We start from the raw sequence: 922,746 nt of genomic DNA, 5'->3' as shown, positions 1-922,746 counted from the left end.
GTCCGTGGCCGTGCCCGTCGCCGTGGTCGTCCGCGTCCGGCCCGCTGATCCGCGTGCCCGCGTCGTCCGAGCATCCGCACGTGGCGCACATCGTCTACTCCACCTCCACCGATCTGATCCGCAGTTCGCGGCCGGCCAGCACCGCCACGTCGCCCCCACCGCAGCGGCAGAGCGCGATCGGGCCGGTCACGTCGAACTCGTTCCCGCAGTCGCGGCAGGCACCCCACCCGGCCGGTTCGGCGATCTCCAGCCTGGCGCCCTCCAGCGCGGTTCCCTCCGCCACCAGGTCGAAGCAGAACCGCACGGAGTCGGCGACCACTCCGGAGAGCCTGCCGATCTCCAGGTGCACGCAGGTGACCCTGGCGTCGGCGACGGCGTCGAGCACCGCCTCCGCGATGCCCTGGGTGATCCCCAGCTCGTGCACGTCGCCGCGCTCAGCAGATCCGGGGCAGCGGGTCGCCGACGAGCAGGTCGACGATCCTGGTGCCGCCGAACGCGGTGTTGAGCAGCACCAGCCCCGGCGGGTCGTCCCCGATCCGCCCGATCAGCGCCGCGCCGCCGCCCAGCGGGTGCGACCGCAGCGCCGCCAGCGCGGTCTCGGCCTGCGCCCCGTCGACGACCACCACGATCCGGCCCTCGCAGGCGACGTAGAGCGGGTCGATGCCCAGCAGCTCGCAGGCGCCGCGAACCTCGGTGCGCACCGGGACCTCGGCCTCGTCCACCACGACCGACACGTCCGATGCCCTGGCGATCTCGTTCAGCACGGTGGCCACGCCGCCGCGGGTCGCGTCGCGCATCGCCCGGACGCCGGGAACGGCCGCCAGCAGGCCGGCGACCATGCCGTTGACGGCGGCGGTGTCGGAGGTGATGTCGGCGTCGATGTCCAGCTCGCCGCGTTCGAGCATCACCGTCACGCCGTGGTCCCCGATCGGACCCGACACCAGCACCGCGTCGCCGGGCCGGGCGGTGTCGGCCCCCAGCCGGTGGCCGGTCTCGATGAGGCCGACGCCGGCGGTGTTGACGTAGCAGCCGTCCGCCTTGCCCTTCTGCACGACCTTGGTGTCCCCGGTGACGACCTGAACGCCCGCGCGCGCAGCCGCCGCCGACATCGACTCGACGATGCGGGTCAGCTCGGCGACCGGGAAGCCCTCCTCGATGATGAAGCCCGCCGACAGGTAGAGCGGGGTCGCTCCGGAGACCGCCAGGTCGTTCACCGTGCCGTTGACGGCGAGGTCGCCGATGTCGCCGCCGGGGAAGAACAGCGGGGAGACCACGAAGGAGTCGGTCGTGAACGCCAGCCGGGATCCGTTGACCGCGAGCTCGGCGCCGTCCTCCATCCGCTCCAGCAGCGGGTTGCGGAAGCTCTCCAGGAAGATCGCCTCGACCAGCGTCTGGGTCGCCTTGCCACCCGAACCGTGGGCCAGCGTGACGCGGTCCTCCTTGACCTTCGCCTTGCGCCGTCGCGCCCGGTCGATGCGTTCGAGGACCTGCTCCTCGCGCGTGGCGTGGCCGGAGCCCGGCTGCCCTTCCCGCTCGTGGTGGACCATCGCGTCGGCGACCCACCCCGGCGTGCGCCCCGGCTCCACGCCGGCGGTGGCGTCCTGATCGCTGCTCACGTCCTGCTCGCCTCCTTGACGCGTTCGCGGCTGAAGCGGCCGAAGTTGTAGTAGGCGGCGCAGGCGCCCTCCGGCGAGACCATGCACGTCCCGATCGGCGTCTCCGGCGTGCAGGCGGTGCCGAACACCTTGCACTCCCACGGTTTGAGCACGCCCTTGAGGACCTCGCCGCACTGGCACGCCTTCGGGTCGGCGACGCGGACCCCGGGCAGCTCGAACAGCTTCTCGGCGTCGAACCGCTCGTAGCGCTCGCGCAGGCGCAGCGCCGAGTGCGAGATGAAGCCCAGCCCGCGCCACTCGAAGTACGGGCGCAGCTCCATGGTCCGCGAGATGACCGCCAGCGCGGTGGTGTTGCCGTCCCACGGCACGACGCGGGTGTACTGGTTCTCGACCTCCGAACGGCCTTCGGCGAGCTGGAGCAGCAGCATGTAGACCGACTGCAGGATGTCCAGTGGCTCGAAGCCGGAGACCACCAGCGGCTTGCCGTAGTCGCGGGCGATGAACTCGTAGGGACGGCAGCCGATCACCGTCGAGACGTGGCCGGGACCGAGGAACCCGTCCAGCCGCAGGTCCGGTGAGTCCAGGATCGCCTTGATCGCCGGGATGATGGTCACGTGGTTGCAGAAGACCGAGAAGTTCTCCAGCCCCTCCTGCTCCGCGCGCAGCAGCGTCATCGCCGTGGACGGCGCGGTGGTCTCGAACCCGATGGCCATGAACACCACGTGCTGCTCGGGGTTCTGCCGCGCGAGCTTGATCGAGTCCAGCGGCGAGTAGACCATCCTGATGTTGGTGCCCTCGGCGTTGGAGTCGAAGAAGGTGCCGTTGCCGCCGGGCACCCGCATCATGTCGCCGAACGAGGTCATCAGCACGCCGGGGCGGCCTGCGATGTGGATCGCGTCGTCGACGCGGCCCATCGGGATCACGCACACCGGGCAGCCGGGACCGTGCACCAGCGTGATGTTCTCCGGGAGGTAGTCCTCCAGGCCGTGCTTGTAGATCGTGTGGGTGTGCCCGCCGCACACCTCCATGAACTTGTACTGGCGGCCCGGTTCGCACAGGTCCCTGATCTTGGCCGACAGCGCGCGGGCCTTGGCCGCGTCGCGGTACTCGTCGACGAAACGCATGGGGCGGCTCCTAGTCGATGCGCGAGTCGTGCAGGGCTTCGAGCTCGTCGGCGTAGGCCTGGCCGACGCTCTCCAGGAACTCCAGGACCGCCCGCGCCTCGGACTCGTCTATTTTGGACAGCGCGAAGCCGACGTGGATCAGCACCCACTCGCCCGGCTCCGGCGGCTCGTCGCCCAGCAGGCCGATGTTGATGTTGCGGCGGACGCCGCTGACGTCCACCTTGGCCAGTTCGGGCCGGTCGGCGAGGACTTCGAGCACCTCACCCGGAATCGCCAGGCACATCTGCTCTCCTCAGGTCGGTCGGTCAGTCGGCGGGACCCAGCGCCGTGGCGGTGAGCTCCCACAGCGCGTGGTAGAGCGTGGTCTGGGCCTCCTGGATGCGGTGCACCGAGGCCGAGGGCACCACGAACAGGTGGTGGATGCCGGCGGACTCGGCCATCTTGCCGCCCCGGTCGCCCGCGATGCCCACGGTGAGCATCCCGCGGCGGGCGGCCTCGTCGAAGGCGCGCAGGAGGTTGGCCGAGTTGCCGCTGGTGGACAGGCCGACGGCGATGTCCTGGGGACGCCCGAACGCGCCGATCTGGCGCGCGAAGACCACGTCGAAGCCGACGTCGTTGGACAGCGCCGTGACCACGGCGATGTCGCTGGTGAGACCGAACGCGGGCAGCGCGCGCCATCCCGGCCCCGGGTGCAGGAACAGGCTCGCCAGGTCCTGGGCGTCGGTGGAGCTTCCGCCGTTGCCGAAGGCGAACAACCGCGCCCCGGCGCGGAAGCGCTCGGCCATCGCCTCGGCGCACTCGACCAGCTTCCGGCCGTCGCGCAGCCGGACCTGCTCGCGCAGCGCCATGATCTCACGGACCTTGTCCTGAGTGGACCGCCTGACCTCGTTCAGCACGCCGCCGACGTCGGTGTGGGCGGGACTGAGGAACGGGTAGAGCGCCTCGGTCCCGGAAGCCTCGCCGCGAGTGGAGTCCACGTCGCTCACCCCTTCATGATCGCGATGGCTTCGCGGGCGTGGACCAGCACGGTGTCGCCGACGCGGGCCGGGACGAGGGCCACGCTCACTTCCTCCTCGCCCGCGTCGGTGGCCACCAGCGCCAGCCCGTCGTCGAGCAGCCGCAGGACCTCGACGGCGACCGCCTCGTCCGAGCACGTCACGCAGCGCTCACCGGTGCACGCCGGTGCCTGCTCCCGCGACGGCCCGGCGCTCATGCGCCCGCCTCCGCCTCGAGCGTGCCCGGGTGGTCGAAGAACACGTGCACCAGCTCCCACAGCACGTGGTACATCGTCACGTGCACCTCCTTGACGACGCGGGGATCGGTGGCCCGCGCGACGAGCACGTGGTCGAACCCGCCCGCCGCGATCGAACCGCCGTCGCCGCCGACCAGCCCGACGGTCAGCAGCCCCCGGGCGCGCGCCGCCTCCAGCCCGCGGCGGACGTTTGCGCAACGCCCGTCGGTGGAGATGCCCAGCGCGATGTCGTCGGGGTCGGCGAGGTGGTGCACCTGGTGGGCGAAGATCTCGTCGAGGCCGCTGCCGCTGGCGACGCCGGTCACGGTGGCCACGTCGGAGGTGAGCGAGACGGCGGGCAGCGCGCGCTTGCCCACGATCACGGGGTGCACGAACTCCACCGCCACGTGCTGGGCGTCGGTGCTGGGACCGCCGTTGCCGAAGACGACGAGCTTGCCGCCGGCGTGGAACCGGCGCGCCATCGCGTGGCAGGTCCGCGCGACCGCCTCGGCGTCGTCCAGCAGTTCGGCCACGGGATCGGCGCGGCGCGCGAAGATCACGTCCAGCGCGTCGCAGGCGCCGTTGTCGGACGACCGTTGCATGCGGTCACTTCTCCCATGGGTCCGTGTTCGCGGGCGGTCTCAAGCTAAGTCCGGTGCGGCGGGCCCACAAATCGATCAGACCCGCCCGTGCGTGACGACCGTCGATGTTGGACGGTCGTTCACATCCGCTCGGACTTGATGTAGCGCCGGATCTCCGGAAGCTGCTTCAGCACCGCGAACAGCGCGGTGGCGGCGAGGAGGGCCGCGGTGATGCGCAGCGCCCGCCGCGAGATGTGGATTTCGTCGCACATGGGGAACTCACCGTCCTGTCGGTGCCTGGCGGGCCGTCGTGATGTCCCCGACCAGGGTGTCGAGGACCCGGACCGCTTCGTCGAGGTGTTCGGCCGCGCCGCCGCGCGCCGGCTCACCGGCCAGCACGAGAACCCGGCCGCAGTGCCGCTGGAGCCGCCGCGTGAGGGCGAAGACGAACGCCGCGTCGTCGGACTCCGGAGTGGTCACCGCGGCGGCCTCCCACACCGACACGGCACCGGGCCGGCGGCCCTGCCGCAGCGCGCAGACCAGCAACACGGCGTGGAAGTCCTCGTCGGCCACCGCGCGCACGAGATCCGACGTCCGGATGCCGAAGTCGTTGAGGCGCACGTCGTGGCGGTGCTCCCGGGCCCGCAGCCGCTCGACCACGGAGGCGCCGAACCCGCCACCGGGGACGAACGCGTCACCGACCGCGGCCACCAGGACCGCGCTGCCGTCCTGCTCGCCGCCGATCGGTTCCAGCTCCTCGGGCGCGAAGAAGAAGCGGTGCCCGATCTGGCTCATCGCGCCGAGGTCGCAGGCGGGGTCGCCGTCGAGGGCGACCACGACGTGGATCCGGCCGTCCTCGTACTCCTCCACCCGGTCCACCCGCGCGGTCCGGCCCGACAGCGTCAGGTCGACGATGTCGGCGCGCTGCGCGGGCCGCAGCCGGACCCGGCTGCCCCTGCGGAACTCGACGCCCCGGCCCGCGGGCTCCACCGCGCTCATGGCTGTCGTCCCGGATCCGGCTCGACGTCGTCGAGCAGTGCGTTGACCACCTCGTCCCACCCGCCTGCCGCGGACCGGCTCCTGCGGGCGTAGAGCCGCTCGAAGGTGTCCCGGGATAGGCGCAGCCACGCGTTGCCGGGCGAAGAGGCGTCGACCACCTCGTGCCACAGCTCCGCGGGCAGCAAGAACGTCGTGTCGGTCGACCACGAGATCTGCGCGGTGCGCAGCCGCCCGTCCTCGCCTTCGAAGAAAACGGTGCCGTTGAACATGAAGTCCAGCGGGACACCGCCGTCGCGCACCGCCAGGAAGTACTTTGCCACGGCCAGCTCGACGTCCCACGTGCACGCCACGGGCACCTCGGTCGCGGTGCTGTCGGTGAACGGCGCGACCACCGTCGTCGACCGGGCCCACGGCAGCGGACGCATCGTGCGGGCCCACTGGTCGGGAGTGCCGAACAGCTCGGTGAGCAGCGCCTGCTCCTCCGGCCGGTAGCGCCGTCGGGGCGCCGCGATCCGGACGGTCGTGGTGAGCGTGATGGAGCGGACCGGGCCACCGCCGGTCCTGCTCACCCCGATCCGGAACGACAGCGTCGGCACCGCCGCGAAGCGCACCGGTGCCGCGCCGGTGACCTGGAAGGCCAGCTCCGGCGCCGCCTGCCGCCCGTCCGGCTCACCGGCACCGGCGCGGGCGCCGGCCGGGACCTCCTGCTCGCCGGTGGTCACGACGGCGACAGGTTCGGCATGCCCGGCAGGATCGGCCCCTTGCGCCTCGGCCGGATCCCGGTGGAGCGCGCGGCTGTCGAGGTGCCGTCGGGCAGGTGACCGCGCTGCCGCTCGTAGTTGCCCTCGGTGTTGCCCTCCGGCACACCCCGGGTGTGGGAGGGCCCGTCGACCTTTACGTCCGGTCTGCCCACTCTGATCCTACCCATGTCATTCCTCCCCACCTGAGGTTCCGGCCCGCCGGCCGGCATCCGGGGACAGCTCGGCGAAGAACCGCCGCACGTGCTCCCAGACCTCGTCGCCGCCGTTGAAGCCCTGCCACCGGGTGCGCAGCACCGCCACCAGCCGGTAGCACTCGTCGAGCGGCAGCAGCCAGTACTCGCGCGCACCGCCGACGCGGTTGGCCAGCAGCGCCTCCACGTCCGGTTCCAGCCCGCCCAGCACCGGGTTGTCCTCGACGAGCTGCTGCCAGGTGCCGAACTCCAGCTCGGAGCGCATCGTCCCCATCGGACTCGGGTAGTAGCCGGTGACGCGGTCGGACTCGCCGCCGCGCACGAAGAAGGCCAGGTCCACCGGAATTCCCAGGGCGGCCCAGCCGAGGTCGTCGAGCCGGAAGTCCTCCAGCGGGCGCGGTCGGGTGCGGATCAGCCGGTAGTGGCCGCCGCCGGCGGCGCGGTGGTCGAACAGGACACCGCAGGGCTGGCACGCGCAGGAGATCTCACCGGTTTCGAGGTCGACGAGGTGGCGGTGGCCTCCGGGCAGCGGCTCGGAGCACAGGTCGCATCGTTCCTCGGGGGCGGCCTCCCCCGCGGTCGGCTGCCCCCGCGCCATCCGGCGCAGCGGTGAACCGGCGAACGAACGCGTCATCGCTCACGCACCACCCGGAACGCTTCCACCGGCGAACAGCGCCTCCACCGGGATCACCGCCGCCGCCTTCGGCGCCGGCTCCTCCACCACCTCGACGCGGCCGACCTCCGGGGCGGCCTGGGACAGGGCGTCCTCCACGGCCGCCCGCAGGCGACCGGACGTCGAACCGCAGCCACCCGAGCCGATCCGCACGCGCACCGCCCCTTCGGTGAAGGACAGCAGCTCCACGCCGCCGCCCGCGAAGCGCGCCACCTCGGCCAGGACCCGCCGCACCCGGGTCTCGGTGTCCACCGGGTGCAGGTCGTGCACCAGCAGCAGGTGCGAGACCAGCTCGTCCTCGCCCAGCTCGGTGAGCAGTGCGCGGTCGCCGGAGCGCTCGACGCGCTCCAGCACCCGCGCGAGGCAGTCGCCGTAGAGGGCGACCAGCGCCCGCACCGCCTCCAGCGCCTGCGCGCCCGCGGCGTCCTGGCGCGACTCCAGCGCCGACAGCAGCGCCTCGACCCGGCCGACGTGCTCCCTGGCCTGCTCATCGTCCCAAGACATGGCGTCCCCGTCCCGTCACGCCGAGCCGCCGAACATCGGCGAATGCGACTTCTGCAGCACCCGGCCACCGCCGAGGTACATGTGGACCCCGCACGGCAGGCACGGGTCGAAGCTGCGCACGGTGCGCATGATGTCGATGCCCTTGAAGTCGTCGGGCCCGTTCTCCTCGAAGATCGGCTGGCCCTGCACCGCGTCCTCGTAGGGCCCCGGCGTGCCGTAGAAGTCGCGCGGGCTGGCGTTCCACGGCGTCGGCGGGTACGGGTGGTAGTTGGCGATCTTGCCGTCGCGGATGACCAGGTGGTGCGACAGCACACCGCGCACGGCCTCGTGGAACCCGACGCCGATGGCCTCGTCCGGGACGTTGAAGTCGGCGAACACCTTGGTGTTGCCCGAGCGCACCTCGGCCAGCGCGCGGTCCAGGAAGTACTGCGCCATCCCCGCGGCGTAGGCGACGAAGTACATCCGCGCGCGGTTGCGCTCGATCGTGTTGGGGAACGCCGGCGGCGTCCACTCCAGCTGCATGTCGGGCAACGACTGGCCGCGCGGCAGGTCGATCTCCACGCTTCGCCCGGTGGAACGCACGTAGGGCGTGTTGACCAGCCCGGCCAGCGCCGTGGACCACAGCCGCGCGATCGGTCCGCCGCCGGTGTCCAGCGCGAGGTGGTCGCCGGTGCGCTTGTCGAACCAGCGCGGGCTCATCACCCAGCTGTAGTTGCCGCCGTCGAGATCGCGCTTCTGCGGCGCGGGCAGCGTGGTCTGGTTCCACGGGTGGCGCTGGTCGACCGGGTTGCCCAGCGGGTCGCGGTCGACGAACGTGTGCTCGCTCGTCCAGTCCTCGTAGTAGGAGCTGCCGAGCAGGATGCGCATCCCGAGGTTGATGTCGACCAGGTTGGTGGTGACCAGCTCGTTGTCCACCACGATGCCGGGCGTGACGAACATCGACCGGCCCCACTCGGTCATGTTGCGGTAGTCGTAGTCGACGACCTCCGGGTCCTGAAAGCAGCCCCAGCAGCCCAGCAGCGTGCGCCGCCTGCCGACCTCCTCGTAGCCGGGCAGCGCCTCGTAGAAGAAGTCGAAGACGTCGTCGTTCATCGCCACGGCGCGCTTGATGAAGTCCAGCACCCGCACCAGCCGGACCTGGTAGTCGGTGAAGACCTGCGGCGTGGCCACCGTGCCCACCCCGCCCGGGTACAGCGTGGACGGGTGCACGTGCCTGCCCTCCATGAGGCAGCACATCTCCCGGGTCACCCGGCTCATCTCCAGCGCCGCCTTGTACATCTCGCCCTCGAAGGGGTTGAAGGAGCGCATGATGTCGGCGATGGTGCGGTAGCCGTGGATGTCGCCGCGCGGCGCGGCCTTCTGCTCGGCCTGCCGGACGACGCCGGGGTTGGTCTCCGAGACCATCTTCTCGCAGAAGTCGATGAAGACCATGTTGTCCTGGAAGATGGTGTGGTCGAACATGAACTCGGCCGCCTCGCCGAGGTTGATGATCCACTCGCCCAGCGGCGGGGTCTTGACCCCGTAGGCCATGTTCTGCGCGTAGATCGAGCAGACCGCGTGGTTGTCACCGCAGATGCCGCAGATCCGGCTGGTGATGAAGTGCGCGTCGCGCGGGTCCTTGCCCTTCATGAAGACGCTGTAGCCGCGGAAGATCGAGGAGGTGCTCTTGCACTCCACGACCTCGTTGTTGGCGAAGTCGACCTTGGTGTAGATCCCCAGGTTGCCGATGATCCGGGTGATCGGGTCGAACTCGACGTCGACGATGTTGCGCTGCTGCGCACCGGCTTTGGTCCGCTGAGTGGCCATGTGTGCGTTCTCCCTCGGGGACTATCGGTTCGGCCACCGCGGCTGGTAGCCGGTGGTGAGCTCGTGGCCGTTGTGGCGCCATTTCGGTTCCCGGTCGACGTTGCGATTGGTGAAACCGCGCATCATCCGGACGAACGGGCCGTAGGCCCGCAGCAGCCCGGCCGACAGGGTGCCGCCCGGCGGTTCGTCCATGAACGGCATGAACTTGTCCGGGAAGCCCGGCATGGTGCAGGCGATGCAGATGCCGCCGACGTTGGGGCAGCCGCCGATGCCGTCCATCCAGCCGCGCTTGGTGACGTTGCAGTTCACCACCGGCCCCCAGCACCCGACCTTCACCAGGCACTTCGGCGAGTTGTAGTCCTTGGCGAAGTCGGCCTGCTCGTAGTAGGCGGCGCGGTCGCAGCCCTCGTGCACCGTCTTGCCGAACAGCCACGTCGGCCGCAGCTGCTCGTCGAGCGGGATGGTCGGAGCCAGCCCCGCGGCCTGGTGCAGCACCCACAGCAGGGTCTCCATGAAGTTGTCCGGCTGCACCGGGCATCCCGGCACGTTGACGATCGGCAGCCCGCCCGCGGTGCGGAAGTCCGGGCCGAGGTAGTCGGCCAGCCCCATGCAGCCGGTCGGGTTTCCCGCCATCGCGTGGATGCCGCCGTAGGTGGCGCAGGTGCCCGCAGCCACGACTGCCCACGCCTTCGGCGCCAGGCGGTCGATCCACTGGTTGAGGGTGATCGGCTCGCCGGTGTCCGGGTCGTTGCCCATCGAGGTCCAGTAGCCCTCGGGATTGATGTTCTCGTTGGGGATGGAGCCCTCGACGACGAAGATGAACGGCTCCAGCTCGCCGCGGGCGGCCTGGTGGAAGGCCGCCATGAAGTCCGAGCCGGTCTCGTAGGCCAGCACCTTGTTGTGCAGGTGCACCTTCGGCAGCCCCGGCACCGTGCCGAGCACCACGTCCTCGATGCTGGGCAGCGTCGCGTTGGTCACCGACACCGTGTCGCCGTCACAGCTCATCCCCTCGGATGTCCACAGGATGTGGACCTCGTCGAAGGCCGTGGGCGTCGAGCTCATCGGCCACCTCCCCCTGGTCGCCTGGCCCCGCGTCCCGTTCGGTGCGGGGACCGCCGAGCTGCGGCGGGTCCGGATTCCCAAGGTAGAGCCGGTGGCCGTGTCGCGCAGCGGGATCTTCCGTCCGTTGTGGACGACGTGATCGTCCCCTTGCGACAGTCCCGGCGGCTCAGCGGCGCGGTTCGAAACCGGGTTCCGCCCGCGGCGCGGCGGTCAGTTCGCCGACCAGCTCGCGCACGAGGCCGGCAGCCCGGTCGACGGCTCCGGCGACCGGTTCGGACAGGCCCATCCGCTCCGAGCAGTCCAGGGGCCGGCAGCCCACCACCAGCGCTCTGCCGACGCTGCCGCCGAGAGCTCTGAACAGGCCGAACACCGCGTCGGGCGTCATGCCGTGGGCGTCCATCACCGGGGCGGCCGCGCCGGGGGCCGCCGGCTCGACGGCGTCCAGGTCGACCTCGACGACCTGGACGGTGCCCGGCTCCTCCGACAGGGGCACCGCGTCCACGAGCACCACGGCGTCGTACCCGTTCATCAGCTCGTAGGCGAGGTGGACGCCGCGGACGCCGAAGTCGGCGACCCGCACGCCTGCGGGGTGTTCCTCCTCCAGCAGGCGGCCCACGACCTCCACCCCGAAGCCGTCGTCGCCCAGGAACACGTTCCCGATGCCCGCGACGAGGACCTTGCCGCTCATCGTCCCTCCCGCTGCGGGAAGCGCACCGTGCCGTGCAGGCGTTCGAGGATCTCGGGCGGCAGACCCTCGGTGCGTTCGATCAGCTCGGCCGCACGCGGGTCGGTCTCCCTGACCTCCTGCTTCTCCGCATCGGTCAGGGTCATGGTGCGCAGCGTGAGGATCTCGTCGATCTCGGTGGCGTCGAACAGGTCCCCGGGGCTCTGCGCCGACACCGCCGGGTGGTCGTAGAGGATGATCGGCGCCGACAGCACGACGTCGTTCGAGCCCGGCTCGCCCACCAGCACCGGCCAGGTGTGCTCGTTGCGACAGGACTTCGCCGCCGCGCGGGCCCGTTGCGGCGGGTCGAGCAGCGAGAGGAATCCGCCGTCCTGGACGGCCAGCATGGTGTGGGCCGACACCATGGCGCGGCGAAGCATCTCGTCGCGGCCGTCGCCCGGACGCGGCGTCCACGGAGTCCGGTTCTCCACGGTGACCGCGACCTTGCGCAGTTCCGAGGCGTCCTCGACGCCGCGCACCTCGAGGCGGACCACTCCGTTGAGCCGACACGTGCGCTCGTCTCGCCCGGCTTCGCCGTCTTCGCCGATCTCCCAGGGGAACTCGTGGGTGCCCTCGTCGCGGATGCTGGCCGCCACGGGGATCTCGCGCACCACGCCCTCATCCCACGAAGGGGTGGTCGCGTGCCTGCGCAGGTGCAGGAAGCGCACCCGGATGTCGAACACCGGTTCCGCCCCGGGCTCGACCAGGCATTCGGTCCGCGCGTGGGAGGGCTCGCCCGCGCCACCGGAGTTCGGCGCGAGCACGCCGAACTGCCAGCGCATGCGGTTCTTCAACGCCGAGGCGCGGTACGGGTAGAGCAGGTATCCCTCGAACAGGACGGCATCGGCAACGGCACGAGCGTTGTCCAGACCCATGCGTCTCCCCCGGTCGTCGGCCGCAACGGCTTCCGCAGTGTCCGTCCCGCCCCGCGCACCCGCAACCAGGGCACCACGCTCGGACCGGACTCGCCGCCGGGGACACGGCGACGAGTCCGGCGCAGACCTACCCGTGAATCTTTCGGGTTGCCCTGGCGACCCGAAGGACTCACGAAGTGGACGCCGGCCTTTCGGCCCCGGACCGCATGGGCTGAGCCGGGGATGCGGCGAGGAGCTTGCGCAGGGCGCAGAGCACGGCGGTGCGGTCCGGGTGCGTGAGTACGGCCGCGACATGGGCATCCGGCCTGATCACCCACAGCTCGCCCGGCCCGGCCGACAGTGCCTCCCCGAGCGCGCCGGCGCGGTCGATCGCGGCTAGGTCGAGACAACGCACCGGGGCCGCGATCCCGGTGGCCGCGGCACGCACCTCGGTCTGGTCGACCCCACCGCAGGCCAGCAGCAGCACACCGTCCCGCGCCAGTTCCCGGAACCGGGTCGTGCCCCTGCCGGGAACCGACACCGGCGCGTCCGGCACCAGCACGCCGGGACCGGGTCGCGGTGTCCTCCCCCGTTCCGGGCGGCACGCGGGCGGACGGGCGGCGCTCGGGGTCGTAAGCGGCGAGCGGGCGTACCAGTACGGCTCGGACAGCCGTCCGGAGTCGACCTCGGCCCACGCCGTGCGGTCGTGCGCGGCACGCTCCAGGATCGCGGTGCGCCGCTGCCGCTCCTGCTCGTCACCGGGGACCAGGAAACGCATCGTCGTGCCGGTGACCTCCAGGTTCTCCACCGCGGCCGCGTGTCGTTCGTCGTGGTAGCTGTCGAGCAGCCGTTCGCCCGCCCAGCCGTGCACGACGAAGGCGATCTTCCACGCCGCGTTCTCGGCGTCCTGCACACCGGAGTTGAGGCCCCGCGCACCGAACGGGGACACCAGGTGGGCGCAGTCGCCCGCCAGCAGGACGCGGCCGGCCCGCATCCGGTCCACCAGCCGCGAGTGGAACCGGTACACCGACTTCCACACGATCTCGTACGGGCGCTCGCCGATGATCGCGCGGATCCGCTCGTCCAGCGCTCCGCACGCCTCCTCGGCGTCGAGGTCGTAGCCCGCCGGGACCTGCCAGTCGATGCGGAAGGTGGAGTCCGGGCACGGGTGGATGAGCACCTGTCTGCCGGGGTTCCACGCCGGGTCGAAGTAGAAGCGCCGCTCCTCCGCCCAGTCCGGCAGGTCGGTGCGGATGTCGCAGATCAGGAACCGGTCGTCGAACGACCGCCCGGCGAACTCCACGCCCAGCATCCGCCGCACCGCGTCACCGCGCGCCCCGGCGCAGGCCACCGCCCAGCAGCCCTCGACGGTGGCCGTCCCCTCCGGCGTGTCGCAGCGGAGCCGGACCCCGGCTCCGTCCTGCTCGATCCCGGTGACTCGGTGGTCCCACCGGACGTCGATGAGCGGTTCGGCCGCGATGCGCTCGTCCAGGATCTCCTCGGTGCGGGCCTGGGAGAGGTTGACGAACGGCGGGAAAGCCGGACTGCCCCGTTCCTGGAAGGAGTACCCGAACAGCTCGCGGTCGCGGTAGAAGGTGCGCGCGGTGGTCCAGGTGACTCCCTCGTCCGCGATCCGGCGCCCGGCTCCCACCGCGTTCCACACGTCGAGGACGTCGCGCTGCTGGCAGATCGCCTTCGAACCGACCGGGTCGCGCCGCGGACGCTGGTCGAGCAGCACCACCGGCACCGCCCACCGGGCCAGCAGGAGCGCGGTGGTCTGCCCGACGGGACCGCCGCCCAGCACCAGCACCGGCGGGGACTGACTCGCGTTCATCGGGCTCCAATCGGCGACGGCTCAGCCCTGCAACCGGTCCCAGACCTCGCGGTCGCGCTCGGCGGTCCAGATCACCGGACGCTCCACACCGGACAGTTCGTCCCACAGGCGTGCCACGTCGAAGGGCAGGCAGTGCTCGAAGATCGGCCAGCGCCCGTAGGTGCCGACCAGAGCGGCGTGGCAGGCGTCGAAGGCGCCCTTGAGCGTGCCGTCGCGCTCCTGCTCCGCGCGGACCTCTCGGATCATCACCTCCAGGAAATGCCTGGTCTGCTCGATCGCGGCGCGCACTCGGTCACGACCGCGGGCGACCGCGCCCCGTCCGCCGACCAGCGCCTCGGCGTCCAGAGCCGCCACGGAGTCCAATGTGGAGGTCGACCAGTCGAGGTGGAAGGCGTCGCCGGTGTAGAGCGCGGCCTGCGCCTCGACCAGGTCGCCTGCGAACAGGATGCGCTGCTGCGGCAGCCAGCCGACGATGTCGCCCTCGGTGTGCCCCCGGCCGCAGTGGCGCAACTCCAACTCGCCCCGGTCGCCGCCCAGCGGAATCGTCAGCCGGTCGCTGAACGTCACGCTCGGCCAGGTGAGACCCGGGATCGACTCCGGTTCCTTGAACAGCCTCGGCATCCGCCCGAACTCCGATTCCCAGTCCTGCTTGCCGCGTTCGGCGATCAACGCTCGGGTGTCGTCGTGGGCGATGACGACCTCGGCGTCGAACGCGCTCGCGCCCAGCACCCGCACCGCGTGGTAGTGCGACAGCACCAGGTACTTGACCGGCTTGTCGGTGTGCTCGCGCAGCCTGGCCAGCCACTCCCGGGCGGCGGTGGGCGTGGCCAGGGCCTCGAAACAGACCAGGAAGTCCTCGCCCTCGACGGCACCGACGTTCGGATCGCCCTCGGCGGTCAGCGCGTACACGCCGTCGGCCAGCACCTCCAGCGTCTGCTCCTTGTCGGCCAGGTCTCCCGACGACGCGAACGGCTTCGCACCCATGACTTCTCCACTTCGATCAAAGCTTTTACTAGTCAACTGTGGTGCCGCACACTAAGTCAAGCAACGCGACGACGGAAGGCTCCGGCGTGAGTTCGCCCGGACAGAGCCAGCGGTCCCCCATAGCGACCGACTGCCGCACGGCGATACCTGATCCCCCAGCCCGCCTCGGCTCGCAAAAGACCGGCACTTCTTCCAAAACAGCTCATCGAACTGGCTGCGAGCGCCCGTTCACCCGCCCCCCGAAGTCCGCGCCAGCCCGAGCCAGCGCCTTGACCGAGTAAGTGGGCAACCCTCCTTGTGAGCTGTGCGGTGCGTCACTACTCTCTCGCATCAATCCAATGTTTGACTATCTCGTCGCCGTTCAGGCCATCTCACCGACTGCGAGGGCTCATGGCTGCTCCATCGCCGGACCGTCCCACCGGAAGCGACGAGGACGCGGTGCTCGTCATGGCCAAGCGCCGCCGGTCGCTCGCCCTCGGCAGCGCGGGCGTGCTGCTCGCCGGATTCCTCGGCTACGTCGCGCTCACCACGTCCACGACGGTGCTCTCCGGCCGGATCGCCGGTCTCGGCACCGCCTACTGGGCCGGCTTCGCGATCTTCGGCGTCATCCTCGCGGTCGCGCACGGCTACGCGCGGTGGGCGCGGCGGATGGACGCGCTGGTGCGAGCCGGGAAGCAGCGGGGTGAGCGGGGGTGATCCTCAGCGTCTCGATCGTCGCCGGCATCCTCGCGCTCACCCTGGCCATCACCTGGGTCGCGGCCAGGCGCAACACCTCGGCCTCGTCGCACTACGTCGCCGAGGGACAGGTAGGGACCGTCGGCAACGGGCTGGCCATCGCAGGCGACTACGTCTCGGCGGCCTCGTTCCTCGGCATCAGCGGCGCCATCGCGCTGACCGGATTCAACGGCTTCTACCTGGCATCGGCCGTGCCGCTGGCCTATCTGCTGGTGCTGCTGGTCATCGCCGAGCCGTTGCGCAACCTCGGCCGCTTCACCCTCGCCGACGCCGTCGCGGCGCGCTTCCGCGGACGCGGCCTGCGCGGCTGGCTGGCGGTCACCACGATCGTCATCTCCGCGATGTACATGGTGATCCAGTTCGTCGGCGCGGGGCTGCTGGTGCAGGCGCTGCTGGGAGTGGAGTTCAGCGCGGCGGTGCTCGTCCTGGGCGTGCTCATGGTCGTCTACACCACGTTCGGCGGCATGCTGGCCACGACGTGGGTGCAGGTGCTCAAGACCGGGCTGCTGCTCGGCGGCACGGCGACGGTCCTGCTGCTGGTGCTGGCCGAGTACGGGCCGGACCCGCTCGGCGTCGTGCGCGGGCTGCCCGCGGCGGCCGTGGTCGCCGAGCCGCTCGGGATCACCGGCACCGCCGACACCATCTCCCAGCAGCTGGCCCTCGCCCTCGGCGTGATGGGCCTGCCGCACGTGATGGTCCGCTTCCTCACCGTCCGCGACGCCCCCGCCGCGCGCCGCTCCGGGCTGGTCGCGCTGTGGGTGTTCAGCGCGTTCTACCTCGTCCTGCCGTTCCTCGGCTACGGCGCGCTGCGCGCGGTCGGAGCACCCGGCATCGAGGCCGCGCACGAGAAGGGCAACCTCGCCGCCGTGCAGCTCGCCGAGGTGCTCGGCGGAGAGGCGCTGCGCGCGGCCGTCGTCGGCGTCGCGCTGGCCACCATCCTGGCGGTGCTCGCCGGTGTCGCCATCGCCACCTCCGGCGCGTTCGCCCACGACCTCTACACCCACGTCGTCAAGCGCGGCGCGGTGTCACCGCGCGGGCAGCTGCGGGCGGCACGGCTGTCGCTGGTCGGCATCGCGCTGGTGGCGATGCTGCTCGCGCTGGCGGCGAAGCACTTCAACCTGGCGTTCCTGGCCAACGTGGCCTTCGCGGTCGCGGCGAGCACGAACATGCCCGTGCTGGTGCTGTCGATCTACTGGCGCGGGTTCAACCGGACCGGGGCGAGCTGGGCGCTGGCAGGCGGCCTGTTGGTCAGCCTCGGCCTCGTCGCGGTGAGCCCGAACGTCCTCGGCCCGACCGGGCTGGTCACCGGCGTGGCACCGCTGTTCCCGCTGACCATCCCCGCGCTGGTGTCGGTGCCCGCGGCGTTCGTGCTCGCCGTCGCGGGTTCCTGGTGTGGGCGCGACCGCGGCGACGAGAACACCACCGCCTTCGACGAGATCGAACGTGCCGCTCTCGTCGGAACCGAGCGATGAATCCAGGAGCGAGGAGCGCGAGCTGTTACTGTCCTTCCGGAACAAGCCGGTGCTGTTCACCCCGGACGAGGTGCGCGCCCACCAGGAGTCCGTCCGCCACCTGCCCTAGACAGAGGCAGGCGTGCTCGCCGGGTGCGAGGCGTTCGGCGTCCCGCTGAAGTAGTGTGCTCCGCAACACAAGGCAGCTCGCCGGCGCCGGCAGGCTAGGGGCCGGTGTCGGCACTGCTGTGACCTGCGAGGACGCTCCATGACAACGCCGTCGGACCAGTCCCCACCGGACCTGGGCGTGTTGCTCGCGCGAGGTGTGCGGGCGCTGCGGGAAGCGACCGAGCTGCCGGTCGCCTTCGGCGGCGCGGTCTCGGCGGACCGGCGCCGCTTCGTCATCGACCAGCTGAGCGGCACCGCCACCCGGTCGCTGCTGAACCTCACCGTCAGCTCCGGCGCCGGGCTCGGCGGCAAGGTGCTCGCGCTGGCCCGCCCCTCCGCGGTCGCCGACTACCTCACCGCCGAGGAGATCACCCACCGCTACGACGCCGCCGTGGCACCCGAGGGTCTGCGCGCGATGCTCGCCCTGCCGATCCGGGTCGGCGACGGCACGCACGCCGTCCTCTATGCGGCCGGGCGGCAGCGCACGCACTTCGGCGACGACGTGCTGCGCGCGGCGGAACGGGTCGTGCGGCGGGTCGAGCGCGACATCGCGGTGGAGCAGGAAGTGCTGCGCCGCCTGGCCCGCATGACCGCCCCCGCGACCGAACCGCGCACCGCGCTCTCCCCCGGCGAGGCCGACGAGCTCTGCACCGAGCTCCTGGCCATCGCCGCGACCATCGAGGACGAGGGCACCCGCGGCCGGCTGCTCGAGGTGTGCCGCCGCGTGAAGGCGCACGACGGGAGGTACCGGCACGGCACCCGGCCCGCGCTGTCGCCGCGGGAGACCGAGGTGCTCGCGCTGGTGGCGACCGGCTGCACCAACGACGCGGTGGCGCGGCGCCTCGGCCTGCTGCCCAACACCGTGAAGTCCTATCTGAAGAGCGCCATGAAGAAGCTGGACGCGACCAACCGCGTCCAGGCCGTCAACCGGGCCCGCCAGGCCGGACTGATCGGCTGAGCCCGCCGCTCCCCCGCGGCGCTACCCCCTTTGTGGGGTAGCGGGGCAGGTGCCCCGGAGCCATGATCAGGCCTCCGGTGGCGGTACCCGACCGGGGCAGAAAGGGGCTGGACATGTTCTTCGACCTGACGATCCGCGACTTCCTCGACCGGGCCGAGCTGGTCTACCCCGACCGGGTGGCGGTGGTCGACGAGCCCGACCAGCCCGCCCCGTCGTGGGGGTCGCTCACCTACCGGGACATGGCCCGGCTGGCCCGCGCGCAGGCGGCCGGACTGGACGCGCTGGGCGTGCCGGTCGGCGGCCGGGTGGCGATCGTGTCCCACAACGCGGCCCGGCTGCTGGTGTCGTTCTTCGGCGTGTCCGGGTGGGGACGCATCCTGGTCCCGGTCAACTTCCGGCTGGCGCCTGCCGAGGTGCGCTACATCGTCGAGCACTCCGGCGCCGACGTGCTGCTCGTCGACCCCGACCTGCGGCACCTGCTCGACACCGCGACCGCCAAGCACACCTTCGTGCTCGGCGAGGACGACGACGCCGTCTTCGGCAGCACCGCCGAACCGGCCCGCTGGGACGGCGACGAGGCGGCCACCGCGACGCTCAACTACACCTCCGGCACCACCGCCCGCCCCAAGGGCGTGCAGCTGACGCACCGCAACCTGTGGATCAACGCGACGGTCTTCGGTCTGCACACCACGCTGAACGACGACGACGTCCTGCTGCACACGCTCCCGATGTTCCACTGCAACGGCTGGGGAATGCCCTACGCGCTCACCGGGCTCGGCGGCAGGCACGTCGTGCTGCGCAAGGTCGACGGTGCGGAGATCCTGCGCCGCATCCGCGACCACGGCGTGACGATCCTGTGCGCGGCCCCTGCCGTGGTCACCGCCGCGCTGGACGCCGCCAAGGACTGGGAGGGCGAGATCCCCGGCCGCGACCGGGTTCGCATCGTCGTGGCCGGGGCGCCACCGCCCACCAGGACCATCCAGCGCGTGCGCGAGGAGCTGGGGTGGGAGTTCATCCAGATCTACGGGCTCACCGAGACCGCGCCGCTGCTGACGGTCAACCGGATGCGCTCGGAGTGGGCGGAGCTCGACGGCACCGAGCAGGCTCGCCTGCTCGGCCGTGCCGGGGCCCCGGCGATCGGGGTCCGCATCGCCGTCGACGACGGCGGCGAGGTGCTCGCGCAGTCCAACCACAACCTCGACGGCTACTGGGAGAACCCGCAGGAGACCGCGCGCGTCCAGGAGGGCGGCTGGTTCCACACCGGGGACGGCGGGACGGTGCACGACGGCTACCTGACCATCGCCGACCGCAAGAAGGACGTCATCATCACCGGCGGCGAGAACGTGTCGTCCATCGAGGTCGAGGACGCGCTCACCTCCCACCCCGCCGTGCGGGAGGTCGCGGTGATCGGCATCCCCGACGAGAAGTGGGGCGAGCTCGTCACCGCGCTCGTCGTCACCGAAGACGACACCACCACCGCCGAGGACCTCATCGGCCACTGCCGCGAGCACCTCGCGGGGTACAAGTGCCCCAAGCGCGTCGACTTCATCGACGAGCTGCCCCGCACCGCGACCGGCAAGATCCAGAAGTTCAAGCTCCGCGAACCGTTCTGGCGGGGCCAGGAGCGCCAGATCCACTGACCCCGATCCTGACCCTCGTCGGCCGGGGCTCCGGCGCGAGCCGGGACAGGGCGGATTCGTTTACGCCCACTGTGAAAGCCCGTGTGCGGCAACCGGGAACCGCTCTACCGTGCGGTGGTGGACATCGTCGAAGTGGTTCCCGGGCTGCACCGCATCCGGTTGTCCGGCACGCCCGCCTACCTGCTCAACGCCTACCTCTGGCTGGACGAACGGGAGGTGACGCTGATCGACGCCGGCGACCTCGGGCACGGGCCGCAGATCCTGTCGGCGCTGGAGCGGGTCGGGCGGTCCCCGGAGGAGCTGCGCCGGATCGTGCTCACCCACTTCCACGTCGACCACACCGGTGCGGCGGCCGAGCTCGCCGAGGCGACCGGTGCGACCGTGGTGGCGGGTGCCGCCGACGCGCCCTTCGTCCGGGGTGAGCTGCCCGGCCCACCACCGGTGCTCACCGACGCCGAGCGACCGCTTTTCGAGCAGGCGACGCCGGAGGGCAAGTCGCCGCAGGGCCCGCCGTGCCGGGTCGATCGGGAGGTGTCCGAAGGCGACTCGCTGCCGTTCGCCGGTGGCTGCACGGTGCTGGAGATCCCCGGCCACACACCGGGCAGCATCGGACTGCACCTGCCGCGTCAACGGGTGCTGCTGACCGGGGACACCGTGGCCGGCTCTGCCGGAGGCCCGCCGATCCTCGGCGGCTTCGACGTCGACCGCGAGCGGGCGTGGCGTTCGCTGCGCCGCTTGGCGGAGCTGGACGTCGACGTCGCGTGCTTCGGCCACGGAGACCCGTTCCACGGCGATGTTCGGGCAGCGCTGCGCAACGCCGAGGACCCGCTGGGGTGAGCGCCACACCGCCAGGCCGGGCCGGACGTTCGGCAGGCGAGGCGGCGGGCATCGTCATCCGACTTCGAGAAGCGTGACCATCATGGACGGTGCGCAAGTAGTCCGTTGGGCTTGACTGCCGGACCGCGGTAACCGGTCAGGCGGCCGCGGCGCGCCCGGAGACCGGGCGACGCCGGGCTCGCAGGTGGTGCACCACGACGGACAGGGTGGCCGCGAGGAAGACGACCTGCATCGCGGTGCGCGGGAGCAGTTGGTCCTCCGCGCCGGGCAGGATTCCCGCGACAGCGGCGTGGACGTTGGCCGGGAACATCACGACGAGCAGGACGCTCAGCCCGGCCGCCGCCCACGGCGCGGTGCGGTGCCACAGCAACCCGGCGGCGCCCAGCAGTTCGAGGACCCCGGTGACGGTGACGAGCAGTCCCGGCGCGGGCAGGCCGGGCGGGACCATGCTGATCAGCTGCTCGCGCATGCCGATGAAGTGCGCGCCGCCGGTCAGCACGAACATCGCGGCGAGTCCGCCGCGCACCGCGACCGGCCAGCGCCTCAGCGGGCGCACGCCGGCGGCTCCCGCCGCCAGCAGCAACAACGTGACAAGGACCAGGGCGACCAGGGGAGCCATGGGATGACCTCTGTTCCGAAGAGGCGAACTTGACCCTGTCAAGATGCACCCGGGGCCACCAACTTGTCAATGACTAGTTCCGGGTCGGCGCGTAGCATGCCCGCAGGCGATCGCCTGGCGCGGTCACACGGCACGAAGGGGGCACCGGCCATGTTCGACGACCTCGACCTCGACTCCCTGCGCCGGCGATCGGGGGTCAAGTGGTCCGCGGCCGGTCCCGGCGTGCTGCCCGCCTGGATCGCGGACATGGACTTCCCCACCGCCGAGCCCGTGCGCGAGGTGCTGCGCCGCGAGCTGGACACCGAACTCGGCTACCCCTGGTGGGACGACCGGCCCGACCTGCACCCGCTCCGGGAGGCCTTCGCCGAGCGGATGCGGCGGCGCCACGACTTCGCGGTCGACCCGGCGGTGGTGCGGGTGTTCACCGAGCTGATCCAGTCGTTGCAGGTCGTGCTGCACCTCGGGACCGCCCGGGGCGACGCCGTGGCGATGCACACGCCGACGTACCCACCGTTCCTCCAGACACTCACCGACATGGGGCGCGAACTGGTGCCGATTCCCATGGTCGACGCCGACGGCGGCTGGGGCTTCGACGCCGACCGGCTGTCCCGGGACGTCGCCGCCCGCGGCTGCCGGGCGCTGGTGCTGGTCAACCCGCAGAACCCGACGGGCCGGGTGTTCACCCGCGCCGAGCTCACCTCGATCGCCGACATCGCGGTGCGCCACGACCTGCTCGTCATCTCCGACGAGATCCACTCCGACCTCGTGCACGAACCGCACCGGCACGTCCCGATCGCCTCGCTCGGACCGGAGATCGCGTCCCGGACGGTCACGCTCACCTCCGCGAGCAAGGGGTTCAACCTGGCGGGCCTGCGCTGCTCGGTCGCCCACATCGGAGACGCGCGCATCCGCCGCGCGCTGGCCGAGCAGCCGCCGATGCTGTTCGGCGAGGTGAGCTCGCTGAGCGTGCTGGCCACCCGGACCGCGTGGCTGGAGGGCGACCCGTGGCTGGCGCAGGTGCGCTCGACGCTCGACCGCAACCGGCGGATGGTCGCCGACGCGCTGCCCGGCGGCATCGGCCACCACAGCCCCGAGGCGGGCTACCTGGCGTGGCTCGACTGCCGCGAACTCGGGCTCGGCTCGGACCCGGCGGCGTTCTTCCTCACCCACGCCGAGGTCATGCTCAGCTCCGGCCCCTCGTTCGGCCCCGGCGGTGACGGGTTCGCCCGGCTCAACTTCGCGACCTCGGGACCGATCCTCGAGGAGATGCTGCGACGCCTGCGCACCGCCGTCGAACGCCGTGCGAGCGCCTGACCCGCTGGGCGCCCGCCGAGGTGCTAAACGCATTCTGTCCACACCGGACCGCGTTGCGCGCCGCACCTCGCGGACACATCAGGGCCATCAACCATCCACTTTGGACGTAGGACAAACCCCGCCCACCGGGCGGAGAGCGCGCGGCCGCGTCACAACCTCGCCGGTGCGTCGAACACCGAACGCAGTCCGGCCAGCAGGTAGTCGGCGTCGATCGGCGCCGCCGCGGCGCGCTCGCCCAGCAGGGCTCGCACGCTGGAACTGTCGAACCGGCGGTGATGGCGCATGTAGCGCTGCACCACCGGGTACGCCTGCAGAACCGCCTCCAGCGGCGAGGTGTCCGGTGGCGCGGCGGGCACGACCCGCAGGCGCACCGGAGCCATCCGCTCCAGCACCGCGAGCAGGTCCGGCACCAGCAGGTCGCGCTGGTGGACGACGTGGTGCACCTGCACGCCCGCCGACGGCGGGTGGTCGCCGAGCCGGGCCATCACCGCGGCCGCGTGCCGGGCCTGCACGAGGTTGACCGAAGCGGTGCTGTCGGCGGGCACCCGCACCACCGGCTGGAGCTGCTCGGGCACCTCGCCCGCGAGCCCGAGCTGGGTGAGGTGCCGGTGCAGCAGCCTGGCGATCGTGGTGAGCGGGTTCAGCGGCATCTCGGCGCGGTGTGGCCGGTCGGTGATCAGCACGCTCGGCCGGTGCACGACGACCGGGCGTCCCCGGTCGGCCGCCCAGCGCTGGACCAGCGCCTCCGCCTCGTACTTCGACCGCTCGTAGTTGCACTCGAAGCCGGCATCGTCGTCGAGCACCCGCGCCGGGATCAGCCCGTAGCGGCGCGAACCGGCGACCCCGATCGTGCTGGTGTGGTGCACCAGCGGGCGCCGCTCACCCGCGGCGGCCAGGTCCAGCACGTGGCGGGTGCCCGCGACGTTGACCTCGCGCAGCCGCGAGAGGTCGCCGTCGAGGGTGGTGTCGCCCGCGCAGTGCCATATCCGGTCGATCCGGTCGGCCAGCAGCTGGAACGTCGCCGGGATCAGCCCGAGCCGGGGGCGGGTCAGCTCGACGCGCACGACCTTCAGCCGCTCCGGCAGTTCCCGCAGCACGCGCTCGGGCACGCCGACCAGGCGCAACCGCCGCTCCATGGTGTCCAGCACGGACGCGCGGTCGCGGCGCGCCAGCACGATCAGTCTGCGGTGCCGGTCCATCAGCTCGGCCACCAGGTGGATGCCGAGGAAGCCGGTGGCACCGGTGATCGCCACACCTCGCTGGTCCACGCTCACCGCGCCGTTCCGCTGTCGTGCGCGAGCCCGGCCGGCGTCATCCCCGGCAGATCCGCTGTCGCGCCGAGGAGCCCGCAGGCCGCCCCGACGATCGCGCTCGCGTCCTCCGGGTGGCCGGTCTCGGTCATGGGTGTCCTCCAGCGCGGTTCGCGTTGCCGCATGGGATCGGTCGGGGGAGATGTCGACGTCCCGGGCACGCGACGCGACGAGGCCGGAATCATCCGCGAGGCTCCCGCGGTTCTTCCGACTGCGGGCGGATGATCACACAGCGGATGGGGGCGCACAAACAGGGCTGCACCCGATCAAGTGATCATCAACCGATCTTCACCCGGCCGAGGGTGGTCGCCGGGCGCCATGACCGACGTCGTCGCGACGGGACGTGTCCGTGACACGCTCCCGGCATCGCCGCATGGCGTGCGCAGCCCGGGTTTCCAACCCAGGTCGGACCATCGACTTATGTCTACTGTGGATGGTTTCGGCCAGGACTCAGGAAGTCGATCCGTACCGCACGGGCTCCTCGGCTTCGGCCAGTTCCTGCTCGGCGGTGGCCTGCACGAGCTCGAGCAGCGCCGGGTCGAGGCCCGGGGAGAACTCCTCGGGACGCGGATCGGCGATCTCGATCGGCACCCCCTCGGGGGCCTGCGCGGTGCTGAGCGTCTTGTCACCGTCGGACGGCGATGTCGCGCGGAACAGCTTCCCGGCTTCGGAGAGGTTGTCGAGGCTGAAGGTGTACTGCCTGTTCTCCAGGCCCTGTTCCAGCAGCGCCGCGACTTCCGGGTAGCGTTCGGCGCGGGTCTTGGGGATCGGCAGGGTGCGGCCCCAGTCGACGCCGAGGCTCTCCAGCGCCTTGGCGTAGGCGTTCTCGTGGGCCTGGTCGCGCACGATCAGATAGGACACGGTGGAACGCAGCGTGCGGTTCGAGCTCATCTCGTAGATCCGGCACTTCTGCAACCGCCCGGTCGACTCGAGCATGAGGTTGTACAGCAGGTCCAGGACCAGGTTGCCGCTGTTGTAGACGTAGGAGCCGGACCAGGGGTTGCCGACCGCGTCCACCGGCATCGCGCCCTGCGCGCCTACGAGGAAGTGGTGGATGTTGCCCTGCGACAGTGCGTTGGACAAGGGGGTCCCGCCTCCGGCGGCGGGTTCGTCGAGCTCGGTCGGATTGCCCTGGTAGCGCGGCGAACCGTCGAGCAGGCGCGCGATCGTGGTGGCGATCAGCTCGACGTGGCTGATCTCCTCGGTGCCGATGCCGTGCAGCAGGTCCCGGTACGGTTTGGCCTCAGCCCCGCGGAAGTTGAAGCTCTGGAACAGGTACTGCATCATCGTCCGCATCTCGCCGAACTGGCCGCCCAGTCCCTCCTGCAGCGCGTTGGCCGCTCCCGGGTCCGGTTCGTCCGGCACGATTTCGTTGATCATGCGTTGCACGTGGTAGAACATGGCCGTCTCCCTGTGCAGGCCCCCATCACAGCAGGCCCACGCCGTCGGTTGGCGCCTGACGCCTTCCAAGCCTGCGCTTCCCGTTCCGCACCCGCATGATCGATGCGTTCCTGCTCAACGATTCACCGGAAACCGCCGCAGGCCCACGACTTTTTTCGTGCAATGCGCCGCGAGAACCTGGGTAACCGGTGTCATGGGCAAGAAGGCGAGCGACTACCGCGCCGACTACACCGACCCGCAGCTGCGGGAGCGGCTGAAGGAGCGGATCAAGGCATCGGACAAGGGCGGTGCGCCGGGGCGGTGGTCGGCGCGCAAGAGCCAGCTGCTGGCACAGGAGTACGAACGGCAGGGCGGCGGCTACCGGCACCCGCAGCGCCGCAGCCGCAGCCAGCGGGATCTGCGGCGCTGGACCGAGCAGGACTGGCGGACCGCGTCGGGCGGCACTCGCGCTCGCGGCGAGCACGGCACCGACCGCTACCTGCCGCGTGAGGCGTGGGAGGAGCTGACTCCGCAGCAGCGGCGCGAAACCCGGCAGGCCAAGCGGCGCGACGATCGCCGGGGCCGCCAGCACTCGGCCAACCCGCCGGCCGCGCGGGCGGCCCGCAAGGCCGCCGAGCTGGACGGCCTGCCCGCGGCCGAGGCCGTCAAGCAGGCGCGCAAGCTCAGTCCGCAACAGGCTCGCCGCGCGCGCGAGCACGAGAGCAGCCACAAGGGGCGGAAGACCGTGCTGCGCCAGCTCGACAAGCAGATCGACCGCTAGCCGGCGCGCCCGAGGGGGAACGCATGAACGACGAGGAAAGGCGCAGGGCCAAGGACGACTTCGGCCAGGCGGTGAACATGACCGCGAAGGAGCTGGGGGACTGGCTGGAAACCGACGAGTCGAAGTCGGTCGGCGAGGGTGCGGGCGAGTCCAAGGGCCACCGGTCGGGCCGCTGGATCGTGGACATCCTGTGCACTCCCTCCGGTGACCTCGAGCAAGGCGACTACGAACACATGCGCGAGGTGACCGGTTACGTCCGGCGCCACCTGGCGCAGCAGCCGTCCGGAGACGTCAGCCGCACAAGGTGGCGCTACTCGCTGATGAACTGGGGCCACGATCCGCTCAAGCGCTGAGCCCGGTGCCTGCTGGTGCCCCGACGACCTCAGCCGGGGGCGGCACGACGTCGGCAGGACGGCGGCTCCGGCGTCCGGCGATCAGAACCGCCTGCTGCGACGATGCGGCGGGTGAGCGCGTACCAGTCCGAGGGATGGAGCGACTTCGGGGTCGCGACGGCCGGCGCCGGCGCCGCGCTGGCGGGGCTGTTGTTCGTGTCGCTGTCGATCAACCTCCAGCGCATCCTCGCCGGGAACCGGCTCACCGCGCGGGCGGCCCACACCCTGGTCCTGCTCGGCGTTCCCATGGTCACCGCGCTGCTCCTGCTGATCCCCGAGCAGCATCCGGCTGCCCTGGGAGCGGAGCTGGCGACCGGCGTCGTCACCGGCGGGTGGCTGTTCCGGCTCAACCGCCCGTGGCTGCGCGCTCCGGAACAGTCCCTCGTGGCCTGGTTCCTCGGTCAGGCGGCACCGTCAGCGCTGCTGTCGCTTTCGCTCGCGCTGTCCGGCTTCGGCGTGCTGACCGGCACGCTCGGCGGCCTCTACTGGCTGCCGGTCGGCCTCATCGCCGGACTCGTGGCCGCGATGCTCAACGCCTGGGTGCTGCTGGTGGAGATCCTGCGCTGAGCGCGGGACCGGTCATGAGGTCGGCAGGACGGCGACCGACCAGGCCAGCACCGGCGCCACCAGCACGACCAGCCCGCCGTAGGCCAGCATCCGCCGCTGGAACCGCTGCTTGTCGTCCACCCTCGCCTGCGCCAGGACGATGATGCCGTTGGTCGAGAACGGGCTGACGTCCACGACGGTCGAGCAGAAGCCGAGGGCGACGACGAACCCGGCGGCGCCGATGCCGCCGAGTTCGAGCAGCGGCAACGCCAGCGGCAGCGCGATGCCCAGCGTGCCGATGGACGAGCCGAACGCCGAGAGCACCGCCACCGCCAGGCACAGCAGCAGCGCGGCGAGCAGGGGCGAACCGAGCGCCGCCGCGCCCTCGCCGAGCAGCGCCAGCGTGCCGTTCTCCTTCAGCACCGCCATGTAGGTGAGCATCCCGCACACCAGCAGCACCGCCGACCAGGCGACGTCCTTCATCGAGTCCTGGTGCCGGTTCGGCGAGACCAGCAGCAGGGCGCTTCCCACCACGAACGCGGTGACCCCCACGTCGGCACCCAGCAACCCCGACACCAGCAGCGCCGCCATCCCGGTCAGCGTCAGCACCCGTCGCGGAGTCACCGGAACCGCGCGCAGCACGGCGGTACCGGCCACCGGAGGCGCGAGCGTGGCCGCCCCTCCCCCGCCCGCCGGCTCGGCTTCCTCGACCGGGCCGACGCGGTCGTCCTCCCGCTTCAGCAGGTCGCGCCCGAGCACGAGGAACAGCACCACCGCGAACGCGACGTTGAGCGCGAACGGCACGGCGAACAGCAGGAGCGGCGACACGTCGAGCCCCGCGCGGGCGACCATGCCCGTGGTGAACGCCCCGTACACGGTGATGGGCGAGAACGCGGCGGACAGCGCGCCGTGGCTGAGCATCATGCCCATCAGCAGCGGATTGATGCGGTAGCGCTCGGCGACGGGCATCGCGATCGGGGCGAGCATCCCGACCGCCAGCACCGAACCGAGCGACATCAGCACCGCCGCCAGCGCGAACATCAGCCACACCACCGCCCACCGGCGCCCCCGCACCAGGCGCAGCGAGGCCGACACCACCAGGTCGATCGTGCCGTTGACCCGGGCCACCCCGAACAGCAGCGTGATACCGACGACCAGCACGAAGACGTCTCCGGGGAAGAACCCCAGCACCGCCTCGATCCCGACCCCCGACAGGCCGCCGACCAGGAACGCCGCCAGGAAGGCGACTATCCCCATGTTCACCGGCGTCGTGGTGGCCACGACGAAGACGGCGGCGAGCACGAGCAACGACAACGCATGGACCATGGCCGACCTGTTCCGGTCACGCGAACCCGGGCCGGGCGCCGGGCGACGTCACCATTGACGTAGGAATTGTTCGCGGTGGGGTCGAAAGGAGTGGTTCGAAGGGCTTGTTCGAAGAATCGGTTCGCGGGACCGGTTCGCGCGGCTAGGAGGGCGTGGGGCAGCTTCGCCCGCGCGCCAGCGCCTCGCGCACGAGCGCGACCGCCTCGGCGAGCGCGTGCTCGTCGACACCGGTGGGGATACCGCGCGCGTGCAGGTGGGCGACCAGTTCTTCGGTGGCGATGTTGCCGTGCGCCCCGGGCGCGAACGGGCAGCCCCCGTAACCGCCTGCCGCGCTGTCGAAGCGCGCGACGCCCAGCGCCAGCGCCGCGTCCACTGTGTCCAGTGCCTGGCCGTGGGCGTTGTGCAGGTGCAGGGAGAGCTCGACCTCGGGAAGCGCTTCGCGGACGACGTCCAGCGAGCGCACCACCTGCCGCGGGCTCGCGGTGCCGAGGGTGTCGGCCAACCCGATCCGGGTGATGCCCGTGCCCGCGAACCGCTGCGCGACGGCGAGCAGCCGACGGGGGTCGATGTCGCCGTCGAAAGGGCACACGAACGCGGTGGCGATCCCCGCCGCGAATCGCGTCCGCGGGTGCGCGGCGACGACCTCCGCCGCTTCCTCCAGCGCCTGCTCGACGCCGCGACCCGCGTTCGCGCGGCTGTGCCCCTGCCCCGCCGACGCGACCAGGGTGACCTCCCCCGCTCCGGCGGCGACGGCCCTGCGGACCCCTCGCGCGTTGAGCGCGAGCGCGCTGTAGCGGACGGCGTCCCGGTGCGGCAGCGCGGCGAACACCTCCTCCGCGCCCGCCATCTGCGGCACCCGCGCGGGGTTGACGAACGAGCCCGCCTCGATCTCGCGCAGCCCGGCGGCCACCAGCGCCGCCGCGATCGCGACCCGGTCGCCGACCTCGACCACGACCGGCTCGTCCTGCAGCCCGTCGCGCATCACGACCTCGGTGATGGTGACCGCCACGTCACACCACCTCCCGCGCCCGGTAGTCGCCGAGCCGCTCGGCGTCGATGCCGAGCAGACCCCCCAGCACCTCGTCGTTGTGCTCGCCCAGCTCCGGCCCGACCCAGCGCACCCGGCCCGGCGCGCCGGGCAGCCGCGGCACCACGCCCGGGAACCTGACCTCCTGCGGCTCGTCCTCCACGACGACGGGCATCGGGCGCAGCATCCCGCGCGCCCGGTAGTGCTCGTCCTCGGCGATCGCGCGGGCATCGCAGACCGGCCCCGCCGGTACTCCGGCCTCGGCCAGCACCGACACCGCCTCCGCGGCGGTGCGCTCGCTCGTCCACTTGGTGATGGCGGCGTCGAGCTCCTGCTCGCGCGCGTAGCGGGCGTCGCCGTCGGCCAGGGACGCGTCGGCGGCGAGGTCCGCCCGGCCGACCGCGGTCATCAGCCGCGCGAAGGCGCCGCTGGAGTTGCCCGCGATCATGACGGACGCGCCGTCGGAGGTCGGGTAGACACCGCTGGGCACCACGCCGGGGAGGTTGCCCGCGGTGCGCTCGCGCACCATGCCGTAGGCGTCGTACTCGGGCACCAGCGACTCCACCGCCATGAACACCGACTCGTACAGGGCGACGTCGGCGACCCTCGGCCCCGGATGCGGACGGCCTTTCTCCTTGGCCAGCAACAACACCAGGGCACCGACCGCGCCGTGCAGCCCGGCCAGCACGTCGCCGACCGGAGCCGCGGGCCGCACCGGTGGCCGGTCGGCGTGGCCGGTGATCTGGCGCAGGCCGCCGAAAGCCTCGGCCACCCCGCCGAACCCGGCGCGCTCGCGGTACGGACCGGTTTGGCCGTAGCCGGAGATGCGGACCAGCACGACGTCGGGGTTCGCCGCGGTGAGCTCGTCGGGGCCCATGCCCCAGCGCTCCAGCGTCCCGGGGCGGAAGTTCTCCACGACGACGTCGCAGCGCCGCACCAGGTCGAGCGCGATGGCCCTGCCCTCCGGCGTGCGCAGGTCCAGGGTCACCGACTTCTTGTTGCGCGCCATGGTCCGGAACATCATCGAGGTGCTCCCGCGCGGGCGCCGCCAGCCGCGCAGCTCGTCGCCCGAGCCCGGTTTCTCGATCTTGACCACCTCCGCGCCGAAGTCGGCGAACAAACGGGTGGCGAACGGTGCCGCGATGAAGTTGCCCAGTTCCAGCACGCGGATGCCGGATAGCAGTCCCGGCTCGCCTGGGCCGGCTGCGGGCCCGGCGTCCATTCCGGCGCCCACCCCGGTTCCGCATTCGGCTTCGATGTCGACCACGAACAGCCCCTTCGCGTCGTTTATCAAATAACGAGAATGCTTGCTCGTTTTACGAGAAGGAAGGTACGGTGCGACGGCCCCGAGGGCAAGGGGCGGTTTCCGAGGCGGGCGCGGCTGGCGCGTGCGGACGGGCGGGCGCGGCACGGCGCGGACGCAAGGGGCGCCCCGCACGAGGCGGGGTTCGACCAGGGCGGCGGGCGCGAGGCGGTTCGCAGCCGGGTGCATCAGCGCCGGGACCCGCGACGCGGCGAGCGCAAGCCTTCCGGACGCCTGGACTCAGCGGCGGCCGGCCTCAGGACGGGCGCGATACCTTCGGCCACTCGGGCACTGCGCGACTCCGCCCACTCGTGGTCACCGGTGGGCGCGGAACCTCCGCGCAGTCGGACTCAACACCGTGCGCGCGAGGCCGGCCGCCCCGTCAGCGGCTGAGGAGTGCTTCCTCCAGCCGTTCGGCCGCCGCGACCACGAGCGCGCCCCATTGCGCGCCGGGACCTTCCGCGCGGACGCGGGAGACGGGCGCGGCGACGCACACGGCCGCGACGATCTCCGTCGCGTAGTGCACCGGCGCCGACACCGAGCAAAGCCCCGGCGTGCGCACGGAAACGCTCTCGAACCACCGCCGCGACGACTCGCCCGGCTCCTCGGTCAGCGCCTGCGCCGCGGACCCCTTGGCCGACAGCGGCAGCGCGGTGCCGACGGGCAGCGACGCCCGCAGCTCCGAGGTCGACTCGACGCAGGCCAGGCACACCCGCGAGTCACCGCGCGGCACCCACACCTGCGCGGTCTCGCCGGTCTCGCGCCGCAGCTCCTCCAGCACCGGCGACGCCGCGGCGGCCAGCGCGGTGGAGGCGAACCTGGAGCCGACGTGGTGGCGGCCCTCGGCGTCGCGGAACAGCAGGCCGTGGACGACCATCGCGGCGGCCAGCCGGTGCACGGTGGGCACCGCCAGCCCGAGGTGGCGGGCCAGTTCGCTGGCCCCCATCGGCCGCGCCTCGACCGCGTCGAGGATGGCGACCACGCGGTCGAGCACGCCGACCCCGGTCGCCCGGCGCACGATCCCGTCTCCACCGCCCGCGTCGCCCACAACGACACACTAACCACCCCGCCGCCGCGTGCCGCCGCGGATCACCGCCTCGCCCGTCCGCTCCTCCACCCGGCCGAAAGCGCGGCGCCGTCCGGCGGGCGTCAGAATCGGGCGGTGCGCCCCGAACCGGGCCCTGGTGGACAACATCTTTTAGAGTAGGCTTACCTAACACTTGGGCCTTGTGCACTGAGACCTCGGTGCCCCCGCCTGCGGGGCAGGCGATGAGCGGAGTCAGGAGGTGGTGGGGTGCGCACCGGGGTGCCATCCGGCCGCGAAGTGCTGAAGAAAGCCATGTCCGGGCAGACCCGGTTCCTCGTCGGGTCCTCGCTGCTGGCGAGCGGCCACCAGGCGGGTGAGGCCCTGGTGCCGGTGCTCATCGGCGTGGTGATCGACCAGGCCGTCGCCGGCGGCTCGGTCGGCGACCTCGCCCTGTGGCTCGGCGCGCTGGCCGCCACGTTCGCGGCCCTGTCGAGCTGCTACCGGTTCGCCGTCCGCGCGTCCGAGCGGGCCGCCGAGCAGTCCGCGCACGACCTCCGGACCGAGCTGAGCCGCCGGGTCCTCGACCCCCGCGGCGGCGCCGAGGAGGGCCACCTGCCCGGTGCGCTGGTGAACATCGCCACCGAGGACGCGCGCCGCGTCGGCGCGATCGCCTCGGCGGTGCCGTTCGGCGTCTCGGCGCTGGCGGGCGTGGCCGTGACGGCCGTGGTGCTGCTGCGGATGTCGGTCCCGCTCGGCCTGCTGATCCTGCTCGGCGCGCCGCCGCTGCTGTGGCTGATCCACCTGGTCGGCAAACCGCTGGAGCGCCGCAGCGGGCTGGAGCAGCAGCGGGCCGCCGACGCCTCCGGCATCGCCGCCGACCTGGTGGGCGGGCTGCGGATCCTCAAGGGCATCGGCGCGGAGTCCGCGGCGATCGCCCGCTACCACCGCACCAGCCGCGACTCGCTGGACGCCAGCGTGCGCTCGGCAGGTGCCCGCGCCTGGCACAACGGCGCGATCCTGGCCATGAACGGCGTGTTCATCGCCGTCGTCGCGCTGGTCGGCGGACGGCTGGCCGCCGGCGGCGCCCTCAGCGTCGGCGAGCTGGTCTCCGCGGTGGGACTAGCGCAGTTCCTGCTCGGCCCCCTGTCGATCTTCACCATGGTCAACGCCCGCCTGGCGCAGGGCCGCGCCTCGGCGGAGCGGGTCGCCGCGGTGCTCGCCGCCCCGCACGCCGTCGCGGCGGGTGCCGAGCGGCTGCCGGAGCCGGTCCGCGGCCGGGTCCGGTTCCGCGGCGTCAGCCACGCCGCCCTCGCCGGTGCCGACTTCGACATCGCCGCCGGCGAGCTGGTCGGGGTGGTCACCACGTCCCCGTCGACCGCGACCGCGCTGCTGGAATGCCTGGCCCGGGACGTGGACCCCGCCTCCGGTTCGGTCGAGCTCGACGGTGTCGCGCTGTCCTGCCTGGATCCCGCCGAGGCCCGCCGCGCGCTGCTCGTCGCCGCGCACGACGCCGACCTGTTCGAAGGCACCGTCCTGGACAACGTGCGCTGCGAGTCCGAACGGGACAGCGCACCTGCTATCCGCGCCGCCGGGGTCGACGAGGTGGCGCGGGCGCTGCCGGACGGCCTCGACACCGCGCTGACCGAGCGCGGCCACTCGCTGTCGGGCGGCCAGCGCCAGCGGGTCGCCCTCGCCCGGGCGCTGGCCGCCGATCCGCCCGTGCTGGTGGTGCACGACCCGACGACCGCGGTCGACGCGGTGACCGAGGCGCGCATCGCCGCCGGGATCCGCGAGATCCGCCGCTCCCGCACGACCGTCCTGGTCACCACCAGCCCGGCCCTGCTGGCCGTCACCGACCGCGTGCTCGTGCTCGACGGGACGTCGGTGCGCCACGGCCACCACAGCGAACTGGTCGACGACGAGAACTACCGCACGGCGGTACTGGCATGACGGAGGCACCTGTGCAGGGCGACCTGCTCCCCACCGCCACCCCGGCCCGCACCCGCGGCGTGGTCGGCTCCCTGCTCCGCGCGCACTGGCCGCTGGCAGGGGCCGCGTTCGCGGTCCTGCTCGCGGCCACCGCGATCAGCCTGCTGACCGCGCCGCTGCTCGGCCGCGTGGTCGACGTCATCGCCTCCGGGCAGCCCGCCGACGCGCTGACCTGGCCGGTGGCGCTGCTCGGGCTGGTCGCCGTCGCCCGCGGCGCGGCCACCGGCTGCGGGCTGTCGCTGATGGGCAGACTCGGCGAGACGCTGCTCGCGACGCTGCGCGAGGTCTTCGTGCAGCGGGTGCTGCACCTGCCGCTCGATCGCATCGAACGCGCCGGTTCCGGCGACCTCACCGCGCGGGTCACCAACGACGTGTCGATGATCGCCAAGTCGGTGCGGGAACCGCTGCCGGAGCTCGCCCAGGCGGTGCTGACCATCGCGCTCACGCTCGGCGGGCTCGCGCTGCTGGACTGGCGTTTCCTCCTCGCGGCGCTGCTGGCCGCGCCGATCCAGGTTTACACGCTGCGCTGGTACGGCCGCCGCGCGCCGCCGATCTACTCCGAGCAGCGCGTCACCGTCGGAGTCCAGCAGCAGCAGCTCCTCGACACCATCGGAGGCGCCCGCACGGTCCGCGCGTTCGGGCTCTCCGACGCGCACGTCGGGAAGGTGCGGCAGCGTTCGGGGGCGGCCGTGGCGCTGTCCCTGCGCGGGGTCCGGCTGCTGAGCAGGTTCTTCTCCCGGCTCAACCTCGCCGAGTTCGTCGGCCTGGCCGCCGTGCTGGTGACCGGGTTCCTGCTGGTCGGTGACGGGCAGGTCAGTATCGGCACCGCGACCGCCGCCGCGCTGTACTTCCACAGCCTGTTCACGCCGGTCAACATCGCGCTCGCGCTGGCCGACGACGCCCAGTCGGCGGGCGCCAGCCTCGCCCGCCTGGTGGGCGTGGCCGACCTGCCCGCCGCGGCCGAGCCGCAGTCGCCGCCCGCCCTGCTGGACACCTCGGTGAAGGCCAGCGGTGTCGCCCACTCATACGTGCCGGGCCACGAGATCCTCAGCGACCTGCACCTGCACATCGACGCCGGGGAGAAGGTCGCGCTGGTCGGTGCCAGTGGAGCGGGCAAGACCACGGTGGCCAAGCTGCTGGCCGGGGTGCACCGGCCCACGACCGGGTCGATCAGCCTCGGCGGCGTCCCGCTCGACGAGCTCGGCCCGACCGCGACCCGCGCGGCGGTGGCGCTGATCAGCCAGGAGGTGCACGTCTTCGCCGGCAGGCTGGCCGACGACCTGCGGCTGGCCCGTCCCGGCGCCACCGACGACGACCTGCGCGCGGCGCTGGAGCGCGTCCGCGCCCTGGAGTGGGCCGAGGCGCTGCCCGACGGCATCGAGACCGTGGTCGGCGACGGCGGCCACCGGCTCACCGCCACCCAGGCGCAGCAGCTCGCGCTGGCCAGGCTCGTGCTGGCCGACCCGCCGGTGGCGATCCTGGACGAAGCCACGGCCGAGGCGGGGAGCAGCGGCGCGCGGGAGCTGGAGACCGCCGCCGCGCGGGCCCTGGAGGGCCGCACCGCGCTGGTGGTGGCGCACCGCCTGACGCAGGCGGCTGCCGCGGACCGGATCGTCGTGCTCGACGCGGGGCAGGTCGTCGAGACCGGCACCCACGACGAGCTGGTGGCGGCGGGCGGCCGCTACGCGGCGCTGTGGAAGGCGTGGTCCGACACCCGCCAGCCGGTCTGAGCCCAGGCGGCCGGAGGCTCCGGCAACGCCGTCGGGTGTCCGAACCGGACCGACCAGCGGTCCGGTTCGGACACTGCTCCTTGGAGGGTCGAGTGGGAACCGTCGATCGGAAAGCGCCCGTCCGTTACCCACGAAACCCGGCCACGCGTTCGACATCGGCGAAGCCTTGCAGCGGCGGTCATCAACGGCGAAACCCACGCCGCAGCCGGCACAGGCGGACCCGCCGAGTAGCCGTCATCAGCCAGTGCGAGCACGTCGCGTCAGGACACCTCGCCCACTTCCCGCTGTGAACGCCCGCATCGGGCCGGCTGAGCGGTGCCCGGCCTGCCCCTGACGCTCGGCCTCGGCCCAGCACGAAGGCCCGGCCCGCGGTGGGGAGACCACCACCGGCAGGGGCTTCGTGCCGCGCTCGTCGGAGGCGTCAGGAGGCTTCGCGCAGGCTGCGCGGGCGCAGGTCGGTCCAGTTCTGCTCGACGTAGTCCACGCACGCCTCCCGGCCTTCCGGGCCGAACACCTGCGTCCAGCCCTGGGGCACCTCGACGAAGGCCGGCCACAGCGAGTGCTGGTCCTCGTCGTTGCGCAGCACCAGGTAGCGGCCCTCGGGGTCTTCGAACGGGTTGGTCACCAGGTCCTCCTAGGCGGATCGATCTCGGAAATCGTGCGGCCGGGGCCGCGCACGGCGGCCCGCACCGCGCCGAGCACGCCGTCGGCGAGCCACCGGGCGGTCTCGGCGTCGAACAGGTCGGCGTCGTAGCCGAGCACGCAGTGCACCGGCCCGCCGCCGCGCGGTTCGTAGAAGCTCAGCGCCAGCTCGGCGGGGGTGGTCCCCGTCGGCACCGCCGAGAGCCCGCCCTCGTCGAGGGCGGTCAGGTTCGCCTGCTCGTGGTGCACGAGCAGCACCTGCGGGGCGCGTGCGGAGGGTACCTCGCGCAGCACGTCGTCGAACGGCAGTTCCTGGCGGTCCAGCGCGCTCAGCGCGGTCTCCCGGACCCTGCCGAGGAGCTCGGCGAAGGTCGGGTCACCGGTGGTGTCGGTGCGCAGGACGACGGTGTTGAAGAAGCAGCCGACCAGGTCGGTCAGCGAGTCCTCGGACCGTCCCGCGGTGAACGTGCCGATCGGCAGGTCCTCGCCCGCTCCCAGCCGCGTCAGCAGCGCGGCCAGCGCGGCGTGCAGCACCATGAACATGCTGGCGCCGCTGCGCTGGGCGAGGCGGTCGATCTCCTCGTGCTCCTCGGCGTCGATGACGAACTCGACGAAGTCGCCGCGGCCGCCGCGTGATCCGGCCCGGGGCCGGTCCACCGGCAGCGGCAGCTCGGGCATCCCGGCCAGCGCCTCCCGCCAGTAGCGGAGCTGGCGGGCGTGCCTGCTACCCGGGTCGGCGGGGTCGCCGAGGACTTCCCACGCCCAGCGCGTGTAGTCCGCGTAGCTCACCGGCAGCGGGGCCCGGTCCGGGACCGCACCCTCCCGCCGGGCCGCATAGGCGGCGGCCAGGTCGCGGAACAGCGGAACGGTCGACCACTCGTCGATGCCGAGGTAGTGCATCGTCAGCAGCAACCGCTGGCCGCCGTCCGGCGCGACGAGCAGCCGGGCGCGCAACGGCGACTGCTCGCGCAGGTCCGGCGCCTCGCGCGCCAGTTCGGCGACCCGTTCGTCCAGGTCCCCGGTGACGTCGAGGACTTCCAGCTCCGGCCCGTCCACGAGTTGCTGGTACGCCTGCCCGTCGCGTTCCACCACGACCGTGCGCAGCGGTTCGTGCCGGGCGACCACGTCGCGCAGCGCCGACGCCAGCGCGTCGGCGTCCATCCCCGAGGTGCGCAGCACCAGGGCGTGGTCGTGGCCGGGGAAGTCCCCGTACCGCGACCAGCGGTGGCGCTGCGGCGGAGCGAGCGGCAGCTCGGCCGGGCGCTCCCCCGCCCGCAGCGGCGCGCGGCCCGCCTCGGCGGAGGCGATCTTGCCGGCCAGCGCCGCCACCGTGGGCGCGTCGAAGACGTCGCGCACCGTCAGCTCCGCGGCGAACACCGAGCGGATCGCGCCCAGCAGCCGCATCGCGGCCATGGAGTGCCCGCCGAGCGCGAAGAACCCGTCGTGCACGCCGACCTCGGGCAGTCCCAGCACCTCGGCGAACAGTTCGGCGAGCGCGCGCTGCTGCGCGGTGGCCGGCCGGTCGTCGCCGGTCATCGCCGACCAGTCGGGCGCGGGCAGCGCGCGCCGGTCCACCTTCCCGTTGGGGGACAACGGGATGCGGTCCAGCTCCACCACGGCGGCGGGCACCATGTGCTCGGGCAGCAGCCCGCTCACGTGCGTGCGCAGCTCGGCGGTGTCGACCTGTCCCTCCGGCACGACGTAGCCGATCAGCCGGGAGCCCTCGTCCGCGACGACCACGGCCTGCCGGACCGCCGGGTGCGCGACCAGCGCGGCCTCGACCTCGCCCGGCTCGACCCGGAAACCGCGGATCTTGATCTGCTCGTCCACCCGGCCGAGGAAGTCCAGCGTGCCGTCGCGGCGCCACCGGACCCGGTCGCCCGTGCGGTACATGCGGGTGCCGGGTTCCCCGAACGGGCAGGCCACGAACCGCTCCGCGGTGAGCCCGTGCCGTCCCAGGTAGCCGCGGGCCAGGCCGCGTCCGGCGATGTAGAGCTCGCCGGGCACGCCCAGCGGCACCGGACGCAGGTTCGCGTCCAGCACGTGCGCCTGGGTGTTGGGGTCCGGGCGTCCGATGGGGACGGTGCCGGTTCCCGGTTCGGCCGTCCACAGCGTGGAGTTCACCGTGGCCTCGGTCAGGCCGTAGGCGACGACCAGCCGCGCGTGCCCTGCCCACCGCTCGATCAGGTGCGGCGGCACCGCCTCGGTGCCCACCAGCACCGTGATCCCCTCGGGGAGCCGGCACGGGGCGGGCAGGGCCGCCAGCAGCGCCGGTGGCAGCGCCGCGTGCGTGATGCCCTGTTCGAGCAGCAGATCCGTCAGCGGCTCACCCGCGACGCGGGCCTGCTCCGGTACGAGCACCAGCCGGCCTCCGACGCAGAGCGCCATCGCCGTCTCGAACACCGCGACGTCGAACGCCGGCGACGCGAACTGCAGCACTCGGCTCTCGGCTGTGACGCCGACCCGGTCGACCGCGGTCGCCACCAGGCTCGCGATGCCGTCGTGCGGGACGACCACCGCCTTGGGCCTGCCGGTGGAGCCGGAGGTGTAGATGACGTAGGCGGCGTCGTCGAGCCCTGGCGGCGGTGGCAGCGCCACGCCGGGCTCGTCGGCGACCTCGTCCAGCACCAGCAGCTCGACGCCGTCGGCCGCGGGCACCCGGTCGGCCTCCGCGCGGGTGGTGACCACGACGCCGGCACCGGAGTCGGTGAGCACGTAGGACAACCGCTCCCGCGGGTACGACAGGTCCAGCGGCAGGTAGGCGGCGCCGAGCTTGAGCGCTGCCAGCATCGTCGCCACGTTCTCCACCGAGCGCGGGAGCGCGACACCGACGACGTCGCCCCGCCGCACGCCCGCGGCCAGCAGCACGCCCGCCACGCCGTCGGCGCGGCGGTCCAGCTCGGAGTAGGTGAGCCGCCGGTCGCCGTCGACCAGCGCGACCGCGTCCGGTGCCGCCAGCACCTGGCGCTGGAACAGCTCGGGGAACGACAGCTCGGGCACCGGCCGGTAGGTGGTGTTGAACTCCTCCAGCACGCGGTCGTCGTCGGTGTGCACGTCCAGTTCACCGACCGGCCGGGCGGGGTCGGCGACCACGGCGTCGACGAGCACGGCCAGCCTGCGGCCGAGCGCCTCGACGGTCTCGCGGTCGAACAGGTCGCCGGCGTACTCCAGGCAGCAGGTGATCCGGTCCGCGTGCTCGGTGAAGCTGAACACGAGGTCGAACTTGGCCGCCCGGGTCTGGAACGGCTCCGGCTCGACCTCCAGCCCCGCCAGCTCGAAACCGCCCGCGGTGCGGCTGTGGTAGCTCACCATCACCTGGAACAGCGGGTTGCGGCCCGGCGAACGGACCGGGTTGAGCCGTTCCACCACCGCCTCGAACGGCACGTCGGCGTGCGAGAACGCCGCCAGGTCCAGCTCGCGGACCCGTGCCAGCAGCTCCTCGAACCCGGGGTCGCCGGAGACGTCGGTGCGCAGCACCAGCGTGTTGACGAAGAAGCCGACCAGGTCGTCGAGCGCCTCGTCGGTGCGTCCGGCGATCGGCGCGCCGAGCGGGATGTCCTCCCCCACGCCCAACCGGTTCAGCAGTGCGCCGACCGCGGCGTGCAGCACCATGAAGGTGCTCGCGCCGGAGTCCTGGCTGAGCTGCCGGATGCCGTCGCAGTCCAGCTCGACCTCCACCGTGCCGCCCGCGGAGGTGGGGCGGGCCGGGCGCGGCCGGTCGGCGGGCAGCTCAACCTCCTCCGGTGCCCCGGCCAGCGTCCGATGCCAGTAGTCGAGCTGGGACGCGGCCAGACCGTCCTCATCGGACGGATCGCCGAGCGTGCGCTGCTGCCAGAGCGCGTAGTCGGCGTACTGCACGGCGAGCGGTTCCCAACCGGGCTCGCCGCCGTCACGCCGCGCCGCGTAGGCCTGCGAGAGGTCGCGCAGGAACGGCCGGTCCGACCACTCGTCGGTGGTGATGTGGTGCAGGAGCAGCACCACCACGTGCTCGTCCTCGCCGGCCTCGACGACGGTGACCCGCAACGGGATCTCCGATGCGAGGTCGAACGGCCGCTCGATCGCCTCCTGCACGACCCCCGGCCGGTCGGCGACCACCTCGAACACCGGCCGTGCCTCCTCCACGGGCACCACCCGCTGGAACGGAACACCGTCGCGCACACCGAACACCGTGCGCAGCGCCTCGTGCCGGGCGGCCACGTCGGCGACCGCGGCGCGCAGCGCGTCCAGGTCGAGCTCGCCCCGCAACCGCACCACGATGGGGAAGTTGTAGGCCGAGGAGTCCGGCTCCATCTGCTGGATGACCCACAGCCGCCGCTGGGCGAACGACAGCGGCACCTCCTCCGGCCGCTCCTGGGCGACCAGCGCGGGCCGCACCGCCTCCCGGTCCCCGGTGCGCCGGACCAGCTCGGCCACGGTCGGGGCGTCGAAGAGGTCGCGAATCTCCAGCTCGGCGGCCAGCGCCGTGCGGGCCCGGCTGATCAGCCGGGTGGCCAGCAGCGAGTGCCCGCCCAGGTCGAAGAAGTCGTCGTCGATGCCGACCTGGTCGGCGCCCAGCACGTCGGCGAACAGCTCGCACAGGACGCGTTCGGCCTCGGTCCGCGGCGGACGGCTGTCCTGCGCGGTGGCCGGCACCGGCTCGGGCAGCGCCTTGACGTCGAGCTTGCCGTTGACCGTCAGCGGCAGGCGCTCCACGGTCATCAGCGCGGCCGGGACCATGTAGTCGGGCAGGCGCTGCTTGAGGTGCTCGCGCAGCTCGCCGTCGGCCACCGGCCCGACCACGTAGCCGACCAGCCTCGGCACCGCGGTGGAGGTGTCGGCCACGACGGCGGCCTGGGAGACGCCGGGGTGGGAGTCCAGCGCGGACTCGATCTCGCCGAGCTCCACCCGGTAGCCGCGGATCTTGACCTGGTCGTCGGTGCGCCCGAGGAAGTCCAGGTTGCCGTCGTCGCGCCGCCGCACCAGGTCGCCGGTGCGGTACATCCGGTCGCCCGGATCGCCGAACGGGTCGGCGACGAACCGCTCCGCGGTCAGCCCGAACCTGCGGTGGTAGCCGCGCGCCAGGCCGACACCGGCGATGTAGAGCTCACCCGGCACGCCCGGCGGGACCGGGCGCAGGTACGGGTCGAGCACGTAGGCGCGGGTGTTCCAGATGGCGCGGCCCACCGTCGGGCTGTCGCTGTCGAACGTGGACGCACCCAGCGTGTTGATCGTGTACTCGGTCGGCCCGTACAGGTTGTAGCCGTAGGTGCCGTCGGTGTCGCGCAGGCTCGTCCACACCGCCTCGGAGACGGCCTCGCCGCCGAGCAGCACCAGCGCGGGCCGGTACCCCTCGAGCAGTCCTTCCTCGATGAGCAGCTGGGCGTAGGTCGGGGTCACGTTGACCACGTCGATGCCGTGCTCGTCGCAGTAGGACACCAGCGCCTCGGCGTCCCGGCGCAGCTCCTCGTCGCAGACGTGCACCTCGTGGCCCTCGACCAGCCAGAGCAGCTCCTCCCACGACATGTCGAAGGCGAACGACACGGTGTGGGCGATGCGCAGCCGCCGTCCACCGGCCGAGGCGATGGCCGGGCCGAAGACCGCTTCCTGGTGGTTGAGCTGCATGTTGGTCAGCCCCCGGTACGGGGTGACCACGCCCTTGGGCTTGCCGGTGGACCCGGAGGTGTAGATGACGTAGGCCGGGTGCTCCATGCGGTCCGGCGTGCCGGGCGCGAAGCCGGGGCGCTCGGCGTCGGCGAGACCGGCGCCGGAGAGCCCGGCCAGTTCCTCGGCCACCGCCGGGTCGTCGACCAGGACCCGGTGCTCGGCCGGGGCCCCGTGCAGCGACGGGGCGACCGAGGTCGTCGACACCAGGCACACCGGCTCGGTGTCCTCGATCATCATCCGCAGCCGGTCGGCCGGGTGGTCGAGGTCCAGCGGCAGGTACGCCGCGCCGGTGCGCAGCACCGCGAACAGCGCGACGACCATCTCCGTCGAACGCGGAAGTCCCAGCGCCACAACGCGTTCCGGGCCCGCGCCGCGCGCGAGCAGCAGCCGCGCGAGGCGGTTGATGCGCGCGTCCAGCTCGGCGTAGGTGAGCCGCTGCTCGCCGAAGACCAGCGCCACCTCGTCGGGTGTGCGGGCCGCCTGGGCCGCGAGCATGTCGGCGACGGTCTCCTCAGACATCGGGTTGCGGCCGGCGTCCCAGTCCCGCTCCAGCTCGCGCCGTTCCTCCGGCAGCAGCAGGTCCAGGGTGCCCACCTCGGCCGAGAGGTCCAGCCGCTCCAGCAGGGAGGTGAACCGCTCCAGCATGGCCTGGGCGTCGCCGTGCGCGATGACGTCGGGCCGGTAGGCCAGCATCACGCCCAGCCGCGCGGCCGGGGTCACCACCAGCGTCAGCGGGTAGTGGGTGGCGTCGACGCTGCCCACCGAGCTGATGCCGAACTTCTCCCGGAGCCGCTCGAAACCGCTCTCGTCGGCGAAGTTCTGCAGCACGTAGAGCGAGTCGAACAGCCGCGCGTGGCCGGTTTCCCGTTGCAGGACACCGAGTCCCACGTAGTCGTGCGGCATCAGCTCGGCGCGCTGCGACTGGATGCGGCGCAACAGCTCCAGCAGCGACTCCGTCGGGTCGAGGGTGACGCGCACCGGGACCGTGTTGAGGAACATCCCGATGATGTTCTCCACGTCCGGGATGTCGGCGGGCCTGCCCGACACGGTGCTGCCGAACACGACATCGTTGCGGCCGACGGCGCTGGAGAACACCAATCCCCACACCGCGTTGAGCACGGTGTTGAGCGTCAGCCCGTGCTCCCGCGCGGTGCGCCGCAGGCGCTCGCACAGCTCCTCCGGCAACTGGACCCGCAGTTGTTCGGGAATGGCGGGCTCGCTGCTCGACGGCCCCAGCAATGTGGGCTCGTCCAGTCCGGACAGCGCGTGCCGCCAGGCGCGGACCGCCAGGTCGTTGTCCTGCCGCCCGAGCCAGGCGAGGTAGTCGCGGTAGGAGCCGGGCGCCGGCAGCTCGGCGTCCGGCCGGTCGTAGAGGGTGAACAGCTCCCGCAGGAACAGCCCCTCCGACCAACCGTCCCACAGCACCAGGTGGTGGGTGATGACCAGTCGGTCCCGGTCCGGTCCCATCCGGATCAGCAGCAGCCTGCACAGCGGCGGGCGGGCGAGGTCGAACCTGCTCCTGCGGTCGGCCGACATCAGTTCGCCGACGCGTCGCGCCCGCTCGTCCTCGGGCAGGTCGCCGAGGTCGACCACCTCCAGCGGCATCGCCGGTTCGGTGCCGATGAACTGCACCGGGCGGCTCAGGCCGTCGCTGGTGAAGCCCGCGCGCAGGCTCGGGTTGCGGTGCAGCAGCCGCGCGCACGCCGCCCGCAGACGCTCCAGGTCGATGCGGTGGTCGAAGTCCAGCGCGTCCTGCGCGGTGTAGACGTCGAGGGCCGACTGGTCGTAGCTGGAGTGGAAGAAAAGCCCTTCCTGCAACGGGGAAAGCGGCCAGATGTCCTCCACCGGCACCGGGCTGACCCGCTCCACGCGGTCGATCTCGGCCTGCTCCAGCGACACCGTGGCCAGGTCCGAGGGCGTGAGCCCCGCCGGTCCGCCGCGCGCGAGTGCTCGCACCGCCTCGGCCCACCCCGCGGCGAGCTCGTCGACGTCCTCGGCCGACAGCGCGTTGTCCTGCCAGGTCCAGTGCAGGCTCAGCCGCGGGCCCTCCGGCGTGTCGTCGCAGACCGCGTCGACCTGCAGCGCGTAGGGCGTGCCCAGGTCGTCGTCGGGCTCGACGGTCAGCGCGCCGGTGGGCGTCCAGTCACCGCCGGAGGCGGGCAGGCGGCCCAGGTAGTTGAACAGCACCTGCGCCGAGGCGGCCCCGGCCAGGATCGGTGCCGTCTGCGGGTTCAGGCCGCGCAGCATGCCGTGGCCGATGCCGCGGTCGGGTGCCGACCGCACCCCGTCCTTGACCGACCTGAGGACCTCCAGCGGCTCCGCGGCGCCGGACAGGCGGACGGGCTGGATGCTGGTGAACCACCCGACCGTGCGGGACAGGTCGATCCCGTCGGTGATCTCCTCGCGGCCGTGCCGTTCGACGTCCACGAGCAGGTCGGCTCCGGCGTCGCGGCCGTGGCGCTCGTGCCAGCGCGAGACCGCGATCCGCAGCGCGGCGAGCAGGACCTCCGTGACGTCGGCCCGGACCGCGGCGGGCACGTCGGTCAGCAGCGGCTCGGTCTCGGCGACCGAAAGCCGGGTCGTCGTCCGGCGCGCGGATCCCGCGGTGCCGCCGGCGTTCGCCGACGGCAGCAGTTCCGCACCGGGGCGCAGGACCTCCGTCCAGTACTCGAGCTCACCCATGCGCCGCGGGGTCTGCGCCTGCTCGGTGAGGACGCGGGCGAAGTGGCGCAACGACGTGCCGACCGGGTCGAGCACGGGTTCGCGGCCGGCGACCGCGGCTTCCCACGCGGTGCGCAGGTCTTCGGACAGGATCCGCCAGGAGACGCCGTCGACGGCGAGGTGGTGCAGCGCGAGGAAAAGGTGCCCGGGCTGCTCACCCGCGTCGAACCACACCGCGCGCAGCACGGTTCCCGCTTCGGGCTCGAGGCGGTCCACTTCGGACTCCGCCTCGGCCTGGACCGGCTCCGCGGACTCGACGCGGCGCAGCACCTCCCGCGCGGACACCGCCCCGGCAGGCCGGGTCTCCAGCGACCACAGCACTCCGGCGACGCGCGTGAGGCGCAACCGCAACGCGTCGTGGTGATCCAGGACCGCTTGCAGCGCGGCGGTCAGGTCCTGCTCGCGGGCACCCGCCGGGGTCCGCAGCAGCATCGAGAGGTTGAACCGGTCGATGCTGCCTCCGCGTTCGCGCAGCCAGTGCACGACGGGCAGCAGCGCCACGTCCCCGACGCCGTCGGAGTCGGCCATCGCGGCCTCGGCGGGAGTCTCGCCGCCGAGCGCGGCCAGCGCCGCGGGTGTGCGGTGCTCGAAAACGTCGCGCGGGCTGAGGTCGAGCCCGGCCTTGCGGGCCCGGCTGGACACCGCGATCGACAGGATGCTGTCGCCGCCGAGGGCGAAGAAGTCGTCGTCGACCCCGACCTCCTGCTTGAGGACGTCGGCGAAGATCTCGCAGAGCCGCCGCCTGCGCTGGTCACCGGGGCCGCCCGCCGCGCTCCGCCGCGTCGACGGCGCGGGCAGCGCGTCCCGGTCGAGCTTGCCGCTCGGGGTCACCGGCAGCGCGTCGAGCTCCACGAACGCGGTCGGCACCATCGCCGCGGGCAGCTCGGCCGCCAGCGTCGCCTCCAGCTCCGCGGTGTCCACCGGCGCGGACGGCACGAAGTAGCCCACCAGGCGCACCGACGGGCCGTCCTCCCTGGCGACGACGGCGGCGTGGGCGACACCGGGAAGCCGCGACATCGCCGACTCGATCTCGCCCAGCTCGATCCGGTTGCCCCGGATCTTGACCTGCCGGTCCGCGCGGCCCAGGTACTCCACGGCACCGTCGGGGCGGCGGCGCACGAGGTCGCCGGTGCGGTACATCCGCTCGCCCGGCGCGCCGAACGGGTCGGCGACGAAGCGCTGCGCCGTCAGCTCCGCGCGCCGGTGGTATCCCCTGGCGAGCTGGACACCGGCCAGGTACAGCTCTCCCGGCACGCCGTCGGGCACCGGGCGCAGGCACGGGTCCAGCACGTGCAGCCGGGTGTTCCACACCGGCCACCCGATCGGCACGACCGCGTCGGGCGCACCGTCGAAGGGCCACCACGTGACGTCGACGGCGGCCTCGGTCGGCCCGTAGAGGTTGTGCAGCCGCACGCCGGTCAGCTCGGTCCACTGCGCGGCCAGGTCGCCGCCCAGCGCCTCACCGCTGCTGAACACCCGGCGCAGCGACGACGCCCAGCCCGGGTCGGCGGTGACCTCGTCGGTGCCGAGGAACGCCGCCAGCATCGACGGCACGAAGTGCATCGTGGTGATGCCCTGCGCACGCACGAGCCCGGCGAGGTAGGCGGGGTCGCGGTGGCCGTCCGGCCGGGCCAGCACCACCGCGGCTCCGACGCCCAGCGCCCAGAAGAACTCCCACACCGAGACGTCGAAGCTCGACGGCGTCTTCTGCAGGACCCGGTCGTCCGCGCCGAGCCGGTAGCGGTCCTGCATCCACTCCAGGCGGTTGACGATCGCCCGGTGGGTCACCACCACGCCCTTGGGCCTGCCGGTCGAACCCGAGGTGTAGATGAGGTACGCGGGGTTGTCCGGCACCGGACGCGGCCCGTCCTGGGGAGCGGAGCCGGAGACGTCGGAGTCGGAGTCCTCCACGAACAGGCGCTCGGCGCCTTCCGGCAGCCCGGCCGCGTCCCGGGTGGTCACCACCAGGCGCGCCCGGGAGTCCGAGAGCATGTAGGCGATGCGGTCCTCGGGGTAGTCCAGGTCGACGGGAAGGTACGCCGCACCCGACTTCAGCACGCCGAGCAGCGCCACCACCAGCTCCGCCGAGCGGGCAACGGCCACCGCCACGACCTGCTCCGGCCCCGCTCCCCTGGCTCGCAGCCGTGCCGCGAGCCGCTCGGCGGCGGCATCCAGGTCCACATAGGACATCTCGGTCGCACCGAAGACGACCGCCGTCGCGTCGGGGGTCTTCGCGACCTGCGCCTCGAAGGCGTCCACCAGGGTTCGCCCGGACACTTCGCGGGCCGTGGCGTTGAGCTCCCGGAGCCGGTCGTGCTCGCGCTCGGACAACAGCTCGATCCTGCCGGCCGGCCGCGCCGGGTCGGCGGCCACCGCTTCAAGCACGCGTGCCATCCGCTCGGCGATCGAGCGCGCCTCCGCGTCGGCGAGCCGGTGCTTGAACTGCAGCTCCAGCTTCTCGCCCGGCATCACGACCAGCGTGAGCGGGTAGTGGCCCGCGCCGAAGAACTCCGACCCCGCGACCTCGACCGTCCCGCTCGCGTCGGTCAGGCGTTCCTCGGACGGGTAGTTCTCGAAGACCAGCAACGTGTCGAACAGCTCGCCGGCGCCCGCCAGCCGCTGGATCTCGCCGAGGCCGAGGTGCTGGTGGTCGAGCAGGTCGGACTGCTCGGACTGCAACCTGGTCAGTTCGTCGGCGATCGACGCGCCCGGCTGCCAGCGCATCCGCACCGGCACCGTGTTGGCCAGCAGGCCGACCATCGACTCGACCCCGGCGACCTCGGCGGCGCGACCGGAGACCGTCGTGCCGAACACGACGTCGCAGCGCCCGGTGAGCCTTCCGAGCAGCAGGCCCCACGCTCCCTGCACGACGGTGCTCAGCGTGACGCCCAGCTCGCGGGCGCGTGCGGCGAGCCCGGCCGTCACCTGCTCCGGGATGTCCACAGTGCACTGGCGGAGCGGACCCCGGTCCCCGGTGGCCAGCAACGTCGGTTCGTCCAGTCCGCGCAGCGCGTCGCGCCACGCGCGCCGGGCGGCCTCGTCGTCCCGCTCGGCCAGCCAGCCGAGGTAGTCGCGGTAGGCGGTGACCGGGGGCAGTTCCTCGCCAGGGGTGTGCAGGGCGAGCAGTTCCCGCACCATCACCGGCGACGACCAGCCGTCGGCGACGATGTGGTGCAGCGTCAGCACGAGCCAGTGCCTGCCGTCGCCGCGCACGAGCGCGCAGCGCATCAGCGGGGCCTCGGACAGGTCGAAGCGCCGCGACCGCTCCTCGGCCGCGACCTGCTCGACGTCACCGGAGACCTCCCGCCACGGCACCTCGACCCGGCGGTCGACGAGCTGCACGACCCGGCCGTCGGCGCGCTGCCGGAAGCCGGCGCGCAGCGGGGCGTGCCGCTCGGCCAGCCCCCGCACCGCGCGGCGCATCGACTCGCCGTCGACCTGACCGCGCAGCTCGACCACCTGCTGCACGAGGTAGTCGTCGGCCTCGGACTCGTCGAAGGAGGCGTGGAAGAACAGCCCTTCCTGCAACGGGGTCACCGGCAGGACGTCCTCGACCTCGGCGGGCAGCTCGTCGGTCTCCTCCTGCGTGAGCCGCACCAGCGGGAAGTCCGACGGCGTGCGGCCACCGCGGGCGTGCCGCACGAGGGAATCCAGCGCCTCGACCCAGCCGCGGCCCAGCTCGGCCGCATCGGACTCGGCGAGCACGCCCTCCGGCCAGGTCAGGGTCGCGCTGAGGCGCGGACCGCCGTCGTCGTCGCGCACCACGGCGTTGATCTCCAGCTCGTGGTCCACCGGCATGCGGGGGTCGCGTCCGGCGCCCAGCGGGTCCGCCTCGGGCGCGGGAGCCCAGTCGCGCCCGCCGCGCACCGAGAACCGCCCCAGGTAGTTGAACAGCACCGGCGCGCCGCCGGCCAGACCCGGTTCGGCGGCCAGGTGGCGCAGCTGCCCGTAGCCGAGTCCGCCGTCGGGCACGCGCAGTTGTTCCTTGACCCGCTTGACGGCCTGGTCGACCGATCCGGCGGCGAACTCCGCGGGATCACCGGGGTTCAGCCGGACCGGGAACAGGCTGGTGAACCAGCCGACCGTGCGCGTCAGGTCCACGTCGCCGAAGACGTGCTCCTCGCGGCCGTGGCCCTCCAGGTCGACCAGCAGATCCCCGCCGCCGCGCCACCGCCCGACGGCCACCGCGAGCGCGGTGAGCAGCACGTCGTCGACGTTGCCGTGGAAAGCGGCGGGCACCGAGCTCAGCAGCGGTTCGGTCTGCTCCGCGGGCACCTGCACGGTGAGCGAACGCAGCGTCGCCGCGGTGTCTTGCTCGTCGAGCGGGCGGCTGCCCAGTCCGCGGTCGGCGGGATGGCGCCAGCGCGCCGACTCTCCGCGGCGATCGTCGGCGTGCTCGCGCAGGAGTCGCGACCACGTGCGCAGCGACGTGCCGACCGGCGGCAGCTCGACGCGCTCGCCCGCGCTGAGCTGCTGCCAGGCCAGTTCCAGGTCGGAGGCCAGGATCCGCCACGACACGCCGTCGATGACGAGGTGGTGCGCGACCATCAGCAGCCGCTGCGCGTCGGGGAACCACACGACCCGCAGCACCCGGCCTTCTCGGGGCGCCAGCCCGGAAACCGCCCACGAGCGGTGCTCGTCGGTCACCGGTCCGTCCGCCGTCTCGACGACGTCACCGGCCCGGACCGCCGGGGCTTCGGGCACCTCCAGAGTCCAGTCCGGCCGGAGCCGCGCCCGCAGCACGTCGTGCCGGTCCACGAGCGCCTGCACCATCTCGAGCAGGCGTTCGTGGTCGAGCTCGGCGGGCGTGGTCAGCAGCGTCCACTGGTGGAAGCGCTCGATCTCACCTCCGAGCTCGCGCAGCCAGTGCACGATCGGCGTCGGTTCCACCGTGCCCACACCGGAATCCGCGCGCTGCGCGGCGATCCCTCGCTCCTGCGCGACCGCGGCCAGTGCGGCGGCGGTGCGCTGCCGGAAGACCTGCCTCGGCGTGATCGCGTAGCCGGCCCGCCGCGCCCTGCTCACCAGCTCGATCGCGACGATGCTGTCGCCGCCCAGCTCGAAGAAGCTGTCGTGCACCCCCACCGAGGGGAGGTCGAGGACTTCGGCGAACAGCTCGGCGAAGTGGTGCTCGGCGGCCGTGGTCGGCCGGTCGGCGCCGGCCAGCGCGGCCCAGTCCGGCACGGGCAGCGCGGCGGTGTCGGTCTTGCCGTTGGGGGTCAGCGGCAGCGGCTCGGCCAGGACCACCACCGGGTTGGGCACCATGTAGTCCGGCAGCAGGGTCTCGGCGAAGGCGCGCACCGCGGCGCCGTCGGCCTCGCCGTGCACGTAGGCCACCAGCCGGGTCGCGCCCCGGTGGTCCTGCCTGGCCAGCACGGCGGCCTGCACGACGTCGGGATGGCCCATCAGCGCGCTCTCGACCTCGCCCGGCTCGATCCGGTGGCCCCGGATCTTGATCTGGTCGTCGGACCTGCCCAGGAACGACAGCGTGCCGTCGGGCCGCCACCGCGCCCGGTCGCCGGTGCGGTACATGCGCTCGCCCGGCTCGCCGAACGGGTCGGCGACGAAGCGCTCCGCGCTCAGCCCGCGACGCCCCAGGTAGCCGCGGGCCAGGCCGCGTCCGGCGACGTAGATCTCGCCGGTCACGCCCACGCCCACCGGCCGCAACGCCGAGTCCAGCACGTGGATCCGGGTGTTGGGGTCGGGACGCCCGATCGGCACCGAACCGCGCCGGCCCTGCTCGGCCATCCACAGCGTGGAGTTCACCGTGGCCTCGGTCAGCCCGTAGGCCACGACGACGCGCAGCCGCTTGGCCCAGCGCTCGATCAGCTCGGCGGGCACCACCTCGGTGCCGACCAGCAGGACCGCGTCCTCGGGCAGCTCGCAGTCGGCGGGCAGCGCCGACACCAGCGACGGCGGCAGCGCGAGGTGGGTGACGCCGTGCTCCACGGCGTAGTCGGTCAGATCGCGGCCGGCGACCCGCCGCTGCTCGGGGACGACCACCAGCCGCCCGCCGGTGCACAGCGCCATGGACAGCTCCCACACCGCTACGTCGAAGCCGACCGACGCGAACTGCAGCACCCGGCTGCCCGCGTCGACGCCGAGCCGGTCCACGGCGGTGGCGACCAGGCTGCCGATGCCGTCGTGGGTGACGACCACGCCCTTGGGCCGCCCGGTCGAACCGGAGGTGAAGATGACGTAGGCGGCCTGGTCCAGCCGCACCTCGACGCCGGGGTCCTGCGCCGGCCGACCGGCCGCGTCGCCGACGAGCACCTGCGGCGGTCCGGGCGGGAGCTCACCGGCCAGCTCGGGCACCGTCACGACACGACTGGCCTCGCGCAGCATGAAGGCGATCCGGTCGGGCGGGTGGTCCAGGTCCAGCGGCAGGTAGGCGGCGCCGGTCTTGAGCACCGCCAGCAGCGCCGCGACCATCTCGACCGAACGCGGCACCGCGACCGCGACGACCTGCTCCGCGCCGACGCCCTCGGCCAGCAACAGGTGCGCGAGCCGGTTGGCCTCGGCGTTGAGCTCGCCGTAGGTCCGCTGCTGGTCCTCGCACACCACGGCCACCGCGTCGGGCGTCTCGCGAACCTGCCGCTCGAACGCCGCCGGCCAGGACAGCTCGCGCACCGCGCGGTCGTCGCGCCCGAACCGGTCGAGGACCAGCCTGCGCTCCTCCGGCGGTACGGGGTCGATGGTGTGCAGCGGCCGGTCGTCGGTGATGGCCTCCAGCACCCGCAGGAAGCGGGCCGGGTGCTCGCCGAGCTCGGCCGCGTCGAAGTCGACCCGGACCCCGCGCGGACCGTCGTGCACGGCGACCGACAGGTCGTTCACCGGGCCGAGCGAGAGGTTGTGCGCGCGGACGTCCAGGCCCGGCAGCTCCAGACCGTCCTCGAAGGACATGGAGTTGACCGTCGGCCCGACGAGCTCGGCGATCCCGCCCGGCACGCCGAGCTCCCTGGCCAGCTCCTCGCCCCGGAAGCGCTCGTGCGCGCGCACCTCGCGCACCTCGCGGTCCACCGCTGCCACCAGCTCCGCGGTCGTCATGTCCGGACGCACCCGCAGCCGCAGCGGGAGCACGTTGGACACCATGCCGGGCACGTCCCGGTGCTCGGCGGTCCGGGCGGTCACCGGCAGGCCGAGCACGACGTCGGTCTCGCCGGTGAGGCGGTGGGTGTAGGCGGCGACCGCGGCGATCGCCAACCGGGAGAGCCGGTGCCCGCTGCCGCACAGGGCCGCGACGCGGTCCTCGGGCAACTCGACCGACGTGCGCGAGGGCGTGCCCGCGGCGGTCACCAGCCGAGCCGGGTCCGGCCGGTCGGCCATGCGGGCGAGCCAGTGCTCGCGGTCCGCCGCCCAGGAGTCCGATGCCCGGTACCGGGCGTCGGACTCGACGAGAGCGGCCACCGGCCACTCCCGCGCGGCGCCCTCACCCCGGTACAGCTCGCCCACCCGGCGCGAGAGCACCGAGAAGCCGTAGGCGTCCATGACGAGGTGGTGGTACCGCTGGTACCAGAGGAAGTGCCGGTCACCCACGCGCAGCAGCGCGTGGGTGAACAGCGGCCCGCCGCCGAGGTCGGCCGGACGGGACAGGTCCGCCCGCATCCACTCCTCGGCCGTACCCAGCGGATCGGCCTCGGCGCGCAGGTCGTGCACCGGCAGCCGCCAGCCGGACGCGGGGTGCGCGATCTGCTCCGGCCCGCCGCCCGCGTCGCGGAACCGGACGTGCAGGCATTCCGCCTCGCGCACGGCCCGCCCCACGGCCTCGGTCATCCGGTCGACCTCCAGCTCGCCCCGGATCTCGTGGTACCAGGCGATGTTGTACGCCGAGGTCTCCGGATCGATCTGCTGGGAAAGCCAGATGCCGTCTTGCGCTGCGGTGAGTGCCAGCCCGGGGCGGGCCATGTCTCTTCCTCCCACTGGGTGTTGCTTCTCTCGCTCTGGGCGGAGCCGGTGTCGCCGCTACCGGGCCGGTCGCGCGAGCTGCGGGACGACCTGGTCGATGGCGTACGGGATGCTCAGGACGGTGTTGAACGAGATCGCGGCACCGACCGGCGGGTTCTGGTAGCTCAGGAACAGGTCCCGCCCGTCCTTGACCACGTTCAGCGACCGGTAGATGCCGTTGTTCCGCACGGCGTTGGCGGCGACCTCGTCGGAGGTCATCCACACCAGGCGGTCGACGTCGAGCATGCCCATCTGCTCGAAGCCGAACTCGGCCACCGCCTTGTCCCCGACCGCGGCGCTCAGCTGCGGCGGCGACTTGAAACCGAGCTCCTGCATGAACAGCGACTTGGCGTCGGTGGGCGGGAACGCGCCGAAGGCGCCCTGCCGGTAGGTGTCGACCAGCGCGAGGGTCTGCCGCGCGAACTCCGGGTGCTGCTTGCGGACCTCGGCGAAACGGCCCTCGGTCCGGGCCACCAGTTCCTCGGCCTTGGCGGGCTGGTTGAGCGCCTGGCCGATCATCCTGGTCATCTCCTGCCAGGGGGCGCCGTACTCGGGGAAGCGGGGCGACTGCGCCACGGTCGGCGCGATCGCCGCCAGCTTGTCGTACTGGTCGCGGCGCATCCCGGAGTACTCGGCGATGATCAGGTCCGGTTTGAGCGCGGCGATCTTCTCCATGTTGTACTCGTCGCGCTGGCCGACGACGTCCGGCTGCCGGCCGCCCCAGAGCTGCTGGCTCCACGGCCAGTTGCCGAAGGGGCGCTCACCGAACCAGTCGACGACACCGACCGGCTTGATGCCGAAGGCCAGCACGGTCTCGTGGTCGGTCATCCCGAGGGTCACGACCCGCTTGGGCTGCGCGGGAACCTGGGTCGAGCCGTACCTGTGTTGCACCACGGGGCCGTTGCCCGCCTGGTTCTCGCCGGAGGACGCGCCGCCCCCGCAGGCGGCGGCCACCATGGCCACGATGAGCAGCAGGGCGCCGAGCGCCGCACTTCTTGTCCGCATCGGGTTTTCTCCTGGGGAAGGGGTGTTGTACGAATCCGGCCGACTGCACTGCCGGGCTGAGTTGCCGGATCGCCGCGTTGCCGGGTTCCGGGCTCCGGTTCCGGTTTTCGGGAGGCGGGTTCCGGATTCCGAGCTGCCGCCGGCCTACTGCGCCACGCGCAGCCGCGGCATTCCGGTGCCGCGGTCGTCGACGATCGAGCGCAGGATCTCGCCACCGCGCACCGCGGTGTTGGACAGCAGCGACGAGGTGATGCCGTGGGTGTGCTCCGTCCCGCCCTGCAGGTAGATCCCGCCGCGCACGGCGGATCCGGTCATCAGCCGGTAGTCCCGGGCGACGCGGTAGCGCCCCTGGTCGTCGCGTTCGCAGTGCTCGGCCAGCTCACCGAGAAGCGCGGTGGGGTCCGACGGCCGGTAGCCGGTGGCGTAGACGACCACATCGGACTCCAGCAGCGCCTTCTCCCCCGTGGTGAGCGACTCCACCGCGACCCGCACGCCGGTGTCGGTCTCGACGACCTCCAGCACCCGGGAGGTGTTGAGCACCCGCAGGCGTTCGCGGCCGAGCACCTTCTCCTGGTAGACCCGCCGGTAGAGGTCGTTGATGAGGTCGAGGTCGACCACCGAGTAGTTGGTGTTGGCGTGATATCCCAGCAGCTTCTGCTTGACCTGTTCCGGCGCGGTGTAGAAGTCGTCCACAGCGGACGGGTCGAAGATGCGGTTGGCGAACGGGCTGTCGTCGGAAGGGCTGTAGCCGTAACGTGAGAACACCGCGGAGACCTGCGCGTCCTGGAACCGGCCGTGCAGGTGGGCGACGACCTCGGCCGCGCTCTGCCCCGCTCCCACCACCACGAACCGCTCGTCGCCCCGCTGGGGCAGCGACTCGATGCGGTGCAGCAGCTCGGAGTTGTGCCAAACGCGGTCGCCGGAGGTGATCCCCTCCGGCAGGTTCGGTTCCAGCCCCGTCGCCAGGACCACGTTGCGCGCCGGGTAGGTCATCTCCTGGCCGGACGCGGTCCTGCCCACGACGTCGAAGTGCTCCACCACTCCGTCGCGCACCACCGGTTCGACGCCGACGACCTCGACGCCGTAGTCCACCGAGTCGTCCAGGTGGGAGGCCGCCCACTCGAAGTAGTCGTGGAACTCCACCCGCAGCGGGAACAGGCTCTTGTGGTTGATGAAGTCGACCAGCCTGCCCTTGCTGTGCAGGTACGACAGGAAGCTGAACTCGCTGGCCGGGTTGCGCTGGGTCACCAGGTCCTTGAGGAACGACACCTGCATCGTGGCGTCGTCGATGAGCATCCCCCGGTGCCAGCCGAAGGCGGGCTTGCTCTCCAGGAAGCGCGCGTCCACCTGGTCCCCGGCTCCGACCTGCGCGTTGTGCTCGCGCACGGCGATCGCGAGCGCGAGGTTCGACGGCCCGAAGCCGACGCCCACGAGATCACGAACCGGATTCGAGTCGTCATACCGCGTCATACCTGTCCCATCATGCGGCGGAGCTGCGATTTCAGGTTTGGTCGTCCACGCGCGGACTCCGCGGCGGCCGGCGGTGGCGAACCCCGCGCAGGGCGCGACGCGACCTCCGCCGGTCGGCGGTGAAGGTGAGCCTACCTTTATTTAGGCATGACTAACTTAGCCCGTTTGTGTGATCCATCCCTCGATCAGCCGACGCCCGCCCGTCTACACCCGACGTCGCAACACCGCAGCGCCGGACGCAGCAACCGCCTGGCCACGCCTGACCAGGCGATCAAGCGCCGAGCGATCCTCACGCGACGCAATGTCGCGACCCGGCAGGCTGATCCCACCGTTCGCCGTCCTAACAAGACGGTGGGCGCCCGCACGGCGGCAACCGAGGACAAAAAGAACAAATCGGACGCCCTGGTCCTATGCGACCGCTACCCGGCCAGCACCGCGTTCGGCCGCCGAGACCCGGAACCGGCGGCGAGTGAAATCCGCACGTGCTCGCGGAACGCTTCCGTCGCGGCGTGCGCGGCGACGCTCGGCCACGCCAGGTGGACGGTCACGGGCGCCGCGTCGGCGATCGGCAGGTAGCGGACGCCCGGGTACGGGTGGCTGTGCCCGGTGCCCTCGGTGGTCACGCCGACCGCGTCACCGGTGGCGATAGCGGTGAGCCACTCGTCCACGCCGCCGACCTCGAAGGTTCGCGGTCGCCGCTCCTCGGGCCACAGGGCCGCGCTGGTGGTGGCGGCCGTCGCGCAGAGCGCGACCGGCCGGTCGGCGAGGTCGGCGAGCCGCACGGCGCCCGCGGAGGCGAGCGGGTCGCCCTCGGCCACGGCGGCCAGCCGGCGCTCTTCATACAGCGGGAGGGTCCGCAACGCGCTCGCGGCCGGGGACACGGCGCGCAGGAACGCCACGTCGACCTCGCCGCGGCGGAGCGCGGCCTCGGGGTCGTCGTGGCGCCGCACCCGGACCGCGGTGCCGGGGTGCCGTTCGCGCCAGCCGCGCAGCAGCGGCACCGTGTGGTGGCCGAGCGTCGCCCACGCGAACCCGACCCGCAGCTCACGGGGTCCCGAAGTGGTCTCGGCGAGCGCGTCCGCGAGCTGGTTGAGCAACCGGTGGGAGTGCTCCCATAGCCGCTGACCGGCTTCGGTCAGCACCAGGTGCCGGGTGGTGCGCTCCACCAGCCGCGTCCCGAGCCTGCCTTCGAGCTGGTCGAGGGTGCGGGACAGCGCGGGCTGGCTGACGTGCAACGCCTGCGCCGCGCCGGTGATGGTCCCCTCGTCGCCGATCGCGGCGAGCGCGCGCAGATGCCGCAGCTCGACATTCATGACCGGCAAGCATAGGTGCCGCGCGGCGAGCGCCGCACGACCGCGAGCCCGCGTCCACTGCGTGGAAGGCCGCCGGTGCCGGGTGCTCGGGTCCGCCGGCCGGTGCGCGGTCAGGCGCGGCGGTCGAGCGAACCCCATTGGTCGTGCTGCTCGGTGACCAGCCGCCGCGCCTCCCTCAGCGCCTCCTCGGCGACGAAGGCGATCGCCCGCTCCTGGGTGACCAGGGGTTCGTTGTCCGGCCCGCGGGCGACCTCGCGCCCCGCCAGCAGCCAGGCGCGGACGCCCTGACCGGGCTGCCGCTCCCGCAGGTGCTTGTAGTCGTAGAGCCTGCGCGCCACCCACAGCCGCAGCGAGCGCTCGCCCCACCACGACTCGACTTGCAGCGGGTTGGCCGACAGGCCGGGCAGCGCGACGCCGGTGAGCGCGTCGCGGCTGGTGGTGTCGGCGTCGAAGGCCGGTCCCCGCGACCACCGCAGGTACAGTCCCCGGCCGGCGTCGTGGCCGCGCACGGCCTCGGCCAGGTGGTCGAGGCAGCCCAGCACGGGGAGGTCGTCGTGGTCGTCCGTCACGGCGCTCGGGTACCCGGTTCGGAGACCGGCAGACCCGCCCGGCCCGCACCTGCGCAGCGGAAGCCGACCTTGACCACCGTCGCGCCGGGCCAGTCCCGCGCGGTCGGAAGACCAGCCGGCCGGGCGCCCAGAACCGCAGCCACGGGTTCTCGTCCGGCTGCTCGCGCTCGGCGCGGCGCCGCGGCCCGTAGCCCTTGCGCTGGCGACCACGATGTAGTGCGAGTCGTCCGGCAGGCGGTAGCGCACCCACGAGGTGAACGGTCGCGGCCCGCCGGAACCCGACAGCTCCCAGTCCTCGGGCACCTGTGGACCCGGCGCGGCTACCGGGCCTCGGTGGCCCCCAGCGCGTCGATCCAGGCCCGCAGGTCGCGGGGGCGCCCGAACCGGTGAACCGCGGGCCCGGACGGGTCGGCGGCCCACTCCCGCATCCGCCTGCGTTTGCGGGCGAACGACCGGAAGTGCCAGAGGAGGATCGAATCGCGGGAGAGGACCGTGCGCAGCGTCTCCCGGTTGCCGTTGCACACCGTCCGCTTGTCGACCACCCGGCCCGCGGTGCGGCGGAGCAGCCGCGACAACGACAGCCACCGCGGGTAGTCCAGCGCGACGACCAGCTCGGCGCGGGCGAGCGGGATCTCCAGCCACTTGCCGTAGGCGGCGTCCAGGATCCACTCGTCCTGGGCGCAGATCCGCGCGATGCGCCTGCGCTGCTCCTCGGGCGGGACCTCGACCCAGCCCGGCTCCCAGGTGAGGTCGTCCACGGGATGCCACGGCACACCGGTCGCCCGGCTGATCCGCTGGGCCGCGGTCGACTTGCCCGATCCGGTGACGCCGTAGACCAGGATCCGACGCGCGATCCGATCGGCCACGGAAATGACCGTACCGAAGCTGCGAACCGGTCCGGCACCGCCGTTCCGGGCTCAGCCGCCGAAGGCGGCGGCGTTCTCCCGGACCCACCCGGCGAAGTCGCGCGCTGGCCGCCCGGTGACCTCCCGCACCGTGGGCAGCACCGTCCCGCCCATCCCGGCCGGGTCGGTCCGCATGGCGAGGAAGAAGTCGATGTCCTCGGCCGAGTAGCCCTCTGCCCGCCACTGCGCCAGGACTTCGTCGCGGCTGAGCTCGACGTAGCGCACCGCGCGTCCCAGGACCTCGCTGATCGTTCGCACCTTCTGCGGTGGCGTCAACGCCTCCGGGCCGGTCAGCCAGTACTCCTGCCCGGCGTGGCCGTGCTCGGTGAGGGCGGTCGCCGCGACCGCGGCGATGTCGGCCTCGTGGATCATCGCGCTCCTGGACTCCGCGAACGCCTCGCGGACGACGCCCTCCTCCCGCACCGGGCCGGCCCACTCCAGGGCGTTGCACATGAACTCCACCGGCGCCAGGTACGTCCAGTCGAGGCCGCCCGCCTCGACGGCCAGCTCCAGCGGGCTCTTGGACCCATCGCCCTTGAGGACGGTCACCTCGCGCACCCCGCTCGCCACCGCGAGCTCGACGATGTCCTCGCCGTTGGCCAGCGGCGAGAAGTCCGCGCCGTCGAAGGTGATCAGGTGGGCGGCGCGGACGCCGTCGAAGGCGGGCGCCAGGCTTGCGGTGTCGGTCAGGTCGCCGGCGAACACCTCCGCGCCCGCGGGCAGGTCCGCCCGGGCGGGGTCGCGGGTCAGGGCGCGCACCTGGTGTCCCTCGGCGAGCAATTGCCGGACGAGGTGGCGGCCGACGTTTCCGGTGGCTCCGGTGACGAGGATCGTCTTGGGGCTGTTCATGCCGCCGACGCTAGGAACATCGGCGGTCAGTTCCTGTCCTCGCAGAACTGTTTTTCCGGTCGAGTCGCCGATCCGCGGCGGGCGGCACGACCGAACGGAGCAACGCCGCCGGACGTCCGGCCGCTCCGGCGCGCCGGGGGCAACCGCGCCAGGCGCGCGGACGTCAGTCGTGCAGGGCATGTCCACCTGCGATGAAGACGGCTACGTGCCCCCACTCGCGCACTCCCACCGCGTTCCGGACGCCGCGGCGTGCTCGTCGCGGCCGGGGGTGCTGCTCGCCGCGTTCCCGGTGCCCCAGGGCACCGCCGGGGCCGGGGTCAGCGCTTCCGCCCCTGGCGGCACGCCCCTGCTCGGCAGCACGACCCGCCACACCGGCACCGGGGTCGAAGCCGACATCACGCTCTGGGACGGCGATCGGGTGAACACCATCGACATCCCCGGCTCCGGGACGGCGGCCGACATGAACGCGGCCGGCGTCGTCGTGGGCACCAAGGAGGACGCCGAGAACGACATCGTGTCGTGGGTGCTCGACAGCGCCGGCTTCCACCTCGTCCCCGGCAAGGGCCAGGCGAACGCCATCAACTCCGAGGGCCGGATCGTCGGCTACCCGGATGGCCCCACCGGCAGCGGGCCGCCGGTCCAGGTTCCGGTCACCTGGCCGTCGGCCTCGGCCGAGCCGGTCGACCTGCCCCGGCCCGGCGACAGGGTGGGCGAAGCTCGCGACATCGCCGACGACGGCACGATCGTCGGCGCCGTTGGCCCCGACGCTGTCCTCTGGCGGCCTGACGGCACCGCGCACGTGCTCCCCCGGCCCGCCGACGTCCCGCCGGAGGTCGAGCTGGAGGCGGTGCGCGTCAACGGCCCGTGGGTGGTCGGCGGCGGCTACGGGCGACCGCTGCTGTCGAACCTCGACACCGGAGCGGTCGGGCCCGTCCCGGGCCTGCACACCGCGACCGACGTCAACGCGGCCGGGTGGGTCGTTGACCAGCGGGGCGCACTGGTGGCGGGCGGCTCCGTGGTCGAGCTGCCGGGCTTCGGCGACGACCACGCGCGCTACCCCCGGACCGTCAGCGCCGACGGACGCACCATCGGCGGGATGGCCCAGTTCCGCGGCAACCCGAGCCCCGCGCCGAACGCGCCGTGCGATCGGTCTGCTCCTGAACACCGCGGGCTCATGCCCATGAACGCGGGGTGACCTGACCTCCGGAAGCGGTAGCGCGACACCGTGATGCCGCGCCGCCGCCGGACCGCTCCGTAAACCACGGGCGCCGTGCGCGACAGTGGACGATCCGCCGAAGTTGGTCGCCGCCGTTGTACAAATCGACACCTTGGCCGCCCGCCGTGACGGGTCTCACGATGTCCGGCAACCGCAGTCGGACCACCACGGAAGGGGCCGCAGTGTCAGGCACGGAGGAGTCCTCGCTCAGCAGCGGGCTGCGCCAGCGGCACTTGAGCATGATCGCGATCGCCGGAGTGATCGGCGCCGGGCTGTTCGTCGGCAGCGGCGCGGCGATCAGCGAGGCGGGACCCGCCGCGCTGGTCTCCTACGCGCTGGCCGGCGTGCTGGTCGTGCTGGTGATGCGGATGCTCGGCGAGATGTCGGCGGCCAGTCCCGCCACGGGGTCGTTCTCCGCCTACGCCGAACAGGCGCTCGGACGCTGGGCCGGACTGGCCATCGGCTGGCTGTACTGGTGGTTCTGGGTCGTCGTGCTGGGCATCGAGGCCACCGCGGGCGCCGAGATCGCCAACCGGTGGGTGCCCGGTGTCCCGCAGTGGGTGTGGGCGCTGCTCATCATGGTGGTGCTGACCGCGACGAACCTGTACTCGGTGCGCTCGTTCGGCGAGTTCGAGTTCTGGTTCGCCGCCATCAAGGTGACCGCCATCGTCGGGTTCATCGCCCTCGGCGCGGCGGCCGTGCTCGGGCTGCTACCGACGGTGCCGAGCCCCGGCGTCAGCAACCTGGTCGGCCACGGCGGTTTCATGCCCTTCGGCGTGAGCCCGGTGTTCGGCGGGCTGGTCGTGATCGTGTTCTCGTTCTTCGGCGCCGAGATCGCCACGATCGCCGCGGGCGAGTCCGACAACCCCGGGCGCGCGGTCCGCGCCGCGGTGCGGTCGGTGGTGTGGCGGATCCTGGTCTTCTACATCGGCTCGATCGCCGTCATCGTCACGCTTCTGCCCTACGACAGCGCCGAGGTCGCCGAGAGCCCGTACGTGGCCGTGCTCGACCGGATCGGGCTGCCCGCGGCGGCGACGGTGATGGACGTCGTGGTGTTCACCTCCGTGCTGTCCTGCCTGAACTCCGGGCTCTACACGGCCTCCCGGATGGCCTACTCGCTGTCCCGGCGCGGCCAGGGCCCGGCCGCGGTGGCCCGGGTCAGCAGGCGCGGAACGCCCGTGCTCGCGGTGCTCGGCTCGACGGTGGTCGGGTTCGTGGCCGTCGCGTTCAACTACCTCTCCCCCGACACGGTGTTCCTGTTCCTGGTGAACTCCTCCGGGGCGACGGCGTTGCTGGTCTGGCTGGTGATCGCCTTCTCCCAGCTGCGCCTGCGCCGCCACTACCAGCGCACCGACCCCGCCCGGCTGACGCTGCGGATGTGGGGTTACCCGTACCTGACCTGGATCACCATCGCCGGGATCGCCGCCGTCCTGGCGGGCATGGCCTTCGAGGGCGAGACCCGCGTGCAGCTGCTGCTGACGCTGCTGGTCGCGGCCGCGCTCGTGGTCGTCGGCGTCGTCCACCAGCGCAGGGCCGCCGTCGCGCGACCGGAGATCGCGCCGACCCGGGGCTGACCCCGGCCGACCGCACCGCACCGCGTCCGGCTTCGCGACCGTTCGCACGCCAACCCGCGTTCGGTCTCAGTCGCGGCACTTCCGGTGCGGTGCGGTCGAATTCCCTGCCGACGAATACGGTGATCATGATCAACCGGCCGAGTGACGTCGAGGTCTTCGCAGGCTGAACGCCCTCGGTGCTCCGGTAACGTCGGGACGCGGATCAGCGCAGCTTCGACACACGTGAGGCGGTTCCGCTCCCCTGCAACGGAATGCGCTGCTCCACGGCATCGTCCACCGTCGCAACGGCGCGCGGTCGGCACCTCCGGCGCATCCGGATCCGGGGCGCGCGGCAATGGGGAAGGCATGCGATTCCACGTACCGGGGCCCTTGGAAGTCGTCAGCGACGGGCGTCCGGTCCCACTCGGGGATCGCCGGCGGCGCGCGGTGCTCGGACACCTGCTGCTGCACGCCAACCAGGTCGTCCACACCGACCGGTTGGCCCAAGCCGTTCAAGGCGACGACCTCACCGGCGACGCGCAGAAGCGCGTGCACAACACCATCTCGCAGCTGCGCGAAGTGCTCGTCCCGCAATCGGGTGCGGCCCCGGGACCGGCGCTTCGCACCCACCTGGCGGGCTACCTGCTGCGCGTCGATCCGGACGCGGTGGACCTGCTCCGCTTCCGGGACCTGGCCGAGCGCGGCCGGGCCGAACTGGCCGCCGGCGCCTGGGAGGCACCGGCCGACCGGCTGCGCGAGGCCCGGGAACTGTGGCGCGGACCGGTTCTGGCGGACCTCGCGGACGAGTTCCCGTGGCCCGAGCTGACCGGGATCCGGCACGAGCGCCTGGACGCGCTGGAGGACCACTTCGAGGCCGAGCTCGCATGCGGCAGGCCCACCCCGCTGGTCCCGGAATTGCGCGAGCTGGTGCGGGCCGAGCCGGGGCGCGAACGTCTCCAACGCCGGCTCAAGCGCGCGCTTTCCGCCTCCGGCAACGAGAGCGGCGTCCCTGCGCGGCAGGTGGCCGCCGCGACGGGGTGCACCGGTGAACCGGAGAGCCACAAGCTGCCGGTGGCCGGCCGGACGCTCTCCAAGCCGGCCACATCCCCGCCGCGGTCCACCCCGGACACCGCGGACCGCACGCCTGTCGCGCTGGTCCCCCAGCAGCGCAGGTCGGCCGACGACCAGCCCGCGGTCCCCTCCGGAGCACCGTCCGGCGTGGCCGCGGAACTGCGCAGGCTGCGCATCGCCGCCGGGTTGACCGGCGAGCGGCTGTCGGCGCGGGCCCGGATGAGCCAGTCCAAAATCTCCAAGATCGAGAACGGCAGGCAGCCGGCGAGCCCCGGCGACGTCGAGCGGCTCCTGCTCGCGCTCGACGCCTCCCCCGCCACGGTCACCGAGCTGCTCGGCCTGTGCGGTCCGGCCACCGCCGAGCCGCGCGCGACGTGCCCGCGCCAGGGCGGGCACGAACCCAGCCGGCCATCCGAGCTCATCACGCGCTCCAAGCTGATCAGGCACGCGCTCACGTCGATGCTGCCGGGTTGCCTGCAGATCCCGGAGTACCGCCGCCGCAACGCCGAGAGCCCGCTCGCGCGCGCCGGCGGGCGGAGCCGGACCGAGCCGAGCAACCGCGAACTCGACGAGCAGCGCGCGCTGTTCCACTCCGACAAGCACTTCCACTTCCTGCTGACCGAGGCCGCCGTCCGCTGCCAGGTCACCTCGCCGAGGGCGATGGCGGTGCAGGTCGACCACCTGGTCTCGGTCGGCATGATGCCCAACGCCGACATCGCGGTGCTCCCGCAGGACGTCCCGCTCACCAACCCCCTTCTCAACGTCTTCGCGGTCTACGACGAGCGCCTGGTCGTGGTCCGGACGCACGCCCGCGAAACCGCCCACCGCGACCGGGCGAGCGTCGTGTTGCACCTGGAGCTGTTCGACCACCTGCGGCAGAGGGCGTTGCGCGGCGGGGACGCGCTCGACTTCCTCCGCCGGGTGGCGGCCGACTTCCGCGGGCGGTCGAGCTGATGGCCCCTCGTCAGGTTCCCTTTCCGCCACGGCGAATCCGGCCGCGGCCAAATCAACCCGATCGCCGAACTGCGCGCGATCCGGAACGACGGCACGAGGCCGCGGCGGCGATACCGACAATTCGGCAGATCCAGTTGGAACATTCCGAGAGAACCGCTCGGGTCAGCACTGGAGAAAAAGCCCCGACTGGCGAGTGCGCGCCGCCGCACAGCCCGAAAACCACGCCGCTGGCACCGAAAGCGCTGATCAGCAGGGCCGAGAGCCCGATACCGAGCGTCCACATCGGACCCGCAGATCCACTCCGCCGAACCTCCGGCTCCCCCGCGCGGCCAAATAGCAAAGCCGACATCAACACCGGGAATGCCGACCACTATAGTCCTTATGGCCTAATGTTCTGCGCTGTTCAGCCTAGTACGAGCGCACTTCGCAAGGGAGTGATGTCAATGGCTCAACCTCGGTATCCCCAAGTCCTCACCTCGGGACTGGACTCCTCCGCGCCCGCGGACTCCGACAGGGGTTCCTCGGCGTGGCGGACCGGCAAGCACTGGCTGACGCTGTCCAGCGCCGGCATGCTCGCCATGACCAGCTTCGGGCTGCTCACGGCCCCGCCCGCGCTGGCCGACCCGGCGGGCTGCACGCGGACCCCCAACGGGCTCGGCGGGCAGGACATCCAGTGCCCGCGAGGGGTGCAGGCGGGGCAGACGTTGCAGGGGACCTCCGGCAAGGACCGGATCACCATCGTCGGCAGCGTGGTCGGCAGCGTCGACGGCGGCGGCGGTGACGACACGATCACCGTCACCGGCTCCTCCGGTGGCAACGGCGGCAACGGCGGCAACGGCAAGATCGGCCCGAACGGCGGTGACGCCGGAACGTCGGCCAGCGGCCGGCAGGGCACGGGGCAGTCCGCCAACGGTGACGAGCCCCCGACCGAGAACGGCAAGGACGCCGGGCGCGGCGGCCACGGCGGCACCGGCGGCGACGCCGTGGCGCGGACCGGTCTCATCAACGGCGGTGCCGGCAACGACACGATCAACGTCACCGGTGGCACCGGCGGCAACGGCGGCGAGGGCGGCAACGGCGGCGGTGGCGCCGCGGAGCAGATGCTGGCCTACGGCGGCGGGAACGGCGGTGCCGGCGGCAACGGCGGCACCGGCGGTGCCGGCAACCTCGGCCGCATCACCGGCGGCGAGGGCACCAACACGGTCAACGTCACCGGCGGGACCAACGGCAACGGTGGGCACGGCGGTCGCGGTGGCGGCGGCGTGGGCACCGCGAGCGGCCACGGCGGTGCGGGCGGCAACGGCGGCGGCGGCCGGGCCGCGTCCAACGGTCCCGCCGGCGTCGGCAACGCCGGCACGATCGTCAACGAGGGCAGCGACCGGATCACCATCGAGGGCGGTGCGGGTGGCCGCGGCGGTGACGGCGGTATCGACGGCATCGGCGGTATCGACGGCAGCGGCGGCATCGGCGGACCCGGTGGCGCCGGCGGCCTCGCCGGTCAGAGCGGAGCCGGTGAGGTCGTCGACCGCAACGGCACCGCCTCGGTGCGGGCGCTGCCCGGACGTGACGGCGCCAACGGCAGCTACGGCTTCCCGTCCGGCGGGGTCGGCGACAACGGCAGCCACAACGGGGTCGCGCGCACCGCTGCCGACCACAGGGCGACCGGACGCGCGTTGGGGACCGGCGCCAACGCCACCGAAGAGGTGACCCAGCGGGTGTCCGGTGACATCCTGCCCAGCATCCCGCTCAGCGGCGTCGGCGAGGACGCCACGGTCAGCGGCGAGCCGGGCACCACGTCCGTGAACACCCCGGTCACCGACCAGCCCGCCAACGGTGGCACCGCCGCCGAGGCGAAGTCCGACAGCGTCGGCAGCACCCACGAGGCGGCTTGCGCACAGCGCCCGCTGCCTCTCGGTGCGGTCATCGCATGCAAGCTGGCGGGCTGAGGTCCGCTAGCGCAGGAATGGCCCGCCGGAACCTTTCCGGCGGGCCATTTCCGTTGCGGAGCAATCCCCTTGATTGGCAGGACTTCGTCACCGGAGTCTGCGGCGCCTGAACCGCCCTTAGGGGTCCTTTCAGATTGCGTGTGTGGGGAGCTTGGCGGCGAGGATCATGCAGTGGGTGAGTTGGAGGAAGCCGTCGTGGATGTCGTCGCGGGTTTCCCAGCGGATCCGTAGGCGGCGTGGTCCGTGCAGCCAGGCGATCGCGGCTTCGACCACCCACCGCAGCTTGCCGAGGCCGGAACCGTGGTCGTCACCTCGGCGAGCGATCCGGGGTGTGATGCCCCGGGCCCGCAGCTTGTCTCGGTAGACGTCGTGGTCGTAGGCCCGGTCTGCGTAGAGGCGGCGGGGTTTGCGGCGGGGCCGACCCGGCCGTCCGCGCACCGGTGGGATCGCCTCCACCAGCGGCACCAGCTGGGTCACATCGTTGCGGTTGCTGCCGGTCAGCACCACCCGCAACGGGGTTCCACAGGCATCGGTGATGACGTGGTGCTTCGAGCCCGGCCGACCACGGTCAACCGGACTCGGACCGACTTTTGGGCAACCACGTCCCCGTTTGGCCTGGATCTGGGAGGAATCCACGACCGCTCGGGAGAAGTCCAACTGATCGGCCGCTCGCAGGCGATCCAGCAGCACCCGCTGCAACTGCTCCCATACTCCGGCCTGCTGCCACTCGGCCAACCGCCGCCAGCACGTCGACCCCGAGCCGAATCCCAACTCCTGCGGCAGAAACTCCCACTGGATGCCGGTGTAGAGCACGAACAAGATGCCCTGCAGAGTCTTGCGATCGTCGATCCGACGCCGACCCGGATACCGAAACCGACGCTCGTGCCGGGGCAGCAACGGCTCGATCAACGCCCACAACTCGTCGCTGACCTCCCACGGCCTCGGGCGAGCCATCCCACGCTCCCAACGATCGAAACGTGATCAACTCCAGCCACCACCATGCCAGACCAAGATCATTATGCAAGGACCCCTTAGGGGGATCTCATTTGGAGTTGTTATGGGTGAGCAGATCCAGTTTGGCGGCGCGGCGGTAGCAGATCACCGCGCAGGCCAGGCTGGCGAATGCCGCGTAGTGGGCGGCCTTGCGCTCGTAGCGGCGAGCCAGCCGACGGAACCGGGAAACCCACTCCAGGGTGCGTTCGATGACGTAGCGGTGGCGTCCCAGCCGGGTGGTCGACTCGATACCCCGGCGAGCGATCCGGGCGATGATTCCTCTCCGACGCAACGCGTGTCGGCAGACCGGATAGTCGTAGCCCTTGTCGGCGTGCAGCTTGCGCGGCCGACGTCGAGGCCGTCCGGCAGACCCTCTGACCGGCGCAACCGCATCGATCACCGTCTGAAGTTCCCGGTGATCGTTGCGGTTGGCCGCGGAGATGACCACGGCCAGCGGGATGCCACTGCGGTCGCTCATCGCGTGGATCTTCGAGCCGGGCTTGCCTCGATCCACCGGGCTGGGGCCGGTCAGGTCCCCCTTTTGACCGCCCGGATGTGCATGCTGTCCACCGACGCCCGGGACCAGTCGATCGCTCCAGCGGTGCCGAGCAGGTCCAGCAGTTCCTGGTGCAGCCGGGTGAACACGTCGGCTTGGGACCACTCGGTGAACCGGCGGTGTGCGGTGGCGCAGCTGACTCCGAACGAGGTGGGCAGCGCTGACCAGGCGCACCCGGTTTGCAGCACGTACAGGATCGCGGCCAGCACCGCGCGGTCGTCCAGCCGACGCCGACCTCCGCCCTGGTGGCGTTGCGGCGCTTCGGGCAACAGCGAACGCGCCAGCAGCCACAACGGCTCCGGACACCACTTCTCCACATCGCTCACAGTTGATCAACGATATCCCACGCCCAAGGGCACACCCAAATGAGATGTGGTCTTTAGGGGGATCTTGGCCTGGCACGGTTAGGGGCGTGGACTGATCACGTTTGTGGTTGGGAGCGTGAATAACTCGCCGACGGCCATGGGAGGTCAGCGACGAGCTGTGGGCGTTGATCGAGCCGCTACTGCCGGAGCATCCGAGCCGGTTCCGGCATCCGGGTCGTCGTCGGATCGATGACCGCAAGACCCTGCAGGGCATCCTGTTCGTGCTCTACACCGGGGATCCAGTGGGAGTTCCTGCCCCCAGGAGTTGGGCTACGGCTCGGGCTCGACGTGCTGGCGGCGGTTGGCCGAGTGGCAGCAGGCCGGAGTATGGGACGAGTTGCAGCGGATGCTGCTGGCCCGCCTGAGGGCGGCCGATCAGTTGGACTTCTCCCGAGCGGTGGTGGATTCCTTCCAGATCAAGGCCAAGCGAGGACGTGGTTGCCCAAAAGTCGGTCCGAGTCCGGTTGACCGCGGGCGGCCGAGCTCCAAACACCACGTCCTCACCGACGCCGGCGGTACCCCGCTGCGGGTAGCGCTAACTCTACGCCGACCGGGCCTATGACCATGACGTTTATCGAGACCAGCTCCGGGTCCGGGGCATCACGCCCCGGTTCGCTCGTCGTGGTGAATGAAAGGACCCCTAAGCCTCCGCGGCGTCCCTGGACTGCCGGCGCCGTGCGATCAACCGGCGGATCCAAAGGACGAGGCTGCGGGTCAGTCCGTACAGGATGATGGACACGCCCACCCAGGGCAGCAGCAACAGCAGGATCTGGATGACGCCGGTGGTCATCGCGGCGATCTCGCCCGCCTGCGCCGCACCGGCCACACCGCTGCCCATCCGCGCCATCGAGTCCCAGAGCGTCGGCAGGACGTACGGGGCGAGGGCCAGGAAGACGATCAACCAGTACGCAAGGCACGGGATCACCAGCACGACCCAGATCGCGATGACGCGCCGCGCCCACGGCTTGAGCTCCCGGACCCTGGGGTCCATGGGCCGCCCCGGGATCAGGCTGCGCAGCGTCGGCATCATGCGGTCGAACAGGTCGGGCACACCGACGAGGTCGCTGAGGATGTAGTAGCCGTCGAGCCGGATGGACGGCAGGAACTGCCAGATCGTCGTGACCTGCCAGGTGAGGATGGCGACCAGCAGCCAGGGCGCGCCCGTCCACGCGTAGGCGGCGATCATGGCGGTCAGAGCCAGCCCGTTGAAGTACACGCCGCCGAGGTCGGTGCGCAGCCTGGCCCCGCGACCGAGGCGGTAGACGTCGGTGACCGTGCTGTACATCGCCGGCCACACGAGGTAGATGCCGACCCCCATGGCACCGGGCCGGGCGCCGCCGTAGCGGCACGCGGCGACGTGGCCGAACTCGTGGAAGACACCGGCCACGAAGAGCAGTCCCAGCACCAGCAACGTCTGGGTGGGCTCGTCGATCAGCGCGTTGACGCTGGAGACGGCGTGGCCGAGGCCGTGCGCCGCGAACAACCAGACCTCGGCGAAGGCCAGCGCGACGAGCGCGGTGACCACAACCGGCGGCCAGTAGAGGGGCTGGAACACCGCGGCGATGGCCGAGACGACGCGCTCGGGCACCAGCGCGACCCGCAACCGCAGCGCGAGGAGCCGGTCGGGATGCCTGCGGCTGCGCACCTCGGCCCGCTCGGCCTCGCTGGTGCTGGCGACCATCCCGGCGGGTCGAAGCCTGTTGTCGATGAGGAAGGCCACCTGGTCGGCGCTGACGCCGCGCCCGAACTCGCCGCTGACCTCCTCGGCGAGCTGCGCGTGGGTGCGTCGGGCGTCGAGCCGGGACGCGACGAGGTAGAGCAGGCGGGTGAGCTGCACGACCTGCCCGTCCGCACGGCGCGCGAGGTAGGGCGGCTCCTGGTAACCCGAGTCCTGGTACTCGCCGATCAGCTCGACGGTGGGGTCCAGGTCGGGCACCGGGAGCTCGGCCACGTCCCCGCGGTCGTGCTCCCCTGTCTCAGAACCGGCGACGATGGTGCATCCCTCCCGAGAAAACTCCCGAAGATCGAAACAGGCCGCGGGCGCAGAGGATGTGCTCGGGGTTCTGCTGCCCGCGGCCGGCTCCGCCGTACCTGACTTCAGCGTGGTGGGTCAGCGGCTGCGCCGCCGAGCCACCCGCTGTCACTTACTTTGCGACCGCGGTGCCGCCCTCGCCACCGAGGCCGTCGCCGCCGATGCCGTCGCCGCCGATGCCGTCGCCGCCGTCGCCGCCGTCGCCGCCGTCGCCGCCGGAACCGCCGTTGCCGCCGTTGCCGCCGTTGCCGCCGCCCTGGCCGCCACCGGTGCCGCCACCGGTGCCGCCCGACCCGCCGGAGGCGCTGTTGGTCTCGTCGGCCGGGGTGGTCTCCGCCCAGTCCCAGCCGCGCGGGCTGAGTCCGAGCGCGAGCGTCGTAAGGACGGTGCGCGCCGGGAGGAACTCGACCCGCTCGTTCTCCAGCTCGGCGATGCTCAATTCATGAGGCAACGTAACCTCCTGCACAGAAGTTGGTTGGCAGACCGGAACAATCCACGGGCGACTGCCCGTTTCCTGCCGGCCTTCTCCTTTTCCGAAGCTCCAGACTCGCTGGTGCCGCGCAGATGCTATGGGCAGGAACAGGCCGACACGAGTACGACATACTCACTCGTTCGGGTAACGCGAGTCCACTGAAGACTGATGTTGGTCCGCGCATACGCAAGCACGCGCCCGGCCGCTCGCAACGCACTTCGTACGCCAGTTTGACACCGTGATCCGATCTGGCGTTCGCACGCGGCGGCCGGTCCCGGCTGCTCGAACGCACCAGCCGCGCAGATTGGTCCACAGTGGCCCACGGCGCGCTGTCCAGCACTTCTCCAGCCGGAAGTCCGTGCAATGCAAGAACATTCCGCGGTGGCGCGATCACAATGCTCGAGTCAACAGAGGAACAAGGCTCGAACCGACGTGGTCAGCCATGATCGGAAATGCGGACGACACAGGGACCTGACAACGCCGGACCACAGGGCGACAACCGGGGCGAACATCGACGAGCGCCGCGACTCCCGGCCGCCGTGAGCAGCGTTGATCGCCCTGCGACCGCAAGCACCTGCCCTTAGCATTTCCACCGCAACAACAGAACTCAATAAAGACCGAAATGGACTCCGAGGGAAAAACGGGTTCGCTTGTTCCCTCCGGTTTCCGCGTTTTCCGCAAGAGGAGGAAAATAGTGTCTCACGAAATCAGCCTTTTCGAGCTGGAGGACCAGCGGGTGGAATTTCTTCCGGCGCGCACCGTCCTGACGATGTTCGCGTTTGGCGGTCCGCGAGCGGACTGGGGCGGTGAGACGAACAACGCTCATGCCGGCGACGGCGGCAACGGCGGCGGCCACGGCGGCGGCCACGGCGGCGGCGAAGGTGGCCGCGGCGGTATGGGTGGCCAGTTCGGCCATGGCGGCAACGGCGGCCACGGCGGCAACTTCGGCCACGGCGGCACCGGTTGGGGCGGCAACGGCATCGGTGGCCCCGGCGGTGACGCGTTCGCCGGCAGCAAGTGGTGACCGAGCCGGCGGGTCGGCCGGATCAAGGCTGACCCGTCCGCTTCACACCGCTGGATTCCCGCCGATGGCGCGTCGTGGGCGTGCCATCGGCGGGTTCCCGTCTAGCGCCCGAAGGTTCGGCGGGCGAACTCGGGCTCACTCCGCTCGGAGTTGGCCCTGCGCGCGATCTTGTGGTTCTTCCCGAGCAGCAGCCTGAGCTGGTTGGCGCTCTCCAGCCGGAACGCGCGCCACGAGGCCGCGTGCCACGCCTGGTGGAACAGCCGTTTGGTCGCCGCGACCGCGTCCGGGGAGCGCCCGGCGATCCGGTGCGCCAGTTCGGTCGCCGCCGCGGCCGGGTCGTCGCAGACCTCGGTGACCAGTCCCAGCTCGCGGGCCCGGTTTCCGTCGAAGGTCTCGCCCGTCATGGCCAGCCGCTTGGCCACGTCCACCGGCAGCAGCTCGCGCAGCGTGGCGGTGCCGCTCATGTCGGGCACCAGGCCCCACTTGGCCTCCATCACCGAGAACTGGCAGTCGGGGGTGGTGAAGCGGAAGTCGGCGCCGAGCGCGAGCTGCAGGCCGCCGCCGAAGCAGTGCCCCCGGATGACCGCGAGCACCGGCACCGGCAGTCTGCGCCACACCCAGCACATCTCCTGGTACAGGTTGGTGGAGCGCCACGGCGGCCGCAGGAAGTTGAGCATCATCCGCCGGGGCTGCCTGCCCACGGAGGCGAAGTCCAGCCCGGCGCAGAAGGACTTGCCCGCACCGCTGAGGACGACCGCGCGGACGTCCCGGTCGGCGCGCACCTGTCCGGCGGCCTCGACCAGCGCGCGCATCATGTCGAGGTCGAGGCCGTTGAGCCGGTCCGCCCGCGTCATGGTGACGTGGGCCAGCGGCCCGTCGATCTCGACCGAGACTCGTTCCGGCATCGGCGATCCTCTGCTTCCGGCGGTGGGACCACCCGATACTACTGGTCGGTAACATCGGGCACGAGCCCTACCCCCGGCAGCGTCCGCAGCACCCTCCCACGCTGCGCGCACCGCCACGAGCACCCGTGAGTCTTCGGGGTCGTTGGGGCGGCCCGAGGGACGCACGGGTCCCTAGCCGTAGCGGCGCAGCTCGTGGAAGAAGTCGTCGACCACCTGCAGCTCGCCCGCGGCGGCGACCTCGTCGTAGACGTACTTGCCCACGCCGAGGTCGAGCACCCCGAGCCCGAAGGGCGAGAACACCAGCGGGCGGTCGGTGGGCGGCGTGATCCGCTCGGACATCACGTCCTCCAGCGTGCCGTCGAGGAACTCCCGGTCGCCGGTGAGCTGCTCGGCCAGGTGCGGCGAGGTGTCGGCCTTCAGGCAGTGCTCGACGTCGTCGACGACGTTGGCCGAGGCGAGGATGATCTCCGGGGCCAGGTCGCGCAGCGACACGTGCAGCACCAGCGGGTTGTGCCGGAACCACGACGCGTCGTGCACGTGCGGAGTTCCCGCGACGGTCGCGAACACCACCAGGTCGCTGGACCGGATGAGCTGCTCGGCGTCGTCGTGCAGGGTGACCCGGCCGGTCCCGACGGTCTGCTCCAGGTAGCCCCGGAAACCGGCCGCGCTCTCGGCCGACAGGTCGTACACGCCGATGTCGTCGAACGACCAGCCGGTGCCGACCAGGAACCGGTGGATGTAGCGGGCGATCAGGCCCACCCCGAAGAACCCGACGCGCGCCGGACGCCCACGACCCCGGCTGAGCCGGTCGGCGGCCAGCGCCGCCGAGGCCGCGGTCCTGGTGGCGCTGATGATGGAGCTCTCCATGCAGGCGAACGGGTAGCCGGTGTCGTGGTCGTTGAGGATCAGCACGGCCGAGGCGCGCGGGATGCCCGCCGCCACGTTGTCCGGAAAGCTGGAGATCCACTTCATCCCGTCCACGCGGACCCGCCCGCCGATCGACGCGGGCAGCGCGATGATCCGGGAGTTGGGGCGATCCGGGAAGCGCAGGAAGTACGACGGCGGGTTCACCGAGTCTCCCGCGGCGTGCACGCGGTAGATCTCCTCGGTCAGCTCCACGATCTCGCTCTCGCGTCCCTCCAGCGTCCTCTGCACCTGCGCACCGGAGATCACCGCGAACGGTGGCACGGTGGCCTGCTGCGACTCGGCGGTCTTCTCCTGGCCGGTGTGGATGGTGGTCATGGGGCGGTCACCTCGATCGTCGGCGAGCAGGCGGCGAGGTGCGTGGCGTCGGCCATCGCGACGAGGACCTCGCGCGGTCCCTCGTACGCCTCCCGGCTGTGGGCGTTGCGGATGTTGTCGACCAGCATCAGGTCGCCGTCCTGCCAGGGCTCCCGGGCGGTGTTGGCCTCGTAGACCTCGTTGAGCAGCGCCACGACGTCCTCGCCCACCGGTTCCCCGTTGCCGAAGAGCGTGTTGAACGGCAGCCCCTCGGGGCCGTAGACCTCGACCAGGAACTCGCGCACCTCGGGTGCGATCGTCCACTCGTTGAGGAACGCGATCTGGTTGAACCAGCAGCGCCGCCCGGTGGCCGGGTGGCGCACGACGGCGCTGCGGCGCTGCCTGGTGCGCAGCCCTCCGTCGGGCTGCCACTCGAACTCGATGGCGTTGTTGCGGCAGTACCGCTCGACCTCGGCCCGGTCGTCGGTGCCGAACGCCTCGGCGAACGACGCGCCGATCTCGTCGTTGTAGTTGCGGACCAGCAGCCAGCCCTCGCGCTCGAACCGCGCGACGAGGTCGGCGGGCAGCGCGTCGAGCACGGTCGGCGTGTCGGCGACCGCGGTCGCTCCGCCGTGCTCGGGGGCGGTCAGGCAGGCGAACTGCATCATGCCCGGGAACTCCAGGGCGTAGCTCAGCTCGTTGTGCATGCACATCTGCTGGTTCGCCGGCCACTTCGACGAGGAGTACACCCCGTCGCCGTGGTCCTGGCGGGCGGCGAAGGCCTCCCGCTCGGTCATCAGGCCGGTGGACAGCCGGTGGAAGACGGCGGCGGCCTCGGCGATCTCGCGCACCCCGAGACCGCGGACCAACAGCGAGCCGTGCTCGGCCACCGCGGCGCGCAGCGCGTCCCGGTGTTCCGATGCCCATCTCGGCGCGTCGCCGGCCGCATCCGCTCGCAGCATCGCGGGCTTGCCGGGCCGCAGGTCGACGTCGAGCGCCGACGCTGGAGTTGAGGACGACATCTCGATTCCTTTCCGTTGCCGCTCAGGGGGATGCGAACAGTTCGGCGGCGCGCAGCACGATCCGCGCCGTCTCGGCCGGGCGGGTGCGCAGGAAGTGGTGCCCGCCGTCGGCGAGCTCCTGCAGCTCGACGTGCTCGGCCAGCGGCCGCCAGCCGTGGTGCCGGTCGGCGGAGCCGCCCGTGCTGGGGTCGTCGGCGGCCAGCACCGCGGTGACCGGTACGGACAGCATGACCTCCGGTGGGTGCTCCAGCGCGTCGGCGAAGTAGCCGTGCGCCGACACGCAGTCGTGGCGGTAGGCGGCACCGACGTGCGCGGCGCGCTCGGCGTCGAGCTCGCCGAGCTCGGTGTAACCGGTGTCCGCGCGCAGGTCGGCGGCGATCTCGGCGTCGCGGCGCGCGGTCAGCTCCGCCATGGCGGCCCTGCGGTCGGCGGCCCGGCCCGGCAGTTGCGCGGCGAGGAACACCCGCTGGACGTCGGTGCCGTGCTCCCGCAGCCTGCGGGCGGTCTCCAGGGCGAACGCCGTGCCCGAGGAGTGCCCCCAGAGCATGATCCTGGTCAGGCCGCGCCGGGTGATCTCGTCGGCCACCTGGTCGACGACCCGGTCCAATGACGCGAACGGTTCCGCTTCCGCGGCCAGGTCGTGGCCGGGCAGCTCGACCGCGTGGACCTCCAGGCCGCTGCCGCGCAGCGCCCTGGCCATCGGCTGGAAGTTCACCGCGTTGCCCCCGGCGTAGGGGAAGCACACGAGCGCGCCCGAGCGCCCGCCGTCCGGTTCGGACAGCCGGTGCAGCAGGCCGCCGCGCTGCCGCGCCCTGCCGTCGACCAGCGCGGCCAGGTCGGCCAGCACCGGGTTGGCGGTGATCTCCTTGAGCGAGACGGCCCGGTCCAGCGCGATGGCCAGCTTGACCGCCGACAGCGAGGTGCCGCCGCGGTCGAAGAAGTGGTCCTGCCTGCCGACCTGGTCCTCGGGGACGCCGAGCACCCCCGCCCAGGCCGCGGCCAGCCGCTGCTCGGTCGGCGTGCTCGGCGCGCGGTAGTCCTCCTCGACGACCTCCAGCTCCTCGGCCAGCGCCTTGAGCGCCTTCTTGTCGATCTTGCCGTTTGCGGTCAGCGGCAGCCTCTCCCGCCAGTGGAACACCGGCGGGACCATGTACTCGGGCAGGGACTCGGCGAGGGTGTCGCGCAGCATCCCGGCGTCGAGCTCGCCCGGCGCGGAGTAGAACGCCGCCAGGTGCTTGCTGAGATCGGCGCGTTCGGCGACGACCACGGCGCCGTCGCGCACGCCGGGTACCCGCAGCAGGGTGTTCTCGATCTCGCCGATCTCGATCCGGAACCCGCGGATCTTGACCTGGCTGTCCCGGCGGCCGAGGAACTCCAGCTTGCCCTCCGGCAGCCAGCGCCCGTGGTCGCCGCTGCGGTAGAGCCGCTGCCCCGGCCGGTGCGGGTCGGCCAGGAACGCCAGCCTGGTCCGGTCGGGGTCGTTGACGTAGCCGCGTCCGACGCAGACGCCGGAGAAGACGATCTCGCCGGGCGCTCCCAGCGGCACCGGGTCGAGGTTCTCGTCGACGACGTAGACGTGCACGTTGGGGATGGCGGGCCCCAGCGGCACCCGTTCGCCCTCCGGCACCCGGTCCATGACCTCGTGGTTGGTGTCGTCGGAGGTCTCGGTCAGCCCGTAGGCGTTGACCAGCCGAATCCCCGGCATGGTGGCGAACCAGCGTTCGGCGAGCTCCTTCTTCAAGGCTTCGCCGGTGACCGACACGCACTGCAGGTCCGGCAGCTCGCGCGGGTGGTTCTCCAGGTAGGACAGCACGACCTCCAGGTAGGACGGCACGACCTGGAGCACCGCGACCCGGCCCTCGGCGATGCGGTCCACGAACCGCTCCACGTCGAGGATCACGTCCTGCTCGACCAGCAGCGTCCGGCCGCCCACCACCAGCGCCGAGAGCAGCTGCCACAGCGAGATGTCGAAGCACTGCGGGGCGATCTGGGCGACGGCCCCGCCCTCGCCGATCCCCAGGTCGTCGACCTTGGCCAGCAGGTGGTTGAGCATGCCCTCGTGCTCGCACATAGCGCCCTTGGGCTCGCCTGTCGAGCCGGAGGTGAAGTAGATGTAGGCGAGCTGGTCGGCGGCGATCTCGGTGCCAAGGTCGCCCTCGGCGTGGTCCTCGGCGTAGGCGTCGTCGACCAGCAGCGCCCGGACCCCGGGCAGCGACTCCAGCGCGTGGTCCAGCGTTGTGGTGCTGCCGCGTTCGGTCAGCACGATGCGGCACTCGGCGCGGGAGAGGGTGGTCGCGATGCGGTCGGCCGGGAAGTGCGGCTCGATCGGCAGGTACGCGCCACCGGCCTTGAAGACCGCGAGCACGGAGGCCAGCCAGTCGAGGTCGCGCTCGGTGGCCACCGCGACGACGCCCTCGGGCTCCAGACCGCGCACCAGCAGGGCGCGCGCCAGCCGGTTGGCGCGCGCGTTGAGCTCCCGGTAGGTCCAGCTTCGGTCGCCGTGCACGGCCGCGACCGCGCCCGGGTGCAACTGGACGCGCTGCTCGAACAGCTCGTGCATCCGCTGGTCCGGCAGCGCCCGGTGCGGCCCGGCGAGCCCCTCGACCTGGTGGTGGAGCTCCTCGGCGGAGAGCAGGCTCCGCTTGCCGGGCTCGGCGTCCGGCTCCGCGGTGAGGTGCGTGAGGGCGGTGAGGTGGTAGCCGGCGATCCTGGCGGCGCAGTCGGCGTCGAGGACGTCGGTCCGGTACCGCAGGCGCAGCGCGAGCCGGTCGCCGTGCCGCTCGATCCCCACCCGCAGCACGGTTCCGCCGGTGAGTTCGCCGTCGGCGGCCGGGTCGAACGCGGTCTCGAACGGCGCCTCGCCCAGGCCGAGCTCGCGCCGGAGCTCATCGAGCGGGAAGTCCTTGTTGGACACGATGTCGGACTCCACCTGCCGGGTCGCCCGCACGAGGTCCCGCCAGGAGCCGCCGTCGACGATCAGCCGGCAGGGCAACGGGTCCCCTTTCTCCTCGGCGACGTAGCCGGTCGTGACCTCGCGCTCACCGGAGAGCGCTGCGAGGACCTCGGCGTGCGCGGCCAGCAGCACCGCGCTGAGCGGCACGCCGAGCTCTTCGGCCAGCCGCAGCGCCGAGGCCGCGAGGCCCTCGGGTACCGGCACCCCGTGCTCGGCGGTCCCGGTGGCGGGGTGGAGGGTCCACCGCGGGATGGTGGTGGCACCGCCCGCGGCGAGCACACCGCGCCAGAACTCGCGGCCGGCCTCGGTTAGCGTTCCCATCGCGTCTTCTTCCTTCCACGCACCGATATCTCGGTGCTCGGTGGTGCTGTCATTGCGTGTGTCCCGGTGAGTCCGGGCACCCCTGGCCCCGGCGCGGTGGCCAGGGGCCCGCCCGCGCGGAGGAGGCGGTCGTCAGGCGCCGCGTTGGACCGGAACAGGCTGGTCACTTCGAACCTCCGTGGCCGGGTTGCCCGCCCAGCGCTGGTGGTGCGGGACTTCCTCGCCCTTCATCAGGAAGGAGTCGGCACCGATCACCGAACCGTCGCCCATGGTCGCGCCGTAGTGCACGAGGGTGTTGACGCCGACGGTGCAGCCGGTCCCCAGCGCGATGCGGTCCATCTTGAACGTGCCGTCCTCCTGCGAGTGGCACTGGATCTTGCTGCCCGCGTTGAGCGCGCAGTCGTCGCCGATGCTCACCAGCGTGCGCTCGGCCAGGAAGCAGCCGTCGTCGAAGACCCGCTTGCCGATCCGCACGCCCATCAGCCGCCAGATCAGCACCTTGAACGGAGTGCCGTCGAAGAACGGCAGGTGGTTGGTCTCCGGGACCTTCCAGAAGCGTTCGTGCCGCCAGAACCTGCGGTCGTAGATGGAGCAGAACATCGGCCGCAGCGGCAGGCACGCGACCAGGACGCGTTCCACGACGACGTAGTAGGCGGTGCTGAACACCAGGATCAGCGTGGTGGCCAGCGCGAGCGCACCCGAGCCGAGCCAGTGGTAGAGCTCGGCCGCCGCCGAGGCGAACAGCACGACCAGGAAGAAGTTGAACCACCGCACCAGCAGCCGAAGCGCCATCGAGACGATGTTGTGCTTGTTCTTGGCCTTGAGGCGGCGGGCGAACTCCTCGCCGGCCTCCAGGTGCTGGAAGGTGTTGTCGCGCTGGACCGTGCGCGGGATCAGCATGCTGGGCGAGCCCAGCAGGCCGGTGCCCGTGCGCACCGGGCCGTCGACCGGTACCAGAACCTTGGTCGCCAGCAGGCAGTTGTCGCCGGTCCTGCCCTGCGGCGGGTAGACGATGTGGTTGCCGAGGAAGTTGTGCGGACCGATCCTCGTGCTTGACAGGCGGAACGACGTGCTGGAGTACTCGGTGTTGACGACCGAGAGGCCGTCGGCGACCATCGTGCCCTGGCCCACCGCGCTCAGGTACGGGTTGTCGTGCTTGATGGCCGAACCGAAGTTGGACCCGGTCTGCTCGACGTGCGAGAGGTCGTAGCCGAGGGCACGCAGGTAGTGCACGATGTAGGAGCTGTCGCCGAAGAGTTCGTTGAACGGCTTGACGTTGGTCATGCGGGTGACCACCCGCTGGGCCCAGTAGTGGAACCCGTAGAGCCGGTAGGTCCGGTCCGGTCGCAGGACCAGGTTGATCAGGCGCGGCACGGTGAAGACGAACAGCAGTCCGAAGACCAGCGCACCGAAGAAGAGGATGAACGACACCGCCAGCGCGTCGGCGTAGAACGTCCAGTTCGCGAAGGCCAGCGATCCGGGCTCCAGCAGCGTCCGCAGCTGTGGGACCTCCAGCAGAAGCATGACCACGCCGCCCACGAACAGCGGCAGGAACAGCGCCAGCAGGCTCACCAGCTGCGTGACTGAGTAGACGAACCGGCGCAGCGTGCCGCAGGCGACGGGTTCGACCTCGGGCGACACCACGTCTGTCGGCCGCGCCGGAGAACCGTGCCAGCGCTCGCCCGCCGGGACGTCCTGGCCCGGGTGCAGCGAGGAGGCGCGGTCGAGGTGGGCGTGGTCGCCCATCGAGGTGTCGATGTCGAGCACCGCCTCCTCACCGACGAAGACGTCATCGCCCAGCGCGACCGGGCCGGTCTGGATCAGCCCGCCGTGCGCCCGGTAGCCGAGCAAGTAGGCGTCCTTGCGCACGACCGTGCCCGCGCCGATGGTGAGCATGTCGGTGCACACCGGGACGTGCCGGGTCAGGATCGTGACGCCCTTGCCGATGCGGGCACCCAGCGCCCGCAGGTACAGCACGTACAGCGGTGAACCGGCGAACAGTGCGACGGGGTTCGCCTTGATGAGCGTCTTGGCGATCCAGAACCGCACGTAGGCCGGGCTCCAGATGCGGAACTGCTGCCGCTTCCAGCGGCCCACGAGCAGCCACTTGGCCAGGATCGGCAGGCAGCACATGCCGAGGAAGCCTGCGGTGCCGAACAGCAGCGAGCGCAGGTAGACCTCCAGCAGCGTGGTGCCCTCGGAGATCCACTCGTAGCCGTGGGCGATGACGAACGCGGCGAGGTAGGTGTAGGCCAGGAAGGTCAGCAGCTGCACGGCGCCGCAGAACAGGTACTGCACCGTGCCGACCGGCTCGGCCACCTCGACCGGCGCGGGCACCGCGGGCTCGATGGGCTCGGGTTCCTCGTCCACCAGCGCGGCGGTCAGGCTGGCGATCGTGGAATGCCCGTAGATGTCCTTCATCGACACCGACGGCAGGTCGTCGCGCTTGCGGACCCGGGCGCAGAAGCGGGCCATCACCATCGAGTCCGCGCCCAGGTCGTCGAAGAAGTGGCTGTCGGGTGAGACGTGCTCGACGCCCACCACCTCGGCCAGCACCTCTGCGAGCCGGCCCGCGGTGCCTGCCGGGCCATCCCGGGTGGTCGAGGGTTCGGTCGTCTCGGCTGTCCGGGCGGTCTGGCTCGCTGGGCTCATCAGGCAGGTCCTCGCTGTCGCGGTGCGGTGGGGATCGCCGGCTTCCGGCGCTGTTCGTCGGGCCGCCGACCCGGCGGTCTCACCAACGCCTAGAAGCGTGCGCTCCGGGCAGCACCGCGAACCATCGGGCAGCCCCCACAGTCAACGGGTGCGCGCCCCCGATTCGGAGTAGGGACAGCACCCTCGTCCGATAGGGCTACGCGCAAATGCTTCCGTCGCCCAACCGGGTGATGGTCCACTTCGGTCTCCGGCCACTGCCGACAGTGGACGGACGGCCGGACGACGCTCGGGACCGGAGAGCGCCGCCACCGCACGTGGAGCTCGCGCGAGACGCGGGCGCACGCGGGTAGGGCTGGCCCCCGCCGCGGGGTGGGTCAGTCCCACTCGGGATGCGGGGGCCGGCTCCGGGCGCGCGGGGGAACACACCATCGATCCGGCGTGCCCGGATGCGGACTCTTTTCGTATGACGCCGCACCGCCACCGACGGAGCGGCCGGGTGCGTAGCCGAAACTGAGGGAGTCACCATGCCAGTCATCTCCGGTCCCACGGACTTCAACCAGGAGCAGCTCTACGTCGACCTGCGGGCGACCTTCGGGCACAACATCTTCCTGAAGTGCGAGGGCTTCAACTTCGCCGGCTCGATCAAGCTGAAGGCCGCGACCGAGATGGTCGAGGCCGCCGAGCGCGACGGCACCCTGAAGCCGGGGTCGGTCCTGGTCGAGTCCTCGTCCGGGAACCTGGGCGTTGCGCTGAGCATGATCGCGGCGAGCAGGGGGTACCGGTTCGTGTGCGTGACCGACCCCCGCTGCAACCTGGCGACCCGCCGGATGATGGAGGCCCTGGGCAGCCGGGTCCACATCGTCTCCGAACCGGACGCGACCGGCGGCTACCTCGCGGCGCGCATCAACTACGTCCGCGCGCTGTGCGCCTCCGACGAGAAGTACGTGTGGCTCAACCAGTACAGCAACCCGGCCAACTGGCGGTCGCACTACCGCACGACCGCGCCGGCCATCGCCCGCGAGTTCCCGCACCTGGACGTCCTGTTCGTCGGGGCGGGCACGACCGGGACGCTGATGGGCTGCGCCCGCTACTTCCGCGAGTGGCACCCGTCGGTGCGGATCGTGGCGGTCGACGCCGTCGGCTCGGTGACCTTCGGCGGCCCTCCCGGCCGCCGGATGATCCCCGGTCTGGGCACCAACGTCCGCCCGCCGATGCTCGACGAGTCCTACGTCGACGACGTGGTGCGGGTCGAGGAGCCCGACACCGTCCGCGCCTGCCACCGGCTGGCCAGGAGCGGCTTCATGTTCGGCGGCTCCACCGGCACGGTCGTCAGCGGAGCGACGCGGTGGCTGGACGAGCACGACGGCCGCGACCTGACCACGGTGGCCATCGCCCCGGACCTGGGCGAGCGCTACCTGGACACGGTGTACCAGACCAACTGGCTGCAGGACCTCTACGGCGACGACATCCTCGACGAGGACGTGGTGAGCGTCGGTTCGCACGCGGCCTGACGCCGGGCAGCCGACAACAGCACAGCAGGTAACGCACCCAGGAGACGCCGCCCCGCCGGGGCGGCGTCTCCGCGTCGTGGGTCAGTTCGGTGTGGGCAGTTGCTCGGCTCCGCGTTCCTGGAGCAGTTGCGCCATGGTCGCGGTTTCCTCGCCCTGCTGCTGGATCATGTGCTGGGCGAGCTCGCGAACCTGCGGCGTGGTGGCCCGGTCCACCGCCTCCCGCAGCATCGGCAGGCCGCTCTGGTGGTGGCGGACCATGAGTTGCAGGAAGAACGTGTCGAACTCGGGGCCAGTGGCGGCGCGCAGCTTGTCCATGTCCTCGGCGGAGGCCATTCCGGGCATCAGCCCGGGCGCTCCCGGTGTCCCGCCGTGGTGCGACGACTCCGGAGCCTGGCCGTGAGCGGCGTGCCCGCCTCCCGGAGCCATCCACGCCATGTGCCCGCCGGGCGGGGTCTCCGGCTGGTTCCACAGCTGCAGCCAGCCCCGCATCCGTCCGGCCTGCACCAGTTCGGAGGTCTCGATCTCGACCGCCAGCGCCCGGACCGCCGGGTCCGCGCTCCGCTCGCGCGCCAGGCTCGCCAGTTCGGCGGCCTGCGCGTGGTGGGCGCTCATGTCCTGGGAGAAGCCGATGTCGACCGGGCCGGGTCGCGGAGACTCGGCGCGGTCCGGCGTGGCGAGCAGGATAACCCCGGCGGCGACGAGCAGTCCCGCCGCGACGCACAGGGCGAGCACGAGGACCGACCTCAGCGCGGGAACGCGCCCCGACATGACCACACCACTTCCCCGGGCTGTTGGCACCTGTGGTGGGAGCGGGTCCGCCCGCTCCGGGGCCCGCTGACCGTGGTACCACGCGGACCGCGGGGCCGCCACGCGCGTCGAGCCGGTCAGCGCGCGTCGCCGCGCTCCTCGCCGCCGCGCAGCAGGACGGTCGCCGAGACCGCGAGGAGCACGCCCGCCGCGCCCACCGCGAGCACGCCACCGGTGTGCTGGCTGGCCACGACCTCGGGCATCCACGGCAGTTCCAGGGCGCGGTAGAACCGCTCGCCGATCGGCGTCGCGGTCCGCGTCAGCGACACCCCGAAGGCGGCCAGACCGCCACCCGCCACGAAGACCGCCGCGACCCGCGTGCCGACCGCGGCTCCGGCCGGCACCGGGTCGACACCCAGCACGGACCAGTAGAACAGCCAACCCGCGCACAGGAACCCCAACCGCACGGCGGGCTGCAACCAGTACTCGTACAGACCGGCCTCCAAGACTCCGGAGAAGTACAGGCCGAAGAAGACCAGCACCAGCACCAGCGCGGCGACCAGGGGTTGGGTGAGCAACCGGACCGTGCGCGTGCGCCAGATCGCCCGCCCCCACTCCCGTGGCCCTGGCAGGGCTCCGCCCGGGATCGTCGTCCGCTCCAGCAGGCGCACGGGGCAGCCGAGCGCGAGCAACGCCGGTGCCACGACGGCGAGCAGCAGCAGACCTCCCGCCAGCGCACTCGGCACGGACGGCAGGTAGCGGGCGAACCCCGACGACGTCGTCAGCAGCAGAACACCGCACCCGCAGGCGAAGGCAGCGGTCCTGCCCTTCGGCCACCGCCCGCCGACGGCGCGCACGCGGCGCACGCCCAGCCAGTAGGCGGCGGCCATCGCCAGGGCGAGCACCGCGCAGACCAGGTCGACACGCCAGTCGACGGCGAACCGCACCGGGGTCGGCGGTCCGCCGACGACGAACCCGAGCAACAGCTCCTCCCTCGTGGTCCCGCCACCGAGTGCGGGCGCGGCCGTGCGGCCGAGCGACACCGCGATGCCGACCGTGCACAGCATCAGCAGCACCTCGACCGCCCCGAGCCGCAACAGCGCGCCGGAGCGGCCACCCGCCACCGCGGCCACCACACTCCTGCGCTGGAGATATCCGATGAGGCCGAGCACCAGCAGGGCGGCGGTCTTGGCCAGCACCAGCAGCCCGTAGGCGGTGCTCAGCAGCTCGGTCGCCGGCAGTCTGGTCAGCGCGTTGACCGCTCCGGTCACGGCGAGCGCGACCCAGCACACCAGTGCCAGGCCGGAGAACCGGCGCGTGGCCGCCGCGAGGTGCCCGCCGCGCCGGGCCGCGTGGGTCAGCAGCGCGACGAGCCCGCCCACCCACAGCGACGCCGCGAGCAGGTGCTGGAGGAGGCTCGCGGTGGCGATGTCATGCGCGCCGCTGCTCGCCGAATGGCCCGTCACCGCGATCGGCAGCAGCCCGCCCATCGCCAGGACGAGCAGCCATGCGGTGCGCCCCCACGAGCGGGCCGTCCAGCACCCCGCCGCGAGCACCAACGCGACCGCCGCCGTGGCGGCCCACGCGCGGGACTGCTCGATCCCGCCCACGAGACCGACGAGCGAACCCGTGCGAACCAGTTCGCCCGGCGGGCGCCCCACCACGTCGGCGGCGAGCAGGGGTGCCGTCGAGGCGGCAGCGGCGAACCACACCACCGCCGCCCAACCGGCGGCCCGCACCGCGGCGCGTCCGTCCGCGCCGAGCGCGCGGCCGTACCCCCACGCGGTGGCGAACCCGGCGAACCACAGGAATCCGATGCACAGCGCCGCGGCGACGTCGGCGACGACCTTCACCACCGGCAGGCCGTAGCGGGTCAGCGCGCCGGGCTCGGGCAGTCCCAGCCCGGCCTGCTGCCCGGAGGACACCGCGACCAACCCGGCGGCCAGCAGCGCGGCCAGACCCGCGCCGATCGCCACCAGCACGGTGAGGACTAGTGCGGGGGTCCCCGGACCGGCGGTGTCCGCGCGGCCGGGCGTGCGCGGCCCGGATGCCCCGCGGTCCTCGGGTGGCGGCTTCGAAGCCTTGTTCCCGCCTGGTGGCATTGCCCCACCGCCTCCGGCTCACCACGAGTCGAGGGATCGGATTCGCGTTGTCCTGACAGGAGAATGCCGCGACCGGGACGCGGACCTACTATGCACGCAGCGGGGCGACGGCGCCCACCGGGCGGTCCCGCGGACGGGAGCCGGTATGGGCCTGCGCACTCGCCGGGAACACGGCCGAAAGGGACTTTCGGCCCTGCCGCGCACTGCGCTGCTGTGCGTGCTTTCCGCACTGGGCCTGGTGGTCCTGCTCCCGCTGCCGGCCGCCGCGCACACCGCGCTCCTGGAAAGCTCGCCCGCCGACGGCGCCACGCTCCGGCAACCTCCCGCCGAGGCGTGGCTGCGGCTGAGCGACCCGATCGACCCGAACCTGGTCACGGTGACGCTGACCGGTGCCGACGGCCGGCAGCTCCCGCTGCCGGCGCCGACCGCGCGCGACACCACGCTGACGCAACCGCTTCCGCACCTGGACAACGACCGTTATGCGCTCGCCTACCGCATCGTGTCCGCCGACGGCCACCCGGTCACCGGCGCCATCTCGTTCACCGTCGACGCTCCCCTGCCGAGCACGACGCCGACGCCGGCTCCGGCTCCGGCCGGCACGCCGCAGCCCGCGGCCGACGACGGCAGCGCGGCGCTGTGGTGGGCCGGCGGCGCCGCGGTCGCCGTCGTCCTGGTGGCCGTCGCCGCCGCGGCCGTCCGGTACCTGGGGCGCCAGCGCTGACGGCTCAGCGGAAGACGATGATCGCAACGCCGGCCAAGGCCAGGGCGACGCCCGCCCAGGCGCAGTGCCGCATCGGCACCCCGAAGAAGCGGTGGTGGTCGTGATCGCGGTTGAGCGCCTTGCCCACGACCCGCACGATGGCGCCGCCGACCAGGAACCCGATCACCAGGCCGATGTCCTCGGCGAGCAGTGAGCCGCCGAACAGCCGGCCGAGCAGCGCGCCGACCCCGATGCCCAAGGCCATGAGCGGGACCACGAGGATGCCCCAGCCATACCAGATGATCGCGGATCCACCTCCGGGGACCGGTTACCGAGCCGTCGCGCGGCGATGCGCCCGAGCGGCGTCGGTGTCGACTTGCGAGGCGTCAGTATCGCGCCTCCCGATCACCCGGGTGAGCGCTTCGGCGGAACAGACCGGAACGCGGTGAACGAGGTCCGGCACCTGTTTCCCCGAGGGAGACGGTCAGGTGCCGGCCTCCAACCTCATCGACGTCATCACCGCCCACGACGACTGTCCAACTAGGACACGAAGTTGCCGGTCCGGCCCGTGGGCCGTGCACGGCGGGCCGACGCGTGCCACACTCTCCAGACGATGGACCGGGACCGAGTACGCGCGTGGGTCACCGCCTACGAGAGGGCGTGGCGGGCCCCGGGCACCGACGGCCTCTCCGAGCTGTTCACCCCCGACGCGAGCTACCGGCAGTCGCCGTACATGGAACCGGTGCGGGGCCTGCCCGCCATCTCGCGCATGTGGGAGGCCGAACGCGAGGGCCCCGGCGAGACCTTCCGCATGACGAGCGGGCTGGTCGCCGTCGACGGCGGCACCGCGGTCGTGCGGGTCGAAATCCAGTACGGAGAACCGGTCCGGCAGGAGTACCGCGACCTGTGGATCGTCGAGTTCGCCCCGGACGGCCGCTGCCGCGCCTTCGAGGAGTGGCCCTTCCTTCCGGGCCGGCCCTACAGCGCCAGCGGGTCCTGAGCCGGCCGGCACCCCGCCCCTGACGAGCAAGGAGCCAGCCGGATGACCAGCGCCGACCTCCTCACCGATGCGTTCGCCCGGATCCGCGAGTCCGTCCGGGGCACGGTCGAGGGCCTCACCCCCGACCAGCTCGCCTTCCGGATCCGGCGGCGAACTCCATCGCGTGGCTGGTGTGGCACCTGACCCGGGTCCAGGACGACCACGTCTCCGAGGTCGCCCACGCCGAGCAGATCTGGACCGAGCAGGACTGGGTGAGCCGGTTCGGGCTGCCGTTCGAGCCGTTCGACACCGGTTACGGCCACAGCACGCAGGACGTGGCGGCGACCGAGGTCTCCTCCGGCAAGCTGCTCACCGGCTACCTGGACGCGGTGCACAACCGCACGACCCGCTACGTCGGGGGCCTCACCGACGCCGATCTCGACCGCGTGGTGGACTCGGCGTGGGACCCGCCGGTCACGCTCGGCGTCCGGCTGGTGAGCGTGATCGCCGACGACCTGGAGCACGCCGGTCAGGCCGCCTACATCCGCGGCGTCCTCGAACGCCAGAGCTGACGCGCCGGGGCCGCGGGTCAGCGCGCGGAGGCGCGCCGCTCGGGCGCGTCCTCCAGGGCTTCCCGGTCCCAGCTCCCGCGTTCGGCGGCCGCCTCGTAGGTGAACTGCAGGAACTCCAGCAGCGTGCCGTCGGGGTCGGAAGCGGTCCGCACCGCCTTGTAGGGAAGCAGGAACTCGCCGAAGTCGGCGCTGTAGGAGGCGGCCTCCGGGCGCACCGGGCTCTCGGCGTAGCCGGGAGGTTCCGGGTAGGCGTAGGAGTAGAACATGCCCTCGGCGCCGCCGCCGGGCCAGAAGCCGGCGCTGCTGAGCTCGTGCGAGTAGCCCTCGACCATGACCCAGTCCGGGCAGTGGGGCGCACCACCCGGATGCCTCGGGGCCGGGCGCCCGGAGAACCGGGTGACCGCGAGGTCCATCGCGCCCCAGAAGAAGTGCACCGGGCTGACCTTGCCGATGAACCGGGAGCGGAACTCGCCGAACACCCGCTGCGCCGCCACGAGCTGGCCCCAGAAGCGCTGGGCGTGGTCGGGATCGTAGGACGCGTGCTTGGTGTCCTCCTCGAACGGGATCGCCTCCTCCACCTCGTTCGGCGTGGTCCGGATCGACACCCCCAGCCCGAGCTCGCGCAGCGCCGCCATCGTCTCGCGGTGGAACTCGGCAACCGGCTTCGGCTCCAGCGCCACGTGGCGTTGCTCGCCGCTGGTGGAGCGGATGTGCAGCCGGTGGTCGCAGAAGTCGAACTCGACGTCGAACAGGGCGGATCCGTGCGGGACGGCCGAGGTGGTGAGCCCGCGCGGACTCACGTACAGCGGAACCTGCCACCAGTGGTTGACCATCGGCGCGCACGCCAGCCGGATCTGGCCCACGACCTGCGTCCACATGTGCAGCGTGTCGCGGGTGTCCGTCCACTCCACGACCGGGAGCGCCGGCCAGTCGCCGGAAAGCCCGGTGCGGTGGTGAACTCCGGTCATGATCCGACCTCCGATTCGCCGCGGCCGACGAGCCGCCTGGTTGCCGGAGCGCCCAGGATAGCCGCGGTCAGCGGTCCGGGCCGCCCGCGGCGGGCGGCCCGGCGGTGCGCGGGAGCCGCTGGTCGAGCAGCTTCAGGGCGACGGCCGCCAGCGCGGCCAGGCCGAGGACGAGCGCCGTGTTGCCCACGGCGGCCGGATAGCCGACGCGCCGCGGGTCGAGGAACGGGTACGGGTACCACCCGCTCAACGCCCCGTGCAGGAAAGTGCCCCCCGATCCACAGCCCCGGCCACCCGAACGCGATCACCACGGTGGACCAGTCGATCCTCGGCCGCGGGCCGAACAGCAGCCATCCGGCCAGCGCCATCCACGGCGCGACGTAGCGGAACCCCACGGTCGCCCAGTAGGCCGGGCCGGTCAGGTGCAGCAGGCGCGCCAGCACGGTCGTGAACACGACGCCGGCGATGAGGATCCCGAGCAGCCCGTCCAGCCGGAGCACCCGCCACAGCGCGCCGTCGCGTTCGGGGTCCAGCGCCAGGCTCACCGAGGTGGCCAGGACCAGGATGTTGCTCTGGATGGTGAAGAAGCAGAACAGCCTGCCGAGACGGGCAGCCGGGCCCAGGCCGGGATCGACGCGGCCCGACGCGTCCGCACCGCTGGTCAGCACTACCACGACCTGCACGACGAGTGCGAGCGCCACGACCGCGGCGAGCAGCGCGTGCCAGCACCGCGAGGCGTGCCATCCCGTGACGGCGCCGGGGAATCCGGTACCGGCACCACCCGCGCCCATGTGCGCCATTGTTCCCAGCCGGATCGGCGTGCGCAGGGCGACGACACCGGCCGCGGGCGCGGCAAGCGCGTCTTGTTGCCGAACGGTCAGCGGGCGGGTTCCGCACTGACCTCCCGCACCAGCTCGATCGCGCGCCCGAGCGTCGCGAGCCGGGCGTCGAGGTCCTCGCCCGCCGGGTAGAGCCGGACCGTGTCCACCCCGGCGTCCCGCCACACCCGCAGCCGCGTGCGGACCCCGTCCTCGGTGCCGATCAGCGTGGTGGCGAGCACCATCTCGTCGGTGACGAGCTCCGCGGCGCCGTCCCGGTCCCCGGCCTGCCACCGCTCGCGCACCTCAGCCGCGACCTGCACCCACCCCTGGCGGCTGTAAGCGTTGTTGTAGAAGTTCGTCGTGGCCGAGCCCATCCCGCCCAGGCTGAAGGCCAGCTCCTTCTTGCGCCCGGCGACCATCTCGCGCAACTGGTCCTCGTCCGCGGCGAACGCGACCTCCGCGCCCTGGCAGACGTCGAGGTCGGCGCGCGACCGCCCGGCGTCGGCGAGTCCGGAGTCGAGGTGGGCGAAGTAGGCCTCGTCCGCCCCCTCCGGGACGAAGCTGGTGCCGAGCCAGCCGTCCGCGACGCGTCCGGTCAGGCGCAGCATCGCGGGCGACAGCGTGGCCAGGTAGACCGGGATGTCGTGTTCGGCTCGCATCGACAGCCGCATCGGCCTGGACTCGCCGGGCAGCGGGATCCGGAAATGGCGTCCGGAGTACGAGATCTTCTCCCCCGCGATCGCCTGCCGCACGATCTCCACGGTCTCGCGCATGCGCACCAGCGGCCGCGCGAACGGCACGCCGTGCAGGCCCTCGACCACCTGCGGCCCGGAGGGGCCGAGCCCCAGCAGGAAGCGTCCCCCGGACAGCTGCGACAAGGCGATCGCCGCCTGCGCGATCGCCACCGGGGTCCGGGTGCCGAGCTGCATGATTCCCGAACCGAGCAGCATCCGGTCCGTGCGGGCCGCCAGATACCCCAGCGCCGACGGGCCGTCGGAACCCCACGCCTCGGCGACCCAGCAGACGTCCAGCCCCAGCTTTTCGGCCTCGACGGCGAGCTCCATCGGCTCGGACCAGGTGCGCCCGCCCGAGGCCTCGATCGTCGTGGCGGTGCGCATCAGGCGTCACTCCCCTCGGCCAGCTCCTTGACGGCGGCCAGCGTCCTGGTCATGTTCGCCTCGAACTCCCTCATCCGGACGAAGACGATCTTCTGCTCCTTCTCCGGCATCCGCTCGATCGCAAGCGACAGACCCGACCTGCCCGGCCCCATCCGCACCTCCTGCCGCAGCGACGTGCCACCGCCGTCGGGTTCGACCGTGAACCGCCAGGTGGCGCTCGGATCGGCGTCGGGCCCCTCCACCTCCCACGCGAAGACCCTGGGCGGGTCGAACTCGACCACGCGCGAGCTCGTCGACCACTCCCCCAAGGACTCGTGCCTGCTGCTGCCGACGAACCGGGCACCCAGCGCCGGGCATGTCGACGGGGCCACCCAGCGCACCGACTGGAGCTCGTCGCTCAGGTCCGGCATCCGCTCGACGTCGGACACGAACTCCCACACCCGGCTCGGTGGCGCGGCGACCCAGGTCTGCACCCGCACGACCGGTCCGTCCGCGTACCGCGCGCCTGTCCACTCCATCGACCGCCGACCTCCCATGCTCGAAATCACGGCTTTGAACAGGAGAGTTGCTTAACTAGACTCACTTGTCAAGGTGATCGGCGGCAGCAGGCGGCGACGTTGGGGCACGCGGACCGACGTGGCGGCGTTCGGGGGTGATCCCGGCACACGCCAGCGGTTCGCGGGTCGACCGGGTGCACGCTGGCGGTGACGAGCCACCGGCGGCGAGGGTGGGTTGGCGGCCCATGGGCCTACGGCCACAACGCGAACGGAAGACAGGGGGACGCCTCAACGGGCCGAGACCGGCCCGCGAGTGGAACTCAGCGGGCGAAGCGCTTGCGCACGTCGGGGCGGTCCGCGAGACGGGGCGGGTAGCCCGGCCCCATCCGCTTGCTGGTCTCCTCCGCGCGCAGCGGTTCGCCGCAGACCGCGCACACCACCTCGGCGTGGCTGTCGTGTCCGCACCTGTCGTGGTGCAGGGTCACCGGCGGCCCCTCCTCGCCCACGAGCCACCGGTCACCCCACCGCGACATCGCCGCCAGCACGCCGAAGAAATCCCGCCCCTTCTCGGTCAACAGGTACTCGTAGCGCGCCGGGGCGGTGTCGTACTGCTGCTTCTCCAGCAGCCCCTCCTCGACGAGCCGGCGCAGCCGCTCCGAGAGGGTGTTGCGCGCGATCCCCAGCTCCTGCTGGAAGTCGTCGAAGCGCCGCACGCCGTAGAACGCCTCCCGCAGCACCAGCGGCGTCCACCAGTCGCCGAGCAGGTCCATCGTCCGCGCGATCGAGCACGGCCACCGGGCGAACGACGTGCGCTTCATACCGCGAGCATACAAGTCTCGCGACGAAACCCATCAGGTCAGCAGCCCGGAAACCGGGGCCTACGCGCCGCCGCGGAGGCCCCGGAGGTAGTCGTGGCCGACCCTGGCGGTGCCCAGCGGGTCCGGGGAGTCGTCGTGCTCCACGATGTGCTCCTCCACGGCGCGGGCGTGCCGGAAGATCGTCGGGAAGTCGATGGTGCCCGTCCCCGGGTCGCACATCTGCCCCTGCGCGGTGCGGTCCTTGACGTGGAGCTGGCGGATCCGCGGGCGCAGCGCGTCGACGAGAGCCACCGGGTCCTGTCCGGCGTGCACGGCCCAGAACAGGTCGAGTTCGAAGTGGACGGTCGAGGGATCGGTGTGGCGCACCAGGATGTCGTAGGGCCGGACGCCCTCGACGGGGGCGAACTCGTGGTCGTGGTTGTGGTAGCCGAAGGCGAGCCCGGCCCGTCGGGTCCTGCGCCCCGCTTCGTTGAGCCGATCGGCGAAGCTCCGCCATTCGGCAGCGGTGGCGAAGGAGGCGTAGGGCACGACCAGGCTGCGGTTGCCCAGCGTGCGGGCGTCGGCGATGAGCGCGTCCAGGTCGCCGTCGATGCCGACGTGGCTGGAGGTGGCGCGCAGCCCGTGCTTGTCGAGCAGGGCGCGGAACTGAGCCGCCGTCCGGCCGTGGGTGCCCGCCATCTCGACGTGGCGGTAGCCGATCTCCGACAGCGCCGCGAGCGTGCCGTCGGCATCGGCGTCGAGCTGGTTGCGCAGGGTGTAGAGCTGGATGCTGATGCGCGCGCGCCGGTGCCGGCCGGCGGCGTCCGGTCCCGCCGCGCCGGCCACTCCCGCCGTGCTCGCCAGTCCCGCGGCGGTCAACGCGGCGGTGGTGCGCAACAGGTTTCGCCGGGTGAGATGCATGTCGGCTCCTTCCAGAGCGGGTTTCTCGGTGCGGTCGCCCCGTGGGTCTTCGACTGCTATGGCGAGCCGAAAAAGCTCACGGGGCAGAGTCGGCGCAAGTCCTCTTAGGGGTCCTTTCAGATTGCGTGTGTGGGGAGCTTGGCGGCGAGGATCATGCAGTGGGTGAGTTGGAGGAAGCCGTCGTGGATGTCGTCGCGGGTTTCCCAGCGGATCCGTAGGCGGCGTGGTCCGTGCAGCCAGGCGATCGCGGCTTCGACCACCCACCGCAGCTTGCCGAGGCCGGAACCGTGGTCGTCACCTCGGCGAGCGATCCGGGGTGTGATGCCCCGGGCCCGCAGCTTGTCTCGGTAGACGTCGTGGTCGTAGGCCCGGTCTGCGTAGAGGCGGCGGGGTTTGCGGCGGGGCCGACCCGGCCGTCCGCGCACCGGTGGGATCGCCTCCACCAGCGGCACCAGCTGGGTCACATCGTTGCGGTTGCTGCCGGTCAGCACCACCCGCAACGGGGTTCCACAGGCATCGGTGATGACGTGGTGCTTCGAGCCCGGCCGACCACGGTCAACCGGACTCGGACCGACTTTTGGGCAACCACGTCCCCGTTTGGCCTGGATCTGGGAGGAATCCACGACCGCTCGGGAGAAGTCCAACTGATCGGCCGCTCGCAGGCGATCCAGCAGCACCCGCTGCAACTGCTCCCATACTCCGGCCTGCTGCCACTCGGCCAACCGCCGCCAGCACGTCGACCCCGAGCCGAATCCCAACTCCTGCGGCAGAAACTCCCACTGGATGCCGGTGTAGAGCACGAACAAGATGCCCTGCAGAGTCTTGCGATCGTCGATCCGACGCCGACCCGGATACCGAAACCGACGCTCGTGCCGGGGCAGCAACGGCTCGATCAACGCCCACAACTCGTCGCTGACCTCCCACGGCCTCGGGCGAGCCATCCCACGCTCCCAACGATCGAAACGTGATCAACTCCAGCCACCACCATGCCAGACCAAGATCATTATGCAAGGACCCCTTAGGACAAACCCTGCAGGGTCAGGACGAGGTCGTGGACGCCGGTCGCGGCGAGCCGTCCGGTGCGTTCCACCTCGGCGGGTGCCGCGGGGTCCGAGCAGATCAGCACCGGGCCTTCGGCCGGCCGGTCCGGCAGGCGGCCGTGCGAGCCGCGGACGAAACGGGCGTCGGTCGGCACGACGTTCATGGCGTAGCGCAGCCCGGCCTTCTTTTTCACCAGGTTCAGCGCCGCTTTGGCCTTGGCCCAGCGGTCGTCGGGGTCGAAGAACAGCTCGGCGGGGTCGTAGCCGGGTTTGCGGTGGATCTCCACGCCCCGCGCGAAGTCGGGGGTGCGGTCCTCCCGCAGCCAGTAGTAGTAGGTGAACCAGGAGTCGGGTTCGGCGACCGCCACCAGTTCGCCCGCGCGGGGGTGGTCCAGCCCGTACTTCGCCTGGGCCGCGCGGTCCAGCACCTCGTCGACGCCCGGCGTCGCGGCGAGCAGGTCCCGGACGCGGGGCAGGTCGGCGTCGTCGCGGAGGTAGACGTGGGCCACCTGGTGGTCGGCCACGGCGAAGGCGCGCGACGTCCACGGGTCCAGGTACTCCATCCCGGCCTGGGTGTGCACCTCCAGCAGGCCTTCGCGCCGGAGCTCGCGGTTGAGGTGCACCGGCCGTTCGACCGGGGTGATGCCGTACTCGCTGAGCGCGATCACCACGGCACCGGCGGCTCGCGCCTCGTCGAGCAGCGGCCGCAGCGCCGCGTCGACGTCCGCGGCGGCGACGCGGGCCTGCGCGCTGCCGGGCCCGTGGCGCTGGAGGTCGTAATCCAGGTGCGGGACGTAGCACAGCAGCAGGTCCGGGCGGTGCCTGCGCAGCACCCGGCACGCGGCGGAGACGATCCACCTGCTGGAGGTGAGGTCCGCGGTCGGGCCCCAGTAGTGGAACAGCGGGAACGGCCCGAACGCGCCGGTCAGCTCGTCGTGCAGTTCGGGGGGCCGGGTGTAGCAGTCCGGCGACTTGCGGCCGTCGGCGTGGTAGACCGGCCGCGGCGTCACCGTCCAGTCGGTGCCCGCGCCCATCGCGTACCACCAGCAGATGTTGGCGGCGCGGTAGCCCGGGCGGCCGCGGCGCGCCGCGTCCCACAGCTTCTCGCCCTGCACGAGGCGGTTGTGCTGGCGCCACAGGTGGACCTCGCCGAGATCCCGGAAGTACCAGCCGTTGCCGACCACCCCGTGCTCGGCGGGCATCCGCCCGGTGAGGAACGTCGACTGGGCGCTGCACGTCACCGCCGGCAGCACGGTGCCCAGTTCGGCCTGCCAGCCGCTCGCGGCGAGTGCGCGCAGGTTGGGCATGTGCTCCAGCAGCTCCGGTGTCATGCCGACGACGTCGAGCAGTACGACGGGTTTCACGCGCACCCCCGCTGGTCGATCAGGTCCTGGGTGAAGGCGAGCTCCGCGGCGATGCCCTCGGCGAGGTCGGCGGGCGGCCCGGGCAGCACGGTCCAGGTGTAGGTCTCGACCTCGACGTGCGGCAGCGGCCCCTCGACCTCCGCGAGCACGGTGCGCAGGACGTCCGTGGTCGGCCGGAGTGCGCCTCGGGCCTCCCAGTGGACCGGGACGTGGAAGTGCACGCGCCACGGGCCGTCGCCGGGCAGCTCCGCCAGCGCCTCCGGCAGGTCGTCGGCGGCGGTGAGCGCTCCGTCCGCGGCGCGCTCGCGGACCTGGTGCAGGTAGCGCGGTTCGGCGTAGCGCGCGAGTTCGGCGCGGACCTGCCGGTCGCCGGGATCGTCGACGTGCAGCGCGGCCGACGCCTGGATCTTGACGATGTCGACCGACGCCGCGCGGATGGCCCGCACCGTCTCGGCCGCGTCGGCGAAGGACACCGCGAGGTGGCAGGTGTCCAGGCACAGCCCGAGGTAGTCCGGGTCGGTGCCCTTGAGCCAGCCGAGCGCGTCGGCGACGGTGTCGAGCACGCAGCCGGGTTCTGGCTCGACGGCGACCCGCACCCGCCGGCCCGACCGCTGCTCCAGCCGCCGCAGACCGGTGGCGAGCCGGTCCAGGTGGTGCCGCGCGGCGGTGTCGTCGGTGTCGCTCCACGGCTCGCGCCACCCCAGCGGGAGCGTGGAGATGCTGCCGCCCGCGCCATCGGGCAGCAGTCCGGCCAGGACCTCGGCGCAGTCCAGGGTGTAGGCGAGGCGCCCGGCCTCGGTCCAGCGCGGCCGGTAGACGCGGTGCTTGACCACCGGGTCGTGGAACCCCCGGTACGGGAAAGCGTTGAGCGTGCGGACCGCCAGCCCCCGGTCGTCGAGCTCGGCGCGCAGCCGGGCCAGCTCGGCCTGGTCGCGCGCCAGGTGGGCGGCGACCTCGGCGGCCAGCCACAGGCCGACGCCGAGGGTGCCCGCGCCAAGCCGCCGCCGGACCGGCTCTGCGTAGCGGGCGAGCTGGGCGCGGATGCCGTCCAGGTCCTCGGCCGGGTGCACGTTGGTGCAGTAGGAGATCACCGCGCTCACTCCCCCGATCCGCCGCGCAGCACGGAGTTGCCCGCGAAGGTGGTCGCCTCGGCGGTGAACCCGGGCAGCTCGTCCAGGTTGAGCCGGCCGCTCTGGCCGTAGAAGGCGACCGGGTTGTGCCACAGCACCTTTTCGACGTCGGCTTCGGTGAACCCGGCGCGCAGCATCTCCTCGCCGGTCGCCCGCGTCTTGAGCGGGTCCGAGCGGCCCCAGTCGGCCGCCGAGTTCACCAGCATCCGGTCGGTGCCGTGGCGGCGCAGCACCTCCACCATCCGCCGCTCGTCCATCTTGGTGTCGGGGTAGATCGAGAACCCCATCCAGCAACCGGAGTCGGCCACGAGGTCGACGGTCACCTCGTTGAGGTGGTCGACGAGGACCCGCTCCGGGGCGAGCCCGGACTCGCGCACGACGTCCAGGCTGCGGCGGGTTCCGGACAGCTTGTCCCGGTGCGGGGTGTGCACGAGGGCGGGCAGGCCGGCGTCGGCGGCGAGTGCGAGCTGGTGGGCGAAGACGTCGTCCTCGTCGGCCGTCATCGAGTCGTAGCCGACCTCGCCGACGGCGACCACGCCGTCCTTGGCCAGGTAGCGCGGCAGGACGCCGAGCACCTCGCGGCACCGCGGGTCGTTGGCCTCCTTGGGGTTGAGCGCGATGGTGGCGTGGTGGCGGATGCCGAAGCGCGCCGCGCGGAACCGCTCCCAGCCGATCAGCGAGTCGAAGTAGTCGGTGAAGGAGGCGGTGCCGGTGCGCGGCTGGCCCAGCCAGAAGGCCGGTTCGGTGACCGCTCGGACGCCTGCGGCGTACATGGCCTCGTAGTCGTCGGTGGTGCGGGAGGTCATGTGGATGTGCGGGTCGAATATGCGCATCAGCTCTCCAGCAGTGCTCGTGCGTCCTCGGGTACCGGCCGTCCGGCGGCCCGTCGTTCGTCGGCGAAGGCACCGACCATCCGGCGCAGCTCGGCGTCGCGGCGCCGCCGCCAGCCGGCCACCGCCGCCAGCGGCACCTCGGTGAACAGGCACTTGAGCACGCCGTGGCGCCAGGTGTGCTCGTCGAGGTGGCGGGCGGCGAACGGGCCCAGCGCGGCCGCCACCAGCCGGACGTCGTTGGTGCGCAGGGCGTCGCCGACCAGCTCCAGCCCCGTTTCGACCAGGTCGCTCCCCCCCGGGCCCGAACCGTCCAGTTCGGACAGAGATCGCAGCACCGCGCGGCGTTCGGCGTCGTCGCCGTAGCGGTACAGCGCGGACACCTCCTCGGCCAGCGCGGCGGGTTTCACCGTCCGAGCGAGCACCGCGAGCATCCGCCCCCGCGCCCGGTCGTCGGCCGTCCCGTGCACCAGGCCCAGCGGGTCGTCCGCGCGCAGCGGACCGCGGCCGACGTGGCGCCCGGCGGCGGGGAACAACGCGGCGACGCGGGCGGGGTCCTCGGCGATGGCGGCGAGCGCGTCGGCCAGCCAGCCCGCCGCACCGATCGCCGTCCTCGCCCGGCGCGCGACCTCGGGCGCCGCGTGGCTGTGCCGGGGCAGTTCGACGGCGGCCTGCCCGGTGTAGCCGGCCTCGGACAGCGCGGCGAGGGTGCCGGGCAGGTCCAGCTCGCCCTGGCCGAACTCCAGGTGCTCGTGGACTCCGGGTCGCATGTCGTCGAGCTGGACGTGCACCAGCAGCTCACCGAGGCGGCGCGCGCAGTCGGCCGCCGACTCGGTTTCCACCGCGACGCAGTGGCCGACGTCGAGGGTGACGCCCAGGTTCCGCGGGTTCCCCAGCGCGGCACGCACCGCGAGCGCGTCGTCGACCCGTTCGACGAACATGCCCGGCTCCGGTTCCAGCCCCAGGAGCACGCCGCACCGGGCGGCCTCCTCCAGCACCCGCGCCAGGCCGTCGGTCATGCGCCGCCAGGCCAGCTCCGAGTCCACATCGGACGGACGGATGCCCGACCAGAAGGAGACCACCTCGGCTCCCAGTCCGGCGGCCACCCGCACGGCGCGCTCCAGGAAGTCCACCCGGCGCTCGACGTCGTCGCTGACCAGCGTGGGGTGGTGCTTGCGGCGGGGATCGAGCAGGTAGCGCGCCCCGGTCTCGACGGCCACCGACAGTCCGAGCCGCTCCAGCCGCCCGCGCACCTCGGCGACGCGGCGCGGCAGGTCGCCCGCGAAGGGATCGAGGTGGTGGTGGTCGAGGGTCAGCGCCACCCCGTCGTAGCCCAGCTCTGCGATCACCTCCAGGGCGTCCTCGAGCCGGTGGTTGGCGAATCCGTTGGTCCCGTAGGCGATGCGCACCTGGCGGCCCTCCCCTACCTGGCGTCGGCGGGCAGTTCCCGCACCCGGATGTTGCGGAACGCGATCACCGAGTCCGCGTCGTGGTTCTGCACCCCGACCCCGCCCTCGGAGTACTGGCGGCCGCTCGTTCCGGGATCGTCGGGCCGCCCCGGGAACGGGATGCCCGGCACGTTGTCGAACTCGTTGACCACCTCGCCGTTGCGCAGCACGGTGTAGTGCTGCCCGACCACGCGGATCTCCAGGTCGTTCCAGACCCCCTTGCCGGTCGGCCTGGCCGCCGCGAGGTCCAGGTCGGCGAAGCCGTAGACCGACCCGGTCTTGCGCGGGTCGTTGCCCGGCTCCTCCGGCGAGTCGTTGATCTGGATCTCGTGGCCGCAGTTCACCGCGACCCACGCCGGTTCGCTCGTGCGGCACTCCGGGAACGTCTCCGGATCGACGCCCGGGTACCGGACGAACACCCCGCTGTTGGAGCGGCCCTCGCCCGGCCGGTCGTCGCGGAACTGCAGGCGCAGCGAGAAGTCCGCGAAGCGGCCTTCCCGGAAGTGCAGCAGTCCCAGGCCGTCACCCGCGGGTTCCGCGGTGGTGACCATCGAGCCGTCTCCGGTGAGCGCGAAGCCCCGGCCGCCGACGTGCTCCCAGGCGGCGAAGGACTCCGGCGTGCCGTCGAAGATCACCTCGTAAGGGCCGGGCCCGCCCGGGCGGCCGATGCCCGACCGCGCCGCCGCGTCGACCAGCGCCGACCGCTCCCTGCCGTCGATCACGCCGGTCCGGCGCAACCCGTCGGCCACCTCCCGGACGTGGCGGACGAAGTGCCCTTGGTCGCTCCACCGCCGTTCGTCGTCGACGAGGTCGTTGATCGTGCACCCGCCCGCCGCGGCGCGGTTGGCCACCCCGCTGTCCAGATCGAGGAAGCGGACGGTCGCCCGCGAGTCGGGCGCAGGGCACTCGGCGCTCGCGGCGGGCGCCGGCGGCGCGGTCACCAGGCTCGCAGCCAGGACAGCGCACGCCAGCGGCAGGATTCTCTTCGTGGAACGGGGAATCACGTGGCCGACACCTTCCTGCCGAAGTGGTGCACCGCGGGTACGACCGCGGCCAGTGCGGCGGCGGAGGTCAGGCGGTGCCGGGCGACCAGCGCGACCTGCAACGGCACCATCCCGTGGATGCCGGCCCGGGTCGCGGCCCGCACGAGCGGGGCCGTGGGCGTGCGGGCCGCGCGCGCCTGCGCGCGACCCACCTGAGCGGCGTAGGCGGCGGACGCGGCGAGCGCCGCGGCGCGGTGGCCCGGCGACCGGCGCGGCCCCGCGGCCGACACCGCGGCGGCCAGCGCGGTGGTCGCCGCCGCGGCCCGCGCGGTGCTCCGGCGGGCGCCGTGGACCTCGCCGCGCGACAGCGCCGTCACGGCGGAGGTGTGGGCCGCCAGCACTGCCGCCGCGGGCCAGGCTCGGCGGCAGCCGCCGGCGCCGAGCAGCACGTCGAGTCCCCGGCACAGCGCCATCCCGGCCGGCCCGGCGGGTCCGGACTTGAGCACCACGTCGTAGGCGGTGATCGCGGCGGCGAGCCCGAGGGCGGTGCGCCGCGCTCCGCGCCCGGCGACCGCCGCGACGGCGACACCGCACGCGCCCAGCCCGGCGGCCACGCCCAACGCCGCACCGGGCGTGATCCGGCCGGACGAGATCGGCCGTTCCGGGCGTTCGACGGCGTCGAGCTCCCGGTCGGCCCAGTCGTTGAGGGCCATGCCCGCGCAGTACAACGCCGCCGACGACAGCGGCAGCAGCAGCCGGCGGCCCCGCAGCGGCCGCCCGGCGGCCGCCGCCCCGACGAGCGTGTCGCCGAGCACGGTCAGCGCCGCGGGCGCGCGGGTGAGCTCGACCAGCGTGCGCAGGCGGCTCACGACTCGCGGCCTTCCAGGTCGGCCGCGGTGTCCCGGACCCACTCGCGCAACCGCCGGACCTGGTGGTCGAAGCGGTGCCCGGAGTCGCCGAGCGGATCCTTGAAGAAGCAGCCCAGCGCACCGAGCGCTCCCCGCTGACCGGCGTGGTGGGCCATCGCCACCAGCCTGGTGAGGTCGAGCACCAGCGGGGCGGCAAGAGCGGAGTCGTAGCCGGTCCACGTCAGTTGCAGGGTCACCGGTGCGCCCAGGAAGCCCCGGGCGTGCACGTTGTCCCACGCGATCTTGGTCTGGCCGAGGTCGGCCACGTGGTCGATGTGCAGCGGCGCGGAGACACCGGGCCCGAGCAGTTCGGCCAGTCCACGGGACTTGGACTCCAGCTTGCCCGCGGCGGTGACCGGGTCCGCCAGCGTCGCCCCGTCGCCGCCACCGAGCAGGTTGGTGCCCGACCACGAGAGCACCGAGAGCCCGCGTTCGGCGAACATCGGCGCCAGCACGCTGCGCAGCAGCGTCTCGCCGGTCTTGCCGTCGCATCCGGCGAAGGGCAGGCCCAGGCGTTCGGCGAGCTGCCGCAGGGAGGCCCAGCCGATGCCCGGCGACGGGGTGAACTCGACGTAGGGGCATCCCGCGCTCAGCGCCGCGCAGGTGTTCACGACGCCGGCGGGCAGGCGGGGTCGCTCGTCGTCCAGCCGCTCTTCCAGTGCCGCGAGGTCGTGCTGTTCCGGCGAGTCCGGCGCGGGCGCCTCGGTCGAGGCCACGTTGATCGCGACGACCCTGCGCAACCGGTTGCGCCGCCGGAAGCTCACGATGTCGGACGAGAGCTGCCGCACAGCCGCCGCCTGGGATCCCCCGCAGCTCATCGGGTCATATCCGGTACGCAGCTCGGATTCCACATCGGACAGTTGCGGTGCGACCGCACCGAGAACTCTGGTGGGGAGCACTCCCGCCTCCGCGAGCTGCTCGGCGCTTTTGTGCAGGGGCGCGTCGCTGATGTCGTGGCCTCCGACGACGATGTCGCCCCACGCCGGCAGGGGCGCCTCGCGCAGCCCGGGCAGTTCGGTCACGCAGCCGGTCGCATCGGCAACACCCGCCCGAAGCGCGGCCAGGCCGGCGATCGCCGTGGTGGCCACCGAGCCGCGGGCCCCGAAGAGCCAGAGGCCGGTGCGGCCCGGCGACGGAACGTGTCGGTGGGATGTGTCGGTCACCGTGGTCACCTCCTGGTGGCCGCGGTGGTGGCCCGCGGTTTCCGGGCCACCACCGCGGTTGCTCAGCGCGGCAGGTCGCCCTGCGCCCGGGCTGCCGCGTCGTCGGGCGGAACCGGCTGCGAGACACCGGCACCGTGGAACTTCACCGCGTCGAGTTCGAACAGCCCCGTTCCGCCACCACGGAACACCAGGAACAGCGGTCCCGGCGTGCCCGGGGCGGTCACCGCGACCGGCTCGATGTCGACGTAGCGGTCCCCGCCGCCGGTGGTGGGCACCTGCGCGGTGTGCAGCAGCTCGCCGTCCGGTGCGCCGGCGCGGACCTCGATGGTGCCGCCCGGCCCGGCGGCCGAGACGCGGTAGCCGATGCCGTCGATACCGGTCAGGTTGACCGGGGAGAAGGAGATCCAGTCACTGTCGTCGACGGCGCCTACCTTGCTCCCGCCTTCCGCACCGGCTTCCTCGACGACCTCGACGCCCTGGGACTCGGTGAAGAACTCGGCCTGCTTGTGCTTCGGCTGCAGGGTGACCCGGCCGCTGCCCTCCACCGGCGGCAGTCCTTCGGCGCCGTTGTCGGTGTAGCTGGCGGTGATGACGCCGAAGACGTCGGCGTCCAGCCCGTGCCCCTCGTCGGCGGGCGTCTCGATCACGCCCTCACACCCGGACTCCTCGCTGAGCGGATGCGCGTGCGAGTCGTGGCCGAGCGCGTAGCTCAGCTCCATGCGCGAGCAGTCGATCTCGCCGTCCTCGGCGTCGGTGGCCCGCACCCGGAACGGCACCTGCTCGCCGAAGGCGAACACCCCGCCGTCCGGCGGCAGCTCGATCTCGACCTGCGGCGGCGTGTTGCCCACCACGATCTGCACGCTGGCGTAGCCGGTGCGGCCGTCGGGGTCGGTGACGGCGAGCTTGGCCGTGTGCGCGCCGCGCTGGTCGTAGGTGAAGCTCACCGGCCCGGCCTCGGTGGAGTCCACCGTGCCGTCGTTGTTGAAGTCCCACGCGTAGCTGAGCTGCCCGCCCTCGGGGTCCTCTGTCCCGGCGGGGTCGAAGTTCACCGTCAGCGGCGCCTGGCCCGAAGACACCTTGTCCGCGCTGACCTGGACCTTCGGCGTCTTGGAACCGGGGTTTTGGTCGATGCGGTACAGAGCGGAGTCGGGGGCGCCGCCGAAGTAGCTGGAGCCGTAGTCCAGGACGTAGAGGGCGCCGTCGGGACCGAACTCGATGTTCATCGGCCGGACCAGTTCCATCGACTCGAAGAACGGGCGGATGCCCTGCAGCTCGCCCTCGCGCCCGAGGGTGAACTCCTTGATCCAGCCGCGGTCCCACTCGTAGTTCAGCACCTTGCCGTCGAAGTACCTGGGGAACTTGACGGGCGACTTCAGGCTCGGGTCGAAGCGGTAGACCGGCCCGCCCATGGGCGACTCCGGACCCGAACCCAGCTCGGGCACCGAGTCGTCGTCGTAGGGCAGCCACGCGGGCTGCACCGGCGGGAGGTCGACCAGGCCGGTGTTGTGCGGGCTGAGGTTCTTCGGCGCCGCGCAGTCGAACGGCTGCCCGGACTGGCCGGTGGCGAAGTCGTAGTCCACGAAGGGCTGGTTGTCACCGATGCAGTACGGCCAGCCGTAGTTGCCCGGCCCCTTGATCACGTTGTACTCGACCAGGCCGCCGGGTCCGCGGGCCGGGTCGGCCGAGCCCGCGTCGGGGCCGTACTCGCCGAGGTGGATCCAGCCGGTCTCGCGGTCCACGGTGAACCGGAACGGGTTGCGGAAGCCCATCGCGTAGATCTCGGGCCGCGTCTTGTCCGTGCCGGCGGGGAACAGGTTGCCCTGGGGGATCCGGTAGGTACCGTCGTCCTGGACGTCGATGCGCAGGATCTTGCCGCGCAGGTCGTTGGTGTTGGCCGAGGACCGCTGCGCGTCGAAGGCGGGGTTGCGGTCGGGCCGCTCGTCGATCGGCGCGTAGCCGTCGGAGGAGAACGGGTTGGTGTCGTCCCCTGTGGACAGCAGCAGGTTTCCCCGTGCGTCGAAGTCGATTTCGCCGCCCGCGTGGCAGCACGTCCCGCGCTGCGTCGGCACCCGCAGGATGGCCTGCTCGCTGGCCATGTCGAGCGTGCCGGCGTCGGTGAGCTTGAACCGCGACAGCAGGTTGTGGCCTTCGAATGGGGCGAAGTCCTGCGGCGTTCCCTCTTCCGGCGCGTCGCCGGCGGGCGTGTCCAGCGGCGGGGCGTAGTAGACGTACACCCAGCGGTTGCGGACGAAGTCCGGGTCCACGGCGATGCCCTGCAACCCGTCCTCGTCGTGGTTGTAGACCGGGATCGTGCCCGCGCGGACCGTCGTGGCGTCGGGGGTGGTCAGGAACACCGCGCCGTCGCGGGAGCTGTGCAGCACGCGGCGGTCCGGCAGCACCGCCAGCGCCATCGGCTCACCGACCTTCGACTCACCCTTGGCCAGGGTGATCTGGTCGAACGCGGTGTCCGGCGGAGCCGGCGGGGGTGGAGCGGCGACCGCGGTCGCGGCGGTCATCGCGGTGGTGGCCAGCACGGCCGCGGCCACCGTGCGCAGGCGTAATCGTCTTGGGGTTCGCACCATTGCGCTCCTTGTCACTCGGAACCGGGCGCCGGATCAGCAGGCGGACTCGCCGATGGCGGTCCGGATGCCGCCCAGCAGGTGGCGGCGGAAGTCGGGATCGGCGAAGGACTGCGCGGTGTGCCCACCGCCGGTGTAGAAGGCCCGGCCGTCGCCGACGCGGTGGCACCAGGCGATCGGGTGGTCGCCCATCGCGCCGTCGCCGGGCTGGTAGCTCGACTCGTCCAGGGAGAGCAACACGTGCGAGCTCTCCCGGGGATTGGTCCGGAAGTTGTACCACTCGTCGGTGCGTTCCCAGCGCCGCGGCAGGTGCGCGGTGGAGTCGTGGCGGGCGCCCTCCACCCGCACGGTCGCGGGCTGGATCTCGGGGTGCGACGCGAAGTACGCACCGACCAGCCGCCCGTAGAACGGCCAGTCGTACTCGGTGTCGGCGGCGGCGTGCACCCCGAGGTAGCCGCCACCACCCCTGACGTAGCGCTCGAACGCGCGCTGTTGCGCGTCGTCGAGCACGTCGCCGGTGGTTGATAGCCACACCACCGCGTCGAACCGCGCCAGGTTGCCATCGTGGAACACTTTCGAGTCCTCAGTGGACTCCACTGCGAAGCCGTGCTCGGCGCCGAGCCGCCGGACGGCGTCGACGCCGTCCGGGATCGACTCGTGCCGGTATCCGGCGGTCTTGGAGAACACCAGCACGCGCGGCTCGTCGGGCTCGGCCGCGGCGGTTCCGGTGACCACCGCCGCGGCGGTCAGCAGGGCCAGGGTCAGGCAGATCGCACGCATGCAGACGCTCCTTCCTCGGCGCCAATGCCTGGTTCATGAGCGGCGTCGGCCGCTCGCGGCGCGGGCCCCGGCTCGCACCGCTGTGCACACCACTTCCGCAGGACTCCCTAGGAGGCGAAACCGACGTCGAGGTACTGGTCGACGTTGTCCCGGGTGACGACCGCGGAGTAGGTGGTGATGGAGCGCGGGATCTCGTGCTCGGCCAGGTCGGACATGCCCCGGGACTGGCCGAGCAGGCGGGCCAGCGAGATCGCCGACGAGCACATCGACGGGCTGTAGAGCACCGTCGCCTGCACGACGCTGCCGCCCGCCTTGATCCGCTCCATCATCGGCCTCGACCCGGCCCCGCCGACGAGGAAGAACTCGTTGCGCCCGGCGGACTCCACCGCCGCGAGCACACCGATTCCCTGGTCGTCGTCGTGGTTCCACACCGCGTCCAGCCGGGACGCGGCCTGCAGCAGGTTGGTCGCCTGGCGCTCGCCGGTCTCGACGGTGAACTCCGCCGCCACCCGCCTGCTCACGCTCAGGCCGTGCTTGGCCAGTCCGGCGCGGAACCCGGCGCTGCGCTCCTGGGTCAGCGGCAGGGAGTCGGTGCCGGCGATCTCGGCGATGACCGGGTTGGTGACGCCGCGCCTGCCCAGCTCGGCGGCGATGTGGTTCGCGGCGTTGACCCCCATCCCGTAGTTGTCCCCGCCGATCCACACCCGGTAGGCCTCCGGCGAGTCGAAGACGCGGTCGATGTTGACCACCGGGATTCCCGCGTCCATCGCCTTGCGCCCCACCGCGGTCAGCGCCTTGCCGTCGGCGGGCAGGATCACCAGGACGTCGACCTTCTCGTTGATCAGCGTCTCGACCTGGGCGATCTGCTGGTTGACGTCGGCGCTGCCCTCGGTGGGCCGGAAGGTCACGTCCGGCAGCAGCTCGGCCTGCGCGCGGGCGTTGGTGGTCATCGCCGCCATCCAGCCGTGGTCGGCGGCGGGCGCGGAGAACCCGATGGTCACCGGTGGTCCCGGGGCGACGTTGTCTCCCCCGGCCGCGACCGGCGCCGGGTTCGCCTGCGTCGGCGGGGTGTTGGAGACGCAGCCGGCGAGCAGGGCGGTGGCGCCGAGGGCTCCGGTGCCGAGCAGGAACCGGCGGCGGGCGTGGTCGGGTAACGCGGACATGGCAGTCTCCGAACGCGAGTGGTGGGCGGGAGCGGGATGCGGGAGGGCGGTTCACACCGCGCGGGCTCGGCGGCGGAACCTGGCCTGGACCAGGACGGCGAGCACGATGATCGCGCCCTTGGCGATGTTCTGGATGTCGGTCTCGAAGTTGTTGAGGGTGAAGACGTTGCTCAGCGTCGTGAAGATGAGCACGCCGAGCAGGGTGCCGGTCATGCTGCCGCGACCCCCGGAGAGCAGGGTGCCGCCGATGACCACCGCCGCGATCGCGTCGAGCTCGTAGAACAGGCCGTTGGTCGAGGCCCCCGAGGTCGTGCGGGCCACGACCATGATCGCCGCGATGGCGCAGCACAGCCCGGCCAGCGCGTAGACCAGCGCGGTGTGCCTGCGCACGTTGATCCCGGCCAGCCGCGCGGCCTCCGGGTTGCCCCCGACCGCCAGCGTCCGGCGCCCGAAGGTGGTGCGGTTGAGCAGGACCCAGCCCGCGGCGAAGACGACCGCGAAGATCCAGATCAGCACCGGGACGCCGAGCAGGTCGCCGCGGAACACCGCGCCGAAGGCGGGGTCGGTGACGACCTGGGTCTGCCTGCCGCTGATCCGCTCGGCCAGACCGCGGGCCGAGGCCATCATCGCCAGCGTCGCGATGAAGGGGACCACGCTGCCGTAGGCCACCAGCAACCCGTTCACCAGGCCGCAGCCGGCGCCGACCAGCAGCGCGCACAGCACCATCACGCCGACCCCGTAGGACTGGGTGGCCCACGTCGTCATCCACACGCTGGAGAGCGCCACGATGGAGCCGACCGACAGGTCGATGCCGCCCGCGGTGATGACGAAGGTCATCCCCACGCTGACCACGCCGATCGCCGCGGCCAGCCGCAGCACCGTGGAGATGTTGCCCTCGGTCAGGAACGCGTCCGGCCGGGTCAGGTGCCCGACCACGCACAGCGCCACGAGCACCAGCACCAGCGAGGTCAACCGCACGTCGGCCCGCGCCCACCAGCGGCCGAGCCGGGAGGGCACGGTGGGCACTGCTGCCGGGACTGTCTGCTCGCTCATCTCGCCGGAGCCTCCATCACCAGGTCGAGCACATCGGATTCGGTGAGCCGGCCCGCCTCGGCGGTGTGCACCACCGCACCGTCGCGCAGCACCAGCACGCGGTCGGCCACCGCCAGGACCTCGGGCACCTCGCTGGAGACCAGCACGATCGCCAGTCCCTCGGCGGCCAGCCTGCGCATCAGGCCGTAGAGCTCGGCGCGCGCGCCGACGTCGACGCCCCGGGTGGGTTCGTCGAGCAGCAGCACCCGGCAGCCGCGCAGCACCCAGCGGCCGACGACCGCCTTCTGCTGGTTGCCGCCGGAGAGCGTGCCGATCGGCCGCAGCGGGTCGGCGGGGCGCAGCTGGAGCTGTTCGGCGATCTCCCGCGCGTCGGAAACCTCCTTGCCGCGGCGGGTGAAGCCGAACCTGCTGTAGCGGCTCAGCGCGGAGAGCGTGATGTTGGCCGCCACCGGAAGCTGCGGGAGCAGCGCCTGGCTCTTGCGCTCCTCCGGCGTCAGGCCGATCCCGGCCGCGACGGCGGCGGCGACGCTGCCGGGGCGCACCGGCCTGCCCGCCACGCGGACCCGGCCGGAGGTCGGTGTGCGGGCGCCGAAGATGGTCTCCAGCAGTTCGCTGCGGCCGCAGCCGACCAGGCCGGCCAGACCCACGATCTCCCCCGCGGCCACGGTGAAGCTCACGGGCTCGAACTCGCCGCGCCGCGCCAGCCCGTCGACTTCCAGCACCACCTTCGAGGAGGTGCTCGCCGCCGGCCGCTCCGGGAAGTCCTGCCCGGCGCGTCCGGTCATCAGGGCCACCAGCTCGGCGGTGGAGGTGACCGCGACCGGCAGCCCGGACGCCGTGGTCCGGCCGTCCTTGAGCACCGTGACCCGGTCGGCGATGCGGCGGATCTCCTCCATCCGGTGGGAGATGTAGACCACGGCCACACCCTCGGCGGTGAGCTCGGCGATGATCCGGAAGAGGTTGTCGACCTCCTCGGCCGACAGCGCGGCGGTCGGCTCGTCCATCACGATCAGCTTCGCCCGGTGCGCCAGCGCGCGGGCCATCGACACCAGCTGCCGGGCGGCGGCCGGGAGCTCCCCCACCTCGGTTTCCGGGTCGATCTCGGGATGGCCGAGCCTGGCCAGCAACGCGCGTGCCTCGCGGTTGGCCCGGCCGCGCCGGGTGAACCCCGCGGCGGCCAGCTCGTGGCCGAGGAAGACGTTGTCCGCCACGCTCAGGCCCGGGACGAGGTCGAGCTCCTGGTACATGGTCGCGATGCCGAGTCGCAGCGCGGCGACCGGCGACGGCAGCCGGACCTCCTGCCCGCACCAGCGGATCCGGCCCGCGTCGGGCGCGTGCGCGCCCGAGAGCACCTTGATCAGGGTGGACTTGCCCGCGCCGTTCTGGCCGAGCAGGCAGTGCACCTCGCCCGCGCTGATCCGCAGGTCCACACCGCCGAGCGCGCGGACGCCGGGGAAGGTCTTGACGATTCCGGTCATGTCGAGCAGGTCGTTCACAGCGGCACCTCCCTCGGGTCCGGCGTGGCGGGCGGGTCAGCCGTCGCCGAACGCGGCGTCGAAAGCGGCGGCGGGCGGTTCGATGGCGACCAGTTCGCGGACCCGCGCCAGCGCGTCCGGCGCGCCCAGCAGCCGGTCCATCCCGGCGTCCTCCCACTCCACCGAGATCGGCCCGGTGTAGCCGATGGAGTTGAGCACCCGGACGCAGGACTCGAAGTCGATGTCGCCGTGGCCGACCGAGACGAAGTCCCAACCGCGGCGCGGATCCGCCCACGGCAGGTGGGACCCGAGCCGCCCGTTGCGGCCGTCGAGGCGCAGCTTGGCGTCCTTGAAGTCGACGTGGTAGATGCGGTCGGCGAAGTCGCGCACGAAGCCGACGGGATCGAGGTCCTGCCACACGAAGTGGCTCGGGTCGAAGTTGATCCCGAACGCGGGCCGGTCGTCCACCGCGGCCATCGCCCGCCGCGTCGTCCAGTAGTCGTAGGCGATCTCGCTCGGGTGCACCTCGAGGGCGAAGCGGACCCCGCACTCGTCGAAGACGTCGAGGATCGGGTTCCACCGCTCGGCGAACTCGGCGAAACCGCGTTCGACGGTCTCGGCGGGAACCGGCGGGAACATCGCCACCGCGTACCAGATCGGCGACCCGGTGAATCCGACCACTGTGGACACCCCGAGCTCGGCCGCGACGCGCGCGGTGTCCTTGAGCTCCTCGGCCGCGCGCTGCCGCACGCCCTCGGCCTCGCCGTCACCCCACACCCGGCCGGGCAGGATCGCGCGGTGGCGTTCGTCGATGGGGTGGTCGCAGACGGCCTGCCCGGTCAGGTGGTTGGAGATGGCGTGCAGCTGCAGACCGTGGTCGTCGAGCACCTTGCGTCGCTGCGCGAGGTAGTCGGAGTCCTCGCGCGCCCTGGCGATGTCCAGGTGCCGGGCCGCGCACGCGACCTCCAGGCCGTCGTAGCCCCAGTCCGCGGCCAGCCGGCACACCTCCTCGAACGGCAGGTCTGCCCACTGCCCGGTGAAAAGCGTGACCGGACGTGCCATCAGCTCTCTCCTCCCTCGACTGCGGTCCAGCGGCTCTCCCGCGCGGCGCTGCGCTGCACGGCGTCGAGCACCCGCTGCACGCGCAGCCCGTCGGAGAAGCCCGGCCGCGGCGGCGAACCGGACGCGACCGCGACCACGAAGTCCCTGATCTCGTGGGTGAAGGTGTGGTCGTAGCCGAGCACGTGACCCGGCGGGTACCACGCCTGCAGGTACGGGTGCCCCGGCTCGGTGGCCAGCACGCGGCGGAAACCGGAGCTTTCGGCGGTGTCGGTGCCGTCGTGGAACTGCAGCTCGTTCATCGACTCGAAGTCGAACGCGATGCTGCCCTCGCTCCCGTTGACCTCGATGCGCAGACCGTTCTTGCGTCCCGCGGCGTAGCGGGTCGCCTCGAACGTCGCGACCGCACCGCCTGCGAAGCGGGCGGTGAACAGCGTCGCGTCGTCGACCGTGACCGCGCCGGTGCTCCGCGGCTCGGACTCCAGCGGGCGTTGCGGGACGAAGGTCTCCAGCACCGCCGAGACACCGGTGATCTCGTCGTCGAGCAGGAATTGCGTCAGGTCGACCAGGTGCGCGCCCAGGTCGCCCAGCGCGCCCGAACCGGCGCGTTCGGCCTGCAGCCGCCAGGTCAGCGGCGCCTCCGGGTCCACCAGCCAGTCCTGCAGGTACGCCGCGCGCACGTGCCGGACGCGGCCCAGCCTGCCGCGCTCGATGAGCTCCCGCGCCAGCGCCAGGGCGGGCACCCTCCGGTAGTTGAACGCCACCATCGAGCCGATGCCCGCGGCCGCCGCGCGCTCGGCCTCGGCCGCCATCGCGGCCGCCTCGGCGACCGAGTTGGCCAGCGGCTTCTCGCACAGCACGTGCTTTCCCGCCTTCAGCGCGGCGATCGCGATCTCGGAGTGGCTGTCACCCGGTGTGCAGATGTCGACCACGTGCACGTCGTCGCGCCGCAGCACCGACTTCCAGTCCGCGCTCGACTCGCGCCAGCCCAGCCGCGCGGCGGCGGCTTCGGCGGCGTCCTCCCGGCGGCCGCAGAGCACCGCCATGTCCGGCGCCACCGGCAGGTCGAAGACGTGCCCCACCGTCCGCCAGGCGTGCGAGTGCACCGCACCCATGAACGCGTGGCCGACGAGGGCCACACCGAGCTTTTCCATGTCGGTCCTCTTGTTCCCCAGGTGTGGATGTCAGGTCTGGTCGACGCCGAGCGCGTGGTCGCCGGCCAGCGCCGCCGCGCCGACGACCCCGGCGTTCTCGCCGAGCTCGGAGAGCACGACCGGCAGGTTGCTGGTGGCCAGCGGCGTCGAGCGCCGGTAGAGCTCGCTGCGGACCTCGGCGAGCAGCGTGTGCCCCAGGCCGGTCGCCACCCCGCCGCCGACGACGATCATGGCGGGGTTGAAGAAGTTGACCAGTCCCGCCAGCACCCGTCCCAGCCGCCTGCCGCCGTCGCGGACCAGGCCGAGCGCGTGCGGATCGCCCTGCCGCATCGCGGTTCCCACGTCGGCGGCGGTCAGCGGACCGTCGGCGAGCATGGACTCCAGGACGCCCGACTCGCCGCCGCGGGCGAGCGCGTTGACGTCCCGGGAGAGCGCGGCACCGCTGAACCACGCCTCGAGGCAGCCGGTTCGCCCGCAGCTGCACACCGGTCCGCCGTCGTTGACGGCGATGTGGCCGATGTCGCCCGCGCTGCCGTTGCTGCCCCGCAGCACGCGGTGACCGGTGATGATCCCGCAGCCGATCCCGGTGCCGATCTTGACGAACAGGAAGTCGCCGACCGAGCGGGCCAGCCCGCAGTACATCTCGCCGACGGCCATCAGGTTGACGTCGTTGTCGACCAGCACCGGGCAGTCGAGCTGCTTCAGGAAGAACTCGCGGACCGGGTAGCGGTCCCATCCCGGCATGATCGGCGGTGAGACGGTGTAGCCGTCGCGGAAGCTCACCGGTCCCGGCACACCCACCCCGACGCCGTCGATGCGGGGCAGGTGGCCCTCGGCGCGGAGCTTGCCGATCAGCTCGACGGCCCGCCGCAGCACCACGTCCGGGCCGGACCGGATGTCGATGTCCTCCGCCACGTGCGCGACGAGGTCGAGCCGTCCGTTGGTGACCCCGACGTCCAGCGACGTCGCGCCGATGTCCACGCCGACGAACCGCAGGTCGCCGGAGAGCTGCACGAGCCCCGAGCGGCGCCCGCCCCGGGACTCGGCCTTGCCGGCCCGCTCGACGAATCCGAGGTCCTCGAGCCGCTGGAGCTCCTGCCCGATCTTCGACCGGGACAGGCCCACCTGCGCGGCCATCTCTGCGGCCGACTGCGGGCCGTGCAGGCGCAGGGACGCCAGGAGTTTTGCCTGATGCGGGTTCTCCGGTTGCAACGCGAACCTCACTTCTTGCACTCCGAGTAAGAAGTTGTTCACAAAGTAGAAGCAATCTTGTTTCCGGAGTCAATAAGGAGGCAGCCAATTCGCCCAGACGTCGGCAGGCGGCGAGTCGGCCCATGTGGTCTTGACCTTGGCGAGCATTGGTCCGTAGCTGGCCCCAAGGAGCTTCGAGCAACCCCGCGCCGCACCGACCAGTTCAGCCCCGCGTTCGGGCATCCCACGAAGTCACGCGGCGACGGAGTCGATCAGTCATGCCGAGGCGCCACAGGCCCACTTCCGCGCCCCGAGCCGGAGAAGCCGCCTCCCTCGTGCCGCGGCCGCCGCGGTCAGACGTGCGCCCTGCTCGCCCGCCGGCCGCGCGTGCGCAGGCGCCTGCGTCGCAAGGTCGACCCCACGACCCCGCTCGGATCGTCCCCGATGGGCGGCCTGGCGGATCGGCGACTGGTCTTCAGCAACGAGTTTGACGACACCACAGTGGACAGTTCGAAGTGGACCATTCGGAACCAGCGCCGCGGCACGCATTCCGGGATCGACTGGTGGTACAAGCCGCAGAACGTGCGCACCGACGGAAGAGGAGCACTGGCCATCGACCTCGGCAGGCTCGGCCCCGGCCAGTACAGCGGAGGGCGCGTCGACAGCCAGGGCAAGAGCGGCTACACCCGTGGCAGCATCGAGTTCCGCGTGCACGTGCCGCCCACCGAGGGCCACCTGGCGACGGTGACGTTGCATTACGACGGGTACGGCGAGCACCACCAGTCGTCCTCGGAAACCGTGCGGGCGCCGGGACCGCACGGCACGTGGTACCACACCTTCGGGCTGGAACGGAGCGAGTCGTCGCTGAGGTTCCGCTACGACGGTCAGGTGGTCGGCGAGGTGACGGACCCGAAGCTGATCAGCCGTGTCGCGGAGTCCCGGTCACTCGCACGAGTTCCTCGAGTTCGCCGACGGCGACTCACGAACGCGCCGCTGGACCACACCTCGACCATGTACGTCGACTACGTGCGGGTGTGGCAGGGGCTGACCGGACGGCCGAGGGCCCCACGTCCGGTGGGCGGATTCAAGGGGTCGTCGCAACACAGATGGTCAACTGGCTTCGGTCAGGAGCATAGCGAGGCGCTCGGCTGGGGAGTCCCAGCCGAGCGTTTTGCGTGGTCGCCCGTTGAGCTGTTGGGCGACGTGCTCGAGGTCCTCGGGTCCGTAAGTGCCGAGGTCGGTGCCCTTGGGGAAGTACTGGCGCAGCAGTCCGTTGGTGTTTTCGTTGCTGCCGCGCTGCCAGGGACTGGCCGGGTCGCAGAAGTAGACCGGCATGTCGGTGGCCATGGTGAACTGCTTGTGGCGGGCCATCTCGGCTCCCTGGTCCCAGGTCAGCGAGCCACGAAGGTGAGTCGGCAGCGTTGTGATAGTCGCTACGAGACCGTCCCGGACCGCTTCAGCGTCATGCCCGTTCGGCAGGTGGACCAGCATGGTGTACCGCGTGGTGCGTTCCACCAGAGTGCCGATCGCGGACTGGCTGCCAGCGCCAATGATCAAGTCTCCCTCCCAGTGGCCGGGCACGGCCCGGTCCTCGACCTCGGCAGGGCGGTCGCTGATCATCACCATCGGGTCGATGAACCGCGCGGTGCGCTGGTTCGGGTTGCGGCGTGGCTTGCGGCGGGTCCGGCCGGTGCGGATCGCGGCCTGTACTTCGCGTTTGAGACCACCGCGGGCCTGGAAGTACAGCGCCTGGTAGATCGTCTCCACGCTCACTCGCATCCTCTGGTCGCCGGGATGCTCCTTGCCTAGAGCGTGGCAGATCTGCTCCGGTGACCAGCGCTTGCGCAGCCCGTCAACCACGAACTGGCGCAACGGTCCCTGCGCGATCAGCTTGCGTTGCTTCGGGCGCGGTCGACGAGCGGCCGCCGCTCGGTGAGCCGCATACGGCCGGTAGGCGCCGTGGGCGGAGTTCGCGCGGATCTCCCGCAAGATCGTGCTGGCCGACCGCCCCAATGCCTTCCCGATCGCCCGCAGTGAGTGGCCCTCGGCCCGCAGGTCCCGGATCCGCTCCCGCTCCACCAAGGTCAGCAGCCGGGGATGCAACTGCTTGTCCAGTGCGGACAGCTTGGGCGCCACGGAGTTCACGTCGACGATCGTGCTGGTGCCCGCCGCGTAGTCGACACGAACCCCGTTCGGGTAGGTCCGGGCGTTCCGGCTCTTGCGGACCCCGTAGTCCCAGTCCTTCGCCGTGCGCTCGTTGATGCCCACCCGCTCGGCCGCCCGACGTCGGGCCACACCCTCGGAACGCAACCGCTCGTACTCCTCGCGCCGTGGGTGTCGACGCGACGCCCGAATCGACCGCCGCCCAGCCTGCCGGGCCCAACCAAAGGCCGTGTTCCGGTTCAGGCCCAGCTCACGGGCCGCCACAGTGACGCTCCCAACCGCATCAAGCCGGTCCAGGAAGCGTTGCTTCAGCTCGGCACTGTCACCCTCACATGCCACGGTCCTCGCAACTCCCACAGGTCGCAGGTGTTGCGAGGACCGCTAGAACCCCCGGTGCGGACGTGGGGCCCTCCTGACGGCCCGCTGGTTGCCGCCGGCACGCGGGTGGGCGCCGAACCCCGCGTCAGGAGTCCGCCGGCGGCCCGGCGGGCGGGGCTCGCCTCAGCGCCCCGGCGTCAGCGCGCGGCGGGTGCGGCGATCGAACAGCGGGCGCGCGGACCCGGACCACGACTGCCGGAAGCCGTACCTGCGGCTCCGGGAGAACCACGTGCGGTGGCCCCACTTCGTGCTCCAGGACAGGCCGCGGCGGGACAGGTGAACCCGCATCGGACCGACCCGGATGGTCTTGCGGAACTTGGAACCCATCGTTGCTCCCTGCCTTTCGGTCGCTCCTACTGGTGACGTACCCACCGCGCGCCGGGATTAATCATGGAGCTGACCGGTTTCGACCACGGGCCGGAGATCGGCCCGCGACCTGCGACGATCATGACTCCGACTGCGACTCCGCACCGCCGCCGAAGGCCTTGCGCGCCTCCTGCCACGCACCGTGCGCGCGGCGCTGCGCGTCGGCGACCGCGTCCGCCTGCACGTCAGGCTGGTCGGCCAGGACGTTGGCCACCCCGGTGAGCGCCTCGGCACCCCGGGTGCCCGCGTTGAAGAACGCGGTGACCAGCTCCGCGGGCATCCTCGTGGTCCCCGGGCCCTGGTCCTCGGCGGCCTGCTGCTGCACCTCGGCGGCGGTCTCCCAGGCCGAGCTCAGCTGCGCGAAGGCATCCAGCAGGTTGCGCCACACCGTGATCTGCTCGGTGTTCGGCTCGGGTGTCACATCGCTCATGGCGGTCCTTCCTCAGCGCAGCTGATCGGTTGGCTCTGTCAGAGCTAGCAGATACCCCGCCGCGCCCCGCCCCGAAACGCCGCGAGGCGGCCGACCGGATCCGGTGGCAGACGGCACGGACGCACCTCGCGAGTCGGCTACGTCCCGTACAGCGCCGGCTTGTCCGCCAGCTCCACCTCGACCGGCGTTCCGTCCTCCTGCGCGCGCAGGCACGCCTCGGCCACCGCGGTCGCGGCGTAGCCGTCCCAGGCGCTGGGCCCGCACGCCTCGCCGCGCGCCGCGGCGTCGACCCACGCCTGCAGTTGCAGGCGGTACGCCTCGGCGAACCGCGTCCGGAAGTCGGCGTGCACCGCGACGCCCTCGGCACCGCCCGCGCGCACCACGGTGGTCGAAGGCAGCGCCAGCGAGACCGTGCCCAGTTCCCCGACCAGCTCGCACCGCACGTCGTAGCCGTACTGGGCGTTGACGAAGACCTCGACGTCGACGGTCACCCCGGCGGCGGTCTCCAGCACCAGCAGCCGCGGGTCGGCCAACCGCGCCGCCGCACGGCTGGACGAGCGCGTGCGGTGCACGGTGACGCGCACGATCTCCGAGGACAGCAACCAGCGCACCACGTCGAACTCGTGCACGGCCGCACTGGTGAACGGCATCTCCGGGGTGAAGAAGTGCAGTGCCCGCGCGTTGCGGTGCACGCAGTGCACCAGCACCGGATCGCCGATGCTGCCGGCGTCCAAGGCCCGTTTCATGTCCACATAGGAGGGATCGAAGCGGCGCATGTACCCGGCCTGCACCAGCCGCCGCCCCTTGGCCACCTCGTGCGCGACGATGCGCAGGCAGTCCGCGGCCGTGGCCGCCAGCGGTTTCTCGCACAGCACCGGTTTCCCGGCCTCCACGCACGCCGTGGCCAGCGCCTCGTGGGTGTGATCCGGGGACGCGACGACAACCGCGTCCACACCCGCATCGCCGATCAGGTCCACGGGATCGGCGTGGAAGACCACCTCGTCGCCCGCCTCGGCGGCGACCGCGCGTCCCCGGCCCTGGTCGGCATCGGAAACCGCGACCACCCGCGCACCGGCGACGCCACCGGTCAGCGTCCGCACGTGGTCGGCACCCATCACGCCCGTCCCGACCACACCCACCCGCACAGTCATCGGCACACCAGCTCCCCTCGGAATCGATCTACCGACATACCAGCAGCACGGGCGCACCGGCGTCCAGAAATGCGGACGTTCGGGTGAACGGCGAGCGAGAGCGAGAACCCGTTGCCCGCCGCGCCGTTCCTGCCACGCTGCTCCTCCGGAGAGGGAGGCTGGGCGGGAAACAGCATCGAGAACCGGCTCAACCCCGACGGTGGAGGAGGCGGCGGACCGTCCGGCGGCATGCAGGTCGACACCGACGCCTTGCGGCGATGTGCGCAGGCCGCCGGAGACCTCAAGCGGCGGCCGGCGCGGGACGGTGCGACGGTCAACGGCCCCACCGACGACGCCGTGGCCCCCGCCTGTGACGTCTTCTCCGACGACTACTCCGCCCGCGTCCCCGACTGGCTGTACCAGGTCGTCGACGAGGCCGACCGGGCGTTCGTCGCCGCCACCCGCGGGTGACTCAGCCGCCGGCGACCGGTTGCCGGGTCGAGACGCGGAAGTCGGCGCGGCGCAGGAGTTCTTCGGCGTCGTCGGCCGGCGGGTGGATCCACACCTCGTTGACCGTCCGCTTGCGCTGCTTGGCGGCATGGTGCGCCGAGGTGACGGTGCGCCGCCACCCCGTGGTGAAGACCGCTCCCGCCGAGCCCAGGTCGAGGCAGGTGACGTAGGGATCGGGCGCGAACGGCTCCTGCGGCAGGCCGAGGAGGTCGGCGGCCACGTTGTGCCCGGCGAAGCGGCCGAGCGGACCGGCGTGCTGGCAGCTCTGCATCACCTGGTGGCCGTCTTCGGCCTGCGCGGCGGCGGTGTCGCCCGCCGCGTACACCTCGGGAACCCCGGCGACCCGGAGGTACGGGTCGACTTCCAGCCTGCCGAGCCCGTCGCGAGGCGCGGGGACGTCGGCGGTCAGCGGGCTGGCCCGCACCCCGGCCGTCCACACCACCGTGCGAGCATCGAGCACGCTGCCGTCCGACAGCCGTACCCGGTCGCGTTCCACGCCGCGGACCGTCGCGCCGAGCCGCTGCTCGACGCCGAGCGCGGACAGCGCGTCGAGCACCACCGGCCGCGGGCCCGGGCCGAGGTCGGGGCCGACCACGTCCGCGCGTTCTACCAGCACGACGCGGACCTCGCCGGCCGCGCCGTGCGGCTCGGCGACGGCGCGCAGCCGATCGACCAGCTCGGTGGCGATCTCCAGGCCGGTGAACCCGGCACCGACCACCACCGCCGTGAACCTGCCGGGACCGTCCGGAAGGTCCGGCAGCCGGTGCAGGTGCGCGTCGAGCGCCGCGGCAGCGGGCAGCGTGTCGACGTCGTGCAGGTGCTCGGCGCCTGGCAGGTCCGGGCGGACGAGATGGCTGCCGGTGGCGAGCACCAGCCGGTCGTAGGCCAGCTCGGTGGACCGCCCGTCGCGCCGGACGGCGGTGACGCGGCGACGGCCGGTGTCGATGCCGGTCGCGGTCGCGGCCACCCGGTCCACCCCGACCGGACCGAGCACCCGGTCCAGGGAGACGCGCATCCGCTCCGGTTCGGCCTGGTACAGCCTGGGCCGGATCACCAGGTCGTCCCCGGCGCTCACCAGCGTCACGGAGAGCTCGGACTCGCCCGCGCCCACGACGCGCCGGAGCCGGACCGCCGCCGCCGCGCTCCACACACCGGCGAAACCTCCACCAACAACCAGGATATTTGACATCCAGATTCTCCTCGGTCGTCACCCCGCGGCCGGTTCCACGGGGTGTCGGGTCAGTCGCGGCCGTGCCAGCGGCGCAGCCGCTCGGCCGCCGTCGGGGCGTGCTCCTCGGCGGCAGCCCGCACGTCGGCCAGGGTCTGGGCGGCCAGTTCGCGGCGCCACGCCAGCTCGGCGCGGCGCATGGCCGTCGCGATCGCGCACGGCGACTCGAACTCGCGCCGCGGCGCGTTGGCGCCCGCCCCACGGCGCCGGATCTCGGTGCACCGGAAGGCCTCCTCCGGCCCCTCGATCGCCGCGACGACGTCCATCAGCGTGATCTTCTCCGGTGGCCGGGCCAGGCTGAAGCCGCCCCTGGCCCCCGGTGTCGAGACGAGCAGCCCGGCCCTGACCAGCGCCTGGAGCTGCTTGTTCAGGTACGCGGGCGGCAGGTCGTTGCCCGCGGCGAGCCGCGAGGTCGGCACCGGCCGACCGTCGTCGAGCCAGGCCAGCGCGAGCAGGCTGTGCAGCGCCCACTCGACGCCCTCGCTCATCCGCATGAACCTGGACATTAGATAACCAGGTTCGCTCGCGCAAGCGCGCCGGGCGCTCGTCCAGGCGGTTCTCCGCAGCGTCCGCGCGCCCGGCGGACCTACTCGGCGACCAGACCGATGTCGAGGTTGGGCACCTGGTTGATCCGCCCGTCGGTCAACGCCACGACCGCCGTCGCGATGCCGGTCGACGGGTCGGCGTCGGAATCGGTGGCGGGAGCACCGGCGTTCTTCGGGGAGAACCGAATGCCCTCCGGCGCGACGAAGCGCAACGGGTAGGTCCCGGTGCCCTGGTTCGCCAGCGCGTAGTGGCCGGTGGCGTCGGTGCCGCCGCCCCAGCGCCCGATCCAGAACCGGATGTCGCCGAGCAGCGGCTCGTCGGCCTGGCGTTGGCCGTCGGCGTTGCGGTCGTGCCAGGTCACTCCGGTGATGTCGGCGCCGAGCTTGCCGAAGTCCGCGCGGCTGGTCGCGCCGGCGACAACGTCCACGACCACCTCGGACGCAGTGGTGAGCTGGTAGCCGACAGGGTTGATGCCGACCCGGTACCGTCCGGGCGCCACGTCCTCGATCAGGTACTCGCCGCCGGGTTCGGTGCCGACGGTGGCGACCCGACCGCCGTCCATCCGGTAGAGCCCGACCGCGCTGCCACCTCCGGGCTCCACCGGCTGCCACGCGCCGTCGGCGTTGCGGTCGAAGTAGTGCAAGCCCGCGACCGCCCCGGTTCCCGCCGACGAGGGCGCCTGCGCCGGGAACACCGCTACCGAACACGCCAGCACTCCCGCCAGGAGCAACACACCGTTCCTGCCCACCATCACACAGCCTCCTGCGGCGACGAAATCAGCTTTCCGGCATCAGAACGCGGTTGCGGAGACCGCGGTTGCCAAGCCCGGCTTCAGACCACTGTGGACAAGACCGCCAGAGCCGCGGCGAGCCGGTCACCGAACGTTGCCGCACCCGCTCACTCACCCGGCCGTTGACCTCGGCGTTGATCGTAATTACAGTCCCCGAATCACCCAGCGAGAACCGCCGTCCAGCGCCGCGCGGCGAGATCCGCCGACCCCCGCGGCGGGAGCCCGCCGGATGCGCCGCACCGGCCGCGACACCCGTCGCACCGCCGCCTTGCACAGGCCGCCCGCGGCACACCACTGACCGTTCACCCGAAACCGACCGCACCACGCCGGATCCGCCCCCACCACGCACCAGCGCCGACGCCGTCGCACCGCCGCTTGCGCCCGAGCCAGAGAGGGTCAGTCAATGACGACGCACGCCCCTTCGCCCCTGCCCGCAGAGTCCGGTGAACCGGCACTGGTCGGGCGGCGCCGTTTCCTCGGCTACGTGCTGGCGGCGCCCACCCTCGTGGCGGCGGCGGAGCTGGGCCCGGGCTCCGGCACGGCCGGCGCCGCTGTCCCGTCCGCACCGTCGCCCGCCGAGATCTACGACCTCAACGACATGCTCACCGAGGCGGCACTGCCCACCGCGAACCTCATCACCGTCGAGGTGCACGAGGACGGCACGGTCTCGTTCGCGCTGCCGCGCGCCGAGGTCGGGCAGGGCATCACGACCTCCACCGCGATGCTGATCGCCGAGGAACTGGACGTGCCGCTGGAGCGAGTGCGCGTCACCCTCGCCGACGCGCGGCCGGAGCTGCTGTTCAACCAGCTCACCGGCGGCTCGAACACCACCTTCGCCACCTACACCCCGATCCGCGTCGCCGCGGCGATCGCCAAGGGCAGGTTGCTGCGGGCCGCCGCCATCGAGCTGGACGCGGCGGTCACCAGCCTCACCACGCGCGCGGGGATGATCACCTCCGCCGCCGGGCTGAGCACCACCTACGGCGCGCTGGCGCGCAAGGCCGCGAGCCTGCGCACCGAGGAGGTCGCCGTCGAGCTCAAACCCCGCTCCGAGTTCACCGTCATCGGCACCCCGCGCAACCGGGTCGACGCGCTCGCGGCGGTGACCGGGCGCAAGAAGTTCACCATGGACCTCGACGTCCCGGACGCGCTGCCGACGATGGTGTGCCGCCCACCGACGATCAACGGCACCGTGGAGTCGGTGGTCAACGCCGCGGAAGTCCGCACCATGCCCGGCATCACCGACGTGGTGGCCGTGTCCACTGGAGTCGCGGTGCGCGGCAGGACCTTCGGCCAGTGCATCGACGCGGTCCGCGCCCTGCGCGTCAAATGGGGGCCGGGCAGCGCCGAGGGCAAGTCCGACGAGTCGGTGCTCGAAGAGCTGCGCGCGGCCGAACTCCCCATGGCCGTACCAAAAACCGGTCCGCTCACCAGGACGATCGAGGAAGAGTTCACCTTCCACTTCCGCGGGAACAGCGCCCTGGAGCCCAACTGCGCCATCGCCGACGTGCGCGCCGACCGCGCAGAGGTCTGGGCAGCGCTGAAATCTCCCGTCGTGGCGCAGGAAACCATCGCCGCCAGGCTCGGGCTGCCACCGGGGGCGGTGGCGGTGCACGTGGTCGAGGGCGGCGGTTCGTTCGGCCGCAAGCTGTTCGGCGACGCCGCACTGGAGGCCGCCGAGATCTCCCAGCGGATGGGCAAGCCGGTCAGGCTGATGTGGCACCGCGCCGACGACTGCCGGCAGGGCCGCACGCACCCGATGGCGACCTCGCGGGTCCGGGTCAGCCTCACGCCCGACGCCGTGCTCGGCTACGAGCAGCGGCACACCAGCGTGTTCACCGACTTCGGCCACGGCCTCGGCGAGGTCGTCACGGCCATGGCGGCGAAGCTGCCGGTGGCCGACCTCGGCTTCAGCGAGACCATCTTCGCGCTGTCGCAGACCATGCCCTACGAGTTCGGCACCACGACGCAGCTGCTGAACGAGACCGACAAGGGCTTCAACACCGGCAGCATGCGCAACATCTACTCCCCGGACGTCACCTGCGCCCGCGAGCTGATCGTCGACCGGCTCGCCGCCGAGATGGCCTCGGACCCGTACCGGTTCCGCCGCGACTTCCTGCAGGACGACCGCTCGCGGGCGGTGCTCGACGAGGTCGCGCGGGCCGGCGGCTGGGGCAGGCCGATGCCCGCGGGCACGGCGCAGGGCATCGCCTTCCACGCCGAGTACCACGGGGTGACCGCCGCGCTCGTCGAGATCGACTGCCGCCCGGAGACCGTGAACCGCCCGATCCGCGACGGCGTCACCGGTCCGCGGGTGACCAAGGCCGTCTTCGCCGTCGACGTCGGGCTCGCGGTCAACCCGCGCGGCCTGCAGGCTCAGATGATGGGCGGGATCTCCGACGGCATCGCCCAGGTGCTGACCTCCAGCCTCCACCTGCGCGACGGGCACTTCCTGGAGGCCAGCTGGGACAACTACTTCTACACCAGGCAGTGGAACACGCCGTTCGAGCTGGAGATCATCGTCATGCCGCCGACCACGGGCGAACCCGGCGGCGCGGGCGAACTCGGCGTGGCCGCGTCGATGGCGGCGGTCGCGTGCGCCTACGGCCGCGCGACGGGCACCACGCCGACCAGCTTCCCGGTCAACCACGGCACCCTCTCCTTCGAGCCGAAGCCGGCCGTCCCGCCGATCCCTCAGTCCCCTGTGGACGGTCTGCGCCACACCTACTAGCCCGCGGCGGACCGCCGCACCGCCCCGGGTCCGTTCCAGGACTTCCCGCGCTGAACCGAGGAGCTTTCCGTGCCCGAATACACCTTCATCCTCAACGGCAGGCAGGTCACCGCCGACGTGCCGGAGGACGTGCGGCTGCTGTGGGTGCTGCGCGACGTCCTCGGCGTCACCGGGCCGAAGTACGGCTGCGGCATCAACGTGTGCAAGGCGTGCACCAGCCACCACAACGGCAAGGCGTTCAACCCCTGCTCGGTGCCGGTCAAGGACATCGCCCCCACCGACGAGATCACCACCATCGAGGGCCTGCCCGCCACCGTCGGCGAGGACCTGCACCCGATGCAGGAGGCCTGGCTGGAGCACGACGTGGCCCAGTGCGGCTACTGCCAGCCGGGCCAGATCATGGCGGCGGTGGCCAAGGTCCGGCAGGCGCGGGCCGAAGGACGGGAGATCGGCGACGCCGACCTGGACGAGATCCGCAACATCTGCCGCTGCGGCACCTACTTCCGCATCCGCGAGGCGATCAGGGCAGGCGCGGAGAAGATGTGACGGCGCCCCGCGCGGGTGCCGGCGTGCGTCAGCGGGAGTTGTCCTCCGGCGCGGGCCTGGTCGGCGGAAGCCACGCGTCTCGGCGGCCTCCCGTCAGCGCGGCCTCTCGTAGGAGTGTCCTCCCGTCAGCGCGAACTCGCGTCAACACACCCTCGCCTCAGCGCGGGGTCGCGCCGTGCAGCAGCTCGTCGAGGATGCGCTCCAGCGCCTCGCCGGTGTCCAGCCCCGGCAGCATGCCGCTGGTCGCCAGACCGGCGAAGCCGTGCAGCGCGGCGAACACCGCGAGCCCGATCCCTTCGGCGTCGCCGCCGTGCACGTCGCCGCTGCGCTGTCCGTCCACGATCACCGCGAGCATCTGCTCGCCCAAGCGGCGCCCGGCGGCGACCAGCTCCTCCGAGGCGTCCGGGGCGTGCTTGCGCACGAACATCAGCTCCAGCAGCTCCGGGTCCCGCACCGCGAAGTCGACGTAGGCGCGGGCCATCACGGTCAGCCGGGCGCGGAACCGGCCGCCGGTGCCCGCCGCGGCGTCGAGCTCGGCGGAGAGGCGCTGGAAACCGCGCAGGGCCAGCGCGTTCAGCAGCGCCTGCCGGTCGCGGAAGTGCCGGCGCGGCGCGGCGTGGCTGACCCCGACGTCCCGCGCCAGCTCCCGCAGCGACAGGGCGTCGACCCCCCGCACGCGCAGCGCCGCGGACGCGGCGTCCAGCAACGCGGCGCGCAGGTCCCCGTGGTGATAACGCTCTCCGGCCATGACCGGGAGCTTACCGGGAATGTTGACACCGGAATCATTGTTGCCGTTGCCAACTTTGTTGTCGATGACTACATTGGGTCCATGACAACCACGCGCAAGCACCACCAGCTCCCCGACCTGCCCGATCTCACCGGCCGCACGGCGGTCGTCACCGGGGCGAACAGCGGACTCGGCGTCCACACCGCCCGCGCACTCGCCGGAGCGGGCGCGCACGTCGTGCTCGCCGTGCGCGACGTCGCCAAGGGTGAGGACGCCGCCGCCACGGTGCCCGGCAGCCGCGAAGTGCGCAGGCTCGACCTGGCCGACCTGGCGTCGGTTCGCGAGTTCGTCGAGGCCTGGCACGGCGATCTGGACCTGCTGGTCAACAACGCGGGCGTGATGATCCCGCCCGAGGGGCGCACCGAGGACGGCTTCGAGACGCAGTTCGGCACCAACCACCTGGGCCACTTCGCGCTCACGAACCTGCTGCTGCCGCACGTGACCGACCGCGTGGTGACCGTCGCCTCCGGCGCGCACCGCTTCGTGCGCGGGATCGACTTCGACAACCCCAACTCCACCGGCGACTACAACGCCCAGCGCGCCTACGGGCAGTCGAAGCTGGCGAACCTGCTGTTCACGCTGGAGCTCCAGCGGCGGCTCGGCGAGCTCGGGTCGCCGGTGCGGGCGCTGGCCGCGCACCCCGGCTGGTCCGCCACCGGCCTGCAGGGCCACACCCCGAGCCGTGTGCTGCGCGCCGTTCTCGCCGTCGGAAACCGGATCTTCGCCCAGGACGCCCAGGCCGGCGCGCTGCCCACCGTCTACGCCGCCACTCAGGATCTGCCCGGTGCCAGCTACGTCGGCCCGGATGGGATGTTCGAGTTGCGCGGCAGGCCGACGTTGGTCGGCCGGACGGCGGCCGCCAGCGACCCGGTTGCGGCGAAACGGCTCTGGAGCCTGTCCGAGGAGCTCACCGGTGTCTCCTTCCCGCTCGCCAGGACGTCGTGACGCCGACCCCGCTGCCGTGGGTGCGACCCCGTCGCGGGGTCGCCTTCACAGTCCGATGGCACCGTCGATGCGTTCGCGCAGGAGGTCGGCGTGGCCGTTGTGCCGCGCGTACTCCTCGACCATGTGGATCAGCACCCAGCGCAGCGACACCGAACCGCGCCACGGGTCCCGCCCGCGACGTCGAGATCCGGGGCCTCGGCGACGAAGCGCTCCGCGAACGACACCTCCGCGCGCCAGGCGGCCCACACCTCGGCGATGACGGCGGGATCGGCCGCCGCTCCGTCGAAGTCGCCGTCGGCGCGGGTGTCCGACGAGAAGCGCGGCGGTGCGTCCTGCCCGGCGAGCACCCGCCGGAACCACCGCCGCTCCACGTCGGCCAGGTGGCGTACCAGTCCGAGCAGTGACAACGTCGAGGGCTCCACCGCCCGGCGGGCCGGCTCCCCGTCCAGGCCCGCGCACTTCAGCTCCAGGGTCGCGCGCTGCGCCGCCAGGAATCCGACGAGCACGGGACGCTCGTCACCGGTCGCCGACCCTTGGAAGCGTTGCTCGCCGCCGCCGGCGAAGATCTCGGCTCTCCTGCGTGAAGTGGTCACACGAGCATGGTCCAAGGAAACACCGACATCCAGGCGGTCAACGGCGCGATACGGCAACGGTTTGCCCGGACATCGCCGGATTCCGCCCGAAGCGGCGGCGCGGCTCGTACTGTGCGACCGTGACCTCGCCACCGCAGCAACCAGATCCCCTGGCGGCTCCGCCCGTTCCGACCGGCGAATCCGAGGCGGCCCCACCGCGACCGGTCGTGCTGGCGTTCTGGATCGCGATGGTCCTGCCGCTGCTCGTCGGCGTGCTGGACACCGCGTTCGCCTACCTCACCAACGATGCGACGACGGCGAGCGTCAACGCCGTGCTGGAGCGCTACGGCGTGCCGCCGACACCGCCGAACCCGTCGGACTGGCTGCTCCCGGCGTTGGTGTCGGCGGTGCTGGTGGCGCTGTGGATCGCGTTCGCCTTCCCGCTGCGGGCCGGTCGGCAGTGGGCGCGCGTGACGCTCGCCGTGTTCGCCGCGCTGTGGCTGTGCTCGGAACTCATGGGCAACATCCTCGCGCCGATCGTCGTCGTGGTGCTCGGGGTCGAGTGGGACCTGGGCCTGTCCACCGGGATGCTCGTCGTCCTCGTGCTCGTGCGGCTGTTGGCCACCACGGGCAGCGTCGTGTTCCTCGCCCTGGTCTTCAGCCGTCGGTCCAACGAGTTCTTCCGGGCGCCGCGGGCGCCGCACCCGGGATGAGGCAACGCCACCGCGGTCACCAGTGGTCGCGGAGGCGTTCGATCGGTCCGGGGCGCCCCAGGTAGAAGCCCTGCGCCTGGTCGCAGCCGACCTCGCCCAGCAAGTCCAGCTGCCGCGCGGTCTCCACGCCCTCGGCCACGACGTCGAGCCCGACGGCGTGCGCCATCGCCACGATGCTGTTGATCATGACCCGGAGCTCCTCCGACGAGTCCAGGTCGGTGACGAACGACCGGTCGATCTTGAGGGTGTCCAGCGGCAGCCTGCGCAGCTGCGCCAGCGACGAGTAGCCGGTGCCGAAGTCGTCGATCGCCAGCCGCACGCCCAGCTCGCGCAGCGAGCTGAGCACCCGCGCCGACGCCGCCGGATCGTGCATGATCGCGTTCTCGGTGACCTCCAGGCACAGCGCGTGCGCGGGCAGCCCGGCGTCGGTGAGCGCCTGCTTCACCAGCACCTGCAGGTAGGGGTCGTCGAGCTGGCGCGGTGAGAGGTTGGCGTTGAGCCGCAGGCCCTCGCCGCCGCGCTCGCGCTCGGCCGCGACCTGGCGGGTCGCCATGCGCAGCATGTGGGCGCCGATGGAGTTGATCAGGTCGCTCTGCTCGGCCAGCGGGATGAACTCGCCCGGCGAGACCGTCCCGTGCACCGGGTGCGTCCACCTCAGCAGTCCCTCCACGCCCACCGTGCGCTCGTCGCGCAGGTCGACGACCCGCTGGTAGGCGACCCAGAGCTGGTCCTGCTGCACCGCGTGGCGCAGGTCCTGCTCCAGCACCATGCTGCGCTGCATGCTCTCGCGGAGCTCGACGTCGAAGAACTCGTAGCGCCCGCCGCCGCGGGTCTTGGCCTGGTACATGGCGACGTCGGCGTCGCGCAGCAGCTCCGGCCCGGCCCGGGTGTCGCCCGGCCGGGAGAGCACGATGCCGATGCTGCCGTTGACGTGCAGCTGCCTGCCCTGCACGTGGATCGGCTCGGTCAGGGCTGCCAGCAGCCCGGTCGCCAGCTCGCGCAGCACGTCGTCGTCGCTCTCGTCGTGGACCAGGACCACGAACTCGTCCCCGCCGAGCCTGCCGACCAGGTCCTCCTCCCGCGAGGTGCGGAACAGCCGCTCGCCCACGATCCGCAGCACGTCGTCGCCGACGCCGTGGCCCAGCGAGTCGTTGATCAGCTTGAAGTTGTCCAGGTCGATGAACAGCACCGCGATCGCGCGGGTGCGGTCACGCGAGACCGCCAGGTGCCGCAGCGCGAGCGTACGGTTGGCCAGCCCGGTCAGCGGGTCGTGGGTGGCCTCGTACTCCAGGCGCTCCCGGGCGGCCCGGCTGTCGGTGATGTCGGTGAACGAGGTGACGACCATGTGCGGCGGCCGGTCCTGCGGGGTCAGCGAGCGGGAGGTCAGCGACAGCCACACGCTGCGCCCGTCCGGCCGCACCAGGCGGACCACCCTGGAGTTCTCCGGTTCGCCGGTCCACTGGGCCAGGCTGGAGGGTTGCTCCTCCGGTCGCATGGCGGCGCCGCTCTCGTCGAACGTGGGCCACGACGTGGGCCGGGTGCCGATGATCTGCGATGCCGGGGCGCCCAGGATGCGTTGCGACGCCGGGTTCGCCGACTCGATGACACCGGACCGGCCCACCACGACCACGCCCTCGTCGAGGGCCGCGACGACGGTGGCGAAGTCCTGCTCGGCCCGCCGCCGCGCGGTCTCGTCGGCGCACACCAGCACGAAGCCGCTGTCCATCTCCGCCGCCGAGATCCGGATGACCAGCGCGGCGCCGTCGCTGCGCCGGTGCAGGGCCTCGGTGACCCCGCCGCTGGAGACCAGCTCCTCGGGTTGCAGCGGCGCCCCGACCAGGTCGGCGACGTGGCGCGCCAGCGCCTCCTCCTCGGCTATCCCGTAGACCGCCTCGGCGGCCGGGTTCCAGCTGGTGACGATGCCGCTGCGGTCGGTGGCGATGATCGCGTTGCTGACGTGCTGGACCAGGGCCGCCTGGAAGCGCAGCGTCTCCTCCGCCGTCTTCTGGGCGCTGACGTCGCGCCCGACGACCTGCACCGCCGAGCTGCCCTCCCAGGTGGTGTGCACCGCGACCAGCTCGACCGGCACCGTGGTGCCGTCGATGCGCCGCAGCTCGGCCTCGGCCCGCGGCGTCGTGGCGCCCGGGGCCTCCAGCGACCTGATCCGCTTGCGCATCTGCGGGATGGAGTCGGGGGCCACGAAGTCGGTGACCGGGCGGCCGAGCAGCTGCGCGGGCGACTGGGCGCCCAGGATGGTGCCCATCGCCGGGTTGACGTAGCGGATGATGTTGTCCTGGTGCACGCAGATCGCGTCCGGGCTGAGCTCGGCCAGCAGCCGGTACCGGTCGGCCAGGTCGCTCAGCGCCTGCCGGTCCCGGTGGGCGCCGGTCACGTTGCGCACGAGACCGATGAGTCCGCTGGTGCGCGTGCCCTCGCCGTGCGCGCGGGCGTGGAAGTGCAGCAGCCGCTGGCCGTCCTCGGCGGTGTCCACGGGCTGCTCGAGGTCGAAGTCCTCCCACAGCGGCGTCGTCCGCGCCGACACGACCAGGGGTTCGACGAGCCCGCGCAGCCGGCGGCTCAGCTCGGCGTGCCCGGCGCGCGGCACGCCGAGCAGGGAGTCCATCCCCTCGGCCCAGGTGACCTCATCGCTGGCGAAGTCGTAGGTCCACCGGACGGCGCCGTGCATGGACAACGCGAGGTCCAAGAACTCGCGTTCCAGACCGGAACCGCTCCGGATCTCGCCGCCTGGATCAACTTCCATGATCCGTCCAATGCAGATACCCGCACCCGATCGCCGAACGGGTGCGTCGATCGCAGCGCACCTCGCCGATTCGGGTTCCCGCACCTGACCTGCCACGGGTTCCCACCGGCAACGGTAGCCAACCGTTCGGGCCGCGGCCCCGAGCCCTGAGTCCCGCGCCTCCGTGCCCTTGCGCGCACGATCCAAAAGAAAAAACACTGAATGTAGTCGCGGCCAGGCGAATTTCAGAACTGAAATACACTCGTTCGTGTTATAAAGGGAGAGCGCATTCACAACGGGTAGCTAAAAGCCCGCGGCTGTCTTCACTCTGACGAGCAAGCAGGGCCCCGTCCGCGATACGCAGCGCAGGCCCGGCGACGCAGGTCAGCGAGGCCGCCACGGCCCTCGGCCCAGGCCCAGGCGCGCCGGGCGGGACGCGGCCTCCGCCAAGCTCCCCCGGAGGAAGACGATCGTGCAGCATTGCGGAATCGGTGGCATCGGCGCGGTGACCGGCTACGGCTGGGGCCGCGAGTCCTTCTGGAACGGCCTGGTCTCGGGTGAGGTCGCCGCCTCCCCGGTCGAGAGGCACGGCCCCGGCCGGGACCGGACGGCCTGGGTCGCCAAGGTCCCGGAGGGCGGCGAGGAGGCCGACGGGCCGAGCCGCTTCGCCAAAGCCATGCGGGCCGCCGCGCGGGAGGCGATAGTCGACGCCGAGGAGCGCGGGTGGCGGCCCGGGCGCCGGGTCGGACTGCTCCACGCGGCCGTGCTCGGCGACCTGCCCTCCTGGAACGACTTCTACGGCAGGCGGGGCGGGGACGTGCCGGTGCGCGACTACCTCGCGCTCATGCCCTCCACCCCGGTGTCGATGCTGATGCAGGAGTTCGGGTTCCACGGGCCTGCGATGAACGTCTCGGCGACGTGCGCGTCCGGCAACGCGGGCCTGCTCACCGCGAAGGCGTGGCTCGACGCCGGCGTGGTCGACGACGTGGTTTTCGTGGCCACCGACGTCTCCTCCACCCCCGAGACCGTGCTGCACTTCGAACGGCTCGGGGTCGCGGTCACCGACACCGAGCCGCGCCAGGCGTGCCGGCCCTTCCAGGAAGGCAGTCGCGGCTTCGTGATGGGCGAGGCGTCGGTGGGGATGGTGCTCTCCAGCGGCGGGACCGGCCACTACGCCCGCGTCCTCGGCGGTGCGATGTCGCACGACGCGCACCACGTCACCTCGGTCGACCCCGACGCGGCCGAGCTGCGCCGGTGCTTCACCGAGGCGCTGGCCGACGCGGGCGCGGACCCCTCGCGGGTGCGCTACCTCAACGCCCACGGGCCCGGCACCCGGCAGTGCGACCGCGCCGAGAGCGGTGTCTTCGACGAGCTGTTCCCGGCCGAGGCCCGGCTGTACTCGGTCAAGCCGCTGGTCGGCCACTGCATGGGCGCGGCGTCGGCGGTGGAGGTCGCCGCGGCCGCGCTCGGCTACGACCGCGGGATCATCCCTGCCCCGCAGCCGGTTGCGGAGGGGCACCCGCGGCTGCTCGACGGGCCGACCCCCCAGGCCGACGGGCTCACCCTGAAGTCGTCGCTCGGCCTGGGCGGGCACAACTCCGCGGTCGTGCTCGCACCCGCCGATCGCTGAGCGCCCGGGCGGACCCCGCGCGGCCGCTGTGCACCTCGGCCGCGAGCCAGCCGGGTCGATCCGCGACGTGCGTCCTGAAAAGATCCGCCGGCGGCGGGCAACCTTTCTGCCGGAAGCGGCGATCCCTTGGTGACGAACCGAAAGGGGTCGCAGTGAAAGTCAGGGAACTTCTGGGGTGCGTCGCCGCCACGGCGACGGTTGTCTGCTTGACCACGGCCGTTCCGGCCGCGGCCGGAATTGGGGCGACGGCCGCGACGCCGAGCGCCACCGAACCGGCCGCTCCAGCGGAGCAGCCGACCGGCTCCGCGCCGGACACGTCGGTACCGGAGTCACCGGATTCCACGACGTCACCGGATGCGCAGACCTCGTCCCCCGCCGAATCACCGGGTGATGCCGCGGTTGTTCCCGCCGATCCCGCGGGCGAGGTCGCCGACCCGGGCGACGGTGAGATCCAGAAGCGCTACGAGTCGATGTCCGAACAGCAACGGCAGGCTGTCGGAGAACCCGCCGGTGCCGAGGTCGTCGAGGACGAGGGCCTGCGCTGGCAGGACTTCACCCACGGCCGGTTCTACTGGACGCCGGAGACCGGCGTGAAGGTCGTGCACGGCTCGATCTACGGCCGCCTCCTGGAGCTGGGTGGTCACGCCGAGCTCGGGGTCCCGATCACCGACGAGATGACCAGCAGCGGCGGGGGCCGCTACAGCGACTTCCGCACCCGCGACGGCGTGATCCACTCGGCGATCTACTGGTCGACGCGCACCGGCGCGCACCTGGTGCAGGGCCGGATCCTGGAGCACTTCCGCGAGATCGGCGAGGACGCCGGGTTCGGCTACCCCTCCACCGACACCAGGACCACTCCGGACGGATTCGGCGCCTACAACCACTTCCTCACCCCGAGCGGGCAGCGCGAGGACGCGTCGATCTACTGGGCCCAGCCGACCGGGCCCAACGCGGTGATGGGCGCCATCCGGGACAAGTGGGCCGCCACCGGGTGGGAACGCGGACCGCTGAGCTACCCGACGACCGACGAACTGTCCACTTCGGATGGGGTGGGCCGCTACAACGAGTTCAACGGCGACGGGACGTTGCCCGCGGCGATCGTGTGGAGCCCGCAGACGGCGGCGCACTCGGTGCAGGGCGTGATCGCGCAGCGCTATGCCGAGCTCGGCGGGCCCGACGAGTTCCTCGGCTACCCGACGACCGACGAGCTGCCCACACCGGACGGGCGGGGCCGCTTCAACCACTTCACCGGCACCGGCGGCGCGTCGATCTACTGGACGCCCCAGACCGGTGCGCACGCGGTGTACGGCGGCATCCGCGCCCGGTGGTCGCAACTGGGGTGGGAGCGTTCCTACCTCGGCTATCCGGTGGGCGAGGAGCACGACATCCCGCAGGGCAGGGCCGCCGAGTTCGAGGGCGGCTTCATCGAGTGGCACTCCGACCTCGGCCAGGTGATCGACTACCCGAAGCGCCGCTGACGACGAGGCAGGTGCGCACGCCACGCGGTGGGGCGTACGCACCCGCTTCTCAGCTCCCGGCGGCCGCGGCGGCTCCGGCCGGCTCCTCGGTCAGGTCCCGCTTGTAGGTCTCCGACAGCAGGTAGATCGAGACGAACGAGATCAGGCACAGCACCACGACGTAGACCGCGATCGCCATCGAGGACCCGGTCGCTCCATACAGGACGGTGCAGATCATCGGCGCGATGCCACCACCGAGGATCGATGCCAGCTGGTAGCTCAGCGAGGCACCGCTGTAGCGCAGCCTCGTGCTGAACAGCTCCGAGAAGAACGCCGACTGCGGCCCGTACACCGCGGTCCGGCAGGCCTGCACCACCATGCCGCCCAGCAGGAACAGCACGATGGAGCCGCTGTCGACGAGCATGAAGTACGGCACCGCGAACAGCGCCAGCACCGCCATGCCGCCCAGCGACATCATCCGGCGTCCGATGCGGTCGGACAGCAGCCCGAAGGCGATCATCAGCGGGATGTCGACGAAGGCCAGGAACGAGTTGGCGTTGAGCACCCAGGTGCGTTCGTAGTCGAGGTGCTTCGTCGCGTAGGCCACGATCCACGTGCTGCCGACGTAGAAGGTCGCGTTGGTGGCCAGGAACGAACCGGCGGCCAGCAGGATCGTCCGCGGGTGCCTGCGCAGGACTTCGACCACAGGCATCCTCTCGGCCCGGGTCTCCTGCGCCCGTTGCGCGGCCTCCTGGAAGACCGGGCTCTCGGCGATCTTGAGCCGGATGAGGAACCCGACACCGATCAGCAACGCGCTGCACAGGAACGGGATCCGCCAGCCCCAGGCCATGAACTGCTCCTCGGAGACCGTCGAGGAGATCAGCGAGAAGGTCAGGTTGCCCAGCAGCAGACCGGCGGGCACACCGACCTGCGGCCAGCTGCCGTAGAAGCCGCGCCGGCCCTGCGGTGCGTGCTCGACCGCCATCAGCGCCGCACCGCCCCATTCGCCGCCGACTCCGAGGCCCTGCGCGAAGCGCAGCAGCGTGAGCAGCACCGGAGCCCAGACCCCGATGTGGGAGTAGGTCGGCAGCAGGCCCATGAGCAGGGTCGCGAAGCCCATGAGCATCAGCGAGGCGATCAGCATCGGCTTGCGGCCCAGCCGGTCGCCGAAGTGCGCGAACAGCACCCCGCCGATCGGCCGGGCCAGGAACCCGACGGCGAACGTCGCGAACGCGGCGACCGTGCCGACGATCGGGTCGAAGTCGGGGAAGAACAGCTGGTTGAAGACCAGTGCCGCGGCCGTGCCGTAGATGAAGAAGTCGTACCACTCGATGGTCGTGCCGATGAGGCTGGCGAACGCCACGCGGCGGGCGCTCGTGCCTGGAGAAGTCATCTGGGCGCACCTTTCGGCGAGGAGCAGATGCGGAACTTCGTGAATCGGAAACTAACGGCGTAAGGTTTCGAGCACAGTAGCCACCGCGAGGCCGCACGACAAGACCACTCGAACCGAAAAGTCGAAGGCACTACCCCGCGCCCGGCGCCTCGCGCCCGGAGTCTCGCGCCGCAGGCCCGGGCGACGGCGCGGGCGCGGGTGACGCGCGGACGCGGGTGCGTGCGGGCGCGAGGTCACGCGCTGGTGCGGGTGCGGGCGGCGCGCGGGCGGGTGCGGACGACGCGCGGGCGGGTGCGGGTGCGGGTGCGCTCGAGGTGACGCGCGCGGGCTACCGGGGCAACGCTGCGATCCGGCTCGCGACCTCGACGAGGTCGCGGCCGACGACGTCGGCCGGGGTGAACACCTCGGCGTAGTGCCCTTCCAGCCGGCCGGCCCACCCCGCGCCGAGTCCGGCGCGCTTGGCACCGTGGCAGTCGAAGGCGTGCACGGCGACCAGGAAGACCTCGCCGGCGGAGCACCCGGTCAGCTCCAGTGCGTACTCGTACACGCGGCGCGGCGGTTTCCAGCTCCGGACGTCGGCGACGCTGATGACCTGCTCGACGTGGCGGGAAAGACCGGTGCGATCGAGGAACCCGGTCGTCGTCTCGGCGGTGCCGTTGCTCAGGCACACCACGGCGATCCCGGCTTCGGAGAGCACCCGCATGGCGGGCTCGGCGTCAGGCTGGGCCGGCAGCGCGGCGAAGCCCCGCATGACGTGCGCGACGGCGTCCTCGTCGAGCGAGCCGCCGGCCAGCGTCCGCAACGCCGACGCACCCACCTCCGGGAACGCCGCGTAGTCGCCTGCCAGCGTCAGCGCCATGCCGTCGCGCAGCGTCCGGTCGAACCAGCGCGGCACCAGCTCCGGCGCGAGCCCCACCTCGGCGAACCGGCCGCGCAGCGGCTCCAGCGACATGAGCGTCTCGACCACGTCGAACGCGACCACACGGGGACGAGTGGGCATGTTCCCCTCCGAGCAGGCAATCACCGGCCCCCGCAGGCTACCCCCATGGGCCCCGCCGGCGCTTGCTCGGCGACGCGACTGTACTCAGTGGACGGTTAGGGTCTTCGACCCGCTCACGACCGTGAGAACGAGCGCATTCCGAGCACTGGCGCACAGCAGGCGATTCCGCGCAGTCCATTCGAGTCGACCATTCAATTCACCCCGATTTGACCGGTCAAATTGAGTATTGACCGGCAATTGCGGCGAAGCTATGTTCCTGCTCGTGGCAGTTCCCGCTTACCTGCGAATCCGCACCGAACTGGAACAGCAGATCCAGTCCGGTGCGCTTCCGCCGGGTGCGCGGCTGCCGACCGAGGCCGAGTTGCAGCGGCGCTACTCCGTCGGCCGGGCCACCGCGCAGCGGGTCCTGACGGAACTGGCCCAGGCCGGGCTGGTCGAGCGCCACCGCCGCCGCGGCACGTTCGTCGCCGAGGGCGCCCGGCAGGAGAACCTGCTGCGCCTGGTCAACCCGACGTTGCGGGGCCCGGAGATCCCGGGCAGGCACGCCGTGGAGTCCGCGACCGTGGTACCCGCCCAGGACGCCGGCGTCGACCTGCCCGGCGTCCCCGACGACACACCGGTGCACCAGCTGCGGCGTCTCAAGTTCGACAGCGACGACAACCCGATCGCCGTCGAGCTCGCCGCGATCCCGTTCTCGTTGGCACCACGGCTGTCCGATGAGGACCTGGCGCACCTGACGGTGCACGACTACTTCGCCCGCGAAGGGATTCCGGCGGCGAAGTCGCGCGTGTACGTCGACCCCGTCCTGCTCGACGACGCCACCGCCGCCCGGTTGCGCACCGAGCCGGGGCAGGCTGTGATCCGGTTGCGCAGGCTGACCTGGCTGACCGGCGGCGAGCTGGCCGAGGCGATGTGGCACGTCATCCGGCCCGACCTCGTCGAGTTCTTCATCGAGCAGTCCGTGCTGTCCAAACCGCACACCTGACCGAGAAGCACCACCCGCATCCGCTTTTCCGCTGACGGTTCACAATTGTCCCACCACGTCGGCGAATCTCTCGCGACCGCGCTACCGGGCCGTGCCGACGACGCAGCAATTCCTTTTCCGCATTCCCGCATCGGGCGTGATTCCCGACGTCTCCCTTCGGCAGAACAGGAGTGAGCATGACCCATCCGCGCGTCGCGGTGGTCGGCACCGGCGTCGTCGGCGCCATGACCGCCTGGCGGCTGGCTCGGCGCGGAGCCGAGGTGGTCGCCCTGGACACCTACTCACCCGGGCATGACCGCGGTGCCTCCGCGGGTGAGTCCCGCATCTTCCGCACCATCTACAAGGAAGGCCCCGACTACGTCCCGCTGCTGCGCCGGTCCGGTGAGCTGTGGCGGGAACTGGAAAGCACGACGGCGACCAGCCTGCTCACCATGTGCGGTGGTCTCACCATCGGTTCGCCGGACCATCCCGACGTCCGCGCCGTCCGGGCGTGCGCAGAGGAACACGGCCTCGACCACGAGGTCCTCGACACCGCAGAGGCGCGCAGCCGCTTCCCGCAGCACCGGGTCGACGACGACGAGGTCATCGTGCTGGATCCGGCGGCGGGAGTGCTGCGCCCCGAACCGGCGGTGCAGGCGGCCCTGCGAGCCGCGGAGGAAGCCGGCGCATCGGTTCTTCCCTACCACCCAGTGGACGGCGTCGCCGAAACCAGCAGCGGCTGGCGGATCACCAGCGGCGGCAAGCATTTCGACGTCGACCACGTCGTGTTCGCGCCCGGCCCGTGGGCCCTGCGGCTGGAGCCGTTGCGGACGCTGCCGGTCGAGATCCGGTTGATCACCGCGTGCTGGTTCGCCGTGCACGACCCCGCCGCGCACCGGCCTGACCGGCTGCCGATCGCCGTGCGCCGCCACCGCGAGGCGGGCTTCTCCTGCTTCCCGGTGCTGGACGGCGTCGCGATCAAGATCGTCCCGCACCACCTGGGCTGGCCGGTGCTCGACGACCCCGACGGGCTGCCGCGCAGCGCGGACCCGGAGTTCGCCCGGGCGGCCTCGGCCGCCGCGGCACGCCTGCTGCCCGGCACCACTCCGCACCCGGTCCGCATCGCCACGTTCGCCGAGGGTTTCACCCCGGACGAGCACGCGCTGCTCGGCCCGCTGCCAGGTCACCGCAACGCCACGGTCATGACCGGTTTCTCCGGCCACGGGTTCAAGCTCGCCCCGGTCTTCGGCGAGATCGGCGCCGACCTCGCCCTGCGTGGCTCGACCGGCCACGACATCACCCGCCTCGCCCCCGGCAGACGGCTGCCGTGATCCCGCCCGCACACCCCTGGAGGCAACCATGCCCACTGGTTCCACCGGTCAGATAGCCGGAATCATCATCGCCAGCCTGCTGGTGATCGGCTTCGGCGTGGCGATGTCGGTCTACTTCGGACGACGGGCGAAGAGCTCCGAGGACTGGCTGTCGGCAGGCGAGTCGCTGCCGCTGGTCGTCGTGGTCATCACGCAGTTCGCCACCGCCACCGGCGGCGGCGTGCTCATCGCCCACGTCGGCATCGGATACCGGTCGGGCTGGTCGGTGTTCATCTACGAGGGCTGCGTGCTGGTCGGCTTCCTGGTGCTGATGCTGATCGCGAAGTGGCTGCGCGAGCAGCGGTTCACCACCGTTCCCGACATCGTCACCCGGCTGTTCGGCGAGCACAAGCTCGTCACCGCGATCGCCGCGCTGGCCGCGCTGGTGGTGCCCTTCGGCTGGCTGGCGACGCAGTTCGTGGCGTTCGCGCAGCTCTTCGGCCAGCTGACCGGACTGCCGGCGACTGTGCTCATCGCCGTGATCATGGTCGCCTCGCTGCTGTTCGTGCTGCCGGGCGGTCTGACCTCTGTGGCCTGGACCGACTTCGTGTTCGGGGTCTTCATGATCGCCATGTCGCTGGGCGTGGCGACCTACGCGGTCAGCCTGGCGGGAGGCTGGGGCCACATCACCGCGACGGTGCCGCAGCGCCTGTGGGGCTGGGAGGGGCTGACCGCGGTGGGCTGGGACCAGATCTGGCTGTGGGTCGCCGCGATCCTGCCGGGCACGCTGACCAACCAGCTCTACTACCAGCGCGTCTTCGCCACCAAGAAGGTCTCCGACGCCCGGCGCGGGCTCGGCCTGTCCGGGCTGACCATGCTGATCGGCGGCGTCTACGCCGGGTGCATCGGCCTCGCGGTGCACTCGATGAACCCGGGCCTGGCCAACGAGGAGGACGCCGCGGGCTGGCTGCTCACGCGGCTTCCGAGCTGGCTGCTGGTGGTCTTCGGCGCCTTCCTGGTCTCCACGATCGTCTCCACCACCGGCGCCGCGCTGCAATCCGTGGTCGCCAACCTGACCCGCGACGTCTACCAGAACATCGCGGGCAGGGCGCAGGACGAGCGCCAGGCGGTGCGGCTGTCGCGGGCGATCACGGTGGCCGTGTCGATGCTGGCGGCCGTGCTGGCGATCCTGTTCCCGAAGGCGCTGACCTGGCTGGTGGCCACCTACGCCTACTCCGCCGCCGCGCTGGCCGCGCCGATCTTCCTCGGCTACCTGCTGCACCGGCGCCGCAGGCTCACCCCGGCGGCGGCGATCACGGGCATGCTCGCCGGCCTCACGGGCTGCGCGGTCGCGCAGGTGCTGGACACGACGGTTCCCTACGCGGTGTACGGGATCGCGGCCTCGGCCGTGGTCCTGCTGGCGGTCGCGTTCGCCACGCCGGGCGGACGCACCGAGAACGTCTACGGTGAAATGGTGAGGAAAGCATGAAGACCGCCGTGATCGGACTGGGCGTGCTCGGTGCGAGCGCCGCGCGCTCGCTGGCCCTCGCGGGTGCGGAGGTGACCGTCCTCGAACGCAGCGCCCCGCTCGCCGGGACCTCCGGCACCTCGTTCGCGTGGACCAACTCGCACAACAAGAACCCCCGCTCCTACCACGACCTCAACGTGGCTGGGATGGCCGAGCACGACGCGCTGGCCGCGGCCCCCGGACCGTGCAGGCCGTGGCTGGCACGCACCGGCAACCTCGAGTGGGCGGAGGAGGACGGCGCCGAGCGGCTCGCCGCCTCCGTCGCCGAGCTGACCGACCGCGGCTACCCCGTCGAATGGATCGGCTCCCGTCGCGCCCGGGATCTCGTCCCGGACCTGCGGGTGCCCGGCACCGAAATCGCCTTCTACCCGACCGAGGGCCACGTCGTGCCGGCGCTGCTGCTGGCCAGGCTGTGGGGCGAAGCGCGCGACCGCGGCGCGCGGCTGCGCTGCCCGGCGGAGGTGACAGGTCTGTCCGAAGTGGACGGCGGCGTTCGCGTCTCGCTGTCCGGGGACGACCCGGCCGTGTTCGACGCGGTGGTGATCGCGACCGGGCGCTGGACCGAGGCGGTGACCGCCGCGGCCGGACACCGGGTGGCGATGGCCTCACCCGACGTCGCGGGCTCGGCGACGGTGGGTCTCCTCGGCTACACCAACCCGCTGCCGGCGCGGTTGCACCGGGTGCTGACCACCCCGGCGCTCAACGTCCGCCCGGACGGCGGCGGCAGGCTCGTCGTCCAGGGGCTCGACCTCGACGCCGACGCCGACCCGGCGGCACCGCCACCGGTCGACGGCGAACACGCGCGGGAGCTGTGCGCCCGGCTGACCGGCCTGCTCGACGGCACGGCCGGCGCACGCCTGGAGTCCCTGCGCGTCGGGCAGCGGGCGATGCCCGCCGACGGCCTGACGGCGGCCGGATTCCTCGGCGGCAGCGACCGGATCTACGCCATGGCCACCCACAGCGGCATCACCCTCGGCCCGCTGCTGGGCAGGCTGGCAGCCCAGGAGCTGACGACTGGGCAGCCGGCGGAGGCCCTGGCCGACTTCCGCCCCGACCGCCTCCTGGGCCGCACCGACCTCCCGCCCCTGCGGCCCGCCCGCTTCGCGGGCCAGCAGTGACCGGCTCGAACTCACCGCTACGCCATCCGCACCGGGCTGATCGAGCCGTAGCCGGTCAGCCCGGCCCGGCCGCCGCCGGTTGCCCGCCGTCGCCGCGCCCTTCGGCTTCGGCGCGGGTGCGCGCCGTGGTGCGGTCCGGGTTGAGGCGGTCGAGCTCGGCGTTGAGCGCGGCGCCGATGAGGATGGCCAGCGCGGTGACGTACAGCCACAGCAGCACCGCGATCGGCGCCGACAGCGCGCCGTGGAACGGGCTGCTCTGGATCGTCACCGCCAGGTACGCGCGCAGCCCGGCGCTTCCAGCGATCCAGACGAGCAGGGCGGCCGCGGCGCCGGGCAGGTTCTCCCGCCAGGGCGTGTGGACCGGGACCGACATGTAGTACAGCGTGCTCAGGAACGCGGCCGAGAGCACCAGGACGGTGGGCCAGTACACGCCGTGGACCAGCGCGTCCATCCCGGGCAGCAGGTGCATCAGCACGTTCGGTCCCACGACCATCAGCGGCAGCAGCGCGATACCGACCAGCAGGCCGACGGTGTAGAGCAGGACCGACATCAGGCGCTGCCGGACGAGACCGCGATAGCCGGAGAGTCCGTAGAGGACGGAGATGGTGTCGATGTAGACGTCCAGCGCACGCGAACCCGACCACACCGCCACGGCGAACCCGACCACGCTGATACCCGCCTGACCGGTGGTGAGCACCTGGTCCAGGGTCGGTTCGACGATCTCGGCGACACCCTGCGGCGAGAGCACCGCCGCCGAGGCCACCAGGATCGCGCCGTGGACGCGGGCGACGGTGTCGCGGCCGATGACATCGCCGAGGTAGCCGATCGTGCCGACGAGGCCGAGCAGCAGCGGCGGAAGGGAGAGCACGGCGAAGAAGGCGGCCTCCCCCGCCAGGCCGGTGATCCGGTGCCGCGCGCTGGTGCGCACGACGCCGATCGCCAGCCTGGCGGGCCCGGTCCGCTCGACCCGGGCGCGCCACCGCTCCAGCCGCCACATCACGGCCCTCCGCAACTGCGCGTCCCGCACCCGCCGCTCCCTTCCCGCCCGCCCGAAAGCCGAGCGCACAACCGAACGTCCACCGCGCCGTCCCGGAATCTCAGGGAGGCCGGGCGAGCTGCCGGTGCTCGCGCCGACGCCGGCAGCTCGCGGGAGTGGGATGACCGGCCGAGCGCCGTGTTACGCCGAAGTGTCCTAGATCACCGACACGGCGCGTGGAAATCGTGGGTGCGGCGGGATTCCGGCACACGACCGCGAGGGCGCGTATCAGGGTGGCCGGCACATGCGCTCAGGACTGGCGGTACTGCCGCCACGCGGTGCGCTGTGCTTCTTCCGACCTGACCCGGAGTTCGTCGGCCGACATCGGGTGCGTCTGCTCCGCCCTGCCGGCCCGGTCCGCGAGCAGGCCGTGGAGGTACCCGCACGCCTCGTCCTCGGTGGCGAACGTGGCGCTCGGGCGGTCCCGGCCGCGCTCGTGGACCCCGACCTCCCACCCTCCGCCTCCGGGACGCAGGTAGTAGTACTCCTCGGGGGAGCCCGGAAGGTCGTGGTAACCGGGGACCACGTACTCGGCGCCGTCCAGGCCGAGCCGGCGCAGCCGCGCCACGAGCTCACTGCGGTTCACCGCCAGCACCTCCCGGGCTCCGCTCCGGTCACTTCGGTTGTACCTCCCGCACGAACCGGTTGGCCAGCAGGTAGTCGACGTTGTACGGCGCCAGGTCCTCGGTCGGCTTGTACTCCGGGTTCAGCCAGTACTGCAACCCGCCGCCGGGCTGGCCGAACCAGGCCGCCGCGGGCCCGGCGTCGACGTCGAAGGGCTGGAGCACCTCGTACACGTGGTAGTTGTGCTGCGGCCCGCCGCTCGGGGTGTTGAGGTTGGTCGGCGGCAGCGAGCGCTCCCGGTAGAGGGCGCCCGCCGGGGCGAGGAAGCCGCCGGTGGAGTTGCCGAAGCGGTCGAGCAGCATGCCGGGCTCGATCGCGATCCGCCTCGGCTCACCTTCGAAACCGTTGTTGTCCGGGTAGGTCCACCGCTTGCGGCCCTGCTCGTCGACGTAGCCCCAGGTCTCGAGGAACTCCCGGCAGGCGACCTCGTCCGTGGGCCGTTCGTAGCCGGTGAACAGCCGGTCGAACGGCGGCCTCGACGACAGCTCCACCGGGCCGAAGATGCTGTCGCCGCAGACGTGCTGCTGCGGGGCCCGCAGCTCGGCCACGGCCGGCGGCCGGCCGGACGTGCCCGGCGCGGCCTGGGCCGCGAGCGCTGGACCGCTGCCGGAAAGGACGAGCGCGGCCAGCAGCCACGCCGCGAAGAACCGAACCGGTCGCAATGGGAACTCCCTTCGGGAAGGTTGCTTGCGACCTCTTCTTCGACAGCGGCGCAGGGCCGGGTTGAGCAGCGCGGATCAAGACCACCTGGAAGGGACGCGCCGGTGCGCCCGCTCAGCGCAACGGGAATGTCCACTGTGGCCGGAGTGCGGTCGGGGCGTTCAGTCCAGACCGAGCACGTGGTCGTGGGTGCCGAGGAACAGCGCGTTGAGCTCGTCGCGGAGCTGCTCGCGGGTGTCGTAGCCCACCCGCGCGTAAGGGCGGCCGTCGACGAGGTAGGTCAACCGCCACCCCTGCTCGGTGCGCTCCACGGTGAAACCGAAGCCGCTGCGGCGGGAAGCCTGGTCCGCGGGCCACTGAGCAATGTTCTCCGCCATCGCCCGTCCCTTCGTCCCCCCAGAGGTGCTGTCCCGCACCGGTCGGCGCGACTTCCACGGTCGGCGACGGCGGGCGTGATCGCCAGGGCCTTTCGGCCCTGCGGCGTTCCGCTCAGCCGTGGCCGGCGGACGCCCCCGGCGCGCGGGCCGGGTCCCGCTGGAAAATCGCGTACAGGTAGAGCAGCGACGGCACGAGCAGCACCGAACCCACGGCCAGCACCCACAGCACCGGCACCAGGACGCTGGGTGCCGCCGCGGCGTCGGCGACGGTGACACCGGGCAGCATCACCGGGTACTGGGCGACACCCCACGCCCACAGCACGGCGGTGACCGCCACCGCGGCGGTGATCCGGACCAGCAGGTAGCGGCGGGCCAGCAGCAGCGCGAGCGACAGCAGGCCCGCCACCACGCTGGTGACGACCAGGGGCAGGGCCTTGCCGGTCAGCCCGGCGAACAGGTGCGGGGCGTCGACGCGCACGACCGGGAGCGCGGCCAGCGTGAGCATGCCGAGGACCACACCGCTGACCAGGGCGCGGAGCCGGAACGCCGACGCGAGTTCCGGTTCGCGTTCCCGCCGGGCGTCGGCGGTGAGGAAGACCGCGGCGAGGTAGGCGGTGGTGACCACGGCGAGCACCCCCGCGGTGACCGACGTCGGGTTCCACCAGCTCGTCAGGACATCACCCGAGGCGAGGTCCGGCGGGACCCGGCCGGAGGCGACCGCGCCGAGCAGCGTGCCGAGGAAGAACGGCGTGACCACCGACGAGAACGCGAACGCCGCACCGAACAGGCGCCGCTGCCGGAACTCGTCGCTGACCTTGCGGAAGGCGAACGCCGCGCCCCGCGCGATGATGCCGAGAGCGGCGAGGGTGAGCGGGATGTAGAGGGTGGCCGCGAACGGCGCGAACGCGGCGGGGAAGACCGTCCAGAACAGGGTGATCACGAAGATCAGCCACACGTGGTTGGCTTCCCAGACCGGGCCGATGGAGTGCTCGATCAGCTCGCGCTGCGGCCTGCCGCGTTCGGCGCCGCCCGCCAGCAGGTCCCACAACCCGCCGCCGAAGTCGGCACCCCCGAACAGCACGTAGAGCGTGAGCCCGATCCAGAGCACCGCGAGAACCGCGTCCGCGGCCGTCACGAGCCCGCACCGCCCGCGTCGGCCCCGCCGCCGGTGCGGGGCGGTCGCGGGGCGTGCTCCTGCGGGGCGAGCCCGCGGACCGGCACCGGACCCAGCCGGGCGAGCCTGCGCAGGACGTGGACGGTGGCGGCCGTCAGCACCGCGTAGACCACGAGCACCGTGAGCAGCCCGGCCCACAGCCCCGGCTGGGGGTTGACCGCGTCGCGGGTGAGCAGCACGTCGTAGACGATCCAGGGCTGCCGCCCGACCTCGGTGACCACCCAGCCGGCCTCCATAGCCACCACCGCCGCCGGTCCGGCCGCCGCCGACGCGAGCAGGAACCAGCGCGAGCGCGGCAGGTCCCGCCTGCGCCACCAGCTCACCCCGAGCCAGATGCCCAGCAGCACCAGGGCGAAGCCGATGCCCACCATCACCTGGAAGCTGAGGTGCACCACGTTGACCGGTGGCTGGAACCGCGGTGGCGCCTGGTCGAGACCGAGGACGATCGCGTCGGGATCCCAGTGCGCGAGCAGCGAGAGCGCGTTGGGGATCTCCAGGGCGTAGCGCAGCTCGCCGCCGGTGTAGATGCCGCCGAGCGAGAGCGGTGCGCCCGGTGCGGTCCGGGCGAGGCCTTCGATCGCGGCGAGCTTGAGCGGCTGGTACTGCCCCAGGAAGTGCGCGGCCCAGTCCCCCACCGCCACCTGCACGGGCGCGAGCACGGCGGCGAAGGTGAACGGCACCAGGAAGCCCAGCCGGTGGTGGCGGTCCCGCCTGCCGCGCGCGAGCGCGACGGCGTAGACCGAGGCCATGCCGAAACCGGCGACCATGAACGCCGCCACGATCATGTGCACGGTCTGCGGCGGGGTCGCCGGGTTGAACATCGCCTCCCACGGGCGCACGCCGACCACCTCGCCGTCGACGAGGTCGAACCCGCGCGGCTGGTTCATCCAGGCGTTGGCGGTGACCACGAAGAAGGCGGAGGCGACCCCGGCCAGCACCACCGGAACGCCGGTCAGCAGGTGCACGCGCGGCGGCAGCCGGTCCCACGCGTAGAGGTAGATGCCCAGGAAGATCGCCTCGATGAAGAAGGCGAACCCCTCCAGGGTGAACGGCAGCCCGATGACGTCGCCGAACTCGCCCATCAGGCCGGGCCACAGCAGGCCCATCTCGAAGCTCAGGATCGTGCCCGAGACCGCGCCGACCGCGAACAGCACGCCCATGGCACGGGCCCACGTGCGGGCCAGGGACTCGTACGCCGGGTCGCCGGTGCGCTGCCCGCGCCACTGCGCGAACAGCGTCAGACCGGGCATGCCCACGCCGAAGCAGGCGATGACGATGTGCCAGCCGAGTGAGAAACCCATCTGCGTCCGGGCCGCGACCAGGTCGCCCGGGGTCGCAGCCTCGGTCAACGCACAAGCCAGCAGGTCCCGCACGGTCGTCCCCCTCTGACCTGCCCGTTCGCGAAACCGTCCTCACCCACTACCCGGCGGGTGCGCCCCCGAAACCGCAGCCGGCGGGTCGGTGCCCCGTCGGACCCGCTCGGCAGCCGCCGGCCGCGATGGCAGGACACGGCCCGCTACCGGCCCGTCGGGAACCTGGCCTGGTGAGCGCGGGCGAGTCCCGGGCTCCGTCTCCTCGCGGATCGCCTCCTCGCGGATCGCCTCCTCGCGGGTCCGGACGACCTCGCGGTCGCGGATCTCGCCGCGCCACCCCCCGACCTGTCGGGCCGGAGGATCGTGCGGGTCATCATGTGCCGCTTGACGTGCCTGAAGTCCGAACGCACCCGTCTGCCCTGCGCACGCCAGAGGTTGGCGGTCCGCTCGAGGAACCCGCGCGGGCGGTAGGCCAGCACGAGCTGGACGCGGGTCATCCCCGGCGCCTGCTCCTGGAAGGTCACGGTGCCGTCGACGCGGGTTCCCGCCCGTGCGATCTTCCACGTGATGTGGTCGTCGGGAACCTGCTCGACGATGGTCGCCTCCCAGCTCCGGCGCGAGAGGAAGATCTTCGCGCTCCAGGCCACCGTGGTGTCGCTGAGCTGCCGCACACCGGTGACCTTCCTGGTGAAGCCCGGGAACTCCTCGAGCGGGTCCACTGGTCGTAGGCGGTCCGCACGGGCAGGCCGACGTCGAAGTGTTCGACGATGTTGACCACCCGTGCGCCGAACAGGCTCCGGAGCTTCGCCGCGAGCCAGGTGAACGCGGCGCTCAGCGCCGCGCGGAACGGCGAGGCGCCCTCGGCCAGCTTCCTGCCCCCGGTGATGGCGGCGAGCAGCCCGGCACCACCGTTCTCGGCGGACTCGGCCAGCCGGTCCGCCATGTCCTCCGCCTTGCCGACCAGGACCCGCTCGGCCAACGCGGAAGCAGATCGCGCAGGCCCGACTTCAGCCGGTCGAGTGGAAGCCGCCGCGCAACCCCGGCCGTGCCGTCGTCGCGGCCCCGGTGAGCCATCACCACCACCTCGTTCCGTCACGAGGTGGGATGCGGCGGGAGCACCCCGTGTGTCGCCGACCGCACACCTCCGTCGGACGCGAGACGGCTGCGCCGACGGGTCAGACCCGGACACGGCCGCCAAAGGTCATAGCGCGCAGTTCCAGCCGCAGCGCTCTCCACAGCGTCCGACCGACGCCGGGCCTGCCGCGCCTGGAGATCCGGACGCCGTGGGCGAGCGGTGGTGCGGTGCGCCGGATGCCGTTCACGCATGCCCCTTCAGCCGGGTGGGGCGGGTAGCCCCCCGACGGCCACCCGCTCCCGGTCTCCCGCGGGGCCAGTAAGGCCCACGAGACAGCGCCGCACTGACCATCCCCGTTTTCCCTGGTCAGAAGCGCGCCGCTGGATACCATCGGGGTTACCGGCGGGTTGCACAAGAGGTGGAACCGAAAAAATCGGACACCTGCTCCGGCGGTCCGCGGCCGAACCGGGCGAAGACGTGATCAGCTCCGGGCCGCCGGGCTGGGATCACCCGCCGCGGTGACCACCACCGTGCGATCATGGGATCCGTGCGCACGATCGGGATGCTGGGCGGGATGAGCTGGGAGTCCAGCGCGCACTACTACCGGCTGGCCAACGAGCTGGTGGCGGAACGCCTCGGCGGACTGCACTCGGTTCGCTGCCTGCTGCTCTCGGTCGACTTCGCCGAGATCGAGGCGCTGCAGGCCGGCGGCCGGTGGGACGAGGCGGGCGCGCTGCTGGTCCGCGCGGCCAAGCAGATCGAGACGGCCGGCGCGGACCTTCTGGTGTTGTGCACCAACACGATGCACAAGGTCGCCGACCAGATCGAGGCCGCGATCGAGATCCCCCTGCTGCACCTGGCCGACACCACCGCGACCGCCGTGACGGCAGCCGGGTTGCAAGTGGTCGGGTTGCTGGGCACGGCGTTCACCATGGAGCAGGACTTCTACCGCGACCGGCTTTCCGGCCACCGGCTCACCGTGCTGGTCCCCGAACGCGAGGATCGGGCCCTGGTGCATTCGGTGATCTATGACGAGCTGTGCCGGGGCATCGTCTCCGAGACCTCCCGCGCGGCCTACCGCCGGGTGATCGACCGTCTCGTCGCCGCGGGCGCGCAAGGCGTGGTGCTGGGCTGCACCGAGATCGAGCTGCTGATCAGCCAGGAGGACAGTCCCGTCCCCGTCTTCCCGACCACGCGGCTGCACGTCGAAGCCGCCGTCGACAAGGCGTTGGCCACGCCCTGACGGCGGGCGTACGACCACGCTCCGCGGTTCCGCGCCGTGAAGGAAGAACCGGCGCCGCCGCGCGAGGTGTGCAGTTTTCTCCCTCGCGCCGCTGGGTAGGCCAACGCGCGTCGAGGATTTGCCACCCGTACCGAGGAGGTGATGGTCGTGGCCGCGGATCTGAACGGCCGCAGGATCGCGGTGCTGGCCACGGACGGCGTCGAGCAGGTCGAGTACGAACAGCCCCGGCAGGCCGTCGAACAGGCCGGTGGCCAGGTGAGCCTGGTGTCGGTGCACGACGGCGAGATCCAGGCGATGAACGGCGACATCGACAAGGGCGACCGGTTCACCGTCGACGCGAAGGTGTCCGACGTCTCACCCGACGACTTCGACGGGTTGGTCCTGCCCGGCGGCACGATCAACCCCGACCGGCTGCGGATCGACGCGGACGCCGTGGGTTTCGTGCGCTCGTTCGTCCAGCAGGGCAAGCCGGTCGGCGCGATCTGCCACGGCCCCTGGACGCTGGTCGAGGCCGATGTGGTGCGGGGGCGCAGGGTCACGTCGTTCCCGAGCATCCGCACGGACCTGCGCAACGCCGGCGCCGAGGTCGTGGACGAGCAGGTCGTCACCGACCAGGGCCTTGTCACCAGCCGCAACCCCGATGACCTGCACGCGTTCTGCTCCAAGATCGTCGAGGAGTTCGCCGAAGGCCGGCACCGCGCCGCCGCGGGGGCCTGAGACCCCGAGGTCCCCACCGCACCCGGGCCAACAGGCCGACTGACAAGGGCTCCACCGGAGTGCTCCGGCTCGCCTCCGACCGTTTCGGCGGGCCGGAGCTTCCACGTGCCCTCGGTCACCTCACCCGGGGTGCTGGTGTGGCGCGCGTATACCAGTCGGGTCGCAGTGGCGCTCGGCCGTTCGCCGATGACGAACACGCCATAACCAGGGCCGCCGCTGGAATGTGCGGCCGCACCGACCTGTTGAGGGAAGGACTGACAGCAGCGACGAGCCGAAGTTGACCGCACGGCGGTCAAGGAGTGCGAATGTTTGAAAGGTTCACCGAGCGCGCGAGGCGGGTGGTCGTCCTGGCCCAGGAAGAGGCCCGGACGCTGAACCACAACTACATCGGCACCGAGCACATCCTCCTGGGCCTGGTCCACGAGGGTGAGGGTGTCGCCGCCAAGGCGCTGGAGTCGCTGGGCGTGTCGCCGGAAGGCGTCCGCAGGCAGGTCGAGGAGATCATCGGCCGCGGCGACCAGGATTCGCCCAGCGGGAACATCCCGTTCACCCCGCGGGGCAAGAAGGTGCTGGAGCTGTCGCTGCGCGAGGCGCTGCAGCTCGGGCACAACTACATCGGGACCGAGCACATCCTGCTCGGCCTGATCCGCGAGGCCGAGGGCGTGGCCGCGCAGGTGCTGGTCAAGCTCGACGCGGACCTCGACCGCGTGCGCCGGGAGGTCAACCGGCTGATCTCGGACTCGGGCGAGGGCCCGGAGCCCGCGGAGGCGGGCGCCCGCCCCCAGGCGGCGACCGCCACGACGCTGACCAGTTCGGGACCAACCTCACCCAGAGCGCCCGCGAGTCCAAGCTCGACCCGATGATCGGCCGTGAGAAGGAGATCGAGCGGATCATGCAGGTCCTCTCGCGGCGCACCAAGAACAACCCGGTGCTCATCGGCGAGGCGGGCGTCGGCAAGACCGCCGTGGTCGAGGGCCTGGCGCAGAAGGTCGTCAAGGGCGAGGTGCCCGAGACGCTGAAGGACAAGCAGCTCTACACCCTCGACCTGGGTTCGCTGGTCGCGGGTTCGCGCTACCGCGGTGACTTCGAGGAGCGCCTGAAGAAGGTGCTCAAGGAGATCAAGACCCGCGGCGACATCATCCTGTTCATCGACGAGATCCACACCCTGGTGGGTGCGGGTGCCGCCGAGGGCGCCATCGACGCGGCGAGCATCCTCAAGCCGATGCTGGCCCGCGGCGAGCTCCAGACGATCGGTGCGACCACGCTGGAGGAGTACCGCAAGTACGTCGAGAAGGACCCGGCGCTGGAGCGCCGCTTCCAGCCGATCCAGGTCGGCGAACCGTCCGCCGAGGACACCGTCGAGATCCTGAAGGGCCTGCGCGACCGCTACGAGGCGCACCACCGCGTGACCTTCACCGACCAGGCGCTGGTCTCGGCCGCGACGCTGGCCGACCGCTACATCAACGACCGCTTCCTGCCGGACAAGGCGATCGACCTGATCGACGAGGCCGGCGCCCGGATGCGCATCCACCGCGCCACGGCCGGCGAGGAGCTGGACGTGGTGTCCGAGGTGGATGACGAGCAGATCGCCGAGGTGCTGGCGAACTGGACGGGGATTCCGGTGTTCAAGCTCACCGAGGAGGAGACCACGCGTCTGCTCCGCATGGAGGACGAGCTGCACAAGCGGATCATCGGCCAGGACGACGCGGTCAAGGCGGTCTCGCAGGCGATCCGGCGTACCCGTGCGGGGTTGAAGGACCCCAAGCGCCCGTCGGGGTCGTTCATCTTCGCCGGCCCGTCCGGTGTCGGTAAGACCGAGCTGTCCAAGGCGCTGGCGGAGTTCCTGTTCGGCGACGACGACGCGCTGGTGCAGATCGACATGGGCGAGTTCCACGACCGCTACACCGCCTCGCGGCTGTTCGGTGCCCCGCCCGGCTACGTCGGCTACGAGGAGGGCGGCCAGCTCACCGAGAAGGTGCGTCGCAAGCCGTTCTCGGTGGTGCTGTTCGACGAGATCGAGAAGGCCCACCAGGAGATCTACAACACGCTGTTGCAGGTGTTGGAGGACGGGCGTCTGACCGATGGTCAGGGACGCACGGTGGACTTCAAGAACACGGTGCTGATCTTCACCTCGAACCTGGGTACCCAGGACATCTCCAAGGCCGTGGGGCTGGGCTTCTCGGCCGGGACCGACTCCGAGTCCAACTACGAGCGGATGAAGAGCAAGGTCAACGAGGAGATGAAGAAGCACTTCCGGCCGGAGTTCCTCAACCGCATCGACGACGTGATCGTGTTCCACCAGCTCACCGAGGCCGAGATCATCCAGATGGTCGACCTGCTCGGTGCGAGGGTCGAAAAGGCCCTCAAGGGCAAGGACATGTCGCTGGAGCTGACCACGCTGGCCAAGAAGCTGCTGGCCAAGCGCGGGTTCGACCCGGTGCTGGGGGCCCGGCCGCTGCGCCGGACCATCCAGCGCGAGATCGAGGACAGGCTCTCGGAGCAGATCCTGTTCGGCGAGATCGAGCCCGGCCAGATCGTCATCGTCGACGTCGAGGGCTGGGACGGCGAGGGCTCCGACGACAAGGCCCACTTCACCTTCCGCGGTGAGACCAAGCCGTCGCTGGTGCCCGACGCCCCACCGGTCGACCTCGCCGGCTCCGACAACTGAGGCGAGCGGCACCGCACCCGAGTCCGCCGCACCGGGACCTCCCCGGTGCGGCGGACTTGTGCTCGACGGCGTCCGCAGGGCGTCGAACTCGCCGCCCGCGGCGTAGCAATCCCGTCAACACGGCCTCTGCCGGCACGCGTGTTCCCGTGCTCGCCGGCCGGCTCCCCGCGCCCGGCGAGCGGCGACGCGACCGCACCTTCGCGGTCACGAACCCGCGAGCTTGACGACGGCCTCGACGATCTCCGGACCGTCCAGCAGTGCCAGGTCGTTGTGGTCCGCGCCGGGGATCGCCACCGCGGTCGCTCCGGGCACGGACTCCGCGACGGCTCTGCTCTGCGCGGCTGGCACGACCGAGTCCGCGGTCCCGTAGACGACGATGACCGGTCTGCGGACCTTCGCCAGGTGCGTGGTCAGCGGGTAGCGGTCCCGCAGGAGCATCCGCACCGGCAGGTACGGGTAGTGGTACCGGCCGACGGCGGCGAGGTCGGTGAACGGCGAGCGCAGCACCAGGCCGCGCGGCGGGCTGTGCGCGGCGAGCTCGGTGACGACCGCCGCCCCGAGGCTCTCGCCGTAGTAGACCAGCCGGTCCGGCCCGAAACCGGCCTCCTCGACGAGGTACCGGTGCGCGGCGCGGACGTCCAGCGCGAGCCCCTGCTCGCTCGGTGTGCCGGGGTTGCCGCCGTAGCCGCGGTAGTCGAAGAGCAGCACGGCCAGTCCGCGCCGGGCGAGTGCGTCCGCCAGTGGTGCCCGCAGGGACCGCTCCCCCGCGTTGCCGTTGGCGACCAGCACGGCCGTCTCGCCGGCGCCTCCCCTGCCCGGGACGTACCAGGCACCGAGCCGCAATCCGTCGCCGGTGCTCAGCACGACCTCCCGCGCGCCCTCGATCACCGAGGCCGCCGGCGGCGGGCGCCCGACGGGGAAGTAGATCAGGCGCCGCTGGTACGCCCAGGCCAGACCCAGGACCACGGCGACCACCAACCCCACGACCAGCAGAGCCCGCAACACGACTCCAGTGTGCGACCGGCTCCCGCACACCGGCACCGGCCGATCGGTCACCGGCCGGCGGTGAGTCAGTCGCCTGCCTTAAGCGGTTATCCTGCGTTGACGTCCGCGTCCGGCGGACGGGTCCCGGGCATCGCGGTGAACGCGGAGGTGGTGTGGCGATGAGCGGCAGGACGACGCGGGCAGAGCGGGTCGGCGCGACCCGAGAGCTGATCCTGACCACGGCGGAGCGGCTGTTCGCCGAACACGGCCTCTTCGCGGTGTCCAACCGCCAGGTCAGCGAGGCCGCCGGGCAGGGCAACAACGCCGCCGTGGGCTACCACTTCGGCACGAAGGCCGACCTGGTCCGCGCGATCGTGCGCAAGCACACCGTCGCCGTCGAGGACCTGCGGCTGCGGATGGTCGAGGCCACCGGCGACTCCACCGACGTGCGGGACTGGGTGGCCTGCCTGGTCCACCCGATCGCCGAGCACCTCGACGCGCTGGGCACCCCGACGTGGTTCGCCCGGTTCGGCGCCCAGGCCATGACCGATCCCGGGTTCCGGCCGATCATGGTCGAGGAGGCGCTCAGCGCCCCGTCGCTGCACCAGGTGCTGGCCGGGCTCAACGGATGCCTGCCCGAACTGCCCGCGGACGTCCGGGAGGAGCGCTACCACATGGCGCGCCAGCTGATGGTGCACATGTTCGCCGAACGCGAGCGCGCGCTCGACGAGGGCACCGCGACGCCCCGGGGCAGCTGGCGGGAAGCAGCGACCGGGCTCGTCGACGCGATCACGGGGATGTGGCTGGCACCGGTCACGCCTGCCGCCGCACAACGCTGACCCAACCCGGGGCGGTTCACGTCCGAACGCAAGCGCTGGGTCGCCGGCGCAACGGGACAGACCGGCCGGCGAGGCCGGTGATCTTTCAGACCTCGGCCGCGATCAGCGCTTCGAGCCGTTCGCCGACGTGGTCGAGCGCTCGCGTGCTGCGCTGCGCACGGCACATGACGACAGCGCCCTCGAACGCGGAGACGACGAGGGTCGCGAGCTGCGGGGCGCGCTCCGCGTCGCATCCGTGCTGCCGCAGCGAGTCGGCCAGCAACGACTCCCAGCCGCCGAAGACCTCGGCCGCCGCCGCGCGCACCTCCGCGCCCTCGTCGTCCTGCTCCTCGACCGACACCGCCAGCACCGGGCAGCCCGCCTGGAAATCGGTGCCGGTCAGGATCTCGCGCCAGAGGTCCAGCAACGCCCGCAGACCTTCGACCGGTCCGGCGTCGAGGTTCTTGCGCAGCAACTCCGAAACGGTCTCCCCCGCGAACCGGACCGCCTCGCCCGCCAGTTGCCGCTTCCCGCCGGGGAAGTAGTGGTAGGTCGATCCCAGCGGCGCCTGCGCGTGCTTGGCCACCTCGCGGATGCTGGTGGCGTTGAGCCCGCGCCTGCGGATCATGTCGGCGGCTCCGGCGACCAGTTGCAGGCGCGGCTGCTGACTCGACGCGGACATGTGGCGACCTCCTTGCCTATAACGATCGTCATAGACTACCGTGCCGCTTGCTATAACAGTCGTTATAGCCGCCCGACCGGACCCGGGAGTCCCGCCATGCCGATGATCGAGTTGACCGTTCCCTCCGGCGCCCTCACTCCCGCCGGACGCGAAAGCGTCCAGCGGGAGCTCGCGGCCGTGCTGCTGCACTGGGAGGGCGCGCCGGACACCGAGTTCTTCCGCGCCCAGGCGTGGAGCTACCTGCACGAGCTGCCCGCGGGAGCGCAGGTCACCGCCGCCGACGACGCGCCCCGGTTCCGCGTGGACGTCACCGTGCCGCAGGGAGCCCTGTCGGAGCGCCGGAAGGCCGGACTGGTCGGCGACGTGACCGCGGCAGCGCTGCGGGCAGCCGGACTCGGCCAGGACGCCGCACCGCGGGTGTGGGTGCTCGTCCACGAGCAGGCCGAGGGCACTTGGGGCGCGGGCGGGTCGGTCATCCGCTACGCCGACCTGGTCGCCCTGGCCGGGGAGGCGAAGTCCGGTGCGTGAGCTCACCTACGTCGCCAGGCACAGCGCGGAGTGGCGGGAGGTCGCCGACCCGGTGATCGAGTCCGGCGACGACGCGGTCGTGGCACCGGTCGCGGCCACGCCATGCGACGTCGACTCCGCGATCCTGGCAGGCCACGGCCCCATCGCCCCGCCGTTCGCCATCGGGCACGAGTGCGTCGCCCGCGTCGTGGAGGTGGGCGACTCCGTCCGCGGGGTCGCACCTGGCGACCTGGTCGTGGTGCCGTGGACCATCTGCTGCGGGCAGTGCGAGCCCTGCCGCGGCGGCCTCTCGGCACATTGCGCCTCGGTGCCGCACATGGCGATGTTCGGCGCGCCGATCGGCGGGAGCTGGGGCGGGCTGTTCTCCGACCTGGTGCGGGTGCCGTGGGCGGAGGCGATGCTGGTGCCGCTGCCCACCGGCCCCGACCCGGTCGCGATGGCCTCGGCCAGCGACAACTGGTCGCTGGCGTGGCGGCTGGTCGCCCCGCACCTGCGGGCGCGCCAAGGCGCGCGGGTGCTGGTCGTCGCCCGCGGCAGCATCGGCCTCTACGTCTGCGACATCGCGCGGGCGCTGGGCGCGGGCGACGTGCTCTACGTCGATCCGGACCCCGCTCACCGGGCTCTCGCCGAGCAGTACGGGGCGCGCACCGCCGAGGAGATCGAGCCGGTCCGCCACGGTTTCGACCTGGCGGTGGAGGCCACCGGCAGGGTGGACCAGCTCGCGCTCGCCCTGAGGTCGCTGTCGCCGGAGGGGTTCTGCGAGAGCGCGGGCAACCACTTCCGCCCCGGCGAACTGCCGCTGTTCGACATGTACCTCACCGGCGTCACGATGCGCATCGCCCGCGACAACGTCCGCGTCCACATCCCCGACGCCCTCGAGCTCGCCGCTTCCGGACGCGTCGACCCCGGCCGGGTCGTGTCCGACGTGCTGGACTGGGAGCGGCTGCCGGAGGCCTTGCCGCAACGCCACCTCAAGCCGGTCTTCGTCCGCGACCTGCCGCAGGCCGACGATGCCTGAGCGCGTCCGCGAGCTCCGCTTCGAGCGCGCCGGCAAGCTGAGCTGGCACGAACGCGCGGCCCCTGCGCTGCGGGACCCCGCGGACGCGCTGGTGCGGCCCTTCGTCGTGGGCCGCTGCGACGGCGACACCGTCCCGATCCACCGCCCGGTATCGCGGGCGATGCAGGCCGGGATGGCACTCGGCCTGATCGACCCGGTGGTGGGTGCCATCTGCGGCAGCGTCCCGTTCCGCGGTCCGTTCGCGATCGGCCACGAGTGCGTCGCGGAGATCACCGCGCTCGGCTCCGAGGTGGCGAACCTGCGTGTGGGCCAACGGGTCGTGGTGCCGTGGGCGGTGTCCTGCGGGTCCTGCCCGCGATGCCGTCGCGGCCTGACGTCGAAGTGCGCGGAGACCTCCGGCTCCGGTCCGCTGGCCGCCTACGGGTTCGGCCCGGCCAGCGGACCGTGGGCAGGCATGGCCGCCGACGAGTTCCGCGTCCCGAACGCCGAGCACATGCTCGTGCCGGTACCGGCCGGAGTCCCCGCGGCGCGGGTCGCCGCGGCGAGCGACAACCTCGCCGACGCCTGGCGCTGCGTCGTTCCCGCGCTCTCCGAGCGCGAAGGCGCATCGGTGCTCGTGCTCGGCGGCGGCGCCAAGAGCATCGGGCTCTACGCCGCGGGACTCGCGGTCGCCCACGGCGCCGGAGTCGTCGACTACCTCGACGACGACCCGGAACGCAGGTTGATCGCCGAGTCCTTCGGCGCCCGGGCCCGACCGCTGCGCACCGCGGCCGGAGGCTACGACGTCGTGGTCGAGGCGACCTCGCGCGCCGGCGGCGTGCGCAGGGCCGTGCGCGCCGTGGCACCCGGCGGTGTGTGCCACGCGGTCGGCTACTACCTGTCTACCGGTACCCGGGTGCCGTTGATGCGCATGTACGCCGACGACGTGACGCTGCACCTGGGGGTTTCGCACGCCCGCGCCGTGCTGCCCGACCTGCTGGACTTCCTGCGGCGCACCGGGTTCCCGGCCGAACGGGTCACCACGCTCACCGCCGACTGGGACGACGCCCCGACCGCCTACGCGGCCAGGACGACCAAGCTGGTGTTGAGCCGGGCGCCGCTGGATTCCCGTGCGCAGGAGCCGTGATCCCGGTTCCGCGCCGGAGTCGCTAAGCCGGGTACGGGTGTTCCTCGACGAGCGGTTCGGGGGCCGACAGGCGCCACGCCTCGTAGAGCAGTTCGGTGAGCTCGTCGGCGTCGATCTTCGCCAGGTACACCACGACCCAGCCGAATCCTCCCGCGGTGAACTGGACCTCGAAGACCTCCGGCCGCTCGGAGACCAGCGCGATCTGCTCGGCGAGCGTCTGCTTGAGCCCCACCGTGCTCGTCCGCGGCCAGTAGTAGCCGAACCGCTTGCCGTGCACGCTGAACGACGTGTAGTCGCGCGCCTGTGCGCGCTCGACGTCAGCGAGCCCGTCGACCATCCGCAGGAACCTGGCGTCCGGCACACCCATGCCGCTCATTCTGGCGGACGCGGCCGACACTCCCCTGCGCGGCGGTGCTGTTCGCCTCCTGTGCCGCGAGCTCGGCGGACCTACCGTGGAGCACGGGCGAACGCCGCATCGACCCGGGTATCGAGGTGAGTGCGCGTGGCCGAAGAGCACCTGACCCACGGATGGGAGCCCGACCTCGACGCGGGCGACTCGCTGCTGCGCCGGTACGTGCTGGCCAACGCCGACCGCAACGCCTTCCTCGCCACCGCCGCGGGCGGCAGGCACGAGCGCTGGCCCGACCTGGCGGTGGCGGACCCGTGCTCACCGGTGCTGTTCGACAACGCGGCCGTGCTGCTCCAGCCACCGCCCTACACCGACCTCCGCGACGCCGTGCGCAGGGTGCTCGGCTTCTACCCGCCGGAGCGCCACTTCGTGCTGCTGGCCGCCTGGCCCACGCCCGACCTGTCGGACGCCGGGCTGCACCTGATGGGCCATCCGCCGCTGATGCTGCGGCCGGCGGGCGGCACCGCGCCCCCGCCACCACCGGGACTGCGCATCAGCCCGGTCGGTGACCGCCGGATGCTCGCGGACTTCGTCCGAACCCTGGTCGAGGGCTACCCGATGCCCGGGGCCGCGGACACCGTCCTCGCCGACGAGGCCGTGCTGCGCGGGCCGGTCCGGCTGTTCGTCGGCTACGTCGACGGCGAGCCGGTCGCCACCTCCGGTGCCCGCCTCGGGCACGGGATCGTCGACGTCGAGTGGGTGAGCACGCTGCCCTCGCACCGCAGGCGGGGCATCGGCGCCGCGCTGACCTGGGCCGCGACTCTCGTGCACGGCACCGAACCGGCGATGCTCATCTCCAGCGACGACGGTCGTGCCGTCTACGAGTCCATGGGCTATCTGAGCCTGACCCGGCTCACCATGCGGCATCGCCCGCCGGTCGACGACGCGCAACGCCCGTGAACGCCGTCGCCCTCACTCCCGGCCGGGCGGAAGCAGTTCGGGGAGGGTGAGCGCGAGCCGGAGCTCCTCGCGCTGGCGCGGATCGCTCAGCGAACGGCGGGTGACGCGCTCCACGGTCCGCAGCCGGGTGCGCAGCGTGTTGCGGTGGATCCCGAGGGACGCGGCCGCCGCTTCCATACCCGCGTTGTGTTCGACGTAGGCGCGGGCGGAGCCGACCAGGTCGGTGCCGTTGCGCTCGTCGTGGGCGCGGAGGTCGCCGAGCACCGCGTCGGCGAAGCGGGCCAGGCCGGCCGGCTCGATCGCGTCGCGCAGCAGTGCGGTGGCGCTGACGTCCTCGGCGTGCACGTACTGCCGCTCGTCGCTGACCAGGCCGGCGGCCCACTCGACCGCCGAGGGCAACTGCCGCGTTCCGGCCGCCGTGCACGCGCCCGCCCGCAGTTCGCCGCCGAGCTGGCGCGCGGCGCGCTGGAGCAGCTCCGGCCCGAGCCTGGGCGTGGAGTCCGGCAGGACCACGACCGCGCCACCGGCGTGCGCGCAGACCAGTGCGGGCTCGTCCACCACGGCGTCGCGCAGCACCTCGACCGCGCCCGGGCGGACGACGAGGACTTCGTAGGGGCCGTCCGGCAGCCCGCACAGCTGCGCGAGCCGGGCATCGCCGCCGTCGAGGAAAGCGGCGAAGACGGCGGCCCGCTGCTCGTGCAGCTCGGAGCGCCCGGCGCGCATCCCCAGCATCTCGATGCTCAGCAGCACCGCGGCGTGGTTGGTCAGCAGCCGGTGCTGGTTGCGGTCCACCGCCGAGGCCGTCGCCAGCCAGCCGATCGGGGCGCCGGAGAGACCGAGGCTCTGCACCAGGACGGTACGGTCGCCGTCGTCCCAGGCCATGGAGCTCTGCGAGCGGCGACTCCGGCGCCGCACGGCGGCAGGCACGTCGGCCTGCCAGCCCCCCGGCGACCGCTCGTCCCCGGTGCCCCGCGAGTCGGTCCTCGTGCTCCGGGGCTCACCGACGACCCTGCCGTGCGGATCGGTCAGCAGCACCGAGCCGTCGATCCCGCGCGCCAGCTCGCGCAGGATGCCGTCCGGTCCCGACCGCAGCGCCGCGCGGGCCGCCCGTTCCTGGACGTCGATCACCCGGCGCACCACCCGCAGCCGCTCCTCGGCGTGCAGTTGCGCGACGGCCTCCACGACCGCGATGAACGGCGTCGCGCCCCGCACGGCCAGCAGCGGCAGATCGTGCTCGACGGCCGCGTCCAGGACCGGCCCGGGCAGCTCCCGGCGCTCCTCGGCGAAGCCGAGCCCCACGCACCCGCGCGCGGCCAGGCGGCGGACGTAGTCGCGCTGGCCCTCGGCATCGCCGGGCAGCTCCAGCCCGGTGGTCAGCACCAGCTCACCACCCCGCAGCCAGGGCGTCGGATCGCGCAGCTCGCTGACGTGCGCCCAGCGCAGGTGCCGGTCCAGATGTCCGCCACCGGCGAGGACTTCCAGCTCGAGGGAAGGCTGCGCGAGCAGGTCCGCGATCGTCGGGGCCACGGCGGCCTCCTGTTCGAAGTGCATTCGAATACCGGTTGCGATTGTGCGCTTCGCATCGTGGCCGGCCTGTGCGGCGTCTCTAGTGTCTGCCGCACACTTGCCGAGTCTGCGGAGGACGCCATGGCCGCCAACCCACACGTCACCAGCCCGCCCGCCGCGAGCCCTCGGAAGGCGGCGGCCGCGGCGTTCGTCGGGACCACCATCGAGTGGTACGACTTCTACGTCTACGCCACCGCGGCGAGCCTGGTCTTCGGCCGCCTGTTCTTCCCCGCCGGCACCACCCCGCTGGTCGGCGTGATGGCCTCGTTCGCCACCTACGCGGTCGGCTTCTTCGCCCGGCCGCTGGGCGGGCTGGTCTTCGGCCACTTCGGCGACCGGGTCGGCCGCAAGTCGGCCCTGGTGGTGACGCTGCTGATGATGGGCGTGGCGACCTTCGCCGTGGGGCTGCTGCCGACCTACGCGGCGGCCGGCGTGCTGGCCCCGGCGCTGCTGGTGCTGCTGCGGTTCGTGCAGGGGCTCGCCGTCGGCGGTGAGTGGGGCGGCGCGGTGCTGATGGCCGTCGAGCACGCCCCCGAGAGCAGGCGGACCTTCTACGGTTCCTTCGCCCAGCTCGGCAACCCCTCGGGCGCGCTGCTGGCGACCGGGTTCTTCAGCGTGATGAGCGGCTTCGGCGACGAGGCGCTGCTGTCCTGGGGCTGGCGGGTGCCGTTCCTGGCCTCGGCGGTGCTGGTGCTGGTCGGTCTGGTGATCCGGCTGAAGGTGGCCGAGTCGCCGGTGTTCACCGAGGTGAGCCGGTCCGCGCCCGCGGAGCTGCCGGTGCGCCAGGCGCTGCGCTCGTCGTGGCGGGGCCTGCTGCTGGGCATCGGCGCGCTACCGGTCGCGGTCGGCGGCTACTACGTGGTGACGACGTTCCTGCTGGCGTATGCGACCACCGAGCTGGCCGTCGAGGAGCAGTTGCTGCTCAACGCGCTGTCGGTCGCGGCGGCCGTCGAGCTGGTGTCCACGGTCTTGGTCTCGTGGTTCGGGGACCGGGTCGGCGCGCGCCGGGTCGTCATCGCCGGACTGGCCGGGGTGGCGCTGCTGGCCGCTCCGCAGTTCCTGGTCCTCGACGGCGGCGGCACCGCGATGATCTTCCTGGTGATCGCGGTGATGCGGCTGGTGATGGCCGCGACCTACGGCCCGATGTCGGCGATCCTGGCCGAGATGTTCCCGCCCGCGGCCCGCTACACCAGCATCTCGCTGGCCTACCAGGTCGCGGGCGCGATCTTCGGCGGGCTCTCGCCGCTGGCCTGCACCGCGCTGCTGGCGGCCACCGGCAGCGTCCTGCCCGTCGTGGCCCTGCTGATCGCCATGTGCGCCCTGAGCACCGCCTGCCTGCTCAAAGCCCCGCGCCACACCGACACCCCGTGAGTCGTCCGGGCCGCTGTGGCGACCCGACAGACTCACGGGTCCTGACCTGGGAGAGGAACCTCTGGTGAACGAAGTGCTGCTGCACCACGGCAAGGTCCTGACGATGGAGCCGGGCCAGCCGACCGCCGACGCCGTTCTGGTGCGCGACAACAGGATCGCGGCCGTCGGAGCCGACGCCCACGCGCAGGCGAGCCCGCAGGCCCGGAGGATCGACGCGGGCGGGCGGACCGTGCTGCCCGGTTTCATCGACCCGCACAACCACCTGCTGTCCACCGCGGAGTCGCTGGCCTCGGTCGACGCCCGCTATCCCGTGGTGCGCGACGCGGCCGACCTGGTCGCCGCCGTCGCCGCCCAGGCTGCCGGCACCCCGGAAGGGCAGTGGATCCGCGCGTTCGGCATGGACGACGCGAAGTACACCCGCCGCCCGACCCGGCACCTGCTCGACGAGGCCACCGACCGGCATCCGGTCATCGTCTACCACGTCTCGGGCCACCAGGCCGCGGTGAACTCCGCCGCCCTGACCTGGCGCGGCATCGGCGCCGACGTCGCCGACCCGCGCGGCGGCCGGTTCCTGCGCGACGAGGCGGGCAGGCTCACCGGCATGGTCACCGACTCGGCCATGGAGCTGCTGCTGCCGGTCGCGGTGGACATCGGCTGCCACGGCCCCAACTTCCACACCGACCTGCCCGCCGAGCACCTGCTGGGCTGGCTGTCCGATGCCGCGCCGCACTACCTGGCCGCCGGGCTGACCACCATCGCCGACCCGCAGGTCTCGGCCCGCGAGCTGCGGATCTACCGCGCCGCGCGGGCAGCGGGGACGCTGCCGGTGCGCACCGTCGCGATGCCGCTGTCGCACCAGCTCGACGCGCTGTCGTCCATCGGGCTGGCCGGACCGTTCGGCGACGACTGGCTCAACCTCGGTGCGATGAAGTTCTACGCCGACGGCACCCTGCTGGGCGGCACCGCGATGTTCAGCGAGCCCTACGGCGAGCACGGCCAGTTCACCGGCAGCCTGTACTGGCAGCCCGACGAGCTCCGCTCGCTGGTCGAGCGCGCGGGCCGGGCGGGCTGGCAGGTCGCCATCCACACCCAGGGCGACCGGGCGATGGGCTTCGCCGTCGACGCGGTCGCCGCGGCGGTCCGCGCCTTCGGCGACGACGCCAGGCCGCGCATCGAGCACTGCGGCCACCCCACCGCCGAACACGTCCGCCGCTTCGCCGACCTCGGCGTCATCCCGGTCAACCAGCCGAACTTCCTGCACGACAGCGGCGGCGACTTCCGCCGCAGGCTCGGCGACCGGGCGCACCGGCTGCAGCCGATGCGCGACGAGATCGACGCCGGGCTGCGCCCGGTGCTCTCCAGCGACTCGTTCGTCTCCAGCTTCCGGCCGATGCACACCGTGGCCAACGCGGTGCGCCGCCGGACGCGGGAGGGCCAGGACATCGGCGCCGACCAGGCGGTCACGCCGGCCGAGGCGCTGCGCGCCCACACGATCGACGCCGCGTTCGCGCTGCGCATGGAGGACCGAATCGGATCACTGCGGCCGGGCAAGCTCGCCGACGTCGTGGTGCTCGACCGCGACGTCGAGGCCGCCGACGTCGAGGACCTCTCCGAGGCCGGTGCCTGGCTCACCATGCTCGACGGTGGGATCGTGCACGACCCGGGCCCGCGAGACCGCTGAACATCGTCCACAGAGGACACCCGCTGGAAGCGCCCGGTCGCGCCCCGGCGAGCTCCTCGACTTCGGTGCGCTGCTCAGGCCTGCATGCGCGCCCGTACTTCCGGGAGGAAGTCGCCGTGCTCGCGGCGGACGGCGTCCAGATCGACGTCGTGCGGCAGCGACGTGACCGGCGACCTCTCCAGCAGGTACTTGATGGACTCCGCCACGAGCGCCTGCTCGTCGGGCGCGGGCACGTCCAGTTCGTCGACCAGCGCACGCGGCACCAGCACCCGGTGCTCGGTCGTCTGGTCGCCCTCGTGGACCTCGGCCGCGTACTCCCCGGTTCCCATCGGGAGCACCTTGACGCTCTCGCCCGTCATGTGTCCTCCTCGTCGTGGCAGTCGCGCCGGTCCCTCAGCCGCCCGAGCCGACCGAGCCGACCGCGTCGTCGACCTGGCGGGCCAGCGCCAGGTCCAGTTCCGTCACCGAGTCCACCGACCGCGTCCGCAGGGAGAAGACCAGCGATTCCGGGCGCTCCTCGACCGACGCGTGGTGGGAGAGCTCGGCTTGGGCGCGCTCGACCTGGTTCAGCAGTGGCCGCCACCGGTCGCGCGGCAGGAACACCTCGCGGCTGATCCGTTCGCGCGTTCCCGACCATCCGTCCAGCTCGGCCAGCGCCCGGCGCAGCTCGTCGTCGTCGAAGGGCCGCGGGTGCGTGGCCGCGGAGCTCCGGTCAGGCGGCGGCCCTCCGCCGGGCGCGGTGAACATCTCGGCGAACTCGTCCGGTAGCCGGTGCCGCAGGGTGTCGGCCACCGCCCGGTCCTCGGCGGAGATCTCGGAGAGCACGGCTTGGACCAGGTAACGCGCGTTCTCGGGCGCGACGTCGGCCGTGCGGGCGGTCTCCGCCACCAGATCAGCCTGCTGCCCCGTGCGCTGTTCCGGGACGTCCCAGTGCACCGACTCCCGAACCGCTGCCGGCAACGCCGTGGCCAGTTGCGCCCGGTCGACCCCGTCCAGGTGGCCCGCGACCGCCTCGATCACGGCGACCGCGGCGCGGCCCGCTTCCTCGGACTCGGCCAGACCGGCCCTGCGGCGGACTCCGTCGACGAAAGTCCGGTACTGCTCCACCATCACTGCTCCTCGTCACGTAGGGGGTGTTGCCGCCGGCGGCGGCAGCTAAACGGGGGCTCGGCCAGGCGTGGTGGCCGTTTAGCACTGGAGTGCACCGGCAATCCGGTCGGCTGTAACGAGTTGTCCGCCGACGGCTCGCACACGTGGTGCCGGAGTGCCGGATGCGAACGATGGGTGGCCGAGTCATGGGCGAGCAGGAACGCGACCGCCGCGACTACGAGCGCGGTCTGCCCGGGTACCACGACCCGATGCACCGGGTGATGGGCGCGCCCGCCGCGCTGAGCGCGCTGACGTTGCGGCTGTGGCTGGCCGGGTTCGGCGCGGTGTTCTGCACGGTGGCCGCCGTGCTGCTGTGGGTGTACCTGCCGCCGCTGGGCTGGATGGCGTGGGTTCTGCTCGTGCTGGCGGTGATCGCGGTGGTCGACTTCGCCTGGGTCGCGCACCGCAAGCGGCGCGGTGAACCCGGATGAGGCCGGTGCGAACGCGGGCGGCCAGGGCTGGAACCACCGGCTGGGAACGGGTGGAAGTCACCGCGGCTGCCGGTACCCGGGTGCACGCCGCCGTCCTCGGGCCCCGCGAGGCGCCGGAGGTGGTCTGCGTGCACGGGCTCGGCTGCTCGCACCGGTACTTCCTGCCGCTGGCCCGGTGCCTGGCACCCGGGCTGCGGGTGGTCGCACCGGACCTGCCCGGCTTCGGCAGCACCCCTGGTTCGCGGGAGTCGCCGGACGTGCGCGGGCTCTCCGAGGCGCTCGCGGCGTGGCTGCGCGCCACGGCGCGGCGGGGCGTGCCGCTCGTGGCGAACTCCGCCGGTTGCCAGGTGGTGGTGGACCTGGCCGTGCACTCCCCCGAACTGCTCGGGCCCGTGGTGCTCACCGGACCGACGGTCGACCGGCACGCCCGCTCCTGGCCGCGCCAGCTCGGCCGGCTGGTCCGCAACGGTGCGCGGGAGCGATCCGCACTGGCCTTCGTGCTCCTCCTCGACTACCTGGACTGCGGTCCGCGGCGGATCATCACCACGTTCAACCACCTGCTCGACGACCCGGTCGAGCACAAGCTCCACCACGTGCCCACGCCCGCGGTCGTCGTGCGCGGCAGCCGCGACCCGATCGCACCGCGCGCGTGGGCGCGGGAGGTCGCCGCGGCGCTGCCCCGCGGGCGCCTCGCGGAGGTGCCCGACACGGGCCACACGCTGAACTACTCGGCACCGGAGCGGCTCGCCGAGATCGTCACGGCGCTGCTGCGGGAATCCTGATCACCGAGCTACGCGGGCCGTCGCGGCCAGGACCTCGACGGCGCCGCGCAAGTCGGCCTGGCGCAACGGGTTGACGCTCACCCAGCCGTCGCCCGCGCGGTGACAGTGCGGTGAGCAGCGCGAGTTCCTGGTCACGCCCCCGCCAGCTCGCCGGTGTCCACCGGGAGCTCGTCGCGGACGACCCGGCGTGCTCCGGCGGCCCGCACGGGCGGTCGGCTCGGCGAGGTGGTGGCGAGAGCGGCGTCATCGCCGCGCAGCACGGCCTGGTGCACCGCGCGCGCTTCCTCCCCCGGCTCGACGCCGAGTTCCTCCACGAGGCACCGCCGCAACTCGGCGAACACCGACAGCGCGTCCGCCCGGCGTCCGCCGGCGTGGAGAGCGCGCATCAGCAACGCCGCGAACGTCTCGTTGTGCGGGTGCGCCGCGGTCAGCGCCGACAACTCGCCGATGGCGTCGGCGGGGCGGTTCAGCCGCAACAGCCATTCCGGTTTCCGCTGCGACAGCGCGACCCGGCGCTCCGCCAGGCGCCGCCGCTCCCCCGCCGCGAACGGCCCGGGCAGCCCGGCCAGCGGCTCGCCCTCGTACAGCGCGAGCGCGCGGTCGTAGCCGTCCACCGCCGCGACGAGGTCTCCGGACAGCGCGGTCGTGTCCGCTTCGACGACGATCCGCTCCAGCAGTGCCGCATCAACCGAGACGCCACCACTGCGGAAGCGGTCCCCACCCCGTTCGCCACCGATCACGGCTGAGTCCGGCCCATCGCCCCGCAGGCACTTGCGAAGCCGGTAGAGCGACGTAACCGGGCACGACCTTGATCCCCGTACCGGGCGGCTCGCCCCCCACACGCCGTCGAGCAGCTCCCGCCGGCTGACCGTCACGTCCGGGCGCAGGACCAGCGCGGCCAGGAACGCCTGCTGGCGGACCGTGCCGAGGTCCAGCAGCTCGTCACCGCGCCACGCCCGCAGCGGACCGAGGACGGCGACCCGGAGCCGCCGCTCGGCGTCAGATCCCATCGCGGTCCGCGCCGACGGGGCTTGCGGCCGTCGTCACCCGCGAACGGACCGCACACCGGGACCGGACCGGAGACATGATCGGAGCATACGCGGCGCGATCGCTCCGCATGGCCGTTTACGCGGCGCCGGACAACGGTCCCCCTGCTCCGGAATCGCCCACCGCACAACGGACATTCCGGTATATGTGGTTCATGGACGTGATCGTGCGAACCGGGTCCGGGCGCGTGCGTGGGTTCTCCGCCGGCGATGTGAGCGTGTTCAAGGGGATTCCCTACGCCGCCCCGTTGGATGGGCCTGCACGGTTCCAGGCGCCGCTGCCCGCGCCGTCGTGGGAGGGCGTGCGGGACTCGACCGCGTTCAGCGCGTCCGTGCCGCAGGAGGCAGCGCCGATGCCGGGGCAGGTGTCGCCCTGGAAACCCGGCGACAGCACCGAATGCCTCACGGTCAACGTCTGGAGCCCTGACGTGGGTGCGCGCGGGTTGCCGGTCCTGGTGTGGATCCACGGTGGCATGTTCATGCACGGCTCCTCCGCCAGTCCCGCCTACGACGGCGCCGCGCTGGCCCGAGAGGGCGTGGTCTTCGTGTCGCTGAACTACCGCGTGGGCTACGAGGGTTTCGGCTGGGTCGCCGACGCACCGGCCAACCGCGGCTTGCTGGACCAGATCGCCGCACTGCGCTGGGTGCGCGACAACATCGCCGGTTTCGGCGGCGACCCCGGCAACGTCACCGTCGCCGGGCAGTCCGCCGGTGGCAGCTCGGTCGTCGCGCTGGTCTCCAGCCCCGCCGCGCGCGGCTTGTTGCGCAGGGGGATCGCCCAGAGCGTCGGGGGGCTGTTCGTCCCGGAAGCCGAGGCGCGGGCTGTGGCCGAGATGGTCACCGACCAGCTCGGTGTCTCCCCCACCGCAGCCGAACTGGGCTCACTTCCCTCAGAGGCGATCCATGGCGCGCAGTCCGCGCCGTCGGCCGCGATGACCGCCGATCCGTCGGCGTGGACGAACTCGCACACGCCGTATGCGCCGATGTTCGGCGACGACGTGCTGGAGCGACGTCCGTGGGAGGCGCTGCGCGCCGGTGCCGGGCGCGAGATCGACCTGATCGCCGGGTTCACCCGCGACGAGTGCCGCGTGTTCGCCGCCGGCCTCGACCTCTCCGGCAGCGATCCGGTCGCCGTGGCGCGCGGCATGCGGCTGGCGCCGGAGGCGCTGCCGCGGTACCGGGCCGCGCATCCCGGCATCTCCGACGCCGGCCTGCACGAGCTGATGCTCACCGACTCGTTGTTCCGCATGCCGACGCTGTGGTGCGCCGAAGGGCACGCCGAGGCGGGCGGGAAGACCTACCTCTACGAGTTCGCCTGGCCCGCGCCCGTGCTCGACGGCGCGTACGGCGCCTGCCACTCCATCGACGTGCCGTTCCTGTTCGGCGTCCTGGACGACGAGATCGGCCGTCCCCTCCTGGGCGACCCCGCACCGGCCGGTTTCGAGGTGCTGTCGGCACAGCTGCGCCGGGCCTGGACGTCGTTCGCGGCGAGCGGCGACCCCGGGTGGCCGGAGTTCGGCACCGACTGGCGCCTGGCGCGCTCCTGGAACGTGCCGCTCGAGGTGGTCAGCGATCCCGCCGGGGAGTCGCGCCGGATCTGGCGCGAGCACGCCTGACCCGCGGCACGGAGGCGCGGCAGCGCACGCCCGACCCCGCGGCACCGAACCGCGGAAGTGCGCGTCAGTCCCGCAGCGGGTCGAAGTCGGGGCCGAAGTCGCCGTCGTCGTAGTCGTCGAACTGCGACCGCTTCTGCTGCTGCGGCGGTGTCCCCGGCTTCGGCGGGGTCGCCGACGGACCGGACGGGCCCGCAGGCGGGGCCGGTGGCGGCGGCTTCGGCGCGTCGTCCTCGGGAGCGTCCCACTTCGACGTCGTCTCCTGCTCGGGCTCCTCCGGCTGCTCCGGGAACCGCTCGCGCAGGTTGTCCAGCATCATCGACCGGGTCTGCATGTCCTCGTCACCGAGCTGCGCGGCCATCGTCTCGCCGACCCGGCTCGCGATGTCGGCCTGCGCCCGATGCATCGTGGCCAGGATCTGCGCGGCCAGCTCGGACGGTGCCATCGAGCGGACCTTGTCGGTGAACTCCAGGTCCGTCACGCTGCCGTCGGCGCGCACGGTCACCTTGATCCGGCCGTCCGGGCTCGCGGCGGTCAGCCGCAGCCGCTCGGTCTGCTCCTGCACCGCCTGGTAGCGCTCGGCCTTCTGGGCGAATCCCTGCGCCCACTCCTGGATGCGCCGCTGCGCCTCCTCGGGGTCCGCACCGATCGCGGCGAATCCCCCTCGGCTCTCGCCGGGCATTGCTCAACCTCCTCCTACCGCGGCCGAACCGCGCTCAGACCTGATCGTGGGCCTTGAGCAGCGGATCGAACGACACGGCGTTGCCGTCGTCGGTGTCCAGGTACTGCTTCGCCGTGCTGCGGATGTTGTCCGCCGTGGCGCTGACGCCCTCGCTGGCGGCCTTCAGCGCGTCCATGCCCTTCTGCTCCATCGGGTTGACGATCGGCGGCAGGAACGAGCACAGCAGCCCGTAGGCCTCGTCGGACATGCTCACCGTCTCGGCCGCCGAGATCGCGGTCTTCAGCCGGTCGGTCAACCCGTCCAGATGGCTGCCGTGAGCGGTGAGCTCCTCGGCGGTGACCTCGAAAGTCATGGTTGATCCCTCCTGCCTCAGGCGACCGCGGACAGCACGTCGGCGAGGCGGTGCTCGATGCGCCGGTTGTCGGCCGGGGTGATGCTCAGCCAGGAGCCCTCGCTGGTCATCAGGTACCGGCCCTGGTTGGTGTCGAACCAGTTGACCAATGTCGACGCCCGCATCGACCGGTGCGAGACCCCGAACTGGCCACCGGCGCAACGGCTGTTCACCAGCTCGGTGAACGTCGCGGCGTCGTGCGCCGGAAGACCCGCCCGGGTCAGCGCGACCTCCTCGTCGAGGTCACCGCCGAAGGGGTCCTCGTCGTCCTCGGCGAGCGCGCGGGTGAGCGTGTCGCGGGGCATCGAAACCCCGCGCAACTGGCCTGGTTCGCCGGGAGGCAGCACGCCCACGATCGACATCGCAAGCGCGGTGGGCCGGATCTCGGTCAGCGACACCTCGTCCGCCGCGACCTCTGCGAGCACGCCGGTGTTCCGGTCGGCGGCCGCCAGCGCCCGGACGGGCCGGTGCAGGTGGCCGACCGCGTCGACCGACGTGTCGTGCTCGGTCAGCAGCCGCAGCAGCTGCTCCAGCCCGGGGTCCAGCCGACGCCCGTCGGCCAGACCGCGCTCGGACAGCGCCCGGTACGCCTCGTCGGCGAGCTCGGCGCGCTCCTCCATCGTCGCGCCCCGGCTGGGCACCTCGAGCGGGAACGGAGGCCGCCCCAGGCCCAGCGCGTCGTGGACGAGGTCGAACTCGGCGGCCGACAGCGCGAAATCCGGCCTTGCGGACATGCTCACCCCTGGTCCTGCTTCTTCTTGCGCCTGCCCTCACCGATCACCGGCGGCGGCAGGTCGGCGCCGGGGACCTCCACGACCGGGCCGCCCTCGACGTACTTGCTGGAGCGCTGCTGGTCGTCGTCGCCCCGGCCGCGCTGGCCCATGGCTCCGGGCGCCATCCCGCCGGCACCCATCGCACCGGCACCGGCTCCTCCGGACTGGCCGGGCCCGCCGGGACCCCTGCCGCCGGGGACGCCCTCTCCGCGGCCGATTCCCGTCACGCCGCCCGTGCCGGAGGTCCCGCCGCGCATGCCCGGACCGCCCGCGGCACCGGAACCGGCACCGCCGGCCCCGCCTGCACCGCCGCCCGCACCACCGGAACCACCCAGCCCGGTGCCTCCGGGACCGCCGGTGCTCGGGATCGGCGGGATCTGGCCGCTCCAGCCGGCGCGCGGGCCACCCGGACCGCGCTGCTCACCGCCGGGACCGCGCTTCCCGCCGCCGGGGTTGAGGGGCTGACCGCCGACGGTGGGGCCGTCGGGGCCCTGGAACGTCCTCGGCTGGTGCGTGATGTCCTGGCCCTGGCCGGGATCCGCGGTCGACGGCTTGAACGTGGTGCCCTGCGAGGTCGTGCTGCCCGGTTCGAAATCCCCGAGCCGGGGCGCTCCGCCTCCGCCGCGGTACGGACCGGACGACGGGCCGCCGACCTCCTGAGCGGGCCCACCGCCGCCGTGCGGGGACGCCTGCAGCGACGGTCCACCGCCCTGCGGACCGCCACCGCCGTGGGCGTTCGGCTGGAACTCCGACAACGTCGGGACGTTCTGCTTGGGGCTCCCGGGAGGACCACCGGGGGTGATCTCGTCGCCCGGGAGCCGGCCGCCGTGGGGCTGACCACCGCCCGGGCCACCCAGGGGCTGACCGCCGGGCGCCTGACCGCCGGGCGACTGCGGGTTCAACGGTTGTCCGCCCGGCTGCTGCCCGTCCACCGGTGCGCCCGGCCCCGCGGGGCCTCCGGCACCGCCCTGCGGCTGCGCCCCACCAGGGCCGCCCGCGCCGCCGCCCTGGGCGACCGATCGCCCGAACATGTGCGGCTGTTCGTCCTCGAGCGGGTTCGGCGGCCTGGTGAAGCGCGGCGTGTCGGAGTCCACGACGCGGGACTCCTTCTCCATCCACGTCATGACCTCGACCGCCTGCTGGTGCGCGCTGCTGGACCGCTCGTGCAGGACGCGCGCGTCGGCGGAGGCCTTGTGGAAGGCTTCCATGTTGCCCGCGACGAAGGTCGCAGCGGCGAACTTCTCGAGGTTCTCCGCGCCCTCGACGGGTTCGGGCATCTGCGCCTTGGCGGTCTCCATGATCCGGCCCTGCGCCGAGATCCACTCGCCCAGCGCACCGGCGGTCTCGCCGGCGGTCACGTTCCAGTCCGCCAGCTTCTGGATCGCCGACCGCGCGGCGGTGGCGGCTTCGCCCTGCCAGCCGGATTCGGTGGCGCGCAGCCGTTCCGCCATCTGCTGGGCGGCCTCGGCCATCTCGCTGCTCAGCCTGCTCCACTGCTGGGCGAGCTCGCCGACGCGACCGGGATCGTTGGCGACGTGCACGGCCTCGTAGAGCTCGCGGTGGCTGCGCGCGGCCCAGTTCTGCGTCTCCCGCAACGCGTTGTCCGCGGCGGGCCCAGTCGGTGCTTGCGCTTCCGAGGGCATTTTCGGTCTCTTTCCTCAACTGCGGTGGCCGCCGGTGCGAGACGGCGGAGTCCGGATCGACCGCGCGGGCCCGGTGCCGTGCTCGCGAGCACGGCACCGGCCGCGGTCACTGGATGAGCTGCCGGAAGCTGTCGGCCGCGTGGGCGTCGACTTCGTGGTAGGTGCGCATGGCATCGCCCACCGCGTCCTGCGCCTCCTGCAGGACCTCGCGGTAGCGCCTGAGCACACCGGCGAAGGACGTCTCGTCACCGTCGGCCCGGCTCGCGAACTTCTCCGCCATGGCCGTGCCCACCGGGTTCTCGCCCAGGGGTGCGTGGCGGGCGAGGTCCCCCGTCTGCCGCAACCACGCGTCGACCTTGGCGATGTGCTCGTCGAGCATCGAGCGGATCTGCTCCCCCGCCGCCGGGTCGAGGCGCAGCTGCTGCGACTCCACCGCCCGTTTCAGGGTGCCGACCTCTACCGCGGAGCGGGCCACCATCCGCGACGCCTGCTCCGCCGGAACGGTGGGCTCGCTCTCGCTCATGAATCTCCCCAGGACATGCGCATAACGCAGGTGATCATGCCGGTGCGCGCCAACGCGCCGCCAACGCGGCACCAACTCCGAATCGCGGGCCGCCTGATCAACAGCGCCTTTATCAATTAACATGAGAAATCAACATGTTCTCTGGGGACGGGCCACTGATGCGGATTCGCTTGTTGGGCCCCGCGGAGCTGCTGCGGGCGGACGGGAGCACAGCCGGGCTCGGTGCCGCCAAACGGCGCAGCGTGCTGGCCGCGCTCGCCCTCGACCTGAACCGAGTCGTGTCCATGGACCGGCTGCTGGACGTGGTCTGGGAGGGCAGTCCGCCTCCCAGCGCGAAAGCCGCGCTGCAGGGCCACATCGCCCAGCTGCGCAAGGTCCTCGGCGACGGCGTGGAGCTGGTCACCCGCTCGCCCGGCTACCAGCTGGTCGCCGACCGCTCGCAGCTCGACGTGACCCGGTTCGAGGACCTGCTCGCCGAAGCCAGGACGGCGACCGACGCCGAAGCGGTGGAGCTGCTGCGCACCGCGCTGGCGTTGCGGCGCGGCCCGGTGCTCGCCGACGTCCCGGCCGAGCGGCTGCGCCGGGTGATCTCGGCGCGGATGGAGGAGTCGGTGGTCACCGCCATCCAGGAGCTGGGCAGGCGGCTGCACCGGCTCGGCCGCACCGCCGAGGGCATCGACCTGCTCCACGAGGCGGTCGCGCTGCGCCCGCTGCGCGAGCCGCTGGTCGAGCTGCTGGTGCTCAGCCTGCACCACGCCGGCAGGCAGGCCGAGGCGCTGAACGTCTACCACGACACGCGCACCCGCCTCGCCGACGAGCTGGGGGTCGACCCCGGAATCGGGCTGCGGCAGGCGTTCCACACCGTACTCACCGCCCACGACGCGCCCGAGCCGACCGCGCCGAAGTGCGTGCCGCTGCAACTTCCCAGGGAGAACAGGGGTTTCGCCGGTCGCGAGGCCGAACTGGCCAAGCTGGGGCCGAACGGGGGCGCCGACGGCGCGATCCGCATCCTGGTCGGGCCGGCCGGGGTGGGCAAGACCGCGCTCGCGCTGCGCTGGGCGCACCAGGTGGCCGCGCGGTTCCCGGACGGGCACCTGTTCGCCGATCTGCGGGGGTTCGACGAGACCGATCCGGTCGCCCCCGACCACGTGCTCACCGGTTTCCTGCGCGCGCTGGGGGTGCCCGACGCGCGCATCCCCGCCGACGCCGACGAACGCGCCGCGCTGTACCGCTCGGCGGTGGCCGGCCGCCGGATGCTTGTGGTGCTCGACAACGCGCGCTCGGCCGCGCAGGTGCGTCCGCTGCTCCCCGGCACTTCCAGCTGCGCGGTACTGGTGTCCAGCCGGAGCCGGCTGGACGACCTGGCGGCCACCGAGGGCGCGGTCCGGGTCACCGTGCCCGCGCTGAGCCGCGACGAGGCCGTCACCGTGCTCGGGCTGGTACTCGGCGCGGACCGGGTCGCCGCCGAGCCCGCGGCGGCGGCCGAGCTGGCCGAGCTGTGCGACCGGCTGCCGCTGGCCCTGCGCATCGCCGCCGCCCGCGGGAGCAGCCATCAGCACGGCACGCTCCGGGCGATGGTCGAGGCGTTCTCCGACGAGCGCCACCGGCTCCACCGGCTCTCGCTGCCGGATTCCGGCAGCACCGTGCGGACCGCGCTGGCGTGGAGCTACCGCAGGCTCGACGCCGCCTCCGCCCGGCTGTTCCGGCGGCTCGGCGAGCATCCGGGAACCGACGTCGACCGCGGCGCCGCGGCCGCGCTGGCCGGTACGACCGTCGCGGAGGTCCAGCCCCGGCTCGAAAGCCTCATCTCGGTGCACCTGCTGCACAAAAGCGGGCCAGAGCGCTACGCGAGGCACGATCTCGTGCGGCTCTACACCGCGGCGGTCGCCGAGGAGGAGCCCGCGGCCGACCGGCACGCCGCGACCGAACGGCTGCTGGACTACTACCTGCACACTGCCGACGCCGGCCGCCGGCTGGTCACCGATGAGGCGTGGCAGCCGGCGATGCGCGTCGCACGCCCGCCGGCGGAGTCCCCGGAACTGAGCACGGTGAAGGAGGCGCTCGACTGGTTCCGCGCCGAGGAGACCAACCTGCACCGGGCGCTCGCGCTGGCCGGCGCCCGCGGCGACCACGGCCGGGCGTGGCGGCTGGCGCTGTGCCTGGAGCGGTTCCAGCACCACCTCGGCGATCTCCCCGCGCAGGCCGAGGCCGCCCGGCTCGGCCTTGCGGCCGCTCGCGAGCTCGGCGACAACCAGGCGCAGGCGGTCTTCCACGTCCGCGTCGGGGAGAACCTGGTCCGGTCCGGCCGCGCGGGCGACGCCGTGGCGCACGGCGAGCAGGCCGTCCGGCTCGGCCGGGACGAACCGCAGGACGCGTGCAACGCGATGCTCGGCCTGGGCCGCTTCCTGCACGCGGCGGGCAGGCCCGCCGAGGCGCTGGCGCGGCTGACCGGGTCGATCGAGGTCGCCGGGGCGGTCGGCAACGTCGCGGTCGAGACGTACGCACTGCTCGGCAAGGCGTGGGTGCACCAGTCCGAGGGCGAGCGCACCGACGCGATGGACGCGCTGCGGCGGTCCGTGGAACTGGTCCGCGACAACGGGTCGCGGGTGCACGGCGCCGCGGTGCTGCTGATCGCGGGCGAGCTCGTCCGGGAGTTCGGCGAACACGACAAGGCGTTGCGCATGTTCTCCCGCGGGCTCTCGGCGGCCAGAGATGCCGAGGACCTCGTCTTCCAGGCCAGGCACCACCGCGCGATCGGCAACACGCTGGCGCACCTGGGAAGCAGGGCCGCCGCGGTGCCGCACTGGACGCGGGCGGAACGGCTCCGCGCCGCGCTCGGCCTCCCGGACGGTGGCGATGTCACCCTCAACGGGTCGCACGGGCACCGCGCGCCTCATCCGCACGGCTTCCCCGAACTGGCGTGCACCTGAGCCCCGCGGTGTGCCTCCCGTGGCTCCGACTGAACGGTTCGCGGCCTGATCCGGGCGTCGACCACGCACAATCCGGCCAGCCGCCCGGAAAGTCCGCGGTGGTCCGGCGTGCTGAGCACGCCCCATCCGTGGACAGCGGCCCAGATGAGGGTGAGCGGTAGCCACAGCGCCGCGAATCCGGCGGCGTGCAGCGCCCCCTGCGCCAGCCCCAGGCCGCCGACGTCCACCAGCCACCGGCAGGCCACGGCTGCGACGGGTAGCCGCACGCCGGCCGGACGTGCCGAGCGCAGGAGCACCGCGCGCTGTCCGAGGGTGCTGCCACCACCGGCCAGCGCGAGCAGGAGCAGCAACAGCGGGCCTGTCCAGAGCGCGGTCGGCTCCAGCCACGGCAGGTGCCCCAGCACGCCGTGGTCCTGGGCGAAGCCGACGACGTGGCGGGCGGCACCGCCGGTCCACCACAGCAGCAACAGGTCGCACGACATCCCGGTCAGCCGCCGGAACCGGCTCACCGGGCGCGGGAAGTCGCGCGGCACGCGGCCGACGCGGCCCGGGACCAGGAGCACGGCGGGTGCCGCGATCCGGCCGGCCAGCGCGCCCGCGGTGTTGGCGATCAGGTCGTCGACGTCGAACATCCGGTACGGGCACGGGTAAAGGCCCCACACGCCGGTGAGCTGGGTCAGCTCGATCGCCGGCGACACGGCGAAGCCGAGCACGCCGACGCGCAGCATTCCCAACCGGAACGAGCGGCGCAGCAGCACTCCCAGCGGTACGAACAGCACGACGTTGAGCGCGAACTGCTGGACCGAGCCGTTGGTGACCAGCAGATCGGCCGCCTCCTGCCAGCTCGCGGGCCAGCGCACCCCGTCGAAACCCGCCAGGGGCCGCCACTGCGGCCGGAGTCGGCCGAAGATCTCGCAGGAGCGCTCGATCAGCGGCGGGAACGGGCTCAGCACGTAGCACGCGAGCGCGAGCACGTACAGCAGTGCGGCGAACCTCAGGAACGCCGCACCCGCACCGAGTTCGCCGTGCCTGCGGTACTCGCGCACGACGAACGGGACGAAGAACGCCACGGCCAGCACCACGGCGAACGCCATGGCGAGGACCGCTGGGGCGACCCGGCTGCCCACCTCGACCTCCTGGTGACGCCGCCGCGGCGGTCACCGCATGTGCGGTGCGCCTTCCGGCGGCACAGGCGGGATTCCTCCACGAGGAGGGCCGGGTCTCCCGTCCTGGCTTCTGCGACTTTCCTCGACCGCCCGCGCTGCCGGGCTGCCCGGCGGCGCGCGTGCGGCCGGCTACTCCAGCGAAACGATCATCAGCGCCGCACCCCAGCCGACGCGCCTCGAACGAGCGTGCCCCGGCCTCCAGGGGCACGCCCCGGCCCGGGCTCGCCGCAACTGACAAAGCTGTACGAGCAGGAGCCGTTCCGCCTCGGCGCGCCCGCCTCGCACAACGGCGTTGACCTCCAACACGCTCGAACTCGGCTGGAGAAGTGGTGCGCTTCGATCCGGCTACGTGTCGGTGCCGACTACGCATCAGCGCGAGGCACCCTCGAGACGGGCCACGCTTCCGTCCACTAAGGACAAATGGTGGTCAACCAACGGTCACTGCTGGTAGTTCTCGACTTCCGCGACCGGTGCGGGCGACGCCGCGTCGGGATCGTCACCGATCTCGCGCCGTGCCCGGCGGCGCCGCAGCAGGTCCCAGCACTGGTCCAGGCGGGCCTCGATGTCGGCGAGCCGTCGCTGCTCCTCCTCGGAGGCGATCCGGCCCTGCTGCGCCTCCGTGCGCAGCCGGTGCTCCTCGTCGACCAGGGAGCTCACCGTGCCGATGATGTTCTGGTCGTCGCTCACTTCCCACGCACCTCCGTCACGCAAGCGGGTACCGCCGAGTGCTACCCGTCCGGCGGTGCCGGGAAAACGCGCACGGCGAACACCTCGCGGGCGCCCTGCGGCGAACACCTCGCGGGCGCGGTGCCGCGGTCAGCTCGACGCGCCGGTGGTCGCGAGACCACGCGGGCCGGAGACGACGAGCTCCCGCAGGTCCTCCAGCGCCTGCGCGCGGGCGCCCGCCAGCTCCGGCTCGGCGACCTGCGCCTGCGCGACCGGCACGGCGCGCGGCGACCCGGCGAACCGCTCACCCACGACCCGGGCCACCGCGGGCTCGCCGCCCCACGGCCCGCCCAGGACGACCAGTTGCGGGTCCACCAGCGCGACGGCGGCCGACAGGACTCCGCACACGGCACGCGCGAGCGCGTCGAGCAGGCGTTCCGCCTCCACTCCGCCGGCACCGACGGCCTTGCGCAGCGCTTCGACGTCGATGGCGGTGGACGCCTCGTGGCGCAGCCCGAGGGCCGCGAACACCTCCGTGAGCACCGCGGCCCTGCCGTCGGGGCCCTCGGTGTGGAGATGGGCTATCTCGCCTGCCAGACCGCGGTGCCCGCGGCGCACCTGACCGTCGGACACCACCGCGCATCCGAGACCTTCGCCGAGGTGGAGATAGACGAACTCGTCGACGCCCGCGGCGCAGCCGTCGCCGCGTTCGGCGCGGGCCGCCCAGTTGACGTCGTTGTCGACCCGCACCTCGCCGTCGACCAGCGGGGCCAGCACCGCGCCCGGGTCGAGCTCGCCGACCACGAACGGCACATCCGGCAGCTCCACGAGCCGGCCGCTGGCGCGGTCGACGGGATCCGCGGCGCTCACCACCGCGCAGCGCAGCCCACCGGGAACCTCCCGCCGCAGCTCGGCGGCGGCCTGGGCGAGCGCTTCGGCGGCCGGCACCGGCCCCGAGGACCTGCCGAGACGGGCCGAGGACCGGGCGACGACCTGACCGAAGGCGTCCACCGCTTCGGCGCTCACACCGTGCGGGGTGATGCTCGCGACCAGGGCCGTTCCGCAGCGCTGCGAGAGCGAGTAGTAGGAGCCCGCCCGTCCGCGGCCGGTCGTCCGCTCCCCCGTGTCGGCCAGCACGCCGGCCTCGCTCAGCCTCCGCACGCTTTCGGACACCGTCGGCTTGGAGATGCCCGTGAGCGCGGCGATCTCGGTGCGGGTCAGCCGCCCGTGGGCCATGACCGCGCGCAACACGTGCTCGTCGGTGAGCGTGCGCAGCAGTTCCAGCGACGGCTTGGCGGAGGACATGGCGCCCAGTTTAGTCAGGAGTCTTGCCCAAACGGCCGCGGAGCCACTACCGTCGTCCATTAGTTAGGAGTCCTAACCAAAGGAGGCCGGCGTGACCACCGCACCCGAGCGCACCCTGCCGGAGCTGCCCCACTGGGAAACCGAGCCCGCGGACCTGTCCGCGGCGATCCGGCGGATCAAGCCCGCCCTGCGGGCGCGCATCGCGTCGTCCGGCCGCACCGTCGAAGAGGTGTTCGTCGCCGTCGAGCACCGCATCGCCGCGCGGATCGCCGAGATCAGGGCGGACCAGGCGCGCGGCGAGGGCGTGTGGCCGGTCGTCGACTACGCCGACGTCGAACGCGGCACCGTGAGCGCCGAGCAGCGCGACAAGGTCCGGCGGCGGGGCTGCCTGGTCGTGCGCGGGCACTTCGACCGCGACCAGGCGCTGGCCTGGGACGCCGAGATCGTCGACTACGTCGAGCGGAACCGGTTCTTCGAGAACTACTCCGGCCCCGGCGACGACTTCTTCGGCAGCGTCGGCTCCAAGCCCGAGATCTACCCGATCTACTGGTCCAACGCGCAGATGCAGGCACGCCAGAGCGACCGGATGGCGCGCGTGCAGGCGTTCCTGAACTCGTTCTGGAAGCACGAGTCGCAGGGCGTGCGGTGGTTCGAGCCCGACCGCGACGCGTTGTACCCCGACCGCATCCGGCGCCGCCCACCGGGATCGGACTCCGGCGGCCTGGGCACCCACTGCGACCCGGGCACCCTCGACCTGTGGATGACCCGGTCCCACCAGCAGGCGTTCCGCCACCTCTTCGACGGCACGGTGGAGCAGTACGACCCGTGGGACGCCGCCCACCGCACCGCCGCGTCGCAGTACCCCGGTTCGACGATGTGCTCGGCGTTCCGGACTTTCCAGGGCTGGACGGCGCTGTCGGACATGGCCCACGACCAGGGCGTCCTGCACACCGTTCCGATCCCCGAGGCCATGGCGTACCTGATGCTGCGGCCACTGCTGCCGGACGTGCCGGATGACGACATGTGCGGCGTCACCACCAACCAGGTCTTCCCAGCGGACCGGAAGTGGCACCCGATGCTGGTGGAGGCCCTCACCGGCATCCCCGACATCTCGGCGGGCGACTCGGTGTGGTGGCACTGCGACATGATCCACAGCGTCGCGCCGGTAACCGACCAGAAGGGCTGGGGCAACGTCATGTACATCCCCGCCGCCCCCTGGTGCCCGCGCAACGAGGCGTACTCGGAGAGCGTGCGCGAGGCGTTCCGGACCGGCTCCAGCCCCGGCGACTTCCCCGAGGAGCACTACGAGCGGGAGTGGGAGGGGCGCTTCACCCCCGATCAGCTCAACGAGACGGGCAGGCGCGGGCTCGGCCTGAGCTGACCGGCGACCCACCCGCACTGCGCAACATGCCGATGGCGGGCCAAATCATCGAGGTGCGACGGTTCCGGGAAGCGCCGGCGATGCCGCGACTTCCCGGATACCGCTTCCCCAGACCGGAATCACGCGCCGCCGGTGCTCACCAGGTGACCAGCAGCTGTCCCTGGACCGCGGCGGCGACGCGGGTCGAGTCCTCGCGGACGGCCTCCACGAGGTCGAGCGTGGGAACCTTCCTGACCAGCGCAGTCAGCACGCTCTGCAACTGCACCCGGGCCAGCGACGCGCCGAGGCAGTAGTGCGGGCCGAAGCCGAAGGCGATGTGCTTGCCCGCGTCGCGGTCCAGGCGCATCTCCTCCGCCGCGTCGAACACCGCGGGATCGCGGTTGGCCGCGGGCAGGCAGGGCAGTACGGCTTCTCCCGCGCGCACCGTGCCGCCGGCGATCTCGACGTCCTCCGTCGCGACCCGCGAGTGGCCGGACTCGATGATGGTCGGCATCACCCGCAGCATCTCCTCGACCGCGTCGGGCACACCGCCGGGGTCGGCGACCAGGCCGTCCCACCGGTCGCGTTCGGTCAGCAGGGTGACGACCATGTCGGGAGTCACGCTCATGATCGACGCGTAGCCCGCCACGAGGATGTCCACCCAGAGCTCGATCAGCTCGTCCTCGGAGAGCCGGTCGCCGTCGGTGTCGCGCGCGCTGATGAGAGCGCCGAGCACGTCGTCCCCGGGGCCTTCCGGACGGGCGCGGCGTTCGGCGATCAGGACGGCCAGATAGTCCGCCAGGCTCTTGAACGTGGCCTCGCGTTCGTCGGCCGGGACGGTGTAGTCGGACAGGACGGCGCCGGAGTGGAAGACGTGGCGGTCCTCCCGCGGCACGCCCAGCAGCTCGCAGATCACGTTGACCGGCAACGGCATCGACACGGCCGCGACCAGGTCGGCGGGCTTGTCCCCGGCCAGCATCTCGTCTACGAGCTCGTCGACGACCCCGCGGATGCGCGGGCGCATGGACTCGGCCCGGCGGTGGGTGAACGCCCCCGCCACCAGGCGCCGGAGCCGCCCGTGCTCGGGCGGGTCGGTGGTGACCAGCGTTCCGGGCCGCTCGACCTGCTGGGGCGTCGGACGGGGAACGTCGCGCTTGAGCACCTCGGAACGGGAGAACCGCGGGTCGGCCAGCACCGTCCTGACGTCGTCGTAGCGCGTGACCAGCCAGCCCTGCTCGCCGTAGGGCATGCGGATGCGGGTCAGCGGCTCCTCGTCGCGCACCCGGGCGTAGTCGGGGTCCAAGTCCAGGGCTCCCGGGTCGCCGAAGGGGTATGCGCGGGCGTGCGGGCAGGCGGCTTCCTGGCTGTCGGCGTCTCGTTGGATGGACTCGGTCATGCGGCGTCCTCTCGACGGTGGCGAACCATGCGCCGTCGTTGACGGCGAATCACACGTATAACGGGTTGATCAATAAGCGCCAGAATATGCACAACGAGCCGATTCGTGCCATTGCTTCGCAATCGGAAGTGGACGGCCGGCAGGAGTTTCGCACCCAATACCGCTGAACACCCTTTCCCGCACCCGACCGGACGACATGCTCTGCTGACCGCGGAACCACCCCGGGATAGACCAAGCAGCCGCACCGCCGAAGCACGATCGCCATGCAACGCAATCCTGCTTCCGGCCGAGTGGCACCTGCACAATTCACCGGCCCCGAACCACCGAGACCTCTCACCGTCAGCGACACCTTTCGGCGAAAGGCGAGAACACTCGGGCTTTCCTGTTATTGCGACTGCTCCGGCGGGCGCCGAACCGCCCAGGCCGGAAGTCCGCCGTTTCCCGACGCCCATGCCCCGCGGCGAACCCGTCGGGATCCGGGGACGGCACACACCGGACACACCGGCATCGCAAGATCAGTTTAGCTTAGGTTAACCTAACCGCCCGTTGGTACCACTCCACCCCGGGAGCTTGTGTTGATGTTGCGACAGGGCCGCTTCGCCGCCGCGGTGCTCGGCCTGCTGATGATGGTCACCTCCTGCGCGAGCGGCGGCGGTGACGCGCCGGCGAGCACGCCCGGGCCCTCGGTGGACACCATGTTCGGCCAGGTCACCGTTCCGTCTCGACCGCAGCGCGTGGTCGCTCTCGGCTGGTCCGACGCCGAGACCGCGCTCGCGCTCGGCGTGCAGCCGGTGGGCGCGAGCGACTGGCAGGGCTTCGGCGGCAACGGCGTGGGCCCGTGGGCCGCCGGCCTCTACACCCAGCCCCCGGCCCAGTTGGGCACCACGCAGCCCGACTACGAGGCGATCGCGGCGCTGCGGCCCGACCTGATCCTCAACACGCGTTCCTCGGGAGACCCCGCGCAGAACGAGATCCTGTCCAAGATCGCCCCGACCGTGGGGCCGCCGCCCGGCACCGTCGCCTACGGGACCGGATGGCGGGAGCAGACGCGGCTGGTCTCCCAGGCGCTCGGCAAGCCCGAGCTCGGCGAGCAGCGCGTCGCCGAGCTCGACGGCCGGCTGCGCGACGCGGCCCGGACCCACCCCGAACTGGCCGGCAAGACGGTGGCCGTGGCCGCCTACTACGGCAACAAGTGGGGCGCGTACCTGCCCGGTGATCCCCGCGTCGAGTTCATGACCGACCTGGGCATGAAGAACAAGCCCGAGATCAACGCGCTCGCCAACGGCACCTTCTACACCGACATCGCCCACGAGCGGTTGAGCACGATCAGCGCCGACCTCACCGTCGTCTTCCCCATCGGCGCCGACGCCCGGCAGCTGCGCGACGACCCGGTGCTGAACCAGATCCCCTCCGCGCGGGCCGGACACCTGCTGGTCCTCGACGACCACGAGCTGACGATGGCCTTCTCGTCCGGCTCCACGCTGGGCATCGGCTACGCCGTCGAGCACGCCGCACCGCGGTTCGCCGCCGCGCTGCGCGGTTCCTGAGCACGGGCACCGACAGCCGGTGCGGACCCGCCCAACCGGTTGTCGGGTGCGCACCGGCGAACCGGTTTTCCGGTGCGCACCCGGCGAACCGAATGTTTCACCGCAACGATCGGCGGGGTACGACGTCGGGCGGCCCTCACCACGACCACCACGAGGAGGGACGCGACATGGAGCGGCAGGACCAGCCGCTGGACCTCGGCGAGACCGAACTGCCTGCCGGCGAGGAGCAGGAGGCGCGCCGTGAGCACGACGCCGACGCGCCGCGCACGTTCGACGAGCGCAACGACATACCCGAGCGCGCCGCGCACCGCGCGCGGTTGCTGCCGGAGGAGTCGGCGGCGGGCAGCGAGGATCCGCAGGCGCAGGCGCGGGAGGTGCTACGCGATTCGGATCTGCGCACCGAGCTCCCCGAATCCGCGCCGGACACTTTCATCGAACGCCGAAGCAGCGACGAAACGGCAACCTGACCGACACCACCAGTTCAGCCAAAGACACAATTCGTTCAGATCCCAACGATGGCGGCCCACTCCGACGTGGGCCGCCATCGTGCTGATGGACGCAGCGGATCACCGTTCCGCTGAATCCCCGCTGAGCCGGAAGACGCATTTCTCGCCGTCGTGAACCCCGCTAGGATCGCCATCGTCGTCGAAGTCGATCAAGGCGATCGTTGCGACTGGCCTAGTGGGGACAGCCATAATGCGAAAAACGCCGGCACGCGCCGGGTTCACCGGGAACCGACCGAACTCGTCGTTCTCCCGACGACGAATCCACTTCCGCCCATCCCTCCTCCCATTCCCGGATTTCCCGCGGATTCCCGGTGCGTCCGGAACCGGACGCGGAAGCGCCCGCCGGCCGGGGAAGCTGTGGTTCGGCACCCGCGCGGTCGTCGGGGCCGCGCTGCTGTTCGTCGGGCTGCCTCCCGCGAGCGCCCTGGCGGAACCGCCGACCGCGATTCCCTCCAGCGTCGCCGAGCCCGACGGCAAGTGGCAGCCGGCGTTCGACTACGACGGGGACGGCTGCTACCCCACTCCCGCCATCGGCGCCGACGGGACGGTCGCCGAGGGCCTGGAGCTCTCCGGCGCCGTCAACGGCAACTGCCACGACAAGTCCGATCTGGACAACACCAACTCCTACGCCCGCTCGAAGTGCGACGACCAGAGCGGCTGGTGCGCCTACATGTACGCGCTGTACTTCGAGAAGGACCAGGCCGTGGACGGCAGCGGGCTGGGCGGTCACCGGCACGACCTGGAGCACGTCGTCGTGTGGGTGAACCAGGGCGAGGCGAAGTACGTGTCGGCGTCCGCGCACGGCGACTACGCCACGCACCCGAGCTCCGAGGTCGCCTGGGAAGGCAGCCACCCGAAGATCGTCTACCACAAGGACGGCCCCGGCACGCACGCGTTCCGCCTCGCGGGCGAGGACGAGCAGCCGGAGAACGACTACGGGACGTGGCAGTACCCCGCGCTGGTCAGCTGGAACAACTTCCCCTCCGGCGTCCGGGACGAGCTGGTGGCCGCCGACTTCGGCAGTGCCACCCTCGCGCTCAAGGACGGCACCTTCGAGGCTGATCTGGAGAAGGCCAAGCCGGAGGGCGTGCCCTTCGATACCAACCGGTGACGCGTCGCGGCGGGTCGCTTCGGCGACCCGCCGGACGCCGTGCGGGGCCGTTTCGCCCGCGGTGGTGAGCCGCAGGACGGTTCCGCGATGTGGTCGTGAGCCGCGCCGGTGGCACGTCGCGCCGACCGGGGGCAGGATGTCGACCATGCCTCTTACTGGAGAGTACGTCCCGAGCGCTTCGGGCTGGGTGCGCGATCAGGTCGAGAAGATCGAGAGCTCCGGTGGCACCGAGGGCACCACCATCATGGGTCGCCCGGTCGTCGTCGTGACCTCGGTCGGCGCCAAGTCCGGCAAGCTGCGCAAGAACCCCGTCATCCGGGTCGAGCACGACGGCGCCTACGCACTGGTCGCCTCCAACGGCGGCGCCGACGATCACCCGGTCTGGTACCACAACCTGAAGGCCAACCCGCACGTCGAGCTGCAGGACGGCACCGAGAAGCAGGACATGGTCGTCCGCGAGGTCACCGGCGACGAGAAGGCGCAGTGGTGGTCGCGGGCGACCGAAGTCTGGCCCGACTACGACGACTACCAGAACAAGACGGACCGGGTCATCCCGCTGTTCGTCGCCGAACCGGCCTGACCGGGAAAGCCCACGGCACATCCGTGCCGTGCATGCGACGGGCCGGCGCGCCGGGAACCAGTGCAGCACTCGCGTTCCCGGCGCGCCCGTCATCCAAGAGCCGAGTGACCACCGGACGACGCAGCCGCGCGCCCGTCCGCTTCTGAACGCCAGCTCGACCGCCGCGCCGCCCAAGAGGCGGTCGCGGCAGCCCTGCGAGCCGACGAGGAAGCGATCCGCGAGGGACTGACCACCTGGACCGAGCGCGCCCAGCGGGGCGGGCAGATCCGCACCGACCTGCCGGCCCGGCAGGTCGCCGAATGGATCCCGCTGCTCCTCGACGGCTTCGCCAACCGCATCACCGCACACGGGGAGTTCGACGCCGACCGCGAGACCCCGCTGCCGCGGGAGCTGACCGAACTCCTGCTCGACGGCCGCGGACGCTGACGCGGCTCCAAGGACGCTCGAACGACAGTTCGAGACATCGCGGAGTCTGGGTGGCGAACACGCGGACCGCCACCCGGATTTCATAGTCATGCAGTCCATCGCATAGTATTGAGCCATGTCCAAGGTATTGACGAGTCTGCCGGTGGGCCAGCGGGTCGGAATCGCCTTCTCCGGGGGCCTCGACACCTCCGTCGCGGTGGCCTGGATGCGCGAGAACGGCGCGGTGCCGTGCACCTACACCGCCGACATCGGGCAGTACGACGAGAGCGACATCGCCTCCATCCCCGGCCGGGCCGAGGCCTACGGCGCCGAGATCTCGCGGCTGGTGGACTGCCGCGAGGCGCTGGTCGAGGAGGGCCTGGCGGCGCTGAGCTGCGGCGCGTTCCACATCCGCTCCGGCGGCCGGACCTACTTCAACACGACCCCGCTCGGCCGGGCCGTCACCGCCACCCTGCTGGTGCGGGCGATGCTCGCCGACGACGTGCTGATCTGGGGCGACGGTTCCACGTTCAAGGGCAACGACATCGAGCGCTTCTACCGCTACGGGCTGCTGGCCAACCCGCGGCTGCGCATCTACAAGCCGTGGCTGGACACCGCCTTCGTGGGCGAGCTGGGCGGCCGCAAGGAGATGTCGGAGTGGCTGCAGGAGCGCGACCTGCCCTACCGCGACAGCGCCGAGAAGGCCTACTCCACCGACGCCAACATCTGGGGCGCCACCCACGAGGCCAAGAAGCTCGAGCACCTCGACACCGGGATCGAGATCGTGGACCCGATCATGGGCGTGCCGTTCTGGGACGACTCGGTCGAGATCGCGACCGAGGACGTCACGCTGTCGTTCGTGCAGGGCCGTCCGGTCGCGATCAACGGCAAGGAGTTCGACTCCCCCGTCGACCTCGTGCACGAGGCCAACGCCGTCGGCGGCAGGCACGGCCTGGGCATGAGCGACCAGATCGAGAACCGGATCATCGAGGCCAAGAGCCGGGGCATCTACGAGGCGCCGGGCATGGCCCTGCTGTTCATCGCCTACGAGCGGCTGGTCAACGCCATCCACAACGAGGACACCATCGCCAGCTACCACAACGAGGGACGCAGGCTGGGCAGGCTGATGTACGAGGGCCGCTGGTTCGACCCGCAGTCGCTGATGCTGCGCGAGTCGCTGCAGCGGTGGGTCGGCTCGGCGGTCACCGGTGAGGTGACGCTGCGCCTGCGCCGCGGCGAGGACTACTCGATCCTGGACACCACCGGTCCGGCGTTCTCGTACCACCCGGACAAGCTGTCGATGGAGCGCACCGAGGACGCGGCCTTCGGCCCGGTCGACCGGATCGGCCAGCTCACCATGCGCAACCTGGACATCGCCGACTCCCGGGCCAAGCTGGAGAACTACGCCCAGCTCGGCCTGGTCGGGCAGGCCCAGGCCGAGCTGGTCGGGTCGCTGCAGTCCGGCGGCGCCGAGGCGATCGCGTCGGTGGGCACGCACGAGGAGTCCGACGCAGGGGCTCTCGACCGCGCCGCGATGGAGTCCGGCACGGACTGATCGAACACGGTCCGGTGCGGCCACCGCGGGCGAAGCGGTGGCCGCACCGCCGTGACCGGGCACGGGGCGGGCGCAGCGGCTCGACTACACCTCGTCTTCCAGCAACCGGCGCAGGCGGGCTCGCACCGTCGTGCGCCGCGGGCTGTCGCGCGGCAGCAGGTCGTGCAGCTTCTCCAGCATTTCCAGATCGTCGCGCCCGGTCTCGCTCTCGGCGAACCGCCAGAGGTGCTCGGGATCGCCCGCACCGAGCAGCGCCGTCCGCAACGCGGCAAGCAGTTCCTCGCGCTCGTCGCGGATAGCCGGCGACTCCGAACGCGGCAGCAGCGGTCCGGCGTGGCAGTCCAGTGCCGTGCGCACGTCCCCGCGCCGAAGTGCCCGCCGGGCGAGATCCACATCGGTGTCCAGCTCCGCGTCGATGCGGTAGGGCCGGGTCTTCACCACGTCGTGGCCCAGGATCGCGCGGATGCGGTGGATCTCGACCCGGACCGTCGTCGGGTTCCCCTGTTCGCCGTGCAGCAGGAGCGCGAGCCGTTCGGCGGTGAGCCCGCCGGGGCGCAGGGCGAGCAGGGCCAGGATCTCGGCGTGGCGCAGGCTCAGATCGTGCGCCGAACCGTCCACTGTGGCCGTTGGGGTCGCGTCGCCGAGCAGCGTCAGCGACAACCGCGGCCGGCGCGGAACCCGCGCCCCGCCCTGCCGCACGCGCAGCAGGTAACCCTCCGGCAGCGGCTCTACTTCGGCCGCCTCGCCACCGTCGAGCACGACGTCACCGCCTGCGGCGTCGATCGCGATGCGCCGGCCCGGCACGAGCGGCGAACCCGGTGCGGTCGCGACGATCCGCCCGCTGGGACCGAGCAGCGCTCCCGCACCGCGCAGCCGGGCGAGGTGGTGGGCGTTGCGCTCCAGGAAGACGTCGTCGCGGGCGTTCATCCGCGACCGCAGCTCGCTTTCCACCAGCCGGGCGCTGGTGACGACCAGGGCGAGCAACGCCGGATGCATGGTGTGCAGCGGTCCGCTCAGGTCGATGGACCCGAGCAGCCGGCCGGTCTCCGGGTCGCGCACCGGGCACGCCGCGCACGTCCACGAGTGGTACGTGCGCACGAGGTGCTCGGCGGAGTGGATCTGCACGGGCGCGCCGGTGGCCAGCGTCGTGCCCATGGCGTTGGTGCCGATCGCGCTCTCCGCCCAGCGCGTGCCCTCGGCCAGCCGCACGCGGTCGGCGTCGCGGCAGACCCGCGGATCTCCCTGCCGCCACAGGATGTTCCCGTCGGCGTCGGTGACGATCATGATGTGGGTCGAGCCGTCCGCCGCCTCCAGCAGCGTCCGGCGCAGCAGCGGTATCCACGCCGCCAGCGGATGTGCGTCGCGGACGTCGCCGAGCTGGTCGGAGTCGAACGACACCGGCGGCTCCCAGCCGTCGGGGTCGATCCGCGCCCGCAGCGATCGTCGCCACGACTCGACGACGACGGGACGCGGCTGGTGCGGTGCCCGGTCTCCGGCGAGCACCGCGGCGTGCACCCGCTCGAGCAGGTGGGCCCGCTCGACCGGGTCTGCCGGGGCGTCGTAGCTGTCGTTCATGGGCAGCGGCACAAGACCTGTTCCAGGTTGCATCCGAGGCGGCGACGGATCCGGCGCCGGTCGGGTCATCTTGGTGGGTGACGCGGGCAACGGGCAACCCGCACTGCTCCGAGCGTGTCAACCCTCCCGCGGGCCGCCTGCGCAACCTCCCGTGGCGCACCCGCGCAACGTCGATGCAACGTCGGGTCCCCTAGCTTCCGCCGTCACCGGACCAACGAGGGTCCGGGTCACCGCGGTTCGCACGGGAGGCGACGATGGCTCTGTACGAAGCTCCGGGTACGGCGGGTTCGGTCGTGGAGTACCGCTCGCGCTACGACCACTTCATCGGTGGCGAGTACGTGGCCCCGGCCGGGGGCGAGTACTTCGAGAACCCCACCCCGGTCACCGGCAAGACGTTCACCGAGATCGCCCGCGGCACCGCAGACGACGTCGAACGCGCGCTGGACGCCGCCGAGGGCGCCGCGCCGGCGTGGGGCCGCACCCCGGCGGCCGAGCGGGCAGGAGTCCTGCTGCGGATCGCCGACCGGATGGAGCACAACCTCGAAAAGCTCGCGGTCGCCGAGAGCTGGGAGAACGGCAAGCCGGTGCGCGAGACGCTGGCCGCCGACCTGCCGCTGGCCATCGACCACTTCCGCTACTTCGCCGGGGCGCTGCGCGCCCAGGAGGGCTCGATCTCCCAGATCGACGAGGACACCGTCGCCTACCACTTCCACGAGCCGCTGGGCGTGGTCGCCCAGATCATCCCGTGGAACTTCCCGCTGCTGATGGCCACCTGGAAGCTCGCGCCCGCGCTGGCCGCGGGCAACGCCGTGGTCCTCAAGCCCGCCGAGCAGACCCCGGCCTCGATCCACGTGCTACTCGACCTGATCGCCGACCTGCTGCCCGCCGGCGTGCTCAACGTGGTCAACGGCTTCGGCGTGGAGGCCGGCAAACCGCTGGCCTCCAGCCCGCGGGTGCGCAAGGTCGCCTTCACCGGCGAGACCACCACCGGCAGGCTGATCCTGCAGTACGCCAGCCAGAACATCATCCCGGTCACCGTCGAGCTCGGCGGCAAGAGCCCGAACATCTTCTTCGACGACGTCGCCGCCCAGCAGGACGCCTTCTACGACAAGGCACTGGAAGGCTTCACCATGTTCGCCCTCAACCAGGGCGAGGTCTGCACCTGCCCGTCGCGGGCGCTGATCCAGTCCGGCATCTACGAGGGCTTCCTGTCCGACGCCGTCGCGCGCACCGAGCGGATCAAGCAGGGCAACCCGCTGGACACCGACACCCAGATCGGCGCCCAGGCCAGCAACGACCAGCTCGAGAAGATCCTGTCCTACATCGACATCGGCAGGCAGGAAGGCGCCGAAGTCCTCACCGGCGGCCACCGCGTCGAGCTGGAAGGCGACCTGGCGGGCGGCTACTACGTCGCGCCCACCATCTTCCAGGGCCACAACAAGCAGCGCATCTTCCAGGAAGAGATCTTCGGCCCCGTCGTCTCGGTCGCGAAGTTCGACGACTACGCCGACGCGATGAACACCGCCAACGACACCCTCTACGGTCTGGGCGCCGGCGTGTGGTCGCGCAACGCCGGCACCGCCTACCGGGCCGGACGCGACATCCAGGCGGGCCGGGTGTGGGTCAACAACTACCACGCCTACCCCGCCCACGCCGCCTTCGGCGGCTACAAGCAGTCCGGCATCGGCCGCGAGACCCACAAGATGATGCTCGACCACTACCAGCAGACCAAGAACATGCTGGTCAGCTACTCCGAGAACGCGATGGGGTTCTTCTGATGGACCTGCCCGGCAGGGTGTCGGTCACCGCGGAGGCGGCGGAGCAGATCCGCCGCCTGCGCGGCAGGCACGGCCCGGTGATGTTCCACCAGTCCGGCGGGTGCTGCGACGGCAGCGCACCCATGTGCTACCCGGCCGGGGAGTTCCTGACCGGGGACGCCGACGTCCACCTCGGCGACCTGGACGTGGACGGCGAATCGGTCCCGGTGTGGATGTCGCGGTCGCAGTTCGAGTACTGGAAGCACACCCACCTCACCATCGACCTCGTGGCGGGTCGGGGCAGCGGCTTCTCCCTCGAAGCCCCCGACGGCGTCCGCTTCCTCATCCGCTCCCGCCTGCTCACCGACGAGGAGTGCGAGGCGCTGGACCAGGCGACGACGAACCGCTGAGGAGCACGAGCCGGTCCGAGTGCCCGCGGGGCCGGCAGTTCCTCCAGCAGCACGTCACCGTCCGGGATGTCCGTCACCGGCCGAACGCGTTCGTGAAACCTCGGCACGACCCGAACGGATTACCGCCGCGCTGATCGGCGACGGACAGCGCGGAACGCCTCGCCTGGACGGGTTGTTCTCCGGCGCGGCGGGGCCGACGCCCGGCCCCGCCGCTGGTTGCGCGGAATACTCGCCGAGGTGACCCGAGGAAGTCCCGCGGCCGGTGGTGACGTCCCCGCACCGCACCAGCGCGTGATGCGGCGACGCCGTCCCGGCAGGTCGGCGCGTTCCACCCGGCCGGGTTCACGCGCCTCCACCGACGGCTCACCGCGTCGCCGCCGGTGGCGCGCACTGGCCCGGACGGCGACGGCGCTGGCCTCGGGCATCGTGCTCGTGCTCACCGGCTACGCGTGGGTGAGCCTCGACCGCCTGCAGGGCGGCCTGTCGACAAGCGACGTGACCGCGGCCGCCGAGGACGGGGCGCTGGACATCCTGCTGGTCGGGCTGGACGGCCGCACCGACGCCCGCGGCAATCCGCTGCCGGAGGAGCTGCTGCGCGAGCTGCGCACCGGCGAGACCGATTCCAGCCTCACCGACACGCTCGTCCTGCTGCACATCCCGGTCGACCGGTCGCGGACGGTGGCCTACTCGCTGCCGCGCGACTCCTACGTCTCGATTCCCGACGGCCACGGCAAGCACAAGATCAACTCCGCTTACGGCCGCGCCAAGGCGGCTGCGCACGCCCAGCTCCGCGCGCAGGGCGTCGCGGACCCGGCGGAGCTGGAACGCCGGTCGTCAGACGCCGGCCGCAAGTTGCTGGTGCGCACGGTGGAGAAGCTGACCGGGGTCGGCGTCGACCACTACGCCGAGGTGAACCTGCTCGGCTTCTACCAGCTCACCCGCGCGATCGGCGGCGTGGAGGTGTGCCTGAACGCGCCCGTGAACGACCCGTACTCCGGCGCGCGCTTCCCCGCCGGGCGCCAGCTCATCTCCGGCGGGGACGCGCTGGCCTTCGTCCGGCAGCGGCACGGCCTGCCCCGCGGCGACCTCGACCGCGTCCAGCGCCAGCAGGCGTTCATGGCCGGGCTGGCCCGCTCGGTGCTGTCGACCGGGACGCTGGCCAACCCCGCCAGGCTCAACGGCATGTTCGACGCCGTCGAGCAGTCCGTCGTGCTCGACCAGGGCTGGGACGTGCTCGCCTTCGCCGAGCAGATGCAGGGCCTGGCGGGCGGCGACATCACCTTCGACACCATCCCGGTCGAGGACCCCGACTACGACACGCCCGACGGCCAAGCCGTGCGGGTCGACCCGCGCCGGGTGAGCGCGGCCATCCGGCGCGCCGACGACGGGTTGCCCGCCGAACCGCCTCGCCCGCCTGAGCTGGAACGCAGCGCGGTGGAAGTCGTCAACACCACCCGCGTCAGCGGCCTGGCCTCACGCGTGCAGGAGGTGCTGGACGCCGCGGACATCCCGGTCCGCGACGTCGACGACACCGGGCGTGCGCGCACCTCGGTCGTGCTCCACGGAGCGGGCGGTGCCGATGTGGCCCGCTACGTCGCCGGACACCTGGGCGGCCTGCCCGTCCGGTCCGACTCCTCGTTGCGCGAACGGCGAATCCGCGTGCTGCTCGGCGACGACTACCGAGGACCCGGCGCCGACGGCCTCGCGCCCGCACCGCTGGTCCGCCTGGACGGCGAACGGCAACCGACCGCGACGGCGAGCGAGGAGCCGATCAACGCCGACGAGATCCCCTGCGTCAACTAGACCTGGGACAGCGGTGTCAGCCGCCTGACCTGGCCCTGAGCGGCCACGAGGACCGCTCCGCGGACCTGGGACACGCGCTGACGCAGAGGTTCCCCGGCTTTCAGTCGCGCCGGGCGCCGAAGAGCAGCCGGTAGCCGATGAGCAGGATCAGCGAGCCGAGGATCGCCAGACCCCAGGTGCGGGCGTCGAAGAACTTGCCGAGCTGGACGTGGAAGAGGGTCTTGCCGACCCAGCCGCCCACGAACGCGCCCGCGATGCCGAGCAGGATGGTGATGATGCAGCCGCCCGGGTCCTTGCCCGGCATGAGCAGCTTCGCGATGGCTCCCGCGATCAGTCCCAGCACGATCCAGCTGACGATTCCCATCGGTTCCTCCTCGTTTCGCTCGACCACGCGTCCGCGGGCCGACCGCGACCGGCCCCGGGCCCCCGGCCGGAGCATTCCAGACGGGTGAACGGCGGGTCGATCTCACCCTCGGCCGGGTGATGTCGGTCTCACGGCTCCCTCGCCGGGCCGCGCTCCGGACTCGCGCAGCGCGGCGACCTCCGCCCGCAGTTCGCGGATCTCGGCCAGCAGCGTCGCGTGCGCCGACCGGTCCTCGCCGTGGTGCTTGCGGTGCTCCTCGCCGACCTGCGCCTCCATCGCGGACACGGCCACGGCGATGAACAGGTTCAGCACGGTGAACGTCGTGACGGCGATGTAGCCGACGAAGAAGATCCACGCCAGCGGCTGCTCGGCCATCACCGCGCGGGCCACCTCCGACCACGCCTCGCCGGTCATGACCTGGAACAGGGTGAACAGCGAGCCGCCGAGGTCGCCGAAGTACTCGGGGGCGACGGCGCTGAACAGCTTGGTGGCGATCACCGCCGCGACGTAGAGGATCAGCGCGAGCAGGGCGGCGATGGAGGCCATCCCCGGCAGGGCCCTCAGCAGCGCGGAGACCACGCGCCGCATGCTCGGGATGGCCGAGATCAGCCGCAGGGCGCGCACGATCCGCAGCGCGCGCAGCACGCCGAACGCTCCGGTGGTCGGCAGCAGCGCGATGCCCACGATCGTGGCGTCGAAGCAGTTCCAGGGGTCGCGGAAGAACCGCGCGCCGCGCGCGTAGAGCCGGGCGGCCAGTTCGGCGACGAAGACGCCCAGAGCGGCGCGGTCCACGACGTGCAGCGCGTCCCCGTAGCGCTCGACCAGCGCCGGAGACGTCTCGGCCCCGAGCGCGACCGCGTTGACCAGGATGACCCCGATGACCACCTGCTGGAACGCGGACGCGTCGACGATCGTTCGCACACGCTCACGGCTGATCACTCGAAACTCCCACTGCACCGGTCCGGACTCGTAGCCGGTGATCAACTTATCGAGTGAGCGCCACCCGGTGGCTGGTGATCATGCGCACGCGGCGCCCCAGCCCGGCGCCCGTCCCATCGGCGAAACTCCAGTCGCGCGCGAGACGGGTACCGCCCGGCCAGGCCATACCTGCCGGGGAGCGCGATGGCCGCCCGCCGCCGCGGGCCGGGCGGCCGTCGCACCGGCCGCGCTACGACGACGCCGCGGCGAACAGCTTGCGCGTCTTGTCCGCCGTCCACCGGCCTGCCACGACGGCGTCCGGCCGCCCGCCGGTGGCCTCCTGCGGTGACAGCGGCTCCACCACGGCGTCGTGGTTGGGCTGGAAGAAGAAGGGGATCGAGAGGCGCGAGGAGGTGTCTCCGCATTCCCGGGTTGACCACCCGGTGCACGGTCGACACCCACCGCCCGCCGGTCCACAGGGCCGGCAAGTCGCCGATGTTCGGCGAACACCCCTTGCAGGGCCCGCGCCCCGAACAGCGCCGACTCGTGCGCCGCCGCGCCGCCGAGCGCCGACGCGGCGGCGAACCCGATCAGTCCGATCAGGAACGCGCGCCGATGACCGAGCGCGCCGCTGACCCTGCCGCCGATCAGCAGCAGCCCGCCGAATCCCAGTGCGTACGCGGTGATCGCCCATTGCCGGTGCCCGTCGGACATGCCCAGCGCCTGCTGCGCCGACGGCAGCGCGATGTTCACGATCGTCCCGTCGAGCACGACCAGGAGCTGTGCCGTGCTCACGACCGCCAGCGTCCACCAGCGCCGCCCGGAATTCCGGTCCTCCGACAGCGCAGCAGCCCGCGGCCGGTTCTCCCCAACATCCATGGATTCCAGTGTTTCGTTGAAATCGCCCCGGAAACTTCTCGCCGACACGGACCGCGGACCAGCACCGGGCGGCCCGTCACCCTCAACCCGCGCTTGAGGTGTCCTGGAAGGACACCGGGGCTTCACGGCTCGTCGCGCGGTCACGAGAGATCACCGTTCGGCGCGCGGAACCGGAAAACCGCACACCCCGCCGGCGCTCCGGCTCGTTTGGCTCGTGATGCGCGCGGGTATCCGTCGAGCACTCCCCGCGGAACCGCTGGGGGCTACGTCGATCGCGAGTCCCACGGGGAGCGCGCTGTGCTGGATCTGACCCTCGGCGTCGAGGAGGAGTTCCTGCTCCTCGATCCCGGCACGCTCGAGCCGGCGGCCGCCGCGGACAGGTTCCGGGCCGAAACCGACCGGGGCGAGGTGCACCGCGAGCTGGCACCCGCGCAGATCGAGTCCGCCACCGCGGTGTGCCGGACCCTGGAGGAACTGCACCACGACCTGAGCGGGCTGCGCCGGGCGCTGGCCGCGGACGCGGCCGAGCAGGGCTACCGGCTGGCCTCCGTCGGCGTCCCGCCGATCGGTTCGGCCGGGCCGCCGCCGGTGACCGACAGCCCCCGGTACCGGCGGATGTACGAGACCTACGGCTCGATCATCGAGGACCAGGGCGTGTGCGGCTGCCACGTGCACGTCGGCGCTCTCGACCTCGAGACCGCGCTGGTCGCCGGCAACCACCTGCGCCCGTGGCTGCCCGCGCTGCTGCTGCTCACCACGAACTCGCCGTTCTTCCGGGGCGGCGACACCGGTTACGCGAGCTGGCGGACGACGCTGTGGTCGCGGTGGCCGGCCGCGGGACCGCCGCCGGTGCTCACCTCCGCCCGGCACTACCACTACGTCGTGGACTGCCTGCTCGCGTCCGGCGCGGTGCTGGACTCGGGAATGCTCTACTGGTACGCGAGGCCCTCCCATCGCGTGCCGACGCTGGAAGTCCGGGTGGCCGACGCCGCGGCGACCGTGGACGAGGCGGTGCTGCTGGCGGGGCTCGTGCGCGGCCTGGTCGGCGTGGCTCTGTCGGACCGCCCGGGGCCCGTGCGACCGGTGGACGACGCCGTCCTGCGGGCTGCCTGCTGGTGCTCGGCGCACCACGGCCTGGAGGGCTTCTCGCTGGACGTCGGCACCGGCAGGCTCGTCCCGTCGTGGCACCTGGTCGACGACCTCGTCGAGCACGTGCGCCCGGTGCTGGAGCGGTACGGGGATCTCGACGCGGTGCGCGCGTTGCTGGCGAAGCTGCGCGAGAACGGCAGCGCGGCACGCCGCCAGCGCGAGGTGTTCCGGCGGCACCGCGACATCGGCGAAGTGGTGGAGCACGTGCTCGTGGAGACGGTCCCCGACGAGAACGCGGCATTGCCGGGACGTTCGATCAGCCCGTCCGCGTAGTGCACGACCCGCCCAGGACGTGTTTCAGATGTGGCTTGCGCAGTAGGTCGCCTGGCGGAACCTCAGCCGCCTTCTCTCTCCGGGATCTCCGACTGACGTATGTCCGCCCCCGCCACGGACGATCGTGGTCTCTGCAGCCTTCCCCGCCACGTTGACCTGCCCTTTTGGAGCCGTGGAGGCTGCGGCGGCGCTGCCGTCGCAGCTATGTCTTGACATACGGACCATAGCTGCCTAGTGTCTCCCATCACAGGTCACCGGAACGTTCCGGTAACTGATCGGAACGCACCGCCGCCCGCCGCTCATGCCACGAGCAGGCCCGGCGCGGGCGTCCGCACACTCCCCACAAGGTCTTCCCGGTGATCACGACGCGCCGGGCCACCGAGCAGAAGGACATCGCAGCAATGTCGAAGCAGCCACTGTCCGTCGCGGTCATCGGCGCGGGTATGGCCGGGCGCAGCCACGCGGCGGGCTACCGGCAGGTCAACACCGTCTTCGGTGCGGGACTGCCGCCGATCCGGCTGGCCGCGATCGCCGACGCCAACACCGAGCTGGCCGAGGACGCCGCGCGCCGCTACGGCTACGAGAAGGCGGTCTCCAGCTGGGAGGAGATCGCCGACGACCCGTCCATCGACGCGGTGAGCATCGTCGTCGGCAACGCGCTGCACCGGCCGATCGCCGAGGCGCTGATCCGCGCGGGCAAGCACGTGCTGTGCGAGAAGCCGCTGGCGGGCTCGACGGCCGACGCCGAGGCCATGGTGGCCGCCGAGCGGACGGCCGAGGTGGTGACCGCGGTCGGCTACACCTTCCGGCGGTCCCCGGCCATCGCCGCGATCCGCGACCACGTCCGCAACGGCGAGCTGGGCGACATGGCGCTGTTCAACGGTCGCTACTGGGCCGACTACGCCTGCGACCCGCAGGGCCCGCTGAGCTGGCGTTTCAAGGGCGGCCCCGGCAGCGGAGCCCTCGGGGACGTCGGCGCCCACATCATCGACGCGGGCGAGTACGTCTGCGGGCCGATCAGGTCGGTCGCGGGCGCGGCGCTGTCGACCCAGATCCCCAAGCGCCCGCTGCCGCTGGGCGCGGTCGTCGGACACGGCACCGCCCCGGTCAGCGACGAGGTGGGCGAGGTCGAGAACGAGGACACCGCCGTGTTCACCGCGCGGTTCGAGTCCGGGCTCACCGGCTCGTTCTCGGTGTCCCGCACGGCTTTCGGCATGCCCAACGGGCTGGCCTTCGACGCCTACGGGCTCTCCGGCCGCGCGTCCTTCGACTGGCACCGGCCCGCCGAGTACCTGTTCGACGACACCCAGCCCGAGGCCCGCACCCGCGGCGCCCGCCAGGTCATAGCCGGGCCACATCTGCCGTACTTCGCGGGCGGCTACCCGATGCAGGCGCCGGGCAACGGCGGCGGCAACGCCGAGATGTTCGTCTACCAGTGCCGCGCGTTCCTCGACCAGATCGCGGGCACCCCCGACCCGCAGCCGGAGTGCGCGTCCTTCGCCGACGCCCTGCACACCATGAACGTGATCCAGGCCGTCGTCGCCTCCGCCCAGGCGGGCGGCGCGTCCGTCGACGTGGCCTGAAGCCCCTTTTTCCCGCGACAGCAAAGGATTCCGCCGACGATGCCACTCAAGCTCGGCGCCTACACCGCCTGCCTGCACGACCGGCCGCTGGAGGACGCCCTCGACTTCCTCAAGGCAAACGGGCTGACCTCGGTCGAGGTCAACACCGGCGGGTTCATCCCCGCCCCGCACTGCCCGGTGGACCTCCTGCTCTCCTCGGAGCAGGCGCGGGCCGACTACCTGGAGACGTTCGCCTCGCGGGGCATGGAGCTCACCGGCCTGAACTGCAACGGCAACCCGCTCAACCCGCTGCCCGGCGTGGGCCCCAAGCACGCCTCCGACGTGCGCCGCACCATCGAGCTCGCCGGTCTGCTCGGGGTCCGCAACGTCGTGACCATGTCCGGCACTCCCGGCTCCGACCCCGACGCGAAGTACCCGTCCTGGGTCGTCAACCCGTGGGACGGCGTCTACATGGACGTCCTGGACTACCAGTGGGATGTCGCGGCGGAGTTCTGGACCGAGACCGACGCCCTGGCCCGCGCCAACGACGTGCGGGTCGCGATCGAGATGCATCCGCACAACCTCGTGTTCTCCCCCGTCACGCTGGAGAAGCTGGTGGAGCTGACCGGCGCGACCAACCTCGGCGCCGAGATGGACCCCTCGCACCTGATGTGGCAGGGCATGGACGTCGTCGCCTGCATCCGGCGCCTCGGACCGCTGGTGTTCCACGCCGCGGCCAAGGACGCGACCCTGTGCAAGGGCGTGGACGTCCGGGGCGTGCTCGACACCTCCTTCGAGCGGGTGCCCGCCGAGACGCCGGGCAAGACGCCCACCGGGATCGGCTTCTGGTGCAACTCCTGGCCCACCGACCCCGCCTGGAAGTTCGTCGCCGTCGGCATCGGGCACGACACCGCCTACTGGACCCAGTTCCTCGGCGCGCTCGCCGAGATCGACCCGGACATGGCGGTCAACATCGAGCACGAGGACGCCGCCTACTCCCAGACCGAAGGGCTGGCCCTGGCGGCCAAGAACCTGCGCGAGGCCGCCGCGGACCTCTGAGTCGCCTGCCGGCGCCAGCACACACCACTGTGGACGGTGCAACCGATGAACCTGCTGGAAATACACCACGTCTCGCTGACGGTGCGGGACCTCGACGACGCGCTCGAGTTCTACACCGGCGCGCTTCGCATGCGGCCGCGAACCGACCGGCCGGACTCCGGCGTGCGCGGGGCGTGGCTGGACCTCGGCGCACACCAAGTCCACCTGATCGAGGGCACGCCGCCACCGGCCGTCGGGCAGCACTTCGCGGTGCGGGTCGACGACCTCGACGCCGCGCGGCGGCGGCTGATCGACCGCGGGACCGACGTCAGCGAGGCGGTCGCGGTCGGGAGTGCGCGCCAGGCGTTCCTGCAGGACCCTTCGGGCAACCACATCGAGCTGCACGAGCCGGCGCCGGCACGCGGCCCCCAGCCGAACACCGCCTCCGGACAGGAGAAGATCCCGTGAAGATCGCGCTCGACCCGCACATGTTCCGGTTCACCCCGCTGCTCGAGCTGCCACGGCTGGTGGCCGAGCTCGGATTCGAGTGGATCGAGCTGTCCCCGCGCAACGACGTCCTGCCCTTCTTCAACCACCCCCGCATCGACGACGCCACCGTGCGCCGGTTCCGCGCGGAGCTCGACGCCGCAGGCGTGGGCATCGCCTCGGTGCTGCCGCTGTACCGCTGGTCCGGACCGGACGAGGACGACCGGCAGGCCGCGGTGCGCTACTGGAAGCGGGCCGTCCAGATCACCGCCGACCTCGGCGTCGACGTCATGGTCTCGGAGTTCAACGGCCGTCCGGAGGCGCCCGGGCGCAGCGAGGGCCAGTTCTGGAGGTCGATGGAGGAGCTGCTGCCGATCTTCGAGCGCGAGGGCATCACGCTCAAGCTCGAACCCCACCCGGACGACTTCATCGAGGACGGCCACGCCGCCGTCGACATGGTGCGCGGCATCAACTCCCCCAACGTGCAGTTCCTGTACTGCACACCGCACACCTTCCACATGGGCGACGACGCGCCGGGCATCATCCGGCACGCCGGCGACCTGCTCACCCACGTCCACCTGGCCGACACCTTCAACCACACCGCGTCCTCCGGGCTGCGCTACATCGTCAACCCGCCAGGCTCGCCCGCCCGCGTCCACCAGCACCTCGACATCGGGCAGGGGGAGGTCGACTGGGACGAGTTCTTCGTCAGCCTCAAGGACAACGGCTTCGACGGGATCCTCGTCTCCTGCGTCTTCGCCTGGGAGGACCGCGCCCGCGAGTCCACTGCGAACATGCGCGACAAGATCGACGAATACCTGCGGAAGTACTGGTGAGTCCACGGCGGGCGCCGCGGCGGCGCCCGCCACCGCCCTCGACGAACAACCCCACAACACCCCCAATGACGGAGGTTTGTGCTGATGAGCAGCAACCCGACCACACACCCGCACACACCGCTACCAGTCGACCACCCCGGTCCGCATTCCAGGCGCCTGGGCTTGGTTGCGTTCGTCGCCACGTTCGGCGGGTTGCTGTTCGGCTACGACACCGGCGTCATCAACGGCGCGGTGGACCCGATGAAGTCCGACCTGGGGCTCACGGCGGTCACCGAGGGCTTCGTGGTGAGCATCCTGATCTTCGGGGCCGCGCTGGGCGCCGCGGTCGGCGGGAAGCTCGCCGACCGCTACGGCCGCAAGCACAACATCCTCATGCTCGCCGTGATCTTCATCGTCGGGACGATCGGATGCGCGCTGGCGCCGGTCTGGCCCGTGCTGGCGCTGTTCCGGTTCGTCCTGGGGCTCGCCGTCGGCGGTGCGTCGGCCACCGTTCCGGTCTACCTCGCCGAAGTGGCACCGACCGAGAAGCGCGGCAGCCTGGTCACGCGCAACGAGGTCATGATCGTGACGGGGCAGTTCGCGGCCTTCGTCGTCAACGCGGTCATCATGAACGTGTGGGGCCAGCACGAGTCGGTGTGGCGCTACATGCTCGTGGTCGCGGTCCTGCCCGCGATCGCGCTGCTGATCGGGATGCTTCGAATGCCGGAGAGCCCGCGGTGGCTGTCCTCCCAGGACCGCGACGGCGAGGCGCTGGCGGTGCTCAAGCAGGTGCGTTCCCCCGAGCGCGCGGAGGCCGAGATGGCCGAGGTGCACGCGCTGGTGCGGGAGGAGCGGCAGGCGCAGACCGGCGGCTGGTCCGACCTGGCGGTGCCGTGGATCCGCAGGCTGGTCGTCATCGGCGCGGTGCTGGGCATCTTCCAGCAGCTGACCGGAATCAACTCGATCATGTACTACGGGACCCAGCTGCTGAAGGACTCCGGTTTCTCCAGCAACGGCGCGATCATCGCCAACACCGCCAACGGCCTGTTCAGCGTCCTGGGCGTCACCGTGGGCATCATGCTGATCAACAAGATCAACCGGCGCACCATGCTGATCGGCGGGTTCACGCTGATCTCCGTGTTCCACGTCCTGGTCGGGGCCTCGGCGATGTTCCTGCCCGACAGCATGCCGGCCAAGCCCTACATCATCCTGGTCTTCGTGGTGGCCTTCGTGTTCTCGATGCAGGGCACCCTCGGGCCGCTGGTGTGGCTGATGCTCTCCGAGATGTTCCCGCTCAAGATCCGCAGCTTCGCCATGGGACTGAGCGTGTTCGTGCTGTGGATGGCCAACGCGGGCGTCACCTTCGGCTTCCCGCCGGCCATGGCCGCCGTGGGCATCGCCCCGACGTTCTTCGTCTTCGCCGTCATCGGGGTGCTCGGCATCGTCTTCGTCGCCACCATGGTGCCGGAAACCCGCGGCAAGACCCTCGAGGAGTTCGAGGACGAGATCCGGCTCCAGCACTCCTGACCAACCCGCCCCACACGGAGGTCACAGATATGACGATCATGGTTGCGGTTCCCGACAGCGTGGAAGGCCGCGCGGCCCTCGACGCCGCGGTCGCCGAGGCACAACGCCTCGACACCGAACTGGTCGTGGTCAACCTCGCGCTGACCGACCTCGCGGCACCGGAGTTCCCGCCGGGTCTGAGCGTCACGGTCCTCGACCGCGAGGGGCTGCCCGACCGCGACCCGGCCGATGCGGTCCTCGACGAGATCCGGACCCGGTCCGTCGACCGGCTCGTCATCGGGATCCGACGCCGCTCACCGGTGGGCAAGGCACTGCTGGGAAGCATCAGCCAACGCCTGCTGCTCGACTCGCCGGTTCCGGTGCTCGCGATCAAGCCCTCCGAAGCCGAGTAGCCGACCGGTGGTGCCGAACCGCCCGGCGCTGCCCCCGACAGCGCCGGGCGGTTCGGCTGCCAGCGCCGTCAGGTGGTCAGGACACGACGGCGAGCACGGTGGCCAGGCAGCCGAGCGCGGCCGTCGACGTCACCGCGCGCACCACGTTCCAGCGCACCCACCGCCGCTCGAAGCGGCTGCGCACCGCCTCGGGGCGGCGCGCACAGACGGGTCACCGACGGCGTCGAGCTGGTTGTTCAGCGGCACGTTGACCACGAAGGTGATCGCCAGCATCGCGCCGTGCAGCAGCAGCGCGGCCAGGACGCTATCGGGCCTTCGCCGATGTGCAGCACCGCGGCCTGCGCGGTCAGCAGGAACGCACCGGCGAATGCGGCGGCGAACCACCCGTTGAGGATGGCCCTGTTGACGCGCTGCATGACGTCGATGAACGTCCGGGCGTCCGTGCCGCGCAGCGCGGGCATCACCGAACACGCGAATGCGTAGAACAACCCGGCGATGAGCCCGGTCGTGATCGTGGCGGCGATCAGCGCCACCGGCGCCAACCACTCCGACTCGGTGCCTCCATGACGTCGTCGCAGTGCGGCGGGGCGCTCCGCCCGCACGGCGGCGACCCGTGGTCCGCACCGCTCCTCGTGCCGGACCGCCGAGGCGCGTGCACCGGATTCCGGCCGCCGGCAGCGCGACCCGCGCGGGCGGCGCTGCCGAACCGGGCCGGGCTCAGCTCTTCTTCGGCGAGCCCACCTGGAACCGCGTGCCGAACGGGTCGGTGATGTCGACGAGCCGCCCGTAGATCATGTCCGTGGGCTCGCTCGCGCGCCCGCCTGCCTCGACGGCGAGCCGTGCGGCCGCGTCGGCGTCGTCGACCTGGAACAGGGTGTCCCAGCGGGAGGTCTCGGCGCCGGCATCACCGAGGACACCGCCGATCTCGTGACCGTCGGGCCGTTGCAGGAAAGTGAAGTCGAGGTCGGGCAGGTCGGGGTTGCGGACCACCGAGTAGCCGAACACCGTTGCGTAGAACTCGCGCGCGATGTCGGGCTCGGCGGTGACGAGGTCGTTGCGCAGCAGCGCGTTCGGCTCGTTGACGATCCGGCTGCCGATGTGCGTCCCCGCCTGCCACAGCCCGAACTGCGCACCGGACGGATCCTTGACGATCGCCATCCGCCCGTACTGCATCACGTCCATCGGGGAGGCCGGCAGCGAGCCGCCCGCGCTCTCGGCCCTGGCGGCGGTGGCGTCGCAGTCGTCGGTGGCGAAGTAGACGTTCCACCAGAAGTTTGTGGCGCCCGGGTCCGGGTTCGGCATCATCGCCGCCACCGGCAACCCTCGCAGCAGGCACATGGTGTAGCGACCCGTCTCCTCCGGCCCCACGTCGAACTCCCAGCCGAACAGCGCGCCGTAGAAGGTCATCGCGCGGTCGAGGTCCGGAATACCGAGGTCGATCCAGGTCGGTGTACCCGCGGGTTGGGCAGTGGTCAGCTCGGTCATCGCTCCCCCAGCTCTTGGTCGTCCAGGCGCGACGGTAACCGCGGGGTCCGACAGCGGCACGTCGATCGCCACCCGGCGGAGTAACGATCCGGGCCGCGAGCCGCGGCCGGACCAAACCGGTGTTCGACACCAGTCGGTCGCGGCGCCGAGGTCAACCCGTCCCCAGCGCTGCCGGGCCTTCTGCCGCGTCCTCTTGCACCAGACCCGCCAGGACCGCGCTGTCCAGGGCGAATCGGCCGGGTATGTCGAGTTTCTGGTACACGCGGCTGAGGTGGGTCTCCACCGTGCGCCGGGACACGTAGAGCTCCTCGGCGATCTGGCGGTTGCTCCGGCCTTCGGCCGCCATCACGGCCACGCGGATCTCCGCGGCGGTGAGCGCTTCGACGCCGATCTCGGTGACGCGGCGCAGCCGTGCGCCCGAGGTGACCAGCTCCCGCGTCGCCCGGCCGGCCAGCACCGCCGCGCCGCAGCGCTCCGCCAGCGCCAGCGCGGCGCGCAGCCGGGAGCGGGACTCCTTCCAGCGGCCCAGTTCCCGCAACACCACACCGAGGTCGCACAGCGCGTGGGCCCAGGCGACCCGGGCGCTCGACGCGGCGAGCACCTCCACCGCCTCGGCCAGCCTCGCCTCCCGCTCGGCCCCGGAGACCACCGCCGCCGAAGCCCGCAGCGCGCGGCCGATCTCCTCCGGCGCGCCCCACTTCCTCGCCTGCTCCAGCTCGGTTTCGGCCAGCTCCACGGCCTCGGCGTGCCCGCCGGCTCGGGCAACGGCCAGTGCGAGCTCCGACCGCCACCGCGCCGCCGTCGGGTTGTGCGGACCGGACCGCATGCGCCGGCCGCATTCCCGCAGGTCCGCCATTCCGGCCTCGCGGTCCCCGAGTTCGATGCGCAGCCTGCCGCGCTGGGCCAGCAGGCCGTGGAAGGCCATCCGATCGGGAATCCGGCCGTTCATGCCCGCGCGGTCCAGCCAGCGCTGGGCCTCGGCGCCTTCTCCGGCTTCCAGCAGCGCGCCCGTCAAGGCATCCAGCGCGACCCCGAGCTCGGGCGGGTGCCCCGCCGGGTGGCGGGCCAGCAGAGTGGTGAGCGCGGCTACGGCGTCTTGCCGGCATTCATCGAGTTCCCCGGCGCGGTAGGCGATCTCGGCGCGTACCGCCAGCGCCGACGCCTCCACGAGCACCGCGCCGCGCGCACGCGCCTCGTCCACCGTCCGCCGGCACGCCCGCAGCGCGGCGTCGTTCTCACCCGCGCGTGCCAGCAGCAACAACGGCACCGCGAGCGTCGCGACGTGGTCCTGCGGCCCGTGCTCGATCGCGCGCTCGGCGAGACGTGCCGACTCGCCGCGGTCGTGCCCGCGCCAGTACCGGTGCAGCGCCGCGTTCACCAGCGCGCCGCGCCCCGCCGACGAGCCACCCGGCCCCGGTTCACCTGCCACGGCGGAGTTGTCGCCCGATGCCGGCGCAACACTTTCAGCCCGCCCTGCGAGAGTCGTGAACAGCCGGAGTTCCTCGCGCAGCGCGGCAGCGCCGTGCACATCGGACGGTTCGGCCTCGGCGACTCCGTCCTGCAGCACGCGTGTGGCCGCGCCGACATCGCCGGACAGGTACAGCGAGTTGGCCAGCGCGCCGCGGATCTCGGCTCGCTCACGCGGTGACGCGCAGTGCCACAACGCCTCGGACAGGTATCCCGGCGCCGCGTCGGGTCGCGCACCGAGCGCCAGCTTCCCCAGCTCGCGCAGGATGTCGGCGCGGCACTGCCCGGTGCACTGCTCGAGGGCGTGCTGCAGGTACCGGTCGGCCTCCTCCCCGTCACCGCGCGCGATGGCGTTGACCGCGCACTCGCGCAGCACGCGGCACGCCCAGCAGGCCATCCCCCGCCGCTGGATCCTGAGCAGGTGGGCGGCGACGACCTCGGCGTCGGCACCTTGCGCGTACAGCAGCTCGGCTGCGCGCGTGTGGCCTTCGTCCCGCGCATCCGCGGACATCCGCGCCAGCACCGCCGCGCGCACGACCGGCGGGTCCAGTTCGTAGCCCGCGCCGCGGCGGGTCAGGAACCGCTGCCGCAGGAGCCGGTCGAGGGTGTCGGCGACCCACAGGTCGTCGAGCCGGACCAACTGGGCCACCAGGTCCACCGCGGCGTTCGGTTGCAGCAACGCCACGGCGTTGACCACGGCCACGGCCTCGGGTTCGAATCCCGGCCCGCGTACCGGAAGCACGTCAGCGATCGCAGGCACCGCCGCGCTCGTGAGGTCACCGACCGAGCCGTCCACCGGCGCGACACCGCGAATCCTCAGCTCCTCCAACAGCAATCGCAGGTACAGCGGGTTTCCTCCGGTGTGGCGCAGGCATTCCTCGGCGAAGCCGCGCCGGCACCGCTGCCCGAGCACGCGCGTGGCGGTCTCGGCCACCGCCGCCCGGGTCAGCGGGCGCAGCTCCGCACGACGCCGGAACCGCGCCACGGCATCGTTGAAAGCGCTGGGGTCGCGTCCGTAGTCGCCGTGCGCGGCGGTGGCCACGACCGCGACCGATCCGTGGTCGTGCCTGGTCAACAGGTGGCTCAGGCAGTGCAGGGCCGCGGTGTCCATGCGGTGCAGGTCGTCGGCCAGCACGACCAGCCGCCCGTCCCGCAGGGGCTTCCCGGCCGGAGGGTCGAACGCCTCGACATCCGTGCCGCGCCGCCCCCGGCGACCGGCGTCGCGCTCCTCGGTCGGCACCGGCAGCCGGACGACGTCGAGACCGAGCCCGCGCGCCCGCTCCGCGGCGGCCTCCAGCAGGGTGGTCTTGCCCGCTCCGCGCACGCCCTCCAGCAGCAGGCTCGCCCGGCCGCCCCGGCGGACCTCGTCGAGGACCGCGCTCACCGCCGCCGACGGCTCCGCACCTGGGAAGAACATCGCCATTCCCTCCTCCGACGGGGAAACGACCGTCCGCCCCGTCACACCGCCTCGGAGCGGCCCAGCCTGCCCGCCACCCGCACGAGCCTGCGCATGTGGTCGGCGGCCTCGGTGTGCGCGGCCGCCCAGCTCGCCGTGCTCGCTCCGCCTGCCAGGCTGGTGCCGTACGGGTTGCCCGCGCCGCCGAGCACCGGCTCGTCCGGCCGCCCGGAGGGCACGATGACCGCACCCGCGTGCATGAGCGAGGTGTAGAGCGCCAGGACGCCCGCCTCGGCACCGTCCTCCTCGGCCGTGGTCAGCACGAAGCCGGTCGCGGGCATCCCGGCGAGCGGGCCTTTCTTACCGCTGCCGCCCCACTCCTGCAGCATCGCGACCACCCGCACGTCGGGCAGCCCCACCCGCACCGTGGCGCCGACCGCGACGGCGTCGATGCCGGTGAGCCGGTCCGGGTCGCACGCGGCCTCGGTGCCGAGCCGGACCACCGACGCGCCGTCGGCGGCCACCGCCGCGGCCACCACGTCGGCGAGGCCGGCGAGGTCGGCGTCGACCGCGTCGGCGACCAGCGCGATCGTCGGACACCGCACCCGGCGGACGCCGTTGAGGTCGGCCGCCACCGAGATCACCGACTCCACGAACGCGTCTACGGCGCCGACCACGGCGGGCTCGGGAGCCGCTGCCTGCAGGCTCACCGAAACCCCGTACGGACTCAGCTCGTTGGACGGCGACCGGAAACCCGTGACGACCGTGGCGCCCCAGTGCAGCACGCTGCGCTGGATGGTCAGCACCGTGCTGTCCCGGCCGCCGCGCCTGCTGCGGGAGCTCGACATCGCGCCCACCACCAGCCGGCGCAGCTCGTTGTTGAGCCACAGCGGCGAGGTCGAGTCCAGGAACCGCTTGAAGGTCGCCGTCGGGCTGCCGAAGTGCGTGGGGCTGCCGAAGATCACCGCCTGCGCCCACCGCAGATCGTCGAGCTCGGCCACGGGGATGCCGGCGTCACCGACGGCATCCCCCGGCAGCGCGGGCACCTGGCGCACCCTGACCTCGGCGCCCCGCCGCTCGGCGCTGCGCGCCGCCCACTCCGCCAGCCGCCGGTGGGTGCCCGTGCGGCTGTGGTAGACGAGCAGCAGCCGGGTCATGCCGCCCCTTTCCGCTGCGGCCGCAGGACGCCCACGTAGTAGGCGAGCCCGTCGTCGCGGGGCACCTCGTGCACCGACTCCGCCACGAACCCGTGCGCCTGGCCCAGCTCGACCAGTTCGTCGCGGGTGAAGTCGCGGAACAGGCGGCGGGCCTCGTTGCGCATGAGCGCGCCGCGCTTGTCCTTCGCCGCGCCGAACACCGAGGTGACCAGGACGCCGTCGGCGTGCAGGACACCGCGCACCGCGTCGAAGAACAGCCCGACGCGGTCCGGGTGCTGGTGGTGCATGCAGCCGTTGTCGAGCACCGCGTCGAAGGTGCCCACCGCGAGCGCCCCGCGGTGGAACAGCTCCACCAGATCGCCCTGCACGAAACCGGCCGCCGGGTTCTCGGCGGTGATCCGATCCCATTCCGCCGACCGGACCAGGTCCAGCCCCGTGGGCCGCGCACCCATCTCGGCCATGCGCTCGACGTCGACTCCCACACCGCATCCGACGTCGAGCACCGTCCGGCCGGCGACCTCGCCGCCCAGGGCCTCGACGACGAACCGGAGGGTCTCGCGCATCGCCTGCTCACGACTCCAGCCGTCGGCTCCCCGGCGGTAGACGTCGGTGAAGTCGGCCAGCAGCGTCGAACCGTAGTCGTCGGCGGGCACCGGCGCCTCCGCGCCCAGGACCCGGACGTGCACGCCGGGCCCGACCGGTCTGCTCTCCGGTGGCTCCGCACCGGATGCGAGCTTCTCCCCTGTATCCACCGCTTCCTCCTCGTGTGTCGGACGTTCGCCTCCGCGGGACCCGGCTCAGCCGGCGACTTCCCGCCAGAACCCGCACTGGTGCTCCTGGTCGAGGTCGACGGTGCGGACCCCGCCGTCGCCGAACGCGAGCACGTCGGTGGCGGACCGGAACCTCGGCCACTCGGGGCCGTTGGCCGCGCGGGGAGTGCCCGTGCGCGCGAACGAGGTCCAGTACTCGATCATGAGGTCGCCGAGCGCGCGCTGGGTCGGGTCCAGCGGGGCCCCGGCTCCCGAATAGCCGAACAGGTACTGCAGTTCGGAAGCGTGCTGCGCGCCCGCGGGGAAACCGGGGATCACCTCGGGCGGCGGCGCGGTGCGGTCGGCGAACTCGAAGGCGTACACCGGGTTCTTCCCGCTCGCCTGCTGCTCGGTCCACAACGTGGGGCAGACCGAGTACGGCGGGAAGGTCGAGGTGTAGTCGGTCTGGACGGTGGCGAGCGCGATGCTGGGCGTCTCGAACCCGCTCAGCGGATAGCGTCGCAGGACGCGGTCGGCCACGGCGCCGTACTGCTCGCGCACGAGTCGCGGGTACTGCTCGGCGGTGACCGGCTCGCCCTTGCCGTCGTGGTTCATCCCGACCGCGAACCGCCCCTCGTCGAGGTTGCTGCCGACGAGCAGGTCGACCGGGGCGATGCCGCCTTCGGCGAAAACGTCCGCGGGCTGTCTGGGAACGACGCGGTCACCGACGGTGGGCGACCAGGTGAGACCCGTCTGTGCCCGGACGACGCGGTCGGCCGGGGCATTCCGCAGGCACGCCGCCGCGTCCGGGCCGTCGCAGCCGAGCGCCGCGCGCAGCGCCGCGCTCTCGGTGCCGGCCTGCTCCCGGGTGCGGAACGGGGCCGCGCAGGGACCGCTCTGGATGATCGCCCGGGAGAAGAGCTCCGGCGCCACGCCGTTGCTCAGGTGCGCGCAGATGCTCAGCCCGCCCGCCGAGCCGCCCATCGCGGTGACGTTGGAGGGGTCGCCGCCGAACGCGGCGGCGTTGCGCCGCACCCACTCCAGCGCCGCGATCTGGTCCTGGAGACCGAAGTTTGCCGTGGTGCCCAGGGCGTCGTCGGCGAGGAACCCGAGGGCGCCGAGCCGGTAGTTCACCGTGACGACCACGACATCGCCCGCGACCGCCATCCGCGCCGGGTCGTACTGGCCGCCCGCGCCGCGGAAGAACGCACCACCGTGGAACCACACCACCACCGGCAGCGCGGCCCGGCCTGCGGGCAGCGGCGTGGTGACGTTGAGTTTGAGGCAGTCCTCGTTCTGCGCGGGATCGTCCGGCTGCGGGCACGCGTCGGGAAGGGTCCGCGCGTCCAGCGGCTCGGTCCACGGTGCGGGCGGTTCCGGAGCATGCCAGCGCAGCTCGCCGACCGGCGGTGCGGCGTAGGGGATCCCCAGAAACGAACGGTGGTCCTCGGTGACGGCACCGACGATCTGTCCACTGTCGATGGTCACCGCGCTCGGGTCCGCGCCGGCGCGGGGCGACGCGGACCCGGTCACGGCCGAGGTCACCGCCACCACCGCGGCGGCCGCGGCGGCGACCGAAACCCGCCGCCACGAAACGTGCTCCAGCATCGAGGCCCCCGGCCTACTCGACTCGTTGATCGTGTTTCCCTTTCCTGATCAGCTCGATCCGCTCAGGCGGTCCGCCCCGGCGTAGATCGACTTGTACTCGAGGTAGCCGTCGACGGCTTCGGGCCCGAGCTCCCGCCCGACACCGCTCTGCTTCACACCGCCGAACGGTGCCCCGAAGTCGAGGCTGTAATAGTTGATGCCGATCGTGCCGGTGCGCACCCGCCGGCAGACGTCGAGACCGCGCTCGTCGTCGGAGGTCCACACCGACCCCGCGAGCCCGTACTCGCTGTCGTTGGCGATCTCTACGGCCTCGTCCTCGCCGTCGTAGGGGATCACCGCCAGCACGGGGCCGAAAACCTCTTCCCGCGCCAGCGGCGCGGAGTTGTCGACGTCGACGAACACCGTCGGCTCGACGAACCAGCCGCGGTCCAGGCCCGCCGGGCGACCGCCCCCGCACGCCAGGACGGCGCCGCTGTCGCGGGCAGCGCGCACGTACCCGAGCACCCGCTCCCGATGTTCCTCGGTGACCATCGGCCCGCAGGTGACCGACGGGTCGAGTGGGTTGCCCAGCACCAGGTCCTCGGCTACTCCCACGACGGCTTCGACGACCTCGTCGTAGCGCGAGCGAGGCGCGAGGACGCGGGTCTGCGCGCTGCAGGTCTGGCCGTTGTTGCGGAAGGAAGCCGTCTCCAGGCCCGCGCGCAGGACGTCGAGGTCGCAGTCGTCCAGCACGATCGCGGCGCTCTTGCCGCCCAGCTCCAGCATGAACCGCTTCACCTGGCGGCCGCATTCCGCGCCGACCGCGCGGCCGGCGGCGGTCGACCCGGTGAACGCGACCTTGTCCACGCCGGGGTGGGCCACGACGGCCGCGCCGGTCTCGCGTCCACCCGCGACGACGTTGAGCACCCCCGGCGGCAGCCCCGCCTCCTCGGCTGCGTCGGCCAGGACGTAGGCGTCGAGCGCGGTCTCCGGCGACGGCTTGAGCACGACAGTGCATCCGACCGCCAGCGCGGGGGCGATCTTGGCCATCGCCAGCGACTGCGGGTAGTTCCACGGCGTGATCGCCGCGACCACGCCGACCGGCTCGCGGCGCACGATCGTCGAGCCCAGCGGGCTCGGGCGCGGTCGCTCCAGCTCCATCCCGGCGACCAGGTCGGCGTAACGACGCAGCTGGGCCACGGGACCCGCGCCGTTGGCGACCCTGGACAGCCCGATGGGCATGCCGTTCTCCCTGCTCACCAGCGTGCTGGTCGCCTCCGCGCGCGCCGAGAGTGCGTCGGCGAACCGGTGCAGCAGCTTCGAGCGCTCCTCGGCCGAGGCGCTGCCCCACTCGCCGGCGTCGAACGCCCGGCGGGCCGCGCGCACCGCCGCGTCGACGTCCTCGGGCGTCGCCATGGCGGCCGTGCCCAGCGGCTCTCCGGTGGCGGCCTCCAGCAGCGAGTAGCGCTCGGTACCCGACGGCTGCCGCCACGCACCGTCCACGTAGAACCGGAGCCGGTCCGGACTGCTCGTCATCGCCGCACCTCCTGGCCGGATCCGCTCGCCCGCGGTTGTTTCCGGGCGCTCACGAGGACATTCGCGTAGTCCATGTCGAAAACCGCTCCGAGCCCGGCGAGAGCCTCGGCGAGCTCGGCGCCCAGCGCCGCCGCCCGCTGTCCGGGCAGGGCGCGGTGGTCGCTCCAGGTTCCGATGTGGTCGACCCACTCCCGCGGCGTGTAGCTGACCGAGGACGGGTAGGTGCTCACCGACACGTCGTGGAACTGCCCGGACTCCCGCAGTCTGCCCGCCGTCCGCGACACCCGGCCGTCGTCGTTGCCCAGCAGCAGCGTCCGCTCCGCCAGCTCCGGCGCGTGCCTGCGGTAGACCGGCGACGCCACCGCCAGGAACTGCTCGGACGGGCGCGCGAAGTTCCAGAACACCCCGAACCGGCCGCCCGCGACCAGCACCGAGGCGACCTTGCGGGTGCCTTCCTCCGGCTCCACCCAGTGCCATGCCTGGCCCGAGACCACCAGGTCGAACGTGCGGGAACCCGGTTGCCACGACTCGAAGGTCGCGTTCTCGACCCGCAGCCCGCGCCGGCGCGCCACCGCGCGCATCCGCTCGTCGGGCTCGATCCCGACCACCTCGGGCACGTGCGGCTGGAGCTGGCGCCCGACCACGCCCGTTCCGGTACCGATGTCCAGCGCGCGTTCCGGTTTGTCCGCGACCAGATCCAGGATCAGCTCGTCCGGATAGCGCGGGCGGGTGCGGTCGTACTCGTCGGAACCGTCCCCGAAGGACAGCGCCTGGGTGCGGGCGCTGTGCAGCGTCTCGGCACTTCCGTGCCCGGCGCCCCGCCTCACCGTCCGGCCTCCGCCCATTCCGACGGCGAGCCCGCGTCCGGGAAGACGGTGACCACCGTGGCGCCCTCGCCCAGTTCGGCCGCGACGTCCAGCGCGGTGCGCCAGTTCGCCGCCGCCGAACTGCCGAGCCGCATCCCGGTCTCGTCCAGGCATTGACGCATCAGGGAGATCGCCCGCGGCCGGGAGACCGTGCGGTAGCCGTCCATCCGGTCCACCGCGCCGAGCACGAACGGTTGCCGGATCCCGTTGCCGAGCCCACCCGAACCCGCGTACTTGGGACGGCCGTTGGGCGGTTCGTCCGAGCCGTAGGGCAGCTCGCTCGGCGTCACGACCACGCCGCGCACGCCGGGATGCCGCTCGCCCAGCGCGGACAGCACGCCGACCAGCGTGCCGCCGGTGCCCACCGACGCGACGAACCGGTCGGGTACCGCCTCGCCGAGCTGCTCGACGACCTCGGCGCCGGTGGAGATCCGGTGCATCCACAGGTTCGCCTGGCTGCGGTGCTGGTAGAGCAGGCGCCCGGTGCCGCTGAGCTCCCGCGCGCGTTCCATCACGCCCAGGAATCCCTCTTCCCGGTCGACGAGGTCGACGGCGGCGCCGCGCGAGCGCAGTTCGTCCACGTAGTCACCGGGGGTCGCCTCCGACAGCACCAGGGTCAGCCGCACGCCCAGCCGTCCGCACAGGACCGACAGCGGCGCGGCCAGGTTGCCACCGGAGTACTCGACCAGGTGCAGTCCGCGCGGGTCGTCGCAGTCGGCCAGGACCTCGCACAGCAGGGCGAACGCGGTTCTGTCCTTGATGGACCCGCAGGGGTTCTCCCATTCGGCCTTGGCCAGCACCCGGGCCGAACCCGCGGGCACGGGAACCTCCACGAGGCGGGTGCCTCCCAGCTTCCGGCGGAAATCGGCCATCGCGGGAAACCGGCCGGTCACCGCGTCGACGTCGAGCGAGTAATCGAGGTCTGGTTTCCAGGGTGCGTCCACGGCATCTGCGTTCATCACTTCTCCGGTGTCGCGGTTCGCGCCGAGCACGTTCGACCGGCGGCCGTTGAGAACCGTCGGCGAATACCATTTCGGCGCGCGCCATCGAATGAACGGATCACGAACAAAGGCGAACAGGAACTGCGCACGACAGCAGTCCGCGCAATTGGGAGGAAACTGCTGGAAAACCGCCGGCCAACAGGGCCGGCACCCGGCCGCAACCGACGCGCCACTCCGGCATCCGAACATCGATGCCGGTCACGACGTCGATGCCGTCACATCCGACGGGCATCGACCGATATCAGGCGCGCATTGCCACCCCAGTCATTCCGGACGCGGTCAAACCGCAGGAACCAAACTCATCAACCCCCGAATTGATTGCCTCGAACAGCGGAACTGCAACGGAGGCTACCCAGCGCCCGCACAGGCGTCAAGCAAGCAGAACGCGACAAGCGGAGAGTCCTCCGCAGCGCCGGAGATGTCGCGGAGGCAATTTCGTGCATTCGGCCGACCGACCCGGGTCCGTTCCTACCAAGAATTTATCCGGAATGCTTGCACCTTCCGGACGCAGCCCGCGCAACAGCAATTGGCAACAACCTGCCGAACGGTTCCAGACGATTCCCGCGACCCAATGCGAAAAAGGGCGCAAAAGCAGACAAAGGCCGACCCGCGGTGGCCGTTGGGCCGACCGCGGGCGGGCCTTTGCTCTTGTCGTACCGCCTGTTCTTACGCCACGGCGTTCGCCGACGCCGGTGCCGGCTCCTCCGATCCGGCGCGGAAACGCCCGGCGACGACCACGCTGCCCAGTGCGATCGCCACCGTCACCGCGAAGGTGATGAGCAGCGCCGTGGCCACCGTGCCGCCGCCCGCCGTGACGAGGCTGATCAACCCGCCGCCGAGACCGGCGATGAGCGCGGTCGCCAGCGTCTGGGCCAGTTGCAGGGACGACGAGGTCAGGCCGAGGCTCTCCGGCGGGGAAAGCCGCATCGTCTCCGAGGTGCTCGCGTTGACCGCGACACCCATCCCGAGTCCGCCGATGCCCCAGCCGACGACGGCGAAGACCGCGGGCACGGCGGGCACCAGGATCGCCACCGCGACGACGACGGCTCCGACGGCGAGGACCAGCGATCCCAGCGCGGTCGCGCGGGAGCGGTCGCGGGTCGTCCCACCGTCCACTTTGGCCTGCCAGAACGAGCCGCCGACCCAGGTGAGCGCACCGACCGCCAGCCCGATGCCGGACAGCGTCGTGCCCACGCCGCGCAGTTCGGACATGCCCAGCGGCAGGAACGCCTCGGTGCCGAAGTACGCGCCGCACAGGCCCGCGCGAACCACGATGCCGGCGGCGACCCCGCGCCGTGCGACCAACGTCCCAGGAGGGGTGACGTGGCGGAGTCCCACCCCGGCGATCAGCAGGCCGGCCACGACGCCGACGACCACCACGAGCGCCGACACCGCCTCCAGCGCCAGCAGCAGGACGGCGGTGCCCGCGGTGAGCAGCACGCTGTTGAGCACCACGTTGTTGCGCCAGCCGCGCGGAGCTTCGGAGGGCGCGCCGGACTCGACGAGCCGCCGCATCGCCGGGGTCGCCAGCAGCGCGGCGACGACCGCGATCGGCACGATGATGATGAAGACCCACGGCCAGCCGGCCGTCTCGGCCACGAGCCCGCCGATCGGCGGGCCGGCCAGCGCCGGGATGGACCACGCCGAGGACAGCAGCGCGTACATCCTCGGTTGCAGGTGGTCCGGGTAGGTGGCCCCGATGGACATGAACGCGATGGCCATGACGCCACCGACGCCGAAGCCCTGCACCGCGCGTCCGGCGAGGAACACCAGCCAGCTCGGGCTGGCCGCCGCGAGCAGGCAGCCCGCCACGAACACGGCGATCGAGGCGGCGAACGGCACCCACGGCCCGCCGCGGTCGGCGACGCGGCCGGCCACCACCGCACCGACGATGTTGGCCAGCATCAGCGCCGACAGGCCCCAGCCGAACGACCCGAGGCCGCCGAGCTCGCGAGCCACGACGGGGAGGACGGTGGCCACACCGAGCGATTCGAAGGCGACGACGCTGACCGTCGTGATCACGCCCACCGAGAGCGCGCGGTAGCGGCGGTCGAAGACGCTGCGCGTCGACTCGTCCGCGCCCGCGGACTCGCCCGGCGGGCTCGTCGCGGACGCCACATCTTCGGTACTCATCCAGTCCCCACTTTCATTCCGATCCTGAACGGAACGTTATCGCCGCGGTGCTAGGCTGTCAACGACACCCCGGCCGTGACCTGGAGATAGAGACCAACTTGGCAAGACCACGCGACGAGCGGATCGATCTCGCGACGCTGAAAGCGGTGCGCAGTCTCCTGCCGGAAGTCGGTTACCAGGGCCTCACCCTCGAAGCCGTCGCCGCGCACGCCGGGACGACCAAGCCCGCGATCCGGCGGCGCTGGCCCAGCCAGAAGCACCTGGTGGTCGACGCGATCACCGAGCACGTCGGCTCGACGCCGACGCCCGACACCGGCTGCACGCACTGCGACCTGGTCGCCGGCATCGACACCCTGCGGCGCACGATGACGGGGCCGCTGCTGACGCTCACGCTGCCGCCGCTGGTCGCCGACCTGCGCGACGACGACGTGCTGCGCAACCGGTTCTTCGACCGGTTCTTCAACCCGCGGCGCCAGACCACCGCGCGCGCGATCGAGCGCGGGATCGAGCGCGGTGACGTCCGCGAGGACGTCGACGTCGAGCTGCTGCTCGACATGCTGGCCGCGACGATGACCTACCGGTTGCTGTTCGGCCACCAGCCCATCGCGCCCGGCCTCAGCGAGGAGATCGTCGACGTCGTGATGCGCGGGGTCGCCACCCCGCAGTGGGCCAAGCAGCACTGAGCCCTACCCGGACGGGAAATGCGCGAAGCGGCGTGGCCATTCGGTCCCGAACCTGACGGATTCCGTTTTCCGGATATTCGACTTCTCCCGCGCCGCCGCCACCCGGATGGACTATTGTCCCGAATGGCGCTGCTGTTATTCTCGATCTTCGTGACAAGTCCACAACTCACCCGGACAACTGTGGAAATATCCCACGGCGCTGCACCCTGAACTGCTGGCTCCACCAGCGAGAACGGGGCTTCCCGGTGTTCGGCGGCGCACGCTGGACCAGCGATGTCGCGCTCCGCCGCGGCCCCGCGCGCGGGAAAACCGATAACCAGGCGACAAGGGCCGCGCGCAATTCGCGCGAATGCACAAAACAGCCGACTGCACCGTCATGTTGCCCCGAACACCGCCAATTCCTGATTCCCCCGGACCAGATGAACCCGGAGACCATTTTGAGCGGTCGGACGATTGCGCTTGCCGGAGTAGTGTCCTGCCTCGACCGGGTCGCCGCGGGCAGCCCGGCGGCCGTGGTGCTGGAGGGCGCCTTCGGCTCCGGCAAGACCAGGGCGCTCGATCTGGCGTCGGAGCACGCCCACCGCGCGGGCCTGACCGCGGTGCGGCTGCCCACCCCGTCGAGTTTCCGCGCCGGGGCCTGCTCGGCCGTGCGCGACCTGTGGGCGTTCGGCCCGTTCGCGGGCCGGGACGACGAGCCGTTCGCCCCGGAGGCGGTGGCGCGCGCGGTCCTCGCCGCGCGGCGCACCGTGCTCCTGGTCGACGACCTGCACCGGCTCGACGAGGAGTCGCTGCGATGGCTGGGATCGGTGCTCGACCGGCTGCCGGACAGCTCGCTCGGCGTCGTGGCGACCGCTCCGCGCGGCGAGGGCGAGCGCGCGGGCGGTCCGCCGGCCGAGGTGGTGGCCCGCTTCAGCGACCGGCGGGCGCTGTCCTACATGGACCTGGCCGAGGTCACCGAACTCGCCGAGGCCCAGCTGGGTGGCCCACCGCCCCGGGGTTTCGCCGAGGAGTGCCTGCACCAGACCGGCGGCAACCCGCTCCTGCTGAACTGGCTGTTCGGCGAGTTGCGGGCGCGGGCGGGCAACGCCTCCGGCGGACGCCTCGCCAGGATCGAGGAGATCGGGCTGCGCGAGCTCGCCGAGATTCTGGCCAACCGCTACGGCAGCCGGTGCTCGGTGGCCACCGAGGTGATCGAGGCGGTCGCCCTGCTGGCACCGGAGGCGAGCACCGAGCTCGTCGCGGGCTACTGCGGCCTCGCGCCGAGCACCCTCGCCGAGGTCACCGACCGGCTGGAGGCCACCGGGGTGCTCGAACGCTCCGGCGCGGGCCACGCGCCGGCCGCGCCGGTCATCCACCGCGCCGTGCTGGCCGGGATGTCGCCGGACCGGCTGGAAGCGGCGCACGTCCGCGCCGCCGCGCTGTTGCACGGCGAGGGCGCGCCGGCCGAGCTCGTCGCCTCGCACCTGTTGCAGGTCCGCCGCGCCGAGATGCCCGCGTGGTTCTGCGACGTCATGCACGAGCACGCCCGCGGGCTGGTCGCCCGCGGCGAGCCCGAGCAGGCGCGGCGCTACCTGCTGCGCGCCGTCGACCGCTGCACCGGGAGCCACCGGGCCGAGATCTTCCGGGAACTCGCCACGATCGCCCTGCGCAGCGATCCGCCGACGGCGCGCCGCTACCTGCACGAGGCGCTCCGCCTCCAGGCCGACCCCGGGATCCGCGTCCGGCTCCGCATCATGCTGGCCAACGCGATGGTCATGGCTGGTGAGTCCGAGTCGGCCGTCAGGACGCTGCGTGCGGGTCTGGACGAGATCGGCGGCACCGACCCGCGGGGCGCGTCCCGGCTCCGGCAGGAGCTGCGCCTGACCTGCCTGTGGGGCGACCTCGGCGAGGTGGCCGGGCCGGAGGCCAATCCGGGGCCGGAGGAGAGCGGCCACCGAAGCAAGCTCGTCGCCAACGCGTTGCGCTGCTACTGGGCCGGCGAGGACCGCGAACAGGCGGCCGCCGACGCCGAAGAGGCGCTGGAGACCGGGCCGGACGACGAGCACCCGGCCAGCCTCCTGCTGCCCGCGCTGGTGCTGGCCCGCAGCGGTGCCTTCGCCGCGGCCTCCACCCATGTGCACCGGATGCTGCTGGAGGCGACGGCGGTGGACGCCTCGGCGATCGTGGTGCACGCCGGCAGCGTGCTGGCCGAGATCCTGCTGCACGCCGGCGACCTCCCGGCGTGCGCGCAGATGGCGGACTCGGCGGTCGAGGCGACGTCGCGCCGGTCCGCGGGCGAGCACCCGATGTACCTGGGCACCGCCGTCGCCAGCGCCGTCGCCGTCGCGCTGGCCACCGGCGACCACTCCGGCGCCTGGCGCTGCCTGGACGGCACCGGCCTCTCGGCCGAGGTGCCCCGATGGAGCCCCTACAACTCCGTTCTGCTGCAGAGGGGACGGCTGCACGCGGCCCAGGGCGAGCTGGATGCGGCCCTGGCCGACCTGCGCGAGTGCGGCAGGCGGATGACGGCCGCGAACGTGCACAACCCGGCCGCCGGAGCGTGGCGCTCCGAGTCCGCGCTGGTCCACGCGCGCATGGGCCACCACGACCGCGCCATGTCGCTGGTGCGCGTCGAACTGGAACAGGCGCGCCGGTGGGGAGCTCCCGCGCCGATCGGCCAGGCGCTGCGGGTCATGGGCCTGGTCTCCCGTGACGAGGCCCGGCTGGCGCACCTGACCGAGGCCGTCGCGGTGCTCCGCGACTCCGGTGCGCGGTTGTCCTACGCGCAGGCACTGTTCGACCTGGGCGTCACCTACCGGAAGCTGCACCGGCCCAACGAGGCGCGGCCGCGGTTGCGCGCGGCGTTGGCGCACGCGAGGCACTGCGGAGCGCAGGTGCTGGTGCACCGGGCGTCCGAGCAGCTGGCCGCGTGCCGGGTGCGGCCGCAGCGCACGACCGCCCTCGGCGTCGAGGCGCTGACGCCGGCCGAGCGCCGGGTCGCCGTGCTGGCCGCCGAAGGGCGGACCAACCGCCAGATCGCCGCGGACCTCTACGTCACCCGGCGCACGGTCGAGCTGCACCTGAGCCGCGTGTACCAGAAGCTGCTGATCCCGGGGCGCCCCGCGCTGGGCAGGGCGATGTCGAGCTCCTGACGCCCGGTGCCGGTCAGCCGAGGGTGCCGGCGTCGGTGGCGGCGGCCGCGTGCCTGCCCACCACCGCCCCGCCGCGCACCCGTTCCTTGGCCGCGACGTCGCGCAGGACCAGGGCGTGCGCCCCGATGACCGCGCACTCGCCGACCTCGACCGGCCCCAGGACGCTGGCCTTGGCGCCGATGGTGACGCCGTCGCCGACCGTCGGGTGCCGCTGCTCCCCCGGCGCCCGCATCCGGTCGCGCCGCCAGCCGACCGCGCCGAGCGTGACCTGGTGGTAGAGCACCACGTCCGCGCCGATGGCGACGGTCTCGCCGATCACCACCCCTTCGCCGTGGTCGATGAACAGACGCGGTCCGATGCGTGCTCCGGGGTGGATGTCGATGCCGGTGGCGGAGCGGGCGAGCAGCGAGAGCAGGCGCGCCGGGCCGTACCAGGTGCGCCGGTAGAGGAGGTGGGCCGCGCGGTGCGCCCACAGCGCGAGCAGGTGCGGGTACATCAGGGCTTCCGCGCGGCTGGTGACCGCCGGGTCCTTGGCCAGCACGGTGTCGAGGTCCTCGCGCAGGGTCGCGCACGCGCGCCGCACGACGCGCGGCCACCGGTTCGCCTTCCTCGGTGTCATCGGTTCGTTCCCCCGCCCATGCGCTGGACTTCCTCCCGCACGACCCGCACGGCGTCGTCGACGTGGCCGGCGTGGGTGCGCACCGACAGCACGCACATCCGCAGCAGGTAGCGGCCGCCGACCGCGGTGCTGGAGAAGAACGCCTCGGCACGCGCGTTGATGCGCTCGCGCAGAACCTGGTTGCCGCGATTGCCCGCCGCCGGCACGCTGAAGACCACAGTGGACAACTCCGGGGGTGGCCCGCAGACCACGCCGGGGATCGCGCTCAGCTCGCGGTGGGCGTGCGCGGCCAGGTCCAGCTTCTCGTCGAGCGCCTCCCGGAAGGCCGAGACGCCGTGCAGCCGCAGCGGCAGCCACATGCGCAGCCCGCGGAACTCGCGGGTGCGCTCGATGCCCAGCTCGGCGTAGTCCGGCAGCTCGCCGGCCGCCAGGTCCTGGAGGTAGGGAACGTCGTCGTCGAACAAGGCGTGCGAACGGGCCAGGACGGCGGGATCGCGCACCAGCAGCATGCCGGTGCCGTAGGGCAGGAACATGCCCTTGTGCGGGTCGAGCACCAGCGAGTCGGCGCGCTCGACGCCCTCGAACCCCCGGCGTCCACGCTCGGTGAGCTGGAAGAAGCCGCCGTAGGCGGCGTCGACGTGCAGCCACAGGTCTTCCCGCGCCGCGAGGTCGGCGACCGCGGCGATCGGGTCGACGGCCCCGGTGCTCGTGGTGCCCGCCGTGGCGAGCACGCAGAAGGGGCGCAGGCCCGCCGCGCGGTCGGCGCGGATCATGCTCCGGGCCGCCTCGACGTCCATGCGCAGGTCCGGCGTCGAGGGCACGGTCCGGATCGCCGACGCGGGAAACCCCATGATGCGCATGGCTTTGGGCACGCAGTGGTTTGTCTGCGCGGTCAGGTAGACGGTGCCGCCGGCGAGGTCGTCGCCGAGGCGGTCGTGGCGGGCCGCGAGCAGTCCGGAGAGGTTGGCCATGGACCCGCCGGTGGTGATGTTGCCACCCGCCGAGGCGGGCAGCCCGAACTCGGCCGCCAGCCATTCGACGACCGAGTTCTCCACGGCCACCAGCCCCGGCGCCATCGCAGCCACGCTGGTGTAGCGGTTGAAGCCCCTGGCCAGGTACTCGGCGAGCGCGGAGGTGAACAACCCGCCGCCGGGGATGAAGCCGAAGTGCCGGGGACCGGCCGTCTCGGTCGCCCATGCCGCCGCGCGCCGGAACTCGCCGAGCACCTCGTCGAACGCCGCACCGGCGGGCTGCGGGCGCGTCACGCGCACCGCCGCGCCGTCCGGGGGGACCGTCGGGGCCTTGTCGAGCCCCGCCAGGAAGTCGGCGAGCAGCGCGGTCGCCGACTCGCCCATCTCGCGCATCGACCGGGAGTCCGGTTCCAGCGGAAAACCGACCATGTCACCACGCCCCCAACGGCGGGAACCGCCATCGACTCGTCAAAGCCTGTTCCTGATCTTTCGAAGCGGCGCAGCCGCTTGGCCCACCCCCGCGACGAGCACCGGAACCGCTACGCGGAATGAGTCCGAAGACAGGCATCCAGGTCGCGCGGCTCCGGCTGCATGACCACCCGCAGGTCCGGGCCCAGCTGCCGGACCTCCTCCACCCGCATCCGTGCCGCCTCGGCCATGCTCGCCACGCCGATGTCGGTGACCACGGGGAGTCCCGCACCGCCGAGGAACATCGGCGCCAGGTAGGCCACGACGCGGTCGACCAGGCCGCCTGCCAGGAATCCGGCTGCCAGCCGGGCGCCGCCTTCCAGCAGCACCGACCGCACTCCTCTGGCGAACAGCCGCTCCGACAGGGCCGCCAGATCAAGTCCGTCCTCAGTGGACGGAACGGCGAGAGTGCCTGCCGCGGCACCGAGCCCTCGCGGTTCCCCGGCCCGGTCCGAGACCACCACCAGCGTGGGCGCACTGCCGTCGAGCACGCGCGCGCCGGGCTTGATCCGGCCCGCGCTGTCGAGCACCACCCGCAACGGCGGTTCGCCGACGACCCCGTGCCGCAGGCCCAGGTGCGGATTGTCGGCGCGCAGCGTGCCGCCGCCGACCAGCACCGCGTCGTGAACCGCGCGCAGCGCGTGCGCGTCCCGGCGCGCCTGGGCGGCGGTGATCCACCGGGAGCTGCCGTCGGCCGCCGCCGAGCGGCCGTCGATCGTGCCGGCGAACTTCCACGTCACGAACGGTCTCTCGCGCCGGACCGAGGTGAGCCAGAACTCGTTGTGCCGCTCGGCTTCCTCCCGGTGCAGACCGCCGACGACCTCCACTCCGCCCGCGGCCAGCCGCTCGGCGCCTCCCGAGGCGTCCCGGGTCGGATCCTCGACCGCGAACACCACGCGGCTGACACCCGCGGCCGACAGCGCCTCGGTGCACGGCCCCGTCCGGCCGCGGTGCGCGCAGGGTTCCAGCGTCACCACGGCGGTACCGCCGGCGGCTCGCCCACCGGCCGCGGCCAGCGCCTCGACCTCGGCGTGCGGATGTCCCGCGCCGCGGTGGTGGCCCTCCCCCGCGAACCGGCCGTCGGCGTCGAGCACGACGCAGCCGACGTACGGGTTCGGGCTGGTACGCCTCGGCGGGTCCGCGGTGAGCCGGATCGCCCTGCGCATCGCCCAGCGTTCGGCCTCGGTCGCTTCCTCGGGCGGCCGGACTGCCCGCGCGCTCGGACTCACACCGACTCCCCCAGCCGGAACCCCATCGCGTAGATCTCCCGCGAGTACCAGCCGTGCCGGCGCCGGCACCTGGCCAGGTCACCGAAGCGGGTGAAGCTGCCGCCGCGGGCGACGCGGTAGCGGCCGCCGTCGGCCAGGTCGTCGAGCACGTGCTCGCCACCGGGGTAGGGCCGGTAGTCGTCGGCGACGAACTCCTCGACGTTGCCCGCCATGTCCAGCACCCCGAACGGGCTGGCACCCGCCGGGTAGATGCCGACCGGCGTGGTGCTCAGCGGCCCGTGCTCGACGGTGTTGGCGTGGTCGGCGCCGATCTCGTCGCCCCACGGGAAAGTCCGCCCGTCGCCGCCGCCGGCGGCGTACTCCCATTCGGCTTCGGTCAGCAGGCGGAACGGCCTGCCGGTGCGCTCGCCGAGCCAGCGCGCGTAGGCCTCGGCCTCCTCCGGCGAGACCGTCCACACCGGATGGTTGGACAGGTGGTGCGGGTACGCCCCGAACCGCCAGGCACGCGGGAGCACGGGATGCCCCGTCTCCACCAGGAAACGGCGGTACTCGTGGTTCGTCACCGGGTAGCGCATGACGCGGAAGCGCTCGATCCGCGCCTCGTGCACGGGGGTTTCCTTGGCGATCCAGGAGTGCAGGACGCCCACGTGCTCCCAGCGCCGCACCACCTCGCCGACGTCCTCGGGCGCCAGCCCGAGCCGCACGGTGGCCGCCGGGACCTCCACCATCGCGGGGTCGTCGAAGCGGATCCTCGGGTCGCCGCGCAGACCGAGCAGCGTGCCCGCCGCGTACCGGCGGTCGAAGGGCTGCCCGGCGTCCTCGGCGAGCACGGCCAGTTCGCCGGGCGCTCGGGCGAGCAGGTCGTCGTGACCGGCGAGCGGGAGCTCGGCGACCCGCTCCACCAGGTCGTCGGGCAGCCCCATCGCCTCCCGGTCGCTGAGGGTGTTGGGGTTGGCGCGCAGGACGGGTCTCGGGCTCATCGGCACCTCTCTGCGACGTGGGATGCGCACCGCCGGCGCCTCGCCCCCTGGCGCGCGGGGGCGAGGCGCGACGCGGTCGCTCAAGAGCCTGTCTTTCGAAGGCAGGCCCTCAGACCGTGATCCGGTGGACCTGGCCGTCGTAGGAGCTGGCCAGGAACAGCTTCTCGTCGGGGTGGTAGGCCAGCGAGGAGATCCCCGCCGTGGTCGGGCGCTGCACCGAGACCCACTCCGAGGCGAGCCGGTCGTAGATGGCGATCCGGCCGTTGTAGGCGCCGGTCGCCACCAGGTCGCCGTCGTCGGAGGCCGAGACGCACTTGACCGAGTGCGTGTGCGGCGTCTCGACGACCTGCGGCAGCCGCGAGGCGCTCCAGATCCGCAACCGCAGGTCGCGGCTGACGCTGGCGAACTCGCCGCCCGCCAGGCCGACGCAGCCGTTGGCGATGCGGTCGTGGGCCTGCTCGATCGTCTCGACCTTCTCCAGCGTCGAGATCCGGTACCAGGTGGCGCTGGTGTCCGCGCACACCGAGAACAGCAGGTCGCCGGAGACGGCCACGCCCTTGACGGCGTTGGCGTGCAACGGCAGCTCTCCGGCGAACTCGGCCTTGCCCGGTTCGGGGATCCGGAACAGCAGGCCCTCACCGGTGTAGGCGCCGACCACCACGTGTTGAACGCCGTCGCGGCGGAACGCGACCCCGCAGTTCAGCGGCGAGCGGTGCCGGTGGATCTCGGCGCCGGTCAGCGCGTCGAAGACGCGCCCGAGCTGGCCGCCGGAGAACACCAGGCCCTCCACCGGCGTCAGGAAGTTGCACAGGCTGCCGGTGCGGGCCTGCACGTCCTCGCCGCGCCAGACCACGCCCGCGTCGCCCACCGCGAGGGTGCTGTCCTCGTGCGGCACGACCGCGTTGATCCCGCCGGTTCCGGCGATCTCATCGGTCTCCCAGCGCTCGCGCTGGAAGTCGTAGCTGCGGTAGGTCGCGCCGAAGGTCGCGAATACGAGGCTGGAGTCGCCCGCGAACGCGCACGACCGCGGCCACACGTCGGAGGGCAGGTCGGCCCTGCCCCGCGGCCGCAGCCCGGACTCCACCGTCTCCCACAGTCGCATCGTGCGGTCGTAGCTGAGGCTGACCAGCAGACCGCGCGCGGCGTCGAGGACCAGCCGCTTGACGCCGGCGTCGTGGGCGGGCACCACGTCCCGGCCGTCGCCGTTGATGATGATCAGCTCGCCGTCGTCGTTGCCCGCGTAGATGGTGCCGCTGGTGGAGATCGCGATCGTGTCGGTCTCCACGCCGTCCATGTCCAGGTCGCCGACCAGGCCGCCGGTCTCCAGCGACCAGCGCTTGATCGTGCCGTCGTCGCTGGAGGAGATCAGCTCGTCGGTGCCCTTGGCCCACTCCACCGAGATGACGTCCTGGGTGTGCCCGGCGAAGGTGGCGACGAGGTTGCCGCGGAAGTCGTAGACGCGCACGTTGTGGTCGCGGGAGGCGGTGGCGACCAGCTCCTTCTCCGGGTGGAAAACCGACATCTCCACGTCGTCGGTCTGGGCGTTGAACACCGCCTCCAGCCGCAGCTCCGGCACGCTCCACAGCCGGGCGGTGTAGTCGCTGGACGAGGTGAGCACGTGCTTGCCGTCGGGGGAGAACACGGCCTGGTTGGCCAGGTGGTCGTGCCACGAGCGGGCCAGCGCCGTCTTCGTCCGGTAGTCCCACAAGATGACCTGGTTGTCGTAGCCCGCGGTCAGGACGTAGTCGTCCTTCCACGCGGCGATGCCGCTGATCGGGCCGCGGTGTTTGATCACAGAGCACCCTCCATGAGCTCCACCTGATGTCCGGCCGTCGTGACCTTGGCCATCAGGTACTTGCGGTTGGCGTCGTTGACGAACACGCCGGTCGGGACCGCCTCGGCGACATCGATGCCGCAGCCGGTGAGCTGCTCGACCTTGTCCGGGTTGTTGGACAGGATCCGGATCCGGTCGATGCCCAGGGCGCGCAGCATCGCCGCGGCGACCCGGTAGTCGCGCTCGTCGTCGGAGAAGTTGAGCCTGCGGTTGGCCTCGAAGGTGTCGACGCCGAGCTCGTCCTGGAGGAAGTAGGCGTCGAGCTTGTTGTAGAGCCCGATGCCGCGGCCTTCCTGGCGCAGGTACAGGATCACCCCACCCTGCCGGCTGACGGTCTCGATCGCCTCGTCGAGCTGCGGCCCGCAGTCGCAGCGGGCCGATCCGAACACGTCACCGGTCAGGCACTCCGAATGCACCCGGACCAGCGGGACCTCGGTGCCGCCGCCGAACACGAGCGCGATGTGCTCCTGCCCGTCGGAGGAGCCGGAGAAGGTCACGACCTCCGGGTTGAGCGTTGCGCCGCCGGCCTTGGACAGGAGTGGAATCGTGACCCGCCGTCGAACCACGACGGGGCTGTCCCCGCCGTCCTCGGCCGCAGCCGGTGGTCGTTGGTCGCCATCAAGAGGACTGGGCATGTGCTCCACCCCCGGTAGGAACCTCGTAGCGCTGTCATGCCGCTGCGTCCGAACAGCGACCCGTACATGACAGCCGAGGTCCGCCGGGGCGGGCATGACGGTACGTACCGATACGTTTGCCGACGGGACCGGCGAAGTGCCCGCGCCCGCGTTCCGCCTTCCGGAAACGCACTGCCCGGAACGATCAAGGCTCGCACGGTGCTCCGGGCTCCTCGCTGAGGCGGTCCGGCCGGCGTTCCCGCCGCGAGACGCGCGGAATTCCCCGCAGCCGCAGGACTTCCGGCCGACGCGGAAACGGAAAAAGCGCCTGGAAAAGCGAAAGCGGCCCGGCCGGACGCGGGTGCGCCGACCAGGGCCGCGGGAATGCGCTTGCGGCTACACGCGCCGCAGGATGGTGTCGGCCATCTCCAGGGTGTGGTCGATGCTCTTGGCCAGGAACATCAGGTCCACCAGCAGGTGCTCGACCCCGGCTTCTTCGACCGCGCGGCCGATCGCGGTGACGACCTGGTCGATGGTGGCGGTCTGGTCGGGGTAGACGCGCAGGATCAGGTCGATCGCGCCCGGGTCGCGCCCCTCCTCCTCGGCCAGCTGCCGGATCTGGCTCATCGGCGCGGTGATCGCCATCGCGGGGTCGACGTCCCCGGGAACCGGCAGGATCGGCAGCCAGCCGTCGCCGCGCTGGGCGACCCGGCGCATGGAGGCCGGGGCGAAGCCGCCGATGTAGATCGGCGGGTGCGGACGCTGGACGGGCTTGAGGTAGGCGTGGGTCGGCGGCACCTGCCAGTGCCGGCCGCCGTACTCGGCGACGTCGGCGGTCCACAGCTGCTTGAGCGCCTCCAGGCACTCGTCCATGCGGGCGCCGCGCTCCTTCATCGGGATGCCCGCGGCCTGGAACTCCTCCGGCGACCAGCCGACGCCGAACCCGGGCACCAGCCGGCCCCGGCTGACCACGTCGATGGTGGTGAGCGACCGGGCGAGCAGCGCCGGCGGGTACCACGGCGCGTTGAGGACGTTGCTGCCCAGCAGGACGTTCTCGGTCGCGGTGGCCGCGACGGTGAGCATCGCGAAGGGATCCAGGATCCGGTGGAACTCGTCCGGGATCGTGTCGGCCCCCGGCGGGTAGCCCACGGTCGGCTCGACCGGGGCGAGCAGCCGGTCACCGACCCAGAGGCTGCCCGCGCCCAGCGCCTCGGCCTCCCGCGCGAACGAGGCGATGTCGGCTGCCTGGTGCGCCAGCGTCCCCAGCTGCGGAAGGCTGAACCCGATGCGCATCTGTCCTCCTAGCTAATCGTTTATAGGAGTTGCTTCTAAAAAAGAAGTGAGCAGAGCGCAACGTAGCAGCAGGACGCGCCGGCAACAACTGCCAGGCGGGAATTCCCTGGTGTGACTCGAAAGTCGCGAGGCGGCAAGCCGGAACAGGCGACCCGAGGCGGCCAGCGGGAACGGCGGATGCATGGGGCAAGCAGGAAGCACTGGGCTCGACACGCCGAGCGGTTCGCGCCGGAACGGAGGCGACGAGCAGAACGCGCCGGACGCGAGACGGCACGCGGACGCTCCGAGCGAGACACCGCGCGAAGCGCAGGACGCGGAAGCGCGCCGATGACGGGCGTCAGGCGGGGAGGTTCTCCATCGCCCAGGTCGCGAGCTCGCGCAAGGCGGGTAGCAGCGCGAGACCCGCGGAGGTCAGCTCGTAGGTCACCGCGACCGGCGGTCCCTCGTCGACCCTGCGCTCGACGAGCCCCGCCCTGCGCAGTTCGCTCAGGCGCTCGGAGAGCATCGAGTCGCTGATCCCCGACAGCGCGCGCTTGAGCTCGGAGAAGCCCGCCGGACCCGTGAGCAGGGTGCCCAGCAGCACACCGCTCCAGCGCTTGCCGAGAAAGTCGAACGCACGGGCCAAAGCCGCGTCGCAGACGCGCTCGTCGCTTTCGGCCGCCTCCCTCATCATGTCCACACTCTACCCATCGGGTGACGCCGGAAGGCCCCGAACGAACCGGACGACCACGGGGACAACACCGCCATAACAATCGGAGAAGCCTCCACTAACCGATTGCATGCGGAGAGTTCTCCGATTAGGCTGTGCTGAGCTCCGCACGCGCGAAGCCACCCGAGCAAGCACCAGAACAGGAACGTAGCGCCATGTCCGTGAAAGTCGCCGTCATCTACTACTCCTCCACCGGCAACGTCCACGCCCTCGCCCAAGCCGTCCGCGAAGGCGCCGAGAAGGCCGACGCGGAGGTGCGCTTCCGCCGCGTCGACGAGCTCGCTCCCGACTCCGCCATCGACGCCAACCCCGCGTGGCGGGCGCACGCCGACGCCACCAAGGACGTCGAGCCGGCCACCCACGAGGACCTGAAGTGGGCCGACGCCTACGCCTTCGGCACCCCGGTCCGCTTCGGAGACGTCGCCTCCCAGCTCAAGCAGTTCATCGACTCCACCGGCGGGCTCTGGTACGCCGGTGAGCTCTCCGGCAAGCCGTTCACCGGCTTCACCAGCGCCATCAACATGCACGGCGGCAACGAGGCCACGCTGCTCTCGCTCTACCACGTCGCCTTCCACTGGGGTTCGGTCATCGTGCCGCCCGGCTACAACGACCCGGCCGTCCCGGCCGCCTACGGCAACCCCTACGGCGCCTCCTACCCGTCGGGCATGGACGGCGAGCCGCCGAACGAGCGGGTGCTGGCCGCCGCGCGCTTCCAGGGCTACAACCTGGCCACCGTCACCGCGCGGCTGCTGAACGGCGCGCGGGGCTGATCCGGACGCCGGCATGACCGCGACGACGGACCTGATCGGACACTGGCGACTGCACTCCTTCGTGGAGTTCGACGAAGAGGGCAACCCGAAGGAGAGCCCGCTCGGCGGTTCGCCGCGCGGATCGCTCTACTACGGAGCCGACGGCTACGTGTCGGTGCACATCATGCGCACCGACTCCGCGCCGCCGCCCGCCGCGAGCTACATCGGCTACACCGGCAGGTGGCGGCTGGCCGGTGACCAGGTCGTGCACGAGGTCCGGATCGCGACCGACCCGACCTGGCCCGGCTCGGAGCAGGTGCGGGACTTCTCGCTCGACGGCGACGAGCTCGTGCTCGGCCGCACCGACACGGTCGACGGCGAACCGCTGCGCGCCCGGCTGGTGTGGCACCGCGGCTGAGGCGCACGGAAAAACCGGAAGTGATCACTCGTGCAGCCATCCGGCCACGAGTGATCACTTCCGCGCGTCATACCATGACTTCCCCAGGTGGCTGCTGCTTCCGGAGGGATGCAGCAGCGACCGCCGTCCGAGGTCAAGTGAGGGGAGCACCGTGGCAGAGCGATCTCGCGGCGGCATGTTGCCGATCATCGGTCAGCGCCCGACCGAGCGGGCGGACGCGGCGCGCAACCGCCGCAAGATCCTGCTGGCCGCCTCGCGGCTCATCGCCGAGAACGGCGCCGAACACCTCTCGCTGGACGAGGTGGCCGACGCCGCCCAGGTCGGGGTGGGGACGGTGTACCGGCGCTTCCGCGACCGGGCGGGGCTCGTGCAGTCCCTGCTCGACGAGCGGGAACGCCAGTTCCAGGAGGCGTTCATGCAGGGACCGCCGCCCCTGGGTCCGGGGGCGCCGCCGCTGGAACGCGTCCGCGCCTTCCTGCACGCCCTGGTCGACCGGGTCGAGGAGCAGTCCGACCTGCTGCTCGTCGCCGAGGCCACCACGCCCGCGGTCCGCTACAACGACGGCCCCTACCCCGTGCGCCACCTGCACCTGGTGACACTGCTGGCCCAGATCAGGCCGGACGCCAACGCCCACTACCTCGCGCACGCGCTGCTCGCCCCGTTCTCGGCGAGCCTGATCATCCACCAGCGCACCAACGAGGGCCTCGGCGTCGAGCGGATCAAGTCCGGCATCGACGACCTGCTGGCCCTCGCCGGTGTGCGGGCGGAGCCGGACCCGGCTACTTGACCGCGGTGATGAGCTGGTCGGCACCGGACAGCGGCCGCACCCGGCACTGCCGGAACCCGGCGTCGGCCAGCCAGCCGAAGCACTCCGACGCGGTGTAGCTGACGCCCCCGCCCTGGTCGACCAGCATGTGCAGGCTGATCAGCAGCCCGGGAGCGCTCTCGCGCTGGTCCTGCTCCACGAGCATGTCGTAGATCAGGATCGTGCCGCCCTCGGCCAGCGCGTCGTACGCCTTGGCCAGCAGCATGCGCCGGGTCGCGAGGTCCCAGTCGATGAGCAGGTGCCCGAACACGACCGCGTCCGCGGCGGGGAACGACGCCGTGCGGAAGTCGCCCGGGGTGAAGCGCATCCGGTCGGCCAGCCCGTGCCGGGCGCTGGTCTTGTCGAAGCCCTGCTCGACCATCGGCAGGTCGAAGCCGAGGCCGGTCAGGTGCGGGTGGGCGAGCAGCAGACGGGAGAGCACCGAGCCGTCCGAGCACCCGATGTCGGCGACCGTGGCGACGTCCTGCCACGGGAAGCTCTCGGCGAGCGCGGTGCTTGCGGCGACGGACCCGCCCGACATCGCCCGCTGGAACTCCTCGGAGAGCCCCGGGTCGGAGTGGATCGCCTCGTAGGGCACCTGGCCCCCGTACGACTGGGAACGGCCCGTGCGCAGCGCGTCGCCGAGCCTGCCCCAGGACCAGTACCAGTGGCTTCCCATGTACTCCAGCATTCCGCCGACGTAGGTGGGCGCGTCGGGGTCACCGAGGTACCTCGAGGTGGCCGCCGTGTTGACGTAGCGCCCGTCGGCGTGTTCGAGCAGCCCCAGCGCCACGAGGCAGTTGAAGAAGTCCCTGGCACCGCGACCGTGCAGCCCGAGCTGATCACACAGCTCGTCGCTGGTCAGCGGGCCTTGCGCCAGCAACGGGAACACGCCGAGTTCGACCGCCGTGTGCACCGCCCGCGCGCTCATGAAACCCAGGGCGAGCTCCTGGATGTGGTTGAGTTCCGCGTTCGCCGTCATCGGCCGGCTCCTCCTGGGGATAGTTGCGTGCGAAGATCGTCGATGAGCGCGGCGGTCCCGTCGCTGTCGCGTGCCGCGCCGAAGAGGTAGAAGTCCGGGCGCACCAGCACCGCCACCGCGCCCAGCCCGGTCAGGTAGGGCACGTAGACCTCGCCGGTGTCCACCACCGTCCGCACCGCGCCGTCCTCCGCCGCGGGCGGGGCCGATCCGGCCGGCAGGACGTGGATGACGTTGGCGCGCAGGGACTTCAGGTAAGTCAACCGCGCATCGTCGACGAGCTCACCGGGCGGCACGAGCGCGATCAGCGCGAAGCCGCGCCCGACGACCTCGTCGAACAGCCCGAAAGCGTCGGCGACCGCGACGGTTCCCTGCGGGGTAAGCTCACCCGAGGGCGAGTCCTCCCCCGGACCGTGCAGCAGTCCGCTGCGCAGCGGCGTGATGTCGAGGACCAGCCCGTCGGATTCGCCCGCCTGCTCCCTGGCCGCCAGCATCTTCTCGTCCCGGGCGCGTGCGGCCTCGGGGTCCGGTTCGCAGATGACCCGGCCGAGCTCCACCGACTTGGTGATGGCGTACTGGACGTGCTCGCGGCGTTCGGCGGCGTAGGTGTCGACGATGCGCTCGCCGGCCGAGCCGGAGAGCACCAGGTCCAGCTTCCATGCGAGGTTCGCGGCGTCGCGGAACCCCGAGGACATGCCCTGCCCGGCGAACGGCGGCATCAGGTGCGCGGCGTCGCCGGCCAGCAGCATGCGGCCCGAGCGCCACCGCTCGGCGTGCCCGGCCTTGAAGGTGTAGACGGCGTGGCGGTCCAGCGTCGCGTTGTCGGGGGTGATCCCCTCGACGGCCAGCAGCTCCCACGCCTTGCGCGGGCTGTCGAGCTCCTCGAGGGTCTCGCCCGGCACCCGCATGAACTCCCACCTGCGGTGGCCGGGTCCGGCCGACACCGCCGTCCTGGGCCGCGCCGGGTCGCAGACCTGCAGGTTGTCCGGGCTGTACTCGCGCGCCGGCCGCAGCGTGACGTCGCAGATCAGCCAGTCGTGGCTGAACCCGAGCTCGGTGAACCCGGAGCCGATCCGGTCCCGGACGAAGCTGTTGGCGCCGTCGCAGCCCACGACCCAGTCCGCGACGACCTCCAGGGACTCACCGCCGCTCTCGGCGACCACCCGCACACACCGGTCCGCTTCCTCCACGCGCACCGCCTCGTAGCCCCGGAATACCTCGAGGCCCGCAAGCCGCTCGCCTCGTCCGATGAGGGCCGCTTCCAGCCCGGGCTGGTACATCGAGGTCGTGATGGGCCAGCCCTGCGGTCCGCGGTCGCCGATGCCGGTGAAGTGCAGCAGGTCCTGGCCTGCACCGTTGCGCCAGACGTAGTCGCCGGTGGGCTTGCCGAACTCGCCCAGCGACGGGTCGATCCCGGCGGAGGCCAGGATGCGCGCCGACTCGCCGTCGAAGACCACCGCGCGCGGCATGGTGTAGGGCCGCGGCCAGCGCTCCACGGCGACGACGTCCCAGCCGCGCTGGGCGAGCAGCGCCGCCATGAGCTGGCCGACCGGTCCGTAACCGATCACAGCCACGTTCGTCCGCCTGCCGCTCATCAGGCCGCTCCCCCCATGATCTCGCGCACGACCTCGTCGTGGTCGGCGCTCTTCACCAGCACCCTGATCCGCTCCTCACCGTTGTCCACTGTGGTCAGCCGCCTGCCGAGCAGAACCCACTGCCCGTTCTCCGTGGCGCGGGAGCGGATGACCACGCCGATGCCGAACTGCTCGGCGTCGTCGGCGTCGTCCCCGCCGGGGTTCCACTCGGCCAGCTCGCGCGGCCGCGGGTCGAACCGGTAGAGGCCGTGCCAGTCACCTCCGCGCGCCCTGCGCTCCAGCACCTGGTAGCCGCCCCGGGGCACGACGCGGTACTGGCAGCCGTACTGCTCCTGCACCTCCGGCGACACGCGCACCGGCTCCAGGAACCCAGGGCCGGCGAACCCGACGTCGGCCAGCCACAGCTCGCCGTCGAGCCGGACTCCGAGGAACACGTGCGCCAGGTCCGGGCCGAAGGTGCCGCCCGGGCCGCACAGACCGCCCATCAGGAACGAGACGTCGAAGCCCAGCTCGTCCAGCAGCCGGTGGAACAGCCCCGCGAGCTCTCCGCAGTGGCCTCCCCGGCGCGCCACGACGGCCTCGTCGAACGCGGCGTCGAGGTCGATGTTCCCGCCGTTCATCCCGTCGGCGACCTGCTCGGCGAGCCGGGAGTTGTCGTAGGGCAGCGACATCACGTGCTTCTTGTGCAGTTCTCGCAACGCATCCCGCCCGGGCGCCGCGGATCCGGAGCATCCGATGCCCGACAGGTAGGTTTCCACGCTGAACAATTCCGGTCATGCCTCCTGGTCCGCGGCCATCCGTTCGTGCAGGTGCTCGGCGAGCATCTGCGGGGTCGGGTACTCGAAGAGCAGCGTGGTCGGCAGCCGCAGGCCGGTGTGGCCGGACAGCCGGTTGCGCAGCTCGACGGCGTTGAGCGAGGTGAAACCGACCTCGAAGAACGCGTCGTCGGTGGCCAGGCCGCTCTCCAGGTTGCCCAGCGTCGTGGCGGCTTCTGCCCGGACCAGCTCCAGCAGCGCCGCGAAGCGCTCCGGTCCGGCCAGGGCGTGCCAGCGCTCGCGGAACGACGGTTCGTCGTCCTGCGCTCCTTCCACCACCGCGACAGCGGTCCGCTCGCGGACCTCGGGCTCACCGGTGCCGGACACCTCGGGCCAGTAGCGCCGGTGCTGGAACGCGTAGGTGGGCAGATCGACCCGGCGCGCGCCGGTTCCGGCGAAGACCTCCGGCCAGTCGACGCTCGCACCCCGCGCGTACATGGTGGACAGTGCCGTCAGCACGGTCGGCACCGCCGGGCGGTCCCGGCGCATGGTGGCCACGCACTCGGCGTCCTGGCCCAGCTCGGCCAGCGACTCGGCGGCCATCGGCGTCAGCGCGGCGTCCGGGCCCAGCTCGACGAACGTCCGCACGCCCTGGTTCCACAACGTGCGCACGGCGTCGTTGAACCGCACCGGCCTGCGCACGTGCTGCACCCAGTACTCCGGCGACGCCAGCTCCTCGGCGGACAGGACCTTGCCGCTGACGTTGGACAGCACCGCGATGCGCGGCCGGTGGTAGGTCAGGCTCGCCGCCACCGCGCCGAAATCGTCGAGCATCGCGTCCATCCGCGGGGAGTGGAAGGCGTGCGCCACGCGCAGCCGCCGGGTCTTCCACCCGCGGCTCGCGCACTCCTCGGCGACCGCCGCCACCGCGTCCTCGTCACCGGAGACGACGACCGAGGTGGGGCTGTTCACCGCGGCGACGTCCACCTGCCGCTCCCGGCCGGCCAGCAGTTCGGCGACGTCCTCCTCGCCGGCCTGGACCGCGGTCATCGCACCGCCCGCGGGCAGCGCCTGGATCAACCGGCCGCGGCCGGCGACCAGCCGGGCGGCGTCCTCCAGCGAGAGGACCCCGGACACGTGCGCCGCGACGATCTCCCCGAGCGAGTGTCCGGCGACGAAGTCCGGTCGCACGCCCCACGACTCCACGAGGCGGTACAGCGCGGTCTCGACCGCGAAGAGAGCCGGCTGGGTGTAGGCCGTCAGGTCGAGCAGGCCGGGATCCGGCTCTCCGGCGACGACCTCCCGCAACGGCCGCTCCAGGTGCGGGTCCAAGGCGGCGCAGATCTCGTCGAAAGCCTTCGCGTAGACCGGGAAGCGGGCGTGCAGCTCCTCGCCCATCCCGATCCGCTGACTTCCCTGGCCGGTGAACAGCAGCGCCAGACCGCCACCGCCGGCCACGCCCCGAACCAGGTCGCCGCCGGGCTCACCGTCGCGCAGCGCGGCCAGCCCCTCCAGCAGCTCACCGCGGTCGCTCGCCAGGACCACCGCGCGGCGTTCCAGCCCCGCCCTGGAGATCGCCTGCGAGAACGCCACGTCGGCGAGGTCCGCCTCGGGCACGTCGGCCATGTGCTGGGCGAGCTTCTCGGCCTGACCGCGCAGGCCGCCCGCCGACCTGGCCGACAAGGGCACCGGGACAGGCGTGCTCCCGTCGGTGCGCTCACCGCCTCGGACCCGCGCGTCGGCGGGAGCTTCCTCCAGGACGACGTGGGCGTTGGTGCCGCTGATGCCGAAGGAGGAGACCCCTGCGCGCCGCGGCCGGTCACCGGCCTCCCAGGGCCGGGGCTCGGTCAGCAGCGACATCGCGCCGGAGGACCAGTCGACGTGCTCTGACGGCTCGTCGACGTGCAGCGTCCTGGGCAGCAGGCCGTGGCGCATCGCCTGCACCACCTTGATCACGCCCGCCACGCCCGCTGCCGCCTGGGAGTGGCCGATGTTGGACTTGACCGATCCCAGCCACAGCGGCCGGTCGGCTTCCCGGTCCCGGCCGTAGGTGGCCAGCAGCGCGTCGGCCTCGATCGGATCGCCCAGCCGCGTACCGGTGCCGTGCGCCTCCACCACGTCGACGTCCGAAGTGGACAGACCGGCGTCGGCCAGCGCCTGCCGGATCACGTCCTGCTGCGCGGGCCCGTTGGGTGCGGTGAGACCGTTGGAGGCGCCGTCGTGGTTGACCGCCGAGCCGCGCAGCACCGCCAGCACCTCGTGGCCGTTGCGCCGCGCGTCCGACAGCCGCTCCAGCAGCAGCAGGCCCGCGCCCTCCGACCACGCCGTGCCGTCGGCGGCGGCGGCGAAGGCCTTGCACCTGCCGTCGGGCGCCAGGCCGCGGTGCCGGGAGAACTCGACGTAGTTGTCGAGGGTGGCCATCAGGGTCGCGCCGCCCGCGATCGCCAGCTCGCACTCCCCGCGCCGCAGCGAGTGCATCGCCAGGTGCAACGCCACCAGCGACGACGAGCACGCGGTGTCCACCGTGAGGGCGGGGCCACGCAGGCCGAGGGTGTAGGCGATCCTGCCGGAGGCGACGCTGCCCGCCGTGCCGGTCATGAGGTGTCCCTCGAGCTCGGCGGGCGGATGCACGAACAGCTTGGTGTAGTCGTGGTTGATCACCCCGGTGAACACCCCGACCCCGGCACCGCGCAGTGCGGTCGGGTCGATGCCCGCGCGCTCGACGGTCTCCCACGCGACCTCCAGCAGCAGCCGCTGCTGCGGGTCCATCGCCACCGCTTCCCTGGGCGAGATGCCGAAGAACTCGGCGTCGAACGCCGCGGCGTCCAGGAACGCGCCGCGCCGGGTGTAGAAGCTCCCCGGGGCGTCCGGGTCCGGGTCGAAGGCGTGGTGGTTCCACCCCCTGTCGTCCGGCAGGTCGGTCATGACGTCGACTTCGTCGCGCAGCACCCGCCAGAACTCCTCGGGCCCCTCGGCCGCGCCGGGGAACCGGCAGCCGATGGACACGATCGCGATCGGGTCCTCGGAGAGCCCGCCGCCGGTCGCCGCCGTGGCGACCGGTGCCTTCTCCGACTCGGCGTCCTCGCCGACGACCTGGACGCGGATGTGCTCGGCGAGCACCGCCGGGGTCGGGTAGTCGAAGACCACGGTGGTCGACAGGCGCAGCTTCGTGGCGTCGTTGAGCCGGTTGCGGACCTCGACCGCGGTGAGCGAGTCGAACCCGGCCTCCTTGAACGGGCGGTTCGGGTCGATCGCGTCGGAGGTGGCGTGCCCGAGCACCGCCGCGGCCTCCTTGCAGACCAGCTCCAGCAGCATCCTGGTCTGCTCGGCCGCGGGGGCGTTCGCCAGCCGCCCGGCCAGATCCGAAGCGGTCGCGGCGCGACTGGCCACGCGCCGCCCCGGGCGGACCAGGCCCCGCAGCAACGGCGGCACCGGTTCCGAAGACGCCCGAGCGCGCAGTGCCGGCAGGTCGAGGGAAACGGGCACGAGCGCGGCGTGCCCGGCGTCCAGCCCGGAGTCGAGCAGGTCCATCCCGGTCTCGGTGGGCATCGGCTGGAGCCCGTTGCGCCGGTGCCGCGCGGCGGCGGTGTCGTCGAGCGCCGCGGTCAGGGCGCTCGTCTGCGCCCACCACCCCCACGCCAGCGACACCGCGGGCAGCCCGGCCGCCCTGCGCCGCTGCGCGAGCCCGTCCATGAAGGCGTTGGCCGCGGCGTAGTTGCCCTGCCCCGGGTTGCCGAACACCCCGGACGCCGACGAGAACAGCACGAACCACGCCAGGTCCAGGTCCGCGGTGAGCTCGTGCAGATGCAGCGCGGCGTCGACCTTCGGCCGGAAGACCGTGGCGATCCGCCCCTCGTCGAGCGCGGAGATCACCCCGTCGTCGAGCGCGCCCGCCGTGTGGACCACACCGGTGAGCGGGTGCTCCGGCGGCACCGCCGCCAGCAGGCGGGCCAGCGACTCGCGGTCGGCGACGTCGCAGGACTCGATCGACACCCGCGCGCCGAGCCGGGTGAGCTCCTCGGCCAGTTCGGGGGCTCCCGGAGCGGCCATCCCCTGCCTGCCGCACAGGACGAGGTTCCGCACGCCGTGTTCGGCGACCAGGTGCCGCGCGGTTTCGGCACCCAGCGTGCCGGTGCCGCCGGTGATCAGGACGGTGCCGCCGGGCTCCGGTGCACGGGGAACGCTCAGCACGACCTTGCCGACGTGGCGGGCCTGGCTGATGTGGCGGAACGCCTCCGGGGCCCGCCGGACGTCCCAGACGCTCAGCGGCGACGGCGTGATCGCACCCGACTCGAACAGCTCCACGAGGTCGGCCAGCATCTGCCCCGTCCGCTCCGGCCCCGCCTCGTAGAGCGCGTAAGCCTGGTACCGGACGCCCGGGTGGGCTTCGGCGACCTGCCCGGCGTCGCGGGTCTCGGTCTTGCCGAGCTCCAGGAAGTGCCCGCCGCGGGGAAGCAGCGCCAGCGATGTCTCGGCGAGCTCACCGGTCAGCGAGTTCAGCACCACGTCCACCCCGCGCCCGCCGGTGCGCTCCCGGAACAGCTCGCCGAACTCCGCGGTGCGGGAGGAGGCGATGTGGTCGTCGGTCAGGCCGAGGGACCGCAGCGCGTCCCACTTGCCGGGGCCGGCGGTGCCGAACACCTCGGCACCCCAGTGGCGCGCGAGCTGGGTGGCGGCCATGCCCACGCCGCCGGCGGCCGCGTGCACCAGCACCGACTGCCCCGCGCTCAGCCCGGCGAGGTCGCGCAGGCCGTAGTAGGCGGTGAGGAACACGACGGGCACCGAAGCCGCCTGCTCGAACGACCAGCCCCGCGGGATGCGGGCCAGCAGGCGGCGGTCGGTCACCGCCTCCGTCGCGAAGGCGCCGTAGTCGCCGACCACACCCATGACCCGGTCGCCGGGCGCCAGGTCGGTCACGCCGTCGCCGACCTCCAGCACGACACCGGCGGCCTCACCGCCCAGGCCGTGGCGCACCCCGAGCATGTCCAGCGTGATCAGCACGTCCTTGAAGTTGACGCCGGCCGCGCGCACCGCGAGGCGGACCTCGCCGGGCGCCAGCGGCGCCGGGTCCTCAGGCAGTGCGACGAGCGCGAGGTCGGCCGGCGAGTCGCCGCCGTCGGTGACCTCCAGCCGCCAGGAGCGACCGGGCACCTCCAGTTCCCCGGAGTGGGTTGCCAGCCTCGGCGCGTGGAACGTCCCATCGCGCAACGCGAGCTGGGGTTCGTCTGCGGGCAACGGCGGCAGCCGGCCGTCGAGCCGGTCGGCGTCGACGATCGTGATGCGCCCGGGGTTTTCCGACTGAGCCGAGCGAACCAGGCCCCACACGGCAGCCGCGGCCAGGTCGCGGACCTCGTCGGCGTGGTGGACCGGTACCGCGCCGCGGGTCAGCACGACCAGGTGGCTGGGCTCCAGCACCGGTTCGGCGAGCCACCGCTGCACCCGCTCCAGCACCTCGGCCGCGACCGCGCGCACCCGTGCGGGATCGGTGTCGTCGGCTTCGGGCTCCACCCTGGCCAAAACCACCTCGGGGACCGGCAGCCCGGAGTCCAGGGCCCGGACGAGCGCGTCCACGCTCTCGTGCTCCGGCAGCTCCGCGGGCCCCCAACCCGTGCCCAGCACCGCCGAAGCGGTGGCCGCGTCCCCGTCGGCCTGCGGGACCGGCGTCCACGCCGTCCGGTACATCGGAGCGCGTTGCGCGCTCCTGCCGGTCGCGAGCTCGTCGTCCGGAGCCGGGCGCAGGACCAGCGACTCGATGGACGCCACCGGATGCCCCAGCGGATCGGCGAGGCCGACCGTGATCTCGTCCGGCCCCGAGGCCACCGCCCGCACCCGCAGCTGCGAGGCGCCCGAGGCGTGCAGCCGGACCCCGCGGAACGCGAACGGCAACCGCAGCTCGCCCTCCGCGTCGTGGCGCAGCTTGACCGAGTGCAGCGCGGCGTCCAGCAGTGCGGGGTGCAGACCGAACCGCTGCGCCTCGGCCACGTGGGCGTCCGCGAGCGACACTTCGGCGAAGAACTCCTCGTCCCGCGCCCACGCCGCGCGCACGCCCTGGAACGCCGGACCGTACCCGTAGCCCGCCGCCGCCTGGTTCTCGTAGAAGCCGGTCACGTCCACGGGATCGGCGTCCCGCGGCGGCCACTGCTCGGAGCTCTCCTGCGGCGCCTCGCCGGTGGCTGCGAGGAACCCGGTGGCGTGACGGCTCCACGCATCGGACGGGCCGTCGTCGGCGCGCGAGTGGATCGCCACCTGCCGGCGTCCCCCGTCATCGACCCCGGAAACGCTCACCTGCAACCGCACGCCGCCGGTGGCGGGCAGGAGCAGCGGCTGCTCGATGACCAGCTCCTCGACGACGCCGAAGCCGACCTGGTCGCCGGCGCGCACGGCCAGCTCCACCAGCGCGGCACCGGGCACGATCGGTGTGCCCGAGACCGCGTGGTCGGCCAGCCAGGGATGTGTGCGCATCGAAAGCCGTCCGGTGCACAGAACACCGCCGGACTCCGGCAGCGACACGACGGCACCGACGAGGGGGTGGTCGGCTTCCTCCAGACCCGCCGTGCTCACGTCACCGGTCCGCTCGGAGGCTTCCAGCCAGTACCGGCGGTGTTGGAAGGCCTGGGTCGGCAGCTCCACGCGACGGCCGCCAGTCCCCTCGAACACGGCGGACCAGTCGATCGGCACACCCGCCGCCCAGAGCCGGGTCAGCGAGGCCAGGAAGCGGTCGAGACCGCCGTCGTCGCGCCGCAGCGACCCGGTGACCACGGCGGTCACCGGCTGCTGCCGCTGGTCCAGGCCCTCCTGCACGCTGGTGGTCAGCACCGGGTGCGAGCTGGCCTCGACGAACGCCCGGTACCCCTGCTCGGCCAGGGTGTCGACCGCCGCCGCGAACCCCACCGTCCGACGCAGGTTGCGGTACCAGTACTCGCCGTCGAGCGCCGCGGTGTCGAGCCACCGCCCGTCGACGGTGGAGAAGAACGGCACGTCCGCGGTGCGCGGCCGCACGTCGGCCAGCACCTCCAGCAACTCCTCGCGGATGCGCTCCACGTGCGAGGTGTGGGAGGCGTAGTCGACCGGGACCCGCCTGGCGCGGACGTCCTCGGCCTCGCACTCGGCGAGCAGTTCCTCCAGCGCGCCGGGCTCGCCCGCCACCACGACCGACGTGGGCCCGTTGACCGCGGCCACCTCCAGCCCGGGACGCAGCCGGTCGGTGGCCCGGTCCAGCGGCAACGACACCGACATCATGCCGCCGCGGCCCGCGAGGCCGCGCCGGATCGCCTGGCTGCGCAGCGCGACGACCTTGGCCGCGTCCTCGATGGACAGTGCGCCGGCGACGCATGCCGCGGCGATCTCGCCCTGCGAGTGACCCACGACGGCATCCGGCGCGATCCCGTACGAGCGCCACAGCTCGGCGAGCGAGACCATCACGGCGAACGACACCGGCTGCACGACGTCCACCCGCTCCAGCGAGGGCGCCCCTTCCCGCTGCCGCAGCACGTCCCGCAGGGACCAGTCGACGTGGGGTTGCAGCGCCTGCTCGCACTCTGCGATCCGCGCCGCGAAAACCGGGGACGAGTCCAGCAGCGCGGCACCCATCCCCGCCCACTGCGCTCCCTGCCCCGGGAAGACCATGGCCAGCTTGCCCTCGACTCCCGCGGAGTCCGCCACGACCTCCTGCGGCCGCTCCCCGGCGGCGAACGCGTTCAACGCCGCGACCGCGTCGGCCGGGTCGGTGGCCACGACCGCCGCGCGGTGCTCCAGTGCCGCGCGCGTGGTGACCGAGGAGAACCCGACGTCCGCGGGCCGGTGGCCGGGACGATCCGCCAGGAACGAAGCCCACCTGCCGGCCTGCGCCCGCAGTCCCTCGGCGGTCCGCGCCGACAGCACCCACGGCACCGGGGCGGTGCTCCCGGCCTCCTCGGGGGCAGCGTCCGGCTCGTCCGCGTGCTCCAGGATCACGTGCGCGTTCGTCCCGCTCACGCCGAACGAGGACACCGCCGCACGGCGGGGGCGGTCCAGCTCCGGCCACGGCCGGGCCTCCCGCAGCAGTTCGACCGCCCCGGCCGACCAGTCGATCCGGGACGACGGCTCGTCCACGTGCAGGGTCCTGGGCAGCACACCGTGCCGCATCGCCTGCACCACCTTGATCACACCGGCGACGCCCGCGGCTGCCTGGGCGTGACCGATGTTGGACTTCAGGGAGCCCAGCCACAGCGGATGCCCGGCGGGACGGCCCTGGCCGTAGGTGGCCAGCAGCGCCTGCGCCTCGATCGGGTCGCCCAGCCTGGTGCCCGTTCCGTGCGCCTCCACCGCGTCGACCTCCGCGGCCGACAGCCCCGCGCTCGCCAGCGCGCGCCGGATCACCCGTTCCTGCGCGGGGCCGCTCGGCGCGGTCAGGCCGTTCGACGCGCCGTCCTGGTTGACCGCCGAGCCGCGCACCACCGCGAGCACCTGGTGGCCGTTGCGGCGGGCCTGCGACAGCCGCTCCAGCACCAGCACGCCCACGCCCTCGGCCCAGGCCGTGCCGTCGGCCGCCTCGGCGAAGGCCTTGCACCTGCCGTCCGGGGCCAGTGCGCGCTGCCGGGAGAACTCCACGAACGACGTGGGCTTCGCCATGACCGCGACGCCACCGGCCAGCGCCAGCTCGCACTCGCCGTCGCGCAGCGCCTGCGCGGCCACGTGCAGCGCCACCAGCGAGGACGAGCACGCGGTGTCCACCGTCACCGCGGGGCCTTGCAGGCCGAGCGTGTAGGAGACCCGGCCGGAGGCGACGCTGCCGGAGTTCCCGGTGCCCAGGTAGCCCTCCAGGCCCTCCGGCACCGGGCCGAGGTCGCTGGCGTAGTCGTGGTACATGACGCCGGAGAAGACCCCGACGTCGGCGCCCCGCAACGAGTCCGGGGCGATCGCGGCGCGTTCGAGGACCTCCCACGAGACCTCCAGCAGCAGCCGTTGCTGGGGGTCCATCGCCTCCGCCTCGCGGGGCGAGATGCCGAAGAACTCGGGGTCGAAGCCGGCCACGTCGTCGAGGAACCCGCCGTGGCGCACGTAGGACTTGCCCGCCCGGCCCGGATCGGGGTCGAACAGCTCCTCAAGGTTCCAGCCCCGGTCTCCGGGGAAGTCGCCGACCGCGTCGCCCTCCCCGGCCACGAGGTCCCAGAGCTCCTCGGGCGAGGACACCCCGCCCGGCAGGCGGCAGCCCATGGCGACGATGGCGATCGGTTCGCCGGAGTGCGAGACCACCCGCGCATCGGCGCCCGCCTTCGCGCGTTCCCCGCCGAACAGCAGCGAACGCAGGTGCCTGCCCACCCTGGCCGGCGTGGGGTGGTCGAACGCCAGCGTCAGCGGCAGGTCGAGGCCGGTGGTCGCGGTCAGCCGGTTGCGCAGCTGCACGGCGGTGGCCGAGTCGAGGCCGAGGTCGCGGAAGGCCCGGTCGGAGGGGACGGTGGCGCCGTCGGGCATGGCGTAGAGCCGGGCGACCTCGCCGCGCACGAGCTCCACCAGCGTCCGGTCCTGCTCGTCGCGCGACAACGGCGCCAGCCGCTCGCGCAGTTCGGACACCGTGCCGTCGTCGGGCGCGTCGGCCTGGACCGGCACGTCGATCAGGTCGCGCAACGCGGGCGGGAGGGACCCCGACCCGACCGCGGTCGAGTCCGGCCGCAGGGCTAGCACGGACGTGCGGTCGGCGAGGTGCGCGGCGTCGAACATCGCCGCGTGCTCCCGGCCGGTCAGCCTGCCCACGCCCGCCGGCACGGACCAGTCCTCGTGCTCGCCGGGTCCGAAGACCACCGAGAGCGCGGGCAGTCCACGTGCCGCGCGATGCCGCGCGACGGCGTCGAGGAAGACGCCTGCGGCCGCGTCGTCGGCGCTGCCGGCCCCGCCGAGCGTCCCGGCGGCCGAGGAGAGCAGCACGAACGCCTTGAGACCGGCGTCCAGGGTCAGCTCGTGGAGGTTGAGCGCACCGTCCATGGTGGACAGCGCTTCCCGTCCGGCACCCGCGGCGAACACCACCGCGGCCGGACGGTGCCCGGCCAGCAGTCCGGCCAGCGCGTCCCGGTCGGCCACGTCGCAGGCCACCAGTGCGACCGAGGCACCGGCGGCGGTCAGCTCCGCTCGCAGCTCCCGAGCCGCGAGGTCGGCGTCCCCGCCTCGGCTCACCAGGAGGAACCGGCGCACGTCGTGCACCGCGGCCAGGTGCCGCGCCACCGTCGCGGCCACCACGCCGTCGGCCCCGGCGACCAGCGCGGTGTCCCGCGAGGTGAGCTGGAACGGGCGCCGCGAACCCCCGGTCGCGGCCACCCGGTTCGCGCGGGGCCGCAGCGCCACACCGGACCGCAGCAGGAGCTCGGGTTCGGCCGAGGAGACGGCTTCGGCCAGTGCCGCCGCCGAGCCGCCGTCATCGAGGTCCACCAGGACGACCCGTCCCGGGTGGGCTGCCCTCAGGGCGCGCACCGCGCCCCACACCGGCGCCGCGACCAGGTCGGACACCTCGTCGTCCGGTCCGGCGGCCACCGCCGCCCTGGTCACCACGACAAGAGTGCCTTCTGCAAAGCGCTCGTCGCCGAGCCAGGACTCCGCCTGCTCGGTGACCACGCGCACGCGGTCGCGCGCTTCCTCCGCCGGCGACGCGGCCCCACCGGCGGTCGTGCCCGCCACCTGGAGCACGGTGACCTCCGGGGCAGCCTCCGCCGAATCTACCGACTCGACGAGCTCGTCGGCATCGGAGTACCGGTCGACCGATCTCCCCTGCGAGTCGAGCGAATCGGCCACCCCGAAGACGTCCGGGCCGACGACGGCCCAGTGCCGGGCCGCGGACCGAGACGCCGGGACGGTCGGCAGCGGGAGCCAGTCGAGCTGGAAGAGCAGTTCGTGCCGCGCGCCGCCGGCGGCCCTGAGCCGGGCGGGCCGGTCGAGCAGCACGTGGCGGGTGATCTTGCCCGAGGCCGTCCGCGGCACCCGGTCGATCTCGTAGAGCTCCTCGGGCACCTTGATGTAGGAGAGCTCCTGCCTGCACACCGCCAGCACGTGCTCGGGGTCCAGCCCCTCGGGTCCCGGGACCAGGAAGGCCACCGGGACCTCGCCCAGCACCTCGTGCGGCTTTCCGACCACGGCCGCGTCGGCAACGCCCGGTACCGACCGCAGCACGGCTTCGACGTCACCGGGGTGGATGTTCTCCCCACCGCGGATGATCAGCTCCTTGATCCGGCCGCTGATCGTGAAGTAGCCGCTCTCGTCGCGCCGCGCGAGGTCGCCGGTGCGGTACCAGCCGTCGTGGAAGACCGCGGCGGTGGCCTCGGGCTGGTCGTGGTAGCCGGCCATGACGCTCGGGCCCTGGACCCAGACCTCGCCTTCCTCGCCGGTGGCGACGTCGACCAGGGTCTCCGGATCCACCAGCCGGACACCCAGACCCGGCACCGGCAGTCCGCACGAGCCCTCGACCCGCGCTCCGGTCGGCCAGTTGATGGTGATCGACCCGCAGGTCTCGGTGCTGCCGTAGGCGTCCAGCAGCGGGGCGCCGAAGGCCTGCTCGAACGAGCGCCGCAGCGCCGCGGTGGTGATAGCGCCGCCCACCAGGCACATCCGCAGGTCCGGCAGCGAGAGCCGCTGCTCCCCCGCCGCGCGCACCAGGTGGTGGTACATCGTGGGCACCCCGGCCAGGAACGTGGTGGAGTCCTCGCGCAGCGCGTTGAGGACCTCGTCGGCCGAGAAGCCGTCGAGCACTCGCGCGGTCGCCCCCACCGCGGTCACGCCCAGCACGCACGCGATGTGGGAAAGGCTGTGGAACAGCGGCAGCGGCCACAGGACCCTGTCCTCTTCGGACAGTCCTGGGATCGGCACGTAGCAGGCCGCGACCGACCACAGGCAGTTGCGCTGCGAGGACAGCACGCCCTTGGGCCTGCCGGTGGTGCCCGACGTGTAGAGCATCCACGCCGGAGCGTCGAGGGGCAGGTCGTCCCGGGCGGGGGTGGCCGGGTCGGTGGCGGCCAGGTGGGCGTAGGACACCGTGCCGCTGGGCACGGGCCCGTCCCCGACGACCACGATCCGCCGCACCTCGCCGCCCGCGGCGCGGACCTGCTCGACGTGCGCCTCGTCGGTGATCACCACCCGCGCACCGCTGTCCTCCAGCAGGTAGGAGAGCTCTGTCTCGGTCACCCTCGGGTTGAGCGGCACCCCGATCGCGCCCGCCCGCAGGATCGCCAGGTAGCTCTCGACCACCTCCACCCGGTTCCCGAGCAGGATCGCCGCGCGGTCGCCGGGCTGCAGCCGCAGATCGGCCAGGTGTCCGGCGAGCCGCCGGGTGCGCAGCTCCAGGTCGGCGTAGCTCACGCTCAGCCGGGAGTCGCGGAAGGCGATCTTGTCCTCGAGGCGGGAGGCGTGCGACCGCAGAAGCTCGGGCAGCGGCCGAATGAGCTCCGTACGCAGCATGTGGGCACAATCCTTTGCAGCGGGGGCGGGAGATCTCGCCGGACAGTCTCGCCGAGGACGGCGCTCACCAGCCCCCAGACGACTCCCCTACACCCCCCTTGTTCCGCTGCGCGCCGGACTCCGGCGGGCCCCCGGACGCATACTCTCGGCGGCGTGCGCAACCTCGATGCCTGGCGCGGCCTTCCCGCCGCGCAGCAACCGGAATGGCACGACCCCGCCGAGCTCTCCTCGGTCCTCGACGAGCTCTCCCAGCTGCCCCCGCTGGTGTTCGCCGGCGAATGCGACCAGCTCAAGGACCGACTCGCCGCGGCCCAGCGCGGCGAGTCCTTCGTGCTGCAGGGCGGTGACTGCGCGGAGACCTTCGCCGGGGCGACCGCGTCCGCGGTGCAGAACAAGCTCAAGACGCTGCTGCAGATGGCGGTGGTGCTGACCTACGCCGCGCAGGTCCCGGTCGTCAAGATCGGCCGGATGGCCGGGCAGTTCGCCAAACCCCGCTCCAGCCCCGACGAGACCAGCGACGGGGTGACGCTGCCCGCCTACCGGGGCGACGCGGTCAACGGTTTCGAGTTCACCGCCGAGAGCCGCAGGCCCGACCCGCGACGGCTGATCCGCGCCTACCACTCCAGCGCGACCATCCTCAACCTGTGCCGGGCCTTCGCCAACGGCGGGTACGCCGACCTGCGGCAGGTCCACGCCTGGAACCAGGACTTCGTGGCCACCAGCCCGGCCGGCAAGGACTACGAGCACCTGGCCTCCGAGATCGACCGGGCGCTGGCGTTCATGCGCGCCTGCAAGGCCGAGCCCGCCGAGGTGCACACGGTCGAGTTCTGGTCCAGCCACGAGGCACTGCTGCTGGACTACGAGAGCGCGCTGACCAGGGTCGACCCGCGGACGTCGTGGCCCTACGCGGTGTCGGCGCACATGGTGTGGATCGGTGAACGCACCCGCCAGCTCGACCACGCCCACCTGGAGTGGGCGTCGCGGATCCGCAACCCCCTGGGCGTGAAGCTGGGGCCGTCGACCACGCCGGACGACGCGCTGGCCATCATCGAGCGCCTGAACCCGTCGGCCGAACCGGGCCGGCTCACCTTCGTCACCAGGATGGGCGCGGACCGCGTCCGCGACACCCTGCCGCTGCTCGTGGAGAAGGTCACCGCCAGCGGCGCACCGGTCACGTGGGTCTGCGATCCCATGCACGGCAACACGTTCCGGTCGCCGAGCGGGTACAAGACCCGTCGGGTGGACGACATCTTCGACGAGGTGACCGGGTTCTTCGAGGTGCACCGCGCGCTGCGGACCCACCCCGGCGGCATCCACATCGAGTTCACCGGCGACGAGGTGACCGAGTGCGTGGGCGGCGGCCACGGGCTGCTGGAAGCCGACCTGCACCACCGCTACGAGACCGTCTGCGACCCCAGGCTCAACCGCAGGCAGTCCCTGGACCTGGCCTTCAAGGTCGCCGAGCTCTACCGCCTCTCCACCTGAGCGCGGACGCGGGAACGCCGTGACCACGCTGTCGCGTGGTCACGGCGTTCCTGGCGCTTCTCAGAGACTGTCTTCGAGATCAGAGGCGGCTTCTCACGACTCCGACAGCCGCTCCCGGCCGTGCGGCTGCTCCCAGTCGGCGTGCACGGGCGCCACCTCGAGCCGGTCGATCCCGGCGTTGACGAACGCCGGCTTGCCGACGTCGAAGGTGTCGAAGTCGGTGCTGTCGCGGAAAGCGGGCCGCTGGTACAGGTCGCGGGCGTAGGCCCACAGGTTCGCGAAGTCCGGCAGGGACCGCTCGCTCATCCCGCTCATCGGGTTGTAGAGGCGGTCGAAGCGGGCCAGCGTCGGCCACAGCCGCACGTCGGCCTCGGTGACCGAGTCACCGACGAGGTGGCGTCGCCCGGCCAGCCGCTCGTCCAGCCGCCGCAGCGCGCCGGACATCCGCTCGCGCCACTGGTCGTACTCCTCCTGCGTCGTCGCGGCCGCGGCCTTGTACGGGGCGTTGTTGACGTTGTCGTAGACGTACTGGTTGATCTCGTCGATCTCCGCGCGGTGCTCCGGCGGGTAGAGCCGCACGCCGGGGTCTCCCCACTCGTCGAACTCGGTGCCGAGGTCGATCGTGATGTCGGGGAAGTTGTTGCTGACGATGCGGCCCGTGCGGCGGTCCCACAGCACCGGCACCGAGAGATGGCCGGGAAAACCCGGCTCGGTGGCGTCATATGCCTGTTGCAGCAACGTGAAACCGTTCACCGGGTCCGCGCCGCGCCGCTCGCGGAAAGCCCAGCCGCGTCCGTCGCGGTCGTCGTCGACGTAGGACAGCGAGACGACGTCCCGCAGTCCCTTGAGAGCACGCACGATCGCGGTGCGTTGCGCCCACGGGCACACCCACGCGACGTAGAGGTGGTAGCGGCCGGGCTCGGCCCGGTACCCGCTCGACCCGTCGGCGCTCACCCGGTCCTGGAAGGCGTACAGCGGACGTTGCCACCCGGAGGAGGTGTCCAGCCGTCCCGGCCCGTAATACCCGTAGGCCTCCAGGTCGACGGGGCTCGCGTAGGCGGGATCCGCCGTGGGTGAGGACATGCGCTCCTCCTGCGGTAGCCGGCGCGCCGGGGGCCGCGCCGATATTGTTCCTGTGCCGGGAAGTCTACTTTCGCGCGGGAAGCGGCGAGGTGCTTTCCACGTCGTGGTCACGTCTGGCGGGAGCGGGTCGTCGGCCGCGGCCACCGGTCGGGTGGCCGCGGCCGACGGCGGGGACCGCGCTACCTCGGGCCGCGCCCTTCGGTGCCGGAACCGCTGTGCTCCAGCACCGGCTCGGAGCTCCGCACCGGCGGGCACAGCGCGAGCAGCTCGTGCGGTGCCCGCAGCGCGACGTCCGGCTCGGCGGCCAGCAGCACCGCCTCGTCGATGTCGGCCCACAGCGCCGCCACCGCGGCGACGCCGGCCCCGCGAGCGCTCGCCAGGTCCGTGACCGCGTCACCGACCATCATCGCCCGCTCGGCCGGTTCGCCGAGCAGTTCCAGCGCGCGCAGCACGATGTCGGGGGCCGGCTTGGGCCTGGCCACCTCGTCAGACCCGATGACGTGGTCGAAGCGGCCGAGGATGCCCAGGCGGTCCAGCAGCGACCGCGCGCGGCTCCCGGCCTTGCCGGTGGCCACCGCCAGCCGGACCCCCCGCCGGTTCAGCTCCGCCAGCAGCTCCTCGACACCGTCGAACACGGTGACCTGGTCGGCCAGCCGGTAGCTCTCGCGGACGAAGGGCTCCTCCATCTCCAGCGGCAGCCCCATGATCCGCATGATGTCGGGGAAGTAGCGCCCGAGGTGGCGGGTGTACTCCTCGAACGGCGCGGGTTCGTCACCGACGACCTCGGCGTAGGCGATCCGGAACGCCTCGCGCATGACGCCGAAGCTGTCCACGACCACTCCGTCGAGGTCGAACACGACCGTGTCGAACTCGTCAGGCACCGCGGACCTCCAGAACACCGGCCGAGGGCCTGGCCTGCCGGGCCGAGGCGTAGATCCGCTCGATCACCTCGATCGTCGCGCGCGCCTGCGCGATCGCCGCGCCCCTGCTCGCCGGATCGGCCAGCAGAGCGGGCAGCTCGTCGAGCTGCCGGGTGTACTCGGCGCCGATCTGCTCGCCGGCGACCGGCACCGGCGCGGTGACGCCGTTGTGGGTGCGGGTCAGCACCGAGTCCGGCAACCGGTTGGTGCTGAACCCGAACGTGCAGCTCAGCGCCACGGATCCGGCGGCGCCCTCGACGGTGATCCGGGTGGTGTCGCGGGCCTCGTGCGACGCCCAGCTCGCCCGCAGCGACACCGATACACCGCTGCCGGTGACGACGAACGCCCTCACGGTGTCCTCGACGTCGCCTGCCGGCTGGTCGCCGCGCTCCTCCTCGCGCCAAGCCGCCCGCAGGGACGGGTTGTTGACGAAGTCCGCCGACACCGTGCCGGCGACCTGCTCGAAGACCGCGCGGCCCACCAGCGGCCCGGCGATGTCGAGCAGGTGCCATCCGAGGTCGACCAGCGCGCCGCCACCGGCCAGCTCGCGGTTGGTGAACCAGCCGCCCGCGCCGGGCACGCCGCGGGCGCGGACCCAGGACAGCTCCACGTGCCGGACGGGCCGCAGCTCGGCCGCGAGCTCGTGCAGCGCCCGCACGTCGGCCCGGTAGTTCGCGGCGCTGCCTGCCAGCAGCACCGCGCCGCCCTCCCGTTCGGCGATGGCCAACCGGTCGGCCTCGGCCACGTCCAGGCACACCGGCTTCTCCAGGAACACCGGGATGCCGCGCTCCAGCAGCCGGCACGCGACCGGGCTGTGCAGGTGGTTCGGCACGGTCACCACGGCGAGGTCCACATCGGACGGATCGAGGCGGTCGAGGTCGTCCAGGACGGCGAGGCCCTCGCGCTCGGCGGCCACCTCCCGCGACCGCGGGTCGGGGTCGACGACCGTGACGACCCGGTAGGAGGGGTGCGCGGTCAGCCGGGGCAGCCAGATCGACTGCCCCGCCCAGCCGAACCCGACCAGGGCGACGCGGACCGGCCTGCTCACTTCTCCCCCAGCGCGTCGGCGACGATCTCGGCGACCTCGTGCATCTGCTGCTCGGTGCCCAGCAGGGTGCGGTGGTGCAGCCAGATCCCCTCCGAGGCGATGGCCTCGGAGTTCGGGCAGCGCTCGGCGAGGGCCTCCACGCCCTCCTCCGGAGCACCGGTCTCCCAGAACCCGTCGGTCCGGTAGACCGCGCGGAAGACGACGAAGGCGGGCAGGCCCCTGGCCACCAGCTCGTCGACCAGCTCGTTGCGGCGCTGCTCACCGATGCCGGGCACGCGGAACATCGCCATGTAGTGCGGGACGCGGTCGGCGCGCTCGTCGCGTCCCTGCGGGACCACGCCGGGGATCTCGGCGAGCAGCCGCCGCAGCACCGGCGCCCGCTGCTCGCGGGTGTCGATCTGCTCGTCCAGACGGCTGAGCTGCCCGCGCAGGACGCTCGCGGAGAACTCGTTCATCCGGAAGTTCGAGCCCGAGGTCTGGTGGAAGTACTTGCGGTCGGTCGGCGGACGCCCGCAGCTGTGCCGCAGGAACGCCTCGTCGCGGGAGGCCTGGTCGGGGAAGAGCACCAGCCCGCCCTCGCCCGCGGTCATCAGCTTGCCGTTCTGGAAGCTGAAGGCGGAGATGGAGCCGGTCTCGCCCACCCTGCTGCCGCGCCACCGCGACCCGTGGGCGTGCGCGGCGTCCTGCAGCAGCGGGATCCCGCGGTCGGCGGAGAGCTTGCCGAGGGCGTCCATGTCGCTGAAGTGACCGGCCATGTGCACGGGCATGATGGCGCGGGTCCGCGGGGTGATCGCCGCTTCGGCGGCGGCGACGTCGATGCAGTAGGTCTCCAGGTCGACGTCGACCGGGACCGCCACCGCGCCGAGCCGCTGCGCGGCCTGCGACGAGGAGATGAAGGTGAACGCCGGCACGATCACCTCGTCACCCGGGCCGACGCCGAGCACCTGCAGACCGAGCTCCAGCGCGTGCGTGCCGTTGGTGACCGCGAGCGCGTGCTCGGCCCCGTGGTAGGCGGCGAACTCCCGCTCGAACGAGTCGACCTCGCTGCCGCCCATGCGCCACCACTGGCCCTGTTCCAGCGCGCGGATCAGACCGGCCCGTTCCTCGTCGCCGTACCGAGGCCATTCCGGGAATACCGGAGCAGTGCGTCGAGAAGCGTTCATATCCCGTTTCCTTTGCATGCCTGGATTGCGCGGGTCACAACGATTTCCGCGAAAGGATCGCGGGCCGAACCTAACCAGGGCGAGAATGCGGCACCACCCCCTAGCGACCCCCTACGGATCCCCTGATCCCGGTTGCTCTACCTGCGTCTTCCACGACGGGAACCGCGCTGCTACCGTCACGGTCGACAAGCGGCGGATCCACCCGGCAAGCAATTCCCGCGGACCGGAGGAGATATTCCGCCCGAATTCCCGGTGAACGGCCCGGGCGGGCCGCGCCGGCAACTCGTCTCCACCTAGGACACTGGAGTCGTCATCAACTACCTGGGAATCGACATCGGCGGCACCAAAGTGGCCTTGCGCGCCGAGGGCCGAGACCTCGCCCCGCACGAAACGTCCTTCCGCTGGCCCGTTCCGGCGCAGGTCTCCGCCGACCTCGCCGCGCTGGAGTCGAACGTCGCCGCGTTGCGCCACCGGTGGGCGGAACCGTTCGACGCCGTCGGCGTGGCGCTGCCCGCGACGCTGGACGCGGCGGGACGGGTGCTGACCTGGCCGGGACGGCCGGTGTGGCAAGGCGCGGAACTGGTTTCCCGGCTGCACGAGCTGTTCCCCGGTTCGGCCGTGCGGTGCGCCGACGACGGCGACCTCGCCGCACTGGCCGAGGCCGACCGGGCGGGCTGTCGCGACGTGGTCTACATCGGTGTCGGAACCGGCATCGGCGGCGGAATCGTGGTCGACGGCGAGTCGGTACCGGGTCCTGCCCGCGGTTCGTGCGAGATCGGCCACGTGGTCGTCGACCCCTCCGGGGACGAGTGCGACTGCGGGCGGCGCGGCTGCGTCCAGGCCGCGGCTTCCGGCCCGGCCGTCCTGCGCCGGGCGGGCGAGCTGAGGGGCTCCCCGGTCACCTTCGAGGAGTTGCGCGCGGCTTGGGCGGACGGGCAGCCGTGGGCCCGGACCGCGCTGGACGCCGGCGCCGCGGCGCTCGCCACGGCCGTGACCGGCCTGTGCGAGCTGGTCCACCCGGACCTGGTGCTCATCGGCGGCGGATTCGCCGCCGCCCTGCCGGACTTCGTGCCCGCCGTCGCCGAGCGCACGCGGCTGCTGGCGCGGCCGGGCTCGCCGGCGCCGCCCGTCGAAGCGGCCGCCCTCGGCGGGCTCTCTTCCCTGCACGGTGCCCTGTTGCTGGCCGGACGAGAGGAATCGATGTGACGACCGCGCAGTCCCGCAGGATCGACGTCGCGCTGGGCGAGCGCTCCTACCAGGTGCACGTCGGCGCGGGCGTCCGGCACGAGCTGCCCGAGGTCATCGCCGGGATCGGTGCGCGCAGGGTCGCCCTGGTCACCGCCCGGCCCCCGGAATGGACACCCGAGACCGGGGTGGAAACCCTGGTCGTCCAGGCCCGCGACGGTGAACGGGACAAGACGCTGTCCTGGGTCGAGGAGATGTGCCGCAGGTTCGCCGAGTTCGGGCTGACCCGCTCGGACGCGGTCGTCTCCTGCGGCGGTGGCACCACCACCGACGCCGTGGGACTGGCCGCGGCGCTCTACCACCGGGGCGTGCCCGTGGTGCACCTGCCCACCTCGCTGCTGGCCCAGGTCGACGCCAGCGTCGGCGGCAAGACCGCCGTGAACCTGCCGCAGGGCAAGAACCTCGTGGGCGCGTACTGGCAGCCCAGGGCCGTGCTCTGCGACGTCGAGCACCTCCAGACCCTGCCGCCGCGGGAATGGACCAACGGCTACGGCGAGATCGCCCGCTGCCACTTCATCGGCGCGGGCGATCTGCGCGGACTGCCGCTGGTCGAGCAGATCGCGTCGAGCATCGCGTTGAAGTCCTCGATCGTGGCCGCCGACGAACGCGACAGCGGCATGCGCCACGTGCTCAACTACGGCCACACCCTCGGCCACGCGCTCGAGCGGGCAACCGACTTCCACCTGCGGCACGGGGAAGGCGTGGCGATCGGCACGGTGTTCGCCGGGCGGCTGGCGGGCGCGCTGGGCAGGATCGGCGCGCATCGGGTCGACGAGCACCTGGAGGTGGTCGCCGGCTACGACCTGCCGACCCGGCTGCCGGAGCAGGTCCGCACCGGCGAGCTGATCGAGCTCATGCGGCTGGACAAGAAGCGCACCGACGGCAACGGGCTCACCTTCGTGCTTGACGGCCCGGACGGGGCCGAGCTGGTGGAGGACGTGCCGTTGCCGGTCGTCGCCGAAACCATCGACGCGATGCGGAGGATGCCCTGAGATGCCCGGCATCACCGGTACGACCCGGCTGTTCGCCGTTCTCGGCGACCCCGTGGACCAGGTGCGGGCACCCGAGCTGCTCAACCCGCTGTTCGACCGGCTGGGCCGGGACGCCGTGCTGTTCCCCGTGCACGCGACCCCGCAGCACCTGGCCGGGATCGTCCGCGGGCTGTGCCGCGTCGGCAACCTCGACGGCCTGCTCGTCACCGTGCCGCACAAGATCGAGATCTGCCGGTTCGCCGACGAGCTGAGCCACGCCGCCCGGATCTCCGGTTGCGCCAACGCACTCCGGCGCGAGCCGGGCGGCCGGTGGCTCGCCGACAACTTCGACGGCGCCGGGTTCGTCCGGGGCCTGCGCGGCAGGGGCCACGACGTGACCGGGAGGCGGGTCGCCCTGGTCGGCGCGGGCGGGGCGGGCGCGGCCATCGCGGCGGCACTGCTCGACGCCGGCGTCGGGCACCTCACGATCGGCGACCTGGACCGCGCACGGCTCGACCACGTCCACACCCGGTTGGACCGGCTCTGGCCCGGTAGGGTGACGTGCGAAACGGCGCCCCGTCTCGACGGCGTCCAGTTCGCGGTCAACGCCACCCCGCTCGGGCTGCGGCCCGAAGACCCGCTGCCCTTCGAACCGTCGGCGCTCGCACCGGACTGCGTCGTGGCCGACATCATCATGAAACCGCGCGAAACCCGGTTGTTGCGCACCGCCGCCGAGCTCGGACACCCCGTCCACCACGGGAACCACATGCTGGACGAGCAACTCGAGCTGTACCGCGGGTTCTTCCACCTCGACGACGCGCCCCTCACCCGGTAGCGGCCGCGCCGGCTGGGCGGGCGGGCTCACGCAGAGCGCGCGGTGGCCGACCAGAGCTCGACCGGCAGCTCGGCTCGGCGTTTCACCTGCAGCTTCCGGAAAACGCGGGTGAGGTGCTGTTCGACGGTGCTCGCCGTGACGTAGAGCTTCTCGGCGATCTCGCGGTTGGTGTAGCCCATGACGGCCAACGAAGCGACCCTGCGCTCCGAGTCGGTCAGCGACGAGATCCTGCCCTCGCCCGCGACCTGGTGTCCGCGCGTGGTGTCCCCGCTGACCGCCAGCAGCCGCTCCTGCAACGAAGCCGCGCCGCACAAGCCGGCCAGGTGCCACGCGCGGCGGAAGATCGGCCGGGCCCGCCGGTTGTCGTTGAGCTCGTGGTGGGCCTCGCTCAGGTCGGTCAGCACGCGCGCCTGCTCGTAGCGGTCACCGCACTTCTCCAGCAGCTCCAGCGCCTCGTTGAGCAGCTGCGGCCGCCGCCGCGGCGGGTTGGTCGCGGCCAGCAGGCGCAACGCGGCTCCCCGGCTGCGGGCCTGTTCCGGCCCCGGCTGGGCGAGCTCGTCGTAGGCCAGCCGCCGCGCCTCGTCGGTGTTGCCGAGCTGCAGCCACGCCTCGGCGGCGCCGGTGCGCCACGGCACCAGACCCGCCCGGGCCAGCCCCCAGTCGTTGGTCAGGTCGCGGCAGGCCGTGAAGTCGGCCAGCGCCGCGTACGGGTGCGCGGTGGCGAGGTGGTGGTGGCCGCGCGCGTACAGGTAGTGCAGGCCGTAGCGGCTGTGGAACATCGCGTCGTCGACCTGGTGGACCAGGTGGCGCGCCGCCTCGTCGTGCTCACCCAGCCGGGTGTGGGCCAGGACGAGCGTGCTCAACGGCAGCCCGACGGCCACGCCCCACGCCTGCGGCGTCAGGTGCCGCAGCGCCGCGCGCGCCTGCTCGACCGAAGCCTTGAACTCCCCGCCGCGCAGCAGGAGCTCGGAGCGGACCGAGGCGATGATCGCCTGCAAAGCCGGGGTCTGGTGGTCCGAGGTCGCCGCGGCCAGCTTCCGGCACCAGTCGCAGGCCAGCGAGACCCTGCCCGCGTGCACGAGCACCACCAGCGCGAGCATCGCGGCTTCCTCGCACCACATCGTGCCGCGGGTCCGGTGCACGTCGCGCAGCACCCGCTCGGCCTGCTCGACGGCCTTCGCGCTCTGGCCGCGCACCAGGACGTCGGCCAGGTTCGCGGTCGTGTGCAGCCACGGATCGCCCGACGACATCGCGAAGCCCACGGACCGCGACGAGCGGACGGGGCGCTGCGCCCCGGCGGCCAGCGGCGGATGCGCGTAGCCCAGCCAGAGTTCGATGTCGCGCGACTCGACGGCGAGGTCGTCGGGCTTCTGCCGCCGCGCCCGGCGCAGGTTGTCCAGCACCTGCCGCGCCTGGTCGACTCGTCCGTGCCAGAGCAGCCGCCGGACCAGCGCGGCCCGGTCCGAGCCGTCCAGCCTTCCCGCGTCGGCCGCCGCGGCCAGCGGGGTGAGGTGCGGCAGCACCGAGCCGGGACTCGTGCGCCACTCGGCCTCGGCCAGCCGCGCTCGGATCGCGGCCCGCTCGCTCTCCTGCCCGCACGATCCGTGCGCGAGTTCCAGGCACTGGATGGCGAAGCGCGGTTTCCCTTCCAGCAGCGCGACTTCCGCCGCTTCGCGCAGCACGTTGCGCGCCCAGCTCTCGGAGGCGTCCTCGGCCTGGACGAGGTGGCGGGCCACCGCGGACACCGGCGCTCCGCCCTCGTGCAGCAGCCGCGCGGCGCGGTGGTGCATCAGTGCCCGGTTCTCCGCGGTGGCCAGGACGGCCGCGACCGCCTGCGGGCTGCGGAACGCCCCGTCGTGCAGCACACCTCCCGCGGTCAGCGCCCGCAGCACGTGGCCGACTCGGTCCACATCGGACTCCGCCAGCGCGGCGACCGTCTCGGTCGTGGCGTCCGGGCCCAGCACCGCGACCGCGCGCGCGACGTCGGACATGAACGGCCCACCCCGTTGCAGGCAGCTCAGCAGCGCCAGGTCGTGGTGCTGCGCGGTCCGTCCCGCCAGGTGGTCGTCGATCATCGCGTGCAGCAGCAGCGGGTTTCCGCCGCTGGCCGCGGTGAAATCGGCGGTCAGCCGTTGCGCGGCGAGGTCGCCTGCCCGCTCGGCGACCACCTCGCCGACACCCGCCGCCGACAGCGGAGCGAGCTCGATCCGCCGGAAGTGCGGCTGCCGCAGCAGTTCGGAGTGCAGCGGCCAGGGCACGGCGGGCAGCCTGGTGTCGGCGGTGAGCACCACGAGCACCCTGGACGACTGCGAACGGCGCAGCAGTTGCAGCAACCAGGTCGCCGATCCCTGGTCCATGTGGTGGGCGTCGTCGACGGCCAGCAGCAACGGCGTCTCCCGCGCCCGGTCGAGCACTGCCGAGCACAGCTCGCGGAACACTCGCAGCAGCTCGGAGGCGATCTCGTCGTGTTCGACCAGCGCGATGGCCGAGTCGAGCAGACCGGCGTCCAGCAACCTGGTGTAGCGGTTGTCGATGCCGCGCACGAGCTGGCTGAGCACTCCACCGGGCAGCGTCCGCTCGGTCCGCGAGCAGTGCGCGGTCAGCGCGAGGAAGCCCGCGCGCTGCGCCCGTTCGACGACGTTGCGCAGGAACTCGCTCTTCCCGCACGCCATCGGCCCGTCCACGAGAGCAACCCGCCCCGCCGAGCCGGCGCATTCCCGTTCCAACGAGTCGAGCACACGATTCTGCTCCTCGCGCTCCGCAAGAATCACCCGTTCCCCCTGTACGAGCTCCGGTTTCTCCGGTAGCGGCCATGCCGGAGGAGATGCGCGCGATTTGCGCACGCGGCACCGCGCACGACTCATCCCCAGCACAAAACTGGACGCACCCGCTCGAGAGTTCACGCATCGCCGATTGCGCGTCAATGTGATCCTGGCAACTTTCGCCCGTTCGGCGGCACGCATTTGCACCCTTCCACCGTCACGAAAAGTTAACTACCTCGTCCGGCTCTGTTCTGCCACCTTTATCGCCTGCGGCCACAACTATTTGTCAGGTGTGCCGCCGCGGCACTCGCACAATGAATTGAGAAAAACTTCGGGTTCCGGGAAGAACAGGAGGTGCGGTATAACTGCGTCGATCCCGCCCGGAGCACACCCGGCAATCTCCATCGCACACCTGGGGGCGCACCATGCCTGAATTGCTCTTGCTCAACGGCCCGAACCTGGGGATTCTCGGACGCCGCGAGCCCGATGTCTACGGCACGCAGACGCTGGAGGAGATCGCCGGCGCGGTCGCCCGCGAAGTCGCCGAACACGGGTGGGAGGTCCGGTCGGTGCAGCGCGACTGCGAAGGCGAGCTGATCCGGGCGATCCAGGACTCATACGACACCGTGGGCGCGATCGTCAATCCGGGCGCGCTGATGATCGCAGGATGGTCTCTGCGCGACGCCCTGGCCAACTATCCGCGGCCGTGGATCGAAGTGCACCTGTCCAACGTGTGGGCACGCGAGAGCTTCCGGCACGAGTCGGTTATCGCACCACTGGCCAGCGGACTGATCGCGGGACTGGGCGGGTTCGGCTACCAACTCGCCGCGCGCGCACTGGCCGAAGTGGTGCACAACCGGAGTTGAGCGGCGCGCGCCAGCACTCCTCTCCCACCCGACCGGCCAGAACTCCCGGAGCCGAGATGACCGACACGACGAATTCCACGACCGCGCCCGCCACGGCTCCGCCGGGCAGGGCGAAGACACTCCTGGGAACCGGAGTGGGCAATGCCCTGGAGTGGTACGACTGGGGGATCTACGCGATCTTCGTCCCCTACATCGCCACCCGGTTCTTCGACAACTCCGACCAGCTCTCGGCACTGCTGTCCGCACTGGCCGTTTTCGCGGTCGGATTCCTGGCCAGGCCCTTCGGCGGCTGGCTGTTCGGCCTCATCTCCGACCGGTGGGGACGCCGCAACGCGATGACCCTGTCGGTCGCCGGCGCGGCGGGCGGCACCGTCCTGATCGGCCTCTCTCCCGCCTACGACGCGATCGGAGCGGGCGCGTCGGTGGTCCTGCTGCTCGCGCGCCTGGTGCAGGGCGTGGCACACGGCGGCGAGCTGCCGTCGGCCCAGACCTACATCTCCGAGGTCGCCCCGGACCGGCACCGCGGCCTGTGGTCCAGCCTCATCTACTTCTCCGGCACCATCGGCCTGATCACGGGCACCGCGCTCGGCGCCGTGCTGACCACCGCGCTCACCGACCAGCAGATGAGCGCCTGGGGCTGGCGGATCCCGTTCCTGCTCGGCGGCGTGGTCGGGCTCTACGCGCTGGTCATGCGGCGCCGGATGGAGGAGAGCGCGGCCTTCCGGCGGCTGACCGCGCAGACCTCCACCGCGGACCGCGAGCCGATGGGCCGCGCGATCCTGCGGTCCCGCAGGCAGGCGCTGCAGGTGATCGGCATGACCATCGGCCTCACCGTCGCCTTCTACGCCTGGGGGACCGCCGCGACGCAGTTCGCGATCAGCTCCCGCGGCGTCCCTCCCAGCGGCGCGTTGTGGGCCGGGGTGGCCGCACAGGTGGTGTTCATCGCCGCGCTACCGCTGTGGGGTGCGCTGTCGGACCGCATCGGGCGCAAGCCGGTGGCGCTGATCAGCATCGTCGGGCTGGCGGTCGCGGGCTTCCCGCTCAACGCCCTGCTCGACAACAGCCCGTGGCGGCTGTTCGTCGCGATGTCGCTGGCGATGGTGCTGATGGCGGCCAGCGCGTCCATCATGCCCGCGATGTTCGCCGAGCTCTTCCCCACCCGCATCCGCACCGTCGGCGTCGCCGTGCCCTACTCCTCGGCGGTGGCGCTGTTCGGCGGCACGGCCCCGTACCTGCAGGCGTGGCTGGAAACCTTCTCCGGGCCGTGGTTCACCGGCTACGTCTCCCTGCTGCTGGTCGTGTCGGCCGTGACCCTGGTGTCGATGCCCGAGACCAGGGGAACGCCGCTTCGCTGAGACGCCCTCCGCGCGGACGCGGATCGAGCACGGCCGGGACCAGGGGTCTCGGCCGTGCTTCTTTCCGGGCCGGACGCATCCAATCGGAGAACTCTCCACAAAGTCCTTGGAATCGGAGATACCTCCGCTTATAGTGGTGGCAGTTGCTCTTGACGCGCCTCCGACCGCGGAGCCGCGCGGATCCACCCGCATCCGGAAGGAGAGGTTCGACGATGGCCGATCTGCGTTTCGGCGTGGCGGTGGCACCGGTGGCCGCGGAACTGGACACCGTGGTCGGCCTCGCCAGATCGGCCGACGAGGCCGGGCTGGACCTGTTCGGGGTGCAGGACCACCCCTACGTCGCCGACTTCGTCGACACCATGAGCCTGATCGGCCACCTGCTGGCCGCCACCCGGCACCTGCGGGTCTTCCCGGACGTGGCGAACCTGCCGCTGCGGACCCCCGCGCTGCTGGCCAAGCAGGCCGCCTCGCTGGACCTGCTGAGCGACGGGCGCTTCGAGCTCGGACTCGGGGCGGGCGCCAGCCAGCCGGCCGTCGGCGCCATGGGCAGTCCGGTGCGCACGCCCGGTCAGGCGTTTCGCGCGCTGGAGGAGGGCATCGCCGTCATCCGCGCGATGTGGGACGCAGGCCACGCCGTCCGCGCCGACGGCGAGCACTACCGGCTCGCCGGCATCCAGGCCGGGCCGGCGCCGGCGCACCAGGTCGGCATCTGGCTCGGATCGGTCGGCCCCCGCATGCTCGAGCTGACCGGACGCCTCGCCGACGGGTGGGCCGCGCCCATCGCGCCGTACCTGCCCTACGAGCACTGGCCCGCCGCGATGGCGGCCATCGACGCCGGTGCCCGCGAAGCCGGTCGCGAGCCGTCCGAGGTCGTGCGCGTGGCCCACCTGGTCGGCACGGTCACCGAGGCGCCCACCGGCCAGGCCACCACGCACGCCGGGCTGCGCGGCTCCGCGCCGATCCAGGCCGGCGCCGGGCAGTGGGCTGACCTCATCCGCAGCCTCGCCGAGGACGTCGGCTTCGACACCTTCGTCTTCTGCCCCGCCGAAGCCACTCCCGGCCAGCTCGACCGGTGGGCGCGCGAGGTCGTGCCTGCGGTCCGCGGCAGCCGGAACTCGTGAGCAGGTAACGAAAACTCCACAGGAGGAATCCGAACCACCATGCCCGACAACGACAACTCGGAGTCCAACAGCGCCGCGCAGGCCCGGACCCGCAGGGACCCCTGGGGCGACGACCCGCTGCGGACCGCCGAGCGCCCCCACCTGCCCAAGCCGCAGGGATCCCCGCCCGCGCGCCAGATCGGCGGCAGCGGCAGCCGCCTGGTGCTCATCCACGACCACCTCCGCCAGGAGATGAGGCAGCTGCGCGAGGCGGTCGCCCGGGTCGCCGACGGCACCAGCGACGCGGCCACCGCGCGCTCGGCGATCAGCAACCTGACCATGCAGCGCAACTACCGGAACCTCGGAAGCTTCTGCGGCTCGTACTGCCGCATCCTCACGCTGCACCACACCATCGAGGACAGGGCGCTGTTCCCGGAGATCGCGATGGCCGACCAGTCCGTGGAGCCGGTCATCAAGCGGCTCGACTGGGAGCACGAGGTCATCGCCGAGGTCTGCACCGCGCTCGACACGACGCTGATGGCGCTGATCAACGGCGAAGGCTCCATCGCCGACGTGCAGGAGATCGTGGAGACGCTCGACCAGGTGCTGAGCTCGCACCTGGACTACGAGGAGGACGAGCTGGTGGGACCGATCAGCCGCCTCAACATCACGGTGTGAAGCCCCGGAGCCGCGCGACGGGGAGCCGGTCGCTCCCGCCGCGCGTCCCAGGTGCACAACGGGGAAAACCCTCCAGCCATCGAGGAAAGGAGCCGGGCGTGACCGGCGTGCGGGAGATGACCATCGGCGTGCTCGGTGGAACCGGGGCGCAGGGCAAGGGGCTGGCGATCCGATGGGCCAGGGCGGGCCTGAAGGTCGTGATCGGCTCGCGGAACTCCGAAAGGGCGCAGCAGGCGGCGGCCGAGATCGCGGAGACCGCGGGTGGTGACGTGACCGGTCAGGACAACGCCGGTGCGGCGGCGGTGTCCGACATCGTGCTGCTGGCGCTGCCCTGGGACGGCCATGCCGAGACGCTGACCGCGTTGCGCGGTGAGCTGGCGGGCAAGATCGTCGTCGACTGCGTGAACCCGCTCGGGTTCGACAAGCAGGGGCCCTACGCCCTGGAGGTGCCGGAGGGCAGCGCGGCGCAACAGGCCGAGCAGTTGCTGCCGGACTCGCGGGTCACCGCGGCGTTCCACCACGTCTCGGCGGTGACGCTGGCCGACCTCGATGTCACCGAGGTCGACCTGGACGTGCTGGTGCTCGGCGACGACCGGGAGGCCACCGACGTGGTCCGGGAGCTGGCGGGGCTGATTCCCGGAGTTCGCGGCGTCTACGGTGGACGGTTGCGCAACGCCCACCAGGTCGAGGCGTTGACGGCGAACCTGATCGCCGTCAACCGCCGCTACAAGGCCCACGCCGGTCTGCGCATCACCGACATCTGACCGCCGGCGGCGGCAGCCTCACGCGGCGAAGCGCAGCGGGCGGCGGGCCCGCGCGGTCACCGGACCGCCGGCACCCGCCGCCCGCTGCGCGTTCACGGCCTCTGCCCGATCTTCTTCGCCGTCTTGCAGTCGCCGCACGTCACGCCGCCGAAGATGAAGGGCTCCCTGAAGGTGCCCGGGCCGAACTTCTTGCCGCACAGCGAGGACGCCCGCCCGTCCCACAACGACACCCTGCCGCTGTGAATGGTCCCCTCGTGCACAAGCTCGGTGCGCATGGCTCCCCCTCGGTCGATGTCCCGTGGTCGAGGACAGACTGCCGCAGGGCACCGACAACCACCGGCATCCGCCCGCCGTTCACGGGCCGCTGTGGATCAGCGGCGCCCACAGGTCGGGCCGGTCGGGATGGGCCTCGCGGAGTCCGCGGGTGACGTGGTGCAGGGCGGTCGCGGCGTCGTCGGCGGTGCCACCGCCGGGCAGTCCGCGGTAGAGGTCGTGGGCCGCCACGGCGGCGACGCGGTCGTCGAGCGGCCACAGGCTGGCGATGACGTGGCGGAAACCGGCCAGCTGGAAGGCCGAGGCCAGGTGCAGCGACTCGTCGGCGTGCCGGGCGCCGTGGTGGGCGGTCGAACAGGCTGACAGGTAGGCGAGTTCGGCCTGCTCGAGCCGCAGCCTGCTGATCTCCGGCAGCGTCAGGGTGTCGTCGTGCAGCCGGAGCCCGCCCCGCGAGGGCTCGGCCAGGTCCGCGGTGGCGTGGCAGGCGAAATGCGCCCAGGTGGCCTCGCTCATGGCTGCCAGCACCCGGTCCTTGGTGGCGTGGTGGTCGGTCAGCGGGGCGATGCCGTCGTGCACGGCGTGCAGATGGGCCGCTTCGACGGCGGTTCCGGGCAGGTCGTGCAGGCCGGGGGTGTGCTCGAGCGCGACGGTGAGCTGGCGTCGCTTGGTCGTGGGCAGGCGGGCGCGGGTGCGCGCCAGCGTCCGCAGCGTCGGGGTGTAGCTGGAGACGACGGCGTCGAGCGCGCCCGGTCTGCCCGGATGCCCCGCGGCGTGCAACGGGAACAAACCGAGCAGGCCGGTGGGCATCCACCACACGCGCGGTCCGGAGTCCGCGGGCGGGAGCGCCGGAGGCAGGGCGTCCAGGGTCGCAGCGACGACGGTGTCCCACAGCCAGGCCAGGATCTCCGGGAGCACGCGCTTCTTCTTCAGGGGACCCGTCAGGCGGCCGGTGTCGTGCGTGGCCTCCAGGAGCGCGTCCGCCAAGGCATTGACGTCGGCGAAGGTCAGGTCGGGCAGGGGTACCAGCACCGGGTCGCCGGTGGCGGTGACGATGACGGCGTCCCCGCGCTGCCGACCCGCGTTGACCAGGAGCACCGCACCACCGGCCGTCGCCGGTCGCAGGTCCGACAGCCGGGGCGGGAGCAGGAACCGCCCGTGGCCGGGCGTGCTGCGGATGCGCGCCACCAGCGCGTCGTGCTGCTCCCACGACTTCCTGCGTTCCTCGATCCGGTCGGCGTCGTCGGCAGCGCCGTGGGGTGTGGTGAGCTGGTCGCGCAGTCGCCGGAATCGCGCTGCGAGCTCGGGATGCGACTGTTCGAGCTCGGTGAGATCGGTGCGGGCGTCCATCTGCGCCGCGAGCAGCACGCCTCTGCCCAGCTCGGCGATCCGCACCGCGCCGGTGGCATCGCCGAGAGCGCAGTGGGCGGCCACGGCCTGACCGACGAGCCCGGCGTACCGGCCGATCCGGTGTTCCTGGTCGGCCCAACCGGATTCCCGGGGCGGGACCGACGGCAGCAGGCGTACCGCCCCGTCCAGCAGGTCGACGGCGAGTTCGTGCTCGCCCATCCCGGTCGCCAGAGAACCCACCACGTAGCGGGCCTCGACCTGGTCGCTCGGTGATGCCGTGCCGGCGTTGACGGCGCGATCGGCGAGCGCATGCAACGCCTCGGGACCGATGGGCTCCCCGTCGAGGGTGAACCGGGAGCGGTAGGCACGGCCCAGGTTGGACACCCGCGCCGCCGCGCCGGGATCGTCGCCGGAGGTTGCCGCCAACGCACGCCCGCCGAGCTCGATCGCGCGCTCCAGGTCGTCCCGCGCGCCGGTCAGCCCGAACCGCAGTCCGTACCCGAGGCCGAGGTTGGCCAGGCACGTGGCCGAACCCGCGTGGTCCTCGGGGGTCAGTCGCACCGCTCTTTCACCGACCTCGATGGCGCGTTCGAGGTCGGCCGGTGATCCCGTTCGCCCGAACCGCAACTGGTAGGCGGGGCCGAGGTTGGCCAGCGGCACGGCGAGCCGCGGGTTGTCCTCGGGCATCGCCGCCGCCCGCTCACCGGTCTCGATCGCCCGCTCCAGGTCGGAAAGCTCTCCCCGGCGCTCGAACAGTTCGCGGTAGGCGACGCTGAGCTGGCCCAGCGTGATGAGCACCCCGATGTGGTCCTGCGGGGAGCCCGCGACCGCCCTCTCGCCGAGCTCGATCGCCCGCTCCAGATCGGCAAGCACCCCGGTGCGCTGGTACCGGGTTCGGTGGGCGACGGCGAGGTGCGACAGCGCCTCCACGCGCAGGGGGTGGCCCTCGGCCTTGGCCGCCGCCGCGCTCTCGGCCAGCTCGATCGCCCGGTCCAGGTCGGCCGGGTCCCCGAGCCGTCCGTGGCGCCGCTGGTAGGCGATGCTGAGGTTCCCCTGCCGACCTGCCTTCCGGGGGTCGCTGTCGGAGGTGATCCCCACCGCTCGCTCGCCGTAGGCGATGGCGTCGCTCAGATCGCCGAGCGCGCCGGTGCTCTCGAAACGCTTCCTGTAGGCCAGCCCCAGGTGGTCCAGGGCGATGGCGTGGTCGCGGTTGTCTTCGGGCGTCAGTCCCAGAGCCCGCTCGGCGTACTCGATCGACCGCTCCAGATCGGTGATCTCGCCGGTGTGCTCGAACCGCTCGCGGTGAGCGATGTCGAGCAGCGCCAGTGATCGGGCACGGGCGTGGTCGTCGGCCGGTTCGGCGCTCAGCGCTCGCTCACCCAGCTCGATGACGCGGTCGATGTCGGCCCGCGACCCGGTTCGTTCGAACCTGCGCAGGTAGGAGCCGCCGGTGTTGTACAACGAGGCGGCGAGCTCGTCGTGCGGGGTGAGCGCCAATGCCTCCTCGCCGAGCTCGATCGCCCGCTCGACGTCGGCGAGGGCCTCGGCGCTCTCGTAGCGGTCGCGGTAGGCGCCGCCGAGGTTGCGGAGGAAGGCGTAGCGGTCCGGGTCGTCGTCGGCGGTGAGCGCGAGGGACTGCTCGCCGAGCTCGATCGCCCGGTCCAGGTCCGCAGGCTCGTCGGTGCTGTCATGGCGGTCCCGGTAGGCGGTGCCGAGGTTGGACAGCTGCCGCGCCTTTTCCGGGTGGTCGTCGGCGGTGGCCGCCACCGCCTGCTCGCCGAACTCGATGGCCAGCGCCAGGTCCTCCGGGGCGCGGTCGCGCCGGTAGCGCTGGTGGCAGGCGAGCCCGAGGTGGTCCAGGCGCCGGTCCCCCTGGGGATGTCCCGGCGGGGTGGCCGTCACGGCCGCGGAGAGCAGCAGGATTGCGACGTCGAGCAGCGGCGGGTCGGTCGCGCTGCGCGCGGCGCGCAGCAGGTCGAGCGCGAGACCGGCCTGGGCGTCGGGATCCGCGGCCGGACCGAGGATCTTGTGCAGGGGCCGCGGAATCGGGGCCGGGGTGCCCGCGAGCCCGGCGAGGAAGTCCACGCAACGGGCGAGTTCGGAGATCCGCGCGCCGTCCGCCAGCGCCTCGAAGCGCGAGAAGCGCAGCCATCCCAAGACGTGGCAGGCCTGGGCGAGCCGCCCGAGCGCCTCGGGACTGAGCTGCCCGGTATCGGGCTGCCCGGTATCGGGGAGCTCGCCGGCGGGAAGCTCCGCGCCATCCGGCTGCGCGGCCTCCCACAGCTGGTCGGCCTCCCGCAACGCCCGCTCGTCGAGGACCGCCCTGCGGATCCGCCAGCGCTGGAACCTGGTCACCCGCGCGGAAACCCGGCGCACCAGGTCCTCGAACGCGTCTTCCGGAGCCGGCGTCGCCGGTCGCCGCCTGAAAACCCTGAACACGTTCGGCCACCCCCGGTGCGCGCCTGGGTTCGCTACGCTGCGGACGCAGCCGATCATTCCACGCGATGTCGCGCGGTGCGGCCGAAAACCGACCGAGGGGTGCGGAGAAGTGGATCCTGCCGAGCGCGACGCGCTGACGACCTTCTGCGACGAACTCCCCGGCCTGCGGGAGGAATGCGCGCACCACCCCGCCGACCGGCTCCGCCTGGTCGACAGGATCGCGGCCGAGGCCAGGGCGCGGCGCCCCATCCTCGGCCTGCTGGCGGAGCTGCTGGGCACCAGCCCGGCCGAGGCCGCCCGGGCGCTGGGCTCGGCCCTGCCGGGTACGGGTCCGGGGCAGGCCGACGAGGAACTGTTCGGCTGCCCCGACCGCGCCTGCGACCGCGTCCGCCAGACACCGCCGGCCGGGCCGATCCCCCGCTGCCCGGTCACCGGTCGGCCGATGAGCCGGCGCTGAGGCATGGGCAAGTTCTTCGAACAGCTCGCGACCAAGCTGGCCGACCGGTGGGCGACCCTGCTGCTGCTTCCCAGCGCGCTCCTGGCCGCCGCGACCGCGATCGGCGTGCAGCTCGGGCATCGGCAGGCGCTGGACCCGCAGGCATTGCGGCGAGCGGTCGCGACCATCTGGGGCGCGGTCGCAGTCCAGCCGCCGGCCACCCAGGCCGTGCTGGCCCTGGCGTTCCTGCTGGCCGCGGCCGGGGCTGGTCTCGCGGTGCAGGCGCTGGCCGGCGTGACCCGGCTGGTCTGGCTCGGCCGGTGGCCCGCACCGCTGCGGCCGGTCGCCCGCTGGCGCGCCGGCCGCCGGCGGGCTCGCTGGCACCGCCACGTGCGTCAGCGGCGGGAAATGGAACGCGCACATCCACGCGAGTACCGCACCGCCGACGAGCAGCTCTCGGTCGACCGGGCCGCCGACCGCGTCAACCGCCTCGCCCTGGCCGAGCCGGGCAGGCCGACGTGGATGGGCGACCGCATGCACGCGCTCGAGCGGGTCGCCCAGGACCGCTACGGGCTGGACCTGGCCTTCGCCTGGCCGCGGCTGTGGCTGGTGCTGCCCGACAACACCCGCGCCGAGATCGCCGCCGCGCACGCCGCGTTCGCGGCCGCGGTCGCGACCGGCACGTGGGCCTGGCCCTACCTGGTTCTCGGCGCGCTGTGGTGGCCGGCGCTGCTGCTCGCGGCGGGCATCGGCGTCACCGGGTGGGTGCAGGCGCGCAGCGCGACCACCGACCTCACCGCCCTTTCCGAGGCCGCGCTCGACCTGCACGGCCGGACCCTCGCGATCGAACTCGGCGCCGCGGGCCCGGACACCAGCGGACCGCTCACGGTCGACGAGGGCGCGCGGATCACCGCACTGGTCCGCAAAGGCCGGTGACCGCCACGAGCGCGCCGACAGCCATCCGACCGGCGGCAACTGTCCGCACCGGTCCGGTCACCACCCGTGTCCTACCGGAGTGCGGACCCCGCCGCGCGCGCAACCTACAGTCGGCTGCAGGCATGGGTCGCCGCCGCGCGGCCCGTGCCGAACGCACGGTAGCCCCTAGCCGGGAACGGGAATGACGGCGATGCGCAAGGTGAAGGACCTGACCGGGCCGGGCCGCACGGACCACTTCGGCATCGGCGGCACCGACCTCGGGGTCATGGCGGTCGCGCCGGACGGCAGGCTGGTGTCGGTGTTCGGCGACACCTTCGAGCGGGCCGGCGTGGGCGGGCGCGGCTGGCGGTCGCCGGTCGTGCTGTTCGGGGATCCGGCGACCGCCCGCACGGGTGTGGAGTGGACCGGTTCGACCGGCGCCGGTGCCTACGCCGCGCAGGCGCTGCCCTACCACCACGACTCGGTGATCAACGGCCTGCACGTCAGCACCGTGATCCCCACCGACCTCATCACGATCGGTGGCGCGATGTACCTGCACGTGATGGTGTGCCAGGGAATCGGCAACGTGCACTGGACCGAGGTGCACCGCTCGACCGACAACGGCGAGACCTGGCAGCACACCGGCGCGACGTGGCCCGGCGACCACCACGGCGGGCTGTTCCAGATGCTCACCTGGGCGCCGGGCGACGACGGCTACGTCTACGCCTTCTCCACCGGCTTCCAGCGCGACAAGGGTCTGATCCTGCAGCGGGTCCCGGCCGACCGGGTGGCCGATCCGGGCGCGTGGGAAGGCTGGGGCTTCCGTGACGGCGCGTGGGCGTGGGGCAACCCGCCCACGATCGCCCTCACCGGCGCGTACGGTGAGCTCTGCCTGCGCCCCGTCGGCGGCCGGTGGCTGCTGTCGTTCTTCGACGCGGGCAACTACCGCATCGACGTGATGAACATGGCACTGCCCACGTCGAACCTGTACGAAGCACCACGCACCACGGTGTTGCACGGCACGGCGTGGGGCCGCGAGGACCACGCGTGCGGGCACGTCGCCCAGCTCTACGGCGGCTACATCGTGCCCGGCTCCACCCTCGACGACCTGCACCTGGTGGTCAGCCAGTGGAACACCGAGCGGAACTGGCCGTACCGGGCGATGCAGTTCGCCGGGAGCGCCCCCGCCGCAGGCTGACCGCTCGGTCGGCGCCTACTGCCCGGATGCCTCCGGGTGCAGGGCGCGGCGCAGGATCGCGAGGGTTTCGGCCGCCTGGCGGCGCGACACCTGCGCACCCGCGATGATCGCGGACCGGTGGAACGTGCCGGGGAACAGGTGCAGCTCGACGGACACACCGGCTCGCAGCAGCGCGGACGCGTAGGCGATCCCCTCGTCGCGCAACGGATCGTTCTCGTACACCGACACGTAGGCCGGGGGCAGTCCGGAGAGGTCGTCGGCGCGCGCGGGCGCCGCGTACGCGGGTACCCGCCCGTCGCAGCCGCTGAGGTAGTGCCGCCAGCTCAGCTCCGCGTCGGCGCGGTTCCACAGCGGGGTGTCGTCGAACGTGCGTGCCGACGGCGTTTCCAGCCGGTCGTCGACTTCGGGGGCGTCGAGCAGCTGGAACCGGATCGGCGGACCGCCCCGGTCGCGCACCAGCAGGGTGAGCGCGGCGGCGAGCCCGCCGCCCGCGCTCATCCCGTACACGCCGATCCGCGCGGTGTCGACGCCTTCGGCGTCGGCGACCCAGCGCAGCGCCGCCTCGCTGTCGCGCAGCGCGGCCGGGTACGGGTGTTCGGGGGCCAGCCGGTAGCCGACCGCGACGACGAAAGCGGGCAGCCCGGTGCACAGCGCCACCGACTGCGGGGTGGTCGACTCCAGGCTCCCCATGACGAATCCGCCGCCGTGCAGCAGGAGCAGCGCGGGCAGCGGCCCGGCGACGTCGAGCGGCCGGCACACCCGGATCGGCACCAGGGTGCCGTCAGCGGCGCGGACCGACTTGTCGACGATGCCGAGCCCCTCGGTCGCGGGCACCTCCGCGCGGGCGGCGAGCTGCGCCATCCGCTCACGTGCCGCGGCGAGATCGTGGATGTGCAGATCCGGTAGCGCCGGCAGCGCCGCCGCCAGCTCGGGGTCGAGATGCATGCGTGGCCCCCCGTCCGCCGAATCCGGGCCCTGCTCCACCGACTCCGCGCCCGGTCCACCGACTTCGTGCCACCGTCCCACCGCGGGCCTCGGCACGCCACCGAGGACAGGCGCTCGGGCTCGCCCGGCTCCCTGGCGGGGAACGGATGTATGCCCCCTACTCCCCGGTGATGTTGTTCTCCGCGATGATCTTCGCCGAGGACACCCGGACCACCGCGCTGCCCTCGCCCGCGTTCAGCCTGCCGTACTCGTCGGCCTTCTCCGCACCGACGTACCTCGCGGCGTTGCGGGTCGAGCAGCGCAGCACCTCGTCCGGGTCCTCCGCCGTCGTGGCCCGCCGCTCGACCCACGAACGCGAACGGCGGCGCCTCGCTCGACCCCCTCGGCGCGTACAGCGGTGTGCCCGAACTGTCCGTCGGCGCCGTCACACCGGCAACACGAGACGGCGAGGAGCGCGGGCCGCCGGTTCGGCTGTGACCCGTGGCACGCCGGAAGGCGGTCGCGGCCTCCGCGAACAGGCGTGTGAGGTAGGTCAACGCCGCGCGAGGAACACCGCACCGAGGTCGGCTCGTTGTCCCCTCGAACGATTGAGCCCCCGGCGAAGCGCGACGCGCCGCCCGCGACCCCGGCTGGAGTTCCGGCCGCGGGCGGGCCGACCGGGAGCGGCACCACCCGCGGTGCCCAGCGCTCAGGTGAACGTGATCGGTACTGGACCCACGTCCGGCGTGTGTCCCGCGAGAGGAGGCGGCAAGAGGATGGAGCGCGACACGACGAACTGGCGGGACCAGGCCGCCTGCCTGGACGAGGACCCCGAGCTGTTCTTCCCGGTGTCCGAGGTGGGCCCCGGCGCCCGGCAGGCCGCGGCGGCCAAGGCCGTGTGCGCCCGCTGCCCGGTGCGGTCGGAGTGCCTGGACCACGCCCTGGAGAACGGCCTGGACCACGGCGTCTTCGGTGGGATGACCGACCGCGAGCGCCGCGCGCTGTCCCGCAGGTCCTCGAACCAGGCCGCCTGACGGGACTTCCCGCACCGAGCGGCCCCGGCGGCCGGCGACCGTCCACTGCGATCAGCCAACCGGCCAGACGACCGGTCGCCCACCACTCGCGATCAACCAACCGGCCAGACGACCGGACGTCCACCACTCGCGATCAACCAACCGGCCAGACGACCGGTCGCCCACCACTCGCGATCAGCGTCCGGTCCACTGTGGAGGACGCTTCTCGGCGAAGGCGCGCGGTCCCTCCCGGGCGTCCTCCGACGCGAGCATCGCGCGGTAGTTCGGGAGCCCGCCGCCGCGGAGCAGCCGGTACCCGGACTCGACGTCGAGCGCCGCGGTCTCGCGCAGGATCTCCTTGACCGCCGCGACGGCCAGCGGCGCACCGGCGCGGATGCGGTGCGCCAGCGCGGTGGCCTCGGCGGGCAGGTCCGAGGCGGGCACGACGCTGGTGACCAGACCCCACCGGTGCGCCTCCGCGGCGGTCATCCGCCTGCCGGTCAGCAGCATCTCGGCCGCCACCGCGCGCGGCAGGCGCTCGGGCAGCCGCAGCACGCCGCCCGAGTCGGCGACCATCCCGAGGGTGACCTCGGTGAGCGCGAACTCCGCGTGCTCGGCGGCGACCACCAGGTCGGCCGCCAGCGCGAGCTCGAACCCGCCGCCCAGCGCGAGCCCGTTGACGGCCGCGATCACCGGCTTGTCCAGGTCGAAGAACTCGGTCAGGCCGGCGAAGCCGCCCCGGCCGTGGTCGGCGTCGATCTCCTCCCCCGCCTTCAGGTCCCAGCCCGCCGAGAAGAAGCGCTCCCCCGCGCCGGTCACCACCGCCACGCGCAACGAGTCGTCGTCGCGCAACCGGACGAACGCCTCGTGCAGAGCGCGGCTGGTGGCCACGTCGATGGCGTTGGCCTTCGGGCGGTCCAGCGTCACCGTCAGCACGCCGCCGTCGGCATCGGTGCGCACCGCGTCGGTCATGGGTTGCCTCCTCGTCGCCGGATGAGCACGTCCACCGCCGCGGTGCCCTCCGGCAGGGCCAGCAGCGGGTTCACGTCGAGTTCGACCAGGTCGTCGGTGCCGTGCGCGTAGTCGGCGATCGCGCCGACCGCGTCGACCACCGCGTCCACATCGGCGCCCGGACCGCGAAAACCCGCCAGCAGCGGCCAGATCCGCAGGCCGCGCAGCGCGTCGCGGACGTCGGCCGGGGAGGCCGGCAGCAGCAGCGTGACCGCGTCGGCGACCAGCTCGACCAGAACTCCGCCTGCGCCGACGGTCAACGCCGTCCCGAAGAGCGGATCGCGCCGCACGCCGACGATCAGCTCCGCGACGGCACCGCCGACCATGCGCTCCACCAGGAAGCGCTCCGCGACCCCGGACATGCCGTCGACCGCCTCCCGCACCTGGCGCTCGTCGGTCAGCCCGACCCGGACACCACCGACGTCGCTCTTGTGCGCGACCCCCAACGCTTTGACCACCACTGGGAATCCCAGCCTGGCTGCGGCGTCCGCGGCATCGCGGGCACCGGTCACGACGCCCGCGGGCACCGGGAGCCCGTGCTCGGCCAGCGCCCTCTTGCCCGCCCACTCGTCGAGCAGGTGCACCACGCCGTCAGAGCCGGCCGGTTCCACCGTCCGCACCCGAAAAGCCGTCCGCACGGGAAGAATCCGATCCACCGCGTCCTGGGCCGCGCCGATCCGCGCCGCGGCGCCGATCGCGTCCAGGCAGTCGGCCACGCCCTGCATCGCAGCGATGCCCTCGCCGAGGAGCCGGTCCCCCACCGCCTCGGGCATCCCCTCGGGCAGCCAGCTCACGACGCAGGCGGACGCCCCGGTGCGGCGATGCGCCTCGACGTAGGCCTCCGCGGCGACCGACCACGACTCGCCCGAGCAGCGGTCCTCGCGCGGGAAGTCGAGCAGCAGCAGGTGGGTGTCGAAGCCCGCGCCGAGGAACGCCGTGAAGCACTCGGTCAGCTCGTCCCGCCGACCCCAGACGTAGGTGTGGTAGTCGAGCGGGTTGGCCACCGCGACCCGCTCGCCCAGGACCCGCCGCAGCCCCCGGCGTACAACCTCCGGGAACTCCGGCAGCGGCAGTCCGCGCTCGTCGGCCAGGTCGGCGACGAGCGCGGCCTCTCCCCCGGAGCAGCTCGCGGAGGCGAAGCGGGTTCCCGCCAGGGCACCGTGGACGTGGAGGAACTTCAGCGTCTCCACGAACGCGCCGATCTCGTGCACCCTGGCCATGCCGCAACGCCGGAACAGCGCGTCGCAGAGCACGTCCGGACCCGCGAGCGAGCTCGTGTGGCTGAGGTTGGCCCGCGCGCCCAGCTCGGAGCTGCCGGACTTGAGCACCACCACCGGAACCCGCCTGCGCAGCGCTTCCAGCGCCACGTCGGCCAGGCCCGCGGCGTCGTCGATGCCTTCCAGGTGCAGGCCGATCGCGGTGATCCGCGGGTCCTCCAGCATCGCCGCGACGAGGTCGGCCACCCCGGTCACGGCCGCGTTGCCGAGGGTGACCAGCTGGGCCAGCGGCAGCGAACGGCGCTGCATGGTGAGGTTCTGGCCGATGTTGCCGCTCTGGGTGATCACCGCGACGCCGCTGTCCACCCGGCGACCGCCGTGCTGATCCGGCCACATCGCAACGCCGTCGAGGTAGTTGAGCGTGCCGATGCAGTTGGGCCCGATCAGCGGCATCGTCCCCGCGGCCGCCACGAGCCACTGCTGCAACGCCACTCCGCCGTGCTCGGCGAACCCCGACGCGTGGCAGACCGCGCCACCGCAACCGAGGGCGGCCAGCTCGGCCACCACCTCGACCGTCGCTCGTCCGGGCACCGCGACGAACGCGGCGTCGGGCACGCCGGGCAGCGACGCGACGTCCGGGTGGCACTCGAGTCCCGCGACCTCGGTCCGCCGGGGGTTCACCGGCCAGATCTCGCCGCCGAACCCGATCCGGCGGCACTGCCGCACCGCCTCGGCCGCGGCATCGCCGCCGACGACGGCGATGCGCTCGGGTGCGAGCAGCCTGCGCAGGTCCCCATGCGTGGCCACGCTCAGGCTCCCAGCGGGCGCAGCATCGACCGGGAGATGATGTGGCGCTGGATCTCGCTGGTGCCGTCCCAGATCCGCTCGACCCGGGCGTCCCGCCAGAACCGCTCGACCGGCAGCTCGGCCATCAGGCCCATGCCGCCGAAGATCTGCACCGCGCGGTCGGTGATGCGCCCGAGCGCCTCGGAGGCGAACAGCTTGGCCATCGCGGCGTCCTGGTCGGTCATCGCGTCCTGGTCGAGCTTCCAGGCCGCGCGCAGGGTGAGCAGCTCCGCGGCGTCGAGCTCGGTGGCCATGTCGGCGAGCTGGAACCCGACTCCCTGGAAGCGGCCGATCGGCTGGCCGAACTGCTCGCGTTGCGCCGCCCACTCGGTCGCCAGCTCCAGGACCCGCCTGCCCCGGCCGACGCTGGTGGCCGCGACGCTCAGCCTGCTGGCGCCCAGCCACTGCCCCATCAGCTCGAACCCGCGCCCCTCTTCGCCCAGCCGCTGGCCCGCGGGGATCCGGCAGTCCTCGAAGGACAGCTCGCACTGGTGGTAGCCGCGGTGGGACACGCAGGACGAGCCGCGCCGGACGGTGAGCCCGGGGGTGTCCAGGTCGACCAGGAAAGCGGTGATCAGGTTCTTCTCGCCGCGCGGAGTCCGTTCGGTTCCGGTGGCGGCGAACAGGATGACGAAGTCCGCCGCGTCGGCGTGGCTGATGAAGTGCTTGGTGCCGTTGAGCACGTAGTCGTCACCGTCGCGGACCGCGCGCGTGGTCATGGAGCGCACGTCCGATCCCGCGCCGGGCTCGGTCATGGCGAGGCAGTCGTGGCGTTCACCCCGGATGGCGGGCAGCAGGTAGCGCTCGCGCTGCTCGCCCTCGCACGCCTGCAGGATGTTGCTCGGCCGGGCGACCAGCATCTGCAACGCATAACCGGCGCGACCCAGTTCTCGCTCCACCAACGCCATGCCGACGGCGTCGAGCCCGCCGCCTCCGAGCTCCTCCGGCATGTTCGCCGCGTACAGGCCGGCCGCCAGCGCACGGTCGCGGATCCGCTCGGCGAGCCCGGGCGGCACCTCGTCGAGTCGCTCCACCTCGTCTTCGTGCGGGTCGAGCTCGGTGGCCACGAACCTGCGGACGGTGTCGACGATCAGGCGGTGCTCGTCGGTGAGTTCGAAATCCACGATCACTCCTCTCGCTTGATCCCCATCGGGCGGCCCACGACGTCGGGCACGGGGAGAACGGCGTGCGCGCGGTGCACGGCGGCCAGACGTTCCCGCAGGTCCTCGGGCATCTCGCAGGCACGGCCCCGGTGCGTGTCGACGTGCACGAGCATCTGCTCGGCGGTCGCCAGCAGGACGCCGGTGCCCTCGTGGTGCATCTCGTGGAAGACGTGCACCCGCTTCGCGTCGTGGTCGAGCACCCGCAGGGTCAGCGCCAGCGGCTCGCCTTCGGTGACCTCGCGGCGGTTGTGCAGGTGGGTCTGCACCGTGTACAGCGACCGGCCCGCGGCCCGGTACCGCTCGTCGATCCCGACGTAGCGGAAGAACGCGTCGGCGTTGTCGCCGAAGACCAGCAGGTAGCAGGACTCGCTCAGGTGCCCGTTGTAGTCGACCCACCGCGGGCTCACCGGTGTGCGGTGCAGCCGCAGCGGCGCGGGGATCTCGGCGTCGGGGTTCCACGGGCGGTGCCCGCTGCCTTCGTACGGAGTGACCACTCGGTCCATACGTGTCTCACAATGTGCGTTGGTTGTTCGCATTGAGCGACGGTGACCGTAGGCTCGGCGCTCGCGTCGCGTCAAGGAGGCTCAGCCGAGCGGACTAGGCTGGCTCCCATGCGCACCAACGCGGCCGAAACCCGGAACGACCAGGACCCGTCCCGCTCGCCGACCGGCCGCGTGCAGTCGCTGGACCGGGCCGCGGCGCTGCTCAACGCCATCTCGGCGGGCGCGCCGGAGGGCCGCTCGGCGGCGGAGCTGGCGGTGGAGTGCGGGCTCAACCGGGCCACCGCGTGGCGGCTGCTGGCGACCCTCGAACACCACTCGATGGTCGAGCGCGACCCGGCGACCAACCGCTACTCGATCGGCTTCGCGATCGCCAGGATGGCCACCTCAGCGGGCGTCGAGGGCCTGGTGCGGCGCTCCCACGGCATCCTGGAGCGGTTGTGCGGGCAGACCGGCGAGACCGCGAACCTCGCGGTGCCGCAACGACTCGGACTGACCTATGTGGACGAGGTGATCCCGCCCGTCGTGCTCAGCGCCCGGTGGCTGGGCAGGCAGGTCCCGATCCACGCGACCTCGGCGGGCAAGGCCCTGCTGGCCTGGCTGCCGGAGGAGGAGGTCGAGGCGATGCTGGCCCAGCCGCTGCCGGAGTACACCGGGACCACCCGCACCGACCGGGCCGCGCTGCGGGCCGAGCTCGCCGAGGTCCGCGCGAACGGCTACGCCATCAGCGTCGGCGAGCTCGAACCGCACCTCTACGGCGTCGCCGCGCCGGTGCTCGACGACCACCGGCGCCCGTTCGCCATCGTCAGCATCTGGGGCCCGCAGGACCGCGTGCCGCGGCCCCGGTTCCCCGAGCTCGGCGAGCTCGCGCAGCGAGCGGCGTCCGAGATCGCCGCGGCCATGTCGACCGCCTGAGCCGAGTCCCGCCGTCCGCGCCGTTCACCCCGCGCCACGCACGGCGTAGCGCCGGAACCTCGATCGCATGCGCGGTCGAGCGGCACTGGAGGACCGGACAGCAGCCGCCTTCGCAGCCCAGCCCCTGGCGACCAAGCGGCGTCGTTGCCACACTCGCTGCTCTGCCGTTGAGCGCACGGCATCTGCCGGTTCGGACGGAGGTGGGCTCGTGGTGTTCGAAGGCATCGAGGAGTTCGACCTGCCCACCTCCTCGGGCGGGTCGGTGCACGGACGCCGTGGTGGCCGCGGCCCGCCGGTCCTGCTGCTGCACGGCATCCCCGAGACGCACCTGATGTGGCACCGGGTCGCCCCGGCACTCGCCGAGCGCTTCACCGTGGTGGCCACCGACCTTCGCGGGTACGGCGACAGCGGCACCCCCGCCGACGCCCCCGACCACGCCCCGCACAGCATGCGGGCCATCGCCGCCGAGCAGGCCGAGGTGATGGCCGCCCTCGGCCACGACGAGTTCGCCGTAGCCGGCCACGACCGCGGCGGACGGTGCGGCTACCGGATGGCCCTGGACTCCCCGGACGTGGTCACCGCCCTCGCGGTCCTGGACATCGTGCCCACCGGCGAGGCGTTCGACCGCGCCGGCATGGACTTCGCCCTCGGGTACTGGGTCTGGTCGTTCCTGGCCGCACCGGCTCCGGTCCCCGAGCGGCTGATCGCGGCCGACCCCGCGGTGCTGGTGGAGCACATGCTGGACTCGTGGTCCGACGTCGCCGGCGCGTTGCCGGCGGCGGTGCGCGCCGAGTACGTCGAGAAGTTCCGGGACCCGGCCACGGTGCACGCGGTGTGCGAGGAGTACCGCGCCGCCGCCTCCCTGGACCACCAGCACGACCTGGCCGATCGGGGACGCAAGCGCATCCGCTGCCCGGTCCTCGCGCTGTGGAGCGCGACCGGGGCCGTCGCCCGCTGGTACGAGCCGCTGCGGATCTGGCGGCAGTGGGCCGAGGAGGTCAGCGGGACGGCGGTGCGCGCCGGGCACTTCCTGCCCGAGGAGGCCCCGGAAGAAACCACGCGCCTCCTCCTGGACTTCCTCGCTCCCCCGCACCGCCGGCGATGACCCCCGGCGCCGAGTGCGCACCCGGTCCGCCGCCGCGTTCTGGCGGGACCTCCGGGCAGCTACTACTGTTACACAGTGTGATCAAACCGCGACCGAGGCTCGGCGGTTCGCGGTGGTCGTCTGGCACTGGAGCAGTGCGGTTCGACCACGAGGGGTAGTTATGACAGAGCGGGAGCACCGGGTTAGGCGTATCCGGCGGGCACTGCCCAGCAGCGACCACCCCGGCATGCTCAGCCACACCGGCATGCTCAGCCACGCCGACAAGCTGGCCTGGCTGGTCGAGGCCGAGCGCATGGCACGGATGGGCAGCTTCGCGTTCGACGTGGCCCGCGGCGTCGGATACGGCAGCCCGCTACTCATGGAGTGGTTCGCACAAGGGCAGGACGAGATCGTCGTCGACGACCTGCACCAGCTGCTCAACGCGCTGCACCCGGACGACCGGGCCGCCGCGGAGAAGTGCTACACCGAGGTCGTGGCCGACCCGGGCGGCCTGACGCGGAGCGTGCAGATCCGCGACCAGAGCGGCGAGCACATCTACCTCTGCAACGTGCGCGCCGAGCACGGCCCCGACGGCCGGCTCGCCCGCCTGCTGGGCACGGTCCAGGACGTCACCGAGCAGCGGACGCTGGAGTGGAAGCTGCGCGACGAGCAGCAGCGGGTGGTCGACGCCCAGCAGCTCGCCCGGCTGGGAACCTGGGAGTGGGACCCGGGCTCGGGGCGGACCAGGTTCTCGGACCTGCTCTACGAGCTCACCGGCAGGAACCGCGCGGAGACCACGACCTACCACGGGTACCTGGAACGGGTTCCGGCCGACGAACGGCGGCGGGTGCACCGGATCTGGCAGGGGCTGCGCAGGGACCGGCAGCCGGTCGAGTTCGAGCACCGCTACGTCCGCCTGGACGGGTCGGTCCGCGTGTGGCGGATGCACGGCGCCGAAAGGCACGACATCGCCGGCAGGCCGCGCCTGCTCGGGACCGTGCAGGACGTCACCGAGGAGCACGCCGCGCAGTCGCGGCTGCGGCGGTTCATCGACCTGTGCGAGCTCGCCCCGGTCGGCGTCGGCCTGTTCGACCAGGAGGAGCGGCTCGTGCACGCCAACCCCGCGCTGTGCCGGCTCCTCGGCCACTCCCCCGAGCAGCTGCGCGGCATGACCACCGAGGCCATCAGCGAGCCCGGCGAGCAGAACCGCTGGTCCCTCCCCGACGCCGCACGGGGGTCCGGCACCGCCCCGGCGCCGCGGCGGTGGCTGCGCCGCCGCGACGGCGACTCGGTGTACTGCGAACTGCACAGCACCGAGTCGGTGCAGGACGACGGGACCCGGTTCTGGCTGGTGGTCTTCCAGGACGTCACCGAGCCGTTCCGGACCGCGGAGATCCTGCGGCACCAGGCGACCCACGACGAGCTGACCGGCCTGCCCAACCACACCGCGGTGAAGGCCGCGCTGGGCGACCTGCTCGCCTCGGCCGGCGCGGACCGGGTGGCGGTGTTCCTCTGCGACATCGACAACTTCAAGCGGATCAACAACTCCCTGGGCCACGACGCCGGCGACGAGCTGCTGGTCGCGCTCGCGCGCAGGCTCGAGAGCCGGTTGCCGCGGGAGTGCACGCCCGCCCGCCTCTCCGGTGACGACTTCCTGGTCGTCTGCTCCGACATCGACGCCGCCGGCGGCGTGGAGAGCCTGGCCAGGACCATGTCCGGGCTGCTGAGCACCGCGGTTCCGGTGCACGGGCAGCTGATCAAGGTGTCGGTGTCGATCGGTGCCGCGATGCGCCACGACCCGCTCACCACCGGCGGCGACCTCCTGCGCTTCGCCGACGCCGCGCTGAGCGAGGCCAAGCGGCAGGGCTCCGGCAGGCTCTCGCTGGCCGGGCCCGCGCTGCGGGACGCCGCGAACCAGCAGGTGCACCTGGAAGGAGAGCTGCGCAAGGCCCTGCAGGACGGCGAGCTGGAGATGCACTACCAGCCCGTGGTCTCCGACGACGGCACGATCGTCACGGTCGAGTCGCTGCTGCGGTGGCCCCACCCCGAGCGCGGGATGCTCCGCCCCGGCGCGTTCATGCCGATCGCCGAGCAGGGCGGCATGCTGCGCGACCTCGACCTCTGGGTGCTGCGGACCTGCCTGCGCGAAGCCGCGGACTGGCCCCTCGCGCGCGGCGCCCCGGTGCGGATCGCGGTGAACCTCTCGGCGCTGGTTCCCGGCGACCCCGGCTTCGTCGACACCGTCCGGGAGGCGATCACCGACAGCGGCATCGCCCCGAGCCGGGTGATCCTCGAACTGGTCGAGACCGCGCTGGTGGACCTGCCGGATCGCTCCCGGCAGGCCATGGACGAGCTCACCCGCTACGGGGTCCGGTTCTCCGTGGACGACTTCGGCACCGGCTACTCGTCGCTGGCCCGCCTCAAGGACCTCCCGGCCCACACGATCAAGCTCGACCGCCGGTTCGTCTCCGGAGTCGTCACCGACCCGGCCGACCTGGCGGTCGCCAAGGCGGTAGCCGACATCGCCCACGCCATGCGCCGCCGGTGCGTCGCCGAAGGCGTGGAAACCGCGACCCAGTTCCACGTGCTGCGCGGCATCGGGGTGAACGGCTACCAGGGCTGGCTGTTCTCCTATCCCCTCCCGGCACGCGAACTGCTCCCGCTGCTGCGCAAAGGCCACCTGCCCGTGCCGACCGCGTGATCGGCCGCGCCCGCCGAGATCGGCGAAACCCGACCTGCGCAGGGCCGGGAGCTGGCAGACTGGAAGCCTTCTTTGGCTGATCAGCTTCGTCATCCGGAGGGGTTCGTGGTCGGTGGCGGCAAGGTGCGGCGGCGGTGGCCGTGGGCGGTGTTCGGCGCGGTGTGCGCACTGGCCGTCGCGTGCCTCGCGGTGTGGCTCGGCGGTGAGATCGTGGCCTATTCCCGCAGGCCGTTGTCCGATCAGGACAGTCTGGCCAGCGTGACCAGCATGTTCATCGGCGGGGCGGCGCTCGTGGTGTCGGTGGCCTCGCTGGTGGTGGCGGCGCTGCAACTGCGCCAGGGCGCCAGGCGGATCCGCTCGCGCGAGTCCGGCGAGCCGACGCCTGGGAGCACCGTGCAGATCGGCACGGCCTCCGACGGCGGCCGGCTGTTCCAGGTCGCCCACGGCGACGTCCACTTCCACGACGCGCCACCGGAATCCGGTCAGAGCGGGGAAAGCACCCGATGACCACCGCGGGCGACGGGCCCGGGGCCTCGCACGTGCACCAGGAAGTGCGCGTCGAGAGCGGCTTCGGCTACGGGGTGATCGGGGCCGACCTGCACGTGTTCGCCGACCGGGGCCCGGTCTACGTTCTGGAGGAGTACCGGCAGGCGCAGCCGCCCGACCCGGAGTGGCTGGCCGAGCTGCCGAGCCGGATGCTCAACGCCCGCTACGCCGTCGTCGACTTCACCGGCCGCCAGGACCAGCTCGCCCTCCTGCGCCAGTGGCGCGACACCGGTCCGAGGCTGGCCGCGCGCTGGCTGCACGCGCCCGGCGGACAGGGCAAGACCCGATTGGCCGCGCAGTTCGCCCAGGACTCGCTCGCCGCGGGCTGGAAGGTCGTCACCGCGACGCACGGACCGGGCAGCGTCCTGCCCCCGCCCGGCAGCCAGGACCTGCGCCTGACCGGCGAACGCGGTCTGCTGCTGATCATCGACTACGCCGACCGGTGGCCGCTGAGCCATCTGACCTGGCTGCTCAGCAACGCCATCCTGCACCAGAGCGCGGTCCCGGCGCGGGTGCTGATGCTCGCCCGCGGCGCCGACACCTGGCCCGCGGTGCGCGCGGCGCTGGCCAACCACCAGGCCGGCACCTCCTCCCAGCACCTGCCCTCTCTGCCCGACGACACCGGCCAGCGCACCGAGATGTTCAACGCGGCCCGCGACAGCTTCGCCACCCGCTACTCCCTCGGATCCGCCGCCGATGTCCAGCCGCCGGCCCGGCTCGACGACCCCGACTTCGGGCTGACCCTCGCGCTGCACATCGCCGCGCTGGTCGCCGTCGACGCCCACGCCACCGGACGCCGCCCACCCGGCGACATGGCGAACCTGACCATCTACCTGCTCGACCGCGAACACCTGCACTGGGCGCGCCTGCACACCAGCGGCGAGCACGACACCGGCGACACCTACGCGACTCCGCCGACGTTGATGAACCGGACCGTGTTCACCGCGGCGCTGACCGGTCCGCTGGCCCGTTCCCCCGCCACCGCGGTCCTCGGGGCACTGCGCTTACCGCTGGAACCCGAGCGGGTCCTCACCGACCACAGCCTGTGCTACCCGCCCGCGGATCCCGCCGGAACCTCGGTGCTGGAACCGCTCTACCCCGACCGGCTCGCCGAGGACTTCATCGCCCTGACCCTGCCAGGTCACACCTCCGACTACCCCGCCCAATCCTGGGCCGCACCAACGACTTCGACCCTGCTGGCCCCAGACGGCGGCGATGCCACCGGGAACGGCGAGCGGACGGCGCCTTCCTGGACGCCCCGCACCGTCACCTTCCTCGCCGCCGCCGCGGAACGCTGGCCCCACGTCGGCGCGGACCACCTCTACCCGCTGCTGCACGCCCGCCCCGAACTCGCCGTCGCCGCCGGCGGCGCCGCACTCACCTCCCTGGCCGGGCTCCAGGACATCGACCCAGAACTGCTGGAATCCATCGCGTCGCACTTCCCGGAAGACCGCCACGTCGACCTCGACGCCGGCATCGCCGCCGTCACCGTCCGCCTCGCACCGCATCGCCTGGTGCACAAGCCCGGCTGGTCAACGCAGGTGGCGATCCACCACGACGTCGGTCTCCGGCTGCACTACGCCGGCCGGGAGCCGCAGGCGCTCCAAGCAGCCGAGCAGGCCGTGGCGGCAGCGCGGCGGCTGGTGGAGGAAGCGGCCGACACCCGTGCGCGCACGATGGAACGTCTGAGGCGCGCCGCGAGCGATCCCGCCTTCGCCAGAGCGGCAGCGGCGTCCGGCCCGGCGGCCGAGGAGAAGCCGGCTCAGCTGGGGGCCGAGGAGAAGGCGGCCCAGTTGGGGGCCGCCGCGGAACGCATGCTCGCAGGGGCGTTGCGGAGTCTCGGGCGACGCCTGTCGGCGGTGGGCCGCAAGGACGAAGCGCTCGCGGCGAGCCAGGAAGCCGTCACCATCATGCGCCGTCTCGTCCAGGACTTCCCCACCGTCTACGACGACGAGTTCGGTGCCGCGCTGTACTCCCTGGGTGGTGACCTGGCGAGCATGGGTCGCCCCGGCGATGCCTCCGCGGCGGCGCAGGAGGCCATCCAGACGTACCGGCGGCTGGCCGCCGACGACCCGGCCACCTACGAACCCGACCTCGCGATCTTCCTGGTGGGCTGCGGAACCGGCCTGTTCGACCAGGGACGGCTGCCCGAGGCGCTGGCCATGACCGAGGAGGGCGTGGCCATCATGCGGCGGCACGCCCAGGCCGATCCCGCCACCCGCGAGCCCAGCTTCGCCGAGCTGCTGTCCACGCTCAGCCTCCGGCTGTCCAACTCCAACCGGCCCGCCGAGGCGACGGCCACCGCGCAGGAAGCGGTCGCGGTGTACCGGCGGCTGGCCGAGATCAACCCGGCCGCCCACGAGCCGGAGCTCGCCGAGGCGCTGCGATGCCTGGGGCTGTGCCTGCTGAAGGCGGGCCGGTCCGAGTCGCTGGACGCGTCCGGGGAAGCGGTCGGCATCCAGCGGCGGCTGGCCCGGGACATCCCCGCCGCATACGAGCCGCGCCTCGCCGAAGCGCTGCTCATCCACAGCTGGTGCCTTTACGCGACCGGGCGGCACGCCGAGGCCCTGGCAGCCACGCGCGAACAGGTCGAGGTGTACCGGCGCCTGAGCCGGGGCAACCCGGGCACCTACGAGCACCGCTTCGCGGTGGCCCAGCTGTCCTTCGCGGGACTGTGCGCCGGGACGAAGAGCGAGATGGACGACGGGCTGCGCGCGATCAACGAAGTGATCGCCACCTACCGCCGCGAAGGGCACGCGCTGGCCATGTTCGCGTTCGGTCTGCGGTCCGCCGGTGACGAGTTCGTCAAAGTGCTGGACGAACTCGGCCGCGAGCACGACGCGGCCGAACTCCGACAAGCGCTCAGCAGCGTCCCCGAAGTCACACCGCCGGCGACCTGACCCGGGGTCGGCATCCGGCCGTACAGGACGTGCGGAATATCCTTGGGGTCAACAAGATTCGCGCCTGGTGGCGTGACCGTCGAGACCCGCCACCGTACGTGCCCGGAATGGACGCCGCAGGCGTGGTCGACCAGCTCGGTCCCGAAGCCGACGGCCGGCTGAGCACCGGCGAGCGAGTCGTCGCACTGGTAGTGCCGACGGGGGCCAGGCGCCTACGCCGAGCACGTCGTGGTGCCCGCCGCGTCGGTCGTGCTCGCTCCGGCCGGGGCCGACTTCCAGCCGCGGCAACCTGGTTGATGAACGCCATGGTCGCTCGCCTCGCCCTCGACGCGCTCGCGCTGCGGTCCGGTGACACGGTGGCCGTGACGGGCGCGGCTGGTGCCTTCGGCGGATACGTCATCCAGTTCGCCAAGGCCGTCGGGCTGCGCGTGATCGCCGACGCCCAACCCGCCGATGCCGAGCTGGTGCGCGAGCTCGGCGCCGGCCACGTCGTCGAACGCGGTGACGAAGTGGCCGCGCGCATCCGCGAGCTGGCACCGGAGCGCGTGCCCGGCCTGGCCGACGGTGCGGTCCTGTGACGAGCGCGCCGTCCTCGCCATCGCCGACGGCGGCCGGCTCGCGACGGTCCGCGGCTGGCGGGGTCCCGCCGAACGCGGCATCCAGGTGCACCCGGTGATGGTGCGCAACGCCGCCACCGACACCGCGGGGCTCGACCGGCTCCGCGCGCCAGGCCGAGGACGGCGTGCTCAGCCTCCGGGTCGCGGGGGCATACCGGCTGACCAGGCGTCCGAAGCGCACCGGCTGCTAGAGGCCGGAAGGGTGCGGGGCCGACTGGTGCTCGACTTCAGCTGGAAAACGCCGTCGAGCGAGCCTGCCGCCGCCGCATGGTGACAGGGAACCGCGGCGCGCTACCAGGTGACCGGCAGTTCGTAGACGCCGTAGACGAACCCGTCGTGCTTGAACGGGATGTCCTCGATGCCGGCCGCCAGCGCGAGCCTTGGGGCCCTGCGGTAGAGGGTGCGGTAGACGATCTCCAGCTCCAGCCGCGCGAGGGGCTGTCCGAGGCACTGGTGCACGCCGAAGCCGAACGCGACGTGGTGGCGCGCCTCGCGGGTGATGTCGAGCCGGTCGGGGTCGGGGAAGGCGTCGGGGTCGCGGTTGGCGATCTCGTTGGGCAGCACCAGCCCCTCACCTGCGCGCACCCGCTGCCCGGCGACCTCGACGTCCTCCAGGGCGACGCGGCGGCGCCCGCCGTGGGTGATGTTGAGGTAGCGCAGCATCTCCTCGACGGCCCGGCGAGCCACATCCGGATCGTCGGACTCCCGCAGCAGGGCGAGCTGGTCGGGGTGGCGCAGCAGCAGGAGCGTGCTCAGCGCGATCATGTTGGCGGTGGTCTCGTGCCCGGCGATCAGCAGCAGCACCGCCATCTCGGTGGCCTGCCGCAGCGTCAGGTCACCCGCTTCGATCCTGCCGCAGAGCCGGGAGCGCAGGTCGTCGCCACGCGTGTCCATTTTGGACGACAAGAGGTCGCTCAGGTACTCGGCCAGCCGGCCGGAGGCCTGTGACCGCTGTTCCGGAGTGGAGTCGCGGTTGATCATGGTCTTGCTGTTGGACTGGAAGAAGGCGTGGTCGGCGTAGGGCACGTCGAGCAGCCCGCAGATCACCAGGGACGGCACCGGCAGCGCGAATTCCTCGACCAGGTCCGCGGGCCTGGGCCCCGCCAGCAGCTCGTCCACCGCCTCGTCGACGATCCGCTGCACCCAGGGCCGCATCCGCTCGACGTTCTTCACCGCGAAGGCGGAACCGACCATCCGCCGCAGCCGGGCGTGCTCGGGGTCGTCCATGCCGATGAAGCTCAGGGTGCCGCCGCCCGGCGCCTGGCGCGGGTATGTGGGGTGGTTCATGTCCGCGCTGACGTGGCTGTCCCGGAGTACGGCCCGCTGGTCGGCGTAGCGGGTGACCAGCCACGGCGTGCTGCCGTCCCACAACCGCACGCGCGCCATCGGCGTCTCCCGCTGGAGGTCGCGCAGCGCGGGCGGCGGGTCGAAGGGGCAACCCCGCGCCCGCGGCATCGGGTAGTCGGGCGTGCTCTCGTCCAACGTGCTCGTCATGGGTTTCCCTAAGACCACATCTCATTTGGGGTTGTTATGGATCAACAGGTCCAGCTTGACAGCTCGGCGGTAGCAGATCGCCGCGCACGCCAGTTGGACGAATGCCGCGTAGTGAGCTGCTTTGCGCTCGTAGCGGCGCGCCAGCCGACGGAATCGGGAAACCCACTCCAGGGTGCGTTCGATGACGTAGCGGTGGCGTCCCAGTCGCTTGGCCGACTCGATGCCCCGGCGGGCGATCCGGGCGATGATGCCCCGTCGACGCAACGCGTTCCGGCAAACCGGGAAGTCATAGCCCTTGTCGCCGTGCAGTTTGTGCGGCCGACGCCGGGGCCGCCCCGTAGGCACCTTGACCGGCGCGACGGAATCGACTACGGCCTCCAACTCCCGGTGGTCGTTGCGGTTGGCCGCCGAGACGACCACGGCCAGTGGAATGCCGCCGCGTTCGCTCATCGCGTGGATCTTGGAGCCAGGCTTGCCTCGATCTACCGGGCTGGGGCCGGTCAGGTCCCCCCTTTGACCGCGCGGACGTGCATGCTGTCGACCGACGCGCGCGACCAGTCGATCGCCCCGGCGGTGCCCAACAGGTCCAGCAGCGCCTGGTGCAGCTGGCTGAACACCTCCGCTTGGACCCATTCGGTGAACCGGCGGTGGGCGGTGGGAGCGCTGACCGCGAACGAGGTGGGCAGCGCCGACCAGGCACACCCGGTCTGCAGCACGTACAGGATCGCAGCCAGCACCGCGCGGTCGTCCAGCCGACGCCGACCCCCGCCTTGGTGGCGTTGCGGCGCATCAGGCAACAACGGACGCGCCAGCAGCCACAACGGCTCCGGGCACCACCTCTCCACATCACTCACAATTGATCAACATATCGCCTGCCTGGAAACACACCCAAATGAGATGCGGTCTAAGGTTGATGTCGTTCAGGGTTGGATGCCCTGGATGCCCAGGGCGATGGAGTGTGGCTGATGGTTTTTGCCGTGCGGTGGCTCGGAAGGAATGGCCGTCCTGTCGTTCTGGACGCCCTGGCCACTGATTCAGATCTGCATCAAGGCGGGCGGCCCCTCGCGGACGTTTTACGACAAAAAACGCGGCGAGCGGCTGATCCACACCCAGGCCCTGCTGGCCCTGGCCCGCCGCCTGGTCGACGTGCTCTGGGCACTGCTGCGAGACGGCCGAAGCTTCACACCGACCGCGCCACCACCGGCCACCCAAGCCGCTTGACACGATCATTCAGATTCCTTCCTGGGGCGGGGAATGCGGTTCAGGAGTCCACCGCCGCGGCGCGCGGTTCCACGAGGTGGCGCCGGCGGAGCAGGCGCGCCTGCTTGGGCATGTTCCAGCCGAGCACGCCCACGGCCCGGCCGTCCCGCTGGTAGACGGCGGCGAAGCGCCGCGAGGCGGTGTCGCCCTCCACCACGTCCACCTGCGCGTCGGCGGGGAGCAGGCCGTGGACCTGGATCCTGGCGGCGAACTGGTCGGTCCAGAAGTGGGGAACGGGCGCATAGGGGAGGTCGGCGCCGAGGATGTTGGCCGCGACGGCCGCGGCCTGTTCGCTGGCGTTGGTGCGGTTCTCCAGCCGGACCAGGCCGCCGAGGCCGTGGTGCTGCCAGCGCGCCACATCGCCGACCGCGTAGATCCCGTCGGCGGCGCTGCACCGGGAGTCGCACACCACGCCGTTTTCCAACACCAGCCCGCTGTCCTCCAGCCAACCGGTGTTGGACACGGCGCCGAGCGCGACGACGACCACGTCCGCATCCAGCACCTCACCGGTGGTCAGCCGCACACCGGTCACCCGGCTGTCGGCGGCGGCGAGGCCCTCCACCGCGACGCCCGGGCGCACGTCCACGCCGTGCTCCCGGTGCAGTTCGGCGAGCGCCCCGGACGCCAGCGGCCCGAGCTGGGCCTCCATAGGTGCGGACTGCGGCCCGGCCAGCACGACCTCCACGCCGAGACCGCGCGCGGTGGCGGCGACTTCCGCACCGAGCACGCCGTCGCCCGCCACCACCAGACGACGGGCGCCGAGCAGGCGGACCCGCAACGCCAGCGCGTCGTCCAACGAGCGCAGCACGTGCACCCCTCGCTGCCCGGCCTGGCCGGGCAGCACGCGCGGTCGCACACCGGTCGTCACGACGACGGCGTCGGCGGTCAGGTCGCGCCCGGAGGTGCTGCGCACGGTGCGCGCCGCCACGTCCAGCGACACGGCCGCGTCACCGAGCAGCAGGCGGGCGTCGAGCCGCTCCAGCGCATCGTCGGAACGCAGATGCGCGCGCTCGGGCTCCCACTTGCCCCGCCAGGATCTGCTTGGACAGCGGAGGACGGTCGTAGGGCACGTGCGGCTCGTCACCGAGCACGGTCAGCGATCCGCTGAATCCCTTGCGGCGCAACGCCTCCGCGGTGGCCAGACCCGCCGCGGAGGCACCGACGACGAGCACGCTCGCGGGTGTGCTCACGCCTGCTCGCTCAGCGCGATCGCCGCGGCCGGGCACACGTCGGCCGCCTCGCGGACCGCGGCGTGCAGGTTCTCGGCGGGCTCGGCGTCGAGCAGGACCACGACGCCGTCCTCGTCGCGCTGGTCGAAGACCTCGGGCGCGGCCAGGACGCAGGAGCCGGCGCCGCAGCACTTCTCTTCGTCGACGGTGATCTTCACGTTCAAGCACTCCTTTTCGCGTTGTTGCCGGACAGGCTCAGGCGGAGGAGAACGGCGCGATCGGGGCCGTCACCAACGCCCGGCCGACCAACTCCGGACACCTGAGTCAATCGACTGACTTAAATTGTAGCGAGCGTTCAGCGGCGGGTGACCGGCGCCGCCCACAGGCCGGTGATGGCGTCGACGAGCCCCGCCGCGGCCTCGTCCCAGGTGGCCCGCGGAGTGGCCGTCCCCTCGGCGAGCGCGCGTTCCCGCTCGGCGCACATGTGCACCAAAATCAGAATGGATCGGACATATCCGAAGCCAACCCACCGACGTCGAGGGCTAATCCGGCTCGCGCGGCCGACCGCGCATGCCGGTGCTTTCGGCGCTGGTGCCTGCCTTTACCATTCCGCGGGTGACCGCCTACGACGATCTTGACCCGTTCGAGCACCTGGACACCTCGATCCTGCCGCTCCGGCAGCAGCGGATCCTGGTCACGATCCGGGACTGGGTGACCAGATACGGGTACCCGCCGAGCACGCGGCAGATCGGCGACGCCGTCGGCCTGCGGTCGTCGTCCTCGGTCTCGAAGCACCTGCGAAGCCTCGAAGAGCAGGGGTTCCTCCGGCGCAGCGACACGATGTCCCGCCCGATCGACGTGCGTGCGTTCCTGCGGGACCCCTCGACTCGGGAGCCAGCCGAGGACTCGGTGCCCGTGCCCGTGGTCGGCGACATCGCCGCTGGTGTCCCCATCGCGGCCGAGGAGCACGTCGACGACGTCCTGAAGCTGCCCCGCGGGCTCACCGGCCGCGGCAACGTCTTCGGCCTGCGGGTGCGCGGCGACTCGATGATCGACGCCGCCATCTGCGACGGCGACATCGTCGTGGTGCGCCAGCAGCCCGAGGCGCACTCCGGGCAGATCGTGGCCGCGCTGATCGACGACGAGGCCACCGTCAAGGTCTACCGCCGCCGCAACGGCCACGTCTTCCTCGAGCCGCGCAACCCCGACTACGACGTCATCGACGGTGACGAGGCCGTGATCCTGGGAACCGTCGTTTCAGTGCTGCGCAGCGTCTGAACGGCGCCATCGCCCCGCCGGTGCCACCACCCGCCGCCCGCTTCCGGGAAAACGCTTGCCGCTTCGACACTTTCGGGTTGGGGGCGTTGTGTGCCGACCTGCGGATGTCGATGGACATCGAGGTGTTGCGGACAGTCTTGATGGACCCGGAGAGGCGGCGCGGTGGCAACGGGAGCTCAGCACAGGTCGTGGCATTCCCTTCCCGACGGCCGAGTGGTCTCCTGCACATCACCGTCGGAAGTGCCGGCCGCCTGGGAGGATCTGAACCAGGACGGCACGTACGCGGAGGCGGTCCGGGGACTCCGGCCCGGTTCCCACATCGCGGATGTCGGTTCGCACCACGGACTTTCCGCGATCTTCTTTGCCGATCACCTTCCGGACGCCAGAATCCTCGCCTTCGAACCGGTCCCTCCCGCGTTCGAATGCCTCCGGGAGAACCTGCTCCGCTACGTGCCGAACGGGCAGCCCTTCCACTGCGCGCTCGGGGAGGAGCCCGGGAACCGGGAACTGACGCACTCGGTGGCCGAGGCACCCGCCGCACACAGGGGCGGCAACGTCCGGCAGGCGCACGAACTCCGCAGGCGCGACGCGGTCGAAAGGACCTGCTCGGTCCGGGTGACCACGCTGACCAGGGTGGCCGAACGCCAGCAGGTCGAGTCCATCGACCTGCTCCGGATCGGTGCGCGGCACGCCGATCCGGAGGTGCTCCGCGGGGTCGATGACGACCTGTGGCCCCGGATCCGCCGAATCGTCGTGGAACCCCACGACGAAGACGGGCTTGCCAGAACAAAAATGCTTCTGCGCGCACGGGAGTACGAAGTCGCGCAGGGGTCCGGTCGCCGGATGCTGCTCGCGAGGCGCTGCGCGTGACGACTCGCCTAGCCGCCGACGGACGGCAGGTAGCGCGGCGGGCGCCACGCGCCGAGCTCGCGCTCGGCCGCCGCGGCCAGTGCCAGCAGAGCCTGATCCTGCCGGTCACCGGCCATCAGCAGGAGCCCGACCGGCAGCTCACCGACGAACCCGGCCGGCACCGACACCGACGGGTAGCCCGCCACCGCCGCCGGGGTCGACGACGGGATGACGTCGTTGTCCCCGCGCACACAGTCGGTGGTCCACGCGGGCGGGTTCGCCGGCGAGGCGATGGCGTCCAGCCGGTGCGCGGTCATCGTCTCGTCGATCGACCGCGCGGACAGCTCGTCCAGCTCGGCGCGCATGGCCAGGTAACCGGGATCGGTGGTCGCGGGTGCGACCAGGACCCGCTCGAACAGCTCCTGACCGGCGAAGCAGGTCTGCTCCTGGGGGTGCGTGCGGTTGAACTCGACCAGCTCGGCCAGGTCGCGCGGCCCGTCTCGGGTGGCCAGGTAGGCGTCGATGTCGCGGTGGAACTCGCTGAGCAGTGCCGGGAACTCCAGCTCCGCGAGCCGGTCCTGGTAGGGCAGCGCCACCTCCACCACCTCGGCTCCCGCCGCGCGGAACCGCTCGGCCGCGCGGGTCATCACTGCGTCGACGTCCGGCCCGAGCGACGGCAGCCGCCACAGCCCGATCCGCTTGCCGCGCAGGGGAACCGGACGCGGCGGGTCGCCCGCGCGGTCGCCCCGCAGCACCGACAGGGTCAGGGCGGCGTCGACCACGTTGCGCGCCATGGGACCGGCGGTGTCCTGTTCGGACGAGATCGGCACCACGCCGTCGCCGCTGACCAGGCCGAGGCTCGGCTTGTGACCGACCACCCCGTTCATCCCGGCCGGGCACACGATCGACCCGTCGGTCTCGGTGCCGATCGCCACCTGCGCGAGCGATGCCGCGACCGCTGCGGCCGAGCCGGAGGACGAACCGCAGGGATTGCGGTCCAGGACGTAGGGGTTGCGGGTCTGGCCTCCCACCGCCGACCACTCCGAGGTCGGCTTCTCGGCGCGGAAGTTGGCCCACTCCGAGAGGTTCGTCTTGCCCAGGACCACCGCGCCCGCTTCCCGCAGGCGGGTCACCAGGGCGGCGTCGTCGCGGGGCGGTCTGCCCGCGAGCGCGAGCGATCCGGCGGTGGTCGGCAGGTCGCGGGTGTCGACGTTGTCCTTGAGCAGCACCGGAATTCCGTCGAGCGGGCCGCGGACGGCTCCGGTGCGGTGGCGCAGGTCGCTGGCCGCCGCCTGGCGCAGCGCCGCCGGGTCGGTGCGCAGCACCGCACCGATCACGGGGTCCACGGCGCGGATGCGCCGCAGGTATGCCGCCGTCAGGGACACCGAGGTCAGCGACCCGCGCGCCATGCGCTCCTGGAGCTGCGGGATGGTCACCACGTCGAGATCGGCGTGGACGCCACCTGCGAGCCCGTCACCTGCGGGGCCGTCAGCAGAGACCCGGCGAGGACGGCTGCGGTCAGCGCGGCGGCGCCTCTGATGCGCATGGGATCATGCAAACACCGCCGACGAGGACCCCGCAAGATCCGCTCGGCGCAACCGGCGCCCCCGGGCCCGCCGCCACGCGCGGGGCGATAATGGTGCGGTGCTCCTGCTCATCGTCGAGGACGACGACCACGTGGCGTCCGCGCTGGCCGCGGTGCTCGGGCGGCACGGCTTCGACACCGAACGCGCCCGCACCGGAGCGCAGGCGCTGGAGGCGCTGTCCCACGACCCCGACCTCGTGCTGCTGGACCTGGGACTGCCCGACACCGACGGTTTCGACCTGTGCAGGCGGATGCGGCAGCGCTACGACCGCCCGATCCTGGTCGTCACGGCCCGCACCGACACGCGCGCCCGCATCCACGGCCTCAACCTCGGCGCCGACGACTACGTGGTCAAGCCCTACGACGTCGGCGAGCTCATCGCCCGCATCCACGCCGTCGCCCGGCGCAGCGCACCGCGCGGCGAGACGGCCACCCCGACCCGCCACGCCGGCCCGATCAGCGTCGACGTGGACAGCCGCGAAGCCACCGTCGACGGCAGGCCGGTGCAGCTCACCCGCAAGGAGTTCGACCTGCTGGCGATGCTGGCCCGCCAGCCCGGCGTGGTGTTCAGCCGCGGCCAGATCCTCAGCGAGGTGTGGAGCACGCACTGGCAGGGCAGTCAACGCACCCTGGAGGTGCACGTGGCATCGCTGCGCACCAAGCTCGGCCTCCCGGACGCGGTGCAGACCGTGCGCGGCGTCGGTTACCGGTTGAGGCCCTGACCGTGCGCGCCCGGATCACGGCGCTGCTGCTGACCCTGGTGGCGTGCCTGCTGCTCGCGCTGAGCGTGCCGCTCGCGCTTTCGACGGCGGCCCGCGAGACCGAGGGCGTCTTCCTCGACCGGCTCAACGACACCGAGCGGTTCGCCGGTCTGGCCGAGCAGGCCACGACCGACGTCGACCTGCCGTGGCTGGCCGGTGAGCTCGCCCGCTACCAGCAGGTGTACGGGATCACCGCGGCCGTGCTGGACCGCGACGGCGCGGTGCGCACCGGTTCCTCGCCGCCCGGCCCGTCGATCGCGGCCGACCCCGCGGTGCGCGCGGCGCTCGCGGGCAGGCGCAGCGAGGCGCCCCGGTGGGTAGCGCCGTGGCAGCCGGAACCGCTGGTGGTGGCGGTGCCGGTGCTGCGGGCCGGGGACGTCGTCGGGGCCGCCGTCACGATCTCGCCGACCACCGAGCTGCGGCAGCGGGTGGCGTGGTGGTGGGCGCTGGTGGCCGGCGGCGCGCTGGTCGCGGTGGTGGTGTGCACGCTGCTCACCAGCCGCTTGGCCCGGTGGGTGCTGAGGCCGGTGCACGACCTCGACGCCGTCGCGCACGACATCGCCCAGGGGCGGTTCGACGCCCGCGTCGGCGATGCCGGCGGACCGCCGGAGCTGCGGCGCCTCACCACGTCGTTCAACGACATGGCCGACGCCGTGCAGACGTCGTGGCAGCGCCAGCGGTCGTTCGTCTCCGACGCCTCCCACCAGCTGCGCAACCCGCTGAGCGCGCTCCTGCTGCGCCAGCAGGCCCTGGAGATGGATCTGCCCCCGGAGCTGCGGGAGGACTGGGCGAGCGCGCAGGAAGAGGGCCGCCGCCTCCACCGCGTGCTGGACGAGCTGCTGGCGCTGGCCACCGCGGAGCAGTCGGTCTCACCGCCCGCGGAGATCTCGCTGGGCGACCTGGTCGACGAGCGGATCGCGAGCTGGCAGCCGGCCGCCGGACAGCGCGGCATCGGCCTCGAACGCACCGGGGCCGACGACGTCCGCGGCTTCGCCGACCCCACCGCGCTCGGCAGCGCGCTGGACGCGGTCCTGGACAACGCGATCAAGTTCAGCCCGGAGGGCGGGCGGGTCGTCGTCGACGTCGGGACCAGCGATGAGGATGCCGTGATCACCGTCCTGGACGAGGGCCCCGGGCTGGCGGCCGACGAGCTCGACCGGATCGGCAACCGGTTCTGGCGCAGTCCGCGGCACCAGAACGTGGAGGGCTCCGGGCTCGGCGTCAGCATCGCCAAAGCCCTGCTGGCTTCCTTCGGCGGAGCTCTGGAGGCGCGCAACCGCGAACGCCGCGGCCTCGCCGTGGCGGTGCGCGTGCCCGTGCCGCCGGATCAGCGCTTGACCTCGCGGTAGTAGCGCAGCGCGCCCTCGTGCAGCGGCAGCGGGCTGGTGGCGATCGCGGCGCGCGGGTCGAGCTGGGCCGCGGTGGGGACCGCGCGCTCCAGCCGCTGCCGGTCGTCGAAGATCAGCTCCAGGACCTCGTGGACCAGGACCGGGTCGGTCGCCGCGCTGGTCACCAACAGGTCGGGCACGGCGATGGTGTCCACGAGCACCGCGTTGGAGTACACGCCGCGCGGGATGCTCGCGGCGCGGTAGTAGGGGCCGTAGCGCACGCGCATCGGACCCAGCAGCTCGCCGAGCGGCACCAGCCTCAGCGGGCGCCGCCCGGCCAGCCGCACGATGCTTCCGGTCGGCAGGCCGCCCTGCCAGAACAGGGCGTCCAGCCTCCCCTGGTCCAGCGCGGTGAGCGCCTCGCTGAACCCGAGCCGCTCCTCGGTGACGCGTCCGCGCAAGCCGCTCACCTCCAGCACCCGCCCGGCGACCAGGGCGCTGCCCGACCCGGCCGGTCCGACCGACACCCGACGGCCGGCCAGGTCGGCGATCCGGCGCACCGGCGACTCGCCGGTGACGACCAGGTGCACGTAGTCGTCGAACAGCCGCCCCACAGCCCGCGGTGGTTCGGGCAGCGCGAAGGGCTCCTGGCCGTGCTGGGCGGCGGCCGCCGCGTCGAGCGCGGCCAGGCCGAAGGTGCCCGGGGTGCCCGCCGCCCGGCGCAGGTTGTCGACGGTGCCGCTGGTCGTCACCGTCGACACCCGCGCCTCGGGCAGCCCGGCCGCCAGGACCGCCGCCAGCTCCCGGCCGTAGGCGAAGAAGAACCCCTGGGTCTCGCCGGTGGCCACGACCACGGGCGTGCCCGCGGCGGGCCGGGAGCCGTCCAGCAGCGAGCAGCCGGCTGTTGCCAGCACCAGCGACAACAGCCCGCGCCTGGTCAGCTCGCCGGGATGCACCGGACCATCATGCGCGTTCGGGCAGCCGCTCGTCCGACCGGCCCGCGGTCTCCGCGAAGCCGGCGCCTTCACCGTCCTCGCCCGCGCTCTCGCCGGAGCCGGCCGCGATCTCGTCGGAGCTACTGGTGCCCTTGTCGGACCCGCCCGCGCTCTTGTCGAGCACGGCGGCGGCCAGCGAGTTGCCGAACACGTTCACCGCCGTGCGGGCCATGTCGGCGAGGAAGTCCACGCCCATCAGCAGCGCGATGCCCTCGACCGGGAGACCGAGCGTCTTGCCCGCGGCCATCAGCACCACGATCGAGGCCGACGCGACACCGGCCATGCCCTTGGACAGCACGACGAGCACCAGGACCATGGTCAGCAGCGTGCCCGCGCTGAGGTCCATGCCGTAGGCGTTGGCCAGGAAGACCAGTGCGACGGCCTGGTACAGCGTGGAACCGTCGGTGTTGAACGAGTAGCCCAGCGGGACGACGAACGACGCCGTGCTGCGGCGGATGCCGTGCTTCTCCAGCCTGGCCAGCAGCGGCGCGAGCACCGCCTCCGAGGAGCGGGTGACGAAGGCGATCCCGGCGAGGCCGCCGACCGCCCGCAGCAGCGCGACGTAGCGGACCCGGAAGATCGCCGCGGTGATCGGGAAGACCACCAGCAGGATGACCGCGAGTCCGAAGTAGACGACGCCGACGAAGCTCACCAGGCCCTTGAGCCCGGACAGCCCGTAGTGCGCGACGTCGTAGGCCAGGAAGCCCAGGATGCCCAGCGGTGCCAGCCGGATCACGAAGCCGACGACCTTGAACATGACCTCGCTGACGGTGTCGAGCACCGACCGCACCGGTGCGGCCTTGTTCCCGACCGCGGCCAGGCCGACGCCGAAGAACACCGCGAACAACAGCACCGCGAGCAGGTTGCCCTCGGCGAAGGCCTTGAACACGTTGTCCGGCACCGCGTGCAGGAGCAGCTGCGCGAAGTCGACCTCGGCGGGCTTGCCGTCACCGGGGAGCTGCCCGACGTCGCCGCCGGAGGTCGGCATGCCGGTGCCGATGTCGAACGCCTTCGCCAGGCCGACCGCCACCAGCAGGATCACCGTCGTGATGACCTCGAAGTACAGGATGGTCCGCCAGGCCAGCCTGCCCAGGTTCTTCACCGACTCCATCTGCGTGATGCCCAGCACGATGAGCGGGAACACCAGCGGCAGCACGATCATCTCGACGAGCCGGATGAACAGGTCACCGAGGATCTTCATGTTCTCCCCGACATCCGGGGCGAAGACTCCGATCGCGGTGCCGACGACCATCGCCAGCAGGGCCTGCACACCCATCGGCAACCGCCACCAGCGACGCTTCCTCGGCTCTCCAGCAGGCCGGTCAGCCCCCTGCGGGGCGGTCTCTGGACTGGTCGTAGCGCTCACAGCACCTCCTCCGGATTTCCGCCGGGTTCACACGGCGGTCACGTTGGGGCGAGACCGTAAGCGCCGCCTGTGCGGCCGGTCACCGGAGTTGAGGAAAAGTTGAGCTTTCCGCGGGGTTGGGCAAGATTTGAGGTTTCCCCTCAGCGCGCCGCTGAACAGCGAAAACAGTGACGGCGCAGACCTCGGCTCCGAGACGGCCCCGTTGACCGGCCGATCGGAGCGGGGCAGCATCCCCGCACATCGCGGCAGCGGCTCGGCCGACGCGGTGGGTGTCCACCCCGGACGGACGCGCCGCCTGCACCTCCCACCCGCACCGAGCATCGGAGGCGTCATGACATCGCGCACGGAGCACGACCTGATCGGCGACCGCGAGGTCCCCGCCGACGCCTACTACGGCGTGCACACCGCGCGGGCCGTGGACAACTTCCGCATCACCGGCACGCCGATCGCCACCTACCCCGACCTGATCAACGCCCTGGCCTCGGTCAAGGAGGCCGCCGCCCGCGCCAACCACGACCTCGGACTGCTCGACCAGCGGCGGGCGGAGGCGATCACCGCGGCCTGCGCCGAGATCCGCGCCGGGAAGTTGCACGAGCAGTTCGTGGTCGACGTGATCCAGGGCGGCGCAGGCACCTCGACCAACATGAACGCCAACGAGGTCATCGCCAACCGCGCGCTGGAACACCTCGGCCACACCCGCGGCGACTACCACCACCTGCACCCGCTCGAACACGTCAACCTGGCCCAGAGCACCAACGACGTCTACCCCACCGCCATCAAACTCGCCCTCACCACCGGCCTGCACCGCCTCCACACGGCCATGGGCGCACTCGCCGAAGCCTTCCACGACAAGTCCGTGGAGTTCGCCGACGTCCTCAAGATGGGACGCACCCAGCTACAAGACGCCGTCCCCATGACCCTGGGCCAGGAACTCAAAACCTACGCCATCATGCTCGAGGAAGACCGCCAACGCCTCACCGAAGCCACCGACCTCCTGCTGGAGATCAACCTCGGCGGCACCGCCATCGGCACCGGCATCAACACCCACCCCGACTACGCCGCGAGCGCCTGCACCCACCTCGCCCGCATCACCGCCATCCCCGTCCGCACCGCCGACAACCTCGTCGAAGCCACCCAGGACGCCGGCGCCCTCGTGCAGCTGTCCGGCGTGCTCAAACGCGTCGCGGTCAAACTCTCCAAAACCTGCAACGACCTGCGCCTGACCTCCTCCGGCCCCCGCGCCGGACTCAACGAGATCAACCTGCCCGCCGTGCAGGCCGGATCCAGCATCATGCCCGGCAAGGTCAACCCCGTCATCCCCGAAGTCGTCAACCAAGTCGCCTTCGAAGTCATCGGCAACGACGTCACCGTCACCCTCGCCGCCGAAGCCGGCCAACTCCAGCTCAACGCCTTCGAACCCGTCATCGTCCACAGCGCGCTCAAATCGCTGACCCACCTCACCGCCGCCTGCGACACCCTCACCACCCGCTGCGTCACCGGCATCACCGCCAACCGCACGCAACTCGAGCACACCGTCCGCAACTCCATCGGACTGATCACCGCCCTGAGCCCCTACATCGGCTACACCAACGCCACCACCATCGCCCAGCAAGCCCTCACCACCGACCGCAGCATCACCGACCTCGTCCTCGACACCGGCCTCATCACCCCCGACCAACTCGCCACCCTCCTCCAACCCGAACAGCTCACCCAGCCGCGGCCCCTCGGGAACGCGCCCGCGAACTAGTGTCGTGAGTCGTTAATTCGTTGGCAGTAGGCTGCGAGGGTTTGGAAGATTTCGTCGGCGGTCTTGGTCCAGACGAAGGGTGTGGGGTCGGCGTTCCAGGATTCGATCCAGGCGCGGACGTCTGCTTCGAGTTCGGTGACGCTGCGGTGGGCGGATCGGCGGAGTTTGCGGTTGGTCAGCTCGGCGAACCACCGTTCGACGAGGTTGAGCCAGGAGGCGCTCGTGGGGGTGAAGTGCACGTGGAAGCGCGGGTGGCGCAACAACCATTTCTTGATCACGGGTGTCTTGTGCGTCGCGTAGTTATCACAGATCAGGTGCAAGTCCAGTTCGGCGGGAGTGTTCTTGTCGATGGTCTTCAGGAATTTCAGGAACTCCTGATGGCGGTGCCGCCGGTAGTGCTGGCTGATGATGGATCCGGTGGCCACGTCCAGGGCGGCGAACAGGCTGGTGGTGCCGTGCCGGACATAGTCGTGGGTCATGCGCGCCGGGGTGGTGGGCATGACCGGCAGGATCGGCGCGGTGCGATCCAGAGCCTGTATCTGGGATTTCTCATCGACGCAGAGGACCAGGGCGTTTTCCGGTGGGTCCAGGTAGAGGCCGACAGAGGCCGACGACGTCTCGGACCTTTTCCACGAACAGCGGATCGGTGCTGAGCTTCCAGGTCTGCACCAGGTGCGGCTTGAGCTCAAAAGCCCGCCAGATCCGGGAAATCGCCGTCTGCGACATCCCGACCGCGTTCGCCATCGAACGAGTCGACCAATGCGAGTCCTCGTTCGGCGGCGCCTCCTCCAGTGTCTTGGCGATCACGGTTTCGACCTGTTGGTCAGTGATCGTGCGCGGGGCACCCGGCCGGGGCTCGTCCGACAATCCCTCCAGGCGATCAGCGACAAAGCGGCGGCGCCACTTCGTCACCGTCGGAGGGGAAATCTGCAACTGCCGCGAGACGTCCATGTTGGACACTCCCTCGGCGCAGGCGAGCACGATCCGTGCCCGCAACGCCAACGCCTGCGCGGTTTTCGGGCGACGCGCCCACCTCTGAAGCGTCTCCCGTTCAGCGTCCGTCAACGCCAAATCGGGCAAACGCGGACCTCTACGACCCATCACCAAAACATACAACAAACTTTCAACTCAGGACACTAGGACCACGCGGTCACGGAGGCCACGCGCCGTCGCGGGGTCGCAGGTCTCCACCATCGCCCGCAGGGCCTCGATCGTGACCGGCGGTGCCTACGGCCCCCAGACGTCGGTGCCCGCCGTAGAACGTCGGAAGCCCGCACCACGGGGAACCGGCTACGGGCAGCACATCCGGGAGCTGCCCGTAGCCACCTACCCGGCGGTTCCCGCCTGCTCGGGCGCGACAGTCGACCTTCTGTCCGGCCTCGACCCCGTCACGGCCGTGCTCTGGACAGCACGTCGAGCAGACGGTCGTGCTTGCTGGGGAATTCGTAGAGCGCCGTCAGCAGCATGTTGGCCCATCCGTGCGCGATCCAGCCCTGGTGATCGGCGAGCTCCTCGACGACGGCGTCGAAGGTGAACGGGATGTCGCGGACCGCGTCCGTCTCCCAGTTGTCGATCGAACGTCCGGCCGCACGGGCCGCCTTGACGCGCGCGGCGTCCCACTTGGTGCCGGCCAGGTCGACGTGTCCGAGGAACGCCCACTGGTACCGGTTCGCGTCCAAAATCAGGGAATGGAACACCCCGGCCGCGGGTGGGATGTCGATGCCCAGTTCCTCCTCGATGCCTCGGCGCAGCGTGGCGTAGGGGTCGGGACGGCCGGCGGTCAGGTCGTCTGCTCGCATCCCCTCGTTGACGGAGATGTGGGTCAACGGGCGGTTGCTGGAGATCCTTGCGTTTCGCTTCGTCAGCAGCAGCCGCCCGTCCGCGGTGACCACCGTGGCGTTGATGCCGAAGGAGTGCGAAAGACCCGGCAGCACCTCGCGGAGCAAGCCGGCCGAGAGCGTCTCCACGTCGAGGTCGCGGACGTGCTGTGCCCAGGCGTTGGTCAGCACCGAGAAGGTCGCGTAATCGGTCTGGTGGAAGTGGATGCGCAACTGGGGCTCGTCGTAGCGCGGATCGCGGGAGACGCGGACCGCGGCGACCCCGAGCTTCTCCTCGTTCCACGCACTCGGATCGTCCTCGATCCGTCGGCGTTGTTGCTCGATCCGTTCGGGCAGTTCGGCAACGGCGACCGGACGCAACTCCTCCGGCAGTCGCTCGATCCGCTCACCGAGCGGCTCGGCGACCACCAGCTTGGTGTCGAGGTGGTCCCGGCCGAATCCGCGCGGGCTGAACTGGTGGACGAAGACCCGCTCGCGAGCATGGCCGAGGGTGAGGAACTCGCCGCTCACCGCCAGCTTCCGCATCGCCTTGCGCCCCTTGCGACGCGCTCGGAGCTTGCGCATGCGGGCCATCACATGGCGATCCCATGGGCGGCCCAGCACGCGTTCGGCGAAAGCGCCCATCCCGGCACCGACCACCAACAACACGACGTCCTTGAGCGAGAACGCGTCCACCGGGTCAAGATAGCCGCACTCCGCCCGAGGCCGGGCCGGTTTCACCGTGGCACACGCATGTGCTGCCGTATCCGTGCTGGTTGCCTACGGTTGGGACGTGACAGGCCAGTCGTCGTACACCGTCCCGGTCGAACCCGCGTTCCTGGACACCGAGTCGCAGCAAGCCGTGTGGTTCCTGGGCGCCCTCGTCCGCATCCGGGCCGGGGTGGAGCGCACCGCCGGGAACTTCGCCCTGCTGGAACACCAGGGGGCGCCGCGGGGCTACGGCAGCCCGCTGCACCGCCACCACGCCGAGGAGGAGACGTTCTTCGTCCTCGACGGCGAGCTGCGGGTCGTGGTCGACGGTGTCACTCGCGGCGCGGGCCCCGGCGCGGTGGCCCTGCTGCCGCGCGGGTTGCCCCACGCGTACGTGGTGACCAGCCCGCAGGCGCGTTTCCTGACCATGACGACCCCAGGTGGTTTCGACCGTTTCGTGCTGGAAGCGGGCACGCCTGCCACCAGCTTCGAGGCTCCCCCGGCCGACGACGTGCCACCGACCCTGGACGAACTGACCCGACTGGCCAACGCCTACAACATCGAAATACTCGGGCCGCCGCCCGCACCGTGACCTCCTCGCGGAAGAGGTCAGTGCAAGGCGTAACCGACCAGCATGGCCATCCCCAGGCCCAGGGAGAGGAACGACAGGACCGCGCCGACCACGGCCAGCAACTTGCCACGGCGGTGTCCGACGCAGCCGACGATCCCGAGGGCGAGTCCGGCCAGCGCGAACGGGAAGGCGAGGTAGTGCCGCACCCCTCAGGTCGATCGGGAGCAACGGCACCACGCACCCGAGAAGACCGAGGACCACCGCGGCCACCGCCGGCCCTAACCCCTTGGGAGGCTGCACCGGAGCTGGGCCGCCGTGCCACCCAGGGCCGTTCGGGTGGGCCCAGGGCTGCTGCTGACAGGGGTGCGGCGGCATCGGGCCCTGCGGCGGTGCCGGTGCGGAGTACGCGACGTTCGGCCCCTGGGCCGACGCATCGGGCTGCGGGGCCGGCGCGTTCGGCTCGGGCGGCGGGCCGTAGGTCATGGGGCGCTCCTCGAGGACAGAACCGCGTAGGACGCGGGGTACGTCGGCTGCTTGATGCCTACGCGAGGAGGACCCGAGCGGCAAGCCCCTTCTACGAACTCGTCCACCCGGTGCCGCCCACCGAGGCCGCCGGCGGCCTCGGTGCGCCTGGCGGCGCGCGGAAACGGCGGAATAGGCTCGGCTTCGACGTCCATGCCAGCGGTCGTTGCCGAGACCGGACGACGAGCGGACGGGAAGTGACAGTGCGGCAGCGAGGCCACCCCACCGGCCCCACCGGGCCCGTGACGACACGAGCCCTGACCTTGCTGGACTGCTTCGCGCCAACCAGACCGGCGCTGACGTTGAGCCAGCTCGCGCTGCGCGCCGGGATGCCGCTGTCGACCGCGCACCGGCTGGTCGGCGAGCTCGTCGGCTGGGGTGCCCTCGAGCGCGACGCCGACGGGGCCTACTGCATCGGGCTGCGGCTCTGGGAGCTCGGAGCGTTGGCTCCTCGCGGCGCGGGCCTGCGCGAACGGGCGCTGCCGTTCCTGGAGGACCTGTCCCAGATCACCCGCGAGAACGTGCAACTCGCCGTTCGCGAGGGCACCGAGGTCGTCTACGTCGAACGCATCGCCGGGTCGGGCGCGGTGCCGGTGCTCACCAGGGTCGGCGGCCGGTTCGCCCTCACCGCCACCGGCGTCGGGCTGGTGCTGCTCGCCCACGCCCCGGCCGAACTCCAGGACGAGGTCCTGGCCGCACACATCGACCGCTACACCGAACTGACCGTCACCGACCCCGCCCGGTTGCGGCGGTTGCTCGCCGACGTGCGGTCCAACGGCTTCTCCATCAGCGACCGGCAGGTCACGATGGACGCGATCTCGGTCGCCGCACCGATCATGGACACCCAGGGCCAGGCCGTCGCCGCGGTTTCCCTCGTCGTGCACCACGGCACCTCGCCCCACGCACTGGCTCCGCTGGTCCGCACCAGCGCCCGTGCGATCAGCCGCGCCTTGACCACGCCCTACTGACGACGCCCCGTCCTACTCACCACGCCACGCCCTGTTGACCAGTTCCGCCGACTCCTTCCATTTTCCGGAAGTGCTGTTCAGTCCGGGTTCGTGCACGCGCATGCTCTCCGCACCGCGCTGAGCCGAGCCGGCCGTCCCCCACCGGCCACCGGACGCGCGGTCACCGGAAGCAGTCGACAACGGAGTGCTGCTGTGCGTTTGCCGAACCGTCCGCGTCCCGAGGACCGGCTCCGATGAGCCCGCCGCTGAGGGATCTCATCGACGACCGGCCCATGTCCGGGTTCCAGTGGACCGTGGTCGCCGTGTGCGTGCTGCTGAACATGCTGGACGGCTTCGACGTGCTCGTCATGGCCTTCACCGGCAAGTCCGTCTCCGCCGACTGGGGACTCACCGGTGCCGAACTGGGCCTTCTGCTGTCCGCCGGCCTCGTCGGCATGGCCGCCGGGTCGATGTTCCTCGCCCCCTGGGCCGACCGCTTGGGCCGCCGCCCGGTCGTGCTCGGCTGCCTCGCCCTGGCGAGCGCGGCGATGCTGCTCTCGGCGGCCAGCCAGTCCGCCGCGCAGCTGGGCGTGCTGCGGGCCCTCACCGGCCTGGGCATCGGCGGCATCCTGGCCACGAGCAACGTCATCGCCGCCGAGTACGCGTCCCGGCGCTGGCGCGGCCTTGCCGTCAGCCTCAACTCCACCGGCTACGCCCTGGGCGCGACGATCGGCGGCCTGCTCGCCGCGCTGCTGATCGGCCAGTACGGCTGGCGGTCGGTTTTCCTTGCAGGCGGCCTGGCCACCGCGGCATCGATCCCGCTGGTGTGGTGGCGGCTGCCCGAGTCGCTGGACTTCCTGCTGGTCCGCCGACCACCGCGGGCCGTCGAACGGATCAACGCGGTGCTGGCCCGCATGGGCAAGCCCCGGCTGGGCGAACTCCCGGAGCCCGAACCTGCCCCGAAGGGCGTCGGATACCGCGAGCTGCTCACCCCGCGCCTGCGCCGGACCACGCTGGTGCTCTGGGCCGCGTTCTTCTGCGTCATGGCGGGGTTCTACTTCGTGACCAGTTGGACGCCCACGCTGCTGGTGGAGGCGGGACTCTCCCCCAGCGCGGGCATCACCGGAGGCACTCTGCTCAACGTCGGCGGCATCTTCGGCGCGGCGCTGCTCGGGCTCCTGGCCGTGCGGTTCGAGCTGCGGGCCGTGCTCGCCGCCTACCTCGTGGTGACCGGCGTCCTGCTCGCGGTGTTCATCGCCTCGACCACGTCGCCGGCCGTCGCGTTCGTCGTGGCCGCGCTGATCGGGGTGTTCGCCAACGGCTGCGTGGCCGGTCTCTACACGCTGACCCCGATCGTCTACGCCCCGGCGGTGCGCACCACGGGCGTCGGGACGGGACTCGCCATCGGCCGCGCCGGTGCGATCCTCGCGCCGGCGCTCGCCGGAGCGCTGCTCGACGGCGGCTGGACTCCGCAGCACCTGTACGTCCTGTTCTGCGCGGTCTTCGTCGTGACCGCCGCCCTCCTGGTCCTGCTCCGCGTTCGCACCCCCGCCGACACGGGCGCGACCACGACACAGCCGTCCACCCGAGTCGAGGGAGCCTCCTCATGAGCGCCATTCCCCGCAACCAGTGGTACGTCGCCGCCTACGGCACCGAGATCGGTCGCGACCTGTTCGCTCGCACCATCTGCGGTGAGCCGATCCTGTTCTGGCGCACCGAGTCCGGAACGGTGACCGCGAACTCCGACCGCTGCGTCCACCGCCGCTTCCCGCTGTCGCAGGCCCCCAGCCGGCTCGTCGGCGACCAGGTGGTCTGCGGCTACCACGGCTTCACCTACGGACCCGACGGCAAGTGCGTCGCCGTGCCGGGCCAGGCGCGCGTGCCGCGCACCGCGCGGCTCACCCCGTACCCGGTGGTCGAGCAGGACTCGTTCGTCTGGGTGTGGATCGGAGACCCGGCGCTGGCCGACCCGGCACGCATCCCCCGCGCGCCCTACCTGGACTCAGCCGACTACACGACGGTGTGCGGCCTGGAACCGCTGCGCGCACGGTTCTCGCTGCTCGTGGACAACCTGCTCGACCTGTCCCACGAGACCTACCTGCACGGCGGCTACATCGGCACCCCCGAGGTCGCCGACACCCCCATCAGCACCGAGGTCGACGACGACGCCGGCATCGTCTACGTGTCCAGGCACATGGACGACGCCGAATGCCCGCCCTTCTACGCCAAGTCCACCGGACTGGCGGGTCGGATCTCGCGCTGGCAGGACATCGAGTACACCCCGCCGTGCCTCTACAAGCTGCACAGCCGGATCGCGCCGGTCGGCTCGGTCCCGAACCCGGACGGCACCGACCCGGACGCCTTCCACGTCGAGGTCGTCTACGCGATCACCCCCGAGACCGAGCACTCCACGCACGACTTCTGGGCCGTGGCCCGCGACTTCGCCCTCGACGACCACGAGGTCTCGGAGTTCCTCGCCGAGAACAACCGCACCGTCGTGCTGCAGGACGTCGAGGCGCTCAACGTCCTCGAGCAGGTCGTCCAGACCGAGCCCCCGGGCTACCAGGAGCTGTCGATCAACATCGACACCGGCGGGCTCGCCGCCCGCCGGATGCTCGCCCGCATGGCCGGCCAGACCCCGCGCAACGCCCCCGCGGAGCGGACGCGATGACCGCGCGCAGCGACATCCCGGGCGCAGCGCCGGTCCTCGGCGGCGACCGCGTCTACCGCATCCACTGGGTGCTCGGCACCGACCGGCTCCGCGCGGTCTGCCACTGCGGTGCCGAGCGCATCTTCGAGGATCCGGTCGAACTGTGGGAATGGCTCCTCGCCCATCCCGACGGCCACCGGGCGGACGAAGACGCCCCGACCGGACCAGCCCAGGTCCCGCCACGCGAGCCGGCGCACGCGTCGGTCTGAGCCCAGGAGAGGAACGATGATGCCGAGCGAACCCGACCACCCGCTCGCTCTGGTCGTGGAGAAGAAGGAGTCGCTCGCCGACTGCGTCGTGCAGCTGACGCTGCGCGGCGCCGACGGCGCCGAGCTGCCCGACTGGACGCCCGGTGCCCACGTCGACCTCGTGCTCGGCGACGACCTCACCCGTCAGTACTCGTTGTGCGGCGACCCGGCCGAACGATCGGTGTGGCAGGTCGCCGTCCTGCGGGAAGAGGCAGGCCGCGGCGGATCCGCGCACGTGCACGACACCCTCACCGAGGGCGACACCGTGCACGCGCGGGGTCCCCGCAACAACTTCCAGCTCGTCGACGCGAGCCGGTACCTGTTCATCGCAGGCGGGATCGGCATCACCCCGATCGTGCCGATGATCGCCCGGGCCGACGCGGCCGGTGCGGACTGGCGACTGGTCTACGGCGGCCGCACCCGCCGTTCGATGGCGTTCCTGGACCGCCTCGAACAGCGGTACCGGGACCGGGTCGGCATCCGGCCGCAGGACGAAACCGGGCTGCTCGACCTGCCGACGCTGCTCGCCGAACCCGACGACGAGACCGCCGTCTACTGCTGCGGGCCGGAGCCGCTGCTCGACGCGGTGGCGGAGCAGTGCGCACGATGGCCGCAAGGCTGTCTGCACGTCGAGCGGTTCACGCCCAAGACCGGCGCCACAGAGGGCCCGCGGCAGTCGTTCGAGATCGAGCTCGCCCGGACCGGGACGACACTCACCGTGCCGGAAGACCGGTCCGTTCTGGAGGTCGTCGAGGAGTCCGGTGTCCCGGTGCTGTCGTCGTGCCAGGAAGGCACCTGCGGAACCTGCGAGACCACCGTGCTCGCGGGTGTGCCCGACCACCGCGACTCCGTGCTGACGGCCGAGGAACAGGCTGCCAACGACACGATGATGATCTGCGTGTCCCGGTCCTGTTCCGCCCGGCTGGTGCTCGACCTGTGACGGCGAGCAGCGCTCGCAGTGCTGCTCGCCGCACCAGTCGCACACCCGTGCTCCGGACCTGACCGATGAGCGACAATGCCGCCGTGGTTTCTGATGAACTGCTCGCCGCCGCCCATGCGCTGGAACGACTGGCCGCGGCCTCGACCGGCGGCGAGTGGCGGCTCACCGGGCTGCTGGCAACGCGCCCGGAGGTCATCGCCCACCACGACGACGGCACGACCGAACACATCGCCGAAGGCCGCACGCGCAGCGCCCGCTGGATCGCGGCGCTGTCGCCAGAGCTCGCGGCTCCGCTCGCCGAGTGGCTGCGCTCCGCGGCGCGGCAGGAGGAGGTCGACCCGGCCGCCGTCGAGGTCGCGCGAGTCCTGCGGCGGCGCATACCGAGCTGACCCGCCGGACGCCTGCCGTCACGGAGCGGCTCGACCCGCACGAAGATCGCATCGCTGAGCAGGACGAAGCGAGGGCCGCGATGCGATCACTGCGATGTTTAGACCAAAGGCAATCGGGCAATTCCGGAACCAGCAGTTCGCTTCACGAACTCGGGGGCATAAAGCACACGGGCCCGGCCGTGCCCCTCAGTCCGGACCGGCCCTCGGCCGACCGCAGCACCGACCCGGGAACGGACCCGATCGAACGCGTGCGCGACGGCCTGTCCGGACGCAGCCGCTGAAGAGGCCGGAGGTAGCAGATGAGCGAGTCGTCCCTGCGCGAGGCGACGCCGACGAACGTCGGAAAGCAGCGGATTCTTTTCCTGGGCAGCTCGAAGCGACTGCTTCACACGCGGGAGTGGGCTGCGGCGCAGGGATTCCAAGTGGTCGGCGAGCCCGTTGCCGGAGTGGACTGCGTGATCGCCGACGAGGACGTCTTGGACGGCATCTGCACGCCGGCGCAAAGCGTTCAGCTCGCCGAGGCGCGCAGCCGCGGCCTTGACTGCCTCTCGCCGGAGGAGGGACGACGACGGCTCGCGGAAACCGGGCACGAGGGGGAATACGTCGGCGACTTCCTACCGGCCCCTGGCGGTGGGCAGGCGCAAGCGTGGATCTTCTGATGTTTCGGGGCCACATACAGAAAACCGCTCGACCACAATTCGCTGCGGGCGATGATCCGCTACGGACCAAGCGCCTGCCCTCGGACACTATGCGTCCTTTGTGGATAGACGACTGGCGGAATCACCTCTCGTTGCGGGTTCCTCCGCTTCACGTCGGGTGAGCACCAAGGGGGCGTCCTCGGTGATGGCGACCGTGTGCTCGGCGTGGGCCGTGCGCGAGCCGTCGGCCGACCGGATGGTCCAGCCGTCGGCGTCGTAGACGATCTGGTCGGTCGTGCGGGCGAACCAGGGTTCGAGCGCGAGGGTCAGGCCGGGGCGGAGCTTCAGGCCTCGGCCCGACCGGCCCTTGTTGGGAACGTGGAGATCCTCGTGCATGGTGCGGCCGATGCCGTGACCACCGAACTCGGTGTTGACCGGATAGCCGCAGTCGCGGGCCACCGCCCAGATCGCCGCCGAGATGTCACCCAGGCGGTTGCCCGGACGTGCCACCTCGATCGCCGCCTCCAACGCTTCCTCGGTGGCGCGGATGATCCGCAGGTCCTCCTCGGCAGCGGCGCCGACAACGACCGTGCGCGCCGAGTCGGCCACCCAGCCGTCGATGCCGACTGCGATGTCCGCGCTGAGCACGTCCCCGTCGCGCAGCGTGTAGTCGCGGGGCAGGCCGTGCAGGACCGCGTCGTTGACCGACAGGCAGATGACGTTGCGGAACGGGCCCTTGCCGAACGACGGAGCGTAGTCCCAGTAGCACGACTCCGCCCCGCGCCGTTTGATCATGCCGCGCACGTGGTGCTCCAGGTCCAGGAGGTTGACCCCCACGTCAGCGAGCCGGCCGACCTCGGAGAGCACCTCGGCGACGAAACGCCCGGCCACGTGCATGCGCTCGATCTCCGCAGGCGTCTTCAGTTCGATCACGACTACCTCGCACCACCGGGTGTTGGTATTACTATACCGGCACTCTAACACCGACCGGTATAGTAATACCAGTCATGCCTGGGGGCACGGTCCGCCAACGCGACCTATCGACCCGCGGCCGGCGAGATCCCGCACGGGTGCGCGCGGCCCGCACCGAGGTCTTACCGGTCACCGCTTGCACCGGCAGGGAAAGACCCGCGGCGAAACGGCTGGTGCCGCGGTACACGCGTGGGACCAGACGAAACGCCACAACCCACGCACCACTTCTCTCCCCGGCGCCACCCGTCGCCACACGTGACCAAGCCGGCGACCTCGGGGAGGGAGAGCGTTCATGGCGTCCGAGGCGCCGTTACGCGGCCTGCGCATCTGGGCACTCCAGTACCACACGCCGACGCGGAGGTGAACCATGCCAGAGCCTGGCAGCCACAAGTACGACGTCAAGCGCACCAGGCGCCGCGGCGAATACGAAGACGCAGGCGTGCCCGACCAGCGAGCCGACGAAGCCGCCAGCGAAGACCTCCAACGCACGCACCCGCCCCAGCGCCCCGATGACGACCGCCCGGCAGGCCCGCTCGGGGAACGCCCGCGCGGCCCCGCCGGCGGGCAGGGACGCGAGCGCGACACCGAAGGCGGCGGCATCCGGCTGAGCAGCAGCGCCTTCAGCGACCACGCGATGCTTCCGCACCGGTGCAGCCGGGACGGCGGCAACATCGCTCCTGCCCTCGAGTGGTCCCAGGTCCCCGACGGCACCGCGGAGCTGGCCGTGCTCTGCGAGGACCCCGACGCACCGAACGGCACTTTCGTGCACTGGGTCGTCTCCAACATCCCGCCCACGGTGACCCGCATCGGTGGCGGCGACGTCCCGGACGAAGCGGTCGAATCCCGCAACGACTTCGGCGACCGTGGCTGGGGTGGGCCTCACCCGCCCGCCGGGGACGAAGCACACCGCTACTTCTTCCGGGTCTTCGCCTCCGAGCAGCCCCTCGGGCTTGGTGCCGATGCCACTGCTGACGACCTGCGCGACGCCCTCGCCGGCCACGAACTCGCACGCGGCAACATCGTCGGCCTGTTCCAGCGCTGACACTTCGTCGGCTGAAGGCGAGTCGGTACGACGGACGCCGACCGAGGGAGGGTGCCGCGGGCATGCGTGAACGTGCGGATGCCGAAGAACCGGTCACGATGGTCTCCAGCTGGCGGGCACGGCACGGCCGGGAAGAAGAGTTCGGCCACGTGGCGCAGGACGTGGCCGCAGCGGCCGCTCGGTTCCCCGGCAACCTCGGGGCGACCGTGATCCATCACGAGCAGAGCCGCGACTTCCACACGGTCGTGCAGTTCTCCGATCGCTCGCATCTGGAGCGATGGCTCGACTCCGGCGAACGAGCGCGCTGGCTGGCCGAGGTGGGACCGCTCGCCGAGGCCTGGACCTCCCAGCAGCAGAGGACGGGCCTGGAAACCTGGTTCCAGGTGCCGACGCGGGCGACGGCGACCATGAAACCGCCACCGCTGGAAGATGTGGCTCGTCTCGCTCGTCGCCGTGTACCCGCTGGTTCTGGTGTTCCAGGCTTTCGTCGTGCCGATGGTGTCGTCGTGGCCGCTCGCCGCCAAGGCCGCACTGTTCCCGCTGGTGCTGCTGACGTTGATGACGTACGTGATCATGCCCGTAGTCACCCGCGTGCTTCGCCGCTGGCTGTAGGCGTGCTTCGACGCTGTCCGCCCCGGCCTTCCCGACGAGTGACTGTGAGTGAGGACACCGTTGCGCTGGGTGGACGCTCGTGCACGCGCTGCGGTTATCGTGGGTCGTACCTGGTTGAGCGCACAGGCATTGCCCCCCCCCATGGGGCGAGTCCCCCGCGGTTGCTCCGGCTCCCGCGCCACCCGGTGGGGATTGCACTGGAACAAGAAGGGCCGGACCCCGCGTGGTCCGCCTTCGTTGAGCGACTCGAAACGAGTGATCCATGACGACTGTGCCTTCACGTGCCTCTGCGAACGAGAACCTGGTCGCGTCCCCGCGCTCTTCCGGCGAGCAGCAACCCGGGAGCAGTGCCGTACCGGCACCGCGACCGCCGCAGTCGGAACCGGGGCGGCCGGTTCGGCTGCGCTGCCGGCGGATTGCCGAGGGTGCGTTGGTGCTGTGCGCCGATGGAGCGCTCGACGGTGTCGGCGAGGCGGACTTCGCCGAGCTGATGCGCCAGCTCCTGCACGAATCCGAGCGGTTGGTGGTGCTGGACCTCTCGGCGGTGTCGTTCATGACCACCGCCGGTGCGGTGGCGCTGCTGGAAGCCGACTGCCGTGCCCGGATCCAGGGCGTGGCGCTGATGGTCGTCTCCAGTCCCGCGGTGGATCGCCTCCTCGGGCTGATCGACGTCGCCGACCGGTTCACCTACGCCCCGTCGGTGGCCACCTGCCTGGCGCGGCTGGGGACGGCTGGGGGCTTGGTGCCGCAACCCCGGACACATCCTGTTTCCGACGATCTCGAGGAGGGCTGAGCTGTGAATCGCTCCGTCCAGACCGCCGGCATGACATGCCACCTGCTGCGGGTGGCATGGGACCACGCCCGCACGGTTGCCCTGACTCGCGCCCGATTCCTGCCCGGCGGGCGCTGACCGCCCCGAAACTCAGGCGAACTCCGGATGCGTGACGGCGCATCGAGGATGCAGTGGCGCGCCTCGTCTCCTCGCGCGGCGTTGCTGGAATCGGTGAACTCTCCGCGACGATTCTCCCAACGCCGCTTCTCGTTTCCGCTACGTCGCGCCATCGCACAGCGAACCGACGCGGCGCCGTGTGGATGTCGTTCGCCTGACCACACGCGCTGACCTGGCCTTATGCAGCCGGATCAGCTGTGCGGACCGGTGCTTGCAGGGCCGCACTCCACGCCGGAAGCGCCTCGCGCACTGATTAGGATGCGAGTCGAGATCACGACGGCGCTCACGGCAGCGGACCGCCGTCGCCGCCGGCCTGAGTTTGGCGTGTTGCGTGAGTATCGACGAGAAAACCACGACCAGGGTCCCCGCGGTCGAGCGAGCCGGCGATGCGCTCACCCGGCTTCTGGACCGGCTCCCCCGCCCGCTTCGACGGCTTCTTCCCCGCGAACTCGTCGGCTTCGCGATCCTGGGGTGGTTCACCTTCCTCGTCGATCTCGCGATCCTGGCGTCGTTGCGGGCCTGGACCGCCCTGCCACTGCCCGTCGCGGTGACCATCGCCTACCTGCTCGCCTTCGGGCTGAACTTCATCCTCAACCGAACGCTCAACTTCCGGTCACACGCTCCGATCGCAGGCCAGGCCGTCCGCTGGGCGGTGGTGATCGTCGCCGACTACGGGCTCACCCTCGGCGTCACCACGGGACTCACGGCGCTGGGCGTGGACTTCCGCCTGGCCAGACTCCTCGCGGGGGCCTGCGTCGCGGTGTTCACCTACACCGCGTCCCGCTGGTGGGTCTTCCGCGAGAAGTCCCCCGCCCAGAGCTGACGCGCTGCCGGCTGGAGGCGCGGACCGGCCGAACGACTGGCGCGGTCTACACCGCTCCAGTGCGAAGACGACGTCCGGAGGTGATCGGACGCAGACCCAGGGCACCAAGGCGCAAGGACGCAAGCTGCTCGATGATCTCCCGGTCGTTGTCGCGCCAGGCCGCGGCGGGATCGGCGCTGACCTCCATCAGGCGGGAGGGCGGCAACTCGGTCAAGGCACGGAGCGCGAGCAGGTCCGGGGCGGCGGTACGCATGTTCACGGCCACGGTCGCCGCCCGCGCGTAACGCACTCGAGGCAGCAACCAGAACGGCAACGCGACGAGCAAGACCACCGCGACCACCCCTGCCGCCGCGGCGCCGGCGGCCCACGCCACCGCTTCGACCTGGTTGTGCCCGGCTTCCGCCACGACCTTGCCGGCGTCCGTGCCGAGGTCGAGCGCTCCAGCCAGCTCAGCACCGACGAAGGGCACCTGGTCGGCACTGGCCGATGCTCGCCCGAACGTGCGCTCCAGGTTCGCCCCGGCGTCGATCAGCTTCCGGCCCGGTGCGCCCAGCTCCAGAACCGAGTCGCGCAGGGCGAAAGCCCACCAGATGCCGCCCGCGATCCAAGCGATGGCGAGCAGGTCGAACACCACCTGGCGCGCCGCCTGCAGATGACGTTCCGCGTAGATCCGCACCGTGCATCCTCCCGGTCGAGCGTGTCCTCCCACAGCCAATCACCGAGTGCGCTCCGGACAACAGGGTCGACTACCCCGGCGGTGCCGCCCTGATGCGGGAAGCGGTGTCGGGCCGCGCGGCGGGCCACACCGCCGCGACCCAGACCGTGGCTCATCCCAGCTGGCGGACGTGCAGCAGAAGCGGTCGCCCCATGGCCGCGACTACGACGATGCTTGCAGTGGATTCACATGCTCATGGAGGACTCGCAGTGCTGTACGAAATCGCCCATCTCGCACTGAAGCTCTACACGGTGCCCAAAGCGCTTTCCGCCCTCGAGGACTACACCACGGGCGCGGCCGCCCGCGGCAGACTGCTCGGCTGCTGGGAAACGGAGCACGGCGTCATCGTCGGCCGGGTGCTCCTGCTCCGGGAGTTCGAGGACGCCGAAACGCTCGCGCAGGAACGGCAGCGGGTCCTCACCAGTTCCGATCCGTTCGGGGTCGGCGAGTACCTGGAGTCGTTCACCGTCGAGACCTACGCCCCGTTCCCCTTCGTCCCTCCCGTGCAGGTCGGACGCTACGGCGACGTCTACGAGTTCCGGACGTATGAGCTCAAAGTCGGCGGACTGCTACCCACCATGGCCGGATGGGAGGCCGCACTCCCCGAACGCACCGAGATGTTCCCGCTCACCACGGCGATGTACGGGCTGGACGGCGTCCCCCGCATCACGCACATCTGGCCGTTCCCCGGCCTCGACGAACGCCTGGCCATCCGCCGCGCGTCCTACGAACGCGGAATCTGGCCACCCGAGAACGGCCCGGAGAACATCGCGCACGCGACCTCCACCATCGCCATTCCCACCGCGTTCTCCCCGTTGCACTGAGCGGAGCCAGACGGGCGTCGGTGGCCTGCAAGTAAGTGACTTGAACAACCGCCCCGGCGGTTCTTCGTGCGATCGAACAACCGTGCCAAGCCGCGAGGACAGTAGCGTACGTCACAGCAGCCGACCCGGCGGCGATCCTGCCGGGTTCTGGCAGCGCCCAGAACCCAGGGCCTCGATGATGAGGGAGGAAGAGGACCATGTCGCTCGCCGGGACGTTGAACCGGTCCGCAGCGGAAGACCAGGAACCCACCGAAGACGCGCTCCTGCCGTCGGATGCGGCCAACGAGGACGAGCCCCATATCGTCCGGGGCTACAACTGAGGCCTGGATGCGCGCGGCCCTGGTGTTGGTTCACCACTCGGCGGTGACGCGGTCGAGCCACTCCAGCACCAGCGCCCCGAACAGTTCCGGCTGCTCGATCGGCAGGTTGTGCCCGGCCACGTCGAGTACCGCGAAACTCGCTCGCGGGTAGTGCGGCAACAGGGCGAACTGGTCCGAGTAGCCCGTGACGTCGTCCTGCCTACCGGTCGCGATCAGGGTCGTCGCCCGAACCGCGCACCGCGCTCGGGAGCCTCGGACAGCTGGTAGCGCTGCTGGATTCGCTCAACGCCACGGTGTCGGCGAGATCGAGTCCGACCATGATCTCGTCGCGGAACCGCCGCAGGTTTCCGGAGTCTGCACGACCGACATCGCCTCGAACTGCGCCGCGAGCCGCCCGTCCGAGTTCTGGGGCGGGACGCAGCACCTGACGCTCGGGAACGGTGCGCCCGGCGCTGAGCACCTCGGTGCCCACCGGGCAGATCAACGCCAGCCCGCGTCGGGGCGGGACCCGGCAACCGCGCGGGCCAGGTAACCACCACAGGAGTTGCCGACCAGCAGGAACGTGCGTCGCCGGTTGGAGCATCCCCACCGCGTGACCGGCGGTCGCCGCCTACCTGCGCCTCATTGAGCAGCCGCTGGCGAGTCCAGGTGCATTCGAGATGAGAGACACTTGATCATTTAGTTACACGTGTGCATGATTTCAGCGTGGACCTGGACGTGGCCGAACCGGTACGGGATCGCCGGGTGCGCCGCTCTCGCGCCGCGCTGATGCGGGCAGCGGTCGAGCTGGTCACCGAGCGCGGCACGGCCGCCGTCACGCTCTCCGACATCGCCGAGGCCGCGGACGTGAGCCGCAGGGTGGTGTACCAGCACTTCGGCGACCGCGACGCGCTCCTGCTGGAGGCAGGCCTCGATCTCGTCAGACGGGAGCTGCTGCCACGCCTCGCGGACGACCCGCCGGTCGTGGACGGACGTGAACAGGCGCTCGCGGTGGCCCGGCACTTCGCCGGCCACCGGGCGTTCTACCGCGCCCTGCTGACCGGATCCTGCGCGTTCCCACTGGACCGCGGGCTGATCAGTGTGCTCCTGCCGATCAACCGGCAGGCCATCCAGCGGCTGCACGGCGACCGGCTCACCCAAGAGGCGATCGACGATCTCGCCGCCTTCCTGACCGGCGGCGCCGGTTCCTTCGTCACGAGCTGGGTGGTCGACGGCGCCGACCCGCTTGATCCCGAGGCGTTCACCGACCGGCTGATGAACGTGATGTCCATCCTGACGACGAGCCAGTCGACCGGGGAGGAACCGCGGTGAACCTGATCAGCCGCCTCATCCAGAACCGCCTGAAGCTGTCCCCACCGCTGACGCGGGACGTGGTGGTCCAGCGGGATCTCCGCGTACCGATGCCCGACGGGGTCGAACTGCTGGCCGACCGGTGGGCACCACGAGCCGGCGGCGAGGGCCTGCCGACCGCACTGATCCGCACCCCCTACGGTCGGCGCGGCCCGTTCGGCACGGTCCTGGCCCGACCGCTGGCCGCGCGCGGCTACCAGGTGCTGATCCAGAGCGTGCGCGGCGGGTTCGGCTCCGGCGGCACCTTCGACCCGATGCGGCAGGAACGCGCGGACGGTCTGGCGACCCTCGACTGGCTGGTGGGACAACCCTGGTCCGGCGACGCGATCGTGCTCTACGGCATGAGCTACCTGGGACACGTGCAGTGGGCGGTCGCCGACCAGTTGCCACCCCAGGTCAAGGCGATCATCCCGGTGGTGACCGAGTCGGCGCTGACGCTGGAGTTCCTGCGCTCCGACGGCATGTCGCTGGAAACGCCGTTCGGATGGGGCGTGCTCGTCGGCACCCAGCAACGTCGCCTGGCGATGCTGCGCCAGCCGATCCAGGCGAAGAAGACGGCACGGGCGCTGTGGACGCTCCCGCTCAACCGGGCCGACATCGCCGCGTTCGGCCGGCGATCCGAGTACGTCCAGGACATCCTCGCCCACGACGCCGACGACCCGCGCTGGGCCGAGCTGGACCACACCGGCCGCGTGGCCGACGTGACCGTGCCGGTCAGTTCGATCGGCGGCTGGTACGACATCTTCCTGCCTGGGCAGCTCCGCGATTTCCGGATCCTGCAGGACGAAGGGCGCCCGGCGCGGCTGACCGTCGGCCCCTGGACCCACGCGGAGTTCACCAGCACACCGGTCGACGAGGCGCTGGAGTTCGGACTCGCGCACGCGCGCGGCGAGCAACCGCCGCGACGCGCGCCGGTCCGGCTCTACGTCATGGGCGAGGAAGCCTGGCGCGACTTCGAGTCCTGGCCGCCCGCCGGCCACCCGGCGCAGCGCTTCCACCTGCAGCCCGGCGGCGTCCTGGCGACAGAGCCGCCGGACGAGTCCGAACCGGACCAGTACCGCTACGACCCGGCCGACCCGACTCCCGCAGTCGGCGGCGTGCGTCTGGTCAAGGACAGCGGCCGCGTCGACAACACCGCGCTGCAGACCCGACCGGACGTGCTCACCTACACCACGCCGACCCTCGCGGAGGACGTCGAGGTCATCGGCGAGGTCAGCGCCGAGATCTGGTTCCGGTCCAGTCTGCCCCACGCCGACGTATTCGTCCGGCTCTGCGACGTCGACCCCGCCGGTCGCTCCTGGAACGTCTGCGACGGCCTCGTCAGCCTGACCGGCGCCGACGAACCACGGTGCGCCACCGTCCGGCTCTGGCCGACCGCGCACCGCTTCAAGCGCGGGCACCGCATCCTCGTCCAGGTCTCCAGCGGCGCCTTCCCCCGCTACGCGCGCAACCCCGGCACCGGAGAAGCACGCGCCACCGCCACCACCCTCCTCGCCGCCGACCAGACCGTGTACCACGACCCGGCACGCCCGTCCGCGATCATCCTCCCGGTCCGTCCCTGACGAGTGTCCACTGGAGAGCTGAGGCGCCGGAGCCTGCGGACCCCGGCGCCTCAGTCGTCGATACGAGAGATCAGGTGTCGGCGATCTTCCTGTCGGCGATACGGCGGCTGCGCACGATGCCGCGTTCGTTCATGATCCTCCCTCCGCAGGGTCGTCGACACCGCGACCGCGCCGCAGCAGAAGCAGTCCCGCAGAGGCACCGACCGCCGCCAGGACTCCTGCCGTCAGCAGCCCGCTGTCGACTCCGATGCCCGCAGTGCCACCGCCGCCGGTATCGACCCCGCCCGCGGGAACGACCGGCACCTGCACACCCCCGGACCCGGATCCATCGGGCCCACCAGAGCCGGGCTCGCCTGGATCATCGGTCGGCGGTGGTGGTTCGCACGTGCCATCGGGCTGCCGCACCTGACCATCCGGGCACAGCACCGTGCCTGTCGGCGGTGTCCAGCATTCGTCGCCCACCGGAATCTGTCCGTCCGGGCACCGCGGTGGCGGCGGTGTGAGCGGTGCGGAATCGTCGTCCTGGAGCTTCGGTGCGGGTGCCGAGCTACCTGGCTCCTGTTCGCCCTGACCTGGCGCGTCGTAGTCGGACTCGGCACGATGTACGGGCACAACGCCTGCATACGAGGTGAACGGTTTCTCGGCCAGGGCGGTGGCGGGCGCCAGCGAACAACAAGCCGCCCAGGCGAAAAGCAACGCCATAGTTCTCATAGCCGTCTTCATGGCTGACTCATTCACGAGTGCACTTTCGGCGGCTACCGGCGATAGCGGCCCCCGAAATCCCGGGAAGTGCTGTCGAGCCACCGCACCGCCGGATTTTCCCTGCTGATGGCCCAATGCGTTTTCCGCGAGTACCCGGAGTCATCGCGGTGGCCGCAAGGGGCCCCGCAGTGCCGGGCAATTCTCGCTCGGATGGAATCCGATCAGGTCAACGTTCTCTCTCCCCTCACCCGTGGCAACGCGCGACTCCTCCGTTGGTCCGAGGCGGTCGTGCTGCCGCGCTGCCGTCGCCACACTGTGCGACCGCCCCTGCCGGCGGGCCATGGGGACAGCCCCACAAAGTCCGAGGGCAGGCACCAGACTTCGCGGTGGTGCCTGCCCTCACCGCACGGTGGCTACGCCATCCGGGTCGTTGCGGTGTAGGCCGAACAGTTCCGGCAGACGGGCAAGTCCGGACCGCGCTTGAACAAGCGCGCACGGCCGGCGACTCCCGTCTGCTTCGCGACGCAAGTTAGACCGTTGGGGCGCTGGAAGTCCCGGTTCGAATGGTCAGACTGAACCGTCGAGCAATCGCACGGATCAAGGAGGACGGAATGAAGAGCTACCTCCGGCACATCACCGCCCGGCTGGTCGGCAAGACCCGGATGGGCGGCTTCTACACCTACTGGATCAGCACGAACTGAGGCGGTCGCGGGGGCGGTGGTCGTCCGACCGCCGCCCGCGCGCGGAGGGCAGGGCATGCTCGGCACACGCACGGTGCGGCCACCCGGGCCGAAAGGCCGCTGGCTGGTCGGCAACACGCTGGACTACGACCGCGACCGAATGGCGTTCCTGGTCCGCTGCCGGCAGGAGTACGGCGACGTCTTCTCCTTCGACGAGCGCACGATCGTGGTGCTCGACCCCGGCCTGGTGCACGACCTGCTCACCCGCACCAACGACGACTTCCACAGCGAGAGCGTCCCGCTGGCGACCCGCATCGACCCCGAGCGCGCCGCGGCGGACGCCCAGGCGTGGATGACGGCCCGGCGCAAGGGCTGGCACGGGCTCAACCGGGCTGTCGCCCAGGCCCACGCGGGCCGTCTGCGGCTGCTGTTCGAGCAGACCCTCGCCGAAACACGCGGGGAAACGGTGGATGTCCTGCCCGTCATGGAGCGGTTCGCGGGCCTCGCGACCGCCGACTTCTGCCTCGGCGCCGACGCCGACGGCATGGCCGAGATCCTCACCGAGAACGTGCGGGCGATCGAGCCGCTGGGCGGCAGCTCCCAGCTGTTCCCGGCCTGGTGGCCGTCCCGCCACATCCGCCGCTTCCTGCGGGCGCGCGAGGGCACGCTAAACGCGGTGACGGAACGGATCCACCGGCGCCGCGACAAGCCGCCCGCCGACCACCCGCAGGACCTGCTGGACGTGCTGCTCGCGGCGGGCGAGCCGGAGCTGACCGAACAGCAGGTGCAGCTCCTGCTCCGCGGCATCATGCTGGCCGCGTTCGGAGTGCCGGCCACCGCGCTGACCTGGCTGGTGTGGACGCTGGCGTCCCGGCCCGACCTGCACCGCCGCGTCGCCGAGGAAGCGGCGGCCTGGCCAGGCGAGGAAGCACCGCCGCTGTCGGCGCTGCCGCAGACCGAGGCGGTGGTCAAGGAAGTCCTGCGCCTGTGGCCGCCGACCTGGCTGATCGGCCGCACGGCCCGCCGCGGGACCACCCTCGGCGAGTGGCAGCTGCGCCCGGACGACCACGTGATGTTCAGCCCCTACCTGATGCACCGCGACCCCCGCTGGTGGACCGACCCGGACGAGCTGACCCCGGACCGCTGGCTGGACCCGGCGAGAACCCCGAAGCGCCACACCTACATCCCGTTCGGGGCGGGCCCCCGCGTCTGCGTTGGCACCCAACTGGGCATGATCCAGCTGTGCCTGGCCGCCCACTGGCTCACCCGGAACCACGAAATCCGCCCCACGACGGAAACCTGCGCACCGAAGTTCCACGACCTCCTGCTCCCGCAAGGGTTCCGCGCCCGCTTCACGCCCCGGACCCCCTGACCTCCTGGGCATGGCGGACACCCCGGCAGTGCGGGAACGCCACGCTGTGCCTCCGCGGTTGACGCGGCGGACTTGTCTCGGTTCTTCCTCCCCGAGCGGACGACCACAGCCATATGTGGTCCGCGTCACGACGGGCTTGAGTGTGCCGCTGCGGCACGGCTTTTCCTCGTCTCACGCCCGCACACCATTTGGAAGGACGGCACGACCATGACGGAGCAGAGCCGGGTCGACCTGGACGACGAGACCCCGACCGCGACCCTCCCGACCACCGACCCCCCAGCCGCCGAGAAGACGCCCACCCTGCTGGACCAGATGGGCGGCCCGATGGGGTTCGTCCACTCGACGGTCCCGGTCGTCGTCTTCGTGGTGGCCAACGCGTTCTTTCCGCTGCCCATGACGATAGGCGTCTCCATCTGCGTCGGGCTGGCGCTGACCGGGTTCCGGCTGCTGCACGGGGAACGCTTCAGCTCGGCGATCGGGGGCATGCTCGGTCTCGCGGTCGCTGTGGGCATCGTCGCCTGGACCGGGTCGGCGAAGGACTTCTTCGTGATCGGGATCTGGGCCTCCCTGGTGGGTTTCGCCTTCGCGCTCGGCTCCGTGCTGGTCCGTCGCCCGCTGACCGGCGTCGTGTGGAACCTGATGCACGGCGGCAGGCACGACTGGCGCTCCGACCGCGTCGCGCTGGCCGCACACGACGTCGCGACGCTGTTCGCGGCGGCCGTCTTCGGCGCCCGGTTCGTGGTCAAGCAGTGGCTCTACCTCGCCGACTCCACCACCTGGCTGGCCGTCGCCAAGGTCGCGATGGGCACCCCGCTGACCGTGCTGGCCGCGCTGGTCGTGGTCTGGGCGTTCCGCCGGACCACCAAGCGGCTCGTCCCCCACCGGACGTAGCCGCAGCCCCAGCGGACGAGACCGCAGCAGACGAGCTCACTGTGCTGTTACGCCGTTTGCGCCGACTTCCTGAGCACTTCGGTCAGGGCCGCGATGCTGTGGTCGCCGTGGCCCGCCGCAGCCGCCCGCTCCAGCAGGTCGTGCAGCGGGGCCAGCCAGGCCGTGTCGACGTTCGTCTCCTCGGTCAGGTCCCTGTCGTGGGCCGCGCCCGCGAGGAACAGGTTCACCGAGGAGGCGGCATCGGTGTAGTCACCGCCGTCGATTTCCTCGGCGTAGACGGGCAGCAGGGACTTGATCATGTCGAGCCACTTTCCCGCGAACCGCACCATGCTGCTCACGTCCAGCCCGCGCGCCTGCACGGCCACGGCATCCTGGAAGAAGCCGACCAGCGCGGGCAGCAGCATGGCGCCCACCGCCATCTCGTACAGGGCGGCGAGGTCGGACTGGTCCCCGAGGTGGACGGTATCGCCGCCCAGCACCTTCAGCGTCGTCTCGTACTCGTCGAAGACCGTCTTGTCACCGCTGTAGTACAGCAGCGTGTCCGGCGCTCCCACGGCCGCCGGCACGTTCTTGACCGCTCCGGCCAGGAATCGCGCGCCGCAGCCGGTCGCCCAGACGGCCATGGCACGGGCATCGGCGGGCGAGCCGCTGTTCAACGTCACGAGCGCACGCCCGGACAGTGCGGACGCGGCCGGCTCCAGGGTGGTGCGGGTGTCCTCGAAGGTGGTCAGACATGTGATGACGAGCGGACTCGCCTCGACCGCGGCCGCCACCTCCCCGGCCTGAACGGCCCCTTCGGCCACCAGAGTCGCGGCCTTGGACGGCGTGCGGTTCCACACCGTCGTCGGGTGCCCGGGCCAGCGCCCGGCCCATCGAACCCAGGCCGATGACGGTCACAGGTGTGCGGTCGTCCCCGGTCATGCGTCACTCCAGTCAGCAGTCGGATCGTCGGGCAGCCACGGAAATCACGGACAGAATCTTCCGGCGCGGTGCCCTTTTTCATCCTGGAAGACCGCGCACATTCGATCAAGTACCTACAATTCTGTTCGGTTCCCACATTCTTGTCAGTAGGAGCGCGCTGATGTCCAAGCGGACCTATACGTGCGGACTCGACGCCGCCATCGCCGTCATGGGCGGCAAGTGGAAGGGCTTGGTCCTGTTCTCGCTCGGCGAAGGACCGCTGCGCTTCGGGGAGTTGAGGCGCGTGGTGCCCGGCATCAGCGAAAGGATGCTGATCCTGCAGCTCCGGGAGATGGAGGCCGGCGGCCTGGTGCACCGCGAGGTCCACCACCAGGTTCCGCCCAAGGTGGAGTACTCGCTGACCGAGTTCGGCCACTCCCTCAACACCGCGCTCGCGCCCCTCGGAGAATGGGGCGAGGAACACATGGAGCGAATCGAGGCACTTCCCTGACCTCGGCTGAACGGGACTCGGCATCAGCCCCCGACGAGGGTCGATGTCGGACATCCGACGTTCCGGTTACTGTGGTCGCACGGCATCGGATCTACGTCAAGGAGTGCGTGCATGGGACTTTTCGACGGAATGATGGGCAACGCCTCGCGCGTCGAACCCCAGGTGGCGGCGCAGGAGTTCGGGCGCCTGCTGGCGCCGAGGGAGGAGGTCCATGCCGCCTACCAGTTGATCCGGGACTCGTTCCTCTTCACCGACCGGCGCCTGATCCTCGTCGACAAGCAGGGCATGACCGGCCGCAAGGTCGAGTACCACTCGATCCCGTACCGCAGCATCACCCACTTCTCCGTCGAGACCGCCGGCACCTTCGACCTCGACGCCGAGCTGAAGATCTGGCTTTCCGGCACACCCGAACCGATCACGAAGCAGTTCGGCAAGGGAGTCGACGTCTACGAGGTCCAGGCCCTCATGAGCGCTTACGTAGCGCGCTGACCAAGGCGCAGAGCACGCCATCCGCCGATCTGCTCGCATCACCGTCGGCTACTCCAGTCGGATGGCTCTGCCCGCGAACTCAGCCGTTCGGCCACGACGGGACCGCAGTTGACCTGGCGTTGACCAGCTAGATCACTTCGGTGCCCGGGGAACTCGCGTGGTCTTCCGACGGCACTGGTGAGCGGCGGAGGCGGGAAGTGGCGGTTTCTGGTTCCGGGGCCGGGGTTCTGGACGCGGCAGTGCTGCGGGTGTTCGATCCGGCGGGCCGGGCCGCGGGGCTGGGTTTCCTGGTCGCCGAGCGGTATGCGCTGACCTGTGCGCATGTGGTGGCCGGTGATGGTCGTGCGGCTCCGCTCGGGACCACGGAAACCTGGTGACCTACTCGGGAACGCAAGTGCAGCAGTGGGATCCGCGCACCGGCAGTCAGCTCGCACGCTTCGACGCCGCCACCCTGCTGCCTCCCGCGAGCGATGGGACACCACCCGAGCAGCGAATGGGCATCCGCGTCTACCCGGCCGAGAACCAGCTCGCGGTGACCATCTTCGGCGACCCGACCATCCGCATCGTCGATCTGACCACCGGACGCGTCACCGGAACCGTGACCGCCGCCGATCACCTCGGCGTCCAGTTCGACCGCGATGGCCGCGCTTTCGCCCTGCTCCGCCAAGGGAGCGTCGTCGAACTGTGGCGACGCGACCCGCCCCGCAGGGACATCGGCCCGCTCTACAGCCTCACCGACATCGGCGGAACCCCGTGGTACGCGGGGTTCATGCCGGACGGCCGCTACCTGATCGCGGCCAACAACGCCGTGCGCATCTACGAGATCGGCACTCCGCCGCCCGTCGACTCCTACGAGTTCGGCCGCCCCGACGGCAGCAGGCAAACCACCCCGTACTCGTTCATCAGCGCCTCCAGGGACGGCAGCACCGTCCTCTACGCCGACGAGGACGGCGTCGGCGGGCCGCTGGCACTGGACCCCGCCGTGTGGCAGCGCGGCCTCTGCGAAGCCATCGGTCACCGCGGCTTCACCGACGCCGAACGCGCGCCCCTGCCCGTTCCCGCCCCGACCCGTCCGGTCTGCCCAGCGAGCTGACCTCCCTCAACAGCCACCGGGGTTCGGGGTCGGTCAGGTACCAGCGGATTCCGCTCGGTCCACCGCGCTCAGGGCGGTGTAGCCGAGTTGCAGGCTCTGGCGGAACAGCGGGTGCTGGACCGCGGGGACCGCACCCAGCATCTCGGCCTCGATCGCCTCGACCAGCGGATCGCACCGCCGCAGCAGCGACCGCCCGGACTCGGTGAGGGTGATCAGCAGGACGCGCCGGTTGTCCGGGTCGCGCCGGCGTTCGATGTGCCCGTGCTTCTCCAGCCAGCGCACCATCTCGTTCATCGTCTGGGGAGTCACGAACGAGCGCCGGGCGAGCTGGGCCGAGGAGAGCCCGTCCCGGCGGCGCAGCGCGGTGAGCGCGGTGAACTGCAGCGTCGTCAGGCCGTGCGGGCGCAACGCCTCGTCCATCCGCGCCCGGATCACCTGCTCCAGGCGCTTGACCAGGTAGAGGGTGAGCGGCTCCGTCAGGCCATCGCGCGACACCGCCCGATCATCCCGCACCGGCTCCGCCGCGAACCCGGGTGTCACGCCAACCTCTCGCGCACGGCCTGCTTGCGGATCTTCCCGGCCCCGGTGCGCGGCAGGTCGTCCCAGAAGTCGACCTGCTTGGGCACCTTGTAGGCGGCGAGGTGGCGGCGCAGGTGGTCGCGGAGCTCATCGGCCGTGGCGCCGGCCCCCGGGCGCAGGACCACCGCCGCGCGCGGGACCTCCCCCCATTTCGGGTCGGGTACTCCGACGACCGCGCACAGCTCCACGGCGGGGTGCTCGTACAGAGCGGACTCCACCTCGGCGGGGTAGACGTTCTCCCCACCCGAGATGATCAGGTCCTTGATCCGGTCGACGATGGTGATGTATCCGTCCTCGTCCACGGTGGCGACGTCCCCGGAGTGCATCCACCCGCCCGAGAGGGCCTCGTCGGTGGCGTCGGGCTGGTTCCAGTAGCCGAGCATGACGTTCGGTCCCCGCACCACGATCTCGCCGCGTTCCCCCGCGGCCACGGGGTTCCCGGACGGATCGACCACCGACACGTCGGTGAAGAAGGACGGGACACCCGCGGTACCCGCCTTCGTCCGGACCGCGTCCGGGTCGAGGATGAGCACCCCCGGCGATGTCTCGGTCATCCCGTACCCCTGGACGAACACCAGGCCGCGGTCCAGGTAGCGGCGGATCGTCGCGTCCGGGACCGGGGACCCGCCGCAGAGCAGCGTGCGCACGCTGGAGAGGTCCGCGCTCTCCCAGCTCGGCTGCGCGGCGATCGCGTCGTACATCGTCGGCACCCCGAACAGCAGGGTGACGCGATGCCGGGCGATCAGCTCGAGCGCCACGGCGGGCTCGAAGGATTCCATGAGCACGACGGTGCCGCCCTTGAGCAGCGTCGGCAGGCAGGTCATGCCGAGGGCGGCGGTGTGAAACAGCGGGGCCGCCACGAGTGCGACCTCGGAGCCGGAGAGGTCCGACTCCACCAGGACGTTGACGCAGTTCCACGTCAGGTTGCCGTGGCTGAGCACCGCGCCCTTCGGCCGCCCGGTGCTCCCCGAGGTGTACATGATCAGGCAGGGGTCGTCGAGGCCGACGGGCTCGGCGACCGGCTCGCCCGTCCCGCCCGCCACGTCCTCGTAGCTGTCCTCGTCGACCACGAGGCGCTCGCGGAGCACCGGCGACGCCGCGGCGTCGACCAGGTGCCCCGCCGCGGCGGTGTGGACGAGGACCGACACCCCCGCATCGGCCAGGACGTAGGCCAGCTCGGCCGCCGCCAGCCGGGTGTTGACCGGCACGAACACCGCCCCGAGCGAGGCCGAGGCGAACAGCGTCTCCAGGTAGGCAGGGTGGTTGGGGCCCAGGTAGCCGACCCGGTCGCCGCGCCGCACCCCGAGCCCGCGCAGCCCCCGCGCGAGCGCGGCGGTGCGGCGGGCCAGGTCGGCGTAGGTGTCCCGGCGTTCGCCCTGCACCAGCGCCACCCGGCCCGGGGTCATCCGCGCCCGCCGCGCCGGCCAGGAGCCCAGTCCCTCGTCACGCATCGTCGCGCCTCCCGCGCAGGTCAGTCGGTCGAGTAGGCCGAGAGCCCCGGCCGGTAGGACTTGTCGTCCAGGAACTGCGCCATGCCCTTCTCCCGGCCGCGCTCGGCGTCGAGGAACTGCGACTGCTCCAGCTTGGCGTAGAGGTAGTCCTCGGCCTGTTCCCAGGGCATCTCCCGGGCGATCTTGTAGCCGACCTTCGCCGCGCGGAGCACGACCGGGTTCGTCGAGGCGAGTTTGAGCGCGAGCTCGCGGGTGCGCTCGCGCAGCCGCTCGGCCGGCACCGCCTCGTTGACCAGCCGCATCCCCTCGGCCCGGCGCCCGTCGAAGGTCTCGCCGGTCATGATGAAGTACAGCGCGTCGCGCTGGCTGACAGCCGCGGCGAGCGCGCGGCTGACGACACCGCCCGGCGGGATGCCCCAGTTGATCTCGGACAGCCCGTAGCGCGCTTCCTCGTCGGAGATGGCCAGGTCGCAGGCCACGAGCGGGGTGAAGGCACCGCCGAAGCACCAGCCGTTGACCATCGCGATCGTGGGCTTGGACCAGTGGGCCAGCCGCTTCCACTGCCACTCCGCGCTGGCCCGGCGGACGCGGATCTGGACCGACGGGTCGGCGGTCTGGTCGACCTCGCGGAAGTACTCCTTGAGGTCCATGCCGGCGGAGAACGACTCGCCGGCGCCGGTCAGCACCATGACCCGGCAGCGGGGGTCGGCCTCGAGGGCGTCGAGGGTGCGCACCATCTCGTCGTTCATGGCCGGGTTCATGGCGTTGCGCTTCTCGGGCCGGTTCAGCGTGACCCAGGCGATGCCGTCGTCGAAGTCGACGAGCACCGTGTCGCCCCACGGGGTCGTGGTGGTCCCGGGGTCGGTGGTCGGTGTGGACATGCACGGTCCTTTCTCGTCCGGAAGTCGTGGCGACCGGACTCGGCACGCGGTGACAATCATCAGGAACCCTGATGAACTCGCCGCGAGCATGAAGGAGGAGCCCGCAGAGGATCAAGGAGAAGCAGCTCCTGTCACCCGAATAGCCTCAGGAAAGCTGATGACGATCCGCGTCGGGCACTATCGTCGCGAGCGTCGGAAACGGACAAAGCACCGGAGGTTGGGGGAGTCCGATGGCGTGGAGCACGCGTCAGCTGGCCGAACTCGCAGGCACAACGCTGAAAACCGTCCGCCACTACCACGAGATCGGACTGCTGGAAGAACCGCGAAGAGCGGCGAACGGGTACAAGCAGTACCGGATCAGGCATCTGATCCGGCTGCTGCGGATCCGCCGGCTCGTCGACCTGGGGGTGCCGCTGTCCGACATCGCCGCGATGGAGGAGTCGGACGAGAACGCCGAGCAGGTGCTCCGCACTCTCGATGCCGAACTGGCGGCGAGCATCGAACGTCAGCAGCGGATGCGCGAGGAACTGGCCCTGATCATCCGGTGCCGGGCCCTGGCCGAACTGCCGCCGGGTTTCGACTGGATCGATGCCGAGACACCCGATGCCGACCGGTCGCTCCTGCTGCTCTACTCCCGGGTCTTCGGGCCCTCGACGATGGCCGCTCTGCAGGAGCTGAACTCGGCGCCCCGCACACCGGTCGCAGCGGAGTTCGACGCCCTGCCCGCGGATGCGAGCGAGGCAGCCCGGCAACAGCTGGCCGAACGCTACATCCCCGAGATCCTCCAGCAGTATCGCGACCACCCGTCGCTGGAAGATCCGTCGGCAGGAGCACCGCAGGGACAGGCGCTCACCATGTCGGTCGTCGGCCAGGCACTCGCCGAGTTGTACAACCCCGCCCAGCTCGATGTCCTGCGGCGCGTCAACGCCCTGCTCGAGGAGAACCGCAGGGCGGCGCCGCGTGATCCGGCGTAGTCACGGATAGGTGGAGTCGCTCCGCGAGCCCATCGCATGATCCACGGACCAGTCATGCCCGTGGTTCCGTCCTCAATGCTGGATCAGGCCGCCGACCGGAACGGGAGCGACATGGCCGGTTGGCGGAACGGTCCGTGCCAGGGCGAGACCGACGTCGACCAGTGATGTCCGGCGAAGGTGCGCGACGTCGGGGATCGGCGTCCACACCGACTCGGCGGTCTCACCGTTCGGCTCGGGCCGTAGCTCGCCGCCGGTGATCCGGACCCGGTAGAAGACACCGACGTTCTGGTGCGGAAGCGGGCTGGGCACGCGGCGTTCGGCCACGGGGATCACCCTCGAATCCACGCCCAGCAGGCGCTCGACCACCGCTTCGCAGCCGGTCTCCTCGGCAACCTCCCGGATCACCGCGTCGAACGGATCCTCCCCGTGCTCGACCCCGCCGCCCGGAAGGGTCCAGTTGCTCTCGCCGGTCGGTGATGCGCAGTGGGCGACCAGGACCCGCCCGTCATCGATGCACACAGCGTATGCAGCCAACCGCAAACTCATTCCCGCACCGTATCCGGACATCCGTGATCCATAGTCGCGGCCGGCTCCGCAGCGACCCGACGAGACCCCTCGCCGGACCGCCGCACGCCGACCACTACGCCGGGGCCGCGGTGTCGCGGCGGCCGCCGAGATGCTCGGCGAGGTGCCGCTCGATCGCGCGGTGCAGCCGAACCTGGTTCTCGGGGTTCTCGAAACCGTGGCCTTCGTCGTCGGCGACGAGGTACTCGACGGGCACACCCCGTGCGCGCAGGGGTTCGACGATGTTGTCGGACTCCTCCTGGACCACGCGGACGTCGTTGGCGCCCTGGGCGACCAACAGCGGGGTGCGGATCCGGTCGACCATGGTGATGGGCGAGCGGGCCAGCATGTCGGCCTCCTGGGCGGGGTCCTCGGGGTCGCCGACGTAGCGGTACCAGCTGTTGGCCATGGACGGCCTGGTGAACGGCGGCAGGGTGCGCATGAAGTTCGCCAGGTCCGAGATGCCCACGTAGTCCACCGCGGCCGCGAAGCGGTCCGGGGTGACCGTCACGCCGACGAGCGCCGCGTAGCCGCCGTAGGAGCCGCCGGCGATGCCGATGCGGGCGGGGTCGGCGTAGCCCTGCGCCACCGCCCAGTCGGCGGCGTCGATGAGGTCGTCGTGCATCTTCCCGGCGAACTCGCCGATCGCACTCGTGATGTGCCGCTTCCCGTAGCCCGATGAGCCGCGGAAGTTCACCTGCAGCACCGCGTAGCCGCGGTTGGCAAGGAACTGCACCGTCGGGTTGTAGGTCCACGAGTCGTGCATCCACGGCCCGCCGTGCACCAGCAGCACCAATGGCAAGTTCTCCGGTTCGACTCCGACCGGCAGCGTCAGGAACGCGTGCAGCGGCAGCCCGTCGCGGGCGGGGAAGCGGACCGCCGTCATGGGGGCCAGGTCGGCCGGGTCCAGGTGCGGGTGCGGGCGCGACAGCAGCCGGCTCTCACCGGTGCCGTGGTCGTAGAACCAGGTCGTCTTCGGCTCGCGGTCGTGGATGAAGGACGCGACCCAGCGACGCTCCGACTCGTCGGAGGACACCGTGTGCAGCACACCGTCGGAAAGCTTCTCCAGTTCGGCGTGGACCTCGGCGAAGTGCGGGTCCAGCACCTCGATCCGGGGCCGGTCGCCGACGAAGCGGGCCGCGATGACCTCCCCGGTTCGCCGGCTGATGAACAGGGTGGGAGGAAGCCGTGGGTCCGCCAGGCCCATGGTGCACAGGCTGCTCCCCTCCACAGCCGCGACCACGGTCTCCTCGCCGGTCTCCCGGTCGATGCGGACGAGCCGCAGATCGTCGGAGTCCTGGTAGGCGCCGACCAGCAGGCCCTTCCCATCGGGCGTCACCATCTGCAGAGGCACCCCCAACGGGTACTCCGGGCCGCCCATCCGGTGCAGGAAGCGCTTCTCCCCCGTCCCCGGGTCGACCGCGTGGAACTCGTAGCCGCCGTCGTCGGCCGGCACCGAGTAGAACGCCGCCTCGCCGTCCCGGCCGACCAGCATGTTGTCGCCCGGCTCGGGCTGCTCCAGGTGCGGTGTCGTCTCGCCGGAGGCGACGTCGATCCGGAACAGGTCGATGAACATCGGCCTGCGGTTCATCCAGACCAACACGCTTGCGGGGACCGACTTCATCGGCTCGGCGGCGAACACGCGCGATCCCGCCGGCATCGGAGTCAGGTCGACGGCCGGCTCGTCGGGCGCGTCGAGGTCGACCCGGTGCAGGTGCCAGTCCTCGTTGCCGTCAGTGTCCTGCAGGTACAGCAGCCAGCGCGGGTCGTCGGTCCAGTAGTAGGTCCTGATGCCGCGCCGCGCGTCGTGCGTGACGCACACCGCGTTCTCGTGCTCCTCGTCGATCCCCCGGACCCACACGTTCGTGCGACCGCACTTCGGCGCCAGGTAGGCGATCCTCGTCCCGTCCGGCGAGATCGACGCACCGGAGAACACCGGGTCGGCGAAGAACTCCTCCACATCGACCGGCTTCGGAAGGGTTCCTCGGCTCGGTACCTCGGTCATCCAGTGCTCCGATCAGGGGTGGCAGTGTCGTGTGTGGACGGTGCGCTCAGCGTCGAGCACTTGGAAGGCTGCTCCGCCCTACAGACGGAGCAGCCGCGCGAATCCGCGTTCAGGGTGTGTGCTGTAGCCGGTCGAGGAGTTCGGCTCGCCGCTGCTGGTCATCGCGGTCGAGTGCCAGACCGGAGTTCGGCGAGGCCCCGCAGAAGGTGTCCCGATCCGGCAGCTCGCCGTCGACCAGGTAGTCCGTCGTGACGTTCAGCGCACAGGGATTGTCGCCGTAGACGTAGACGCCGTGACCGCTCCCGTCGACGCTCACCAACCGGGACCGCTGCCCGAACTTCTCCCGGAGCATCTCTCCGCCGCGGTGCGGCGTGACCGGATCGCGCAGGTTCTGCAGGATCAGGACGTTGCTCGGACCGTCGTCGCCGATCCGCACCGGCGGCTCGGCAGGCTCGTGCCGCCAGTAGGCGCAGGGCAGGATGTTGGCACTGGCCGCGCCGTACAGCGGGTACTTCCCCCGGTCTTCGGCGACGGCGCGCCGGTAGGTCTCGACATCTTCGGACCAGCCGACGTCGTTGCAGGTCACCGCGAGGAACACCGACCAAGCGTTGTCGGCCTCCGCCGGTTCCGCCGCCGGCGCCGGCGTGCCGGGGCCGGACCGCGCGCCGACAGGCCCGTTCTCGGCCAGTTGCCGCCGGACCGCCTCCTCGTCGGAGTCGCGCACCGACTGCCAGAGCTGCGCCAGCTGCGCGTAGCTCGCCTCGCGGTAGAGCCCCACGAACGTGGCCAACCGGAAGACGGGACCGTCGACTCCGGCCACCGGAGTCGCATCAAGTCGCTCGGCGAGCGCGAAGTAGGTGCTCCGCACCTCCTCCGGCGAGCGCCCCAAACCGTAGGCGTCGTGTCGCGCCGCGGCCCATTTCGCGAAGTCCGGGAACGTCTGCTCGGCCCCCGGACCGAACCTGCGCATTCCGTCGCGATCGAGGAAGGTGTCGCCGATGTTGCTGTCGAGCACGATCCGGTCGGAGCGCTCCGGGAACATCGAGGCGTACGCGGCGCCCAACGCCGTCCCGTAGGACAGCCCGAAGTAGTTGACCTTCTCCTCGCCGAGCGCGGCCCGGATCCGGTCCATGTCGCGAGCCATGTTCGCCGTCGACAGGTGGCGCATCCGCCCGTCGCGGTCATTTGCCGCGCACTGGTCGGCGACCGCCTTGGCCCTCCTGGCCTGCTCGGCGACCGCGGCGTCGTCAGCCGCGTACGGCGGGATGTTGCCGTAATAATCCTGGTCGGCGGTGAAGCCGCAGCTCACGGGCGACGAGTGCCCGATGCCGCGGGTGTCCGTGCCGATCAGGTCGTAGCTGTCCAGGACGCTGGCGGGCGCGCCCAGAGCAACCAGATCCGCCGGCTGCGACAACCCGGACCCGCCCGGACCACCCGGATTGAGCAGCAACACGCCGCGCCGCTTGCTCGGATTCTCGCTGGCCCGTCGCGACACCATGATCTCGATCTGAGTGCCTTCAGGTTTGCCGTAATCCAGGGGTACCGGCACGGTGGCGCACTGCAACTCGGGCGCGTCGGCCGCGACATCCGCGGGGCACGCGCCCCACTGCACTTGCACCGGTGGCTCGTTGCTCCGGTCTGCGGCCACGGCCGGCGCCCCCGCCAACGAACCGGCCAGGCCGATGACGACCAACAGGGCGGGACTTCGGCCCGCGCTACGACTTCGATCCACTTCCAGCCTCCCGGCTACTGGTCCCCCATCGCTCCTGCTGGCCACCACTCCACCCCGTGCCCTTGGGGCATGGTCAAGAGCGCGGCGCGGTCACCTGGTGAGGCGCGGTGGACGCGAGCCGGTGTGCAGGCGGCGCATCCCCCGTACAGCCGCGTTCGCACAGGTCGTCGAGAAACAGGCCGCCAGGCTTCTCCCCCGCCGGAGTGGTCGGCGAACAGGTAGTCGAGTACGCCGGCATCGGCTGGTATTCGCACTGGTAGCTGACACGGGAACGAAGCAGCGCGGTCAGCGATGGGAGGGCGTGCGCCGAGATCTTGATGAACGGACGTTAACTCGCCGACCGCGTTGGGTAACCGTGCGGAGACGACACGCCCGCGAGTCGTGTGGGGGGCAACGCCAGCGGGACCGAGGTGCGTGTACCGAACGACGCGCTCACCTCGGAGGTCACCGTGTCCATCACCGAACACCTGGTTCCCGCGCACCCGAAGCTGCTCAGCGTCGACGAGGCGGCCTCGCTCGGTCAGGACACGGTCGCCGAGATCTACCGGCAGCACATCAGCCCGGGCCAGTGGACGGCGTTCGCACTGCTGGGATTCGACCGGATCACCATCGACCACGCCGAGGACGTGTACTACGTGGACCGTTCCGGCCGTCGCATCCTCGACTTCTTCGGCGGGTTCGGCGCGATGGCACTCGGGCACAACCATCCGCGCGTGTTGGCGGTCCGCAGGCGCTTCCAGGAGCAGCAGCGCCACGAGCTCGCGCTGACCCTGCCGTCGCAGTACGTCGCCGCTCTGTCTCGGAACCTGGCCACGCTGGCGCCGGAGGGCCTGGACCGCGTGATGCTCTACTGCAGCGGTTCGGAGGCGGTGGAGGCCGCCCTCAAGCTCGCCGAACGCGCACAGGGCCCGCGCCGCGCCAAGGTCGCATACGCGCGCAACTCCTTCCACGGCAAGACGATCGGCGCGTTGTCGGTCACCGACTCGGAGTTCTACCGGGGACGTTTCGAAGTCCTGCCTCGCCGCCAGGCCGTGCCCTTCGGCGACGCCGCGGCGCTGGAGGAACTGCTGCGCCGCGAGCGCGGCATCGGCGTGCTGATCCTGGAAACCGTGCAGGGCGGTGCCGGAGTGGTGCTGCCGCCGCCTGGCTACCTGGAGCAGGTCCGGCGGTTGTGCGATCGCTACGGGGTGCTGTGGATCGCCGACGAAGTGCAGTGCGGTGTCGGCAGAACAGGCCGGTTCTTCGCCTTCGAGCACGCCGGGGTCACCCCCGACATCGTCACGCTGGCCAAGGCCCTCGGAGGCGGCAAGACGGCCATCTCGGCGGTGCTCGCAGGCCACGAGATCCACGACCGCGCGTACGGCGGTGCCCGCAACGCGCGGCCGAGCACACACCGCGATGACCGTGGCACCGCGGCGCTTCGCGAGCTGGACGGCGGCGAGTCCGACTCCGCCCGAGGCACCTGTGACGAGCACCCGCTCCGCCCCGACCCCGGCGCGGTGCAACATGTTCTCCGCAGTCGAGTAGGCGCACGGTACAGCCGCGAGCTCCTCGTCGCTCCAGTCACAACGAACGGCATGCGCCTCCTGCGAGGGCGCGACCGCGAACTGCGCGAACCCGCCGTCGCATTCGCTGCCGAAGGTCCAGCACTCGAACGGCCGGTAGCCGACCGGCGTGCGCAACATGTTCCGCACGAGGACGCGTTCGCCGACGCGATCGCGCGAGACCCCCTCGCCCACATCGACGATGCGACCGCAGACGTCGGCACCCTGGACGCGCGGGAACTCGAGAGCGGCACCCGACCAAGTGGCATCGACGTCGTCGACGGTGTCGAACCCGCCCGCGCCGCCTTGACCGGTCTCAGCGGTGACGGCCCTCGAATACCACCCGATCCGGGTGTTCACGTCGGTGTTGTTGATCCCGGCGGCGGCGACCTGGACCAGCACCTCCCCGCGCTTCGGGTGAGGAACCCGCACGTCGGTCCGGTACTCGAGTTTGTCCAGTCCGCCATGCCCGGTGAGCAGGACGGCGGCCATCGTCGTTGGCAACAAGAATTCGGCTCCCTCCGCCGTTTCAGCGCAGCCGTTGATCAGACGAGCGCACTCGCCGCGTGCTGCGAGGCATCGTCGGGCAGGCCGCGCAGCGCGGAGGCGGGATGGTCGGGCCGGGTCAGGTTCCGGCCCGCGCCGAACAGCTTCTCCCGCAGGGTGACGGCGCTGCGGTCGTAGTCCTCGTTGACGAGCTCCTGGCGGCGGAGCTCGGGCAGCGCGAGGTCGATGAACTCGACCCAGCTCGCCGGCTTGCTGGTGTAGCTGAGGTTGAAGCCGTCGATGTCGGCGACCTCCTGCCAGCGGCGCAGCTCGGCCGCCACGGTCTGCGGCGACCCGACGGCGACCGCACCGGTGCCGCCGATGCCCAGGAACTCGGCGATCTGGCGCGGAGTCCACGTCCGGCTCGGGTCGGCCTTGGAGAACATCTCGATGAGGGACCGCGAGGCGTCGGTCTCGACGTAGCGCAAGGGCATGTCCGGGTCGTAGCTGGAAAGATCGATGCCGGTCCATCCGGCGAACCGAGCCAGCGCTCCCTCGTAGCTGACCGACCGCAGGTAGGACTCGTACTTCTCCTGCGCCTGCGCATCGGTCGGGGCGACGACGACGGTGATCAACGCGGTGATCAGCACGCTGCGCGGGTCACGACCCGCGTCCGCGGCAGCCTTGCGGACCTTGTCCACGCTGCGCCGGGTCAGCTCGGGGGTCATGGTGTTGATGAACACCGCTTCGGCATGCGTTCCCGCGAAGGCCACCCCTCGCGACGACGCACCCGCCTGGAACAGCACCGGGGTGCGCTGCGGCGAGGGCTCGCACAGGTGGAAACCCGGGACCTGGAAGTACTCCCCCTCGTGGTTGATCGGGCGGATGCGACCGGGCTCGGCATAGGTCGCCGACTCGCGGTCGCGGACGACCGCGTCGTCCTGCCAGGAGTACTCCCACAGCCCGTAGCAGACCTGCATGTACTCCTCGGCCATGTCGTAGCGCCGGTCGTGGGGGATCTGCTTGCCCAGACCGAGGTTTCGCGCGGCCGACTCCGAGTAGGACGTCACGATGTTCCACCCGACCCGTCCACCGGTCAGGTGGTCGAGGGTGCTGAACTTCCGCGCCAGCGAGTACGGCTGCTCGTAGGTCAGCGAGCTGGTGACCCCGAAGCCCAGGTGCTCGGTGACCGCGGCCATCCCCGACACCAGCAGCGCCGGGTCGTTGATCGGGAACTGCGCGGCGTCGCGGATCGCGGCATCCGGCGAGCCCGCGTAGACGTCGTGGTAGCCGACGGTGTCGGCGAGGAAGATCCCGTCGAAGCACGCCTGCTCCAGCAGCTTCGCCGTATCGGTCCAGTAGCCCAGTTCCGCGTAGCGGTGCCCCTGGTCGTCCCCGTTGCGCCAGGAACCGGCGGTCAGGTGCGCCGGAGCCTGAACATCGAACGCGAACAGCTTGAACGGACGGTCGCTCATCGCGCCTCCCTGGTGAGGACCCGGCCTTCAGAACGGATCGAGGCCCAATGGTCTTAATGAACGTATTGTTCAATTAGTGAACACAGGCGATTGTGTCTCCGGCTACCCGGCACGTCAAGGGGGCGACCGCGGAGCCGCCTCAGCCGGACTATGCAGTCTCGCGCCTCCGGACCATGTCAGGACATTTCTCCGCACTCGGCATCGACCGAGGTGTTGACAGGCCGATACCCCAGTCGCAGTATTTCGGACTACATCTCCACTAAGTGAACGCAATCACAAGCGGCCCTGACGCCTCGTCCGCCCAGGAGCACGCGGACCGGCCCCGGTGCGGCCCGCCTTCCCGCCGACGACGGTCACGAGGCCGCGCCTCGAACCCGGCACGGTCGGCACGACCGCGCACACCGCGGATCCACCGCTGTCATCACGATCCATCAGCCATGAACGGCCGAGGTGGTGGCGAGCAACGACGACCGGAGAAGGAAGCGTGTCCGAGATACGCGTTGAGAATTTGCACAAGATCTTCGGGCCGAATCCCGAAGACGCCACCCGACGACTGCGAAATGGTTCCACCACGACCGAGGACCTGCGGTCGGAAGGCGTGACCGCCGCGGTGATCGATGCGAGCTTCCAGGTGCGGCAGGGCGAGACCTTCGTGGTCATGGGCCTGTCCGGCTCCGGCAAGTCCACATTGATCCGGATGCTCAACGGACTGCTCAGCCCGACCTCGGGTCACGTCCACGTGGACGGCCGTGACATCACCGCGATGTCCCGCAAGGAACTCCGGTTGGTCCCCGGCAGGCGCGGTTTCGCCAAGGACTTCCCCGACCTCACCGCCACGATCAAGAAGCTCAAGCTGAACGACGCCCAGATGTCCTCCCTGATGGACTCGGTCGCGCGGGCTCCCCACGGACAGGAGGACCAGGCCGCCCGCCAGTGGGCCGACCAGAACCCCCAGGCGGTCGCCGCCTTCACCACGCCCTAGCCGCTGCGGGACGCGAGGGGGCCAGGACGCCTGGCCCCCTCGCACCTTCGCGTGATCACGCTGCCGTCGCCTCGATCGCGGTGCTCGGCCCGCGGTCCCCGGGAAGGCGGGTCAGGCGAGCTGCTGGAGCAGATGTCCCATGCGATCGCGCTTTGCAGCCAGGTAGTGGGTGTTGTGCTCGTTCGGCTCGGCTTCCAGCGGGAGGCGCTCGCTGATGGTGATCCCGCACTCGGTGAGCGCTCGGCACTTGTCGGGATTGTTGGTCATCAGGCGCACCGAGGTGATGCCGAGCCCGGCGAGGATGCGGGCCGCGGGGATGTAGTCGCGGCTGTCGACCGGCAGCCCGAGAGCCCGGTTCGCCTCGATGGTGTCCATGCCCTGGTACTGCTGGAGCTGGTAGGCGCGGAGCTTGTGCCCGAGACCGATTCCCCGTCCTTCGTGGCCCCGCATGTACACGATGACTCCCCGGCCGACGGCGGCGATGGTTTCCATGGCCATGCGCAGCTGCGCACCGCAGTCGCAGCGCAGCGACCCGATGAGGTCGCCGGTTAGGCACTCGCTGTGCAGCCGGACGAGAACGTCGTCGGCGCCTTCGACCTCGCCCATCGCCAGCGCGAGGTGTTCGACGCCGTCGGGCTCGGACTGGTAGGTGATCGCCCGGAAGGCTCCGAGGTCGGTGGGGATCGTGGCCTGGCCGGTTCGCCGGACATCGCCGCCGTGGTCGCGCATCCACTCGACGAGCGCGGCGATCGAGATCATCGGGATGTCGTGCCGCGCGGCGAAGCCGTCCAGCTCGGGCCGGCGCATCATGTGCCGCCGGTCGGGGGTCACGATCTCGCACAGCAGTGCGGCACCGCTCAACCCGGCCATGCGGCACAGGTCCACGCCCGCCTCGGTGTGCCCGGTGCGACGCAGGACCCCGCCGGGCTTGGCGCGCAAGGGCATGACGTGGCCGGGCCGGGCCAGGTCGGCGGGCCTGAGCCGCGGGTCGGCGAGCGCGCGGATGGTCTTCGCGCGGTCCCCCGCGCTGATGCCCGTGGTCGTGCCGTGCCGGTAGTCGACGCTGACCAGGAAGGCGGTGCCCTGGCTCTCGGTGTTGGCCGCGACCATCAGGTCCAGTTCGAGGTCGTCGGCGCGGTCCTCGTCGATGGCCACGCACAGGAAGCCCGAGGTGTGTTCGAGGAAGAACGCGACGTCGCCGGTGGTCGCATGCTCGGCGGCCATGATCAGGTCGCCTTCGTTCTCCCGGTCCTCGTCGTCGACGACGAGGACCTTCCCGCCCGCCGAGAGCGCGGCGATGGCTTCAGCAATGCTCGACGAGGGCATCGGTCTTCTCCTGCACGGGTCTATCGCGCGCGGCTGAGCGCTCAGCACGTCGCTGCGCGAGACCGGCCCCTGCACTCGATGTCTCGACTCACGCGACGAACGCATCCAACCACGGCGTTCAGAATACGAACGTTACGTTCACCGAGGATGACATCCGGGCAGACCTCCGTCAAGAAGTGTCCGCAGCACTCGCAAAACTACGCCCGAGCCGGCGCTTGACGAGTACGGCGATCGGGGTCACAATACCGGCATCACGTTCGCATATTGAACGTCTCGTTCGAAAAGCTTACCCATATGCCGCTACCTGGCGACCGGGCCCGCGGTGAGCAACCGATCCGAACCGCGATACCCGCACGCGAAACCGCGATACCCGCACGCGAAGCCGACTACGAGGGGAGCACCGCACCGTGATCGAGGAAACCGACGTCGTCGTGGTCGGCGGCGGGATCGCCGGCCTGATCACGGCCCGCGAGCTCAGCCGGCACGACCTGCGCGTCACCGTGCTCGAGGCCAGGGACCGGCTCGGCGGCCGGGTGTGGACCGACCACCGGCTCGGCCGCGACCTGGAGATCGGCGGCACCTGGCTGCACTGGGTGCAGCCGCACGTCTGGGCGGAGCTCACCCGCTACGGCCTGGAGGTCACCCGCGGACCGCGCCCCGAGGAGGCCTACTGGCTGGCGGGCGACGAGGTCCGCAAGGGCACGCTCGACGGCTTCATGGAGCTGATCGACCCGGGCATGCGCCGGCTCCTGGACGAGACGATGCGCTGGATCCCCCGGCCCGACGCCCCCGCCTCCGGTCCTGGCCTCGCGTCCGTCGACGGCTTCAGCGTCCGCGACAAGCTCGACGAGCTGGACCTGCCGGTGGAGGAGTACCGCGCCAACGAGGCCGCCTGGGTGGGCCACTTCAACGCCCCGCTCGAGGACGGGGCGTTCGCGAGCGCACTGCGCTGGACCTCCGCCACCGCCGGTTCCTGGCACCTCATGCACGAGGCCTCGGCGGTGTTCCGCCTCGCCTCCGGCACCAGGTCGCTGGTCGAGGCGATCGTCGCCGACACCAGGGCCGACATCCGCACCTCCACCGAGGTGCGCCGGGTCGAGCACGATGCCGACGGGGCCGTGGTGACCACCGAGGCGGGCGACCGGATCAAGGCGCGCCGGGTCGTGCTGACCCTGCCGCAGAACATCATCGCCGAGCTGGACGTCTCCCCCTCGCTCTGCGAGGAGAAGCGCGCCGCGAGCAAGGAGAAGACGGCGTCGAAGGGCGTGAAGGTCTGGATCCGGGTCCGTGGCCCGATCAAGCCGTTCTTCGCCTACTCGTCGGCCGACCACCCGCTGTCGGTCGCGCGCACCGAGTTCGTCGGCGACGACGACGCCGTGCTGGTCTCCTTCGGAGCCGACTCCCGCCGGATCTCGCCGCACGACATCGACGCCGTCCGCGACGCGCTGCGGGTCTGGCGCGACGACCTCGAGGTCCTGGAGGTCACAGGGCACGACTGGATGACCGACCCGCACTCGCAGGAAACCTGGCTGATGCAACGGCCGAACCAGCTCACCCGGTACTTCGAAGCCCAGCAGCGGCCGGAAGGCGTCCTGCACTTCGCGGGCAGCGACTACGCCAACGTGTGGGCCGGCTTCATCGACGGGGCCGTCGAAAGCGGCCTGCGCGTCGCCCGCGAGATCAGCACCGGCATCGACCCCGCGCACTGACCCACCGACGACCGACCAGGAGGGAACCGACCATGACCATGTCGTCGCAAACGATCGAGCCGCGTCACTTCCGGGACGTGATGGGACACCTGCCGACCGGCGTCGTCGTGGTGGCCGGCCGCGAGGTGGGCACCGGCAAGCCGGCCGGACTCATCGTCGGGACGTTCCAGTCGCTGTCGCTGGACCCGGCGCTGGTCACCTTCAGCGTCGCGAGGACGTCGAGCAGCTGGCCGAAGATCCGACCGGCGGAGTACTTCAGCGCCAGCGTCCTCGCCGACGGGCAGAACGACGTCTGCCGTGCGCTGTCGAGCAAGACCGACGACAAGTTCGCCGCGGTGGACTGGCACGAGTCCGCCGACGGCACCCCCAAGATCTCCGGCGCGCACGCCTGGATCGACTGCAGGACCGTCCAGGAGCTGGAGGGCGGCGACCACGTCATCGTGATCGCCGAAGTCCTCCGCCTGGACTCCGGCGGAGGCCAGCCCCTGGTCTTCCACCGCGGCAAGCTCGGCGGGTACCGCACCCTCCAGCTGTGATCACCTCCACGCCCCGCAAGACGACGAAGTGAGAGCACACAGCCATGACCAACACGTTCGAGCAAGCTGAGCCCGAGGAGTCCCAGGACGAGGTCGAGCGGTGTCTGACAGCGGCGGCCACGGCGGCCGCGGTCTGGGGGCAGTGGTCCCCGCGCAGGCGGGCGGACGCGCTGTCCGCGGTGGCCGACTCGCTCGATGCCGAGGGTGCGTCCCTGATCGCCGAGGCCATGCGGGAGACCGGGCTCGCCGAAGGCAGGCTCACCGGTGAGCTCAAGCGCACGACGGTGCAGTTGCGCATGTTCGCCGATGTCCTGCGCGACGGCTCCTACCTGCGGGTCGTCCTCGACCGGCAGGACACCGACTTCGTCCTCGGTCCCCGGCCCGACCTCCGCCGCGGGCTGATGCCGATCGGCCCGGTGCTCGTGTACGCGGCGAGCAACTTCCCGTTCGCGTTCTCCGTCGCCGGCGGCGACACCGCCTCCGCACTCGCCGCGGGGTGCCCGGTGGTGCTCAAGGCACACCCCGGCCACCCGAACACCTCGCGGAAGACGGCCGACGTCGTGCGTTCGGCTCTGGCCGCCTCCGGCGCGCCGGAGGGGACCTTCGCGATGATCGCCGGCAGGCAGGCCGGCGTGCGGGCACTGCAGGACCCCCGGGTAGCGGCCGGGGCGTTCACCGGGTCGGTGTCCGGCGGGCGGGCGTTGTTCGACATCGCCGCGTCCCGGCCCGACCCGATCCCCTTCTACGGTGAGCTGGGCAGCATCAACCCCGCGGTCGTCACGGCCGGGGCCGAGCGCGAACGCGCCGACCAGGTCGCCGCGGGCTTCGTCGGATCCTTCACCCTCGGAGCCGGGCAGTTCTGCACCAAGCCGGGAATCCTCCTGCTACCGCGCGGAACGGGCCTGCCGCCGCAGATCGCGAAGCTGACCGGGGAGGTGCCGCCGGCCAGGCTGCTCACCTCCGGGATCGCCGAGCGCTACCGGGAGCGGACCGAGGAACTCGCGGCAGTGCCCGGAGTCGACGTCCTCGCGCGCGGAGCCGAGCACGAGGTCCCGTCCGGGGTCCCCGCGTTCACCCCGACCCTCCTCCACGCGGGATCGGTGGAGAACCTGCGCGAACACCCCGTTCTCCTGGAGGAGAACTTCGGTCCCTCCGCAGTGGTCGCCGAGTACGGCTCCGACGACGAACTGCACGCGGTGCTGGCCGCCGTGCAGGGCAGCCTGACGGTCACCATCCACACCGCCGGCGAACCCGACGACGCCGAGCGGCATCAGATCACCGGCCTGGTGGCGCTGGCGGCGCAGCGCTCCGGGCGGATCGTGTTCAACGACTGGCCGACCGGGGTGGCGGTGACCGCCGCCCAGCAGCACGGCGGCCCGTATCCGTCCACCACCGCGGTTGCGCACACCTCCGTGGGCACCGCGGCGATCGACCGCTTCCTGCGCCCGGTGGCCTACCAGAACGCACCGGACTTCGCCCTGCCCCCCGCGCTGCGCGAATCCAACCCGCTGGAGGTGCCCAGAACTGTGGGCGAAGCGGGCGACTCACGTCGCTGGCGCACACCTCAGGGGTGAGCACGTTCCAGCAGGAGGGTCGCCGATGGCACTGCACGCATCGGCGACCCTCCCCCACCAGCGCGCCCGGCGCGGAGCATCGAGCCCGCCGGTGACCGGGTGCGACACCCGGTGTCGACGAGCTGATCAGCCGGGTCGAGGAGACCGGCATCGACCACTGCCGATCTCATCGAACTCGTCGCTCCCGAGTCGCAGCGCCGTGAAGCGATGTGGAACCCACGCGGTCATCCTCGGAAGAACACCTCGGCGCGTCACCGAGCTGACATTGAGCGACACGCGCGGCACCCTCCACTTCAACGGCCGCCACCTGATGGACGGGAACACCAGGAACATGCTGGGCGATCCCGTTGGCCGCCACCGCGTGGCTGTGCAACCGGCTGGCCGCCGATGGAGTCGAGTTCGAGCCGGGGCAGCTCATCGTCGGGCACTTTCGCAGGCTGGGGGTCGGTGGAGTTCGAGGTCTCCGCTCACTGAGGACATGGGCGAGGGCGTCCACGGACCCGTCGGCGAACACGCCGACCAGGTCCGCACTACGCACCGGGTCACCGGCCTGGTGGCGCTGGCGGCAGCGCTCCGGGCGAATCGTGTTCAACGACTGTCCAACCGGGGTGGCGGTAACCGCCGCCCAGCAGCACGGCGGCATGTATCCGTCCGTCATGCGCGAGCTCGTCGACACCGCATCGCCCCGCTGCTCCGTCGCCGATCCGAGGGCGGGTGAGTCGCACCGCGGGAGGTCGGCTACAGCGTGCCGCCGCCAGGGCCTGCCTACCCGAGGAGGTCATCGCCGACCTGCTCGATCAGGTGCGCGAGGAAGGCCTTCACCGCCGCGGGCAACGCGCGCCGCGCCATGGACTGGATCTGCATGCTCCGGCGGCTCAGCTCCGGGTTGCTGATGGGCACGATCGCCAGGCGGTCGGCATCGAGCCGCCGCCGCACCGTCAGCGGGCCGACCAGGCTGACCCCGCCCCGCAGCTGCGCGAAGCTCTGCAGCGCACCCGAGTAGTTGCTCACGAGCGCGGGCTCGAAGCTCAGCCCTTCCAGCGCGACGCAGACGTCGAAGAGCTGCCGGATCGTGGTGCCCTCCTCCATCAGCGCGAGCGGGTACTCCAGCAGGTCCGCGAGCTCGACGTCCTCCCGGTGCGCCAGCGGATGATCGTCGGGCATCAGCGCGTAGACCGGCTGCTGCTGCGAATACTCGACCTTGATTCCTTCTTCCGGCCCGAGGCTGTAAGTGACGCTGAGGTCCGCCGTGCCGTCTTTCACCTGCTGCGTCGCCGCCGCCGGGCCGGTGACGTCCAGCCGGAACCGCACCCCCGGATGCTTTTCCCGGAAAGTGGTTATCGCGGCCGGCAGGAAATCGCGCGCGAAACCCTCGGAGCTCGCGAGCTTGACGGTACTGCGGTGCAGGGCCTCGACGCCGTGCACGTCGGCGAGCACCTGCTCGGCCTCCAGCGCGCTGCGCCGGGCGTAGGCGGCGAGGATCTCGCCCGCCTCCGACAGCACCATCCCTCGCGGCTGGCGCTCGAACAGCGGCGCCCCCACCTCCTGCTCCAGCTTCGTGATCTGCCTGCTGATCGCCGACGTGGCCACGTGCAGGCGCTCCGAGGCCTCGCTGATCGATCCGGTGCGCGCGACCTCGAGGAAGTAGCGCAGCGACGTGGGCACGAGGTGCATCCCGGGAATGTACTGCCGCGCGACGCCCGGACGCCGGGCGTGGTCGTGGGAAGCGGATGGCCGCGGTGGGAAGCGGGTGGCCGCGGTCGTTGCCGCCAGGGCAATACACCCTTCGAAAACGTGTAGTTGTGCCGTCCATCACCGCTCCATAAACTCGACGCACCGGTCGGCCGAATTGCAATTCGCACGTTCTCGACGTTAAGAGGAAAAATGACACGTGCTGCCGCGATCGAGCGTGCCGCCGAATACTTCGATTCCGGGCAATTCCGCACCGAACTCGGCCGCCGGGTCGCATTCGCGACCGAAAGCCAGGACCCGGCGAGGGCGCGGACGCTGCATTCCTACCTCACCGGGGAACTGGCCCCGGCGCTCACCGGCCGGCTGGACTGCGCGGCGCGCGTCGTCGACAACCCCGCCGGCGACTACCCGCTGCTCGTGGCGACCCGGCACGAGGCCGACGAGCTGCCCACGGTGCTGGTCTACGGCCACGGCGACGTCGTCCTCGGCGAGCCGGAGCGCTGGCGGCACGGCCTCGACCCGTGGCAGGTCGTGGTCGAGGGCGACCGCTGGTACGGCCGCGGCACCGCCGACAACAAGGGCCAGCACACGATCAACTTCGCGGCGCTCGAGCAGGTGCTCCGCGTGCGCGGCCGTCTCGGATTCAACCTCAAGGTGCTGGTCGAGACCGGGGAGGAGTCCGGCTCACCGGGCCTTCGCACGGTCTGCGCCCAGTTGCCCGACGAGCTCGCCGCCGACGTGCTGATCGCCTCCGACGGGCCGCGCGTGAACGCGCAGAGGCCGACGCTGTTCCTCGGTTCGCGCGGCTCCACCCCGTTCACGCTGCGGGTCGGCCTGCGCGAGGGCTCCCACCACTCCGGCAACTGGGGCGGTCTGCTGCGCAACCCGGCGACCGTGCTGGCCGGTGCGCTCGCCACCCTCGTCGACGCGCGGGGCCGGATACTCGTCCCCGGTCTGCGGCCGCAGGAGATCCCCGCCAACGTCCGGGACGCCCTGCGCGACATCGCGGTCGGCGGCGGACCGGACGATCCGCCCATCGACGACGACTGGGGCGAACCCGGCCTCACGCCGGCCGAGCGACTCGTCGGCTGGAACACCATCGAAGTGCTCTCGCTCGCCGCGGGCAACCCGGACAACCCGGTCAACGCCATTCCCGGCAGCGCACACGCGCACTGCCAACTCCGGTCCGTGGTCGGCACCGATTTGGACAAGCTCGCCGTCATCCTCCGCGAGCACCTGGACGAGCACGGATTTCCCATGGTCGAGGTCGAGGTCGGCCCGACCATGCCACCGACCCGGACGGACCCGGACGACCCCTGGGTGCGCTGGGCTCTCGGCTCGATCAGCCGCACCACCGGCGCGAACCCCGCGCTGCTGCCCAACCTCGGCGGCAGCATCCCCAACGACGCCTTCGCCGACGAGCTCGGGCTGTGCACGCTCTGGATCCCGCACTCCTACCCCGCCTGCGCCCAGCACGCCCCGGACGAGCACTTGCTGGCCCCCGTGGCGCGGGAGGGCCTGCGCATCATGGCCGGCCTGTTCTGGGACCTCGGTGAGGACGCTCCCGTGAGGAGACACCCATGACCGCGCGGACAGCCGCCCCCGAAGCACCGGTGAAGGTGCGCCGCGTCATCGTCGCGGCGTCGATCGGCAACGCACTGGAATGGTTCGACATCCTCGTCTACGGCTTCTTCGCCGCGACGATCTCGAAGCTGTTCTTCCCCTCCGACGACGAGACCGTGTCGCTGCTGCTGACGCTCGGCACGTTCGCGGTGTCCTATGTGGTCCGGCCGATCGGGGCGCTCGTGCTCGGCGCGTATGCCGACCGGGCCGGGCGCAAGCGCGCGCTGATGCTGTCGATCCGGCTCATGATGGCCGCGACCCTGCTCATCGCCATCATGCCGCCGTACGCGCAGATCGGGCTCCTCGCGCCGATCGCGATCCTGCTCGCCCGGCTCGTCCAGGGCTTCTCCGCGGGCGGGGAGTTCGGCAGCGCCACCGCGTTCCTCGTCGAGCACGCGCCCGAGAAGCGCGGCTTCATGGCCAGCTGGCAGTTCGCCAGCCAGGGACTCGCGACGCTGCTCGCCTCGGCGTTCGGCACGGTGCTGACCGCCACGCTGTCCGACGCGCAGCTGGAGTCGTGGGGTTGGCGCATCCCGTTCCTGTTCGGTCTGCTGATCGGCCCGGTCGGCTACTACATCCGGCGCTACGTCGACGAGGCCGGTGAGTTCGTCAAGACCGCTGACCTGGAGCGCGCGCCGGTGCAGGAGACGTTCCGCTCCCAGAAGGGCCGCATGTTCGTGGCGATGGGCGCGCTCGCCGTGTCCACCGCGATCAGCTACCTCATCACCTACATGCCCACTTTCGCGGTGAAGGAGCTGGGCCTGCCCGCGTCGACCGGATTCGCGTCCACTTTGGTCACCGGGATCGTGCTGACCGGCCTGACTCCCGTGGTGGGACATCTGTCGGACCGCTTCGGCCGCACCCGGATCATGCTGATCTTCGCGGCGCTGATCCTCGCGCTGGTGTACCCGAGCTTCGCGTTCCTGATCGCCGCTCCGGGCTTCACGGTGATCCTCGTCGTGATGTTCCTGGTCGGTGTGCTGAAGGCCGGCTACTTCGCTCCGCTGCCCGCGATGATGGCCGAGCTGTTCCCGGTCACGAGCCGCGCCACCGGGATGGCGGTGAGCTACAACATCGGCGTGATGACCTTCGGCGGGACGACGCCGCTGGTGATCGTCTGGCTCGTCGACGCGACGGGCAGCAAGCTCTCGCTGACCTTCTACCTGATGCTCCTGGCCGTGCTGAGCCTGGTCTGCGTCGTGTTCGCGCGCCGCAGGCTCGACATTCCCTGATCGGAGGATTTCCTTGTCACTCGACGACTTCGACCGCTATCCGCTGCTGTTCGGCCCGTCGCCGGTGCACCGGCTGGAACGGCTGACCGCTCACCTGGGCGGCGCCGAGATCTGGGCCAAGCGCGAGGACTGCAACTCCGGCATCGCCTACGGCGGCAACAAGACCCGCAAGCTCGAGTACCTCGTGGCCGATGCCCTGTCGCAGGGCTGCGACACGCTCGTGTCGATCGGCGGCGTGCAGTCCAACCACACGCGCCAGGTCGCGGCGGTCGCGGCCCGGGCGGGGCTCAAGTGCGTGCTGGTGCAGGAGAGCTGGGTCGACTGGCCGGACGCGGTTTACGACAAGGTCGGCAACATCCTGGTGTCCCGGCTCGCCGGAGCGGACGTTCGACTGGTGAAGGCCGGCTTCGGCATCGGCTTCAAGGAGAGCTGGGAACAGGCGATCGCGGAGATCGAGGCGGCGGGCGGCAAGCCCTACCCGATCCCCGCCGGCGCCTCGGACCACCGCCTCGGCGGGCTGGGCTTCGCGAACTGGGCGTTCGAGGTGGCCGAGCAGGAACGGCAGCTCGGGGTCTTCTTCGACACCGTCGTGGTGTGCTCGGTCACCGGCAGCACCCAGGCCGGCATGATCGCCGGGTTCGCCGCGCTGGGCGGACGGCCGCGGCGGATCCTCGGCATCGACGCCTCGGCCAGGCCCAAGGAGACCTGGAACCAGATCGCGCGGATCGCCCGCAACACCACATCGCTCCTCGAACTCGGCCGCGAGCCGGCCGACGACGAGATCCTGCTCGACGAGCGGTACCACGCGGGCACCTACGGCATCCCGGACGAGTCCACTCTGGACGCGATGCGGCTGGCCGCGCGAACCGAGGGCATGGTCACCGACCCGGTGTACGAGGGCAAGTCCATGGCGGGCCTCATCGACCTGGTCACCCGAGGCGAGATCGCCGAGGACACCACGGTGCTTTACGCCCACCTCGGCGGGCAGCCGGCGCTGAACGGCTACAGCGCCCTGTTCGCGTAGGCGCAAGGGGCCGGCGACGAGCTGGCACTGGCACTGCGCCCGCTGAACGGCACACGACGGCGCCCGACTCGCTGAGCGAGGTCGGGCGCCGTCGTGCGGACAACCGCTACCGCGTGCCCGCGGAGCTGATCTCGTTCAGGTTGCGGCCGACCGTTTCCGGGGCCAGGACCTGGGAGACCGCGCCTCCGACGACGCAGACTCCGGCGGCGATGAGCATCGTGGTCCCGGCGCCGAGCTCCTGCATGGACCAGGGGAACAGGAACGTTCCCAGGCCGGCGCCGACGCGGCTGACCGCCGTCGCGAACCCGGTTCCGATCCCCCGGACCTCGGTGGGCAGCACTTCACCGGGGTAGACGCCCGTGAGAGCCGTGCACATGGCGTTGGCGAAGGCGAAGATCAGGAAGCAGGCCAGGACCACCAGCGGCGGCGCCGACGCCCAGAGCCCGATGATCACCAGCACCACCGCGCAGACCCACTGCTGGGGAATGGTGAGCTTGCGGCGCCCGATGCGGTCGATGAGCAGGCACGAGACGACGACGCCGACGAGGGCGACCCCGTTGACCCCGATGGCACCGGCCAGACCGTCCTCCCCGAGCCCGTACTGCGACAGCACGCTGGCCGAGAACGTCGCGATGGCGAAGTAGGGCGTCACGGTGCAGAACCAGAACACCGAGATGAACGCGGTGGCACGCCAGTGCTGCGGCGAGAAGAGCATGCCGAACGTGCCCTGGCGCTCCTGCTCGCCGGTGATGTCGTCGCGATCCGCGACGTCTTCGATGTAGGTGTCGGCGATCTGCCGGGCCTCCTCGACGCGGCCCTTGTTCATCAGCCAGCGCGGTGACTCCGGCACGCCCAGCCGGCCGAGGAACAACAGCACGGCCGGCAGGGTGCTCGTCCCGAGGACGACCCGCCAGTCGGCATCGACCGCCATCAGCACGTAGCCGACGACGAACGCCGCCACGAACCCGATGTACCAGGCCACCTCGGCGAACGACATGCACCTGCCGCGCAGGCGTGCCGGCGCGAACTCCGCCATGAGTGGCCAGCCGATGGAGTACTCGGCGCCGATCGCGACCCCCATCAGCAGCCGCACGAGGAACAGCTGCCAGCTCGAGTCGACGAAGAACTGCATGACCGACCCGACCACGAATATGGCGAGGTCGGCCGTGAACATCGGTTTGCGGCCGAGTTTGTCCGCGAGCCAGCCGCCGAGCGGTCCACCCGCGAAGATGCCGATCAGCGCGGCGGCGCCGATCAGTCCCTCCCCGTACACGGACATGTTCAGGTCGGCGGTGATCGCGGCGATCACGGGACCGACGATGCCGAGGACGTAGCCGTCGATGAACATGCCGCCGGAGGCGACGATGGTCAGCCTGACCAGGAACCGCTTCCTGTCGACCGATCTGGGCGTGGTGTCCTCAACTGCGGTGTTGGTCACCAGCTTGTTCCCTCCCTGGCGAAGCGCCCGCGGTATGGGTGCGCACGCTGACGGCGCCCCATGCCCCGACCGCGGGCGACGTGTTTTGAGACGTGCTGCCAGACGGCGCCGATCGAGTTCGTACCGGGTACCCGAACTCGATCTATTCGTTCATCATGTGAACGCAATGACCACGTGTCAGAGGCCATGTGGACCCGTCAAGACTTCGCCCCAGACAACGGAGATTGACATCGAGGATTGCTCGCCTCACACTGGGACGACAGCGAACATATCGTTCAGTATGCAAACACCCTATGTCTCGCGTTCAGCCTCACCAGCACGAACGCCGACGGACATGCAGCCACATGGAGGGATCGCAAGTCCCCTGGCCAGACTCACCGCAGCCTCGGGGCGCCGGCGCCGATGGACGGGCCCACACCCCGATGAGGACAGCGCCTGGAAACCGCCAACTGGATACGGTCCGATCTGCCCACAACGCCCGCTGCGTCCACTAAGTGAACGCAGGCTGTTAGCCTGGACGCGGGGCGCCGGTCCAAGGTGCCCGGATGCGTTCCGAGGCGGCAGGAGGCAGAGAGGAATGGGCGACGAGGCCGAGCACGCTGCGATGGCCAACAAGTCGGTGTCGAAGGCCGTCCGCCTGCTCCGCGAGCTGGCCGCCCAGCCGCGCACCGGAGCCACCGTCACCACACTCGCGAAAGCAACCGGCCTGAGCAGGCCGACCGCCTTCCGGCTGCTCTACAGCCTCGAGCAGGCCGGACTCGTCGACCGCATCGACACCAACTACGTCCTCGGCTGGGAGCTCGCCCGGCTCGGCCGCCGCGCCGACCCGTACACGGGCCTCGTGGCCCACGCCCAGCCGGTGCTGCAGGAACTGGCCGACGAGTTCAACGAGTCGGTCACGCTGTCCGTCCCGAACTCCCACGACGGGCTCGACCTGGTCGCGGAGGCCGCGGGGTCGCACGTGGTCGGCATCGTGTCCAGGAACATGGTCGGCGAGCAGTACCCCATGCACGCCAGCTCCACGGGCAAGGTGCTGCTGGCCGAGCAGCCGCCCGACAAGCTGCGCGCGATGCTTCCCGAGAAGCTCGAGGCGTTCACCCCGTACACCATCACCGACCGCACGGCCCTCATCAAGGAGCTGGAGCAGGTCCGGGAGCAGGGCTTCGCCATCATCGACAACGAGCTCGAGAACGAGCTCCTCTCGCTGTCGCGCCCGATCCGCGACAGCGCGGGCACCCTCGTGGCCATCCTGACCCTCAACAGTCCGCGCAGCCGGTTCGGCCGGGCCCGCATCCCCGAGGCCCTCCAGCAGATGCAACGCACCGCCGACCGGCTGACCGCGTTGTTCTGGCGCGACGCGACCTCCGGCTGACCGCCACACCGGCACCAACGACATCACCGGTCACTCCCGCGGGACCGAACGGTGCCGCGTTCCCGCAACCGGCCCCCTCGGAGATCCTGCCTCAGACCGGCAAGTCGAAAAACCCGCAGCGTCACACCCGAGCCCGTGTTAGCCTCCCGGCATGCTCATCGAGGTGGACAGAGCCTAGCCGCAGACACTCATCCACCGAACGAACCTTCGCTCCCCTGGCCCAAACCTGTTGCAGGGACCAGCCGAAGGACGCGATGACTTCCTGGAGCATTCAGTGACAAGTCGGATGCCACGGCCACCGTTCGATCCCGAGCTCGCCGCTCTGCTACCGGCGCTCGACGGCCGGGTCCCGGTCCGCATGACGGCGGAACAGCTGGAGCAGTACCGTTCCATGCCGTTTCCCGGGATCGAGGAACAGATCGGTGACCGGCCCGTCGAGTGCGTCCACCACACCATCACCGGCTACGGCGGAGCGGAGATCGCGGTATCGGTCATCTCACGCGAGGGCCACCGAACCCGAGGCCCGGGGATCTACCACATCCATGGCGGTGGCATGGTCATGGGCGACCGGTTCTCCTCGGTGTATCCGCTGGTCGACTGGGCGATGAAGTACGACGCCGTCGCGGTCACGGTCGAGTTCCGGCTCGCGCCCGAGCACCCCCACCCCGTCCCCGTCGAGGACTGCTACGCGGGGCTGGAATGGATGGCCGCGCACGCCGACGACCTGCTGTTCGACCGCGACCGCCTGATCATCTTCGGCGGCAGCGGGGAGGCGGCCTCGCTGCCGGAACCACACTGCTGGCCCGCGACCGCAACGGGCCGAGGCTGCACGGCCAACTGCTCCAGTGCCCCATGATCGATGACCGCAACGAGACCGCGTCGTCGCATCAGTACGACGGAATCGGCGTCTGGGACCGGACGAGCAACCTCACCGCGTGGACGGCGGTCCTGGGCGACCGGAGGGGAACGGCCGACGTCTCCCCCTATGCCGCGGCGGCTCGGGCGACCGACCTCAGCGGGCTACCACCGACGTTCGTCGATGCCGGCGCAGCAGAGGTGTTCCGGGACGAGGCCGTGGCCTTCGCGAGCGCGATCTGGGCGGCCGGCGGCGATGCGGAGCTGCATGTCTGGGGCGGCGCGTTCCACGGATTCTACGACATCGCACCGGAATCCGCGGTTGCGCGGGCCTGCGTCGCCGCCCGCGAATCCTGGCTCGAGCGCTTGCTGAGCCGCTAGTCGTCGTGCCCATCTGGCTCATGCCGAACTCGCGTTCACGCAGGCACCGAAGCACCATGTGATCACAGCTGCACGTCGCTGGAGCGTTCCGAGGGCAAAAGGCCTGCGGCTTCGCCCCGAGCTGCCGTCCGCCCAGGCGCCGGCGGGAATGCAACACACCTGGGCACGATGGAGGCGATCCTCGGCGGAGCCGACTTCGATGCTGACGAGGCCGAACGGTACGGCTGGATCAACCGGACGCTGCCCGACGCCGAACTGGACGAGTTCGTGGCCCGACTCGCCCGACGCATCGCGTCGTTCCCCGCCGTCGACGCGGCCTACTGGTGGCACAACGTCCGGGACAGCGTGCGCTTCCGCGGCGCCGTGGACCGGCTCGTCGACGACGGCTACCGCGTGTTCGTCGAGATCGGCCCGCACCCGGTGCTTGCCCACTCGCTTCGCGAATGCCTGGAAAGCAGGGGGACTTGAGGGCCGTACCCTGCCGTCGATCCGCCGCCAGGAGGACGAACGCGAGCGCCTCACGACGTCTTTGGCCGCGCTGCACAACATGGGCTTGGACCTCAAGGGGGGCGGCGACGGGCCCCTCGCCCGTCGATCGGGCTCGACCCGGCACGAAACACCATGTGATCATCGATGCCGGCGGTGTGCCGTTGGCGGTGTCGGTCACCGGTGGCAACCGCCATGACAGCACCCGACTGATCCCGCTGGTCGAGGCTCTGCCCACGATCCGGGGCAAACGCGGCCGGCCGTGGCAGCGGCCGCGCTGGCTTTACGGCGATCGCGGCTACGATTACGACCATCACCGGAAAGCCCTGCGTGACCGGGGAATCGTTCCACGCATTGCCCGCGAGAACACCGTTGCGCACCGTGCGCGACACCGTCCTTGCCCGTCAGGTACAGCGGCACACGCGCCGGGTGCGTTTGAGATCCTCCAAGGAGGTCAGCAGTTCGTCCTTGATGGGGTCCATCCGGGCGCTGTGGTATGGAACAGCGACCGAGAGGAACTCGGCGAAGACCTGCTCCGCGTGCAATTCGTCGGCGAGACGGGCGAGCGCGTCCTCGTTTCCGGCGAGCGTGATCGCGGTCACGACGGAATCAGTCACGGCGTCCACCGGCTACCGGTCGACTGGGACGACCACCGCTGAGACCGCATCGGACGGAAAGCCGTGATGACGCCTCTGCCCGACGGGCCGGCCCTGGTCAGAGCCGGGTGTATTCCTCGATGTCCTGCTGGAACTCCTTGATGGCGTCGGCGGTGAGGGTCGGGCGGGCGTCGGCGACCGCCCGCAGGTAGTCCTGCGTCGTGGCCAGAGCGCTGTCGTCGTGCAGCACGTCGCGCTCGAAGGCGGTCTGGGCGCCCTGGCGCGCGGCGAACTCGATGTCGGCCGGCGTGAACAGGTCGGTGCGCTCCACCAGCAGATCCAGGTCCACGTTGTCCCGCGCCGGCCCCAGGTAGCGCGACCAGATCGCGCGGCGGGCGGGCGGATCCGGCGGCCCCACCGGGATGATGTAGTCGAAGCGACCGGGTCGCAGGAACGCCGAGTCCAGCGAGCTGACCGAGTTGGTGGCGCAGACCAGCAGCCGGTGGTCGTGCTCGCGGAAGCCCGGGATGAGCTTGAGCAGCTCGTTGGTGACCCCGTGCGCGGGGCCGGCCGCGGGCGTGGAGCGCATGCCCGCGATCTCCTCGACCTCGTCGATGAACAACACCAGGTCGTCGAGGTCCTCGAGCTCGGCGAACACCGCGCGCAACGAGGCCGCCAGCCCGTCCGGGGACGACCCGGCCAGCCGGGACGGGAACAGCTCGACGAACGGCCAGTTCAGCCGGGAGGCGATCGCCTTGGCGAAGCTGGTCTTGCCGGTTCCCGGCGGCCCGAACAGCACGATCGCCTTCGGCGGCAGCACGCCATGCCGCTCGGCCTGCTCGGCGTGGGAGATCGGCAGCACCACGCGGCGCTCGATGACATCCTTCTCCCGCGTCATCCCGGCCAGTGCATCCCACCGGCCGGGCGGCAGCAACTGCCCGCCGAGCTCCTCCAGCACGCCGAAGTCGGCGGGATCGAGGTCTTCGACCTTCTCGAAGTAGGTCAGGTCGGTGCGCGGCCGGTAGCCGGAGTTGACCATCGCCTTGAACCCGGCCGCGCCCTCGGGCACCAGGCTCGTGATGCGGTGCACGCCCTGGCCGCGCAACTTCTTCTCCAGCTCGCCCAGCAGCGCGCTGCCGATGCCGCGGTTGCGCCACCGCGCGTCGAGGGCGAACATCGCCAGCCAGGCGCGCTCGCCCTCCACCTTGGCGGCCGCCATGCCGACCACGTCCTGCTGCACGACCGCCACCATCGCCGGGTGGCCGGCCCGAGCGATCGAGATCACCTCGGCGGCCGAGAAGACCGGCTCTCCACCCTCCCGGCTCTGGTCCCAGATGTGGATCGCCTGGTCGAGGTCGTCATCGTGAAAATCGCGCACCCGCCACGACGGCATGGCCACCTCCCGCTAGTCCGCGCCCACACTGCGGACAACCGCCGTGAGCTGGGGCATTGCGCGGAAGCTATCCGCAGCGCTCAGGCCCGGCAATGAGCTGGCGCACACCCCTGCGCATGGATCGGTAACTGAATCGATACCTGCCCCGCCGACCTGGTTACCAGCGCGTTCACGCCAGCCGCACGTGGCGGCCGCGACCGGCCGCTGCCAGGCACGCCAAGCGAGCAGGCCGAACGCCAGCACCATCAGCAGGTCGGCGATGCAGGCGACCCAGTCGATCCGGAGAACCCGGGCCAGCGGAAACGCGATCGCGGCGAGACAGAGCAAAACCACGACCCACCGGCCATCGACAACGCGAGGAGCGTTCCGCTGGTGATCCCGTAATGGCCATCAACCCGGAACAACGGCGGCACCGCGAAGATCAGCGGCCCCAGCAGAAGCGCCACCACTGCTGGCAGGCGTCTGTTCCGCGACCGCGCAACAGGGTCCGCACCACCCTGCCGCCACGGCGCCGCCGGACTACGGACCGGCCGCGCATGCGGGCCCAGCGGAACGCGGCGGAGATCCGGCGCCGTGGGTTTCCGGGGCGCTCGACGAGCGTGCCCCGCCGCTCGGTCGGATGCGGCACGGTCATGCCGTCAAGTCCGGTCCTTCACGGCTGGCGAGCTTGGCGGCCACCTCGCGCAGTTTCATGTTGGCCGCCTGCGAGGCCGCGATGAGCCGGTCGAAGGCCTGCTCGGCGGTGATGCCGTAGCGCTCCATGAGGATGCCCTTGGCCTGGCCGATCACATCGCGCGTCAGCAGCGCCTGGCTGAGCTGGTCCTCGCGGCGCTTGCCGGAGACCACCACCGCGGCGTGTGCGGCGAACAGCTCACCGACGATCCGCGCGTTCTCACCGAACCGGCCGGGGCTGCACGAGTAGAGGTTGAGCGCCCCCAAGGTCTCCCGTGCCACGAACAGCCGGAACGAGAGCATGCTGCGCACCCCTCGCTCGACCGCATGCGCGGCGAACTCGGGCCACCGCTGATCAACGGTCAGGTCCTCGACGACCACCGTGTCCTGCGAGCGGATCGCCTGCAGGCACGGTCCCTCGCCGAGCTTGGTCTGCAACTGGTCGCAATAGGCCACCAGCTCATGCGTCGGGGCCTGCGCAGTCACCCGGCGGCGCTCCACCCAGCTGATCCCCGCGCAATCGGCCCCGGGCACCGTGGCCACCGCGGCCTGCGTGATCGCCCGGAGAGTGGCCTCCACGTCGGGCGTGCCGCCGAGCCGGCGCGCCGCCGAAGCCAAGTCGTAGTAGTCGGTCTTGTCTGCCATCCGCGTCTTCCGTGATCACCGCCGCAGCGTGACAACAGCGCCCGGGAACGGACACACTTCACCCTGCGACGGAGCGGCTTGGGCTCAACCGGCTACCAACGCGGAACGATAGCACCGCGCAGAAGCTCGCTCGCTGCCAGTCCCGCCAAGTTGATCAACGGACGCCCGACGAGCGGTGTCCACACAGGAACCCTTCGCAACCTGATCGACAGCGCGGCTGTTCACCGGCTGTTGCGCGGCTCGCCAGCTTTGTCGGCTGCCTCACACAACCAGGGAGGCGGAGAGGGCGTCAGCGCCGAAGCCCCCAGGTCCGCCAGAGATGGTGTAGGGCCGCGGGCCGCCGAACGGTGCTGGTCGGCGGATGGTCACCTGGAACCGCGGGCAGGGAATCGAGCGATGCGGCGGACGGCGGCCCGATCGACCCGCGTCCGGGCTCCGCGAGTGGTACGCGCCCAAGGCGGGCACTCGTGCGGGACGCACTCGCCCACTGGCCTCCGACCGAGGCCGACCTCCACGAGGTCCACGGCATCGAGGTCGAGCAGACCCGAGCCGAGTGGTAGCGGTTCCCGCGCCTCACGGCGCGGCAACCCTCTGGACCAGTCAGACGATCCGGCCGATGACCATCCCGTTGGCGAGAACGCAGACGTTGTCCACGAACGTATCCGGTGCGACTGTGCCGCCGAAATCCTTGCACGTCTGCTCATCGATCAACGCGGCTTGCGCCACCGCCGCAGAGCTGAGGGCAGCCGCAGCAGCCAACACCAGCACGGTCACCGCACGACGCATGGTCAACCTCCGTTCTTCGATCCCTGGAACAGGGCTCTTGCACACCCGACGTGATCAACACGATCACGTCGGCACCCACGTCGCACCGCGGCTCACCACACCGGTGGTCAGCCACCCACCCCGCATGGTTTGGGCGGCCGTTCGGATACCGCCGCATCGACCGACCGCTCGCGCCGCTCCCGCTCCCTGGCCGGCAGACCACCGATCCCGTCGGCTAGCCGCAGCAGCGAGTGGTTGTCCGGCAGAAGCAGGAAGCCGGGATCGACGCGTCGGCACGAGCGAGAGCGACATCCAGCTGCGGCTTGATCATTCGTGCCTCGGTCGTGCGCTGCAACCGCGTGTAGCACTCGTGCAGACCGACCAATGCCCACACGTTGTTCGGGTGCCGGTTCGCCCGGATGATCGTGTCGTCGAGTCCCAGGTCGGCTTCGTAGGCCGCGGCGGCCTCCTCGACCTGACCCTGCTCCAGCAGCAGCGCGCCCAGCGCGTGCCTGCTGGGCATCATCCAGCCCCACGGCTCGTCGTAGGGCAAGTTGTCCTCGTTCTCGACCGCCTTGCGCAGATGCGCGAAGGCGAGCGCGTGGTTCCCCTTGTGGTACTCGACCTCTCCGGTGAGCATCTCCCTGGCGACGCCGAGGATGTCGTGGCACTCGACGACGTGCAGGCGCCGGGTCTCCGGCACCTTCGCGGCCGCCTCCTCGAACCGGCGCTGCGCCATGGCCGCCTCGTCGTGCTGCTTGAGGTTGGCGTGCGCGACGGCCTTGCCGTAGTGGTTCATCGCCGTGGTCATGCTGTACAGCTCCGGCTCGTCCGGCAGCGGATCGGCGATGAGCTCCCGCCACCGGCCGAAGCGCACGAGCGCATGCGTCTTGACCGACATGTAGGCCTCGAGCCAGTCGGCCATCGGCGGGTTCTGCATCCGGACCAGCTCGTCCGGGATGGTCTCCAACATCGTGCGCGCGGCCTCCATCGCCGGCTCGAACCGGCCGAGCAGCATCGCCCCGTGCATCTTGAAGTGGTAGTTGTGCACCCGGTACAGCGAGTAGAAGTTCAGCGCTCCCGCGTACTCCCAGTACTTCATGTCCCTCTCGATGCCGATGTGGTTCCAGTCCACGACGTCCTGGTAGTTGCCGCACAGCACGTCGATGTGGGTCGGCATGTGCGCCAGGTGCCCGGAGTCCGGTACCAGCCGGCGCAGTTCGTCGGCGACGCGCAGCGCTGCCTCCGGAGTGCCCGACATCTCCATGAGGTGGATGTATAGGTGCCAGATCCCCGGATGCGGCCGGTCGCCACGACCGCGGACGACCGCGATGCCGTGTTCGAGGAGCGCCTTGCACTCCAGGGTGTCCGCGCCGGGCGTGGGGTCGCCGGAGCGCAGGTCCCACATGTTCCACGGCGTGCGGTTCAGCATCGCCTCGGCCGCGAGCATGACCACGTCGGGATCGTCGGGGAACCGCCGGACGACCTCCCGCATGGCATCGGTGTAGGCGTCGCTCCACACCGACAGATCCGGTGCGGGAGTATCGGCCTGATAGCGCGCGCCCAAGGCCGCGATCAGCGCCTGCTCGGCTTCGGAGGCACCGGCCATCGCGCTGCGCGCCTTCGCGACGGCTTCTCGCGACCGCCGCAGCGTCTCGGTGATCTCCCGCTCGTCGAACAGCTCCCACGGCTTGTTGTAGTTCGGACCGATGACGTAGGCGATGCCCCAATGCGCCATCGCGCAGTCCGGATCGTGTTCGAGCGCCTTGCGGAAACAGGCCTCGGCCTCTTCGTGGACGTAACCGAACGTCCAGTTCAGGCCCCGGTCGAACCACTTCTGCGCCGCCGGCGAAGAAGTCGTGACCGGGCGGCGGTACGAACCCATATCGAAAGCGTAGTCACCCATCGATTCTCCAGCTCCCCAGGCGAAATCCTGCCCCGAGGCTACGGAGACGCTGTGTCGGGAACAACGACGTTCCACCCATCGGCGTGCGTTCGGCGAAGGTCGAGCGGTCGACGCCCTTCGTGCTCGCGCACTCCGTCCGTTCCGGCACGATCCGGCCATCCGAGGCGCTAGCTTGAAGCGAGACGCACCGAGCTGCCCGCTTTGCTGGGGTGGCGGGCCGGCCGCTCGGGCGAGCGACCACGAGGGGACGATGACGCATGTACGCGGTGCTCGGAGCGACCGGACTCAACGGTGGGCAGGCAGCGGCGGCGCTGCGCCGACGACGGCTCGCGGTGCGCGCCGTGGTCCGCGACGAGAGCCGCGGCGGGGCGCTGCGTGAGATGGGCTGCGAGCTCGCCGTCGCCGACATCGCCGATCTCGACAGCCTCGCCGCCGCCTGCACCGGCGTGAACGGCGTGTTCGTCATGCTGCCGACGCACTACGACGCAACCGATGTCCTCGCGACCTACGACCGCCAGATCGAAAAGATCACCGCGGCCCTCGAGATCGCGAAACCGCCGCACGTGGTCGCGCTCTCGGCCGAAGGCTCCGAGATCCCGCAGGGCACCGGCCTGATCCTGACCACGCGAGCACTGGAGGCAGCACTTCGCGACACCGGACTGCCGACCACGGTCCTGCGCTGCCCGCAGTTCATGGAGAACTGGCGGTACGCCATCGAGCCGGCTCGCCGCGACGGCGTGTTCCCCAGCTTCCTGACCCCGCTGGAGCGGAAGATCCGCATGGTCTCCGCGATCGACGTCGGCGAAGCGATCGCGGACGCGCTCGAGGACCCCGCGGAATCGACGCGGATCCGGTTCATCACCGGCCCGCACGACTACTCACCCGCGGACACGGCGCACGTGCTGTCCGACCTCCTCGCCCGCGACGTGCACGCGGTCGAAGTGGCGCGCAGCGAGTGGATGGGACTGTTCACCGGCATCTCGGGATGCAGCCCGGACGCGGCACACCTGCTGACCGACATGTACGACGCGTTCAACGCGGGCAAGCTCGGCGTGGAACCCGGTGCCGGAAAGGAACTCACCGGATCCACCACGCTGGAACATGCGCTCGCCGAATGCCTCGCCACAACCACGGGTTGAGCGCCTACGCCGAGCGGGGCGGAGCCGGCTGCGGATCCATGCAGGCGAGCGCTCTCCCCTGCTGTCAGCCGCCGGCCATGTCGGCAACGGCAGACGGGTGCCGAGCGAGCAGTTCGTCGAGGCGTGAACCGACCTCCGCGCAGTTGCGGCGCACGACGGACAGGAACGCCGCCAGCACCGGCGACCGATCGGTCACGCGGAAGGACATGTGCAGATCCGGCAGCCGGAACCGGGGTTCGACGTCGCAGAACCGGATGTCGTCGCGGGCTATCAGCCGCATGCGGTGCGGGCCGAGCCCGACCCCGACGCAGCACGCGGCGAGCCCGGCGATCGTGTGGATGTCGCGCGCCATCGTGGCGCCGTCGAGGACGGCCGGGTCCGGCCCGAACACCGGTCTCAGGTAGGAGCTCGCCGCGTCCGGGCTGACCACGAGCGGCTCCCGGCCCAACTGCTCGACATCGATGGACGGGCGCCCGGCGAAGGGATGCGCCGCGGACACCACGGCCACCAGATGATCCGCGCCGATCGGCACGGTGACCAGGTCCTCCGCTCCGGTGCCGCGAGGGCTGCCCCGACCGACGGCAACGTCGAGCTCGCCGGCCAGAAGGGCCGCCGTCCCCGTGGGGGTGTCGAGCTCCTGGAGCGAGAGCCGGACCTGCGGGTGGGTGCGGCGGAACCGGCCGAGCACTCCCGGCAGCGGGTCGAGCAGCGCGGACCCGATGAACCCGATCCGCAGCCGCCCGGTCTCCCCGCGCGCCGCCCTCCCCGCGTCGACCTGCGCGAGTCTCATCTCGGCGAGTGCACTGCGCGCCCGGGTGAGGAAGGCTTCTCCGGCGGCGGTCGGCAGCACCCCGCGGGAGGTGCGGTCGAACAGCCGCTCGCCGACCTCTCGTTCCAAAGCGGCGATCTGCGTCGACAACGGAGGCTGGGCGATCCCCAGCGACGCCGCCGCGCGGCCGAAATGCTGGTGCTCGGCGAGCGCGAGCGCGTAGCGGAGGTGACGGGCTTCCACACCCCCACTATATGTCTGAGATATCGCAGAGGCGGTCGTGAGATATATCGATGGATAAGATGGCGACAAGGGTGTGATCTGGTGCGGTACGTGATCACCACTCCAGAAGGGCCCCGACGTGACCCGTCCGTCCTCGTCCGAGACCGTCTTCCTGTTCGTCCACGGTGCCTGGCATTCCTCGCTGCACTGGGCGGAAACGCTGCGCGCCCTGGCACTCCAGGACCTCGCAGGCATCGCGATCGACCTGCCCGGCAGCGGGCTCGGCGCGCCGGTCCCCACCGGCTACTTCCAGCCCGGGCAGCCGGGACTCGCCACTGAGAAGTCGGCGCTGGCCGAGGTCACGCCGGCTCAGATCACCGACGTCGTGCTGGACGCGCTGGCCGCGGTCCGCACCCGGTTCCGCAACGTGGTGCTGGTCGCCCACAGCGCGGGCGGCGCCCCGGCCTCCGCCGCTGCCGAGCGGGCCCCCGAACTCGTCGACCACCTCGTGTACCTGTCCTCGTTCGTTCCCGCGGGCCGCCCCCGGTTCTCCGACTACATCGAGGCGGAACAGAACGCGGGCGCGGTCCGGATCCCGCCGCTCGGAGACCCGGCCGAGCTGGGTGCCTTCCGGATCAACCCGCTGTCGCCCGACCCCGCCGACATCGACGTCATCCGCCGAGCCTTCCTGAACGATCTCCCCGCGACCGCTCCGGATACCTGGCGGCAGTTCCTGCACCCGGACCAGCCGTTCACGAGCGTCACCACACCGGTACCGGTCACGCCCGAACGCTGGGGACGGATCGCCCGCACGTTCATCCGGCTGACCGACGACCTGGCGCTGCCGCTCGTCACCCAGGACTTGATGATCGACGAGGCCAACCAGGTGGTGCCGGACCTGCCGCTGCAGGTGCGCACCCTTCCTGGCGGCCACTCACCGTTCGTGACCCGGCCCGCGGAGCTCGCGGCGGTGCTCGCGAGCGTCGCCTTGCAGAGGACCGCCCGGTGACGCTCCTGCGTGCACCGGCGCCGGCGCGACGACTCCTCCTACCGATCATCCTGTCCGGCACCTTCGTCCAGCTGTTCAGCGTCACGGTCATGCAGGTGGCCGTGGTCGACGTGCAGCGGGATCTCGGCGCCGGCGAAGGCGAGAGCCAGCTCGTTCTCACCGGCTACACGCTCACCTACGCCTGCTCGCTGATCATCTCGGCACGGCTGGGCGACCGGTACGGCTACCGGAGGATGTTCGTCGCCGGGATGGCGCTGTTCACCGTCGCCTCGGTCGGGTCGGCCGCGGCACCGGAAGCCTGGCTACTGGTTGCGGGCCGCCTCGCGCAGGGCGTCGGCAGCGGGCTCGTGGCACCCCAGATCCTGTCGATCATCCAGTCGGCGCTGCCCGCGAGCCGCCGGCCCGCCGCGCTGAGCGCCTACGGGGCGACCATGGCGGGGGCGTCGCTGGCGGGTCCGGTGCTCGGTGGTGTGCTGATCCAGCTCAACCCGCTGGGCTTGGGCTGGCGGGCCGCGATGCTGGTGGCAGTACCTGTCGGAGTCGCCGCCCTCCTGCTGTCACCGTCGCTGCCCTCCAGCCGGAAAGGGCATGGGGCGAAGCGCGTCGATCCGGTCGGCGCGGTCCTGAGCCTTCTGGGACTGGCCCTGCTGGTGCTGCCCCTGTCGGTAGGGCGCGACGCCGGGTGGCCGATGTGGACCTGGGTGAGTTTGGCGTCGGCATTGGTCTTGATGACCGGGTTCGCGTTGTCCCAGCGCAGGGTGGCGGACCCGCTCGTGCACCCCACCACGCTGGCCGAGCCCGCGACGAGATGGGGCTTGGGGATCGTCTTCGTCTTCAACGCGGGGGTGCCGTCCTTCACGCTGCTGCTGTCGATGCACCTGCAGGGAGCGCAGGGCTGGAGTGAACTCGGGACAGGGCTGACCATCACCCCGTACGCCGTCGGGGCTCTGGTCGGCAGCGGGTTCGCGAACAACCTGGGGAAGCGCTTCGGACCCGGGATCCTCGCCGCGTCCGCCGTCACGATGGCGTTGGTGTCCCTCGTCGTCGCGGCGATCACGGGTGAGGACAACCTGCTGTGGGTGCTCTGGCTCGCTCTGTTCCTGGGCGGAACCGGGTTCGGGGTGTTCACCGCCTCGGCGTTCACCCACGTCATCGCCAGAGTTCGCGCCGAGGCCGCCACATCCGTCTCGGGCCTGCTCCCGACCGCGCAGCAGCTCGGCGGGACGCTGGGCGTCACGCTCGCCGGTATCGCCTACTCGGTGCCCGCCGCCAGCACCGACGACGCGCTGTGGCACGCCATGACCTACGAGGCCGCGACGTTCGCCCTGGCCGCGGTCCTCACTGTCGGCCTGACCGGCGGGATGGCCGGTCGCGCAACTCGAGCGGCACCACCACGACCCTGCCCGAAGACCTGCTAGACGGGAAGGTGCAGTGCCGACAGATGGGTGCTGTCGCGGAGGACGGTGAGCGACGGCGGCCGGCCGTGCGGGATCTGGGCGCAGTGGTCGGCGTCGATACCTGCGATGGAGAGCCGGACCCTGCTGCCTGTTGCGAACCGCCAAGCGGTTGGCAGCAGGGGAATGCGGACATGCTCGGGTTCACCCGGGACGAGCGGTTCGGCGTCGTCGCGGCGGAAGGTGTGGTAGGGCCACGTCGTGCGGTAGTGGGCCGGGGCTGGGGGCTTTCGCGTCGGTGGAGGAGGCGGAGCAGTCCTTCGGTGACGTACCGGTGGGGGCCGTCGGCTTCGATTTCGGTCAGGTATACGAACAGCGCGGCGTCGGGTTCGGTCGCGCTGATCCAGAGATCGGCGATGGCGTGTCCGGCGAGCGCGACCGGTGTCGGCAGAGGTTCGGATGTGTAGCTGAGCATCTCGTCGGTCCGCCCCTGCCAGGTGGTGTAGTAGCTCCTGGCGTCGATGGCGGCGATGCGTTCGTAGCGGGTGTCGTTTCCCGTTCCGATGCTGAAATCGACCTGGTAGGTGTCTTCTGCGGACCCGCTCGGCCGCGGCTCGTCCTGGGAAAGGAGGTTTCCTCCGGCCAGGTGGAGCGTTGAAGACCGCACGAGCGGGACAAGTCGTTGCGTCGGTCCGCGCCCCAAACCGGCGTCCACTGCGGACTTCCGTCTGAGTTCGAGCAGGAGCCGGTCGGACTACAGGGCGATCCCAGCCCGCACACCATCGGAGATGGCGTTCCTGAGCAAGCGAGGCGCCTTGGCATCGCCGACCACGTGGACGGGCAGCTCAGGAGCCGTCGCGCTCAGGTGGCGGTGGAGCTCGCCGAGCGGACGCCGGTACCCGACGAACACCACGAGTTGGTATGCCTCGGGCTCGATCGGTTCCTCCGTCCAGGCATCACGCAGCAGCAGCCGGCCGTCGCCCGCCCCTGCGAGCTGCTGGTCAGGCAAGATTCGCACGGTCGAAGCACGCAGCAGTTGTTCCAGCTCGGGACGGTTGGGCGGTTCGAGGTGCGACAGCGGGGACTCGTGCGGCGTGGCGAGCGTGACGGTCAGTCCCCGGTCGGCGAGCAAAAGGGCCGCGTCGGCACCTCGTCGATGTCCTTCGGCGTCGTAGACCAGTGCACGCGCACCGGCCCGCAGCTCCGCGGTGCCGTCGAACAGCTCGAACTCGGTCACCGACGGACAGTCCAGGCCGGCGGCCTCCGGGGGCACGAACGCGGTCGAGCCGGTCGCGATGACCAGGGCTTCCGCGCCGTCGGCGACGAACCGGTCGACGTCGGCCGGGGACAGCTCGGACTCCAGGCGGGTCTCGACTCCGAGCCGGTTCATCTCGCCTTCCAGCCAGTCGACGTGGCGGGCCAGGTGCGGGCGGTTGCCGACCGTGGAGGCCAACCGCACCTGACCGCCAAGCCGACCGGTCCGCTCGTGGATGGTGACCGCGTGGCCTCGCGTGGCGGCGATCCGGGCGGCTTCCAAACCGGCAGGGCCCGCCCCCACCACGACGATCCGTCGAGGGGCGGTCGCGGCGGCGAAGGCGTCCAGGCCCTCCTCCCCCACGCTCGGGTTGACCGTGCACGCCAGCGCGTGACCGACCACAACACGGCGGCAGCCCTCGTTGATCGCGATGCAGGGCCGGACCCGGTCGGCGGCACCGGCGGCCAGCCGTGCAGGCAGGTCGGGGTCCGCGATGAGCGCGCGGGTCATCCCGACCAGATCCGCGTCACCGGAGGAAATGGTCCGCTCGCCGAGGTCGGCGTCGAGAACCCGCCCGGCGACCAGAACCGGCTGGCCGACCCGCTGTCGGAAAGCGCGGCCGAGGTGGTTGTAGCAGGCAGGGGACATGGCTTCGGTGGGCACGGTCGCGGCGTGGCCGCGGGCGGTCATGCCGCTGCCGCCCGAGACGCTGAACAGGTCGATCCGGGGATGGCCGCTCATCACCCCGGCGATGTCGAGCAGGTCCGCGGGACTGAGCCCGGTAGCCGTGGAAAGCGCGTCCCCGGACATCCGGAAGGAGACGACGAAGTCGTCGGGCACGGCGGAGGCCACCGCATCCAGCACCTCGCGGCCGAAGCGCAGCCGGTTGTCCGGCGATCCGCCGTAGCGGTCGGTGCGCCGGTTCAGCACCGGACTCCAGAACATCTCGATGAGGTGGCTTCCGAAGGCCGTGACCTCGATGCCGTCGAACCCGCAGCGGTGCAGCCGCCGCGCGGCCGCGGCGTAGGCCCGCAGGACGTCCTGGATCTGGAACTCCCCGAGTTCGTCCGGTGCGCCATACCCACCGCCGGCCGCACCATGCGACGGGGCCACCAGCCACGGGTCACGCCCCATCGGGCTTTCCCGGATCGAGCGGTGCGAAGCCTGGCAGAGCAGAACCGCGCCGTGGCCGGTGACCCGGTCGGCCAGATCCGCCAGCAGCGGCTCGTTCTCGGGGTTCCAGAGCGCGATCATGCCGGGGTTCGCGGCGTCCGGGTGCACCGACGCGGAGCCGCCTGCGACGATCAGGCCCGCACCGCCGGCAGCGCGCCGCTCGTAGTGACCGATGAGCCGCTCCGTGATCCGGCCGTCCCGCGCGAGCTTGTCGCCATGTGCGGTCAGCGCGATCCGGTTCTTGAGGGTGCGGCCCGCCAGCGTGAACGGACTCAGCAGTGATTCGTGCGAGGTGGACATCATCGCCCTCCCGTACGGCTACGGCCTCGGCAAGAAGAGGCGGTTGGTTGCCAGGAACGCTAGGGGCGAGCCACTATCGAAGTCACGTCGAAGTATTCGGCTTCAAACATCGAAAGCGTTCATGTGCTGGTTCCCGAGGAGATCGAGACGTTCCTCGCGATCGCCCGCTTCGGCAGCCTCGGCGCGGCCGCCGAAGCGCTGCACGCCTCCCAGTCGACGGTGAGCTACCGGCTGCAGGCGCTGGAGCGCCGCATGGGGCAGCGACTGGTCGAACGCGCCCGCGGCGACAAGCGCACGACCCTGTCCACTGCCGGGGCGAACTTCCTCGCCGTCGCCGAGCGCTGGGAGGACCTGGCCGAGGAGACGCGGCGGATCCGCAACCGGCACCACGTCCCGGTGCGCATCGGGGCGGCCGACGCGATCGCGATCCACGTGCTTCCACCGGTGCTGCGCGAGCTGACGGAGGACCCCACCGCTCCTCGGATCACCGTGGAGACCGCCACCGGGCCCGGCGTGTGCGACCGGGTCGCGCTGAGCCATCTCGACGTCGGTTTCGTCTTCTTCGAACGCGTGCACGCCGACCTGCGCGTGGAGCCGGTCGCGACCAGCGAGATGCGGCTGTTCCTCGCGCGGGGCTCCGAGGCCGGTGCCGTAGACGGCCACCCCGTCTCGTTGCGGGAACTGCGACTCGACCGGGAGGTGCGGCTGCCCTGGGGTCCTGACCTGCTGGCATGGCGGCAACGTTTCCCCTGGTCCGAGCCGCTGGCCGAGGTCGCCAAGGCGTTCGCGCTCTGGCCCTTCCTGCAGGCACCCGACGTGTGGGCGGTCGCTCCGGCCTTCATGGCCGCGGACTTGGTGCAACGCACCGGCTGCACGGTCCACCCGGTGGTCGAAGAGCCACCCGCTCGCACCATCTACCGGATCACCCACCGCAAGCCCAGAGCGACCATCGCGCACGCCGTCCGGACCGTGGAACGCACCTGGGCACGGGTCGCGTCGCAGGTCGGCAGGCCCGGAACCGGCCTGCACATGCTCGACAGCCCAGAAGCCTGAAAACTCTGCGACAACTGCGGTTCGCGCCGAGTCAACTCGCCCTGGTACCCGTGGGCACACACCGCAGGCTGCGTTCCGGCGACGAGCGAAGAGGGTTCCCATGGGTTCTGACCACAGCAGCGACTACATCATCGTCGGGGCGGGTTCGGCCGGCAGCGCGCTGGCACGCCGGCTCGTCGACGCGGGCCGCTCCGTACACGTTCTGGAAGCCGGTCCGGTCGACAGCGCGGAGGCGATCCACAGCCCGCAGGGCTGGCCCACCCTGCTGGCCGGACCCCAGGACTGGACGGTGATGACCGTCCCGCAGAAGTTCGCCGACGACCGCTCGTTGTTCTGGCCCCGTGGCAAGGTCCTCGGCGGCTGCAGTTCCCTCAACGGCATGATCTACATGCGCGGGCACAGCAGCGACTACGACGGTTGGGTCGCGCAAGGCTGCACCGGCTGGGGCTGGGACGACGTCCGGCCGCTGTTCCTGCGATCGGAGGACCACCTGGCCGGTGCCGACGCCCATCACGCGACCGGCGGGCCGCTGCCGGTCAGCCCGATCACCGACCCGCACCCCACCTCGCAGGCGTTCGTCGACGCCGCCCTCGCCGCGGGCCACAAGCGCAACGAGGACTTCAACGGCGAGGACATGCGCGGTGCCGGCTTCAACGAGATGACCGTCCGCGACGGCCGCCGGATGAGCGCCTGGCAGAGCTTCGCCGCACCGATCCTCGGCCACCCGGCGCTGACCGTCACCACCGACGCCCTGATCGACCGGGTCGTCGTCGAGAACGGCCGCGCGGTCGGCGTCGAGTACGTCCTGGGCGGCGAGCGGCACGTCGCGCGCGCCGGCGCGGAGGTCGTCCTGTCCGCGGGCACCATCGACTCGCCCGCGATCCTGCTCCGCAGCGGCATCGGCCCGGCGGCCCACTTGCGCGACCTCGGCATCGACGTCGTCGAGAACCTCGCCGGTGTCGGCGAGAACCTGCACGACCACCCGCTGATCAGTGTCGTCTACGAGTCCACCAAGCCGCTCCCGGACGGGCAGGCGAACCTGCTGGAGGCCCAGTTCTACGCCGACAGCACCGGCTGGACCGGGGCCGCGCCGGACCTGCAGCCGCTGTTCCTGCACCTGGTGTACCCGGCCGAAGGCTACGAGATGCCCGAGCACGGCTACACCATCGCCGCGGGGCTCGTCGCGCCCAAGTCCCGGGGGACGCTGCGCCTGGCCTCGGCCGATCCCGCCACGCCGGCGCTGGTCGACCCGCGGATCCTCGCCGACCCGTACGACCTCGAGGCGCTGTGCGACGCGATCGAGATGAGCCGCGAGGTCGGCGCGCAGCAGGCCTTCGACCAGTGGCGCAAGCGCGAGGTCGCCCCGGGGCCGGAGGCGACCACGCGGGACGACATCCGCGAGTTCGCCCGCCGCTCGGTCGGGACCTACCACCACCAGGCCGGTACCTGCCGGATGGGCGTGGACGAACTCGCCGTCGTCGACCCGGACCTGCGGGTCCGCGGGATCGAAGGGCTGCGGGTCGCGGACGCTTCGATCATGCCGGTCGTGCCGTCCTGCAACACCAACGCTCCATCGATCATGATCGGCGAGAAGGCCGCGGACCTGATCACCGCCTAGAACCCGCAGACGGCTCGTGGCGGAGGGAACCGAGCCCCGGCACGGCTCCCTCCGCCACGCACCGGGAAACCCTGCCAACCCCAGGCTCGCCGCGAAGCGATCATCCGGAGTACATCTCCCGCTCGTGGCCCATCACCGCGATGCGCCGGCCACGCATGTCCCCGACCTGGGCCACGGCCGCCGCCCACTCCGGACTGGCCAACGCCTTGCGCAGGTCGTCCTCGCTGTCGAAGCTGAGCACGGACACCCCGTCCCACCCCTGCGACCGCGATTCCAGCGCTGAGTCGATCTCGGTGTGCCGCCACGCCCGCAGGCCGGGCAGACGGCAGGTCAGCTCGGCGTGTTCACCTCGCCACCAGTCGATGAACTGCTCGTGCGTCCAGTCCGGCGGGCGTGAAGCGAGCAGGACGAGGTTGTACATGGCGTCTCCGTGTTCCGTCGATGAGCAAAGCAGTGCTCACTGGAGTTCGAGTAGGTCGGCGAGGCGGCCCAGGTGATCGTCGGCGGTGCCGAGCATGACCTCCGATGAACGCGCCCGCCTGAGGTACAGGTGCGCGGGGTGCTCCCATGTGAACCCGATCCCGCCGTGCAGCTGGACGTATTCGGCCGCGGCGCGCCGGAACGCCTGGGAGCACACCGCCTTGGCCGTGCTGGCCGCGACCGGCAGATCCGATGACGCGCTTGTGACGCACGCGGTGGCGTAGGCGGCGGCCGACCGGGCGGCCTCCACCTCGACCAGCAGATCGGCCAGCCGGTGCTTCACTGCCTGGAACGAACCGATCGCACGCCCGAACTGCTTGCGCTGCAGGGCGTACGACACGGTGGCGTCGAGCGCGTGCCCGCAGCCACCTTCCTGTTCGACCGCCAACGCCACTCGCCCGATGTCGAGCACCCTTCGCATGACGTCGAGCGCTCGATCACCCGCCTCCCCGACCGGCGTCGCCGCCGCCCCGGTGAACTCCAGCCGCGCTTGGCGACGAGTCGGGTCGAGCACCTGTCGTGGCGTCCGGGTGCACCCGCCCGTGCCGGCCTCCCACAGCAGCAGCCGGGGACCCTCCGGCGAGCGGGCGTGCACCAGGACCAGGTCCGCCCCGTGCCCGTCCAGCACGAAATCCGCGCCGCCGCGAAGTATCCAACCCGCCCGTGCCGGCTCCGCGACGACCTCGGTCTCGTCGCCGAAACCGGCCACCGTCGCGGTGGTCTCGCCCTCGGCGATCCCCGGCAGGTAGCGCGCACGGGCGTCGTCGTCGCCGCTCAACAGCAGCGCCTGCACGGCGAGCGCGAGCGTGGGCAGCAGAGGAGCGCAGCACAGGGCGCGCCCGGCTTCGCCCAGCACCACCGCGAGCTCGGTGAACGAGTACCCGGCACCGCCGTACTCCTCCGGGACCACCAGGCACTGCACGCCGATCTCGGCGGCCAGCCGCCGCCACTGCACCTCGTCGTGTCCCCGCGCGGACTCGACGTGCTTGCGGATGTCCTCGGGGGACGAGGTCTCGGCGAAGAAGTCCCGCAGCAGGTGCCGCAACTGCGACCGTTCGGGGGTCTCCAGAAGCAGAGCAGGGTCGATGTTCAGGTCCCGCATCGAACCTCCCGGCGGCGGGTCCGACACCCACCTCAAGTGAACTGAATTGACTTCAGGATAGGTCGCGTGGCACCGCTCGGCAAGGCCGCGCGCGCTGGTTGACGCATCCGCCGGAGACTCCTATCTTCCAACTGAAGTCGGTTCACCACTGCGGCGTGACCCTCCTACCGGAGCAGTTTCCCCCGGCGTCGGCGGCAAAGCGTCCGGCGTTGCTGCCGCGCACGCCCGCTCCGTCCCGCGCTTCGCCACCGAGGCTCCGGGCTTTCGACGCGCGCATCCGTCCGACGAGACGTCACGACCACCGAATGTGGGAGGAAGTAGCGATGGCCGACTCCGCGCAGGCGATCTCCGGGCGGAACCCAGCAGTAGGCGCGCCATTGGCTGCGGCGAGCCCGTTCGAGATCGCGAACCTGCGTCTCGCGAACCGGCTGGTCGCCGCAGCCCACGCCACCGCGGCGGTCGTCGACGGCGCCCCGACCACCGCGGACGCCGCGTACTGGCGACGCCTCGCACGTGGAGGCGTGAGCATGGTCATCACCGGCGGAACCGTCGTCGCACGCGAATCCACGATCCGCCAGCGGTACCTGACCGAAGCGTGGCGCCCGGAGATCCGCGATGCCCTTCGAAGACGCGCCCAAGCCATCACCTCGTCCGGCGCGGTCGCCATCGCACAACTGGTGCACCTGGGCCGGGAAACGCTCGGAGCGGCAAGCCACTACGCACCCGTGTCCGCCGGCGCGGTCCGCTCGCCACGTGAACCCACCGCCCCGTTCCCGATGACCACCGCCGAGATCCGGCGCGTGGTGGACCAGTTCCGCATGTCGGCGGCCAATGCGGTGAGCGCCGGATTCCACGGAGTGGAGCTCTCCGCCGGGCACGGCTACCTGTTGGCCCAGTTCCTGTCCCGGGCGACCAACACGCGCACCGACGAGTACGGCGGCAGCCCCGATCGGCGCATCGCCCTGCTGTCCCAGGTGATCGACGCGGTGCGAGCCGAGATCGGCGCGGCGCCGATCGGCGTCCGGGTCTCGGTCGAGGGTGGCGCGGAGTCCGGTCTGGACCTCGACGATCTGCTCGACCTGTTGCCGCGCCTGCACAACGCTTCCCGCTTCGACTACCTCAACGTCACCACCGGCGTCCGCAACAGCTACGTCCAAGGCATGGCCACCACCAGTCCCCCACTGCTGGCGAGCGTCGACCGGCTCCGGGCGGCGCTCGACGTGCCGCTGCTGGTCAGCCAGTCGTTCCGGACGACGGCCGACATCGAGGCCGCGTTGCGATCGGGTGCGGACCTGGTAGGCGTGGCGCGAGCGCTGATCGCCGACCCGGACTTCCCGAAGAAAGTACTGGCGGGAGCCGAGAGGTCCGTTCGTCCCTGCACGGCGTGCAACGAGGACTGCCGCACGTTCGAACCGACCGCTCTGTGCACTGTGAACCCCGAGTTGGCACCACCGGGCCTCACGGTCCGCCCCGCCAGTCCGCTCCTGCTCTCGCGGGCGCGGGTCTCCGGGGGTGCCGGTGTCGCCGTGGTGGGTGCCGGCCCGGCGGGGATGGAGTGCGCGCTGAACCTCGGCCGCAACGGCGTGCCGGTGACGGTCTTCGAGCACGCCGACGAGGTCGGCGGGCAGCTCCGGTCTGCGGGTTCGGCGCCCTGGAGATCCGAATGGCGGCGTTTCGTCGACTACCAGTGCGCGCAGGTCCACGACACCGGCGCTCGGCTCGTGCTCGGGCACGCCCCGGCCGGGAGCGACCTGGCCGAGCACAGCCATGTCGTGCTCGCCACCGGCGCCGAAGAGACCGGCGCGCGCATCGCCGGCGAGGTCGCCCCGATCCCCAGCACGGATTTCCTCGCCCGGGCAGGGAAACTCACCCGACGCGGAGGCACCGTCGCGGTGCTGGACGACGGTTTCGGTTGGTGGAGCGGGATCGGCGCCGTTGAGGCCGCGCTCGCAGCCGGCGCGCGTGAGGTCCTGATGATCACACCCGGTGCCGGGTTCGCATCCGGTCTGTCGCTGGAGAACCGGACGCAACTGCTGCAACGGCTCGCCGGAGCCGCGTTGCGAATCATCCCCCTGACCACGGTCACCGGGGGCACCGGACATCGACTCACCCTCACAAGTCTCCTGGACGGCCGCAAGTCGTACGTCGAGGCCGACGTACTGGTGGTAGTAGGTGAACGCCGACCGCGGAAGTACCACCACGCCGCCGCAGCACAGCAGACCGTGCGCGCCATCGGCGACTGCGTCGTCCCCCGCCGCCTCTCGCACGCTGTCGCGGAGGGCCGGGCAGCCGCCGAGGCGATCCTCGCCGAACTCGGCCTCACGGCGCCGGTGCCCAGCTGACCGCCTGTGCGCCCGCGCCCGCGATGGACAGCGCCACGCGAGCGGCGATCTCGGCTTTCCGCAGCACGAACGAACAACCAGGGAAGAGGCTGCCATGCAGGATCGACTGTCCCAGCGGGTCGCACTCGTGACCGGAGCGAGCGGAGGCATCGGTGCGGCCATCTCGCACCGGCTGGCCGCCGAGGGCGCGACCGTCGTGGTCACCGACGTGGACCAGGACGCATGCGACCGGCTCACCGCGGATCTGGCCGACGCCGGGGCACGGGCGGTGGGCATGCGGCTCGACGTCACCGACGAGTCCGCCTGGCAGCAGGTCGTCACCAGTGTGCTCGAGGATCTCGGCGCCCTGGCCGTGCTGGTCAACAACGCCGGCATCGGCGAGGCGACCACGGTCGAGAGCGAAACCGCGGAGACCTGGGACCAGGTGACCGCGGTGACGCAAAGGGGCGTGTGGCTCGGCATGAAGCACGCCGGCCCGGTGATCGAACGCTGCGGAGGAGGGTCGATCGTGAACATCGCGTCGATCTTCGGCACCGTCGGCGGGTTCGGGACGCACTTCTCCTACCACGCGGCCAAGGGAGCGGTCCGCCTGATGACCAAGAACGCCGCGCTGCACTGGGGATCCCGCGGCGTGCGGGTCAACTCGGTGCACCCGGGCTTCATCGAGACCGACCGGTCGCGCGGACTGTGGCACGGCACCCGGCGGCACACCGCCATGGTGGAGGGCACTCCGATGGGCCGCCTCGGGCAGACCCACGAGGTCGCTGCCGCGGTGGCGTTCCTGGCTTCCGACGACGCCGGCTTCGTCACCGGCTCCGAGCTCTACGTGGACGGCGGTTGGACAGCGCGTTGACGTCCTCCCCGGCCTGACGGGCGGGGATTCCTACTGCGCCTACGCGGCGCTTCGGTGGGTTCCTGCTTCCACGGCCACCGCCCCGGTGTGGGGTCTTACGTCGCCTCCACAGGCGTTTAGCCTCTCCGCCCGTCCGGCGGCGAGGATGTTTGCGTGCTGCGTTGCGGTCGCGGTCGTGGACCGCGCCGCACGGGCACTCCCAGGTGCGTACCGACAGCGGTTTAGACCACATCTCATTTGGGTGTGCCCTTGGGAGGGGGATATCGTTGATCAACTGTGAGCGATGTGGAGAAGTGGTGTCCGGAGCCGTTGTGGCTGCTGGCGCGTTCGCTGTTGCCCGAAGCGCCGCAACGCCACCAGGGCGGAGGTCGGCGTCGGCTGGACGACCGCGCGGTGCTGGCCGCGATCCTGTACGTGCTGCAAACCGGGTGCGCCTGGTCAGCGCTGCCCACCTCGTTCGGAGTCAGCTGCGCCACCGCACACCGCCGGTTCACCGAGTGGTCCCAAGCCGACGTGTTCACCCGGCTGCACCAGGAACTGCTGGACCTGCTCGGCACCGCTGGAGCGATCGACTGGTCCCGGGCGTCGGTGGACAGCATGCACATCCGGGCGGGCAAAAGGGGGACCTGACCGGCCCCAGCCCGGTGGATCGAGGCAAGCCCGGCTCGAAGATCCACGCGATGAGCGACCGCAGTGGCATCCCGCTGGCCGTGGTCATCTCCGCGGCCAACCGCAACGATCACCGGGAACTTCAGACGGTGATCGATGCGGTTGCGCCGGTCAGAGGGTCTGCCGGACGGCCTCGACGTCGGCCGCGCAAGCTGCACGCCGACAAGGGCTACGACTATCCGGTCTGCCGACACGCGTTGCGTCGGAGAGGAATCATCGCCCGGATCGCTCGCCGGGGTATCGAGTCGACCACCCGGCTGGGACGCCACCGCTACGTCATCGAACGCACCCTGGAGTGGGTTTCCCGGTTCCGTCGGCTGGCTCGCCGCTACGAGCGCAAGGCCGCCCACTACGCGGCATTCGCCAGCCTGGCCTGCGCGGTGATCTGCTACCGCCGCGCCGCCAAACTGGATCTGCTCACCCATAACAACCCCAAATGAGATCCCGTCTTAGAGCCTGTTCCTGAACTTGATCTTGGGTGGTGGGTGGGTGCGGGCATGAGAAGGGACTCCTGGTAGATCGGTTGATGCCTAGTCATCCGCTCTACCGAGGAGTCCCGAGGTGTCATCGTGCCCGAATACGTCGCTGGTTCACGCGCGGGGTGGGCAATGCTGCCTGCTGGCCACCTCGCATCGCCGGTCACACAGGTCACGTCGCTATCCGTCGGATATGAGCGAGGCGCAGTGGGCGATCATCGAACCGCTGCTACCGACGCCAGGGTGGCTGGCCGGTCGAGGCGGGCGTCGAACCAAACACTGCCGCCGCGAGATCGTTGACGCGATCCTGTACGTGGTCGACAACGGCATCAAGTGGCGGGCTCTACCAGCGGATTTCCCGCCGTGGTCCACTGTGTACAACCACTTCGCTGCGTGGGAGTCAGTCGGAGCCACTCAAGCGCTGCTCGACGCTCTGCGTGATCGTGCGCGACTGTCCCAGGGGCGTCGTGCTGGACCCAGCGCCGGCAGTATCGACTCCGCCTCGGTCAAAGCCGCCGAGACCGTTAGCGCAGAGAGTCGGGGCTTCGACGCGGGCAAGAAGATCAACGGCCGTAAACGCCACATCGCTGTGGATACGCTCGGTCTCCTGATCTGCGTGCTCGTGACCGGTGCCGAGGCCCAAGACCGCGTCGCCGCTCGCAACCTCCTGGCTCGCCTGCGCTATCTGTGCCCGAGTATCCGCTTGGTCTGGGCCGATTCCGGCTACACAGGCACGCTCATCGACTGGACCAAGTCGTTGTTCGGGATCAGCATCGAAATCGTCTCGAAACTCGCAGGTCAGGTGGGGTTCGTTGTCCTGCCACGTCGATGGGTCGTGGAACGCACTCTGGCCTGGATCAACCAGCATCGCCGCTGCGTGCGCGACTACGAACGCCGCCCCGAACATCACGAAGCCATGGTCCGCTGGGCCATGATCCACACCATCAGCAAACGCCTCACCTGAGTTCAGGAACAGGCTCTTAGGGCCGTCGATGCGTCCGCAGTCCGAGCACGTCTGGCTGGTCGGCAGCCACCGGTCGGTGATCAGCAGGTCGCGGCCGTACCGCGCGGACTTCTCTTCGAGCAACCTGCGAAACGCACCCCACGAGGCGTCGTGCACCGACTTCGCCAGGCGGGTGCGGGCCAGGCCGGACACGGCCAGGTCTTCCAGCACGATCGTTTGGTTCTCGCGAACGATGCTGGTCGTGGCCTTGTACAGCCAGTCCTGCCGGGTGTCGGTGACCTTGGCGTGCTGCCGCGCCAGGCGCCGCCTGGCCTTGGCGCGATTGTTGCTGCCCTTTAGCTTGCGGGACACCGCGCGCTGCAGCCGCTTCAAACGGCGTTCGGCGCGACGCAGGAAGCGCGGGTTGTCGATAATGCGCCCGTTCTGGTCGACGGCGAACGCCGACAGTCCGAGGTCGAGACCGATCTCGATGTCGGAACCGTCGGTGTCGACGGCGGGCGGGAGGGTTTCGTCGCCGACCTCGACGACGAACGACGCGAAGTACCGGTCGTCGGCGGTCTTGACGACGGTGACCGAGCTGGGCGCACTCGGCAGGTCCCGTGACCAGGCGACCTTCACGCACCCGATTTTGGCCAGCGCCAACCGGCCGTTGCCTCGCAGGGTGAACGCGCCTCGGGTGAACCGAATGGCTTGCCGGTCGTCCTTGCGGGACTTGAACCGAGGCGCACCGATCTTCCGGCCCGCACGCTTGCCCTTCAGCGAGTCAAAGAAGTTCTTGTACGCCGCATCGCAGTCGCGGATGGTCTGTTGAAGCATCTGCGCCGGAGCTTCAGCGAGCCACGCACGTTCGGCGGTCTTCTTGGCGTCGGTGATCAGCCGCTTCTGCAACACGGTGCCGGTCGGGTACTTCTCCCCCGCCTTGTGCGCGTCCTGACGGGCACGCACGGCGTCGTTGTAGACCACGCGAGCACATCCGAACGCCCGAGCGAGTGCCTGACGCTGCCCCGGCGTGGGGTACAGGCGGTAGCGGTACCTCAGTTGCATGGCTGATCACCTCCTTCCGTTTGATCACCATACACTTGGTTTAATGGAGATCGATACGAGCTTCGGCACTGGTCGACACGTTATCCACCTCATGCACACGCACTTGGTTTTCATCACGAAGTATCGAAATCCGGTCTTCACGAGAGACCACCTGGACCGCATGGAAGAGATCATGCGAGCGGTGTGCGAGGACTTCGAGTGCGAACTCGCCGAGTTCAACGGCGAAACCAACCACGCACACCTGCTGGTGAACTTCCCGCCAAAGGTTGCGGTGTCGAAGCTGGTGAACAGCCTCAAGGGCGTGTCGTCGCGGCTGTTGCGCAAGGAGTTCGAGGACCTGCGGTTCGCCTACTGGAAAGGCGTTCGGTTGTGGTCGGGCTCATACTTCGCCGGATCAGTCGGCGGCGCCCCGATCAGCGTGGTTCGGCAGTACATCGAACAGCAGGCACGTCCCAGCGTGTAAGAACCGGCCTGACGACCGGTGGCCAAGCTTCACCTCCGCGAAGGACGGAGCACTGCCCGTCCTTACCGGTAGAAGCGCACGCACCTCGTTCCGGGTGGAGCCGGAACGAGGTGCTGACCGAGCTGGTCGAGATGAGCGGCGATTCCGCTCCCGGACGCCTGCACGAACGTCATCCCGTGCGTGGCCGTGAGGCGGCCTCGCAGCGGTACGTCGGCGTGTACTGGTTCACCCCGCCCACGTCCTCGACGGCGAGCTGCCCGCGCTGGACCAGCACGTCGAGGTGGGCGGCGGTCTCGTTGACCGCGAGCATCTGGTCGAAGGTGCCGAGGTCGGCGAACGGCACTTGGCGCCTGGTCCACCGCAGCCCGCGCGCGACGCCGTACGCGTCGCGCGTGCTCCCGCCGAGCACCTCCGCGGTGCGGGCGAACCGCGTGTCGTGGTGCGCCAGCAGCTCGGCGACTCGGGCGTGCACGCTGCCGCCCGCAGGTCCGTGCGCGGGAAGCAGCTCGGCGTCGGCGAGCGTGGTGAGCAGGCGCAGCGAATCCAGGTAGTCCGCGAGCGGCGTACCGGGCTCGGCGAGTTCGAAGCCGATCGACGGGGTGATGTGCGGCAGCACGTGGTCGCCGGAGAACAGCAGACCCCGCTGCTGGTCGAGGTAGACGACATGGCCCTTGGTGTGGCCGGGCGTCGGGATCACGCGGAGAGCACGCCCCGCCGGCCGGATCGTGCCCGCCCCCAGCCACAGGTCCGGCGGCTCCCAGATGCTCGCGTCGAAGGGATCGAACTCCATGTCGCGCAACACGCGTTCGGCCAGATCCTCGGCTCCAGAACGCCGCAACGTGTCGAGGGAGCTGACCGGCACGTCCGTGCGCAACGCGTCGAGCATCTCCAGGCCGGGCCGCTCACCCGCGCCCAGGTACACCCTCGCCCCGACCGTCCTGCGCAGCTCGACGGCCTGGGTGTAGTGGTCGCGGTGGACGTGGGTGACCAGGACGTGGCCGATCTCGCCGAGGTCGCGCCCGAGCGCCGCCAGTCCGTCCTCGAGCACCCGCCGCGACTCCGGAAGCGCCCAGCCACCGTCGACCAGGACGAGGCCGTCCTCCTCTTCCAGCACGTAGACGTTGACCGCACGCAGGCCGTCGTTGGGCAGCGGCAGCGGAATCCGGTGCACCCCCGGCCGGAGCGTCTCGACGCCGCTGCGGGCCCACCACCCTCGGTCCAGTGTCGTCACGCTCGTCCCTCCGCCGGTGTCGCATCGTCCTTCGGTAGCCGGGAGTGCAGTTCGTGCGCGAGATCGCGTGCGCAGCGCCGGTCCAGCTTGCCCACGGTCGTCTGCGGCAGGCTGTCGACCGCGAACACGAACTCGGGCCACTTCGTCTTGGACAGGCCGAGCTCCTGCAGGTGGCGGGTCGCCTCCTCGAGCTCGAAGTGCCCGCCGTCGGTGGTGACGACCAGTGCGGCGACCCGCTCACCGAGGATCGCGTCGGGTACCGCGACGACGCAGACCGCGGCCACGCGAAGGTGGGTGGCCAGTGCCCGCTCGATCTCGGTGATGTCGATGTTGCGCCCACCGCGGATGATCACGTCCTTCTCCCGGCCCATCACGCTGATGGCGCCGTCGTCGTCGACCCGCACCAGGTCTCCGGTCGGGAAGAACCCGTCGGCGGTGAGAGCCGGCGGGTCGAGCTTTCCCCCGCGCGCATACCCGAGGAACAGCGAAGGCCCGCGAACCTGCGCCCGCCCGGCCACCCCGGGCGGAACCGGCTCGCCCGCTTCGTCCACGGCTCGCACCTCGGTGCCGGGGAAGGGGATGCCGTCCCTGCCCAGCCTGGTCCCCTCCGGGTCTTCCGGCCGCGGAGACGTGTGCCCGAGGCATTCGGACATGCCGAAGACCCGCAGGATGCGCGTGCCCAGCGACCGCTCCGCGCGAGCGAGCACCGCGGCCTCCATCGGACCTCCGCCCACCGTGATCGACCGCATCCCGGCCAGCGCGCGCGAGCCCGCGGCGGCGGCTCCGAGCTGCAGTGCCATGGTCGGCACGCACATGGTCCACCGCACGTGCGTCTCGGCCATGCGGGCCAGCACCGCGGCGGGCTCCCACTTCCCGCAGAGCACCAGCCGGCCTCCGAGCATCAGGCTGAGGTAGACGCCGAAGCAGTAGGCGGCGGCCGAGGACAGCGGCACGATCGCCCCCACCGCGTCACCTGGCCGCAGGCCGTTGATGTCGATGCTGTGGCCGCACGCGTACCGCAGCGCCTCCTCCGACTGCACCACGCCCTTGGCGCGCCCGGTCGAGCCCGAGGTCAGACCGATCAACGCGCCGCCGGACCACCGGGAGACGTCCGGAGTCGCGCCGGAGGTCCGGCACTCCCAGCCGTCCAGCACCGCGTGCGCCTCCCCCGCCGGGAAAGACGCGGGAACGTCCCACTCCCGCATCGCCGAGGGCTCGGCGACCACGGCATCGGGCTGGAGGTCCTCGACCACGGCGGCGAACTCGCCGCGCGTCGTGTGGCGGTTGACCACCGCGAGGACTCCCCCGCCCGTCCCCACGGCGAGCGTCGCGGCGACCGTGCGCCACGTGTTGTCCGCCTGGACGACGACGGTGCCGGCACCGCGCTCACCGCCCAGGCCGCCGGCGAGCTCGTCGGCCCGCGCGAGCAACTGCCGTGCGGTGTGCTCACCCGAGTCGTCGATCACGGCGACGAAGTCGGATTCCCCGGCCCGCTGCCGGAACTCGCGCACTACTGTCGCATGCCGCAACCCTCACGTCCTTCTGCGCACCACCGCGCAGCAACACGAGTTCCATGACGCCTCCTTGCGTCGGTCGTGCCTGTTGGAGCCGAGCCCATGCCCGGGCCGGCGGCAAGGCCGGGAACGCGGACCTAGTGTGCGCTCCGCGCCGCGTGCTGCCCCGTCCCGAACCGCACGCCTGGTGACCGGCCGACCAGGAAGCGCTCCAGGCGTCCGGAGGAGCCGACCCTGCCCGCGGCGACGAAGCTCGCCACCGGGACACCGCCGCGCCGGACCTCCCCGAGGAACAGTTCGTCGCTTCCCGTGGAACTGGCCGCCACCAGGTGGTGGGTGAGCACTCCCCGCTCCCGCTGCTCCAGGTAGTGCTCGAGAGCCGGGCGGCCTCCGGAGAAGTCCGTGGCTCCGTCGCCGCCGGTGGAGAACAGGATGGAGAACTCGAAGTCGTCGCTGATCAGGTCGAGGATCCTGGCGGGGTCGTCGCTGTCCATGATCTCGAACCAGGCGGTCAGGAACGGTGCTGGTGTCTCGGACATGCCGGCCTTCCTCTCATCGCTCGACGCTGCGGCTCCCGCAGCGGTCAGTCCGCGCCCGGGCGGTGGAAGCGGGGTGGGCGCTTGGTGAGGAACGCGTCGACTCCCTCGACGCCCTCCGGCGACACCGCCGCCGTGGACAGCGCCCGCGCCTCCCGGTCCATGTGGGCGCCGAGAGCGCTCGAGAGGCCCTGGACGACCAGCCGCTTCGTCACGCCGAACGCGTTCGTGGCGCCCTTGGCGAGCTGACCGGCGAGCTGCCGCGCCTCGCCGTCCAGCGTCGCACCGTCGACGACGCGGGTCACCAGTCCCATCGCCGCCGCCTCGCCGGCCGAGATCCGCGGGTTGGTCAGCAACAGCTCCATGGCCCGTTTCGGCCCGACCAGGCGCGGCAGCCACCAGGTCGCTCCCGCGTCCGGCGAGTAGCCGATGCCGGTGTAGGCGAGCAGGAACGTCGCGTCCTCGGCGGCGAGCGCGAGGTCCGCGGCGGCGGCCAGGCCCACTCCGGCACCGGCGACCGCGCCCTGCACCGCGGCGATGACGGGCGCGTCCATCGACCCGAACACCAGCAGTGCTTCGTGCAGGGTGTCGGTCACGGCCATCAGGTGGTCGTGGCGCTCCTGCCCAACCATCGCGGCGAACTCCCGCAGGTCACCACCGACGCAGAAGGACCGGCCCTCTCCCCGCAGCAGCACCGCGCGGACGTCTCGCTCGCAACAGGCCGTCGCCGCGCTCAGTAGAGCCCGTGCCATCGCGAGGTCGATCGCGTTGCCCGCCTCGCCACGGCACATCACCACGTGCGCGACGGAGTCGCGGACCTCGACCTGGACCCGGCTCATCGGGCCGTCCACCCGCCGTCGACGGCCAGCACCTGGCCGGTGCAGTACGAGGATGCCTCCGAGGCGAGGAACAGCAGCGCTCCGTCGAGCTCAGCACCGTCGCCGCCCCGGCCGAGCATGGTGTTGCGCGCGACCCACCGGTTCGAACGCTCGTCGGCGAACAGCGCCTCGGTCATCTCCGAGCGGAACCATCCCGGTGCCAGGGCGTTGACCCGCACCCCCGCACCGCCCCACTGGCCGGCGAGCTCCCGCGTCAGGCCGATCAGCCCGGCCTTGGACGCCGCGTAGCTCGCTCCGCCCAGCGGTGCCGTGGAGACGAGGCCGAGTACGGAGGAGACGTTCACGATGCTCTTCCCGCTCGCCGGTGACTCGGACTCGGCCATCAGACGCGCCAGGTGGAAGGGCGCGACGAGGTTGACCGCCAGCACGTCGGCGAAGTCCTGCGCGGACTCGTCGGCCGCTCGGGTGGAGCCAGACGTGCCCGCGTTGTTCACCAGCACGTCCAACCGGCCCGTCGCCTCCCGCACCTGCTCGACCAGGCGTGCCCGGTCGTCCTCGCGGCTCACGTCGCAGGCGACCGGCCGGATCCGGGCGTCCTCGGCGGCGAGCGCGCTCAGCCGGTCGACGCGCCGCGCGGCGGCGAACACGGTGGCGCCCGCGGCGGCGAGCACGGCGGCGAAGCGGGCGCCCAGTCCCGAGGACGCGCCGGTCACCACCGCCGTCCTGCCGTGCAGCGCGAACAGCTCGCCGCTGGGGCGGATCGGTGCCTGCCCGTCGCCCGTCATCCCTCGACCCCGATCGGCAGGGCCAGCGCGCCGCCGTCCAGGACCAGGGTCTGCCCGGTCATCCAGGAGGAGGCGTCGGAGGCCAGGAACAGCGCCGCGTTGGCCACGTCCTCGGGCGTTCCCAGCCGGCGCAGCGGCAGCTTCTCGGTGAGGATCGGCTCGCGCACCTCCCACACCGCACGGGCCAGCTCGGTCTTGACCAGGCCGGGGGCGATGGCGTTGACGCGGGCCGCTGGACCGAGCTCGTAGGCGAGCTGGCGGGTGAGGTGCAGCATCGCGGCCTTGGTGGCGTTGTAGTAGCCGATGTGCGGGTCGACGATCAGCCCGCCGACCGAGGCGATGTTGACGACGGCCCCGCCGTGCTCGGCCATCCACGCGTGCCACGCGCAGCGCGTCCAGGCGATCATCCCGTACTGGTTGACCCGGACGGTCTTCTCCGCCCGGGACGGGTCCAGACCGATCAGCTCGCCGTGGTAGGGGTTGGTGGCCGCGTTGTTGACCAGGACGTCGAGCCGGCCGAAACGCTCCATGGCCTCGTCGACGCACCGCTGCGCCTGCTCCGGCTCGCCCGCGTTGGCCACGACCGTGTGCACCTCACCAGCCGCCGCGACGCCCAGCAGCTCGCTGCGCGCTTCGGCAAGACCGTCGGCCTTGCGCGCCGCGAGCACCACGTGCGCACCAGCGGCCCGGTAGGCCTGCCCGATCGCCAGTCCGATGCCGCGCGAACCGCCGGTGATCACCGCGACCTGGCCGTCCAGAACACCTCGGGTCATGCCGCGTCCGCCTTCCGGTACTTGTCGAGCTCGTGCCTGGCCACCGTGCGCAGGTGCACCTCGTCGGGGCCGTCGGCGATGCGCAGCGCGCGGCTGATCGCGAACAGCCGGGCCAGCACGGTGTCGTCGCTGACCCCGGCCGCGCCGTGGGACTGCACCGCGCGGTCCACGACGTTGTGGGCGACCTCCAGCGCGGCGACCTTGATCGCGGCGACCTCCGTCCTGGCCGCCGCGTTGCCCGCGGTGTCCATCAGCCACGCCGACTTGAGCACCAGCAGCCGCAGCTGCTCGATCTCGATCCGGCTGCGCGCGATCCATTCGCGCACGACACCCTGGTCGGCGAGCGGTCTGCCGAACGCCACGCGGTCCAGCACGCGCCGGCACATCAGCTCCAGTGCCCGCTCGGCGAAACCGACCGCACGCATCGCGTAGTGCATCCGCCCGGGCCCGAGCCGCCCCTGCGCGAGCGCGAAGCCCTCCCCCTCCCCGCCGAGGATGTTCGTCACGGGCACGCGGACGTCCTCGAAGAGCACCTCGCCGTGTCCGAGCCGGTCCGTGTAGCCGAACATCGGGAGATCCCGCAGCACCGTGACCCCCGGCGTCTCCCGCGGGATGAGCAGCATGCTCTGCTGCCGGTAGGCCGGAGCCTCGGGGTCGGTCACGCCCATCAGGATGATCAGCTTGCAGTCCGGGTCGAGGATGCCCGAGGTGTACCACTTGCGGCCGTTGACGACGTAGTCGTCGCCGTCCCTGGTGATGCGGGTGCGGATGTTGCGCGCGTCCGAGCTCGCCACGTCCGGTTCGGTCATCGCGAAGCAGGAGCGGATCTCGGCATCCAGCAGCGGACGCAGCCAGCGGTCCTGCTGTTCGGGTGTGCCGTACAGCGACAGCAGCTCCATGTTGCCGGTGTCGGGCGCAGAGCAGTTGAACACCTCCGGCCCGATGATGGACCTGCCGGCGAGCTCGGCCAGCGGCGCGTAGTCCAGATTGGTGAGACCGGCTCCCCAGTCCCCGTGCGTGAGGAACAGGTTCCACAGCCCTTCCGCACGGGCCTTCTCCTTCAGCTCCCGCATCACCGGAGGAAGCGCGTGCGGATCGGCGCCTTCGGCGAGCTGGCTGTCGTGCACCGCCTCGCTGGGGTAGACGTGCTCCTGCATGAACGACCGCATGCGCTCGATCAGGTCCTGCGCACGCGGGGAGAACTCGAAGTCCACCGTCGCCTCGTTTCGGTCGGGCTTGCTTGGCTGGCTGGCTGCGCTGTCGCGGATCGGCTCACCCGAGGACGTCCCGGGCCGTGCGGATCAGCGCCGAGATGGTGGGCGGGAGGCGTTCCTGGTCCGGGTCGTGGCGCCTGCCTTCCCGGTGGCGACGCAGGTTGTGGCCCATGATCGCGGCCATCTTCATGCGGCACAGTGCCCGGAACCAGTCCATCGCCGGGAGCGCCGATGCTCCGTCGAGGTAGGCCGCGAGCAGCTCCGCCTCGGAGGGCAACCCTTCGGTTTCCCGCCCTACGGCGGGGAAATTGCGGTGATCGGCGAACAGCAGGAACCAGCCGAGGTCGGTGCGCGGATCGCCGAGGCTCCAGATCTCCCAGTCCAGCACGGCGACGGCTCGCTCACCGCGGCACAGGACGTTGCCGAGCCGGAAGTCGCCGTGCACCAGCACCGGCGGCAGGTCCTCCGGTACGTCATCCCCGAGACGCCGCAGGAGTTCTTCGGCCCCCGGCCGCAGCTCGGGCGGCACCGCGTGCATGGTGCGGCTCCACCGCTCCAGCTCACCGGCCGCGCTCAGCGGTTCCGGCACATCCGCGGCAAGGCTGCTCAGATCGACGCCGTGCAGCCTGCGCAGCACCCCCGCCACTTCGAACATGCGCGCACGCGCCACGTCCGCCGGCACGTCCTGGTCGTCGAGGACCGGTTCGATCGCCTCCCCCTCGACGAACTCCATGGCGAACCACGCCGGAGCCTCCTCGTCGACGGCCACGACCGCGGGTACGGGGACGGCGGAGCCGTCCAACGCACGCAACACGCGGGCCTGGCGGAGCATGTCGTTGCGGCCGACCGGCCGCTCGCGCGGCGGGACCGCCTTGACGACGTAGCGGTTGTCCCCGGCCGTGACCCGGTAGGTCAGCCCCGAGTGACCCCCGGGTAGCGGCTCAAGGTCCCCGACCGGCCGTCCGAAGACCTCCCGGACCCGGGAGATCAGTCCCTCTTCCTGGGTGCCGACCGTCATCGCGCCTCCTTGGGAAGTCCGAGCACGCGCTCGGCGAGGATGTTGCGCTGGATCTCGTCGGTACCGCCCGCGATGCTGTACCCGGGTGCACCGAGCAGGTGCTCGGTCCAGGCGTAGGTGCCCCACTCCCCCGTGTCGGCGGCCAGGCTCGGCCCGAGGAGTTGCTGCACGAGGTCGCTGGTCCGGCGCATCGTCTCGGTCGCGTAGAGCTTGCCCACCGACGCCTCCGCCCCCGGCTCGCGCCCGGCGACCAGGGCCGCGGTCACCCGCAACCCGATGATCCGCTGGACCATCGTCCGCACGAACAGATCGGCGGCCCGGTGCCGCTCGACTCCGGTGAGCGGACGCGGCAGGTGGCGTGCCAGCTCGATGGCGCGGTCGGCGTTGCCGAGACCGAGCGAGCCCGAGTCCAGCCGCTCGGCGGCCAGCACGGTCAGCGTGACCCGCCACCCCTGGCCCACTTCGCCGAGGCGGTCGGTGTCGGGCACCACCACGTCGTCGAGGTAGACCTCGTTGAAGCTGCTGCCGCCGGTCATCTGCCGGATCGGCCGCACCGTCACCCCGGGTGCGTCCATGCGCACCAGGAACACCGTGATCCCGGCGTGCTTGGACGCCTCGGGATCGGTGCGGCACACCGCGACCCCCCAGGTGGCGACGCCGGCGCCGGAGGTCCACACCTTGTGCCCGTTGAGCACCCACCGGTCGCCGTCGCGGACCGCGCGGGTGCGCACCGCGGCGAGGTCCGACCCCGCCTCGGTCTCGGAGAACAGCTGGCAGGCCAGCTCGTCGGTGCGCAGCATCGGGCGGACCCAGCGCCGCTGCTGCTCCGGCGTGCCCCAGATGCCGATGGCGGGTGCGACGAGCTGCCGGGTGACCGGGAAGATCTCGGTGCGGCGCGGCACCTCGAACCCGGACTCCTCGGCGAGGTAGAGCTGCTCGTAGGAACCCGGCAGGCCGCGCCCACCGAACTCCTCCGACCAGCTCAACGCTCCCCAACCGTCGTCGAACCTCGTCCGCTCCCAGGAACGGATGCGCTCGGTGTGCTCCCGCTCCTGCTCGGCGCTCCAGTTCTCGAACACCGCGACGGAATCGTCGCCGGTGCCCCACTCGCCCTCCGGCGGTCGCGGCCGGGCCACGCCGGCCAACCACTCGCGAACCTCGGCGCGGAACTCGTCCGGATCCGGGATGCCGCTCATGCCCTCCACACCCTCCATGTGCCGCTCCGTCACCGGGCCAGAACCGTGCAGGCGCTCACGCCAGGCGCCCCGTAGACGTGGGTGAACCCGACGCTCGGCCGCCCGGGCACCTGCCGGTCGCCGGCTCGTCCGCGCAGTTGCTGCACGACCTCGTGGACCTGGCGCAGACCGGAGGCGCCGATCGGCTCCCCGTTGGCGATGCACCCGCCGTCGGTGTTGACCGGCAGCGCACCACCGATCTCGGTGGCACCCGAACGGATCCACCGCTCCTGCTCGCCGTCCTCGCAGAACCCGCACTCGGCCATGTGCATCACCTCGGCCCCGCTCTCGGTGTCCTGCAACTGGCAGACGTCGACCTCGTCCGGACCGATCCCGGCCAGCTCGAACGCCGCGGTCGCCGCGTCCCGGCTGACGCTGGTGAGCGCACCGGCCGGGATCCACGGGCTGAACACCTCGAACGAGCCGAACCGCCTGGACCGCACCACCGCGGATCGCAGCGAGACCGGTTCGCCGCCGACGCTTCCGGCCAGCCGCGGCGAACACAGCACGAGCGCGGCAGCACCCTCGCCCGGCGAGCAGAACATGAAGCGGGTCAGCGGATCGTTGACCATCCCCGAGTCCAGGATCTCGTCCGCGCTGAGCTTCGCCCGCCGCCAGGCGTTGGGGTTGAGGCTGCCGTTGCGGTAGGCCTTCTCGGCCACCAGCGCCAGGGTTCTCGGCGTGATCCCGTGGTCGTGCATGTAGCGCTGGATCTTCATGCCGAAGAACTGGGTCGTGACCATCAGGCCGTCGCGACCGTAGGCCTCGTCGAGGCCCCAGTCCTGCGGCCTCGGATCGAAGGCTCCCCGCGGATGCTTGTCGAAGCCCACGACCACCGCCACGTCGGTCATCCCGGAGCGGATGGCGTTGACCGCCGACACCAGCGCGCTTCCCCCGGTGGCGCAGCCGTTCTTGACGTTGACGAACGGCACGCCGGTCAGCCCCAGCTCGGCCACCAGGGTGTCGGCCAGCCCGGCGGCGTCACTGCCACCGAACGCCGCGCCCACCCTCGACCAAGGGATGCCGGCGTCGCCCAGAGCGGTGCGCACCGCGTCCACGGCGTGCCGGCGGCCGGTGGCCTCCGACCGGCCGAACCGGGAGATGCCGGCGCCGACGATCAGCACCTCATCCATGATTCCTCCCACTCGCGGTGCCCGCGGGCTGGTCGTCCGCGCCGGCTCGCGGGACACCGCCGGCCACCCGCACCCGCACCGGCATCCCGATCCGGAGCGAGGCGGGATCCGGCACGTCGAGCACCGCCATGACCCGCACGCCCTCCGGCAGTTCCACGTAGCCGACGGCGAACGGCTCGAAACCGCCCTCAGGCGCGACGAACGGCGGCGACTTCGGGGCGAACCGCTGGACCGTCCAGGTCCACAACGTGCCCGAAGTGGACAGTGCGATCCCCGACATGGCCTCTCCGCAGCGCGGGCAGGCTTCGTCCGCCGGGTACACCGCTACCGAACACGCGGCGCAGGCGGCGCCGCGCAGCTCCTGGGATGGCCGCACCGACATCGGCTCAGCGACCCGTCCACTTGGGCTCGCGCTTCTCCAGGAACGCCGACACGCCCTCGGCGGCGTCCTGGGAGTTGAGCGTGACACCGACCGCGAGGTGCTCCATGACCATCAGCGAGTGGACGTCGGCGTCCAGGCTGCGGTCGATGGTCATCTTGGTGATCCGCATCTGGAAGGGGCTCTTGTCGGTGAGGTGGCCGATGAACTCCTCGACCGCGGCGTCCAGTTCCTCGGCGGGCGCCGAGGAGTTGATCAGCCCGAAGTCGGCGGCCTCGACCCCGGAGAGCAGCTTGCCGGTGAGCATCAGCTCCTTGGTCTTGCGGATGCCGATCATCCGGGGCACCCGGTAGATCGGACCGGCACCGCCGAACAGCGCCCGGCGGATGTGGAAGTCACCGATCTTGGCGTCCTCGGCCGCGATCGCGAAGTCGCAGGAGATCATCAGCTCGAAGCCGCCCGCGGTGACGTGGCCCTCCAGCACCGCCACCGACGGGGTGTTCATCGAGTACAGCCGGTCGCAGATCTTGGCGGAGATGACCGCGACCTCCATCGCCGTGCTGCTGCCGATGTAGTCCTCCTGCAGCGCGTCGAGGTCGAAGCCCGAGCAGAACGTGCCGCCGCGGCCGCGCAGCACCAGCACGCGCAGCTCGGGGTCGGCGTCGACCTCGGTGATGATCTCGTCGAGCCGTTCGAGGATCGGCACGGTGACGCAGTTCTTCTTCCACGGCCGGTTGAGCCAGACCCGGGCGACGTGGCCGTCGCGCTCGAACTGGATCTCCTCGTTGTCCGCCACGGTCTCCTCCAAGAGTTGAACTGAATTCAGTACGAGTTTGCGTGCCGCACCGGCCCCTGTCAAGGAGCCGGTGCGCCCGTCGCTAGCGGTGGTTCCGGATGCCGAGCAGGGTGGCGATCCCGATCACGCACACGGTCATCACGAAGAACGAGGGGGAAAGCACGTCGCCGGTCCGGTCGATGAGGTAGGCCGCGGCGTACGGCGCCGTGCCCCCGGCGACGATGTTGCCGAGGTTGTAGCCGACGGCCATGCCGGTGTAGCGAACCCGGCGCTCGAACAGGTGCGGGAACAGACTCCCCGCGGGCGCCTGGATCAACGCGCCCCACGCCATGTACAACAGGTACGCGGCCCCGGCGAGAGCAAGGCTGTCCTGCCCCATGAGCATCAGCGCGGGGTAGGTGGTCAGCAGCAGGCCCAGGAACCCGACGAGCAGCACGTTGCGGGAACCCAGGCGTCCGGCCAGCCAGCCGGCGGGCAGCATGAGCACCGCGCCGGTCAGCACCACCAGCGCCGAGAGCCAGTGCACCTGCGTCGCGTCGTAGCCGAGGTTCGCCGACAGGTAGATGTTCATGTAGGTCAGGCCGAAGAAGAGGCACCCGGTCTGCGCCACTGTCACGCCCAGGGTGCGCGCCATGGCCGCGCGGTGGGTGGCGAAGGCCTCTCTCATCGGCGCGGTGGGAAGATCCGCACGGCGGGAGGCGGCCGCGAACTCGGGGGTGTCCTCGATCCGCAGCCGGGCCCACAGGCTCAGGAAGGTGAGCGGGATGGCGAGCAGGAACGGCAGCCGCCATCCCCAGTCCGACATCTGCGACTCGGTGGTCAGCGCCGACACCGCGCCGGCCGCGACGGCGGCGACCGCGAACCCGAGGTTCGACCCGATGTAGTTGAAGGATCCCAGGAACGCGCGGCGCTTGGCCGGCACCGACTCGTAGACGTAGGTGATGGAACCGACGGCCTCACCTCCGGCCGAGAACCCCTGGGCCAGCCGGGCGAGGAAGAGCAGCACCGCGGCCGCGATCCCGATCTGGTCGTAGGTCGGCAGCAGCCCGGTCGCGCTGGCGGCGACTCCCATGCACACCACCGACGAGATGAGCGCCGTGCGCCTGCCCATGCGGTCGCCGAGCAGGCCGAAGAAGATCCCACCGACGGGCCGCGCCAGGAACGCGGTCGCGAACACCGCGAGCGCGGCGAGCAGCGATGTGGTCGAGTTGCCCGCCGGGAAGAACTGCGGTGCGATCACCACCGCGAGGTAGCCGTAGAGGCTGAAATCGTAGTACTCGATGAGGTTTCCGAGTGCGCCGGCCGTAGCCGCGCGGCGCACGGCCCGCGGCTTGAACACGACTGGATCCGCCTCGGAAGACCCGGATTGCTGAGCAGAGCGCATAGCCTGACTCCCTTGGCCGGCTTGGTCTGGCGTCCAGATGGGCGGCAAAGCTACAGAACTGAACTCAGTTGGTCAACGTGTACTCGAACTGAGTTCAGCTTGCTAGATTGACCGGGTGCCTCCACCCATGACAGCGGTGCGCCTGCCGGACTGGGGACGTTCGCCGGTCGTCACCGAGCTCGCGCGGCCGCTCCCCCGCGACGGCCAGGTCCTCGTGCGCGTCGAAGCCGTCGGCCTGTGCCGCTCGGACCTGCACGTCATCGACGCGGACCGCGGGACCATGCCGTTCCGCCCGCCGTTCACGCTCGGACACGAGGTCGCCGGGCGGATCACCGCGCACGGGCCCGCAGCGGCGGTGACCGTCGGCCGACGAGTCGTCATCCATGGCCCCTGGGGATGCGGGAGTTGCCTGCGGTGCACGCAAGGACGCGACAACTACTGCGACCGCAGAGCCGAGCTGTCCTGGGCCGGGATGGGACTGGGCCTTGATGGCGGGATGGCCGAGTACGTCCTCGTCCCGTCCGCCAGGCACCTGGTCCCGATCGGGGACCTGGACGCCGGCGAGGCCGCTCCGCTGACCGACGCGGGCCTGACCTCCTACCACGCGGTGGCGGGCATCCGCCCCCGGCTCGGTGCGGACTCGACCGTCGCGGTCATCGGGGTCGGCGGTCTCGGACACCTGGCGGTCCAGATGCTCCGCGCACTGACTCCCTGCCGGGTGATCGCCGTGGACGTGCGCGAGGAAGCCCTCGCCCTCGCCGAGCGCTCGGGAGCGCACCTCAGCACCAAGGCGACGACCGACACGAGCCGCGTCCTGCGGGCCACGACCAGCGGCACCGGCGTCGACGCCGTCCTCGACTTCGTCGGCAGCCGCTCGACGCTCGACCTGGGTACCCGCGGGCTGCGCGCAGACGGGGACCTGGTGCTGGTCGGCAGCGGCGGTGGAGAACTCACCGTGCGCAAGCCCGGTTCGCTGCCGCCGGGAAGCCGGATCTCGCTGCCGTTCTGGGGCAGCCGGGACGAACTCGCCGACGTCGTCGCCCTCAGCCGTTCTGGGGCGCTCAAGGTGGAAGCCGAGCGGTTCCCCCTCACGGCGGTCCATGAGGCGATGTCCGCGCTGCGCGACGGGAGACTCTCCGGGCGCGCTGTGCTCGTCCCCGGCTGAGCAGGTCGGTTCCGAGCCGCTACACCGCCTCGAAAAGCCGGAACTCCGGGTCGAAGTGCACGAGGTAGCGCTGCATGAGACCGGACTGGGAAAGCCTGGCCGAGGCCAGGAACGCACCGGTCTCCACTCCGTCGTCGGTGACCACCCCGTAGACGGCTTCGAAGTCGTCGTGCGAGCTCGCCTCGACGATGTGGTGCCGCCTGATGACGGCGGGACGACGGGACACATACCCCCACAGCTCGGCCTTGGACGTCCCGCGAACCGGGCCGGACGGCAACGCCAGCAGGAAGCTGACGTCGTCCTCGACGAGGTCCATGGCCGTGCGCGGGTCGTCGCCGTCGAGCCGAGCCATGTACTCGGGAATCAGCATGAGTGTGCTCCCTCCGACCGGGAAGTGCCGGCGTGCGGTGATTGTCGTTCAGCGGCGAAGGCGGGGCGCGGTCAAAGGCGCTCCACCAGCGTCGCGTTCGCCATGCCACCGCCTTCGCACATCGTCTGCAGGCCGTAGCGCCCGCCGGTGCGGCCCAGGTGGTGGAGCATCGTGGTCATGAGCCTGGCCCCGGTCGCGCCGAGCGGGTGCCCCAACGCGATGGCACCGCCGAGGACGTTCGTCTTCGGCCAAGGCGCCCCGGTTTCCTTCAGCCAGGCGAGCACGACGGAGGCGAACGCCTCGTTCACCTCGAACAGGTCGACGTCGTCGATCTCCACACCTGCCTTGGCCAGGACCGCTTCCGTCGCGGGGATCGGTCCCGTGAGCATGAACACCGGATCGGAACCGACCACCGCCATCGCCTGGATCCGTGCCAGCGGCGTCAGTCCATGCGTCCGGACCGCCTGCTCCGAGGCGAGCAGCAGCGCGCAAGCGCCGTCGGAGATCTGGCTCGACACGGCGGCCGTGATCCGGCCGCCCTCCCGGAGCGGCTTGAGACCGGCCATCTTCTCCAGGGAGCTGTCCGGCCGCGGCCCCTCGTCAGCCGCGAGCCCGTCCACAGGCACGATCTCAGCCGTGAACGCACCGTCGTCGATCGCCGCGAGGGCGCGCTGGTGGCTGTCCAGCGCCAGCTCCTCCATGTCCTCGCGCGAGACGCTCCACTTCTCGGCGATGAGCTCCGCACCGCGGAACTGGGAGATCTCCTGGTCGCCGTAGCGGTTGCGCCAGCCTTCGCCGTCGTACGGGAAACCCATGCCCTCCCGCTGCCCGACGACTGCGGGACTCGCGATCGGCACGCGGCTCATCACCTCGAGACCACCGGCGATGACGAGGTCCTGGGTGCCGGACAGCACCGCCTGCGCCGCGAAGTGGATCGCCTGCTGAGCGGAGCCGCACTGGCGGTCGACGGTGGTCGCCGGGACGGATTCGGGCAGCCCGGCGCTCAGCCAGGCGTTGCGGGCGACGTTGGCGCTCTGCGCACCCATCTGGCCGACGCAGCCGAAGATCACGTCGTCGACCGCGGCCGGGTCGATCCCGGTCCGCTCCACCAGCGCGGCCAGGATCCGGCCGCCGAGGTCGTTCGGGTGAAGGGCGCTGAGCCCACCACCGCGACGACCGACCGGTGAGCGAAGCGCCTCGACGATGTAGGCCTCAGGCATGGAAGTCTCCGAATCTCGCAAGGGGTGAACCTGGAACTGTGCTCGTGTCAGGCGGTGAACCGGCCGCCGTTGGCCAGCAGAACTCCACCGACGACGTTGACCGCTTCATCGCCGGCCAGGAAGAGCGCGAGCGCGGCCATCTCGTCCGCCGTGGCGTAGCGCGAGACCGACGACCCGGGCGCGGCCTGCTTGAGGATTTCCGGCGTGCGCCGGGCCATCGCCGTGTCCGTCGGCCCGGGGGCGAGCACGTTGACCCGCACATCGTGCGCGATGACCTCTTTGGCGACCGACTGCGCCAGGGCGTGCACGCCTGCTTTCGCAGCCGCGTAGTGCGGGTGGGATACCGGGGCGTCGAAAGACGACGAAGAACCGACGAGTACGACGCTGCCCGACTTCTGCGCGCACATGTGCCGTACGGCTGCGCGCAGCACGTGGAACGCGCCGGTGAGGTTGACCGCGATCATCCGCTGCCAGGTCTCGTCCGACAACCGGCCGATGAGCTCGAAGGTGTGGCCACCCTCGACGGCCTCGGCCAGCCGCTGCTTGGCGACGGGGTCGTCGATGCCGGCGGCGTGGACCACCACGTCGAGCCTGCCGCGCTCCGCGACGAGCGCGTTCACGGCGTCGTCGACGCGCGTGGAGTCGGCCACGTCGAGCCCGAGGCACCGCGCCTGCTCGACGCCCTCGGCGGCTGCGGCCGCGGCCTGGGCATCGACGTCGGCGAACACGACGTGGGCCGCCCCGCGCCGGGCGAGCTGCCGGGCCGCGGCGCGGCCGATCCCGCTCCCCGCACCGGTCACCAGAGCCACTTTTCCCGCGAATGCGTCGAGGTTGTCGTTCACGGTGCTCCTCCCATGGTGCAGGGGTGCCTTGGCACGAAAATCCCGGCTACGACGCGGCCGGATCCCGCTCGGCCGCAGCTCGCTCAGCCGCGGCCAGCCCCTGGACGATCGCGGGCGCGATCCCGCCCGCATAGGCCTGGTAGTAGAGGCCGCCCGCGTCGGCGCCCGCGGCGAACAGCCCTGCGATCGGCCGACCAGCGCTGTCCAGTACTCGTGAGTGCTCGTCGATCAGGACCCCGTAGAAGGGGAACGTGATCGCCGGACGGACCTCGACCACGTAGTACGGACCTTCGGTCAGCGGCGTGTTGTCGTACGCCCGTCCGGGCATGGGCTCCTCGCCGCGCGTCGCGGCGTCGTTGCAGGCCTGGATCTGCCGTGCGATCTCCGCTCCGTCGTAGCCCCATTCCGGCGGCAGGAGCGCGAGCTCGTCAACCGAGTCGGCCAGCCCGGCGCGGTCCGTCCGCTTCTGGGCGAGGGCGAACTTGTCCGTGCTCGGCGCGCCTTCCACGTACTGGGCGGTGATCCACTCCCGGTGGACCCGCGCATCCGCGACCAGCAGCCCGCGGGCCTCCGGCTGCCGCAGGAGCGCCATCGTCGTCAGGTGGTCGCCGAGCGTCTCGTCCGCGAAGCGCCGGCCTGCGAGGTTGAACAGGAGGGCGTGCTCGCTGTAGTAGAGCGACAGACTGACGAAGTCGGCAGGATCGGCGAGGCTGACCCCGGCCGGCACCAGGTGGCCGTAGAAGCCGGCGCCGTCGTGACCGGTGGCCGCTCCGGCCTGGCGCGCGAGCCGCAGACCGTCTCCGCGGCTGGTGGGATTGGATCGGAGCGCGACGGTGCTCGCAGCCGGGTGCACGTGCCGGTCGACGAGTTCGGTGTTCGCCTGGAAACCACCGGTGGCCAAGATCGTCGCGCCGGCTCGCACCGAGCGCCGCTGGCCGCCAGGTAGAGCGAGGTCCGCACCGGCCACACCTCCGTGCTCGTGGTGGAGCGAGGTGGTCGTGGTGCGGGTGAGCAGTTCTCCCTCGGCCCGGACGACGCGACGGCACTCGTCGATGTAGCGCGGCGGGTCGAACTGGTGACCGCGCCCGAAGCCGAGCACGGGAACCGCACCTCCGCACTCCACACCCAGCGACCGGATCCACTCCACGGCTCTGTCGAAGCCGTCGACGAGCGCGTTGCGCAGGGCCTCGTCACCGTGCGGGTTCACCCGGGCCATGGTCTGCCGGTCCGGAGCCGTCCACACGTAACCGGCGTAGCGCGCGGAGCCTCCGACGGACTCGGCCGCCTCGACCAGCAGCACCTTCGCCCCGCTCCGGATACCGCGGACCGCGGCGGTCAGGCCGGCCATGCCGCCACCGATCACCAGCACATCGACGTCGTCGGGATCGTCGGACACCGCCGCCTCCTGCCTTCGACACCCACCGCGGGCTCGAGAAAGCTAACAGAAGTGAATTCAGTTGTATAGCGTCGGGCGTCGCGCCTTGACAGCACCGAGGGCACCTGGTTCGCTCCGTCCGAACCGAACTCGGCTCAGCAGCTCGAGTGCCGAGGTGCCGACAGCTCGCGAACCCTCTGTCCGGACAAGGAAAGTCATGCCGGAGTCGATGACTGCCTACCGCGCTCTCGGACCGGGGCGCGCTCCCGAACTGGTGTCGATCCCCAGGCCCGCACCCGGCCCCGGGCAGGTGTTGCTGCGCGTCGGCGGTGCCGGCGTCTGCGGGACGGACCTGGAAGTCGTGCGCACGGGGGTGGGCGGCCTGCCCTTCACCAAGCCGTTCACCCTGGGCCACGAGAACGCGGGCTGGGTCGAAGACCTGGGCGCCGGCGTCGAGGACCTGCAACCCGGCCAGGCCGTCGTCGTGTCGGCCATCCAGTTCTGCGGCGCATGCGACCACTGCGCGGCCGGGCACGAGAACCACTGCCGGAGCCTCAGCTGCCGCGGCCTGGCCGAAGACGGCGGGTTCGCCCCGTACATGGTCGCCGACCGCCGTCAACTGGTGGAGCTCGCGACGTTGCAGCCCAAGCACGCCGCTCCCCTCGCGGACGCGGGACTCTCCGCGTACCACGCGGTGTCCAACGCCGTTGGCCACGCGGACCGCGCCGAGACCATCGCGTTGATCGGCGTCGGCGGACTCGGCGGCTTCGCCGTCCAGTACGCGAAGGCCCTGACGCAGGCCCAGGTGATCGCCGTGGACCGCAGCGAGCAGCGCCTGCGCATCGCGCGTGATCTCGGAGCCGACCACGCGCTCGATGCCGACGAGCACTGGGGGAAGCGGGTCACCGAGCTGACGCGTGGGCGTGGGGTCGATGCCGTCGTGGACTTCGTCGGGTCCGACGAGACGCTGCGCACCGCGGTCGGTAACACACGGGGGCGGGGCGCGGTCGTCGTGTGCGGCCGAGGCGGGGGCGTGCTGCCGTTCAGCCGTGCACTGGTCGAACCCGGGGTCGTGGTAATGAGTTCGCGCGGGGGCACCATGCGCGATCTGGAGCACGTCGTGCGGATGGCGGAATCAGGCGTGGCCCGCGTGGAGATCGAGGAGTTCGCGCTCAACGACATCCCGAAGGCGATCGGCCTCCTGCGGGAAGGCGGGCTCACCGGGCGCGCCGTGGTGACGTCCCCGGCCTAGCATCCGGTCCCGGCTCCTGGCGTGGATGCCGACGGGTCGCGCTCAGCTCTTCCTGGTGTTCCTGGGAGCCCGCACCCGGACCATGCGCAAGCAGGAGTCGGTGATCACCTCGGTGATCTCGTCCAGGCTCGTCGATCCGTCCGAGCGGTACCACCTCCACACGCTCACCACAAGACCGAGCACGAGCCGGGCGGTGACGACCGGGTCGCGGTCGAGGAAGACGCCCTTGTCGATCCCGCGCCGGATCAGCTCCGCCCATTCCGCCTCGATGTCGCGCACGAGCTCGCGGCAGGCCTGCCGCTCGGCCTCCTCTCGCTTGGACTGGCGCGGCGTGGACAGCAGGTCCATGTGGTTGTGCAGGATCCGCCGCTGCAACGCCTCGCGCTCGGTGGCCTCGTAGGCCGAGGCGATCGCGGCCTTCAGCGCCCGGGTGGGGTCCGCGACACCGGACGTGGCCTCGCGGAACCCCGCAAGGCTGCTGTCGAGCTGCATGCGCATGATGGTGAGCAGGCAGTGCGACTTCGACTCGAAGTAGTGGTACAGCGCGGTCTGCCCGATACCGACCTGGTCGGCGACCGTCGCCCACTTCGTGTGCTCGAAACCCACCGCACCGAAGTGGTCGATCGCCGCGTCGAGGATGACCTTGCGCTTGGACCGCGCACTCTCCCGGCTCGCCACTTCCCCTGCCTTCGTCGACATCCTGCGCCCTCACCCGTCCGAGCTCCGCCACGTCACGACCGCAGGGTCCAATGCTAGTCGACCTGACCTGAACTCGGCTCGGCCGGGATGGCCGGCGCCGCGTGCGCCCCCGAAGCGCCCGCGTCTCTCGCTTGGAACTCGTGTGCGAACCCGTGGGGTTCTCCGCCTGTCGTCGGTTGGGACTCCGACCCCTGACCACGCAGGCCACGACAGCGGACACTCGACACGCCTGTCCCGGTGGCTGGAGGGCCCGAAGCATCCGTTTGCCTCGGCCCGCGAGTGGAGCATCGGCTGATGCTTCCTACCGGGCAGGCCCAGCTTGGAGAATACGGCCTGCCGCGCGCGGTTGCGTGAGCACGTCCTGGCCGAACTCGGCCGGCCAGCACCAGAGTCGCCGTCTCCGTCACCTGGCACGCAGCTGTCTGTACGGCCCAGCATGACCACAGGCGTCGGAGCACCGAGACGAATCTCGACGCTCCGACGCCTGTCCGGGTCAGCTCGACTGCGCAGCCGTCCGCCGGCCACCGGACGAACCCGACCTGCCCTCGGCGGCGCTCTGCTGGGCCAACGCGGTGCCCACTCCGATCGCCGCCGCCACCGGCCACGCGAGCACGTCGAACGCCGCCAGCGCGCCCAGACCGCCGTAGAAGATCATCGACTTGCCGGACGGCAGATAGCTCCGCACGGTGTTCGCCGCACTGGCAAGATCTTCGCGCGTGGGGATGTAGTGGTCGGGCTGGTGGAGCTCGGCGGTCACGCCCGGCAGGTTCACCGTCGTCACCTCACGCCCTCCCGATCTCCGTTGCTTGGTAGCCATGACCCCTCCTCAGCGCACCGGTCAACACGCCAGCATCGAGATTGGGGTACCACCGAGCAGGCAACTCGAACCGTTCCACGGCGCGGGTCGCCGTAGTGACGCCGAACCGGCATCGATGTGCCAGTCGTCGGCTGTTGGGCATTGGTGTCACCAAAGCGATCTTGGGCGGTCTGATGGGCCGGGGAAGGTCGTGAAGCCGACCGGGACCGAGACCGCCGGAGGAGCCGGGCCTGCCGCATGGGCCGCGGCCTGGGCCCGTCCGAACTCCCAGTACCACCGGGCGGCCGAGGCGCCGGTGCCCGTCAGCCAGTACAGCGTGATGTTGTCGACGAGGTTGTCCCGGAGGAGGTTGCCCACCGGCCCCCCGTCGACGAACACGCGAGAGATCTTGTAGTAGCTGTCCGTGTCGTGATCGAGCAACCAGGACGCCAGCCCGACCGGTGAATCCAGCAGCGAGTAGCGATCGTCTTCGGCCGGGTGGACTGCTCCAGGACGTGTTGACCGCGTAGTGCGCCGCGCGTTCCGGCTCGGTCAGGGCCGGCAGTTGGTCCTCGAGACCGAGCGCCGCGGCGAGCAGGTTCAGGTGGACGCCGAGCAGTCCCTCGGGTGCTCGGCGGCCCATCGCGTGCACCCACGTCGCCCCTGGGCGACGTGGCGCGGGTAGTCGAGGCGGTCCGCCCACGCGCGTGCGATGCGACCGGACTCCCAGCCGAGCTCGGCCGGCTCGCCCGAGAAGCCGTAGCCGGGCAACGACGGCAGCACCAGGTGGAACGCGTCTCGGGGTGCCACCGCGCGAGGTCGGGTCGGTCAGGGGACCGACGGTGTCGAGGAGCTCGATGACCAAACCGGGCCAGCCGTGCGTCATGATCAGCGGCAACGCGGTCTCGTGCCGCGGCCTGACGTGGATGAATTGGACGTCCACCCCGTCGATCTCGGTGGTGAACTGCGGCAGCGCGTTGGGTTTCGCCTCGCACCGGCGCCAGTCGTACTCGGTGCCCCAGTAGCGGGCGAGTTCGCGCATCGTCGCCAACCACACGCCCTGCGACCGATCCTCCACCTGCTGGGCCAGCGAGGAGCGGCGATGCGGCGGCGCAGGCAGATCTTCCTCCGAGACCTTGACCTCGACGGGGCGGAACTCGGATCAGGTCGGGACGGATTCCGTGTTCGCAGTGCCAGACATGACAACGCCTCTCCTCGGGCTTTCGGCCGCCCTCGCTGTCCGAGTCCACTTAGGAAGGTTCGGCTAACCAGAACTCGCGAGCGGGATCTGAAGACTCATCGTGCCTTTCAGGTCCAGCCATGCCGTGTCCGGTCCCCGGACAACACGCATCACCACCGCGTCGCAGCCTGGACATCGGGCGACCAGGCCGGGTGCGTGCTGGTAGACGCGGAGCGCTGCGACCGGGCCGGCTCGCCCGCAGCCGATGCAACGCTCGACGGCGGCTGTGACATCGACCGCGAAGACCTCCGCCAGAGGGCCGGCCAAGGCGTTGCCGTCCACGTACTGCTCGGTGTTCAGCCGTGTCATGTCATCCTCCGCTCGGGCCGAACCTCTCGGTCTTGATCCGCTTCGGCGCGTGGCCCAGCGCCACCAGAATGTTGGCGGCCGTTTCGACGAAACCTGTGGGCCCGCAGACGAAACAGCTCGGTTCGAACTCCGGTGGCCAGCCACCACGGTTGATGTCCGCGATGCCGATCCTGCCGGGTTTCCCGGACCAGCCCTGCGGCGCCGAACGCGTGTACACGTAGGTCACGTCCAGGCCGTCGTCCCCACGCGTCGGCTGAGCCAGCTCCCGGGCGTAATACACATCCGCGGGCGAGCGGACCGAGTAGAGCAAGCGAAACGGTGTACGACTGCGGGCAGCGCGACGCGCCCGCACCATCGCCATCAACGGCACGATGCCCGATCCTCCCCCGATCAGCAGCACCGGCTCGGTCGCTGCCGGGCGCCACACGAACCAGCCACCGAGAGGGCCGCGCACCTCCACCGGGTCTCCTACCGAGTACACCTCGGTCAGGTACGGAGACACTTCGCCATCGGGGACCCGTTGCACCGTCAGCTCCAGCCGGTCACCGTCCGCGGGGGCGGCCAGCGAATAGCTGCGCTGCGTGCTGTAACCATCAGCGGCGGTCAGCCGGACGTCGACGTGCTGCCCGGCCGAATGTCCCGGCCAGCCCGCTACGTCCAGTACCAGGGTGCGTGCCGTGGGCGTCTCGTCGCGGTAGTCGACCAGACGCGCGACCCGCCAGCTCAGCCGGCCGGTCAGTCGCCCTGATACCGCTGCTCGCGCCACGGGTCACCGTAATCGTGGTAGCCGATCCTCTCCCAGAACCCGGGCTCGTCCTCCAGCAGCAACCGCATGCCATGCACCCACTTCGCCGACTTCCAGAAGTACAGATGCGGCACGAGCAACCTGGCCGGACCTCCATGCTCGGGTGCGAGATCGGCACCGTCGTACTCGTAAACGATCCACGCCTGGCCATCGAGCAGATCCTCCAGCGGCAGGTTCGTCGTGTACCCGCCGTAGGAGTCCACCAGCGCGAAATCCGCCGCCGTGTCCACCTCGGCCAGCAGCGTGTCCAGCGACACGCCGCTCCAGCTCGTGCCCAGCTTCGACCACTTGGTGACGCAGTGGATGTCCACTTCCGGCATCTCCACGGGCAGTTCCCGGAACTGCGGCCACGACCAGCGATGGACCTGCCCGGTCTCCGTCGTGATCACGAACTCCCACTCATCGAGCGGAACCCGCGGCGTCGGGCCCGCGGACAACACGGGGAAATCCTCGATTTGGTACTGGCCCGGCGGCAACTGCGGCCCGCTCGAACGCGGGCGTCCCTGAAAACCAGGCGACACGATACCCATCGCCGTCCCTCCCCGCTCAGCACGTCGAGCAGCCCTCACCAACGTGCTGGCCGGGGTCGAAGCACGTAAGAGCCGAAAGACCCGAACACCCAAGAGGGTCCGTCGTAAAAATTCTTCGATCTTGTTGCAACGGACGAGTTTGGGACACGTGCGAAATCCGCTCGCATCGCGCTACCGCTCGCCCGCAGAGCCCCTTCCGGTGTCGTCGCCGGCGCGGGTGGCCTCGCCCGTGCACCAGGTGGCGAAGCTGTACCGGGCCAGCTCGTCGAGGCCGCGGAGCCGGCCGCCGCGGAGCAGCCCGGCGAGCTCGTGGTTGTGCGGGCGAAACATCTTGGTGCGACCGCCGTGCGAGACGTCCGGGTAGCCGCCGCCGGAGAGCACGAGGACCGCCCCTGCGGGCGCATCTCCCACCACTCGGTAGAACCAGCCGGCGAATCCCGCGGTTTCGGCATCGGTGAAGTCGTCGCGGTAAGGCACGAACGCGATGGTCGCGGCGGGGCCGAACATCGGGCGCTGCGCAGTGGGGCTGACCAAGCTCAGCACGTGCGCGCGGGCTGGTGGGCACGTCCCATGGCATCCACGATGGCAGCGCAACCGAGTCCGGTGACCGTCGTTGCCAGTTCCGTGTTCTGTCCGGTCATCGTGGACTCTCCTTCGGACGTACCGCTAGCGGTAGTCCGGGTTGTCGAACCCGAAGTGACAGCCCGCAGCCCACTCGGAACGCTGGTTGCCGTAGGCGGGCACGCCTCCGGCCTGCCGGAGCAGGGCGGCGATGTGCATGAGGTTGTAGGTCATGAAGGTGGTGTTGCGGTTGGTGAAGTCGTTGTCCGGGCCACCAGAGCCTTCGTCGAGGTAGCTCGGTCCGGGACCGGCCTCGCCGATCCACCCCGCGTCGGCCTGGGGCGGAACCGTGTAGCCGAGGTGTTGCAGGCTGTAGAGCACGTTCATCGCACAGTGCTTGACGCCGTCCTCGTTGCCGGTGAACAGACATCCGGCTGTGCGCCCGTAGTAGGCGTACTGGCCGGCATCGTTGAGCAGGTGCGAGCAGCCGTAGAGCCGTTCGACAACGCGTTTGAGCACGGAGCTGTTGTCTCCCAACCAGATCGGCCCTGCCAGGATGAGGATGTCGGCGCCCAGGACGCGCGGGAACAGCTGTGGCCACTCGTCACTGGCCCAACCGTGTTCGGTCATGTCCGGCCGAACACCGGTGGCGATGTCGTGGTCGACCGCCCGGAACTGGTCCACCGCCACACCTCGCTCGCGCATGATCGCGGCACTGCGGTCGACCAGGCCCTGCGTGTGAGTGAGTTCCGGCGAGCGCTTCAGCGTGCAGTTGATGAACAGGGCACGCAGCCCGTCAAAGCGAGGTGGCACTTGGGTAGCGGTCATCACGGTCCACCTTCGGCCGATCGTCATGAGAAGCCCGGCGACTCACAACCAGTAGGCCGCCCACGCCGCTACGATAGGCAGCCTGGCCTACCCCCGCACTCCCGGCTCTCAGCTGGTACCGCAACGGCAGTTGCAGGGGTGCCCGCGTCGCCGCCGTCATCGCGACCAGCACCAGACATGTTCGTTTTGGCTTGCCGGAGGCGTTCCTCGACTCGCCGACGTGAGCGGCGGTCCAGGCCATGTCCAGCAGCCATCCTGCACCTACAGCATCCGCGAGATCGCCGGCCATCGCGGTGCCCTTTGCAGAGTCGGGGCGATCAGGCCTTCACCGTCGACATGGGCCGGCTACGTCTGTCGGCCTCGCGTTAAGGAAGCGCCTGTCCGGGTACTCGAACGACGTGGCGGGTGCGGTCCGGAACATCTTTGTGCTCGGTCTGGACGAGCGCAACTGTCGACTGCTGCACCACCTGCCCCACCAGAACGAGTACAGCTTCCACCCCTTGCTGAGCAAGTCGGAGCTCATGGAAGGCGAGGTGGGACTCTCCGACTACCTGGAAAGGGCTCAAAGGGAGCTCGACAAGTTCGACGGGTCGGTCGACGCGATCGTCGGCTACTGGGACTTCCCGGTCAGCTCGATGGTGCCCATCCTCGCCCAGCGCAACGGGCTGCACGGGCCCAGCCTGGAGTCGGTGGTCAAGTGCGAGCACAAGTACTGGAGCCGCCTGGAACAGCAGAAGGTCACCGACGCCCTTCCGGCGTTCGCGTTGGTCGATCTGAACGACGCCAAGATGCCCGGCCTGCGGCTCCCGTTCTGGCTCAAGCCTGTCAAGTCCTACTCCTCCGTGCTCGCATTCCGAGTCGGCAACCAGGAGGACTTCGATCACGCCGTGGCCGAGATCCGCGAGTGCATCGGCGCGGTGGGCACGGCCTTCGACTACGTGCTGTCGATGCTCGACCTCCCACCCGAGATCCACGAGGGCCACGGGCAGATGTGCCTCGCGGAGGAGGAGGTCGGCGGGCAGCAGATCACCGCCGAGGGCTACTGCTTCGGCGGGGAACCAACCGTCTACGGCGTGGTCGACTCCATGACCTACCCCGGTACCTCGAGCTTTCTCCGCTACCAGTACCCCTCCGGCCTGCCGCAGGAGGTGTGCGACCGCGTCGAGGAAATCTGCAAGCAGGTGGTGCGCCAAGTCGGCCTCGACCGCACCACCTTCAACATCGAGTTCTTCTGGGACAGCGACAAGGGCGACCTCAGCATCCTGGAGATGAACCCGCGCCTGTCCCAGTCCCACGCGCCCCTGTTCGAGTTCGTCGACGGCGTGGCCAACCTCCATGCGATGGTGCGACTGGCGCTGGGAAAAGACCCCGAAATGCCTTTCCGACGCGGCAGATACGAGGTCGCGGCGAAATGGTACATGCGTACTTTCAAACACGCGTTCGTCCGCAGCGGTCCCTCCAGGGACGACATCGAACAGGTGCGTCGGGCAGTGCCCGACATCATCGTCGACATCGTCGCCACCGAAGGCGCGAACTTGTCCGACGTACCGTTCCAGGACGCCTACAGCTACGAGCTCGCCGCGCTCTACATCGGCGCCCGCAACGAAACGGAACTGCTCGAGCGCTTCCACCGCAGCACCGAACTCCTGCACTTCGATCTCGACGAGATCGGACGACGGGCAGGCGGGGCGGCCAGCCTGGGCGCGTGACGGCTAGCCCACTCGAGCGTGCGCGGTAGCGGTCACCGGCAGTGCGCGCTGTGCAGTGGGCTTGCCGCAGCGCAGACACGGTCCGGTGTGGTCGGCGACGTGGGTGGTGACCAGGCGTGACCGGGCGACGGTGTCAATCATGAGCCGCGCCCTCCCGCTGGTTCAGGAGCGTCGGCCAGTGCCGTCTCCACATCGGGATGCCCGGCCAGATGGGCCAGCCCGGCCACCCGCAGGGCGCGCAGGACCTCGGGGTGGTCGGCGACCAGGTGCAGGCGCTGGCCGTGAACGGCGGCGTGCACGTGGGCCTGGCCGAGCACGTCCAGACCGGGGACCCCGAGGAAGGTGAGGTCCTGCAGATCCACCACGATCGCGCGTACGGGGGTCGACAGCCGGGACCGCAGGACCTCGGCGAAGCGCACGACGTTCGTGGCGTCGAGCTGGCCGCGGGCGGTGAGCACGACCGCGTGCGGTCTGTAGTAGTCCACGTGGATGCTCAAGGGAGTGGGCTGCGCGGCCGCACCCGGGAAACCGGTGTTTCCGGTTTGCTCGGACGAGGTGCTCATGATCTGGTCCTCCTCGCTCTCCTGGCCGAGGAGGAACAGCCGGAACTGCGAACTCGTCCGGAGGCGTGGTCACGCGCCGCCCGGGTGGGAGCAGAACTAGCCGCGCGGCACCACGATCGGCGTGATGATCCGGGGCTGCTTGCTCAACCACCCACCACTCTACCTCCGTGCTCAACAGCCCACCCTCGATGTCGCGCGCACATCCCGTTCCGGCCCGGCTCCGGGTCGACGTTGGAACGGTCGGCGATCAGACGGAGCACGTAATCGCGTGGAGTCTGCCGCCCGGCCAAGAACGACGTGACGGGCGGGCGCGGCAGGCGTTGACTAGGGGTGTGAACGATGGCGCTGAGCACGGTGGCCGCTCAGGGTTCGAAGCGCGGTTCGCAGCCGCGCAACGCGACCACGATGGTGCCGCAGACGCTCGAATGCCAGTTCGCGCACGACACGTGAGCACTGCCGCGGCGACTCTCCTCCAGCCGCGGACTCAACCCGCGGCCGGTGCTCAGCGCGTGCCGACTCTCAGCTCGCTGGTCGACGATTCGGCGCGGTTCTGGTCGGCCGGCTCCGAGGCAGGTGCGGCTCGGCAGGAAGACCCGCCAAAGCGGTTCGTGCGCTATCCGGACCGCGCCGACCCGAGCGGAGGAGCCCCCATGGCTCGCCGTAATGGAGCGGGCGCTTCCGACCCGGTGGAAGCGTTTCCCACCAAGCACATCCCGCCACCGCAGGTGCGGGACCTCCCCGAGCCGCCCGCCCGGCAGTGGCGCTACATCGGACCGGGCATCGTCGCCGCCGGGGTCGGCCTGGCCACCGGCGAGTTCATCCTGTTCCCCTAAATCACCTCCCAGGTCGGCCTGACCTTCGTGTGGGCGGCGCTGCTGGGCCTGGTGACGCAGTACTTCCTGAACATGGAGATCGAGCGCTACACCCTGGCCACCGGTGAAACCGCGATCACCGCTTCAGCCGCCTGTGGCGGCACTGGGGCCTGGTGTTCGCGATCATGGCCTATCTCGCCAACCTGTGGCCGGCATGGGCGACGAGCTCGGCAACGCTGCTGACCTACGCGACCGGCGGCAGCAAGGACGTCGTCGCCGTGGCCATCCTGATCGCGATCGCGCTCATCCTCACCCTGGCGCCCACGGTCTACACCGCGCTGGAGCGCGCCCAGATGCTCAAGGTGGCGGCGATCCTGCTGCTCATCGTGGTCGGCTCGCTGTTCGTCATCGGGGCCACGACCTGGAGGGACGTGCCCACGATCGTGACCCAGCCGCGCTTCCCGGCCGCCGAGCTCGGGTTCGCCGTGTTGCTCGGCGCGCTGGCGTTCGCCGGCGCCGGCGGCGGGCAGAACCTGGTGCAGAGCAACTGGATCCGGGACAAGGGCATGGGGCGGCACATGCCGAAGATCGTCTCGCCGCTGGTCTGGTCGATCCTGCTGTTCGGGGTTCTCTCGGTGCTGACCGTGCAAGAAGAGCTCGGCGAGCTGTTCGGCTGAGCAGGCGTGCGACGCCAAGCTCAGTCGTGCGGGATGGTCACGAACTCGACGGTGAAGTCGGCCGAACCGAAGGTGCAGACGAGGAAACCCGCATCCCTGCGACCGTCGTCTTCCTCCACCAGATCGCCTCCCATGACCAGCGACTTGAGCCCGGACAACGTCCAACCCGGAATGTCGTGCCTCCAGGAAGAGCGGCCCCAGAAGGCGTGCCATGTCTGGATGCGAGCGGAGGTCACCGGGGCACCGTGCCAGTCGGCGAGGCACTCGACAAGCTCCGCCCGGGACTGGAGAAGGCCGCAAGCCAACCCTGACCTGACAACGCAGGAAGCCTGCAAGAACGCATCGCCCTTGCAGGCTTCCTGACGTTGAACGGGCGACCAGCCGGACCCGGATGTCCCGCCGCTGCTCGTACAGCCACCGTGATCACGTCCCGTGGCTGCTGTTCAAGGCCAGGCCCGTTCCCCAGCAGTCCGGGCACATCCGGCGGACGCTGTCGAACTCCGGTGAGCCCGCCCCGTCCGGGTATCGGGCCTGGACCGCTTGAACCTCGCGCTGTCCGGCGCAGTGCTCGCACGTCGGGCGGGGCCACACCGCGCGCGGCAGGGCTTCGGCCCGGCGGATCACCTCCATCCGCAGCTCGTAGAACTTCTCCGAGTGCACGTCCGGTTCAGCGTGACGCCGGCCGCTGGGTGCGGTCTCGGCCAGGTAGGCCTCGAACGCCTCCAGCGCCTGCTCGAGTTCATCGCCGAACGAACCAGCTTGACGAACCTGCTCCACATCAGCCTCCGATGCCTTCGGCGGTGGTGATGACTTCCTGTGGCACGGGGGTGTCGGTGGCCAGTGCGCCGAACAGCTTCTCGGCGCCCTCGTCGTCCCATTCCACGACCGAGGCGCCGCCGTCGGTCTCACCGAAGCCGCCGAACGGCACGGTGGTCGTCACGCCCTGCCCGGAGGCGATGCCCTGCATCGCCAGGCCCAGCGAGCCCAGGTGCCAGACGTGGTCGCCGGAGTCGACCAGGAACGACTGGGAGGTGTCCAGGATCAGCGGGAACAGCCGGAACGGGTTGGCCAGCACCTCGGGGCCGGAGACCTTCTCGGTCAGCGCGGCCAAAAACTCCCGCTGCCGCTGGACCCGGTCCAGATCACCCCGCGCGGTCGCCCGGGTGCGCACGTAACCCAGCGCCTGCGGCCCCTGCAACGTCTGGCAGCCCGGCTGCAGATCCAGGTTGGCCTTCGGGTCCTGCATCGGTTCCTTGACGCACAGGTCCACCCCGCCGATCGCGTCGGTGATGTCGGCGAAGCCGCCCAGCCCGACCTCGGCGTAGTGGTCGATGCGCACCCCGGTGTTGTTCTCCACGGTGCGGGCCAGCAACTGCGAACCGCCGTAGGCGAACGCGGCGTTGAGCTTGTCCTTGCCCTGACCGGGGATCTTGACCAGCGAGTCCCGCGGCAGGCTCACCATCGTCGGAGTACCACCGCTTTCCGGGATGTGCACCAGCATCACCGTGTCGGTGCGCCGGCCCGCCGTGTCCCCGGTGCCCAGCTCGTCCTTGCGCTCCTGGTCCAGGTCCTCCCGGCTGTCCGAACCCACCAGCAGCCAGTTCGTCCCCGGCCCGTCCTGCGGCCGCTCACCATCGACCGGCAGCGCCTGCTCCCGCTTGAGCGAGTAGTCCACGTAGAGCACGAACCCGACCAGCGCCAGCACCAGCACCACCAGCACCGCGACGACCTTGCGCCCCCACCGCCTCCGCCGGACCCGAGGCTCCGGCGTCCGTCCGCGCGCCCGGTAGCCCGGTTGTGTGTAGGTCATATCGCCCGTTCCCTTTTCTCCCGGACGCGCTTGACGCGCCGTTGAATTCGGTTCGCCATGACCCCCGACCATGTGACGCGCAAGCATCGCAAAGACCAACGCGTCCCAATAGGAGCAAACGCACAGCGCGGGCAACGATCAGAAAACGCCCGTGTCACGCCGAAGCAACCTCTTCCGCGAGCACCCCTGTTAGTTGCAATTACCAACCCGGCATCAATGCAGACCACGAAGCTTTCCCGAAGCGAATTCACGTCCGATGTGTTTGTGCTCTCAAAACAGTCACCGCCACCGGCCTTGCGATGTGGATCTGCGGGTGTTCACAATCGCGGCCCATGAGTTACCACCCACCGCAAGGCCACAATCCCTACCCACCGCAGGGTCCTGGGCACTCTCCGGGACATGGCCCGCCGCAGGGTGATTACTACGAGCCGGCCAACCGGAGGCGGGACGAGACGGGCGACACGGTCGCGAACATCATTCGTATCGTGACCGGCGTTGTTGTCACCGTCTTCGTGCTGCACATCCTGTTCGTGGTCTTCGATGCCAACCAGGGCAACGAATTCGTCTCGTTCGTCTACGGCCTGGCCCAGGTCCTGGTCCTCGGCCTCGGCGACGTTTTCACCCCCGACGACGCACTCCTCGGCGTCATCCTCAACTACGGACTCGCCGCCCTCGTCTATCTCGTCATCGGCCGTTTGATCGTCAAGGCGATCCGGCGCTGACAACACCATTTCCGAGGCGCACGGAACTCGCCCTTGCAAGTTATGTGCAATAGCGGAAACGTGCGCAGAACATGCCAGCGCGACTGTTTGCGAACGCAGTGCGCGTCCGTACTGTTCGCTGCCGCTGGCGCCTGTCGCGCGGATGGTGGTCACCCCACCGCGCCGGCAGGCGCCAGTTCAGCCGACGACACGACTCCCCCGCTTCCGGGACCACCGCAACGTGCCCCTACGCCCCAGCGCGAGCTTGCCCCAAGAACTGGCAAGCCGGGTAGGGCTCGCAGCCTTCCCAGCGCCACACTTTGAAGCTGTCCGGAAAGCCCATGCCGGGTGCCGGCATCGCGACCGAACCCGCAGTCGTCTTTCCCTGGTGGCAACTCGTGACCCTGGTGCTCCTGCCCTGAACGAACCTGCGGACGGGACCAAGCGAGCCGTGCAGTCAGCAGGCGGCACCCTGCAGCCCGCCATCGAAGTCGAGAACGTCGAAACCGCCCTTGAAATCGCCGCGCTCGGCGTCGCCGACGCCATCACCGCCCGCAGCATCCTGCGGCGGCAGCAAGGCAAGCTGCCCGCACCCCTCTACAGCGCCCCTCTCGAACCCAGCCTCTACGACTCCTTCGCCATCGTGCATCGACGCAACGCGGTTCTCTCTCGCCCCGTACAGACCGTGATCGAATTCGCTGTCGCTCGAATGCAGGCACTGGCCGAGGAATGAGCCAGGCGCGAGGCGCCTGTGTCCGTAGCCGCCATCGGCCGCCGACCTGACCTCCAAGCACACGGACACCACAGCCGGGCCACCGGCCCCGGATGACCTCCTCGAACACGCCCTCACCGCTCCGAGCGGACGAAACGTCGGGCATCCGCGCCGCGGGTCTGCCGGTGCGATCAACGGAACGTGAGAGGTTCGCTACGCTCTAGCACCGGGGCAACGCAGGGAATTGATCGTGGTTCTGGGGTGGTGCTGGTTTGACGGGAAAGCGCCGGGCACTGCTCATCGCCACCGACAGCTATTCCGACGCCACCTTCCAACAGCTGCGGACGCCGCGCGCTGACGCCGATGCGCTGGCCGCGGTGCTCGCCGCCCCGCTCATCGGCGGATACCAGGTCGACGCGCTGCACAACCCGCCCGCGCACGAAGCGAACCTGGCGATCGAAGACCTCTTCGCGGCGGCGTGGCTGGACGACCTGGTCCTGCTCTACATCTCCGGGCACGGCATCAAGGACGACTACGGCCGGCTGCACCTGGCGATGACCAACTCCCGCCACGACCGGCTCAACGCGACCGCGGTCAGCGCCCAGTTCGTGCGCAACCAGATGGACAACACCAGGTCCCGCCGCGTGGTGGTCCTCCTGGACTGCTGCTTCGCCGGCGCGTTCCCGCCCGGATCCACCCACCGCACCGGGGAGAACGCCGGCGTCCTGTCGCAACTGGGCGGACGCGGCAGCGCGGTCATGACGTCCTCGTCAGCGCTGGAGTACTCCTTCGAAGCAGGCGAATCGGCCAGCTCGACGCTCGTCGGAGCAGCCAGCCCGTCGGTCTTCACCGGAGCTCTGGTCGAGGGCCTGCGCTCCGGTGGCGCCGACCGCAACGGCGACGGCCTGATCGACGTGGACGAGCTCTACGACTTCATCTACGAACAGGTCGAAGCCGCGGGCAAACCCCAGACGCCGGGCCTGGACAGCAGGTTCCAGGGCCGCCTGATCGTGGCCACCAGCCCGGCCGCCACCGACCTCCCGCCCGAGGTCGCCCAAGCCATGCGCAGTCCCCTTACGTCGGTGCGCCTGGCGATCGTCGGCGAGCTGTCCACGCTGCTGCACTCGGACAGTGCCAGCGCGGCACGAGCCGCCCGCACCGCACTGGCCAAGCTCACCGAGGACAACGCCAGCTCCGTCGTCGCCGCCGCGCAAGCAACTTTGGCACGAGCCGAGACCGCAGCGAGTCCGTCCCCGCCGGTGGACGCTCCCCAGTCACCCGACGGAGGAACACCGGACTCGGCGGTTGCCAGCCTGCCCGACCACGACCGCCGCGCGGGCGACGGCGACCAACAACAGGCGTGGTCGCCCAGGTTCCGGCGGACGGCCCTCATCAGCACAGCGATCGGCCTGGCCGCCGCGACGGTGGTCACGGCGGTGGCGCTGCTCCCCGGACCCGGAGGCTCCAACGGCGACGCCGCGCAGCAGCAGACGCAGATTCCCCCTGGCTTCGTGGCTCCGCCAACGCGGCCGACTCCGCTACCAGACCCGGTTACGTGCCAGTACCAGCCGGACGGAAAGCAACCGATCAGATCCGTGACGCCACCGGCCAGCGGCGAGGTTCCCGCGAAGGGCATAGTGCGGGCCGGTATCAACACCAACATCGGCACCATCCCGGCGATTCTGGACCGATCGCTGGCCCCGTGCACGGTCAACAGCTTCGTCCACCTGGCCGAACAGGGCTTCTACGACAACGCCCGCTGCGTCAGTGGCAACGTCCCCTTCCTCACGTGCGGCCCGCGGGGAGCCAGGGACGAAAGCCCTGGCTACACCTCGGCTGACGAGAGCCTTCCCGGGCTGCGGGCCCTCCGCGGATACCTGGTCATGCATTCCGCCTACTACCCGGACTTCTCCGTGCAATTCGAGGACAACGAGAACGATGACACGGTGTTCGGCACTATTTCCGACGAGGGCCTCAACGTCATCGACACCAAGCGCCGCCAGAGCGACGACCCCTACAACCGCCACCTGAGCGACATCATCGTCACCAGCGTCGACATCCAGCAATGACCGGCCGGAGTCCACCGGCGGCGACGTCGTGGCAGGAGCGCACCGGTTCCCTCGTCGCCTTCCCAGAACTCGAGGTGGAAGGCGATCATCCGGGCTTCGCGCATGGTGTCGGCACCAAACCGAAAACGCTGCCGTGCAACGGTGCCAGGCTCCGGGTGAGTCACCTGCTCAGCGCGGCCTGAAGGGTTCGACACCGACGACATGACGCACGCGCAGGGGCTCGATCACCACCGTCACCCGCCGCTCCCCCGGCAGCAACCACTCGAACGGCGTGCCCAGGTACTTCTGCGCGAGCCGGTCCATGTCACGCTCCGCCTCCGGCCCCTCGACGAAGCGCGCGACGCGGCCGTTGATCTGAACGCGATCGAACGGATCAGCGTGGTGCGAAAGGCAAACGCGCGGATCATGACGCAGGTTGCGCTCCTTGACCCTGCCAACGGAGGTGTTGAACCACGGGCTGTCGCCGTCCAGACCGACCCACATCGGACTCACATGCGGCGACCCGTCCGGGCACGTGGTCGCCACGAACCACACAGCTGCTGACGCCAGCCGCTCCCTGACGTCCTCGGTCAGCTCATGCATCCACAGCACCCCTCATCGCTCGGCAACGTGGCCATCACCGAAGGACCGACACGGGCGCGCGCCGCTGCGGTCGATCCGCCTCAGACGTCACCATCCCGGACAGGTCTCGACTATCTGGCAGCTCAGACCCTACCGATCTTGCTTGGCCCACAGCACCTTCACGCTCGGATCACCCAACGCACCACCGTCGCCGCACATGGCCACAGCGAAGGCGCCGATCTGCCCCTTCGCGCGCCGCCCCTGAAGGAAGAAGCCCAGGCCATGGACCTGGGCTGTGCGCATCTCGTCGCCTTGATCGACAGATGCACCGGGGCTCGAAAACGATCGTCGTTCCGAGCCCCGGGCCGTTTCCGAGCCTGGGCGTGCGCGCAAGAAGGATGGTCACGGCATCTGGGTGCGCGAAGAGGCGCATGGGGTTCATATGGAGAACCGCGCTTGCAGATATGACCCCGGTGGCCGGTCGGCACACCCCAGGCGGCCCGCTAGCTGCACACGAGGTTGCTGACGACCGCAATCCCCTCCTCGACCGGCGGGATGGCGGTCTCGCACACGATGTCCGGGACTTCTTGCGCGTGCGCGGCGCCCGCGCCGGCCACCAGCGCGGCGGCGGTCAGAACGGCGGCGATCAGGGCACGCAGCATGGAAAGCCTCCTGGGCTCGGGTGACGGGTGCCGCACAACATCATCACCGCCCCCGCCGCCAGGCGCCGCGCGTGCCACCCGGATGTGCAATCGTCAGTCAGGCAACCCCATCAGAGCACCAGCGCGAGGCCTGACGCAGGCATTGCCGACCTCGGCGGCGCGCTGGACGCACTCGATGCGGCCACGGCGCGCCTACTCGGGTTTCGCGCTCTTGGGTGGGACGTGGGACAGCGGCAGGGCCCGGGGCCGCTCGATCTTGGTCCTCGTGAGCCGGGACCGAAGGACTGCTGGTCGCCGATGCAGTCGGCGTTCTCCCAGCGGGTGACCCGAAAATCCTCCGAGAAGTTGTTCAGCTCCCGGTGGGGCTGACCTTGCCGTCGCCCTGTCCTGCGGCTGGCGGATGCTGAAGGTGCGGTGGTAGTTGACCGACAGGTCCACGCCCTCCGTAGATTCGGCATAGACCTCATCCAGGTCTGGCGCCATCCGGGAAAGGGTGCAGCTTCCGTCGAAGCTGTAGATCCGACCCGGCACGTAATCGTAGTAGTCGCCGGCTTTCACCTTCATTCGCTTCCCTTCAATCTCCAGGAATTCCTGCGCGAGTTCGTACGACCCGGCGTACTCCCACGTGAGCGTGATGACAGGGTCCGGCAGCGGAGCCTCGATGCCCGCTGGTTCTGTTCGCTTCTTCGAGACGGTCTTGCCGGACATGCAGATCCGCCTTGGGCGGAGCGAGAGCTGACGCAATAAACCGCAGCATGTAAACTGCGTCGCAATTCTCGCACAGTACCTGGTCTCAGAAACCACGTTCAATGACACGAATGGGTAATCGAATACAGCAAGACACGGAAGAACTCCACTTGAAGGTGTTGTTGCCACCTGGCGATCAGCGATACTCATGCGAAGCTCAGGCATGTTCGCGAAACGAAAGGAAGACAGCATGAGTGCATCCCGTCGCATCGTCGCCTGGGCGGGCGTGTCCCTCGACGGTCACACCAGCGGTCCAGGCGGCCCGGCGCACGACACCTGGCTGCACGAAGCCGCGACGCATCCGCAGACCTCCGAGTACTTCGAAGGGATATGGCGCGGCGCCGACACGATCGTGCTCGGACGCACCAGCTACGAGGGCTTCTACTCCGTGTGGCCTGGCATCACCCGCGACGAGAACACCGAGCCCCGGACCCGTGAGCTGGGCCGGTGGCTCGACGCCACCGAGAAGGTGGTGGTCTCGCGCAGCCTGACCGAGGCGCCGTGGGAGAACTCGCGCATCGCTCGCGACCTCGCCGCCGAGGTCGAAGCGCTGCGCAAGGGGCCGGGCCGTGACGTGTTGGTGGCCAACAGTGCCAGCGTCATCGGCGAGCTGCTGCGTCTGGACCTCCTCGATGACCTGCGCCTGTTCATGGTCCCGGTGCTGCTCGGTGGCGGGCTGCGCTTGTTCCCCGACGGTGTGGACGCCCGCTTCGCCACGGTTGGCGTCACCGCACTGGCGAACGGCGTCGTCGGCCTGCACCTCACCCGTCCCTGACCAACGACGGACCCACCCCAGCGGATCGCGATCGCCCGCGCTCTGGCCCCGTCGCCGCGGTTTCCGCTCTCCGGCGAGTCCGGCTGCTCCCCGAGGGGTTCACGGTCGGCGCACGCTCGCGGGCGTGACCTCCGGGTGGAGTTGCCGGAACGCGGGGTGGCGCAGTCGCCCGTCGTCGGTCCACTGCCGGTACTCGACCTCGGCGACGATCAGCGGCTCGACCCACTGGGCGTACCGAGCCAACTCCCGCGGCACCGGATCAGCGAACGGGCTGGTCGGTCGCGCCAGCTCGGCCAGGCCCTCGGCGAACACCGCCCGGTCCCGATCACTGAACCCCGTTCCCACATGCCCGGCGTAGTGCAGGCGACCATCGACGCCGTACACGCCGAGCAGCAGAGCGCCGAGGACGTGGCGGTGGGCGCCGGACCCGGTCACCCACCCGCCAACGACGGCGTTGGTCGTGTGCCGGATCGCCGTCTTGATCCACTCCCGCGACCGTTGACCAGGTCGATAGCGGGACTGCACGCGCTTGGCAACGATCCCTTCGAGGTCGTGCTCGCGGGCGACCGCGAGAAGCTGCTCGGCGGTGACATCGAGGTAGTGCTCGGGCATCCGCACCGTCCCGACGCCGCCGAGCCCCAACGCCGCCAGACGCTCCCGGCGCTCGACGTACGGAACAGTCAGCAACTCGACCTCGTCGACCATCAGCAAGTCGAACACCAGCAGCACCGCCGGCACCTGCCGCACCAACAGCGGGCTAGGCTGCGTGCGGCTTATCCGGGTCTGCAGCCGTCCGAAGTCCGGCCGGCCCCGGACGTCGCAGGCCACCACCTCACCGTCGAGGACCACCCGGCGCCCACCGACGGTCTCGGCCAGCACCCCCAACTCCGGAAACGCGCTCGTGGTGTCGTTGCCGGCCCGACTGATCACCCGCACGCCCTCGCCGCTCGCGAGTATGAATGCCCGCATGCCATCCCACTTGAACTCGAACGCCCACCCCTGCCCCTGGGGTGGCACGTCCGCGGTGGGAAGCATCGGCCCTCGCTCAAGCCAGGACGGGCCCGCCCACGTCAACGCCACACGAGAAGCGTGCGCCGACCGTCCCGCATTCGCAGGAAACAGCAGCCGCGCCGGGGCGACGTTCCGGGCCCGCACAGCCAGACCGCAGCGAAACCGGACAAGTGTGTGGGGCCGTGCATTTCGGGTAGCCAGTGGGTGGCAACGCACTCTGATTGCTGCTGGAGGTAGCCGTGACAACGCACACCAAGTCGGTCGACGTGGCCGTGCCAGTGCACACCGCCTACAACCAATGGACGCAATTCACCGAGTTCCCCGAGTTCATGGAAGGCGTCGAGCGCGTCGACCAAGTCGACGACACGCACACCCACTGGGTCACCTCGATCGGCGGCGTACGCCGTGAGTTCGACGCCGAGATCACCGAGCAGCACCCCGACGAGCGCGTCGCCTGGAAGGTGACGTCCGGGCCGAAGCAGGCCGGCGTCGTCACCGTGCACCGGATCGACGACACCAACACCCGGATTCACCTGCAGATGGACTTCGAGCCGGAGGGCATCGTGGAGAAAGCAGGCGAAGTCACGGGCGCGATCGACTCACGCATCCAGGCCGACCTCAACCGGTTCAAGAACTTCATCGAGCGCCGGGGCACCGCCACCGGTCAATGGCGCGGCGACATCTCGCCACCGCCGCAGAACGAACCAAATCCCGGCCAAGCAGGCCCTGGCCCCTCAACGGGGTGAGCGCCCAAAACGCGGTCGGCCCGAAGCATCCATCCGACCGATTCCGTAGACCCACGACGCCTCACCGCCGAGGGCCACCAGGTCGGCCGCCGCAACTCCCGCGTAGGCCGCCCGACAACTGCGGCGCCAGCGGCGACACGATTCCTGCGAGCCTGGCCATGCTGATCGTGCTGAACTGCGGCGATGGCACTCTGGGCGTGCGGCCCACCGTGGCTCGCATCGGCTCGACGAGGTCCACAACAATGGCTCAGCCCGCCCGTCGGCGAGTGCGAACCGGGGTCACCCGGGCGATCGTGGTGTGCACCGGCATCACTCGTCTCGCGAACCCGACCGCGCCGGTGCGGCCAAACGAAGCCCAGATGGCGGACCCGGGGCAACAGGAGTGTTCGCCGCAGATCACCGTACACGCCCGCACCGATGCTTCACCGGACCACATCGCCGCCGTCATCATCCGGCAGCTGCGGGTTCGGTCCGACTGTAAGCGCAAGCGGCGTGGGACTCTCGGATGTGTGCAAGCCGAGAGTCCCACATGGTCGGCACCTATCCTTCCAGCTCGTCGGAGCTGAAAGCCCATACGCCGCCTGACCTCACGATGAGATCATCATGTCCGGGCTGCCGTGTGTTGACCGCCTCGTCGATGTGGACGAGAAAGAGCTGGAGCGCACCCACTAGTGGCGCTTCTCCCGGAAACACGCGCTCACCATCATTGGCCATAGCACGCAGGTGTTCCCCCAAGGAGGCCTGAGTGACGTGGAGACGCACCAACGCCTCGGTTGACGCTCCATCGACGGTAGGGGAAAACTCGATCACCGGTTCCGACGACGTGTCCGCGGTGTGCGCTCCTCCCCCGAGTCGTCGTAGTAGTTCTACGTACAGTTCGTCATCGTGCATGCCTACTCCTTCGACGCGCCCTGAGCAGGGCACGGGGGGCGACGTCGAATCACACGCCGGTCCCGGACGACTTCGTCCACAGCCCGCTCGGCGGTGAACGCGAACCCGCCATCACCTACCGCGCTGCCTACATCCTCCACGGCCGCATCGCCGGGACGCGCGTAGGCGCCGACTGATCGGCCGAATTGCGTTGTCATCTCTGGACTTGCGCCAGATGTTCAGCAGGGCATGCCGATCGGATGAGGCCCGCTCTGCGATCCGCGGCTACCAAGGCAGCTGGGCGGATGGGCCCCGGTCCGCGCGCCGCCTGCCTGCTCAGGCAACGGTGGGCGAGCTGCGGAATCGATCGGTGGCCCGGACGATCTCTTCGCCCAACGCCCCGTTGGCGTGGTGCCCCGCTTCCACCAGCACCAGCTCGCTGCCCGGCCATGCTGCGGCAAGCTGCCACGGAGTGCCGATCAGATTGCCCAGGTCGAGGGTGCCCTGAGCGAGCAGCCCGGGAATTCCGGTCAACCGCCCGGCCTCCGCCAGCACCACTCCTTCCTCCAGCCAGGAGCCGTGCCGCCAGAAGTGCGTGACGGTCCGGGCGAAGCCGAGGGCGAAGGCCGGGTCCTGAAAGCGTGGGCTCGGGGGTGAGGTCGGCACGATGGCGTCCTCCCACGCGCACCAATCGCGAGCCGCCTTGGTATGTACGGCCGGATCTGGATCCATCAGCAGCCGGTGGTAGGCATCGGCCAAGTCCCCGTCCCGGTCGGCCTCGGGTACTCCGGCCCGGAACCGCGCCCATGCCTCCGGGAAGACCTCGCCCAGCCCACGGGTGAGCAGGTCGGTTTCCGCCCGCCGGCCGGTGGCCAGTCCGCACAGCACCATCTCCGTGACCCGGTGCGGATGCCGCTCGGCGTAGAGCAGGCTCAACACCGAGCCCCATGAGCCGCCGAACACCATCCAACGGTCGATGCACAGGTACTCGCGCAGCAACTCCATGTCGGCGAGCAGGTGCTCGGTGGTGTTGGCGGTGAAGTCGGCGCCGGGCTCACTCGCACGCGGCGTGCTGCGGCCGGACATGCGCTGGTCGAACAGCACGATTCGATAGGTCGACGGGTCGAAGAACCGGCGCGCACCGGCTGAGCAGCCCGAGCCCGGTCCACCGTGCACCACCACCGCCGGCTCGCCCCGCGGGTTGCCGCAGACCTCCCAGTACACCCGGTGCCCATCTCCCACGTCGAGCTTCCCGGAGTCGTACGGCTCGATTTCCGGATACACCTGCGACCCCCAACCGTCACTGCAAAAGCGCGATCACGACGTCGAGCGGGGCTTGGGCCTCGCCTTGAACTCAACGAACCTGCCGACCCCGGATCAGGTCGTCAGTCCAGGCAGAACTCGTTGCCCTCGATGTCCTGCATCACGATGCACGACTCGTTCTCGCCATCGGCGAGCAGTACTCGCACGCGTGCCGCGCCGAGCGCGACCAGTCGTGCGCACTCGGCCTCGAGGGTGGCGAGGCGCTCTTCACCCACGAGCCCGGTGCCGGCCCGCACGCAGAGGTGCATTCGATTCTTGACGACCTTGCCTTCGGGAACGCGCTGGAAGTACAGCCGCGGGCCCACACCTGTGGGATCAGAGCAGGCGAACGCGGAACCCCGATCCTCGGGCGGCCGCGAGCGGTCGAAGTCGTCCCACGTGGCAAACCCCTCCGGTGGCGCCGGCACGACGTACCCCAACACCTCGCACCAGAAACGAGCGACGCGCTCGGGTTCTGCGCAGTCGAAGGTGACCTGGAACTGCTTGACCGACGTCATCGGTCCACCATAGCGGCGCGTGCTGTTCACCGGCATTTGAATTGTCGTCAGGATCAAGCAGCGAGATCGCGCCGCGCGTAGCCGATGACACCGATGCTCGCCAGACCGCAGGCCGTGGCGGACAGCCCGGCCACACCCGCCCAGTTCGCCGAGGTGGCCGGGACCGACGCGATGTGCGCGAACGGCGAGAGCTGGCCGACCCATCGCGGCGCGCCGGTGCTCTGCGCGAGCACCTGCAGGAGGAAGCCACCGGCAGCGGGCAGCGATCCGATGGCGAGCACCGCCCGCGGGGTCCAGCCCAGCGCGAGGACCGCGGCTCCCAGGCACAGCAGCGCGATCGGCGCGATGTTCAGCACGCCGGTCAGCGAAGCCCCGAGTCCGAGTTCCGCGTCGACCGCGGTCGCGCCCGCCCAGGTCGCGACACCGGCCCCGGTCAGAAGCACGAACACGCCGCCGACGGCCGCCGCGATCTCCACGCCGACGAGGTGGCTGCGCGACACCGGCTGAGCCAGCAGGAGCACCGAATGCCGATCGACCTCGTCGGCGCGCACGGCGGCGATCCGCGCGGCCGCGTACACCCCGACCGGGATCGCGAGCAGGCCGTACATCGCCGCCGCGTAGCCGCTCGCCTTCCCGAGCCCGCCGAACCCGGCCGCGGCGGCCAACTCGGCGAAGCGCGGATTGTCGGTGACGAACTCCGTGAGCGAGTGCGTGAGCAACCCGATGAGCAAGTAGTACGAGGCGATCCCCAGCACCCAGCCGACGACCGGGCCGATGCTCCTGCGGATCGCGAACGCCCCGACCGAGCCGAGCAGCCGAGTCCGCGCCCGGCGAGTGGCGGCGACGGTCACCAGCCCGGCGCCCACGTCGCGCCGGATCGCCGCGACAACAGCACCGGCGAGCAGAACCGGTGGCACGACGGCGAGCACCAGCAACGGGACCGGCCGGTTCGCCGCGTAGGGCTGCACTTCGGCGACGAGACCGAACGGCGTGACCCAATGCAGCCACGCCAGGGCCTGCACGCCATCGGCGACCATCCTCATGAGCAGCATCGCGCCGAGGACCGCCACCGACAGCCCGGTCGCCGCCCCGCGCGTGGGCAGGACCTGCGCGGCCAGCGCTCCCAGCGCGGCGAATCCCAGCCCAACGGCGACGATGTCCGCGGCATGCAGAACAGCCCCGGTCGCCGACGTCCCGGCCGCGACGAGGGCCGCGGCCACCGCGATGCCGACCAGCACGACGCCGGCCGCGAGAACCAGAAGGGCCCTGCTCACCAAAGCCGTCTTGCGGATGGGCGCCGCGAGCAGCAGGTTCCAGTGGCCCGATTCCTCCTCACCTCGCGTCAGGCGCGTGGCGCTGAGCACCGCCCAGACCGCGACCAGGACGGCGACCGGGGTGCCCGTGCGCCAGACGGTGAATCCGCCCGGGTCGTCCAACGCGACCGGTGGTCCGAACAGGGTGCGGATCGCCGGGTTCGCGGCCAGCGCCTGCAGCGCCGGAGCGTTGAGCACACCGGCGAACGTGGTCTGGTACTGCCAGGCCACCAAGGCCGACATCCCCGCCGCGGCGGCGAGCACCACGCCGGTGCTGAGGCGGATCTGGCGGACGGCGAGACCGGTCAGCGCTCGGCCGGGCCTGCGCGGGGCCGAGCCGGGTTCACCGCGCAGCGTCTCAGCTCTCATCGGACCGCATCCCCGTAGTAGTCGAGGAAGATCTCCTCCAGGCTCGGCTCGCGCATCTGGAAGGCCGTCACGTCCGAGGCCGCCAACACGCGCAACGCCGGGCCGGGCGGTCCGGTGAGGGAGAACCGCATGCCCGTGCCGTCGAGGAGCTCGACGTCGTGGATTCCGGGCAGCCCGCTCACGTCCGGTGCGACCCCGTCGAAGGAGACCTCGACGTCGGTGCGGCGGAGCCGGCGCAGCTCCGGAATGCTCGCCACCTCGGCGAGGTGTCCGGCGCGCAGGATCGCGACCCGGTCGCACACCGCCTCGACCTCGGCCAGCTGGTGCGAGCTCAGGAAGACGGTCTGCCCCCGGTCCCTGGCCTCAGCGACGCAACGGCGGAACTCCCGCTCCATCAGCGGATCCAGCCCGCTGGTCGGCTCGTCGAGGACCAGCAGCGGTGCCCGGGTCGAGAAAGCTGCGACCAAGGCGACCTTCTGCCGGTTTCCGGTCGAGTACGCCTTGCCCCGCTTGCCGAGTTCGAGCTCGAACCTGTCGACGAGCTCGTCCCGGTAGGTGGTGTCGCTGCCGGGCCCGACCCTGGCCAGCAGCTCCAGGATCTCGGCGCCGGTCAGCGCCGGCCACAGCGCCACGTCCGCGGGGACGTAGGCCAGGTGGCGGTGCGCTCGCCGAACATCCCGCGCGTCGTCGGAGAACACCCGCGCGGTTCCCGAGGACGGCCGGATGAACCCCAGCAGCATGCGGATCTTCGTCGACTTGCCGGCGCCGTTGGGTCCGAGGAAGCCGAACACCTCGCCTGGGCGGACCTCGAGCGAGAGATCCTTCACAGCGGTGGTGCGGCCGAACCGCTTGGTCAGCCCACGGGTCTGGATCGCCGGTGCGTTCTCCGCTCGGGAACCTCGCGCAGTCGGGGTGGACACGGAACCTCACTCCGGGCAGGGGTCAGATACCGCCGACCAGACTTCCCGGCACACCTCGACGTCAAGCTACTCTTCGCTCGCCCTCGCCGAAACCCCCGGCGACACCGCCAACTATCCCGAAGCCCGTCACTTTCGCTCCGCGCCACGGATTCGGGTGGTCTCAGCGCTTCACCGCGAACACGGACCTCTCGACCTCCGAGGCGGCCAGCGCGCGGCCGGCGGGCGCGATGTAGCGGGCGGCGAACTCGGCCGGTCCCACCTGCTCGACCTGCTCCCAGCCGTACTCGTCGAGGAAGGCCGGGACCTCGTGCGGATGCATCCCGTAGGTCCACATCCCACGTCTGAGCACGTATTCCCGATATGCCGCTTCCGCGCCGTACATGGCGGTCCCGTCGAGGAAGTCCTTGCGGATGTAGGTGAACACGATCCGGCTGCCGGACGGAGCCGCACCCAAGAACCGGAACGTCGCGTCGACGGCGTCCTCGGTCAGGTACTGGGTGACCGCCTCGCAGACGAAGAAGGTCCGGTGCTGCCCGACTCCGTAGCCGTGTTCGGTCAGCACCTCGGGCAGGGCTTGGGTTTCGAAGTCGACCGGGACGAGCCTGACCGGCTCTGGCACCCGCCCGAACAGAGCGCGCAACCGCGCTCGCTTGCGCTCGACGTTCTCCGGCTGGTCGACTTCGAACACAGGGGTACCCGCGAGCGACGGCAGCCGGTATCCGCAGGTATCGAAGCCCGCCCCGAGGATCACGACGGCATCCAGACCCTCCTCAGCGGATTCGGTGAGCTTGTCCTCGACGTAGCGCTTCCGGCAGAGCATGCTCGCCCACAGGCCGGGCATGTGCTTGTCGGTGGCGGACATCATCCAGCGCCGGGCCGGTCTCCAGCGGGTCAGTGCCACGACCGGTCTCACGCCGGCGGGCAGCATCCGGCGGGCGAGCTCGTCGCGGACCAGCGGGTGCTGCTCGCTCTGGTCGATCGCCACGATCGTCATCGGTCCCACGGCGGTCTGCGCTGCGGCGCTGCTCATGATCGGTCTCCTCTCCCGCCGGGCGGTGTGCCGCGGTGCGCGGCAGCACCAGCACCGACGGGTGCTCGGGATCGCGAAGGCAGCCCGACTGCCACGCCGCACGGACACCAACGCCCACCCGTCACAGCTCCGCGAAGAACTCCAGTATCAACTCGTTGACCTGGGCGGGCCGTTCCAGGTAGCCGTAGTGCCCGCAGTCCTCCACCTCCACGTAGCGGGCGCTGCCGACCGCGTCGGCGACTTCGCGCGAGAGCCGGGGCGGGATCATCTGGTCGTCGGCGAAGCCGATCACCAACGTCGGCACGGTGATCGCCCGGTAGGCCTCCAGCCGGTCGGGAAACTCCGCGAGCGCCAGCTGCGCACGGGTCCCGGCGTCCGCACCGGCCCCCGAGAGCTCGAACACGTCGAGCCAGTCCTTGATCGCGTTCTCGTCCGCACGGGTACTGGGTGAGAGGTTGTGCAGCGCGGTCACCGCAGCGCGGTAGCGAGGCGGCAACGTGGTTCCGAGGTCGTGCAGGGCGCGTTCTCCGGCACTCAGCGCGCGCTGCACCGGGTCGAGGCGCGCGTGTGCGGCCATCAGCACGGCCTGGGAAACCAGATCCGGACGCGCCAGGAGCAGTTCCTGCACGACACGCGCGCCCAACGAGGTTCCGATGACGCTAGCCGGGCCGCCACCGAGGTGATCGATCAGTGCCACGGCATCCCCGACCAGGTGGTCGATCGTGAGCTCGCCGGACCCCAGCTCCGACCGGGCGATCCCGCGGTTGTCGATCGTGACGGCCCGGTAGCCCGCCTCGACCAGGCTCGGCACCTGGTGCAGGTTCCACACGCGACCCGGACTTCCGGTGCCCATCACCAGCAGCACGAGATCTCCATCACCGTGGAGGTCGTAGCCGATCCGGACACCGTTGAGCTCAGCGACCGGCACCCGCACCCTCCCCGGACATCGACGGTGCGGGGCCGCGCCCGGTGAGCGCGTCAAGCTTCGCGGTCGGCAACTTCGCTCCTCACTTGGAGTTCGACGGCTCGGACATGGCCACGGCGATCTTGCGCGGGCCGGTGAAGGGCTCGCGGCCGTGCGCCACGGCCATGTTGTCCACGATCAGCAGGTCGTCCCGCTCGTAGTCGAACCGCGTGGCCGCCTGCCGGTAGCACTGGCGCAGGTGGTCGACCACGTCGTCGGGGATCGGCGCACCGTCTCCGTAGTAGGTGTTGTTCGGCAACCCGTCCTGGCCGTAGATCTCCACCAGGCCCTCGCGGACCGCCGGATCGAGGCTGCTCTCGTGGAACAGCACGATGTGGTTGAACCACACCGGTTCACCGGTCACGGCGTGCGGGTGGACGACGTCCCGGACGGCACGGGTGCGCAGGCCGTTGTCCTCCATCCACTGCGGCTCGACACCGCCGTCGCGGCACAACCGCTCGACCTCGGAGCGGTCTTCGGTGTTGAACGCGGTCCACCAGCGGATGCCCACGTCCTCCCCGTAGTTGCGCACCACCATCCAACGCCGGCGCTCGAACTCCTCCCGCACCGCGGGATCGACGAGCTCGTAGACCTTCCTCGTCGACGACAACGGCGTCGCCCCCTGGGTGTGCGGCGGCTCGACGCAGTGGAAGAAGAGCACGAGCGGCCACACCGCCTGGTAGGACATCTCGTTGTGCAGCGGGATTTCGGCGTGCTGCGGGTACTCGGTCGAGGTGTAGACGTTGCCCTTGATCCTGCTGCGCGGCGTCGACTGTTCGGTGTAGGTCAACGGCTCCCCCGACAGCGCGCGGACGCAGCCCTCGAAGCCTTCGGCACCGCCGACGTCGAACCCGCGCATCAGCACCGCGCCGTGCGCGGTCAGCTGATCATGGATCGTCGCGCTGTCGCGTCCGATGTGCTCGGTGGCAGAGCCCTGTCCTTCGATGACGAAAGGCAGGGTCGACGGTGCCGACGTCGCGGAAGTGGTCATGTTTCGCTCCAATCCATGGCTAGTTAGGTGAGGCTATGCTATGTTGCCGCGCGGTTTCCGTCCACCCCGAACGGAGACCGAGTATCCACTGTGGATCGACACGGCCGAGGTGCCGCGGCCGTTCCACCATTTCCCCGGGAGGCGTTGTGACGAACGAAGCGGACAGGCTGGGACCGACATGGAGTCGCCGGCGGTTCCTCGGCCTGGGAGCCGCGGTCGCGGGCTCGGCCGCGGTGTTGTCGGCGTGCGGTGGGGGTGAGGCGGGCGCCCCGGCCCCACCTGGCTCCTCCCCCACCGCTCCCGCCGGCTCGTTCCCCGTGACCATCACCGACAAGTTCGGCCCGGTCACCATCAAGCAACCGCCGGTGAGGGTGGCCTCGGTCGGGCGGACCGACCACGACGTGCTGCTCGCGCTCGGGATCGTGCCGGCGTGCGTCTACCGGTTCGTGCCCGCCATGACCCGCGGTGTCGGGGTGTGGGCCGAGCCGAAGCTCGGAGCGGCCAACCCCGAGATCATCACCAACCCCATCAGCTTCGAGAAGGTCGCCGCACTGCGACCGGATCTCATCCTCGACGTGCAGGCCACCGGTGACGAAGCCGAGTACCGGACGCTGAGCAACCTCGCACCCACCATCGGTCTGCCTCCGAACACGTCGCCGAACTCGGTCGCGTGGCAGGACTCCACCCGGATCATCTCCACCGCCGTCGGGCGCAAGGCCGACGGGGAGAAGCTGGTCAGCGACACCGAGGCCGTGCTCGCCAAGATCAAGGCCGACAACCCGTCGTTCCACGGCAAGACCGTGTCCGTGCTGATCGGCAGCGGCCGCCAGCTCGGCGTGTACACCACCGCCGACACCCGGACGAAGTTGCTCACCTCCCTCGGGCTGGTGCCGTCCCCCTACGTCGCGGGGCTGGGCGAGTCGAAGTTCTTCGTCGAGCTGTCCCCCGAACTGATCAACGACGTCGACGCCGACATCGTGCTGGTCCTCACCCGCGAGGGCCTGTCCAAGGCCGACACGTTCGCCCAGTACCCGGCGCTGGCCGCGTCGAGGGCCGCCCAGCAGAACCGCGTCACGGTCGTGGAGGACTTCAACGTGTCCCTCGCGCTGGCCGCCGGTTCGGTGCTGAGCATTCCCTACGCGGTCAACGGACTCGTCCCGATGCTGAAGTCCAAGTTCGGCTGACGGAGCTTCGTCGCCGAAGGGCCCGGCCGCGTGACGCGCACGCCGCCGGGCCCTTCCGCGTTTCACCGCCCCCGCAGGTGTTCGGCCACGACGGGACCGATCTGCGCCAACGAGTTCGGCGCCATGAGGTCGTCGTGGTCGAAGTCCACCTCGTGCTCGTGCACCGTCCCCGTGAGGTAGGGGCGCCACTCGTCGATCGCCTTGCTGTCGCCTCCGCGCGCGGAGAAGAACAGCACCTCGCCGCCGAAGACACCGGGCTCGGCGCTCCGGTCGATGCGGGTGATCGCGAGCAGGCTGTTCACCAGCTCGTGGATGTCCTCCTCGTCGAGTCCGCCGAAGACGCCACCGAACTCGGCGGCGTAGCGCCGAACCGTGGCCGGGGTGACCTCGGTCGGCTCCAGCCCGCTGACGTCGTAGCCGGCGCGTTCGAGCCACCGGTGGTACAACGTCGAGCGGTCCGGCGGCGCGTCGTCGTCCGCCACCGCCCCGCCCACTTCCGCATGGGCGTCGAGCAGAACCAGCAGCGGGACCTCGTGGCCCCAGCTCTCCAGCACGCAACCGGCCAGCTGGGCGATTCGTCCGCCCAGCGACCAGCCGAGGAGGTAGTACGGGCCCTCGGGCTGCTGCTCGACGATCCGCTCGGCGTAGGTGTGCGCCAGGTAGGTGATGTCCGGTGCTTGCCGGTGGTCCGGGTCGATGCCGGTGGCCTGCAACCCGTAGACGGGCCGCTCCCTGCCGAGGTGGGGCAGCAGGCCCGAGTACATCCAGGCCAACCCGAGCTTGGGGTGCACGCAGAACAGCCCCGGGTTCCTGCCCGTTCTGCGCAGCGGCAGCAGCGGGGCGAACGCGCCGCCCGACCGCGACCCCGCGGGCAGGGCGGCCACGTCACCGACGTCGATGATGCGGGCCAGGTCGGCCACGGTGGGCGCGTCGAAAACCGTCCGCAGCGCGACCTCCACCCCCAGCTCGGCCTGCACCCGCGCAACCAGCCGGGTGGCCAGCAGCGAGTACCCGCCGAGCTCGAAGAACGAGTCGTCGGCTCCGACGCGGTCGACACCGAGGATCTCCCCGAACAGGGCGGAAAGCGCCTTTTCCGTCGGCGTCGCCGGGTCCCGGTAGGCCACCGCGGAGCCCAGCTCGGGCATCGGCAGCGAGCGGCGGTCCACCTTCCCCGACGGCATCAGCGGGAACCGGGGCAGGCACACGACCGCGGCGGGAACCATGTGCTCGGGCAGACGTCCCCGGAGCCAGCCCCGAAGTCCGTCACCGGTGACGGACTCGTCGGTGGTGGTGCAGTAGGCGACGAGCAGCCCGACGTCGCTGCGCGAGCGAGCCGTCACCACCACGGCCTGCCGGACCGCCGGGTGCTCGGAGAGCACCGACTCGACCTCCTGCAGTTCGACCCGCATCCCGCGGATCTTCACCTGGTGGTCGGCACGTCCGCGGAACTCAAGCGTTCCTCCGGCCGTCCAGCAGGCGAGGTCGCCGGTGCGGTACATGCGTTCGCCGGCCGGACCGAACGGATCGGCGACGAACCGGGACGCCGTCAGCGCCGGCGCGTTGACGTATCCGCGGCCGAGTTGGAGTCCCGCGACGTACAGCTCGCCCTGCACACCCACCGGTACGGGCTGCAGGTGCTCGTCGAGCACGTACATCCGCGTGTTGGGGTTCGGTCGTCCGATGCTCACCGACGCGCGCTCGGTGCCGGGCCGGTAGAACTCGTGGCTGACGCCGATCGTCGCCTCGGCCGGGCCGTAGCCGTGGTACATGACCGAGTCCGCGAGCTGCCGTCGGAACCTGGCGAACAGTTCCGGCGTGAGCGCTTCACCTCCGCACCACACGTGCTTCAGCGATCCCGCGACGTCCTCGATGCCGGGAAGACCCAGCATCACGTCGAGCACCGACGAGACGAGGTAGGCGAAGGTGACCCGGTGCTCGCGGATGATCTCGAGCAGTTGCTCGGCGTCGCGTTCGACCCCGGGTTCGGCGATCACGACCCGCGCCCCGGTGACCAGCGGCAGGAAGATCTCGTTGACCGAGATGTCGAAGCCCAGGGGCGCCTTGAACAGCGCGGCGTCGCCGGGGCCGAACCCGAGCAGCCGGGCCTGCCACAGCAGCCGGAAGCAGATCGGACGGTGCCTGATCATCGCCCCCTTCTGCCTACCGGTGGTTCCCGAGGTGTAGATGACGTAGGCCAGGTTGTCCCCGGTCAACGGCGGCCGGACCTCGTGCTCTGCCGGTGGTTCGGCCGCTGCCTCGTCCCCGTCGACGGCGAGCACGTCGACCCCGTCCAGCTCGGGCAGGTCGGCACGTCCGGCCTGCGTCGTCAGCACGAGCCGAGTGCCCGAGGTCCGGCACAGCTCGGCGACCCGCGCGGCCGGCAGGGACGGCTCCACCGGCGCGAACGCCGCCCCGCAGCGCAGGACCGCCAGCAGCGCGACGACGAGTTCGGGCGAGCGGTCCAGGTGCAGGCCCACGATCTGCTCCGGCCCCATGCCGCGCGCGGCCAACCGCGCGGCCAAGGCTGCCGCACGGGTGTCCAGCTCGGCGTAGGTCAGCCGGGTTCCGGCGCCGACCACGGCGACCTCGTCGGGCGTGCGGCGAACCTGCTCGGCGAACAGCTCCGGCAGCGTGGTCTCCGGAACAGGCGCATCGGTGTCGTTGAACTCCTGGAGCAGCTGGTGGCGCTCGGCGCCGCTCAACACGTCCACGGCTCCGATGCGCGTATCGGGAGCTGTGGCCATGACCTCGAGCACCCGCCGCAGCCGGGTCAGCATCGACTCGACCGTGTCCTCGTCGAACAGGTCGGTGCTGTAGGCGATCTCGACGTCCAGGCCGGAGCGGTCGGGTGCGGCGCGGAACCGGAACGACAGGTCGAACTTGGCGATCCCCAGGTCCGGTACGAGCAGACGCGCGTCGAGCTCGTCCAGGGCTCCCCGCTCCGGAGCGGTCTCGTGGACCACCATCACCTGGAACAACGGGTGCCGCGAAGGGGTGCGTTCGGGGTTCAGCACCTCCACCAGCCGCTCGAACGGCACGTCCTGGTGTTCGAGCCCGGCGAGCACGACGTCCCTGGTTCGACCGGCGACCTCGCGCAGCGTCGGATTGCCCGACACGTCGTTGCGCACCACGAGGGTGTTGACGAAGAAGCCGACGAGGCCGGACAACGACTCGTCGGTGCGCCCGGCGATCGGCGCCCCGAGCGGGACGTCGCTTCCGGCGCCGAGCTTGGCCAGGGTCACCGCGACCGCGGCCTGGGCGACCATGAACTCGCTCGCGCCGAGCTCCGCGCTCAGCGCACGCAGTCCGGCGGCCGTCGTCGCGTCGAGCGAACCGCGCACGAGGTCACCGCGATACGACGGCTGCCGTGGGCGCGGGCGGTCCGCGGGCAGGGCGAGTTCTTCGCCGAGCCCTTCGAGCGCCTCCTGCCAGTACCGGATCTGGGTGGCGCCCAGGCTGTCCGGATCGTCATCGGAACCGAGGAGGTCGCGCTGCCAGAGCGCGTAGTCGGCGTACTGCACCGACAGCGGGGACCATTCCGGTTCGCGGTTCGTCCGGCGTGCGCGGTAGGCGACCGACAGGTCGTCGAGCAGGACGTCGGTCGACCAGCCGTCACCCGCGATGTGGTGCAGGACGACGGTGAGGACGTGCTGGTCGTCGGCCAGCCGCCACAGCCGGCACCGGATCGGCAGGTCGCGGTCGAGCTCGAACGGGTACCGGGCCTCCTCGGCCAGCACGGCGGTGAGCTGCTCCTCGGAACCCACTTCGCCCATTGGAACTTCCGGTCGGCACTCGGCCGGGTCCAGGATGCACTGGTACGGGCCCTCGTCGTCGGACGCGATGACGGTGCGCAGGCTCTCGTGCCGTTCGACCACGTCGCCGAGTGCCTTGCGCAGCGCGGGCACGTCCAGCTCACCTGAGATCCGCAGTGCGAACGGAATGTTGTAGTTGGGCGTCGGGCCGTCGAAGCAGTACAGGAACCACAGCCGCTGCTGGGCGAACGACAGCGGCAGCCGGGTGGGCCGCCGGTCCGCGGACTGCGGCGACGGGCGGAGATCGGTGTCGGTCCCCTCCACAACGCGGGCGAGCCCCGCGACGGTCGGATGGTCGAAAACCGCGCGGACACCGATCTCCTGGCCGAGGCGCGAGCGGATCCGCGACACCAGCCTCGTGGCGAGCAGGGAGTGGCCGCCGAGCGAGAAGAACGACTCGTCGACGCCGACCGGCGTCCCCTCGTCCCGTCCGAGCACGTCGGCGAAGAGTTCGGCGAGGACGCGCTCGGTGTCGGTGGCCGGTTCCCGGGACGGCGCGGTGCTGCCGAACTCGGGTGCGGGCAGCGCACGCCGGTCCAGCTTCCCGTTTCCCGTCAGCGGAAGCGACTCCAGCTCCACGAACGCCGCGGGCACCATGTGCTCGGGCAACCGCGCCGCCAGGTAGCCGCGCAGGGCCGCCGGGTCCACCGACTCGCCGACGACGTAGACGACCAGGTACGCCCCGCCCTGCGCACCGTGGCGCGCGACGACGGCGCAGCGGCTCACGTCCGGATGCGTGGCCAGGACGGAGGAGATCTCCGCGGGCTCGATGCGGAATCCCCGGATCTTCACCTGGTCGTCGGCCCTGCCGACGTACTCCAGCCGCCCGTCCCCGGCCCGGCGGGCGAGGTCGCCGGTCCGGTAGAGCCGCTCCCCCGGCGCACCGAACGGATCGGCCACGAAACGGGTGGCGGTCAGCCCAGGCCTGCCCAGGTAGCCGCGGGCGAGTTGGGCACCGCCGACGTAGAGCTCGCCCACGACACCGTCGGGCACCGGGCGAAGCGCCTCGTCGAGCAGGTACGTGCTGAGGCCGGGCAGTCCACGACCGATGGCGCTGGCCGGCGAGGTCGCATGCGAGCCGTCCAGCGCGAGGTAGCTGACGTGCACCGTCGTCTCGGTGATCCCGTACATGTTGACCAGCAGCGGCGTGCTGTCGCCGTGCCGCTCGTACCAGCTCGCCAGGCGCGTCGGTTCCAGTGCCTCGCCGCCGAAGACCACCACGCGCAGTGCGAGCGCGGTGCCGGGAGCATCGGCATCTGCGCGCGAGAGCTCCTCGAACGCCGACGGCGTCTGGTTCAGCACGGTCACCCGGTGCTCTGCGAGCAGACGCAGGAAGTCCGCGGGTGAGCGCGTGACCTCGCGCGGTACGACGACGAGTCGCCCACCGTGCAGCAACGGCCCCCACAGCTCCCAGACCGAGAAGTCGAACGCGTAGGAGTGGAAGAGGGTCCACACGTCCTCAGGACCGAACTGGAACAGGGACTCCGTGGCCGCGAACAGTCCGACGACGTTGCGGTGCGACACCACGACGCCCTTGGGCGTTCCGGTGGAGCCGGAGGTGTAGATGACGTAGGCGGGCTGATCCACGTCCGGCGGTGCGACCTGCGGTGCGCCGGCCGGTGAGTCGTCCGCCGACGATGGCGCCGTCACGTGGAACAGCGGCACCCGCACGTCCGGCAGCTCGGCGAGGTCGCCGCCGGCGACCAGCGCGGCCGGAGCGGCGTCGCCGAGGACGAACCGGATCCGGTCCGCCGGGTGGTCGGGGTCGATCGGAACGTAGGCTGCGCCGCTCTTGAGCACGCCCAGCACCGCCACGACGAGGTCCGCCGACCGCGGCACCAACAGCGCCACCCGGTCTTCGGGGCCGATCCCCGCACGGGTCAGGCGCTGCGCGAGCGAGTTCGCCCGGGCGTCCAGCTCCGCGTAGGTGAGCTCGTCCTGCCCGGACACCACGGCCACCGCATCCGGCGTGCGCCGCACCTGGTCGGCGAAGAGCTCGGGCAGCGTGCGCGCCGGAACGTCGACCGGTTCCGCACGTCCGGCGCTCAGCAACTCGGCTCGCCTGTCACCGGCGAGCACATCGACCGCGCCCGCGGGTGCGTCCGGATCCGCGGCGATCCCCTCGAGCACCACGACGAGTCGGTCGAGCAGGGTCCGCGCCTCGCCGGCGTCGTAGGCGTCGGGCCGGTACTTGAGCGTCAGCTCCAGGCTGTCGCCCGTCGGCATCGCCATCAGCGTCAACGGGTAGTGCGTCGCGATCGGCCGCTCGACGGAGGTGCAACGCAACCCGGCGGCCCGCTGCGCCTCGTTGATCGACTCCGTGCCGAACGGGAACGACTCGAACACCACGAGCGAGTCGAACAACTCCCCACGTCCGGCACCGAGCGCGCTCTGGATGGCCGCGAGGCCCACGTGGTGGTGGTCCATCAGGGAGACCTGCTCGGCCTGCACCCGGGACAGCAGTCCGCTCACCGGTTCACCGGGCCTCACCCGGACCCGGACCGGCACGGTGTTGATGAACAGGCCGACCATCGACTCGACGCCCGGCAGGTCCGGCGGCCGTCCCGACACGGTGGTGCCGAACACGACGTCGCCGCCGCCGGTGAGCTGCCCCACCAGCAGCCCCCACCCGACCTGCAGAACGGTGTTGAGCGTGACGCCCAGGCGCTGGGCGAGCCCGCGGAGCTCCGAGACGAGGCCGTCGGGCAGTGCTTCGACGACCTCTTCCGGAAGCGCGGGCGAACCCCCGTGCGCCGACGGCGCCAGCAGCGTCGGCTCCTCGACACCTTCCAGCGCCGAGGTCCACGCCCGCAGGGAGGCCGTGTCGTCCTGCTGCTGCAGCCACGCGAGGTAGTCCCGGTACGGGCGGCTCGCCGGCAGTTCGGGTGCTGTCGACCGGCCACCGGCCGCGTAGAGGGCGAACAGGTCGCGCATCAACAGCGGAGTGGACCAGCCGTCGCTGATGATGTGGTGGTTGGTGAGCACCAGGCGGTGATGTTCAGGCCCCAGCGCGATCGCGGTGAACCGGATCAGCGGGGCCGTGTCCAAGGTGAACCGGTCAAGCCGGTCCCGCTGGACCAGCCGGTCCGCCTCCGCCCGCGCGTCGGCCCGCCCGGACAGGTCGACGCTCGTCCAGGGCACCTCCACCTCGCGCAGCACCACCTGCACGGGATCACCGAAGTCGCGGACGATCGCGGTCCGCAGCACGGGGTGTCGCGCGGTGAGCTCGGTGACCGCGGCCCTCATCCGGTCCAGGTCGAGCGGGCCCTCCACGTCGAGGACCAGCTGCGCGACGTAGACGTCCACGGCGTCCGGGTCGTGTTCGTCGAAGGTGGCGTGGAACAGCAGCCCCTGCTGCAGCGGGGACAGCGGTAGTACGTCCTCGATCGCCGACCGCGTTGTGCTCATGGCTTCTTCCACTTCGCTTCGAGGGCGTCGAGCTGGGCCTGGTCCAGCGACACCAGGGACAGGTCCGAAGGTGTGCGCCCGCCGGCGCCGGGGCCGGCCGCGTGCCGGACCAGCGCGTCGAGCGCTTCGGACCAGCGGCGCGCGAGATCGCGGACCTCGGCGTCGGCGAGCAGGTTCCCGGCGTACATCCAGTGCGCGGTGAGCCGCGGGCCACCGGGGCCGACCTCGGTGACCGCGTTGACCACCAGCGGCACCGCCACGGGCATGTCCGGGTCGTACGCGGCGCTCACCCCGCCCGGGGCGATCGACCAGTCACCGGAGCCGGTGTCCATCCGGCCCAGGTAGTTGAACCCGAACTCCGGCTCCGGCATCGCGGCCAGCTCGCCGGAGGAAGCCGGGTCGAGGTAGCGCAGCATCCCGTAGCCGATCCCGTGGTCGGGCACCGACCGCAGGGTCTCCTTGACCCGCTTGACCGCCGTGCCCGCGGCGGGTCCCCCGGCCAACGCCTCGTCCGGGTCGATGTCGGCGAGGCCGAGCCGCACCGGGTACTGGCTGGTGAACCAGCCGACCGTCCGGGAGAGGTCGGCACCGGGTACCGCGCTCTCCTCGCGGCCGTGGCCCTCCACCAGGACCAGCGGCGACCGGGCGTCCTCGCCGCGGTCGCGACGCCATGCCGCCACGGCGAGCCCGAACCCGGCGAGCAGCACGTCGTCGACAGCGCCGAAGAACGCCTGCGGCACGGTCGTCAACACCGCATCGGTCGTGGCGTCGTCCAGCTCGACGGTCACCGTCCGCACGGTCGCCCACGTGTCGCGTGCGGGATCGACACCCCGCTCACCGGGTGCGGAATCCTCGGCGAGCACGCTTCGCCAGTGGGAGAGCTCGTGCGCTCGCGCCGGAGCCTGCCGGACCAGCCCGCGGGACCAGCTGCGCAGCGAAGTGCCCACCGCGGGCAGCGCGGGGTCGGTGCCCGCGTCGACCGCACGCCACGCGGTGGCCAGGTCTTCGGTCAGGATCCGCAGCGACACCCCGTCGACGACCGAGTGGTGCACGACGAGCAGCAACCGGCCTGGACGCTGCTCTCCCGCGTCGAACCACACGACCTGCACCATCACACCGGACCGGGGGTCCAGTCGGGCGGCGGCGGACTCGATCTCGTGCTCGACCTCCTCCGGCGTGGCTCCCCGCGGCGCCGCGACGACGCGCACGACCGAGTCCGCCTGGACCGCTCCGCGAGGGCGGACCTCCAGGCCGGGGGTGCCGGCCGACGAACGTGCCCGAAGTGCGTCGTGCGTGTCGAGAACCGCCTGCACCGCGCGGACGAGCGACCCGCGTTCCAGGGCCGGGACGTCCAGCAGCACCGACATCCGGTGGCGGTCTCCGAGCGGCCCCCGCTCGGCGAACGACCGCACGATCGGCGTCGGCTCCACCGGTCCGACCGGGTCGTCGTCCGGAGCGGCCTCGGTCTGCGCGGCGTCCGCCTCGGGCAGTGCCGCGGCCAGCGCCTCGGCGGTCCGGTGTTCGAACACGTCGCGCGGCCTGATCCGCAGCCCGGCCTTCCGGGCCCGGGCGACGAGCTGGATCGTGACGATGCTGTCCCCGCCGAGCGCGTGGAACGAGTCCGTGACGCCGACGTCGTCGCGGTGCAGCACCTCGGAGAACAGCCGCACCAGGGTTCGTTCGACCTCGTTGGAAGGTTCCCGGGAGGTCGGTGCGTCGGGGGTGAACTCCGGCGCGGGCAGCGCGCGCCGATCGGCCTTGCCCGACGGCGAGAGCGGCAGTTCGCCGAGCACGACCACGACCCCGGGCACCATGTGCTCGGGCAGCTGCGCCGCGACCTGCTCGCGCAGCGCCGCACCGTCCACAACGGACTGGCCGGAGTCGTTCAGAACGACGTAGGCCGCCAGGTACGTACCGCTCGGCCCGTCCGACCGGCCCACGACAACGGCCTGCGCGACCGCCGGGTGCCGAAGCAGCACCGCTTCGACCTCACCGGGTTCCACGCGATGCCCCCGGATCTTCACCTGCTCGTCGACCCGGCCGACGAACTCCAGCGCGCCGTCGGCACGCCTGCGCACCCGGTCACCGGTGCGGTAGAGCCGTTCTCCCGTTCCCGCGAAGGGATCGGCGACGAACCGCGAGGCCGTCAGGCCCGGACGCCCGAGGTACCCGCGTGCGAGCTGGCTCCCCCCGATGTAGAGCTCGCCGGGAACACCCGCGGGAACGGGTCGCAACGCCTGGTCGAGGACGTGGCAACGCGTGTTCGCGACCGGCCGCCCGATCGGCACGGGACCGGCTGGAGCACCGTCCGCGAAGGGGATGTCGTGGAGCGTGCAGCCCACCGTGGTTTCCGTCGGCCCGTACTCGTTGATCACGTCGAGGCCCTCGCCCTCCGGCGGTTGACGGTCCACGAGGGACTCGCCGTGCAGGGACTCGCCTGCGATCACCAGCGTCCGGGGCCCCTCGGCTGCGAACCGCACCGAGGGGAGCAGCGGGAGGTGGCTCGGGGTGATCTTGAGGAAGGTGGCCGGTCCGGTGGCGTTGGCGATCGCGTCCGGGCTGTCCTCGCAGAGCTCCAGGACCCCACCGCACAACAGCGGCCCGTACATCGGCGTCACCGAGAAGTCGAACGACATCGACGAGTGCAGCAGCGTGCGCCCACCCAGCCCGGCGAACCGGCGGACCGCCCAGTCCAGGTGGTTGCTCAGCGCTCGGTGCGCGACGACGACACCCTTGGGCGTGCCCGTCGACCCCGAGGTGTAGATGACGTAGGCGGGGTGGCCAGGCAGCAACGGCGCGTTGCGGTCGCTGTCGGCGAGGTCGGTGCCGGGCAGCGCGGCCACCTGCTCCGCGACCTCGGGATCGTCGAGCAGCAGTCGCCGCACTCCCCCGTCAGGCAGCTCCGCGGCCACCGTGCACGTCGCGAGCAGCAGCGCCGGGCTGGAGTCGGCCAGCATCAGCCGGACCCGCTCAGCCGGATAGGAGGGGTCGACGGGCACGTACGCCGCCCCGGCCTTGAGGACCGCCAGGGCGGCCACCATCATCGCCGGCGACCGAGGGACCGCCAGCGCGACCACGTGCTCCGGTCCGATGCCCCGGCCGACCAGTTCCCGGGCGAGCCGGTTCGCCCGCGCGTTCAGCTCGGCGTAGGTCAGCTCGGTGCCGGCCTCCTCGCCGGGTGCGGTCACCGCGAGGGCGTCCGGGGTGAGCGCCACCTGGGCCTTGAACCGCTCCGGCAGCAACCGCTCGTCGGTTCGCGTCGCGGTGTCGTTGCACTCGTGGAGCAGCCGTTCCCGTTCCCCGGGCGCAAGCAGCTCCAGCTCGCCGACCGGCGTGGCCGGGTCGGCCAGAGCCGCGTCGAGAAGCCGGTCCAGGTGCTCCAGCAACCCGCGGACCTGGTCGTCGGCGTCGTGACGGGCCGGGTAGTTGGCCTCGACCGCCAGCTCGTCCCCGTCGGTCTCGACGGCCAGCGTCAGGTCGAACCGCGCGTCGGTGCCCGGCACGTGCCGGCGACCGACCTGCAACCCGGCGGCGCGGAAGGGCTCCAGCACCGGCGAGCGCAGCGACAACACCACGTTGAACAGCCCCGCGTCGCCCCGGAACCGCTGCGCGTCGGCGGCCTTCGCGATGTCGTCGAGCTCGACGTGCTGGTGGGCGTAGGCGTCCACGCAGGTGGCGCGGGACCGCGCGAGCAGGGTGCGGAAGTCGTCGGACGGGTCGACCTCGGCCCGCAGGGGGATGGTGTTGCCCAGGTAGCCCACGACGTCCTCCGCGCCGGGGAAGTCGCGGTTGACCACCGGTGCGCCCACCAGGAACTCCCGGGCACCCGTGTACCGGTGCAGCAGCGCCGACACCGCGGCGAACAGCACCATGAACGTCGAAGCGCCCTCACGCCGGGCGATCTCGCGGACACGCCGCCCGGTACCTTCCCGCATCGGGTGCGACCGCTCCTGGCCCGCGCCGCCGGCACCGCCCGAGATCCCGGGCAGGTCCAGCAGCTCGGGAAGCGGCGTCAGCTCGTCGCGCCAGTGGGCCAGCGCCGAGTCGTCGACGCCGGCGGCGCCGTGCGAGCCGAGCGCGACGTCGGCGTACTGGCGGGGCGACCGCCGCGCCACCACGCGCTCACCGCTCAACAGGCGCCGGTAGTCGTCCATCAGCTGGCCGAAGAACACCGCGGAGGTGCCGTCGTCCCACACGATGTGGTGTGCGACGACGACCAGCGTGCTGCTGGCCTCACCGGTGCGGATGAGGCGGACGCGCAGCGGCGGGTCCGTCGCGAGGTCGAACGGCTGCCCAGCGACGGCGCGGGCCAGTTCGCCGACCCGCGCCGCGCGGGCTGCCTCGTCGAGATCACGCACGTCGCAGACGTCGTAGGGGGCCGTGAACTGGTCCTGGACGACCTGCACCACACGGCTCTGGCCGTCACCGGTGCCGTCATCGGTCAACCGGTAGACGGTGCGCAGGATGTCGTGCCGTGCCACCACGAGCTCCAGCGCCTGTCCGAGGAGGTCCGCGTCGAGCTCTCCGGACACGTCGAGGGCGATGGTGACGTTGTAGCCGACCGTGAGCGGATCGAGCTGCTGGATCGACCACATCCGCTGCTGGCCCGGCGACAGCGGCCGCTCCCCTGCCGGCGCGGCGGTTTCCGGTTCGGGGTCGGAGGTGTGGAGCAGGTTCTCGTCCGCCATGCGGCGGCGCAGGAGCTCGCGGCGCCGAGCGGTGAGGTCCCGGGTTCCGTCGGTGCTCATGAGACATCGCCTTCCTTCTCCTGGGAACCTGCGGTCAGGCCGGCGACCAGCTCCCGCTTGTTGATCTTGCCGACGCCGGTCAGGGGCAGCGCGTCGCGCACGACGAGCCGGTCCGGGTACATGAACCGGGCGAGCCCGCGGTCGATGAGGAACGCCCGCAGCTCCTTGAGCTTCGGGGCGCGCCCGGCGTCGGGTGCGAGGACGACCACCGCGCACACGCGCTCCCCGACCGAGTCGTCGGGAAGGCCCAGAACGGCCACCTGAGCGATCGCCGGATGCGCGAGCAGGTGCTCTTCGAGGGTGGCGGCGGACACGTTCTCACCACCGCGGTTGATGACGTCCTTGCGCCGCCCCTCGACGACCAGATGTCCGCTCGGCAGCTGACGCACGAGATCGCCGCTCCGGTAGAAGCCGTCGGGGGTGAACGACGTCGCGTTGTACTCCGGCACGCGGTAGTAGCCGCGCAGCGTGTACGGGCCGCGCGTCCACAGCTCCCCCACCTCACCGGGAGCGACCGGATCACCGTTCTCGTCGACCACGCGCACCTCGTCGTCGGGTGACAGCGGTCTGCCCTGGGTACCGAAGACGAGCTCGTCCGGATCATCGAGGCGGGTGTAGTTGAGCAGTCCCTCAGCCATCCCGAAGACCTGTTGCAACCGGCAGCCCAGAGCGGGCGTGACCTGCCGCGCCAACCCGTCGTCGAGCTTGGCCCCGCCCACCTGGAGCAGCCGCAGGCTCGACCGGTCGTGGGTGTCCCACGCCGCCACGTCCACCCACATCCGGACCATGGGCGGCACCAGCGCGGTGACGGTCACCCGATGCCTTTCCACGAGCCGCAACCCGACGTCGGGACTCGGCGAGGGGGACAGCACAACGGTCCCGCCTGCACCCAGCACCCCGAGGAGCCCAGGGCACGCGAGGGGGAAGTTGTGCGCGACGGGCAGGCTCGCGAGGTAGACGTCGTCGGAGGTCAGCGCGCACACCTCGGCGCTGGCTCGCGCGTTGTAGGCGTAGTCCCGGTGAGTGCGCGGGATGAGCTTGGGCTTTCCCGTCGTCCCGCCCGAAATGAGCAGAACGGCGACGTCACCCGGATCGGCTTCGGGAAGCGGTTCGGCCGAGCCTGCCGGCAGCGCGTCGAGCGCGGTGAAGGGGCCGGGATCGCCGGAGACCAACACGTGCCGCAGCGAGGGCGCCTTGGCGGCCACGTCAGCGGCCAGTCCGCGGAAGTCGAACCCTTCGTGCTCGTCGGGAACCACGTAGGCCACGGCCTCGCTGAGGGTGACGAAGTGTTCGATCTCGGACTGCCGGTGCGCGGGCAGCGCCAGCACCGGCACGGCGCCGCACCGCAGCAGAGCGAAGAACACGACGACGAAGTCGAGCGTGTTCGGCAGGTGGACCACGACTCGGTCGCGAGCGGCGATGCCCAGCGCACGCAGCCCCGCGGCGGTCGCATCCACCCGGCCATCGAGTTCGGCGTAGGAAAGTCGTCGTGCCGAGCCGACGTTCTCGGCCACGACGGCCGGCGCGTCACCCGAGCGCGCCGCCCAGGTCCGGAGCAGGCCGCCCAGCGTCTCGTCGCGCCAGTGACCCGCGTTCCGGTAGTGGTCGGCGAGCTCACCGGGCCAGGGTGTGAACCCGTCGAGTGCGGGCATCGCGTTCATGACTTTCCCTCCTCGGTGCCGAGCTGGGCGACGACCTCTTCTTCGGAGAGCGCGGCGATCTCGCAGAAGAGAGCAGCGGCGCGTTCGAGCCGCTCCGGGACCTGCTCCGCTGCGCCCATGCGATCCGCCAGACCGGCGATCGTGGGCTGGGAAAGCAGCATCCGCACCGACACCGCCGCGGTGTCGAGAGCGTCGCGGACCCCCGTGACGAGCTTGGTGGCCAGCAGCGAATCGCCGCCCGCGGCGAAGAAGTCGTCATCGACGCTCACGGACTCGAGGTCGTCGATTCCGAGGACCTCGGCCCACACGATCGCCAGAGCGCGTTCCAGGTCGGTCCGCGGTGCGATGCGGTCGGTCGCGTTTCGGACGGACCGCTCGACCGTGCTCCGGACGGCCCGCCGGTCGACCTTGCCGTTGCCCGTCAACGGGATCTGCTCAACAGCGACGAGCCGATCGGGAACCATGTGCGGGGGCAGCAGGTCGCGCACGCGCTCGCGGACGGAGTCCACGTCCGTTCCGTCGGTCACCACCGCTGCCCCCAGTACCGGGGAGGACTCGCCGTGCGCCACGGCCACAGCGGCTCGGACCCGGGAGTCGTCGAGGAGGGCGGCCTCGACCTCGCCGAGCTCGACCCGGAACCCGCGGATCTTCACCTGGTCGTCGTGGCGACCGAGGAACTCGACGATCCCGCCGGGCCGGTAACGGGCCAGGTCTCCGGTGCGGTACCAGCGGCGCCCACCCGACTCCACGAACCGGTCCGCGGTGCGATCCGGATCCGCGCGGTAGCCCCGCGCCACGCCGTCGCCACCGATCCACAGCTCCCCCGCGACCCAGTCCGGGCAGTCCCGGCCCAGCGCGTCGACGACTCGCAATGCGACGTTGCGCAGCGGCGTGCCGTACGGCACCGACTGGCAGTCGGCGGGCAGCGACCCGCCTGCCGGGACCTCGTGGATGGTCGAGTGGATCGCGGTCTCGGTGGTCCCGCCGAGGGCGATGAACCGGCAGCCGGGCGCGGCGGCGGACAACCTGCCGGGAAGATCCACGCCGACCCGGTCGCCACCGAGCAGGACCACCCGCAGCGAGGCGAGGTCCTGGCTCTCCCCGACAGCGCGCAGCAGCACGTCCAGCAGCGGGGGGACGCAGTTGAGAACGCTGACCTGGTGCCCGCGGACGAGCTCCGCCCAGCGGTGGGCATCGCGGCGCTCCTCCTCGGCGACCACGACCACCGCGCCACCGGCGGACAGCGGAGCGAACACGTCGAACACCGAGAGGTCGAAGTCCAGCGCCGACACCGCGAGCGTCCGGTCCCCAGGTCCGAGTCCGAAGCGCCGGCGCAGGTCCTCGATCGTGTTCATGGCGGCGCGGTGCGGTACTTCCACGCCCTTGGGCTCACCCGTCGAGCCCGAGGTGAACAGCACGTAGGCGAGTTGCTCTTCATCCTGAGTGACGGGAGCGGCCAGCGGGGGATGCGCGAACGCGTCCTCCAACGCCAGGGCACCGTCGGCATCCCGGTCCGCGGTGATCTGCACCTGGAACCCGGCCACCTGGGCGATCCGCGCTGCCCGCGTCGCTGGTTGGTCGATCCCGACCGGGACGTACACCCCGCCCGCGGCGAGGACCCCCAGCACGGCGACCACCTGGTCGGCCCCCTTGGGCAGCGAGACCCCGACCGGGTCGCCCGGCGCGACTCCCCGGTCGAGCAGAGCGGCGCCCACGCGCAGCGCCTGGTCGGCGAGCTCGCCGTAGGACAGGCCGCGGTCCTCTCCCCAGAGCACCGCCGGCGCTTCCGGCTCGGCGGCGGCATGGGCGAAGAAGTCCTCGTGCAGCAGCCGCCCCGACCGGGGACCCGCGGTCTCGTTGACACGGTCGCGGACGGCGGCCTGCGCGGACGGGATCATCCCGTCGACCTGCGTGCGCCACGCGTCGGGCTCTCCGGCGAGCCGTTCGACCAACGAGGAGAAGGCCGCGAACATCGCCGGCACCACGCCTTCGGCGAACTCCCGCTCCCGCACGTCCCAGTTCACCAGCAGCCCGTCGGCGACCTCGGTGATCTGCGCGTCGAGCAGCACCTGCGGCCCCTGCGAGACGATCCACACCGCCTCGCCGAACAGCTCCCGCACGCCACCGGGGAAGAGCTCGCCGAGGTTCAGGGCGCTGGTGAAGACCACCGGCGCCAGCACCTGGCGTCCGGCGCTGCGCGTCAGGTCCCGCAACACCTCCACTCCGGAGTGCTCGGCGTGCGCGGCGTCGGCGTGCAGGCGCTCCTGGGTGGCGCGGACGCGGTCGGCGAAGGCGAGCGGCTCGGTGAGGTCGACGGCCAGCAGCACCGAGCTCGTGAAGTCGCCGACCAGGAGGTCGACGTCGGAGTGCACCGGAGACCGGTCGAACATCGGCACGTTGACCAGGAAACGCGGCTCGGAGCTCCAGGCACCGAGAACTTCGGCGAAGGCCGTGGCGACCGCGGCGGCCAGGGTCACGCCGTGCCGGCGAGCCGCGCGTTCCAGCAGGTCGCGCTCCTCGGGCGGCAGGAACACGTGCTCCCGGACGACCCGGGGCCTGCCCGGTGCCGGGAACTGAGGGGCCATCGGCAGCTCCGGTGCGCCCGGAAGGCCGGGAAGCCTCGCCGCCCAGTGCTCCGCCGCACGCGTCGCCGCGTCATCGCGGCTTTCCGAACGCGCGGCCAGGTATTCGCGGTAGCTGTACCGGATCGGCGGGAGGGCCGCATCCGGCTCGGCGTACAGGCGCGCCAGGTCCGCCAGGAGGATCCGGTAGCTGACCGCGTCGGCGGCGACCATGTCGACGTCCAGGTGGAACCGCGTCCGCCCGCCGGGGAGCAGGCTCAGGACGGTCGACAGCACCTCACCGGCCTCGATGTCGAGCACCTGGTGGGACATCGCGTCGCGGGTGCGCTCCAGGCTCTGCTCGACCTCCGCGTCAGGTGCGTCGCGGAGGTCCCGCACCACCAGACCACGCCAGCCCGGCTCCGCGCAGACCCGCTGGCGCCCGTCGTCACCGACGCGGACCCGCAGCATGTCGTGCCGCTGCACCAGATGCGACAGCGCGGAGCGCAGCCGGTCCGGGTCGACGCCGGTTCCGTCGAACTCGGTGTAGAGATGGGCGGCCACTCCGCCCAGCTGCTGGTCAGCGGTGCGTCCCACCCAGTAGGCGTGCTGCATCAACGCGAGGTCGAACTCCGCGTCGGATGCGCTGCCCGGGTCCTGCACCGCACCGTCGTGCTCGGGTTGAGCGGGCGTCTCGTGCCGGTCGGCCAGCAACCGCGCCCAGTCCCGCACGGTGGGCCGGTGCGCCAGCTCGGCGAAGTCGGCCTGGACACCGGCTTGCCGCCAGCGGCTCACCAGCTTCATGAGGTCGATCGAATCGAGGCCGAGCTCGAAGAGGTTCGCGCTGGCGCGGACGTCCTCCGGTTCCTCCTCGACGAGCTCGGCCAACACCGAGCACAGCCCGTCCTCGCTCAGGTCGGGCGTCTTCACTTCTTCCACAGCGTCACCTTCCAGGTGAATACCGGTGCGGACTCGGCAACATCGGGCCGGTGTCCTTGCATCCCGCCACCTTCGAACGAGCGGTAGGGCACGGTCACGCCAGAACCGCGGTCGGGGAACGGGAAAGCGGTCTGGCCGGACAGCGATCCGTCTACATCGGACGCTCGGTGCGCGTCGCTCACCACGCGTTCACGCATGGACGCGGTTCGCATCACCGTGCTCGGCACGGTCGACCAGACTCGCCGGCCTCATGTCGGTCCACGCGGACTCGATGTGGTCCAGGCAGGCCTGCCTACCGGCCGGTCCGTGAGCCACCGTCCAACCCTCGGGGACCGTGACGAACGCGGGCCACAGCGAGTACTGCCCTTCCGCGTTCACCAGGGCGTGGAACTCGCCGTTCTCGTCGTCGAACGGGTTGTTGGACATGGAAGTTCTCCTCACATGACAACAGGAGGACCGCTGACCGCAGCCCTCGATCGCTGGGCCGGCCCGCGGCGATGCGGCTCCGGCCGAAGCTTCTGCGCATCAGCCGATGCGGCCGCGCGGACCTCGGTCACCTCGGACGGGCGCCGATGCGGCGCCCTGAAGACAGACTCTTCCCCCACTGCGATGTGGGAACTCGGTAGACCGCGCGGCGCCGCAGGCGGCTCACGGGTGGCTGGAGAGGTAGCCGCCCATGCTGGTGAAGTAGTCCGCCGCGGCGAGCTCGGTGCCGTCGTCGGTGCGGACGCGCTCGATCACCAGGCCTCGGTTGCGGCCGCGTCGGGCATCAGCACCCGCGACGATCACCACGCCATCGCCTTCCGGGATGAAGATCCGCCCCGGCGTCCCCCCGTAGGTTTTCTCCGACACCGAGGCGGCCAGGACGCGGATGCGCTCGCCGCGGTGGAAGGTGAACGCGTTGGGATAGGGATCGGACTGCGCGCGAACGAGGTTGGCGACGTCCTGCGCGGGCCACGTCCAGTCGATCCGGCTGTCCTCGACGGACCGCTTGTGGAAGAAGCTGGCCTTCGACCTGTCCTGCTCGGTGAACTCGGCACTCCCCGACGCGATGAGGTCGAGCGATTCCAGAGCGATCGGACCGTACAACCCGATCGTCTTGTTGAACAGGTCGGTGGCGGTGTCGGTCGCCCCCACCGGCACGGCCCGCTGCAACACGATGTCGCCCGCGTCGATGCCCTCGTCCATGATGTGCGCGGTGACCCCGACCTGCTTCTCCCCGTTGATCAGCGCCCAGATCAGCGGAGCGAAACCCGCGTAGGCGGGCAGCAACGAGTCGTGCACGTTGAGGGTGCCGTTGCTCGGCAGGTTGAAGACCTCCGGCGGGAGCCAGGTCCGCCAGTTGGTCGCCACGATGATGTCCGGCTCGACTTCCTTGAGCTGCTTGGGCAACTCGTCATCCGGGCGGTTGCGGACCAGGACGGGCACACCGTTGTTCTCCGCCAGGTCGGCGACGGAGTCGTCCCAGATCTTCTCGTAGGCGTGGTCGCTCTTGGGGTGCGTCACCACCTGGACCACCTCGTGCTGCGAACCCAACAGGGCTTCCAGGGTTCGGTAGCCCGGGGTTTGGTAGCCGAACATCACGACCCGCATGGGGCGTCCTCCTCGCGCTGGCGATGACAGTCGGGGGCAGACAGTAAAGGCAGGCTTGCCTAACTTGCAAGATCTCGCCAGGGCCTATCGTGCGACTCCCGTTACACCGGATGGATCAACGCCGGGGCGGCAAGGCAGGCTAGGCCCCACAGGGCACGGTCGGTCACCGCAGGACTACAGCCGAATTCGAGGCGCCCGCGAATCCGGCTGTGACGCGCGAATCCGGCTGGCGAACGCACGATTCGTCACACCGTGCGAGCTGCGGCATCCCGACGTGGTCGGGTGGTTCAGTCCTGTCCAGCGGTCGCGCCTGCCTGTTCACCGTCGACGCTCGCCCGGACACCGATGTCCGCCTTGCGCAACCCCGGCATCCCCAACGCGATCGCCACAACGCCGACCACGCAGACCAGGCCGCCCACCAGGGGCGCTGCGGGCGCCGACACCAACCGCGCGAACAGACCCGTCGTCAGGTTCCCGACGCTGGGCGCCGTGGTGCCCTGCGCCAGCCAGAGACCGCTGACCCTCCCCTGCAGGTGATCCGGGGTGTAGTTGTGCAGCAGGGCCCTGCGCACGACCTCCGAGATCGTGTCGGCAAAGCCCGCCACAGCCAGAGCGGCGAGCGCGAGCCACAACGACGGGGCGAGGCCGACGCAGGCGATCGCCGCTCCCCACAGCACGACGGCGCCGATCAGCACCGCTCCGGCACGCGGGGTCCGACCCACCCATCCGCTGGACAGAGCACCGGCGAAGGCACCCACGGCGGGAGCGGTGTACAGCAACCCCACAGTGGACGGTCCGCCACCGAAGTGGGTGGCCCCCAGCTCGGGGAACAGGGCGTAGGGCATCGCGAAGACCATCGCCCAGGCGTCGACGAGCAGCAATCCCATAACGATCCGGTTGCTTCCCACGAACCGGACGCCCTCGGCGATCGAGCGCAGCGGGTGGCGGTCACCGGCCTCGCCGACCGGAGGAAGAGCAGGCAGGAAGCTCAGCAGCAGCACGCTGACCAGGAAACAGCCGGCGTCCACGGCGAAACACACCGCAAGACCCGGTCCCGCGGCGATCACGCCCGCCAACGCCGGTCCTGCCATCGCACCGAACTGCGTGGCCAGGGCGGTCAACGCTCCGGCGGCAGCAAGGTGCCGAGGCCCCACAAGCGCGGGAGCAACCGCCAGGAGCGCGGGACTGCCCAACCCGTTGATCGCCCCCGCGAACACCGCTGCCACGTAGACGAACCAGAGCTGGGGATGCGGAACGGCGGCGTTGACCGCGAGCCCCGCGAACACCACCACCACCGCGGCCCGGGTACCGAGGACGACCTTGCGGCGATCCACCCGGTCCGCGAGCACCCCGCCCGCGAGCAGCCCGGCCAGCAGCGACACCCCGAAGACGAAGCCGACCAGGCCGACCTGCAACGACGACCCGCTGAGCTGGTAGACCTGCAGGTTGACGGCGACCATCGTCAGGTGCGTACCCAGCATGGAAATCGCTTGCGCACCAACGACGAGCCGGAACCCACGACTGGCCCGCAACGGCGCGACGTCGATGACCACTTCTCCCAACCGCACGGTGCACTCCCTGGCAAGTGGCGGATCGACCGGTGTTCAGCGTCGGGTAGGCTAACCTAAGCATCGAGCGGCATCGACGCCCGCACGAGACGGCCTCGCGTCGGAACACAGGCCTGGGCTCGCGCGAACGACGCGAAGCCCCACCGACGTGGGCCGCGCCACCCACCGCAAGACGCCGGCCGCTTGACGACACGCGAAACGGTGACTTAGGTTAGCTTTACCAAAGTACGGGTGTTCGTCGCGTACGCACGCGACTCCAACCGATAGCCGTTGGTACACCTTGTTCTTTCGACCGAACCGGTCACGTTCTGGCCCTACGAAGCGAGGTCGTTCATGGGCGCACCGACGGTGTCCCGCCGAAACTACGACGAGACCACCCTCCCGCTGTCGACCGATCCACTGCTCGCCGCCGCCAGGCTGGCGGAGTCGGGTCTGTCGGACACGTTCGTGCTCTACGAACGAGAAGGCCAGTGGTGCCTGGGAATCGGCGTGCTCTGCGAGATCACTGTGGACACTTCCACTGTGGTGATGAACACGGCCGACGGCGAGCGGCGCTGCGAATCCTGGATCGGCAGCCCGCTCGACGTGGTCGGCGAACTCCTCCAGGACGTTCCCGCCGCGCAATGGCGCGCCTATGGGTGGGCCGGCTTCGAACTGGCCTACGCACACGCGGGGCTGCTCGAAGACGGCGAGGACCACACGCTGCTGCACCTCGTCGTCCCGCACACCGAGGTCGTCCTGGAAACAGGGCGGGCGACCGTCAGGAGCACCGAACAGGCCTTCCTGGACAAGGCCGTCGAGCTGCTCGGCTCCCCGCCCGAAGAACCCGGATACCAGCCCATGCCGATCGAGGTCGGCGACAGCGGCTTCGAGGAGTACGGCCAGGCGGTCGCCTCCGCCGTCGACGACATCCGCGACGGCCTGCTGCAGAAGGTGATCCTGTCCCGGGTGGTTCCGGTGGACCAGCCCGTCGACCTGGTGGGCACCTACGTGGTCGGCCGGCGCCGCAACACCCCCGCCCGTTCGTTCCTCCTCAACGCGGGTGGGCTCCGAGCAGCGGGGTTCAGCCCGGAGATCGTGATGACCCACGAGGCAGGCGGCCGGGTCACCACGCAGCCGCTCGCCGGGACACGCGCCCTGACCGGCAGGGCCGGAGAGGACGAGCGAGTGCGTGCCGACCTGCTGAACAACTCGAAGGAGATCTTCGAGCACGCCATCTCGGTCAAGGTCGCATACGACGAGCTCGTCGAGCTGTGCGACGAGGACAACGTCACGGTCGATTCGTTCATGACGGTGTCGGAACGCGGAAGCGTCCAGCACCTGGCGTCCTCCGTGTCGGGTCAGCTGCTCGAGCACCAGGGACCGTGGCAGGCACTCGCGGCCCTCTTCCCCGCCGTCACCGCGTCCGGCGTGCCGAAGAAGGCCGCGTACGAATGCATCCGCCGCTACGAGCCGGAGGAACGCGGCTTGTACAGCGGCGCTGTCCTCACCGTGGACCACGCCGGAACGATGGACGCCGCGCTCGTGCTCCGCACCGTCTTCCAGCAGGACGGGCGCACCTGGCTGCGCGCCGGAGCGGGAATCGTCGGGCAGTCCGAGCCGGAGCGGGAGTTCGAGGAAACCTGCGAGAAGCTGCGCAGCGTCGCCCTGCATCTCGTCCCTCCGCAAGGCTCCTCGTCTTAGCAGGACGCCGCCGCACGCGACGCCACCCCCGCGGCCCGCCGGCCCGGACGGTGGCGTCGCTCGTGCCGACGACCGTCGTTCAGCGGCGACCGACGTCCGTCCCGCACCGGCGGTCGATGTTCGTCGCGGAGGGGGCCCAACCTCGTCAACGGGCTTTCGTGCGGGGTCGCTGGAGCCGCTCGACTCCGACCGGCTCGCGTTGCTCGACGCCGATTACGATCATCCGCGTGCCTTCTCTCGCTGAAGATTTCATGTTGCTAGTGCTCGACGACGAGTCCGGACGTCCCGTCATCGACAGCGTGTCGCTGGACCACGCGCTGGCGGGCGCGGTTCTGCTGGAGCTCGTGAACAGCGGTCGGGTGTCTCCGGCCGGTGCTGACGACGAAGACGTCAAAGAAGGTCGGCTGCTCGTGCGGGACGACTCGGCCACCGGGGATGCCGTGCTGGACGACGGGCTCAGCCGCTTGGAGAAGAAGCCGGTCAGCGCGAAGCGGGCTGTCGAGCTGCTCGTCAAAGGAACGCGCGTCGCGGTGCTGGGGCAGCTTTCGACACGTGGACTGATCACCACCGAGAAGTCCAAAGTGCTCGGTGTGTTCCCGCGCAAGAGCTGGCCCGCGCTCGACACCGAGCACGAGGGCCGGATTCGCGAGCGGCTCAACGCAGTGCTGCTCCGCGGCGAGCAGGCGGACCCCCACATCTCGTCGCTGGTGGTGCTGCTCAGCGCCATTCGCGCCGTGCACAAGATCGTGGAGGGCGACAAATCGGCGCTGAAGGCTCGCGCGAAGGAGGTCGCGGAGGGCGACTTCGCCGGCCCGGCCGTGAAGAAGGCCATCGCGTCGGTGCACGCAGCCACCGCCAATGTCGTCGTCGTCAGCGGCGGCAGCTGATCTCCCCACAGCTCGGAACCGGCCGTGGCGGCGCTCTGCCCGCGCCGCCACGGCCGAGAGTGCGAAATCGAGATCAGCGCCCGGCGAAGACGGACTCTGCCACCCGTGCGGCCGCTCGTGCGCCACTGCGCAGCGCCCCTCCATCAGACCGGTGAACTCCGGCTCGCAGTACTCCCCCGCGAAGTGCACCGCACCGATCGGAGCTTCGAGCGCGTCGGCGTCGGCCTGGCTGAACGCCGGTGCGTGCGCTGAGTAGGCGCCGCGGGCGTAGGGATCGTCGGTCCACACCGTCGTCAGCGGTTCGCCGTCGGCGAAGTCGAGATCGGGGTGCACCTCCTGCGTTGCCCGAACCCATGCCGCGGGCGAGTCGCGCACACCGAGCCGGTCGATCGCCGGGAGCGATCCGATGAACCCGTTGAGCACCGGTGCCACCGACCCGCCGCTCCGCCGAGCGGTCCAGTTCCAGAACCGTCCCGGCACCGACAGGACCGCACTGGTCTCGCGCGCGGCGATGAGCGGGAGGTGGAGCTTTGCGGCATACCCGCTGACGACGTTGGTCAATGCGCGGCGCCGCGCATCCGTGGTGGGAAGCCTGATGTCCGCACTACGCGCGTCACGACGCCCAGCGGTAGCGCGACCACGACGGCGGTGAAGGTGGTCTCGGCGTCGTCGGTGCGGACCACCACACCACCAGGGGTGGGGTCGATCGCCCGTACGGTCTCGTTGAGCCGGACCCGGGAGCCGAGCCGCTCCGCGAGACCAGTGGCGACGCGCTGGTTGCCGCCGCCAACCTCCCCGCGCCGCGCGCCAAGCTCAATGGGCGCTGCAGGCGGCCCCGCCCACAGGTGGTGTGTCGGACTACAGCGTCAGCGCTCCCCTGTTCCTGCCACGCACACTCCTGGACGCCGAGTTCGCGTCGCGCAGCGTCCTGGGCCCGCTGATCGACCACGACCGCGACAACGGAACCGACCTGGTCGGCACGCTCGAGACCTTCCTGGACTGCGACCGGAGCTGGGCCGCCGCAGCGCAACGCCTGCATGTCCACAAACAGACCCTCGGCTACCGGCTGCGCCGCATCGAAAGCTTGACCGGACGGAGCCCGCAGCGTTCCGCTGACATCGCGATGTTCTGGATGGCCTTGCTCGCTCGCAGAATCTCGCAGGGCGACTGAGGCCGCGACCGTTGGCACCGATGTCCGGTGTCCGGTTCGGGCGATCGATCGCCTCGGCCTCGCGCAAGCGCGCCTGCGCCTCCTCGCAGCGACCAACAATCGCCGACCGCCTGGCGCCACGCACCCGCGGCCGGCCCATCAGTCCCCGCGGAGGCTGAGGGCGGGGCTGGGCACCACGACCTCGCCGGTCGCCCGCCCGTCCTCCCCCAGCAGCCACCCCATCCGCTTGCGGGTCCGCAGCATGATCATGCTCTCGGTCAGGGTGAGCCACGGCAGCTTGTCGGCCAGCAGCCGCTCCAGCCGCACCATGTCGGTTGTCGAGTGCGCCCAGACCACGAACATGAAGTTGGTGTCGCCTGCCAGGGACGCGCACAGGCGCAGCTCCGGCAGGGTGGTCAGCGACCGCACGGTCCGGTCGGCCTCCTGCGGCGGAACGCGGCCGAACCAGGCGCACGCCAGCGGCCAGCGGGACCGGACCTGGGCGATCTCGCAGCGGAACGACAGCAGGTCCGAGGCCAGCAGCCGGGCCACCTGACGCCGCACGGTGGCGGGCTTGCGGCCGGTGATCCGCGCCAGGACCGCCGCGCTGCGGCGGCCGTCGTAGGCCAGCGCTTCCGCCAGGGGCCAGTAGGCGGCCGGCAGCGGAGCCGCCGTGGCGCCGGCCCGCGGCGCGGGCAGTGCGGCCTGCTGCTCGCGGTCGATCGCGTCCAGCCGCCACCGGCTGGCCTCGAAGTGGATCCCGGTCGCCACGCGCATGCGCACCCGCTGGACGCCGGGCACCGCGGGCAGGTCGTCGAGCACGAACCTGGACAGCTCGTCGTGCCCGGCGACCATCGCGGTCACGGTCAGGTCCCGGCCGGAGGCGACCTCCTCGACGGTCACCGCGCGCGGGTCGCGCACCAGCCATCCGATCACGGCCTCCCGTTCGGCGGGCACCACGTCCACGTCGACGAAGGCTACGGTGACCGAGTGCAGCTGGCGGCCGGGGTGGGCGGTGACCCACGCCAGCCCGCCGGAGCGCAGCCGCTCCCAGCGGGTGGCCAGGGTGGTCGCGGTGGTGCCGAGCACGCGAGCGGCCTCCGCCCAGCTCGCCCGCGGTGCGATCTGCAGCGCGTGCAGCAGCGCCAGGTCCTGCTCGTCGATCCGAGAATTCACGAATCACCTCCTGCAGCGGGTCTGGATGCGCGAATCCTGCGATCTGCGCCGCGAATCCGCCCACGATCCCACACTCCCTGTCAATCAACGGCCGATGGCCCAGATCACACGGAGGTGTCGATGTCGGTGCACGAGGACGCGCGGGCGATGCAGGGCGACCTGGCCGCGCTGCGCCACGCCCTGCACGCGGAGCCCGAGGTCGGTCTGGAACTGCCCCGCACCCAGGAGCGGGTCCTGGCCGAGCTCGACGGGCTGCCGCTGGAGCTGACGACCGGCACGCGCACGACGTCGGTGACCGGTGTGCTGCGCGGCGGCGACGGTCCGACCGTCCTGCTGCGCGCCGACATGGACGCGCTGCCGGTGCGGGAGAAGACCGGACTGGACTACTCCTCGCGCGTGCCGGACACCATGCACGCCTGCGGGCACGACCTGCACACGACCATGCTCGTCGGCGCCGCGCGGCTGCTGTCCCAGCACCGGGAGCGGCTCGGCGGCGACGTGGTGTTCATGTTCCAGCCCGGCGAGGAGGGCTGCGACGGCGCCGGGGTGATGCTCGACGAGGGCGTCCTGCACGCCGCCGGGCGCAAGGTCGACGCCGCCTTCGGGATGCACGTCATGTCGGCGCAGATCCCGCACGGCCGGTTCATGACCCGGACCGGACCGATGCTCTCGGCGGCCGACGCGCTGGAGGTGACGGTGCGCGGCGCGGGCGGTCACGGTTCGGCGCCGCACAGCGCGTGCGACCCGGTGACCGCCGTCAGCGAGATGGTCACCTCGCTGCAGACGATGGTGACCCGCCAGTTCGACATCTTCGACCCGGTGGTGATCTCGGTCGGCTCGCTGCACGCCGGCACCGCCAACAACGTCATCCCCGACCTGGCCACGTTCGAGGCCACCGTGCGCACGTTCTCGCCGCTCGCGCGGGAACGGGTGATGGAGTCCGCGCCCCGGCTGCTGCGGGGAATCGCCGCCGCGCACCGGGTCGAAGTGGACGTCGACTACGTGCCGGGCTACCCGCCCACCGTCACCGACGCCGACGAGACCGCGTTCGCGGCGCGGACCGTCGAGGCGGTCTTCGGCCCGGAGCGGCACGCGACGCTGGCCGATCCGCTGACGGGTTCGGAGGACTTCTCGCGGGTGCTCGACGCGGTGCCCGGCAGCTTCGTCTGCCTCGGAGCGGTGCCCGCCGGGGTCGACCCGGCGCGGGCGGCGTTCAACCACTCGCCGCTCGTGCGCTACGACGACGCGGTGCTCGCCGACGGCGCCACCCTCTACGCCGAGCTCGCCCTCGCCCGGACAGGAGCGGCCCATGGCTGAGAGCACGCTCGCCGCCAAGCCGGCGAGCAGGTCCCGAACCCTGCTCGGCACCGGCGTCGGCAACGCCCTCGAGTGGTACGACTGGGGCATCTACGCGGTGTTCGCCCCGTTCTTCGCGCAGCAGTTCTTCAACGCCGCCGACCCGTTCTCGGCCATCCTGTCGACCCTGGCCGTGTTCGCGGTCGGGTTCCTGGCGCGGCCGATCGGCGCTTGGCTGTTCGGGTTGCTCGCCGACCGCCGGGGGCGGCGGATGGCGATGACGCTGTCGGTGGGCGGCGCCGCGGTGGGCAGCCTGGCGATCGGGCTGTCGCCCACCTACGCCGCCGTCGGCGCCGGGGCGTCGCTGATCCTGCTGACCGCACGCCTGGTGCAGGGCCTGGCCCACGGCGGCGAGATGCCGTCGGCGCAGACCTACATCTCGGAGATGGCCCCGGCTCGCCGCCGCGGCCTGTGGGCCAGCCTCATGTACTTCTCCGGAACGCTGGGAACCATCGCGGGCACCGGGGTCGGTGCGGTGCTCACGACGGTGCTGAGCGAGCCGCAGATGAACAGCTGGGGATGGCGGATCCCGTTCGTGCTCGGCGGGATCCTCGGTCTCTACGCGCTGGTGATGCGTCAGCGGATGAGCGAGACGGAGGCGTTCCGCACCGCGCGCACCGACCCGGAACCGATGTGGGCCGCGATCGTACGGCACCGCCGCCAGGCGCTGCAGGTGATCGGCATGACGGTCGGCCTGACGGTCAGCTACTACGCCTGGGCGGTCTCCGCTCCGCAGTACGCGATCAGCGCACGCGGCGTGGACCCGACCGGCGCGCTGTGGGCCGGGCTGCTGGCCAACGTGGTGTTCATCGCAGTCCTGCCGCTGTGGGGCGCGCTGGCCGACCGGATCGGTCGCAAACCGGTGATGCTCATCAGCGCCGGCGGGATGGCCTTGGCCATCTTCCCGCTCGACGGCATGATCGGCAGCAGCCCGGTGCGCCTGTTCGCGGCGATGTCGGTCGCGATGGTGCTGATCGCCGCGAGCGCGGCCATCGCCCCCGCGGTGTACTGCGAGATGTTCCCGACCCGCATCCGCACGGTCGGGGTCGGCATCCCCTACGCCGTGGCCGTCGCGACGTTCGGCGGCACGGCACCGTACCTGCAGACCTGGGTCGGGCAGTCGTTCGGAGCCGCGTGGTTCACCGGCTACATCGCGGCACTGCTGCTCGTCTCGGCCGTGATCGTGACGACGTTGCCCGAAACGCGCGGGCGCCGGCTCGACTGAACCGGGCCGGGCACCCTTCGGGCGACCGCGTTCTTCCTTGGTGTGCAAGCCGTTCCTCGCAGCGGCCTGGCTGCTGTCCGGGGCACGTGTGGCTGTCGTCGGCGTCGGGTCACACGGAAAGCTTCGAATCCGCCACGATGAGCGCGACCGACTCTCTGACGGCGTGCAGCGCCGTTGCCCTTTCCTGGTCGGTCATGCGAGCCGGCCCATAGGTGACCACGGGGTCCAGTACCTCGAAGCCGACGAACTCGAGCATGCCGCGGTGAATGTGAAACAGGAAGTCGCTCAGCGATCCGAAGGCGCCACCCGGCCGGAACGACTCACTGGACCCGCCGGTCGTGAACAGCAGCATTGCTCGCTTCCCGGCCCGCGGCCGCGACGACGGCGCCGAACAGCAACAGGTCCGACCAGTGCAGTCCGCTGAGCCCACCGCCCTGCAACGCGGCGAACGCGACGGCGGCGACCGCGCCCACGGCCGCCATGGCCCAGAACGACGTCGGGGGCCGTTCGTGCCCGCGGAGCACGGCCACAGCCGCGGTCGCGGCGGGCAGGAGGGCGATCACGACGGCGCTGTGACCGGCAGGTGCGGTGGTGAGCGCGAAGGACGTCAGCACGGGGAAGCCCACGACCACACCCCCGGCGACGATCGCCGCTCGTCCCCACTGGATGCCGCGGGACAGGCGCTGCTTCGTGATCGCCAGGGCCGCGGCAGCGAGCACCGCGGCGACGACCGCACGGGCGGAACCGATGAACAGCGGCGACATCCCACCGCTCGCGACGGCGACGCGGGTGAACGGGACGGTGAAGGAGAACGCCGCCACTCCGAGCAGCCCCCACCCGAGACCCGCACGGGAAGGGGATAGCACTGGGCTGACGGGGAGAGTAGCGCTACTGTTCTGCGTCATGTCAAACGATAGCAGCTCCAAGATCGTCGCCGGTCTTCGCGCGTGGCTCGCGGGGGCTCCGCCGGGTACGAAGCTGCCGTCGACGCGGGCACTGGTGGCGCAGTACGGGGCGAGCCCGGTCACGGTGCAGAAGGCGTTGCGGACGTTGACCTCCCAGGGCGTAGTGGAGAGCCGCCCCGGAGTGGGCACCTTCGTGCGCGCGGTGCGGGTCGCCCGCCCGAACGACTACGGATGGCAGACCGCCGCACTCGGGTCGCCGAAGAACCGCACCCCGCAACTGCCCACCGCGTTGCGCACCGCGCCCAACGACGTGATCGCGCTGCACTCGGGCTATCCGGAGCGGGAGCTGCTGCCCGAACGACTGGTGCGAGCCGCGTTCACACGCGCCGCCCGCAGCGGTGCAGCCATCAGCAGGCCCCCTGCTGCGGGGATTCCGGAGCTCCAGGCGTGGTTCACGACCGAACTGGGCACGGCCGTGCCGGCCGGGGTCGCGCCGCCGGCGCCGAGCGACGCGATCGTGCTGCCCGGCAGCCAGAGCGGGCTCAGCACGGCCTTCCGCGCACTGGTCGGCGCGGGCCGGCCGCTGCTGGTGGAGTCGCCGACCTACTGGGGCGCGATCCTCGCCGCCGCACAGGCGGGCGCGCAAGTCGTGCCCGTGCCCAGCGGCATCCGCGGACCGGACCCGGACGAGCTGGCCCGCGCGTTCGAGCGCACCGGGGCCCGCGCTCTCTACGCCCAACCGAACTTCGCCAACCCCACCGGCGCTCGGTGGACACCGGAGCTGGCCGACCAGGTGCTGGAAAACGTGCGCCGGCACAGGGCTTTCCTCATCGAGGACGACTGGGCGCACGACTTCGGGATCACAGCCGACCCCGCACCTCTCGCCGCCCGCGACGACGCCGGACACGTCGTGTACCTGCGCTCGCTGACCAAGAGCGTGTCCCCGGCCGTGCGCATCGCCGGAATCGTCGCCCGCGGTCCCGCGCGCGAACGCATCCTCGCCGATGCCCAGTCCGTGTCCATGTACGTCAGCGGCACGCTCCAGGCCGTCGCGCTCGACGTCGTCACCCAGCCCGCGTGGCGCACCCATCTGCGCAACCTCCGCCAGCAGCTGGCCGCACGTCGGGACCTGCTCGCCGAAGCCATCAGAGACCACATCCCCACCGCGCACCTGGAAGCGGTGCCCCAGGGCGGGCTGAACCTGTGGGTGCGACTGCCGGACACCACCGACGTGGCGAAGCTCGTCCAAAACTGCGAAGCCGACGGAGTCGTCATCGCCCCCGGCGACGAGTGGTTCCCCGCCGAGCCGACCGGACACTACCTCCGGCTCAACTACTCCGGCCCGAACCCCGGCGCCTTCCCCGACGGGGCCCGCACGATCGGCCGGGCACTCGCACGCAACAGCCGCTCGTGACACCGGCTGGACAACGCCGACGCTGCGCAACAAGAGACGACCGCCGTTGTCGTGTTCTGTCTACGTCAACAGGACACCGCGATGGCATCATCCCCGCCGCCTCCCAGCCGGGATGATGCCTTCCGAGGAGTGGTGCGGTGTGCCGCCACCCCGGCAGCGACCGGGGCGGCGGCAGACTTCGCAAGAAGAAAAGACCAAGCGCGGTGGCGGTGACACGGTCCCCTCGGCGTCGATCCGCATCCCCGCCCTCGGTGAGCTCAACGGCGAGGCAGCAGGAACAACGCGTCGCCGATGGCGCGCTCACCGGTGGCATCGGAGGGCGTGGTCACCACGCGGTCGTCGACGACCATCCCAGCCGAGCCTCCACCGTCAAGCGCCATCGCGTCGACAGCACCCAACGCGCGGACGAACTCCGCGGCCTCCGGCAAGCCCCACCCGTCGCTGAAGCCCGGCATCCGCCCCTCGGTGGTGGCCAGGATGACCCGGCCCTGCGCATCAACACCGATGACACTGCGCGGGTTGCGCTTGAGCCCCCAGGTGTAGGCGAACGACGGGGCGTCATGGATGATCCCGTCCTCCTGGAGGTTGATCCGGACCTGGCCGTCGCGAACGAGTTCCGGCCCGCCGTTGACGATGTCGTCGCTCGGCCCCAGCCGCAGCGGTGCCCCACTCTCCTCGCGGATCTGCTGGTCTACCCACAGCGGCTCACCGGCCCGCGCGTGGGCGACCAGCCATTCGGCCGCCTGGCCGAGTCCCTGCACGACAGTGCCGCCGGCGGGAACCGGACCGCCTGCCGGCCGCACCTCGAGCACCCGCCCGGTCCGGTCGCGAACCGCCTCCACCCCGTCGCCGGTCGGCGTGGGGGCGCCCAGCTCGTCGGTGAACAGCACGAGTTCGTCCGGATCCGTGCAGGTCACGTCGTGCTGCGGCCGTTCGGTCGGGGTGTCGCCGTCGACTCCGCCGCAGTTGCGGATCTTGCCGGGGACGCGGTTGACCCCGTCAACGAGCCGCTGCTGCCCGCGGGCGGAGGCGGTGATCTCGGTCGACAGCTTCGCCAGCTGAGGACGCATTCCGTCACCCCGGAGGACGAGCGCGATGCGGCCGTTGGTCGCCGCACTTTGCAGCTCACCGTCGTAGGCGGCGATACCCGCGGAAGCCCCGGGAATCCCGTCCTTGTCCTCCATCACGAAAAAGCCCGCGTTGACGCCGAAGAGGGCATCTCGCCGCGCGGACATCTCGGTGAGCTTCTCGCGCCCGGCGACCGCCGTTCCGTAGCCGGCGGCCAGCTCCCCTCTGAACGCATTCGGATCGAGGATCACGACACTGGTCCGGGCGATGCCCGTCCCCGGCGCGGCATCCGCGCCGGTCCACTCGACGAGGGCGTCGAAGCCGGCCTCATCCAGACTCCGCTCCAGAGCCGCCGCCTCGTCGCGACCACCGAACGAGCCTGTGCGGACCCGCCACCCGACCGCACCGGGGGCGGCATCGACGCCCGCCGGCCAGTCGACGCGCTCCACCCGCGGCTCGAACCCGCCGGCGCGCAGCTTGCCCGCCAGGGCCTGCGCATCGGCCTCGCCGGCCAGATGCTGCGGACCGTCCGCGGCGGCGAACCGAACGGTCGCGGTCCAGAAATCGGCGCCGGGCCGACCGCGCGTCTCGCCCTGGTACAGGGTCACCCCAGGTGCGACCTCGGTGCGTGGCCAGTCCCGGATCGGGTCCGGATCGGCCGCGCCGGCAGCACCGGCGCCGGGAAAGGTCCCGGCCAGGGCCACCGCGAGCAGCCCCGCCACTGCCGGTCGCCCAACAGGTCTGAACATCGAGTTCTCCCTTCGTCCTTCGCGAGCCAGCGCACCGGCCGAGGACGACTCACACGCGTCGCCGCGCTGGATCACGCCTGAACAAGCCGGGAACAACTACAGAAGTCGAGCGCCTGCCCGCGAAAGAGCGCGTCGGGATCGCGCAGGCAGCGCAGCTTTCCAGCTCAGCGCAGCAGCCCAGCTTCTCGGAGTCGGGCGGGCCGAGCTCGGCGCGCACTCGCACGTCCTGACGCTGGGCCGGCCGTCCACGAGAACCCGCGCCTTCTGGCGACCATCACTGCCATCCGGGCCGTGCTGAATACCGGGTGGTCCGAGCCTGCTGCATCACGAGCGCCCTCTCCGGGCACGGCTTGCCCGACGGGCGCGCAGGCGCGGCAGCGCCTGGCCGCGACAGTAGCGCTCACCATACGAGCGCAACAGGTGAAGCTGATCTCGTCAACCGCGTTGCGCAGCGACGTCACAGGCCGGGCCGGCCACGGCACGCTCCCGAGTGCTGTGGATTCGACTAGAGGTTGCCGACCAGCAGACGTTCGGCCATGTCCAGGTACGCCGCGCGTTCGGATTCGCTGCGGTCAGCGGGCAGGAGTTGGTGGAGGTCGCCGGTGCCCAGGTAGAGGGCGTAGGCCAGTCGCCCGCGCCGGACGGATTCGTGCTCGGACAGGCCGAGCTCGCGGTACAGGCGCGTCAGGAAGGTCAGCCGTTTGCCGGTGACGCGGTCCAGCACGGGCGCGACCCGCGGGTCGGTGGCGACGGCGAGCAGTTTCACGCCGGCGTCCTGACCGCTGGCCGAGGCGCCGGTGGCCGAGCGCAGGAGGGATGCCAGCCGTGCGCGCGGGTCTTCGATCTCCTCGATGCGGCTGATCAGGTCGTCGGTGTCGCGCTGCTCCCAGTGCTGCAGGGTGGCGCCGATCAGGTCGGAGCGGTCGCTGAAGTGCCAGTAGAAACTGCCCTTCGTCGTGCCCAGTCGCCGGGCCAGGGGCTCGACCGCGACGGCGGGAAGTCCTTGGGTCGCCAGTGCCTCCAGTGCCGCCTCGATCCAGTCCGCACGTGTCAGTCCCATTCCCGTACGGTAGCGTATGGCAGTCCATACGGCACCGTACGGAAAGCGAGATGTGCTGCATGCTCCGCTGGATCCCCCGTCTGCTCATCGGCATCGCGGTCGTGCACGTCGCCGTCGGCCTGCTCCTGCCCAACACCTGGGACGAGATCGCCCGCGAAGGGTTCGTCAACACCGTCCAGTTCGGCGACCACCAGCGGGGGCTGAACCTGTGGTTCATGATCACGGGGTTGAGCTGGCTCGGCTGGGGCCTGCTGGCGGCCTGGGTCGTCCGCGAGACCGGGCGGTTACCCGCATCGCTCGGCTGGTCGCTGATAGGCATCAGCGTGCCCATGTGCCTGATCGAGCCGATCACCGGCGGCTGGCTGGTCCTGGCGCTCGGTGCGGTCGCGTTGCGCGCATCGCGGCAGGTGACCTGTGGGGCCTGAGCTCGCTGGTGGGGTGACGGTCGCGCTGTCCGGGATCGCGGCGTTGCACGTGGTGTGAGGATGGGTCTACAGCTGGGGATTCGGGAATCCGTGAGCTGTCAGGCATCCTGCTCATCAGGGAGACCGTCGAGCGTCCCCGTTCCCGGCAGAGCGCCAACCTGACCCACGTTTGAGCCCGAGACGAACCACGCTGATGTCTGTGGGCTGCAGACCACCGTCAGCAGCAGCCCACAGACGCACGTACTTATCTACCGCCAGGGGTACCAACCTTCCCACTACCGGCGAAGAGACGGCGTCACAAGGGCACAGCCTCGACCAACGGCCGGTCGTTCCAGGGCTACGGTTGCTTCTGTGCCGGACACTGGAAATGAGATCACCGCAGATCTGATTGCAGAGTTGCTCCGCGAACAGCATCCCGACCTCGCCGACTTGCCGCTGACATTGGGGGCTCGTGGCTGGGACAACCAGTTGTGGCGGCTCGGCGACGACCTCGCGATCCGGCTGCCCTGGGCCACTCAGGACGCAGACGAGCTGCTCCTCAAAGAGCACGCCTTGCTGCCTGCCACAGCCCCGCGCCTCCCCTTGCCGATACCTGTTCCACAGCGTCTGGGCCGGCCTTGCGAGCGGTTCCCGCGCCCTTGGATCGTCACCACCTGGGTCGCCGGTGAACCTGCTGACCGCGCCCCTGCGACTCGCGGTGCCGAGGCAGCCGATAACTTGGCGGCTTTCCTGGCAGCGCTGCACCAGCCCGCGCCTCACGATGCGCCTGCCGGCCGGAACCGCCGAGGTGGTCCGCTGGCCGATGTCGACGAAGGCTTCGCACATCTGTTGAAGGAGACAACCGATCGTGGGTTGATCTCCGACCCGGACGCCGTGCGCGAAGTCTGGGGTGATGCGCTGGCCGCGCCGAAGTGGACAGGCCCGGCTCTGTGGCTGCACGGGGACTTGCACTCGGCGAATCTTCTGACACGAGACGGCGATTTCTGCGGCGTGGTCGACTTCGGCGACATGTGCGCCGGGGACCCGGCCTGCGACCTGGCCGCCTGCTGGATACTTCTGCCCGACGGGGTCATCGACCGTTTCCACCAGAGCTACTCGCCGGCTGCTGACGCGGCGACCCTGCGCCGCGCTCGCGGCTGGGCACTGACGAAGGCGCTCGCCTGCATGCTCATCGGCGATGCCGGCGTCCACGGCCGACCGGGAGGAAAAGCCACATGGGGACCGCCAGGAGTCGCAGCCCTGCAACGCCTCACCGCGACTCGATCCTAGTGCAGCAGCCCCGATCCACGGCTGTACCGGCGCCTGGGGTCAGCCGTCCGCAACGCCCTGACCATCGAACGAAAAGGACGCCCATGGCCGAGAAAGACGACTACCTGGCCGGAGCGCCGTGCTGGGTCGACACGCTGCAGCCCGATCCGCGCGCTGCGCTGCGGTTCTACGGCCAGTTGTTCGGCTGGAGCTTCGACGAGGCCACGCCCATGCCCACCGGGCTCGTCGAAGGCGAGTACTTCACCGCACGCCTGGGCGGGCACCGCGTGGCCGGGATCGGACAAGCACCTCCCGCGTCCCCGGCGATGTGGATGACCCACGTCCGTGTCGACGACCTCGAGCAGGCGGTCGTCCGAGCCGAAGCAGCCGGAGGCACGCACCTCCTCCGGCCGACGGACACCGGCTCCGACGGGCGCCTCGCGGTGCTCAAGGACTCCACCGGCGTCCCGTTCTGCCTGTGGCAAGCGGGCGCGCGCACCGGCGCAGAGCTGGTCGGTGAACCCGGCACCTGGGCGATGAGCTCGTTGCACAGCACCGACCCCGAGCAAGCGCAGAGCTTCTACGGCGCCGCGTTCGGCTGGGAGCTCGAGCCGGTGCCGGGCGCACCGTTTTCCAAGTGGCTGCTCGCCGGCCAAGTCGTCGCCCTCCTGACCGCGACCGACGGCCTCGCGGTTCCGCCGCACTGGAGCATCAACTTCGCCGTCCGCGACGCCGACGCGATCGCCGAGCATGCCACCTCGTTGGGCGGGAAGGTCCTGATGGCGCCGTTCGACACAACTGGCTTCCGCAATGCGGTCATCACCGACCCGCAGGGCGGGGTCATCGCCGTCAGCGCCCCCGCCTGAGCGGACCAGCCGGCGGCAGTGGGACGTCGGCCCGCTACCCCCGCGCCCGATCACGGGTGCGGTCGTCCTGATCCCGGCACCTCGTCTTCAACCGCGGCGGCGCTGTCGGGGTCGCGAGCTTGCAGGTATGCCTGGCGGGCTCGTTCGGCAGCCTCCCGCGCCTGGTCTTGCTGTCCTGTCTCGCTCAAGGCGAGGGCGAGGTTGTGCCACGTCCTGGCTTCGCCCTGTCGGTCGCCGAGTTCCTGGTAGGCCTCGAGTGCTTGCTTGCGAGCGATGATGGCCTCGGCCGACCGCCGCGTCCGACGCAAGGTGTTGCCGAGGTTTCCCCATGCCATGGCTTCGCCGCGGCGGTCGCCGAGCCCCTGGTAGATCTCGAGCGCTTGCTGGTGCACGGTGACGGCCTCGTCCCACCGTCCCAGTTTGCCCAGGGCGAGGCCGACGTTGTTCCACGTCCAGGCCTCGCCATGGCGGTCACCGAGCTCCTGGTAGCCCTCGAGCACCTGCCGGTGCGCGGCGATCGCCTCGTCCAACCTCCCCAGGTGACGCAAGGCGACGCCGAGATTGTTCCGCGCCCGGGCCTCACCATGGCGGTCGCCCACCTCCTGGTAGCCCTCGAGCGCCCGCTGGTGCGCGGCGATCGCCTCGTCCAACCTCCCCAGGTGGCGCAAGGCGATGCCGAGGTTGTTGCGCACCATGGCTTCGCGGTGACGATCGCCCGACTCCTGATACGCATTCAGGGCTTGCTGGTGCACGGTGACGGCCTCGTCGAACCTGCGCACATCGCCAAGGACAATCCCGAGGTTGGTCCGAGCAGCGGCGTCATCGTGACGATCGCCCAGCTCCTGGTAGCCCTCCAGTGCCCGCTGATGCGCGGCGATCGCCTCGTCCAACCTCCGCAGGTGACGCAAGGCGACGCCGAGGTTGCTCCACGCCCAGGCTTCGCCGCGGCGGTCGCCCAGCTCCTGGTAGCCCTCAAGCGACCGCTGATGCGCAGCGAGCGACTCGTCGAACCGCCGCAGGTGACGCAAGGCGACGCCGAGGTTGTTCCACGCCCGGGCTTCGCCGTGGCGATCGCCCTGCACGCGGTATGTGTCGAGAGCGTACTGCGTGGCGGTCAGCATGTCGGCGTGATAGCGCAGCAAATCCAGATATACGGCCAGACCTCCGGCCAGCCCGGTGGTGTGGCTGTGCCGACCGGTGGTGGCCGCGTGGGTGACGGCGGCGACGAGGGTGGCTTGTTCAGCCTCCAGCCAGGCCAACGCCTCCTCGCGGCCGCTGAACCGGCCTGAGGCCGGCTGACCGGGCAAGCCCCGCAGATACGTGTCGGCCTCGCCGATGGTGGACGTGTAGAAATCCAGCAGCCGGTCCACCGCCGCATCCGTGTCGACCCCGCCGATCTCACGTATGTGGTGGCGGACCAGGTCGTGCAGCGCCCACCGCATCCCGGGCCGCTGCTGGAGCAGATGGGCCTGGCGCAGCGTCCGCAGCCACGGCCGCACCCGCGCCGGGGCGACCTCGGCGAGTACGGCGGCGGCCTCGGTCGACAACGTCGGCCCCGGTGCCATGGCGATCAGACGCAACAGCCGGGCAGCGTCGGGACTGCTGTCGCCGAGCCGGTGCCAGGACAGCGACAGCACGGCCACGACCGAGGTGTCCCCGCGCGCCAGTGTCGGCAGCCGGGCCGCCTCGAGCTCCTCCACGAGCTCGCCCGCGGTCAAGTCCGGCTCGTCGGCCAGCACTGCGGCGGCAACGCCGACCGCCAGCGGCAGCCCGTCGCAGAGCTCCACGACCCGCTGCAACCCCGCCGGGTCACGTCCCACCCGGGGGTCGGAGGGGTCTTCGTGGCGCAGGGTTCGGGTGATCAGGTCAAGGGCGTGGCCGGTGGCCAGGACGTCGAGCTCCAGCCGCTGCATCGAGGGCAGGGTCAACGTGTCGCGGGTCGTGACCACCACCCGGTGCGGTCCCTGCCGGGGCAGCAGATCCCGGACCTGGTCGCTGGTGGAGGCATTGTCCAGCACCACCAGCACCCGCCGCTCCTTCTCCGCCCACTGGCCCAGCACGCGGTGATACACCGCAGCCTGTTCGCCTGGCGATGCCGGGACATCGCGCGCATCGAGACCCAGCGCCCGCAACAGCGGGCCGAACACCTGGCCGGGCTGGATCCGCTGCCCAGGGTCCGGGTCGTAGCCGTAGAGGTCGACCACGACCGCCCCGCCGGGAAACCAGCCCCGCTCGACCGCCTGGGCTCCCGCGCGGCGGACGAGGGTGGTCTTGCCGATCCCACCCATCCCGGACACCGCCGAGACCACCACCGGCCCCACCCCGACGTCCACGGTGTGCTCGGCAGGCGCCAGCGCGTCCAGCAGGCGCGCGAGTTCGTCGTCACGGCCGACGAACACCTCACCGGCCACCACCGACGCCGCAGGCAGTGGAGTCACCACCGCCGAGGCCGTCCTGCCGGGGCCGGTCGAGCCGAAGGTCACCGAGTCGATGCGGCCGGCCTGCACCATGTTCACGGTGCCGCTGGCGTGCACGTTCTCCGCCCGGTTCACCGCCCCAGCCTCAGCGTTGTCGCGCCCAGCCACCACGCCGGCCTGCCATCTGCAGTAGCCGGCGTGGCAGACCGGTCCTGTACCGCAACAATCGTCCCCTGCCCCGAGGCCGGACGCCGCTCGCGGCGTGGCATGCGCGGCTGGACGGCATCTTCCGGTCAGGGCAGGACCGGTCCCGCAGGCGCGGACCTAGCGTTCGCGGCTTGAACCCACTTCGACATCTTCGCCCGTGGGTGCGGCTCGCGCCGTCGTCGCGCTCGGCTTCGCGCTGTGGCTCCTGTTGGTCCCCCGAATCGCGCTCTACTAGCGACCTGTTCGGCGAGGAAGACCCGGCAGTCGGCAGCGGCGGCGTGCTCAGCGGTCGAGACGCCGCGACTGATCGGCGGCATCGCGCTCGGCATTCTCGGCATCGCCGGGCTCGTAGTCGCCGGTCGGCTACCGTCCCGGGATCTCAGAGAACCGGTCTAGTCGGCAGAGCTCTCCCGAGGTGTTCGCCGACCCGGCCACCTCGAACCGCGGGCACCAAGCCCGAAGCGGCGGCGCTTGTCCACGTCAGCTCCGGCACGCCGCGGCCCCACGACTCCTGGCATGAGGACGCCAGGATCGGACCCATCACCGCAGGGGCCAACGGGGTGACCCGCAGATCGTGCTGGTGTCGTTCATCTGCGGTCTCTGGTTGCTGCTGTTGATGACCGAACCTACGCAGCCCCACCTGAACCGGTTCGAAACGATCACCCACCACGAGCGAACTAGCTCAAACATCCAGAACTGACGGGACTATCCGCCTATCCGCGTCAGCCAGTGGCTTCGGAGCGTCAGTGCTCGTTCGAGGGCGGCAACGGTCACCGCGACGGGCAGAGCGACTTTTGCCCACTGGGGGAGGCCGTTGAATTCTGTCGCCAAGTAACTGCTACAGCAACTTGTTAGCATTTACGTCCGCATCGGCTGCGCTACTCGGAGGGTGGAACGTGTCGGACGAAGAGGCTCGGGGTCTCGCAGAGTATGTGGTCCGGCGGGCGCGGCCTGCCGATCTCGAGGGCGCTCGCGCGCTGATGCTCGACACGTTCTACCTGGTCATGGGGCACGGATATGTGCCCGAATGGCACGCCGACGTGATCAACATGACCGACACCTACTTCCGGACGCCGGGGCAGGCGCTGTTCGTGGCGGCGCTCGGAGACGAGGTCGTGGGAACGGCCGCGCTGCGGGCCGGTGGCCCGAAGAGCCCACCCAACCCGCAATGGCTCGCCGAACGCTACGACCGCCCGTCGACCGCGCAGCTGTGCCGCACCTACGTCCGCGCCGCCCACCGCCGCCGCGGCCTTGCCCGCGCCCTGGTCGACCTGGCCTGCGGGTTCGTCGCCGATTCCGGCACGTACGACACGCTCTACCTGCACACCGACCCCGCGATCGAAGGCGCCGAGCCCTTCTGGCGCAGCCTCGCCAAGGAGATCCACGACGAGCGCGGAACCGGCACCGACAACGCCATCATCCACTTCGAGATCCCTCTCCCGCCCCCGGGCGACCACGCCCGGAACTGAGGCCCCTTCCGCACGCACTCGTCTCGGCCCCGGACAACGCCGGAAGCGCGCATAACGGACGCAACGACCGATCAAAATGTGGAAATGATTATCATGTGAACATGGAGCGTGGACAGGCGTGCGTGGCGACCGGGGCGGAGCATGATCGTCCGGTGCTGGAGGTCGAGGGGTTGACCGTCGAGCTCGGTGGTCGCCGAGTCGTCGACGGAGTCGATTTCCGCCTGGGCCGCGGTGAACGACGAGGCGTGATCGGCGAGTCGGGGTCGGGAAAGTCGCTGACCGGGCTCGCGCTGCTTGGCCTGCTGCCGACCGGGGCCCGGGCCGGTGGCAGCGTCCGGTTCGACGGCGAGGAACTGCTCGGTCTGCCCGAGTCACGGCGCGCGCAGTTCCGGGGCGCCTCCATCGCGATGGTCTTCCAAGACGCGCTGTCCGCGCTGAACCCCCTGGTGCGGGTCGGGCGGCAGGTGGCAGAACCCCTGCGCCGGCACCGCGGCCTGGCGCGGTCCGAGGCGCATGCCGCCGCGATCGAGATGCTGGCGCGTGTCGGGTTCAGCGACCCGGAGCGGGCGGTGCGGTGCTGTCCGCCCCAGCTTTCCGGAGGCCAACGCCAGCGCGTGGCACTCGCGATGGCGCTGGCCTGCCGACCGGCGGTGCTGGTGGCCGACGAACCGACGACCGCGCTCGACGTCACGGTGCAGGCGGACATCCTGGCACTGCTCACCGACATCGCCGACGGCGACGATGCTCCGGCGTTGCTGTTCATCTCCCACGATCTGGCGGTGGTCGCCCAGCTCTGCTCGAGCGCGATGGTCATGCACAACGGCACGATCGTCGAGCACGCCCCCATGACCGACCTGATCCGCGCACCGCAACATCCGCAGACCGTCGAGCTCGTCGAAAGCGCGCTGTCGCTGGAGGCACCCCCACGACATCACGAGCGAAAGGCGGTGTCGTGAGGATGCTGCTTGCGAGGGGACTTCGTCGTAGCTATCGGACGTCGTCGTCGGGATGGCTCGGGTCCGCGCCCCGCGTGCACGCCCTCAACGGGGTGGACGTGGAACTCCACGCAGGCGAGCGGGTCGGCATCGTCGGGGAATCCGGGTGCGGCAAGTCGACGTTGTTGCGCATGCTGCTCGCGCTCGAAGCCCCGGACGAGGGCACCGTGTCCTACCGGGACCAACCCGTGCAGCCGGGTGGTGCGCGGTCGTTGCGGTGGTTTCGCTCCGAGGTGCAGTTCGTCCCGCAGGACCCGTGGTCGTCGCTGAATCCCCGGATGCGGATCGGTGACGCCATCGCAGAGCCCCTCCGGTACCTGCGCGTGCCAGTCGACCGGGAACAGAGGGTCGCCGACGTCCTGCGCCTGGTCGGGCTGGAGCCGGAGATGGCCGGCCGACGTCCCGCCGCGTTCTCGGGCGGACAACGGCAACGGATCGCGATCGCCCGCGCTTTGGCCCCGTCGCCGCGCTTCCTGCTCGCCGACGAGCCGGTCACCGCGCTGGACGCATCGGTTCGCTCGCGCGTGCTGGGCCGCTTGCGGGATCTCGTCGAACCCGAGGGCCTCGGCCTGCTCCTGGTCACCCACGACCTCGCCGTCGTGCGCCGGCTCTGCGATCGAGTCATGGTCATGCGCGCAGGCGAGATCGTCGAGCACGGCAGCACCGACGACGTCTTCGGCTCCCCCACACACGACTACACCCGGACACTGCTCGACTCCGTCCCGCGCCTGAGCTCCTGCCTCTCCGAAGGAGTTGTCGAGTGACCGCCGGAACCCGGCGGAATCCCGTCGTGCGCCGCTGGTCTCTGTTGGCTCAGTTCGCACAGTTGCCCGGCATCGCCCGACTGCTGCTGCTGACCCAGCTCGCCTTCAACGTGGGCTTCTACCTGGTGGTCCCGTTCCTGGCAGTGCACCTTTCCAAGGACCTCGCGATGGCGGGCTGGGCCATCGGCGTCGTGCTCGGGGTGCGCACGTTCAGCCAGCAAGGGCTGTTCGTGCTCGGTGGCGCCCTGACCGACCGCTTCGGGATCAGGCCGACCGTGCTGACGGGATGCGTCCTGCGCATCGTGGGGTTCGTGGTGCTGGCCGCGGCCGAGGATCTCGGCACCGTCCTGACCGGAACCGTTCTCATCGGATTCGCCGCAGCGCTGTTCTCCCCAGCGGTGGAATCCGCGCTGGCAGCGCAAGGCGCGGCGCTGGAGGACCGCGGGATCATCACCCGCACCGAGCTGTTCGGACTGTTCGCCGTGTGCGGTGAAATCGGCGCGGTGACCGGACCGCTGCTCGGCACCGCTCTCCTCGGCGTCGACTTCGGGCTGACCTGTTCGGCGGCCGCAGCGGTCTTCGCGCTCATCCTGGCCGCGCACGCACGATGGCTGCCCCGTGGCGCCCGGGACGAACGGCGCCCGTTGCAGGCGGGCTGGTCGGACATCGCGCGCAACCGCACGTTCCTGCTCTTCGCCGCCGCCTACAGCGCCTACCTGTTGAGCTACAACCAGCTCTACCTGGCACTTCCGGTCGAACTCGAACGCGTCGGGGCGGAATCCGCGCTGGGGTGGATGTTCGCGCTCGCCGCGGTCATGGTCGTGACCGGCCAGATCCCCCTCGCGCGATGGGCCCGCACGCGACTGGGAGCGACCCGGGCACTACCGCTGGGTTTCGGCCTGCTGAGCCTCGCCTTCGCCGTCGTCGCGGCGTGGGCACCGTGGACACCCCCGCCCGGGCCGTTCGGCCTCGCACCCGCCGTGGCGTTCGTGGTGCTGCTGACCCTCGGCCAGATGCTGGCCGTTCCGGTGGCCCAGGACCTCGTGCCGCGACTGGCGCGCGAAGACAACCTCGGCTCCTACTACGGCTTCCTGTCATCAGCCGGCGGACTCGCGGTCCTGGTCGGCAGCGGCGCCGCGGGCGGACTGCTCGACCTCGCCGCACAACCGGCGGCAGCGGCCGCGGTGCCGTGGCTGTTCCTGGCCGCCCTGCCCGCCGTGGGAGGTCTCACCCTCCTCGTGCTCGCCCGGCACTACCCGAATGAAAACCGTTCTCATTAGAGTCCTACGGAACATCCGTCCACGTCCAAGGAGATCCGCACCCATGCCCGTGCGCCCGAACAGAGCCGCCCTCGCCGCGAGCCTGCTGGCAGGCGCCCTCCTCCTCTCCGGCTGCTTCGCCGGCAGCCCCGGCACGGGCACGGCCGACCGGCTGAGCGTGGGGATGGCGTTCCAGCCCGCCGCCGAGATGTCCCCCTACAGCGATGACGCAGTGCTGCTCAGCAAGCTCGGCGTCACCGAAACCCTCACCGCCCTGGACCCCGACGGCACACCCCGCCCCGCGTTGGCGGAGAGCTGGGAGCAGATCGACCCCGACACCCTGCGGATGACGCTGCGCCCCGGGGTGGTCTTCCACGACGGCACACCGCTGACCGCCGAGCACGCCGGCGCCGCGCTCAACCACGCCGCCGCGGCAACCACCCCACCGCGCGCGCTCAAGGGCGTCGAACTGTCCGCCGCAGCAACCGGCGAGCGCACCCTGGACGTGTCCACCACCAAGCCCGACCCGATCCTCGCGCAACGGCTCACCGCACCAGGACTGGCCATCCTCGCACCGTCGGCCTACCGCGAAGATCCGACCGCACCGGCCCCCGTTCGCGCCGCCACCGGCCCGTACGTGCTCGACAGCGTCCAAGGGGCCACGAGCGCGACGCTGAGTGCGAACCGGGAGTACTGGGGCGGTGCGCCGAAGGCCTCCGGGGTCGACGCCCGCTTCATCGCCGACGGCGCGAGCCGGGCCAAGGCGCTGCGCGCAGGTGAGGTCGACATCATCGACACCGTGCCGGTCTCCCAACTGCCCACGATCACCGGCCACCAGGTGCTCGACTTCCCGCTGCCGCGGTTGGTCAGCGCCCACCTCAACACGAGGAAGGGGACGCTGGCCGATCCGGCGCTGCGGGCGGCGGCTCGAGACGCCGTTCACCCGGCCCAGATCACCGCGGGCGTCTACGCCGGCCAAGCCGATGCCGCCAAGGGCCTGTTCGGGCCCGCCAGCACGTGGGCGGCGGAACCTCCTGCTCAGCAGCACGGAACCGCTCCCGCAACACCGCAGGGGCAGCCGCTCCGGATCGCCACCTACGACGAACGACCGGAACTCCCCGAGATCGCCTCGGTAGTCGCCGAGAACCTGCGCTCCGCGGGATTCACGGTCGAGAACGTGGTCGTCCAGGAATACTCCACCCTGGAGTCCGAAATGCTTCGAGGTGACTACGACGTGGTCATCGGCACCCGCTCGTACGCGGTCGACACCGGCGACCCGGTCGGCTACCTCAGCACCGACTGGACCTGCGGGGGCAGCTACAACCTCTCGATGCTGTGCGATCCCGCCCTCGACGCCGCCGTCGCCGAAGCCGGCGCTGCCGATGCGGAGCAGCGCAAGCAGGCGGCGGTGCGGATCGCCTCACAGGTGCTCGCCCACGACGCGGTCATCCCCCTCGCCCACGAGCGCACTCGCATCGGAGTCGCACCCGGTGTTCAGGGCGTCGCCCAGGACAGCTTCGACCGTCGACTGATCACCGCGGAAACGGCTCCGGGCGCATGAGGCCGCTGACGACCTCACCGACGGCTGTGCCCGCACTCCGGGGCCTGCTCGTCGTCGTGGGCGCGTTCACCGGACTCGCGTTCGTCGTCGGCGCCCTGCCCTGGCTCGGCGGCGATGACCCGGCCCAAACCGTCCTGCGCGCCCGCTCCGCCGAACAGGAACTCGACCCGGCCGTGCTGGAGGCCATTCGACGGGACGTCGGCATGCCCGATGACCCGATCAGCGGCACGCTGAGCTGGCTGGCAGGTGCGGTGCGCGGTGACTTCGGTCAGTCCTGGGTCACCGGCGCGCCGGTGTCCACATCGATCGGGCAAGCACTGGGCATTTCGATCACCCTGGCACTGGCCGCCAGCGCGGTCTGCCTCGTGTGCGCGCTGCTCGTGCTCGCCCCGAGCCTGTGGCGGGCAACCCGGACAGCGCAGTCCGTCGGAAACGGCGCGATCGCGGTCGGCTCACTGCTGGCAGCACTGCCGGAGTTCCTGCTCGCCGCCGCCCTCCTCACGGTGTTGGCGGTTCACTTGGGACTCGCGCCGACGTCCGGGTGGGCAGGACCGCAAAACATGCCGCTTCCTGCCCTCGCTCTGGGAATTCCCGCCGCAGGAGTGCTCACCCGGATGCTGGCCACCGCGATCGACAACGTCCTGTCCGAGCCGTGGGTGCACACCTGGAGAGCGACCGGGTTCCGGCGAACCGCCGTGCTGACCGCCGTCGTGCACCGCGCCGTGGCCGTCGCGCTGCCGCAACTGGTGCTGCTGTTCGTCGGCCTGCTCGGATCCGGGATCGTGATCGAGACCGTCTTCGCGATCCCGGGACTGGGAGCCATCGCCCTGCACGCCGTGCTCGCCCAGGACCTGCCAGTGGTACAGGCGTGTGTGGCCGTCCTGGCACTGTTAGGCCTCGTGCTCGGTGCGATGGGAATCCTCGCGCACCGGTGGATGCTGGGCGCTGCCCTGCACAGCGCGGGCCTGGCACCGGCCGCACCGAGGTCGGCAGGAACCCCGCGGTGGGCGTTCGCCGTGGCCGCGGTACTGGGCACCGCCATCGTCGCCGGGATGCCGCGCGATCCGAACGCGATCACCCTCACCGAGCGCCTCCACGCTCCCACCGCCGCGCACCCCTTCGGCACCGACGCCCTCGGCCGAGACCTGCTGGCCCGGTTCGGGCACGGCGCGCTCCCGAGCATCGGAGCTTCGTTGACCGTCAGCGCAGCCGCACTCGTGATCGGCCTCGTCGCGGGCACTACGCGAACCCGCCCCCGCGCCGGGATCGCCGACGTGCTCAACGCGGTGCCCCCTGTGCTGGCCGGAGTCGTCGTGGCAGCGGTGGCCGGTCCCGGCATGCTCAGCGCCGCCGTCGCCGTGTGTGCGGTGGCCTGGATCCCGCTGGCGGTGCACAGCCGCACCCTCGCCACCGAGGTCCGCGCCTCCGGCTTCGTGCAAGCGGCAGTGACCAGTGGAGCCGGGCACGCGCAGATCCTGCTGCGACATGTGCTGCCATCGGTACTGCCCTCGGTCGCCCGGCACGCCCTCGTCCGACTCCCCCACAACGCGCTCGCGCTGGCCGGACTCGGCTTTCTCGGGCTGGCCGCCCCGCACGACTCCCCCGAGTGGGGAACGATGCTGTCCCAGTCCCTCGACTACGCCGAGACCGCACCGTGGACCGTCGCCGCCCCCGCGACCGGGCTCGCACTGCTCGGGCTGATCGCCGGCCTGTCCCGCACCGGACGCGACTGACGAACCCTCCTGTGCGCCGTCCCTGAACTGCGAAAAGCCCTAGCCGACCGACAAGAGGGAGTGGCGATAGTCTGCAGGCCCTCCGTTACACGCCCCCGGCATGCGGGTCTCGCAGTCCCAGTGTGGTGGCCAGCGTCCTCGCCGTGATCCCCCCGGCCTCGATGGCGACATCCAGCGCAGCCGGCACGTCGAGCTCGTGGGCGAGCAGGCGGTGGACCTCACCGACCGCCGCCTGCGATGCCGCCTCGTCACGCGCCGCCGCACGGCGGAGCGCTTCCACCCGGTCAGCCGCGGCGTCTGCCTGCTGCGGCAGGTAGTCCCAAGATGACTGCCACGGGCGGTCCAGGATCATCAGCCTGATCGTGTCCGACGAGTGCTCCGCGAGCAGATCACCGAGCAGCACGAGGTTGCCGGCCGACTTGGCCATCTTCTCGCCCGCGACAGCGACGGTGCCGACATGGAACCAGGACCGCGCGTACGGGGTGATGCCGGTGAAGGCCTCCGCCATCGCGGCGTGGTACGCATGGTGCGGAAAGCGAAGATCAGCGCCACCCGCGTGGATGTCGACACCCGCACCCAGCACCGACAGCGACATCGCCACGCATTCGGCATGCCATCCGGGTCGGCCCGGCCCCCACGGAGAGTCCCAGGAGGGGTGCCCCGGCTCGCTCGCCTGCCACACCGCCACGTCGAACTCGTCTTCCTTGGCGGGATCGTCGGGCCGCCCGCCGAACTGGCGTGCCAGCCGCAGTGCTTCCAGGCGTTCGACGCCGGCGCGGGCGGGGACGTCGTGCCCGCGGAAGTACACGCTGCCGCCGCTGCTGTAGGCAGCGCCTCGCCCCAGCAAACCGCACGCCAGCCGGATGACGGATTCAACGTAGCGATGCGCCCGGGGTTCGTGCTCCGGCGGACGGACGTTCAGCGCCGCCATGTCGTCGTCGAACTGGAACTGGTGGATGGCAGCGAACCGGTCGTAGTACGCGCCGGCACGCTCGGAGGCGGCGTCCAGGACGTCATCGACGTCGGTGACGTTGCGGCACACCTCCGGTTCCACGTCCAGCAACCGCAGCACCCTGGCGAGCACGTCGACCCACACGAACGTCGCCGCGTGCCCGAGGTGGGTCACGTCGTACGGCGTGACTCCGCACGCATACACGCGCGCACGGTCCAGCATCGCCACCCGCGAACCGCCGATCACGAAGTCTGAGTTCACGGTTGATGTTCCGATCATGCCTCCATTGTCGGGCAAACCGGGCGTTGTCAAGCCTCGTTCTCGGCACCAGTCGCGACTGCCGGCCGGAGCTGGTCGACGAACAGGGCGAGTCGACCGGACTCAGCTCTTCCGGCGCATCGACCTACCCGAGCAAGGCTGAGCCGGCACAGGCCCGCGACCTGCTCGCGGCGGTAGGCCCACCGCGGCGATCGCCGCAGCGAAAAACCGAAATTTTCTCACAGTAAGTCGATCTCCGTGCCGAGTTTCCCAAAGGGTTATCGGAACGAGCCCGTTCCTCTAACCGGCCTGCTCACAATGATCACGGTGATCGATGAGTTGCAGCGCGAGTACGCGGAAACGCGAGACCTTCTCGGCGCCCTCCAGCAGCGCGTGGGTTGCCTCGAGGTCGGTTCGGAGTGGAGCAGTTCGTTGCAGCGACTTGTCCGCGAACTGGCCGATCAACTCGAACACGCCGTGGACCAGGCGCAAGAGCCCCCGGCGGACCAGGCGGAACGGCACGACGAGGAACCGACGCGCTTCGGAGCAAGACCATCACGGCTTCGGTAGAGCGGCCCCCAGGTAGGTACGTTCGTCCCTGCCGCGGGGGTCAAGGTGAAGCGCCGGCACGAGGGGCGACGGAGACGTCGCCCACCACCAGCGCCGCACCGCTACCAGGCGTCCTGGAGCGTGTAAGGCCGGCTCCACAGCGCCACCTCCAGGGTGACTGCCTTGAACCACGCCTGGAACATGCGCTCGACATCGGCCGAGTCGTGCCCCTTCTGCGACAGGAAGGGGCGGATCGTGGCCGTGATCGGGTAGACGAAGGCGATGATGTGGCGCAACGGGACCTGGTCCACCGCGTTGACGTGGTCGGTCTGGTCCTTCTTCGACCGGGTGTGGCGAAGTGCGATCTCGTGCTGGTAGTCCAGCCACGCCTGGTCGTAGGGCCGCCGGCAGGTGTCGAGGATCCACTGCTCGAACCGCGGTCGGACCCGCTCCAGGTAGTTCGCGTCGGGTTCACCGTCCGGCGGGGAGAAGTAGGCGAGCAGGTGCGGATGCGCGGCGACGTACCCGTACCACGTGCCGACCACGTCACCGACCTGGTCGGCGAGAACGTCGCCGGCCATGCGCAGCGCCTGGTCGTCGTCGGCCGTCCACAGCAGGGTCTCCTTGAGCTGGTCCAGCTCGGCTCATGACCGGTGACCTCGGAACCTGCGTCTCGCCGTAGGTGTACCCGGGGATAGCGCCCGCTGTGCTCATGAGAACTCCCGTGGTCGACGTCGCCCGGTCACTTACGGGCATACCCCGCAGGTGCGGCGCTTCCACGTGAACGCACGTTCGGCGTCAGCCGCCCCCGAGGGTCCGCTGACCTCCGTCGCACACGAGCAGGCCGTCTTCGCGGATCCGGACGCACCGGATCGGCATGCCTGACCCTTCCGACGGCTCCACGCTGAACCACAGCTTCAGAAGACCGGTCGGCAACGTGTCCGGAGCAGTTGCAGTCCATGTGGGCCGCAGGACGCGGGCGAGCACACACCCCGATCGGCGTGGGCACCCCAAGGCCGGCGAGTCTACGGCGACGGGACCCACGCAGCTGCCGCGGACGCCAGTCCCAAAGGAGTCAGGTTGTCGCGACGTAGACGGTGTTGGCTGACACGCCGCCGCTGTAGGGATTCGGGAAGGTGACGACATGGGCCTGCGACGTGGTGAAGACTTCCGCGAGTGCGGAGTTGAACTCCTCGTCAGGAGGATCGTCGGACCACAGCGCGAACACCCCACCCGGGTGCAGGTGCGAGCCGAGCCGCCGCAGCCCCTCGGTCGTGTAGAAACCGGCGTGGCTCGGATCCAGCACGTGCCGCGGCGAGTGGTCGATGTCGACGAGGATCACGTGGAAGCGCCGACCGGGTTCCACCGGATCGAACCCCGCGGTCGACCCGGCCATGGCAAAGAAATCACCGTGCACGAATCGATTTCGTGCATCTCTCGCCAAGGAAGGGGACAGCGGCAACAGCTCGCGCTGGTGCCACTCGATCACCTCCCCCAGGCCTTCGACGATGATCAGTGAACGCACCCGCGAGTCCTCGAGAACGGATCGCGCGGAATGGCCGAGCCCGAGGCCACCGACCACGACGTCGAACCCGGTACCCGGCAGCTCCGCCAGCCCGAGACGAGCGAGTTCGACCTCGGCGACCGTGAACAGGCTCGACATCAGATACTCGTCGTCGAGCTTGACCTCGTAGACATCGACTTCGAGCAACGGATCACGACGCCGTCGCAGACTGATCACGCCGATCGGCGTCTCCCGCCAGTCGATTTCCTCAAACCGCACACCCAATTGGTCCCTCCCGTCCCACATCGTCCCAGACGCCGAACAACCTGGCGCGCTCGCTCTGCCCGGCGCGGGGGGACCAAGTGCCAGCAGGGCCGAAGCCGCGTTGATCATCACCAGGCGCTGGCAGCGACTGGGTTCGGCGAGGCGCTGTCCAACATGGACACCCCGCGGCGTTCGCGGAAGCGCTTGCCGAACTCTCGTCCCACCTACCTTGGCCTTTGCGCACGGGATGACCGCGACGGGCTCCGGGGCCAACCGCGGCGCGCTGGAAGTGGCCGCGTTCGGAGCGGAGGCCGAGCACGATGTCGAGACCGTCCTCGGTGCCGGCGCGACCGCGACCGACAACCTCGGCCGCGCCGCTCGCGTGGATCTTTCTCGATCCCGTGGCCGAGTGCGGGCCGCTGTTCGCGGAGCCGAGCGCTCCGAGTCCGCGCCACAGCGGCTTGCCGACCTGGTTGCACCCGCCCGCGAGCCGGGGCGTTCGCAAGTCTTCAACAGATCTTGCTGACAGCTCGCGATTTCCGCACACTGCTGTTTGAGGCACACTGAAGTTCAGGGCTGGACTCCGCTAGGCGAGGTGCCGGCATGCACGGAACCATCCCGCCGGGACGCATCGCGGGTGTCCGCGTCGGGCTGCATTGGAGTGTCGCGGGCATCGTCGTGGTGGTGGCCGCCGGTCTGGCCGCATACCAGCTTCCGGCCGTGTACCCAGGACATTCCCGGATCGCCTACGCAGTCGCCGGAGTTGCCGCCTCGGGGCTGCTCGTGTGCTCGCTGCTGGGCCACGAGCTCGCCCACGCCGTCGTGGCGCGCAGGAACGGGGTGGCGGTCGAAGGCATCACGCTGTGGCTGCTCGGCGGCGTCGCACGGCTGCGCGACGAAGCCAGAAGCCCCGGAGCCGACCTCCGCATCGCGACCGTCGGCCCGACCGCGAGCGCCGCCCTGGCGGTCGCGTTCGGTGCGTTGGCGTGGACCTCCAACCTCGCAGGTGCCGGAGAACTGGTCATAGCGGTCCTCGGCTACCTGGCACTGCTCAACGTGCTCCTGGCGCTGTTCAACCTGCTGCCCGCGGCGCCCCTGGACGGCGGTCGAGTGCTGCGGGCGGCGCTCTGGCGATGGCGCGGGGACCGGCACAGAGCCGCCCTGTGGTCGGCACGCGCCGGACTCGGTCTCAGCTACCTCCTGGTCATCGGCGGGATCGTGCAACTGGTCATCCAGTCGACCGGTGGACTGTGGTGGGTGCTGCTCGGCATGTTCATCGCCGCCGCGGCCATCGCAGAGGAACGACGGGCGCGAGCCAGCGCCGCACTCGCTGGCATCCGCGTGCGCGACGTGATGTCCCCCCACGTCGACGCGGTCGACGCAGACCTGACCGTCGAGCAGTTCCTGCGAGCGGACGCGACCCCGGGCGGCCATGCCGTCCGCCCGGTCCTCGGCCCCGCCGGACGGGTCGAAGGCGTGATCACCGTCCGGGATGTCAACGCGATTCCCGAGCAGGAACGGCCGACGAGCACGCTTAGCGACGTCGCGTGGCCACTGGAGCGCATCGCCACTGCCGCGCCCGAAGAGGCCTTGACCGCGCTATTGCCCCGGCTGGACGAGGCAGCCGAGGGGCACGTGCTGGTCTTCGCCGAACACGACCGCCTCGGGATCGTCTCGCCATCGGACATCAGCCGCACGGTCGCGGAACGAGGACTGCACGTCTCCGTGCCCGGAGCCTCCACCACCGGGGCCGAACGGACCCCGCCGCCATCGAACTGGTGGTACCCCGGCCAGCGCCGGCGTTGATCCTGTGCGGCTGGTTGCTGATGACCCCGGGCGAGTGTTCCGGCGAGCTTGATCGGGCATGCTGAGGAGGATGAGTTCGACGTCGATGCCCAATGCCCTGCACGAGGCCCTGCCGCTGCTCGCGGAGGTACCGGACTCGCCCGATTTCCGGAACGGCTACCTCGATCTGCTCGGGGAGAACGCAGGCAGTCCTGCGGAGACGAACGCGGCGCTGTGGTCCTCGCAGACCGTCTCCACGCTCTACGACTACGGCCAGTCACTCGCCCGCAAGATCATGACCACACTGCCTGCCTCGGCGACTCGGCTTCCCGACGGCGCGCGCGTCCTCGACGTCGGCTGCGGGCCCGGCAACATCACCGGCATGCTCGGCCGTGTTGTGGGGCCGGAGGGGCTCGTCCTCGGCTTGGACATCTCCGCTGTGATGCTGGAACGCGCCGTCCGCGCAGAAGGCGCGCCGCATGTTGGTTTCCTCCGTGCCGATGCCTGCCAACTTCCGTTCCAGGACAACAGCTTCGACGCGGTGGTCAGCATTGCCACCGTGCACAACACACCGGAACCGCTCACCGTGCTCGGCGAGCTTGCCCGCGTACTCGCACCGGGCGCACACCTGACCGTCCTCGTACTGGCCGCAGGCGGACTACTTGATCATGGACTGGGACTGGCCGGGGACCTCACCGGGCTTTTCAGCAAGCCCACCGCGTTGCACCCCGAGCAGATCGCCCAGGTGCTCCACGCATCGGGAGTGCCGACCGTGCACACGCACCGCACCGGCTCCCTGCTGTGGGTCAGTGCGATCAAGGAGCAGTAGGCGCGGGTACCCGGCGAGCTCGGTATCTACGGAGCCCTCCCCCTGCGGCGACACCGCTCAGCCGGATTTCCGCTTCCGGTAGGCCCTCTGCTGACAGGCCCGCGAGCAGTAGGCACGGGTGCGGCCCGAGGACTGCCGCTCCACCGGTTCACCGCATTCCTGGCACATTCCATCACGCATTTCATCACGCATTTCATCACGCTTCCCAACCAGGAGTTCGATGCCGTCGAGCACCCGAGCCAAGCCGAACTCGAAGGGATCCTCCGACTCGTCGAACCCGCCCGCTTCCCACAGCGCGGTCAGGGTCGGATAGCGGTCGAGCCACGCGTACAGCGAGCCGCGGGCAGCCCACCACTCGTCGTGGCCCACCCCGCTGCTGCGCTCCGCCCGCGCGGCCTCCACCAGGACCGCCGCCTCGGCGTCGACGAAGCGGCCGACCAGGTTGACCGCCGCGACCACCTCGGCCGGCGCGAGACCAGTCCCAGCGAGGATGCCCAGCACGTGCTCGTAGTGAGCCACCCCGTTGGGGCCCGGCAACTGACGGGTGCCGCGCACCTCCGCCAGCCAAGGGTGGCGTTTGCGCAGTTCCCAACCCTTGCGGGCCCACTCCTCCAGCCGGCTGCGCCAGCCGCCGCCCACCGGATCCTCCGGCGGGCCCCCCAGAACCGCGTCGCACATCAGCTCCACCAGCGCGTCTCGGCCCGGGACGTGCCGGTACAGCGACATGCCGGTGAAACCCAGCCGCTCGGCGACCTTGCGCATGGACAGCCCGGACAGGCCTTCCCCGTCGGCCACCTCGACGGCGGCCTGCACGATCCGCTCGAGACTCAGGACCCGCTTGGCGTCCCCATCCCGCCACAGCAGCTCGACGACAAGATCGGGATCCCTCGCACTGCCTTGCGCCATCAGCCACCTCCGCGCTTATAGTACAGTCGTTTATGCCATAAGCATGGAGGTGCTGTGATCGTGGCTGAGTTCTTCGTCTCCCCGACCGGGGACGACTCCGCTCCAGGCACTCTGGAGCGCCCGTTCGCCACGCTGGACCGCGCGCGGCACGCGGCACGCGCCGCGGCCGGCGCGGTCGTCGTACACCTCCGGGAGGGCACACACGTGCTCACCGAAACCTTCGCGCTCGACGAGGACGACTCGGGCCGCGACGATCACCGGATCGCCTACCAGGCGTTCGGGTACGGAACCGACCAGCAGGAGCAGGCCGTGGTCAGCGGCGGCCGCGAGATCACCGACTGGCGCGAGCGTCACGGGGTGTGGCTCGCCGAGGTCGGCGACCTCGACACCCGCCAACTGCACGTCGACGGTCGCCGGGCTGAGCGCGCCGCCCTCGACAGACTCCCAGGCGAGGCGAAAAGGACCCCGACGGGCTACATCACCGACTCCACGGCCCCGCTGTCCTGGCAGGCCCCGACCGGAGTCGAGTTCGTCTACCGCGGCGTCTACCCGTGGACGGAGGCGCGCTGCGGCGTCGCGTCCGTCGTCCGCGACGGCGACTCCACCGTGATCACCATGGCACAACCCGCCTTCTCCTGGGCCGATGACCTCTACAACTCCGCCTGGGACGGCGAGCTGATGTCAGGCCCAGGGTTACCGACGCGGGTGGAGAACGATCCGGCCTTCCTCACCGAGCCCGGCACGTTCGTCCTGGACCACTCCCGCCTCGGCAAGCACGTCCTGCACTACCGGCCCCGCCCCGGCGAGCATCCGCTGCGCACCCGGGTGGTGGCACCCGCGCTGGAGGTGCTGCTGAGCGCGACCGGCACGCGCGACGTCTCTTTCCGCGGCTTGGTCTTCGCCGACGCCACCTGGCTCAGGCCCAGCGGAGAACGCGGCTTCCTGCACTACCACGGCAACGGCTACTACGACGGGGCCGGCGTCGAGAAGGTGGTGGTGGTCGAGGGACAGGCGTGGGTGACCGTGCCGACCGAGGCGGAGACGATCCCGGCCTGCGTGCGGCTCGACGCCACGACCGGAGTGCGATTCGAACGGTGCCGCTTCACCCGAATCGGAGCAACCGGACTCAGCGCGATCGAGAGCGCCGGGACCACCGTGCACAGCTGCGACTTCGACACCCTCTCCGCCTCCGCCGTCTCGGTCTCCAGCAGCCACCACGTACTGATCGAGGACAACCTGGTCCAGCACGCCGGCCTGGACTACTCGGGCTCCCCCGGCATTGCGCTGCTGAACACCGAGAACTGCACCGTCTCGCACAACCGGATCTCCGACGTGCCCCACTGCGGCATCGTCGTAGGACCCGGAACGGGCGCCCGCATCCTGCGCAACCTCGTCACCGACAGCATGGGGACTCTGGCCGACGGCGGAGGCATCTACGTTTCCGGCCCACAAGGAGACTCCCCGGACAACGGCGCGGTCGTCGCAGGCAACGTCGTCAAGGACACCCGCACTCCCTACAACTTCGGCCTGTACACCGACTACGGGGCCGCTTGGGTCACTGTGGAGGACAACGTGGTCGCCCGAGCCGACAGCACGGCCGTTCTACAGGTCAGCCCGCCGCTGGAGAACGTGGTGTACCGCAACAACTTCTGGGACGCCGACCCGGTGGGCAGCGACGCCGTACCCGAGGGCGTCACCTACGAGGGCAACACGACAATCGCCGACGCGACCGAGCTGGAGGCGGCGACAGCGGCAACCCAAGCCCGTGCCGGGCTTCTGCGGGCACGAGAGACACCCGTCCTCCGATGAAGCACCGCTCGTCCCACCTTCAGACCCCAAGGCGATGAACACCGTGTGGCGCGCATCCCCGACCGGCCACCTGCCTCGTACAACACAGACGCACCCGCGGTTCGGTCAGAAGTCCTTACGGCTGACGGGCCCGCGCCTCCGGCGTGTTCGTTTCCGTGGATGTGGCCGGCCGGAGCAGGGGCATGAGGATGTCGTCGACGAGAAGCTGCCGTTGTCGTCGAACATCGACCAGGTCGGGGTGTCGATCGGGTCGTCCAGGCTGCTGCCGGGCACGTCGTGGGGGCCAAGGCCCGGAGACGTTGGACGAGCAAGCCGTCTTCGCGGACCCGGACGCCCCGGATCGGCCGGTGCGGTGATCACGGACAGTGTTCCGACCGCGTGTGAGGATTTCCTGTGCTCGCCGATGTAGACATGGCGCGAGGGCCGTGTTAGACTTTCTGCAAGCTGAGAGGCAGGCCACGAAGCGCCATCATCGATGAATCGGCGCCATGGGTGATGCACGAGGAAAGATTGATCCCGGGTGGGGGTCGAGAGGCCCCCACCCGGCTACGACAAGCAGGACGTGTGCTTTGCAGGCGAGCGGGAAGGGAGGCGTCGCATCGGAGTTGTGACGCCGCGTCATCCTCGTGTTCGCAGTGGATGCGCGGTCGCTGTAAGTGAGTAAGTACCCCTTTTGGCCCCCGGTGCACCGCTGGTGCACCGGGGGCTTTTCATGGGGCGAGGGAGCGGGATGAGCGAGGAAGGGCCGGAGGCCGAGGACAAGTTCGACGACGCCGATTACCCGGCCTACACGATGGGGCGGGCCGCGGAGATGGTCGGGGTGACCCAGCCGTTCCTGCGGTCGCTGGAAGACGCGGGGCTGATCGCCCCGCAGCGGTCGGCGGGTGGGCATCGCCGCTACTCGCGCAGGCAGTTGCGCCGGGCTGCTCGGGCCCGTGAGCTGGTGGATCAAGGAACCCCGGTGTCCGCCGCTTGCCGGATCATCACACTCGAAGATCAGCTCGCCGAGCTGTCCCCGCCTGATGAGGACACGCCCGGTTGAGCGTGGTCGACGGTGCACGGGTGGCGTGTGCCGCCAGCGGTGTGTAGTGTTCTTGTTGGTCGTTGTTTCTGGGTTCGTGTTTGCGCACGCTCGCAGGATGTTGATGCGGGCGAGCTGCTGTCTTTGGTGTAGCTGGAGTAGGCCGCCGTCTGAGATCCCCGGCCCGGGCTTGCGCATGGTGCGCGGCCTCGTGATACCTCCCAGCTCCCGAATGGAGACAGACATGACGCAGGGAACCGTGAAGTGGTTCAACTCGGAAAAGGGCTTCGGCTTCATCGCACCGGACGCCGGCGGACCTGACGTGTTCGTGCACTACTCGGCCATCGACAGCACCGGCTTCCGCAGCCTCGAGGAGAACCAGCAGGTGACCTACGACGTCACCCAGGGGCCCAAGGGCCCGCAGGCCGAAGTGGTCCGCGCGCTCTGATCCCACGCTCGACGCGGTGGCTCCCAGCCTCGATGCCGGGCGCTGAGGCCACCGCGTCGGCGGCTCCTCCTGCGTCCACTTCCACACTGGGGACCCGGACAGCAGCTGAGCCGCACCACGGGGCCGAGTACGAACTTGTTTTTGCTGCGGTCCGCCCTTGGCCGGTGAGCCGGGGCACACCACCTGCTTCGGTGGCCTGGCCTGCCACCACCTCGTTGCACCAACAGCAAGTCCCGGTCCGACGCCCATTCCGCCCGGTTGACTTGAGGTGGCGCTGTTCTCCACAGCCTGCGCCCCGCAGAGGCCTGGCTTCCAGCCCGTGAAGCCGCGGCCGGCGGCTGACGGCCCCGAGCACCGCGCTGTGGAACACCGCACGGTGTCCGGCCACTCCTCACTGAGCATCCGCGACCACGCGGGAACCGGCCTTCCCCTCACCGTGCAGCACTCATGTGCATTCCAGCGCGGACCCCAGGCTCGGCGTCGTCAACGCCACTCCCCGGCATCACACAAGCACCGCTCACCGGCATCGCAATGTCCACGACCGCGCGCCGTGGCCCCGATTCCGCGCCCCAGCACGGTGAAACGCTCCCGCCCTGCGGCAGTCGAGCGCCCGATGGGCCGGGCACGCGCGCCCAAAACTGAAGGAACGATGCAGCACATCCGACACATCTCCGCGACCCTCTCCGACGACGCGTGGCAGATCACCGACGCCAGGGGCCAACACACCGCCCGCGTCACCGGAACACAGCAGGACGCCGTCGCGCTGGCCCAGCACCAACTCGCCGCCTACGGCGGCGGCACCGTGCTCGTCACCCCCGACAGCTGAAGCGTCCCGCGCGACTTGCCCGCCGCCGGCTTCCTGCAACACAGCCCAGGGCCACCGGCACATTCCGGCGCACCTGTCGACCTCTCGCCCTGACCTGCCTTGCGCAGTCCCGTATCCAACCGTGGGACCCGACCGAGTAGGTCGAACCCGCAACACGAAAGGACTTCCTCATGAACGTCTCCACCCCAAGGCACCCCCGGACTTCCCAGCACCGCAGCGCATCGAGCACCCACGGGCCTGCTCGGCTGCTCGAGCACGGCACGCATCGTGCTCCCACTGCCCGACCCCGTCGCGACCCTGACGCCGTGAGCCCGGTCGAGTTCGTCGAACCCGACCACACCCGGCCCGCTCCCGAACACCACCCGCGCGCCGACCGCAGCGCTGACACCATGCGCCGCCTGCGCGCCCCGTTCACTCCGGGCGCCGCCGAAGCATCCGGCACACGGTGAGATGACCCGACCTGTCAGATCCTCCGGGGGAACTAACCGACACCTAGGGCGTGTCTCGAAGTGGTGAGTCGGGTGGAGTCAGTGTCGGCGTGTCGTTGATCAAATAGGTGAGGTCTCCGGTAGATCGATCATCGACCAAGAAGATCAAGACCACCGGAGACCTCGTGGCCAGCGTAGCGGTGACGGGGCGAGCGGACCTGACCGACGCGCAGTGGGGTGTGCTGGAACCCCTGCTGCCTGTCGGTACGAGGCCGGGGCGCCCGCCGACATGGACCAGACGGCAGCTCATCGACGGGATCCGTTGGCCGGTGCGGGCCGGGACACCGTGGCGTGATGTTCCCCCGGCCTATGGGTCGTGGCAGGCGGTCTACGGGCTGTTTCGTCGCTGGCAGCGCGCCGGGGTCTGGGCACAGATTGTGGCCGCGTTGCAGACCCGCGCTGACGCCGCGGGGTTGATCACCTGGGATGTCAGCGTGGACTCGACCATCGCCCGCGCGCACCAGCATGCTGCTGGCGCGCGGAAAAGGGGGCTGATCAGCGCGAGCCGCCCGGTGGGGCAGGGCCACCGGAGCCGGATGATCACGCGCTGGGGCGCTCACGGGGCGGGTGGACCACCAAGCTGCATCTGGCCGCCGAGCAGGGGCAGAAACCGTTGTCGCTGGTGATCACCGCCGGGCAGCGGGGTGATTCACCGCAGTTTCAGGTCGTGCTGGGCCGTATCCGAGTGGCCCGGCCGGGTCGCGGTCGGCCCCGGACCCGGCCGGATCGGGTGTTGGCCGACAAGGCCTACGGCTCACGCGAGAACCGTGCCTACCTGCGCAGACGCGGTGTCCGGTGCACGATTGAGGTTCCCCCGCTTTGCCGGAGGCTTGGTTATCTGGCTCCGGCTGGGGTCGGGCGGATGCTATCGACATGGTGTTGATCGTGTTGGGTGTGGTGGGCCTCCTCGTACTCATCGGGTGACAGTCCGCCAAGTCCGTGTTGGATGCGGCGTGGGTTGTACCAGCCGTCCACATATCGGAAGATCGCCGCGTCGGCCTCGGCGCGGGTGGCGAATGTGGTGCCCGGCCAATACAGCAGCTCGATCTTGATGGTGGACCACAGGTTCTCGGCCAGGGCGTTGTCGAAGCTGTCACCGACGCTGCCGGTTGACGGAGTGACGCCGGCGTCGGCGAGCCGTCGGGTGAACCGGAGCGCGGTGTATTGACAGCCTTTGTCGCTGTGATGGACAAGTTCGCCGCTGCGCACGTCGCGGGACCACAGCCCGTATTCCAGCGCGGTGAGCACCAGCTCGGTGTCGGCGCGGGCGGCGGTGGCCCAGCCGACGATGCGGTTGGAGAACGCATCACGCACCGAGGCCAGCCACAACACGCCCTCACCGGTGAGCAGCCGGGTTAGATCGGCTACCCACAGCCGGTTGGGCGCATCCGCGGTGAAGTCACGTTCCACCAGGTCCGGCGCCGACGAATGGCGGAGGTCCTGCCGGGTGGAGCGGGGCTTCCAGCCCCGGCGTAGGTGTGCGCCAGCGAGCCCGTTCTCCCGCATGATGCGCTCGATGCGCTTGCGGGAGCACCGCACCCCTTGGCGGCGCAGCTCCAGCCACACCCGCGGTGACCCGTAGGTGGCGGCGAATTCGTGCGAAGACCGGATCTTGGTGATCCGCTCCAGCAACTCGGCATCCTCACGGTGGCGCCGCGACGGCCAGGCCGCGCGGGCGCGCCAGTCGTAGTAGGTCGAGGCCGGGATGTCCAGGACCCGCAGTACGAGACCGACCGAGAAGTCATGGTCATCGATGAAGCTCATGACCGCCTCCGGGTCGGGTCGATCTCGCCCGCAAAATAAGCACTCGCCGCCCGCAACACATCGTTGACCCGCTTGAGCTCGGCGTTCTCCCGCTTGAGGCGGCGGTTCTCCTCGGCCATGTCTGTCGCCGGCCGGTCCTGCCGCTGGCCGCGGTCGGCCTCGTCCTGGCGGATCCAGTTCCGCAACGCCTCCGGGTGCACGTTCAGCTGCTCGGCCAACCGCCGGATCGCCGGTTTCGGATCCGACTCCCGATACAGCCGCACCGCGCGTTCCCGCAGCTCATCCGGGTACTTCTTCGGTGCTGCCACAACGACTTCCTTCCTCGGTCCGCACGAGCAGACCAGACTCGGAAGCCTCCGGACAAACGGGGGAAGCTCAGATCCCGCAGAAAGCTGACCAGGAGCGTCACCGCAAGGCCAAAGGACGTGCAGGTGGACGACCACCCGCCTTCGACGAACAGGTCTACCAGCAACGCCACGCCGTGGAATGCGCCATCAACCGGCTCAAACGCCACCGCGCGGTCGCCACCAGATACGACAAGCTCGCCGTCCGCTACGAAGCCACAGTCATGGTCGCAGCAATCAACGAATGGCTACGACTTTGAGACACGCCCTAGCCGCATCCACCGTTCATCAGACACACCCCCCGGGGGGGGTGTCCTCGCTCAACTTCTCGCGCCTTGAGGCGACTCGTTCACCGTTTCGGTCGTCCAGCTTCAGGCGTGTGTGGAGGCGTAGATCTCGTCCTCGCAGTCGAGGCCGCGAGCGAGCAGGTCGCGGTGGTGCGCGATCTTGTCCTGGATCACCTCCCGGGCGGTGTTGAGTTCTTCGATGCGGGTGCGGATTGCGGTCTCGTGGCGTTCGAGGATCGCCATGCGCGGTCGGTGTGCGTGGATGCCGACGTCCATCTGGACGAAGTCACGGACCTCGGCCACGCTCATGCCCGTTCGGCGCAGGGCGTGCACGAGGCGGATGAAACGCACCAACGACGGCGTGTACCGGCGGCGGCCATCGGAGGACCGGCCCGGTGCGGGGATGACGCCCTGCCGCTCGTACCAGCGCAGTGCGTCGACGCTCAGACCCGTCTGCTCTGACACGGCCCGGATACCGACCGACTCAACGTCTGCAACGCTCATGTACCAAGACTGGCACGCCGGTCGTGCTCATGGTCGTGCATGTCCAGCGCGAACCGGTAGCGAACGTCGTTGCGGCGCAGCCGGTCCAAAGCGTTGTTGACCTGATGCGCGGGCAGGACCTCGACGGTGGCGGTGATGCCGTGTTCGCCGCAGAAGTCCAGCATGTCCTGCGTTCCGGTCGTTCCGCCGCTACCCGCTGACGCGAGGCTCTTGCGACCGATGAGCAGGCTCAACGGATCGAATTCGAGCGAACCGGTCATGCCGAGGCAGCAGAGGGTGCCGTCCATGCGCACCGCGCGCAGGTACGGGCTGAGGTCGTGCGCGGCGGATGCGGTGTCCAGGATCAGGTCGAACCGGTTCGCCTGGGCGGCCATCCGGTCGGCGTCGCCGGAGACGATCACGTCGTCGGCGCCGAGCTCACGGGCATCGTCGGTCTTGGCAGCCGAGGTCGTGAACACCGCGACCTCGGCCCCGAGGGCATGTGCCAGCTTCACGGCGAGGTGCCCCAGGCCGCCCAGACCAACGACACCGACCGCGCTGCTGCTGTCGACCGACCACCGGCGCAGCGGCTCCCACACGGTGACGCCCGCACACATCAGCGGCGCCACACCGGCCAAGTCGAGCGAGCCGGGTACCCGGTAGGCGAACTTCTCCGCCACCACGTACTCGGCGCTGTAGCCGCCCTGGGTCTGCGTCCGGTCATGACGGTCGGCACCGCCGTAGGTGAGAGTGGGGAACCGCGCGCAGTAGTTCTCCTGTCCCGCCGAGCATGCCTCGCACACGCCGCAGGAGTCGACGATGTTGCCGACAGCCACCCTGTCACCGGCGGCGAACCGGGTGACCGCCGCCCCGGTCGCCACCACCTCGCCGACGAACTCGTGCCCCGGAACGAGAGGGAAGACCCGCCGGTCACCGTGGTCGATCGCGTCCAGGTCCGAGTGGCACACCCCGCAGTAGAGGATCCGGACGGCCACATCATCGTCGCGTAGGTCCCGGCGATGGAAGTTCCACCGGCGCAAGGGAGCTCCTGGGCTCCCCGCCGCATATCCAGTCGTCTCACGCATGGCGCGACGCTATGCGTTGGAGTCCACTCCAGCGCAAGTCGCCGAACCGCCCGGCCTGCCAGGAACGCCTTCCAGTAGCAGGTACGCAGAGAACCGCACGTCGCACTCATCGCATCGATATCACCGCTGCTCACCGGCGCGGCGGCGTGCTCGCTGCCACTCCCGGTGGGCGTGCTCCGGGCCCGGGTGGGCATAGCGCTGGAAGCGGCGAGGTCGTGGTGCCTAGATCCGGCCATGCCCAGCGGCATGCTCACGCCGTCCTCCAGGGCGTAGGTGATTCCGGAGTGCCGGAGGTCGGACAGCGTCGATCCGGTGGTCTGAGGGCCTGCTCGCCGCCTTGCCTTCGACCTCGAACTAGTTCGTCTGCGCGGGCATAGCCTCGTGAGTGGTCATGCCGGGCCGTAGCCGGCATGACCACTCACGAACCGGGCGGCTACGGAGTCTCCCCTTCGGCCTGGTCCTTGCGGGGGCGGCCCCGGCGAGGAGGCTTGCCCGCCCCGCTGGGCAGCCGACCCGCTTCGGCCAGCGCTTTGCGCAGCAGGAACTCGACCTGCGCGTTGGTGCTGCGCAGCTCGTCGTCGGCCCACCTGGTCAGGGCGTCGTGGATCGCCGGGTCCAGGCGGAGCAGGAAGCTTTTTCGCGACGCCATCGGAGTCAGTGGTACAGCGAACCCGCGTTGACCACCGGCTGGGTCGCCCGGTCACCGCAGAGCACCACCAGCAGATTGCTGATCATGGCCGCCTTGCGCTCCTCGTCCAGCTCGACCACACCCTGCTCGTCGAGCCGCTGCAGGGCCAAATCGACCATGCCGACCGCCCCTTCGACGATGCGCTGCCGAGCGGCCACCACCGCGTTGGCCTGCTGCCGCTGCAACATCGCCTGCGCGATCTCGGGCGCATAGGCCAGATGCGTCAGCCGGGACTCGACCACGGTGACCCCGGCCGCCTGCACGCGCGCTGCGATCTCGGCGGACAGCCTGCCCGTGATCTCGTCGGCGTTCTCCCGCAACGACAACCCCTCTTCCCCGTGGCTGTCGTACGGATAGCTGGTCGCGATGTGGCGCACCGCGGTCTCGGTCTGCGTCTCCACGAACGTGATGAAGCTGTCCACTTCGAAACACGCCTGCGCGGTGTCGGCGACCTGCCACACCACGACCGCGGCGATCTCGATCGGATTGCCGTCGGCGTCGTTGACCTTCATCACCGCGGTCTCGTGGTTGCGGATCCGGGTGGAGATCTTGCGCTTGGTCGCCAGCGGGTTCACCCAGTGCAGTCCGGCCGGCCGCAGCGTGCCGGTGTAGCGCCCCAGGAACTGCAGTACCCGGGCCTCCCCCGGTGACACCGCCACCAATCCGAAACCCAGCACGACACCGGCGACGACCGCCACGACACCGGCCAGCACCGAGACACCGGACTCGGCCGCCAAGCCCGCGAACACCGCCACCACGCCGACGATCACCAGGACCAGGCCCAGCGCGAGCATGAGCAGCCCCGGGCCCCTCGTCGCCGGGCGCTCGCGCACGCCCGGTTCAGGCATCGCGACCGGCACCTCCGCGGCGATCCGCTCCTGATCAGCATGCAACATCTCGGCCCCTCTCTCGCTGCTGCACTGACGCCGTGAACATAGCATAGTGATATCACTTTTTTCCCCAGACTTGAGCCGCACACCACCCACCTGGCCCCAGCCCCACCGCGATCACGACATCGATGACACTGGAGGCACGCCGGTGCTGTTCGGGGGCAGCGTGGGCACCGACGACTCGCCGGCTCCGCGGCACGCTTGCATGTGCGGGTCGACGGCGCCGGCACGGAGCTCCGACTTTGGTCGGGCGATTCGCGCCCGTCGGCTGATCCGGCCGACCGGGTGGCCCTCCTAGCTTCCGTTCCATGCCCGGATCAACTCGACAGACCGGTGTGACGGCCGAACCTCCACCGGACACCGCACCCACCCAGCCCCGCCCGATCCCCCGTCCGGGAACCAGGTCGGGACGAGCCGCGCGCCGATGCGCCCCGGCGCTCGCCGCCGCACTGGTTCTGACCGGATGCGCCGGCGAACCGACGGCGTCGCCAGGCCCCCCGCTCGCGAACGCCGCGCGGACCGCATCGGCGCCGACTCCCGTCCCGATCGCCTGGAGCGAGTGCGGACCCAACCTGGACTGCGCCACCGTCTGGGTGCCGCTGGAGTACACCGAGCCCGACGGCAAGCGGATCCCACTCGCGGTGAAACGCCACCGCGCCACCGATCCGGCACAGCGCATCGGCAGCCTGTTCATCAACCCGGGCGGGCCGGGGGTGCCGGCCACCGACACGATCGAATCCATCGACCCCAGCAGCGACGCCGGCCCGTACTCGCCCGCCCTGCTGGCCCGTTTCGACATCATCGGCATGGACCCGCGCGGCGTCGGTGACTCCGGCGCCGTCCGCTGCCTCACCGATGAGCAGCGCGCCGACGTCGCGGCCGCCGACCTCGACCCGACCGTCCCCGGTGGGAAGCCGCTACCGGCGCTGCTCGCCGACGCCACCACCTTCACCGGCGGCTGCCTGGCGCACCAGAGCCCGGAGTTCCTGGCGAGCCTGTCCACCGACAACGTCGCCCGCGACATGGACCAGCTCCGCGCCGCGCTCGGCGAGGAGCAGATCACCTACTACGGCGCCTCCTACGGCACGGTGGTCGGCCCCATGTACGCCACGCTGTTCCCGGACCGCGTCCGCCAGATGGTGATCGACGCCCCCGTCGACACCAACCTCTGGCAAACCGACCCGCTCAAGCTCCTCGACGACGTCTCCCGCTCCAACGAGCAGACGCTCGACGCTTGGTTCGAGACCTGCCGCACCGAAGGTCCGCAGGTGTGCCCGTTCGGCAACGGAGACCCAGAAGCCGCGTTCGACGCCCTGATCACCCAGTTGGAGGCACAGCCGCTGCAGGTCCCACCCGTCGAGGGCCTCACGCCGGGCGGCACGCTCGACGGTGCCGTGGCGCTCGAAGCCGTCCGCGCCGGCGCGGGCGTCCAGCAGCTCTGGCCCACGCTCACCGCGGGTCTGCTGGCCGCACAGCAGGGCGACGGCAGGCTCCTCCACTTCCTGGTATCGAACGTCACGGTCGCGCCCTTCGGCGGTCCCTACGCCATTCTTCAAGAGCCCCACACCGCAGTGCGCTGCGCCGACTGGCCGACGCCGACCGACATCGCCGCGCACACGGCCGCCGCTACCGAGATCGCCGAACGCGACAAGCGGTTGGCAAGCCGGGCCGGCTACAGCGCGCTCAACTGCGCCCTGTGGCCCGCGCCGAACGAGGACCGCTTCACCGGGCCGCTCACCGGCGCCGGCGCCCCGCCGATCCTGGTGGTCGGTGGTCGCGTGGACAACGTGTCCCCGTACCACTGGGCCGAGGCCATGGTCGAGACCATGGACAACGGCGTCCTGCTGACCCGAGAGGGCGTCGGCCACACCTCCTACCGGCGTAGCGGTCCGTGCATCGACGCCGCGGTGGACGCCACGCTGATCAACGGGGACCTACCCGCCGACGGCACCGTCTGCGACGTGTCCCCCGGCACCACCAAGCCTCCCGGGACGAACGGGAAATAGCTCACCGCGGCCGGTCTCGCCGACCACGCAGCCGCACGACCGCGGTGCCCCTGGAGTGATCCGGGGGCACCGTGCCGTGTCCGGCAGAAAGTGGCCCTCCGCTGATCGCTCGGCGACGCTGCCAGCCGTTATCCACAGCCCCGTCCGACGCCCGCTGCTGGCCTACAGCGGCCAACTACTCGCGGAGCTTGCGCGATGTGCGGAGCAAGGCCGTCCGGCCGGGGCCGTCAACCGCCTTCGGTGGAGCCGGGCGCGGTCAGGACCGGGATGTCCGGATGATCGCGCAGCGCCCCGACCACCGCGTCCACCGCCGCGCGCGGAGCCGTCCCCCTGCGCACCACGATCGTGACGTTGCGGTGCACAGGCGTGGTGAGCTCGCGCGTCACCAGTGCGCGGCTGGGTGCGACGGCCAGCGCGGGCAGCAACGCGACCGACCGCCTGGCCGCGACGTGGTCGAGCAGTAGCAGGTAGTTGCTGAACCGGCAGGCCACGCGGGGTTCGAAGCCGGACTCCCGGCACAGCCGCTGGGTCAGCTCGGCCATGTACGAGCCCGACCGGTCGCACGCCCAGGTCTCGTTCGCACACGCGGCGAGGTCCACGACCCGGTGCCGCGCGAGCGGATGGTCCGACGGGAGGACCAGCACCACCGGGTCGGTGCCCAGCGGGATGATCTCGAGGTCGCGGTCCCACGGGAACTTGACGTAGTCGGTGGTGGTGACGATGACGTCCAGCTCGCCGGTGCGCATCGCGGGGCTGCTCTCGTGCGGCTCGGACTCGACCAGCTCGACGTTCAGGTGCGGGTGCGACTCCGCCAGCCGGGTGGTGGCCGGGACCGCGAGAGTGTGGATCGCGCTCTGGAAGACCCCGAGCCGGACGGTGCCGATCGGCTCGTCGTTCATGGCGCGCAGCTCGGCTTCGGCCTCGGCCATGCGGTCCAGGATCTCGCGGCCCCGGCGGGCGAGCACGATTCCGGCCCGGGTCAGCCGCACCCGGCGCCCGGACCGTTCCAGCAGTCGGCTGCGGGTCTCCTTCTCGAGCACGGCGAGCTGCTGGGACACCGTCGACGGGCTCAGATGCAGCGTCTCGGCCACCGCTCGGACGGTGCCGAGGGTGTCGAGCAGGCCGAGCAGGCGCAGGCGCCACGGGTTGAGCATGGGCCCCATTGTGCGGTTCCGTCGAACAGGATCGTCGAAACCGTGTGATGGACGCACAGCGAGACCCGTTCGTAGCGTCGAAGCCATGCTGGACGACACCGCACGCACCGCCCACGAACGTCACCTGGTCCGCTACTCGGGCCGCGGAGCCTTCAGCCCCGAGATCATCGACCACGCCGCGGGCAGCTCGGTGGTCACCGAGGACGGTCGCGAACTGCTCGACTTCACCTCGGGCCAGATGAGCGCCATCCTCGGCCACGCGCACCCGGAGATCGTCGCGACCGTTCGCGAGCAGGTCGGCCGACTCGACCACCTCTACAGCGGAATGCTGAGCCGCCCGGTCCTCGATCTCGCCCAGCGGCTCGCGGGAACGCTGCCGGAGCCCCTGGACAAGGCCATGTTCCTGACCACGGGAGCGGAGGCGAACGAAGCCGCGTTGCGGATGGCCAAGATGGTCACCGGTGGGCACGAGGTCGTCTCCTTCGCCCGGTCCTGGCACGGCATGACCCAGGCCGCCGCGAACGCCACCTACAGCACCGGGCGGGCCGGGTACGGTCCCGCCGCCCCCGGCAACTTCGCGCTGCCGGTTCCCGACCGCTTCCGCCCCGACATCGTCGACGCCGACGGGAACCTCGACTGGCGCCGTCAGCTCGACCTCGGCTTCGACCTGATCGACGCCCAGTCGGTCGGCAGCCTCGCGGCCTGCCTCGTCGAGCCGATCCTGAGTTCCGGAGGCGTCGTCGACCTCCCGCCCGGTTACCTGGCCGCGCTGCGGGACAAGTGCCACGAGCGCGGCATGCTGCTGATCCTGGACGAGGCCCAGACCGGGCTGTGCCGCACCGGTGACTGGTACGCGTTCGAACGCGACGGCGTCGTCCCCGATATCCTCACCCTGTCCAAGACCCTCGGCGCCGGGCTGCCCCTCGCTGCCGTGCTGACCAGCGCCGAGATCGAGCAGCAGGCCCACGACCGCGGGTTCCTGTTCTTCACCACGCACGTCAACGACCCGCTGCCGGCCGCGGTCGGCAACACCGTCCTGGACGTGCTGATCCGCGACCGCCTCGACCTGCGCGCCCGCGAGCTCGGCGGCCGGCTGCGCGGCGGGCTCGACGAGCTCGCCGGGAAGCACCCGATGATCGGCGACGTCCGGGGGCGCGGCCTGCTGGTCGGACTGGAGCTGGTCAACGGGCCCAGCGGCGAGGACGCCGACAAACTCGGCGCCGCCGTCACCCACCGCTGCGCCGAGCTCGGGCTGCACATGAACATCGTGCAACTGCCCGGCATGGGCGGGACGTTCCGCATCGCCCCACCACTGACCACCACCGATGCCGAGATCGACCGCGGCTTGGCGATCCTCGACACCGCCCTGACCGACGTGACGGGCCTACACCGAAACACCCGCCGCGGGGCTGCGTAGAGCGTCTCTGCCGAATAGGTCGTGCGCGGTGCGGGACGCTTGACCGGTGCCCCGCACCGCTGACCGACACCCACCAGCGCAGCTGTGCTGCGAACGGGAAGCTCCGCCGGCGCCGTGGATGAGCACGTTCCGCCGATGTTCGCTCCCTGTCAGAGCATGCCGGGCAGGACGAGCAAGCCCCATGCCAGAAATGGTCCTGCGCCGACAATTCCGCCCGTGAAAACCAGGATCTGCTTGTAGAAGCGGTTCCGGTCGACGCCGCGGGCGTTGCTGAGCACCAGTGCACCGTTGGTCGAGAACGGCGAGGTGTCGACGATCGTGGTCGAGATCGCCAGCGCGGCCACCAGCCCGACAGCGCTGAGGTGGCTGCCCAGCAGCAGGGGTACCGCGATCGGGATGATCGCGGTCAGGATCGCGGTGGAAGAGGCGAACGCCGAGGTCACCGCGACGGCGAAGCACAGCAGCAGGGCGACGAGCAGCGGCGCGCCCATTCCCGCGGCGCCGTGCGAGATCTTGTCGATGGTGCCCGCCTTCTCCAGAATCCCGACGTAGGTCACCATGCCCGCGACGAGCAGGATGGTGGACCAGCTGATGCCCTCGGTCGCCTTGGCCTGGTTCTTCATGTCCAGCAAGGTCAGCACCGCACCAGCGGCAAGCGCGAGGAAACCGATCTCCAGGTGGAAGACGAGCGCCCCCACCACGAGGCCGACCAGGGCGACCAGCGTGAGCCCCTGCCGCCATGTGATCTTCGAACCCGCCGTGCCTGCCTCGTCGACATCCGCCGGCTCGGGCCGCGACGCGGGGTTCCTCCGGCGCAGCAGGAGGAAGGTCAGCACCGACAGCAGGAGGTTGAAGCCGAAGCTGGCCAGGAACAGCGCGTACGGCGCGACGTGCAGCGAGGTGTGGTCGAGCATGCCCAGCACCAGCGCGCCGGAGACCGCGATCGGTGAGAAAGCCCCGGCGTGCGCGCCGCTGATCACCATCATGCCGATCATGAGCTGGTTGATCCGGAACCGGTAGGCGAAGTTCATCCCGATCGGCGCCAGCAGCGCGACCGCGGCCGGAGTGAACGTCCCGAACGCGGTGAGGACCGCGGCGATGCCGAACAGCACCCACGGAATCAGCGCCACCCTGCCGCGCACGAGTTTGACGCCGCCCTGCACCAGCAGCTCGATCGTTCCGTTGCGGCGGGCTACCGAGAACAGGTAGGTGACGCCGACGATGGTCACGAACAGCTCGACGGGAAAACCTTCGAAGATTTCGTCTTCGCTGAGCCCGAGCGAGGCGGTCCCGACGATGAAGGAGGCGATGAAGGCCAGGATCCCGATGTTGATGGGCATCACGGTGGCCACGACGAACATGACGCCGAGCGCCACGATGGAGATCATTTCCGCAGACATCATTGTCCTTGCATGTGAAAGAGTAGGAGGAGGTTAGACCGCAACCGGCTCGGGAACCAAGATGTCGGCCCGGCAGAGGATGCGGGCCGCACGGCGGATGGTGATCCACCGCGGCCCGGCGGGGGCCGGTTCACCGCTGGTGACGGTGACGACACCGGCTGGAGTCCCGATTCGCAGCTCGGCCGCTCCGGGGGCGGCCGAGGCGCCGTGCACGACGGATCCAGCGAGCAGGTTCGCGACCGCGACACCGACCGCGGAGGTCAACCCGATGGCCGGGTGCGGTGAGTTCATGGACAGCATCCGCACCGCCACGTCGTAGTCCTCGGCATCGACCTCATCGCCCAGCCACGTCCGGTAGGACGCCGGGCTTCCCACGATGCCGACTTTCGGTACCGCGTCGTCCGGGGCATCGCCGCGTGCGGTCAGCCCCATGCAGTGGGCGGCTCGGTGCCGGAACGGGCGCAGCACGTCGACCAGGCCGCCGACCGCGTCGAGACCTTCGGTTCCTGTTCGGCCGAGGGACGCGGCGTCGAGCAGGACCATGGGTGCGCCGGCGTCGAGCATGCTGGCGCGGGCCGTGATTCCCGCGGCCTCCAGCTCCTCGACGACGTGGCCCGTGGGCGAAGTCGACCCGGTCACGCCTCCGCAGGGATCCAGGAACTTCAGCCCGACCGCCACTCCCCCGGCCCGGGTTCCGGGCACGGTCTGAGTGCCGAACTCGTGCACACGACCGCCGGTGGTGTCGACCTCGGCCTCCAGCACCGCACCCGTGTTGATGTTGCGCATGGCAACCCGCGTCAAATCCCCTGCAACAGCAACCAGGCCAGTCGACACCGACCACAACGCGATCGCAGTAGCACAATTGCCACAGTTGCTTCCCCACTCCACACGGCCGATCCCGATGCCGACCTGTCCGAAGAGGTAGTCGACATCCACGCCGGGCACGGCGGAAGGGCGGATGACGGCGGCTTTCGACGTCGTCGGCGTAGCGCCGCCCACGCCGTCGAGCTGCACCGGGTCGGCAGCTCCGTAGGCGTTGACCAGCAGCGCCTCCAGATCGTCCACAGTTCCGGGTAGATCGGATTCGGCGAACAACCAACACTTGCTGGTGCCGCCGCGGACCAACGTTGCGGGAATGTGCACGGAACCTTCTTCCATCTCCGAGCGAACCGATGGCGAGTACCTTGACAAGGCAGAGGGTTCAGTACAATGTTCCAATTCTTATAGTCGGTTTAGCGCTACTAACACCTCGGGGTGAGGCCGGATGCTCGACGTGCGCAGAGTGCTCCTTCTCGTGGAAGCATCCGACCGCGGATCACTCACCGCAGCGGCGGAGGCACTGGGGATCACACCCTCGGCCGCCTCGCAGCAGATGTCCCGGCTGGAGTCCGAAGTCGGTCAGCCGCTGCTGCACCGGCTACCGCGGGGCGTCCAACTCACCGACGCAGGCAGAGCACTCGCGGAACGTGGACACGCCATCCGGCGCGAGCTGCGCGGCGCGCAGGCAGACCTGGAGTCGTTGGCGCAGCTCGACAGGGGGACCCTCCGGCTGGGATCGTTCCCGACAGCCAGTGCCTCACTGCTTCCGCTCGCGCTGACGCGGTTCTCCCGCAAGCACCCGGCGATGCACACCACCGTGCGATCGGCGTTGCTCGCCGAACTGCTCGAACTGCTGCACACAGGCGAGATCGAACTGGCGTTGCTGTGGGACTACGAGTGGAACCGGGTCGACGACGACTCCATGGAGATCGAGCACCTGCTCGACGACCCGACGGTCCTGGTCGTCCCGGCGAACTCGGAGCTGGTGGACGAGCCGGAGATCAGCCTGGCCGACCTCGCAGGGCAGGAGTGGATCATCCGGGCCGACAACCACCCGGTCGCCGAGGTTCTGCGGCGCAGTTGCCGGCTCGCCGGGTTCGAGCCCGGTATCTCCTACGAATCGCACGACTACCAGGAGGCGCAGGCGATGGTGGCCGCCGGGCTGGGAATCGCGATCGCACCCCGGCTGGCACTGACCAACCGCCGCCACGACGTCCGGCTGGTGAACTTCGCCACCGACGTCCCAGCCCCGACCCGGCGAATCCTGTTGGCACGCATGGCAAACCGGACCCCGACACCGGCCGCGGCAACGATGGCCGAGATCGTCCAGGCAGCCGCGGCGAAATTCGCCGACTCCAACCTCCACCGCACGCAGCTGGGCACGGTCAGACGAACCTAGTCCTCCAATGGACTTCGGTTTGTCGTTCAACAGCAGCGGTCGCCCGGAATCACGCTGCCTGTCAGCTCCTCGGTGTGGTTTTTCTGGGACATCGCACCGGAGCTGTCGACCAGATCCTTCGGCGAGACACCCATGCGGGAGAGCAGCAGGCGCGCAGCCTCGATCTCGGCCTGCTCTGGTGGTCGGCCACTCACGGCTGATCAACCCGGGCCAGGGAGTGCGCGTGAGAGGCCGGCACCGCACCCAGCGCCCGCATCGGGTGGGCCACGACCACGTCCTGTGCGGGGTCGGCGGCCAGCAGAAGCCGGTCCCCCGCCACTCCCACCCGGGTGCGCACCGGGTCCGGGAACCGGAATTTACCAACAATTGTGGCCGCCGCGCACTTGTGCCGCACGACTCCGCGAAGCATCACCCAAATGCTTGTTTTCACGGCACTGCCGGGCCCACTCGTCTCTAGCAGTACTGGTCAGTCCCTCACGGCCGCCCTGTTCGGCCCCGTCGTGGCGCACCCGGTCACGGATCGTCTGCGCTGAGGGCTCGAACTCACGGGCCAGCATGTCCTGACGGCTGCTCAGTCGTCGACGAGCACCGGGCTGCCGGTGAGCTTCACGCCCGCCTTGCGCATGTCCTCCACGGCCGCGTCAGTGCTCTTCGCGGCGACGGCCGCGGTCAGGTCGAGCAGGACCTGCACCGCGAAGCCCTCGCGGACCGCGTCCAGGGCCGTGGCGCGCACGCAGTGGTCGGTGGCGATGCCGACGACGTCCACCTGGCCGACGTCGTGCTCGCAGCCAGTCGGCCAGTGAACGCCCGGCCTCGTTGACGCCGAGGAACCCGCTGTAGGCGGCTGCGTGGTGGCCCTTGTAGAAGACCTCGTCGACCGCGCCCGATGCGACGACCGGCTCGAAGTTCGGGTGGAACTCGCTGCCTTCGCTCCCCTGTACGCAGTGGGAAGGCCAGGAGTGCACGAAGTCCGGGCGCTCCGAGAAGTGACCGCCCGGGTCGATGTGGTGGTCGCGCGTGGCGACGACGAAGCTGTAGCCCGTCTGCCCGTTCACGAAGTCGGCGATGGCAGCAGCCACGTCCGCGCCGCCGGACACGGGAACGCTGCCGCCCTCGCAGAAGTCGATCTGCACGTCGATGACGATCAAAGCTCGGTTCAAGGGGTAACCGCCTTTTCGATTGAGGACTGGTCCGCACTGGGACGCGGGTGACGGGCCCGCCCACGATGCGAGGACGGGGCACACTCGAGCCACGGCGAACGAAGCCTACAACGACAACTACACAACGTACTGGGTCAGATGCACAAAGTAGTCACATCGGTACTTGTCGGTTTCGAGGTCGGTCAGCACCCGTCTCACCGTTGACCTCGATCTCCGCATCGGCGGCGATGCCCGCACGCCCAATGCGGCAGCGCCCAGCAGCGTGGTCGGCGGCACCGGCGTGACCCCGAGCTTCCCGGCCGCCCGAGCGACCCCTCCAGGAACAGGCAACTTGCCGGGGTCTGGTCGACCCCGGCGAATTTCCGCAGACCGACGCTCACCGGCAGGTTTCAACCGCGACCGGGTCGAGGCTGGCCTCGACGCCGGGCAGCTCGCATGGGATGCCGATGGGTCACGGCCGACGAAGGTGACTTCGCCGCTCAGGTCGAGCACCTCAACATCGGATCCGCCCTGGAAAAGATCTGACGCGTGCGGACTCCTGTTTCAGGCGGCTGGCGCCTGCGCGGGTACGGGGGCGGGCTCGGGCTCGGATGCTCCCCGCTGTCGGGCCAGAACCGCGCAGACGACGAGCTGGAGCAGGTGGTAGAGCATGACGGGGAGCACGACGAGGCCCACGGTCGCACCGGGGAAGAGCACGCTGGCGATGGGAAGGCCGCTGGCCAGGCTCTTGACCGATCCGCAGAAGACGATGGCGTTCTCGTCCCGGCGGGAGAAACCGAGGAGCCGGGACGCCGCGGTGATGACGGCCAGCGCGGTGGCCAGCAGGAGCGCGATCACGCCGAACAGCGTGCCCAGCTGCACGAGACCGACCTGGTTCCAGATCCCGGTGACCACGCTCGTGCTGAACGCGACGTAGACGACCAGCAGGATCGAGCCCCGGTCGAAGTAGCCGAGCACCCGGAGGTGCCGCTCGATCCAGTCGCCGATCCAGCGGCGGGCGAGGTGACCGACGACGAACGGGAGCAGCAGTTGCAGTACGAGGTTCAGGACGGACGAAGGCGCGATCCCGCCGCCGCTACCGCCCATCAGCCATGCCACCAACAGCGGCGTGAGGGCGATCCCGGCCATGTTGGACAGTGACGCCGAGCAGATGGCGGCGGCCACGTTGCCCCGCGCGGTCGCGGTGAACGCGATCGAGGACTGCACAGTGGACGGAAGTGTGGACAGGAACAGCACCCCCGCGTAGACCGGCGGTGCCAGCACCGCGGGAACGAGCACGCTCGCGCCCAAGCCCAGCAGCGGGAACAGGGCGAAGGTGCTCAGCGAGACGACCAGGTGCAGGCGCCAGTGCTTCAACCCGTCCACGACTGTCTTCGAGGAAAGCCTTGCACCGTAGAGGAAGAACAACGCCGCGATGGCGAGGTCGGTGACGGCGTTCGCGGCCCCTGCCGCCGCGCCGCGCACCGGGAGCAGCGCGGCGACGAGAACGGTGACCAGCAGGGCGACGACGTAAGGGTCGGGCCGGGGACGGCGGGGCAGCCTGATGCGGAACATTCGCGCTTCCTAGCTCGTGAGTACCTGCCCCGAGTCTCGACGCACCCGCTGTTGTTGTGAACCACGATTTCCGCACTGACGGCTATCACGGATTGCGATAACGTCTGGACCGTGTTCCCTCCTGCCCTGCTCAGGACGTTTCTCGCGGTCGCCCAGACCCGCAGCTTCACCCAGGCCTCGCAGCGGCTCGGTGTGCGCCAATCCACAGTGAGCCAGCACGTGCGCAAGCTCGAACAACTCACGTCGAGACCGCTTTTCACGCGCGACACCCATTCCGTGGCGCTCACACCCGACGGTGAGGCGATGGTGGGCTTCGCGCGCAGCATCCTGGAGGCGAACGAACGCGCCGCCAGCTACTTCGCCGGTTCCCAGCTGCGGGGTCGCTTGCGCAACCTGTCGGCGAGCAGGTGTGCGATGGGCCAGTCCCGTAGTCAGAGGTGCGGAATCCGTGAAGCAGACCCCTTTTCCCCATCCCCCTCTCGCGTGCGTTCCCGAAAATCCCCGCCGGATGCACACCAGCGCGTTGGCCTGGATCGACTCCAGTCTAGGCGGCACCGGCCACGCCCTCGACCCACCACAGCGGGATGGCCACCGGCCAGTGGCCACTGCTGCCCCGCCCGCCTGGTCCTCGGCGACCCCATCAGCAGATTGGGCCCGACACCGAGCCTGACCAGCGACGATCCCGCCGCATATGTGCGGTAGTCCGGTGTCCCGGAGCCGACCCGCACGCCCCCCCACGGCAGCATCGAGCCACTGACGCGGGCCGATTCGGCGCTCAGAGAGTTCGGTGGCCCAGGGCCGCGGAGATCCGCTGGGCGCTGCGGCTGACCACTTTGACCAGGCCGCGCATCCGGGCCGCGGGCATGTACGGACGGGTGGCCGAGACGCTGATCGCGCCCACCAGGGTTCCGGCGGCGTCGCGGATCGGGGCGGCCACGCAGCGGATGCCCGGCTCGTTGTCCTCGACGTCCATCGCCACCTGCGACTTCACGTACTCGCGCATCCGGGCGGTGAAAGCCTCGAGGTCGTCGTCGGGGGCGAGGTCGGGCTCCACCGCGGCCTCGGCCTGGTAGAGCTGCTCCCACTCCTGCGGCGAGTCCAGCAGCAGGGCCATGCCGACGCCGGTGCGGGTGAGGGGCATCCGGTGCCCGATCCGCGAGCGCATCTCCGCACCTCGGGAGCCGGGGAGCTTGTCGAGGTAGAGCACCGATGAGCCGTCGCGCACCGCGAGGTGGACGGTGTCCTGCAACTGCTCCGAGAGCTCCTCGAGGACGGGGCGGGCCACCACCGGCAGCGGATTGCCGTGCAACGCCTGGAAACCGAGTTCGATGAGCGTCGGGCCGAGCACGTAGCCGTCCCGCCCGGACCGCAGGTACCCCTCGCGCACCAGCAGCTGCACCAGCCGGTGCGCCGTGCTGCGGCCCAGGCCGGTCCGCTCGACGAGGGCGCGCAGATCGGCGGCGCCGTCGGCGACGGCGCGAACCACCGCGAGGCCTCTGGCCAGCGTCTGGGTACCCGGAGGAGCGGCGGAATCCTCGGTGACCATGCCGCGAATCCTACATATAGGGACCGTGTTCGCATTATCGGGAAGCATCTCGCACAGTTCCGCCCATGACCGACGCCCGCCGCACACCTAGCCTGATCGCGCTCGACTGGGGAACCTCCGCTCAGCGCGCGTGGCTGCTCGACCGCGCCGGCGGGATCATCGACGTCCGCCGTCCCGACCAGGGCCTGCTCGCCACCACGGCGGGCATCGACGTCCGCGACGGCCGCGCGCGCGAACTCGCCTACGAGGCGGCGTTCTGGTCGGCCTGCGGCGACTGGGTCACCGCGCACCCGCACCTGCCGGTGATCGCCTGCGGCATGGTCGGCAGCGCGCAGGGCTGGGCCGACGCCGGCTACCGCACCGTCCCCACCGACCTGCGTTTCGGCGCCGACGCGCTCGTTCGGGTGCGCCACCGCCGAGGCGTCGCCCACCTCGTGCCCGGCCTGCGGGTCCCGTCCGCCGACGGCGTGCCCGGCGACGTGATCCGCGGCGAGGAAACCCAGATCATCGGCGCGCTCGAAGCGCTGGGCGACCCCACCGGTGCGGTCACCCTGGTCCTGCCCGGCACGCACGGCAAGTGGGTGCGGGTCGACGACGGCAAGGCGGTCTCGTTCGCCACGGCGATGTCCGGCGAGCTGTTCGGCCTGCTGACCGGCGACGGAATCCTCGCCCGCACGACCGCCGAACCGCGCCGCGACGACGAGGCGTTCGCCCGCGGCCTGACCGCCGGGCGCTCGCGCGGCCTGGCGGCCGAGCTCTTCGGCGCCCGCCCGCTCGTGCTCGACGGCCTCCTCTCCCCGGCATCGGTGCCCGACTACGTCTCCGGCGTGCTCATCGCCGACGAGGTCGCCCACCTGCTGCCGACCACCGGCCGGGACCGGGTGCTGCTGTGCGGCACCGAGGACCTGTGCCGCCGCTACGAGCGGGCGCTGGCCGCGCACGGCGTCGTCCCGACCGTGCTGACCGAGGACGTCGCGGCACGCGGGCTCTGGCGGATCGCGCGCTCGACCGGACTCCACCACCCCGAAGCACAGGAGCGGCAATGGCAGTGAACGGCACCGGACTGGTCGCGATCCTGCGCGGCGTCACGCCGGACGAGGTGCTCGCCGTCGGCGAGGCGCTCGCCGAGGCCGGCGTCGACGCCATCGAGGTCCCGCTGAACTCACCGGACCCGTTCGCCTCGGTCGAGCGGCTGGCCGCGTCCCTGGGCGAGCGCTGCGCGGTGGGCGTCGGCACCGTGGTCGACGCCGCCGACGTGCCGCGCGCCCGCGACGCCGGCGCGCGGATCGTCGTCGCGCCCAACACCGATCCCGCGATCATCGCCGCGGCGGTGGAGGCCGGCATGCGGCCCTACCCCGGAGTGGCGACGCCGACCGAGGCGTTCGCCGCCGTCGCGGCCGGGGCGCGGCACCTGAAGTTGTTCCCCGCCGACGCGGTGGGGAACGCCGGGATGAAGTCCTGGCGGGCGGTCCTGCCGCCGGACGTCGAACTGCTGCCGGTCGGCGGGGTCGACGAGACCAACCTCGCCGCGTGGGCGGCGGCCGGGGCGGGCGGGGCCGGGCTCGGCTCCGCGCTCTACCGGCCCGGGGACACCCCCGAACAGGTCGGCGCCCGGGCCGTCGCGATGCGGCGCGCCTGGGCCGGTGCCACCGGCTGAGCCGGCACCGACAGCACCAGAAGAAGGAAACGCACCAATGAAGATCACGTCAATGACGACATATCAGGTGCCGCCGCGCTGGCTGTTCCTGAAGATCGAGACCGATGAAGGCGTCGTCGGGTGGGGTGAGCCCGTCCTGGAGGGGCGCGCCGACGCGGTGGCCGCCACCGTCGACGAGCTCTCCGACTACCTCGTCGGCCAGGACCCGTCCCGGATCGAGGACCTCTGGACGGTGCTCTACCGCGGCGGTTTCTACCGCGGCGGCGGCATCCACATGAGCGCGCTCGCCGGAATCGACCAGGCGCTGTGGGACATCCGGGGCAAGGCGCTCGGGGTGCCGGTGCACGACCTGCTCGGCGGCCGGGTGCGCGACCGGGTCAAGGTCTACTCCTGGATCGGCGGCGACCGCCCGGCCGAGACCGCGCGGGCCGCCCGCGCCGTGGTCGACCGCGGCTTCACCGCGGTCAAGATGAACGGCACCGAGGAGCTGCAGTACCTCGACACCTGGGCCAAGGTCGACCAGTGCGTGGCCAACGTCGCCGCGGTGCGCGAGGCCGTCGGGCCCGACATCGGCATCGGCGTGGACTTCCACGGCCGCGTGCACCGGCCGATGGCCAAGGTGCTGCTGCGCGAGCTGGAGCCCTACCGGCTGATGTTCGTCGAGGAGCCGGTGCTCTCCGAGCACCTGGACGGCTTCGCCGACGTGCTGCGGAGCTCGCCGATCCCGATCGCGCTGGGTGAGCGGCTGTACTCGCGGTGGGACTTCAAGTCGGTGCTGGCTTCGGGTGCGGTGGACATCGTCCAGCCCGACCCGTCGCACTGCGGCGGGATCACCGAGGCCCGCAAGATCGCGCACATGGCCGAGGCCTACGACGTGGCGCTGGCGCTGCACTGCCCGCTCGGGCCGATCGCGCTGGCCGCCTGCCTGCAGATCGACGCGGGCTGCCACAACGCCACGATCCAGGAGCAGAGCCTGGGCATCCACTACAACACCTCCAACGACCTGCTCGACTACCTCGTCGACCCGGCCGTGTTCACCTACGACGCCGGGCAGGTCGCGATCCCGACCGGGCCGGGCCTGGGCATCGAGATCAACGAGGAGTACGTCGCCGAGCGCGCTGCCGAAGGGCACCGCTGGCGCAACCCGGTCTGGCGGCACGCCGACGGTTCCGTGGCGGAGTGGTGAGCGCGATGGTCGACACCGCCACCACCGCGGCAGCGCGGGCCACCGCCTCCCGCGCCCGCGTGGTCATCGCGGTGCTGCTGTTCGGCACCGTCGTGATCAACTACCTCGACCGCTCGAACCTCTCGATCGCGCTTCCGGCCATCGCCGAGGAGCTGGAGCTGTCCAAGGCCCAGCAGGGATTGCTCCTCTCGGCGTTCGGCTGGACCTACGCGGCGATGCAGATCCCCGGCGGTTGGCTGGTGGACCGGATCCGGCCGCGCGTGCTCTACCCGCTGTGCCTGGTGCTGTGGTCCCTGGCGACGCTGTTCATGGGCATGGTCGGCGGGTTCGTCGCGCTGATCGTGCTGCGGCTGATGGTCGGCGCGTGCGAGGCGCCCGCGTACCCGATCAACAGCAGGGTCGCCACGGTGTGGTTCCCGGAGCGGGAACGCGCCACCGCCATCGGCTTCTACACCTCCGGGCAGTTCATCGGCCTGGCGCTGCTGACCCCGGTGCTGTCCTGGTTGCAGGCGGCGGTGTCGTGGCACTGGGTCTTCATCCTCACCGGCCTGGTCGGAATCGTCTGGGGCGTGGTCTGGTACCTCGGCTACCGAGAACCGCGCGAGTCGCGGGCCAACGCCGCCGAGGTCGAGCTGATCCGCTCCGGCGGCGGCCTGGTCGACCTGGTCGACGAGCAGCCGAAGCGGGCCCGGATCACCCGCGGCGACCTGGCCACCGTGCTCGGGCGGCGCAAGCTGTGGGGCATCTACCTCGGCCAGTTCTGCCTGACCTCGCCGGAACCGCGTCAGGAACCGACACCGTCGATCCAGCCGCGAATGTGCCACAGCGCCATCGCCGGCCGGGAGACCGGGCTGCGCCGCGCGCACCAGCACCTGCACACGCCCGATTCCACCGCTAGCGAGTCAACCGGAAGCCGCGGTACCCCTCTGCCGCGACCTCGTCGCAGACCTGCCGGTACGCACCGACACCACCGGCATACGGCAGGAAAGTCCGTGGCTTTCCGGGGATGTTCGCGCCCAGGTACAGCGAATCCGCCTGCAGGTAGAGCGTCTTTGCGGCAGTTTCGTGGACGTGCTCGCTCCACTCGTGCTCAGCGGAGACCTCGTGCCACCCCGCTCAAAGGCTTGGCCAACGAAGGACAGTCGCGACCATATCCCCTGTCCGGCACAGCCCCTGTCGGCGATAACCGACAGGGGCTGTGCCGGACGTGCGCGGCTTCGGATCACAGCGTTCGGTTCAGTGTTTCTGGAGGGCCTTGAATTCTTCGATCCAGGCGTAGTTCGGAACGGCCGCGCCATCGGGATTCTTCTTGATGGTGGCCGACGCGAACAGGCTGTTCAGCAGCCATGGCGTGCTGTCCGGGCCGAAATCCGACCCCGACATGGCGGCGTCCTGGCCCACACCGTAGGTGGCCACGGCGAGCTTTCCGGTATCGCGAAACTTCTTCATTTGCTCGCTCAGGTAGTTCTTGTTGTTCTCAAACCACGGGCTGGTGCGCAGGAAGTCGTACCACCGCTCCTTCGGGAACGGCTCATTCAGCGCGCTCTTGATGACCTGCCACACCCGGGTACCCTTCGGGACCTTGTACTTGTCGGCGTACTCGGCGGACACCTGGTCGGCGAGGTGGTCCTTCCATAGCTGGACCAGGGAGAACTCGGTGGCGAGGAACTTCTTGCTCCCCAGCTTGGGCAGGATGTAGTCGAGGTATGCCTGGGCGCCGTTCGGGTCCGCGACGTGCGGGTGGATGTCGGTACCCTCGATCTCCGCCTTGCCACGGACGTACTTCATCCAGTTGTCGGTACCTGTTCCGGTCCATTTTGGATCGTCGAGGTGGTTTAGCGAGCCCATGTAGAGCACTGTCTTGCACTGCGGGAAGCTCTCGGCGCGGTACTGGATGATGTAGTCGGCAACGGTCTCGTAGAAGTCGTTGATCGCCCCGTTGTTCCAGTCGGCTTCCGGGCATTCGATGAACGGCTCGTTGCCGATCACCAGGATGTCGACCCTGTCCATCACCAGCGGCAACACCTTGTCGAGCCGCGCGAGGTCGGCCTTCATCGCATCCGTGCCGGGCCGCGGGATCTGCTTGTGGGAACGCGGGAAGTACGGGAACTTCAGCGACAGCACAGTCCCGTACTTGCGACCAGCGGCCTCGAGCAAGGTCTTGACCGCCGGGTTGTCGGCCGCGTTCTGTTTGTCCAAATCGGGCATTTCGGCAAAACCGCGCACCCAGGTCGCTCCGGCTTGCTGAAGTCCGTCCCAGGTCATGATGCTCGGGTCACCGTTGAAGTTCGCACCGAGAATGCCGTTCGGCGGCGGCGCGTTCACCTGCGGAACGTTCTGAGCGGCTTCACCGTCCCCTGCGCCGGGCGGCATGGCGGCATTGCCATCCGGCCGCGTGCCGCAGGCGGCCGTGCCGAAAATGGTGAGACCGGCCGCCATGGACAGTTCGAGCAGGCGGCGCCGGGACAGATGGTTCATGTCCCCGTTGGCGTTGCCGGACGCCACATTGCTGTCCATCGACGATGACCAGTTGTGTAGCACGGAGTGTCCTCCCAGGTAAATGACATCGCGTAGCCACCGTACGTGAGATCGCCACAAGCGCCCCTCTCCCGGACCGCATCACCGGCTCGGCTATGCGCATGGGCCGGGTGTGCATGTGCGCGACTCCGGGTCGGACAGCAGGGTCCGCACTCCTGACCCCGCGGCCCACCGCGCACCGGTTGGCTCCCCTTTTTGGGGCTCTCCGCGGCGGCATCCACAACGGCCGGGGTTGCCGCCGCACGTGGCTACCAGGTGCGAGACATTCCTTTGGTGCGCATCAGGAAGTCGGCCAGGAACGAGTCGTGCGGCACCCCGGCACCGAACCAGTGCGTCGGACGGTCGCCGACGTAGACGTTGGCGATGGTGGGCTCGTCCACAAGGGACTCGATCAGGTCGTCGTCGCGGGTCAGCGCTGTCAGGACCAGTGTGTCCCGCAGCGGACCCACCCCGTCGTCGGGTGACCACGAAGCGACCCACACGCAAGGAAATGGAAGCTCGATCCCGATCTGCTCGAACGCGCCCCGACGCGGCTGCAGCACGGCCGGCCGCAACGCCGCACTGCCGTCGCCGAGGTCGTCGGCCACGCCCTCGGACCCCAGGAACGCCGTGGCGGACCCCGTCTTCGTCCTCAGGAACGAGCTGAGTTTTTCCGCCTGCGCCGACGGCATCGTCGGCAGGACGGCATCGGGGTGGTCGGCGGGCAGGCTCGGCAGGCGCTCCAGGCGGGAGGCTATCGCCGCCGCCAGCGGTGCCGGATCGCCCTCGACGAGCACCGCGGTCGCGTTCACGCACGCGGTTCCGGCTTCTGCCGCGATCGAATCGACGATGACGTCGAGATGTTCCTGCCAGTCGACGTCACGGGTGATCAGGATCTTGGACCGGCCCGGGCCCTGGGTAAGCACGCCGGGGTCGCCGGAGTGCTTTCGGGCCACCTCCTCCCCGCCGTAGACGATCGCCAGGTCGGCCGCGGCGGCCAGCGCGTCCGAGGTGCGGTGGTCGGTGGGCAGCAGGGCTACCTGGTCGTCGCCGAACCCCGCTTCGCGCAGCGCCAGGACCATGCGGTGCGGGGTGAACGGTTCGTGACGCGACGGTCGCACGGCCACGCGGTAGCCGAGCGCGAGCGCCTCCAGCCAGTGGGAGTGAACACCCGGGTGGTTGCCCGCCGCGAGCACGGCCAGGACCTCACCGCGCCGGCACCACGTCGCACAACCGGGCAGAGTCGCATCGTTCTGCCAGTGCTCGACCGCTCCGTTCGGCAGAGCGGCCCGCACGTTGCGGCGGACGTCCCCGGCGGCCTGGTGAAGCACTCGCATCGAGTTGGCCACCATGGTGATCGGCAGCCCTGAGACCCGGCTGACGACCTTGCAGTACTCGTCGGGAGGCAGACCGCCGAGCACCGCGTTTCTGAACAGCTCGCCGGCGCGGGCGATCGACGCGATCCGCTCGTCGGCCGGGGCCGGTTTCGCTGCACGCAGGGCGGCGACGGTTCGGTCGGTGAACAAAGACGGAACCAGGCTCAGCTCCGCGACCGGCTCCCCGGACACGTCCGGGATGACCTCGTGGTTGAGGGCGTGGTACGAGCCGTTCGCGCCCAACGCGTCCAGGGCGAGCAGTGACCGGGTGCTCGACGTCATCAGTAAACCCCCACGTTGACCTGCTCATCCTCGAAAGCGGTCAGCGGTTCGGGATGTGCCACCGAGTCCCCGACCTGCCCGGCTGGAGCCGGGACTCTGATCGCCGTGTCGCGCTCCATGTTGTTGGGCAGGAACAAGGACTTGCTCAGGTGGGTGGCGACGACACGGCCGCGCTCGCCGCAGGGCACCGGTTCACCTGTCTGGTCGTCGATGACGCGGAACGTCGTGTGCAGCGGGTGGCCGTCGAAGACGCACGGCTCGTCGGGCCCCAGGCCGATCCGCTCCTTGGCGATGCCGATGTACATCGTGTTGCCATAGCCACCGACCATGGTGATGCCGGGGAAGACCTCTGTGCGGTAGAGCCTGCGAGTGTCGGCGTCCATGTGCGTGCCGCCCCACAGGATCGCGGAGACCTTCTCGCGCACGGCTTCCACCAGCTTGCCCCGTCGGCACAGCCGCTCCAGCAATGGCGGCGTGATCAGTAGGATCCCGATGTCCTGGGTCAGCAACAAGTGCTCAGCCTGGTCCACAAGGTGCTCGGCGTAAGCGCTCATCTGGTCGTGCCGGCCTTCGGCCGCGAGCTTTTTCACCCACCGCGGGTCCATGTCGATGGAGAACTTCACGCCGCCCATGTTGACCGCTTCGTAGTCGGTGAACCCACCGATGTAGTGCGGCCGTCCGGGCATCATCGACAACCAGTTCAGCCCCTGGGGAAGCCCTCTGCTGGTCAGGTCGCGCTTCTCGAACTCCAGGGTCCGGTCCCTCCAGTCCCGCATGAACGGCACCCGCTTGGCCGCGCCGGTCGTGCCGCCGCTCTCGTAGACATCGAGCAGCCGACCGCTGCTGCCGTACCCCTTCGGAACCAGGTCCTCCAGCTTGACCGTGCGCAGCGCGCTGACGACGTTGGGGAAGAGCTTCAGGTCGTCGAAGGTCTTGATGTCGACCAGCGGGTCGAAGTCGAACGCCTTCGCCTGTTCCAGCCAGAACGCAGAACCCGTGTCTTCGCTGAAATGCCACCGCATCCCGGCCTTGACGAACTCGTCGGGTTCGGGCGGGTCCCCCCACGGAAAACTGAGGATGGCGTCTGTATCGGGCATCGCGTTTTCAGGCATGGACGCCGCTTTCTCGTGAGTGCGGATTGGTTATGGCTGCGCGGGCATGGGTTGCTGAGTTCGGCGTGCCGACAGCGCTGTCCGCAAGTCGGTAGTTGAAAAGGTAGGAGCTCGTCCGCATTGGGCGGAATGAATCAAGCGCGAAAGGGCAGCAAGTGCGGCATGAATGGGCAGGCCGCGTCCGCGGGGTTCCCCGCAGGGTCAAACGCGAGGTGTAATCAGCACTGTTCGTGGCCCCGAACAGGGCTGCGTGCCGTAGGCGTGGTGCCGAGGCCGTGGAGCATTCGGAAGCCGACTGGGCGTGTCCGGCGTCACGAGCGCTGGGCGGTTCGGTCCAGCCCTCATGACTGACCCACCCTCGTTCGCACGTTTTTTCTTCCGATCGAATTGAAGCTTCATCTCGTTGCTCTCCATGCCCAGCACTGTCCGGGACCGAGCCGGAAATCTGCTGAAGTGACCGATCACAAAGGGAAATGGCAATGGAACAGGCAAGTACCGGCCAGCTCGGTCCGCTCCCCGAGTTCCTGCGTCAAGCCACCGATGAGGTGGAACGGATTGTCGCACCCAGCGGTGACAAGGTACTTCTGGTTCGCGGTTACGCGCTGGGGCGGCAGGTACTGACGGACAAGAGGTTCAGCAGGGCTGCGGCCGTCCAGCCCGATGCTCCGCGCTTCAACGACGCCCAACCCGTACCGGACTCGATGATGAGCATGGACGGCGCGAAGCACGCCAGGTTGCGGCGCGTCGTCGCCGGCACGTTCACCACTGGCCGCGTTTCGGCGATGGCACCGGCGGTCGAGCGCCTGGTGGACGAGCACCTAAACCGGGTCGCCGACATCGGCCCCGGCGCGGATCTCGTCGAGGAGCTCGCCGCGCCGCTGTCGTTGTCCGTGCTGTGCTCCCTGCTGGGCATTCCGCTCGACGACAGCGCCAGGTTCCGCGAATGGGTCGAGGTGCTGTTCGACATCACCGCCAGCACCCCGCGGGAGAAGGCCCGGCACCGCCTCGAGCTCATCGGCTATATGACCGACACCATCGAGCAGAAGCTGCAGCGGCAGGACGACGATCTGCTCACCACCCTGATCCGGGCCCACACTCAGGGCAAGATGTCCAGGCCGGAGCTGCTCACCCTGGGGCTCACGCTCCTCATGGCCGGATACGAGACCACGGCCGGGCAAATCGGCCTTTCGGTCCTTTCTCTGCTGTCCGATCGGGAAACGCACGACGAGCTGCGGGCTCACCCCGAGTTGCTGCCGGACGCGGTCGAGGAGTTCCTGCGGCTGACCCCAGCGACGCCGCTGAGCTTCCCGCGCGTGGCGGTCGAGCCGGTGGAGCTCAACGGCGTCACGATCCAGGCCGGTGAGGCCGTCGTCGTCTCTTTGCTGCACGGCAACCGCGACACCGAGGTCTTCGCAGAGCCCGGACAGCTCATGTTGCGGAGCCGGGACGCCGTCCACCTGACGTTCGGCCACGGTGTGCACCGCTGTCTCGGCGCGCCGCTGGCGAAGCTGCAGGTGCAGCTCGTTCTCGGCCGGCTCCTCGAACGCTTTCCGGCGCTGCGGCTGACTCCGGGCCCTGACTCGGTGGTCTGGAAAGACGGCCTGGCGACCCGGGGGCTGTCCCGGCTGCGGGTCGAGTGGTAGCCGATCCCGCCCTCCTGCGCAGAACAACCTCACCAAAGATCAGGGAGTAGTTGAGTGTCCGTCGAGAGCACTTCGACCCAGGCAGCGCCGTCCGGGGAGCCCATCGCGGTCGTCGGGATCTCGTGCCGCTTCCCGCACGCCGCGGATCCGACGGCATACTGGGAACTGCTCGTGCGCGGGCACGACGCGGTGACCGGAGCATCGCCGGAGCGTGCCGCTCTGGTGGGGACCGCTTCCGACAGTGAGCGTGCTGCCCAAGGGGCCTTCCTGGAAGGGATCGACCAGTTCGACCCCGGCTTTTTCGGCATCGCGCCCCGCGAGGCCGCGATGATGGACCCGCAGCAGCGGTTGATGCTCGAACTGGGCTGGGAAGCTCTGGAAGAGGCGCGCATCGTCCCGGCCGAGCTCCGCGACGGGGATACCGGTGTCTTCGTCGCGACGATGTCAGGCGACTACGAGGACCTGGTGCACCGGGCCGGTGGTGCCGCGGGGGTTACCCACCACTCCTTCACCGGCCTCACCCGCAGCCTGATCGCCAATCGCCTCTCCTACGTGCTCGGTCTGCGCGGCCCGAGCCTCACCGTGGACGCGGGCCAGGCGTCGTCGCTGGTGGCAGTGCATCTGGCCGTGCAGAGCCTGCGCAACGGTGAATGCGCCGTCGCGCTCGCAGGTGGCGTCGAGCTGAACCTCAGCCCCGAGAGCGCGGCTGTGGCCGAACGGTTCGGCGGACTCTCGCCCGACGGCCGGTGCTTCACGTTCGACGCCCGCGCGAACGGATACGTGCGCGGTGAGGGCGGTGCCATCGTCGTCCTCAAGACGCTGTCGCGGGCGCTGGCCGACGGCGACCACGTGCACGCCGTGCTGCACGGCAGCGCGGTGAACAACGACGGTGGAGGCAAGGGCCTGACCGTTCCGAACGAGGCGGCGCAGCGCGAGGTGCTGTTGCGCGCCTACCGGGCGTCCGGAGTGAGGCCCGCCGACGTGCAGTACGTCGAAATGCACGGCACGGGTACTCCTGTCGGCGACCCGATCGAAGCCGCCGCGCTGGGAGCTGTGCTCGGTGCCGCCGTCCGGCCGCACCGACCGCTTCTTGTCGGATCGGCGAAGACCAACGTCGGCCACCTCGGTGCCGCCGCCGGAATGGCGGGACTGCTCAAGGTCGTCCTGTCTGTCGAACACGGCCGGCTCCCACCGAGCCTCAACTACGTCGAGGCCAACCCGCTCATCCCGCTGGCGGAGCTGAACCTCCGCGTGAACGACGAGCTCGGTCGCTGGCCGGAGCCCGAACGCCCGCTCGCGGGCGTCTCCGCCTTCAGCGTCGGCGGCACGAACTGCCACGTCGTTGTCGGGGGCGCACCCAAGCAACCGAGCCCCACGCGGAGTCCGGACGATCGCGCCGCGTTCCGCAGCCCGACGCTGCCCCTGCTGCTCTCGGGACATGATGCGCAGGCACTGCGCGCCCAGGCCGGTCGGCTGCGCGACCACCTCGACGCGGACGACCGGCCCGAGGCTACGCTCAGCGATCTGGGGCACTCCCTGGCCGTGTCGCGTACGGCGCTTCGCCACCGGTCGGTCATCCTGTCGGGCACTCGTGCCGAGTTCACCGCCGGGCTGGGCGCGCTCGCCGCAGGACGCCGCACGGCGGCCCAGACGACTTGTATCGCCCGGAGGCGGGACCGGATCGTGTTCGTCTTCCCCGGGCAGGGGTCGCAGTGGACAGGTATGGCGGCCGATCTACTCGATACCTCGGACGTGTTCTGTGCGACCATCCGGGGCTGCGCCGATGAACTCGCGCCGCACATCGACTGGTCGCTGGAGGAGGTACTGCGTGGCGCGCCTGGTGCGCCCTCGCTGGACCGCGTCGACGTCGTGCAGCCGGCGCTGTTCGCGGTCATGGTCGGCCTCGCCGATGTCTGGCGCTCCTTCGGCGTCCAGCCGAGTGCCGTGCTGGGCCACTCCCAGGGAGAGATCGCGGCGGCGTACGTGTCGGGGGCGCTTTCCCTCGCCGACGCCGCCCGAGCGGTCGCCCTGCGCAGCAGGGTCATCAGGTCTATCGCGGGCCAGGGCGGGATGGCCTCGGTCGAGCTTTCCGCACGGGAACTGACCGACCTGCTCGCCCACGACGACAGGCTGGGAATCGCGGCGGTCAACGGCGCGCGGTCCGCGGTCGTCTCCGGCGATGCCGACGCCGTGGACGCTCTACTCCGACGGTGCGAGGCCGACGGCGTCCGTGCACGACGGGTGCCCGTCGACTACGCCTCGCACTCCTCGCACGTCGCCGCGATCCGCGATGAGCTCCTCGCCGCCCTGGCTCCGATCCGCCCGCAGCCCTCCTCGGTCCCGTTCCACTCGACGGTTACCGGACTGGAGATGGACACCACTGAGCTGGACGCCGACTACTGGTACCGGAACCTCCGCGAGAGCGTCGAGTTCGACCGGACCGTCCGTTCGCTGGCCGACCACGACGGCTTCATCGAGATCAGCCCGCACCCGGTTTTGACCATGGGCCTCCAGCAGACGCTGGAGGAGATGGAGTCGAACGCGGTGGTGCTGGGATCGTTGCGCCGTAACGAGAGCGGGCCGAACCGAATCCTGACGTCGATGGCCGAGTTGCACACCAGCGGCGGGAGCATCGACTGGCGGCCGGTCTATCCGCCGGACGCCTCGGTGGTCGACCTGCCCACCTACGCGTTCCAGCGCCGGAGTTACTGGCTTACCCCGGCCGCCTCGCCGACGACGGCGGACGCCGGTGGCGACCCGGTGGCCGCGCAGGACGACGCGGGCGAGCAGACCCATCCGGACACCGCCGCGGTGAGCGGATACGACTTGATGGACCTGGTGCGTTCCGAAGCCGCCGTGGTCTTGGGGCACGGCTCGGCCGCCGAGATCGACCCCGCGACGTCCTTCAAGGGCCTGGGATTCGACTCCGTTCTCGCGGTCGAACTGCGCAACCGGCTGGTCGCCGCGACCGGTCTCCGGTTGCCGACGACGCTGCTCTACGATCGCCCCTCGCCGCGGCAACTGGTCTCCTTCCTCGAAGCGGAAATGTCGGGCGCCGGCTCGGCCCCGGCACGGGCGACAGGTGCTCAAGCCGGTGAACCCGTGGCGATCGTGTCGATGGCATGCCGCTTCCCGGGTGGGGTCACCACGCCGGAGGAGCTGTGGCAGCTCGTGCTGGCCGGCGACGATGCCCTGACCGGCTTCCCCGGAAACCGCGGTTGGCGTCTGGACACCGTCCTCGCCGACGAGCCCGGCAGCCCGAAGGGCACCTACTGCCACGAAGGCGGTTTCCTGCACGACGCCGACCAGTTCGACGCCGAGTTCTTCGGGATCAGTCCCCGCGAGGCCGCGAGCATGGACCCGCAGCAGCGAATGCTGCTCGAAACCACGTGGGAGGCCATCGAGCGGGCCGGCATCGACCTGGCCACCCTGCGGGGTTCCCGAACCGGGACCTACGTCGGCGCGATGGCGCAGGACTACGGTCCGCGCTTGTACGAAGGGGACGACAAGTCCGCCGGATACCTGCTCACCGGCAACTCCCCGAGCGTGATCTCCGGCCGGGTCGCCTACACCTTCGGCCTGGAAGGGCCCGCCGTCACGGTGGACACCGCGTGCTCGTCGTCGTTGGTGGCGTTGCACCTGGCCGTGGAGGCGCTTCGCCACGGCGAATGCGAGCTGGCGCTGGCCGGCGGCGTCACGGTGATGTCGAACCCGGGCATCTTCGTGGAGTTCGGCCGCCAGCGGGGCTTGTCGCCGGACGGCCGCTGCAAGGCGTTCGCCGACGGCGCGGACGGGACGGGCTGGGCCGAGGGCGCCGGTGTGCTGCTGCTGGAGCGGTTGTCCGACGCCCGGCGCAACGGGCACGAGGTGCTGGCCGTGGTACGGGGTTCGGCGGTGAACCAGGACGGTGCGAGCAACGGCCTGACCGCGCCGAACGGTCCCTCCCAGGAGCGGGTGATCCGGCAGGCGCTGGCTGTCTCCGAGATTTCGGCCGCCGATGTCGACGCCGTCGAGGCGCACGGCACCGGCACGAGGCTGGGCGACCCCATCGAGGCGCATGCCCTCCTGGCCACCTACGGCAAGGACCGAGACAGCGCGCACCCGCTCTACCTGGGTTCGCTGAAGTCGAACATCGGCCATGCGCAGGCGGCCGCCGGTGTCGGTGGCGTGATCAAGATGGTCCAGGCGATGCGGCACGGAGTGCTGCCGCGGACTCTGCACGTCGAGGAGCCCACCTCCCACGTGGACTGGAGCTCGGGCGCGGTGTCCCTGCTGACCGACACCGTGCCGTGGCCCGACCGTGGACGTCCACGGCGCGCGGGTGTCTCGTCGTTCGGGATCAGCGGGACCAACGCGCACGTCATCCTGGAACAGCACCCCGCTGAGCCGGAGGAGCGGACCTCCACCGCCGTCGACGTGCCGGAAGCGCCCTGGCTGCTTTCCGCTCGTACGGACATCGCGCTGGCAGAGCAGGCGCGGCGGCTGGGGGCCGCCCTGACCGAACACCCCGACCACCGCGCCGGCGACGTCGGGTTCACGCTGGCCAGCGCGCCCACGCGGTTCGCGAGAACCGCCGCGGTGGTGGCCCAAGGCAGGCAAGCGCGACTTCGGGCCCTGTCCGCCCTGGCCGCTGGAGAGCCTTCCGCCGACGTCGTCCACGGCCTGACCGACGGCGCCGCCGGGACCCGGACCGCGTTCCTCTTCACCGGCCAGGGCAGCCAACGCCTGGGCATGGGCCGTGAGCTGTACGAGACGTGCCGGCCGTTCGCCGAAGCCTTCGACGCCGTCCGCGCCCGCATCGACCCGCGGCTTCCGCATCCGCTCAAAGACGTGCTCTTCGGCGAGTCAGACCGCGCGGACCTGCTGGACCAGACCGTCTTCGCGCAGGCGGCGCTGTTCGCCGTCGAAACAGCCCTGTTCCGGCTGTTCGAGCACTGCGGGCTCACCCCCGACTACGTGATGGGGCACTCGGTCGGTGAACTCGCGGCGGCACACGCGGCAGGTGTGCTCACCCTCGATGACGCCTGCACCCTGGTCGCTGCCCGAGGCAGGCTCATGCAGGCCGCTCCCGGCGGAGGCGTCATGATCGCTTTCGAGGCGGGCGAGGCCGAGATGCGCGAGGCGGTCGCCGCGTACGAGGGCAGGCTTGACCTCGCCGCCGTCAACGGGCCCGCCTCCGTGGTCGTCTCCGGTGACCAGAGTTCTGCGCTCGAACTGGCCCGTTCGTGGCGGGAGATGGACCGCAAGGTCACGCAGCTCAAGGTCAGCCATGCGTTCCACTCCGCGCACATGGACGGTGTCCTCGAGGAGTTCGGCCAGGTGGCGGCGAGTTTGAGCTACGCAGCCCCGCGCATCCCGCTGATCTCCAACGTGACGGGCGAGGTCGTCTCCCGCGAGGAGCTGGCATCCCACGGCTACTGGACGCGTCAGCTCCGTGGCACCGTCAGGTTCGCCGACGGAGTCCGCACCCTCCAAGACGGGAACGTCACCACCTACCTGGAGTTGGGTCCGGGCCCGGTAGTGGCGGCCATGGCCCGCGCGTGCCTCGACGAGACCGACGCCGGCAGTGCGAAGGCCGTCGCCGTGCTCCGCAAGAACCATCCCGAAGCGCACGGGTTCGCAGCCGCGCTCGGTACCGCTGCCTCGCAGGGCGCGGTTTTGGACACCGAGCGCCTCTTCCCGGGTGCGCGACGGATTTCCCTGCCCACATACCCCTTCCAGCGCCGCCGCTACTGGCTCGGCACCCAGGTCGGGACCGCGGACGCGGCGGGGGTCGGACTCAAGGCCGTCGACCACCCGCTGCTCGGCGGCATGACGCAGCTCGCCGAAGGGGACGGCGTGCTGTTCACGGGCCGTCTCTCGCGCCATACCCACGCCTGGCTCGCCGACCACGTGGTCGGCGGCACTGCGCTGCTGCCCGGCACCGCCATCGTTGAGCTGGCGTTCGCGGTGGGTGACCGGCTCGGCTGCGACCGGTTGCGGGAAGTGGCGATCGAGCAGCCGCTGGTCATCCCCGTGGACGGGGCCGCTCGGCTGCAGGTGAAGGTCGGCCCCGCGAACTCGGCCGACGAGCGCGCGATCGCCGTGTACTCGCGTTCTGAGATCGGCGACGGAGAGCGGTCCCCGGACACCGAGGGGTGGATCAGGCACGCCACTGGCGTACTCACTGCCGACGACCGCCCCGACGCTACCGCTTCAGACGTCTGGCCTCCGCAAGGCGCTTGTCCCGTCGAAACCGACGGCCTTTACCAACGTCTGGAGGAGATCGGTTACGCGTACGGACCTGCCTTCCGGGGACTCGGCAGCGTCTGGCAGTCGGCCGGTGATCGGTTCGCCGAGGTGTCGTTGCCCGCTGAACACCACGCCGAAGCCGCCCGATGCGGCATCCATCCCGCGTTGTTCGACGCGGCGCTTCACGCGCTGCTGATCGACGACCAGCACGGGGAGACCACGGGTGTCCGGCTGCCGTTCTCCTTCGGCGGCGTGACCCTGCACGCTTCAGGTGCGACCACGCTGCGCGTCCACTGGACTTTGACCGGAACCGATCGCGCATCCCTGATCGCCACCGACGCCGCCGGTGCCCCGGTGCTGACCATCGAAGATGTGGTATTGCGGCCGCTTCCCGAGACCGCGGTCTCGGGACCGGACGCCACACGGCACGACGGCGTGTACACCGTCGGCTGGAGGCAGCTACCGAACGCCGGAGCCGATATCTCCCCGAAGACGGCCGGCCGGTGGGCGCTGATCGGTGCCGACCCGCTGGGCGTGCGGGAAACGCTGGCCGCGGCGGGTGCTGACGTCGACAGCCATCCGGACCTCGATGCGCTGGGGAGCGCCATCGGCGCGGGCGCGGAAGTCCCGGACCTCCTTATCACCGAGTGCGTGACCGCACCCGAGCACAGCGCCGACCCGGTGTCGGCGACGCACACCGCCGTCCCCGACCAGCTCGCGGTGGTGCAGCGCTGCCTGGCCGACGAGTGGCTCGCCGACACTCGTGTCCTGGTGCTCACCAGTGGCGCAGTGGCCGTCACCGGCGCCGAGGACGTCCGGGATCTCGCGGGTGCCGCAGTGCTGGGGATGCTTCGCACGGTCCAAAGCGAACATCCCGACCGCTTCGCACTCGTGGACGTCGACGGTGCCCGGCTCTCGCCCGAGGTCCTGGCCGCCGCGGTTACCGCCGACGAGCGACAGCTGGCCCTGCGCGACGGGCAGGTGTGTGCGATGCGCTTGCGGCGCCGGACGGATGCGCAGGTACGCACGCCCGGCGAGTTGGACCCGGACGGCACCGTTCTCATCACCGGCGGAACCGGTGGGCTCGGCGCACTGCTGGCCCACCACTTGGTCACCCGGTACGGCGTGCGGCACCTGCTGCTGACCAGCCGCCGTGGCGGCGCCGCCGAAGGCGCGTCGGAGCTGGCCGCCTCGCTGACCGAAGCCGGCGCGCGGGTTTCGATCGCCGCGTGCGATGTCGCGGACCGGTCCGCACTCGCCGAACTGCTGGCGGCCATCCCCGCCGAGCACCCGCTGACCGGTGTGATCCACACCGCGGGTGTCCTGGCGGATGCCACGGTGGAGAACCTCACCCCCGAAAGCGTGGCCGACGTGTTGCGTCCGAAGGTCGACGCGGCCTGGAACCTGCACGAACTCACTCTGGAGGCCCGGCTGTCGGCCTTCGTGCTGTTCTCCTCCGTCGCGGGTCTGCTGGGCAGTCCGGGGCAGGCCAACTACGCCGCGGCCAACTCCTTCCTGGACGCGTTGGCCGGGCACCGCCACGCCCGCGGGTTGTGCGCCACCTCCCTGGCCTGGGGGCTCTGGGCGTCCGAGGGGAGCATGGCCGGGGCGCTGGCAGAGGCCGACATCACCCGCTGGAGCCGCCGCGGTGTCACCGCGCTGTCCACCGACCGCGGCCTGGAGCTGTTCGACGCGGCTCTCGCCGGTGGCGAGGCCCTGCTTGTGCCGGTCCAACTGGATCTGGCCGAGCTGAACGCGCCGGACCGCCGCACCTCCGCACCGGCGCTCCTGCGCGATCTCGTCCACCCGGCGCGACGCCGTGCCGCGTCGGTTGACACCGGGCAGGCCACGTCCTGGCCGGCGCGCATGGCCGCGCTTCCAGCCGGCGAACGCCGGCGCGCGGTGGCGGAACTGGTCCGCGCGACGCTGGCCGACGTCCTAGGGCTGGACGGCGCCGCTCCCGTCGACCCCGGTACGCCGTTCAAGGATCTGGGCCTGGATTCGCTGGCGGGCCTGGAACTGCGGAGCCGGGTCGGGTCGGTGACCGGCACCCGGCTCACCGCCACCCTGATCTTCGACCACCCGACCCCGGCCGCCCTCGTCGACCACCTGCTGGCGGAGGTCGCCGGCACGGCGGGCGAGTCCGCGTCCGGCCAGGTCACCGCCTCGGGCACCGCGGTGCCCCTGCCGGCTGCCGCCAACGATGATCCGATCGTGATCGTCGGCATGGCGTGCCGCTACCCGGGAGGCGTCCGGTCGCCCGAGGACCTGTGGCGCTTGGTCGAAACCGGTACGGACGCCATCGGCCCCTTCCCCACGAACCGCGGCTGGGACGTCGAGAACCTCTACGACGAGGATCCCGATCGTCCGGGCAAAAGCTACACGCGCCACGGCGGCTTCCTTTACGACGCCGACCGGTTCGACGCCGAGTTCTTCGGGATCAGCGCTCGCGAGGCCATCGGCATGGATCCGCAGCAGCGACTGCTGCTGGAAACCGTGTGGGAAGCAGTGGAGAACGCGGGCATCGCCCCGACCGCTCTGCGCGGGACCCGTACCGGGGTCTTGACCGGCGTGATGTACAGCGACTACCTCTCGCGCCTGCGCACCACGCCGGAGAGCACCGAGGCGTACCGCTTCGTCGGGAACTCGCCGAGCGTGGTCTCGGGGCGGGTGTCCTATGCGCTGGGCTTCCAGGGCCCCGCGATCACTGTGGACACGGCGTGCTCGTCCTCCCTGGTGGCCCTGCACCTGGCCGCGCAGTCCCTGCAACGTGGCGAGTGCGGGCTCGCGCTGGCCGGCGGCGTCACCGTGATGTCCTCACCCAACACGTTCGCGGAGTTCAGCCGTCAGCGGGGCTTGTCACCGGACGGCCGCTGCAAGGCGTTCTCGGACGCCGCGGACGGCACCGCGTGGAGTGAAGGCGTGGGTGTGCTGCTGCTGGAGCGGTTGTCCGACGCCCGGCGCAACGGGCACGAGGTGCTGGCCGTGGTACGGGGTTCGGCGGTGAACCAGGACGGTGCGAGCAACGGCCTGACCGCGCCGAACGGTCCCTCCCAGGAGCGGGTGATCCGCGACGCGCTGGCCACGGCGCGACTGGCGCCCGCCGACGTGGACGCGGTGGAAGCTCACGGCACTGGTACCCGGCTGGGCGACCCGATCGAAGCGCAGGCGCTGCTTGCCACCTACGGCGTTGAGCGCGACAGCGCGGAGCCGCTGTACCTGGGCTCGCTGAAGTCGAACATCGGTCATTCGCAGGCGGCCGCGGGCGTTGGCGGCGTCATCAAGATGGTCATGGCGATGCGGCAGGGTGTGCTGCCGGGCACGCTGCACGCCGGCAAACCGACGTCCCATGTGGACTGGAGCGTCGGCGGCGTGTCGCTGCTCACCGAGGCGACGCCCTGGCCGCGGCGAGGCCGCCCCCGCCGGGCGGGTGTCTCGTCGTTCGGGATCAGCGGGACCAACGCGCACGTCATCGTGGAGCAGGCACCCGCCGGGCGCGCCGTCGAACGGCGGAATCCGCAGCCGGTCGGGCCGCTGCCCTTCGTGATCTCGGCACGGGGCACGGCGGCGCTGGAAGCACAGGCCGAACGCCTGCGGCCGGTCGCGGCCGCGGCCGGACCGGACTGGGGCACGGACCACTTCGACCTGGCCTACTCCCTGGCGATGACCCGAGCGGCGCTCGTGGACCGGGCCGTCGTGCTCGCGTCCGACCACGACGGCCTGCTGAGCGGGCTGGAGGCGCTGGCGCGCGGTGAACGGGTGCCTGACGTGGTGACCGGAAGCGCGGACGGGTCGTCCCCGGCCGCCTTCCTCTTCGCCGGCCAGGGCAGCCAGCGTCCCGGCATGGGCCGTGAGCTGTACGAGACGTACCCGGTGTTCGCCTCGGCGTTGGATGCCGTGTGCGAGCGGATGGACCAGCACCTCCAGGTGCCGCTCAAGGATCTGATGTTCGCCGGCGAGGGCACCGCCGAAGCCGCCCTGCTCGACGAGACCCGCTACACCCAGCCGGCCCTTTTCGCCTTGGAAGTCGCCATGTTCCGGCTCGTGGAGAGCTGCGGGGCCATCCCCGGCTACCTCCTGGGCCACTCCATCGGAGAGTTGGCCGCCGCCCACGTGGCGGGCGTGTTCACCCTCGACGACGCCTGTGCGCTCGTGGCGTCACGGGGCAGGCTCATGCAGTCCGCGCCGCCGGGCGGCGCGATGACCGCCATCGAGGCCAGTGCCGAGGAGGTCCTGCCCACCCTCGCCGGCCACGCGGGGAGCGCCGTGATCGCCGCGGTCAACGGTCCGCGCTCGGTCGTGGTCGCCGGCGACCGGCAAGCCGTGGCCGACGTTGAGCTGCGGTGGAAAGCCGAAGGGCGCAAGACCACCCGGCTGCGCGTCAGCCATGCGTTCCACTCGCCGCACATGGACGCGATCCTCGATGACTTCCGCGCCGTGGCCAGCGGCATGACCTTCGGCGAGCCCGCCATCCCGATCATCTCCAACATCACCGGGCAGCCCGCCACCGCCGCCGAACTCGCCGACCCGGAGTACTGGGTCCGGCAGTTGCGCGAATCGGTGCGCTTCCACGACGGCATCACCTTCCTGCGGCGCCACGGGGTCGGTGCGTTCATCGAGCTCGGTCCCGGTGGCACGCTCAGCGCGCTGGTGCGCATGTCGTCAGCCGACGAGGACCACGGGGCCGCGCCGGCCATCCCCTTGCTGCGTGGCGGTCACCCGGAGGCCGGGAGCTTCACCGCGGCGTTGGCCGGTGCCCACGTGAACGGAGTGCCCGTCGACTGGTCGGTTCTCCTGCCCGGCGGCCGTGCCGTACCGCTGCCGACCTACGCCTTCCAGCACGAGAGCTACTGGCTCCACGACGACCTGGCCCAGGCCCCGGCCGCGAGCGCATCGGGCGGGCATCCGCTGGTCCCGGGTTCGGTCGAGCTGGCCGGCGGCCAAGGCTGGCTGTTCACCGGGCGCCTCGGCCTCGACACCCACCCGTGGCTCGCGGAGCACAGCGTCCAGGGCGCAACTCTGCTACCCGGTGCGGCCATCGCGGAACTCGCCCTGTACGCCGCTGGACGGGCCGGCGACAACCAGGTGGCGGACCTGACGTTGGAAGCACCGCTGGCGCTCGACGACACCGTGGACGTTCAGCTCGTGGTGGGGCCGGTGACCGCGGGCGGTGTGCGGTCGCTGACGCTGCACTCCCGGCCCGCGAACTCGCCGGAAGGTGACTGGACCCGCCATGCCGTCGGCACGTCGGGTGGCGGGCAAGCCGCTCCGGCCGATGTCGCGGACCTGGCCGTATGGCCACCGCGCGAGGCGACCGCCGTTCCCATCGACGATCTCTACGCACGCCTCGCCAGACGGGGTTATGAGTACGGACCTGCCTTCCAAGGGCTGCGTGCGGTGTGGCGCGGGGAATCGGACGTGTACGCCGAAGTAGTTCTGCCGGAGTCGCTGAAGTCGCGCAACGACGGCTTCCTGCTGCATCCCGCCGCTCTTGACGCCGCACTCCACGCACTTCTCAGCGGTGCGCTCGGCGACGACGGACGCCTGCTCGTGCCATTCGACTGGAGTGGCCTTACAGTGCACGGCACCCGCGCTACCTCGCTGCGGATACGCCTGCGCCGGCTGGCGGCCGACTCCTTCTCCCTGCTGGTCCTCGACGAGTCCGGCGTTGCGGTGCTCAGCGTCGAGTCCCTCGCGCTGCGCGAGATTCCCCGGACCGCGGCGCACCGCGACTCGCTGTTCGCACTGACGTGGAAGCCGTGGCGGGCAACGGTTCCGTCCCCGAGGTCCGCCGGCTCCTGGGCGGTCGTGGGGACCGACCGCACCGGGGTGGCCGACGCGGCGCGTGCCGCGGGCAAGAGCGTGAGCAGCTATCCGGACATCGAAGGTCTGCGGAACTCGGTCGACCGGGGTGCGCCAGTACCCGAACTCGTTGTCGCGGTGGGCATCGGGGACGACACGACCGGCCAGGCCATGCCCGCCGCGGCGGGCCACGCGAGCCGCGCCGCACTGGAACTGGCGCAACGCTGGCTCGCCGTGGAGCGCTTCGCCGGCTCCCGGCTCGCGCTGCTGACCACCGGTGCCGTAGCGGTGGCCGAAGACGAGCGAGCGGATCTCGCGCGTACGCCGGTGTGGGGACTGATCCGATCCGCACAGGCCGAGCATCCCGGCCGGTTCGCGCTGATCGACACCGACGGCCTAGCCGGGTCGGGACCGGCTCTGGTCGAGGCACTGGCCTCCGGCGAACCACAGCTCGCGATCCGGGCGGGAACGGCGTTGGTGCCGGCACTGCACCGGTCGCCGGCCGTCCCCGGCGGTGCGTCGCCGTTCGACGAGAACAGCCACGTGCTGGTCACCGGCGGCCTGGGCACCCTGGGGCGGTTGATCGCCCGGCACCTGACCGGCGAGCACGGTGTTCGGCGCCTGCTGCTGACCGGACGCCGAGGCATGCGCACACCGGGTGCCGAAGAGTTCGCCGCCGAGCTGGCGGGCGAAGGCGTGCATGTGACCATCGCGGCGTGCGACACCGCCGACCGCGCGGCTCTGGCCGGCTTGCTGGCAGCCGTCCCGGAGGAGCACCCGCTGACCGGGGTCGTGCATTCGGCGGGGGTTCTGGACGACGCGGCGATCCACACGCTCACCCCGGACCGCCTGATGGGCGTACTGCGGCCCAAGGTCGATGCCGCGTTCCACCTCCACGAGCTCACCCGCGAGATGGAGCTGTCGGCGTTCGTGCTCTTCTCCTCGGCCGCGGGGCTGCTTGGCACAGCGGGACAGGCCAACTACGCCGCGGCCAACTCCTTCCTGGACGGCCTGGCTCAGGCGCGCCGCGCCGAGGGACTCCCCGCCGTGTCCATCGCGTGGGGACTGTGGGACGGCGAAGGCGCGATGACCTCCGGGCTGGGTGATGCCGAGCTTCGGCGCCTGGCGCGGTCCGGTGTACGCGCCCTGTCCGAGCGGGAAGGACTGTCCCTCTTCGACGCCGCGTGCGCCGCTGTCTCGCCTGTGCTGGCCGCCGCCCGCCTGGAGCTGGCGGAGCTCAAGGCCGATACCGCGCCCGTCGTCCTGCGGCCCTTGATCCCAAGGCCGCGTGACCGGGCCGCCGCACCCGCGCGGGAGAAGCAGTCCGAGGACCTGCGGGCGAAACTCGCCCGCGCGCCGGAACGAGACCACCGGTACCTGCTGGTCGAGTCCGTACGGACGCAGGTGGCGGCCGTGCTGGGCGTCGCTTCGAACAAGCTGACCGCCGACTCCCGGTTCCGGGACCTGGGCTTCGACTCGCTGATGTCGATCGAGCTGCGCCGCGCACTGACCGCCGCGACCGGCCTCGCTCTGCCCTCGACCCTCGTCTTCGACTACCCGACTCCGGGCGCGGTGGCGGATCTGCTGCGCACCGAGCTCGCCCCCGGCGGACGGACCGAGCAGGAAGACGAAGCCGCCGCGGCGGGCTCACCGGCGCAGGCCGACTCGGAGGAACCGGGTGGCACCAACCTGATCGACACGATGAGCAGCGACGACCTGGTGCGCATGGCACTGGGTGACAGCGACTCCTGATCCACCCCGAGCCGAAAGTTACGGAGCACAACGCGATGGGGACCAGTTCCGACGACCAGCTCGTCGATGCGTTGCGGGCAGCCCTGAAGGAGAACCAGCGGCTCAAATCCGCGAACACCCAGCTCGAGCAACGCGAGGGCGAGCCGATCGCGATCGTCGGCATGGCTTGCCGGTTCCCTGGTGGCGTGACCTCTGCTCCGGACCTGTGGCGGTTGGTCAGCGACGAGGTCGACGCGATCGGCCCGTTCCCGGAGGACCGCGGCTGGAACCTGGCGGAGCTCTACGACGCCGACCCCGACGCGCCGGGCACCTCGTATGTGAAGGAAGGCGGTTTCCTATACGACGCGGCCCGCTTCGACGCGGATTTCTTCGGCATCTCACCACGCGAGGCACGCGCGATCGACCCCCAGCAGCGACTGCTGCTGGAAATCGCCTGGGAGGCGTGCGAAAACGCCGGCATCGCGCCGGAATCGCTGCGCGGCAGCCGTACGGGCGTCTTCGTCGGCACCATGTACGACGACTACGCGACCCGGTTGTCACCCGCGCCCGCGGGCTACGAGGGCTACCTCAGCATCGGCAGCGCGGGCAGCGTGGCCTCGGGGCGGCTGGCTTACAACTTCGGCATCGAAGGGCCCGCCATCACTGTGGACACGGCTTGCTCGTCGTCCCTGGTGGCGTTGCACCTCGCCAGCACATCGCTGCGTCGCGGCGAGTGCTCGCTGGCCTTCGTGGGCGGCGCGACGGTGATGGCGACCCCGACGCCGTTCGTCGAGTTCAGCAGGCAGCGCGGTCTCGCCGCGGACGCCCGTTGCAAATCGTTCTCCGCGTCCGCCGATGGCACCGTGTGGTCCGAAGGCGCCGGGCTCCTGCTGCTGGAGCGCCTGTCCGACGCCCAGCGTCTCGGCCACGAGGTGCTGGCCGTCGTCCGCGGCTCCGCGGTCAACCAGGACGGTGCCAGCAATGGCTTGACCTCGCCCAACGGCCCTGCCCAGGAACGCCTGATCCGCGAAGCGCTGTCCGCGGCCGGTGTGCCGGCCGCCGAGGTCGACGTGGTCGAGGCGCACGGTACGGGCACAGCGCTGGGCGACCCGATCGAGGCTCGGGCCCTGCTCGCCACGTACGGACGGGCCCGCAGCGCCGACGACCCGATTTTCTTGGGCTCCCTGAAGTCCAACATCGGGCACGCGCAAGCCGCCGCAGGCGTCGGCGGCGTCATCAAGATGGTGATGGCGCTGAGGCACGGCGTGCTGCCCGGCACTCTGCACGCCGACGAGGCCACGCCGCACGTCGACTGGTCGCGCGGCACGATGAAGCTTTTGAACCAGGCGACGACCTGGCCGCGGCACGACCACCCGCGGCGAGCGGCGGTGTCCTCCTTCGGCATCAGTGGCACGAACGCCCATGTCGTCCTGGAAGCGGCCCCCGAGCCCGCGGTGCCACCCGCCGACAAGTCCGCGCCGCGGCTCCCGGCCGTCCCGTGCCTGCTGTCGGCGAGCAGCGAGCGGTCGTTGCGCGACCAGGCCGGTGCACTGCTCAGGCACCTGGATGCCGACTCCTCGGCGGAGCTCGTCGACCTCGGGTACGCCTTGGCCACCGCGCGCAGCCACCTCACGCACCGCGCGGCGCTCATCGCGCGCGACGAGGAGGATCTGCTCGCCGGTCTGCGGACGCTGGCCGGTGACGAAGAGGGCCCGGAGCCGATCCGGAGCACAGCCGTTGAGGGCCGGATCGCGTTCCTGTTCGCCGGGCAGGGATCGCAGCGCGCGGAGATGGGACGCGGTCTTTACGACACGTTCACCGCCTACGCAGCGGCCTTCGACTCGGTCAGCTCGGCGCTGGCCGCCCATATGGACCGTCCTCTGCACGAAGTCGTTTTCGCCGCTGAGGACTCGGCCGAGGCCGGTTTGCTCGGCCGGACCGAGTACGCGCAGCCGGCGTTGTTCGCCTTCGAGGTCGCCCTGTGCCGGCTGCTCGAGTCCTGGGGGATCAGTCCCGACGCCGTGCTCGGTCACTCCGTCGGCGCCCTGGCCGCCGCGCACGTCGCCGGCGTTCTGTCGCTCGACGACGCCGCCGCACTGGTGGCGGCAAGGGGCAGGCTTATGCAGCGACTGCCGCCGGGCGGGGCGATGGTCGCACTGCGCACGACTGAACGCGAGGCTGCCGCGCTGCTGGCCGGATACGAGGACCGGGCCTCGGTGGCCGCCGTCAACGGTCCCGAAGCCACCGTGCTCTCGGGTGACCGAGGCGCGCTTGAGAGCGTGGTCGAAGCGTTCGAGGCCACCGGCGGGAAGGCGACCTGGCTGCGCGTCAGCCACGCCTTCCACTCACCGCTCATCGAGCCCGCACTGGCTGAGTTACGCACCGTCGCGGAGCGCATCACCTACCATGAGCCCCGGATCACCGTGGTCTCGGACGTGACAGGTCTTCCTGTGGAGCCGGGCGAGCTGGCGAACCCCGAGCACTGGGTGCGCCACGCGCGCGAGGCAGTCCGCTTCCACGACGGCGTGCGAAGCCTTGCGGAGCTGGGTTGCGCCCGCTTCCTCGAAGTGGGACCGGCTGGCGACCTCACCGCGATGGCCGCCGAATGCCTTGCCGAAGGAGCTGACCAGCGGACCGGCCGTGCGGGGTACGAGACGGTACCCGCCCTGCGGAAGAAGCAGCCAGAGCCCATGGCGCTGCTGACCGCGGTTTCCCGGCTGCACGCCGACGGAGCCGACGTCGACTGGGCCGCGCTCTTCGCTGGCCAGGGGGCACGCCGGACGACCCTGCCGACGTATGCGTTCCGGCGGGAGCACTACTGGCTCGGCGCTTCCGCGCCTTCGGGCGCCGCACACCTGGCCGGAGCCACCCCGCTCGGCCATCCCGTGCTTACCGCGGCCGTTGACCTGCCGGAACCCGAGGGTCTGTTGCTGACCGGGCGGTTGTCCCTGGCCTCGCACCCGTGGCTGGCCGACCACCGGGTCGCAGGTCAGGTGCTGGTGCCGGGCACCGCACTGCTCGACCTCGCGGTCCGCGCCGTGGAGGAGACAGGGGGCGACCCCGTGGAGGAACTGGTCCTGGAGACCCCGCTCGCGGTGGCGGAGGACGCCGAGATCCAGTTGCGGGTTTTCGTCGCCGCGAGCGGCGACATCACCGTCCACTCCCGAGTCGAGGGCGGCACGGAACCGTGGAAGTGCCATGCCCGTGGTTCCGTCGCCCGCTCAGCTGCCATGCCGTCGGCGCCCGACCTCGGCACCTGGCCACCGCGCGACGCCGAGCCGGTTCCGATGCCTGCCGCCGATCTGTATGCCGGTCTGGCTCAGAGCGGGCTCGTGTACGGCCCGGTTTACCGCGGGGTCGAGGCGATGTGGCGACGTGGACAGGAGGTCTTCGCCGAGGTGGCGCTTCCCGGCGAACCGCGACCGGGTCCCGGCACCCATGCCGTGCATCCAGCGCTTCTCGACGCGGCCCTGCACCCGATCGCTCTCGGTGGCCTGATCGACGGCAGCGAGTCCGGGCTGGTGCCCTATGCCTGGTCGGGCGTTCGCGTGCACGCCGCCGCGGGTGGTCGTGTCCGCGTCCGGCTGGCACCGGCCGGCCCGCACGCGGTGGCCGTCGACGTGGCCGATCCGCAAGGTCGCCCGGTGGTTTCAATCGGTTCGGTGGTCCTGCGACCGATGCCCGCCGGTGCCAGCGGGGGTGACGACGCCGGTGACGGTCTGCTCGTGCCGGCCTGGGCGCAGCTCCCCGTGCTGGCCGAACCCGTGGACACCAGCCGTTGGGCTCTGCTCACCGCTTGCGAGGGCGGGCTGGACGACCTGCTCCTGGGCGAGTGCGGCACCTCGCGGACCTACCGCGATCGGACAGCTTTGGTCGAGGCGCTGTCCTCGGGCGAAACAGCACCCGAACTCCTCGTCCTACCCTGCGAGGGAGGTGACCGCGGCGCCCGGGCTTCTTCGGTGCGAGAAACCGTTGATGATGTCGTGCAGCTCGCCCAGTTGCTGACCTCGGACGAACGGCTGGCCGACACCAAGCTCGCGGTGCTCACCCGCGGTGCCGTGGTCGTGGGTGGTACGCAGACGATCGAGGAGCTCGGACATCGCGCTGTGTGGGGCTTGCTCCGCACCGTCCAAACCGAGCACCCGGACCGGTTCATGCTGGTGGACGAGGACGGAACGGACGAATCCCGCCGCACGCTCGCGGCCGTGCTGGCGGCCGGCGAGTCCCAGGCCGCCCTGCGCGGCGGCATCCCGTACCGGCCCACCCTGACAGCCGAGGGCCAGGGCACCACGCTCGCGCCGCCGGCCGACGCGGCCCAGTGGCGTCTGGACTACGTCGCCAAGGAGTCCTTCACGAACCTCTCGCTGGAGCCGTGGCCGCAAGCCGGTGCGCCGTTGGAGCACGGACAGGTCCGAGTGCGGATGCGGGCGGCCGGACTGAACTTCCGCGACGTCCTGCTTTCCCTGGGCATGGTCCACGCTTCCGTCGACGCGTCGGCGGAAGACCCAGGCCAGGGCGGTGAGGGCGCAGGTGTCGTCCTCGACGTCGGCCCGGGTGTCACCGACATCGTTCCCGGTGACCGCGTGATGGGCCTGTTCTCCGGTGTGGGGCCGGTCTCGGTGACCGACCGGAACCTGGTGTGCCGCATGCCCGATGGCTGGTCCTTCGCTCAGGCGGCGGCGGTCCCGGTGGCATATCTGACCGCCTACCACGGGCTCGTCGATCTCGCGGCGCTGCGCCCGGGCGAGTCGGTGCTGGTGCACGCCGGCACCGGTGGTGTCGGCACGGCCGCGCTCCAGCTCGCCCACCACCTGGGAGCTACGGCCTACGCCACGGCCAGCCCCGCCAAGTGGGCCGCGCTGAAGGCGCAGGGACTGCCGGAAGACCGCATCGCGTCATCCCGAACGCTCGACTTCGAGCAGGTCTTCCGGCACAACACCGAGGGTCGCGGAGTTGACGTGGTCCTCAACTCCCTCGCGGGGGAGTACGTCGACGCGTCCCTGCGGCTGTTGTCGGGCAGCGGCCGGTTCCTCGAGATCGGCAAAACCGACCGCCGCGATCCGGACGAGGTGGCGCGCGACCACCCGGGCACCGAGTACCAGTCCTACGACGTGCGCGACCCCGGCCCCGAGCACATCCAGCGGATGCTTGTCGCGCTGCTCGAACTCTTCGAGCAGGGCGCTCTCGCGCCGCCGCCGGTGTCGGTCTGGGATGTCCGCGAGGCGCCGGCCGCCTTCCGCTACCTCAGCGAGGCCCGGCACGTCGGCAAGATCGTTCTCGACCTGCCGGCCGACGAGACGCCTTGGGACACCACCAGGGCGGTACTGGTCACCGGTGGCTTCGGCTGGTTGGGCAGGTTGGTCGCAAAACATTTGGCCACCGAGAACGGCGTGCGGCAACTGGTGCTGATGGGCCGTCGCGTTCCCGGAGCTGACGAGCCCGCCGGTCACGCGGTAGCCGAACTGCGCGCGCTCGGGGCGGAGGTACACACCGTGGCGTGCGACGCCGCCGACCAGGAGGCCCTGGCTGCCGCGCTGGAAGGGCTGGCCAGCAGCGGTGTCCGGTTGGGCGGCGTGGTGCACGCGGCGGGCGTTCTCGACGACGGTGTGTTCAAAACCCTTACCCCGCAGCAGCTCGACCGTACGCTGCGGCCGAAGGTGGACGCGGCGCTCAACCTGCACGACCTCACCGAAGGTCTCGGTCTCGCGACGTTCGTCGTGTTCTCGTCGGTCGCGGGAACTTTCGGCTCCGCGGGCCAGTCCGGCTACGCGGCGGGCAACGCCTTCCTCGACGGTCTGGTGGAGTACCGCAGATCGATGGGGCAGCCGGGATTGTCGGTCGTCTGGGGCCCGTGGGAGGGCGGCGATGGCATGACGGCGAGCCTGACCAGTGCGGATACCGCCCGCATGACCCGAACGGGGATGGCCCCGCTGTCGGCGGAGCGGGGCCTGGAACTCCTCGATGCCGCCATCCGCCGCAACTCGCCGGTGGCGGTGGCCGCCCGCTGGGAGTTCGACGGGGTGACCGCGCCCGAAGCGATCTCGCCCGTCCTGCGGGACCTGCTGCCCACCACTCCCGGCAGTGGGGCGGAACCGGCCCCCGAAACCACGAGCGGGGAGTCCCTCCTGGACAAGGTGCTCCACGAGGTCGCCGTCGTGCTCGGGCACTCCTCGGCCGGCGCGGTCGATCCGCACGAAGCGTTCGACCAGATCGGCTTCGACTCGCTGACCGTGGTGGAGCTGCGCAACCGCCTCGCCAAGGAAATCGGCATAAAGCTGCCGGTGACCTTCATCTACGACTGGCCAACACCCACCGAGCTCGTCGCCCACCTGCGGGAGCAGATGGACGACAGGACCGCGGGTAGTGCGGCCGACGCGATGCCCGCCGAGCCGGCCGAGGATGCGTCTTGACCAGAACCCGGCGTTCAGCCCTACGCACCTTCCACGCCAAGGAAAGCCCCTTCGCACGCCTGGTCTGCTTCCCCCACGCGGGAGGCACCGCGAACAGCTTCAACCGGCTGTCCGCGGAACTTCCCGACGACATCGAGTTGCTGGCGTTCCAGTACCCCGGCAGGCAGGAACGCCGGATGGAACCGTGCGCCGAACAGATCGGGGAGCTCGCCGAGGAGGCCGCGGCTGAGCTCTCGGCTCACACCGACTGCCCCTTGTTCGTGCTCGGGCACAGCATGGGAACGCTTGTGGCGTTCGAGACGGCACGCCTCCTCGAACAGCGGGCAGGGGTGGCGAGGCTCTTCGCCTCGGCCGCCCGGCCGCCCGCACAGGACTGGGAGGAGCCGGACCTGGACCCCCTCGGTGACAACGACATCGTCGCCGAGCTGCGTCGCTTGGGCGGTATTCCCGAACCGCTCCTGAAGGACGAGGACATCGTTGGAGAGGCACTGCGCCTGCTGCGCGCCGACCACCGCGCGCTGCTGCGCTACGTCTGCACGCCCGAGACCGCCCTGTCGATTCCGATCACGGTCCTGCTGGCCGACGCGGACCCAAAGAACACCCTTGAACAGATGCGGGAATGGGCACAGCACACCACGGCCGAGCTGACCGTCGAAGTGCTGTCCGGCGGCCACTTCGCGCTGACCGCCCCCAACTCGGGCGTCGCGCCACGGCTCACCGGCCAGATCCGCGAAGACCTGGCACACGGGAGCACAGGATCCGGCTGCGGATCCTGTGCTCCCGAAGGTCCTGAACAGGAGACACGATGACACGCGCTCACGCCGACATGGTCCGGGACATCTACCTGGCCGGAACCGGTGGTCGCAAGCCGCGGATGCCCACCGGGTTGACGAGTATGGAAGAGCACGCTCGGGCCGTGCTCCCGGCGAACGCCTACGGATACGTGGCGGGCAACGCGGGCGTCGGCGCCACCGGCCGTGCCAACCGGCAGGCGTTCGACCAGTGGCGGCTGGTGCCCCGAATGCTGCGCGGCGCCACCCGGCGGGACCTGACGGTCTCCCTGTTCGGGCAGCGGCTTGCCGCACCCGTGCTCCTGGCGCCCATCGCCGCGCAAACAGTGGTGCACCCCGAAGGAGAACTGGCCGCTGTGCGGGGTGCGGCGGACGCGGGTGTGCCTTTCGTGCTTTCCACCGGCGCGTCCCACCCGCTCGAGGACGTGGCGGCGGCGGCCGGGGGCCAGCCGCGCTGGTTCCAGCTGTACTGGCCCGCGCATCGGGCGGTGTGCGAATCCCTGGTCAGACGCGCGGAGGCGAGCGGCTACTCGGCTCTGGTCCTCACTGTCGACTCGCCCAGCTTCGGCTACCGCCCGGCCGACCTCGACAACGGGTACCTGCCCTTCCTCAACGGCGCGGGAATCGCCAACTTCGTCAGCGACCCCGAGTTCCAGGGCGGTCTGCCGTCCGACGCCGGCGAGCGGGAGGTGGTCGAGCACTGGGCGCGTGTCTTCGCCAACCCGGGACTCACCTGGGACGACCTGCCGTGGCTTCGTTCGCTGACCGGCCTGCCCATCGTCATCAAGGGGGTCCTGCACGCCGACGACGCCCGACGAGCGGTGGAACTCGGCGCGGACGGACTCGTCGTCTCCAACCACGGTGGCCGCCAGTTGGACGGCTCGGTCGCTTCGTTGGACGCGTTGCCCGCCGTGCGGGCCGCCGTCGGCGACGGCGTGCCGGTGTTGCTGGACTCCGGGGTGCGCACCGGCAGCGACGTGGTCAAGGCGCTCGCACTGGGCGCTGACGCCGTCCTCTACGGCCGGCCCTACGTCTACGGGCTCGCCCTGGACGGGCAGGAGGGCGTCAGCCACGTCCTGCGGTGTCTGCTCGCCGAACTTGACCTTGCCCTGGCACTCACCGGCAGCGGCGCCGTCTCCGAGATCACCGCGGACCTGCTCGCGCCGCCCGGGCCGCTGGCCGGTCCGGGGAATGCGGAAGGAGGAGACTCATGCCGCTGAATCCGCACCCGGACGTACCGCGGATGCCCGGCACGATCTTCGGCGTCGCACTGAACTACGTCGACTCGATCGCGGAGATGGGGTTCGAGCGTCCGACAGTGCCGTTCCTGTTTCCCAAGCTGTCATCCAGCGTGATCGGCGACGGCGATCCGATCGTCGTCGACACGACCGTCACCCGGTTCGTGGACTGGGAGACCGAACTGGCGGTCGTGATCGGTACCGAGGCACGCAACGTGCCCGCCGCCGAGGCCCTCGAAGTCGTCTACGGCTACACCGTCGCCAACGACATTTCAGCGCGCGACCTGCTGACCGCGGACGGCCAGTGGCTGCGGGGCAAAGGGCTCGACACCTTCTGTCCGCTCGGGCACGTCGTCGTGCCGGCCGCCGAGATTCCGGACCCGCAGGCGCTGGCTGTACGCACCTGGCTGAACGGCGAAATCGTCCAGGACGGCACGACCGCCGACATGGTGTTCGGTGTCGGTGAGCTGATCTCCTACCTGAGCCGCTTCTTCACCCTGCGGCCCGGCGACGTGATCCTCACCGGCACACCGGCCGGGTGCGGCGCCTTCATGGACCCGCCGCGAGGACTGCGGCCAGGAGACGTCGTGGAGTCGGAGGTGGAGGGCATCGGCCGCCTGGTCAACCCGGTATGGGCGGCGGACGGCCAGTCGAAGGCGGAACTCACGGCCTGAGGCAACTCGTGATGGGGCGGTGGGGGCTGATCTCGACCAAGCCGGCCTCCACCGCGTCTACGGCAGCCATCGGGCAAGGACCGTTGTTCACGCGGATTCACGGTTGGTACTCGAGTGGAAACTTGACTCGGCTGCTCGACTCGGCAAAGCAGGGTGCTCAGATCGGCGGCTCAAAGGAATACGCACCCTGCATTCGCTGCCGGCCACCTTTTTCCATCCCCGCCGCACGCCCGGTCATCGCCGCCGTCGGGATGCGCCGGGGCAGACCGGCCGACGTGGCCGGCGCACCTCGTCCGTACCGGGGCAACCCACCGGGCGCAGGTGCCCCCCCTCTTCGACGCTACGCTGCACGTCTCGGACGAAGCGACGCCAGATCACGACCGGCACTTCAGCAGGCGTGCAGACTGAGAGAGAGCCTTACGATTCGTTGATCTGGTTCTGAATCCACTCGGCGACGACATCCACTCTGGACGTTGTCTCGGGCCGGGAGTGCGGGCATTCCGGCCCACCACTCTCAACCGCCACCAGCTCATCCCCATCGGGCCCGTTCTCGAAGTACGGCGCCCCGGAGTCGGTAGGACAGGCGCTGGTGTCCGCACTCGGCCAGCTACCGGTGACCGTCGTGATGTTCTCCTGCACGTCGTGTACCTGGACCTTGCCGACCTGCAGATGGGTGGCGGGCTCGGTCGCGTCGGCCGATTCCTGCCCCCAACCGGCCAGCACCAGAACCTCCCCCGGACGCGGCGCGGCCGAGCGCAAGGCCAGCGGCCGCACGTCGTCGACCGGCTCCGCCAGTTTGACGACTGCGATGTCGTTGACCGGAGACTGCCGGACCTCCACCACTTCCAGCTCGTGCCCCTCGCCCGTATCGGCGTCATCGGTTCGACCGACGATCGCCGTCGTGGCGTACGGCGTCGTGCCACTCACCGGCTTGCGGTTGACGTCGTGGAAGCAGTGACCGGCGGTGATCACCCACTGTGGGTCGATCAAGGCACCAGAGCAGGCGCTGTCGTAGGTGGTGCCGTCAGCTTTCGGGATGTCGGTCATCAGAAACTTGACCGCGAAAGGAAAAGCGCCGTCCTCGGCGTCCCGCGCGTTCGCCACCGCGCCGGCTGGAACGGAGACCGCCACGCCCACGCCGACCGCCGCGGCCGCGGCGACCACGCCGACGATCACCTTCGGATACAGACCTCGCAACACCTAAACCCTCCAAATCATCTTCCGCGGCCCGCAGCCAACACCATCCACACACGAACAACCAATCTCCACGCCCAGAACGTGCCCTTTTGGCCACGCCTCGAGCGCATTAAAGGTCTTTTCCCGCGTGAGGGTCGTCATTAACAACTCGTTTCAGAATAATGGGCGTGTCTGATAGCGATGGTTGATCGACTCGGTGCATGGTCATGGTGTGATCGAGGAGTTGGTGCCAGATCAGTTGTGGTCTCGGGTGCAGCCGTTGCTCCCGGCGCGTCCGCCTCGCCGGAGCCGGTACCCGGGCCGGTTGCCGGTCGACGATCGGGCCGCTCTGGCCGGGATCGTGTTCGTGCTCAAGACCGGGATCACCTGGCGGGAACTACCGCACGAGGTGGCGGGATGTTCCGGAGTGACGTGCTGGCGGCGGTTGCGGGACTGGAGCGAGGCCGGGGTGTTCAACGCGGTGCACGAGCTGCTGCTGGACCAGCTTCGGGCTTTGGATCGGCTCGACCTGAACACTGTGGTGGTCGACGGATCGCATGTGCGGGCGCTCAAAGGGGGGCGGCGACGGGCCCCTCGCCCGTCGATCGGGCTCGCACCGGCACCAAACACCATGTGATCACCGACGCCGGCGGTATCCCACTGGCAGTGACGGTCACCGGCGGCAACCGCCACGACAGCACCCAACTCATCCCGCTGGTCGAGGCTCTGCCCACGATCCGTGGTAAGCGCGGTCGGCCTTGGCAACGGCCTCGCTGGCTCTATGGCGACCGCGCCTACGACTACGAACATCACCGGAAAGCCCTGCGCGAACGAGGAATCATTCCGCGTATCGCACGCCGCAACACCGGACACGGCTCCGGTCTCGGTAAGGTCCGCTGGGTCGTGGAACGCACGTTTGCCTGGCTGCACCAGTACAAACGCCTCCGCACCCGCTACGAACGCCGCGCCGACATCCACCTCGGGCTCCTCCGGCTCGGATGCGTCCTGATCTGCTACCGCCAACTACCAACCTCATTCTGAAACGAGTTGTAAGCGCAGCCCCGCATGGTCGGCAAGTTGAAGCAACAGCTCCCCACATCGCGCGCACTGGCGTTGCCAAAACCAGGTCCATGGGGTTGATCAACTCGTCGAAGGTGCCGTTGAGGTCGGTGGTGGCCGGCATGACCCAGCCATAGGTGCCCTCGGCCATCACTCGACGATGGTCCCGATGCGATCGCAGAACGCGTGGTGCCAGGCACGGAACCACGCGTCGATCGAGGTGCGTTTCGACGCGGCCTGCCCCGTGCGGACGCAGTTGAACCGCACCCGTGGGCGCGCGGTGCCTCGGGTGCGGCTCTCCCGTGTCGTGCGCAGCTTCAGCGGTGGGCGCTGTTGTCGAGCCAGAGTTCCACAGGGCCGCGGAAGCAGGCGTTGACGTGGTACTGCACGTCCTGGTCCTCCACAAGGCGCAGGCCGGGCATCCGTGCCGTCAGCTCCTCCAGCATGATCTGCATTTCCAGTCGAGCCAGCGGCGCTCCGAAGCAGGAGTGAATGCCCCTGCCGAACGTCAGGTGAGCCTGCGCGCCGGAACGGTGGATGTTGAACGCCTCCGGGTCGGGGAACTTGGCCGGGTCGTGGTTTGCCGAGCCGACAAGGAGCAGGAGTTTGGCACCGGCCGGTACTTCCACTCCTCCGATGGAGACCGGTTTGGTGGTGATCCGCCGCCACGTGAACAGGCTCGGGTCGAAGCGCAGGCCCTCCTCGATCGCCTTCGGGATGAGGGCCGGGTCGGCGCAGAGCTCTTCCCACTGCTCTCGGTGGGTGAGCAGCCGCTGGATCATGCTCGATGACACGTTCGTCGTGGTCTCATGCCCGGCGAAGCTCAGGGCGTGGACGACGTTGGTGATCTCGTCGACGGACAGCTCGTCCGGGTCCGCGAGGTGGGTGCGGATCAGGTCGCTGGTGAAGTCGTCCTTCGGCTCCGCCAGGCGGCTGGCGACGAACTCCGTGCAGTACTGCCAGTAGTCCACCTGGTTCTTGGCGATCCGGACCTGCTCGGCTTCCGTCGACCGCCCCCACGTGAAGGCCATCCGGTTGATGGCCAGCCCCTTGAGCATCTCCATGTCCGACTCGGGGAAGCCGATCAGGTTGAACACGATGGTCGCGGGGAGCGGGAACGTCACCTCCTGCACGATGTCGAATCGATCCTGATGCAGGATGCGATCGATCATTTCCGTGACGTAGGCGCGAATGGTGGGTTCGAGCACGGCGATTCGCCGAGCGGAGAACGCCTTGACATTGTGCGCCCGGACCCGGGTGTGCTTGGGCGGGTCGCAGTTCGACACGGTCGGTGTGGTGTGGAAACCGGCCGCGAGGATATCCTTGGCCTCTTCGGCGAGCGGGTAGACCGGTGTCTGGGTGATGGCACCGGAGAAGGTTTCGTAATCGGTGAAGATCCGCTTGATGTCCTCATGCCGCGTTACTGGCCACATGTCCAGCTCCGAACTGTAGAACACCGGGGTTTCCTCGCGAATCGCGGCGAGGATCGGGAACGGATCGGCGAGGTAGTCGGTGGCCAGCGGATCGAACCGTTCGTGCATCGGGCAACCTGTCGTACTACTGGCCGTCATCTATCCTCCCGTGCGGGATTGAAACTCTTTGCGGGCTGCGAATGCACTGCCGCCAGGTGAATAGTCGAGTAACGTGATGTTGCGGGTCGGTCGCGGCGTTTATGCGGCGGTTCCCGGACATCACTCGACGTGGAGCGCATGCGCTACGGCGGGGAACCTACGCGACGGAACGGCCCGAGTCCACTGTTTCGAATCGGCGAATGCGCCGGCGAGCGACCAATGTCCGAAAGTGCACGCTTCCTTGTTCGAACGTGCATTGATCACTCGGGGTGGTTGTTTTCCGATAGTGCGCAACTCATCTGATGATGAGCGGTTCATTGACATCCATGCCGCCAATCGTGTGACTGCCGTGAGGTTCGAATAAATGGAGTCAGCGGGCTCTTGCACATCCACTTGACCTAGTCGTATGCTCTGCCTGCCGATGCGGCGACGAGGGCAGTTCGCGGAGCGGTATCGGCGAGTCGGAGCTTGATGCGTTTTCGCTGCACGGGTGAGCACGAACTGTTCACTGCAGGGATGTTCAACGTTCAGACTCAATTTTATTGAGCGGTGTGCTGATTGCCGGTGCACGGTCTTGTGCGCGCAGTGCCGCAAGTCGTCGATCAGTACCACTCACTTTTTGTCGTAGCGAACCTTTCCGAAGGTGTTTTCCGAGGGATAGCCCATGGCGCAGGAAGATTCGTGGACCACCGCGATGATCGAGAAGTGGCTGGTGTCGCGCCTGGCCGCCTTGACCGGCACCGAGCTCCGCTCGATCGACGTGGGTGAGCGCTTCAGCCGTTACGGGCTGGACTCACTGGGGGCGAACCGCCTTCTCGCCGAACTCGGTGCCGAGCTGGGCAGGCAGCTTCCGGCGACGTTGATCTGGGGAAGCCCCACGATCAGGTCCCTCGCCGAGGCGGTGAGCGTCGGGGCGCAGCCGGCGGCCAGGCAGGTGTCCTCGCCGGCTGCCGCATCCCGCACGGACGACCCGGTCGCCGTGGTCGGTATGTCCTGCCGCTTCCCCCAGGCCGATGGTCTCGATGCTTACTGGTCGTTGCTCTCCAACGGCGTGGACGCCGTCAGCGATGTCCCGAAGGGGCGGTGGGACACCGATGCGCTCTACGACCAGGATCCTTCGGCTCCGGGGAAGGTCAGCAGCCGCTGGGGTGGTTTCCTCGACCGCATCGATGGATTCGATCCGCAGTTCTTTGGCATCTCGCCGCGCGAGGCGGCCGAGATGGACCCGCAGCAGCGACTGTCCCTGGAACTCGCTTGGGAAGCACTTGATAACGCGGGCATCGCACCGCACAGCCTCAGGGACAGCCGGACGGGCGTGTTCTTCGGAGCTATGTGGCACGACTACGCGCAGTTCGCAGCCGGAGCCGTCGACCGCATCACCCAGCACACCGCGACCGGGCACGACCTGAGCATCATCCCGGCCAGGATCGCCTACTTCCTGGGCTTGCGCGGCCCGGTCATGACCCTGAACACCGCGTGCTCATCGGCTTTGGTGGCCATGCACCAGGCACGCCAAAGCATCCTGCTGGGCGAATCCTCGGTCGCCTTGGTCGGCGGGATCAGCTTGTTGGTCGCGCTGGACAGCATGGTCGCCATGTCGCGGTTCGGAGCGATGGCCCCGGACGGCCGGTGCAAGGCATTCGACTCTCGCGCGAACGGCTACGTGCGCGGCGAAGGCGGCGGTGTCGTGGTGCTCAAACCGCTGTCGCGCGCTCTGGCCGACGGCAACCCGGTCTACTGCGTCCTGCGCGGCAGCGCGGTCAACAACGACGGCTTCAGCAATGGCCTTACCGCGCCGAGCCCGGCGGCGCAGGAGCAGGTACTGCGCGACGCCTACGCCAACGCCGGGGTCGATCCGGCACAGGTCGACTACGTCGAGACGCACGGCACCGGCACCATGCTCGGCGACCCCATCGAGGCCGGCGCGCTCGGTGCCGTGCTGGGCGCAGGGCGCCCGGCTGACCGCAGTCTGATCCTGGGCTCGGTGAAGACCAACATCGGCCACCTGGAGGCGGCTGCCGGGATCGCCGGATTCATCAAGACGGCCCTGTCGTTGCGGCACCGGTCCATTCCGCCGAGCTTGCACTTCGAGGAACCGAACCCGCACATCGATTTCGAAGCCTCCCGGCTGCGCGTCGCATCCTCGCGAACGGCGTGGCCGGAGCGCGAGGGACCGGCGTTGGCGGGGGTGAGCGCGTTCGGTTTCGGCGGCACGAACTGCCATGTGGTCCTGGAGCGACCGGACACCGATGACCTGCGCTTGGTGCCGGTGGCAGCGTCGAGCCCGGCCGAGTTGCGCAGTGCGGTCGCCGAGCTGCGCGAGGCGTGCGACCGGCCTGAGGCTTCTCTTCCCGAGCTCTGCTCGGCGGCACAGGGTTCGGCCTTCGAAGGGCCGCACCGGATCGCCGTCACCGCGAGTGGGGTCGCCGAGCTAGTGCATCGGCTCGATGGTTACCTGGACGGCCGGGTCCTCGCCGGCACCGCCACCGGCGAGGTGAGCGAGGACCGCCCCAAGCCAGTGTTCCTGTTCGCGGGTCAGGGGTCCCAATGGCTCAACATGGGCAAGGACCTGCTGCCGGAGCCCGCCTTCCGCGCGTCCCTGCAGCGGACCGACCGAGCGATGCGGCCCTATCTCGACGCGTCCATCATGGACGTTCTGCTCGGCAACGACCCGGCATGGCTGGACGACGTCCCGCTGGTGCAGCCGGCGATCTTCGCGGTCCAGGTCGCACTCGCCGACCTCTGGCGTTCGTGGGGTGTGCAGCCGGGCGCGGTGGCCGGTCAGAGCATGGGTGAGGTGGCCGCGGCGCATGTCGCGCAGTGCCTGAGCCTGGCCGATGCGGTACGGATCATCTGCGTGCGAAGCAGGATCGTCCGCGACAGCGTGGCGGGCCGCGGTGGGATGGCCGTGGTCGAGTTGCCGGCCGAGGAGACGCGTCGCCTGATCGCACGGCGCTCCAGCGAGGTCTCGATCGCGGTCAGCAGCAGTCCGACGGCGACGGTGATCTCGGGTGCTGCCGACGCGGTTGAGGACGTGGCCTCCGAGCTGACGAAGTCCGGCATCACCGTCCGGCGGATCCAGGTGGACTACGCTTCGCATTCGCCGCAGATGGAACCCCTGCTGCCCGAGCTGCGCTCGGCGCTCAGCGGTCTGCGCCCGCACCTCGGCGCTGTGCCCTTCTACTCCACCGTCACGGGTGGGTTGCTGTCCGGCACCGAGCTGAACGCCGGCTACTGGTGTGACAACCTGCGCGAACCGGTCCTGTTCGCCGAAACGGTGCGGTTGCTCATCGACTCGGGGCACGACCGATTCATCGACGTCAACCCGCACCCGATCGTGATGCGCAACGTGGCGCAATGCCTTTCGGAGGCGGGTCGGCAAGGCCAAGTTCTGCCGACCATGCGGCGTGCCGAGCCCGGCCGGTCGGCGCTGCTCGACTCCCTCGGGTCGCTCTACTGCCAGGGGCAGGACGTGAACTGGCAGCGCGTCCATCCCTCGGCCGGAAAGCGGACCGGCTCGCCGGCGGCCGAAGAACGGGACACGGTGGTCCTGCCGTTGTCCGCGCACACCCCAGATGCGCTCGCACAGGGCGCCGACGAATTGGCGGGCACACTGCGCGGCGGGGGCGACCTCGCGATCACCGACGTCGCCTTTACCGCGACCCATCGTGCCCGCCACCCGTACAGGCTGGCTGTGGTAGGCGACTCGCGAGACGAGTTGGCCAATGCGTTGGAACGGGCCGCCAAGCGCGGCCCTGAGCTCGTGCGGGGCAAGCCGCCCGTCGTGTTCGTCTTCTCCGGGCACGGAGCGGCTTGGTCGGGAATGGGGCGGGAGCTGGTCGCCACCGAGCCAGTCTTCCGGCGCGCGCTCGGCGAGTGCGACGCCGCCATCCAGCAGTACGCCGAGTTCTCCGTCCTCGAGTTTCTCCAGCAGGAGCAGGCGGACTCGGAAATCGGACGGGTCGAGCATCTGCAGCCTGCGCTGTTCGCCATGGAGGTGGCGTTCGCCGCGCTATGGCGGTCATGGGGGATCGAGCCCGATGCTGTGGTGGGCCAGAGCATGGGCGAAGTGGCCGCCGCGCACGTCGCCGGTGCCTTGTCACTCCAGGACGCCGCACGGATCATCTGCCTGCGCAGCGCGCTTCTCGGTCGTATCCGCGGGCAGGGTGCGATGGCGCTGGTGGAGCTGAGTCTGCCGGACGCGCGTGATCTCGTCGACCGCTGGGGCGGCCAGATTGAGATCGCGGCGAGCAACAGCCCGACCGCCACGCTGCTGACCGGTGACCACGTGGCGATCGAGAAGGTGCTGGCCGACCTGGACCAGGAAGGGGTGTTCGGTCGGCAGATGGTCATCGATGTCGCCTCGCACAGCCGCCAGGTCAAACCGCTGCTGGCCGAGCTGCGCTCCGCTCTGCGGGATATCGAGCCGACCGCCGGCGCGGTGCCGTTCTGCTCCAGCGTTACCGGCGAGGTGTGCGACGGCGCGGATCTCGACGCCTCCTACTGGGTACGCAATCTGCGTGAGCCGGTGATGTTCGCTCCCGCGACCACATGGCTTTCCGAACAGGGCTACCAGGTGTTTCTGGAGGTCAGCCCGCACCCCATCCTCGCTCCCGCAATCGAGGAAACCCTGCACTCGGTCGGCGCGGCAGGGACGGCTATTGCCACGGCCCACAAGCGCCGCGGCGATCGGGCCGATCTGCTGGAGGCCGTCGCCGCGCTGTTCACAGCAGGTCGAGAGGTCGACTGGGATCGCGTCCAACCCGAGGGCGGGCGGACGGTGCCGCTGCCCTCCTACCCCTGGCAGCGTGAGCGGTACTGGCTGGACTGCGCACCCGCCTGGGAAAGGCGTACCCAGGCCGAGATGGTGGAAGGCGTCGAACAGCTCCCGGGCCCCAGAACGGCCCCCACCGACGAGGCCGTGCCGGTGGCGGACAGTCGCGAGGCCGTCGAGGACCACCTGACCGACCGCGTGGCGCAGGTGCTGCACCTCCCGCCGGACGAGGTTCCCCGCGACGTCCAGCTCAGTGCGCTGGGTATGAGTTCCCTTATGGCGATGGAACTGCGCAACCTGCTGTTACGCGATCTCGCCGTGACGGTTCCGGTTTCGCTGGTGCTCCGGGCAGCGGGCATCTCCGCGCTCGCGGCCGAGGCATTCGCACTGATGGGTTCTGAGCAGCCGGCGGTTGACGCCGGCGTGATCGTCGACTCGATGGATCGGATCGAGATATGAGCACGGTTGATCTGGTAATGCCGCTCCTGCGGAGAGGCGTGCAGTTCTCGTCCGAGGGAGGGGCGCTACGGCTCCGGGCGGCTCGTGGTGCGCTGAGCTCGGCCGAGCAGGATGCGCTGAAGCAGCACAAGTCCGAGATTCTGGACTTTCTCGATGGGCGTACGGCCTGCCCGTTGACGGGCGTGCAGGACCGCATCTGGTTCCTCAACAAGCTCGACCCCACGGGCGTGGCGTACACGTTCTCGGTCGCGTACCGGATCAAGGGCCCGGTGGACACGTCCGCGTTCGCCGATGCGCTTGATGCCGTTGTGCGCAGGCACCCTGCCCTACGGACCACGTTCCACGAGGTGAACGGGGCTCCGGTGCAGTTCGTCGAGCCCGGGCTGACTCCCGTACTCCGCAGCGTCGACATCATCGGCGCCTCGCATGATGAGGTCGACCAGCGGCTGAGGGCCGAGCTGATTGCTCCCTTCGACCTCGCGCAGGGTCCGCTGCTGCGCTCGGTGCTTCTGCGTTCCGGTGACCAGGAATACATCTGGGGCCTGAGCTTGCACCACCTGATCGCGGACGGGTGGACCACCGGGCTCATCGTGCGCGAGATGTCCGAGATCATGTCCGGGAACGAGACCACGGCGGAAGGAGCGCTGGACTACACCGACTACGTCGGATGGGAGCGGGAACGGGCAGCCGACCCCGGCGCCGCCTCGAACCTGGATTACTGGGTCAACAAGCTGAACGCGGTGACTCCGGTCGAACTGCCGCTGGACCGGCCGCGCCCGCCGCAACGCGGCTACGAAGGTGGGCGAGTGGACTTCGCCCTGCCGCCGGAGCTGGCCGCCGAGCTGGCCGAGTTCGGCAGGAGCGAAGCGGCCACCACGTTCGGTACGCTGCTCGCCGTCTACCTCGTGCTGGTGTTCCACTACACCGAGCAGGAAGATCTCGTGGTCGGCACACCGCATGCCAACCGGCTGGACCAGAAGTTCGAAGGCACGGCGGGCTGCTTCGTGAGCACTCTGGTGCTGCGCAGCGGAGTGTCCGCCGAGATGAGCTTCCGCGACGTACTGCGCCGGGTCGCGCAGGTGTGCGCCGAGGCGTGGGACCACCAGGACTACTCGTACGAGAAGCTGGTGGGCGAGCTGGTCGACACCCGAGACCTGAGCCGCAACGCGTTGTTCCAGGTGTTTTTCGCACTTCAGGACGCGTTCCAGCCGCTGCGAGTTCCCGGCACGACCGCCGAGCTGTACCCGTTCGACGACGGGACGGTGCAGTTCGACCTCGAGCTGCACTTCTTCCCGGGTGAGGACGAGGGGCTGCTGGGCAGCTTCCTCTACGACACCGCGCTGTTCGAGCGCTCGAGCATCGAGGCGATGGGGCGGCGATGGCTGGACCTCGCCAAGCTGCTGCTCGCCTCGCCCGATGCCGCGATCGGAGAGTTGTCGTTGCTCTCCGCGCAGGAGCACAGCGACCTCGAAGCCCGCAACTCCACCGAGGCTGACTACGACAAGAACGCCACGGTCGACCAACTTCTGGCTCGGCAGGCCGGAATCACCCCCGAGCGCACGGCTCTGGCCTGCCGCGGTTCGGAGCTAAGCTACGCCGAGCTCGACCACGCCGTCTCCGCACTGGCGGGACGAATCCGCGCGGTGCAGGACAAGGGAGAGCGAGTCGGCATCTTCCTGGACCGCAGTGCCGACATCGTGACCGCGGTGCTGGCCGCGGCCCGAGCGGGCGCGGTGTACGTTCCGCTGGCCACCGACCTCCCGCCCGAGCGGATGTCCTGGATCATCGAGGACACCGGCATGCGGCTGGTGATCACGCACTCGGACATCGCCACCCGGCTGCCGGACGAGATCCGGCCGCTGCTGGTCGATCGGGACTCGGAACCGCCGGTGGACGGACGGTCCGAACCGCCCGCCGCCGTTGATCCCGCCTACGTGCTGCACACCTCAGGGTCGACGGGCAAGCCCAAGGGCGTCGAGGTGCGGCACGACAACCTGCTGAACCTTCTGCATGCGATGGCCCGCAAGCCGGGAATCACATCGCAGGACGTGTTGCTGGCGGTCACCAGCCTGTCCTTCGACATCTCGATGCTGGAACTCCTGCTGCCGCTCATCACCGGTGCGAAGCTGGTCGTCGCGTCGGAAGAAGAGGCGGCCGACCCGGTCCGGCTGGCCGAGCTGATGACGACCAGCGGCGCGACCATCATGCAGGCCACGCCCTCCACCTGGAGGATGCTGTTCGACTCCGGTTGGCAAGGACGCGAGCAGCTCAAGGCGCTTTGCGGTGGCGAGGCGTTGAGTCGTGACCTCGCCGACCGGCTCGTGCAGGGCTGCGCGGAGGTGTGGAACGTCTACGGGCCCACGGAGACGACGATCTGGTCCGCGCGTTGGAAGGTCACCGCAGAAGGACCTGTCCGCATCGGGGAGCCGATCGAGAACACCCGTTTCTACGTCGTGAACCAACGCGGCCGGCTCGTGCCACCCGGCGTGCCGGGTGAGCTCTGCATCGCCGGTGACGGGGTCGCCAACGGCTACCTGAACCGGCCGGAGGAGACCGAGCGCCGCTTCGTGGACCTCGCCGCTGCGAAGGGATTCTCCGAGCGCGTTTACCGGACCGGGGACCTGGTCCGCCAGATCGCCGACGGCAGCCTGGTGTTCCTCGGAAGAACGGACCACCAGCTCAAGGTGCGGGGACATCGCGTCGAAGCCGCGGAAATCGAGCACGTGCTTCGCCGGCATCCGTCGATCAGCGAGGCGGTGGTCACGCTCGCAGCGAATGCGACGCTCGTCGCGCACGTTGAGGTGATCCCGGACGGGAGCGTTTCCTCCGAGGAGCTTCGCGACCTGCTCGCCCCGAGCCTGCCCGGATACATGGTGCCGCAGCGCTTCGTCGTGCACGAGGAGTTCCCATTGACCCCGAACGGAAAAGTCGACCGCAAGACTCTGTCGGCGATGCCGGTGGAGGTCGGCTCGGACGATGAGAAGCACGAGCCGCCCAACGGCGAGGTCGAGGCTTTCATCGCGCAGGTCTACAGCGACCTCCTCGATCGGAACGAGGTGGGCCGGTACGACGGGTTCTTCGACCTGGGCGGCCATTCGCTGCTGGCGACCAGGGCGCTGTACCAGATCAAGGAACGCTACGGCGTGCAGGTGCAACTGCAGGATCTGTTCGCCAATCCCACAGTGGAGGCATTGGCGGCGCAGATCGAGAGCGCGATGACGCGCAGCGAACAAGACGACCGTGAGATCGGCACGGTACTGGACCAGCTCGAGTCCATGTCGGACGAGGAAGTGGCTCGTCTGCTGGCCGGACTCGAGTAATTCGAGACCAACAGGATGAACCCGGGCTGACGAGCCCGGCTGAAAAATCGGGAGGCAAAAGTTGCAAACGACCGAGCGGCTTCAGCAGCTGTCGGACATGAAGCGGATTGCCCTGCGCAAGCTGCTGGAGAACAAGAACATCGGCAACGACCGGCTGCTGAACCTGGAAGGCTCCAACGTCAAGGTACTCCGCGAGGGCTCACCGATCCTGTTCATCTACCCGGCCACTGACGGCAGCGTCGGCTACATGAACAACTACCTGCCGCACATCCCCGAGTCCTGGGGCGTCTACGCGCTGCAGACCCCAGGCATGGACGGCGAGCAGGAGCCCTACAGGACGGTGCCCGAGATCGCCGCGCACGGCATTCGCGAGATGCGCCGCATCCAGCCGGAGGGGCCGTACTACGTCGCCGGGAACTGCATGGGCGGGCTGCCCGCGTACGAGACCGCGCGGCAGCTCCACGAACAGGGAGAGCGCGCCGGGCTGGTGCTGCACCTGATGCCGAACTTCAACCGGCCGTGGAAGGAGCTGCCGGTCGACGCGAATTCGCTGCAGAAGCGCGCGATCATCGACTACGTCTACATCATCGAGCGCCTGCTTGAAGTCGAGATCGACCTGCCGTGGGAGGAGCTGGACGGCCTTGACGAGAACGAGCAGGTCGACTTCGTCGTGCGGTACGTGTCGGAGCGGAACCTGCTGAACGGCATGGACCTCGACGTCTTCCGCAACCGAATGGGTATCTACAAGTCGAACCTCTCGGCGATGCTGACCTACGATCCGCCTGCCGGTTTCGACGGCTCGATCACGATTCTCGCCGTGGGAGAGGACGACCGCGGGGAAACGGCGATCAGCGCGCTGTCGCCGTACGCCGCGCCGCTTCGGTCGATCCACCGCGACCAGATCAACACCATCCACATCAACGCCGACGGCGGTGCGCTGTTCGACGGCTCCGAGCCGCACATGGGCAAGATCGGCGCCGAGCTGACCCGCATCATGAACGCCGCGGGCGCGCCGGCCTCCTGATGACAAGCCCGTCAGGCCGGACTCCGGACCGTTACCCGCACCTGTTCTCGCCGCTCACCGTGGGCACTCGGTGGTTGAAGAACCGCATCGTGTTCCCGGCGGTGATTCCCAACCTGGCGCGACAGGGGCGGGTAACGGACCGGACGGTCGCCTTCTACGCGGAGCGAGCCGCCGGCGGGGTGGCGTTGGTCGTCTCCGAAGGGCTGTTCGTGCACGGGAGTTCGGTGCCGCCACCGACCGGGCTCCCTGCCTTCGACCCGGCCAACTTCGACGGTTTCCAGCGAATCGCGGAGGCGGTCGAGTCGCAGGACTGCCGGATGGTCGGCCAGCTGTTCCACATGGGGCGCCAGCAGCTCTGGACGCCGGGGGCCGCCAGCCCGCTGGGCGTTTCGAGCCGGCCCGACCCCTTCCGCTGGACCGTTCCGCACGTCATGTCCATCTCCGAGATCGCCATGGTCGTCGAGGCGTTCGTCGCCTCGGCGGCCACGCTGCGGCGAGCCGGTTTCTCCGGGGTCGAGGTGCACGCCGCGCACGGACACCTGATCACCCAGTTCCTCTCGTCATGGTCGAACACCAGGGAAGACGAGTACGGCGGTGACCTGGACGGACGGACCAGGTTCCTCCGCGAGGTGCTAGCCGGCATCCGTACGGAGTGCGGTCCCGACTTCCTGCTGGGGCTGAAGATGCCGGGTGACGAGCTGGTGGACGGCGGGATCACCCCTTCGGAGTCGGCCCGCATCCTCCAGCGCGTCTCCAGCGAGACGCCAGTGGACTATGTCGGGTTCGGCCAGGGCAACTCCTCGCTCAGCTTCGGCGACCATCTACCGGACATGCATTACCCGACCGGTCCGTACCTGCGGACCCAGCGGGAGCTCCGGGCGGGAAGCGATGCGCCGGTGGTGGCCTTCGGGCGCATCACGTCGGCCGCCGAAGCCGAAGCCGTCGTGCGCGACGGCACCGGCGACTTGGTCGGACTGGGACGGCTGCTGCTGGCCGATCCCGGTTTCCCCGCGAAGGTCCAGTCCGGGCGTGAAGACGCGGTCCAGCCGTGCATCTACTGCAACGCTTGCTGGGCCGAGGTCACCCAGGGCCGGACGATCGCCTGCGTCACCAACCCTCGTCTCGGTACCACAGGTGAAGCGGCACCTCAGGTGAAACCGGCGTTGACGAAGCGACGGGTCACGGTGGTCGGTGCCGGCGTGGCCGGCCTGCGGACGGCAGCCGCGGCGGCCGGACGCGGACACGAGGTGACCCTGCTGGCAGGGCAACTCGGTGGTAAAGCGAGACTGGAATCGCAGTTGCCGGGTCGGCGGGACATCGCGAAAGCGCTCGACTACCAGCAGCGGCAGGCCGTGGAACACGGTGTCCGCATCGAGCTCGACGTGTTCGCGACCGAGGAGCGGGTCCTCGCGGAGCGGCCCGACACGGTGGTGCTGGCAACCGGGTCACGGATGGTGCGACCGCTTGGTCTTGATGCCGACAGCGAGCCAGGGACCAGCGTGCGCGATTACCTGGACGAAGTCGACTGCACTGGGGGTGACCTGGTGGATGGCACCGCCGTGCTCTACGACTTCGATCACACGGGCGGCACATATGCTGTCGCGGACCTCTTGGCGCAACGCTATCGTCACGTGACGATCCTGACTCCCAGGCCGCACCTCGGCGACGGTGTGCCGTACCTCAACCTCCTCGGTGTCTACCGGCGCCTGTACGAGGCGGGAGTGCGGATCGTGCCGTCGTCCGAACCGGTTCTGTGCAAGGACAACGTGGTGCGCTACGCCAACGTCTTCACCGGTGAGACGACCGAGGTCGAGGACGTCCGCCTGTTCACCTGGTCCACGCCCCGGGAGCCCAACGACGAACTGGCGGCCCCGCTAGCGGCGGGGGGCATGGAGGTTCACCTCGTCGGGGACGCGTACTCGCCGCGCAGCATGCTCGCGGCCATCCACGAAGCCCAGACACTGGCCGAGAGACTGTGAGCACTCGGTCCTGCGGCTGGTGTAGCTATTAGGGGTTCTTGCATAATGATCTTGGTCTGGCATGGTGGTGGCTGGAGTTGATCACGTTTCGATCGTTGGGAGCGTGGGATGGCTCGCCCGAGGCCGTGGGAGGTCAGCGACGAGTTGTGGGCGTTGATCGAGCCGTTGCTGCCCCGGCACGAGCGTCGGTTTCGGTATCCGGGTCGGCGTCGGATCGACGATCGCAAGACTCTGCAGGGCATCTTGTTCGTGCTCTACACCGGCATCCAGTGGGAGTTTCTGCCGCAGGAGTTGGGATTCGGCTCGGGGTCGACGTGCTGGCGGCGGTTGGCCGAGTGGCAGCAGGCCGGAGTATGGGAGCAGTTGCAGCGGGTGCTGCTGGATCGCCTGCGAGCGGCCGATCAGTTGGACTTCTCCCGAGCGGTCGTGGATTCCTCCCAGATCCAGGCCAAACGGGGACGTGGTTGCCCAAAAGTCGGTCCGAGTCCGGTTGACCGTGGTCGGCCGGGCTCGAAGCACCACGTCATCACCGATGCCTGTGGAACCCCGTTGCGGGTGGTGCTGACCGGCAGCAACCGCAACGATGTGACCCAGCTGGTGCCGCTGGTGGAGGCGATCCCACCGGTGCGCGGACGGCCGGGTCGGCCCCGCCGCAAACCCCGCCGCCTCTACGCAGACCGGGCCTACGACCACGACGTCTACCGAGACAAGCTGCGGGCCCGGGGCATCACACCCCGGATCGCTCGCCGAGGTGACGACCACGGTTCCGGCCTCGGCAAGCTGCGGTGGGTGGTCGAAGCCGCGATCGCCTGGCTGCACGGACCACGCCGCCTACGGATCCGCTGGGAAACCCGCGACGACATCCACGACGGCTTCCTCCAACTCACCCACTGCATGATCCTCGCCGCCAAGCTCCCCACACACGCAATCTGAAAGGCCCCCTAAGGCACGCGGCGGTTTTCGATCCGAGTACCGGTGTCCTCCCCAGGCCACCCGCCGCCGCTGGTAGCTCGCGGCGGAGGCGATGCTCGGTAGCTGGAAGCCACGACAGGAGGACGCCGGGCTTCGGCGCTGACCGGGTCCTCCCCGCCGGCTGACTTCTCCCCCTCCGTCCCCACCGCAGCGGATTCGCCGGTCATGGTGTGCTCCGCCTGGACAACGACCTCTGTCCCGCCGTGTGGCGATCCACGCAGGCGGAACCGCTGCTGGTCCTGTAGCAGTCGCCCGCATCGTGCCCGCGCATCCGGGGTCGTGGGCCGGTCGATCCGCCGACCGCGGCCACTGTTCGGGGCAGACCGTGGAGCATGTAACGATCCCTCCCAGGCGTGCCGGTCACGCTCCGCTCGTGTCGACGGTCCGGGTTACGTCACCAGCACGATCTGCGCACCAATACCCGCAACCACCCCCGGCATTCCTCTCTGTTCGTCTGTTAGAGCTCCTAACGGCGGCAGCGCGCGACTGCGGCGGTCAGGCTCGCCGCCGCCTGCACGATGTCGGCCTCCGTGGTGGAGCGACCGATGCTGAGGCGGATGCTGCTTTTGATCCGCTCGTCGGACAGGCCGATCGCACGCAGGACGTGGGAGGGCTCCTGCGAGCTGCTGTTGCAGGCCGAACCGGAGGAGACAGCCACGTCGGTCAGGTCCAGCAGGAGCTGCTGCGCGTCCACACCGGTGAACGACAGGTTCACCGCGTGCGGGAGAAAGCCGGCGTCGGTGCCGCTGTTGCACTCGAATCGGGCGCCGCCGCCCGCCAGTTCATTTAGCAGTCGTGCACGCAGGTTCGTCAGCTGACTCGCCGCGCGGTGGTCGAGTAGGCCGACCGCCGCACCGAGGCCGAGAATCGCCGGCGTGTTCAGGGTGCCGGCGCGCAGGCCCCGTTCCTGGGCACCTCCGTGCAGTAGCCGGCGCAGCGGCGACCGGTCGGTCAGGTCGTTGGCAGCGAACAACACGCCGACGCCCTTTGGGCCGTAGATCTTGTGACCGGAGAAGGTCAGCAGATCCACCCCGAGATCCGGCGCCCGCGTCGGCAGATATCCCATACCCTGCGTGGCATCGCAGTGCAGAGGCACGCTTGCTTCCCTGGTGATCTGCGCGATCTCGCGGATCGGCTGGATTGTGCCGATCTCGTTGTTCGCCAGCATGATCGACACCAGGATCGTGTCGGGCCGCAGATGTGCCGCGACGTCCTCCGGGCGAACCCTGCCCTGCTCGTCGACCGGCAGCACGGTGAGCGGATGACCTGCCTGCTCCAGCGACCTGCAGGTGTCCAGAACGGACTTGTGCTCGACGGCGCTGGTAAGCACGTGTCCACCAGGATGTTCCGCCGCTATCCCCTTGATGGCGAGGTTGTTGGCCTCGGTGGCGCCGGAGGTGAAGTAGATCTCGGTCTTGCGCACATCCAGGAAACGAGCGATCAGGTCGCGGACGCGCTCCACCTCGCTGAAGACGCGAAGTCCTGCGGCGTGCGGGCTTGCGGGGTTGGCGAAAAGCCGGGTGTTGGCTTCGTTCATCGCCGCCAGCACCGCTTCGTCTGGCGGGGTGGTGGCCTGGTGGTCGAGATAGATCAGCGACATGGTGGTCCGCTCAGAAGTCACGTGCCGTCCACGCGAACTCGACGAGTTCGGTGCAGCGGCTGTCGGTGAACACGTGGATGATCTGGTCGCCGGACGAGCGAGGGCCGCGCAGGTAGATCTCCGCGCCCTTGAACATCTTGTCCTTGTCGACGGCGGAGCCGATCTCGATGAGGTACCGGCGGCGGCAGTCCGGAAAAGCACGGCGCAGCCGGTCAAAGTGCCGCGAGTAGTACTCGTTCATGATCAACGGGCAGCGGGGAACCACGTAGAAATCCTTGACCACGCCGACGCGAACGCTGTCGTACTGGCGGGATCTATAGACGATTTCCTCCCCCTCCTGACGAAACAACGAATTGGTGCCGGTATCGCGCAACCACTTGTGCATCGCTCGCGCCGCACGATTGCGCAGCGTACGCTCACGGGTGATCGTGAACGTGATGCGCTCGGCGGCGGCGAGCTCTCGCAGCGAATGGACATCAACCGGGCCGTCCTGGCCGTTGTCGCCGATCGAGCAGGTATCCGTGCCGCATGCCTGCCCCAGGTCGTTGTGCATCACGTCGTAGGACGCTTTGTTGCCGCGATGCAGTTTCCGCACTTCTCTGCCAAGCCGGGCGGCCAGCGCCAAGGTATTGAGGGAGAAGTCGTCGACGCCTGGCGGAGACTGGAAGTACCCACCGGACAGCAGTACGGCAGACCGTTCGGTGTCATCTATATGCCGAAGGATCGGACTCATCAACCCGGGAGCGGAGGTAGCGACACTCATAATCGTCCTTTCTTGTGACAAGCCTTCCACAATGCTCGGTGCCATAAGAGCAGAACGGGAGCCGCCGCCGCGCTTCTAGTCCATAAGGGCACGACGTTTGCCCAGATTTACCTGAACCTGTCAGCGTGGCAGCCGCTCGCGTGGTAACGATAACGACGGCCGCCGCTCAGCCAAAATCCTGCCCTTCGTCACCCGGCGCCAGACGGCTGCGCTCTCAGTCCCAAAGGAGAGGTCGAAATGACCAAAGCCAACATCCAGCAGTGGCGCTTGGTAGGCGCGTGGTTCGACGTGTGCAATTGCTCGATCCCGTGTCCGTGCTCATTCGACCAACCAGCGACCCATGGATACTGCGACGGCGTCCTGCTCTGGCACATCGGCGAAGGGTATTACGGACAGACGCGACTCGACGGCTTCAACGTCGCGATGCTCGGCTCGTTCAGTGGCAGCTTCAACGGCGAGCACGAGGATTCCCGCGCCGCGGTGTTCTTCGACGAGCGAGCCGACGATGCGCAGCGCGGGGCGCTGCAGAAGATCTTCACCGGCCAAGCCGGCGGATGGCCCCAGCAGTACAAGGAAATCTTCGGGGCGCAGATCGTCGCTTCCGAGGTACTGCCGATCGATGCGTCCATCGCCGATGACCTCGCGACCTGGCACGTACGCGTCGGCGACCACGCCGAAGCCCGGGCCGAAGCGCTCACCGGGCCCACGATGGCAGAGGGCGAGCGGGTGCAGGTGCACAACATGCCCGCCTCCGAAGTCGGACCGGGCCAGCCGCCGGCCACCTTGGGACGGGCGACGATGGACCGGGCCGACGCCTTCGGGTTCGTGTGGGAACGCTCCGGCAACTCCAGCAAGGTCATCCCGTTCGACTGGACGGGGCCTGAGCCGGCATGAACCATCACCGACTGATCGCCCATGAGCGACCGGGTACCTTGCTCGACTTCGGCTATCCGGCACAGGACTATACGTGGAACACGGAGGCGGCATGACCAGCGATGCTCCCCCGCAGGACATTCCGGCGCCGCGCGCCTGGTCCCGGGCCGAGCTGGCGTTGGCCGGGACGCTGCTCCTCCTTGCCACGCTGTCATGGTGGGTTACATCGACGTTGGCGATGCCCGCGATGGGACTGCTCACGCCGATGCCGATGGAATCGATGCCTGCGGCGTTCTTCCTGATCACCTGGGTCGTGATGATGGCCGCGATGATGCTGCCCGCCATCACGCCGTTCACCGTCGGCGTGCGGCGGCTGGTGCGGGCGCGGCAGCCTCGGCGGGGCACGCTCGCCGCGCTGACGCTGGGCTACCTGCTGTTGTGGAGTGCCGCCGGAGTTCTCGCCTACGCGATCCTGCGGGTATTCGACACCATCATGATGTCCGGGGCCGAAGTGTCGGTCCGCGCGGGCGGCGTCGTCCTGCTTGGCGCCGGGCTGTACCAGTTCACGCCCCTGAAGCGCTGGTGCCTGACCCGCTGCCGCTCCCCGCTGTTCCTCGTGGTCCGGCACGGGGAAGCCCTGCTCCGCGGACGGGCCGGTGCGCTGGGGGTCGGCGTCTACCACGGCGCCTACTGCCTCGGCTGCTGCTGGGCGCTGATGCTCGTCCAATTGGCCCTCGGGGCGATGAGCCTCGTGTGGATGGCAGTCGTCGCGGCGGTCATGACGGTCGAGAAAGCTCTACCGCGGGGTGAGGTGACCAGCCACGCGCTGGGCGGGGTGCTCGTCGCCGCCGGAATGCTGCTGATGATCTGGCCCACCCTGGTGCTGTAAGCATCAATGCCCGGTCAGGTGCGCTCTACACAACACGCAGATTGCGCCTGGGCAGAGCCCATTCCGGCAACACCTTGACCAAGCCAGTAACCCCACCAGTTGTCCGGCCCAGCAGGCACAGGCCGCGATCCCACCGCACACGCTGGCACCTCCACCGACGATTGCTGGGAAACCGCACGCCACCACCCTCGAACAGCGTCCCCACTACCCAGACCCCTGGACGATGCCGGCACGTTCTCACCGGTGGGCCCCGCAGGCCCGGCAGAAGCAACCGGCTCGTCGGTACCGGTGTCCGCCGCCCGCGCACCGACCGCTGCCCCAACGTTTCCGCGGAATGCTCACGCTTCAACCCGGTCACCAGCGCACGCCCACCAGTTTGAGGATCCACAGCGGACGGCCATGCCCGACGCCTCCGATGCCGGCCGTCTGGCTACCCACTACCCGACGACCCGGAATTCCCTTCCTCCGAAGCAGCCCCCGCCTCACGCGGAAGATCAGTCTCCCCAAGCAGCAGCGCGCGCAGCCCGCACAACCGACCGCTCCGCGACCTCCGTCCCCTCCGCACGCGACGGCAAACCGCTGGCGGAAGGCTCGGAGTCTTGAGCGCCGCGGACGCCATCGGCGGCACCGGAGCCAGCAAACGCCGTAATCTACGGTTCGGCCTCCGCAGGGTGCGGGGGCCGCAGCCCCATAATGAGCAGACCGATCTCGTCGGTGTGCACGAAGACCTTGTCGCGGGCGTGCAGCGGCTCGTTCCAGCCGTCGGGTGCGTCACCCCGGTGGCTCGGCGTGATCGTCCAGTTCGCCATTGCGCTGACCAGGTAGGTCTCGCCACGGGACTTCTGCTCCGGCTTGGGGGCCTTGAACTTCACCTCCACGTCCGAGGTCTGCGCCCTGGAGTACTCCGGGCCGCCCATGGTGGCCTGCGGGGTCTGCCGGAAGGTCGCGCCGGTGGTGCGCGTGACGAGTCTGGGATCTTCCAGGTCGTCCACCGGCGTCCGGACGGCGGTCTTGAGTTCCAGGTCCTTCTCGTGCTTCTCCTTGATGCTCTTGGTCGTGGAGCCCTTGCTCGTCAGGCCCGCCGAGTCTCCGGTCGGCGTGACGTGTGCGTCTTCCAGATACACGTGGAAAACCAGCGACTTCAACGGATGCGATGTGTCGTCATCGGCGTGGCTGTCGTGGTCGAGCCCGCCGAGCAGGTAGCCGCTTTCGCCCATCGCCTTCGGCAGGTGCGCCGAAAGCGCGCTGGTGGTCGTTCCGATCACGATGGCGTGCCGAGTCCAGGTCGCCTTGAGCGGCACCGGCGGCGCGATGGCCGCGGTCCGCTCGACCGGGGGGAGGAGGAAACGCTTGAGGAGAGCCTTGTGCACCTCGTCGGAGTTCGCCGTCGCGTGACTCATGTCGGGCAGCGCGTCAATCCGCCCCGGCTGGTGCTCGGAGCGGCCGAGCTCCCCGATGGGCACGCGCCTGCGCACCGCACCGGGCAACGACATCTTGTGCGGTTCGGTCTGTGGGCTCATCGGGGCCGCCCGGTCGGCGAGGCCACCGGTCAGGGTCCGAGGTGCGCGGTTGGCGTGCGCGGTTTTGATCAGCGTCAGTTCGAGGTCCAGGTCGTGCACGAACGTCGCGAAGTCGCTCTTGAACGAGTAGGTCCGGGTGTTCTCCTCGCTGCTGGTCTCGACGACCTTCGTGGACAACTTCCGGGCATAGGAGTTCTGTTCGAGAAGCGTCCTTTGCGAGTCGTGGCCCGCCTCCTGCACACCGACCATCGGCCGGAACCTGCGCTGCTGCCCGCTCTTCGTGGTGACGGTGCGCGCGGAGGCCGTCTTGATCTCGTGCTTTTCGCTCCATCCTGCTTCGACTCCGTCGAACCGGCCGCGGCTTTCGCGGCCCTTCAGGTTCAGCGTGACGTCGATCGTGCCGAGCGGCCCGGAAATCGTGGTGGACCACTGCTTGCCCGGTCCGCGCAAGTCGCTCAGCAGCGCTTGCATGCCGCGCGGGGCGACATCGCGGACGCTCTGGCGGAACACGTCCCGGCTAGCGCGCTTTTCAGCCGGTCCGAGCGCGAGCTCGGTGAGCAAGTCGGCGAACTGCTGTGTGACGGTGCGCGGCACGTCCGTCTGCGGGACGTTGCTGAGCAGCTCCTTGATCGACTCGAGCAGATGCTCGGTGACTTCGGGCCGGACGGTGACCGAGGTGTGCCCGCTGTCGACAAGCGCCGTCGGCTCGTAGGTTGGGCCGTCGCCGGTGGCAGGGGCGGCCTCCGCGTCCGGTACCAGTGCACGCCGGATGGCCTCGGCGGCGGGCACCAACAGCAGTACCGAGTTCTTTTTGTGCGCTTCGAGGTGACGTGTCCCCCAGGACTTCCTGAACAGCGGGTTCGCGCCGTGTTCGGACTCGCTGCCGGTGAGCAGCGTGCTGCTGTCGTAGGCGACCAAGTACACGGGTCCCTTATAGGTGATGGTCGTGGTGTGCTCGAACTCCTGGCTGACCGACCTTCCTTCCGATGCCGACGGGGTGTTCGCGTGGCTGCCCATCGGCAGGACCCTGACGATGTCGAGGATGTCCTGTCCGCCCAGGCGGACGCGCTGGCTCCAGCCTCCGCCGCTGAAGTCGGAGGTGCCGTGTCCAGTGGCGCCGCTGACCTTGCTGATCTGGTTCAGCTCGACGTTCTGCAGTAGCCCGATCGCGCGGCCGTTGCTCAACACCGTGTGCTGCTTGATGTCGCCGAGCCTCTCCTCGAGGGGCATGACCCAGCCTTTGCCGAAGCGGTACACCACGCTCTCGTAGGTGCCGGTGGCAACGCTGTCGAAGTTGGCGGCGATCTCTTCAGGACTGGAGAAGCAATGCACTTGGTGCGCGGCGATGACGTTGTTGTTTCCGAAGTCGCCGAGCAGCCGGGTGGTGAGCTCGTGGCCGCGGACGACAGGCAGGTCCAGGCCGTACACCACGTAGCAGTCGGGCAACGCGGCGGGCGTCCAGCCTTCCGGCCGACGCGGTGTGTCGTGCTCGACTTCGCGGAAGGAGGCGGCCGCGGCGTCCGCGTCCGAATCGCGAGTTCCAATGCTGCTCCCGTCGGTAGTCCTCGAACCGGTGCTGGTCCGACCGGTGGCGTTCGGGCCGGCACCTCCCGCGCCCGCCGAGCGGTCTCCGATGGGAAGCGCACCACCGGCGAAAGTGGTCGCCGGACCGCCTTCGATGATCCGCTGGCCGAACACACCGTCGTTGTCGAACACGGTAATCAGATAGTCGACATGGGCGTGGTGCTCCCCGATATTCGAGGACTGCCACCCCTGGCCGCGCCCGACCCCTGAAGAGGTGTCCAGACTTGACTCGGCAGTGCCGTACTTGTCGGCGCGCTGGACGTTGAAGTCCGCCGCCCCCACGGGCCCCAGCGCATCGACCTTCCCACGAAAACCACCACCGCCACCGGCGGTCAGACCGGTCTTGATCGAGCTGCTGTGCTCGACTTTCCTGCTGGTGGTCAGCTCGCCCTTCAGCTCGGCGCCCGGTACGTTTCCACCGGCACCCCTGGCCTCCGCTGGGACCGAGTCGAAGGTGCCATAGCTTTCGCCCGGCTGGGTGCCGCGCGGAACGACCTGGACAACCGCGCCGACGAAGTCGTCCGGGCGAGAGGTATTGGCGTAGGTGGCGCGGGTGAAAACCATCGGCAGGCCCGGTCCGTTGAGGCTCGCGGGGTGGTTGCCGAACCCGCGGTCGGACACGAGGGTGTTGAGCTTCGTCTCGTTGTCGGCCATGTGCTCTTCGGCGGTCGTACCCTCGCGCTGCAGCACCCCTGTGGGCAGCATCTCGCGCAGTGCCTCCTTGACCCGGTCCACGTTGGGGAAGCGGGTTTCGGACGCGCCGAGGACCTTCTGCGGCGGGAACGGCTTCGCATCCAGCCGCGCTGCCTCGGCCGGAACGGAGTCCGTCGTGCCCGGGGCTCGCACACGCCACTTGGTGAGGCCAGCCGCGACCTCGAGCAAGGTTTTCCAAACCCTGCCATCGTCGAACTTGATCGTTAGGACGTAGACCAGGTCCGCGGCGGTGCCGTGCAGCTCGCCCTGGTGCTCCCACACGAGCTCGGTGTGCAGGTCCTCACCGAGTGTCTCCTCGTGCTCCTCCTTCGAGATCCGCTTGAACTGCCCAGCCAAACGCAAGTCGAGCAGGTTGGCGTCGTCGTCGTAAAGGTTCTTGGTGAACCGCAACCGGCCGCCGAAGCCCACCGGCTGTTTCTCGGTGGCCTTCAGCGAACGGCCGTCCTTGCGTCCGGACTTGGTGGTGAACTTCGCGTCACCGGACGGAGTTTCCGAGTCGGTGCGCAGGGCATACAGCTCGCCTTGGAGGACCGCGAGCTCCATGGTGGCAGTACGGGTCTTCCCGGCCGCGTCCTGGATCTTCAAATCGTTGGTGATTCTACCTCCGGCCAGCACCTCTGGGCCCCGCTTGCTGAGGTTGGCGCCGCTGACCACGGCCCGCAGGGTGTTGCGCAGCGGGGAACCGATCTCGTCGGCCTTCCCCGCCCAGTCCGGGTGCCGGTCGACGAGCTCCTTGGCCCCGTCGAACAACGCCCGGTCGCCGCGCAGGTAGGACGACTCGCCGGGGCTCGCGGAGGGTTCGTTGTTGAGCCAGTTCTCGAGCTCTTGCGCGGACGCGTCATCGAGCTCGGCGGTGTTCGTGCGCCGCAGGCCGTGCAGGGCGTTCGGGGTGCTCACGGTCGCCGCCCCGGCGCTCTGCCCGCTTACCTGCACGGGATCCTGGCCGGTTCGCAGCACGGTAGCGGTGTGCGTCAGGTCGTGCGAGCTGCTGGTGCGAGCACCAGGCGGCTCGACCGATGTGCCGTGTTGAAGTTCCGAGCTCTCGGTGACCTTCCAGGACGATTGCGGCGTGAGCCCCTTGATGTTGATCGCGGTCTGCACGTACGCACCGGACAGCAGCGGCACGGGGATACTGGCGCGGTGGCTCAACCCGTCGTCTCGACGGCCGGGGGACGACGCCTCGTGCTTGACCTTGCCGTAGCCGCCCTTAGCGTTCTCGATCTTGTTCTCTTTGGACTTCTTACCTTTTTTGCCCGGCTTCGGGGGCTTCTGGGCCACCGTCTCCGGGACGGTGCCGGAGATCGTGTCGTCGCCGATCCTGGCGTGCACGATGATCTCCACCGCCTCCGCGCCACGGCCGACGCTCACGGTCAGCCCCTCGCCGTTGAGCGCGGTGAAATTCTCCTGCTCCTTGAGCAAGGCGTCGGACAGCCCGTGCAGCACACGCTCGATGCTCTTCCCGGGCACCCCGGCCCGCTCCAGCGCCTTGCGCGCGTCCCGCCGGATCCCTTCGCCGTCGACGTTCTCCGCCCGGACGACGTTGTGCGGCAACAACACCCGGACCTGGCGCGTCCGCTCGGTGACTGGCCCGGTGTCCGGCGCACTCAGGTCGAGCGAGGCCTCTGCCGCGGCGGGCCGCTCGTCGGGCACCGGGTACAACGGGCCGTCGTCAGAAACGGAGTTTTCGGGAATATCGATCTCCGCGTCGCCCTGCCTGCTACTCGACTCCAGCAACTCGGCATTCTGAACGGACGGTCGCCCGCCTGGTGGAGTCTCCGTGCCCGTGTCGGGCCGTCCGTGTGCGGGCCGTCGCCCGCCGGCGTCCGCGGAATGCTCACTTTCCAGTTCGCCTCTGGGTGAGCGTCCGCCTTCCCGGGGATCCAGAGCGTCAGGCCATGCTCGACGAGGCTCCCGCCGGTTTTCCGACCCGCTGGTCAGTGGTGCCGAAGTGTGCTCGTCGGCGAGGGTGACACTCGCCCCGCTGGGCGGTGTCATCGGCGACGGAAGCCTACGGACGATTGGACCGTGCTCGTCCCAGGTCACTACCTCACCGTCGTTGGCCGGCCACACCGCCCCAGACCCACGCTCCACCGTGATCGCCCCGGACTCGAACACCACAAAGTGATCCCGCTCCGTACCCTCCACCGAACCCCGGAAACCACTTTCCCGCAACGCCATCCACACACCACGCAACCCCGCCTCCCCCGGAGCACACGCCACCACAGCCGCCCGGCCGAACCTCCCAACCTGGTGATCGAACATCACCCTCGCGACATCAGCCGCATCCAACATCCCACCCGGCCCCGCAAATCCCCCAGCCGAGCCATGCGCCACCAACACAAACGACCGCGGACCGAACACCCCCGCAGCACCTCTCCATACCGCATCCGCCACCACCTGTCCCTCACCCACACTCAACAGCGCCACACCCACAAACCCACCGCCACGCCGCGAATCCACCAACGGCACCACACCCACACCCGACACACCCCCGGCCGGACCCCACGCTGCGCTCCACAGCGCCCGCAACGACCGCAGCGCAAGACCCACATGACCACGCAACACTTCCAGCGCCACCGGCCCCAGCCACAAAGCAGACTCCACCGACGCCACCCACGCCTCGAAGCCCTCCCGCATCCCGGCAGCCACCACACCATCCGGAACAACCGCAAAAAGCCCACGCAACTGATCCACCAAAGCGGCCCACTCAGCCACCAACCGCGCCCACTCCACACCGCGAGCCCTGCTCCACTCGGACACCGCATCCCGACCACCATCACCCAGCCGCGCCCCCTCCTGAGCGGACACGAGATCCATCGCACCTGCAGCGTCGCCCCCGCGCAGGGCGTCCCCACCGCTGGAACTGGCGTCCTCGCTACCGTGGACACCACCCATCACCGTCCCGAGCGCACCGACTTCCCTGGCCTCGCGCCGACGCCGCAGCGGACTCACATGATCCGGCCCAACCGCATCGCGGAGAGCTTTGATGCTGTTCTTCTCCGCTTCCGGAACATTGTAATAATTCAGCAGCGCATCCAGCTGACTCCAACTTGGAACAATTCGATCATTTTCGATATCCCGCAGAGTCGAAATGAAAACACCGGTCGCTTTTTCTACGTCAATTTTCGCCGTCAAGCCCCGCAGCATCTTCAGCGTTGATCCCAGATCAGCACGCTTGAGAGCCTCCTCCATCCCGTCACGGCTCTCTAAGAGTTTCCTTCGATCCTCACGCTTTGCCCCGTAAGCATCAAGCAGCCTTTCGAGCTCCTCAGCGCTCGGGAATGCCCTACCAGTCTCGATGCCGGAAGCAAGATTCCTACTGACCCCCTGAACGGAACCTTGTTTCTTGTACTTGGCGAGTCGGAGACGTTTCAACGTCGCTCCGAGCACAACGCGTTGCTGCGCCAAGGTCTGTTCCCCGGTCGCAGTGTGGGATGTGTCGGTGTCGGCCCAGTGGGCCCAGTCGGTGTCGGCGCCGCTGTAGACCTCCGCGGCGTGGGTGTCACCGGTCGTCGACATACGGCCCACCGCGCCCGCGGTGATGGCGGTGGCCTCAGCGTTGGCGATGAGCTCGTCAAGCCGTGCCATGTCACCGGCATCGACCGCGGCGACCACCTCACCGAGACTCACCGGAACATAGGAACCCAGGTCATACGGTTCCGGCTTGCCGGGCACGAACAACACATAACCGCCGTTGGGCGGCAACACCGGACGCCCACTGCCATCCACCACCGGGGCACTGGCCATCCCCTCCGGATACCGGCCCCCACGCTTGGCCTGCCACACCCAACCCCGCACACCCAGCACCGGCAACCCACTCCTGACGGCCGCCCGCCCCGCATCCGATTCCCAGCCACCAACCGCCGAATCACACGCGACCAACCGCAACGGCCGCCGGTCCCCACCACCACGCCTCGCCGCCAGCGCGGCATCCAGCGCCTCCCCGGACAGCAGCCGCCCCTCGATCCACCTCCCCCGCGCCGAGCCCGCGGCGAACACCGTCAACGCCGACTCATCCTTCGGGAACCGGCCCTCATCAAGCGTCACCGAGCGCCCGTGCCCCCGGGCCGTGACCGGCTTCCTCGATGCACCGGCCCCCCGACGGTCCGCAGTGGACTCCCGGCCGGCCGGACGAGCGAGATCCCCGGGCGCGCCGACTGCCATCGTCGTGGGCGTGTGACCGGTCGAGCCGTCCGCGGTCGCCGTCACCGTCTCCGGGCCCGTCGGCGTAGGTGTGGGGGTCTTGGCTGTCTCCGGAGCGCGGGTCGAGGCGTGCGTCAGCGAGCCCAGATCCGTGCGTGTGGCGGTCGGTGAGGTGTCCGGCTTGGACGGGCGCACCGCCAAGCCGTCGGCCGCGGGCTTCGGACGCCCACCATTGGCCGAAAACCGCATCCAGCGAGGCCCTCGACGCCCCCGCCCCGGCGCCAGCACCACCACGTCGCTTTTCAGGTCCCGCGCCAGCGCCGTGGCCTGCTCCGGCGACATCACCACACCGCCACCAGAGGCCGCCTGCGACGCCACCACCACCGGCCCACCGGCCGAGGGCACGCCCGTGCCGAGCTGGGCCCGCACCTGCTCCGCCGACACACCCTCCGTGCCCGCACCGGTGGTGGGCTCCGGCACCCGCACGACCCGCGCCCCCTCGGCCACCCCCGACGGCAACCCCGCCAACGACGACGCCGCACCCGACCCCACCGCAGCCGCGCCACCAACGGGAACCGCACCCGGCACCGACGTTTGTGCCCCAGAGCCATCGCCGGCACCCACGGCCGAGTCCACACCAGACCCATCTTGTCCGCCGTGGACCGTTCCGGACTCGGTCTCGCTATAAGCGGGCGGCGGCACACTCACATCCGGGTCGGAAGAAGCCCCGGTGTCAAACTCGGTATAGGGCGGCGGCGGAGTCTGCGACCGCACCCCCTCCACATCCCCAGCCCACACCTCACCAGCATTGGTCGCGGGATCCACCACCCCACCGGTGCGCGAACCCGCAGAAGACACAACCGGGCCACCATCCACCGACGATGCCGGCACCGCCCCGGCACCAGTCGCCGAGCCGCCGCGGCCGTACTCCCCGCCAGCAGCACCGCCCGGCGCCGGGCCGGTGCCAGAAGACACCGAGCCCTGCGAAACCGAGCCCTGCGAAACCGGACCGGCACCCGTCACACCACCAACCGGCGCGACACCCGGACCACCGCTCGACTCGACCGGGCCCGTCCCGGGACCCGGCTGCGCGGCCGCGGACACTCCGCCGCCGACCACCGGGGCCGCACCCGCGACCGCACTCTCCGACCCAGCCCCTGACGTCTCCGACCCCCCAGCCAAGCCCCCAGCCAAGCCCCCAGCCACCGCGCCCGCGGTCGACGAGCCACCCGGACCGGAAACACCACCACCGGCCGAGACCGACTCCCCCACACCCGAGCCCGCACCCTCCGGCACCGACACACTGCCGCGATCGACCCCGACCGGCACACCCCCACCCACACCCGCAGCGGGGCCGGGGCCGGTCGACCAGCCCGCACCCCCGCCCAACGGACCCGACACCTCCACCCCCGAACCCGAACCAGAACCCCCATCCGCAAACACCGACTCCCCATCCGAATCACCGCCCGACTCATACCCCGAGTCATACCCGGAATCACCACCCGCCTCATCATCGAAATCGGACGGCTTTTCCACCAACGGCGCCGAATCCGAACCCGAATCCGAGCCAGAACCCGACTCCACATACGGACTCCCCCCACCCGGCACCAACAACCCCCGCCACCACAACCCCACAACCTCACCCACCCACGACCCCACACCCTCCGACAACCCCGCCGTCAACGAAAACGGATTAAACTCCCCATCCCCCGTCACCGCCCCATACGCCGCCTCCCCGAACATCTCCGTCAACCCCTCACCAATTGCCTCCCCCAACCCCGACCCCACCCGCGCAGCCCACATCCCCCCCAACGACATCCCCCCATAATCCCGCAAACTCTCCCCCACCGCGTCAGCAAAACGCGCCATCGCCGAAATCGGATACTTCTGGGCATGCTCGGCCACCGCGTGCCTCGCCGCCGCCGCCAACACCTCCCCATCCACCGCATCACCCAACCCCCGCACCAACACCCCCGACACCACATTCCCCACCACATTCCCCAACGCCGACATCGGCAACGCAAACAACCCACTCATCGCCCCCACACCCACCGCATCCACCGTCGCCTTCTCATCCCACTCCCCCGGCTTCCGCGTCCCCATCGCGATCTGCGTCCCCTGCACCGCCGGATCCAGCACCAACTGCACCCCAATACCCGCCACCTGCGCCATCGCCAACCGCACAAACAACTCACCCCACCACGACCGCAACAACAACCGCATCACCGCAAACCGCCCCGCCAACCACGCCATCGACCCACCCCCCGTCACCCCCGCCATCGCAAACGCCCACGCAATCTCCGCCAACAACAACACCAACCCATACACCGTCATCAACTTCAAATACTGCACCTGCAACGCCAACTCCCGAACCTTCACCGCCACCTCCGACAACGCCGCCCCACCCCGCTCCAACAACGGCACAAACCCCTCCAACCGCTCCGCAAACCGATCCGCCGCCTTCCCCGAAAACACCCGCCGCACCCGCCCCACCAACTCCCGCAACACCGGAGAAACCTCCGCCACCCCCACCGCACCCGCCTCCAACAACTCCGCCACCGCAAACAACACACCCTCATCCGCATCCGTCATATCCTCACCCGTCAACACCAAAAAAAGCCGCCTCACCTCCCCCGGCACCATAATCGAACCAACCACCACGTAACTCACCCATTCCACGAATCGAAACCAGAGACCGCCAACCGGTCCAGTCCGGACAACAAACGCCCCGCACACCACGCCACCCACCGCACGTGAATCAGCAGCATCCGGCCGGCCTCAACTACTGGGCACGTGACCCGCATACGAGCAATCCCCGTACAAAGAACCGTTGCTACCGAGGTGCGACCTCGAAAAGCAGGACACACGGCCCGAACCTCACCCGACGCGCAGAAGGGCCTCGCGGGGTCTCCCGGCAAGCCCCGATCGCACAGATCGCGGCCCTCGGCTCTGCCGAGAGCCGGAATGTCGCGGACGGGTGAATCCTGACCCGGTGTGGGCGGGCGAAATCGGACCCACTCCCTGACAAGTAGGGAGTGATCAGCGTGGAGGACTGGGCAGAGATCCGTCGGTTGCATCGGTGTGAGGGCATGCCGATTCGGGCGATCGTCCGGAAGCTGGGTGTCGGGCGGAACACGGTGCGGCGGGCGTTGGCTTCGGAGGGGCCGCCGCGGTATCAGCGGCCGTCGAAGGGCTCGGTCGTGGATGCGGTGGAGCCGCAGGTTCGGGCGTTGCTGGCGGAGTGGCCGACGATGCCGGTGCCGGTGATCGCCGAGAGGATCGGCTGGCAGCGGGGTCTGACGGTGCTCAAGGACCGGGTGCGGGAGTTGCGGCCGTTGTTCCTGCCGCCTGATCCGGTGTCGCGGACGGTGTATCAGCCCGGTGAGCTGGCTCAATGCGACTTGTGGTTCCCGCCGGTCGATATCCCGCTGGGGTTCGGGCAGGTGGGGCGTCCGCCGGTGCTGGTGATGGTGTCGGGGTATTCCCGGGTGATCGCCGCGAGGTTGATCCCGTCGCGGCAGGGCCCGGATCTGCTGGCTGGGCATTGGGCGTTGCTGTCGGGTTGGGGGCGGGTGCCCAAGACGCTGGTGTGGGACAACGAGTCCGCGGTCGGGTTCCGCAAGGCCGGGCGGCCGGTGCTGACCGAGGCGATGAACGCGTTTCGCGGGACTCTTGGGATCGCGGTGATCCAATGCCGACCGGCTGATCCCGAGGCCAAGGGGCTGGTGGAGCGGGTCAATGGTTATCTGGAGACCTCGTTTCTACCTGGCCGCAGCTTCACCGGACCGGCTGACTTCAACGCGCAGCTGGCCGGTTGGCTGAGGCGGGCCAACCAGCGTCACCATCGCGTCCTGGGATGCAAGCCGACCGACCGGTGGGAGCACGACCGGCAAGCCATGTTGACCTTGCCGCCAGTGGCCCCGGTGGTGGGTTGGCATGCCGGTATCCGGCTGCCGCGCGATCACTACATCCGGTTGGGCGCCAACGACTACTCGGTGCACCCGTCGGCGATCGGTCACCGCGTCGAGATCACCGGCGATCTCGACACGGTGACCGTGGCCTGTCAGGGCCGCTTGGTCGCCCGCCATGACCGGTGTTGGGCGGCGCACCAGAGCATCACCGACTCCGACCACGCCACCGCCGCGGCCAGGCTGCGTCAGCAAGTCCGCCGGGCCAGCCTGCGTCCGGTCGACACACCCGTCGAGCACCGCGAGCTGGCCGACTACGACCGCGCACTCGGCCTCGACACAGCCGCCACCGCCGAGGGCCAAGGGGTGGCGTGATGGCCGGCAAACCCACCACCAGCAGCAACAGTCGCAACGTGGCTTCCGAGATCGCCTACCTCGCCCGAGCATTGAAAGCACCATCGCTGGCCGCAGCAGTCGAACGGCTGGCCGAACGCGCACGGGCCGAGGACTGGTCCCACGAGGAGTTCCTGGCCGCCTGTCTGCAACGCGAGGTCGCCGCCCGCGAATCCCACGGCGGCGAGGGACGCATCCGCACCGCCCGATTCCCGAGCAGGAAGTCCCTCGAGGAGTTCGACTTCGACCACCAACGCTCCCTGAAACGCGACACGATTACGCATCTCGGAACACTGGACTTCATCGCGGGCAAGGACAACGTGGTCTTCCTCGGTCCTCCCGGCACCGGCAAGACCCACCTGTCCATCGGACTCGGGATCCGGGCCTGCCAGGCCGGACACCGCGTCTCGTTTGCCACCGCCGCCGAGTGGGTCGCCCGGCTGGCTGAGGCCAGCCACGCCGGACGGCTCCAGCAGGAGCTGGTCAAACTCGGCCGGATCCCCTTGCTGATCATCGACGAGGTCGGCTACATCCCCTTCGAAGCCGAAGCCGCGAACCTGTTCTTCCAACTGGTCTCCTCCCGCTACGAGAGAGCCAGCCTGATCGTCACCAGCAACAAACCCTTCGGCCGCTGGGGCGAGGTCTTCGGCGACGACGTCGTCGCCGCGGCCATGATCGACCGCCTCGTGCACCACGCCGAAGTCATCTCCCTGAAAGGAGACAGCTACCGCCTCAAAGACCGCCAAGACCTCGGTCGCGTCCCCGCGGCCACCAACACCAACGACTAAACATCAACAACCAGGGTGGGTCCATTCTCAGCCGCCGCAGCCGGGTCCACATTCGGCCGCCGTTGACACGGAACACATCCGGGCCGACGAACAGAGACCGAATCTGCGCGGCGTTCGAGCCGTCTGCCACTTTTACACCGTCTTCGGACGCAGAAGCACGCAGCAAACGCGGTAGTTCCACATCGCTCATCGCCTCGGCCGCTTCCCAGCCCGTTAACCTGGATTTCCTCCGACATGCTCCAGCGCCCTCACGGAGGAGGATCCGTGCGCTCGCCCGGCTGCAATGCCACGTACAACCTGCCCACCGGATCCAGCCAAGCCTGGCAGCGACCGTACAGCTCCACGGCAGGCCAACCTGCGAATCCAGGTCGAAGGATGACGATTTGCCCTATCACATCTGCCCGTCCGTGCACTGCCGTCGAGCATGTCGACGACGTCTGGGCTGACATGGAGCAAGCACTACCGCTACCCAGCCGATGATCAGTCGGCGAGCTTGAACGCCGGCTCCGGCTCCCGGCTTCTCGGCGGCCGGCCGGTAGCCTGCCCGCCGATCGCCGTTGGGCCAGGACCTCCCATGTGGAGTGTCCCCAACCGCCGTCGGCTCCCGCACCCAGTACCGCGCGAAGCCTGCCACGATCGAGAACTTCGTCAGCCCCGGCGTAGTCACGAAACCGCTCGGCTTCGCGGGCGCCTCCGGCAACGGACACACACCAGCAAACAGGCACCGGTCCGCCTCGGCCGGCCCTCGTCGACCTGGACGGCGTCGCGATAAACGTGACCACAGCGCAGCGCGGGCGCCCAGGCGTCCGCGAGACGCCTCACGCGGTTACGGATCCCCTTCACCGCCCCGGCCGACCAGTTGAGCGAGAGTATTCGCGGGTCGCCACCGCGCGGCGCGGCTACCCTCCGGCCGCCGATCCTGCCGCCGCCGTGCACGCGATCGTGCCTGAAGCCATTGCTTTCTCGATGTTGGCGGGCACCGGTTCGAGAGCGAGGACTCGGCAGGGTGATCTCCGGCATGGCAGCGCGTTGTGAGCGGCGCCAGGCAGCCGCCAGGACCGCTGGCCCGCCCTCCTCAGGATCACGGGATCACTGGAGACCGTAAAATCAGTCGACGCTGCCCGTGGGTGTGCCGTGTCGACTCGGCAGCGAGGGTGTGCGCGTCCGCAATCGCCTGGCTCGCGCCCTGCTCCAAGTACTGCAGCCGCTTCGAGTTCCTCCGGACCGCCCCATTCCGCTTCACCGCGCTCGAAACCCCGGACTCGGAACACCGCTGCCTGGTTGACCATCCGGCCCTGCCGCAGCGGGTACTGCCACCAGCACGTTCATGTCCACCGGCAGCGGTCTGACCTCATCAAGCCGGAAGCCCGCCTTCGTCAGCAGCGTCCCGTACTCGGACCTGGTTCGTTCCCTGCCGCCGGTGATGGCGAGCATCTGCATGTCCCAGGGCGCGGTGAGTGAGATGTCCGGCGCGCCGGTTTCGGCATCGGGCAGGAGACGTTCGAGCACCAGCAGTTCGGCGCCCGCCCCGCAGGCACGTCGGCAGGCCGCCAGGATGCGGACGCAGTCCTCGTCGTTCCAGTCGTGCAGTACTCGCGACAACAGGTAGATGTCTCCGCTGCCGGGCACCTCGGCGAAGAAGTCACCGGCCACCGAGCTGAAACGGCTGCGGTAGGACGCATCTTCGTGTTCGGCCACAGCGTTGCACGAGACGTGCTCACGGTCGAACAAGATCCCGGACACTTCCGGGTTCTCGCGCAGGATCGCGCGCAACAGCGTGCCGTTTCCCCCACCGATGTCGACCACCATCGCGCCTGCCGGGAACGGGAACGTCCGGGAGAGCTCGTCGGCAACCAGGTTCGTGACCGCCTGCATCGAGCGATCGAACGTGCGTGCCGTCGTGGGACGCTCTGCGAAGTAGTCGAAGTGCTCGACACCGTACTTGTGGCTGAACGCGGTATGCCCGGTGCGCACCGCGGAGGCGAACTCGCGCCAAGCGTCATAGAACTCGCCACCGTACATGCGGGTCAGGTCGCTGAACGGGCTGTCCGCTCTCAGCAGCGCGCCCAGCGGGGTGTTGGAGTACTTGTTCTCGCCAAGACGTCTGACCACACCCAGGTGCGTGAGGTAGCGGAGCAACCGGTCGACCGCGGCAGGGTCGCAGTCCGTCTGCTGCGCCACGTCCCCAGCCGTCAGCGGTCCTTGCCCCAGCACGTCGCAGAGTCCGATCTCCACGGCCACGTGAACCGCTCTGGCAGCCCAGTGGCCGGCCAGGATCGACAGCAGCTTGGTGGGTGCGCCTGGCGCCTCCGCACCGCTGCGGATGTGTGCGGCGAGCACGTCGGGGTAGTGTCCGGCGCAGGTCAGCTCGAAACGCGCGGGAAGCCCCTCCCGGACAGGCGCACGGAAGTAGAGCACCGACCGGCCGCCCGACTCGACGTCCTGGTGTGGGTTGTAGCCACCGCCGTCGGGAACCATCGCCATTTTTTCCGTGCATATTCTCCGCGCTCTTTCGGGATCCCCGGTAAGCACCCATGCCAGGTGCGATTCCCAGTCATGCGCGCGCTCGTCGGCGACCATGCCAGGCGCGGCACGCTCCGCGCACGAACGGGGAACGGCGAAAACCTCGACCCCCACCTGCGCGTCGGACCGGGACGACGCGAGGATGATGGAGACTTCCAGGGACTCCTCGGGCACGCCGTAGCGGCGAGCCAGGCGGTTGCGCACAACAGTGCTGGCGACCGTCGCACTGGTGTCGAAACCCGATTCGGCCAGGAAGCTCCGCACATCGTCGACGCTGTCCGGAAACACCAGTGTCGCGACGTGGTTGAAGGCCGCTTCCGATGCCAGTTCGTGAACGTCCTCCTCGTTGGCGAACTCGCCGGCCACGTGCACCAACGAGTCGCGGCCGACGAGTTGTTGCGCCTGCCCGATCGCGATCTTCAATCGCTGTTGGTCTTGGCTTTCCAGCAACGCTGACCCTCGATTCGAGTTGGTTCGGGCACGATGCGGCGTTGACCGCCGGTCCGCGGGCTTACGGGAAATCTTTCGATGACATCGCTTGGTGGTCACCGACCGCCGCCCCAGGCCCACCGCTCGTTGGCCACTCCGAAGTACCACCCGCACCAGGCGGCCGACCCTGCCGCGCGAGCAATCCCCGGGGGCCCGCGGAAAAGAGCCGGGCAGCGGAGGTGATCGCGCTGGTCAGATCTCACCCGAGACCATGAACCTCCCTCATGCGAAAGGACTCCTTACCGGTCAAGCGCTCGCCCTCCGGACGAGGCAGGGGCACGGGCGACCGATCGCGGATGACGGTCTTGCTGCGCATCAGGAACTCCGCCAGGTGACCGTCGTGCGGGAGTCCTGGGCCCATGAGGAACGTGGGGCGGTCGCCCACGTGCACGTTGCTGATCGACGGTTCCTCGACCAGCCGTGTCAGGAGATCTTCGTCGGGTGTGATCGCGGTCAGCGTCAAGGTGTTCCGCAGTGGAGCGACCCCGTCGGCGGGTGACCAGGGAGCGACCCACACGCACGGAAACGGCAGCTCGATGTTCACCTGCGGCGCGTCCGCCCGGTCCAGCAGCATGACCGCCGGCCGAAGGACTGCTCCCCCGCCGGGAAGTTCGGCGACGAGATCCGGGCCTGAGATCATTTCGGCGGTATCGAGCCTGCCGCGCAGGTAGTTCTGGAGCGCCTTCGCGCGTTCAACCCTGAACGCGGGAAGGACGGCGTCGTCGGATTCAGGCGGGCGGACCACGATCTCCGACAGCGAGCGGGCGACCTCGCGTGCCACGCCCGGGGCGTCACCATCGACGAACACCGCCGTGGCGTTGACGCAGGCCGTCGCGCCATGCCCGCCGACGGAGTCGACCACCGTGGCGATGTGCCGCTCGCTGTGGCCGTCGGCGAGAAGCACCTTGGAACGGCCAGGGCCCTGCACGAGGATATCCGCACGCGCCCCGTAAGTGGCCGCGACCTCGTCACCGCCGTAGACCATGGCAAGGTCGGCTGCCTGCACCAGCACGTCGGCCACGGTGTGGTCGGTGGGCAACAGGACGACCTGGTCGCTACCGAACCCGGCTTGCCGCAGCGCGCTGACCAGACGATGCGGGGTGAACGGCTCCCGCCTCGACGGCCGAATCGCCACGCGATAGCCCATGGCCAGGGCTTCGAGCCACGCGGCGTGCGTAGCCGGGTGGTTGCCGGGCGCGAGCACGGCGAAGACCTCGCCTTTGCGCGCCCACACCGCCCCGGCTTCGCCGCCGGCGCGCCAGTCGCTCACGGCTCCGACCGGCCGAGCCTGTTGCACCGACTCCTCTGCTGCGGCAGCGCTTCGGGCGATCGATCGGCTGGCATCGCGAACAACGGGCATGGCCACACCCGAAGCGCGGCATACCTCCGTTTCGTGTTCGCGCAAGGAAATGCCGTCCACCTCGTTCATGAACAGCTCGCCGACCGCCGCTAGTCGATCGGCGCGTTCTCCGGGCGGCATCGGCCGCGCTCGGCGGAGCGCGTCGAGGTTCCGCTTGACGTACAACCGGGGAACCAGGCTCAACTCCGCCATCAAAGCATCGTTCACACCGACCACCTCGGCGGTCCGCGATGTGCTGAACGGCCCGGAAACGCCGAGCGCGTCAAGCCGGCGCACAGTCGTCATCAGTACACCCCTTCGATGACCTCGGAGTCGTCGAACATCGCGACCGGGGACACGTCGGCGACCGACACACCCAGCGCCCCCGCCGGTGGGGCGACGCGGGTAGCCATGTCGCGTTCGAGGTTGTTCGGCAGCAGCAGGGACTTGCTGATGTGGTGCATCACGACCTGTCCGCGTTCGCCTTCGGCGACATCGACGCGCGAATCCGGGTCGACGACCGAGAACGTCGTGTACGGCGAGAACGAGTCGAACACGCAGGAGCGGGCGCCGGGATCACCGTCGGCGCGCTCCATGCTGCCGCCGAGAATCATGGTGCTGCCGTACTGGCCGACAAGCGCGACATCCGGAAACACCTCGCTTCGCAGGACGTGCCTGGTATCGGGATCCATGTGGGCACCACCCCACATGATCAGCTTGACCTTCTCGTTGATCAGCTTGAGCAGCCGGTCGCGGTCGGCCATGCGCTCCAGCAGCGGCGGTGTCGCCACGAGCACACCGATATCCTGCGATGCCAGAATCGTCTCGACCTGGTCGACAACGTGCTCGGCGTAGCGTTCGGCCTCCTGCGCGCGGTCTTCGCTCAGGCACTTGCGAACCCATCGGGGGTCCAGGTCGACCGTGAAACCTATGCCGCCGCGCATTCTGGGCAGTTCGGCCATCAGCCGGCCGAAGATGTGCGGACCGCTGGGCGCGACGGTCAACCAGTTGACTCCGGAGGGACACCCGAAGTCGTCCATGCGAGCCGACTTCCACACCAGGGAGCGCTCGAACCAGTCGGACACCAGGACAACGCGCTTCGGCGCACCCGTCGTTCCGCCGCTGTCGTACGCACCGATGACATCGGCCCGTCCGTACCCGCGCGGGATGAGGGCTTCCAGCGGTGCGTCCCGGAGTTCGTTGACAACGTTCGGGAACAATCTGAGATCGGCGTGCGTGCGTACGTCGCGGCGCGGGTCGAACCCCAGGGAGCCGGCCTTCCCCAACCAGAACGGCGAACCTGTCCGGGGATCGAAATGCCATTCCATCGCCGCGGAGATGAAGTCGGTCTCGGTCCAGTTCCGGTCGGCGTACAGATCAGGAGTCGCCACGCGGTCGGACATCGATGGTCCCCAAACTTTTGGTGGTGCTACTCGGAAGCACTGGTGATCGCCTCAGCGTGCTATTCATCGCTGTGATCGATGACATGTATGCTGCGGCGTCCCCGCAAGGGTTTCAAGTGGTCATGCCTGGTAGTGCTCGCCAAGTTGCACGAAGGTCCCCAGCGATCCACGGCTCCGCCGGACCCTTCGGCCGGTCGGGCGCGAAGGTGCGGCAGTGGTGCGACCAACGGGCGTTCGATCTTTCGGGATGCCGCGCGCCGGACGCTCGTAGTTTCCGCAACTAGGTCCCGCCGCACTCGCCGGGCTGCCTACCACCAGTTGACGCACTGATCACCGAAGACGCCCGGTTCCCCGACGACATCGGACAGGTGACCGGGTCGCTCATCCCACGGCTGGCCGAGGACTGCGCCGGCACATCGTTCGTTGACTGAAGGCGGCTGGCCTGGGCTGCTCCACCACGACTCGTCGGGGTCCACATCCACCTTGCGGTTCACCGCGGCGCGCCCCTGCCGGACCGAGCAGGGTCAGTGCCTCATCTCGCGGGTTGCGCGTGCCCACCGGTCCACCTCGCCAGGGTGTCGGTGCCGAAGTACGTGGCCGTGTTCCTGCCCAACCTCACCCTCGGAGACTTCCGACTACATGACCGGCCAGTCCGTGATGATCGACCGCGGCCTCCATCTTCTGAGCCGCCGGCAGTACAGGTGGAACGGATCGCGCGGTTCGGGCTCCCCGCATCCGCCAGATCGGCAACCTGAAGCGGCCCCGAGATCCTGGGCCGAACATTAACATTGTCACTGTTAGTTATCACGTGCACGTTGCCCGGGGCCTGCCGCCGCCCAAGCGGCGCTGTGACCCACCAGGCAAGCAGGCCCGATGGCACCAGCGCCAAAGAGGCAGGACAGCGACGACAACGGCGTCGACGACGGGCGCCAGCGAGGCGGGTTGCGCCATCCCGCACCGGCCGCGTCAGCGCCTTCGACCAGGCGCCGCGGACGGGACAGGTGGCGACCGGGTCGCCGAGGAGATGCGCGAGCGGGTAGACGTCGTACCGGCCTCGCTTCGTGGGCAGGCCGTGACGGCGCGATACCAGTCAGCGCGTGCAGCGCTCTCAGTGTCCCGAAAATTAACTACAGGTATGTTAACTTGAACGCGCCACATGATACTCTGCTTCGCGAAACAGTGTCGCAGATCACGTCGAGAGCCTGACGCCCGCCACGTCAGGAGACGTGTACGCCCGATCCCTGGAGATCGTGATGCCCCGTCAGTCCCCACCCTCCGACCCGCGCCGGATCGCCCAGGACGACGCCGAACCCGGCGACTTCGGCAACCCGGCAGGCGTGCTGGAGCGCATCGGTATCCCGCAGAGGCTGTTCTGGGGTTTCGTCGCCGTGCTGATCTTCATGGTCGGCGACGGCGTGGAGACCACCTACCTGTCCGACTACCTGCAGCAACCCGAGGGGGGCGGCCTGCCCGGAGCGACCGCCTCGTTCGCCACGGTCACGCTCTACGGCGTGGCGGCGATGATCGCCGCCTGGTTCTCCGGGACACTGTCGGCGATCTGGGGCCCGCGACGGGTCATGTGGCTCGGCGGTGCGTGGTGGATCGTCTTCGAGGCTCTCTTTCTGTTCGTGGCCATCCCCTCGCACAGCGCCACGCTTATCGTGGCCGCCTACGGCGTCCGCGGCTTCGCCTACCCGCTGTTCGCGTTCGCCTTCCTGGTGTGGGCGCAAGTCGCCAGCCCGGCCAGCATGCGCGGGTCGGTCGCTGGGTGGTTCTGGTTCGCCTTCACCGGCGGCCTGCCCACACTCGGTGCCGCGGTCGCCGCGCTTGCCATCGGCCCGTTGGGCATGAGTCTGTACGACACGCTCGTGCTGTCGATGGTCCTGGTGAGCGTCGGGGTGCTCCTCGGCTCGTTCGCGGTGCGCGAAAAGCACGGCCTCCAGCCGATCGCTGACAGCAGCGTCGACAACCCACGCAGCCTCAGGCGCCTGGGTGAGGGCGTGGGCATTCTCTGGCGCGACCGGCGCACCCTCGCCGGCGGGCTCGTCCGGATCGTCAACACCGCTCCGCAGTACGGCTTCTTCGCGATGTTCCCGTTCGTCTTCGGCCCCGCCGCCGCGGGCGGCGGGTTCCTCAGCGCCGCCCAGATCGCATCGCTGGCCTCCATCGCCTACGGCGCGAACATCGCCGCGAACCTGTTCTTCGGCGTCTTCGCCGACCGCTTCGGCTGGCGGCGCACCGTGACCTGGTTCGGCTGCGTGGGCTGCGCGATCGCCACGCCGGTATGGTACTTCGGCGCGGTGGCCGCCCAGAACTTCGCGGTGACCGCGACGTTCGGCGTCCTCTACGGCGTGCTGCTCGCCGGGTTCGTACCGCTGTCGGCGCTGATGCCCTCGATGGTCGCGCGCAAGGACAAAGGCGCGGCGCTGGCGGTGCTCAACCTCGGTGCCGGCGGCGCGGCGTTCGTCGGCCCCGTCGTTGTGACGGTCCTCTACCCGCTGGTGGGTGGCGGCGGCGTCGCGGTGACGTTCAGCCTCATGTACTTCGGCGTGGCATTGCTGACCCTGAAGATGAAGGACGAGAGCGACCCCGGAGAACGCAAGCCCGCACGCTCCGCCCTCCCGGTGACGACTGTCCAGACCATTCTCTAGCCCGGCGGCCGACCGGGTTTCCCGACAGCCGACTGCCGCGGCGCGCACCCCGGGCACAGCGGACGGGAATTCGTTTCGCCGGGCTTGCGCGACCGGCTCGACCGATCGTTCCTTCATTGAAACTCCGCCGCGCCCGAAAAGCACCGCGGCGCAGACGGTCAGGTGCTGCCTGCTGACCGAACTCCACACCACTGATACTACCGAAATGGGGGACCTCGCCATGCCGGAGACAACCACGGAGAAGATCCGCGTGGCCATACACATATCGGACTCCCTGACCCGCATAGGGCTGACCAGTTTCCTGGCCGGAGACGCACGTATCACCGAGGCCGGCAAGGACGACGCCAATGTGCTCGTGGTCGCGGTCAAGAACGTCGACTCATCCACGATGACCACCCTGCGGGATCTCCGCGCCAACACTACCGCCCTTTTCCTCCTGCTGGTGGAGCACCGCTGGAACGCCGATATCCCCACAGCGCTCGAACTGGGCGTGCGCGCCGTCCTGTGGCGCCGCGACTTCAACGCCAAGATGTTCCTCCAAGCCATCCGCACGCTCGGCGAAAGAGGGGGTTTCTTTCCCCACTCGCTGCAAGGCGCGCTCATCGATCAGGTGCAAAGGGTCTACCGCGAGGTGCTGGCGCCACAGGACCTGGCCATGTCCGGGATAACCAATCGCGAGATCGATGTGCTCCGCATGGTGTCCGAAGGGTTCGATCTCAAGCACATAGCGCAAGAACTGCACTTCTCCGAACGCACCGTCAAGAACGTGCTCTACAATTTCACGAACCGGTTCAACCTGCATAACCGCGCCCATGCGGTCTCCTACGCCATACGGTCCGGCCTCATCTAGATGGTTGGTTCCCGGGCTCTCAATGGTCGTAGGCGATGAGGGAACGTTTGACCGCCGGGGCCCGGTCCCCATGGCCCTCGAGCGAGAGCTGGGCCTTGGCGGTGTTGATGGTCGACTCGATGCGTTGCCGGATCAGCGCGAGGGTGCGTGACAGCGGTTCTCATCGCGGCGGTCAGGCCGGATGAAGGTGATGCCGGGTTCGGCCATGTCGCGCTGGAAGTCCCTGCCGGCCAGCCTTTGTCGCCGATTGCGAAACCCCGCTGGCCAGGGCCGCGAGGTCGTGGGCGTGGCCCAGCGGTTCGGCGGCGACCTCGCGTTCGCCGATTCCAGGGCGGCCAGGCACCACGCCAGCGCGATGCCGTCCAGGCTGGTGACCAAATACAGCTTCAGGCCCCAGCAGAAGCGCGAGTGCGAGGGACAGTAGCCCTAGCCTGCCCACCTGGCCAAGGCTGACGCGGGCTGTGCTGGTTCAGCCAGCCGGTGCCCATCTGGTGGACACCGGCCGACCAGGTCTCTCATCTTGCGGAGTCGCGCTGCCAATACCAGGTCAGCGAGCGCGCATGAACTCCCGGTTCTGAAGCGGTATAAAGACGAAATCACGCCGACGCAGCCTGCGGAGCCGCCAGCGGTACTCCAGCGTGGAGCCCGGCCACAGCACGGTGCCGGACGGCGAGCCGTTCTGATACCAGCTGCGGCAGCCACCCGCGAGCCAGACCGTGCGACCGGACCTACCGCGCAGCTCGTCCTGGAAGCGTCGCTCCGCCTCCGGCCGGACGGCGAGCGCCCGCGCACGAGCCGAGCGGGTCGCACGGATCGCGCGGACGACGTACCGCGCCTGCGCCTCGATGTTGACCACGACGGCGGTGTAGGGGACGACGCCGTTGGGACCGAGGAGCACGAACATGTTGGGGAAGCCGGGTACCGCGACACCGTTGTAGGACCGCGGGGCGCTGAGCCATTCGTCCTTGAGCACGCGCCCGTCGACGCCTTCGATGTGAATCCGATCGTACGAGCCGGTCACGTCGAACCCCGTGGCGTAGATGACCGCGTCGGTCTTGTGCTCGTTGCCGGCATCGTCGACGACGGCGTCCGACCGCAGGGCGACCGGTTGGCCCGCGACGACGTGAACGTGCGGTGCGTTGAGCGTCCGGTAGTACTCGTTGGAGAAGAGCACGCGTTTGCAACCCATGCGGTACTTCGGGGTCACCACATCACGCAGCGCGGCGTCGTCGATCTGGTCTTCGATCTGCCTGAGCACCACCTGTTCAGCCACCCGCATCGCATCCGGGCGGCTGTGGAACCCGATGCCCCTCTTCTCGCGGCGCAGGTAGATCCTGAGCCTGTGCAATGCCTGTGTCCAGGGCAGCCAGCGGAACAGGCGCTGACGCCAGGCGGGGACGGGAGTGTCGGCCTTCGGCAGCACCCATGCCGCGGTTCGCTGGAAGACCGTCAGTTCCGAGGCCCTTTCGGCCAGATGTGGAACGAGCTGGACGCCGGAGGCGCCCACGCCCACGAGCGCCACACGCTTGCCGGTCAGGTCGGCGTCGTGGTTCCAGCACGAAGAATGCCAGACATCTCCACTGAAGGAGTCCGCACCGGGTAGGTCGGGTACCTGTGGAGCGTGCAGGCCGCCGACCCCGAGGATGAGGAAGCGGCCGATGTAGGTAGTCCCGGACGCGGTGGAGACAATCCACTCACCGGTGCTGGATTCCCACCGCGCTTCGGTCACTTCAACACCGAAGCGGATCCGCGGCAGCAGACCACGGCGCCGGGCGACGGTTCGCAGGTACCCGAGAATTTCGGCTTGGCCGGCGAAGGCGGCGCTCCAGTCCGGTTTGCGTTCCCGAGAATAGGAGTACAGAACCGACTCGACGTCGCATGACGCGCCCGGGTAGGTGTTGTCGCGCCATGTTCCCCCAACATCATGCGCCTTCTCCAGGACGAGGAAGTCCACGCCGGACCTCGCCAGTTCGATGGCTTGACCGAGGCCGGACATACCAGCTCCGATGATCAGCACTTCCGTGCGCACCATGTCATCACTCATCGCGGGTCCTCGCTGAGGAAGCGAGCGATCTCGGGCCACAGGTGAACCCATGGCTCACCGGCGTGGTCGTTGTCGTGGCCCAGACCGGGTACGGTGACCAGCTGAGCGGGCAACCCGAGCTGCTGCGCCCGGTCCGCCAAGTGGTGGGCCTGAGCGACGGGCACGATCTCGTCGGAATCGCCGTGCACGAGGAGCAAGGGGGTTGTGACCGCCTCCAAGAGGCTCATCGGTTGTCGCTGCGGCGCGGCGAGGTAGGCATTGACCTCGGCCGACCCGGTCTCGGCTCGCTCCGGCAGCAGCGCCCCGGGACTGGACTGCTCGGCCGCCATCAGGACACCCGGGTCGTACAGACCCATGATGAGCACGGCACGGTGCCATACTGACGGCTCGCGGGCCAGCGCGAGCAAGGCCGAAGAGCCACCCCGGCTCGTACCGAGAACGCTCATCCGCGCCGCGTCGATCTCGGGCAGCTCCGCGATGTAGCGGGCCGCGGCGACGACGTCGTCGATGTCGAGGCCGCCCATCTCGGGGCGTGCGCGGTAATCCGCGCCGTGCCCGGGTGCTCCGCGCTGGTCGACGGTGAAGACCGCGAACCCGGCCGCGTGCAGCGGGGTGTGTTCGCTGATGTGGGCGTAGCGCCCCTCGTCGTCCAATGCCCCGCCCTCTCCCGAGGTGCACACCACCACTGCCGGGTGCGGTCCGGGACCCGCGGGCAGACTGAGGTGTCCGTAGATCGTCAGGCCGTCCGATGACACGAATTCATGCATGACGATGTCCTCGAGCGGGCGGAACGTGTCCACCGGCGCCCGCTCCAGCTCGTCGGCCAGCAGGCCGGCCAGGCTGGTAACCGTCAGGTCTCGCTGAAGTCTGACGGCCGGTACCGCGACACCGAGCGTGTTCTGGAGCAGGACCCTCAGTTCCACCGCGGCCAGGGAATCGATGTCGACCGCTTGCTGATCGTCGAGCTGCTGGTCCGAGAGTCCTGTAATCCGTTGCAGAAGAGGTGTGACGAGCTCTGGCAGCAGGGCGGCGCGTTCCTCTGAGGTGGCGTTCCGCAAGCGCTCCGGTACCGACGCCTGCCCTCCGGCATCCGGACCGGCGGCCGGGACGAGCGTGCGGTACCGGGGCAACGGGGCCAGTTGGGGATTGGCCTGCGCCCAGCGCTTCCAGTCGATGTCGGCCACCGACGCCTCCACCGGAGCGGTGCGCACCAGCGCCTCCAACTCGGCGACCAGCCGTGCGGGTGGCAAGCCGATGTGTCCGTTGCGGCGCAGCACGTTGCCCACGGTGCCGTTCCGGCTGACAGCCACGCCGACCTCGTCGATCATCCCCCAGCCCACGCTGGTGGCCGGCAGACCGCGAGCGCGCCGGTAGCGCGCCAGGGCGTTGAGGAACTCATTGGCCGTCGCGTAGGCGCCCGCCGCGGCGGCGCCGATCTGCGCCGCGACCGACGAGAACAGCACGAAGAAGTCGAGGTCGCAGGACTCGCTCAGCAGATGCAGGTTCCAGGCCCCGTCCGCTTTCGGCCTGGTGGCCGCCACCAGTCGCGCGGCGTCGGTGTCGGAGAGCACCACATCGTCGAAGTCGGCCGCGGCGTGGATGATGCCCCTGACAGGAGGCATCTGCGCGCGCACCCGCTCGAAGACCCCTTCCATCAGGTCGCGGTCGCCCACGTCAGCCTGCTCGACACGAACCTCGACTCCCCGGCCCGTCAGATCGGCCACCGCCCGCTCGGCCTCGGGAGTGGCGATGCCGCGCCGGCCCGTCAGCACCAGATGACGCGCGCCGCGGTCGGCCAACCACGCCGAGACCGCGAGTCCCAGCCCGCCCAGGCCTCCGGTGATCACGTAGGTGCCGTCGTGGCTGATCGGTGATTCGGTGATCGACGAGGCCGGCACCGCAACCGGTTCGCGTGCGACGCGGACGACGATCTTGCCGTTGTGCTCGCTGTGCGTCATCGCGCGGAACGCGGTAGCCACCTCCGCGGCCGGCACTTCGGTGACCGGCAGCGGAGCGACCGCTCCTTCGTCGTAGAGGTCCGCGACCTCGCGCATGCAGGTGCGGACGCGTTCGGGATCCAGGAGCATCATCTGGTCGTAGTCGAACGCGTGGAACGACAGGGCACGGTGGAAGGGAGCCAGGCGCAACGCGTGGTCCGCGGCGATGTCGGCCTTGCCCAGCTCGACGAAGCGGCCGAACGGCCGCAGCAGGCCGATGCTCTTGTGCAGTGCCTCGCCGGACAGCGAGTTGACGACGACGTCAACCCCCGCACCGTCGGTCCAGCGCAGGATGTCGTCGGCGAATGCCGTGGACCTGGAATCGGACACTCCGGCCACGCCCTCGCGGCGAAGGAGCTCCCTGCGCTGCTCGCTCCCCGCAGTCGCATACACCTCGGCGCCGAGCCACATCGCGATGCGCACCGCCGCCAGCCCGACCCCGCCGGCACCCGAGTGCACCAGAACCCGGTCGCCGCGCCGCACGCCGGCGAGCCTCACCAGCGACTGGTGTGCTGTGACCGCCGGCAACAGCGACGCGGCCTGGGCCAGCGACAGCGTCGTCGGCTTCTTGACGACACGGACCTCGTCGAGCGTCACGTGTGAGCCGAAGAGGTCGCGGCTGTGGGCGAAGACCTCGTCGCCGGGCCGGAGCCCCGAGACGACTTCGCCGACCCGGAGGACGGTGCCCGAGCACTCCAGCCCGAGCGTCTCCCGTGAAAGGCTGCCCTCCATTGCCTCCGGGTCCAGCAGCCCGGTCGCCTTGAGTACGTCCTTGAAGTTGAGCCCGGCGTAGGCGACCTCGATCTCGACTTCGTTCGGCCCCGGAGACCGTCGGCCCGTGGCCTCGAACCCGAGGCCGTCAAGCCCCGCGTGGCCGTTGCGAAGGCGGACCGGAGTGCTGTCGGTGCGGGTGCTCACGTGCCGCAGCGGGGACCGGTCCGCGGCGTGTTCGAGCCTGCGGACGTACCGGCTGCCACCGCGCAGCGCCACCTCGTCCAGGGCGTCATGGGTGAACTCGGCGAGCAGCGCCTCGACAACCCGATCGGCGGCGACGTGGACCTCGGCGTCGACGTCGATGAGCCTGCAGCGCAGCTCCGGGCGCTCGGCGTTGACCACCCGGCCGAACCCCCACACCGACGCCGCGGACGGGTCCGTCGTGGCATCGTCGGGGCTGACGCTCTGCGCACCCGAAGTGACCAGGAACAACGGCACATCGATACCGGACAGGGCCTGCACCAGTTGCAAGGGTGTCGTGACGGGCGCGCATGCCGGCGCGTCGCGCACGCCGGCGTCGCTGACGTGGATCACACCCCGGCACGTCGAGTCACCGCCGAGGGCGGCCACCACCTCCGCGGGCCACTCCTGCCCGCTCGGCGCGATGTGCAGCACCTTGCCGCCCCGTTCGGACAGTCCTTGGTCGAGAACCGCCGCGTTCGCCGGCGAGCTGACGACGATCCAGGTGCCCTCCGCGTCGCCGGTGCCCTCCAACTGCTCCGGATGCCAGGCGTGCTCGTAGTACAGCTCCTGCGATCCGCTCTGCTGCTCGGTGTCGTCCTCGGCCAGCCGCTGTGCTCGCAACCCGATGACTTCGGCGACGACCTCGCCGCCATCGGTGACCAGTGTCAGGTCGCACTCAAGGCGTCCGGGGACCGTGCTGCGCCGGTCGCTTCCGTGCAGCCAGAGCCGCTTGCCGGGTGAGCGGAAGAAGCGCAGTTCGCCGATGCTGGCCGGCACGTAGGTGGCACCCCGGGCGTCCTTGGAGAACCGCAGCGCACCGGCGATCACGGCCTGCAGGGCCGCGTCGAGTAGTGCCGGATGCAGGCGGTATCCCCGTGCGTCGACGGTGTCGAGGCTCAGCTCGGCGAAGACCTCCCCGGTCTCCTCCCGGTACCACAACTGGTCGACCGCGCGGAACGCCGGACCGTAGTTGAGGTTGCTGCCGTCCAGTTGTGCGTACACCTCGTCGTGGCCGACCGGCGTCAAGGCCCGCGTCAGCTCCGCCAGTGTCTCGGTGCGGGGTTGCGGCAGCCGCGGACGGGCAAGGTCAGGGCGACGCAGTTGCGCGTGCAGCGTCCAGACGGCTTCGTCGTCCTGCCCGCGACTGTGCAGCGTTACGAGACGATGGTCAGGGTCGTAGCCGATGCGCAGCGTGGTGATGGAGCGTGCTTGGAGCGCGAGCGGGCGCTGGAAGACGACGTCCTCGAGGACGCAGGGAACGTCGTCCGGGAACATGGCCAGCGCCGCTTCGAGGTATCCGGAGCCGGGGAAGACCACCGTCTGCCCGATTCGGTGATCAGCCAGGTACGGGAACTCGGCCGCCGAGAGTTCGACATCGCGGACCGGTGTGGCGGCTGCGACGGCGCGCCCGCCCAGCCGTGGGCCGTCAGCGCCCAGCCGCGCCTGCCGGGACGCCGCCGACTCAACCCAGTGGCGCTCTCGCTGCCAGGGATAGCGCGGCAGTTCGAGCCGCTCGCGCGGACCCGGATGAACGCGTTGCCAATCCAGCTCGACACCGCACGCGTACAGGCCACCGAGGGTTTCCAGTACCTGCTGGCGCTGCGGGCGGTCTCGGCGAAGCGAGGCGAGCCGCACGGCGTCGCTGCCGCGCTCGGCCAGGGCCTCGTCGATCGCCGTCGCCAGGACCGGGTGCGGTCCGACCTCCAGGACGGCATCGGGCGCGAACGCCAGCAGCTTGCGTATCGCCGCGGCGAACCGCACCGGTTGCCGGACGTTGCCCCACCAGTACCCGGCGTCCAGTTCCGTCCCCTTCACCCCATCGCCGGTCACGGTGGAGAACAGCGGAATCCTGGCCTCGCGCGGCCGGATTCCACGTAGCGCAGCCAGCAACGGCTCGTGGATCTCGTCCATCTGATGGCTGTGGTAGGCCACCTCGACCCGCAGCACCTTCACCGACGCACCGGAGTCGCGCAGGCGCTCCGTCACCACGTTCATGGCGTCGGGGTCGCCGGACAGCGTCGTCGAGGACCGACTGTTGACCGCGGCGATGTCCACTCCCTCGACGAGGTGCTGTCGCACAGCCTCCGCTGGTACGTCGACCGCCGCCATGCCGCCTCGGCCGGCGAGGCGTGCCTGGAGACTCGCACGGTGAAAGCTGACCGCCAGCGCGTCCTCCAGCGAGTACACACCCGCCGCGTACGCCGCGGCCACCTCACCGACGCTGTGTCCCACGATCAACGCGGGCTCGACGCCCCAGTCACGCCAGAGCGCGGTGAGCCCGGCCTGCACCACGAAGTTGGCGACCTGCGCGTACAGCGTCTCGGTCAACCTGGAACTTTCTTCCTCACGCAGCAGCTCGTCGGAGATCGACATGCCGAAGCGCTCCAGCACCTCGTCGCACGCGGCCACGACCTCGGCGAAACGGGGCTCCTCACGCAGCAGCTCGCGACCCATCCCCCACCACTGCGGCCCCATACCGGTGTAGACGAACGCCACCTCGCTGTGCGTCGCCCGGCGCGCGGAGACATCCATCTGCCGTAGTTGCTCCGCCGCCTGCGCCGGGTCACCGGCCACGACGAAAGTCCGCAGTGGATGGTGATCTCGCTGCCGGGAGGCCGCTCGGCACACCCGCTGCAGAGCCGGGCCCTCCGGCTGCTCCAGAAGCGTCGCGTACGCATCGGCCTGCGCACGCAATGCCTCCGGGCTGCGTGCCGACAGCACCAGCAGCTGGGGGCTGCCGTCGTCGTGCTCGTCGTTCGCCGCAGGACGAGCGCCCGGTGCCTGCTCGAGGACCGCGTGCGCGTTCGTCCCACCGAAACCGAAGGAGTTGACGCCGGCGCGTCTCGGCCCGGACTGTTGGGGGAACGGGACCATCTCCGTAGGAACCCGCAGCGGCAGGGTGTCGAACGGGATGTTGGGGTTGGGCCGCTCGAAATGCAGGTTCGGCGGGATGAGGCCACGCTCGAGGCACAAGCTCGCTTTGATCACCCCGGCGACTCCTGCAGCCGCCTCGGTGTGGCCGATGTTGGACTTCACCGAGCCGATGCAATGCGTCCGGATCGAGTCGCCGAGCACTTCACCGATCGCCGTAGCCTCGATGGGGTCACCCACCGCGGTTCCAGTGCCATGAGCCTCGAAGTAGCCGACCGAGTCAGGCGCCACACCGCCGATCCGGCACGCCTGCCGGATCACCGCACGCTGCGCTTCAGCACTCGGCACGGTGATTCCCGGGGTACGGCCGTCCTGGTTCACCGCGGTCCCCCGGACCACGGCGTAGACGTGGTCGCCGTCGCGCTCGGCGGCTGCCAGGGGCTTGAGCACGACGATGCCGGCGCCTTCACCCCGCACGTATCCGTTGGCGCGGTGGTCGAACGACCTGCAACGGGCGTCGGGCGAGAGGAACTGGCCCTTCGACATCAGGATCGTGGTGACGGGATTGACCATCACGTTCACGCCGCCGGCCACCGCGAGGTCGCACTCGCCTCGGGCCAGCGCGGCGCACGCCTGATGGACGGCCACCAGCGACGACGAGCAAGCGGTGTCCATGGTCAGGCACGGTCCGCGCCAGTCGAAGACGTACGAAAGCCGCGCGGAGAGTATGGTCATGCTCACGCCGGTCGAGGTGGCAGCGCTGACCAGGTGGCGGTTCGCCTCCGACAGCTGGTGGGTCGCCGCGTCGAAGGTGAACCCTCCGATGTAGGTACCCACATTCGCCGCGGCGGTCGAGCTCGGCGGGATCCCCGCGTCTTCGAACGCTTCCCAGGTCACTTCGAGCAGCAGTCTCTGCTGGGGATCCAGTGCCGCGGCTTCCCGAGGGGGCATGCCGAAGAATCCGGCGTCGAACCGGTCGACGGGCGCGCGCAAGAATCCACCCTCGCGAACGAGCATCCGGCTGGGCGTCGCGGGGTCCGCGTCGAAGAACGCGTCCGCGTCCCACCGGTCTTCCGGGGTCTCGACGATGGCGTCCGTACCGGAGGCGATCAGCTCCCAGAAGCTGCGCGGGTCTTCTATGCCGCCGGGGTAGCGACAACCTATGCCGACGATGGCGACCGGATCGTGCTCGAAAGTCTCACCGTCCCGCTCAGTGACCAAGTCAGGGCCGGCCTGTTCCGGACCCGTGTAGGCCACATGGGCCGCAGGTGAGACCATGACAAACTCCTCCGCGGGGACAGTTAGCAGCGATCGTCTTCGGTAAATGTAAGTCCCGGGCGACCATGAACGGACGTGGTTTTGCCCCGAAGGACATCACAGCCTGCATCTCTGTCCCCGGCGGAGATAACTTTTGAATGACCGGGCACGCTGGCCATCGGTTTCTCTCTTGCTCTCTCGAGCAACGAGTCCGATCGGCGCTTGCCTGCTTCCGGGAGAGTGGGATGCCGCGTCCACTGCCTGCCAGTTCCCAGTCCTTGGGTGGACCGCAACGCCGAGTCCAATGTCCAACCAGACACAAGTCGATTCGGCGCCTCGCCACTGTCTATCGAATTTCTGAGATCGAGTGGACCCGTCGGGCGTATGGCTGCGGCGCCTACTGGTCGGCTAGCCTTCCGGCCATGCTTCTGTTTGGGGCCGCCGGGGCCCTCTTCCTGCTGTTCATCGTCAGTTTTCTCTATGATCGCCGACTCGTACGCAACGGCGTTTACCTGTTCTTCGCCCTGGTTCCGTCGGTCTGCGGACTGCTCCTGGCGCTGAGCGCGGTCTCCAAGCCGACGGCTGCCATCGCGCTTGTGGTGCTGGTCTTCCTGGTTCCCCTGTCCACTGTGGTGCTGGCCGGGTTCTTGATCGCCAACGGGCTGACGATGCTGCGTCGCGAGGGCAGGCGCCTGGCGAACCTGCTCTCGTTGGCAGCGGGAGTCGGCATCATCGCCTTGATCGCGCTCAGGGCCCTGGCCAACAGCACCAGGTGGCGGCCGTTGCAGGTCGCGATGGACGCGGTGGGCAGCGTGCTCGCCTATGTCTCGCTGCTGTTCGTGTGCTTCCTTCTGTACGCGTTCGTCTACGGCATGCTCCGGCATCGGCGCGATGTCGACTTCGTCGTGGTGCTCGGTTCAGGGCTGATCGGCTCGCGGGTGCCGCCGCTGCTGGCCAGCCGGCTCGACCGGGGGCGGGAGGTGTTCGAGACAGCGCAGGCGAAGGGCCGTGACCCCATGCTCGTGGTCTCGGGCGGACAGGGGCCCGGTGAAGACGTGCCCGAGGCGCGCGCGATGGCCGACTACCTCGGCTCCCGCGGTGTGCCCGAAGACCGGATCCTGATCGAGGACCAGTCGCGCAGCACCGAGGAGAACCTGCGTTTCAGCAAGGCGATCATGCAGGAGCGCCGATCGGACTACCGCTGCCTGGTGGTCACCAACAACTTCCACGTTATGCGGGCGGCACGCACCGCCCGCAGCGAGAAGGTCAACGGCCAGGTGATCGGCTCGCGGACCGCGCGCTACTTCTGGCCCAGCGCCATCATCCGGGAGTTCATAGCGATCTTCCTGGCGCACCGGGTGCTGAACCTCGGCATGTGCGCACTGCTGATCAGCACCAGCGTCCTGTCCGCATTGTGATCAAACAATCTGCTCGGCGAGGGGAAACATGTTGTGAGTACGCGAATGGTGCCGGCGGTGCTGGCGATCGCGATCGGGCTGGCGCTTGCAGTGATGCTGTTCGTCCCATATGTCGCACAGCAATACCGGCGACGCGGAGAGTTCGGCATTGGCAATGCCGCGCTCGCCTTCACCGGTCTGTTGTACGGCCTGGGCCTGATCGCTTACGTCCTCATACCGTTGCCGGAGTTGACACCGGATTTCTGCGCCACCTCAGGAATGTGGCCGCCGCAGTGGGTGCCGTTCAACTTCCTGCACGACATGCAGAAGGAGGCCGTTGGCGTCGGGCTGGGAGCGACACTGCGCAATCCGGCATTGACGCAGGTGCTGCTGAACGTGTCGCTCTTCGTGCCGCTGGGCATGTTCGTCCGGCACATGTTCGGCCGCAGCGTGGCGGCCACCACGGTCATCGCTCTGGCCTGCTCGTTGCTGATCGAGGTCACGCAGGTGACCGGGATCTGGTTCCTGTACCCGTGTCCTTATCGGCTGTTCGATGTGGACGATCTGATGGCGAACAGTCTTGGCGGCTTGGCTGGTGCGCTGGCTGCGCCCGTTCTGCGCGCCGTGCCCGGGCAGCGGCTCACCGCCGAGCCGGGAGCCCCGCGTCCGGTCACCAGGTCCAGGCGGCTTCTGGCGTCCCTGTGCGACCTGCTGCTCTTCCAACTCTCAACCGTCCTGGTCAGCTCGATCTGCACCGTGCTGGGGATCTTCCCCACCCGCCAGGCGGACCAGCTCGCCGCTTCCTGGTTGCCGTGGTTCGTGCTCGTCATCGCACTTCCCCTGGCAGGCAGCGCGACCAGCATCGGCCAGCGCATCGTGCACCTGCGAGTGACCACCGCTGACGGGCACCCACCGGGCGTCGGACCGCGACTGGTGCGGAGCCTGGCAGGTACCGGCGGTTATCTGCTACTGGTACAGCTTGGCGAGCTCCCCGGCGGACCGTCCGGCCTGGCCGCCTTCTCTGTCCTGGCTGGCATCTTCCCGGTGGCCTCGCTCATCGGACTGTTCACCACATCCGGATACCGGGGCCTTTCCTGTGCTGCCGCACGGCTGCGGATGACCGACGCCCGCACACCGCTCCGGCAACCAGACGTCGTGAGCGCGTAACCGGGTCGGCACGCGACTTGGGCAAACCTATGATCGGCAGCCTCGCACGGTGACGTGGCGTCCACCTCGGACAGTTGGCCGGTGCCGATTCCGACACCGGCCAACCCCAGGATCTGTTTGACGAGCGGCGTCAGCCGCTTGGGGCGCGGGACTCCCGTCGCACCGCCACCGCACCGGCGATCGGGGAGTGATTCCGCGGACCGCACGCAAGAACACCGGACGCGGTTCCGGTCCCGGCAAGGTCCGCTGGGCGGCGACTACGACGGTTGGGTCGCGCAAGGCTGCACCCGCTGGGGCTGGGACGACGTCCGGCCGCTGTTCCTGCGATCGGAGGACCACCTGGCCGGTGCCGACGCCCATCACGCGACCGGCGGGCCGCTGCCGGTCAGCCCGATCACCGACCCGCACCCCACCTCGCAGGCGTTCGTCGACGCCGCCCTCGCCGCGGGCCACAAGCGCAACGAGGACTTCAACGGCGAGGACATGCGCGGTGCCGGCTTCAACGAGATGACCGTCCGCGACGGCCGCCGGATGAGCGCCTGGCAGAGCTTCGCCGCACCGATCCTCGGCCACCCGGCGCTGACCGTCACCACCGACGCCCTGATCGACCGGGTCGTCGTCGAGAACGGCCGCGCGGTCGGCGTCGAGTACGTCCTGGGCGGCGAGCGGCACGTCGCGCGCGCCGGCGCGGAGGTCGTCCTGTCCGCGGGCACCATCGACTCGCCCGCGATCCTGCTCCGCAGCGGCATCGGCCCGGCGGCCCACTTGCGCGACCTCGGCATCGACGTCGTCGAGAACCTCGCCGGTGTCGGCGAGAACCTGCACGACCACCCGCTGATCAGTGTCGTCTACGAGTCCACCAAGCCGCTCCCGGACGGGCAGGCGAACCTGCTGGAGGCCCAGTTCTACGCCGACAGCACCGGCTGGACCGGGGCCGCGCCGGACCTGCAGCCGCTGTTCCTGCACCTGGTGTACCCGGCCGAAGGCTACGAGATGCCCGAGCACGGCTACACCATCGCCGCGGGGCTCGTCGCGCCCAAGTCCCGGGGGACGCTGCGCCTGGCCTCGGCCGATCCCGCCACGCCGGCGCTGGTCGACCCGCGGATCCTCGCCGACCCGTACGACCTCGAGGCGCTGTGCGACGCGATCGAGATGAGCCGCGAGGTCGGCGCGCAGCAGGCCTTCGACCAGTGGCGCAAGCGCGAGGTCGCCCCGGGGCCGGAGGCGACCTCGCGGGACGACATCCGCGAGTTCGCCCGCCGCTCGGTCGGGACCTACCACCACCAGGCCGGTACCTGCCGGATGGGCGTGGACGAACTCGCCGTCGTCGACCCGGACCTGCGGGTCCGCGGGATCGAAGGGCTGCGGGTCGCGGACGCTTCGATCATGCCGGTCGTGCCGTCCTGCAACACCAACGCTCCATCGATCAGGATCGGCGAGAAGGCCGCGGACCTGATCACCGCCTAGAACCCGCAGACGGGTCTTGCGAACCTCACCGGCCGCGGACGGCCGGAGCCGCCCTGCATGAGCAGGCACTCGCGCTTGGCGTGCCCAGTGAGGTCATCGAATAGTGCCCACCACGCCCGCGAATCAGTTCGGAAGCACACGGCTTGTCGCGCAACGCTTGGTCTACCTAAACGATGTCTCGTAACCCGGTGATCTTGTGGGCGGGTGAACCTGGGATGTCGCGAAGCGGCTCCCGCGCCGATCAGATCGGTAGTGGCACGGTGACGATTCATGATCGATCGTCGTGCACGTTGTGGGAGGCGCCGACGTGGCGGGCAGGCCGCGCGCCCGGTCGGATTGAGAGTGCGTCGCCCGGCCGGCGTCGCCGCTCGGCGGAAAGTCCGCCCGGCTCCTTCCGGCCAGCGGCGGCGGCGCGTGGTCCTGACTCAGGTTCTAACGCTGGGCGCGGTACTGGCCACCTTGGTTTGGCCATCCCACAGGCCATCAGCGTGCAAGCCACGGCACCGGTCCGGACAGCCGGGACCGGTGGTACGGAGCGCACCGCTCCCGGCCGCCGAACCGCCCATATCGAACGATCCGCCTCGGGCGACCTGCCTGGGCGGCAGCCGGGTGGCCGATACCGGAGTGGCCTAAAGGATTATGGCTTCTGACCGGATGATTGATCCAGGATCGGGCCGTGCCAGCGGATGCTGGAGCCGTGACAACGATTGAGCACACGGAACGGATCTCCACCGAGTTACCCGCGAAGACAGCCCGGCTGGTCGGGCTCGACGTGGCGCGCGGACTTGCCGTGTTCGGCATGTTCGCCGCACACACCATCCCGGTCGGCTGGCTGCACGATCTGGTCAGCGGGCGCGCCGCCGCGTTGTTCGCGGTGCTGGCAGGTGTGTCGATCGCGCTGATGAGCGGCGGGGCGACGCCGTTCGCCGGCGCGCGGCGAGGCGGTTCCCGGATGCGGATCGCGATCCGTGCGGTGCTGCTGTTCCTGCTCGGCCTCGCGCTGAGCACTTTGCACGCGCCCGCGATGGTGATCCTCGCCTTCTACGGTGTGCTGTTCCTGCTGTCAGTCCCGCTGTTGCGGCTGCGCACGCAGGCGCTCGCGATGTTGGCCGCGGCGTTCGCGGTCGGCGGGCCGCTGCTGTCGTTCGTCCTGCGGCAGGGCATCGAGATGGACGAGATGGGCTACCACCCGACATTCGCGGAGTTCACCTCCGTCGCAGGGCTGTGGAAGCTCTGCCACGGTCTGCTGCTGACCGGCGCCTACCCGGTGCTGACCTGGCTGCCATTCCTGCTGGCCGGGATGGCGCTCGGGCGGCTGGAGCTGCGGGCCGTACGCGGCCGGCTGATCGCGATCGGCATCGGCCTGGGCGTGCTCGGGTATGGCGGGTCTTGGCTGGCGTTGAACGTGTTCGGCGGCCGCGAACACTTGCTCTCACTCATGCCGCCGGGAATGCCACCGCAGATGATCGACATGGTGCTGTCCTCCGCCTTGGGGACCGTGCCCACCCATGACCCGGTGTTCCTGCTGACCGCCAGCGCGCACAGCGGCACGCCGTTCGAGATCGTTGGGGCCTCCGGCGTCGCCATCGCGGTGATCGGCCTGTGCCTGTTCGGCGAGCGGCTGCGTGGCGTGCTGGTTCCGATCTCCTCGGTCGGGGCACTCGCGCTGACCGCCTACGTCGGGCACCTGCTGGCGCTGAAGGCGGTCGGCAGTGACCGGCTCGGCCAGGTGATCTCCGAACACCTGTACCTGCCGTGGCTGGTGCTGGTCGCCGCGGCCATGCTGATCACGACCACGTGGCGGCGGATTCTCGGGCGCGGGCCCCTGGAGTGGGCGCTGCACCGCGCTTCGGCCTGGCCGGCGCGGCTGGTCTCGCGCTGATCGAGATGAGCATGGGGGCCGGGCCAGTATTCCCGGCCCCCATGGTGTTCTCACAGCCGGGCTTCGTGCGACCAGGCGCGCATAACCGCGACGCGTGCGACGGCCAGCAGACCGACGCCGAGCGCGGTGCTGACCGTGGCGCCGGACACGCTGGCCGGCAGCCAGGTGGTGAGCGCAGCCAGCGCCTACACGGCGGCCAGCGTCGCTGGGTTGAGGCGGTCGAGTGCGCGTTGCAGCAGCGGCCGGTGTGTCGACCACGTTGACCGAACCGGTGCGCGGCCGTTTCTATGCGAAGGCCGCCGAGGCCGACGAGAACGCGTGCACGCGGTGGCGCGCGGGCGCAGCCGTAGGCCTACGGAGCGTTCGGGCTCTCGGGCCGAGCGATGGTCGGCGCACACCGCGTCGCCTACGTCCTCGCCTCCGGGGAGGACATCCCGCCTGGGATGATGCTCGATCAAACCTGCCGCGTGCGGCGGTGCGTCAGCCCCGACCACCTGCGCGTGACGCGTGGTGCTACCTACCGCGGCGCGGCATCCCGTCCTGCCCTACCAAAGCGGTGCGCGACCTGGCCCCGCCGCTCTTCCGACTCTGAGGACACGTCCTAGTGTCGTGAGTCGTTAATTCGTTGGCAGTAGGCTGCGAGGGTTTGGAAGATTTCGTCGGCGGTCTTGGTCCAGACGAAGGGTGTGGGGTCGGCGTTCCAGGATTCGATCCAGGCGCGGACGTCTGCTTCGAGTTCGGTGACGCTGCGGTGGGCGGATCGGCGGAGTTTGCGGTTGGTCAGCTCGGCGAACCACCGTTCGACGAGGTTGAGCCAGGAGGCGCTCGTGGGGGTGAAGTGCACGTGGAAGCGCGGGTGGCGCAACAACCATTTCTTGATCACGGGTGTCTTGTGCGTCGCGTAGTTATCACAGATCAGGTGCAAGTCCAGTTCGGCGGGAGTGTTCTTGTCGATGGTCTTCAGGAATTTCAGGAACTCCTGATGGCGGTGCCGCCGGTAGTGCTGGCTGATGATGGATCCGGTGGCCACGTCCAGGGCGGCGAACAGGCTGGTGGTGCCGTGCCGGACATAGTCGTGGGTCATGCGCGCCGGGGTGGTGGGCATGACCGGCAGGATCGGCGCGGTGCGATCCAGAGCCTGTATCTGGGATTTCTCATCGACGCAGAGGACCAGGGCGTTTTCCGGTGGGTCCAGGTAGAGGCCGACGACGTCTCGGACCTTTTCCACGAACAGCGGATCGGTGCTGAGCTTCCAGGTCTGCACCAGGTGCGGCTTGAGCTCAAAAGCCCGCCAGATCCGGGAAATCGCCGTCTGCGACATCCCGACCGCGTTCGCCATCGAACGAGTCGACCAATGCGAGTCCTCGTTCGGCGGCGCCTCCTCCAGTGTCTTGGCGATCACGGTTTCGACCTGTTGGTCAGTGATCGTGCGCGGGGCACCCGGCCGGGGCTCGTCCGACAATCCCTCCAGGCGATCAGCGACAAAGCGGCGGCGCCACTTCGTCACCGTCGGAGGGGAAATCTGCAACTGCCGCGAGACGTCCATGTTGGACACTCCCTCGGCGCAGGCGAGCACGATCCGTGCCCGCAACGCCAACGCCTGCGCGGTTTTCGGGCGACGCGCCCACCTCTGAAGCGTCTCCCGTTCAGCGTCCGTCAACGCCAAATCGGGCAAACGCGGACCTCTACGACCCATCACCAAAACATACAACAAACTTCCAACTCAGGACACTAGTAGGGCTTTGTTAGGTCGGTAATCGGTCGTGGTTGGGTTCCAGGGGCGGTGGCAGGTGTGGCAGGCGCCGGTCCAGACGGCCAGCAGGGTCTGGAGTTCGCGGACGACGGCATACAGGGTCAGGCCGGCGCAGGGGCTTTTGGGTCGTAGCGCAGCTGGGTGCAAATCGCCTGGGCAAGGCTGACCAGGGTGACGTGGCGGTACCAGCCAGCCAGGCTGCGGCCTTCGAAGTGATCGAGGCCGAGGCCGGTTTTGAGTTCGCGGTAATCGTGCTCGACGCGCCAGCGCTGTTTGGCGAGTTGCACCAGTTCGCGCCGGGGCGTGTCGGTGGGCAGGTTGGACAGCCAGTAGTCGGTGGGCTCGGGCTCGCGCGGGGGCCATTCGGCCAGCAGCCAGCACGCGGGCAGGCTGCCGTCGGTGGCCCGCGGGATCTGGCGGTTGGCCGGGCGCACCCGCAGCACCAGGAAGCGCGAGCGCATCGCACCGGTGCGGTTATGCGGGGTTTTCTTGCTGCCGTGACGCCAGGTCACCTGATGCAGGCTTCCTCGTCCGGCGGCCAAGGCGAGCTCGCGCAGGGTGGTCGGCTTGCTCGGATAGCCCGGCTGCGGCGGGCGGCCAGTGCCCGACCATGTCGGTGTCACCGGCACCACGTCGTGCGGCTGGGCACTGGTGCTGGCCTTGACCGCGACGACATAGTTCAGGCCCCGCTGGTCCAGCCCGAGGCGGAAGGCGGTGGCATCCCCGTAGCCACTATCGGCCACTACCGGCCGATCAGACAGGCCCGAGTCCGTCCTCGCCTCGTCGAGCATATCCAGCGCCAGGCGCCACTTCTCCCGGTGCCGGACTTCGTCGCCGATCTTGCATCGGGCGCGGCGACGGCGGATCGCCGCGGCGGTCTCGGCATCGTCGGTGGTCTGATCGTCCCAGCTGGCCGGCAGAAACAGGCGCCAGTTCACCGCCGCCGAGGCCCAATCCGTGGCCAGGTGCAGACTCACGCCGATCTGGCAGTTGCCGGTCTTGCCCAGCGTGCCCGAATACTGCCGGGCCACCCCCGGCGAGTCAGCGCCGTCCTTGACAAACCCCGTGTCATCCAGCACCCACGCCCGAGGCTCGATGAAGTCCTCAGCCCAGCCGGCCAACCGCCGTCGCACCGCGGCATCGTCCCAGGTCGACGAGGAAATGAACTGCTGCAAACCCTGATGATCCACCCCAAGCCGCTCGGCCATCGGCTGCATCGACTTGCGCTGACCATCCAGCAGCAACCCCCGCAGATACAACTCGCCCTTGGCCCGCTGATCCCGCCGCGGCACCCCCGCCAGCATCTCCGCCGCGAACGCCTCCACACGCGGCCGCACGACCTGCATCTCCTCCGGAGTCACAACAAAATCATCACACAGAAGATCAACAACCCAACAAAGCCCTACTAGGGATGGCCACCGACATCCGCGGCGCGCAGGATCGGACCATGGGCGGACTTCTCGGAGACGTGCCGGCCGATCTCGGCATCGACGACGACGGCGGGTGGCGCCTCGGTGGCCGCGTGCCTGCTGGCTGCGGCCGAGCCGGCGCTCGCCCGGTCCGGGCGGCGACCCGAGGTCGCGCTCGACTCCGACCATGTGGTGGCGGCCGTGCGCAGCGACGGCCTGCTGCGCGATCCCCGCGGCCAGGGGGTGAACGCATTCGCGCCAATTCCTGCAGTGTGGGGCCGAGAGTGACCGGTGAAGACAAGTGAGACTGCGGGCAGTCAGATCTGGTTGAGGCCGCCGTCGACGAAGAGTTCGGTACCGGTGACGAAACTGCTTTGGTCGCCGGCGAGGAAGAGAGCCGCGGCGGCTGCCTCATCCGGGCGGCCCATGCGCCCCAGGGGAACCTGGCTCGCGAAGAAGGCCCACAGCTTGGCTGCCTCATCCGGATTGGGGGCGAGGCCGGCGGTGCCGGGTGTTGCGATGGGCCCGGGGACGAGGGTGTTGACACGGATCTTGCGATGCTTGAGCTCATTGGCCCAGGTTCGGGAAAAAGAACGGACGGCTGCCTTGGACGCGGCATAGACGCCGAACGCCTCGCCACCGGAACCCGCCGCGGTGGAGCCGGTGAGGATCACCGAGGCTCCGTCATTCAGCAGGGGAAGCGCCTTTTGGACGGTGAAGAGCATGCCCCTCACGTTGGTGCCGAAGGTGATGTCGAAGTGCTCTTCGGTGACATGCTCCAGGGTGGAGAATTCGCCACCGCCGGCGTTGGCGAAGAGCACATCCACGCGCCGCCCCTGGTCGGCGACGGCAGCGTAAAGCCGGTCGATATCGCTGAGATCGGACACGTCGCCCCGGACGCCGGTGGCGTTCGAACCGATCTCGGAAAGTGCAGTGTCAAGTGCCTCCTGCCGTCGCCCGGTAATGAACACATGCGCACCCTCGGCGGCGAATCGCTTGGCGCTGGCCAATCCGATCCCACTGTTACCACCGGTTACGATGGCGGTCTTTCCGTCAAGTTGCCCCATGGCAGATCATGCTCCAGTTCGGTGGGATCAGAGCCGGCCAAGACATCCCTGAGCACATCGGCCAGCGTTATGCACTCCAACTCGGCGCGAACGGCTTGCTCGACGCGCGCGTACGCGAGACGCATCACGGGCCGGATACCGGAACCGATCGGACAGTCGAGATTGGGCTCGGAGCGGTGCACGGCGAACAGCGGCGCCGGCTCGATCGCCTCGTACACGTCCCGCAGGGTCATCTCTTCCAGCGGTCTGGCGAGTACCCATCCCGCCTCAGCGCCCCGTCGAGAGTGCACCAGCCCGGCATCGCGCATCCGGCCGAGCAGTCTCCGGATCACGACGGGGTTGGTGTTGACGCTGCCCGCGATCCTCTCGGATGTCGCGGTTCCACCCTCGCGTCGATGGTGCAGTTCGATCCACGTCAGAGCGTGCGCTGCCACGGTGAGCCGGCTGTTGCCCGCCACGAGATCACCTCCCTCAAAGTAACCATAATGGTTACATCGAATGCCGTCAAAGGGTCGCCGACAGAAGACGCGAGCGCGGACTTCGAGGGCCCGAGCAGCAAGGGCAACCGCCGTAACAGCAGGTCGCCTGCACGTTCATCCCGTGCCTCTTGTGTTTCCCGGAGCAATCGGCAGGAGTTCGACGGCCTCGGTGACATACCGGTAGGCGGTCGTGGTTGCGATGCCGAATCCGGCTGCGAGCTGGGCGTACGTGTACCCCACCCGCAGGTGGGCGAGTGCGAGCAGGGCCTGGCGGCCGGCGCTCAGGCGCCGCCAGCGGGAGCCGATCGCGCGACGGTGCCGCCGCAGGCGGGTGAACAGGAAGCGCAGGGCAGAACCGGAGACATCGACGCCCGACGGGTGGACAAGCACATGCGAAGCCTCTGGTGGAGACGGTTCTCTTCGTCGAAAACCCCTCCACCAAGGGCTTGTCACCACAACGTCGACGTCCTCAGCCCCGCCGACGTCGCCGAAACCGTCGCGTATTTCGCATCGGTGCCACGACACGCCAACCTCACCGAAAATCACCACCCTGCCCACGGCGCAAGCCGTCTGACCAGCAGCCGGCGGCACGAGTCCCACCGCTGGGCGCCAGCGACACCGCTGAGCTGAACCGGAGGAGGTGGATCTTCTTCAGCGGCGGCTGTCCGTCAGTCGAGGTAGATGCCGATGTGCTTGGTGATCTCGGTCTCGGCGCGTTGCGGGTCGCCGGAACCGAGGGCGTCGAGGAGTGCGCGATGCTGTTCGACCACGGCGTGCGGGCTGCCATGATGCGGGGCGTCGCGGAGGAAGTACGCCCGCACCCGGGGCTGGATCGTGCGCCAGATCTGCAGCGACTGCGTATGCTGCGCGGCCGCGATCACGGTCTCGTGGAACGTGACATCGAGGTCGGCGAGACGCCGCGCGTCGAGCGGCTGGGCCGCTGATTCCATTCGCCGCACGATCACCTCGAGTGCGGCGAGGAGTTCCTCGTTCCACGCCTTCGCCGCGTCGCGGAACGCGACCTTCTCGATGACGAGACGGATCGGCACGAGAATGTCGGAGATCTCCTGCTGGGTGATCTCCGCGACGACGGCACCGCGATAGGGGTGCGAGACGATGAGCCCCTCCCGTTCGAGCACCATGATCGCTTCGCGGACCGGTCCGCGGCTGATGCCGTAGTCCGCGGAGATGTCGCGCTCGACGAGCCTTTCACCGGCTGCGAGTTCACCTGAGGCGATGCGTTCGCGCAGGTTGCGCAGGATCCAGTCGCGTCGTGACTCGGGCGGCGAAGCTGGCAGGGCCGACATCGTGCAGGGCTCCTTCATCGGGTGCCCCCACCATAGCAAATGGCCGATGGTTGACCATCTGCCATTTGCGGCCTACTGTCAGCGTCCCATCAGGGAGCCCGTGGAGAGGCTGGACATGGAACGAGGGACACCAGCACGGCAAAGACGCACGGACACAGGGCGTCGAGTACCGGGCAAGGTCACGACCGCGGCGGTGCTGGGAACGGTGCTGGAGTGGTACGACTTCGCGATCTACGGGGCGATGGCCGGTGTCATCGGACGCCTGTTCTTCCCGTCGGACGATCCGACGGTCTCGCTGCTGGTGTCCCTCGCCTCGTATGCGGTGGGGTTCGTGTGCCGCCCCCTCGGCGCGATCTTGCTGGGTCGGCTCGGCGACCGTGCCGGCCGTCGGAGCATGCTCGCTCTGACGATGGTGATCGTCGGCGTCTCGAGTCTGCTCATCGGTCTGCTCCCCACGTACGCCTCGGTCGGTCTGCTCGCCCCGGCGCTGCTCGTGGCGTTGCGGATGCTCCAGGGTCTGGCGGTGGGCGCCGAGTGGACCGGCGGGGCGACGTATCTCATCGAGCACGCGCGCACCGGCAGGCGTGGCCTGTTCTCCGGCATCGTGCAGGCATCGACGGTTGCCGGGTTCCTGCTGGGGACGGGCATCGCCACCGTCATCGTCCGGGTCGTACCTGAGCAGACAGTCGATGCGTGGGGGTGGCGCGTCCCGTTTCTCGTCGGCGGCGTCGTCGCGGCGGTCGGGTTGTTCGTTCGCCTCAAGCTCGACGAGTCCCCGGCCTACCGAGCGCTTGGCGAAGAAGAGGTCCGCTCGCGTCAGATGAGCACGAACGATGTCCCCGCCACCGACAACGAGGGGCGCACAACGACTCGCCGCAACTGGCTGCTCGTACTCGGCATCGTCTTCGGCGTGACCCTCTACGGGTACACGGCGACCAGTTTTCCCACCTTCCTCACCGGCGTCGACGCCCTTCCTCTGGCGGATGCCCTGATGACCAACGTCGTAGCGCTGCTGATCGAAGTGCCCCTGATCATCGCCGCAGGTGTCCTGTCCGACCGTGTCGGACGCAAGAAGCTGATGACGGGCGCTATGGCGCTCTTCGCGCTCGGCACCTACCCGGTTTTCGCGCTCGTCGCCAGCGGCACCATCGCCGGTGCCCTCCTCGGCCAGGTCGTTTTCGTCGTCCTGTTCGCCACGGTCTCGGGCCCGATGGCCGCGATGTTCGTCGAGTTGTTCCCTACCCGGGTCCGTTCGGCCGCGTTCTCCAGCTCGTACAACATCGGCGTGGCGGTCTTCGGCGGCACCGCACCCTTCGTGAACACGTTCCTCGCGACATCGACCGGTGTCGACGTCGCCCCGGCGTTCTACCTGACTTTCGGGGCGCTGATCTCGCTCGTCTTCCTCAGCCGCGTGCGCGACGGTCACGACCAGGAGCTCCGCTGATGCCCGCGGCCACCGCCCCCGCCGTCGACTTCGTCCTGCTCGGCGGGAAGGTCGTCGACGGCTCGGGCACCCCCGCGCGGGTGGCCGACGTCGCTGTCAAAGACGGGCGGGTAGTCGCCGTCGAGAGTGGTCTGCGCGCCGAGGCGGGGCAACGCATCGATGTCACGGAGCTGACTGTTGTTCCCGGCTTCATCGACCCGCACAGCCACAGCGACTGGTCGGTCCTCGGCAATCGTGACGCCCAGAGCACCATCCGTCAGGGCGTGACGACCGAGGTCGTCGGCAACTGCGGCGTCACCTACGCACCCCTCTCCGCGGCCGGCGTCGATCCAGCCCGCAACGCGCTGAGTGCCTACGGGTACGACGGAAAGGTCACGTGGCGCGGCTTCGCAGAACTGCTCGACGTCGTGCATCGCCACGGCGGGGGAACGTCTCAGAACCTGGCGTGGTTCGTCGGGCACACGGCTCTGCGCGATGCAGCCGAGTTACGCGGTACCGGCGCCGACGCCGGCGGCATCAGGCGGATGGTCCGACACCTCGAAGAGGCGATGGACGCGGGGGCGCTCGGGATGTCGAGCGGCCTGGAGTACGGCTCCGGGCGTGATGCGACCACCGATGAGCTCACCGGCGTCGCCGCCGCGCTCGCCCGGTACGACGGCATCTACGCCAGCCACATCCGCAATCGCGACGCCCACCTTCTCGACGCCGTGGATGAGTTCCTCGCCATCGCGGGGCGCAACGGCCTTCGCGCGCAGCTATCGCACCTCAACGTCCGCCACGACACCGGCGCGCTGCCGGACGCCTGGCACGAAGCCGTCGGCCGGCTCGCCGCCGAGCGGGAGGCGGGGATGGACGTTCTCGCCGACATGACCCCCTATCCGCACGGCATCGGCCTCGCCACCGGCCTACTGCCGGGATGGCTCCTCGGCGACGGTCCTGCCCACGCCGCACGGCTACTGGACGACGCCGAAGTCCGGGCCCGGCTGCGCGGCGACTGCGACCGGTACTGGCGGTTCGTGCACAAGGGCCAGTGGGATCGCGTCGTGCTCGCGACCAGTCCGGCGACACCGGAACTGGAGGGCCTGTCCTTCCCACAGATCGCCGAGCGCCGAGGACAGGACTGCTGGGACGCCTTCTTCGACGTCCTCCAGGCCGCCGGGACGGACATGCAAGCCGTACAGCTGATGGGCCGGTTGTTCACCCCTGAACACGTTGCCGAGGCGATCGCCCACCCGCTGTTCTGCCTCGGCGTCGACGGGTTCACCAGCCGCACCGACGGGCCCCTCGCCGAACGCACACGCCACCCGCTCTTCTTCACCGGCCACACCCACTACATCGCCCACCACGTCCTACAGGCAGGCACCCTCACTCTCGAGGAGGCCGTGCGGAAGGGGACCTCGATGGTCGCCGACCGCTTCGCGCTGCACGGGCGAGGGCGCGTCCAGGTGGGAGCACACGCCGATCTCGCTGTGCTCGACCTCGCGGCCCTCGCAGCCCAGGACACGTTCGCGTTCACCGGGCGCTACGCGGCCGGGGTCCCCCACGTCATCGTCAACGGACGGCTCGTCGTCCACGACGGGCAGCATCTCGGCACCCGTGCGGGGCAGTACCTGCCCCGAAGCTGACCACGCATCAGGCACCACCACACCAACGAAACGGGAGACAGTGAAGATCATCGACATCAGGGCCACCGGACTGCGCGGCGCGACGCCCGAAGGAGGCTGGCAGGAGGAGCTGACGCAAGACGACGTCGTGCACACCCTCGTCACCGTCCACGCCGAGGACGGACTGGTCGGCATCGGCAGCGTCTTCACCAGCGAGAGCCTGGTGCGAGGCGCGCTCGAGGTGCTGCGTCCCGTGATCATCGGTGCCAACGCGCTGGAGCCCGAGCGCACCAGCGAGCGGCTGCACCGCACCACGTTCTGGATGGGACGTGGTGGATCGATCACACACGCCATCAGCGGCATCGACACCGCGCTGTGGGACATCCTCGGCAAGGCCACCGCCCAGCCGGTCGGTCGCCTCCTCGGCGGCCGCTACCGCGAGCGCGTCCGCCCGTACGCGTCCCTGCTCATGGAACAGCCCGAGCCGATGCGCGACCACCTGCTCCAGCTTCGCGATACCGGCTGGACGGCGTTCAAGATCGGCTGGGGACCGTTCGGCCGTATCGACCAGCGCCTCGACGAGCGCATCGTCGCGGCCGCACGCGAGGCAGTCGGACCCGACGCGATGCTCATGGTCGACGCCGGTGCCAGCGACAGCGCCTGGACCCAGGGCTACAAGTGGGCACTGCGCAGCGCACACATGCTTCGCGACTACGACGTCGCCTGGTTCGAGGAACCCCTGCCTCCGGACGCGATCGACGACTACACCCACCTGCGCCGCCTGGCCCCTGTCGCGATCTCCGGCGGAGAGGTGCTGACCCGCCGGCAGTCGTTCCACCCGTGGATCGAGGCCGGCGCACTCGACATCGTCCAGCCCGACGTCACCAAGGTCGGCGGCATCAGCGAGCTGCGGCGCATCGGCTGGGCGGCCCACGACCACGGCGTCAAGCTCATCCCCCACGGCTGGAACACCGCCGTCGGTCTCGCAACCGACCTCCAGCTCGCGTCCGCGCTGCCCGACACCGATCTCGTCGAGTACGTCACCGGATCGCCGTACATAGACGACATCACCGCCCGGCCCTGGCAACTCGACGACGACGGCATGCTCGCCATTCCTGACGAACCCGGCCTCGGCATCGACCTCGACCCCGGCAAGCTCGCCCAGTACACCGACGCAGTCCACCTGCTGGGCGCGGTATGACGTGCCCGGTTCGCCCATCGGACAGGAGGGCACGATGACCAGGTCCGCGCTTCTCATCACCGGGGCCGGTTCGGGAATTGGACGTGCCGTCGCCTGTGCCGCCGCCCGCGACGGCTGGTATGTCCACGCCACCGACATCGACCACGCGGCCGCGGCCGAAACACTCGACCGGGTACGGCAACGCGGCGGCCACGGCACCAGCCACGGCCTCGATGTCACGGATGCCGCCGCGGTCGCGCAGACCTTCTCCGCGCTCGACGCGGCATCAGTTCCTCTGCGCGGCCTCTTCACCGCGGCCGGAATCGACTCCGGCGGTGCCTCTCACGAGCTGGATCCAGCGGTGTGGCGGCGGGTTCTCGACGTCAACGCGACGGGCACCTTCCTCGTCGTACAGCAGGCGCTGGAGGCGATGATGCACGGCGGCGGCAGCATCGTGCTGTGCGGTTCCCCGGCCGCGCAGGTCGGGTTCGCCGCCGGAGGTGTCACCGCCTACGGCGCGTCCAAGGGCGCGATCAGCTCGATGACGCGCACGCTCGCCGTCGACTACGCGCGCTTCGGCATCCGCATCAACGCCATCGTTCCCGGTCCGACCGAGACACCTCTCATGTGGGCCAACGTGCCGTCAGCCGACGTCGAGCGCATGCGCGACCAGGTGGCACGTGAAGTCCCCCTCGGGCGGATGGCGCAACCCGAGGAGATCGCCGAATCGGTGCTCTGGTTGCTGTCAGACCGCGCCTCGTACACGACAGGATCCCTGATCGGTTGTGACGGCGGGGTCCTGGCGAAGTCCTCGATCAGTGTCTAGCGGAAGAAGCCGTGATGCATCAGCTCCAACACGAATCCAGGCTCGGGGCAACACGCTGGGCGATCGGCGACGGGTGGATCCCCCCGTACAGCACCGGTGACGACCCGGCGCTCCGCAGCCACGAAAGCGTGTGCATCTTGAACAGTGGACGCGAGGACGCCGACGTCGAAATCGTCCTGTACTTCGCCGACCGACCGCCCGTCGGCCCCTATCAGGTGACGATTCCCGCCGAACGAGTGCGGCACGTGACGCTCAACGACCTCGTCGAGCCCGAACCCGTACCTGTCGCCACCGACTTCTCCGCGGACGTGACCTCGTCCCACCCGATCGTCGTCCAGCACACCCGTCTGGACTCACGCCAGGCAGCCAACACCCTGTTCAGCACGATCGCGTTCTCCGCCGGAGCCTGAGGAAGCAGGATGACCATGCGAGTACTCGCCATCGGTGCTCACCCCGACGACGTGGAGCTGCTGTGTGGCGGCACGCTCGCGCTCTACGTCGACGCCGGCGCCCAGGTCACGATCGCGATTGCCACCAACGGGGAAGTGGGATCCAGCCACGGAACACGAGAGGAGATCGCCGAGCGACGACACGCGGAGGCACGGCTGCCGACCCGCTCGGCGCGCAGCTGATCTGGATGGGTTTTCCGGACGAGTTCCTGTTCAATGACGAAGGCACTCGTCGGCGGTTCATCGACGTGATCAGACAAGCCTCACCTGATGTCATGTTCGCGCACGCCACATCCGACTACCACCCTGATCACCGGGTTGCCGGCGAAATCGCGCTCGACGCGCGCATCCTGTGCTCGGTGCCGCTGATCGAAGGCGCGTTTGCACCGTGCTTCATACCCCATGTCTTCACGATGGACACATTGGACGGTTCGGACTTCGCGCCCGAACACGTCGTCGACATCACCGACGTCATCGAGCACAAGTCTGCCGTGCTCGGCGAGCATGCAAGCCAGCGGGAATGGCTGAACACCGCCTACGGAATGGACTACCAGGAATCCATGCGGGAGCACGGTCGGGCGCGCGGCGACCTGGTCGGAGTCCGCTACGGCGAGGCGTTCCGGAGCATCAACACCTTTCCCCAAGTCGGCGGTCCGGATCTGCTGCCGAACGTGCGAGCGGTCGCCTGACAGCCTTCACCGCACGATGAAACTGGAGTCGACATGGACAACGCCACCGCAACCGAGCGCAAGACCGATGTTTCAAGATCAAGATACACTTCGCCGTTCATCGCCTTCGTAGCCGCCCTCGGTGGCCTGCTCTTCGGCTACGACACCGGCGTCGTCTCAGGTGCACTGCTGTTCTTCAAGGACGAGTTCGCTTTGTCCTCGTTCGAGCAGGGGATCGTTGTCAGCGTGATGCAGCTCGGTGCCGTCATCGGCGCGCTCTGCTGCGGGCCTGTCTCTGACCGGTACGGCCGCCGCTGGGCGCTCGCCGGCTCAGCAGCAGCGTTCGCCTGCGGCGCGGTGCTCGCCGCGGTGGCACCAAGCTACTTCTGGCTCGTGATCGCTCGGATCGCACAGGGGCTCGGTGTTGGTTCGGCGGCGCTCACGGTTCCGGTCTACATCGCCGAGATCGCACCTCCACGTATCCGCGGCACACTCGTTTCGCTCAACCAGCTCCTGATCACGGTCGGCATTCTACTGTCCTATGTGGTCAACTACCTGCTGGCGCCCGCAGGTGCTTGGCGGTGGATGTTCGGCCTCGCCGCGGTCCCCTCGGTAATCTTGCTGCTCTCTCTTCGGTTCCTGCCGGAAAGCCCCCGATGGCTGGTCACCCGCGGCCGCATGACCGAGGCGCGTTCGACGCTCGCGGCGGTGAGCGAAAGCGATCTCGACATCGAGCGGGAAATCGCCGGTATCCGTGAGTCGGCGACCGGCGGGTCGGGCAGCTGGCGCTCGTTGTTCGGCCGCGTCGCACGGCCCGCGCTCGCGATCGGCCTGATTCTCGCCCTGTTCCAGACGATCACCGGGATCGACACGGTGATCTACTTCGCGCCGACGATCCTGCACAGTGCCGGGTTCGACGCGGTGAGCTCGGTCTTGAGCACGGTAGGGATCGGCGTGGTCAACGTCGGAATGACCGTCGTGTCGATCCTGCTGCTGGACCGGATCGGCCGCCGCGGACCGCTGCTCGCCGGTACCGCGGTGATGGCGACCGGACTGGTACTGCTCGGGTTCACCTTCAGCGGCCCGGCGGCTTCACCCAGCTGGCTCAGTGTGGTGACCTTGATGGTCTTCGTCGGCGCTTTCGCGATCGGGCTGGGGCCGGTCTTCTGGTTGATCAACGCTGAGATCTATCCCCTGCGGCTACGAGCCAAGGCGGCTGGCATGGCGACCATGACCATCTTCGGCTCGAACGCCGTGGTGTCGGCGACGTTCTTGCCGCTCGTCGATGTACTCGGGCAGGCGGGCGTGTTCTGGCTCTACGCGGCGATCACGGTGTTGGCGGTCGGCTTCATCCACTTCCGGGTCCCCGAGACGAAGGGCCGGACGCTGGAGGAGATCGAAGCGACATTGCGCTCGGGAGCTCTACGGCCGAAGTCGCGGTAGACGCGGGCTGCGCTTGCTGCTCCACATCCTCTTCGACGTCGAGCTGGGCGAACCTGTTCAGGACCGCATCGACCAGCGATAACGAAACGCGATGGTTTTGGTGCAGAGACATCTGCAGTGTCGATATCCCTCCACGTCACCCGGAACAGGACCCCACCACCAGGTAGACGACAGGGGCACGCCACACGCTGTCCACCGGCGACCACACCTCAATAGGCGACCGGCCAGCCGGTTGCGAAGCATCCCCGCGCTCGCGCGGGCCGACATCATCAACCTCGCCAGCCACATCGACCACAGTGGCGTCAGGCGTCGTGATGTAAATGTCCACCCGGTGGAGCCACGTGTGTCGCGGACGGGTGAATCCTGACCCGGTGTGGGCGGGCGAAATCGGACCCACTCCCTGACAAGTGGGGAGTGATCAGCGTGGAGGACTGGGCGGAGATCCGTCGGCTTCACCGGTGTGAGGGCATGCCGATTCGGGCGATTGCCCGCAGGTTGGGTGTCGGGCGGAACACGGTGCGGCGGGCGCTGTCGGCTGAGGGGCCGCCGCGGTATCGGCGGCCGGCGAAGGGCTCGATCGTGGATGCGGTCGAGCCGCAGGTTCGGGCGTTGTTGGCGGAGTGGCCGACGATGCCGGTGCCGGTGATCGCCGAACGGATCGGCTGGCAGCGGGGCATGACCGTGCTCAAGGACCGGGTGCGGGAGTTGCGCCCGTTGTTCCTGCCGCCGGACCCGGTGTCGCGGACGGTGTATCAGCCCGGCGAGCTGGCCCAATGCGATCTGTGGTTCCCGCCGGCCGACATCCCGCTGGGGTTCGGCCAGGTGGGGCGGCCGCCGGTGCTGGTCATGGTGTCGGGACCGCAGTGGCATCCCGCTGGCCGTGGTCATCTCCGCGGCCAACCGCAACGATCACCGGGAACTTCAGACGGTGATCGATGCGGTTGCGCCGGTCAGAGGGTCTGCCGGACGGCCTCGACGTCGGCCGCGCAAGCTGCACGCCGACAAGGGCTACGACTATCCGGTCTGCCGACACGCGTTGCGTCGGAGAGGAATCATCGCCCGGATCGCTCGCCGGGGTATCGAGTCGACCACCCGGCTGGGACGCCACCGCTACGTCATCGAACGCACCCTGGAGTGGGTTTCCCGGTTCCGTCGGCTGGCTCGCCGCTACGAGCGCAAGGCCGCCCACTACGCGGCATTCGCCAGCCTGGCCTGCGCGGTGATCTGCTACCGCCGCGCCGCCAAACTGGATCTGCTCACCCATAACAACCCCAAATGAGATCCCGTCTTACCACGGATCGTGGGCAGAGCCTCGACCAGCGGGATGAGTTGGGTGCTGTCGTGGCGGTTGCCGCCGGTGACCGTCACTGCCAGTGGGATACCGCCGGCGTCGGTGATCACATGGTGTTTGGTGCCGGTGCGAGCCCGATCGACGGGCGAGGGGCCCGTCGCCGCCCCCCTTTGAGCGCCCGCACATGCGATCCGTCGACCACCACAGTGTTCAGGTCGAGCCGATCCAAAGCCCGAAGCTGGTCCAGCAGCAGCTCGTGCACCGCGTTGAACACCCCGGCCTCGCTCCAGTCCCGCAACCGCCGCCAGCACGTCACTCCGGAACATCCCGCCACCTCGTGCGGTAGTTCCCGCCAGGTGATCCCGGTCTTGAGCACGAACACGATCCCGGCCAGAGCGGCCCGATCGTCGACCGGCAACCGGCCCGGGTACCGGCTCCGGCGAGGCGGACGCGCCGGGAGCAACGGCTGCACCCGAGACCACAACTGATCTGGCACCAACTCCTCGATCACACCATGACCATGCACCGAGTCGATCAACCATCGCTATCAGACACGCCCATTATTCTGAAACGAGTTGTTAATGAAGGGCCGTCCCGGCGGGGACGGCGAGACAGTAGCGAGTTGGCGATGTTTGCCTGGCCCGAGCCTCAATGAAGGGCCGTCCCGGCGGGGACGGCGAGCGGTGCAGCACAGCCCGTGTCGCGCGTACGGCGGCGTCGCCTCAATGAAGGGCCGTCCCGGTAGGGACGGCGAGCTGGGCGATCCGCTCCCCGTCACGCTCGACCAGGCGGCCTCAATGAAGGGCCGTTCCGGTAGGGACGGCGAGGTGTTCCACGTCGAGCTGTAAGGCTGCCCTTGAGGTTCCCCCGAGAACTCGGAGGGGTTGGTTACCTGGTTCCGGTTGGGGATGCTGGGATCGTATCCGGTAGGGGCTGGACTTCCTGGTTGGCGTGCCAGGCGCTCTCGTATTCGTCGGGTGAGAGCCAGCCCAGGTCCTTCTGGATGCGCTGGGTGTTGTACCAGCCGTCGATGTAGCCGAAGATCGCGTTTTCGGCCTCGTCCCGGGTTCGCCAGGAGTTCCGATACACGAGTTCGATCTCGCATGGGCATCGGCGACCGCGTCTGACCGGGAAACGGGCTAAAAGGAGGGGCGGCGCGGTGTGCTGAGCGCACCGCGCCGCCTGCTTGTCCCCGTATCGGTGTGGCAGGTGCGAAGAAACCTGCCCTCTCCCAACGAGCCGCCCGTCATGCCCGCGGCCGGAGGGGGCCGTGCTGGCCGGAAACGGCGAAGTCGAGACCAACCACGGACGCCTCACCGCCCCCTGCGTCCACAGTGGAGAGAATTCGGCCGGTGCCGCCGTGGGCAGTCATCGTCCTGCTCTCGTTGTCCCCGGAGCGCGTCATGTTCGCAAAGATCGGCATCGCCGTCGGTGTGTGCCTGTCGTTATTCGCCGTCGTGATCGCTGCTGCAGTCGGCGCCTATGTCTCGATGTTTGCCGGTGGAGCTGGCTCGGTGACGTGCATCCGGCTGACCCGTGTTACCAGTTCTCCGCCGTCCTGCGCAGCTCCTCGAAGATCGAGCGCAGGTGGTGTCGCAGCGTGCGCCCTCGGGGGTCGGCCAGCCAGTTGTCCGTGCCGAGTCGGTAGGCGGCCACGGCGGCGGCAGCGGTCAGGGCAGCCGAGGTGTTGGAGCTTCCCCGCGCCCGCAGGGCACCGGTGATCGCCGTGTCGAGTGCGGCCATCTTGGCCAGTTCGCGTTCTCGCAGTTCGGCACGGGTGTCGAGAATCCGCCTGCGGCGCTGCGCCGCATCCCGACGCCGGTCGAACCACTCGGTGTCAACTGTGAGGGCGGCGATGATCACGTCGAGCGGGGATCGGTCCGCGGGTGCGGCGCCCACCGCTTCGACGACATCGGCGATGAACCGGTCCTGGTCGGGGAAGAGCACCTCGCGCTTGTCGACGAAGTGGTTGTAGAAGGTGCGCTCGGTCAGCCCGGCGCTCTGCGTGATGTCGGCGACAGTGGTGCGCTCGTAGCCGCGTTCGGAGAACAACTCGATCGCGGCGCGCTGCAACCGTTCCTGCGCCCCGGCCGGCCATCGTCCCATTGCACCAGCCTAGGCGATTACAGGGGCTGTAATCAACGCGCGTAGACTGATTGCAGTCCCTGTAATCAGTTGAAGGAGCTGTGATGACTAGCGCGGGAATCCGGATCGGAGTGTTTCTGGGGGGAACGTTCGCGCAAGAGCCGGGTATCGGCAACATCGTGGACCGGGCTGTCGAGCTGGCTCACGAGGCGGCGGACGCGGGCGTGCACACGCTCTGGTTCGGGCAGGGAGTGGACTTCGATGCGATCCAGCTGGCGGCGCACGTGGGTCGGGCCGAGCCCAGGGTCCACGTCGGTACGTCGACGGTGCCGATGTACCCGCGTCATCCCCTGCTCGTCGCCGCGGCGGCGAAGACCGCGCAGGCCGCCACCGCCGGGCGGTTCCGGCTCGGCGTCGGGCTCGGCGCGCGGAACCTGCTCGAGCCGGAGTTCGGCTTGCCGTACCCGCCGCAGATCCGGCACCTGCGCGAGTACTTCGCCGCGCTACGCCCGCTGCTCGACGGGGACGACTCCGCATTCGAGGGCGAGACCCTCGTATCGCGCCCGGTCACGCCGACCGCGGTGGCCGGAGCCGCACCGGCGATCCCGATCCTGGCCGCCGCGATGGGACCACGGGCGCTCGCGGTTGCCGGTGAGCTCGCCGACGGCACGGCGACCTACCTCGCGGGACCGCGCACGCTCGCCGAACGGATCGTCCCGGGGATCACCGAAGCCGCTGCCGCGGTCGGGCGGCCGGCACCGCAGATCGTGGCCGGTGTGCCCGCGGTGGTCACCGACGACGTCGCCGCCGCCCGCGCCCACGCGGCGGACGTCCTCGGCTTCTACGACAACATCCCCTCCTACCAGAAGGTGGTCGCGACTGAGGGGCTGTCGAGCGCGGCCGACCTGCTGCTCGCCGGAGGCGAGGACACCGTCGCCGCCGGCCTGCGCCGCTACATCGACGCCGGGGCCACCGAGATCATGATCAGCCACGCCGAGCTCTTCGGAGAACAAGCACGCGCACGCACCTGGGCTCTCGCCCGGCGTCTGTGAAAGGAGGACGACCTCGGCCTATCCGTGTACGAAACCCATCGGCAACCGGACGCCGGTCGCGGACCACAGGGTGCTGGATGCTGGCACCCTCGGGAGATGCGAGCGCACTGTGGGTGCGTTCGATAATCCAAGGGAAACTTCCCCGCCGAGCCTGGTGACACCAAGCTGCTGGCTGCCACCGAGCTCGGTGAACCCGGTCGCGCACCATCTACCCGACGCGTCCCATACGACCGCGGTTCCGCCCGGGCTGGCGCGCGGCATCGCCGACCTCTGCTTGTCCCCGTATCGGTGTGGCAGGTGCGACGAGAACTCAACTGACGGTGGTGTTGTGCGCGTCGCGTTATCGGCGTCGTGCTTTCGCGGATCTTTCGGCGAGGTCGAGCATGTAGGCGGTGCGGGCGTGGTGGGCTCGCTGATGCCGTTCCTCGGCGGTGAGGCGCCCGTCGGGGTCGACTTGCCGTTCGAAGCGGGCCAGGAAAGCGAGGGTGGCGGGGCGGGTTCGTGCCGTGCGGTCGGTGGTGTTGGCCCAGGAGGCGTGGGCGGCGATGCGCGCCCGGCGGCTGCGCTGGGCCGGGGTAATGCCCTGGTGGTTAGACATCGTCGCCGATCCGGAGTCGGTCTTGGACTTGCTGGGCCGGGCGAGCTGGCTGGGTATCCGGCGCCGGTGATGTATGTGGCCACCGAGGATTCCTGGGAGTACACCCTGGCACCGCGGTTGGCCGCGGCCGGTGCCGATCTGGATCGGGTGCTGGCCGTGCACACCGAATCGCGGCTTGGTGACGAGGTGGCGGTGGGCACGGTGTCGTTGTCGGTGGACATGCCGGCCCTGAAGGCGGCGGTGCAGGCTACGGGGACGCGGGTGGTCGTGCTGGATGCGTTGCTGTCGGCGATGACCGGTGCTGATCTGGCCAAGCAGGGGGTGGTGCGTTCGCTGCTGGAACCGTTGTCCCAGCTGGTGCAGGAGTGCGGGCTCGCGATCGTCGGCATCGCGCACTTCCGCAAATCCGCCGGCACTGATCCCCTGTTGATGATCTCGGGTTCGGCGGAGTTCGGCCAGGTCGTGCGCTCCGCGCTCGGGTTCGCCCGCGACCCGGCGGCTGAGGACGGGTCGTGCGTGTTGTCGTTGATCAAGACGAACCTGGCCCCGATGGGGACCCGATCGCTGCGCTATTGCATCAAGCCGGCGAGCGCGGAAGCGGAGGATGGCCGGTCGGCGTCGGTGGGCAGGTTCGAGTTGGTTGGGGAGTCCGAGCAGACCGTCGCCGAGCTGCTGGTCGCGGTGCCGGTTTCCCGGGACGAGCAGGCCGAACGGGCGGAGGCTCAGGAATGGCTGCGCCGCTATCTCGTCGAGGCCGGTGGGCGGGCGGAGGCGGGCACGGTGATCCGCGCGGCGGAGGCGGCGGGGTTGTCCCGGGACCAGGTCAAGAAAGCCCGCCGCAAGATCGGCGCACGAACCACCAAGGCCGGTTTCGCCGGTAGCGGCTGGGAATGGGTCCTGTCCGATGGCGACGAAGGTGCCGAAGGTGCGCACGAGTAAAGCGGCACCTTCGGCACCTTCGGGCACTGTTGCTGCGAAGGTGCCGCGGCCACCGGGGTGGCTGAAGGCGCGCGCGGCCTGCGCGAACTGCTTGGCATCCGCAGCTTCCGCTACCTGCTGGCGCAGCGGCTGTTCTCGGGCCAGAACGTGATGATGAGCTTCGGGATCGTGTTCCTGGTCGAGGAACGCGGGTTCTCGACCTCGACGGCATCGCTGGCGGCGCTGCCGTTCTCACTGGGGTACGTCGTCGGCACCCTCCTCGGCGGGCGACTCCTGGACCGCCTCCACCTTGCCCTCCCCCGAAGCGGCCGCGTGATCAGGCTCCAGGCCAGCCAACTCGCCTTCGCCGCCGTCGCCTTCGTCGCGCTGCAGCTCGCGGCGGAGGGCATCGCGCCGTACGTGGTGCTGTTCGCGATGCTCGGGCTGCTCCAGGGGCAGGTCCCGGTGGTGAACCGCCCGCTGGTGATGGGGGTCGTCCCGCCGCACCTTCGTTCCCTGGCTTTCGCCGTGTCCGTCTACCTGGTCGAATCCGTCGCATACGGCGGCTACGCGCTGCTCGCGGGCTACCTCGGTGACCAGATCGGGCTACAACCCGCGCTGCTGCTCATCACGGTCGCGCTCACCGTGGCGAACGGCCTCGCCTCGGCCGCCCTGTACCGCCCTTACGCCCGCGACAGCACCGACATCTCCTGAGCCGATCCGCACCCTTTCCTGCCCGGTGCGGGCTCAGCGCCGCACTACTCGAACAGATCCTCACTCTCTACGCCACCGCCATCAACGAGCCCACCCTCGAAAACATTGTCAGATAACACGCGGGTGAGGTGTACCAAGGATCTTGGACAGGGCCTCTCGATTGAGAGGATGTACCTGTGCCGGAGAAGCGTCGGAAGTTCAGTCCGCAGTTCAAGGCTGAGGCGGTGCAGCTGGTCGTAGCCAGCGGCCGTCCGGTGGCCGAGGTGGCTCGGGAGCTGGAGAGCAACCCCGGGACCCTGGGCAACTGGGTGCACGCCTGGCGGCGGGACAACCCCGAACCCGACACCGAGATGAGTCCTGTGGAGCGTGCCCGGTTGAGCGAGCTGGAGGCCGAGGTCCGGCGGCTGCGGATGGAGAACGAGTTCCTGAAAAAAGCAGCCTTAGATTCAACCGGTCAAGGCAACAGCCTCTGCGGGGGTGCGGAAGCCGAGGCACTTGCGGGGTCTGGTGTTGAGCTTGGTGGCGATCGCGTCGAGCTCAGCCTGGGTGAACGTCGCGAGGTTGGTGCCCTTGGGCAGGTACTGGCGCACCAGCTTGTTGGTGTTCTCGTTCGTGCCGCGCTGCCAAGGGCTGCGTGGCGCGGCGAAAAACACATCTACCCCGGTGGCAGCGGTGAATCGCTTATGTTCGGCCAATTCCATACCCCGGTCCCACGTCAGCGTGTCGCGTAGCCGCGGGTCCAGGCCAGCGTAGGTCTTGATCAGCTCGGGAACGACGACGGTGCTGTGACGGCTGGGGAGTTTCACGATCACGAGATACCGCGTCTTGCGGTCGACCAGGGTGGCGACCTGGCTGTGGTTCGCCCCGATCACGAGGTCGCCTTCGAAGTGCCCGAGGGTGCTGCGGTCCTGGGCGGTATCGGGGCGTTGCTCGATCGGTCGGGCGTCTATGATCTGGGATCGCCATTGGCCCTTGACCGTGTTGCGCTTGTTCTTGCGGATCGGCCTACCGGTTCGCAGCCGCTTGCACAACTCTCGTGGAATCACCTTCCAGCGGGTGGTGTAGATCGATCGGTAGATCGTCTCGTGGCTGATTGTCCTCTCTGCGGCGTCGCCACCGTGCCGACGCAGGTGGCCCACGATCTGTTCAGGAGACCATTCTTCCCCCAGCAGAGCCACAATCTCGTCACGCAACGCAGGCTGGCGAGCAAGCAGGCATGGTTTCGGCCGGCGAGCCTGCTCACGCGCACGTTCCTGGGCTGCGGTAGCCCGGTAGGCGTGGCGACCGCCGTTCTTGGTGACTTCCCGGCTGATCGTCGACACCGCTCGCTGCAAGAACGCGGCGATCGCTTGAAACGAGTATCCCGCGCTCAATCCCCGGGAAATCTCTTCTCGCTCAGGCAGTGTCAGCGATCCAGCACGCTGTCTGCGGGACTGCGGAGCGATGCCGCCGTGGTGCTTGAGGACAGTGAACACCGAGCCCGGCGGCTTGCCGATCTCACGAGAGATGACGCTGATCGACTCCCCCGCCCTCCACCGCCGCCACAGGTCCTCCTTCATCTCATCCGACATCCCAGGCCGACCCAGCCTCGCCACGCGCGCTCCTCAACCAGCAGTGTTGCTCTGACCGGTTGAATCTAAGGCGGCCTTCTTCGCCCGGACGCAGGACTGAATCAGCGCTGCGCGCTGATCGAGGCGGAGAAGGCCCACTACAGCATCGCGTGGATGTGCCGCATGCTCGGTGTGTCCCGCTCGTCGTTCTATGCCTGGCGCCACCGCGCCGAAACCCCGACCCGGACCCGCCGGCGCGAGCTGGCCGAGCACGTACGGCGTGTTTTCGATGACTCCCGTCAGACCTACGGGTGCCGGCGGGTCTGCGCTCAGCTTGCCCGGGAGGGCATCGCGGCCAGCGTGGGCCTGGTCGCCGACCTCATGCGCGAACTGGGCCTGACCGCGGTGCAGCCCCGTGCCTACAAGACCACCACCGTGCCCGGTGAAGAGCCGATTATCAGCCCGGATCTGCTCGATCGGGACTTCACCGCCCAACAACCGGGAAACAGACTCGTCGGCGATATCACCTACCTGCGCACCGGCGAGGGCTGGCTCTACCTCGCTACGGTGATTGATCTGGCCACCCGCATGGTCATCGGCTGGGCCATGGCCGAGCACATGCGCACCAGCCTGGTCATCGACGCGTTGGCCATGGCCCGCACCCACGGGCATCTCCGCGACGGAGCGGTGTTTCATTCCGACCGCGGAGCCCAATACACCTCGAAGGAGTTTTCCCGCTACTGCTGGTGATCCCGGGCATCTGCCCGGTATCGATGAGATGCTGGCGGCGCCAGTTGTAGATCGTCTGATCGCTGATGCCGAGATCGTGCGCGACCTGCGCGACAGGCCGGCCAGACTCGACGAGATCAAGAACCTTGCGGCGGAATTCCGCGGGATACCGGCGGGGCAACGAACCTCCCAGAGGTCGAGTAGATCACTGAGTATCCAGTAACCCGACTCCACCGAACCGGGGGTAGATCAAAGCCTCCGGCAAAGCGGGGGAACCTCAACGGCGCGTGGAAACCGGGAGCCTGGACGAAGACCCGCTGTCGATCAGGGAGGAAAGTAGCGCGGAGGTGTGACATGGCGTCGATGCACCTGGTGCTGCCCGAGGAGCTGCGTCGGGCTCCGGTGCGGGCGCTCAGCGTCGTGGCTGTGTGCCGTGGAGCGTCAGGTCGAGTAGGGGCAGCCACACCGCGTCCACGATCTCGACGATCGTCTCGTCCGGCACCGCGCCCGTGCCCATCAGCAAGTCGTGGCGCAGCAGGTCGAAGGGCAGGTTCACCACGCGTTCGGGCCGCGGTACCTCGGCAAGCTCGCCGCGCTCGACTGCGCTGTCGACGAGCTGTGCGAAGGGGGGTTTCTCGTCCGCGAGGCGGAGGCGGCTGCGCAGGTCGCTGAAGTTGGTGCCGGTCTCGCGGAAGTAGTCCGCCAGCTGGATACGCATGAGCATCACCGTGCGGGCCCGCTCGGCGTTGACCGCGCGCAGCAGGGCGAGGGCGTCCTGGCGCAGGCTGCCGGTGTCCGGGATCTCGAGCGGATACCAGTGCCGGGTGAGTGTGGCGATCAGGAGGTCCGCGCGTTGCGGCCAGCGCCGGTAGAGCACCGGTTTGCTGGTCCCGGCGTGCGCTGCGACGGCCTCGAACGTGAAACCGTTGTAACCCCGCTCGACCAGCACCTCCCAGGCGGCATCAATGATCGCGTTCTCCAGAACGGCGCCCCTGCGCCGGGCGGGAGTGCTCTTCGTGCGCCCCTCACTCACCGCTACCCCCCGTACGTCGATTTCGAGGCTTTCCACCAGACAGTTAGACCCGCTTGCGTATCTTAACCCGCCGTCGTAGGCTCGGAGCATATAAGATACGGCTCCGTTTCTTACGGATGGCGGTGTCGTCCACCTCACGGAGTCACGCACCAGGCAAGGAAACGCACATGCCCTTGATCAACGCCGCGCTCGTGGAGTCCTTCGACGAGCCGCCACACTTCCGTTCCATCCCCGCTCCCGAGGCCGCCCCCGGCCAGGAGGTGGTGGACGTCCTCGCCGTCGGCGTGCACCCCGCCACCCGGGGCATCGCCGCGGGCAAGCACCACACGAGCCCCCAGTCGCTGCCCGCCCTGGCGGGTGCCGACGCGGTCGTCCGCCGGGCGGACGGCAGTCTCGCCTACGTCATGGTGATGGGCGCCGGCACCCTGGCCGAGCGCATCGTCATCGATCCCGCCACCGCCATCCCTGTCCCGGGCGGAGCGGATCCCGCACTTCTGGTCGCCACCATGAACCCCGCCCTGTCCTCGTGGTGCGCGCTACGCACCCGGGTGCCCTTCCAGGCCGGGCAGTCGGTCCTGGTGCACGGCGCGACCGGCAACGCCGGATCGATGGCCATCAAGGTCGCCAAGCACCTCGGCGCCGCGCGCGTGATCGCCGCGGGACGCAACCGCGCCCGCCTCGACGAACTCACAGGCCAGGGCGCGGACCACATCGTCCAGCTCACCCCCGACCAGGACGTCACCGCGGCCGCGCTCGCCGAGGCCGCCGCAGACGTCGACGTGGCCCTCGACTACGTGTGGGGACCGCCCACCGAGCTCGCGATGCGCGCAGTCCTCGGGGCCCGCACCCAGCACACCCGCCTGCTCGACTGGGTACAGATCGGCGGCATGGGCGGAGACGCGATCACCCTGTCCGGGCACGCCCTGCGCTCCAACGCGTTCCGCGTCCTGGGCAGCGGCTTCGGCTCGGTGGACATGCAGATCATGCAGCGGGAGTTCACCCAGCTCATCACCGTGATCGCCGCAGGCGCAATGGCCGTGCGCCCGCACCCGTTCCCGCTGGCCGAGGTCGAAGCGGCCTGGGCACACCACGACGCACCCGGCGAGCGCACCGTCATCATCCTGTGACACATGGCGCCCCCAGCGGCCAACGGTCAAGGACGTCCTGAGTCCGCACATCCGCGGACCTGGCCCGGCGCGCAGCTAGTCGTCGGGCCCGCGGCCTTCGCCCCGACGACGGACGCGACCGCTCAGGACGCGTTGGTGGCCAGCGCGGTCAGCAGCCGGGCGCCGAGGACGAGCGGGAAACTCGTACTGATTGCGACGATGCGTGTCCGATCGCGAATACCACCAACGCGAGGCCCGATGCCCGCTGGCACGCCAGCCTGAGGGTGAGGATCGCCATCGTCGGGGTGTCGACGATCATCCCGACCGCGAACATGATGATCACCCGAGCCACGTATGTGACCGAGATCCCGACGTCACCGACGATCTCGGGGAGGACGCCGGCAACGACGTACCCGGTCGTGCCCATCAGAAAGACACCAACGGCCAACACGCAGGTCACGAGAGGCAGATGGCCGGTGCTCGCCGCGGGCAGGGTTGCTGTGGGCATGATGTGCTCGAATCGCTTCCTGCGGGGAATGAGTGGCCCGATCAGGACGGCAGGTTCGCTCTCAGGCTAGAAGTCCCGGTTGCTTAGACGGGATTTCATTTGGGGTTGTTATGGGTGAGCAGATCCAGTTTGGCGGCGCGGCGGTAGCAGATCACCGCGCAGGCCAGGCTGGCGAATGCCGCGTAGTGGGCGGCCTTGCGCTCGTAGCGGCGAGCCAGCCGACGGAACCGGGAAACCCACTCCAGGGTGCGTTCGATGACGTAGCGGTGGCGTCCCAGCCGGGTGGTCGACTCGATACCCCGGCGAGCGATCCGGGCGATGATTCCTCTCCGACGCAACGCGTGTCGGCAGACCGGATAGTCGTAGCCCTTGTCGGCGTGCAGCTTGCGCGGCCGACGTCGAGGCCGTCCGGCAGACCCTCTGACCGGCGCAACCGCATCGATCACCGTCTGAAGTTCCCGGTGATCGTTGCGGTTGGCCGCGGAGATGACCACGGCCAGCGGGATGCCACTGCGGTCGCTCATCGCGTGGATCTTCGAGCCGGGCTTGCCTCGATCCACCGGGCTGGGGCCGGTCAGGTCCCCCTTTTGCCCGCCCGGATATGCATGCTGTCCACCGACGCCCGGGACCAGTCGATCGCTCCAGCGGTGCCGAGCAGGTCCAGCAGTTCCTGGTGCAGCCGGGTGAACACGTCGGCTTGGGACCACTCGGTGAACCGGCGGTGTGCGGTGGCGCAGCTGACTCCGAACGAGGTGGGCAGCGCTGACCAGGCGCACCCGGTTTGCAGCACGTACAGGATCGCGGCCAGCACCGCGCGGTCGTCCAGCCGACGCCGACCTCCGCCCTGGTGGCGTTGCGGCGCTTCGGGCAACAGCGAACGCGCCAGCAGCCACAACGGCTCCGGACACCACTTCTCCACATCGCTCACAGTTGATCAACGATATCCCCCGCCCAAGGGCACACCCAAATGAGATGTGGTCTAAGGGGTCTTTGCATAATGATCATGGTCTGGGCATGGTGGCTGGCGTAGTTGATCGTTTGTTGGGAGCGTGGGATGGCTCGCCCGAGGCCGTGGGAGGTCAGCGACGAGCTGTGGGCGTTGATCGAGCCGTTGCTGCCGAAGCATCCGCGCCGGTTTCGGCATCCGGGTCGGCGTGGGGAAGCAACCGCAACGGCGTCACCCAGCTGGTGCCGCTGATCGAGGCGACCCCACCGGTCTGAGGCAGACGGGGTCGGCCCCGCCGCAAGCCCCGTGAGCTCTATGCGGACCGGGCCTACGACCATGACATCTACCGGGACAAGCTGCGAGCCCGGAACATCACGCCTCGTATCGCTCGCCGCGGTGACGAACACGGCTCTGGGCTTGACCGGTTGCCGTGGGTGGCCGAAGCCGCATCGCCTGGCTTCACGGCCCGCGCCGCCTGCGGATTCGTTGGGAAGCCCGCGACGACATCCACGAGGGGTTCCTGCAACTCGCCCACTGCATGATCCTCACCGCCGAACTCCCCGCACACGCATTCTGAAACGACCCCTAAATCCGGCCAAGCCTACGACGCTTCGGGGGCGCCGACGCTCGACCCGACCGCGGCGCTCGAGGGGGCGTTCAGCGTGTGGGGTGGACACAAGGGCTCCGGGCTGGCCATGGTCGTGCGGTTGTCCGGCATGATGACCGGCGCAGCCGCCGCCCCGCCGGGCGTTTCGGACTGCGCTCTGTTCATCGCGCTCGTTGATCCGGGTGTGCTGACTGAACCCGCGGACTACCGCCGCCGCATAGCAACCTTCGCCGATTCGATCCGGGCGGCCCGTCCCGTCGAGGGCGGCAGCACGGTTCGTGTTTCCTTTGATCGCTCGGTCGCGTGCCGCGAGGAGACGCTGCGGCGCGGCACGATCGACGTGCCCGAGGCAGTCGTCACGGCCCTGTGCCGGGGGGCTGAGTTCCTCGCGAGCGCGCCCAGCAGCCGTCCCGCCCCGGACCCGATGCAGAAAGCTGAGGGTCACCTTATGAACGTGGTCGTCGGCGGTTCCGACAAGGACCTGCGCCGCGAAGCAACCAGGCCCGCTAGCGATGTCATCCATCGTTGCTAACGCCCACTATGCGGCATGACCGGATGTTCGACGCTCGCGAAGTGGGCCGGTTATCGGTCCGCTGCCCCGCACACGCTCGCCGGCTGTGGGTGCCGGGGAGGTCGTCGGCGACGTGGCGATGTGCGCGATCCGCAGCGTGGGACCAGCTGGCCGTGTCAGTGGGCAGGAGTGAGGCGGTTCGCTACGGTCTCGCAGGCAAGGCGCACCACGGCCCGCAGTTCGGCGTCGGATGCGCCGGCACGACTGAGCACCGCGAGGGATTGGTTGATCGCGACGATGTAGGTGGCGAGGTCGTCGAGCATCGCTGGATCGACATGCGGATCGTCGAGCGCGGCCCGGATCCGCGCGTGCTGGAGGTCGAGCAGGCCGCGGACGTGGGTGGCGCTGTTGGAAGTCAGCACGGCTGCCTGAGCCGCCGATTGGGCGATGAGGCATCCCTTCGGTACGGCAGGGTCGTCGATCCTGGCCAGGATGACTTCGAAGAACGCTTCGATGGCGCGGACCGGGTCGCCGGGGTGTGCGGTGAGCGCGTCCTCGTAGCGGGCGCCGTAGGTGGTCGAATAGTGGTCCAGCGCTCGGCGGAACAGCGCGTCCTTGCCGCCGAAGGCGCCGTAGAGGGATCCCCGGCCGAGGCCGGTGGCCGCGCCGAGCATGTCGAGCGAGGCGTCGGCGTATCCGTGCTGCCAGAACACCGCCATGGCCTTGTCCAGGGCTTTGTCGACGTCGAACTGCTTGCGGCCCGACATGTTCGCCTCCCGTCCTCACCGGCTCGGTGTGAGTCTACCTACTTCTTGGAACGAACAGTACAAGAATCATGGACTGATCGGTCCAAGATGACTTACGGTCGGGGCATGTCCGTTGTCGATGACGCACCAGCCGCCGCCTCCAGACGCGCGAAGCCGGGTTTCTGGCTTGTGGCCGCGGTGTACGTGCTCGCCATGCTCGGCGGCACGCTGCCGGTACCGCTGTACGTTTTCTGGGCTCCGCGCATGGGGTTCGGTCCGTTCACCACGACCTTGATCTTCGCGATCTACGCACTGGGTGTGGTGGCGTCGCTGCTGCTGTTCGCCTCGTTGTCGGATCGCTCGGGCCGGCGCCCGCTCCTGCTGGCGTCGCTGGTCGTGCTCGCGGCCAGCACCGTGTGCTTCCTGGTGGCCCGGGACGTCGGCCTGCTCCTGCTGGCTCGGTTCCTGTGCGGTCTCGCTACCGGGGTGACCACGGCGACGGCGACGGCGGCGCTCGAAGAGCTCGCCGGGCCGGGAGGTGGTCGGCGCGCGTCGATGACCGCCGCCGGGGCGAACCTGGGCGGACTGGGGCTCGGCACCGTCATCGCCGGCCTGTTCGCGCAGTTCTTGCCCAGTCCCACGCACTTGGTGTTCTGGTGCTACCTGGCCGCGCTGGTCCCGGCGGTTGTCGCGATCGTCGTGACTCCGGAGACCGTCCGGTCTCCCCGGCGTCCGGTGCTCGCGGTCCGCCGCCCCACGCTTCCGGTCGACCGTGCGGCGCGCGGCCAGTTCCTGTCCGCGGCAGTCGCGGTGTTCGCGGCGTTCGCGGTCAACGGCCTGTTCTCCTCGCTCGTGCCCGGATTTCTCCACGACGCGCTTCAGGTGCGCAGTGTCGCGGCCGTCGGAGCGGAGGTCGGCCTGCTGTTCGCAGTGGCCCTGGTCGCACAGCTGGCTGCACCCGGCCGGTGGCTGGATTCCCCGGTGATCGGGCCCGTGTTCCTCATCATCGGGGTCGCGGTGTTCGAGTCCGGACTCTGGACCCGGTCCCTGCCCGCTTTCGTGACCGGCACGGTGTTCGCGGGAATCGGCGCGGGGGTGACGTTCCGGCGTGGTGTCGCGGTCACCGCGCGCCTCGCCGCCCCGGATCGCCGCGCCGACCTGTTCGCGTCCTACTTCCTGGCCGCCTACGCGGGAACGATCGGCCCGACGCTCGCCCTCGGCCTCCTCGACCAAGTGATCAACCAGAACGTCGCGACGCTCCTGCTGGCCGTCGGCATCGGTGCGATCGCCCTGGCCACCACGCTCACTCGCTCCACGGCAGCCGACCGGACAGCTGTCGCCTGACCAACTCGACCACCAGCCACGATCAGGAGGACTTGCCATGACAATCCAAGGAAACACCCCGACCGAGCCCGCGGGCCGCGGCTCGGTGCGCGGCGCCCCCGGGTTGCCCGACGGCTTCACCGACACGTTCAGCAGCCGCTGGGTGCAAGTCGGTGACCTGCACCTGCACGCCGTGACCGGCGGCGACGGACCGCCGCTGTTGTTGCTGGCCGGTTGGCCGCAGACCTGGTACGCGTGGCGGGAGCTGATGCCCGCGCTGGCACGCGATTTCTCGATCGTCGCCCCTGACCCTCGGGGCGTGGGCCTGTCCGGAAAACCGGACGACGGCTACGACACCGGAACCCTCGCCGCCGACATGGTGGAGCTGATGAGCGCGCTGGGCCACGATCGTTTCGCGATGGTCGGGCACGACGTCGGCATGTGGACCGGGTACGCGCTGGCCGCGGACCACCCGGAGAGGCTGGAGCGCCTGGCGGTGGCCGAGGCCGTGATCCCCGGCCTGGCACCCTCCCCGCCGCTGTTCGCACCGCAGGAGTCCATCGACCGGCTGTGGCATTTCGGGTTCAACCGACTCGGATCACTGAACGAGAAACTCGTGGAAGGTCGGGAACGACTGTTCTTCGGGTACCAGTTCGCGACCAAAGCGGTTCGGCCGTTGCCGGAGCACGCGATCGACCTCTACATCGAGACTCTGGCTTGCGACCCCGACGCACTCCGCGCCAGTTTCGAGTTCTACCGTGCGCTCGACACGACCATCGAGCAGAACGAGCGGCGCAGGCAACGAAAGCTCACCATGCCCGTGTTGACAATCGCCGGCGCCCGTTCCGTGGGCGAACTGGTCGGCAAAACTCTGGCGCCGGTCGCCGAAGACGTCACCAACATCGTGCTACCCGACTGTGGACATTTCCCAGCAGAGGAAGCCCCACAGGACATGCTCGTCGTCCTGAACGACTTCCTGGCCTCATACCGCAAAGCAGGACTAAACAGCGACTGAGCTGAAAACCATCGACCGCGTTCCCGAGTCCATACGCGGGGACACTTCCTCTCCGTGGACAAGACACTCCGCACGGCCGTACTCGGGCATCTGCTGCTCGTGCCCTCAGGTGTGCGATCCGGAGCGGAATCTAAGGTGGACCGTCGTTCAGGTACCGGACTGTGGAGACCACCGAAGAGGAGGGTTCCGCACGGTACCGGGCGATGTCTCGGTGGGACGTTCGCTCGTCCCAGTACCGCCCCCCGGGCAGCAGACGAACCCAGTCAACGCCGCTGGGCAACGGCGAACATCCGCTCATCGGCAGGCCAGTGCGGTTCCGGCGACCGCCATCCTTGGTCCGCCGCTGACTCTGCGCGCTCGCGGTGAACACGAGCGAGACAAATAGCCATTCCGCAAGACCTGATATCCGGGGTTACCAGTACTCCGCACGAAAGTGTCTGGCCTGACGGCTTGCGGGTCGGCGTTCTCTCGGGCGATGTCTGACTCGACCATCTGATCTGCCGGTTTGCCTGATCGCTTCCATCGGCTACCTGTTTTCACGGCTGGGTGATGTTCACGATGTCAGTGGGTGTCTTGCCAGGGCAAGATCGGGTTCTCCCGGTGGAAGGTCCTGGTCATGCCGAAGATGCCCAAGGTCGGACCGAGGCCGTGATCGGCGACAAGGCCTACTCATCCCGAGCGATTCGAGCCAGACTGCGGGCTGCGGGGGCATCAAGACCGCGCCCCCGCAGCCCGCAGACCAGCTCGCTCACAAGCAGTGGTGCGGCATCGCCACTCGCTACGACAAACTCGCCGCCCTCTACCGAGGAGGCATCGTCCTACGCGCGATTACCCTATGGCTTCGGCAATAAGGAGACACGGCCTAGTGTCGTGAGTCGTTAATTCGTTGGCAGTATGCGGCGAGGGTTTCGAGGATCTCGTCGGCGGTCTTGGTCCATATGAAGGGTTTGGGGGCGTCGTTCCACGCGTTGATCCAGGCGTGGACGTCAGCTTCGAGGGAGGCGACGCTGCGGTGTACTGAGCGGCGAAGCTTGCGGTTGGTGAGCTCGGCGAACCATCGCTCGACGAGGTTGAGCCAGCTGGCCGAGGTCGGGGTGAAGTGCACGTGGAATCGCGGGTGGCGCAGCAGCCATGACCATGATCAATAACCCGACCAAGGTTCATAGACGAGCCACTAGATAAGGCCGGAACGGATAGCATAGGAGACCGCATGGGCCCGGTTGTGCAGGTTGAACCGACTCGTGAACTGGTAGAGGATGTTCTTGACGGTGCGCTCGGAGAAGTGCAGCTTCTGCGCTATGTCCTTGAGCTCGTTCCCTTCTGAGACCAGCCCGAGCACGTCGATTTCACGGTTCGTGACCCCGGAGAACGACAGGTCATGCGGTTCAAGCACCTCGCGACAGACCCTTTGCACCTGCTCGATCAGCTCGCCCTGTAGTGAGTTGGGAAAGAAGCCTCCTCCCCCGCTGACCGCGCGGATGGCCTGCAGGAGTATCTGGGCGTTGAGATCGCGGCGCCACAGGATGGCGCGGGCGCCCGATTCCAGCGCGGCGGAAACGTCGGCGTGCCCGCTCTCCTCCACTACGAGGATCAACCGTGCCGAAGTGTCGGCGCTGACATCCCGCAGGGTGGCCGTCGTCGATGAGTCGACACGTTTGACCGTCACCACCAGAACATGCGCGTTGTCGAGGTCGGTCTCGGTGACACGGCGGTCGCGGCCCAGGTAGCTGGTCAGTCCCAGACGAGTCAGGGCATCCGAGGCATGTATCGCCACGCGGATCGTCCCAGATGTCCTTTCGTGCATGGCAATGGCCCCATTTCGTAATACAGGTGATGCGTAAAAGGAGGCGCTCTGCCCGCAGGCAGCAAACGGCCGTTTGCACAGCAGTGCGCTTCGGGCGCGGCGGATCCCGAGGCAATACTGGCGAAAAGAGCCGAGTAGGGCCGACCGATCAATCGTCGCGCACGCGGACTTCGCGGTCGAGCATGGTCGTGCCAGAAGGAAGAGGTTCCAGTCCCGGCAAGTGTTGCGCGGCCGGTTTTTGCCGCTGCCGCAGCAGGCTGGTCAGGTCTGGATGCCCGCGTGGAGTCCGGGATGCATCACATCTCCTCGATTCTCACGGACCCACAGGATCGTTTCCCGACCGGCGGCTGGTGCACGGAACCAGCAGCAGGCTGGTTAACAACCCGAGAGACCTCAGTGAGATTTATCGATCGTGGTCATAGGATACCGGGCTGTTGCCACCCGAGTCCGAAACTCGGCTGTACCGCCCTCATGCAGGCGTCGGCCAGTGGTGCGAGCACCAGGCCGGTTTTCGACCGCATCGCGCCTCCTCTCGTTGAGCTGTGACTTTCACGCTGTCAGCACCCTGCGCGCTTCTCGAGATCATCATAGAAAGCCGCAGCGTCCAAGTCATCGTTCACGCCACCCAACATTCGCCCGCGGGGGACTGTGATCGGATCACAACGCCGATCGGGCGTCGCCGTAGAATGTGATCGCGATCAACAACTCCTGGAGGTCCGGGAGCCGTCGTAGGTCATAGCCCGTGCGGCGCTCCACGCGGGTCAGTCGGTGGTGGGCGGTGTTGATGTGCACACCGAGAGCCTGTGCGGCCGCCTTCACGTTGAGGTTCGCTCGCGCGTAGGACAGCACCGTCTCGGTCAGCACCCCGCCCGACCTGCTGTCCGAGACGACGAAGTCCCGCACGGCGGACGGGATCAGGCGCCGTGCGGTCTCATTGGCGCGCAGCGTCAGGTAATCGATCACTTTCATCTCGAAGAGCGCGGCCACGCCACCCTCGTCGGGAAGCACGTCAAGCGCGGTGAGGGCCTCGTGATAGGCGTCTGCGACCGTGGCCACCGTCTTGTGGCATGTGCTGATCCCCACAGCGAGCCGCGTTCCCTTGTCGGCGAGCGCTCGCCACTCCGACCTGACCCGCCGGGTGAACTGCTCACCGAGCTCTTCGCGCACAGATCGGACCACCACGATCTCGTCCTGCCGAACCACGGTCAACGAGCGTGCCGCGCCACCGACCGCGCCTCCCAGCGAGGCCGCAGCGGATCGCAGCCCGTAATCGTCACTGATCGGTTTGACCGGCACGGCGACCAGCACCACGCACGAAGCTTCCCGCGTCAGGCCGGCTTCCCTGGCCCGCATGAGCCGCGGTCCGGGTGCGGGATCCCGCCCGCCGAGCAAGTCCTCGAGCAGGTCACGACGCACGCGGTCGTCTTCGACCGCGAGCAACTGCTCGGCGTCGAGATAGGCATGCGCGGCGATGGTGCTGAACTGGTTGAAGAAGTCGATCAGCAGGCCAGAGGCGAGCAGCGCGACCTCTCTGCCGCCGGCTTGGTCGGCCGTCCACTCGAGAACCGCATTCCATGCTGTTCGGTGCCCGATACGGATCCCGTGCATGAAACTGGCCAGGGGCACGCGCCGCTGAACGCGCTTGGCCGCGTGACGCCGAACGAAGCCCATGTCGGGTTCGGCGTGCGGAGGCCCGCTGGCGAGGTAGGTTCCCAACGCGACGAACCCCTCTCGCGCGTTGTCCAGCACGTCGGCCAGAACCGCACTGTCCTCGATGGTCGCGTAGGCGGCGGCATCGGCACGCGTCTCCCGCACAGCGGCTTCGGCCAGTGGGTGTCGCCTCGCCACCAGCATCGCGCCCACGTCGCCAAGAGTCACGAGCTGTCCATGCTCCCGTGTCACCGCGCCAGCATACGTTCGGATTGTTACGCAATCACAACGAACACCGGTGTAACAGGTTCTTGCACAGGGGTTTGTAGTGCTTTGTCAGGTGGGTCTTCGTTGCTGGTCAGGAGGGTGCCTGCTGGCGGGGAGAGGTTGTCGGCAGGTGCGGCAGGCGCCGGCCCAGACGTACAGCAGGGTCTGGAGTTCGCGGAGGACGGCGTACAGGGTCAGGCCGGCGCAGAGGCTTTTGGGTCATGGCGCAGCTGAGCGCAGATGGCCTGGCCAAGGCTGACCAGGATGCCGTGGCGATACCAGCAGGCCAGGCTGCGGCGTTCGAAGTGGTCAAGGCCCAGGCCGTCTTTGAGTTCGCGGTAGTCGTGTTCGATTCGCCGGCGCATCTTGGCCAGCTGCACCAACTCACGCAGCGGTGTCGCGGCAGCCAGGTTGGACACCAGTAGTCGGTGCGTTCGGGCCATTCGGCAAGCATTCAGCACGCGGGCAGGCTCCCATCGGCCCGCGAGGGTTGTTTCGGTTTGCCGGGCGCACCCGCAGGGCCCGGGAATCGGCAATGCATCGCGGCGGTGCGGTTGCCGGACGTCTTCTTCGGATCGCTGGCGACCTTGTCCAACGTCCAGTCGTTCTTGTCCGCGACCGGCGCCCAGCACTCTAGCAAAACCCGATCACAGAGTGCGGCTGGAGTACTGGACACCGAGCTGTTGCCGGTAATCCTCGGTGCCGACACGCTGGCCTTCTCCTAGGTCTGTTCCCGCTCGATCTCGATCCGCACCCGGCGCCGAGCGCATTCGGTGACCAACAGATCCGACATCGCCGACATGAGAGCGGCGAACATCTGCGACGACGGCTTCGACGACCGGACGTAGCGGTCCATCGTGTGCGCGACGAATCGCGCGGTCTGCCAATCGCTCGGCTCGAAGTACCGGGCCTGTGCAGACTCGGTCAGCGCTCGATACCAGTCCGAGACGAGCGGGTGCGGGTCATCGAGACCGAGGTCCGGGGCGCAGACGGCGCCAAGTTCGGTTGCCGACTCGGTGGGCAGGTCAGTGCGGTTGCGGCGAATGCGCTGATCGTTTCGCTGTGCAACGCGGCCACGAGTACCCACGTCGTGACCTCCTTTCTTCGGGCCGGAGTAGAGGTGTACCAAGGATCTTGGACAGGGCCTCTCGTTTGAGAGGGTGTGTGCATGCCCGAGCAGCATCGGAGGTTCAGTGCTCAGTTCAAGGCTGAGGCTGTGCAGATGGTGATCGAGACCGTGAAGCCGGTCGCCGAGGTCGCCCGGGATCTAGAGATCAACGCGGGTACGCTGGCCAACTGGGTCAACGCGTGGCGGCGGGAGAACCCGGGTTCTGAGCAGCCGGTGAGCCCGTCCGAGCGTGCGCGTGTGTCTGAGATGGAAGGCGAGATCCGCCGACTGCGGATGGAAAACGAGTTCCTGAAAAAAGCCGCGGCCTGAGCCGCCATCACCTCCGGCAGCGCCGCCCGCCGCAGCCGGACTCCGGCCGCCTCGACTGACATGACCGCCGGACTCACGAGTCGCCGGACCTCCCTCCTGCCGTGGTCGAGGCGGATGGCCCGTTCGTTCTTGTCCGTCTCGTTTTCCCAGGTGCTCTGCTCGGAGACGTTCATGACGGCATCCCCTCTGCGGCGCCGTGGTCGTCCTGGTCGTACCGGTTCGCGACCTCGACCAGCGCGTCCTGCAAGAGCTGGATGCCTTCGGTGTTGTCGGCCAGTACGCGCAACGTAGTACTGGGCGTCACCATGTCCGCGACGAGGAGGATGCTGGACCAGCCTGGCCGCGGTGAGAGAGGGAGGTGGTGGGCCGATCGGCGTGTGAGGCGTTCACCGCGACATCGCGAGCAGCCGCTCGGTGTCGTCCTCGCGACCGACAAAGACGCCTTCGTCGGCGGAAGTGAAGGGGCGCAGTCCGGGGTACGGACACGGCGGGATCCCTGTCAGCACTTCCGGCCACGACCGATCAGCCGGTCGACCGGCACGCCGTATGCGTCCCGCCGGTCGTCACGAGTACTGGCCAGGAACAGTATGCCGATCACCGCGCGCCGTCAGGGCAGGAAAAGACCAGCGACGCGAGGCCCGGGTCCGGGCCGCTCATTGTCGCCGACGCTGCTGATGACGATGTCACTCAGCCGGAGGGCCCGTCGATCCGCGAGGGATGAGGGTCGGCGTCGTGGTGAGCGTCGTGGTGTGTCCTTTGTGCTCGGTGAGCAGGTGCAGCGCGTCGGTTGCGATCTGGCGGAACGGGACCCGGACGGTGGTGAGAGGGACGGGCAGGCGGCTGACAACGGGGATGTCGTTGTAGCCGACGATCGATACGTCCCGGGGCACCGACAGGCCGAGCCTGTGGGCGGCCGACAACACGCCGATGGCCGTGTTGTCGTTGACTGCGAAGACCGCGGTCGGGCGGTCGTCGCGGTCCAGCAGCTGCCGGCCGGCGACCTCGCCGGCTTCGATGGAAAAGGCGTTCCCCGTGATGAGCGCCGGGTCAACCGGAATCCCGGCATCGGTCAGCGCGTCCCGGTACCCATCGGCGCGCCCCTGCGCGCTGGAGGCGTAGCCAGGTCCACCGACGAGACCGATCCGGCGGTGCCCGAAGTCGATGAGGTGCCGGGTCGCGAGACGGGCACCGAGGCGGTCGTCGCCGATCGCCGCTGGACTGGTGCCGTCAGTGCGCAGCGCGAGCGCGCATGGGGTCTGCCCGGTGGTCACGGGGGTGCCCATCCGGGCGGTCGTGAGGATCAGCCCGTCCACGCGGCGCATCTGCAGCGACCGCACCGCGACCGCCTCGGTCTCCACGGAATCCTCGGTGGTGGCGACGACGGTGAACAGCTCACGGGCTGCGGCCACCGCGGTTATCTCCTCGTAGAGCATCGCCATCACGGTGTCGGTCAGCCGCGGGACGATCACCCCGATCGTGCTGGTGCCGGCACGTCGCAGGCCGGACGCGAGCGGGTCACGGACGTAGCCGAGCTCGGCGGCGGCCTTGCGCACCCGCTCCGCGGTCGCGCTCCGCGAGTGGGGCAGGCGCTCGTCGAGCACCCGGGACACGGTCGACTTGCTGACCCCGGCCGCCCGGGCCACGTCAAGGATGGTCACCACGCCTGGAACCATACCTTGCTGGGAACGTTCCCGGGATCGGTATTGACGTTCGGCTGGTGGATCGGCCATCGTTTGGGAACGTTCCCGCGAACGTTCCGAGAAGGCTCGGTCGGCAGCGAGGAGCCCCAGATGTAGCGCCACGCACTCAGCGACGAGAACGGAGCCCTGTCATGGCACTCGACCTCCGCGGTCTCAACCCCGCCCCCGTCACCCCTTTCACCCCGGACGGCGCCGTCGACCACGACGCCATGGCGAAGCTGGGCACCTGGCTGTCCGGGCACGAGGGCGTGAAGAGCCTGGTCGTTCTCGGCCACGCCGGTGAGGGCACCTTCCTCACCCAGCAGGAGCAGGTCGAGACGATCGAGAAGCTGGTCGAGGCGGTCGACGTCCCGATCATCGCCGGCATCACCGGCGAGGGCACGCACGTCGCCGTCGAAGAGGCCAAACGCGCCGTTGCCGCCGGGGCGCAGGCCGGCCTGATCTACCCCTCGCACGGATGGCTGCGCTTCGGCTTCCAGGCGGGTGCTCCGCAGGAGCGCTACCGCGCCATCCACGAGGAGGCAGGCCTGCCCTGCATCCTCTTCCAGTACCCGGACAACACCAAGGCGAACTACGACTTGGAAACCCAGCTCGAGATCGCCGCCCAGCCGGGCGTGTTCGCCACGAAGAACGGCGTGCGCAACATGCGACGGTGGGACACCGAGATCCCGGTGCTGCGCGCCGAGAACCCGAACCTGCAGATCCTCTCCTGCCACGACGAGTACCTGCTGCACACCATGTTCGACGTCGATGGCCTGCTGGTCGGCTACGGCAACATCGCACCGGAGCCGTTGCTCGAGCTGATCGCCGCCGGCAAGGCCGGTGACTATCGGGCCGCCCGCGCCGTGCACGATCGCCTGCTGCCGGTGACCAAGGCCGTCTACCACCGCGGCTCGCACATGGAGGGCACGGTGGCGTTGAAGATCGCCCTCAAGGCCCGGGGCGTTCTGGAGCACGCGACCGTCCGGTCCCCGCTGGTCGACCTCACCCCGGAGGCCGAGGAGGAGATCGTGCAGGCGATGAAGTCCGCCGCTCTCGTCTGAGCTCCGTCCGCCCGACGTGAACAGGTGCGTGGGTCGCCACACCGCGACCTGACGCCCGGGTCGGGCGCCGGCATCCCGTCGCCGCCCGGCCCCTCCCCGGCCAGGACCGTTTGCGTTCTGGTCGGCCCTCGGTGACAGTGCAGTCCCGACGAACCCCGTGACGACGCCGCGCGGGGGGCGAGGAACCACCATGTCCGACGTAACAGCGCCCCGGCCGAGCGCCGGGTCCGCGGACCGCCCCGACGCGGCGGCCGCCACCACTTCCTCTCCGTCCGGAGAAATGGCCGCTTCCGCAGGCCGCGGCCGCAGGGCGATGCGCCTGCTCGCCCTGATGGGCCCCGCGTTCATCGTCGGCGCCTGGCAGTTCGGCCCCGGCAATCTCACCTCGGCCGTGCAGGCCGGAAGCCGCTTCGGTTACTCCCTGATCTGGGTCATCGCCGTCTCGACCGTTCTGATGTTGGTCTATGCGGACATGAGCATCCGGATCGCCTTGGTCTCCAGGGGCTCCGTGGTCGAGACGATCAAGGAACAGCTCGGCCGGTGGTCCGGCAGGATCGCCGGGTTCGGTGTCTTCGCGATCACCCTGATGTTCTCGGTCGGCAACGCCGTCGGCTCCGGCCTTGGCCTGTCCCTGGTGTTCGGCGGCTCCCCGACGTGGTGGACGCCGACCTGTACCGCCGTCGTCGTCGCCATCCTGTTCGCTCGCAGGCTCTACACCGTGATCGAGAAGCTGGTCCTGGTCCTCGTCGCGATCATGGCCGTCTCGTTCGTGGCCACCGCGATCGTCACCCGCCCGGACTGGGGCGCCGCCGCGACCGGCTCGGTCGTCCCGGTCGTCCCGGCCGGGGTCGGCCTGCTCATCGTCGCCCTGGTCGGCACCAACTTCTCGATCAACGCCGCTTTCTACGCCGGCTACGCCTCCCGCGAACGCGGTCTTCGCCGCGAGCAATACCGGCAGACCACCTTGGTCGACACCATCCCCGGAATCGTCGCCCCCGGCATCATGACCGCCCTGGTCATCACCGCCGCGGCCGCAGTACTTCCCGGAGCAGGCGGCGAGGAGGGGGCGAGCCTGAAACAGTTCTCCGCGGTGCTCACCCCCATTGCCGGTGAGGCCGGTCAGACCGTGTTCTCACTCGGCTTCACCGGAGCGGCGATCTCCGCGATGATCGCCAACGCCACCGCCGGCGGTACCCTGCTGTCCGACGGTCTCGGCTACGGCAACCGGCTCTCGTCCTGGAAGGTTCGCGGCGGCATCCTGGGCGTGCTGGGCTTCGGGGCCCTGGTCACGGTCCTCGCGCACGGCGCCTCACCGATCCAGCTGATCATCGCGGCTCAGGCACTGACCGTCGTCGTCGTGCCGATCCTGGCCCTGCTCATGCTGATCCTCGCCAACCGGTCCGCGCTGATGGGCGACCTGCGCAACACCTGGTGGCAGAACGTCCTGTCCGCCATCGGGCTGATCGCCATCGCCGCGGTCTGCTACCAGCTCATCGTCACCGCGTTCTTCTAGACCCCAGGACATCCCCGCGCCGGCGCCCCTGCGAGGACGCGCCGGCGCGGCGGTCCACATGAGCGCCATCGGGTGGGGGGAACCGAGTTCGGGGCCAGTGCTGATTATCGCGACGGCCAGATCGCCGAGTCAGCCCCTTGCGCGTTCCTCAGGTTCCGAGCCTTGTCAACGCCTATCGCCTGGGAGAAGTCCGCACCGGCGATCGACTTCACTCCGGCGAAGTCCGCGTCGGTCAGGTCGGTGCCCGCGAACGTGGCATGGCTGAGATCAGCGCCCCGAAACGCCGTCGCTTCCTTGATCACCGCCCGATCGAGATCGGCGCCGGTCAGGTCAGCGTTGGTGAACAACGCGGCTTCGAGGTCCGACCCTTCGAACTGCACGTTGTTCAGCTTGGCGTCGGTGAACCGCGCCCATTTGAAATCGCACTCCCAGAAATCGCTTCCGCCGAGATCTGCCTTGTTCCACTCGGACATCCTGGCAGCACACATCTGACCTTGGGTGTCGCGCATCACCGCGCCGTGGAATCGCACCGCCTCGACGACCACGCCCGGGAGGTGGAACGCACGTTGCCCGGGCCCCGCTGGATCTTCCGCGAAGTTGCGGAACCGGATCACGTCCACCGCGGCCTGCGTGCCCACGTTCGCCACATACACCCTGCGCTCGGTGGTGGAGCCCTTGATCTCCTTGGCTGCGGGCCTGGCGTTGGTGAGGTAAGCCTCCGCGAGATCGACGACACGATCCCGGTCGGGGGGCGAAATTCTCGCGACACGCTCCAACGTCCGGAACCCCGCCGCCTGAGCATTGAAGTCATCGCTGCTGAGCAGCTCCGACGCGCTGGTCACCTGCTCGGTGATCGCCTTGTTCTGTTCCAGGTCGAGCTTGTCCTGTTCCAGGCTGAGGTTGTGATACTGGACCGACAGTCCGGCGAAGGCGGCCACCGTGATCGCGAGGTTCAGGCCTACCGTCAGGCTGATACCCAGCAGCCAGCGCCGCGCCGCCGGCTGTCCGGGCGCGGTGGCGTCATCATTGCCGTTCAGCGGCAGCAGATCAGGCGCATCGGTCATTTCCCGATCACTCCTCGTTGATCAGCGTCGCGCCGCCGCTTTCGGTGAATTGCACCGATCGGAGCAATCCACCTGTGACTCGCGCCCCACCGCGCAGCCCGTCTCCACAACTCGGCGTCGACGGGCGAACTTGCTTCACTCATGATGTTGCCTCCTTGACGTGTCCCCCATAGCGGTTGTCATCGGGCTCCGGTGTTCCAGAACCAGTGGCCGGCTCCTGGCGGATGGCCACGGGCAGCCCCCCGATGTGCTGCCCGTGGCCGTTCCCCCGGTGCGGGCTTCCGGCGGTCCCCATCCGTCGGTGCCCGTGGTGATCTGTCTAGCCCGGATGGGTTGTCCAGGGGCGTGGGCTGGACTCCGGACAACGATCTTCAGGACAATCCGGGTCTTGATCGAGATGGGGGTGTTCGGGGGTGCCTCGTCCGGAGCGTCCGCTGGACGCGGACAACGGGCCGGTGGCGGAGTTCGCGGCTGAGCTGCGGCTTCTGCGGGAGAAGGCGGGCAGTCCTCCGTATCGGGAGCTGGCGCGCCGCGCGCACTACTCGGTGACCACGCTGTCGGAGGCCGCAGGCGGCAAGAGGCTGCCGACGCTGGCGGTGACCCTGGCCTACGTGTCCGCCTGCGGCGGCAACCGGGACGACTGGGAGCAGCGCTGGCAGGAAGCGACCGCCCAGCTCGCCGCGCGGGAAGCCCCCACCGGATCCACCAACGGTGGCGAGTCCGACCTCGAGTGCCCGTATGTCGGGCTGGCCGCGTTCGGCCCCGAGGACGCAGACCGGTTCTTCGGCCGGGAAAGCCTGACCTACGATCTCGTCTCCCGCGTCAGTCGGCGCCGCTTCCTCGCCGTTTTCGGCGCCTCCGGAGCGGGTAAGTCCTCACTGCTGCGGGCCGGGCTGCTGCCTCGGATCCGGTCGCGCGGAGAGATGGCCGTGCTGTTCACGCCCGGCCCGCACCCGCTGGAGGAATGCGCGGCCCAACTCGCCGGCCTCACCGGGGGTTCCGCGCACCGGCTCCACCGCGAGATCCGCGACGACGCCCGCGGACTGCACCTGGCCGCGCTCCAGGCGGTGGCCGGGGCGCCGCCGGACGGCGACCTGGTCGTGGTCGTGGACCAGTTCGAGGAGATCTTCACCCTCTGCCAGGATCGTGAGGAACGCACGGCTTTCCTCACCGCGCTGCTGACCGCCGCACGGGCGGACAACAGCCGCACGCGGATCGTGCTCGGCGTCCGGGCCGACTTCTTCGCCCGCTGCGCGGAGCACCCGGAGCTGGTCGAGGCGCTGCGGGACGCCCAACTGCTGGTCGGGCCGATGAGCACCGAGGAACTGCGGCGCGCGATCACGCAGCCGGCCGCCCGCGTAGGCCATGCGGTCGAGGGCGCGCTGCTGGCCCAGATCACGGCGGAGGCCACCGGGCAGCCCGGAATCCTCCCGCTGGTCTCGCACACCATGCGGGAGACGTGGCGGCGCCGCCACGGCAACACGCTCACCCTCGTCGGCTACCAGGCGGCCGGCGGGATCCGCGACGCCCTGGCCCGCACCGCCGAAGAGCTCTACACCGGACTCACCGAGCAGCAGCAGGCCAGGGCCGCGCAGATCTTCGTCCGATTGGTCGCCCTCGGCGAGGGCACCGAGGACACCAAGCGGCGCATCGCCCGCCACGAACTCGACACCGACGACCCCGACACCGACGTCGTGCTCGACTCGCTCGCCCGGACCCGGCTGCTCACGCTCGACGACGGCACCGTCGAGATCACCCACGAAGCCCTGATCCGCTGCTGGCCGCGGCTGCGCCGCTGGCTGGACGAGGACCGCGCGGGCCTGCGCACTCATCGGGAGCTCACCGAGGCCACCGCGGCGTGGGAGGCGCTGAATCACGACCCGAGCGCGCTCTACCGCGGCACCCGGCTCGCCGTGGTCAGGGAGTGGGCCAACCGCGGCCGGACCGCGCTGACCCCGCGCGAGAGCGCCTTCCTGGCCGCGAGCGTCCGCGACGAGGAGCGCGCGCACCGCTCGGTCCGGCGCAGGAACCGGCAGCTGTACTGGCTCAGCGTCGGGTTGACCGTCCTGCTGCTGTTGGTGTCCGGGATCGCGACGGGCGGTGAGCTGCAGCGCCGCAACACAACCGCGCGCATGCTCGCCGCCGAAGCCGAAGCGGTGGCCGCCACCGACACCGGCACCGCGATCCGCCGCAGCCTCGAGGCGTATCACGCCTACGACACGCCCGAGACCCGCAGCACCGTGCTCAGCCTGGCCGGACATCCGAACAACCACGGCGAGCTGCGGCAGTCGGGCACCTCCGCGCTGGCGTTCAGCCCGGACGGTGCGGTGCTGGCGACCGGCGGGCAGGGCGAACTCGCGTTGTGGAGCCACCGCACCCGCATCGCCGAACTCGGCAGTCCACAGGAAACGGCCGCCTACTCGGCCCTGGGCTTCGCACCGGACGGCAAGCGTCTCGCCGCCGGCCGCGAGAACGGCCAGATCGAGGTCTGGGACACCACCGGCCGCGTGCGCATCGCCGCCACGTCCGGCACCGGAGCCCGCATCACCGATGTCGAGTTCACCGGACAGATCCTCGCCGTGGCACGGGGAACGACCGTGGAGCTGTGGGACACCGCTCTGCGGCAGCGGACCGGCGAACTCCCCGGCGGTTTCGGAACGGTGTGGGAACTCGCGCTGAGCCCCGACGGCCGCACGCTGGCCTTGGCCACCGACAACGGCATCGTCCTCTGGGACCTCGGCACGAACACGCGACTTCCCGAACTCCCGCAGCCCCGCGGCCCGGTCAACGAGGTGGCGTTCAGCCCGGACGGCAGCAGGATCGCCGCCGCCCGGCCGGATCTGTCGCTGTCGATGTGGGAGCTGACGGGATCGCGACGCACGACCGGCTTTCCCGGCGTGACCGTGCCCGTCAGCGGTCTCGCGTTCGCACCCGACGGGCGGACGCTGCTGTCCGCGAGCTTCGACAACACCGTCACGCTCTGGGACGGCGACCGGCCGGGGCAGCGGCGCACGCTCCTCGCCACCGAACCGGGTGGCCTGACCGACATCGCCGCGAGCCGGGACGGCTCGATCGCCGCGATGAGCCGCGACGCGATCCTGCGCTGGGAGATGGCGCGGCTACCGCTGGCCGCACCGGAGTCTTCGGCTCCGATCACCTACACCCCGGACGGCAGCGCACTCGTCGGTGCGGCCGACGGAACTCTGGTGGAATGGCGCGGGAACGGCGCCGCGGGCGGAGTTCCCCTCGGCCGCGCGGTCAACGCCGTCTTCAGCCGCGACCGGACGAAGCTCGCGCTGAACTCGGGAAACACCGTCTCGGTCTGGGACGTCGTCCGCCGGACGAAGGAAGCCGAGTGGGCCGTTCCCGAAGCGCACGCCATCGCGCTCTCGGCGGATGGGGCCCAACTGGCCGTCGCCGACACCGAGGGCACGCGCATCTGGAACGTCGCCCAACGGCGGCCTGTCACCAGCCTGAAGGGATATCCGGGTCGGCCGTCCGCCCTCGACCTCAGTCCGGACGGTCGACGCCTCGCCGCCGGAGGTGAGGGCGACGTTCTGATGGTGTGGGACGTCGCGAGCGGGCAACGGGTGGCGGAGGAAGCCGACACGTGGGGCCTCCCGACCTTCGCACCCGATGGAAAGCACCTCGCCGTCTTCGGCTACTCCGGCGCGACCCTGTGGGACCCGGAGAATTCCTCCCGAGGTATCAGCGGGTTCACGCGGTTGGGGAGAGGGATGCTGGCCGACTCCTCCCCCGCCACCACCGCGTTCAGCCCGGACGGGCGTTTCCTGGCCGCGGCGGGCGAGAACAACACCGTCGTGCTGTTCGACGTCGTCAACGGCGGGCCGTGGGCCACCCTGACCGGACACACCGGCCCGGTCCACAGCCTGGCGTGGAACCACGACGGAAGCAGGCTGGCAACGGCCGGCGGCGACGGCACGATCATCGAATGGAGTACCGCGCCCGACCAGGCCATCTCCCAACTCTGCCAGATGCTCGCCGAGGACTTCCCCAACCACGACCAACCACGCGTCACCACCTGCACGCGGTAGGAAAGGCGCCGGGCAGACCTCGGCCCCTCGATCGCCTGCACCGAAAAGCCACGCGCCACGCGATCCGCTTCCACCAGCTCCAGCGCGCCACCGGTGAGCGGGTGCGGCAGAGACCGGCCGCCACTGATCATTCGGCCGGACCGGCAAGCTCCCGGGCCTCCTCGTCGGACATGGCGGCGGGGTTGGACCCCGGCAGAGGTCGTGCGGCGGACTCCCTCAGGAAGTACACGGCCACCGCTCCGACGGTACCGGCGGCCATCAGGTAGAAGGCAGGCGTGATCAGGAGCCCCGTGGCGGCGATCAACCCTTCGACGATCAGCTCGCTGGTGCCGCCGAACACGGACACCGCGACGTTGAAGGTGATGGCGAACGTGCCGTAGCGGACCCCGGTCTGGAACAGCGAGGGCAGCGTCGAGGGCATGGTCGAGTTGAAGCACACCAGCATCAGGCCCATGAGGATCAGGCCACCGAGGATGCCGACCGAGCTCCCGGACTGCAGCAGCAGGAACGACGGCAGTGACAGGACCACAGCAGGACGCACCCGGTGAGGATGAGCGGGCGCCGGCCCACCCGGTCCGACAAGCGCCCGAGGAACGGCACCATCACCGCGAGCACGGCGAGCGTGATGATCTGCAGAACCTGCGACATCCGTCAGCAAGGTTCCGCTGTGAAAGCCGGGCCTTGGAACATCGACGACGTCCTTCCGGGCCCTGGCCGGGATCATCCGTGACTGGGCCCTCTCCCGTCGGCCTCTCCCGGCTCTTGATGTCGTCCGTCACCCTCGGGTGGGATCTGATGCCAAGCGGGCCGGGTGTTGCCTGGCTGTACGCCAGTCGCGCTGTCCCCGATGGGCAGGTGAGTGGCGGCGTCGCAGTCGTAGGAGCCGACCCGGACAATCACGAGAGATCGAAGGGGGCGGGGGAGTGGCCTTCCCAGATCTGGCGGGATGCCTGTTCGGGGTAGGGCCGAGTCTTCGACTCGGTGTCCAGGACGCGGGTGAGGTGCCCGCCGGGCCGGTGGGCGGACCAGCCCGCGTCGCCGGTGGTGACGAAGCGGACCCATGCCTCCTGGAGTTCGCGGGAGAGCGCGACGGCCTCGGGAGTGGGCTCCTCGCCGATGAGCTGGGTGCCGACGGGGCTGTCCAGCGTGCCGAACGCCAGGGGCACGTCGAGGCTGTGGCAGGCGCCCAGGATGCCGTCGAGGGCCGGGGCAACCCAGCACAGTTCGAACAGGTACGAGGTGCCGCCGGCTGCGGCGTTCGCCTCGGCCAGCTTCTGTGACGGCATGCGGAAGAGGGCGTCGGAGTACACCGTCTCCACCAGCTCCTCCGGGCCTGCCTGCGGGAACGCGGCACGGTAGGCCCGCGCGCCGTCCGGCTGCGGGGCGTGCAGTTCCAGGGCTGCGTGGGCGTCCTCCTCGGTGAAGGTGCCGTACCGTCCGCTCATGACGCTGAAGTACCGGAATTCGTCCCGGGCGTGGCCGACGAGCAGTTCGGTCCCGCTCGCGCGCGCGCCGGTCAGCGCGGGCCAGGGCGTTTCCGGGAGGACCTCGCCGTCGACGACCGGGCACAGCGCGGTACCGGTCTCCGTGAGGCGTCCCCAGCTCTCCCGGTGGGCGTGGAGGCCGGCGTTGAAGGAGGTGAGCTCGGCGGCCAGGTGCCATGGGTCGATGTCGCGCAGGGCCTCGGCGGTGGGGGCCGCCGCGCCGAGCCGGTCCGCGAACGCGGCGGTGACCTGCCGTGCCAGCGCGGGGGTGCTGTGCAGCCCCGGCACCGAGTGGGCGATGGTCCGCCGGAACAGTCCGCGCGCGGACTTCATCGTCAGGAGAGCGGCGACCGACCCCGCCCCGGCGGACACCCCGGCCACGGTGACCTGGCCGGGGTCGCCTCCGAAAGCGGCGATGTTGCGCTGCACCCACTCCAGCGCCGCGATCTGGTCGAGCAATCCGCGGTTGGGCGGCACGTCGTCGAGGAACGCGAATCCCTCCGCGCCCACGCGGCAGTTGATGGTCACCACGACGACTCCCGACTCGGCCAGCGCTGCCGGGTCGAACATCGGGTCGCTCGACGCCGCCGAGAGGTAGCCGCCCACGGGGATCCACACCAGCACCGGCAGTCCCGCCGCGCCGGGATCCGGAGTGCCGACGTTGAGCGTCAGCCAGTCGGTGCCCTGCGGGGGCACGTCGATCGGCAGGGACAGCGGCACCACGGGGCCGAACTCGACCGCCTGCCTGGTCCCCTCCCAGCGGTGCGGCGGCGCGGGCGCGGCGAAGCGGAGGGCTCCGACCGGGGGCTGGGCGTAGGGGATGCCGCGGAACACCGCGTGCCTCTGCCGCCGGCGCCCCTGCACCACGCCTTCCGTGGTCCGTACCTTTGGCTGTTCGGACATGACGATTCCTTCCCTCAGTGGACCCCAGGATTATGGGTCAGGTGTATTATGTCAACTGTATTGGAACAGTCCCGGGTACGAGGGAGGGGCCGGCGATGCCGAAACAGGTGGATCACCGCGGACGCCGCGAAGCGATCGCCCGCGCACTGTGGCGGGTGGTGGAGCAGCGCGGCGTCACACAGCTGACGATGCGCGTGGTGGCGCAGGAGGCGGGCATGTCACTCGGGCAGCTGCAGCACTACTTCGCCTCCCGGACCGCCATGCTCTCCTTCGCCATGGACTTCGCGTCCGAGCAGACCTCGGTGCGCATACACCAGGGGCTCGAAAAGCTCGGTGACCGTCCGCACCCCCGTGACGTGCTGCGACTGACGCTCGCGGAAATGCTCCCCCTGCATGCCGACGCCCGCGCGACCAGCCGGATGAGCGCCGCCTACGTCCTGGAGGCGCTGCACGACGAGGCCGTGCACGAGCAGGCGCGCCGCGGCCTCGTCCAAGGGCGGGCCCTCGTCGAGCGGCTGGTCCACCAGGCGATCGCCGACGGGCACATCGACCCCGGCCGCGACCCGGCGACCGAGACCAACCTGCTCCTCGCCCTCACCGGCTTCACCTCCCTGATCGAACTCGACGTGATCGAGCCCCAGGACGCGCTCGCCGCGATCGACGTGCATCTGGACCGGCTGTTCAGGAGTAGGTGACCTGCCCCGGACACGGGGGCAGGTGGGACAAGATCAGCTCTAGACCGGCCGCGCCCCGGCCTGGTGCCATCTGACCGGCCACCGCTACCTCGGCACCGCGCCTGGCAACGACCGTCCCATCTACGCCCTGGGCGTCCGCGCCGACGCCCGCCGTACCGAGCCCCATGCACCCGTGGCGGTCCACCACCGACTGACCCTCACCCAGCTCCATGTTCGCGCGGCCTCCTGATCAGTTCCCTGAACCGACGCTCAGCCCCTCTCGTGGGCGCCGTCGTGGAAGGGAATTCCCAGCCCCAGCCCGGGCCCTCCGGCAGCGGGCCGGGACAGGCCACAGCATCGGCTGAATCCACGGCGCCTCCGCCGCGGCCCTGGCTGCCGCGTCCAGCTGCAGGATGCCGTACTCCTTGATCGATAGCGTCAGCTCGTCGATGTCGTCGTAGGCGTCCCGCGGGTTGCGCGGGTTGTGCGCCAAGCTGGAGACCGGGATCGTCGCCGAGGCGCTGTCTGTGAGTCGCCGGCCCATCAGGCAGCCACCGCCCCGCCGTAGCCGAGCTCCAGCGCCAGCGACAGCGACAGCGACAGGAAGTCGTTGTGCGCCTCGGTCGCGGTACGGCCCTTCGGATACTGGGTGACGACCTTGCCCTCCCGCAAGGCGGTCCGGTGCATCTTGTAGCGGCGGATGATCGTGTTGGTGTACTTGAAGCCCTGCTCGTCCAGCCACTTGGTCAGCCACACGATGTCGGAGTCGCCATCGCGCGGGTCCCACAAGTGCGCACGATCCGGTGCGGCACCCCACGCGGCTCGATCAACTCCCGGATCGTGCGCTCGCTGGGATCCAGCGCCAGATCCTCGGCCACGATCACATCCCCGTGCTTCTGCGCGATCTCCAACGACCGCGCCAACGCCGCCGGCCGCGCCAGCGAACCCGGCGCGTCGATGAACACGTGCTCGTAGGGCAAGTCGACGATCCCAGGTCAGGCCGGTGAGTACATCACCGGGCAGGGCTGGCCGTGCGGGTCGCCCGGCAGCATGCCCCGAGTCCCGTCGGGACCATGACCTCTGCCTATGGTCGGCCAGCCATGGGGGTGCCAAGTATCGACCGAGCCCGCGCCGGGCGAAGCGGCGCGGGCGACTCCGCTACAGCCCGCAGGAACCGCGGTCGAGTTGGAAGAACCTGGCGTTGGCCCAGCGGCACAGCCACATGCCGACCATGACACCCGCGATCGTGACCAGGGCGGGCAAGTATCCGCTGGCGACCTGGATGATCGGGATCGCCGGACAGCCACCCGAGATCGCCCAGCCGGTGCCGAACATGATGCCGCCGGGGACCACGCCGCCGTGGATGCGCCCAGGCGTGCGGCGAACGCCCACCACGGCGAAGAGCACCACGATGATGCCAACCGCGCCCGCGAAGGCGAACAGCATGCGCGGGTCCTGGAACGTGAACATGCGGTTCAGCTCGGCGTAGTCGCCGAACCCGATGTTGGTGACGGTGAAGCCGAGGGCCAGACCGGTGATGACGTTGGCGACGAGCACAGCGCCTCGATTGCGCATCAGATCACCTTCCACAGCAGGAACGACACCAGCACGGCGGTGCCGAAGAAAACGGCGGTCGCGACGAGGCTCACCGGCTGCAAGCGGCCGCAGCCGCTGAGTCCGTGACCGGAGCTGCAGCCCCCGGCGAGGCGGGTGCCGAAGCCGACGAGCACACCCCCGACGAACAACACACCGATCATGATGGTCGGATCGGCGGTCACGAGTTGGCTGAACGCACCGCCCATGTCGAAGCGGAGCTCGAAGCGACCGGAGGTGACCGCCGCCACCCAGCCACCGACGGCGATCGACAACAGCAGCGCGGCCTGGGCGACCAGCGGTACCTGACGCGGGATCGTGGACGTTGAATCGCGGGACTCGCCCGCCCCGGATTCCTGCGGCTGCGCAGCGCCCTGCACCGCGTTCGGCAAGGTCGGTTCTCCACCGCGGGCCCCGAACTCCTCGGCGGTCGCCGCGGCCAGCGCGTCAGCGAGGTCTCGGTCGTCGGCGAACTGGGCTTCCTGCCGTTCGATCCGGCGTTCGGCGCGCCAGTGCAAGACGCGATCCCATGCCGCGGACACCCCGAACGACCGGTCGGTGATGAGGGTGTAGTTGATGGTGACGAGGGCGAGTCCGACAGCGCCCGCCCACCAGGGCCAGTAGTTGCTCATGCGGGACCTCTCATCCACTCGGCGAGCCGAGTCCACCAGCGGCGCTTCGAGGCGCCGCGTTCAGGGGATCGTTCCGGCGGGCTCACCGGAGGTTGCTGCGGGGCACGCGCGGGCGGCGAAGCCTCCCGCGGTCGGGCCGGTTTCCGTTCCGGGGTCGGCTCGAACCAAGCCACGGATTCCTGCGACGCGGAGATGAGCGGCGAGGGCGGCGTTGGATCCGCCGCTGCCGAACGCTCGGCGGCGCGTCGAATGTGTCCCACGTCAGCCCCGTTCGGGAGCAGTGAGATCGGCACGAGCTGGCCTCGGGAGGCCAAGCTGTACCTGGCGCATTCCCGCCAACGTTCCTCGCTGTCGCAGTAGGAGTCGCGCCAGCCGCGTAAGCTCGCTTTGAGCAGGGGGAAAAGTGGGCAGCTTTGGGCGTGGGAGCAGCCCATATCGCTCCGATCTGACCGGCACATGACACCCGTCGGGTAGGCGACATGGCGCGATCTTGTCGTTTACCAGTTGCAGGACCGACCGGCAATCGCAGAGCGTTGCCGAGAGCAACACACCGTGATGCGATCCCTTCTCCGGCTGTTAATCCCGCGAACCCTCCCACCCGTTACTCCGTTCGCGCGCTTCCACAAAAGATGAATACCAATCAGAAAAGCATGCTGACCAGCAGATTCCCTGACTGTTGACGATTACGTCACACGACATCGCCAGATATGGTTGCCGCAGCGCAATACGAGCGTGTCCGCATCGTTGGCGAATAATGTGGAACAGGTCATACCGAATATCGCGCGGCCATGTCACCCTCCGCCCTTCATGCCGGAAGGCGAACCTGGTGAAGCCATTACCGCGGCCTACTGGCTCGCACGCCACGCGCGCCTCTTCTTACTGGCCAAGTGGTGCACGGTGGGCGGAACTACGAGTTGTCGACCAGTTACTCAAAGGCATTGCGAAGAAATCTTGTTGGCGTTTTCGTAACCGGAATGTGGCGTTGCTTCGGCCGCATGGTCAGTTAGGGTCGCGGACGCCACGATCCCCCTCCGTGGCGCTTGGCACCGGCTTGGACCCCCAGCAAGCACGGTGCCGAACAGAAGGCCCCGTACACCGTCGCGGTGTACGGGGCCTTCCCTGTAGAGACGCCCGTCGCCTCCTGAAGCAGCGGTGCTGACACGCCTGGCGGTCACCAGCTCGACGGTGGCCGGGGGGGTGTCCCTATCTGGTTGTCAAGCGGCTTGGGACTCGGCGGGGTCACGTTGGGGAGGTGCCGGTGCTTGGTAGCAGGTCTTGTCGCGGAGCATGGCGAACAGGACGTCGCAGCGGCGGCGGGCCAGGCAGATCAGCGCGGCGTTGTGCTTCTTTCCCTCATCGCGTTTCCGCTGGTAATAGGCCCGGCTGACGGGGTCGGACAAGGCGGCGAAGGCCGCGAGGAAGAACGCGCGTTTGAGCTTGCGGTTGCCGGTGCGGGCGGGGTGTTCGCCCTTGATCGAGGAGCCGGAGGTGCGGGTGACGGGGGCGATGCCGGCGTAGGCGGCCAGGTGCGCGGAGCTGGCGAAGGCGGAGGCGTCGCCGATCTCCAGCAGAATGCGGGCGGCGGTCCTGACTCCGATGCCGGGCATCGACGTCAGGACCCCGGCAAGAGGGTGTGCATCGAGTATCCCCTCGACCTCGGCTGCGACCGTTTTGCGTTGCTGGAGCACGGTTTTCAGGTTCTCGGCCAGCCTCGGCAGCACGGTGTCAGCCGCTGCGGTGCCGGGAACCGTGACGGTCTGTTCGTCCAGTGCAGCGAGGATCGTGGTGACCAGTTTCTCGCCCATCCTGGGCGCGTGCGCGGTCACGATCGAGGCGAGTTCGCCTCGGCCGGCAGCGCGGATCCCCGCCGGGCCGCCGAAACGGCACAGGATCTCCAGCACCGCCAGGTGGGTGACCTTCGGGCCGAGGGCGCGTTCCAAGGCTGGGTGGATACCGGTGAGCAGGCCACGGATGCGGTTGCTGAGCCGGGTTGCTTCGCCGGCCAGGTCGTCATCGAACCCGACCAGGACGTCGAGTTCGGCCAGCGCGTCGTCACCGACGCCGACTTGACGCAGCGTGTGCGGCAGCGAACGGGCCGCGTCGGCGATGATGAATGCGTCCCGGGCGTCGGTCTTGGCTCGCCCGGGGTAGAGGTCGGCGATACGGCGCATGGCCAGGCCGGGCAGGTAGGCGACCTGATGGCCGCAGGCGCGGGCGACCGCAACCGGCAGGGCACCGATCGTGGCGGGTTGGTCGACCACGACCAGCAGCGGCCCGTGGGCGGCGAGCTTGTCGAACACCGCTCGCAGCTTCGGTTCGCTGTTGGGCAGCGGCCCGTTATGCAGTCGCTTGCCGGCAGGGTCCAGGCCCACGGCGTGGTGGTCGCCCTTGCCGACGTCCAACCCGAGAAAAACGCCATAACTGCTGGTCATGCATTGTCTTTCGTCCGTCGCGGGTGGTCGCCGGTCGAGCATCGATGGCCGGCACCCACGTTACGACGAGACCTACCAAGCGGTGGCCGTGTCCCTATCAGCGGTCCCTCGATGCCCCCAGGCCCGGTGACACCACCCCCCGGATCATGCGTGCGACTGGGGGACTCAGTCATGCCGGACCTGGCGACCACAGCTCCTTGATCAGGAACCACGAAAAAGGTAACGGGGGAGCGAGTGTTGCTTGCTGGCCGGAGTCCTCATCAAAACCCTGGCCTCGACGCTCGCAGCCTCGGACTTGCACGCCCTGGTGCACACCCAGCACGCCCGCATCCTCGACGACGACGGCACCACGCCCGTCGACAAGCCACCCACCGGGGTCATCGAGGTCCAGCACACCGGGCCACCGCCTACCTACTCGGAGCCCGACCGGCCGGACCAACCCCGCTACCAAACCCGTCACCGTCGAACGAATCGTCTCCAGCAGCGGCGGCATCATGATCGCCCCCCTACGCATCCGGATCGGCCGCAACCACGCCCGCAAGGTCGTCACCGCGCCCATCGACGAGCGAGCCATCCAGGTCCACGGCGGCCCGTATCTGCTGGTCACCGCCGCACGCACCACCACCGGACCAATCACCCACCGCAGAGCCCAGGACAACTGAGCTCGCTAGGTCCGTGCCAAGGATCAGGGTGAAACCAAGACGTCACCATCACGTGAAGCAGCTATCGGCTCTGCTGGCCCGAGTGGCCGGACTCGCTTCCCTGCTGGCCCGAGTGGCCGGACTCGCCGCCCTGCTGGCCCGAGTCACCCGACTCGCTTCCCTGCTGGCCCGAGTGGCCGGACTCGCCGCCCTGCTGGCCCGAGTCACCCGACTCGCCGCCCAGCTGGCCCGAGTCACCGGACTCGCCGCCCTGCTGGCCCGAGTCACCCGACTCGCCGCCCAGCTGGCCCGAGTCGTGCTGTCCAGACTTGTCACCCTGCACACTCGGCTGCTCCGGGTTCGCAGCGGGCGGAGGCGCTGGTGCCGGTACCGGTGCGGGAACGGGTGGGTCGTCTGCCGGACCGGCATCGCCGGGCGCACCGCCTTGGTTCCCAGGCTCGCCAGGGCTGGGGGCTGGAGGTGCTACGGCGGGCCCTTCGCCGGTGGGCTCACCGCCCGGTTGCCCGGCCTGACCATCGTTCGGCGCACCGGGTACTGCCGGGCCTTGAACACCGGTCCGGGCCTCCTGGGGCGGCGGTGTGCCCGACGAGTCGAATGCCTCGTTCACCACCCACCCGAGAACCGCTCCGGCCGCGAGGGAGGCCACGTTCGTGAAGGTGAATAGCCTGCCTACCGCGGTCAGCACGGTAACCCCGCCCCTGACGACTGCGCCCGTGACCCGCGCGACTCCGGATATTCCCCTGGACGCCTGATAGGTCAGCCAAGCCATCCATCCGACCCGCTGAGCATCCCGCCCGACCGTCCCGGCGACCTGCTGCCCCGCCCCCGCCACACTTTGCACCAAGCGAGGGTTGTGCCGCAAATATGATTCGGCGCTCTTGTAACTCGGGACTTCCTGGGACACGTAGTCGGCGAGAACCTTCCGAACTTCGGTTTGCGACCCAGCCGTCTGGGCCCGTTCCAGGAGTCGACCCAGCCTGCTCGCTTCCTGGCTCAAGTCGTCAGCTGCCCGCCCGTGCTGCTGAAGAAGAGTTCGCATTTCTTGCGGTGCACCAGTCCAAGCGGACTCGGCACCTGTGGCGACGTTCGTCTGAATCGGCCCCCACCTGTCCGGGTCCCGGACCAGGTTGGCCGCATCCTGCAAACGGTCCATCCGCAATCGTTGGAGGAACTCAATTCTCTCTTTCAGGTCGTTCACGAAGTTTTCCTGTGAGACCTGCACAGCAATCAGCCTTCTTCCAGATCCGGGCCGCAGAGCAACCGTCTGCCTCGGCAACCCGCACCGACGAACCTGCGTCAAGGCGGGTGCCCCGCCCATGCACCACGTCGGGCTCGCCCCGACCGAGAATTCCGCCATCCGGCACCAGGTGACGCGGAATGCGCTGCATTGTGTCGGCCACGATGACGGCTGCCCGTGTTCCGCCGCGTGCCATGCCCGTCGCCTCCCCTCGACTTTCCGGGAAGCTCACCCTCATCTGACACCGCCGCCAACGCACGAACAGGGGAAAAAGTCCCGACTGGAGCCGCTGATGTGCATCCCGCCCGGCGGCGCCACCACTGCTCGCCCAGCGTGCCGCTGGAGGCGACGACGGCACGGGTTAGAACGAGCCCGGCCAGCTCGTGGACGACGGACATCGGCGCGCCCGCATCCGCGAGATCCAGGAGTTGTTGCACGACGCGGTGGTCGGTGAAGCGCCACCGGACGACGGGGTCGCCGAACCCGGCATGGTCCTCACCGTCCGCTTCGACGACGGCGAGACCGAGACGTTCCTGCTCGGTGCACGTGTCGGGGCCGACCTCAATGGGCTCGCGGTCTACTCGCCCGAGTCGCCCCTGGGGGCCGCGCAGCCCGGGGCCAGGCAGGGCGAGCAACGGGCCTACAGCCTGCCCAAAAAAAACGGCGGGACTGTCCTGATCTTTGTGTGTGGGGCGGTGATCCGACAGGCTGAAGCGTCTGCTTCGGCCGGGAAGGATCAATCGTGACGGACAATGTCGAGGCGACCTCGGAGGCCGCTGAACAGGAAGCTGCTGGTGGTGACCTGGATGTGCAGCTGGCCCAGGACCTGATCGAACGGGCCCGCGAGCAGGGTGTGTCGCTGGTGGGCCCGGACGGGCTGCTGGCCGGGGTGACACGCACGGTGCTGCAGATGGCCCTGGACACGGAGATGACCGAGCACCTCGGATACGCCAAGGGCGATCCGACCGGCCGCGGTGGCGGCAACCATCGCAACGGGACGTCGCCGAAGACGGTGCAGACCGAAGTCGGACCGGTATCCATCGAGGTCCCACGTGACCGCACAGGCCGCTTCGAACCGCAGATCGTGCCCAAGCACTCCCGCCGCATCGCCGGCTTCGACGAGGCCATCATCTCGTAGTATGCCAAGGGACTCACCACCGGCGAGATTCAGACGCACCTGGCCGAGATCTACCAGACCGACGTGTCACGAGACTTGATCAGCCGAGTGACCGACAAGGTCGTCGACGAGCTCAAGGTGTGGCAGAACCGCCCGTTGGACCGCGTCTACCCGGTCGTGCTGATCGACGCTATCCACGTCAAGATCCGGGAAGGCCAGGTCACCAACCGGCCGATCTACGTGGTCGTCGGCATCGACTGCCAGGGCGAACGCGATGTACTCGGGCTGTGGGTCGGCACCGGCGGCGAGGGCGCCAAGCAGTGGATGAGCGTGCTCACCGAGCTGAAAAACCGCGGTGTCGCCGATGTGCTGATCGCCTGCTGCGATGGATTGAAAGGGCTCCCGGAGGCGATCACCGAGGTCTGGCCTCTGGCAACGGTGCAGGAGTGCGTGGTGCACCTGGTCCGGTCCAGCCTGCGCTACGCCTCGCGGGCTCACTGGAGTGCGATCACCAAGGCACTGCGGACGGTCTACACCGCCGCGACCGCCGAGGCGGCCGAGGCCCGGTTCGCCGAGTTCGAGCAGGACTGGGGCCGCAAGTACCCGGCGATCATCCGGCTGTGGCGCTCGTCCTGGGAGCAGTTCACCCCGTTCCTGGCCTTCCCGCCGGAAATCCGGAAGATCATCTACACCACGAACGCGGTCGAAAGCCTGAACGCCCGCTTCCGGCAAGCCACCCACCGGCGCGGGCACTTCCCCAACGAGCAGGCCGCGTTGAAGGTGCTCTACCTCGTCATTCGCACCCCACAGCGCAACCGGACCAACGTCACCGGACGCACCGGAGGTTGGAAGACCGCTCTGAACACGCTGGCCATGTTCTACGGTGACCGCATCACCCTCAACTAAGACCGCATCTCATTTGGGTGTGTTTCCAGGCAGGCGATATGTTGATCAATTGTGAGTGATGTGGAGAGGTGGTGCCCGGAGCCGTTGTGGCTGCTGGCGCGTCCGTTGTTGCCTGATGCGCCGCAACGCCACCAAGGCGGGGGTCGGCGTCGGCTGGACGACCGCGCGGTGCTGGCTGCGATCCTGTACGTGCTGCAGACCGGGTGTGCCTGGTCGGCGCTGCCCACCTCGTTCGCGGTCAGCGCTCCCACCGCCCACCGCCGGTTCACCGAATGGGTCCAAGCGGAGGTGTTCAGCCAGCTGCACCAGGCGCTGCTGGACCTGTTGGGCACCGCCGGGGCGATCGACTGGTCGCGCGCGTCGGTCGACAGCATGCACGTCCGCGCGGTCAAAGGGGGGACCCGACCGGCCCCAGCCCGGTAGATCGAGGCAAGCCTGGCTCCAAGATCCACGCGATGAGCGAACGCGGCGGCATTCCACTGGCCGTGGTCGTCTCGGCGGCCAACCGCAACGACCACCGGGAGTTGGAGGCCGTAGTCGATTCCGTCGCGCCGGTCAAGGTGCCTACGGGGCGGCCCCGGCGTCGGCCGCACAAACTGCACGGCGACAAGGGCTATGACTTCCCGGTTTGCCGGAACGCGTTGCGTCGACGGGGCATCATCGCCCGGATCGCCCGCCGGGGCATCGAGTCGGCCAAGCGACTGGGACGCCACCGCTACGTCATCGAACGCACCCTGGAGTGGGTTTCCCGATTCCGTCGGCTGGCGCGCCGCTACGAGCGCAAAGCAGCTCACTACGCGGCATTCGTCCAACTGGCGTGCGCGGCGATCTGCTACCGCCGAGCTGTCAAGCTGGACCTGTTGATCCATAACAACCCCAAATGAGATGTGGTCTTACTCGATGACCGTCTGCGCTTCCGCGCCGCCGGCGTCGCTCAAAAAGATCGCCTTGTACGTCTGGCCCTTCGTGATGTGCTTGCGTCCCGCGTCGTAGTAGTCGTAGTGCATGAAACTGACGCGGTACGTGCCCCCTGTGCACGCGACACCTTCCCGGAAACCGCCTACTGCTTCGCCATAAACGTGAATAGTGAATATCGTTCCGGCAGGACACTTGCCGCTCCAGTTGCTCACCGCGTCCTTCGGACTCGGCGTGCCGCTCAGACCGTCGAAGTGAAGCGTCCACTCCGCCGCGCCGTCCACGGGGCCCGCTGCCTGCGCCGCCGCCGGAACAGCCGCGAGCGCGGCGGCAGCAACCACACCGGCCAGGGCTCGTACCGTTCGCTTCATCAGAAAACTCTCTTCCCCGCCCCGGGCCATCCGAGGCATCCAGGCCAGAATGGCGCAAAATTGATCTCCAATAGTGCCCGAGCGCCAGTACTTCACCCAGGCGTATGGCGGTGACCTCCGACGTCATCGGGCACGAACCCCAGGCACGGCACGCACACAGCCGGACCGCCAGGCCCCTCCGGTTCCTTGTGCCACGAGCGGCGGTGCCCAGCCATTCAAGAATCGTCGGAGCCGAGCGTGAAGTAGCGGATCGCACAACTCCGCAGAGGGACCGCGTAGCGAAACACGACACGCGATAGCGCGACTTGCGTCTCCAAGGTTTCTTCACTTCATCGAGGGCGGCCCCGGCGGGGCCGCCTGCCTGTATACGTCCACGCAGCTCGTCGGGGTACTTTTTCGGCGCTGCCACAGATGCTCCCTTCAGGTTTATAGGCCCATGCTTGGAAGCCTCCGAGCTAACAGGGGAACCTCAGTGGCGTGCTGCCGAACGCTTCCAGGTTGCGGTGACCACCGCCCACCGGTAGGCCGACCGCTACCGCCACCACGGCGCGGCGGGCATGACCGACCGGTCCAGCCGCCCGCACCACAGCCCTGCGCGTCTGGCACTCGCGGAGCAGCTCCGCTGATTCCTGCCTCCGAACTCGATGGAGTGAAAGATCAGCAACGTCCTCGGCCTGCGGAGTTGGCTCCAATAATGTGCAAATGATCATCCGTTCCTACATCGTGCTCCAGCGAATGAAACCCCGATACGGATGTCGTCGGGGTCTCGTGTGCCGTGTGTGGGTGTGCTGCGAGTCAAGGAAGGTCGACATTGCATCTGACTCCCCATGAGCAGGAGCGCCTGCTCATCCATGTGGCGGCGGACGTGGCCCGACGGCGCCGGGAACGTGACATCAAGCTGAACTATCCGGAAGCGGTGGCGCTGCTGACGGTGCACGTCTTCGAAGAGGCCCGGGCCGGGAAGTCCGTCTCCGACATCATGACCTCTGGTCGCGAACTGCTACGTCCGGAGGACGTGATGGAGGGCGTCGCGGAGATGATCGAGAGCGTCCAGGTGGAGGCGACCTTCCCGGATGGCACGAAGCTGGTGACGATTCACAACCCCATTCAAGGGGTGAGGATTCAACCCATCGAGGAGACGGAGCGGCAGCCGCGGGTGCATCCGGGGAAGGTGGAGCATCCCGCCGACGCGAAGCCGATTTCCTTCAACGAGGGGTTGGAGGTGACGACGGTGAGTGTGTCCAACCCTCAGGATCGTCCGGTCCAGGTGGGGTCGCACTACCACTTCGCCGAGGCCAATCCCGGCCTGGAATTGTCCGAGGAGGACAGGGAAAAGGCCTACGGCAAGCGGCTGAACGTGGCGGCCGGGACCTCCAAGCGCTTCGAGCCCTGCAGCGGAACCGACGAGGTCGAACTGGTGCCCATCGCGGGGGAGCGTGTCGTGCTGGGCCTGCGCAAGGAAGTGGGGGGATCTCTCGATGACTGAGGCGCCGACCGGCCCCCGGTACAAGAATCCACTGAGCCGCTCCGAATACCTGGAGCTGTTCGGGCCGACGGTCGGTGACCGGATCCGGCTCGCCGACACCGCCTTGTCCATCCGGATCACCGAGGACTGGGCCGGCGGACCCGGACGCAGCGGCAACGAGGTCGTCTTCGGCGGCGGCAAGGTGATCCGCGAGTCGATGGGCCAGTCCGGCATCCCCCGCGACCCGGGCCCCCGGGATCAGCGCAGGCCTGCGGACACGGTCATCACCGGCGTGGTGGTGCTGGACCACTGGGGGATCGTCAAGGCGGACGTGGCCCTCCGCGACGGCAGGATCCAGGCGCTGGGCAAGGCGTACAACCCCGAAACGATGGACCCACTGCACGGGGAGAACGAAACACCCACCAACATCGTTATCGGCCCGGAGACCGAAATCATCTCAGGCAAGGGCCGCATCCTCACAGCCGGCGGCGTGGACACCCACGTGCACTTCATCTGTCCGGAACAGGTCCGAGAAGCCCTCGCGGCCGGGGTGACCACGCTGATCGGCGGCGGAACGGGTCCGGCCGAGGGGTCCACCGCCACCACCGTCACACCTGGGACGTGGCATCTGGCCCGGCTCTTCGAGGCGCTGGACGACTTCCCGGTCAACATCGGTCTGCTCGGAAAGGGCAGCACCATGTCCAAGGCCGCGCTGTACAACCAGGTGGACGCCGGCGTTCTCGGCTTCAAGATCCACGAAGACTGGGGAGCTACCCCCGCGGTGCTCGACACCTGTCTTCAGGTCTGCGACGACACAGGCGTGCAGCTGGCCCTGCATGCGGACTCGCTGAACGAGGCCGGCTTCGTCGACGACACGATCAAGGCCATCGACGGGCGTTGCCTGCACGTCTTCCACATCGAGGGCGCGGGCGGCGGCCACGCCCCTGACCTGATCAAGATGGTGGGTCTGGACAACGTCCTGCCCGCTTCGACGAACCCGACCCGTCCTTTGACGGTCAACACCGTCGCGGAACACCTCGACATGATGATGGTCTGCCACCACCTCAACCCGGAGATCGAGGCGGACCTGGCCTTCGCAGACTCACGAATCCGCCCTTCCACCATGGCGGCCGAGGATCTGCTGCACGATCTGGGCGCGATCTCCATGATGTCCTCCGACGCCCAGGCCATGGGCCGCATCGGTGAGATGATCACGCGTACCTGGCAGACCGCGCACGTGATGAAGAAGCGATACGGATTCCTGTCCGGAGACAACGGAGCGGACAACCTCCGCGCACGCCGCTACGTCGCCAAGTACACCATCAATCCCGCGATCGCCCAGGGCGTCGACCACGAGGTCGGCTCGATCGAGGTCGGCAAGCTCGCCGATCTGGTGCTGTGGGAGCCGAAGTTCTTCGGCGTGAAACCGCACATGGTCGTCAAGGGCGGCCAGATCGCCTACGCCCAGGTGGGAGACGCCAACGCGTCGATTCCCACGCCACAGCCGATCCTGCCCCGTGCGGTGTGGGGAGCGCAGGGCCGAGCTCCCGCGGCGAACTCGTTCAACTTCGTCTCGCAGCGCGCCCTGGACAAGGGTCTGGCCCAACGGCTGGGCGTCGGCAAGAGATTCAGCGCTATCACCGACACCCGGTGCCTGAGCAAGAGCGACATGCAGGAGAACAGCGCCACGCCCGACGTCGACGTCGACCCCAACACCTACACGGTGGAAATCGGCGGTGCCGAGACATCGGACACGAAAACCTTCGTCGAGCAGCAGGAGATTTCTCTGGAGCACGTCGTCGAGGAGCTGCCGATGGCCCAGCGGTACTTCCTGTTCTGACCGATGAGCCGCGCAACCCTGCTCATTCTGGCCGACGGCCGCTTCCCCGCCGGAGGACATGCGCACTCCGGCGGGGTGGAAGCCGCTGTCGCCCGCGAAGCAATCCGTGACGCGCACAGCCTGCAGACGTTCTGCCAGGGGCGCCTGCACACCGCAGGCGTGGTCGCCGCGGGTCTGGCCGCCGCGGCGGCTGCCGGAGCCGACCCGTTGGCGCTGGACGAGGCCGCCGACGCCCGGACCCCTGTCCCGGCGCTGCGCGACATCGCTCGGAAACTGGGACGGCAGATGATGCGCGCCGCGCGGGTCGTGTGGCCGGCACCGGAGCTCGACCAACTCGCCCGAGACCGCCCGCAAGGCGCGCACCAGCCTGTGGTGCTGGGGGTGGCCGCCCACGCGGCCGGCCTGGCGCCTCTGGACGCCGCGTACGCCGCCGCATACGAGAGCATCAGCTGCCCGGCCACCGCAGCTGTGCGGCTGCTGGGCCTCGATCCCTTCGACGCCACCGCCGTCCTCGCCCGGCTCGCCGACGACCTCGACCAGGTCGCCGACCGTGCCACCCGAGCGGCCGACCGCGTGGCAGCCGAAGGCACCACCGTGCTACCGGCCACCTCCGCGCCACTGATCGACATCACCGCCCAGCAACACGCCCAGTGGCCGGTACGCCTGTTCGCTTCCTGACCAACCCGCTAACGAACAACCTGTGGAGGCCTCCGTGCACATCGGCAACTCCGTCCCTCATGCGCACCTGCACAGCGCCGCTCCCGCCCGACCTGCCGACCCCGTCCGGCCCGATGGTTCCCGTCGCGCGCTGCGGATCGGTCTGGGCGGGCCTGTCGGCTCCGGCAAAACCGCCACTGTCGCGGCCCTCTGCCGGGCCCTGCGCGACCGGCTGTCGATCGCCGTGGTCACCAACGACATCTATACCCGCGAGGACGCCGACTTCCTGCTCCGCCACGCAATTCTGCCGGCCGAGCGCATCCTGGCCGTTGAGACAGGCGCCTGTCCGCACACCGCGATCCGCGATGACATCTCCGCCAACCTCGAAGCCGTCGAGCAGCTCGAGGCGACAGTCGGCCCTCTCGACCTCATCCTGGTCGAATCCGGCGGTGACAACCTGACGGCCACGTTCTCCAAGGGCCTCGTCGACGCCCAGATCTTCGTCATCGACGTGGCAGGCGGAGACGACATCCCCCGCAAAGGCGGCCCCGGAATCACCACCGCCGACCTGCTCGTGATCAACAAGACCGACCTGGCTCCCCACGTGGGCTCGGACCTTCAGGCGATGGCCGCCGACGCCAAGCGCCAGCGCGGTGAGCGGCCCGTCGCCTTCACCTCGCTCACCGCCGACAACGGAGTGGGGCCGGTAGCGGACTGGGTCGGCGCGCGCCTGACCGCCTGGACCGCGGCGTGACGACCACGTCGCCACGCACCCAGGCTCCACCGCAGGCCGGCAGAGGTGTGCACGCCACTGCCCGCATCCGGGCCACCAGTCACGACGGCGTGACCGTCCTGCCGCTCCTGCGCAGCGACGGTCCCTTCCATCTGCGGCAGCTCCGCAACCATGGCTCCCAGGCACGCGTCTGCGTTGTCAGCGCGATGAGCGCGCCGCTGGGAGGGGACAGACTGGCCATCGACGTCAGCGTCGAAGCGGGCGCGCAACTGGAGATCACCACCGCTGCGGCCACCCTCGCTCTGCGGGGCGCCACCACCGACCACGCCACCTACGACGTGACACTCACCGTGGGAGAACAGGCGACCCTGTATTGGCTGCCCCAGCCACTGATCAGCACCCGAGGCAGCAACCTGCGGCAGACCTACACCGTGGACCTCGCACCCACCGCACGGCTCATCCTCCGCGAAGAACTGATCCTCGGACGCGCCCATGAACCCCCCGGCGACCTGTCCAGCCACCTCACCGTGCATCGCGACGGCCGCCCACTGCTGGCCCAGCACACCACGTTCGGCTCTACGGCCCCCGGCTGGGACGGTCCCGCCGTCCTGGGCGAGCACCGCGCTACCGGCCAGATCCTGATCGTCGACCCGGCCTTCGCCAACGCCCCGCCCGCCACCCGTCTGCTCGGCGACGAGCCGGCCAATGGCGAGGGCATTGTCGCACCGCTGGCAGGCCCGGCTGTGCTGGCCACGGCCCTCGCCCCGACAGCGACACCCCTACGGCACCTGCTCGACGACGCCGTCCGCCCTCGCACACCGTGCAGCACGTAACCGACCACATCGCGGAGACCTGAAATCTGACAAAGATGCCCTGGGAGAACGCTGATCGCCTGCCCCCAAAGCACCCCAGGCTCAGCTGGCCCGCAGAACTTGGACGGAGTCTTCACTTACGACTCGTTTCAGAATAATGGGCGTGTCTGATAGCGATGGTTGATCGACTCGGTGCATGGTCATGGTGTGATCGAGGAGTTGGTGCCAGATCAGTTGTGGTCTCGGGTGCAGCCGTTGCTCCCGGCGCGTCCGCCTCGCCGGAGCCGGTACCCGGGCCGGTTGCCGGTCGACGACCGGGCCGCTCTGGCCGGGATCGTGTTCGTGCTCAAGACCGGGATCACCTGGCGGGAACTACCGCACGAGGTGGCGGGATGTTCCGGAGTGACGTGCTGGCGGCGGTTGCGGGACTGGAGCGAGGCCGGGGTGTTCAACGCGGTGCACGAGCTGCTGCTGGACCAGCTTCGGGCTTTGGATCGGCTCGACCTGAACACTGTGGTGGTCGACGGATCGCATGTGCGGGCGCTCAAAGGGGGGCGGCGACGGGCCCCTCGCCCGTCGATCGGGCTCGCACCGGCACCAAACACCATGTGATCACCGACGCCGGCGGTATCCCACTGGCAGTGACGGTCACCGGCGGCAACCGCCACGACAGCACCCAACTCATCCCGCTGGTCGAGGCTCTGCCCACGATCCGTGGTAAGCGCGGTCGGCCTTGGCAACGGCCTCGCTGGCTCTATGGCGACCGCGCCTACGACTACGAACATCACCGGAAAGCCCTGCGCGAACGAGGAATCATTCCGCGTATCGCACGCCGCAACACCGGACACGGCTCCGGTCTCGGTAAGGTCCGCTGGGTCGTGGAACGCACGTTTGCCTGGCTGCACCAGTACAAACGCCTCCGCACCCGCTACGAACGCCGCGCCGACATCCACCTCGGGCTCCTCCGGCTCGGATGCGTCCTGATCTGCTACCGCCAACTACCAACCTCATTCTGAAACGAGTTGTTACGACAGATTCCTCACCAACCGCCGCCACCATCACCGCCGCCTCCGCCACCGGAGTCCCCGCCGCCACCGCCGGAAAGCCGCCGTCCCAACCAGCGGAATAGTCGGCACCGCCGGCACTCGAATCGGACCCGGTATGCCGATGCCGAAGGTACTGGCGCCTACGGCGCTCGATCAGCTTGCGCTCCACCCAACCCCAGACCAGCACTCCCACGGTGAAGATCACCAAGAGCAGACCGAAGTACGCCATCACGTCCACCGCGCCCCCTCCCGCCGCAACAACGCCACCAGGAGCAAGAACGCCGGTGTCGGGCGGCTCGTTGCCACCCGACATCAAGAAGCACAGCGGCAAACGAGTGAATAGCCGCTGGTGCCATCCCACCCACCGCTCGGTCGGACTTGCGGTCGAACATCACCAAGTGATGTGGCACGGCCGCACCACGCGCCGGAGGCGAGACCAAGGCCGTCGACCTCCTCCAGGCGTTGCGGACCAGCGTCGAATACGCACGAGCCTGGCGCAGCCGAGGCCGCGATACCCGCTGACCGCTACCGCGGGCTGGCAAGCCCGTACGTCTCTCAACATGCCCAGCAGCGTTTGTCGATCTGGTCCGGCAGGCGGCACGCCAGAGGCCGGCGAGGTCACGGGCTTCGCGGGCATCTTCCGATCGGTTCCTTGGCGACCACCAACCGCGCAGGGATCACGACCTTCGTCATGCGCAACCGCCAGTACCTTGCGGCTCTCACAGCCGAGCAGGAGGTCCTGGCCGTTCACGTGTTGCACTGCCACCGAAACGACTGACCTCATACAGGTCTGCAAGCCAGCGTCGAGCGCGCCCGCACTGCCCGGAGCGAGCGACGACGCCCGCTGACACCGAGCAGGGGGTACTTTCGCCTCTGCCGTCCACCGGGCGCGGGCCGAAGGGTGGCGGTTGCCTGCCCGTGCGGACGGAGGAGCCGACCGGTGCCCCCAGTGGTCGGCCCGCCGGCGTGAGAGTAGACGAGGACCCGCCCGGCGGGCAGGCCCCGCCCGGTTATGCCCCGATCGAGTACAGGCCCTCCACGGCACGATGCCGACGTCGACGAGGTCAGAGGCCCTGGGACGTCGGTGCGGCAAGATCGGCTAGGTGGTGCAGCGAGTTGGTGAGATGCTCAGGGCCGAACGGCGGAAACCAAATGTATTCCCGGATGGACTGCGGCACCGCCGACCAGTCGTAGGTCAGCGTGACCTCAGTCTCTGACGGACCGAACGGCACAAGGTCGTAGCGCCAGAACCAACCGCCGAACTCCAGGTGACCGTCGCCCTTGGGGGCGTAACCCGTCAGCCAGCCAATGGCGCGCGGCGGGTCTAGTACGTGGACCTTGTTGGCCACCTGGTAGTCACCGTCTTGAGCGTCAGGGTGGTACATGTCCATCCGGAAGATCTGCCCCACCTCTGTCAGCGTCGCCCGATCGACAGGTTCCTGAACCCAGCCGGTGCCATCGATCGCAGGGTGCGTCGTCGGGTTCGCCAGCACCGCGAACACCCTCTCGGCGGGTACGACGACGGTCAGGGTGGCGCTCACGTTCTCCTGGTCCACGGTATGCACGCTCCTTACCATGTCATTTTCGGCCTCACGCAGGCACGAAAAGAGGGACGTTCCATCATGGAGACCACACGGCGAGGCGGAACTCATCGGGTCGTGTGGGCGGAACCCGCACCCGTGCCGCTGTTACCCCGACGAGATCCCGCTTCGACAAGATGGCGGCTCACTTTCGGCGCGGCCTGCCGCTGCCATCGCCAACGAGCAGGCCGATGAGTCCTGAGACCGCATCCGGGGGCGGCCGGACTCCAAGCGCCCAACGGCGATGAATCTCGCCGTGGTTCCCAGTCTGTCTCCCCCATACCCGACCAACCGCACCCGCCGAGGAGAGCATCATGACCGCTACCTACACCTTCGACGTCTTTTCCAGCCTCGACGGCTTCGGCGCCGCCGGCGGCGGCTGGACCGGGTACTGGGGCAAGCAAGGCCCCGAGCTCCTCGACCACCGCCTCGCCCTCTACGACGAGGAGCAGCAGATGGTCTTCGGGGCGAACACGTACCGGGCGTTCGCGCAGATGCTCGCCGCGAGTACCGAGGACTCCGATGTACGCGACCCGTGGGTCACGCGGATGAGGAGCCTGCCGGCAACGGTCGTGTCGACCACGTTGCAAGGCCCCCTCGACTGGCCCGACGGGAAGGTCGTGAGCGGCGATGCCGTCGACGTCGTCGCTCGGCTCAAGGAGGAGTCCGAGGTGCCGTTGCGCTCGCACGGCAGCCTTTCGATGAACCGGGCGCTGATGGCCGCGGGTCTGGTCGACCGCGTCCAGATGACGCTGTTCCCGGTGATCACCGGCCGAACCGGGCTGGACCCGATCTTCCGGGGCGCGGCCGACTTCGACCTCGAGCTGATCGAGCACCGGACGCTCGACGGCCACATCCAGGAGCTCATCTACCGGCCCACCCTGCATGTCTGAGTCCATCCATGCACCCACCTCGTGGACGTGTCCACGCCCGCCCTTGACCGTAGCGTTGACTGGAGCCCGCACCGACCGCTGACCGATCGTCAATCGGATACATCTCAGGTCGAACTTCCGTTCGATCAGAGCGCGAAAGTCGAGGGGATGGTGCGCTCGCTCGCGGCGTTGCAAGCCGGCGTCGAACACGCACGAGCCGGCCCTCGGCACAGAGCACGAGTTCCTCCAGCGCTACGCCGGACCAGGTACCGGGCGGGCTCGTTCGGAGAGGGCGGAGGGCACCGGTGTCGGGGCGGGATCGCTCACGCCTTCCACTATGCGTACGACAACCTGGCCGACACCCGGCTTCTGTGTCCTCTTCCCGGCCGAGCGTGTCCTCTGTGAGGACACATGAGGGAACACGACACGACGGGGCACTGCTTCCTCGATCGCGCCACCAAGGCGATCGCGATCGACAGCCGGACGCTGCGGTACGGGTCTGCGCCGTGAGCCGTCCAAGTTCCGCTGCTCCTCCCGGTGGGCGGTGCTCGAGCCCCTGTTTCCGAGGCGTAAGAAGTCCGGCCGACCGCCGATGTGGACCAAGAGGCAGCTGGTTGACGGCATACGCTTCCGGGTCCGTACCGGCATCCCTTGGCGGGACATGCCGCAGGAATACGGGCCCTGGGGCCGGGTGTATGACCTGTTCCGCCGATGGCAGCGCAACGGCACCTGGCAGCGGATCTTCACTGCCCTGCAGGCCCAGGCCGACGCCAAGGACCTGATCACCTGGGACATCAATGTTGACTCCACCATCGTCCGTGCCCACCAGCATGCCGCCGGGACACGAAAAAGGGGGAACGTGCAGAAGAGCCGCCCGGCGGCGTCGCCACCGAGCCGGCCGACCACGACCTTGGGCGCTCGCGCGGCGGCCTGACCACCAAGCTGCACCTGGCCGTCGAGCAGGGCCAGAAGCCCATGTCCATCGTGATCACCGCCGGGCAGCGCGGCGACTGCCCGCGGTTCGAGTTCGTCCTGGGTCGCATCAGGGTGCCCCGACTGGGGGCGGGCAGGCCACGCACCCGGCCCAGGCGGGTGCGTGCCGACAAGGCCTACGCCTCCCGTAAGAACCGCGCCTACCTGCGCAGTCGGGGCATCCGCTGCACCATCCCGGACAAGGCCGACCACGCCCGTAACCGCAAGAAACTCAGCTCACGCGGCGCCCGTCCGCCGAAGTTCGACCCGGAGGACCACAAGGCTCGGCACGGGGTTGAGTGCGGCATCAATCGTCTCAAACGGCACCGAGCTGTGGGCACAAGGTATGACAAGCTCGCGGTCCGCTACGAGGCGACCGTCCTCGTAGCGGCCATCAACGAGTGGCTGTGAACAGGGATAGAGGCATCCCCGGCTCAGGCCCGCGCCCCGCCGTCGACCCGCAGGACCGTGCCGGTCACGTAGGAGGAGCGGTCGCTGAGGAGCCAGGCGGCGGCCTGCGCGATCTCCTGCGGGTCGGCCGCACGGCGCAGCGGGGTGTGCGCCGTGAGTCGCTCTCGGAGACCGGGTGATCCCTGTTCCCAGGTGCGTATCATCTCGGTCCGCGTGTTGCCGGGGGCGATGGCGTTGACGCGGATGCCTTCCGGGCCGTAGGTGACGGCGGCCGACTCGGTGAGGCTGTTGACCGCCCGCTTCATCGCGCCGTAGGCGGGCAGCTCGGGGTTGCCCATCAGGCTGCCGACGGATGAGTTGTTGACGACAGCGCCCGTCCCGGCGGTGGTTCGGATGGCGGCGATCTCGGCGACCATGGCCAGCCAGACGCCCTTGAGGTTCACGTCGTAGATGTGGTCGAAGTCGGCCTCCGGCATCTGGTCCATCGGGCCGGGCTGCTGGATCGTCGCGCCGTTGTTGAAGGCGATGTCGAGCCGGCCGTACAGGTTCACGGCGCGGTCCACGGCGGCGCGCACGCTGGTCGCGTCGGCCAGGTCGCACACCACGTAATTCGCGGTGCCGCCCGCCGCCCGAATCTCCTCGGCCACCGTCTTCAGCTGGGCCTCCGTCCGGGCCGCGAGAAGCACTCGGGCACCCTCGCGGGCGAAGAGCCGAGCCGCGGCCGCTCCGATGCCGCGTCCGGCACCGGTGATGAAGGCGACCTTGCCGGCCAGCAGGCCCAGGGCGGCAGGGGCGGTGGATGTGCCGGTGATGGGTGTGTTGTCCATGGCAGCGAGCCTGCGCCCGTCCGCGAAGCCGAGCCAGGCACCGGCGGTACCTGGCTGTGCCGGCCGACGTCTGTACACACTGGGGAGGTGGATCGAAGGGAACTGGCGAACTTCCTGCGCAGCCGACGCGAGGGGATCAACCCTGCCGAGGTTGGGCTGCCCGCCGGCCCGCGCCGCCGCACCCCGGGATTGCGCCGCGACGAGGTGGCGCAGCTGGCGTTCATCTCGACCGAGTACTACACGCGGTTGGAGCAAGCCCGGGCGCCGCACCCGTCGCACGAGGTGCTGGCCGGACTGGCTCGGGCCCTGCGCCTGTCGGACGCCGAGCGTAACCATCTCCACCACCTCGCCGGTGCACCGCCGCTCCCGTCGGCCGGGCCCTCGCGCGAGGTACGGCAGAGCATCCTCGACCTGCTGCACCGACTGCCGCAGGCCGCGGCAACCGTAACGTCCGCGACCTTCGAGGTACTCGCGTGGAACCAACTGGCGGCAGCCCTGATGGAGGACTTCTCCGCCCTGCCGCGACGCGACCGCAATCTTGTGCGCCGTGTCTTTCTTGGCCCGCACACGCAGGGGCAGCGGCTGTACGGGGTCTCGGACGCGGACGCGTTCGCCCGCCACTCGACGCAGCGCCTGCGCGCCGCCGCCGCCCGCTACCCCAACGATCCAGAAGTGGCCGAGCTGGTAGCCGAACTCCTCGACGCAAGCGAAGAGTTCACTCGCCTGTGGGAGTCCCACGACGTGTCCGCCGAGCCCACCCTGTGCAAGACCTTCCAGCACCCGGTGGTCGGCCCGGTCACCGTCAACTGCGACGTCCTCGACATCATCGACCGCGACCAGCAGGTCGTGATCTACACCGCGGTCCCGGGCTCGCCCTCCGAAGAGGCGCTACGGCTGCTGTCGGTCATCGGCACACAGCGCATGGACGTCACCCATTGAGCCACACCGGCCGCACTTCAGCGTTTTCTGATGTGGACCGACGCCGGTCAGAATCGCCCGCGCGCTTCTGAGCCCTGCCCTGCACGGCACGGCCCCTGAGCAACCACTTTCGACCTAATCGGGGGCCCCAGAATACGGCGGAAAGGGCAATGAGCCCCACCGGCAGCACGTGCCGAGAGAGCAACGCTTAGCTCGGAAGCGCCGGTCGCTGGTCAGATTCGGGGTCGATCGTGCGGCTGGGGCTGAGTTCTGTGACGTACTTGTAGATCGTGGAGCGGCTGACGCTGAGCAGGGGCGCGATGGATGCCACGGTGTTGTCCGGCTCGGCGAGCAGCTCGCGGGCGGGGCGGACCTGCTCGGGGGTCATGGCCGGTGGCCGGCCGAGCCGGACGCCGGCCGCGGGCGGCAGCCAGGCCCTCGCGGGTGCCGTCGACCGCAGCGAGGGCTGCGAGGACGTGGAAGGCCAGGCGGCCGCCGGGTGTAGTGGTGTCGAGGTTCTCGTGTAGCGAGGTGAACCCGATGCCGCGCCTGCGTTGTCCGCTGACGATGGAGTGCGGGTCGGCGAGGCTGCGGCCGAGGCGGAAGAGCTCCAGGACGACGAGGGCGTCGCCTTCGCGGAGGTAGTCCAGGCAGGCCCATAGCTCAGGGCGTTCGGCGTTCTTGACCACCTGATCCGTGGACCGCGATCAACACTCGACATGCGGATCGAACCGTCGTTTTGCGTCAGGTGGGGGCGCCGTTGCCGACGCCCGCACCGACTCAGCTGGAGATGTCTTCCAGGACGGTTTGGCGGGTTTCGGGGAGGAACAGGATGGCCACGACCGATCCGGTCACGAAGAGCACGGCGCTGGCGGCGAACACAACGCTGGGGCCCTGGGCGGCGATGACCAGAGGCACGACGACGGGTCCGAAGATGGATCCGAGGCGCCCGGCGGCGGTGGAGCTGCCCATTCCGATGGCGCGGGCACGGGTGGGGAACAGCTCCGGGGTGTAGGCGAAGATCGAGGAGAACATCCCGAAGAAGATGAACTGCAGGACCGACCCGGAGATGATCAGCTCGGTGACGCCGGAGGCGTTGCCGTAGACGAACGCTGCTGCTGCCGAGGACAGGGAGAAGCCGACCAGGCAGAACTTGCGCCCGATCCGTTCGATGAGCCAGGCGGCGGCAAGGAACCCGGGGATGCCCCACAGGGCCATGAGGACGATGTAGCCGACGGACTCGACCATGTCGTAGCCGGCGTCGCTGAGGAGCTTGCCGATCCAGGTGGTGAGGCCGTAGTAGCCGCCGAGCAGGCAGAACCACATCGTCCAGCTGGCCAGGGTCCGCTTGCGGTAGCCGTCGGTGAACAGCGCCCGCAGCCCTGCCTGCTGCCCTGTCGTGTCGCGGTCGTCGATCGGTCCGGGGGCGAGCAGGGGACGACCGAAAGCGGCTTCGGTCTTGCGTTCGACGTGCTCGAGGGTGGCGATAGCGTCTGCGTGGCGGCCACGGGAGACCTGCCAGCGGGGAGATTCGGGCAGGTTGCGGCGCACGATGAGCGCGACGACGGCGAGCAGGGCCTGGGCGAGGAAGAAGCCGCGCCAACCCAGGGTCGTTGACAGCAGCACGAACGATCCGATGCCGGCGAGGATGAATCCGGTGGGCCAGGTGCCCTCCATCAGCGCGACGTAGCGGCCGCGCCTGGACGACGGCATGAACTCGGACAGCAGGGCGGCGGCGACGGGGAATTCCGCGCCCATGCCGATGCCCAGCAGCAGTCGGAACGAGGCGAGGCTGGCGAAGTCCCAGGACAGCGCGAGCAACACGCTGGCCGAGCCCCAGATGATGATGCTGTACTTGAATACCTTGAGTCGGCCGAACCGGTCGGCCAGGACGCCGGCGCCGACGGCGCCGATGAACATGCCGGCGAAGGTGGCGCTGCCCACGAGGCCGGCCTGCAGCTTGGTCAGCCCGAACTCGGCGCTGATCGGGGCGAGCAGGTGCGTCAGGGCGCCGAGGTCGATCGAGTCGAACAGCCACGCGGTGGCGATGATCAGGAACAGGCTGCGCTGGTAGCTGGTCCAGGGCAGTCGTTCGAGCCGGGCGGCGACTTCACCGGTGCTGATGCGGCCGCTGGGTGGGGTCTGCAGGGATGAGGAGTCCAAGGCGGGCTGCCCTTCGGATCGATGAACGTCACCAGTCTGAGCGGTGACGCACCGAATAGTCAGACCGAGACGCGTCACTTGTCAAGGCGGTGACGGTTTCAGCCGTGTAAGGACCCCGCCACGTGGACGACGTCAAGAGGGGCCGGCGTTGGTCGTGAGACGACTCAGGAGGCGGCCGCAGCGTCGGTGCGGCGCTTGCGCGCCCGGTAGGCGGCGGCCTTGACGCGGTTGCCGCACTCGTCCATGCCACACCAGGTACGGCGGGCTCCGCGGGAACGATCGAGATAGATGCGAGTGCAGGCGGGGCGGCCGCATTCCTTCAGGTGAGCCTCGCGGTCGGCGAGGACGGTGACGGCGTCGCGGGCCAGTTCGGCCAGGACGGCGTCGATGTTGCCGGTCCGACGGGTTCCGGTGTCGCTGAGCTGCACAGTCAGGCCCGCGTCTCGGGCGAGGCCGTTGACGAGGTCGAGAGCTCGGCGGTCGAACCCGCGCTCGGCGAGCCGGTCGGTGGCGAGCTGGTAGACCGCTTCGCGCAGGCCGATGGCCTGCCGGAACGCGTCCTGGGTGACGCTGACGTCGCCGGGCAGGTCGGTGGAGGCGTCGAGCCAGCGCTCCAGGTCGGCCGGCCCTGCCAGCAGCTCTTCCGGTTCGGTCCGACGCCACTTCAGCGTGCCCGCCAGATCCAGTGCCGCACTGCCGCTCACGAACGCGAATCTCACGTCACCATCTTGACCGGTAACACTGAGTCGTGCAAACTGCGTCACCGTCTGAACTGGTGACGATTGGAGTGGCATGCTCAGCCGCGAGGACTACCTGTACTTCACCGATCGCGCGCTCGACGGGATGGCCGCGATCGTGGTCGAGCTCGGCGACGAGCGGGCGAACCGGGCCGCCTACCCCGGCGCGAACTCGCCGTACGCGCTGCTGCACCACTGCCTGTGCGTGATCGAGACCTGGGTCGGCGGGTTCGTCCGCGGCCGTCCGATCGACCGCGACCGCGACGCCGAGTTCACCGCCACCGGCCCGGTCGAGCTGCTCGTCGAGCGTTGCGCGACCGTGCGCGCCCAGATGCACACCGACGTCGTCGACGCGCACCCCGAGCAGTTCCTGCTCCAAGAGCCCCCCGCGGACTTCCTCGGCCCGCCCACCCGCCTCACCCAGGGCGGCGCGCTGCAGCACGTGTTCGAAGAACTCGCCCAGCACCACGGGCAGATGGAGACCCTGCGCGACGTCCTCGCCGCCGCGCCCGTCCGACCGCTGGAGACCGCATGAGTGCCCTACCCCGTGCTGACCTCGACCCGACTCGGCTACGAGCCGGCCACGGAGCCAAGTGGACTGCCGTCGACGCCGACGTCCTACCTGCTTGGGTCGCCGACATGGACATCGGCATCCCCGAACCCGTCCGCGCCCGAATGCTCGAGACCATCGAACGTCAGGACCTCGGCTACCCCTACTGGCCCGACGGCGACCCCGTCGTCGACGCGTTCACCGACCGCATGCGGTCCCGCTACGGATGGCACCCCCGCGAGGGCCGCACCCGCGTGTTCAGCGACCTGATCCAGATCCTGCAGATCGTCATCGAACACACCACCGAGCCCGGCGACCCCGTCGCCCTGCACGTGCCGAACTACCCACCGTTCCTCGCCGCGATCCACCGCGCACGACGCCGGATCGTGCCGCTACCCCTCGACCGCACCCCCGGCGGCTGGGAACTCGACCTCGACCGACACCACGCCGTCTTCGCCACCGAACGGCCTCGGCTGTTCGTGCTGGTCAACCCGCACAACCCGACCGGGCACACGTTCAGCGCCTCCGAGCTGCGTGGGCTGGCAGACATCGCGACCGACCACCACATCCCCGTTCTGGCCGATGAGATCCACGCCGACCTCACCTACCTACCACACCGGCACATCCCCTTCGCCGGCCTCGACCCGGCCGTGGAGGACCTGACGATCACCGCGACGTCGGCGACGAAGGCGTTCAACCTCGCCGGCACCCGGTGCGCGGTCGCTCACCTCGGCTACGCACCCACCGCCGACGCTCTCGACCGCGCCCCGCTGGACTACTTCGGCACCCCCAGCGTGCTCAGTCGCATCGCCACCGTCGCCGCCTGGCGCGAATCCCACGACTGGCACCACGCCACCACCGACCTGCTCACCCGCAACCGTGACCGCGTCACCGCCTGGGCCCGCGCCCACCCTGAGCTCGGCTACCTCCCCCCGGAGGCGACCTACCTCGCCTGGATCGACTTCACCCGCGCAGGCCTCGGACCCGACCCCGCGGCCGCGCTGCTCCGGCGCGCACGCGTATACCTCAACCCCGGTGCCGAATTCACTCAACACACCGAACTGACCAGCTCGACCTACGCACGACTCAACTTCGCCACCGCTACCGCGAACCTCGAACAAATCCTGGACCGACTCGACAGCGCACTGTGAAAGAGTTGAAGCAACCGAAGGGTGACTGACATGGGCAAGTGGACGGATCGGCTGGCGGAGATCGGCGTCCGGCTCCCCCACGTGGTGCCGCCGGTCGCGGCGTACGTGCCTGCCGTGCGGAGCGGCTCGCACGTGTACGTCTCCGGGCAGGTGCCCGTCGTGGACGGCCAGCTTCCGGCAACCGGCAAGGTCGGCGCCGAGGTGAGCGCGGAGGATGCGAAGCAGTACGCGCGGACCTGCGTGCTCAATGCGTTGGCCGCCGTGGACGCGCTGGTGGGGCTGGACTCGGTGGTCCGCGTGGTCAAGGTCGTCGGCTTCGTGGCTTCCGCCGAGGGCTTCAACGGTCAGCCCCCGGTGATCAACGGAGCGTCCGAGCTGATCGGCGAGATCTTCGGTGAGGCCGGCCAGCACGCTCGCTCGGCGGTCGGCGTCGCGGAGCTTCCGATCGGCGCACCAGTGGAAGTGGAGATGATCGTCGAGGTCGCCTGATCTCTTGTGGCGGCGTTGCCCGGCCTCGGGTGACGCCGCCTTCTCGTTCCCGTGCGGCCGATGACCTGGCGATCTTCCCTGAGACATTGCCCCTTTCCGTCGTATTCCGGCGGCCCCCTAATCCGGTCGATCACACGACCAAGTAATCAAGTACAGCGGCCCAACCTGGACGATCGAGACCGCCACGCCGATGGAACCCGGCCATGGAACCCAGCTCTCGCTGACCTTCACAGAGCGAACGCGCGGAGCGCGCTCCGAAGCCCCGTGGGGTAATTGAGCGTCCGAGGACAGAGTCGACCCATACGCCTACCCCACCCAACACGGCACCATCGATCTGTGACCCCACGCTGAGCAGCAGCAACTTCGGGCATGAACCCCCGCGCGGGTTCGGCTGGCACATTCCGGACCTCAGCCCCGCCCGTTCGCACCGCGAAGGGACCTCATCGAGGCCGCCGACTGGTCGGCACTGGGCTACGCCGACCCTGTGGCGCTTCGTTCCTTCGCCGTCTGCGACTCTGCTCTACGTCCGGCTGCTGGGCCGCTCCGCTGCCCCGCCCGAACGGCTTCGGTGCTGAACGCATTCGCGGCAATATCGTGCCAAGGCGGCTGACCACCTGGCCCTGACCTGCTCGAACGGCATCGGCAGGTCAGGGCGAGGGCGTTCAGAGACGGTAGTCGCATCAGGCGTCGGCCTTCCTGCGGAACTCAGGGTCCTTGTCGCTGCGCAATGACAGGCCCATCGGGATCGAGGCGAGGTGGAGAGCCGTCAAGCTCCACACCACGCCCTTCGTGCCGAACCCGCTCTGGAATACCGCGACGAGTGCGGGCCCGACGAAGGTCGCGAGCCCCGCTGCCAGGCAGTAGATGGCGAACGCGCTGCCGCGTTCCTCTTCCTTGCCCATCGCCAGCAGCAGCGGTGGGAGCGGGGTGTAGCCGGCGAGCATGAAGCCCCACAGCATCGCGCAGGCGACCGCGACGGCGAAATCGTTCCCCACAGCCAGCGGCACGTAGTAGAGGATCAGTGTGGCCACCGCGCAGCCGAAGGTACCGAAGATCGTCACGATGCGGCGCCAGCCGATCCGGTCGCCGACGGCGCCGACGAACATGTTTTTCCGCCCTGTGACGACGCGGGGAGCATCACGTCACACTTCGGACTCACATCGCCCGCCGGGCGGATCAACAGGCTTTGTCGCGGCCTCGCATATGCGCCGTTCCCGTACGCGACGAAGTAGCACCAGTGGCGCGAAGTCCGGATGCGCGTCCTCAACCGTGGGTCACCGGCCGTCCTGGCCGTCACGCACTCTCGCCGGAGTGCCTCCGATCACGACCCCCGTGACAGGCCGACCCGCCGAACATACCGCCGCACCTTCGCTCTGAGGGCTTGCGGAATCGTTCGATCACCGTCATCGCAGGCTCAGTGGGGCCCGCGGACCCGCTTGTGGGCCGCGTTGCGCGCGCACAGCACCACCGACGCCAGGCAAGCCGCGAGGAAGGACGCTGCGAGAACGGCGAAGGTGACGTGCTCACCACGCTCGCTACCGGATCCGAAGGCCAGGTCGCCGACGAGCAGTGCGACGGTGAAACCGATGCCGGTCAACAGTGCCAGGCCGGCGACATCGAGCCACGAAAGATCCTCGTCGAGCGTTGCCCGGGTGAACTTGGCCATCGCGAACGTCGCCCCGAACACGCCGACCAGCTTGCCCAGCACCAGGCCCGCGACAACGCCGATCGCAACGGGATCCGCAAGGGCGGCTGCGACCGCTCCCCCACGCAGTGACACTCCCGCGACGAACAACGCGAACAACGGCACAGCCACGCCCGCCGAAACGGGCCGCCACACGTGCTCAAGCCGCTCCGCCAAGCCTGGGCGTCCACGACGTTGGAGTACCGGAACGGTGAAAGCGAGCAGCACTCCGGCGATCGTGGCGTGCACCCCCGAGGCATGGACCAATCCCCAAGTCGCCAGGGCCAGGGGCAGCAGGGCCCACCACCACGTCTTGCGGAGCTGCACCAACAACGCGAACGCGGCGATCGGCAGCAGTGCCGACAACAGAGCCACGACGTTCACGGACTCGGTGTAGAACACCGCTATCACCGCGATCGCCAGTAGATCGTCGACGACCGCGAGCGTGAGCAGAAACGCGCGTAGCGCACTCGGAAGGTGCGAACCGATCACCGCGAGAACGGCCAGCGCGAACGCGATGTCGGTGGCGACCGGTATCGCCCACCCCCGCAACGCGTCTGCACCTGCGTGGAGGTTGATGGCGGTGTAGACGACAGCCGGGACCGCCATCCCGCTGACCGCCGCCACGATCGGGACCGCGGCGCGTTGCGGATTGCGGAGATCGCCGGCTACGAACTCGCGCTTGAGCTCCAGCCCCACGACGAAGAAGAAAACCGCCAACAGCCCATCGGAGGCCCAGTGCCTGATGTTGAGATCCAGACCGACCGGTTCGCCACCTGGCCACGGGACGAAGCCGGTCACGGTTCCGTAGGACTGCGCCCAGGGCGAGTTGGCCCAGACCATGGCGAGCACAGCCGCAACGATCAGCACTGCGCCTCCGGCCGTCTCGGTGCGCAGGATCTCCGCGATCGTCCGGGTTTCCAGTTGCGACAGCCGGGGAAACAAGCGTCGCGCCGTCGATCGTTCGGCACCACGTGTTTCGTCGTCTGCCACGCCAGTCTCCTGGATCGTCACTGGACAACGTGAAGCGGGCCGCGGCAAGGGCGGGAACGGACGCAGTCGCCCGAGAGACCTCCTGTTCCGACCGTCGGGCCGTTGCTCCGGTGATGGTCTCGCAGCCGGGCGCCCGGCGGACAGAGCCGAAACGTGCACAAGCCACCGACACTTCGTTGCCGATGTTCTGCAATCACGACGCCCGCAGACCAGGACTGGGCGGCGGCCTGACGTCGAACGGTGCCCACCACGCTCCCGCCTGAGGCACACTGGACTCCAGGGCCGGGGCTCGCCGCAGGGTCGAGGTGCCGACATGAACGCAAACATCCCGTTGGGACGCATCGCGGGTATCCGCGTCGGGCTGCACTGGAGCGTCGCGGGCATCGTCGTGGTGATCGTGTTCGCTCTGGCCGGCTACCGGTTCCCGGCCGTGTACCCCGGGCATTCCCAGATCGCCTACACCGTCGCCGGAATAGCTGCCTCGGGACTGCTGGTGTGCTCGCTGCTGGGTCACGAGCTCGCCCACGCCGTCGTGGCGCGCAGGAACGGGGTGGCGGTCGAAGGCATCACGCTGTGGCTGCTCGGCGGCGTCGCACGGCTGCGCGACGAAGCCAGAAGCCCCGGAGCCGACCTCCGCATCGCGATCGTCGGCCCGACCGCGAGCGCCGCGCTGGCGGTCGCGTTCGGGGCGTTGGCGTGGTCCGCGTATGTGGTCGGGGCGCCGGAGCTGGTGATGGCGGTGCTCGGCTACATGACTTTGCTGAACCTGCTCCTGGCGCTGTTCAACCTCTTGCCCGCAGCACCGCTCGACGGTGGCCGTGTGTTGCGTGCGGTGCTCTGGCGGTGGCGCGGCGACCGGTACAGAGCCGCCCTGTGGTCGGCACGGGCCGGTCTCGGTCTCAGCTATCTACTGGTTCTCGGCGGAATCGTGCAGTTGATCATCGAGTCGACCGCCGGACTGTGGTGGGTGCTGCTCGGCATGTTCATCGCAGCCGCGGCCATGACCGAGGAACGGCAGGCGCGAGCCGGCGCGGCGCTCGCCGGCATCCGGGTGCGCGACGTGATGTCCCACCCCGTTGCCGCGGTCGACGGGAATCTGACCATCGAGCAGTTCCTCCGAACAGCCCCATCACGCAGCCGCACCATCTGTCCCGTCCTCGATCCCACCGGGCGCATCGGCGGGGTGATCGCCGGCCGCGACATCAGCGCGGTACCGCAGCCGGAATGGGGCACGACAGCACTGCACCGTGTCGCGCGGCCGACCGAATGCATCGCCACCGCCGCCCCCGAGGAGCCGTTGACAGCACTGCTGCCCAGGCTGAGCGAGGAAGCCGAGGGGCGCGTTCTCGTCCTCGCAGAGGACGAACTCGTCGGGATCGTCGCGCCGTCGGACATCAGCCGCGCCGCCGAGGAACGAGGACTGCACCTCCCGGTTCCCGGTGCCTCCACCGCGGAGTCTGGACGGCCCACTCCTCCACCCGGCTGGTGGTACCCGGGCCAGCCCCCTCGGTGATCGGGCTGCTACGGAGGCAAATCAAGGTCCGGCTTCCGCGCATGCTCGCCGACACTCGCGCACCGCCTCCTCCAGCCGGGTCTGGATCTGCTCGATCTCGTCGAGTACCTGCTGGAGGGCCCGCGGATCCAGATTGCCGATGGCCTCGGCCGCGCGGTGCATCCGAGGTATGAGCTCCCGACCCGCATCGGCAGCCGCCGAGCACGGCACGTCGGTGGGCGCGGGCGACGGGCTGACCACCGGCGGCGGCGTGCTGGCCGCCGGTGGGTGGGTTCGCGGCGGCACGCTGATGGCGTGGAGTGCGTAACCGCCGCTGAAGCCTGCGGTGAGAGCGAGGACCACCGAGGCCACGGTCCATCGACGACGCGCCATGCTGCGGCGGCCGGGCACTTCGGACTCCTGGTTACCAGCCATTTCGTGCGAGCCTGACAGGTCGCGGCCACGGCGGCGAGTTGGCATGGTGGGGCTTGTGTCGCGTGCCGTGGAACCGGCGTTGCTTCTCGACCACCGGGCGGTCCGGAGGTTCGACATCGCCGCTGCGTTGATCGCGGCGTTGTTCGTCGCGCTCGGAGTGCTCGTGGCAGTGCAGCTGTGGGCGCTGTCCCGGCTCAGTGCCAGCCTGTTCGACGCTTCCTCGGCGTTGGACCAGGCCGGGCGAGGGCTTTCGATGGTGCGCGTTCTCCCGTTGATCGGGGACGAGATCGCACGCCTGGCCGACAGCATCCAGGCGACCGCCACCAGTGTCCACGCGGAAGCGGTACGGGTGCGCTCGAACATCCGCGTTCTGGCGGTGGTCGTCGGCGTGGCCGTCGCGCTCGTCGGCCTCGTGCCGTTGGCCCTGATCTACCTGCCTTTCCGCATCCTGCGGATGCGGGCACTCGCGAAGCTCGCAGGCCGGCTGGACGGGCCTGCCGACCCGATGCTGGTGGAGCAGCTCGCATGGTGCGCGCTCGCCCGGCTGCCGTTCGAGGAGCTGCGGCAAATCACGCGCTCCCCCTGGCGGGACCTCGCCGAAGGCCGCCATCAGCAGCTCGCCGAGGCCGAGCTGCGCCGGCTCGGTATCCGGCCGCCCGAAAACTGGGCAGCCCCCGGCGCGGGGCCTTCGCAGCATCCCGGGAGCTGAGCCGCCGTGGCGGGCGGAAGGTCCTGGGCGAACCGCTACGCGGCCGTTGTGGTGCGGGGGCGCTGGCTCGTGCTCGCGGGCGTGGCCGGGCTCGTGTACGCCGTGATGAGCTTCCTGCCGCCGCTCGGGCACGGCTCCGGTGGCCTGGCGGGGGTGGTCGGTACGGAGTCGGAGGCGATCAGCGCGCAGATCGAGGCCGTGCAGCGGTTCCGGATGCCGCTGTTGACGCGCGTGGCAGTCGTGCAGCACGACCCGGACGGTCTGAACCCCTACGCCCAGGCCCGCGTGGTGCTGCGCGCGCTGGCCGTGAACAAGGAGTCGCTGCAGGGCACGACGACGTCCGGCGTTCGACTGGCGCTGCCGGTGATCAACCGGCCGGAGCTCGGAGCCGGTGGCGGTGCGGCGACCACCGCGGTGACTTACCTGTTCACCGACCCCGCCGCCGACTTCGGCAAGCAGACCGAGGCCGCGCACCAGTACGCGTCCGACATCGACCGCCCCGGAGACCACCTGGTGGGTGTGACCGGTACCGCGCCGTTGCAGGCCGAGCAGACCACGATCGTGCGCAACAACGTGCGGTGGGTCGAGATCGGTTCGGTCGCCGTGGTCGCCCTCATCGTCGGAGTGACCTTCAGGTCGGTGCTGGCACCCGCGGTCACCCTGCTCACCGCTGCGGTGACCTACCTGCTGACCGCACGGGTGGTGGGAGCAGGCGCCGAGCTGACCGGTTTCAGCGCACCCGCGCAACTGGAGCCCGTTCTGGTCGCGCTCTCGCTCGGCGTCGCCACCGACTACTCGATCTTCTTCCTCGCCGGGATGCAGCGCGGGCTCGCCCACGGGGACGACCGCCACACGGCCGCCCGCGCGACGACGGTGGAGTACCTGCCGATCGTGCTCGTCGCAGGTGCGACCGTGGCCGGCGGCGTTCTCGCCTTGGTCGCGGCGGAGACGACGATGTTCCGCGCTTTCGGCCCGGGCCTGGCCGTCACCGTGCTCATGGCGCTGCTGATCTCGGTCACGCTGGTGCCCGCGCTGCTCGCGGTTCTCGGCCGTGCGGTGTTCTGGCCCCTGCCTCCTCGACCGGGCGGCGACGGGCAGGACGACGACGCGGGGCGAATGGTCCGGTTGCTCACCCGCCGCTGGGTCGCCGCATTCGTCGCGGTGGCGATCACCGCTCTGCTGGTCCTGGCAGCCCTGCCGCTGCGAGACCTGCGCGAGTCGTTCTCCCCGATGACCTCCCTCCCCCGCGACAACCCGGTCCGGGTGGCGTGGCAGGCCGCCGCCGACGGCTTCGGACCAGGCGTGCTGTCACCGACGGAGATCATCCTGAACCGGCCGGGGATCGCCTCCGACGCCGGTCCGCTCAGCGCGCTGCAAAGCGAGATCGGCCGCCAACCCGGCGTGGCCAGAGTGCTCGGACCGCAGGACTTCACGCTCCCCCCGCAGCTCAGGCAGGAGGCCGGGCTCTTCCTGGCACCCGACGGTGGCGCCGCCCGATACCTGGCGGTCCTCGACGCCGACCCGCTGGGCGCCGAGGCGGTCGCGGACCTGCGCCGCCTCGAAGGCCGGATGCCGGAGTTGCTCGCCGCGTCCGACCTGGGCGGCGCGTCGGTCTCCTACGCCGGCGACACCGCGCTGGGGCTCTCGCTGGTCGAGAGCACGCGCCCCGACGTGGTCCGCGTGGCCGTGGTCATCGCACTGGTCGACCTGCTGCTCCTCGTGCTGTTCCTGCGGGCCGTGGTCGCCCCGCTCTACCTGCTCGCGGCCAGCTTCCTGTCGCTGGCCGCCGTCCTCGGCCTGACCACGCTGTTCTTCGAACACGCGACCGAGGAGCAGGGCATCGTCTTCTTCGTGCCGTTCGCCGCGGGCGCGCTGCTGATCTCCCTCGGCTCCGACTACAGCATCTTCAGCGTCGGCTACGTGCGGGCGGAGTCGCGCAACCGCCCGATGCGAGAAGCACTCGTCGTCGCGATCCCGCGGTCCAGGCGAGCGATCACCGCCGCGGGCTTGGCACTGGCGGCCAGCTTCGGACTCGTCGCGCTGGTGCCCCTGGCGCAGTTCCGCGAACTCGCCTTCGCCTTGGGCGTAGGCGTGGTCCTGGACGTCTTCGTCGTGCGGTCCTGGCTCGTTCCCGCACTGATGACGCTGGAGGCCGGGCGCAAGCTGGAGGAAAACGCGGAGAAAGACCATTAGCCGACGAGCGACATACCCGCGAGCACCCCCGGAACCGCTGCGGCGAAGCCGACGAACGCGTGCACGAGTGCGGCGACCACGGATGATCGATCACCTGCGCGTGCGAGGAGGTGCAAGGTGCTCGCGTTGAACACGCAGTAGGTGAACAGCGCACTGCTCGCCCCGATGCTCAACGCACTGCGCGCCTGGCCCGGATGCACCACGGTCAGCGCGAGCCCGGCCAGCACACCGAGCGCCAGCGCGCCGCCAGCAGTGATCGCGAACGCTCCCCAGCGAAACGGACTCGTACCGTTCTGCCACGAGCGTCGGATCATCATCCGCAGGAGCACCCCGAGCGCGCCCCCGAGGAGCATGGCGACCGTACTTGTCATCGCACCGTCCAGCGCTGATTCGGCGTCACTCACAGCCACGTCCGTGACCAGCACCGACTCAAGCACCCGACAAAGTCCCACGCCTGCTCGGCCACCGGGAACCAACTCATCGAGTGGCTACACCGAAACTCGTTCACGTTCCACGCGCGGAGCGCAGTCCGAAACCTTGCCGAACTGATGCAAGCACCCAGACCGAAGCCAGCCGAAAACCGCAATTGCAGAGCAGCGCACCGGGCTTGACCATTTCATTGCAAGGTTGCAAACAACTCTTTACCTAGGCAGGCACGGCACGTGGTTGACGTGCGGACCCGCACAGCCGGTCGAGACCCGTCGAAGTCCATCCAGGTCCAGCCGGCCGGTAACCGGAGGGGTTGCGTTGACTGTTGTTCCACACACTCGGATGACCAAGTGGCGGCGCTCGGGCGAACGGACGTCCTTCAAGGTCGTCTGCGACGGGTGCGGGCACTCGCTGCACAGTTCCAACGGTGTGCCAGACCGTTGGCCTCAGCTGTGGCGGGAGCTGCACCGCGAGGGCTGGCGGGGCTGGGCGTGGTCGTTCGGGCCGCACTTCTGCCCGTACTGCGTGGAAGCGCGCGTACATCTTCGGTTCCGCGCGCATGAGTTTTGCGAAAGCGGCGCTCCGGAAAGCACCACCACGCGTCACGACCGCGGTCCGTAATCGGGAGAAGCATTGCCCACGCAGCACTCGCTCGATGCAAATCCACGGCGATCGAGCAATCACGCGAATGCCTTGGTTCGCCACCCCTGCCTGCGCTGGCTTCCGCGACGGCCACTCGCGATGGCACTGCTGGCGGTTCTCACAGCAGCCGGGTGCGGAAACCCGCAAGAGGTGATCGACAGCAACACTGTCGGGAGCAACGCCCGGGTCGGCGACGTCTTGCTGCGCAACGTCCACCTCGCTGCGACCGAAGATCCTTACCAGCCCGGTGAAACCGCCACAGCGAAGTTGATGCTGTTCAACCAGGCTCAAGCGCCCGATGCGCTCGTCGAGGTGGAAAGCCCGCACGCCAAGCAGGTGCAGATGCTCTGGGACCGGGAGTGCGACGGAACCTACGAGCGAGTCGACCGGATCCCACTGCTACCCGAAGGATCGGTCCCGAACGCTCCGGGCCAGCGCACAGGCGGCGCCCCCTACCACCTGGAGATCAGCGACCTGTCGACGCTGGTCCGTCCGGGAACCACCTTCCCGCTGACGCTCACCTTCGAACGCGCCGGTCGAACGACGATAGACGCGAAGGTGCAGGCAACACGAGACGGCGACGCGCCACCTGCACCACCGTGCCGCACGGCACCGGCGCCCACGACACCCACGCCCGACCCGACGCAACCACCCACCGATCAGTGGAAGATCTCCGTCGTCGGGACGGTCGAACAGGGCGCCGAACCGGGCTGCCTGCTGCTCTCCGAACGCGGCCGCGCCTACATCCTCCTCGACGGCGACCCTGCCGTGGTGCATCCCGGTGCCCGCGTGGCGGTCCACGGCCAACTGGAGCCGGGAACCCCGGCAGGCTGCGGCCACGGCGACGTACTCAGGGTGCTCGATGCGATTCCGTTCACATAGGAAGGCGCTCATCGGTAGCTCTGCATTGCATGGGCATTGCCGGAACCGTGCAACGTAGCAAGCGCAAAACGGCCGAGAACTGTCCTTGCTCCCCTGGCTAGTCGGCGCACATCCTTTCCTTGCAGGGATGCAAGCAACTGCGGAAATCCTACGTTTTGCGCGACCGGGTGAAACGGGTTCGTGCAGGCGGGAGGTGAATGACATTGATCGCACCGATGCTACCGATCAGCGGATCGTCACCGAACGGATCGGAATGGGCTTACGAGTTCCGCTGGAGCGGGCTGCGATGCCTCGCTCGGGTGAGCGAGGGCGCGGTTCAACTCGTCGATGGTGCCCAGCAGCCCATCACGGCCCACTATCCCGAGCTCACCGTGCTGCGGGCGTTCAGCCGTGACCGGGAGATGGTCCTCGACGGGATGATCGTCGCAGTCACCCAGCAACCGCCCAGCACGTTCCCGCGCGCTGTGGGCGCTGACGTGGACCTGCCGTGGCACGTGCGCTCCGCCGGCAGATCTCTGGCCTATGTCGTGTTCGACCTGCTTTCCTTGAACGGCAACGACTTCCTCTCCCATACGTACCGGAAGCGCCGCTCCGTTCTGGCCGGACTCGGGCTGTACTGGCCACCGCGCGTGCTCGTGCCGCCGCACTTCCGCGACGGCGCGGCTGAGCAAGTGCAGGCCATGGCAAGGGACCACCGGTTCACGGGAGTCGTCGCCAAGCACCTGGATTCGCCGTACCGGCCAGGTCAGCGGTCCCCGGAGTGGGTCGAAACCGTCGACGGCCGGTCACCGACTGACGAGGATCGGCCCACGAGTGATCTCCGGCAGAACCGCACACCGCAAGCGGTGTGAAGCGAGGAATGGTTGCCATGAAGCGCGAAGAGCAGCCCGACCGCCAGAAAACCAGCGGGAACATGGGCGAACCCGGTCCTACCGTCGAGGGAGTGGGTCCCGACGCACCTGCTGGCACGCGCACCCGCGTTGGAGCCCTGTGGCTCGCGGTCGTCGTCGCCGCCGGCGTGCTGGGGCTCCTGCTCGTCTTCATCCTGCAAAATCCCGCGACCGTCACGGTCCGATTCCTGACCACGCAGGGCAGCATGGCGTTGGGTGTGGCGATGCTCTTCGCCGCGATCGCAGGAGCACTTCTGATCGCACTCGTGGCCACGGCGCGGATCCTGCAACTGCGCGGAGCAGTGCGCAGCAACCGCGGCCAGGGGACCTGAACCCGGCCGAAACGCACCATGGCGGGAGAACAGCCATGCTGAGCTGGTACGAGCGGCGCCGGCTGCGAGAGATCGAGTACTGGTTCGAAGCCAACGACCCCGGACTGGCCGCCTACGTCGGCACCGCTCCGGCGAGGTGGCCGCCGGACCGATGGCCCTTCCTGACCACAGCAGCCATCGTCACCGGTGTTGCGCTGTTCGTACTCGGCGTGGTGCTGAGTGCGCCGGTCCTGATCTTCACCGGCGTGACTCTGGGTATCGGTGGGCTGTCATGGCGCTACGGCTCGCGGGGAGACCAGGGCTCCCCGCACGAGCACCCTCAGATGTGGTAGCAGCCGGGGTCAACTCGAACGTGGTTTCGATCCCGTGTTGCCGTCAGCGACGACTACTCCGTCGACCGCGTCGTCGCACTGCCTCCACCTGCTCCACCATTCGGCATCGACGGGCTCGCGGGCCGCCTCCGCGAAGGCGTTGAGCGCCGCAGCCAACTCCTCCTCGTGCCCGGTGGCGGCCGAAGCCGCACTCGCCAGCTTGCTGATCTCCGCGCGCCGCAGCCGCATCGCCTCTCCCAACAACGCCTTACCCGCACTGGTGAGTGCCAACCAGGTCACCCGAAGATCGCCTTTGTGCCTGCTGCGGGTCACCAGGCCCTTCGAGACCAGCCTGTCGGCCAGCCGCGTCGCGGTGGAGATGGCGACACCCAATTCCTGAGCGAGGTCGCTCGTGCGCTGCGGACCAAGCGAGACCAGGGACACCAGCGCACGGTACTGCGGGAGGGTGACGTCGCTGTCCAAGCCGGCGAGGCTGCGCGTGGTGACAGCGATCATCGCTCGTCCGACGGCCTGGAACGCATTCGCGACCGGGTCTCCCGTCGCATCGGAAGCTGAAGGCAACTTGGGCACGATTACTCCGTCCGGCCACTTGCGCGCAGCCTGCGAATAGATGCTGGCACCACCCGCGCCGTGACACAATCGAGCCTGGACAGGCACCACTTCGTTGCGCATCGCCCGCAAGACCCGAAGGGGAGCGCTCATGAGCAGCGCAGTGCGCGGGCCGCACTCGCCGCGCCCCGGAGCCTCCGCAAGCGGGGCACGCAAGAACGCCCCCGATGATCCATTCCTCGCGGGCTACCCGAAGATGCTCAGCGGCGTGCTGTCCACCGGCCGGAAGCTGAGCGCCCACGAACTCGCAGCCTGCCGCGAAGCGGGGCGTCTAGCGGCCGAAGGCGGCGTCGCACTCCGCGCACTGCTCGAGCTGTACCTCTCCGCCACCCGCACCACGTGGCAGCGAGCCGGACCCGCGCCGGCGACCAAGCCCAAGCCGCCACGGGGCGTCGACGCCGGCCTTCGAGCGGTCAACGACGCCATCGTCGCGGTGACAGAGGGGTACGAAGACGCACACCACCTGGCGTTACGGCAGGAGGAGGCCGCCCGGCGCGAGTTCATCGACGACCTCTTCTACGGCCGCGGCGACCCCGGCAGTCTTGCCGAACGCGCCCAGCGGTTCGGGCTCCGTCTCGCCGAGGCGCACATCGTCTCGATCGTCAAAAGCGACGAACCGATCGACGAGACGACCCACGTCCTGCATGACGTGGAGACCGTCCTGCTCCAGCGATTCGGCACCGGGCAGCTGTTGTTCACGACCAAGGACGGCGTGTTCGTCTGCATCGCTCCCAGCACTCTGCCGCAGGCTGCCACCGAGCTCGCCCGCCAGGCCGCCAAGGCCCTACCGGCCGACCGTGAATGGCGCGTCGGCATCGGACGCGCCCACCCCGGCCCGGGAGGAGCGCTCCGCTCCTACGAGGAGGCCCGCGCCAGCGTCGACTTCGCCACCCGACTCGATTTCCGCGACCGCGTCGTCCGATCAACCGACTTCCTCGTCTTCCAGGTGCTGCTGCGGGACCGCGCCGCGATCGAGGACCTCATCGCGACGGTACTGGCGCCCTTGCAGAGCGCACGGGGTGGTGCCGCACCGCTGATCGAGACACTCGCGGCCTACTTCGACCGGGGCACGATCCAGGCTGCCGCCGATCAGCTGAACCTGAGCGTGCGAGCGGTGTCCTACCGCCTCGACCGGGTGCGGACCCTCAGCGGGTACTCGGCGACTGAACCCACCCAGCGGTTCACCCTGCAAGCCGCCGTCCTCGGGGCACGACTCCTCGACTGGGCCGGGTGAGCCACGCTTCGGCGCGGCGAGTGTCCCAGCCGTCACCCTGAGGTGGCCTCGGAATGACCAGGCGCTGACTCGCGTAGTCGCGGCGCGGCACCGGAGCCGCCACTCGCACGCTTCCTTGGTGGACCACCGATACGGCGTGCTCGCTGATTGCAGGTATCCGGAAACGAGGGCAGCGCTCAATTGGCCGAAAAGCACACTTGTTTACCGCAGCGGTGCAGCACATCCTCCTTGCAAGGTCTGCCTGGCAACCCGTCGGGGAGGAGGCTCGAACATGGACGCGTGGCTCGTCTGGCTGTTGCTCGCCGTCGCGCTCGGCGTCGCGGAGATCTTCACTCTGACCGCGGCGCTCGGACTGCTGGGCGGTGCCGCCCTGATCACAGCCGGGCTCGCGGCGCTCGGTGTGCCGCTGCCCGTGCAGCTCGTGGTCTTCGCCCTGGCCTCCGCGGCGAGCGTCCTGCTGGTGCGGCCCGTCGCGGCACGGCACATGGTCGGCCCCCAAACCCAGCGCTTCGGCGTCGACGCGCTCATCGGCAAGTCCGCCTACACCGTCCGAGAGGTGACCGCGTGGGACGGCCGGATCCGTCTCGACGGTGAGGAATGGACGGCCCACAGCTTCGACGAAACCGTGGTCATCCCTGAAGGCACGACCGTCGACGTCCTGCAGATCAGCGGATCCACCGCCATCGTCTACCCACGGGAGTGACCATGGAAATCTCGGCCGCGCTGATCGCAGGTGTGCTCATCGCATTGCTCGCCGTCTTCACCGTGATCCGAGCGGTGCGGATCGTTCCGCAGGCACGGGCTCGCAACGTGGAGCGGCTCGGCCGCTACCACCGCACGCTGCGCCCGGGCCTGAACTTCGTCATCCCCTACGTCGACCACGTCCACCCCAAGATCGATCTGCGTGAACAGGTCGTCTCGTTCCCGCCGCAGCCCGTCATCACCGAGGACAACCTCGTCGTCGAGATCGACACGGTGCTGTACTTCCAGGTGACCGATCCACGCGCCGCCGCCTACGAGATCGCCAGTTACCTGCAGGCCGTCGAGCAACTGACGGTGACCACGTTGCGCAATGTCGTCGGCTCGATGGACCTCGAACGCACGCTCACCTCCCGCGACACGATCAACAGCCAGCTCCGAGGCGTTCTCGACGACGCCACCGGCAAATGGGGACTGCGCGTCAACCGGGTGGAGATCAAGGCCATCGACCCGCCACACACCATCAAGGAAGCGATGGAAAAGCAGATGCGCGCCGAGCGCGACAAGCGCGCCGCGATCCTCGGGGCCGAAGGTCAACGCCAGTCCCAGATCCTCACCGCCGAAGGTGACAAGCAAGCCGCGGTCCTGCGGGCCGAGGGAGGCAGGTCCGCCGAGATCCTCAAAGCCGAAGGCCAGTCCCGAGCAATCGACCAGGTGTTCCAGGCGGTCCACCGCAACGACCCCGACCCCAAGCTCCTCGCTTATCAGTACCTCAGCGTGCTGCCGCAACTCGCTCAGGGGCCGGGAAGCACGTTCTGGGTCATTCCCAGCGAGGTCACATCGGCCCTGCACGGAGTATCCCGTGCGTTCACCGAGTCCCTGCCGAAGTCGGGGGCCATCCGCGAAACCTCGTCCGACGAACTGGGGACGCGCGCGGACGAGGACGCGGCTCACGCGGCTGAGGAAGCCGCGGAGGCGGTCGCCGATGCGGCCCAAGCCGACGCCACTCGACACATCACGACACCCGACTCCCAACCGGATATCACGCCTGCCCGACGTAACGCAGAACCCATGCTCCCGACGCAGCCCATGCCGCGCCGCGAAGGAAGCTGAGCAGCGGAGTCCGCCACATCCTCCACAGCGAGGTTCATCCACCCTCTCCTCGCCCGAATGCCGAGTTGACCCAGGCCTCGACACCGGTCGTACTTTGCCGTGAGGATGCAACGAGAAGCGTCCAACACAGCCGGTGGTGCTCGTTGCGATGCACTTCAGTCGGCGTCCATGCTTTCTTGCACAGCTACAAGCTATTGCCGGTACCCGCGAAGAGCCGCCACAGCACGACCGACGGCGACTGCCGGTCGGTGACGGTACAAGCAAAGAGTTCGGAGACCGACAGCACAAGAAGGAATGGTCGTCATGGAACGCAATGACCGTCTCAACGACATCCGCCAGCACAGGGTCGTGGGAGAATCCGGCCCCGCCACACCGGAGAACCCGAGCGTCCGCTCGCGACAGGTCGGACGCACACGTGTCAGTGGTCTGTGGGCCGCGGTCGTCGTCGCCGCGATCGTGCTGGCGTTCCTGCTCGTGTTCATCATGCAGAATCCCGCAGGCGTCACCGTCCACTTCCTCTGGATCCAAAGCACCCTGGCGCTGGGCATCGCGATGCTGTTCGCGGCGCTCGGTGGCGCGCTGCTGATCGCGCTCGTCGCGACCGCACGCATCCTGCAACTGCGAGGCGCCGCACGGACGCGGGGAACCGCACAGCACTGAGCCGGGAGTGCCAAGGCGCACCCGATCTGCATCATCAGCGTGCGAGGTCGTCATGCTGAAGCGGTACGAGCGGCGACGGCTGCGGGAAATCGAGCTCTGGTTCGAGGCCAACGACCCGGGACTCGCAGCCTTCGTTCGCGCGGCACCGGCCGTGCCCGCGAAGGACCGGGAAGCTCGCTCACTCACCTCCGCCGGCCTCGTCGGGGCGTTGTTCGTGATGATCGGGGGCGTCCTGGCGGTGCCGGTCCTGGTCTTCATCGGCTCCGCACTCGGGATCGGCGCGTTCTGCTGGCTCTACTGGCTGTTCGGCAAAACTCCCGGAAGCAGGTGAAGCTGGCTGCGCACGAGAACAACGGGCCTGCGAGTCGGTTTCACTCCCGGTCGAGCCCGGAGCACCTGCGGTGAACACAGGCGCGAACCCGTACGCCCGCGAGTCCGTGAATACGCGCCCCGGAAGGCGAATTCGTTCAGGACGCACTCGGCGAGGAGGGCGGCTGCCCACCGGCCGGATGCGGGCCCCGCGGCTGCCGAGCGCGGCGCTGCGCACTGCGACGCAGGTCTTCAAGCGGCTGTGGTGGCTGCGGAACGACAGACGTCAGCCGTTCGGTTCGCAAGCCGCGAACCAAGCCCAAGCACAGGAACATGAGAACGATGCAGAACGGCAACCCGGCAACGATCGATGCCGTTTGCAGCGCGCTCAGGGCGTCACTGCCGCGTGCGCCGCCGGCGAGCAGCAGCACCGCCGCGATCACACCTTCCAGCACTGCCCAGAACAGCCTCTGCTGCCACCTCGGGTGGGGGTCGCCGCCGTTGGTGAGGATGTCTACCACCAACGATCCCGAATCCGAGGAGGTCGCGAAGAACAACACCACTACGAGGATGGCCACGACCGACGCCGCGAGCGCGAGGACCTCGGCCACCGGTAGTTGCTTGAGAAGCACGAACAGCGCCGACTCCGAGCTCGCTTCCGCAAGCGGGTTGTTCGGGTCGGCCAGAAGCAGCTTCAAAGCGGAATTGCCGAAGACGGTGAGCCACACCATCGACGCACCGACCGGCGCGAGCAGAGTTCCGACGATGAAGGCGCGGATGGTGCGACCGTAGGAGATGCGGGCGATGAACATGCCGACGAACGGAGACCAGGAGATCCACCAGCCCCAGTAGAACAGGGTCCAGGACGCCTGCCACTCCTGCGCCGCGCTGTCGCCGGGGAACGTCTGCAGGCTCAGGCCTGCGAGGCCCTGCAGGTAGTGTCCGAGGTTGGCGGCCACGGTGTTGAGCAGGTCAAGGGACGGACCGGAGAAGAACACGAACAGCATCAACCCGAAGGCCAGCCACAGGTTGGCTAGCGAAAGCCGCCGGATGCCTCTGTCGATGCCCAGCATCACCGATACGACGGCGATCGTCGTGATGCCCAGCACGAGGATCACCTGCAGCGTGGTCGTGTTGGTGACACCGGTCAGCGCACTCACCCCGGCCCCCACCTGCTGACCGCCGATTCCCAGCGAGGTGGCCAGTCCGAACAGGGTGCCGAACACGGCGAGGATGTCGACCAGGTTCCCCATCCAGCCGTCGATCCGCTCCCCGAGCAACGGGTACAGGGCAGCCGCCGGGCGCAAGGGCAAACCGCGGCGGAACGCGAAATACCCGAGCGCCAGCCCCAGAACGATGTAGATCGCCCAGGGATGCAGCCCCCAGTGGAAGAACGTGTAGCTCATCGCGTTCTCGGCGGCGCCGGCGGTCCTGGACGGCCCTGTCGGCGGGGTCAGGAAGTGGGTGACGGGTTCGCTCACTGCGTAGAAGACGAGACCGATGCCCATCCCCGCGGTGAACAACATCGCGAACCACGCGAGATTGCTGTACTCCGGAGTCGAGTCCGGCGGCCCCAACTTGACCGCTCCGTACCGGCTGACCATCAAAACGACGACGAAGACCAGGAAGAACGTTCCGGCGATGATGTACAGCCACTCGAAGTACGTCGTGATGAAGCTGTTGGCAGCACCCGCCACCGCCGAGACATGGCCCGGCGCGAGCACACCCCACAACACGAATGCCACGGCGATCGCACCCGAAACCAGAAACACCGGAGGATTGGTGTGCGTCCGCACGTACTCGCGCATCATGTGAATCACCGTCCCGCACGGGATCCGAGCAGTTCGCGGGAGAGGACACTCTCCTGATACAGGTTACGCCCGCTCATGCCCGCCGAGCAGCGAATGCAAGCTCGCTGCTGGGGCGCAATCTGTGGAACCCGTCATTGCTCGCCAAGCCCGGGCAAACCAACGCCCGCCGCTGAGACGAGCGGGCCTCGGCGGTATCACGGCCTACGAACACGAGAGATAGCCGCTGCCCTGCCTCACCACCGGAGAGGTCCGCCCCGAGCGGGGGAACAACCGTGGCCCAGCCCGCACCACCACTTGTCGGATGCTCTTCTATCCGGGGTACATCGATACTCGACAGGCAGCCGTGGCCGAGTTGTTGGGTCAGTCGGACTGTTGGCCGATTGTGACGGTGAGCTGTTGCTCCTGGTTCTGGCGGATCACTGTCGTTCGCACGTTCTGGCCCGGTTCCGTGCCGCGCATGTGGCCCAGCAGGTCCTCGACCGTCCGCACCGGCTTGTCCGCGAACTGCACGATCACATCACCCGGCTGGATTCCGGCGGTAGCGGCTGGTCCGCCCGGATCCACTGCGAGGACGATCGCGCCGTGGTCGACGGGCAGTCCGAGTCGGGTGTCCAGTGCTGAAGTGACACGTCCGAGTGACGCACCGATGTAGGCATGGGTCGCTTTGCCGTGTTCCAGGAGCTGGTCTGCGACGTCCACTGCGGTGGAGGTGGGTATGGCGAAGCCGATGGAGACCGCTCCGGTGATCGGCTTCATGTAGGCATTGTTGATCCCGACTACTTCTCCACGGGTGTTGAGCAGTGCACCGCCGGAGTTCCCAGGTGAGATCGAGGCGTCGGTCTGGATGAGATCGACGAGGGCTTCGGTCTGCTTGGCAGATCCGGGGATTTCGCGGTGCAGTCCCGAGACGACGCCGGCTGTGACGGTGTTCTCGAATCCGAGCGGGCTTCCGATGGCGATGACGGTTTCACCCGGGCGAGGCAGTTCAGTGCGGTAGTGGATCTGCGGCAGACCGGTGCGTTCTGTGCGCACCACTGCGAGGTCCGTGACGGTGTCGGTGGCCAGAACCTGGCCTGGGGTGCGAGTGGCGTCGGCGAGGATGATCTCCACCTGAGCTTTGTCCCCCACCACGTGCGCGTTGGTCAGAACGATGTTGTCGCGGTACGCGACTCCACTCCCCATGCTCTGTCCGGCACTCACGGTGACCACGCTCGGCGCAGACCGCTCGACGACGGCGGGCAGGTCAGCACTCTGAAGCTCTTGTTGAGGGGCAGGTGGCGTGGTGTTGTGGGGCTCGGCAGTGCAGCCCGACGAGATCGCAAGAAGCCAGACAAGCAGTAGAGACGCTGACAAGTACCTGGTCACCCTTTCCTGGTACCCGCGAGCGGCACGTCCAAACCGGTCGACCCAGTGTGTCGTGGTTACCACGTCGGTGAAGTGAGATCACGATTCCGTCAGAGGGAACTGGTGCGGCTGTGGGGCTCGTGTTAAAACTCGGCTGGAAAGTGCCGACTGCACGCGCTTCGCGCTAGCGGAAAAGACCCGGATCCCGGCGCAGTAGGAGGCATTTCGTTGGGGCGCGGGACGGAGCGCACGGCCATGCCATCACTCCGAGGACAACAGAAACACGAACAACGCCGGCAACAAGTTGTTCACCTGGTGGGCGACTATGGATCCGAGCAGATTGCCGGTCAGCAGGCGAGCCAGCCCTACCGGAATCGAAACGACAGCGAGCAGCGGAGCACGCAGCGGCTCCAGGTGCGAGAGGGAGAAGATCACGGTCGTGACGGCCAGGATTCCCCACATGTTCCACCGCCAGTGCTCGAACGCACGCCACAGAACACCGCGGAAGAGCACTTCCTCGTAGATGGGCGCGAGCAGCCACACCACCAGGAAGCCGGCCACCGCCACGGGTATCCCGAACTGCCTGCCATGGAAAACCTCGCCGAGAGCGGATTCGGCCTGGGCCGGCCCCACCCATTGAGCCCACAGCACTGCGGCGGGCAGCGTCAGCACGAGTCCGGCCACTCCGATGAGCAGACCGTGACCGACAGCTCGCCAGCGCCAGCATACGGCGAGTTCACGCGTGATCCGGCCTGTACGCGGGCCTGCTCCGAACGCTGCGGTACCCGCAAGTGCCACCAGAGCGGCCAGCACGCCGGGAACCGAGAGTGCCACGAGCAACGGTGCGGCTGGCACGGCCCCGCCCGGCACCGCGTAGCCACTGAGTGCGGCAACAACCAGTGCCAGCACGGACATGGCGAGGAACGTGACCGCTGCGGCGGCGAACACGAGCAACATGAGCAGGCCGGCGCGTCCACCCTGGGGAGAACGTTCATCGGAGGCGCACATGAGTCCTCGATCCTGTGCTGTCGAGCAGCAGCAGAAACGCACCACCATCGGCAACCCCACTGCCGGCGGTGGTTCCGGAATACCCTGGCCACCCCGGGGTACACCATCGGCCCGTCCAAGGAGCCCCGGTGGCCCACTCTCACCTATGGAAGGCTCGTTGGATACCTCGACGTGGAGCGTTCGCCTTCTGAGCCCGGTCGTGCCATGAGGTTGAGCGCCGTGTTGATGAGGGCGATGTGCGACAGCGCCTGCGGGAAGTTGCCGAGGGACGAGCCGTCCTCGTAGGAGTACTGTTCGGCGAGCAATCCGAGGTCGTTGCGCAAAGCGAGCACCTTCTCGAACACGGCACGGCCGCGAGCGGTGTCGCCACGCTGGGCGTAGTTGTCGGCCAGCCAGAACGTACATGCGATGAAGGAGCCCTCGCCTGGCGGCAGACCGTCGATGCGGCGCGATTCGCGGCCCGTGGAGTAGCGCCGCACGAGGCCGTGCTCGCAAAGGTGGTTTCGCGTTCGACGGCGGCCACGGTGCCACGCATTCGATCGTCCTCTGCGGCCAGGAATCCGACGTCGGGAAGCGTGAGCACCGCCGCGTCGAGCGATCGGGAACCGAAGTACTGGGTGAACGTGCTGCGGGCGACGTCGTATCCCTTCTCGCACACCTCGTCGAAGATGTCGGCGCGCATCCGCTTCCACCGGTCGATCGGCCCGGGAAAGCGGAAGGTCAACGAGTCCTTGATCGCTCGGTCGATGGCTGCCCACGCCATCACCTTGGAGTGCGTGAAGTGCCGTCGTGGACCCCGCATCTCCCAGATCCCGTTGTCGGGTTCGGTCCAGTTCGACTCGAGGAAGTCCATCAGCGTGCGTTGCACCCGCCACGCGTCCGGATCGGGCGGGATCCCGTTCGTGCGGGATAGGTGCAACGCGTCCATGAGCTCGCCGAAAACGTCCAACTGGAACTGACTTGCCGCCTCGTTGCCCACCTGCACCGGACGAGACCCCGCGTACCCGGGCAACCAGCCCAGTTCGAATTCCGGCATCCTTCGCTCGCCATCCAGGCCGTACATGATCTGCAGTTGCCTCGGACTGCCGGCCACCGCACGCAACAGCCACTCGCGCCACTGCCGTGCTTCTTGGACATAGCCAGCGGAGAGCAGTGCCATGAGGGTGAACGTGGCATCGCGTATCCAGCAGAAGCGGTAGTCCCCGTTGCGCACTCCGCCGAGCTCCTCCGGCAGCGATGTGGTGGGCGCCGCGATGATGCCCCCGCTCGGTGCATACGTGAGCGCCTTGAGCGTGATGAGCGATCGCAAGACCGCCTCCCGGTACTCCCCTCGGTAACGGCACCGGGAGGCCCAGTCCTGCCACCAGCGCGTCGTTTCGTCGATCGCATCTCCGACGTCGATCCGCTCGGGAGGTTGTTGCGCCGAGGGGGTCCACGCCAGCCGCAGATCGACGCAACTGCCCTCGGCAACGCTGAACTCGCAAGAGACCGCGCTGTCATGCACCTCCAGTTCCAGGTCGGTATCCAGCGTGAGGTGGTCGGGTCCTGCGAGTGCGTGGAGCCGATGCCTCTCTACCCGGATCCACGGGATGACGCTGCCGTAATCGAAGCGCGGGTTGAAGACCATGCGCATCGGCACGCGCCCGCGCACCCCCTCCACGCGTCGTACCAAGTCGGCGTGGAAGTCGCGAATGTGCATGCAGTCCACGATGCGCATCTCGCCGGCGGCGCATGCCATGCGGGTTTCCAGTACGAGGCTGTCCTGTCTGTAAGCGCGCCCAACGGTGCTGGATGAGCCCCGCGGAGCCAATGCCCAACGGCCGTGGCGGGGCTCGCCCAGGAGGGCGGCGAAGCAGGCACCCGAGTCGAACCGCGGAAAGCACAGCCAATCGATCGTGCCGTCCGAAGCGACCAGGGCGGCCGTACGGGTGTTGCCGAGCAGGCCGTACTCCTGCAGCGGACGCACCGTGATCGTCTCCGATTCAGGGATGAATGTTTCGCAGGGTAGGGATAGCCGGAGTTCAAGGCACCGGATCCGAGTGTCTCGAGCGCGCCGGTCGGGGTGAGAATCTTCGCGTTGCTCCGAAGCACCGCGAGATCATCAAGGTGATCCGATCGCCCATGCTGACGGCTACTCCCAGAGCATCGACCACAAGTCGCACGACAGCGATGCCCCCACCAGTGTGCGTCGCGGGACCGATGCGAACAAGCCCGGCGGGCCCAGAGCCGTCTGCGAAGGCATACGTCCGTTCGGTCCACAGCAAGGGGATGCACTCGAGTACGACCCCGGTGTTTTCGAACTACCGCACCGGGGAGAGCAGGGCCGCAGGCGCGGCCGGACACGCAACGAGAACTACACGAAGGTCTGGTTGTTCGCGCTCAGCAACATCGACGGCTCTTTACCAGGAGGCTTCGGGTGGCTTCTGCGTTCGTCGCTGCTTAAGCTGTTCCGGCCGGGTCGTCGGTGTCGTTACCTCGATGCCTTCCACGAAAACCATGAGACCTACCTGCCGGCGCTGAGCGCGGCCCGGGCCGGGTCTGGTCGACCTGCCGGTCGATGACCGGGCTGACCACCGCGGCACACACCTCCCCCGCGCCGCGGCTCATGCCTGCGGCTTCCTGATCACGGTCCCTGCGGCACCGTCGATGGTGATCAGCTGGCCTGTTTCGATCTCCTTGACGGCGTTGCGGACGCAGATGACAGCCGGGATGCCGTACTCGCGGGCGACGGTCGGGCCGTGCGCCATCGGCGCGCCGGTCTCGGTGACCAGGCCCGCAGCCGTCATGAACAACGGGGTCCATCCGGGGTCAGTGGTCGGAGCCACCAGGATCTCGCCCGGTTCGATGTGTGCGCCGGCCGGATCCAGGATCACTCGCGCTCGACCGGTGACCTGCCCCGGCGCCGCCCCCAGCCCCGTCAGTGCACCGTCCTCAGCCGGCTCGGTCGCGGTCAGTGCTTCCGGTTCGGTCCCGTCGGAGAGCACGGCGACCGGAACCCTGGGCCGCCGCGACTCCCTTTCATGAACGGCTCTGCGGTGGGAGACGACCTCCCGCAAGTCATCGCCCTGCACCGCGGCACGGGCTTCGCGGATCTCGAGAAGCATGATGTCGTCGGGGTGGTCGAGCAGCCCGCGCGCGACGAGTTCCGCACCGATCAGCAGCAGTTGGCCGCGCATCGCATCGAGCGTGTACAACCAGGCGAACTTCCCCAGCTCCCTCAGGCCCGTGAGCTCGCGCGAGCGGCGGAGGAAGAAACCAACGAGCCGCCCACGAATCGGTCTGGTCCGGCGCGCCCGTCGCACCAGCTCGTCGATCTTGGCCTCTGCCCTGACCGCAGCTTGTTCGAACCGCCGGTCGGGGTACTGCTCGGGATCGGTGGTCCGCAGGTAGTTGGCGATCGTGGCGAAGACCGGTGCCGGGTCCTCGGACCAGCGCGGCACACCGATGTCGACTTCCGCCGCGGCGCGATGCCCGTAGCTGCCGAGGAACTCCGCCATCCCGACATCGGGCAGCGTGCCCTGGCGGTACAGGGCGGCCAGCTCGGTCGGCGGCGTGTTCAACAGCAGTTCGCGGTGCTCGGCGGGGACCGCTGTCGCGAGCCGCCACAGGGCCATGTCCATCTCGGTGGTGACGTTGTGCGGAAGGCCGCCGAGAACGGTGTCCAACTCGGCGTCGCCGGCGATGCCTCGGAGCAGGCCGGAGGGCACTGCGCTCACCAGCATGCCGGTCGCCAACGGCCACAGGATGCCCGCCACTTCCGGCCCCATGAACAGCCGCTGCACCTCTTCGACGAAACGGAGCCGCTCGGTCGCGGTGTTGAGCTCTGCCGGTGCAGCCGCCTGCCGCTTGATCTCCTCGACTTCGTCGAACGCACGGCGCCGGGCCGCGGCCGGGCTCACCAGTGACCGAGCGATCCCGGCCACCGCGGAAGGGGTGATCCGCAGCGCCGCCCTGAGCGCGGGCCCCACGCGGAACGGCGGACCGGGCTGCGGGCGGAAACGCGGATCCGCGAGCACGCGCTCGACCGCTGCCGACACCCGCGGCCCGTAGACCTGCATGGATCGCGGCAGGCGCTTGCGGGTCCATGTACTGCGCACCAGATCGGTCAGGTCACCGTAGAGGCGACCACCCACGTCGACGAACCCACCAGGACCGTCGATCGGGTCGACCTTGGCGCCGTAGGCGCGGAACCACATCGCCATCGCGAGCTTCATCGCAGACATCCCCATCGGCGTGAACGGCCGCAGCATGCCCTGCAGATGCCCGAATTCGACGTACACGCGCGGCAACGGCCGGCCCGTGTCAGGCGGCAGCGGGAACAGCGTGGTGATCGGCCGGGACTGCAGCAACCACAACGTGCCATCCGCGTCGATCGCCCATTCGATGTCCTGCGGCGACCCGAAACGTTCCTGGAGCCGCAGCCCTGCGGCTCGTAGCTCCTCCAGCTGGGTCTGGTCGAGGCATCCTCGCTGTGGTGCGGGGGCGCTGCCGGCCAGGACGTAGTGGTCGGCAGCCGCGGTCCCGTCAACCACCGCGGTACCCGGTCCGGCAGCGGCGTCGACGACCATCTCGGCGCGGCAGCCGGTCATCGGATTGGCGGTGAACAGCACCCCGGCCACCTGCGGATCGACCATCCGCTGCACGACGACGGCCATGTGCACCGAGTCGGGATCGACCCCGTTCGCCTCGCGGTAGGCGACCGCACGCTCGCCCCACAGCGAGTCCCAGCAGTGGCGCACAGCCTGGATCAGCTGGTCCGCGCCCTGCACGTCGAGAACGGTGTCCTGCTGGCCGGCGAAGCTGGCGAACGGCAGATCCTCGGCGGTGGCACTGGACCGGACGGCGACACGTCCGGCTCCCAAGCCGTTGTAGGCCTCGACGAGCTCGCCCTCCGGGATCAGCGCCGACCTGTGGGCCTCGGTGGTCAGGCAGAATCCCTCCGGTACCCGCTCGCCGGCCTTGATCAGCTCGCCGAGTCCGGCAGCCTTGCCGCCCACCAGGTCGATCATGTTCGCGTCGACCTCGGACAGAGCGATCACGTTCATCCGGGGCCCTCCTCCGTTGCCCTGCGGTCAGATCTTCTCGGCACAGGCCGAGCGTTCCACCTCGCTCGCGGTCAGCTCGCGACATGTCGGGTGCAGGTAGCGTTCGGCGAACTCGCGCGGGCCGGCGTCGTCGGTCAGCCGCCAGCCGTACTCGGACAGGAACTCGGCGACCTCGTCGGGATCCATCCCGAAGCCCCACAGCCTGCGCTTGACGACGTATTCCCGATACAGCGCCTCCCCACCATAAAGCTCCGTCCCGTCCAGGAAATCCCGGCGCACATAGGTGAAGACCAGTCGGCTGCCGCTCGCGGCCGCAGCGAGGGTGCCGAGAGTCCGGCGCACCGCAGTCTCGGTCAGGTACTGCGTGACGGCCTCCCACACGAATGCGGTCGTGTCCTCGTTCCGATGGCCGTGTTCGGTGAGCACCTGGTTCAGGTCACCGGTCTCGAAGTCGATCGGCACCAGCCTGACGTGATCCGGCACCTCGCCGTAGAGCCTTTGCAACACCGCCCGCTTGCGGCTGATGTTCTCCGGCAAGTCGACCTCGTAGACCACGATGTTCGACAGCCACGGCAAGCGGTAGGCGCAATCATCCAGCCCCGCCCCCAGGACCACCACCGCCTCGATCCCGGCACGGACCGCGCCGCGGATCTGGTCGTTGATGTAGCGCTTGCGGCACAGCATGCTCGCCCACAGGCCCGGAATCCGCTTCTCCGCGGCGTTGACCACCAACCGCCGCACCAGCGGAATGCTCGTGAGCGTGGCGATCATCCTCCCCGACGCCGGGAGCATCCAGTAGGCCACGTCGGACCGCACGAGCGGGATGTCCTCGTGCTGGTCGATCGCCACGATGGCCACCGGACCAACCGCGGTCTGCGCCACCGGGTCGTCCATGCTCGCACTTCCTTCCTATGTTCGTCCCATCAGGCATTCGAAGTCGCGTGAAAGGCCCGCTGAGGCTTCGGTTTCCACGTCAGCCAAGACGTGCGCTCGCGCGCCGAGCGGGTTGTTCCCCGATCACCAGATGTCCTGCCGAAGAAATGACCTGCGGCTCGATCCCGAGGGTGTCGCGAACCGCCGGCACGAGAGCGCGCACCGGGAGTGACACGTCGGGGTCCCCGACGAGGACGGACCGGTCCACGTCGCGAGCACCGATCCGAGCCTTGCCCGAGTCGGTGCTGGTGCGGACGTGCTTGGCCCCCGTACCACTGCAGTCGAGCACCCCGCGGAATCCGCTCTGCGCTGCTCAATCCCGGTTGACCGGGAAGGTCTGCGACGACGACCCGGGCACGCGCGCACAACGCGGTCGCCAGCGGGAGACACGTGGCGGCGCTGAAGTTCTTGCCCGGAAGGAACACGACCGTGCGACCGCTCTCTCCGGCCATGACCACGTGTGTGGCAACGCCCCGCACCGCGAGCATCCGGCGGGTGTGCGGAATGTGCCACTGGTCGAGCCGATCGCTGCACCAGCGAGCGATCTCCTGCTGTCCCGCCCGGGTCCGGTAGATCAGCTCCACCAGCCCTCCCCGGCATCGCGGTGCGCCTCGAAGTAGCGCGCCATGAGCTCCCAGTACACGAGCAACAGCAGCATCTGGGCAACGGTCGCCGCACCAGCGGGGACCGGACGGCGCCGCCTGGCAGCGACCAGCGCGACCAGTCCCGCACCGGTGGCCGCGGCGTTCACGGCCAACGCCGCGTCCTTGGGACGGGCGACGATCCACAGCTCCTCACCCAGCATGGCCCTCGTCGCCCACGCTCGCTGGTCAGCGGGCGCGGGGAAGACGACCGGGTTGAGCGCGAACCACACGCCGACGACCACGGCGTGCCGCCGGCTCCGCGTCCACACCGGAACCAGGACCACAGGCGCGGTCAACCAACGGGACCACGCGCTCCAGGGATTCGAATGCCGAGCGAACACCGCGCGGCGAAGGCGAGCGAACAGCCGTGCTGATCTCATCAGCGAATGCTCCATCCAGAAGACCGGTCAACAACACGCCGACCAGACTTCCCGGCACACCGCCGATCACCGTACGCCTCCAGGGCTGCCCCCACCAGTCCCCTGCCGCCTCCACGCCGTCCGACGAGTCCCGGCGACGCCAACCACTCCGAGGCCCGCGAGCCCGGAGCCGCATCTGGTTCATCTCTGACGGCGACGTCGTCGGCGCCATCGCGGCCGTCCGCCAGGACAGATCGTCCGGCCCCGCCGGCCGCCCCTGGTCGCCGATGAGCGGAAGACCCGTGCGATGTGGCATTGCAGACTTGTTCAGCGCGCGGTCTGCTCGATCCAGTCCCGATAGGCGGTGGCATCGGTGTAGATCGAGGGGCCGGCGCCGCAGACCGGGACGGCCGCGCCGAGCCGGCTGGTGACGCCTGTGAGCCGCCACGCGTCGGGTCCGCCTTCCATCTGCGGGCCGCCGGAGTCGCCGAAGCAGGCGTTGCCGGACAGCAGCTCCTTGCTGCCGGTGCAGATCTCGGTCGGGCCGTCGATTCCGCTCAACGAGCACGCTCCGTCGTCGACGACGCGGGTTGCGGTCTCCTGCAGCTCGGCGGGAGGTTCGCCGCAGCCGCGCAGCGGGCAGGTCAGGCCCCAGCCGATGATCCGCGACTCGGTACCAGCGGTCCCCGATGCCTTGGCGATCGGGATCGGTTCCTGCGGAACAGGTCTGTCCAGCTCGACCAAGGCGAGGTCGCCATTCGGCTGGCCGGCGGCGTAGGAGGGGTGCACGACGATCGTCGCCACGCCTGCGAGGGTGCCGCCGCTGGTGTGGTCGGCACTGCCGATGCGCAGCCCCAGATCGCGCGGTGCGGCGTCCTGGACGCAGTGCGCGGCGGTGAGCACCCACCGCTGGGCGATCAGCGAGCCGCCGCAGGTGTGCCTGCCCTCCCGCTGCAGGGAGGCCATCCACGGGTATTGCTCCGAACCACGGGCACCGCCGACGACGAGCGTGCCCGGATTCTCCGCGGCGCCGACCGGTGCGGGTGGTGCGCCCAGCGCGAGCACGAGCGAGGCCAGACCGCCGAACAGGGCGGAAGTCAGCTTCACGATCTCTCCTTCGTCTGGATTGCAAGCCCCGGGGTCCCGGGGACGGTGGGTACCGCGCCGTTGTGCGCGGTCAGTCGGCGACCGAGCGCGTCGCAACCTTGCCGGCGTGCCTGGCCGGCCGGGAGCGCAGGATCTCGCCGCATTGCGGCGGCCAGCGGCAGACGACCAGGTTGAGCGGGCTGCCGAACTGGCCCAGCAGAGCGTCGACGAATCGCTCGACCTGCATCGGTGTGAACTGCCCGACCCGCGCCAGGAAGAACACAACACCTCGGGTGGAGATCACCTGCAGCACGTGCACGTCGCCGAAGTAGTCGCGGAATCCCGTCATGAGGTTCCGCCGGGTGCTCTCCGGCCCCGGAGCGTGTGGCCGGGTCCAGGCCAGCCACAAGACGTCCGCGCCGGGAATCCACTCCTGGTCTTCGCCGAACAGGCGGGACCGCCGGGGTACGACCGCGGTCACCTGGGCCTGCTTCATCGTCTTCAGATACGCCTCGTCGACCAGCCCCCAGCGCGCCAGGTACTGCCCGGAGGTGCCCGGGGTGAGCAACACGCGGTGCTCGCGGTGCACGAGGTCGACCAGGGCCTGCCGGTTCCACAGCCGGTGGGCGAGGCCGTACTGGTCCGGTGCACCGGCGACGATCGCCTTGATCATCGCGGCCTGCTGGGCGGGGGTGAGGGCGAGTTGGTCGCCGGGTCGGCGGCCGCGCGGTCTGGGCCGCAGAGCACTCTCGCCGCCGCGCCGGTAGGCCCGCACCCACGCGCCGACCGTTTTCCGCGAGACGCCGAGCAGGTGGGCGACCTGAGCCTGCGAACTGCCCGATTCGACCGCGGCGACCGCACGTCTGCGCAACTCTTCGAGCGCTTCGGGCGAAAGCGCGCGTGCGTCGCGTTTGACCATCGTGATCGGTTCCTCGAGATCGGATGTGCGCCGTGCGATGAGCGAATCCCGGCGCGGGGGCGTGAGCGGGCGGTGGTCGGTCACCGCCCGGTAGGATCCGTGACCTTCCACGCAGCCTTTCCTCTGGTTTCCGCGCCGCACGTTCTCGTTTCGCTGGAACATCCGCGTTGTGCGTGGCGGAGTCGGTCTACGAGCGGCAGAACCGTACCTCGCACGACCTGATGACTTGGTTAATCACGGGTCACGGAAGGTGATTCCGGTGTAACCGTTCGCACTTCAGCTTTCCCGCTTTGGACGGATCCGGAACATTCCGGAAAGTTCTGCTCGGGCGCCGTGTGGAACTTGTTCGGACGCGGAACCGGCGTGGAGCTCGGGCGTGTTCCGGAGCAGTGCCGGTCCGGAACGGCGCGCCGCGAAGAGAGCGACGGGCCGCTGTGGCAGGCGGCGAGCGCTACAGATCCAGCACCAGCCGGCTCCCGCATGCCCGCGACACGCAGATCATCATCGTTTCGCCCGTCGCGCGGTCCGACGCGGTCAGCAGCGAGTCGCGGTGGTCCGGCGTGCCGTCGAGGACTCTGGTCTCGCAGGTTCCGCAGATGCCTTCGCGGCAGGATGACATCGCTGGTGCGCCCGCGTCCTCCACCGCGTCCAGGATCGAGCGGTTCTCAGGCACCCGGATGGTGATGCCCGAGCGGGCGAGCTCGACGTCGAACGCGGTGGCCGGGCCCGCGTCGGCCGGTGCGGCCGCGGCGAACCGCTCCACGTGCAGTGCGCTCCGCCAGCGGTGGCAGCGCTTCTCCGCCTCGGCAAGCAGGGATTCCGGGCCGCAGCAGTAGATCGCGGTTCCGCGCCCCGGCCGCTTGAGCAGTTTCCGCAGTTCGAGCGAGCTGCCGGAATCCGCCGGGCGCAGGCTGACCCGGTCGCCGAAGCGCGCGACGAGCTCGTCGGCGAACGGCATCGACGCCTGGGTACGACCGCCGTAGACCAGCCGCCAGTCCGCGCCGCGCTGCTCGGCGGCGGAGATCATCGGTAGCAAAGGGGTGATACCAATCCCCCCTGCGACGAACAGGTACCGCGGGGCCTCGACCAGTCGGAAGTTGTTCCGCGGCCCGCGCACGCGGACCAGATCGCCTGCGGCGAGTTCGTCGTGCACGTGCGCCGAACCGCCGCGCCCGGCCTGCTCGCGCCGCACGGCCACCTGGAAGACCGCGCGGTTCGCCGGGTCTCCGCACAACGAGTACTGGCGCACCAGGTTCTCGCGCAGCAACAGATCGATGTGCGCGCCGGGTGCCCATTCGGGCAGCGGTTCATCGCCGGGGTGGCGCAACGTCAGCAGCACCACCCCGTCGGCGATGACTTCCTTCTGCTCGAGAACCACCTCGAGCTCCACCTCTGTCGTGGACAGGACGGTCGCGGTCATCGTGGACCTCCTCAGCACGCGGGCGCGCAGGTCGCTCAGCGCAACCGGGTTCGCGTCGATTGATCGGATGGAACCGACATCGCCGGCTCGCACTTGGCGAATTTCTCGGTGAAAAGGCGGCATCGGCGTTGCCGGGCAGCATCGTGGCACAGCGGACGTGCCTCTGGCCAGCAGTGATCCGGTGCCGATGGGTACCTTCTGAACCTGGAATTCATGACTCTGCAACAATTACCGAAGAAGGCGTTGTGGCTGCTGGCGAGCGGTTTCGGGCGACGCTTTCGCAAGGTCCCCGGACGGCTGCTCCGACCGTGTCGTCGCGGAACTCGAACCAAATGGTTCACATGCCCCGCACTGTCTCATGCAGCCTTGAACTGGGCCTCACCGCCAGCCGGAGAACGCGACGACGGTCACCTGTTTCACCCAGGTATCCGCGGTCGGCGCCCACTCACGCGCCGACATCACTTCCGGGACCCGCCCCAGAAAGAGGAAGTTTTAATCCGTCGAGATACGGCGTTGACGTTGCAGAGACGGACGCGACACGAGCACTGACGCGGGATGCTGCCGGGTGAGTTCGACTTGGCCATGCAGGAACGCGGAAGGGCGAACAGCGGACCACGCTGGGTCGATGCGCCAGGTCATGATCGTGCCCGCGAGGAGTCTGTCCTGCTACGGGAAGGCCGTCGTCACCACGGCGCACGTCCGCGCGGGCGAAGGGCCGTCTCCAGATCACGCTCGGTCCCGCTGCCCGGAAACGAAGTGGAATCCACCGGATGCGTGAGCCTTGCAACACGCTCGGAATTCCAGTGCCGAGCGCGCTGCATGCCACCGGAGGGGAAGCATTTGCCCGAAGTACGCAGTGCGATTTCACCGCGAAGGCGAACCCGGCAGCGAGGGCGCCTTTACACGCGATTAACCGTTCTTTCCTTTCGCAGTGGATCAACCCGTGCTCTACTTTGCGTCGTTCGACTCGTTCGAACGGTGCCGCCGGAAAAACGGCGAGGCCGGAAATCCACGCGTTTGGTTTGGAGAGGTCCGCGGATCGAAGGTGCGCGGAGTTCTCCGGCGGCGCGCGGCTTTCACCGACGGCTCCAGGGTCGCACGGAACAGAGAGGAACCTCATGTCCGCAGAATCTCCACCGGGATCCCGGAAGGGGAGAAGGGCGCTCAAGGCGTCCTTGTCCCTGGCGGTCGCGGCGGCCAGCACGGCGACGGTCGCCGTGATACCTGCTCAGGCCCAGACACCGGTCGGTGTTGGCCCGCTGCCGATCACCTTCGACATCAAGGACGACAACGGCAAGTGGTTCGACTCCGGGCTCAACCTGTTCGGTAGCCAGTCGCTCGCGGTCGCCGAGCTGCCCCGCCTGGGGACACTGGCCGGCGGCGGTGGTGCCGTGGGCGGTGGTGCGCTGTCGTCGGCTCAGGCCGCGAGCCTGACCAACGCGGGTATCGCCGACTCGCTGACCGGGCTGGTGAAGGGAGCCACGCAGGCCGCGCCGAAGCTGGGCGAGACCGGGGTGAGCCTGCTCGACTCGCTCAACCTGGACAGCACCTTGGCGACGGTGCGGACGATCGGCGCGCAGAGGCCGGAGGCCAAGGCCAAGGCCGCCGAGGCCGAGAAGCTGATCGGCCGGTTCTCCCAACAGGTCGCTGCCATGCCGACCGATCAGCCGATCAACCTCGCCGAGCTGCCGGTCGGGCTCGATCTCCAGGGGCTGCTCACCGACCTGCAGCAATTCGCGGTCAAGGGCCCGCCGGTGACGGTGAACTTCCGGGTCGACCCGGCCAAGTCCGAGGGGCTGCGCGACCCGTTCGCACTCATCGCCCCCGAGGGTGCGAAGGGCTACCCCTTCGACGACAACAAGGGCGGGTTCTTCGGCGAGCAGTCCATCCAGCTCACCGAGCCCGGGCTGTACGCGTTCGCCGACCGGATCTCGCCGTACATGCTGGGCGCTGTCGTCGTCGACGACCCGCTCACCATCGGGCTGGACTTCGGCAAGAACCTCCAGGTCAACTCCCACGGGCTGACCGTTCCGTCCAATGCCGACATCGTGCAGCGGTTGGTGAACACCTTCTTCAACATCACCAACCCGAACAACTGGCAGCGGTTCAAGCCGGGCGAGGAGACCACCTGGAACCCGATCCAGCCTCCGGTACCGATCCTGCAGTACGACGCGGCGGGCAAGCCGGTGCTGATCCCGAACCTGGATGCCTACTTCGACAAGAAGTTCATGTACCCGAAGACGCTGAAGCCGGGCGACAAGGCACCGCCGAAGCCAGGCGTCGGCGAGGTCTGGATCGACACCGAGATGGAGGAGTGGGCCGGCAAGAACAAGGTCGGGTCCGCCACCAAGATCAACGCCGAGAACTGGTCGGTTGAGCGGAAGATCGGTGCTCCGGGCATCGACATGAACAACCCGCACAACATGTGGACGGACAAGAACTACAAGTACCTCTACCAGAGTGAGTGGTTCGACGACAAGGTGGACGTCTTCGACCGGGAAACCGGGCGGTTCATCCGGCAGACCCAGGTCGGGCACAACCCGGCGCACGTGATGACCAAGCCCGGCACCGACGAGCTCATCGTCGGGCTCAACGCCGGCAACGAGATCGTGGAGCTGGCCCCGGGTGGCACGCACGTCACCCGGAGGATCACGGTCAGCCCCTCGGGCGAGATCCGGCACCCGCACGCGCACTGGACCAGTGCCGACGGGAAGACGGTCATCACCCCGAACACGTTGACCAACAATGCCTCCGTGGTCGACATGGCCTCCGGGAACGTGCGCACCGAGCAGACCGGCCAGCTTCCGATCGCGACGAGCATGACCCCGGACAACGCCAAGGCGTACACGGCGGACTTCCTCGGTCAGAGCATCACCTGCATCTCGCTGAAGGACAACGCCTGCAACAAGGACGGCGAGAAGGTGCACAGCAAGCAGATCGACCTGTGGGAGAACTACAACCCGCTGACCGGTCCGAAGCAAGGCAAGCCGTTCGGTGGTCTGATGATCCAGCTGCCGGTGAGCCCGGACGGCAAGGCCCTGCTGGGAGCGAACGTGCTCTCCACGACGGTGTCGGTGGTCGATCCGAAGACCGACAGGGTCGTGAAGGATCTGCCGTGCACCGCCGGCTGCCACGGCATCAACTTCGGTGCCAAGCAGGGCGGTGGCTACTACGGCTACGTGTCCAACAAGTTCTCGAACGTCATCCAGATCATCGACGTCGATCCCAACGGGGACGGCAACATCGAGGATGCGGCGGTCGTCGGCCAGAAGACCATGGATGCGACCGCGGAGACGAAGATGGACGGCACCATCACCGGCCAGTCCGGTATGGGCGGCCAGGGCGTGCTGCCGGTTCCGCTGGTCTACAACGGCTGGGCGCAGCAGAACCAGGGCAAGTGGCGGGAGATGCTGACCTGCGAGCAGCTGAACCCGATCACTCCGGGCGCCTGCTGAGGTGAGCCGCGACCGGGGGCCGGGCCTTCCCGGTCCCCGGCCGCGGTCGCCCCGCCGAACTCCCCCGCAACTTCTCGCTGCACATCCGCGCATCACGTCCTCAGTGGACTCCCTGAGGTCTGGAGGTGACCATCCCCGTGACGATCGTCGACGAACGCCCGCAGCGGACCGACCGGCCAAGCCCGGCGCAGGGCCGCAAGGTCCTCGGCCTCCTGCTGGTGGTATTGGGCTGCTGGGCCACGCTGCTGATCTCCACCCCCGCGCAATCCGGTGACCCCGTGTTGCGCACCACCTCGCCGGGCAACTCCGAGACCGTCAAGTCACCGGACGATGTGGAGCTGACCTTCGACCGCCCGGTCCCCGCCGGCCTGGCCACCGTGCGGATCATCAACCCGCCCGGGGAGCAGGTCGTCTTCCGACGGCCGGTGAACCCACCGGACCGACCGGACACGATCTCCGTCCCAATGCCCAAGACCCGTTTCGGCGGCACCTACACCGTGGCGTGGACCCTGCCGTCACAACACCTGGAACCGCTCAGCGGGGCGTTCACCTTCGACGTGTTCCAGCCGACCTCCTCCGCCGGCGCTCCGGAGATCGAAACCCGCCGCGACCCGTTCATCGCCGCCTTCCACACCACCGCCCGCTTCGCGGCGGTCGCGGCGATGGCCGTGCTGATCGGCGCGGCGTTCTTCGTGGCCGCGCTCTGGCCCGCAGGCGCGGTGTTGCCGACCGTGCGACGCGTGGTCACCGGCGCGTGGATCGGGGTCGTGGTCTCGACACTGGCAGTGCTCGTCTCCTTCGGGCCCTACGCGGCGTGGGTGCCGCTGGGCGACGCGTTCGATCCGCAGCTGCTGTGGGGGACGCTGCGGTCCGACACCGGTGCGGGATTGCTGAGCAGGCTGCTGCTGCTCCTGCCGATCACGCTCGGCCTCGTCGAGCTCATGGCCGCACCGCCCGCCGAGCGGCAGCGCGAGCGGGCGCTGCGGGGCGGTGCGGTGCTCGGCTGCGGCGCGGCTCTCGCGGCGACCTGGAGTCTCGCGCGCCCGCATTCCGAGCTGACGCCGTTGTCCCTGGCCGTCGACGTCGTGTTGCTAATGTCGGCGGCGGTACCGGTGACCGGGCTGGGAATGCTCTGGTTGCTGCTAGGTGGCAAGGACCGCTCGGCACCCCACACCTACGTGCCGCGCTGGTCCCGCGCGACCGGAGCGTGCGCCGGTTCGCTCGCGCTCGTCGCGCTCTACCACCTCTGGCACAGCACCGACAGCACGGTACCCACTTCGCATACCTGGCTGCTGATCGGCCTGCTGGCATTGATCGGATTGCTCGCGGGCACGATCGCGGTGTTGCGCCTCCAGCTGCACCGACGCCCAGCCGAGCCACCCCAGTCCAAAGCGGACAGACGACGGAGCCCGGAGCTCACGCGCTACCGGAACCTGGCCGCCGGAGGCGCCGGTCTCGCCGCGCTCCTGCTGATCGCCACGGCACTGCTGGTCGTGACCCGGCCTCCGCACACCGCGCATGCCCAGCGCATCGAGCCAACGCCGTCCTCGCTGCGCCGTCAGCTGCCGCCGTTCCGGCTACCGTTCGACACCGGCAAGCCCGGTGGGAGCGGCGCGGTCGACCTCGTCCTGCTGCCCGGCGCGGACGGGCCGGACCGCGTGCACCTGGACACCCGCGTCTCGGTCCGCGGCGGTCCCGGCGATGTGGCCGTGACCGCGGAACTGCGCCGGCCCGGCCGCGCGCCGATCCCGGTACGGCTCACCGAAGCCGGGCCGGGCTACTCACGCGGCACGGCGACCGTGCCCGGGCACGGCGACTGGGAGCTCGCACTCACTCTGCGCGCCCCCGACGGGAGCCGGCAGACGGTGACCCAGCCCCTCGATGTCCGGTGAGCGGTCATCCGGCCGCCGTCCGAAGGAGTCCGCCTTGACCAGGACCACTACCGACCAGCAGACACGTCCACCGGCCCCGCCGCGCGACGCCGCGCTGAACACGCTGCGACTGCTGTCCCGGCGGGTGCACTTCCTGGCCGGGATCGTCGTCGCGCCGTTCCTGGTCGTCCTGGCACTGACCGGGCTGGTCTACGTGTTCAGCCCGCAGATCCACGAGAGCCTGTACCGCTCGCAGCTGTTCGTCGCCGAGGTCGACGGCATCCCGGCACCGGTGTCCGAGCAGGTGCGCGCGGCGCTGGACGCCCATCCGGAGGCCACGCTGCGCTCGGTGATCCCGCCGCCGGAACCGGACCGCACCACGCAGGTCCAGCTCGCGGTGCCAGGCCTGGACGCCGAGCAGAGCCGGACGGTGTTCGTCGACCCTTACACCAACTTCATCAACGGCGAGATGAACACCGACGGGCACCGCACTCCGGCCAACATGTGGCTGCGTGAACTGCACAGCAACCTGCACCTGGGCGAGCCGGGCCGGGTGTACGCGGAGCTCGCCGCGACCTGGCTGCCGCTGATCGTGCTGGGTGGGCTGGTGCTGTGGCTGGCGCAGCCGCGCGGGCGCCGCGGCCCCACCACACGGGACCTGCTGGTGCCGTGGTCGCGGTCGGCGAAGGGGTGGATGCGCCTGCGCTCGGTGCACGGAGCGCTCGGGCTGTGGCTGGGCGTCGGGCTGCTCGCACTGGGACTGTCCGGGCTGGGCATCTCACAATTCGCCGGGGGCAGGGCCGACCAGGCGGCCGATCCGGCGCACTTCCGGGACCACGCGCTGGTGTCGGACCCGGTGGAGCTGCCCGCCGACCCCACGCGGGATGCCGAGCCGCCGGGGATCGCACTGCCCGTGCCGCAAACTCCCGCACCGCGACCGGAACCGGCGCCGCGGATACCGGTCGCCGAAGAGCCGGCGGCCGAGGAACCGGCCGCGCCGTCACCGGAACCGCCGGATGAGCCCGAGCCCCCCGCGCCGACCCGAACGTCCACACCAGACGCTCCAGCACCGACACCCCCGCCCGCTCCACCGACGACCACCGAACAGCCCCCTCCCCCGGAAAGCCCTGCCCCACCTGCCGACGACGTCCCGCCACCGGTGACCACGCCGCCACCGGACAGCACCCCAGCACCGGTGCCGACCCTCCCGCTGCCGCTCATCCCCTCGCTGGGGGTGGAACTCGCGGCTCACACCACGGAATTCGAGCCGGCTCCGATGCGCCCGCAGTCCGCCGGAGACGAGCGGATCGGCATCGACCGGGCGCTGGCGGTCGCCCGCGCCGAAGGGCTGACCGGCGAGCTCGTCGTCACCCCGCCGCACGGGGCCGACGGCGTGTTCAGCGTGGCCGAGCGCTCCAACGGTGTCCCGGTCCAGCGCGACCGCGTCGCAGTCGACCCCTACAGCGGCAAGGTGGTGGAGCGGGTCGGCTGGGAGGACTTCTCGTTGGTGGCGAAGGCGACCACGCTGGCCGCCGAGTTCCACACGGGCACGCTGTTCGGCCTGGCGAACCAGATCCTGCTCGCGCTCCTCGCCGTCGGCCTGCTCGTGCTGATCGGCCTGGGCTACCGGATGTGGTGGGTGCACAACCCGTACCGCGGCCGGTGGGCCACCTTGCCGCCGCCGGTGTGGCGACAGCTACCGCGCCCCGTCCTGGCAGCCGCGCTGGTGTCCGTTGCGGCGCTCAGCTGGGCCATGCCGCTGTTCGGGCCGAGCCTGCTGCTGTTCGTGCTCGTCGATGCCGTGATCACCGCCGGGCTGCGGCGGCGGCGCGCGGGTGCGGCGGCGGCGCGCGGGTGACATCGCAACGTCGAGAGGAAGGGTTGATCGTGGACTGCCGGAAACCAGCCCGGCCACAGGGCCCGCGCGGCCGACTCCCCCGCGGGTTCCTCGCGGAGGGGACCAACCACCGCGAACGCCTCCGGAACCGATCGCTCGTGCTGGCCGGTGCGCTCGTCCTGGCGGTGTACGCGACGCCGGAGGACAGCTACGAACGCATGCGCTCGGAACGCGACTCCGCCTCCGGCCTGCCCGCATCGGTGACGACCGCCCCGTTCGACCTCGAACTCCCGCCGGACCTGCCGCCCGCGGTCCGCGCTCCAGAGCAGCCGAGCGGAAGCGGGTCGACGGAGTTCGGGATCCCGCGCACGGTGCTGCGTGCCTACCAGCGCGCCGAGTCGGAGCGAGCGCTCGGCGATCCGGACTGCCACCTGCGCTGGTCTCTGCTCGCCGGGATCGGCCGGGTCGAGTCCCACCACGCGCGAAGCGGCGACGTCACAGCCGACGGCGACATGCGCACCCCGATCTACGGCCCGGAACTGGACGGCACCGGCGGGACCATGGCCATCCGCGACGGAGCCCGCTGGGCACGAGCCGCCGGTCCCATGCAGTTCATCCCGTCGACATGGGCGAACTGGGGAGCCGACGGCTCCGGCGACGGCCGCGTGGACCCGCAGAACGTCTACGACGCCGCGGTGGCCGCAGGCCGGTACCTCTGCGCGGACGGATCCGATCTGTCCACCGAGCACGGGATGCGACGGGCGGTCCTGCGCTACAACCACTCCGACGAGTACGCCAGAACGGTCCTGGCCTGGGCCCGCGCTTACGAGCGGGGCGGGCGGCCGGAACCGGACCGGCCGGGAAGCACCGCCGCGGCCGAACTGATCGCCGTGACGAGCCCGGCACCCGTCACCGAACCCGCACACGCACCAATTCCCGAACAACCGGAACCCGCGCCGCCGCAGGACAACGGCGGGTCCACACCACCCCCACCACCACCGGGTACCGCCGCGCCCCCGGAGGACCCCGCCCTGATCCCGCTGGTGCGCCCGATCGTCGACGTCGTCAACGGCGCCGTCCCGGGGCTCACCGGCCCGCTCCGGGACCTCGCGCCAACGCCCGCCCCACGACCTGCGAAGACCGACCGAGCCCCCGCGCTTCTCGACGAAGAATGAGGTGACTCGATATGCGCAGTCCCGCCGAATACGCGGCCACGACACTGCTCTCCGCCGCCAAGGCCCAGGTGGTCACGCCCTCAGCCTCCGCGCGAGGAACCCCTTCCGGGCTCGGACCGGCCACGATCGGCGGACTGCCCGCCCACCCCCTGATCGTGCACGTCCCGGTGGTGCTCATCCCGCTGGCGTCGCTCGCGCTTGTGCTTTCCGCGATCTGGCCCGCGGCACGACGGAAGCTGAGCTGGTTCACCCCGGCGCTGGCGCTGGTAGCGCTGGCGACGGTTCCACTCTCCACCGAATCCGGGGAGTGGCTGTCCGGGCAAGTGCGGTTCACCCCGCTCATCGAAGAGCACGAGGAACTGGCCGAAGGACTGCTGATCTGGATCACCGGGCTGGCGGCGTGGGCGCTGCTGGTGTTTGGCCTGGACACATGGGAGCGGCGGAAGAGTCGGGAGCTTCGATCGATGCTGCGGCGCGGCGTCGCCGTAGTGGCGGTGGTCGGCGCGCTCGCGCTCAGCGCCGGATCGGTCACCCAGATCTACCTGGTCGGAGAGTCGGGAGCCAGTGCGGTGTGGACCGGCACCGCCGCCGGCCGGTAACGGACACGACAACGGAGGAGAAGACATGGAGAACGCGAAGAACGTCCTCGGGCGCCGCGATGTGATCGTGAGCGCGGCGGGCGGTGTCGGGGTTTTCGCGCTCGCGTCCTGCGGCTCGGCGGAGGACACGCCGCCGGCCTCGGGTCCGGAGGCTGCGGCTCTGACGAAGCTGTCCGGCATTCCCGTCGGCGGCGCGGTCTCGGTGACCGGCCCGGACAACGAGCAGATCATCGTCGCGCAGCCGCAGCCGGGCACGGTTCGCGCGTTCAAGGCCGCCTGCACGCACAAGGGCTGCCCGGTCTCGGTCGCGCAGGCCGAACTGCACTGCCCTTGCCACGGCGCGAAGTTCGACTCCGCGACCGGGGAGGTGCTCAACGGCCCCGCCGAGGAGCCGCTCGCTCCGGTGCAGGTGCACCTCGATCAGCAAGGAACGGTGCGCACCGGGTCGGCCTGACCCGCATGTCAACGGGTCCGCGCGATGCCGGGTGAGGCCATCCGGCGCCGCGCGGACCTCCCGCGCTCCATTCGGAGCTGGCGAACTGTGGTGAGTGATGTCGAAGAAGTACGCGAAGCGCGGAATCTCGATCAACGCCGTTCTCACGGCCGTGGTGGTGCTCGTCGCGGTGTGCGTGATCGGCGGGGTGCTGCTGTTGCACGGCGCCGGACCCGGCACCGCGTCGGGCGCGAGCCTGCGCAAGCCCGGGAGCAACACCCTCACCGAGGCACCGGGCGAGAAAGTCACCGTGGTCGAGTTCCTGGACTACCAGTGCCCGTCGTGCGCCTCCTACTACGACAACGTGATCAAGCAGCTGGAGCAGGACTACACCGGCAGGATCGACTTCGTCACGCGGGACTTCCCGCTGCCGGTGCACGCACTGGCGGTGCCGGCGGCCAAGGCCGCGGAAGCCGCGGCGATGCAGGGCAAGTACCGGGAGATGTACCACGCGCTCTACGACGGCTACGAGTCGTGGGCGGTGGCCGCAGACGGGAGCAGCATCAGTCAGGACGTCTCGGCGGCGCGGGCGCGGTTCGACGAGTTCGCGATGCGGATCGGCCTGGACCTGGAGCGGTTCCACCGCGACATGGCCTCCCCGCAGGTCATGTCCAAGATCGAGCAGGACCGGTCGGACGGGGCGAAGGCCGGAGTGAACGGGACCCCGACCTTCTTCATCAACGGCGAGCTGTTCGAGCCTTCGGGGCGGACCTACGACGAGGTCTCCAAGCAGTTCCGCACGGAGATCGACGGCATCCTGGCGAGGTGAGCCCGGCCCAGGGCGTCCGCAGGCCCGCCCGCGGTGCGGTTCGGAGGTCCGTTGTTCGACGACGAGCGGATACTGCTGCTGGCCGGGTTCACCCTCGGGTTTGTTGCGGAGTGGCTGAGCACCTGCCTCGTGCGGGACAGCGCACGGATGCTGTTCATTCAGGCTTCCAGGGGTGCTGCGGGCAGGCACCCGGCGCGGCTTCGGACTGCTCAGCCCCGTCGTGGGGCAGCTCCCGCCAGTGATCCTGGTCTTGAACACCGGCAAGCGGCCCGGCTACCGACGTCGACGAGCCGTACGCGCCGGAAGCAACGGCTGCACCCGGGACCACACCCCGCTGGCACCAACTCCTCGATCACCACGACCATGCACCAACCACCACTGTCATACACGCCGATCATTCTGAAACGAGCGGTGAAGCACACGAACCGAGAAGTGCTTGTCGAGGGCCCAAAGCTTCCGATGTGTGGACGCCGGCGCTCCCGATTCGGCCAGCCGCAGGCCCCCGCCCGGCATGACGTCGGTCCCTGGCCACTGGCGTGCGGCGCGGGCAGGATAGGAACACCACCTCAGCTCAGGGGACGTTGATGAGTCGATGCGCCCGCAGCTGCCACCATGTCCCGAACGCCGCTCTCCGTAGGTACCGGGCCGGCATCGCGCGCGACGAGGTGACCTGATGCCCACGTCCGCGTTCCCCTCGACGATCGCGCACCACGGCCTCGCGGGCCACGAGGTGGTGCTGCTGCTGGAAACCGACCAGCACCGGGGGCTCACGAGCGCGCAGGTCGCCGAGCGCCTGGCACGCTTCGGACCGAACGCCCTGCCCGCCTCTCCGGGCACCGGGCTGCTGACGCGTGTCCTGCGCCAGCTCCACCATCCGCTGATCTACGTACTGCTCGCTGCCGGCGTGATCACGGCCGTCCTCGGCGAGTACACGGATTCGGCGGTGATCTTCGGTGTCGTGCTCGTCAACGCGATCGTGGGCTTCATCCAGGAGTCCAAAGCCGAAGCCGCACTCGAAGGTCTGCGGTCAATGGTGCGTACGCAGGCCAGTGTGATCCGAGATGGTGAGGAGCGGACGGTACCGTCCGGCGATCTCGTCCCCGGTGATCTCATCCTGCTGGAAGCGGGCGACAAGGTGCCGGCCGATGTGCGGCTGATGCGGTTGACGGAGCTGCGGGTGGACGAGTCCGCGCTGACCGGCGAGTCCGCCCCCGTGGCCAAGGACGGGGACGTGCTACCCGCAACGGTTCCGGTGGCCGACCGGTGCAACATGGCTTACTCAGGCACCCTGGTCACCTCGGGCAACGGGGCCGGGGTCGTGGTCGCGACCGGCGCGGAGACCGAGCTGGGTGAGATCCACCGCCTCGTGGGAGCCGCGGAAACGCTCGCGACCCCTTTGACGCAGAAGCTAGCCAGGTTCAGCAAGATCCTGACGGTCGGCATCCTCGTCCTGGCCGCGCTGACCTTCGCCGTGGGGCTGCTGCGGGGACATGACGCCGTGGAGATGTTCACCGCGGCGATCGCTCTGGCGGTCGGCGCGATCCCGGAGGGCCTCCCGGCGGCGGTCACGATCACCCTGGCCATCGGCATGGCTCGGATGGCGCGACGGCGCGCGGTCATCCGCAGGCTGCCCGCGGTGGAGACGCTGGGCAGCACCACGGTCATCTGCTCGGACAAGACCGGCACGCTCACCGAGAACGAGATGACCGTACGGATTGTGTGGACCCCGGACGGCCGGTTCGGGGTCACCGGGTCCGGCTACACCCCGGACGGTGTCCTGCACGATGCCGACGGCGCCCCGGTGCCCGCGGACACCAGCCAGGCCCTGCGCTGGTCGTTGCTGGCGGGCGCCGCTTGCAACGATGCCGCGCTGAGCGACCACGACGGGCGCTGGGAGATCGTGGGCGACCCCACCGAGGGCGCGATGCTGGTGGTGGCCACCAAGGCGGGCCTCGGCCCGAGACGGGTCCACGCGCTGCTTTCCCGGCTGGCGACGATCCCGTTCAGCTCCGAACGCCAGTACATGGCCACCCTGCACCACGACCCCGCGGCAGCGCATCCGGCCGACCGCGTGGTGCTGGCCAAGGGCGCCGTCGAGCGGATACTCGACCTCTGCGGAGGGCAGATGGACTCCGACGGCACTGTCCGGCCGCTGGAGCGCACCGCGGTGCTGCGGGCGGCCGACGACCTGGCCGGCCAGGGGCTGCGGGTACTGGCCACCGCCATCCGGCCCGCGACCGCGGAGGACGAGTTCAGCGAGGTCGCGCTCCCAGGAAGCCTGGTGCTGACGGGGCTGCAGGCCATGCTGGACCCTCCCCGAGCCGCCGCGGCGGCTGCCGTGGCGGCCTGCCACACCGCGGGCATCTCCGTGCGGATGATCACCGGCGATCATGCCGCCACCGCGACGGCGATCGCCGGTCAAGTCGGGTTGCTCGGCCATCACGACCGGCACTGCGTGCTGACCGGCACCGACCTGGCCGCACTGCCTGCCGAGAAACTACCGGACGCGGTCGACCGCGCGGCCGTCTTCGCCCGCATGTCCGCGGAGCAGAAGCTGCGGCTGGTGGAGGCGTTGCAGTCCGCAGGACACGTGGTCGCGATGACCGGCGACGGCGTCAACGACGCTCCTGCGCTTCGCCAGGCGAGTATCGGCGTGGCCATGGGACACAGCGGCACGGAGGTGGCCAAGGACGCCGCCGACATGGTCCTCACCGACGACGACTTCGCCACGATCGAGGCCGCCGTCGAGGAAGGGCGCGGCGTCTTCGACAACCTCACCAAGTTCATCACCTGGACCCTGCCGACCAACATCGGTGAGGGACTGGTCATCCTGGCCGCGATCGTGTTCGGTGCCGCGCTGCCCATCCTGCCGACCCAGATCCTGTGGATCAACATGACCACGGCCGTCGCGCTGGGCCTGATGCTCACCTTCGAACCCAAGGAAGCCGGGATCATGGCGCGACCGCCCCGCGACCCGGACCAGCCGCTGCTCACCCGGGCGCTGATGGTGCGGATCCTGTTGGTCTCCACCCTGCTGGTCGTCGGCTCGTGGTGGCTGTTCGAGTGGGAGCTCGCAGATGGAGCGAGCCTGGCCGAAGCCCGGACCGCTGCGCTGAACCTCTTCGTCGTGGTGGAGGCGTTCTACCTGGTCAGTTGCCGGTCCCTGACGCGGCCAGCGTGGCGAATCGGGCTGTTCTCCAACGGATGGATCATCGTCGGTGTCACCGTGCAGGCGATCGGCCAGCTCGTCATCACCTACCTGCCCGTCATGAACACCGTGTTCGACACCGCACCGATCGATGGAGGCGTGTGGCTGCGCATCCTGGCCATCGCCGTGGCCGCCGGCTTCGTGGTCGCCGTGGACAAGCGGGTACGGCGGTGGAGTTGACCGGGCAGCCCGGGCGCAAGGGCCAAGCGGCCGTACCCGGCGCGCGCCCGCCCCAGTACTGATAGCGGCGCACACAGCGTTCCCATGGGGGTGGGTCGATGGGGGTCGAGGCGCGCCTGGTGGCGGGGATGGACGGATCGGCGGACTCCGCCGACGCCGCGGCGTGGGCCGCCGACGAGGCCGTGCTGCGCCGAGCGCAGAACCTGTGCCTCATCCGGGTCATCCGCGGTCCGGCCGAGGAAGCCGAAGCATCCGCGGCGCTCGCTGAGCTCGCGGGCCGGCTGAGGAGTCGCCACCCCGTACTGGACATCTCGGTGCGGATCCCGCACGGCAATCCGGCCGAGGAACTGGTCAGCGCGTCCGGCGACGCGCAGCTCACGGTGGTGGGACCGCGCAGGCGAAGCAGTCTGAGCGCGGTACTGCTCGGTTCGGTCAGCACCAAGGTCGCCACCCACGCGCACGGCCCGGTCGTCGTGGTGCGAGGGCGCCCGACCGCAGGTCCTGTGGTCGTCGGGCTCGACAACTCACCGCAGAGCCGTCTTGCCTTGGGGTTCGCCCTCGACGCCGCCCACCGCTACGGCACCGGGCTGGTCGCGGTGCGGGTGTGGCCGGACGTCGGATACGCCCCGAGCGTGCCCACGCTGAACTTCGAGGCGATCGCGCTGCGGGAAGAAGCCCAGCGCGAGCTCTCCGACGGACTGCACGGCCGGACCGAGCAGTACCCCGACGTCGCGGTCCGCAGGAGCACGCCGCGAGGACATCCGGTGGCCGAACTCGTCGACGTGGCTCGTGATGCGCGGCTGCTGGTCGTCGGCCACCGTGGGCGAGGAGGATTCGCCGGGCTGATGCTCGGCTCGGTCGCCGCAGGCGTCCTCCACCACGCATCGTGCCCGGTGGCCGTGCTCCGCGGCGGAGTAGCCGAGGAGGAGGAAGGATGACGGACCGACCAGTCATCGCCGGGGTCGACGGCTCCGACGACGCCCTCAAAGCCGTCCGGTGGGCCACTTCGGAGGCGGCGAGGCGACACGCCCGCCTGACCCTGTTGCTCGTCAACGACGATCCCGCCCGGGCGGAGTATGCCCAGCAGGCGGTGCAGAAGGCGGCTCGGGCCTGCACCGCGCAGGAACCCGGCATCGAGGTCGTGTCCGAGGTCGCCGAGGGCCATCCAGTCGAGGAACTGCTGCGCCGGAGCGAACACGCCCAGATGCTCGTCCTGGGCGCCCGAGGCCACGGCGGCTTCACCGACGCCCTGCTCGGTGGTGTGAGCACGGCGGTGGCCACTCACGCCGCTTGTCCAGTGGTCGTCGTACGCAGGAGTATCCCGACCTCCGTCGGCCCCGTCGTCGTCGGAGTCGACGGTTCAGCCTCCAGCACGCGAGCACTCGAGTTCGCCTTCGAATCCGCAGCCCGGACGAGCGCCGAGCTGGTAGTGCTGCAGGCATGGCACGAGGAGGGGCTGCTCACGGAACTGATCCCGGCTCCTGACCCGGAGCAGGTCCAGCGGGAGGTCGAACGCTCGGTGACCGAACAGACCGCACAGCTACGCGAGCAGCACCCGCAGGTCCGGACACGGGAAGTCGTCCTACACGAGCATCCGGTCGCGGCACTGACCAACGCCGCTCGTGACGCGCGGCTGCTCGTCGTGGGACACCGCGGTCGCGGGGGCTTCGAAACACTGTTCCTGGGCTCGGTGGCCTCCGGAGTGCTGCACCACGCGCCGTGCCCGGTGGCCGTCGTGCGCATGCCGTAGAGCCAGAGCCTCACTTCGGTGCGCGTAGCACCGCGACCGGGCACGGAGACCTGTTGACCACGGCGTGACTCACCGAACCGAGCAACGTGCGCCGGACGGGACCGCGGCCGTGGCTACCCACGACCAGCAGACCCGCCTGCCCGGCCTGCTCCAGCAGCGCGTCAGCAGGCTTGTCCGGCGTCAACACCCGACGCACCGAGACATCGGGATACCGCTCGGCCCACCCCGCGACCGACTCTGCGAGGAGTTCCTCGGCCTGGGTGCGTGCGTCTTCGCGGACGCGATCCCAGTCCGGCACCCGCACGAACGGATCCGGGAGCAGGTCGCTCCACCCGTGCACGGCCACCAGCTCGGCGCCATGGCGGGAGGCGAAGTCATATGCGAATCCGATCGCGAGCGCGCTGTTCGCCGATCCGTCGACACCGACCACGACAGGCGCCGACGAGGCCGGCTGTACCCGGCCTCCCCGGACCACCACAACCGGAACGCCCGAGCGGTGGGACAGCAGTTCGGCCGAGGTCGAACCCACGAAGCTCAGGTCGTCCTCGACACGCGGACCACCCAGCACGAGCAGTTCCGCATCGGACGCCAAGCGCCTGAGCACCTCGACCGGGTCCCCGAACGCGAGCTCGCCGCGCACCTCGAGCCCGGGATAGACCTCCTCGCACGCGGCGACCATCTGCTCCAGTTCGCGTTCCAGGATCTCGCGCAGCGGTTCCCGAACACGGTTGTCGGCAGCCACCCGGATGGGTGCCTGCGCCACGAACGGCCACCCGACCGCGTGAGTGAGCAGCAGCGGGAGTCGCCTGCTCGACGCCTCCCGCGCCGCCCAGGCGGCGGCCTCGCGTGACCGCGTGGAACGGTCGAATCCCACGACGACCGGCTTGCGTCCCGCCACGGCCCTCCGCCTCCATCCATCGCACGCGACGGGTCCATGGTGGAGCGCGCACGACCGTCGGGCACACCGAGTGCAGGGGACGTTTCCTGTTCGACCTGGCGAGAGGATCTCGGTCGTTTGCGTCCTCAATCCGCGCGAGGCCGGGGTGCCGGGGCTCGCGGCTGGAACAGCCGAACCGCTGGCACACCGTCGAGATCCGGCGTCGGTGGCGCGGTCTTCCCCGTTGCGCGCAGGTGATCGCCACCGCAATGCCTGTCTACGACCAACGCGAACCTTGTCGGCCCTGGTTTCTCGCTCGCCAGGCACACGTCGCCGTACCGCCGGAAACGGCCGGGTGCGGCTGTGGCGTGAAGCCGATGACTCGTACGACGAACGAGGCAGACCCGATGCTGTTGCTGTTGATGGCCAAATCCACGCGCGTGGCCCATGAGCACGTACTCCGCGGGGCCTCTACCCAGGTGTGCTGGACACGGCAGGAGCTTCCTGCATCGCGACGAACTGCCCGTGCCAGGTGTGATACCAGACTGCTGCCGTCTGCGTGTTCACCGACATCATTCCGACGACCTGATCACCGCGGAGGGTGTGCAGAGTGTAATAGCCGGGGAACGCAGTTGGGTCGGCGGCGTGCAGGCCGGGAAAGTTCTGGGCCAGCCATCGATCGGCGATCCGCAGCGCTTGGTCGGGGCTCACCGACGACAAGCTGGATTGCGGCGTAGTGGCCATCATCCCGTACGTGGTGTTCCACATCATTGCCGGGCCCATCTCCAGTCGGACGAAGCCGCTGGTGGGGTCGATGAGGATCTCGGTGGCGCCACGGCCGTGCGGGTCCAGGAGCTCGGCGTAGTAGCCGTCGCTGAACTGCATGATCTCCCCGGTGCTCAGTCCCCTTTGCTGTGCGAACCGGTCCGCGGCCCGGCGAGCGTCGTCGAAGGAGCGCACTGGTCCATCTCCTGGCGTGTTCGGCACAATCCCACCTGGGCCTGGTGTCATGGGCGTTCCGCTCCAGCAGGGCCCATCGAGCGACCCGCGCAGGCCTTCGCCGCCTGCCACCCAGACGATCGAGGCGATCAGAGCCGCAATGGCGAGGACCAGCACGGACGCTGGGAACCAACGGTCACCGGGTACGGTCATCACGAAGATCCCGGACGCCGCTCGGCCAATGATTCTCGCGCCTGCCGAAAGGCGTCCGCGTCGATCTCTCCAGCTGCGAACCGCCGTCGCAGAATGTCCTCGGGTGTGTCCGGGCGGTCTTGCCGGTCATGCCACCGGCCCCCGCCCCGGGTCAACACGACAACAGCCCACACGATCAAGCCAAGCAGCACGAGCCAGATCACCGGCACGAACATCATCCACGCCGAGCCGGGCCCACAACCCCACATCATCGCGACCAACCTTCGACGCCTGTGATGCAGAGACTCGAGTGCACCGCTCCTGAGCACCAGAGTCCTTGGTCCCCGCTTGGCTCGATGCTCCTCGACGTGAGGCACGGGGGTGAGAACGATGGAGGCGTTCCACACCGGCCCCGTGGCCGCCGGGTATGACGGTTCGAAGGCCTCGCAGTGCGAGCGCCCCGTGGTGACGAAGTGCCCTGTCCATGCCCGATCGCCGTCGCGACCATTCGGCCGTGGCCGATCCGCACTCGGGAGGGATCAATGCGCCAGGAGAAGCCCAAGCGCCACGGCCGTGAGGACGACGAGCCGCCCGAGCCGGCGCCGGCCGGCCGAGCGCGGGACACCACCGTCGGCGACGACACAGATGAGCTGCTGGACGAGATCGACGGGGTCCTGGAGGAGAACGCGGTCGAGTTCGTGCGCTCATACATCCAGAAGGGCGGCGAATGACAAGCGGCGAGGGCTGCCACGAGGCGGTGGTGTTCGATGACCGCACCGACGCCGGACAGCGATTGGGGCACCGGTTGGCCCGGGGCACCTGGACGGATCCGGTTGTGCTGGGCGTGCCACGAGGCGGCATCGGGGTCGCGTTCGAAGCGGCCCGGATGCTGCGGGCCCCGTTGGACGTGATCGTGGTGCGCAAGCTCCACGTCGCACACCACCCGGAGATCAACCTGGGTGCTGTGGGCGAGCAGGACGTCCGCCTCATCGACGACGAGGTGCTGTGGCGCACCGGCGTCGGCGCGGACGAACTGGCCGACGCGGTACGCGACGCCCGAAGCGAACTCGCCCGGCTCGCCGATCTTTACCGAGGAAATCGACCCCGGACCGACGTGCGGGGGCGAACGGCGATCGTCGTCGACGACGGAATCAGGACCGGCTCCACCGCGCACACCGCCTGCCGCGTCGCCCACGAACTCGGCGCCGCAGAGGTGGTGCTGGCCGTACCCGTGGCGCCACCGCAGGCGCTGGAGCGCCTGGAAGAGGTCACCGACGAGCAGGTGTGCCTGGCCACGGTGGGTCCGGCCGAGCCCATCAGCCGGTCGTACCGCTGCTTCCCCCCGGTCCGCGACGCCGAGGTGAGCCGGCTGCTCCGCCGCGCCGTTCAGTCGCCGGGCGCAGGCGGTGCTCCGCAATCCCGAGACCTGCGCTGAGACGAGTAGCGGCACACCGGGCCGTTGTCCCCTACTCGGCGGCGGCCGGCCGTGGCGAGGCTGACCTCAGCAGGCCGAAGGAGCAGATCATGCGAGCACAAGTGGGCGACTGGCTGATCGTCGAAGGCGTCCACCTCGACGACCACCGCCGCAAAGGCCAGATCACCGAAGTGCGCGGCCCGGACGGAGAACCCCCGTACATGGTCCACTGGCTGGACGACGGCCACGTCAGCCTGTTCTTCCCCGGCCCCGACACCCATGCCGAGAAATCCCTTCCCCACCACCTGAAGCTTCCTCCGCGCGCATCGCATGCCGACGCGACCGGACGGTGACCCCGGGGGGTGCCCTGACGCACCGGCACGTCAACGTGCCGCTCCAGCGTGCCGGGAAGAGACTCGTTATGGGCGCGAGGCGTCGACGAAGGAGCACGAACGACCATGTGCGCAGAAGTGAGCGAACGAGAGCCGGGGGTGGAGTGGATCCGGTGGCTGACCGAGATCGATATCAAAGCCGTACCCGTCGCCGGGGGCAAGGGGGCCAACCTCGGTGAGCTGACGGGCGCCGGCTTCCCGGTCCCACCCGGTTTCGTGGTCAGCGTCGAGGCCTTCCGCACCTCACTGCGGGAGGCGGACATCCAACGGGAGCTCGATCAGCAGCTCGCCGAGGCGGCCCGAGTCGTCAACGACCCGGACAGCCTGTCCGCGGTCAGCGACCGGCTGCGGGACCTGGTCCACCAGGCGGGGGTGTCCGCACAGGTGAGAACAGCCCTCGACAAGGCATACACCGAACTGGACCACCACGACCGGGTTGCGGTCCGTTCTTCCGCCACCGCCGAGGACGCCCCGCACCTGTCCTTCGCCGGGGTCAACGCCAGCTACACCAACGTCACCGGCCAGGAGGAGCTCGCCGAGCGGGTGGTCGACTGCTGGGCCTCGATGTTCAGCCCCCGAGCGCTCGCCTACCGGGCTGCCCAGGACGTCCGCGAGGCACCGGCGATGGCGGTGATCGTGCAGTCGATGGTCGACGCCGACACCTCCGGCGTGGCCTTCACCGCGAACCCGGCGACGGGCTCGCGCGAGGAGCTGCTGGTCGAGGCGAGCTTCGGGCTCGGCGAGTCGGTGGTGTCGGGCGCCGTCGAACCCGACACCTACACCATCCGCAAAGCCGACCTCCGCTTGCTGGACATGAACATCGGCCACAAAACGCACAAGATCGCACGTGACGAGAGCGGCCACCAGCGGAGGATCGAGATCACCGGCGAAGCCGAGCGGCGGACGCTCGGCGACGCCGACCTGCGCGATCTGGGACGCCTGCTGGTGCGAGTGGAAGAGCATTACGGTGCTCCGCAGGACGTCGAGTGGGCGATCTGCGACGGCAAGCTGTGGCTGCTGCAGTCGCGTCCGATCACCACGCTGGCCACCCACGAGCAGCACGGCGCCCAGGGCACCGCCCTGGCCTCCGGTCTTGGTGCTTCCTTCGGCACCGCGTCGGGGCCGGTGCGGGTCATCAGGACGCCGGCCGAGTCCGGTGACCTGCACGACGGCGATGTCCTGGTGGCTCCCATGACCGCGCCCGACTGGCTGCCCGCGATCCGCAAGGCCGCCGCGCTGGTCACCGACAGCGGTGGGATGACCTGCCACGCGGCGATCGTGGCGCGCGAGCTCGGCCTGCCGTGCGTGGTCGGCACCCGCAGCGCCACCAAGGACCTGCACGACGGCATGCGGGTGACCGTCGACGGCTCCAGCGGCACGGTCACCGAGGAAACCGCCACCGCGGTCACCACTTCGGGGCGAGAACGTCCCAGCGCCGCCACCGGCCCGGCACCGTCGTTGGCCACCCGCATCTACGTCAACCTGGCCATGGCCGAACGCGCTGGAGAAGTGGCCGCCATGGACGTCGACGGGGTCGGGCTGCTGCGCGCGGAGTTCCTGCTGACCGACGCGCTCGGCGGTGAACACCCCGGGCGGGTGCTCGCCCGCGACGGCCGCGAGGGGGCGATCACCGCTCTGGTGTCGGCCGTGAAGTCGATCACCGGGGCATTCATGCCCCGACCCGTCGTCTACCGGGCGGCGGACTTCCGCAGCAACGAGTTCCGCCACCTGACCGGTGGAGAGGAGCACGAGCCGACCGAGGACAACCCGATGATCGGCTACCGCGGCTGCTACCGCTACGTCCAGGACCCGTCGCTGTTCCGCATGGAACTGGAGGCGCTGGCGCGCGTGCGGGAAGCGACGCCCAACCTGCATCTGATGATCCCCTTCGTCCGCACCCGCTGGGAGCTCGAACAGTGCCTCGAGGAGGTGGACCGCAGCCGCCTGGGCCGGGATCGCGGACTGCGGCGCTGGGTCATGGCCGAGGTGCCGTCGGTGCAGTACTGGCTGCCGGTGTACGCCGGTCTCGGCATCGACGGCGTGTCCATAGGCAGCAACGACCTCACCCAGCTCGTCCTCGGCGTGGACCGGGACTCGGAGTTGTGCGCTCCCCTGTTCGACGAGAGCGACCCAGCGGTTCTGGACGCGATCGGGCGCATCGTGTCCGCTGCCCGCCGCGCGGGCATCACCTCGTCGCTGTGCGGTCAGGCACCGTCCCGCGATCCCGCGTTCGCCGAACACCTCGTGCGGCTGGGCATCACGTCGATCTCGGTCAACCCCGACGCGGTCGCCGCGGTGCGCCGCACCGTGGACAGCGCGGAACGGCGGGTGCTCCTGGAGGCAGCCCGGACGAGAACCTGAGCGCACCTCACCGATCCGCGAACAGGGGCTCGACCGACTCCGACAGCGGCCTGCGGTGCGTGTGCACGGCGGGGAACTCGCCCGTCACCGGCCATCCGACGCGGACCACCAACTGGGGCACACCGGCGCCCCCGAGCACCTGCCGACACACCTGATCACGCGCTTCGGCGACCTCGCTGACCTGGCTCAGCGGACAGGTCGCCAGTCCCTCGCGCGTCGCCGCGAGAAGCACAGCGCTCAACGCCTCGCCGGCCCCCAGCCAGTCGGACACGGTGTCTCCCCCGGTGGCCAGCACCGCCAGCACCGCACCGTCGTCGAGCACCGGTACCGGCAACTCCCCCTCAGCGACCTCACCGAAGTCGCGCTCGGCCATCCCCCTCGGATACGGACTCCGCTCCGGCAGGCTGCGCGCGGGAACTCCCTCCGCCAGCACGTGCGTGCCGCTCCACTCGGCCAGTTCCCGGCGGTACTCCGGTCGAGCGCGTTCGACCGAGCCCGCGTGCTGGATCGCGAGTTCGACCTCCCTGCGCGTGGACTCGTCTGACACCAACACCAGCCGCGCTCCTGCCGAGTGCGCGAACACGCGTAGTGACTCGAGCAGGTCCGGCGGAACCGGATCGGGCAGGAACGGCCTGCGATCCGTGTGGCGATCGACGGCGACCGCGGCGAGCCGCACCGCCTCGTCGTCCACCTCGGACAGCCTGCTGAACTCGATCGACGCCAGGTGGTCGGGCTGGGCGGGATTGGGCACGCGGTGCACGATCGGACGCCACCCCTCGGCCGCGAACGCCACCCTCGCGTGGTGCAGCCCGGCACCGCAGCTGATCACCATCTCGCGCCCGAGCGGATCGAGCACGGGCAGCAGCCGTGAACGGTCGGCGTAGAGCTGGACCGAGTGCTCGGCCAGCTTCCACCGCCACGGCTGGCTGTTGTGCACCGACGGTGCCCGGCACGCCAGTGCCAGCGCCGAACGCATCGTCTCCTGCGACGGTTCACTTCTCCCGGTCATCGAACACCCCTCACGGATGTGGTCGGCACCGACGCCAACGTGCCTGCGTCGGGGACTCGGTGCCAGGGAACAAAGCCATCGGCAGGGGCCGCGGCGCTTCTTTCTCACCCGGAACCGCCGCGGACGACGGCGACCGGGCACTCGGCGTGGTGCAGGACCCCGTCGGCGACCGAGCCCAGCAGCAGCCGCTCGAACCCACCGGCGCCGCGGTGGCCGACGACGAGCAACTGGGCGTGGGAGGCAGCAGACGTCAGCTCGTCCACCGGATGCCCGTAACGCACCTCGGAGTGCACCTCGACGCCGGGGAACGACGCACGCACCGCGTCCAGCTGACCGGCCAGGGAGCGCTGAGCGTCGTCCAGGTCGAACCAGATGGCCCCGGAGGGCGCGTCGACCCACGAGTACTCGGCGCGGACAGGTCGCCACACGTGCAACGCCACCAGGTTCGCCCGCCGTGCCGAGGCGGACTCGAAGGCGAACCGCAGCGCCTCCCGGCTCGGCGCGGACTCGTCCACGCCGACCACCACGGGGCCGACCGTGAAACTGCGGCGCCGGTCGCGGACGACGACCACCGGGCACCGGGCGTGCATCGCCACCGCCCTGCTGACCGACCCCAGCAGTGTCTCGGCCACCCGGCCGCGCCCGTGCGAGCCCACCACCAGCAGCCGTGCACCACTGGAACACCGGATCAGTTCCGAGGTCGCGGCCCCTTGGCGGATCTCCTCCACGACTTCCACGCGCGGTCGTTGTGCACGGCACCCATCAGCCGCCTGCGACAGCGCCTCCCACAGCTCCTCCTCGCGGTCCGGGTGGTCACCGACCGCCAGCAGCCGAAGCGGCGCACCGCGGAGATCGGCCTCCTCAGCCGCCCACTCCGCGGCCACCACGGCCTGCTCGGATCCGTCCACACCGGCCAGCACCGGCGAATCTCCCACCATGGACACCCCGCACTCGACAGCACCCCCGGCTGAGCCCGAACACCAGTGGAAACCGGGCACACCCTCACCGCAACCGGGTCACGGGCGGAACACCTGCGCCGCTCGCCGCCCGGATGCCTTTCGCACGGGTTATCCATGCCCGGGGTCCGGGGTATCGCTGTGCCGGCACAGCCAACGCGCGCCGGACTTGGCCGCGCACTGGATCGGGAGGCACGGACATGCTGGAGAAGCTGGCGAACATGCCCGAGGGGATCGATGGCGTCAAGGCCAGTGGAAAGGTCACGAAGGAGGAGTACGAGGCCGTCGTCGAACCGCTGATCGACGCGGCACGGCGGGAGAACCGCCGCATTCGCCTCCTCTACCAGGTCGCCCCGGACTTCCAGGGGCTCGCCCCGGCCGCGGTCTGGGAAGACACCAAGGTCGGTCTCTCGTCCTTGAAGCTGTTCGACGGCTGCGCCGTGGTGACCGACATCGGCTGGATCCGTGAACTGAGCCGGCTCGGCAGCTTCCTGGTGTCCTGCCCGACCCGGGTGTTCGGCAACGACGAGCTCGGCGAAGCGACCGACTGGCTGAGCTCGCTCCCGCAAGGCCCCGGTGTGTCCCACCACCTCGACTCCGAAACCGGCGTGGTCGTGGTCGAAGTGCAACAGCCGCTGAGGGTGCAGGACTTCGACGCACTCGCCGTGACTGTGGACACGTGGCTGGAGCGCCAGGGTGACCTGCACGGTCTGGTGGTCCACGCCCGCGAGTTCCCCGGGTGGCAGAACTTCCCGAGTCTCCTGCGGCACATGAAGTTCGTCCGCGACCACCACCGGCGCATCGGGCGCGTGGCCCTGGCCGCCGACAGCAAGCTCGCCGAGCTGGTACCGCACCTGGCCAAGCACTTCGTGCAGGCCGAGGTGAACCGCTTCGGATACGACGACCTCGACGAGGCCATCGCCTGGGCCGCCGGTACCCGCCAAGCATCGTCGTGACGGTGGTGTGCTCCGGCATCAGTCCTCGCTACCGCGCACCACCATCAGCGGGCACGGCGCGCAGTGCAGGAGCGCGCGGCTGGTGGAGCCGAGCATCATCCCCGTCATGCTCCCCCGGCCGCGGCTTCCCACGACGATCAGCTGGCCTTCCGCGCCGTGCTCGACCAGGTAGCGCACCGGCCGGTCCCGCGCGACGACCCGCCGCACCGGCACCTCGGGGTAGCGCTCCTGCCAACCCGCCAACCGTTCGGCGAGGACCCGTTCCTCGGCCTGGCTGATCGACTCCCAGTCCCTGGAGTCATCGGTGAACCACTCGTCGACGGCGACGTCGCTCCACACGTGCACGGCCACGAGCGGCACGCGGCGGTCCGAGGCTTCCGCGAAGGCCACCGCGACCGCCGGCTCCCCGACGCGGGACCCGTCCACCCCGACGATGACAGGCCGCTGCGCGGTCCCCTCGAGGTCCACCGCCTCCGGAACGACCACCACGGGGCACCGGGCCCGCATGGCGACCAGTTCGGCGGTCGACCCCAACGCCAGTTGCACGCCCGTGAACTCGCCCAACCCGCGGGTTCCGACGACGAGCCGCCGCGCGTGCTCGGACTCCTCCAGCAGCACCGCTCCGGGGTCGCCCTCGCGGACCTCCTGCTCGATGTCCAGGTCTGCGGCCGCGACCGCCGCCGTGCTCGCTGCTTTCGACAGCCAGCGCAACCGCTCGTCGGTGACCATCGAGGTGCCTTGGCGTGTGGCCTCCGGCCCGAGTTCGCCTGGTGTGCGCGGTGCCGCGCACACCAGCCGCAGCGTTGTCCGGTGCAGTGCGGCGTCGGCCGCCGCCCAGCGCACGGCGGCCAGTGCCACCTCGGAGCCGTCGACTCCCACCACCTCGCGCATCACGCCCCCCGGTGGCTTCGCCGCCATTGCCTCGCTGTCGACCGTACGGCCGCTCCGGGCCACCGCAACCCGCACCCACGGGCACGGCCATCGCGCGGCTCCCGGCACATCGCGAAGAAGCCGTCCGGGGTCGGCTGGCGGCGCGGCACCGCCGCGTGCACGGTGAACACGCCGGCACCGTCCCTGGCGAGAAGGCGGGACCTCGGTGGACACCACGACCGCGCTCATCCACTTCGCCACCGCCCTGGCCATCGGGTTGCTGCTGGGCCTGGAACGCGAGCACAGCACCTCCGGAGAGCGCTTCCGGCCGGCAGGTTCCCGGACGTTCTCCCTGCTGGCGGTGGCGGGCGCGGCATCGGCGGCATTGGGGATCCCGGTGCTGGTCACCGCCCTGGCAGCCGCGAGCGCACTGGTCATCGCCTGGTACGTGCTGGCGGTGCGGGCGTCGGCGGAGGAGGAAGCGGGCGCGACCACGGAAATCGCGGCGATCACGGCTGTGCTGCTGGGCGCGCTGTCCTGGACCCGGCCGACGTGGGCGGTCCCGATCGCCGTGGCGGTGGTGGCACTGCTGGCCGCCAAACGACCACTGCGGCGGTTCGCCACCCGCCTGGTCACCGACCAGGACGTCGCCGACGCCGTACGCCTGTTCGTCGTGGCGTTCGTGGTCTACCCGCTGCTGCCGGACCGTGCGATGGGGCCGTACGGGGTGCTCAACCCTTCCAGGATCTGGTTGCTGGTCGTGGCGATCACGGTCATCGGCTGGGCGGGCTACGTCGCCGCCCGCGCACTCGGTGAACGCCGGGGCCTGCTCGTCGTCGGCTTCCTCGGCGGGTTCGTCTCGGCATCGGCGACCACGGTCGTGCTGGCACGCCGCTCCGCGCGCGACGTGCCAGCGGCGGTGCTGCCCGCGGTGCTGGCCGCGAGCATCGCCACCCTGGTCCAGCTCATCGCGGTGACCGCGGTGGCCAACCCGGCGGTCGCCGTCCGGCTGCTGCCCGCCGCCGCGGCGGGGGTCGTGGTGCTACTTGCCGAAGCGGGGTGGATGCTCTGGCGATCCGGCGACGACCACCGGCAGGACGAGCCGCTCCCGGATCCCGGCTCGACTTCGGCCGGCTCCGGCCTGGATCGGCCGTTGTCGCTGCGGGCCGCGCTCTCGCTCGCCCTCCTGCTGGTCGTTCTCCTGCTCGCCACCAGGGCGGCGGCCGACCTGCTCGGCGACCGCGGAGTGCTCGCCGCCGCGTTCGCGGGCGGACTCGCCGATGCGCACGCGGCCTCGGTGGCCGCGGCGGCCCTCGCCGGAGCGGTCGTCCCCGTCGGCACCGCCGTGCTCGCTGTCGGCGCTGCCCTGCTCAGCAACACGCTGATCAAACTCGTGCTCGCCGCCGCAGCCGGTGGCCCGCGATTCGCGGTGCGCCTCGCGCTGCTGCTGATATCGCCCGCAGCAGCGGTGGCCGCCGGTATCGCTCTGGCCGCGCATTGACTCGCGCCACCTCTCCGGCTGCCTGGGGTCACAGCACCGCCGGTGGGGAGGTCGCGGCTTCGATGGCCGATCGCGCTTCCCGCGCCGACTCGTCCGGCGGCCGGGTGGTGTCGACGTCGGTGGCCTGCGGCCAGTCGTCGAAGTGCCGGCTCATCGCAACCGCGACATCGGCTGTGGCATCCGAGACATCGCCGTAGCGGCCCGCGATACGCGCTTCGGCGACCTCCCGCGGCGCGACGCATCGCAGCTCGGCCAACGCCGAGTGCGTGTCCTGCGCGATCGACCGCGCCGACTCGCGCTCCCCCGCACTGCTCCAGCTCGCGTCGAGCACAACGGTCTCGCCTCGCTCGAGCAGTGCACGGCAGCGGGTGAGCATCGCCTCGTAGGTGCCGTGGACCTGGCTGCCGTTGTAGAGCCCCTGGCCGTAGCCGGCGTGAGTGGCCAGGTCGTCGGCGCCGGGCATTTCCTTGCGGATGACGTCGGTGCGCAGCAGCACCGCACCGAGCTGGTCCGCCAAGCCACCGGCGAGGGTTGTCTTGCCGGTCCCGGGCAGGCCTCCGACGAGCAGCAGCCGGACCTGGCCGGCACGCAGGTGCCGTACCGCGATGCCGCTGAGCTGCTGAGCGGCATCGGCCGCTTCCGCCGCCCCCTGCGCCGCGCGCAGGCATGCGACCTTGGCTCGCACGAACGCCCGGTAGGCGGTGTAGTGGTGTGCGAGCGAGTCGGCCACCTGCGCACCGGAGAACTCCCGGTACCAGCGCAGGAACTGGTGTGCCAGCCGTGGTGCGCCGAGGCGTTCGAGGTCCATTGCCAGGAACGCCGCGTCGTCGAGCCCGTCCACGTAGCGCAGGCGGTCGTCGAACTCCAGGCAGTCCAGCACCCGGGGCCCGTCGGGCAGGCAGAAGATGTCCTCGGCCAGCAGGTCGCCGTGCCCGTCGACGACGTAGCCGCGGCCGATGCGCTCGTCGAGCAGCCGGCCCCGCCCATCGACGTAGGCCAGGGCGAGACCGACGATCTCGTCGAACTGCCCGCGGTCGAGCACCGTGCCGACGAACCGCTCCGCACCGGCGAAGTTGTCGACCCACCGGCGGCGCAAAGCGGATGCCCGTCCCTCGGCGGCGACGTCCGGCCCGCTGCGGGCGGTGCTGTGGAACGAGGCGAGCAGCCGGGCGAGCTTCTCCAGGTCGGGCCGCACGTCGGCACCGGTGCGCACCAGCTCCGACAGCCGACGTGACGGGGGCATGCGCCGCATGACGACGATCCAGTCGCAGGTGCCGCCTGTACCGTCCAGCACGCGGCACAGGTCCAGGTAGACGTCCGGGGCCAGTCTGCGGTTGAGCTCCAGCTCGCGTCGGCACGCCGTTTCCCGCGCCTGCACGGTGCTGAAGTCGAGGAATCCGAAATCGACGGGCTTTTTGACCTTGTAGGCGCGGTCGCCGATGAACGCCACCACGGCGCAGTGGCTTTCCGCGATGCCGGCGGCCCCCACGTCAGTCGAGGTCCGGGGCGAGGGGCGGATACCGGAGTCCTCTTCGGCGTGAACCATCCAGGTCACCTCCACCAGGGCGGACAGCCTTGCACGTGCATCCGAACCATCCCCCGCGCGAGTCTCACGGGGCAGGGACCAACGGCCACCTACCGCTGACCTGGTGAGCCGGCACTGACAGCGGTTTCGTCCGTACCGGCGGGGGTAAACCGGTGGGTTCCCGGCCGACTCGGCTTGAAGACCGAACGGGGGAGGCCCGATGAACGAACGTCCGGACGAGGGCACGTTGAGGGCTGCTGTGGGGTTGGCCGGCCTCGCTCCTTCCCTGTTCAACGTGCAGCCCTGGCGATTCGAGCTCGAAGCCGGCGCCCTGTTGCTGCACGTCGACCGTTCGCGGTCGCTGCCGGTGACCGACCCGCACGACCGGGAGCTGACGCTGAGCTGCGGCGCCGCCCTTCAGCACGCTGTTCTGGCCATGCACGTGCTGGGCTGGCGAGTCCGGGTGCGCCGGCTCCCCGGGGCCCACGTGCCCGATTTGCTGGCGACAGTCGAGGTTCTCGGCCCGCAGGAGGCGAGCGAGGCAGAGATCGCGCTCGCCCAAGCCGCTTGCTCCCGGCACACCGACCGAGCCCAGTACGCCCCGGAATCCGTGGCCGGCGCTCTGCTGGGCGAGCTCCTGCAAGCCGGTCGGCATGCGGGGGCCGAGGTGGCCGTGCTCGACGGCGACCGGCGGTACGCCTTGGCGCGGGCCTTCGCGAAAGCGGCCGCGGTGCACGGTGCGTCGCAGGCCTATCGCGACGAGCTCGCCGCCTGGACCGGCCGGGCCTCCGCGCACGGCGAGGGCATGCCCCAGGCGACGGCTCCGCAGCACGGGGTGCAATACGGTGATCTCGTCATCCGCGACTTCGGCAGGGTCAGCGCTGCGCACGAGGAGATCGGGACGGCGCGCACCGTGGGCAGCCTCCTGCTGATCAGCACCGCGACCGATGACCGCCTGGACCAGCTGCGTGCAGGCGAGGCGGCGGGAGCGCTGCTGTGCACCGCGGAGCGGGAGGGATTGGCCGCCAGCCCGCTCAGCGAGGCGTTCGAGGTCGAACGCACGCGCCGGGACGTCGCTCGCGAGGTGTTGGGCGATGCCGGATACCCGCAGCTCGCCGTGCGGGTGGGGTGGCCCGCCTCCGGACGCAGGCCGCCCGCCTCGCCGCGGCGATCCGTCGAGGACCTCCTGCGCGGGCTCGGCGACGACATCCGGCGATGAGGACCTAGGACCCAGCGCCCTCCCGTTCGGCGGGGCGGACCACGACCAACGGGCACGGGGCGTGGTGCACGCAGTGCTGGCTGACCGAGCCCAGCAGCGTCCCGACGAACCCACCATGCCCACGGCTGCCCACGACGAGCAGGTCCGCGCCCTCGGCCGCGCGCACCAACGCCCGCGCCGGGATGTCCTGGACGACGCGGCGTTCCACCGGAACATCGGTCCCCAGCGCTGCGGTGACCTCCTCGACGGACCGGCTGAGTCCCCGTTCGGTTTGGTCACCGAAGTCCTCGAGGGGAAGCGGCGTCATCACGTCGCCGTAGTAGATCGGTACGGTCCACGCGGCCACTGCCGTGATCCGGGCGCCGGTCTTGTCCGCGTACCGCAGAGCCCACTCCAGTGCCGCCTTGGAACCTGGCGAACCGTCCACTCCGACCACGACCCGCTCCGCACCCTCGCTCACCGCGGTCCTCCCCGTGGACTCGACGACGCCGCAGACATGGCGTCCACCCCCCCAGGGGCGACGGTCCCGAGTGTCCTCCACTGCCGCCGGGCTCGCCGGGCGGCCGCTCAGGTGACCAGCGCCGTGGCGACCACGAAGTAGATGAGCACCGACAGAAGGTCCTGCACCACGGTCGCCAGCGGACCGGAGCCGAACGCCGGGTCCTTGCCCAAGCGGTGGAAGGCCCACGGCAGTGCCATCGCGATGACCGTCGCGATGGAGGAGGCCAGCACCAGCGCGACCGCCACCGCGAACGCGACGTCGAGGTCGCGCCACAGCAGCGCCACCACCGGCAGCGCCAGCACGGCCAGCAACAGCCCCAACAAGACACCGGTGAGCACCTCGCGCATGGCGACCCGAGCGATGCCCACCCCCACCGACAACCCGCGGATCACCAGCGTCTCGGTCTGAGTTCCCACCGCGTCGGCGATGTAGACCACGCCCGGGACGAAGAACGCGATGAGGACCTGCTGCTGCAACTGGCTCTCGAACGAACCCACGATGACCGCCGCCACCAGGGCCCCCGCCAAGCCCACGAGCAGCCAGGGAAGCCTGTGCCACAGCCGCCGGAGCACACCCTCGACCGACGCGGTGCGTGCCGAGGCCGCCGAGGCGAGGAAGCCACCGAGCCGCGCCATGTCGCGGTCGTGCGCGTCGAGCAGCACCGCCAGCATGCGCTCCGGAGGGATCAGGCCGCGGAACCGGCCGTCATCGTCGACCACCGCCAGACCCGACTCCCGGTGGTGCACCGCCTCCCACGCGGCTCGCTCCTGGTCGGTGCCAGGCGCGACGACCGGTGGGTCGGTGTCCATCACCGTGACCACCGGGGTTCCGGGTGCGGCGGCCAGCGCGCGCTCGATCGTGATCAGGCCCGTCAGCCGTTCACCACGGCATACGACGAGGACCGAAGCGCTGTCGAACACCTTCCCGCGCAACCGGGCCAGTGCCTGGTCGACCGAGTCACCGGCGTCGGCGCGGGGAACGTTCGTCGAGGCGTGCTGGTACGCGGTGCCCAAGACGTCGCGACCACCCACGGCTCGGGCCGGCTCCCCCATCAGTTCTCCTCCGTGCTGAGCCGCTGTGGGCTACTCGGTGCGATCCGTCCGCCCTCAGTCTGGAGGGTCCTCCGGTTCTGCCGGGTGGCCGAACCGCATGATCACCATGGGTTCTCCGGACAGTTCCAGTTGCCGTCGCAGGGCGTGGGCGACCTCGGGCAGGTGCAGAGGTTGGGTCATCACCGAAGCCGCGAGGCCGGCAGACGTCGCGTCCAGCCAGGCCGTCTGCATCGCCTGCCCGGTGCGGACGGCAGCGCGGTGCCGGTCACCGGGTGCGCTGAGCACCAGGACGGACTCGGCCGCGATCCACGACGCCAACCGCGACTCGTCGGGCAGGTGCGTCGTCGAGGTCACCAGGCCGACCGCGGGCACGCCTCGCGCCCCCAATGCTTCGTGCCGCAGACCCAAGTCTCCGGTCATGCCCGGCGCGACCGTCCACATCGCCAGCTCGCGCTGGTACTCCCGGTCGTCGTGGTAGGCACGCGCGGCGAAGTGCAGCGAGCGGGCCAGCAGAAGCGCCTTCTGCTGCCCGTGCACCCATTGGGCGTGCACGGGCGGCACGCCGGCGGCATCGCGCAGGTGCGCGCGAACCTCCTCGGTCAGCGGTTGCGGTGCGAAGGGACGGCGATCGCTCGTTCGACGGGCGATCGCGGCGTAGCGGGCGCGTTCCAGGTCCGTGGGCTCCGCCCGGTCATCGCCCCGGATCACACCGATCACCTCGGGTGAGTCGCCGGGTTCCGCGGTGGCGGCCCAGCCGATTTCGCGCACGGCCAGCTCCAGGTTCGTCAGCGCGGCACCGCACGAGATGAGCTGGTCCCGTCCGGTGATGTCGTGGCGGTCGAGCTGCTGGTCCGTGCGGCGGCTCAGCACCGCTCGGTGGCCGTGGACCTCCAGCGACCACGGCCGCGTGTTGTGCACCGACGGCGCGCACCGCACCGCTCGCTGCAACTGCTCGACCTCTTCCGGCGACCAGTCGTCGGGTCCGGTACCGCCGCGGGGGCTCGGAATCGCTCTGTCGTTCATCGGCCGTCCTCGTCGTCGTCCTCGGCGATCCGGTGCTCGGCGACCGCGCGGACGATGTCGACCGCGGTCAGCACGCCCCGCACACCGTCGTCGGCGGTGACGAGCAGCGCGTCGCTGCCGGCCTCGATCATCCGGCGTGCCGCGACGGCGATGCCGTCGCCGGCTTCCACCGCGGGAGCGGGCCTGCGGCACAGGGCCTCGACGTGCACGGTGTCGCCGGGCAGCCGAGCCGCGACCCCGAACAGCAGGTCAACAGCGGTGACCAGACCGGTCGTGTCGTCGCCGAGCACCGCGAGATGGTGGACCCGGTGCCGGTACATCTCGCGCAGCGCGTCCATCGCGTCCAGACCACCCCGGACCGCCACGACCGGTGTGCTGGCCAGTTCCAGCGCGGTCGGTGGCCCGGAACCGGTACGTGTCGGATCATCGGCGGTCATACGGCCTCGATTCCCTTCCTCGTTCCCGCGGCGCGCACGAAGCGCGGGCTCGGGGTATACCCGCGACATCAGCATCCGATGCCGCGGCGATGTCCGTCAGAGCCCATAGGCCCGCAGGGAGCCGCCATGGCCGCCACCGTCCTCGACCCCGCGCGCCACCACGCCGTCCTGTTCGACATGGACGGGGTCATCACCGACACCGCATCGGTCCACGCGGCAGCGTGGGCCCGGCTGTTCGACGAGTACCTGGCGCACCTCCCTCCGCGCGCGGGCGAAGACCACCGTCCCTTCTCCCGTGAGGACTACACCCGCCACGTCGACGGGAAACCCCGGATGGCCGGGGTGGTCGACTTCCTCGCCTCCCGGGGCATCACGCTGCCGCTCGGACGTCCCGGCGACCAGCACGGCCAGGCGACCGCACACGGTCTGGCCGCGCTCAAGGACCACTACTTCGGCCAGGAGCTGGATTCGGCCGGAGTCCGGGTGTTCGACGATGCCGTGGCCTTGGTGAGGGCGCTGCGCCAGGCTCACGTGCCCACCGCGGTGGTTTCGGCCAGCCGCAACTGCGCACAGGTGCTGCGACGTGCCGGGATCGGTGATCTGTTCGACGCCCGGGTCGATGGCGTGCTCGCCGAGGCGCGCGGACTCGCCGGCAAACCCGACCCGGCCACGTTCCTGGAAGCCGCCCGCCTGCTCGATGTGGACCCGGCTTTCGCGGTCGTGGTCGAGGATTCCGAGGCCGGTGTCCGAGCGGCCAGGACCGGTGGTTTCGCGCTGGCCATCGGCGTCGACCGCACGGGCGAACCGCAACGGCTGCGCCAGGTGGGCGCCGACGTGGTCGTGGACACCCTGCGCGCCGTCTCGGCAGCGGAGCCCCGGGGCGGGCCGCGCCCGTTGTCGACCGTGCCCGGCGCCGGGGTGCATTGGGACGAGATCGCCCCTCGGTTGCTGCCGGGCCGGCCGGTGCTGGCCTTCGACTTCGACGGCACGCTCGCGCCCATCGCCGAGACCCCGGCGGAGGCCATCCTGCCCGCGTCGACGCGGGAGGTGCTCGCCGCGCTGAGCCGCCGCTGCCCGGTCGCGGTCCTCAGCGGACGCGACCTCGACGACGTTCGCCGCCATGTCGGTCTGGACCGGCTGTGGTATGCGGGCAGCCACGGCTTTGAGATCGCCGGCCCCGGTGGCGAGCATTTCGCACACGCGTCCGCCCGTACCGCGCTGCCTGCGCTCGACGAAGCCGAAGCTCGCCTCGCCTCCCGACTGTCCGATGTGGCGGGAGTGGTGTTGGAACGCAAGCGGTTCGCCCTCGCCGTGCACTACCGGCAGGTCCCAGATTTCGCGGTGGCCCACGTGCTCGACGAAGTCCGCGCCGTGACGCCGTCGTCGATCACGCTCACCCACGGGCGGCTCGTGGCCGAACTGCTGCCCGCCGTCGCATGGGACAAGGGCCGCGCCCTGCGCTGGCTGCTGGAACGGCTCGACCCCACGGGCATGGCCCGACCGGTCGTGCTCTACGCCGGCGACGACCTCACCGACGAGGACGCCCTGCGTGTCGTCGCCGCCACCGGCGTGGGCATCGTCGTGCGCAGCACCGAGCACGGCGACCGCGACACCTGGGCGCACTACGCCGTCGACGACCCCGGCTCGCTGGGCGTGCTGCTGACGCGCGTCGCATCCTTGATGCACACCACCGGAGGTGACCATGACCGAGGAACGCGTCTACACGATCGTGGTCGGCATTGACGGCTCACCAGCCTCCAAGGAAGCGCTGCGCTGGGCGCTGTGGCACGCCGGCCTCACCCGCGGCTCCGTCACCGCGCTGATGGCCTGGGACACGCCGCTGATCTACAACTGGGAAGTACCCGGCCTGGAGGACTTCGCCGCGACCACCGCCCGCTACCTCGACAAGGTGATCAACGAAGTGGGCGGGCAGACCTCGATTCCGATCAGCAAGGAGGTCGCCCAGGCCCACCCGGCCAGGGCCCTGCTCGACGCCGCCCGCGACAAGGAAGCCGACCTGCTCGTCGTGGGCAACCGCGGGCACGGCGGCCTGACCGAGGCGCTGCTGGGATCGGTCAGCCAGCACTGCGTCCACCACGCCCGCTGCCCGGTCGTCGTCGTCCGCGCCCCGCACTAGCAGTCGTGGCAGCGGTCGATCCATGGCGCCTGGCCTTCAGCGACTTCGACCCGGCCGACGAAAGCCGCCGGGAAGCGCTGTGCGCGCTGGGCAACGGCTACTTCGCAACCCGCGGAGCCGCGCCCGAGGCCGGCGCCGATGACGTGCACTACCCCGGCACCTACGTCGCGGGCTGCTACAACCGCTTGACCAGCACGCTCGCTGGTCGCGAGGTGGAGCACGAGTCGCTGGTCAACGCCCCGAACTGGCTCATGCTCACCTTCCGCGTCGACGACGGCCCGTGGCTGGACCTCGGACAGGTCGAACTGCTCGACCACGAACAGGAACTCGACCTCGAACGAGCGGTGTTGCTGCGGCGGGTGCGTTTCCGCGATGCCGCCGGGCGCACCACCAGGCTCGTGCAACGCCGATTCGTCCACCAGGGCTCGCCCCACCTCGCCGGGTTGCAGACCACGCTCGTCCCCGAGGACTACTCCGCGACGCTGGCCGTGCGCTGCGGCATCGACGGGCGGATGCGCAACAGCGGCGTCGCGCGCTACCGCGCGCTGAACGGACAGCACCTGACCGGCCACCGCACCCACGAGCACCCGGACGAAGTACTGCTGCTGCAGGCCCGCACGAACCAGTCCGGGATCCTGCTGGCCGAAGCCACCCGCTGCCGCCTCTGGCTCAACGACGCTGCCCTGCAACCCCCGCGCACGCTCCAGCAGCACGACGACTGGATCGCCCACGACCTCACATGCCCGCTACGCCAAGGCGATGAGCTGCGAACCGACAAGATCGCGGCGCTGTACACCTCCCGCGACTTCGCCATCTCCGAACCCTCCTCCGAGGCCGTGGACGCCGTGCGCTGCGCCGCGGACTTCGACGACCTCCTGCGCAGCCACACCCGGGCATGGTCCCGCCGGTCGGCGGCGTTCCACTGCGGCCTGTCCGCGAGCCGGCCGGCGCAGCAGGCGGTGCGGCTGCACGTGTTCCACGTGCTCCAGACCCTGTCACCCCACACCGCCGACCTCGACGCCGGAATACCGGCACGCGGACTGCACGGCGAGGCCTACCGCGGGCACGTCTTCTGGGACGAGCTGTTCGTCCTGCCCACGCTCACCCTGCGCGACCCGCACCTGGCGCGCTCACTGCTGCTCTACCGCTACCGCCGGCTGGGACACGCCCGCAGGGCAGCCGAGCAGGCAGGCTTCGCCGGCGCGATGTATCCGTGGCAAAGCGGCAGCAACGGCCGCGAGGAGACCCAGCGACTGCACCTCAATCCGCGCTCGGGGCACTGGCTGGCCGACAACACCCACCTGCAACGCCACATCGGCATCGCCATCGCCCACAACATCTGGTACTACCACCAGGCCAGCGGCGACCAGGACTTCCTGGCCGACTTCGGGGCCGAGATGATCCTGGAGATCACCCGTTTCTTCGCCTCGCTGGCCCGCTACGACCACAGCCGCGACCGCTACGTCATCCGCGGTGTCGTCGGCCCCGACGAGTACCACACCGCCTACCCGGGGCGGCAACGGCCGGGCGTGGACAACAACGCCTACACCAACATCATGACGGCCTGGCTGTGCCGCACCGCCCTGCGCGCCCTGGCTGCCCTTGCCGACGAACGCCGCCACGAGCTCACCGACGCCCTCCAGCTCGGCCACCGCGAGATCGACCGGTGGAAGCGCATCTCCCAACGGCTGTTCGTGCCCTTCCACGACGAAGGCATCCTCAGCCAGTTCGAAGGCTACGAGCACCTGGCCGAACTCGACTGGGACGACCACCGGCGCCGCTACGACGACATCCAGCGCCTGGACCGCATCCTCGAAGCCGAAGGCGACGACCCCAACCGCTACCAGGTCTCCAAGCAGGCCGACGTGCTCATGCTGTTCTACCTGCTGTCAGCCGAAGAACTCGAAGACCTCCTCGCCGGTCTCGGCTACCCCATGCCCGCCGACACCATCCCGCGCAACATCGAGTACTACCTGCGGCGCACCAGCCACGGCTCCACCCTCAGCGCCGTGGTCCACGCCTGGGTCCTCGCCCGTGCCCACCGCCCCCAGGCCCTCACGTTCTTCGACCACGCCCTGGCCGCCGACCTGCACGACACCCAGCGCGGCACCACCGCCGAAGGCATCCACCTCGCGGCCATGGCCGGCAGCATCGACCTGCTGCAACGCTGCTTCGCCGGCATCGAGGTGCGCGACGCGAAACTGCACCTCAACCCGTACTGGCCCGCCGAGCTCGGCACGCTGGAGCTACCGATCCGCTTCCACGGGCAGGTCGTCACCATCACCGTCACCGGCCGCACCGCCACCGTTGGCACCGCGCCCGGTCCGCACGCGCCACCGCTGCTGTGCGTGTGCGGGTCCCGCACTGCCCAACTCGGCCCCGGCCAGACCGCGACCTTCGCACTGGAGCACCAGACCGACGGCCCGTGACCATGCGAGGCGCCTGCTGCTGACCCATTCTGGGTGCGGCACCGCCCGGCCAGGCGGAGGGGGAAGCAGCCATGGCGATGCAGGCACCCGTGGTCGTGGGGGTGGACGGTTCCGAGCACTCGGTGGCCGCGGCGACGTGGGCGGCCGGCGAAGCCGCGTTGCGGCGCGCTCCGCTGCGGCTGGTGCTGGTCACCGACCTTCCCCCGTACGGCGGCGAACCCGAGAAGGTGCTGCATTCCGCCGTGCTGCGCAGCACCGGACACCACCCCGAGCTGGCTCCTGAGTCCGCGGTCCGGCGCGGCGACCCCGCCCGCGAGCTCATGGACGAGTCCGAAGGGGCACAGCTGGTCGTGGTCGGCTCCCGCGGGCGAAGCCCAGTGCGGGCGAGGCTGCTCGGATCGGTCAGCGCCAAGGTCGCCACCCACGCTCACTGCCCGACCGTCGTGGTGCCCCACCAGCAACTGCCGGACGGCGGGCCGGTGGTGGTAGGACTGGACAACTCCCCCTACAGCCGGGCGGCCCTGCGGTTCGCCTTCGACGAGGCGGCCGTACGCGGCAGCGAACTCGTGGCCGTGCAGGTCTGGGAAGAAAACGAGTACGCCCCCATCGTGCCGCTGCTGGACTTCGAGGTCGGCGAGCGAAACGACGAGACCCGGCGAGCTCTTGCCGAACAGCTGGCCGGGTGCTCGCAGGACTACCCCACCGTGGCAGTGCGCGAGGTCGCCCGGCGGGGCCACCCGGTGGTCGCATTGAGGACCCTGGGCGAGGACGCGCAACTGGTCGTCGTGGGCCACCGCGGGCGTGGCGGCTTCGCCGGAATGCTGCTGGGATCGGTCGCCGCGGGCGTACTCGACCACGCCCCCTGCCCCGTCGCCGTCGTGCGCGGCGAGAAGAAGTGAGGAGCGCGGGCATGGTCAGCACCGGAAACCCCGTCGTCGCGGCCGTCGACGGCTCCGAGCACGCCCTCAACGCAGCGGTCTGGGCCGCCGAGGAGGCCCAGCGCCGCGGGGCAGCCCTGGAAGTGGTGATCGCCAACGACGACCCGGCACGGGCCGACTACGTCGACAAGGCACTCCACCAGGCCGCCGACCGCTGCCGCGAGCACGCACCCGGCCTGCGGGTCACCGAGGAAACGCTCAGCGGCTACGCTGCCGACGAACTGATCAGACGCAGCGAATACGCCCAGGTGCTCGTCACCGGCTCCCGCGGCCAGGGCGGCTTCGCCGACGCCCTGCTCGGGTCGGTGAGCAAGGACGTGGCCACCCACGGCCACTGCCCGGTGATCGTCATCCGCTCCGACCGCGCGTCCACCACCGGTCCCGTCGTGGTCGGTGTGGACGACTCTTCCGGCAGCCGTGCGGCTCTGCGCTTCGCATTCGACGCCGCGTCCCAGCGCGGCTGCGAGCTGGTGGTGATGCAGATGTGGCGGGAGGAGGGGCTGCTCGCGGTGCCCCTGCCACCCGAGGACCGGCAGCTGGTCCAGGACGCGATCGAGCGGTCGCTGACCGAGCAAACCGCCGAGCTGCGCCGCAACTACCCCGACGTGCCCGTGGGCCACGTCGCCCGGCGGGCCCACCCCGTCGCCGCGCTGACCGACGCCTCCGCGGATGCCCGGCTCGTGGTCGTCGGCCACCGCGGACGCGGCGGCTTCCAGGAGCTGTTCCTCGGCTCGGTCGCCAGCGGCGTCCTGCACCACGCACGATGCCCCGTGGCCGTCGTCAGCGACCCGGAATCACGGTGAACCACGGCGGAAAGGTGTCGCACCATGGCAGCACCGAAGACGGTGGTCGCCGGATTCGACGGCTCTGCGCAGTCGCGCAGCGCGGTGTGGTGGGCGGCGTACGAAGCCAGCAGCCGCAACGCGCCGCTGCTGATCGTGCACGCCTTCCCCGTCCCGCTGGAAGAGCTGACCCGGTTGCGGCTGCCCAGCGAGGCCCTGGAAATCGGACCACTGCGCAGTGCCGCCGAACGACTCCTCGACGAGCTGGCCGGCGAATGCGGCAGCATGCTCCCCTCGCTCGAGGTGCACACCGAGGTGCGCATGGGCCATCCCGCCGCCATCCTGGGCGACGCCGCCGCGGAGTCGGGCCTGCTCGTGCTCGGCCCGCCCGGCCTGAGCCGCACCCGGCGGGTGCTACTGGGCTCGGCATCGGCGGAACTGGTCCGCACCGCTCCGGCACCGGTCGTCGTGGTGCGCGGCGAACGCGAACACCAAAGAGCGGCGCAGGATCCCGCGCACTTCGAACGCGTCGTCGTGGGCGTCGACGGCTCGGCCTGCAGCGTGCGCGCGATCGAGTTCGCCCACGAGTTCGCCTCCCGCCACCAGGCCGGACTGCTCGCCCTGCTCGCGTGGAACCAGCTGCCCACCGATGCCATTCCGGCTGCCAGCGGATGGGCCATGGACTGGGGCGACATCACCCGAGCCTGCCAGCGCGAACTGTCGGAATCCCTCGCCGGGTACCGCGAGCGGTACCCGGAGGTGTCGGTCCACCAAGAGGTCGCGACCTCCCAGCCTGCCGCTGAAGCACTGCTCACCGCCGCCGAGAACGCCGACCTGCTCATCGTGGGCACTCACGGGCGAGGCACGTTCCGCGCAACGCTACTGGGTTCCGTGAGCCACGCCGTGGTGCACTACGCACCTTGCCCGGTGGCCGTGGTGCGCTGACCACGCCCAGGAACCCGGTGATCACAAGCGCAGCCGGCGGATGAGCGGATCGTCGGGTTCCCTGCGCCGCACCCGGATCCGCGCGTCGGCGATGCAGGCACCCTCGCCGGTGACCACGACCGGGTTGAGGTCGACCTCGGTGACCTCGGGCAGCAACTCCGCCATCCGCGCGGTCCGCAGCGACACGTCCGTCAACGCCGCGGTGTCCAGCGCCGCCACCGACCGCTCGCCGAACAACGCGGCCGACGAGCGCAGCTCCCCCAGCATGGCCGCCGCGTCACGATCGGTCAGCGGCACCAGCCGGTGGCTGCGGTCGGCCACCACGTCGGTGTCCACCCCGCCCAGACCGAAGACGACAACCGGACCGAACACGGAGTCGCTGTGCACCCCGACCAGGAACTCCCGGCCCGGCTCGACCATCGGCTGCAGCAGCACGCCGTGCAACGCCTCACCGAAGCGCCCGTGCAGCCGCGACCACGCCGAGCGCACCTCGCCGACGGTGGTGACGTCCAGGACGACGCCGCCCGCCCGTTCCTTGTGCACGAGCCCCGGCACCCACGCCTTGACCACGACTCGACCGGTCATGCTCCGGAACGCCGCGAGCAGCTCCACCTCGTCGGCACACACCGTTGTCGGCACCGCGGGAAGACCGAACGCGGTCAGCACTCGCTGCACCTGGTCAGGGCCGAGCCACCCGTCGGTGTCCTCGGCGATCGCGGAGGCCACCACCTCCCGCGCCGCCGCCGCATCGACGCCCACCAGGTCGGGCACGACGCCCGGCGGGACAAGTCGCCACCGCGCGTAGTCGCTGACCCCGGCCAGCGCTCGAGCCGCCACCGCGGGGTCGGAGAAAACCGGGACCCGACAGGCTTGCGAAGTCACCGAGTCCACCGCCCGGGAATGTCCGGCACGGACCACCAGCACCGGCTTGCCGAACTCCTGCCCCCGCTGGGCTTCAGCCGCCGTGTCGGCCACCACGGGCAACGGGTCCGCGACCGCCGTCGCGGTCACGACCACGACCACCGAGTTGACCTCACCGGATCTCAGCAGCGCCCGCAGGCTCTGCGCGAAGCCCGCGCTGCCGCATTGCGCGGTGGTGTCGACCGGGTTGCGCGTGCTCGCCTGTCCGGGCAGCACCGAGGCCAGCTCGGCCCGGAGGGCGCTGGAAAGCTCCGGCAACCGCAGTCCGCGGTCGGCGCACGCCTCGGCCGCCAGCGCCGCCAGACCGCCGGCGTTGCCCAGCACCGCCACGCGACCGCCCTTCGGCAGCGGCTGCCAGCGCAGGAGGCACACCGTGGCGAACAGGTCGTGCAAACCCTGCACCCCGATAGCACCGGACTGCCGCAGCAGCGCGTCCCGCGTGGTCCCTGGTGTGGCCGACGCCGCCGTGTGCGAGGCCGCGGCCGCCTGCGCGACCGGGCTCGCACCACTCTTGAGGACGATGACCGGTTTGCCGCGGGCCATCCGGCGCGACAGCCACGAGAACTTGCGCGGGTTGCCGAACGACTCCAGATAGACGACCGCCAGCCGGGTGCGCTCGTCACGCTGCCACCACAGCAGCATGTCGTTGCCGCTGACGTCGTACTTGTCGCCGACCGAGACCACACTCGAGACCCCCAGTCCGCACGCCGCCAGCCCGTCGAGCAGCGCGATGCCCACGCCGCCGGACTGAGTGATCACGCCGACGTCGCCGGCAGGAGCGCACCCGGAAGTGAAGGTGGCGTCCAGCCGCACGTCCGGGTCGGTGTTGATCACACCGAGGCAGTTGGGGCCCACCAACCGCATCCCCCACCGGCGCACGGCATCCACCAGCCCGTGCGCGAGCACGGGATCGGAGGTCACGCCCGCCGATACGACGACCAACGCCCGCACACCCTTGCGACCGCAGCTCTCGGCCACCTGCGGCACGGCCTCGGCCGGCACGCACACCACGACCAGGTCCGGCACCTCGGGCAATTCCTCGACATCGGCGAACGCGGGGAGGCTCTCGACGGTCCGGGCGTGCCGATTCACCGGGTAGCAGTTGCCGCGGAACCCGGCGGCCAGCACCTTGCGGAACACGGCGTTGCCCACCGACGACCGGTCACGTCCGGCACCGACCACGGCCACGCACGAAGGGCGCAGCAGGAAGCGCAGGCTGGCCACGTCGGCCACCCGCTCCCGGTCGCTGACCCAGGTCTGGTACTGCTGGTCGGTGTCCAGCACCAGCTCGACGTGCACGGTGCTGCCGTCGCGACGGGTGTGGCAGCGCAGTCCGCTGTCGGTGAACACCCGGAGCATGGCGGCGTTCTCGACCAGCACCTCTGCTGCGAACCGGCGTACTCCTCGCCTGCGCGCAGCGCTGACCAGGTGCTCCAGCAACAGCGTGGCCACCCCGCGCGCGTGCAGGTCACTTGCGACGACGAAGGCCACCTCGGCTTCCTCGGGATGGGCGAGCACCACGAAGTGGCCCACGCCGACCAGCCGGTCTCCTACGAACACCCCGAGCATGAGGCCGTGGGCGTCACCGCCGTCGAGCAAGCGTTCCACGAACCGGCGCAGAGCCTCCGGAGAGAGCGCCCCGAAGAACCGGAAGTAGCGTTCCTGCTCCGACATCGACTCGTGCAACCGCCGCACCTGCTCGACGTCGTCCGGTCCCACGGGGCGCACCAGCGCGACCGTTCCATCGGCCAGGACGACCCGCGCCGCCGCACGCGTCATGCCCTCACCCGCGTCTGCCCCCGCCGAAAGCGTCATAGGCCCACCATCCAGGGCTCGTTCAGTCCGGGCTGTTCACCGGCGAACCGGCATCCATCACCAGTTCCCACGGCGCACGCCGCGGCGTGCGCGGCATCGGCGAGCCGTAGCCGACGCGCACCACCGCCTGCGGCCACAGGCCCTCGCCGAGCAGCCGCCGCAACTCCGCGTGAGCCTGCTCGACCTCCACCACCTGCGACAGCAACGACGCCGACAGACCCAGCGATGTCGCCGTCAACAGCATCCGCTGCAAAGCCTGCCCCGCCTCCAGATCCGCGATCCTGCCCGCGCGGTACGAACACAGCACCACCAGCAGCGGTTCGTCCTCGAAGTCCTTGCCCGCCACCCGCTGCCGCGCCTGTCCGCCCGAGAAGTCGCGCACCACCCACTGGTCCTGCGGCTCGGGCTCCGGCCCCGCGCTCGCCGCCGGGACGCCTTCAACCACCCCCTCCGGCGCACCGGTCCAACGGGCCAGCTCCTCCCGGAACCGCGGATCGTCCATCTGCTCCCGGTGCGCGCGGTGGACCAGCCGTTCCAACTGTCCTCGCTCATGCCGCTCGACCAGGTGCAACCGGCAGTGCTCCTCGTGCACCGCCTTGACCATCTCCTGGCGGTGCACGGGCGGGACCGGGGCGTCCAGGAACGGACGCCGATTGCTGCGCCGCGCCGGGATAGCCCGGTAGAGCGCCTCTTCGGCCGGTGCGGCGGGCCCGTGGTCCTGAACGCGAACCGCTGCCAGCGCCGACGGACCAGCCAGACGCGGCAGCAACGTCACCACCGGCCGCACACCGGCATGCGCGAGGGCCAGCCGCAGGTTCAACAGCGCCGCACCACAGGCCAGCCGCAGTTCCCGGTCGCTCGGATCGGCCGCCGGGAGTCGCCGGTCGGGGTCACCGTGCAGCTCGATCACGTGCGGCGAGAGCCGGAACCGCCACGGCTGGCTGTTGTGCAGCGACGGCGCGGCAGCCGCCGCACGGACCACGTCTTCGGTCTGCTGCGCCGACAACCCCAACGCCGACGGAAACGAACTCATCCTCCCCACCCCCTCGGGCGAGCTGCGAAGTCGACCCCAGCGTGCACCACCCGGGCTCAGGCAGCGACCCTGATGACCGCCGCGCCCTTCACCCGGTCGTGAGCGAGGTCGCGCAGCGCCCGGTCAGCCGCCGCGAACGGGTGGGAAGCAGTGGCGACCCGCACCCGGTGACGCGCGGCGAACCGCAGGCGAAAGAGCACGTGGATGAACTCGGCGAGGCCGGCGAAGACTGGGAAACGAGGCCGTCGCCGGGCGTGTTCGCGACGGGTTCTTGGTGCCGCCGCTGTGGTGAGGGCTCCCTCGCGGGTGGCGCTGTCGGCGAGGATGCTCTCCACGACGCCGGGGTGCAGCGCGGCACGTTGCCGGTCTGGTCCCACGCGACTGCGCCGATGCGGCCGAGTTCTTCCAGCACGGCCCCTCCTTCGACCAGCATCCGGGTGCTCGGTCCGGTCAGCCAATGCTGCGTCCGCCACGGCACCTGCCCCGTCGTCGTGGTCAGACGAAAGCGGCCGACGAGGTCCAGCCCTGGAGACCGGCTACCACCGGCGTTCACAACAACCCAGCGGCGTGATCCGGGACGTAGGTGTAGCGCGTGCGCGATGGCCGCTGGGTCGAGCCGGCAGGCGGCACGGCAGGCAGCTCGACCGACGGCCGCGACGGCTCGTAGTACGGCACGGTCGAGAGCAGGTGCGCGATCATGTTGATGCGCGCCCGCCGCTTGTCCTCGCTTTCCACCAGGTACCACGGGCATTCCGGAATATCTGTGGCCGAAAGCATCTCGTCCCGGGCAGCCGAGTACTCGTCCCACCGGACCATCGACTCCACGTCCATCGGCGACAGCTTCCACCGCCGCATCGGATCCTCGCTTCGCCGGCTCAGCCTCCGCAGCTGCTCGGCCCGGCTGACCGAGAACCAGTACTTGCGCAGCAGTAGGCCGTCCTCGACGAGCAGGCGCTCGAAGACCGGGCACTGCACCAGGAACCGCCGGTACTCCTGATCGCTGCAGAAGCCCATGACGTGCTCCACGCCCGCGCGGTTGTACCAACTGCGGTCGAACAACACGATCTCCCCCGCGGCGGGAAGCTGCGCGATGTAGCGCTGGAAGTACCACTGCGTGCGTTCCCGCTCGGTCGGCGCCGGCAGGGCTACGATCCGCGCCACGCGGGGATTGAGGTACTCCGCGACCCGCTTGATCGTGCTGCCCTTGCCCGCCGCGTCGCGTCCCTCGAACACCACGACGAGCCGCACTCCTTCGGCCCGGACCCATTCCTGCAGCTTCACCAGCTCCCCCTGCAAGCGGAACAGCTCCTTCTCGTAAACCGCGCGGGGCAAGCGATGGGGACCGACGTTCGCGTCCCCGTCCGACCGGGTGTTGCCGGCCATCGCGATGTCCTCCCACATCGACGTCATCCCGCCACGAGGGTCCTCCTCCGCTCCACCCGCCGCACCGCCGGCGCCACCGCGGGCGATTTCGGGTCTCTCGGCCCTGTCGGCCGCTCGGGCCGCGGACGGAGGCTCGGAGACGCCGAAGCCAACGACCAGGAGGGAACACCATGACCAGCTTGCTGCCTCGGCCGAGCATGGCTCTACCGGACCTGTTCCGCATGTTCGAGAGCGAGTGGCCATTCGGCGAACGGCACTCCATGAGGGTGGAAGCCTTCACCGACGAGGGCGATTTCGTGGTGCGCTGCGAGCTGCCCGGAATCGACCCGGAGAACATCCACATCAACGTCGAGGGCAACCAGCTCAAGATCGATGCCGTGCGCAAGCAGGAGCATCGCGCCGAGGCGCACAGCGAGTTCTACTACGGCTCCTACAGCCGCACGATGTTGCTCCCGTCCAGTTGCGACACCGACAACATCAACGCCGAGTACGAGAACGGCATCCTGACCATCCGCATTCCCCGGCGCGAGGCCGAGGCGAGCAAGGAGATCCCGGTCGCCCGCAAGGGGAAGTAGCGCGGGACGACGACGGGCGTGGCCGAATCCGGCCACGCCCGCTACGCGTCCTCACGCTGTCCGGGGAACCACCACCCCGGCGGCGGAGTTGGTTCTTCTTCGCTCCATCTCAGGTCTGCCCCACCCGGGGTCCCGACATGCAAACCGTGCCGGGCGACGGCGCGACTGATGTCCGAGGGCGACACGATGCCGACGAGTTCGTCGGCGCGAAGCACGACGATGCGCCCTCCGGTGTCGGCGGACAGGCGGGGCAGCACGGTCGCCAGCGGCTCATCGGGTTCGGCGGCCGGAACGCGTTCCGGGGGCACCGCGAGTGCCGCTACGCTCGTCGAACGCCGTTCCCGCGCGGGCACGCTCCGCAGCTGCCGCAACGTGACCAGGCCGTTGAACCTCCCGGAATCGTCGGTGAGGGGGAAGGTCGAATGCGGCCGGTCGAGCACGACCTTCTGGACGAACTCCTCGACCGACCGCCGACCGTCGGCGGTTTCGACCGGGCTCGACATAACGTCCCGCACCCGCACCCCGGCCAGCGCCATGCTCACCCGCGCCTGCTGTTCCTCCGCCGAGGCGACGCTGATGATGAACCAGCCCAGCAGCACCCACCAGATCCCCCCGACGCCACGGGCGAGCAGCTCCACGAACCCCAGAGCCACGAGCACGAAGCCCAGTCCCCGGCCGGCCCGTGCCGACCACACGGCGGCCTTGTACCGGTCGCCGCCGAGCCGCCACAGCACCGCGCGCAGGACCCGACCGCCGTCCAGCGGCGCTGCGGGAACCATGTTGAACACGGCGATGACCAGGTTGAGCAACGCCAGGTAGCCGAGCACGGCCGCAACCAGTTCGGCCGTCATGAGGTCGGCAACCCACCAGGCGACCCCGAACAGCACTGCCAGCACGAGGCTCGCGGCAGGCCCCACCACCGCGATCACCAGCTCGGCGCCGGGGCTGCCCGCCTCACCGCGCAGCCGAGCGACCCCTCCCAGCAACCACAGCGTGATGCCGTCCACGGCTACACCGTTGCGGCGGGCCACCACAGCGTGCGAGACCTCGTGGGCCAGCAGCGAGGCCACCAGCAGCACCGCCGCGGCGACCCCGCTGAGCACGTACCCGACCGCGCTGTGCCCCGGGTAGAGGAGCGGCAGGGTGTATCCGGCCAGCCCGACGACCACCAGCACGACGATGCCCACCACGCTCCAGTGCAGGCCCACCCGCAGGCCCGCGACCCTGCCCAGCGCGATCGTGTCGTTCACCGTGGTGCTCCGGGCCGCGTCACGCCATGGCCGGCAGCACGGCGACCGGGCAAGGTGCGTGATGCACCACTGCGTGGCTCACCGAACCGAGCACGAGCCGGCGGACACGGCCGCGACCATGGCTCCCGACGACGAGCAGACGTGCTCCCTTCGCTTCGTCGAACAGCGTCCGCGGTGGCTGCTCGGCAGCGACCACCCGCCGCACCGGCACGTCGGGATACTGCTCCGGCCATCCCGCCAGCGACTCCGAGAGCACTTCGAGCGCGTCGTCGCGCATCTCGCTCCACGGCAGTTCCCAGCGCTGCACACGCGCGTACGGGTCCAGAGGGAGATCGCTCAGGGAGTGCACGGCCACGAGCTCGCCACCGTGCCGCGAGGCGAAGTCGAAGGCGAAACCGATCGCGCGTTCGCTGACCTGCGACCCGTCCACGCCCACCACCACCGGTGCGGGCCCCTGGGCCGGTTCCTCGCCTCGGACGACCACCATCGGAGCACCCGAACGGCGCGCCGCCAGCTCGGCCGCGGTCGAGCCGAGCTCGCGCCAATGGGCACCCCCCGTCCCGACGGCACCCAGCACGAGCAGAGCGGCGTCCTCGGCCTTGGCGGCGAGCTCCTCGGCGGGATCACCGAACGGCATGTCGTCGCGCACGTCGACATCGGGCGCCAGCTCCCGGCAGCCCGCGACCAGGGTTTGCAGTTCGCGGCGGAGCGCGTCCTTGAGGGGCTCCATGATCTCCCGCTGGCCCGGCACGGTCACCTGGGTGAGCTCGGCGAAGGGCCAGACGAACACGTGCACCAGCAGCAGTGGCCGATGTCGGCTGGCCGCCTCCGCGGCCGCCCACCACACGGCTCGGCGCGAGGCATCCGACAGATCGAAACCCGCGACGACGCAATCGCGACCGGACTCCGGCATGAGAACCGACCTCCCCGTCCAACTGATCAACACCCGCGCCGTGCCGTCTCCACGTCAGGAGGAATCGCTCATCCCAGCACGGGATCGTTGATGATCTGCTCCTCGCCGCGCCCGACGTCATCGTCGTCGAGCTCCACACCGGCGGGCACGATCACCACCGGACAGCGCGCCTTGTGGGCGCACTTCAGCGCGGTGCTGCCCAACGCTCCGCCGAACCGCCCGTGCCCGCGGTCCCCCAACACCAGCATCGCCGCGTCGGCGGAGTTGTCCACCAGAACCTCCGCTGCGCTTCCTTCGACCAGTTCCGCCTGCACCTCGGGGTTCGCGGCGCCGGCCCTCGCTTCGCGGACCACTCGCGCAAGTTCCTCCCGGCGCCTGTTGTGGATCTCGTGCGGCGCCATTTCCGGGCGGAGCAGCATCGGTGCGGGGCCCGACATCACCGCGTGGGACTCCCATGCCATGATCGCCAGCACCGACGTCGACCTGCGCCGTGCCTCAGCAAGCGCCCACCGCAGGGCTCGTGAGCTGGCGTCGGAGCCGTCGACCCCGACCACCAGCAGTCCGTCTCCGCTCACCTTCGCCACCCCGAATTCCTGATCAACCCAGCCATTGGCTCCATCTCGGCCCCACGCGGTCCCATTCGCGTTCCCAGTCCCTGCGGGCGTGGGTGTACCCGGCTCGTCGGACGAGGACGATCAGCACCACGCAGAGGGTCTGCATCGCGGCGAACACACCGATGCCACCCACCACCGCCGAGGCGAGCACGTGGTCGGCATCCGGTGGGGCGACGGTGACCCGGTCGTCGGTGTCCACCCACAGGTGCATCCTGCTGCCCGGCGCGGAGCTCAGGTCCACGGCGACCACCTCGGTCCGCGGCAGTCCGTCGCGTCCGGTCCAGGAAACCGGCGCCCAGGCCCGAGTCGTCTGGGTGCCGTGCGGACCCGAGCCGACAGTGCGAAGCTCAGCTGGTCCGGTCACGGTGGCATCGACCTCGTGCCTGGTGGCCGCCGCACGTTGGGCGTCCACGAGCCCCTGCTCATAGCTCATGCTTGCCCAGGTGGCGGCCAGGGGCAGAGCGAGCAGGGCGGCGCCGACGATAGCAACGGTCACCAGAGCGACGACGCGGTCGACGCCGCGCCGCAACGGGTTCGGCTTCCAGCCCAACGCATGTGCGAACCAGCACGCGTCCGCCCACAACCACCCACGCCGCATCGCGCGCTCCTGTGAGGAACCAGCTTCCCGGATCCACCGTGCTTGACCGGTCATGTCCTCCACAGGGCATTTCGTCACGGCGTTCGAGGTCCGGACTGCCGAATCCGGACCCTCGGCCGACACTGACCTCAGGGGGCATGTGATGCGCGAAGCATTCGTGGAGTGGCAGGAGCGCTTCGGACACGAGGGGACCGGCGTTCTGGAGCGGTTGCGGGCCGTGGCCGAGGGTTCCGGGTCGATCACCGGTGCCGATGTGCGCCGCGTTGCCGACGAGTTGGGGTGGCCGGTGGCCGCCGTCGCCGGCGCGGCGTCGTTCTACGCCGACCTCACCGCCCCGCAGGGCCTGCGCCACGTGCGGGTGTGCCGGGGGACGTCCTGCTTCGTGTCCAGCTACGGACGCAATGTCGCTCAGGTCGAGGCCGCGCTGGGGCTGCGGTGCGGGATGCGCGACCCGGAGGGGATCGTGTCGCTCGATGGGGCCTACTGCCTCGGTCACTGCTATGCCTCGCCCGCGGCGCTCAACGGATCGACGCCGATGACCGGGCGCCGCCTCGGCGAACGGCTGCGCAGCGACACCGAGGCCGAGGTGTTGGCGCAGCCGATCCCGTTCCGCGCCGCGAGCCGACAACCGGTGACCCTGGCCGGGCTCAGCGGCGACGCCGGGGAATGGCAGGTTTGGCCGGAGACGGTCAGCTCCGGAGATCCGACGTCGGTTCTGGCCGAGGTCGCCGCTGCCGGGCTGCGCGGCCGCGGCGGGGCGGAGTACCCCGTGGCTGCCAAGTGGCGGGCGGTGGCCCGTGGCCCCGCACCCCGTTACGTCGTGGTCAACGGCGACGAGGGCGATCCGGGCTCCTACTGCGACCGGCTGCTGATGGAAGCCGATCCGCACCGCGTGCTGGAGGGCCTCGCCCTGGCCTGCTTCGCCGCGGGCGCGCACCGCGGTTTCGTGTTCGTGCGGTCGGAATACCCGATCGCGGTGGACCGGATGCGGGTCGCGGTCGCCGAGGCCCGTTCCGCGGGCCATTTCGGTCCGAACGTCCACGGCACCGGCTTCGATCTCGAAATCGATGTCGTGCAAGGCGCCGGTTCCTACGTCGCGGGCGAGGAAACCGCGCTCCTGCACGCACTGCAAGGGCTTCGCGGCGCGGTTCGTCCACGGCCCCCTTATCCGACCAGCTTGGGCTTCGAGGGCCACCCGACCGCGGTCAACAACGTCGAGACCATCGCCACCGTCCCCTGGGTGGTGCGCCATGGCGGTATCGAGTACGCACGGATGGGCACCCCGGAGGAAACCGGCACCAAGTTGGTCAGCCTCAGCGAACGGTTCGCCCGACCAGCGGTCTACGAGGTCGAGTTCGGCACACCGTTGCGTGACATCGTCGAGGTGCTCGGCGGAGGACTGCGGGACGACCGGGAGCTCCGGGCCGTGCAGGTCGGAGGACCGCTGGGCGGCTTCCTCGCACCCGACGAGCTCGACCTGCCACTGCTCGCAGACGCGTTGGCCGACGCCGGGGTGGCCCTCGGGCACGGATCGCTCGTGGCGATCGACCGGTCCGTGTCGGCCCCGGAACTGCTCCGGCACCTGTGGAGCTTCGCCGCCGCCGAGAGCTGCGGCGCGTGCACGCCGTGCAGGGTGGGAAGCCGCCGAGGTCTTGAACTGGCCTACCGCCTGGCCTACACCGACACGGCCGAAACCGAGCACCAGCACCTGCTGGAGGTGATGGGCACCGGCAGCCTCTGCGCGTTCGGTCGCGGCGTCGCCGGCTCGGTGCGCAGCCTCCTGCGCGTCTTCTCCCATGATTTCGGGTCAGGAGTTCTCTGATGCGGCTGACCATCGACGGCACCGCAGCCGACTACCGGGAGGGCGAAACCGTCCTCGACGTCATGCGCTCGATCGGGAGCTACGTGCCCACCCTCTGCCAGGACGACCGGATCTCACCACGGGGCTCGTGCCGGATCTGCCTGGTCGAGGTCGACGGCACCACCGCCGCGGCGTGCACGACCCCGGCCTCCGACGGCATGGTCGTGCGCCGGGACAACCCGCACGTCCGGCTGGCCGCCCGCGGCGCGCTGGAGCTCATCGTCTCCGAACTCCCGCCACGCGCCCTCGACGTCCCCGCCGACCGCAGCGAACTCGTCCGGGCGTGCGACCACTTCGGCATCACCACCACCAGCTTCACCGGCGAAGCCCACCGCAGGGGACTCGACCACTCCCACCCCTACGTCAAACTCGACCGCGACCTGTGCATCGCCTGCGGGCGGTGCGTGGCGATGTGCTCGGAAGTACAAGGCACCTTCGCCCTGGAACTCGTCGGCCGGGGCTTCGACACCGTCGTCTCCCCCGGCGCCGGCGAACCCTGGGTGGATTCACCCTGCGTCGGGTGCGGAGGCTGCGTCGACAGCTGCCCCACCGGGGCGCTGTCGGAGCCCGAACTGCTCGACCCCCGGCCGCTCACCGGAACCGTCACCACGACTTGCGGCTACTGCGGCGTCGGCTGCACGCTCGACGTCCACCTGCGCGGCGGGGAGGTCGCCGTCATCACCCCCACCCGCAGTGCTCCGGTCAACCGCGGGCACGCCTGCATCAAGGGCCGCTTCGCCCACACCTTCACCCGGGCCGACGACCGCCTCACCACACCGCTCATCCGCCGCGACGGACAACTGCAGGAGACCTCCTGGGACGACGCGCTCGGCTTCGTCGCCGACCAGCTCACCGCGATCCGCGCGCAGCACGGACCGGACGCCATCGGCATGATCTCCTCGGCGCGCGCCACCAACGAGGAGAACTACCTCGCGCAGAAGTTCGTCCGCACCGTCATCGGCACCAACACCATCGACAACTGCTCGCGCCTGTGCCACGCACCCTCCGCGGCCGGATTGACCGCGTCGTTCGGACTCGCGGGCGGCACCAACTGCCTCGACGACCTCGACCGCACCGACTGCGTCCTGCTCGCCGGCGCCAACCCCACCGAAGCCCACCCCGTCGTCGGCGCCCGCATCAAGCAGCTCGTGCTCGGCGGCGCCGGACTGATCGTCATCGACCCCCGCGAGACCGAACTCGCCGCACTGGCCGACGTCCACCTGCGACTGCGCCCCGGCACCAACGTCGCCGCCTTCAACGGCCTCGCCCGGCTCCTGCTCGACCACGGCCACATCGCAACCGACTTCCTCACCGAACGCGCCGCCGGGCTCGACGAGTTGACCGCCGTGCTGCACGACTACGCACCCGAACGCGTCAGCGAGATCACCGGCCTGACGACCGCAGACCTGACGCAGGCCGCCGAGCTGTACGGGCAGGCGACCAATCCCGCGATCGTCTACGGGCTCGGCGTCACCGAACACGCGCACGGCACCGACGGCGTCCGCACCCTGGCCAACCTCGCCATCCTCCGGGGCACCGTCGGCACTCCCGGATGCTGCGGCATCCTCCCGCTGCGCGGCCAGAACAACGTCCAGGGCGCCTCCGACATGGGTGCCCTGCCCGACCTCCTCCCCGGCTACCAGCCCATCACAGACCCCCGGGTCCGAGAACGCTTCGCCCGCGTGTGGGGCAGCCCCGTCCCGGAACGCCCGGGACTGCGCATCCCGCAGATGTTCGACGCCGCCGTCGCCGGCGAGCTGCGGGCGCTGTACGTCATCGGCGAGGACATCGCCCAGAGCGACCCCTGCACCAGCCACGTCGAGCACGCCCTGCGCTGCTGCGACCTCGTCGTCTGCCATGACCTGTTCCTGTCGCGCACCGCCGAACTCGCCGACGTCGTGCTTCCGGCCGCGAACTTCCTGGAGAAGGACGGCACCTTCGTCAACTTCGACCGCCGCGTCCAACGCGTGCGCCCCGCACTCGACCCACCCGGCGCGGCCAAGACCGACTTCGACATCCTCCGCCACCTCGCCCACGCCCTCGGCAACGACCTCGGCTGCGCCGGCCCGGCCACCGCCATGGACGAATGCGCCGCACTGACCCCCACCTTCGGCGGCATCTCCCATGCCCGGCTCGACCACGAAGGCCCGCTGCACTGGCCATGCCCCGACACCGACCGTCCCGGCCAACCCGTGCTGCACCTCGACGGTTTCGCCACCCCCGACGGACGCGCCCACCTCGCGGCATGCCCCTACCTGCCGCCCGGCGAACAGGCCGACGCCGAGTTCCCCTTCCTCCTGGTCACCGGACGCCGTCTCGTGCACTACAACACCGGGTCGATGACCCGCCGCACCCCCGACACCGAACTGCTGCCCGCCGAAACCCTCGACGTGCACCCGGCCGACGCCGCCCTGCTCGGCCTCACCGACACCGCACCGGTCGAGGTCACCAGCCGCTGGGGCTCGGTCACCATGCCCACCCGCACCACCCGCGAAGTCAGCCAGGGCCAGGTCTTCGCGGCCTTCCACTTCGCCACCACCCCGACCAACGCCCTGACCTCCCCCCACACCGACAGCGCCACCGGCTGTCCGGAGTACAAGGTCACCGCCGTGGCCTTGCGACCGGGGTGACGGCTCGCCAGGCGGGCTCCAGCAGAACTCATCCCAGCGCGGACGGGTTCACGTACGCCGCTACGGCGACGAACACCGCGACGGCGAGCACGACGTAGGCGAACCACCGGCGCACGGTCGCCGCGTCCAGCCTGGTGGACAACCGAGCAGCCACGATCGACACGACCAGCGCCGTACCCGCGAACAGCAACAGCAGGGAGTGGTCGATTCCTCCGGCCGCGCCGGCGTGTGCGGCGAGTCCTGCGGCGGAGTTGATGAGCACCACCACCAGCGAGGTGGCGACCGCCTCCTGCGCGCCCAGACCCAGCAACAGGCTCAAAGCGGGCACGATGACGAAACCCCCACCGACGCCGAACAGCCCGGTCAGCAAACCGACGACCGCGCCGGTGGCCACCGCCTTGGGCAGGCACGAGCGCCAGTCGACGCCGCCTTCCCGGGTGCGGCAGGCACCAGCCTGGTTCTGCCCGCCGCGCAGCATCCGCACCGCGACGACGATCATGAGTGCGGAGAAGGCCAACAGCAGCCAGCGCTGCGGGAGCAGCCGTCCCAGCGCCGCGCCGCCGAAGGCGGCCGGGGTGCCGGCCGCGCCGAACACCAGCGCGACCGGCCACCGCACGACCGTGCGGCGCTCGCGAGGAAGCAGACCGCCGAGGGAGGACAGCGCGACGACGGCCAGCGAAGTGGGAATCGCCATCTGCAAGGGTTGTCCGACGCCGTATACCAGGGCCGGCACGGCGAGAATCGAACCTCCCGCACCGAGCAGTCCCAACGCCAGGCCGATCACAGCACCGAACGCCACCGCCAAGAGCAAACCGAACACCACCTGTTCCGATGGCGGGGCAGGTCCGCCACCGCTGACGTCATCGCTTCGACTTGCGTCGCCCCGTCGACTAGCCCGCGGTTCGAGCGCCAGGAGCCTTCCCGCTGATCTCTTCGAGCGGGGAGGATGTGTCGGTGGTGGTGGTGCGGTTGTGCGGTAGCAGCCCGAGCAGCCTGGCCATGGCGCAGGTGTTGGTCACCGCGGCGAAGATCAGGCCCGCACCGACGAACCCCGCGATCCACTTCAGCGGTTCGTAGGCCGTGCTCGCCACGACTCCCGTGAGCACGAGCACGCCGGCGGTCAACCGGACCTGCCGCTCCATCGCCCACGTGCCTCGGCCTCGGCTGAGGTCTCCGCCGTCGCGTTCCCAGCCCGTGATGCCGCCGCGCAACACGCTGAGCCGCTCCAGTCCGGCTTCCTCCAGCAGGGCTCGAGCTCGCTCAGCGCGATTCCCCGAGGCGCATACCAACACCACGGGGTCACCGTGCCGCACCGCGCCGAGCTCGTGCCGGTTCTTCTGAATCAGGTCGAGTGGAACGTTGGAGGAGCCCGGGATGTGGGCTGAGGCGAACTCACCCGGTGTGCGCACGTCGATCAGCCGTACCTGGGGTTCTGTCTCGCGCAACTCCCGGACCTGCGCGGTGTCCATGGCTCGGGGCGGGGTTCGGGGCATCTTCGGCATCCTTCCTCGGTTGTTGCGGGTCGTGTCAGGAGGCGTCGGCCATTGGCACGCCTGCTTCGGCGGCGGCGTCGAACCTGTCATCGATGACCACGACCGTCCGACCGGCGGCCTCCAGCAGTGACGCCGCGGCGGTCGCCCGGTATCCGCTGCCGCAGTGCACCCACACCACCCCGTCGGGGACCTCGTCAATCCGGTCCTTGACCGCGTAGAGCGGGATGTGCACCGCGCCGGTGACGTGCGAGGCGGCGAACTCGTTGTTGGTGCGCACGTCCAGCACGACATCAGGCCGGGGCAAGCCCTCGGTGTCGCCGGCCGATGCGGCGGCCAGGTCCGCGAACGTGGCCGTCCGGGTGCTGCTCAGCTGGCTCGGGTCGGCCGCCAGCTCCTCCGGCCGGCCCACGGCCGCCGCGGCGAACTCGTCGATCCCGATCCGCGCCAGTTCGCGCTGCGCCTCGGCCACCTGTTCGCGGGACTCGCCCAGCAGCGTGATCGGCGCGCCCCAGTCGATCATCCACCCGAGCCAGGTCACCATCGGTCCGTCCAGCCCGAGGCTGACCGTGCCCGCCAGGTGCGAGACCACGTATGCCTTGCGGGAACGCAGGTCGACCACCCATTCGCCGTGCTCCAGACGGCGCTTCAGCTCTTCCGGCTGAGCCCGGACCGGAGCGCGGAGGTCCACCGGTGGCGGTCCCGCGGTGTTCTTCACACCCATGTGCGCGTAGTAGGCCGGGTAGGCGTCCAGCCCCGCAAGCGTCTGCTCGACGAAGTCGCGTTCGGCCAACGTCAACGCGGGGTTGATCCGCTTCTGCTCACCCAGCGTCGCCGAGTCGCCGGAGGCCTGAGTGGCCGAGCAGAAGCTACCGAAGCCGTGAGTAGGCCAGAGCTGCGCGCCCTCAGGCAGAATCTCGGCCAGCTTCCGCGCGGACGCGTACTGGTGACGCGCCAGTTCCTCGCTGTGCTGCTCACCCAGCAAATCGGTGCGCCCGGTCGTGCCGAACAACAGCGACCCGCCGGTGAACACGCCCACCGGGCCATCCTGGGATTCCACGACGTAGGACAGGTGGTGGAACGTATGCCCAGGGGTGGCCACCGCCCGCACCCGCATCCTCGACGACAGCTCCACCACTTCGCCGTCCCGCAGCCCCCGACGGTCGAACGGCACGTCGTCCGCGGCCGCGAACCCGTACTCGGCACCGGTCAACCGGGCCAGTTCGAGACCACCGGAGACGTAGTCGTTGTGCACATGCGTTTCGAGCACCAACGCGACGTGCACCCCCAGCCGCCCGGCGGTGGCGATGATCCGGTCCACGTCCCGCTGCGGGTCGACCACCACGGCCACCTCGCCGTCAGTGGCCAGGTAGCTGCGGTCCCCGAGCGAGGACGTCTCGATCACCTCGACCGCCAGTCCACCGGCGAGCCGGTCTTCTTGCTTGACCACGTTGGCCGCCGTCATCACGAAACACCCCTCTCGATCTCGTGCCCGGCGTCGATCCACGCCGGCCTCCCGGGACCGACGCCGTAGCACTTGCTCCAACATGAAACTCCGTAATACCCCAGGGGGTACCAACGCAACACATGGCTGCCCGACGGAGGGACTCAGAGCCGCGAGCCACCCTCAAGCGAGTGCCAGGAACAGCCGCTCCAGCTCCTGCTCGGTCATGGGCGGCTCCTCCCCATCGTCACGCGCCTTCTGGCAGTAACGCATCCCGCTGGCCACGATCTTGAAGCCGGCACGGTCCAGAGCACGGGAAACCGCGGCCAACTGCGTGAGCACCTCTGCGCAGTCACGCCCTTCCTCGATGGCTTCGATCACGCCACCCAACTGCCCGCGCGCTCGGCGCAGCCGCGCCAGCGCGTCACCTACCAACTCCGGCTTCATCTCCATGACGAGCACCTCCAACACCCAGCATAACAGGCATACCCCTGGAGGTATTCCGGGTCGAGAAGGTGGTCCGGATGGTGCGAAAGCTCGCAGCCACCGCTCCGGCACAGACCCGTTGACGTGCGAGTCCGGCCGGTACGAACAGGTCCCGGCACGCACCCGCTCACAACGACATCGCGAAACCGATTGGCTGCTGGAGCGCCACCGCTTGCCCGGAGCACAAGGTCACCGGGGGCCGCGTTGCGACCGCGGCGACGGTCACGGGTTCGCCGGCTCCGCCGAGCCGATCAGCATCTCGGCGGGATCGCGACGAGGAGTCGGCGGCGTCGGCGATCCGTAGCCCACCCGCACCACGGTCTGCGGTCGCAGGCCTCCACCGAGCAGCTCACGCAGTTCGTGCTGCGTCTCCTCGACCTCGACGACCTGCGACACCAGTGACGCGGCCAGGCCCAGCGACGTTGCCGACAGCAACATCCGCTGCAGTGCCTGGCCCGCCTGGAGGTCGGCCGCTCGGCTGTCCTCGTAGGAGCAGAGCACGACCATCAGCGGGTCGTGCTCGAACTCCTTGCCCGGCGTTCGCGGCTGCGCCTGTCCGCCGGAGAAGTCCCGCAGCACCCACTGGTCCTGCGGCTCCCGCTGCGGGCCCGCCGCGGAAGCGGGCACCCCCTCCTCGGCCCCCTCGCCACGGCCGGTCCACCGGGCCAGCTCACTGCGGAAACGCGGATCGGCCATCTGCGCCCGGTGCGCTCGATGCACCAGTCCTTCCAGGCGCCCCCGCTCAGACCGCTCCACCACGTGCAGCCACGCCTGCTCCTCGCGCACCGCCTGCACCAGGGCGCGGCGGTGCCCGGCCGGAACGGGAACGTCGCGGAACGGGCGCCGGTTGCTGCGCCGGGCCGGGATGGCCATGAACAACTCCATGTCGGCAGCCGCAGCAGTGCCACGACTCGGAGCGCGAACCTCGGCCAGCACCGAAGGTCCGGCGAGGCTGGGCAGCAGCGTGATCACGGGACGCAGTCCCGCGTGCTCCACCGCCAAGCGCAGGTTCAGCAACGCCGCTCCGCATCCCAGCCGGAGCTCCCGATCATCCGGATCGGCGACCGGCAGCCGGCGCTGCATGTCGCCATGCAGCTCGATCGCGTGGGGCAGCAGCCGGAACCTCCACGGCTGGCGGTTGTGCAGCGACGGAGCCGCACCCGCGCACCGCACCAGCTCCTCGGTCTGCTCCGGGGACAGTCCCAACGCCGACGGGAAGTCGCTCATCTCGGATCCCCTCCGCGTCTGCCTTCCCGCGCTAGCTGTGCAGGTGCGCCGGCCGTCCGGTGGCCTGCTCGACATCCTCGGTGGCCGCGCGCAGGAGGTGGTGGGCAAGTTCGAACAGGGCCCGGGCGGCTGCCAGCTCGGCTCCGATCTCCGGCACGTCGCGATCGTGCGGATTGCGCTTGGCCAGCCCCCTGCCCCTGAGATCGGTCGCGTCCCGGGTGTGCAGCCGGGCCTCGGCGTGGGTCCGTTCCTCGTCCTCGTCGAGATAGATGTCGACCGACCAGTGCTCAGTGGAAACCATCCCGGCTCCTTGCTTCTCGACTTCGGCGACGACCGCGACCATTCGCCCGTACCAGGGAACACCAGTGCGGTCGGCGACGCACGTACATACGTTGAAATGGTGCGAGGCACACGGTCGTCCGCATCGATAGCGTCATCAACCTCCGCCGGGCGCGGACAGGGGCGAACGGCCTTTCTCCTCCTCGTCGTGCCCGTGCTCGGTGCTCGATCAGCGTCACCGGTTACACCCGCGCCTCAGCGGGCGACGACGACCGGACATGGCGAGTGGTGCAACAGCTGCTGACTCGTGGAACCCAGCAGGAGGCCGGTGAACCCGCCACGCCCGCGGGCTCCCACGACGACGATCTGGGCGTGCTGCGCATGCTCGAGCAGTGCGCGTGCCGGCCGGTCATACGAGACGTACCGCCGGACCTCGACCTCGGGATACTTCGCACACCAGCCGGCGAGCTGCTCGGCGAGCCACCTCTCCTCATCGGTCTGCGCGGTTTCCCAGTCGCCCTCGGTCCACCACGCCTTGTCGCCGGAGACCGAGTGCCAGGTGTGCACCGCTCGGAGCACGACGCCTCTGCGCGACGCGCTCTCGAAGGCGGTGGTCAGCGCCTTCTCGCCGGCAGACGAACCGTCCACCCCGACGACCGCCGGCGCGTCGGGCAGTGCGGTTTCCGGACCGGGTATGACCGCCACCGGGCAGTGACCGTGCGCGCTGAGCGCCACCGCGACCGAACCCACGATCAAGCCGGTCAACGCTCCCAGTCCACGGCTGCCCACGACGACCAGCTGCGCCTCCAGCGACTGGCGGATCAGCACGGTCGCCGCCTGCCCGACGTGCACCTCGGTTCGCACCGCGAGTCCGTCCATCGCGGCCTCGGCGACGTCCTTCGCCTGCTCCAGCCACCGCTCGGCCTGCCGCCGCACCGCGGTCGTATAGGGCTCCGGCAGCGCGACGGCCGGCATGTCCGGGATGAACACCATCGAGAACACGTCGGCGAAGACCAGCCGCAGGTAGGTGTTCCTGCGCCGCGCCTCCGCCGCGGCCCACCGCACCGCGTGGATGGCCGACGACGAGCCGTCGACTCCGGCAACGACCGGTTTCGAACCTGGATTGCTCATCAATCCCCCCGGCATGCATGCCGTGCCCACTCGCGCGAACACCGCCGAACGGCTACCCGCTGCGCGTGTCCGGCAGTCATCACGGAGCCTGGAGTGTCGACCATGGGACGTGTCACTCGGCATCGGCGGCGCCTGGAACCACTCGTACTACGTTCGCGACTCGCGCCGGCGGACCGCCCATCGGTAGAACTCGTCCACCGCCCACACCAGAACCGGGAAGAACGCCATCACCGGGTACAACCAGGCCGGGGGCGGTGCGGTGCCGAAAACGTGCTGGAGCGGAGGCGCGTAGACGATGACCGCGGCGAACAGCAGCTCGAAAACACACCCGGCCAGCAACAGCCGGTTGGTGCCCAGCCCGATTTCGCGCAGCGACGCGTGGTCGGCGCGCGAGGCGAACGCGGTGCCGACCTGGCAGAACACGATGGCCAGGAACGTCGCGGTCGTCGCCTGCCGGTAGACCGGCTCCAGCGCCGGGTCGGTGGCGACGTCGGCACCCGGCCGCCACCCGCCGGCCAGCAGCACCGCGAAGAAGGCGGCAAGGGCGAGTATGCCCGACACGATGCCCATGATCCCCCAGGCGCGCAGCAGCATCCGGCCGGTGACGACGCCCTGCTTGCGCTCACGAGGTGGTTGCCGCATCACGCCGGGCTCCGGGCGTTCGCGGCCCAGCGCCAAGGCGGGCAGGGTCTCGGTACCGAGGTCGATGGCCAGGATCTGCAGCACGGTCAACGGAAGCGGAACCGCACCGCCGGAGAGGGCGAACAGCAGGAACGGAATGACCTCCGGTGGCATGTGCGCGAAGATGTAGAGGATGAACTTGCGCACGTTGGCGTAGACCCGGCGGCCTTCCTCGATCCCGTTGACGATCGTGGCGAAGTTGTCGTCGGTGAGCACGATCGTCGCGGCCTCCCGGGCGACGTCGGTGCCGCTGGCGCCCATGGCGACGCCGAGGTCCGCGCTCCGCAGCGCGGGGGCGTCGTTGACGCCGTCGCCGGTCATCGCGACCACGTGCCCGCAGTGGTGCAGGGCGTCGGCGATGCGCAGCTTGCTCTCCGGCGCCGCCCGGCAGAAAACGACCTCCTGACCGCTGGTGAGCAGCCGGTCCAGCTCGCTCTCGGCCATGGCTTCCAGCGCCACGCCGTCGACCACCTGCTCGGCGTCGATGCCGACCTGCCGGGCGATCGCCGAGGCGGTGCGCCCGTTGTCCCCGGTCACCACGTGGACCCGGATCCCCGCCGAGTGGCAGGCGGCGACCGCGGGAGCCACCTCAGGCCGAGGCGGGTCGATCAGCCCGACAAGCCCGAGCAGGCACAGACCCGACTCGGCGGTGGTGCGCTCGGCCGGCACGAAGGAGAACTCCCTCCGTGCGACCGCGAGCACGCGCAGCCCGCGATCGGCCATGTCGTCGACCGCGACGAGCAGGTCGGCCCGGACCGCACCGGTCATCGTCCGGGCACCACCGCACGCGGGCAGCGCGCTGGTGCACCGGTCGAGCACTTCCTCCGGTGCCCCCTTCACATGCGCGACGAACCCGCCGGCGGTGCGGTCGACGGTGGTCATGCGCTTGAGGTGCGGATCGAAGCGGAACACCCGTGCCCGTTGCCGATCCCTGGTTTCCTCGTCGATGCCCGCGCCGGCGGAACGCGCGAAGGCGAGCAGGGCCAGCTCCGTCGGGTCTCCGGCTCCGGTGCGTTCATCCGCCGTCGTGCAACGGACCAGTGCCGAGGTGAACTCCGTGTGCACGGATGCCGACGCCCCGACGCCGTCGCGCGCCTCCACCACCCGCATACGATTGCGGGTCAGCGTGCCCGTCTTGTCCGTGCAGATCACGGTCGTCGACCCGAGGGTCTCGACTGCCGACAGCCGCTTGACCAGAGCACCGCGCCGAGCCATCCCGCGCACCCCTGCCGCCAGAGCGAGGGTGATGGTCGGCAGCAGCCCTTCGGGCACGTTGGCCACGATCAGCCCGACGGCGAACAGGAATGCCTGCGCCCAGCTCAGCCCCGCCAGCACCCCCAAAGGCAGGAACAGCGCTCCCACGCCGACCGCCACAGCCGCGATCAGCCAGGCGATCCTGCGCACCTGCCTCTCCAGCGGACTCTCCGCGAGACGCACCCGGACCGACAGCGCGGCGATGCGCCCCAACTCGGTGTGCCGGCCGGTGGCGTGCACGACGGCCTCCGCCGAGCCGCTCGTGCACACGGTTCCGGAGAACACCAGCACCGGGGAATCGAGCCGTCGCGCCGCGGTGTCCAGCAGGTCCGCCGCGCGCTCCACCGGGCTGGACTCCCCGGTCAACGCCGAGGCGTCGATCTCCACCGCTCCGCTGACCAACCTCCCGTCGGCCGCCACCCGCTCCCCTTCACCGAGCAGCAGGACATCACCTGGGACCAACGCCGTAGCCGGCACCGACCGCACCTGGCCGTCCCGGCGCACCTCGCACTGCTGCGGCAGGTAGTCCCCCAGCGACCGGACCGCCTGCTCGGCCTGCTCCTCCTGCCAGAACGCCAGCAGCGCATTGAGCACGATGACCGCCACGATCGCCCACGCCAGCTCCACGGTTCCGGCCAGCCATGCCAGCACCGCGGCCACCCACAGCAACAGCGCCAGCGGGTGGGTGAACTGCCTCAGCAACGCCGCGGGCCACTGCCGCACGCGGTGCTGGGGCAACGTGTTGAGGCCATGCACCGCCTGCCGCCGCTGGGCCTCCCGCTCGGTCAGGCCTTCGAGTCGTGTCCGCAGATCGCGCAGGAGCCGTCCCACCGGCTCGCGCGGGTCGACCGGCATCGGCTCGCGGTGCTGCTCGGCTACCCGCGCCCGGTGCGGATGGGCCACGGCAAGCCTCCTTCCGGGGCCGGCGCACGCGTCAGTGTGCGACCACACCGCGGCCAACGCAGCCCACCTCGGCCGTCCACACCCGACACGAGGCCTCGCCGGATCACCAGTCGACAGGTACCGCGGGAGCGGTCCGCGTCAAGGTTGCTCCGCCGGTTCGGGGCCGTGCTTGACCGCCAGGGAACGCTGGAGGCCGTCGGTCAACCGCCTGAGCTCAGGCGTCCAAGCCACCTCGCCCGGCGAGGGGTCCACCAGCAGCCGTGCGCGTTCGGGAAGCCAGCCCAGGTCGTGTTCGCACCAGGCTCGCGCGGATGCAACCCCATCGCCGGCCACCCGCACCCCACCCGTCATCGCGGGCCGCAGCAGGGCCTCCCTCCCGTCCGGAGGCGGCTCCTCCCGGAGAGCGAGGAGGTCCGCCTCGCCCGTGCCGCCGCGGTAGACCTGCTTGGCGCCGGGCGCGGTCAGCTTCTCCGGCGACAGCTTCATCACCGGACGGCCCTCGTACTCGACGAGCTTGTAGGCGCTGTCGAGGGACGGCGCGTCAGCCGAGACACCCATGCGCGTGCCTATCCCGAACGCGTCGATCGGTGCGCCCGCGGCGGTGATCTCGGCCAGCCGGTGCTCGTCGAGGCCACCGCTGGCCATGATCCGGGCGCCGGTGAGTCCCGCCTCGTCCAGCAGCTCCCGCGTCTGCTTCGACAGCCCCGCGAGATCGCCGGAATCGAGCCGCACCCCGAGTGGGCCGCGCACTTCGGACGCGAGCTCGATCGCGGTGCGGACGCCGTGCAGCGTGTCGTAGGTGTCCACCAGGAGCACCGCGGCTTCCGGGAAGTCCCGCGCGAAAGCCAGGAACGCGTCCCGCTCGCAGGGAAACGCCTCGACGTAGGAGTGCGCCATCGTGCCCACCGGGCGCAGTCCGAACTCCCGCGCCGCGGCGACGTAGCTGGTGCCGGTGAACCCCGCGATCGCCGAGGCGCGGGCCACGGCCCTGGCGGCTTCCAGGCCGTGCGTGCGGCGGGCCGCGAAGTCGACCAGCTCCGCACCAGGTGCGGCGAGCCTGCACCGCGCGGCCTTGGTCGCCACCGAGGACTCGAACGTCACGAAGTTGAGCAACGCCGTCTCGGCCAGCTGCGCCTGCGCTATCGGGGCCGTCACCTCGATGAACGGCTCTCCCGCGAAAACCACCCGTCCCTCCGGTACCGCCAGCACCTCGCCTTCGAACCTCAGCTCCCCGAGCGCGGCCAGGTCGCCGTCAGGCAGCCCGACGACGTCACCGAGGTAGGCCAGCTCATCCGCGTCGAAGCGCAACCGCTCCAGGAAGCTCAGGCAGTCGGCCAGGCCGGCGGCGACGAGGAAACCCCTGGCACGCGGCAGCTTCCGCGCGAACAGGCTGAACGTGGCAGGGGCGTTCATACCCCGCCTCAGGTAGCTGGCCGCCATCCTGATCTCGTAGAGGTCGGCGCACAGGGCGGTCATCAGCGCCGTCCGTCACACCGCGGTCGCCCGTTCGGCGGCGGCGCGCAGGGTGGCGCGCATGATCGTCCGCACGAAGGGCGCAGCCGTCCGCCAGTAGACGCCGAAAACCCTTCGGGTCAGCGGGTCGGTGAGTGTCGTCCGCACGTCGTAGGTCATCAGGCTGCCGCCCCGGCCGTACGGCCGCACCGATACCGACATCACGATCTTGCCGCGGCGCGGACGACCGTACTCGGCGAACTCCTCCGCCGACACGGGTTCCGGGCGGACGATGGGTGTCCAGAACCGGCCGACCGCCCCGAAGACCGCCTCCCGCCCCGGCTGTTCGCCCAGCAGGGCCCAGTCGCCCCCGGCGACGAGGTCGTCGAAGGTGAGCCGCGTCCGCTGCCTCGGCAACCGGTGCCGCCTGAGCCTGGCGGGCATGCCGCGCAACCACATGGCCATGCCGGCAACCCGCGAACGGATAGTCAGCAGGTCCAGGTGGCGCAACGCCGGGTAGGCCGCCTCCGGCGGTGCGTCGACGAGCAGGTGCTCCACCGCCCGGAAGTCCGCGTGCGCGGCGAAGTCGTCAACGGTCACCGCCGCACTCGTCAACTCCCAGTCGGCTGGCCTGACATCGGGCTCCGATCGAGTCTTGCGCTCCTTCTTCCCCTCCACCGGCCTGCACCTCCTTCGAGCTGTGGGCGGTGCGCCGCCTCGCCGACCCCGCCGCGGACGTCGGTGGCACGCCCGCCAGAGCCCGCATCGAACCTCGCCGCCAGGCCCTTCCATGCAACGCCACAAACCCGTATCGACCATCGCATCTGCGCCGGCTTGTCCGGCAGAGGAGTTGGTCCCCGCCCGGGGGGACGCAACCCACGTGCTTGCGCCGCCCACGCTGTCCCCTGCTCAATCGGTGAAGTCGCGGTCGCGGGCCGCCAACCGGCCACGACGACCGTCGGAGCCGGGCCCACCGCACCCTCCGCTGGCAGGTCTGCGGGGCCGAGCCGATCCTTGAGGCACGTTGTGGAGGTCACCCATGAGCAACGAGCACACCTACATGATCGTGGTCGGCGTTGACGGTTCACCCGCCTCCAAGGCAGCGCTTCGGTGGGCGGTCTGGCACGCGGGTCTCGCGCACGGGGCCATCACCGCGTTGACGGCCTGGCATGCCCCGCACGTCTACGACTGGGACGTTCCGGGACTACAGGGCGTCGTCGACACCGCCGCGAAGAAACTCAGCGAAGTTGTCGAGGAAGTCGTGGGCGATACCGAGGTCGCAGTCCGCAAAGAAGTCGCACAGGGGCATCCGGCCAGAGCACTGCTGGACATCGCCGAACAAAGCAACGCAGATCTCCTCGTTCTCGGCAATCGCGGACACGGCGGCTTCACCGAAGCGCTCCTCGGGTCGGTCAGCCAGTACTGCGTCCACCACGCCCGCTGCCCCGTGGTGATCGTCCGCGGACACTCCGCCCAGTAGAACGCGGCTGGCCCCACCTCCGTTTCGGTCCTGTGGCCGTGAGCATGTAACCCCCATGCCCTCAACCGGCGCGGGGTGTACAACGCGCATCCGGAAGCAAGCGGTGCTTCAGCGCGGCACTGGCACGGCTGCTTCGACCATCGGCTGCCAGCGGTCTGCCAGGCGCTTCTCCAGAGTCGCCATGGTCGTGTACTCCAGGTCCTCCAGCGGAAGCCGGTGCGGCTCGAACGGCCCGTGTCGCCTCAGGTAGTCCATCACCTCGTTGCACTGCGCCCTGGCCCGGTCGAACGACGGATCGTCGAACAGATCACGCGGTCCGATGAGCTTGCTCTCGTGGACCTGGAAGCCCAGGGCGACCACACGCGGCGGCCCGTCGAACCTCGCCGGGTGCGCGTCGCCGGTGCTGACGGGCATCATCGGCGCGTGGTGCGAACCCCGCATGCACCCGCCTGCCGTGTAGGCGAAGGCGAACGGCTCCAGCACCTCACCCAGCGCAGGCAGACCGGACTGGCAACGCACGATCATCACCGGATCGTCCTTGCCGACGTACTTGCCCGCGATCAGCGACAACCGCTGCGTGGAGGTCGCCACCGCCTGCTCGTCCAGCGTCTTGGACTCCACCGAGTGGATCACGTACCGCGCCGGAGCGCCGATGAACATCAGCATCTCGTACAACTCGGACGGGCAGTCGAACCAGATCCGCTTCTCCTCGAACAGGTCGTAGACCTCGAACCTGAACCCGGCGTGCATCTTCGCGTCGATCACCAACCCGGCGGTGTTGAACGGATCGGCGAAAATCTTGTACAGCGGCAGGTTCCACGCGCCCGGCTCGGTCTTGTCGGCCAGGAAGCACACCACCGGTTCGCTCGGCCGCTCGGTGAACTCCAGCTCGGCATACCCCGGCCCCATGCCACGCAGGTTCCCGCTGAAGGCGTCCGACAGCAGATCCTGCCCGGCCCCGTACAGGCCGAGCCGCTTCGCGATCCCCGTGGTCCGGCCGAACACGTCCCACGCGAACGAGTGCACCTCCTCGGCGTCCGCACCGCGCTCGTGCGTCATGATCAACGAGAGGTCGTCTCCGCAACTGGCGACCTTCCCATCCAACAACAACCCGTCGCCGACCGCGGTGCTCACCGCGTCCCGGGCCTCGGTCACCATCTCCGGATGCACGGCCGAGTGACCCACGAATCCCCCGGTGTCGGCCTTGATGATGCTCAGCGTGACCATGCCACCCTCCAATAAGAGGCCATCGCTGCTACCATGCGCCCCACTCACGGCTCTGACCAGGGCCAACGGCCCCATCTGCCCCTACGTCGGGTCACCGTGCTCGGACTTCAGCACCGTGGCCAGGCACAGAAACACGACGGTACCGATGGGGATGAGCGGCGGTTCAAGAGCCGCCGGCGCCGCGAGACATCCCGCCAGCACGCAACACACGCCAAGTACTTGAACGCCATCGAAGTGGTCGGAAACCACCCTCCGACAGGACGGCAGCGACGGCCAGCACAGCGGTCTTCAGGTACGTGGTCAGGTAGACGCTGAACGCCACGAACCCGCCGAACGTCAGCGCGTAGAGCACGGCCAACTGCCACGTCACCGGCATCCGCAAGGCGCCGACCGTGCGCTGGATCATGGGCTCCGACGGCAACGCGCGCCCCGGGGGGACTTCGCAGCAACGGGTACAGCACCGCGACGCGACCAGTGCGACGGCTACGGTGTTGAACGGCGCCTCGGGACCGAAGCGCCGGCGAGCGGGATCGTGGTGAACGAGGCGATGGCCGTGCCCCCGGCGCCGATGCCGAAAGCGCCCAGCGCCGCACCTCGGCGAGAGCGCGGGACCCAGGCGTTGACCGCTGTCACCCCGATCGCGAAAGTCGTCCCGCCCGGCCCCAGCAAAGCGGCACCGGCAAACGACACCTCCACGATCCCGTCCCGGTGCACGGGGCCAGGGCAAGGCGGCCTTGGCCACCAAGCACCGTGCGGAGTACCCGTAGGTTGGGCTGCCCAGTTCTGGAACCAAAGCTCGGCGGGCACACCGAGCGGGTGGAGGTGACCTGAGGCCCTGGTCAACGACGCCCGTTCGGAGCTACACAGCCATCGTCACCGATGCGGCGGGCTGCAACCTCCGGGAGAAGCCATGCGTGTTGAACAGGTCTACCATCCGGGCGCATTGACCTGCGAGGCCACCGACACCCTCGACGTGGTCGCGAGGAAGATGACCGACGAGCACGTGGGAGCCTTCGCTGTGCTCGACGGGAACCGGATCCTGGGCATCATTTCCGAACGGGATCTCGTGCGAGCCGTCGCCGAGGGCGCGGATCCGGCTGTCACCAAGGCGGGGGTGCTCGCCTCACGTCAGGTCGAAACGGCACGACTCGACGAGGACATCGCCGATGTCGCACGCCGCATGCTCGACGCCGGAATCCGCCACCTACCGGTTCTGCGCGAGCGGCTGGTCGTGGGCGTGGTCTCCATGCGAGACCTGCTCGCCGTGGAGACGCGGCTGTAGGAGCGTCCCGACGCCGCGGACGTCCTTCGGTGCTGACGCCCGCACCGGCCGGCGTGGGCTGCAACATCCAAGCGTGGTGCGGTCGGAGGTGACAGCATGCACGGGCTGCACACCGATTACGTCATCGCCGGTTTCGACGGTTCGGCGGAGTCCCGCAGGGCAGCGTGGTGGGCTGCATCCGAGGCAGCGAGCCGCCACCAGCCCCTCGTGCTGGTGCATGCCTTCTCGATCGCGCTGGAAGAGCTGACCCGCATCCACCTGCCCAGCGAGGCCGTCGTCGACGAACCGTTGCACAGCGCCGCGCAACCCGTGCTGGAGGATCTCGCCGCGCAGATTCGGGAGGGCATGCCCGGGCTGCAGGTCCGGACCGGGGTGCGAATGGGGCATCCCGCGAGCGTGCTGGTCGATGCCGCCGTGGGGGCGAGTGTCCTGGTCCTGGGCCCGCCGCGTCTCAGCCGCACCCGGCGCGTGCTGCTGGGGTCCACCGCTGACGAACTCGTGCGCACCGCCCACGTACCCGTGGTGGTCGTGCGCGGAGAGCACGGAGCCGTTCTCGCGTCACCGACCCCACCGGAACTCTCGCACATCGTCGTGGGCGTGGACGGTTCGCCGTGCAGCACCAGAGCGATCGGTTTCGCGTTCGACTTCGCCGACCGGCACAACGCCGAGCTGGTGGGCCTGCTGGTCGGCCGGCGGGACCACCGCACCGGCTCCGACGACGCGCGCCGCGGCATCCTGTCGGACGCCATGAGCGTGTGGACCGAGCGCTACCCGGACGTAGTGGTGCGGGAGGAGGTCACCACCGCCGAGCACCCGGCCGACGCCCTGCTCACCGCCGCGGTCGACGCCGATCTGCTCGTCGTGGGTGTACGAGGTCACGGAGCCGTCCACACGACCTGCCTGGGTTCGGTGAGCCATGCCGTGGTGCACTACGCCCCCTGCCCGGTAGCAGTGGTGCGGTGACCTGCTTCCGATATGGCCCGCACGTGGTGACCATGCGGCCCGGCAGCAGTCCACGCATCCTGGGCGCGGCGAACGGGACGGCACCGAGGAGAGCGAGTCGCGATGGTCACGCAGGAGGAGCCCCTGGTCGTGGGCACCGACGGATCGGCCCAGTCGCGACTCGCCGTGTCCTGGGCCGCCGCCGAAGCCGCCCGACGCGCCACGGCGGTCCGCGTGGTGTCGGTCAACGACGACCCCCACCTCGACGAGAAGCTCTGGACGGACCTGGAGACCCTGGTCGAGGAAACTCGCCACGAGTACCCGGAGGTCGAGCTCTACCCGAAGATCGCCCGCGGTCACCCGGCTGCCGAGTTGGTCCGCAGATCCTGCGAAGCGCCCCTGGTCGTCGTGGGCTCGCGAGGGCGAAGTCCACTGCGGGCGACGCTGCTCGGGTCGGTGAGCACGAAGGTCGCCACGCACGCGCACTGCCCGGTCGTCGTCGTTCGAAACCAGGCGAACGGCGCCGGGGACGTTGTCGTCGGCTTGGACGACTCCGGCTACAGCCAGGCGGCCCTCCGGTTCGCCTTCGACGCCGCGGCGGCCCGCGGCACCGAACTGGTGGCCGTTCAGGTGTGGCAGCCCGTCGATCCCTCCGCAGTGCTGCCCATGCTCGACAGCGACATGCGCGACCTGGCCGAGTCGGCCGAACGCGGCCTCGCCGAGCAACTGGCGGGATGGTCCGAGCAGTACCCGACCGTGCCGGTACGGCGGATAGCACGGCAGGGCCATCCCGTGTTCGAGCTGACCTGCCTGGGACGCGACGCCCGGCTCGTGGTCGTCGGACACCGCGGACGGGGAGGGTTCACCGGCCTGCTGATGGGATCGGTGGCCACGGGTGTCCTGCAGCACGCGACCTGTCCAGTCGCGGTCGTGCGCCGCGCGCCCGGGCTGACAACATCCCCGGGGCGCTGATCGCTGCACAAGGACGTTTTCCTCTTCGGCCTCGCCACCCCATCTCGGACTCTTGACTGGGTCCCCGTTGCGGCGAACCGACACTTCGGCAGCAGGAGTTGAGGGCAATGGCACAGGCAGCGCACGGCGCCCGCGGAGCACGTCCTTCCCCCGCGCCCTGGACCGGCGGGATGGAGCTGTTCGCCGCCGTAATGATGATCCTCATCGGACTCTTCCACCTCGCCGTAGGACTCGCCGCGATCCTGCAGAGCTCGTTCCAGGTGGTCACCGACGACTACATCTACTCCTTCGACATCACCTCGTGGGGCTGGGTCCACCTCGTCCTCGGCGTCCTCATCGGTCTCGTCGGCATCGCGCTGATCATGGGCCAGACCTGGGCCCGCGTGGTCGGCATGATCCTCGCCGGGCTCAGCATCCTCGGCAACTTCCTGTTCATCCCCTACCAGCCGGTGTGGTCAGTGCTGGTCATCGCCATCGACGTCGCCGTGATCTGGGCACTGACCCTGCGACTGCGAGAACTTCCGGAGTCGCAGACCCGGTAGACGGGAACCGCCGTGGCCCATGTGCGCTCGTGGCACGAACCCGCGCTCCTGGTGATCACCGCGGGCGCGCTGGTCGCGGGCGGCGCCGCATGGCTGGCGGGCGCGAAGGCCGCGGCCGAGCTGATGTGGGTAGGGGGCACGGTCGTCGCGATCGTGCCCGCCGTGGTGTGGATGGCGCTCACCCTGTGGCACGGCCGGACAGGTGTCGACCTCATCGCCGTTCTGGCGCTCGGCGGCACCCTCGTCGTCCACGAGTACCTGGCCGGAGCGCTGATCGCGGTCATGCTGGCATCCGGGCGGACGCTGGACTCGATGGCGCAGCGCCGTGCCTCCCACGACCTGCGGGCTCTGCTGGAGCACGCGCCCCGGTTCGCCCACCGCCGGCTGGACGGCGGAATCGACACGGTCGCCGTGTCCGAGGTGGTGCCGGGCGACCTCCTGGTCGTCGGCGCGGGTGAGGTCGTTCCCGTCGACGGCCGGGTCGCCTGTGGTGCCGCCGTGCTCGACGAATCGGTCCTGACCGGCGAGTCGGCCCAGGTCGAGCGCAACACCGGCGAACCGGTGCGCAGCGGTGTCGTCAACGCCGGATCCGCCTTCGAACTCCGAGTCGACGCCCGGGCGGAGGACAGCACCTACGCCGGGATCGCTCGGCTGGCCGCGCAGGCCGGCGCCGAGCGCGCCCCCGTGGTCCGGCTGGCCGACCGCTACGCGACGTGGTTCCTGCCCCTGGCCCTGCTGCTGGCGGGCGCGGGCTGGTTCGTGACCGGGACCGCGGTCGGCGCGGTCGCAGTGCTCGTGGTCGCCACGCCCTGCCCGCTCCTGCTGGCCGTACCCATCGCCCTGGTCTCCGGCATGTCCCGCGCATCCCGGATCGGCGTGATCATCCGCGACGGAACCGCGCTGGAGAACCTCGGCCACGCCACCACCGCGGTCCTGGACAAGACGGGCACCCTCACCTCCGGCCGCCCCGGCGTCATCGAGGTCGTCGCGGCTCCGGGCATCCGCCCGGCGGAGGTGCTGCGGCTCGCTGCCGCAGTCGACCAGGCGTCCCCGCACGTCCTCGCCGAAGCCATCGTCACGCACGCCCGCGCCCGGAACCTCGCACTCCCTGCTCCCATTGGCGTCACCGAACAGCCCGGGCGGGGCACGAGCGGTGTGGTCGACGGCCATCGGGTCGAGGTCGGCAGGCTGACCCTGCCGGAGCACCGGCCCGCCTGGGTCGAAGCAGTGCTCAACCGGGCCATGCTCGACGCGGCCGCCATCGCATGGGTGAGCCGCGAAGGGCTGCTGCAGGGCGCGATTCTGCTGCGCGATCCGCTGCGCCCCGACGCACCCCGGACGATCCGGCGACTGCGCGGCGCCGGCCTCGTCCGCGTCGTCATGCTGACCGGGGACAGGGCCGAGCCCGCCCAGGAGGTGGCGACCGTGCTCGGCCTCGACGGTGTGCACGCCGAGCAGACGCCGACGAGCAAGGTCGAGTGCGTTCGCGCCGAGAGCACGGCCGCGACGACGGTCATGGTCGGTGACGGCGTCAACGACGCGCCCGCGTTGGCGGTGGCCACGGTCGGCGTCGCGATGGGGGCGCGCGGCTCGACGGCGTCCTCGGAAGCCGCCGACGTCGTCCTCACCGCGGACCGGCTCGACCGGCTCGCCGACGCCATGGACATCGCCCGTCGAGCACGGCGGATCGCGGTGCAGAGCGCCGCGGTCGGGGTGGCGTTGTCGGTCACCGCGATGGGCGTGGCCGTCTTCGGGTGGCTGCCTCCGGCCGCGGGAGCGCTGCTGCAGGAAGGTATCGACGTCGCGGTGATCCTCAACGCCCTGCGGGCCCTGCGCGGTGGGCGGCACGAGGGCGTCGCGGTCCCGCCGTCGACCGAGAGCCTGCTGCACCACTTCGCCACCGAGCAGGAAGGGCTGCGGCAGACCCTGCACCTGGTCCGCGACAGCGCCGTCCTCATCTCCGAAAGCCCGGGGAGCCAGGAGGCACTTGCGGCGCTGCGCCGCACCCAGGAGTTCCTCGACCGCGAGCTCGTACCCCACGAGCACGCCGAGGAGAAGCGGCTCTACCCGGCGCTGGCAGCGGCCCTCGGCGGCACCGAGGCGACCGCGACGATGAGCCGCATGCACGCCGAGATCGACCGGCTCAGCCGGCGCACGGCGACCCACCTGGCCCTGGCCAATACCCGAGAAGGCATCGGCGCGGACCAGAAGGACGACCTCCTGGCCACCCTCTACGGCCTGTACGCGGTGCTCCGGCTGCACTTCGCGCAGGAAGAGGAAAGCTACTTCACCCTCGCCGAGGCCGACCGCCACCCGGAAGCGACGCATGGCCCCCAGCCGTGAGTACCCGGCCGCTTTCCCCTGCACAACAGTCGCGCCCGGAACCCGCGAGCGGAAGCGGTGTCATCCGGTGACGGTGAACTGCCCGCGAATCCCGCCGCCCTGCATGCCCGGCTTGCATGCGGTTGTGTAGCCGCCCGCCCGCGGCACATCGACGACGAGTTCGCGCGTCAGTCCAGGCGCGATGTCCTCCACCTCGCCGAGCACCCGGTCCCCCTCGCCGTAAAGGTAGAACTCGGTGACCTGGCTACCGGTGTTGGTGATGTCGAAGCGGATCGTGCCCGCGGGAGCGGTCGTGGCCGACAACTCGCAGGATTGGTCACCCGCGCGGACGGTGATCCGGCCCGCCGTGTCCTCAGCCGGCTGCTCCCCGCACCCCGCCAGCAGCAGCACTGCGAGCAGGGAGGCGGTGCGGGCGCGGACGGTCATGCCGCCTCCGCCTTACGAACGCCAGCCGCCCGAGCCGCTCCGCGGTGGGGACGCAGGAACAACGGCAGGGTCACCGCGACGTATCCGGCCCACACGATCGCTTCCAGAACCGTGGTCCGCGGCGAGAAGTTGAAGAGCCCCTTCGCCAGTGCGCCGTACCAGGACGACGCCGGTACGTAGGCACTCACGTCGAACGCGAGGGTGTGCATGCCCGGAAGCAGCGCGGCTTCCTGGAGGTCGTGCACCCCGTACGCGAGGACGCCGGCGGCGACGATGATGAGCAGCACGCCCGTGATCGTGAAGAACCTCGACAGGTTCAGCCTGACCGCGCCGACGTAGATCAGGCAGCCGAGCAGCACCGCGATGGCGATGCCGACCACGAACCCGACCAGCGGCAGCACCGTTCCGCCACCGGCGGAGCGCACGCTGGAGAAGAAGAACACCGCGGTCTCCAACCCTTCCCGCGCCACCGCCAGGAACGCCACGACGGCGACGGCCACGGGGCCGACCCGCAGGGCTTGGTCGAGCCGGCCGCGCAGGTGAGCGGCCAGCGTCCGCCCTGCACGGCGCATCCAGAAGACCATGCCGGTGACGAAGACGACCGCGATGATCGAGGCGATGCCCCCGAACGCTTCCTGGGCTTCGAAGCTCAGGCTTGCCGCGGTGTAGGTGAGCACGGCGCCCACCGCGACCGACAACAGCACCGCGATGCCGACGCCCGTCCAGACCTGCGCCAAGGCCCGCCGGTTCCCGACCCGGACGAGGAAAGCGATCAGGATGCTGACCACGAGAACGGCCTCGAGCCCTTCTCGCAGTCCGATCAACGCATTGCTCAGCAGCATCCCGGCCCTCCCCGCTCGAACACCCGAGCCAAAATGCTAGGTAAGCCTCACCTTACTCTCGAGACTGGATGGGTGCAGCCCCGACCGGTGCTCTGTTCGTATCGGGTCAGGCCGCCGGCCAGCCGATCCGTCCAGCGGCGTGCCGGGCTCCCGGTTAGCGTGAAGAGGTTCTCCGCCGACGAATCTGACCGCAATGCCGATCATCCTGGGGGGGTCGCCATGCTGTGGTATTGCCGTTTCCACTGGCACCAGAACACCCGCGCGGACGACGTGCGGCGGCGCGTACTCGAACAGCACGAAGCAGGCACCAACAAGCCCGAGCGCATCCGCGGCTGGTACAACCTCGCCGGAGGCGGCTCGGGCTTCCTGCTCGTCGACACCGACGACCCGCACGAGCTCACCGAGCTCCTCCAGCCCTACATGGACCTGGTGAGCTGGGACGTGCACGCCATCTACGAGGTGCCCTACGCGGACATGATCGACCAGATCCGCCAGCGGCTCGAACCGACCGCCTGACGGTCGGCCCCGAGGCCGACGATCCCGCGGTCGCCAGCGGGCTGGGGCTTCCGACGGTCGCGGGACGCTCGCTGAGCGCCCGATCCGCCCTCGGTGCATCCTGGAAACGAGTTGCGTCGGGGAGGACGGCTGCCGAGTGGGCACCGGATTGCTGTGGGGACCGTGCCACCTGCCTCCCGGACCAGCGGTGACCGCGCGCGGGACGGGCCTTGGACCGACTCGTCCAGCACGCACTGACGCCCGCTGCCGGTGGTCCGGCGAGCCTCCCGCCGAAGGCACACCTCCCAGGACGCGCCAGATCGGAGGCGACACCGGTGGAGATCCGAGTCGACGGGTTGTACAAGGTGTTCGGACCGGATCCGGCGGAAGCGGTCCAGCGCCTCCGGCTCGGCGCCGTCACGGCCGAGGAGCTGCGCGAGGAGGGCAAGACGGCCGCGGTCGTGGACGCGAACTTCCACGTGCGTCCCGGCGAGACCTTCGTCGTCATGGGACTGTCGGGCTCGGGCAAGTCGACGCTGATCCGCATGGTCAACGGTCTGCTCGGGCCCACCGCGGGCCACGTCTACGTCGACGGCCAGGACATCAGCACCATGTCCGCCAAGAACGTGCGGCTGGTGCGCCAGAACTCCATGAGCATGGTCTTCCAGCACTTCGCCCTGCTACCGCACCGCACGGTTCTCGACAACGCCGCTTACGGGCTCCAGGTGCGCGACCGCCCCAAGGGGGAGCGCTTGAAGAAGGCGCGCGAGTCGCTGGCGCTGGTCGGGCTCGACGGCTGGGAGGACCAGTTCCCCCAGCAGCTCTCCGGAGGGATGCGGCAGCGCGTCGGACTGGCCCGCGCGCTGGCCACGGGCACCGACGTGATGCTCATGGACGAGGCGTTCAGCGCGCTCGACCCGCTGATCCGGCGGGAGATGCAGGACCAGTTGCTGCAGCTCCAAGCCAGTCTCTCCAAGACGATCCTGTTCATCACCCACGACCTCAACGAGGCGATGCGCATCGGCGACCGCATCGCGATGATGCGCGACGGGCGGATCGTGCAGATCGGCACGGCTGAGGACATCCTCAGCCGGCCGGCCACCGACTACGTCGCCCAGTTCATGCGGGATGTCGACCGCGTGCGGGTGCTCACGGCGTCACTGGTGGCCAACCGCGACGAACTGGTCCTCCACGCCGACTCCGACCCCGCGGCAGCCCTGCGGACCATGCGGGCGCACGGCCTCGCCGGGCTCGTCGTGCTCGACGCCCAACGCCGCGTGGCCGGGTTCGTCACCGAGGCCGACGCCGAACGCGCCCTGGCGGCCGGCCGCGCGCAGGTCGGTACGCCGTCGGCGGCGGTACTGCCCACCGCACGGCACGACACCCCGTTGGCCGAACTCTGCACGCCCCTGTCCCAGACGAACTGCGGACTCGCCGTGCTCGACCCCGACGAACGGCTCGTCGGAGTCGTGACCAGGGGCGCGCTGCTGAACGCCCTCGGGGAAACGTCCGCGGCAGGCTGATTTGGGAGCGACCTGATGAAGGCGGATGGACCGATCCTGGTGGGCGTGGACGGCTCCGAGCAGTCGCGGACCGCGGTGTCGTGGGCGGTCGCCGAGGCCGAACTGCGGGGTGCGGAAGTGCACCTCGTCGTCGTCGAAGACCGGCCGGCGCACGACGAAGATCGCTGGCACATGGTCCGCGAACTGGGCGATCACGTCAGGCTCGAGCACCCGTTGGTGGAGATCCACGAAAGGATCGTGCGAGGACACCCGGCACAACGCCTGGTGAGCCGTTCGGCCAAGGCGCGGATGGTCGTCGTGGGTGCGCGCGGCCGCGGGGCCATCACCGCGGCGCTGCTGGGATCCGTGAGCGTCCACCTGGCCATGCACGCCCAGTGCCCGGTGGTGGTCGTGCGCGACCTGCCGGACCCCAGCGGCCAGGTGGCGGCCGGGGTGGACGGTTCTCCGCAGAGCCGAGCCGCTCTCGGGTTCGCTTTCGAAGCCGCCGCCTTGCACCACACCGACCTCGTCGCGATACACGTACGGCAAGAGCGTTCGCCCGAACACGCGGCACCGCAGCCCCCGCCCGGTGCCGAGCAGGACCGGGCGGACGGCCTGGAGGTGGCGCTCGCCGAGTGGGACGAGCGCTATCCGAACGTGCCCGTGCACCGGGTGGTCCCCCACGGGCGTCCGGTCGCGGAGCTGGTCGCAGCCGCCCGCGGCGCCCGGCTCCTCGTCGTCGGCCACCGCGGACGCGGCGGATTCGCCGCTGTCCAACTGGGTTCGGTCGCTTCCGGAGTTCTCCAGCACGCACCGTGCCCGGTCGCGGTCGTCCGCGACGAGACCCAGTGACGCGCTGAGGCGGACTCCCGAGCGCAGTCTGCGCGCTCGTACCCGGGAGACCCCGAGGGACCTTGGCCCCTGCCGACCACAGCCGACGGTCTCCACGCTTGGCACCGTGGGAGGAAGGGAGTTGCGATGCGGTGGGAGCCCATCGTCAAGTCCGAGAACACGCGAAAGGCGTCGAACCTGGGGGACTACGAACGTGCTCGTCGTGAGTTCACCTGGGAGCAGGCGCGCTCCGCGCTTTCGGGCCTTCCCCGCACCCGGGGGTTGAACATCGCGTACGAGGCCGTCGACCGGCACGCCTTCGGAGAGTCCGCGCGTGCTTGCGCCCTGCGCTGGATCGACAAGCACGACGAGGTGACCCGCATCAGCTACGGGGAGCTCCGGGAACTGACCAACCGCTTCGCCAACGTACTGCACGACCTCGGCATCACCGGGGGCGAACGGGTCTACACGCTGCTCGGGAGAATCCCCGCCCTGTACGTGTCCGTCCTGGGAACGCTGAAAGCCGGCGGCGTCGTGGCCCCGCTCTTCTCTGCCTTCGGCCCCGAACCCGTCGCCGAACGGCTGCGGATCGGAGAAGGCGCCGTCCTGGTCACGACCCCGCGGTTGTACCGGAACAAGATCAGCCAGGTCCGCGCCGGACTGCCCCACCTGCGGCACGTGCTGCTGGTGGGCGAAGGCGAGGCGCAACCGGGCACCGTCCGGCTCGAAGACGCCCTCGCGCATGCGAGCCCTACGTACGAGATCGCGGCAACCGCCCCTGAGGATGCCGCGCTGCTGCACTTCACCAGCGGGACCACCGGCAGCCCGAAAGGAGCGGTGCACGTGCACGATGCCGTGGTCGCCCACCACGCGACCGCTTACTACGGGCTGGACCTGCGCCCCGACGACGTCTTCTGGTGCACTGCCGACCCGGGCTGGGTCACCGGCACCTCCTACGGGATCGTCGCACCGCTGACCCACGGAGCGACGCTGGTCAGCGACGAGGGCGAGTTCGATGCCCGGCGTTGGTACCGGGTGCTCTCCGAGCAGCGCGTCACGGTCTGGTACACCGCGCCCACAGCCCTGCGGATGCTGATGCGGCACGGCTCGGAGCCGGCGTCCCGCTACGACCTGTCCGCTCTGCGCTACGTGGCCAGCGTCGGCGAGCCGCTCAACCCGGAGGTCGTGGTGTGGGCGCAGGACGCACTGGGGATGCCCGTCCACGACAACTGGTGGCAGACCGAGACCGGCGCGATCATGATCAGCAACTTCCCCGGCGAAGAAGTCAGGCCGGGATCGATGGGCCGGCCCCTGCCCGGCATCGAGGCCGGACTGCTGGAGCGCGGCGACGACGGGCGAGCGCGAGTCGACCAGGGCAGGGTGCGGGAGATGCCGGGTGCCGATGCCGAAGGCGAGCTCGCGTTGCGCCCCGGCTGGCCGTCGATGTTCCGGGGGTACCTGCACGACGACGCCCGCTACGCGGCGTCTTTCGCCGACGGCTGGTACCTCACCGGCGACATCGCCGCACGGGACGCCGACGGCTACTACTGGTTCGTCGGCAGGGCCGACGACGTGATCAAGTCCGCGGGGCACCTCGTGGGGCCGTTCGAGGTGGAGAGCGCGCTGATGGAGCACCCCGCGGTCGCCGAGGTCGGAGTGATCGGCAAGCCGGACCCCGTCGCCGGCGAGCGGGTGAAAGCGTTCGTGTCACTGCGCTCCGGACACCAGCCCAGCGAGGAACTGCGCGGCGAACTCCTGGCGTTCAGCCGGCGCAGGCTCGGCGCGGTCGCCCCGAAGGAACTCGCCTTCGACGACGACCTCCCGCACACCCGCAGCGGGAAGGTCATGCGCCGGCTGCTCCGTTCCAGGGAACTGGGGCTTCCCGAAGGAGATCTGTCCACTTTGGAGAGAACGTGATGACTCGGCGAGGATCGCCGGAAACCAGCGCACGGGCGAAGAACCGCACAGCCATGCTGCACCAGATGGTGCGCATCCGGCGTTTCGAGGAGCGCTGCGTCGAGCTCTACAGCGCCGCGGAGATCCGCGGCTTCATGCACCTCTACATCGGAGAGGAGGCCGTGGCCGCTGGACTGATGCAATCCCTCGGTGACGAGGACGCGGTGGTGTCGACCTACCGCGAGCACGGCCACGCACTCGCGCGAGGCGTGCCGATGTCCTCGGTGATGGCCGAGATGTTCGGCCGTGCCACCGGGTGCAGCCGCGGCCGGGGCGGTTCGATGCACCTTTTCGACGTGGCTCGCCGCTTCTACGGCGGCAACGCGATCGTCGGCGGCGGACTGCCCATCGCGGTGGGCCTCGCCCTGGCCGACGCGATGCGCGGCCACCCGCGGGTGACCGCGTGCCTGTTCGGTGACGGCGCGGTCGCCGAAGGCGAGTTCCACGAGTGCCTGAACCTGGCAGCCCTGTGGCGGCTGCCGGTGCTGTTCTGCTGCGAGAACAACCTCTACGCCATGGGCACCGCCCTGGCGCGGGCCCAGGCCGAGGTCGACCTCGCGCTGCGGGCGAGCTCGTACGGGATGCCGTCGTGGGCCGTCGACGGGATGGAGGTCGAAACCGTGGCCGGTGCGAGCAATCGAGCGGTGGAAGCCATGCGTGCCGGCGGAGGCCCCTGCTTCTTGGAACTGCGCACCTACCGCTTCCGGGCGCACTCGATGTACGACGCCGAACGCTACCGCGACAAGGCCGAGGTCGAACGCTGGAAGCAGTTCGACCCCATCGACCAGCTCACCGCACGCATGCGTGAAGCCGGCGAGCTGACCGCCGACGGCCTGCAGGCCCTGGAATCCGAAGTGGCCGGTGAACTCGACCAGGCCGTGGCCGAAGCACAGGCGGGCCCGTTCGAGCCGATCGAGGACCTGACCCGGTTCGTCTACAGCGAACAGCCATGACCACCGTGCACACCACCTACCGCGAAGCCATCCGCGAAGCGCTCAGGGAAGCGCTGCGTGAAGACGAGCGCGTGTTCCTCATGGGTGAGGACGTCGGCCGCTACGGCGGCTGCTTCGCGGTGAGCCTCGGGCTGCTGGAGGAGTTCGGACCGGATCGGATCCGCGACACGCCCCTGTCCGAATCGGCGTTCGTCGGTGCGGGCATCGGTGCCGCACTGGCCGGGATGAGGCCCATCGTCGAGGTCATGACCGTCAACTTCAGCCTGCTGGCGCTGGACCAGATCCTCAACAACGCCGCCACCCTGCTGCACATGTCCGGCGGGCAGCTCAACGTTCCCCTGGTGATCCGCATGACCACCGGTGCGGGCCGGCAGCTGGCCGCCCAGCACTCGCACAGCCTGGAAGGCTGGTACGCCCACATCCCCGGTTTGCGCATCGTCACTCCCGCCACCCTGGAGGACGCGCGCGGGATGCTGCGTTCAGCGCTGGAGGACCCGGACCCGGTTCTGCTCTTCGAGCACGGCTCGCTATACAACACTGACGGAGAGATCGAAGAACCTGCCGAGTCGAAGGACATCGACAACGCAGCCGTGCGCCGACCCGGCACCGACGTCTCGCTGATCACCTACGGCGGCACCCTCCCCGTGACGCTCGAAGCCGCCGAACGGCTCACCGACCAGGACATCGACGCGGAGGTGGTCGACCTGCGCACGCTGCGCCCGCTGGACGAGTCGACGATCCTCGACTCCGTACGGCGCACACACCACGTCGTCGTCATCGACGAGGGATGGCGCAGTGGCAGCCTTTCGGCCGAGATCACCGCCCGGATCACCGAGCACGCCCTGTACGAGCTGGATGCCCCGGTGCAACGGGTGTGCACGGCCGAAGTGCCGATGCCCTACGCCAAGCACCTCGAAGAGGCCGCACTGCCGCGCACCGAAGACGTGGTCGCCGCGGCGCAACGGGCGGTGGGGTGACATGGCCGAGTTCCGGATGCCTTCCCTCGGCGCCGACATGGACCAGGGAACCCTGGTCGAATGGCTGGTACGCCCCGGGGACACCATCAACAAAGGCGACATCATCGCGGCGGTGGACACCAACAAGTCGACCATCGACGTGGAGTGCTTCGAAACGGGAGTCGTAGACCGCCTCCTGGTCGACCCCGGCAGCATCGTCCCGGTGGGCACTCCGCTCGCGGTCATCACCCCTCGAGCCCGAGGAGCTCCCGCCGCTCCCCCGCCTCCGCAACCCGCTCCCGTGGCCAAGGCTCATCGCGCGGTCCCGACCGTCTCGCCCCCCGTGCGCAAGCTGGCCGCGCGGACAGGTGTCGACCTCACGACGCTCCACGGCACCGGACGCGCGGGGGCGATCACCCGAGCCGACGTCGAGGCAGCCGCACGCACAGCCGCGCAGCCGGTGCCGAGCCCGTCCCCGGCACCGCCCACGCCATCGCGGCGACCGGTATCGCCCTACGCCCGGCGGCTGGCCACCGAACTCGGTGTCGAACCCGAGCGGCTGACGGGGTCCGGCCCGGACGGCGCGGTCCACGCGCGCGACGTCCACCGGGCAACGCAGCGCCCCGCCGAGGCCACCCCGGCGCCTGCCACGGCCGAAGGACGCCCGGAATCCATGCGGCGCGCCATCGCCGCCCTCATGGCCAAATCCAAGCGCGAAATCCCGCACTACTACCTGACCAGCACCATCGACGTCGGCAGAGCCGTCGAGTGGCTGCACGAGCACAACCGGCACGTCCCCGTCACCGAACGCCTCGTGCCGGCCGCCCTGCTGCTCAAGGCCGCTGCTCTGGCAGCCCGTGGCGTGCCCGAGCTCAACGGCCACTGGGTTGACGACCGCCTGGTTCCCAGCGACTCGGTGCACCTCGGCGTCGCGGTGTCCCTGCACGGTGGCGGACTGCTCACCCCCACCCTCGCCGACGCCGACCAGCTCCCGCTCAGCGAGCTGATGCACCGGCTCCGCGACGTGGTCGCCCGCGCCCGCGCCGCGCGGTTGCGGTCCTCGGACACCACGACGGCGACGATCACGGTGACGAACCTCGGCGAACTCGGCGTCGAGTCGGTGCAGGGGGTGATCTACCCGCCGCAGGTCGGACTTGTCGGCTTCGGCGCCGTCATGCGCAGGCCCTGGGCAGTCGGGGAGCTGATCGGGATCCGCCCCGTGGTCACGGCAACGCTGTCCGGCGACCACCGAGCATCCGACGGCGCCACGGGCGCTCGTTTCTTGAACACCGTCGACGCGGTCCTGCAACGACCGGAGGAGTTGTGATGCCCCGGCGAATCACCACCGGACACGCTCGGGAGCTCGTGCGCGACGCCTTGCTCAAAGCCATGCCCGGAGCCGACCTCGACTCCGTCGACGAGGGCGAGAACATCCGCGATGCCCTGGAACTGGACTCGCTGGACTTCCTCACCTTCGTCGAGCAGCTCGGCGACGCGGCGGGAGTGCGCATCGACGAAGACGACTACGACCAGCTGACCACGATCAAATCCTCGGTCGAATACCTCACCAGACTGCCCTGAGCTCCGGCCTGTGAACGGTGAACGCAGCCGTGGCCCGGCCGACGGTGCCGCCACCGCCCTTGCGGGACGGCGACTGCTGATGAATGAGGGGAACCGATGATCGAGGACAAACCGCGGGTCGTCGTCGGCGTGGACGGGTCGCCCGGCTCACGCGCCGCGCTGCGCTGGGCGCTGCGGTACGCCGAGCTGAGCGATGCACGCATCACAGCTGTGATCGCGTGCGGATGGCCGGCGCTCATCGACTTGACGCTGCCGATGCAGGAGGACGACATAGCCGCCAACGCGAAACGGGAACTGACGAAGACTGTCGATGAAACCCGTGCTCTGCTCGCCACGCGCGTCCCTGTGGAACGGAAGGTGGTGCGAGATCACGCGGCGCGCGCACTGCTCGACGAGGCGCAGGACGCGGACCTGCTGGTGGTGGGACACCGCGGGCACGGCGGGTTCGCCGAAGCACTGCTGGGGTCGGTGAGCCGGCACTGCGTCCACCACGCCCCGTGCCCGGTCGTCGTCGTTCACCAGACGCCCGGCGGCGACCGGGCACAGGACGGCCCTTCTCAACGCGGTGGCGTTGCACGCGAGTGACGGGCAACGACAATGGACCCCAGGCCTGCCTGCGGACCCAAGTGCCAGGCATGGAGACCGGAGGAACGATGCAAGCCGGAGACCTCATGTCACGGCCGGTCGTCACCGTCCGCGACTTCGACTCGATCAAGAAAGCCGCCGGGATACTGGCCGAACACGGCTTCACGTCGCTGCCCGTGGTCGACGCGGACAGCAGGCTGCTCGTCGGCATCGTCACCGAAGCCGACCTGATCCGGGACGCTATTCCCCCGGATCCTCGCAGCGACACCAGGCACGAGACCGGTCACCGCAGCCCCGTGCCCAGTGCACCACCGCCCACCCTCGTATCCCAGATCATGACCAGGTCCGTCCACACCGCGGGCCCCAGGACGGACTGCGCCGAGATCGCCGCCACCATGCTCGAGCACAACCTGCGCAGCGTCCCGGTCACCGAGGACCGAGTGGTCGTGGGCATCGTGACCCGGCGCGACCTCATGCGCGATCTCGCACGCGACGACGTGCTGATCCAGATCGACGTCCGCCGCAACCTCGATCGCTATGGAGGATTCGAGGACTGGCAGGTGTCGGTGTGCGATGGTCGCGTCGTGCTCACGGGTCCGGTCGGCGACCCGCCGGCCCGCGACGTCGCCCGCGCGCTGGCATTGGCCACTCCAGGCACGCGCCAGGTCGAAGTGGCCGCTCCCAGACCCTGCGCATAGCTACCAACCGTTGGAGGGAGGATGAACACCGTACCGGCTCGCCTTTCAGCCGTCGGCCCCCGACGACGACCTCGTGGCGAACGGTTGCATCGCGGTGGCCACGTCGGAAAGGAACTGCATAGCGAGCGCGGTTCGCGTGTTCTCGAGGTGTCCTGGCGCTTCAGCGGCATCCCACGCCGTACCCCCATAGGAGTCGTGGTGCACTTCGGACCGCACCCGGTCGCCAACGACGACGGTTCGCAAGCCACCAGCGCTGGGCAGCGCGAGCGGTGACCAGCCAGAAAGAGCGTCAGGCTCACTCTCCCGCCTCCTGCGCGGTGGCCGGAGGCGGACCCGGCGGCATGCTGCTCGCCTACCTCCTGGCCCGCTGCGGCGTCCCGGTCACGCTCTTCGAGGCACACCGCGATTTCGACCGCGACTTCCGGGGCGACTCGCTGCACCCCTACACCCTGGAACTGCTGGACGCTCTCGGGCTGGCCGACACACTGCTGGAGCTACCGCACTTCCCCGCGCGCTACTTCCGCTTCCACACCCCCACCACCACGATCACCACGACCGACTACGGGAAGCTGCGAACCCGGTTCAACTACGTCGCCCTGATGCCCCAAGCCCAATTCCTGGACTTCCTCGCCGAAGAGGCATCACTCCTACCGGCCTTCACACTGCGCTTGGGCGCCAAGGTCACCGGCCTGCTCCACGACGACAACGGCCGGATCGCCGGCGTGCGCTACCGCGACGAGCACGGCGAGCACGACCGCCCGGCGACCCTGGTCGTCGGCGCCGATGGACGGTTCTCGAAGGTACGCCGCCTGGCCGGTCTCTCCGCCCATTCCCTCGGCGCCTCGAGCGACCTGCTGTGGTTCCGCCTGCCCCGGCGCCCCGACGACCCGCCCGAAGCCGATGTCGACCTGTACTTCGGGCGCGAACACTACGTGGGCCTGCTCGGCGGTCCATCGGGCTGGCAGGTCGGCTACTCCCTGCCCAAGGGCGGCTACGCGGCCGCCAGGCAAGCCGGCGTCGACCCGATCCGCACCTTCGTCGCCCGCCACGTGCCCTGGCTGGCCGACCGCATCCACCTGCTGGAGAGCTTCTCGCAGATCACGCTGCTGCCGGTCGACATCGCCCGCGTCACGACGTGGCACCGACCGGGACTGCTGCTGCTCGGCGACGCCGCCCACGTCATCTCACCCGTGGGCGGCAACGGAATCCTCATGGCGATCCAGGACGCCGTAGCCGCCGCGAACCGGCTCGTTCCCCTCTTGCGCCGAGGAACCGTCACCGACACCGACCTGGCCAGCGTGCAGGCCGACCGCGAACCCGCGATCAAACAGGTTCAAGCCCAGCAGGTCGCCATCGAGCGACGCGCGGCCCGTGCCCTCCGCACCGGCCTACCCATGAGCCCACCCCCGCTGCTCAAGCTCCTCACGGCCCTGCCGGGCGTCCGCGCGCGCAACGCACGCGCCAACGCCTACGGCCCGCAGCCACCACAGCTCAACACCGCCCTGCTCGACGCCCCAGGCTCATGAGCCGACCCGGGTCACGCCTCAGTGCCGAGGGGATTCCCGCCCCTGCGGGTGCCGCGCTGAGCACAAGGCCAGCCGCTTCGTCCAACGAGTTCCGGCCGGGAATGTGCGCGGGCCGCGCGGATACTCGCCCATCCCAGCCCGCGCATCAGCGTTGGAAGCAGTGTTCAGCGAGCGCGTCCGAGCCGAAGGGCCTGGACCAGCACGCCACGGTCCAGGCCTACCCTTCGCACTGCGGTGACCGTAGCGGACGGCTCGCGCGGCCCCAGGAAACGTGACGGGCAGCTCCGCTCGGCCAGTGCGGCCTGCAACGCCTCCATCGGCAAGCTGTGCTGCTCCTCGGGAGCACAGCTCAGCAAGTCCCGAAGCCGTGCCCAGCAGGCGCCGTCATCCGAAGTTCGAGCGCGCCGATGCCGACGACGGCAAGATCCAGCCATCAGGCTCCGCGCCCGACCGCCATGAGGTGATCGGTGAACCAGGCTCGGGCCAGCTCCGCGACTTGGTCCAGAGCACCCTCCTCCTCGAACAGATGAGTCGCGCCCGGCACGACCGCCAGCCGGCTCTCGCACCGCAACCGGGCCTGGGCTTGCCGGTTCAGTCCGAGCACCGCGTCGTCCCGGCCGCCCACGATCAGCAGAGTCGGCGTTCGCACCTCGGCCAGCCGGTCAGCCGCGAGATCCGGCCTGCCACCGCGGGACACCACGGCCTTCACCAGATCCGGTGCCTCCGCGGCCGCCCACAGTGCCGCCGCGGCACCGGTGCTCGCGCCGAAGTAGCCGACACCGCGGTGCTGGGCCTCGGGCTGGGTGTGCAACCACCTTGTCACTTCCACCAGCCGCGAGGCCAGCAGTTCGATGTCGAAGACGTTCCTGCGGTCGAACTCCTCGGTACCGGCGAGCAAGTCGAACAGCAGCGTCCCCAACCCGGCCCGGTTGAGCTTGATGGCCACATAGCGGTTGCGGGGGCTGTGCCTGCTACTCCCACTGCCGTGTGCGAACACCACGATCCCCTCGGACCGCTCGGGAACGCTCAGATGACCAGCCAGGCGCACCACACCGGTCGCGAGCTCGACCTCCTCGTCCCGCAGCAAGACGTCGGGGTCGGTGGCACGCGTTGTGGGGGAGCGCGGGATGCGCCCGCGCGGCGCCCTGTCGAGCAAATCCACGACTTCCGCGTCCGAAGTCTGGGCGAAGTCCGCATACCACTCACCGATCGCCCAGAACACCTCGGGCGTTTCCAAGCACACCAGTTCGTCCACGGCGTTCCGCAGGCCCGCCAGAGCACTGGGCGGGGCCACCGGTACGGCCAGCACCACCCGCGTCGCGCCCTGCGCTCGGGCCACGCGGCAGGCCACCGCCGCGGTCGAGCCGGTCGCGATCCCGTCGTCGACGACGATCGCCGTCCGCCCCGGAAGCTCCTCCCGCAGCCGGCCTCTCCGGAACCGCTGTGCCCGCCGGTCCAATTCGATGCGCTCGCGTCGCTCGACCTCGGCCAGCTCGTCGGGCCGCACGCCGGTTCGCCGCACCACCTCGTCGTTGATGACCCGGACATCGCCCTCCCCGATCGCGCCCATCCCCAGCTCAGGGTGGAAGGGGACACCGAGCTTGCGAACCACGATCACGTCCAGCGGTGCGTCCAGCGCCCGGGCCACCTCGAAAGCGACCGGAACGCCACCACGCGGCAACCCGAGCACCACCACGTCCTCGTCCTGCAGATGACTCAATTGCCGGGCCAGCCGCCGCCCGGCATCTGTCCGATCTGCGAAAGGCATACTCCACCACTTCCTCCGATTCAGCCCGATGCTCACCCACAGGCGCCGCGCACGCACCGGTCCAACGTCACTTTCCTCATTCGCACCGCGTTACCGGCCGACCGCTGGGCCTGCGCACGGGGGCGTCCGCTGGCAACGTCGTACCCGGTCCGACGGGACATCGGCGCAACGGCTTTTCGCCCCGGCCAACACGACCACAACGCTTCGGACGGGAGCGAACGCTCCGCGCCATCAAGCGAACGAGGTGGAACATGGCAACATCTAGCAGGCCCGTGCTCGTCGGGTGGACGAATCACCGGCGTCTCTTGCCGCTGCGGAAGCCACACTGCGCCGCGCGCGCAACTCGTGGTGATAAACAACGACCCCGCTCAGGATGTCGGTCTCCAGCGCCGGCTGCACGACGTCGCCGCCCAGTGCCGTCGGCACCTCCACCATGGCCGTCCCGCTGACGAGCTCATCCGCCGCCCGGGTGAGGCACAGCTGCTCGTCACCGGTCCCCGCGGCCAGAATCGCCGGTGTCGACGACTCCCAGCACAGCGGTGCCGCCCTGCGGTTCGCACTCGACACCGCGACCCTGCACCACGCCGATGTGCTGGCAGTGCTCGTCCTGCGCGCATCCGTGCGGAATACCCCTGGACTGAAGAGTCCATCATCCACATCGGCTGGAAGCGCTGGCACGATGAAGCACTGCACAACCTCGGCGGGAAGCTCACCGAGTGGGCCGGGGAGTACCCGTGGATCAGGGTCCGCGCAGAAGTGCGGCGCGGCCATCCGGTCCGAGAGCTGGCCGAAGCCGGCAGTGCGGTGGCCTCCGGGGTCCGGCACCACGCTCCCTGCCCCGTCACCGTGGTCAACTGAGCCCGCAGGGCGGAGCACTGACTATGCCGAGATTCGCATACGCCGGCACCCGATTGCGACGCCGCACCTCGTACGCCCGATGCTTATACGCCCTGGTCGGCAGCCCACCACTTGTATCAGGAACACCACACGGGGATGCACCGGCGTGGTGCACCGGCAAACCCGGCGCAGCGGAAAGTTCCCCTTCCGGACCATACTCCCCGGCCAGGTCGACCCCGAGAACATCGAATGCACGTTCGGTGCGCGAGGCCGGGGAGTCCCAGCTCGGCAAAGATCGAGATCAAGTAGTAGACGCGGCGAGCACCCGACCTCGGAGCCAGGAGGCCCTCCGGCATGGCTTCGAGGTGCATCCAGCGACCACTTCAGCTTCGAGCGAGGAGGTCGTCCACACTCAGGTTCTGATGCAGTCGCCCGATGGCGTCGGCGAGCAGAGGCGCAATGGAATGCACCTCCAGCGGGAAAGCGGCAGACGCGCGCTGAGCCAGGCTGTCGGTGACGAACAGGCTGCGCAGCGGTAGTGCGGCAAGCCTGTCTGCGGCGGGATCGACCAGGAGGCCGTGCGCGGCGACCACGGTGATGCCGGACAGCGCACCGTGTTCCAGCAGCACGTGCGCCGCCGCCTCGATGGTGCCACCAGTGCTGATCATGTCGTCCACGATCAGCACCGGCTTCGACTCGACATCGCCCACCAGTTCCTCGGCACGGACGGTCGATCCGGTTTGCCGCGTTTTGCGGACCACGGCGACCGGCGCCCGCAATGGCGCGGCGCAATGCTCCGCCAACTTCACCGCACCGAGATCCGGTGCCACGACCACCACTTCGCCGAGCCCCCGCTTTCCCGCGGCCGCCAGTTCCGGCACTGCGGTAAGCACCTCAACCGGTATGGGGCACATGGCCTCGAGCGACTTCGTGTGCGGGTCCACGACGATCAGCCGATCCGCCCCCGCACCTGCTATCGCATCGGCGACCACCCGGGAACCCAGCGACTCGCCCGCCCGGTTGCGCCGATCCTGGCGTGCGTAACCGAAGTACGGCACCACCGCGGTGACCCGTGCTGCATCCGCACGTCGGCACGCGTCGAGGAGCAGCAGGAGTTCCACCAGGTGCTCGTTGACCGGGGGCCGGTGGGCTGAACCACGTAGACGTCCGCGCCGCGGCCGGTGTCCAGCACCGGCCGAAGCTCGCCGTCAGGAAATCGCTCGATCGAACTTCCGGCCATGTGGGCACCTGACGCATCCGCGATGGCTGCGGCGAGGGGACGGTTGGCCGTTCCCGCTACGAGTTGGAATTTCATCGCATCGCTGCTCCTGCGCACCCAACAAGCGTCGGTCGTGACCACAACCGCCGCCACGGGCCCAGTTGCGTGGGCGTGCGGAAAGGTCGTTGGACCAATGCTGAGCACTGTTCTGCCGTACCGCCATCACCTTTCGCCGTGCGCTGTCCGTATTCGCACGTTGCCGGCAGCGCGGCCTCGGCCCTCACCTCCGCGGGTGTCGTGAAATCCCCTTGTTACGCCGAAGGCGTGATCAGTCCGTAGTGCCCGTCGTAACGGCGGTAGAGCAGGGCCCCTCTGCCACGTTCGCCGTCCAGGTAGAAGAGAAACGGAAGGTCCATGGCTCCCATCCGCTCAACAGCTTCGGCTGTGCTGAGCACAGGCGCGCGCTGTTCGCTGACGGTAACCGGCAACGCGTGCTCGGCAAGGTGGCCGGGGTCCGGTTCGACTTGGGCGAGCCGAAAACCGCTCGGCGTGCGGTACAAGACGCTGTCCTGACCGGTGCCCACTTCGGTGAACAGGTGGAAGTCGTAGTCCATGACGTCCATGTCGAACTCGGCGTCGTCCACACCGCATCGCGCGAGGGCGAAGGTCTTGTGGCGGATCACCTGGCTCTCCTCGACCGGGCGCGGGAAGTACGGGGGGCGGCGCGCCGGCTGGTCACCGTGGCGCCATTCATGAGGTTGCCTCGACCCCATCCGGCCCCGCCGCGCTTCCCAATGCCGGGCGACCCGCTCCAGGACGTGCTGAAGGCGATCGTGCAGCCGGTCGATCGCTTCCTCCGAAGTGGCCGCGCGAACCTGTGCTCGCACCGGCCTTCCGTTGACGTCGAGGCTGGCTTGCGCCACCGCGCGCGGAGAGGCCGCGGGGTCCCGATGGCGCGACACGCGCACCCGCGCGTACAACACGGGCTCGTGGGCGAAACGAAAAACGGAACGGACTCGTTCCTCGGCATAGTCAGCGATACCTATGATCGGCTCATCGGTGACTTGCACGCTGACCGGAACATCCGAGGACGCTCGTGACCGAGCCACCATTGCGACCGCTCTCCAATCCAGCGAACCGACGGGCTAGGCCGCCGGGCTCAGCAGCGCGCGAATTTCCTCCGGAAGCCGATCGAGCACCTTGTCCACCTGTCCCGGCGATAGGTGCCGGAGGGCGACTGCCGTGACCGCGGGAGCGGCCCGGTGCACGTCCTGCACCGAGATGTTCGCCGACACCGCGAAACGGGAGACGTACTCCTGCGCGTCGTACTTCTCCGGGACCGCACTGGGGTTCCAGCCCTCGTAGTAAACGCCCCGCAGCAGCTCGGGCAGCTGTGCGGCGAAATGCGCGGCGGTCTCCACCGGCAGCCGGTCGCGCAACGTCTGCAACCACGTACGCAGGACCCGATAGGCGAAGTGGCGGTCGTCGGTGTCGAACTCGCGGCCGACGTCGTGCACCCACGCACTCGCCGTCTGCACCGCGTGCTCGAAGAGCGGAGCGTTCGCCGTCGGCACGGTCACCCCTCCTTCACGCCTTCGTTCCGTCTCCAGCCTCCGATTCAAGCCCGGACCGGTGCAGAGGCGGAAGTCCGGTACCGCTCGCCGTGCAGGCGCGCAGGACACCGCAGCCCCCGAACCCTGGGCGACATCGCACCCTGGGCCGCGGCCGCCGCACCGCGAGGGTCATCGAACCCGCGTTCGGCCACCTGTGGGACAGCAGTGGATGCACCGTCAGATCAGGTACCGGTGTGCCACCGGGGAGAGAAGTTTTCGCCGTGGAGAAAGCAGTCGCACCCTTTCAGCCGAGTACTCAACTCGACCCGCCAGTGCCTGGAGGTCGAACCGCTACCAGGCTGCGGAGGAGTTCCGCGCGGCCTCCGACGGGGAGCCCACGAAGTGGATGGAAGCCGGGCATTGCTTCCAGCACGACGCCGTGGGCGTGGATGTCGAGCGCGGCGTTGAGCAGGTGAGCGTCGTCCCAGTCGCGTTGCGATACCGGATCAGCACACCATTGGCAGTAGGCCTGCCTGGAGATGCCCAGCACCCCGCACGTCACCGCGGTCGGCACCCTAGTCTTCCCGCTCGTCCGTGAACTCGGTAAGGCTTGGGCACGGCGGCATCCTTCCAGGTGAGGCCAAAGCCTCACACGTCAGGTGTCAACCAAACCCTGGGCAGACCCCGAACGCAGCGGAGGGCGCGACTGACTCGGTACCGCAGGCGCACGGTCGCTCCCGGCCTTCGGGAAGCCGCGCTGGTTGCCGTTGTACAAACATCGCCAGCCGCTGGCGCACAACCTCCATGCAAACGGCGGTGCAGTTCGTCGCGGTCCTGTGGCAGCTTACAGCTGGTCCCCCGGGGCGTCATCACGAAGGAACGGTGTGGAGTTTCCTGAGAGCCGACTACGCAACAGCAGCGCGCCGGCTCGGCGCGGCCGTCCCGGTCTGCGGCGCGGCCGCGTCGATCTACACCGACGCCACCGCCTACGGGACTGGATCGACCGGACCGCGCGCTGAACCACTCAGGACACATCGCCCCTGGTCTCCCGCTCACCGGAGGCCAGGGCGGGCGAACAACGCGGAGCCGTCGTGCTTCAGGTACTCCATCATGCGGCCGACCGATGATCTCGACCCGCGTCCTCTGCGGTTTCGACGTCGAGTCGACCTCGGGGACGGTGGTAGTCGTAGTCGACCTGCCATTCTTCGAGCCGGGCATTTTTGCCCCTCCAGCGCGGTTACTGGTGCTTCAGGCCAACCCGCCAGCTGCAAATCGACCGGAACGACCGCGTGTGTGGTGGATGAGACCGGCAAGGTCGTGTTCGGTCAGAAGGTCATCAACAGTCAGGCCGCGATCGAGGCGTTGATCGCTCGCATCGGCAAGAAGGCCGACGGGGTGGTGTGGGCGGTGGACATGACCTCCGGCTCCGCAGGTCTGCTGATCACGCTGCTTTTGGCTACCGGGCGGCCGGTGGTGTATGCGCCCGGCAGGCTGGTCAACCGGATGGCCGGAGCGTTCGCCGGCGAGGGCAAGACCGACGCCAAGGACGCCCGCACCATCGCCGAAACCGCCCGGCTGCGCGGGGACCTGACTCCGGTGGCCAGCCCGAACGACATCGCACCCGACCTGCGGATTCTCACCGCTCGGCGTGAGGACCTCATGGCCGACTGGGGCCGGGGTGTCAACCGGATCCGCGAACTGCTCGCGAGCATTTTCCCCTCGCTGGAGCGGGCCTTCGACTTCTCCACCCGCTCGGCGCTGATCCTGCTGACGGGGTTTCAGACCCCCGACGGCGTCCGCGCCGCCGGTACGGACGGCCTGCGGGCCTACCTGACCGAGCACCAGGCCCACGCCCGCAGCATCCCGTCCATCGTGGACAAGAGCCTGTTCCTGAACTGGTCTTGGTCGTCGGGGCGTTGCGGAGATGGGAAGGGACTCCTGGTAGATCGGGTGGTGTCTAGTCAACCGTCCTACCGAGGAGTCCCGGGTGCCATCGTGCCCGAGTTCGTCGGCCCTGTTCGCGCGCGGTCGACAGTGCTGTCTGCTGGCCACCACGCACCGCCCTTCGCACAGGTCGCGGCGTTATCCGTCGGATACGACCGACGCTCAGTGGGCTGTGGTCGAACCTTTGCTGCCGACGCCGGGCTGCCTGGGAACACCACGGTGGGACCCAACACCTACTCGACCAGCGCTGAGGTCCAGGACCGCATCGCCGCCCGGAACCTCCTGGCCAGGCTGCGCTACCTCTGCCCGAGCGTGCGGCACCTCTGGGCTGCGATGCACCCCATGGCCGCGCAGCTTCTTCTCCAACTCGCCCAGCAACGCGCTGCCGATGCCGCGGTTGCGCCACCGCGCGTCGAGGGCGAACATCGCCAGCCAGGCGCGCTCACCCTCCACCTTGGCCGCCGCCATACCGACCACGTCCTGACCCACGACCGCCACCATCGCCGGGTGACCCGCCCGAGCGATCGAGATCACCTCGGCGGCCGAGAAGACCGGCTCTCCACCCTCCCTGCTCTGATCCCAGATGTGGATCGCCTGGTCGAGGTCGTCATCGTGAAAATCGCGCACCCGCCACGACGGCATGACACACTTCGCGTAGTCCACCGGTGATCTTGGGAACGAGCGCCGCCATTGTCCGGTGCTCGACCGAACCCCACCACACGCCGGCTCCGTAGGCGAGATCGTCGATCCGGCGCAGGACGACGAACGTGACGGGATCGAGCTCCGATGCCTTCTTCTTCCACTCCACCAATCCGTCTACAGTAGACATTCCAAGGAGCAGCCATCGCGCTCGGCGGCTTTTCATCACCAAGGCGAGCCCGATCGGCCAGTGGTGACGTACACCGGCCCGCAACAGCTGGAGCGCCGTGGAGTACAGGCCTGCCAGGGTTAGCAAGCCGGCTGCGCGAACCGGGGTGTCCGCGTCCGGCATCCGGCGTGCCAGGCGCGTTCCGGCGATGGCCGCCAGTCCGGTCGCCGAGGCTACAGCGGCGGGCTTGCCGGTCAGAGCCAGGCACACGGCGAGCAGTGACCACGCCGTCACATGCATCGGCGGCACCTGCCCGGGATGGCGGGCGGCCAGCGCCGCCGCACCCGAACCGTAGAAGGCGCGCCGCGCCGCCCAGGGAAGGAGTGCGGTGCGGTGGTCATGCGCCACCTGCGCGGTGGGCACGTACCGGAGGCGCCACCCCTTCTCGTGCAGGCGCATGCACAGGTCGACGTCCTCGGCCACCTGGAGCTGTTCGTCGAAGCCTTCCGGTGCGGCGGCACGTCGCAGCACGATCGCGGCGCTGGGCACGTAGGCCACTTTGGACATGGGGATGATCGGTGCTTCGTCCGGTCCCAGGTCCAGGGCGGAGCATGTCTGCTCGAACGAGCCGATTCGGGTCGGTCGCTGCTGGGGCAGCGCTACCACTCGCGGCGCTGCGAGTCCCACCCCGGGGTCATCGAACTGCGCCAGCAGAGGCGGGAGCCAGCCGTGCTCCGGCACGACATCGGAGTCGCAGAACGCGACGAATTCCTGGGTCGTCGCGTGAAAGCCGGCGTTGCGGGCGGACGCAGGCCCCTGGCTGCGGTCGTGGCGGATGACCTCGGCGCCATGCTCTGCGGCCACCGCACGGGTCGCACCGGCATCGCGGGACCCGTCGTCGACGACGACGATCGGCACCCCGGCGGTGCGGGGATCCGACCGGACAGCGTGCAGTAGCCGTGCCAGCATGTCCTGGCGGTCACGCACCGGAACCACGATGGCGACCGATCGCTCCTCGTCGGCCGCTGGCCGAGGATGGACGACGCCGACGTCGAGCAGCGCGCGGGCCAGCGCCGCCGACGCCGGATCCCGGACCGTGAACGAGCCGGCCTTGACCAGTTCGGCGGCTCGCGGGTGCAGCCGCAGCAGGCGGCCGGGGCTTCCCCCGAACACGAGCCTGCCATTGCGGGACAGGCGGGCCGACCTGTCCAGTTCGACGCCGAAACCTCTCGGCAGCGCGGCGTTCATCCGGTGAAGCCTCCATCCGCGTGCAGCACGGTCCCGTTGAACGCGCTCGCGTCCGGCGAACTCGCCCATGCCACCGCCGCTGCCACCTCCTCGGGTTCCAACAGCCTGTCGACCAGCTGGTGCGCGCCGAGCGACTGCACGTCGTCGAGTTGGTAGAGGGCAGCCGTCGCTCGAAGCATGTCGGTGCGAGTAGAGCCCGGGGACACTGCGACCGCGCTGACCCCGGACCCCTTCAGGTCGGCGGCCATACCGCGCACCAGACCGAGCACCGCGTGTTTGGCGGCGCAGTAGGCACCCAAGTGCCACAGCCCGTGATGCGCCGCGGCGGAAGCGAGCGCCACGAACCTGCCCTGCCGCGCGGGAAGCATGGCGGGCACCGCTGCCCGGGCCAGGTTCAGCAAGCCGCGCACGTCGATGTCGAACAGCGTGTCCCACTGCTCGTCGGTGGTCTCCCACAGTGGTCGGCCGCCCAGGATCACGGCTGCGGCACCGATGGCGGCGTCCAGCCTGCCGTGCTGATCGAGTGCCTGCTGGACGGCGGTGTCGAGGACCGCGCGCTCGCGGACATCGCCAGTCAGCACGGTGATTCCGTCGCCGTCCTCGGCCAGCGTCCGCAGTTCGTCGGCGGTACCCAGCGGGTATGGCACGGCCGGGTCGTCGTCGCAGAGGTCGACAGCGACGACGTTCCAACCATCGGCACGGAGCCGCCGAACGACCGCGGCGCCGATGCCGCGTGCCGCACCGGTGATCACGGCGGTCGGCTGTGCGGTCATGACCTCACCTCGGTTCTCGTTCGGAGCAGACGTCCTGCCCGGACGTTCCATGAATGGACGGCGGTGCACAGCTCAGCGGCCATCCTGTTGAGCAGCCGTTCCCCTGCGGCGGCCGACGCGCCGCCCGGATCTCCCAGCACTCCGTTGGGGCTGACCGCTCGGACGGAGTTCCGCTCCAGTTCGCCCATGAGCTTCCTGACCGGCTCGGTGCGTCCCGCTCTCGCGCGGTCCTCGCGCACGGACAGCGGTCTGAGCGCCATCATCATCGAGGTTTCCGTTCTCCCGGCATGGGCATCGCCACCCTGGACCGCACACGGCCACCACGCCACCTCGCGCCGCTCGTCGCGCAGTTGCGCGACGGCCTTCGCCAGCACCGCGTTGTTGCCGCCGTGGCCGTTGACGATCAGCACGCGCCCGCACCACCCCGACAGGGACCGGCCCAGTTCGACCACCAGCAGGTGCAGCGCGTCGCAGCCGATGGAGACCGTTCCGGGAAACCCCTCGTGCTCACCGCTGGCGGTGTAGTGCTGGGTCGGGGCGAGCAGCACATCGGTGCCGTCGGCCAGTTCTCGCACCCCCTTCCACGCGACCGCGGTCGCGATCGAGCTGTCGGTGTCGAGCGGAAGATGCGGTCCGTGCTGCTCGCAGGACCCGAACGGTACGATGACGAGCGGGCGGCGGCCCTCCAGGTCCGGCCAAGCCTGCTCGGCCAGCAGCAGGCTCATGGCCGACTCCCCTCTGGGTGGCATGCACGCTCCCGGAGGTAGCCGAGTTCGTCCACCGCCTCCGATGCCGGCATCCGCCCCACCACGCGAGCCGGGGCGCTGGTGGACGCGCCGGTCAGCTGCGCGAGGCGTTCCCGTGGTCTCGTGCCGGCGGGCGGCGCGAGCGCGTGCGTCCGCGGGCGGAGCGGGTCGCGGGAGAGCACCCTCGCCGGGGCCTCGTCCGCGGAAGGGGCGTCCACGACGGCGATCTCCCTGCGGCGAGCCGCCCTCACCTCCGGCAGCGCTGCCCGCCGCGGCCGGACGCCGGCCGCCTCGACTGACACGACCGCCGGGGTCGCGAGACGCAAGGCCTCCCTCCTGCCGTGGTCGAGTCGACGGTGCACGAGCAGCTCACCGCCGCCTTCCTGGCCCCGGACGACACCGAACGCCTGCACTGCCCCGAACTCGGCGGCCAGGAAAGCCGGTACCGTTCCCGGCCCCGGTCTCCGCACACGATCAGGGCAGGTGCACCGCACCTTTCCGAGGTTGGCCACCTCGTCGACGCAGACCGGGAACAAGGCATGCCACTCGTCATGGTCTTCTTCCCATAACATTTGCCCGCCGGCCATGACCGCCGCCGCGGCGACCGCCGCGTCCACCCCACCAAACCGGTATTCGGCAACCGCGACTGCGTCGGCGAGAGTGGTTCGGTCCTGCACATCGGCCACGACATCCGCGACGGCACCGGGAAACTCCTCGACGAGCGCGGCCAACTCCTCCCGGGTGGCCAGAGGGTATGAAACCCGATTGTCGTCGGCGCAACGGTCAACGGCCACCACACGCCACCCCGCCGACGACAGCCGCCGAACGGTGGCCGCGCCGATTCCGCTTGCGGCACCGGTGACAACAGCTACTCGTGGTTTCCCCCATGGCTCATCGCATCCCACGGGTGAAGCCGTCGGGGATGACGAGATCGGCGCGATCCACATCGTGCACCGAGGACTTGGCCAGCCCGAGCAGCGCGGAGTCGATCCCGCCGCGCAGGACCTCGATGACGTTGTGCACGCCCCGCTCGCCTCCCGCGGCCATTCCCCACAGGTAGGCGCGGCCGATCATCACGGCGCGGGCGCCCATCGCGAGAGCTTTGACGACGTCGCTGCCCCGCCGAACACCGCCGTCGAACAGCACCTCGATCTGGTCGCCGACGGCATCGACGACACTGGGCAGCACCCGGATGGTCGCCGGAGTGCTGTCGAGGTTGTTGCCGCCGTGGTTGGACACCGAGATCGCGCTGGCTCCGATGTCCACGGCACGCCGCGCATCATCGGGATGCGTGATCCCCTTGAGCAGGAACGGCCCGTCCCACTGCTCACGCAGCCACGCCAGATCCTCCCAACTCGGAGGCGTCGTCTGCATCCATTCCCCATAGGCACCGAAGAAGGTCGGGCCCGTCTCCCCCGGGTCAACCAGATTCGGCGTCGTCAGGTCGGGCAGGCTGGCACTGCGCAGGTACTGCATCAACCAGCCGGGCCGGGTCAGAACCTGGGGCGCGAACTTCAGCATCGTCTTGATGCCGACCCGCTCGGGCAACGGCGGGCTCCCCCAGTCCCGGGCGGTGGCGAACGTCCAATCCAACGTCACCATGAGGCCTTTCGCCCCCGCGCGCTTGGCGCGGTCCAGGCGGCGCTGGATCGACTCCCGGCTCCCGAGCCAATAGGCCTGGAAGAATGTCTTCGGGTTGGCCGCGACCACGTCCTCGATCGGCTTGCTGGCGAAGGACGACAGCCCCACGGCAGTGCCGGAAGCCGCAGCCGCCTTGGCGACGGCGATCTCACCCTCGGGGTGCACGGCCTGCACCCCGGTCGGCGACAAGATCACCGGCAACGACACGTCCTGTCCCAGCACCGTCGTGCCCTGGCTCCGCGTGGCAGGGAGGTCCGCGATCCGCGGGCGAAACCCGAGCTCGGCGAAAGCCTCGACATTGTCGTCGAGTGTGGTTCGACGTTCCGAGCCCGCCAAGAGAGCCAAATACACCGACTTCGGCAAGCGCTTGCGCGCCCGCTCCCTGGCTTCGGCAACGGTCTCGAACCACTTCCTAGTGGATGCCATCGACTGCTTCCTTCCTCGTGCTTCGCTCAGCTCACCAGGGGGCTGGAGTCGCAGGGTTTGGCAGGAACGGCGGGAATGCCCAACCCCACCTTGCGCCGAGAGGTGCGGGAGTGGTCCTGCGCGGCCTTCGGCAGCCCGGAACGGTCCACCACGGACAGGGCGGTCTGCCCGTACCCCTTGACGCACTCGGGGTCCGGGCCGTCGAGCGGCAGGCCGGTGAAGAACTTCGCCGCCATACACCCGCCCTGGCAAGCGTCGAACGCCGAGCACGACCGGCACGCTCCACCGGTCTGCGGCTGACGCAGCTCGGTGAACAACTCCGACTCCTGCCACACCCGTGCGAACCCGCCTGTCTCGCGCACGTTTCCCGCCTTGAACGCATCATGGATCGCGAACGGGCACGCGTACACATCTCCTACCGGGTCGATCAAGCACACCACCCGACCCGCACCGCACAGGTTCAGCCCAGGCAACGGGGTGGAACCCAATGCATTGAGGTGGAAGAACGAATCACCCGTGAGCACCTGATCGCCATGCGCCACCAGCCACGCATAGATCTCGCGCTGCTGTTCATCAGTGGGATGCAGCTCGTCCCAGACGTCCGCGCCTCGACCCGACGGCCGCAACCGCGTGATGCGCAGCTGCGCCCCGAACCGATCCGCGATCGCTCTGAAATCATCCAGCTGGGAGACGTTCTGCCGGGTCATCACCACCGATATCTTGAAATCGCGCATCCCCGCCGATGACAAGTTCTCCAACGCCCGCATTGCGGTGTCGTACGAACCCGGCCCGCGCACCGCGTCGTTGACCTCGGCTGTGGCGCCGTCCAACGAGATCTGCACGTCGACGTAGTCCGTTGCCGCCAGCTTCCGCGCGCGTTCGGGCGTGATCCGGTAGCCGTTGGTGGAGAACTTGATCCCGACGTGGTGGTCGACGGCGTAGTCGACCAGTTCCCAGAAGTCCGATCGCACGGTCGGCTCCCCGCCGCCGACGTTGACGTAGAAGACCTGCATCCGCTCGAGCTCGTCGATGACGCGCTTGATCTCGTCGGTTCCCAACTCGTCGGGGTCGCGGCGACCCGACGACGACAGGCAGTGCGCGCAGGACAGGTTGCAGGCGTAGGTCCACTCCCAGGTCAGGCAGATCGGCGAGTCGAGGCCGTGCTTGAACTGCTCGACCAGTGGTGGCACATCGGCGGTGGTCATGAGGGCTCCCGGGGTGTCAGTCGCGGACGATCATTTCCGCGCGGGCCAGCGATGCGAGCGCGTTGAGATACGCGCGCTGCTCGTGCTCGGTGACGCCGTGGGCAGACAGCGCGGCCTGCGCGGATCGGTGCTTGTGCAGGCCTTCGACCACGGTCACCAGCAACGGCGTTTTGAGGAATGACAGCCGGCGGTTGCCGAAGTGGTAGGCCAGCGCGCCGAAGGGCTCGGGGCGCAACGCCACGTTCGGGCTCAGCGCGTAATGGCCATCCGGTTCGAAGTCGGGGTGGCCCCGCGTCTCCGGGGGCGTCGGCGCGTCCCCGGAGACGCGGTGCTCAGTAGACACCGCACATCCCGTCGATCGACACCTCTTCGACGAGCAGTTCCTCAACCTGGTCCGGCTCCACTTCCTGGGCGGACAACTCGACGATCTCCTCGGACATGGCGACTTCCCTTCTGTGACGGCGGTCTCGCTGTGGTCGAACCGAAGCTAGCCCCCGGCAACTCGCCGTTTCGCCGTGCTGTCGGTTCTACCCGGCCTACCCGATCGGACAGGTCTCGCACCGCACGCCTGGACGTTGTCGCGGATCACGAGCAACAACAGACTCATCGCATCAACCTCAACGCGGAGGAGGACGCATGGAGCTCAACCGGATCTGGGATTTCCCGATCAAGGAATTCCACCCGTTCCCACGGGCGATGCTCGGGGTCGGCGCCCACGAGATGGTCGGGGTCGAAGCCAAGAAGCTCGGCTTCACCCGTGCTCTCCTGGTCACCACCGGGCTGCGCGGCTCGGGCATCGTCGAGGACCTCAAGGGCAAGCTGGAGTGGGCCGGCGTCGAAGTCGTGCTCTACGACAAGGTCGAGTCCAATCCCAAGGACTACAACGTCATGGAGGCCGCCGCGCTCTACCAGTCCGAGAAGTGCGACGGGGTCGTCTCGATCGGCGGCGGCTCCTCGCACGACGCGGCCAAGGGAGCGCGCGTGGTCGTGGCCCACGACGGCCGCAACATCAACGAGTTCGAAGGATTCGAGAAGTCCACGAACAAGCAGAACCCGCCGCACATCGCGATCTCGACCACCGCGGGAACCGGCTCGGAGACCTCCTGGGCCTACGTCATCACCGACACCTCCGACATGGACCAGCCGCACAAATGGGTCGGGTTCGACGAGAGCACCATCTGCTCACTGGCCATCGACGACCCGGTGCTGTACTACGACTGCCCGCAGCACTTCACCGCGTTCTGCGGCTTCGACGTGCTCGCCCACGGCAGCGAGCCCTACGTGGCGCGGCTGGACTTCCCGCCATCGCTGGGTAACGCGCTGTACTCGATCGAGCTCGTCGCCAAGCACCTGCGCGAGGCGGTGTTCGAGCCGCGCAACCTGGAAGCCCGCTCCGGGATGATGCACGCGCAGTACATCGCCGCCCAGGCGTTCAACTCCGGCGGGCTGGGGATCGTGCACTCGATCTCGCACGCCGTGAGCGCCTTCTTCGACAGCCACCACGGCCTCAACAACGCCATCGCGCTGCCCCGCGTGTGGGAGTACAACCTGCCGTCCCGTTACGAGCGCTACGCCCGCATCGCGACCGCGATGGGCGTGGACACCTCGGGTATGACCACCGTGCAGGCCGCCGACGCGGCCGTAGACGCCGCGATCCGGCTGAGCAAGGACGTCGGCATCCCCGACAACTTCGGCCAGGTCAACAAGGACAGCTACGACAAGAACCGGATGGACACCGGCAAATACAGCGGGCGCGGCCCCTCCATTCCGGGTGATGATGCCACCGTCCGCAAGATCTCCGAGCACATCCAGGGTGACTGGTGCACGCCGGGCAACCCGCGCGAGGTCACGGTCGAGTCGATGCTGCCCGTCGTTTCGCACGCCATCAACAAGTCGTACTGACACCGGTGTCCGGGTGGGCGGCGAGGCGCGCCGCCCACCCGGACCGAACCGCGGGAGGCGAAGTGGGCAACGGTTTCACGGATGCGGACGAGGTGGTCGAGGCGCTGCGCGAGCAGGACTACGTCCCCGACGCCGAGCTGGCGGTCGTCGTGCTGCTGGCCACCAGGCTCGGCAAGCCGCTGCTGCTGGAAGGTCCGGCGGGGGTGGGCAAGACCGAACTGGCCAAGGCGCTGGCGGCCGCGGGTGGCCGCCGGTTGGTCCGCCTGCAGTGCTACGAGGGGATCGACGAGGGCCGGGCCCTCTACGAGTGGGATTACGGCAAGCAGCTCATGCACGTGCAGATGCTGCGCGAACGCATCGGTGAAGCCCTCGCCGACGCGCCGGACCTCGCCGCGGCGGCCGAGATGCTGCAGCGCCAGGACACCGGCCTTTACACCGAGCACTTTCTCGCCACCCGTCCGCTGATGGAGGCGATCCTGTCCCCGGAGCCGGTGCTGTTGCTGGTCGACGAGGTCGACCGGGCTGACGAGGCGCTGGAGGCGCTGCTGCTGGAAGTGTTGGCCGAGCAGCAGGTCACCGTGCCCGAGATCGGCACCTTCACCGCCCGCAGCTCCCCGTGGGTGGTGCTGACCTCCAACGACACCCGCGAACTGACCCCCGCGCTCAAGCGCCGCTGCCTGCACTTCCCGATCGACTTCCCCACGGCGGAACGGGAAAGTGAGATCGTGCAGCGCCGTGTCCCGGGGATCAAGGACGAAGCGCTGGGCACGCTGGTCGAACTGGCCGGCCGCCTCCGCGAGCTGCCGCTGCGCAAGCCGCCGTCGATCTCGGAGGTGGTGGACGCCGCCCGGGCGGCCGAGATGCTGGGCGACACGTGGTTCGAGGACGAGGCGTGGCTGACCTCCCTGGTCAAGTACGTCGGCGACCGCGACGTGGCGCGCGGCGAACTCGCCGCCCGCGAGCCCGCCGCCGCCGAACCCGCCGGCACCACGGCCGGTCCTGCGGCGGCATTCCGCGGCCACGGCGGCCGGGACCACGACCGCGGCTCCCAGCACGGCCACCGGAGCCGTCGATGACCGCGCCCACCCTCGTCGCAGTCGCCTTCTCCCAGCTGCTCAGGCGCTGCGGAGTCGGGGTGTCGCCGGCCGAGACGATCGAGGCCCGCGAGGTGCTCGACCTGGTCGGTCCGCACAACCTGACCGCTCTGCGGGCCTCGCTGCGCGCGGTGACCACCAAGTACCGGCACGAGTCAGCGGCCTTCGACGCCGCGTTCGACCGCTTCTTCCTCGGAACCGGGTCCGCCGGGACCGAGGACGCCCGCCCGGATCCGAGTGGGCAGGCGGACCTGCCGGCCACCGAGCTGGATCTCGTCGACGACGAGCCGCTGGCCGGCTACACCGACCACAACCCCCGGGCCGAGGAGATCGGGGACCTGCTCGATGCCCCGCCCGACCCGGGCGACGGGTTCAACCCGCACAAGGACGACGACGACCTGAGCCTGTCCACGAGCGAGCGCGAGCTGTCGGTGCGTACGGGAGGCGACAACGGCCGCCGAGGGATCAGCTACACCGTCGAGGTGTCCCGGGCCGGTTCGGCGGTCGCCCGCGAACTCGCTTCCGGCCGGGCCGCACCTCCGTCGGCGCGCACCCTCGACTGGACCGACGCGCGCTCGCTGCTGGCCTGGCTTGACGCCCTCGATCCGCACGCGGTGTACCGGGACGGCCCGGAGGACCCCCGGCAGCCGACCGACGAGGAGCTGGCCCGGCTCGCCGAGGCGGTGGAGGCGTTCGTCGCCTCGCTCGCGGAGCAGGTGGTCGCACCGGCCGAGGAGACTCCGCAACAGGAGGCCGACGCGGTGCAGCACGCCGAACTGCAGCGGGCGTGCCACGAGTTCCTCCGGCGGGTGCGCGGCGCGGCGCGGCAACGCCCGCTGCGGCGCGGGCGGGGCAAGCTCGACATCCGCCGCACGGTGCGCCGCAGCATGCGCGCCGACGGCATCCCGTTCGAGCCGATCGTGCGCCGCCCGCTGCCGGATCGCGTGCGGCTGCTGGTCGTCGCCGACGTGTCGCTGTCGGTCCGCCCCGTCACAGCCTTCGCACTGCGGCTCGCCCAGACGATGCACGGCGCCGCCCACCGCTGCCGGGTCCTCTGTTTCGTGGACAAGCCGATCGAGGTCACCGACGAGCTCCGGCGCAGGGCCGGCGATGACGTGCTGTCCCGGATCCTCGCCGGTGGCCGCATCGACCTGGAGGCAGACAGCGACTACGGCGCCGTGCTGACCGGGATACTGGCCCGGCACAGCGACGCCTTCGACCGGAGAACGGTGGTGCTGTTCGTCGGCGACGGGCGTTGCAACGGCCGGGCGCCGGGGGTGGAGGAATTGGCGGAGCTGCGGCGCCGGGTGCACCGGATCGGCTGGATCACGCCGGAACCACGACGCTACTGGCGACAGGCGTCATGCGCGATGGAGGACTTCGCCGAACAGTGCGATGCGGTCGTCGTCGCCCGCGATCCAGCGGAGCTGGTGCGCGGGGTCGACGACCTCGTCGCGGGTCTGTCCTGACCGTGTCCACATCGGCGGTTCGCCACCCGTCGTCAACCGACGCCCGACCGTGGCGGCCCAGCGTCCCGCCAACCCGCGCCGTGACCACGTCACGAGCGGATACCAGTCGGAGAGGAGACGCCTCATGAACGCCGAGGAGCTGCTCGAGCCCTTCCTGTGCGAGCGGCAGCCGCTACGCGACCTGGCTGGTCTGGCGCACGCGTCGGATGCGCTGTCCGCAGAGTCGGTGGGCCTATGACCGACATCAGGCAGTTCTCCGGCAGCGCTGCGATCGATCCGCTGGCCAACAGCAGTCCCGGCTGCTACCGCGATGAGGCGGTGGTCGTGATGCACGAGGGGCGCGCCACGCCGCCGGAAGAGAAAGCGATCACCCGAACGTCGCACTTCAGCCTGCACCGCAACCGCGACCAGGTGCTCGTCAGTCACCGGATCGCGCCGCAGGAGCTCGACAACGACGTCGCGGGCAAGCTGGCCGATGAGCTGTTCGCGCCGGGGTGGCTTTCCGGCGCGGAGATCTTCGAACGGGTCTTCACCGGGGTCGTCAGGTCCACTGTGGATGACGCGATCAGCGCTTGGTCCACCTTCTACCGAAACACCCTCGGCCGCATCCGGAACTTTCACGACGTACCGGATTCGTCGATCTCGGCGATGGTGCCCGTCTATTCACGGGTTCTAACGCTGGTGCCGCCGGGCAGGGTCCTGGACGTGGGTTCCTGCTTCGGCTTCCTGGCTCTGCTGCTCGCCGAACGCCCCGGGACCCGCGTTGTCGCGTCCGACATCGCCAACGGCACCGTCACGTTGCTGCGCGCGATCGCCCCGGAGCTGGGCCTGCCTTTGGGGACGCTGATCTGCGATGGGGCACGGGTGCCGCTGCCGGACCAAGCTGTCGACACGGTCACGGTCATCCACCTGCTGGAGCACCTCGAACGCGATCACGGCGAAGCCGTTCTCGCCGAGGCGATCCGGTTGGCGCGACGACGGGTCGTGGTTGCGGTGCCGTTCGAGGAGGAACCAACGGCCGCCTACGGGCACGTGCGCACCTTCGACATGGCCGAACTGCACCGGCTGGGCTTCGGCACCGGCCAGCCGTACGAGGTCTGCGAGCATCACGGCGGCTGGCTCGTCGTCGACTGCTCGTAGTCAGATCAAGCCGCGCTTGCTGGCCTCGTAGACGGCTTCGGCGCGGGTTGATACGTCGAGCTTGCGCATGATGTTGCGCACGTGGAACTTCGCCGTCGTCTCCGAGATGTAGAGCTGACCGCCGATTTGCCGATTGCTCGAGCCGGCGGCCAGCAGCCGGAGCACGCCGAGTTCGCGCTCGGTCAGCTCCGGCTCGCTGGACCGGTTGTTCATGGAGTGCACCATCGCCGCGGCCGAGCGCGAGTCGAAAGCGCTCTCGCCGCGCGCCACCGCACGGATCGCCCTGACCAGCTCGGTGGTGTCGACGTCCTTGACCACGTAGCCGCGGGCACCGCGCCGCACGGCCTCGACGACCAGCTTGTCGTCGAGGAACGTCGTCAGCACCAGCACCCCCAGGCCGTCGTGCTCACCGGTGAGCCGCTCGCACAGCGTTAAGCCCTCGGAGTCCTCGCCGGACGACAGCTTGAGGTCCAGCAGCACGACCGACGGCGACGTCCGGGCGACCACGGCCACCGCCTCGGCGGCGGTCGCACCCTCTCCCACGACTTCCAGGTCTGGTTGCCGCTCCAGCAGCGACCTCAGCCCTTGCCGCACGATGGAGTGGTCGTCGACGATCACGATCCGCACCGGACCGGGCGGTGCGCTCACAGCTCCTCCAACCGGCCGTGCCGCTTCCTCACGCATCGCCGTCCCCTTCCGCAAGCGGCATCGGTACCTCCAACCGGATGAGCACTCCGCCCATCTTCGCCCTGCCGATGCTCAGTTCACCGCCGAGTTCTTCGGCTCGTGCGGCCATGTTCGCCAACCCCCGGTGATGTCCGTTGAGATCGCTGGTGCGTGCGATCCGCAGCGTCCGACGCAGCTGCGCGGGATCGCCTGTGCCGTCATCGGCGATGGACAGCACGATCCGGTCGATCTCGTATCGCAGGTGCACCGACGCGCGGCCGGCCCCCGAGTGGGTCGCCGTGTTGAACAGCGCCTCCCCGGTCAGCCGGAGCAGCGAGTGCTCGGCCTCGCCAGGTAGCGGCACCGGCTTGCCCTCGATCCGCACCGCGACGTCGACGTAGGCGGGCAGGTGCACATGGGACAACCGCTCCAGCAGGACCGGCAGCGACCCGGGGCCTTCTTCGGCACCTCGGTGCAGGGCGTAGATCGCCGAGCGTAGCTGCGCGACCGCTTGCTGGGTCAGCTCCTTGGCGGGCTGCAGTCGCTCCGCGACCTGCTCGGAGGCGCCACCCAGCGCCGCCAGCTCCGCCCGGCACACCTCCACGATCATGCCGGCGCTGAGCACGGCCTGGGTGACGCTGTCGTGCAGTTCCCGGGCGATGCGGTGCCGCTCCTCGTCGATGACCTGCCGCTGCATCGCGTCGGTGAGCCGTCGCTGGACCTCCTGGAGCTCGGCTTTGCGCTCGACGAGGTCCTTGGCCTGGCGTGAAGCCTCCGCGTCGAGCTGCTCGGCACGCCCCTTGAGCTGTGCTGCGGTGTGGAAGAGGTAGGAGTTGTACAGCGCGACCGCAGCCTGGTTGGCCAGCACACGCAGGACCGCGAGATCCGTATCGGTGACCTGCACGCCCGCACCGGGCCGGCCGACCACGCCGCCGACGGGTTCCTCGTCGAGCAGCATCGGCGCACGAACCCATCCCGGCCGGGCCTCCCCCGGCTCCAGCTCCCACGGCCGCTTGCGGATCACGTCCAACTGCTCGCGCGCCTCGGCGGGTAGCTCGTGCTCCTGGTCGACCAGCTCGCCGTCACGGGCGAACAGGAAGCCCGGACGTATTCCCCGCAGCGCTCCGTCGGCGACCGCGATGAGCACCCACTCGGCCTGCAGGTGCTCGACCGCTGCCAGGACGACCGCCTCCACCAGCGCCCTCGGGCCCTCGGCCGAACGCACGACGGCGCGGGAGATCTCGTCGAGCGCCTGGACCGCCACCGCCAGCCGCTCGTTCGATCGCCGGTACTCGGGGTAGAACGATCTCTTGCTCGACCGCACCCCGGTGAGTTCACCGAGGGTCGCCTCTCCCGCGCGGACGCGGTCACCACCGGACACTGCTGACCTCACATGGCGCTGCGGAACAGCGACTCGATCTCGGCCTGGGTGACCTGGCGGGGGTTGGTCGCCAGGCAGGCGTCCTTCATCGTGGTCCGCGCGAGGTCGGCCACGTTGTGCTCGCCGACCCCGAGGCACGACAACCCGCGCGGAACGCCCACCGAGTCGGCCAAATCCCGGACCCGGTCCGCCAGCACCTCGGCGACCTCGTCCGAGGGCAGGCGGTCGGTGTCGATACCCGCGGCGGAGGCCAGCGGTACGTACCGGGCCGGGTCCTGCTCGGCGTTGAACCGGATGACATGCGGCAGCAGAACACCGTTGATCACGCCGTGTGGCGCGTCGAGCAGGCCGCCGACCTGGTGGCTCATGGCGTGCGTGGCGCCGAGGATCGCGTTGGTGAACGCCATCCCGGCCGCCAGGGAACCTTGGGCCATCGCGGTGCGTGGTTCCTCGTCAGCCGGGTCCAGCAGGGTTCGCAGCAGGTTCTTGGTCACCAAGTGCACAGCGTGCAGGGAATGGTGGTCGGTGAGGACGTTGTGCGCGAGAGAGACGTAGGACTCCATGGCGTGAGTCAGCGCGTCCAGACCGGTCGCCGCGTTCAGCCAGTCCGGCATCGTCGTGAGCAGGCGCGGGTCGATGATCGAGATCTCGGGCACCAGAGTCCTGCTGATGATGGTCGCCTTCGTCGCGTTCGTGGTGTCGGTGACCACGCAGAACTGGGACACGTCAGCTCCGGTCCCCGAGGTGGACGGCACCATGACCAGCGGTGGGATCGGGTTGACCACGTGGTCGACGCCCTCGTAGTCGAGGATGTGCCCGCCGTTGGCGGACAGAATCGCCACGCCCTTGGCCGCGTCGATGCACGAGCCGCCGCCGACCGCGATGATCACGTCCGCGCCGGCCTCGGCGTAGGCGTGGTGGGCGGCCTGCACCTCGTGGTCCTTCGGATTCGGCGTCAGGTCGTGCCAGACGACCGGGGCAAGCCCCGCCTCCCGCAGGTGCGCCACGGACTCCCGCACCCACCCCGCTTCGACGATCCCCGGATCGGTCACCAGGAACGGGCGGCGGGCTCCGAGGCGGCGCGCCGAGTAGCCGAGCTCGGCCAGCGAGTCCGGGCCGAAGACGATTTCCGGGGCGTGGAACTTGGCCAGTGCCGGACGCTGCGCGCTCACCTGTTCGCAGCCGACTTGGCGCGGCACGTACGCGTGTTCGAAGGCGATGTTCAGCTCCGGCATTCGCGTGGTCCTCCCGACTCACCGTTGAGCCTCGCCCGCGACACGTGACGAGACCGGTTGCAAGCAGACCAGAAGCATTGCTGTGGCGTAAACCACACGTGAACCTACAAGAACGGACTGTACCTCGGAACCATCCGAACGAGCACCTCCCGCCTGTCCGATCGGGTAGGTGCGCTACGCCTCGTCTTCGAGTAGGAGGCGGAGCCTGGTTTCGAGCACGTCGCGGTGGGGAGCGTCCGGAGCCGACAGGTCACGAGCCCGCTCCAGCACCTCCGGATCGTCGCGCCCCGCCTCAGTGTTGGCGAAGCGCCACAGGAGGTCGGCGTTCTCGGTGCCCAGCACCCAGCCGCGCATCGACGCGAGCAGTTCGTCACGCTCGGCGCGGACGGCGGCGGACTCCGAATCCGGAAGCAGCAGTCCGGCTCGCTCGACAGCGGCTTCGACATCCCCCCGGCGCAGCGCTTCCCGAAGTACGAGCAGATCGGCGTCCACGTCGGCGGTGATGCGGTACGGCTTGGTTTCGACCACGTGGCGACCGAGCACGTTGCGGAGGCGGTGGATCTCCACCCGGACCGTGGTCGGATTGCCCTGCTCACCGTGCAGGAGCAGCGCGAGCCGTTCCGCCGTCAGCCCGCGGGGATGCATCACGAGCAACGCGAGCATCTCCGCATGCCGCAGGCTCAACTCGTGGCGCACACCATCGACCGTGGCTGCTGGTGTTCCGCTTCCGAGCAGTTCCAGCGACAAGCGGGGTTTGCGGCGGGATCGGCGCTGCCCGACGCGCAGCAGGTAGCCGCCGTCGAGCGGTTCGAGCCCGGCCTCGCCCAGGCAGGTCCCGCCGTCGTCGAGTCCGACTCGCTGCCCGGGCACGAGGCGCGCTGCGGGAGCGCTCGCGACGACCCGGCCGGTGTGGCTCAGCAGCGCTGCGCCCTGACCGGCCTCGGCGAGGTGGTGCTCATTGCGTTGCGTGAACAAGGCGTCGGAGGCGAGCAATCGCCAGCGGAGTTCGTTCTCGATGATCCGCGCCGCGGCCACCACGAGAGCCAGGAGTGCGGGATGCATGGTGTGCAAGGGGCCGCTGAGGTCGATGGCGCCGAGCAGTGCTCCCGTTTCGGGGTCCCGGATGGGACAGGCGGCGCAGGTCCAGGAGTGGTAGGTGCGCACGAGGTGCTCGGCGGAGTGGATCTGTACCGGTGCACCGGTGGCCAGGGTGGTGCCCATGGCGTTGGTGCCGATCGCGGTCTCGGCCCAGCGGGTGCCTTCGGCGAGGTGGACGCGGTCGGCGTCGCGGCGCACGGCGGGATGTCCCTCCCGCCACAGGATCGTCCCGTCGGCATCCGTGATGATCATGACCTGGCCGGCGCCCTCGGCCCCGTCCAGCAGCGTCTGGCGCAGCATCGGCACCCATCGCGCCAGCGGGTGCTCCTGCCGAACGTCGTCGAGTTCGCCGTGGTCGAACGACACCGGCGGTTCACCGAAGTCGGGCACGATCTGCGCCGCGAGCGAACGCCGCCAAGACTCGAACACGACCGGGCGCGGCTCATGCGGAGCCCGGTCTCCGGCCAGAACGGCAGCATGCACCCGCTCAAGCAGCCGGGCACGCTCAAGCGGGTCAACCGAAGAGTCGTAGCTGATGTCCATTCGCCTGCACAGATTCTCGAGACCGCGACAACACTCGGCCATTGGGTGTTTCATAGTGCGCGGCGACCAGCGTTGCAGGCAAGTGTCCTCTCAGGTCGGTTCGTCTCCGGTGCAACGCCGCTGCAACGTTGCGACTCCTAGCTTCCTCGCCACACCAGAAGCATGCGTGGCCCAGGTCACCGCGACTCGAGAAGGAGTCGCACAACATCGAGAGGCAAATGATGGTTCTGTATGCGGCGCCGGGTGCGGCGGGTTCGGTCGTGGAGTACCGCTCGCGCTACGACCACTTCATCGGTGGCGAGTACGTGGCCCCGGCCGGGGGCGAGTACTTCGAGAACCCCACCCCGGTCACCGGCAAGACGTTCACCGAGATCGCCCGCGGCACCGCAGACGACGTCGAACGCGCGCTGGACGCCGCCGAGGGCGCCGCGCCGGCGTGGGGCCGCACCCCGGCGGCCGAGCGGGCAGGCGTCCTGCTGCGGATCGCCGACCGGATGGAGCACAACCTCGAAAAGCTCGCGGTCGCCGAGAGCTGGGAGAACGGCAAGCCGGTGCGCGAGACGCTGGCCGCCGACCTGCCGCTGGCCATCGACCACTTCCGCTACTTCGCCGGGGCGCTGCGCGCCCAGGAGGGCTCGATCTCCCAGATCGACGAGGACACCGTCGCCTACCACTTCCACGAGCCGCTGGGCGTAGTCGCCCAGATCATCCCGTGGAACTTCCCACTGCTGATGGCCACCTGGAAGCTCGCGCCCGCGCTGGCCGCGGGCAACGCCGTGGTCCTCAAGCCCGCCGAGCAGACCCCGGCCTCGATCCACGTGCTGCTCGACCTGATCGCCGACCTGCTGCCCGCCGGCGTGCTCAACGTGGTCAACGGCTTCGGCGTGGAGGCCGGCAAACCGCTGGCCTCCAGCCCGCGGGTGCGCAAGGTCGCCTTCACCGGCGAGACCACCACCGGCAGGCTGATCCTGCAGTACGCCAGCCAGAACATCATCCCGGTCACCGTCGAGCTCGGCGGCAAGAGCCCGAACATCTTCTTCGACGACGTCGCCGCCCAGCAGGACGCCTTCTACGACAAGGCACTGGAAGGCTTCACCATGTTCGCCCTCAACCAGGGCGAGGTCTGCACCTGCCCGTCGCGGGCGCTGATCCAGTCCGGCATCTACGAGGGCTTCCTGTCCGACGCCGTCGCGCGCACCGAGCGGATCAAGCAGGGCAACCCGCTGGACACCGACACCCAGATCGGCGCCCAGGCCAGCAACGACCAGCTCGAGAAGATCCTGTCCTACATCGACATCGGCAGGCAGGAAGGCGCCGAAGTCCTCACCGGCGGCCACCGCGTCGAGCTGGAAGGCGACCTGGCGGGCGGCTACTACGTCGCGCCCACCATCTTCCAGGGCCACAACAATCAGCGCATCTTCCAGGAAGAGATCTTCGGCCCCGTCGTCTCGGTCGCGAAGTTCGACGACTACGCCGACGCGATGAACACCGCCAACGACACCCTCTACGGTCTGGGCGCCGGCGTGTGGTCGCGCAACGCCGGCACCGCCTACCGGGCCGGACGCGACATCCAGGCGGGCCGGGTGTGGGTCAACAACTACCACGCCTACCCCGCCCACGCCGCCTTCGGCGGCTACAAGCAGTCCGGCATCGGCCGCGAGACCCACAAGATGATGCTCGACCACTACCAGCAGACCAAGAACATGCTGGTCAGCTACTCCGACAACGCACTTGGCTTCTTCTGATGGCAAAAGCCGCACAGGGTCAGCCCACACGGGTCGTCCTGTTAGGACCGCCCGGTGCCGGAAAGGGGACGCAGGCCAACGCGATCGCGTCCAGGCTGGAGGTGCCGCACATATCCACCGGCGACATCTTCCGGCGCGCCATCGAGGAAGGCAGCGACCTGGGGCTTGTCGCGAGAGCCCACATGGTCAGCGGTGAGCTGGTGCCGGACGGCATCACCATGACGATGGTGAGCAGGAGGCTGGGAGAGGAGGACGCCTCCAAGGGGTTCCTCCTGGACGGGTTCCCGCGAAACGTGGACCAGGCCCGGTACCTGGACGAAACGCTGCGCCGGTCCGGCGACGTCGTGGAGCTCGTGCTGGAACTGCACGTTCCCGCTGAGGACATCGTGCGGCGCCTCAGCGGAAGGCGCATGTGCGGGCAGTGCGGCCGGAGCTGGCACGTGGAGTTCAATCCGACGAGGGTGGAAGGGATTTGTGACACGTGCGCCGGTTCCCTCCACCAGCGCGAAGACGATCACCAGGACTCGGTCCGACGCCGCCTGGAACTTCACGAACGGGAAACCGCTCCCCTGGCCGGGTACTACCAGGACAAGGGCGTGCTTTCGCGCGTCGATGCGGTCGGAACAGTCGAAGTCGTCAGCGAACGGGTCCTGGCCGTGCTCATCGCGCACAGCGCCGGGTCGAGAGCGGAAGCAACGCCGTCGCAACGGTGAAAACAATAGGCTGCTCGGACCGCCCGCCGGCGGGTGGTCCGAGCCGTGAACGGAAATAGCGATCATGTCGTCAAAACGCGTCGAGAGGTTGGAAGTGGGCAAGCACTCTCAGAACACTTTGGACAACCTCCTCCACGAAGAGCGGATCCACGCACCGTCCGGGGAGTTCGCCGCCCAAGCCAATGCGACGTCGGAGCTCTACGCCCAGGCCGACGCCGACCGTGAGGCGTTCTGGGCCGACCAGGCCCGCCACCTGCACTGGGACACCGAGTGGGAGCAGGTGCTGGACTGGTCCGGCGCCCCGTTCGCCAAGTGGTTCGTCGGCGGCAAACTCAACGTCGCCTACAACTGCGTGGACCGCCACGTCGAGGCCGGCAACGGCGACCGGGTGGCCATCCACTGGGAGGGCGAACCGGGCGATTCCCGCGCCATCACCTACGCCGAGCTGGCACGCGAGGTCTCCCGCACCGCCAACGCGCTGGCCTCGCTCGGGGTCGGCGCGGGCGACCGGGTCGCGATCTACCTGCCGATGCTGCCCGAGGCGGTCTACTCGATGCTGGCCTGCGCCCGGCTGGGCGCGCTGCACAGCGTGGTGTTCGGCGGGTTCTCCTCCGAAGCGCTGCGCACCCGCATCAACGACGCCCAGGCCAAGGTCGTCATCACCGCCGACGGCCAGTACCGCCGCGGCAAGGCCATGCCGCTCAAGACCAACGTCGACGAGGCCGTGGCCGCCACCCCCAGCGTCGAACACGTCCTGGTCGTCCAACGCACCAAGACCGACGTGGAATGGAACGACGGCCGCGACCAGTGGTGGCACGACGTCGTCGAGGGCCGGCCCGCATCCCACACCCCGGAGTTCTTCGACTCCGAGCACCCGCTGTTCATCCTCTACACCTCCGGCACCACCGGACGCCCCAAGGGCATCCTGCACACCTCCGGGGGCTATCTCACCCAGGCCGCCTACACCCACCGCACCGTGTTCGACCTCAAACCCGAAACCGACGTGTACTGGTGCACCGCCGACATCGGCTGGGTCACCGGCCACACCTACATCGTCTACGGGCCGCTGGCCAACGGCGCCACCCAGGTCATCTACGAAGGCACCCCCAACACCCCGCACGAAGGCCGCCACTGGGACATCGTCCAGAAATACGGCGTCACGCTCTACTACACCGCGCCGACCACCATCCGCACCTTCATGAAATGGGGCGCGGAGATCCCCGCCCGCTACGACCTGTCCACCCTGCGGGTGCTGGGCTCGGTCGGGGAACCGATCAACCCCGAGGCCTGGATGTGGTACCGCGAACACATCGGCGGCAACCGCGCCCCCATCGTCGACACCTGGTGGCAGACCGAAACCGGCGCGATCATGATCTCGCCGCTGCCCGGGGTCACCGCCACCAAACCCGGCTCCGCCCAGGTCCCGCTGCCCGGCATCGCCGCCAAGGTCGTCGACGAGTCCGGCGAACAGGTCGGCCACGGCGGCGGCGGACTGCTGGTGCTCGACCAGCCCTGGCCCGCGATGCTGCGCGGCATCTGGGGCGACGACGACCGCTACCGCGAAACCTACTGGTCGAAGTTCGCCGACAAGGGCTACTACTTCGCCGGCGACGGCGCCAAATACGACGACGACGGCGACATCTGGCTGCTCGGCCGGGTCGACGACGTCATGAACGTCTCCGGCCACCGCATCTCCACCACCGAGGTCGAATCCGCCCTGGTCTCCCACCCCACCGTGGCCGAGGCCGCCGTGGTCGGCGCCAGCGACCCCACCACCGGCCAGGGCATCGTCGCCTTCGTCATCCTGCGCGGCGGCGCCGACGACCAGGCCTCCGGCGAAGCCGCGATCAAGGCCCTACGCGACCACGTCGCCCACGAAATCGGCCCCATCGCCAAACCCCGCCAGATCATGGTCGTGCCCGAACTGCCCAAAACCCGCTCCGGCAAGATCATGCGACGGCTCCTGCGCGACGTCGCCGAAAACCGCGAAATCGGCGACGTCTCCACCCTCGCCGACTCCTCCGTGATGAACCTCATCTCCGCCGGGTTCGCCACCTCCAGCGACGACTGAAGACCACCAGGACCACCGCCCGGTAGGCCGATGCCCCGACTCTGTCCCCGGCCTACCGGGCGGTTTCCACGTGCCGTCGTTGTCCTTTTCCGACGCAAAGTTCTCCACCTGCCTCACAGACAACTCCAGCCACACCGAAGCCTGTCCATTCGGATAGCTCCCCTGTCAGCTTGCGGCAGCTACAAAGGAGTCCTGGTTCCGCGACACCGAAAACGGGTCGCCGCTACAACGAATCAACACCGGATTCCATCCGGCTACAGGAGTCACCATGAAAGCCGCCGTCGTCCACGACTTCGCCAAGGAACTGACACTGACCGAGGTCCCCAAGCCCGAGCCGGGTCCGGGCGAAGTCGTCGTGAAGATCGAAACATCCGGCCTGTGCCACACCGATATCCACGCGGCGCACGGTGATTGGCCGGTCAAGCCCAAACTCCCGCTCATCCCCGGCCACGAGGGCGTGGGCATCGTCGAGAGCGTCGGCGCGGAGGTGACCGAAGTAGCCGAAGGCGACCGGGTGGCCATCCCGTGGCTCGGCGTCGCTTGCGGCACCTGCGACTACTGCACCAGCGGTTGGGAAACGCTGTGCGAGAAGCAGCTCAACACCGGCTATCTCATCGACGGCGGCTACGCCGAGTACGCCAAGGCATCGGCGAAGTACGTCGCCAAGGTCCCGGACGGCGTGGACCCGCTGGACGCCGCACCGCTCACCTGCGCGGGCGTGACGACCTACAAGGCGGTGAAGCTTTCCGGCGCCCGCCCGGCCGCCACCGTCGCCGTGTTCGGCATCGGCGGACTCGGACATCTCGCCCTCCAGTACGCCAAGATCTTCGGCGCGAGGGTCATCGCGGTCGACGTGGTGGACGAAAAGCTCGAACTCGCCCGGGAACTCGGGGCTGACCACACCGTCAACGCCCTCACCGAGGACCCCGTGCAGGCGATCAAGGACCTCGGCGGCGCCGACGCCGCGATCTCGGTCGCGGTGGCGCCGAAGGCGTTCGAACAGGCCTACAGCTCGCTGCGCCGAGGCGGCAAACTCGTGTTCGTCGCGCTGCCCGCGGACAACCAGGTGCAACTGCCGATCTTCGAGACGGTTCTCAACGGCATCACCATCATCGGCTCCATCGTGGGCACGCGGGGCGACCTGGACGAGGTCTTCCGACTGCACCAGCAAGGTCGTACCAGGGTGATCCGGGAAAGTCGTCGCCTCGAAGAGGTCAACACCTGCTTCGAGGAAGTCGAGAAGGGACAGGTCAAAGCCCGGCTCGTGTTCGACCTGCGCTGACTCCGAAGCGGCTTGCCGCCACCGCTTCTGCCAGAACGGCGCCGGTCAACGCAGAACACGCGATGAGCAACACCGCACCGACAGCTGAACAACCTCTGTTGCAGTTCGTCACTGCGGCAAGCAGGCCGTGCGGTGCGCTCCGAGCACACCGCACCGCCTGCGTTTGTGTTACCAAGCTCGGGTCTGTCTCTCGCTCCTCTGTCAAGCTGGTGCGGGAGCGAGGGCCTGGGCATCGTTGATCATGGCGCGGTAGACGACGTCAGAAAGTCGTCGTTTGAGGATGCGGAGGGCCTCGAGCCCGCCGTCGCCGGCGGCTTTGCGCCGGGCGAGCATGGCGCGGGCCTTGGGATGCCAGTGGGCTTGCGTCAGCGCGATGCGGTGCAGCGCGGCGTTGAGCTGCCGATTGCCGGTGCGGGATAGCCGGTGCCGGGCTCGGTTGGACGACCAGACAGGAAGCGGTGCGGTTCCGGTGTGCCGAGCGTAGGCGTCCTTGGAATGGAATCGGTCGGCACCCGCGGTTTCGCCGAGGATCTTGGCCGCGGTCAGTGGCCCGCACCCGGAAATCGCTAGTAGCGACGGCGCTCGCTTTTCGACCAAGGACGTGATTTCGTCACGCAGGTGGTCGATGTCGGCGGTCAGCGCGCGGCAGTGTTGGACGAGGGTGCGGGCTAAGACCACATCTCATTTGGGTGTGCCCTTGGGAGGGGAATATCGTTGATCAACTGTGAGCGATGTGGAGAAGTGGTGTCCGGAGCCGTTGTGGCTGCTGGCGCGTTCGCTGTTGCCCGAAGCGCCGCAACGCCACCAGGGCGGAGGTCGGCGTCGGCTGGACGACCGCGCGGTGCTGGCCGCGATCCTGTACGTGCTGCAAACCGGGTGCGCCTGGTCAGCGCTGCCCACCTCGTTCGGAGTCAGCTGCGCCACAGCACACCGCCGGTTCACCGAGTGGTCCCAAGCCGACGTGTTCACCCGGCTGCACCAGGAACTGCTGGACCTGCTCGGCACCGCTGGAGCGATCGACTGGTCCCGGGCGTCGGTGGACAGCATGCATATCCGGGCGGGCAAAAGGGGGACCTGACCGGCCCCAGCCCGGTGGATCGAGGCAAGCCCGGCTCGAAGATCCACGCGATGAGCGACCGCAGTGGCATCCCGCTGGCCGTGGTCATCTCCGCGGCCAACCGCAACGATCACCGGGAACTTCAGACGGTGATCGATGCGGTTGCGCCGGTCAGAGGGTCTGCCGGACGGCCTCGACGTCGGCCGCGCAAGCTGCACGCCGACAAGGGCTACGACTATCCGGTCTGCCGACACGCGTTGCGTCGGAGAGGAATCATCGCCCGGATCGCTCGCCGGGGTATCGAGTCGACCACCCGGCTGGGACGCCACCGCTACGTCATCGAACGCACCCTGGAGTGGGTTTCCCGGTTCCGTCGGCTGGCTCGCCGCTACGAGCGCAAGGCCGCCCACTACGCGGCATTCGCCAGCCTGGCCTGCGCGGTGATCTGCTACCGCCGCGCCGCCAAACTGGATCTGCTCACCCATAACAACCCCAAATGAGATCCCGTCTAACCGGGCAACAGTGCCGTGCGCGTGTTGGAGGCGTCGTTCGATTTTGTCGTAGGCGCTGGCTCTCTCGATCTTGGTGGGTGGCTCCCAGCTGGGGTCGAGCTCGTGCAGGTGCCAACGGAGCCGACTGATGATGCGGGTCCGCTCGGCGACCAGGTCTTCACGGTGATCAACCAGCAGCCGAACCTCGCGGTCTGCGCCATCCAGACGTGCTGTTGGCAGATCAGGCTCGCGCTGTGCAGCGCGTGCGACAGCCAGTGCGTCGATGGGATCGGACTTGCCATAGGTGCGTGCCGAATCCCGTACGTGTGCCATGAGCTTCGGTGGCACACGCATGATCTTCTCCGGCGGCGAGCAGATCACGCTCCAAGCCTCGTGACAGATGACGGCAGTCTTCGATCGCCCACAGACGCTCTTCTCCTTGCTCGACAGCCCATCTGAGCAAAGCAAGGTGACTTTTAGTTGTTGTGCCAACGGTCTTCGCAGCCGGCTGACGACCTGCTGAATCAATGGCAACGACCGTATGGGTGCGTTTGTGTGCATCGACTCCGAGGATCACCATGTGTCCGTGTCTCCCTTGTCGCTAGGGGTGGCACAGGACCGGTCGGTGGGCATATCCCAGTCGGGGCGACGCCACGCTCCTCTCAAGCCACGCCGGCCGGTCCCTGGCGTCCGACGGGCCGCACAACAGACATCAGCCACGAAGGCAATCAACATGGTGGAGCGAGCCCGCCAGAATCGATCACCGTGACACTGGGCAACGGTGGACCTGGTCTTGGTCTGACACGCCGAGCAGCGTGCTTGGCGGGAAGGAACGATGATGGCCGAAACACTGGAGCCCGTGACCGATGCCGTCTGTGGGCTTGCAATACGGCGTGATCACCCCGGGGTTGCCCTGGTAGCCGCCATCGGCCATCACGTGGGCGCCCTTGCAGTGCTGGTCGACGCCGGAATCCCGGTAGGCGCGGCAGTCGTTGCGGTTGCCCGGCAAGGGTGTGCCGATCGCGACGGTCAGACGGGTGTTGGCGTCGATGACCACCTGCAGGTTGGTCGAGTACCGGTAGTTCTTCGATGACGCACTGATCGTGCGGTCGTGGGTGGGCACCAGGGTGCCGTCCACGATCAGCACCGTGTCCGGGCTGTGCTTGCGGGTGACCATCGACAGCGCGAGGTACGGGCCCAGGTGGTCCACGACCCGCCCGGCCGCGGATTTGGAGATGTCGAACAGCAGCGCGACCTGCCGCAGGGTGAGGTTGGTGCGGTAGTAGACCGCGACCAGCAGCACCCGGTCATCCAACGACAACCCCCACCGGCGGCCGGCGCCGGTCTGCTCGGCGCCGCGACGACGCACGATGCCCACCAGCTTGCCGAACTGCCGCACCGACAACCCGGTGAACGTCGGTATCCACCCCGGCTGGTCAACCCCGATCACCCGCACCGAGCCGTAATTACGGGACTGCGATGATCGGCTGTGCCGTCTCCGGATCGGGCCTGACTCTTTACGGGACCGGGCTGAACAACCGGACCCGACATCCACTGTGGCGTGGTGGCCAAGCCGCTCACAGGGTTGCCGCGTGTCCACTGTTCGCGCGTGAGTGTCCGGTTCCGTGCCACGCCATCGCCCGGCTTTCGTGAAGCACACCCGGGGGCTGGTTGCATCCTTCGACGACTGCGCCATACGGCTGAGGTCGCGCCTGGAAGGTCCGGCGGCTTCAGCGCGCGAGGAGCGCGGCCACTTCCTCCGTGCGCAGCCTCGCCGGGGTCGTCTCCCGCAGGAAGCCGCTGAGCACCGCGACGAAGCGGGCCGGGTCGGCGACGTGCGGGAAGTGCTGCGCGGACTCGAAGATCTCCACCCGGCTGCCCGGAATCGCCTCGGCGGCCCGGTGGCCGTGGCCGACCGGGATGAGCTGGTCGCGCTCGCCCCACACCACCAGCGTCGGCATCTTCTCGGCGAGGTAGAGCCGGTCCAGCGCGCTCGCGCGTTGCCCGCGCAGGTCGATCACGCCGCGCGCGGTGGCCAGGAACGCCTGGCGGCGCCCGCGATCTCCGAGCGAGGCGTAGTGGCGCAAGAGTTCCCGTGCCTCCCCGGAGGCCCGCACCCCCACCGCGGCGGCGAGCCGGCCGACACCCCGCAGTGCCGCCAGCACCGGCCTGCTCGCGGCCACCGCCAGCGTCGCACGCGCGCCGGGAAGTGCGGTCGCGCGCAGCGCGAGCGCCACCTCGCTTCCCAGGCCGCCGCTGTCGACCAGCACGAGCCTGCCGCACATCTCCGGGAACTGGTAGGCGAACTGCAGCGCGACACCCCCGCCGAGGGAGTGCCCGACCAGCGTGGCGTGCGAATGTCCTTCCAGGGCGAGGATGTCGCGGACGGTGGAGGCGAACGCGCCGAGCCCGTACTCGGCCCGCGGCGCTGCCGACTCGCCGTGCCCGGGCATGTCCGGGGCGAGGACGCGTCGCGGGAAGCCGGTTCGGGCGAGCTCCTCGAGCACCGGCTGCCAGGTGCGTCCGCTGCCCGCGATGCCGTGGATCAAGACCACGACGTCGGCGTCGTGCGCGCCACCCGGACGCTGGGCCGGAACGTACTCGCGCAGGCGGACGCGCTTTCCGTGCAGGTTCAGATCGCGGACGACGGAATCCATGTGGCGCATCCTCCATGAGCATTCCCGGAATATCCCCCGGCCATGCCGACAATAGCAGCGGAATCGCACCGGACACCAAAACAGTCACCCGCGAAAGAACGCTCCGAATGCATTTTCCGCAGCGCCGGGACAAAATTAGTTCCGGCACCCCGCTCACCCGTGCGTGCCAGCGGGGTTCATGAGCAGCACCACCACGCGCAGCGCCATTTCCAGCTCGAAGCGCGTTTCGGGGTCGGCCGCCTCCGCGCCGAACACCGGCCGCAGGCGATCGAGCTGCGCGTCCACCGTCGCGGCGGGCAGCCCGAGCGCGTCGCCGATCCGCACCGGGTCCCCGCCGGTGCGGATCGACCACAGCAGGGTCCGCGCCAGCACCAGCCAGTCCTGCGGCGCGGACTCGACCAGCGGCGCCAGCCGCCTCTTCGCCAGTTCGAGGGACAGCGCCTCGTCGCTGAGCAGCAGGACGCTGGACAGGTGCTCCTCGCAGCGGGTGACCGCGCGGTCGGGCAGGATCCGCTGGCGCACCAGCACCATCACCCGCCGCGCCCAGCGCAGCGCGTCGGCGGCGTCGTGCAGGGCGACCGGACCGCTCAGCACGAGCCTGCGGCCGGGGAACAGCCGCTCCCAGTCGGCCTCGGCGCGCTCGCCCGCGTCGGCGGGCAACACGAAGCAGGGCTCGCCGCTCTCCAGGTCCGCCAGCCCGTCGAGCAGGAGCGCTCGCGGTGTCCCGGTCTCGCCGACCGGACGGTCCAGCACCGCGACCACCACCCTGCGCGGCAGCGGCCACCGCGCCGCCGAGGCCGCCTCCTCCAGTTCCCGCTCCGCCACGAGCGGGTCGGAGACCAGCAGTTCGAGGACCCTGCGGCGGCGCCGGGCAAGCATCCGCGACGCGCCCTGCGCGGCCAGGTAGCCGTCGGCGGCCAGGTTCGCCAGCTCGTCGATGTGGGCGATGATCGCCTCGCCGAGGTCGACCAGCGTCCGGTACGGCATCCCGGCGCGGGAGCCGATGGTCATGAACCGCCGCCAGCTCAGCCGGGCGCCGATGCGGTAGGCGCGCTGCAGGTTGTCCAGGCCGCGGCCTTCCACCATCTCGTTGCGCCCGAGCGCGCGGTGGATGCGCTCGCAGCGGGTGCGCGGCGTGGCGGGGTCGGCGATCTGGTCGACGAACTGGTTGAGCGCCTCCTCGACACCGCGACTGATCGAGTGCATGTAGTTGCGGTTGCGGGGCCGGGCGTACTCCGGGATCCGGCGCTGGATCTCGTCGAGGACCATCGTGGTGAGGCCGCTGATCTCCGGCCGCAGCGCCGTGGCCAGCGCCGGCGGCAGGCCGTCCCAGAGCGGCCGGGAGGATGCGATCTCGGCGGACGTCGCGGTCATCGGGCGGCTCCCCTGGTCTGGCGGCCGAGGACCCGGCAGCGTTGTCGCTCGGCTCGGCTCGGCTCCCGCGGCGGACCCGCCTGTCTACTGGCGGGTAGGTCACAATACATTCGGGCTCGGGCCCGCCCCAATAATCCTTTCGAGCGAACACCGCCCGGCCCCCGCCTGCGGATCCGAACGTGCTCAGCCGACGACGGAATGCGGTGCCGCGGATTAGCAGCGGAATGACAACGCGGAATTGCCCGCCGATCCGCCGCGGCACCGCACTTGACCGGTGAACACCGGAGCCGATTCAGTGGGCGAAACCTCGTCCGGCGTTTTTCCGCGCCCGACCCGCCGAAAGGACGCGCTCGTGAACGGCATTTCCGACGTCGTGCGCAAATCGGCCCACACCGCCCACGGCCTGCGGGTGATGGCCCGCGCCGGGATGATCAGCGGACTGGCTGTGGGCCGCGCGCTGGCCGCGCTCAAGGAGGTGCGCCGCTGGGGACCGCTGGTGAGCGCGCTGCGGTACTCGGCGCGCAACCGCCCCGACGTCCCCGGCGTCGTCGACGAGGCGGGCCCGGTCACCTACCGCGAGCTCGACCTGCGCTCGACCGCGTTGGCGGCGGCACTGCACGCGCGGGGGCTGAAGGCCGGCGACACCGCGGCGGTGCTGTGCCGCGACCACCGCTGGCTGATTGAGTCGCTGCTGGCCTGCGGCAAGCTCGGCGCCGACGTCCTACTGCTCAACACCGGCTTCGCCGGCCCGCAGCTCGCCGACGTGCTCACTCGAGAGGGCGCCGAAATCCTCGTCCACGACGAGGAGTTCACCCCCGTCGTCGCCGATGCCCACGTTTCCCTGCCTCGCTACCTCGCCTGGAACGACGCCGGGCCCAGCCGGGCCCGGCCGGAAACCCTGGAGGAGCTCGTCTGCGAGCGCTCGGAACCCAAGCTGCCGGTACCGCCGCGTCCGGCGAACGTGGTGCTGCTGACCAGCGGTACGACCGGGCTGCCCAAAGGGGCCAAGCGCGAGATCCGCTCCGGGCTCACCGCGGCGGACTTCCTCGACCGGATTCCGCTGCGCGCCCGCGAGAGCACCTTCATCAGCGCCCCGTTGTTCCACGCCGTCGGTTTCTCCCAGCTCACGCTCGGTTTCGCGCTGGGCTCCACCCTGGTGTTCCACCGGCGCTTCAGCGTCGAGGGAGTCGTGCGCGCCGTCGAGGAGCAGCAGTGCACCGCGCTGGTGCTCGTGCCGACGATGCTGAACCGCATCCTCGACCACTACGGCGAGCGTCTGAGCGGTCCGCTGGCCTCGGTGCGGGTTGTCCTCGCCTCCGGCTCCGCGCTGCCGCCCACGCTGTGCGAGCAGACCCGGCGGGTGCTCGGAGAGGTGCTGTACAACCTCTACGGCTCGACCGAAGCCGCCGTGGTGTCGGTGGCGACGCCGGACGAGCTGCGCACCGCGCCGGGCACCGTCGGCCGCCCACCACACACCTGCGCGCTGCGGCTCGAGGACGAAAACGGCGCACGCATCACCCGGCCCGGGGTGTCCGGGCGGATCTTCGCCGGCGGCGCGCTGGCGTTCAGCGGGTACACCGACGGTGCCGGCGGGGACGTGCGCGGCGGACTCATCGGCACCGGCGACCTCGGGCACTTCGACGGCAACGGCCTGCTGTTCGTCGACGGGCGCGCCGACGACATGATCGTCTCCGGCGGCGAGAACGTGTTCCCCAGCGAGGTCGAGCACCTGATCGCCCGGCACTACCAGGTCAAGGACGTGGCTGTCGTCGGCGTGGACGACCCGGACTTCGGGCAGCGGCTGCGCGCGTTCGTCGTGCCCATCCCGGGTTCGGACCTGGAGCCCGACGAGGTCCGCGACTACGTGCGGGCCTCGCTCGCACGGCACAAGGTGCCGCGCGAGGTCGTCATGGTCGACCAGGTGCCGCGCAACGCCACCGGCAAGATCCTGCGGCGCGCGCTCACCGACGAGTAGCGCCCCGCGACCATCGCGGACCGCCAGGCGCCCCGGTGTCCTGGCGGTCCTCGCCGTTCGCGGAGAAATCCGCGCAGCTCGGGAGAATCCGGCGACCGCGAGCTCGTCACGTGCGGCGCGCGGGGGTGCGGTCGGCTGCTCGCCTTTCCTTCTCGATCTCGGTGATCAGCCACTCGACCGGGTAACCGCCGCCCGCACTGCCGTGCTGCGACCGGGAAACCCGCCGCCAGCGCTTGGTGAGCACTCCGCCCGCGGTCGCCCCCAGGGCGTTGAGCACGATGTCGTCAGTGGACACGACCCGCCCGCTGACCAGCAGGAGCTGCGTCAGCTCGATGCCGCAGGCGGTGACGAACGCCGCCGCGCAGAGCCGGCCGGCGGAGTCCAGGACCGGCAGCCGCATCGGCGCCAGCGCTCCCAGCGGGAACAGCAGGAGGAGGTTGCCGACCAGCTGCACCCACGGGGCGACGTCGCCGGGAGCGGCCCGCAACGCCGTCACCACGTCGGCGCCCGGGTACAGCCGGGTCTGCTCGGCGACCTCCGGCTGCGGTGAGAACACCAGCCCCGCGACAAGGACCCCGCAGTAGAGCAGCAGTCCGTCGACGAACGGGTCTCGCGACTGCGAGCCGGTGCCCAGGAAGCTGCGCAGCACCAGCGAGGCCGCCGTGGTCAGCATCGCCAGCGGGAACGGCAACGCCAGCACCGGGAGGAGATCGTCGACGGTCGGCCCGAACTGGTCCACGGCGAGGTCCCGGCGGTCAGTGGGGGCGCATCCCGGTGATGCGCCAGTTCCCCTCCTGCTCGTCGGCCGTCACGGAGAGCTGGGCCGCCCCGGCGCTCGTCCCGCCCGTGTCGCCGCGGGTGGCGGTCTGGTCGAGGAACACCAGCAGCAGCGCGTGCGGGCCCTCCAACGACCGCACTCCGGCGACCGAGACGGTCGTGCGGAGCACGACCTGCTGGGCGGCAGCCTGCTCCCTGACCGGCGCGAAGAGGCGTTCGTACTCCGCGGCCGCCGGGCCGGTGAACGCGTCGGCGGCGGCCTTTCCGATGGCTGACGGATCGTCGTGGCGGTAGGAGAACGCCGCTTCCAGAGCCGAAACCACCCGGTCGCGCACCGCGGCCGTGCGCTGCACGTCGACCAGCGCGGCATCGGCCCCGGCGGAGGCGCGCACCTGCTCCGCCCGCACCAGGAACCACGCGCTGAGCCCGCCGAGGACGACCGCGAGCATCACCAGCACCTGGGTCAGGCGCCACCGCAACGCCGTCGTACCGGCCACCGGTTTCCGTGGTCGCTGCTCGCTCGTGTTCACCTGGCGGTGTCCTCTCCCTCGGGGTGTGCCGCTACAGCACCGCGATCGGGACCTGGCCGATCCAGCTGACCTTCCAACCGGACTCGGTGCGCGTCAGGCCGGCCTGGATCCGGTCGTGCTTGGGTTCCGGTGGCGCACCGTCCCTGGTGACCACCACCTCGACCGAGGCGATCACCGTCGCGGTGCCCGCGCGCTCGTCCAGTTCGGTGACCGCCGCGTCCAGGACCCTGGCCTCGGTCACCGCCGCGGTGGCCACCAGTCGCTCCCGCCCGTCCCGCCGCTGCCGCGAGAGCTCCTCGTGCAGCGGACCGGTGGAAAGCGCGAGCCAGCGGTCGAATCCCTCGTCCACGCGCCGGTAGTCCAGCGTGTTGAACGCCGCCACCACCTGCTCCCCGGCCAGCAGGGCCTCCTGCCTCGCCGCACCTCGCAGCACCTCCTCGTCGTGCTCGGCCGACCACCACGACGCGGCGGTAGCTCCGGTGAGGCAGACAGCGAACACGAACAACGCGACCGCCGCGGTGAACGCGTTGACGCCGACGCCGAGCGACGCGCCGATCCGATGCCGTCTGCGCATGCCGGTCACCGCCCCGGCGTGGGCGCGTTCTGCGAACCGCGCACCCCGGTCGGGTCGCCGTACGGCAGCGTGCACGCCGCTTCGAGGTTCAGCGGTGGTCCCGGGGAGACGTCGAGCCCGTCTCGGTACTCGGTGCCGCCGTAGCCCTTCGTGCAGGGTGGCGGGGCGAAGAAGGTCAGCGACAGTCCGAAGTGGGCGCCGTCGGCGCGCACGACCGACGAACCGGCCGCGACCGCCTTCGGCCCCATCACGAGGAGCTGTTCGAGGCCGTCCTGGCGGACCTCGAGAACCTCGGAAGTGGTGAGCAGGTTCGCCATCAGCAGTCCCATCCCGGGTCCCGACTCCCGGATCAGCGCGCTGACCTCCCGCGCGGCGGGCGGGACCGCGCCAATGAGCGCGCGGATGTCGCCGTCGGAGCGCTTGAGCTGGTCGGCCAGCAGGGCGGCCTGCGATCCGAAGGTGCGGATGGCCTCGGAGTGCTCCAGCTGCGTCCGCAGCACCGTCTCTGTGTCGGTGACGAGCCTCGTGGTCTGCGGGACGTGCTCGGCCGCGGCGTGGATGAAGTCGATCCCGTTGTCCAGCAGGCCCTCCAGGTGCGGCCCGGCGCCCGAGGTCGCGTTGTGGAGCTCGTCGACCACCGTGCGCAGGTCCTCCTTCGGCACGGACTCGACAAGAGCGTCCAGATTGGACAGCACGCGGTCCACCGGCAGCGGGATCGCGGTGTCGGCCTGCTGGATGACCGAGCCGTCTCGCAGCACCGAACCGCCGGTGCGGCGCGGACGCAGGTCCACGTACTGTTCCCCGGCCGCCGACCGGTTTGCCACGACCGCCTCGGTGTCGGCGGGGATGCCGGCGCCGGCGGAGTCGATGAGCAGGTCGGCCTCCATTCCCGACGCGGTCAGGCGCAGCTCCCCCACCCGGCCCACCGGCACCCCGCGGTAGGTCACCTCGGCGTTGGTGAAGATGCCGCCCGCGCTGGCGAACCTGGCGCGGACCACGTACCCGTCGTCGTACAGCAGCTTGTCCAACCCGGCGTAGTTCGCGCCGACGTAGCTGACGCCGAGCAGCGCCAGCACCAGGAACAACAGCACCTGCCTGCGGATGCCCTTGGTCAGCATCAGGGCGCACCTCCCCGGCCGCCCACGGGCCCCACGGTGCGCGCGTCGAACGTCAGATAGGAGTTCAGGTAGTCGCCCCGCAGGGCGTTGAGCGCCTCGTCGGGGAACGGGAACGTCAGCAGCGTCTGCATGGCACGGGGCAGCCGGTCGCCGGACTCGGCGAGGCGGCGCAGCGTGGGCTCCAGCGCCCGCAGGTCGGCAACCAGGTCGTCCTTGCTGCGGTTGACCGTGTCCACCGAGACGTCGCTCAGCTCGCCCAGCGACTTCAGCATCGCCACCAGCGCCTCCCGCTGCTGGGAGAGCGCGTCGATACCCGGGGACAGGTCGGTGAGGGTGGTGTCGATCAGCGGCTTGTCCCGCTCCAGGGTGGCGGCCAGCCGGTTGACCCCGTCGAGCGCCCTGGTGATCTCGCCCCGGTGCTCGTCCAGTCCGCCGATGAAGGTGTCGAGGTTGCCCAGCAGCTGCCTGGCCGCGCTCTCGTTGCCGCCCAGCGCGTCGTTGAGCTCCTGGTTGATGTTCTGGATCTGGCCGATGCCGCCGCCGTTGAGCAGCAGGGACAGCGCGCCGAAGACCTCCTCGACCTCGGGGCTGCGGTCGTTGCGGGCGGCCGGGATCCGCGCCCCGTCGGCCAGCCTGCCCCGCGGCGACTCCACATCGGACGGAGCCAGCTCGACGAACTTCTCACCCAGCAGGCTGGACTGCCGCAGCCGTGCGACGGCGTTGGCGGGCAGGTCCACATCACCGTTGACCACGACGGTGACCTGCGCGGTGCGGCCGTCCGGCGCGAGCTCGACCGACTCGACCTTGCCGACCGCGATGTCGTCGACCTTGACCCCGGACTGCGGCACCAGGTCCAGGACGTCGGCGAAGCCGACCGTCAGGCGGTACGGACGCTCGCCGACGTCCGCGCCGCCCGGCAGCGGCAGTTCGTAGAGGCCGCCCTGCCCGCATCCCGCGGTCACCAGCAGGGCCAGCGCCGCGCTCGCCGCGGCGACCCGGCGCCGCCGCGCCGCGCCACCTGCGCCGGCCCGGGTCTCCGCGGCGAGCCGATCACGTCGGGGCATCAGCGCCCACCTCCCCGCATCGTGCCCGCGTCGGGCAACGGCAGCGCGGGACCCTGCTGGGCGGAGAACTCCAGGAGGTTGCCCCGCGCGTCGATCGTCCCCGTGGCCGGGTTGTAGGCCTCGACCACGTTGGTCAGCGCGTTCGGCGCGGTGTCCAGCGCCTCGGCCAGCGACGCCTTCTGCTCGGCGAGCAGACCGCTGACCACCGCGAGCTTGTCCACATTGGTCCGGACGCGGCCGCGGTTGTCGCGGATGAAGCCCTGCACCGCGGCCACCGCCTCGTTCAGCTCGGCCAGCGCGGCACCGAGGTCACCGCGGTCGGCGGCCAGCACCTCACTGATGGAAGCGAGCTGGTCCAGGGCGTGCCCCGCCTGCTCGTCGTTGGCGGCCAGCACCGCGGTGAAGGCGCTCAGCTTGTCGACGGTGGTGAACAGGTCGCCCTTGGAGTCGTCGATGGTCCGCGCCAGGTCCCCCAGCCGGCGGATCGACTCGCCCAGCGGTGCACCGTTGCCCGATAGCGTCCGCGCGCTCTGCCGCAGCAGTTCGTCCACGGCGCCGTCGGCGTTGGCACCGGTGGGTCCCAGCGCGACGGTCAGCTCGTTGAGGCTGCTGAACAGCTCGTCCAGCTCGACCGGTGTCGCGGTGCGGGCGACGGGGATCTCGGCACCGTCGGTCAGCCTCGGCCCGCCGGTGTAGGCGGGGGCCAGTTGCACGTACCGGTCGGCGACCACGCTCGGCGTGACGACCAGCGCCGTCGGCTCGGCCGGGAGGTCGACGCCGGCGTCGATGCTCATCTCGACCCGGACGCTGTCGCCCATGGGCTCCACCGACTCCACCGTGCCGACCGGCACGCCGAGCACCCGGACGTCGGACTCCGGGTAGATGCCGACCGCGGTGGTGAAGTGGGCGGTGACCCGCTTGCCGCCGTGGACGTCCAGCGCGAGCCAGCCCGCGCCTGCCATCAGCACCGGCACCAGCGCGACGACTCCCCAACGCAGGAAGCGACGTCCGCGGGCGGTGCGGCGGTGCTTGCGCTCGGGCATCAGCGACCTCCCGCTCTCGGTGGCTTGCAACTGCCGGACGGCTCGCCCGCGGGCACCAGTCCGCAGATGTAGGTGTCGATCCAGCGGCCGTTGCCCACCGCGTTGCCGATCACGCGGTAGAACGGCCCCGCTCGCCGCAGGCTCTCGGTGAGGTTGTGCTGGTTGCGCTCCAGCACGGCGGTGACCCGTTCGAGCTGGTCGAGCGCGGGCCCGAGGGTCTGCTGGTTGTCGGCGACCAAGCCCTTCAGCTCGACGGCGAGGCGGCGGGTGCCGGTGAACAGCTGCCCGATCGCCTCCCGGCGCTCGTTGAGCTCGGTGAGCAGCCGGTCGCCGTCCTTGATGAGCGACTCGAACTGCCCGCTGCGGTCACCGAGGGTGGTGCTGATGCGGGCGGTGCCCGCCAGCAACCTGGCCAGTTCCTCGTCCCGCGAGGCCAGCGTGCCGGACAGCGCGGAAAGACCGTCGAGGGCCGAGCGGACGTCCTGCGGCGCCGACGCGCCCAGCGTCGCCGACAGCGTGCGGAAGCTCTCGGCGAGCCGCGCGGTGTCGATCCGGCCCGTCGTCTCGGCCAGGTCGCCGAAGACGTCGCTGACGTCGTAGGGCGAGGTGGTCCGTTCCAGGGGGATCGTCACCGCGGGGTCGAGCTCTGCGCCCCCGACCGGGTCGAGCACCAGGTTCTTCTGCCCCAGCAACGTCTTGATGCGGATCGAGGCGCTGGTGCGGTCGCCGAGCCAGGCGTCGCGGACCCGGAAGGCCACCCGCACGCGGGCCCCGTCGAGCGCGACGTCGCGGACCTCGCCGACCTTGACGCCGGCGACCCGGACCTCGTCGCCCGGCTTGAGCCCGGCCGCCTCGCCGAACTCGGCGGTGTAGGTGGTGCCGCCGCCGATGGCCGGCAGCTCGTCGGAGAAGAACGTGCCCAGCCCGATCAGCGTCATCACCAGCGCCCCCACCACGCCGACGGTGACCGGGTTTCGTTGCCGGAACGGTTTCACCGCAGGCACCTCGCTTGCTCGACGGGGCGGCCGACCGGTGGTCCGCCGGGCGCGGGCTCGGCGTCGGAGGACACCGAGCACAGGTAGAAGTTCAGCCACGAGCCATAGGACGCGGTCCGTCCGATGCGGTCGTACTTGGTGGGCAGGTTGCCGAGGAACCGCTCGAAGATCGGCGTGTTGTCGGCGAGGTTCCTGGACAGCTCGCCGAGCGTGACGATGCCGTCCTTCAGCGGCTTCCTGCCCTCCTCCAGCAGGGCCGCGGTGCTGGAGGTCAGCTCGCCCATGCCGCCGACCGCGTCGCCGATCGGCTCGGCGTCGGCGGCCAGCCCCTGGACCAGCCGCTGGGTCGTGGTGACCAGCGTGGCGAGCTGGTCGCCCTTGGCGTTGATGGTGTCCAGGACCGCGTTCAGGTTCGCGATCACCTCGCCGATGACCCGGTCGCGCTCGGCCAGCGTGGACGTCAGCGACGCGGTGTGGCGCAGCAGGCTGTCGACGGTGCCGCCCTCGCCCTGCAGCACCTGCACGATCTCGAACGAGAGCTTGTTGACGTCCTCCGGCGACAGCGCCTGGAACAGCGGCTTGAACCCGTTGAACATCGCGGTCAGGTCCACCGCGGGACGGGTGCGCTCCAGCGGGATGTGCGCGCCGGGGGCGAGCACGCGGTCCATCGGCAGCGGACCCTGGTCGAGCGACAGGTACCGCTGGCCGACCATGTTGCGGTAGCGGATGGCCGCGGTGGCGTGCCGGGAGACCGCGCGGTGCGCGTCGACGGCGAAGGTGACCTCGGCGAAGCGCCGGTCGGCGACCTCAACGGCCTCGACCTCGCCGATGCGCACGCCCGCCATGCGGACGTCGTCGCCGGGGTTGAGCGAGGTCGCGTCGGTGAACCGGGCGGTGTAGGCGACCTTGTCGCCCATCCCGACGTTGGCGATGGTCACCCCCAGCGTCGCCGTAGCCACGAGGGTGACGAACAGGAAGATCGCGCCCTTGACCAGCGGAGCGGCCAGTCCTCTCATCGCAGCGTCACCTCCGCGCCCCGCAGCAGCGGTCCGACCAGCAGGCCGTTCCAGGCGGGGACCTCCCGCGGGTGCACGCCCATCCCCGGTGCCAGCAGCTCGGAGATCAGCCGCGTCTCGTACTCCGATCCCGCCACCGGTGCGGAGCTCGTCGCGACGCCGCCCGCGGGACCGGCGCCGGGCGGGTAGCAACGCGGGCCGCCGGTGGCGTCGTAGACGGGGTCGTCGGCGCCGGGCCGGTACTTGCCGCGCGGCGGCTGCACTGTCAGCTCGACGTGCAGGCCGGGTTCGTTCGTCCCCTTGCCGAGCGCCTCCACCATCAGCGGCGTGAACCGGTTCACCGCGTCGAACAGGCACGGGTACTCCGGCGAGTACCGCGCCAGCAGCTCCAGCGTGGGCCTGCTCGACTCGCTCACGCCGATGAAGTTCTCCCCGTTCTGCCGCAGGAACTCGGTCAGCCCCACCGACGTCGAGGTGACGTCGGAGTACAGCGCGTCCAGTTCGGATCGCTGCTCGGCGATGGTGCGGCCGGTGACCGAGAGATCGGCCAGCGCGCGCAGGACGTCCGGCGCCGCGCGTTGGTAGACGTCGGCGACGTCGGCCAGTCCGCTGATGTCGGCCCGCAGCCGGGGCATGAGCGGGTTGACCTGCGCGAGCAGGTCGTTGAGCTGCCGCACGCTCTCGCCCAGCGGCTCACCGCGCCCGTCCAGTGCCATCGAGATCGAGCCCAGCGACGCGGCGAGCTTCTCCGGCTGCACCGCGCGCAGCAGCGGCAGGACGTCGCCGAGCACCCGCTCCAGCTCGATCGCGTTCTCCGACCGGTCCTGGGTGATCGTGTCACCCGCGGCGAGCGCGCGCCGGTCCGGTTCCGCTGGCAGGACCAGGTCGACGTAGCGCTCGCCGAACAGCGTCTTGGGCACCAACCGGGCCGAGACGTTGCTCGGCAGCCGGCCGATTCTCGCCGTGTCCATCGCCAGCTCGATCTCGGCGCCGTCCCCGCTGGTGCGCACCGCGCGCACGGTGCCGAACGGCACTCCGCGCGCCTTGACTTCAGCGTTGAGCTCCATCTGGTTGCCGATGCGATCGGTGCGAAGCATCACCGTGCTCACCGGGGTGAAACGCTTCTCGTAGACCGCGACCGCGAACCAGAGCAGCAGCGCCAGGATCACCATGAAAACCAGACCGGCGAACTGCGTTGCGAGCCTGCTCATCCCGCCACCTTCACCGTCGTGTTGGCACCCCAGATCGCCAGGCTCAGGAACAGGTCGAGAACGCTGATGAGCACGATGGAGGTGCGCACCGCCCGGCCGACCGCGACACCGACCCCGGCGGGACCTCCCGCCGCGCGGTAGCCGTAGAAGCAGTGCGTCAGGATCACCGCCACGCTGAAGACCAGCACCTTGCCGAAGGACCACAGCACGTCGACCGGCGGCAGGAACAGCGAGAAGTAGTGGTCGTAGGTGCCGCCGGACTGGCCGAAGAACCACACCGTGACCTGTCGCGATGCCACGTACGAGGTCAGCAGGCCGATGACGTAGAGCGGGACGACCGCCACGAAGCCCGCGACGATCCGGGTGGTGACGAGGTAGGGCAGGCTGCGCACCGCCATCACCTCCAGCGCGTCGATCTCCTCGGAGATGCGCATCGCGCCGAGCTGGGCGGTGAACCCGGCACCCACCGTCGCCGACAGCGCCAGGCCGGCCACCAGCGGGGCGATCTCCCTGGTGTTGAAGTAGGCCGTCATGAACCCGGTGAGGGTGGAGATGCCGATCTGGTTCAGCGCGCTGAAGCCCTGCAAGCCCACCGTGACACCGGTGAACACGCACATACCCAGGATCACGCCGATGGTGCCGCCGATGACGGCGAGCGCGCCGCTGCCGAAGGTCACCTCGGCGAGCAGCCGGACAACCTCGCGCAGGTACCGGCGCACCGCCAGCGGTGCCGCGCCCAGCGCATACAGGTAGAACAGCAGCTGGTCGCCGAGGTTGTACAGGGTGTCGCCAGGACGCCGCAGCACGGTCCTGGCGCGCTGTCCGATGCCGATCACGCTCTCACGTCCCCTTCGCAGGCACCAGCTGCAGGTACAGCGCGGTGATCACGGTGTTGACGAAGAACAGCAGGAGGAAGGTGATGACCACCGACTGGTTCACCACGTCCCCGACCCCTTTGGAACCACCCCGGGGGTTGAGACCGCGGTAGGCGGCCACCACCCCGGCCAGGAAACCGAAGATGAGCGCCTTGAACGTGCTCACCCACAGGTCCGGGAGCTGGGCGAGCGCGTTGAAGCTGGCCAGGTAGGCGCCGGGGGTGCCGTCCTGCACGATGACGTTGAAGAAGTAGCCGCCCGCCACGCCCACGACGCTGACCAGCCCGTTGAGCAGCATCGCGGTCAGCACCGCCGCCAGCACCCGGGGCACGATCAGCCGCTGCACCGGGGACACGCCGAGCACCTCCATGGCGGCGATCTCCTCCCGGATGGTCCGCGACCCCAGGTCGGCGCAGATGGCCGAGCCGCCGGCGCCCGCGATCACCAGGGTGGTGACGATCGGGCTGGCCTGCTGCACGACCGCGAGCACGCTCGCGGCCCCGTTGAACGACTTCGCGCCGATCTGCGCGGTCAGCGTGCCCAGTTGCAGCGAGATGACCGCGCCGAACGGGATCGAGACCAGGATCGCCGGGGTGATCGACACGCTGGCGATGAACCAGAACTGCTGCACGAACTCCCGGAACTGGAACGGGCGCCGGAACATCAGCACCGCGACGTCGAGTCCCAGCGCGAACATCCGGCCGAACTCGCGCGCTGCGCCGGTCGCCCGGTTCCGCAGGGCCGCCACCGGGGCGCTCACGACCGCTGTCCTTCTCGGCCTGGCCCACGTCCGCTCATCTGCGATCATGCCTCCTCCGGTGGGCAGTTCTGGTTGTTGAAGCAGCGCAGGACGAGCTTTCCGCTCAACCCGTTGCCAGGACCGGAGATCAGCCCGGTCAGCAGCGGGTCCAGGTCCTCGGCGACCCCGCAGCCGGTGAACGGTGGGATCTCGTAGGCGGTGGTGAACGGGGTCGGCGGCACACCGTTGGGGTTGTTGCGGAAGACCAGCTTCCCCTGCACCCGGATCGCTGCCGGGGCGGCGGTCCGGCAGTCCGGGCCGACGTCCAGCGCGACGCCGTCGACACGCACGTCGTGGAGCCGGACGACGACCTGGATCGTGGTGTCCACCTCGCCGACGATGTCTCCGTTGACGAACGTGATCCCCTTGAGGTTCCCGACGGTTTCGCCGCCCTGCACCATCTCGACCGTGCTGGTGACCGGGGCGAAGCCGAACGTGACGAAGTAGCCCTGCGCGGACGGGAGCCGGACCTCGCCGGTGACCGGGTAGGGCTTCTGCAGTGACGTCCGCGCCTCGAACCTGCCGCGCCCGATGGACATCTCGGAGCCGAGCTTGGCGATCCTGGTGACCGAGTCCTCGATCCAGTACGACACCGGAAGACCGGCGGGAGCAGCCGGGACCGGCGGCGGGTCGGGGTCCGCGCCGGGTCCGGCCGCTCCCGCCACCCGGACCGCGGCCAGCACGGCCGGCTCGCCGGGCACCGGTGCGCACACGACGTCGGAGTCCTGCCCCTGCGGGTTCAGGACGGCGGTGACGCCGTGCAGCTCGAAAACGACCTCGCCGGGGCCGTCGACCGCCACCGCGGGGAACTCCGGCCGAACCGCGAGCCGCAGCTCGCCGGAGGCCGGCAGTGGCGTCGCGGCGACCGGCACGGGGACGGTGGAGACGTCCCGGCCGGCATCTCCGCGGCGCACCGCGATCCGGACACCGACGGTGCCGCCGACAGCGGTGACCCCGTGGGCGCGCAACCGTTCGACCCCGGACGCCGGTAGCACCAGCGAAACCGACAGGCCGTCCGGACGGATGGCCGTGCCCGCCGCGGCCGACTCCGGGAAGCCGGCCGAGACCTCGCCCGACACCGACTCGGTGCCGTGGGCGAACCCGCACGTCCCTGCCGTCGTGCGCGAGGCCGTGCCGGCCACGGCGGTGACACCGCTCAGCCCGGCCGCCGACACCCCGGCCGCCAGGCCCAGGGCGGCGGCGCGCACGGCCACCGATCGAAGAGTCCACATGAGACGTCTATTCCCATCGCTAGGGGAATTCGCGTATACCGCCCGTTTCCCGGGCAGACCGCCGAGCTGTGCGACGGCACGTTACTGACCGGCCGCACCGGCGACAAGGAGCAATTTCCCACGGTTTCCAGCGATACCGCGTTTTTGTCATTCCGGTTACGGTCCTGCCGCGAGCACCACGACCGCGACACACAACTCCGCGCACCACCCGCCCGAACGGGCGAGTCGGGTCGTTGCGGCCGATCCGCCGCGAATCCGTTTCGGCGCCGAACCAATTCCTCGCGGTGCGGAGCGACTGCGACCTCCCGCGACCGGCACAACTGCGAACGCCCATGCCAAAACCCGGCGCCCGAACTGCGACGCGCATGTCTAGAAACGCCGGTGCCGCATCGTGAACACTGCCGCCCCTGAGGAGTTTTCCCAGCGACCCGAGGAGTTGCCCATGCGGCGGGCTCTTGCACCCGCGGCGGCGCTGACCATCGCATTCGCCGCGATGTCACCAGCCGCCATGGCCGACGCAGCGGGGCGCGGCAACGCGCCCTGCTCGGCCACGGACGAACAGATATACACCCCACCGGTGCAGCCCGCGGGCGCACCGGGTGACGTACTTGCCTGCCTTCCGGCGGAATTCCCCAAGATCCCGGGGCAGATCCCGAAGCGCTCGTGGAAGTTGCAGTACCGCTCCACCGACATCAACGGCGCCCCGGTCGCGGTCTCCGGGATGCTGGCCGTCCCCGAAGCACCATGGCCCGGCCCCAACCCGCGCCCGGTCGTGGCCTTCAACCCCGGAACGCTCGGCCTGGGACCGCAGTGCGCGTACTCCAAGCAGATGTCCGGGGCCCACGAGGACGCCTACGAGATCGAGCAGCTCGCCGCCGCGCTCAAGGCCGGCTACGCCGTGGTGGCCACCGACGGGATGGGCTACCTCAACGGGCAGCGCCACCCCTACATGGTCGGGCAGAACGCCGGGCACGCGCTGCTCGACGCGGTGCGCGCCGCGTCGCGGCTGCCCGAGTCGGGGATCGACCCCGCCGCGCCCGCGGGCCTGTGGGGCTACTCCGAAGGCGGCCAGGCCGCGCTGTGGGCCACCCAGCTCGCCGCCTCCTACGCACCCGAGCTCAACATCGCCGGAACCGCCGCCGGAGGCGTCCCCGGCGACCTGCGCGTGGTCGGCAACGCGCTCAACGGCGGCCAGTACGCTGGTTTCGCGGCCGCCGCACTGGTCGGCTTCCACGTCGGATACCCGCGGATGCCGTTCGACGAGCTGCTCAACGACAACGGCAGGCAGGCCGTGGCGAAGCTGTCGGGAAGCTGCCTGATCGACACCATCTTCGGGTTCGCCAAGGAGCGCGTGGAGGACTACACCACCGAGGGTCTCACCGTCGATGAGATCTACGCGCTTCCCGGCCCGGACGGCACGACCTGGGGTCAGATCGCCGACCGCCACAAGCTCGGCGTCGGGATCGGCGCCCCCGGCTCCGGCGCGCAGTACGAGATCGAGTTCCCCGTCTTCCAGTACCGCGGAGCGAAGGAGCAGATCATCCCCGTCGAGACGGAGGAACGGACGCGGACGGCCTACTGCGAGGCGGGAATCCCGACCCGTTGGAAGCCCGACGTCGACGGGGACCACCTGATCGCGGCCAAGTCCGCGATCCCCGATGTGATGGCGTGGTTCGGCGACCGGTTCGCCGGCGCGCCCGCTCCCGACGACTGCGGCCGATGAGCCGGCCCGAAACGCACGCACACCGGGAGCGCCGGAACCCGCGCGGCGCTCCCCGGCGCACATCCGTCCCACCCGGGCGATCCCCGGCCGAACCGTTGTGGTGATCACGTGAGCGAACCCCCGAGGGCGGAGCTGTCCTGCTCCGTAGAAGCCGACTACGACTCCCTGACCGCGCCCTCCCGCGGCGGAGGTGACGACGAGGAACGCGGCAGCCGGGTGCGCCGGCTGTGGGAGCTGCTGCCCAGCGGGCTGGCGGGCGTGTTCCGGCCGAAGGTCGACGACGTCACCAGCGAGGTGATGCGGGAGATCCAGCGGGCGCTGCCCGCCTACGCGGGCCACCTGGAAGGCGAGTTCGGCAGCACCGCGGCCGCCGGCGTGCAGCAGGCCATCCACCACTTCCTGGACCGGCTGGGCAACCCGGCCGCGGGGTACGACGACCGCGGCCGGGTCTTCCACCGGCTGGGGCGCCACGAGATGCAGCAGGGCCGGAGCCTGGACATGCTGCAGACCGCCTACCGGGTCGGTGCGCGGGTCTCCTGGAGGCGGGCGTCAGAGGTCGGCACCCGCGCCGGGATCCCGGTCGCCACGCTGTGCCTGCTCGCCGAGGCGCTGTTCGCCTACATCGACGAGCTCTCCGCGCTGTCCATCGAGGGTTACGCCGCCGCGCAGACAGAGGCCACCGGGACCCTGGAACGCCGCCGGCGCAGGCTCATGGACCTGATCCTGGCCGATCCGCCGACCGCCCCCCAGAGCCTGGCCGACTTCGCCGCCACCGCGCACTGGGCGGTGCCCGAGCGCGTCATCGCGGTGGCGATGGAGCCGGCCGACGACGCGAGCGAACCGGCGCAACCCTCCTTCGGCGACGACGTCCTGGTGAACTTCGAGGACGGCGCGCCATGCCTGGTCCTGCCCGACCCAGGCCCCCACCGGCACCCCGCGCTGGTGGCGGGTCTGTCGCACTGGCAGTCGGCGATCGGTCCCGCCGTCGCGCTGCGCGATGCCCGGCACTCCCTGCGCTGCGCGCGCCAGGCCCTCGAACTCGTGCGGCGCGGCGTCCTGCCTGCCAAGCGGGTCACCCATTGCGACCGCCACCTGTTCGAGCTCTGCCTGTTCAGCGACGCACCGCTGACCGACGAGCTGGTCACCTCCGCGCTGGCCCCGCTGGACGAGCTCCCGCCCAGGCAGCACCGCAAGCTCGCCGGCACGCTGCTGGCGTGGCTGGAAACCCGTGGCAACGTGCGCGAGGTGTCCCGCAGGCTGCAGATGCACCCGCAGACGGTCCGGTCGCACATCCAGCAGCTCGAAGGGCTTTTCGGCAGCGGGCTGGACGACCCGGCCCACCGCTTCGACCTGGTGCTCGCGCTGCGCGCGGCGCGGTACGGGACCCGAGCGGGGTGAGAGCCTGTCTTTCGACCTTCGAAGCGGCGCAGCCGCTTGGCCCACCTCCGCGACCGGCACCGCCGCGGGTTTCTCAGGGATCTCTGGCGAGGACACCTTTTTCGCGGCGTATGCGCAATACGTGAGAAACGGGCCCGGAGCCGGAGACTCGACAACGGCTGCACATGGCGTGGGCTGTCCGTGGATTTTCCCCCGTTACCTTCTTCGTGGTCCCCAGCCGGGGATCTTCTGGTCGCCTGGCCTGGCATGACTGACTGCCCCTGTCGTTGATGATCCGGGGGGTGTTGTCACCAGGCCAGGGGCGCCAGCCGACCGCTGATAGGGACATGATCGCCTTCGGGCAGGTCTCGTCGTAGGCGTGGCTGCCGGCAGCTGACGCCGGATCGGCGACCAGGCTGCGACGAGTCGAAGGACACCACCTGTGACCAGTGGTTATGACGTGTTCTGCGGATTGGACGTCGGTAAAGGCGCGCACCACGCGACCGGCCTGGCGCCGGACGCCACCCGGCTGCACGACGCGGCACTGCCCAACACCGAAGCCGGATTGCGCAAGGTCTTCGACCGGCTCGCGCGGCACGGGCAGGTGCTGGTGGTGGTGGATCAGCCGGCCTCGATCGGTGCCCTGCCGGTGGCCGTGGCCCGAGCCTGCGGGCATGACGTGGCCTATCTGCCGGGCCTGGCCATGCGCCGGATCGCTGACCTGCACCCGGGCAACGCCAAGACCGACGCCCGCGACGCCTACGTCATCGCTGATGCCGCCCGCACCTTGCCGCACGCCCTGCGGCGGGTCGACACCGGCGAGGAAACCCTGGCCGAACTGGAGGTGCTCGTCGGGTTCGACGACGACCTCGCAGGCGAGGCCACCAGGATCGGCAACCGCATCCGGGGCCTGCTGACCCAGATCCATCCCGCCCTGGAGCGCGTCCTGGGACCCAAGATCCAGCACCCCGCGGTGCTGGAAATCCTCTCCCGGTGCGGCGGGCCTGACGGGATCCGCAAAGCCGGACAACGACAGCTGACCTCGATCGCGGCCACCCGCGCTCCCCGCATGGGCCAGGCCCTCGTCGAGGCGATCGTGTCCGCGCTCGACGAACAGACCGTGTCGGTGCCCGGCGCCAAGACCGCCGAGCTCGTACTCCCCCGCCTGGCCGATTCGCTGAAAACCGTGCTGCAGCAACGGAGAACAGTCGCCGACGAGGTCGAAGGGATACTCGATGCGCACCCTCTTGCCGGGGTCCTGACCTCCATGCCCGGCATCGGGGTCAGGACCGCAGCCCGCATCCTCCTCGAAGTCGGCGACGGCTCGGCGTTCAAAACCTCCGGACATCTGGCCGCCTACGCAGGCCTGGCCCCGGTCACCCGCCGCTCCGGCAGCTCCATCCGAGGAGAACACCCCAACCGAGGCGGCAACAAACATCTCAAACGGGCGTTCTTCCTCGCCGCCTTCGCCGCCCTGGCCGACCCCACCAGCAGGGCCTACTACCAGCGGAAACGAGACGAAGGCAAGAAACACAACGCCGCCCTCATCTGCCTGGCCCGACGCCGCTGCGACGTCCTGCACGCCATGCTCCGCACCAAAACGAAATACCAAGCACCAGCCCCTCAAGCCGCTTGACAACCGACATAGGGACACCCCCCGTTAGCTTTTTCGTGGCTCTGATCAAGGGCCCTGGTCGCTGGGCTCGGCATGACTTTGTCCCCCTGTCGAACGCATGATCCGGGGGGTGGTGTCACCGGGCCCGGTGGCATCGACGGACCGCTGATAGGGACACGGCCGCCTCCGGGCAGGTCTCTTTGTAACGTGGCTGCCGGCTGTCGATGCTGGACCGGCGACCAGCCCTGCGGCGCGAAGGACTGGCGCATGGACGCCCCTGACAGCGTGTTCCTCGGACTGGATGTCGGCAAAGGTGAGCACCACGCCGTCGCCGTGGACGCCGATGGGAAGCGGCCGCACGACGCGCCGCTGCCCAACAGCGAAGACACACTGCGGGAGCTCTTCGATCGGCCGGCCCGCCACCGTCGGCTGCTCGTGGTGGGCCGCCATCACCCTCATGACCCGCCAACTCACCCACCAACCAAGATCAAAAAAAGGCACTGAGTGCCTGTTTTTGATCCCCGGGGGTGGGGTGGAAGAGGGCCTTTGCTAGTGATCGTGACACCACATCAAGATCGACACAGCAAAGGCCCGATCCGTTTGTACACCACAACAGCCCAGGACAGCTCTACCGCCCGCCCACGCCGCTACCCGACCGACACCACCGACGCCGAGTGGGCGTTGATCGAACCGCTGCTGCCCACTCCGGCGTGTGAGACCTCCAGCGGCGGTCACCCGGAACAGCACCCGCGTCGCGACGTGGTCGATGCCATCCGCTACGTCATCGACAACGGCTGCAAATGGCGTGGGCTGCCCGCGGACTTCCCTCCGTGGCAGACCGTCTACGGCTTCTACAACCGCTGCAGCCGCGACAACGTCGTCCTCGCCCTGCGTGACAGCCCGCGCGAGCAGATCCGCACCCGCGCCGGACGCCACCACCAGCCCAGCGCGGGCGTCATCGACTCCCAATCCGTGCGCGCCGCCGAAACCGCGGGCCGCGACACCCGCGGCTACGACGCGGGCAAGAAAGTCAACGGACGCAAACGACACATCACCACCGACACACTGGGCCTGCTGCTGGGCGTGTGTGTCACCGGAGCCCACGTCACCGACCGACGCGGCGCCGAACTCCTCCTGCGCTACCTCCGTAAAACCCAGCAGCGGCTCAGCCTGCTGTGGGCCGACGCGGGCTACGCGGGCCGCCTGATCACCTGGGCGGACACCGCCCTGGGCATCACCCTGCACATCGTCCGCAAAATCACCGGACAGATCGGTTCCCAGGCACTACCCCGACGCTGGGTCGTCGAACGCACCCTGTCCTGGATCACCCAAGCCCGCCGCACCATCCGCGACTACGAACGCCTGCCCGCCCACTCCGAAACCGTCATCAACTGGGCCGCCATCACCCTCATGACCCGCCAACTCACCCACCAACCAAGATCAAAAACAGGCACTGAGGTTCCGCACCCGCACCGCTGTGCAAGATGAGCTCAAAGACAGCCTCTGAGGCCTACCCGGCGCCGGCTCCACGCGGGATGGCACGGCTCAGTTCCCGGCCACGAGCTTTTCGGCGCGCAGCGCGATCTCCAGATTCAGCCGCTCGTCGGCGTCGGTGAGCCGGTCGCCGAATAGGCCCTCCAGCTGGTGCATTCGGTACCGGACCGTCTGCGGGTGCACGCCCAGCCGTTCGGCCAGTTCCGGCGCGCTGCCCCGGGACTGCAACCACACCAGCAGCGTCTCGGTCAGCCTCGCCCGCTGCTTGACGGTCAGACCGTCCAGCGGGGCGAGGCTGCGCGCGCTCAGCTCCCGGATCAGGAACTCGTCGCTGAGCAGCCACAGCGTGGTCAAGTGATCAGTGCAGCGGGTCACCGGGGCGTCCGGGAGGACCCTGCGCTGGACCAGGGCGATCACCCGGCGCGCCCACCGCAGCGACAGCGCTGCCTCGCTGAGCCGCACCCGCGTCCCGATCGCGGCACGCCAGCCCCGCAGTCCGGCCCGAAGACCGGCAAGATCGGTGATCTGGCCTGCCACCAGCAGGCACGGTTCGGCGCCTTCCAGATCGACCAGCATGTCCGCTTCCAACGCGGGGGTGTGACGCTCACCCTGGTCGGCGACCGGTTCCAGCGCGACCGGGGTGACCCACTCCGGCAGCTTCCAGCGGGCGGCGGCGGCCTGGTCGGCCAGCACCTGCGGCGACGCCGGCGGATGGGCCAGCACGAGCTCGAGCAGCCGGCGCCTGCGCCGCGCGAGCGTGCCCGCCGCGCTCTCCTGTGCCTCGGTGTAGCCCTCGATGGACAGCGCCGAGAGCTCGTCGACGTAGGCGAAGATCGCCTCGGCGCACACGCACAGGACGTCGACCGGCACGCCCTGCTTCTGACCGAACTCGGCGATGTGGCGCCACGCGACGCGCCCGCCCACCCGGTAGGCGGTCTGCAGGCAGTCCAGGCTGCGACCCTCGGCGAACTCGCCCTTGCCCAGCGCGCGGAACACCCTGCCCCAGTCCTCGTGCGTTCTGCGGGCGTCGCGGATGTTGGACAACGGGTAGAGGATCGCCTGCTCGATCGCCTGGGAGAACAGGTCGCCGAACACCCCGTCGAGCGGCTGGGAATACTCCGGGACGACGTGCTGGATTTCGCGCACCATCGCCTTGGCCAACCCGCCGACGTAGGGACGGAAACCCTCGGCGTACTCCCTGGGCAGCACCGACCAGAGCATCTTGGCGCGGCCGAACCCGGTCTTCTCGGCGTCCATCGCCGCCCGCAGGCCGGAGATCCAGCGGCTGGACTCGGCGCCGGCGAGCGGGCGCGGACCGGTTCTTTCCCCGGCGCCCTTCCTGGCGTCGCTCACGTACCTGGAACCGACGTCGAACGTCATTGCTTCCCCTACGTCGCAACAAAAGCAGCGGTTTCAACGTTTCAAACGAGTTGACGCTTTGCAATCCCGGCAACATAATTTCACACCGGTCCGGTGTCAACATGCCGGAATCCATATTTGCCACAGCGCACGCCACTTTCGGCCGTTCGGGTGGACCTCCGCGAAAAAACGTGCCAACTTCCCACGGCAGAGTTGGCGCGTGCGTGACAAAACTTGTCACCCCACATCGCAGCGGCCGCTCCGGACCAGACGCGCGAGCCACGCGTGCCGGCCACCCGATCGAGAGCCCCGGGCGATCAATCCGAACATCGCTCACGTTTAATGGTCTACCAACTCGCCCGAAACACCGACCGGCTTCCCGCCCCGCACGTCCGGATCACGGTACGGCCGATGCGCTCCGGTCACCGGCAAACGAATCCCCAACCAGCTACGTCGTATCCCCATGACAATTTTCGGCGGCAATCGCCAACGCTCATCCCGACGCCCCGGGAAAGCCTTGCCAATGAACTTCACACCCCAGTAATCTACTCGGCAGTAGGGCGAGCGGGTAAAATGCGTGACCCCGTTTCCAGGCCGATTCCCGGCCCTCTTCCCACCCGCACCGAGCCCTCACCCGAAATCGGATCGCCGGCAAGGTCGCCAATCCCGGCGCCTGCTCTTGCCGGCCAATGATGAGGAGTGCCCATGCCAGTTCGTCCGAATTCCGCGCGGACCGGCCGCGCGGCCGCGGTGGTCGCCACCGCGGGGATCGTCTCGCTCACCGCGCTGGCCGCAGGCCCCGCCGCGGCAGACCCGGGCGCCACCACCGCGCCGCGGGGACCCGTGACCAAGGACGTGACCTTCACCTGCGAGTTCCCGATGGTCGGTGCGCGGCCGACGCAGGCCAAGGTCAACGCGACCTTCCCCGACTCGGCCAAAGTCGGCGAGTCCATCAACGTCACCGACTTCAAGGTCGACGTGACCATCGACGAGCAGACCGCCGACGCGCTGCGCCTCATCGGCGGCGCCTCGGTCGAGGGCACCGCCGCGACCGGCGTGGACCTCAACGTCAACGGCACCGACCTCGGCGTCACGCTCAACGGCCTGAGCATCCCGTCCACGCCGGTGCCCGAAAGCGGCCCGCTGCCCACCCAGATCACCGGCGCGGTGCCGGGCCTGACGGTGAAGCAGCCGGGTCAGGTCACCTTCGCCGTCGGCAGCAACTTCGTCGGCAAGATCACCCCGAAGAAGGCCGACGGCACCGAGACCGAGCTCGGCACCTTCGACCTGCCCTGCACGTTGGACCAGGGCCAGGACCCGTCGCTGGCCACCGTGCAGGTGCAGTGACCAGGTGCTGAGGGTCCCCAGTGGACCCGGCGGTGGCCGGTCGCCGGTGGCCGGCCACCCCACCTCCCATCCCCGGCGGTGCCGCGTTGTCGCGCCCCCGACGGATCCGGGCCATTGCGCTCGAGGATCCATTTCGGACGGTTCCGTTCCGTCCCACGCCGCTTCGAACTCTCGCGAGGGCGAGCAGAGGTCCTCCCGGGCTGCGCCCCGGACTTCGCTGCGCGAACGGTCCCCACGCGACTCACCAGTCGCCGACGGCTCACCGCGGCGGTGACCACCGCCGGATTTCCCAGCACTCCACGAGATCGGACAAACGATGCGAATTCAGAGTCGGTTGACGGGTGCCCGCAGGATCAGCGGCATCGCCGCCGTCGGCACCGCGGCCGCCCTGGTGGGCGGCCTGGTCAACCCCGGTACCGCCGAGGCCGCCATCGACCTGCACTACAAGGTCACCGGCACCGCCCACGTGGTGAAGATGAACGCCGACATCCCCATCGAGGGAGAGGTCGACGTCCAGCTCAACGGCGCCACCGGGGAGTTCACCAGCAAGTTCCGCCAGACCAGCGTGCCGCGGGTGAAGTTCAAGGCCTTCGGCATGTTCGACAGCGAGGTCGACGTCGAGTTCTTCGAGGCCGCGCCGTCGCACGGCAAGATCGCGGGCGGCAACGTCACCTTCGACCTGCCGTTGCAGATCAGGCTGCAGAACATCTCCGCCGTCGGCTTCCCGATCGGCGGCGGGCCGGACTGCGTGCAGCAGCAGCCCCCGACGCTGTCGCTGAAGTCGACCAGCCCGTTCGTGCCCGCCAAGGGCGGTGACCTGGCCGGCGCTCCCTACGCCCTGTCGGAGTGGTCGCAGGGCTGCGGCGGGTTCACCGGCCTGGTCAACATGAACTCGACCGGCCCCGACAACACCGCGCAGGTCAAGCTGACCCACGTCGGGTGAGCCCCGGCTCGCGGCAACCGTAACCCTCGTCCCGGCGAACCGGATCGCCGGGACGAGCCGCGTCGTGTTCACCTCACATCGACGGGTCGCGCGGAGGCGTCGTCATGACCTTGCGAATCAACGTGATCGGCCCGCTCGAGGTCGTGTGCCGGGACGAGGTGGTCACCCCTTCCCAGCCGAAGCTGCGCAGGCTGCTGGCCCTGCTGGCGATCGAGGCCGGATCGGTCGTTCGCACCGAGACCATCACCAGGGAGCTGTGGGGGTCGCAGCCCACCGGCAAGCTCGCCCGCACCGTGCAGACCTACGTCTCGCACCTGCGCAGGGTGCTCGCCCCCGCTGGGCCGGCCTGCTGCACCCTCACCCACGTCGCGCGGGTCGGCTACCGGCTGCGGATGGCCGAAGGCGCGCGGGTGGACCTGGACCGGCTGCTCACCCTGCGCGACAGCGCGGAGGCCGGCACCGGGGGCGATGCGCCGGACACGGACGCCGTCGACATCCTGCGCGACGCGGTGTCGTTGTGCCGCGGCGAGGTGCTGTCCGACGTGTCGCTCGGCCCGGTCCTGCAACAGCACCGCTCGCGCATCGAGTCGGTCCGCGTCGGCGTCCTCGACCGGTACCTGCGGGCCTGCCTGCGGCTGGAGCGCCCGCACGCGGTGCTGGAGCAGGCCGACCGGATCATGCGGGAGGACAGCGGGCAGGAGGAGCTCTACACGAGCCTGCTGCTGGCCTTCGCCGCCGCGGGCAGGCACTCCGAGGGTGCCGAGGTCTTCCAGCGCCTGCGCCGGGAGCACCTCGAGCGGACCGGCGCCGAGCCGGGCGCCGCCGTGCGGGACGCCTATCGCGAGCTCGTCGCCGGAACGCGGGAACCGAGCGTGCCGGAGCGCACCGCATCACTGGCCGCCCCGGCCCCGCCTCCGGCCGCAGTGGCCGTGCCGAGGCAGTTGCCGCTGGACGTGCCCGCTTTCACCGGTCTGGCCCGGCAGCTCCGCATCGCCGAGACGGCCCTGACGACGGGCGGCGCGCAGCCTCCCGCGACAGTGGCGGTCGTGGGCTCTCCCGGCTCCGGCAAGTCCGCCTTCTGCATCCGGCTGGCCAACCGCGTCGCGCACCTGTTCCCGGACGGCCAGTTGCATGCCGACCTGGCCGGAGTGACCCCGTCGCAGGCGCTCGCCGGTTTCCTACGCGCGCTGCGGACCGGAGCGCGGATCCCCGAGAACCCGCACGAACGGGCCCGGCTGTTCCGCGAATGCACGGCGGACTCGCGACTGCTCGTCGTGCTGGACAACGCGACCGGTCGCACGGACGTGTCCCTGCTGCGTCCGGGTTCGCCGCGCAGCGCCGTCCTGATCGCCTGCGCGTCGCGCCATCCGGCCGCGCTCGCCGGCACGACGGTGGAGCTGCCACGGATGGGCGTGCGCGAACTGCTGGAGGTGTTCGCCGACCGCGCGGGCCGGACGCGGGTCGAACGCGAGCCCGACGAGGCCCGCGCCCTGGTCGCGGAGTGCTCCGGCCTGCCGCTGGCGGTCACGTCGCTGGCCGCGCTGCTGCGACGCCGTCCGCACTGGTCGGTCGGCCGGTTGCTCGGACGCGTCCGCGAGGACCGGTTCGCTCTCGGCGACGACGACCTGCTCGCCAGCGTGCGGCGGGCGTTGGCCGCACTCGGCGACACCGACCGCGCCGGTTTGTCCGAGCTGGTGCGCAAGGCACCGGCGCAGGAGTCGCTGTCGGTGCGCTGGGCCGCCGGAGCGCTCGGCGTCCCGGTGCGCGACGCCGAGCGGGTACTCGAGCACCTCGTGGAGCACCGGCTCGCCGACCCCGTCGCCACCGATCCGGCCGCCGCCTCCAGCCGGTACCGCATCGACCCGCTGTATCGGCTGGTGGTCCGGGAGCTCGACGCCCGCGGGCCGGGTCCGCTGCGCTCGTCCGAGGCCACGGAGCAGCTGCGCACTATCCGTCGGCGGTGAGGGTTTCCAGGTGTCCCGCGGCGGCGGACGCGCCTCCGGCCCGTTCGAAGGACTCCTGGAGGCGCTGGGCCTGCCGCGCGTACTCGGGTTCGCCCAGCACGTGCAGCACCGCTTCACCGACGTCGGCGGCGCTCGCGCGGTCGAAGCGCAGCCTTCGGCCCACTCCTGCGTCGACGACCTGCTGGGCCAGCACCGGCTGGTCGTCGCGGATCGGCGCCACGACCAGCGGCACGCCGAAACCGAGGCTCTCGCACACCGTGTTGTGGCCGCCGTGGCACACCACCAGCGCCGCCCGCCGGATCAACGCGAGCTGCGGGATCCGGCGCGGCACCAGCACGTGCGGCGGCGCGCTGCCCGCCAGCATGCCCGCCGGGTCGGCAACCACGCCCTGCACCTGGTCGGCCAGGTCCCCGAGTGCGCGTGCGCACTCGCCCAGGAACCGGCCGGAGACGTCGGCGTTGGCCGTGCCCAGCGTCACGAGCACCAGCGGCTTGGCGGGGTCGAACCGCCCCCAGTCCACCCCTCGGTCCCAGATCATCCCGCGGAGGCCGGACACCGCGGCCGCGTCGCGCTCGCAGCGCCCTGCCAACGACGGTCCGACGTAGTGCAGTTCGCCCGCGACGGGCACCGCGGGCGGCCCGGCCAGCGCCTCGGTGCTGAACACGACCACCATCCGCGGCGAGAACCGCAGGTCCTGTCCCGTGCCGGGTTCCAGACCGTGGCGCAGCCGCAGCCCGTCCTGCAGGTCCTCGATCCACTCCGCGACCTTCGACAGCGAGCCGAGCGGGTCGGTGAGCTCCGAGGACGTGCTCGCCGAGGTCGCCCACGGCAGGCCGGTGCGGGCTGCCACCACCGCGCCCGCCAGCGCCTGCTGGTCGACCACCAGCGCGTCCGGGGAGAAGTCGCGCACGGCGGCCTCGACGCCCTCGACCATCGCGTCGGCCAGCGGGATGAGGTACGACTCCCAGAGGAAGCGCAGCGCGGCGAAACCCCGCAGCCCGCCAGGACGTTTGTCCACCGCGAACTGGTCGCCGTCACCCGCGGCGTAGACGTCGCGCTCGGTTTCGAGCTCTGCGACGACCGGGTGCGGTCCGGCCCAGGCGACGCGGTGACCGCGCGACCGCAGTTCGGCGGCGACCCCGAGCAGCGGGTTCACGTGGCCGGTCAGCGGTGGGACGACGAACAGGAACCGCGTCACGCCGCGTCCTCCGAGTGCCTGGCGATCCAGTCCAGCAGGATCGTGCGGACCTGCCGGTGCCGCTCGACCAGCACCGAGTGGCCCTCGTCGTCGAAGACGAACAGCTCCCCCCGGGGCAGGATCGAGGTCAGCGCGTCCAGGTCGTCGGACTGGTAGCCGTGGCGGCCCAGGATCGACAGCACCGGGCAGTCGATCGAGCGGACCTCCTCCAGGCTCAGCAGCGGCCCGAGCGGGACCTCCTCGGCCATCGTGGTGGAGGTGATGCGCTCGGCGGCCATCCTGGCCAGCCGCCGGTGGTGGGCGCTGTAGTTGGCCTCGATCCACTCGTAGCTGGACTCCGCGCTCAGGAACTCCACCGTGCCGGCCAGGGTGCGCCGCATCTTGTCCGCCCACGGCTCGGTCGGCGGCTCCGCCTCGATGCACACCAGACTGCGGACCTTGCGCGGGTGCGCCGCCGCGTAGCCGTAGGCGATGGTGCCGCCGAAGCTGTTGCCGACCAGGTGCACCGGCCGCCGCACGTCGAGCGCACCGAGCAGGTCGTCGAGGTCGGTGACGAAGTCGGCGATCGTGTAGCCGCTCGGCGGGCGGTCGGTCTTGCCGTGGCCGCGCAGGTCGTAGCTGATGACGTCGACGCCCGCGGCCGAGACCGGGGCGGCCAGCGTCAGGTGGAAGCTGGCCAGGCTGTCGGTGCCCATGCCGTGCACGAACACCACCGACTCGGTCGGGCTGCCCGCCCCGGCGAGCACCTGGCAGTTCGTCCGCAGGCCGTTGACCAGGAATTCGGGCATCCCCTCAGCTCCCAATGCGCTCGGCGACGTATTCGGCGATGTCGCCGACGGTCAGCGCGATGACCTCGTCGAGCTCCTTGTCCGCCAGGTGCTCGGCCAGGTTGACCCGGTCGCCGAAGTGCTCGGCGAGGATGCCCGCGAAGGTCACCAGGTCCACGCTCTCCATCCGCAGGTCCTCGTGGAAGGTGGTCTCCGGGGTGATCTCGGTGCCCAGGACCTCGGCGTCGCCGACCAGCGTGCTCAGCAGGTCGGCGACCACCGGAAAGGTGTCGGCGCTCGTGGTCGGGTTGGTGGTCATGGCAGCTTCTCCAAGGTGATCTCCCGTTGTTCCTCGACGGTCCAGGTGACGACGTAGTCGTTCGCGCTTCTGCCCGAAACCTGGACGTGCTCGACGACGAAGGCGCGTCCCCGCGGCTCGCCGCGGGTGCGCACCGAGACGCGCGCCCTGCTCCTGTCGGCGGCGACCACGACGAGGTCCTGCGGCGTGCCGGCCAGCCCGGTACCGAGGGCCTTGCCGACGGCTTCCTTGGCCGCCCAGAACCGCGTGAACCACAGCGCCTCGTCGCCGGTGCCCGCCAGCGAGGCCAGCAGCTCGTGCTCGGCTCCGGTGAGCGCGGTCCGCAGCGCGGGCGACATCGGCGTGACCTGCTGCGCGTCGATCCCGGTGGCGGGGCCGTGGGCGCCCGCCCGCACCAGCGCGACCGCGATGTCCCCGCTGTGGGCCAGGGAGACCGCGAACGCGGGCAGCTCCCGGTGCCTGCCGGTGACATACGGCCTGCCGCGCTCGTCGTTGCGCACGTGGATCTCGGCCGGGTAGACCGACCGTTCGCCGTGCTGCCACAGCCACGACCGCACGGCGTCCTTCACCGCGATGCGCCCGAGCAGCCAGTGCCGCTGCCGACCCGGCCGCAGCCCGTCGTAGACCTCGCGTTCCGGTGCGCTGAGGTGGATTCCCGCGTAGATGTCGCGCGACGCGGGGCCGGGCCAGCGGTCCTCCACCAGCGTCCAGCCACCGGGCCTGCGCTCAGAGAGCATGTTCCGCTGCGGGAACGCGTAGACGCGGTGCGCGCGGCGGTCACACTCGAGCCGGACGTCGCGCCACGCCGTGATCTCGACCCAGACCTGTCCCTTGTGGACCAGATGGGCGTCCATCTCCAGCGTGGAGGAGTCCGGCGTGCGGGCCCGCACGTGGCAGCTCAGGTGCGCGCCCGGCGGCGGCTGCGGGCCGAAGAAGGTGATCCGGCCCATCCCGGACGGGAACGCCAGCAGGCGGTCGGGCTCCCTGGCCATCAGCCAGCAGCCCAGCAGCTGGCCCGCGTTGTCCAGCAGTGCGCCCGGGGCCGCCGGAGCCGTGATCTCCCCGCTGATGTGCTCGGGCCCCATCGAGGTGATGTCGGTGAGCCCCTGGAACCCGGGGCCGTGGAACATCTCCCGCTGCCGGTACACCTCGCTCGCGGTCATCGGTGCCGGTGCGCCGGAGCCGGTCTCCTCGCACAGCGCGGTGCGCGGGTAGCTGCCTGCGATCTCCACCGCCATGGAGGCGAACTCCCCGACCGACACCGACACCATCGCGCCATCGCGCCGCATGCGCACCGGCACATCGCGGTCGGGCGCGGCGACCAGCCAGCGGTGGAACCTCGCATCGTGCACGGCGACGACCACCCCTCCGGGCCACGCACGCTCCACTTCGGACAACACGAGGTCGATCAGGGTGGTGGCGGGGACCACCGGCCTGCGGTCGGTTTCGTCGGGCCAGTCCGCGCGCTGGCGGAAGAAGCGGTGGTCGCGCAGGTAGGGCATCGTGCGCAGCGACACCGGCAGCACCGCAGTTCGTTCATCCGACTGCGGTGTCTGGGCGGTTTTCAGGGGTGCGGACCGATTGTCGCGACGAGCACGCTCAGCGGCCGCCTCCGCCACCACCACGGCGGCCTGCCTGGTCTGCTCGAGCAGGCCGTCGAACTCCGCCGCGACACCGCCGCCGAGCCGCCCGGGCCGCACGCCCGGCGCGCGGTCCAGCAGACCCCGCGTGTGCGGGGCGACCGACAGCAGACGCGTGCCAGTGCTGAGCCGCACGGTGCCGGACCCTCCGCCGGTGCGGCCGTCCAACGCGTCGAAGTCCGGTGCCGCCCCCTCGACCCACAGCGCCGTCAGCACCCGGCGCAACTGCGCCATACCGTCCCGCCGCGCGGATCCTGCGCTCACCGCCAGGTGCGGCCGGTCGCCGAGGGTGTCGGCGATGAACGACGCGAGCTGACCGGGCCCCATCTGCACGAACACCCGGAAGCCCGCCGCGTGCATCGCCTCGGTGAGATCGCGGAACCGCACTGCGCGCACCAGGTGCTCCAGGTAGCGCTCCCGGATCTCCCCGGGCTCGGCCGGATAGGGCGCGGCCGTCGTCGCCGACCAGACCGGCACCTCGGGCGCACGCAGCTCCAGCTCGGCGAGCAGGCGCGCGAACGGCGCGAGGTAGGGCTCGAACATCGGCGTGTGGAAGCCGGACCGGAACGGCAGCACCGTCGCGAAGACGCCGTCCGCCCGGCATCGCCCTGCAAGCCGCCGCACCGCCGGCGGGGATCCGCAGACGATGGACTGGCGCGGTGCGTTGTCGTGCGAGACGACCAGTTCGGGCAGGCCCCGGATCCGGCGCCCGGCCTCCTCCGCCGAGCAACCGAGGGCCACGAAGTCTACCTCGGGAACCTCGAACCCGCCGGGCCAGAACCGCTCCAGCGCGCCGCGCTGGCTGACCTCGGGCTGCATCCCGGCGACGACCATCGCGGTCCACTCCCCGATGCTGTGCCCGGCGAGCCCGTCCGGCCGCACTCCGAGGCGTCGCAGCGCGGTGGCCAGCAACCGGCCCACCCCGCTCACCGCCGCGGCACGAGCCGACAGGTCGTCGTCGGACACCTCCGGCACGTCGAGTCCGAAGTGGACGGCGACGTCCGCGCAGCGCGGGGCGAACTCGGCTTCCAGGCCCGGGAACACGAAAGCCGTCCTCGCGTCCGGGGCTTCAAGCAGCGGGGATGTGGTGAACCAGACGTCGTTGCGCCCGCGCCAGCCCTGTCCGCGGGCGACCACCTTCCGGGCCACCGAAAGGCGATGCGCGGTCGGGTCGGCGATTCCCATCCGGCAGGGGCCGGTCGGCACGGGTCCGCTCCCCAGTAGTTCGCGGTCCGGCCGATCGAGCAGGGTCCGCATCTCCTCCGGACCACTCGCGCACACCCGCAGGATCCGTTCCGGCTCCCGCACGGAGACCCGCCCCGCAACGCGGTTCTCCCATTCTTCGAGAACGACGTGGGCGTTGACGCCGCCGAAGCCGAACGCGTTCACCGCCGCCCGCCTCGGCCCGGTGTCCTCCCAGGGGCGGGCGGTGTCGATCACGCCGAACCGCGTGGTCTCCAGCAGCGGGTTGGGGTCGGCGCAGTGCAGGGTCGGCAGCAACGTCCGGTGGTGGACGGCCAGAGCCGCCTTGATGAGGCCCGCGATCCCCGCGGCGGGCAGCGCGTGGCCGATCATCGACTTCACCGAGCCGATCACCGCGGGTGGCCCGCCCGGCCCTCCGAAGACCTCGGCCAGCGTGCTGATCTCGGCCTCGTCCCCGGCCCTGGTCGCGGTGCCGTGGGCTTCGAGCAGCCCCACCGACCCGGGCTCGGCCGGGTCGAGCCCGGCCGCCTCCCAGGCGCGGCGCAGCGCCAGCAGCTGCCCGCCGGAGTCCGGGTGCAGCAGGCTCGAGCGGCGGCCGTCGCTGGAGCCGCCGACGCCGCGGATGACGGCGTAGACGCGGTCGCCGTCGCGCCTGGCGTCGGCGAGCCGCTTGAGCACGACCACGCCGGTGCCCTCCCCGATCAGCAGCCCGTCGGCCTCCCGCGACAGCGGCCGGATCCGCTGGCTCGGCGACAGCGCGCCGAGCTGGGTGAACATCGACCAGAGCGTGTCGTCGTGGCAGTGGTGCACGCCCCCGGCCAGCACCACGTCGCACCGGCCACCGGTCAGCTCGCGCACCGCGTGGTCCACCGCCACCAGTGAGGAGGCGCAGGCCGCGTCGACGGTGTAGGCGATGCCGCCGAAATCCAGGCGGTTGGCCACCCGGGAGGCGACCAGGTTGGGCACCAGGCCGATCGTGGACTCCGGCCGCACCGGCCCGAGCGGGTCGAGCAGCGCCTCGCGCACCTCGCGCAACCGGTCGGGCTCGATCGAGGGCATCAGCTCCGACAGCGTGCGCAGGACCTGCCGCACGGTGCGGACACGCTGGTCGTAGCGCAGCAGGCCGGGCGCGAGGTAGCCACCGCGGCCGAGGACGACGCCGACCCGGTCGCGGTCGCGGAGCCGAGCCCGTCCCCCGGCATCGGCCACGGCGTCGGCGGCGACCTTCAGCGCGATGAGCTGGTCGGGTTCCATGCCCTCCACCGAGTTCGGCATGATCCCGAACGCACCGGCGTCGACCGACACCGGTTCGGTGAGGAATCCGCCCCGGTGGCAATACGTGCGGTCCGGCGGCAGCGGTCCGCCGGCGCGGGCGTCGTGGAAGTCCGGGTCTCGGCGGTCGTGCGGCACGTCGGTGATGGCGTCGACGCCGGTGACCAGGTTGTGCCAGTACGCGTCGAGGTCGGGCGCGCCGGGGAACATCGCGGCCATCCCGACGATCGCGACCGGCTCCTGACGGCTCACCACGTCGACGCCGCGTAGACCACGGACTCCGCCGTGCCGTACGCGAGTTCGCGCAACAGGCACGCGGGCCCGTCGCCGGGGTCGATCAGCCGCACTCCGCGACGCTCGTACTCGCGGGCCAGTTCGGCCGACACCATCCCGCCGTGTTCCGCGCTGGGCGCCCACGGCCCCCAGTGCACGGTCAGCACGCGGTTGCCGGTGCGGGCGGACCAGGCCGCGCCGAGCGATTCGAGCGCGTCGTTGGCGGCGGCGTAGTCGGTCTGGCCCTGGTTGCCGAGCACCGCGGCGATGCTGCCGAAGAAGGTAACGAACCGGGGTCTCGCACCGAGTTGGGAGAGCGCGTCCAGCAGCACTTTGGCCGACTCGGCCTTGGTGGCGAAGACGTCGCGGAACGAGGCGTCGTCCTTCTCCGCCATGCGCCGATCGTCGATGACCCCGGCGGCGTGCACGACGCCGTCGATCCCGCCGTGCGCGGTGTGCAGGTCTTTCACCAGGTGGCCAAGCGCGGCGCCGTCGCGCACGTCGATGCTGTGGTACGTCACCGGGCTTCCGGTGGCGCGGATCTCCTCCAGCGTCCGCGCGACCTCGCGGCGCGCGAGGAGCGCGTGGACCTGCCGCTCGGCCTCGGCCAGCGAGGACGCGTCCGCGGCCAGCACCCGTCGCAACTCCTGCGGATCGGTGACCCCCGCGGTGGCCGTATCCTCCGGCGCGGCGGGGCACGGCGTGCGGCCGACCAGTTCGACGCGGCACCCGGTCGTGGCCGCCAGCTCGCGCGCGAAGCGGGCGGTGATTCCGCGGGCACCGCCGACCAGCAGCACCACCGAGTTCTCGTCGAGCCCGAGGTCGGCGGCCTCGGGCAGCGGGCGGCGGTCGAGGGGTTCGGGTTCGAGCCGGAAGCCCGTGCGCACGTCGGCGCGCCGCTGGACCACCGGGATGCGGTCGTCGGTGCGCAGCTCCCTCACCAGCTCGCGCGCGGTTGCGGCGGGCTCGCCCACCTCGAGCTCGACCAGCTTGCCCGCCAGGTCATCGCGCTCCCTGCACACCGCGCGCAGCAGTCCGCGCAATCCCGCCGCGTGGTCGTGCGGTGCCGCGTCGGCGGCGAGCGGGGCGGCGACCAGCAGCGCCGAGGCGCCGCGTGCCGCCGCGTCGCGCAGCAGGCCGAAGACCTGCGGGACGACGGGCTCGTCGCTCCCCGCCAGCGGGTTCAGGCACAGCAGCACGTCGAAACGGCCGGACGGCAGTTCGTCGTGCTGCGAGGTCAGCACCGTCGCTCCGTGGCGTTCGAGTTCGTCGCGCACGGCGTCGCGCAGGAGCGACTGCGACGGTTCGTGCACCACGGCCACGACCTTCTCGCCCACCTCGCAGGTCTCGTGGTTGGCGATCTCGGCCGCCGGTACGACGCGCATGACCAGGCGCTGCACCGCGCTGCCGCCTCCAGTGCGCTGCTCGATCCATCGCACGATCGAGTTCACCGTCCGCTGCCTGCTCAGTTCTTCCTGCTCGTCCGCGCTCACCCCGCCCTGGATCCCGAGCTCGGCGAGCAGGATGCCCGCGATCTCGGTGCGTTTGATCGAGTCGATGGACAGGTCGGTCTCCAGGTCGAGATCGCCGGTGACCAACTCGGCGGGATAGCCGGTGCGCTTTCCGATCACCTCGACGACGACCCGGTGCGCGTCGATCTCTTCGCCGGTCTCCGGCGCGGACGGCCGGGCAGTCGGCAGGTCCTCGACCCGCTCCACCTCGGCCCCGTGCCGGGTGGGCATGGCGGGTGCCGGCTGCTCCGGTGCGGGCGCGCGGGACGCGTCGAGGTAGCCGAGAAGCACGTCGCGCTGCGCCGCCACCATCTCCCTGCTGCCGCGCAGAAACTCGTTAACGATCCGTTCACGTTCATCCACTGTCGTCTCCGATGTCTCCGTCGCCGCGACCACCGCGATCGGCCGCCGCCGGGCGGGCAGGAGCCCGTTGGGCACCCGGCCGCCGTCCTTCCTGCGGACCCGGTGGCCGTCGACGACCCAGTCCGCGCCGACCGGCTCCCCGATCCCGGCGCGGCCGCGGAACAGCCACTCGGTCCGCACCTCCACACCGGCCACAGCCAGGCGCGCCGCCGCCGTCAGCAGTCCCCGCAGGCCGCCTCCGGTACCGGGGTCGCATGCGATAGCCGAGTAAGTCCGGTCGCCCAGGACCGACCGGACGAAACCGGTCAGCACCGAGCCCGGTCCCACCTCGACGAAAGTCCGCACCCCCGTGGCGTACATGTCCTCGATCTGTTCGGCGAACCGCACCGGTGCGCCGATCTGCGCGCAGAGCTCCGCGCGCACCTGCTCCGCGTCCACCGCGTCGTAAGGGCGGGCGGTGCGGTTCGACCAGACCGGTATGCGCGGCGGGTGGACGCGTTCGGCCGCAACCGCCGGGGCGAAGCCGTCCCGGGCCCCGGCGACCAACGGGCTGTGGAACGCGCACGCGACCGGGACCGGCTTCACGCCGAACGACTTCTCCCGCAGCAGCCGGACCGCCTCCTCGACCGCCCCGGTCGTCCCCGAGATGACGACCTGCTCCGGGGAGTTGTGGTTGGCAACGACCACGTCGAGCGCGCCCAGCGCCACTGCGACGTCCACTTCGGACCCTTGCACCGCGGCCATCGCTCCGGGGTCGTCACCGGTGGCCTCGAGGATGGACTCGGCCCTGCGGCGGCTCATCCGCAGCAGCGCAGGGTAGTCGTAGGACCCGGCGACCGAAAGCGCGACGAGCTCCCCGTAGCTGTGCCCGGCGAGCGCGTCCGGCCGCACCTCCAGGCGGGCGAGGAGTTCGCACAACGCGGTTTCAACGATTCCGAGCGCGGGTTGCGCGATCCTGGTGTCGCGCAGTGCCTCGAACTGCGCGGCTGCGACCGAGGGATCGAAGGCGTGTGGCGGGTAGACGACCGCCGAGACGGCCGGGTCGACGTCGAGCAGGTGGCGCAGCTCGGGAAGCGCGACGAACAGCCCGGCGAGCATCCCCGGCCGCTGGCTCCCCTGGCCGGGGAACAGCAGCGCCAGCCGCCCCGGATCGCGGTCTTCCTCCGCAGCGAAGAGCCCGGGTGCCTCTTCGCCGGCCAGGGCGGCCCGCAGCGACTCCGCGAGCTCGGCCGGGTCGGAGGCCACCACGGCGAACCGCACCGAGCCGGACTCCTGTTCCGCCCGTTCCGAAGCCGTGGCGGCCAGCGCGTGCAGCGGCAGCTCTGCCCGCTCCGCGAGAGCGAGGAGTTCTCCCATCGCGTCGCGGGCTCCCCTGCCGCGGAAGAGGAACAGCTCGCAGTCCCAGTCGCGCATCCCGTGCCGTTCGGCCGCACCGGCCGGGCCGGCGGTGAGCACCGCGTGGAAGTTCGTCCCGCCGAAGCCGAACGCGCTGACTCCGGCCGCCCGCTCGGAACGCGGCGCGGTCCACGGCCGGGCGGAGGTGGTGAACCGGAAGGGACTGGAGTCCGGATCCCACGCCGGGTTCGGCTGCCGCAGGTGCAGCGTCGGCGGGTGCACCCCGAAGGACAGCGACAGGGCCGTCTTGATCACACCGGCCAGCCCGGCGGCGCACTTGGTGTGCCCGATCTGGCTCTTGACCGAGCCGAGCGCGCAGCCTCCCGGCCGGGCCCCGGCCTCGGTGAAGAAGCGCGTGAGGGTTCTCAGCTCGGTACCGTCGCCGACCACCGTTCCGGTACCGTGCGCCTCGATCGCCCCGATGCCGGACGGCGCCACGCCCGCGGCCCGGTACGCGCGCTCCAGCGCGCGGTGCTGCCCCTCCGGGCGCGGGGCGGTGAGCCCGAGCGAGCGTCCGTCGCTGGCCGCGCCGATGCCCTTGACCACCGCGTACACCCGGTCGCCCGCCCGCTCCGCGTCGCCGAGCCGCTTGAGCACCAGGCAAGCGACCCCCTCGCCGAGAGCGATGCCGTCGGCCGCGCTGTCGAAGGGCCTGCACCTGCCGGTAGGCGACAACGCCCCGGCCGAGGCGAACATCAGGTAGTCGTTGATGCCGTTGTGCAGGTCGACTGCCCCGCACAGGACCATGTCGCTGCTGCCCTGGACCAGTTCCTTGCAGGCCAGGTCCATCGCGGCCAGCGACGACCCGCACGCCGCGTCGACGGTGTAGTTCGCCCCGCCGAGGTCGAGCCGGTTGGCGATGCGCCCGGCGATGACGTTGGCCAGCGTGCCCGGGAACGAGTCCTCGGTGAGCTTCGGCAGTTGCTCGTCGAGCTCCGGCGGCAGCACCTCGAGGTAGGCCGGGAGCAAGGCGCGCAGCACCCCGGCGTCGGCCAGGTCGCCGCCGGACTCGGCACCGAAGATCACGCTGGTGCGCACGCGGTCGAAAGCCCGCTCGCCGTATCCGGCGTCCTCCAGCGCACGGCGGGCGGTCTGGAGGCTGAGCAGCTGGGACGGGTCGATACTGCCCATCGAAGCGGGCGGGATGCCGAACGACAGCGGGTCGAAGGCCACCGGCGGGAGGAAACCGCCCCACTTCGACGGTGTCGTACCGGGCTCGGCCTCTTCCGGTGGCCGGTGGTAGACCTCGGTGTTCCATCGTTCCGGCGGCACCTCGGTCACCGAGTCCACTCCGCGCAGGACGTTGGACCAGAACGCCGGCAGGTCCGGCGCGCCGGGGAACACGCACGCCATGCCGACGATGGCCACGTCCAGGGGTTCACGACGCGGTTCCGCGACCGTCGCCCTGCTCTGCGCGGCGCGGTCGCGCAGCAGGGCGGCGGCCTCTTCGGTCACGGCGCGGTGCAGCGAGGCGATGTCGGTGGTCTCCTCGCGCAGGACCGCGACCTGGCCCGCCATGTACATGCCCTCGGCGAGTTGTTCCCGCTCGCCCACGGCGACCAGGTCGGCGCCTTCCCTGCGGATCCCCTTGCTGGCGACCCGCAACCGGCCGGTGTTGAGCTCCTCCAGCCGTCGCCACCGCTCCTGCGCCTGCACGCCGTCGGCGTGCAGCTCCCGCGAGGCGGTGCGGAACTCCTCGACGAACGGGCTGTGCAGGCAGCGGGTCAGGTGTCCGGGCGCGGTCTCCAGCGTCGCCGTCGAGCCGGCTTCGACCGCGCGGCGCTGGAAGAGCTCGGTGATCGCACCGTGCGCGACGGCTTCCTCGGTGAACAGGTAGGCGGTACCCAACAGGACCCCGACGCCCGCACCCCGCGCGGCGACCGGCGCCGCCATCGCCGCGACCATCGCGGCCGACCGCCCGTCGTGCACCCCACCGGCGAAGAACACCTCGACCCGGGCGTCCGGGTGCTCGTCGAGGAAACCGCCGAGCACGTCGAGCTGCGCCTCCCACAGGGAGAAGCTCGAATGCGGCCCGATGTGCCCGCCGCACTCCGAACCCTCGAACACGAAGCGCCGGGCACCCGCGTCGAGGTACTGGCGCAGCAGGATCGGCGACGGCACGTGCAGGTAGGTCGCCATCCCCTCGGCCTCGAGCCGCGCGGCCTGCCCCGGCTTGCCCCCGGCGATCAACACGCAGCGGGGCCGCACCCGGCGGATCGCCTCCAGTTGCTGCGCGCGCAGGTCGTCGGAGACGAAGCCGAGGATGCCCGCGCCCCAGGGCCGGTCACCGACGACGTCGGCAGTGCGGCGCAGGAGTTCGGTGGTGCGGGCACCGTCGGCCAGTGCGACGGCCACGAACGGCACACCGCCGCGCTCGGCCACGGACCCGGCGAACTCCGGTTGGTCGCTCACCCGCGTCATCGGGCCCTGGGCGACGGCGAGGTCGGCGCCGAGCGTTCGGCGCAGCGGTGCGCCCTGGGCCACCGGGTCGACGTCCTGCGCGGGCCGGGCGAGGATCGCCGCGATGTCGCGCACCGCTTGCTCGGCCGTACCGTAGCGGCGGGCGAACAGGGACGCGAGGTGCGCGTCCTGCCCGAACGGCACCGGTCGCGAGCCGGTCCCGGGTTCTTCCGGCGTCCCGGCGGCGAGCACCCGGTGACCGTCGACGACCACCGTCCCAGAACCGTCGGCGCGCGCCAGCTGTTCGCGCAACCGGCGTGGAGCGCTGCTCTCCGGGAACAGGCCGAGCTGGCTGTCGAGCACGACTCCGGCGGCACCGCCCGCGACGGCCCCGGCGGCGGTGTGCGGTCCGATCCCCCCGCACACCCACACGGGCAGGTCCACGCGGTAGTCGGCCAGCAGCCGCTGCAACAGGACGAAGGAGCTGAGCTCACCGACCCGGCCCGCGGCCTCGTTGCCGCGCGCGATGAGCCCGTCCGCGCCATCGGCGACCGCCCACAGCGCCTCGTCCAGGTCGGTGACCTCGACCAGGATGATCCGGCCCGCGGCCGGCGACTGGGCGGCCACCGAGCGGATGGTCCACGGCGAACCCGCTCCCAGCACCACCGCCCCGACACCCGGGCCGGCCAGCACCTCCCCCGGTCCCAGCTCGCAGCCGCCTGCGCTGCGCACGCCGAAGGGGGCCGCCGAGGTGTTCCGGACGCGCAGCAGCGCCTCGGCGGCCCGGGTCGGCATGCCGGCGAGGTCGAGCACCCCGAACCCTCCGCCGCGCGAGACCGCCGACACCAGGTGCGCGTCGGCGACGCCCGCCGGGCTCATCCCGAGCACCCGCGTCCGCGGCCACAGCGGGCCACCGGAACCGGCCACAGACATGGGAACCCCTCCTCCTGGCTGCACTGACGAGACGGCCGGCAGACGGAATCGGCCGCGCCAGAAAATGAATAGGAGCAACCCACTGCGAACCGCAACGGATCCGGAAGCGATGACCGTCCACAAAGCAGGAATTGAGCCCGGTTTGAGCCGCGCTTCAGCACTTTTCGAGCAAGATCGACGGTGCTAGTCTCGCCTCGCCGCGATTCGGCGGCAGTCCCCCGGAACTCACCCCGCGCGAGTTCCCGCTCACCGCGGAATTGTTGTGTGCCTGACAATTCCGAACCCGTGAACCCGCTCACTCGGAACCGAACTGGAGCATTCCTGTGGATCTGGCTGACCGCGTGGTCGTCATAACCGGAGCCGGAAACGGCATCGGCGCCGCGATGGCGCGCCGCTTCGCCCGCGGCGGAGCGCGCGCCGTGATCGTCTCCGACATCGACGGCGACGCATCAGACGCCGTGGCTGACTCGATCGTGGAGTCCGGCGGCACCGCCCTCTCCAGAGCAGCCGACGCCACCTCCCGCGAGGACCTGCGCGCCTTGGTCGCCATGACCCGCGCCGAATACGGCGCGCTGGACCTGTTCTGCTCGAACGCCGGAGTCGCCTTCGGCACCGGGGTGCAGGCGCCCGCCGCCCAGTGGGCCCGCTCCTGGGAGGTCAACGTCATGCAGCATGTCCACGCCGCGCAGGCCGCGCTGCCCGCGATGCTGCGCGGCGGGCAGGGCCACCTGCTCATCACCGCCTCCGGGGCCGGCCTGCTCAGCGCGCCCGGTGACGCGCCCTACACGGTGACCAAGCACGCCGCGATCGGCCTCGCCGAATGGCTCGCGATCACCTACCGCGAGCGCGGCATCCGGGTCAGCGCGCTGTGCCCGCTCGGGGTGCGCACCGACCTGCTGATGCCCGCGATCGAGGCGCGGCACCCGGCGGCGATGGCCATCGCGGCGGCGGCACCGCTGCGCACGCCGGAGGAGGTCGCCGAGTCCGTCGTCGAGGGACTCGCCGCGGAGCGGTTCCTGATCCTGCCGCACGCTTCGGCGGGCGCGGCCTACGCGCACAAGGCCCTGGCCCCGGACGCGTGGATCGAACGCACCGTCGAGGAAACCGCGGCCGCAACCGGGAAACGGAGCTGAGCGCGTGCGACACCGTCGGATCGGCCGCAGCGGGCTGCTCGTCAGCGAGATCTCCTACGGCAACCGATTCGCCCACCGGGAGTCGGCGAACTGCGCGCGTGCCGCGCTGGAGGCCGGGATCACCACCTTCCACACCGCCGCCGCGTGGGGTCACGGCGCGGCCGAGGAAGCCCTCGCCGAAGGTCTTCGGGAGGCGCGGCGCGACGACATCGTGCTCTGCACCGGCGTCTTCTGGCTCGAGCATCCCGGGGCAAGCCAGTTCGGGCTGGGGCGCAAGCACCTGATGTCCTCGCTGCACGGCTCGCTGCGCAGGCTGGGCACCGACCACGTCGACGTGTTCCAGCTGTGGCGCTTCGACCACCGGACACCGCTGGAGGAGACCTTCCTGGCGCTGTCGGACGTGGTGCGCGAGGGCAAGGTCCGCTACGTCGGCACCGCGGAGTGGACCGCCGAGCAACTCCTGCGCGCCGACGCGCTGGCCAACGAGCTGCGCGTACCGCTGCTTTGCAACCACGCGCACTACTCGATGCTGTGGCGGGCGCCCGAGTCCCAGGTCATGCCGGCCGCCGCGCGCGCCGGGATCGGCCACTTCGCGTCGATGCCGCTGGCCCAGGGCATCCTGACCGGCAAGTACCGGCAGCAGCGCATCCCGCCCGGGTCGCGAGCCGACAACGACGAACGCGGCAGGAGCGCCGTGCGGCCGTTCCTCGACGCATCCCTGCTGGAGCGCGTGGACCTGCTGCGCGGCATCGCTGAGGAAGCCGGACTCACCATGGCCCAGCTCGCGATCGCATGGGCGCTGCACCACGAAGGGGTCGCCTCGGCGGTCGTGGGCGCCTCGCGGCCGGCACAGGTGGCGGAGAACGCGCGGGCATCAGGCGTCGAGCTCGGCATCGACGTGCTCACCCAGATCGACCAGCTGCTCGGCGGATTCGTGCAGAGCGACCCGCGCCTGACGTTCACACCCACCCAGTACGACGATCTTTGAAGTCGCATGTTCTCGGGGGTGCGTCCCAGGCCGCCCCGCTGCGGCCCTTCCGGAACAGGTCCTACGGCGTGATGCCCATCCCCTGGCCAACGTCGGCCAGGAGGCGTGCAGCTCGCGCTCCCAGGCGTGGGTGCCGTTGCCGTAGTAGTTGGTCGTCACCGCGATCCCTTGCTGCCGCAACCGATCCGTGAAGCTGCGCGAGGACTCCAGCGACGACGCCTCGTGCGCCTCGTACTCCTGCCCCGGCGGGTCGAGCGGCCCCGGCTGTCCGTTGCCGCAGGAGACGTAGAGCTCGACGCCCCGCAGCGCCTCCACGTTGTCCGCCGGGTTGTGCGACATCCAACGGAACCGGTTGGCGTACTCGTTGCCCCACAGGTCGTAGGCGCCCAGTCCCTGGCTAACGAGGATGCTCTGGATGCCCATCGGTGTGCCGCCCTGCAACATGTCGATCGCGCCGCTGTAGGACGCGGCGGCACCGAAGACGCCCGGGTTGCGGAACGCGTATGCCATGGCGCCGTAGCCACCGATCGAGAGACCGGCGACCGCGCGTTCCTGCCCCGCGCGGTAGTCGCGCTCCAGGTCTCGCGGACCTCCTCGACGTGGAAGGTCTCCCAGTCCGGCAGCGGTGAGCGCCCCTGGTTCCACCACTGCGAGTACATCCCCGCGGGACCGTTCTGGGCATCACGACCAGGACGTCCTTGTCCGCGGTGAACTTCTCCACGTCGGTCCATTCCGTCCAGGACCGGTAGTCCACCGGCGTGCAGCAGGTAGAGCACCGGCCAGGTCCGGTCCGGTTCCAGCGCCCAGCGCGCGGGCAGCAGGATGCGCACGGGTGCAGTGGTGCCGAGCGCCGGTGAGTCGATCCACAGGTCCACCGTGCGTCCGTCGACCAACTGCCGGTCCACCACGCTCGCCTTCCCCGGCAGCGACCGCCGCGGCATCTCGGGTGCCTATGCCGTCGGAGGCACGCCCGTGACCGCGAGCAACACCGCCAGTGCCGTCGCCGCACCGCCCAGGCGCAGGAACCGGCCACGCGGGTGCGGGAATGCTGTGGGGGTCATGGTGGTCTCCTGAGCCGGCTCTGCGCCGATTGGTGCGGACCGGTTGGCGTCCGGTGAACGTAATGAGGCGTCGCAACGGCGTCAACAGTCCCGAATCCGGCTAGCGGCGACCGGTTTTCCTTTGTATCAACGCGGAACAGTCAAGGCTCGGCCGATTAGCACCCTGCTGACAACAAGAACGAGATGACCGACGTGTTGCGCTGTACCCGTGGACAGCATGCCACCGCCTCCGGAAAGGTCTGCACCCTGCGGAACTGGAGGTGCAGTCGTGGCGTACCCATGGGGTTCACCCCGTCGTCGGGGCGAGCGGTTCACAGCGGTCGTGACGGGGCTTCTGTTCGCATTCGGACCGTTGCTCGCGCTCCGCGGCGACGCCGTCGTGCAATCGGCCACCGACGACTCGGCCCTACCCGACGTCCTGGCGGCACGCGACCACTTCGGCGGCACCGGGCGGTTGCCCGCGGACCTGATCCCCGACTTCGCCTTATTCGAGGAACCAACGGGACGCGGTCTCAACTCCGAAGCCGCAGAGCCCGCCCCGGGACCGACCGGACGGCTGGGCATCCCCGGTGTCGTGCTGGACGCCTACCGGCAGGCCGAGCAGACTCTCACCCGCTCGAACCCGCGTTGCGGACTCCAGTGGCCCGTACTGGCCGGCATCGGGCGCATCGAGTCCGGCCACGCGCGATCCGGCCGGGTCGACGCGCGGGGCACCACCACCTCGCCTATCCTGGGCCCGCGGCTCGACGGCGCTCCCGGGGTCGCGGCGATCCCCGACACCGACGCCGGAGCGCTCGACTCGGACCCGGTGTGGGACCGGGCCGTGGGGCCGATGCAGTTCATCCCGTCGACCTGGCGCCGGCACGCCGCCGACGGCAACGCCGACGGGATCCGCAGTCCGCACAACGTCTTCGACGCCGCGCTCGCATCCGGTCGCTACCTGTGCGCGGGCGGTGGGGACCTGCGTGAACGCGATCAGCTCGCGGCGGCTGTCTTCCGCTACAACCACTCCGACGGCTACGTCCGTGCGGTGCTCGGCTTCGCCGACGCCTACGCCCGCGGCGTGGTGCCGACGCGCGTCGTCCTCGACGTCGTGCCGGCACCGCCGCCGCAGCTCCCACCGCCGCCCCCGGGAACGCCACCACCGCCGGTGCCGGTACCGCCACCGGGGACGGTGCCACCGCCGCCCCCGACGACGGAGCCACCGCCGACGACCCCGCCACCAACGACGGAGCCACCGCCACCGCCGACCACGTCGGGGCCACCACCGCCGAGCACGTCGACACCGCCGCCGACATCGTCGTCGAACCCGACGTCACCGTCACCCACACCGTCCATAACGGACACCAGCGCGCCGGCCACGCACTGACGACGAGTGCGGTGCCTCCGGCCCGCGGGTGAGGGCGAATCCTGCCCAGGCGGAAAACGCCTAAATCACCTCACTGCGCGAGTCCCTGCGCTCCCTTTTTGTTGAGCAATCGCAGATGTGGTTTGGGCACCGAGGCGTCGATCACCGCGACGATCGCCAACGGCGTGGTCTCGGTGGTGTCGGTGCTCATCGGCATCTACCTGCTCGACCGGGTCGGACGCCAACCCGTGATCATCACCGGCCAGGCGGGCATCACGATCTCGCTGGCGCTGCTCGGCGGCTGCTTCCTGCTGCCGGAATCCACCGTCCGCTCCTACGTCGTGCTGGGCTTCATGCTCGTGTTCCTGTTCTTCATGCAAAGCGTGATCAGCACCGTCTACTGGCTGGTGATGGCGGAGGTCTTCCCATCCGCCTGCGCGGTTTCGCGATGGGCGTGGCGATCTTCGCGCAGTGGCTCAGCAACGCCACCGTGGCGTTCACCTTCCCCATCCTCATCAAAGTCGAAGTCTTCCAGGGTGACAATCGCCCAGGGCTGCCCGTTCTTGTTGAGCCGCCGCTGAACCCCGGAAATCATCCCGGCGATCTTGGCCTCGTCCTTGCCGTTGCCGCCGGGCTCACGTTCTCCGCCGACGAGCTCGGCGATGCTGGTGTCCTGGTACGGCGCCAGCAGCCGCTCGGCCCCGTCCAAGGGGTGCGCCGAGACGTAGAGGCCGAGCATTTCCCGCTCGTAGGCGAGCAGCTGCTTACGCGGCCACTCCTCGTCAGTGAACTGCAGATGCGCCAGCGGCGAGGCGTCGTTGCTGGCGGCGGTGTCGTCGCCACCGCCGAACAGGTCGAACTGACCCATCGCTTCGTGCCGCTTGAGACCGATCACGGCATCCACGGCCGCCTCGTGGTGCTGGGTCAGCGCCATGCGGGTGTGCTCGAGCGAGTCGAACGCACCGGCCTTGATCAACGACTCGAGGACCCGCTTGTTGCAGGCGAGGATCTCGACCTTGTCGAGAAAGTCGGTGAACGAGGCGTAGCGGCCCTTGTCCTCGCGGGTCTTGACGATCGACTCGACCACGTTCGAACCGACGTTGCGGATCGCGCCCAGCCCGAAGCGGATGCGCCCCTCGACCGCAGTGTGCTGGGTCACGGATTCGTTGACGTCCGGCTGCAACACTCGGATGCGCATCCGGCGGCACTCGGACAGGTAGACGCCGGTCTTGTCCTTGTTGTGCGCGTTGGCGGTCAGCAACGCCGCCATGTACTCGGCCGGGTAGTGCGCCTTCAAATAGGCGGTCCAGTAGGTCACCAGGCCATAGGCCGCGGCGTGGGACTTGTTGAACGCATACCCGGCGAACGGCAGCACCGTCGCCCACAGCTGGTCGATGGCCTCTTTGCTGTAGCCGCGCTCGGCCATACCGGCCTCGAACCGGGCGAACTGCTCGTCCATCACCTCCTTCTTCTTCTTACCCATCGCCCGTCGCAGCAAGTCGGCTTGCCCAAGGGTGTAGCCGGCGACCTTCTGAGCGATGGCCATGATCTGCTCCTGGTAGACGATCAGGCCGTAGGTCTCGCCGAGGATGTCCTTGAGCGGTTCATCGAGTTCGGGGTGGATCGGCCCGACCGGCTTCTTGCCGTTCTTGCGGTCGGCGTAGTCCAGGTGCGCGTTGACGTCCATCGGGCCCGGCCGGTACAGGGCGACGCAGGCAACGATGTCGCCGAACCGGGTGGGTGCCATGCGCTTGAGCAGCGACTGCATGCCGCCACCTTCAAGCTGGAACACGCCCAAGCTCTCGCCACGGCCCAACATCTCGTAGGTCGCGGGGTCGTCGAGAGGGATGTCGAGCGGTTCGATCTCGTCGCCGTGGTTGGTCTTCACCATGCGCACGGTGTCGTCGATCGTGGTCATGTTGACCAGCCCAAGAATATCGATCTTGAGCAGGCCTACCGCCTCACACTGCGGCCCGTCCCACCCGGTGATGATCTCGCCGTCGTCACGCTTCCACAGCGGCAGCACATCGAGCAGCGGTTCACGAGAAATGATGTGCGCGCACGCGTGCACGCCCGCGTTTCGGATCAGTCCTTCGCGACCGCGAGCGGTGTCGAAGATCTTGCCGATCTGCGAATCATTTTCGATCAGCGAGCGAACCTCGGCGGCCTCCGAGTACCGCTCGTGGGCTGGGTCCACGATCCCGGACAGCGGGATGTCCTTGGCTGCGATCGGCGCCGGGAGCGCCTTGCTGAACTGGTCGGCGACTTGGAAGCCGGGCTGGCCGAGGTGCACTCGAGCAGCGTCCTTGAACGCCGCCTTGGTCTTAGGGGTCCTTGCATAATGATCTTGGTCTGGCATGGTGGTGGCTGGAGTTGATCACGTTTCGATCGTTGGGAGCGTGGGATGGCTCGCCCGAGGCCGTGGGAGGTCAGCGACGAGTTGTGGGCGTTGATCGAGCCGTTGCTGCCCCGGCACGAGCGTCGGTTTCGGTATCCGGGTCGGCGTCGGATCGACGATCGCAAGACTCTGCAGGGCATCTTGTTCGTGCTCTACACCGGCATCCAGTGGGAGTTTCTGCCGCAGGAGTTGGGATTCGGCTCGGGGTCGACGTGCTGGCGGCGGTTGGCCGAGTGGCAGCAGGCCGGAGTATGGGAGCAGTTGCAGCGGGTGCTGCTGGATCGCCTGCGAGCGGCCGATCAGTTGGACTTCTCCCGAGCGGTCGTGGATTCCTCCCAGATCCAGGCCAAACGGGGACGTGGTTGCCCAAAAGTCGGTCCGAGTCCGGTTGACCGTGGTCGGCCGGGCTCGAAGCACCACGTCATCACCGATGCCTGTGGAAGAGCCTGTCAAGTGGTTTGTGTATAGGACTTTGGGTGGGTCAGTTGAGGTAGGGGTCGAGTCGGTCGGGGAAGTGCAGTGCGAGGGCGCCGAGGGCTTGTTTCCAGCCGTGGACGGTGGCGCCTTCGACCAGACGTGCGGGGGCGCTGCGCTGGTGGGTGGGTAGTCCGCGTTGTTTGTCGCGTTGTCGGGCGCGTTTGTCTTCGATGTCGCGGATGGCCAGCCACAACAGCTTGATCACCGCGTCGTCGGAGGGGAAGTGCCCGCGGTTTTTGATGATCTTGCGGAGTTGGTAGTTCAGTGACTCGATCGAGTTCGTGGTGTAGATGATCTTGCGGACTTCGGGTGGGAACGACAGGAACGGGATGAACCGTTCCCACGCGTTTTCCCAGGTCCGCACGGCGGCCGGATACTTGCGGCCGAGGTCGGACTCGGCGAACTCCAGCAGGGCGGTCTCGGCGGCCTGGACGGTGGGCGCGGTATAGATCGGTTTCAACGCCGCAGCGACCTTCTTGCGGTCCTGATACGAGACGAACCGCATCGCCGCCCGGATCAGATGCACCGTGCAGGTCTGCACCGTCGAGGACGGCCAGGTCGCCTCGATCGCCTCCGGCAACCCGGGCAGGCCGTCGCAGCAGACGATCAGGACGTCTTTGACGCCGCGGTTGCGCAGCTCGGCACACACCCCGGCCCAGAACTTCGCCCCTTCGGAGGCCTGGATCCAGATCCCGAGGACGTGCTTGACACCGTCGAGATCCACACCGACGGCGATGTGGGCAGAGCGGTTGCGGACCTGGTGGCCGTCACGCACCTTCACCACCAGCGCATCCAGGTAGATGATCGGGTAGATCTCTTCCAGCGGCCTCGACTGCCAGGCCGTGACCTCCTCGAGCACCGCGTCGGTGATCTTGGAAATCGTCTCGTGGGAGAGCTCGGTGCCATAGGTGCGCTGCAGGTGGTGCTGGATGTCGCGGACGGTCATCCCGCCCGCGTACAGCGAGATGATGATCTCGTCCAGGCCGCCGGCCCGCCGCGACCCCTTGGGCACCAGCCGCGGCTCGAACGAGCCCGCCCGGTCGCGGGGCACCTCCAGATCGACATCGCCGACCTCGGTCGAGATCGTCTTACCGCTGGCACCGTTGCGCGAGTTCGGACTACCCCGCCCGGCCGGATCCCCCTTGTCATACCCGAGATGGTCCGACATTTCGGTTTGCAGCCCACGCTCGAGCACGGCTTTGACCAGCTCGGGCAAAAACCCGCCCTGCCCGGTCAACGCCAGCCCGCCCCGGTCGACGGTGTCCATCAGCCCATCGAGCAGGCCTGCCTCGATCATCTCATTGACCGCGTCCCGTGCTGACGAGGGCTGTGCGGCCGTCCCGAACGGATGTCCTTCCTGCTGCTGCGAATCACGCGTGCCCATCGGTGCGTACTCCATCAACTATCGGATCTTGTACACAACCCACCTGACACGCCCCGGCCCACGGGCCCCGCGTCTCCGACTGGGCCGCTGCCGACATCCGCCCCCTGCGGGATCCCGGCTGCGGGCATTTTGGTTGCTGGCCCGCCGCTCGATCACCGATCCGACCGAGATCGCCTACTACGTCTGTTACGGCCCCGCCGAGACACCGTTGACCGAGCTGGTGCGCGTGGCCGGAAGCCGGTGGGCGATCGAGGAATGCTTCCAGACCGCCAAGAACGAAACCGGACTCGATCACTACCAAGCACGCGGCTACACCGCCTGGTACCGCCACATCACCCTGTCCATGGCCGCCGCCACGTTCCTCGTCATCACCCGCCACACAGCGCAAAAGGGGGCTCACTCGACAGCCCCCGGAAACAGATCCCCTTGACTCTGGGCGCAATCCGCCGCCTGTTCAACCGCATCACCCGCCCCATCCGCCACAGCACCGACCACATCCTGCACTGGTCGGCATGGCGACGAACCAGCCAACACCGCGCCCGCGCCAGCCACTACCGACGACATCACAACCTGTCGTTGCAGTATTAGGTGTTGCGGGCAAAGAGGTTGTTGGCGGCGTGGCTGTAATCAAGGTGTTCCGAGCAGCGCCGCGACGGCTGCGTGCGCGTGACGGGCTGGGGCGGGGTCGCCACTGATGCCGGCCGCCACGATGGCTCCTTCAGCGAGCAGGAAAACCGGTTCAACCACTGCCAGCCCGGTGGCGTGGACCCACACCGCGATCTGGTCGTGGAAATGCCTGCTTGTGTGACCGGACTTCGGCTCGCACCGCCTCGGATGAAGGGCGGGTCGCGCGGAGCAGCAGCCGCACCTGCCGACCTGACTAGTGGCAGGCGTGGCAGAACTGGCACGACGCGGTTTGAGACCGTCGCACGTGCGATCAGCCGTTCTTGATCTTCACGTGGTGTGCGAAGCGTCCGAACCGTCACGGGTTTCCGCAACGTTTGGGGAGGCGATGCGCTGGGCGAGTTGACGTTGATCCTGGTCGCCGAGTTGGTCACGTGCGGGCCGCGCGGACTATGGCTTGGGCCCTGGCGATGACCGGCGGATCCACCATTTCGCCGTTGACCTGCGTGGCTCCGGCGTCGGTGCGGGTGTTGAGCACCTCAAGCGCCCAGCCGAGTTCCGCCTGGGTCGGGGCGAACGCTTCATGGGCGGCAGCTACTTGGTCCGGGTGGATGAGCAGCTTCGCGGTGAACCCGAGCCGGCGCTGACGCCGGGCGTCGGCGGTGACGGCGGCGTGGGACCGGGTGGACGTCGTGATTCCGGCGATGGGGCCGGGCAATCCTGTGGTGCGGGAGGCGATGACGAGTTGGGAGCAGGCGAACAGCAGCTCCGGCTCGTCCGGCTCGGTCGGGCTGATGCCGGTGTCGGTGGCGAAGTCCAGGTGACCGAACGCCAAGCGCGCCACTCCGGGTGCCGTCGCGATGTCGGTGAGGTGGGTGAGGCCGAGTGCGGATTCGACGAGGGGGATGAGGGCGGTGCCGGGCAGTGCGCTGCGCACCCGGTGGAGTTGGTCGGCGGAGTCGGCTTTGGGAATCATCACGCCGGCCAGGCCCGGACGGGTCGCTATCTCTGCGACGTCCTCGTCGAACCAAGGTGTGTTCGTGCCGTTGATCCGGACGATCGCCGGCGCACCCGCGAGCCATCTGGCTGCCTGCCGGCGTGCCCGGGGCTTGTCCTCCGGCGCGACGGCGTCTTCGAGGTCGATGATGACGGCGTCGCTTCCGGCCGCGGTCGCCTTGGCGAAGCGGTCGGGCCGCGATCCGGGGACGAACAGGAAGGTGGTGGCCCGTGCTGCCGCGATCACTGTTCGAGCGCCTTCTGTGAGAGCGCATCCCACTCGGGCTGGACAGCGGTGAAGTCCGGCCCGCATCCGGACTTGTAGACCAGCATTGTGCGTTCGAAGACGATGACGATCTCCGAGCGCTGGTTGAAGCCGATGGTGCGCACCTTCACGATGCCGACTTCGGGCCGGGAGCGGGATTCCCGGGTCGAGAGCACCTCGGATTCGGAGTAGAGGGTGTCGCCTTCGAAGACCGGGTGCGGTAGCCGGACCTTGTCCCAGCCCAGGTTGGCCAGCACGTGCTGCGAGAGGTCGACCACCGATTGGCCGGTGATCAGAGCCAGGGTGAACGTCGAGTCGACCAGCGGGCGCTCGAACTCGGTCTGCGCGGCGTAGTGGGCGTCGAAGTGGATGGGCGAGGAGTTCTGGGTCAGCAGGGTGGTCCAGATGTTGTCCGTTCGCGTGATGGTGCGCCCCAGGGGATGGCGGTAGACGTCGCCAACGGTGAAGTCCTCGAAATAGCGGCCGGTCCATCCGGGGACGTAGTTCTTGGAGGTGGTCATGGCGGTGAGTCTGCCGGTCCGGGGCGGCTTCTAACCACGTCGAGCCCATTGCTGTTCCACATAGAATCGATGCTTCCGGCGCATGGTCGGTCACCGGCGGATCACCGGGTGGCTGTGCACAAACTCGACGAAGCGGGCGACCGGTGGAGACACCTTGCGGGTGGCGAGCGTGGCGAACCCCGCTGTCCGGACGGCTCCGGCGTCCTTGATGCTCAACTGCTTCGTCCCCCTGGTGAGCGGGCCGCGCGTGGCCGCTGGTAGCACGGCCACGCCTGCCCCGGCGCCGACCAGTCCCCACAGCGTCGGGATTTCGGTGGCTTCCAGGGCGACCGCCGGTGTGAAGCCGGCCTTGTTGCACAGCACGTCCGTGATTTGGCGGAGCCCGAACTCCGGGCGCAGGGCCACGAACGTCTCGCCGGAGGCGTCCGCCAGTTCGATGCGCTTTGCCGTTGCCAGGGGATGATTTTCGTTGACGACCAGGCGCAGCGGTTCTTCGGCGATCGGGTGCCAGTGGATGTCCTCATCTCGCGGCTCCGGGCTGCAGAACGCGGCGTCCACCGACTCGTGCCGCAGCATGTCGAGCACCGCATCAGCCGGGCCACCCTCCAGCATGAACTGCGCCGAGGGGGCCTGTTGGCGGTATTCCTGCACGAGCTGCGGCACCAGCCATGCGCCGTAGGAGGTGACGAACCCCAGCGATACGACGCCCCGCTGCGGGTCGAGCATCGCTCCGACGCGCTGCTCGGCGGCGTCGATCTCGCCCAGCACCCGTGCGGCGTGCGCCCGGACCACCTCGCCGTACCGGTTGAGCCGCAGGCGCTTTCCCACGCGGTCGAACAAACGGGTGCCGAAGTGCTTCTCCAGCCGGTTGACCGCTCGCGACAGCGTGGGCTGGGTGACGTGTAGCCGCTCGGCGGTGCGCGTGACCTGTTCGGTCTCGGCCAACGCGACGAACCATTCCAATTCCCGAAGCTCCATGGCGGCATCATGCAGCTGGCGCATGAATTGGGCAAGGATCGGTCATTGGACTTCGCCGCGCCGGTCTCCACAGCATGTTCGGCATGCAGCAAAACCACTTTCCCGTGCAAGATCTCGGCGAGCACGCTGGCGTCCTGGCCGATGTCGTGGTCGTATCGCTGGAGCAGGCCGTTGCCGCCCCCTTCGCCACCCGGCAGCTCGCGGATCTCGGAGCGCGGGTCATCAAGGTCGAACGGCCCGGCGTGGGCGACCTGGCCCGCGCCTACGACACGACCGTCAAGGGGATGGCAAGTCACTTCGTGTGGCTGAACCGGGGCAAGGAGAGCATCGAACTCGACGTGAAATCCGCAGCCGGGCGCGAGACCCTGCACCGGCTCGTGGCGAGGGCTGATGTCCTGGTGCAGAACCTCGCGCCGGGCGCTGCACAACGCCTCGGGATCGGCGGCGAGGAACTGCGCAGCACGAGGCCGGACCTGATCATCTGCGACATCTCTGGGTACGGAATCGGCGGTCCTCACTCCGACCAGAAGGCCTACGACCTGCTCATCCAATGCGAAACCGGGCTGGTCTCCATCACCGGCACCGAAGAGGTGCCGTCCAAGGTCGGACTCTCGATCGCGGACATCGCGACCGGCATGTACGCCTACAGCGGCATCCTCACCGCTTTGCTCGAACGGCAGCGGACCGGTCGGGGCTCCAGGATCGAGGTGTCGATGTTGGAAGCGCTGGGCGAATGGATGGGCTACCCGCTGCTCTACACCTGCTACGGCGGTACCGCCCCTGCTCGCGCCGGCGCCAGCCACGCCACGATCGCACCCTACGGCCCGTTCACGGCCGGGGACGGCGTGACCATCAACCTCGGGCTGCAGAACGAGCGCGAATGGGCCCGCTTCTGCGAGCTGGTCCTGGAAATGCCGAGCATCACCGATGATCCGCAGTTCGCGGACAACAGCTCCCGCGTGGCGAACCGCATCGAACTGGACAGCACCATCGCGGGCGTCTTCGCCTCGCTCACTTCCGAGGAGGCGATGCGACGGCTGGACGCGGCCGCGATTGCCTACGCCCGGCAACGCACCGTAGCGGAATTCGCGGAACACCCGCAGCTGCGCGCCCGCGACCGCTGGCGCCCCGTGCCGACACCGGTCGGCGAGATCGAGGCGCTCGTGCCCCCGGTCACCGTGGCCGGCAACAAGCCCGTCATGCGCCCGGTACCCGCGCTCGGCGAGCACACCGAACCCGTTCTCGCCTGGCTCGACGAGCAGTAGCACCCATCAGATCGCGGGAGTCCGCACTCCGCGCAAGCAAGGAGGCTCAGCAATGGTGCTGACCACGGCGTTGGCCGGTTTGATCGTCATTTTCCTCCTGGGTTCGCTGCGACCGGTGAACATGGGCGCGATCGCGCTGGTGATGGCCTTCGCGCTCAGCGCGCTCAGCGATACCAGCACCGACGAACTCCGCTCCGGATTCCCGGTGTCCCTGCTGATCACATTGGTGGGCGTGACCTACCTGTTCGGCATCGCCAAGACCAACGGGACCGTCGACCGGCTGGTGCAACTCGCGGTCTCCGCCGTGCGCGGCCGGAAGGCGCTGATCCCCTGGATCGTATTCCTTGTGGCCACCGCACTGGCTTCGATCGGCGCCGCCTCCCCGGCCGCGGTGGCGATCGTCGCGCCAATCGGGATCGCCTTCGCGCTCCAGAACGGCACCAGTCCGCTGATGAACGGGCTGATGGCGGTCAACGGCGCCGCCGCCGGGAGCTTCTCACCGGTCGGCGTGCTCGGCGGCATCGTGCTCGGCGCGGCACGCCAGCACGGACTGGAGGTCGACCCGGTCATGCTCTTCGGCACCACCTTCGGTTTCAACGTGCTGGTGGCAGTCGGCACCGTTCTGATCTTCCGGCGACATGGGGTCAGCCCGCCGGCAGCAGAGCACTTCGAAGACACGTCCGCGAGCGGCTCCGCCGGACTGGCCGTGGCGACGCGGCCGCGTGCGGAGACCCGCAACCGCACCGAGCAGGCGATCACGCTCGCCGGGATCTCGGCCATGGTCGTCGCCGTGACCGGCTTCGGCGTGGACACCGGCCTGGCCGCGCTGAGCGCATCGGTCGTGCTGGCCCTGCTGTTCCCCAAGACGGCGCAAGCCTCGACCTCCAGCATCGCCTGGCCGGTCGTCCTGCTCGTGTGCGGGATCGTCACCTACATCTCCGTCCTGGAGCGGATCGGCGTGCTCGATTCCCTGGGACAGGGCGTCACCGCCGTGGGGGCGCCGTTGCTGGCCGCCTTGGTGCTGTGCTTCATCGGCGGCCTGGTGTCGGCGTTCGCCTCCACCACGGGAATCCTGGGCGCACTCGTCCCGATGAGCATCCCGTTCCTTCTCAGCGGACACATCGCACCGACCGCGCTGTTGGCAGCCCTGTGCGTGTCGTCCTCCGTAGTCGACGCGAGCCCGTTCTCCACCAACGGAGCCCTGATCGTGGCCAACGTCCCCGAGGAGCAGCGTGCTGCCACCTACAAGGCATTGCTGCTGTGGGGATTTGCCTTGATCATCATGGCTCCACTCACGAGCTGGGCATTCCTCGTCGTGCTGCTTTGAGCAGGTTCTCCAAGCTCGGCGGCTCCGCCTCCGCGGGCAGCGCCGCCAGGTGCAGGCGGCCGTGCTCGTCGAAGCGCACCGCGGTGTTGTCGCCGAGCCCGGCGGTGACCTCGCGGAAGGTGGCGTCCAGCAGCTCGGCGCGCTCGTCGAGGTGCTCGTCCGGGTCGGGTGGCAGGTTCAGGCTGGCCAGCACCACCGGCTTCGCCGTGATCCACGCACTGCCGGCCAGGAGCTTGGCGCGCGGGTCGCCCCACTTGCTGGAATTGACTGCGAAGATGTCCCGGCGCCGCAGGCACCGGTGGAACTGCTCCAGCACGCAGAAGGTGTAGGCCCGCCAGTCGATCGTGCCGGGCTCCAGATCGGGTGCGTGCAGCACCAGGCGCCGCCAGGAGCCGATCAGCAGCTGCTCGTCGATCTCCGAACGGTCGACCTTGTTGCGGCCGCCACCCCACAACCGCGGCAGATCCCGCAACGCCGCCAGCACCCGCTGCCCGTCCGGGTCCGCCCCAAAGCGGATCACCTCGCACAACAACGGCAGGAACGGCCGCACCGTGGCGAACCGCTTCACCAGCACCGCCCGCCACGCCTCATCCGAGTCCGAGTCCGGCGGCCCGGCCAGCTCCACCACCGCGACCAGCGCCTCGGTGAGCTCCGAGCGGGGCACCACGGCCTCGATCTCGGCCCACACCTGCGCCAGGCTCACCGGCTCCACCGTGGCGCTGTCATCGGCGGCCTGCTCCGCGAGGTCGTCGTGGGCGCCGGTGACTTCCAGCAGCACCCCGAGCGCGGCCGCGAGCTTCGCCGACGCCTTGCCCAGTTTGGGCAGGGTGCGCAGCTTCTCTTTCGCCGACTCCCTCTCCGCACGGGCCAGCAGCTTGGAAGAGATCAGCACGTCCGGCAGGTCCAGGGCGTCATCGACCGCCCTGGACTGCAAATAGGTCACCGTCGCCAGCAGCGTCGCCGCCCGGCGGGAATCGCCGTGGCGGCGCAGCAGGCTGGCCTTGCCCTGCACCCCATACCGCGACAACTCCGCCAGCCGTCGGGGCGGTACTACCTCGGTGTCAACCTCGGCGAACCCCAGCCCCAGGATCTCCGCAGCCCGCTGGAGCGCATCGACCATCGCTGGTCCCGACACCCGCAGGGGCGGCCGCCGCAGCTTGTCCAGCTGCGAATTCCTTTGCCCGTCCGGGACTTCCAGCAGTACATCCAGTGTGGAGCGCTGCTCGTCGTCGAGCAGCCGGTACAGCGTCTCCCATAACCGCTGATTCGCCGACTCGCGTCGGGACGCGACCAACCGCACCAGAGTCGTCACACCCGGCAGCAACACCCGCCGTTCCCGCAGCCATCCCACCGCGGCGTCGAACAGCGCTTTGGCCCATCGCCCGTAGTCCAGGCGCGGGCCTCGATCCACTCTCCGAGCTCGCCCTCGACCTCGGAAAACTCCCGCCACTTCTCAGCCCGACGGATCTCCCACTGGTGTTCCAGGCGCGTCATGGCCCGCTCGCCGTAGGACTTCACACACGACGCGTCGTCGATACCGAGTTGCTCGGCGAGGTAGTCGACCAGCTCGACCGGCACATCCAGCGGGTCGTCGAGGAAAGCGCCGGCGTTGCGCACGGTCACCAGCTGCAAACTGAAGCCGAGCTTGTTGTGGTCCCGGCGCTTGGTCTCCACCAGGCCCCGGTCGACGTCGTCGAGGAAGAAGAACCGCTCCAACTCGGCCCGGGACAAACGACTCCGATAACCGGCTATAGGCCGTGGCCTGCTCATCGGACAGGAACTCAACGGGGCAACGAAGTGCCTCCTGCTGCTCACCCGCCCACCGTGGCGGCACCGCGGCGTACCTCAGCAGCAGCCGACAACCAAGGTCAAATCGCAAACCGGCAGGTCACGACTTAGCGCTGTCCACCGTTCCGATGTTCCTCAACCCCCGCAACCTGCACACCGGCGAGTCCGGCCTCCGGGTCCAGCCCATGAGGGGCTGACCTCCCGCGCACGGCCCCGGGGCCGCTGGTGGTCAGGTCAGCCTGTCGTGATCGCCTGCGGCGTACTGGCTCCAGTTGACGCCGAGCTGCTGGGCTACCTGGGTGAGGTGGGTGTCGTCGAAGCCGAGCACTTTCGCGATCACCGGTGGCGGGGCGTCGAGCAGGAGCTGCTGGAGCGCGGCGGAACGGCCGCTGAGTGCGGGCAGGCCGGCGCGTCGCAGGTGCTTGCGGACGCCCGCGGCGGTCATGGGCTGGCCGGGGTTGATGCTGGGGAACAGCCAGTTCGCGCCAGCATTGCTGGTGGTGAGGTTGCGCCGGTGGTCGAGGTAGTCGGTCAGGATCGCGTCGAACGGCGCGGGCACCGGGGTGGGCGGGTCGCCGAGCCGGAGGAGGACTTCGGTGTCGGTGCGCACGATGTCGTCGACGGTCAGGCGCAGGACCCGCAGGAGGGGTTGGGCGTAGAGCACCATGAGCACGGCGGACACCCGGGCTGTCGGGTGGATGGTGTCGTCGTCGGCCAGACGGCGTAGCACGTCGAGCCGTTGCTGCTGGGTGAGCGGGCGCGGGTTCAGCTCGCGGCGATGCGGGATCGACGCCGGGCTGATCAGCTTGGCGCGCATCGCCCACTTCAGGAACGCGGTGGCGAGCCTGCGGGTGTAGAACGGGCCTTCGGCGAACCAGGCGTCGAGCTCGGGCTGGCCGACGTCGCCGAGCTCCTGGCCGCGTTCGTGCAGCCAGGCCAGGAAATCGATGGCGTGGGAGACCTGGTGCTGGGCGCCTTCCACCTGCTTCGGGGCGATCGGCCGTTGTTCGGCGAGTTCATGCAGCCGTCGCCGGACATGCCAGGCGGTGAACCGCTCGATGAGCCGTCGGTGCTCGACGTGCTCGATCACGGCGAGCTTGGCGCGCAGCCACCGATCGAAGGCCAGCAGATGACGATCGGCCTGAGGCAGACAACCGCGCCGCATCAGCAAGTCGCGCAGGAACGCCACGGACCGCCAGTGGCTGATCGCTTCCAGCTCGGTGACCGTCTCGTGGGTGATCGGCCCCGGATCCGTTGCCAGGGCTCCCAACATCCGCTGGACGTGCGGGCGGCCTATCCATTTCTCTCCGGTAGCGGGGTTCGGCATCGCGGTGAGCCCGTCGGCGAAGGCCCGCAGGTCCTCCCGGACCGCGCCGGTTCCGTCATCGAGCAGGGCGTGCAGCCGGACGGTGAAGCAGCAGCGCGCGCACAACCCGCTCCGGCGGCGGTAAATCTCCTGCTCGTTCTCGCACCGGGTACAGGACGACGGCATCGTGTTCAGGAGTCGGGGCGCAACCGCGCCCGGGTCGGCCGCTTGGCGTTGAGGTTGATCGCGCCGGTGTCGGTGCCGGTGCGGCGGACGGTCTTGTCCTCGGCCGAGGTGGTGATGAGATCGGCGGGTGTGCAGGCGAAGATGTCGCACACCGCCGCCAGCACCGGCAGCGACAACCGCTCCGGCTTGCCGGAGACCAACCGGTGCACCTGCGACACCGACAGGTTGATCCCGCGTTCGGCCAGCGGTGCCACCAGATCCGAGGTCTGGTACATGCCGTGGGCGGCCATGACCTCGCGCAGCCGCCACTCGTAGCCGACCTCCCGCTGCATCAGATGCTTCCCTTCACATTGAGGGCGGCGTTGACCGCCTGTCCCAAGGCGCGGCGCATGGTGCGCACGCGAAAGTCCGACGACACGCACGTGTAGAGCGAGGTCGTGCTGGCGTGCTCATGACCGAGCTGGAACTGCACGAACAGCGGATCGTAGCCGTCCTCGATCAGATACGTGGCGTAGCTGCGGCGCAGCGAGTGGAAATCCAGCCCCGGGTCCAGGCCGAGAGCGTCACGGTAGGTGGCGAACCGCCTGTCGATCCGGGCGAGACCGATCCGCGGTCCACGCTCCGAAGGCCACAACGCCGAGTTCCCCTCGACGGCCAACAGCGGCCGGACCGTCTCCACCCACTCCTGCACGACCAGCACAGACCAGGGGAACAACCGTCATGACGGTGCGCTGCTTGGGCGGCGATCCCTTCTTGGCCTTGCCGAACCGCACCCGCACCCGTCCGAACTCGCCGAACTTCGGCTCGTGCGGATTGCGACCGAAGTCCACGGTGTCGAGCATCCGAGCCTCGTTGCGCCGCAACCCGTAGGCGTAGGCGGACTTGAACAGCGTCGCATCGCGGAACGCGGGCAACCAGCCCTTGCGGCCGGCGCCGCGGGCCTTGAGCACCTGGTCGTCGGCGTAGTCGAAGAACGCCTGCAACTCCTCCACGGTGAACGCGCGCTTCGTCGGAGACGCCTCGATCTCCTGAACATGGACGGCGGCGTTGCCGTCGTGGATCACCGGGACCGGGAACGTCCCGAACCGACGCTCGCACTCGGCCGGCCACTCGTAGGCCGAGCTGGTCACGTAATCGCCGAACGACCGGAGTGCGTCCTGATAGGACCGAAGCGTCGACCTCGCGCAGTGGCGGATGGCTCGCAGGTCAGCGAACCACTCGTCAGCGAACTGCGGTGTCCAGTCCCAGGGGAAAGCGTTGGTGTAGTCGACGAACGCCCGCACCGTCCGCTCCCGCTGCTCGATCGTCGAGAACGCCAGGTTCCGCGCGAGCTGCTGGTTCCGCCAGCCATTCAGCATCGCCTGGAACACCTGCTCGTCCGGCCGCAACAGCGCCACACCGTCGACCAGATGCAGCCGCGCCGCCGCGCCGTCACCGACTTCTCGGCCCCGCATCCGCCCTCCCGTCCGTTCGCATCAGACGCGAAATCTTTGCATCCAATGCGAACGGTGTCCAAACCCCCTGCACACAGCCTCAGCGCAGCCCCCGAGCAAGGGGCGGAACCTCCCGGTTGTCCGAGCACCGGGAAACCGCAAACCCCGAGGACACGGTTTCAGCACCCGGAGTGCCCGCAACTCCGCAGCTCGTGGTGACGAATTCGCATCCGGTGCAATAGGAAACAAAAAGTGGAAACACGAAACCGCTGTTGAGGACTGCCGCCCGGCTGCGAATGTGGGGCTTGTGCAGTAAGTGCCTCGATGAACCGTCGCCGGGGTTACCCCGCGCCGAGGGAGCGCCGAAGAGTTCACAAAGAGCGCGACGGATCCAGCGCTCGTGCCCCTGCGGCGAGGTCTCGGCTGACTGATGCCTACGCGCGGAGGGCTCGAGCGGCAAGCCCCCGTGCGAACTCGTCCGCTCGTTCCTCGCTCCCGACTTCGCACTTTCCGGGCTGGCCGCTCGACCCCTCCCCGCGTCGAGACGGCATCAGCCGAGACCCCACCGCAGGGGCCGGCGAGTTGAAATCACGTTCCACCATGGAGGTTTTGATGTCCTGGTCTGCACTTGACCAGCAGATTCTGCCCGACGACACCCGCTGGGGGCAGGGCTTCGCGGGCCGCGCCTACACCGACAGCGAACTCGCCGAGTTCGCCCAGCACGTGGCCGAGACCCAGCAGCCCGGCTACGGACCTCGCCTGCACGCCTCGGCGGCCGGGTTCGAGCGCACCGAGCACGGCTACAGCCTGCCGCCCGGCTACGACGCGACCGGCTCGCCCCACCGTGCCGGCGTCAACCCCGCGCGGCTCGACCCCGATATTCCGACAGCCGCGGACGGCTGGCAGCTTCCCGCTGCTGTGCAGCAGCACTTCCGCGAGCGCGCGTTCGCCCTGGACCAGCACGGCAGGCCCGTCCACCCGCACGCCGACCAGCTGCTGGAGCGCATCGGCATGAACACCGGCATCGGGTGGGGATGGCGGCTCGGCGAAAACGTCGTCGTCGACGCCGTGGTCCTCATCGGTGACGGGGTCCTGCTGTGGCACACCGGCGATGCCGGCCGGTGGGCCGTGCCCGGCGGCTACACCATTCCCGCCGATCACGGTCTGACCAATGCCGACTGGAACGCCGGTCGGCGCCCGGTCTCCGTCGAGGGCATCCAGGCCACCGCGCGACGCAAGGTCGCCGCAGAGACCGGCATCGACCTGCCGCAGGACTGCCCTGGCGAGATCGTGCGCGGAATCCGCCCGATCAGCTCCCCGCACATTCTCCGGACTAACAACTCGTTTCAGAATAATGGGCGTGTCTGATAGCGATGGTTGATCGACTCGGTGCATGGTCATGGTGTGATCGAGGAGTTGGTGCCAGATCAGTTGTGGTCTCGGGTGCAGCCGTTGCTCCCGGCGCGTCCGCCTCGCCGGAGCCGGTACCCGGGCCGGTTGCCGGTCGACGACCGGGCCGCTCTGGCCGGGATCGTGTTCGTGCTCAAGACCGGGATCACCTGGCGGGAACTACCGCACGAGGTGGCGGGATGTTCCGGAGTGACGTGCTGGCGGCGGTTGCGGGACTGGAGCGAGGCCGGGGTGTTCAACGCGGTGCACGAGCTGCTGCTGGACCAGCTTCGGGCTTTGGATCGGCTCGACCTGAACACTGTGGTGGTCGACGGATCGCATGTGCGGGCGCTCAAAGGGGGGCGGCGACGGGCCCCTCGCCCGTCGATCGGGCTCGCACCGGCACCAAACACCATGTGATCACCGACGCCGGCGGTATCCCACTGGCAGTGACGGTCACCGGCGGCAACCGCCACGACAGCACCCAACTCATCCCGCTGGTCGAGGCTCTGCCCACGATCCGTGGTAAGCGCGGTCGGCCTTGGCAACGGCCTCGCTGGCTCTATGGCGACCGCGCCTACGACTACGAACATCACCGGAAAGCCCTGCGCGAACGAGGAATCATTCCGCGTATCGCACGCCGCAACACCGGACACGGCTCCGGTCTCGGTAAGGTCCGCCGGGTCGTGGAACGCACGTTTGCCTGGCTGCACCAGTACAAACGCCTCCGCACCCGCTACGAACGCCGCGCCGACATCCACCTCGGGCTCCTCCGGCTCGGATGCGTCCTGATCTGCTACCGCCAACTACCAACCTCATTCTGAAACGAGTTGTAAAGAGGCGTCCCGGTAGCTTTCGCGCAGCAGGCAACGTTTTAGCGTCTGAACTGCGATTACGTCGATCAGTCCGTGGCCATGCGGGCGGCGAGTTCCTCCGCGCTCGGCGTCCAGGTGCCGCGTTGAGCGTCGATCACTGCGCGGTGCTCTAGGGTCCGCGGCGTTCGGGCTGGGTATTCACCGTCGTGCCGCCGACGATGGCGCCGATGCCGGCGAAAGCAAGCATCAGCAGGATGTTCTCGTCTTTGTCCCGGTACGCGAACACGGCGGCGGTGAGCACGGTGAAGGCCGCAGTGGCGGAGCTGACCAGGACCAGGAGCGTGCTCAAGCCGGCGAAGTGCGCGTCCGTCGCCTTCCACCCCACCACGATCGTGGCACCTGCCAGGGCGGACAGGACAATGAATCCGAGGCCGAGCAGGGTCCCGGCCACTGGGAGGTCCGCGAACTCGTCGCGGATCGTGTAGGAGATCTTGCCTGAATTCGACCTTCGGCGTTCGTACACCCGGAGGAATCCGATGACCCACAGAGTGCCGGTGATCGCGGTTGCCAGGAGCAGCTTGGACACGGGGCCCAGCGCCGTGAGCGTGGAGGCGTCAGGGTTCGTTCTGCGGCCCTGGTGGACTTGGATGACAGCTGCAGTCGTCTGGACCAGGGTGGCGGCGATGACGATCCACTTGATGACATCGGAGTCGGGGGACATCTGCGGATGGTCTCGCGGTCGAGGCACACGGCGCCCGGGATTGCGGGATTCCGGACCGTGGGAGTCCGGCTACCGCCCGAACGGAGCAAGCGCGAGGAGGGGTGGTGTGATGTTCTGGTGACTGTCGGCCGCCGGTGTCGGCCGGGGATTCGGGGCTGACCACTACCTACTGGATCAGCCATCACGACTCAGTCAGGAAACCCTCTGACCAGCACTAATCCAACTAGGCGATGCTTTCTGACGCCTGCTACCGGAATGCCTAAGGGGTCCTTTCAGATTGCGTGTGTGGGGAGCTTGGCGGCGAGGATCATGCAGTGGGTGAGTTGGAGGAAGCCGTCGTGGATGTCGTCGCGGGTTTCCCAGCGGATCCGTAGGCGGCGTGGTCCGTGCAGCCAGGCGATCGCGGCTTCGACCACCCACCGCAGCTTGCCGAGGCCGGAACCGTGGTCGTCACCTCGGCGAGCGATCCGGGGTGTGATGCCCCGGGCCCGCAGCTTGTCTCGGTAGACGTCGTGGTCGTAGGCCCGGTCTGCGTAGAGGCGGCGGGGTTTGCGGCGGGGCCGACCCGGCCGTCCGCGCACCGGTGGGATCGCCTCCACCAGCGGCACCAGCTGGGTCACATCGTTGCGGTTGCTGCCGGTCAGCACCACCCGCAACGGGGTTCCACAGGCATCGGTGATGACGTGGTGCTTCGAGCCCGGCCGACCACGGTCAACCGGACTCGGACCGACTTTTGGGCAACCACGTCCCCGTTTGGCCTGGATCTGGGAGGAATCCACGACCGCTCGGGAGAAGTCCAACTGATCGGCCGCTCGCAGGCGATCCAGCAGCACCCGCTGCAACTGCTCCCATACTCCGGCCTGCTGCCACTCGGCCAACCGCCGCCAGCACGTCGACCCCGAGCCGAATCCCAACTCCTGCGGCAGAAACTCCCACTGGATGCCGGTGTAGAGCACGAACAAGATGCCCTGCAGAGTCTTGCGATCGTCGATCCGACGCCGACCCGGATACCGAAACCGACGCTCGTGCCGGGGCAGCAACGGCTCGATCAACGCCCACAACTCGTCGCTGACCTCCCACGGCCTCGGGCGAGCCATCCCACGCTCCCAACGATCGAAACGTGATCAACTCCAGCCACCACCATGCCAGACCAAGATCATTATGCAAGGACCCCTAAAGCCTGGTCGGGTGGCCGGGAGGGGTCTCACCTCCCGGCTCCCACAGATCCGGGCGTAACAGTCTCCCGTTACCCGGCTCTTGTCATCCTGTTCCCCAGACGTCGCGGGTCCAAGCCCAATGCGCGAACATGCGCGGGTGCTGGGTGGTGATCCTGGCCCAGCATGCCTTGGCTTTCTTGGACTGGCGCAGTCGTTTGTATTTCTTGCGGATCCAGCGCATCAGGTAGGCGTTGATGCGTTGCAGGAAAGGGTGCAGTGCGGAGCGGTAGAACGCGCCGTAGTACTGCATCCAGCCTCGCACGACGGGGTTGATTCGTCGGGCGAGGGCGGCGAAGGTGTGGCCGGTCCGCAGGTGCAGCCGCCAGGAGCGGACCTCCCTGCTGATCTTGTTGAGGGCGCCCTTGCTGATTGCGGGCAGAAAGCCGGTGAACTTGTTCCCGTGCTTGCTGCGCGCCACGCGCGGGCGGAACGTGAATCCCAGGAATGTGAACGCGGTGTTCTCGTAGCTGAGACGGCGCTTGCTGTCCTGGCAGTACACGATCTTGGTTTTGTCGGGATGCATTCGCAGCCCGACCTCGGCCATCCTGTCCGCGATCGCCGCCCGCATTCTGCGGGCTTGGTCTTCGCTGACGCAGTGGACAACCGCGTCATCCACGTAGCGCTCGAACGGAATGTTCGGGTGCTCCCGAGCCATCCAGGAATCGAACGCGTAGTGGAGGAACAGGTTTGCCAGCACGGGCGAAACCGCCGACCCTTGCGGGGTTCCTCGGTCCCGCTGCTGCAAGGTCCCGTCGGGAAGCTGCAGCGAGGCATGAAGCCACCGCTTGACATACAGCACTACCCAACGCTGGTCGGTGTGTGCCTCGACCGCCTTGACGACGAGATCCCAGGGAACGCTGTCGAAGAACTTCTGGATGTCCAGATCGATCACCCAGTCGTACTTCCAGCAGCGCCTGCGGCATGCCGCGACCGCGTCCAGGGCCGACCGGTTCGGTCGGTAGCCGTAGGAGTCCGGATGGAAGATCGGCTCGACCTTGGCCTCCAGTCTCGCGGCCACCACTGTTTGGGCGATCCTGTCCGCGACGGTGGGCACGCCGAGCACCCGGACCCCGCCGCCGTGCGGTTTAGACCGCATCTCATTTGGGTGTGCCCTTGGGAGGGGGATATCGTTGATCAACTGTGAGCGATGTGGAGAAGTGGTGTCCGGAGCCGTTGTGGCTGCTGGCGCGTTCGCTGTTGCCCGAAGCGCCGCAACGCCACCAGGGCGGAGGTCGGCGTCGGCTGGACGACCGCGCGGTGCTGGCCGCGATCCTGTACGTGCTGCAAACCGGGTGCGCCTGGTCAGCGCTGCCCACCTCGTTCGGAGTCAGCTGCGCCACCGCACACCGCCGGTTCACCGAGTGGTCCCAAGCCGACGTGTTCACCCGGCTGCACCAGGAACTGCTGGACCTGCTCGGCACCGCTGGAGCGATCGACTGGTCCCGGGCGTCGGTGGACAGCATGCATATCCGGGCGGGCAAAAGGGGGACCTGACCGGCCCCAGCCCGGTGGATCGAGGCAAGCCCGGCTCGAAGATCCACGCGATGAGCGACCGCAGTGGCATCCCGCTGGCCGTGGTCATCTCCGCGGCCAACCGCAACGATCACCGGGAACTTCAGACGGTGATCGATGCGGTTGCGCCGGTCAGAGGGTCTGCCGGACGGCCTCGACGTCGGCCGCGCAAGCTGCACGCCGACAAGGGCTACGACTATCCGGTCTGCCGACACGCGTTGCGTCGGAGAGGAATCATCGCCCGGATCGCTCGCCGGGGTATCGAGTCGACCACCCGGCTGGGACGCCACCGCTAAAGGTTGTCCCGTATTCACGGCTCGGGGCGGGTAGTGGATCATGTGCTGTTGCAGGTGATCGGGGTTGATCAGCCGGGGTGGATACCGACGTTCACCGGGTTGTCGGTGCGGCAGTTCGGCAAGCTGGTGGGCATCGTGCGCCGTCGCGGCGCCGAGCAGACCGGCGCCGGCCGCCGGTGGGGGTTGTCGTTGGATGACCGGGTGCTGCTGGTCGCGGTCTACTACCGCACCAACCTCACCCTGCGGCAGGTCGCGCTGCTGTTCGACATCTCCCCGCTGCGCCCTCGAGCGGTTCACCCGCGGCTTTGGGTCAGGACGGCTATTCGCGGATTTCCGCGCCCGAGTCCGTTTGACATTGAGCGGGAGCACGTACTGCCCGTGCGCGTCTGCTATCGACTTGGCAAATGGATCAGGTGGTTGCGACGGTGTCACGCGGCGCTTCAGTGCAGCGCCGCCGCCTCCCCCGCCACCTCGGGCGAGCAATCCGAACGTCTTATAGGCAATGACGCCACGCACGAGACTGGCGAGCATCGATGACCGACCGCCACCACGAATCGACCCCAAAATCCAGAAAGGAATCTTGATGAGCACGTAGCACAGCGCGAGCGCCACCAGAAAGGACACCATGACCGGCCCCTTTATTACTAGAAGAGAGTGATGCCCGCGCCGGGCGTGAAGAACAGCTTCAGCGCACCGACCAGCGCGAGCGACTGAGCCACCTGGATTGCCGACACACCGCCGAAGGCTTTCCACCACCAGAACGCGACCGCTTCGGTTTGCGGCAACGCGTGGCACATCAGCAAAAGAGGGGCGGCAGCGAGCAGAACAATGGCGAGCGTGACTCGCACGATGTAGGTCAACAGCACCACGATGAGCATCACCAGCAACGCCAGCGCCATGAACAGAAGAAAGAGCCCGCCGCCGTCGAGATCGTGCATCAACGTCTCCGCCATGACGCGCCCGGCTTGCTGCGGATCGAGCTGCTCACCGAGCACCGCACGCGACAGCGCGTTCGCCAAACCAATGGCGTGCCCGGACAACAGCAGCGACATGTTGGCCGCCAGAAAACCGATCGCGATGCGCGGCAGTATCTCCTTGATCGTGGTGCGCGTTTGCAGGCTTTGGTAGGCCATCACGATCAATCCCGCCAACATGATCAGCACCGCGTACACGGCGAGCACGATGTGCTGCGACCGCGTCCAGATCTCGCCCATCACCGGGATCTGATCCAGCTGCGGCGTGACCAATAACGAATCCGCCAGCATCCGCAGCACCTCATTGAGCCCCGGGGTGACCAGATCCCGGAAGAACGCCTCGATCGCATCCGACACACACGCCGGGACGTTGGTGAACCCGCACTCGGACTCCGACGTCCCCGGATTCGGCGCCTGGGACGGGACCGCGGCGCGCGGTGCCTCGACGGCAGGGGCCATGGTCACGCACCCACGATCTGCCTGAGGATGTCGACCAACACCGGAGCCAACGCGGTCAGCAGATAGCCGATGCCCGCGTTACGCAGAGCCTGCTTGGCCTTCTCCAGCTCCCCCGGCTCACCGTTGCTCGCCACGTACCTCAGCCCGCCCAGTGTCAGGAACACGGTCGCGACGAGCGCGAGCAGCCCATGATCCAGTTGCGGATGTTGGTGAGCACTTCGTCGAGCGTCCGGGCCAGAGCGACAACGTGGGTGGACTCAGCCCACCCGGCTCGTTGCCACACCATCCAGCAGCACACGGCGACCGCGGCGACAAGCACGAGGCCCGGTTGCATACCGCGGGCTGCGCACCGCGTAGACATCGGACGTTTCAGCGGGCCCCGGGCGTTGACGCGTCGGGAACGAGGACGGGTTCTGTTCAGCATGGCGGCATCTCCGAAGTCACAGCGGATGGGGCAGTCGGCGTACAACGGCCGCGTCTCTGAACTCCGGTTCCGCGGCCCTTCGGGGACATCAAGGGGCCGCATCGGGTCGTCGAATCTCCTGCTGCCTCCTCGCGCAGATAGGCTGCGAGGCGGTGCTCGACCCGTCGGCGACACTTCTTGAGCGCCTCGTAACCGATCCCGCGCTCCTGGGCGACATCGGCCAGCGGCTTGCGCTCGAGCCGGGTGGCAGCGATCAGCTCCGCTTCACCTGACGTGATCACGTCCTCGGCAACGGCGCGGGCAAGTACGAGATCCGGATGTCCCGCAGCTTCCGAAACCTGCCGAGAGCTCAGCGGAGCGGTGCCGTCGTCAAGCGCTGGAGACGGGGCGTCGAGGGCCTCGCGCAGCACGCGGTGGCCGCCGCGGTACGCCGCCCACCGCAGCCGGTTCATGATCAACGGCCTGATGAGATCGATTTCGGCGAGCTCCGCGAGGAACCCGGTCAGCACCCCGGAGTGGATGTCGGCGGGGTCGGCGGCGAACCGCGCCGACAAGCGGGCAGCGATCGAGGTGAGCGCGGGTAGCGCCAGCCCGGCGCAGGCGACGGACCATGCACCGCCTTCGGCGCGAGCACGTTCGACCACGTGGGCCCACACCGCGTCCCGAACCTGCTGCGGCACCGCCGATGCAGCAGCAGATCACGCAGCTCGTCCAGCGCCAGCCGGCGCGACGGCAGTCCGGGGAAGCGATCTCCGTCCAGGCTGATCGGATGCGGTCCGGTGACCAACAGGCGGAACGCGCGACGCGCGGCGTCGAGAGGACCTGGTTGACCATCGGTTTGCGAATTCGTGGAGTGTCGGTTCACCGCAGCTCCTTGCGACACGAATGGAACAAGACGTGCCACAAGAAGGCCACATGACGCCTTACCGGCCTCTTACCATCTGAATTCCGCGCAGTTTCAATCTGCGCACAGCCCGCTTACCAGGCACATACCTTGCGCCCCTACCCTCGGCATTGCCGATCTTGATGGATGCGACTCAGGCTGTCGCCACACCAGGGTGGTACTACGTCTGAGCCGCGACGTTACCCCATGTCATGGGCCTGGACACCAGCTCGAGCCGCGGCTTCACGCAGGCTCGACACCTCGCCCCGCGATGACATCCCGACCTTCACGAGTTTTCCGTCCACCACTTCGCGCAGCCGAAGAGGATCTCGAGAAAATCTGCCGACCTGTGTCCCGAATGGACTCGCATTCCGGAGTTCAGGAGTGTCAATCACCGCCGCCTTTTCGCGGCTTCCCCGGAGGACACTCATGGCCAGCCCGGACACTCCCAACACCGGACGCAATTCCAACCAACGGCGCGGCTCGTCCCGCCCAAGGCACCGAGGAGCGGATCCCCGGCCCTACCCCGGCGCCCCGACACGAACCCGACCGACCCAAGCACGGTCGACCTCCCGACGGCCGCGGGCCCAGAACGCTTCCCCCGCACCGACGCCCGCCACCGTCTGGACGCCCCGCACTCCGCTCACCTCCGCGAAGTGGCCCGCCCCGCTCGTTGCCCAGATCGTCCACGCCTTCACCTCGTCCGGCGACCGAGTAGGCCTACTGCCCTGGCCAGGTACCTCCGCATCCACATCTGCTCGTGACCGCTCGCCCGGATGCGAGCGCGAGCATGAAAAGGAACGCGACGACGCCCTCGCAACCGTGGTCGAGCTCGACCGGATCAGCTCGCTGGAACACCTCGCCGCGCCGGCGACGCCAGCCCTAGTTCGGACACCCGAGCAGGAGGCCGCCTCCGCGTCCGAATTGGACTTGCTCATCACGAGCCTGCACCCCCGCGACTGCGACGACGCCGGCTGCGACCGCGTCGCCACCCACGCCGCTCACCGGCTCCGCACCGGCGGCATCCTCGTCGTGCTCACCCACAGCCACCAGGAACACGGCGAACTCCTCGACCCCACCGGCACAGTCGTCACCGCCGCGCAGAACGCCGACCTGCTGTACCTGCAGCACATCGTCGCCCTCCACACACCCATCCGACACGGGCGACTCTTCACCGAGCCGACCACGCCGGACGCACCTCACCCGCCGACGGGCCTCCATCGACGCGTGCACTCAGACCTGCTCGTGTTCGCCCACCCGAGCACCAACGGCACCAGCTGAAACCTCGGACGTATCGACGCCAAAGTCCCCAAGCTCCCTCTGCCCCGAAGGACTTCCCTGTGGATCTCCAGACACCGCCCGCCGACCACGACAACTCCTCCGAACCCCTGTCGGTGTGGACCACGGCCCAGACCGCACCCGCGAGCCAGCGCAAGCATCGCTACACCCCCGACTCCACCGCCCACCCGGCCAAGATGCTCCCCGCCATCGCCCGCCACGCCATCACCCACTACACCCAGCCCGGCGACCTCGTCCTCGACCCCATGTGCGGCATCGGCACCACCCTCGTCGAAGCAATCCACACCGGACGCCACGCACTCGGCGTCGAATACGAACCCCACTGGGCCCACATCGCCCGCGACAACATCGCCCTCGCCCACGCCGCCGGCATCGACCACCGCGGCGAAGTCATCCAGGGCGACGCCCGCCAGCTCTCCTCGCTGCTCCCCAGCACCTACCTCGGTCAAGCCGCACTGGCGGTCACCTCACCCCCGTACGGGCCCTCCACCCACGGGCAAGTCGTCACCCAGCCCGACCGGATCGTGCACAAGTTCCACCATCGCTACGGGAACACCCTCGACCGCGGCAACCTCGCCAACATCGGCCACCAACGCCTACTGACCGGCTTCACGCGCATCCTCACCGGCCTCCGCCACTACCTGCGCCCCGGCGGACACCTCGCGATCACCATCCGCCCCTGGCGCGAACACTCCGAACTCATCGACCTGCCCGCCCAGATCCTCACCTGCGGCCGCCAAGCCGGACTCATCCCCACCGAACGCTGCGTCGCCCTCCTCGCCCGCGCCGCCGAACACCACCTCGTCGCCCGCGGCAGCTTCTTCCAACGCGACTTCATCCGCAAACAACGCGACGCCGGACTCCCCCTCCACCTCATCACCCACGAAGACGTCCTCATCTTCCGCACGCCAGAGACATCCATGGGTGCCGAGAACCTCGGGCAGCGCCAACCGCGACCACGCGTCTCGCCAGCATGCCTTTCAACCATCGGCTCGAAACCAGCCAACGCATAACGGCCGCGAAGTCTAATGGGCAAGAATCGGCTGGAGGCCGAGCATCAGAGTATCTCCGTGGAGCTACCCAGCTCCGCACCCGAATTTAGTGATCCTGCCGCAAAGATAATGCTTCGGCTTCTTCTTCACGTGTCATCGAGCGACAATGGGGACGCAAACAACACCCCCAACTCATCCAGCGAGAACACACTACCATGACACTACAGTTCGCCTTCTACGGCCGCGTTTCTACCGAAGACCAACAAGACCCGGAGACGTCACGGAACTGGCAACTAATCCGCGCCCGCGGACTGACAGACGCACACGGCCACATCGTGACAGAGTATTTCGACGTCGGCCACACACGCGCGTTGCCGTGGAAGCGACGTCCCGAAGCGTCTCGGCTTCTGGCTGCGCTCGCGGACCCAATGCGTGGATTCGACGCCGTTGTCATCGGCGAACCCCAACGCGCCTTCTACGACAACCAATACGGGCTCACATTCCCGGTCTTTAACCACTACGGAGTCGGACTCTGGGTTCCTGAAGTCGGTGGCCCGATCGACCCCACGAGTGAAGCCCACGACCTGATCATGGGTGTCTTCGGCGGGATGTCCAAGGGCGAGCGCAACCGCATCAAAATCCGCGTACGCACAGCGATGCAGTCACAAACCCAGATCGAAGGTCGTTACCTGGGCGGCCGCCCGCCCTACGGCTACCGCCTCGCCGACGCCGGCCCCCACCCCAACCCGGCGAAGGCTGCCGACGGAAAACGTCTCCACCGACTGGAACCCGACCCGGAAACCGCACCGGTCGTCCAGAGAATCTTCCGCGAGTACCTGTCGGGCGCCGGGCTTTACGCGATCGCTGAGGGACTCACCCGCGACAACATCGCCTGCCCCAGTGCTCATGACCGCAAACGCAACTCGCACCGAAGCGGCGTGGCCTGGTCCAAGGGCGCCATCCGAACCATCCTGACCAACCCCCGGTACACCGGCCGCCAGGTGTGGAACAAGCAACAAGCACGAAGGCCTCATCGACGTCGAAGACGTCGCGCTCGGCCACCAGACCAAGCTGCGATGGAACGATCCCTCCCAGTGGATCTGGTCCGACAGCACGGTCCACGAAGCCCTTGTCCCACCTGAGGACTTCGACCACGCCCAAACCAGAATGCACGCTCGCCGCGCCACCACCCACACCCAACGGGCCCCGCGACCATCGTCGAGGCGCTACCTGCTGCGGGGGCTGCTCTACTGCGGCCTGTGCGAACGCCGGATGCAGGGCAACTGGATCAGAGACCTGCCGCACTACCGCTGCCGCTACCCGCAGGAATACGCGCTGGCGAACAAGGTGCAGCACCCCAACAACGTCTACCTACGCGAGCACCTGCTCATCGATCCACTCGACGGCTGGATCCAGACCGCCTTCCGACCCGACCGAGTTGAAGCCACACTCACTGCCCTGACCGACGCGCAGACCACGAGCGTCGACCCCAGCATCATCAAAGCCGAGCAGACGCTCGCCGACTGCAACGCCAGACTCCAGCGCTACCGCGCAGCACTCGAAGCCGGAACAGACCCCGCCATCATCGCCACCTGGACAGCCGAGATCCACGCCACCAAGCAAAGCGCCGAACGGGTTCTCAACCAGGCCAAGCGCAACCACCGCTGGACCCGCGACGACATCCGAACCGTGATCGACAACATCGGCGGCATCCGTACCGCGCTGCGCAACGCCGACGGCAGCGACAAGACATGCCTCTACCAGGCCCTGGGCCTACACCTGACGTATCACCCTGACGAACAAAAAGTGGTGGTCCAGGCTAGGCCTGACCACCACATCGTAGGCATAAAGTCTGTGTCCGAGGCCGGAGTCGACCCATACGCCTACCCCACCCAACACGGCTACATTCACCTATGACACCACGCTGGCCTTAGCAACACCAACCGCAAACGCGACCGCACAAGGTACAAGGCTCATTTTTTGGCAGAGCGCCATAGAGTTATCCCGAACCCGCGGATCGTTTCCGCAGTCAGTAACTGCCGGCACATCGATTCTCGTAGCGAGGCTAACGACGATCACGTCCCTGCGGCCATGCTTCCCCTTACGTCTTGCTGGACACGGGCGGCGTCGGTCAAGGTCGGCATCCAGCGTTCGGTGTGGCGCAAGCCAACGATCTCCTCGGCGCGAGCAGTCGGAGGCTCATCGGCAGGTAGTCGATCTCGTCGGCCGTAACAACCTAGTCGGCGTCGCGGAAGATGACGGCGCGTCCCTCTCGGAGCCCAAATACCCTATCGACACCAAGGAAGGAAACCATGCAGGAAAGTACGGCGACGTTCTGGCTGGGTCAGAGCATCGAGGCTGACGCGCTGCCGCACGACGACGGAGGACCTCGCCCGTGAGCGGTCGCACTAGGCCCTTATCTCAGTGTTGTAGTGATGCGGTTAACCCACATCCGTACGGTCGTTCGGTCACGCTTCTTGAGCAGGCGCATGTGGGAGATTCTGTTGCGTATCGGCATAACCTCCTGTCTAAAGCGCCGCCATAGGACCCCGTCCCACGACAGGCCGTTGAACTTCGGAGACTCGACGACATCGAGCAGTTCGCCGAGAGACAGCCACTCGATAGGATCTCGGAGCTCGGAGATACTCGCCGCAGTCACGTTAACGTCGTTTCGCGCTCGTTCGAGCACGTGCTTGGCGATAGTCTCATTGAAGAGATTTTTGCGCCATTTTCCACCCGCCTCCCGAATGGCGGCTTCGCGCAGCAACTTCCGGATCGTGCGTTCAATTTGCCATAGTCCCTCAGAGACTGCGGGGAGATCGGCCTGAGGTCCGACGATCGTGGCGATGACATCCGCTATGGCATTCTCGAACTGCCAGAACGGCCCTGGCGAGTTAAACCGCAGGGCGTCGTCGATGATGTGGGCAAGGCCTGCGCCACGCAGCGCCTCCGCGACACCAGGCTCGACTTCGGTGATGAAGTTGGCGCCGTGCCTTGCTTCGAATACGGCAAAATCTAGGTCAGTGAGGACGTTGACGCCGAGTTCTTCCAGTGCCGTTCGCAGGAGAAGGTTTAAGTCGGCTTGATGACCAAGCCCGACCGACGGAAGCGATGACGCCGGAGTACGACGTAGCTCTTCGAGGCGTTCGTGCGGCTCTAGCAATGGAAGGCAATGCCAGGACGAATCGTCAAGCAGACTGCTACCCGCGACCGGAGCAAAAGAGATCTTCGGCGTGCGGGAAACCAGGCAGATATCCGCGTCGTTGTCTCGAAGCTTATTGACCTTCGCACGGAGCGCTCCGAGCGTGACACTGCCGACTTTGCCGTCACGCGCGAATGCCTCCATGCCGTCCAGGACAACTGGACCCGGGGGAAGGTCGACGGGACTCGAAGTTCCCGCGAAGTCCGCAGCGTCGAGCACAGTTCCGCCCAGGGCGTCGAGCAGAGGTTTTCGGAGAACGTCGAACGTGGCACCGCACTGGATGAAAACTAGCTTGTAGCGCTTCATCCGGGTGCGGATCTCCGCAGCCCGGTCCCGAGCGCTCGCGAGAATGATGTCCGTCATAGTAGTTGCAGTACCGGTGTGAGTTCGTAGGAGTTGTCGACCTCCTGAACGAGGCCGAGGCTGATCAGATGACCAAGCGCGAGGGGAACATCGTCGGCGACGACAGCGAAGGACTCAGGCTCTTCCATGAGGATTTGGAGGAGGTAGGACTCGTCGGGATAGTACCTTCTGACGTGATCGAGCATTTCGCGCATGTTTCCTGCAACCTGGCGGCGCCAGGTGTTGATAGTCCTCAGAACCAGCGGCTTTTTGATCTCACGATGGAACGTGTCGACAGGCAACTCGTTGACCACGGAGGAGGCCAGGTGCCGGTACAGAAAAGCATGCCCTCCCGTTGCGTCAAACAATGCCTCCAGGGCACCTTCTTGGATCGTGATGCCCATCTTCTGCCCCACGGACCGGGCAAGGTCATCGGCTTCGTGCCGTTCGAATGGAGCGAGGAAGTTCGCCTTTGCCCAGGAGAACAGCGGATTTGGCCGACCGTAGAGTCGACCGCTCTCGATGATCGCGCTGGTCAACCCTGACAGGAGGAAGGTGAAGTTATAATTCTCCTGCACGAGGCTGCGCAAGGTCCCGAGAAGCTGGGCGACCGAGGTCATGTCGCCCTCGCTGACGTCGATTCGGTCCGACGGCGTCAGATACTCGATCTCGTCAAGCATGAGCACGACCTTGATGTCACTGCGAGCCAGTTTGCGCAGGGTCGCCTGAAACGCGCGCTTAAAATCTGAGATGCCCGCGTGTCCCGCGAGCCTGCTCAAGTCCTGAGTGCTTAGCTCACGCTGCCGAAGCTCGCCGCGGAGATCGTCGATCAGGTCCTGCAGAAGAATGGGTACCGGATCGTCTGGAGGCGATGGAAGGCTTTCCAAGTCACGTAGGATAAAAATCGTTTCGGGGCCGGAGAGATTCTGCGCCAACTCCGAGAGCACGCTTGTCTTCCCCGCCTTTCTTAGCCCGAACAATCCGGCGACCCGCTGATTGCGGATGTCGTCACGGAGGCTCTGGAGAAGCTGGCGTCTGCCGAAGAACCTATCGCCTCGCACGGGCGTCGTTTCGTAGAACAAATCGCGCTTAAAGACATAGTCGCGTAGGAGCTTGATAAAGGCGATCGGATCGCCGTCATCGGATAGCTCGAGCGGAATGGCCAAGAAGTTGCCAGATGACCAGTCGTCCAGCTTCTCTCGAAGGCGCTTGTCGGGCGCCCAAAGGAACATCATATCGGGAGTCACTTCCCGCTGCAGTCCAATCAGGGCATTCTTCGCTGCACGGAATGTCCTAATCTGCAGGTCTTTGTGCGGACTGTAGAAAAAGAACACCTCTCTGGTGAGCCCGAATGCGTTCTCGATGGCCTGGCTGAACCGCACCAGGGCGAACCCGCAGTCATCAAACTTGGGCACCCGGCCCGTTACCGAGTAGAGGAATTGCGATCCGAAACGAGCGAGAATCACCTGATGATCCTCGACTACAGGAAACGCCTCTTTGAGCCGCTGGAGATTCCGCAAGGTGTCGGGGTGCGTTGATGGTTTAACCGCTCCGGCGTTCCAGGTCGACTGGCGCGGAGTGGTAGCACCGGCCTCGGTCGCGACGTCATACTGGCCGAATGACTCCTTGACGCGTGTCGCTGTCGCGCTATCGACAAGACTGGAGGGACTGCGGGCCGGAACGCCGAGCTCGCTCAAGCGCGCTAGGACGCGATGAGAGGACATGCTCAGAGATTTGGCCAACTCATGGACCCGAAGCCCCACGCGCGTCACCATCCCAACCGTGTCTCGTTTCACAACACAATAGTGGACGTTCTCAGAGCCCGAGGAGGGCCTTGACTACTCCAGAAGAACATCTTGCTTGTCGCCCGAATGGCCCTATTAAGCTCCCGCAAAAGTTGGGATAATGCCGCCCGTCGAGGTGGGCCGTGCTCCACGCGGGTGTCTCCCGAATGGGACCTGATCTCCGCCGCCGCCTCTCACGCCACTACCGAGTGGCTAAGGGGCCGTTTCAAAGTGCGTGTCCGGAAGTTTGGCGGCGAGGATCATGCAGGGGCGAATTGCAGGAAGCGGTCGTGTAGGTCGTCGCGAGCTTCCCAGCGGATCCGTGGCTGCGGGGTTCATGCATCCGGGCGACTGCGGCTTTGACCACCGACATCGTCGGTTTGACTATTCAACCAGCCAGGCTCACATTCTTTCGGGCACGTCAGCTTTGGTGAGCCCGAGTTCGGCGAGCGCGGCGTGCTGGTCGTAGAGGATCCAGGCGGGTAGGCGGACGGCGGGTGGTCCATCGTCGGGTGGGGTCAGCAGGTCGCGTCGGCGCAGCATCAAGCGGAGGTGGCGTGCAGGTGCCGAATCCTCGCCGTTGCTCCGGTCGAGCAGCACCGGTCGGGAGGTCCCGTCGCTGTACTTGAGCAGTGCGTCGAGGGGATATCCGTTGAGGCTGGCTCCCAGTTCGGCCTCAGTGTCTGGAGCTACCGAGGCGAGGTCGTAGAGCCGCTGCACGTGTGCGTCGGGTGCCTTGGTCGCACCGCGTTCGCTGGCCGCAGCCTCTTCTGCCGCGCGCACGAGTTCTCCACCGGTACCGCCGCGGTGACGCCAGAACTCCTTGTCCCCGACCACGATCAGGTGTGATCTGGCCCGGGTGATGGCGACGTTCCAGAGGTTGAGCTGGCGGTTCACCCAGCTGATCGCGCCCGGGGACATTGCTTCGCCGGCGACGAGCGAGAAGACCACGGCGTCGCGTTCGCCGCCTTGGAAGGTGTGCACGGTGCCGACACGGACCCTGTCGTCATTCCGCAACTGGCGGGAAAGCAGGGCCTGCTGGGACTTGAACGGTGTCACGACACCGATCGTCGCTTTCGCAGGTAAGTGCGTCAGGAGGAAGTCGACGCACTTCGCTACGGCGCGGACCTCCTCGTGGTTGATCCACGAGGTGCCCGACGGCGCGCGCTGAGGCCGTCCCGCGGCGTGGGACCAAGCCACGGCCGGCCTGTTCACCGCCGGGCGACCGCGGACATCAGTGAGCACGGTCAGCGCATCGCCGTAGAAAAGTTCGTTTGACACCGCGGCGATGTCGGGGTGGCACCGGTAGTGCTCGTCGAGCAGAAGGCTGCCGCCGCAAGAGTTCTCGGCGGCGTGGAACGCGGAGTGCCGGCGAAAGGACAGCTTGTGCTTTTCCAGGAATGTCGAGCTGACACCGGTGCGGCGTCGGATGAGCGCCTCGCGTTCCGCGGGGATCGTGGTGATGTGAGCGAGCTGCATGACGTCGCCGATGATCAGTGCACGTCGTGCTCGGAACAGCAGCGGCAGTACCTGAGGGATCGAACACTGGCTGGCCTCGTCGATGATCACGAGGTCGAACAGCCCCGGATGAGTCGGGAACCGCCGGGCAGACAGGCTCGTCGTCGCCCAACTACGCACGTGGGGCAGGACGGCGCGCAGGGCTGCCCAGTCAGATGAGTTGCCGGCGGTCGCCTGCACGAGGGCGCGGATAGCGGCCGTGCCCCCACCGACCCCGCTGGCATGGGCCGCCTGCCACACCGCGAGGGACGCTTCCTGGACGGCCGCGTCGACGGCGTTGAGGGAAGCAGCGAGATCGTCGTCGGCAAGCGTGGCACTCGCTTCGTCCCGAAGTCGACGCCACCGGGTCTCCGCCGCGGCGAATTCGGCCACGTGCTGGCACACCGTCCGGGTGTCCTGCGCGGAATCGATCCTGAGCTTGCGCAGCAGTCGCCCACGGCGCCACGCACCGAGGAACCATGCGTTGCTGAGTCGTCGGGCCCGGCCTTCCCACACCTCCGGCTGAAAACTGAGGCGATCCGCGAGCTCACCTGTGGTGTGGCCGAGGTGTCCTGCGTGCCGTTCCCTGTCGGTCGCGGCAACGAGCAGTTGCTTCTCCACCTCTGCCTTGCGGGCGAGGTCTTGATAGACGCGATCATGTTGCTTGTTGCTCGTCGCGTGTTTGGCGAGGGTTGTGGCGAGGTTGATGTGCGGCGGTTTCGTCCTCAGCAGGCGTTGGAGGGCGTCGGCTTCGTGCTGCCGGTAGTCCTCCTCGCCGGAGGACGAACCGGTGCGCACCACGCTGTCCCCGAGGAGCCGATCGCAGCGCCGCCAGACTTCGTCCACAGCTTGGTTGTTGGTGGAGGCGACGAGCACCGACTGCTGGTTGGCCACTGCTGTAGCGACGGCGTTGGCCACGAGCTGGCTCTTGCCCGTTCCGGGCGGTCCCGTGGCTACTGTCAGCCGCTGGGACATTGCTGTACGGAGCACGGCCAGTTGCGCTTCGTTCGCCGGCAGTGGGGTGATCGCGGTGCTGGGTTCGACTGCTCGTTCGTCGTTCGCGCTGGACAGCAGGCATCCCATCGCGGTGTCCGCGATCTTGTGATGGTTGTCGGCGATGTGTTGGAGGTCCTTGAGCAAGTTCGTGCTCGCGCCACCGGTGCGGGGAACGCGGATGAGGACTGCGGCGTTGCGGGCACCGTCGCCCGGTGAGTTCGTGTCGATGCGTTCGTCAAGGAAGTCCGGGCGGAGCTCCTGCACGCAGGGCAGCTCGAAATCGTGCCGGAGCAGGTTGCGCGAGTCGGTGGCCAGGAGGCTGTGCTGGCCTGCGTGCCACGTCGGCTGGTAGGTCTCGATGAGGTGGCTGGCCTGTTCCGAACCGAGATGGTCCTCGGCCAGTCCGGGATGTGGCACCACCGGCCCGTACGGGCGGAACCGGGGGGCCGCGCCCTCTTCATCTCCAGTGACTTCGACGCGGCGCATCAGTAGCGGTGCGAACCGAGGCGACGCCCAAGGTTTCCCGTTGCGCGGCCGGTTGAGCACGACGGCCGGATAGCCCGCCCAAAGCTCATCCTGCTCGTCGACGCTCTCGAGGAATTCGGCCGCTTCATCGGGAATCTCGGCGGTGCCGTGCTCATCGAGGTCGCCGGAGATGAGCTGCTCAGCGCCGGTGAGGCAGGCGTAGCTGCGGCCACGATCGGCCACAGGCAAGTACGGCATCTCCGAGGATTCATCGAGCACGCACGCGCGGTAGTACTCGATCAGTTCCTTCCACGTGGCCGAGCGCTTGGCAGCCCGGACGGCGCCGCCCTCAGCAGTCGGCCCGGTGGGGGGTTTCGACTGCGGCGCCTGTGCCGAAGGAGCGAGCACCGGTGCCTCACCGACCGGGCACGAAGCGATCACGATGCGGTCGTTGACCCCCAGCGACGACCTGGTGGGTATCTGCCCGCCCCGACCGCGCAACTGCCGGGTGACATGATCGACGAGGTCGTCCACGGATACGTTCCCGGAGCCGTCTTTGGCCGCCTTGCCGGTCCGCAGCGCCTCGACCACTGCTCCGGTGAACACCGATGGGGCTGGCCCCTCTGGTGTGTTCGCACCGGAGAACGACTCCTCCAGTGGCCCGGATGAGCTCAACACGTAGACACCGCGGCTGTTCAGGGGAGACGCCGTCGCGGACTTGGCGGTGCCCCGCGCGGTGGTCCGGAAGCCCAATGTGAAACCGCCGCTGAGGCAGCAGTCCAGCATCGCGACCTTCTGCGGAGCCCAGCATTCCTCGAGCCGCTCGTTGACGAACCCCGCGCTGACCCCGGTCTCGGCCAGCCGATCGTAGTCAGTGTCTGCAGCGACGAAGTAGAACTCGCCAGTCGTCTCGAGCGTCCGCGCACCGTGGCCGCTCAGGTAGAGGAGTGCCAGCTCGTCCTGCTCGCAGCTCTCGAGGAACTCCGAAACTTCGGCGTGCATGTCGTCCGCGGTGAGGTCGCCGACCACGCGGACGGCCTCGAAGGCTCCGATGTTGCGGTGCTCGAGGACCTGCCTGAGCTGCCAGGTGTCGGCTCGCGTCGACGGCAGCGCTGGGTAGCGGTCATCCTGGTAGGTCTCGGTGTGGATGAGCAGTGCGCGTCGTCGCAGCACGCGTCGGTTCACGCGTCGTCCTCGAACTTCTCCATGAACTCCCGCACGAGCTGCTGCTGGTCGGCGGTGGGGTTGCCGGTGATCTCCAACTCGGCGTCGCCCCGGGTGATGCGGACCTTGCGGTGCCGCTCCCTGCTGCACCATTCGTTAATGGCGGTGGTCAAGACACCGGCAAGGGGCTTCGAAGACGCCACAGCGGCCACAGCCAAAGCGAGATCGGCGAGCGCACCGCCCTTGCTCCCAGGTGCGCTGGGAGCGTCTCTGACGAAGTCGACCGCGATCCCGTCAACCTGCACGAGGTCGTCGCGCAACGACCGCGTCCACCGCTCCTCCCTCAACGGGTCACCACCGGCGAGAACCTCGAGCCGGTAGGTCCGCGCGCCTTCTGCCATGTCGTCCTCTCGATCGCTCCACCGTCCAAGATCGATCGAAAGGGTAGAACGATCGGACCTGCCCGCGGTCCAAGTTGATCACGCTGCCGCCCGTATGGAGTAGCCGCAGAACCGAGCGCACCACAAAAGGCGCATCCGAATCGAACTGGTGGATGAGTGTTCCTGCATTCATCGGGGCGGTACCTCGACTGAGCGAGGGCGGCGGCCATGTCCTGCCGTACACGCTGGTGTGGGCAGCCGATATCCTCAAAGCTCTTGGCCACCAGGCCGCGTAACCGGTACCTGAAGCTGGTTCGCTGAGTGATCAAGCGCGCACAACGCGAGTTCGGCAGGTGCTTGGGGCGCGACCGTCCGGTCGCGATGTGTCCAGGCGGCACTCGCGAGGTAGTTGCCAAACCAGCCGACGGGACCAGCGCCATTTGCGGCCGTGTCGCGGAGAACGTCCCGAACGACGAGGTGCTGCAGATCGAATCGTCCCGTCAGGGGAGCAGGCGCATGGCGAGCACGGTTCCATCCGGGTGCACCGACACCGGGCCGTCCCACAAGTCGTCCCAGGACTTGCTGGGCCAAGCGGAGCGGCGCTCGTAGATCTCGCGGCGGGACTGCTCCACTCGTCCTTCAGCCAAAAGGTGGAGCAGGTCCTTCGCTACGCCGGAGAAGGCCTCAACGCGGGTCCCGTTCAGCCGGAAGACGTGGTCGGTGCCGATGAAACGAATGCCGAGGAGAGTGTGGTCCGCATCCTGCACGCTACCGGTGGCCGCGTGCGCGAAGCCGGTGAAGTGCTTCCGCCCTTGGCGCTCGGTCAAATACTGGGCGGTGGCCTCGAGGCCGTTGCCGGCGAAGGCCGTCAGCCCAGCGGCGGCCGTGCGCGCGAGCACCTGCCCGAACCACTCGTACCGCTCCCGCGTGACGTGGAAACCGGGAACCGAAACAGGGGCCTCGTCACCGTTGGCGGGCAGCTGGATTTGGGGGAAGTGGTTCTCGTCCCTGAGCTTGACGTCCAGACCACCACCCTTGGCGTGGTCCCTGCCCAACCAGCCGCCACTTCCCCCGGCGCAGAGGGCGTGCACGGCGACATGGCCCTCCAGGGGCAGCTCGGTGCTGAAGACCAGCGCCGGGGTCTCGTTCCAGGGCCCGATGTGCACCGCCTCCACGTGAGCCGATGCGGAGGCGAGTTGGCCGTGGGAGTACGCGGCGTTGCTGTGGTTGCCCTTGCAGGCGATCGGGAGCACCAGCGAAGGCGCTCCCGGCCTCCACAACTCGGCAAAGAACTGCGGGCGGTACCGATAGTTCTGCCGTGGTCCCTTCTCTCTGCTGGTCAGAGCCCAGCCGGCGCGCAACGCCGTGTCCGCGGGCACGATCGAGACGACGCGGTCCGGATGGCGCTGCGCAAGAACCCGCCGCGCCAACGCCAGGGCGAAACCAACGCCTAGCTCGCTCGACTGGATGACCTTGTAGTAGTCCGCCGTCACCTTGCCCTCAGCGGACAGCTTCATGAAGGAACCGGTATCGCCGGTCAGCGCCTGGCTGTACTTCAGCGCGCCCCAGTGCTCAGCGAGTCCACGCGCGGCGCCTCGTCTCGACAGCGCAATGGCCCGGCCAAGCACATGCAGCACGTCCCACGACGTCAACTGAACGGACCCGTCTCCTCGCACGGGTATGGGCTGGAGTTCGGGCTTCCGCCGCAGGACGCCGTCCTCGTCCTTCGTGCCTTTCTCCTCAGCCTGCTTCTTCGCACGCTCCTCATCGTCCTCTGCTGCGGCGGTGGCCACGGCGCCAACCAGCCCGGAATCCGAGTGGAGGGAGACGTTCGAGCGTTGCGCGAGATCCCCCAGCACCTCTTCTGCCGACTTCAACACCATTCCCCCTATGGGCCCACTACGCGGACTGAACTCGGTACTCCGTGATCGACACCGACGTACAACGCTACGTTTTCGATCACACGCGCGCTTCCGCGCAACGAGTGACGCGGGGTTGACGATCTCGGTTGGCCCACGGTGATGTGGTGCGGCCCGGCTCGTGCGACAGAGCGTTGAGATTCAGGCGATCTTGGTGGATGGCTGCTACTGGCACTCGTGCCGGAACACGCCAACCTGCCGAGGAGCAACCGCGGGTGGTGGCGGCGCAAGTTGGAGGGCATCGTGCGGAAGGATCGGGACACCGATCGCTTGAGTTGCGACCACCTGAGGACTGAGGTATCAGCCAGACGCGGCGACATCATCACAGTGAGCACCGGCGGCGCGGCATGATCGGCCCTCAAGTCGATGTGCCGCTCTACGGCTGCCCGTCCCAGCTCACGCTGCGCCAGCCCGGCGACCAGTCGCCAGCACGGATATAGCTAGCGTCACAGGACACGGAAAGCGTGTCGGGCCCGGCAAAGGAGCGGAGATCGAGGAGTGACGTGTTCGCCGCGATGGGCCGGCCTACGGTGACCACATCACCCTTAACTCAGACCTCACATCAGACACCCCGACGTGCTCGCCCGTCGTTCATACGGCCATTCGGGTTGCGTCTAATTGGCGCGGCGTCATAGAGCCCGAGCGCCTGCGTTCCAATTCCGACAACGTCACGATCTCCGATGTGAGGTGCAGTGTGGCCGGGCTCGACGACCAAGACCTGATCAGACGTGCGGTCGCACGACGTCGTCGTAGACCACGACGGGGAGGGGCTGGATGCCAACCGCCGGGGTTGCGGTTCGCGTTCTACGGCCGGATGTCGACCACAGAGTTCCAAGACCGCGAGACCTCGTCGCGATGGCAGCGCGACGTCGCCACGGAGACGATCGAAGGGCGCGGTGTGATCGTGGCCGAGTACTTCGACCAGGGCTGCTCCCGCCGACTGCCCTGGCCCGAACGCCCTTCCGCCGCAGCCCTGCTGGAGGACGCCTCAAGTCCTGACCGCGGTTTCGATGCCGTGGTGATCGGCGAATACGAGCGTGCCTTCTACGGCACTCAGTTCCACACCGTGGTGACCGCTCTGCGGGAGCATGGGGTGCAGCTGTGGCTACCGGAAGCGGGTGGTCCCGTGGACCTGGACGATCCGGCGCATCAAGCGTTGATGCTGATGCTGGGAGCACAGTCGCAACGGGAAGTGATCCGGGCACGACACCGCGTCATATCGGCGATGCAGGCACAAACCCGCGGCCAGGGCCGGTTTCTGGGCGGGCGACCACCATACGGGTATCGGCTGCTCGATGCCGGCGTCCACCCCAACCCCGCGCATGCCCGGTGGGGCCGCCGGATGCACCGGCTGGAACCCGACCCCGCCACAGCACCCTGGGTACGGTGGATCTTCCAGCAGCGGGCCAGCAAACGCAGCGTGGCCAGCATCGCGCGAGAACTGAACGAACGTGGCGTGCCCTGCCCCGCAGGCGCCGACCGTGCACGGAACCCACACCGACCGGGGACGGCATGGATCGTGCGAACAGTGGTGGGCATCCTCGAAAACCCCCGCTACACCGGACGACAGGTATGGAACCGCCACAGCACCATCACCAACGCAGACCGCACCCACACGGCGGATGATCTCGGCGCCGTCCCGTGGACCGACGTTGACGGCTGGGCGGTATCGAAGCCCAACGCCCATCCCGCGCTCGTCGACGATACGACGTTCGTCGCGGTACAGGGCACACGAGCGGCTCGCAAGACTCACGACGGCAGCACCAGAACCTACCTGCTGGCCGGGCTGGTGATCTGCGGAGTATGTCAGCGACGAATGTACTCACACTGGGCCCACCACCGAGCCGGCTACCGCTGCCGCCACGGTCACACCAGCGCACGCACCCGCCCACCAGGAGCCCCGAAGAACGTCTACGTCCGAGAAGACCACCTACTCGAAGGTCTCCGAAACCGACTCGCGAACCCTGCCGCAGAGCCCACCACCCTGGCTGACCATCTTCGATCACACGACCAAGTGATCAAGTACAGCGGCCCGGTCTGGACCATCGATACCGCCACGCCAATGGAACCCGGCCATGGAACTCAGCTGTCGCTGACCTTCACAGAGCGAACGCGCGGGAGCGCGCTCCGAAGCCCCGTGGGGTAATTGAGTGTCCGAGGGGGGACTTGAACCCCCACGCCCATTAATAGGGCACTAGCACCTCAAGCTAGCGCGTCTGCCATTCCGCCACTCGGACGCCTCGGGCCCGCCCTTCACTTCCGGGCGGCCCCGCTGTGTTGTGTACATAAGATTAGCCGATCGCTCAGCGGCCTCCCAACCCACCCCCCTCTGCGCCACCCGGGTGGTAGAAAAGCCTGGTGAGTGAGCACATCGATCCCACTTCCGGCAGCGGCGACGACCCAGGGCTCAGGCAGGCCGAGGACGAGGTCGTCAGCCTCGCCAGCGATCTCATCCGCATCGACACGACCAACACCGGAGACCCCGCCACGCTGGTCGGTGAGCGCGCCGCCGCCGAGTACGTGGCGGCCAAGCTCAGCGAGGTCGGCTACGAGACGACCTACGTCGAGTCGGGCGACCACCCCGGCCGGGGCAACGTCATCGCCCGGCTCCCCGGCGCCGACAGCGGCCGCGGTGGGCTGCTCGTGCACGGCCACCTCGACGTCGTGCCCGCCGACCCCGCGGAGTGGTCGGTGCACCCGTTCTCGGGCGCGGTGCAGGACGGCTACGTGTGGGGCCGCGGCGCGGTCGACATGAAGGACATGCTCGCCATGAGCCTGGCGGTGGCCCGCAGGCTCAAACGGGACGGGATCACTCCGCCTCGCGACATCGTCTTCGCGTTCCTCGCCGACGAGGAGGCCGGCAGCTTCCACGGCGCGCAGTGGCTGGCCGACCACCGCCCGGAGCTGTTCGAGGGCTGCACCGAGGCGATCAGCGAGGTCGGCGGCTTCTCCGTCACGCTCAAGGACGGCGTGCGCACCTATCTGGTCCAGACCGCCGAGAAGGGCATCCGGTGGCTGAAGCTGCGGGTGCGCGCCCGCGCCGGCCACGGCTCGATGGTCCACGACGACAACGCGGTTACCAAGCTTTCCACCGCCGTCTCCAAGCTCGGCCAGCACCGGTTCCCGCTGGTGCTCACCGACTCGGTCCGCGAGTTCCTCGACGGCGTCACCGAGCTGACCGGCTGGGACTTCCCCGACGACGACATCGACGGTTCGGTCGCCAAGCTCGGCAACCTCTCCCGGATCGTGGGTGCCACGCTGCGCGACACCGCGAACCCGACGATGCTCACCGCGGGTTACAAGCACAACGTGATCCCCTCGGTGGCCGAGGCCGCCGTGGACTGCCGGATCCTGCCGGGCCGCGAGGAGGCCTTCGACCGCGAGCTCGCCGAACTGCTCGGTCCGGACGTGGAGCGCGAGTGGGTGGGGCTGCCGCCGGTCGAGACGAAGTTCGAAGGCCGCATCGTCAACAACATGACCGCCGCGCTGATCGCCGAGGACCCGGGCGCGCGGACGCTGCCGTACATGATGTCCGGTGGCACCGACGCCAAGTCGTTCAGCAGGCTCGGCATGAACTGCTTCGGCTTCGTCCCGCTGAAGCTGCCCGCCGACCTCGACTTCGCCGCGCTGTTCCACGGTGTGGACGAGCGCGTGCCGGTGGAGTCGCTGCGCTTCGGCACCCGTGTGCTGGACCGCTTCATCCGCAACTCCTGAGCGGCTCGCGGCTCGGCGCGCACGCCGGTCGCCCGTTCGATCTGTCGGGGCCGTCTGGTTCGATCGGCCCGCGGAGTTGATCAACGGGAGGTGCGGCTGTGCCACGGCAGGAAGACGCGTCGCTTGCGCACTGGATCGAGGTGTACCTGGAGCACCTGCAGGCCAGGAAGCTCGCCGCGAACTCCCTGCGTGCCTACCGCCTCGACCTGACGGCCGTGGCCGGTGAGCTGGCCGAGCTCACCGGCCGCGGCACCGCCGAGCTGCCGGTCGACGAGCTGACGACGTCGGTGCTGCGTTCGGCCTTCGCCCGGCACGCCGCGGCGCGCTCGGCGTCGTCGGTCACCCGCACGTGGTCGACGTGGAACGGCTTCTTCGGCTTCCTGGTCGTGGAGGGCGTCGTGGGCGGCAACCCGATGCAGGTGATCCCCAAGCCCCGTACCGCGCCGGCCACTCCGAAGCCGCTGCAAGGCGAAGACACGCCCGAACGCCTGCTGCGCACGGTGTCGGCGGGCGTGCGTCGCGCCCGCAACCCCTGGCCGGAACGCGATCTCGCGGTGCTCGCCACGCTGCTGTGCACGGGTGTGCGCTCAGCGGAACTGCTCGACCTGAAGGTGGGATCGCTGGCCGGTCGCGCGGGCGACCGCAGGCTCCACGTGCGCGGCAAGGGCGGCAAGAACCGCTCCATCCCGATCGAGGACGCCCTCGATTCCGTGATCCAGAACTACCTGGAGACGCGCCGGGCGCGTTTCGGTGAACGCCTGCCCGGATCGGACCCGCTGTTCGTCGACCATCGCGAGGAGCCGTTGCGGCGCGGTGGGCTGCAGTACCTGGTGCGCCAGTCTCTCCGCGCGGCTGGAATGTCCGACCGGGTCCAGCGTGGCGCGATGGTCCACGCGTTGCGGCACACCTTCGCCACCCGGCTGGCCGAGGACGGGGCCAGTGCCGCGGAGATCGCCAAGCTGCTCGGCCATGCCTCGATCAACTCCAGTCAGACCTACATCGACGTGACCGCGCGGGAGCAGCGGCTGTCGGTGCGCGCGAACCGCACTCACCGCGTGCTCGGCGAGCTCTCCTCCCCCGAGTGCTGACCGCCCCACCGCTCACCGGCGCCGGCCAGGGCGCTCACCACGCCCACCGGGTCGCGGAACACGACCGTGTCACCGAGCAGCGGGTGCCGCGCCCAGTCGACGACGGTGCCGCCGAGCTCGAGCACCCGGTTTCCCGCCACGTCGATGTCGTCGACCGCGAAGTAGCACAGCCAGCCCCACCGGCCGTCGACCTGGTGTCCGGTCCGTCCGGCGACCGCGCGGCCACCGACGGCGTAGACCGCGTCCGAGACCGTCCAGTTCAACGTTTCGGTCCAGAACCCGTCCGCGCGCTCGGCCTCGGCCGCGAACAGCTCGACCCAGCACGGCTCGCCCAGTCGCGGTCCGGGAGCCCAGGGGCCGTGCTGCGCACGGCCTCTGGTCATCCCCGCGCTCGCGTCGTCCGGGCCGGTCAGCGACCCGTCGTGACGGCCCCCGGCGAACACGACCCGGACCTCGGTCGCCTCCCCCGCCTTCCTGCCGCGCACCGACGCGCACCTGCGGTTGCCTATCCAGCAGTCGAACCCGGTCTCGGTCTGCATCGGCACCCAACCCAGCAGTGCCTCGTGGAACGTCATCGAGGCGAGCGGGTCGGCGGTGATCAGTTCGGCGCGGCGCAGTCCTCGGGCCGCAGGGTTCAGGCGCACGACATCGATTCCTCAGGCCGGTCGGGGACGGGCTCGGGCGTACATCCTTACCCCGGGACCGGGAGGTGACAATGCTCGGTTCGATCTCAAATCGACGACGTGACCACTCTCACCGGAGTCTTTCCAGCTCAACGGCCACGTCCACGACCTGCGCGGCCATCTTGCGCAGTTCCTCCGCCGAGGCTCCGTCCTCGGCCGCGGTCACGACGTCCTCGGCTGCGCACCGCAGCTGGAACAGGCGGTCCTGCAGGTTGGCCAGCTCCGCGGCCGACAGCACGACCGCGTCCTCCGGCAGGCCACCGCGCTGCACGGCGGTCCGGCGCTCGTAGGCGCGCTGCCTGCACGACTGGGCGCAGTACATCCTCGGACGGCCTTGCCTGCCCGCCTCCGGTATGCGCCGCCCGCACCAGGCGCAGTGTCGGATCGCGCGCGGACGTGCGGTCTCGTGCAGGGGCTCCACGGCCGCTAACGCTAACCGGCACCCCCGCGAGCGCGGTGCCGCCACGCCGATCCGGCACAGTGGGTGCCGTGACGCACCCTTTCCTTCAAGGACCATGGCCGCGGGCCTTCGCCCACCGCGGATGGCACGTCGGGGAACTGCACGACATGGAGAACTCGCTCAGCGCGTTCCAGCGTGCCGCCGAGGAGGGCTTCCACTACATCGAGACCGACGTGCACGCCACCGCCGACGGTGTGGTGGTCGTGCACCACGACGCCACGTTGGACCGCACCACCGACGGTCGCGGCGCGATCCGGCGCCTGCCGTGGTCGGCGGTCGGGTCAGCGCTGATCGGCGGACGTGAACCGGTGAGCAGGCTCGACGACGTGCTGGAGGAGCTGCCGCACACCTTCTTCAACATCGACGTCAAGGCCGACTCCGCGGTGCAGCCCGTCATCGACGCGATCCGCGCGCACGACGCGTGGGACCGGGTCTGCCTGGCCGCGTTCGACGACCGGCGGCTCGACGCCCTGCGTCGCGGCGCCGACGACCGGCTGCTGACCTCGATGGGCCAGCGCGCCGCGACTTTCCTCTGGGTCGCCTCCCGCTGGGGCGGCTGGCCGATGCGTCCGCGGATCAACGGCTGCGCGGCCCAGGTGCCGCCGCACCACGGCCGGGTGCACGTGGTGGACTCGCGTTTCGTCCGCGCCGCGCACAAGTGGGGCTTCGAGGTGCACACCTGGACCGTTGACGACGCGGCGACCATGGGAGCGCTGCTCGACATCGGCGTGGACGGCGTGGTCACCGACCGGCCGGACGTGCTGCGCGACGTGTTGCGGGTGCGGGGGCAGTTCCCGGCGGAGGTCGAGGACCGGCTCTCCGACTCCGGACCCGCTTGAGTGGAAATACGCAATGTCAGCGCGTGATCCTTCTCCGTTCTGAGTGAGCCAGTACAGTCCGGTTACCCCCCGAACAGGTGAGCACGGGCTGGAGGGACCGAACGGATGAGCGTGATGGGCAGCGAGCTCGCACCGGACGCCGCGCGACGGCGCCGGGAACAGCGCGGTTGGTGCTGGTACGACTGGGCCAACTCGGTGTTCCCGACCTCGGTGACGACGGTCTTCCTCTCGCTGTACCTGACTTCCGTGGCCACCGAGGCCGCCCGCGCCGACATCGCGCGCAACGGCGTCAACGCCTGCCCCGGTGACAACGCCCTGCAGCGGTGCGACATCTCGTTGCTGGGGCTGTCCTTCCCGGCGGGCTCGCTCTGGGGCTACCTCCTGTCGGTGGCGACGGTGGTGCAGGTGCTGGTCCTGCCCATAACCGGCGCGATCGCCGACCGGACCCAGAACAAGCGCGCGATGCTCGCGACGTTCGCCTTCGGCGGCGCCCTGGCCACCGCGCTGCTCTCGCTGGTCGCAGGAAGCAACTGGCAGTTCGGCGTTGCGATGTTCATCGCCGCCAACATCTGCTTCGGGGCGTCGGTCGTCGTCTACTACTCGTTCCTGCCCGAGATCGCCGACGCCGACGAGCGTGACCAGCTCTCCTCGCGCGGATGGGCGTTCGGCTACCTGGGTGGCGGTCTCGCGCTCGGACTGCACCTGATGCTCTACCTCGGCCACGACGCGATCGGGCTCAGCACCGAGACCGCGGTGCGCCTGGTGTTCGTCTCCTCCGGAGTCTGGTGGGCGGCGTTCACGCTGCTGCCGCTGGCGGCGCTGCGGCGGCACCGCCGGCCGGAGGGCGCCGAGCGTGGTGCTTCAGTGGTCACAGCCGGCTTCAAGCAGCTCGCCTCGACAGTGAAGGGGGCGCGGCACTTCCCGCTCACCCTCGGCTTCCTCGGCGCCTACATGATCTACACCGACGGCATCGCCACAGTGGCCAACGTCTCGGCGCAGTACGGGAGCCTGGAGCTGAAACTCCCGCAGGACTCGCTGATCACCACGCTGCTGATCGTGCAGTTCATCGCGTTCGTCGGCGGCGTGCTGCACGGCAGGGCGGCACGCCGGTTCGGGGCCAAGAAGACGATCATGGTGAGCCTGGTGTGCTGGGTCCTGGTGCTCGGCGCCGCGTACTTCGTGCAGGCCGGACAGGCGCTGCAGTTCTACGGCCTGGCGGTCGGGATCGGCCTGGTGCTCGGCGGCACCAACGCGTTGTCGCGTTCGCTGTTCAGCCAGATGGTCCCGGAGGGCAAGGAGGCCGAGTACTTCTCGCTCTACGAGGTCGGCGAGCGTTCGACCTCGTGGCTGGGCCCGCTGCTGTTCGCCGGCGTGGGGCAGGCGACCGGGTCGTTCCGGCTGGCGATCATCTCGCTCGTGGTGTTCTTCGCCATCGGCCTGGTCCTGATCGCACTGGTTCCGGTGCGGCGGGCGATCGAAGCGGTCGGCAACCGGCCGCCGGCCGTGCTGTGAGCACTTCGTTGTGTACTTACGGTAACCATTCGGTCGCACTATGGAATCGATAGTGCATTGCTCCAAGCCAGTGACGGCGTCAGTCGGGGTGGCCCCGGGAACGGAATATGCCGGTACACAGCGTCGTGACAGGCTGGAATCCAATGCGGCTACATTCCGTTATCAATTTGCGCGTCAAGGCCACAGGCGGGTGTCGTGATCTCCGTCCCACTCTCCCGCCCCGACCCCCACCTCGCGTGGCTTGAGTGACTCTTCATCTGGCACTATCACCCGTTCGAACGCACCTATAGATTGTCAGGGGGATAACGCGTCACGAACGCGGACCGACTGCATCTCTAGGGGTGCGGCCTTCGTTGACGGGTGAAGAACGTCACCGACGGCGACCAGAAGACCTACGCCGGGAACAGATGACGGGACCGCCGTCGTTGCACTCGGTGAGCACAACCGCCCGGGCTCCCTCCGGGCCGAAGTGAAAGGAACCGTCATGGCCGATCGCGTTCTGCGTGGCAGCCGGCTCGGAGCGGTCAGCTACGAGACCGACCGTAACCACGACCTCGCACCGCGCCGGACGGTGCGCTACGCCTGCACCAAGGACCACGAGTTCGAGGTGCCGTTCTCCGACGACGCCGAAATCCCGCCCACCTGGGAGTGCCGTCTGCACGGCACCGAGTCGAAGATCGTCGACGGCAGCGAGCCGGAGCAGAAGAAGGCCAAGCCGCCGCGCACCCACTGGGACATGCTGCTCGAGCGGCGCAGCATCCCCGAACTGGAGGAGCTGCTCAACGAGCGGCTCGAGATGCTGCGCGGCCGCCGCAGCCACTCCGCCTGAGCGAGAGCACCGCACTGTCGGCGCCTGGGCCCCGTCGGGGCGCCCAGGCGCTTTTCCGCGTTCAGCGCAGGGTCCGCCGCAGCAGGTCCAGAGCCTGACCGCCCCGTCGGCGAACTCCCCACTCGGTCACGCGCAGCAACGCCTCGCGCACGACCGAGCCGCTCATCTTCGACTCGCCGACCTCGCGCTCGATGAAGGTGATCGGGGCCTCCACCACCGTGCAGCCCGCCTTCACCGCGCGCCAGGTCAGGTCCACCTGGAAGCAATAGCCCGCCGACTCCACGCCGCGAAGGTCGAGCTTCTCCAGTACCTCGCGGCGGTACACGCGGTAGCCGGCGGTGATGTCGTTGATCGAGAGCCCCAGGGCGAGCTTGGAGTAGAGGTTCGCGCCCCGCGACAGCGCCTCGCGGTGCCAGGGCCAGTTGACCACGCGCCCACCCGGCACGTAGCGGGAACCGATCACCACGTCGGCGCCGGCGGCCAGCACCGCGAACAGCCGGGGCAGCTCCTCCGGGGAGTGCGAACCGTCGGCGTCCATCTCGATGACGGCCTCGTAGTCACGCTGCAGCGCCCACTCGAAACCTGCGACGTAGGCGGCGCCAAGACCCGCCTTCTGAGTCCGGTGCATCACGTGCACCCGTTCGTCGGCCGCGGCGAGCCGGTCGGCGACCTCGCCCGTCCCGTCCGGGCTGCCGTCGTCGACGACCAGCACGTGCACCTGCGGCAGCGCGGTCAGCAACCGGTCCACGATGGGGCCCAGGTTGTCCCGCTCGTTGTAGGTGGGGATCACCACCACCGCCGAGCCTGGACTCCCCGCCGGGCCGTCGAGGGGGTCTTGCCGCTTCGCCATCCATTCCTCCTTGCCGACGCCGGGTCACGTCGGCAGTACGTCGAATACCTTCTCGGGCGCTTCGATGGCCCTCACACGTCCCGGGAACGCCTCCGCAGGGTGAAGGCGAGCGCTCCCACCCCCAGGGCCACCAACACCCACAGCGGGGCGTTGCCGAGCCAGGTCGCCGGTGTGCCGCTCGAGCGCAGCGGCACCTCGCCCACGACGTTCTGCGCGACGAACTGCCCGGTCTGCTGCGCGACCGTGCCGTCGGGACGCACGATCGCGCTCACGCCGCTGGTCGCGGCCACCACGACCGCGCGACCGTGCTCGACCGCGCGCAACCGCGACATCGCCAGCTGCTGGTAGCTCATCTCCGAGTGGCCGTACCAGGCGTTGTTGGTCGGCACCGCCAGCAGCGTCGCGCCTTCCCGGGTGGCACCGGTGAACACGTCGTCGTAGGCGACGTCGTAGCACATTCCCAGCCCCACCCTGGCCGGTCCTGCGTCGAGCACGCCGGGTCGCCGGCCGGGCACCATGTCGCGCTCGAAGCGGTCGACGAACGGGCTCACCAGCCGGGCGACCGGACGCATCGGGATCGTCTCGGCGAAGGGCACCAGGTGCTGCTTGTGGTACTCGCCGCCCGGGCCGGTCACCGGGTCCCACTGCACGATCTTGTTGCGCAGCTGCCCGTCCTCGTCGACTCCCAGGCCGCCGACGAGCATCGGCACGCCGATTTCGGCGGCGATCCTGCTCAGCTCGGGGTCGTACTTCGCGGGCCCCCACGAACCGACCTGTTCGGGCAGCACGACGAGGTCCGGACGCGGTACCCGGCCGGCCCGGACGTCGTCGGCGAAGCGGTCCGCGGCACGCATGTGGTTGTCGTGCAGGACGTCGTCCTCGTAGAGCAGGTCGAGCCCGATGTCGGGCGCGTTGCCCTGGATGACGGCGACCCTCGCAGTCCCCGCATCGGGCTCCGTGCCGATCGTCGGCAGTGCCGCGAGCCCCGCGAGCACAGGAACGAGCGCCGTGGCCACCGGCGCCACCAGACCGCTGCGCTCGCGCAGCCTTGCGACGAACTGCGCGACCGCCGCACCTATAAGCGCGACCGCGAAGGTGACGAATACGGCGCCGCCCAGCGACGCCAGCGGGAGCAGGGCTCCGGTGGCCTGGGTGAATGCCAGACGCCCCCAGGGGAACCCGCCGAACGGCACGCTCGAGCGCAGCGACTCGGCGACCACGAACACCGCTGCCATCCACACCGGAGCGGCCGCGAGCCTGCTCACCCGGGCCATCCCGGCCCCGGCGAGACCGAAGAACAGTGCCTCGACTGCCGCCACGCCCAGCCACGGCCACGGTCCGAACTGGGCACTCAGGAAGTCCTGCAACCACCCCAGCAGCGGGAGCATGAACGCGAAGCCGAACAGCAGGCCGTAACCGAAGCCCGCCCGAGCCCGCCTGCCCAGCACGACCAGCGCGAAGCCCGCGAACGCGACCGGCGCCAGCCACCAGACGTCGTGCGGTGGGCTGACCGCGTACAGCGCGAACCCCGCCGCCACGGCCAGGAGCATCCGTCCCCACACAGCACGGCCCGGCAGCCGCCCACCCGGGCTGCCGCCTCCACGGCGCTCACGACGCTGCGGACTCAGCGTGGGGACTGCCACCTGATCAACCTTCTCGGCCATGGGCCCCGGTCGGCGACCAGGACGTGCGTACATCAGAAGCCAGGCGCGCCGCCGGCGCGCCCCAACAAATGTACGCCGAGCCGCTGACCGGGCCGGAGGATCGGTTGCTCAGCGGTCGCGACGGCTCAGCTTCAGCTTGGGGTGGCGCACGTCGTTTCCGCCCATGAACGAGTAGGTGCGGATGCGCACCAACGGGGCGTCGGGCAGCTCGGCGTCCTCGTCCACCTTGACCTTGTTGCCCCCGAGGAAGTCGGTCGCTTCGACGACGACGCGCACGCCGCGCGGCACGATGACGTCGCTGCCGCCCATGATGGAGACCAGGGTGATCTCGACCTCCCCGCCGGGCAGCACGGCCTCCCGCAGGTCGACCTTGGAGCCGCCCATCAGCGCGAAGACCCCGACCCGGCGCGGCACCCGCCAGCGGCCCTCGTAGTCCGAGCCGCCCATGATGGCGAGCTTCCACCGGCGCTTGTGCTCCGGCTCCCCGCCCTGGTCCTGGTCGCCCCGCTCGGCCGGGAGGTCTGCGGTCAGGGCTTCGAGCTCGGCGCGCGTCGCGGCCGCGTACGCCGCGTCAACCCGCTGGGTGAACTCGGCCAGCGCGAGCCGGCCCTCGCCCACCGCCTCGGTCAGCCGCTTCGCGACCTGGTCGCGTTCGGCGTCCGACGCCCGGATGGCGGGCGGCCGCTCCCCACCGCCCTCGGAGCTGCTCATGTGAACAGTTTACGACCAGAAGCGCGAAGTTGGTACCATTTCTCCAAACCTCGGCCTTCGCGCCGGCCACAGGAGTTCACTCCATCAAGCGACGGCGAACGCTCGTTCGAACGCGGATACTCGATCACATGAGCACCGGATCGAACCAGTTCCCCACGTCCCGTCCGCAATGGACACCCGACTCCCACCGTACCCGCGAAGCCCGAACAGGAATGGCACGCATGCGAGTTCGCGGTCGTCCACCGGACCGCGCCACCGTCCACGAGCGACAGCAACCGTCCACGAAGGACGGTTCAGTGGTCGTGGCTCTCGTCGTCATCGCTCTGGCGGACGTAGATCGTCTCGCCGCGGAGCACGGTGCGCAGGCAGCGCGGAAGCCTGGCGCCCGAGCTGAGGTCGGGCAGTCCCGGCACGCCCGCACGCGGATCCGTCGACCAGCGCTGCACACGCGAGTCCGGCGCCGCCACGACCAGTTCCCCGGCATCCCACACGGCGTAGGTGGCCGGGGCACCGGGCACGAGGGTCCCCGTCACACCATCGTCCACCCCGGCGGCCCGCCAGCCGCCCTTGGTGTGGGCGGTGAAGGCCGCTCGCGGCGAGATGCCGAAGCCCTCGGTGCGGTGGTTGACCGCGGCCTGGACGGAACGCCACGGGTCAACCGGTGTGACCGGGGCGTCGGAACCGAACGCGAGCAGCACGCCGCTGGCGGCCAGTTGCGAGAAGGGGTTCAGCCGCGTCCCGCGCGCGGTTCCGAGGCGCCGCGCGTACATGTCCTCAGTTCCGCCCCACGCGGCGTCGAACGCCGGCTGCACCGACGCCGCAACCCCGTAACGGCCCAGTTCCGCTGCCTGCTCGGCGTCGATCATCTCGAGGTGCTCCAGGCGGTGGCGCGCCCCGGCCAGCGCCGGGACGCCGACGGTCTCCGCGGCCCGGCGGAAGCCTTCCGCCACCTCGGCGACACCGGCGTCCCCTATGACGTGGAACCCGGCCTGCAGGCCGTTGCGGGTGCATTCGACGAGGTGCTCGGCGACGGCCTGCGCGTCGAGGTACAGCACACCCGACGTCGACGGGTCGTCGGTGTAGGGCTCGTGCAGCGCCGCGGTGCGGGAACCGATGGCGCCGTCGACGAACAGGTCACCGCCCAGACCGCGCACTCCGAGTTCCCGTGCGCGCTCGAGGGCACCGAGTTCTCCCCAGTAGCCCACGACCTCGGGCAGGCCGCCCTTGGCCGCGACGTCGAGCAGGTCCGCGAGGTCGTCGGCACCGGAGATGTCCGGCCCCGCGCATTCGTGCACGCACGCCACGCCTTTGGACGCCACGTCGCGCAGGAACTCCAGCTGCGCCTCGCGTCGCTGCGCCGAGCTCAGCGACTCGCGCGCCGCGCTCCTCGCGTGGTGGTGGGCGACGCGGGTGAGCGGCCCCTCCTGGCTCCAGCCCTCGGCACCGCGGGCCAGCGGCGCGCGTTCGACCAGAGCGCTGGAGACGAGCGCGGAGTGGACGTCGATGCGGGAGAGGTAGACGGCCGCGCCCGCGGCGGCGGAGTCGATCTCCGAGCGGGTCGGCGGGCGGCGTTCCGGCCACCACGTCTCGTCCCAGCCGTGCCCCCACACCAGCGAGCCGGGATGCTCCTCGACGTGGTCGCGCAGCGCGTGCAGGAACTCGGTCAGCGACGCGCAGCCGGTGAGGTCGAGCCCGTTGAGCAGCAGGCCGGTGGAGGTCGCGTGCACGTGCGCGTCGACGAAGGCGGGGGTGACGAACGCGCCTCCGAGGTCGACGACCTCGGCGTCGGGATGCAGGGCTCGGCCGACCTGGTCGCTGCCGACCCACGCGACGGTTCCGTCGATCACAGCCATCGCGGTGACGTCGGGGCCGGCGGGCGAATGGATCCGGCCGCCGAGCAGCAAGGTGGTGTCGGACATGTCCCTGTAGTTTCCGTGTCGCGGATGTTCAGCAGCGCGGTGCGCCGTGCGCCGTGGGTTCGGTCGCGTGCCGACCACGATCGTTCCGGCGAGCTTACCCGCAGTGGCCTGGCGGTCGGCGTCACGCCGACCGGCTCACCGACCGCTGCTGTCGTCCGGCGACGCTGCCTGCGAAGACGAGCCCGAAGGACCTGTCCCGCCGCGGGCACCGGGAATCTGCGACCGGGTCCCGTCGTCCCCGTGGGACGGGTCGTCGTCCTCGGTCACGGAGATCACCTCGCCGTCGATCACCCCGTCGTCGGCTCCGGAACGGCTGCCGAAGCCAGCCGCGGCACCGCCTCCGGCTGCGGTCTGCTCGCGGCGGATGCGTTGGGTGTGCAGCCACACCTGGTCCTGCATCTGCTGCGAGCGGCGCTCGGCAGCGCGCTGCATGCGGCGACGGGCCAGCGCACGGGTGGGCGGGAACAGGCAGAGCAGGCCCAGGACGTCGCTGACGAAACCGGGCAGGATGATCAGGATCCCGCCAACGGCGATGAGCGCCCCGTCGGCGAACTCGCGGGTCGGCGGCCGCTTCGCGCGGACGGCCTCGTTGATCTCGCGCAGGGTTCTGCGCCCCTCGCGGCGGACCAGCCACGAGCCCAGGACCGCGGCGACGACCAGCAGGCCCAGCGTGGGCCACACGCCGATCACCTGCCCGATGGCCACGAGCACGCTGATCTCGACGATGGCGGCGACGAGGAGCAAGACCAGTATCGGCACGACGTCGGCAACCTCCGGTTGATGGCTTTCACCTGTCCAACGTCCGAGAACGGCCAAATGCTCCCACAACCGCCGAAGAAGGCGGGACGTGCGTTGTTAGCAGCGCCACGATCAGCCCGCGACCTGATCGACTCCGCGCGCCATAGACTGCCCGGTGATGCGGGCGCACATTACGAAGCTGGTCACACTGCTGCTGGTCGTCGGCGTGCTGGTGCTCGCCGTCCTCGTCAGCGACCGGTACTTGCCGGACCTGCCGCAACAGCCGGAACGCCTGCCGGCGGCGGTGGTCACCATGGGCGACAGCACGCTCTCGGGCGAGGGCGGCGGCAACTACGAGGCCGGGACCAACGGCGAGAACGACAACTGGTGCCACCGCTCCCCCGCCGCTCCGGTGCACCAGCTGCGCCTCCCAGCGGACGTGACGCCCATCAACCTCGCCTGTTCGGGGGCCCGCACCGACGTCGTGGGGGCGAACCCGGAGTCGGGCCGCCTGGAAACCTCCCAGGCGCGCCAGCTGGCCGAGCTCGCGCACCGCTACCGCGTCACCGACGTCATCGTGCAGGTCGGAGCCAACGACGATCCTGGCTTCAGCGATGTCGTGAACCGCTGCGTCGAGGCGTGGGCGAGCCGTTCGGCCGTCGGGTGCGCCGAGCAGATGCGTGCGGAGTGGCCCAAGCGCGTGGAGCGCATGAAGCCCAAGGTGCACGCTGCCCTCGGCGACATCCGCGCCGCTATGGACAGCGCTGGCTACACCCCGGGCAGCTACTCGCTGGTGGTGCAGTCCTACGCCTCGCCGGTCGGCCCGGAGGTCGCGCCGGAACTGCAGAACCTCTCGGGCTGCCCGTTCCTGACGCCCGACCTCGCCTGGATCCGCGACACCGGGGTGCAGCAGCTGTCGGACGGCTTGCACGACGTCGCGCAGCAGGTCGGCGCGCGGTTCCTCGACCTCTCGCAGGCCGGGCGCGGCCACGAGGCGTGCACGGGTGGCAACAAGACGCCCGAGGAGGAGTGGTTCACCAGGCTGACCGTGGACTGGCCGTCGTTGAAGGACGAGCTGCGCGCACCGCACGCGATGCAGGAGTCTTTCCACGCCAACGCGACCGGTCACGCACAGTTCGCCCGGTGCCTTCGCGCGTTCCTGGCCACCGAAGACCCGACCGCGGTGTGCCTGCCGGACGAACGCGGGAACCTCCAGGCGGTCTCGCCGGAGGTCGCCGCCCAGCGGTCGAACCCCTGACCGAGTCCGGACCCGACCCGCGCGCCGCGGTGGTGCGGCCGTTTGTGGAGCGGCCTTTGGTGCGGTGAGCCAGGTTCGCCAGGACTGGTGAGTTTGCTGGGGCGTGAGGGGCGGGCTCGTCGCAGCCAACACGTACCGCAACCATGGTCGGCTGCCTTCGCGGTGGCCGGGTGCGGCGGTGCAGCCGCTCTCCGAGCGGCTACGGGCGGACGACTTCTTCGCTCGTGGTCAGGAGGTTCGCCTCATCGGATGATCGACAGGATCTGGCAGGCGGCTTCGGCGAGCTGCCGGTCGCCTTCGAGGCGGCTGCGCCCGATGGCCGCTTCCGGCTCGATGCCGCGCGTGCACAGCAGCCATGCCGTCTCGGCGTCGAGGTGGACGACCGCCGCGGGGTCGCCCGCCGGGTCGGGCGCCAGGGACCAGCCGAGGCGGGCGCAGGTCACGGCCCAGGTGCCGCCGGCTGGGCCGTCGACCACCACCTGGACCTGGGTCGCCGCTTGTGCGGGCGCGGCCCGCATGGTGTGCGGGAGGGCGCGCATGAACGTGTCCAGGACCGGTGCGAGCAATCGCGGGTCGTGGTCGGTGGGCCGGCCCACGGCGTGCCTGACCTGCTGGCGATGCGTCCAGTACTCGGTGAGGTCTCGTGCGCAGTCCAGCCACAGGGGCGCCGGGTCGGCGCCTGCCCAGGACACGCCGAGGCTGCGGCCCTCGGGGTCGCTGTGTTCCCACAGCGCGCTGATCGCGCTGCCGGTCATCTCGAGCGTCTCGATCAGTGCCGCCGGGCTGATGCGCGCGGCGGCGTCCACCCATTCCTGGTTGGTGCGGTGGATGAAGGCTTCGAGGGGTTCGCCGGGTGCGAGCGGTGGCCGTCCGCGTGGTGATCGCGGTCGCGGGAGATCCGGCCGTAGTCGTCACCGAGGACGTGTGCCGCCAGGTCGCGGATCGTCCAGCCCGGGACGCTCTCCTCGCGCCAGTCGGCGCGTTCCAGGGAGCGCAGGAGTTCCAGCAGCCGGGCGCGTTCCGGGGTGAACAACGGGCGGGCGTCGATCGGCGGCCCCAGCCAGGAGAAGTCGGGCATCTGGTCAAGCTAGTGGATCGGCCACCGCCTGATCGGACACGACCTGCCGGCTGAGGGGCTTGCGCAGCCGGATCGTCGGCGCCGTCGCGGCACTATCGTGCGGCCACGGCGCGGACCAGCAGGAACACCGGCTCGGAGCTGAGGGTCTTGTACGCCTTCGGGTTCGCGGCTTCGAGTGCGGGCAGTGGTCGCGGCTCTTCGAGTTGTTCGATGGTGAATCCGGCCTGCCGCAGAAGGCGGAAGATCTGCGACAAGGGTCGGCGGTAGAACGAGACCTCCACCGGTTGGTCGCCGAGGTGCCAGGTCTCGGTCACGAGCGTGGTGTCCAGGTAGACCGGTCGGCCCGCCCACTGCCAGTCCGCCGCCGGGTGGTGCACCGAGAGCACCAGCGCACCGCCGGGCACGAGGCATCGGTGCAGTTCCGCGAGCACGGGTGCCCAGTCCGCCAGATAGTGCAGGACGAGGGAGGCCACGACGAGGTCGATGCTGCCGGTCGGCACCGTGGTCAGCGGCTCGGCGAGGTCGGCGACCTCGAAGCGGGCGCGCTGTCCCAGCCTGAGCCGGGCGAGCCGGACCATCTCCGGTTCCCGGTCCAGGCCGAGCACGTGGGCGCCGCGGTAGACGAGCTGTTCGGTCAGCGCTCCGGCGGCGCTGCCGAGTTCGAGCACTCGCTTGCCCGCGACGTCCCCGGCGAGTTCGAGGACGGCCGACCGGTCGTAGTAGGCGTTGGCCGGACTGTCCTCGGAGTGTCTGGCATACGCCTCGGCGAACCGGCCGTACATGGGCCGCACCGTCAGATTTCCGGCGGGCGGTTCTCGAACGGGGTCGAGAGCACGACCGTGGTGCGGGTCGAGACCTTCGCGGCTTCCCTGATCTGGCGCAGCAGGTCCTCCAGGCCGAGCGGCGAGGCGACCCGGACCTGCAGGATGTAGGACTCGTCGCCGGCCACCGAGTAGCACGACTCGATCTGCGGCAGGTGCTCCAGCCGCTGCGGGTAGTCGTCGGGGGCCGCCGGGTCGATCGGTGTCAGCGAGATGAACGCCGTCAGCGGCAGACCGATCTGCTCGCCGTCGACCTTGGCCACGTAGCCCTGCAGGGCGCCCCGCTGCTCCAATCGGCGAACCCGCTGGTGCACCGCCGAGACGCTCAGCCCGACCCGCTCGGCGAGCTCGGTGAAGCTGCAACGTCCGTCGCGGGCGAGCTCCCGCAGGATCGCCCGGTCGGTCGCCTCCAAGTCGCCGGTTGGCGTCCCTCCCCTGTCGCTCACGCCGGAAGCACAATCAGCTCGTGGGGCTGGTTGTTGACGCTCTCCACACCGTCCTCGGTGACGATGACGATGTCCTCGATCCGCGCTCCCCAGCGGCCGGGCTGGTAGATGCCGGGCTCGACGCTGAACGCCATTCCAGGTTCCAGCACCGTCTTGTCGCCGTCGACGACGTAGGGGTCCTCGTGCACGTCCAAGCCGATGCCGTGACCGGTCCGGTGGACGAAGAAGTCGCCGAAGCCCGCGGCGGCGATCGGCTCGCGCGCCGCGGCGTCGATGGACTCGGCGGTCACGCCGGGTCGGACGGCCTCGACTGCGGCGCGCTGGGCGGCCTGGAGGACGGCGTAGGTGTCGCGGACGTCGTCCTGCGACGGCTCGCCGACTGCGTAGGTGCGGGTGCAGTCGGAGTTGTAGCCCTCGGCGATCGGGCCACCGATGTCGATGACCACGACATCGCCTTCCTGCACGACGCGGTCCGAGAGGGCGTGGTGCGGGCTGGCTCCGTTGGGGCCGGAGCCGACGATGACGAACGCGGCCTCGACGTGGCCTTCGGCGACGATCGCCTCGGTGATGTCGGCGCCCACCTCGGCTTCGGTGCGACCTGCCTTGAGGAATTCGGCCATCCGGGCGTGCACCCGGTCGATGGCGGCCCCGGCCTTGCGCAGCGCCTCTACCTCTGCGGCATCCTTGCGCATCCGCAGCTCGCGCAGGACCCCACCGGCGAGAACCTGCTCGGCGCCGGGCAGCGCGTCGCGCAGGGGGAAGGTGTGCAGCGCGGGCATTACGTCGGCGACCGCTACCCGTGCGGGGGCTGCGCCACCGCGGCGCAGCAGGTCGGTGACGATGGCGTACGGGTTCTCGCCGTCGACCCAGGTCACGACCTCGATGCCGAGCTCGCTCGCCGGGACGTCGGCGTAGCCGAGCTCCTCGAGCTTCGGCAGCACGAGGGCGGGCGGGGCGTCATGACCGGCGGCGGGCAGCACGAGGCAGCTCAGCCGTTCGAACGACCCGGCGCCCGCGCCGATGAGGTAGCGCAGGTCGGAGCCGGGTGAAATGAGCAGCGCGTCGAGGTCCGCGCCCGCTGCGGTCTCGGCGGCGCGCCCGAGGCGGGCCGCGAGCACGGAGGGATCCTGCTTCATCGAAACGGTGGCCATGGAGCTAACCCTAATCCTGCTCGGCACACCCGCCATGGCGGCGGTCGGTGGTGCCGCTGCCGCCGACCGGACTCCCGCCCCGGCCCGGCGAATCCCCTGGTCAGACACGCAGAGGCTGGCTGGAGCACGCGGTGGTGCGGTGCTCAGGGAGCGCGGCGGGAGGCAACCTCGATGCACACGTTCGGGCGAGGAAGCCCGGCGAGCACGACTTGATCTTGGGCTGACCCCGAACTGCCCTGGGGTATCTGTCACGCCGGCAGGTGGTCGGGATACCTGGCGGGCACGTACTGGCGGCCGATGGACTGCTTCCCGGCGGGTCGTGCTCGCGACGGGGCGGATTCCTGGAGGGGCGCATTGGCGCCGGGGCGGATTACTGGTGGGGCGTATCGACGCCGGGGCGGATTACTGGTGGGGCGTATCGACGCCGGGGCGGATTACTGGTGGGGCGTATCGACGCCGGGGCGGATTACTGGTGGGGCGTATCGACGCCGAGGCGGATTACTGGTGGGGCGTATCGACGCCGAGGCGGATTACTGGTGGGGCGTATCGACGCCGAGGCGGATTACTGGTGGGGCGTATCGACGCCAAGTGGACGTCTACACGAGCGGGTCGGGTTGGCGGCGGTTTTGTTGACCGGCTCCGCAGGGTCGCATGATCGCAAGGGCTTGAGCCTGATGAGCAGCGGGTGGGCGAGTCCGCGCAGGCTCTTGGCGTCCAGTACCCGCTCGTGCCGTTCGATCATCGCGCAACGGCGAAACCGCCAAGAATTCTCTGCACGGAATTCTTGGCGGTTTCGTTCGCGGGTGGAACGGGCGGCCGCTTCGATCACCTGGACGGACGGGCCCGCTCGGTCACCTGGACGGGCGGGCCGCTCGGTCACCTGGACGGAAGGCCGTCCGCTCCCCTGAGTGGGAGAGCACGGCTCGCCCCTGGGCGGGAGAGCACGGCCCCCGCCCTTGAGCGGGAGGGAATGGCTCGGCTCCTGGTCGGACGACGCCGCCGGGTCCCGGCGCGAGCCGCTCGGTCCTCGTCCCCGACAAACGCGGCAGCGCCCGAGGAGGAGCAGACCGAGCGGCAGCGCTCGAGGCAGACCGGGTCGAGCGGCAACTACCAAGGTCGACCAGACCGAGCGGCAGCTACCGAGTCGGCCAGGCTGATCAACAAGCGCTGAGGTCGAGCAGACCGAGCGGCAGCGTCAGACGGCAGCCGGGCCGGGCGGCAGCGTCCTCATCGCAGCGGGTACAGCTCCAGCGACTCCACCCTGACCTGCCCGCCCGTGGCGAAGGGGCGGACGCGGTCGCCCTCGCCTGGGAAGACGAGCTCGGTCAGCACGGTTTCGCCCCTCCCGCCGAAGACTTCCACGCAGGAGCGGTCGACGAGCACCCGCAGCCGCAGAACGTCGCCGTCCGGGTGGAGTTCGGCCGAGTGCGTCGCGGCGAAACCCGGGCTGATCGACGTGCCGGAGGCGGTGCGGTCGACGAACAGCCGCCGCGCCGCCACGTCGTAGCCGATGCGGGTCCGCTGCCCCTCTCCCACGAAGACGTCGACACCGAACGTCGTGGCCGTGTCGAGGCGGAACTCGGCGACGATGTCGAGCACCGCACCGGAGAACTCCGGGGCGGGCCCCTGCTCGGAGATCACGCCGCTCCAGTTCTGCGGCTTGCCGCGGCGGGATTCCAGTTCCGGCACCGGGTTCTGGGTGATCCGGACCCCGGATGCGGTTTCGGTCAGGCCGACGGTGCGCGGCACGGTCATCGCTCCGCGCCAAGGTTCGGTCGGCACCTGCTTCGCGTAGTCCCAGTTGCTCAGCCAGCCGAGCCAGATCCGCCGGTCCGGGACGTCGGACCAGGACTGCGGCGCGTAGAAGTCGGCGCCCTCCTCGACCCACCGCACCTCTTCCGGCGGCGCCTCGGAGGTGAACGTGGTGCCGTCGAAGTCGCCAAGGAAGTACTGCGTGGCCGATCCTCCGGCTGGTCCACCCGGGTTGATGCTGACGATGAGCACCCAACGGGTACGTCCGGTGTCGCCGTCGACCGGTAGCTCGAACAGGTCCGGGCACTCCCAGACGCCGCCGTGCGAGCCGTGGCCCACGCCGAACTCGCTGATCCGGTTCCAGTTCTTGAGGTCGGCCGAGTCGTAGAAGGCGATGCGGTCACCGGCGGCGAGCATGAGCACCCACTTGTCGCCGTAGCGGATGACCTTCGGGTCGCGGAAGTCGGCGACTCCCGGGTTGGGGATGACCGGGTTGCCCTCGTACTTGGTCCAGGTGTGGCCCCGGTCGGTGCTGTAGGCGAGGCTTTGCTGCTGCGTCTCGCCCGCGCTGGTGTAGAGCGCCACCAGACCGGGCTCGGTGTCGAAGAAACCGCTGGTGTTGTCGTGGTCGACCACCGCGCTGCCGGAGTAGATCTCACCCAGGTCGTCGGGTAAGAGGGCCACCGGCAGCTCCTCCCAGTGGGACAGGTCGGTGCTGACCGCGTGGCCCCAGCTGAGGTTGGCGTGGTCGCTGCTCTCAGGGTTGTGCTGGAAGAACAGGTGGTACTCGCCCTGGTGGTGGACGAGCCCGTTGGGGTCGTTCATCCAGTTGCGCCGCGGGGTGAAGTGCACCGCGGGCCGCCACTGGGCGGTACGTCCACGGGGGCGGGCGGAGGCCGGGGCCGCCGCGCCGGTCAGGCCGAGGCCGACCAGTGCGCCCGCGCCGGCGAGGAAGCCCCGCCGCGGAAGTTCGAACGCCGACTTTCCTTTGTGGTGCCGCATCCGTTCCTCCTGCCCTCAGGCGTTGACGGGTTCGTTGTCCAGGTCGCGGGAGAGCATGGAGACGAGTTCGTCGAGCACGGACTCGGCCGTGTCGCCCTGCGCGGAGAGCTCGACCTCGTCTCCGTGCTGGGCGTTCAGCGTCATCAGGCCGAGGACGCTGGCGGCGTCGACCGGCTCACCGGCCACGCCGTCGGTGACCTTGGCGATGCGGACGGCGACCGGCTGGGCGCCCGCTGCCTGGGACAGCAGCGAGGCGGGCCGGGCGTGCAGGCCGACCGCCGAAGCGATCGTGACGCGACGTTGCATCGTGATCTCCTTTCAGAAAGGGACATTGCGAGCGGGGACGACCCCGACGCGACTGGAGGGAGGAAGAGGGGTAGCGATAACGGACGACGGGTCGGGGCGGGTAACGGGGGCGGAACAACGGGAACGAGGCGGGACTGGGCTGGGCTGGGAGTGCGGTAGCGGGAACCGAGGCGACCGGCGGGTTGGGACGGGGGGTCAGCCCGCCGGTCGCGTTCGGCCTCCACAGCGGACTCGGGAAGCACTTCTGTTGTCAGGCGACGAGGGTTCCTGAGCCGCCGGTGTGGCATCGGGTTTCGGATGCGAGCGGGGAATCCGCCGACGTTCGTAGTGGACGAAGGTCCGCCCGCAAGCGGGAAAGATCAGGTTTGGCTTTCCAGAGGGGTGGAATTCGGCGACGTGCTGCGAGCGCGCTGGCAGGTGGGTTGCGGATCAGTCCACACAGGACCGCTACCCCCGGCGGCCGCGTCGGACCGCGGCCGCCGGGATCACCGGATCGCCCGGCGGCCACCACCGGAGTCGGCGGTGGCCGCCGCACCACGGGTCCGGATCACGCGGGTACGGCGCTGGCGTCCGCGGTGGTGTCGGCCGGTGCCTGTGCACGCCCGAGCTGCTTGGCGAAGATCACCGCCACCGCCGAGATGACGACGCCGGCGAGGATGGCGACCAGGTACAGCAACGGCTGGCCGACCAGGGGCAGCACGAACAGCCCGCCGTGGGGGGCACGCAGCGTGGCGCCGAAGATCATCGACAGGGCGCCCGTGGCGGTGGAGCCGACCACGATGGACGGGATGACGCGCAGCGGGTCCGATGCGGCGAAGGGGATGGCGCCCTCGGTGATGAACGAGGCGCCCAGCAGCCACGCCGGTCGTGCGCTCTCCCGCTCCGCGGGGGTGAACAGCTTGGCGCGCACGGTGGCGGCCAGCGCCAGCGCCAGCGGCGGGGTCATGCCCGCGGCCATCACCGCCGCCATGATCTCCAGGGACGTTTCGGTGCCCGTGGTCAGTCCGCCGACGGCGAAGGTGTAGGCGACCTTGTTGATCGGCCCACCCATGTCGAAGGCGATCATCGCGCCGAGCAGGGCGCCGAGCAGCGCCGCGTTCGCCCCGGTCAGGCCGTTGAGCCAGCCGGTGAGCGCGGCCATCGCCCCCGCGATCGGCCCGCCGATGACCACGAACATCAGCACGCCCACCACGAGCGAGCCGAGCAGCGGTAGCACCATCACCGGCATCACGCCCGCGACCGCCCTGGGCACCTTGATGCGCCGCAGAGCTCCCACGACCGCACCCGCGAGCAGACCGGCGACCAGACCGCCGAGGAAGCCCGCGCCGACGGTGACCGCGATCGCGCCGCCTACGAAGCCGGGTGCGATGGCGGGCCGGTCGGCCATCGCGAAGGCGATGAAGCCGGCCAGCACCGGCACCAGGAAGTCCATCGCCGCCGAGCCGATCTGGTTGGCCAGCGCCGCCCAGCTGGTCAGGCTGGCCGCGTCGAAGTGCTCGGTGACGCTGGGGGCGTCGGTGATCTGGTAGCCGCCGAGGGCGAAGCTCAGCGCGACGAGCAGGCCGCCCGCGGCCACGAACGGGATCACGTAGCTGACGCCGGTCATCAGCCACTGCCGCAGCTTGCTGCCGATCCCGGCGCCCGCCACGACCTTGGTCGCCAGCTCCGGCCCGGCCTGGGCCACGCCCGGCGCCGGTTCCGCTGTCGCGGGGGCCTCGGCGGAGGCGGCAGCGGCCCGCTCCAGCAGACCGGCGGCGTCGTTGATGGCCTGCTTGACCGTCGCCTCCACGGTGGGCTTGCCCGCGAAGCGGTCGCGGTCCTGGACCCCGACGTCGGCGGCGAACACCACCGCGTCGGCCTCGGCGACCTCGGCCGCCGACAGCGAGTTGGCCCCGGCCGAACCCTGGGTCTCCACCTTGATCTCGTGCCCGGCTGCCTTGGCCGCCTGTTCCAGGGCCTCGGCGGCCATGTAGGTGTGCGCGATGCCCGTGGGGCACGCGGTGACCGCGACGAACTTCATGGGGTGACCTCCTCGCGCACGTACTCGGCGACCTGCGCCGGGTCGGTGGCCTCCAGCAGCGTCTGCTTGAACTCCGCGCGCACGAGCCGGCGCGCGAGCGCGGCCAGCACGGTCATGTGGTCGGACCCGCCGCCTTCGGGGGCGGCGATGAGGAAGATCAGCTTGGCCGGGCCGTCCTCGGCGCCGAAGTCGATGCCCCCGGTGCTGCGGCCGAAGGCGAGCGTGGGGGTGGTGACCGCAGCCGACCGGCAGTGCGGGATGCCGATGCCGCCTTCCAGACCGGTGGGCATCTGCGACTCGCGCGCCTCGACGTCGGTCAGGAACCGGTCGAGGTCGGTGACGCGTCCGGCGGTGACCAGCCGCTCGGCCAGCGACCGCACCGCCGCGCGGCGGTCGTCGTCGGCCAGGTCCAGGTCGACGAGTTCGGTGGTGATCAGTTCAGTGCTCATGCCGCCGCTCCGGTGAGGCTCAGTGATTCGTCCACTTCGTGCACACGGACGGCCGCCGTGCGCAGGTCCGACGGGTGGGGCATCCGCGATCCGGCGAGTCCGACCGCGGCGGTGCCGTAGGCGACCGCGGTGCGCAGCGCACCCGGTCCGTCGCCACCCTCGTGCAGGAAACCCGCCAGTGTCGCGTCTCCCGCTCCCACGGTGCTGAGCACCGCGGTTGCCGTGCTGAGCGCGTGCCAGGCGCCGGTCCCGGTGACCAGCAGCGCTCCGTGTTCGCCGAGGCTGACCAGCACCGCCCCCACGCCGCCGGCGCGCACCTCGCGCGCGACCCGCAGCACGTCGCCGAGGGTGGGCAGGTGGCGGCCTGCGAGCTCGGCCAGCTCGGTCAGGTTGGGTTTGATCAGGTCCGGTCCGGCCTGGCAGGCCGCTGCCAGCGCCGGGCCGGAGGCGTCGACGGCGACCCGGGCACCTGCCCGGTGGCCGGCGCGCACCAGGCGGGCGTGCAGGTCGTCGGGGCAGCCGCGCGGGAGGCTGCCGCAGGTGACCAGCCAGTCGGCGCGGCCGGCGAGCTCGACGGCCCTGGTCTCCAGCGCCGCGACCTCCGAAGCGGTCAGCTCCGGGCCCGGCTCGTTGAACTTGCTCGTGGTGCCGTCGGCTTCGACGACCGCGACGTTGCTGCGGGTGGGCATGCTGATGGGGACCTCCACCACCGGCACAGCCTCCGGCGCCAGCAGCTCGGCCAGCCGGGCGCCTTCGGCGCCGCCCGAGGGCAGCAGGGCCAGGGTCGGGCGGTCGGCCGCGGCCAGCGCGCGGGCGACGTTGACGCCCTTGCCGCCGGGGTCCAGCCGCACCCGGCTCGCCCGGTGCACCGCACCGCGCTGCATGTGCCCGACCAGGATCGTGCGGTCCAGGCTCGGGTTCGGGGTCACCGTGACGATCACGCCGCCACCACCTCCGTCTGCGCGCTCAGCTCGGCGACGGCGGCCTCGTCGAGCCCGCTGTCGGTGATGAGCACGTCGATCTCGGACAGCTCGGCGAACCGGCTGAACTGGTCGTCGCCGTACTTGCTGTGGTCGGCCAGCAGCACCCGGCGCCTGCAGGCGCGCACCATCGCCGCCTTGACCGCCGACTCGGCGGTGTCGGGGGTGGTGCAGCCGCGGTCGACCGAGAAGCCGTTGGTGCCGAAGAAGCCGACGTCGACGGTGAGCCCGTCGAGCACGTCGAGCGCCCACGACTCCACCGAGGCCAGCGTGGTGCCGCGGATGCGGCCGCCGAGCATGTGCACGGTGCAGTGGTTGCGGCCGGCGAGCTGGCCGGCCACTGGAAGCGAGTTGGTCACGACGGTGAACTCCCGGTCCGCGGGCAGCATCCCGGCCAGCCGGCCGGTGGTGGTGCCCGCGTCGAGCAGCAGGGTGCCCCGGTTGGGCAGGAGGTCGAAGGCGGCTCTGGCGATGCGTTCCTTCTCCGCGGCGTTGGTCTGGTCCCGCTGGGATACCCCTGGTTCGAAGTCCAGTCGCTCCACCGGGATGGCGCCGCCGTAGACGCGCCGCACCAGCCCCTGGCGCTCCAGCGCGCCGAGGTCGCGGCGGATCGTCTCCGGTGCCACCGCGAGCTCCTCCGCAGCCGCCATCACGTCGATCCGGCCGTCACGGCGCGCACGCTGCGCCAGCAGTTGCTGCCGTTCCGCCCCATACATGCCCGTTTGCCTCCGGTATGTGTTTGGTGTTGCCTGATTCTGCCCTTTGTTGCCATATTGTCAAGGGACAGCAAACCGCTGGAAACCCGAGGAGCGGACATGACCACGACGACAGCGCACGGTGTGGGCGTCAGCCCCGGGCAGGTGTCCGGGCCCGTCGCACGCGTCGAGGAGCCGCTGCCGGAGCCGAAGGCGACACCCGCCCCCGCCGACCGCGACCAGGAGGCCGCGCGCATCGGCCCGGCGGCCGCCGCCGTGGCGCGGCGGCTGGCGGAGCGGGCGGAATCGGTCAAGGGAGAGGCGCGGGCGATCCTGGAGACCACCTCCGCGATGGCCGGCGACCCGACGCTGCTGGCCAACGCCGAGAAGCTGGTGCGGGAGCGCGGCCTGCCCGCGCCGCGCGCGGTGTTCGAGGCGGCCGAGGAGTTCGCCGCCCTGCTGGCCTCGGCGGGCGGGTACCTGGCCGAGCGGGTGCGCGACGTTCGCGACGTGGCCGACCGGCTGATCGCCGAGCTCACCGGCACCGCCCCGCCCGGTGTGCCGGAGCTGTCCGGCCCGGCCGTGCTCGTCGCCCGCGACCTCGCGCCCGCCGACACCGCCGACCTCGATCCCCGGCTGGTGCTCGCGCTGGTCACCGAGGAGGGCGGCCCTACAGGGCACACCGCGATCCTGGCTCGCTCGCTGGGCATCCCCGCGGTGGTGGCGGCACGCGGCGTGCTCGCCGCCGGCGCCGTGGGCGCCCGGGTCGACGGCGACACCGGCGAGGTCGAGCTGTCCGACGAGCCGGTGGCCGTGCAGGTGGCGCAGCGCCCCGCGCAGCGCCCGTGGGACGGCGTCGGCCGCACCGCCGACGGGCACCCGGTCAAGGTGCTGGCCAACATCGGCTCCGCCACCGACGCGGCCGCCGCTGCCGCCGCGGGCGCCGAGGGCGTGGGCCTGTTCCGCACCGAGTTCTGCTTCCTGGCCGCCACCAGCGAACCCGGCGTCGAAGCCCAGCGCGCCGCCTACGCCGAGGCGCTGGCGCCGTTCGCGGGCAAGCCCGTCGTCGTGCGGACCCTGGACGCCGGCGCCGACAAGCCGCTGCCGTTCCTGAGCGCGACCGACGAACCCAACCCCGCGCTCGGCGTGCGCGGCATCCGGGTCGCCTTCGACCGCCCCGAGATCGTGGACCGCCAGCTCGAAGCCATCGCCGGCGCGGCCGCCGACACCGGCGCCGAGGTCTCGGTGATGGCCCCGATGGTGGCCACCGCCGATGAGGCGGCGTGGTTCGCCCGGCGGGCGCGCGCGGCCGGCATCACCAGGGCGGGGGTCATGATCGAGGTGCCGGCCGCCGCGCTGAGCGCCGCCGAGGTCCTCGACGCGGTCGACTTCGTCAGCATCGGCACCAACGATCTCGCGCAGTACACCTTCGCCGCCGACCGCATGCTCGGCGCGCTGGCGCAGCTCAACGACCCGTGGCAGCCCGCGCTGCTGCGCCTGGTCGAGCTGGTCGCGCGGGCGGGGCGCGAGCGCGGCAAGCCGGTCGGGGTGTGCGGGGAGGCCGCCGCCGACGGGCTGCTGGCCGGTGTCCTGGCCGGGCTCGGCGTGACGAGCCTGTCGATGGTCACCGCCGCGCTCGGCGCGGTCGGCGCGTCGCTGGCCGAGCACTCGATGGCGACCTGCGAGCAGGCGGCGCGGACCGCGGTGGCCACCGCCGAACCGGCCCAGGCCAGGCAGGCCGCTCGCGACGTCCTGCACCGCTGAAAGCACCGACCCCTGCGGCGTGGCCGGACATGCCGTGACAGGCTGGTCAGCCGTGACAGGTCCTCTGATGCTGATCGACTCGGCGGGGCTGTGGTTCCGCTCGTACTTCGCGCTGCCCGACTCGCTGACCGCCCCCGACGGGACGCCGGTGAACTCGGTGCGCGGGTTCTGCGACATGCTCGCGAAGCTGGTCACCGAGCGGCGGCCGGCGCGGCTGGTCGCCTGCCTGGACAACGACTGGCGGCCGCAGTTCCGGGTGGACGCGCTGCCCTCCTACAAGGCCCATCGGGTCGCCGAGGAGGACCCGGACGCCGAGGAGGTGCCCGACACGCTCACCCCGCAGATCCCGGTCATCCTGGAGCTGCTGGACGCGCTGGGCATCGCCACCGCCGAGGCCGAGGGCTTCGAGGCCGACGACGTCATCGGCGCGCTGGCCCACCGCGAGACCCAGGACCGCGTCGAGGTCGTCACCGGCGACCGCGACCTGTTCCAGTTGGTGCGCACCGAGCCCACGCCGGTGCGGGTGATCTACGTCGGCGGCGGCCTGTCGAAGGCGCAGAACTACGGGCCCGAGGAACTCGCCGAGCGCTACGGCCTGTCTCCGGGCCGGGCCGGTGACGACTACGCCGACATGGCTGTGCTGCGCGGCGACCCGTCGGACGGGCTGCCCGGTGTGGCCGGGATCGGCGAGAAGACCGCGGCGAAGCTGATCACGCAGTTCGGCTCGCTCGACGCGCTGCTGGCCGCGGCGGTCGAGGGCACCGGCGTCACGCCCCGGGTGCGCGCCCTGCTGGCCGACGCCGCCGACTACCTGGCGGCGGCCCCGGCCGTGGTGCGGACCGTCAACACCGCGCCGGTCGTGGTCGACCGCGTCGACGACGCGCTGCCGTCGAAGGCGGTCGACCACGAGCGGGTCGTCGAGCTGCAGAAGCGCTGGGGCCTCGGCGCGAGCGTCGACCGGCTACTGGCCGCGGTGACGCTCTAGCTCGACGGGGTCGTGCGCGCGGTAGCGCTCCGGGTCGACGGGGTCGTGGCCGCGGTGACGCTCCAGCTCACCGGGATCGTGGGCGCGGTAGCGCTCCAGCTCCACCGGGTCGTGGGCGCAGAACACCTCGACCTCGTCCGGGTGGGCGATGGCCAGCTCGCGCAGCCGGGCCCGGTTGCGCACCCGCGCCGGCCCGTCCACCTGCATCTGCCGCTGGAAGTAGCGCAGGCCCGGCGTGCACCACGGCTGCTGCGCCATCTCGCCGTGGAAGAAGTACGCGTCGCCGGCGTGCACCAGCCACTTGTCCGCGGTACGCACCGCCACGGCGGTGTGCCCGCGGGTGTGGCCGGGCAGCGGCACGAGCAGGATCTCCGGCGGCAGGCCGGGGATGTCGCGCACGGCCTCGAAGCCGAACCAGCGTTCGCCGTCGTCGCCGCGATGCGGGTTCCAGCGCGGGCCGTGCTGCCACTGGTGGCCGAGATATCGGTCGCGCTCGGGGTTGTCGCGCATGGCCTGGTACTCGGCGTCGAGCACGTGGACCTGCGCGTGCGGGAAGTCCGGCAGCCCTCCGGCGTGGTCGCGGTCGAGGTGGGTCAGCACGATGTGGCGCACGTCCTCGAGCCGGTGTCCCAGCCGCACGACCTGAGCCGCGGCGGTCTCACCGGCGTCCAGCACCGGGCGGGCGAGCCACCGCCAGCTTCGTTCGAGCTTGTCCCTGTCGGTGGTGACGTCCCTGGTACCGAGCCCGGTGTCCACCAGCACCAGCCCCTGCTCGGTCTCCACCAGCAGGCAGTGGCAGACCATCCTCGCGGCGCCGAGCAGGCCGCCCGCCCGGTTGACCAGACCGCCTCCCCACGGCCGCATCGTCCCGCA

749 protein-coding genes, 1 tRNA gene and 48 pseudogenes (2 of these 798 running past the window's edge) are annotated in these 922,746 nt (G+C 70.3%); 353 read left to right on the top strand and 445 right to left on the bottom strand.

Features of this window, described 5'->3' with window-relative positions:
• The 20 genes from hypB to SACE_RS14830 form a co-directional block, all read right to left on the bottom strand.
• Positions 1 to 91, bottom strand: partial view of a hydrogenase nickel incorporation protein HypB gene (gene hypB / locus SACE_RS14920; RefSeq protein ID WP_011873927.1) — the 5' end (the start) only. The gene continues 806 nt to the left of window position 1, outside the view; the window shows 91 of its 897 coding nt (coding positions 1-91); it begins with the start codon at positions 89 to 91; the stop codon falls past the left edge of the window.
• Between the two features lie 3 nt (positions 92 to 94).
• Positions 95 to 424, bottom strand: a complete 330-nt coding sequence (locus SACE_RS14915; protein ID WP_009945354.1) for a hydrogenase maturation nickel metallochaperone HypA/HybF — start codon at positions 422 to 424, stop codon at positions 95 to 97.
• 10 nt (positions 425 to 434) lie between these two features.
• Positions 435 to 1,547 carry a hydrogenase expression/formation protein HypE gene (hypE, locus tag SACE_RS14910; protein WP_044547898.1) on the bottom strand — a complete coding sequence of 371 codons (1,113 nt, stop codon included), beginning with the start codon at positions 1,545 to 1,547 and terminating at the stop codon, positions 435 to 437.
• Between the two features lie 65 nt (positions 1,548 to 1,612).
• Positions 1,613 to 2,740, bottom strand: a complete 1,128-nt coding sequence (hypD, locus tag SACE_RS14905) for a hydrogenase formation protein HypD (RefSeq protein WP_009945356.1) — start codon at positions 2,738 to 2,740, stop codon at positions 1,613 to 1,615.
• A 10-nt stretch (positions 2,741 to 2,750) separates the two neighbouring features.
• Positions 2,751 to 3,023 (bottom strand): HypC/HybG/HupF family hydrogenase formation chaperone, encoded by a 273-nt coding sequence (locus tag SACE_RS14900; RefSeq protein WP_009945357.1) that lies wholly within the window; start codon positions 3,021 to 3,023, stop codon positions 2,751 to 2,753.
• Between the two features lie 22 nt (positions 3,024 to 3,045).
• Positions 3,046 to 3,726 carry a D-sedoheptulose-7-phosphate isomerase gene (locus tag SACE_RS14895; RefSeq protein ID WP_021341566.1) on the bottom strand — a complete coding sequence of 227 codons (681 nt, stop codon included), beginning with the start codon at positions 3,724 to 3,726 and terminating at the stop codon, positions 3,046 to 3,048.
• Complete coding sequence (locus tag SACE_RS14890; protein WP_009945359.1) at positions 3,723 to 3,953, bottom strand: HypC/HybG/HupF family hydrogenase formation chaperone; 231 nt, start codon at positions 3,951 to 3,953, stop codon at positions 3,723 to 3,725. The genes SACE_RS14895 and SACE_RS14890 overlap by 4 nt, the downstream gene beginning before the upstream one ends.
• Positions 3,950 to 4,573 carry a D-sedoheptulose-7-phosphate isomerase gene (locus SACE_RS14885; protein ID WP_009945360.1) on the bottom strand — a complete coding sequence of 208 codons (624 nt, stop codon included), beginning with the start codon at positions 4,571 to 4,573 and terminating at the stop codon, positions 3,950 to 3,952. The genes SACE_RS14890 and SACE_RS14885 overlap by 4 nt, the downstream gene beginning before the upstream one ends.
• Before the next feature lie 119 nt (positions 4,574 to 4,692).
• Complete coding sequence (locus SACE_RS39730; RefSeq protein WP_009945361.1) at positions 4,693 to 4,824, bottom strand: DUF6893 family small protein; 132 nt, start codon at positions 4,822 to 4,824, stop codon at positions 4,693 to 4,695.
• Positions 4,825 to 4,831: 7 nt separating this feature from the next.
• Positions 4,832 to 5,551 carry a hypothetical protein gene (locus tag SACE_RS14880; protein ID WP_009945362.1) on the bottom strand — a complete coding sequence of 240 codons (720 nt, stop codon included), beginning with the start codon at positions 5,549 to 5,551 and terminating at the stop codon, positions 4,832 to 4,834.
• Complete coding sequence (locus SACE_RS14875; RefSeq protein ID WP_009945363.1) at positions 5,548 to 6,273, bottom strand: DUF6084 family protein; 726 nt, start codon at positions 6,271 to 6,273, stop codon at positions 5,548 to 5,550. Before SACE_RS14875 ends, SACE_RS14880 begins: the two co-directional genes overlap by 4 nt.
• The gene (locus SACE_RS14870) at positions 6,270 to 6,479 is read right to left on the bottom strand and encodes a hypothetical protein (RefSeq protein WP_173401308.1); all 210 of its coding nucleotides are present in this window, start codon (positions 6,477 to 6,479) and stop codon (positions 6,270 to 6,272) included. Before SACE_RS14870 ends, SACE_RS14875 begins: the two co-directional genes overlap by 4 nt.
• Position 6,480: 1 nt before the next feature.
• Complete coding sequence (locus tag SACE_RS14865) at positions 6,481 to 7,137, bottom strand: DUF5947 family protein (RefSeq protein ID WP_009945365.1); 657 nt, start codon at positions 7,135 to 7,137, stop codon at positions 6,481 to 6,483.
• Between the two features lie 3 nt (positions 7,138 to 7,140).
• Positions 7,141 to 7,680, bottom strand: coding sequence for a NifU family protein (locus SACE_RS14860; protein WP_009945367.1), 540 nt, complete (start codon positions 7,678 to 7,680; stop codon positions 7,141 to 7,143).
• Positions 7,681 to 7,695: 15 nt separating this feature from the next.
• Positions 7,696 to 9,486 (bottom strand): nickel-dependent hydrogenase large subunit, encoded by a 1,791-nt coding sequence (locus tag SACE_RS14855; RefSeq protein ID WP_009945368.1) that lies wholly within the window; start codon positions 9,484 to 9,486, stop codon positions 7,696 to 7,698.
• A gap of 21 nt (positions 9,487 to 9,507) precedes the next feature.
• On the bottom strand, positions 9,508 to 10,548 hold the full coding sequence (locus SACE_RS14850) for an NADH-quinone oxidoreductase subunit B family protein (RefSeq protein WP_009945369.1): 1,041 nt from the start codon (positions 10,546 to 10,548) through the stop codon (positions 9,508 to 9,510).
• Positions 10,549 to 10,714: 166 nt separating this feature from the next.
• Entirely contained in the window at positions 10,715 to 11,236 is a 522-nt protein-coding gene (locus SACE_RS14845) for a hydrogenase maturation protease (RefSeq protein ID WP_009945371.1), read from the bottom strand.
• Positions 11,233 to 12,147: a hypothetical protein gene (locus SACE_RS14840; RefSeq protein WP_009945373.1), complete on the bottom strand. Its 915-nt coding sequence runs from the start codon at positions 12,145 to 12,147 to the stop codon at positions 11,233 to 11,235. Before SACE_RS14840 ends, SACE_RS14845 begins: the two co-directional genes overlap by 4 nt.
• Before the next feature lie 169 nt (positions 12,148 to 12,316).
• Positions 12,317 to 13,960, bottom strand: a complete 1,644-nt coding sequence (locus tag SACE_RS14835) for an FAD-dependent monooxygenase (RefSeq protein WP_011873923.1) — start codon at positions 13,958 to 13,960, stop codon at positions 12,317 to 12,319.
• Between the two features lie 21 nt (positions 13,961 to 13,981).
• Complete coding sequence (locus SACE_RS14830) at positions 13,982 to 14,944, bottom strand: MBL fold metallo-hydrolase (protein WP_011873922.1); 963 nt, start codon at positions 14,942 to 14,944, stop codon at positions 13,982 to 13,984.
• A 390-nt stretch (positions 14,945 to 15,334) separates the two neighbouring features.
• On the opposite strand from SACE_RS14830, the gene SACE_RS14825 reads away from it, so the two are divergent.
• From SACE_RS14825 to SACE_RS14805, 6 genes are all read left to right on the top strand, one after another.
• Positions 15,335 to 15,640, top strand: a complete 306-nt coding sequence (locus SACE_RS14825) for a DUF485 domain-containing protein (RefSeq protein ID WP_031334794.1) — start codon at positions 15,335 to 15,337, stop codon at positions 15,638 to 15,640.
• Positions 15,637 to 17,151: a solute symporter family protein gene (locus tag SACE_RS14820; protein ID WP_009950822.1), complete on the top strand. Its 1,515-nt coding sequence runs from the start codon at positions 15,637 to 15,639 to the stop codon at positions 17,149 to 17,151. Before SACE_RS14825 ends, SACE_RS14820 begins: the two co-directional genes overlap by 4 nt.
• Positions 17,123 to 17,260, top strand: coding sequence for a hypothetical protein (locus SACE_RS39225; RefSeq protein ID WP_009950823.1), 138 nt, complete (start codon positions 17,123 to 17,125; stop codon positions 17,258 to 17,260). The genes SACE_RS14820 and SACE_RS39225 overlap by 29 nt, the downstream gene beginning before the upstream one ends.
• A 138-nt stretch (positions 17,261 to 17,398) precedes the next feature.
• The gene (locus tag SACE_RS14815) at positions 17,399 to 18,256 is read left to right on the top strand and encodes a helix-turn-helix transcriptional regulator (protein ID WP_009950824.1); all 858 of its coding nucleotides are present in this window, start codon (positions 17,399 to 17,401) and stop codon (positions 18,254 to 18,256) included.
• Positions 18,257 to 18,369: 113 nt separating this feature from the next.
• Positions 18,370 to 19,896, top strand: coding sequence for an AMP-binding protein (locus SACE_RS14810; RefSeq protein ID WP_011873920.1), 1,527 nt, complete (start codon positions 18,370 to 18,372; stop codon positions 19,894 to 19,896).
• Between the two features lie 117 nt (positions 19,897 to 20,013).
• Positions 20,014 to 20,733 carry an MBL fold metallo-hydrolase gene (locus SACE_RS14805; RefSeq protein ID WP_308196708.1) on the top strand — a complete coding sequence of 240 codons (720 nt, stop codon included), beginning with the start codon at positions 20,014 to 20,016 and terminating at the stop codon, positions 20,731 to 20,733.
• A gap of 136 nt (positions 20,734 to 20,869) precedes the next feature.
• On the opposite strand, the gene SACE_RS14800 is transcribed toward SACE_RS14805, so the two are convergent.
• On the bottom strand, positions 20,870 to 21,352 hold the full coding sequence (locus SACE_RS14800; protein ID WP_009950827.1) for a DoxX family protein: 483 nt from the start codon (positions 21,350 to 21,352) through the stop codon (positions 20,870 to 20,872).
• A 150-nt stretch (positions 21,353 to 21,502) separates the two neighbouring features.
• Between SACE_RS14800 and SACE_RS14795 the strand changes: the two genes are divergently transcribed.
• Positions 21,503 to 22,666 (top strand): MalY/PatB family protein, encoded by a 1,164-nt coding sequence (locus tag SACE_RS14795; RefSeq protein ID WP_009950828.1) that lies wholly within the window; start codon positions 21,503 to 21,505, stop codon positions 22,664 to 22,666.
• Positions 22,667 to 22,815: 149 nt separating this feature from the next.
• Here the strand turns inward: SACE_RS14795 and SACE_RS14790 are convergent, their stop codons facing one another.
• From SACE_RS14790 to SACE_RS14785, 3 genes are all read right to left on the bottom strand, one after another.
• Positions 22,816 to 23,940, bottom strand: coding sequence for an SDR family oxidoreductase (locus SACE_RS14790; RefSeq protein WP_021342031.1), 1,125 nt, complete (start codon positions 23,938 to 23,940; stop codon positions 22,816 to 22,818).
• Positions 23,937 to 24,068 (bottom strand): hypothetical protein, encoded by a 132-nt coding sequence (locus SACE_RS39725; protein WP_009950832.1) that lies wholly within the window; start codon positions 24,066 to 24,068, stop codon positions 23,937 to 23,939. The genes SACE_RS14790 and SACE_RS39725 overlap by 4 nt, the downstream gene beginning before the upstream one ends.
• 358 nt (positions 24,069 to 24,426) lie before the next feature.
• On the bottom strand, positions 24,427 to 25,377 hold the full coding sequence (locus SACE_RS14785) for a manganese catalase family protein (protein ID WP_009950833.1): 951 nt from the start codon (positions 25,375 to 25,377) through the stop codon (positions 24,427 to 24,429).
• 193 nt (positions 25,378 to 25,570) lie between these two features.
• On the opposite strand from SACE_RS14785, the gene SACE_RS14780 reads away from it, so the two are divergent.
• The 3 genes from SACE_RS14780 to SACE_RS14770 all read left to right on the top strand — a co-directional run bounded on the left by SACE_RS14780 (position 25,571) and on the right by SACE_RS14770 (position 27,096).
• Positions 25,571 to 26,137, top strand: coding sequence for a hypothetical protein (locus SACE_RS14780; RefSeq protein WP_009950834.1), 567 nt, complete (start codon positions 25,571 to 25,573; stop codon positions 26,135 to 26,137).
• 23 nt (positions 26,138 to 26,160) lie between these two features.
• On the top strand, positions 26,161 to 26,490 hold the full coding sequence (locus SACE_RS14775; protein WP_009950835.1) for a DUF3140 domain-containing protein: 330 nt from the start codon (positions 26,161 to 26,163) through the stop codon (positions 26,488 to 26,490).
• A gap of 102 nt (positions 26,491 to 26,592) precedes the next feature.
• Complete coding sequence (locus SACE_RS14770; protein ID WP_011873918.1) at positions 26,593 to 27,096, top strand: hypothetical protein; 504 nt, start codon at positions 26,593 to 26,595, stop codon at positions 27,094 to 27,096.
• A gap of 12 nt (positions 27,097 to 27,108) precedes the next feature.
• Here SACE_RS14770 and SACE_RS14765 read toward each other — a convergent pair whose 3' ends face one another.
• The 4 genes from SACE_RS14765 to SACE_RS14750 form a co-directional block, all read right to left on the bottom strand.
• Entirely contained in the window at positions 27,109 to 28,401 is a 1,293-nt protein-coding gene (locus SACE_RS14765; RefSeq protein ID WP_009950837.1) for an SLC13 family permease, read from the bottom strand.
• A 142-nt stretch (positions 28,402 to 28,543) separates the two neighbouring features.
• Positions 28,544 to 29,410, bottom strand: coding sequence for a hydroxymethylglutaryl-CoA lyase (locus SACE_RS14760; protein WP_009950838.1), 867 nt, complete (start codon positions 29,408 to 29,410; stop codon positions 28,544 to 28,546).
• Between the two features lies 1 nt (position 29,411).
• The gene (locus SACE_RS14755) at positions 29,412 to 30,722 is read right to left on the bottom strand and encodes a CaiB/BaiF CoA transferase family protein (RefSeq protein WP_009950839.1); all 1,311 of its coding nucleotides are present in this window, start codon (positions 30,720 to 30,722) and stop codon (positions 29,412 to 29,414) included.
• Positions 30,723 to 31,113: 391 nt separating this feature from the next.
• Positions 31,114 to 31,779, bottom strand: a complete 666-nt coding sequence (locus tag SACE_RS14750; RefSeq protein ID WP_009950841.1) for an IclR family transcriptional regulator domain-containing protein — start codon at positions 31,777 to 31,779, stop codon at positions 31,114 to 31,116.
• Between the two features lie 291 nt (positions 31,780 to 32,070).
• Between SACE_RS14750 and SACE_RS14745 the strand changes: the two genes are divergently transcribed.
• Entirely contained in the window at positions 32,071 to 33,708 is a 1,638-nt protein-coding gene (locus SACE_RS14745; RefSeq protein ID WP_011873917.1) for an ABC transporter ATP-binding protein, read from the top strand.
• A gap of 11 nt (positions 33,709 to 33,719) precedes the next feature.
• On the top strand, positions 33,720 to 35,477 hold the full coding sequence (locus tag SACE_RS14740) for an ABC transporter ATP-binding protein (RefSeq protein ID WP_009949800.1): 1,758 nt from the start codon (positions 33,720 to 33,722) through the stop codon (positions 35,475 to 35,477).
• A gap of 421 nt (positions 35,478 to 35,898) precedes the next feature.
• Here the strand turns inward: SACE_RS14740 and SACE_RS14735 are convergent, their stop codons facing one another.
• The 8 genes from SACE_RS14735 to SACE_RS14700 form a co-directional block, all read right to left on the bottom strand.
• Positions 35,899 to 36,102, bottom strand: coding sequence for an MbtH family protein (locus tag SACE_RS14735; protein WP_009949801.1), 204 nt, complete (start codon positions 36,100 to 36,102; stop codon positions 35,899 to 35,901).
• Entirely contained in the window at positions 36,099 to 52,388 is a 16,290-nt protein-coding gene (locus tag SACE_RS14730) for a non-ribosomal peptide synthetase (protein WP_011873916.1), read from the bottom strand. The genes SACE_RS14735 and SACE_RS14730 overlap by 4 nt, the downstream gene beginning before the upstream one ends.
• A gap of 57 nt (positions 52,389 to 52,445) precedes the next feature.
• Positions 52,446 to 53,432 (bottom strand): iron-siderophore ABC transporter substrate-binding protein, encoded by a 987-nt coding sequence (locus tag SACE_RS14725; protein ID WP_009949803.1) that lies wholly within the window; start codon positions 53,430 to 53,432, stop codon positions 52,446 to 52,448.
• A gap of 144 nt (positions 53,433 to 53,576) precedes the next feature.
• Positions 53,577 to 54,902 (bottom strand): lysine N(6)-hydroxylase/L-ornithine N(5)-oxygenase family protein, encoded by a 1,326-nt coding sequence (locus SACE_RS14720; RefSeq protein WP_011873915.1) that lies wholly within the window; start codon positions 54,900 to 54,902, stop codon positions 53,577 to 53,579.
• 419 nt (positions 54,903 to 55,321) lie between these two features.
• Positions 55,322 to 56,215: a LysR family transcriptional regulator gene (locus tag SACE_RS14715; protein ID WP_009949805.1), complete on the bottom strand. Its 894-nt coding sequence runs from the start codon at positions 56,213 to 56,215 to the stop codon at positions 55,322 to 55,324.
• Positions 56,216 to 56,325: 110 nt separating this feature from the next.
• The gene (locus SACE_RS14710; RefSeq protein WP_009949806.1) at positions 56,326 to 56,784 is read right to left on the bottom strand and encodes a DUF6098 family protein; all 459 of its coding nucleotides are present in this window, start codon (positions 56,782 to 56,784) and stop codon (positions 56,326 to 56,328) included.
• A 320-nt stretch (positions 56,785 to 57,104) separates the two neighbouring features.
• Positions 57,105 to 57,650: a P-loop NTPase family protein gene (locus SACE_RS14705; protein WP_009949807.1), complete on the bottom strand. Its 546-nt coding sequence runs from the start codon at positions 57,648 to 57,650 to the stop codon at positions 57,105 to 57,107.
• 51 nt (positions 57,651 to 57,701) lie between these two features.
• Positions 57,702 to 58,538 (bottom strand): NmrA family NAD(P)-binding protein, encoded by an 837-nt coding sequence (locus SACE_RS14700; RefSeq protein ID WP_009949809.1) that lies wholly within the window; start codon positions 58,536 to 58,538, stop codon positions 57,702 to 57,704.
• Positions 58,539 to 58,716: 178 nt separating this feature from the next.
• Here SACE_RS14700 and SACE_RS14695 point away from each other — a divergent pair, with 178 nt between their 5' ends.
• From SACE_RS14695 to SACE_RS14680, 4 genes are all read left to right on the top strand, one after another.
• Positions 58,717 to 59,733, top strand: coding sequence for a hypothetical protein (locus SACE_RS14695; protein ID WP_231850010.1), 1,017 nt, complete (start codon positions 58,717 to 58,719; stop codon positions 59,731 to 59,733).
• Between the two features lie 203 nt (positions 59,734 to 59,936).
• Positions 59,937 to 61,328, top strand: coding sequence for an amino acid permease (locus SACE_RS14690; protein WP_009949812.1), 1,392 nt, complete (start codon positions 59,937 to 59,939; stop codon positions 61,326 to 61,328).
• A gap of 345 nt (positions 61,329 to 61,673) precedes the next feature.
• On the top strand, positions 61,674 to 63,332 hold the full coding sequence (locus SACE_RS14685; RefSeq protein ID WP_143538147.1) for a Scr1 family TA system antitoxin-like transcriptional regulator: 1,659 nt from the start codon (positions 61,674 to 61,676) through the stop codon (positions 63,330 to 63,332).
• A 443-nt stretch (positions 63,333 to 63,775) separates the two neighbouring features.
• Entirely contained in the window at positions 63,776 to 65,278 is a 1,503-nt protein-coding gene (locus tag SACE_RS14680) for a hypothetical protein (RefSeq protein WP_009949814.1), read from the top strand.
• Positions 65,279 to 65,407: 129 nt separating this feature from the next.
• Here the strand turns inward: SACE_RS14680 and SACE_RS14675 are convergent, their stop codons facing one another.
• The gene (locus SACE_RS14675) at positions 65,408 to 66,232 is read right to left on the bottom strand and encodes an IS5 family transposase (protein ID WP_011873634.1); all 825 of its coding nucleotides are present in this window, start codon (positions 66,230 to 66,232) and stop codon (positions 65,408 to 65,410) included.
• Positions 66,233 to 66,320: 88 nt separating this feature from the next.
• Positions 66,321 to 67,144 (bottom strand): IS5 family transposase gene (locus SACE_RS36470; RefSeq protein WP_085982280.1). Its coding sequence is split into 2 segments (ribosomal slippage): positions 66,321 to 66,802 and positions 66,802 to 67,144, totalling 825 coding nucleotides; the frame shifts between segments, so codons are not numbered across the junction.
• Positions 67,145 to 67,272: 128 nt separating this feature from the next.
• Between SACE_RS36470 and SACE_RS36465 the strand changes: the two are divergent.
• A pseudogene (locus SACE_RS36465) lies at positions 67,273 to 67,818 on the top strand (IS5 family transposase); the annotation flags it as partial.
• A gap of 14 nt (positions 67,819 to 67,832) precedes the next feature.
• Here the strand turns inward: SACE_RS36465 and SACE_RS14660 are convergent.
• Together SACE_RS14660 and SACE_RS14655 are read right to left on the bottom strand one after the other, a co-directional pair.
• A complete protein-coding gene (locus tag SACE_RS14660) occupies positions 67,833 to 69,143 on the bottom strand; it encodes a hypothetical protein (RefSeq protein WP_009950348.1) in 1,311 nt (436 codons plus the stop codon).
• Positions 69,144 to 69,336: 193 nt separating this feature from the next.
• Positions 69,337 to 69,675 carry a hypothetical protein gene (locus SACE_RS14655; RefSeq protein WP_231850009.1) on the bottom strand — a complete coding sequence of 113 codons (339 nt, stop codon included), beginning with the start codon at positions 69,673 to 69,675 and terminating at the stop codon, positions 69,337 to 69,339.
• A gap of 643 nt (positions 69,676 to 70,318) precedes the next feature.
• Here SACE_RS14655 and SACE_RS14650 point away from each other — a divergent pair.
• The gene (locus SACE_RS14650) at positions 70,319 to 70,720 is read left to right on the top strand and encodes a hypothetical protein (RefSeq protein ID WP_231850008.1); all 402 of its coding nucleotides are present in this window, start codon (positions 70,319 to 70,321) and stop codon (positions 70,718 to 70,720) included.
• Between the two features lie 101 nt (positions 70,721 to 70,821).
• On the opposite strand, the gene SACE_RS14645 is transcribed toward SACE_RS14650, so the two are convergent.
• The 5 genes from SACE_RS14645 to SACE_RS14625 all read right to left on the bottom strand — a co-directional run bounded on the left by SACE_RS14645 (position 70,822) and on the right by SACE_RS14625 (position 79,794).
• On the bottom strand, positions 70,822 to 71,625 hold the full coding sequence (locus SACE_RS14645) for a crotonase/enoyl-CoA hydratase family protein (protein ID WP_009950352.1): 804 nt from the start codon (positions 71,623 to 71,625) through the stop codon (positions 70,822 to 70,824).
• 171 nt (positions 71,626 to 71,796) lie between these two features.
• The gene (gene sbnB, locus SACE_RS14640) at positions 71,797 to 72,867 is read right to left on the bottom strand and encodes a 2,3-diaminopropionate biosynthesis protein SbnB (RefSeq protein WP_009950353.1); all 1,071 of its coding nucleotides are present in this window, start codon (positions 72,865 to 72,867) and stop codon (positions 71,797 to 71,799) included.
• Positions 72,864 to 73,868 (bottom strand): TauD/TfdA family dioxygenase, encoded by a 1,005-nt coding sequence (locus tag SACE_RS14635; protein WP_009950354.1) that lies wholly within the window; start codon positions 73,866 to 73,868, stop codon positions 72,864 to 72,866. The genes sbnB and SACE_RS14635 overlap by 4 nt, the downstream gene beginning before the upstream one ends.
• Before the next feature lie 22 nt (positions 73,869 to 73,890).
• On the bottom strand, positions 73,891 to 77,142 hold the full coding sequence (locus SACE_RS14630; RefSeq protein ID WP_009950355.1) for a non-ribosomal peptide synthetase: 3,252 nt from the start codon (positions 77,140 to 77,142) through the stop codon (positions 73,891 to 73,893).
• Between the two features lie 132 nt (positions 77,143 to 77,274).
• Positions 77,275 to 79,794, bottom strand: coding sequence for a Pls/PosA family non-ribosomal peptide synthetase (locus SACE_RS14625; RefSeq protein WP_009950356.1), 2,520 nt, complete (start codon positions 79,792 to 79,794; stop codon positions 77,275 to 77,277).
• 524 nt (positions 79,795 to 80,318) lie between these two features.
• On the opposite strand from SACE_RS14625, the gene sbnA reads away from it, so the two are divergent.
• Positions 80,319 to 81,305, top strand: a complete 987-nt coding sequence (sbnA, locus tag SACE_RS14620) for a 2,3-diaminopropionate biosynthesis protein SbnA (RefSeq protein ID WP_009950358.1) — start codon at positions 80,319 to 80,321, stop codon at positions 81,303 to 81,305.
• An 81-nt stretch (positions 81,306 to 81,386) separates the two neighbouring features.
• On the opposite strand, the gene SACE_RS14615 is transcribed toward sbnA, so the two are convergent.
• Positions 81,387 to 82,073, bottom strand: coding sequence for a DUF305 domain-containing protein (locus SACE_RS14615; protein ID WP_011873912.1), 687 nt, complete (start codon positions 82,071 to 82,073; stop codon positions 81,387 to 81,389).
• A gap of 116 nt (positions 82,074 to 82,189) precedes the next feature.
• On the bottom strand, positions 82,190 to 84,154 hold the full coding sequence (locus SACE_RS14610; RefSeq protein WP_231850007.1) for a bifunctional copper resistance protein CopD/cytochrome c oxidase assembly protein: 1,965 nt from the start codon (positions 84,152 to 84,154) through the stop codon (positions 82,190 to 82,192).
• Positions 84,155 to 84,299: 145 nt separating this feature from the next.
• Here SACE_RS14610 and SACE_RS14605 point away from each other — a divergent pair, with 145 nt between their 5' ends.
• Positions 84,300 to 84,875 carry a copper resistance CopC family protein gene (locus SACE_RS14605; protein WP_009950361.1) on the top strand — a complete coding sequence of 192 codons (576 nt, stop codon included), beginning with the start codon at positions 84,300 to 84,302 and terminating at the stop codon, positions 84,873 to 84,875.
• 4 nt (positions 84,876 to 84,879) lie between these two features.
• Here the strand turns inward: SACE_RS14605 and SACE_RS14600 are convergent, their stop codons facing one another.
• A complete protein-coding gene (locus SACE_RS14600; protein ID WP_009950362.1) occupies positions 84,880 to 85,119 on the bottom strand; it encodes a hypothetical protein in 240 nt (79 codons plus the stop codon).
• A 348-nt stretch (positions 85,120 to 85,467) separates the two neighbouring features.
• On the opposite strand from SACE_RS14600, the gene SACE_RS14595 reads away from it, so the two are divergent.
• Both SACE_RS14595 and SACE_RS14590 read left to right on the top strand, forming a co-directional pair.
• A complete protein-coding gene (locus tag SACE_RS14595; RefSeq protein WP_037304863.1) occupies positions 85,468 to 85,854 on the top strand; it encodes a YybH family protein in 387 nt (128 codons plus the stop codon).
• 42 nt (positions 85,855 to 85,896) lie between these two features.
• Positions 85,897 to 86,405, top strand: a pseudogene (locus tag SACE_RS14590) (mycothiol transferase).
• A 17-nt stretch (positions 86,406 to 86,422) separates the two neighbouring features.
• Here the strand turns inward: SACE_RS14590 and SACE_RS14585 are convergent.
• From SACE_RS14585 to SACE_RS14460, 26 genes are all read right to left on the bottom strand, one after another.
• A complete protein-coding gene (locus SACE_RS14585; protein WP_009950366.1) occupies positions 86,423 to 87,373 on the bottom strand; it encodes a DUF5996 family protein in 951 nt (316 codons plus the stop codon).
• A complete protein-coding gene (locus SACE_RS40345; protein ID WP_011873910.1) occupies positions 87,370 to 88,161 on the bottom strand; it encodes a Pr6Pr family membrane protein in 792 nt (263 codons plus the stop codon). Before SACE_RS40345 ends, SACE_RS14585 begins: the two co-directional genes overlap by 4 nt.
• A gap of 86 nt (positions 88,162 to 88,247) precedes the next feature.
• Positions 88,248 to 89,309 (bottom strand): LLM class flavin-dependent oxidoreductase, encoded by a 1,062-nt coding sequence (locus SACE_RS14575; protein WP_009950369.1) that lies wholly within the window; start codon positions 89,307 to 89,309, stop codon positions 88,248 to 88,250.
• Entirely contained in the window at positions 89,309 to 89,827 is a 519-nt protein-coding gene (locus tag SACE_RS14570; RefSeq protein ID WP_009950371.1) for an SRPBCC family protein, read from the bottom strand. Before SACE_RS14570 ends, SACE_RS14575 begins: the two co-directional genes overlap by 1 nt.
• A gap of 299 nt (positions 89,828 to 90,126) precedes the next feature.
• The gene (locus SACE_RS14565) at positions 90,127 to 90,624 is read right to left on the bottom strand and encodes a winged helix-turn-helix transcriptional regulator (protein ID WP_009950372.1); all 498 of its coding nucleotides are present in this window, start codon (positions 90,622 to 90,624) and stop codon (positions 90,127 to 90,129) included.
• Between the two features lie 60 nt (positions 90,625 to 90,684).
• Positions 90,685 to 91,524, bottom strand: a complete 840-nt coding sequence (locus tag SACE_RS14560; RefSeq protein ID WP_009950373.1) for a sugar phosphate isomerase/epimerase family protein — start codon at positions 91,522 to 91,524, stop codon at positions 90,685 to 90,687.
• Positions 91,525 to 91,640: 116 nt separating this feature from the next.
• A complete protein-coding gene (locus SACE_RS14555) occupies positions 91,641 to 92,465 on the bottom strand; it encodes an IS5 family transposase (protein WP_011873634.1) in 825 nt (274 codons plus the stop codon).
• Between the two features lie 77 nt (positions 92,466 to 92,542).
• Positions 92,543 to 93,928 (bottom strand): alkaline phosphatase family protein, encoded by a 1,386-nt coding sequence (locus SACE_RS14550; RefSeq protein WP_011873909.1) that lies wholly within the window; start codon positions 93,926 to 93,928, stop codon positions 92,543 to 92,545.
• Positions 93,925 to 95,019 carry a metabolite traffic protein EboE gene (gene eboE, locus SACE_RS14545; protein ID WP_011873908.1) on the bottom strand — a complete coding sequence of 365 codons (1,095 nt, stop codon included), beginning with the start codon at positions 95,017 to 95,019 and terminating at the stop codon, positions 93,925 to 93,927. Before eboE ends, SACE_RS14550 begins: the two co-directional genes overlap by 4 nt.
• A 5-nt stretch (positions 95,020 to 95,024) precedes the next feature.
• On the bottom strand, positions 95,025 to 95,891 hold the full coding sequence (locus tag SACE_RS14540) for a TatD family hydrolase (protein ID WP_009951552.1): 867 nt from the start codon (positions 95,889 to 95,891) through the stop codon (positions 95,025 to 95,027).
• Positions 95,891 to 97,297, bottom strand: a complete 1,407-nt coding sequence (locus SACE_RS14535; protein WP_011873906.1) for an EboA domain-containing protein — start codon at positions 97,295 to 97,297, stop codon at positions 95,891 to 95,893. The genes SACE_RS14540 and SACE_RS14535 overlap by 1 nt, the downstream gene beginning before the upstream one ends.
• A gap of 14 nt (positions 97,298 to 97,311) precedes the next feature.
• Complete coding sequence (locus SACE_RS14530; RefSeq protein WP_009951616.1) at positions 97,312 to 98,340, bottom strand: 3-keto-disaccharide hydrolase; 1,029 nt, start codon at positions 98,338 to 98,340, stop codon at positions 97,312 to 97,314.
• Positions 98,337 to 99,179, bottom strand: coding sequence for an SCO3242 family prenyltransferase (locus SACE_RS14525; RefSeq protein ID WP_044547893.1), 843 nt, complete (start codon positions 99,177 to 99,179; stop codon positions 98,337 to 98,339). The genes SACE_RS14530 and SACE_RS14525 overlap by 4 nt, the downstream gene beginning before the upstream one ends.
• Positions 99,180 to 99,184: 5 nt before the next feature.
• Positions 99,185 to 100,390 carry an inositol-3-phosphate synthase gene (locus tag SACE_RS14520; RefSeq protein WP_009951113.1) on the bottom strand — a complete coding sequence of 402 codons (1,206 nt, stop codon included), beginning with the start codon at positions 100,388 to 100,390 and terminating at the stop codon, positions 99,185 to 99,187.
• Positions 100,391 to 100,452: 62 nt separating this feature from the next.
• Entirely contained in the window at positions 100,453 to 102,972 is a 2,520-nt protein-coding gene (locus SACE_RS14515; RefSeq protein ID WP_308196707.1) for a PQQ-dependent sugar dehydrogenase, read from the bottom strand.
• Between the two features lie 33 nt (positions 102,973 to 103,005).
• Entirely contained in the window at positions 103,006 to 103,749 is a 744-nt protein-coding gene (locus SACE_RS14510) for a ThuA domain-containing protein (RefSeq protein WP_009951116.1), read from the bottom strand.
• A gap of 107 nt (positions 103,750 to 103,856) precedes the next feature.
• The gene (locus SACE_RS14505; RefSeq protein ID WP_009951117.1) at positions 103,857 to 104,912 is read right to left on the bottom strand and encodes a substrate-binding domain-containing protein; all 1,056 of its coding nucleotides are present in this window, start codon (positions 104,910 to 104,912) and stop codon (positions 103,857 to 103,859) included.
• Between the two features lie 51 nt (positions 104,913 to 104,963).
• Complete coding sequence (locus tag SACE_RS14500; protein WP_021341936.1) at positions 104,964 to 105,965, bottom strand: ABC transporter permease; 1,002 nt, start codon at positions 105,963 to 105,965, stop codon at positions 104,964 to 104,966.
• A complete protein-coding gene (locus SACE_RS14495) occupies positions 105,962 to 107,443 on the bottom strand; it encodes a sugar ABC transporter ATP-binding protein (RefSeq protein ID WP_037306448.1) in 1,482 nt (493 codons plus the stop codon). The genes SACE_RS14500 and SACE_RS14495 overlap by 4 nt, the downstream gene beginning before the upstream one ends.
• Before the next feature lie 54 nt (positions 107,444 to 107,497).
• A complete protein-coding gene (locus SACE_RS14490; RefSeq protein ID WP_009951120.1) occupies positions 107,498 to 108,502 on the bottom strand; it encodes a sugar phosphate isomerase/epimerase family protein in 1,005 nt (334 codons plus the stop codon).
• Positions 108,502 to 109,653: a Gfo/Idh/MocA family protein gene (locus SACE_RS14485; RefSeq protein ID WP_009951121.1), complete on the bottom strand. Its 1,152-nt coding sequence runs from the start codon at positions 109,651 to 109,653 to the stop codon at positions 108,502 to 108,504. The genes SACE_RS14490 and SACE_RS14485 overlap by 1 nt, the downstream gene beginning before the upstream one ends.
• A gap of 30 nt (positions 109,654 to 109,683) precedes the next feature.
• Positions 109,684 to 110,865, bottom strand: a complete 1,182-nt coding sequence (locus SACE_RS14480; RefSeq protein WP_009951122.1) for an ROK family transcriptional regulator — start codon at positions 110,863 to 110,865, stop codon at positions 109,684 to 109,686.
• A gap of 1,089 nt (positions 110,866 to 111,954) precedes the next feature.
• Entirely contained in the window at positions 111,955 to 113,139 is a 1,185-nt protein-coding gene (locus tag SACE_RS14475) for an IS30 family transposase (protein ID WP_143538283.1), read from the bottom strand.
• Between the two features lie 369 nt (positions 113,140 to 113,508).
• Positions 113,509 to 113,712, bottom strand: coding sequence for a hypothetical protein (locus SACE_RS14470; RefSeq protein ID WP_009949621.1), 204 nt, complete (start codon positions 113,710 to 113,712; stop codon positions 113,509 to 113,511).
• A 118-nt stretch (positions 113,713 to 113,830) separates the two neighbouring features.
• Positions 113,831 to 114,181, bottom strand: coding sequence for a hypothetical protein (locus SACE_RS14465; RefSeq protein WP_009949622.1), 351 nt, complete (start codon positions 114,179 to 114,181; stop codon positions 113,831 to 113,833).
• A 137-nt stretch (positions 114,182 to 114,318) separates the two neighbouring features.
• Positions 114,319 to 115,332, bottom strand: coding sequence for a Gfo/Idh/MocA family protein (locus SACE_RS14460; protein WP_029621968.1), 1,014 nt, complete (start codon positions 115,330 to 115,332; stop codon positions 114,319 to 114,321).
• 228 nt (positions 115,333 to 115,560) lie between these two features.
• Between SACE_RS14460 and SACE_RS14455 the strand changes: the two genes are divergently transcribed.
• The gene (locus SACE_RS14455; RefSeq protein WP_009949626.1) at positions 115,561 to 115,782 is read left to right on the top strand and encodes a hypothetical protein; all 222 of its coding nucleotides are present in this window, start codon (positions 115,561 to 115,563) and stop codon (positions 115,780 to 115,782) included.
• Position 115,783: 1 nt separating this feature from the next.
• Here SACE_RS14455 and SACE_RS14450 read toward each other — a convergent pair whose 3' ends face one another.
• The 3 genes from SACE_RS14450 to SACE_RS14440 all read right to left on the bottom strand — a co-directional run bounded on the left by SACE_RS14450 (position 115,784) and on the right by SACE_RS14440 (position 118,346).
• Positions 115,784 to 117,010, bottom strand: a complete 1,227-nt coding sequence (locus tag SACE_RS14450) for an NAD(P)/FAD-dependent oxidoreductase (RefSeq protein ID WP_081468381.1) — start codon at positions 117,008 to 117,010, stop codon at positions 115,784 to 115,786.
• 50 nt (positions 117,011 to 117,060) lie between these two features.
• Entirely contained in the window at positions 117,061 to 117,543 is a 483-nt protein-coding gene (locus SACE_RS14445; protein WP_009949628.1) for an RrF2 family transcriptional regulator, read from the bottom strand.
• A 92-nt stretch (positions 117,544 to 117,635) separates the two neighbouring features.
• Positions 117,636 to 118,346: an SdrD B-like domain-containing protein gene (locus tag SACE_RS14440; protein WP_009949629.1), complete on the bottom strand. Its 711-nt coding sequence runs from the start codon at positions 118,344 to 118,346 to the stop codon at positions 117,636 to 117,638.
• Positions 118,347 to 118,788: 442 nt separating this feature from the next.
• Between SACE_RS14440 and SACE_RS14435 the strand changes: the two genes are divergently transcribed.
• Together SACE_RS14435 and SACE_RS14430 are read left to right on the top strand one after the other, a co-directional pair.
• Positions 118,789 to 121,116 carry a molybdopterin cofactor-binding domain-containing protein gene (locus SACE_RS14435; RefSeq protein ID WP_009949630.1) on the top strand — a complete coding sequence of 776 codons (2,328 nt, stop codon included), beginning with the start codon at positions 118,789 to 118,791 and terminating at the stop codon, positions 121,114 to 121,116.
• A 69-nt stretch (positions 121,117 to 121,185) separates the two neighbouring features.
• The gene (locus SACE_RS14430) at positions 121,186 to 121,662 is read left to right on the top strand and encodes a (2Fe-2S)-binding protein (protein WP_009949632.1); all 477 of its coding nucleotides are present in this window, start codon (positions 121,186 to 121,188) and stop codon (positions 121,660 to 121,662) included.
• 157 nt (positions 121,663 to 121,819) lie between these two features.
• On the opposite strand, the gene SACE_RS14425 is transcribed toward SACE_RS14430, so the two are convergent.
• Positions 121,820 to 122,410 (bottom strand): TetR/AcrR family transcriptional regulator, encoded by a 591-nt coding sequence (locus SACE_RS14425; protein WP_009949633.1) that lies wholly within the window; start codon positions 122,408 to 122,410, stop codon positions 121,820 to 121,822.
• Between the two features lie 81 nt (positions 122,411 to 122,491).
• Here SACE_RS14425 and SACE_RS14420 point away from each other — a divergent pair, with 81 nt between their 5' ends.
• Entirely contained in the window at positions 122,492 to 123,394 is a 903-nt protein-coding gene (locus SACE_RS14420) for an oxidoreductase (RefSeq protein WP_009949635.1), read from the top strand.
• A 45-nt stretch (positions 123,395 to 123,439) separates the two neighbouring features.
• On the opposite strand, the pseudogene SACE_RS14415 reads toward SACE_RS14420, so the two are convergent.
• Positions 123,440 to 123,900, bottom strand: a pseudogene (locus tag SACE_RS14415) (DinB family protein).
• Between the two features lie 206 nt (positions 123,901 to 124,106).
• Here SACE_RS14415 and SACE_RS14410 point away from each other — a divergent pair.
• Positions 124,107 to 124,679, top strand: a complete 573-nt coding sequence (locus tag SACE_RS14410) for a hypothetical protein (RefSeq protein ID WP_231850006.1) — start codon at positions 124,107 to 124,109, stop codon at positions 124,677 to 124,679.
• Between the two features lie 16 nt (positions 124,680 to 124,695).
• Here the strand turns inward: SACE_RS14410 and SACE_RS14405 are convergent, their stop codons facing one another.
• Entirely contained in the window at positions 124,696 to 127,440 is a 2,745-nt protein-coding gene (locus tag SACE_RS14405; RefSeq protein WP_011873899.1) for a sensor domain-containing protein, read from the bottom strand.
• A gap of 451 nt (positions 127,441 to 127,891) precedes the next feature.
• Between SACE_RS14405 and SACE_RS14400 the strand changes: the two genes are divergently transcribed.
• Together SACE_RS14400 and SACE_RS14395 are read left to right on the top strand one after the other, a co-directional pair.
• Positions 127,892 to 129,049, top strand: a complete 1,158-nt coding sequence (locus SACE_RS14400; RefSeq protein ID WP_009949640.1) for a beta-ketoacyl synthase N-terminal-like domain-containing protein — start codon at positions 127,892 to 127,894, stop codon at positions 129,047 to 129,049.
• Positions 129,050 to 129,255: 206 nt separating this feature from the next.
• On the top strand, positions 129,256 to 130,527 hold the full coding sequence (locus tag SACE_RS14395) for a hypothetical protein (protein WP_009949641.1): 1,272 nt from the start codon (positions 129,256 to 129,258) through the stop codon (positions 130,525 to 130,527).
• Positions 130,528 to 130,576: 49 nt separating this feature from the next.
• On the opposite strand, the gene SACE_RS14390 is transcribed toward SACE_RS14395, so the two are convergent.
• Both SACE_RS14390 and SACE_RS14385 read right to left on the bottom strand, forming a co-directional pair.
• Positions 130,577 to 131,899: an MFS transporter gene (locus tag SACE_RS14390; RefSeq protein ID WP_011873898.1), complete on the bottom strand. Its 1,323-nt coding sequence runs from the start codon at positions 131,897 to 131,899 to the stop codon at positions 130,577 to 130,579.
• Positions 131,900 to 132,227: 328 nt separating this feature from the next.
• Entirely contained in the window at positions 132,228 to 132,899 is a 672-nt protein-coding gene (locus SACE_RS14385) for a haloacid dehalogenase type II (protein WP_029621971.1), read from the bottom strand.
• A 262-nt stretch (positions 132,900 to 133,161) separates the two neighbouring features.
• Between SACE_RS14385 and SACE_RS14380 the strand changes: the two genes are divergently transcribed.
• The 4 genes from SACE_RS14380 (at position 133,162) to SACE_RS14365 (ending at position 137,819) form a co-directional block, all read left to right on the top strand.
• Entirely contained in the window at positions 133,162 to 133,884 is a 723-nt protein-coding gene (locus SACE_RS14380) for a GntR family transcriptional regulator (protein WP_029621972.1), read from the top strand.
• Positions 133,885 to 134,060: 176 nt separating this feature from the next.
• Entirely contained in the window at positions 134,061 to 135,194 is a 1,134-nt protein-coding gene (gene solA, locus SACE_RS14375) for an N-methyl-L-tryptophan oxidase (RefSeq protein WP_011873897.1), read from the top strand.
• A gap of 28 nt (positions 135,195 to 135,222) precedes the next feature.
• Complete coding sequence (locus tag SACE_RS14370; protein ID WP_009949648.1) at positions 135,223 to 136,662, top strand: sodium:solute symporter family protein; 1,440 nt, start codon at positions 135,223 to 135,225, stop codon at positions 136,660 to 136,662.
• Positions 136,659 to 137,819: an NAD(P)/FAD-dependent oxidoreductase gene (locus tag SACE_RS14365; RefSeq protein ID WP_009949649.1), complete on the top strand. Its 1,161-nt coding sequence runs from the start codon at positions 136,659 to 136,661 to the stop codon at positions 137,817 to 137,819. Before SACE_RS14370 ends, SACE_RS14365 begins: the two co-directional genes overlap by 4 nt.
• Positions 137,820 to 137,874: 55 nt before the next feature.
• On the opposite strand, the gene SACE_RS14360 is transcribed toward SACE_RS14365, so the two are convergent.
• From SACE_RS14360 to SACE_RS39220, 7 genes are all read right to left on the bottom strand, one after another.
• Positions 137,875 to 138,846, bottom strand: a complete 972-nt coding sequence (locus tag SACE_RS14360; RefSeq protein ID WP_011873896.1) for a YihY/virulence factor BrkB family protein — start codon at positions 138,844 to 138,846, stop codon at positions 137,875 to 137,877.
• 259 nt (positions 138,847 to 139,105) lie between these two features.
• The gene (locus SACE_RS14355; protein WP_231850005.1) at positions 139,106 to 139,441 is read right to left on the bottom strand and encodes a hypothetical protein; all 336 of its coding nucleotides are present in this window, start codon (positions 139,439 to 139,441) and stop codon (positions 139,106 to 139,108) included.
• A 28-nt stretch (positions 139,442 to 139,469) separates the two neighbouring features.
• On the bottom strand, positions 139,470 to 140,141 hold the full coding sequence (locus tag SACE_RS14350) for a TNT domain-containing protein (RefSeq protein ID WP_009949652.1): 672 nt from the start codon (positions 140,139 to 140,141) through the stop codon (positions 139,470 to 139,472).
• A gap of 159 nt (positions 140,142 to 140,300) precedes the next feature.
• Positions 140,301 to 140,516, bottom strand: a complete 216-nt coding sequence (locus SACE_RS14345; RefSeq protein WP_009949653.1) for a hypothetical protein — start codon at positions 140,514 to 140,516, stop codon at positions 140,301 to 140,303.
• Between the two features lie 112 nt (positions 140,517 to 140,628).
• Positions 140,629 to 141,651, bottom strand: coding sequence for a cytochrome d ubiquinol oxidase subunit II (locus tag SACE_RS14340; RefSeq protein WP_009949655.1), 1,023 nt, complete (start codon positions 141,649 to 141,651; stop codon positions 140,629 to 140,631).
• Positions 141,648 to 143,039: a cytochrome ubiquinol oxidase subunit I gene (locus tag SACE_RS14335; protein WP_021341978.1), complete on the bottom strand. Its 1,392-nt coding sequence runs from the start codon at positions 143,037 to 143,039 to the stop codon at positions 141,648 to 141,650. The genes SACE_RS14340 and SACE_RS14335 overlap by 4 nt, the downstream gene beginning before the upstream one ends.
• 167 nt (positions 143,040 to 143,206) lie before the next feature.
• On the bottom strand, positions 143,207 to 143,722 hold the full coding sequence (locus SACE_RS39220) for an SRPBCC family protein (RefSeq protein ID WP_009949658.1): 516 nt from the start codon (positions 143,720 to 143,722) through the stop codon (positions 143,207 to 143,209).
• A gap of 903 nt (positions 143,723 to 144,625) precedes the next feature.
• On the opposite strand from SACE_RS39220, the gene SACE_RS14325 reads away from it, so the two are divergent.
• From SACE_RS14325 to SACE_RS14310, 3 genes and pseudogenes are all read left to right on the top strand, one after another.
• Positions 144,626 to 145,321: an aspartate/glutamate racemase family protein gene (locus SACE_RS14325; protein ID WP_009949659.1), complete on the top strand. Its 696-nt coding sequence runs from the start codon at positions 144,626 to 144,628 to the stop codon at positions 145,319 to 145,321.
• Positions 145,322 to 145,468: 147 nt separating this feature from the next.
• Positions 145,469 to 146,038 carry a type 1 glutamine amidotransferase domain-containing protein gene (locus SACE_RS14320; protein ID WP_011873893.1) on the top strand — a complete coding sequence of 190 codons (570 nt, stop codon included), beginning with the start codon at positions 145,469 to 145,471 and terminating at the stop codon, positions 146,036 to 146,038.
• A 305-nt stretch (positions 146,039 to 146,343) separates the two neighbouring features.
• Positions 146,344 to 148,706: pseudogene (locus SACE_RS14310) on the top strand (ATP-dependent Clp protease ATP-binding subunit).
• Between the two features lie 204 nt (positions 148,707 to 148,910).
• On the opposite strand, the gene SACE_RS14305 reads toward SACE_RS14310, so the two are convergent.
• Positions 148,911 to 149,711, bottom strand: a complete 801-nt coding sequence (locus tag SACE_RS14305) for an alpha/beta hydrolase (RefSeq protein WP_009949365.1) — start codon at positions 149,709 to 149,711, stop codon at positions 148,911 to 148,913.
• A gap of 158 nt (positions 149,712 to 149,869) precedes the next feature.
• Here SACE_RS14305 and SACE_RS14300 point away from each other — a divergent pair, with 158 nt between their 5' ends.
• Positions 149,870 to 150,529, top strand: a complete 660-nt coding sequence (locus SACE_RS14300; RefSeq protein WP_009949366.1) for a TetR/AcrR family transcriptional regulator — start codon at positions 149,870 to 149,872, stop codon at positions 150,527 to 150,529.
• Between the two features lie 85 nt (positions 150,530 to 150,614).
• Here the strand turns inward: SACE_RS14300 and SACE_RS14295 are convergent, their stop codons facing one another.
• A complete protein-coding gene (locus tag SACE_RS14295; RefSeq protein WP_009949367.1) occupies positions 150,615 to 151,190 on the bottom strand; it encodes a TetR/AcrR family transcriptional regulator in 576 nt (191 codons plus the stop codon).
• Between the two features lie 96 nt (positions 151,191 to 151,286).
• On the opposite strand from SACE_RS14295, the gene SACE_RS14290 reads away from it, so the two are divergent.
• The 3 genes from SACE_RS14290 to SACE_RS14280 are packed head-to-tail and all read left to right on the top strand — an operon-like array spanning position 151,287 to position 153,862.
• Positions 151,287 to 151,718 carry a tautomerase family protein gene (locus SACE_RS14290; RefSeq protein ID WP_009949368.1) on the top strand — a complete coding sequence of 144 codons (432 nt, stop codon included), beginning with the start codon at positions 151,287 to 151,289 and terminating at the stop codon, positions 151,716 to 151,718.
• Positions 151,711 to 152,736, top strand: coding sequence for a zinc-dependent alcohol dehydrogenase (locus tag SACE_RS14285; protein WP_009949370.1), 1,026 nt, complete (start codon positions 151,711 to 151,713; stop codon positions 152,734 to 152,736). Before SACE_RS14290 ends, SACE_RS14285 begins: the two co-directional genes overlap by 8 nt.
• The gene (locus tag SACE_RS14280; protein WP_009949371.1) at positions 152,729 to 153,862 is read left to right on the top strand and encodes a zinc-dependent alcohol dehydrogenase; all 1,134 of its coding nucleotides are present in this window, start codon (positions 152,729 to 152,731) and stop codon (positions 153,860 to 153,862) included. The genes SACE_RS14285 and SACE_RS14280 overlap by 8 nt, the downstream gene beginning before the upstream one ends.
• A gap of 22 nt (positions 153,863 to 153,884) precedes the next feature.
• Here the strand turns inward: SACE_RS14280 and SACE_RS14275 are convergent, their stop codons facing one another.
• Positions 153,885 to 154,229 (bottom strand): MmcQ/YjbR family DNA-binding protein, encoded by a 345-nt coding sequence (locus SACE_RS14275; RefSeq protein WP_009949372.1) that lies wholly within the window; start codon positions 154,227 to 154,229, stop codon positions 153,885 to 153,887.
• Positions 154,230 to 154,364: 135 nt separating this feature from the next.
• On the opposite strand from SACE_RS14275, the gene SACE_RS14270 reads away from it, so the two are divergent.
• Positions 154,365 to 155,171, top strand: a complete 807-nt coding sequence (locus tag SACE_RS14270; protein ID WP_009949373.1) for a GNAT family N-acetyltransferase — start codon at positions 154,365 to 154,367, stop codon at positions 155,169 to 155,171.
• Positions 155,172 to 155,183: 12 nt separating this feature from the next.
• Here the strand turns inward: SACE_RS14270 and SACE_RS14265 are convergent, their stop codons facing one another.
• Positions 155,184 to 156,698, bottom strand: a complete 1,515-nt coding sequence (locus tag SACE_RS14265) for a PucR family transcriptional regulator (RefSeq protein WP_162131618.1) — start codon at positions 156,696 to 156,698, stop codon at positions 155,184 to 155,186.
• A gap of 120 nt (positions 156,699 to 156,818) precedes the next feature.
• Here SACE_RS14265 and SACE_RS14260 point away from each other — a divergent pair, with 120 nt between their 5' ends.
• Together SACE_RS14260 and SACE_RS14255 are read left to right on the top strand one after the other, a co-directional pair.
• The gene (locus tag SACE_RS14260; protein WP_009949375.1) at positions 156,819 to 158,108 is read left to right on the top strand and encodes an MFS transporter; all 1,290 of its coding nucleotides are present in this window, start codon (positions 156,819 to 156,821) and stop codon (positions 158,106 to 158,108) included.
• Positions 158,109 to 158,172: 64 nt separating this feature from the next.
• Positions 158,173 to 159,789, top strand: a complete 1,617-nt coding sequence (locus SACE_RS14255) for an amidohydrolase (protein ID WP_009949378.1) — start codon at positions 158,173 to 158,175, stop codon at positions 159,787 to 159,789.
• Between the two features lie 74 nt (positions 159,790 to 159,863).
• On the opposite strand, the gene SACE_RS14250 is transcribed toward SACE_RS14255, so the two are convergent.
• Complete coding sequence (locus SACE_RS14250; RefSeq protein ID WP_009949380.1) at positions 159,864 to 160,148, bottom strand: hypothetical protein; 285 nt, start codon at positions 160,146 to 160,148, stop codon at positions 159,864 to 159,866.
• Between the two features lie 34 nt (positions 160,149 to 160,182).
• The gene (locus tag SACE_RS14245; RefSeq protein ID WP_009949382.1) at positions 160,183 to 160,899 is read right to left on the bottom strand and encodes a DUF2267 domain-containing protein; all 717 of its coding nucleotides are present in this window, start codon (positions 160,897 to 160,899) and stop codon (positions 160,183 to 160,185) included.
• A gap of 185 nt (positions 160,900 to 161,084) precedes the next feature.
• Between SACE_RS14245 and SACE_RS14240 the strand changes: the two genes are divergently transcribed.
• The gene (locus SACE_RS14240; protein WP_009949383.1) at positions 161,085 to 161,369 is read left to right on the top strand and encodes a hypothetical protein; all 285 of its coding nucleotides are present in this window, start codon (positions 161,085 to 161,087) and stop codon (positions 161,367 to 161,369) included.
• Positions 161,366 to 162,151, top strand: coding sequence for an alpha/beta fold hydrolase (locus SACE_RS14235; RefSeq protein ID WP_021341634.1), 786 nt, complete (start codon positions 161,366 to 161,368; stop codon positions 162,149 to 162,151). Before SACE_RS14240 ends, SACE_RS14235 begins: the two co-directional genes overlap by 4 nt.
• A gap of 131 nt (positions 162,152 to 162,282) precedes the next feature.
• On the opposite strand, the gene SACE_RS14230 is transcribed toward SACE_RS14235, so the two are convergent.
• Positions 162,283 to 163,161 carry an AfsR/SARP family transcriptional regulator gene (locus tag SACE_RS14230; RefSeq protein ID WP_009949386.1) on the bottom strand — a complete coding sequence of 293 codons (879 nt, stop codon included), beginning with the start codon at positions 163,159 to 163,161 and terminating at the stop codon, positions 162,283 to 162,285.
• Between the two features lie 182 nt (positions 163,162 to 163,343).
• Here SACE_RS14230 and SACE_RS14225 point away from each other — a divergent pair, with 182 nt between their 5' ends.
• Positions 163,344 to 164,813 (top strand): carboxylesterase/lipase family protein, encoded by a 1,470-nt coding sequence (locus tag SACE_RS14225; RefSeq protein WP_009949388.1) that lies wholly within the window; start codon positions 163,344 to 163,346, stop codon positions 164,811 to 164,813.
• A 64-nt stretch (positions 164,814 to 164,877) separates the two neighbouring features.
• On the opposite strand, the gene SACE_RS14220 is transcribed toward SACE_RS14225, so the two are convergent.
• From SACE_RS14220 to SACE_RS14200, 5 genes are all read right to left on the bottom strand, one after another.
• Positions 164,878 to 165,492 (bottom strand): YbaB/EbfC family nucleoid-associated protein, encoded by a 615-nt coding sequence (locus SACE_RS14220; protein ID WP_009949389.1) that lies wholly within the window; start codon positions 165,490 to 165,492, stop codon positions 164,878 to 164,880.
• A 34-nt stretch (positions 165,493 to 165,526) separates the two neighbouring features.
• Positions 165,527 to 165,844: a type VII secretion target gene (locus SACE_RS14215; RefSeq protein ID WP_009949390.1), complete on the bottom strand. Its 318-nt coding sequence runs from the start codon at positions 165,842 to 165,844 to the stop codon at positions 165,527 to 165,529.
• Between the two features lie 17 nt (positions 165,845 to 165,861).
• The gene (locus SACE_RS14210) at positions 165,862 to 166,617 is read right to left on the bottom strand and encodes an ESX secretion-associated protein EspG (protein ID WP_011873884.1); all 756 of its coding nucleotides are present in this window, start codon (positions 166,615 to 166,617) and stop codon (positions 165,862 to 165,864) included.
• A gap of 2 nt (positions 166,618 to 166,619) precedes the next feature.
• Positions 166,620 to 168,299: a PPE domain-containing protein gene (locus SACE_RS14205; RefSeq protein WP_009949393.1), complete on the bottom strand. Its 1,680-nt coding sequence runs from the start codon at positions 168,297 to 168,299 to the stop codon at positions 166,620 to 166,622.
• 106 nt (positions 168,300 to 168,405) lie between these two features.
• Positions 168,406 to 168,822 (bottom strand): hypothetical protein, encoded by a 417-nt coding sequence (locus SACE_RS14200; protein ID WP_009949394.1) that lies wholly within the window; start codon positions 168,820 to 168,822, stop codon positions 168,406 to 168,408.
• 158 nt (positions 168,823 to 168,980) lie between these two features.
• Between SACE_RS14200 and SACE_RS14195 the strand changes: the two genes are divergently transcribed.
• Entirely contained in the window at positions 168,981 to 171,752 is a 2,772-nt protein-coding gene (locus SACE_RS14195) for an AfsR/SARP family transcriptional regulator (RefSeq protein ID WP_231850004.1), read from the top strand.
• Here SACE_RS14195 and SACE_RS14190 read toward each other — a convergent pair.
• The 3 genes from SACE_RS14190 to SACE_RS14180 all read right to left on the bottom strand — a co-directional run bounded on the left by SACE_RS14190 (position 171,716) and on the right by SACE_RS14180 (position 174,889).
• Entirely contained in the window at positions 171,716 to 172,879 is a 1,164-nt protein-coding gene (locus SACE_RS14190) for a VanZ family protein (RefSeq protein WP_009949396.1), read from the bottom strand. The genes SACE_RS14195 and SACE_RS14190 overlap by 37 nt on opposite strands.
• Positions 172,880 to 173,356: 477 nt before the next feature.
• Positions 173,357 to 173,605: a DUF2630 family protein gene (locus SACE_RS14185; RefSeq protein ID WP_009949398.1), complete on the bottom strand. Its 249-nt coding sequence runs from the start codon at positions 173,603 to 173,605 to the stop codon at positions 173,357 to 173,359.
• 129 nt (positions 173,606 to 173,734) lie between these two features.
• A complete protein-coding gene (locus SACE_RS14180) occupies positions 173,735 to 174,889 on the bottom strand; it encodes an ROK family transcriptional regulator (protein WP_009949399.1) in 1,155 nt (384 codons plus the stop codon).
• A 91-nt stretch (positions 174,890 to 174,980) separates the two neighbouring features.
• On the opposite strand from SACE_RS14180, the gene SACE_RS14175 reads away from it, so the two are divergent.
• Positions 174,981 to 176,270 (top strand): DUF1479 domain-containing protein, encoded by a 1,290-nt coding sequence (locus tag SACE_RS14175; RefSeq protein WP_009949400.1) that lies wholly within the window; start codon positions 174,981 to 174,983, stop codon positions 176,268 to 176,270.
• A gap of 136 nt (positions 176,271 to 176,406) precedes the next feature.
• Here the strand turns inward: SACE_RS14175 and SACE_RS14170 are convergent, their stop codons facing one another.
• Positions 176,407 to 177,645, bottom strand: coding sequence for a cytochrome P450 (locus tag SACE_RS14170; RefSeq protein ID WP_009949401.1), 1,239 nt, complete (start codon positions 177,643 to 177,645; stop codon positions 176,407 to 176,409).
• A 578-nt stretch (positions 177,646 to 178,223) separates the two neighbouring features.
• Between SACE_RS14170 and SACE_RS14165 the strand changes: the two genes are divergently transcribed.
• From SACE_RS14165 to argG, 5 genes are all read left to right on the top strand, one after another.
• The gene (locus tag SACE_RS14165; protein WP_009949402.1) at positions 178,224 to 179,192 is read left to right on the top strand and encodes an iron-siderophore ABC transporter substrate-binding protein; all 969 of its coding nucleotides are present in this window, start codon (positions 178,224 to 178,226) and stop codon (positions 179,190 to 179,192) included.
• 167 nt (positions 179,193 to 179,359) lie between these two features.
• Positions 179,360 to 179,659: a hypothetical protein gene (locus SACE_RS14160; RefSeq protein WP_009949403.1), complete on the top strand. Its 300-nt coding sequence runs from the start codon at positions 179,360 to 179,362 to the stop codon at positions 179,657 to 179,659.
• Positions 179,660 to 179,888: 229 nt separating this feature from the next.
• Positions 179,889 to 180,809 (top strand): NPP1 family protein, encoded by a 921-nt coding sequence (locus SACE_RS14155; RefSeq protein WP_009949404.1) that lies wholly within the window; start codon positions 179,889 to 179,891, stop codon positions 180,807 to 180,809.
• Positions 180,810 to 180,954: 145 nt separating this feature from the next.
• Entirely contained in the window at positions 180,955 to 181,389 is a 435-nt protein-coding gene (locus tag SACE_RS14150) for a nitroreductase family deazaflavin-dependent oxidoreductase (RefSeq protein WP_011873879.1), read from the top strand.
• A 541-nt stretch (positions 181,390 to 181,930) separates the two neighbouring features.
• On the top strand, positions 181,931 to 183,349 hold the full coding sequence (gene argG / locus SACE_RS14145) for an argininosuccinate synthase (RefSeq protein WP_009949409.1): 1,419 nt from the start codon (positions 181,931 to 181,933) through the stop codon (positions 183,347 to 183,349).
• A gap of 84 nt (positions 183,350 to 183,433) precedes the next feature.
• On the opposite strand, the gene SACE_RS14140 is transcribed toward argG, so the two are convergent.
• A complete protein-coding gene (locus SACE_RS14140; RefSeq protein WP_011873878.1) occupies positions 183,434 to 184,924 on the bottom strand; it encodes a GAF domain-containing protein in 1,491 nt (496 codons plus the stop codon).
• A 254-nt stretch (positions 184,925 to 185,178) separates the two neighbouring features.
• Between SACE_RS14140 and exaC (SACE_RS14135) the strand changes: the two genes are divergently transcribed.
• The 3 genes from exaC (SACE_RS14135) to SACE_RS14125 all read left to right on the top strand — a co-directional run bounded on the left by exaC (SACE_RS14135) (position 185,179) and on the right by SACE_RS14125 (position 188,894).
• Entirely contained in the window at positions 185,179 to 186,702 is a 1,524-nt protein-coding gene (exaC, locus tag SACE_RS14135) for an acetaldehyde dehydrogenase ExaC (RefSeq protein WP_011873877.1), read from the top strand.
• Positions 186,702 to 187,091, top strand: coding sequence for a DUF779 domain-containing protein (locus SACE_RS14130; RefSeq protein WP_009946325.1), 390 nt, complete (start codon positions 186,702 to 186,704; stop codon positions 187,089 to 187,091). The genes exaC (SACE_RS14135) and SACE_RS14130 overlap by 1 nt, the downstream gene beginning before the upstream one ends.
• 294 nt (positions 187,092 to 187,385) lie before the next feature.
• A complete protein-coding gene (locus SACE_RS14125; protein WP_037304523.1) occupies positions 187,386 to 188,894 on the top strand; it encodes an LCP family protein in 1,509 nt (502 codons plus the stop codon).
• 100 nt (positions 188,895 to 188,994) lie between these two features.
• Here SACE_RS14125 and SACE_RS14120 read toward each other — a convergent pair whose 3' ends face one another.
• The 3 genes and pseudogenes from SACE_RS14120 to SACE_RS39215 form a co-directional block, all read right to left on the bottom strand.
• Positions 188,995 to 189,258 carry a GlsB/YeaQ/YmgE family stress response membrane protein gene (locus SACE_RS14120; protein ID WP_009946327.1) on the bottom strand — a complete coding sequence of 88 codons (264 nt, stop codon included), beginning with the start codon at positions 189,256 to 189,258 and terminating at the stop codon, positions 188,995 to 188,997.
• A 102-nt stretch (positions 189,259 to 189,360) separates the two neighbouring features.
• On the bottom strand, positions 189,361 to 190,197 hold the full coding sequence (locus SACE_RS14115) for an ion transporter (protein WP_044547892.1): 837 nt from the start codon (positions 190,195 to 190,197) through the stop codon (positions 189,361 to 189,363).
• Positions 190,198 to 190,689: 492 nt separating this feature from the next.
• Positions 190,690 to 191,055: pseudogene (locus tag SACE_RS39215) on the bottom strand (MFS transporter); the annotation flags it as partial.
• A gap of 297 nt (positions 191,056 to 191,352) precedes the next feature.
• Here SACE_RS39215 and SACE_RS14110 point away from each other — a divergent pair.
• From SACE_RS14110 to SACE_RS14080, 7 genes are all read left to right on the top strand, one after another.
• Positions 191,353 to 192,477, top strand: a complete 1,125-nt coding sequence (locus tag SACE_RS14110; RefSeq protein ID WP_009946332.1) for a carboxylate-amine ligase — start codon at positions 191,353 to 191,355, stop codon at positions 192,475 to 192,477.
• A gap of 356 nt (positions 192,478 to 192,833) precedes the next feature.
• Positions 192,834 to 194,060, top strand: a complete 1,227-nt coding sequence (locus SACE_RS14105) for a Gfo/Idh/MocA family protein (protein WP_009946333.1) — start codon at positions 192,834 to 192,836, stop codon at positions 194,058 to 194,060.
• Positions 194,061 to 194,099: 39 nt separating this feature from the next.
• Entirely contained in the window at positions 194,100 to 195,098 is a 999-nt protein-coding gene (locus tag SACE_RS14100; protein WP_009946334.1) for a sugar phosphate isomerase/epimerase family protein, read from the top strand.
• A 45-nt stretch (positions 195,099 to 195,143) separates the two neighbouring features.
• The gene (locus tag SACE_RS14095; protein ID WP_009946335.1) at positions 195,144 to 195,545 is read left to right on the top strand and encodes a VOC family protein; all 402 of its coding nucleotides are present in this window, start codon (positions 195,144 to 195,146) and stop codon (positions 195,543 to 195,545) included.
• Entirely contained in the window at positions 195,542 to 196,399 is an 858-nt protein-coding gene (locus tag SACE_RS14090; protein ID WP_009946336.1) for a sugar phosphate isomerase/epimerase family protein, read from the top strand. The genes SACE_RS14095 and SACE_RS14090 overlap by 4 nt, the downstream gene beginning before the upstream one ends.
• A gap of 84 nt (positions 196,400 to 196,483) precedes the next feature.
• Positions 196,484 to 197,905, top strand: a complete 1,422-nt coding sequence (locus SACE_RS14085; RefSeq protein ID WP_009946337.1) for a sugar porter family MFS transporter — start codon at positions 196,484 to 196,486, stop codon at positions 197,903 to 197,905.
• Positions 197,906 to 197,934: 29 nt separating this feature from the next.
• A complete protein-coding gene (locus SACE_RS14080; RefSeq protein WP_009946339.1) occupies positions 197,935 to 198,297 on the top strand; it encodes a universal stress protein in 363 nt (120 codons plus the stop codon).
• Positions 198,298 to 198,533: 236 nt separating this feature from the next.
• Here the strand turns inward: SACE_RS14080 and SACE_RS38690 are convergent, their stop codons facing one another.
• From SACE_RS38690 to SACE_RS14030, 10 genes are all read right to left on the bottom strand, one after another.
• Positions 198,534 to 198,899, bottom strand: coding sequence for an anthrone oxygenase family protein (locus SACE_RS38690; protein WP_231850003.1), 366 nt, complete (start codon positions 198,897 to 198,899; stop codon positions 198,534 to 198,536).
• Between the two features lie 115 nt (positions 198,900 to 199,014).
• Positions 199,015 to 199,782, bottom strand: coding sequence for a VOC family protein (locus SACE_RS14070; RefSeq protein ID WP_009946342.1), 768 nt, complete (start codon positions 199,780 to 199,782; stop codon positions 199,015 to 199,017).
• 151 nt (positions 199,783 to 199,933) lie between these two features.
• Complete coding sequence (locus SACE_RS14065) at positions 199,934 to 202,666, bottom strand: ATP-binding protein (RefSeq protein WP_011873871.1); 2,733 nt, start codon at positions 202,664 to 202,666, stop codon at positions 199,934 to 199,936.
• Positions 202,667 to 202,707: 41 nt separating this feature from the next.
• Entirely contained in the window at positions 202,708 to 203,802 is a 1,095-nt protein-coding gene (locus SACE_RS14060; protein ID WP_009946344.1) for a flavodoxin family protein, read from the bottom strand.
• Complete coding sequence (locus SACE_RS14055; protein WP_011873870.1) at positions 203,799 to 204,554, bottom strand: class I SAM-dependent methyltransferase; 756 nt, start codon at positions 204,552 to 204,554, stop codon at positions 203,799 to 203,801. The genes SACE_RS14060 and SACE_RS14055 overlap by 4 nt, the downstream gene beginning before the upstream one ends.
• Before the next feature lie 45 nt (positions 204,555 to 204,599).
• Complete coding sequence (locus SACE_RS14050; protein ID WP_009946348.1) at positions 204,600 to 206,159, bottom strand: carboxylesterase/lipase family protein; 1,560 nt, start codon at positions 206,157 to 206,159, stop codon at positions 204,600 to 204,602.
• Between the two features lie 48 nt (positions 206,160 to 206,207).
• The gene (locus SACE_RS14045; RefSeq protein ID WP_009946349.1) at positions 206,208 to 207,674 is read right to left on the bottom strand and encodes an aldehyde dehydrogenase; all 1,467 of its coding nucleotides are present in this window, start codon (positions 207,672 to 207,674) and stop codon (positions 206,208 to 206,210) included.
• Complete coding sequence (locus tag SACE_RS14040) at positions 207,671 to 208,501, bottom strand: class I SAM-dependent methyltransferase (RefSeq protein ID WP_011873869.1); 831 nt, start codon at positions 208,499 to 208,501, stop codon at positions 207,671 to 207,673. The genes SACE_RS14045 and SACE_RS14040 overlap by 4 nt, the downstream gene beginning before the upstream one ends.
• Positions 208,498 to 209,499: a pyridoxal-phosphate dependent enzyme gene (locus tag SACE_RS14035; protein ID WP_157355934.1), complete on the bottom strand. Its 1,002-nt coding sequence runs from the start codon at positions 209,497 to 209,499 to the stop codon at positions 208,498 to 208,500. The genes SACE_RS14040 and SACE_RS14035 overlap by 4 nt, the downstream gene beginning before the upstream one ends.
• Positions 209,500 to 210,207: 708 nt before the next feature.
• Entirely contained in the window at positions 210,208 to 211,674 is a 1,467-nt protein-coding gene (locus SACE_RS14030; RefSeq protein WP_011873867.1) for an MFS transporter, read from the bottom strand.
• A gap of 146 nt (positions 211,675 to 211,820) precedes the next feature.
• Between SACE_RS14030 and SACE_RS14025 the strand changes: the two genes are divergently transcribed.
• A complete protein-coding gene (locus tag SACE_RS14025; protein WP_009946353.1) occupies positions 211,821 to 212,357 on the top strand; it encodes a TetR/AcrR family transcriptional regulator in 537 nt (178 codons plus the stop codon).
• A 470-nt stretch (positions 212,358 to 212,827) separates the two neighbouring features.
• A complete protein-coding gene (locus tag SACE_RS14020) occupies positions 212,828 to 215,488 on the top strand; it encodes a LuxR family transcriptional regulator (RefSeq protein WP_009946355.1) in 2,661 nt (886 codons plus the stop codon).
• Positions 215,489 to 215,501: 13 nt separating this feature from the next.
• On the opposite strand, the gene epsC is transcribed toward SACE_RS14020, so the two are convergent.
• The 8 genes from epsC to SACE_RS13980 form a co-directional block, all read right to left on the bottom strand.
• Positions 215,502 to 216,107 (bottom strand): serine O-acetyltransferase EpsC, encoded by a 606-nt coding sequence (epsC, locus tag SACE_RS14015; RefSeq protein ID WP_009946356.1) that lies wholly within the window; start codon positions 216,105 to 216,107, stop codon positions 215,502 to 215,504.
• The gene (locus tag SACE_RS14010) at positions 216,104 to 217,507 is read right to left on the bottom strand and encodes a pyridoxal phosphate-dependent decarboxylase family protein (protein ID WP_044547379.1); all 1,404 of its coding nucleotides are present in this window, start codon (positions 217,505 to 217,507) and stop codon (positions 216,104 to 216,106) included. The genes epsC and SACE_RS14010 overlap by 4 nt, the downstream gene beginning before the upstream one ends.
• 110 nt (positions 217,508 to 217,617) lie before the next feature.
• Entirely contained in the window at positions 217,618 to 218,775 is a 1,158-nt protein-coding gene (gene ribD / locus SACE_RS14005) for a bifunctional diaminohydroxyphosphoribosylaminopyrimidine deaminase/5-amino-6-(5-phosphoribosylamino)uracil reductase RibD (RefSeq protein WP_009946358.1), read from the bottom strand.
• Positions 218,772 to 219,755, bottom strand: a complete 984-nt coding sequence (locus SACE_RS14000) for a formylglycine-generating enzyme family protein (RefSeq protein ID WP_009946359.1) — start codon at positions 219,753 to 219,755, stop codon at positions 218,772 to 218,774. The genes ribD and SACE_RS14000 overlap by 4 nt, the downstream gene beginning before the upstream one ends.
• A gap of 109 nt (positions 219,756 to 219,864) precedes the next feature.
• The gene (locus SACE_RS13995; RefSeq protein ID WP_009946360.1) at positions 219,865 to 221,550 is read right to left on the bottom strand and encodes a WD40 repeat domain-containing protein; all 1,686 of its coding nucleotides are present in this window, start codon (positions 221,548 to 221,550) and stop codon (positions 219,865 to 219,867) included.
• Positions 221,547 to 222,155 (bottom strand): GTP cyclohydrolase II, encoded by a 609-nt coding sequence (locus SACE_RS13990; protein ID WP_009946362.1) that lies wholly within the window; start codon positions 222,153 to 222,155, stop codon positions 221,547 to 221,549. The genes SACE_RS13995 and SACE_RS13990 overlap by 4 nt, the downstream gene beginning before the upstream one ends.
• A gap of 444 nt (positions 222,156 to 222,599) precedes the next feature.
• Positions 222,600 to 223,496 carry a TIGR03619 family F420-dependent LLM class oxidoreductase gene (locus SACE_RS13985; protein WP_009946364.1) on the bottom strand — a complete coding sequence of 299 codons (897 nt, stop codon included), beginning with the start codon at positions 223,494 to 223,496 and terminating at the stop codon, positions 222,600 to 222,602.
• Between the two features lie 337 nt (positions 223,497 to 223,833).
• Positions 223,834 to 224,169 (bottom strand): winged helix-turn-helix transcriptional regulator, encoded by a 336-nt coding sequence (locus SACE_RS13980; RefSeq protein WP_011873862.1) that lies wholly within the window; start codon positions 224,167 to 224,169, stop codon positions 223,834 to 223,836.
• A gap of 191 nt (positions 224,170 to 224,360) precedes the next feature.
• Here SACE_RS13980 and wrbA point away from each other — a divergent pair, with 191 nt between their 5' ends.
• The 3 genes from wrbA to SACE_RS13965 all read left to right on the top strand — a co-directional run bounded on the left by wrbA (position 224,361) and on the right by SACE_RS13965 (position 226,159).
• The gene (gene wrbA, locus SACE_RS13975) at positions 224,361 to 224,975 is read left to right on the top strand and encodes an NAD(P)H:quinone oxidoreductase (RefSeq protein WP_009946366.1); all 615 of its coding nucleotides are present in this window, start codon (positions 224,361 to 224,363) and stop codon (positions 224,973 to 224,975) included.
• Positions 224,976 to 224,988: 13 nt separating this feature from the next.
• On the top strand, positions 224,989 to 225,372 hold the full coding sequence (locus tag SACE_RS13970; RefSeq protein ID WP_009946367.1) for a lipocalin-like domain-containing protein: 384 nt from the start codon (positions 224,989 to 224,991) through the stop codon (positions 225,370 to 225,372).
• A 175-nt stretch (positions 225,373 to 225,547) separates the two neighbouring features.
• Entirely contained in the window at positions 225,548 to 226,159 is a 612-nt protein-coding gene (locus tag SACE_RS13965; RefSeq protein ID WP_009946368.1) for a TetR/AcrR family transcriptional regulator, read from the top strand.
• On the opposite strand, the gene SACE_RS13960 is transcribed toward SACE_RS13965, so the two are convergent.
• The 4 genes from SACE_RS13960 to SACE_RS13945 are packed head-to-tail and all read right to left on the bottom strand — an operon-like array spanning position 226,152 to position 241,923.
• Positions 226,152 to 227,159 carry a methyltransferase gene (locus tag SACE_RS13960; protein WP_009946369.1) on the bottom strand — a complete coding sequence of 336 codons (1,008 nt, stop codon included), beginning with the start codon at positions 227,157 to 227,159 and terminating at the stop codon, positions 226,152 to 226,154. The two genes, SACE_RS13965 and SACE_RS13960, sit on opposite strands and share 8 nt — an antisense overlap.
• Complete coding sequence (gene mhpA / locus SACE_RS13955; RefSeq protein ID WP_009946371.1) at positions 227,156 to 228,751, bottom strand: bifunctional 3-(3-hydroxy-phenyl)propionate/3-hydroxycinnamic acid hydroxylase MhpA; 1,596 nt, start codon at positions 228,749 to 228,751, stop codon at positions 227,156 to 227,158. Before mhpA ends, SACE_RS13960 begins: the two co-directional genes overlap by 4 nt.
• On the bottom strand, positions 228,751 to 229,509 hold the full coding sequence (locus SACE_RS13950; RefSeq protein ID WP_011873860.1) for an arylamine N-acetyltransferase family protein: 759 nt from the start codon (positions 229,507 to 229,509) through the stop codon (positions 228,751 to 228,753). The genes mhpA and SACE_RS13950 overlap by 1 nt, the downstream gene beginning before the upstream one ends.
• Before the next feature lie 15 nt (positions 229,510 to 229,524).
• Positions 229,525 to 241,923, bottom strand: coding sequence for a type I polyketide synthase (locus SACE_RS13945; protein WP_009946373.1), 12,399 nt, complete (start codon positions 241,921 to 241,923; stop codon positions 229,525 to 229,527).
• A gap of 153 nt (positions 241,924 to 242,076) precedes the next feature.
• Here SACE_RS13945 and SACE_RS13940 point away from each other — a divergent pair, with 153 nt between their 5' ends.
• A complete protein-coding gene (locus SACE_RS13940; RefSeq protein ID WP_009946375.1) occupies positions 242,077 to 243,408 on the top strand; it encodes a class II 3-deoxy-7-phosphoheptulonate synthase in 1,332 nt (443 codons plus the stop codon).
• Positions 243,409 to 243,501: 93 nt separating this feature from the next.
• On the opposite strand, the gene SACE_RS13935 is transcribed toward SACE_RS13940, so the two are convergent.
• The 4 genes from SACE_RS13935 to SACE_RS13920 all read right to left on the bottom strand — a co-directional run bounded on the left by SACE_RS13935 (position 243,502) and on the right by SACE_RS13920 (position 247,622).
• The gene (locus SACE_RS13935; RefSeq protein ID WP_009946376.1) at positions 243,502 to 244,491 is read right to left on the bottom strand and encodes a glutathione S-transferase C-terminal domain-containing protein; all 990 of its coding nucleotides are present in this window, start codon (positions 244,489 to 244,491) and stop codon (positions 243,502 to 243,504) included.
• Positions 244,492 to 244,670: 179 nt separating this feature from the next.
• Complete coding sequence (locus SACE_RS13930) at positions 244,671 to 245,372, bottom strand: HAD-IA family hydrolase (protein WP_009946377.1); 702 nt, start codon at positions 245,370 to 245,372, stop codon at positions 244,671 to 244,673.
• A complete protein-coding gene (locus SACE_RS13925; protein ID WP_009946378.1) occupies positions 245,365 to 246,459 on the bottom strand; it encodes a Gfo/Idh/MocA family protein in 1,095 nt (364 codons plus the stop codon). The genes SACE_RS13930 and SACE_RS13925 overlap by 8 nt, the downstream gene beginning before the upstream one ends.
• On the bottom strand, positions 246,456 to 247,622 hold the full coding sequence (locus SACE_RS13920; RefSeq protein ID WP_009946379.1) for a DegT/DnrJ/EryC1/StrS family aminotransferase: 1,167 nt from the start codon (positions 247,620 to 247,622) through the stop codon (positions 246,456 to 246,458). Before SACE_RS13920 ends, SACE_RS13925 begins: the two co-directional genes overlap by 4 nt.
• A gap of 312 nt (positions 247,623 to 247,934) precedes the next feature.
• Here SACE_RS13920 and SACE_RS13915 point away from each other — a divergent pair, with 312 nt between their 5' ends.
• Genes SACE_RS13915 through SACE_RS13905 form a run of 3 tightly spaced genes read left to right on the top strand, consistent with a single transcriptional unit; the run spans position 247,935 to position 250,673 of the window.
• The gene (locus tag SACE_RS13915) at positions 247,935 to 248,828 is read left to right on the top strand and encodes an ROK family protein (protein ID WP_044547377.1); all 894 of its coding nucleotides are present in this window, start codon (positions 247,935 to 247,937) and stop codon (positions 248,826 to 248,828) included.
• Positions 248,825 to 249,859, top strand: a complete 1,035-nt coding sequence (locus SACE_RS13910; protein ID WP_009946383.1) for a 3-dehydroquinate synthase family protein — start codon at positions 248,825 to 248,827, stop codon at positions 249,857 to 249,859. Before SACE_RS13915 ends, SACE_RS13910 begins: the two co-directional genes overlap by 4 nt.
• A 1-nt stretch (position 249,860) precedes the next feature.
• Positions 249,861 to 250,673 carry a shikimate dehydrogenase family protein gene (locus SACE_RS13905; protein ID WP_009946384.1) on the top strand — a complete coding sequence of 271 codons (813 nt, stop codon included), beginning with the start codon at positions 249,861 to 249,863 and terminating at the stop codon, positions 250,671 to 250,673.
• 26 nt (positions 250,674 to 250,699) lie between these two features.
• Here the strand turns inward: SACE_RS13905 and SACE_RS13900 are convergent, their stop codons facing one another.
• Complete coding sequence (locus SACE_RS13900; RefSeq protein WP_269453537.1) at positions 250,700 to 253,537, bottom strand: helix-turn-helix transcriptional regulator; 2,838 nt, start codon at positions 253,535 to 253,537, stop codon at positions 250,700 to 250,702.
• Between the two features lie 323 nt (positions 253,538 to 253,860).
• Between SACE_RS13900 and SACE_RS13895 the strand changes: the two genes are divergently transcribed.
• The 5 genes from SACE_RS13895 to npdG all read left to right on the top strand — a co-directional run bounded on the left by SACE_RS13895 (position 253,861) and on the right by npdG (position 258,198).
• Positions 253,861 to 254,301, top strand: coding sequence for a type II 3-dehydroquinate dehydratase (locus tag SACE_RS13895; RefSeq protein WP_029621574.1), 441 nt, complete (start codon positions 253,861 to 253,863; stop codon positions 254,299 to 254,301).
• 134 nt (positions 254,302 to 254,435) lie between these two features.
• A complete protein-coding gene (locus SACE_RS13890; RefSeq protein ID WP_009946388.1) occupies positions 254,436 to 255,656 on the top strand; it encodes an MFS transporter in 1,221 nt (406 codons plus the stop codon).
• Between the two features lie 212 nt (positions 255,657 to 255,868).
• Positions 255,869 to 256,777, top strand: a complete 909-nt coding sequence (locus SACE_RS13885) for an LLM class flavin-dependent oxidoreductase (RefSeq protein ID WP_009946389.1) — start codon at positions 255,869 to 255,871, stop codon at positions 256,775 to 256,777.
• A 39-nt stretch (positions 256,778 to 256,816) separates the two neighbouring features.
• Positions 256,817 to 257,434 (top strand): hemerythrin domain-containing protein, encoded by a 618-nt coding sequence (locus SACE_RS13880; RefSeq protein ID WP_009946390.1) that lies wholly within the window; start codon positions 256,817 to 256,819, stop codon positions 257,432 to 257,434.
• A 98-nt stretch (positions 257,435 to 257,532) separates the two neighbouring features.
• Positions 257,533 to 258,198 carry an NADPH-dependent F420 reductase gene (gene npdG / locus SACE_RS13875; RefSeq protein WP_009946391.1) on the top strand — a complete coding sequence of 222 codons (666 nt, stop codon included), beginning with the start codon at positions 257,533 to 257,535 and terminating at the stop codon, positions 258,196 to 258,198.
• Between the two features lie 92 nt (positions 258,199 to 258,290).
• Here the strand turns inward: npdG and SACE_RS13870 are convergent, their stop codons facing one another.
• Both SACE_RS13870 and SACE_RS13865 read right to left on the bottom strand, forming a co-directional pair.
• Positions 258,291 to 258,473: a hypothetical protein gene (locus tag SACE_RS13870; protein ID WP_009946393.1), complete on the bottom strand. Its 183-nt coding sequence runs from the start codon at positions 258,471 to 258,473 to the stop codon at positions 258,291 to 258,293.
• 79 nt (positions 258,474 to 258,552) lie between these two features.
• Positions 258,553 to 262,257, bottom strand: a complete 3,705-nt coding sequence (locus tag SACE_RS13865; protein WP_009946394.1) for a CHAT domain-containing protein — start codon at positions 262,255 to 262,257, stop codon at positions 258,553 to 258,555.
• Positions 262,258 to 262,366: 109 nt separating this feature from the next.
• Here SACE_RS13865 and SACE_RS13860 point away from each other — a divergent pair, with 109 nt between their 5' ends.
• The 3 genes from SACE_RS13860 to SACE_RS13850 all read left to right on the top strand — a co-directional run bounded on the left by SACE_RS13860 (position 262,367) and on the right by SACE_RS13850 (position 264,806).
• Entirely contained in the window at positions 262,367 to 262,714 is a 348-nt protein-coding gene (locus tag SACE_RS13860; protein ID WP_009946396.1) for a hypothetical protein, read from the top strand.
• A gap of 3 nt (positions 262,715 to 262,717) precedes the next feature.
• A complete protein-coding gene (locus tag SACE_RS13855; protein ID WP_009946397.1) occupies positions 262,718 to 263,629 on the top strand; it encodes a hypothetical protein in 912 nt (303 codons plus the stop codon).
• A 190-nt stretch (positions 263,630 to 263,819) separates the two neighbouring features.
• Positions 263,820 to 264,806, top strand: a complete 987-nt coding sequence (locus SACE_RS13850) for a DUF4185 domain-containing protein (protein ID WP_009946398.1) — start codon at positions 263,820 to 263,822, stop codon at positions 264,804 to 264,806.
• A 15-nt stretch (positions 264,807 to 264,821) separates the two neighbouring features.
• Here the strand turns inward: SACE_RS13850 and SACE_RS13845 are convergent, their stop codons facing one another.
• The gene (locus SACE_RS13845) at positions 264,822 to 265,751 is read right to left on the bottom strand and encodes an alpha/beta hydrolase (protein ID WP_009946399.1); all 930 of its coding nucleotides are present in this window, start codon (positions 265,749 to 265,751) and stop codon (positions 264,822 to 264,824) included.
• Positions 265,752 to 265,908: 157 nt separating this feature from the next.
• Positions 265,909 to 266,058, bottom strand: a complete 150-nt coding sequence (locus tag SACE_RS38305) for a pyridoxamine 5'-phosphate oxidase family protein (protein WP_009946400.1) — start codon at positions 266,056 to 266,058, stop codon at positions 265,909 to 265,911.
• Between the two features lie 448 nt (positions 266,059 to 266,506).
• Between SACE_RS38305 and SACE_RS13840 the strand changes: the two genes are divergently transcribed.
• The gene (locus tag SACE_RS13840) at positions 266,507 to 266,764 is read left to right on the top strand and encodes a WhiB family transcriptional regulator (RefSeq protein WP_009946401.1); all 258 of its coding nucleotides are present in this window, start codon (positions 266,507 to 266,509) and stop codon (positions 266,762 to 266,764) included.
• Positions 266,765 to 266,938: 174 nt separating this feature from the next.
• Here SACE_RS13840 and SACE_RS13835 read toward each other — a convergent pair whose 3' ends face one another.
• From SACE_RS13835 to SACE_RS13820, 4 genes are read right to left on the bottom strand one after another with little or no spacing between them, the layout of a single operon-like run.
• Positions 266,939 to 267,715: a carnitinyl-CoA dehydratase gene (locus SACE_RS13835; RefSeq protein WP_009946402.1), complete on the bottom strand. Its 777-nt coding sequence runs from the start codon at positions 267,713 to 267,715 to the stop codon at positions 266,939 to 266,941.
• A complete protein-coding gene (locus SACE_RS13830; protein WP_009946404.1) occupies positions 267,712 to 269,778 on the bottom strand; it encodes an acetate--CoA ligase family protein in 2,067 nt (688 codons plus the stop codon). Before SACE_RS13830 ends, SACE_RS13835 begins: the two co-directional genes overlap by 4 nt.
• Positions 269,779 to 269,780: 2 nt before the next feature.
• Entirely contained in the window at positions 269,781 to 270,941 is a 1,161-nt protein-coding gene (locus SACE_RS13825) for an acyl-CoA dehydrogenase family protein (protein WP_011873855.1), read from the bottom strand.
• Between the two features lie 2 nt (positions 270,942 to 270,943).
• Entirely contained in the window at positions 270,944 to 271,483 is a 540-nt protein-coding gene (locus tag SACE_RS13820) for a thioesterase family protein (protein WP_009946407.1), read from the bottom strand.
• Positions 271,484 to 271,591: 108 nt separating this feature from the next.
• Between SACE_RS13820 and SACE_RS13815 the strand changes: the two genes are divergently transcribed.
• The 6 genes from SACE_RS13815 to SACE_RS38550 all read left to right on the top strand — a co-directional run bounded on the left by SACE_RS13815 (position 271,592) and on the right by SACE_RS38550 (position 280,204).
• Complete coding sequence (locus SACE_RS13815; protein WP_009946408.1) at positions 271,592 to 272,395, top strand: IclR family transcriptional regulator; 804 nt, start codon at positions 271,592 to 271,594, stop codon at positions 272,393 to 272,395.
• Between the two features lie 208 nt (positions 272,396 to 272,603).
• Positions 272,604 to 273,500 carry an alpha/beta fold hydrolase gene (locus SACE_RS13810; RefSeq protein ID WP_009946409.1) on the top strand — a complete coding sequence of 299 codons (897 nt, stop codon included), beginning with the start codon at positions 272,604 to 272,606 and terminating at the stop codon, positions 273,498 to 273,500.
• 160 nt (positions 273,501 to 273,660) lie between these two features.
• Positions 273,661 to 276,180: a bifunctional diguanylate cyclase/phosphodiesterase gene (locus tag SACE_RS13805; protein WP_231850002.1), complete on the top strand. Its 2,520-nt coding sequence runs from the start codon at positions 273,661 to 273,663 to the stop codon at positions 276,178 to 276,180.
• 72 nt (positions 276,181 to 276,252) lie between these two features.
• A complete protein-coding gene (locus tag SACE_RS13800; protein ID WP_011873853.1) occupies positions 276,253 to 276,687 on the top strand; it encodes a hypothetical protein in 435 nt (144 codons plus the stop codon).
• Complete coding sequence (locus SACE_RS13795; RefSeq protein ID WP_009946412.1) at positions 276,684 to 279,626, top strand: tetratricopeptide repeat protein; 2,943 nt, start codon at positions 276,684 to 276,686, stop codon at positions 279,624 to 279,626. Before SACE_RS13800 ends, SACE_RS13795 begins: the two co-directional genes overlap by 4 nt.
• A gap of 296 nt (positions 279,627 to 279,922) precedes the next feature.
• Positions 279,923 to 280,204: an MDR/zinc-dependent alcohol dehydrogenase-like family protein gene (locus SACE_RS38550; RefSeq protein WP_021341879.1), complete on the top strand. Its 282-nt coding sequence runs from the start codon at positions 279,923 to 279,925 to the stop codon at positions 280,202 to 280,204.
• A 330-nt stretch (positions 280,205 to 280,534) separates the two neighbouring features.
• On the opposite strand, the gene SACE_RS13785 is transcribed toward SACE_RS38550, so the two are convergent.
• Together SACE_RS13785 and SACE_RS37180 are read right to left on the bottom strand one after the other, a co-directional pair.
• Positions 280,535 to 281,737 carry a cytochrome P450 gene (locus tag SACE_RS13785; RefSeq protein WP_009946413.1) on the bottom strand — a complete coding sequence of 401 codons (1,203 nt, stop codon included), beginning with the start codon at positions 281,735 to 281,737 and terminating at the stop codon, positions 280,535 to 280,537.
• Between the two features lie 21 nt (positions 281,738 to 281,758).
• A protein-coding gene (locus tag SACE_RS37180; RefSeq protein WP_085982279.1) for an IS5 family transposase occupies positions 281,759 to 282,594 on the bottom strand; the annotation gives its coding sequence in 2 pieces (ribosomal slippage) (positions 281,759 to 282,243 and positions 282,243 to 282,594; 837 coding nt in all).
• Positions 282,595 to 282,781: 187 nt separating this feature from the next.
• Between SACE_RS37180 and SACE_RS13770 the strand changes: the two are divergent.
• Positions 282,782 to 282,958, top strand: a pseudogene (locus SACE_RS13770) (IS110 family transposase); the annotation flags it as partial.
• Between the two features lie 40 nt (positions 282,959 to 282,998).
• On the opposite strand, the pseudogene SACE_RS13765 reads toward SACE_RS13770, so the two are convergent.
• The 3 genes and pseudogenes from SACE_RS13765 to SACE_RS13755 all read right to left on the bottom strand — a co-directional run.
• Positions 282,999 to 284,187 (bottom strand): annotated as a pseudogene (locus tag SACE_RS13765) (NAD(P)/FAD-dependent oxidoreductase).
• Positions 284,184 to 284,384: a ferredoxin gene (locus SACE_RS13760; protein ID WP_009951301.1), complete on the bottom strand. Its 201-nt coding sequence runs from the start codon at positions 284,382 to 284,384 to the stop codon at positions 284,184 to 284,186. The pseudogene SACE_RS13765 and the gene SACE_RS13760 overlap by 4 nt, the downstream one beginning before the upstream one ends.
• Positions 284,385 to 284,521: 137 nt before the next feature.
• Positions 284,522 to 284,662 (bottom strand): annotated as a pseudogene (locus tag SACE_RS13755) (TetR family transcriptional regulator); the annotation flags it as partial.
• A gap of 119 nt (positions 284,663 to 284,781) precedes the next feature.
• Between SACE_RS13755 and lexA the strand changes: the two are divergent.
• Both lexA and SACE_RS13745 read left to right on the top strand, forming a co-directional pair.
• Positions 284,782 to 285,444: a transcriptional repressor LexA gene (gene lexA, locus SACE_RS13750; protein ID WP_009951305.1), complete on the top strand. Its 663-nt coding sequence runs from the start codon at positions 284,782 to 284,784 to the stop codon at positions 285,442 to 285,444.
• Between the two features lie 240 nt (positions 285,445 to 285,684).
• Positions 285,685 to 286,314 (top strand): FkbM family methyltransferase, encoded by a 630-nt coding sequence (locus SACE_RS13745; RefSeq protein WP_021342016.1) that lies wholly within the window; start codon positions 285,685 to 285,687, stop codon positions 286,312 to 286,314.
• An 8-nt stretch (positions 286,315 to 286,322) separates the two neighbouring features.
• Here the strand turns inward: SACE_RS13745 and SACE_RS13740 are convergent, their stop codons facing one another.
• Entirely contained in the window at positions 286,323 to 287,732 is a 1,410-nt protein-coding gene (locus SACE_RS13740; RefSeq protein ID WP_009951308.1) for an amidase family protein, read from the bottom strand.
• 205 nt (positions 287,733 to 287,937) lie between these two features.
• Between SACE_RS13740 and SACE_RS13735 the strand changes: the two genes are divergently transcribed.
• Positions 287,938 to 288,600: a response regulator transcription factor gene (locus tag SACE_RS13735; protein ID WP_009951312.1), complete on the top strand. Its 663-nt coding sequence runs from the start codon at positions 287,938 to 287,940 to the stop codon at positions 288,598 to 288,600.
• A 2-nt stretch (positions 288,601 to 288,602) separates the two neighbouring features.
• Positions 288,603 to 289,988 carry a sensor histidine kinase gene (locus SACE_RS13730; RefSeq protein WP_011873847.1) on the top strand — a complete coding sequence of 462 codons (1,386 nt, stop codon included), beginning with the start codon at positions 288,603 to 288,605 and terminating at the stop codon, positions 289,986 to 289,988.
• Here SACE_RS13730 and SACE_RS13725 read toward each other — a convergent pair.
• Positions 289,967 to 290,923, bottom strand: coding sequence for a TAXI family TRAP transporter solute-binding subunit (locus tag SACE_RS13725; protein ID WP_009951316.1), 957 nt, complete (start codon positions 290,921 to 290,923; stop codon positions 289,967 to 289,969). The genes SACE_RS13730 and SACE_RS13725 overlap by 22 nt on opposite strands.
• Before the next feature lie 7 nt (positions 290,924 to 290,930).
• Positions 290,931 to 292,238, bottom strand: coding sequence for a dicarboxylate/amino acid:cation symporter (locus SACE_RS13720; RefSeq protein ID WP_011873845.1), 1,308 nt, complete (start codon positions 292,236 to 292,238; stop codon positions 290,931 to 290,933).
• A gap of 421 nt (positions 292,239 to 292,659) precedes the next feature.
• Here SACE_RS13720 and aspA point away from each other — a divergent pair, with 421 nt between their 5' ends.
• Entirely contained in the window at positions 292,660 to 294,075 is a 1,416-nt protein-coding gene (gene aspA, locus SACE_RS13715; protein WP_011873844.1) for an aspartate ammonia-lyase, read from the top strand.
• Here the strand turns inward: aspA and SACE_RS13710 are convergent.
• Both SACE_RS13710 and SACE_RS13705 read right to left on the bottom strand, forming a co-directional pair.
• Positions 294,072 to 295,176 (bottom strand): annotated as a pseudogene (locus SACE_RS13710) (IS630 family transposase). The gene aspA and the pseudogene SACE_RS13710 sit on opposite strands and share 4 nt — an antisense overlap.
• 287 nt (positions 295,177 to 295,463) lie before the next feature.
• A complete protein-coding gene (locus tag SACE_RS13705; RefSeq protein ID WP_009947765.1) occupies positions 295,464 to 296,588 on the bottom strand; it encodes a hypothetical protein in 1,125 nt (374 codons plus the stop codon).
• A 97-nt stretch (positions 296,589 to 296,685) separates the two neighbouring features.
• Between SACE_RS13705 and SACE_RS13700 the strand changes: the two genes are divergently transcribed.
• A complete protein-coding gene (locus SACE_RS13700) occupies positions 296,686 to 297,195 on the top strand; it encodes a cupin domain-containing protein (protein ID WP_011873841.1) in 510 nt (169 codons plus the stop codon).
• Between the two features lie 17 nt (positions 297,196 to 297,212).
• On the opposite strand, the gene SACE_RS38300 is transcribed toward SACE_RS13700, so the two are convergent.
• Positions 297,213 to 297,380 (bottom strand): hypothetical protein, encoded by a 168-nt coding sequence (locus SACE_RS38300; protein WP_009947767.1) that lies wholly within the window; start codon positions 297,378 to 297,380, stop codon positions 297,213 to 297,215.
• Between the two features lie 558 nt (positions 297,381 to 297,938).
• Here SACE_RS38300 and SACE_RS13695 point away from each other — a divergent pair.
• From SACE_RS13695 to SACE_RS13665, 7 genes are all read left to right on the top strand, one after another.
• Positions 297,939 to 298,664, top strand: coding sequence for an IclR family transcriptional regulator (locus SACE_RS13695; protein ID WP_231850001.1), 726 nt, complete (start codon positions 297,939 to 297,941; stop codon positions 298,662 to 298,664).
• Between the two features lie 233 nt (positions 298,665 to 298,897).
• Positions 298,898 to 300,253 (top strand): MFS transporter, encoded by a 1,356-nt coding sequence (locus SACE_RS13690; protein ID WP_009947769.1) that lies wholly within the window; start codon positions 298,898 to 298,900, stop codon positions 300,251 to 300,253.
• A complete protein-coding gene (locus SACE_RS13685; protein ID WP_009947770.1) occupies positions 300,250 to 301,314 on the top strand; it encodes an aromatic ring-hydroxylating oxygenase subunit alpha in 1,065 nt (354 codons plus the stop codon). Before SACE_RS13690 ends, SACE_RS13685 begins: the two co-directional genes overlap by 4 nt.
• On the top strand, positions 301,311 to 301,562 hold the full coding sequence (locus SACE_RS13680; protein ID WP_009947771.1) for a hypothetical protein: 252 nt from the start codon (positions 301,311 to 301,313) through the stop codon (positions 301,560 to 301,562). Before SACE_RS13685 ends, SACE_RS13680 begins: the two co-directional genes overlap by 4 nt.
• A gap of 16 nt (positions 301,563 to 301,578) precedes the next feature.
• The gene (locus SACE_RS13675) at positions 301,579 to 302,541 is read left to right on the top strand and encodes a PDR/VanB family oxidoreductase (protein ID WP_009947773.1); all 963 of its coding nucleotides are present in this window, start codon (positions 301,579 to 301,581) and stop codon (positions 302,539 to 302,541) included.
• A gap of 83 nt (positions 302,542 to 302,624) precedes the next feature.
• Positions 302,625 to 302,930, top strand: a complete 306-nt coding sequence (locus SACE_RS13670; protein ID WP_011873839.1) for a hypothetical protein — start codon at positions 302,625 to 302,627, stop codon at positions 302,928 to 302,930.
• A gap of 299 nt (positions 302,931 to 303,229) precedes the next feature.
• Complete coding sequence (locus SACE_RS13665) at positions 303,230 to 303,589, top strand: hypothetical protein (protein ID WP_009947776.1); 360 nt, start codon at positions 303,230 to 303,232, stop codon at positions 303,587 to 303,589.
• Positions 303,590 to 303,676: 87 nt separating this feature from the next.
• On the opposite strand, the gene map is transcribed toward SACE_RS13665, so the two are convergent.
• Complete coding sequence (gene map, locus SACE_RS13660) at positions 303,677 to 304,501, bottom strand: type I methionyl aminopeptidase (protein ID WP_021341917.1); 825 nt, start codon at positions 304,499 to 304,501, stop codon at positions 303,677 to 303,679.
• A 406-nt stretch (positions 304,502 to 304,907) separates the two neighbouring features.
• On the opposite strand from map, the gene SACE_RS36450 reads away from it, so the two are divergent.
• The 5 genes and pseudogenes from SACE_RS36450 to SACE_RS13640 all read left to right on the top strand — a co-directional run bounded on the left by SACE_RS36450 (position 304,908) and on the right by SACE_RS13640 (position 307,966).
• Positions 304,908 to 305,582 (top strand): YbhB/YbcL family Raf kinase inhibitor-like protein, encoded by a 675-nt coding sequence (locus tag SACE_RS36450; RefSeq protein ID WP_011873836.1) that lies wholly within the window; start codon positions 304,908 to 304,910, stop codon positions 305,580 to 305,582.
• A gap of 62 nt (positions 305,583 to 305,644) precedes the next feature.
• Positions 305,645 to 305,878, top strand: a pseudogene (locus tag SACE_RS40135) (antibiotic biosynthesis monooxygenase); the annotation flags it as partial.
• 133 nt (positions 305,879 to 306,011) lie between these two features.
• A complete protein-coding gene (locus SACE_RS13650) occupies positions 306,012 to 306,194 on the top strand; it encodes a putative antibiotic biosynthesis monooxygenase (RefSeq protein WP_009947779.1) in 183 nt (60 codons plus the stop codon).
• A 262-nt stretch (positions 306,195 to 306,456) separates the two neighbouring features.
• A complete protein-coding gene (locus SACE_RS13645; protein ID WP_143538141.1) occupies positions 306,457 to 306,987 on the top strand; it encodes an STAS domain-containing protein in 531 nt (176 codons plus the stop codon).
• A gap of 487 nt (positions 306,988 to 307,474) precedes the next feature.
• Positions 307,475 to 307,966 (top strand): GtrA family protein, encoded by a 492-nt coding sequence (locus SACE_RS13640; protein WP_009947783.1) that lies wholly within the window; start codon positions 307,475 to 307,477, stop codon positions 307,964 to 307,966.
• 46 nt (positions 307,967 to 308,012) lie between these two features.
• On the opposite strand, the gene SACE_RS13635 is transcribed toward SACE_RS13640, so the two are convergent.
• Positions 308,013 to 308,642, bottom strand: coding sequence for a hypothetical protein (locus tag SACE_RS13635; protein WP_009947784.1), 630 nt, complete (start codon positions 308,640 to 308,642; stop codon positions 308,013 to 308,015).
• Positions 308,643 to 308,890: 248 nt separating this feature from the next.
• On the opposite strand from SACE_RS13635, the gene SACE_RS13630 reads away from it, so the two are divergent.
• Together SACE_RS13630 and SACE_RS39720 are read left to right on the top strand one after the other, a co-directional pair.
• Positions 308,891 to 309,505: an NIPSNAP family protein gene (locus tag SACE_RS13630; RefSeq protein WP_009947785.1), complete on the top strand. Its 615-nt coding sequence runs from the start codon at positions 308,891 to 308,893 to the stop codon at positions 309,503 to 309,505.
• Between the two features lie 197 nt (positions 309,506 to 309,702).
• Entirely contained in the window at positions 309,703 to 309,825 is a 123-nt protein-coding gene (locus SACE_RS39720) for a hypothetical protein (RefSeq protein ID WP_009947786.1), read from the top strand.
• A 199-nt stretch (positions 309,826 to 310,024) separates the two neighbouring features.
• Here the strand turns inward: SACE_RS39720 and SACE_RS37630 are convergent, their stop codons facing one another.
• The gene (locus SACE_RS37630) at positions 310,025 to 310,297 is read right to left on the bottom strand and encodes a hypothetical protein (protein ID WP_143538140.1); all 273 of its coding nucleotides are present in this window, start codon (positions 310,295 to 310,297) and stop codon (positions 310,025 to 310,027) included.
• Between the two features lie 233 nt (positions 310,298 to 310,530).
• Between SACE_RS37630 and SACE_RS13620 the strand changes: the two genes are divergently transcribed.
• The 4 genes from SACE_RS13620 (at position 310,531) to SACE_RS13605 (ending at position 316,382) form a co-directional block, all read left to right on the top strand.
• Positions 310,531 to 311,136: a TetR/AcrR family transcriptional regulator gene (locus tag SACE_RS13620; protein ID WP_009947789.1), complete on the top strand. Its 606-nt coding sequence runs from the start codon at positions 310,531 to 310,533 to the stop codon at positions 311,134 to 311,136.
• A complete protein-coding gene (locus tag SACE_RS13615; RefSeq protein ID WP_009947790.1) occupies positions 311,133 to 312,737 on the top strand; it encodes a CocE/NonD family hydrolase in 1,605 nt (534 codons plus the stop codon). The genes SACE_RS13620 and SACE_RS13615 overlap by 4 nt, the downstream gene beginning before the upstream one ends.
• 1,458 nt (positions 312,738 to 314,195) lie before the next feature.
• Positions 314,196 to 315,491, top strand: a complete 1,296-nt coding sequence (locus SACE_RS13610) for a cytochrome P450 (RefSeq protein ID WP_009947793.1) — start codon at positions 314,196 to 314,198, stop codon at positions 315,489 to 315,491.
• A gap of 207 nt (positions 315,492 to 315,698) precedes the next feature.
• Positions 315,699 to 316,382 (top strand): DUF3159 domain-containing protein, encoded by a 684-nt coding sequence (locus SACE_RS13605; protein WP_009947794.1) that lies wholly within the window; start codon positions 315,699 to 315,701, stop codon positions 316,380 to 316,382.
• Between the two features lie 47 nt (positions 316,383 to 316,429).
• Here SACE_RS13605 and SACE_RS13600 read toward each other — a convergent pair whose 3' ends face one another.
• Positions 316,430 to 317,185, bottom strand: a complete 756-nt coding sequence (locus tag SACE_RS13600; protein WP_231850000.1) for an imine reductase family protein — start codon at positions 317,183 to 317,185, stop codon at positions 316,430 to 316,432.
• A 278-nt stretch (positions 317,186 to 317,463) separates the two neighbouring features.
• Between SACE_RS13600 and SACE_RS13595 the strand changes: the two genes are divergently transcribed.
• The 4 genes from SACE_RS13595 to SACE_RS13585 all read left to right on the top strand — a co-directional run bounded on the left by SACE_RS13595 (position 317,464) and on the right by SACE_RS13585 (position 319,375).
• Positions 317,464 to 317,793 carry a winged helix-turn-helix transcriptional regulator gene (locus tag SACE_RS13595; protein ID WP_009947796.1) on the top strand — a complete coding sequence of 110 codons (330 nt, stop codon included), beginning with the start codon at positions 317,464 to 317,466 and terminating at the stop codon, positions 317,791 to 317,793.
• A 111-nt stretch (positions 317,794 to 317,904) separates the two neighbouring features.
• Positions 317,905 to 318,282: a PH domain-containing protein gene (locus tag SACE_RS13590; RefSeq protein ID WP_009947797.1), complete on the top strand. Its 378-nt coding sequence runs from the start codon at positions 317,905 to 317,907 to the stop codon at positions 318,280 to 318,282.
• Between the two features lie 197 nt (positions 318,283 to 318,479).
• Positions 318,480 to 318,659: a trypsin-like serine peptidase gene (locus tag SACE_RS37625; protein WP_143538139.1), complete on the top strand. Its 180-nt coding sequence runs from the start codon at positions 318,480 to 318,482 to the stop codon at positions 318,657 to 318,659.
• On the top strand, positions 318,656 to 319,375 hold the full coding sequence (locus SACE_RS13585) for a WD40 repeat domain-containing protein (protein ID WP_021341614.1): 720 nt from the start codon (positions 318,656 to 318,658) through the stop codon (positions 319,373 to 319,375). The genes SACE_RS37625 and SACE_RS13585 overlap by 4 nt, the downstream gene beginning before the upstream one ends.
• Before the next feature lie 33 nt (positions 319,376 to 319,408).
• On the opposite strand, the gene SACE_RS13580 is transcribed toward SACE_RS13585, so the two are convergent.
• From SACE_RS13580 to SACE_RS13570, 3 genes are read right to left on the bottom strand one after another with little or no spacing between them, the layout of a single operon-like run.
• On the bottom strand, positions 319,409 to 319,870 hold the full coding sequence (locus tag SACE_RS13580) for a MarR family winged helix-turn-helix transcriptional regulator (protein WP_011873830.1): 462 nt from the start codon (positions 319,868 to 319,870) through the stop codon (positions 319,409 to 319,411).
• Between the two features lie 41 nt (positions 319,871 to 319,911).
• Complete coding sequence (locus SACE_RS13575; protein ID WP_011873829.1) at positions 319,912 to 321,405, bottom strand: acyl-CoA synthetase; 1,494 nt, start codon at positions 321,403 to 321,405, stop codon at positions 319,912 to 319,914.
• A 20-nt stretch (positions 321,406 to 321,425) separates the two neighbouring features.
• The gene (locus tag SACE_RS13570) at positions 321,426 to 322,286 is read right to left on the bottom strand and encodes a p-hydroxycinnamoyl CoA hydratase/lyase (RefSeq protein ID WP_009947803.1); all 861 of its coding nucleotides are present in this window, start codon (positions 322,284 to 322,286) and stop codon (positions 321,426 to 321,428) included.
• A 230-nt stretch (positions 322,287 to 322,516) separates the two neighbouring features.
• Between SACE_RS13570 and SACE_RS13565 the strand changes: the two genes are divergently transcribed.
• Positions 322,517 to 323,260, top strand: a complete 744-nt coding sequence (locus SACE_RS13565; RefSeq protein ID WP_009947804.1) for a MerR family transcriptional regulator — start codon at positions 322,517 to 322,519, stop codon at positions 323,258 to 323,260.
• A 72-nt stretch (positions 323,261 to 323,332) separates the two neighbouring features.
• Here the strand turns inward: SACE_RS13565 and SACE_RS13560 are convergent, their stop codons facing one another.
• From SACE_RS13560 to SACE_RS13550, 3 genes are all read right to left on the bottom strand, one after another.
• Positions 323,333 to 323,794, bottom strand: coding sequence for an NUDIX hydrolase (locus tag SACE_RS13560; RefSeq protein WP_011873828.1), 462 nt, complete (start codon positions 323,792 to 323,794; stop codon positions 323,333 to 323,335).
• 106 nt (positions 323,795 to 323,900) lie between these two features.
• The gene (locus SACE_RS13555) at positions 323,901 to 325,829 is read right to left on the bottom strand and encodes a S9 family peptidase (RefSeq protein WP_029621746.1); all 1,929 of its coding nucleotides are present in this window, start codon (positions 325,827 to 325,829) and stop codon (positions 323,901 to 323,903) included.
• Positions 325,830 to 325,938: 109 nt separating this feature from the next.
• Positions 325,939 to 327,522 (bottom strand): alpha/beta hydrolase, encoded by a 1,584-nt coding sequence (locus SACE_RS13550; RefSeq protein ID WP_009947808.1) that lies wholly within the window; start codon positions 327,520 to 327,522, stop codon positions 325,939 to 325,941.
• Between the two features lie 422 nt (positions 327,523 to 327,944).
• On the opposite strand from SACE_RS13550, the pseudogene SACE_RS13545 reads away from it, so the two are divergent.
• Positions 327,945 to 328,859, top strand: a pseudogene (locus tag SACE_RS13545) (aspartate aminotransferase family protein); the annotation flags it as partial.
• Positions 328,860 to 329,195: 336 nt separating this feature from the next.
• Here the strand turns inward: SACE_RS13545 and SACE_RS39210 are convergent.
• Both SACE_RS39210 and SACE_RS13540 read right to left on the bottom strand, forming a co-directional pair.
• A pseudogene (locus SACE_RS39210) lies at positions 329,196 to 329,597 on the bottom strand (alcohol dehydrogenase catalytic domain-containing protein); the annotation flags it as partial.
• Positions 329,598 to 329,650: 53 nt separating this feature from the next.
• Positions 329,651 to 331,066 carry an LLM class flavin-dependent oxidoreductase gene (locus SACE_RS13540; protein WP_009947810.1) on the bottom strand — a complete coding sequence of 472 codons (1,416 nt, stop codon included), beginning with the start codon at positions 331,064 to 331,066 and terminating at the stop codon, positions 329,651 to 329,653.
• A 484-nt stretch (positions 331,067 to 331,550) separates the two neighbouring features.
• On the opposite strand from SACE_RS13540, the gene SACE_RS13535 reads away from it, so the two are divergent.
• Positions 331,551 to 332,048 carry an ATP-binding cassette domain-containing protein gene (locus SACE_RS13535; RefSeq protein ID WP_143538138.1) on the top strand — a complete coding sequence of 166 codons (498 nt, stop codon included), beginning with the start codon at positions 331,551 to 331,553 and terminating at the stop codon, positions 332,046 to 332,048.
• 111 nt (positions 332,049 to 332,159) lie between these two features.
• On the opposite strand, the gene SACE_RS13530 is transcribed toward SACE_RS13535, so the two are convergent.
• Positions 332,160 to 333,374: a bifunctional 3,4-dihydroxy-2-butanone-4-phosphate synthase/GTP cyclohydrolase II gene (locus tag SACE_RS13530; RefSeq protein ID WP_011873825.1), complete on the bottom strand. Its 1,215-nt coding sequence runs from the start codon at positions 333,372 to 333,374 to the stop codon at positions 332,160 to 332,162.
• 407 nt (positions 333,375 to 333,781) lie between these two features.
• Between SACE_RS13530 and SACE_RS13525 the strand changes: the two genes are divergently transcribed.
• Genes SACE_RS13525 through SACE_RS13515 form a run of 3 tightly spaced genes read left to right on the top strand, consistent with a single transcriptional unit; the run spans position 333,782 to position 337,193 of the window.
• Positions 333,782 to 335,083, top strand: a complete 1,302-nt coding sequence (locus tag SACE_RS13525) for a flavin monoamine oxidase family protein (protein WP_009947814.1) — start codon at positions 333,782 to 333,784, stop codon at positions 335,081 to 335,083.
• 32 nt (positions 335,084 to 335,115) lie between these two features.
• Positions 335,116 to 335,619 (top strand): flavin reductase family protein, encoded by a 504-nt coding sequence (locus SACE_RS13520; protein WP_009947815.1) that lies wholly within the window; start codon positions 335,116 to 335,118, stop codon positions 335,617 to 335,619.
• A 44-nt stretch (positions 335,620 to 335,663) separates the two neighbouring features.
• Positions 335,664 to 337,193, top strand: coding sequence for an aldehyde dehydrogenase (NADP(+)) (locus SACE_RS13515; protein WP_009947816.1), 1,530 nt, complete (start codon positions 335,664 to 335,666; stop codon positions 337,191 to 337,193).
• A gap of 765 nt (positions 337,194 to 337,958) precedes the next feature.
• Here SACE_RS13515 and SACE_RS13510 read toward each other — a convergent pair.
• Positions 337,959 to 338,867 carry a LysR substrate-binding domain-containing protein gene (locus SACE_RS13510; protein WP_009947817.1) on the bottom strand — a complete coding sequence of 303 codons (909 nt, stop codon included), beginning with the start codon at positions 338,865 to 338,867 and terminating at the stop codon, positions 337,959 to 337,961.
• 210 nt (positions 338,868 to 339,077) lie between these two features.
• Between SACE_RS13510 and SACE_RS13505 the strand changes: the two genes are divergently transcribed.
• From SACE_RS13505 to SACE_RS13495, 3 genes are read left to right on the top strand one after another with little or no spacing between them, the layout of a single operon-like run.
• A complete protein-coding gene (locus SACE_RS13505) occupies positions 339,078 to 340,469 on the top strand; it encodes a M20 family metallopeptidase (protein WP_009947819.1) in 1,392 nt (463 codons plus the stop codon).
• Positions 340,466 to 341,740, top strand: a complete 1,275-nt coding sequence (locus SACE_RS13500) for an MFS transporter (RefSeq protein WP_009947820.1) — start codon at positions 340,466 to 340,468, stop codon at positions 341,738 to 341,740. Before SACE_RS13505 ends, SACE_RS13500 begins: the two co-directional genes overlap by 4 nt.
• Positions 341,741 to 341,753: 13 nt before the next feature.
• The gene (locus SACE_RS13495; RefSeq protein ID WP_009947822.1) at positions 341,754 to 342,764 is read left to right on the top strand and encodes a 1-aminocyclopropane-1-carboxylate deaminase; all 1,011 of its coding nucleotides are present in this window, start codon (positions 341,754 to 341,756) and stop codon (positions 342,762 to 342,764) included.
• A 106-nt stretch (positions 342,765 to 342,870) separates the two neighbouring features.
• Here SACE_RS13495 and SACE_RS13490 read toward each other — a convergent pair whose 3' ends face one another.
• Positions 342,871 to 344,202 carry an MFS transporter gene (locus SACE_RS13490; RefSeq protein ID WP_009947823.1) on the bottom strand — a complete coding sequence of 444 codons (1,332 nt, stop codon included), beginning with the start codon at positions 344,200 to 344,202 and terminating at the stop codon, positions 342,871 to 342,873.
• A gap of 577 nt (positions 344,203 to 344,779) precedes the next feature.
• Here SACE_RS13490 and SACE_RS13485 point away from each other — a divergent pair.
• The 4 genes and pseudogenes from SACE_RS13485 to SACE_RS37175 all read left to right on the top strand — a co-directional run.
• Positions 344,780 to 345,574: an IclR family transcriptional regulator gene (locus SACE_RS13485; protein WP_009947824.1), complete on the top strand. Its 795-nt coding sequence runs from the start codon at positions 344,780 to 344,782 to the stop codon at positions 345,572 to 345,574.
• A gap of 286 nt (positions 345,575 to 345,860) precedes the next feature.
• Positions 345,861 to 346,810 (top strand): annotated as a pseudogene (locus SACE_RS36430) (alpha/beta hydrolase).
• Between the two features lie 168 nt (positions 346,811 to 346,978).
• Positions 346,979 to 347,278, top strand: coding sequence for an acyltransferase domain-containing protein (locus SACE_RS13470; RefSeq protein ID WP_009947828.1), 300 nt, complete (start codon positions 346,979 to 346,981; stop codon positions 347,276 to 347,278).
• 98 nt (positions 347,279 to 347,376) lie between these two features.
• Positions 347,377 to 347,667 (top strand): annotated as a pseudogene (locus tag SACE_RS37175) (transposase); the annotation flags it as partial.
• A gap of 343 nt (positions 347,668 to 348,010) precedes the next feature.
• On the opposite strand, the gene SACE_RS13460 reads toward SACE_RS37175, so the two are convergent.
• The 4 genes from SACE_RS13460 to SACE_RS13440 form a co-directional block, all read right to left on the bottom strand.
• Complete coding sequence (locus tag SACE_RS13460) at positions 348,011 to 349,270, bottom strand: ATP-binding protein (protein WP_231849998.1); 1,260 nt, start codon at positions 349,268 to 349,270, stop codon at positions 348,011 to 348,013.
• A 645-nt stretch (positions 349,271 to 349,915) separates the two neighbouring features.
• Positions 349,916 to 350,602 (bottom strand): GAF and ANTAR domain-containing protein, encoded by a 687-nt coding sequence (locus SACE_RS13450; RefSeq protein ID WP_009947833.1) that lies wholly within the window; start codon positions 350,600 to 350,602, stop codon positions 349,916 to 349,918.
• Between the two features lie 600 nt (positions 350,603 to 351,202).
• Complete coding sequence (locus SACE_RS13445) at positions 351,203 to 351,376, bottom strand: hypothetical protein (RefSeq protein WP_021341606.1); 174 nt, start codon at positions 351,374 to 351,376, stop codon at positions 351,203 to 351,205.
• Positions 351,377 to 351,602: 226 nt separating this feature from the next.
• Positions 351,603 to 353,273, bottom strand: a complete 1,671-nt coding sequence (locus SACE_RS13440; protein ID WP_009947837.1) for a hypothetical protein — start codon at positions 353,271 to 353,273, stop codon at positions 351,603 to 351,605.
• 257 nt (positions 353,274 to 353,530) lie between these two features.
• Here SACE_RS13440 and SACE_RS13435 point away from each other — a divergent pair, with 257 nt between their 5' ends.
• On the top strand, positions 353,531 to 354,412 hold the full coding sequence (locus tag SACE_RS13435) for an NmrA family NAD(P)-binding protein (RefSeq protein WP_009947838.1): 882 nt from the start codon (positions 353,531 to 353,533) through the stop codon (positions 354,410 to 354,412).
• Positions 354,413 to 354,476: 64 nt separating this feature from the next.
• On the opposite strand, the gene SACE_RS13430 is transcribed toward SACE_RS13435, so the two are convergent.
• The gene (locus SACE_RS13430) at positions 354,477 to 355,424 is read right to left on the bottom strand and encodes a LysR family transcriptional regulator (protein ID WP_009947839.1); all 948 of its coding nucleotides are present in this window, start codon (positions 355,422 to 355,424) and stop codon (positions 354,477 to 354,479) included.
• A gap of 118 nt (positions 355,425 to 355,542) precedes the next feature.
• On the opposite strand from SACE_RS13430, the gene SACE_RS13425 reads away from it, so the two are divergent.
• Positions 355,543 to 356,412, top strand: a complete 870-nt coding sequence (locus SACE_RS13425) for an alpha/beta fold hydrolase (RefSeq protein WP_009947840.1) — start codon at positions 355,543 to 355,545, stop codon at positions 356,410 to 356,412.
• Complete coding sequence (locus SACE_RS13420; RefSeq protein ID WP_009947841.1) at positions 356,409 to 357,830, top strand: MFS transporter; 1,422 nt, start codon at positions 356,409 to 356,411, stop codon at positions 357,828 to 357,830. The genes SACE_RS13425 and SACE_RS13420 overlap by 4 nt, the downstream gene beginning before the upstream one ends.
• On the opposite strand, the pseudogene SACE_RS40130 reads toward SACE_RS13420, so the two are convergent.
• A pseudogene (locus SACE_RS40130) lies at positions 357,827 to 358,473 on the bottom strand (CocE/NonD family hydrolase). The gene SACE_RS13420 and the pseudogene SACE_RS40130 overlap by 4 nt on opposite strands.
• Before the next feature lie 87 nt (positions 358,474 to 358,560).
• Positions 358,561 to 360,534 carry an oxidoreductase gene (locus SACE_RS13415; protein ID WP_011873820.1) on the bottom strand — a complete coding sequence of 658 codons (1,974 nt, stop codon included), beginning with the start codon at positions 360,532 to 360,534 and terminating at the stop codon, positions 358,561 to 358,563.
• 123 nt (positions 360,535 to 360,657) lie between these two features.
• On the opposite strand from SACE_RS13415, the gene SACE_RS13410 reads away from it, so the two are divergent.
• Positions 360,658 to 361,587, top strand: coding sequence for a LysR family transcriptional regulator (locus tag SACE_RS13410; protein ID WP_009947844.1), 930 nt, complete (start codon positions 360,658 to 360,660; stop codon positions 361,585 to 361,587).
• A 100-nt stretch (positions 361,588 to 361,687) separates the two neighbouring features.
• Positions 361,688 to 363,205: a GMC family oxidoreductase gene (locus SACE_RS13405; protein ID WP_011873819.1), complete on the top strand. Its 1,518-nt coding sequence runs from the start codon at positions 361,688 to 361,690 to the stop codon at positions 363,203 to 363,205.
• A 100-nt stretch (positions 363,206 to 363,305) separates the two neighbouring features.
• On the opposite strand, the gene SACE_RS13400 is transcribed toward SACE_RS13405, so the two are convergent.
• Both SACE_RS13400 and SACE_RS13395 read right to left on the bottom strand, forming a co-directional pair.
• On the bottom strand, positions 363,306 to 363,626 hold the full coding sequence (locus tag SACE_RS13400) for an EthD domain-containing protein (RefSeq protein ID WP_009951513.1): 321 nt from the start codon (positions 363,624 to 363,626) through the stop codon (positions 363,306 to 363,308).
• Positions 363,627 to 363,662: 36 nt separating this feature from the next.
• Positions 363,663 to 364,787, bottom strand: a complete 1,125-nt coding sequence (locus SACE_RS13395; protein ID WP_009951515.1) for an acyl-CoA dehydrogenase family protein — start codon at positions 364,785 to 364,787, stop codon at positions 363,663 to 363,665.
• A 323-nt stretch (positions 364,788 to 365,110) separates the two neighbouring features.
• Here SACE_RS13395 and SACE_RS13390 point away from each other — a divergent pair, with 323 nt between their 5' ends.
• The 4 genes from SACE_RS13390 to SACE_RS40125 all read left to right on the top strand — a co-directional run bounded on the left by SACE_RS13390 (position 365,111) and on the right by SACE_RS40125 (position 370,091).
• Entirely contained in the window at positions 365,111 to 367,129 is a 2,019-nt protein-coding gene (locus tag SACE_RS13390; RefSeq protein ID WP_011873818.1) for an oxidoreductase, read from the top strand.
• A 94-nt stretch (positions 367,130 to 367,223) separates the two neighbouring features.
• Complete coding sequence (locus SACE_RS13385; protein WP_009951518.1) at positions 367,224 to 367,982, top strand: SDR family NAD(P)-dependent oxidoreductase; 759 nt, start codon at positions 367,224 to 367,226, stop codon at positions 367,980 to 367,982.
• A gap of 285 nt (positions 367,983 to 368,267) precedes the next feature.
• Positions 368,268 to 369,091 (top strand): IS5 family transposase gene (locus SACE_RS36405; protein ID WP_085982276.1). Its coding sequence is split into 2 segments (ribosomal slippage): positions 368,268 to 368,610 and positions 368,610 to 369,091, totalling 825 coding nucleotides; the frame shifts between segments, so codons are not numbered across the junction.
• A gap of 229 nt (positions 369,092 to 369,320) precedes the next feature.
• Complete coding sequence (locus SACE_RS40125; RefSeq protein WP_081468414.1) at positions 369,321 to 370,091, top strand: IS5 family transposase; 771 nt, start codon at positions 369,321 to 369,323, stop codon at positions 370,089 to 370,091.
• 39 nt (positions 370,092 to 370,130) lie between these two features.
• Here the strand turns inward: SACE_RS40125 and SACE_RS40120 are convergent.
• Positions 370,131 to 371,135, bottom strand: a pseudogene (locus SACE_RS40120) (RNA-guided endonuclease InsQ/TnpB family protein); the annotation flags it as partial.
• A gap of 43 nt (positions 371,136 to 371,178) precedes the next feature.
• Here SACE_RS40120 and tnpA point away from each other — a divergent pair.
• Positions 371,179 to 371,598: an IS200/IS605 family transposase gene (gene tnpA / locus SACE_RS13365; protein ID WP_009950902.1), complete on the top strand. Its 420-nt coding sequence runs from the start codon at positions 371,179 to 371,181 to the stop codon at positions 371,596 to 371,598.
• A gap of 169 nt (positions 371,599 to 371,767) precedes the next feature.
• Here the strand turns inward: tnpA and SACE_RS13360 are convergent, their stop codons facing one another.
• From SACE_RS13360 to SACE_RS13300, 14 genes and pseudogenes are all read right to left on the bottom strand, one after another.
• Positions 371,768 to 372,829, bottom strand: coding sequence for an MBL fold metallo-hydrolase (locus SACE_RS13360; RefSeq protein WP_009950903.1), 1,062 nt, complete (start codon positions 372,827 to 372,829; stop codon positions 371,768 to 371,770).
• Positions 372,826 to 374,358: a class I adenylate-forming enzyme family protein gene (locus tag SACE_RS13355; RefSeq protein ID WP_011873816.1), complete on the bottom strand. Its 1,533-nt coding sequence runs from the start codon at positions 374,356 to 374,358 to the stop codon at positions 372,826 to 372,828. Before SACE_RS13355 ends, SACE_RS13360 begins: the two co-directional genes overlap by 4 nt.
• 122 nt (positions 374,359 to 374,480) lie before the next feature.
• On the bottom strand, positions 374,481 to 374,882 hold the full coding sequence (locus SACE_RS13350; RefSeq protein ID WP_009950905.1) for a nuclear transport factor 2 family protein: 402 nt from the start codon (positions 374,880 to 374,882) through the stop codon (positions 374,481 to 374,483).
• A gap of 44 nt (positions 374,883 to 374,926) precedes the next feature.
• Positions 374,927 to 375,718, bottom strand: a complete 792-nt coding sequence (locus tag SACE_RS13345; protein ID WP_011873815.1) for an enoyl-CoA hydratase-related protein — start codon at positions 375,716 to 375,718, stop codon at positions 374,927 to 374,929.
• Positions 375,715 to 376,503: an SDR family NAD(P)-dependent oxidoreductase gene (locus SACE_RS13340; protein ID WP_009950907.1), complete on the bottom strand. Its 789-nt coding sequence runs from the start codon at positions 376,501 to 376,503 to the stop codon at positions 375,715 to 375,717. Before SACE_RS13340 ends, SACE_RS13345 begins: the two co-directional genes overlap by 4 nt.
• Complete coding sequence (locus SACE_RS13335; protein ID WP_009950908.1) at positions 376,500 to 377,276, bottom strand: SDR family oxidoreductase; 777 nt, start codon at positions 377,274 to 377,276, stop codon at positions 376,500 to 376,502. Before SACE_RS13335 ends, SACE_RS13340 begins: the two co-directional genes overlap by 4 nt.
• Positions 377,273 to 378,490 carry an acyl-CoA dehydrogenase family protein gene (locus SACE_RS13330; protein WP_009950909.1) on the bottom strand — a complete coding sequence of 406 codons (1,218 nt, stop codon included), beginning with the start codon at positions 378,488 to 378,490 and terminating at the stop codon, positions 377,273 to 377,275. Before SACE_RS13330 ends, SACE_RS13335 begins: the two co-directional genes overlap by 4 nt.
• A 58-nt stretch (positions 378,491 to 378,548) precedes the next feature.
• Positions 378,549 to 379,508: a phosphotransferase family protein gene (locus SACE_RS13325; RefSeq protein WP_009950910.1), complete on the bottom strand. Its 960-nt coding sequence runs from the start codon at positions 379,506 to 379,508 to the stop codon at positions 378,549 to 378,551.
• Complete coding sequence (locus tag SACE_RS13320) at positions 379,505 to 380,722, bottom strand: acyl-CoA dehydrogenase family protein (protein ID WP_009950911.1); 1,218 nt, start codon at positions 380,720 to 380,722, stop codon at positions 379,505 to 379,507. The genes SACE_RS13325 and SACE_RS13320 overlap by 4 nt, the downstream gene beginning before the upstream one ends.
• An 11-nt stretch (positions 380,723 to 380,733) precedes the next feature.
• On the bottom strand, positions 380,734 to 381,876 hold the full coding sequence (locus tag SACE_RS13315) for a thiolase family protein (protein WP_009950912.1): 1,143 nt from the start codon (positions 381,874 to 381,876) through the stop codon (positions 380,734 to 380,736).
• Positions 381,869 to 382,156, bottom strand: coding sequence for a Zn-ribbon domain-containing OB-fold protein (locus SACE_RS13310; protein WP_021341772.1), 288 nt, complete (start codon positions 382,154 to 382,156; stop codon positions 381,869 to 381,871). The genes SACE_RS13315 and SACE_RS13310 overlap by 8 nt, the downstream gene beginning before the upstream one ends.
• 15 nt (positions 382,157 to 382,171) lie before the next feature.
• Positions 382,172 to 382,258 (bottom strand): annotated as a pseudogene (locus SACE_RS39200) (zinc ribbon domain-containing protein); the annotation flags it as partial.
• A gap of 4 nt (positions 382,259 to 382,262) precedes the next feature.
• Positions 382,263 to 383,051 (bottom strand): enoyl-CoA hydratase/isomerase family protein, encoded by a 789-nt coding sequence (locus SACE_RS13305; RefSeq protein ID WP_009950914.1) that lies wholly within the window; start codon positions 383,049 to 383,051, stop codon positions 382,263 to 382,265.
• An 82-nt stretch (positions 383,052 to 383,133) separates the two neighbouring features.
• Positions 383,134 to 384,390 (bottom strand): MFS transporter, encoded by a 1,257-nt coding sequence (locus tag SACE_RS13300; protein ID WP_009950915.1) that lies wholly within the window; start codon positions 384,388 to 384,390, stop codon positions 383,134 to 383,136.
• 172 nt (positions 384,391 to 384,562) lie between these two features.
• Between SACE_RS13300 and SACE_RS13295 the strand changes: the two genes are divergently transcribed.
• Positions 384,563 to 385,600, top strand: a complete 1,038-nt coding sequence (locus SACE_RS13295) for an NAD(P)-dependent alcohol dehydrogenase (protein WP_011873813.1) — start codon at positions 384,563 to 384,565, stop codon at positions 385,598 to 385,600.
• Between the two features lie 19 nt (positions 385,601 to 385,619).
• Here the strand turns inward: SACE_RS13295 and SACE_RS13290 are convergent, their stop codons facing one another.
• The 4 genes from SACE_RS13290 to SACE_RS13275 all read right to left on the bottom strand — a co-directional run bounded on the left by SACE_RS13290 (position 385,620) and on the right by SACE_RS13275 (position 389,428).
• The gene (locus tag SACE_RS13290; RefSeq protein WP_011873812.1) at positions 385,620 to 385,970 is read right to left on the bottom strand and encodes a hypothetical protein; all 351 of its coding nucleotides are present in this window, start codon (positions 385,968 to 385,970) and stop codon (positions 385,620 to 385,622) included.
• Positions 385,971 to 386,041: 71 nt separating this feature from the next.
• Positions 386,042 to 387,190, bottom strand: coding sequence for an acetyl-CoA C-acetyltransferase (locus SACE_RS13285; protein WP_009950984.1), 1,149 nt, complete (start codon positions 387,188 to 387,190; stop codon positions 386,042 to 386,044).
• A 47-nt stretch (positions 387,191 to 387,237) separates the two neighbouring features.
• Positions 387,238 to 388,032 carry an SDR family NAD(P)-dependent oxidoreductase gene (locus SACE_RS13280; protein WP_009950985.1) on the bottom strand — a complete coding sequence of 265 codons (795 nt, stop codon included), beginning with the start codon at positions 388,030 to 388,032 and terminating at the stop codon, positions 387,238 to 387,240.
• A 46-nt stretch (positions 388,033 to 388,078) separates the two neighbouring features.
• Complete coding sequence (locus SACE_RS13275) at positions 388,079 to 389,428, bottom strand: FAD-binding protein (protein ID WP_009950987.1); 1,350 nt, start codon at positions 389,426 to 389,428, stop codon at positions 388,079 to 388,081.
• A gap of 196 nt (positions 389,429 to 389,624) precedes the next feature.
• Here SACE_RS13275 and SACE_RS13270 point away from each other — a divergent pair, with 196 nt between their 5' ends.
• A complete protein-coding gene (locus tag SACE_RS13270; protein ID WP_009950988.1) occupies positions 389,625 to 390,659 on the top strand; it encodes an NAD(P)-dependent alcohol dehydrogenase in 1,035 nt (344 codons plus the stop codon).
• A gap of 42 nt (positions 390,660 to 390,701) precedes the next feature.
• Here the strand turns inward: SACE_RS13270 and SACE_RS13265 are convergent, their stop codons facing one another.
• From SACE_RS13265 to SACE_RS13230, 10 genes and pseudogenes are all read right to left on the bottom strand, one after another.
• Positions 390,702 to 391,358 carry a TetR-type transcription factor C-terminal domain-containing protein gene (locus tag SACE_RS13265; protein WP_011873810.1) on the bottom strand — a complete coding sequence of 219 codons (657 nt, stop codon included), beginning with the start codon at positions 391,356 to 391,358 and terminating at the stop codon, positions 390,702 to 390,704.
• A gap of 493 nt (positions 391,359 to 391,851) precedes the next feature.
• Positions 391,852 to 392,175: a hypothetical protein gene (locus SACE_RS13260; RefSeq protein ID WP_029622163.1), complete on the bottom strand. Its 324-nt coding sequence runs from the start codon at positions 392,173 to 392,175 to the stop codon at positions 391,852 to 391,854.
• Between the two features lie 147 nt (positions 392,176 to 392,322).
• Complete coding sequence (locus SACE_RS39195) at positions 392,323 to 392,595, bottom strand: hypothetical protein (RefSeq protein ID WP_029622164.1); 273 nt, start codon at positions 392,593 to 392,595, stop codon at positions 392,323 to 392,325.
• A 159-nt stretch (positions 392,596 to 392,754) separates the two neighbouring features.
• Complete coding sequence (locus SACE_RS39190) at positions 392,755 to 392,964, bottom strand: hypothetical protein (RefSeq protein ID WP_029622165.1); 210 nt, start codon at positions 392,962 to 392,964, stop codon at positions 392,755 to 392,757.
• Positions 392,965 to 393,067: 103 nt separating this feature from the next.
• Positions 393,068 to 393,244: pseudogene (locus SACE_RS40115) on the bottom strand (epoxide hydrolase N-terminal domain-containing protein); the annotation flags it as partial.
• Positions 393,245 to 393,418: 174 nt separating this feature from the next.
• Positions 393,419 to 393,703 (bottom strand): DUF6510 family protein, encoded by a 285-nt coding sequence (locus tag SACE_RS13250; protein WP_009950993.1) that lies wholly within the window; start codon positions 393,701 to 393,703, stop codon positions 393,419 to 393,421.
• 1 nt (position 393,704) lies between these two features.
• A complete protein-coding gene (locus tag SACE_RS13245) occupies positions 393,705 to 394,469 on the bottom strand; it encodes a ferredoxin reductase (RefSeq protein WP_009950994.1) in 765 nt (254 codons plus the stop codon).
• Positions 394,439 to 395,038: a molybdopterin-dependent oxidoreductase gene (locus SACE_RS13240; protein ID WP_029622167.1), complete on the bottom strand. Its 600-nt coding sequence runs from the start codon at positions 395,036 to 395,038 to the stop codon at positions 394,439 to 394,441. The genes SACE_RS13245 and SACE_RS13240 overlap by 31 nt, the downstream gene beginning before the upstream one ends.
• A 171-nt stretch (positions 395,039 to 395,209) precedes the next feature.
• A complete protein-coding gene (locus tag SACE_RS13235) occupies positions 395,210 to 395,572 on the bottom strand; it encodes an RraA family protein (RefSeq protein ID WP_197537739.1) in 363 nt (120 codons plus the stop codon).
• A 132-nt stretch (positions 395,573 to 395,704) separates the two neighbouring features.
• Positions 395,705 to 396,427, bottom strand: a complete 723-nt coding sequence (locus SACE_RS13230; RefSeq protein WP_011873803.1) for a flavodoxin family protein — start codon at positions 396,425 to 396,427, stop codon at positions 395,705 to 395,707.
• A 398-nt stretch (positions 396,428 to 396,825) separates the two neighbouring features.
• Between SACE_RS13230 and SACE_RS13225 the strand changes: the two genes are divergently transcribed.
• Positions 396,826 to 398,136, top strand: coding sequence for an ATP-grasp domain-containing protein (locus SACE_RS13225; RefSeq protein ID WP_021341770.1), 1,311 nt, complete (start codon positions 396,826 to 396,828; stop codon positions 398,134 to 398,136).
• Between the two features lie 137 nt (positions 398,137 to 398,273).
• Here the strand turns inward: SACE_RS13225 and SACE_RS13220 are convergent, their stop codons facing one another.
• Positions 398,274 to 398,699 (bottom strand): STAS domain-containing protein, encoded by a 426-nt coding sequence (locus SACE_RS13220; protein ID WP_009951000.1) that lies wholly within the window; start codon positions 398,697 to 398,699, stop codon positions 398,274 to 398,276.
• 650 nt (positions 398,700 to 399,349) lie between these two features.
• Here SACE_RS13220 and SACE_RS39180 point away from each other — a divergent pair.
• Together SACE_RS39180 and SACE_RS39170 are read left to right on the top strand one after the other, a co-directional pair.
• The gene (locus SACE_RS39180; protein ID WP_011873801.1) at positions 399,350 to 399,532 is read left to right on the top strand and encodes a hypothetical protein; all 183 of its coding nucleotides are present in this window, start codon (positions 399,350 to 399,352) and stop codon (positions 399,530 to 399,532) included.
• A gap of 27 nt (positions 399,533 to 399,559) precedes the next feature.
• A pseudogene (locus SACE_RS39170) lies at positions 399,560 to 400,188 on the top strand (Nramp family divalent metal transporter).
• A gap of 20 nt (positions 400,189 to 400,208) precedes the next feature.
• Here the strand turns inward: SACE_RS39170 and SACE_RS37620 are convergent.
• From SACE_RS37620 to SACE_RS13205, 3 genes are all read right to left on the bottom strand, one after another.
• The gene (locus SACE_RS37620) at positions 400,209 to 400,424 is read right to left on the bottom strand and encodes a hypothetical protein (RefSeq protein WP_143538137.1); all 216 of its coding nucleotides are present in this window, start codon (positions 400,422 to 400,424) and stop codon (positions 400,209 to 400,211) included.
• Positions 400,425 to 400,611: 187 nt separating this feature from the next.
• Positions 400,612 to 400,965, bottom strand: a complete 354-nt coding sequence (locus tag SACE_RS13210; protein WP_009951003.1) for a hypothetical protein — start codon at positions 400,963 to 400,965, stop codon at positions 400,612 to 400,614.
• Between the two features lies 1 nt (position 400,966).
• Positions 400,967 to 401,998 (bottom strand): LCP family protein, encoded by a 1,032-nt coding sequence (locus SACE_RS13205; protein ID WP_011873799.1) that lies wholly within the window; start codon positions 401,996 to 401,998, stop codon positions 400,967 to 400,969.
• A gap of 332 nt (positions 401,999 to 402,330) precedes the next feature.
• Between SACE_RS13205 and SACE_RS39165 the strand changes: the two genes are divergently transcribed.
• The 3 genes from SACE_RS39165 (at position 402,331) to SACE_RS13190 (ending at position 405,480) form a co-directional block, all read left to right on the top strand.
• Positions 402,331 to 402,720, top strand: coding sequence for a hypothetical protein (locus tag SACE_RS39165; RefSeq protein WP_231849997.1), 390 nt, complete (start codon positions 402,331 to 402,333; stop codon positions 402,718 to 402,720).
• A 430-nt stretch (positions 402,721 to 403,150) separates the two neighbouring features.
• A complete protein-coding gene (locus SACE_RS40385; protein ID WP_009947596.1) occupies positions 403,151 to 403,432 on the top strand; it encodes a LysR substrate-binding domain-containing protein in 282 nt (93 codons plus the stop codon).
• Between the two features lie 251 nt (positions 403,433 to 403,683).
• On the top strand, positions 403,684 to 405,480 hold the full coding sequence (locus tag SACE_RS13190; RefSeq protein ID WP_009947597.1) for a caspase, EACC1-associated type: 1,797 nt from the start codon (positions 403,684 to 403,686) through the stop codon (positions 405,478 to 405,480).
• A 168-nt stretch (positions 405,481 to 405,648) separates the two neighbouring features.
• Here SACE_RS13190 and SACE_RS13180 read toward each other — a convergent pair whose 3' ends face one another.
• The 4 genes from SACE_RS13180 to SACE_RS37610 form a co-directional block, all read right to left on the bottom strand.
• Positions 405,649 to 406,062 (bottom strand): TIGR03618 family F420-dependent PPOX class oxidoreductase, encoded by a 414-nt coding sequence (locus SACE_RS13180; RefSeq protein WP_011873797.1) that lies wholly within the window; start codon positions 406,060 to 406,062, stop codon positions 405,649 to 405,651.
• Positions 406,063 to 406,191: 129 nt separating this feature from the next.
• Positions 406,192 to 406,344 carry a hypothetical protein gene (locus SACE_RS37615; protein ID WP_009947599.1) on the bottom strand — a complete coding sequence of 51 codons (153 nt, stop codon included), beginning with the start codon at positions 406,342 to 406,344 and terminating at the stop codon, positions 406,192 to 406,194.
• Positions 406,345 to 406,544: 200 nt separating this feature from the next.
• Entirely contained in the window at positions 406,545 to 406,703 is a 159-nt protein-coding gene (locus SACE_RS38295; protein WP_009947600.1) for a hypothetical protein, read from the bottom strand.
• A gap of 192 nt (positions 406,704 to 406,895) precedes the next feature.
• A complete protein-coding gene (locus SACE_RS37610; RefSeq protein WP_009947601.1) occupies positions 406,896 to 407,411 on the bottom strand; it encodes a hypothetical protein in 516 nt (171 codons plus the stop codon).
• A 229-nt stretch (positions 407,412 to 407,640) separates the two neighbouring features.
• On the opposite strand from SACE_RS37610, the gene SACE_RS13175 reads away from it, so the two are divergent.
• On the top strand, positions 407,641 to 408,225 hold the full coding sequence (locus SACE_RS13175; protein WP_009947602.1) for a dihydrofolate reductase family protein: 585 nt from the start codon (positions 407,641 to 407,643) through the stop codon (positions 408,223 to 408,225).
• 99 nt (positions 408,226 to 408,324) lie between these two features.
• Here SACE_RS13175 and ligD read toward each other — a convergent pair whose 3' ends face one another.
• The gene (gene ligD, locus SACE_RS13170) at positions 408,325 to 409,260 is read right to left on the bottom strand and encodes a non-homologous end-joining DNA ligase (RefSeq protein ID WP_009947604.1); all 936 of its coding nucleotides are present in this window, start codon (positions 409,258 to 409,260) and stop codon (positions 408,325 to 408,327) included.
• Between the two features lie 215 nt (positions 409,261 to 409,475).
• Here ligD and SACE_RS13165 point away from each other — a divergent pair, with 215 nt between their 5' ends.
• On the top strand, positions 409,476 to 409,982 hold the full coding sequence (locus tag SACE_RS13165; protein WP_009947605.1) for an SRPBCC family protein: 507 nt from the start codon (positions 409,476 to 409,478) through the stop codon (positions 409,980 to 409,982).
• A 540-nt stretch (positions 409,983 to 410,522) separates the two neighbouring features.
• Here the strand turns inward: SACE_RS13165 and SACE_RS13160 are convergent.
• The 8 genes from SACE_RS13160 to SACE_RS13125 all read right to left on the bottom strand — a co-directional run bounded on the left by SACE_RS13160 (position 410,523) and on the right by SACE_RS13125 (position 418,259).
• Positions 410,523 to 410,873 carry a hypothetical protein gene (locus tag SACE_RS13160; protein WP_143538136.1) on the bottom strand — a complete coding sequence of 117 codons (351 nt, stop codon included), beginning with the start codon at positions 410,871 to 410,873 and terminating at the stop codon, positions 410,523 to 410,525.
• Between the two features lie 315 nt (positions 410,874 to 411,188).
• On the bottom strand, positions 411,189 to 412,136 hold the full coding sequence (pip, locus tag SACE_RS13155; protein WP_009947606.1) for a prolyl aminopeptidase: 948 nt from the start codon (positions 412,134 to 412,136) through the stop codon (positions 411,189 to 411,191).
• A gap of 101 nt (positions 412,137 to 412,237) precedes the next feature.
• Positions 412,238 to 412,672, bottom strand: coding sequence for a VOC family protein (locus tag SACE_RS13150; RefSeq protein WP_009947607.1), 435 nt, complete (start codon positions 412,670 to 412,672; stop codon positions 412,238 to 412,240).
• A gap of 53 nt (positions 412,673 to 412,725) precedes the next feature.
• Positions 412,726 to 414,354, bottom strand: coding sequence for an ABC transporter permease (locus SACE_RS13145; protein WP_009947608.1), 1,629 nt, complete (start codon positions 414,352 to 414,354; stop codon positions 412,726 to 412,728).
• On the bottom strand, positions 414,351 to 415,274 hold the full coding sequence (locus tag SACE_RS13140) for an ABC transporter ATP-binding protein (protein ID WP_009947610.1): 924 nt from the start codon (positions 415,272 to 415,274) through the stop codon (positions 414,351 to 414,353). Before SACE_RS13140 ends, SACE_RS13145 begins: the two co-directional genes overlap by 4 nt.
• Before the next feature lie 160 nt (positions 415,275 to 415,434).
• Positions 415,435 to 416,304 carry an SAM-dependent methyltransferase gene (locus tag SACE_RS13135; RefSeq protein ID WP_009947611.1) on the bottom strand — a complete coding sequence of 290 codons (870 nt, stop codon included), beginning with the start codon at positions 416,302 to 416,304 and terminating at the stop codon, positions 415,435 to 415,437.
• Positions 416,305 to 416,425: 121 nt separating this feature from the next.
• Positions 416,426 to 417,232, bottom strand: a complete 807-nt coding sequence (locus SACE_RS13130; protein WP_011873794.1) for an alpha/beta fold hydrolase — start codon at positions 417,230 to 417,232, stop codon at positions 416,426 to 416,428.
• A 79-nt stretch (positions 417,233 to 417,311) separates the two neighbouring features.
• Positions 417,312 to 418,259, bottom strand: a complete 948-nt coding sequence (locus SACE_RS13125) for a TauD/TfdA family dioxygenase (RefSeq protein WP_009947613.1) — start codon at positions 418,257 to 418,259, stop codon at positions 417,312 to 417,314.
• A gap of 146 nt (positions 418,260 to 418,405) precedes the next feature.
• On the opposite strand from SACE_RS13125, the gene SACE_RS13120 reads away from it, so the two are divergent.
• Positions 418,406 to 419,443 carry an ABC transporter substrate-binding protein gene (locus SACE_RS13120; protein WP_197537738.1) on the top strand — a complete coding sequence of 346 codons (1,038 nt, stop codon included), beginning with the start codon at positions 418,406 to 418,408 and terminating at the stop codon, positions 419,441 to 419,443.
• A gap of 62 nt (positions 419,444 to 419,505) precedes the next feature.
• On the opposite strand, the gene SACE_RS13115 is transcribed toward SACE_RS13120, so the two are convergent.
• From SACE_RS13115 to entS, 8 genes are all read right to left on the bottom strand, one after another.
• The gene (locus SACE_RS13115; protein WP_011873793.1) at positions 419,506 to 426,663 is read right to left on the bottom strand and encodes a non-ribosomal peptide synthetase; all 7,158 of its coding nucleotides are present in this window, start codon (positions 426,661 to 426,663) and stop codon (positions 419,506 to 419,508) included.
• Positions 426,660 to 431,411, bottom strand: a complete 4,752-nt coding sequence (locus SACE_RS13110) for a non-ribosomal peptide synthetase (protein ID WP_009947632.1) — start codon at positions 431,409 to 431,411, stop codon at positions 426,660 to 426,662. Before SACE_RS13110 ends, SACE_RS13115 begins: the two co-directional genes overlap by 4 nt.
• Positions 431,408 to 433,072, bottom strand: a complete 1,665-nt coding sequence (locus tag SACE_RS13105; protein ID WP_009947634.1) for a (2,3-dihydroxybenzoyl)adenylate synthase — start codon at positions 433,070 to 433,072, stop codon at positions 431,408 to 431,410. Before SACE_RS13105 ends, SACE_RS13110 begins: the two co-directional genes overlap by 4 nt.
• The gene (locus SACE_RS13100) at positions 433,069 to 436,572 is read right to left on the bottom strand and encodes a non-ribosomal peptide synthetase (protein WP_011873792.1); all 3,504 of its coding nucleotides are present in this window, start codon (positions 436,570 to 436,572) and stop codon (positions 433,069 to 433,071) included. Before SACE_RS13100 ends, SACE_RS13105 begins: the two co-directional genes overlap by 4 nt.
• Positions 436,560 to 436,769, bottom strand: a complete 210-nt coding sequence (locus tag SACE_RS37605) for a hypothetical protein (protein WP_009947637.1) — start codon at positions 436,767 to 436,769, stop codon at positions 436,560 to 436,562. The genes SACE_RS13100 and SACE_RS37605 overlap by 13 nt, the downstream gene beginning before the upstream one ends.
• The gene (locus tag SACE_RS13090; RefSeq protein ID WP_009947638.1) at positions 436,762 to 436,998 is read right to left on the bottom strand and encodes an MbtH family protein; all 237 of its coding nucleotides are present in this window, start codon (positions 436,996 to 436,998) and stop codon (positions 436,762 to 436,764) included. The genes SACE_RS37605 and SACE_RS13090 overlap by 8 nt, the downstream gene beginning before the upstream one ends.
• A gap of 222 nt (positions 436,999 to 437,220) precedes the next feature.
• Positions 437,221 to 438,165, bottom strand: a complete 945-nt coding sequence (locus SACE_RS13085) for a methionyl-tRNA formyltransferase (protein WP_009947639.1) — start codon at positions 438,163 to 438,165, stop codon at positions 437,221 to 437,223.
• Between the two features lie 287 nt (positions 438,166 to 438,452).
• Entirely contained in the window at positions 438,453 to 439,733 is a 1,281-nt protein-coding gene (gene entS / locus SACE_RS13080) for an enterobactin transporter EntS (RefSeq protein WP_029621721.1), read from the bottom strand.
• Positions 439,734 to 440,066: 333 nt separating this feature from the next.
• Between entS and SACE_RS13075 the strand changes: the two genes are divergently transcribed.
• Positions 440,067 to 441,416, top strand: a complete 1,350-nt coding sequence (locus SACE_RS13075) for a salicylate synthase (RefSeq protein WP_009947642.1) — start codon at positions 440,067 to 440,069, stop codon at positions 441,414 to 441,416.
• A gap of 116 nt (positions 441,417 to 441,532) precedes the next feature.
• The gene (locus tag SACE_RS13070) at positions 441,533 to 442,303 is read left to right on the top strand and encodes a GOLPH3/VPS74 family protein (RefSeq protein WP_197537737.1); all 771 of its coding nucleotides are present in this window, start codon (positions 441,533 to 441,535) and stop codon (positions 442,301 to 442,303) included.
• Between the two features lie 147 nt (positions 442,304 to 442,450).
• Here SACE_RS13070 and SACE_RS40110 read toward each other — a convergent pair.
• Together SACE_RS40110 and SACE_RS37595 are read right to left on the bottom strand one after the other, a co-directional pair.
• Positions 442,451 to 442,783: pseudogene (locus SACE_RS40110) on the bottom strand (FAD-dependent oxidoreductase); the annotation flags it as partial.
• Positions 442,784 to 442,860: 77 nt separating this feature from the next.
• Positions 442,861 to 443,121: an FAD-dependent oxidoreductase gene (locus SACE_RS37595; RefSeq protein ID WP_231850057.1), complete on the bottom strand. Its 261-nt coding sequence runs from the start codon at positions 443,119 to 443,121 to the stop codon at positions 442,861 to 442,863.
• 32 nt (positions 443,122 to 443,153) lie between these two features.
• Here SACE_RS37595 and SACE_RS13065 point away from each other — a divergent pair, with 32 nt between their 5' ends.
• Positions 443,154 to 443,474: a PucR family transcriptional regulator gene (locus SACE_RS13065; protein WP_009947646.1), complete on the top strand. Its 321-nt coding sequence runs from the start codon at positions 443,154 to 443,156 to the stop codon at positions 443,472 to 443,474.
• 138 nt (positions 443,475 to 443,612) lie between these two features.
• Here the strand turns inward: SACE_RS13065 and SACE_RS13060 are convergent, their stop codons facing one another.
• Positions 443,613 to 444,629, bottom strand: coding sequence for an Lrp/AsnC family transcriptional regulator (locus SACE_RS13060; RefSeq protein ID WP_009947647.1), 1,017 nt, complete (start codon positions 444,627 to 444,629; stop codon positions 443,613 to 443,615).
• 120 nt (positions 444,630 to 444,749) lie between these two features.
• Between SACE_RS13060 and SACE_RS13055 the strand changes: the two genes are divergently transcribed.
• Positions 444,750 to 445,946: a M20 metallopeptidase family protein gene (locus tag SACE_RS13055; RefSeq protein ID WP_011873790.1), complete on the top strand. Its 1,197-nt coding sequence runs from the start codon at positions 444,750 to 444,752 to the stop codon at positions 445,944 to 445,946.
• Positions 445,939 to 447,210 carry an MFS transporter gene (locus SACE_RS13050; RefSeq protein WP_009947649.1) on the top strand — a complete coding sequence of 424 codons (1,272 nt, stop codon included), beginning with the start codon at positions 445,939 to 445,941 and terminating at the stop codon, positions 447,208 to 447,210. Before SACE_RS13055 ends, SACE_RS13050 begins: the two co-directional genes overlap by 8 nt.
• A 109-nt stretch (positions 447,211 to 447,319) precedes the next feature.
• Here the strand turns inward: SACE_RS13050 and SACE_RS13045 are convergent, their stop codons facing one another.
• The gene (locus SACE_RS13045) at positions 447,320 to 447,562 is read right to left on the bottom strand and encodes an NAD(P)H-dependent oxidoreductase (RefSeq protein ID WP_009947650.1); all 243 of its coding nucleotides are present in this window, start codon (positions 447,560 to 447,562) and stop codon (positions 447,320 to 447,322) included.
• Positions 447,531 to 448,076 (bottom strand): EamA family transporter, encoded by a 546-nt coding sequence (locus tag SACE_RS13040; protein WP_173401307.1) that lies wholly within the window; start codon positions 448,074 to 448,076, stop codon positions 447,531 to 447,533. The genes SACE_RS13045 and SACE_RS13040 overlap by 32 nt, the downstream gene beginning before the upstream one ends.
• Before the next feature lie 37 nt (positions 448,077 to 448,113).
• Between SACE_RS13040 and SACE_RS13035 the strand changes: the two genes are divergently transcribed.
• Positions 448,114 to 449,529, top strand: a complete 1,416-nt coding sequence (locus SACE_RS13035) for an aminotransferase-like domain-containing protein (protein ID WP_011873789.1) — start codon at positions 448,114 to 448,116, stop codon at positions 449,527 to 449,529.
• 257 nt (positions 449,530 to 449,786) lie between these two features.
• Here the strand turns inward: SACE_RS13035 and SACE_RS13030 are convergent, their stop codons facing one another.
• Positions 449,787 to 451,346 carry a phosphodiester glycosidase family protein gene (locus SACE_RS13030; RefSeq protein WP_011873788.1) on the bottom strand — a complete coding sequence of 520 codons (1,560 nt, stop codon included), beginning with the start codon at positions 451,344 to 451,346 and terminating at the stop codon, positions 449,787 to 449,789.
• 505 nt (positions 451,347 to 451,851) lie between these two features.
• Positions 451,852 to 452,406, bottom strand: a complete 555-nt coding sequence (locus tag SACE_RS13025) for a TetR/AcrR family transcriptional regulator (RefSeq protein ID WP_009947654.1) — start codon at positions 452,404 to 452,406, stop codon at positions 451,852 to 451,854.
• A 59-nt stretch (positions 452,407 to 452,465) separates the two neighbouring features.
• Here SACE_RS13025 and SACE_RS13020 point away from each other — a divergent pair, with 59 nt between their 5' ends.
• The 3 genes from SACE_RS13020 (at position 452,466) to SACE_RS13010 (ending at position 454,945) form a co-directional block, all read left to right on the top strand.
• Positions 452,466 to 452,831 carry a DUF6463 family protein gene (locus SACE_RS13020; protein WP_009947655.1) on the top strand — a complete coding sequence of 122 codons (366 nt, stop codon included), beginning with the start codon at positions 452,466 to 452,468 and terminating at the stop codon, positions 452,829 to 452,831.
• A 351-nt stretch (positions 452,832 to 453,182) separates the two neighbouring features.
• A complete protein-coding gene (locus SACE_RS13015) occupies positions 453,183 to 454,100 on the top strand; it encodes an aminoglycoside phosphotransferase family protein (RefSeq protein ID WP_029621723.1) in 918 nt (305 codons plus the stop codon).
• A gap of 83 nt (positions 454,101 to 454,183) precedes the next feature.
• Positions 454,184 to 454,945: a VOC family protein gene (locus SACE_RS13010; RefSeq protein WP_009947658.1), complete on the top strand. Its 762-nt coding sequence runs from the start codon at positions 454,184 to 454,186 to the stop codon at positions 454,943 to 454,945.
• 50 nt (positions 454,946 to 454,995) lie between these two features.
• On the opposite strand, the gene SACE_RS13005 is transcribed toward SACE_RS13010, so the two are convergent.
• Positions 454,996 to 457,233, bottom strand: a complete 2,238-nt coding sequence (locus SACE_RS13005) for a tetratricopeptide repeat protein (RefSeq protein ID WP_162131617.1) — start codon at positions 457,231 to 457,233, stop codon at positions 454,996 to 454,998.
• Here SACE_RS13005 and SACE_RS38160 point away from each other — a divergent pair.
• From SACE_RS38160 to SACE_RS12975, 7 genes are all read left to right on the top strand, one after another.
• Positions 457,217 to 457,555 (top strand): hypothetical protein, encoded by a 339-nt coding sequence (locus SACE_RS38160; RefSeq protein ID WP_162131616.1) that lies wholly within the window; start codon positions 457,217 to 457,219, stop codon positions 457,553 to 457,555. The two genes, SACE_RS13005 and SACE_RS38160, sit on opposite strands and share 17 nt — an antisense overlap.
• Positions 457,556 to 458,549: 994 nt before the next feature.
• Positions 458,550 to 459,038, top strand: a complete 489-nt coding sequence (locus SACE_RS13000) for a GNAT family N-acetyltransferase (protein WP_011873785.1) — start codon at positions 458,550 to 458,552, stop codon at positions 459,036 to 459,038.
• 101 nt (positions 459,039 to 459,139) lie between these two features.
• Entirely contained in the window at positions 459,140 to 459,994 is an 855-nt protein-coding gene (locus SACE_RS12995; RefSeq protein ID WP_044547879.1) for an ABC transporter ATP-binding protein, read from the top strand.
• Between the two features lie 74 nt (positions 459,995 to 460,068).
• Positions 460,069 to 460,797 carry an ABC transporter ATP-binding protein gene (locus SACE_RS12990; protein ID WP_009947665.1) on the top strand — a complete coding sequence of 243 codons (729 nt, stop codon included), beginning with the start codon at positions 460,069 to 460,071 and terminating at the stop codon, positions 460,795 to 460,797.
• Entirely contained in the window at positions 460,794 to 462,077 is a 1,284-nt protein-coding gene (locus SACE_RS12985) for an MDR family MFS transporter (RefSeq protein WP_009947667.1), read from the top strand. The genes SACE_RS12990 and SACE_RS12985 overlap by 4 nt, the downstream gene beginning before the upstream one ends.
• Positions 462,078 to 462,120: 43 nt before the next feature.
• Positions 462,121 to 463,617 carry an ABC transporter substrate-binding protein gene (locus SACE_RS12980; protein ID WP_009947668.1) on the top strand — a complete coding sequence of 499 codons (1,497 nt, stop codon included), beginning with the start codon at positions 462,121 to 462,123 and terminating at the stop codon, positions 463,615 to 463,617.
• Between the two features lie 26 nt (positions 463,618 to 463,643).
• Positions 463,644 to 465,350, top strand: a complete 1,707-nt coding sequence (locus SACE_RS12975; protein ID WP_009947669.1) for an ABC transporter permease subunit — start codon at positions 463,644 to 463,646, stop codon at positions 465,348 to 465,350.
• An 85-nt stretch (positions 465,351 to 465,435) separates the two neighbouring features.
• Here the strand turns inward: SACE_RS12975 and SACE_RS12970 are convergent, their stop codons facing one another.
• From SACE_RS12970 to SACE_RS12955, 4 genes are all read right to left on the bottom strand, one after another.
• The gene (locus SACE_RS12970) at positions 465,436 to 466,563 is read right to left on the bottom strand and encodes a class I tRNA ligase family protein (protein ID WP_009947670.1); all 1,128 of its coding nucleotides are present in this window, start codon (positions 466,561 to 466,563) and stop codon (positions 465,436 to 465,438) included.
• 297 nt (positions 466,564 to 466,860) lie between these two features.
• A complete protein-coding gene (locus SACE_RS12965) occupies positions 466,861 to 467,082 on the bottom strand; it encodes a hypothetical protein (RefSeq protein ID WP_009947671.1) in 222 nt (73 codons plus the stop codon).
• Between the two features lie 149 nt (positions 467,083 to 467,231).
• The gene (locus SACE_RS12960; protein WP_308196732.1) at positions 467,232 to 467,696 is read right to left on the bottom strand and encodes a protoglobin domain-containing protein; all 465 of its coding nucleotides are present in this window, start codon (positions 467,694 to 467,696) and stop codon (positions 467,232 to 467,234) included.
• A 488-nt stretch (positions 467,697 to 468,184) separates the two neighbouring features.
• The gene (locus tag SACE_RS12955; RefSeq protein ID WP_231850056.1) at positions 468,185 to 469,006 is read right to left on the bottom strand and encodes a spermidine synthase family protein; all 822 of its coding nucleotides are present in this window, start codon (positions 469,004 to 469,006) and stop codon (positions 468,185 to 468,187) included.
• Between the two features lie 118 nt (positions 469,007 to 469,124).
• On the opposite strand from SACE_RS12955, the gene SACE_RS38155 reads away from it, so the two are divergent.
• The 3 genes from SACE_RS38155 to SACE_RS12945 all read left to right on the top strand — a co-directional run bounded on the left by SACE_RS38155 (position 469,125) and on the right by SACE_RS12945 (position 471,491).
• Positions 469,125 to 469,403: a hypothetical protein gene (locus SACE_RS38155; RefSeq protein WP_143538133.1), complete on the top strand. Its 279-nt coding sequence runs from the start codon at positions 469,125 to 469,127 to the stop codon at positions 469,401 to 469,403.
• A 77-nt stretch (positions 469,404 to 469,480) separates the two neighbouring features.
• Positions 469,481 to 470,683, top strand: a complete 1,203-nt coding sequence (locus SACE_RS12950; RefSeq protein WP_011873780.1) for a site-2 protease family protein — start codon at positions 469,481 to 469,483, stop codon at positions 470,681 to 470,683.
• Positions 470,684 to 470,753: 70 nt separating this feature from the next.
• Entirely contained in the window at positions 470,754 to 471,491 is a 738-nt protein-coding gene (locus SACE_RS12945; protein ID WP_231849996.1) for a class I SAM-dependent methyltransferase, read from the top strand.
• Positions 471,492 to 471,548: 57 nt separating this feature from the next.
• Here SACE_RS12945 and SACE_RS12940 read toward each other — a convergent pair whose 3' ends face one another.
• The gene (locus SACE_RS12940; RefSeq protein WP_009951401.1) at positions 471,549 to 472,397 is read right to left on the bottom strand and encodes a TetR/AcrR family transcriptional regulator; all 849 of its coding nucleotides are present in this window, start codon (positions 472,395 to 472,397) and stop codon (positions 471,549 to 471,551) included.
• 60 nt (positions 472,398 to 472,457) lie between these two features.
• On the opposite strand from SACE_RS12940, the gene SACE_RS12935 reads away from it, so the two are divergent.
• From SACE_RS12935 to SACE_RS39160, 7 genes are all read left to right on the top strand, one after another.
• A complete protein-coding gene (locus SACE_RS12935) occupies positions 472,458 to 474,206 on the top strand; it encodes a right-handed parallel beta-helix repeat-containing protein (protein WP_037304219.1) in 1,749 nt (582 codons plus the stop codon).
• 730 nt (positions 474,207 to 474,936) lie between these two features.
• Positions 474,937 to 475,248, top strand: a complete 312-nt coding sequence (locus SACE_RS12930) for a MerR family transcriptional regulator (RefSeq protein WP_011873778.1) — start codon at positions 474,937 to 474,939, stop codon at positions 475,246 to 475,248.
• A 223-nt stretch (positions 475,249 to 475,471) separates the two neighbouring features.
• Entirely contained in the window at positions 475,472 to 475,675 is a 204-nt protein-coding gene (locus SACE_RS12925; protein ID WP_009951404.1) for a cold-shock protein, read from the top strand.
• A gap of 649 nt (positions 475,676 to 476,324) precedes the next feature.
• Positions 476,325 to 476,501: a DUF2188 domain-containing protein gene (locus SACE_RS37590; RefSeq protein WP_009951405.1), complete on the top strand. Its 177-nt coding sequence runs from the start codon at positions 476,325 to 476,327 to the stop codon at positions 476,499 to 476,501.
• A gap of 305 nt (positions 476,502 to 476,806) precedes the next feature.
• The gene (locus tag SACE_RS37585) at positions 476,807 to 476,950 is read left to right on the top strand and encodes a hypothetical protein (protein ID WP_009951406.1); all 144 of its coding nucleotides are present in this window, start codon (positions 476,807 to 476,809) and stop codon (positions 476,948 to 476,950) included.
• 107 nt (positions 476,951 to 477,057) lie between these two features.
• Positions 477,058 to 477,615 (top strand): IS5 family transposase, encoded by a 558-nt coding sequence (locus SACE_RS36390; protein WP_009951407.1) that lies wholly within the window; start codon positions 477,058 to 477,060, stop codon positions 477,613 to 477,615.
• Complete coding sequence (locus SACE_RS39160) at positions 477,612 to 477,872, top strand: transposase (protein WP_231850054.1); 261 nt, start codon at positions 477,612 to 477,614, stop codon at positions 477,870 to 477,872. The genes SACE_RS36390 and SACE_RS39160 overlap by 4 nt, the downstream gene beginning before the upstream one ends.
• Here the strand turns inward: SACE_RS39160 and SACE_RS12920 are convergent.
• The 6 genes from SACE_RS12920 to SACE_RS12895 all read right to left on the bottom strand — a co-directional run bounded on the left by SACE_RS12920 (position 477,824) and on the right by SACE_RS12895 (position 482,536).
• Positions 477,824 to 478,753 carry an IS3 family transposase gene (locus SACE_RS12920; protein WP_009942493.1) on the bottom strand — a complete coding sequence of 310 codons (930 nt, stop codon included), beginning with the start codon at positions 478,751 to 478,753 and terminating at the stop codon, positions 477,824 to 477,826. The genes SACE_RS39160 and SACE_RS12920 overlap by 49 nt on opposite strands.
• Positions 478,750 to 479,061: a transposase gene (locus SACE_RS12915; RefSeq protein WP_009942492.1), complete on the bottom strand. Its 312-nt coding sequence runs from the start codon at positions 479,059 to 479,061 to the stop codon at positions 478,750 to 478,752. The genes SACE_RS12920 and SACE_RS12915 overlap by 4 nt, the downstream gene beginning before the upstream one ends.
• A 407-nt stretch (positions 479,062 to 479,468) precedes the next feature.
• Positions 479,469 to 479,888: a MerR family transcriptional regulator gene (locus tag SACE_RS12910; protein ID WP_031334260.1), complete on the bottom strand. Its 420-nt coding sequence runs from the start codon at positions 479,886 to 479,888 to the stop codon at positions 479,469 to 479,471.
• On the bottom strand, positions 479,885 to 480,862 hold the full coding sequence (locus SACE_RS12905) for an NAD(P)-dependent alcohol dehydrogenase (protein ID WP_009948578.1): 978 nt from the start codon (positions 480,860 to 480,862) through the stop codon (positions 479,885 to 479,887). Before SACE_RS12905 ends, SACE_RS12910 begins: the two co-directional genes overlap by 4 nt.
• Positions 480,863 to 481,385: 523 nt before the next feature.
• Positions 481,386 to 481,601: a type II toxin-antitoxin system antitoxin gene (locus tag SACE_RS12900; protein ID WP_009948579.1), complete on the bottom strand. Its 216-nt coding sequence runs from the start codon at positions 481,599 to 481,601 to the stop codon at positions 481,386 to 481,388.
• Between the two features lie 5 nt (positions 481,602 to 481,606).
• A complete protein-coding gene (locus tag SACE_RS12895; RefSeq protein WP_009948580.1) occupies positions 481,607 to 482,536 on the bottom strand; it encodes an SPFH domain-containing protein in 930 nt (309 codons plus the stop codon).
• 587 nt (positions 482,537 to 483,123) lie between these two features.
• On the opposite strand from SACE_RS12895, the gene SACE_RS12890 reads away from it, so the two are divergent.
• Positions 483,124 to 484,536: an alpha/beta hydrolase gene (locus SACE_RS12890; RefSeq protein WP_011873776.1), complete on the top strand. Its 1,413-nt coding sequence runs from the start codon at positions 483,124 to 483,126 to the stop codon at positions 484,534 to 484,536.
• A 227-nt stretch (positions 484,537 to 484,763) separates the two neighbouring features.
• Here SACE_RS12890 and SACE_RS12885 read toward each other — a convergent pair whose 3' ends face one another.
• Positions 484,764 to 485,690: a LysR family transcriptional regulator gene (locus SACE_RS12885; RefSeq protein ID WP_011873775.1), complete on the bottom strand. Its 927-nt coding sequence runs from the start codon at positions 485,688 to 485,690 to the stop codon at positions 484,764 to 484,766.
• 85 nt (positions 485,691 to 485,775) lie between these two features.
• Between SACE_RS12885 and SACE_RS12880 the strand changes: the two genes are divergently transcribed.
• Entirely contained in the window at positions 485,776 to 487,107 is a 1,332-nt protein-coding gene (locus tag SACE_RS12880) for an aspartate aminotransferase family protein (RefSeq protein ID WP_009948584.1), read from the top strand.
• Positions 487,108 to 487,256: 149 nt separating this feature from the next.
• Here the strand turns inward: SACE_RS12880 and SACE_RS12875 are convergent, their stop codons facing one another.
• Together SACE_RS12875 and SACE_RS12870 are read right to left on the bottom strand one after the other, a co-directional pair.
• On the bottom strand, positions 487,257 to 488,495 hold the full coding sequence (locus tag SACE_RS12875) for an SLC13 family permease (protein WP_009948585.1): 1,239 nt from the start codon (positions 488,493 to 488,495) through the stop codon (positions 487,257 to 487,259).
• Positions 488,496 to 488,540: 45 nt separating this feature from the next.
• Positions 488,541 to 489,665: a PrpF domain-containing protein gene (locus SACE_RS12870; protein WP_037303324.1), complete on the bottom strand. Its 1,125-nt coding sequence runs from the start codon at positions 489,663 to 489,665 to the stop codon at positions 488,541 to 488,543.
• 106 nt (positions 489,666 to 489,771) lie between these two features.
• On the opposite strand from SACE_RS12870, the gene SACE_RS12865 reads away from it, so the two are divergent.
• Complete coding sequence (locus SACE_RS12865; protein WP_009948587.1) at positions 489,772 to 490,725, top strand: LysR family transcriptional regulator; 954 nt, start codon at positions 489,772 to 489,774, stop codon at positions 490,723 to 490,725.
• Between the two features lie 26 nt (positions 490,726 to 490,751).
• On the opposite strand, the gene SACE_RS37580 is transcribed toward SACE_RS12865, so the two are convergent.
• The 3 genes and pseudogenes from SACE_RS37580 to SACE_RS12850 form a co-directional block, all read right to left on the bottom strand.
• Entirely contained in the window at positions 490,752 to 490,919 is a 168-nt protein-coding gene (locus SACE_RS37580; protein WP_009948588.1) for a hypothetical protein, read from the bottom strand.
• Between the two features lie 377 nt (positions 490,920 to 491,296).
• Positions 491,297 to 491,885, bottom strand: a pseudogene (locus SACE_RS12855) (isochorismatase family protein).
• 543 nt (positions 491,886 to 492,428) lie between these two features.
• Positions 492,429 to 493,439 carry a bile acid:sodium symporter family protein gene (locus tag SACE_RS12850; protein ID WP_009948590.1) on the bottom strand — a complete coding sequence of 337 codons (1,011 nt, stop codon included), beginning with the start codon at positions 493,437 to 493,439 and terminating at the stop codon, positions 492,429 to 492,431.
• A gap of 111 nt (positions 493,440 to 493,550) precedes the next feature.
• On the opposite strand from SACE_RS12850, the gene SACE_RS36380 reads away from it, so the two are divergent.
• Entirely contained in the window at positions 493,551 to 494,141 is a 591-nt protein-coding gene (locus tag SACE_RS36380) for a LysR family transcriptional regulator (protein WP_081468358.1), read from the top strand.
• 73 nt (positions 494,142 to 494,214) lie between these two features.
• Here the strand turns inward: SACE_RS36380 and SACE_RS12845 are convergent, their stop codons facing one another.
• Entirely contained in the window at positions 494,215 to 494,985 is a 771-nt protein-coding gene (locus tag SACE_RS12845; protein ID WP_009948592.1) for an IclR family transcriptional regulator, read from the bottom strand.
• A gap of 65 nt (positions 494,986 to 495,050) precedes the next feature.
• Here SACE_RS12845 and SACE_RS12840 point away from each other — a divergent pair, with 65 nt between their 5' ends.
• The 4 genes from SACE_RS12840 to SACE_RS39155 are packed head-to-tail and all read left to right on the top strand — an operon-like array spanning position 495,051 to position 499,087.
• Positions 495,051 to 496,037, top strand: coding sequence for a 2-dehydro-3-deoxygalactonokinase (locus SACE_RS12840; RefSeq protein ID WP_011873770.1), 987 nt, complete (start codon positions 495,051 to 495,053; stop codon positions 496,035 to 496,037).
• Positions 496,028 to 496,642, top strand: a complete 615-nt coding sequence (locus SACE_RS12835) for a 2-dehydro-3-deoxy-6-phosphogalactonate aldolase (protein WP_011873769.1) — start codon at positions 496,028 to 496,030, stop codon at positions 496,640 to 496,642. Before SACE_RS12840 ends, SACE_RS12835 begins: the two co-directional genes overlap by 10 nt.
• 37 nt (positions 496,643 to 496,679) lie before the next feature.
• A complete protein-coding gene (gene dgoD / locus SACE_RS12830) occupies positions 496,680 to 497,828 on the top strand; it encodes a galactonate dehydratase (protein ID WP_009948595.1) in 1,149 nt (382 codons plus the stop codon).
• Between the two features lie 5 nt (positions 497,829 to 497,833).
• Positions 497,834 to 499,087 (top strand): MFS transporter, encoded by a 1,254-nt coding sequence (locus SACE_RS39155; RefSeq protein WP_011873768.1) that lies wholly within the window; start codon positions 497,834 to 497,836, stop codon positions 499,085 to 499,087.
• Here the strand turns inward: SACE_RS39155 and SACE_RS12820 are convergent.
• The 3 genes from SACE_RS12820 to SACE_RS12810 all read right to left on the bottom strand — a co-directional run bounded on the left by SACE_RS12820 (position 499,065) and on the right by SACE_RS12810 (position 503,100).
• Positions 499,065 to 500,345, bottom strand: a complete 1,281-nt coding sequence (locus tag SACE_RS12820) for a hypothetical protein (RefSeq protein WP_021341469.1) — start codon at positions 500,343 to 500,345, stop codon at positions 499,065 to 499,067. The two genes, SACE_RS39155 and SACE_RS12820, sit on opposite strands and share 23 nt — an antisense overlap.
• 269 nt (positions 500,346 to 500,614) lie before the next feature.
• On the bottom strand, positions 500,615 to 502,003 hold the full coding sequence (locus SACE_RS12815) for an aldehyde dehydrogenase family protein (RefSeq protein ID WP_009948598.1): 1,389 nt from the start codon (positions 502,001 to 502,003) through the stop codon (positions 500,615 to 500,617).
• The gene (locus SACE_RS12810; protein ID WP_021341468.1) at positions 502,003 to 503,100 is read right to left on the bottom strand and encodes an acyl-CoA synthetase family protein; all 1,098 of its coding nucleotides are present in this window, start codon (positions 503,098 to 503,100) and stop codon (positions 502,003 to 502,005) included. Before SACE_RS12810 ends, SACE_RS12815 begins: the two co-directional genes overlap by 1 nt.
• A 494-nt stretch (positions 503,101 to 503,594) precedes the next feature.
• On the opposite strand from SACE_RS12810, the gene SACE_RS12805 reads away from it, so the two are divergent.
• The 6 genes and pseudogenes from SACE_RS12805 to SACE_RS12780 all read left to right on the top strand — a co-directional run bounded on the left by SACE_RS12805 (position 503,595) and on the right by SACE_RS12780 (position 527,635).
• Complete coding sequence (locus SACE_RS12805; RefSeq protein ID WP_009948601.1) at positions 503,595 to 504,758, top strand: cytochrome P450; 1,164 nt, start codon at positions 503,595 to 503,597, stop codon at positions 504,756 to 504,758.
• Positions 504,759 to 504,812: 54 nt separating this feature from the next.
• The gene (locus tag SACE_RS12800; protein WP_011873765.1) at positions 504,813 to 518,543 is read left to right on the top strand and encodes a type I polyketide synthase; all 13,731 of its coding nucleotides are present in this window, start codon (positions 504,813 to 504,815) and stop codon (positions 518,541 to 518,543) included.
• Between the two features lie 35 nt (positions 518,544 to 518,578).
• A pseudogene (locus SACE_RS12795) lies at positions 518,579 to 524,932 on the top strand (SDR family NAD(P)-dependent oxidoreductase); the annotation flags it as partial.
• Positions 524,929 to 525,741 (top strand): thioesterase II family protein, encoded by an 813-nt coding sequence (locus SACE_RS12790; protein WP_009948604.1) that lies wholly within the window; start codon positions 524,929 to 524,931, stop codon positions 525,739 to 525,741. The pseudogene SACE_RS12795 and the gene SACE_RS12790, both read left to right, overlap by 4 nt.
• Positions 525,738 to 526,943 carry an alpha-hydroxy-acid oxidizing protein gene (locus SACE_RS12785; RefSeq protein WP_011873764.1) on the top strand — a complete coding sequence of 402 codons (1,206 nt, stop codon included), beginning with the start codon at positions 525,738 to 525,740 and terminating at the stop codon, positions 526,941 to 526,943. The genes SACE_RS12790 and SACE_RS12785 overlap by 4 nt, the downstream gene beginning before the upstream one ends.
• Complete coding sequence (locus tag SACE_RS12780) at positions 526,934 to 527,635, top strand: fumarylacetoacetate hydrolase family protein (RefSeq protein WP_009948607.1); 702 nt, start codon at positions 526,934 to 526,936, stop codon at positions 527,633 to 527,635. Before SACE_RS12785 ends, SACE_RS12780 begins: the two co-directional genes overlap by 10 nt.
• Before the next feature lie 417 nt (positions 527,636 to 528,052).
• On the opposite strand, the gene SACE_RS12775 is transcribed toward SACE_RS12780, so the two are convergent.
• Positions 528,053 to 528,832: a S1 family peptidase gene (locus SACE_RS12775; RefSeq protein WP_011873763.1), complete on the bottom strand. Its 780-nt coding sequence runs from the start codon at positions 528,830 to 528,832 to the stop codon at positions 528,053 to 528,055.
• A gap of 211 nt (positions 528,833 to 529,043) precedes the next feature.
• Here SACE_RS12775 and SACE_RS36375 point away from each other — a divergent pair.
• Positions 529,044 to 529,852 (top strand): IS5 family transposase gene (locus SACE_RS36375; protein ID WP_085982277.1). Its coding sequence is split into 2 segments (ribosomal slippage): positions 529,044 to 529,383 and positions 529,383 to 529,852, totalling 810 coding nucleotides; the frame shifts between segments, so codons are not numbered across the junction.
• Between the two features lie 335 nt (positions 529,853 to 530,187).
• On the opposite strand, the gene SACE_RS12760 is transcribed toward SACE_RS36375, so the two are convergent.
• Positions 530,188 to 531,411: a cytochrome P450 gene (locus SACE_RS12760; RefSeq protein ID WP_009951127.1), complete on the bottom strand. Its 1,224-nt coding sequence runs from the start codon at positions 531,409 to 531,411 to the stop codon at positions 530,188 to 530,190.
• 694 nt (positions 531,412 to 532,105) lie between these two features.
• On the opposite strand from SACE_RS12760, the gene SACE_RS12755 reads away from it, so the two are divergent.
• From SACE_RS12755 to SACE_RS12735, 6 genes and pseudogenes are all read left to right on the top strand, one after another.
• Positions 532,106 to 536,674 carry a type I polyketide synthase gene (locus tag SACE_RS12755; protein WP_009951128.1) on the top strand — a complete coding sequence of 1,523 codons (4,569 nt, stop codon included), beginning with the start codon at positions 532,106 to 532,108 and terminating at the stop codon, positions 536,672 to 536,674.
• Positions 536,671 to 536,814 (top strand): annotated as a pseudogene (locus tag SACE_RS40105) (TubC N-terminal docking domain-related protein); the annotation flags it as partial. The gene SACE_RS12755 and the pseudogene SACE_RS40105, both read left to right, overlap by 4 nt.
• Before the next feature lie 33 nt (positions 536,815 to 536,847).
• On the top strand, positions 536,848 to 539,994 hold the full coding sequence (locus SACE_RS12750) for a non-ribosomal peptide synthetase (RefSeq protein WP_011873762.1): 3,147 nt from the start codon (positions 536,848 to 536,850) through the stop codon (positions 539,992 to 539,994).
• A 97-nt stretch (positions 539,995 to 540,091) separates the two neighbouring features.
• Positions 540,092 to 541,018, top strand: a complete 927-nt coding sequence (locus tag SACE_RS12745) for a thioesterase domain-containing protein (RefSeq protein WP_009951130.1) — start codon at positions 540,092 to 540,094, stop codon at positions 541,016 to 541,018.
• Positions 541,018 to 542,997: an oxidoreductase gene (locus SACE_RS12740; RefSeq protein WP_081468423.1), complete on the top strand. Its 1,980-nt coding sequence runs from the start codon at positions 541,018 to 541,020 to the stop codon at positions 542,995 to 542,997. The genes SACE_RS12745 and SACE_RS12740 overlap by 1 nt, the downstream gene beginning before the upstream one ends.
• A 108-nt stretch (positions 542,998 to 543,105) precedes the next feature.
• Complete coding sequence (locus SACE_RS12735; protein ID WP_011873634.1) at positions 543,106 to 543,930, top strand: IS5 family transposase; 825 nt, start codon at positions 543,106 to 543,108, stop codon at positions 543,928 to 543,930.
• 505 nt (positions 543,931 to 544,435) lie between these two features.
• On the opposite strand, the gene SACE_RS12730 is transcribed toward SACE_RS12735, so the two are convergent.
• On the bottom strand, positions 544,436 to 545,590 hold the full coding sequence (locus SACE_RS12730) for a cysteine desulfurase family protein (RefSeq protein WP_231849995.1): 1,155 nt from the start codon (positions 545,588 to 545,590) through the stop codon (positions 544,436 to 544,438).
• Positions 545,580 to 546,305 carry a hypothetical protein gene (locus SACE_RS12725; RefSeq protein WP_143538131.1) on the bottom strand — a complete coding sequence of 242 codons (726 nt, stop codon included), beginning with the start codon at positions 546,303 to 546,305 and terminating at the stop codon, positions 545,580 to 545,582. Before SACE_RS12725 ends, SACE_RS12730 begins: the two co-directional genes overlap by 11 nt.
• Positions 546,306 to 546,569: 264 nt before the next feature.
• Between SACE_RS12725 and SACE_RS12720 the strand changes: the two genes are divergently transcribed.
• Positions 546,570 to 547,226 (top strand): DUF1326 domain-containing protein, encoded by a 657-nt coding sequence (locus SACE_RS12720; protein WP_009951206.1) that lies wholly within the window; start codon positions 546,570 to 546,572, stop codon positions 547,224 to 547,226.
• Positions 547,227 to 547,317: 91 nt separating this feature from the next.
• Positions 547,318 to 548,094, top strand: a complete 777-nt coding sequence (locus SACE_RS12715; protein ID WP_009951207.1) for a DUF2182 domain-containing protein — start codon at positions 547,318 to 547,320, stop codon at positions 548,092 to 548,094.
• A gap of 650 nt (positions 548,095 to 548,744) precedes the next feature.
• On the opposite strand, the gene SACE_RS36370 is transcribed toward SACE_RS12715, so the two are convergent.
• Entirely contained in the window at positions 548,745 to 558,725 is a 9,981-nt protein-coding gene (locus SACE_RS36370) for a helix-turn-helix domain-containing protein (RefSeq protein WP_143538130.1), read from the bottom strand.
• 365 nt (positions 558,726 to 559,090) lie between these two features.
• Here SACE_RS36370 and istA point away from each other — a divergent pair, with 365 nt between their 5' ends.
• Positions 559,091 to 560,338, top strand: coding sequence for an IS21 family transposase (gene istA, locus SACE_RS12705; RefSeq protein WP_044547340.1), 1,248 nt, complete (start codon positions 559,091 to 559,093; stop codon positions 560,336 to 560,338).
• On the top strand, positions 560,338 to 561,144 hold the full coding sequence (istB, locus tag SACE_RS12700; protein ID WP_009950495.1) for an IS21-like element helper ATPase IstB: 807 nt from the start codon (positions 560,338 to 560,340) through the stop codon (positions 561,142 to 561,144). The genes istA and istB overlap by 1 nt, the downstream gene beginning before the upstream one ends.
• Before the next feature lie 1,239 nt (positions 561,145 to 562,383).
• Here the strand turns inward: istB and SACE_RS12695 are convergent.
• From SACE_RS12695 to SACE_RS12685, 3 genes are all read right to left on the bottom strand, one after another.
• Positions 562,384 to 564,090, bottom strand: coding sequence for a methyltransferase (locus SACE_RS12695; RefSeq protein WP_009950497.1), 1,707 nt, complete (start codon positions 564,088 to 564,090; stop codon positions 562,384 to 562,386).
• Positions 564,091 to 564,355: 265 nt separating this feature from the next.
• Complete coding sequence (locus tag SACE_RS12690) at positions 564,356 to 565,801, bottom strand: aldehyde dehydrogenase family protein (protein ID WP_009950498.1); 1,446 nt, start codon at positions 565,799 to 565,801, stop codon at positions 564,356 to 564,358.
• Complete coding sequence (locus tag SACE_RS12685; protein WP_009950499.1) at positions 565,801 to 566,898, bottom strand: AMP-binding protein; 1,098 nt, start codon at positions 566,896 to 566,898, stop codon at positions 565,801 to 565,803. The genes SACE_RS12690 and SACE_RS12685 overlap by 1 nt, the downstream gene beginning before the upstream one ends.
• A 1,226-nt stretch (positions 566,899 to 568,124) precedes the next feature.
• On the opposite strand from SACE_RS12685, the gene SACE_RS12680 reads away from it, so the two are divergent.
• The 3 genes from SACE_RS12680 (at position 568,125) to SACE_RS37570 (ending at position 570,823) form a co-directional block, all read left to right on the top strand.
• Positions 568,125 to 569,549 (top strand): MFS transporter, encoded by a 1,425-nt coding sequence (locus SACE_RS12680; RefSeq protein WP_009950500.1) that lies wholly within the window; start codon positions 568,125 to 568,127, stop codon positions 569,547 to 569,549.
• 205 nt (positions 569,550 to 569,754) lie between these two features.
• Positions 569,755 to 570,399, top strand: coding sequence for a response regulator transcription factor (locus SACE_RS12675; protein WP_009950501.1), 645 nt, complete (start codon positions 569,755 to 569,757; stop codon positions 570,397 to 570,399).
• 247 nt (positions 570,400 to 570,646) lie between these two features.
• Positions 570,647 to 570,823, top strand: coding sequence for a hypothetical protein (locus SACE_RS37570; RefSeq protein WP_011873752.1), 177 nt, complete (start codon positions 570,647 to 570,649; stop codon positions 570,821 to 570,823).
• A gap of 123 nt (positions 570,824 to 570,946) precedes the next feature.
• Here SACE_RS37570 and SACE_RS12670 read toward each other — a convergent pair whose 3' ends face one another.
• Together SACE_RS12670 and SACE_RS12665 are read right to left on the bottom strand one after the other, a co-directional pair.
• Entirely contained in the window at positions 570,947 to 572,443 is a 1,497-nt protein-coding gene (locus SACE_RS12670) for a flavin-containing monooxygenase (protein ID WP_231849994.1), read from the bottom strand.
• Positions 572,440 to 579,546 (bottom strand): type I polyketide synthase, encoded by a 7,107-nt coding sequence (locus SACE_RS12665; protein WP_009950505.1) that lies wholly within the window; start codon positions 579,544 to 579,546, stop codon positions 572,440 to 572,442. The genes SACE_RS12670 and SACE_RS12665 overlap by 4 nt, the downstream gene beginning before the upstream one ends.
• 401 nt (positions 579,547 to 579,947) lie before the next feature.
• Here SACE_RS12665 and SACE_RS12660 point away from each other — a divergent pair, with 401 nt between their 5' ends.
• From SACE_RS12660 to SACE_RS40100, 5 genes are all read left to right on the top strand, one after another.
• Entirely contained in the window at positions 579,948 to 580,943 is a 996-nt protein-coding gene (locus SACE_RS12660; RefSeq protein ID WP_009950507.1) for a YdcF family protein, read from the top strand.
• Between the two features lie 57 nt (positions 580,944 to 581,000).
• The gene (locus tag SACE_RS12655) at positions 581,001 to 582,089 is read left to right on the top strand and encodes a VanZ family protein (protein WP_231849993.1); all 1,089 of its coding nucleotides are present in this window, start codon (positions 581,001 to 581,003) and stop codon (positions 582,087 to 582,089) included.
• A gap of 81 nt (positions 582,090 to 582,170) precedes the next feature.
• The gene (locus tag SACE_RS12650; protein ID WP_231849992.1) at positions 582,171 to 583,556 is read left to right on the top strand and encodes a GMC family oxidoreductase; all 1,386 of its coding nucleotides are present in this window, start codon (positions 582,171 to 582,173) and stop codon (positions 583,554 to 583,556) included.
• 697 nt (positions 583,557 to 584,253) lie between these two features.
• Complete coding sequence (locus tag SACE_RS12645; RefSeq protein WP_021342228.1) at positions 584,254 to 585,438, top strand: DUF418 domain-containing protein; 1,185 nt, start codon at positions 584,254 to 584,256, stop codon at positions 585,436 to 585,438.
• 383 nt (positions 585,439 to 585,821) lie between these two features.
• Positions 585,822 to 586,043 (top strand): HNH endonuclease, encoded by a 222-nt coding sequence (locus SACE_RS40100; RefSeq protein WP_081468439.1) that lies wholly within the window; start codon positions 585,822 to 585,824, stop codon positions 586,041 to 586,043.
• Here SACE_RS40100 and SACE_RS12635 read toward each other — a convergent pair.
• Positions 586,040 to 587,134: an IS630 family transposase gene (locus SACE_RS12635; protein WP_011873748.1), complete on the bottom strand. Its 1,095-nt coding sequence runs from the start codon at positions 587,132 to 587,134 to the stop codon at positions 586,040 to 586,042. The two genes, SACE_RS40100 and SACE_RS12635, sit on opposite strands and share 4 nt — an antisense overlap.
• A gap of 158 nt (positions 587,135 to 587,292) precedes the next feature.
• Positions 587,293 to 588,552 carry an IS701 family transposase gene (locus SACE_RS12630; protein ID WP_408005362.1) on the bottom strand — a complete coding sequence of 420 codons (1,260 nt, stop codon included), beginning with the start codon at positions 588,550 to 588,552 and terminating at the stop codon, positions 587,293 to 587,295.
• 153 nt (positions 588,553 to 588,705) lie between these two features.
• On the opposite strand from SACE_RS12630, the gene SACE_RS37565 reads away from it, so the two are divergent.
• Positions 588,706 to 588,888, top strand: a complete 183-nt coding sequence (locus SACE_RS37565) for a hypothetical protein (protein WP_009951650.1) — start codon at positions 588,706 to 588,708, stop codon at positions 588,886 to 588,888.
• A 29-nt stretch (positions 588,889 to 588,917) separates the two neighbouring features.
• Here SACE_RS37565 and SACE_RS12625 read toward each other — a convergent pair whose 3' ends face one another.
• From SACE_RS12625 to SACE_RS12610, 4 genes and pseudogenes are all read right to left on the bottom strand, one after another.
• Positions 588,918 to 589,667 carry an SDR family oxidoreductase gene (locus tag SACE_RS12625; protein WP_031334623.1) on the bottom strand — a complete coding sequence of 250 codons (750 nt, stop codon included), beginning with the start codon at positions 589,665 to 589,667 and terminating at the stop codon, positions 588,918 to 588,920.
• On the bottom strand, positions 589,634 to 590,125 hold the full coding sequence (locus SACE_RS12620; RefSeq protein WP_009951250.1) for an Rrf2 family transcriptional regulator: 492 nt from the start codon (positions 590,123 to 590,125) through the stop codon (positions 589,634 to 589,636). Before SACE_RS12620 ends, SACE_RS12625 begins: the two co-directional genes overlap by 34 nt.
• Positions 590,126 to 590,252: 127 nt before the next feature.
• A pseudogene (locus tag SACE_RS12615) lies at positions 590,253 to 590,536 on the bottom strand (helix-turn-helix domain-containing protein); the annotation flags it as partial.
• Between the two features lie 278 nt (positions 590,537 to 590,814).
• The gene (locus tag SACE_RS12610; RefSeq protein ID WP_009951252.1) at positions 590,815 to 591,453 is read right to left on the bottom strand and encodes a GntR family transcriptional regulator; all 639 of its coding nucleotides are present in this window, start codon (positions 591,451 to 591,453) and stop codon (positions 590,815 to 590,817) included.
• Positions 591,454 to 591,499: 46 nt separating this feature from the next.
• On the opposite strand from SACE_RS12610, the gene SACE_RS12605 reads away from it, so the two are divergent.
• The 9 genes and pseudogenes from SACE_RS12605 to SACE_RS12560 all read left to right on the top strand — a co-directional run.
• Positions 591,500 to 592,897, top strand: a complete 1,398-nt coding sequence (locus SACE_RS12605; protein ID WP_231849991.1) for an MFS transporter — start codon at positions 591,500 to 591,502, stop codon at positions 592,895 to 592,897.
• On the top strand, positions 592,897 to 594,522 hold the full coding sequence (locus SACE_RS12600) for an N-acyl-D-amino-acid deacylase family protein (RefSeq protein WP_009951254.1): 1,626 nt from the start codon (positions 592,897 to 592,899) through the stop codon (positions 594,520 to 594,522). Before SACE_RS12605 ends, SACE_RS12600 begins: the two co-directional genes overlap by 1 nt.
• Before the next feature lie 40 nt (positions 594,523 to 594,562).
• Positions 594,563 to 595,702: a mandelate racemase/muconate lactonizing enzyme family protein gene (locus tag SACE_RS12595; protein ID WP_009951256.1), complete on the top strand. Its 1,140-nt coding sequence runs from the start codon at positions 594,563 to 594,565 to the stop codon at positions 595,700 to 595,702.
• A 34-nt stretch (positions 595,703 to 595,736) separates the two neighbouring features.
• A complete protein-coding gene (locus SACE_RS12590) occupies positions 595,737 to 596,507 on the top strand; it encodes an SDR family NAD(P)-dependent oxidoreductase (protein WP_009951258.1) in 771 nt (256 codons plus the stop codon).
• 14 nt (positions 596,508 to 596,521) lie between these two features.
• The gene (locus SACE_RS12585) at positions 596,522 to 596,917 is read left to right on the top strand and encodes a sensory rhodopsin transducer (protein WP_009951259.1); all 396 of its coding nucleotides are present in this window, start codon (positions 596,522 to 596,524) and stop codon (positions 596,915 to 596,917) included.
• A 9-nt stretch (positions 596,918 to 596,926) separates the two neighbouring features.
• Positions 596,927 to 597,645, top strand: a pseudogene (locus SACE_RS12575) (PIG-L deacetylase family protein).
• Positions 597,646 to 597,678: 33 nt separating this feature from the next.
• Positions 597,679 to 599,067: a sugar porter family MFS transporter gene (locus SACE_RS12570; RefSeq protein WP_009951262.1), complete on the top strand. Its 1,389-nt coding sequence runs from the start codon at positions 597,679 to 597,681 to the stop codon at positions 599,065 to 599,067.
• Positions 599,068 to 599,481: 414 nt separating this feature from the next.
• Positions 599,482 to 599,919 (top strand): annotated as a pseudogene (locus tag SACE_RS36360) (helix-turn-helix domain-containing protein); the annotation flags it as partial.
• A gap of 4 nt (positions 599,920 to 599,923) precedes the next feature.
• Positions 599,924 to 600,346 (top strand): annotated as a pseudogene (locus SACE_RS12560) (IS5 family transposase); the annotation flags it as partial.
• A 2-nt stretch (positions 600,347 to 600,348) separates the two neighbouring features.
• Here SACE_RS12560 and SACE_RS12555 read toward each other — a convergent pair.
• From SACE_RS12555 to SACE_RS12545, 3 genes and pseudogenes are all read right to left on the bottom strand, one after another.
• A pseudogene (locus SACE_RS12555) lies at positions 600,349 to 600,869 on the bottom strand (IS5 family transposase); the annotation flags it as partial.
• Positions 600,870 to 601,246: 377 nt separating this feature from the next.
• The gene (locus SACE_RS12550) at positions 601,247 to 601,447 is read right to left on the bottom strand and encodes an IS3 family transposase (RefSeq protein ID WP_009951529.1); all 201 of its coding nucleotides are present in this window, start codon (positions 601,445 to 601,447) and stop codon (positions 601,247 to 601,249) included.
• 450 nt (positions 601,448 to 601,897) lie between these two features.
• Positions 601,898 to 602,464 (bottom strand): TetR/AcrR family transcriptional regulator, encoded by a 567-nt coding sequence (locus SACE_RS12545; RefSeq protein ID WP_011873739.1) that lies wholly within the window; start codon positions 602,462 to 602,464, stop codon positions 601,898 to 601,900.
• Positions 602,465 to 602,574: 110 nt separating this feature from the next.
• Here SACE_RS12545 and SACE_RS12540 point away from each other — a divergent pair, with 110 nt between their 5' ends.
• The 4 genes and pseudogenes from SACE_RS12540 to SACE_RS40095 all read left to right on the top strand — a co-directional run.
• Positions 602,575 to 603,495 carry a TIGR03564 family F420-dependent LLM class oxidoreductase gene (locus tag SACE_RS12540; protein ID WP_009951533.1) on the top strand — a complete coding sequence of 307 codons (921 nt, stop codon included), beginning with the start codon at positions 602,575 to 602,577 and terminating at the stop codon, positions 603,493 to 603,495.
• 328 nt (positions 603,496 to 603,823) lie between these two features.
• Complete coding sequence (locus SACE_RS12530; protein WP_231849990.1) at positions 603,824 to 605,032, top strand: AAA family ATPase; 1,209 nt, start codon at positions 603,824 to 603,826, stop codon at positions 605,030 to 605,032.
• A 57-nt stretch (positions 605,033 to 605,089) separates the two neighbouring features.
• A complete protein-coding gene (locus SACE_RS12525) occupies positions 605,090 to 605,725 on the top strand; it encodes an MFS transporter (protein WP_009951536.1) in 636 nt (211 codons plus the stop codon).
• A gap of 176 nt (positions 605,726 to 605,901) precedes the next feature.
• Positions 605,902 to 606,132, top strand: a pseudogene (locus tag SACE_RS40095) (transposase); the annotation flags it as partial.
• Positions 606,133 to 606,171: 39 nt separating this feature from the next.
• Here the strand turns inward: SACE_RS40095 and SACE_RS12520 are convergent.
• Positions 606,172 to 607,320 carry an IS30 family transposase gene (locus tag SACE_RS12520; RefSeq protein WP_011873737.1) on the bottom strand — a complete coding sequence of 383 codons (1,149 nt, stop codon included), beginning with the start codon at positions 607,318 to 607,320 and terminating at the stop codon, positions 606,172 to 606,174.
• A gap of 72 nt (positions 607,321 to 607,392) precedes the next feature.
• Between SACE_RS12520 and SACE_RS12515 the strand changes: the two genes are divergently transcribed.
• Complete coding sequence (locus SACE_RS12515) at positions 607,393 to 608,025, top strand: IS3 family transposase (RefSeq protein ID WP_143538125.1); 633 nt, start codon at positions 607,393 to 607,395, stop codon at positions 608,023 to 608,025.
• Here SACE_RS12515 and SACE_RS40090 read toward each other — a convergent pair.
• Positions 607,910 to 608,185, bottom strand: a complete 276-nt coding sequence (locus SACE_RS40090) for a transposase (protein WP_197537735.1) — start codon at positions 608,183 to 608,185, stop codon at positions 607,910 to 607,912. The genes SACE_RS12515 and SACE_RS40090 overlap by 116 nt on opposite strands.
• Before the next feature lie 231 nt (positions 608,186 to 608,416).
• Positions 608,417 to 609,037: a TetR/AcrR family transcriptional regulator gene (locus SACE_RS12510; protein ID WP_011873735.1), complete on the bottom strand. Its 621-nt coding sequence runs from the start codon at positions 609,035 to 609,037 to the stop codon at positions 608,417 to 608,419.
• Positions 609,038 to 609,204: 167 nt separating this feature from the next.
• On the opposite strand from SACE_RS12510, the gene SACE_RS12505 reads away from it, so the two are divergent.
• On the top strand, positions 609,205 to 610,164 hold the full coding sequence (locus tag SACE_RS12505) for a quinone oxidoreductase family protein (protein ID WP_009951573.1): 960 nt from the start codon (positions 609,205 to 609,207) through the stop codon (positions 610,162 to 610,164).
• A 148-nt stretch (positions 610,165 to 610,312) separates the two neighbouring features.
• On the opposite strand, the gene SACE_RS12500 is transcribed toward SACE_RS12505, so the two are convergent.
• Positions 610,313 to 610,651: an MFS transporter gene (locus SACE_RS12500; protein WP_021342208.1), complete on the bottom strand. Its 339-nt coding sequence runs from the start codon at positions 610,649 to 610,651 to the stop codon at positions 610,313 to 610,315.
• A gap of 95 nt (positions 610,652 to 610,746) precedes the next feature.
• Positions 610,747 to 611,570 (bottom strand): IS5 family transposase gene (locus tag SACE_RS36340; protein ID WP_085982276.1). Its coding sequence is split into 2 segments (ribosomal slippage): positions 610,747 to 611,228 and positions 611,228 to 611,570, totalling 825 coding nucleotides; the frame shifts between segments, so codons are not numbered across the junction.
• A 239-nt stretch (positions 611,571 to 611,809) separates the two neighbouring features.
• Here SACE_RS36340 and SACE_RS38290 point away from each other — a divergent pair.
• Together SACE_RS38290 and SACE_RS12485 are read left to right on the top strand one after the other, a co-directional pair.
• Positions 611,810 to 612,174 (top strand): annotated as a pseudogene (locus tag SACE_RS38290) (transposase family protein); the annotation flags it as partial.
• Between the two features lie 25 nt (positions 612,175 to 612,199).
• Positions 612,200 to 612,736 (top strand): annotated as a pseudogene (locus SACE_RS12485) (Ldh family oxidoreductase); the annotation flags it as partial.
• A gap of 155 nt (positions 612,737 to 612,891) precedes the next feature.
• Here the strand turns inward: SACE_RS12485 and SACE_RS12480 are convergent.
• Positions 612,892 to 613,482: a TetR/AcrR family transcriptional regulator gene (locus tag SACE_RS12480; protein WP_009949889.1), complete on the bottom strand. Its 591-nt coding sequence runs from the start codon at positions 613,480 to 613,482 to the stop codon at positions 612,892 to 612,894.
• A 45-nt stretch (positions 613,483 to 613,527) separates the two neighbouring features.
• Between SACE_RS12480 and SACE_RS12475 the strand changes: the two genes are divergently transcribed.
• Positions 613,528 to 614,805: an MFS transporter gene (locus SACE_RS12475; protein WP_231849988.1), complete on the top strand. Its 1,278-nt coding sequence runs from the start codon at positions 613,528 to 613,530 to the stop codon at positions 614,803 to 614,805.
• Positions 614,806 to 614,908: 103 nt separating this feature from the next.
• Positions 614,909 to 615,799 carry an alpha/beta fold hydrolase gene (locus SACE_RS12470; protein WP_231849987.1) on the top strand — a complete coding sequence of 297 codons (891 nt, stop codon included), beginning with the start codon at positions 614,909 to 614,911 and terminating at the stop codon, positions 615,797 to 615,799.
• Between the two features lie 862 nt (positions 615,800 to 616,661).
• Here the strand turns inward: SACE_RS12470 and SACE_RS12465 are convergent.
• From SACE_RS12465 to SACE_RS12445, 5 genes and pseudogenes are all read right to left on the bottom strand, one after another.
• A pseudogene (locus tag SACE_RS12465) lies at positions 616,662 to 616,931 on the bottom strand (IS630 family transposase); the annotation flags it as partial.
• Positions 616,932 to 616,973: 42 nt separating this feature from the next.
• Complete coding sequence (locus SACE_RS12460; protein WP_009949895.1) at positions 616,974 to 617,573, bottom strand: response regulator transcription factor; 600 nt, start codon at positions 617,571 to 617,573, stop codon at positions 616,974 to 616,976.
• Positions 617,574 to 618,260: 687 nt separating this feature from the next.
• The gene (locus SACE_RS12455) at positions 618,261 to 619,457 is read right to left on the bottom strand and encodes a PucR family transcriptional regulator (RefSeq protein WP_009949897.1); all 1,197 of its coding nucleotides are present in this window, start codon (positions 619,455 to 619,457) and stop codon (positions 618,261 to 618,263) included.
• Between the two features lie 257 nt (positions 619,458 to 619,714).
• A pseudogene (locus tag SACE_RS40340) lies at positions 619,715 to 620,091 on the bottom strand (IS701 family transposase); the annotation flags it as partial.
• A 150-nt stretch (positions 620,092 to 620,241) separates the two neighbouring features.
• Positions 620,242 to 620,607: a phage terminase small subunit gene (locus tag SACE_RS12445; RefSeq protein WP_009949900.1), complete on the bottom strand. Its 366-nt coding sequence runs from the start codon at positions 620,605 to 620,607 to the stop codon at positions 620,242 to 620,244.
• A gap of 81 nt (positions 620,608 to 620,688) precedes the next feature.
• Between SACE_RS12445 and SACE_RS12440 the strand changes: the two genes are divergently transcribed.
• Entirely contained in the window at positions 620,689 to 620,958 is a 270-nt protein-coding gene (locus tag SACE_RS12440; protein WP_009949902.1) for an IS3 family transposase, read from the top strand.
• A 169-nt stretch (positions 620,959 to 621,127) separates the two neighbouring features.
• Here the strand turns inward: SACE_RS12440 and SACE_RS37555 are convergent, their stop codons facing one another.
• Together SACE_RS37555 and SACE_RS12435 are read right to left on the bottom strand one after the other, a co-directional pair.
• Positions 621,128 to 621,265, bottom strand: a complete 138-nt coding sequence (locus SACE_RS37555; protein WP_011873728.1) for a hypothetical protein — start codon at positions 621,263 to 621,265, stop codon at positions 621,128 to 621,130.
• 376 nt (positions 621,266 to 621,641) lie between these two features.
• On the bottom strand, positions 621,642 to 622,619 hold the full coding sequence (locus SACE_RS12435; RefSeq protein WP_009949905.1) for a LacI family DNA-binding transcriptional regulator: 978 nt from the start codon (positions 622,617 to 622,619) through the stop codon (positions 621,642 to 621,644).
• 170 nt (positions 622,620 to 622,789) lie between these two features.
• Between SACE_RS12435 and SACE_RS12430 the strand changes: the two genes are divergently transcribed.
• Both SACE_RS12430 and SACE_RS12425 read left to right on the top strand, forming a co-directional pair.
• Positions 622,790 to 623,701 carry a dihydrodipicolinate synthase family protein gene (locus SACE_RS12430; RefSeq protein ID WP_009949906.1) on the top strand — a complete coding sequence of 304 codons (912 nt, stop codon included), beginning with the start codon at positions 622,790 to 622,792 and terminating at the stop codon, positions 623,699 to 623,701.
• A gap of 157 nt (positions 623,702 to 623,858) precedes the next feature.
• Complete coding sequence (locus SACE_RS12425) at positions 623,859 to 625,214, top strand: Nramp family divalent metal transporter (RefSeq protein WP_197537734.1); 1,356 nt, start codon at positions 623,859 to 623,861, stop codon at positions 625,212 to 625,214.
• 104 nt (positions 625,215 to 625,318) lie between these two features.
• Here the strand turns inward: SACE_RS12425 and SACE_RS12420 are convergent, their stop codons facing one another.
• Positions 625,319 to 626,278 carry a pentapeptide repeat-containing protein gene (locus SACE_RS12420; RefSeq protein WP_009949908.1) on the bottom strand — a complete coding sequence of 320 codons (960 nt, stop codon included), beginning with the start codon at positions 626,276 to 626,278 and terminating at the stop codon, positions 625,319 to 625,321.
• 413 nt (positions 626,279 to 626,691) lie between these two features.
• Here SACE_RS12420 and SACE_RS12415 point away from each other — a divergent pair, with 413 nt between their 5' ends.
• Positions 626,692 to 630,333, top strand: coding sequence for an nSTAND1 domain-containing NTPase (locus SACE_RS12415; RefSeq protein WP_009949909.1), 3,642 nt, complete (start codon positions 626,692 to 626,694; stop codon positions 630,331 to 630,333).
• A 127-nt stretch (positions 630,334 to 630,460) separates the two neighbouring features.
• Here the strand turns inward: SACE_RS12415 and SACE_RS12410 are convergent, their stop codons facing one another.
• Together SACE_RS12410 and SACE_RS12405 are read right to left on the bottom strand one after the other, a co-directional pair.
• Positions 630,461 to 630,874: an MFS transporter gene (locus SACE_RS12410; RefSeq protein ID WP_231849986.1), complete on the bottom strand. Its 414-nt coding sequence runs from the start codon at positions 630,872 to 630,874 to the stop codon at positions 630,461 to 630,463.
• A 355-nt stretch (positions 630,875 to 631,229) separates the two neighbouring features.
• Positions 631,230 to 632,720 carry a carboxylesterase/lipase family protein gene (locus SACE_RS12405; protein WP_011873726.1) on the bottom strand — a complete coding sequence of 497 codons (1,491 nt, stop codon included), beginning with the start codon at positions 632,718 to 632,720 and terminating at the stop codon, positions 631,230 to 631,232.
• Between the two features lie 95 nt (positions 632,721 to 632,815).
• On the opposite strand from SACE_RS12405, the gene SACE_RS12400 reads away from it, so the two are divergent.
• On the top strand, positions 632,816 to 633,415 hold the full coding sequence (locus SACE_RS12400) for a TetR/AcrR family transcriptional regulator (protein ID WP_009949914.1): 600 nt from the start codon (positions 632,816 to 632,818) through the stop codon (positions 633,413 to 633,415).
• On the opposite strand, the gene SACE_RS12395 is transcribed toward SACE_RS12400, so the two are convergent.
• The 6 genes from SACE_RS12395 to SACE_RS12365 all read right to left on the bottom strand — a co-directional run bounded on the left by SACE_RS12395 (position 633,402) and on the right by SACE_RS12365 (position 638,051).
• Positions 633,402 to 633,626 carry a hypothetical protein gene (locus SACE_RS12395; RefSeq protein WP_009949915.1) on the bottom strand — a complete coding sequence of 75 codons (225 nt, stop codon included), beginning with the start codon at positions 633,624 to 633,626 and terminating at the stop codon, positions 633,402 to 633,404. The genes SACE_RS12400 and SACE_RS12395 overlap by 14 nt on opposite strands.
• A 311-nt stretch (positions 633,627 to 633,937) precedes the next feature.
• Complete coding sequence (locus tag SACE_RS12385) at positions 633,938 to 634,183, bottom strand: hypothetical protein (RefSeq protein WP_011873725.1); 246 nt, start codon at positions 634,181 to 634,183, stop codon at positions 633,938 to 633,940.
• A complete protein-coding gene (locus tag SACE_RS36325; RefSeq protein WP_231849985.1) occupies positions 634,141 to 634,359 on the bottom strand; it encodes a hypothetical protein in 219 nt (72 codons plus the stop codon). Before SACE_RS36325 ends, SACE_RS12385 begins: the two co-directional genes overlap by 43 nt.
• A gap of 193 nt (positions 634,360 to 634,552) precedes the next feature.
• The gene (locus tag SACE_RS12375; RefSeq protein WP_021341703.1) at positions 634,553 to 634,969 is read right to left on the bottom strand and encodes a YeeE/YedE thiosulfate transporter family protein; all 417 of its coding nucleotides are present in this window, start codon (positions 634,967 to 634,969) and stop codon (positions 634,553 to 634,555) included.
• Positions 634,969 to 635,619: a YeeE/YedE family protein gene (locus SACE_RS12370; protein WP_009949920.1), complete on the bottom strand. Its 651-nt coding sequence runs from the start codon at positions 635,617 to 635,619 to the stop codon at positions 634,969 to 634,971. Before SACE_RS12370 ends, SACE_RS12375 begins: the two co-directional genes overlap by 1 nt.
• 1,214 nt (positions 635,620 to 636,833) lie before the next feature.
• On the bottom strand, positions 636,834 to 638,051 hold the full coding sequence (locus tag SACE_RS12365) for an IS110 family RNA-guided transposase (RefSeq protein WP_011873724.1): 1,218 nt from the start codon (positions 638,049 to 638,051) through the stop codon (positions 636,834 to 636,836).
• Positions 638,052 to 638,545: 494 nt separating this feature from the next.
• Here SACE_RS12365 and SACE_RS38285 point away from each other — a divergent pair, with 494 nt between their 5' ends.
• Positions 638,546 to 638,713 carry a hypothetical protein gene (locus SACE_RS38285; RefSeq protein ID WP_009949922.1) on the top strand — a complete coding sequence of 56 codons (168 nt, stop codon included), beginning with the start codon at positions 638,546 to 638,548 and terminating at the stop codon, positions 638,711 to 638,713.
• A gap of 61 nt (positions 638,714 to 638,774) precedes the next feature.
• Here SACE_RS38285 and SACE_RS12360 read toward each other — a convergent pair whose 3' ends face one another.
• Positions 638,775 to 639,035, bottom strand: a complete 261-nt coding sequence (locus SACE_RS12360; protein WP_011873723.1) for a hypothetical protein — start codon at positions 639,033 to 639,035, stop codon at positions 638,775 to 638,777.
• A 1,298-nt stretch (positions 639,036 to 640,333) separates the two neighbouring features.
• Here SACE_RS12360 and SACE_RS12355 point away from each other — a divergent pair.
• The 3 genes and pseudogenes from SACE_RS12355 (at position 640,334) to SACE_RS36310 (ending at position 642,857) form a co-directional block, all read left to right on the top strand.
• On the top strand, positions 640,334 to 640,696 hold the full coding sequence (locus tag SACE_RS12355) for a GreA/GreB family elongation factor (RefSeq protein WP_011873722.1): 363 nt from the start codon (positions 640,334 to 640,336) through the stop codon (positions 640,694 to 640,696).
• Positions 640,693 to 641,973, top strand: a pseudogene (locus SACE_RS36315) (IS256 family transposase). Before SACE_RS12355 ends, SACE_RS36315 begins: the two are co-directional and overlap by 4 nt.
• A 48-nt stretch (positions 641,974 to 642,021) precedes the next feature.
• Positions 642,022 to 642,857 (top strand): IS5 family transposase gene (locus SACE_RS36310; RefSeq protein WP_085982278.1). Its coding sequence is split into 2 segments (ribosomal slippage): positions 642,022 to 642,376 and positions 642,376 to 642,857, totalling 837 coding nucleotides; the frame shifts between segments, so codons are not numbered across the junction.
• A gap of 9 nt (positions 642,858 to 642,866) precedes the next feature.
• On the opposite strand, the gene SACE_RS12330 is transcribed toward SACE_RS36310, so the two are convergent.
• Positions 642,867 to 643,355 (bottom strand): hypothetical protein, encoded by a 489-nt coding sequence (locus tag SACE_RS12330; protein ID WP_009951491.1) that lies wholly within the window; start codon positions 643,353 to 643,355, stop codon positions 642,867 to 642,869.
• Positions 643,356 to 643,735: 380 nt separating this feature from the next.
• Between SACE_RS12330 and SACE_RS36305 the strand changes: the two are divergent.
• The 7 genes and pseudogenes from SACE_RS36305 to SACE_RS36300 form a co-directional block, all read left to right on the top strand.
• Positions 643,736 to 643,858: pseudogene (locus tag SACE_RS36305) on the top strand (leucine zipper domain-containing protein); the annotation flags it as partial.
• A gap of 212 nt (positions 643,859 to 644,070) precedes the next feature.
• Positions 644,071 to 644,745 (top strand): urease subunit gamma, encoded by a 675-nt coding sequence (locus SACE_RS12325; protein ID WP_009951493.1) that lies wholly within the window; start codon positions 644,071 to 644,073, stop codon positions 644,743 to 644,745.
• The gene (locus SACE_RS12320; protein WP_009951494.1) at positions 644,738 to 646,564 is read left to right on the top strand and encodes an urease subunit alpha; all 1,827 of its coding nucleotides are present in this window, start codon (positions 644,738 to 644,740) and stop codon (positions 646,562 to 646,564) included. Before SACE_RS12325 ends, SACE_RS12320 begins: the two co-directional genes overlap by 8 nt.
• 3 nt (positions 646,565 to 646,567) lie before the next feature.
• Positions 646,568 to 647,242 carry an urease accessory protein UreF gene (locus SACE_RS12315; RefSeq protein ID WP_011873716.1) on the top strand — a complete coding sequence of 225 codons (675 nt, stop codon included), beginning with the start codon at positions 646,568 to 646,570 and terminating at the stop codon, positions 647,240 to 647,242.
• 22 nt (positions 647,243 to 647,264) lie between these two features.
• Positions 647,265 to 647,975, top strand: coding sequence for an urease accessory protein UreG (ureG, locus tag SACE_RS12310; RefSeq protein WP_009951496.1), 711 nt, complete (start codon positions 647,265 to 647,267; stop codon positions 647,973 to 647,975).
• An 89-nt stretch (positions 647,976 to 648,064) separates the two neighbouring features.
• The gene (locus SACE_RS12305) at positions 648,065 to 648,787 is read left to right on the top strand and encodes an urease accessory protein UreD (RefSeq protein ID WP_021342128.1); all 723 of its coding nucleotides are present in this window, start codon (positions 648,065 to 648,067) and stop codon (positions 648,785 to 648,787) included.
• A gap of 186 nt (positions 648,788 to 648,973) precedes the next feature.
• A protein-coding gene (locus tag SACE_RS36300) for an IS5 family transposase (RefSeq protein ID WP_085982277.1) occupies positions 648,974 to 649,782 on the top strand; the annotation gives its coding sequence in 2 pieces (ribosomal slippage) (positions 648,974 to 649,313 and positions 649,313 to 649,782; 810 coding nt in all).
• A 1,094-nt stretch (positions 649,783 to 650,876) separates the two neighbouring features.
• On the opposite strand, the gene SACE_RS12290 is transcribed toward SACE_RS36300, so the two are convergent.
• Positions 650,877 to 651,368, bottom strand: coding sequence for an SRPBCC family protein (locus SACE_RS12290; RefSeq protein WP_231849984.1), 492 nt, complete (start codon positions 651,366 to 651,368; stop codon positions 650,877 to 650,879).
• A gap of 338 nt (positions 651,369 to 651,706) precedes the next feature.
• Between SACE_RS12290 and SACE_RS12285 the strand changes: the two genes are divergently transcribed.
• Both SACE_RS12285 and SACE_RS40085 read left to right on the top strand, forming a co-directional pair.
• On the top strand, positions 651,707 to 652,285 hold the full coding sequence (locus SACE_RS12285) for a dihydrofolate reductase family protein (RefSeq protein WP_009947213.1): 579 nt from the start codon (positions 651,707 to 651,709) through the stop codon (positions 652,283 to 652,285).
• A 478-nt stretch (positions 652,286 to 652,763) separates the two neighbouring features.
• A protein-coding gene (locus SACE_RS40085; protein WP_372491179.1) for an IS5 family transposase occupies positions 652,764 to 653,647 on the top strand; the annotation gives its coding sequence in 2 pieces (ribosomal slippage) (positions 652,764 to 653,147 and positions 653,150 to 653,647; 882 coding nt in all).
• 23 nt (positions 653,648 to 653,670) lie between these two features.
• Here the strand turns inward: SACE_RS40085 and SACE_RS12270 are convergent.
• On the bottom strand, positions 653,671 to 654,474 hold the full coding sequence (locus SACE_RS12270) for an SDR family NAD(P)-dependent oxidoreductase (protein ID WP_009947218.1): 804 nt from the start codon (positions 654,472 to 654,474) through the stop codon (positions 653,671 to 653,673).
• Between the two features lie 87 nt (positions 654,475 to 654,561).
• Between SACE_RS12270 and SACE_RS12265 the strand changes: the two genes are divergently transcribed.
• The gene (locus SACE_RS12265; protein ID WP_009947220.1) at positions 654,562 to 655,413 is read left to right on the top strand and encodes a helix-turn-helix transcriptional regulator; all 852 of its coding nucleotides are present in this window, start codon (positions 654,562 to 654,564) and stop codon (positions 655,411 to 655,413) included.
• A gap of 187 nt (positions 655,414 to 655,600) precedes the next feature.
• Here the strand turns inward: SACE_RS12265 and SACE_RS39135 are convergent, their stop codons facing one another.
• On the bottom strand, positions 655,601 to 655,780 hold the full coding sequence (locus SACE_RS39135; protein ID WP_029621682.1) for a helix-turn-helix domain-containing protein: 180 nt from the start codon (positions 655,778 to 655,780) through the stop codon (positions 655,601 to 655,603).
• Here SACE_RS39135 and SACE_RS39130 point away from each other — a divergent pair.
• On the top strand, positions 655,779 to 655,919 hold the full coding sequence (locus SACE_RS39130; RefSeq protein WP_231850130.1) for a hypothetical protein: 141 nt from the start codon (positions 655,779 to 655,781) through the stop codon (positions 655,917 to 655,919). The genes SACE_RS39135 and SACE_RS39130 overlap by 2 nt on opposite strands.
• Here SACE_RS39130 and SACE_RS39125 read toward each other — a convergent pair.
• The 3 genes and pseudogenes from SACE_RS39125 to SACE_RS12250 all read right to left on the bottom strand — a co-directional run.
• A pseudogene (locus tag SACE_RS39125) lies at positions 655,902 to 656,081 on the bottom strand (recombinase family protein); the annotation flags it as partial. The gene SACE_RS39130 and the pseudogene SACE_RS39125 sit on opposite strands and share 18 nt — an antisense overlap.
• Before the next feature lie 91 nt (positions 656,082 to 656,172).
• Positions 656,173 to 657,555, bottom strand: a complete 1,383-nt coding sequence (locus SACE_RS12255; RefSeq protein WP_009947221.1) for an MFS transporter — start codon at positions 657,553 to 657,555, stop codon at positions 656,173 to 656,175.
• A gap of 164 nt (positions 657,556 to 657,719) precedes the next feature.
• A complete protein-coding gene (locus tag SACE_RS12250) occupies positions 657,720 to 658,319 on the bottom strand; it encodes a CGNR zinc finger domain-containing protein (RefSeq protein WP_231849983.1) in 600 nt (199 codons plus the stop codon).
• A 28-nt stretch (positions 658,320 to 658,347) separates the two neighbouring features.
• On the opposite strand from SACE_RS12250, the gene SACE_RS12245 reads away from it, so the two are divergent.
• Genes SACE_RS12245 through SACE_RS12235 form a run of 3 tightly spaced genes read left to right on the top strand, consistent with a single transcriptional unit; the run spans position 658,348 to position 660,482 of the window.
• Entirely contained in the window at positions 658,348 to 658,827 is a 480-nt protein-coding gene (locus SACE_RS12245; RefSeq protein ID WP_009947223.1) for a DinB family protein, read from the top strand.
• Entirely contained in the window at positions 658,824 to 659,993 is a 1,170-nt protein-coding gene (locus SACE_RS12240; protein WP_021341293.1) for a MalY/PatB family protein, read from the top strand. Before SACE_RS12245 ends, SACE_RS12240 begins: the two co-directional genes overlap by 4 nt.
• Positions 659,994 to 660,023: 30 nt before the next feature.
• Positions 660,024 to 660,482 (top strand): RidA family protein, encoded by a 459-nt coding sequence (locus SACE_RS12235; RefSeq protein WP_009947226.1) that lies wholly within the window; start codon positions 660,024 to 660,026, stop codon positions 660,480 to 660,482.
• A gap of 680 nt (positions 660,483 to 661,162) precedes the next feature.
• On the opposite strand, the gene SACE_RS12230 is transcribed toward SACE_RS12235, so the two are convergent.
• Positions 661,163 to 661,588 (bottom strand): MFS transporter, encoded by a 426-nt coding sequence (locus SACE_RS12230; protein ID WP_009947227.1) that lies wholly within the window; start codon positions 661,586 to 661,588, stop codon positions 661,163 to 661,165.
• A gap of 308 nt (positions 661,589 to 661,896) precedes the next feature.
• Positions 661,897 to 663,111, bottom strand: coding sequence for a Na+/H+ antiporter NhaA (gene nhaA, locus SACE_RS12225; protein ID WP_009947228.1), 1,215 nt, complete (start codon positions 663,109 to 663,111; stop codon positions 661,897 to 661,899).
• A 361-nt stretch (positions 663,112 to 663,472) separates the two neighbouring features.
• Between nhaA and SACE_RS12220 the strand changes: the two genes are divergently transcribed.
• Positions 663,473 to 664,672, top strand: a complete 1,200-nt coding sequence (locus SACE_RS12220; protein ID WP_009947229.1) for a site-2 protease family protein — start codon at positions 663,473 to 663,475, stop codon at positions 664,670 to 664,672.
• A 21-nt stretch (positions 664,673 to 664,693) separates the two neighbouring features.
• Here the strand turns inward: SACE_RS12220 and SACE_RS37550 are convergent, their stop codons facing one another.
• Complete coding sequence (locus tag SACE_RS37550; protein ID WP_143538123.1) at positions 664,694 to 665,086, bottom strand: hypothetical protein; 393 nt, start codon at positions 665,084 to 665,086, stop codon at positions 664,694 to 664,696.
• 43 nt (positions 665,087 to 665,129) lie between these two features.
• On the opposite strand from SACE_RS37550, the gene SACE_RS12215 reads away from it, so the two are divergent.
• Positions 665,130 to 665,795 (top strand): hypothetical protein, encoded by a 666-nt coding sequence (locus tag SACE_RS12215; protein ID WP_143538122.1) that lies wholly within the window; start codon positions 665,130 to 665,132, stop codon positions 665,793 to 665,795.
• 6 nt (positions 665,796 to 665,801) lie between these two features.
• Positions 665,802 to 667,988 carry an MMPL family transporter gene (locus tag SACE_RS12210; protein ID WP_009947235.1) on the top strand — a complete coding sequence of 729 codons (2,187 nt, stop codon included), beginning with the start codon at positions 665,802 to 665,804 and terminating at the stop codon, positions 667,986 to 667,988.
• On the opposite strand, the gene SACE_RS12205 is transcribed toward SACE_RS12210, so the two are convergent.
• The gene (locus SACE_RS12205) at positions 667,985 to 668,413 is read right to left on the bottom strand and encodes a FluC/FEX family fluoride channel (RefSeq protein WP_143538121.1); all 429 of its coding nucleotides are present in this window, start codon (positions 668,411 to 668,413) and stop codon (positions 667,985 to 667,987) included. The genes SACE_RS12210 and SACE_RS12205 overlap by 4 nt on opposite strands.
• A 796-nt stretch (positions 668,414 to 669,209) precedes the next feature.
• Between SACE_RS12205 and SACE_RS12200 the strand changes: the two genes are divergently transcribed.
• From SACE_RS12200 to SACE_RS12185, 4 genes are all read left to right on the top strand, one after another.
• A complete protein-coding gene (locus SACE_RS12200; protein ID WP_021341296.1) occupies positions 669,210 to 669,941 on the top strand; it encodes a copper chaperone PCu(A)C in 732 nt (243 codons plus the stop codon).
• A gap of 197 nt (positions 669,942 to 670,138) precedes the next feature.
• On the top strand, positions 670,139 to 670,792 hold the full coding sequence (locus SACE_RS12195; RefSeq protein WP_143538120.1) for an ATP-dependent DNA ligase: 654 nt from the start codon (positions 670,139 to 670,141) through the stop codon (positions 670,790 to 670,792).
• A gap of 17 nt (positions 670,793 to 670,809) precedes the next feature.
• Positions 670,810 to 671,163, top strand: coding sequence for a LapA family protein (locus SACE_RS12190; protein WP_009947240.1), 354 nt, complete (start codon positions 670,810 to 670,812; stop codon positions 671,161 to 671,163).
• A 35-nt stretch (positions 671,164 to 671,198) separates the two neighbouring features.
• Positions 671,199 to 671,495, top strand: a complete 297-nt coding sequence (locus SACE_RS12185) for a DUF3040 domain-containing protein (protein WP_009947242.1) — start codon at positions 671,199 to 671,201, stop codon at positions 671,493 to 671,495.
• Between the two features lie 9 nt (positions 671,496 to 671,504).
• On the opposite strand, the gene SACE_RS12180 is transcribed toward SACE_RS12185, so the two are convergent.
• Positions 671,505 to 672,167, bottom strand: coding sequence for a MarR family winged helix-turn-helix transcriptional regulator (locus tag SACE_RS12180; protein ID WP_157355941.1), 663 nt, complete (start codon positions 672,165 to 672,167; stop codon positions 671,505 to 671,507).
• Between the two features lie 28 nt (positions 672,168 to 672,195).
• Between SACE_RS12180 and SACE_RS12175 the strand changes: the two genes are divergently transcribed.
• The 5 genes from SACE_RS12175 (at position 672,196) to SACE_RS12155 (ending at position 676,141) form a co-directional block, all read left to right on the top strand.
• Positions 672,196 to 673,338: a PucR family transcriptional regulator gene (locus tag SACE_RS12175; protein ID WP_143538118.1), complete on the top strand. Its 1,143-nt coding sequence runs from the start codon at positions 672,196 to 672,198 to the stop codon at positions 673,336 to 673,338.
• A gap of 271 nt (positions 673,339 to 673,609) precedes the next feature.
• Positions 673,610 to 674,041 (top strand): NfeD family protein, encoded by a 432-nt coding sequence (locus tag SACE_RS12170; RefSeq protein WP_009947245.1) that lies wholly within the window; start codon positions 673,610 to 673,612, stop codon positions 674,039 to 674,041.
• A gap of 2 nt (positions 674,042 to 674,043) precedes the next feature.
• Positions 674,044 to 675,150 carry an SPFH domain-containing protein gene (locus SACE_RS12165; protein WP_011873702.1) on the top strand — a complete coding sequence of 369 codons (1,107 nt, stop codon included), beginning with the start codon at positions 674,044 to 674,046 and terminating at the stop codon, positions 675,148 to 675,150.
• Positions 675,151 to 675,444: 294 nt separating this feature from the next.
• Positions 675,445 to 675,810 carry a LapA family protein gene (locus SACE_RS12160; protein WP_009947248.1) on the top strand — a complete coding sequence of 122 codons (366 nt, stop codon included), beginning with the start codon at positions 675,445 to 675,447 and terminating at the stop codon, positions 675,808 to 675,810.
• Positions 675,811 to 675,862: 52 nt separating this feature from the next.
• Positions 675,863 to 676,141, top strand: a complete 279-nt coding sequence (locus SACE_RS12155) for a DUF3040 domain-containing protein (RefSeq protein WP_009947249.1) — start codon at positions 675,863 to 675,865, stop codon at positions 676,139 to 676,141.
• A 136-nt stretch (positions 676,142 to 676,277) separates the two neighbouring features.
• On the opposite strand, the gene SACE_RS12150 is transcribed toward SACE_RS12155, so the two are convergent.
• The 11 genes and pseudogenes from SACE_RS12150 to SACE_RS12105 all read right to left on the bottom strand — a co-directional run bounded on the left by SACE_RS12150 (position 676,278) and on the right by SACE_RS12105 (position 690,688).
• A complete protein-coding gene (locus tag SACE_RS12150; RefSeq protein WP_009947251.1) occupies positions 676,278 to 677,930 on the bottom strand; it encodes a BCCT family transporter in 1,653 nt (550 codons plus the stop codon).
• A 360-nt stretch (positions 677,931 to 678,290) separates the two neighbouring features.
• Positions 678,291 to 679,295 (bottom strand): S1C family serine protease, encoded by a 1,005-nt coding sequence (locus SACE_RS12145; protein ID WP_081468325.1) that lies wholly within the window; start codon positions 679,293 to 679,295, stop codon positions 678,291 to 678,293.
• 240 nt (positions 679,296 to 679,535) lie between these two features.
• Positions 679,536 to 680,330 (bottom strand): CPBP family intramembrane glutamic endopeptidase, encoded by a 795-nt coding sequence (locus SACE_RS12140; RefSeq protein ID WP_143538117.1) that lies wholly within the window; start codon positions 680,328 to 680,330, stop codon positions 679,536 to 679,538.
• Positions 680,331 to 680,425: 95 nt separating this feature from the next.
• On the bottom strand, positions 680,426 to 680,761 hold the full coding sequence (locus SACE_RS39925; RefSeq protein ID WP_331386505.1) for a glycoside hydrolase family 15 protein: 336 nt from the start codon (positions 680,759 to 680,761) through the stop codon (positions 680,426 to 680,428).
• 77 nt (positions 680,762 to 680,838) lie between these two features.
• A pseudogene (locus SACE_RS12135) lies at positions 680,839 to 682,248 on the bottom strand (glycoside hydrolase family 15 protein); the annotation flags it as partial.
• 637 nt (positions 682,249 to 682,885) lie between these two features.
• Positions 682,886 to 685,327 carry a PEP/pyruvate-binding domain-containing protein gene (locus SACE_RS12130; protein ID WP_009947256.1) on the bottom strand — a complete coding sequence of 814 codons (2,442 nt, stop codon included), beginning with the start codon at positions 685,325 to 685,327 and terminating at the stop codon, positions 682,886 to 682,888.
• 27 nt (positions 685,328 to 685,354) lie between these two features.
• Positions 685,355 to 686,221, bottom strand: a complete 867-nt coding sequence (locus SACE_RS12125) for an SAM-dependent methyltransferase (RefSeq protein WP_009947257.1) — start codon at positions 686,219 to 686,221, stop codon at positions 685,355 to 685,357.
• Positions 686,222 to 686,834: 613 nt separating this feature from the next.
• Positions 686,835 to 687,284, bottom strand: coding sequence for a DUF6653 family protein (locus SACE_RS12120; protein WP_173401306.1), 450 nt, complete (start codon positions 687,282 to 687,284; stop codon positions 686,835 to 686,837).
• Between the two features lie 306 nt (positions 687,285 to 687,590).
• The gene (locus tag SACE_RS12115; RefSeq protein ID WP_009947260.1) at positions 687,591 to 688,370 is read right to left on the bottom strand and encodes a S1 family peptidase; all 780 of its coding nucleotides are present in this window, start codon (positions 688,368 to 688,370) and stop codon (positions 687,591 to 687,593) included.
• Between the two features lie 70 nt (positions 688,371 to 688,440).
• Positions 688,441 to 689,268 carry a helix-turn-helix domain-containing protein gene (locus SACE_RS12110; protein ID WP_011873697.1) on the bottom strand — a complete coding sequence of 276 codons (828 nt, stop codon included), beginning with the start codon at positions 689,266 to 689,268 and terminating at the stop codon, positions 688,441 to 688,443.
• A gap of 451 nt (positions 689,269 to 689,719) precedes the next feature.
• The gene (locus SACE_RS12105) at positions 689,720 to 690,688 is read right to left on the bottom strand and encodes a PDR/VanB family oxidoreductase (RefSeq protein WP_009947263.1); all 969 of its coding nucleotides are present in this window, start codon (positions 690,686 to 690,688) and stop codon (positions 689,720 to 689,722) included.
• Between the two features lie 1,175 nt (positions 690,689 to 691,863).
• Here SACE_RS12105 and SACE_RS12100 point away from each other — a divergent pair.
• The 10 genes from SACE_RS12100 to SACE_RS12055 all read left to right on the top strand — a co-directional run bounded on the left by SACE_RS12100 (position 691,864) and on the right by SACE_RS12055 (position 706,025).
• Positions 691,864 to 694,143, top strand: coding sequence for a YncE family protein (locus tag SACE_RS12100; RefSeq protein ID WP_009947264.1), 2,280 nt, complete (start codon positions 691,864 to 691,866; stop codon positions 694,141 to 694,143).
• Positions 694,144 to 694,268: 125 nt separating this feature from the next.
• On the top strand, positions 694,269 to 696,035 hold the full coding sequence (locus tag SACE_RS38150) for a copper resistance CopC family protein (protein WP_009947266.1): 1,767 nt from the start codon (positions 694,269 to 694,271) through the stop codon (positions 696,033 to 696,035).
• 34 nt (positions 696,036 to 696,069) lie between these two features.
• The gene (locus SACE_RS12090) at positions 696,070 to 697,872 is read left to right on the top strand and encodes a PepSY-associated TM helix domain-containing protein (protein WP_009947268.1); all 1,803 of its coding nucleotides are present in this window, start codon (positions 696,070 to 696,072) and stop codon (positions 697,870 to 697,872) included.
• 137 nt (positions 697,873 to 698,009) lie between these two features.
• Positions 698,010 to 699,026: a lytic transglycosylase domain-containing protein gene (locus tag SACE_RS12085; RefSeq protein ID WP_009947269.1), complete on the top strand. Its 1,017-nt coding sequence runs from the start codon at positions 698,010 to 698,012 to the stop codon at positions 699,024 to 699,026.
• A gap of 11 nt (positions 699,027 to 699,037) precedes the next feature.
• Entirely contained in the window at positions 699,038 to 699,625 is a 588-nt protein-coding gene (locus tag SACE_RS12080; protein WP_009947271.1) for a DUF2231 domain-containing protein, read from the top strand.
• Positions 699,626 to 699,650: 25 nt separating this feature from the next.
• Positions 699,651 to 700,079 carry a Rieske (2Fe-2S) protein gene (locus SACE_RS12075; RefSeq protein ID WP_009947272.1) on the top strand — a complete coding sequence of 143 codons (429 nt, stop codon included), beginning with the start codon at positions 699,651 to 699,653 and terminating at the stop codon, positions 700,077 to 700,079.
• A gap of 97 nt (positions 700,080 to 700,176) precedes the next feature.
• Positions 700,177 to 700,887: a DsbA family protein gene (locus tag SACE_RS12070; protein ID WP_009947273.1), complete on the top strand. Its 711-nt coding sequence runs from the start codon at positions 700,177 to 700,179 to the stop codon at positions 700,885 to 700,887.
• Positions 700,888 to 701,560: 673 nt separating this feature from the next.
• Positions 701,561 to 704,275 (top strand): cation-transporting P-type ATPase, encoded by a 2,715-nt coding sequence (locus tag SACE_RS12065; RefSeq protein ID WP_009947274.1) that lies wholly within the window; start codon positions 701,561 to 701,563, stop codon positions 704,273 to 704,275.
• 98 nt (positions 704,276 to 704,373) lie between these two features.
• Positions 704,374 to 705,213, top strand: coding sequence for a universal stress protein (locus tag SACE_RS12060; RefSeq protein ID WP_009947276.1), 840 nt, complete (start codon positions 704,374 to 704,376; stop codon positions 705,211 to 705,213).
• Positions 705,210 to 706,025 (top strand): universal stress protein, encoded by an 816-nt coding sequence (locus tag SACE_RS12055; protein WP_009947278.1) that lies wholly within the window; start codon positions 705,210 to 705,212, stop codon positions 706,023 to 706,025. Before SACE_RS12060 ends, SACE_RS12055 begins: the two co-directional genes overlap by 4 nt.
• A 10-nt stretch (positions 706,026 to 706,035) precedes the next feature.
• Here the strand turns inward: SACE_RS12055 and SACE_RS12050 are convergent, their stop codons facing one another.
• Positions 706,036 to 706,923, bottom strand: coding sequence for a universal stress protein (locus SACE_RS12050; protein ID WP_009947279.1), 888 nt, complete (start codon positions 706,921 to 706,923; stop codon positions 706,036 to 706,038).
• Positions 706,924 to 707,373: 450 nt separating this feature from the next.
• Entirely contained in the window at positions 707,374 to 707,862 is a 489-nt protein-coding gene (locus tag SACE_RS12045) for a hypothetical protein (protein WP_009947280.1), read from the bottom strand.
• Positions 707,863 to 708,575: 713 nt separating this feature from the next.
• Here SACE_RS12045 and SACE_RS12035 point away from each other — a divergent pair.
• The 4 genes from SACE_RS12035 (at position 708,576) to ppsA (ending at position 712,200) form a co-directional block, all read left to right on the top strand.
• Positions 708,576 to 708,764, top strand: a complete 189-nt coding sequence (locus SACE_RS12035) for a ubiquitin-like protein Pup (protein WP_009947282.1) — start codon at positions 708,576 to 708,578, stop codon at positions 708,762 to 708,764.
• Positions 708,761 to 709,468, top strand: coding sequence for a phosphoribosyltransferase (locus tag SACE_RS12030; RefSeq protein WP_009947283.1), 708 nt, complete (start codon positions 708,761 to 708,763; stop codon positions 709,466 to 709,468). The genes SACE_RS12035 and SACE_RS12030 overlap by 4 nt, the downstream gene beginning before the upstream one ends.
• Positions 709,469 to 709,557: 89 nt before the next feature.
• On the top strand, positions 709,558 to 709,800 hold the full coding sequence (locus SACE_RS12025; protein WP_011873694.1) for a DUF1918 domain-containing protein: 243 nt from the start codon (positions 709,558 to 709,560) through the stop codon (positions 709,798 to 709,800).
• A 138-nt stretch (positions 709,801 to 709,938) separates the two neighbouring features.
• Positions 709,939 to 712,200: a phosphoenolpyruvate synthase gene (gene ppsA / locus SACE_RS12020; protein ID WP_009947285.1), complete on the top strand. Its 2,262-nt coding sequence runs from the start codon at positions 709,939 to 709,941 to the stop codon at positions 712,198 to 712,200.
• Between the two features lie 7 nt (positions 712,201 to 712,207).
• Here the strand turns inward: ppsA and SACE_RS12015 are convergent, their stop codons facing one another.
• Entirely contained in the window at positions 712,208 to 713,209 is a 1,002-nt protein-coding gene (locus SACE_RS12015) for an Acg family FMN-binding oxidoreductase (RefSeq protein WP_193755442.1), read from the bottom strand.
• Positions 713,210 to 713,313: 104 nt separating this feature from the next.
• On the bottom strand, positions 713,314 to 714,147 hold the full coding sequence (locus SACE_RS12010; RefSeq protein WP_009947288.1) for a universal stress protein: 834 nt from the start codon (positions 714,145 to 714,147) through the stop codon (positions 713,314 to 713,316).
• A 218-nt stretch (positions 714,148 to 714,365) separates the two neighbouring features.
• Here SACE_RS12010 and SACE_RS12005 point away from each other — a divergent pair, with 218 nt between their 5' ends.
• Positions 714,366 to 715,121 carry a SpoIIAA family protein gene (locus SACE_RS12005; protein ID WP_009947289.1) on the top strand — a complete coding sequence of 252 codons (756 nt, stop codon included), beginning with the start codon at positions 714,366 to 714,368 and terminating at the stop codon, positions 715,119 to 715,121.
• A gap of 18 nt (positions 715,122 to 715,139) precedes the next feature.
• On the opposite strand, the gene SACE_RS12000 is transcribed toward SACE_RS12005, so the two are convergent.
• Complete coding sequence (locus SACE_RS12000; protein WP_009947290.1) at positions 715,140 to 716,039, bottom strand: universal stress protein; 900 nt, start codon at positions 716,037 to 716,039, stop codon at positions 715,140 to 715,142.
• A gap of 178 nt (positions 716,040 to 716,217) precedes the next feature.
• Here SACE_RS12000 and SACE_RS11995 point away from each other — a divergent pair, with 178 nt between their 5' ends.
• Positions 716,218 to 717,492 carry an MgtC/SapB family protein gene (locus SACE_RS11995; protein WP_009947291.1) on the top strand — a complete coding sequence of 425 codons (1,275 nt, stop codon included), beginning with the start codon at positions 716,218 to 716,220 and terminating at the stop codon, positions 717,490 to 717,492.
• 28 nt (positions 717,493 to 717,520) lie between these two features.
• Here the strand turns inward: SACE_RS11995 and SACE_RS11990 are convergent, their stop codons facing one another.
• Positions 717,521 to 719,038, bottom strand: a complete 1,518-nt coding sequence (locus SACE_RS11990; protein ID WP_011873691.1) for a bifunctional aminoglycoside phosphotransferase/ATP-binding protein — start codon at positions 719,036 to 719,038, stop codon at positions 717,521 to 717,523.
• A 199-nt stretch (positions 719,039 to 719,237) separates the two neighbouring features.
• Between SACE_RS11990 and SACE_RS11985 the strand changes: the two genes are divergently transcribed.
• Positions 719,238 to 720,236 (top strand): Acg family FMN-binding oxidoreductase, encoded by a 999-nt coding sequence (locus tag SACE_RS11985; protein WP_011873690.1) that lies wholly within the window; start codon positions 719,238 to 719,240, stop codon positions 720,234 to 720,236.
• A 4-nt stretch (positions 720,237 to 720,240) separates the two neighbouring features.
• On the opposite strand, the gene SACE_RS11980 is transcribed toward SACE_RS11985, so the two are convergent.
• From SACE_RS11980 to SACE_RS11965, 4 genes are all read right to left on the bottom strand, one after another.
• The gene (locus SACE_RS11980; RefSeq protein ID WP_009947295.1) at positions 720,241 to 720,696 is read right to left on the bottom strand and encodes a universal stress protein; all 456 of its coding nucleotides are present in this window, start codon (positions 720,694 to 720,696) and stop codon (positions 720,241 to 720,243) included.
• 107 nt (positions 720,697 to 720,803) lie between these two features.
• On the bottom strand, positions 720,804 to 721,790 hold the full coding sequence (locus SACE_RS11975; protein WP_009947296.1) for a magnesium transporter: 987 nt from the start codon (positions 721,788 to 721,790) through the stop codon (positions 720,804 to 720,806).
• Positions 721,791 to 721,844: 54 nt separating this feature from the next.
• Positions 721,845 to 722,813 (bottom strand): nitroreductase family protein, encoded by a 969-nt coding sequence (locus SACE_RS11970; protein WP_009947297.1) that lies wholly within the window; start codon positions 722,811 to 722,813, stop codon positions 721,845 to 721,847.
• The gene (locus tag SACE_RS11965; RefSeq protein WP_009947298.1) at positions 722,810 to 723,250 is read right to left on the bottom strand and encodes a CBS domain-containing protein; all 441 of its coding nucleotides are present in this window, start codon (positions 723,248 to 723,250) and stop codon (positions 722,810 to 722,812) included. The genes SACE_RS11970 and SACE_RS11965 overlap by 4 nt, the downstream gene beginning before the upstream one ends.
• A gap of 126 nt (positions 723,251 to 723,376) precedes the next feature.
• On the opposite strand from SACE_RS11965, the gene otsB reads away from it, so the two are divergent.
• From otsB to SACE_RS11935, 6 genes are all read left to right on the top strand, one after another.
• The gene (gene otsB, locus SACE_RS11960) at positions 723,377 to 724,993 is read left to right on the top strand and encodes a trehalose-phosphatase (protein WP_009947299.1); all 1,617 of its coding nucleotides are present in this window, start codon (positions 723,377 to 723,379) and stop codon (positions 724,991 to 724,993) included.
• On the top strand, positions 724,953 to 725,387 hold the full coding sequence (locus SACE_RS11955; RefSeq protein ID WP_011873687.1) for a universal stress protein: 435 nt from the start codon (positions 724,953 to 724,955) through the stop codon (positions 725,385 to 725,387). The genes otsB and SACE_RS11955 overlap by 41 nt, the downstream gene beginning before the upstream one ends.
• Before the next feature lie 5 nt (positions 725,388 to 725,392).
• The gene (locus SACE_RS11950; RefSeq protein WP_009947084.1) at positions 725,393 to 727,816 is read left to right on the top strand and encodes a glycoside hydrolase family 65 protein; all 2,424 of its coding nucleotides are present in this window, start codon (positions 725,393 to 725,395) and stop codon (positions 727,814 to 727,816) included.
• Between the two features lie 71 nt (positions 727,817 to 727,887).
• Positions 727,888 to 728,715 carry a universal stress protein gene (locus SACE_RS11945; protein ID WP_009947085.1) on the top strand — a complete coding sequence of 276 codons (828 nt, stop codon included), beginning with the start codon at positions 727,888 to 727,890 and terminating at the stop codon, positions 728,713 to 728,715.
• 11 nt (positions 728,716 to 728,726) lie between these two features.
• Positions 728,727 to 729,557 carry a universal stress protein gene (locus tag SACE_RS11940; RefSeq protein ID WP_009947086.1) on the top strand — a complete coding sequence of 277 codons (831 nt, stop codon included), beginning with the start codon at positions 728,727 to 728,729 and terminating at the stop codon, positions 729,555 to 729,557.
• A 24-nt stretch (positions 729,558 to 729,581) separates the two neighbouring features.
• Positions 729,582 to 730,481, top strand: coding sequence for a universal stress protein (locus SACE_RS11935; protein WP_009947087.1), 900 nt, complete (start codon positions 729,582 to 729,584; stop codon positions 730,479 to 730,481).
• Between the two features lie 21 nt (positions 730,482 to 730,502).
• On the opposite strand, the gene SACE_RS11930 is transcribed toward SACE_RS11935, so the two are convergent.
• The 4 genes from SACE_RS11930 to ppk2 all read right to left on the bottom strand — a co-directional run bounded on the left by SACE_RS11930 (position 730,503) and on the right by ppk2 (position 735,660).
• On the bottom strand, positions 730,503 to 733,181 hold the full coding sequence (locus SACE_RS11930; RefSeq protein ID WP_011873686.1) for a GNAT family N-acetyltransferase: 2,679 nt from the start codon (positions 733,179 to 733,181) through the stop codon (positions 730,503 to 730,505).
• 58 nt (positions 733,182 to 733,239) lie between these two features.
• On the bottom strand, positions 733,240 to 734,250 hold the full coding sequence (locus SACE_RS11925) for an Acg family FMN-binding oxidoreductase (RefSeq protein ID WP_029621665.1): 1,011 nt from the start codon (positions 734,248 to 734,250) through the stop codon (positions 733,240 to 733,242).
• A gap of 56 nt (positions 734,251 to 734,306) precedes the next feature.
• Positions 734,307 to 734,627 (bottom strand): hypothetical protein, encoded by a 321-nt coding sequence (locus tag SACE_RS38545; RefSeq protein WP_044547311.1) that lies wholly within the window; start codon positions 734,625 to 734,627, stop codon positions 734,307 to 734,309.
• Positions 734,628 to 734,799: 172 nt separating this feature from the next.
• Entirely contained in the window at positions 734,800 to 735,660 is an 861-nt protein-coding gene (gene ppk2 / locus SACE_RS11915; protein ID WP_009947093.1) for a polyphosphate kinase 2, read from the bottom strand.
• 143 nt (positions 735,661 to 735,803) lie between these two features.
• Between ppk2 and SACE_RS11910 the strand changes: the two genes are divergently transcribed.
• Entirely contained in the window at positions 735,804 to 736,208 is a 405-nt protein-coding gene (locus tag SACE_RS11910; RefSeq protein WP_011873683.1) for an Hsp20/alpha crystallin family protein, read from the top strand.
• Between the two features lie 41 nt (positions 736,209 to 736,249).
• On the opposite strand, the gene SACE_RS11905 is transcribed toward SACE_RS11910, so the two are convergent.
• The 4 genes from SACE_RS11905 to SACE_RS11890 all read right to left on the bottom strand — a co-directional run bounded on the left by SACE_RS11905 (position 736,250) and on the right by SACE_RS11890 (position 739,583).
• Positions 736,250 to 737,458 carry a site-2 protease family protein gene (locus SACE_RS11905; protein ID WP_009947095.1) on the bottom strand — a complete coding sequence of 403 codons (1,209 nt, stop codon included), beginning with the start codon at positions 737,456 to 737,458 and terminating at the stop codon, positions 736,250 to 736,252.
• A 19-nt stretch (positions 737,459 to 737,477) separates the two neighbouring features.
• Positions 737,478 to 738,371, bottom strand: a complete 894-nt coding sequence (locus SACE_RS11900) for a universal stress protein (protein WP_009947096.1) — start codon at positions 738,369 to 738,371, stop codon at positions 737,478 to 737,480.
• Positions 738,372 to 738,439: 68 nt separating this feature from the next.
• Entirely contained in the window at positions 738,440 to 738,946 is a 507-nt protein-coding gene (locus SACE_RS11895; RefSeq protein WP_231849980.1) for a universal stress protein, read from the bottom strand.
• Between the two features lie 22 nt (positions 738,947 to 738,968).
• Positions 738,969 to 739,583 carry an Rv1733c family protein gene (locus SACE_RS11890; RefSeq protein ID WP_143538116.1) on the bottom strand — a complete coding sequence of 205 codons (615 nt, stop codon included), beginning with the start codon at positions 739,581 to 739,583 and terminating at the stop codon, positions 738,969 to 738,971.
• A gap of 142 nt (positions 739,584 to 739,725) precedes the next feature.
• Between SACE_RS11890 and SACE_RS11885 the strand changes: the two genes are divergently transcribed.
• Both SACE_RS11885 and fdhF read left to right on the top strand, forming a co-directional pair.
• On the top strand, positions 739,726 to 741,405 hold the full coding sequence (locus SACE_RS11885) for an NAD(P)H-dependent oxidoreductase subunit E (RefSeq protein ID WP_011873681.1): 1,680 nt from the start codon (positions 739,726 to 739,728) through the stop codon (positions 741,403 to 741,405).
• Positions 741,405 to 744,074, top strand: a complete 2,670-nt coding sequence (gene fdhF, locus SACE_RS11880) for a formate dehydrogenase subunit alpha (RefSeq protein WP_009947102.1) — start codon at positions 741,405 to 741,407, stop codon at positions 744,072 to 744,074. The genes SACE_RS11885 and fdhF overlap by 1 nt, the downstream gene beginning before the upstream one ends.
• Before the next feature lie 28 nt (positions 744,075 to 744,102).
• Here fdhF and SACE_RS11875 read toward each other — a convergent pair whose 3' ends face one another.
• The 10 genes from SACE_RS11875 to SACE_RS11830 all read right to left on the bottom strand — a co-directional run bounded on the left by SACE_RS11875 (position 744,103) and on the right by SACE_RS11830 (position 755,021).
• A complete protein-coding gene (locus tag SACE_RS11875; protein WP_029621669.1) occupies positions 744,103 to 744,885 on the bottom strand; it encodes a sulfite exporter TauE/SafE family protein in 783 nt (260 codons plus the stop codon).
• Between the two features lie 79 nt (positions 744,886 to 744,964).
• Entirely contained in the window at positions 744,965 to 745,543 is a 579-nt protein-coding gene (locus SACE_RS11870) for a rhodanese-like domain-containing protein (protein ID WP_009947104.1), read from the bottom strand.
• 58 nt (positions 745,544 to 745,601) lie between these two features.
• Complete coding sequence (locus tag SACE_RS11865; protein ID WP_009947105.1) at positions 745,602 to 747,029, bottom strand: MBL fold metallo-hydrolase; 1,428 nt, start codon at positions 747,027 to 747,029, stop codon at positions 745,602 to 745,604.
• Between the two features lie 162 nt (positions 747,030 to 747,191).
• Positions 747,192 to 747,461, bottom strand: coding sequence for a metal-sensitive transcriptional regulator (locus SACE_RS11860; RefSeq protein WP_011873679.1), 270 nt, complete (start codon positions 747,459 to 747,461; stop codon positions 747,192 to 747,194).
• A 255-nt stretch (positions 747,462 to 747,716) separates the two neighbouring features.
• Positions 747,717 to 748,721 carry an Acg family FMN-binding oxidoreductase gene (locus SACE_RS11855; RefSeq protein ID WP_009947107.1) on the bottom strand — a complete coding sequence of 335 codons (1,005 nt, stop codon included), beginning with the start codon at positions 748,719 to 748,721 and terminating at the stop codon, positions 747,717 to 747,719.
• Positions 748,722 to 748,752: 31 nt separating this feature from the next.
• Positions 748,753 to 749,022, bottom strand: a complete 270-nt coding sequence (locus tag SACE_RS11850; RefSeq protein WP_011873678.1) for a DUF1876 domain-containing protein — start codon at positions 749,020 to 749,022, stop codon at positions 748,753 to 748,755.
• A 233-nt stretch (positions 749,023 to 749,255) separates the two neighbouring features.
• The gene (locus SACE_RS11845) at positions 749,256 to 750,131 is read right to left on the bottom strand and encodes a universal stress protein (RefSeq protein ID WP_009947109.1); all 876 of its coding nucleotides are present in this window, start codon (positions 750,129 to 750,131) and stop codon (positions 749,256 to 749,258) included.
• A 147-nt stretch (positions 750,132 to 750,278) separates the two neighbouring features.
• Positions 750,279 to 752,921 (bottom strand): cation-translocating P-type ATPase, encoded by a 2,643-nt coding sequence (locus tag SACE_RS11840; protein ID WP_173401347.1) that lies wholly within the window; start codon positions 752,919 to 752,921, stop codon positions 750,279 to 750,281.
• Positions 752,922 to 753,107: 186 nt separating this feature from the next.
• Positions 753,108 to 754,445, bottom strand: a complete 1,338-nt coding sequence (locus tag SACE_RS11835) for a nicotinate phosphoribosyltransferase (RefSeq protein WP_009947111.1) — start codon at positions 754,443 to 754,445, stop codon at positions 753,108 to 753,110.
• A 12-nt stretch (positions 754,446 to 754,457) separates the two neighbouring features.
• Entirely contained in the window at positions 754,458 to 755,021 is a 564-nt protein-coding gene (locus tag SACE_RS11830) for a hypothetical protein (RefSeq protein ID WP_009947112.1), read from the bottom strand.
• Between the two features lie 439 nt (positions 755,022 to 755,460).
• On the opposite strand from SACE_RS11830, the gene SACE_RS36275 reads away from it, so the two are divergent.
• Positions 755,461 to 755,901: a universal stress protein gene (locus tag SACE_RS36275; RefSeq protein WP_009947113.1), complete on the top strand. Its 441-nt coding sequence runs from the start codon at positions 755,461 to 755,463 to the stop codon at positions 755,899 to 755,901.
• Between the two features lie 108 nt (positions 755,902 to 756,009).
• Here SACE_RS36275 and fbp read toward each other — a convergent pair whose 3' ends face one another.
• Positions 756,010 to 757,128 carry a fructose-1,6-bisphosphate aldolase/phosphatase gene (fbp, locus tag SACE_RS11820; RefSeq protein WP_009947115.1) on the bottom strand — a complete coding sequence of 373 codons (1,119 nt, stop codon included), beginning with the start codon at positions 757,126 to 757,128 and terminating at the stop codon, positions 756,010 to 756,012.
• A 163-nt stretch (positions 757,129 to 757,291) separates the two neighbouring features.
• Positions 757,292 to 757,534 (bottom strand): hypothetical protein, encoded by a 243-nt coding sequence (locus SACE_RS11815; RefSeq protein ID WP_011873677.1) that lies wholly within the window; start codon positions 757,532 to 757,534, stop codon positions 757,292 to 757,294.
• A 504-nt stretch (positions 757,535 to 758,038) separates the two neighbouring features.
• Between SACE_RS11815 and SACE_RS11805 the strand changes: the two genes are divergently transcribed.
• The 5 genes from SACE_RS11805 to SACE_RS11785 all read left to right on the top strand — a co-directional run bounded on the left by SACE_RS11805 (position 758,039) and on the right by SACE_RS11785 (position 763,209).
• Positions 758,039 to 758,410: a CBS domain-containing protein gene (locus tag SACE_RS11805; RefSeq protein WP_031334473.1), complete on the top strand. Its 372-nt coding sequence runs from the start codon at positions 758,039 to 758,041 to the stop codon at positions 758,408 to 758,410.
• 96 nt (positions 758,411 to 758,506) lie between these two features.
• Entirely contained in the window at positions 758,507 to 759,373 is an 867-nt protein-coding gene (locus SACE_RS11800; protein ID WP_011873676.1) for a universal stress protein, read from the top strand.
• A 102-nt stretch (positions 759,374 to 759,475) separates the two neighbouring features.
• On the top strand, positions 759,476 to 760,324 hold the full coding sequence (locus SACE_RS11795) for a universal stress protein (protein WP_009947151.1): 849 nt from the start codon (positions 759,476 to 759,478) through the stop codon (positions 760,322 to 760,324).
• Between the two features lie 107 nt (positions 760,325 to 760,431).
• Positions 760,432 to 760,866, top strand: coding sequence for a DUF7144 family membrane protein (locus tag SACE_RS11790; protein ID WP_011873674.1), 435 nt, complete (start codon positions 760,432 to 760,434; stop codon positions 760,864 to 760,866).
• Between the two features lie 12 nt (positions 760,867 to 760,878).
• Entirely contained in the window at positions 760,879 to 763,209 is a 2,331-nt protein-coding gene (locus tag SACE_RS11785) for a heavy metal translocating P-type ATPase (RefSeq protein ID WP_011873673.1), read from the top strand.
• A 60-nt stretch (positions 763,210 to 763,269) separates the two neighbouring features.
• Here SACE_RS11785 and SACE_RS11780 read toward each other — a convergent pair whose 3' ends face one another.
• Both SACE_RS11780 and efeU read right to left on the bottom strand, forming a co-directional pair.
• Positions 763,270 to 763,635, bottom strand: a complete 366-nt coding sequence (locus SACE_RS11780; RefSeq protein WP_009947154.1) for a cupredoxin domain-containing protein — start codon at positions 763,633 to 763,635, stop codon at positions 763,270 to 763,272.
• Positions 763,632 to 764,477: an iron uptake transporter permease EfeU gene (efeU, locus tag SACE_RS11775; RefSeq protein WP_009947155.1), complete on the bottom strand. Its 846-nt coding sequence runs from the start codon at positions 764,475 to 764,477 to the stop codon at positions 763,632 to 763,634. The genes SACE_RS11780 and efeU overlap by 4 nt, the downstream gene beginning before the upstream one ends.
• Before the next feature lie 219 nt (positions 764,478 to 764,696).
• Here efeU and SACE_RS11770 point away from each other — a divergent pair, with 219 nt between their 5' ends.
• The 11 genes from SACE_RS11770 (at position 764,697) to SACE_RS11720 (ending at position 775,560) form a co-directional block, all read left to right on the top strand.
• The gene (locus tag SACE_RS11770) at positions 764,697 to 764,993 is read left to right on the top strand and encodes a DUF3303 domain-containing protein (RefSeq protein ID WP_009947156.1); all 297 of its coding nucleotides are present in this window, start codon (positions 764,697 to 764,699) and stop codon (positions 764,991 to 764,993) included.
• A gap of 314 nt (positions 764,994 to 765,307) precedes the next feature.
• Complete coding sequence (locus SACE_RS11765) at positions 765,308 to 766,495, top strand: quaternary amine ABC transporter ATP-binding protein (RefSeq protein ID WP_009947157.1); 1,188 nt, start codon at positions 765,308 to 765,310, stop codon at positions 766,493 to 766,495.
• 15 nt (positions 766,496 to 766,510) lie between these two features.
• Positions 766,511 to 767,326, top strand: a complete 816-nt coding sequence (locus SACE_RS11760; protein WP_009947158.1) for a universal stress protein — start codon at positions 766,511 to 766,513, stop codon at positions 767,324 to 767,326.
• A gap of 126 nt (positions 767,327 to 767,452) precedes the next feature.
• On the top strand, positions 767,453 to 769,222 hold the full coding sequence (acsA, locus tag SACE_RS11755) for an acetate--CoA ligase (RefSeq protein WP_009947159.1): 1,770 nt from the start codon (positions 767,453 to 767,455) through the stop codon (positions 769,220 to 769,222).
• The gene (pdhA, locus tag SACE_RS11750; protein WP_231849979.1) at positions 769,222 to 770,214 is read left to right on the top strand and encodes a pyruvate dehydrogenase (acetyl-transferring) E1 component subunit alpha; all 993 of its coding nucleotides are present in this window, start codon (positions 769,222 to 769,224) and stop codon (positions 770,212 to 770,214) included. The genes acsA and pdhA overlap by 1 nt, the downstream gene beginning before the upstream one ends.
• Entirely contained in the window at positions 770,211 to 771,191 is a 981-nt protein-coding gene (locus tag SACE_RS11745) for an alpha-ketoacid dehydrogenase subunit beta (protein ID WP_009947162.1), read from the top strand. The genes pdhA and SACE_RS11745 overlap by 4 nt, the downstream gene beginning before the upstream one ends.
• A gap of 1 nt (position 771,192) precedes the next feature.
• A complete protein-coding gene (locus SACE_RS11740; RefSeq protein WP_009947163.1) occupies positions 771,193 to 772,497 on the top strand; it encodes a dihydrolipoamide acetyltransferase family protein in 1,305 nt (434 codons plus the stop codon).
• Positions 772,497 to 772,751: an acyl carrier protein gene (locus tag SACE_RS11735; RefSeq protein ID WP_009947164.1), complete on the top strand. Its 255-nt coding sequence runs from the start codon at positions 772,497 to 772,499 to the stop codon at positions 772,749 to 772,751. Before SACE_RS11740 ends, SACE_RS11735 begins: the two co-directional genes overlap by 1 nt.
• Before the next feature lie 96 nt (positions 772,752 to 772,847).
• Complete coding sequence (locus SACE_RS11730) at positions 772,848 to 773,336, top strand: universal stress protein (RefSeq protein ID WP_009947165.1); 489 nt, start codon at positions 772,848 to 772,850, stop codon at positions 773,334 to 773,336.
• Positions 773,337 to 773,422: 86 nt separating this feature from the next.
• Positions 773,423 to 774,034 (top strand): CBS domain-containing protein, encoded by a 612-nt coding sequence (locus tag SACE_RS11725; protein ID WP_009947166.1) that lies wholly within the window; start codon positions 773,423 to 773,425, stop codon positions 774,032 to 774,034.
• Between the two features lie 317 nt (positions 774,035 to 774,351).
• Positions 774,352 to 775,560 carry an FAD-dependent oxidoreductase gene (locus SACE_RS11720; protein ID WP_029621674.1) on the top strand — a complete coding sequence of 403 codons (1,209 nt, stop codon included), beginning with the start codon at positions 774,352 to 774,354 and terminating at the stop codon, positions 775,558 to 775,560.
• Positions 775,561 to 775,993: 433 nt separating this feature from the next.
• Here SACE_RS11720 and SACE_RS11715 read toward each other — a convergent pair whose 3' ends face one another.
• The 6 genes and pseudogenes from SACE_RS11715 to SACE_RS39120 all read right to left on the bottom strand — a co-directional run.
• Positions 775,994 to 777,328 carry an alpha/beta fold hydrolase gene (locus SACE_RS11715; RefSeq protein WP_011873671.1) on the bottom strand — a complete coding sequence of 445 codons (1,335 nt, stop codon included), beginning with the start codon at positions 777,326 to 777,328 and terminating at the stop codon, positions 775,994 to 775,996.
• Positions 777,329 to 777,589: 261 nt separating this feature from the next.
• Positions 777,590 to 777,895, bottom strand: coding sequence for a hypothetical protein (locus SACE_RS11710; RefSeq protein ID WP_009947170.1), 306 nt, complete (start codon positions 777,893 to 777,895; stop codon positions 777,590 to 777,592).
• 653 nt (positions 777,896 to 778,548) lie between these two features.
• Positions 778,549 to 779,480 (bottom strand): annotated as a pseudogene (locus SACE_RS11705) (ribose-phosphate diphosphokinase).
• A gap of 215 nt (positions 779,481 to 779,695) precedes the next feature.
• A complete protein-coding gene (locus tag SACE_RS11700) occupies positions 779,696 to 780,454 on the bottom strand; it encodes a ribosome hibernation promotion factor (protein ID WP_009947175.1) in 759 nt (252 codons plus the stop codon).
• A gap of 75 nt (positions 780,455 to 780,529) precedes the next feature.
• Complete coding sequence (locus SACE_RS11695) at positions 780,530 to 780,958, bottom strand: DUF2267 domain-containing protein (RefSeq protein ID WP_011873668.1); 429 nt, start codon at positions 780,956 to 780,958, stop codon at positions 780,530 to 780,532.
• A gap of 421 nt (positions 780,959 to 781,379) precedes the next feature.
• A pseudogene (locus SACE_RS39120) lies at positions 781,380 to 781,511 on the bottom strand (IS3 family transposase); the annotation flags it as partial.
• A 713-nt stretch (positions 781,512 to 782,224) separates the two neighbouring features.
• On the opposite strand from SACE_RS39120, the pseudogene SACE_RS40380 reads away from it, so the two are divergent.
• Together SACE_RS40380 and SACE_RS40080 are read left to right on the top strand one after the other, a co-directional pair.
• A pseudogene (locus SACE_RS40380) lies at positions 782,225 to 782,824 on the top strand (IS110 family transposase); the annotation flags it as partial.
• A 154-nt stretch (positions 782,825 to 782,978) separates the two neighbouring features.
• Positions 782,979 to 783,101, top strand: a pseudogene (locus SACE_RS40080) (transposase); the annotation flags it as partial.
• Here SACE_RS40080 and SACE_RS39110 read toward each other — a convergent pair.
• The 9 genes from SACE_RS39110 to mftA all read right to left on the bottom strand — a co-directional run bounded on the left by SACE_RS39110 (position 783,044) and on the right by mftA (position 790,168).
• Positions 783,044 to 783,349 (bottom strand): GNAT family N-acetyltransferase, encoded by a 306-nt coding sequence (locus SACE_RS39110; protein ID WP_231850052.1) that lies wholly within the window; start codon positions 783,347 to 783,349, stop codon positions 783,044 to 783,046. The pseudogene SACE_RS40080 and the gene SACE_RS39110 overlap by 58 nt on opposite strands.
• Positions 783,350 to 783,488: 139 nt before the next feature.
• Positions 783,489 to 784,937: a mycofactocin biosynthesis glycosyltransferase MftF gene (gene mftF, locus SACE_RS11680; RefSeq protein ID WP_009947178.1), complete on the bottom strand. Its 1,449-nt coding sequence runs from the start codon at positions 784,935 to 784,937 to the stop codon at positions 783,489 to 783,491.
• The gene (locus tag SACE_RS11675) at positions 784,934 to 785,710 is read right to left on the bottom strand and encodes a mycofactocin-coupled SDR family oxidoreductase (protein ID WP_009947180.1); all 777 of its coding nucleotides are present in this window, start codon (positions 785,708 to 785,710) and stop codon (positions 784,934 to 784,936) included. The genes mftF and SACE_RS11675 overlap by 4 nt, the downstream gene beginning before the upstream one ends.
• Positions 785,707 to 786,435, bottom strand: a complete 729-nt coding sequence (gene mftE / locus SACE_RS11670) for a mycofactocin biosynthesis peptidyl-dipeptidase MftE (protein ID WP_009947182.1) — start codon at positions 786,433 to 786,435, stop codon at positions 785,707 to 785,709. The genes SACE_RS11675 and mftE overlap by 4 nt, the downstream gene beginning before the upstream one ends.
• Positions 786,432 to 787,361, bottom strand: a complete 930-nt coding sequence (locus SACE_RS37165) for an SDR family NAD(P)-dependent oxidoreductase (RefSeq protein ID WP_048817719.1) — start codon at positions 787,359 to 787,361, stop codon at positions 786,432 to 786,434. Before SACE_RS37165 ends, mftE begins: the two co-directional genes overlap by 4 nt.
• Positions 787,348 to 788,523 (bottom strand): pre-mycofactocin synthase MftD, encoded by a 1,176-nt coding sequence (gene mftD, locus SACE_RS11655; protein WP_009947184.1) that lies wholly within the window; start codon positions 788,521 to 788,523, stop codon positions 787,348 to 787,350. The genes SACE_RS37165 and mftD overlap by 14 nt, the downstream gene beginning before the upstream one ends.
• A gap of 26 nt (positions 788,524 to 788,549) precedes the next feature.
• Complete coding sequence (mftC, locus tag SACE_RS11650) at positions 788,550 to 789,728, bottom strand: mycofactocin radical SAM maturase (RefSeq protein WP_009947185.1); 1,179 nt, start codon at positions 789,726 to 789,728, stop codon at positions 788,550 to 788,552.
• Between the two features lie 16 nt (positions 789,729 to 789,744).
• Positions 789,745 to 790,071 (bottom strand): mycofactocin biosynthesis chaperone MftB, encoded by a 327-nt coding sequence (gene mftB, locus SACE_RS11645; RefSeq protein ID WP_081468320.1) that lies wholly within the window; start codon positions 790,069 to 790,071, stop codon positions 789,745 to 789,747.
• The gene (gene mftA, locus SACE_RS36260; RefSeq protein WP_009947188.1) at positions 790,061 to 790,168 is read right to left on the bottom strand and encodes a mycofactocin precursor MftA; all 108 of its coding nucleotides are present in this window, start codon (positions 790,166 to 790,168) and stop codon (positions 790,061 to 790,063) included. Before mftA ends, mftB begins: the two co-directional genes overlap by 11 nt.
• Before the next feature lie 196 nt (positions 790,169 to 790,364).
• Here mftA and mdo point away from each other — a divergent pair, with 196 nt between their 5' ends.
• The 4 genes from mdo to mftM all read left to right on the top strand — a co-directional run bounded on the left by mdo (position 790,365) and on the right by mftM (position 795,333).
• On the top strand, positions 790,365 to 791,630 hold the full coding sequence (gene mdo / locus SACE_RS11640) for an NDMA-dependent methanol dehydrogenase (RefSeq protein ID WP_009947190.1): 1,266 nt from the start codon (positions 790,365 to 790,367) through the stop codon (positions 791,628 to 791,630).
• A 62-nt stretch (positions 791,631 to 791,692) separates the two neighbouring features.
• The gene (locus tag SACE_RS11635) at positions 791,693 to 792,706 is read left to right on the top strand and encodes a MadB family AAA-type ATPase (RefSeq protein WP_009947191.1); all 1,014 of its coding nucleotides are present in this window, start codon (positions 791,693 to 791,695) and stop codon (positions 792,704 to 792,706) included.
• Positions 792,703 to 794,193, top strand: coding sequence for a MadC family VWA domain-containing protein (madC, locus tag SACE_RS11630; RefSeq protein ID WP_009947192.1), 1,491 nt, complete (start codon positions 792,703 to 792,705; stop codon positions 794,191 to 794,193). Before SACE_RS11635 ends, madC begins: the two co-directional genes overlap by 4 nt.
• Before the next feature lie 234 nt (positions 794,194 to 794,427).
• Positions 794,428 to 795,333: a mycofactocin oligosaccharide methyltransferase MftM gene (mftM, locus tag SACE_RS11625; RefSeq protein WP_009947194.1), complete on the top strand. Its 906-nt coding sequence runs from the start codon at positions 794,428 to 794,430 to the stop codon at positions 795,331 to 795,333.
• Here mftM and SACE_RS11620 read toward each other — a convergent pair whose 3' ends face one another.
• The 4 genes from SACE_RS11620 to SACE_RS11605 all read right to left on the bottom strand — a co-directional run bounded on the left by SACE_RS11620 (position 795,334) and on the right by SACE_RS11605 (position 800,142).
• Positions 795,334 to 796,017: a MadR family response regulator transcription factor gene (locus SACE_RS11620; protein WP_011873665.1), complete on the bottom strand. Its 684-nt coding sequence runs from the start codon at positions 796,015 to 796,017 to the stop codon at positions 795,334 to 795,336.
• Positions 796,010 to 797,380 carry a MadS family sensor histidine kinase gene (locus SACE_RS11615; RefSeq protein WP_009947197.1) on the bottom strand — a complete coding sequence of 457 codons (1,371 nt, stop codon included), beginning with the start codon at positions 797,378 to 797,380 and terminating at the stop codon, positions 796,010 to 796,012. Before SACE_RS11615 ends, SACE_RS11620 begins: the two co-directional genes overlap by 8 nt.
• Before the next feature lie 8 nt (positions 797,381 to 797,388).
• On the bottom strand, positions 797,389 to 798,615 hold the full coding sequence (locus SACE_RS11610) for an iron-containing alcohol dehydrogenase (RefSeq protein WP_009947200.1): 1,227 nt from the start codon (positions 798,613 to 798,615) through the stop codon (positions 797,389 to 797,391).
• Positions 798,616 to 798,789: 174 nt separating this feature from the next.
• Positions 798,790 to 800,142 carry a GAF domain-containing protein gene (locus SACE_RS11605; RefSeq protein ID WP_009947201.1) on the bottom strand — a complete coding sequence of 451 codons (1,353 nt, stop codon included), beginning with the start codon at positions 800,140 to 800,142 and terminating at the stop codon, positions 798,790 to 798,792.
• Positions 800,143 to 800,477: 335 nt separating this feature from the next.
• On the opposite strand from SACE_RS11605, the gene exaC (SACE_RS11600) reads away from it, so the two are divergent.
• The 4 genes from exaC (SACE_RS11600) (at position 800,478) to adhP (ending at position 806,067) form a co-directional block, all read left to right on the top strand.
• The gene (exaC, locus tag SACE_RS11600) at positions 800,478 to 802,001 is read left to right on the top strand and encodes an acetaldehyde dehydrogenase ExaC (RefSeq protein WP_011873663.1); all 1,524 of its coding nucleotides are present in this window, start codon (positions 800,478 to 800,480) and stop codon (positions 801,999 to 802,001) included.
• Complete coding sequence (locus tag SACE_RS11595; protein WP_011873662.1) at positions 802,001 to 802,714, top strand: adenylate kinase; 714 nt, start codon at positions 802,001 to 802,003, stop codon at positions 802,712 to 802,714. Before exaC (SACE_RS11600) ends, SACE_RS11595 begins: the two co-directional genes overlap by 1 nt.
• A gap of 64 nt (positions 802,715 to 802,778) precedes the next feature.
• A complete protein-coding gene (acs, locus tag SACE_RS11590) occupies positions 802,779 to 804,785 on the top strand; it encodes an acetate--CoA ligase (RefSeq protein WP_011873661.1) in 2,007 nt (668 codons plus the stop codon).
• Positions 804,786 to 805,053: 268 nt separating this feature from the next.
• Complete coding sequence (gene adhP, locus SACE_RS11585; protein WP_009951609.1) at positions 805,054 to 806,067, top strand: alcohol dehydrogenase AdhP; 1,014 nt, start codon at positions 805,054 to 805,056, stop codon at positions 806,065 to 806,067.
• A gap of 201 nt (positions 806,068 to 806,268) precedes the next feature.
• Here the strand turns inward: adhP and SACE_RS11580 are convergent, their stop codons facing one another.
• A complete protein-coding gene (locus SACE_RS11580) occupies positions 806,269 to 806,745 on the bottom strand; it encodes a transposase (RefSeq protein ID WP_044547294.1) in 477 nt (158 codons plus the stop codon).
• Between the two features lie 55 nt (positions 806,746 to 806,800).
• Between SACE_RS11580 and SACE_RS36255 the strand changes: the two genes are divergently transcribed.
• Positions 806,801 to 807,624 (top strand): IS5 family transposase gene (locus SACE_RS36255; protein ID WP_085982276.1). Its coding sequence is split into 2 segments (ribosomal slippage): positions 806,801 to 807,143 and positions 807,143 to 807,624, totalling 825 coding nucleotides; the frame shifts between segments, so codons are not numbered across the junction.
• 168 nt (positions 807,625 to 807,792) lie between these two features.
• On the opposite strand, the pseudogene SACE_RS40075 reads toward SACE_RS36255, so the two are convergent.
• From SACE_RS40075 to SACE_RS11555, 5 genes and pseudogenes are all read right to left on the bottom strand, one after another.
• A pseudogene (locus SACE_RS40075) lies at positions 807,793 to 807,909 on the bottom strand (IS110 family transposase); the annotation flags it as partial.
• Positions 807,857 to 808,195: an IS110 family transposase gene (locus SACE_RS36250; protein WP_009951633.1), complete on the bottom strand. Its 339-nt coding sequence runs from the start codon at positions 808,193 to 808,195 to the stop codon at positions 807,857 to 807,859. The pseudogene SACE_RS40075 and the gene SACE_RS36250, both read right to left, overlap by 53 nt.
• Positions 808,196 to 808,483: 288 nt before the next feature.
• Positions 808,484 to 809,071: pseudogene (locus SACE_RS11565) on the bottom strand (transposase family protein); the annotation flags it as partial.
• A gap of 274 nt (positions 809,072 to 809,345) precedes the next feature.
• A complete protein-coding gene (locus tag SACE_RS11560) occupies positions 809,346 to 810,272 on the bottom strand; it encodes an alpha/beta fold hydrolase (RefSeq protein ID WP_009950513.1) in 927 nt (308 codons plus the stop codon).
• A 153-nt stretch (positions 810,273 to 810,425) separates the two neighbouring features.
• On the bottom strand, positions 810,426 to 811,646 hold the full coding sequence (locus tag SACE_RS11555; protein ID WP_009950514.1) for a PucR-like N-terminal domain-containing protein: 1,221 nt from the start codon (positions 811,644 to 811,646) through the stop codon (positions 810,426 to 810,428).
• Between the two features lie 352 nt (positions 811,647 to 811,998).
• Here SACE_RS11555 and SACE_RS11550 point away from each other — a divergent pair, with 352 nt between their 5' ends.
• Positions 811,999 to 813,621, top strand: coding sequence for an AMP-binding protein (locus SACE_RS11550; protein ID WP_009950516.1), 1,623 nt, complete (start codon positions 811,999 to 812,001; stop codon positions 813,619 to 813,621).
• Positions 813,622 to 813,727: 106 nt separating this feature from the next.
• Here SACE_RS11550 and SACE_RS11545 read toward each other — a convergent pair whose 3' ends face one another.
• Genes SACE_RS11545 through SACE_RS11490 form a run of 12 tightly spaced genes read right to left on the bottom strand, consistent with a single transcriptional unit; the run spans position 813,728 to position 824,837 of the window.
• The gene (locus SACE_RS11545) at positions 813,728 to 814,360 is read right to left on the bottom strand and encodes a VanZ family protein (protein WP_009950518.1); all 633 of its coding nucleotides are present in this window, start codon (positions 814,358 to 814,360) and stop codon (positions 813,728 to 813,730) included.
• Between the two features lie 16 nt (positions 814,361 to 814,376).
• Entirely contained in the window at positions 814,377 to 814,928 is a 552-nt protein-coding gene (locus SACE_RS11540) for a hypothetical protein (protein WP_009950519.1), read from the bottom strand.
• Positions 814,929 to 814,959: 31 nt separating this feature from the next.
• Positions 814,960 to 815,502 (bottom strand): hypothetical protein, encoded by a 543-nt coding sequence (locus tag SACE_RS11535; protein ID WP_011873657.1) that lies wholly within the window; start codon positions 815,500 to 815,502, stop codon positions 814,960 to 814,962.
• A gap of 5 nt (positions 815,503 to 815,507) precedes the next feature.
• Positions 815,508 to 816,620, bottom strand: coding sequence for an MCE family protein (locus SACE_RS11530; RefSeq protein ID WP_009950521.1), 1,113 nt, complete (start codon positions 816,618 to 816,620; stop codon positions 815,508 to 815,510).
• On the bottom strand, positions 816,620 to 817,684 hold the full coding sequence (locus tag SACE_RS11525; protein WP_009950523.1) for an MCE family protein: 1,065 nt from the start codon (positions 817,682 to 817,684) through the stop codon (positions 816,620 to 816,622). The genes SACE_RS11530 and SACE_RS11525 overlap by 1 nt, the downstream gene beginning before the upstream one ends.
• A complete protein-coding gene (locus SACE_RS11520; RefSeq protein WP_009950524.1) occupies positions 817,684 to 818,727 on the bottom strand; it encodes an MCE family protein in 1,044 nt (347 codons plus the stop codon). Before SACE_RS11520 ends, SACE_RS11525 begins: the two co-directional genes overlap by 1 nt.
• A complete protein-coding gene (locus SACE_RS11515; protein ID WP_009950526.1) occupies positions 818,727 to 819,722 on the bottom strand; it encodes an MCE family protein in 996 nt (331 codons plus the stop codon). Before SACE_RS11515 ends, SACE_RS11520 begins: the two co-directional genes overlap by 1 nt.
• Positions 819,719 to 820,738, bottom strand: a complete 1,020-nt coding sequence (locus tag SACE_RS11510) for an MCE family protein (protein ID WP_009950527.1) — start codon at positions 820,736 to 820,738, stop codon at positions 819,719 to 819,721. Before SACE_RS11510 ends, SACE_RS11515 begins: the two co-directional genes overlap by 4 nt.
• Positions 820,735 to 821,949: an MCE family protein gene (locus tag SACE_RS11505; protein ID WP_009950528.1), complete on the bottom strand. Its 1,215-nt coding sequence runs from the start codon at positions 821,947 to 821,949 to the stop codon at positions 820,735 to 820,737. The genes SACE_RS11510 and SACE_RS11505 overlap by 4 nt, the downstream gene beginning before the upstream one ends.
• Entirely contained in the window at positions 821,946 to 822,785 is an 840-nt protein-coding gene (locus SACE_RS11500) for an MlaE family ABC transporter permease (RefSeq protein WP_009950529.1), read from the bottom strand. The genes SACE_RS11505 and SACE_RS11500 overlap by 4 nt, the downstream gene beginning before the upstream one ends.
• A 4-nt stretch (positions 822,786 to 822,789) precedes the next feature.
• Positions 822,790 to 823,584, bottom strand: coding sequence for an MlaE family ABC transporter permease (locus SACE_RS11495; RefSeq protein ID WP_021341659.1), 795 nt, complete (start codon positions 823,582 to 823,584; stop codon positions 822,790 to 822,792).
• Between the two features lie 44 nt (positions 823,585 to 823,628).
• A complete protein-coding gene (locus SACE_RS11490; protein ID WP_009950530.1) occupies positions 823,629 to 824,837 on the bottom strand; it encodes a DUF6801 domain-containing protein in 1,209 nt (402 codons plus the stop codon).
• Between the two features lie 460 nt (positions 824,838 to 825,297).
• Between SACE_RS11490 and SACE_RS11485 the strand changes: the two genes are divergently transcribed.
• From SACE_RS11485 to SACE_RS11470, 5 genes and pseudogenes are all read left to right on the top strand, one after another.
• Positions 825,298 to 826,578 (top strand): lipase family protein, encoded by a 1,281-nt coding sequence (locus SACE_RS11485; RefSeq protein WP_021341660.1) that lies wholly within the window; start codon positions 825,298 to 825,300, stop codon positions 826,576 to 826,578.
• Between the two features lie 108 nt (positions 826,579 to 826,686).
• A complete protein-coding gene (locus SACE_RS11480) occupies positions 826,687 to 827,976 on the top strand; it encodes a PucR family transcriptional regulator (protein ID WP_021341661.1) in 1,290 nt (429 codons plus the stop codon).
• A 421-nt stretch (positions 827,977 to 828,397) separates the two neighbouring features.
• Entirely contained in the window at positions 828,398 to 829,591 is a 1,194-nt protein-coding gene (locus SACE_RS11475; RefSeq protein WP_029622100.1) for an IS110-like element ISSer1 family transposase, read from the top strand.
• A gap of 246 nt (positions 829,592 to 829,837) precedes the next feature.
• Positions 829,838 to 830,011: pseudogene (locus SACE_RS37530) on the top strand (IS110 family transposase); the annotation flags it as partial.
• 159 nt (positions 830,012 to 830,170) lie between these two features.
• On the top strand, positions 830,171 to 831,058 hold the full coding sequence (locus SACE_RS11470) for an IS5 family transposase (protein ID WP_011873651.1): 888 nt from the start codon (positions 830,171 to 830,173) through the stop codon (positions 831,056 to 831,058).
• A gap of 57 nt (positions 831,059 to 831,115) precedes the next feature.
• On the opposite strand, the gene SACE_RS11465 is transcribed toward SACE_RS11470, so the two are convergent.
• Positions 831,116 to 832,444, bottom strand: a complete 1,329-nt coding sequence (locus SACE_RS11465) for a PucR-like N-terminal domain-containing protein (protein WP_009950130.1) — start codon at positions 832,442 to 832,444, stop codon at positions 831,116 to 831,118.
• A 684-nt stretch (positions 832,445 to 833,128) separates the two neighbouring features.
• Between SACE_RS11465 and SACE_RS11460 the strand changes: the two genes are divergently transcribed.
• From SACE_RS11460 to SACE_RS11450, 3 genes are all read left to right on the top strand, one after another.
• Entirely contained in the window at positions 833,129 to 833,770 is a 642-nt protein-coding gene (locus SACE_RS11460; protein WP_009950132.1) for a DUF6801 domain-containing protein, read from the top strand.
• A gap of 316 nt (positions 833,771 to 834,086) precedes the next feature.
• Entirely contained in the window at positions 834,087 to 834,713 is a 627-nt protein-coding gene (locus tag SACE_RS11455) for a hypothetical protein (protein WP_143538114.1), read from the top strand.
• Positions 834,714 to 834,817: 104 nt separating this feature from the next.
• Entirely contained in the window at positions 834,818 to 836,677 is a 1,860-nt protein-coding gene (locus SACE_RS11450; protein WP_009950134.1) for an AfsR/SARP family transcriptional regulator, read from the top strand.
• On the opposite strand, the gene SACE_RS11445 is transcribed toward SACE_RS11450, so the two are convergent.
• From SACE_RS11445 to SACE_RS11425, 5 genes are read right to left on the bottom strand one after another with little or no spacing between them, the layout of a single operon-like run.
• Positions 836,661 to 837,875: a glycosyltransferase gene (locus tag SACE_RS11445; RefSeq protein WP_009950135.1), complete on the bottom strand. Its 1,215-nt coding sequence runs from the start codon at positions 837,873 to 837,875 to the stop codon at positions 836,661 to 836,663. The two genes, SACE_RS11450 and SACE_RS11445, sit on opposite strands and share 17 nt — an antisense overlap.
• The gene (locus tag SACE_RS11440) at positions 837,872 to 838,663 is read right to left on the bottom strand and encodes an alpha/beta fold hydrolase (protein ID WP_009950136.1); all 792 of its coding nucleotides are present in this window, start codon (positions 838,661 to 838,663) and stop codon (positions 837,872 to 837,874) included. The genes SACE_RS11445 and SACE_RS11440 overlap by 4 nt, the downstream gene beginning before the upstream one ends.
• A 4-nt stretch (positions 838,664 to 838,667) precedes the next feature.
• Positions 838,668 to 838,961, bottom strand: a complete 294-nt coding sequence (locus SACE_RS11435; protein WP_009950137.1) for a phosphopantetheine-binding protein — start codon at positions 838,959 to 838,961, stop codon at positions 838,668 to 838,670.
• Entirely contained in the window at positions 838,958 to 843,328 is a 4,371-nt protein-coding gene (locus tag SACE_RS11430; protein ID WP_085982034.1) for a beta-ketoacyl synthase N-terminal-like domain-containing protein, read from the bottom strand. The genes SACE_RS11435 and SACE_RS11430 overlap by 4 nt, the downstream gene beginning before the upstream one ends.
• Positions 843,325 to 849,951, bottom strand: a complete 6,627-nt coding sequence (locus SACE_RS11425) for a type I polyketide synthase (protein WP_011873648.1) — start codon at positions 849,949 to 849,951, stop codon at positions 843,325 to 843,327. Before SACE_RS11425 ends, SACE_RS11430 begins: the two co-directional genes overlap by 4 nt.
• A gap of 323 nt (positions 849,952 to 850,274) precedes the next feature.
• On the opposite strand from SACE_RS11425, the gene SACE_RS11420 reads away from it, so the two are divergent.
• Positions 850,275 to 851,084: an SDR family oxidoreductase gene (locus tag SACE_RS11420; protein ID WP_009950142.1), complete on the top strand. Its 810-nt coding sequence runs from the start codon at positions 850,275 to 850,277 to the stop codon at positions 851,082 to 851,084.
• Positions 851,085 to 851,088: 4 nt separating this feature from the next.
• Positions 851,089 to 852,072 (top strand): aldo/keto reductase, encoded by a 984-nt coding sequence (locus SACE_RS11415; RefSeq protein WP_009950143.1) that lies wholly within the window; start codon positions 851,089 to 851,091, stop codon positions 852,070 to 852,072.
• Here SACE_RS11415 and SACE_RS36240 read toward each other — a convergent pair.
• The gene (locus tag SACE_RS36240) at positions 851,959 to 852,720 is read right to left on the bottom strand and encodes an alpha/beta hydrolase (protein ID WP_011873647.1); all 762 of its coding nucleotides are present in this window, start codon (positions 852,718 to 852,720) and stop codon (positions 851,959 to 851,961) included. The genes SACE_RS11415 and SACE_RS36240 overlap by 114 nt on opposite strands.
• Before the next feature lie 765 nt (positions 852,721 to 853,485).
• On the opposite strand from SACE_RS36240, the gene SACE_RS11405 reads away from it, so the two are divergent.
• Both SACE_RS11405 and SACE_RS36235 read left to right on the top strand, forming a co-directional pair.
• On the top strand, positions 853,486 to 854,502 hold the full coding sequence (locus tag SACE_RS11405) for a lytic transglycosylase domain-containing protein (protein WP_011873646.1): 1,017 nt from the start codon (positions 853,486 to 853,488) through the stop codon (positions 854,500 to 854,502).
• A gap of 164 nt (positions 854,503 to 854,666) precedes the next feature.
• Complete coding sequence (locus tag SACE_RS36235; RefSeq protein ID WP_009950149.1) at positions 854,667 to 855,062, top strand: MFS transporter; 396 nt, start codon at positions 854,667 to 854,669, stop codon at positions 855,060 to 855,062.
• On the opposite strand, the pseudogene dnaE reads toward SACE_RS36235, so the two are convergent.
• A pseudogene (dnaE, locus tag SACE_RS11400) lies at positions 855,002 to 856,807 on the bottom strand (DNA polymerase III subunit alpha); the annotation flags it as partial. The gene SACE_RS36235 and the pseudogene dnaE sit on opposite strands and share 61 nt — an antisense overlap.
• A gap of 78 nt (positions 856,808 to 856,885) precedes the next feature.
• Here dnaE and SACE_RS11395 point away from each other — a divergent pair.
• Positions 856,886 to 857,338, top strand: a pseudogene (locus tag SACE_RS11395) (IS5 family transposase); the annotation flags it as partial.
• Positions 857,339 to 857,360: 22 nt separating this feature from the next.
• On the opposite strand, the gene SACE_RS11390 reads toward SACE_RS11395, so the two are convergent.
• The gene (locus SACE_RS11390; protein ID WP_011873643.1) at positions 857,361 to 858,740 is read right to left on the bottom strand and encodes an IS256-like element ISSer2 family transposase; all 1,380 of its coding nucleotides are present in this window, start codon (positions 858,738 to 858,740) and stop codon (positions 857,361 to 857,363) included.
• A gap of 56 nt (positions 858,741 to 858,796) precedes the next feature.
• Here SACE_RS11390 and SACE_RS11385 point away from each other — a divergent pair.
• Positions 858,797 to 859,170 (top strand): annotated as a pseudogene (locus SACE_RS11385) (IS701 family transposase); the annotation flags it as partial.
• Between the two features lie 624 nt (positions 859,171 to 859,794).
• On the opposite strand, the gene SACE_RS11380 reads toward SACE_RS11385, so the two are convergent.
• The 3 genes from SACE_RS11380 to SACE_RS11370 all read right to left on the bottom strand — a co-directional run bounded on the left by SACE_RS11380 (position 859,795) and on the right by SACE_RS11370 (position 862,124).
• Complete coding sequence (locus SACE_RS11380; protein WP_009951190.1) at positions 859,795 to 860,607, bottom strand: HpcH/HpaI aldolase/citrate lyase family protein; 813 nt, start codon at positions 860,605 to 860,607, stop codon at positions 859,795 to 859,797.
• Positions 860,604 to 861,146, bottom strand: coding sequence for a MaoC family dehydratase (locus SACE_RS11375; RefSeq protein WP_009951191.1), 543 nt, complete (start codon positions 861,144 to 861,146; stop codon positions 860,604 to 860,606). Before SACE_RS11375 ends, SACE_RS11380 begins: the two co-directional genes overlap by 4 nt.
• A 90-nt stretch (positions 861,147 to 861,236) precedes the next feature.
• Positions 861,237 to 862,124 carry a LysR family transcriptional regulator gene (locus SACE_RS11370; RefSeq protein WP_029622195.1) on the bottom strand — a complete coding sequence of 296 codons (888 nt, stop codon included), beginning with the start codon at positions 862,122 to 862,124 and terminating at the stop codon, positions 861,237 to 861,239.
• A 74-nt stretch (positions 862,125 to 862,198) separates the two neighbouring features.
• Between SACE_RS11370 and SACE_RS11365 the strand changes: the two genes are divergently transcribed.
• Together SACE_RS11365 and SACE_RS11360 are read left to right on the top strand one after the other, a co-directional pair.
• A complete protein-coding gene (locus SACE_RS11365) occupies positions 862,199 to 863,389 on the top strand; it encodes a CaiB/BaiF CoA transferase family protein (RefSeq protein WP_009951193.1) in 1,191 nt (396 codons plus the stop codon).
• A gap of 52 nt (positions 863,390 to 863,441) precedes the next feature.
• Positions 863,442 to 864,716 (top strand): SLC13 family permease, encoded by a 1,275-nt coding sequence (locus SACE_RS11360; RefSeq protein WP_009951194.1) that lies wholly within the window; start codon positions 863,442 to 863,444, stop codon positions 864,714 to 864,716.
• On the opposite strand, the gene SACE_RS11355 is transcribed toward SACE_RS11360, so the two are convergent.
• From SACE_RS11355 to SACE_RS11335, 6 genes are all read right to left on the bottom strand, one after another.
• Positions 864,682 to 866,010 carry a hypothetical protein gene (locus SACE_RS11355; protein WP_197537733.1) on the bottom strand — a complete coding sequence of 443 codons (1,329 nt, stop codon included), beginning with the start codon at positions 866,008 to 866,010 and terminating at the stop codon, positions 864,682 to 864,684. The genes SACE_RS11360 and SACE_RS11355 overlap by 35 nt on opposite strands.
• Positions 866,011 to 866,024: 14 nt before the next feature.
• Positions 866,025 to 866,447 carry a DUF4158 domain-containing protein gene (locus SACE_RS38675; RefSeq protein WP_009951197.1) on the bottom strand — a complete coding sequence of 141 codons (423 nt, stop codon included), beginning with the start codon at positions 866,445 to 866,447 and terminating at the stop codon, positions 866,025 to 866,027.
• A gap of 286 nt (positions 866,448 to 866,733) precedes the next feature.
• The gene (locus SACE_RS11345) at positions 866,734 to 867,936 is read right to left on the bottom strand and encodes a site-specific integrase (RefSeq protein ID WP_009951198.1); all 1,203 of its coding nucleotides are present in this window, start codon (positions 867,934 to 867,936) and stop codon (positions 866,734 to 866,736) included.
• 65 nt (positions 867,937 to 868,001) lie between these two features.
• Entirely contained in the window at positions 868,002 to 868,328 is a 327-nt protein-coding gene (locus SACE_RS11340) for a helix-turn-helix domain-containing protein (RefSeq protein WP_009951199.1), read from the bottom strand.
• On the bottom strand, positions 868,328 to 868,630 hold the full coding sequence (locus tag SACE_RS39105) for a tyrosine-type recombinase/integrase (RefSeq protein WP_231849976.1): 303 nt from the start codon (positions 868,628 to 868,630) through the stop codon (positions 868,328 to 868,330). Before SACE_RS39105 ends, SACE_RS11340 begins: the two co-directional genes overlap by 1 nt.
• Positions 868,560 to 869,450 carry a site-specific integrase gene (locus tag SACE_RS11335; RefSeq protein ID WP_231849975.1) on the bottom strand — a complete coding sequence of 297 codons (891 nt, stop codon included), beginning with the start codon at positions 869,448 to 869,450 and terminating at the stop codon, positions 868,560 to 868,562. Before SACE_RS11335 ends, SACE_RS39105 begins: the two co-directional genes overlap by 71 nt.
• 591 nt (positions 869,451 to 870,041) lie before the next feature.
• Here SACE_RS11335 and SACE_RS11330 point away from each other — a divergent pair.
• Together SACE_RS11330 and SACE_RS36225 are read left to right on the top strand one after the other, a co-directional pair.
• Complete coding sequence (locus SACE_RS11330; protein ID WP_009951201.1) at positions 870,042 to 870,797, top strand: NUDIX hydrolase; 756 nt, start codon at positions 870,042 to 870,044, stop codon at positions 870,795 to 870,797.
• Positions 870,798 to 870,833: 36 nt separating this feature from the next.
• A protein-coding gene (locus SACE_RS36225; protein ID WP_085982275.1) for an IS5 family transposase occupies positions 870,834 to 871,642 on the top strand; the annotation gives its coding sequence in 2 pieces (ribosomal slippage) (positions 870,834 to 871,173 and positions 871,173 to 871,642; 810 coding nt in all).
• Between the two features lie 160 nt (positions 871,643 to 871,802).
• Here the strand turns inward: SACE_RS36225 and SACE_RS11315 are convergent.
• From SACE_RS11315 to ltrA, 3 genes are all read right to left on the bottom strand, one after another.
• A complete protein-coding gene (locus tag SACE_RS11315) occupies positions 871,803 to 872,354 on the bottom strand; it encodes a hypothetical protein (protein ID WP_009951627.1) in 552 nt (183 codons plus the stop codon).
• Between the two features lie 272 nt (positions 872,355 to 872,626).
• Positions 872,627 to 873,451, bottom strand: a complete 825-nt coding sequence (locus SACE_RS11310) for an IS5 family transposase (RefSeq protein WP_011873634.1) — start codon at positions 873,449 to 873,451, stop codon at positions 872,627 to 872,629.
• Positions 873,452 to 873,614: 163 nt separating this feature from the next.
• Complete coding sequence (ltrA, locus tag SACE_RS11305) at positions 873,615 to 874,877, bottom strand: group II intron reverse transcriptase/maturase (RefSeq protein WP_372491178.1); 1,263 nt, start codon at positions 874,875 to 874,877, stop codon at positions 873,615 to 873,617.
• Here ltrA and SACE_RS40070 point away from each other — a divergent pair.
• From SACE_RS40070 to SACE_RS39095, 3 genes and pseudogenes are all read left to right on the top strand, one after another.
• A complete protein-coding gene (locus SACE_RS40070; protein ID WP_372491177.1) occupies positions 874,769 to 875,065 on the top strand; it encodes a transposase in 297 nt (98 codons plus the stop codon). The genes ltrA and SACE_RS40070 overlap by 109 nt on opposite strands.
• A gap of 14 nt (positions 875,066 to 875,079) precedes the next feature.
• Complete coding sequence (locus SACE_RS40065) at positions 875,080 to 875,379, top strand: IS5/IS1182 family transposase (RefSeq protein ID WP_011873632.1); 300 nt, start codon at positions 875,080 to 875,082, stop codon at positions 875,377 to 875,379.
• Positions 875,380 to 875,424: 45 nt separating this feature from the next.
• A pseudogene (locus SACE_RS39095) lies at positions 875,425 to 875,652 on the top strand (transposase family protein); the annotation flags it as partial.
• A gap of 371 nt (positions 875,653 to 876,023) precedes the next feature.
• On the opposite strand, the gene SACE_RS11285 reads toward SACE_RS39095, so the two are convergent.
• The 3 genes from SACE_RS11285 to SACE_RS11280 all read right to left on the bottom strand — a co-directional run bounded on the left by SACE_RS11285 (position 876,024) and on the right by SACE_RS11280 (position 877,880).
• Positions 876,024 to 876,812, bottom strand: coding sequence for a TrbL/VirB6 family protein (locus SACE_RS11285; RefSeq protein WP_011873630.1), 789 nt, complete (start codon positions 876,810 to 876,812; stop codon positions 876,024 to 876,026).
• Between the two features lie 2 nt (positions 876,813 to 876,814).
• Positions 876,815 to 876,976, bottom strand: coding sequence for a pilin (locus SACE_RS39920; RefSeq protein ID WP_011873629.1), 162 nt, complete (start codon positions 876,974 to 876,976; stop codon positions 876,815 to 876,817).
• A gap of 253 nt (positions 876,977 to 877,229) precedes the next feature.
• Positions 877,230 to 877,880, bottom strand: coding sequence for a hypothetical protein (locus SACE_RS11280; RefSeq protein WP_197537731.1), 651 nt, complete (start codon positions 877,878 to 877,880; stop codon positions 877,230 to 877,232).
• Between the two features lie 1,061 nt (positions 877,881 to 878,941).
• On the opposite strand from SACE_RS11280, the gene SACE_RS11275 reads away from it, so the two are divergent.
• The 4 genes from SACE_RS11275 (at position 878,942) to SACE_RS38665 (ending at position 882,327) form a co-directional block, all read left to right on the top strand.
• Complete coding sequence (locus SACE_RS11275; protein WP_009945786.1) at positions 878,942 to 879,400, top strand: hypothetical protein; 459 nt, start codon at positions 878,942 to 878,944, stop codon at positions 879,398 to 879,400.
• A gap of 59 nt (positions 879,401 to 879,459) precedes the next feature.
• Positions 879,460 to 880,431, top strand: a complete 972-nt coding sequence (locus tag SACE_RS11270) for a TRM11 family SAM-dependent methyltransferase (protein WP_009945788.1) — start codon at positions 879,460 to 879,462, stop codon at positions 880,429 to 880,431.
• Positions 880,432 to 880,625: 194 nt separating this feature from the next.
• Positions 880,626 to 881,552 carry a recombinase family protein gene (locus SACE_RS38670; RefSeq protein ID WP_197537730.1) on the top strand — a complete coding sequence of 309 codons (927 nt, stop codon included), beginning with the start codon at positions 880,626 to 880,628 and terminating at the stop codon, positions 881,550 to 881,552.
• Between the two features lie 25 nt (positions 881,553 to 881,577).
• Positions 881,578 to 882,327 (top strand): recombinase zinc ribbon domain-containing protein, encoded by a 750-nt coding sequence (locus SACE_RS38665; protein WP_009945790.1) that lies wholly within the window; start codon positions 881,578 to 881,580, stop codon positions 882,325 to 882,327.
• Positions 882,328 to 882,826: 499 nt separating this feature from the next.
• Here the strand turns inward: SACE_RS38665 and SACE_RS11255 are convergent, their stop codons facing one another.
• The 5 genes from SACE_RS11255 to SACE_RS11235 all read right to left on the bottom strand — a co-directional run bounded on the left by SACE_RS11255 (position 882,827) and on the right by SACE_RS11235 (position 892,123).
• On the bottom strand, positions 882,827 to 883,975 hold the full coding sequence (locus SACE_RS11255; RefSeq protein ID WP_009945792.1) for a hypothetical protein: 1,149 nt from the start codon (positions 883,973 to 883,975) through the stop codon (positions 882,827 to 882,829).
• On the bottom strand, positions 883,972 to 885,729 hold the full coding sequence (locus SACE_RS11250; RefSeq protein ID WP_081468293.1) for a translation initiation factor IF-2 N-terminal domain-containing protein: 1,758 nt from the start codon (positions 885,727 to 885,729) through the stop codon (positions 883,972 to 883,974). The genes SACE_RS11255 and SACE_RS11250 overlap by 4 nt, the downstream gene beginning before the upstream one ends.
• 411 nt (positions 885,730 to 886,140) lie before the next feature.
• Positions 886,141 to 889,881, bottom strand: a complete 3,741-nt coding sequence (locus tag SACE_RS11245) for a caspase, EACC1-associated type (RefSeq protein WP_009945794.1) — start codon at positions 889,879 to 889,881, stop codon at positions 886,141 to 886,143.
• Positions 889,878 to 890,261 carry an effector-associated constant component EACC1 gene (locus SACE_RS11240; RefSeq protein ID WP_009945795.1) on the bottom strand — a complete coding sequence of 128 codons (384 nt, stop codon included), beginning with the start codon at positions 890,259 to 890,261 and terminating at the stop codon, positions 889,878 to 889,880. Before SACE_RS11240 ends, SACE_RS11245 begins: the two co-directional genes overlap by 4 nt.
• 479 nt (positions 890,262 to 890,740) lie before the next feature.
• Entirely contained in the window at positions 890,741 to 892,123 is a 1,383-nt protein-coding gene (locus SACE_RS11235) for a hypothetical protein (protein ID WP_009945797.1), read from the bottom strand.
• A gap of 826 nt (positions 892,124 to 892,949) precedes the next feature.
• Between SACE_RS11235 and SACE_RS36215 the strand changes: the two genes are divergently transcribed.
• On the top strand, positions 892,950 to 894,305 hold the full coding sequence (locus tag SACE_RS36215; protein ID WP_231849972.1) for a recombinase family protein: 1,356 nt from the start codon (positions 892,950 to 892,952) through the stop codon (positions 894,303 to 894,305).
• A gap of 5 nt (positions 894,306 to 894,310) precedes the next feature.
• Here the strand turns inward: SACE_RS36215 and SACE_RS11230 are convergent.
• Positions 894,311 to 894,396 (bottom strand) — tRNA-Leu (locus tag SACE_RS11230).
• A 121-nt stretch (positions 894,397 to 894,517) separates the two neighbouring features.
• On the opposite strand from SACE_RS11230, the gene SACE_RS11225 reads away from it, so the two are divergent.
• Positions 894,518 to 895,873 (top strand): M20/M25/M40 family metallo-hydrolase, encoded by a 1,356-nt coding sequence (locus SACE_RS11225; RefSeq protein ID WP_009945799.1) that lies wholly within the window; start codon positions 894,518 to 894,520, stop codon positions 895,871 to 895,873.
• A gap of 98 nt (positions 895,874 to 895,971) precedes the next feature.
• Complete coding sequence (locus SACE_RS11220; RefSeq protein ID WP_009945801.1) at positions 895,972 to 896,961, top strand: tyrosine-type recombinase/integrase; 990 nt, start codon at positions 895,972 to 895,974, stop codon at positions 896,959 to 896,961.
• Here SACE_RS11220 and SACE_RS11215 read toward each other — a convergent pair.
• Both SACE_RS11215 and SACE_RS11210 read right to left on the bottom strand, forming a co-directional pair.
• On the bottom strand, positions 896,922 to 897,605 hold the full coding sequence (locus SACE_RS11215; protein WP_009945802.1) for a VOC family protein: 684 nt from the start codon (positions 897,603 to 897,605) through the stop codon (positions 896,922 to 896,924). The two genes, SACE_RS11220 and SACE_RS11215, sit on opposite strands and share 40 nt — an antisense overlap.
• 109 nt (positions 897,606 to 897,714) lie before the next feature.
• Positions 897,715 to 898,065 (bottom strand): hypothetical protein, encoded by a 351-nt coding sequence (locus SACE_RS11210; RefSeq protein WP_011873621.1) that lies wholly within the window; start codon positions 898,063 to 898,065, stop codon positions 897,715 to 897,717.
• Positions 898,066 to 898,133: 68 nt separating this feature from the next.
• Between SACE_RS11210 and SACE_RS11205 the strand changes: the two genes are divergently transcribed.
• The 3 genes from SACE_RS11205 to SACE_RS11195 all read left to right on the top strand — a co-directional run bounded on the left by SACE_RS11205 (position 898,134) and on the right by SACE_RS11195 (position 901,284).
• On the top strand, positions 898,134 to 898,943 hold the full coding sequence (locus SACE_RS11205) for a glycerophosphodiester phosphodiesterase family protein (RefSeq protein WP_081468295.1): 810 nt from the start codon (positions 898,134 to 898,136) through the stop codon (positions 898,941 to 898,943).
• 105 nt (positions 898,944 to 899,048) lie between these two features.
• On the top strand, positions 899,049 to 900,455 hold the full coding sequence (locus SACE_RS11200; RefSeq protein WP_011873620.1) for an MFS transporter: 1,407 nt from the start codon (positions 899,049 to 899,051) through the stop codon (positions 900,453 to 900,455).
• 484 nt (positions 900,456 to 900,939) lie between these two features.
• A complete protein-coding gene (locus SACE_RS11195) occupies positions 900,940 to 901,284 on the top strand; it encodes an RNA polymerase-binding protein RbpA (protein ID WP_009945807.1) in 345 nt (114 codons plus the stop codon).
• A gap of 61 nt (positions 901,285 to 901,345) precedes the next feature.
• Here the strand turns inward: SACE_RS11195 and SACE_RS11190 are convergent, their stop codons facing one another.
• The 5 genes from SACE_RS11190 to SACE_RS11170 form a co-directional block, all read right to left on the bottom strand.
• Positions 901,346 to 902,134, bottom strand: a complete 789-nt coding sequence (locus SACE_RS11190) for a polyprenol monophosphomannose synthase (protein ID WP_009945808.1) — start codon at positions 902,132 to 902,134, stop codon at positions 901,346 to 901,348.
• A gap of 71 nt (positions 902,135 to 902,205) precedes the next feature.
• Positions 902,206 to 903,684, bottom strand: a complete 1,479-nt coding sequence (gene lnt, locus SACE_RS11185) for an apolipoprotein N-acyltransferase (RefSeq protein WP_009945810.1) — start codon at positions 903,682 to 903,684, stop codon at positions 902,206 to 902,208.
• Positions 903,685 to 903,906: 222 nt separating this feature from the next.
• A complete protein-coding gene (locus SACE_RS11180; protein ID WP_009945812.1) occupies positions 903,907 to 904,509 on the bottom strand; it encodes a DUF1707 SHOCT-like domain-containing protein in 603 nt (200 codons plus the stop codon).
• 293 nt (positions 904,510 to 904,802) lie between these two features.
• On the bottom strand, positions 904,803 to 906,428 hold the full coding sequence (locus tag SACE_RS11175; RefSeq protein WP_009945814.1) for an amidohydrolase: 1,626 nt from the start codon (positions 906,426 to 906,428) through the stop codon (positions 904,803 to 904,805).
• Positions 906,429 to 906,563: 135 nt separating this feature from the next.
• On the bottom strand, positions 906,564 to 907,187 hold the full coding sequence (locus tag SACE_RS11170) for an FxsA family protein (protein ID WP_009945815.1): 624 nt from the start codon (positions 907,185 to 907,187) through the stop codon (positions 906,564 to 906,566).
• Between the two features lie 157 nt (positions 907,188 to 907,344).
• Here SACE_RS11170 and SACE_RS11165 point away from each other — a divergent pair, with 157 nt between their 5' ends.
• The gene (locus tag SACE_RS11165; protein WP_011873618.1) at positions 907,345 to 908,424 is read left to right on the top strand and encodes a GDSL-type esterase/lipase family protein; all 1,080 of its coding nucleotides are present in this window, start codon (positions 907,345 to 907,347) and stop codon (positions 908,422 to 908,424) included.
• Between the two features lie 242 nt (positions 908,425 to 908,666).
• Here SACE_RS11165 and SACE_RS11160 read toward each other — a convergent pair whose 3' ends face one another.
• The 11 genes from SACE_RS11160 to SACE_RS11110 all read right to left on the bottom strand — a co-directional run bounded on the left by SACE_RS11160 (position 908,667) and on the right by SACE_RS11110 (position 919,145).
• Positions 908,667 to 909,230, bottom strand: a complete 564-nt coding sequence (locus tag SACE_RS11160) for a hypothetical protein (protein ID WP_009945817.1) — start codon at positions 909,228 to 909,230, stop codon at positions 908,667 to 908,669.
• Positions 909,194 to 909,502 (bottom strand): maleylpyruvate isomerase N-terminal domain-containing protein, encoded by a 309-nt coding sequence (locus tag SACE_RS38660; RefSeq protein ID WP_009945818.1) that lies wholly within the window; start codon positions 909,500 to 909,502, stop codon positions 909,194 to 909,196. Before SACE_RS38660 ends, SACE_RS11160 begins: the two co-directional genes overlap by 37 nt.
• A 92-nt stretch (positions 909,503 to 909,594) precedes the next feature.
• Positions 909,595 to 910,284, bottom strand: a complete 690-nt coding sequence (locus SACE_RS11150) for a class I SAM-dependent methyltransferase (protein WP_009945819.1) — start codon at positions 910,282 to 910,284, stop codon at positions 909,595 to 909,597.
• Positions 910,285 to 910,295: 11 nt separating this feature from the next.
• A complete protein-coding gene (locus tag SACE_RS11145; protein WP_031334399.1) occupies positions 910,296 to 910,769 on the bottom strand; it encodes an Lrp/AsnC family transcriptional regulator in 474 nt (157 codons plus the stop codon).
• Positions 910,766 to 911,920, bottom strand: coding sequence for a M24 family metallopeptidase (locus tag SACE_RS11140; RefSeq protein ID WP_009945822.1), 1,155 nt, complete (start codon positions 911,918 to 911,920; stop codon positions 910,766 to 910,768). Before SACE_RS11140 ends, SACE_RS11145 begins: the two co-directional genes overlap by 4 nt.
• A 1,227-nt stretch (positions 911,921 to 913,147) precedes the next feature.
• On the bottom strand, positions 913,148 to 914,674 hold the full coding sequence (locus SACE_RS11135) for a glycoside hydrolase family 32 protein (RefSeq protein ID WP_009945824.1): 1,527 nt from the start codon (positions 914,672 to 914,674) through the stop codon (positions 913,148 to 913,150).
• A gap of 15 nt (positions 914,675 to 914,689) precedes the next feature.
• Complete coding sequence (locus SACE_RS11130; protein ID WP_009945826.1) at positions 914,690 to 914,980, bottom strand: HPr family phosphocarrier protein; 291 nt, start codon at positions 914,978 to 914,980, stop codon at positions 914,690 to 914,692.
• 547 nt (positions 914,981 to 915,527) lie between these two features.
• Complete coding sequence (locus tag SACE_RS11125; RefSeq protein WP_009945828.1) at positions 915,528 to 917,000, bottom strand: PTS fructose transporter subunit IIC; 1,473 nt, start codon at positions 916,998 to 917,000, stop codon at positions 915,528 to 915,530.
• The gene (locus SACE_RS11120) at positions 916,997 to 917,449 is read right to left on the bottom strand and encodes a PTS sugar transporter subunit IIA (protein ID WP_009945830.1); all 453 of its coding nucleotides are present in this window, start codon (positions 917,447 to 917,449) and stop codon (positions 916,997 to 916,999) included. The genes SACE_RS11125 and SACE_RS11120 overlap by 4 nt, the downstream gene beginning before the upstream one ends.
• A complete protein-coding gene (gene pfkB, locus SACE_RS11115; protein ID WP_009945831.1) occupies positions 917,446 to 918,390 on the bottom strand; it encodes a 1-phosphofructokinase in 945 nt (314 codons plus the stop codon). The genes SACE_RS11120 and pfkB overlap by 4 nt, the downstream gene beginning before the upstream one ends.
• A complete protein-coding gene (locus SACE_RS11110; protein WP_009945832.1) occupies positions 918,387 to 919,145 on the bottom strand; it encodes a DeoR/GlpR family DNA-binding transcription regulator in 759 nt (252 codons plus the stop codon). The genes pfkB and SACE_RS11110 overlap by 4 nt, the downstream gene beginning before the upstream one ends.
• A gap of 99 nt (positions 919,146 to 919,244) precedes the next feature.
• Here SACE_RS11110 and SACE_RS11105 point away from each other — a divergent pair, with 99 nt between their 5' ends.
• Both SACE_RS11105 and SACE_RS11100 read left to right on the top strand, forming a co-directional pair.
• Positions 919,245 to 920,888 (top strand): phosphoenolpyruvate--protein phosphotransferase, encoded by a 1,644-nt coding sequence (locus SACE_RS11105; protein WP_009945833.1) that lies wholly within the window; start codon positions 919,245 to 919,247, stop codon positions 920,886 to 920,888.
• Positions 920,889 to 920,955: 67 nt separating this feature from the next.
• Positions 920,956 to 921,873, top strand: coding sequence for a 5'-3' exonuclease (locus tag SACE_RS11100; protein WP_009945835.1), 918 nt, complete (start codon positions 920,956 to 920,958; stop codon positions 921,871 to 921,873).
• Here SACE_RS11100 and SACE_RS11095 read toward each other — a convergent pair.
• A protein-coding gene (locus SACE_RS11095) for an MBL fold metallo-hydrolase (protein ID WP_009945837.1) crosses the window boundary here: on the bottom strand, positions 921,850 to 922,746 show its 3' portion. The gene runs 21 nt beyond the window's last position; the window shows 897 of its 918 coding nt (coding positions 22-918); the start codon falls outside the window, past its right edge — the gene reads right to left on this strand; it ends in the stop codon at positions 921,850 to 921,852. The two genes, SACE_RS11100 and SACE_RS11095, sit on opposite strands and share 24 nt — an antisense overlap.

Source organism: Saccharopolyspora erythraea NRRL 2338 (assembly GCF_000062885.1).
Classification (GTDB): domain Bacteria; phylum Actinomycetota; class Actinomycetes; order Mycobacteriales; family Pseudonocardiaceae; genus Saccharopolyspora_D; species Saccharopolyspora_D erythraea.
This window is presented reverse-complemented; position numbering and strand designations above follow the sequence as displayed.

What these genes read in the sequence shown, in the direction of transcription:
- SACE_RS13440 (WP_009947837.1), bottom strand. Translation starts at nt 353,273, where the DNA reads ATGGGTGACTACGCTTTCGATATGGGTTCGTACCGCCGCCCGGTCACG.
- sbnA (WP_009950358.1), top strand. Translation starts at nt 80,319, where the DNA reads ATGCCAGTCATCTCCGGTCCCACGGACTTCAACCAGGAGCAGCTCTAC.
- argG (WP_009949409.1), top strand. Translation starts at nt 181,931, where the DNA reads ATGTCCAAGGTATTGACGAGTCTGCCGGTGGGCCAGCGGGTCGGAATC.
- SACE_RS13020 (WP_009947655.1), top strand. Translation starts at nt 452,466, where the DNA reads ATGCTCCGCTGGATCCCCCGTCTGCTCATCGGCATCGCGGTCGTGCAC.
- SACE_RS12060 (WP_009947276.1), top strand. Translation starts at nt 704,374, where the DNA reads ATGGGGGTCGAGGCGCGCCTGGTGGCGGGGATGGACGGATCGGCGGAC.
- SACE_RS12025 (WP_011873694.1), top strand. Translation starts at nt 709,558, where the DNA reads ATGCGAGCACAAGTGGGCGACTGGCTGATCGTCGAAGGCGTCCACCTC.
- SACE_RS39130 (WP_231850130.1), top strand. Translation starts at nt 655,779, where the DNA reads ATGGCCGGTGGCCGGCCGAGCCGGACGCCGGCCGCGGGCGGCAGCCAG.
- SACE_RS12175 (WP_143538118.1), top strand. Translation starts at nt 672,196, where the DNA reads ATGAGCAGCGCAGTGCGCGGGCCGCACTCGCCGCGCCCCGGAGCCTCC.
- SACE_RS11800 (WP_011873676.1), top strand. Translation starts at nt 758,507, where the DNA reads ATGCACGGGCTGCACACCGATTACGTCATCGCCGGTTTCGACGGTTCG.
- SACE_RS13125 (WP_009947613.1), bottom strand. Translation starts at nt 418,259, where the DNA reads ATGACCACTTCCGCGACGTCGGCACCGTCGACCCTGCCTTTCGTCATC.
- SACE_RS11885 (WP_011873681.1), top strand. Translation starts at nt 739,726, where the DNA reads ATGCGCGAAGCATTCGTGGAGTGGCAGGAGCGCTTCGGACACGAGGGG.
- SACE_RS14405 (WP_011873899.1), bottom strand. Translation starts at nt 127,440, where the DNA reads ATGGAAGTTGATCCAGGCGGCGAGATCCGGAGCGGTTCCGGTCTGGAA.
- SACE_RS13970 (WP_009946367.1), top strand. Translation starts at nt 224,989, where the DNA reads ATGACCGCGACGACGGACCTGATCGGACACTGGCGACTGCACTCCTTC.
- SACE_RS13350 (WP_009950905.1), bottom strand. Translation starts at nt 374,882, where the DNA reads ATGTCCGAGACACCAGCACCGTTCCTGACCGCCTGGTTCGAGATCATG.
- SACE_RS14555 (WP_011873634.1), bottom strand. Translation starts at nt 92,465, where the DNA reads ATGGCTCGCCCGAGGCCGTGGGAGGTCAGCGACGAGTTGTGGGCGTTG.
- SACE_RS14165 (WP_009949402.1), top strand. Translation starts at nt 178,224, where the DNA reads ATGTTGCGACAGGGCCGCTTCGCCGCCGCGGTGCTCGGCCTGCTGATG.
- SACE_RS12605 (WP_231849991.1), top strand. Translation starts at nt 591,500, where the DNA reads ATGGTTGACCATCTGCCATTTGCGGCCTACTGTCAGCGTCCCATCAGG.
- SACE_RS12685 (WP_009950499.1), bottom strand. Translation starts at nt 566,898, where the DNA reads ATGTCCGACCGCGTGGCGACTCCTGATCTGTACGCCGACCGGAACTGG.
- SACE_RS13240 (WP_029622167.1), bottom strand. Translation starts at nt 395,038, where the DNA reads ATGGGTATCGTGTCGCCTGGTTTTCAGGGACGCCCGCGTTCGAGCGGG.
- SACE_RS13385 (WP_009951518.1), top strand. Translation starts at nt 367,224, where the DNA reads ATGCAGGATCGACTGTCCCAGCGGGTCGCACTCGTGACCGGAGCGAGC.
- SACE_RS14195 (WP_231850004.1), top strand. Translation starts at nt 168,981, where the DNA reads ATGCGGATTCGCTTGTTGGGCCCCGCGGAGCTGCTGCGGGCGGACGGG.
- efeU (WP_009947155.1), bottom strand. Translation starts at nt 764,477, where the DNA reads ATGCTGCTGAGCAATGCGTTGATCGGACTGCGAGAAGGGCTCGAGGCC.
- SACE_RS12395 (WP_009949915.1), bottom strand. Translation starts at nt 633,626, where the DNA reads ATGGAGCTGGGTGAGGGTCAGTCGGTGGTGGACCGCCACGGGTGCATG.
- SACE_RS13815 (WP_009946408.1), top strand. Translation starts at nt 271,592, where the DNA reads ATGCGCACCAACGCGGCCGAAACCCGGAACGACCAGGACCCGTCCCGC.
- SACE_RS13920 (WP_009946379.1), bottom strand. Translation starts at nt 247,622, where the DNA reads ATGAACGCTTCTCGACGCACTGCTCCGGTATTCCCGGAATGGCCTCGG.
- SACE_RS13000 (WP_011873785.1), top strand. Translation starts at nt 458,550, where the DNA reads ATGCTCGACACGTTCTACCTGGTCATGGGGCACGGATATGTGCCCGAA.
- SACE_RS14035 (WP_157355934.1), bottom strand. Translation starts at nt 209,499, where the DNA reads ATGAACGCAGATGCCGTGGACGCACCCTGGAAACCAGACCTCGATTAC.
- SACE_RS14245 (WP_009949382.1), bottom strand. Translation starts at nt 160,899, where the DNA reads ATGGTGGAGCAGTACCGGACTTTCGTCGACGGAGTCCGCCGCAGGGCC.
- SACE_RS13340 (WP_009950907.1), bottom strand. Translation starts at nt 376,503, where the DNA reads ATGACGGGCGACGGGCAGGCACCGATCCGCCCCAGCGGCGAGCTGTTC.
- SACE_RS12065 (WP_009947274.1), top strand. Translation starts at nt 701,561, where the DNA reads ATGCCCACGTCCGCGTTCCCCTCGACGATCGCGCACCACGGCCTCGCG.
- SACE_RS40125 (WP_081468414.1), top strand. Translation starts at nt 369,321, where the DNA reads ATGAGCGAGGCGCAGTGGGCGATCATCGAACCGCTGCTACCGACGCCA.
- SACE_RS14130 (WP_009946325.1), top strand. Translation starts at nt 186,702, where the DNA reads ATGGACCTGCCCGGCAGGGTGTCGGTCACCGCGGAGGCGGCGGAGCAG.
- SACE_RS14435 (WP_009949630.1), top strand. Translation starts at nt 118,789, where the DNA reads ATGACGACGCACGCCCCTTCGCCCCTGCCCGCAGAGTCCGGTGAACCG.
- SACE_RS14885 (WP_009945360.1), bottom strand. Translation starts at nt 4,573, where the DNA reads ATGCAACGGTCGTCCGACAACGGCGCCTGCGACGCGCTGGACGTGATC.
- SACE_RS12285 (WP_009947213.1), top strand. Translation starts at nt 651,707, where the DNA reads ATGACCGCTACCTACACCTTCGACGTCTTTTCCAGCCTCGACGGCTTC.
- SACE_RS12950 (WP_011873780.1), top strand. Translation starts at nt 469,481, where the DNA reads ATGCACGGAACCATCCCGCCGGGACGCATCGCGGGTGTCCGCGTCGGG.
- SACE_RS11200 (WP_011873620.1), top strand. Translation starts at nt 899,049, where the DNA reads ATGAGCGTGATGGGCAGCGAGCTCGCACCGGACGCCGCGCGACGGCGC.
- SACE_RS13530 (WP_011873825.1), bottom strand. Translation starts at nt 333,374, where the DNA reads ATGCCCTCGTCGAGCATTGCTGAAGCCATCGCCGCGCTCTCGGCGGGC.
- SACE_RS11525 (WP_009950523.1), bottom strand. Translation starts at nt 817,684, where the DNA reads ATGCCCCGACGTGATCGGCTCGCCGCGGAGACCCGGGCCGGCGCAGGT.
- SACE_RS13500 (WP_009947820.1), top strand. Translation starts at nt 340,466, where the DNA reads ATGACCGCGCGGACAGCCGCCCCCGAAGCACCGGTGAAGGTGCGCCGC.
- SACE_RS14030 (WP_011873867.1), bottom strand. Translation starts at nt 211,674, where the DNA reads ATGAGTACCGAAGATGTGGCGTCCGCGACGAGCCCGCCGGGCGAGTCC.
- SACE_RS14230 (WP_009949386.1), bottom strand. Translation starts at nt 163,161, where the DNA reads ATGGGATCTGACGCCGAGCGGCGGCTCCGGGTCGCCGTCCTCGGTCCG.
- SACE_RS13405 (WP_011873819.1), top strand. Translation starts at nt 361,688, where the DNA reads ATGGGTTCTGACCACAGCAGCGACTACATCATCGTCGGGGCGGGTTCG.
- SACE_RS11770 (WP_009947156.1), top strand. Translation starts at nt 764,697, where the DNA reads ATGCTGTGGTATTGCCGTTTCCACTGGCACCAGAACACCCGCGCGGAC.
- SACE_RS11805 (WP_031334473.1), top strand. Translation starts at nt 758,039, where the DNA reads ATGCGTGTTGAACAGGTCTACCATCCGGGCGCATTGACCTGCGAGGCC.
- SACE_RS12220 (WP_009947229.1), top strand. Translation starts at nt 663,473, where the DNA reads ATGAACGCAAACATCCCGTTGGGACGCATCGCGGGTATCCGCGTCGGG.
- SACE_RS14880 (WP_009945362.1), bottom strand. Translation starts at nt 5,551, where the DNA reads ATGAGCGCGGTGGAGCCCGCGGGCCGGGGCGTCGAGTTCCGCAGGGGC.
- SACE_RS12160 (WP_009947248.1), top strand. Translation starts at nt 675,445, where the DNA reads ATGGTCGTCATGGAACGCAATGACCGTCTCAACGACATCCGCCAGCAC.
- SACE_RS13570 (WP_009947803.1), bottom strand. Translation starts at nt 322,286, where the DNA reads ATGTCCACACCGACCACCGACCCCGGGACCACCACGACCCCGTGGGGC.
- SACE_RS37590 (WP_009951405.1), top strand. Translation starts at nt 476,325, where the DNA reads ATGCAGCACATCCGACACATCTCCGCGACCCTCTCCGACGACGCGTGG.
- madC (WP_009947192.1), top strand. Translation starts at nt 792,703, where the DNA reads ATGACCGCGCCCACCCTCGTCGCAGTCGCCTTCTCCCAGCTGCTCAGG.
- SACE_RS11935 (WP_009947087.1), top strand. Translation starts at nt 729,582, where the DNA reads ATGGCAGCACCGAAGACGGTGGTCGCCGGATTCGACGGCTCTGCGCAG.
- SACE_RS14855 (WP_009945368.1), bottom strand. Translation starts at nt 9,486, where the DNA reads ATGGCCACTCAGCGGACCAAAGCCGGTGCGCAGCAGCGCAACATCGTC.
- SACE_RS12745 (WP_009951130.1), top strand. Translation starts at nt 540,092, where the DNA reads ATGAAGCGGATTGCCCTGCGCAAGCTGCTGGAGAACAAGAACATCGGC.
- SACE_RS39180 (WP_011873801.1), top strand. Translation starts at nt 399,350, where the DNA reads ATGGCTCGCCGTAATGGAGCGGGCGCTTCCGACCCGGTGGAAGCGTTT.
- SACE_RS14345 (WP_009949653.1), bottom strand. Translation starts at nt 140,516, where the DNA reads ATGGCGGAGAACATTGCTCAGTGGCCCGCGGACCAGGCTTCCCGCCGC.
- SACE_RS13285 (WP_009950984.1), bottom strand. Translation starts at nt 387,190, where the DNA reads ATGCCTGAGGCCTACATCGTCGAGGCGCTTCGCTCACCGGTCGGTCGT.
- SACE_RS38285 (WP_009949922.1), top strand. Translation starts at nt 638,546, where the DNA reads ATGATCGCCCCCCTACGCATCCGGATCGGCCGCAACCACGCCCGCAAG.
- SACE_RS12315 (WP_011873716.1), top strand. Translation starts at nt 646,568, where the DNA reads ATGAGCCGCGCAACCCTGCTCATTCTGGCCGACGGCCGCTTCCCCGCC.
- SACE_RS12180 (WP_157355941.1), bottom strand. Translation starts at nt 672,167, where the DNA reads ATGCGCAACGAAGTGGTGCCTGTCCAGGCTCGATTGTGTCACGGCGCG.
- SACE_RS12010 (WP_009947288.1), bottom strand. Translation starts at nt 714,147, where the DNA reads ATGGTGGGAGATTCGCCGGTGCTGGCCGGTGTGGACGGATCCGAGCAG.
- SACE_RS11130 (WP_009945826.1), bottom strand. Translation starts at nt 914,980, where the DNA reads ATGCAACGTCGCGTCACGATCGCTTCGGCGGTCGGCCTGCACGCCCGG.
- SACE_RS14685 (WP_143538147.1), top strand. Translation starts at nt 61,674, where the DNA reads ATGCGATTCCACGTACCGGGGCCCTTGGAAGTCGTCAGCGACGGGCGT.
- acs (WP_011873661.1), top strand. Translation starts at nt 802,779, where the DNA reads ATGTCGTCAAAACGCGTCGAGAGGTTGGAAGTGGGCAAGCACTCTCAG.
- SACE_RS12545 (WP_011873739.1), bottom strand. Translation starts at nt 602,464, where the DNA reads ATGGGACGATGGCCGGCCGGGGCGCAGGAACGGTTGCAGCGCGCCGCG.
- SACE_RS14215 (WP_009949390.1), bottom strand. Translation starts at nt 165,844, where the DNA reads ATGACTTTCGAGGTCACCGCCGAGGAGCTCACCGCTCACGGCAGCCAT.
- SACE_RS37605 (WP_009947637.1), bottom strand. Translation starts at nt 436,769, where the DNA reads ATGCGTGAACGCGTGGTGAGCGACGCGCACCGAGCGTCCGATGTAGAC.
- SACE_RS40100 (WP_081468439.1), top strand. Translation starts at nt 585,822, where the DNA reads ATGGTCGGCGCACACCGCGTCGCCTACGTCCTCGCCTCCGGGGAGGAC.
- SACE_RS12215 (WP_143538122.1), top strand. Translation starts at nt 665,130, where the DNA reads ATGGTGGGGCTTGTGTCGCGTGCCGTGGAACCGGCGTTGCTTCTCGAC.
- SACE_RS13145 (WP_009947608.1), bottom strand. Translation starts at nt 414,354, where the DNA reads ATGAGAGCTGAGACGCTGCGCGGTGAACCCGGCTCGGCCCCGCGCAGG.
- SACE_RS12110 (WP_011873697.1), bottom strand. Translation starts at nt 689,268, where the DNA reads ATGGTCAAACGCGACGCACGCGCGCTTTCGCCCGAAGCGCTCGAAGAG.
- SACE_RS14290 (WP_009949368.1), top strand. Translation starts at nt 151,287, where the DNA reads ATGCCGATGATCGAGTTGACCGTTCCCTCCGGCGCCCTCACTCCCGCC.
- SACE_RS14225 (WP_009949388.1), top strand. Translation starts at nt 163,344, where the DNA reads ATGTGGTTCATGGACGTGATCGTGCGAACCGGGTCCGGGCGCGTGCGT.
- SACE_RS13035 (WP_011873789.1), top strand. Translation starts at nt 448,114, where the DNA reads ATGTCAAACGATAGCAGCTCCAAGATCGTCGCCGGTCTTCGCGCGTGG.
- SACE_RS12945 (WP_231849996.1), top strand. Translation starts at nt 470,754, where the DNA reads ATGAGTTCGACGTCGATGCCCAATGCCCTGCACGAGGCCCTGCCGCTG.
- SACE_RS12885 (WP_011873775.1), bottom strand. Translation starts at nt 485,690, where the DNA reads ATGCTCAACCCGTGGCGCCTGCGCCTGCTCGGCCTGCTCGACACCCTC.
- SACE_RS13335 (WP_009950908.1), bottom strand. Translation starts at nt 377,276, where the DNA reads ATGACCCGAGGTGTTCTGGACGGCCAGGTCGCGGTGATCACCGGCGGT.
- SACE_RS11255 (WP_009945792.1), bottom strand. Translation starts at nt 883,975, where the DNA reads ATGACGGACATCATTCTCGCGAGCGCTCGGGACCGGGCTGCGGAGATC.
- SACE_RS12235 (WP_009947226.1), top strand. Translation starts at nt 660,024, where the DNA reads ATGGGCAAGTGGACGGATCGGCTGGCGGAGATCGGCGTCCGGCTCCCC.
- SACE_RS11745 (WP_009947162.1), top strand. Translation starts at nt 770,211, where the DNA reads ATGACCACCGTGCACACCACCTACCGCGAAGCCATCCGCGAAGCGCTC.
- SACE_RS13675 (WP_009947773.1), top strand. Translation starts at nt 301,579, where the DNA reads ATGATGCCGAGCGAACCCGACCACCCGCTCGCTCTGGTCGTGGAGAAG.
- SACE_RS14500 (WP_021341936.1), bottom strand. Translation starts at nt 105,965, where the DNA reads ATGAGCGAGCAGACAGTCCCGGCAGCAGTGCCCACCGTGCCCTCCCGG.
- SACE_RS13905 (WP_009946384.1), top strand. Translation starts at nt 249,861, where the DNA reads ATGCCCGGCATCACCGGTACGACCCGGCTGTTCGCCGTTCTCGGCGAC.
- SACE_RS12925 (WP_009951404.1), top strand. Translation starts at nt 475,472, where the DNA reads ATGACGCAGGGAACCGTGAAGTGGTTCAACTCGGAAAAGGGCTTCGGC.
- SACE_RS14775 (WP_009950835.1), top strand. Translation starts at nt 26,161, where the DNA reads ATGAACGACGAGGAAAGGCGCAGGGCCAAGGACGACTTCGGCCAGGCG.
- mftM (WP_009947194.1), top strand. Translation starts at nt 794,428, where the DNA reads ATGACCGACATCAGGCAGTTCTCCGGCAGCGCTGCGATCGATCCGCTG.
- SACE_RS14540 (WP_009951552.1), bottom strand. Translation starts at nt 95,891, where the DNA reads ATGCGCATATTCGACCCGCACATCCACATGACCTCCCGCACCACCGAC.
- SACE_RS14730 (WP_011873916.1), bottom strand. Translation starts at nt 52,388, where the DNA reads ATGGCCCGCCCCGGGCTGGCACTCACCGCAGCGCAAGACGGCATCTGG.
- SACE_RS40345 (WP_011873910.1), bottom strand. Translation starts at nt 88,161, where the DNA reads ATGGGCGCGGGTGGTGCCGGTACCGGATTCCCCGGCGCCGTCACGGGA.
- SACE_RS13685 (WP_009947770.1), top strand. Translation starts at nt 300,250, where the DNA reads ATGAGCGCCATTCCCCGCAACCAGTGGTACGTCGCCGCCTACGGCACC.
- SACE_RS13575 (WP_011873829.1), bottom strand. Translation starts at nt 321,405, where the DNA reads ATGCGTGACGAGGGACTGGGCTCCTGGCCGGCGCGGCGGGCGCGGATG.
- SACE_RS12715 (WP_009951207.1), top strand. Translation starts at nt 547,318, where the DNA reads ATGACCAGCGATGCTCCCCCGCAGGACATTCCGGCGCCGCGCGCCTGG.
- SACE_RS12125 (WP_009947257.1), bottom strand. Translation starts at nt 686,221, where the DNA reads ATGGACGACCCGGTGGCGCAGACCGCGGTTGGTCCGGTGGCCATCGTG.
- SACE_RS13895 (WP_029621574.1), top strand. Translation starts at nt 253,861, where the DNA reads ATGCCTGAATTGCTCTTGCTCAACGGCCCGAACCTGGGGATTCTCGGA.
- SACE_RS14070 (WP_009946342.1), bottom strand. Translation starts at nt 199,782, where the DNA reads ATGACCGAGCTGACCACTGCCCAACCCGCGGGTACACCGACCTGGATC.
- ligD (WP_009947604.1), bottom strand. Translation starts at nt 409,260, where the DNA reads ATGCTTCCCACCGCGGACGTGCCACCCCAGGGGCAGGGGTGGGCGTTC.
- lnt (WP_009945810.1), bottom strand. Translation starts at nt 903,684, where the DNA reads ATGCTCCTGGCCGTGGCGGCGGGGTTCGCGCTGTACGCGGTCAGCCCA.
- SACE_RS12815 (WP_009948598.1), bottom strand. Translation starts at nt 502,003, where the DNA reads ATGACGTCGAGCACCCGGTCACTGCTCGCCCTGGACGCGTTGGGCGCG.
- SACE_RS11860 (WP_011873679.1), bottom strand. Translation starts at nt 747,461, where the DNA reads ATGGAGATGAAGCCGGAGTTGGTAGGTGACGCGCTGGCGCGGCTGCGC.
- SACE_RS14585 (WP_009950366.1), bottom strand. Translation starts at nt 87,373, where the DNA reads ATGACCGGAGTTCACCACCGCACCGGGCTTTCCGGCGACTGGCCGGCG.
- SACE_RS14490 (WP_009951120.1), bottom strand. Translation starts at nt 108,502, where the DNA reads ATGGCACGTCCGGTCACGCTTTTCACCGGGCAGTGGGCAGACCTGCCG.
- SACE_RS14605 (WP_009950361.1), top strand. Translation starts at nt 84,300, where the DNA reads ATGGGCCTGCGCACTCGCCGGGAACACGGCCGAAAGGGACTTTCGGCC.
- SACE_RS12430 (WP_009949906.1), top strand. Translation starts at nt 622,790, where the DNA reads ATGGCACTCGACCTCCGCGGTCTCAACCCCGCCCCCGTCACCCCTTTC.
- SACE_RS11985 (WP_011873690.1), top strand. Translation starts at nt 719,238, where the DNA reads ATGAACGAACGTCCGGACGAGGGCACGTTGAGGGCTGCTGTGGGGTTG.
- SACE_RS11520 (WP_009950524.1), bottom strand. Translation starts at nt 818,727, where the DNA reads ATGCCCGAGCGCAAGCACCGCCGCACCGCCCGCGGACGTCGCTTCCTG.
- SACE_RS14485 (WP_009951121.1), bottom strand. Translation starts at nt 109,653, where the DNA reads ATGGAAAAGCTCGGTGTGGCCCTCGTCGGCCACGCGTTCATGGGTGCG.
- SACE_RS13605 (WP_009947794.1), top strand. Translation starts at nt 315,699, where the DNA reads ATGACGGAGCAGAGCCGGGTCGACCTGGACGACGAGACCCCGACCGCG.
- SACE_RS14675 (WP_011873634.1), bottom strand. Translation starts at nt 66,232, where the DNA reads ATGGCTCGCCCGAGGCCGTGGGAGGTCAGCGACGAGTTGTGGGCGTTG.
- SACE_RS38660 (WP_009945818.1), bottom strand. Translation starts at nt 909,502, where the DNA reads ATGCCCGACTTCTCCTGGCTGGGGCCGCCGATCGACGCCCGCCCGTTG.
- SACE_RS13835 (WP_009946402.1), bottom strand. Translation starts at nt 267,715, where the DNA reads ATGACCGACGCGGTGCGCACCGATGCCGACGGCGGCGTGCTGACGGTG.
- SACE_RS12610 (WP_009951252.1), bottom strand. Translation starts at nt 591,453, where the DNA reads ATGTCGGCCCTGCCAGCTTCGCCGCCCGAGTCACGACGCGACTGGATC.
- SACE_RS12420 (WP_009949908.1), bottom strand. Translation starts at nt 626,278, where the DNA reads ATGACCGATGCGCCTGATCTGCTGCCGCTGAACGGCAATGATGACGCC.
- solA (WP_011873897.1), top strand. Translation starts at nt 134,061, where the DNA reads ATGACCCATCCGCGCGTCGCGGTGGTCGGCACCGGCGTCGTCGGCGCC.
- SACE_RS12030 (WP_009947283.1), top strand. Translation starts at nt 708,761, where the DNA reads ATGACAAGCGGCGAGGGCTGCCACGAGGCGGTGGTGTTCGATGACCGC.
- SACE_RS12920 (WP_009942493.1), bottom strand. Translation starts at nt 478,753, where the DNA reads ATGAGCTTCATCGATGACCATGACTTCTCGGTCGGTCTCGTACTGCGG.
- SACE_RS13555 (WP_029621746.1), bottom strand. Translation starts at nt 325,829, where the DNA reads ATGACCGAGGTACCGAGCCGAGGAACCCTTCCGAAGCCGGTCGATGTG.
- SACE_RS12500 (WP_021342208.1), bottom strand. Translation starts at nt 610,651, where the DNA reads ATGCCCACAGCAACCCTGCCCGCGGCGAGCACCGGCCATCTGCCTCTC.
- SACE_RS36275 (WP_009947113.1), top strand. Translation starts at nt 755,461, where the DNA reads ATGAGCAACGAGCACACCTACATGATCGTGGTCGGCGTTGACGGTTCA.
- SACE_RS12600 (WP_009951254.1), top strand. Translation starts at nt 592,897, where the DNA reads ATGCCCGCGGCCACCGCCCCCGCCGTCGACTTCGTCCTGCTCGGCGGG.
- SACE_RS14515 (WP_308196707.1), bottom strand. Translation starts at nt 102,972, where the DNA reads ATGGTGCGAACCCCAAGACGATTACGCCTGCGCACGGTGGCCGCGGCC.
- SACE_RS11900 (WP_009947096.1), bottom strand. Translation starts at nt 738,371, where the DNA reads ATGCCGGAGTCCGGTCGCGATTGCGTCGTCGCGGGTTTCGATCTGTCG.
- SACE_RS11855 (WP_009947107.1), bottom strand. Translation starts at nt 748,721, where the DNA reads ATGAGCGACTTCCCGTCGGCGTTGGGACTGTCCCCGGAGCAGACCGAG.
- SACE_RS37550 (WP_143538123.1), bottom strand. Translation starts at nt 665,086, where the DNA reads ATGGCTGGTAACCAGGAGTCCGAAGTGCCCGGCCGCCGCAGCATGGCG.
- SACE_RS14600 (WP_009950362.1), bottom strand. Translation starts at nt 85,119, where the DNA reads ATGGCCTTGGGCATCGGGGTCGGCGCGCTGCTCGGCCGGCTGTTCGGC.
- SACE_RS13260 (WP_029622163.1), bottom strand. Translation starts at nt 392,175, where the DNA reads ATGGCTACCAAGCAACGGAGATCGGGAGGGCGTGAGGTGACGACGGTG.
- SACE_RS13005 (WP_162131617.1), bottom strand. Translation starts at nt 457,233, where the DNA reads ATGGGTGGGATCGGCAAGACCACCCTCGTCCGCCGCGCGGGAGCCCAG.
- SACE_RS11620 (WP_011873665.1), bottom strand. Translation starts at nt 796,017, where the DNA reads ATGCGTGAGGAAGCGGCACGGCCGGTTGGAGGAGCTGTGAGCGCACCG.
- SACE_RS39155 (WP_011873768.1), top strand. Translation starts at nt 497,834, where the DNA reads ATGGTCGACACCGCCACCACCGCGGCAGCGCGGGCCACCGCCTCCCGC.
- SACE_RS12955 (WP_231850056.1), bottom strand. Translation starts at nt 469,006, where the DNA reads ATGATCAACGCGGCTTCGGCCCTGCTGGCACTTGGTCCCCCCGCGCCG.
- tnpA (WP_009950902.1), top strand. Translation starts at nt 371,179, where the DNA reads ATGGAGATCGATACGAGCTTCGGCACTGGTCGACACGTTATCCACCTC.
- SACE_RS14085 (WP_009946337.1), top strand. Translation starts at nt 196,484, where the DNA reads ATGAGCAGCAACCCGACCACACACCCGCACACACCGCTACCAGTCGAC.
- SACE_RS12015 (WP_193755442.1), bottom strand. Translation starts at nt 713,209, where the DNA reads ATGACCGGGAGAAGTGAACCGTCGCAGGAGACGATGCGTTCGGCGCTG.
- SACE_RS14120 (WP_009946327.1), bottom strand. Translation starts at nt 189,258, where the DNA reads ATGGGAATCGTCAGCTGGATCGTGCTGGGACTGATCGCGGGAGCCATC.
- SACE_RS11375 (WP_009951191.1), bottom strand. Translation starts at nt 861,146, where the DNA reads ATGACCACCTCCAAGAACTACGTCCCCGGATGGACCGGCCGCTATTTC.
- SACE_RS13055 (WP_011873790.1), top strand. Translation starts at nt 444,750, where the DNA reads ATGTCGGTGCACGAGGACGCGCGGGCGATGCAGGGCGACCTGGCCGCG.
- SACE_RS14060 (WP_009946344.1), bottom strand. Translation starts at nt 203,802, where the DNA reads ATGACCCGGCTGCTGCTCGTCTACCACAGCCGCACGGGCACCCACCGG.
- SACE_RS13540 (WP_009947810.1), bottom strand. Translation starts at nt 331,066, where the DNA reads ATGAGCGACCGTCCGTTCAAGCTGTTCGCGTTCGATGTTCAGGCTCCG.
- SACE_RS12660 (WP_009950507.1), top strand. Translation starts at nt 579,948, where the DNA reads ATGCTTCTGTTTGGGGCCGCCGGGGCCCTCTTCCTGCTGTTCATCGTC.
- SACE_RS14510 (WP_009951116.1), bottom strand. Translation starts at nt 103,749, where the DNA reads ATGCGTGCGATCTGCCTGACCCTGGCCCTGCTGACCGCCGCGGCGGTG.
- SACE_RS12075 (WP_009947272.1), top strand. Translation starts at nt 699,651, where the DNA reads ATGGAGAACGCGAAGAACGTCCTCGGGCGCCGCGATGTGATCGTGAGC.
- SACE_RS13150 (WP_009947607.1), bottom strand. Translation starts at nt 412,672, where the DNA reads ATGACGTCGGTCAAGCAGTTCCAGGTCACCTTCGACTGCGCAGAACCC.
- SACE_RS13470 (WP_009947828.1), top strand. Translation starts at nt 346,979, where the DNA reads ATGGAGGCGATCCTCGGCGGAGCCGACTTCGATGCTGACGAGGCCGAA.
- SACE_RS11865 (WP_009947105.1), bottom strand. Translation starts at nt 747,029, where the DNA reads ATGACGGCGGCCAACGTGGTCAAGCAAGAAGACCGGCTCGCCGGTGGA.
- SACE_RS11965 (WP_009947298.1), bottom strand. Translation starts at nt 723,250, where the DNA reads ATGACCGCCGATGATCCGACACGTACCGGTTCCGGGCCACCGACCGCG.
- hypE (WP_044547898.1), bottom strand. Translation starts at nt 1,547, where the DNA reads ATGGTCCACCACGAGCGGGAAGGGCAGCCGGGCTCCGGCCACGCCACG.
- SACE_RS12875 (WP_009948585.1), bottom strand. Translation starts at nt 488,495, where the DNA reads ATGATCTCCATCGTGGCGCTCGGCGTCATGTTCGTCGTGGCCACCGTG.
- SACE_RS11175 (WP_009945814.1), bottom strand. Translation starts at nt 906,428, where the DNA reads ATGTCCGACACCACCTTGCTGCTCGGCGGCCGGATCCATTCGCCCGCC.
- SACE_RS14365 (WP_009949649.1), top strand. Translation starts at nt 136,659, where the DNA reads ATGAAGACCGCCGTGATCGGACTGGGCGTGCTCGGTGCGAGCGCCGCG.
- SACE_RS14100 (WP_009946334.1), top strand. Translation starts at nt 194,100, where the DNA reads ATGCCACTCAAGCTCGGCGCCTACACCGCCTGCCTGCACGACCGGCCG.
- aspA (WP_011873844.1), top strand. Translation starts at nt 292,660, where the DNA reads ATGACATCGCGCACGGAGCACGACCTGATCGGCGACCGCGAGGTCCCC.
- SACE_RS14210 (WP_011873884.1), bottom strand. Translation starts at nt 166,617, where the DNA reads ATGTCCGCAAGGCCGGATTTCGCGCTGTCGGCCGCCGAGTTCGACCTC.
- SACE_RS13435 (WP_009947838.1), top strand. Translation starts at nt 353,531, where the DNA reads ATGTACGCGGTGCTCGGAGCGACCGGACTCAACGGTGGGCAGGCAGCG.
- SACE_RS12670 (WP_231849994.1), bottom strand. Translation starts at nt 572,443, where the DNA reads ATGAGTGATGACATGGTGCGCACGGAAGTGCTGATCATCGGAGCTGGT.
- SACE_RS13265 (WP_011873810.1), bottom strand. Translation starts at nt 391,358, where the DNA reads ATGTCGACGAAGGCAGGGGAAGTGGCGAGCCGGGAGAGTGCGCGGTCC.
- SACE_RS14095 (WP_009946335.1), top strand. Translation starts at nt 195,144, where the DNA reads ATGAACCTGCTGGAAATACACCACGTCTCGCTGACGGTGCGGGACCTC.
- SACE_RS14725 (WP_009949803.1), bottom strand. Translation starts at nt 53,432, where the DNA reads ATGCGGACAAGAAGTGCGGCGCTCGGCGCCCTGCTGCTCATCGTGGCC.
- SACE_RS11365 (WP_009951193.1), top strand. Translation starts at nt 862,199, where the DNA reads ATGTTCGGCATGCAGCAAAACCACTTTCCCGTGCAAGATCTCGGCGAG.
- SACE_RS13785 (WP_009946413.1), bottom strand. Translation starts at nt 281,737, where the DNA reads ATGACGAGCACGTTGGACGAGAGCACGCCCGACTACCCGATGCCGCGG.
- SACE_RS14770 (WP_011873918.1), top strand. Translation starts at nt 26,593, where the DNA reads ATGCGGCGGGTGAGCGCGTACCAGTCCGAGGGATGGAGCGACTTCGGG.
- SACE_RS13510 (WP_009947817.1), bottom strand. Translation starts at nt 338,867, where the DNA reads ATGCACCTCGTGCCCACGTCGCTGCGCTACTTCCTCGAGGTCGCGCGC.
- SACE_RS14250 (WP_009949380.1), bottom strand. Translation starts at nt 160,148, where the DNA reads ATGACGGGCGAGAGCGTCAAGGTGCTCCCGATGGGAACCGGGGAGTAC.
- SACE_RS14160 (WP_009949403.1), top strand. Translation starts at nt 179,360, where the DNA reads ATGGAGCGGCAGGACCAGCCGCTGGACCTCGGCGAGACCGAACTGCCT.
- SACE_RS11760 (WP_009947158.1), top strand. Translation starts at nt 766,511, where the DNA reads ATGAAGGCGGATGGACCGATCCTGGTGGGCGTGGACGGCTCCGAGCAG.
- SACE_RS14180 (WP_009949399.1), bottom strand. Translation starts at nt 174,889, where the DNA reads ATGTCCTCCGCCAAGCCGTCGCTGGAACTGCTGCGCACGCTCACCGAC.
- SACE_RS39725 (WP_009950832.1), bottom strand. Translation starts at nt 24,068, where the DNA reads ATGACCGAGACCGGCCACCCGGAGGACGCGAGCGCGATCGTCGGGGCG.
- SACE_RS11890 (WP_143538116.1), bottom strand. Translation starts at nt 739,583, where the DNA reads ATGCGGCGTGGGTGGTTGTGGGCGGACGCGTGCTGGTTCGCACATGCG.
- SACE_RS14870 (WP_173401308.1), bottom strand. Translation starts at nt 6,479, where the DNA reads ATGGGTAGGATCAGAGTGGGCAGACCGGACGTAAAGGTCGACGGGCCC.
- SACE_RS11330 (WP_009951201.1), top strand. Translation starts at nt 870,042, where the DNA reads ATGTCCTGGTCTGCACTTGACCAGCAGATTCTGCCCGACGACACCCGC.
- SACE_RS37615 (WP_009947599.1), bottom strand. Translation starts at nt 406,344, where the DNA reads ATGCGCACAGCCCAGGTCCATGGCCTGGGCTTCTTCCTTCAGGGGCGG.
- SACE_RS13160 (WP_143538136.1), bottom strand. Translation starts at nt 410,873, where the DNA reads ATGCACGATGACGAACTGTACGTAGAACTACTACGACGACTCGGGGGA.
- SACE_RS12140 (WP_143538117.1), bottom strand. Translation starts at nt 680,330, where the DNA reads ATGGTGGTGCGTTTCTGCTGCTGCTCGACAGCACAGGATCGAGGACTC.
- SACE_RS12690 (WP_009950498.1), bottom strand. Translation starts at nt 565,801, where the DNA reads ATGACGACTGTGCGCCGGCTTGACGCGCTCGGCGTTTCCGGGCCGTTC.
- SACE_RS11530 (WP_009950521.1), bottom strand. Translation starts at nt 816,620, where the DNA reads ATGCTGACCAAGGGCATCCGCAGGCAGGTGCTGTTGTTCCTGGTGCTG.
- SACE_RS11250 (WP_081468293.1), bottom strand. Translation starts at nt 885,729, where the DNA reads ATGGTGACGCGCGTGGGGCTTCGGGTCCATGAGTTGGCCAAATCTCTG.
- SACE_RS13025 (WP_009947654.1), bottom strand. Translation starts at nt 452,406, where the DNA reads ATGGGACTGACACGTGCGGACTGGATCGAGGCGGCACTGGAGGCACTG.
- SACE_RS13085 (WP_009947639.1), bottom strand. Translation starts at nt 438,165, where the DNA reads ATGCGGGTCGTGATGTTCGGCTACCAAACCCCGGGCTACCGAACCCTG.
- SACE_RS14810 (WP_011873920.1), top strand. Translation starts at nt 18,370, where the DNA reads ATGTTCTTCGACCTGACGATCCGCGACTTCCTCGACCGGGCCGAGCTG.
- SACE_RS11815 (WP_011873677.1), bottom strand. Translation starts at nt 757,534, where the DNA reads ATGATCCAGCGCACGGTCGGCGCCTTGCGGATGCCGGTGACGTGGCAG.
- SACE_RS12900 (WP_009948579.1), bottom strand. Translation starts at nt 481,601, where the DNA reads ATGGCGTCGCGAAAAAGCTTCCTGCTCCGCCTGGACCCGGCGATCCAC.
- SACE_RS14840 (WP_009945373.1), bottom strand. Translation starts at nt 12,147, where the DNA reads ATGGGTCTGGACAACGCTCGTGCCGTTGCCGATGCCGTCCTGTTCGAG.
- SACE_RS11370 (WP_029622195.1), bottom strand. Translation starts at nt 862,124, where the DNA reads ATGGAGCTTCGGGAATTGGAATGGTTCGTCGCGTTGGCCGAGACCGAA.
- SACE_RS11440 (WP_009950136.1), bottom strand. Translation starts at nt 838,663, where the DNA reads ATGCCCGAATTCCTGGTCAACGGCCTGCGGACGAACTGCCAGGTGCTC.
- SACE_RS13315 (WP_009950912.1), bottom strand. Translation starts at nt 381,876, where the DNA reads ATGGATGAGGTGCTGATCGTCGGCGCCGGCATCTCCCGGTTCGGCCGG.
- SACE_RS11735 (WP_009947164.1), top strand. Translation starts at nt 772,497, where the DNA reads ATGCCCCGGCGAATCACCACCGGACACGCTCGGGAGCTCGTGCGCGAC.
- SACE_RS13230 (WP_011873803.1), bottom strand. Translation starts at nt 396,427, where the DNA reads ATGACCGCTACCCAAGTGCCACCTCGCTTTGACGGGCTGCGTGCCCTG.
- SACE_RS13985 (WP_009946364.1), bottom strand. Translation starts at nt 223,496, where the DNA reads ATGCGCATCGGGTTCAGCCTTCCGCAGCTGGGGACGCTGGCGCACCAG.
- SACE_RS13720 (WP_011873845.1), bottom strand. Translation starts at nt 292,238, where the DNA reads ATGGGTGTGCAGGCCCTGCTGGCGATGGTCGTCGGCACCGCGATCGGA.
- SACE_RS13820 (WP_009946407.1), bottom strand. Translation starts at nt 271,483, where the DNA reads ATGGACCGAGTGGTCACTCCGTACGAAGGCAGCGGGCACCGCCCGTGG.
- SACE_RS14125 (WP_037304523.1), top strand. Translation starts at nt 187,386, where the DNA reads ATGCGGCGACGCCGTCCCGGCAGGTCGGCGCGTTCCACCCGGCCGGGT.
- SACE_RS14615 (WP_011873912.1), bottom strand. Translation starts at nt 82,073, where the DNA reads ATGTCGGGGCGCGTTCCCGCGCTGAGGTCGGTCCTCGTGCTCGCCCTG.
- SACE_RS12735 (WP_011873634.1), top strand. Translation starts at nt 543,106, where the DNA reads ATGGCTCGCCCGAGGCCGTGGGAGGTCAGCGACGAGTTGTGGGCGTTG.
- SACE_RS13290 (WP_011873812.1), bottom strand. Translation starts at nt 385,970, where the DNA reads ATGCTGATTCCCGAGTACATGGCTCGGCTCGACGGCGACGACCCGCGC.
- SACE_RS12440 (WP_009949902.1), top strand. Translation starts at nt 620,689, where the DNA reads ATGCCCGAGCAGCATCGGAGGTTCAGTGCTCAGTTCAAGGCTGAGGCT.
- SACE_RS12995 (WP_044547879.1), top strand. Translation starts at nt 459,140, where the DNA reads ATGGAGCGTGGACAGGCGTGCGTGGCGACCGGGGCGGAGCATGATCGT.
- SACE_RS13645 (WP_143538141.1), top strand. Translation starts at nt 306,457, where the DNA reads ATGACGACTGTGCCTTCACGTGCCTCTGCGAACGAGAACCTGGTCGCG.
- SACE_RS13595 (WP_009947796.1), top strand. Translation starts at nt 317,464, where the DNA reads ATGTCCAAGCGGACCTATACGTGCGGACTCGACGCCGCCATCGCCGTC.
- SACE_RS11930 (WP_011873686.1), bottom strand. Translation starts at nt 733,181, where the DNA reads ATGACGCGTGCGGCGGCGCGGGTCGTCCTGGCCGATGGAACGGTCGCG.
- mftD (WP_009947184.1), bottom strand. Translation starts at nt 788,523, where the DNA reads ATGGCATCCACTAGGAAGTGGTTCGAGACCGTTGCCGAAGCCAGGGAG.
- SACE_RS14295 (WP_009949367.1), bottom strand. Translation starts at nt 151,190, where the DNA reads ATGTCCGCGTCGAGTCAGCAGCCGCGCCTGCAACTGGTCGCCGGAGCC.
- SACE_RS14205 (WP_009949393.1), bottom strand. Translation starts at nt 168,299, where the DNA reads ATGCCCTCGGAAGCGCAAGCACCGACTGGGCCCGCCGCGGACAACGCG.
- SACE_RS13515 (WP_009947816.1), top strand. Translation starts at nt 335,664, where the DNA reads ATGACCAACACGTTCGAGCAAGCTGAGCCCGAGGAGTCCCAGGACGAG.
- SACE_RS11845 (WP_009947109.1), bottom strand. Translation starts at nt 750,131, where the DNA reads ATGAGCAATCCAGGTTCGAAACCGGTCGTTGCCGGAGTCGACGGCTCG.
- SACE_RS14140 (WP_011873878.1), bottom strand. Translation starts at nt 184,924, where the DNA reads ATGAACGACAGCTACGACGCCCCGGCAGACCCGGTCGAGCGGGCCCAC.
- SACE_RS14010 (WP_044547379.1), bottom strand. Translation starts at nt 217,507, where the DNA reads ATGGTCGGTTTTCCGCTGGAACCGGACTCCCGGTCGATGCGCGAGATG.
- SACE_RS12720 (WP_009951206.1), top strand. Translation starts at nt 546,570, where the DNA reads ATGACCAAAGCCAACATCCAGCAGTGGCGCTTGGTAGGCGCGTGGTTC.
- mdo (WP_009947190.1), top strand. Translation starts at nt 790,365, where the DNA reads ATGGAGCTCAACCGGATCTGGGATTTCCCGATCAAGGAATTCCACCCG.
- SACE_RS11955 (WP_011873687.1), top strand. Translation starts at nt 724,953, where the DNA reads ATGACCGAGGAACGCGTCTACACGATCGTGGTCGGCATTGACGGCTCA.
- SACE_RS14560 (WP_009950373.1), bottom strand. Translation starts at nt 91,524, where the DNA reads ATGCATCTCACCCGGCGAAACCTGTTGCGCACCACCGCCGCGTTGACC.
- SACE_RS13045 (WP_009947650.1), bottom strand. Translation starts at nt 447,562, where the DNA reads ATGCTGCTGTTCACGACCGGCGGGTCCAGTGAGTCGTTCCGGCCGGGT.
- SACE_RS12675 (WP_009950501.1), top strand. Translation starts at nt 569,755, where the DNA reads ATGGGGGACCTCGCCATGCCGGAGACAACCACGGAGAAGATCCGCGTG.
- SACE_RS14370 (WP_009949648.1), top strand. Translation starts at nt 135,223, where the DNA reads ATGCCCACTGGTTCCACCGGTCAGATAGCCGGAATCATCATCGCCAGC.
- SACE_RS13415 (WP_011873820.1), bottom strand. Translation starts at nt 360,534, where the DNA reads ATGTCCACCTCGCACGAATCACTGCTGAGTCCGTTCACGCTGGCGGGC.
- SACE_RS13665 (WP_009947776.1), top strand. Translation starts at nt 303,230, where the DNA reads ATGAGCGAGTCGTCCCTGCGCGAGGCGACGCCGACGAACGTCGGAAAG.
- SACE_RS11390 (WP_011873643.1), bottom strand. Translation starts at nt 858,740, where the DNA reads ATGGGCACGCGTGATTCGCAGCAGCAGGAAGGACATCCGTTCGGGACG.
- SACE_RS11425 (WP_011873648.1), bottom strand. Translation starts at nt 849,951, where the DNA reads ATGTCTGTGGCCGGTTCCGGTGGCCCGCTGTGGCCGCGGACGCGGGTG.
- istB (WP_009950495.1), top strand. Translation starts at nt 560,338, where the DNA reads ATGGCCGGCAAACCCACCACCAGCAGCAACAGTCGCAACGTGGCTTCC.
- SACE_RS11740 (WP_009947163.1), top strand. Translation starts at nt 771,193, where the DNA reads ATGGCCGAGTTCCGGATGCCTTCCCTCGGCGCCGACATGGACCAGGGA.
- SACE_RS11100 (WP_009945835.1), top strand. Translation starts at nt 920,956, where the DNA reads ATGCTGATCGACTCGGCGGGGCTGTGGTTCCGCTCGTACTTCGCGCTG.
- SACE_RS13320 (WP_009950911.1), bottom strand. Translation starts at nt 380,722, where the DNA reads ATGGAGGGTGTGGAGGGCATGAGCGGCATCCCGGATCCGGACGAGTTC.
- SACE_RS12850 (WP_009948590.1), bottom strand. Translation starts at nt 493,439, where the DNA reads ATGTTCCGCATCAGGCTGCCCCGCCGTCCCCGGCCCGACCCTTACGTC.
- SACE_RS14495 (WP_037306448.1), bottom strand. Translation starts at nt 107,443, where the DNA reads ATGACCGGAATCGTCAAGACCTTCCCCGGCGTCCGCGCGCTCGGCGGT.
- SACE_RS36250 (WP_009951633.1), bottom strand. Translation starts at nt 808,195, where the DNA reads ATGGTGATCCTCGGAGTCGATGCACACAAACGCACCCATACGGTCGTT.
- SACE_RS14865 (WP_009945365.1), bottom strand. Translation starts at nt 7,137, where the DNA reads ATGACGCGTTCGTTCGCCGGTTCACCGCTGCGCCGGATGGCGCGGGGG.
- SACE_RS11165 (WP_011873618.1), top strand. Translation starts at nt 907,345, where the DNA reads ATGCGGGCGCACATTACGAAGCTGGTCACACTGCTGCTGGTCGTCGGC.
- SACE_RS13900 (WP_269453537.1), bottom strand. Translation starts at nt 253,537, where the DNA reads ATGAGTCGTGCGCGGTGCCGCGTGCGCAAATCGCGCGCATCTCCTCCG.
- SACE_RS12165 (WP_011873702.1), top strand. Translation starts at nt 674,044, where the DNA reads ATGGAAATCTCGGCCGCGCTGATCGCAGGTGTGCTCATCGCATTGCTC.
- fbp (WP_009947115.1), bottom strand. Translation starts at nt 757,128, where the DNA reads ATGGTCACGCTGAGCATCATCAAGGCCGACACCGGGGGATTCGTGGGT.
- SACE_RS11110 (WP_009945832.1), bottom strand. Translation starts at nt 919,145, where the DNA reads ATGTATGGGGCGGAACGGCAGCAACTGCTGGCGCAGCGTGCGCGCCGT.
- SACE_RS14240 (WP_009949383.1), top strand. Translation starts at nt 161,085, where the DNA reads ATGGGCGAGCAGGAACGCGACCGCCGCGACTACGAGCGCGGTCTGCCC.
- mftF (WP_009947178.1), bottom strand. Translation starts at nt 784,937, where the DNA reads ATGAACGCCGCGCTGCCGAGAGGTTTCGGCGTCGAACTGGACAGGTCG.
- SACE_RS12865 (WP_009948587.1), top strand. Translation starts at nt 489,772, where the DNA reads ATGCTCGACGTGCGCAGAGTGCTCCTTCTCGTGGAAGCATCCGACCGC.
- SACE_RS12370 (WP_009949920.1), bottom strand. Translation starts at nt 635,619, where the DNA reads ATGAGCAACTACTGGCCCTGGTGGGCGGGCGCTGTCGGACTCGCCCTC.
- SACE_RS13850 (WP_009946398.1), top strand. Translation starts at nt 263,820, where the DNA reads ATGCGCAAGGTGAAGGACCTGACCGGGCCGGGCCGCACGGACCACTTC.
- SACE_RS13050 (WP_009947649.1), top strand. Translation starts at nt 445,939, where the DNA reads ATGGCTGAGAGCACGCTCGCCGCCAAGCCGGCGAGCAGGTCCCGAACC.
- hypD (WP_009945356.1), bottom strand. Translation starts at nt 2,740, where the DNA reads ATGCGTTTCGTCGACGAGTACCGCGACGCGGCCAAGGCCCGCGCGCTG.
- fdhF (WP_009947102.1), top strand. Translation starts at nt 741,405, where the DNA reads ATGCGGCTGACCATCGACGGCACCGCAGCCGACTACCGGGAGGGCGAA.
- SACE_RS12665 (WP_009950505.1), bottom strand. Translation starts at nt 579,546, where the DNA reads ATGGTCTCACCTGCGGCCCATGTGGCCTACACGGGTCCGGAACAGGCC.
- epsC (WP_009946356.1), bottom strand. Translation starts at nt 216,107, where the DNA reads ATGACACCGAGGAAGGCGAACCGGTGGCCGCGCGTCGTGCGGCGCGCG.
- SACE_RS11485 (WP_021341660.1), top strand. Translation starts at nt 825,298, where the DNA reads ATGCGGCGGGCTCTTGCACCCGCGGCGGCGCTGACCATCGCATTCGCC.
- SACE_RS11725 (WP_009947166.1), top strand. Translation starts at nt 773,423, where the DNA reads ATGTCACGGCCGGTCGTCACCGTCCGCGACTTCGACTCGATCAAGAAA.
- SACE_RS13945 (WP_009946373.1), bottom strand. Translation starts at nt 241,923, where the DNA reads ATGCTGCGTACGGAGCTCATTCGGCCGCTGCCCGAGCTTCTGCGGTCG.
- SACE_RS14625 (WP_009950356.1), bottom strand. Translation starts at nt 79,794, where the DNA reads ATGAGCCCAGCGAGCCAGACCGCCCGGACAGCCGAGACGACCGAACCC.
- SACE_RS12585 (WP_009951259.1), top strand. Translation starts at nt 596,522, where the DNA reads ATGCATCAGCTCCAACACGAATCCAGGCTCGGGGCAACACGCTGGGCG.
- SACE_RS14635 (WP_009950354.1), bottom strand. Translation starts at nt 73,868, where the DNA reads ATGTCGTCCTCAACTCCAGCGTCGGCGCTCGACGTCGACCTGCGGCCC.
- SACE_RS14565 (WP_009950372.1), bottom strand. Translation starts at nt 90,624, where the DNA reads ATGAAGCGCACGTCGTTCGCCCGGTGGCCGTGCTCGATCGCGCGGACG.
- SACE_RS11140 (WP_009945822.1), bottom strand. Translation starts at nt 911,920, where the DNA reads ATGGCCACCGTTTCGATGAAGCAGGATCCCTCCGTGCTCGCGGCCCGC.
- pdhA (WP_231849979.1), top strand. Translation starts at nt 769,222, where the DNA reads ATGACTCGGCGAGGATCGCCGGAAACCAGCGCACGGGCGAAGAACCGC.
- SACE_RS37555 (WP_011873728.1), bottom strand. Translation starts at nt 621,265, where the DNA reads ATGGTGACGCCCAGTACTACGTTGCGCGTACTGGCCGACAACACCGAA.
- adhP (WP_009951609.1), top strand. Translation starts at nt 805,054, where the DNA reads ATGAAAGCCGCCGTCGTCCACGACTTCGCCAAGGAACTGACACTGACC.
- SACE_RS13205 (WP_011873799.1), bottom strand. Translation starts at nt 401,998, where the DNA reads ATGACCTACACACAACCGGGCTACCGGGCGCGCGGACGGACGCCGGAG.
- SACE_RS14260 (WP_009949375.1), top strand. Translation starts at nt 156,819, where the DNA reads ATGGCCGCCAACCCACACGTCACCAGCCCGCCCGCCGCGAGCCCTCGG.
- SACE_RS14275 (WP_009949372.1), bottom strand. Translation starts at nt 154,229, where the DNA reads ATGGGTGTGCCGGACGCCAGGTTCCTGCGGATGGTCGACGGGCTCGCT.
- SACE_RS14450 (WP_081468381.1), bottom strand. Translation starts at nt 117,010, where the DNA reads ATGTCAAATATCCTGGTTGTTGGTGGAGGTTTCGCCGGTGTGTGGAGC.
- SACE_RS12625 (WP_031334623.1), bottom strand. Translation starts at nt 589,667, where the DNA reads ATGGGGCAACTTGACGGAAAGACCGCCATCGTAACCGGTGGTAACAGT.
- SACE_RS13310 (WP_021341772.1), bottom strand. Translation starts at nt 382,156, where the DNA reads ATGTCGGGGATCGCACTGTCCACTTCGGGCACGTTGTGGACCTGGACG.
- SACE_RS13505 (WP_009947819.1), top strand. Translation starts at nt 339,078, where the DNA reads ATGACACGTGCTGCCGCGATCGAGCGTGCCGCCGAATACTTCGATTCC.
- acsA (WP_009947159.1), top strand. Translation starts at nt 767,453, where the DNA reads ATGCGGTGGGAGCCCATCGTCAAGTCCGAGAACACGCGAAAGGCGTCG.
- SACE_RS13325 (WP_009950910.1), bottom strand. Translation starts at nt 379,508, where the DNA reads ATGACGGTCGGCACCCAGGAAGAGGGACTGATCTCCCGGGTCCGGGAG.
- SACE_RS14825 (WP_031334794.1), top strand. Translation starts at nt 15,335, where the DNA reads ATGGCTGCTCCATCGCCGGACCGTCCCACCGGAAGCGACGAGGACGCG.
- SACE_RS14235 (WP_021341634.1), top strand. Translation starts at nt 161,366, where the DNA reads ATGAGGCCGGTGCGAACGCGGGCGGCCAGGGCTGGAACCACCGGCTGG.
- SACE_RS11190 (WP_009945808.1), bottom strand. Translation starts at nt 902,134, where the DNA reads ATGGCGAAGCGGCAAGACCCCCTCGACGGCCCGGCGGGGAGTCCAGGC.
- SACE_RS12845 (WP_009948592.1), bottom strand. Translation starts at nt 494,985, where the DNA reads ATGGTCACCGAGGATTCCGCCGCTCCTCCGGGTACCCAGACGCTGGCC.
- SACE_RS13980 (WP_011873862.1), bottom strand. Translation starts at nt 224,169, where the DNA reads ATGATGAGGGAGGCGGCCGAAAGCGACGAGCGCGTCTGCGACGCGGCT.
- SACE_RS12245 (WP_009947223.1), top strand. Translation starts at nt 658,348, where the DNA reads ATGCTCAGCCGCGAGGACTACCTGTACTTCACCGATCGCGCGCTCGAC.
- SACE_RS39720 (WP_009947786.1), top strand. Translation starts at nt 309,703, where the DNA reads ATGTCGCTCGCCGGGACGTTGAACCGGTCCGCAGCGGAAGACCAGGAA.
- SACE_RS13075 (WP_009947642.1), top strand. Translation starts at nt 440,067, where the DNA reads ATGGGCGCACCGACGGTGTCCCGCCGAAACTACGACGAGACCACCCTC.
- SACE_RS12780 (WP_009948607.1), top strand. Translation starts at nt 526,934, where the DNA reads ATGCCGCTGAATCCGCACCCGGACGTACCGCGGATGCCCGGCACGATC.
- SACE_RS11240 (WP_009945795.1), bottom strand. Translation starts at nt 890,261, where the DNA reads ATGGCAGAAGGCGCGCGGACCTACCGGCTCGAGGTTCTCGCCGGTGGT.
- SACE_RS14900 (WP_009945357.1), bottom strand. Translation starts at nt 3,023, where the DNA reads ATGTGCCTGGCGATTCCGGGTGAGGTGCTCGAAGTCCTCGCCGACCGG.
- SACE_RS14680 (WP_009949814.1), top strand. Translation starts at nt 63,776, where the DNA reads ATGGCTCAACCTCGGTATCCCCAAGTCCTCACCTCGGGACTGGACTCC.
- SACE_RS14850 (WP_009945369.1), bottom strand. Translation starts at nt 10,548, where the DNA reads ATGAGCTCGACGCCCACGGCCTTCGACGAGGTCCACATCCTGTGGACA.
- SACE_RS38155 (WP_143538133.1), top strand. Translation starts at nt 469,125, where the DNA reads ATGACCGCGACGGGCTCCGGGGCCAACCGCGGCGCGCTGGAAGTGGCC.
- SACE_RS11195 (WP_009945807.1), top strand. Translation starts at nt 900,940, where the DNA reads ATGGCCGATCGCGTTCTGCGTGGCAGCCGGCTCGGAGCGGTCAGCTAC.
- SACE_RS11150 (WP_009945819.1), bottom strand. Translation starts at nt 910,284, where the DNA reads ATGTACGGCCGGTTCGCCGAGGCGTATGCCAGACACTCCGAGGACAGT.
- SACE_RS14170 (WP_009949401.1), bottom strand. Translation starts at nt 177,645, where the DNA reads ATGACCGAGTCCATCCAACGAGACGCCGACAGCCAGGAAGCCGCCTGC.
- SACE_RS12480 (WP_009949889.1), bottom strand. Translation starts at nt 613,482, where the DNA reads ATGTCGGGCCGCAAGCAGTTCGACGTCGACAAAGCCCTGGACAAGGCC.
- SACE_RS39110 (WP_231850052.1), bottom strand. Translation starts at nt 783,349, where the DNA reads ATGGCGGCGGCCAAGGTGGAGGGTGAGCGCGCCTGGCTGGCGATGTTC.
- SACE_RS12820 (WP_021341469.1), bottom strand. Translation starts at nt 500,345, where the DNA reads ATGGACAGCAATGTGGCGTCCGGCAACGCCAACGGGGACATGAACCAT.
- SACE_RS13845 (WP_009946399.1), bottom strand. Translation starts at nt 265,751, where the DNA reads ATGCATCTCGACCCCGAGCTGGCGGCGGCGCTGCCGGCGCTACCGGAT.
- SACE_RS12570 (WP_009951262.1), top strand. Translation starts at nt 597,679, where the DNA reads ATGGACAACGCCACCGCAACCGAGCGCAAGACCGATGTTTCAAGATCA.
- SACE_RS13840 (WP_009946401.1), top strand. Translation starts at nt 266,507, where the DNA reads ATGGAGCGCGACACGACGAACTGGCGGGACCAGGCCGCCTGCCTGGAC.
- SACE_RS13450 (WP_009947833.1), bottom strand. Translation starts at nt 350,602, where the DNA reads ATGGCAGACAAGACCGACTACTACGACTTGGCTTCGGCGGCGCGCCGG.
- SACE_RS14065 (WP_011873871.1), bottom strand. Translation starts at nt 202,666, where the DNA reads ATGTTCTTCCCAGGTGCGGAGCCGTCGGCGGCGGTGAGCGCGGTCCTC.
- SACE_RS13565 (WP_009947804.1), top strand. Translation starts at nt 322,517, where the DNA reads ATGGCGTGGAGCACGCGTCAGCTGGCCGAACTCGCAGGCACAACGCTG.
- SACE_RS14150 (WP_011873879.1), top strand. Translation starts at nt 180,955, where the DNA reads ATGCCTCTTACTGGAGAGTACGTCCCGAGCGCTTCGGGCTGGGTGCGC.
- SACE_RS13520 (WP_009947815.1), top strand. Translation starts at nt 335,116, where the DNA reads ATGACCATGTCGTCGCAAACGATCGAGCCGCGTCACTTCCGGGACGTG.
- SACE_RS13650 (WP_009947779.1), top strand. Translation starts at nt 306,012, where the DNA reads ATGTGGCTCGTCTCGCTCGTCGCCGTGTACCCGCTGGTTCTGGTGTTC.
- SACE_RS11360 (WP_009951194.1), top strand. Translation starts at nt 863,442, where the DNA reads ATGGTGCTGACCACGGCGTTGGCCGGTTTGATCGTCATTTTCCTCCTG.
- SACE_RS13610 (WP_009947793.1), top strand. Translation starts at nt 314,196, where the DNA reads ATGCTCGGCACACGCACGGTGCGGCCACCCGGGCCGAAAGGCCGCTGG.
- SACE_RS14460 (WP_029621968.1), bottom strand. Translation starts at nt 115,332, where the DNA reads ATGACTGTGCGGGTGGGTGTGGTCGGGACGGGCGTGATGGGTGCCGAC.
- SACE_RS11285 (WP_011873630.1), bottom strand. Translation starts at nt 876,812, where the DNA reads ATGGCCCCTGCCGTCGAGGCACCGCGCGCCGCGGTCCCGTCCCAGGCG.
- SACE_RS11465 (WP_009950130.1), bottom strand. Translation starts at nt 832,444, where the DNA reads ATGACGTTCGACGTCGGTTCCAGGTACGTGAGCGACGCCAGGAAGGGC.
- SACE_RS11730 (WP_009947165.1), top strand. Translation starts at nt 772,848, where the DNA reads ATGATCGAGGACAAACCGCGGGTCGTCGTCGGCGTGGACGGGTCGCCC.
- SACE_RS14445 (WP_009949628.1), bottom strand. Translation starts at nt 117,543, where the DNA reads ATGCGGATGAGCGAGGGCGTCGAGTGGGCGCTGCACAGCCTGCTCGCG.
- SACE_RS13180 (WP_011873797.1), bottom strand. Translation starts at nt 406,062, where the DNA reads ATGCATGAGCTGACCGAGGACGTCAGGGAGCGGCTGGCGTCAGCAGCT.
- SACE_RS11925 (WP_029621665.1), bottom strand. Translation starts at nt 734,250, where the DNA reads ATGAGTTCGTTTCCGTCGGCGTTGGGGTTGTCGGCGCAGCAGACCGAA.
- SACE_RS14800 (WP_009950827.1), bottom strand. Translation starts at nt 21,352, where the DNA reads ATGGCTCCCCTGGTCGCCCTGGTCCTTGTCACGTTGTTGCTGCTGGCG.
- SACE_RS13090 (WP_009947638.1), bottom strand. Translation starts at nt 436,998, where the DNA reads ATGTCCAACAACCCGTTCGACGACGAGAACGGCGAGTTCCACGCCCTG.
- SACE_RS14860 (WP_009945367.1), bottom strand. Translation starts at nt 7,680, where the DNA reads ATGTCTTGGGACGATGAGCAGGCCAGGGAGCACGTCGGCCGGGTCGAG.
- SACE_RS14785 (WP_009950833.1), bottom strand. Translation starts at nt 25,377, where the DNA reads ATGTTCTACCACGTGCAACGCATGATCAACGAAATCGTGCCGGACGAA.
- SACE_RS14645 (WP_009950352.1), bottom strand. Translation starts at nt 71,625, where the DNA reads ATGCCGGAACGAGTCTCGGTCGAGATCGACGGGCCGCTGGCCCACGTC.
- SACE_RS14780 (WP_009950834.1), top strand. Translation starts at nt 25,571, where the DNA reads ATGGGCAAGAAGGCGAGCGACTACCGCGCCGACTACACCGACCCGCAG.
- SACE_RS14715 (WP_009949805.1), bottom strand. Translation starts at nt 56,215, where the DNA reads ATGAATGTCGAGCTGCGGCATCTGCGCGCGCTCGCCGCGATCGGCGAC.
- SACE_RS14470 (WP_009949621.1), bottom strand. Translation starts at nt 113,712, where the DNA reads ATGGGTTCCAAGTTCCGCAAGACCATCCGGGTCGGTCCGATGCGGGTT.
- SACE_RS11450 (WP_009950134.1), top strand. Translation starts at nt 834,818, where the DNA reads ATGACCTTGCGAATCAACGTGATCGGCCCGCTCGAGGTCGTGTGCCGG.
- SACE_RS13795 (WP_009946412.1), top strand. Translation starts at nt 276,684, where the DNA reads ATGACCACCGCGGGCGACGGGCCCGGGGCCTCGCACGTGCACCAGGAA.
- exaC (WP_011873877.1), top strand. Translation starts at nt 185,179, where the DNA reads ATGGCTCTGTACGAAGCTCCGGGTACGGCGGGTTCGGTCGTGGAGTAC.
- SACE_RS11780 (WP_009947154.1), bottom strand. Translation starts at nt 763,635, where the DNA reads ATGACCGTCCGCGCCCGCACCGCCTCCCTGCTCGCAGTGCTGCTGCTG.
- SACE_RS14720 (WP_011873915.1), bottom strand. Translation starts at nt 54,902, where the DNA reads ATGACGCGGTATGACGACTCGAATCCGGTTCGTGATCTCGTGGGCGTC.
- SACE_RS12760 (WP_009951127.1), bottom strand. Translation starts at nt 531,411, where the DNA reads ATGCACGAACGGTTCGATCCGCTGGCCACCGACTACCTCGCCGATCCG.
- SACE_RS12805 (WP_009948601.1), top strand. Translation starts at nt 503,595, where the DNA reads ATGGAACAGGCAAGTACCGGCCAGCTCGGTCCGCTCCCCGAGTTCCTG.
- SACE_RS11790 (WP_011873674.1), top strand. Translation starts at nt 760,432, where the DNA reads ATGGCACAGGCAGCGCACGGCGCCCGCGGAGCACGTCCTTCCCCCGCG.
- SACE_RS13250 (WP_009950993.1), bottom strand. Translation starts at nt 393,703, where the DNA reads ATGACACGGCTGAACACCGAGCAGTACGTGGACGGCAACGCCTTGGCC.
- SACE_RS13855 (WP_009946397.1), top strand. Translation starts at nt 262,718, where the DNA reads ATGGGCAAGTTCTTCGAACAGCTCGCGACCAAGCTGGCCGACCGGTGG.
- SACE_RS12375 (WP_021341703.1), bottom strand. Translation starts at nt 634,969, where the DNA reads ATGCGCAATCGAGGCGCTGTGCTCGTCGCCAACGTCATCACCGGTCTG.
- SACE_RS14390 (WP_011873898.1), bottom strand. Translation starts at nt 131,899, where the DNA reads ATGACTTCTCCAGGCACGAGCGCCCGCCGCGTGGCGTTCGCCAGCCTC.
- SACE_RS11120 (WP_009945830.1), bottom strand. Translation starts at nt 917,449, where the DNA reads ATGAGCACTGAACTGATCACCACCGAACTCGTCGACCTGGACCTGGCC.
- SACE_RS12635 (WP_011873748.1), bottom strand. Translation starts at nt 587,134, where the DNA reads ATGGGTCGTAGAGGTCCGCGTTTGCCCGATTTGGCGTTGACGGACGCT.
- SACE_RS14425 (WP_009949633.1), bottom strand. Translation starts at nt 122,410, where the DNA reads ATGGCCGGAGAGCGTTATCACCACGGGGACCTGCGCGCCGCGTTGCTG.
- SACE_RS11310 (WP_011873634.1), bottom strand. Translation starts at nt 873,451, where the DNA reads ATGGCTCGCCCGAGGCCGTGGGAGGTCAGCGACGAGTTGTGGGCGTTG.
- SACE_RS12400 (WP_009949914.1), top strand. Translation starts at nt 632,816, where the DNA reads ATGCCGAAACAGGTGGATCACCGCGGACGCCGCGAAGCGATCGCCCGC.
- SACE_RS12070 (WP_009947273.1), top strand. Translation starts at nt 700,177, where the DNA reads ATGTCGAAGAAGTACGCGAAGCGCGGAATCTCGATCAACGCCGTTCTC.
- SACE_RS14200 (WP_009949394.1), bottom strand. Translation starts at nt 168,822, where the DNA reads ATGAGCGAGAGCGAGCCCACCGTTCCGGCGGAGCAGGCGTCGCGGATG.
- SACE_RS12840 (WP_011873770.1), top strand. Translation starts at nt 495,051, where the DNA reads ATGACCGACGCCCGCCGCACACCTAGCCTGATCGCGCTCGACTGGGGA.
- SACE_RS13220 (WP_009951000.1), bottom strand. Translation starts at nt 398,699, where the DNA reads ATGAGCACCTCGTCCGAGCAAACCGGAAACACCGGTTTCCCGGGTGCG.
- SACE_RS12455 (WP_009949897.1), bottom strand. Translation starts at nt 619,457, where the DNA reads ATGCTGGTGGCGAGGCGACACCCACTGGCCGAAGCCGCTGTGCGGGAG.
- SACE_RS14385 (WP_029621971.1), bottom strand. Translation starts at nt 132,899, where the DNA reads ATGCCCACTCGTCCCCGTGTGGTCGCGTTCGACGTGGTCGAGACGCTC.
- SACE_RS37610 (WP_009947601.1), bottom strand. Translation starts at nt 407,411, where the DNA reads ATGTCCGGCAAGACCGTCTCGAAGAAGCGAACAGAACCAGCGGGCATC.
- SACE_RS12240 (WP_021341293.1), top strand. Translation starts at nt 658,824, where the DNA reads ATGAGTGCCCTACCCCGTGCTGACCTCGACCCGACTCGGCTACGAGCC.
- SACE_RS11675 (WP_009947180.1), bottom strand. Translation starts at nt 785,710, where the DNA reads ATGACCGCACAGCCGACCGCCGTGATCACCGGTGCGGCACGCGGCATC.
- SACE_RS12870 (WP_037303324.1), bottom strand. Translation starts at nt 489,665, where the DNA reads ATGGAAGAAGGTTCCGTGCACATTCCCGCAACGTTGGTCCGCGGCGGC.
- SACE_RS14765 (WP_009950837.1), bottom strand. Translation starts at nt 28,401, where the DNA reads ATGGTCCATGCGTTGTCGTTGCTCGTGCTCGCCGCCGTCTTCGTCGTG.
- SACE_RS11510 (WP_009950527.1), bottom strand. Translation starts at nt 820,738, where the DNA reads ATGAGAGGACTGGCCGCTCCGCTGGTCAAGGGCGCGATCTTCCTGTTC.
- SACE_RS14280 (WP_009949371.1), top strand. Translation starts at nt 152,729, where the DNA reads ATGCCTGAGCGCGTCCGCGAGCTCCGCTTCGAGCGCGCCGGCAAGCTG.
- SACE_RS11850 (WP_011873678.1), bottom strand. Translation starts at nt 749,022, where the DNA reads ATGGTTTCCACTGAGCACTGGTCGGTCGACATCTATCTCGACGAGGAC.
- SACE_RS14220 (WP_009949389.1), bottom strand. Translation starts at nt 165,492, where the DNA reads ATGCCCGGCGAGAGCCGAGGGGGATTCGCCGCGATCGGTGCGGACCCC.
- SACE_RS12740 (WP_081468423.1), top strand. Translation starts at nt 541,018, where the DNA reads ATGACAAGCCCGTCAGGCCGGACTCCGGACCGTTACCCGCACCTGTTC.
- SACE_RS13870 (WP_009946393.1), bottom strand. Translation starts at nt 258,473, where the DNA reads ATGCGCACCGAGCTTGTGCACGAGGGGACCATTCACAGCGGCAGGGTG.
- SACE_RS11335 (WP_231849975.1), bottom strand. Translation starts at nt 869,450, where the DNA reads ATGCGGGGCCGAGAAGTCGGTGACGGCGCGGCGGCGCGGCTGCATCTG.
- SACE_RS13345 (WP_011873815.1), bottom strand. Translation starts at nt 375,718, where the DNA reads ATGAGCCGGGTCCAGGTCGAGGTCCGCGACTCCGTCGCGCACGTGGTG.
- SACE_RS11910 (WP_011873683.1), top strand. Translation starts at nt 735,804, where the DNA reads ATGACCAGCTTGCTGCCTCGGCCGAGCATGGCTCTACCGGACCTGTTC.
- SACE_RS39730 (WP_009945361.1), bottom strand. Translation starts at nt 4,824, where the DNA reads ATGTGCGACGAAATCCACATCTCGCGGCGGGCGCTGCGCATCACCGCG.
- SACE_RS14420 (WP_009949635.1), top strand. Translation starts at nt 122,492, where the DNA reads ATGACAACCACGCGCAAGCACCACCAGCTCCCCGACCTGCCCGATCTC.
- SACE_RS14155 (WP_009949404.1), top strand. Translation starts at nt 179,889, where the DNA reads ATGCGAAAAACGCCGGCACGCGCCGGGTTCACCGGGAACCGACCGAAC.
- SACE_RS11940 (WP_009947086.1), top strand. Translation starts at nt 728,727, where the DNA reads ATGGTCAGCACCGGAAACCCCGTCGTCGCGGCCGTCGACGGCTCCGAG.
- SACE_RS14795 (WP_009950828.1), top strand. Translation starts at nt 21,503, where the DNA reads ATGTTCGACGACCTCGACCTCGACTCCCTGCGCCGGCGATCGGGGGTC.
- SACE_RS12895 (WP_009948580.1), bottom strand. Translation starts at nt 482,536, where the DNA reads ATGTTGCATGCTGATCAGGAGCGGATCGCCGCGGAGGTGCCGGTCGCG.
- SACE_RS11535 (WP_011873657.1), bottom strand. Translation starts at nt 815,502, where the DNA reads ATGCGCAGACGGCATCGGATCGGCGCGTCGCTCGGCGTCGGCGTCAAC.
- SACE_RS11945 (WP_009947085.1), top strand. Translation starts at nt 727,888, where the DNA reads ATGGCGATGCAGGCACCCGTGGTCGTGGGGGTGGACGGTTCCGAGCAC.
- SACE_RS13960 (WP_009946369.1), bottom strand. Translation starts at nt 227,159, where the DNA reads ATGACGGCGAACGCGGAACTCAACCACATCCAGGAGCTCGCCCTGGGT.
- SACE_RS11435 (WP_009950137.1), bottom strand. Translation starts at nt 838,961, where the DNA reads ATGACCACCAACCCGACCACGAGCGCCGACACCTTTCCGGTGGTCGCC.
- SACE_RS12080 (WP_009947271.1), top strand. Translation starts at nt 699,038, where the DNA reads ATGCGCAGTCCCGCCGAATACGCGGCCACGACACTGCTCTCCGCCGCC.
- SACE_RS14465 (WP_009949622.1), bottom strand. Translation starts at nt 114,181, where the DNA reads ATGAGCGATGTGACACCCGAGCCGAACACCGAGCAGATCACGGTGTGG.
- SACE_RS12880 (WP_009948584.1), top strand. Translation starts at nt 485,776, where the DNA reads ATGCTGGACGACACCGCACGCACCGCCCACGAACGTCACCTGGTCCGC.
- SACE_RS13105 (WP_009947634.1), bottom strand. Translation starts at nt 433,072, where the DNA reads ATGAACGCGATGCCCGCACTCGACGGGTTCACACCCTGGCCCGGTGAG.
- SACE_RS11595 (WP_011873662.1), top strand. Translation starts at nt 802,001, where the DNA reads ATGGCAAAAGCCGCACAGGGTCAGCCCACACGGGTCGTCCTGTTAGGA.
- SACE_RS14080 (WP_009946339.1), top strand. Translation starts at nt 197,935, where the DNA reads ATGACGATCATGGTTGCGGTTCCCGACAGCGTGGAAGGCCGCGCGGCC.
- SACE_RS11455 (WP_143538114.1), top strand. Translation starts at nt 834,087, where the DNA reads ATGCGAATTCAGAGTCGGTTGACGGGTGCCCGCAGGATCAGCGGCATC.
- ppk2 (WP_009947093.1), bottom strand. Translation starts at nt 735,660, where the DNA reads ATGACGTCGATGTGGGAGGACATCGCGATGGCCGGCAACACCCGGTCG.
- SACE_RS13010 (WP_009947658.1), top strand. Translation starts at nt 454,184, where the DNA reads ATGGCCGAGAAAGACGACTACCTGGCCGGAGCGCCGTGCTGGGTCGAC.
- SACE_RS36450 (WP_011873836.1), top strand. Translation starts at nt 304,908, where the DNA reads ATGCCAGAGCCTGGCAGCCACAAGTACGACGTCAAGCGCACCAGGCGC.
- SACE_RS13395 (WP_009951515.1), bottom strand. Translation starts at nt 364,787, where the DNA reads ATGCGGGACCTGAACATCGACCCTGCTCTGCTTCTGGAGACCCCCGAA.
- SACE_RS12155 (WP_009947249.1), top strand. Translation starts at nt 675,863, where the DNA reads ATGCTGAAGCGGTACGAGCGGCGACGGCTGCGGGAAATCGAGCTCTGG.
- SACE_RS12930 (WP_011873778.1), top strand. Translation starts at nt 474,937, where the DNA reads ATGAGCGAGGAAGGGCCGGAGGCCGAGGACAAGTTCGACGACGCCGAT.
- SACE_RS11975 (WP_009947296.1), bottom strand. Translation starts at nt 721,790, where the DNA reads ATGGGGGAGCCGGCCCGAGCCGTGGGTGGTCGCGACGTCTTGGGCACC.
- SACE_RS14610 (WP_231850007.1), bottom strand. Translation starts at nt 84,154, where the DNA reads ATGCCACCAGGCGGGAACAAGGCTTCGAAGCCGCCACCCGAGGACCGC.
- SACE_RS12505 (WP_009951573.1), top strand. Translation starts at nt 609,205, where the DNA reads ATGCCCTTGATCAACGCCGCGCTCGTGGAGTCCTTCGACGAGCCGCCA.
- SACE_RS13885 (WP_009946389.1), top strand. Translation starts at nt 255,869, where the DNA reads ATGGCCGATCTGCGTTTCGGCGTGGCGGTGGCACCGGTGGCCGCGGAA.
- SACE_RS14700 (WP_009949809.1), bottom strand. Translation starts at nt 58,538, where the DNA reads ATGAACAGCCCCAAGACGATCCTCGTCACCGGAGCCACCGGAAACGTC.
- SACE_RS13680 (WP_009947771.1), top strand. Translation starts at nt 301,311, where the DNA reads ATGACCGCGCGCAGCGACATCCCGGGCGCAGCGCCGGTCCTCGGCGGC.
- SACE_RS12980 (WP_009947668.1), top strand. Translation starts at nt 462,121, where the DNA reads ATGCCCGTGCGCCCGAACAGAGCCGCCCTCGCCGCGAGCCTGCTGGCA.
- SACE_RS13110 (WP_009947632.1), bottom strand. Translation starts at nt 431,411, where the DNA reads ATGAGCACCGACGGAACCCGGGACCTCACCGCTCGGCGCCGCGAGCTC.
- SACE_RS12120 (WP_173401306.1), bottom strand. Translation starts at nt 687,284, where the DNA reads ATGAGATCAGCACGGCTGTTCGCTCGCCTTCGCCGCGCGGTGTTCGCT.
- SACE_RS12230 (WP_009947227.1), bottom strand. Translation starts at nt 661,588, where the DNA reads ATGTTCGTCGGCGCCGTCGGCGACCGGATCGGCTGGCGCCGCATCGTG.
- SACE_RS14505 (WP_009951117.1), bottom strand. Translation starts at nt 104,912, where the DNA reads ATGTCCGCGTTACCCGACCACGCCCGCCGCCGGTTCCTGCTCGGCACC.
- SACE_RS11555 (WP_009950514.1), bottom strand. Translation starts at nt 811,646, where the DNA reads ATGACCGCGACGTCCGCCGAGATCGCATCCTCCCGGCCGCTCTGGGAC.
- SACE_RS11105 (WP_009945833.1), top strand. Translation starts at nt 919,245, where the DNA reads ATGACCACGACGACAGCGCACGGTGTGGGCGTCAGCCCCGGGCAGGTG.
- SACE_RS11990 (WP_011873691.1), bottom strand. Translation starts at nt 719,038, where the DNA reads ATGGTTCACGCCGAAGAGGACTCCGGTATCCGCCCCTCGCCCCGGACC.
- SACE_RS11235 (WP_009945797.1), bottom strand. Translation starts at nt 892,123, where the DNA reads ATGGTGTTGAAGTCGGCAGAAGAGGTGCTGGGGGATCTCGCGCAACGC.
- SACE_RS12785 (WP_011873764.1), top strand. Translation starts at nt 525,738, where the DNA reads ATGACACGCGCTCACGCCGACATGGTCCGGGACATCTACCTGGCCGGA.
- SACE_RS11180 (WP_009945812.1), bottom strand. Translation starts at nt 904,509, where the DNA reads ATGAGCAGCTCCGAGGGCGGTGGGGAGCGGCCGCCCGCCATCCGGGCG.
- SACE_RS14000 (WP_009946359.1), bottom strand. Translation starts at nt 219,755, where the DNA reads ATGAGCCCGAGACCCGTCCTGCGCGCCAACCCCAACACCCTCAGCGAC.
- SACE_RS14440 (WP_009949629.1), bottom strand. Translation starts at nt 118,346, where the DNA reads ATGGTGGGCAGGAACGGTGTGTTGCTCCTGGCGGGAGTGCTGGCGTGT.
- SACE_RS11795 (WP_009947151.1), top strand. Translation starts at nt 759,476, where the DNA reads ATGGTCACGCAGGAGGAGCCCCTGGTCGTGGGCACCGACGGATCGGCC.
- SACE_RS14890 (WP_009945359.1), bottom strand. Translation starts at nt 3,953, where the DNA reads ATGAGCGCCGGGCCGTCGCGGGAGCAGGCACCGGCGTGCACCGGTGAG.
- SACE_RS14830 (WP_011873922.1), bottom strand. Translation starts at nt 14,944, where the DNA reads ATGGGTGCGAAGCCGTTCGCGTCGTCGGGAGACCTGGCCGACAAGGAG.
- SACE_RS11835 (WP_009947111.1), bottom strand. Translation starts at nt 754,445, where the DNA reads ATGACCGCCCTGTGCGCCGACCTCTACGAGATCAGGATGGCGGCCAGC.
- SACE_RS13175 (WP_009947602.1), top strand. Translation starts at nt 407,641, where the DNA reads ATGAGTGCATCCCGTCGCATCGTCGCCTGGGCGGGCGTGTCCCTCGAC.
- SACE_RS12000 (WP_009947290.1), bottom strand. Translation starts at nt 716,039, where the DNA reads ATGGCGGCGAAGCCACCGGGGGGCGTGATGCGCGAGGTGGTGGGAGTC.
- SACE_RS14745 (WP_011873917.1), top strand. Translation starts at nt 32,071, where the DNA reads ATGTCCGGGCAGACCCGGTTCCTCGTCGGGTCCTCGCTGCTGGCGAGC.
- SACE_RS12405 (WP_011873726.1), bottom strand. Translation starts at nt 632,720, where the DNA reads ATGTCCGAACAGCCAAAGGTACGGACCACGGAAGGCGTGGTGCAGGGG.
- SACE_RS13295 (WP_011873813.1), top strand. Translation starts at nt 384,563, where the DNA reads ATGACAGCGGTGCGCCTGCCGGACTGGGGACGTTCGCCGGTCGTCACC.
- SACE_RS12910 (WP_031334260.1), bottom strand. Translation starts at nt 479,888, where the DNA reads ATGAGCGTTGCAGACGTTGAGTCGGTCGGTATCCGGGCCGTGTCAGAG.
- SACE_RS38665 (WP_009945790.1), top strand. Translation starts at nt 881,578, where the DNA reads ATGCACGCTCGCCGCGCCACCACCCACACCCAACGGGCCCCGCGACCA.
- SACE_RS11610 (WP_009947200.1), bottom strand. Translation starts at nt 798,615, where the DNA reads ATGCCGGAGCTGAACATCGCCTTCGAACACGCGTACGTGCCGCGCCAA.
- SACE_RS12150 (WP_009947251.1), bottom strand. Translation starts at nt 677,930, where the DNA reads ATGATGCGCGAGTACGTGCGGACGCACACCAATCCTCCGGTGTTTCTG.
- SACE_RS11505 (WP_009950528.1), bottom strand. Translation starts at nt 821,949, where the DNA reads ATGAGCAGGCTCGCAACGCAGTTCGCCGGTCTGGTTTTCATGGTGATC.
- SACE_RS11315 (WP_009951627.1), bottom strand. Translation starts at nt 872,354, where the DNA reads ATGTCCCCCGACTCCGATGTCATCAAGTGGATCGTCATCGCCGCCACC.
- SACE_RS14575 (WP_009950369.1), bottom strand. Translation starts at nt 89,309, where the DNA reads ATGCGCACCGCCACGACGATCGAGGCCTCGGGCGGGCGCACCTGGTCC.
- SACE_RS39165 (WP_231849997.1), top strand. Translation starts at nt 402,331, where the DNA reads ATGAGTTACCACCCACCGCAAGGCCACAATCCCTACCCACCGCAGGGT.
- SACE_RS13590 (WP_009947797.1), top strand. Translation starts at nt 317,905, where the DNA reads ATGGGACTTTTCGACGGAATGATGGGCAACGCCTCGCGCGTCGAACCC.
- SACE_RS14570 (WP_009950371.1), bottom strand. Translation starts at nt 89,827, where the DNA reads ATGGAGTGGACAGGCGCGCGGTACGCGGACGGACCGGTCGTGCGGGTG.
- SACE_RS13690 (WP_009947769.1), top strand. Translation starts at nt 298,898, where the DNA reads ATGAGCCCGCCGCTGAGGGATCTCATCGACGACCGGCCCATGTCCGGG.
- SACE_RS13965 (WP_009946368.1), top strand. Translation starts at nt 225,548, where the DNA reads ATGTTGCCGATCATCGGTCAGCGCCCGACCGAGCGGGCGGACGCGGCG.
- SACE_RS14300 (WP_009949366.1), top strand. Translation starts at nt 149,870, where the DNA reads ATGAGCGGCAGGACGACGCGGGCAGAGCGGGTCGGCGCGACCCGAGAG.
- SACE_RS13485 (WP_009947824.1), top strand. Translation starts at nt 344,780, where the DNA reads ATGGGCGACGAGGCCGAGCACGCTGCGATGGCCAACAAGTCGGTGTCG.
- SACE_RS11460 (WP_009950132.1), top strand. Translation starts at nt 833,129, where the DNA reads ATGCCAGTTCGTCCGAATTCCGCGCGGACCGGCCGCGCGGCCGCGGTG.
- SACE_RS12005 (WP_009947289.1), top strand. Translation starts at nt 714,366, where the DNA reads ATGCTGGAGAAGCTGGCGAACATGCCCGAGGGGATCGATGGCGTCAAG.
- SACE_RS13390 (WP_011873818.1), top strand. Translation starts at nt 365,111, where the DNA reads ATGGCCGACTCCGCGCAGGCGATCTCCGGGCGGAACCCAGCAGTAGGC.
- SACE_RS13935 (WP_009946376.1), bottom strand. Translation starts at nt 244,491, where the DNA reads ATGTCCTCACCCACGGCGGATCCCGCCTACGCGAGCCCCGTCGACCTG.
- wrbA (WP_009946366.1), top strand. Translation starts at nt 224,361, where the DNA reads ATGTCCGTGAAAGTCGCCGTCATCTACTACTCCTCCACCGGCAACGTC.
- dgoD (WP_009948595.1), top strand. Translation starts at nt 496,680, where the DNA reads ATGAAGATCACGTCAATGACGACATATCAGGTGCCGCCGCGCTGGCTG.
- SACE_RS11125 (WP_009945828.1), bottom strand. Translation starts at nt 917,000, where the DNA reads ATGAAGTTCGTCGCGGTCACCGCGTGCCCCACGGGCATCGCGCACACC.
- SACE_RS14455 (WP_009949626.1), top strand. Translation starts at nt 115,561, where the DNA reads ATGCAGGTCGACACCGACGCCTTGCGGCGATGTGCGCAGGCCGCCGGA.
- mftA (WP_009947188.1), bottom strand. Translation starts at nt 790,168, where the DNA reads ATGTCCGAGGAGATCGTCGAGTTGTCCGCCCAGGAAGTGGAGCCGGAC.
- SACE_RS14595 (WP_037304863.1), top strand. Translation starts at nt 85,468, where the DNA reads ATGGACCGGGACCGAGTACGCGCGTGGGTCACCGCCTACGAGAGGGCG.
- SACE_RS12835 (WP_011873769.1), top strand. Translation starts at nt 496,028, where the DNA reads ATGGCAGTGAACGGCACCGGACTGGTCGCGATCCTGCGCGGCGTCACG.
- SACE_RS13115 (WP_011873793.1), bottom strand. Translation starts at nt 426,663, where the DNA reads ATGAGCACAACGCGGTCGGCGATCGAGGACGTACTACCGCTGTCCCCG.
- SACE_RS11560 (WP_009950513.1), bottom strand. Translation starts at nt 810,272, where the DNA reads ATGGATTCCGTCGTCCGCGATCTGAACCTGCACGGAAAGCGCGTCCGC.
- mftC (WP_009947185.1), bottom strand. Translation starts at nt 789,728, where the DNA reads ATGACCACCGCCGATGTGCCACCACTGGTCGAGCAGTTCAAGCACGGC.
- otsB (WP_009947299.1), top strand. Translation starts at nt 723,377, where the DNA reads ATGGCCGCCACCGTCCTCGACCCCGCGCGCCACCACGCCGTCCTGTTC.
- SACE_RS13135 (WP_009947611.1), bottom strand. Translation starts at nt 416,304, where the DNA reads ATGAGCAGCGCCGCAGCGCAGACCGCCGTGGGACCGATGACGATCGTG.
- exaC (WP_011873663.1), top strand. Translation starts at nt 800,478, where the DNA reads ATGGTTCTGTATGCGGCGCCGGGTGCGGCGGGTTCGGTCGTGGAGTAC.
- SACE_RS13030 (WP_011873788.1), bottom strand. Translation starts at nt 451,346, where the DNA reads ATGTTCAGACCTGTTGGGCGACCGGCAGTGGCGGGGCTGCTCGCGGTG.
- SACE_RS12365 (WP_011873724.1), bottom strand. Translation starts at nt 638,051, where the DNA reads ATGACCAGCAGTTATGGCGTTTTTCTCGGGTTGGACGTCGGCAAGGGC.
- SACE_RS14695 (WP_231850010.1), top strand. Translation starts at nt 58,717, where the DNA reads ATGTCCACCTGCGATGAAGACGGCTACGTGCCCCCACTCGCGCACTCC.
- SACE_RS12810 (WP_021341468.1), bottom strand. Translation starts at nt 503,100, where the DNA reads ATGCCCGATACAGACGCCATCCTCAGTTTTCCGTGGGGGGACCCGCCC.
- SACE_RS11870 (WP_009947104.1), bottom strand. Translation starts at nt 745,543, where the DNA reads ATGGACACCGCGCAGGTCCGGGAGTTGCGCGAGACAGAACCCCAGGTA.
- SACE_RS39135 (WP_029621682.1), bottom strand. Translation starts at nt 655,780, where the DNA reads ATGACCCCCGAGCAGGTCCGCCCCGCCCGCGAGCTGCTCGCCGAGCCG.
- sbnB (WP_009950353.1), bottom strand. Translation starts at nt 72,867, where the DNA reads ATGACCACCATCCACACCGGCCAGGAGAAGACCGCCGAGTCGCAGCAG.
- SACE_RS12270 (WP_009947218.1), bottom strand. Translation starts at nt 654,474, where the DNA reads ATGGACAACACACCCATCACCGGCACATCCACCGCCCCTGCCGCCCTG.
- SACE_RS38670 (WP_197537730.1), top strand. Translation starts at nt 880,626, where the DNA reads ATGACACTACAGTTCGCCTTCTACGGCCGCGTTTCTACCGAAGACCAA.
- mftE (WP_009947182.1), bottom strand. Translation starts at nt 786,435, where the DNA reads ATGAGCCTGCTGCTGGCCGAGCAGGCTTGGCCGGACCTGGAGGGCCGC.
- SACE_RS13400 (WP_009951513.1), bottom strand. Translation starts at nt 363,626, where the DNA reads ATGTACAACCTCGTCCTGCTCGCTTCACGCCCGCCGGACTGGACGCAC.
- SACE_RS14650 (WP_231850008.1), top strand. Translation starts at nt 70,319, where the DNA reads ATGGACTCCGAGGGAAAAACGGGTTCGCTTGTTCCCTCCGGTTTCCGC.
- SACE_RS14845 (WP_009945371.1), bottom strand. Translation starts at nt 11,236, where the DNA reads ATGAGCGGCAAGGTCCTCGTCGCGGGCATCGGGAACGTGTTCCTGGGC.
- SACE_RS12035 (WP_009947282.1), top strand. Translation starts at nt 708,576, where the DNA reads ATGCGCCAGGAGAAGCCCAAGCGCCACGGCCGTGAGGACGACGAGCCG.
- SACE_RS14815 (WP_009950824.1), top strand. Translation starts at nt 17,399, where the DNA reads ATGACAACGCCGTCGGACCAGTCCCCACCGGACCTGGGCGTGTTGCTC.
- SACE_RS12755 (WP_009951128.1), top strand. Translation starts at nt 532,106, where the DNA reads ATGGCGCAGGAAGATTCGTGGACCACCGCGATGATCGAGAAGTGGCTG.
- SACE_RS38550 (WP_021341879.1), top strand. Translation starts at nt 279,923, where the DNA reads ATGAACGCCATGGTCGCTCGCCTCGCCCTCGACGCGCTCGCGCTGCGG.
- SACE_RS11135 (WP_009945824.1), bottom strand. Translation starts at nt 914,674, where the DNA reads ATGCGGCACCACAAAGGAAAGTCGGCGTTCGAACTTCCGCGGCGGGGC.
- SACE_RS12170 (WP_009947245.1), top strand. Translation starts at nt 673,610, where the DNA reads ATGGACGCGTGGCTCGTCTGGCTGTTGCTCGCCGTCGCGCTCGGCGTC.
- SACE_RS12590 (WP_009951258.1), top strand. Translation starts at nt 595,737, where the DNA reads ATGACCAGGTCCGCGCTTCTCATCACCGGGGCCGGTTCGGGAATTGGA.
- SACE_RS13270 (WP_009950988.1), top strand. Translation starts at nt 389,625, where the DNA reads ATGCCGGAGTCGATGACTGCCTACCGCGCTCTCGGACCGGGGCGCGCT.
- SACE_RS12185 (WP_009947242.1), top strand. Translation starts at nt 671,199, where the DNA reads ATGCTGAGCTGGTACGAGCGGCGCCGGCTGCGAGAGATCGAGTACTGG.
- SACE_RS13880 (WP_009946390.1), top strand. Translation starts at nt 256,817, where the DNA reads ATGCCCGACAACGACAACTCGGAGTCCAACAGCGCCGCGCAGGCCCGG.
- SACE_RS11340 (WP_009951199.1), bottom strand. Translation starts at nt 868,328, where the DNA reads ATGCAGCGGGAGGTCGGCTACGAGTGGCGGCTGCGCGAGGTCATGGCC.
- SACE_RS12055 (WP_009947278.1), top strand. Translation starts at nt 705,210, where the DNA reads ATGACGGACCGACCAGTCATCGCCGGGGTCGACGGCTCCGACGACGCC.
- SACE_RS14045 (WP_009946349.1), bottom strand. Translation starts at nt 207,674, where the DNA reads ATGACGAGCAGTCCGGACCGGCTCCGGTTCTACGTGGACGGTGCGTGG.
- SACE_RS11715 (WP_011873671.1), bottom strand. Translation starts at nt 777,328, where the DNA reads ATGCCTTTCGCAGATCGGACAGATGCCGGGCGGCGGCTGGCCCGGCAA.
- SACE_RS12940 (WP_009951401.1), bottom strand. Translation starts at nt 472,397, where the DNA reads ATGGCGCAAGGCAGTGCGAGGGATCCCGATCTTGTCGTCGAGCTGCTG.
- SACE_RS12130 (WP_009947256.1), bottom strand. Translation starts at nt 685,327, where the DNA reads ATGAACGTGATCGCTCTGTCCGAGGTCGACGCGAACATGATCGACCTG.
- SACE_RS12190 (WP_009947240.1), top strand. Translation starts at nt 670,810, where the DNA reads ATGAAGCGCGAAGAGCAGCCCGACCGCCAGAAAACCAGCGGGAACATG.
- SACE_RS13070 (WP_197537737.1), top strand. Translation starts at nt 441,533, where the DNA reads ATGTTCGTCGCGGAGGGGGCCCAACCTCGTCAACGGGCTTTCGTGCGG.
- SACE_RS14835 (WP_011873923.1), bottom strand. Translation starts at nt 13,960, where the DNA reads ATGAACGCGAGTCAGTCCCCGCCGGTGCTGGTGCTGGGCGGCGGTCCC.
- SACE_RS14630 (WP_009950355.1), bottom strand. Translation starts at nt 77,142, where the DNA reads ATGGGAACGCTAACCGAGGCCGGCCGCGAGTTCTGGCGCGGTGTGCTC.
- mhpA (WP_009946371.1), bottom strand. Translation starts at nt 228,751, where the DNA reads ATGAGCGGCAGGCGGACGAACGTGGCTGTGATCGGTTACGGACCGGTC.
- SACE_RS11840 (WP_173401347.1), bottom strand. Translation starts at nt 752,921, where the DNA reads ATGCCGGTCGACCCGCGCGAGCCGGTGGGACGGCTCCTGCGCGATCTG.
- SACE_RS13805 (WP_231850002.1), top strand. Translation starts at nt 273,661, where the DNA reads ATGACAGAGCGGGAGCACCGGGTTAGGCGTATCCGGCGGGCACTGCCC.
- SACE_RS12320 (WP_009951494.1), top strand. Translation starts at nt 644,738, where the DNA reads ATGACTGAGGCGCCGACCGGCCCCCGGTACAAGAATCCACTGAGCCGC.
- SACE_RS14050 (WP_009946348.1), bottom strand. Translation starts at nt 206,159, where the DNA reads ATGCTGGAGCACGTTTCGTGGCGGCGGGTTTCGGTCGCCGCCGCGGCC.
- SACE_RS12105 (WP_009947263.1), bottom strand. Translation starts at nt 690,688, where the DNA reads ATGACCGCGACCGTCCTGTCCACGACAGAGGTGGAGCTCGAGGTGGTT.
- SACE_RS11970 (WP_009947297.1), bottom strand. Translation starts at nt 722,813, where the DNA reads ATGAACGACAGAGCGATTCCGAGCCCCCGCGGCGGTACCGGACCCGAC.
- SACE_RS38295 (WP_009947600.1), bottom strand. Translation starts at nt 406,703, where the DNA reads ATGCTGCGTGCCCTGATCGCCGCCGTTCTGACCGCCGCCGCGCTGGTG.
- SACE_RS12195 (WP_143538120.1), top strand. Translation starts at nt 670,139, where the DNA reads ATGACATTGATCGCACCGATGCTACCGATCAGCGGATCGTCACCGAAC.